Genomic DNA, 922,746 nt, shown 5'->3' with positions numbered 1-922,746 from the left:
GACGACAGAGGTATCGCTCCCAGGCAGATTCGTGGTGCTCATTCCGAACAGCAATGTCACAGGCATCTCCCGCCGTCTGCCGAGCCGCGAGCGACGGAGGCTGCGCAGCTTGTTGGACAAGGAGATTCCCGAGGGCTTCGGCGTGATCCTGCGGACGGCGGCCGAGAGCGTCACACCCGCGGAAATCCGCCGGGACATCGAACGGCTCACCCGTCAATGGACCCAGATCTCCGAGCTTGCCGAGCGTTCTGGTGCCCCGGCGCTGCTGTTCCGCGAACCCGAGCTGGCAGTTCGCATCATCAGAGAGCAGTTCACCGCGGACTTTCGTGAGGTGGTGATCGACGATCCGTCGCTGTTCGAACAGGTCAAGGGATACATGGAGGCGGTTGCCGCACCGCTCGTCGATCGCATCCGCTGCTACGACCCCGTCGCCGAGCGTCTTCCCCTCTTCGAGCGCGTCCACGTTGCCGAACAGGTGCGCAAGGCCACCGACCGCAAGGTCTGGCTTCCCTCGGGCGGCTCGCTCATCATCGAGCACACCGAGGCCCTCACCGTGATCGATGTCAACACCGGGCGCAACGTAGGCAGATCCAGCCTCAACGAGACCCTGTTCCAGAACAACCTCGAGGCAGCGACCGAGATCGCCAAACAGCTCCGTCTGCGCGACATCGGCGGCATCATCGTCGTGGATTTCGTCGACATGGACGACAAGCGACAGCGCGAGAAGCTCATGTCGACGCTGAACGAGGCATTGGCACGCGACAAGACCAGAACTGCGACTGAGCCGATCTCGGACATGGGCATTGTGCAGATGACCCGGATGCGCACCGGAGAGGGACTGCTGGAATCGATGTCCGATCCCTGCGACGTCTGCGAGGGCCGGGGCATCCAGCTCCGCGAGTCGCTTTTTGCTTAGCGGCTGAGTCCTGGACCCGAGCGGCTGATGAGCTCGTCGTGCTCAACGCGCGAACACGAGCGGGAAAACAGAGGCCGCATGCGAAAACGAGCGCGCTGAAGCCGGGTGGTCATCGGTATCCTTCCGGAGTGATGTATGCAGTCATCGCCACCGGCGGCAAGCAGCGCCGCATCGAGGCCGGCCAGCGGCTTGACGTTGAACTGCTTGCAGTGCCGGTCGGCGAGGAGGTCGCCTTCACGCCGGTCCTCGTCGTCGACGACGGGACGGTGCTCGCGACTCCCGACGAGCTCGACGGCGCTCTGGTTCGGGGACGGGTCGTCGGCGAGGCCAAGGGTCCCAAGATCGACGGATTCACGTACAAGAACGCCACCACCAACCGGCGCAGGTGGGGCCACCGGCAGCGCTACAGCACCGTCGAGATCACCCAGATCGCCATCGCCTAGCGGCATTCCCGCAGGCACGCGCGACTGGACACCAAAGGACAGCACGATGTCGAAGACCAAGGGCGGAGGCTCTACCCGCAACGGGCGCGATTCGGTCGCAAAGCGTCTCGGGGTGAAGGTGTACTCGGGCCAGGCGATCGATGCGGGCGGCATCATCGTGCGCCAGCGGGGCACTAAGTTCCATCCGGGCCGCAACGTGGGCCGCGGCAAGGACGACACCCTGTTCGCGACCGCACCGGGGGTTGTGCGTTTCGGCTACCGCCGCGGACGCCGGCTGGTCGACGTCATCACGTCCTAGCTCCGACATCGTGACGTCCGAGCGGGCGTCGAAGGTCACAGCCGAACGCTGATGAGCGAGTTTGTCGACGAATGCCAGCTGCACGCCAAGGGAGGCAACGGCGGTGCCGGCTGCGTGTCGTTCCGCCGTGAGGCGCATGTGCCTCGTGGCGGCCCCGACGGGGGAGACGGCGGGCACGGCGGAGACGTGTGGCTGGTGGCCGACCGCAACGTGGCGTCGCTGCTGGCGTTCCGGGACTTCCCGTTCCGGCGGGCCGCCGACGGAACCCATGGCCAAGGGCGCAAGCGGCACGGCCGCAACGGCGACGACGAGCTCGTCAGGGTGCCCGAGGGCACCACCGTGCGCGATCGGGATGGCGTGGCGATCGCCGACCTGGTGAACGAAGGCGACCGCTGGCAGGCCGCCCGAGGCGGACGAGGCGGGCGTGGCAATGTCCGCTTTGCATCGAATCGGCTGCGGGCTCCTCAGTTCGCGGAGCAGGCAGAACCCGGCGAGGAGCACTGGTTCGGCTTGGAGCTGAAGCTGATGGCCGACGTGGCACTCGTCGGTTTCCCGAATGCCGGCAAGAGCACCTTCATCAGCGCTGTGTCCGCTGCGAGGCCGAAGGTTGCCTCGTACCCATTCACGACGCTCACGCCGAGCCTGGGGGTTGTCCGGCTTGACGATGGCGCCCGTCGTGATCGAGTGAGTCCGCAGGGCAGTTTCGAGATGGTCCTCGCGGACGTGCCGGGACTGATCGAAGGCGCAGCCGAGGGCAAAGGACTCGGGCACCAGTTCCTCCGGCACGTCGAGCGAGCCCGCGTGCTGCTGATCATGGCGGATCTGGCTGAGCTCACCGGTCGTGACCCCCATGAACAGGTCGAGGTGCTGTTGAGTGAGCTCGTGCGCTACAACCCCGAGCTCGCGACCCGACGCAGGCTGGTCGTGGGCGCCAAGTCCGATGTGGCACACCTCGACTGGGATGGGCCTCGCGTCAGCGCGGTGACCGGTGAGGGTGTGAATTCGGTACTCGGAAACCTCCGAAACCTGGTTTCTGAGGCCCGCGAGACCGATGATGCACCCGCTCAGTACGTGGTGCACCGACCGTCGTCGGGCGGCATTGCCGTGCTGCGTCTTGCGGATGGGATCTTCGAGATCGAGGGACGCCAAGCGCGTCGAGCGGTGGCGCTGTCGGACCTGACCGATCCGGCCGCGCTGGCGTGGGCACAGCGGCGGCTGGAGAAGCTCGGCGTGTCGCGTGCGCTGGCCCGCAACGGCGCCCAGTCGGGTGATCTCGTTCGCATCGGCGACTTCGAGTTCACTTACGAAGCTGACGTATGAGACTGGGCACATGACCCCGGTCGCTGTCATCAGAACGGCGAGACGGCAGGATTGATGTCGATGCCTGCCTCACAACGGCTGATCGCCAAGATCGGGACATCGTCCATCACCACATCGGGCGGGCAGGTCGACCTTGACGCCGTCGCGAAGCTGGCATCCGATGTCGCGGACGTGCGCGCTGGTGGCCACGAGGTGATCGTGGTCACCTCCGGTGCGATCACCGCGGGCGTGCAGCGCCTGAACGTCGAGCGTCCCACTGAGCCGGAACGGCTGCAGGCGCTGTCGGCCGTCGGTCAGATCGACCTCATGGCATCCTACCGGGAGCTGTTCGCGGAGCACGGCATGGTCGTGGGCCAAGTCCTGATCGCCCCGCACGACTTCCGTGACCGCGACCAGTATCTCCACGCCCGAGCAACGTTCCACCACCTGCTCGACCTCGGTGTCGTGCCGGTTGTCAACGAGAATGACGCGATCGCGGACGACGCCATCCGCTACGGCGACAACGATCGGATCGCTGCGCTTGTTGCGAACTTGGTGCGCGCCGATGCGCTGATCCTGCTGACCGACATGCCCGGCGTTCTCACAGCGGACCCCAATATCGATCCCGATGCCTCGCTCATCTCGGAGATCCTGGAGGTGAGTCCGTCGCTGCAGGCTGCCGCAGGCGCCGCGAACGCGGTCGGCAGCGGCGGCATGGCCTCGAAGCTCGCAGCGGCGCGGATGGCCTCATGGAGCGGCGTGCGCACGGTGATCGCTGCAGCCCGCCGACCCGATGTGATTGCTGAGGCTGCTGCAGACCTGCCAAGCGTCGGCACCACGGTGCCGGCGCGCGACGCCCGCGTCTCCGCCCGCAAGCTCTGGATCGGGTTCGCGGTGGCTGCCCGAGGATCCGTGACCGTTGACGACGGCGCTCGCCGAGCGGTGACTGAGGGCGGAAAATCGTTGCTCGCGGCCGGCGTCGTCGGCTCTGAGGGGTCTTTCAGTGCGGGCGAGGCCGTCGACATCGTCGATTCGGATGACGCGATCTTCGCCAAGGGACTCGCAGCCATCGATGCGGAGGGACTGCGCGTCACTGCCGGCCTGCGCAGCGATCAACTGCCCGAAGGCATGCATCCCTTGGTGGTGCACCGCGATGACCTCGTCATTCTGGGGTGATTGAGGGCGATGCCACTAGTCTGCTCGGGTGCCTGACGTGGTTTCCGGGACCGCACCGGAGTCGACCGGCAGCGCTGTATCCGCGGAGGTGCTCGCGCTCGGCGAGCGCGCCAAAGCCGCCGCAACAGTCCTGGCGCAAGCTCCGGGCGCTGTGCGGGACGAGGCTCTGCTGTCGGCCGCGGATCTGCTGGAAGAGGCAACCGACAGCGTTCTGGCCGCCAATCGGGACGACGTCGCCAACGCCGAAGCGGCGGGCACATCGGCCACGCTCGTCGACAGGCTGCGGCTCGATCACGGCCGCATCGGCGCCATGGCTGCTGGGATCCGCAACGTGGCGGCCCTCGCCGATCCGGTCGGGCAACGCGTCGACGGCTGGGTGCGGCCCAACGGGCTGGTGGTCGAACGAGTCAGGGTGCCGCTCGGCGTCGTCGCCATCATCTACGAGAGCCGGCCGAACGTCACTTCGGATGCGTTCGGGCTGTGCCTGAAGTCCGCCAACGCGGCATTCCTGCGGGGCTCATCTGCGGCGCTCCAGTCCAACATCGCCATTGCCGAGGCGCTGCGCGAAGGCGTGGTCAAAGCCGGATTGCCGGCAGATGCGCTGCTGCTGGTCACCGACATCCGTCACAGCGCCGCCACGGAGTTCATGCGTCTCCGCTCCTGCATCGACTGCCTGATCCCGCGAGGCGGCCCTGCGCTCATCTCATCGGTGCTGGCCAATGCCACGGTGCCCTACGTCATCGACGGCGACGGCAACTGCCATGTGTATGTCGACGCAGCAGCCGACCTCGACATGGCTGCAGACATCGTCGCCAACGCCAAGCTGAGCCGGCCGTCGGTATGCAACGCCGCGGAATCCCTTCTGGTTCACCGAGCAGTGGCTGAGACCTTCCTGCCGCGCATCGTCGGATGTCTCGGTGATGTGGAACTGGTCGGCGACGCGGCGTCCCGAGCCATCTCACCCCAGATCGGCCCTGCCAGCGATGACGACTTCTCGACGGAGTTCTTGGCGCTGAAGATGAGCGTTGCGGTCGTCGCCGGTCTCGATGAGGCAGTTTCCCACATCAACCGGCACGGAACCGGGCACAGCGAGGCCATCGTGACCGGCAACCTCGCTGCAGCGCAGGAGTTCACTCGTCGGGTCGATGCGGCCGCCGTGTTGGTAAATGCCTCGACCCGCTTTGTCGACGGCGAAGAGTTCGGCTTCGGCGCGGAGATCGGCATCAGCACCCAGAAGCTCCATGCCCGCGGCCCGATGGGCCTCACCCAGCTCACGACGACGAAGTTCGTGGTGACCGGTCAGGGCCACACGCGCGGGTGATCGTGCCGAGGACCTGCCGCGGCTGCCACACTGTCTGACTGCGTCATTTCACCACCTGCCCCGGAGATCCCCATCATGAGCGAGACAATGTTCGGAGACCTCTCGGGTGTCCGCGAAGGCTTGGCGGAGGTCGAGTACCTCGCCGATGACGGCATCGCCAGCGTGGTCTACTTGGCGGAGCGCCTCGGCAAGCCGGTGCTCATCGAAGGACCCGCAGGCACCGGCAAGACCGAGTTGGCCAAGTCGGTGGCGGCGATGAGCGGTGCTCGCCTGATCCGGCTGCAGTGCTACGAGGGACTCGACGAGGCCAAAGCGCTCTACGAGTGGAACTACAAGAAGCAGCTCCTGCGCATCCAGGCCGACCGGGGCGTCGACGCCGAGCACGAGGACTGGGTGGAGCTGCAGGACGACATCTTCCAGGACGAGTTTCTGCTCACCCGACCGTTGCTTGAAGCGATCAGTGCCGAAGACAAGGTAGTGCTGCTGATCGACGAGGTGGACCGGGTCGAGATCGAGACCGAGGCGCTGCTGCTCGAGATCCTGTCCGAGTACCAGGTCTCGATTCCCGAACTCGGGACCATCACGGCCAGCCAGATCCCGCTGGTGTTCCTGACTTCGAACAACACCCGTGAGCTGTCTGAGGCGCTCAAGCGCCGGTGCCTCTTCCTGCACATCGACTATCCCGATCTCGAGCGTGAGAAGCAGATCGTGCTGACCAAGGTGTCCGGCATCGGCGAGAATCTGGCAGAACAGATCGCACGGGTCGTGCGCTCGGTCCGCCAGCTGGAGCTCAAGAAGGCGCCATCGGTCTCCGAGACGCTGGACTGGGCCAGAACGCTGGTGCTGCTCGGCATCGAGAACATTGACGTCGAACAGGCCAAGCAGACGCTTCACATCCTGCTCAAGTACCAGTCCGACATCGAGAAGGCCGCCAAGGAATTGACGGTCGAGGCCTAGGCTGCGCCAAGGCAATTCGGGCCGGGCTGACGCACCGACGGGAGTCGACCATGCTGGACCTGCTCAGCGGCTTCGTGGGCGAGCTGCGCAACGCGGGGCTGCCGGTCTCGTTGACGGAGAACCTCGACGCGATGGAGGCCGTCAAGCACATTCCCATCGAGGACCGCGACGCGTTCAAGTACGCGCTCGCCGCAACGCTCGTGAAGAACGAGCAGCACTGGCGGGCGTTCGAGACAGTCTTCGAGGTGTATTTCTCGCTGCGCGGTCCCGAGTACAACGTCGGCGATGAGGACGGCAACGGCGAATTCGATCCCGACAGCCTCGAAGAGTGGATGTCCCAGCAGATGCAGGGCATGGGAGGCCGCGGGGGAGGGCAGGACATGTCCCCCGAAGAGATCGCCGAGATGCTCTTCCGGGCCCTGCTGAATGCCGACGAGGCGATGATGGCGGCAATGGCCCGGGCCGCCGTCACACAGTTCGCCGGCATGGAGCCTGGCCGGCCGGTCGGCGGCACCTACTACCTGTACCGGACGTTGCGCAATCTCGACCTCGACGGCATGCTCGAACGCCTCGTCGAGGAGTCCGCCCAGCGGTACGAGGGCGAGCTGACCCCGCTGGCCGAGCGGCTCGAGCGAGAGGAATTCGAGAACCGAATCGAGCAGCTCAAGCGGGAGATCGAAGCCGAGATCCGCCGCCGCCTGGTGGCCGACCGCGGCGTCGAGGCGATGGCAAAGACCCTGCGCAAGCCTCTGCCTGAAGATGTCGACTTCATGCATGCCAGCCGTGAGGAGATGGCAAATATCCGCAAGGCCATCCAGCCCCTCACGCGCAAGCTGGCAGCCAGACTGGCCCGCAAACGCAAGCACAAGCGCCGCGGTCCGCTGGATTTCCGGGCCACCGTGCGTCGCTCTCTCTCCTACGGTGGTGTGCCTGCTGAACCCCGGTTCCGCCATCCGCGCCCGAACAAGCCCGAGCTGATCGTGGTGGCGGACATCTCAGGCTCGGTCGCCGCGTTTGCCCGGTTCACCCTGCATCTCGTCTACGCGCTGCAGAACCAGTTCTCCAAGGTGCGCTCGTTCGTCTTCATCGACGGCATCGACGAAGTCACCCACATGTTTCAGAACGAGGAGGACATCACCAACGCGGTCCATCGAGTGAACACCGAGGCTGACGTTGTCTGGGTCGACGGCCATTCCGACTACGGCCATGCCTTCGGCGTCTTTTGGGAGAACTTCGGCAAGGACGTCAACGCCAAATCGACGATGATGTTCCTCGGCGACGCCCGGAACAACTACCACTCGACGAATGCGTGGGTGCTCAAGGAGTGCCAGAAGCGAGCCCGATCAGTGTTCTGGCTGAACCCTGAACCTCGCTCGTACTGGGACACGGGCGACTCGGTGATCACCGAGTATTCGACCTACACCGACGGCGTATTCGAGTGCCGCAACCTGCGCCAGCTCGAAGGCTTCGTGGACAACTTGGCTTAGAGGATGCGCCAATAGGCGTTGACCTGCGGAAACGCTCAGCAAGTCGGATGGCCATGCAAGTCTGTGGTCAGCGCGCATGACGGTCGCTTGGGTGAGCGAGATGAACCCGATCGACGCGGTGCCGATGACCGCGGTGACCACCAGCGCGATCTCATAGTTCGGGGTCCAGGCGAGGGCCATGACCGAGACGCCGAAGGCGAAGCCCAGGCCGGTCATGATCGAGTCGGCGCTCGGCGAGTCGGCACGCGAGGCGAGCACGATGGACGCGACGACGGCGCCGATGGAGGAAGCTCCGGCGATGAAGCCGACCTGCCGGTCGCCGAGGCCGAAGACGCCCTCGACAAGCACAGGCTGAAAGGCGACGTAGCTGAAGCCGAAGCAGCACCATCTGCCCGAACAGCATCAGCCGCCGCTTCGACAGTCGATCAGCCGCCACGCCGCCGAACAGCGTCGAGATGCCCAAGGCCGCGCCGAAGGAGAACATGACGATGCCGAGGGCCCCCTCGCTCTCGGTGAGATCCCAAGCAAGCAGCGAGCGCAGCAGGAACTGCATCTGGATGCTCATGAACGAGAACACGCCGCTGAGCCACAGCAGCCGGAACGCCGGCACCCTAGCGCCCGCCAACTCGCCGACACCGGCGCCCACATCGTCATCGCCGACCTGCTCGAAGAACTCGGCAACGAGACGGCGTCGGCGGTCGGCGGTCTGTTCGTGCGCTGTGACGTCACCGACATCGACGACGCCCGAGATGCGGTGGACGCTGCTTCTGAGATGGGGCCGCTGCGGGCGCTGGTCAACTCCGCCGGACTCGGCCGTGCCGGTCGCACCATCGACCGCAACAACGTTCCGATGGACCTCGAGCAGTTCCGCTTCGTCATCAACGTGAACCTGATCGGCTCGTTCAACATGCTGGCCCAGGCCGCGTCCGCGATGGCCAGGACCGAGCCCGTCGACGCCGACGGCTCCCGCGGGGCGGTGGTCAACATGGCGTCGGTTGCGGCGTTCGACGGCCAGATCGGCCAAGCGGCGTACTCGGCCTCCAAGGGCGGCGTCGTGGGCATGACCCTGCCGATCGCCCGGGACCTGTCCGCCGTCGGCATCCGCGTCAACACGATCGCACCGGGCCTCATCGACACGCCGATCTACGGCGAGGGCGAGCAATCCGATCAGTTCAAGGCGTATCTGGGCCAGAGCGTGCTGTTCCCCAAGCGGCTCGGCTCTGGCGAGGAGCTGGCCTTCATGGTGATGGAATGCATCACCAACCCGTACATGAACGGCGAGGTCATCCGGGTCGACGGCGGCATCCGCATGCCGCCTCGCTGATCCACGCCTGAACGGCCGACGATCAGCGGCTCAACCCGCCAGCGACTCCACGAAATCAGCGACCACGTCGTTGAAGGCCTCGGGCCGCTCTTGGTTGGCCAGGTGGCCGGCGCCGGGAATCTCCGCGTAGCAAGCTCCCGCTATTCCCTCGGCCAAACGCTGCGAGGAGCGAGGCGGGGTGACCTCGTCGTGCTCCCCCACCACGACAAGCGTCGGTGCCGTGATGCGCTCGAGCTTCGGGTAGTGGTTCGACTCGGCCATGGAGTCGCAGGCCCACTGGTAGCAGGGCATGCGAATGGACGGCACCATCATCTCGGCCACCTGGGCACGCATCTCATCGCTGGCCTCTGGGCTGACGAGCCGTTGCGCACGTGCGGCGGCGAAGCCCTCGGGTCCCAGGTCGACGAAGTCGGCAGCCCGGGCTCGCATCGCCGCCGCCTGTTCGGGCTTGGTACCTGCGCCGGCGCTGGAGTCGGCCAGGGTGAGCGCCGACACCAAGTCGGGGCGGCGCAGGACCAGCCGGGTTGCGGTCACCCCTCCCCACGAAACGCCCAGCACCACAGCAGGACCGCCCGAGACTGCCTCGATGAGCGCAGCCGCAGCGTCAGCCCAGCCGTCGATGCCTGGCGCCGTATCGGGATCGGCCGAATATCGGTAGCCGGGAGCATCCCAGGCCACCACCCGCATATCCAGCCGCTCGGCCAGCGGTCGCTGCGGCTCGAACGCGTCGGCGCATGAGCCGATGCCGTGCAGGCACAGCAGCACGGGCGCGTCATGACGGCCATAGGACCAGTGAAAGACGTTGCTCATGCCCGCAGTCTCGCCGCTCGACGCGCTGCCTCGGTGGGCACCAAGGCACGGAGGGCCCGCTCGCTCTCGCAGATCAATCGGTCCAGCGGCAGTTCCAGCGCCGCAGGCACCCTGCGACAATCCGTCACCTGCTCGGGCGCACCCGGGCCAGAGGCGTCGGCACACCGGCGACCGGTGCACGGGTGCGGAAGATGCATCCGCCGTCGGACGTGCCGCCGCCCGTCACGATGTACAGATCGCGCATGTCGGCACCGCCGAAACAGACGCTGGTGACGAAGCGGTCCGGAACCGGCACGGCGAGGTCCGACTCACCGTCGGGTGTGTAGCGCTGCACCCGGCCGCCCTCGGCCAGCGCCACCCAGACGCCGCCCTCGACGTCCACGGCGAGACCGTCGGGCACCTTGCGTTCCCTCACGAACTCACGACGGTTCGACACAACATCGCCGTCCACATCGGACACCCACACCCGCCCCGGAATGCTGTCGGAGTGGTACAGCCGGGTGCCGTCGGGCGAGAATCCGATGCCGTTCGTGAGCTGCACATCGTCGTACACCTCGTCGGTTGAGCCGTCGAGGTTGATGCGGTACAGCTCGCCGGCTTCATCGGGAGACGATTCGTCGAAGGGGTCACGCCGCAGCGAGCCAACGTAGACCCGCCCCAACAAGTCAGTGTGCATGTCGTTGAATCCGGCCACCTCGGGCGCGAACAGCACGGTGGAGCCCTCGGCGGTGACGTGCTGGATGTTGCGCCCGCTCACCACCACGCCGCCATCGGCGTGCAGCACCATCCCGCCCACGCCTCGCCGCTTTGGCACCACGACTTCGATCTCGCCATCGGGCGTCCGCCGGCACACGCCGCCATTCGGCACGTCGGAGAAATAGAAGTTGTCGTGCTCATCGACCCGGGGACCCTCGATGAGGCCCCAGCCCGAACTCAGCAACTCCAGCTCGAAGTCAGCGCTCATCGACATCTCTCCTGTTCCGACCTCGTCTCTGCGCCGAGTCCCGACACTCGGCCATTGGCCACCTACCCCGGCCCGATGGCCCGCAGTGTCAGCCGTTGAGCGTCACGCTGGACCCATTGCCGCGGGCACAACGGCTGCCTGCAGCGCGTCGACCCGAGTCACGATCGCCCGCAGGTCGACACGCAGTTCGTCGATACGACGGTCCACAGCGTCAACGCGCTTGTCTACCGCGTCGATCTTGATGTCAACGGTGTCGAAGCGGGAATCAACGGCATCAAACCGGGAGTTCAGCCCATCGAAGCGTGAGTCGACTGCCTCGAAGCGGGCGTCGATCTGACGGTTCTGGGCCTCGAAGCGGGCGTCGATTGCCTCGAAGCGTGAGTCGATTGCCTCGAAGCGGGCGTCGATCTGACGGTTCTGGGCCTCGAAGCGGGCGTCGATCTGACGGTTCTGATCATCGAAGCGGGCGTTGACAAGAGGAACTATGTCATCGATGCGAGCATTGACGCCTCCGAATCCCCACTTGATCACCGCCCACACGCCGCCAGCGAACGCTATGGCGACCGTGAGGACGACTGTCAGCAGCGGCGGCACACTCGCCCAGTCCATAGATCCATACTATGCAGCGACGCAGTTGGCGCAAGCGATTTTGCCTTGACCAGTTTCGGCCGGTGCTCCCAACCGCCACACTGACCGGCCATCGATCTGATGGAGACCGGCAATGAATGATCCTCGGTACCAATACCGAGTGTCGTGGTCCGACGAGGACGGCGCCTGGATCGGCGTGTGCAACGGATTTCTGCTCGTCAGCCACATTGCACCCACCCAGGCAGAGTGCCTTCGCGGCATCCGCGCCCTGGTGGACGTCATCGCGACCGACCTGCACGCCACTGGCGAACCGCTGCCCCGGCCGGTCCCCTGGGCTGCGTTTGAAGCGATGCGGCTCGACGCTTCTGTCGGGTCGGCTGGCTGACCATCCGGCGCGCCTTCTGGCGCACAGCACCGATTGTCGGCGGCCAGCGCTGCTCAGCTTGATGGGCTGAACTGGATGGGCAGCGGTTGGCCTGCGCGGGCGAACAGGTCCTGCAGCATCCGCAGGGTCATGCCCCAGATGACGCGTCCGTGTCCCAACTCGATGCCTGGGAAGTGCTCGTCCCCGCGGCGCACGCCAAGAAGCTCGCCACCGAGATCGCCGAAGCAGATATCGCCGCGTGCATTCAGGCGATGGGGCAGAGGGCCTGCACAGCGGCCACCCAGGCGGCCACCACCTGGTCGGGACCCGCTCGGCGCTCTCCACCAGCCGTTCGAGCGTGCTCTTCCCGCCAGGCGTGCGGAGGTCCAAGGCGACCGACCGCTTCCCTCGATTGCACGCCTCGTAGTGCGGGGTACGGGCTTCTCAGATCGCCAGGCGAATTGGGGATGACCCGCCCCAAGTCTCCCATGCCCGGCAGCTCGATCTTGATGACCGACGCTCCCATGTCGTGCAGGGTCGCTGCAGCCTGCGGTCCCTGCACCAGGACGGCCAGGTCCAGAACGGTGTAGTTGTCAAGCGCTCCCATCGCCCGATGGTAGCCCCCACCCGGGGGCGGCAGCCCTGCGGTGTGTCAGGATGCAGCCTGTCGAGAACTTCTCGCCGGAAGGTGCAGCCATGAGCGAGCCGATGCCAACCAAGAAGTCCCAGGAGCTGTACGAGCGGTCGAAGGCCGTGGTTCCCAAGGGTGTCTACGGCCACTACGGCCCTGCCGTCATCGAAGACGGTCCGGTCTTCTTCTCATCGGCGGAGGGCGCTCGCTTCACCGATGTGGACGGCAACTCCTACATCGACTGGATCTGTGCCTACGGGCCGAACATCCTGGGTTACAACCACCCGGCGGTGGAGGAGGCGGCCGAAAAGCAGGCCGCCGACGGCAGCACGGTGAGCCTGGCAGCGCCGGTGATGGTGGAACTGGCCGAGGAGCTCGTGGATCTCGTCGAGGGCGCCGACTGGGCGCTGTTCGGCAAGAACGGGGCAGACGCGACCGGGTTGGCGGTGATGGTTGCCCGCGCGGCAACGGGACGCCGCTACATCCTGAAGATCCAGGGCGGGTACCACGGCTCGGCGCCGTGGATGCAGGCCACGGGCAACAAGGGCACGATCGCCGAAGATCAGGCGTTCGTCATCGAAGTGCCGTGGAACGACGTCGAGGCGGTGCAGGCCGCCATCGATGCCCACCCGGGCGACATCGCCTGCTTCATCTCCTCGCCATACCACCACCCGGTGTTCGGCGACAACGAGCTGCCGGCGGAGGGCTACTGGTCTGCGGTCGAAACAGCGTGCCGGGCGGCAGGCATCGTCGTGGTCGTCGACGAAGTGCGCAGCGGGTTCCGGATCGACCTAGCTGGCGCGCATGTCGCGTACGGATTCACCCCCGACCTGATGTGCTTCGGAAAGGCGATCGGCAACGGGCATCCCCTCGCAGCGCTGACCGGCAGTGACGTCCTCAAAGAGGCCGCCGGCGAGACGTTTTTCACCGGAACGCAGTTCTTCAACGCAGTCGCCATGGCGGCTGGACTCGCCACGCTGCGGGAGCTGCGTGCGGTTGATGCCGCCAACGCCGCAACCGAGATCGGCGTTCGCCTGGGAGCGGCGTTGACCGATGTGGCGGCGGCCCATGGGCACGAGCTGCGTGTGAGCGGTGTGCCCGCCATGCCGTACCTGCGGATCGTCGGCTCCGGAGGCTCAAAGTCTCACGCCCGCTGGGTGGCCGAGTGCATCCGCCGGGGTGCCTACCTGCTCAGCTACCACAACAACTTCGTCTGCGCAGCCCACACCGACGACGACATCAAGCGCACCTGCGACATCGCTGACGCCGCCTTCACCGCGCTCGCCTGAGGCTCACGCCCGGCGTCTCCCCCTGCAATGCTTACGCCCCAAGACCCGAGGAGGCTCCGCCCATGAAGTTCGGCTTCACCGTGCCCAACAACTTCGGTGTCGCCGACCCCGCTGACGTCGTCGGCCTGGCGGTCCGGGCCGAGGAGCTCGGTTTCGACTCGGTGTGGGTCAATCATCACGTCCTCAATGTCGGCTACGTGTGGGACCGCCTCGGCGAGCGTCCCTACCACGATGCGCTGGTGACCCTGACTTGGATGGCCGCCCACACCTCCCGGGTGCGGCTGGGCACCAGCGTGCTGGTGATGCCGTACTTGCACCCGATGGTGCTGGCCAAGGAACTGGCGACGCTGGACCGGCTGAGCGGCGGCCGCCTGGTGGTCGGGCTGGGGGTGGGCAGCCTGCCCGAGGAGAACGAGATGCTGGGCGTGGACTACGACAACCGGGGTGCACTCAGCAACGAGTTCATCGAGGTGCTGAACCTGTTGTGGACGCAGCCCAGCGCCGACTTCGCAGGCGAGCACTATTCGTTCGAAGGCGCAGTCAGCTCGCCGAAGCCGATGCAGCAGCCACGTCCGCCCATCCTCATCGGCGGCAACCGGCCGCCTGCGCTGCGCCGGGTGGGCCGGCTGGGCGACGGCTGGCATGCGATGATGCTGACCCCGCAGAGCGTGACGAAGCGCCTGTCGGTCATCCGCGAAGCCGCCGAGGCCGCGGGCCGGCCGGGCATTCCCGCCGAGGTCTCGATTCGACTTGGCGCCGACTCGCTCACGCCGGGGCTGGTCGCCGAGTACGCGGCCGCCGGGGTCGACGAGCTGGTGATCTCGTGGAACACCGGCGACGTCGACGTGATCGGCGACGGACTCGCTGCCTTCGCCGCTGAGCACGGCGTCGGCGGTTGAGCCGCCAGACCGTTCGGTCTGATCAGTCCGACTACTCAGTCCGACTACTTCCTGCGGAACGACGCGCGCATCTGATTCACGTCGTAGCCGCCGTGCGCCACACCGTCGGCGGCGTACTCGTAGAGCGCTGTCTTGAAGTACTGAAGTACTGATCCCAATGCGCCGATCACCACGCTGACGGCGAGCACACCCGCCGCACTCAGCACGATGCCGAGGATGGCGCCCACCCGCCTATGTCACCCTGTCGGGCACCGGCCGCCTTGCCGTCGGCGAGTGGCCCCGCCCCGGCCTGAAGCTCCCCTACTAGGCCAGACAGCGCGGCAACGCGCCGCCGTTGAGCACAACCATGTCCATGATCGCTTGGGGGACGCCCGGGAATTCGTAGCCGTTGGTCGCCGCCCTCGACCGACGCGTGTCCCGCGTGTGCTGCATGTCCCGACATGTGCCCCCCAAACCCGACGAACCCCGCCCTTGCGGCTGGTCCCATTGCGGCCCTGCTGCGGCGCAGCGCAGAACCCGTCGCCTACGCTGGGCACCGCCCCAGACGACGCCCGTGCCGACACAAGGGAGCCGCCATGAGCACGACCGCAGAGCACGACAGCGCATCGGTTGAGCGCGACTTCGACGTCTACGGCGACGAGTACGTCCAAGGCGCCGCGGAGGTGTGGAAGGAGATGCGCGCCAAGTGCCCGGTGGCGCACAGCAGCCGCAACGGCGGGCACTGGCTGCCCACCGCCTGGGACGACATCGCAGCGGTGGCCTACGACCCGGAGAACTTCAGTTCACGCGACATCGGCGTAGCCCCGGTCCCTGAGGGGGTCGGCCTGCTGGTCGCCCCGCCGATCACCTCCGATCCGCCGTTCCACACCGACGCCCGCCGGCTGCTGCTGCCGTTCTTCTCGCCCAAGCCGGTCGAAGAGCTCGTGGAGGTCACCCGCAGCATCGCCCGCGAGCGGCTCGACGTCGTCGCCGCCGAGACCGGCGCCGACGACGGGTGTTCCGGCGTCGCCGATGCGGCCGACATGTACTCCAAGCACATCCCGGTTCGGGTCATCGCCCGGATCCTGGGCCTGCCCGAGTCGGATGAGCCGGACTTCACCCGCTGGGCAGTGGACGTCCTGCAATCCCGCGGCGACGAAGTCGAGCGCCGCACCAACGCGACGCGCGAGGTGCTCCACTACTTCGGCGATCTGACCGATCTGCGGCGTCAGGAGCGGGCCGACGACCTGCCCTCGAAGCTGCTGGACATGACGCTGCCCAACGGCGACCCGCTCGCCAACCATCACATCACCGGCGCCTGCTTCCTGTTGCTGCTTGCGGGCATCGACACCACGTGGAGCTCCATATCGGCCGGCCTGTACCACTTGGCCGCCAACAAGACCGACCGTGAGCGGCTGCTGGCAGAACCCGAACTGCTCCCGACAGCGATCGAGGAGTTCCTGCGAGCGTTCGCCCCGGTCACCATGGCACGTATCGCAGCGACCGACGAAGCGGAGGTCGGCGGCTGCCCTGTCGCCAAAGGCGACAAGGTGCTGCTGCCCTTCGGCGCCGGCAACCGCGACCCGGCCAAGTTCGACCGACCAGACGAGGTCATCATCGACCGGGCAGAGAACCGCCACTTCGCGTTCGGTCTGGGCATCCACCGCTGCCTCGGCTCGAACCTGGCCCGCATGGAACTGAAGGTCGCCATTGAAGAATGGCTCGCCCGCTTCCCCCGCTTCGAACTGGCCACCGAGATCGGCCGCGGCGGCATCGAGTGGGGCGGCGCGCAGGTACGCGGCCCCCGCAGCCTGCACATCCGCGTCGGCCTCTGAGCTCAGGCCGCGACCAGATTTCTGTGGCAAGGAACGGCGCACATGGCAACGGCCGAACCGGCCTGCTGAGCGGTCGAGTTCGAGTGCAGAATCCCAGGATCGGCAAGTGGGTCGGGCGGGATGCCTCCACCGGCCTATCCGTGGCAACCAAGAAGACCAGCGGTTCATTCAAGGGCGTTCGTCGCGAGCGTTGAGCCGGCTGAAGCTGAAGCCTGGACCCGAGCCTGATCCTCACGCAGTAGGCGCAGGTCTCGGTGACGGAAGACGAGACGCGGTCTCAGCTTTCTTCCGCCGCGGCAAGCCGCCGGAGAGGCGGACTTGCGACAAGCCGCGCTGGCGGGACTCGCATTGGTGTTTGACACGCCCCGCGGTCCCCGAAACGATGCGGATCACTGTGTGCCGAGTGTTCAGCGCCTCGCACTGGTGTATGGCACGCCCCGCGGTCCCCGAAACCGCACAGTCGCCTATCTCGCCCCGCATCGTCCTCGTCTGGGTGGTTGTGCTCCGGTACGGTGCACTCTTGGGTGTGACACCGTGGCGCGAGAGTGATGCTCGACTGAGGGCCAGCCGCATTTTCGGGGGGGATGCCATGTCGAGCGATGAGCGTGCCGGGAAGCAGTTGGCGGAGCTGTTGGGTGCCGTAGGCGAGCAGGACATTCGTCGCAGGCTGGCGAATCTGTTGGCCGAGCTCGGTGCTGGCGATTATGCGTTGGAGGCGCGGGCGGGCACTGGTGCGGCGGATCTGGTGTGTCACGAGTATCAAGTAGTCATCGAGACGAAGGCACGTGGCGAGGCAGGCCCGGAGCGGCTCAGGAGCGGAGCGGGCGAGACGCAATTCGGTCAGGTCGCCCGCTATGTCGAGGCGTTCGCGGATCGTCATTTGGATCTCGGCAGCCAGCGGCCTTGGCGGGGATTCTTGACCGACGGCCGTGTGTGGTGGGGCTGGGAGTGGCAAGCGGCGCCTGGCGGGTCGTCTGGTGCGGGCAGCTTGGTGACGTTGCCGCACGTTCAGGGGGTGGTCTTTGCGGACGATGCAGGCGCTTTCGGCCAGTTCGTCGTTGAGCATCTGGCGCCTCCGGAGCGTCGCGGAGCGCCAGCGCCTCCTTCGCCGTTGCGGACGCTGTTCGACCCGTTTCTGGCTGAGCTGCGGGTGCTGTTGCCGACAGTGGAGACCGAGCCGTTCTATGAGACGAAGTTCGGTTTGTGGCGGCGCACGCTTCAGGGGTCTGGCTTGGTCGGGCCGGGCGCGATCGGTCAGGCGCACAACTTCGCTGAGCACACGATGCTCGTCGTCGCGGCCCGGATGATCGTGCTTGCGGCGCAGGACGGGTCGCTCGTCGATGAGCTGCCCGAGGCTGTCGCCGATGGGTTCTGCGCGTGGCTCGGCGATTTCGATGGGGGCGTCGATCTCTTGGAGCGCTTGGCCAGCAGCGTGTCTCAGTATGACTGGCGTGCGGCAGATCGGGATTTGCTGAAGGAGCTGTATCACGATCTGATCGACCGTGACGACCGCAAGGAATTCGGCGAGTACTACACGCCGGACTGGCTGGCGGCTGATGTCGTGGATCAGGTGCTCGTGAGGGACCCCGCCCGCTTGGACGCCGCTATTGAAGCTGCAGCGCGGACGCTAGAAGCCGAGCCGGCTTCCGAAGCAGCAGAACAGGGTGCGTTCTCGGTCTTGGACCCGGCGTGCGGTTCTGGCACGTTTCTGTTCTGGTCGGCCAGAGCAGTTGCCAAGCGCATCCGTTCAGCGCACCCGCTGCTTGCGGGACGGACCAGGGAGATCGTGGCCGCGATGGTGACCGGGCTCGATGTGCATCCCGTCGCCGTCGAGATGGCCACGGCGACGCTGGCCACGGCGTTGCCGCCCGGCGGAATGGTGCCGCTGCGTGTCTATCTCGCCGACGCGCTGCTGCACTCAGAGCAGGCACAGCAGAACATGCAGGGCACGCTCGGGCTGACGTCGGCGCAAGGTCAGCGCATCGACATCCCGGCTGAGGTCATCGAGTCGCCGCGTGCTGAGGTGCTGGTACGCACGCTGGTCGATGTTGCGGTGGGCGAGCGCAGCCTCGATGCGGAAGATGCCGAGACGCAGGCCTTGCTCAGCGAGGCGGTGGCTCAGCTGTCGGATGCTGTGGCCGACGAGGGCGATCATGTCTGGCGCTGGCACATCGGCAACCAGGTCGCGCCGTCCGCGCTGGCGCGCAACAAGGTGATGGCCATCGTCGCCAACCCGCCGTGGCTGGTCGCCAATGACACGCCGGCGGGAACACGCAAGGATCAATTGGCGACGCTCAGCGAACGCTATGGGTTGCGGCCGAAGGCGAGGTGGTCGGCGAAAGGCGACTTGGCGTCGGTGTTCTCGGCGCGCGCGGCCGATCTGTACCTAGGAGACAACGGAGCCTTCGGCCTCGTGCTGCCCGGCAGCGCGCTCATCAACCAAACATGGGAATCGTGGCGCTCGGGAAGCTGGGGCGGCACGAAGGTCGGCTTCGACTACGTCGCGAGTCTCGACGACGTGGAGCCGCCGCCGTTTCGGCATGCACCCAACGGCACCTGCGTCGTCGTCGGCAGACGGCTTGGCGAAGGCGCCCCCGATTGGCACGACGCGATGCTGCTGCAGTACTCAGGCGACCCCGAAGCCCCGACAGTGACCGAGATCGTGCGCCGCGAGAGCAAGCCGTCGCCGTACTCACGCCGATTCCGCCGCGGTGCAGTGGCCTCGCCGCTGGGACTGTGCCTAGCACTCGACCCAATACAGGCCGGCGACAACGACACCGCCACGGTGCAGACGAAAGCGTCCACGAAGCCACCATGGAAAGGCGTGAGCTACGAAGCTGTCGTCGAGACCGCAGCGCTGGTGAGAACGCTGCGCGCGCAGACACTCGAGCCGTTCGTGTGCTCACCCGATGCCTGGCTCATCGCGCCGCTCGCCGAGGGTCGCCGAGCGGTCATGGCACTGAACGACCCCGAGTTCCGGACGTCATTGCCGCGCGCCCACGGTTACTGGACCATTGCCGAAGCCCGCTATGCGCGCGATCGGGCCAAGACAGCCGGCGCGACACTGTCGGACAACGTCGACTTCCAGCGCACACTCACAAACCAGCTTGCAGCGGAATCATCCGAGCACAAGTGCAAGGTGTTCTACAACAAGTCCGGCGACTCGCTGCGGGCCTGCCGAGGACCGGCCGATCTCGTCGCTGACGACAAGTGCTACTGGTACGTCGCCGCCTCGCCCGAAGAAGCGTTGTATCTCACGGGAGTGCTCAACGCCGAGTGCCTGCAAGACGCTTGGCGAGAATCAAAGACCTCGAAACTTCATTTCGACACCAACCCCTTGAAACACGTCCCGGTGCCGGCCTTCGATCCGGACTCCGCGCTCCACGCTCGAATCGTGGTCGCCGCCCGAGAGGCCGAGCAACGGCCGACAGCGCCACGCACAGCATTGACAGACGTTGTGGCAGAGATGCTGCCCGACTACGCAGCCCCCAGCGGGCCAGCGCCAAGCCGCCGCCCGCCGCCCGCCGCCCCGGCCTGAGCCCAACAGCGGAGATCCACGCCAAGTGGGACCCAAGGGGTCCGCCGCGTCTTAAGTCGCGTGATCCGCTCACGCATTTCCGCAGGTCAGAGACCTGCGCATGGGGGAGAATCACGCGACTTGACTGATGGCGGACCCCAAGTCAGGAATCTCTGTGATCAGCTTCAGAGGTGTATGGCTCGGTGCGCACTTTCGCGTGCGGCTTCCTCGATATCGTCGTAACTGCCGCGTGTGGCGGTCAGATGAGCCGTAACGGGGCCTACGAGTGATGGATGTTCGTAAGGCCGTCGGCCCACCAGGACAGTCTCGACGGCAGGGATCCCATCCCGAGTGAGCCATGTGCCGGGCTGAGTGCCGTCGGGTCGCCAATTGAGCGCTGTCGCCATGTCGGGTCTGAAGGCCGGCCATTCTGCGTTGCGCTGGCAGAACGGATGCCTGTGGTTATAGGTGATGAGCGGCTCTCCGGATTCGGGCACTCGAGGTGATGTCATGGTGGACAGGCTCTCAAGCGTTGCCCCGTCGAGCGTCACGAAAGTGGACTCAGGCGTTACGTCGCCGACGAGCGAAGTCAACTCGACACGTTCGTCGTAGCGCCCATGGCTGAGGGCAACTGATTCGCTCTTGGCGCCGATTGGCCGCTGTTGAATCTCCGTGGCACCGCTGACGTGCCGTGCTAGCGATTCCTCCCAGACCGTCGCACCATTCCTCTAGCCCTGATTTTCCTCTAGCCCTGATTTTTTGCGAGTGTGGGACTGGGTTTGTTGGGGTTCGCGGAAAGGCCCCTCTGGCCTGCGACGATGCGTGTAGAGCAATTCTCGCGAAAAATCAGGGCTTGCAGCGTTGCCTCGGGCGGCTTCGCGCGCCGCCACTTCGGCGGCCATGCGCGTGAGCGCACCGTGCGGTGGATCCCGGTCTGCCCTCAACTGCGTCGAGCGGCGGTGGTGACACTCGGATCGGCACCGGTCACCACATCGCCGGAGGCCAAGACCGCTTGTGCTGCCAGCAGGCGGTTCTGGCAGGCGCGCAGGTCTTCGTCGCCAAGGTCCGCGCCTGCTCCCAGCAGGTGCTCCATGGTGATCTCGGCGATTCTCACGGCAGCGCGGGTCAGATGTCGAGCGAGCTGTTCTGTCCGCTCCGGTGACGCTTGAGGCAGGGCCGATGGGGTAGGTCCCGCCGATCCGCCAACTCGTGACATCGTCGTAGTCCTCGCGGCTGGGCCGGAGCGTGTTGGCCCGCAACGGCCTCAGAGCTTCTTCGAGGCCGTCCGGCAACGGCCTCGCCAAGGCGATGCGAATAGAAACTGTGACATTTAGAAAAAATAAATTATGACATTGAACCAGCTAGAAATGTTACGCTGCGGGTCGTGGACGCCACGCTCACGCCGGTCGGCTACGTCGAACGGGTTGTCGACGGCGAGATTTCCGAAGCGCTGGCGAGCACGCCGGTGGTCGTCGTCGAAGGCGCCAAGGCCTGCGGGAAGACCTGGACCGCTCGGCGCCATGCCCGCAGCGAGGCGTCGTTCGAGCAGGACGAGCAGGCGCGCGAGCAGGCCCGGCTGCTGCCACGGCAGTTCTTGGACGGACGCGAGCCGCGGCTGATCGACGAGTGGCAGATCGTCCCTGAGATCTGGAACAGCATCCGTCACCTGTCGGACGAGGAGCGCCGCCACGGACGCTTCATTCTCACCGGCACGGCCCGCTTGGCCGACGACGGCATCCGCCACTCCGGGGCAGGACGGATCATGCGGATTCGCCTGCGCCCGATGTCGCTGTCCGAATCGGGGGCCTCGACTCGGGAGGTCTCGCTCGGCGATCTGGTCAATGGAGCGCCATGCGTTGCGGGTCGCCCGGACCTCGGGGTTCCCGACATTGCCGAAGCACTGTGCCGCGGCGGCTGGCCGGAGCACCTGGGGCTCGCCGTCGTGCCGGCTCAGCGGCGTCTGCGTTCGTATCTGAACGAGATAGCACGTGTTGACGTTTCCCAGTTCGGGAGCGAGGGCGGCAGGCGGCGGGACCCGCAGAAGGTGGGCCGCCTGCTCGCGTCGATTGCTCGGAACACGTCGACGACGGCATCCATCGCCAAGCTGGCATCCGACACCGGGGGAGTCGCTGAGGGAGTCCAGGCCCAGGATCAGCGCACGACTGCCGCCTATCTGGATGCGCTCACAGCGCTGTTCGTGACCGAGGACGTCCCGTCGTGGTCAGCGAGCCTCCGGTCTCGGGCTCGGCTGCAGAAATCGCCCAAGAGACACCTCGTGGATCCGTCGCTTGCCGCCGCTGCCCTGCGCGCCGGTCCGAATCGTCTGCTCTCTGACCTCAAGACGTTCGGTTTCTTGTTCGAGTCGCTGGTTGTCCGCGACCTGCGGGTGTATGCGCAGGCTCATGAAGCCTCGGTCTGGCACTACCGGGATTCCCACGGCGATGAGATCGACGCCATCGTGGACTGGGGAGACGGCCGATGGATGGCCGTCGAGGTCAAGCTCGGCTCGATGAATGCCGTCGACGAAGCCGCTGGGACGCTGAACCGGGTGTGCGGCAAGGTGGACAGCGCGCTCACCGGCCCCCCGGCGCGCAAAGTGGTGATAACTGCCAGCGGCTATGGCTATGGCCGTCCCGACGGTGTCGCCGTCCTGCCCCTGTCGGCCCTGACCGTCTAGTGTCCTGAGTGGGGAATTCGGTGCACATAACGGCTCCAGCGTCTCGCGCTCGCCGTCGCTCAGCACCACCGGCACAGTCGGCCGTTGCCGTCGAACACCCATCACAGCCTCCGGTCATCGGCGAAGGAATCATGATGGCGCAACCGACACCAAAACGCGATCAACTAGCCACTCAGGACACTAGCTGCATAGCCGCGGTGGCGTCCCTGAGGGTCGACGCGGGTGGCTGCAGGGCCTCACGCAGTCGGGTAGCGGATGGTCTCGAAGTGCTCTCGCCCCGTATCGATGAGCGAATGAGGCTTCTCACTGCACACGACATAGAGCGCATCCCGGGCGCGAGTCATCGCTACGAAGAGCTTCGTGGCTGCCAGTGCCTCCGCGTCGGCGCGTTCGTCTCCCCGAAGCGTGCCGGAGGCCGTGAATGGCCACGCACCGTGGGACACACCGAGCAGAAAGACGACCTTGTCAGCCCGGGGTGAGGGCGTCGGTCACGACTGAGGCGGGAATTGCTCCGCCTCCTGATTCCTCAGTGCCATCTGAGCGGATCAGCAACCAGCGGGGCTGGTAGGAGACGCCATACGTCCGCCACAGTTCGCCGTCCTCGTCGGGGAGATGCGGCATGTGGCCGAGTCCATGAGTGCTGACGAATGACCTCATGTCAGAGATGTCGGCGCGTCCGGGTATGCCGATGAGCACCAGGTTGCTCCCGTGCTGTGTCTTCAACGCTGCGACCGCAGGCGCCTCTCGGCGGCAGGTCGGTCACCACGGCGCCCAGAACCACAGCAACACATCGCTGCCGACAAGAGCGGCTGTCTCGAAGGTTGTCCCGTCGAGCTGGGGCACGGCGAGAGGCTGTACGCGTGGCTGGTTCTGCGTGGGTGATGTTGTGGTGTCGGGTGGTGTTGTGGTGTTGGGTGGTGTTGTGGTGTTGGGTGGTGTTGTGGTGTTGGGTGAGCCGATGAACGGCGGGATGTAGCTGTCGGCGCTGGTTGTCTGGCAGTCGCTGGTAGGCCCCCTGATTGCTGTGCGTGCCGCCGCCACCGCGTCGGTCATCCGTGCAGTTGTGTCGCTGTAGGCATCGAACGACTCGAACAGCGTGGCGCTGATGCTGGATGTGGTGCCTACTGCGAGTACCCGATTCGGCTTCAGGTATCGCAAGGCAGCCACTGTCGTGGTGGGCGCGCTGTCGTCGCCGTCGGTGTACAGCACCGCGCTGTTGCCCAACGCCGCAGCCAGTGCCGCAGCCACTCCGACATCGGTGTCGGACCAGCCGTCCGCGATCACAGCGGCTTCCAGACAGCTCCCCGCAGCATCACGCGCCGCGCGTGTCGCGGTGCGGAAGCGATCCGCGCCCGACAGTCGCCGCGAAGCGGTGAGACCCGCCGCCCGCTGGGCTGCTCGCAGGTGCTCCTCCGGCAGGGCCGCAGTGCCGCCGATCCCGACGAGCTCAGCCACCGATGAGGTGCGCAGCACTGCCGCTGTGGCGTTGCTGAGCCCGTCGGCGCCGAAGTACAGCACCGCGTGCCCGCCGCCTGCTGCGACGAAGGAAGCGGCGACTCCCACATCAGCCAGCGACCAGCCGTTCGCCATCACCACCGTTGCGTTCGGGCGCCCCGCCAAGGCGGCAGCCGCAACCACGGCAGCAGTCGCGGAACGATCAGTGCCCCGACGACGCGACACGGTTGCCCTTGGGGCGAGTGCGCGCAGACGGGCCTGCGTCGCATCGGGCACCACTGCGGTGCCGCCCACGATGACCATGCGCTCCGGCGAGACCTCGCGAATCATGCTCTCTGCCGCAGCGCTCAGTGTCCCGTCGGGCTCCGTCAGCACCACTGCGTCCGCACCGCCCGACGCTACGAGGCCCCCAGCCACGCCCACATCAGCCAAGGAACCGGCTGAGGCCAACGCCAGCACCGTTTGCGGCGTGCTCCCGACGAACGGCTGCGCGCTCGAGGGCTGTGCCGCCAGCACCCCGAGCAGCAAGGCCGCAGCGACTGCACGCAGGACGCATGAGAGCGTCCTGGCTGTCGCGCCCTGACGCTGCGTTCGGACCATCGGAAACAGGCTAATTGCTCGGGTCCGTCGGTGCCGACGCTGCCCGGCAAACCACCCCCGCAGAGGCCAGCGACCGACAAACCGAGCCGCCGCCAGACTCAGAGCGTTGCAGTCCGGGTGGCACGGCGGTCTCGGCGCCTGCCTCAGTCCCCGGTGAGGTGCGCCACGCGCGGCATGACGTCGTGGGCGAGCAGCTCCATCGAGCGTCGCCATGCTTCGGCGCTTTCGGGCGTCTCGGAGTAGTCGAAGCAGAACAGCAGCAGGTGACCGAAGCCGCCGATTGACGCCGTGTCGCCCAAGGGGAGGCGGCCGAGGACCGTGTTTGCGACGCCGCCCGAGGGCTTCGCAGCACAGCCAGGACGCGGTGCCCACGAAGCCGGCGACGAACGGGTCAACAGGCCGCCGGTACAGCTCGTATGGATCGAGCACTAGTCCAATGCCGTTCGCGACCATTGCGCAGCCGCGCATTCGACGCAGGCACCGGCGCTCTGGAACAGCTCGTGCTGGCCGAATACTCGGCCGTCCGCTTCGACGACCATGTGAGCCAGCTCCGCGCCAAGCACAGCCTCTCTGCCATAGTGACCAGCTCCGCGTCGGACAGCCTCGGCGCGAACCCCACCCGGGGCCGCTGGGGCGCCCAACCGGGATGCTCTGCCAACAAGTCGTCGATCCTCACATGCAGTGCAGTCGCGAGGATGACCCGAGTCTGGGCCCATGCTGAGAACCTCCAAGATCGAAACGCGAATACACACCCCGAGCTTGGACACCCTCACCCCACCAGCGGTGGACCCCACCCCTGGGAACCGCTCATTTAGCAGGCTGCTGAAAAAGCCGATTTTCGGGCAGTTGCCGAGTGCGAATCCGCAGGTCAGGGCTTGCACCTCTGACCACACTCACATATTTTGGCATTCTGCTGGGAGTGTCAGGTGAAACGACGGAAGCAATGTATTGCCCTTTGGGGGTTGGTGCCCTTGGCCGCAGCGCTGCTGGCGCTGGTGCCGCTGTTGATCGCTGACGACGAGGCCGGCGCGCAGTCGATGTCGGTCGTGTCGGTGCCGGAGTCGTTGTCGGTGTCAGAGAGCGCCGGCACAGTCGACATTGTGGTGACGCTGAGCTCGTCAGTAGAGGGGACGGTGGCTGTGTTCTTCAGCGAGGGGCCAACCGGCGATGCGGACGCCCACGACGCGACGGAGGGACAGGAAGTCGACGAGGACCGCGACTTCACCCAACACGAGGATGGAGATTTAGTCATTCCGGCAGGAAGCACGATGGGAACCATTTCGATAGAGATCGTCGATGATGCGCTCGACGAGCACGACGAGGTGTTCTACGTGGAGTTGGACTCAGTAATAGCGACTGGGGAGGACTCCGTCACGCTGGACACTTCGGCGTCGTCGACGGTGGTGACGATCACCGACGACGATGCGGAGCCGTCGCTGTCGCTGTCGCCTGCTGATGCGGAGGTCTCCGAGGGCGATTCGGCGGCGTTGACGGCGCAGTTGGGCGCTGTGTCGGGCAGGGACGTGACGGTGACGTGGGGCACGGCGCTGGCGACGGACGGCACGGCGCAGACGCGTGCAGCGCAGACGGACTTCACTGCGGTGACGGACGCGACGGCGACGATCCCCGCGGGCATGCTCAGCGCGTCGTTGTCGGTGAGCACCGTGGAGGACAGTGTTGCCGAGAGCGATGAGCGCTTCGCCGTGGTGGTGTCGGAGGCGGACTACGCCACGGGGGAGCCGTTGACGCGTACGGTGACGATCCTCGACGACGAGCCGCGCCTCGCGATCAACCCGGACGCCGCTGCGGCGGACGTCAACGAGGACGTCTCCGGCGGGACGCTGAGCCTGTCGGTGGTGCTGGAGCGTGCCGCGGACGCCGATGTGACCTTCGACTGGACGACTGCGGCATCGACGCAGGGCTCGCCTGCGACGGTGGGCGACGACTACACCACCAGCTCGGGCAATGACGTCACCATCGCCGCCGGGCAGACGCAGGCGACGATCATGGTGCCGATCGTCAATGACAACCTCAAGGAGGCATCGCGCCAGAGTTTCGTGGTGAGGCTGAGCGATCTGTCGTCGAATGCGCTGCTGGCCGACGTGCCCGCTGCTCAGTCGCCCGGACGCTCGTCGATGGGCGAGGTGACGGTGTGGATCGTCGATGACGAGCCGGCTGCGCAGGTCAGCCTGACGGGGAACGTGACCGTCGAAGAGGGCTCTGCTGCTGTGTTCACGGTGTCGGTCGACCGTGCTGCGGACCACGAACGCACGGTGGTCTACGACGCCGCGCTGATCAGTTCGAGCCGGATCGGCGGCAGCGGGATCTATGCGCCCGTGACGGCGGTGGCTTCGAGCGGCGACGTGGCGGTAGTGACCAGCGGCGAGGCGACGCTGGCTGCGGGGCAGACGTCGGTGAATGTGTCGGTCGCGACGACTGATGACGATGTGGGCGAGCCCGACGAGTATTTCGAGTTCAGGGTGGACGACCTGCGGGGGGCGGCCTACGCGGCCGGTGAGACGCCGATGCTGCCCGACCCGGTGCTGGGCCTGATCACCGACAACGAGCCGCGGATAGCGATCGAGGCGTCTTCGTCGGATGGGCTGCGCTCGGTGAGCGAGGACGCCGGCACGGTGACCTTGACTGTGTCGTTGTCGCAGGCGGCGACGTCGCAGGTGTCGGTGGGGTGGACGACGGCTGCTCGTTCCGACGGCGGCAGGCAGGCCTCAGCGGGCACGGACTTCACGTCGGGTTCGGGCACGCTGACGTTCGCTGCGGGCGAGCAGACGAAGTCGTTCACTGTGGCGATCCTCGACGACGACGTGTACGAGCCGTTCGACGAGGGTTTCGTGGTGCGGCTGAGGAACCTGTCGGCGAACGCGTACTTCGGGGGCTCGCCGAGGGACGACCACGACTCGGTGACGGTGGCGATCCAGAGCGACGACGACCCGCCCGATGTGTCGGTGGCCGACAGCGAGGCCGAGGAGGGCGACAGGATGATCTTCGAGGTCACGCTGAGCCGTGAGTCGCAGGTGGCCCTGCTGATTCGGTGGAGCACAGGGCTGGTCAGCGACGGCGACGCGGCCACACGCGCCGCCGCCGCCGACTTCACCGCGGTCAGCCTCGGCACATTGACGATCCAACCAGGCAGCACCGCGGGGTTCGTGACGGTGAACACCACAGAGGACTCCGATGCCGAGTTCCACGAGCGCTTCGCGATGACCCCCACCCAGCTCGCCCGAAGCGACAGCACCACGCTGAGCGTGGGCCTGTCGGGTGCGACGGGCACGATTCTCAACGACGACCGCGTGCAAGTGACGGTCGGCGATGCGACCGTCGACGAGGACGCTCCCGGCGGCGACGCGGTGGTGACGGTGACGCTGGAGCGCACCTGGTATGAGGACGTGTCGGTGCAGTGGAGGACCGACGCGACCGGGCGGGCGGTGTCGGGCACCGACTTCACCGGGGTGTCCGCGGGAACGGTGCAGATCGCCGCGGGCCAGATGTCGAGCACGCTGTCGGTGGCGATCACCGACGACTCGCTCGACGAGCACGACGAGGCGTTCGAGGTGGTGCTGTCGAACCCGACGGGGACCGCGGCGCTGGCCGACGATATGGGCAACGTCAGCACGACGATCAGGGCCGAGGTGACCGTCGTCGACGACGACGACCCGCCGGTGGTGTCGGTCGCGGCGGGCACCGGCACAGAAGGCGGCCCGATCAGCTTCGAGGTGACCCTCAGCGCGGTCTCAGGACGCGACGTGGTGGTGCAGTACCACACCGAGGCCGACACCGCCGCCGGGGCGCGCCAGGCCACTGTGGACGTCGATTACACCCCGGTCGCCGCCGCGGTTCTGCCTGCTGATGCTGCCAGCGTCACCGTGCCGGAAGGATCGACCAGCGTGACGCTGACCGTCGCGTCGCTCCAGGACGCGCTCGACGAGTACGACGAGACCTTCACCGTGGTCCTCGACGGCGCCCACGACACCGCCCACAACGCCGACACCGGCACCGTCAGCCCCACAGCGGGCACAGCGACCGGCGCCATCACCGACGACGACCCCCTGCCGACCGTCAAGTTTAACGCGGGGTCCCTGAGCGCCGCAATTTTTGAGAGTCAGGTCAACCCATTTGAGCGAGCGGCCTTTCGCCTGTCCGCGGTGTCGGGTCGCGATGTGGTCATTCAGTACCGCACCGGCGAGCTGCCAACGGCGGTCGAGCCGACAATCGATTCGACAGTGCCTCCTTTTGCACGCGCTGGCGAGGATTTCGTCGCCGAAGAACGGTCGGTGACAATTCCTGCTGGCGATACGAATGCCAGTGCCGTGTTCAGTATCATCGGTGACAGCCTCGACGAATGGGCCGAGACGTTCGGTCTGTACATCACGAGCGCACTCGACGCCGACGGGGTCGCGGTAGCCCAGATTCCTAGCGAACCTGTGAACGTGATCGTTGTCACCGACGACGACCCTCGGCCGTTGGTCTCGATTGCGGCGGGGTCAGGTGCCGAGGGCGACGCGGTGAACTTCGTGATGACGCTGAGCGAGGCTTCGGGGCGTTGGGTGGCGGTGCAGTGCCGGACGGGTCTGGACGCGACCGGTTCGCATCCGGCGCAGGCGGCCGATTTCGTCTCGTCGTGCCCGGAGACGTTGATCGCTCCGGGCGAGACCGAGGCGACGCTGTCGATCGGGTCGGTCGCGGACCGTATCGACGAGTTCGACCAGACCTTCACGGTGACGCTGACGGGTACCGAAGACAACTACGGAGCCCAGACAGGCGACACAGCCGCGGTGTCGCCGTCGGCGGGTTCTGCGGTGGGCACGATTGTGGATGATGATCCGTTGCTGCGGCTGGGGCTGGTGTCTTCGACGGTGGACGAGAGCGTCGGCACGGTGTCGGTGGAAATCGTGACGCTGGAGGAGGACGCGGAGGACTCGCTGGCGTCGGAGAAGCCGATCACGGTGGGCTATGAGACCGCCGACCCTCGCGGTGCGGTGCTCACGTCGCTGGAGTCGCCGCAGCACGCTGCGACGCAGGTGCACGACTATCAGGCGGCGTCGGGCACATTGACGATTGCGCCGGTCCCAAGCCCGGAGTCGGTGACCGCGGACATGATGCGCCTGGCGGGCTTCGACGTGACCGTGGAACCTGACTCGCTGTACGAATGGGACGAGGTGATCGAGCTGGCGCTGTTGACGGCGACGAACGCGCGCGTGTCGGATGTTCCGGCGACGGTCACGATCACCGACGACGACGACCCGCCCACGGTGGAGGTAAGCGTGCCCGATGTGACCCTGAGCGACGGGGTCACGATGGCCGGCGGGGTCGCTGAGAGCGTGGCGGAGGTCGTGGCGGGGATCGGTCTGTCGGCGCCGTCGGGGCGGCCGGTGACGGTGGGCTGGGAGACCCAGGATCTGGCCGACGACATCTTGGCCGCTCTGGCGGCGGGGCTGACGTGCGCGGATTTCGGGGCGTCGCCGCTGCCGTTGGGCTGCATTCGGATCCGCGAGCACGCCGCGACGCCTGATGCGGACTACACCCCGGGGTCGGGGTCGTTGTCGTTTGCGGCTGTCGATGATCCGGCGTCGGCGGTGGCGGCGCAGTCGGTGACGGTGGCGGTGCTCGCCGACGTGCTTGACGAGTGGGACGAGGCGTTCGGGATCGGTGTCGACCCGACTAATGCGACTGCCCCGGCGGCTGTGCCGGTGGTGCGGATCGTCGACGACGACGACGCGCCGTGGTGGTCGATTCTGCCGAGCGATCGTGGCGACCTTGCTGAGCGGGCGACTGCGTATGAGTTGGGCCAGGCGGGGCTGCAGCTGTCGGGTGTGGGTGTGGAGTCGGAGGGGTCGTTGTTTGTGCGGGGGCAGCTGTCGGAGGTGTCGGGGCGTTCGGCGTCGTTGGGGGTGCGTACTTTGGCGGCGCGCGTGAGGCCCAAGGGGCTGCCTGACGGCACGCTGGGTGTGTTCCGGGCGACGCCCGGCGCCGATTTCGAGGTGGTTCCGGGGGTGGGCAACGATGGGGTGTGGGTGATCGGGCCGGGTCTGACCGATGGCCGGTTCGAGCTGGCGCTGGTCGATGACACGCAGGCGGAGAGCCTGTTCGAGGAGTTGTTCGTGGTGGAGTTGCACGGCGCTGAGCATGCGGTGCTGGCCGGTTATGACGGCGATCCCGCGGGGCCCGGCGCGGACGGCCAGAAGCCGGGCTCGACTGCTGAGGGCACGCTGCAGGTGGTGCTCGAGGTGCGCGACGACGACCGGGACCGGCTCATGGAGGTCGCCGATGTGACGGTGCGCGAGGACGCGGCGAGCGTGACGGTGACGGTGTCGCTGCCGGCGTCGGTGGAGTCGACGCGGCCGGCGTTCACGGCGGAGTGCTCGACCGCTGATCAGACCGCGGTCGCGCCGGGCGATTACACGGCGGTGTCGGCGCAGGCGGTCAGCTTCGATCCTGCTGTGGCGGCGTCGCGCAGCGCGACGGTGACTGTTGCGGTTGCTGATGATGCGGCGTCTGAGGCCGACGAGACGTTCGTGGTGTCGTGCACCACGACTGGTCTCGCCACCGCTCAGTCGGCGTCGGGGATCGTGACGATCACCGACACCAGCGCGCTGCCGGAGGTGTCGCTGTCGCCGGTGTCGCTGACGCGCGGCGAGTCGTCGGGATCGGCGACGCTGACGGTGTCGCTGTCTGTGCCCAGCGGGCGTGACGTGTCGGTGCGGCTGCGGACGGCGGACGGGACTGCTGTGGCGGGCGCCGACTACGAGGCCGTGACAGCCACGGTGAGCATCCCGCCGGGGGTGACCAGCGTTGTGTTCCCGGTGGGCATCATCGACGACGAGACGCTCGAAGCCGACGAGACGTTCACCGTGACACTGGCCGGTCCCCGAAACGCCGACCTCGGCAGCTCGGTGTCGTCGACGGTGACGATCGACGACGACGACGACCTGCCGCTGATCACCATCGCGGATGCCTCCGCGGCAGAGTCCGCCGCCGAGATGGCCTTCACTGTCACCCTCGCTCCCATGTCGGGCTCGCCGGTGACAGTGAGCTGGCAGACCGAGGACCGCACCGCTGTGTCGCCCGGCGACTACGCCGCCGGGTCGGGCACCGTCACGATTCCCGCCGGGCAGACCCGAGCGACCGTCACCGTGGCGCTCGCCGACGACGCCGACCCCGAGAGCGCAGAGACGTTCGCGGTCACCTTGTCGGATCCCGTCGGCGCGCGGGTCAGCCTGTCCGCGGGCACCGCGACCGGCACCATCCGCGACGACGACCAGCCCGCCGCCACGACACCCCCACCCCCACCCGCCACCGGCGGCGGCAGCAGCACCGGCGGCGGCGGCAGCGGCGGCGGCAGCAGCGGCGGCGGCGGCGGCGGGGGCGGCGATGTCGATGTGGGCGTGGCGGTGTTCGTGGTGGCGAACGGCTGGTCGCCGGCTGATGTGGGCGTGGCGTCGGTGCTGGCGGCGCGCACCGACGGCGCTGTGGTGACCTATACCGAAGGGGACGCGCTGTCGGCGGAGACAGCGGTGCTGCTGCGCGATGCGCTGCCTGCTGAGGTGATCATCGTGGGCGGCGCCGCGGCGGTGTCGCGTGACGTGCGCACCGAGATCCGGTCGGCGTCGCCGGGCTCGGGCACCGAGCGCGTGACCGGCGCGGGCCGCGCGGACACCGCGGCGGCCGCGGCGCGGCGCGTGCTGGGGGAGCCTTCCACGGCTGGGCGGGTGACGGTGGTGGTCGCGAACGGCTGGTCGTCGCCTGACATCGGCGCGGCGGCCGCGCTGGCAGCGCGCACCCGCCGCTCCGCGGTGCTGTACGTCCAGCAGGACGCTCTGCCTGAGGCGTCGGCCGCGGTGCTGCGCGACTACGACACAGCACGGGTGGTCCTCATCGGCGGCGCCGCCGCGATCAGCAGCGCCGTCGAAGACCGCATCGCCGCAGCCGCAGCCGACGCCGACATCGACCGGCTCACCGGCGCGGACCGCGTCGGGACCGCCGCAGCCGCGGCGCGTCGAGTGCTCGCAGACCCCGCCGCCGCGTCAGGAGCCGTCACCTTGGTGATCGCCAACGGCTGGTCCCCGCCCGACGTCGGCGTCGCCGCGGCGTACGCAGCAGCCACCGACAACGCCGCTGTCGCGTACACCGCCTCAGGCTCGCTGCCCGAAGCGACCGCCGAGCTCATACGCGACTACCGGCCCGCCCGCGTCGTCATCATCGGCGGCCGAGCAGCCGTCGCCGACACCGTGCGCACCGCCATCGCCGACACCGCACCCGCCGACACCGACATCCGCCGCATCACCGGCACAACCCGCACCCACACCGCCGCCCAAGCCGCCCGCAGCATCCTCCGCCAACAGAACTGACACCACCACCAGCCGACAACAAACACACCCCAGCACACCCACCCACACAGGCCAAAACAACCTCGCGACAAGTTCCCGCGCCGGCTGCAGGGTTGCCAAGGCGGCACTCCGGGCCGGATCGGGGTGGGGCAGACTGCTGCGATGCAGCAAGCGGTGCAGGTGCTGGTCGACGAGCCGGCCATCGACCGTGAATTCACGTACCTGTTGCCGCCCGAACTGGCCGCCGGCCGGGTGCCGGTCACCGTCGGCACAGTTGTAGAGGTCCCTTTGCGCGGCGGTTCGACGTCTCAGCCGCAGCAGCCGACTCTGTTCGATGTCAAGGCGCCGGTTCGGACTCGTCCTGCGGGGCGCCTGATCCGAGGCTGGGTGACCGAGCTCGATCCGGCCCTGCCAGACGGTGTGCACCTGCAGCCCGTGAATCGGGTGCTGAGCATCGGACCGCCACAGCATGTGGTGGAACTGGCGAAGTGGGCTGCGTGGCGCTGGGCAGGTACCCAGGTTCATTTTCTGCGCACGGCCAGCGCTGATCGTGCCGTGGCCGGAGCGCCGAGCGAGCCTGCTCGACGGCCGGGCATCCCGCAGCCGAGACCGTCTCGCAGGCCCGCGGACGTCCGGGAGCCGGCAGCCGCCGGTGCGGCCATGCTGTCAGACTCCTCCGGAAGCGTCGGCATCCCTGGCTGGGTGCGGGCGGCATATTCGGATGATCGGCACGCACCCGCCGTGGTCAGGCTGGGTCCATGCGCCGACGAGTGGCCGCTGATTGCGGAGGCACTGCGGCATGGTCGCTCGCTTGTGCTCGTGCCGAATGTTGCGTGGGCGGCCGGGCTGGCGGGCCGCCTGCGACAGGCGGGCACGTCGAGCGCGTTGGTCCCACGCGATTGGGCAGAGGCAGTCTCCGCGCACGCAGTCGTCGGGACCCGCGCTGGGGCATGGGCCCCATGCGGACGATTGGAAGCAGTCGTAGTGCTCGACGAGCACAACGAGGCCTACCAAGAGAAGGCAACGCCTACTTGGAACGCCCGTGATGTGGCGGTCGAGCGTGCCCGCCGCGACGGAGCCCGCTGTGTGTTGGTCGGTCCAATGCCCTCTCCCGACACCCTTGCGCTGTGCGGACTGGTGCCTGCGGATTCGACCTCAGCGGATCTGCCGGCACTGCTGCCGACGACACAAGCGGAGACGCCGACGACAGCCGGTCCTGCGCCTGCGACGGTCATCGCCCCACCCCGTTCGACTCAGCATGACGCTTGGCCACGGCTGCTGATCGCCGACCGTCGGCAAGATGACCCAGCAACTGGGGAGTGGTGCGGTGAAGCCCTCGCCGGACTGCTGCGAAGCGAGGCCGTCGTGGCCTGCGTGCTCAACCGCACGGGACGTGCGCGCTTGGCCTACTGCAACTCCTGCGGCGAGTTGGCGCGCTCACGCACTACGGGACGTGCGTTGCGGCTGGACAAGCAGCAGTTCACCGATCCCGACACGGGCGAGATCCGACCGGCGGTGTGCGAGTCCTGCGGTGCCACAAGATTCCGGCGCGCCCGTCTCGGCGTCAAGGGCGTGGCCTCCGAGATGGAGCGCCTCACGCAGCGTCCCGTTGTCCAGGTGACCGGCGAGAACGCTCGACGCGAAACGGACACCGATGACGACGGACCCCGAACGGGTCTGCCGGCCGGCGCCGAGCCAGCGTTGTGCATCGGCACCGAAGCAGTGCTGCACCGGGTGCGCTCGGCCGACGCCGTGGCCTTCGTGGACTTCGACCAAGAACTCATGGCGCCCCGCTACCGCGCTGCCGAGGAGGCATTCGCGCTGCTGATCCGCGCAGCGCGGCTGGTGGGGCCGCGCTCAGTCGGCGGACGCATCCTCGTGCAGACCCGTCTGCCCGCCCACCCGGTGCTTGTCGCCGCGTCTGCGGCCGATCCGAGCGGCTGGCTCCGGGACGAGTACGAGCGCAGGACCCAGATGCGCCAGCCCCCGGCCGCAGCGTGGGCGCTCGTGTCCGGTGCAGCAGCGCCTGCATACATCGAACGCCTGTCGGCCGGCTCGCACGCGGGAGCACTCGATATCGCCGGACCGGCCGACGGCACTTGGCGTATTCGCAGCGACGAGCACGCACAGCTGCTGGACGCCTTGGCCGGCACTGAGCGCCCCAGCGGGCGGCTGCGGGTGGCGGTGGATCCGATGCGGGCTTGAGCGGGCGGGTCACGTTCCAGCGATGCTCAGTGCGTTCCGAGCAATGGCCGCAGCGAAGTTGCGGATCTGGGTCTGGGCAAAGCGGATGTCGTCAAGAGTGCCGGAATCGACACCATTGATGATCTCGTCGACTGATGATCTCGTCGGCCTGCTCAGGACTCAGGCGGAACTCCTCGGGAGACCAACCGTCGAATTTCTCCGACATCTCGCGCGCCGCCTGCTCCTGTGCTCGGCTACGGCGTCGATCAGGGCGCTGACGCACTCAGCCAGCACCGGGTCCGTCCAGTGTGCGCCCTTGGATGCTGCCTCTTTCAGGATCTCCGCCACCGGCCCTCCGCGCTGACTCGCACGGACATCACAACAGCGACCAACGGCGACTGAGCCTAGGTCAAGTGCACAAGCGGCGAGTGAGCACAGCAGTAGCCTGCGAAATCCATGGGAGGCGCCTTCGAGATCCGGCTGATGGGCGATCCGGTGCTGCGTCAGCGCGCCGCTGAGATCACCGAGATCGACGGCCGTGTCGCACGCATGGTGGACGACATGCTGCCTGCCATGTACGACGCCGAGGGCATCGGACTTGCCGCCCCGCAGGTGGGCATCCAGCGGCGGCTGTTCGTGTTCGACCTCTATGACGGCGACGGTCCACGGACGCTGATCAATCCCGAGATCGTCGAGACCGACGGCGAGTGGGCCTACACCGAGGGATGCCTGTCGGTGCCTGGGCTGACCTTCGAGATCATCCGCCCCAAAGAGGTGCACATCGTCGGGCGTGACCTCGACGGCAGCGAGGTCAGCATCGAGGCGGACGAGTTACTGGCGCGCCTGTTCCAGCACGAGCTTGATCACCTCGACGGCGTCTTGCTCATCGACCACCTCAAAAAGGCCGAACGCAAATCGGCGCTGCGACAGTGGCGCACCCAGCTCAGCGAATTGCAGCCCGGCGCACCGGCCGCCTCATCCTCCTCCGGCCCTGTTCCGCTGGTGGGCCGCAACAGCGCGGACGCCTGACGTTTCCCGGACTCTGACGGTGCGCCAAGCGGTCGACCGGTCGCTGCTCTGCGCCGTGCTGCCAGGGGCGGCGTTTCTGCGCAGGTTTGCGTTGGGCGGATATTTCTGCGCCGTATTGCTGCCAGGGGCGGTGTTTCTGCGCAGGTTTGCGATGAGCTGGCGTCGCCGCAGCGGCGGGAGTGACCCATGACACATCCGCTGTCGCCGAGCCGGCCGAGTCGAGTGGCGTTCGCGGGCACCCCCGATGACTCCGTGCCCGCATTGCGTGCGCTCGCCGGGGCCGAATTCGAAATCCCGGTCGTGGTGACCGGCACCCCGCGTCGCCGCAGCCGCCGCGGCAGCGAGACGCCCAGCCCGGTGGGCGCCGCCGCCGCCGACTTGGGCTTGAAGGTCAGCCACGACCCGGCCGACCTCGCCGGGTGCGGCGCCGACTGTGCCGTGGTCGTCGCCTTCGGCCAGCTCATCGCCGCCGAGATGCTCGCGGTGACGCCGATGCTCAACCTGCACTTCTCGCTGCTGCCGCGCTGGCGCGGCGCCGCCCCCGTCGAGCGGGCGCTGCTGGCGGGCGACAGCCGTACGGGCGTGTCGCTCATGGCGCTCGAACCCACGCTCGACACGGGACCCGTCTACTGGCAGCACGAGGTGACCATCGGCCCCGCCGACACCGCGGCGGGATTGCGCGAGCGTCTCGCCAGCGAGGGTGCAACCTGTCTGGCGGCGTCGCTGGCAGAGGGGCTGCCCGCACCGCAGCCCCAGGAGGGGACGCCGACCTACGCCCGCAAGCTCACGCCCGAGGACCGGCGGATCGACTGGTCCCAGCCGGCGGCCTTCATCGACCGGCAGATCCGGGTCGGAGGAGCGTGGACCACGCTGAAGGGACAGCGTTTCATCATCCGCGCTGCCAGACCGGCCGACTCGCCGCCAGACGCAGCCCACGACACCCCGCCCGAGAGCGCTGCTGTCCACGATGCCGCGTCCCGCGTCGCCGTAGCGCATGATGCCGCGCTCCAAACATGCAACAACAAGAAGGGCGACGGCCATGCCGCGTCCCGCGTCGCCGTAGCGCATGATGCCGCGCTCCGCTCGGCTGCGGCGCGCGATTTCCCGCCCGGCACGCTCGCCGGTGACGCCGTTGTCGTGACCCCCGATGGGCTCATCCACCTGGAGATCGTGCAGCCGGCCGGCCGAGGCGCAATCGACGCGCAGGCATGGCTGCGCGGTGCCCGCCTGCCGGACGGTGCCCGTTTCGGCTGAGCACAAGGTCCGGTTCGCCGCACGTTTGCTCCGTCGCGTTGCCGGCCGGTCTCCTAGCGTGGCCGGATGCGCATCGGGCTGATCTCAGACACGCACATCCCCGAAGCGGCGCCCGAGCTATGGCCTGAGGCGTACGCAGCGATGGACGGGTGCGACGCCATCCTGCATGCCGGCGACATCTACGACATCGCTGTCATCGATCAGCTCAACGAGCTGGCGCCCACTTGGGCGGCTCGCGGCAACGGCGACGACGGATCCTCGGGCCGGGACGTCCAGCCCGATCATCCATTGCTTGCGACCGCCTGGACCCACACATTCGACGGCGTGCGGGTCGGCCTCACACACCACCTGCCAGTGCCTGAGCTGTCGTTCTACACAGTTGCTGATGCCATCGAGCGGCACTTCGGCACCGATGAGCAGCTCGACGTCTGCGTCTACGGCGACACCCACGTGCACCGCATCGACATGCTCTCGGGCGTGCTGTGCGTGAATCCGGGATCCCCGACGTTCCCCCGCAATCTCAGCGCTCAGCTCGGCACGGTCGGCTATCTCGACATCACCGACGGCGTCGCCACCCCGTCGTTGTGGCAGCTCACCCCCGACGGCCTCCAACCCACCGAGTCCTGGGACTACGTCTAGTCTGCGGCGAGCCCGGGCAAGGGGGAGCGGCTATGGCCGACGGAACAGCGAGCGACAAGGACGCCTGGCTGGCGGCAACGATCGAGCAGCCGATCGATCCAGACGAGGAGATCGTCGATCCGCATCACCACCTGTGGGACTTCCCCGCCGGCACGTACCTCGTGCCGGAGCTTCACGCTGACACCGGTTCAGGCCACAACGTCACCCAGACGGTCTTCGTGGAGTGCGCTGCCGGCTACTACACCAGCGGACCCGAGCATGTGAAACCCGTCGGTGAGACAGCGTTTGTCAGGGAGCAGGCTGCGATCTCTGCCGAGACCGATGGCGCCACCATCGCGGGCATCGTCAGCTTCGCCGACCTGACGCTGGGCCGCGCTGTCGAAGAGGTATTGGCCGCACACGACGAGGCCGGCGAGGGACTGTTCCGCGGGATCCGTCACGCCAGCGCCTGGGACGCCAGCGACCAGATCCGCGAGAGCCACACCAAGCCTCCGCCCGAACTGCTCGCGGACCCGGACTTCCGGGCGGGCTTCGCAACGCTGGGCCGGATGGGCTTCAGCTTCGACGGCTGGATGTTCCACCCGCAGGTCGCTGAGCTTGCTGGGCTGGTTCAAGATGCGCCCGACACGCCCGTCGTGCTCGATCACCTCGGCGGGCCGCTGGGCATCGGCCCCTATGCCGACCGCCGTGATGAGGTGCGCTCTGTTGTGCGACCGGCGCTCGAGGCGCTCGCCCGCCACACGCAGGTCACGATCAAGGTGGGCGGCATCGGCATGAGCATCTACGGCGTCGGCTTCACGCGGCTGCCCCAGGCACCCTCGTCGGAGCACGTGGCGGCAACGTGGAGCGACGACATCCGCCACGCCATCGAGACGTTCGGCCCCGACCGAGCCATGTTCGAGAGCAACTTCCCGGTCGACAAGCAGGGCTGCTCGTACACCGTGCTGTTCAACGCCTTCCAGCGCATCTGTGACCAAGCCGGCTACACGCCCTCCGAGCGCGCCGACCTGTTCGCCGGCACTGCCCGCCGCTTCTACCACATCGACCCGCCGGCGACTGCTGACCGATGAGCCGGGCTCTCAATCACCGTGCCGCTAATCGCCGCTAAGGGTCCGCCGCGTCTTAAGTCGCGTGATCCGCTCACGCATTTCCGCAGGTCAGAGACCTGCGCATGGGGGAAAATCACGCGACTTGACTGATGGCGGACCCTAATCTCGGAACTTGAGGGACTCACGGTAAGGCGCATCCTGATGTCGGAAGTGTCGTCGTGGCAGCTGCGGACCCAGCGGCCTCTGTACACAGTCGCTGAAGCGGCCCAGGTCGTCCATGTCCCCGCCTCCACAATGGGTACTTGGGTGAAGGGCTATCGCCGCCAACCTCGCGACGGTCGTCCGGTCATCGGTGAACCCATCATCACGTCGTTGAAGGCGAGTTCGCGCGGAATGCCCTCGATCCCGTTCATCGGGACCGCGGAGGCCCTCGTCGTTGCCGCTGTTCGCCGCCGTGGAGTGCTACTGCAACGAGTGCGACCGGCATTGGAGATACTCATCCAAGAGTTGGGGGTCGAATACGCCCTGGCGTCGCGGAGGCTGTTCACCGACGGCGCTGAGATTCTCTTCGACTACGGCGATCGATTCTGCGACACCGAGGTGGGTCATGCTGCCATGGAGCTCGTGGTCGTCAGGAATGGCCAAGGCGTCTTTGCGGAGGTCATCTCCGACTATCTCGAGCGCATCGACTACGCGACTGATGGGTTTGCCGAGCGGATCTGCGTTCCGCCGTTCGAAGGCGGCGTGATCGTTGCCGACCCGAAGCGGGCAGCCGGTGCGCCGATCTTCGCCCGTGGCGGCGCTCGCGTCGCAGATGCCAAGAGTCTGCTCGACGCGGGCGAATCGGCGCGAACGGTGAGTGAAGAATACGGGATGCCGGAGGAGCATCTCTGGGACTTCCTGCGTGCCACATCCAGCTGGGCTGCCTGACATCTTCTTGGACCGGAGCCTCGGGCGCAAAGGAGTCCCGGATCGGCTTCGCTCTGCTGGATTGCGCGTGGTCACGCTGTCTGAGCACTACGGCCTGCCCGCCGACGAGGACGTGGCCGACGAGACTTGGCTCGAACTCGTAGCGCAACGCAACTGGATCGCGTTCATGAAGGACAGGCGGGTTCGCACGCGGGAGGGTTGGGCTGTCAAGCTCCACGGCGTTCGGTGCTTCTGCCTGCACCCGTCCGACGGCCTGAACGTTCAAGCGATGGCAGATTGTTGGCTCGCCACCTAGATGCGATCACGGCGGCGTGCCAGTGGCCGGGGCCGTTCTTCTGCCACGTCCGAGACAACGGAATTCGCTTGCAGCGACTCCCCGCCTAGTTCGACCAATCCAGAAGACCCCGACACCACCGCGAATTTCAGTGAGCGCAGAACGCGACTACCGGCGAGCGCTCACACCAAGTCGAAATCCTCGGGCTTGTACACCTCGTGCTCGATCAGCTTGGGGTGATGGCCGGACTCCCACTCGGCCCGCCGGCAGATCAGCCGAGCGTTGGGCAGCAGCTCGGCGGCGCCGCAGTGGTCGAAATGCAGGTGGCTGAAGATGGCAAACGTCAGCTCGGCCGGGTCGACGTCGACGCTGCGCAGCCGTTCCGACACCTCGTCGTCCGGTGAGTAGTCCGCCTCGAAGGACTCTGCGAGCAGCAGGTAGCGGGCGCCCACGCCTTCTTGCACCTAGGGTGCCTGCCGGTGTCGAACACCAGCGTCTGGCCGCTGGGGTGACGCACCAGCCAGCTCGGGATCGGCAGCCGAACATTGCCGGGAGCATCGGCAATCACCGACGAGGTCGCCGTGGACAGCCAGCCGCATTCGAGCGGCACCAATGAGAGTTGCGTCAGGCGCTGTGTTTCCTGCGCGCCCCGTCAGGCGCCGAGCCCGTGGTGCAGGGAGCTGTGGCTGGGATAGTCGGGATCGCGACGGTCCATCTGTGCTCGGAAGGCCTCGCCCATGTCGTCGGTGTCGAACATGGCCGCGTTCCACACTGCGATGTACTCGAGCCCGTCGGCGACCGAGTGATCGCGGCTGTAGTTCATGGTCTGCTTGGTGCCCCAGATCGCCATCGGACTCTTGGATGCGATCTGCGCAGCCACCTCGGCCACGGCCTCCATCATCGAGTCGTGATCGTCGTAGACGGCGTTGACGAAGCCCCGGTCGAGCGCCTCTTCTGCCCCCATGCGACGACCCGTAAAGGCCAGCTCCCGCACGACACCCTCGGGCACCAGCTTGGGCATGCGCTGCAGCGTTCCGACATCCGCGGTCATGCCGATGTTGATCTCTTGGATGCTGAAGAACGCATCGCTGGTGGCGTAGCGCAGGTCGCAGGCCGAGACCATGTCGACGCCGCCGCCGACGCATGCGCCCTGGATGGCGGCGATGACCGGCAGCCGACTGTTCTCCAGCGCGTTCATGGTGGTCTGTGCGCGCAGCACGCCGGTGCGGAACTGGGCCCGTCGCCGGCTGCCGTGTGCCCGGTCCGCGGATCTGTCGGCGCTGGCTGCGCCGCCGGATGCGTCGTAGCTGCCGAACACCGACAAGTCCATGCCTGAGCAGAAGTGGCGACCGACTGCTGACAGCACCACGACACGTGCATCGGTGCCGGCGGAGACGTCGTCGACGATGCTCGGCAGCTCGGTCCAGAACTCGGCGATCATCGAGTTGGCCTTCTCAGGACGCTTCATGACGAGGTGTGCGACCTGGGCAGCCACCTCGACGTCGAAGCAGGTGTAGTCGGATCCGGTCATCGGCTCGGCCCTTCTGTCTCGCTCGTAATGCTCGTTTATACGAGTCAAGCGCGTGAGCGACGAGTCTGCGCGAACTCCACTGGTGGTTGCAAGTGATCGGCCGTGACCCCTTCGGCGTCACACCGCCACTCTGTCTCGGATATCGAGGCCTCGGATATCGAGACGGGCAGAATGCCGATCGTGGATGAGTGCGTGTTCTGCCGGATCGTGGCTGGTGCTGAGCCGTGCCACGTCGTCTACGAGGACGAACGCATGAGAATCGCCCTCATGGCCCGGCTGGGCGATGTCGAACACGTCCGCCGCAGAACTTCTCAGCACAACACCGTCGCACGGCGCTATCGGCGGCAGACCCGGCACGTTCCCGTCGTCGTCGCTGATGGCGGCGGCCGCGGTCGTGCTGCGCGGCGGCGACGCCGACAGGGTGAACACAGCGGCGCCGTCGCCCTCGCGCACCGACGCCGCGGTGACGGTCACGCCGCGCTGCTCTGCGGTTAAAAGCCTCGCCTCAGCTCGGTCATCGGATTCTTCACGAGCGAGACGAGCCGCTGCAGCCACGAATTCAGCGTGGAGTGCGGTGCCATCTCGGGTGCGGGAGCGGACAGGGGCAAGGCTATGGCATATTGCTGCGCTAGCTTCGGGCCGGCCGGGGTGCTGTGCCCGGTCTCGGTGAGCGCCGGCCTTGATGGCCGGCAGGAGGGATTGCTCGTGCGGATCAGCGTTGACGCCGACAAGTGCCAGGGACACAACCGCTGCTACTCGCTGGCGCCGGAGCTCTTCGACGTGGACGACTACGGCTACGCGACCGCGGCCGGCGACGGCGAGGTTCCTGCCGGCTTGGAAGACAAGGCCCGCCTCGCTGCTGCGAACTGTCCCGAGTACGCGGTCATCATCGAGGAATAGCCCCGCGGGCGACCGCTGGGCGTCGGGGTGTCACGCTCGGCGTGGTCGGCTGAGATGTCGGTGCGGGGCAGCGCGCAATGGATTCAGGAGCGTTTTTGCTGCTGCGCTGAGCCGAGTCGTCGGCGCAGGGCGGCGAGGCTGTGGCCGGCGCCCCAGTCGTTGGCCTCGAGTGTCAGCAGCATGTCGGCCAGGTTGCGGTCGCGGGCTGCGCAGAGTTCTGCGGCCGTTTGGCCGGCTGACTGCTGGTCGGACTGGGCGACGAGTGTGGCGATGAACTCTGGTGTCATCTTCGGAACGTCGGTGAGCTTGGTCCACGGCAAGTCCAGTGTTGGGGTGAAGTGCTCGATGAAGTGTCGGAATCCGCCTTCGCCGCCGGCGGTGGCGTAGGTCTGGAACACGCCCATTTGTGCCCAGCGCAGGCCGAAGCCCAGCCGCATCGCGTCGTCGATCTCGGACACCGTGGCCACGCCGTCGTGGACCAGCCACAGCGCCTCACGCCACAGCGCTTCGAGCAGCCGGTCGGCGACGAAGCCGTCGATCTCAGTGCGGATGCGCAGCGGCGACATGCCGGCTGCGGCGAACCATGCCGTCGCTTGGTCGATGGCGTGCTCGGAGGTCTGCGTTCCGCCGACGACCTCTACGAGCGGCAGCAGGTAGACCGGGTTGAAGGGGTGTCCGACGATGAGCCGTCCTGGGTGCTCCATGCCTTCTTGCAGATCGCTGGGGCGGATCCCCGACGTGGACGAGGCGATGACTGCCTCGGCTGAGGCGGCGGCCTCGATCTCTGCGTAGACGGCCTGCTTCGTCGCCAGCCGTTCGGGCACGCACTCGTGGATCAGTTCCGCGCCAACCGCGGCGGCCGAGCATCCCTTGGCGGGGTGTGCCAGCGTCACGGTGCCGAGCGAGCCGCCGGTCTCGCTTTCGGTTCCGTCGGTGCGGGAAGTCGCAGACCGTTCGCCATCGGATGTGCCCGCGTCGCCATCGCTCATGCTGTCGTCGCTGCGCAGCGAGGGTTGCCCCCTGCCGAGCAGTCCCAGCTGTCGCCACGCAACGCTGGCAGCCTCGAGCGTCTGCTCGACGCTGCGAAGAGCGCTGGGAGACGGGTCGGCAACAGTGACATCGGCACCGCACAGTGCCCAGCGCGCCGCCCACGCTGAGCCGATGACTCCGGCTCCGACCACGCACACGCGGGCTGGCAGATTGCGGTCGGCGGGTTCGGTCTCGCTTGCGAGAGGGCGCCCTGTTGGCATCACCGTGACCGGAACCTCACCTCGGGTTGGTCGCTGTCTTTGGGTCCTGCATGTGCTTTGCTCGGCGCCCCGCCGGTCGGCTGGAGGTCAATGCTGCTTCAGTTCGAGCCGGTCGCGGACTTCGTCGGGGCCGATGACTCGGTAGTTCATGGCCTCGAGGATCTGCTTGGCACGTGCCGTCAGGTCGGCATTGGTGGCCAGGCGTCCGCGTTCGAGATAGAGGTTGTCCTCGAGGCCCACCCGTGCGTTGCCGCCGGCCACCGCCGCGAGCGCCACATAGGGCAGTTGGTCGCGTCCCAGGGCGAACGCCGAGAATGTCCAGTCGTCGGGCACGTTGTTGACCATCGCCATGAACGTGTTCAGGTCCGGCGGAGCGCCCCAGCGGATGCCCATGCACAGTTGCACCATGACCGGGGCCTCGATGACGCCGACATCCACCAGCGACTTGGCCTCCCAGAGCTGGCCCGTGTCGAACGCCTCGATCTCGGGCCGCACGCCCAGCGCCTGGATCTGGCGGGCCATCTCCATGAGCGTGTCGTGGGTGTTGGTGGCGACGTAGTTGCCCTCGCCGAAGTTCATCGTGCCGCAGTCCAGCGTGCAGATTTCCGGCCGGAGCTCACGCACGTGAGCGAGCCGCTCGGTGGCGCCTGCCATGTCGGAGCGCATCGGATCGGGCGGCAGCGGTTGCTCCACGGAGCCGATCACGAAGTCGCCGCCCATGCCGGCAGTGAGGTTCAGCACCACGTCGGTGCTTGACGCCCGCACCCGCTCGACCACCTCGCGGTAGCAGTCGACGTCGCGCCCCGCGTCGCCGGTGATCGGGTCGCGCACATGAATGTGGCAGATCGCGGCGCCCGCCTCGGCGGCATCGATGACGTTCTGGGCAATGTCGGCGGGGGTGTAGGGCACCTTGTCGGACTTGTCGACGGTGGCGCCGGCCCCGGTGATCGCACAGGTGATGAAGACGTCAGGCATGAGCAGCTGCCTTTCTCTCGCTGCGGCGCAGCAGCACGCGCAGCCGTGAGTAGAACTCGTCGGCGTCGATGTAGCCGCCGATCAGCCGCCGACGCGTCCCGGCTTGCGGCTCGAAGGCGTCCCGCCCGTGCAGCACGCGACGATTGTCGAACACGACGATGTCGCCGGGCCGGAACGGGTAGCGCATCTGGAACCGGTCCGAGCCGGCCGTCAAGCTGAGCGCGCGCATCGCCGCATAGGCCCGGTCCAGATCCCCCAGCGCCATCGCAGGGAACGCCCTCACCGGGTGGAACGCCCGATACGTGAACGGAATCCGGCCATCGCCGGCGTCGATGATCGGACCCTGCCAGCGATGATCATCGTCGGGCGATCGGTTGAAGAACACCCACTCCAGCGTGGTGAGTGCCTCGAATGCGTCCGGCTCGTGCGCCCGCAGATGGTCGGCAATGGCCAGACCGTCTGCCATGGTCGACCAGCCGCCGTCCACGGAGTTCTCCACGCAGTGCAGCAGCTGCAGTCCGGGCGGCACCTCGCGGGTCGGCAGATCGGTGTGTGGGGCCAGTCGCTGGCCGGTGTTGGCCAGCGAGGTGGGCGTGATGTCGACGTCCACGTGCCAGGTCTGCCCGAAGTTGGAGTCCCGTATGGCGCCGATGCGACCGGCCGCCCGCGCCACCGTGTCGGGATCGGTCCCGCAGCCAGCCAGACGCACGAGGCCATACCGGGCGAGATCGCAGAGTGCGTCCCCCAAGGCACGATCGTCTCCCAGCACAGCGAGGCCGCCATGGGTGACCGGCTCGTCGTACTCAGCGGCCGTCCACGGCACCGGATCGGGAATGACCGCGAACGGCCGATGCAACTCGTCGGCCACGTGGCGCAGCCACCCGGGGTGAATAGCGGCCTCCCGCTGCTCGGGCTCGAAGGTCACCTCGAGCGCACCGCCGACCACCTCCGCCCGGCTGATGAACAGATCCGGACTCAGATGAGCCGGATCCAGCTCGCACTCACGAGTGACCGGATCGATGCCGCCGGGACCCGGCGCGTTCTCACGCAGCCACATCGGGTGACACTCCAGCGTGACCCCGTCAGGCCACACGAGTTCAGCGGTCCCGCGCGCAGTGACACGAACCCTCTCCAGCGCCGCCCACGGATAGGAATAGTAATCCGGGGTGGGCAGATGGGCATGGCCCCGCTCGTTCACTCGTCAAATTGTCTCACAACGCGCGCGAGGAACGGTCCACCGAACGATGAACATGCAGACCTGTATGGAAGCGTCGTGCGTGCGATCAGATCCCTTCGGCCGCAGCGAGACCGTCTACGGGCCGTCACACCGGTCCGGACGGGTGTGGCCGCTGCGCTGCCGCCGTGACCTGCGGCGCTGTGCCGTCCGCTGCCGCCGTGACCGGCGGCGACGTGTACACCCACGGCCATCAGCCCGTTGTGGTGGCCCAGCATGCGAGGCGTACCGCTGAGGACTGCGCAGCGTTCGCGCGTCAGTGATCGAGTCCGACTCCCGGATCCTCGATGTCGGCTGCGGTCCGGCCTCGATCGCCGTCGGCCTGGCCCGATGGGCACACAGCGGCCACGTCACCGGCATCGAAGTGACCGACGAGATCTTGGCGACTGCCGCGGCCACGGTTGCCGAAGCCGGTGCCGCAAATGTGACGCTGGCCAACGAGTCGGTGTACGAGCTGCCCTATGACGACGGCTCGTTCGACGTGGTGTACGCGCACCAGGTCTGCCAGCACCTGTCCGACCCGGTGGCGGCGATCTCGGAGATGGCCCGTGCGGTCCGGCCTGACGGCCGGGTGGCAGTGCGCGATTCGGACTACTCGACGATGATATTTCAAGTCTCAGCGGCTTGCGCTGCTGCCGCTCGTTACGAGATGGCAATTATTCGAGGAACGCTGCCAGCTCGCGGGCGGATGGCGAGTCGGCGCCGACGCGCGTGCAGGTGATCGCTGCGGCAGTTGCCGCGAGTTCGGCGATGGAACGCCACTCGGCGAGACTGATCGAAGCGAGCGCGGCCCGGTCAGCGCCCAGCAGATCCCACACGGACGTCAGTACCGAGCCGACGAAGGCGTCGCCTGCGCCGACCGTGTCGACGACCTCGACGGCTGGCGCTGCCACGTCAATGGTGCCAGCGCCCGTGTACACCGTCGCGCCCTCGGAGCCGCGGGTGACGATCACCGCCGCGGCCCGACCATCGAGCAGTTCTGTCGCGCAGTTGGCGTCGGGGCGTCCGGGCCAGATCCAGTCGAGATCCTCGTCGGAGGCCCGGTACAGATCCGTCACGCTCAGCCACCGCTGATGGAAATGGTCCCAGCGTCGCCGATCCTCTATGACTGCTGGGCGGACGTTCGGATCCAGCGACACGATGCCGTCGTGACGCTCCGTGAGCTGGGCCAGCACGTCGGCGGTGCGTCCCCGGAACATCCCGAGCGTGCCGCCGTGGACGATGTGCGGGCCGGGTCCGAGCGCAGACAGCTCCGCCGACTCGAGTGCGGTGTCGGCAGTGTCATCGCCTTCGAAACGGAACGACGGGCTCGGCGTGAAGCTGACCATGGCTCGCGCCGTGGGTTCGGGACCTCGTTCGCACGCTCGCAGATCGACCCCGTCGCGCTGCAGGTGCCCCCAGATGAGCTCTCCGCCGGCATCGGTCGACACCCGGCCCACGAACGCGCTGGGCGCATCCAACCGAGCGGCCGCGATGGCGGCATTCATCGGTCCGCCGCCGGGCACTGATCGGCGCTCATCGCCGTCGAGCACGTCGACCAGCGCTTCACCGCAGCACACGATCACGGATTTGACCTCCTATGTCAGAGGAGCAACAGCCTTGTCACAGAGGCGCAGATTGCGACAGGCAGCTGACACATATGCACAACAGAGCGCAACCGTTGCGGAGGCGAGCCCAAGCCGTTAGAGCGGCTCCGATCGTGTCGAAGACTGCCGGAGCCGGCCGGAGGCTCAGTGCTGTTTCTCAATCCTGTTTCGTCTTGCCGGCGGCCTTCTGGTTCTTCTTCCAGATGCGGACTTCGGCGAGGGCATCGGGGCCGTCGATGTCGGCCACCGAACGCGGGTGGCGGTCGGCGAACGGTCCCGCAGCCGCCTTCCAGCCCCGCGGCGCGACTCCGAAGCGCTTCGCCAGGATGGCGACGAAGATCATCGCCTTCTCGTCGCCGTAGCCGGGCAGGGCCCGCAGCCGGTCATACAGCGCTTTGCCGCTGCGCACGTCGGCCCAGATGGCGCCGGCGTCGCCGTCGTAGCGCTCGACGATGTAGCGGGCCAGCTCGCCGCAGCGCTTCGCCATCGACCCGGGGAAGCGGTGCAGCGCCGGCTTGGCCTTGAAGGCCGCCTCCAGCTCGTCGGGATCCATCTCGGCGATGGAGGCCGCCGAGTACCGGTCTCCCAGCCGTTCGGCCAGCCTGGCGGGGCCCTTGAACGCCCATTCCATGGGGATCTGCTGGTCGAGCATCATGGCCAGCAGCAGCGAGAACGGGTCGTCGAGCACCAGTTGATCGGCTGCCGGGTCGCCCGTGACCGCCAATGTTCCCCGGTTGTCGCCCAGACTGCTCGCCATGGAGGCGCACGCTACCTTCGAACACGATCAGAGACTGTCGGAGCGGACGCGTCGCTTCCTGATGCCGGGCATCGTCTTGCTTGCAGCGATTGAGGTCACGGTGATTGTCGCTGTGGTGTCGCTCACGGAGTCGGGTTCGATCGAGACGGGGATTGTCGGCATCGTGCCCGCAGCGCTGGCGGTCATGGCTTCGCTGGCGCTGTGGCTCGCGATGCGGGTGCGCATCCGGGTCGATGGCCATCTGTTCAAGCTTCAACTGTGGCCCTTGCCGTTCAAGTCGAAGGTTCCGCGGGAGGCGATCACGCAGGCCTACGTGCGGGAGGTGCGACCGCTGAGGCAGTACGGGGGCTGGGGCGTCAGGACCCGACGGCGAGATGTCCTCTATTCGGTCGGCGGCACCACTGCAGTCACAGTCGAATTCCACCGAAACGGCACACCCCGCAAGCTGTCCGTGACCACTGACCGTTCCGACGAACTCCTCGCAGCCCTGTCCGCATAGCTGCGCAGCGATCGATTCAGCGGCTGAGACGGACGCAATACCCTGCGACAGTGCCCGGTGGCTCGTGCTCCGCAGGGCGCTGTAGGCGAGACGGCAGTTTGGCAACGCGATGAAGATGGAACTCAGTGACTTGAGTGCCGGGATGAGGTTGTCGGGCGTTGTTGCGGGCAGCGACGTCACGGTGGTTGCGGCTGCTCTGCACGGCCAGGCGTCCGCGACGCTGACCTACCGCACTGCGGACGGCGTGCTCGGGGAGCGGCTGATCACCGTGGCCGATCTGGCCGATATCAGCGAAGCTGCCGAGAGCCACTGGTCCTTCGATGCCGATGGGGCCATGTTCAAGCTGGCCTCGGAAGCACGCCGCATGCAGATGGCCCATCTCGCTGACCCGTTTGCAGCGGTGGACACGTCGAACATCGACCCATACCCGCACCAGATCGATGCTGTCTACAACCGCCTGCTCGACCTCAAGCCGCTGCGATTCCTGCTGGCCGATGACCCCGGCGCCGGCAAGACGATCATGTCGGGGCTGCTCATCCGTGAGCTGATGCTGCGGGGCGACGTGACCCGTTGTCTCATCGTGGCGCCGGGCAGCTTGGTAGAGCAGTGGCAGGACGAGTTGTGGGACAAGTTCGGCTTGAGCTTCGACCTGATGTCACGCGAGAGCGTCGAAGCGTCCCGCACCGGCAACCCATTCGTCGAGCGCAATCTGCTCATTGCCCGTGTCGACCAAGTGGCTCGATCCGATGAGCTGAAAGACCGCCTGAAGGCGTCCGAATGGGATCTCGTGATTGTCGATGAGGCCCACAAGATGTCCGCGCACCGCTACGGCGACGAGCTGCGCCGCACCAAACGCTTCGAAGTAGGTGAGGTGCTCCGCGAATGCACACGCCACTTCCTGCTGCTGACAGCCACGCCCCACAACGGCAAGAACGAGGACTTCCTCGCGTTCATGACGCTGATCGATCCCGAGCGGTTCGAGGGTCGCTTGCGGGCAACGAATGGCAGCGAGGGTGCGGACAAAGTACCGGATGTCAGCGACGTGATGCGTCGCTTAGTGAAGGAGAACTTGCGGACCTTCGAGGGCAAACCGCTCTTCCCGAAGCGATATGCGAAGAGCCTGCACTTCGAGCTTTCCGAGCCCGAGGCTGAGCTGTACGAGGCGGTCACGTCCTACGTGCGCGAGGAGATGAACCGTGCCGCTCGCATGGCGGCAGAAGGCGATGCGCAGCGCGGCGTGATCGTCGGGTTCGCACTCGCTGGCTTGCAGCGCCGGCTCGCGTCCTCGCCTGCGGCCATCTACCACTCGTTGCGCCGTCGGCGCGACCGGCTCGCCAACCAGGCGTCCGAACTCCGTCAGCTGGCGGCAACCGGGGCACCAATCCCCGTTCCCGAGCTCCCGAAGGGCGTTCGCATCGCCGATCTGGAGGACTTCGACTTTGATGACTTCGACGAGGCCGAGCTTGCCGAGTTGGAGGACTTGACCGTCGACGCCGCGACAGCAGCAGCTACCGCTGATGAGCTAGAAGCCGAAGTGCGCACTCTGGACCGGCTGGTGAACCTGGCCGACGGTGTTCGCAACAGCGGTGTCGACGCGAAGTGGACCCGCCTGCGGGATCTGCTGCGTGCCGAGCAGTTCGGCGCCGGACCATCCAGCACGTCAGACGACGTCGACGTCGACGCCCGCAAGCTGATCGTCTTCTCCGAACATCGAGACACACTCGACTACGTCTCCGGCCGCATCGCCGCCGAGCTCGGCAGACCTGAGGCCGTGGTCACCATCCACGGCGGCATGAAGCGCCAAGACCGCCGAAACACCCAAGACCGCTTCCGAGCCGACCCGACGGTGTCGGTGCTCGTTGCTACCGATGCCGCCGGCGAGGGCGTCAACTTGCAGGTCGCCAACCTCATGGTCAACTACGACCTGCCGTGGAACCCGAACCGTATCGAGCAGCGATTCGGGCGCATCCACCGGATCGGCCAGCGCAGGCCGTGCCACCTGTGGAACCTGGTGGCGCACGAGACACGTGAGGGGCAGGTCTTCGAGCGGCTCTTCGCCAAGATCGAGCAGCAGCGCGAGGTGTACGGCGACCAGGTGTACGACGTACTGGGCGATGCACAGATCAACGTGTCGCTCCGCGACTTGCTGATGAAGGCCATCCAGGCCGACAGCGATCCAGCCCACGCAGAGTGGATGGACACCATCATTGACGGGGAGATCGGCAAGCAGCTCAGCGAGGTGCTCGAGGAGCGAGCGCTCGTCGCAGGCATAGCCGATGCCGGAGCGAACGACGAGGTGCGCCGGCGCATGGAAGAGGCCCGTGCTCGCAAGCTGCAGCCGTGGTTCGTGCACGACTTCTTCACCCAGGCGCTGCAGCACTACGGCGGGCGAATCTCGGGCCGTGAACGTGGCCGTTACGAGATCACGCGAGTGCCCGCCTCGGTCAGGGCGAATGCCGATCTGGCTCTCGGGCCCGTCCATGACCGCTATGCCCGGGTGACCTTCGACAAGGACTTCATGGCACCCGACGCCGAGTCCGCACGCAAGCCGGGTGGCGCTGGAGACCGCGCCGAGCTGATCTCACCAGGGAGCGCGCTGTTGTCGGCTGTGGCGTCCAAGGTGCTCGATGACCACGGCGACGCATTGCACCCGGCACCGTCCTCGTGGATGCCGGCGACCCTTCGACTGAGCCGCGCCTGCTCGTGTACTTGGACCATGTGGTAACCGACGGCCGGCTGGTGAACGGCGCCCGCCAAGTGGTGTCGCGCAGATTCCAATACGTCGAGGTCGACCGGTGTGGCACGGCCAGTGATCCCGGCGCGGAGCCCTATCTGGGCTACGAGTCGCCAACTGCCGAGCAGGAATCACAGCTTTCCGGTCATTTGGATGCGGCTTGGGCTGGCCAGACGGCTGAATTGGTGGCGCGCGATTGGGCCATCGAGCATTTGGCCGGACCGCATTTCGAGTCGGTAGCGGCTGTGGTTCAGAATCGTGTCGACCGGGTGAGCGAAGCGGTACGGGTCCGGCTGGAGTCCGAGATCCGCTACTGGGATCGACGTACCAACGAGATCAAGGCCCAGGAGATTGCGGGCGGCAAGCCGAGACTGAATTCAGGGCGGGCGCGTGCGCGAGCAGACGAATTGGCCGCGCGGCTGCTGCGCCGACGTGCTGAACTCGAATCAGAAGCCGACCTGCACAGCAGCCCGCCCACAGTCGTCGCTGCCGCGGTGGTTGTGCCGCAGGGTCTGCTGGACCAGTTGGCAGGAGCGCCACCGGATCCGACCGCTGCAGCCGACAAGGCGGAGACCGACCGGCGCGCAGTGGCAGCGGTCATGGCTGCAGAGCGGGCATTGGGCCGTCGTCCGACCGAGCAAGAGCATGCGAACCCGGGCTTCGACATCATGTCGGTCGACCCGGAAACCGGCGACCACTGCTTCATCGAGGTGAAGGGCCACCTGCCCCGAACGGAAGAGATCCATGTCAGCGCTCGGCAGGTACGCCAAGCCCAGAACGACCCTGAGCGGTGGCGCCTCGCAGTGGTCTCAGTGCCCGACGAGCCGAACGCCAAGCCCCAGGTCCGCTACTTGGTCGAACCATTCGTTGGCATGACGATGCACGCAGCCCAGACCAACGTCCCGCTGAACGTCAACAAGCTCCTCGCCGACGCCGGCCCACCCAGCTAGCCCTGATTATTCATGAGAATTGCTCTGATTGCTTTGTGGGTGTGATGGGTGCCGGTTTTGGCGGTGTGCGATGGCGGGCCCGGTGCGGGTGGGGCTGTTGGGGCGTGCTGGGGGCGCCCGGCGGTGGCGGGTGGGGTTGTGGGGGCGTGTTGTGGCTGGCTCGCCGGTGGCGGGTGGGCGCCGGTTCGGGTGGGGGGCGCGGTGTCAGCGGGGGTGGGCGATGGCGAGCAGCGCTTTGGCGCCTGGGTGCTGTTGGGACAGCTCCCGCTGCGCTCGCAGATGCTCGATATCGCTGCAGGGCTAGAGTTTGGGTCCGCCATCAGTCAAGTCGCGTGATTTTCCCCCATGCGCAGGTCTCTGACCTGCGGAAATGCGTGAGCGGATCACGCGACTTAAGACGCGGCGGACCCTTTCTTGAGCATATGCGACTGAAAAAAACTCGGGCAATAGCGCTCTCTCATTCGCCACGGAGGATGGCGAATAATCCCGCTCGAGCTGACGCAGTCTAGCAAGCAGAGTGGGCAGCTTCGGCGCAGCAGACTTTGCGGCACTTAGGCAATAGGCTACCGGATTGATGTCACAAGCGACAGCATCCCTATCCATCAGTAACGCTTGAAATGGTACCGTGCCGCGGCCGCAGAATGGATCAAACACAGTATCGCCAGGATTCATAAGCTTGGCGATCCATTCTTCCGCGAATGTTTCTGGAAACATTGCGAAATACGGACAGAGGGAATGAAATCGATTGCGCACAGTCACCAACGAGATCGCATAAAATGTGCCCTTACCTTCGTCATCCACCTCTTGACACGTGTCGCAACGGCGGAAGGTACACAGGGCGCAAAGTAGGATATACGGCACCTCTCGAACACTATGCCCGCGAAGATCGCTTGTGTTGTCCACTCGCCGCGATTCAGCCTATGTGGCACAAATAGCATTCTCACAGGGTCTTCAGCAGGCGGACTTGTCATCCAAACTTGACACCATTTCCCAGTATCGGGTAGGTCACCGACCTTGGATTTCCAGTCTTTGCCAGCAGCGCATTGGCCAAAGGCAATCATTCGACCCGGTTTGTCATCAGGAAATCCGTGCCACACGACGACGTCCAACCTGCCGTCCTTTTGATCCCTCGCCACGGGTAGCCCGCTGGCGCCGCCTCCCTCGCCGATGGTCCGACATAAGGCATCTACCGCTGCAGTAAAACCTCTGGGCCCTGTTCGCCGCGGGAACGCGAATAGATAGCTGCCATCATGCTGGTTGCATCCAAAGAACTGCTCAGTTGCAGCGATACTAATGTCCTCGAAGTCTCGCTCAGGCCTAGTGCGGCTGGACTTGCCCGCATCGACGCCAAATACGCTTAGTAGCAACAGGAACTCATAAGTCCACACACAGTCTTCTGTTGGCTGTTGGTGTCGAATTGACTGTTCTGTGACAATGAACGGATAACCCGGGCCCGCTGCATTTGCGCGATCTTGAATCTCGTAGAATACGGATTCTGCGATCTGCTCGGTGATTTCACCGTGAGCATCGACGAGAGCCTCTTGGCTCTCAAAGACCGCGTCGGTTGAGCCATCGCGGCGAAGCTGTGAGATCAGATCCTGAAGACTCGCTGTTCCGTCTGGAGCGGAAAGAGCCATCAATTCCAGCCAATCTGCGCTCTCGATTGCGTCACTAGAGGCGACTACGCCGTCAAGGTACAGATTCACGCTGTTGAGTGTTGGCTATGGCGACCTGTGCGCCTCTTTCTGCGTGACGCATCCATATCGTCAACAAGGTGTTCTGAGAGCTCAAGTACTTCTCGCGCGAGGCGGATTGTACTAGCATCTCCCGGATCGCCAGTCAGCTGCTTGCCGCGAGCGTCTTGAAGCCGCTGACGAGCTTCAATGAGATGGCCCTTAAAAAGTTCCTCATCGCCGACGCTAATGTCAACTGCGAGATCTAATGGCAGACCACGCCTCAGCGCGACGAGGCCTGCCTCAGTGCTGATTGCGGAGTCCAGACGACGCAGGTCTGGGTTCTGACTCTGAACCAGCGGTCGAGTATTTGTAGACTTTTGACCATACAGCCAGAGGCACAGATCTGCTAATGCTTCAAGACGATCAGGTGAAATGGGATTTGGTCCGAAACTATCTTCGTTGTCGATACCCAAAAGGTCCTGGATATTCTGATAGTCTAGCCCTGTATAGAGATGAGAGAATGAGAAGTGCCGCTTCCAGCGATCGTCCAAATTGAATCGTCCAGTTTCTTCGGCCTGCTGAAGAACCATTAGGCCTCGATAGAGGCGCCTTACTGTCCAATGGCGGTCGCCGATGCGACGTGCAATTTCATCTAGTGGCTCTCCAAGCTCATTGTGCACCCAAGCAACGTACCTGGCTTTGGCAAACGACTGCCAAGGTTGAGAACCGTTGACATGTTTGAATCCGATGTACTGCCAGATTCGCTCGCGATCAGCGATGACGACTGGGAGAGTCTGTAATTCTGCGCGCCTCTCGTCAGATATCCAGGGTAAGTCAGTCGCGCCTACTTGTCGCCGCAGGCCGTCGTTCAAAAGGAGACGGACGGCCGCAAGCCGTCGATTTCCTTCAACTACGACGTGAGATCCGCCTTCGACCGCGGCAAATAGAGGTTCATGTGAGAAATATCCATTGCTTGCGATCGACAACGCCACTTCGTCTACGGCGAATTCCTTCCAGAGAAGTTCGACGAGATCGACTTCGTCGAGGTTGATCTCCATCGACAACCGCGGATTGCGCCGGTCGAAGTGAAGCTCCAGAGTTGGTATCGGTTCCGCCTGCGGCAGATCGTTGCTGGCCTCCCCGGACTCCATGTGACCACCCTACCGCGCAGGGTCTTGGCCTTGATTGCGGATTTTCGGACCCGGCCGCCCAGGCGGCGAAACGGGCAACGCTGCAGCTTGGGGCGTTCGCCATCGTGGCGAATCGGGGAGCCTAACCCGGACAGCCCACAAGGCGCCCTCCCGCATCCGTTCAACCAACCGCGTGACTCAGCAGCCCAGTACTGACCAGCCCTGATTATTCATGAGAATTGCTCTGATTGCTTTGTGGGTGTGATGGGTGCCGGTTTTGGCGGTGTGCGATGGCGGGCCCGGTGCGGGTGGGGCTGTTGGGGCGTGCTGGGGGCGCCCGGCGGTGGCGGGTGGGGTTGTGGGGGCGTGTTGTGGCTGGCTCGCCGGTGGCGGGTGGGCGCCGGTTCGGGTGGGGGGCGCGGTGTCAGCGGGGGTGGGCGATGGCGAGCAGCGCTTTGGCGCCTGGGTGCTGTTGGGACAGCTCCCGCTGCGCTCGCAGATGCTCGACATCGCTGCACGCCTCACCGCCCCCAGCCGCCGTCAACAACGCACGAACCAGCACCAGGGCGCGCTCACCCGCCGGGGGCACCACAGCCGACAGCTCCGCGGTCAGCCCCACACCGTCCGCGAAACCGCCCAACACGAACAGGCCCGCGCCCCACACCACCCGCTCCCCGCCGCCCGCCACACACGCATTCGCAACACTGCTAAGTTCCACCTCGGAGATGCCCCCCTGAACCCGCCGATACGTTCAACCAAGACACGCATCGTCGCAGGCCAGAGGGGTTCTTCCGCGGACCCGAACAAACCCAGCCCCCACACTCATGAATAATCAGGGCTAGTGCCGTGTCAAGCAACCTTCGCTGTGACGGTGATTGCTGGAAGGCTTGAAATCAAGCGGCTGATCGGCGTCGGTGCCTCGATGCTGGCTTCGCAGCGAACTGCAAGATCGAGCTGCTCCTCCGCTGCTGTGAAGCCATCTCGCACGGGCCATTCGAGATTGTGGATGTGGCCGCAGACCGGATCCCAGTCACCGCTGGCCTTCGCCGCGTCGACCAACTCCGAGAGGGAAGGCTCTCTCGAGCTTCTCTCGGCTGGCGGACGCACCACATCGCCCGAGTCGGATTCGGTGACGGCCGCTCGCAGCTGATGCTCAGGGTGCTCGCAGCCCTCCGCTCCCGCGACGAGACTCACGAATTCGGCGACGACTTCCCATCGCTACTGCCACCCTGCGACGATAATTCTCCGCCAGGCGCTGGGCCCTTGGGAAGCTTCGACACATCGACCGAACCCTTCGGCGCATAACCGCCGCGGCGCTCGACACGAATGCGTCGCTGCATCGTCTGTGCTTGGGTGGCCTGTCTCCTCGTGAGTCGTCGCATCACTCGCACCAGGCAACTGAGGTCATTCGTGCCGATGCGCATTCACAGTCCTCGGTGCCAGGCTTCGGCGTCGCGGTCGTGTACGCCGGCTTCGTGCTCGTAGCTCTGCGCCAAGCTGGTGAAGATTGCGGCGGTGCGAGGCCAGTGTCGGAAGCGTCGGCTGTCTGCTCTGTAGCGTTCAGCGAGTTCGCGCTCTTGCTCGCCCCCGTCAGTCATGCTGCGCGAAGTAACACCGCGCTGGTTGCGAACGGCGACAAGCAGGCCTTGATCGACGTCATCGCTGTCCAGACGATCAAGAAGGTTTCGAACGGCCTCACTGGGCCAATCGCCATCTGCATCCGCCGGGGATGACGCCAGAGCGGTTCCGATCATCTGGTCGCCGATATCGGCCCTGTCGATCGCGGCCAGCTTGTCGCGGGTGAGATCAATCCAAGCGTCCAGCGGGTCTACGCCCAGCTCTCTCACCTCATCGAGGCTTGGCGCGAATCGTGACTTGGGCCAGCCGCTTAAGACTTGGTAGGCGTTGAGCGCCATCTGACGCCGGGACTCGCTTGACGGAGGCTGCTCGTCTCGCGAAACGCTCGCAGGCTTGAAGGCCATTTCGACGAGCTGAACAAAGAGATCGGGATTGCGTTCCATTTCTCGAAACAGATTGGGCGAGTTGAGCCGCGCACCGCGGTGCAAGAACGAGTGATACTGCCACTCCAGCACGGCGACTCGGCCGGCGCCGAGGTGATCACGGTGCTCGTCGAGTGCCTCGAACAGCGTGGTGACCCTGTATTGAATCCTCTGTGTATGCCCGGCATCTCGGCCGATGTGCTCAACCCACTGCTCAAGGTAGGCAGCGGCGGCTTCGGCAAACTCGGGTTGAGACGAGTGAGCGCTAGAGCTGAGGGCAAGAAGTTCAAGGGCGAGTCCAGTACGCCCTGCGTCGTGCAGGTTGCGGCAAACCTCAAGCAACTGGCTTAGCTCATCTGGGAGACCGAGGTCGTAGTACCTCACCCGGCTCCAATACTCGTTGGCCACCTCGTCGCCGAAGGCGTCCGCCTGCGACCACGGCTTCTCGATTGGTGGCGGCGAGCGCAGCACATCGGCCACGACCTGGGCCGATGGACTCTGCGTAGCGAGAAACTCCTTGACGCCATTCCACCCCAATGACGCAAATCGATGATCGAAGTACCCCAGCGCAACTTCTGTGACTGGGTCGGTCGCCGCCTCCATGACGCCGAGCACTATCACGTCGAGAGTTGGGTCACATTTCCCCAGAGCCACTCCAACGCGACGGGGCTGTTCAACCAATGCTGCGAATTCGAGCACCGCGTCCAAGCTGCCATCGGACAGGATCGCCTCGACGGCCTCTGTCTGCTTCGGCCACAGCGCTGCCTGATACTCCTCGTATCCGTCCGCCGCACTCACGCCGTCGATGTACAGCATGCCCGACGAGAACAGATGGCCGAAGACGACGGCCGGTCCAGCCGGCTTCAACCTGTCCCGTACCTGTTCCAGTGCTTCCACGCGCTCCTCGGGAAGCGCCCACTGGGCATCGCGAAACTGGCGGTGGCTCTCGATGAGTTCCTGGAGTGCAGGCCACACTCTGGACTTGAAGCTCTCATCGGGACCGGACGCCGCAAGTTGCTCCAGCGTCGAAATCGCTCTGGAGAACAGATCATGCGGCAGATCAGCCAGGTGCTCAGTGAACTGAACCCAGCGCTCAGGGTTGCTGCCGGCATCTTCGATGAGCATCTTCGCGACGGAGGTGGTCATGTTGGCGAGTTCGGTCCGCATTACGACCGGCTGCGCTGGCCTCCAGTCGCGAAACTGCGGCAGTGCTGCAGGGGTCTGGAGTTCGTGGCCGCTCGGCATCATTGACAGCATCAGCTTCCAAGCAACGCCGCCATGGATGCGTCGAAGCATCTGAACTGTCGCTAAGCGGGCCTCAGCATCGGCGGATGTGTGCGGCATCCACGAGCACATAACTGACGCAAGGCTCTCCAGCGGACGGTTGAGGTCTCGGCCGCCTATCAGCGTCGCGTCTCGCCTGCCGGCGCTGAGCTTGTCAAGCCGGGCGAGTACGTCAGCAACCGCCGAGAGATGCTCAGGCGACCACGCCATGACCTCCAACGCGTTCAGAACTCGGAGATGCGGCGACGTCGGTCCGAAGTCGATCAGGCTTGAGCCGCTGTCGGCGAACATCGACTGGGTGAAGGCATGTTGATCGGCAAGGCAGCTGCGTAGCGCCTGCAGAACGACACCGGGAACTGCCTCACCAAGCAAGGGCAAGATGTCAACGAGTGCCAACCACGTTCGGTGTGTCGGGTCGTCCGTGGCGGCACGGAGCAATTGCGACGTGACCCTGCTGGCTAGTTCCGACGTTTGCAATGCGCCCGCAAGAGAATCGGGAGGCAGGCTGCCCGCGAGGGCGAGCGTGGTTGCCATCCCTCGCTTCAACCGCAGCGAGCATCTGGCCTTCACCCCGTCAATGCGAGCACGGAGAAGTTCCTCGCCGATCAGCTCCCTGAGCGGGTCGGCATCGGTCAGCACTGCGAGCGCCGTCTCAGCGAACTTCTTGATGTCGTCCGGGGTGAGTTGATCGCGCAGCAGCACCCACGTGTCAGCGGGGGAGACGCTGTACCACTGTTCACCAAGAGCGACCAGCGGCGCACCAGCCGTGTCGAGCTTGCGCAGCATCTCAGTGGCCTCGTCGTAGGCGATGCCTGTGAGCTGAGCTACGACATCGCGGTCGCCTTCGCGCGTCTCATCCCAGCCGCCGAGCAGCAAGCACGCTCGCAGCGGCGCGTCGATATGCCCTATCGCCCACTCCGGGGTGTGCAATGCGGGATCTACTGCCAAACGACGTTGAAGTGCGATCAAGCTGGTGCGAGCGACGCTTCCCAGCTCGTGGGCCTGGTGCATCTCGAACTCGGCCGCTTCGAGCCGTTTCGCCACCACCTCCGAGTCGACCGCGTCCAGCGTGATGGCCGTTTGGGTACCGCCGGGCACCGGCACGATCATTCGATGCGGGCTTCCGGCGGGCAGATGCTTCGCAAACTCCGGCGATGGCACCACCATCGTCAGCACGAGACCGACACTGGGCTGACCTGGCGGAATCGACATCGCTTCCTGCGCGAACAGCCGCTCGGCTGTGGAGTGACTGTTGACGTAGAGCACATGTTCGGCGTTGGTCTGTCCGGCATCACTGCCGTTGAGCGCTGCGGCGATGAAGGCGACGATTTCGTCGCGGTGGACTTGGCCACCAACAGTCACGATGCCCCGGCCTCGGCTGCAGTGCTCGCGCAGGTCGGTGGCTGCCTTCTCGCGTCCTGCGAGCACAAGGCCTTCATCCAAGAGCTTGGTCGTCGCCGCCAGCCAGTTCTCCCACCACTTGGCCAGCAGGCTGATGCCCTCGGTCGGCTTGCCAAGCTGATCGCGCATCCAGACGGTCGTGGCGATGGCGCACGAGAGCCAATCTTCCAAGTTGTCGGCATTCAAGGCCACCACTCGGTCGAAGTCATCCTTGCCCGTACGTTCGGACTCGAAAGTCCGTCTCTTGGTCCACGGAGCACACGCCGCTGCCACGTACGCAAACTCGGCACGTTCCTCGGCAGTTGACGTCTCGAGCCGCTTCGCGTAGTCGCAGCCGGCCTTCTTCTTCACGCCGTCCTGCTGTGTCGTGAGTTCCCACGCGGATTTGCCGACGGGCACGAAGCGGTTGCCGCGGGCGCACTGCACAACTCCGTCCCAACTAGGGGAGGCCGTCCCCGTGCCCGCTGGCATATCGATCGGCCCTGCTGTCGGCTCTGTCTCGGCGATCAGGCTGCGCACCAATCTCGGGAACTCTTTGTCGCCGCGGCCAGATTTCGCCCAGCCGATCAGGTCATCCCGGCTCACTTGCAGCGGTTCCGGCACCGTCGGCACCAGATGAACAGGCGCATTCATGGCTCGCGCCAGATCCCGGGCAAGCCCGCAGTCCTCAGCAGGGCAGAGCGCCAGCAGTCCGCTGCAACGGAGCGCTTCTGCGATTCGCCCCAGATCACGTATTCGGTCTGCCGGACGCGGTCGCCGCGCCGCAAACTCGTTGAGGTTCTCGTCCGGTACGACCGATTCCCGTAGCTCGGTCAGGTCGCCAACGATGCGAGCAAAGGCCTCTCGCGCTTCAGTTGCGGCCACCCGCTCCAGATCGCCGCTGATCCAGCCGTCGCCGCGAAGCCTTACCGCCTCGGCTATGTGGCGCAGCCAGCCTCGCCGCGCGACGTCGTCCTGCAGTTCTCCGAGCACACACAGCCGCTCACCGGCAGCCACCAGGACACGGTTGCGAGCATCGTCGCCGTCCGAACCCGAGACCATTCGCAGTCCTGTGATCCAAGCGTTCTCGAAGTCGTAGAAGCCCGTCGTTTGGGCAATGCCCGCGAGCGCAGCCTCAAGCCTTGGGAGTGCCGTCTCACCTGAGGTGTCGACGACGGAATCGATGACGCTCATGATGATCTCCAATCGTAGGAGGTCGTGGCCTCGGGGCGAACGCTGATTCCAGCTGCCTCAAACGCGTCCTGAGCTACTGCGAGGCCGTCCGCTCCTGGCTGGTAGTGGCCGCTCATGTCGTTGAGTGCCGAGACCATGATCTCCGATCCACGAAACTCCACGGTGAACTCGCCAGCGGCAAGCACAGGACCCCCATTGGCGAGCACGGCGTGGGATGTGTGCGCGGCACCCCGTTCTCGGGGAGCCGCGACGAGCTTGCCATTGTTCAAGACGACGAAGATCATGCGGACTCCTGTCGTTGCCAATGCCGTGAAGGCAGAGCTGGGGACCTCGACCGGGACAACGCCGGCCCGGCGCGCCGCTTCGAGCTCTTGCTCCAGCAGCTGCGGGTATCGGTTGCGGTACGGGGGTGACAAGGCGTCGCATCTGCCTTCACGGCTACTCGATTCGACCCCACTCTAGGGATAATGAAATATAATGAAAATATATACTCTGCTATGGATATCAGATTGCGGTTGCTACTGCGACCCGTGGCCCCCCCGCCGACGAACCGGACCCGGCCGCGCCGCAAATGGATGTCAGATCGCGGTTGCTACTGCGACCCGTGGCTGGTCGGCGCTGTTGGCTACCGTGAGGCGTCGTGACGGCGGGGGCGTACAGGCCGAAGCTGATTGAGGTGGCGCTGCCGCTGGCGGCGATCAATGCAGAGGCGGCGCGGGAGAAGTCGATCCGGCACGGGCACCCGTCGACGTTGCACCTGTGGTGGGCGCGACGGCCGTTGGCGGCAGCCCGGGCGGTGATCTGGGCGTCACTGGTGGACGATCCGTCAGCTGAGGGATATCGCGACCCCGACGGCAATCTGCTGCCCGCCGCAGAGGCGCAGGAGACGGAGCGGCAGCGGCTGTTTCGGATCTTGGAGCGGCTGGTCAAGTGGGAGAACTCCAACGACGCTGAGGTGTTGGCGGATGCTCGGGCGGAGATCGATCGGGCTTTCCCGGGAGGACCGCCGCCGATCCTGGATCCGTTCGCTGGCGGTGGGGCGATCCCGCTGGAGGCCCAACGGCTTGGGTTGACGGCACTGGCGGGGGATCTGAACCCTGTTGCGGTGCTGATCAACAAGGCGATGATCGAGATACCGCCTCGGTTTGCCGGCCTGCCGCCGGTGCACCCCGACATCGACAAGACCCTGACCACCTGGGAGCGGGCGCAAGGGCTGGCGGCGGATGTTGAGGCCTACGGCCGGTGGATGCGTGACGAGGCCGAGCGACGCATCGGCCACCTCTATCCAGATGCCACCGGGCCGGACGGCGAGAAACTCACACCCATCGCCTGGATTTGGGCGCGAACGGTGGAGTCACCCGATCCGAGCTGGTCGGGCCACGTGCCGCTGGTGGCGTCATGGACGCTCTCCAACCAGAAGGGCAAGCCGAAAGTCTGGATCGAACCGCAACTAGACCACACGTCCCAGAGCATTAGCTACCAACTACGCGAGGGAGGTGAGCCCACGCACGGCCGCACAGTCAGCCGCGGGAATGGGGTTTGCATCGCTACAGGTGCCGCGATTCCGGCTGGATATGTCAAGTCCGAGGGCACGGACGGCCGGATGGATGCCCAGATGATGGCGGTTGTCGCCGAAGGCGTTGCCGGCCGCATGTTCTGTGATGCGACAGAGGAGGATCGACTGGCAGCGGATTGTCCACCGCCAATGAACGTTCCCCGGGGTTACATCACAGAAAACTCTCGGTACATGCTGCCGCCACCGTACGGAATGGACGAATGGTGGAAGCTCTTTAGGTCTAGGCAGCTGGTGGCGTTGACGACATTCTCGGACCTGCTGAGTGAGGTAGCGGTTGGTGCGCGAGCTGACGCGGAGGCTGTGGGCATCGCAGACGATCGTAGGTCCCTGCGTAGTGGTGGCCGTGGGGCAACCGCATATGCCGAAGCGGTCGTCACATACTTAGCGTTCGTCATAGATAAGTGCGTCGACTATTGGTCGACGATCGCGATATGGGCTCCGCAAGGCTTTGTGGCACACACCTTTGGCCGTCAAGCCATTCCGATGACCTGGGATTATGCGGAGTGTAATCCATTCTCGGGATCTACCGGAAGTTGGAAGTCCATGGTCAATTGGGTCGCGCGTGCGATTGATCGAACCCCGGCAAGTTCACAAGAGGGCCGAGCATCTCAAAGAGATGCTCGTGCTCTACTGCGGCAGAGTTCAGGCGTTGCGATCTCCACTGATCCTCCCTACTACGACAATGTTCCTTATGCAGATATTTCAGACTACTTCTATGTTTGGATGCGAATGAATCTCGCAGGCATTTGGCCGGATGAGACGTCCACCCTGACGACTCCTAAGGCGCAAGAATTGGTCGCCGATAATGTTCGGACGGGATCCAACGAGGAAGCCGAAGAATTCTTCGAAAGCGGGATGGCCGAGTGCATGAGAGATCTCGGCGCTGCTTCGACTTTGGATGTGCCGGCGACGATCTACTATGCTTACAAGGCAACGGAAACCAACGACGGCGAACTTCGGTCTACAGGTTGGGACACGTTTCTCCAGGCCATTCTCGATGCTGGCTTACAGATCAGTTCCACTTGGCCGATACGCACAGAGAAACCAGGCCGACTTCGTGCCAATCGCTCGAACGCCCTTGCCTCTTCTATCGTCCTTGCGTGCAGGCCCCGGACCCCCAAAGCGATCATGGCCACCCGGGGCGAGTTCATCGCTGCGCTTCGCAGCGAACTACCGGAAGCGGTCCGCCTCCTGCAATCAGGCAACATCGCACCGGTTGACATGGCCCAGTCCACGATCGGACCGGGGATCAAGGTGTTCTCGCGCTATGCCAAGGTTGTTGAGGCCGATGGGACAGCGATGCGTGTGTCGGCGGCGTTGTCGATCATCAACGATGTGCTGGGCGAAGTGCTGGATGGTGAAGAAGCCGAACTGGACCGCGACACGCGGTTCGCGTTGACTTGGTTCGCCGAGCACCAGTACGGGTCGGGATCCTCTGGCGATGCGGAGAGCGTGGCCAAGGCCAAGAACACTTCCCTCGAAGGGCTAGACGAGTCGGGCATCGGCGAGGCCCATAGCGGCAAGTTCCGGCTGTACAAGCGCGATGAACTCAAGCAGCCTTGGTCTCCCGCTGAAGACGACCGGTTCACAATCTGGGAGGCGCTGCAGTACCTCGTAGCCGCTCTCGAGCGCTCCGAGAGCGAGGCTGCCGACCTGCTGCACACGCTCGGCGGCAACGGCGACCGGGCCCGTCAGCTTGCCTACCTGCTGTACCAGAAGGCCAACGACAATGGTTGGGCCGCCGAGGCCAACGCCTACAACAGCCTCATCACCGCTTGGCCCAGCCTGCGCGAAGGCGCCCTCGCAGCCGCCGCCCGAGCCGCGGCGCCTGTCGAGGGTCAGATGTTTACGCAATGAGCAAATCGCGTCCTCTTTTCCAGAGCTCGGCCCAGACTCCCGTTGTCACACCTCCTTGGTTGACTGCACTCATGAAAACGTGCTCTGCAGGGTGCGCGTCGTGGCAACGCTGATTGAGGAGGTGTTGGCTGCATGACTCGCGAGATTGTGCTTGCGGACTTCTTCTCGGGCTGCGGCGGGACTGCGCGAGGCTTCGCCGATGCCGGGGTGCGACCAGTCTTTGCCACCGACTGGGATGAGGAAGCCGTCCAGACGTTCAAGCTGAACTTTCCCGACGTGAAGGCTGTCCAGCGTGACATCCGAGAGCTTGCGACCGAAGAGGTCGTGTCCGTCATGCCGCCTGCGGATGAGGCCATCCGCCTGCTGGCTGGGTGCGCGCCGTGCCAGCCCTTCGCTGGCCATCGCAATGCAGCGACTGGGGAGGACGAGCGGTCCGAACTGGTGCTTGAGCTTCTTCACTTTGTCGAGGCGCTGTGTCCGCAGTTGGTCTTTGTGGAGAACGTGCCGGGAATGAGGCGCGCATCCAAGTCGGACGGTCCCTTCATGGAATTCGTCGAAGTGCTGGAGAAGACGCATGACGTCGCATTCGACACGATCTCCTGCGCGGACTACGGCGTGCCGCAGACTCGTCGTCGGCTCGTCCTCATCGCCAGCAGCCTTAGCGAGATCGACCTTCCGACGCCGACCCATGGCCCTCTGACCGATCAGCCGCACGTCACCGTCCGCGATGCCCTACATTCGCTGCCGCACAATGTCGATGGGCCAGAAGCAGCCGCGATCAGCAGCCACAGGGCGATGCACCTCACGCCGCTGAATCGCGAACGCATCAAGGCCACGCCCGAGGGAGGCGACCGGCGGAACTGGCCGAAGCGCCTGTGGCCCGACTGCCACAGCGGAGGCTTTGGCGGCCACACCGACGTCTACGGCCGGCTGAGCTGGGACAAGCCCGCGCCAACGCTCACAACGAAGTGCATCAGCTACAGCAATGGGAGATTCGGCCACCCGACTGAGCAGCGTGCAATCACCGCACGGGAGGCGGCACGCTTGCAGACATTCCCGGATTTCTTCGAGTTCGCCGGAGGCCTGACTTCACAGGCTCGCCAGATTGGAAACGCGGTACCGGTCCTGCTGGCACGGCAGTTCGGACAGCACTTCATAGAGCATGTGGCAAAGGCTCGCGATCGAGGCAGTAGCGCAGAGTCGTGCCAACAGGCGGGTCAGACCGCTGGCGGCACGATCGAGATGAGGAACGCAGCGTGACCGGGTTCCGAGCCAGGGCCCGAGCGGTCGACATGCTTGGGAGACAGCAGATCGCCAACCTGCCGACAGCGCTGAGCGAACTCTTCAAGAACGCTCACGATGCATATGCCACCTATGCCATCGCTGACTACTACCGCAAGCTCAACATGCTCGTCGTGAGGGATGACGGCGTGGGCATGAACCTTGACGCGTTTCAGGGGTCATGGCTCACCATTGCCACGGAGTCCAAGCTGGAACGCTCACCTGTGGAACGCCCGCCCGGCATGCAGCTGAGAGTGCAGCTCGGCGAGAAGGGCATCGGTCGTTTTGCCATCGGAGCGCTCGGCAGTCAGGTCCTGGCGATGTCGAAGCACGCCGGCAGTCCGACGATTGCCGCTCTCGTCAACTGGCAGATGTTTGAGTTGCCGGGCGTCGACCTCGACGAGGTGCCCGTGGGCCTGATCGAGCTGCACGCGGACGAGCTCACCGAGGCTGATGTTCGCCGTCTCAAGACCCCGCTGTGTGAGGCAGTGGAGAGCTTCAGGAGCAAGGACAGTTCGCAGTCGTGGCAAAGGCGGCTCGACGAAATACGAGCAACGATCGACGCGCTGCCTGACGATCCCAGTTGGGACGTGCCCGATTTGGGAGCGCTTGGCTCGAGTGGCACAACCTTCGTCGTCTCGCCGGCATCGGGCGATCTCCCTGCCGACCTCGAGCCCCAAAGCTCTAGCGAGGCGTCTCTGTTCGATCAGACCCTGCACGGGTTCACCGATGTGTGGCTCCGCGAACCGACAACGCCCGAGTTCTCCGTTGACTTCATGGATCACCGAGGCGGGGGCGACAGCGAGAGCCGGCTCGATCCCAACGAGTTTTTCGGTACGGATGATTTCGACAACGCCGATCACCACATTCGGGGCCAGTTCGACGAAAACGGCAACTTTGCGGGAACCATCAGGATCTTTGCCGAAGACGTCTCAGACTTCGAGATCCCTTGCCCAGACTCGTCGCCGCCGCGTTGTGGGCCGTTCACGTTCGAAGTCGGCGTCGTGCAGGGCTTGCCGAGCGAGTCGATGCTCGACCCGGAGGCTTTTCGGGTCATGTTCACCAAGCTGAGAAGGCTAGGCGGTCTTTATGTGTATAAGGACGGCATCCGGGTGCAACCCTACGGCAGGCCGGACGTGGACTACCTCGAGATTGAGGAGCGGCGATCTCTCGGGGCTGCCTACTACTACTTCTCCTATCGACGGATGTTCGGCGCTATCCGGCTCTCCAGCGATCAGAATCCTGGGCTGCAGGAGAAGGCAGGCAGAGAGGGATTCACCCGGGGCCGCGCCTACTCGGACTTTCGCAAGCTGCTCATGAATCTGCTGCTGGAATTGGCTGCTCGCTACTACCGCTCGGACGGGGCCGACGTGCATGCATATGAACAGGGCCGGGCACGCCTCGTCAGGGAGGATGAACTTCGCAAGCAACGCGACAAGCAGGCTGCTGCAGGACGGAGGACGCTCCAAGGCCAGCTCGTTGCGGCCCAGCGGCACCTCGATTCCACAGACATAGGGCAAGAGGCTTCCCGCATCGTGAGCGAACTGCGTGCAGAACTCGCTGAGGCGGATCGCCTGCAACCAGCGACGAGACGAGTAGGCGATGCCAAACGGGCGATCCAGTGGCTCGTCGAACCGCTGGCGTACGACGAACCCGAGGGGTTCGCGCCAACAGCGTCGATGCGTCGCGCCATGGCTCAGGTCGAGCGCATGGCCTCAGATGCTGAGCAGTCGCACATTCGGCCGGCCCTAGAAGCGGTCGACGAACTGGCGGCGGCGATCGAAGAGCGCCTCGTCGCACAGGAGTCGGATGAGCGCGAACGCAAGGAGTTCATCGAACAGCGGGTCGGCTCGGTGCGAGACCGAGTACGTGCCGCCGAGACTCAGGCGTCCCGCGCACTGAGCACCATGAGCGAGAGCGTGAGGTCCATCCTCGACGGGCTGCGAAGCGATTTTGAGCAGCGATTGGGAGCAGTCGTTCAGCCGAGCGCGCCAGGTGGCCGAGGGTGGATCGAAGAGCAGGCCGAGTTCGAGCAGGCGCTCGACTTGCTGACGGCAGATTCGCGCCGGGCGTTCATGCGGGTTGCGAATCTCGTCCGCTCGAGCGCAGCGGTGTTCGATGTGGGCGCGCCAACGCCTACCGAGCTTGCGGCTGCAGCCGACGCGGAGATCGTGGAGCTTCGGGAACAAGCAGATGCTCAGCTCGAATTCGTTCAGTTGGGAATGGCGCTGGCCGTTGTGGATCACGAGTTCAGTCAGACAGTGTCGAGCATCCGCAGCGATGTGCGGAAAGTCCACTCGTGGGCGAAGAAGAACCCGCAACTTGTCCCGGTATACGAGGCTCTTCGGCGAGACTTCGACCACCTTGACAGCTACTTGACGCTGCTGACGCCAATGCAACGGCGAATTCGACGTGCCAAGACCACCATCAAGGGCAGCGACATCTCGCGGTTCCTCGGCGAACTCTTCTACGAGCGAATGCGTACCGTGAACGTCACGCTCGATCCGAGCCCCGAGTTCCAGGCCCTGAAGATCGAAGGGTACGCGTCGACGTATTACCCGGTCTTCGTCAACCTTGTCGACAACAGCCTGTATTGGATCGGCCAAACTGGGACTGGCGAGGCCAGGGCGATCGAGCTCGGTTGCCGAGGTCAAACCATCACCTACCGAGACAGCGGCCCAGGCATTGCTGACGACATAGCGGATCGCGTTTTTGACTTCGGCTTCACCACGCGCCCTGGTGGCAGCGGCCTCGGCCTCGCAATCGCCAGCCAAGTGCTTGAGCGGGCGGGCTGGTCAATCGTGCTCGGCGATAGCCGCGACGGCGCCGAGTTCCTGATTCGGCCGCAGCAAGCTTCGCAATGAGCGCCATCAGTGACTACTTCCGCACGGCGCTGCTGATCGACGATCGCGTAGCTCCAGACTATGGGCCGCTCGAGGTGCTCGACGATGAGTGGGCGGAGGGTGGCGAGCAGGAGCCGACAGAGGGTCTCATCGAACCCCCAGCGCAAGACGAGACCCCAGTGCATCCAGCCGAGCTTGTCCGTGCGTTCCTCGCGGCGGGGGTGGTGTGCAGCGTCCTTGAACCGGCCGAGGGCGCGTCGGACATTGTGCGGCAGGCACTACGGGGGGCCGAGATTGCAGACCTGTTGATACTTGACTGGTTGCTGTGCGGCAGCGACGCCACGACTCTCGAGATGATCAAAGCGATCGCCTCGGAGCGCACCGAACGGCTCAATGTCATCGTGGTATTCACCGGCATGACTGGACTCGGAGATGTTGCACAGCGTCTCGTCGACGGCGCCCAATTCGAGACCGTCGATGAGTACTCACTCCGACGCGGCAACACGGTCGTGCTCGTGTTCGGCAAGCCGGGAGTGCGGCTGACCGATGGCGAGGATCGACGTCAACCGCCTGGTTACGGCGACCTGCCGGGAATGATCTGCGCCGACCTCGAGTTGGTGTTCAAGGGTTTGATGCCCGAGTTCGCCTTCAGTGGCATCAACGCCCTGCGCGAGTCGGCACCGCGGATTCTGGCCACCTTCAACGCAGAACTGGACGCCGGGGCTTTGATTCACCGGGCGCTACTTCCGGAACCATCCGATGCGGCAACTCAGTTCGTGCGCCTCCTTGCGAGCGACTTCGAGCGGGTGCTGCATGACGGGCGCGTTGGCGACCTGTGGCACATCGACTCTTCCTCAAGGGCTTTGGCACAATCGACGGCCACGGGAAACCTGGAGCCATTTGCTCAACGGCTGCGAAGTTCCGGCTCGGTGCAAAACGCGTTGGGGGAACTAGGGCAATTGAGCAACGAGGAACTCGCCCGGGAGGCCGTTTCTCAGGGGCTCTGCAAGCTCGGTATGAACGACCGGGCGATACGGCAGGCAATCCCTGAGTTAACGGGCGCACTTGTCGATGCGGACGACTCGAATCGGAAAATCGCCGCCATGATGGACTCGGTCGGTCTCGGCGACACACCGCCGCAGCTCGAGCTTGGCGTCGTTCTGAGACGGGCGGCCGAGACACAGGAACCGCTCACGTCGGGCGATGACTCACCACACGGACTGTGGTTGTGCGTTCAACCTCCATGCGACAGCGTCCGACTGACGACATCTCGTGACTTCCCCCTCATTCCGGTGCAGTTGGGTCACGAGTCACCTGATGCGATGGTCAGTCCCTCTGATGGCGTGCCCACCGGCCTCTCGTTCGTCACGCAGTTGCATCAGCTGAAGCAAGTCCGATTCTCGCCGAATGACGCTGGCGCGGTTGTAGCTCGAGGTAGTGCGCCTAACTGGTACTTCACAGACGTGGACGACGTTCGCTACGACGTCATGGCGCGCTTGCGTCCGAACTTGGCGGCTCGGGTGGCTCAAACCCTCGGCTCGGCCGCCACGCGCATCGGGACTGACCAGTCAGAGTGGCTCAGGCGAGGCGCTCCGAAATAGATCGGATTCGGTTCGAGCGACTCGCGGCGAGTTGAGAAGAATGCAGCGGCCTTCTGTGAAGCGTCTTCATCGCGGTGACTTGAGGAAGGCGCTGGGCCGGTAGCGGAACGCCAGTCAAATCGCGTCGACGTAGATGTGCTCGTGGTGCCAAGCGAGGTACGTGCGGTCGGGCGCGGCACGGCGAGGCAGTCGCAGTGTTGACCGCAGCGTGCTACCGAAGTTGTGCTTGACGCCAACGTCGGCGGTCAAGCTGTGCTGCAAGGATCCTGCTCGATGCACCCGCAGGCCGCCGTTGACCGTGATTAGTCCGACATCGAACGCAGCGTCGTGCATCGGACAGGAGGCGATTCCGTTCGCTGCGTCCAGCCGTTCAACGTCGTTCGAATCTCTCCACGGCTTGATGTGCGAGGCAATCAGGAGCTTTTGGCGCGGCAACGAGCGTGGAGCAAACTCGCAGAACGCGCACTGATGTCCGTAGTTCTCAAGCACGTTTCTGGCGAACCGATGCTGTCCGAGCCGGATCTTCTGCTCGGCAACACGGAAGGTCTGGGCGTCGTCGGCCGCCAACTGTCTCGCCCTCAGCTGGGCCGCCGCGACTTCCACGGCTTCCGCCAAGGGGCCTTGAGGCAAGCGGTCCTGGCCGAGCATGACGGCATAGCCCGCCGTGTCGCGCTCGACGAAATCAGGCAGGCGACTCGGGCCGATGCCCATCTGCCGGGCTGCACGCACTACGCATTCGTAGAGAGCGGTGAAGTGGCGATGGTCCGCAGCCATCGCGTCATAGAACGGCACGTCGCTCGCGGCGCCATTCGGACGTGACCCGTCGAGATTCAGCATCTTGATGTTGATCGATCGCGTCGATCGCATGAACAGGTCCGCGAGGAGCGCGACTTCCTCTGGAATCAAGTGAATGTTGCGTCCGCCGAAGCGATGGGGATCGACGGCGCGGAAGAGCGCGCAGCACAGGACGACCTCAACTGAGTTGTACGGCTCCTGCCTCGGCCTGTGGACGCGCTGCAAGATGCGCCCCCACTGCCCGCGTGCTTCCTCGTCGGTCAAGTCCAGAAGCGCCGCCAGCGAAGGCACGTGGCGATCCTAGTGCTGCGTCGCGGACTCGATTTGGGCCGTGCTCAGCCCGCTGACCTGCGAAAACATTCGTCTATGAGCTCCCGGCCGGTTGATGGTCTCCTGCGCCACGGTGAGCTTGGACGATGCGTCGCAGCGCCCGCGTGAACCCGCCGGAGTGGGCAGTCGTCACGCCCGACGGCAGCGGTAATGCACATCGTCACCGGACACCGGGCGGGGCACGATCCGGTAGGTGTCACACCCCCCTGCTGGGATCTCATGGGCGGAAGAGCCGCGCATTGGCGAGCAGCGTTTGATGCTTGACATCTGGCGATTCCGCGAGAGGTCGGCAACCGGGAGATATCCCAAGAGAACCAGGAGCAATCATGAGCCAGCAACGGGCACCTCGTAGACACGCCTCCCCGACCTGTTTCAGGGTGGTGCCGTCCATCGTCTCCACCAAGCCCGATGTAGGCGACCGCTCGGATACACGGGGGTGCCTCCGAGCACGTCTCGCCGAGAAGGAGGAGGAGGCCCAGATGAACTGGGCGACCCTCCTCGAGACCCGTGATCTGTTGACTGACTGTCGGGAGCAGCTCGACTCTGCAACGGCGGAGCTTGGCGCGGCACGAGAGCGGGTGGCGCATCTGCAGAACCGCATCCGGCGGCTGCGGGGCGGATGGCGCGAGCAGCACCGGATCATCGGCGCACTGTCCGGCCATGCCGAGCGCATCGCCGACGCTGAGCGCCAGACGGTCGAGGCGCTGTCGCGGGTGCAGGGTGAGCGAGAACCGGGAAGGGTTCGCAGCGTCAAGCAGGCGCTGGAGTTTGCGAAGACACACCTTGTAGCGCTGAGCATCCCCGATTCCGTCGTTGAGGCCGCGGTCGCCAGGCTCGACAAGTCCGGCCGACGTCAAGGGCGGGGACATGCAGTCATGGAGGCGCTGCGGGCTCTGCATGCCTACGCTCTTGACGGCACGCGCGACGGCGACTTCAAGCACTGGTGTGAGCGAGGCGGAAGCGGTGGTGTCTGCTACAGCGCCAACCGCGTCGCCATGAGCGAATCCGTCGGAGTTCAGCGCAGCGAGCGGATGACCCATGCGAGGCGCTTTCAGGTCGACCCAGCGCTCGATGTCTCTGGGCGCCGTGAGATGGCAGCGCACGTCAAGCTCGATCAAGGTGAGACCGCGCCTCGCCTGTACTTTCTCGACGACACTCGGGGCAAGACCGGCAAGATTCACATCGGCTACATCGGCCCCCACCTGCCGACTGTGAGAGACCCGAGATAGGAGGCGGTCTCGGCGCACCGATCGACGGCGTCAGCGTGGTGCAGCGCACCCCGCCAGCGGTACGCCTGCTAGGTGTCCGCGGGCTGCGGAGGTGGCGGGCCTACGCTTCGCCGATGGCCAGACCGAAGTCACGACGTGGCGGCCGTGTGACGCCCAAGGGCACCCGAGGCCGCACGAGCCAACGCGCTGTAACCGGGCGTCATCGACCGGTCCCCGATGACAGAACCACGCGAGAGCTCGCCATGCTGGTCGCCGACATCGAGCACTGCATCGACACGCACGACGACGATGATCTGATCGCAACAGAGACGGCAGTGTCGTGCACCATCGGCATGCATCTCACCTCGGACTGGAACCCCTTCGGTGTTCGAGCCCCGGCGGTGCTGGCGCATGCCGAGACCATCGGATCTGCGGCCGGCGGGGTGATTGCCGCGGGCATGAGCGTCTACGGCCCTTCCGCGAGCCGCCAACGCGCCCAGCAGGTGCTGGACCGCCTCGGGGCAGACGGCGCTTCAGTGCCTCCATGGGCGACATCGCTCGGCGCTGCCGAGGCGGTCGGGGCCGTCAAGCTCTGTGACGAGTGGGACGAGTACGCAGCAGTCGTCGTCGACTTCGCCCGACCGGATGGGTCCGTTCACGAGGTTTGCGCCAGCTTGCATCCGTTCGGCTGGGGCATTGCACACGATCTGGCAGTCACTCCAGCGGGGCAGTCGGCACCGCGACTACAAGAGGCGGGACTCGTAGCCGAAACTATCGCCTTGGACGCGGCCCAAGAACTGCTGGCGAGAGGTCTTGAGCATCTGGATGAGGCAATCGCAGACTGGTGGGACAACGACCTCGATCTGGATGCGGACATCGATCTGCGCATGCTCGTGGGCCAGCGGGTCGAGGCACTGCCGAGCGCCGAACGCACCTGCGAAGGTGATGCCATCGACGACGAGGATGTCGCTGAGCGCCTCGCCGATGTCGTCGGGGGGTTCGTTGACCTGCCTTTCCCGCTCGGCGAGCACAAAGAGGACTTGGCCGGACTGGTTGTGGCGGCAACGATGTTCTCGCAGGCCTGCCGTGACCCTGATGTGCTTCGCTGGACGCCGCCGAGGATCGAGACCTTCATCGAGCGATTTCTGCCGTTGTGGGATGCAGATGACGATCTGAGCGGTTATGACCCGTTCGCCGAGTTCGGCGAGCCCGGGGATGGGTTCGAGTTCAGCGGCGAGCGTCTCGCGACGATCGACTCTGCGTTCCCGCGATGGCTGCGGTACGTCGCCGAACGCCGCGGCGATGGCCCCGAAACGCTCGAACAGAATCTGGCCGCCGCCAAAGCCTCGCTGCGCAGGCTGCGCGTCAAGATCACGGGTTCGCCGATCCCGCTCGCCGCACCGCGGATCCAGTGGGCGTGACGCTGATCCAGCGGGCATGCAGGGCCGAGGTCTTGCATGGGGCAATCGGCCCAGCCTGACTCTCTGCGTCCTCGCTGCGCGACTGCGCCTACCGGAGGCCAGATGTTCTGACCGGCTGGGACGGACATCTCCATCGCCAGCAATTGGCAGCGAAGTCTTGGGGCACAGAAAAAGGACCCCGTGAGGTCCGGGGTCCTGAAGCCTGGGGCACACGATTGCGTTCGGCTGGGCCTACTAATCGCATCGATCTCCCAACTGGCGGGATGGCCACGACTTGGAAAGAGCCGGCCTTTGGCACCCGTTATTCGTCGGCTCAGGACCGGTACGGCGTCGGACGACACCGACAGGCCACCGATGACGACAGCACCAGAGGTGTCATTTGGCGCCGGGTGACCCGAGTCATCCAGAAAGAGCATCCGCGAATTCGATGCCGACGTCACAAGCGGGGCAGACCAATTCGTGCCATCCAGCAACAACTAGCACGGTGCCGTCTGGACTCCACCAAGCTTTTCGTCGGCTGGTGGGCCGCGTTGCCGAAGCACGCGGGATCGCCCGCCGTCCGCCGACGCCAGTTCTCGCCGTCGAGGGCAGTCGAAGAGCCGGCAACTTGTGCCAAAGGGTGCATTGCGTCTCACCCCAGTGGAATGATGTGGCGGCTGCCTGTGCTGCCGGTCTTCGAGAGGTGCTCATTCCATGGTGATGGCGAACGCTGAGCGGGTCTCGAAGGCGCTTGACCTGCTGGCTGACGGGCTGCGGCCCAAGTGCGAGCAGACATGGCAGGGCTTCTACGGTGACAATTGGCTTGACCAGCTGCGCCAGCAGATGCACGGCAGCGCTCGCGACAGCGGCACCACGTCGGACATCGCCTTCGTGCTGAGCGGCATGAAGGCCACATGGAACGGGATCTTCGGGCATGGCTTCTCGCCGTCGATCCGGTCTCTCGTGTTCGAGGTGGCCGACACCCGCAACAACTGGGCGCACAAGCAGCAGTTCTCCACCGACGACACCGCCCGAGCGCTCGATTCGATGGAGCGTCTGCTCGAGGCGTTCGGCGACACCGAGCAGCGCCAGCAGATTCGCAACTCACGCCGTGACCTCATGCGGCAGATGTTCGACGAGGAAGCCCGCTCTGAACGGCGCCGCACTGCCGCCAAGCCCACCGAGGGTCAACCGCAAGCGGGACTGACGCCGTGGCGGGAGGTCATCACCCCTCACAGCGACGTGCAGACAGGGCGGTTCGACCAAGCTGAATTCGCCGCGGACCTGTACGAGGTGTCCCAGGGCACTGCCGATCATGAGTACCAGGACCCTGAGGACTTCTTCGCCCGCACCTACCTGACGGTCGGGTTGCGCGAGTTACTGGTCGGGGCGGCGCAGCGTCTGTCCGGCAACGGCGGCACGCCGGTCATCGAGCTGCAGACCAACTTCGGCGGCGGCAAGACCCACAGCATGATCGCTCTGCACCACCTGGCATCGGGGGTGCCGGCGGCCAGGCTGTCGGGTGTCTCGGAGATGCTCGCCGAAGCCGAGGTCGAGCTGCCGCCGGAGATCAACCGGGCGGTGCTCGTGGGGCAGGTCATGTCGGTCGCCGACCCCAAGCGGGTGAGCGCCGACACGGCACTACACACGATGTGGGGCAATCTCGCCTACCAGCTCGGCGGCCAGGAGGGCTACGAGTTCGTCCGCACCGACGACGAGGCCGGGACCAATCCGGGCGAGAAGCTGCGCGAGCTGTTCCGGCGCTATGGCCCCGCCGTTGTGTTGATCGACGAGTGGGTGGCGTATGCCCGTCAGTTGCCTGACGCGGGTGCCGAGGGGCGGCGCGTAGCCGCGGGCGACTTCGACACCCAGTTCACCTTCGCCCAGGCGCTTACCGAGGCCGCAGCAGCGTCAGACAACGTCGTGGTGCTGGTGACGATCCCTGCATCGGACATCGAGACCGGCGGGCCGCGTGGCCACACAGCAATGGAGCGGCTGAAGAACGTTGTCGACCGCACAGCGACGCCGTGGCAGCCGGCCACGCCGGATGAGTCATTCGAGATCGTGCGACGACGGCTGTTCGACCCCATCTCGCCGACCCACGCGCGGGTGCGAGACGGCGTGATCCGAGCCTTCAGCGAGATGTACCACGATGCCGCCGGCGAATTCCCGCTGGGCAAGGGCGAGGCGGACTACCGGCGGCGCATGGAGCTCTCGTACCCGATCCACCCTGAGCTCTTCGACCGCCTCTTCGAGGACTGGTCGGCACTCGACAAGTTCCAGCGCACCCGCGGGGTGCTGCGGCTGATGGCGATCGCCATCTCGCAGCTGTGGCAGCGGGGCGACCAGTCGTTGCTGATCATGCCGGGCAACCTGCCCATGGATTCTGCCGGGGTTGCGAGCGAACTGAAGAAGTACCTGGAGGAAGGCTGGGACCCGGTCATCAAGTCCGACGTCGATGGGCCCAATGCGCTGCCGCTGCGCATCGACACGGCGTTCTCGCATTTTGGTCGACTGTCGGCAACCAGGCGAGCGGCCCGCACCGTGTACATGGGCTCGGCGCCACGGCCTGACGGCAAGCGCGGTGTCGACGTGAAGTCGGTGGTGCTCGGCTGCGTTCAGCCGGGCGAGCCCACGGGCCAGTTCGCCGACGCACTGCGTCGCCTTTCGGATCAGGCCACGCACCTCTACCTCGACGGATCGCAGTACTGGTACTCGCTGATCCCGAACGTCACCCGGATCGCTGCAGACAGGGCTGCATCCAACTTCGACGATCGACACGCTGATGACGAGGTCCGCGACCGCATCGCCGCCCAACGAGACCGGGGCAACTTCGTAGCGGTGCATCCGTTCGCCGCCGGGCCGGGTGACGTGCCCGACAATGACGACGGCACTCACTTGGTTGTGCTCGAACCCGCCGCCACCCACTCGACCGGGGACCAGAATTCGCCCGCCATCAAGCTGGCCGAGCGCATCGTGACTCAGCGTGATGCAGGCCCCAGGCTGAATCAAAACCTGCTCGTCTTCGTAGCCGCGGCGGCGAACCGACTGGCAGAACTGCGGGGTGCGGCGAGGTCTTTCCTCGCATGGCGTTCGATCGTCGCGGATCACGTGGCGTTGGATCTCACCCACCAGCAGAAGCAGCAGGCTGACAGCAAGCTGGCAGATGCGTCCAAGCAGGTCGACAGCTTGATTGCGGAGACCTTCACCCAGGTGCTCGTGCCATCACGGATCCCCGGTACTGCGGATATCGACTGGCAGTCGACCAGAGCTTCGACGGCCGGCGACATCGGCGAGCGCATCAGCCGCAAGCTGGGCACCGAGGAGAAGCTGATCGGCCGCTACGCCGGTGTGCGGGTCCGCATGGACCTCGACAGACACAACTTGTGGACCGAGCGAGGCGATGTCTCCGTCGGGGACCTGTGGGAGGCGTACGCCCGCTACCCGTACATGCCACGCCTGACGTCCCGTGACGTGCTCGACCATGCCGTCAGCGATGGCGCGTCAAAGCTCAACTGGCAGCAGGAGACCTTCGCCTACGCCGAGGCGCATGACGGTGACAGCTGGGTTGGCGTCCACACCGCGCAGCACGTCACTCCGACGGCGAGCGGTCTACTGCTCCACCCCGACTATGTACCAGCACCGTCAACGTCAGACGGTTCTGGCGCAGACGAGCCGACCGGGCCCGAGGGAGGAGAACCTCCCGGCCGCCGGGCGGAGCCGGGCGGCCAACCGGGTCCGGACCCAGGCGTCGACGATCATCCTGATCCCACCCAGTTCTACGCCCAGTTCCAGCTCGACAGAGTCCGAGGCGCACAGCAGCTCGGTGACATCCTCGAGCACATCACGGCCCACCTCGGACCAGAGGTCCAACTTGAGCTCGAGTTACGCGCCAGCAGCGCCGACGGCTACGACGACGGCACCCGCCGCACCGTCAGCGAGAACGCCCAAAGCCTCAACGCGCGAGCCGCCGAATTCGAATGAGCCCCTCAAACGGCTCGATGGCGCGCATTTGCACGCCACAGTCCTCCCGGAGGCATCCGCGATGGGTTCCAGTGGCGGGCTTACGCTCGCCCGATGACACGACCCAAGTCCCGTCACGGTGGGCGGGTGACACCCAAAGGCACTCGCCCCGACAAGCGCGGCGGCAAGCCCCGACTCAGCCCGGAGGCCCGCTACTGCCTCGAGCTGATGGAGGCGAGCGCCGCCGAGTTCGTCGCCAGCGGTCCCGACGCCGACGAAGCCGACAGGTGGGCTTCGGGCGTGCAGGATTTCGTGGCGTTCCCCAAGACGCCCGTCGGCGCCCAGCCGACGCATGTGCTCGACCACGCACGTGAGCTCGGCGGAGCAGCCGGTGCGGCCATGACGGCTGCGCTCGCCGCCTACGGCCCGAGCCGGCACAGAGCCACCGCTCGCTGGCAGCTTGAGCAGATGGCTGCGGCAGGCGACGCGCCGCCGTGGGCGACAGCCGTGGGCAGCGCAGCCCCGGTTGAGGCGTTCCTGCGGCGGGACGAGTGGGGCGAGGAGTGCGAGGTCACGATCCACTACGAGCGCCCGGACGGCAGCCGCCACGGGCTGGCCGTCGAGATCGGCTGGTTCATGGGCGGCGCCGCACGCGGTCTGCATCTGGTGTCCGAGCGCCACGGCTTGGCCTCGACCGGAACCGGCAGAACCGGAGTCGAACCGGTGAGCTTGGCCGATGCCCGCGCCCTGTGCATGCGCTCGCTCGATGTCCTGACCGTTCTGGCGTCCCGCACGATTGACGACGCCGAGGCTGCCGAACTTCAAGATGTGCTTGGCTTCGAAGGCTTTGAACTGGGTTTCCTGACCGAGCAGCGACTCGGCCTGCTGCCCGAGGGCGGCAGCGACGGTGCGCTGTTTGTCTCGGCGCCGCCCGACCGCAGTGCTTTGCTGGACGAGTTCACCCAAGCTCCCCGCCCGTCGAGCGAAGGCGACGCCGAGTTCTCGAACATGATGGCCGGGTTGAGCTTGTTCGGGCTGCTGTGCCGTGACGGAGACATCTTGCACTGGACGCCATGCCGGGTCGACACGTTCGTGGACGACTTCATCCCCGGTCGCAGCCCCACCGACGGACCCGAGTGCCTCGAGTGCGGTGAAGCGCATCCCGACACATTCGACGCGGACTTCGTGTCGACCGTCGAGTCGGCATTCGGGCGCTGGCTGCGGTTCGCCGCCGAGCATTCCGAGTCGAGCAAGGCACTTCTCGAAGAGAACCTGTATACGGCTGCCGAGTCGTTCGGGTACTGGCGAGCAGCCGCCAGCGAGCACCGAGGGGAACGCGTCGGCGTGCCCGACCTGTGGCTGCCCCGCGCAAGCTGAGCAGAAAGTGGCTTGGCAGCGCGCCCGGCGGGGCGTAGGGTCCGGGCATGGACTGGTCGAGCGTCCTTCCATGGCTTTCGGTGTTCGTCACCATCGCAATCGCTTTCGCAGGCGGTGTGTGGGCGCTCATCAAGTGGGGCTTTGGAGGCGTCACTGAGCGCATCGACGGCGTCGTCGATCTTGTCAACATCCGCTTCGAGGACCAGAACGACCGCATGGATGCCCGCTTCGATGCAGTGGATGTCAGGTTTGTTGCCGTGGGCGCCCGGTTCGACTCAGTGGATGAGCGTTTTGATGCCCGCTTCGATGCAGTGGATGCGCGGTTTGTTGCCGTGGGTGCCCGGTTCGATTCGTTGGGTGAGCGTTTTGGTGCCCGGTTTGATGCAGTGGACGCGCGGTTCGATACCGTCGACACCAAGATTGACGCAGTCGACAAGCGCGTCGACGCTGTGGACCGCCGCATCGACGAACTGCGTGTCGATTTCCGGGCACTCGTGAACCGAGTCGATGCATTGCACATGGCGATCGTGCCACCGGCCATCGGTCCGGCGTGACGCTTGACGGCTGAGAGCGTCCCTGGCATGCAGCCGGGAATCAGAATTCGCCTGTCGTCGCGTCGGCGGGCGCATCGTCACCCAGCGTGACGCCGACCTCGAGCTGAGCCAGAGTCCGCCGGTCTTCGCAGCCGCAGATGCGAATTGACGAGATCGCGGCGGGCAGAATGCCGCTCGTGGACGAGTGCGTGTTCTGCCGGATCGTGGCTGGTGCTGAGCCGTGCCATCTCGTCTACGAGGACGAGTGCCATCTTGGATTCTTGGACATCTTCCCCAACACTGAAGCGTTCAGCGTGGTGATCACCAAGCAGCACCTCGCCAGCGATATTGCAAGCGCCGACAGCCAGGTGGCCGCGGGACTGTTCGAGGCAGCCCGCCATGTCGCCGCCAAGATCGCGGACGCCTACGACGATGTTGACCGCTGCGCGATTGTGTTCGAGGGGATGATGATCGACCACCTGCACGCCAAGGTCATCCCGTTGCACCGCACCGCCGGCGTGCAGCCCAGTCCCCAGCCGGAAACCACGGCCCGCAGCCAGCAGTACTTTGAGGCATACCCCGGCTACGTGACCACCGAGATCGCAGCCAGCCGGGCAGATGACCAACGCTTGGCCGCCGTCGCCGCCAAGATCAATGGTGCTGCGACTGATTGACAGACGAGATCCACGCGCCGAATATTCACTTGGTTCTATATAGACTAAGTTCTATGTTCTCTCCGTGGCTTGGGAGATCAACGGCACCGACGAGTTCGCCGAGTGGTTCGGCCGGCTCGATGAGCCCGAGCAGGACGAGGTGATCGCTGTGGTGGAGCTGCTAGCGCGTGATGGACCCACGCTGGGTCGGCCTCATGCCGATCGCATAGCGAGCTCCAAGTTTCACAACATGAAGGAGCTCAGACCTCGCAGCGAGGCCAAGCACCTCAGGGTTCTCTACATGTTCGATCCGCGGCGTGAGGCGATCCTGCTGCTCGGTGGCGACAAGAGGGGGCAGTGGGATCGCTGGTACACGAGTGCCGTGCCCGAAGCCGAACGGCTCTACGAGCGCTATCTCGCGGAGCTCGACGGCGCTGGTGCTTCGGATATCGGCTGAAGACGAGAATGGGAGGCCACGACATGGGACACAAGAAGTTCAGTCAGATCGTTGGCGAGATCGGCCCGGAGCGACGTGCGCGCATCGACGCGATCAAGCACGTGGCTCAAGCGGAGGCCGTTGCATTCAATCTCGCGCAGCTCCGCAAGCACCGGCAGCTGACCCAGGTCGAACTCGCACAGCGTCTCGAGCGTGCACAGGCGTCGATTTCGGCCATGGAGACTTCGCAGGACAACCTGCTCTCGACATGGCGAGCGGCGGTCGAAGCGATGGGCGGACGACTCGAAATGGTCGCCGTGTTCGACGACGAGCGCATCACGATTCCTGCTGACGCGTCGTCATCGGTGCCTGAGCCGATGCGTCCGAATCCGGGCATCTCCGGGAAGCGCGGGGCGAGATAGCCCGCTTCTAGAGTCGTAGCCAATGGGTGAGGCAGTTCCGTTTCCGCAGAGCCAGCCGCGGGGATATGCATGGCTGGACGGCGAGCCGGCGTTCGATCCCGAGCGGCACCTGCAACTGGAGGAGCCCGTCGAGGTGCTGATGCTGGCCGATCTGGGCTACGACGCTGCCGAGATCGCCACGAAGGCCACGCCGGTGGCGCTGTCGTCGCCGTTCCGGGTGCTCAGCGACGAGGGCGCGGCGGTCATGCTGGAGACGGCACGTCGCCTGCGCTGCTTCACCCGCCCGGCGGGGGAGCGGATCGAGCGAACCGTGCGTGGCGGCTGCTACCGCTCGCGCTGGCTGCGGGACCTGTGCCTGAGTCCCGAGGTCACGGCGCATCTCGAGGCGATCTACGGCATCGAGATCGCCCCGCACCCGATGCCGGTGCATCTCGGCCACCTCAACTACGAGCCGTCCCAGATCGATGTCGGCATCGACAAGTGGCATCACGACACGCTGCCCCTCGACTACGTGCTGGCGGTGACCGATCCGGCCGAGGTTGCCGGCGGACGGTTCGAGTGGTTCGAGGGAACCAAGCACGAAGCCGCCGCGCTGGCCGACGCCGGAGAGCCGGTGCCTGCCGAGCGCACGGTGGCTCCCGAATTCGGTGGACCCGGCTACGCCGTCGCGCTGCACGGCGACATGGTGGTGCACCGTGCCGGCCCGCTCGACGCGATGTGCGAACGCATCTCGATGGTCAACGGCTACGTGTCCATGGACACCGCCGCCGACGAGCAGAGCCGCACCAAGAACCTCGTCGGCGTTGACGACCACGAGACACTGTGGACCGAGTGGGCCAAGTTCGCGGCCTGGCGCAGCAAGGATCGCCTCGCCCATCTCATCGACGAGCTGGAGTTCACCCCGGAGCGCGACACAGTCATCGCCCAGCTCGAAGACGCCATCGGCGACGCTCAGCGTGCCATCGACGAGATGCGTGCTGGCGAGAAGGGCCTGCTGCACTACGGCGACTGACCGAGCGGCTTCAACGCCAGATCGGCCTCGTCACGCCACGCTCTGCGGCGCGCAATGAGCCGCCGATTTGCGATGCTGGCGTGATGCAGACACAGATGCTCATTGGAGGCGATTGGCGGGGCGCCGCTGGCGGCGAGCTGATCGACGTCATCGACCCGGCGACTGGTGACGTCGCGGCTGGTGTCGCCGCGGGCACGCCCGCCGACGCCGTGGCCGCGTGCGACGCGGCTGCCGCAGCACAGCCCGGCTGGGCCGCAACAGCGCCGAGAGTCCGCTCCGAGGTGCTGCGAGATGCCCACCGCATCCTCATCTCCCACACCGACGAGCTGGCCGACCTCATCACGCTGGAGAACGGCAAGCCCCGCGCCGACGCCATCGGCGAGGTCGCCTACGCCGCGGAGTTCTTCCGCTGGAACGCCGAGGAAGCGGTGCGCATTCACGGCTCGATCAGCGTCGCTCCGTCGGGTGCCAACCGCATCATCACCCGCCACCCTCCCGTCGGTGTCGTGGCGATGATCACGCCGTGGAACTTCCCGGCGGCCATGATCACCCGCAAGCTCGCCCCGGCCCTCGCCGCGGGCAACGCGGTGGTCATCAAGCCGCCACGCGAAGCGCCGCTCACCTCCCTGCGGGTGGCAGAGCTGCTGGGCGAAGCGGGTGTTCCGCCCGGCGTCGTCAACCTGGTGCCTACCGCAAGCTCGGGCGCGTGGCTCGACGCCGTCGTCGACCACCCCGCAGTGCGCATGCTGTCGTTCACCGGCTCCACCGAAGTCGGCCGGGTCCTGCTGAAGCGCTGCGCCGACCGGGTGCTCAAGGTGGTGATGGAGCTCGGCGGCAATGCCCCGTTCATCGTGTTCGCCGACGCCGATCTTGAGGCCGCCACCGCCGGCGCCATGGTCGCCAAGATGCGCCACTCGGCCGAGACCTGCACAGCCGCCAACCGCTTCTTCGTGGAGGCACCGGTGCACGACGAGTTCGTCGAACGCCTCGCGGCAGCCATGGGTGCCATGAAGGTCGGCAACGGCAGCGACCCCGCCGTCACCTGCGGCCCGATGATCAATGCCGCCTCGGTGGACAACATCGACCGCCTGGTGCGCTCGGCGGTCGACGGGGGAGCGACGGCGGTCACCGGCGGCAACGCCATCGACGGTCCGGGCTTCTTCTATGAGCCGACCGTTCTCGGCGGCGTCGAGCCAGGCGCGCCCATCACCCGTGAGGAGATCTTCGGTCCCGTCGCGCCCGTCTCCAGCTTCACCGACGCTGACTCGATGGTGGCTGCGGCAAATGACACCGAGATGGGCCTCATCGGCTACGTCTACACCGGCGACCTCGCGAGGGGGCTGGCGGTCAGCGAGCGCATCGAGGCCGGCATGATCGGCCTCAACCGGGGCGCCGTGTCAGACCCCGCAGCGCCGTTCGGCGGCATGAAGCAGTCAGGGCTCGGCCGCGAGGGCGCCAGCGAGGGCATCTACGAGTTCTGCGAGACCCAGTACATCGCGGCAGAGTGGTAGCCGCGAGCGCGCTGTGCGTTCGCCCGTTCACGGACCACGCTCGATGCCACGTTGAGTGTCCGCTCCGCATCGTCGCCGGACGAGCAGGCACGCGACGATCCCGGTCAGAACGATCGCTCCCTCAGTTGCACGCGAGTCGGTCACCGCGAGCCATACGGCCGCAGCGATGCACAAGATGACGATGACGTATGTCGCGACCTGATCCCGGCGTTCATTGTTGATGTCTGCGTGGACCCGAGTTTCGTCAAGTTCGAGGCGATGTCGCTCCATCGTGTGTCGGTGATCCTGTTCTTTCGCCCAGTAGTCCGCGCGGTGCTTTCCCGATGCGGGCTTGACCTGCGAGGAGCTAGCGCCGTGGGCAGTAGCCCCGCACTCTCCAGGCGGTGCCGGCTGCCGTCGCGATGTAGGTGTGGACCTTGGCCGACGAGTTCGCGCATGATCCCTGAGCAACAAATCCATAGCGGTGTCGCCGCAGTGCCGCACTAGCGTGAGACCCATGTTCTGGGAGCCTGGACGAGCGAGACGGCTCAGTGAGTAGCGCGACATCGCTGCAGCTGGCCGACGAGCTGCGCTCGCGCCTGGAAGCGGAGAGCCAACGGATCGATTCCCCCGTCGAGTCGTTGGCTGCGGCGCTATTGGACGAGGGCCTCAGGATGAGGCGCTTCAGTGGCATCGTGTTCCGTGACGGTCCCACTGGTCGCCGAGCCGGTCTTGTGAACGGACCCGATGTTTGGGAGATCATCCGAGACCTGCAGTCGGCGACAGGTGATCACGCTGCCCGTGTGTCTCAAGTTCGAGATGAAGCAGCGCTGGCGGGCAGCGCCATCTCGCTCGCTGAGCAGTACTACGAGAGCTATCCGGCGGAGATCGACGATCGCATCGAACGGCACTACGAATTCGTAGAGCAGCTCCTTGAGGCAAACGAGACGGAGCGGCGGGCCGGAGCAGATGTCGAGTCTCGTGCAGGTGATCGGGGGACATCGCCGCGCAGCGGCATGTCCCTGTGAGATTCATCATCGACGAGATGTTCCCGCCAGCGGCGGCGGGCGAGCTTCGACGGCTGGGTCACGATGCAGTCGCCGTGGCTGGTGCCGAACTGGCTGGCGCAAGTGATGAATTCCTCTACGAGACGGCCGTGGCGCAAGGGCGGATAGTCGTGACCGAGAACGTGCGGGACTTCATTGGCCTTCAGGCCGAGCGCCTGCAGGCCGGGCAGCCAGCGATCGCGGTGGCATGCGTCCTCAAGCGACATCTTCCGCGAGGCTCGGCAGCGCTCGCACCTGCTCTGGCCCTGCGCCTCGATACCTGGGCCAAGGCGAACCCCGACCCCGTTGCCGGTCCGCACTGGCCGAGAGCCACGCGCTTGGCCTGAATCAGGGCGCACTGTCGGACGCTGCAGAACCTCTCGGCCCCAGGGGCTACCAGCGCCCATAGTCTTGGCGGCAAGTGCTGTTAGCTGCGTCGGCACCGCCGCTGTTGAGCGAACTGGCGATCCTGCTGGTTGCGGGGACACTGATCGCCTTTGTGTCGTCGCGTTTCGGGGTGGTGCCGATCGTCGGGTTCCTCCTGGCCGGTGCCGTCATCGGCCCCAGCGGCGTCGGCCTCATCAGCGACATCGACCTGGTCAACCAGTCAGCCGACATCGGCGTGATGCTGCTGCTGTTCACGCTCGGCATCGAGTTCAGCCTCGAGCGGGTGCGCCAGTTGGCGTCGCTGGTGGTGATCGGGGGCGCCAGCCAGGTGGCGCTCACCACGGGCATCGTCACGGCGATCGTCATGGCCTTCGGGGTCGACTGGCAAACGGCGACCTTCACCGGTCTGCTGGTGTCCCTCAGCAGCACCGCCATCGTGCTGAAGGTGCTCGCCGGCCGGCGGGCGACGACATCGCCGATCGGCAACGTCTCGATCGCGCTGCTCATCTTCCAGGACCTGGCGATCGTCGCCATGGTGCTGGCGGTGCCGTTTCTGGGCGGAGAGACGACCGGCGCGGTCGACATCCTGCTCGCACTCGGCAAGGCGGCGGGCATCGTCGTAGCGGTCGTGGTCGTGGCCCGGACGCTGGTGCCCGCGTTCCTGCGGAACCTCTCGCGCTTCCAGTCCGCGGAGGTGTTCCTGCTGGCCATCCTGGCGATCTGTTTCGGCACGGCGTACCTGACGAGCCTGCTCGACGTGTCGATCTCGCTCGGCGCGTTCCTCGCCGGGCTGATGGTGAGCGAGAGCCGCGTCGCCGCACGGGCGCTCGGTGAGGTGATGCCGCTGCAGATCCTGTTCTCGGCCACGTTCTTCGTGTCGATCGGCATGCTGCTCGACGTCGGCTATCTCGGCCGCAACCTGCCGCTGGTGGTCGGTCTCGCCATCAGCGTCGTCATCATCAAGCTGGTCACGACCGCATCGGCCACGCTGTTGCTGCGCCAGCCTCGGGCGGTCGTTGCTTCCAGCGCGATCGTGCTGGCGCAGGTTGGCGAGTTCTCGTTCGTTCTCGAACGAGCCGGCGAGGAAGTCGGGTTGGTTCCGGCAGGCCTCGCCAATGGCACCGATGCGTTCATTGCCGTCACGGTCCTGTTGATGGCGCTCAGCCCGTTCGGTGTGCGCTGGGGCGACGGTCTCGCTGCTCGGCTCGAGGCCGTTGCTGACGACCGGGGAGCTCGGCGCGCGCCGGTCGGCGTCGACGACCTCCCCGATCCCGCCGAGCACGAACCGCTGGTGGACCACGCCGTCGTGAACGGATTCGGCCCCCGGGCGCGCCGCATCGTCAGCGCCCTCGAGCTGGCGCACATTCCGTACACGATCGTGTCGCTCGACCCCGAAGCCCAGCGCTGGGCGGCCTCGACGGGCAGAAGGGTGCTCATCGGCGATGTCTCGCGGCACCTGATCGCGGACCGGGCGGGCCTGCGCGACGCACGCATCGTGCTGTCGGTGGACAGCCCCCCTTCGGCTGTGGAGCAGTTCGCCCGGATTGCCCGCGAACACAACCCCGAGGTGGTCGTGCTGGCCTGGGCGGCAGATCCGGCCGACGCTGCCGATCTCGAGCGCGAGGGTTTGGTCGATCACGTCGTCGCCGAGCGGCAGGCCGCCCACGATGCGCTCATCGCCCATGCGCTCGGTCATTTCGAGCTGGGAGAGCCGGCAACCGAAGCCGTCACCCACGCGGTGCTGCACACTGAGCGACCAGAATCAGACTCCGACGGCGACTAGCTGCTAGGCAAACGGACGTGGCGTGCCTTGACGGGATCCGGGTCGTGGAATTGACGGCCGGCATCGCGGGACCGTACGCAGCGCGCTTTCTGGCAGATCAGGGCGCGGATGTCGTGAAGGCGGAACCTCCCGGGGGAGATCCGTACCGAACCGATCCGGGCTTTCAGGCGGTGAGCCGCAACAAGCGCTCGGTGGTGCTCGACGACGTCTCCTGGGAACGGGCACCGATGCCTGGCGATGCCGCCGGAGCACCGGCGCGGCTGGGGGGCATCCTGCGGCCGACCGCTGAGTCGGTCGCGACGCCGGCGCTCGCCGGTCTGCTGGGCGGCGCAGATCTCGTCTTTGTGCCCGACGGCCCGACTGCGCAGGCTGTGCGGCAGGTTGCACCGGGTGCGGTGATCGTCTCGTGCCCGACGTGGGGCGACCGAGGGCCGTACGCGACGCGCGCCGGCACGCCGTCGCAGATCGCCGCGGTCACCGGCATCGGCTGGAACCAGATCAGCTATTCCGAGGGTCCCGTCGAGCTGGTGGTGCCGCTGGCCTCGTACGGGGCGGGAATGCTCGCCGCGATGGCAGCCGCGGCGGGTCTGTACGCACGGCGAGCCCACGGCGCTGCACCCACCTACACCGTCTCTGAGGTCTCCGGCTCGGGCGCCATGCAGATCGGCGATTTCGAGGTGCCCGAGATGGCCGGCCTCGACCGCGACGGCTCGTGCCCGCTCGGCTCGGCCGGCCGGCTGCCCGTCTACCGGCTGTTCCGGGCCGCCGATGACCGTTGGATGTTCGTGGCCTGCGGCACGCTGCCCTTCTACGTCGCGATGCTGCGAGCCATCGGCCGCGAGGACCTGCTGGGCGACGAGCGCTTCGAAGATCCACCGTGGGGACTGCTGGACCTCGAACCGCTGGCAGAGATCACCCCGATCCTGGAAGAGGCGTTCGCGCAGCGCGCGCTCGACGAGTGGCTGAAGATCTTCGCCGCACACGACGTGCCCTGCCAGCCGACCCAGACCCGTGAGGAGTTCATGGCGTCGCCGCTGGCGGCAGTCAATGGGCTCGACACGACGGTGTCCCATCCCGATCTCGGCACCGTGCGCACCCCTCCCCAGCCCATGTGGATCGACGGATGCCCCGCCGTCGAACTCCAGCCGGCTCCCCGGCTGGGCGAGCACACCGGAGAGGTTCAGGCTGAGCTCGAGGCAGGGGAGTGGCCTGCCCAGCCCGTTCCCGCATCCGCCGACGACACCACGGCGCCGCTGCGTGGTGTGAAGGCGGTCGATCTGAGTTCCTTCATTGCCGGGCCGGTGATCACCCGCCACCTGGCCATGCTCGGTGCGGAGGTCACCAAGATCGAGCAGCCCGGCGGCGACCCGTTCCGCGTGCTCGGGCCGTACTTCAACGGCTGGAACCAGTCCAAGCGCTCGATTTGCCTCAACCTCAAACAAGACGCCGACCACGAGGTCATGGCCAGGCTCGTCGCCGACGCCGACGTGGTCGTGGAGAACTTCCGACCCGGCGTCGCGGCACGCCTCGGCGTCGCCGATGAGGACCTGCGCCGCATCCGGCCCGACGCGGTGCTCGTCAAGAGTCCCGGTTATGGCCGCGACGAATCCATGGCGGACGTGCCGGCCTTCGACCCGCTGCTGCAAGCCCTCGGCGGGATCATGGCTGCGCAGGGCGGCGACAGCGAGCCGGTCTTCCTCACGGTGCCAGTGCACGACGCTGCCACGCCGATGATCGCGGCGTTTGGCGTGCTGTGCTCGCTGTACCGGCGCCTGTCCGATGGGCAAGGCAGAACGGTCCGCACCTCGCTGACCCAGACCGTCACCGCAGCACAGGCCGCCGAGTTCGTGCAGTACCACGGGCGACCCGAACCCGAGCTGGGCGGTCTCGACTACCGCGGCCCCGCAGGGGACCGCTCCTACCTCGAAGTGCCCGATTCCGACGCACCCGACTGGATCTGGCACGAGACCACGCCGGAGGGCGCCAGCGAGCTGCCGGTCGAGCGGCGCGGCTTCGTGGGCGCAGCGGTCGCAATCGAGAACAGCCATGTCGCCGATCTGCCCGAGACCGAATGGGGGCCCATGACCCAGGTGGGCACGCTCGTCGGCGGCATCGACGTGACGATGCGCCGCGCCCCCTTCCTCGACGAGCATCGTGCGGAGATCACCGCAGAGCTCGCTGCGCTCACAGGAGCCGACGCGCGGCCTGCGGCCGCCGACTGAGGTTCGCTGGTCCGGCTAGAAGGTGCGAAACAACGTCACTACGGTGACGCCATGACGACCGCGAGACTTGCCTCTGAGGATCTGCCGATGCTGCGCGGCGAGGCGGCCTTCACCGCCGACCTGCCGCTGCCCGACGGCTGCCTGCACGCCGCATTCGTGCGCTCGACGGTGGCTCACGGCGAGCTGGGCAACGTCGATCTCAGCGAGGCCGAGCGAGCACCCGGAGTAGCTGCGGTGCTCGATGCGGAGCTGGCTGATCTGGCACCGCTGGAGTACTACCGGGCCACCACCCTCGACGGCCAGATGGCCCGACCGCTGCTGGCGAGCGGGCGGGTCCGCTTTGTCGGCGAGCCCATCGCCGTGGTGCTGGCTGATTCACCTGCCGAGGCGCTCGACGCGGCCGAACTCGTGACCGTCGACATCGACGAGCTGCCCGCTGTCATCGACGCCGAGCAGGCCGCCGCTGATGAGATCCTGCTCTACCCCGGCGCGGGCACCAACGTGGTGCGGCCGCTGGAGGGTCCCGACGGCGGCGGCTTCCTGTCGCAGCCCACCACGCCGGCGGACCCCGCCGCACCGCCGGCCCAGCCGGGTGACGATCCCTGTGCCGGCGCCCATTGCGTCGTCGAGCTCACCTGCGAGAACGATCGGATCACCTCGCTGCCGATCGAGCCGTGCGCCATCGTGGCGACACCGTTCGAGCTGATCCGCGGCACGCCGCCGGCGGCCGGCGCATCGCCCGATTGCGAGCTCGACATCTGGAGCACGGGCCAGGGCGTGCACAGCTCTCCCTACCTGTACCGGCGGCTGCTGGGGGTGCCCGTCACCGCGGTGCGGGTCCGCGAGCCCTACGTCGGCGGCGGCTTCGGCGGTCGGGGCGACCCGATGCCTGAGTTCTTCGTGGTCGCACGGGCCGCTCAGATGCTCGGCCTTCCGGTGCGCTGGGTGGAAAGCCGCCAAGAGCAGTTCATCTCGATGCCCTATGGGCGAGGTCAGCGTCACCGTATCCGGATGGGCTTCGATCCCGGCGGCCGAATCACCGGCATCGACGTGGTCATGTGGTGCGACGCCGGGGCCTACCCGCACATGGCGCCGATGCTGACCGCCGCCAGCTACCGCCAGAGCACCGGGCTGTACCGGGTGCCGCGGCTGCGCTACCGCATCGGCTCGGCCGTCACGAACGCGCCCCCGACCGGGGCGTACCGCGGCGCCGGGCAGCCGGAGGTGAACGCGGCCCTGGAGCGCGCCATCGACGCCGGCGCCCGGCAGCTCGGCCTCGACCCCGCCGAGGTGCGCCGCCGCAACCTGCTGCGTGCCGACGAGCTGCCGTTCGACACGGGCACCGGCATCACGCTCGACAGCGGCGACCCGCATCGTGCGTTCGACACTGCCCGAGAGCTCGTCGACGTCGAGCACTGGCAGTCGCTGGCCGCCGAGCGCCGGGCAGCCGGCAACCGCTCAGCCCTGATCGGGGTCGGCTACGGCTGCTACAGCCAGTCCGCCGGCAGCGGCGACGATCCCGACTACGCCTCGCTGGAGCTGGGCGCAGACGGCAGCGTGCTGGTGACCTGCGGCAGCCACGGCCACGGCCAGGGCCACCACAGCCTGTGGACCCAGATCACGAGCGCCCGGGTCGGGATCGCCGAAGGCTCAGTCCGGGTGAATGACGCCGACTCGGTCACTGCCAGTTCCGCCGGGGTCACGGGCGGCTCGCGCACATCGTTCGTGCTGGGCAGCCAGATCGCCGAGGCGGCAACCGAGCTGCGGGCGCGCATCTGCGAGGTGGCGGGCGAGCTGCTCGAAGCCAGCCCCGACGATGTCGAGGTCACGCCGGACGGCGCTCACGTCGCCGGCGTGCCGTCGCGCGTGACGAGCTGGACCGACATCGCCGCAGCCGCACCCGAAGGCATCTCGGCGACGGTCCTCGAACGGCGCAGCGGACCCACCCATCCCTACGGCACCCACGCCGCGGTCGCCGAAGTCGATGCTGACACCGGTCGTGTCGCCCTGCTGGCGTTCGCAGCGGTCGACGACTGCGGACGGATGCTGCACGAGGCATCGGTGGAAGGCCAGCAGCACGGGGGAGCGGTTGCGGGCATCTCCCAGGCGCTGATGGAAGCCGCCCGATGGGACCCCGACGGCACGCCCCGCACCACCACGCTCGTCGACTACCTCATTCCCGCCGCAGCGGACGTGCCCCCGATCCTGACCGCCAGGCTCGGCATCCCCACCGACCGCAACGCCCTGGGCGCCCGCGGCATCGGCGAGAACGGCGCCATTGCCGCCCCTCCCGCCGTGCAGAACGCCGTCATCGATGCGCTCGCCCACCTCGGCGTCGCCCACATCGACATCCCCCTCACGCCCCAGCGGGTGTGGGAGGCCGTCAGCGCCGCCGAGGCCGCCAGCGGCTGAGCCGCGGCGGCCCTGCGGAGCCGACCGGGTGGCATGGGTGCCCGCGTGCTGAATACTTGAGTTCTCTCACACCGCGGCGGAGGAACCCATGGTCGAACCGGACTTCCTGCACTTCGACACGCTGGCACTGCACGCCGGCCAGCAGCCCGATCCCACCACCGGGGCTCGGGCCGTGCCGATCTACCAGACCACCTCGTTCAGCTTCACCGACACCGAACAGGCCGCGAGCCTGTTCAACCTCGAGATCCCCGGCCACATCTACAGCCGCATCTCCAACCCCACCGTGGCAGTGCTGGAAGAACGCATCGCGGCGCTCGAGGGCGGCGTCGGGGCCGTGTGCACGGCCAGCGGCATGGCGGCGTTCCACCTGGCCTGCGCCACCATCGCATCAGCCGGCGACCACATCGTGGCCAGCCGCAACATCTACGGCGGCACCCACAACATCCTGAGCCTCACGCTGCCCCGGTTCGGCATCACCACGACGTTCGTGGATCCCCGTGACCTCGACGCCTGGCGAGCGGCCATCCAGCCCAACACCAAGGTGCTGTTCGCCGAGACGCTCGGCAATCCGAATATCGAGGTGCTCGACGTGTCAGCCGTGGCCGGCGTCGCCCACGAGGCCGGCCTGCCGCTCATGCTGGACGCCACCTTCACCACGCCGCACCTGATGCAGCCCATCTCGATGGGCGCCGACATCGTCATGCACAGCGCCACGAAGTTCCTCGGCGGCCATGGCGTCGCGATCGGGGGAGTGCTGGTGGACGGCGGCCGTTTCGACTGGGCCGCATCGGGCAGGTTCCCGACGCTCACCGAGCCGTATGCGGGTTACCACGGCATCACCTTCAGCGACGAGTACGGCCCCCAGGCGCTCTCGATGCGGGCCCGCGCCGAGGGCCTGCGGGACTTCGGCGCAGCCATGAGCCCGTCGGTGGCGTTCCACCTGCTGCAGGGCGTCGAGACGCTGCCGCTGCGCATGGACCGCCACGTCGCCAACACCGAAGCCGTGATCGAGTTCCTGCTGTCCCACGACGCGGTCAGCTGGGTGAGCCACCCGTCGGTGCCGACGCACCCCGACCACGAACTCGCCAAACGGCTGCTGCCCAAAGGAGCTGGCGCAATCCTGAGTTTCGGCGTCGAGGGTGGGCGCGAGGCCGGACGACGGTTCATCGAGGCCGTCCGGCTGGCGTCGCACCTTGCCAACGTGGGCGACGCGAAGACGCTCGTCATCCATCCGGCGAGCACCACCCACCAGCAGATGAGCGCCGATGACCTTGCCGCCGCAGGCGTGGGCGAGGACTTGGTGCGTCTGTCGGTGGGCCTCGAGCATCCGGGCGACATCATCAGCGATCTCTCCCGCGCCCTGCGCGCCTCGCAGAAGGGCTGAGCCGATGGCAGCTACCGAAGTGTTCTCACTCGACGTTCGCGGCCAAACCGTCGGTGTGGCCACCGGGGGAGTGGTTCCGGATGCCGCAGCGGCGGCCGATCAGCCCGTGGTGCTGCTCGTGCACGGCGCGGGCATGAACCGCACCGTGTGGCAGCTGCAGACACGCTGGCTGGTGCACCACGGCTACACCCCGCTGGCGGTCGACCTGCCTGGTCACGGCAACAGCAAAGGCGAGCCCCTGGGCTCGATCGCCGAGATGGCAGCCTGGCTTGCCGATGCCATCGCGGCCGTGTGTGGGCTGCTTGGCTGCGACGAGGTCTGCCTCGTGGGCCATTCGATGGGATCGCTGGTCTGCATTGAGGCGGCCGCAGCCGACCCTGATCGCATCGCCCGGCTGGTCCTGCTGGGCACTGCCGCCGGGATGCCGGTGCATCCGGCGCTGATGGGTGCCGCCGAGCAGAACGAGTTGCTGGCACCCGAGCTCATGACTGCCTGGGGGCACGGCAGCCGCGCGCATGTCGCCGCCAATCCCACGCCGGGACTCTGGATGCTCGGAGGCAGCGTGGCCTTGCTGGAACGGGCCGATGACGGCGTGATCCACGCTGACCTGTCTGCTTGCGCGGCCTACGAAGCCGGCAGGGCCGCTGTCCGGGTTCGGTGTCCGGTGACCGTCATCGTCGGCAGCGAGGACAAGATGACCCCGCCTCAGGCGGTCGTCTCTTTGATTGCCGACTTCGCCGACTGCGATGTCGTGCACCTCGCCGACACCGGTCACATGATGATGAGCGAGGATCCCGCGGCAGTGCGGGGTGCGTTGGCGAAGGCCCTGGCTCGTGCCCGAAACTGCTGAGTCGATGGTCGAGTCAGTGGTGCGGTTGAGTCGGCGGTTGAGTCAGTGGTGCGGGCCATACTGTGGCGGTGTTCGCCTCTGTCATTTCGCAATGCCGTCGTCTTTCGGTTTCTGCTGTTGCGTTCGTGGTGGGCGCGGGGATGTTGTTGTTGCCGTCGGTGTCGGCTGCGCAATCCGATGGGGGGCACCGCAGCGCTGCTGATGATGGTGGCGCTCTTGCTGCGGTGCGTGTCGAGCGCTTCGGTGGTGCTGACCGCTATGCCACGTCGCTGCTGGTCGCGGAGGCGTTCGCTGCGTTGAGCGGCGGCGCGGTTGAGGAGGTTGTTGTGGTGTCGGGCACGCAGTGGACCGATGCTGTTGTGGCCGCTCCGTTGGCTGGTGTGGTCAGTGCCCCGGTCCTCTTGGTGCCTGCTGGCGGCTTGCGTGATGATCTTGCTGGGTTCATCGCCGGCGCTGGAGTGACCGACGCGATCATCATCAGCGCGGATTCGCCGGGACGCGGTCACGGTGTCGGCCGCGCCGTGGATGAGGCGATTCGTGCTGCTGGTGTGGGGGTGACCCGGGTCGGCGGCGGCGATCAGTATGCGACCAGTGTCGAGGTCGCCCGCCGGCTCGGCGCCCCGGGCGAGTTCGGCGGGTTCGGCGCTACTGCCATCGTCGCGTCGGGCGAGGTGTTTGCCGACGCGCTGGTCGCGGGGCCGCTCGCTGCCCGGCGTGGGCTGCCGATTGTGCTCACCCCGCGTGGCGAGCTTCATGCTGCTGCGGCGAGCTATCTGACAGATGCGGGCATCGATCATGTCATCTTGATGGGCGGTGCAGCGGCGTTGAGCACTGCGGTGCAGGCCGGCATCGAGAGTTTGGGCATCACAGTGGACCGAATGGCCGGGGCTACTCGGTTCGAGACAGCCATCGAGTTGGGCGAGTACGCCGCTGAGCACGTCGGGGGCTGCTTTGACAGCGCAATGATCGGCCTCGCACGCGCTGATGTGCCGTTTGATGCGTTCAGCGCTGCGCCGTTGCTCTCTGAGCGCTGCGCGCCGCTGGTGCTCAGCGGGCGGGACGCCGTCCCCGCGTCCACCGCGGCGTTCCTCGACAGCATCCGCGCTGGCGGCGACAGTGCAACACTCACGGTGTTCGGCGGCAACGCCGCCATCAGCGCCGACGCGATCGGTTCCTATCTGGGACAAACCACCGTCACCGCCAAGATCCAAGGCACATCCGTCGCCGACGGTCGGCCCGACGACCCGCCGTCTCAGGGTGGTTCTGAGGGTTCGGAGGTGGGTGGTTCTGAGGGTTCGGAGGTGGGTGGTTCTGAGGGTTCGGAGGTGGGTGGTTCTGAGGGTTCGGAGGTGGGTGGTTCTGAGGGTTCGGAGGTGGGTGGTTCTGAGGGTTCGGAGGTGGGTGGTTCTGAGGGTTCGGAGGTGGGTGGTTCTGAGGGTTCGGAGGTGGGTGGTTCTGAGGGTTCGGAGGTGGGTGGTTCTGAGGGTTCGGAGGTGGGTGGTTCTGAGGGTTCGGAGGTGGGTGGTTCTGAGGGTTCGGAGGTGGGTGGTTCTGAGGGTTCGGAGGTGGGTGGTTCTGAGGGTTCGGAGGTGGGTGGTTCTGAGGGTTCGGAGGTGGGTGGTTCTGAGGGTTCGGAGGTGGGTGGTTCTGAGGGTTCGGAGGTGGGTGGTTCTGAGGGTTCGGAGGTCAACTCCGTGTCCGACGGTGTTTACACCGCAATCGCAGCCGGCAGGGGGCATTCGTGTGCTGTCTCGACCGATGGCTCTATTGACTGCTGGGGCGACAACGAGTTCGGGCAGGCTGACGCGCCCGACGGTGTTTACACCGCAATCGCAGCCGGTGGGGGGCATTCGTGTGTTGTCTCGACCGATGGCTCCATTGACTGCTGGGGCCGCAACGACTTCGGGCAGGCTGACGCGCCCGACGGTGTTTACACCGCAATCGCAGTCCGCTGGCATTCGTGTGCTGTCTCGACCGATGGCTCCATTGACTGCTGGGGCCGCAACGACTTCGGGCAGGCTGACGCGCCCGACGGTGTTTACACCGCAATCGCAGTCGGCTGGGAGCATTCGTGTGCTGTCTCGACCGATGGCTCCATTGACTGCTGGGGCGACAACGAGTTCGGGCAGGCTGACGCGCCCGACGGTGTTTACACCGCAATCGCAGTCGGCTGGTGGCATTCGTGTGCTGTCTCGACCGATGGCTCCATTGACTGCTGGGGCGACAACGAGTTCGGGCAGGCTGACGCGCCCGACGGTGTTTACACCGCAATCGCAGTCGGCTGGTGGCATTCGTGTGCTGTCTCGACCGATGGCTCCATTGACTGCTGGGGCGACAACGAGTTCGGGCAGGCTGACGCGCCCGACGGTGTTTACACCGCAATCGCAGCCGGCTGGGAGCATTCGTGTGCTGTCTCGACCGATGGCTCCATTGACTGCTGGGGCGACAACCGTTTCGGACAGGCCGACGCGCTGGCGGGCAGCTAAGGACTGAGCTGCGTCTGCATGAGTTGCGTCGTCTCGAGGCATCGCTATGGGTGTCCGACGGCGCCTGAGCCAACCTGCTGGATGACGGTCTTGGCGACCAGCATCATGACGCCCCACAGCATCCCCAAGATCGCCGCCATCGTTGCAGCGATGACTGCGATCACCTGCATCGTGTCGCCGCCCACCGCTATCCCACAAAACGCGAAAAACGCGACGCACGGCTTCGCAGCCGACAGGAAAGCCCTCGCGGCTGCCGTATCCGCAGTGGCGGCAGATACCGGTCTGATGTCCGGGCAGGTCGTGCATGACTACTGGCTGATGCGCGCGCTGCGTGCATTCAGCGAGCACATGCCTGGCGACGGACAGTTCCGCCGGAGCCTGTGGGCGTTCGGCGGCAGCACAGCGCTGCGGGCGGCGTGGGGATGCGCCAGGCGTGAGCGGATGGCATCATGGGCCGACGGCAGCCAGGCCCAGCTTGCCGTGAGAGGAGCCGGACATGGCAGTCGAGCGATTCCCCGTGGAGGCCTCGCACATCTTGATGTTCGCGAGAGCCATCGGTGACACGAACCCGATCTACAGCGATCCCGAGTACGCGGCCGGCACCGAGGTCGGCTCGATCATCGCGCCGCCGACGTTCGCACAATCCAGCGCGCAATTCGATCCCGACTACTTCCTGCGTCCCAAGCCCGACAAGAAGTGGTTCGGCAGCGGTCGCACGGCGTCGGGAACGCTGGTGCGCGACCTCGCTGAGTCTGATGGCGACGACGTCAAAGACGAACGCGAGGGCGACAAGCAGTCCGGCGCCGCCGCTGGAGGCCTGCACGCTGAGCAGCACTTCACCTACCACCGGCATCTGAGGCCCGGCGACGTGCTGCACACGGTCACCTACGACGGCGAGCGGTGGGAGAAGCAGTCCAAGCGGGCGGGCATTCTCAAGTTTTCCGAGTCCGTCACCGAGTATCGCGACGAGGACGACGAGCTGGTCATCACGGCCAAGGGGGTCGGCGTCGTCACCGAGAAGGTCATCGATGGCTAGGCCGGAGATGCCCCATCAAATGCGGATCGAGGGCTAGTGGTTCGCCAGTTCCACGAACGCAGCACCCAGCATTCAGAAAGGCACGCAGACATGGCACTCAGCGCATCGCAGCTCAACGTCGGCGACAGCTACTCCGAGCTGATCGTCGACGACCTCACCCGCACCCAGATCGTCCAGTACGCCGGGGCGTCGGGCGACTACAACCCGGTCCACACCGACGAGAAGTTCGTCACCGAGGTGGCCGGCTACCCGACGGTGTTCGCCCACGGGATGCTCACGATGGGCATGACCGGGCGGATGGTCACCAACTACGTCGGCGACGGCCGGCTCACCTATTACGGCGTGCGGTTCACCAGCCAGGTGTGGCCGGGCGACACGCTCACTGCTGCAGCCGAGGTCACTGCCGTCCGTGACGAGGACGGCCGCAAGCTGGTCGACCTCGACATCGTCACGACCAACCAGGACGACCGCCCGGTCCTCACCGGCAAGGCCACCGCCCGCCTCGACGAATGAGCGCGTACTCTTCATCCCCCCGACGACCGGACCCGTCACGCCGCGCCGGACGGGTGATGAGCGAGCGGAATCGACACCTATGCCAGAGCGCTAGATCAAGTATCTGCAAATCGCGCTCCGAAACCTTTCAGCAGCACCGTTGACACCTTCTTGGCGTGGCACCCCCAGATCCTCGACTGGCACCACACCGGACGGCCCAGCAACGGCCGCATCGAAGACACCAACAACCTGCTCCAAGTCCTGCGACGCCAAGCCCACGGCTCCACCAACCACGCCAACTTCGAAACCCGCGGCATCCTCACCACCTAACCTGACCCCACCGAGCCCAGCAGCCCCAATCCCACAAGAACGCGAAGGCTCAACTACTCTGCCGCTTCGTGGGTTTGCTCAGTGCTTGCGGTTCGTCTTCAGGCACGTTGGCGCGGCGAGCGTTGTGGCCGGCAGTGTCGGCAGCGATACTCGCTGTGGTGCTGCTGCCAACGGCGTCGTCTGCTCAGTCTGAAGAATTGTGTGTCGTCTCAGCGTGACCCTGACGACGAGACGAGCACGTATTTCGCGCGGCGTCACACGTTCACGCTGGCTGAGGAGTCGTCGGTGTCGTGGGGCCGTTCCACGTCGAGCCGGCATGTGGACACTCACGCGCTGTTGATCGAGGGGTCCAGCTCTGATGGGTCCGGGACGGTGGTCGGCCGGTCGGGCGGGTCGCATCTGGTGCTCGCGGCGGGCACGTACACGATCGAGGCCACGACCCGGTACTCGGGGGCGGTGGGCACCTATTCGGTGTGGGCTTCTTGGGCGCCTGCGTATGAGCCGTTGGCGGTGGTGCTGGCGGGTTCGGCGTCGGTGGAGTTGGTGTATGACGTGGTGCTGGATTCGGGGTCGGTGCCTTCGGTGGGCGCTTCTGGCTATGAGCTGCGGTGGCGTCGGGTCGGGGAGCGGGAGTGGTCGTCTGCGGATGCGGGTGCGGGGCTGTCGTTCGCGGTGCGCTCTTTGGTGCGCGGCGCGCTCTATGAGGTGCAGGCCCGTGCGGTGTGGACGGGCGGGGAGACGGCTGTTGTGCTGTATGTGACCGGCTGGTCGGCGCCCGGTTCGGGGATCGCGGGTGCGTGGACGCCGGCGAATGTGAGGGTTGCGTCGGGGGATCGGACGCTGGTGGTGAGCTGGGATGACGTCCCGGTGGCGAGTCGCTATGTGGTGGAGTACTGGCCCGAGGACGAGCCGTCGGTCCGCGCGGTCGTTGTGGCGGTGCGTGACGGGGACCGGTGGCGTGCGGACATCACTGGGCTGGCCGAAAGCACCGCATATGGGGTGGCGGTGCGGTCGGTGCGCACCGCGGGCGGGCAGCAGGCGATGAGCGATCCGGTGACGAGCTTCGCTGTGCCGGGCACCTATGTCGGCGCGAGCATGCGGACGTCGAGTTATCTGGGCGTGTTCTTCAGGCGGCATCGGGTGATCCGTTACAGCGTGTGGTGGCAGGGCGACTGCGACGGCGATTTCGTGCTGTGGGATCGGTACTCGGGCGGCGGCGAGTGGCGGCGGCTGAGCGGTCTGGCCTACACGAGCAGCGGCGACGGCGGGCACACTCTGACCGCGCCCGAGCTGGGGATCGACACGACATCGCTCGGGTCCTATCGGGCTGCTCTGTCGAGCTCGGAGGGCCGCCGTCTGCAGTTGCGGTGCAGCCCGCAGGGCGCCGCGCTGCCGTCTGCTGCGCAGGACCCGCCGGGCCGGCTGGTGGGCGAGGTCGCGTTCCGCCGCAGCGGGGGCAGCTCGCCGCCCGCCCCGGCCGGGGTCAGCGCGACCGTGGACGGCACGCGCCGCCAGCGGCTGGTGTCCTGGCAGCCTTTCACCGCGGAGCAGCTCGCCCGTGTTGGTTCGAGCATCGTCGGCTACGACGGCAGTGGCGCTGGCTCGAGGGCGGCGTCGAGCGGACCGCGTCGCCGCTTGCTGGCGGCTATTCCGTCCAAGGGCTCGCGCCGGGCCGCGCGTATGAGGTGCGGGTGCGCGCCCGCAGTTCCACCCATGACGGTGTGTGGTCGGCGTGGGCGGACCGGCCCGCAGTGGCCGCCCCCGACGGATTGCAGCAGCGCGGCGTGACTGTCACCGCGGCGTCGGTGCGTGAGGGCGGCGGCGCCGCTGTGTTCACTCTGTCGGCGTTGCCGCCGCGCAGCACGACCGCCCCCGCAGCGCCGATCTGGGCGCGGTGGAGCACCGTGGCGGGCAGCGACGCGGCTGGTGCCGACTACACCGCCGCGTCGGGAATCGTGGTGATACCCGCCGACCGCAGCCGGGCCACGATCAGCGTGCCGATCGTCGACGACAGCGCTGTGGAGACGATCGAGTCGTTCACCGTGGAGATCGCGTACCTCACCGGCACCGCCGCAGCGGACACGACCGCGGTCGCCGCCATCAGCGACGACGACGGGAACGTGCCGGGTCTGCCTTCGGTCGCGCCGTGCGACGGGATTGTGCTGAGTGGTCGGGTGGCTGGGGTGTTCGATATCGCCCAGTCGGGCTATGGGGGCGATTCTCATGTGTTCGTCGATGTGGATGTGACCTGCGGCACGCGCAGCGATGCGGTGGGGCTGCCGGTCGGCGTGGGGGTCGTGTCGGGCCCCGTGTCGAGTCTGGGGGCGAGCAGTCATTGCGTCACCCGTGTCGGCACTCAGGCGGTCACCGGCTCGACCGGTGCAGGCCGGGGCTGTGTCACATACGCGGTGACGCGGTCGATCAGCGGGGACACGGCGGGACGTTCGACGCGCATCGTTGCCGTCCCCGACGCCGGCATCGGGCAGATGCATCAGCTGCTGGTATGGATTGACGCGGACCGCGACCGCGTCCACGACCCCGGCGAGCCCTACCAGTACGTGGCGGCTGATTTCGTTGCGCGTTCGGTGGGGGGCGCGACGCTCGCCGACTACGGGCTGCCCGCTGATTTCGCAGTCGAGATCGTCCCGGGCCGCAGCACCCGCATCGGCCGCGGCGGGTTCGACAGCGAGCTGCGGCTGCGGCTCACCTCCCCCAGCGGGGCGCGGGCGCCGATCGTCGGTGCGCTGGTGGGAGTCACGGCCGTGGAGGCGGGCAATGGATGCGGAAACGAGGCTCAGTTCTTGAACGCTCAGTCAAGGCAGCGGTTACCCCCGGCCGACCAGCGGCATCCCGTTCGCCATCACAGTCATCGTGAGCACGTTCGTGTCGGGCGGCAGTTCGGCCATGTACCGAACTGCCTTCGCGACGTTGGCCACATCCATCACGGGTTCGGTTCGCATGGTCCCGTCGGCTTGGGGCACACCCGTTGCCATGGCCGCCGTCAGCGGCGATTCGGCGTTGCCGACATCGATCTGGCCGACGGTGATGCCGTGATCGCGGCCTTCGAGCGAAAGCGCTTTGGTCAGCCCGGTGATGGCGTGCTTGGTGGCGGTGTACGGCGACGAATTCAGCCGTGGCGTCTGTGCCGACACCGAGCCGTTGTTGATGATCCGCCCTCCTGAGGGTTCCTGGCGCTTCATCTGGGCGAAAGCCGCACGGGCGCACAGCCACGATCCGGTGAGGTTCACAGCAACCGTGTTGAGCCAGTCGTCGACTGGCAGATCTTCCACTGGGACCGGCCGGGTGCCTCGGCCTGCGTTGTTGAAGAGCAGGTCGACCCGGCCGAACCGATCGACTGCGGCTGCGAAGAGTGTCTCTACATCGGCCGGCGACGCCACATCGGCCGTGACGGCGAGCGCTTCGGCCTCGCACGCAGCGACTGCTTCGTCCAGCAGGTCACCACGTCGCCCGCACACCACCACCCGCCAGCCGGCCGCAGAGAGCTCCAGCGCGCTCGCCCTGCCGATGCCGCTGCCGCCGCCGGTAATGATTGCCACACCTTGGCTCATTGTCGTGCCTCTTGTTGTTGCTGGCGCTTCTGGATGTTTGCCCATTCATCGCGCAGCCCGACCGTGCGGTGGAACAGCGCTGGCCCCGTGCTGTCAGACACAGAACTGCCAGGAGCAGGGCTGTCGGCACAGAAGTAGCCGATCCGCTCGAACTGCACGACGTCGCCGGGGCCGATGTCAGCGATCGCCGGTTCGGCCACGCCTTCGAGGACCTCACGCGAGTCCGGGTGCAGGTCGTCGAGCGGATCGCCGGTGCGCTCGCCGGGCAGCTCAGCATCGAAGAGCCGCTCATACAGAGCAGCAGTGATCGGCACGGCGTGCTGGTCGCTCACCCATCCGATTGTGGCCTTCACCCTGCGGCCGTCAGGCGCCTGGCCGCCTGAGGTCTGCGGGTCGTAGGTGCAGCGCACCTCGATGACCTTGCCGTCCTCGTCGGTCACGGCATCGGTGCAGCGAACGAAGTAGCCGGCGCGCAGCCTCACTTCCCGTCCTGGTGACAGCCGGAAGAATTTCGGCGGGGCTTCCAGACGGAAGTCGTCCTCGTCGATCCACAGCGTGCCGCTGAACGGCACCTGCCGGGTGCCGGCATCGGGATCCTCAGGATTGTTGATTGCCTCCCGGTGCTCGGTGACGGGGTTGCCCCCGTCGTCGGTGGGCCAGTTGGTGATCACCAGCCTCAGCGGACGCAGCACGGCCATCCGCCGGAGCGCGCTGGCGTTCAGCTCGGTGCGCACGAACGACTCGAGCAGCTCCGGGGCGTGGCGGCTGTTGGTGCGTGCGACTCCGATGAATGCGCAGAACTCGCGGATCGCAGACGGCGGGTAGCCACGTCTGCGCAGCGCTCTGAGCGTGGGCAATCGGGGATCGTCCCAGCCGTCGACGTGGCCGTCCTCGACTAGCCGGCGCAGCACGCGCTTGGAGGTCACCGTATGGGTCAGCTCCAGCCGGGCGAACTCGGTCTGGTAGGGCCGATCGCCGCTGTGGTCCAGCTCGTCGACGGGCAGGTGCTCCAAGTACCAGTCGTAGAGCGCCCGGTTGTCACGGAATTCCAGCGTGCACAGCGAATGTGTCACGCCCTCGACGGCGTCGCCCTGCCCGTGAGCCCAGTCGTAGGTCGGGTAGATGCACCACCGGTCGCCTTGGCGGTAGTGGTGCTGATGGCGGATGCGGTACATCACCGGGTCTCGCATCTGCATGTTCTCGTGCTGCATGTCGATGCGGGCTCGCAGCACCCGGCTGCCTTCCGGATGCTGGCCGGCTGCCATCTCGCGGAACAGGCGAAGATTCTCCGAGGGCGGACGGTCCCGGTGGGGGCTGTCGGTCCCCGGCCGGCCGAAACCGCCTCGCCCAGCAGAGATGGCGTCGGCATCCTGATCGTCGACGTACGCGAGCCCCCGGCTGATCAGCAGCTCCGCCCACTCATAGAACTGGTCGAAGCAGTCGGAGGCGAAGCGGATCTCGTCGGGCTCGAAGCCCAGCCAACGCACATCGTCGATGATGGCGTCGACGTATTCGGGACTCTCGGTGGCGGGATTCGTGTCGTCGAATCGCAGAAAGCACCGGCCCTCGAATTCCGCCGCAACGCTGAAGTCGAGGCAGATCGCCTTCGCATGACCGATGTGGAGGAAACCGTTCGGCTCCGGCGGGAAGCGTGTCTGGACACGGCCCCCGAACCGGTTCGAAGCGTGGTCCGCCGTGACGAGGTCGCGGATGAAGTCACGCCCGCTGCGCTCGTCTGGCTCAGCATCGGAGTTCGCGGAGCGGGCGGGCCCTGTTCGATCAGGCACAGGTGTTCAGGCGGAGACCGTGACGTGCGGAGGCGGCCACGTCCCCGAGACGGCACCGGTCGCGACCAAGTAGTCCATCACCCGCTCCAGCTGTCCCAGCAGCGTCTCCAGGTCGTCGGCGTCGAGTGCCTCGGCCGCTGCCAGCGAGAGACGATCGGTTTCTGCCTCCACCTCGCGCCGCACGGCGTTGCCGTCGGGCGTCTGGGTTCCCTCGTCGGTGATCAGGCCGCGTTCGACGAGCCGGGCACAGGCGGCGTCCCACTCGTCGAGCGTCCAGCCGCGGATCTTCTGGATCGTGGCGCCGTTGCCGTGTCCGCCGCTGGTCATCATGGCGTGACACTCGACAGGGTCCAGGTCTGCGGCGGCCAGCGCGATGTTGTGCGCATCGAAACGGAATTCCCGCAGCAGGGTGCAGCCATGCCAGAGATCCATGGTGGCGTCGCCACCGTCGTCGCTGGGCCACGGCTGCTGCGCCCAGGCGCCGTACAGGGGCCGCGCCCCGGCAGGCAGATCGGCGGTGAAGCTGCGCAGCGCTGCCGCGGCGCCATCGATGTCGGCCGGCTCGGGGTGCTCGGCCAGTGTGCGGCTCATCGACGCAGTGGTGATCTCGCGGTAACGGGCGAGCACCGCATCGGGCGCCATGATGTCCCAGCATCCGGGCACTGCCCGGGAGACCATGCGAGGGGCGAAGTTGTAGAACACAGAGGTCACGGTGGGCGCGCTCACCGCACCCATCGGGGCGGACCGGTAGGCGAAGTACGCGTGCCACCAGCCCTTGAAACCGTCGTCGTTGAAGCCGTAGATCTCGGGTGAGTAGTAGGCGACCGTGTGGATGGGCTCCACGAACCGGCCCAGCCGGCGGATCGGGCTGCGACGGTCCTCGGTGCGGGGGATCTCGCCCATAGGTGCTCCTGGTCGGGGTGGCGTTCGGGTATCGGCACCGGCGGGTGGCATGGCGACCCGCCCGAAGTGGGCGCCATGGTATGGCGCTTGGACCCGGGAGGCGATGCTGATCCCCGGACGGCAGCCCGGACCGCTCCGGCAGGACGGCACTACGGTTCGGCCCATGACCGTTCACGGAATGCAGCACGAGGCAAGCGTGGAAATCGCTGCGAGCCCGCAAGCTGTCTACGACTTGGTATCGGATGTCCCCCGAATGGGGCAGTGGAGTCCCGAGAACATCGGGGCGGACTGGACGAGCGGCGATCCGGGCACGCAGGGCGCAACATTCGAGGGCCATAACCGGATCGGCGACCGGGAATGGAGCGTGCCCTGCACGGTCAGCCAGGCCCGGGTCGGCGAGTGCTTCGAGTGGGAGACGCGGTCCGATGACCCCGAGGGCCCCTATGTGCGCTGGACCTATCGCATGGCCGCAAATGACCAGGGCGGCACCACGCTGACCGAGATTTGGGACGTGCTCGCGCTGCCCCCCACGCTGCAGCCCCTCAGCGCCGAGCAGCTGGCAGCACGTGCTGATGTCGTGCGCGCCGGAATGGCGACAACTCTCGAAGCCATCAAAGCCGCCGCCGAGTCATAGCCCCGCCGGCGGCCGCCCCGCTGCGGGCTAGGACGTGCAGCCGAGGTCGTTCCGATCGCGATCTAGCCGGTAGGGATCCACGCCGATCTCCTTGACACGGACCGGCTTCTGCTCCCTGGTCAGATCGCCGCAGTTGAGCGCGTCTCCCGGCAGGTTCGGCAGGCACGGCTCGTAGGCCGGGTGGCAGTCGTCGGCGGGTTCGTCGGGGGCCTCCTGGGCCGAGTCTGGCTCAGGTGCGGCGGTGGATTCGTTCTGGGGTTCCGTTGAGGTCTCAGCGAGCGTCACGGTCGCCGATGACGGGGCGTTGAAGACAAATTCGGCACCAGAACAGGACTCGAGCTGAGCGTCAAGCGATCGCTGCTCGGCGGCGTCCATCGCCAAGTTCCAGCGCGCCTTGATCGCAACCCAATCGGCTGCGTACTGGCACCGGTAGCCGGCGTGCGGCGGCCACCAGTCCTGCGGATCCTTCGCTCCCTTGCTGCGATTGGTCGACGCACTGACAGCGATGAGCAAGCGCGGATCTTCCAGGTCGTTCCCGAAGCGTGTCCAGGTGCCGGCTGACCATGCGTAGCCGCCCGATTCCCAGGCTTCGGCGAGCGGCACGACGTGGTCGATGTCAAGATCTGATGCCGTCAGCACGACCACCGAGTCGTAGGCAGAGAACCACGTTCCGTCCGGGAGCCGTTCAGCGGCCAGCACTCGATCTCGCGTCGACTGGCCGCCGCTGTAGAGCCAGCCGTCGAAGACCGCCTCCCGGTCGTATCCGGTTCGATGCTCAGTTTCGACGCGCAGCCGTTCGAACAGGCCGATCACGCTCTGGCGCCGTTGCCGGTCGGCTGCCTCTGCCTCGGGGTCGCGAACCGTGGCTTCAGGGAATGTGACTTGGGGAAATGCCTCTGATTCCTCCACGTCGGCGGCGGTTCCATGGGCCTCGTCGGCCTCACCCGACTGGACGTCGTCGATGGCACGCTCTTCACCCGAGGGATCTCCGTCGCGCTCGCGGGAGACGTCGTCGACCGAAGCTGCTGGGGATGTAGTCGCTGCTGGCATCGGGGCCTGAGCCGCCGCGGTTGTCGGAGCCGCCTGCGGAGATGGTTGATCCGCAGAAGTTCCTGCTGTGGAGCGGGCGGCATCTGACTCGGCTGGCTGTGGCCGAGTCTCGGCGGTGTCGGGAAGTGACTCCGTCGAAGCGGGGCGAGAGTCCGAGACTGACGCATCAGGTTGGTTCGCCTCGGTATCCGCCGCGCCGCCGGTTCCGGTGCCGCACGCCGCGAGCACCAGTACGGCGCCCACCAGCAGGCGACCGAGCTTCCGCCTCGCAGCGCTGCGACGTCTCTCGATGGCCCAGCACCAGCTCACGAGCGCGCAACTTAGGTCCCAAGACGGAGGGTTGGCGGGATGGCTCGTTCGACCTGAGTGCAGCCCTACGCTCCGGGCATCAGCTGCAAGGAATCGCTGGGGAGGGCAGTCGCATGGACGCAATGGATCTCGGAAGTCTGAACTGGTGGGCGATCATCGTGGCGATCTTGTTCAACCAGGTGCTCGGGGCGGCGTGGTACAGCACCCTCGCGAAGCCGTGGATGGCCGAAGTCGGGCTGACCGACGAGGACATGGAGGCGATGAAGGGCACCCCGCGCCAGTGGTACCCCTACGTGCTGGCGATCGTGCTCGCATTCGTCTTCACGCTGGCGCTGGCACTGCTGGGCCAAGGCCTCGATGTCGACTCATTCGGCGAAGGTCTCGGGCTCGGCGTGCTGGCCGCAGTGGGCTTCGTCGTCACCTCCAACGGCATCAACTACGCCTTCGAGGGCCGCAGCCTCAAGCTGCTCGCGATCAACGCCGGCTATCCGCTGGTCTCCTACAGCGTCATCGGCGTACTGCTCGCGCTGTGGCAATAGCCACCTGCCGCCGTCGCATGGTCGGCGCCCTCAGTGGCCGGCGATGTGGCGGAAGGCTGAGTACTTAGGCTGATCGATGGCCACTCGGTGTGCGACAGAGGTGCGCAGATAGTCCGCCAGTCCCGGCTCGTCCAGCGGCATCGAGCCGTCCCGCAGGCAACGGACGAGCTCCCAACGTCCTGCGGTGACCTGCTCGGCGACCGCAGCGTCAGAATCAGCATCCGACGCAGCGCCTGAGTTCGCCGGCAACGTCGCGTCGCCGACCAGCGTGGCGAGCCGCTCCAGCTCGTAGCGATGGAGCTGCGGGCCGATCAGGCGTTCCCGCAGCGCGATGTCAATCGAATTGCCCGCCACGAGAGCCAAGAAGTTCGTGCGCCCCTCGGTGGCCTGGCGGACCTCACCATGGAGGAAGTCGCGCACGCTCTCGAGCAGCTCGTCCACTCGGGGCATGTCGCCCGCCGCGGCATGCGCCTCTGCGCTGGTGTGGCTGCCGCCGAGCGCTGACGGGCCGCTCGGGCGACGGCCGAAGTCGGCTTCGAGCAGGCCCAGCTCGGTCACCGCGGGCAGGAACTCCACCGGCCCGGGAATGATGAGGTTCACGCAGTCGAGCTGGCACTCGGAGCTGCGCCGGCCGATGCCGGGCCGTTCCACGGTGGCATCGGAGCCCATCCGGTAGCGATCCGCCATGCCGAGGCAGCCCACCGCCCACCAGAACGAGCCGAACACCTCCCAGTACTGCACCCGGCCCCGGTCCACCGGCGTGCCGGCGACGTCTTCGTAGCCGGCGAACAGATCCTCGTACTCTCCGAAGCCGCCGACGGGCAGATGCCGCTGCCCGAAACGCCACGAATTGGTGCACATCCAGCCCAGGTCGCGCATCGGGTCGCCGATATGCGCGGTCTCCCAGTCGAGCACCGCAACGAGACCCTCGTCAGGATCCACCATGACGTTGCCGTTGCGGAAGTCGTTGTGCACCAGCGTCGCCTGGAACGATCCGCGGCCTTCCAGTTGGGTGGTCAGCCACCGGCCCGCGTAGTCGATCATCGGCTGGGGAGTGGGCATCTCCTTGTAGCGGTCCCACGACTCGGCGAGATACTCGGCCGGATCGACCTGTCGGAGCACGCCTGCCAGGCCCGTTGCGTCCAGATCGATGCTGTGGATGCGCGCCATCTCCTGCCCGCACTGGTACGCCAGCCGCGAGCGCGCACCGGCCAGCTCGGGCGCTCGGGCGATGCGGGCGCCCAACGTCTCGCCGTCCAGCCATTCCATGAGGAATCCGGCACCGATGCCGTCGCCGGACGCCAGCACGTACAGCACCTCGGGCTCAGGTACGCCTGCTGAGCGTGCCGTGCTCATGCACATCGCCTCGGCTTCCACGCCGGTGACGTTGTCGCCCTCTCGATCCTCGCCGTCGGGCCCCCGGCGCAGGCAGATGTCGAAGGTTGCGTCGGCATCCGACTCACGGCGGCCGCGCAGCCGGTAGGTCTCCATGCTGGCGCCGCCGCTCAGCCGTTCAGCGTCCTCCAAGCGGGCGCAATCGGGTATCTCACGGCGCACGACTGCATCGAGCGCATCGAAGAAGTCCGGCAGCCGATGCTGATGCTCGCCCGTCACCGTGCGCTCCCCGGACGGAATTCGAATCCGGTGCGAATCCGCAGATCAGCCGTCGGTGTCGAAGACCTTGCCGGAGGCGGTCTCGGCACGGCTGGCCTCGGCGAACTCGGCGGTCACCGAGCGCAGCTCGCCGAGCCAGTCAGAATCGACGAATCCCGGCAGGCACAGGTAACCGTTCGCCTCGTAGTCGGCACGCCGGCGGTCCGTGATGAGATCGTTGGCAGGCGGGGCAACGTCGGCGAGTGTCATGACCGAAACCGTACCGGGCACTGCTCTGCGATACCTGCGTGCTCAGGCCGACCGTGAAGTCGGCCACCAGCAGTGCCGTGATCTCGGCGATGAGCGCGGCAGCGAAGTAGCGTGAGACGATGACTGCGGAGCTGGTGATCTCCGGGGGTCGATTAGCGGTTCCGACCGAGGCTGTTGACCCGGTTGATGTCGTCATCGACGGGGGGCACATCGCTGCGGTGGTGCCGGCAGGAGAGGCCCCGGCGGCCCGTCGGCGCCTGGACGCATCGGATGCCTGGGTGATGCCCGGTTTCGTCGACATCCAGGTGCACTTCCGGACTCCAGGAGGCACCGAGAGCGAAGACATCGCCTCAGGCGCTGCGGGAGCAGCCATGGGTGGAGTGACGGCCTGCGTGATGATGCCGAACACGATTCCGGCGATTGATTCGCCTGCCATGGTCCGGGAGGTCTTGGGCATGGCCGCTGGCGCGCCGTGCGATGTCCGTACGTCCGCCTGTGTCACTGCGGATCGCGCAGGGGAGCGCCTTGCCGACCTAGGTGCGCTGTATGCCGCAGGAGTGCGGGTCTTCACTGACGATGGCGACTGCGTCGCCGACGATGCGCTCATGGGAGCGGCGCTTGCGGCCACCGTCAAACTGCGCGGCGCAGTCATCAGCCAGCACGCCGAGGATCCCGCAATGGTCTCGGGCGGCGTGATCAACGAGGGGCCGGTCGCGGAGCGACTCGGCGTGCGTGGCAGACCAGCCGAAGCCGAAATCTCGGTAGTGCATCGGGACATCGAGCTTGCACGGCGCACCGGCGGTCGCCACCATGTGCTGCACCTGTCGACTGCGAGCGCGATGGAACTCGTGGCGCAGGCCAGACAGGACGGCGTTCGGGTGACCGCCGAAGTCACCCCCCAGCACCTCGTGCTCACCGAGAACGACGTCGAACAACTCGGCACGACCGGCAAGATGAACCCCCCGCTGCGCTCGGCCAGTGACGTAGCGGCGCTGCGGAGGGGAATCGTCGATGGTGCGCTGGACGCCGTTGCGACCGACCACGCTCCGCACCATCCCTCTCTCAAGGACTGCTCTCTCACGGATGCGGCACCGGGCATGATCGGGGTGGAGACGATGGCGTCGGTGGTGTGGTCTGAGCTCGTTGCCTCCGGCGGGATGTCGCCGGCTCGTTTCGTTGAGGTCGTCTCGACGGCACCCGCTCGTATCGCTGGTATCACTGACCACGGCAAGCCGATCCGTCCCGGCAGCCCTGCCAACGTCACGGTGTTCGACCCGGCCGAGGCGTGGACGGTTCGCGCCGCTGACCTGCAATCGCGCAGCCTCAACTCGCCTTGGGTCGGACGCACGCTGACCGGCCGTGTGCGTCACACAGTGCTGACCGGAAGCCCGGTCGTGGTCAACAGCAACTTGTGCTCATGAGCGAAGAACCCCAGGCGCACCAGCTGCGGGACGCGCCCGGAGGCCTCGGCAGCACAGTTACCAGGCGCCGGCCTCGCGCCAAGCTTCGAGCTCTTCCCATTCGGCGCCGGCTTCCAGCAGCACTTCCTCGGTGTGCTGGCCCAACTCGGCCACCCAGGTTCCCGCCCGGGTCGGCGTGTCCGACATTGTGATCGGGCAGCCCACCCAGGTCTGGGGGCCCCACTCGTCGTGGTCAGCTTTGACGAGATAGTTGTTGGCGTAGGGCTGATCGCTGGCGACGACCTCCGAGTGCGACCGAACGGGACAGAAGCGCTGTTCGGCTGCTTCGAGTCGCTTGGACCATTCCTCGGTGCTGCGGGTCTGGAACACCTCGGTGAAGAATGCCCGCATCTCCAGTGCCACCTCCTTCGGCACGAAGTAGGCGTTCCAGGTCGGATGGTCGACAAGGTCAGTGCGTTCGATTGCTTCGCACATGCTTGGCCACAGGTGCTCGGGGCAGCCGGCCATGGCGAGCGCGCCGTCTGAGGTCGGGAATACGCCGTACAGCGCATGCACCAGCGGATGACCGCCGTTGGAACGGCCGGCCTCCTCCCCGGTCAGCAGCAGGTGCGTGTACTCCGTCGCCTGCAGCCAGATCTGCCCGCCGAGCAGGCTCACGTCGACTCGCTGGCCCCGGCCGGTGCGCTCCCGTGCGTACAGCGCCGCCAGGATGCCGGTTTGGAGGTTCTGCGCCCCGCAGTGGTCGGCGACGAGTGCGCCGTAGGTCGACAGCGGGCCGCCGTCGAAGCCGCTCGAGGCGACGACTCCGCCGGCCGCCTGCCCGGCGATGTCGGCGCCTTCCCGGTCAGCGTCAGGTCCGTAGGGTCCCATAAAGCTGCCAGCGGCCCAGATGATGCGGGGATTCACCGCTGCCAAGTCGTCATAGCCGAGGCCCCACTCATCAAGTGTCCCCGGCTTGAAGTTCGACAGCACCACGTCGGCGGTCTCCACGAGCTTCAAGAACGCCTCGCGCCCTGCATCGGTGCGCAGGTCCAGCGTCACTGAGCGCTTGCCCCGGTTGCATGCGATGAACACCGAGGTGTGCCCGAAGTCCTCGAGCATGTCGACGTGACGCCCGACATCTCCGATCTGCGGCAGCTCGATCTTGGTGACCTCGGCGCCGAGGCCGTGCAACATCGCGCCGGCCTGCGGACCCTGCACCAAGGTCGAAAGGTCGAGGACTCGTACTCCGTCAAGTGCACCGGGCATGGCTGCTCCTTTGTCGCGCCGAAGAACTGCGCTTGGGTCGGCTGTGGTGCGGAAAGATCGTAGTGAGCGGTCGTCGAATCTCTCACCCCTGCGTTTGCATGCCCATAGAGCGAAACTCAGCCGCAGCGCCCGGTGCGGGGTGCCCGATTGGGGGCTGCGGTTGCGCTGTGGGCCAACGTGGCCAGCATCAGGCGGCATTGGCACGCAGGTCACCGGTGGAGGTGGCCGATCAGCCTGCTGAACGCCGGGCGGGAGCGTTCATCGGGATTCCGCCAGAATGCGGCGGGCCGCCTTCGCGGCGGTGTCTGCCCGGGTCTGGCCGGTGATTCGCCGGATGTCGGCACCAGCGGGCGCGGCGTCTGTGAGCGCGTCTCGCACGTCGTCGCCGACTGCTGCGCGGCCGCCGACGATGATGATCTCGGCGGGCCGGTAGTCGGCGACAAGAGCCGATGCGGCCTTTGGCAGCGTGTCACGCTCGGTGTAGGCCACGGCTGCGTTGTCGGTGGCGGCGGCCAGCGATGCGGCAACTCCGACATCGGGAGGGGACCAGCCGTTCGCGATGATCAGGGTGATGTCGCGGGTCGCCGCATCGGGGTCGCCCAGCACGCGCCGTGCTGACTGGGCGGAGGTATCGACGCGGTCGGCGCCCGTCAGCCGCGACACGCTTGTGGCGGCGCCTGCCGTGCCCAGGACGGCGCGCCGCACTTCGTCGCTGACCGCTGCGGCACCGCCGACGATGATCGCACGGGTCACTTGGTAGTCGCGCAGCACCGACGCGGACGGCTCAGGCAGTCGGTCCCGCTGAACGTACAGCACCGCGGACCGGCTGATGCGTGCCGCCAAGGCGGCTGCGGCGCCGATGTCCGGCGGACTCCAGCCATTTGCGATGATCGCCGTGACCCGGCCGGCGTCGGCAGGGCTGCCCAGGATCCTCCTCGCGACACCCGCTGCGGTCTCGGAGCGGTCCGCGCCGCTGACTCGCGTGATGCCGGAATCGGCCGATGCGAGCCGGATCTGCGTGCGTACGTCATGGTTCACAGCGGACAGGCCTCCGACGATGATCACCTCGGCGGGAAGCGCCTCCCGCAACAGGGCCGATGTCTCCGAAGGGAGGCCGTTGTCGGCGGTGTACGTCATGACGGCGCTGCTGGTGCGTGCAGCCATCACCGAGGCGACGCCGACGTCTGCGGGGCTCCAGCCGTTGGCCACGACGAACGTGACGACCCCCACGTCAAAGTCGCCGCTGCCGCCGCTGCCGCCGCCGCTGCTGCCGCCGCTGCTGCCGCCGCTGCTGCCGCCGCTGCTGCTGAGGAGCGTCGGGGCCGGTTCAGCCAGCGCGGCGAGCACAACACCGTTGGCCGAGACGGCCTTCAGCGACTTCGGCGGGTCAAGAGGATCGTCGTGCAGGTCGCGGTAGCTGACCGTTGCCCGCAGCCAGTGCCCCACGTCGTCGCTGCGGGGCCGATAGCTCGCATCGGCAGCGTTCATGATCTCGACCCACGATGCCGGATTGTCGAACGCTGCGGATCGTTCCCATTTCCAAGCCTGGTCTCGTACAGCCCCGTCCGGGTCGGTCAGCCGTGCATGCAGGGTCCGGCCGACTGCCGGGTTCACTGAGGACAGTTCGAGGACTCCGTCTTCGTCGACGTTGATGAGCGTCACTGTCGCTGCAAGCGTTCCGTGGCTGGTGCCGTCGAAGGCTCGCACCGTGACGTCGTATCGGTTGTCACGGTTCGCGTCGGCCCGGCCTTCGAAGTCCGGGAGCGTCGCGAACGACAGGCGGCCTGCCGCGTCGATTCGGAAATGGCGGGCGTCGGGTCCGCCGACGGACCAAGTCGGGGTCACATTGTCTTCGGGGTCGAGCGCCGAGTAGAAGCTCACGGTGCCTAGGCGATTCTCGTTCCAGTCGATGTTCGTCGCGCCGCTCACCACCGGCGCTTCGTTCACGTCAGTGACTCGCACTGTCACTTCGAGCTCTCCGGTGAGGCTGCCGTCAGATGCCTGCACCGTGATCTCATAGTCGTTGCTGCTCGCAGCGTCGTAGTCCGGCTGGCTCGAGAACCGGAGTTCGCCGGTGGTCTCGCCGATCTCGAACCGGCTCGCATCGGGACCGGACACATCCCAGGTCACGCTCTCCCCTTCGGGATCTGCTGCGGTGTAGCGTGCGACACGGTCGGTGCGGCCCTCCGCGTAGCTCGGCGACGTCGGGCCGGATATCTCGGGTGCCTCGTCCACATCGGTGACAGCGACGGCGACTCGCTGCGTGCCGGTTGCGCCCGAGGGATCGCGTGCTGTCACCGTGACGGTGTATGACGGCGAGGTCTCGTGATCCAGCACTGCTGTGGTCGTCAGTTGCCCTGAGGCGTCGATCGCGAACCGTGCAGCGGAGGCCGTGTCCAGCGAGTACGTCAGGATGTCACTGTCGTCGAGATCTGTCGCGGTGACCGTTCCGGTGATCTCGGTCCCTGCCGGGGAGTTCTCCTCGACAGATCGCGGGACGGTTCCCGAGTTCGGGAACTCCGGAGCATGGTTGACTCGGTCGTTCAGCCGCACTGCATTCGCCGAGACCGCCCGGGCTGACCTGCGGGCAACGCCGCTCTCGTTGTCACGGTAGGAGACGGTCGCCCGCAGCCAGTAGCCGATGTCGCCGCCGCTCGGCGTGTACGACGACCCGGTCGCACCGGTGACGGCCGACCAGGCTGACCGGTTCTGTGAGCGTTCCCAGGACCATGCCGTATCCGTCACTCCGCCGTCAGGGTCCGTCAAGGTCGCGGTGAACGGGGTGGCATCCTGCGGCTGCGGCGACGAGAACGACACCGACCCGGTCTCGGCCACGTTGGTCACCATGACCGTCAGCCGTCGGGTCGCGGTGTGGACGCCGTCGCTCGCCCTCACCGTCACGGCGTAGGAGTTGTCGGCGCGTGCGTTCTCCGGCTTCTCGAAATCCGGCGTCCGCGTGAACGCAACTGCGCCGGTGGCCTGCCCGATCGTCATGTCTGCTCGGTCTGCGCCGGCCAGCGTCCAGGTGATGCGGTCCATCTCGGGATCGGCTGCCTCGAACCGGGCGACTTCGCCGGTGTGCCCCTCAGCGACGCTGACAGATCCGCTCGCCGGTGCTCCGGTGATCAGCGGCGCCTCGTTCACGTCGGTGACGTTGACCGTTACCGGGAAGGCATCGTCGATGTCGGGAACGGCGTCATCGACTGCTTCGCCGGCTGTGTCCGTGCGGTCCGACACGTGCAGCGTGACCGAGTACGCGTCTTGTGACTCATGGTCCGGAGGACTCCTGAACCTCAGCACGCCGCCTACGGCGGTCCGGCCGATGGTGAAGGAATCCGCGTCCGGCCCCGACAGCGACCAGGTCATGTCTTCGCTGTCCTCGGGGTCGTTGGCCTCGTATGTGCCGACCGCGTTCGTTGCGTTCTCCGGGTAGTTCACCGACGCGTTGCCGGAGATCTCGGCTCGCTCGTTGACGTCCTGCACCTGCACGCGCAGTGAGACGACATCCCCGAGGCCCTCCGTGTCGCTCGCGAGCACGTCCACCTCGTAGATGTTGTCGCGGTCGTGGTCGGCCGGCATCTCGAAGTCCGTCGGCGCCGCGAAACGCAGGACGCCTCCGGCGATCGTGAAGTCGAGACGGTCGACGCCCGCCAGCGCCCAGGAGACGGCTTGCTGCTCAGGGTCCGCCGCGTTCAGCGCATGCAGGCTCGCAGTGCTGCGGGAGTTCTCGTCGGCTCTCAGAACTCCGGCAGGCGCGTTGGTGATCCGCGGCGCTTCGTTGCGGTCGGTGACGGTCACTTGCACCGGCAGCCGCAGCGTCTCCCCGCCCAAGACCGCGGACAGCTCGACGTCGTAGACGTTGTCACCGTCGGCGTCCCCCGGCGACTCGTGGTCAGGAGCGTCCTCGAACTTCAGCGCGCCGTCCACAAGGCGAAACCGGTGGGCGTCAATTCCGCCCAGCATCAGAGCCGCTGTCTCGCCTTCGGGGTCGTCTACCTCGTACGACGCCACGTCCGCAGCCGAGTTCTCAGGATGCTCGACGGCCTCGGGGCCGAGAATTGCTGCCGGCTCGTCGACGTCGTTGATCTCGACGCTCACGACGACGGTGTCGTCGACGACCGGCGCGGGCGAGTCCGGCTCGTCGTCGTCGTCCCTGCCGTCGCTGACCGACACCGTGACGGCATAGGACTGCATCTGGGCGCCGTCTTCGAAGTCCGGGTCGAACCTGGTCGTGATCTGGCCGTCCGCGTCGATGTCGAAGAGGTCTTCGTGAGACCCTGCGAGGGAGTAGGCGAGCGCATGTCCGAGGACTCGGCTTTCGTAGTCCCTCGCTGCGACCGGCGGCCCGACGGCCGCGCCGACGCCGGCGTTCTCGTCGACCGCGCGGCTCGTCCGCTCGCCGTCGGGGAAGAACGGCTTGCTGTTGCTCGCGCCCGGCGTGCCCCTCGCGGCAGCCGACCAGTTGCCGGGCCGCCCGGCGACTGCCCGCACTTGCACGTCCCGGGCGTGCACGTCGCCGACGCCGAACGCGATGGTCGCGGTGCAGCTGCCGGCAGAGCAGTCGACGTCCTGCGTCGTCCACTGAGCGTCGGCTCTGTCCGCCGCGTCGGCCCGTATGTGGCGGATCTCGTAGCCGGCGACGCTCCCGCTTTCCGAGTCGGCAGGCTCGTCCCAAGCGACGACGAGCGCCTGGGAGGCGGGCTGCACATAGCTCAGCGACACCGCGCCGGGCTTGGAGCGATGCCCGTAGACCTTGAGATCCCATGAGCGGACGACGTTGGGAGGCCCGCCGGACAGTTGATCGGAGACGACCAGAGTCCATGCGCCGCGCGGGTCCTCCCCGAGATGCTTGGCCGACCCGAATCTGAACGCTCCGGTCATCGGGCAAGGGCAGCGGTATTGCACGGGCGTCGACAGCGTCGACTTCGTGCCGGACGGGGACACCAGCTCGATTCTCAGGTCGCGGAAGTCTGGGGCGTCGAAGTCCGCAGTCACTTCGACGAACTCGGCGAAGTCGAGGTCGCCTTCCAGCGTCACCGAGGCGCTCACGTTCCCGCCGGTCCCCGCGACGGCGCGCGGGACGCCGTAGGACCCCGCCGCGGTGCGCAAGCCCGGCAGCTTGGGCCAGCTCCCTGCGAGCTGCACAGCAGCAGCAGCGTCCACGACCCCGAACCCGTACTGGTCGTGGTAGCTGTACCTGTCGGTGTCCGAGCCGTGCTTCACGGCGCCGACGCTCCAGCCCAGGTTCGAGGCATCGTTCTTCCGTGCCGAATTCGCCAGGATCAGCTTGACGTCACGCCACGACAGGGTCGCATCGACGGATCGCACCAGCGCCGCGACCCCGGAGACGATCGCAGCGGCCGCGCTCGTCCCGCCGAAAGTGCTGTAGGCGTCGTAGGAATCAGTCGTCACCAGCCTCTGCGACGTGCTCCCGATGGGCGCGCATACCCACAAGTTCGGGCCCTGCTCCGACAGGCTGAGGGGCCTCCCGTTCGCGCCGACGGCACAGACGGCGGTCACGCCGTAGAAGTTCAGATGCTCGCGCAGCGACGTGAGGCTGGTGGCCCCATCGTTTCCCGACGCGAAGACGTACAGCGTTCCGTTGCCGCCGCTGCCCTCGCGCAGGCCGGACTCGACCGCGAGCACCCACAAGGCAGAGGCCCTGCTGTAACTGCTTTTTCCGCCACTGCGATTGAATCCCCAGCTGTTGTTCGACACGTCGGTCACCGCACGGTTGCGGGCAGCCGCGTCGGCTGTGTTGGCTGTCGTGAATGCCCACAGCAGGTCGTAGCCGTGGAGGCTCGCGTCCGGCGCGACGCCTCGCACTCCTATCGCGTTGTCGTCGGCTGCGATGAGGCCGGCGACCTGGGTGCCGTGGCTGTGGTAGGTGCTCGGCAAGTTGCGGCGGCTCGCCGAGTGAACGTCCCCGCCGCCGCGGTAGCTGTGATTCCGGGCCACGACGACATTCCGGCGCAGGTCTTCGTGACGATGGTCGAGGCCGTCATCCACCACCGCGACGCTGACTCCTGCGCCCATCGTCGTCGTCCATGCCTCTCTGACATTGATGTCCTCGCCGACGGTGCCGCCGTACTGCCCGCTGTTCTCGAGATGCCACTGGCAGCCGTAGTAGCTGTCCTCGATGCCGTCGGGCGGGTCAGCGCAGCCCAGCGAGTCGCGCAAGTCGAACGGGTTGACCCCCGCGAGCAGCACATACCCCCCGTCCCACCTCGTCGGGTCGCCGGCTGTGACCCGGACGTAATACACCCCGGCCTGCAGCTCCGCGGCGATGACGTCGCTGTACTCCCTGTCCTCCGAATCGGTGCTGTCGGCATACGGACGATTCGTGGTGCTCATCGCGACATCGTTCGAGTCCCTCAACTGCAACGACACCGCTGCGCTGGTGCTGCGGGCCTCGATGAGGAGCCGCTGCGTCTCGGGCAGACTGAGCTTGAAATAGTCCGCGTCGTCGGCCGAATTGACGACTCCGCCGGTCACCTCCCCCCCCACTCTCAGCGGAGCGGCCGACGCGGCAGTATCGCTCCCGGCCGCAGGAACAGCCAGATGCAGCAAATAGCCGGCACCGGAGCTCACACGGATGTAGTAGGTGTGGGCTGGGAGAAAAACGTTGATCGCCCCTCCGGGCCCGGGCTGTGCGAAGTCGTAGCGGACCCATGTGAGCTTTTCTCTGTAGTTGACTTCGTGCAGGGAGATCGTCGGGCCCGAGTCTGTTCCCGAGACATGCATGAACACCCAGCTGGCGCGGGTCAGCTCAAGCCTGAAATAGTCATACTTATCGGATGGGACGCTTCCCGGCTGAAGCATGCCCCCGAGAGTGTCGCCGAGAAAAATGCTTCTGGCGTCCGCAAACCCGGTCGAGTCCGGTGACGCGTCGACATGCAGCGTGTAGCTTCCGGTCGCGGCGGCGCCGCCCGACACGCCAAGGTAGTAGGTGCCGGCGGCGAGCACGTCATGGAGCCGAAAGTTGCCGTCTCCCGAGCCCGGGTACGCGTCGTCATTGGAGAGCAGCAGGTCGCCCCGCCAGTTGTACAAGCCGGCGGACGTGTCTGTGTCGCCCGAGCTCCACGCCGCGAACTCGCGCTCGGCACTCAGGCTGAGCCGGTAATAGTCGACGTCGTCGGCGGACTCGATGACACCTTGAACCGGCAGCCCAACGGCAGCCGCCGCCGCACCCGACAGCGTCCCGCCCGGGTCCGCAGGAACGCCCGCCGACGTGGCCGACCAAGCGCCGTCCGACGAAGCCACGGCACGCACCTGGACATCGTAGGAGACGCCGTTCTCCAGCCCCGCGACGATCGCGACGAGACGCCCGCCGGTCCACGCGTCATCGATCGTGGTCCAATTGCCCGGATCGCTCTTCTCCTCGGCAGTCGCGCTGCTCGCAATGCGGCGCAAGTCGTATGCCGTGATGCCGGACACGCCCGACGGCGCGGACCACGCAACAGTCAATGCCTGGTCGCCGGGGGCGATGCGGTCAATCGCCAGAGCTGCGGCGACCTGCGCAGACGAATCCGACGGCACCCCCACCAAGATCGCCACTGTCACTGCCAGCGCCGTCCGAACCGCAACGCGTCCCACGCTCGCCATGCTGCACCCCGACCACGCCCGAGGGCCGGCGGGAACCCGGGCCGGGCGCATGCGCATCCCGGGATCCCGCCGGCCGTCCGACGCTCGGAAAGGCGTCGGCCTCAGCTGCCCCGGCAGGGTCCCTGATAGGGGTACGCGACCGTCGACAGAAGGCCCCGTGTCGGTATCTCTTCGCCTCTATAGCCCGGTATCTCGTAGTTCGTGTAGTTGGGCCGGATCTGATACTCCGAATAGCCGCAGGCCACCGGGGTGATCTGGTGTCTGTAAAGGAGGCTGTCGCCGATGTCCACGGTCTCAAGCTCTTTCCAATCGCTCCACTCCTCGCGCAGGAGGCTGCGGGTCCGTCTCGACACGGTGTACGAGTCGAGAGGCGGCCTGCTGGAACTGCTTGCCTCACGCCAGCCGAGGTCGACGCCGAGCGGCTGGCCATCTGGTCGCGGGTAGCCCCAGTAGTAGATGATTTTTCTCACGCCACAGCGGTACTGCTGGGCCGACTCGGTCTCGCCGCAGCGGGGGTCGAGCTCTCGAACCCATTCCTCGTAGGGATTAGGCAGCGTCGTGAAGTCGACATGATGCCAAGGTCCCTGCACAACAGATCGTGAACTGCGGTCCCGGTAGAGCGCCATGATGCGCAGGTTGTAATCCGTATCGTGATCCAGCCCGGTTATCGCGGCCGACAGCATCGTGGCATCAACGAGCAAGAAGTCTTGAGACCCAGTCAGGTCGAAGTTGTTCGTAATCCATCTCCACAGTCCGTCGCTCCAGACGAAGTTGGTCATCAGCGGCCAATCCGCGGCAGCCTTCTTCCACCTGATGTAGTAGTGCGTCGGCGCATTGGCCGGCGGTCCCCATTCGAGATCGACCGTCCTGAGCTCTTCGACCGACGAGTCGACCCACGCAATGGCGTTGGGGTCGCCGTACAAGCGGATCGGGTGGAACTCCAGCCAGTCGCCGGACAGCCCGTAGACGTCGCCGGCAGGGTGAGCGAAGAGCGCACGAATTCGAATGTTGTACGTCCCGCCCGGTGCGAGCCGGTCCAAGGTGATGGAGGCATCACCTGTCACGACATTGCCCGTGGCCCTGTCCCAATAAGGAAGAGGCTCAGATCCGTCAAGCTCGATGTCGCTCCGGTACTCCTCGCCCTGCCTCTTCCAGTTCACTTGATATGCGCTGGGCCTGCGCCGCGGGGACTTCCAAGAGAGCTGCACTTCGCTGGGACTGGCAGAACCCCATCTCGCTCTTGCTTGCGGGATCTGTGAGTGAGGGATGACCTGTGTGTCAGGAACCCGTTCAGTGCCTTCGGCGCCTTGAGTGGACGTGCTGCCCGGATTGCTGCCGACTTCGACTGCAACCGTCATGGTCCGGCTGCTGCCGTCTTCGCTCTGGCTGGTCGTGACGACCGTCGTGAGCGCTGGCGTCGCATCGCTTCCCGAATCCTCGCCCGACGTGGCGCCGACGGACGGCGCCAGCGTTGCAAGGCCCACGAGAAGCGCTGCGAGCGCCAACGGCACTCGTCCCGCCCCCGACGTTCTGCTGTCCCTAGGGATCATGTGCTGTCTCCTCTCATTGCACTGGCAGTTACTTCGATTGCGCTCGGCGAGAGGCTAGTGGTGTGTCGCGGTTTTCTTGCGGGCAGGTCGCGGCCCGCTGACCTGCGGAAACAGGCTTCGGCAGGCCCTGCGCAAATTGCCGACGCACCACTAGGAGACTGCTGAGCAATTGCCGAAATCGCCGATCCGCGGACACAAAGCCGCAGGTCAGAGCATTCCTCGCAGGCAGACGGCGTTCGGCACCAGGTCAGCGGGCGGCGGGTTCGAGGGCGACGCGGACGTGCTTGTGGTGCGGGGTGAGCGACAGCGGGTCGCGGTCCTCGATGGCGGTGAGCTCGTTGACGGCCACGCCGTGGATCTTGTGCTCGCCGGCCTCGTCGGGATACTCGGTGCCGAAGCCGTGGGGGAGCGTGACATGGCCTGCCATGACCGTGTCGGTGACTTCTGCTGGCGCCTCGGCCTCGCCTCGCTTGGAGGTGATGCGGATGCGATCACCGTCCACCACGCCGAGCGCGGTGGCGTCGTCCGGATTGATCCGCAGCGAGCCGGACTTGTCCTTCTTGCGCCACTCCGGGTCACGGATGACGTCGTTGGCGGTGGATGAACGCCGCTCTCCCGCCGAGAGCACGAACGGGAAGCGGTTGTGACCCACCGCAGGCTCCTCGTCGTGCAGCGACTCGAACTCGTCGACCAGCTCCTCGATGAGCAGGTGAATCTTCCCATCGGGGTGCGCAATGCGGTCCCAAGTCTGTTCGTACTCGCTGACGCTGTAGATCATCCCCGACGGTGAATTCACCAGCCTGTCGAACAGGTTGCTGGCCAGTTCGACGCCGTCGCCCTCGATGCCCGCAGCACGCACCTCGTCGGGGTAGCGTATCGAGGCCTGCATCGCCGAACCGAACATCACCGCAGCCGGGGCCATATCGCCCAGCGTCGGCCCGAGCGTGTCGTAGAGCACCACCGGCAGCTTCGCGCCGACATCGGGATCGGCGGCCGACGCCTCGCCGAGCGCTTCGATGAACGACTGCCGGCTCTGCTGCGCCGCATCAGCCAGCGCCGGGGTGGACGCGGCACTCCCGCCCATGGCTGCCACGAGCCGGCTGTGGATCTCGGCCTCGGGCAGCGAGTCGCCCAGCGGATCCAGAATCGGGTGACGCACTTGGAAGTAGTTGGCCGGCATCTCGCCGGCGAAGAACGTGGCCTCGGGCTTCTCGTACTGCGAGCATGCCGGCAGCACGTAGTCGGCTGCACGAGCGGTCTCGGTCATGGCGACATCGATCACCACCAGGCACTCCAGCTTGGCGAAGGCCTCACGGAAACGCTTCGAGTCCGGCAGGGTGTGCAGCGGGTTGGCCGACTCCACGATCATTGCCCGGAAGCGGTTGGGGTGGTCAGTGTCGATGCAGTCGGGAATCGCGGCACAGGCCACCAGTCCCGACAGCATGGCGTTGCCGGTGACGGGATCGACCTCGCCCTCGCCCGAATGGCCGCACATCGGGGCGAGCCGCAGTGGCAGGTTCATCCCGCCGGCCTTGGCGAAGTTGCCGGTCACCAAGTACAGCAGCCGCTGCAGCCACGAATTCAGCGTGGAGTGCGGCGCCATCTCGACGCCGAGGTCCTCCTCTGTCGACATCGAGCGGGCGTTGCCCATCGTGCGTGCCGCGGCTCGCAGATCGCTCTCTTCGATGCCGCACTTGCGGGCGCAGTCGGCGATGTCGGTACTCGCGAGCAGCTCACGCAGTTCGTCCCAGCCCGTGCAGTGCTCGGCCAGGAACCGCTCGTCGGTGAGCCCTTCGGAGACCATGATCGCCAGCAGCGCCGCCAGTGCCCAGGCGTCGGTGCCCGGCCGCACCCGCAGGTGATGGTCGGCCATGGCGGCGGTCTCGGACACCCGCGGGTCCATCACGACGAGCTTGCGCTCGTCGTCGTTGCGGATCTTGTTCAGCTCGTTGCGAGTCTCGGGAAAGCCGTGGCTCTGCCACGGGTTCTTGCCGATGAACACGGCGCAGTCGGTGTGCTCGAAGTCGCCCACCGCCCCGAGGTTCTGGCGACCGAACATCTTGCCCTGCGCCCAGAACATGCCGGTCTTCTCCTGAGCGAGCGCATTCGAGCGGTACTTCACACCGAGGGTCTGCAACACGCTACGCGCGTAGGCGCCCGGGAAGTGGTTCCCCTGCCCGCCGCCGCCGTAATACAGAATCTTGTCGCCGCCGACCGAGTCACGGATGTCCCCCAGACGCTCGGCGACCTCGGCGATCGCGACCTCCCACGACACTTCTTCGAACGTGCCGTCGTCCCTGCGCCGCAGCGGGGTGGTGAGGCGGTCCCGGCCGTTCTGGTAGTAGTCGATCCGCAGTGCCTTCTCACACGTGTAGCCCTTCGAGGCCGGATGCGCTTTGTCACCGCGCACTCGCGTGATCTTGCGGCCGTCGAGCCTCACCTCGATGCCGCAGTTGTTTGAGCACAGCACGCAGGCGGTCTTGTGCCAGACCTTGGTGGGATCCTCCTCGGGGGCGCCGTTTGACTCGACTGGAGTGGTCTGGACGCCGTCGTGCTTGGCACGCAAGGCGGCGAGGCGGGCACTGGCATCGGACATGAGATCTCCTAGCAGGATGCTGAAAAAGCCGATTTTCGGACGGTCGTCGACTACAAATCCGCAGGTCAGGGGCTTGTACCTCTGGCCACGCCCGCATGTTTCGGCATTCTGCTTGGCGGGTGCGGGAGCGGACAGGGGCAAGGCTATGGCATATTGCTGCGCTAGCTTCGGGCCGGCCGGGGTGCTGTGCCCGGTCTCGGTGAGCGCCGGCCTTGATGGCCGGCAGGAGGGATTGCTCGTGCGGATCAGCGTTGACGCCGACAAGTGCTAGGGACACAACCGCTGCTACTCGCTGGCGCCGGAGCTCTTCGACGTGGACGACTACGGCTACGCGACCGCGGCCGGCGACGGCGAGGTTCCTGCCGGCTTGGAAGACAAGGCCCGCCTCGCTGCTGCGAACTGTCCCGAGTACGCGGTCATCATCGAGGACACGCTGAGCCGATGACTCCGGCTCCGACCACGCACACGCGGGCTGGCAGATTGCGGTCGGCGGGTTCGGTCTCGCTTGCGAGAGGGCGCCCTGTTGGCATCACCGTGACCGGAACCTCACCTCGGGTTGGTCGCTGTCTTTGGGTCCTGCATGTGCTTTGCTCGGCGCCCCGCCGGTCGGCTGGAGGTCAATGCTGCTTCAGTTCGAGCTGGTCGCGGACTTCGTCGGGGCCGATGACTCGGTAGTTCATGGCCTCGAGGATCTGCGCAGCGGCTCGCCGCGCGGTGTCACTACGCTGCCGCCGATGCATCACCCCAGCGAGCCATCGCCAGCATCGACCATCGACGCGACCGGCAGCGGCGCAGCCAGCGGAGGGCAGGCTGATGCCCTCGGTGAACCAGCGGGCGGTGACGTGTCGCCTTCGTCGCCGGTGCGGACTGTGGACGTGTACACGCACGGCCATCAGCCCGCAGCGGTGGCCCAGCACGCCCGCCGGACTGCGGAGGACTGCGCGGCGTTCGCACGCGATGTGATCCGCCCGGAGTCGCAGATCCTCGACGTGGGCTGCGGTCCGGCTTCCATCACGGTGGGTTTGGCCCGCTGGGCCAGTGACGGTCACGTGACGGGCATCGAGCCAGGCGGCGACATCCTCGCCGCAGCCGCTGACACGGTTGCCGGCGCCAGTGTCGCCAATGTCACGATCGCCGAAGCTTCCGTGTACGAGCTGCCGTACGGCGACAACGCCTTCGACGTGGCCTACGCCCACCAGGTCTGCCAGCACCTGTCCGACCCCGTGACGGCGATCCGGGAGATGGCACGAGTGGTGCGCCCCGGGGGCTGGGTGGCGGTGCGCGACTCGGACTACTCCACGATGCAGTCCTACCCCTCCAGCGAGCAGATCACCCGCTGGCGGGAGGTGTACCGCACGGTGTGCCGCCACAACGGCGCTGAACCCGACGCGGGCCGGCACCTGTACGCCTGGTTCCGGGAAGCGGGCTTGCCGCAGGTGCAGATGTCAGGCGTCGTGCAGCAGTTCTGGACGGACGAGACTCGCCAGAATTGGGGCTGCTCATGGGCTGAGCGCTGCCTGCACACGGCGTTCGCCCGCCAAGCGGTCGAGTACGGCTGCGCGACGCGAGACGAGCTGGAGTGGATCGCGGCGGGCTGGCGCGCCTGGGCAGACAACCCCGACGCCTACTTCCACTACGTGCACGGTCAGGCGCTGGCGCAGGTCGTTTGATCTGTTGCCGCCCGGTGGCGCCGCCGATCAGGGAACTCTCTCGCGCCTGCTGCCGACGGTCGTCAGCACCGAGCAGCGAGGGCAGCGCCGTGCTGCGCTCAACGGGCAGAAGCAGTATCGACCTCCTCGGCGAAGGGTGGGTCGGCGCCGGCGCGCATGCAGGTGACCGCGGCAGCGGTGGCGGCACGTTCTGCGATGGAGCGCCACCCCGCTCAGCATGGCCGAGCCCGATTCGAGGTAGACGGCGACGCTGCCGTCCGGTCGCGCAATGCATATTGCTATGCTGACCGCATGGCGCAGTTCGTGACTCGTATCGACGATGCTGTGGCAGGTCAGATCGACGACCTCGTGGCCGCAGGAGCCGTCGAGTCGCGCTCCGACGCGGTAAGGCGCGGCCTCACTGCGCTCATCGATGAGCACCGGCGCAGGCGCATTGGCGATGCCATCGTGAAGGGTTACCGGCGACAGCCTCAGACCGAGCAGGAAGTGGGGTGGGCAGACGCAGCCACAACGGCGATGATCGCTGAAGAGCCGTGGTGAGGCCCGCGCAAGGCGACGTGTGGTGGGCCGAGGCCGACGACAAGCGCCGCCCGGTCTTGGTGGTCACCCGCAGCGATGCCGTGCCGGTGCTGGAGTGGATCGTGGTCGCCCCGGTCACACGCACAGTGCGTTCGATTCCGACTGAGCTGAGGCTCGGGCCTGAGGAGGGGCTGGCTTTCGAATGCGCAGCGTCGTTCGACAATCTCCAGCCGATCCGGCGTTCGTTCCTCACCGAGCGAATCGGCGCCATCGGGTGGCGGCGCATCGAACTCTGCGACGCGCTCGCTGCGCTCGCCGACTGCTGAACTGCGGGCTGCGCGCCCGATTGCACGTTCTGGGTGCCGTAGCGCTCTTGGGCGTCGGGGGCAGAGACTCCGAGCATCTCGCCGATCCGTTCCCGCGAAGTGCCTTCGTCTCGCGCCCAGCAGACGGCCTCAGCGATCTGGTTGCGGCTGATCTCGGTGGGTGCCTTGATGGCGGGCTTTTCGCGTTTGCGCGTGGAGTGGGCAGGTAAGGGTGCCGGTGACATACCGGCGGCCCGAGACCTCCAAGTCCCGGACCCTCTTCACCCGCCGGTCATGAACCCGCCCGCTGGGCGCCGCGCAGCGGCGTCTGACCTGCGGAAACCAAACTGGCCAACATCCCGCCAAGTCACTTGGCCACCCAAACCCGACGCTCAAGATCGCCGTCAGGCAGCAGTGTTCCAGCAGCCTGCTAGAGCGACAGGGCCAACCGTCTAGCGTCGGCGTCGGTGCGGATTGCGGCTGTCCACGGGTTCGAATGGTTCACGAGCAGCGACGTCCGCGGCTGCTGAGACCTTGGCGTGCTCGTGCGATGGCCCCTGCGGCGGTGCTGCTGTTGGCGGGTGCGTGCAGTTCCGTCGCTCTTGAATCGACCGATTCCACGGACGCGCCCCTATTGGCTGGCGATGTCGTCGAAGTGCCGGAGGAACTGCCCGCGGCCGCCGTCCAGCCGCCGCGCGAGGCCATGTCAGGCGATCTGGCTGTCGGCGGCGAGCCGCGCCGGGGCGGCACGCTCCAGGTGCTGCTGGCAGCCGATCCCACACCCATTGCAGGCTGGACTCCGTGGGATCATGTGTGCGCGTGGTCGTGCCGCAGCGTCATGGACCATGTGCTCGAGACGCTCACCGTGGTGCTTCCCGATGGCTCGGTCGCTCCTTGGCTGGCGGAGTCGGTGTCGGCCGACGCCTCGCTCCAGCGCTGGACCGTTCGCCTGCGAGAGGGCATCTTCTTCACCGACGGCGAGCCGCTGGACGCGGCGACCGTCAAGACCGGCATCGATGACTGGCTGCGCTCGGGTCGCGCCAGCGGCGGCCATCTGCGTGACGCCCGGATCACCTCGGTCATCGTGCTGGACAGTCTCACGCTGGTGATCGAGCTCGGCGAGCCCAATGCGGGGCTGCCGGCTGCGTTGGCCGGTCCTGTGGGACGTGTCTTCTCTGTGAAGACGGCAGCGGCAGAACCCGACATCTTCGCGAGGGCGCCGGTGGGCACCGGGCCGTTCGTGTTCCGTCGCTGGTCGCCGGGCGAGCCGGCTGTCCTTGAGGCCAATCGGGGTTACTGGCGAACTGCTGCGGACGGCTCGAAGCTGCCGTGGGCGGACGAGATCAGGTTCACGGTGATCGACGACGAGCGAGATCGCCTCGCAGCGCTTGTCGAAGGCCGGGGGGACATCCTCATGTCACGATCGGCGGAACTCGCCACCGCCGTCGTCGGCACGTCCGATGGAGCGGGTCAACCGCTCAGCGTGATCCGCAGCTTCGACGACAATGCTGGCGTCGTTCTGTTCAACCTGCTTCGTGCCCCGCTCGACGACATCCGGGTGCGGCGGGCGCTCGTCGCATCAGCAGACCAGGACGAGCTCATCCGATCACTCGGGCCCGATGTGGACTGGCTGGCCGCAACGCAGTGGTGGGCGCCTGGCAGCATCTGGCACGCAGCGGACGTGGCGCGGGCTTGGCCGGGACATGACCTCGAACGGGCCCGGTCGCTGCTGCACGAGTACATAGAGGACCCAGAACGCTCTGACGGCCGCGATCCCGGTGATGCGGTGCTGGTCCGGGTGCTGTGCACCGACGATGTTGCGCTGTCGCGGATGACGGCGACGCTCGAGCATCAGTGGGAGCTCACCGGTCTGGTCGCCGTCGAGGTCGAGACTCTCGCCCGCACGGGCCTCATCAGCCGTGTTACGGGTTCGGTGGTCCAGAGTCCCTCGTTCGCCGGCGATTTCGCTGCTGCGTGCTGGCGCGTCGGGGGCGAGTCGGATCCGGCGGTGCTGGCCTCGGCGGCGGTCGGGCCGGTGAGAACCACTCCGCTGAACGCGTCGAACTTCACCGGTGAGCACCTCGCCGCGCTGGCGAGCCTGATCAAGTCCGCGAACGACCCTCCGCAGCGGGGCCAAGCGGTGGCGCAGTTCTCCGCCGAGCTCAACAACGAGGCCCCTTGGGTGTACTTGGGCTACGCCTCGAGCGTCCTCGCAGCCTCCTCGGTTGTGGGAGATCTGGGCCGCACGACGCTGCCCGACGGCGACGTGGTCGAAGGCCACCGGCTCGGCGTAGGCCGCTACGACGAGGCATGGCTGCGGCATGAGTGACGCCACCGAGGCCCCGCTGCCGCCCGCAGCAGATCTCGGCCAACTCGGCTGGCTTCGCCGCTCCGGTCGGGATCCTCGCACTCCGTCTGGTCACGTCATCAGTCGGATCGCGGTCACCCACCGCGGCGCCTATGAACTGGCCGACGAGCGGGGCGGCATGCGCGCTGCGCTGGACGCCGCAGTGCGCGACGCAGCTCGGTCGCCGCTGGACTACCCGACCGTCGGCGACTGGGTCGTTCGCTCCCGTGAGCCCCGCCACAACCAGCGCGTCGTCATCACCGAGGTGCTCGAGCGGACCTCGCTGCTGTGCCGCCGCGCGGTCGGCCCGCGGGTACAGCCGCAGCTCGTAGCCGCCAACGCCGACGTGTTGGCAATCGTCACGACACCCGACGAGCGAGCCAGTATCGGGACGAACGACGCAGCCAGCATCGGCCGCCGCATCGAGTGGTACCTCACGGCCGCGTTCAGCGGCGGTGTCCGACCGGTGATCGTCGTGAACAAGACCGACACCGTGTCGAACGCGAAGCGCGAAGCGATCGTCAGTGCGCTCCGGCGCCGCCTCGGCGCAGCAGCGGCCGATGTGCCGATCCTGGCGACAAGCGCTGTCGACGGCCGCGGCCTTGACGAGCTGGGTGCCTTGACCGCCGACGGCGCGACCGTGGCGCTGAGCGGACCGTCAGGAGTCGGCAAGTCGTCGCTCGCGAACCGCCTCGCCGGTGCCGACATGGTGCCGGTGGCGCCGCTCAGCCCTGACGGCCGCGGCCGGCACACCACTGTGCGGCGTCAGCTCGTCGCGGTCGGAGACGCCGCCGGGGGCACGCTGGTGGACACGCCGGGCCTGCAGGACCTGATTCCCTGGGGAGGCAGTCTGGGGCTTCGGCACTCCGTCGGCACCCACGACGGCGTGGCCCTGACCTTCAGCGACATCGCAGAATTCGCTCGACGCTGCCGCTTCGCCGACTGCGCACACACGATCGAGCCGGACTGCGCCGTGGTCGCCGCCGCTGAGGCCGGCAGACTCCCCGCTGAGCGCCTCAGCACCTACCGCGAACTCGTCGCCGACATGGCGGCAATCGAACTGTACGGCAGCAGCAAGGCGACCGGCCCTCGCTGAGACGCCGTCCTCGAGGCTCGGATTATTGAGGCTCTCGGCATTGCATGGCAACGAGAGACTGAGAACTGGTACCGGATGCACGGGACCGTGCTGAAGAGCGACAAGCTCGGCAAGCTCTATTGGCGGTCGTTTCGGCAGACAACCGGTCGTCATGACCGATCAGTCGCAACTACCAGTGGAGTTCGCCCACACTTGATCTGGGTGCGCAATTCGCTGATCTGTCTGGCAATTGCCTGTGCCTCTCGGGTTGTCGGCGGAACACTGGTCATGAGCATCGGGCCGCTCATCGCGGGCATGGCAGCGGCGTTGTTCGGCCGCGATCAGGCCGGAAAGCCAAGGACTCGGGAGCTTGATGCTTCGCCCGCCCGGCACAACAGTTTCCGTCGTGCTGGCCGTTCCGTGTGCTGTCGAGCGGTTCGGCCCCGTCGCGCCTCACTAGTCTGCGCGCCGTGACCGACAATCGAAATGACTGGCGCTACGGGATCACTGTCCCGTTCGGCGATCCGCTGCATGCCCAAGCCGATCTCTGCCGGGAGTTCGCCGACCTCGGCTACACCGAGTTCTGGAGTTCCGAGGCGGATGGCACCGACGGCTTCACCCCGCTGGTGCTGGCCAGCCAATGGGTGCCCGACGTGCGCCTCGGCATCGCCATCGTCCCGGCATTCACCCGCGGCCCCGCATTGCTGGCCCAGCAGACCGCGGCCATCTGCGAGGCAGCGCCGGGCCGCTTCGCCATGGGCATCGGCGCGTCCTCCAACGTCATCGTCGAACGCTGGAACGGCATTCCGTTCGACGAGCCGTTCAAGCGCACACGCGACACCGTCCGGTTCCTGCGCGAGGCCCTCACCGGCGAGCGGATCAGCGAGACCTACGACACGTTCGATGTGCAGGGCTTCCGCCTCGGCAGGCCTCCGGAGATCCAGCCGCCGATCCTGCTGGCCGCTTTGCGCCCGGGCATGCTGCGGCTGGCGGGCAGCGAGGGCGACGGCGCCGTCATCAACTGGCTCTCGGCTGACGACGTGGCCACGGTCCGGCCCTACGTCGACGAGGGCGGCGAGGGAAAGGAAGTGGTGGCCCGCATCTTCGTGTGCCCCAATCCCGACGCCGACACGGTCCGAGCGGGCTTCAAGCGTGCGATCGCTGCCTATCTCAACGTGCCGGTGTACGCCGAGTTCCATCGGTGGCTCGGACGCGGTGAACTGCTCGCAGCCATGTGGGAGCGCTGGTCCGACGGCGACCGCCGAGGCGCTCTTGAGGTCATTGACGACGATCTGGTCGATGAGCTGTTGGTGCATGGCCCGCCGGATGCCTGCAGGGAGCACATCGACCGCTATCACGCCAACGGCGTCGACGTGTCCGCGATCTCGATCATGCCCTTCGGCGGCATCGACCCCGTCCAGGCGGCCCGCGATCTTTCACCGGCGGCTCGCGACTAGCCGGCTGGAACGACCCGCAGGCGGGGCGCGTAACCTCCCGTGGATCGGCCAGCAGGGGCAGAACTGGAGCAGCCATGGACTTGGAGACGATCATCTACGAAGTGCGCGACGGCGTGGCGCACGTGCGGTTCAACCGCCCCGAGGGCGCCAATGCGGTGAACCCGCTGTTCTCGCGCGAGCTGCGAGCGGTGATGCTGGAGATCGAGTTCGATGATGCGGTCAAGGCTGCGTCGGTCACCGCGGAAGGACGGGTGTTCTGCGGCGGTGGCGATCTGAAGGAATTCCACGCTGCGGGCGACGGGCTGCCGCAGCTCGCCTCGGGCATGGTCATCGACTTGCACGCTGCCGTCAACAAGATGAATCGCACCCCGAAGCCGTTCGTGGCAGGTGTGGGCGGCAGCGCCGGCGGGGCCGGCCTGTCCTTGGCTGCGTCGTTCGACCTGGTGATCGCCGGCGAGTCCGCGAAGTTCACCATGGCCTACACACGGGCTGGCGTGACTCCCGACGGCACGTCGTCGTACTTCTTGGCACGCCACATCGGGCTGCGCCGGATGCTCGATTTGACGCTCACCAACCGCGTGCTGTCAGCGCAGGAGGCAGAGCAGTGGGGCCTGGTCAACCGGGTGGTGCCCGACGACGAGGTCGACTCGGCCACCGCCGAACTGGCCCAGGCGCTGGCCGACGGTCCGGCGTGGGCGCTGGGCCACGCCAAGCGGGTGATCTACGCAGGCATCGACGCACCGCTCGAGCAGGCTGGCGAGTTCGAAGGCAAGACGATCACCGACGCCATGGCTACTCACGACGGCCGCGAAGGCATCGCCGCATTCGTGGAGCGGCGCGCGCCGGACTTCACCGGCAACTGACCGCCGCTCTGCCGCTCGCTGAGCGCCGCGCCGCTTGACGGCGTCGCTCAGAGGTCGGGCTGCAGTCGCCAGATGTCGGGCTGCAGTCGCCAGATGGCGAATGAGGGGCCGCTCGCGCCGAATTCGAGCAGATCGACGCGCCGAGTCGAGGTCGCCGTTTCCCCGCCGAAGAGCAGTTCGGCGTCGTCGCCCATGACCGAGACGGGACATCGCAGCGGCGGGGCGGCGTCGCGGGTGGCGCGCACGAGGAGTCGCTCGGTACGGCTTGCCCGGATGAAAGCGAGTGCGTCAGCGCTTCGTTCCGCCCAGCGAAAGCCGCCCCGGGCGAGCGCGGGCGACGAGCTGCGCAGCCTGATGAGCGCACGACGGCGGGCGAGCAGATCGTGATCCCATCTTGTCCGATCCCAAGGCATCGGCGTGCGGGTCTGCTCGTTGTTCTCGCCCAGCAGGCCGATCTCGTCGCCGTAGAGCAGGCACGGCGAGCCGGGCAGCGACATCAGCAGACCGAAGCCGACATCGGCGAGTTCTCCGGACGCCGCGAGGGTGCGCCAGCGGGGAGTGTCGTGGGAGCCGAGCAGCGCCATCGAGCCCAGCCCGAACGCCCAAGGAATGCTCGCACGCACCTCGTCGATGGCGCGCGCCACCGCTTCGCCGCCTCGCGGATCCTGGCCCGGTCCCGCCGTCAGTGTCTGCAGCAGCGCCGGGTCGCCGAGCCAGCTCGCGATCGGGCGTGAGACTCCGGAGTAGTTCATCCAGCCGTGCCAACCCGGCCCGTCCGCATCGCGGCTGATGTCATGGACGTGTTCGGCGACGAGCCACCGCTCCGGCGAGATCGCGTCGGAGGTCGCGCGTACGGCCCGCCGGACCTCCCGGTTGAGATCGACGGCGCCGTCGCGGCCGGTCATGTTCGCTGCGTCCACGCGCCAGCCGTCGAGCGAGAACGGGGGTGCCAGGAAGCGGCCCGCCACCGACTTCGGCCCGCGGTACAGCCGGTACTGCAGTTCGTTCGAGCGGTGGTCGAGCTTCGGCAGCGAAGCGACGCCGAACCAGCAGGCGTAGCTGTCGGGATGATCGGCGAAGCAGTAGAAGCCGGCCTCGACGGCGTCGGCATCGGCGCGCGCAGCACGGAACCACTCGTGCCCGTCACCGGTGTGGTTCAAGGTGATGTCGGCGATGAGCCGCAGACCCTTGTCGTCGCAGGCACGCCGCAGACCGATGAGCGCCTCGTCGCCGCCCAAGAGCGGATCGACGCGATCGAATGTGGTCGCGTCGTAGCGGTGACTGGACCGCGCCGGGAAGATCGGCGTGAGATAGATGCCGCCCACGCCGAGCTCGACGAGATGGTCGAGCTTTGCGGCGATGCCGACGAGGTCACCGCCGTAGATCTGGGTCATGGCGCGAGGTCCGACGGCGACCGGCGTGTCCCAGTCGCACGACCAAGCCCAACCCGGCAGGTCGCCGGCGGCGCCTGAGGATGCGAAGCGATCCGGGAAGATCTGGTACCACACGGTCTCGGGGACCCACGACGGCGGCCCGCCGGTGGTCATCAGGCGGAAGTCGAACTGGTCCTGGGGGTCGTGGCCGACCATCCCGATGCCGGTCAGCCACTGCGGGCCGCTGTTGCCGACGCAGCGGAAGCGGTACGGCACGATCTCGTTCTCGCACGGCAGTTCGAAGTGCCACCGGCGGCGGGATCCGATCACCTCTGAACGGCCTTCAATGAAAGTGCCCTCGCCGTCGCGCACCGAACGGAGCCCGATCTCGGCGATGCGCGCCCCGGCGGGGAGCTCGACGCTCACCTCGACGGTCTCGCCCGGCGACGGGTGCGGATTGGAGACGTAGCGCTCGGACGGGTCGTGATGCGCCCCAGTGAGCAAATCGGCCATCGGGGTCAGTCTCGACGGAGCCACACGGCAGTGTCGCCCGGCAGGCGTCCGTCGACCGGTCCGGAGGACAGCAGGAGTTCCCCCTCGGGCATCGGCGCGGCGTCGGTGCCCATGTTGACGACACAGGCGAACCCGGTGCCGCGCCCGTAGGCCATCACCTCGGGAGGGGCACTGAGCATCTCGATCTCGTCGCAGCCGGCAAGCAGTTCGCGGCGCACGGCGATCGCGGTGCGGTACAGCTCCAGCATCGAATCGGGATCGCCGGCCTGGCGGTCGGCGGCAAGCTCGGCATAGCTCGCGGGCTGCGGCAGCCACGGCACGGCATCGCCGGGACTGAACCCGAGCGACGGGCCGATCCCGCTCCAGGGCATCGGGATGCGGCACCCGTCCCGACCGCGCTCAGTGTGCCCTGACCGGGTCCAGGTCGGGTCGTCGATGCACTCGGGGGGGAGATCCCAGTACTCGGGGAGCCCGAGCTCGTCGCCTTGATAGATGTACACGCTGCCGGGCAGCGACAGCGTGACCAGCGCGGCGGCACGGGCCCGTCGGGCGCCGAGCGCAGCGTCGAGGAGGTCGTATGGGCCGACCGCCGGCCACGTCCGCCAGTCGGTGCCATAGGGCAGGCTGTAGCGGGTGGCGTGGCGCATGACGTCGTGGTTCGAGAGCACCCAGGTCGGCAGCGCTCCCACCGCAGCGGCGGAGGAGCGGCACGACTGCTCGATGATCTCCGCAAAGCGATGAGCGGACCACGGCGCGTCGAGGAGATCGAAGTTGAACGCCTGGTGGTACTCGTCGGGTCGCAGGTAGAGCGGGAGGCGGTCCGGGGGGACACGCGCCTCCGCGACCATCATCCGGTCGTCGTAGGCGTCGATGACCCTGCGGAACTCGCGGGTGATCTCGTGGACGCCGTCACGATCCCAGAACGGATGCCCCACCCGTGACGCCCCGCTGTCGAACCGCTGCGGGCGGCCGGCGAAGTCCCCGAACGAGAAGTCCTTGACCATGCCGTGGGCGACATCGACGCGCACGCCGTCGGCGCCGAGATCAAGCCAGAAGCGCAGGATGGAATCGAACTCAGCCCGCACTTCGGGGTGCTCCCAGTTGAGATCGGGCTGGCTGGGGTCGAAGAGGTGCAGGTACCACTCGCCGTCGTCGGTGCGCTCCCATGCAGGTCCGCCGAACACCGCCTGCCAGTCCGACGGGGGTTCGGCGCCACCCGGACCGCGGCCCGGCCGGAAGATGTAGCGCTCGCGGGCTGCACTGCCCGGACCGCCGGCTAATGCCTCGCGGAACCAAGGGTGCTCCCACGAAGTGTGGTTCGGCACGATGTCGATCAGCACCCGGATGCCATGGCGATGCGCCTCGGTGAAGAGTTGCACCGCCTCGTCCAGCGTCCCGAAGCGCGGGTCGATGTCCCGGTAGTCCGCCACGTCATAGCCGCCGTCGAGCATCGGCGACCGGTACCACGGCGTGATCCACACGGCGTCCACTCCGAGGTCGGCCAGGTACCCGAGCCTGGAGCGGATGCCCCCGATGTCGCCGATGCCGTCGCCGTCCCCGTCGGCGAACGAGCGGAGGTAGATCTGGTACGTGACGCAGTCACGCCACCACGGGCGCTCGGCGCTGTTCGTGGGCGTGCCGCGCTCCAGGGCAGTGGTCATGGGCGTATCCCGACGGTGGCGGTCGTGGTCGCTGACCGGGGTGCAGTCGGCCCTGTCACGACCGTCGCGGTGAAGGTGACCTCGGTGCTGTCCGCAATCTGGCTGGTGTCCCAGTAGATGCGGTACGGTGCCGTGTCGTCGACGCCCAGCAGGATGGGATCGCTGCTGTCGAGCCGGGCCGAGAACGTGACTTCTGCATAGGTGTCGGTGTCCACGTCGACCTCGATGCGGTAGCGGTACGAGGGAATGGTGCCGCCGTCGTCAGGGCGCAGAAACCGGATCTCAGGCGTCTCGGCGGGGGAGGGCAGTACGTCGTCGGCCCGGTACAGGTACGCCGTCAGCGGCGGCACCTCGACGAAGAACTCGCCGCTGCGGTCGGTCCGCACCGGTGGCCCCTCGTTGATGCCCACCGAGTGGAAGGCCGTGTCGGCGCTCAGCACGCCGAAGCGGGCTGGCACCCCCAGCGACTGATTCGAGTTCGCGACGACCACATACTCGACCCGTTCGTCGCGGTCCAGCCGCGAGAACGCCAGGATCGGACCGCCGACGTCGTGGGTGATCTGTGCGCCGCGCTGCAGGGCGGTGTGGCGGCCGCGCAGGGCGGTGAGCGCCGCGACATGCCGGTACAGCGGGTGATCGGGGTCGAAATTGTCGGCCGCCGGTGTGACGTCGGATCCGATGTTGTCGTCGTCGATGTACTCCGGCGTCACCGAGGGGAACATCGACTGGCGGGCGAGCTTGTCGCCGCCTGTGCCGGTGAAGCCCTGCTCGTCCCCGTAGTAGACGGTCGGGATCCCCCGCATCGCGAACAGCAGGTCGAAGCCGAGCTTCATGCGCGCGAGCAGCACGTCACCGGATGCGGACCGGTTGTCCCGCGAGATGAGATAGCCCATCCGGCCCTCGTCGTGGTTCCCGAAGAACGTCACCAGCATGGAGGCGTTGGTGTCGGCGTCGGTGTACCAGTCGTCTCGGTCGAAGGCCTGCACCACTACCCCGCTGTTGCCGCCGGCGACGTAGTGGGCCAGCGCTGCGTCGACAACGAAGTCGAGCACGCTGGGCACGCCCCGGTTGGTGTAGCTCGACGCCAGGATCGGGTCTGTGCCGCTGACCTCGCCGAAGAAGAAGAAATCCTGTTTCCCGGCGACGGCAGCCCGCTCGAGCACCTCGGACGAGAACGCGTCCCAGAATTCGATGCCGACGTGCTTCATGGTGTCGACGCGCATTCCGTCGATGCCGTAGCGCTCGATGATGCCCGCCCACAGCTCGATCAGTCCCTCGACGACCGCGGGGTGCTCGGTGAACAGGTCGTCGAGTCCGAAAAAATCGCCGTAGAGGTTGCTCTCTCCGTGGAAGGTGGTGTTGCCCCGGTTGTGGTACAGCGTCACATCGTTGAGCCAGTCAGGCGACTTGACCGTGGCGTCGGCCGGGTCGGCGAATGTCGGTGTGTAGGGGAACGATGTGACCGGGTCGAGCGCGGGGAAGTCGGCGGAACCGGCGACCTCGGCAGGATCGAAGGGGTTCCCGTCGGCATCGAGGTAGGGGTAGGCGCTCGTGGAGCGGTAGGCGTTGGAGTCCTCCTCGAAGACGATGACGTCGCCGGTGTGGTTCAGCACCGCATCGAAGAACACAGCCATGCCAAGGCCGTGTGCGGCATCGACGAGCTCGATCATGTCGGCTTCGGTGCCGAGATGTGGGTCGATGGTGTCGAAGTCGATCTGCCAGTAGCCGTGATACGACGATGAGCTGGCCGCGATCGTGCCGCTGCCCTGGACATAGCGGTTGGTGAACGGCGGGGTGATCCACAGCGCATTCAGCCCGAGTCCGGCGATGTACGGCAGACGGTCGATGAGGCCGCGCAGGTCGCCGCCGTGGTGGTAGCCGCGATTGGTCGGCAGGAAGCCGTGGTCGAGCGGGCCGCCGTCAATGCCTGCTGTGTCGTTGCCGGGGTCGCCGTTGGAGAAGCGATCGACCATGACGAAGTAGATCGAGCGGTCCAGGTACGGGTGACGAGCGGGAGCCGCCACCGGCCCGTGCCCCGCAGCCAAGGTCGTGGTGGGAGCGATGGTCGCCTCCGCAGGGTCGGCGGCCGTCGCTTGCGGGGAGGTCGTCGCGGTCTGAGGCGGGGCGCTCACCGCCGGGGACGCCTGGCTGTCCGGATCCGCCGGTGGCATCGAGGAGCATGCTGTCGCGAGCGCCACGAGCACCGCTGCTGCGGCACGGTGCCGCCTCTGCCGGCTGCCCATCAGCCCTTGACGGCACCGCCGGTGAGACCGGCGATGATGTGCTTCTGTGCAGCGAGGAAGACGCCGACGACGGGCGCAGCACCCACCAGCGCCGTGGCCGCCAGGACGCCCCACTTGGCGTTGTAGCCCTCGGCGAGGAACACCTGCAGGCCGACTGGCAGCGTGAGCTGATCCTCGCCCTTGAGCAGGAAGCTGGCGAGAATGAACTCCCCGAAGATCGCCACGAAGCTGATCATGAAGATCACCGCCAGCATCGGCCGGGCGAGGGGCATGATGATGCGGCTGAAGATGATCCACGACGATGCGCCGTCGATTACCGCGGCTTCGTCGAGCGAGGTCGGGATCGAGTCCAAGAAGCCCTTCAGCAGGAACGCGTTGAACCCTGCAGCGCCGCCAAGGTAGACGACGATGAGGAACAGGTGGGTGTTGAGCCCGATCGGCGCCCACACGTCGCCGAATTCCTGAGCGAGCACGAAGAAGGCGACGAAGCCGAGGAACTGTGGGAAGATCTGCATAACCAGCAACGACGTGAGCAGCGTGCGCCTGCCCCGGAACTTGATGCGGCTGAATGCATAGGCCCCCCAGGCGGCGACCAAGACGTTGAACGCTGCCGCTGTCACTGAGATGTAGAAGCTGTTCCACATCCAGCGAGCGACTGGGCTGACGTCGTCGGTGAACGCTTCGACGAAGTTGCCGAACGTGACATCACTGGGGATCAGCTTCGATGCGGCGAGGTTGTCTACGCTGTTGAACGCCGCCGACACGATCCACACGATCGGGAACAGGGCGAAGAAGCATGCCGCCCAGGCGACGGCGTGGCGCCAAGCGCTGCGGCGCAGCCACAGGGCCACGCGCCGGCGTCTCCGAATGCCACGGGCAGCGGGCGCCCTCTCGTTCACGGGCCGGGTCTCGGCTGCGGACGGCGCCTGCGGTGCGGGCGGAAGCTCATCGGTCATAGATCTCCTCGAGCTTCTTCGTGAGCCGGAAGCTCAGCGCCGACGTCGTGGCCAGGACCAGGAAGATGACGACGATGATCGCTGACGCCAAGCCGAACTGCTGCCCGCGGCCCGAGGACTGCGCGAGCCCGAAGGTGAACGAGATCAGCAGATCTGTCGCCCCGACCGGGACGTCGTAGCCGGCCAGCGGCGGCCCGCCCCCGGTCAGCAGGAAGATCAGCAGGAAGTTGTTGAAGTTGAAGGCGAACGCACCGATCAGCAGCGGCGCCGTGGACACCAGCAGGAGCGGCAGCACGACCATCCGGAAGGTCCTGATCGGTCCGGCGCCGTCCACCCGGGCCGCTTCGATCAGCTCCGCGGGGATGGACGTGAGCGCCCCTGAGGAGATCAGGAACATGTACGGGAAGCCCAGCCAAGTGTTGACGAGCAGGACTGCCGCCATCGCTTGGACGTTTCCGCTCAGCCAGGCCACGTCGGGCAGGCCGAAGGTGTTGAGGAGCCCGTTGACCTTGCCGAACTCGGTGCTGAGCAGGCCTCGCCACACGAGAATCGACAAGAAGCCGGGGACGGCGTAGGGGATGATGAAGATCGAGCGGTAGAGGTTGCGAAAGCGCATCTCCTCTCGCTGCATCAGCATCGCGAGCCCGAGGCCCACGGCGAACGTGAGCAGCACCGACCCGAGCGCGAAAACGACGTTCCAGACGAGGACGCGCACGAACGGCGACCGGATCCGCTGCTCTTGCGCGAGGTCGATGTAATTGTCGAAACCGACGAGATCACGCCAGCCGGTCAGGCTCGGGTCCAGCGCGAACAGCGGCACCCCGTCGCATGACCCGCCGCTGCAGCGGATCGCAGAGTCGTCCGCGATGATCGCGATGCGCGCGACTTGGGGCTCCGGCACCCCGTCGCAGTAGAAGGTCCCCGTGCCGGCGACGCAGGTCCGGCCCTCTTGGGCGTCGAAGACGGTGTCGGTCTCGGGGTCGTAGACGAACCGCTTGCCGCCGGTCGTGACCCGGAACGACGTCAGCGTCTCGGTGACGGCTGACCGCCCGTCGGGGAGGTCGAGCTCGAGTTCTTGCAGCCGGCCTGCCACTGCGGTGACGGCCAGCCCGCTGAGCATTTCGTATCCCTCGATCGCCTCGGGGGGCGCCTCGGGGTCGAAATCGGGTGGGATGCCGAACGCTGTGATGGCCACGCCCGGCTCGGCGTCGGCCGGTCGGGGGACACCGGCGAACGCGTCGACGGTCTCGCCGGCGACCAGCAGCGCCAACTCGCCGGCTTGATTCCGGTAGACGAACAGATCGCCCTGCTCGCCGCCGTCCCCCGTGCGCACCCGGCGTTGTTCGAGCTGGGAGATCGCCTGGTCCTTGCTGAGGATGTTGCCGGTTTGCCAGTTGGTGAGCGAGACGTACGACGTGTACAGCACGGGGTAGACGACGAAGAACGCCATCAGGACGAGGCCCGGGGTGAGCCAGCGCGCGCCTTGGGTACGCGGGTTCAGGTACGCCCAGTTCACCAACACAAGGGCGAACGCCATGAGCGCAGCCACTGACCACGTCCCGTTCGCCACGAAACTGACGAGGGCGTAGATGCCCAAGGCGTCGAACAGCGCGACCGCGATCGTGCGCACGACGAAGGCCCGGCCCGTGCCTCGCCGCAATCGCTGACGGAAACGTCGAGCGTTGCGAGCAGAATCCACGAGCCGGGCCCCGGTGAGCGGCTGGACTGAGTCGATGGTGTTAGCCCCCGACGGCAGCTCGCACGGCCTCGGCTGCAGCGGTCATCGCATCTGCAGCGACGATCTCGCCGTTGCGCACGAGCAGCAGGTTGTCACCGAGCGGACCCCAGACGGCGCCCATCTGGGGGATGTTCGGCATCGGGATGCCGTTGGCGGCAGACGCGTCGAACACCTGGACATCAGGATCTGAGCTCAAGGTCGCCTGAACGGCCAGCCATGCGGTGCCGCGCGGGTCCTCGGCGTAGAGCGCCTGCATGGTCTCGTCGGTAGCGATGAAGTCCAGCAGGAACGACTGGGCGATCAGGGAGTTCTCCGAGAACGCGTTCAGGAAGAAGCCCTGCGCACCCACGAACGGCTGCGTCGGAGCGGCACCCATCTGCGGGATGAGCGAGAGTCCCCAGCTGATATCGCTCTGACCGCGCATCGTGCCGAGTTCCCACGGCCCGGTGATGAGGAACGCTGCCTGACCAGTGAGGAAGAGGTTCTTGGCGTTGTCGTAGTTGGTGGAGGCGACGTATCCGTCGGCAACCTGCATCTCGAGGAATTCGATGCCGGCAACGGTCTCGGCACTGTCGAGCACGACCTGGCTGGCGTCGAAGCCGGTGGAGGTGTCGAAGGCGAAGATGCCGCCGCCGTGAGCGGAGACGAACGGGTAGTTGTGATAGGCGTCGGTGGCGTCCTCGCCGCCGGGGACCGCAACGCAGTTGGCGACCGCGGCGGCATCGCAGGCGGCACGAAGATCGTCCCAGGTCGCGGGAGCGTCCGGCACCAGGTCCGTGTTGCGATACATGGCGATGGCCTCGGTGACGTACGGCACGGCGAAGACCTCGCCGGCGAAGTTGAAGCCGTTCAAGGCCACTTGTACGAACTGGCCTTCCTTGTCGCCGAGCGAGACAGGGACGACAACGCCATTGGCGGCGAGCTCGCCGGTCCAGTCGTGGGCGCCGACGAAGATGTCGGGGCCCTCCCCCGCAGGAGCGGCTTGGGAGACCTGATCGCGGATGGCGCCGAACTCGACGAGTTCGACGATCACCTCGACACCGGTGGCTTCGGTGAAGGACGGGGCGATGGCCTCAAGCGGGCTGACCCTGCGGTCGTCGGCCCAGATGGTGATCGTCGCGATTGGTCCTTCGTCGGCTGGGGGTTCCTCTTCGTCGGCTGGAGGCTCCTCTTCCTCCGCCGGCGCATCCTCTTCGTCGGCTGGCGGCTCGTCTTCAGCCAGGGCTTCGTCCTGGGGAGCCGGGGCGTCGTCCTCGCCGGCCGCGGTGTCCGGTGCGGCAGTGGTGGTTGCTTCGGTCGCGCTGCCGGCCGCATCGGTGGTGTCGGCGTCGTCACCGCACGAAGCGGCGAAGAGCGCGAACACGAGCAGCGCTGCAAACCAGATCCCGGAGCGTTTACGCATGGATTTCCTCCTCATTGGGAACCGACTTCGATTCAGCCGGCACTCGCTCGGCGCGAGGTTGCGGGAAGTCTCCGCTATTTTGCAGGAAATGTCAAGTTGCTTGCATGAAAGCATTGCCGCGCGGCCGCTGGAGTGATGTAATGAGGCTGTTATGAACCGCCCCCCCCTCCGTGAGGTTGCACTGCGAGCGCGTGTGAGCGAACCGACCGTCAGTCGTGTGCTCAACGGCCGATTGGGAGTGTCGGACCGAACCCGGGATCAGGTCGTCGCCGCACTCGAGGACTTGGGCTTCACTGATGTGCCCACCCCGGCACGAACTCGCCCGGGCGTGGTCGGGGTGGTCTGCGGCAACTTCGAGAACCCGATTTTTCCCGCGCTGCTGTCGGCGGTGTCGGCAGCCTTCGGACGTCACGGAAAGCTGGTCACGGTGGCTGTCGCCGACGCCGAGCTCAACCCCGAGGAGCGGTGCATCGACGAATTCCGCCGCACCGGCGTCGACGCCGTGGTCTTCGTCGGTGGCCGCCATGCTCAGGTCGACGGCTCCTACGAGCGCTACCACGAGCTGACGGAGGCTGGCGTGCCGATCGTGCTGGTCAACGGTGCGGCCACCGAACTGGCAGTGCCGCATGTGCGCTGCGACGAGGAGGCCGCTGCGCACCGCGCCACCGCCCACCTGCTCGGCCTCGGGCACCATGTCGTCGGCTGCATCGTCGGTTCGAGCGCCTACGTGCCGACCCAGCGCATCATCGCCGGCCACCGCCGTGCGTGCGCCGACGTCGGGGTGCCGGTCGACCCCGACGCCATCGCAGAGACGTCGTTCACCTTCGAGGGCGCACGAGCTGCAGCGCTGCGTCTCATCGAGCGCGACATCACTGCGATCTTCGCCGCGAACGACCTGATGGCACTGGGGGCAATCGAGGCTGGCAGATCGCGAGGCCGGGGCACACCCGACCTGCTCTCGGTCGTGGGTTACGACGGTACCGACTTCTCAGCGTTCACCGACCCGCCGCTGACGACGCTCCGCCAGCCGATTGAAGACATGGCCGATCTCGCCGCCGCCGCCGTGCAAGCCGAGCTAACGGGTTCGACCCTGTACCGCGATCACTACGTGTTCGAGGCCGATCTGCTGTCGCGAGCCTCGACCGCCCCGGCGTCAGGAGCGCTGGCACACGGACCTGATGAGTGAGCAGACGGTCGCCGTCGCGGCGTCGCTCCGCATCGCTTCCTAGCGCGGAACGCCTGCGCTCCCTAGGAGGGTGGTCGGAAAGCCGCTATTTCGGCGTTTGTCAGATGCAAACCCGCAGGTCAGGGACTTGCTGTGTCGGCAAGATCCCCTTTTCCGACCACCCTCCTAGTTCAGTCCGTCGTTCGGGGACTCGATGCCAGTCACGAGAGATGGGTCCGCAGCCACGGCGGCGCGTCGTGCCAGATGGCCTCATGTACGGCCCGCGTCGCCGCCCCACGGCGCCTGGGCCGTATCGAGCGATCCTGGCGCGGCGCTACCGTGCAGCCATGCGCGAGTGGAACACTGACCTGCCGAACTTGATGGAACCGCGGTTCTGGACGCAGCCTGCAGACGAGATCGACACGGTGATCGCCCGCTACCACGCCGAGGCGCCGCTGGACTGGTTCGAGGAGCCGTACTTCTCCGAATGGGTGGCACCGAGTCCCGGCTACTGGTGCGTCACCCGCCACGAGGACATTGCCACCATCTCACGCAACACCGAGGTCTTCAGCTCTGCGAGAGGCATCACGCTGGGCGACAACCCGCCGGAGTTCACCGAATTCTTCAGCTCCATGATCGCCATGGATGACCCTCGCCACGCCCGTCTGCGGCGCATCGTGGCCAAGGGCTTCACGCCCAAGATGCTCGAGCTGCTCGACGGCGGCATCCGCGAAGGTGCACGGGAGATCGTGAACTCAATCTGCGAGCAGGGCACCTGCGAGTTCGTGTGGGACGTAGCCGCTGCACTGCCGCTGCGCATCGTGTGCGACCTCATGGGCATACCCGGTTCTGAGTACAAGTTCGTCTTCGATCGCACCAACATCATCTTGGGAATCTCCGATCCCGACTTCCAGCCGCCCGACGGCGACCTCGCGACCGCACTGCTGCAGGCCGGTGCCGACTTGGCCGAACTTATGAAGGAGGTCGCCGCAGCCAAGCAAGGCGGCGACGGCACCGACCTGACCAGCATGATCGTGAACGCCGAGCTCGAAGACGACCGTCTCAGCGAGTCCGACCTCGCCAGCTTCTTCGTGCTGCTGGTGGTGGCCGGCAACGAGACCACCCGCAATTCGACTGCTTGGGGGCTCAAGTTCCTGACCGACAACCCTGACCAGCGCGCTATCTGGATGGACGACTTCGAGGGCGTTGCGCCGACTGCCGTCGAGGAGATCGTCCGCGTTGCGAGTCCAGTGGGCTACATGCGTCGCTCGGTGATGCGCGACATCGAATGTGGCGGGCGCCAGATGCTCGAAGGCGACAAGGTGGCGATGTTTTACATCGCTGCCAATCGCGATCCCGCCGTGTTCGATGATCCCTTCAAGTTCGACGTGCGGCGCGACCCCAACCCGCAGTACGGATTCGGCGGCCCGGGACCGCACTTCTGCCTCGGCGCGCACCTGGCAAGGCGCCAGATCACCACGATGTACCGGGAGCTGTTCACCCGGCTGCCCGACATCGTCGCTGTGGGCGAACCGGACCTGCTGCAGGCTTCGTTCATTCACGGGGTCAAACGCCTCGACGCAGAGTTCACGCCAACTGCTCCGGTGGCTGCCTGAGCCCGTCCGCTTCGGCTGCCCGTAGCGTTCTTGCCATGAATCAACCGCAGATCGCGCCCGCGACCGGCAAGCTCGGCGTGCTCACGCCCGGCATGGGAGCGGTGGCCACCACGTTCATTGCCGGGGTGCTCGCGGCTCGTGCCGGGCTGGCGGAGCCGATCGGTTCGGTCAGCCAGATGGCTCACATCCGCCTCGGGGGCCGGGCCGAGGGCCGCAACCCGCTCATTCGTGAGTTCGTGCCCCTGGCGTCGCTCGACGACCTGGTGTTCGGCGGCTGGGATCCCATCACCCCGAACGCCCTCGAGGGCGCCCGCACTGCCGGGGTTCTGGAAGACCGCGACCTCGGCGTGATCTCGCGCGAGCTGGAAGGCATCGTGGCGATGGACGCAGTGTTCGACACGCGCTGGGTGAGCCGGCTGGAAGGCACCCGCACCAAGCCCCCGATGGGCAAGCTCGAGGCAGCCCAGGCGCTGATGGAAGACATCGAGCGGTTCCGGGCCGAGAATGACTGCGAGCGGCTCGTGATGGTGTGGTGCGGCTCGACGGAGGCGTACCAGGAGCCGTCCGAGGTGCACGCCAGCGTGGAGGCGTTCGAAGCCGGGTTGGCAGCCGATGACGACAACATCTCGCCCAGCCAGATCTACGCCTACGCAGCGTTGATGAGCGATGTGCCGTTCGCCAACGGCGCGCCGAACCTGACCGTCGACGTCCCGGCCATGACCGAGCTGGCGCAGCGCCGCGGTGTGCCGATCGCCGGCAAGGACTTCAAGACGGGCCAGACGCTGATGAAGACGCTGGTGGCGCCTGGACTGAAGGCCCGGATGCTGGGTCTGCGCGGCTGGTACTCCACCAACATCCTGGGCAACCGTGACGGCGAAGTGCTCGACGATCCTGAGAACTTCAAGACCAAGGAGACGTCGAAGCTCGGCGTGCTCGGCACGATCCTGCAGCCCGAGACCTACCCCGAGCTCTACAGCGAGATCGACCACGTGGTGCGAATCAACTACTACCCGCCCCGCGGCGACAACAAAGAGGGCTGGGACAACATCGATATCTTCGGCTGGCTCGGCTACCCGATGCAGATCAAGATCGACTTCCTGTGCCGCGACTCGATCCTGGCGGCGCCCATCGTGCTGGATCTGGCGCTGTTCTTGGACCTCGCCCAGCGGGCCGGCCAGGGCGGCCCCCAAGAGTGGCTGTCGTTCTACCTGAAGGCGCCCCAGTCGGCCGATCCGGCGGGTCCCGAGCACGACCTGTTCATCCAGCAGACGAAGCTGAAGAACACGCTGCGGGAGTGGATGGGCGAGGAGTCCGTCACCCACTCCGAAGCCGGCTGAATGTCGTGAGCCCTACGATCCCCAGATCGTCTGATCCGGCGCTGTCCTGTTCAACCGCTAGGAAATCAGCGTGCAGTTCGCAGTGGCTGAGGTAGCGTCGGCCACAGGAAGGCGAGCGTCCGGCCATCGCGCGACTAGGAAACTGCTGATTTATTCGGATCCGGGCAAGTCTGCAACGCTCTGACTGCGGCTTTGTGTCCGTGAATCGGCGATTTCGGCAATTGCTCAGCAGTCTCCTAGGCGCCCGTACGCCTGTGATCGTGTACCGGTGCTTGGAGAACACTGATGAACGGCAGCGGCCTGAGCCTCGTAGTGGACCACCTTGGCCAGATCGAACACGCGCACATTGCGCTCAAGCCCCTGACGGTGCTTGTGGGGCGCAACAACACGGGCAAGACATACGCGGCGCTTCGCGTTTGCGCGTGGGATGACTGGTTGAGGGCGCGGGCTGTGTAGGGAGGGATCCCCCAGAGTCGGAGGCGCGTTGTTGCCCCGATTCGGGAGGATCCCTGTGGCTGTTGACCTTACGCGTGCTCTGCTGTTGATCGTTGGTCTGGGGCCGGATGTGGCCGTGACCGGGGTGCGTGGCCGCCGAGGCGGGCCGTTGACGGTGGGGGTCGAGCTGTCGGCTCGTCCGTGCTGTGGGGGCTGCGGCGGGCCGGTGCGTCGTCACGGCGCCGGCAAGGTGGGGCTGGCGGATCTGCCGGCGTTCGGGCGCCCGGTGCGGCTGGTGTGGGCGAAGCGCCGCTGGCTGTGCCCCGGGCGGGTCGTGTGCGGTGCGCGCGTTCACCGACCAGGACCCTGCTGTTGCGCTGCCCAGGGCGCGCATGGCATCCCGTGCGGCGCGGTGGGCGACACGCCGGGCGGGCCTGGGTCGGGCGATCACCGAGATCGCAGCCGAGCTGGGCACGGGCTGGCACACGGCCACCTCAGCAGTGCACCGGTGGGGCCGGGCGCTGCTTGGCGCCGATGCGGGCCGCGCCGACGGCGTGAGAGCGCTGGGCCTCGACGAGATCCTGATGTTCCGCCGCGGCCCGTACCGCCGAAAGCACTGGGGCGCCACCATCGTCGGCGGGCGCAGAGGCGTCCTGCTGGACATCGTCGCCGGTCGCAGCGCCGCCGGCGCCAAGGGCTGGATCGGCGGGCGCACGCCGCTGTGGCGAAAACGCATCCGCTGGGCGGTCACGGGGCCTGTCGGGCCCTTATCGCAAGGCGTTCGGCGACACGGTGCCGCACGCCACCCAGATCGCGGACCCGTTCCACGTCGTCAAGCTCGCCAACTCGGCCGTCGACGACGTGCGACGACGCGTCCACAACCACACCACCGGCGGGCGGGGCACCAAAGGCGACCACCTCTACCGCACAAGACGACTGCTGCTGCGAGCCGCCGAGCGCATCAGCGAGCGAGGCCGCACCAAGCTGCGCGGCCTGCTCGCAGCCGGCGACCCGCGCGGCGAGGTGCGCGATGCCTGGCATGCCAAGGAGACCCTGCGCGGCATCTACCGCATCGGCGACCACGACCTCGCGCTCGAAGCCCTCGACGAGCTCTCACGCGACCTGCGCGACGAGACGTTCAGCGCTGAGCTGAACAAGCTCGGCCGCACCCTGCGCGCCTGGCGCACCCAGATCACGAACTGGCATCTCTGCCAAATCACCAACGGCCCGACCGAGGCAGCCATCAACCTCGCCAAGCTCATCAAACGAGTGTCGCTCGGAACCGCCAACCTCGACCACTACCGCACACGCGTCCTGCTCTACGCCGGCAAACCCGACTGGACCCTGCTCGACAACCTCACCCCACGCCAAAACGCGAAGAGCCGTAATTCCTCGATCTAGCGGTGGCGGCTGCGGATTCTCACATCACCTTCAGCTGGATCTCAGGATCCTCTCAGGTTCGCCTGCCAACCTCGGGGTCGTTGCACAACTCCCTGGCGAAAGGACTTGCGACATGACCGACTTCGGCGAGATCAACGAACCCTCCGAGACATTGAGGCACACGCCCGGGCGCAGTCGACTGCTGGCGCTGCTGGCCGCTGCGCTCCTCATGGCGACTGCGGTAGTGGCGTTCAGTGCAGGCAGCGCGATAGCGCAGACCCAGAACGACAACGGTGATTCCAACCAGCAGCAAGCTGGCGACACCACCCCTGAAGGCAGCGACGACTCGGACGACTCCGACGGCACATGCGATCGTGACGGCAGTCACAGCGGGAGCAGGCTTGAGCGGTTCGCCATGAGCGACACGCTCACCGAGCTGCTCGGCATCGATGCGGAAGCGCTGCGCACCAAGCTGAAGGAAGGTTCAACGCTGGCCGACATCGCCGCCGAGCAAGGCGTCGAGGTTGCCGATGTCGTGGACGCGCTCGTGACAGCGGTCACCGAACGGGCAGCCGAGCACGACCGCGAGATCGATGTCGATGCGGTGACCGAGCGGATCACCGCACGGGTCAACGGCGAGACGCCTGAGCGGCCCGAGAGTCAGTCTCGCGAAGGCCGCCGCCATGGAGGGAAGCGCTTCGGCGGCAAGGGCTTCGGCAGCCACGGCCATGGGAGCGATTCCGACGCGTCGTCAACATCGACCTAGCACCACTCAGTGCTAGGCACCGCGGAATCACGAAGCGGGCCGGATCCCTCCCCACCGGCCCGCTTCGGCGCGCTCAGGCACCGGTACGTTGCAGCCATGGCCGGCGGGTGCAGCGCATCGATCCCGGTGATCAACATCTCCCCGAACGCGCCTCTGGACGACGCAAGCGCGCAGATCGACGCGGCGTGCCGTGACATCGGCTTCTTCGCCATCACCGGCCATGGTGTTCACGGCGAACTGCTCGAGAGCGTGCTTGGGATGGCCAGAGAGTTCTTCGCTCAGCCACTCGCTTACAAGAACTCGCTGGCGATTGAGCTTTCTGACCATCACCGTGGCTATGCGGGCATCGAGGGCGAACTGCTGGAGCCGGGCCTGCGGGCGGACTGCAAGGAGACCATGGACTTCGGCCCTGAGGTGCCGGCCGACGACCTGCTCCGCTCGCCGCTTGAGGTCCCGAATCAATGGCCGGACATCGCAGGTTTTCGTGATGCTGTGGAGGGGTACCAAGCTGCAGTGCTCAAAACGGCGAAGCGGCTGATGTGCCTGATCGCACAGGCGCTCGGTCAGGAGATGTCATTCTTCGACCAGCGCTTCGAACGTCCTCTCGTCGGTACCCGGCTCATCCGCTACCCAGCCGTCGCCGAACCACTGCCAGACCAGCTGGGCTGCGGCGCGCACAGCGACTACGGCTGCGTCACGCTGCTGCACACCGATGGGGCGCAGGGCATGCAGCTGGCCGACGTCGGGGGCAGCTGGCACGACGTCGTTGCGCCGCCGGGCAGTTTCATCGTGAACCTGGGCGACATGCTGGCTCGCTGGTCCAACGACCGGTACCGCGCCACCGTTCACCGGGTGCAGTCGCCACGCACGGCAGATCGGTATTCAGTGCCCACCTTCGTCAACCCGTCCTACGACACGGTGGTGGAGTGCCTGTCGAGCTGTCTGGGTGAAGGCGAGCAGCCGAAGTATCCCGCGACGACCTCGGGCGCCTGCCTGCAGTCTCGATTCGACGAGACGTTCGCCTATCGCCAGTAGCTGCCAGCGGGTCCCGGGCGGCCGGTGTGGGAGGCCCGGCTCAGGCCACGGTGAAGACGGCGATGCGTGTCCAGCGGTCAGGGTCGTCGGGATCGGCGCCGCCGTAGATGGGACGCAATTCGAAGTCCAAGCCGCTGATCTGCCCTTCCGCTTCGCGTTGCGCCAGCCAGTCGCCGAACCCGAACTCGTCGAAGTGCGCCGAGTTGATGCCCAGGCTGCAACGGGCGCCGGGTCGCGCCACCCGCAGCAACTCGGTGATGGACGCGGGGCCAAGATGACCGTGGGTGAATGCGCCAGCGCTCACGACGCCGGCATAGGCATCGTCAGGCAGGTCAATCGGGCCGGTCAAGTCGGCTTCGAAGAGCCGCCGGTACGTCGGCTGGCCCTCGTGGGTCTTGGCGTTGGCCTTCGCCAGCATCTCGGGCGAGATGTCGATGCCGTCGATCACCGGAACGCCCAGCCGTGCCAACTCCTCGCCCACGACCCCCGTGCCACAGCCCACGTCGAGCACGGGTCCGTCGAGCTTCTCGAGTTCACCCGAGCTGTCGCAGAATGCCGCCGCCACGTACAGGTGGTACTCGTAGCCGTGCTCGGCGAGGAAGATCGTCTCGTAAGTGTCGGCCCACGAGGCATAGAGCTCGCGGGTGGCCTCGGGTCCGTCTACCGAATAGGCCTCTTTGAGGCCCAGGCCTGCGGCCGTTGAGTCGTCGGCTGTCGTTTCGGTCATGCCGCCGCGACGCTAGCGCTGCCGTCCGGGCTTGATTTGTCCGGCAGCCTCGATTTGTGGACAACGGGTGCCGTGTTCGGCGGCGATTCTGCGCAGATTTCGCGGCTGTTTGTTTCTGCGCGCAGGCTTGCTGTGTGGGGCGGCGATAGTGCGCAAGTTTCGAGCTTGCATCGAAACTTGCGCAGCAATGCTGCTCGGACGGCACGATTGCACAGAGAAAGTGAGCCGCCTGCTCAGACCAGCAGCGGGTCGGTGAGTACCTCCACGAGCGCAGGACCCGGGTGCGCCAAGGCGTTGCCGAGCGCAGAGTCCAGTTCGCTCGCCACCCTCACCTGGCGACCCATCGCCCCGCAGAGCTCGGCGAACTCGGCGAAGCTCGGATTGTGCAGGGAGGTCTGCCACACGTCGAGTTCGGCCGCCCGCTGTTCCTTGGAGATCTTGCCCAGCTCGCCGTTGTTGAGCAGCACATGGGCGATGTCCATCCGGTACTTGACGGCGGTCGTGAGCTCCATGGCGTACTGGCCGAAGCCGCCGTCGCCGGAGACCGAGACCACCTTGCGGCCCGCCCACCGGCCCCCGTCGGCATCCGGCGCACGCCGGGTCGCGGCCCAGCAGCCCATGGCCGCAGGGAAGGCAAACCCGATCGATCCCAAGTAGCCCGACATCAGCACGGTCTGCCCGCAGGACTCGAAATAGCGACCGAAGGAGTAGGCGTGATTGCCGACGTCCACCGGCATGATGGCGTCCGCAGGCACCAGACGGCTCAACGCCTCGAACACGACTGCCGAGTTGAGGCCGCTGCCCCGATCATCGGCGCGGCGTCGATGCTTCTCGACCCGCCAGATGGCCCAGCGTTCCGCCACCTCCGCAGCAGCTCCTCCCGGCGCCGCCCGGCCTGCCAGCGCATCGGTCAGCGCCCGCGCCCCGGTGCCCACGTCGGCCAGCAGCGGCGCTGTCACGGCGTGGAAGCGTCCCAGGGCCATCGGCTCGAAGTCGACCTGCACGATTGGCTTGTAGGACGCGATGCCGGTGTGGTTGGCGAACGACACCCCGAAGGTCACCAGCGCGTCGGCCTCATTCATGAACCAGCTGGCGATGGGTGTGCCCGAGCGTCCCAGCACTCCGCAGGCCAGCGGGTGCTGGTCGGCGACGAGGCCCTTGCCCTTGAAGGTAGTCGCCACCGGTGCATCCAGCGCCTCCGCCAGCGCCACGATGTCGTCGATGCCGTTGCGGGCACCGTGGCCCACGATGATCATCGGCCGGGACGCTCCGGCCAGCAGCTCGACCGCCCCCTTCAGCACATCCGCGGGGGGAGCGGTCCGTCGAGATCCCGTACGACCCTCCGGCGACCCGGCAGGCGACGCATCGGTCGCAGCAGGCAGCGCCTGCACTTCGTCGGGCAGCACCAGGTGCGCCACGTCCCGTTCGGTGAGGGCGGTCTTGCAGGCGAGATTCATCAGCTCGGCTGCGTTGGAGCCGGCCTGCACCGTGGCCGAGTAACGCGACACATCGGCGAAAGCCGCCGACAGATCGGTGTCCTGGAAGGCACCCCGGCCACGCACAGCCGATGGCACCTGGCCGGACAGTGCCAGCACCGGCGCCCGGTCCATCTTGGCGTCGTACAACCCCGTCAGCAGGTTGGTGCTGCCCGGTCCGGCAATGGCGAAACAGGCTGCCAATCCGCCGGTGAGCTTGCCGTAGGCAGTTGCAGCGAATGCAGCGGCGCCCTCGTGGCGTATCCCGATGAACTGCAGATCGCCGCGAGCCTCGGCTGCGCGCAGTGCGTCGGCAAACCCCAAGTTCGAATGGCCCACCATGCCGAAGACCCACGACACACCCCACGCGCACATGGTCTCGACGAGTTGGTCGGACACCGTGCGGGTGCGGCCTGCTGTCACCGGCAACGCCACGTACACGCCGTCGGGCCGGGTCTCGGTGCGGTACGCGTCCGGCGCGTCATCAAACGGGGGCGGCGGGGTGCCGTCGAGCGGCGAGTAGTCATAGCCGTGCCACGGGCAGCGCAGCCAGCCGCGCTCGATGCTGCCCTCGCCCAGGGGGCCGCCCTGGTGCGGGCATGCGTTCGCCAGGCAGCCGAACCCTGCGTCGGTTCGGGTGACGCACAGGCTCTCGTGTCCGACCGTCACCGTGGTGACGCGCCCCATGTCCAGATCGTCAGTCCCCATGAGCCGGTGCCAGGCGAATTCGCCACTCGGCAAGGCAGGCACTGCAGGGCTGGGCGTTGGCGCATTGGGCGTTGGCGCATTGGACTTTGGCGTATCCGGCGGCGCTGTGTCCGAGACAGCCCCGCCGGCCCCCGGATGCTGTGACGTATCGCTCACCGCTCACCCCTGTTTGCCTCGCGTTCATCGTCGCACACGGGCGCTCGAGGTTTCGTCGTTGCGAACCGGTGCCAGACACTCCCGCGCGGCTCTAGCGTTCTGCGGGTGCTGTATCTCGTGCGACACGCATCCGCCGGCGATCGGCATGCCTGGCGGGCCGACGACGGCGCCCGGCCGCTCGACTCGATGGGTCACGCCCAAGCCGAGGCCATCGCGGCGACGCTCGCCGCCGCACCGGTGCGGCGCATCCTGTCGAGTCCCAGCGTCCGCTGCACCCAGACGGTCGAGCCGCTGGCCGTCAAGCTGAGGCTCGACATCGAGCGGGTCGCCGAGCTCGCCGAGGGCGCCGACGGCTGGCGGGCCGAGGCCTTGGTGGAACGCCTGTGCGGCGAAGCGGGCGACAGTGTGCTGTGCAGCCACGGCGACGTCATTCCCGAAGTGCTCTGGCGACTTGGTCACTGCGGCATCGAAGTCAACCCGGCACGCTGCAAGAAGGCGTCCATCTGGGAACTCCACGTGACGGACGGTGCCGTCAGCCATGGCATCTACCGTGCGCCGCGCACCTTCGGCGCCTCGTTGGAGGAGCTGACGTGAGGACGAGCCGGCACTACTACCTTGAGTCGTACGACTCGGTCTCGGTGGCGCCCTACCGCATCAGCCGGTCGCCCTTCGCCCACCGCTACACCACCGATGAGACCATTCACGCGGTGTACTGCAACCGGCTGTACCCGGTGAAATCGTCACCAGACGAGGACCCCATTCCGCATTACTGGAAGCTGCGCCAGGGCGTCATGCTGTACGACGTACCCGAGAAGCCGCTGGAGATCACCGGCCCCGATGCGGTGCGCCTGCTGGAGCGGGTGCTGGTCTGCCGGGTGGACAATCTCGGCATTGGACGCTGCCGCTATGGCCTGGCGTGCAACGACGACGGCACGATCCTGATGGACGGCGTGGTGATGCGACTCGCCCCGGACCGCTTCTGGTACGTCATTGCGAACGGCGAGTTCCTGAGCTGGCTGCGAGCGCATGCCATCGGGTTCGATGTCGACGTCAACGATCCCCATTCACGGGTGCTGCAGATCCAAGGTCCCAAGTCGCTCGGCGTGCTGGACGCGGCCATCGGCGGAGGCCTGCCGGCCGACTTCAAGTACTTCCGTGCCGGATTCTTCGAGGTCTGCGGTCAGACGCTGTGGGTGTCACGGACCGGATGGACCGGCGAGGTGGGCATCGAGATCTACTGCAACAGCGGACCCGAGCCGACCGACCATGACGCTCTGTGGGATGGCTTGCTCGAGTGCGGTGAGCCGTTCGACATGGAGTTCAGCACTGCGTCGTCCATGGGAATCCGGCGCATCGAGTCGGGAATCCTGGACAACGGCACCGACATCGAACCGGGCCTGACCCCCTACAGCGCCGGTCTCGGCCAATTCGTCCGACACGACAAGGACGACTTCATCGGCAAGGCGGCACTGGAGGCGGTCGGCCGCAGCCAACTGCTGTTCGGTCTGATATGCCCCACGGCCATGCCCGAGCCGCAGATGGGCGTCAGCTACGCCGACCAGCACGTAGGTCATGTGACGATCGGCACATGGTCGCCCACGCTCGATGTCGGCGTCGGCTACGTGCGCTTCGATCGGCCGCTGACCGGCGACGGCTGGGAGGCCAAGACCGTTCACCTGCACGACTACGAGGGCACACGGCACGAAGCCACCGTAGACACCCTGCCGTTCGTGGACAAAGAGAAGCAGCTTCCGCGTGTTGCCTGGAGCGGCTCGGGCGCGGGCACAGGGTGATGCTGGCGGGCGACTTGGCCCCAGTTCGTGCGATCCATCGCTGCATCTCGTGACTGCCCGAAGCGACAGCCGACGCTTCGGCTGGGGCCTAGCGGCGCTGGGCATGCTGCTGGTGTCCACTGACTCGCTGTGGGTTCGCGTCTCGGGCGCCGACGCGCTGGACATCGCCTTCATCGTCGGAGTGCTGTCGATGGTGCTCTACGGCGCCATGGCCTTGCGCCAAGCGTCGGCCTCGTGGATGTCGCTGCGAGCTGACATCTGGCCGCTGCTGGCAATCGGGGTGCTCGGTGCGTTCAGCCAGATCACGTTCATCTCGGCGATCAACCGCACCGAAGTGCCCAACGTGGTGGCAATCGTGGCCTCCGCGCCGGTGCTGGCCGCGGCGTTCGCGTGGGTGGCCTTGCGTGAGCGCACATCGCCACGGGTGGCCGCGGGCATCGCCCTCACGGTGGTGGGCATCGGCATGGTGGTGTCGACATCGATCGGTTCGTCCAATCTCTTCGGCGATTTCTTGGCTCTCATCGCCGTGGTCTGCTTCGCCTTCAGCACCGTCATCTGGCGCCGACATCGGGACATGAGCCGTGTCGTGGGTCTCGCCCTCGCTGCGTTGCTGGTGGTGATTCCCACGGCGTTCGTGGTCGATCTGGGAGCGCCTGACGCCACAGCATGGGCAGCCATCTTGGCCATGGGCCTGGTCTGCAACCCGCTGGGCCGCCTGTCCTACAGCAATGCGCCGAAGTACGCGCCCGCCGGCGAGGTAGCCCTGTTCGCTCCGGTGGAAACTGTGGCCGGCATCGTGTGGGCCGCGCTGTTCTTGGGTGAGTATCCGGCGCTGGTCACCCTCGCAGGTGCCGTGGTGGTGATCTTCGGCATGCTGCATGCCACGGTGCTGGACCGCCGGGGCGCAATGGCGTTCGGCGGCGACTAGGAGGCTGAGCGGACCGAGTTCTTCTTGAGCGTACGAGTCCTCTGCAGCCGGGCCGCTCGGATACTGTCCGGACCCATGGGGTCCAAGGCTGCAGATGGGGTCGCCGCGCCAGCATTCGAGTCGGATGCGGATGTCGCCTCGACGTCCGCATCGAAGCCGGGTGCGAAGCCCGCTGCTGAGCCCTCCGACGAAGCACCTTCCTGGCCCCCGAAACGCAAGAGCCGCGTGCCTCGCCAGAAGTACGAGCGTGAGCTTGAGATGCTGCAACAGGAGTTGGCCAATCTCCAGCGCTGGATCCAGCACCGGGGGCTCAAAGTCGTCGTCATCTTCGAAGGCCGCGACGCCGCCGGCAAGGGCAGCACGATCAAGCGCATCATCCGGCGCCTGAACCCCCGCATAGTGCGTGTCGTGGCACTGGGCACACCCAGCGACCGCGAGAAAACCCAGTGGTGGTTCCAGCGCTACGTCGAAGAGCTGCCGACGGCGGGCGAGATGGTGATCTTCGATCGCAGTTGGTACAACCGCGGCCTCGTCGAGCCGGTGATGGGCTTCTGCACAGACGACGAGTACGAGGAGTTCCTTCGTTCGTGCCCAGAGTTCGAGCGGATGCTGGTGCGCTCAGGCATCATCCTGATCAAGTACTGGTTCTCGATCAGCGACGAGGAACAGGAGCGCCGCTTCCAGCGACGCATCGCCGATCCGGCTCGCCGCTGGAAGCTGTCCCCCATGGATCTGGAAGCACGCACCCGCTGGGTGGACTTCTCGCGCGCCAAGGACACGCTGTTCGCACACACCGACATCAAGCAGGCGCCCTGGTGGGTCGTCGAAGCCGACGACAAGCGCGCCGCGCATCTCAACTGCATCGCCCACCTCTTGTCGCAGATTCCCTATGAGGCGGTGCCTTGGGAGCATGTCGATCTGCCTGAGCGGGGCGCAGCCGGCGGCTACGTGCGCCCGCCGATCACCGACCAGGCCTTCGTGCCCGAGCTGTACTGAGCCGCCGTCGCGACCAATCGGGAGTTGATTGGCTCAGGCCTCGGTCCGGGACGCCTTGCTGATCTCGAGGTTGATCTCGAGCAGCCGGGCGGCAATGCCCCGGGCCTCGTCGAAGCTCCCCACGAAGTGGTCGCCGGGCACCCGGTGCAGCACATCCAGCGACTGCAGGCTGCCACTGGGCAGGCTCTCCAGCCCGATCACGATGCACTCGGTGTCGTGCTCCATCGCAGCATCGATGAGCTGTTCCACCACCAGGGCAGCGCTGTCGTCGACGTAGCTCGTCTCGGTGAAGTCCAAGATCACGACCTCGTGCTCAACGATGTCTTTGCCGATGGCGAAGCGCAGCCGGTTCGACGAGGCAGCGGTGAAGCTGCCGCGCATCTTGACCATGCCGACCCGCGCCGAGAATGCGTCGAACTGGCTGACATCGACCCGATCGCTGTCGGCGAAGAACACCGCGTCGAGCATGGGCACCGACAGCACGCTGTCGAGCTCGAGGCGCTCGAATCGACGGCTTGAAGCGAGCGCCGCGGCAACCACGCCGGCGGCGATGGCCACCAGCAGGTCGACGAACACGGTGAGGCCGAGCGTGAGCAGCATCACCAGCATGTGCTCGCGCTGCACCCGGTACAGGTGCGTGATCAGCCGCCAGTCGATGAGGCCGAGACCTATCCACAGCAGGATCCCTGCAAGCACTGCGTAGGGGACGGTGTCGATGAGACCGCTGACGCTGAGCACGATGATCAGGACCAGTGCCAGCACCGCCGAGACGGCGCCCGCAATCCGGGTCTGAGCCCCCGCTCGGATGTTGGCTTGGGTGGCACTGGGAGATCCGGCGCCGGGCAGGCCGCCGAACATCGCGGCGACGGCATTGCCGAGTCCCACGCCCATCAGCTCTCGATTGGGATCGTGCTGCTGACCCGTCATGGAGTCGGTCTCGGTTGCGTTCGTCAGGCTGCTCAGCGCACCGATGAGGGCGACGGCGAAGGCGGCGCCCACAGCGCCCCAGAAGCCGCCGGCGGGCATTTCCATGGCCCAGAACGAGGGCGCTCCGATGACCTCGGCGATGCGCGGTGCCCCGTCGAAGAAGATCGCGCCCACGATGACGCCGATGACGAGAGCGCCCGGCACACGCGGTACGTATCTCCGCAGCCGCTTGGGCCAGCCGGCGCAGATGATGAATGTCGTGACTGCCAAGCCGAACGCGTGGAAGTCCATGTCGTTGGCGGCGTCGTCCCAGTGGCGGATCGAATCAATGGGATTGCCCCCGATCGGATCGGCGCCGAAGAACGGCAGCACTTGCAGCATCACCACCATGACGCCGATGCCGCTGATGAAGCCCGAGGTGACCGAATGCGGTGTGAACTGCACGAGGTCGCCGAGCCGCAGCAGTCCGATCAGCATCTGGATGACCCCGGCGATGAAGATGACGGCGAGGGCTTCGCCCGGGGTGTCGGCGTATCGCACCAGCACGAACGAAACGGCGATGGCCATCGGCGCCGTTGCCGCAGAGATCTGCACCCGGGTGCCGCCGAGCACCGCAGCGATGAACCCGACGGCGACCGCGCCCCACAGTCCGGCGATGGGACCGAGTCCGGACATCACCCCGAACGCCAGTGCCAGCGGAAGCACGACGATCGCGGAGACGACGCCGGCTCCCAGATCGGCACGAAGTCGCTGGGTGTCGTAGCTCATTTCAGACCTCCGCGGGCTGAGTTCGCCTGCGGATCACAGTAGTTCACGTCTTGGCGGCAACCTGTGAAGTCCGATGGTTCGGTTGAGCAAGCTCAACCCGCTGTGTCCGATGGTTCGGTTGAGCAAGCTCAACCCGCTGTGTCCGATGGTTCGGTTGAGCAAGCTCAACCCGCTGTGTCCGATGGTTCGGTTGAGCAAGCTCAACCGAACATGCCCCCATCAACCGTGAATTCCTGGCCGGTGCAGTAGCTGCTGGCATCGGAGGCCAAGAACAGCACGACCCTGCCGACTTCGGCCGGCTCGGCGATGCGGCGCAGCGGCACCTGTCGCAGGACTCGGCGCGTGCGGTCTTCGTCCTCGTTGAACACGCTGGTCTGCGCCAGCATCTCGGTGTCGATGTAGCCCGGGTGCACCGAATTGACCCGCACGCCACGGCGACCGAGTTCCTTCGCAGCCGACTTGGTCATGCCGCGCACCGCCCACTTGCTGGCGCTGTAGGCGAATGATCCCAAGGCGCCCATGAGTCCCGCCACCGAACTGATGTTGATGATCGAGCCCGTCTCGGTCTCGGCCATCACCGCACCGACCTTCTGCATTCCCAGGAACACGCCGCGGGCGTTGACGGCCAGCATGCGGTCGTAGTCAGCGACCGAGGTGTTCATGAGGCCGGCGCCTTGGAAGATGCCCGCGTTGTTCACGAGGACGTCGATCTGCCCATGGCGACCCATGACATCGGCCACCACCGCATCCCAGCCGTCTTCCTGGGCCACATCGTGGTGCAGGTATTCACAGCCGACCTCGCCGGCGGTTCGCTCGCCCTCTTCGTCGAGCACGTCGGTCAGCACCACGGTCGCACCCTCGTCTGCGAAGAGCCGACCCTCCACGGCGCCTTGGCCCCGTGCACCGCCGGTGATGATGGCAACTCGTCCGTCCAGTACACCCATCGGGTCACCTCCCTGCTGCTGTGCGTCTGGTGCTGTCGCGTCCGCTCTTTGCGGCGGAGCCGACGGCGAGACCCTAGACCACGGACTATTCGTATTCTGAAGTGCTGAAGCTCAGGGCGCTCGGCCTCGCCTATCTCGGAGAGGATCTCCGAGAGATGCTCTCCACCAGTTGCACACTCGGAGACGCAACAGCTGGGCGGCAGTCATAGGGTGCGCTGCGATGCGAACGGTTGGAGTCCCTGGTCCGGGACCTGATGCCGCGGCCAGGAATGCCGCACCCGCGGGCACCGCCGATGGGCTCATGCAGCGCTTGGGCCTCAACTTCGTGCTCGTGTCCACGATGGTGCTCGGCCCGATCCCCATGATGCTGCCGGCTGTGCTCGCAGTGGATCTCATCGCCGACTTGGGCATCACGACAGGGCCGTTCAGCTTGGCCTTGACGGCCAACACAATTGTCGCTGCGCTGTTCGCACCGCTGTCGGGCCGCATCACCGACAGCATCGGCCCGAAGCGTTCGGTGGTGCTGACCATCGGCACCGCTGGTGTGGGCATGTTCGGCATGGCCTTTGCCACCGACGTGTGGGTCCTCATGGCATCGGCAGCGTTTGCTGGACTCGGCCAGGGCTGGTGCAATCCGGCCACCAACAAGCTGATCGCCGAGCGGGTTCCCGATGGGCGTCGCGGCACCATCACGGGACTGAAGCAGTCGGGGGTCATGTTCGGCACGTTCCTGTCGGGCTTCACGCTGCCGACACTGGCCGTCTGGTTCGACTGGCGGACCGCCATCGGCCTGTACGGCGTCGCGGCGCTCGTGGCCGCAGTGGGCATCCAGCTGTGGCTGGAGCCGGATGCCCCTACGGTGGAGGACGGAGAAGCCGGCTATGGCGCATTACCCGGTGCCGTGTTCTCCCGAGCGCCTGCACATCGTCCGGCAACGCAGTTGAAGGAGTCCGCGCGCGTATTCATCGCCAAGATCACTTGGTTCTCGTTGCTGATGGGCAGCGTGGTGGGAGGCGTCGGGCGGTTCCAAGTGCTCTTCGCCGAGGAATCGCTCGGGTGGACCAACTTCTGGGCAGGCATGGCCAGCGCTCTCGCGGGCATCATCGCGGCGGCATCGCGCATCTGGTGGGCACGCCTCACCGAGCGACGGGTCCAGCCGGCGAGCGCACTCGCCGTCCAGTCGGTGTTCACCGTGTTTGCGATGGTGCTCCTGCTTGCTGCAACGACAGTCCATGACTCGCTGATGTGGGTGATGTCGCTGCTGGCCGGCTTCACGATGATGTCGTGGAATGCCGTGGCGATGCTGGCTGTCATTACTGGCGTTCCGGTGGCGCTGGCGGGCCGGGCTTCGGGCATCGTGATGCTCGGCTTCATGTCCGGGCTCAGCATCGGGGGCCTCGTCGCTGGATATGTCTACGAGCAGACAGGCAGCTTCAGCGTGATCTGGGTGAGCTTCGCCGTCTGTGCGGCTGGTGCGACCGTGCTGGCGCTGACCATGCGGCGGCGACCCATCGCTCTGTGACGGCGCCGGCAGCCTCCGCAAGAGCTCGCCCCGCAGACCGGATCTAGGCTGGCACCCATGGGGGATGACTTTGGGGTCGAGCATCAAGAGTGGGTTCGGCAACGAGCACGCCACCGAGGCCGAGACGGGTGCGCTGCCGGCAGGCAAGAACAGCCCGCAGTGGGTCGCGTGCGACCTGTACACCGAGCGGCTGATCGGCAGCGCCTTCACCGTGGCCCGGGCCGACGCGATGCGTACATGGATGTACCGGATCCGCCCGTCAGTGCGCCATGTCAGCGGCTTGACCGACATCGACCCCGGCAATATCCGCACCTCGCCGTGCCGTGAATCGGCGATTTCGGCGATTGCTCAGCAGTCTCCTAGGAGACTGGTCGGAAAGCCGCTATTTCGGCGTTTGTCAGATGCAAACCCGCAGGTCAGGGACTTGCTGTGTCGGCAAGATCCCCTTTTCCGACCAGCCTCCTAGTACTGTTCGAAGCTGACGAGCACTTGGCTGGCCTCGACGGCGTCGCCCGGCGCGCAGCGGACCTCTGCGACGGTGCCCGCTCCATGAGCGGCAAGCGAGTGGAGCATCTTCATGGCTTCCACCACCACGATGACATCGCCGGCGGCTACGACATCGCCGACGGTCACCGGCACCTCGACCACGACGGCGGGGAATGGCGCGGCGACTGCGTCGACGTTGCCGGTGTCGTCGGTTGCTGTGGGTGCCCAAGCGTCCGACCGGTCGGGTACCTCGAAGGCAACCGTGTGGCCGCGGAGATTGACCGCGACCCCCGCCGATTCAACGCTGCTCGCGCTCGCTGCGCCGTCGGAGGCCATCGCCTCGGCGGACACCTCATGGAGCTCGCCGGCCGCATCCCGCAGCACCACAACGGCCTCGGAGGAGTGCGGGGTCAGCCGGAAGTCGCTCAGCACCGCCCATGGCCCGCTGGCCGCAGCGGCACGTTCGCCCAGCAGGTGTTCCAGCCAGGCAGCTGCCGCAGCCGCAGCCGCATCGGTGGCCGGCGGCGGCGCGGGCATCTCGGTGCCGCTGAGCGCATCGATCATGTTCGTTGTCATCTCGCCTTCGCGTAGTCGGGGCGAGTCCGTGAGCCAGCGCAGGAATCCGGCATTGGTGGGCACCGGCCCCACCACGAGCCCGTCGAGCGCGCCACGCAGCGCATCGAGAGCCTCGTCGCGACCTGGGCGGGTGACGATGAGCTTGGCGATGAGCGGGTCGTAGAACGGGGAGACCTCGCTGCCTGCTTCCACCGACGTGTCCCAGCGAACTCCTTCGGGCACGCGTACGTGGCCCACTGGACCCGCACGGGGTGTGAAGCCGTCGGCGGGGTCCTCGGCATTGATGCGGACTTCGACGCTGTGTCCGCTGAACGTGATGTCTGATTGGGCCAAGCCCAACGGGTCGCCGCTGGCGACACGCAGCTGCAATTCCACCAAGTCAAATCCGGTGATTGCCTCGGTGACGGGATGCTCCACTTGCAGCCGGGTGTTCATCTCGAGGAAGAAGAACTCGCCGGTACCGGCGTCGACGATGAATTCCACGGTGCCGGCGTTGTCGTAGCCGATGTGGCGCGCGAGCGCCACTGCCGCGTCCCTCAACCCGTCTCGGGTGGCGGGATCCAGGTTGGGCGCCGGCGCCTCCTCCAGCAGCTTCTGGTAGCGGCGCTGCGAGGAGCAATCGCGGGTGCCCAGATGGATGACCGTGCCGTGCTGGTCTCCGACGACCTGGACTTCGACGTGACGGGGCCGTTCAATGCAGCGCTCCACCAGCACCCGGTCATCACCGAACGAGCGCAGCGCCTCGGTGCGAGCCTCGGCCAACGCTCCCTCGAAATCCTCCGCGGAGCGAACGATGCGGATGCCTTTGCCGCCTCCGCCAGCGGACGCCTTGACCAGCACTGGGAAGCTCATCTGATCGCGGGCGCCATCGAACTCGGTGTCGCTGTACCCGGGGATCGTCGGTACCCCGGCAGCTTCGGCAATGGCCCGCGCTTCGATCTTCGAGCCCATCTGGGCAATGGCCTCGGGATGCGGCCCCACCCAGATCAAGCCGGCATCGATGACTGCGCGGGCAAATGCCGCGTTCTCGGACAGGAAGCCGTACCCAGGGTGAACCGCCTCGGCACCGGTGTCACACCCCGCCTCGACAATCGCGTCGATGTCCAAGTACGAACGATCCAAGGCGGCCGGGCCGATGCACGCCGACTCGTGGGCCGCGCGCACGAACGGGGCATCCCGGTCGGGTGCTGCATACACGGCGACGGTCCGCCAGCCCAGCCGTTGCGCCGTCGCGAACACCCGGCTTGCGATCTCGCCTCGGTTCGCGACCAGCAGTTTCACGACGGCATTACCTCACGAGCCGGTGCCGTGCGGTCGGCGCAGATCGAGGCTGCTGAGGAGTGCCGCTGCGACGGTGCGGCGACAGCGCAGCGCGCAGGGGTGCCCTCTGGGCCATGTACAGCCGCACGTTACATCCGGTACACGATGCCGGGGCCCGCCGCAGGGGCATCCTGGCGGCCTGCCAGCGCCAAGCACAGCCCGAGCGTGTCGCGTGTATCGGCAGGGTCGATGAGTCCGTCATCCCACAGACGAGCGGTGGCGTAGTACGGGTCGCTCTGCTGCTCGTACTGGGCAGCCACCTCGGCTCGCATGGCGGCGATTTCCTCAGCGGTCGTAGTGGTGCCCCGCATGCCGGCGAGCCGGATGTCCACCAGCACGGTCTGCGCCGTCTCGGCCGACATGGTGGCGATGCGGCTGTTGGGCCACGCGAACAGGAAACGGGGGTTGAAGCCCCGCCCGCACATGCCGTAGTTCCCGGCGCCGTAGGAGCCACCGATCAGCACCGTGTAGCGAGGCACTGTGGCATTGGCCACCGCAGACACCATCTTCGCCCCGTGCTTGGCGATGCCTGCGGCCTCCGAATCGCTGCCCACCATGTAGCCGGTGGTGTTCTGCAGGAACAGCAGCGGCACCCGGCGCTGCTCGCACAGCTCGATGAAGTGGGTGGCTTTGAGGGCATCGGCGGAGAAGATGATCCCGTTGTTGGCGATGATGCCGACGAGGTGTCCCCAGATGCGGGCGAACCCGCAAGTGATGTGCTCGCCCCATTCGGGCTTGAACTCCGAGTAGCGGGAGCCGTCAATGAGTCGTGCGATGACCTCGCGAGCATCAAAGCCGATGCGGTCATCCGCGGAGATCACGCCGTAGATCTCGGCTGGGTCGTAGTGAGGCGGCTCGGACTCGGTCCACGACAGCCAGCCCGCCCGGTGATTCACCGGACGCTGGTTCGACGCAGCGCAGAGTTCGCGCAGCTTGCCGTAGGCGGACCGCTCGTCGGGCGTCATGTAATCGGACACACCCGAGATGCGGGTGTGCAGCGCGGCGCCGCCGAGGTCGTCGGGTTCGATGATCTCCCCGAGCGCGGCCTTCACGATGGGCGGGCCGCCGAGGTAGATGCGGCCGATGCCCGACACCATGATCACTTCGTCGCTCAGGGCCGGAACGTACGCGCCGCCCGCAGTGCAGCCGCCCAGCACCACTGAGATCTGCGGAAGGCCCATCGCGGAGAGCCGGGCCTGGCGGTAGAAGCTGCCGCCGAAGTGGTCCTTGTCGGGGAAGATGTCGTCCTGCAGCGGCAGGAACGCGCCACCGGAGTCCACCAAGTAGATCACGCCGAGGCCGTTCTCGGCGGCGATGTCCTGAGCGCGTACGTGCTTCTTGATGCTGACCGGCAGCAGCGAGCCGCCTTTCACGGTGGCGTCGTTGGCGATGAACATCCAAGGCGCGCCGCAGACCACGCCGATGCCGGTGACGATGCCAGCGCCGGGAGCGCTGTTGTCGTGCATCTCCCAGCCGGCGAGCGCGGAGAGCTCCACGAACGGCGTGCCCGTGTCGCACACCAAGTCGATGCGGTCGCGCGGCAGGATCTTGCCCCGGCTGTGGTGCCGCTCGATGGAGCGCTCCCGGCCGTCCCCGCCTGAGATGGCGAACTGCTGCCGCTCACGCAGGGCGACGAGCAGGTCGGTGTAGACATGCGTGTTCTTGGAGAATTCGCTGCTGCCGACGTCGATGCGGCTCTCGAACCGTCTCATCAGCTCGTGCTGCGAGCAAGAGCCTGAACTTCATCGATGGGGCGCCCGAGCAACCGGGCGATGCGCTCCGACGAGGTGCCGGCGCGACGTGCATCCGCCACAAGGTCGCACACATGCTGGCAGTCGTTCGCAATGGGCAGGGCGCAGCGCCAGAGCCTTTGCTTCGCTGCGGTCATCGACGTCGTGTGGTCAGGGTCCAGCGAATGCGTGTGCACTCAGCTCTCGTCGGCGTGCGCTTCGCAGCGGCTGTCGATTTCCTCTTCGGTCATTCCCGTGAAGTCGAGAGTCAGAGGCATGGCTCCACCTTAGCTTGGCTCCACCACAGACACCGTCATCGTGCAGAACAGCCGGTGAGCACGCGTGCCGGCGTCGAATGTGACCCTCTTGTGCCGTCAAGGACGGCTATTGTCGCATCCGACATGACTCGCGCCGCATCGACTGCTTTGCCATGCGCACCGGCATGTGCATGATCTGTGGGGTGGCGCCATGACCTCCGGCTATTCGCTGTGGCTGTCCTCGCTGTCTCCTTGTGCGACATCTCCGCTGCGCGGGCCGCGGGCGCAAGCAGCGAGGACGGCATCGTCTTGGTGGCAGCGAACCGCATGTCGCTGTCCGATGTGGGCACGGCGTCGTCGCTGGTCGCAGGCGGCGTCGGCGACGCGGTCCTGTTCGCTGAGTCCGAGGCCGCTCTGGGAGACAGCGCGGCGGGCATCGTGGCCGATCTGCAGCCCAACCGGATGATCCTCGTGGGCGGCACGGCGGTGCTGGATTCGAAGGTGGAGAGCGAGATCTCCCATCTCTCAGCGGATGCAGATGTCGTTCGGCTCGCCGGGGACGATCGGATGCATACCGCTGCGCTGGCCGCCGAACTGGTGTTGGGGCGAGCCAGCAGTACCCGGTCGGGGGAGGGGTCGGTAGCGATCGCCAACGGCTGGTCGCTGTCCGATGCCGCGGCGGCTGCCGCTGCGGTAGCACAGGGCCAAGCGGACGCGGTCCTGTATGCGGACCGGGACGAGCTCGGGACGGCCGCCGCCCGGGTGCTCGCCGAGTACCGCCCGGGCCGCATTCTGATTCTCGGCGGCACTGCTGCGCTCAGCGACGACATCGCCCGTCAAGCGGCGCTCGCTGCGGGGTCAGAAGCTGTGCCGCTGCGTCACGCGGGTGCGACACGGGTCGAGACAGCGGCCTTGACGGCTGGGCAGGCTTTCCGTGCAGGCGCGTCGGTGGCGGTAGTCGTCGACGGCTGGGCGTACGATCACGTCGGCGTGGCCGCCGCTGTAGCCGCTGCCGAGGGCAATGCCGCAATCCTGTACGCACGGGGCGGACTGCTCGACGATGCCACCACGGCGCTGCTGGCCGAGCACATGCCGGAGCGAACTTGGGTGGTGGGCAGCTCTCAGGCTGCCGCCGAATTGGCCGAGCAGGTGCAGGCTGTGCTGCCCGAGACCGACCTGAGGCGGGCCATGAGCGAGGCAGCGGCGGCCGCGCATCTTCCCGTGTGCCCGTCCGAGTCCGAGTCCGAGTCCGAGTCCGAGTCCGAGTTTGCCGCAAGCGGCGTCGGCGGCGGTGGCGGCGGCGGCGTCGCCCGGCCGGGTCCCACGACGACCGTGTCGAGAACTGATGCGGCGCTGGCGGATCCTCCTGGAGACTTGGAGGCGATTCCGGGAGACTCGAAACTGACGCTGAGTTGGACTGCCCCGGTGGTTCTGGGATTCGAGGCAGTCGCCTACCGCGTCCGGTGGAAGGGACCGCGCCAGCAGTACTCCGACACCGAGCGATGGATCCTGTCCGGACAACTGGGCTACGAGCTCACTGGCCTGGTGAACGGCGATACCTATGGAGTTGAGGTCCAAGCGCTCATCGCAAACTTCGGATTCAGCGCCTGGGCGAAGGTGTCAGGGACGCCGCGTACGGTGCCGGGTGCGCCCGGCGCGGTGCGTATCGGTGAGGCCGACGAGAGTCTCGAGATCTCGTGGCGGACGCCGACCGATACCGGCGGTGCACCCGTGGAGGGTTACTCGGTGGAGCGGTGGTCGGGCGGGTCGCTGCTCGGCACCGACGACGCCACCGGGCTGAGCCATCGGATCGAGGGACTTGTCAACGGAACGACGTACAGGGTGCGCGTCGCTGCGGTCAATGCGGCCGGTGTCGGCGAGTGGGCGCAGTTTTCGGACGGCGTGCCGGTGGGCACAGCGGATGCGCCGCTGCAGGTGAACGCGCAGCGAGGGGACCAGACCGCGACGGTGCGCTGGGCAGCGCCTTCGGACAGCGGCGGCACTGAGATCACCGGTTACAAGGTGCAGTGGCGCACCGGACCCCAGCGGTGGAGCGCCGGCCGTCAGCGCACTGTCGTCGAGCAGGTGCGGCAACAGGAGATCACCGGTCTGACGAACGGTGTGCCGTACTCGGTCCGGGTGATCGCGGTCAACCGTATTGGCGATGGCGAACCGTCTCAGGCAGTGGAGGTGACGCCGGCGGCCGTCCCAGGTCGTCCCCGCCGCCCGACAGTCGAGCGGGGCGACCAGTCGCTCGCGCTGAGTTGGCAGCCGCCTGAAACCGGCGGCTCGCCGATCGAGGGCTTTGTGGTTCAATGGATCGACGGAGAATCCGACGCCGATGCGAGAGAGCGGTTGCTCGCTGCGAGCGACACAGAGCACACCATCGGCTCGCTGGTCAACGGAACCCCGTACTCGGTGAGCATCCGCGCCTACAACTCGGCGGGAAGCGGGCCGTGGTCCCGGCCGGTGACCCGCACACCGGCAACGCTTCCCTCCAGCCCGCCCGATCTGAGCGTGGAGCGCGGCAATCGCTCCATCACCGCGTTCTGGACTGTGCCTGACGACGGCGGGTCGCCGGTGCTGCGATATGAGGTGCAATACCGCGCTGCGGACGACCAGTTCACCAGCGCCGATCCCACGGTCACGGTGAGCGGCGGCACGCTCAGCAGGCAGATCAGCTCTCTGGTCAACGGTACGCCGTACTTCGTGCGGGTGCGTGCGGTCAACGACATCGGCACTGGTCCGTACGCGATGGCGGATTTCGCAGTGCCGCTCACGGTCGCAAGCGCGCCGCAGGCAGCCACTGTGCAGCGCGGCAACGAGCTGATCACCGTCCGCTGGAGCCAGCCCTCCTCGGACGGCGGGAGTCCGATCACCGGCTACAAGGTGCAGTGGCGTGCGGAGACCGAGCCGTACCAGCCCGCAACCCGTCAACTCGTCACCGGTCCCGGCGAGGACTCCGAGGTCGTCAGCGGACTCGACAACGGCAAGCAGTACTACGTCCGCGTCATCGCGGTGAACAGCGTCGGCGACGGCACCGTCTCGCGCGAACTCTCCGCCACTCCCGCGACAGTGCCCGATGCGCCCAGCCGACCCACCGCCGAGGGACGCGACCGGTCAGTGACACTGGCATGGACACCCAACGGCACCGGGGGAACGCCGATCACCAGCTACACCGTGCGGTGGCGGGCAGGCGACGATCAGTTCACCGACTCCGATGCCACGGTGACGGTTGTCGGCACATCGCACACCATCACCAACCTCACGAACGGAACCGAGTACTTCGCTCAAGTGGCATCCGAGAACACCGTAGGCAGCTCGCCATGGTCGGCGCCGGCGTCAGCGATCGCTGCGACAGCCCCGGGTCGGCCACGCCAACTGGTTGCCGAACGCGGGGACGGATCGCTCGAGGTCTCCTGGCAGGCGCCGACTCACGACGGCGGTCTCGCGGTCGTCGAGTATGTGGTTCAGTGGCGAGCCGGCGACGAGGACTTCGACCCAGCGAATCGGCAGGCGACCGTGACCGACCTGACCGATCTGAGCCACGAGATCGGCAACTTGGCCAACGGCACCGAGTACTTCGTCAGAGTGTTCGCCGTCAACGGCGCCGACCGGACTGCGTCCATCACCAGAGGCATCCCAGCCGGCGCGCCTGGGGCGACCGCAAGCCTGTCCTTTGAGGTCAGCGCTCAATCGCTGCGCATCTCGTGGGAAGCACCCGACGACGGCGGCGCGGCAATCAGCTCGTACCAAGTCCAGTGGCGGGCCTCGGGCGACAGCTATGACGCCGTCGACCGACAGGCGACGGTCACCGCAACGTCGCATCTGCTGACCGGCCTCAGCAACGGCACCGAATACTGGGTTCGGGTCAGGGCCCGCAACGCTGTCGGCGACGGACCGTGGAGCGCGGAGGCGCCGGCTGTCCCTGCAGGGTTGCCCAGCGCGCCGCTCGGGCTGACTGTCGATTCCGGCAACCGATCGCTGACGGTCACTTGGCAGCCGCCTGAGTCCAATGGCGGCGTTGCTGTCACCAAGTATCTGCTGCAGTGGCGCAGCGACAACGAGGTGTTCAGCGCCACAGACCGCATCATGGAGGTCCTCGGCACGACCCACACGATCGACGAACTCGTGAACGGCACGAACTACTGGCTGGAGGTGCGCGCCGTCAATCCCGCCGGCACATCGCCGGCTGCCGCCGCCTCCGCTGTGCCTGCAACCGTGCCCACACCTCCGCGCAATGCTGTGCTCACGCCCGGCAACAACTCCCTGCTGGCCGTGTGGGATGCGCCTTCCGATGACGGAGGTGCTGCGGTGACGGGATATCGCGTCCAGTGGAAGGGTCCCGGCGAGAGTTACAGCGCCGCAGACCGCTCCGCCGATGTGACGGACAGGCACCACGAGATCACCGGCCTGAGCGAAGACGTCGCCTACACAGTCGGGATCGCAGCTCTCAACAGCGCAGGTGCGGGACCGGTGGTGGAGGTCTCTGAGACCATCCTTTCGAGACCGGGCATGGTCCAATCCGTGGCCGCGCAGGCCTACAACGGCACACTCGTGGTCACTTGGGAGCCGCCGCTGAATGCCGCAGAGTGGCCAGTCACCGAGTACAGGGTGTTGTGGACCCGCGACGGAACATTCAACGATTCGCCCTGCTCGGATCGCCTCAGAAGAGTGTCACCCGGCGGGGAACTGCGAGCTGCCGTCACCGAGCTCGCCAACGGCACCATGTACACAGTTCGCGTTGTCGCTGTGAACGAAGGCAGGGCGGGTGAGCCGGCGGACGTCACTGGCACGCCGGTGGCGAAACCGGGCCGGGCCACCGCACTGGGCGTCTTCAGCATCGACGGAGGCCTGACGGTCATGTGGCGGTCGGCGTTCGCAGGAGGTTCGCCGGTCACCGAATATCGGGTGCAGTGGAAGGGGCCTGGACAGAGCTGGGATACCGCTGAACGGCAAGCGACGCTGAACGAGGCCGATTCCAACCGGTACACGATCACCGGACTTGACAACGGCGTCGACTACGACGTTCGTGTCGTGGCCGTGAGCGCCTTGGGCCTCGGCCGCTGGAACGAGCGGACAGTGTCACCCAGTGATGCGCCGGGTGCTCCCGCATCGTTCACAGGGACCCCCTCGCGAGATGTCGGCAACAGGTGCCGCGTGACCTTCGCATGGGAACCGCCGAGCGAAACCGGAGATTCTGCCCTCACCGGCTACCTCCTGCGCAGAAGGATCGAACCGCAAGACGAGTTCTCCGAGCATTGGGACGAGGAGTTCGATGCCAACCGAACCAGATGGACATGGCGGAAGATTGCTCATGCAAGAGTCAACAGTCAGGGTGAATGCGTGGATCTGGGCTGGCATGTCCGGCTCATCCCGATCAGCGACAGCGGCTTCGGGCTGCCGGCGGAGCTGAGGCTGTGAGCTACTACTCGGATGACTCTGCGTGGGTCGGCGGGGATGACGCGCCAACGCGCAGCGTTCAGGACAAGGGCAGCCGCCGACGCGTCGCATCGCCAGAGCCGACTGTCGCGGGACTCGAGTTCGGCGTCTTCAGTTCCACGGTCGAGAGCGGACGGGCACGCGTGCGGCTCGACGGCAGCGGCGAAGCAGTGGAGGCCGTGTACTCCGGCTTCCCTGAGGATTTCGTGCCCGAGCCGGGCGATGAGACGGCTGTGGAACACATTGATGGGCAATGGCACACCCTGCCGGCTGTCACCCACCATCAACGGCGCCCGAGCCGACTCGAGTGGTGGACCACGAACAGGCACACAGGCCTGTTCAAGCTGCTGTTGCGCAGGGATCTCGGCTAGATGAGCGCTCGATGTGAGCACGATCCGCCCACCGGCGTGACGCCGTCGGTGTCTGCGGGAGAGCACGCAGCGGGAACCCGGCGCTGGTTCTTGCGCTCGGTCACCGCCGGGTCGCTCTCACTGCTGACCGCCGGCGCGCACCTGCTGCACGGAGCATCACCGGCTGCCGCATCCTCCAGCACTTGCTGCAGCTTGATATACGAGTCGTCGCAGTGGTGCCCCGTGTACTGCGCCGAGGCATCCCTTCACCTGCGGTGCTGGACATGCAGAGGCTACGCGGGCGGCACATCGGGCCTGTGCAAGTGCTGCGAATGCACCGCGGGCGAGACATGCTGGAATGGGCCTTGGATGTGCTCGTATGAGACGGGCTGCTGCAGCCGAAGCCGCTTGTGAACACGACAGCCTGCAACGGAGTTCCTAGGTTCGCTGCGCCGTGCTGACCGACGTGGGGCCGGAACTGGCGGTGGTTGCCGCTTCGTCGGTGCTGTGCGTCGCGGGTGCGGCCAAGATCGTTTCGCCGGTACCGATCGCATCCACCCTGTCGCAGTTGTGGGGAGGCGCCGGGCCGTCGCTGCGCCCGGAATCGCTGCGAGTGCTCGGCCGTCTGGTCGGCGCCGTCGAGATTGGCCTGGCAGCGGCAATCGTGCTCGGGCGCTCCTGGGCAGCGGCTGCGGTACTTGTCTTGGCCGCCTGCCTGATGGCGATGGCTGGCGTTGTGGGCGTGCGGCGCGGCGGCGGCATTCCCTGTGCCTGTTTCGGGCGCTCCGATCGGACGCTCGGATGGCCTCATGTCGCGCAGTGGCCGCTGTGGCTGGGGGCAGCGTGGTGCGTCGCACGCCAGCCGACGCTGGTCGACACCACGCACCGGGCCGGGTACTCGGTGGTGCTGCTGGGAATCAGCGCCGCCGCCGCCGCCGCGGTGCTGGTCGGGCGAGTATGGGTAAAGGCCTACCCGCTGGCAAGGCACCGTCGCCGCAGCGTCATGACGACGGCCCGGCGGGCAGGAGGTACGGAGGTTTCCGCATGGCGCTAGCCGCCCTGATCCTGTCCGCCGTTGCTCTGCTGCTCGTCGTGCTGGTCGCGCTGGCCATCTTGGAGCTTCTTGTCCAGCGGCCCGCCGGGGATCAGGAACCCCCCGATGCCATCGAGGAGTTCGACTTGGCCTCGGGTGCTGAGGGGGCTCTCGCGAGCAGTCTTGGTCTTCCCCGAGCGCTCGACGACCTGCCGTCGCGCTTGGTGCTGGTGGTCTCACCCATGTGTGCCGCCTGTCACCGGCTCGTCGCTTCCTTCGAGGGTGTCGTTCCCGAACATGTGCTGGTGCTGGTGTCTGCGGCGAATCCTGCACGGCTGCGCCAGTGGTCGGCTGCGGCGGGCCTGCCGCATGATGAGATCGTCTTTGACGACGACATGGCTGTGGTGAACAGCTTGGGCGTCACTTCGAGTCCCGCAGCGGTTGGGTTCGTGCGGGGCCGCGCAGCCTTTGGGGTCAATGTGTCTGGTCGTGGCGCACTCGATGCGCTGGTGAGCCAGCGGCTCGACATCGACGTCGCACCGCCGAGCGGCGAGGAGTGATCGGTGCTCGCGGAGGCGGTCACGGCCGGTGCATTGCTTGCGGGCGGGATGCTGCAGCGCTACAGCCCTTGAGGGCTTGCCTTCGTGGGCCAGTTCGGCCCGAGCGTCGCCGCAGGTCGCGGTCTGCGGCGATTCGCCGACAGCGGTACGTACTTTGCTGGAGTGTTGGCGTCTTCGTCTGTGTTCATGCTCGTCGCCGACGCCGTCGGCGGCCGCATGCGGGAACACGCCGGCGACCGCGGCGCGTTGACGGCTGCGCTGATCGGGGCGAGTGGACTGGCGGCGGCCGACGGCATGCGTGTGTGGAGCGGTCGCACGTCATCGTTCGGCTTGAGTCGTCAGACCCCGTACCGCTGGCGTGCCCGCGGCCGGCAGGGAGTGTTCGCATGGGGACTCGACACCGGCACACCTGTCTTGACGGTCCGCGCGACGCCGCTTCCGATGCTCGGCGTCATCTTGGCGCTGACGGGACATGGCGGTCCGCTGCACGGGCTGTTCTACGGCGTCGGCATCGTTGCGGGCGTCGCGTTCGGGCTGAGATCTGCGCGTACCGAGCCTCGCACCGATCGGCTGCTGGACTCGCTGATGCGTCAGCACGCACGACTGCGCCCGCAGGCACTCCTACTGGTGCTGAACGCGGTCGGAGTCGCCGCGCTGGCGCTGTTCGTCGCCGCGCTGCCCCGCTGAGCAGCCGAGAAGCGTCGCTGTCCAGCGGGTTCTCGTCAAGTTCACGCCTTGTCGATTCTCGTTTGTGATCGTCGTGCTGGCACGGCAGGAGCTGCAGCGCAGGACTCTCGCCCGGCAGATGGTGCGGCGCCAGAAATGCAAGCGAACTTCACCGTCAGAACCCCATCCAAGGAGTCAGGACCCTATCCACGGAGTGCTGCCGCCAAGGTGGGCGTCACCGTGCCAGGCGATGCAGACGATCCTCTCGGGCCATCGGATACTATTCGGACCATGCGAAATCTCCGTATGGCATCCGTCCGCAGTCCATTCGACAAGCTGGGCTTGGCATCTCCTGCGGTCGCGGCGTTGAGCCGTGCTGAGTCAATGGGGCTGCTTCGCGGACAGGTGACCTGCCTTGACTATTCCGCGCTGGAGCAACTGAGGTCGGGTCTGGCCGAGGCCGGCATCGGTCAAGGCTTTCTTGCGGAGTTGGCGCAGCCGCATGCGTGCGAGCCAGACCGTCTGTCGACGCTGATGGCCCGCATCGCGGAGGCTTTGGAGCAGTCGCCCGCACCGGGCCATGAGTGGCCGGCCGTGGTTCGGGTGCTCGGAATCGACCTGCTGGTGCGATTGTTGGGGATCTCCCCGTCGAGCGCACGTCGGTATCTCTGTGGCGACCGAACAACGCCTGACGAGGTGGCAGTCCGGTTGCATTTCCTGGCGCTCGTTGTGGGCGACTTGGCCGGCGCATACAACGACATCGGAATTCGGCGCTGGTTCGACCGACCGCGGGCACGGCTGGGCGGCGCCACTCCAGCGGAGGCGCTTGGCGAGGAGTGGTTTCCGGAAGATCCTGCCGCGCGCAGCGTTCGCGATCTGGCCAGTTCGATCATGTCGTCGCCGGCAACATGATCGCCTTCCGTCATGCCGATCCACGCTTTCCGTTCCTGTGGGAGGGTGCGTCGCAGCCTGCAGGCCGCTGGAATGACGAAGGCGACCTGACGCACTATTTCTGCGACACACCGGATGGAGCGTGGGCAGAGTTCCTGCGACACGAAGAGATCACCGACCCTGTCGATGTCGCCACGATTCGACGTGCGCTCTGGGCCGTCGAGATCGGCGAGCCGCCCCGGCTTCAGCCCGACCTGCTGTTGGAGACGATCACCGGCGGCCCCGTGACATGGCAGGAGTGCAGGCAATTCGCTCGGACGCATCGGCAGGATGCTGATGGCCTCATCGCTCCCTCGGCGGCATTGCGGCCCGGCCAAGCCAACGGCTGGCGAACCGAAGAAGGCATGAGGCCCGGTCCCGAGCAGGACGGACAGGTAATAGCTCTGTTCGGAGCTCGCCCCGATCTCGTCGGCTGGGCCGCAACCGCCGAAGGCCAACCCGACGAGGCATTGCTGATCAAAGTGTCCCACTTCTGAGCAGACCCACCGCTTGGCATCGGTGCGCCTTGCTCAGGGTCAGGTCGGCGGGACCCAAGGCACCGCCGCACCGATGCCGTCATGTGTGGCGAGCCTGGTGAGCGCAGGACTCGACCTCGATGCGCTGGTGAACTTAGCGAGCGGGCTGTACTCGGCTGGCTCGTTCCCGATCTTGGGGACACGCGGACTCCTCGGTGCCCTACAGCCCCATCGAACTCTGCTTGGCCGGTCTGCTGGACGCCTCAGCGCAGAGTGACTCGCCCGTTGGGTGTGTCGAGTTCTGCTTCGAGGCTGACCGTGCTGCCGGCTTCGACCGACACGTCGATGCCGATCGCGCTGTAGAGGACCCGGAGGTGGTCGGGGTCGGGGTGGGTGCCTGAGACCGATACCAGTGTGCAGCCGGTGGGCGTGACCTCGGCGGGATGGGTGGTCTCGCCCCATTCGATGACGAACGGGACCGCGCTGGCGCCGTCGGGGAGCCCTCCGGGCGAGTAGGTGAGCGACCAGTGGATCTCCTCGCCGTCGGGCTTGACGCGACTCATGGACATGATCTCGCCCGGGTCCTCGCCGCTCGCACGCATCGATGCGACGACGTCTTCGATGGTCTCGCCTTCCGACACGTGAACGGCGAAGGTCACGAACCGCGGCCCGTCGAGGCCGTCGACGCCGAACGGCCGCGGATTCTCCGGCTCTGGCTGCTCGGTGTCGGGGGCGATGACCTCGAGGTACACCTCGTCGCCCAGCGACAGGAGCGTGTTGCGGGTGCCGAGGCCCGGATGAGGGCCTCCGGGCGCTGGTTGCACCCCGACGAGTTCTGCGACGGCGGCTGTGGCGGCGTCGAGGTCGGGTGCGGCTACGACGAGGTGATCTATTGCTGCCATGCGGGTACGTTAGATGCCTGAGACACCCGCCCAACCAGAGGGCCTGTTCCGGTTGCTGACGCCGGCTGATGTCAGTCGAGACCGTCCGCTGCCGGCCCGCCAACCGAGTGGTGCTGTGCCACCAGGCCGGCAAGTTCAGCTTCTATGCCCGCATCGTGCGTCCCACAGCGTTGTCGAAGCACCGGGCACGACCCAGCCGGCACCCGAGCCGACTTCTGCGGCCAGACCAAGCACGCCGCTACCGAACGCTTCGGCTGGGACCCGCACCGACTGGAGCTGCGAGAGGCCGTCTGCATCTTCCGCATCTGCACCAACACCGTCCGACGCATCAATCCCGACTGGCAACAACGAACCCGTGACGGACTCGCGCTCGCACTCGAACCGCTCAGCTGACCACTGAGTCTGCATGTGGTCGTAGATTTTGTGGCGGGATATTGAACGCGGGGTGTCGCCGATGCGGGTAGCCGTCGTCCATAACCGGGATCCGAGCGGCGTCATCAACGTGTTCGGGCCGCAGAACCGCGAGCGCTACAACCCCCGCACGGTCGAGCGGGTCGCACGGGCGCTGGAAGCGGGCGGCCACACGGTCCGCGTCATCGACGGGGACATGCATGTCGTCGAGCGCTTGGGTGACTTCATGCCGCGTGTCATCGCCGGTGAGCGTCCCGGGATGGTGTTCAACATGGCCTACGGCATCCAGGGCGTGTCCCGCTACACGCACCTGCCTGCGCTCCTGGAGATGCTCGGCGTGCCCTATGTGGGCTCGGGGCCGCAAGCGCACGGGATGGCGCTCGACAAGGTGATCGCAAAGATCATGTTCCAGTCCGCCGGGCTGCCGACCGCCAAGTTCTGGAATTTTGCCTCGTCCGATGACAGCTTCGACGACCTGAAGTGCTCGCCGGGACATCGCCTGATCGTCAAGCCGAAGATGGAAGCGGTCTCCTATGGCATTCGCATCGTCGACAACGAGGGGGACCTGCGTGAGGCGGTGTCGATGATCATCGAGGAGTTCGGCCAGCACGTGCTGGTGGAGGAGTTCATCGCCGGCCGTGAACTGGCCATTGGATTGCTGGGCAACGGCGATCCCGAAGTGCTGCCGATCGTCGAGATCGACCTCGAAGGCGACCCCAATGCGATCCAGACCGACTCGGACAAGCTGCGCCAGCCCCGCGAGAAGCTGTGCCCCGCGCCGCTCAGCGCCGACGAGACGTCCGAGCTGCAGCAGCTGGCGCGGCGGGCGTTCCGCAGCCTCGACCTGTTCGACTTCGCCCGTGTCGATCTGAGGCTCGATGCTGAAGGCAACCCGTACATCCTCGAGATCAACTCGATGGCGTCGCTGGGACTGACCGGCACGTACGTACATGCGGCGCAAGCGGCGGGGTACACCTACGAGTCGATGGTGAACCGGATGCTGGACGTGGCAGCGGTCCGCTACTTCGGCGCCGAACGGCTCGTATCCCAGGTCGAGTCCGTCCCGGCTGCTCCACGGCGGGACGATGTCGAGCGGCCCCGTGCCCGGCTGCGCACCTATATCCGCAGCAGCGCCGCCACGATCGAGGACAACGTGCGGCGCATGGTCGAGGCGCGCACTCCGACGGAAGCGCCCGAGCGCGTCAACCAGCTCGGCGACTGGGTCGAGCGGCAACTCGAGACGCTGGGGTTCCGGGTGGAACGCCGCCCCCAGGTGGCTCTGGGCGACATCCTGCTGGCTCGCAACCACATCCACGACGTCGACGACGTGCTGCTGCTGGGCCATCTCGACACCGGCGCACCGCTTCAGGAGTGGACGCCGTTCCGCGCCGACGAGCGACGCATCTACGGCACGGGCGCAGCCGAGTCCAAGGGCGGCATCGCGGTCGCTCTGGCTGCGCTGCGAGGGCTGCGCTACATCCGCCGGCTGGGCCAAGTACGTGCAGCGGTACTGCTGACCTCCGATGGCGCGCAGAGCGGCGCAGGCGGGCGGCAGATCATCGCGGAGGCCGGCGCCAGGGCCCGCAACGTCATCGGCCTCAAGCCCGGCGAACCGGATGGCAGCGTGATCACCGCACGCGCAGGCGAGCACCGCTACCTGTTGGAGTCCGCCTACCGGCGCAGCCGCCGCGCGGTGTCCGCCGATCAGGTCGTGCGGCACTTCGCGAATCGGGTGATCGCGCTGCAGGACATCGGGCGCGAGGCCTCAGAGAACGCCGGATCCGAAGAAGACGCTGAAAACGGCGAGTCAGTACGCGGGGTGCGAGCGCACATCACGAACCTGCATCTCGAAGCCGGCGGGGGCCGGCTGCCGTCTCGTGCCGAGCTGATGCTCACGCTGCGCTACAGCGACCCAGAAATCGGGCCGGAACTCGACGAACGCGTGCAGCGCATCGCGGACGCACGAACGGTGCCGGGCGTGCGCATGACCGTGTCCGCCCGTCCGGGACGGCCTGCGCTGCGTCCGACTGATCTGGATCGCTCGCTGCTCGAGACCGTCCAGCAGGCGGCACAAGACCTCAGCAGACCGATTGAGGGCGGCGAGCGATGGGCGGCCGCGGACCTGAGCTTCGTAGGAGAGAACACGGCGCGGATCGACGGCATGGGCCCGATCGGCGGCGCAGCACGTACCGATGACGAGTACATCCTGCGCCACTCGCTGGTGGAGCGCGCGATGCTGCTCGCGGTGACGATGCTCCAGCTGCGCACCCAGCCGAAGCGCCGGAGGGCCGCCAGTGCGACTGCGGCGGGTTGAGGGCGGGTTCGTGCCGAGCCCCCCCTCAGCACCCCTCAAGCGCAGCAGCATCAGCATGGGCGGCATGGTCGCGAGCGCGTTCGGCGGCGCCACCGATGCCGGGGTGCGGATGCTGGCCGAAGGCGGCAACGCCGCAGATGCGGCAGTGGCTGTCGGCTTCGCGCTCGGCGTGTGCGAACCGCAGGCCAGCGGCCTCGGAGGCCAGACGGTCGTTCTCGCACACATTGACGGCCAGACGTTTGCGCTTGACGGTTCGAGCCGCGTGCCCTCGCTGGCGCACATCGAGCGGCTGGAGCGCCGCCGGGAATTGCGCTTGGGCCACCGGGCCACGACAGTGCCCTCGACGCCCGCGACGCTCGGGTGGCTGCATCGCCGCTACGGCCGGCTGCCCTGGGCCGAGGTGCTGGCGCCATCGATCGAGATCGCCCGCTGCGGTTACGCCATCACGCCGCTGCAGCATCGTCTGCAGGTGCGCGAGCTGCCGCGTTTCGCCAAGGTGGACGGTCAGACAGGTGCTCGCTACTTCCTCAAGGACGGCGCTGAGCCCTTTGAGCCGGGCGACCTGTTCCGCCAGCCCGAGCTGGCCGATCTGTTCGAGCATCTGGCGCGCAACGAGATCGAAGCCTTCTACCAGGGCGAAGTCGCCGACCAGATCGACGCCGACATGCGTGTGCATGACGGATTCCTGCGAGCCGACGATCTGGCACTGATCCCGTGGCCGGTCGTGCGGCAGGCACTGCGCCGGCGGTACCGATCGGTCACGCTGGCCACCATGCCGCCGCCGGGCGCCGGCCGGGTGCTGCTGCTCGTGATGATGATGCTCAACCGGCTGCACTCGTCGGCCCTGCGCCAGATCAGCACGGCGAACGTCCACTTCTTCACCGAGTCGCTGCGCAAGGCCTTCTTGCGGCGCATCGACCGGCCGTTCGACGCCAACACCTACGCCCAGATTCGCAACAAGACGATGCTCAGCCGCCGCTACGCCCACGCGCTGGCGGACACGATCGTCGACACGGTCGATCCGGACTTGCCGACCGTCGATCCCGTCACCGACGAGATCGGCGAGACCACCCACTTCTCGGTCATGGACGCCGAAGGGAACGCCTTGGCGGTGACCCAGTCGATCGAGCTCGTGTTCGGCTCCAAGGCGGCTGCGGACGGGCTCGGATTCCTCTACAACAACTACCTGTCCGCGCTCGAGACCGAGGAGCCGTCACACCCGTACTACCTGCGGCCAGGCGCAGCTCCGTGGTCGACTGCGGCGCCGACCATCGTGTTCCGGGAGGGCCAGCCGTGGCTTGCGCTCGGCAGTCCCGGCAGCGAGCGGATCTTCTCGTCGCTCGCGCAGGTGCTCTGCCGGATCGTGGACGGCTCCGCGAGCCTGGACCGGGCGATCGACGCGCCCCGGCTGCACTGTACGGTCGGCGGGCGGGTCAGCATCGAGGCAGCGCGATTCGACCGCGAGATCGTCGACCATCTCGCCTCGTCGGGCTACCAGGTCGACGAGCTCGATCCCTACGCGTTCTACTTGGGCTGCGTGCAGGCGGTGCTGCGACGCCAGTCAGGCCCGGGCTTTCAGGGCGCTGCCGATCCCAGGCGTGACGGCACCGCTGGCGGGCCGGACATTGCTGCGACGGCGCTGTGACGCTTCCGGTGCTGCTGTCGATCCCGCACGGGGGAGACCGGATCCCGCCTGAAGCCGCGGAGGAATGTGCTCTCAGCCCGGCAGACATCTGGAGCGACGGCGATGCGTGCACACGCGAGATCTACGACCTCGGCGATGCGGTGGCAGCGGTGCGCACCACCGATGTTGCCCGAGCGATCGTGGACCTGAATCGGGCACCCGACGATCTGCCGCCGTCCAATCCCGACGGCGTCGTGAAGTCGATGACGGCCGACTGCGTGAGCGTGTGGCGGGGCGGGGGAGCGCCGGATGACGGCCTCTCCCGCCTGCTCATCGAGCGCTGCTGGCAGCCGTACCACGACGATCTGGCGGCGCTGTGCGAGCGAACCGACGTGCTGGTGGCGTTCGACTGTCACTCGATGGCGCAGTTCGCACCAGCCATCTCGCCGAGGGCGGGGGAGGCCCGCCCGCTGTTCTGCCTCTCGAACGGCCACGGCGCCACGGCGCCGACTGAACTGCTGGAGGAGTTCGCGGGGGCGCTGGCAGAGGCGTTCGAATGCGACCGCGCCGGCATCGGGGTCAACGAACCGTTCTCCGGCGGCCACATCACGCGATGGCACGGGCGCAGCGGCAAGCCAGGGCGCTCGGTGCCCTGGGTGCAGATCGAGATGAACCGCTCGTGGTACCTGGCACTGCCGTGGTACGACGCGGCTGCCCGAACGGTGGACCCTGCTCGCCTCATAGACCTCAGAGTCCGCTTTGGCACGGCTCTGGAAGCGCTGAGCATCCTGCGGCGCCGACCGTCGAGCTGACGCGGCCTTCCTGGGCGAGATCACCGCTCATGGATGTCGCGTCATCGGGCCAGCCGGTTCGCGGCGGTCAGGCAGGTGCGAACTCGAAGTCCTCGTTGACGACCACCTCAGTGCCGATGTGCTCGGTCTCGTTGACGACCACCTCAGTGCCGATGTGCTCGGTCTCGTTGACGACCACCTCAGTGCCGATGTGCTCGGTCTCGGCCATCGCCTCCATGAGCATGGGCTCGGCGCCGGCGCCAGATGCCCTCTGCGCCGGCGATCAGCACCACGTCGGCCTCGCCCGCTGCGATGCGCTTGCAGGCATCGTTCACCATCGACTGCGGCGTGTTCCCGCCGTCGGCGGACAGTCCGGTCTTGGCGTTCGCGCTTCAGGATGCTGGGTGGTGGCTGCGCTCTGAAGTCATCTGGCACAAACCCAACGCCCACCCAGAATCTGTCCGAGACCGTCCGACCAAGGCTCATGAGACGGTGTTCCTGCTGCCCAAGAACAAAGACTACGCCTACGACGTCGATGCCGTCCGTGGCGGGTGGGCGGCAGCAGACTTGCCGTCGTCCGGGGCCGTGCTTACCACGACAGTGCGCCGGAATCGGCCCGCGCCCGAGCGCGGGTGGCGCCGTCGACGGTCATCGGCATGCCGCGGGCAAGGTCGTCGGCCTCCATCATCGCGGCGGCGAGGCGCTCGTACATCTCCGCGCGGCGGGCCGGGTCGCTGCCGCCGAGCGGCGACGTTTCGTGGGGGTCGGCGTCGGTGTCGAAGATCTGCTCCTCGCCAGTGCTGTGACGCGTGAGGCGCATTCCGGCGGTGACGAGCGTGCGCGTCCTGGCGGGCAGCCGAACCCGGCTCACCAGTGCTCCCGGAAAGTCGTCCTCGATGAGCACGTCGTCGCGGACCGATGCTGAGGGGTCGTCGAGGACGGGTGCGAGGCTGCGGCCGGTCATGCCTTCGAACGGCTTCACGCCGGCCAGGTCGAGCAGCGTGGGACCCAAGTCGATGCTGCCCGCCAGCGAATCGGTGCGACCCGGCTCGCGCCGCGGGTCAGCGATCACCATCGGCACCGCGAGCGTGCCGCGGTAGTGCATGTAGCCCTTCAGCATCAGACCGTGGTCGCCCATCATGTCGCCGTGGTCGCTCGTGAACACGATGATCGTGTTGCCGGTCTGGTCCAGCCGGTCGAGCGCAGCGAAGATCCGGCCGATCCGGTCGTCGATCAGCTCGATCATGCCGTAGGTGGCGGCGATCGCCTCTCGTACTAGGTCGTGGTCGCCTGCGACGCCGCATGGAGTCACCCAGTGACGCTGATCGCGGGGATGGATGCGGCTGATGGCCTGCAGGTACTCAGGGGCGCCCTCGAGCGGATCGTCGACTGACATCGGCAGCAACATGTCGCTGGGTCGGTGACGCTCGAACCACTCGCCCGGCGGGGTCATGGGGTGATGCGGATCGGGGAACGATGCCCATGCCAGCCACGGGTCACCGGCGCCGACGGCAGCCTCGATGAACGCAATCGTGCGATCTGCCACGAACGAGCTGGAGTGCAGCTCGGGATCGTACGGCGGCTCGTAGACCTGCCACCAGATGTCGGACCGGCGCCGTGCCGGGGACTCGGCGGTGAGCGGGACGTAGAGGTCCTCCATGCGGCCCCCGCGGTCGAGTGCCCACAGCAGGTGATGGCCGCTGGCCCGCGCTCCGTGGTCGATCGCCAGTTCGACATGGCCGAAGCCGTAGAAGCTGTCGGGAAACTCCGGCGCGCCGTCGAGATAGCGCTCGGCATCTTCGTGCGAGTCCCAGCCCTTGGGCCAATACTCGTCCACAGGGCCCCCGGCGAGATCGGACGGGTTCACGGCGTTGCGAGACATGCCGTGCTGCAGGTGCGACTTGCCGATCAGCGCGGTGCGGTAGCCCGCCGCCCGGAACTGGCGCACATGGGTGTTGGCGCCGGGTTCCAGCGACCGGTCGTTGAACACCACGCCATGCGAACTGGGCATGCGTCCGGTCATGATCGTGGAGCGGTTCGGCATGCACACCGGATTCGCCACCCAAGCATTGTCGAACACCGTGCCGCGTGCAGCCAGCGCATCGAGGTGCGGCGTCCGGATCACGCCGTTCCCGGAGAAACCGTTGTGATCGGCGCGCTGCTGGTCGGTGATGATGAACAGCACGTTGGGCGGTGGCGCCCCGCGCGCTTCGGCCCAACTGCTGGGGGCGGGCGATCCGTTGGCCGGCGAGTTCATGGCAGACTCCTCGATGTTCTCTTGATGGACTCAGCCGAATGGGGCGGATTCTGGTTGACGAAGCTGGTCTTGGTTCGCGAAACTGTCACAGGGCTTGAATCTAGGATACTGTTGAGCAATTGCAGGAACCACGGATTCACGGGCACAAAGCCGCAGGTCAGAGCGTTGCAGGCCTGCCCGGATCCGAGTAAAGGCAGTCTCTTATAAATCAGCATTCTGCTGGGAGTGTCAGGTGAAACGACGGAAGCAATGTATTGCCCTTTGGGGGTTGGTGCCCTTGGCCGCAGCGCTGCTGGCGCTGGTGCCCCTGTTGATCGCTGACGACGAAGCCGGCGCGCAATCGATGTCGGTCGTGTCGGTGCCGGAGACCCTGACGGTGTCAGAGTCGGCCATTTCGGCCCGCATTCCGATATTGGTCACCCCGGCGTCGTCATCGCCGGTGACTGTCACTTGGGCCACGAGGTCGGACAGTGATGCAGACACCCACGACGCGACAGGCGGCAACTCAAGTGACGCGGGCCGCGACTACGTCTCCAATGCCGGCAGCACGATAACCATAGAAGCATCAGCAACAGAAGCCTTTGTTGAAGTATCTCTCAACAATGATGCGCTCGACGAGCACGATGAGGTGTTCGTGGTGGAGATCTCGAACGTCACCGGCGGCGCCACGCTGGATACCTCGGCGTCGTCGACGCTGGTGACGATCACCGATAACGATGCGGAGCCGACGCTGTCGCTGTCGCCTGCTGATGCGGAGGTCTCTGAGGGCGATTCGGCGGAGTTGACGGCGCAGTTGGGCGCTGTGTCGGGCAGGGATGTGACGGTGACGTGGGGTACGGCGCTGGCGACGGACGGCACGGCGCAGACGCGTGCGGCGCAGACGGACTTCACTGCGGTGACGGACGCGACGGCGACGATTCCCGCGGGCATGCTCAGCGCGTCGTTGTCGGTGGCCACGGTGGAGGACAGTGTTGCGGAGAGCGACGAGCGCTTCAACGTGGTGGTGTCGGAGGCGGACTACGCCACGGGGGAGCCGTTGACGCGTGCGGTGACGATCCTCGACGACGACGAGCGGCGCATTTCGATCAGCCCGACCAGTGCTTCGGTGGACGTCGACGAGGACGTCTCGGGCGGCACGGTGAGCCTGTCGGTGGTGCTGGACGGTGCTGCGGGCGCCGATGTGACCTTCGACTGGACGACTGCGGCATCGACGCAGGGCTCGCCTGCGACCTCAGGCGACGATTTCGTTGCCGGCTCGGGCGATGACGTGACCATCGCTGCGGGCAGTACGGAGGCGACGATCACGGTGACGATCACCGATGACGTCCTCAAGGAGGCATTGCGGCAGGGTTTCGTGGTGAGGCTGAGCGATCTGTCGTCGAATGCGCTGCTGGCCGACGTGCCCGCTGCTCAGTCGCCGGGACGCTCGTCGATGGGCGAGGTGACGGTGTGGATCGTGGATGACGAGCCGGCTGCGCAGGTCAGCCTGGCGGGGGACGTGACCGTTGATGAGGGCTCTGATGCTGTGTTCACGGTGTCGGTCGACCGTGCTGCGGACCACGAACGCACGGTGGTCTACGACGCCGCGCTGATCAGTGCGAGCCGGATCGGCGGCAGCGGGATCTATGCGCCCGTGACGGCGGTGGCTTCGAGCGGCGACGTGGCGGTGGTGACCAGCGGCGAGGCGACGCTGGCTGCGGGGCAGACGTCGGTGAATGTGTCGGTCGCGACGACTGATGACAACGTGGGCGAGCCCGACGAGTATTTCGAGTTCAGGGTGGACGACCTGCGGGGGGCGGCCTACGCGGCCGGTGAGACGCCGATGCTGCCCGACCCGGTGCTGGGCCTGATCACCGACAACGAGCCGCGGATAGCGATCGAGGCGTCTTCGTCGGATGGGCTGCGCTCGGTGAGCGAGGACGCCGGCACGGTGACCTTGACTGTGTCGTTGTCGCAGGCGGCGACGTCGCAGGTGTCGGTGGGGTGGACGACCGCTGCTCGTTCCGACGGCGGCAGGCAGGCCTCAGCGGGCACGGACTTCACGTCGGATTCGGGCACGCTGACGTTCGCTGCGGGCGAGCAGACGAAATCGTTCACTGTGGCGATCCTCGACGACGACGTGTACGAGCCGTTCGACGAGGGTTTCGTGGTGCGGCTGAGGAACCTGTCGGCGAATGCGCTGTTCGGGGGCTCGCCGAGGGACGATCACGACTCGGTGACGGTGACGATCCAGAGCGACGACGACCCGCCCGACGTGTCGGTGGCCGACAGCGAGGCCGAGGAGGGCGACGCGGTGAGCTTCGAGATCACGCTGAGCCGCGAGTCGCAGGTGGCCCTGCTGATTCGGTGGAGCACAGGGCTGGTCAGCGACGGCGACGCGGCCACACGCGCCGCCGCCGACGACTTCACCGCGGTCAGCGACGGCATATTGACGATCCAACCAGGCAGCACCGCGGGGTTCGTGACGGTGAACACCACAGAGGACTCCGATGCCGAGTTCCACGAGCGCTTCGCGCTGACCCCCACCCAGCTCGCCCGAAGCGACAGCACCACGCTGAGCGTGGGCCTGTCGGGTGCGACGGGCACGATTCTCAACGACGACCGCGTGCAGGTGACGGTCGGCGATGCGACCGTCGACGAGGACGCTCCCGGCGGCGACGCGGTGGTGACGGTGACGCTGGAGCGCACCTGGTATGAGGACGTGTCGGTGCAGTGGAGGACCGACGCGACCGGGCGGGCGGTGTCGGGCACCGACTTCACCGGGGTGTCCGCGGGAACGGTGCAGATCGCCGCGGGCCAGATGTCGAACACGCTGTCGGTGGCGATCACCGACGACTCGCTCGACGAGCACGACGAGGCGTTCGAGGTGGTGCTGTCGAACCCGACGGGGACCGCGGCGCTGGCCGACGATATGGGCAACGTCAGCACGACGATCAGGGCCGAGGTGACCGTCGTCGACGACGACGACCCGCCGGTGGTGTCGGTCGCGGCGGGCACCGGCACAGAAGGCGGCCCGATCAGCTTCGAGGTGACCCTCAGCGCGGTCTCAGGACGCGACGTGGTGGTGCAGTACCACACCGAGGCCGACACCGCCGCCGGGGCGCGCCAGGCCACTGTGGACGTCGATTACACCCCGGTCGCCGCCGCGGTTCTGCCTGCTGATGCTGCCAGCGTCACCGTGCCGGAAGGATCGACCAGCGTGACGCTGACGGTCTCGTCGCTCCAGGACGCGCTCGACGAGTACGACGAGACCTTCGCCGTGGTCCTCGACGGCGCCCGCGACACCGCCCACAACGCCGACACCGGCACCGTCAGCCCCACAGCGGGCACAGCGACCGGCGCCATCGCAGACGACGACCCCCTGCCGGCGGTCTCTTTCTCCGCGGGCATCGTCTTCATTGACGAAGAGGGCGGCCCTCAGAGCCATGGCATCAGCCTGTCCAGGCGTTCGGGCCGTGATGTGGTGGTGCAGTACCGAATCGGGCAGAGCCCGGGATTCGTCGAGCCGGCGCTCGACGCGGATCCGTATGCGAGCGCCGGCGAGGACTTCACCGAGGTGAGCGACGGCGAGGTGACGATCCTTGCGGGCCAGCTCTCGGTGTCTGTCGAAGTCAGCCCGATCGATGACGCGCTCGACGAGTGGAATGAGGAGTTCGCCGTGTCGCTGACGGGCGCGGTCGACGCCGACGGGATCGAGGTGGCCCGGCTTGGCGCGACCCCTGCGCAGACTGTTCGCATCGCCGATGACGACCCCACTCCGGGGGTCTCGATCGCGGCGGGGTCGGGCGCTGAGGGCGAGGCGGTGGAGTTCGTGATGACGCTGAGCGCGGTCTCGGGGCGTTGGGTGGCGGTGCAGTGCCGGACCGGTCTGGACGCTTCTGGTTCGCATCCGGCGCAGGCGGACGATTTCGTGGCGTCGTGCCCGGAGACGTTGATCGCTCCGGGCGAGACCGAGGCGACGCTGTCGATCGCGTCGGTCGAGGACCGCGTCGACGAGTTCGACCAGACCTTCACGGTGACGATGACCGGCGGGTTTGACAATGTCGCTCCTTCGCAGGGTCAAGTGGCGACGCAGTCGTCGGCGAGCACGGCGGTGGGCACGATTGTGGATGATGATCCGTTGCTGCGGTTGGGGCTGGTGTCTTCGACGGTGGACGAGAGCGTCGGGACGGTGTCGGTGGGAATCGTGACGCTGGAGGAGGATCCGGCGGATTCGTTGGCGTCGGAGAAGCCGATCACGGTGGGGTATGCGGCCGCTGATCCCACGGGTGCGGTGCTTGCGGGGCTGGAGTCGCCTTTGCATGCGGCGTCGCTGGGGCATGACTATCAGGGGTCGGGCATGTTGACGATTGCGCCGGTCCCGAATCCGGGGTCGGTGGCCGCGGGCATGGTGCGTTTGGCGGAGTTCGATGTGACGGTGGCGCCCGATGAGATGTTCGAGTGGGATGAGGTGTTCGAGGTGTCGCTGACGGCGCCGGCGAACGCGAATGCGCGCGTGTCGGATGTTCCGGCGACGGTCACGATTGCTGATGACGATGATCCGCCTGTTGTGGTGGTGGGCGTGCCGGAGGCGGCCTTGAGCGATGGGGTCACGATGGCCGGCGGGGTCGCTGAGAGCGTGGCGGAGGTCGTGGCGGGGATCGGTCTGTCGGCGCCGTCGGGGCGGCCGGTGACGGTGGGCTGGGAGACCCAGGATCTGGCCGACGACATCTTGGCCGCTCTGGCGGCGGGGCTGACGTGCGCGGATTTCGGGGCGTCGCCGCTGCCGTTGGGCTGCATTCGGATCCGCGAGCACGCCGCGACGCCTGATGCGGACTACACCCCGGGGTCGGGGTCGTTGTCGTTTGCGGCTGTCGATGATCCGGCGTCGGTGGTGGCGGCGCAGTCGGTGACGGTGGCGGTGCTCGCCGACGTGCTTGACGAGTGGGACGAGGCGTTCGGGATCGGTGTCGACCCGACTAATGCGACTGCCCCGGCGGCTGTGCCGGTGGTGCGGATCGTCGACGACGACGACGCGCCGTGGTGGTCGATTCTGCCGAGCGATCGTGGCGACCTTGCTGAGCGGGCGACTGCGTATGAGTTGGGCCAGGCGGGGCTGCAGCTGTCGGGTGTGGGTGTGGAGTCGGAGGGGTCGTTGTTTGTGCGGGGGCAGCTGTCGGAGGTGTCGGGGCGTTCGGCGTCGTTGGGGGTGCGTACTTTGGCGGCGCGCGTGAGGCCCAAGGGGCTGCCTGACGGCACGCTGGGTGTGTTCCGGGCGACGCCCGGCGCCGATTTCGAGGTGGTTCCGGGGGTGGGCAACGATGGGGTGTGGGTGATCGGGCCGGGTCTGACCGATGGCCGGTTCGAGCTGGCGCTGGTCGATGACACGCAGGCGGAGAGCCTGTTCGAGGAGTTGTTCGTGGTGGAGTTGCACGGCGCTGAGCATGCGGTGCTGGCCGGTTATGACGGCGATCCCGCGGGGCCCGGCGCGGACGGCCAGAAGCCGGGCTCGACTGCTGAGGGCACGCTGCAGGTGGTGCTCGAGGTGCGCGACGACGACCGGGACCGGCTCATGGAGGTCGCCGATGTGACGGTGCGCGAGGACGCGGCGAGCGTGACGGTGACGGTGTCGCTGCCGGCGTCGGTGGAGTCGACGCGGCCGGCGTTCACGGCGGAGTGCTCGACCGCTGATCAGACCGCGGTCGCGCCGGGCGATTACACGGCGGTGTCGGCGCAGGCGGTCAGCTTCGATCCTGCTGTGGCGGCGTCGCGCAGCGCGACGGTGACTGTTGCGGTTGCTGATGATGCGGCGTCTGAGGCCGACGAGACGTTCGTGGTGTCGTGCACCACGACTGGTCTCGCCACCGCTCAGTCGGCGTCGGGGATCGTGACGATCACCGACACCAGCGCGCTGCCGGAGGTGTCGCTGTCGCCGGTGTCGCTGACGCGCGGCGAGTCGTCGGGATCGGCGACGCTGACGGTGTCGCTGTCTGTGCCCAGCGGGCGTGACGTGTCGGTGCGGCTGCGGACGGCGGACGGGACTGCTGTGGCGGGCGCCGACTACGAGGCCGTGACAGCCACGGTGAGCATCCCGCCGGGGGTGACCAGCGTTGTGTTCCCGGTGGGCATCATCGACGACGAGACGCTCGAAGCCGACGAGACGTTCACCGTGACACTGGCCGGTCCCCGAAACGCCGACCTCGGCAGCTCGGTGTCGTCGACGGTGACGATCGACGACGACGACGACCTGCCGCTGATCACCATCGCGGATGCCTCCGCGGCAGAGTCCGCCGCCGAGATGGCCTTCACTGTCACCCTCGCTCCCATGTCGGGCTCGCCGGTGACAGTGAGCTGGCAGACCGAGGACCGCACCGCTGTGTCGCCCGGCGACTACGCCGCCGGGTCGGGCACCGTCACGATTCCCGCCGGGCAGACCCGAGCGACCGTCACCGTGGCGCTCGCCGACGACGCCGACCCCGAGAGCGCAGAGACGTTCGCGGTCACCTTGTCGGATCCCGTCGGCGCGCGGGTCAGCCTGTCCGCGGGCACCGCGACCGGCACCATCCGCGACGACGACCAGCCCGCCGCCACGACACCCCCACCCCCACCCGCCACCGGCGGCGGCAGCAGCACCGGCGGCGGCGGCAGCAGCGGCGGCGGCAGCAGCGGCGGCGGCGGCGGGGGCGGCGATGTCGATGTGGGCGTGGCGGTGTTCGTGGTGGCGAACGGCTGGTCGCCGGCTGATGTGGGCGTGGCGTCGGTGCTGGCGGCGCGCACCGACGGCGCTGTGGTGACCTATACCGAAGGGGACGCGCTGTCGGCGGAGACAGCGGTGCTGCTGCGCGATGCGCTGCCTGCTGAGGTGATCATCGTGGGCGGCGCCGCGGCGGTGTCGCGTGACGTGCGCACCGAGATCCGGTCGGCGTCGCCGGGCTCGGGCACCGAGCGCGTGACCGGCGCGGGCCGCGCGGACACCGCGGCGGCCGCGGCGCGGCGCGTGCTGGGGGAGCCTTCCACGGCTGGGCGGGTGACGGTGGTGGTCGCGAACGGCTGGTCGTCGCCTGACATCGGCGCGGCGGCCGCGCTGGCAGCGCGCACCCGCCGCTCCGCGGTGCTGTACGTCCAGCAGGACGCTCTGCCTGAGGCGTCGGCCGCGGTGCTGCGCGACTACGACACAGCACGGGTGGTCCTCATCGGCGGCGCCGCCGCGATCAGCAGCGCCGTCGAAGACCGCATCGCCGCAGCCGCAGCCGACGCCGACATCGACCGGCTCACCGGCGCGGACCGCGTCGGGACCGCCGCAGCCGCGGCGCGTCGAGTGCTCGCAGACCCCGCCGCCGCGTCAGGAGCCGTCACCTTGGTGATCGCCAACGGCTGGTCCCCGCCCGACGTCGGCGTCGCCGCGGCGTACGCAGCAGCCACCGACAACGCCGCTGTCGCGTACACCGCCTCAGGCTCGCTGCCCGAAGCGACCGCCGAGCTCATACGCGACTACCGGCCCGCCCGCGTCGTCATCATCGGCGGCCGAGCAGCCGTCGCCGACACCGTGCGCACCGCCATCGCCGACACCGCACCCGCCGACACCGACATCCGCCGCATCACCGGCACAACCCGCACCCACACCGCCGCCCAAGCCGCCCGCAGCATCCTCCGCCAACAGAACTGACACCACCACCAGCCGACAACAAACACACCCCAGCACACCCACCCACACAGGCCAAAACAACCTCGCGACAACTCCACCACGCCAACACACCACTCGAAACCGGCGAGGGGCTGTTCCGCGGGATCTGTCACGCCAGCGCTTGGGACGTCAGCGACCAGATCCGCGAGAGCCGCACCAAGCCTTCGCCCGAACTGCTCGCGGACCCGAGTTTCCGGGCGGGCTTCGCAACGCTGGGCCGGACAGGCTTCAGCTTCGACGGCTGGATGTTCCACCCGCAGGTCGCTGAGCTTGTTGGACTCGTGCACGCTGTGCCCGACACACCCGTCGTGCTCGATCACCTCGGCGGGTGGCTGGGCATCGGCCCCTACGCCGACCGCCGCGACGAGGTGCGCGCCCTGGCTGATTCGAGCAGGTTCAGCATTTCGGCTGCGGCTTCGGCGATGACGGTGCCGGGCGGGTAGATGGCGGCGGCGCCTGCTGAGCGCAGCACGTCGAAGTCCTGCGGCGGGATGACGCCCCCGACGACGATCAGGATGTCAGGCCGCCCGAGTTCGGCCAAGGCGTCTCGCAGTTCCGGCACCAGCGTGAGATGTCCTGCGGCCAGCGACGACGCTCCGACGATGTGGACGTCGTTCTCGACGGCTTGGCGCGCTGTCTCGGCCGGAGTGCTGAACAGCGGACCGATGTCGACGTCGAAGCCTAGGTCCGCGTACGCAGTGGCGACGACCTTCTGGCCCCGGTCGTGGCCGTCCTGGCCCATCTTCGCGATGAGAATGCGCGGCCTGCGCCCGGTCTGGTCCCCGAAGGCCGAAATCCGGGCACGGACAGCGTCGACGGCGGCAGCAGCGGGGTTGAGACTGCCGTCGGCGTCGGCGTCGCTGCTTGCCATCTCGCCCCCGTACACGCCGCTGATCGTGCGGATCTGAGCAGTGTGCCGCCCGAACACGTCCTCCATCGCGGAGCTGATCTCTCCCACGGTGGCATGGCAGCGTGCTGCAGCGATGGATGCGGCCAGCAGGTTGCCCTCCCCTGTGCGTGCCACCTCACGCAACGCGTCCAGCGAGCGGCGCACTGCGTCGGCATCGCGGTCGCCCCGCAGGCGTTGGAGCTTCGCGAGCTGTGCGGCGCGCACTTCGGCGTTGTCGACCCGCAGGATGTCGACCTCCGCGTCGAGGTCTGACGGGAATCGGTTCACCCCGACGACCGTGCGATGGCCGGCCTCGATACGAGCCTGCGTGCGAGCGGCGGCCTCCTCGATGCGCATCTTGGGAATGCCGGCCTCGATCGCCCGGGCCATGCCGCCGAGCTGCTCGATCTCGGTGATGTGGGCAGCGGCGCGCCTGGCCAGTTCGGCGGTGAGGCGCTCGACGTAGTAGCTCCCGCCCCACGGATCGATCACCCGGGTCGCACCGGCTTCGTGCTGCAGGAATAGCTGCGTGTTGCGCGCAATGCGGGCGCTGAAGTCGCTCGGCAGGGCCAGCGCTTCGTCGAACGCATTCGTGTGGAGGCTCTGGGTGTGGCCGTCGACGGCGGCCATCGCCTCGATGCACGTGCGCACGACGTTGTTGTACGGGTCTTGGGCGGTCAGCGACCAGCCGGAGGTCTGGCAGTGCGTCCGCAGCGACAGCGAGCGCGGGTTCTGCGGCTCGAAGCCCGCGACGAGCTTGGCCCACAGCAGCCGGGCGGCCCGCAGCTTGGCCACCTCCATGAAGAAGTCCATCCCGATGCCCCAGAAGAAGCTCAGGCGAGGGGCGAAATCGTCGATGCCCATCCCGGCGCCGATGCCGCAGCGCAGGTACTCGAGTCCGTCCGCAAGCGTGTAGCCGAGTTCGAGATCGGCGGTCGCTCCGGCTTCCTGCATGTGATAGCCCGAGATCGAGATCGAGTTGAAGCGAGGCATCTCGGCGGAGGTGAACTCGAAGATGTCGCTGATGATCCGCATGGAGGGCTGGGGCGGGTAGATGTAGGTGTTGCGGACCATGAACTCCTTGAGGATGTCGTTCTGGATGGTCCCGGTCAGCTGGGCCGCGGTGACGCCTTGCTCCTCTGCGGCCACCACATAGAGCGCCAGCACCGGCAGCACAGCACCGTTCATGGTCATCGACACGCTCATGGCATCGAGCGGGATGCCGTCGAACAGCGTACGCATGTCGAGGATCGAGTCGATGGCCACGCCCGCCATGCCCACATCGGAGCCGACTCTGGAGTGGTCGGAGTCGTAGCCGCGATGGGTAGCGAGGTCGAATGCCACTGACAGGCCGCGCTGGCCGGCGGCCAGATTGCGCCGGTAGAAGGCGTTGGAGTCCTCAGCGGTGGAGAATCCGGCGTACTGGCGGATCGTCCACGGCTGGTTGGTGTACATGGTCGGGTACGGACCCCGCAGGTACGGGACGAAGCCCGGGTAGCCGTCGAGGTACGTGCGCACTCGGTTGCCGTCCCCGCTGGAGTCGGGTCCGCTGCGGTACAGATCGGCGACGTCATCAGCGACATACAGCGGCGCGATGTCGATGCCTTCGGGCGTGGTGCTGGGAGTGGGGGCGCGACCGGTTTCGGAAGCGAACCGCTGCGCCCACTCTGCTCTTGCCGACGACTCCGGCAGCGTCGATGGTGCCGGGCCGTTCGCGCCGTTCCGGCCCCCGTGGGCCGGCCCACCGTCATCAAGCTCGACGTTGGAGAAGTCCCCGATGACGCTCATGACCCTGCCGCTCCAGCCACGGCTTCGCCAGCCGCCTCAGCCTCGAAGGGCGCCGCCCAGCGGTGCGTGCCCAGACCGCCGTGCGCCTCGCCGCGGTGAGCGGACGCAGCGTCGGGGTCGTCTGGCAGTGCAGGGGCGCCTCGGGGGTCCGGCGAATCCGCGAACTGCGTCACCCCAACGATCACCCGGTCGCCCGCAGCAATCTGTTCTTGCCGCTGTGTCCGCTCTTGGGAGATCCGAGCCTCGAGCTGTCCGTTTGCGAGAACCGAGCAGATGCCCCCGGCGGCTTCGATCCGGCGAAAGCGGTCCCACGCCTCTTGTGCCATCGACCGGGTCAGGTTCTCGAGATACCAGCTTCCGCCGACGGGGTCGATGACTGACCCGATGCGGCTCTCGTGGCGCAGGATCAACTGGGTGTTGGCGGCCACACGCCATCCGAGCGCACTGGACGCCGGGCCGGCGCTGACCGTGTCGTAGGGGCGGACGGTGATCGCGTCGACGCCTCCGTTCGCAGCGCCGAAGCATGCCGTGGTGGCGCGCAGCATGTTCACCCACGGGTCGGGGCCGGCAAGCATCGCCGTCGAGGTGACCGCGTGCATCGGCAGGCCTTCCATGTCGGTTCCGCATGCGCCCAGCACACGAGTCCAGCAGGTGCGCATCGCCCGGCACTTGGCGGTGACCACAAAGGGATCGGGTCCTGCCGAGAGCGTGAATCCCAACAGCCGTGCGGCGGTCGCGACCGGCAGCCGGGGGCCGCTGTCCGAATCACAGAGCGTGCGCAGCCAGGCCACCCCCGACGCCAGCATCCCTGCCAGCTCGGTCGTGTCGGTCGAGCCTGCGTCCGCGAACGCCGAGCCGTCGACCTCGAGCGGCAATGCATGGGGCCACCTCGCAGCGATCTCGACGGCGCTGCGCGCCGCCCGCTCAAGCGCGCCCGTGAGGTCGCTGGACTCGGTGAACTGATCCCCGGCGGCGGTCGCCGTGACCGGATCGATGCCCAGCCACGATCGAACGCGCCCGTGCTCGACGCCACGACGGCCGAAGACCTCCAGCAGGGCCTCGGTGTGCGCCGGCGAGGTGCCGGCTTGGAGGTGGATCGTCACTCCTGCCGCGGCGGCATCGCCGACGGCGGCGTTGAGCAGCGCTGCGTCGCCGTCAGCGCTCCAGCCTCGGGCGACGGTGACGGCATCCACGCCCGATGTCGTGTCCACGGCGACGGCGTCCGGCGTGCCTGCCAAGCGAACGTCGTGGATCTGGCGCACTTCCCAGCCCTGTGCGCCGCTCGCGGCGGTGGCGCCGCGGGTGAACGGCGCATCGCCGGGCAACTCGGCAGGGTCGGCCTCGGTGCCGTGTCGCTGCGCGGTGTACAGCGGGGAGGTCTCGATACCATCGAGCAGCGTCGTGACCAGCGACGACAGCGGCTGTCCGCGCAGCGCTCCCTCGGCGGCAGCCTCCCAGTCGCTCTCCGTGACGTCGGCGAAGCCGGGATCACGGAGTGCAGAGCTGGGCTGCGGTAGAGGGGTCTCTGCCACGTCCCGCAGGGTAGTGGTCGCCTTCTGGACGGGAATGTGGCTGGACCGAAGTGATTTCGGGGCGTCCGTGGCATCCTTTCCCCCATGTCTGCCCCCGCATCGGCCGATGGCGCTGACGCGCAGTCAGATGCGGCGAGCGAGCTGCCGCCGTACCGCTACAACGCCGAGATGGCGAACGAGATCGAGCTGCGCTGGCAGGAGCGCTGGCGAGCGGACGGGACGTATCGCACACCCAATCCGAGTGGATCGCCGGCGGATTCCCCCGCTGGTCAGTACCTGAGTCCGATGGCTTCGACCCCACGAGGGCCGAAGCTCTTCATCATGGACATGTTCCCGTACCCGTCGGGTACGGGGCTGCATGTCGGGCACCCGCTGGGCTACATCGGCACCGATGTATACGCACGGTTCAAGCGCATGTGCGGCTGGGCGGTGCTGCATCCCATGGGCTACGACGCGTTCGGCCTGCCTGCCGAGGAGCATGCTCGCCAGACCGGTGAGCATCCCCGTGTCAACACCGAGCAGAACATCGCCAACATGTCGCGCCAGCTGGCTCGGCTGGGACTCGGGCATGACGACCAGCGGTCGTTGGCCACGACCGACGTCGAGTACTACCGCTGGACACAGTGGATCTTCCTGCAGATCTTCAACTCCTGGTACGACACTGAATCCGACCGGGCGCGGCCCATCAGCGAGCTGATCGAGCAGTTCGAGACTGGGCGCAAGGCCACCGCCAGCGGTGCCGTGTGGGCCGAGATGAGCGACGTCGAACGACGCTTGGAATTGGACAGGCATCGCCTCGCCTACTTGGGAGAAGCACCGGTCAACTGGTGCCCCGCCTTGGGCACGGTGCTGGCCAACGAAGAAGTCACCAACGAGGGCAGGTCCGACCGCGGCAATCATCCCGTCTTCCGCCGCCCGATGAAGCAGTGGATGATGCGCATCACGGCGTACGCCGACCGGCTGCTCGCCGACCTCGACCGGGTGAACTGGCCCGAGAGCGTCAAGATCATGCAGCGCAACTGGATCGGCCGCAGCGAGGGAGCATTCATCAGCTTTGCGGTCGACGTCGGCAACGCAGGCCCGAGCAGACCGGATCCGGCGGAATCAGACCCAGTTGAATCAGACCCAGTCATCGAGGTCTTCACCACCCGCCCCGACACGATCTGCGGCACCACGGCCATGCTGCTGGCGCCTGAGCATCCCCTCGTGGACAGCCTCGTCGCCGATGAGTGGCCACCGGGGACCGATCCACGCTGGACCGGCGGTGCGGCCACGCCTCGCGAGGCCCTCGACGCCTACCGGGCCCAGGCGGCCTCGATGACCGACTTGCAGCGCCAGACAGAGCGCGACAAGACGGGCGTGTGGCTGGGCGTGAACTGCATGGTGCCTACCACCGGTGACGCAGTGCCGGTGTTCGTCGCCGACTACGTGCTGATCGACTACGGAACCGGTGCGGTCATGTCGGTGCCGGGCGAGGACCAGCGCGACTGGGACTTCTCGGTGAAGTTCGGGCTGCCGATCATGCGTACTGTCCAGCCGCCGCCGGATTTCGACGGTGAGGCGTACGACGGCGAGGGTCTGGCCGTCAACAGCGGCTTTCTCAACGGCTTGGGGATGGCCGAAGCCAAGGAGACGATCTGCGACTGGCTGGAATCCCATGGCTGCGGCCGCCGCACGGTCACCTACAAGCTGCGGGATTGGCTGTTCAGCCGGCAGCGCTACTGGGGCGAGCCGTTCCCGATCGTGTTCGACGAGACCGGCTTGGCGTTGGCGGTGCCCGAGAGCGATCTGCCGGTGGAGCTCCCCGAGCTCATCGACTGGGCGCCCCGGGCGCTCGACGAGTCGTCCGAACCCGAGCCGCCGCTTGGGCGTGCCACCGAGTGGGTCACCGCCGCCTACGACTTGGGCGACGGCGAGCGCACCTACCGCCGCGAGCTGAGCACGATGCCGCAGTGGGCCGGTTCGTGCTGGTACTACCTGCGCTACCTCGATCCGACCAACGACGAGGTCTTGGTGGACCCCGAGGTGGAGCGGTACTGGATGGCGGACCCCGACGGCGGGGTCGGGGGCGTCGACCTGTATGTGGGCGGCGTCGAGCACGCCGTGCTGCACCTGCTGTACTCCCGTTTCTGGCACAAGGTGCTCTTCGACTTGGGCCATGTGTCGGGTCCCGAGCCGTTCGGCCGGCTGTACAACCAGGGCTATATCCAGGCGGCTGCGTACCAGGACAGCCGTGGCGTCTACGTCGAGGCGTCCGAGGTCGCCGAGCGGGACGGGGAGTTCTTCTGGGGTGATGTCGAGGTCACCCGGCACTTCGGCAAGATGGGCAAGTCGCTGCGCAACGCGGTGACGCCAGACGACATCTACAGCGCGTATGGGGCTGACACGCTGCGGACCTACGAGATGTTCATGGGCCCGCTGGACCAGGGTCGGCCCTGGGAGACCCATTCGGTGATCGGCTCGCACCGGCTGCTGCAGCGCGTGTGGCGAAACCTGGTCGACGAGCAGACCGGCGAGCTGACAGTCGCCGATGCGGAGCCCGACATCGATCTGCAGCGATGGGTGCACCGGACCATCGCGTCGGTCACCGACGCCATGTCGGACCTGCGATTCAACTCGGCGATCGCACGCATCACCGAACTGAACAACGAGCTGACCCGCCGGGGCGATCTGACTCCCCGTTGGGTGGCTGATGTGCTGGTCCGCCTGCTGTCGCCGCTGGTGCCGCATGTGGCCGAGGAGCTGTGGTCCAAGCTCGGCAATGACACCACCGTTGTCTATGCGCCGTTCCCGCAGGCGGATCCCGCCATGCTGGTCGCCGAGGTCATTGAAGTGCCCGTGCAGGTGAACGGCAAGGTCCGCAGCCGGATCACGGTGGACGCCGGCATCTCGCCGGACGATCTCGAGGCCGCTGCGAAGGCCGATGACCGCATCGCCCAGCTCACCGCCGGTTCCGACATCCGGCGCGTCGTGACCGTACCGGGCAAGCTGGTGAACATCGTGCTCGCATGAGGGGAAGAATGGCATGAGCGACAAGGAACGGCGCTCGCTGGGCGTGACGGCCACCGAGACCCACGGCGGCAAGCTGGCCGCGAAGGCACTCAAGGCGGCCGGGGTGGAGTGCGTGTTCACGCTGTCGGGCGGGCACGTCATGGGCATCTATGACGGTTGTCTTGACGAGGGCATCGAGGTTGTCGATGTCCGCCATGAGCAGGCGGCCACCCATGCCGCCGATGCGTGGGCCCGGCTGCATCCGGGCAAGGTGGGCGTGGCCATCCTCACCGCGGGTCCGGGAGTGACTGACGGCGTAACCGGAGTCGCGAATGCCTGGCGGGCCAACTCGCCGATCTTGGTGTTCGGCGGTCAGGGCCCCTTCAAGCACGCCGGTCGTGGCTCGCTGCAGGAGATGGATCATGTGTCGCTCATGCGGCCGGTGACGAAGTGGTCGGGCGCGTGCGGGGAAACCCGTCGTATTGCCGAGTACATCGAGCTGGCCGTGCGCACGGCACTCAGCGGTGTGCCCGGACCGTCCTTCCTGGAGATTCCGATGGACGTGCTGCACGGCAAGGTGGACCTCGACGCCACCCAGATGCCTCAGTTCCGCGACTACCGGGTCGCCTCAGCTGCATCTCCCGATGCGCTCGCCCAGGCGGCAGAGATCATTGCCGGTGCGCGCACACCTGTGGTGATGGCCGGCACGTCGCTGAAATGGAGCGAGGGCGGCGGCGCACTGGCGGCATTCCTGGATGCCACGGCCATCCCGTGTTACGTGAACGGCATGGCGCGTGGGGAGATCAACTGGGACCACCCCTCGTTCCTGTCGTTGACACGGGCTGAGGCGCTCGCTGCCGCTGACGTGGTCATCCTGGCCGGCACGCCCCTCGACTTTCGCATGAAGTTCGGCCGTGCCATCCCAGCCGGCGCCTGCATCGTGCAGCTCGACTTGGACGAGACGCTCATCGGCCAGAACCGCGCCGCCGAGGTGGGACTGGTCGGCAATCTGGGCGCCAACTTCGAAGCGCTGCTGGAGATGTTCAAGTCGACCGGTATCACGGTGGACGCATCGGCGCATCTCGCCGCGCTCGCGGCGCATGAGGCCGAGCTGGATGAGGCACGCGGTGCCGAGCTCAACAGCGACGAGGTGCCGATCGATCCACTGCGGCTGTGCCGCGAGATCGCCGATGTCGTCACCGACGACATGATCGTGATCGGCGACGGCGGCGACATCGTGGCGCAGGCGTCCAAGGTGATCCGGGTGCCCAGGCGCGGCACCTGGATGGATCCGGGACCGCTCGGAACCCTCGGCGTGGGAATGCCGTTCGCCCTCGCGGCGCAGAAGGCGCACCCGTCGAAGCGGGTGCTGATTGTCTACGGCGACGGCTCGTTCGGGCTGAACGGCTTCGAATACGACACCGCGGTGCGCTTCGGGCTGCCCATCGTGGGAGTCGTGGGCAACGACGCAGCGTGGGGTCAGATGCTGCGTCCCCAGGCAAGCCTCTACGGCCAAGAGAGGGTGGTGGCCACCGAGCTCAACTACACCCGCTACGACAAGGTGGTCGAGGCCATGGGCGGCCACGGCGAGCATGTGACCGAGCCCGACCAGATTGCACCTGCGCTTCAGCGAGCCTTCGATTCGGGCCTGCCTGCATTGGTGAACGTCGAGATCCGCCAGGATCGTGGCGCCATGAAGGGCTCCACCTACGTCTGAGTCCCGCACGCGGACCGCTGTTGCAACCTGTCGGAACAGCGGGTACGTCAGCAATCGAAATTCGTCGCCGCCGATGGTTGCTTGCGGACGTATTCTGTGCAGAAGCTCGGCGCCGACGGATCAGTGACGGTCCCCGTGCCGATGCACAAGGAGTTGCGCACCGGGACGCTGCTGTCGATAATCCGTCAGTCAGGTGTGCCCCGGTCGGAATTCGAAGACGACGGCTGATCTGGCGGCTCGCTGTCGGTGATTCCCTCCTGAGCGTTCGCGCCTTCGTGCGGCGGGGATGCTGATCTCGGCGGAAGCGGTCACGGCAGGATGTCGTGGGTGCCGCAGCGGTGCCAGTGAATGTGCACGAGGCCGGGTTGCTGTGCGCTCCCGAAGGAGAAGATGGCTCGGCCGTTCTCAGCCCACCGCATCTCGTAGCGCCCTCGAACGCCCCTCAGCTTGTGTACGAGGCCATCGCGAAACCAGGTAATGGTGCCAGCCTCCATCTTCCGAAGATCTGAGCCTTCGCGAAAACGTGGGATGGGGCTGCTGGGATCGGCGGGTTCAGGCTATGAGTATGCCGCGGGCTTCGAAGTTGGCGTGGTTGGTGAAGCCGTGGGCTTGGCGTCGTAGGACTTGGAGCAGGTTGTTGGTGCCTTCGATGCGTCCGTTGCTGGGCTGGCCGGCTTGGTGCCAGTCGAGGATTTGCTCATGCCATGCGAGGAAGGTGTCAACGACACTGCTGAACTCGGGGATCTGGCCGGTGTCGTAGATGTCGGCGGACCGGTCGAGGGCTTCGAGGGCGCCTTTGCGGTCCTTGGCGAGATAGAGGCCGTGCAGCTCGCCGAGCGCGTCCCAGGCTGCCTTGAGCCTCGGGTGGGTCTCGAACAGACCCTCGAGGCGTGCCCGCTCGGCGTTGTCGAGGGTGTCGGGCCGTTTCATGAGCAGGAACCTGGCTCGGAACACTGCGGGGTCGAACGCGGGCTTTGAGCCCTCCGGGCGGCGCTGGACGTCGCGCCGCACCGCTGTCAGCCCTGCCGCGAACCATCGGATCACGTGGAACCGGTCCAGCACGTGGCGGGCGTGGCCGAGCCGCTTGGCGATCGCTGCGGCATAGGCCGCCGAGCCGTCCGAGACGACGACCTTGACGCCCTTTTGCCATCGATGCCCCTGAGCAGCCAGAAAGCCCGACAGGGCTGCTTCGCTGCGGTGAGGCACCATCGCGAGGGTCTCGCCGGTGTCGCCGTTGACCAGCACCGTCACATAGCGATGCCGTTCGCGGATCGAGGTCTCGTCCACCAACAGCACCCGGCACCGCCGACGGCGGCGATGCTCGCCGACCAGGCCCGCATAGGCGATCACCAGCGCCATCACCGCGGTCAGCCCACACCATGACGGCGCGCCACAGCGTTGACGGTCATCTCGCGGGCATCGGCCACCAGCCGACGCGCCAGACGCGCCGCGACGCGGCCCTCGAACGCCCGACGGTCCTCCAAGAACCGCCGCCCGCACCCATCACAAGCCAGCCTGCGCCGATCCCACACCAGCGTCACCGGCCGGCCCGACACCTCCAAGTCCCGAACCCGCTTGGCCCGCCGGTCATGGACCCGCCCGCACCGCGCCCCGCAACCCGGACAACGCGGACGCGACACCGACGACGCCACGCCCACCACCAGCCGCTCAGGCGCGTCAGCGACGACCCCCAGCACCACAATCTGCGGCAGCCACAGCCGCACCGACATAACATCACGATTCATCGAGGCCCTCCAGGGATCGGCGTCTCCAAACACCGATCCCAGCAAGGCCTCGACCCCTACCCAAGGACCCTCAACCCACCCTCAACCCACAAAAACGCGAAGGGCCAGATGAGATGGGCGTTGACGGCCATGATCTCGTACGGTCCTTGGGCCATCTCGGTGTGGATGCGGAACGCGACCGCGTGGGGCTGGCGGGCGAACGTCACGAAGAACGGCGGATGGAACTCGCCCGCGTCGCCGCCGGCGTCTCTGAGGGCCTCGATCATGTCGTCGCTGTTGTCGACCAAGGTCGCGATGGTCTTGGACCTGTCGTAGGTGAGGTCGCTGGCGATCTCCATGCGCTCCACAGCGGGCCAGCGGTAAATGAACCCGAGACGCTCCCGCAGTCCGCGCTCGCCCGCGAATGCTCCGGTCTCGTCGGACACGACCGCGGCGAAGCCCTCGCTGCTGCTGTCGACGCATGCGGCGATGCCCTCACGCAGCCGCCGCAGCCCGCCGAGGTCCGACATGACCTCCTGGATGGCAAGCAGATCGAACTGCGCGCACACCCGAGCCAAGAACTCCCAGTCGCCGTCAGTGCGGTTCTCAGGATCGCCGAGCTTGCGGATGTTGAACGAGCCGACCAGCACCGAACCGTCAGTCCGCTGCGGGAAGCCGTAACGCGCCGGATCGCCGCTCAGCGTCTCGTTGATCTGCCGCCACTCGTCGGGCTCAAAGCGGTTCGCCATGCCGTTCCTCCACGTCACACAACACCAGCCGACTGCAAGCAGCCACCCTACGGCTGACGCTCATACACATACCCGCCGTATTGCGCCGATGGTGTCGGCAATCATCCACCGCTGGATGGCCGGCGTGATGTTGTGTGGTGCGGCAGACCACCGTGCGGCTTGCTGAGCGGAACTTGTTCTCTCTCATCTTGCACGCGCGACGCATGTGCTGCGCTATGAAGTGCCACGCACAACAAGACCGGAGGTGACCAATGCGGGTCGGCGCCTACATCGATGGACTGAACTTGTTCTATGGCGGCGGGTCCATCTGCGGACCTAGCCAGCCCGGTTGGCGATGGCTAGATGTGCGCAAGCTCTGTGAGGACATGATCTCCGGTCAACCGTCATGGACCGCACTTGGCGCAGTCCTGGACCGAGTCGTCTACTGCACAGCTTTCATCGCTCGGCGCCCCAATTCCAATGGGAGACAACACCAAGTTCGCTATGTCGCAGCGTTGCGAAGCCACCAGTCATTGGATCAGATCATGAAGGGCAGGTTCGTGACGCGAGTCGTGCGTTCGCCGCTTGCGCTTGAGCATCCGAAGTCCAAGAAGCCGACGCTCGTGACATCTCAGTGGCCGGTCAAGGTGAAGGACGCCGCCGATGACTACGTGCCCGATGCGGTCTTCATGGTGTCGCATTTGCGCAGCGAGGAGAAGAGGTCCGATGTCAACCTTGCCTCTCAGCTGCTGCTTGATGTTCTGAGCCAACGTGTCGATGCAGCGATAGTGATCTCGAACGACAGCGACCTGCGGTTCCCGATTCGGGAGTGCCGACAGCGTGTTCCTGTGGGAACCGTCAACCCGAGCAGCCGTGCGCTCGCTGGTGATCTCAGGGGTAGTCCCACCGACGGAGTCGGAAACCACTGGTGGACCCAGCTGCAGGCCACAGACTTCACGAACTGCCAGCTGCCTGATCCCGTCGGCCGATACGCGAAGCCGCCTAGCTGGTAGACAAAGAAAACCCGGCCCTTATAGGGCCGGGTGGTTTGTGACTCGCAGTATAGCGCTCACCTGAAGCAACGCAGGGCCATACTGGGCGCCTTTGGAGTAGCACGAGAGTCGTTCGCCGCTTGACCGCGAGCCAGCCCGCTGGCTGATGCACCCGCTGCGACACACATCCTCGCTGAAGCCGCACGGCTTGGGCTCGCAGACAAAGAAAACCCGGCCCTTATAGGGCCGGGTGGTTTATGGCTTCCAGTATAGCGCGTACTCGCCAGAAGGCAAGGTCATGCCTAGCATGGCCGGAGTCGCGCGCGATTCGTACGGCCCTCGACCGCGGGTCGCCCCGCTGGCTGGTGTACCCGCAGCGGCGATTCTGCGGTACACGCTGCTTGATCAGCCGCTCAGTCGAGCCAGCGTCGCAGTCGGGTTCGCAGGCTCGGGAGCGTCAGGGGTGCGTCGTATCGGACGTCGACGACGGTGACGCCATTTTGTTCGCACAGGGCGCGTTTTCGTTCGTCGCGTTCTTGGGTGCTGGCGAACGCTTCGGTTCCGCCGAATGCTTCGACGGGCCGGTAGTGCTGTTCGCCTTGGTGCTCGATGGCCAAGTTGAGTTCGGGCAGGTAGATGTCGAGGCGCTGTCGGCCGAGCCATGGTGGTGAGGCTTCTCGGCGGATCGTGCGCGCAGGGAAGAGCCGCTGGACGAGTCGGTACAGCTCGTCCTCGCGGGTCCATCGGCTGATCGACAGCCGGCGTTTCGCCTCGGCTCTGGCGGTTCGCGCATCCATGCCGTCTCTTCGCACGAGCAGGTCGACGTAGGGGCCGTAGTGCTGTGTGATCTGCGGCCCGTACCAGTCCCCGATCGCGTCCTCGCCGTGCTGCTCGCCGACGCAGAAGTGGCAAAGGCCGCTGGCATAGTCGGCGTTCCTGAGCAGCGTGAGCACTCGATGAGGCCAGGAGTCCGCAACGAAGGAAGGCGCCTCGGCTGTGACCGCCGCGAGCATCGCTTCGTGTGCTTCGCGATGGCAGGCGCAGAACATCCTGTCACCGCTGATGACATGATCGAACGACACTGCTCGGAAGCCCGCGATGCGGTCGTCGACGAAGTTGAGGAAGCCGACCGCCAAGTTCGCGACGCGCGGCTGCTCGATCTCGCCGTGACACAACAACCCGAGTCTCTACAAAACACGGGGTGATTGAAGTCCACGAGCTCGACGGGCGTGTAGACGATCCCCAAGCGGGTGATCTCCGCGGGCATGGCCTCCTTGAAGAACGACTCGTACACCTCCAGCATGATCTTCAGCCGGGCATCCGAGTCGGCTGCGCCGGAGAGACGGTTGCGGACGCTGTCGTAGAAGCGATCCAAGTCCGCGGTTTCGTCGCGCAGCCGGACATCGGCGGCCTTGAATTCGTCGAGCAGCTCATTGAGCGCTTTCGAGACGGGGTTGCGGTCGGCGAAGCCGCTGCCGGCGAACAGCGCCTCGAACACTGGCATCGTCACCACATGCTGGGCGACCAGGGCGGCGAGGTCGCCGGCTGCCACGGAGCCGCCCACCGTGGCCTGCATCTGTTCGGCGAACCGATCGAAGGTGGCGGCCAGATCGGCGTCGGCGCCGACCGCCGTCCGGATGTGGCTGGTGATGGTGCCGGTGATGCGCGCCACCTCGCGGCCCCAGCGATCCCAGTACTGCCGGTCGCCGCAGGCTTTCACCAGTTGCGAGGCGATGGCGTGCTCGAACGGCAGTCGCTGCTGGCCCGCGCGCACACTCGCAGCGTCGTCGAGCCGGGTCTGGTCGCACTCGCAGTCGCTGTCCGCTTTGCCGCAGGTGCCGCAGAGCCCGCTTGGCAGCACTGTGATGGGCGGCTTGCCGGTCAGATCGGCGGTGTTGATGAGCACGTCGAGCCGCTCATCGTGAGAGCGCAACGCCTTGAGCACCTTCCACACGGCCTTGAAGTCGGAGCCGTTCAGCACCGCGTCGTCCAGCAGGCTGGTGCCCGACGGCACCACCACCGGGAGGATCACGTAGCCGACGTCCTTGTGAGGGGCACGGCGCATCACCCGCCCGACGGCTTGGATCACGTCCACTTGCGATTGCTTCGGCTCGAGGAAGATCACAGCGTCCAGCGCGGGGACGTCGATGCCCTCGCTCAGGCAGCGGGCATTGGTCACGATCCGGCAGGCGCCTTCAGGGTCGCCGGCTCGCAGCCATGCGATGGTGTCGGCGCGTTCGAGCGCGTTCTTGTTGCCGTCGACATGGCGGATGTCGCAGGCCAGCAACTCGGCTGCGGCACCGTTGCCTTCACTTGAGGGACGACCGTGGACGGCGCCAGCAACCGCTTCGATGACCGGGTTCCAATAGCGCTCGACGAGTTGGGAATTGCGGATGCGGTTGGTGAAAGCGATCACCCGCTGGGCCGCGTAGTCATGGTTGACGGCACCGGTGACACGGTCCTCGGGTGTTGTGGTGGTCGGATCGGCCAAGCCGTCCCAGCATCCGGCGAAACGCACAGCGTCGTGAATCTTGAACTGGTGCTCTTCGTCAATGGCGATGTTGTCGTAGGCGTCGAGCACTGGGTTTTCGGCCACGGCGATGACCAGCACCTTGTAATCGGTGAGATGCCCGCCCTCCACTGCGTCGCCGAACGACATGCGGTACATCTCCGGGCCGTACACCGCCGGGTCGTCCATCGAGTACACGTCGAAGCTGCCCGCGGCCTTCTGCACCCGGCTGCGAGCCGATTCGGTATACACCCGAGGGGTCGCAGTCATGTAGAGCCGCTTGGCGACGCGGACCCGGCTGGGATCGTGAATCAGCGAGTACGGCGTGACGGTGCGCTGGGAGCCCGAGGCCGGTTTGCGGGCGGCGGTTTCCTCGATGCCCGTGGTGCGATGCGCTTCATCGCAGATCGCCAAGTCGAATGCCGGCGCGGGGCCGAGCAGGCTCGCACTTGACTGGGCATCGGCAATGAGGCTCAGCGACTGGTAGGTGCAGAACACCACGGTCATCGCGCTGGTGTCTGTCGCCGTCAGTTGCGCTGTGATGCGGTCGGGATCTGTCGTGACCGGCATCGCCAACTCCACCAGCGGCGCGTCCTCTGACGTGTGGCCGGCGCGGGTGTCCGAGCAGACGCCGATGTAACGATGCGGGACACTGGGGTCACGCTGGCTTGCCCATTCGCGCATGGTCTGGTTCATCAAGGCGATCGACGGCACCAGATACAGCACACGGCCGCCGATACCGGCCATTTGCTCGGCAACCCACAGCGACACCACCGACTTTCCCGTTCCGCAGGGCAGCACGAGCCGGCCCCGGTCGTTCTCCGCGAATCCTGCGACCACCCTCGCCACAGCGTCAGCTTGGAACGGCTTGGGCGTATGGCGATCTTCTGCGGCGAAGCGCAGGCGTAACGGATCGTCGAGACACTCGGCCCAATTGACCGGCCATGACTCCAAGTCGCTGCGGTGCAGCACCTCACAGCGTGGCGACGCCTTCTCGATCATCAAGCGGGCCTGCGCCGTCGGAGGAGCGGTCAGTACCAGCAGCCGCGCCGTGAAGTCGTCTGTGGCCGAAGCCGAGATGAACGAATCCACCGCGCCCTTGTCGACACGGCCGGTGGCGTATGCCTTGGTCTGGATCGCGCACAAGCCTCCGCCGGCGTCGTCTGCCTGCTCGGCGACGAGATCGATGCCGATATCAGCGCCGTATCCAAGGGCTTCGCGTTCGGGCCACTCAGCCCACCGCCACACCCGCGCGAAACGCTGCGGCCCGTACACATCGGGGTGGCACTGCAACGCTCGCTGCATCAGCCGTTCGAACGCAGCACCGCGGGCCTGCGGTGACTCGTACCGCTCCGCCAGCATCGCGACAAGATCGACCCCGCCGTCCTCTGCGGATTCCGATGCGCTCATCGATAATTCACGGACGGCTGGGGTATGGCGCGCATTCACAGAACAGTACCGATGCTGCGCCTTGCCGGACCAACGTCGCCGGACGACCCCGGGATGCCGCGGCCGGTTCGGTGAGCCATCGGCCGCCACTGCGTCGCGGGGCGGTTCACTCAGCATCGGCGTCCATAGTCGTTTCCGGCTCGTTGTTCAAGCACTGCTGGCTCAGTCCGAGTTCGGCTGCGGCAATCCCCGAAGCGACCTCGTCGGTGGCGAGACAGTCGAGCGCTTCGGCAAGTTCGGTGTGCTCGTCGGAGAGCATCGCTGTCCAAAGATCCTCCATGAAACCCACACTGCAGGATTATCTTGAGTAGTCACATGTAATTCAAATTATTTTCACTCTGCTGCGTGGTCCAGGCTCTGGTGCGTTGTTGGATCGCGTCTGAGGCAGGTCGTTGAGCGGTTCTACGCTCGACCCATGTGCGGGAGGTTTGTCTCTGCAGCCAGTCTCGAGCAGATTGCGGCGCACTTCGACGCCCCGCTGCCGGGTTTCGATGCACCTCGCAGCTACAACGTGGCACCCACGACCGACATCGTGGCTGTTGTGGGAAACGACGATGCCCGTCGGATCGAGACGTTTCGGTGGGGCCTGGTACCGGCCTGGTCAGCCGATCCCACGAAGGGTCCGCCGCTGTTCAATGCGCGGTCCGAGACGGCGGCAACGAAGAACTCGTTCCGTGGCGCGTTCAAGCGGCGCCGCTGCATCGTTCCTGCCGACGGGTTCTACGAGTGGCCCAAGGCCCCGAAGGGCACACCCCGCGGCGAGCGCCCGCTCCCGCACTGCATCACCCGAGCCGACGGTGGCATGCTCGCTTTGGCGGGCCTGTGGGAGCGCTGGTCGCCGCCGCCTGACGGCGCGGCCGATGACGCGGCTGGGGGCACTCAGAAGAATGTGCTGCACTCGGCCACGGTGCTGACCACCTCGGCCAACGAGTTCATGGCGCCGATTCACAACCGCATGCCGGTGCTGCTGGAGCGCTCGGCGTGGGATGCCTGGCTCGATCCGTCCAATGGGGACATCGAGGAGCTCGCCGCCATGTGCCTGCCCGCTGCGGACGGGATCCTGCGCTCGCACCGAGTGGGCCGTGCCGTCGGCAATGCCCGCAACCGCGACGCCAGCCTCATCGAACCAGCCCCCGCAGAGCAGCTCTTCTAGCCCGGATTCGTCGGCTCAGCCGAGCGCGGCCCACTCAGCTCGGTTCTGCTGAGCGCAGTCAGCGCACTCCAACCGAACGTGTCGAGCGCGGCTCGGCTCAGCCCAGAGCGGCCGACTCAGCACCTGCGGTGTGCGTGAGCTGCCGCACCGCCGTCAAGCGCTGCGCCACTTCTGACTCGGTGAGCGGGGTGAACATGATGAATTAGCAATAATGCACACCGCAGTTAGCACTGGTGTGCATTGTATTCACTGCACACATCTCTGTCTGAGGTTGTGCATCAGATCGAATGCAGTCCGACGGCCGGATCGGTGTGCTCGGACTGGCGCGCCCCAGCGGCTAATCGCCGAGCTGTGCGCGGATGGCTTCGGCGGGCCCGGCGAGTTCCTCGGTGGAGGCCATCGGGAGGGGTCGAGCGAAGTTCATGTCGGCCATGGAGTTCACTGGGCACACGTGAATGTGGCAGTGGGGGACTTCGAAGCCGGCGACCACCAAGCCGATGCGCTCGGGTCGCAGGGCCCGCATCTGTGCCTCGCCGATGCGGCGGGCGACATCGAACAGGTGCGCCTGAAGGTCAGCGGGCACGTCCAGCCAGTGGTCGATCTCTGTGATCGGGACGACGAGCGTGTGACCCGGTGCAAGCGGGTTGATGGACAGGAACGCCACGCACTCCTCGTCCTGCCACAAGAATGTGCCTCCCAGCTCGCCCTCGATGATCCTGGTGAACACTGTGCTCATCACGCGCAGCCTATGAGGCTGAGCCGGCAGGCGAAGCCGTGGCCCGAGCGGCCGTGAACCCAATCGCATGAGAATCGGGAACTAGAGCGGAGAGCAACAGGCGCGGCAACGAAATGGCTTGCCTATTGCTGCATGCCTTGAGGAGCTGCGCGATGAGCACGGGCGAATCCCAAGAGCCTGAGCTTGCGTCGGTACTGTGAGCCGGATGAACGGCGGTCCCGATGCGGCATCGACGCCCGATCCGGGGTGGCGGCCGTTCACCGTGCCGAATCTGATCAGCTTCGGGCGGCTGTGCTGCCTGCCGTGGTTCGTCTGGTTGGTGTTCGGCGCCGAGGACCGCTGGGCAGCGGCGTTGCTGCTCGGTGCTCTCGGCGCCACCGACTGGGTCGACGGCTGGGTGGCGCGTCGATTCAACCAAGTCTCCGAACTCGGCAAGATCCTGGACCCCACTGCCGATCGACTGCTGCTGCTGGTAGCGCTCGTGGTGATGATCGTCGACGGATCGCTGCCGCTTTGGATTGCCGTGCTGGCCCTGGTACGAGAAGGCGGCGTGGCGGTCGCTGCACTGGTGCTGGCAGCGGCGGGGGCCCGCAAGATCGACGTGACGTGGTGGGGCAAGACTGGGACGTTCCTGATGATGTTTGCCGTGCCCAGCTTTCTCGCGGGCGCCAGCGATATCGCCGCTGCCGACGTGTTCGGGGTGCTCGCGTGGGTATTCGTGGCCGCGGGATTGCCGATCCATTACTGGTCAGCGTGCGGCTACGTGCCGCAGGCGTTGCTAGCGGTTCGCGAGGGACGCGCCGCCCGGGCTGTGTGACACCTATCCGCTAGCTTCGCGGGAATGGAGATTCCTGCTGAGCTGCGCTATTCGAGCGATCACGAATGGGTGCGCCTTGGCGACGGCGGGGTGCAGGTGGGCATCACGGATTTTGCGCAGGATGCGCTGGGCGATGTCGTGTACGTAGACCTGCCGGAGATCGGCGCCCAGTTGACCGCAACGGATCCGATGGGCGAGATTGAGTCCACCAAGACCGTCCAAGATCTCTACGCGCCGATTTCTGGTGAGGTCATCGAGGCAAACGTCGCGCTGGAGGACGAACCGCAACTCGTCAATGAGTCGCCCTATGGCGACGGGTGGATGTGCGTCATCGCGCCGACTGACGACGCCGCGCGGGCCGACGCTGAGATGGCTGCGCTTCTCGATGCCGACGGTTATGCGGCGCTGACCACCGAGGACGTCTGATCGCCGTGGCCATCGCCTGCGGAAGGTGCGGGTATTCGAACGCCGACGATGCGCGCTTCTGTTCTGGCTGCGGGACGCGCTTGGACCCGTCTGCCGACACGCCGACGGAGGTGCTCTCGCCGGTCGGCGCGACCGAAGCTCCGCTCTACAGCGGGGTTGCCGAACTGGTGGTGACGTCTGGGCACCGATCCGGGACACGCTTCGAGCTGGGCGGCGATCGAGTCACGGTCGGTCGCCACCCCGACAGCGATGTGTTCCTCGACGACATCACCGTCTCGCGCCGCCATGTGGTGCTCGAGTTCGGCCCAGCTGGGCACACCCTGCGCGATGTCGGCTCGCTGAACGGCACCTATGTCAACGGGATTCGCACCGACGGCGAGATCTCGCTCCGGGGCGGCGACGAACTGCAGGTCGGCAAGTTCAAGCTGCTGTACCTGGTGTCCTCGGTCGGGCTGTGAGTGCGGATGACGAGGCTGGGCCGACCCTGCCGTCACCTTCGCGTGTCGGCACCGGACGGCTGTCGATCGGGGAGGTCGTGATCCTGCTGCGACCGGAATTCAGCGACCTGACCGATTCCAAGATTCGCTTTCTCGAGGATCGAAAGCTCATCTCGCCGGCTCGCACGCCCGGGGGATACCGCAGCTTCGGGCCGCACGACATCGAGGTGCTGCGCTGGATTCTCACCCGCCAGCGCGATCAGTACCTGCCGCTCAGCATCATCGGCGAGCGCATCGACCGTGGCGAGCACCTGGCTGACCTCTGGGGCATCGGTGTGACCGGCAGCGAGGCTGAGTCAGCAGGCGAAGACGTGGCCCGTGCGGCCCGTGAGCCCGTATCGAATCGAAACCGGGAACAAGAGCAGGAAACAACAGGCACGGCCACGGGAGGGCCTGCTCGTCGGCGCGGCGCCTCAGGCGCATCAGCAGACGGCACGGAAATCGCCGTGCCGGCAGGCGCCGCGAGCCGCCCCGAGGATCCGGCGGCTGCCGACGATGGACCCGTCGCTGATGCGGTGATCGGACCCCCAGCCGCGTTTGCGGCGGAGGCTGCCCTGAGAGAGCAGCTTCGATGGGGCACGCCGGGTGACGCTCGGACCTACAGCGCAGCCGAGCTGAGCGCGGAGAGTGGGCTGAGCCTTGCCGAGGTGGCCGAGCTGACTGATTTCGGGTTGCTGGCGCTACTCGTCCGCGAGGAGGACGAGATGTCTCCGCCCGGCATCACCGGCCAGGCCTCGCTCGCTCCCGAGTCACCTGAACCCCGCTATGGCAGCGATACGTTGCTCATCGCACGCATAGCGCGCGAGTTCTCGACGTATGGCTTGGAGGCACGCCACTTGCGCGTCATCCGCAATGCTGCGGCGCGCGATGCCGCCATGTTCGAGCAGGGCATTCAGCCGGTCCTCCACGCCGGCGGAGCGACGGCCAGCGACGACGCTCGGCGCTCCTTGGGCCGATTGGTGGCGTTGTGCGAGCGCTTGCGTGCCCAAGTGATGGGCGAGACGCTGCGTCGCTACTGGGCCTGAGGGCATCACTGCGGTCGGCTCACGGCTCGCGAGGGCCGAAGTAGTGTGCATTCCATGGTCGAGATGGAACTTCTTGGCGTGCAGGTGGAGATGCCTTCGCAGAGTCCGCTGCTGCTGTTGCGGGAGACCAGCGGTTCTGGGAGGGTGCTGCCGGTCGTGATCGACACGCCTGAGGCGCAGGCCATCTACCGCGGCATCGAGCAGATCCGGGTGCCGAGACCGCTGACGCACGATCTCATGACTGCCATTCTGGACGTCCTCGGTGCCACGCTCGTCAAGGTCACGGTCACCGACCTGCGTGACCGGACGTTTTTTGCAGAAATGGAAGTGTCCATCGGCACGACCACGCACACCATCTCCGCCCGCCCGAGCGATGCCGTTGCACTGGCCGTGCGAACTGACACCCCGATCTTCGCCAGCGAGACCGTGCTCGACGAGGCGGGGCAGATCATCGAGCTGCCGCCGGAGGCGCCCGCCGAGGTCGATCCGGACGAGCTCCTCGACGAGTTCAAGCAATTCCTCGACGACGTGCGACCCGATGACTTTGGGCCGGCGACGGAGGCCAGCGATCCGGAGTGAAACCCGACGACCGGCCCGCCGGGGCAGACCGGTTGCGGCACGTACGCCCCGGTCGTCGGCGTGGCCTGATCTCGGTGCCTTTCTCCTGGCTGCGGGGGCGAGCCTCGTCGGCGGCCTGGACCCGAACCGGCGCGGCGCACTGGAGCGATCATGGCACCGTACTGTCGGCGTGCTCCGTGCCGACGTTGTCGATCTGCTGATCAAGGGTGACCCAGCTCACGCCGACGCCTCTTCCGATGCGCCCGACACACCCTTGATGTGGCCCCTTGCGCTTCGGTGACGCCGACCCGTACGCTCTTGTGAACGACAGATCACAAGCCGGTAGTCCACCGTGTGAGATTCGCGGCCACAAGGAGCACCCGATGGCGAACGAACAGCCTGTCTTCTCATCTCCAGCCCAAGTTCTCGAGACCCGCGAGCGCGAATCGGCAGCGGAGTCGGCGCCTGCTCGCACTCCGCCCGCCCCGATCGGCTCCAGCACGCCGACCTCTGGCGGCAACAGCTCGCCCACTGACGGTTTCTCCGGGCCTCACACGGCAAAGCTTGTCGGCATCTCGTACCGCCAGCTCGACCACTGGACGACCAAGGGCCTGATCCGGTCGTCGCTGGCCGACGCGGCGGGCAGCGGATCGCGGCGACGCTACTCCTACAGCGATCTCGTCGAGCTGAAGATAGCGAAGAAGATGCGCGACCAAGGCATCGACCTGAAGTCCATCGCCAAGGCTTTCGACTACCTGCGCGACCAACTCGGCGGAGACGTCTCCTCGGCCAACATCGTCATCAGCGGCGACGATGTGCTGCTGGTGGACGAAGACCAAGTGCTGAGCCTGCTGCGCCAAGGTCAGGCGGCCATGCTCACCGTGCTGCCCGTTGCAGGCGTGCGCCGCGAACTCTACGCGGACGTGGTGAGGCTGTTCCCCGACGAGCCCATCTCCACCCAGCTCAGCCTCGATCTCGTCAGCCTCGATCTCGAATAAGGCGTCGAAGAACCGGGCCTCGACAAGGTCGCCTCGCGCGTCGACGCCGCTGTGTCCTCAGCTCGGCTCGTCGTCAGTCGGCACGAACTGCAGCGATGCGGAGTTCATGCAGAAGCGATCGCCGGTGGGCCGGGGGCCGTCGGGAAACACGTGTCCTAGGTGGGCACCGCAGGCCATGCACATCACCTCGGTGCGGACCATGCCGTAGGTGCGGTCGACCTCAGTGTCCACCGCATCGTCAGAGACCGGCTTCCAGAAGCTCGGCCAGCCCGAGCCGCTCTCGAACTTCGTCTCTGAGCTGAACAGCGCGACGTCGCATACGACGCAGTGGTACGCACCGTCGTCGTGGTTGTCCCATGTATCGCCCGAGAAGGGGCGCTCGGTGCCCGCTTCCTGGGTGACGTGGAATTGCATCGGCGTGAGCCGCTCGCGCAGCTCGGATTCGGTGAACGTGACAGCGCGTCCAGTCGCAGATTGCCCAGTCATAGGCATCACGGTAGTGACAAGGCTGACCTCACGCTGGTCGCAAGGTGACGAGGCCGCCGAGCTGGGCGAGATCCTGCAGCGCCTGGTCGCAGGAGAACCGTGCCGAGCATGCATCGCGGGCCCATGCCTGCTCCGCTGGAGTGGGCAGGTCGCCGATGGCGCCGACCCGCAGTGCCCCCGTTGCGGTCGAGCTGATCGCTGTGCGGTTGCCGACGAGCATTTCCTCCAGAGCGTCGCTGCGGTCGCCCGGTTCGTCGAAAACGAAGAGCCGCCTGCCGTCGGTCACGAACGGTGTCACGTAGCAGGTCTGCTCACCCACCGGCGTCTCGGTATCGAGCCGCAGCATCAGCACGCCGTCGAACGGAGCGAACGGCGTGCCGCCGGGGCGATCTGTCACAGCGAGCAGCGTACTGAACTGCCGGGATTCCACATGTCACGGGGCAGGACTCGGCCAACGATGCCATACTTCTGCTGTGGAGCACGCTGAACAGGTCAGCCACATCAAGACGCTGCTGGCGCGGCTCGACTCAGGTGTCAATGTGGATGCCGGCGGCGTGCGGTACAACGCCACGTCCGCCTACACCGATCGCGAACTCGCAGTCGTCGAGCGGCGGGAGTTCTTCGACACCCACCCCCAGATGGTCGGGCTGTCAGGCGACCTGCCCGATACAGGCTCGTTCATGACCCAGGACGATCTGGGCACGCCGCTGCTGCTGGTGCGCTCGCCCAGCGGCCGGTTTCGGGCGTTCGTGAATGCCTGCCGTCACCGCGGCGTCGTCATCGAGACCGAGCCGCGGGGACGCAAGCGCCGATTCGCCTGCCCGTTTCACAACTGGACCTACGACGCCGACGGCGCGCTGGTCGGCCTGCCGAAGTCGGATCACTTCGGCGAGCTCGACCGGGATGATCTGGGGCTGGTGGAGTTGCCGGCTGTCGAGCGCTACGGCTTGTTGTGGGTGCATCCGCAGCCCGACGGCGCGCTGGATCCCGATGCGCTGCTCGGCGACGAGCTCGCAGCCGATTTCGCCGGGTGGGATTTCGGCGAACTGCAATGGCTGGGCTGTGATGCCTATGAGGTGGATTGCAACTGGAAGCTCGCCATGGACACGTTCGGAGAGACGTACCACTTCCCGGTGCTGCACTCGGACACGCTGTCGAACGACTTCTACGGCAACGTGCAGTGCTACGACGAATTCGGGCGCCATCATCGGCTGATCCTGTGCCGCCGTGCCATCGAGGACGCACGTGAGCGGCCGCCGTCGGAGTGGGATATCACCCGGTACGGACTGCCGGTGTACTGGCTGTTCCCGAACGTGCAGCTGATCCCGTCCCGTGAGGTGCTGTTCTTGGTGCGGGCATATCCCCATCCGACTGAGCCAGGCCGTCACACCAGCCAGATCTCCTTCTACCTGCGGCCAGGCATTGCTCGCGATGACGCCGAGTTCGATTTCCTGGCTGAAGCGTCGCGGGCTTTCGGCAATGTCATCCGTGACGAGGATTACGTGATGAGCGCCAGCCAGCAGCGTTCAGCCAGCAGCGGGGCGCTCAGCTATGTGGTGTTCGGGCGCAACGAGCCGGCGCTGCACCACTTCCACAACACCTACCGGGCAGCGTTGGGTCACGATCTGCTGCCGCTGTGCCCGGCCCCGTAGCCAGCCTCGAACTCATCGGCGGGCAGTCCTGCTGAGCAGATACGCAGATACGCAGATACTGGCGTTGGCTGGAATCGGGACTCAGTCACGGGGCAGGATGCTGCGAGCAACGCTGACAGAGATGCGGATTCGGTCCGCTCCGCCGCTCCGCCGTACTGTGGTGCCCGCGGGCAAGAGGGCAGCGATCTCGCTCACTACCGCATCGGGGACTGCGTGGGTCCCGCCGATGACCCGGACCAGCCCAGGTTCCATCGCTTCGATCAGATCGGCAGTCTCGGGCGGCAGGCTGTCCGGTGCCGTGTACATGACCACTGAGCCCGGTGTGTGTGCTGAGAGCACTGCGGCGATGCCGATGTCGTGGGGATTCCAGCCATTCGCCACGATGACGACGCGTTCACTCGAGGGCATCGGTGCGGAGTGCTGCTCCGGATGCTGAGCGGCCAGCAGTGCAGTGTGAACTCGTGTGGCACCGCTGACGCGCTCGATGGCAGCGTCAGGCGCGGCTGCGCTCAACTGGCCCTCGACGGTTTCGCCGATTGCCGCCGTGCCTCCGATGACGAAGATGCGGCCAGGCGACGCTTGGGCGATGAGCCTGCGCATGCCCGCAGAGAGTTCGTCGGTCGACGTGAAGACGACAGCCGAACGGGGCATTCGGGCCGCGAGCGTCGCAGCGACACCGATGTCGGGAAGGCTCCAGCCGTTCGCCACGATGAGCACGGGGCTGCCAGGGCGCACGCCGTCGAGGGACAATCGCGCAGCGTGGATCGAAGTCTCGATGCGCGTCGCGCCGCCGAATCGCTTGATGTCTGCAAACGGCTCGGACGCGGCGAGCGAGTCGCGCACGGCATCTGAAACCGCGGCCTCACCCCCGACGATCCCGATGAGATGGACGGTGCGAATGTCCAACAGTCCCTGCACTGCTGGCGGGAGGTTGTCCCCCTCGGTGTACGCCACAGCGGCGCCCGCAGTGCGGGCCGCGAGCGTCGCAGCGACTCCGATGTCAGGCGGGTTCCATCCGTTCGCGATGAAGAGCGTGGTTCCGCCCACGCCGTCGATGCCGTTCCCGTTGCCGCCGCCCACGCCGTCGATGCCGTTCCCGTTGCCGCCGCCCACGCCGTCGATGCCGTTCCCGTTGCCGCCGCCCACGCCGCTCCCGCCGTCGCCGGTGTCCGTGACGCCGGTCGGGTCGAGCGCAGCGCTTTGCTGGGGCGTGATCACCGTCCTGCGTTGGATCGGCGGCGCGGCCGCACCAGCGTCGCTGGCCGCTGACTTGACCGGGCCTTGGGCATCGTCGTACACGACTTCGGCTCGCAGCGCGTAGCCCGAATCGGCACGGCTGACGGTATAGAAATGAGATGACGTGTCGGCAATCGGGGTCCATGCGTCACCGGATCTCCTCCGCTGCCATTCCCAGCGCAGGTTCGAGACGCTGCCGTCGGGATCGCTGAGAGTCGCCCGGAGCACCGTGCCGGGCTGCGGCTGGGTCTGCGACAGCGTTACGATGCCGGCTTCGTCCAAGTCGGCGACGATGATCCGGACCCCTCGAGTGACGGTGAAGGTGCCGTCGGACACCTCGACATCGACTTGGTAGATGTTGTCGAGATTCGCATCCGCCGGTGAGTTGGCGTTCGGCCATGCCCGGAAGAGAAGCCGGCCGTGAGCGGAGATCCGGAAGTCGTCAGCGTCCGTTCCGCTGACGTCCCAGCTGTGCTGGCTGCCGAGATCCGGGTCGCTGGCCCGGTAGTACGCAGTGTGACTGCTGCCCTCGTCGACGTGCACCACACGGGGACCGACGATGGCGGGCGCATCGGCTTCGTTGCTGACCGAGACCGTCACCGGCCGCTGGACCCGCTGTCCAGAAGGGTCAGTCGCCGAGACAGTCAGGCGGAACCTGTAGCTGGTTGTGTGGTCCAGCGGGCCGCTGGTGCGGATCTGGCCGCTTGCGGCATCGATTCTGAAGGTGTCGTGAGATATGCCACTCAGTGAGTAGGTGAGCGGATCGCCGTCATCGTCTTCGGCGGTGATCGGGAACCCGACTGCCGTCCCGGCTGTTGCGTTTGCCGGCACCGAACGCTGTGCCTCGGCGACATCTGCGAAGTAGGGGGCAACGTTGCCGGACGGCTGCGCCCGTGCTGGACTGCTCCAAGTGTACTGCGCGGACTTGCTGTCTCCTTCGGGGTCGGTGTAGCTCACCGATGCACGCAGGTATCGGCCTGTGTCGACCGTCGTGGGGGAGTATGAGCCTGACGTCGCGGAACTGATCGGCGACCATGTGCTGCGATTCGGGGACCGCTCCCAAGTCCACACGGCATCGGTCAACCGACCGTCGGGGTCGGCAACTTTGATGTACAGCGACGTGCCGACCTGCGGATACAGGCCCGAGGGCCGCAGCTCTGGCTGCTCATCGACATTGGTGATCCTGACGGAGACGTCGAGTGATGCCTTGTTGTCGCCGTCGAAGGCCTGTACCGACAGCATGTAGGTGTTGTCGCGATTCGAGTCCTGTGCATACTCGAAGTCGGGTGTCTCGGCGAACCGCAGGTAACCGGCGCCGTCGATGGTGAAGCAGCGGCTGTCGGTGCCGGCGACCGACCACTCGACATCGGACGACTCGGGGTCGTCGGCGCGGTAGTAGCCGATGACCGAGTACGTGTCGGTATGCGTCTCCTCTCGTTCGATTTCAGTGGCGCCGGTGACGATCAGTGCTTCGTTCACATCGCGCACGGCGATGCGCACCTGCCGCGACTTCCGCAGCGTGCCGTCGGAGGCATCGACGGTGACTTCGTACACGCCGTCCTGGTTGGCATCGTCGTGCTGCTCGTAGTCGGGTGCTGTGTCCAGGCTCAGGACGCCCTCGTCGCTCAGCGTCAGCGAATCGGAGTCGGGACCCCCGAGCGTCAGGCTCACCTCGAGGCCCTCGGGATCCGTCGCCCGGTATCGACCGATCTCTCCTGAACGGTTCTCGTCCAGGCTGGCGGCACGGGGTCCCAGCAGCACCGGAGCTTCCTCTACCGCTGTCACCGTCACCGTGACCGGCAGCGAGACCGTGTTGGCGTCGTCCGATGCCTGCACGGTGAGGTCATAGGTGTTGTCCCTGCCGCTGTCGGACGGCGACTCGTAGTCGGGCGGGATCACGAACCGGAGCGCACCTTGGCGGTCGATGCGGAAGGCCTGCCTGTCCGTGCCGCCGACGGCCCAGGCGATCTGGGCGTCTTCAGGATCCGCGGCAGAATAGTGCCCCAAGACGATGTCGGCAGTCTCCGGGGAGAATGCGGATTCCGGGCCGCTGACGGTGGGCGCCTCGTCGGCGTCGGTGATCGTCACCGTCACCTCGATCGTCGTGTCGATGGAGGTGTCGGCGTTCTCGTCGCGGTCGGTGCCGTCGTGCACTGACACTGTGACGGAATGGGATTCCTGTGATTCGTGGTCCAGTGTCGTCGCGGTTCGCAGCTGGCCCGTCGATGCGTCAAGCAAGAAATTGGCTGCGTCGGCGCCCCCGAGTGAGTACGTAAGCCGGTCGCCGTCGCGATCGACAGCGACGAACGGTGCGCCCACAGCGGTGCTCACCGCAGAGTTCTCTCGCACGCTGCGCTCGCCGGACTCGGTGGTGCGGAAGATCGGAATGGCGCGGCAGTACGGCAGGTTGAGCCTGTCGAGGTCGTGGCGTCTGACGTACGACAGCGAGCCCGGCACGCAGCCGGTCAATCCGTCGTTGTCGGCGAGCTTGAGTTCTTCCAGATCTCTCAGTTCTTCGAGCCCGATGGGGACATCGCCGCTCAAGCGGTTGTTGCTGAGCCCCAGCCCGGTGAGCTTGGGCAGGTTTCCGAGTGCTGAAGGGATGGCGCCATACAGGTTGTTGCTGCTGAGGTACAGCACCCTGAGATGGGAGAGGCTGCCGAGCTGAGACGGGATGAAGCCGAAGTGCCTGTTCCCGGTGAGGCGAAGTTCTTCGAGATGGGAGAGGTTGCCGAGCTGGGAGGGGATGTGGCCGAGCAGCCCGGTGCCGGACATGCCGAGCTTGCGCAAGCTCGTGAGGTTCCCGATCCAAGAGGGGAGGGCTTGCAGGAAGAAATTGTTGGCGAGATCGAGGGTCTCGAGATTGGAGAGATTGCGCATCCGGGACGGCAGGGGCCGACGCAGTTCGTTGAGACTGAGATCCAGGTGCCGGAGACGGGAGAGGTTGCCGATGGACGACGGGATGGAACCGCGGAGCTCGTTCGCTGCCATGTAGACCGCCACCAGACCGCTCAAGTCGCCGATCCCGGCGGGAATGCTGCCCGTGAGTCCCCTGCCGCTGAGCTGGATCTCGGTGACGCGTCCGCCGGAGATCGTGATCCCGTCCCACTCGGTCATTGCCCGTGACGCTGACCAGTTGAGTCGCCCACTGCCGGCCAGCGTGGACTTGAGGCCGAGCAGTGTCTCGCAATCGGCGACGAGGCTGGTGCTGTCGGACGGGTTGCCCACGGCGGCGCCGCTGCTGCACGTCACTGACTGCGCGGGCGCCGGGGCATGCTGAATCGGCGCTGTCACCCCTGTGAGAGCCAGCATGACCACGGCGACGATGAGTCCCGAGCGCGGTCGGCAGGGCGCGGGCGCGTCACGCTGCACCGAAGTGTTCATGGCAGCTCCCACCAGTCGCGTGGCCGAGATCCCGACCACGCCATCGCCAGCCGAGAACAATCAGAGTACGGGAACAATCAGAGCAAGAGAAGCTATTCGACGTCTCAGCGGCAATCCGAGGAGACTGCGATGAAGCTCACCTGCTCAGATGGTGCGCATCGTGAGCGGATCCGGCGTGTCTGGCTGGGGCGGACCGGTGAGAGCTGATCAGGCTCGACGTTGGGGCGGACGCAGCAGCGTGATCAGGCTCGAGGTGTCCCAGCGGCCGCCGCCGAGCTCTTGGATACGCTTGTAGAACTGGTCGACGAGGGCAGTGACCGGCAACCGAGCGCCGTTGCGCTCGGCCTCGGTCAGCACGATGCCGAGATCCTTGCGCATCCAGTCGACAGCGAAGCCGAAGTCGAACTCGCCGGCGGTCATGGTCGTGCCGCGGTTGGACATCTGCCACGAACCGGCGGCACCCTGGGAGATAGTGGCGAGCACAGCGTCGAGGTCGAGATCGGCGCGGCGGCCGAATTCGAGGCCTTCCGAAAGCGCCTGCACCAGCCCGGCGATGCAGATCTGGTTCACCATCTTGGTGAGCTGTCCCGCTCCCGCTCCGCCGATGAGCGTGGCGGCCCGTGCGTAGGCATCCATGACCGGCCGGGCTCGCTCGAAGTGCTCGTCGGCGCCGCCGCACATGACGGTCAGCACCCCGCCCTGCGCGCCGGCCTCGCCGCCGGACACCGGTGCATCCACGAAGCCCACGCCGCGCTCGCCGCACGCCGCGGACAGCTCCCGCGCGAGGTCAGCCGAAGCGGTGGTGTGATCTACCAGCACAGTGCCGTCGTTCATGGCGCCAAGTGCTCCGTCATCGCCGTAGACGACTGCTCGCACATCGTCGTCGGCGCCGACGCACATCAACACGAACTCGGCGGCCCGAGCCGCATCCGCAGGCGTCGCGGCGATGCGACCCGGATACTCGGCAGACCACCGCTGCGCGACGCTCGCGGTTCGGTTGAAGACAGTGACCCGATGATCGGCCGCGGCGAGGTGACCGGCCATCGGGTAGCCCATCACGCCGAGCCCGATGAAAGCGACATCGGCCGGTTCCGGTCTCGGCTCCGCGCGGCTGCCGCCGGATTGATGGCTGATCGGGTCATCGCTCATGGGAAGCTCTCCCGTCGTCGTGTGTCGAGCGGCGTGCCGCGAGCAGCGCCTTCACCTCGTGCTTGCGCACTTTCCCCAAGGCGGTGCGCGGCAGTTCGTCCAGCCAGATGACGGCCGTGGGGTGCTTGAAGCGTGCGAGCCGTCCGTCGAACAGGCGGAGCAGTTCGGCAGCGGTCTCGTCGTCGGCTTCAGGATCGGGTTCACCTGCGCCAGAGGGCGCACGCACTGCCACGATCACGGGTACTGCCCCCCAACGCTCGTGGGGCACGCCCACAACGGTCGATTCTGCGATGAGATCGGTACCGGAGAGCACTTCCTCGAGTTCGGCGGGATAGATGTTCTCGCCCCCGGAGATGATCAAGTCCGTGCGCCGGTCGTCGATGAAGATCCAGCCGTCGGCATCGGCGTGCCCGATGTCTCCCGTGTGGAACCAGCCGTCGGTGATGGCCTCGGCGGTGGCCTGCTGGTCGTTCCAGTACTCCCGCAGCACGCTCGGCCCGCGTACCCACAGTTCGCCATGCTCGCCTGCAGCGGCATCTCTCCCAGCGTCGCCGACAATCCGCACCTCGCACATGGTCGATGGCTTGCCGCACGAACCCTGATGGTCGGCCGCCTCGTCGCAGCGCAGATGCACCGCAATCGGAGCGGTCTCGGTGGAGCCGTAGATCTGCCCGACCGGCAGCCCGCGATCGAAGTACGGCCGGGTGACTGCTGCGGGCACCGGCGACGAGCCCGTCATGATCCCGCGCAGCGAGCTGAGATCTGCCGTGGGGAATCGCGGATGGCCCGACACGGCGGCGAGCGCGGCCGGGACCAGCACGGTCCACGTGGGCTGCCATTCCTCGACATCGTCCAAGAACAGCCCCGCATCGAAGGCGCGCTGCAGCCGCACCGCCGCACCGCCCAGCAGAGCAGGGAGGGTCTGGATGTTGAGCCCGCCCACATGGAACAGCGGGATGGTCGTGAGCACTCGATCCTGGCTGGTGAGGCTGTGGGCGTGGGTCGAGTTGACGGCGTTGGCCGACATTGCCGCCTGATCCAGCAGCGCGCCCTTGGGATGACCGGTGGTGCCCGACGTGTAGGCGAGCAGCACGGGGTGAGCCGGCGTGCCCCGGCGCGGCGGGGCTGCACCCGGTGCACTGAAGCAATCGGGCTCGTCGGGCACGACGTGAAGATCGCAGTGCGTGCCGACCGAGGCGGCGTGCTCGGCAAAGGCCGAATCCACTGCCAACAGGGCAGGCCCGGCGTGGTCGAGGATCCAGCGGTGCTCGGGCGGGGCGAGGCGCGAGTTCAGCGGCAGGTATATGGCGCCCAGCCACGAGCATCCGAGCATCAGCCGCAGCGCGGCAGGCCGGTTCGGGCCGAGCCACGCCACCCGGTCGCCTTCGCCGATGCCGGCGTGTGCCAGCCAGCCTGCAGTCGCAGCGATCTGGTCGGCGAAGGCGCGGTAGCTGTGCTCGGCCCCCTCGAACGACACGGCAACAGCGTCCGGGCGATGGTCGGCCCATCGCTCGATGCGCGCCGCGAGGGCGCCGCTGTCCGACAGCGGTGCCGTGTCGCTCACGATGCGTGTCGGCATCCCACAGAATGACGATCTGCGGTCAGGCAGCCGTCGGCCCAGCCTCTCAGGCCAGCTCGCCTTGCAGCCGGCCGTCGGTCACGACCGCCTCGCCGTCGAGGAACACGCTGTGATTGCGCATCGGCAGGTCGAAATGGCCCAGCGTGTGGCGGCCGGCGTGCTCATTCGCCCCGGTGGAGTACAGGAAGTTCCCTGCGAAGGCCCGCTGCTCGGTGCCGTTGGTCTGGCTGCGGTCGTACATCGACAGGGTGTCCCAGCGAGCGCCGGGGTTCATGCCCCATCCCACGTGGCTGGTGGCGTACGCCTCGCGGTCGCCCCAGGCATCGGTGTAGCTGCGAAACAGTGCGGCGTCGGTGCCGGCACCCTCGACGTCGACGACGTAGTCGTCGTCGATGTGCAGCGTGACCGGCGACTCGATGTAACGCTTGAAGGTGAGGTTCATGTCGCCGCGGTCCATCACGATGGTGCCGTTGACCGTCCCGGCCTTCGGGAAGGCGAGGCACAGCCCGCCGGGCCAGTGGCTGATGGTTCCCGGTCGTGACGTGTAGCCCCAGCCGCCACCGCACGGCGCCCCGCTGACGTCGACGGTGAGATCGGTGCCGGCCGCCGAGGTGACCTTCATCTCCGATGCCCCGATCAGCTTGCGGATGCCGATCTTGACCTTCGGCTCGAGGTCGGGCTGGGGAAGCAGCCGCTCCAGCGCCTCAGGGTGCTCGTTGGAGACCATGAGGATCCGCGTGCCCTCGCCCAGGATCGAACCGAGCTCGGGCGCGTGCAGCAGCCCCTCCACGGTGCAGTCGACGACGAAGTCCACCGCGCCCAGGGCTGCCATCACCGCCGTCGAGCCGGCGATCGCATCGGATGCGCCGGTGGAGCGCACCGGCACGGGTGCGGACTGGCGCGGCGTGGGCACAATGACATGGATCGGCGGTGTGCCCAGGCGATCCAGTGCCAGCTCCGCCAGGTTCACGTTGACGGCCCGGCTCTGGCTCTCCGAGAGGATGGCGGCGGTCTGGGATCCCTCGACGTCGCACATCTCGAAGACCGACGCGAATGCGTCGATCCACTTCGCCTCGATTCGCTCAACCAGCATCTGGTCCTCCTGGCGCGCACACGGGTCCGGTGTCCGACAACACCGTCGCGGCAAAGCTAGATGGTCATCACCGCTGTGGATGCTGCCTGCCCGCCAGAAGCAGTCGACGCAAGGCCCCGAGTGAGACGTCGGCGGTCCGACCGGGTCGGCTGTCGTGGGCTTGTCGACTGGTTGAGCTTTCGCGTCTTGGTGGGATTTGGGCTGTTGGGCCCGGTGGCATCAGCCTCTGATGCGAGCGATCACATGCCCATGGGTGCGGGCCGCTCGGTCGCCGACGCATTGGCGGCCGGACGGGACGAGTCCGAAGTGCAGCGAAGCTTGTCGTCGATCTCGGTGGAGGCGCTGCGATCCTCGAGGCTGTTCAGGCTGAGATGCAGCGCATCCTGCGCGACATCTGCACTGTTCAGGCGCATTTGATGGTGTCTGCGGTCGTCTATGGGCAGTACGGTCAGATACTGCTCGGCATGACCGAAGGCGGAGCGCTCCTTTGAGGCCCAGAGCCTGATCTTTCGTGGTGCAAACGTGATCATCCTCGCCAACGATCAGACGACGACCGTCGCGCAGCGCACTGACGGGCCGAGCGGGCTGTGGGTGCGGCTTGACGAGTTGCAGAGGGCCACGGGCTGGCAGCTGAAGCCCGAAGGGGCGTGCCTCGGCGAGCTCTGCGTGCCGCTGCCCGAAACGAAGCGGGAGGCGTGGATCGCAGACGCCGACGACTGGGTGTGGCTTCACTACTCGGCCTTCGCCGACATGATCGGCCAGCGGTACGTGCGCGACGGCGACGTGTGGAGTGTGGGATCTGTGCCCGAGGTGCGGCGCGTCGGGCTGGAGTCCGGGATCGCCCCCGATTTCGAGATGGTCGAGCGCAACGGCAACACCCTGCGGCTGTCCGACCTGCGCGGCCGCAAGGTGGTGCTGTTCACCTGGTCGTCCTGGTGAGGCTGCCGCGTCAGCCTGCCCGTGTGGCAGGAACTGTACGAATCGATCGGCGCGGACAAGTTTGAGCTGATCAGCGTGGCGCAGGACTCGGGTGGCGAGGAGGCCGTGGCAAAGTGGTTCGACCGGGCTTCGCCCACATATCGCTGTGTCGTCGATCCGACGCACCGGATCAGCTCACTGTTCGGCTGGGTGAATGTGCCCTCGGCGGCCTGGATCGACGAGGAGGGCCACATCGTTCGCAGCAACGAGGGCGTCTACCCCGCCGAGACGACCATCAAGTTCGGCCTCGGCAAGGTTCGGCTGGGCGACAATGCATTCGCTCAGGCCACCCGCGACTGGATCGAGCGGGGAGCTGACAGCGAGCATGTCTGGTCGAGCGTGGACCTCGCTTCCCGGCTCAAGCCCATCGATGATGACTCGTTGCTGGCCGAAGCCACGTTCAAGCTGGCGCTCTACTTCGAGGCGGTCGGCGACAGCGAGCGGGCGCTGAAGCACTTCGCTGATGCACAGGAGCTGGCCCCCGACAACTGGAACTACCACCGGCAGGGATGGACCCACAAGGGGACCGTCTACGCCTACCTGCAAGTGCTGAAGAAGTCGAACAACCTCCGCAAGCACACCGACAAGAGCTACTACGACCCGATGGAGCTGCCTGGCGAGGACTACCGCCGCTTCACCGAGCCCGAGTGGTTCTGGACGCCAGCCGTCCGCCGGGTCAAGAGCCTGCTCAGCCGCTAATCGCCACCGCCGGCGCCCGCGACCTCGGGATTTCGTCGCTGGCTGTGGTTCTCTGCGGCGCTATCGCAATACGATAAAGGTATGACGAAGCGTCGGATTACCTTGACGATCGATGCAGATCTCCTTGAAGAAGCCCGTTCTGCGGTGAGCGACGGTGACGCTTCGTCGGTGAGTGCCTGGGTGAATCAGGCGATGGCAGACAAGAGCGAGCACCGGCAACGCCTCAAGGCGCTCGGCGAGGCAATCGCCGACTACGAGGCCGAATTCGGCAAGATCACCCCCGAAGAGCGCGAAGAACAGCGCCGCCTCGATCGCGAAGAGGCAGAGCGGTTTCGTATCGAGTGGCAACAGCGGAGAGCCGAGCGTGAGCTTGGTGCTTGACGCGGGCGCGTTCATCGCCCTGGAGCGCAATGATCGGGCGCTGTGGCGAAGGGTTGACGATGCACACCTCGACGGCAGCCCGCCCCTGACCCATGGCGGCATTGTGGCGCAGGTGTGGCGGGGAGGCTCAGGACGCCAATCCCGATTGGCAAAGGCCCTGCTCGGCACCATTGTCGTACCGCTCGACAACGGCCTCGGCCGCCGAGCCGGCGTCTTGCTGGCACGGGCCGGACTGGGCGACGCCATCGACGCTGCGCTGGTCGCCTTGTGCCGACCCGGCGACCAGATCGTGACTTCTGATCGTCACGACCTCGCGGCGCTCGCAGATGCGGCCCGACTTCGCGTGGATTTCATATCCGCCTGACGTCCCTGGGTGACAGTTGTGGACGCGGTCGATCCCCGGGTGCTGTCAGCTCGACTGCTCGGCTGACGCCTCTGCTGGACGATTGGAGATCGTCGGCTCGCGGGCGAGCCGGCGGCGCCAGTCGGCGATCGTGCTCTCCGGCACACCGAGGACATGCGCCGCTGCACGGTCAATGATGCGCCTGCCCTCGCATTTCTCTCCATCTCTCAGCGGTAGCAGCTCGATATCGCAGGCCTGTTCGTATGCCGCCAGCAAGCCCTCCCATCCGGGATTCGCAGGCGACGGCACAGGGATGCTCCGCAGTTGGTCGAGCGACCATGACGGATAGGTGAGCTTCTTGCTTCGGCGATTCAGGAGCATCAGGCGAACGGGTGTGCTGTTCCACCAGGCACAGAGCGACTTCGCCTCGATATCTTCTTCGACGCCGACAGGGACCCATCCCGAGCCGACAGAAGGCGTGTCGCTGTACACCGCCACGAGCCTTCCTGAGACTGTGTCGTGCTTGTTGGCGACCAGCAGTCTGCTCCGCTGCGCCCAATAGCGCTCGGCCAGATGTTCCTTGCCGGGGCGCGGTTCTATGACCTGCTCCGGTGCGCCGCGCATCGTCGTGCGTACCCTTGACGAGATCGACCAGAAGGCTTCGTAGCTCACAGCTGATCCGTCGGCCTGAAGGCATCCTGAATGCGTCGGCCATCCGGGCCGACGTAGCGTTTCTGATGGACGCACTCAAGCCGATGTTGATTCAAGCGCAGACGCTCACTCATGGTCGATCTCGCTTCCGGAAGGCATCTTGAATCCGCTGTCCTCCGGGACCGACATCGTGGCGCGTGATGGCGGGTTCGAGTTCATTGTTCGAAACGCTCCGCGGATTGCCCGACCATCGGGCCCGAGCCTGTGTCCGGGTTTGAGGGGTAGAAGGCGCCTCTGATCGCCTGGCCTGAGGGGCCGTACCCCCCCCCCCCCCCCCTTAGGAGCATCGGCCAAGCCGGACATGTTGAATGCCCCGGTCTCCAGCGACAGAGCAATGTCGGCGAGGCTTCCGTCGTACCACTGCACGGGCGACCAATCGCCAGCGCGGACGCGCTCGGATGGCCACAGTGTGAGGTTGCCCCACTCACCGGGATTGCCGCCTGCGATTGCATCGGCCGCAGCGAGGGCCTCGGCGGGCGTCGACGGCATCTTGCGAAGTGATACGAACCGGGTCGGCGGATCGCTTGCGGGCGAATTCGACTGCTCATCTCGACGCCGGGCGACGAGCAAGCACTCGTGAATGCCGGTGTTCTCGGAGAAGTTGATGTTCTTCGGATCGTGCGAGGTGATGACTGTCTCGATGCGCAGCCGGTCTGCGAGGAAGCGGCGTTCGTTCTGCCCTGACGAGGCGGTGCATGCAGTCGTGGGCACCACTGATGCAACGGTTGCATTGCGAGATGCCGACATTCGCTCCACGATCGGCGTGAAATAGGTGCGGATGCTGTTGGCATCGATGGTCGCGCCGGCTTCCGGGTCGAACTGCAGCAGCACATCGCGCAGCCCGAGTTCGTGCCGCTGCATGGCTTGCTTCTGAGCCGGCGAGAACTGCGAGTTCTTCTTCACGTTGTTGGTGAACGGCGGATTCATGATCACCAAGTCGATGTCCCGGATGGGGAATTCGGCCCCGGAGTCAGTGAGCTGTGCGCCCACGCTTCGGGCGTCGCCGTGTTGCACGAGGTTTCGCAGCGACGCCTGGGAATCGGCGAAGCCGAGCACCTCCAGTGTTCCCGCCATCATCGACCCATCGGATTGCGGGCCGTGCCTGAGCGTGAACAAGTTCATCTTGCGGTAGTCGACTGTTGGAGCACCCAAGGTGAAGTTCGATGCAGCGAACTGGATTGCCGGCAAGTTGATGTCGAGCCCGTGGAGCACGTTCTCGACGACCGCTTTGTGCAGTTCGGTTTCGCTGGAGTCAGTCTCGTCGCCGCTGGGGTGTTGGTCAGACTCCCGGACCCGCTGTTTGAGCACCCGCAGCGCCGCCATGAGGAGCGTGCCGGTGCCGCAGGCAGGGTCCATGATCCGCAGCCGGGCGATCTGTTCGGAATCGGACCAGTCGACGAATTCCTCGTCGATAGCCAGACGCGCCAGCATGAGAGCTGACAAGTTCTTGGTGTAGAAGGCGCCGTACGCCGCTGCGTTGGGCAGGATGCGGTGGTACAGCGGGCCAGCGTGGTCATAGCCCATCTCGCTGAGAGAGTCGGCAGTGCGGTTCGCGCACTCGGCCAATCCTCGCAACGCCTCGACTGCGAACGGCCGCGGCGGCAGTTGCTTGAGCACAGCAAGCGCTGATCCGAACACCGGCTCGTAATCGTGTTCGAGAATCCGCTCCCACCCGTCTGCCAGTATCGCCGCCGGGTCCGACGCCCCAGTCACGCGGGCCAAGTCGGCGATATCGCTAAACCGGGGCACCTCGCGCAAACGACGGTGCAGCAGGCAGGCATTGACCAGCACGAGCGCAGCGACTTTGCAGATGTCGGTCTTGTTGGCGTCGTCAACAGTGAGACTGCCGAGTGCACCCGCCAGAGGCCCCGCGAGGTCGCCTTCACTGAAGCGAGCACCAGCGAACGTCACGGCAAGCCCCAGATCGTCCGCCACGAGTTTGCCTGCCGACCCCAGGCCCGACGCGGCAACGACATGCGCGTAGATGGCAGCACCCGCCTTGTGCAGGTCGAACTTGAGCTGTCGGGGCTCTTCGGCGCTCTCAGCGCCATCGTTCGAATCGCCTGCGACTCCCTCCGGCGGCGGGCGAGTGATCTCACCTACCTTGACGAAGCGGGCTGGAGTTTCGGCGAGGCGAGTGTCGTGGGCCTGCAGCGCCCTCAAGACCTGGCCGACTGATTCGTAGCCGCGGCCCCCCGCTTCAAGTGCTGTGGCCAGGTCTTCACCCGGTGGCACCGGGACCGGAATCACGATGTAGCCGAGTTTCTTGCCTTCGGCGCGACGCATGACTCGGCCGACAGCTTGCACGATGTCAACTTGGCTGTCGCGAGGCTCCATGAACACCACGGCATCCAGCGAGGGCACGTCCACGCCTTCGGTCAGCAGCTTCGCATTGCAGATCACGCGAGCGCACTGGTCGGTACGAGTTCGTTCGAGCTTGCGCAGTTCCTCACTGCGCTCGAAGGCCGGCGCAGTTCCGTCAAGGTGAGTCGCTTCGACCTTGGTGGCCCCTTCCGCTTCCCCGCCAGCGCGCCGGCGCCGGGTGATGAGGGCTCGTAGCTGCGAGTCAGCAAGGCCCATCGCATAGAACTTTGATCTGGCGATGGAATTCGCGAAGGCGATAGTGCGATCAAGCCGTTCGGGCACCTCCAGGTCGCTTCCCTCGGCCATGCCGTTGATGGCGAGCGACGTCCCGAGCAGCCGCTGCAGGTCTTCGATGCTGACCACCAGCGGCTTTTGGGCACCGTTCTGTGTCTGCGACTCGGCTGACGCGTCGCCCAGATCGATGAGCCGCTGCCGCATGCCTGCCGGAACAGCGCTGTCGTGAACGCCCAAGACGATCACCCGGTAGTCGGCCAGCATGTTGGTTTCGACTGCCTCTTTGAACGACAGGCGCTCCAGCTCGGGGCCATAGACGTGCAGGTCGTTCATGTCGACGGTCTCGATTCCACGTCCAGCAAGCGATGCCTTGGACGTGGCTGTGTAGATCCGCGGAGTAGCCGTCATGTAGAGCCGCTTGCGGGCTCGCAGGCGGCCATCGTCGTGGACCGACTGGAAGCCGCTGTCCCGCAGGCTTCCTGCTCCGTCGGAAATGGCCCCGGTTGTGCGGTGCGCCTCGTCGCAGAGAACGAGATCGAATGCGCCGGCTGCGTGCTGTTCTTGGGCATCGCAGAGGCGGTGCAGTGACTGGTACGTGCAGAACACGACACGAGTCACATCGGTGTCGCGGGCAGGATCCAGCAACTCCCCGAGCTGCTGCGGCGACGTCGTCACCGGGCATTCCAGCTCAGAAACCCGCATCTCGGTTGCGCTCTCCGAGCGACCACCGGCGGATTCGTCGGAGCAGACGACGACGCACTCAAGGGGTCGCGTGGTGTGCAGCAGCCATTCTCGGCGCGCCTGTGCCACCAGTGCGATGCTCGGTGCCACGAATGCGATGCGCCCGCCGTCAGGGACCACGCTCTCCGCGATGCGCAGCGATGTGAATGTCTTGCCGGTACCGCAGGCCATGATCATGCGGCCACGGTCGTGGTGCGACAAGCCTTCGACGACCTTGTCGATTGCCTCGCGTTGGCGTGGCCAAGGCGCACGTACTGGCCGTTCCTGCAGCTTTTCGCTGATCTTCTCGAACTCGTGCTGCAGGAAGTCGATCCTGCGGACCGACGATCCCAGGCTGTCGACCTGTGCAATCGCGTTGTCAGTCCAAGGCGATGTCGTGACGATCCAACGCATCGCGAATACGGGCAGATCGGCGGCGTCGATCGCCTGCGACTGGCTCAGGAACGAGTCGATGTCAGCCTTGGCGACCCGTCGCTTGGGTGCGTAGCACTTGCATTGGATGGCGATGTGGCTGCCGTCGCGGTGACGGGCGACAAGATCGATGCCCGTGTCTTTGCCGCTGAGGCCAGTCAGCCGTTGGCGTTCGCGCCACCGTCCCCAGTGCTCAATCTCATCGATCTCGTATTCAGGGCTCTCGAGGAAAACGATCTTGACGAGTTCTTCAAACCAGCGCCCCTTCTCGGACTCGTCACGGCTGGTGGTGCGAATGCGATCGATGACCTCGCCGACCGTGACAAGCGCCTCGACCGGCGGCTCGGATTCAGTATCCGAAGGGGGGGGGGGGGGGGGGTACCTACGAAGGGGAGGCTCAACGAGGCAAGGTCGATGTCCTCACGACGCATTCCGCGGGTCGCGGACGGCGTGAGCGTGATCTCGTCGGCGTCTGCGGTGACCTGAGGTGGGGATGTCTCGCTCATCGATGCCTCCTGTTGACCCGGCAATTGTGGTCGAGAGGAACCCTGCGATGCACGCTCATCTGTTGCAGCGGGCTAGGACTTGTCGGCGGTGGGCTTGTTGACGATCATGGCGACCAGCAGGCAGATGCCAGCGGCGCCGAGTATGAGCGCCGAGTAGGCGGTGTCGTCGTGGATGCCTTGGTCGAACCAGTCGTTGAAGTAGGTGGTGGCGAGCGCGTCCAGGCACATCGCCGGCGCGAGCAGGGCGATCGCGGCTGAGCTGCGCCATTGCCGAGGTGTCTGCAGCACCCGGAAGCACACGAACATCGTGATCAACGTGATGATCGTGCCGACGATCAGCCAGGCCCACCACACCGTGCGGGACACCGACGGCTCGTAGCTGTCGGTGAAGATCAGCAGGAACAGCCCTAGGAACACGGCCCAGCCGACGACGGCGATCACCATCATCAGGACCATGTGCTGGATGTAGGTGAGTCGGCTCTGTACGGGCATCGATGCTCCCGTGGCGAATTGGGTCAGGAGGCAGGAACGGTGACGGTGACAGTGTTGTCGATCGGCGCTCCGTTGTGGGTCAGTGTGGCGTGATCGTTGGCTGACAGTTCGACGCGGACTTCGCGTTCACCCGGTTCGAGACCGGACAGGTGGTACCAGAGCCCGTACAGACGGTTGATCTTCACCCCGTCGACATAGAGGTGCAGGTGGCCTTCGCCCTCGATGTGCTCAGTGGAGGCCCGCTCGGGGGCGAGTCGGAAATTCTCCAGGCTGATCTGTACGTTCCATCCGCTGCTGGGATCTGCCGTGACCTCCAGGGCCACCATCGGCGCCGGGCCGTCGGCGGCGACCTCTCGGGTCGTGCTGTGGTCGTGGCCGGCGTCGGGATCGTCGAGCGATCCTCCGCTCGATTCCTCGTCGTGAATGTGGATCTCACCGTCGTCGTGAATGTGGACCGACGTAGCAGGCGCGTCGGTGGGGATCGTCGCCGCCGTCAAGTCGGGCTCGCTGCCACCGCAGGCGGATACGAGAGCCGCCGTTGCCATGGCCGGAACAAGGAGTCTTCGCCAGCGCATCGCCAAGATGCCTCCACAGCCGTCAGGAAGCAGGCTCGGCCGAATGTCTATCTGGCGTCTCGGTCAGTTCGTGGGCAGTGCGGTGCAGACCGACACCAGCAGGTCGAGCGCTTTGCGGTAGGCGGTCACGTCCACGCCGAGCGCTCCGAAGATGCGCAGTTCCTTGTAGACGATGTGGTCGGGGTCGAAACCTGGCGTCTCGGGTGAGCCGCGTGTGCCGGCCAGCACGATCGTGCCGCCCGGGCGGGCGAGCTGGACCGCCTGTGCCAACGCCGCCGGTGCCTTCGCGGTGACGTCCACGACCACGGCGGCCTTGGCCCCGGCGGCGTCACGCAGCGCCCGGTTGGGATCGTCAACCGCCACATCCACCGCCAGATCGGCGCCGAAGGCCGAGGCAAGAGCCAAGCGCTCGGCATCTCGCTCGCCGAGGCCGGTGACCATCACAAAGCCGGCACCGGCCTCCTTCACCGCGGCCGCAGCGCAGAGCCCGCGCACACCCGGACCCAGAATCACCACGACATCGCCGGGCTGGGTATCGGGGATCTCGACCGCCCAGCGGATTCCCGCCCCGAGCGGGTTGAACAGTGTCGCTGTGACCGGGTCGAGCTCGTCGGGCACCGCCATCAGCATCGAGTCGGGCCGCAGGTACAGGTGCGAGGCGTAGCCACCGCCCAATCCCGGAGGCGAGTCGGCGTCGGTGAAGCCGACCATGGTCGCCAGGCCGTTCCGCTCGCATCGCCGGTAGAGCCCGGCTCGGCACTGGTCGCAGTTGCGGCACGACAGGAACACCTCGACGGCCACCCGCTGCCCGGCGCTCACACCCCATCGCTCAGCGGCGGCATCGCCCAACTCCTCGACAACGCCGATCACCTCGTGCCCGGGAATGAATGCGTGCCGATTGGTGATGTGGCCCGTGTATTGCTCGTGGTCGGTGCCGCACAGGCCGCAGGCTTCAACTTGCAGCAGTCCGTCGTCAGCGCCGACATCGGGCAGCTCGAAGCTGTGCTGTTCAAACGATCGCGGCTCGGTGAGCACCAGCCCGGTTGCAGAGGTCATGCATGCGCCACCATGAGTCGGCTGCGCTGCCGAACGCGAAGCCGTCATCACGCTATTGCTTCACCGGTCCAGTGGTCAGCCGTACGCTGCGGCAATGACGCCGACCATCACCGAGGTGACTGCTGCTCGGCTGCGGCGGCCGGAGGTGCTCGGGCGCACTGCTCCCGCCACCGTGTCGTGGGACTTGACCGGGATGATGCACCCGCTGTCCTCTGACAGCGCGTTCGCCGGTCAGGCCAGCCGGTTTGAACCATCGTGGGACGAGGTGCTGTGCGTTGTGGCTGCTTCCGACGGCAGCTTCGGTGTGGGCATGACGTGTCACGCCGGGCCTGTGGTCCCGATCGTCAACGACTTCTTCGGGCCGATGATCGTGGGCGAGAGCACACTGGCCACCGAACGGCTGTGGAACATGATGAGCCGCAGCGCCAACAGCGCATTCGGAGCAGCGGGGCTCGCGGCCTACGCGCTCAGCGCTGTCGACCTGGCACTGTGGGATCTCAAGGGCAAGATCCTCGACCGACCCGTGTACGAGCTCGTGGGCGGGCCTGCCCGCGAACGCACCCGCTGCTACGCCACCGGCAACGACCTCGACGATGCGCGCCGTCGGGGTTTCGACGCGTTCAAGCTGGCCGGCTCGGTCGGGCCTGGCTCAACCACGGCGGGTATCACCGAGACCGAGCGCCTCGTGGCGAACGCACGCGCAGAGCTCGGCGCCGATGCAGATCTCATGCTCGACTGCTGGTCAACGCTGGACGCGTCGTACACGGTGCGACTCGGCGAGGCACTGGCGTCGTACCGGCTGACGTGGATCGAGGATTACGCCCCACCCGATGACTGGCCGGGGTTCGCCGACGTGCGCCGCAGGTTGCCGACGCAGATGCTGGCAGCGGGTGAGCGCTGGCTCTCAGACCGGGCGTTCGCCTACGCAGCACAGCATCGCTTGGTCGATGTGCTGCAGCCCGATATCCAATGGGTGGGCGGCGCCACCGCTGCGCTGCGGATCGCAGCGATCGCAGCGGCGTCAGGAATCGAGCTGGCCCTGCACGCAGGGTGCAATGACAGCTACGGCCAGCACCTCAGCCACGCGCTGCCGCAGAACCGCTGGGCGGAGATGTATGTGGGCTGCCCGCCCGGCGAATCGCTGATGAACGCGTGGCGGTCTACTCCCGGCATGTCCTTGCCTGACGACGGTTGGCTGGTGCCCAGCGGCGCGCCTGGCTTCGGCATCGAGTTGACGCGGGACCAGATCGGTGAAGCGACGTCCTAGCCCAACAGCGGCAACCCTCCGGGCGATGGCTTGAAGACCGCGGTTCAGCTGCGGCGCGAGCGTGATGCGGGCGAGTCCTTGGGATTGGCCCAGCCGACTGTCATGCCGGCAGACAGGCCGTTGTCCACCGGCAGATCGATGCCGTTCACCCAACCGCTCTCGCCGGCGAGCAGCCAGGCGACCACCTGTGCCTGATCGTCTGGCGTGGCGACCCTGCCGACCTGTTCGTTCAGCCACGCCATCTGCTCGGCGCCGGTGTCCTGCTCGAAGAAAGGAAACAGAGGGGTATCAACCGGTCCCGGACTGACTGAGTTCACGCGGATGCCTCGACCCACTAGGCGTCCGGCGAGGTGCTTGGTGTACGACACCACCCACTCCTTCGACAGGGTGTATGCAGCCGGGCCGCTTCGCTCGTAGGACTGGGCGACCTCGATGCCCGCAGCGAAGTCCTCTGCGGCGTCGAGCTCGGCGATACGGTCGAGGTGGCGGTTCCACACCATCCCCGCCAGCGACGCGATGTTCACAATGGAGGCCCCGTCGTTGAGCATGCCGGCCGCCAGCAGCGTCTCAGTGATGTGGCGCAGCCCGTACACGTTGACCCGCAGCACCAGCTCGGCACCCATGCTGCCGGCCACACCGGCGATGTTGCCGAGCCCGTCGAACGAGCCGTCAAGTCCGGCAGCGACCTTGTCGATGGAGGCGGGATCGGACAGGTCGCAGTGATGGTGCTCGGCGGCACCCTCAGGAGCGTCCTTGACGTCGAGGTTCACGACCTCGTGCCCATCAGCGACGAGTCGCTGCAAGGTTGCATTCCCGATTCCCGTCGACGCTCCAGTGAGCAGAATTCGCTTGGTCACGATGATCCCTCCTGCGATCGATGCGAACAGTAAGCACTCCTAGCTCGCTCAGCGGAGGGAGATTAGATCGTCGGGTTCGCCTCAGCACATGTGACGGCGGTTCATCGCTCGAAGCCGAGGCGCTGCTGCTCAGCCCTGATGAAGCTGATCACCTTCTCGATCTCGAGATCGGTGATGCCTTCGACCGGCGGCATGTCGCCGAACCACCAGTGGTGCTCTCGAGTGCCTTCCCGTATCGCCACTCGGTATGCGTAGTCGCCGTGGTGGTTGGGCTCGTAGATGATGGAAAGCTGCGACGGACCCTTGTCGGTGCCGCGCAGGTCGACTCCGTGGCACTCGGCGCAGTACTGCTGGTACACCGCCGCGCCGTCGGCAACTGCCGGCGCAGCGGCTGTGCCCGTCGGAGGCAGTGCAGCAGTGCTGGTCACAGGCGCGAGCACTGGCGCCGAGGTCGGCGAATCGATTGCGTCACTGGAGTCGGCACCGCAGGACACGGCGAGCAAGGAGGCTGCCAGCGTGCAAACCGCAGCTAACAGCCGGCCCGTCATCACTCGGTGCCGAGGATGTTCCGGTACGCGTCGAGAGCTTCCTGGTTGAAGCAGACGAAGCGGACCAATGTGACTTGCGTAGGCGCGGCGCGGACTGCGTCGACGGCTATCTGTGTGGCCGATGCCATCGGGTAGCCGTAGACGCCAGTGGAGATCGCCGGGAAAACGACCGAGCGGGCACCGACCTCGTCGGCCCGGGCCAGGGATTCGCGGTAGCACGAAGCCAGTAGCTCGGCTTCACCGTGCTCGCCGCCGTGCCAGATCGGCCCGACCGTGTGGATGACCCAGCGAGCCGTCAACCGGAATGCAGGTGTGATCTTGGCCTGGCCGGTCGGGCATCCGCCGAGGGTGCGGCAGTGCTCCAGCAATTCGGGGCCTGCTGCCCGGTGGATGGCCCCGTCCACACCGCCTCCTCCCAGCAGCGTCTCGTTGGCGGCGTTCACGATCGCATCGACCGCTTCGGCGGTGATGTCGCCGACTGCCAGCTCCAGCCGAGGTTCGGAACGCCCGCCGCTCACTCGAGCGCCTCGGTGATGGCCAACTCGGCGATGCGATCGGCGTCGTAGCCCAGAACGTCGCTCAGGATCTCCATCGCATGCTCGCCGTAGGTCGGGCCGGCCCAGCTGAATCCGTTGTGGGCGCCCGACAGCGTGTACGGGATCCCGTCGACCACGGTCTGACGTGCGTAGGAATGAGGCGCCCATTGGAAGTGGCCGCGATGCGCGAGCTGCGGATCGTTGAGGCAAGCGCCGGAGTTCTGCACATGGTGGGCGGAGATGCCGTGAGCTTGCAGACGATGCATGAGCCCGGGGCCGTTCTGGCGCGAGGTGAATTGGGTGACGATCTCATCCAGTTCGGCGTGTCGCTCCCTGCGGCCGACCGTGTCGAGATCGGCAAGATCCTCCCGTCGCATCTCGATCGCGAGCGAATGCCACTGGTCGTCATCCTCCACCGAGATGGCGATCCACTCGTCCTGTCCTGCCGCGGGGTACACACCGTGGGGGATCATGACGTCGTCCTCGTTGCCCCGGCGAGTTCGCATGGTGCCGGTTTCTTGGAGTTCGGCGATCGCCGGCGCCAGCAGGTGCACCGCGGCCTCCATCTGCGAGAAGTCCAGATGCTGGCCCTCGCCGGTGCGCCGTCGGTGGTCGAGCGCGGCGAGCAGCGCGCATACGGTGAATCTCGGCGAGCAGTAGTCGGTGTAGGCGAGATACGGGCCGGCAGGGCCCCGGTCGGCCCACCCGGTGATGTCGAAGAAGCCGGCGACCGATGCAGCCATGTTGCCGAAGCCGGCAAAGTCCCGGAACGGTCCGGTCTGACCCATCACGCAGCTTGACACCATCACCAGATCAGGATTGATTTCCTGGAGATCGTCGTAGCCCAGGCCCCACCCGGCCATGGTGCCCGGCGTAAACGACTCGACCATGACGTCCGCCCAAGCGGTCAGATCGCGCACGACGTCGCGAGCTTCGGGCTTGGAGAGGTCGAGGCAGATCGTCTTCTTGTTCGCATTCGTGGAATGCCATGCGATGGCGTTCTCCTGATCAGCAACGTCATCGCGATGTCCCAACGCGCCCCTCAGCAGGCACGGCCGGTTCTGCGTCTCGACGCGCACGACCGTGGCCCCCCAGTGCGCCAAGATTTTCGTTGCCAGCGGAGCGGCCGCGACCCACGCCAGGTCCGCGACTTTCAACCCTGCCAGCGGTCGGTCGGCTGGGGCGCCCTCGGGCAGCGGTTCGGAGGGCGGCAGCGCAGGGGGCCTCGCTGACAGCGCGCTCGTCACTTCGGAGGTGTGTTCGCCAATTTCCGGCGCCGAGCCCAAGGGCGCGAGCGGACTTCCCTGTGCCAGCACGAAGCGCCCCGGCATCTGGGTGCCATCGACATCGTCCCAGAAGCTGCGCGCGGCGAGCTGGGGGCTGTCGAGCACGTCCTGCAAGGTGTTGACGGGGCAGATGAGCAGCGAGTCACGCAGTCCTCGCTCGATCATCTCGGCCTTGGTCTTGGTCCCGCAGAAGCGGGCGATGTCGTCCATCACCCCTTCGATGACGTCGATGCTCTCCTCGCCGGATTGAAGCTGCAACGCGAAGTTGACCCAGTCCTTGTTCAAGGTCTCGTCGTCGCAGAAACCCTCCTCATGCATCCACGACAGGAAGCGCCGCACCATCGGGCCGATCATCGGGCCGAATGCGATGGTGACGATGACGAAGCCGTCCTTGCAGCGATAGATCGTGCGCAGCATCAACGCGCCGAAGCGCACTCCGCCCGCTTCGCGTTGCACCTCTTCCAGCCCGGCGGGCGCGTAGAGGATTGCCGACAGGGCCGTTTCGCAGACGGCCTGCTGCGTGGACAAGTCGACGTGCTGGCCGCGGCCGGTGCGGGCTCGATGCTCCAGGGCGACCGTCGCGGCTACAGCCGCCTGCGCGCTGCCGTGCAGCCATGCCTGCGGAATGCTGATGCGCACCGGAGGGCGGTCACTGTCCCCGGTGACCGCAAGCTGACCGCTTGAAGCAAACAGTGTCAGATCGGTCGCGCGCCAGCCCGCCTTCGGCCCGCTCTCGCCCCACGGGGTGATGTGCACGGTGATGAGCCGGTCGTTCGCTTCCCGCAGCGCTCTGAGATCGACGTCGAAGGGCGTGCCGTCGTTGTGCAGCACGATGTCGGCGGCGGCCGCCAGGTCCGCCACGTCGTCCAAGCCGGTCGCGACCACCGAGCGCTTGCCACGGTTGTACGCGGTATGTGCGTAGCCCCGCGGCCAGCCGTCTGGGGGCTCCACCAGCACCACATCGGCGCCGAGCTGAGCGAGCAGATTGCCGGCGAACCAGCACCGCTCATCGGTCAGATCCAGCACCCGATACGGACCCAGCATCCCGCCCCCAGACATCGATGCGGCGGCAGCGCGCTGCCGCCGCTCCTGCGCCGGACACTAGTTCTGCTTGTTGGGCGCTCAGATGGCGGCGCTCGCCGTCGCTCGGCTGGTCGCGCGGCCTGACTGCGCGGGCATGTGTGGCTGCGTGCAGTTTCGCTGCGTACTGTTCTGGGACTGTCAGTTGGGGGAGCGTGCCAGTGGTTGTGCGTGGGCGACGATGGTTGGCGGTGCTGTTGGCCGCGGCGCTGGTGGGCCCGTTGGTGCTGCCCGCTGCGGCGGGTGCGCAGAGCGGGGGTGCGTATCTCGACGGTGCAGCCGTGGACTGAGTCGGACTGTTCTGGCGATGTGCCCGTCGTGGTCGGTTCTGATGCGGCGGCGCAGTCGGACATCTACAGCGCGGTCACGCTCGCCGGGGTGCTCGGAACGGACTGTGTGGTCCTCGCCGGGCCGCGTGATGGCGCAATGCCTGCCAGTCAGAAAGCTCGACTCGACAATGCCGCGGCAGGAGAGTTCGTTCTCGGCGGTATCGCCGCGGTGCCCACAGTAAAGATCGCCGGCCGTGACATGACCCGCTTAGCCCAGATCCACCGGTGGGGTGTGCGGTGTCGGGTTGGGCGGGATGTCGGTGGCGCGGTTTGTCGTGGGGGCGGGGTGAGGGCTGGGCGGACGCGTGGTTGGTCGGCGTCGGCTCGGGGGTTGGTTTGTGTGCTGCGCCTGGGGTGTGCTGCGCGGCGCTGCGTGGCGCTGGGGTTTGCTCAGCAGCGCTGGGGCAGGTTGCGGATGTGTCGCAGCGCGGCGGTGAACTGGGCTGCCCAGGGCCATTTGGCGGGCAGCCGCAGGGTGGGTCGGCCGCTGCGGTTGACGAGCCGGGCGGGGATGTTGAGCAGGCGTCGGGCGATGGTGGCTGCGACGGTGAGCTTGCGGGGTTCGTGGACCCGGCCGATGCGCGCGGTCCAGCGTGCGATGTTGTGGGCGAGGACGGCGAAGGCGAGCCAGGCGGCGTTGGCCGCGAACCGTCCTGAGGGGCTGTGGGCGAGGCCGCCGGCTTTGAGGTCCTTGATTGCTTGTTCGACGCGGGCGTGGGCGCGGTAGGCGGTGTCGGCTGCTTTGGTGTCGAGCTCGTCGTCGTCGATGTCGGTGACGAACGCGTGGTGGCGCCAGTTCGGCCACAGCTCGGCTTGGTCGCCGACGAGGCGGGTGCGGCGCACCACGAGGCGGACCGTGCGCTTGGGCTTGCCCGCAGCGCGTCGGCCGCTGGTCAGCGTGGCCTGGGCGACCTGGGCTTCGCCGTCGTCGGTGTAGCCGATCGGTGTCCAGTCGTCGTCGCCGATGGCGGCGATCGCCTTGTCGACAGCAGGGTTGCGGGCGATCGCGATCAGGAACCTCGTGCCGTGCGCGTCGAGCTTGTCGATCAGGTCCCACGAGAAGAACCCCGCGTCAGCTCGAAGCGTGAGCGCCGCGCCCGGCGCCAGGCGGCGCACCCGCGCCAAGGTCTCCGCGGCGAAATCGACGTGTCCCCGCTGCGAGGAGCCCTTGCGCATCCGGGAGTGCACGATCTCACCGGTGTCGTCGCGGGCCGCCACCAGCGGGTGATAGCCGAGCCGCCCGCCGTGGCCGTACGCGGCGCCGTGCTTCGCGTCGCTGTGCACCTCGCACAGCGTGGAGTCGATGTCGACCGTGATCGCTTCCGCGGCCGGGGCGGCCCCAGCAGCCCACGCACGGCCCAACGCGAGCTCCTGGGCGCGGTCGAGCTGGCGCACATGACCCCACGAGAACGACCTCGCGAACGTCCCCAGCGTGGACGGCGCCACCGGCGCGAACCCCAGCACCGACCCAGCCGAGCCGGCCCGCAGCCGATCCGCGTCAGAGAAGAACGACCCGCCCACCAGCATCGAGCACACCGCCGTGAGCACCTTCGCTCCCGACCCGCGGCCCGCCGCCGGCGGACGCACAGTCTCGTCGATCAAGCCCTCCAAGCCCAGCCGGCCCGCCAAGGTGCCCACCGCCAGCAGACCCGCGTCCCCCACCAAAGAGCCCTCGTCGAACACTGCCTCGACCCGGTCCAACAACCGCGTATCATCGCTCACAGAAAGTGCCTCCCGTCATGGCATCACGCCGCGTTCTCACAACCGGCAAAATGCCACGTCAGGAGGCCTTTCTGGTGGACGCAAACCCCCACCAGCCCAACCGAACCGGTGGATCGGGGCTTAGAGCGTCAGCGGATAGGTGGTTCGGTGGGCTGCCAGCGGTTGCGGTGGTCGATGAGTTTGATGACGATGATGAGCGTTATGGCGAGGGCGAGTTGGGCGAGGCGGTGCTGGGGTTTGCGGTCGGTGTTGCGTCGTAGCTGCCCGTAGTTGGACAGCCAGGAGTTGGTGCGCTCCACTGTCCAGCGCAGCCCCATGGGGGCGGCGGCCGGTTTGGGGTCTGTGGTTGTGGGGGGCCGCTTGGCGGGCCGCTCGATGTCGGCGATGCCTGCTTTGTGGACGGCCCGGTCGACGCGGGCGCCGATGTAGCCGCGGTCGAGATGGACGGTTTCGATGTCGTGGTGCAGGCCTCGGCGTTCGATCTCGGCGAGGGTGGGCTCGAACAGCATGATGTCGTTGCGGTTCGCGCCGTCGGCGGCCCACGCGACCGGGGTGCCCGCCGCGTCGGTCGCCAGCGACCACTTCCAGCCCAGTTTCCGCCTGTCAACAGGGCTTTTGCCAGTCCCCGCCCCGCCGCAAGGGGCCTTGTGGACCGAGCCGTCGACGCACAGATCGGCGAGCCGCAGGCCCATGATGCGGTCCCACGCGGCGATCGCCTCGGCCGCGATGTGATCGAACACCCCGGCGGCGACCCATTCGTCGCGGCGCGACCGCAGCGTCGTGTCAGACACCTCGCCGTCCAACAGGTGCTCAACGGACTCCCACGAGCAGCCCGTCACCAGCCTGATGATGATCCCCCGCAGGCACAGCCGATCCGATATCCGAGGCCGGTGACAGCCCAGCGGATGCGACCGGGGACGAGCCAACCGCGGCTCGACCGCAGCCCAGATGACATCCACCACCACCTTGCTCAAAGCGCGCATGATGAAACCGGCCTCCACGGTCGTCAAGTTCAGGACAACCCGACCAATACACCGGCGAACCAGACGACCCGTGGACGGCCGCCTATCCGCGCGGCCTCTTAGGCGGCGCGACCCGGTGGGAGACAGCGCAACTAGTCGGCCGACGCGCCAGCGGCGACACCACCGCCGGCACCAGCACAACGACTGAACCATCCGGCAAGGCTTCCGAACCCGAGGAAACCGATCCCGAAGAGGAGACCGTGACCGAAAGCGAGGAGGACTCAACCGAATGGGTGTTGGAAATCAACGTCAACCCGGATTGGGCGGCTGAATTAGCTGAAGTGCAAAGGTTCGCCGTAGACTGCGGATACTACACCGGATACGCAGAGTGCGATGATCCCGAGGATACGCAAACTCTGGAGCAGATGTACAGTGACTTCGTAGGTGGTGGGTGCGATGCTTATCTGGGCGGCGGCTGGGACTGCAGAGGGATGACGCGATCCGAAGTAAATGCCCTAGTAGTTTCTAGAGCCTGCCCCAAGGGGTGGTCTATCGACAGCGATGAGTTGTGTTTTCACCCCACTCACCTCAACTATAGCAGGGATTACGCCTATCACGATCCCAGCGAAGCCGATCCGCGCGGAGTACGCAGCAATCACTGGGAGCAGATGTCCCACTGAGCGAATCTGGATGCCCTGTCGAGCCTCGCGTTGCCAGCGAAGACCCCAAGCTAACTCGGATGTAGGTGTCGCTGTATTTCCTCTTGAGGTGGCGTCGCTCACGTTCCTGTCGTTCCTTTGTTCGGTTACGGTTGGGTTCCATCACTGACTTTGTCGCGCTCAGACCTTTCGCGCTCTCCGCTGAAACTTGAGGAAGAGCGGGATGGCACCCCCTTTTTGTCTTGAGACCTGAAGAATGCTTCGCGGCATTCTCGGTGTTGCTCGCAGCGAGTGTGAGGCGTACGACAGGTCGGCAGACGCTCCTGTTCTTTGATACATGCCGGATCGCTCCATGGTTGTGCTGGAATTGCTGCGCCGGCGAGTGCTGGCATAACGCTCGGGGTCGTTCGAGAGCAGAGTTCAAAGGCAGAGCTTGGAGGGCGGTTCTTCCCGGACGGTGGCCGTGCCCGCTGGGTGGGGTTGTTCCGGGTGCTGGCGGCTGGTGTTATCACAGGAGCCGTGCCAGCGCGTGGTGTGCAGCAGAGCGCCGGTTGGGCGACGACGTGTTCTTTGATTTCCGTAATGCGATGCGAAGGCGCGAGGATACGGATGGCTTAACCGCCTAGGTGTGATTCTCGGTTTTGCCGTTCGAAAACACTTCGATCATGCATATCGACGGCACTGGAATAGTCCGAAATTGGTGCAGACAGGTAGTTGTATTTGTGAGCATACGTGTGTATGCTTCTGTTGTGTTCAACGAACAGGGCATCGAACATACCTCCGGCGATGACGCCTCGTTTATTGATACGAACACGGCTTGCGATTCTGCGTGTCTGTCAGTCTCTCAGACGGGTTCGATCAACGATTGCGAGCATGCTGAGCCGTCCCGAGACGAGGCGGAGCACTGGAGAGAGCTCAACCGTGAAGCAGCCAGGGCTCGGGGTGCGCAGCGGGGCCCGTTCGTCGATGCACGTTGTGTGGCTGAGATGGGGCTGGAGTCGCTGACCGACGGCGATCTGGTGGATCGTGTCGTCGAGTTGGCGGCCGAGCGTTCTTGTGCGGAGGCTCGGTTTCTGGCGGCGGTGGGCGAGCTGGTGTCCCGCGATGGTGCGCAGTCGGCTGCGTGGCAGCTGCGCGAGTACACGCGTATGAACTCTGCGCAGGCTCGCAGCGAGGCCCGTCTCGCTGAGGCGCTCGGCGAGCATTCCCTTGGCGGCACGCTCGACGCGCTGGCCGAGGGGCAGATCCAGCTTTCTCATGCGAGGGTGATTGCTCGTGAGGCGCCCAAGGTTCATCGTCGCAGCGAGGAGAGTTTCTTGGGGCTGTGCGGGGCGTATCCCTCCGATGTGGTCGCCCGTCACACTCTCGCGTATGAGAGCCAGCAGGTGTATGCCGATCTCGCTGCGGAGGCCGCCTCTGCGGCACCGGGGGGTGCGGTAGAGCCTGCTGACGCGGAGCTGGCGTTGCAGCGGCACAAGCGGCGCTGCTCGATGCGGCTCGGCGACGACGGCATGTGGCACCTGGCCGCCGATCTGGACTTCATTGCGGGCCGCCAGATCAACACGCTGCTCGCCGCAGCCGAGCGCGCCGTGCGCCGACGCGACGCATCCGCTGAGGACAGCTTCCCCCAGCGCAACGCGGATGCGCTGTGCGACCTGATGCTGGGACGTCAGCGGCCCCAAGCCAACCTGGTCATCGCGGCCGACTACGACATCGCCTCCGGACGGCTCGCCAACCCCCGTCTCGACGACGGCACCCCCATCTCCGCGGCTCAGCTCGCCGAACTGGCAGCCGATGCCAAGATCCTGCCCGCCATCTTCAACGGCGACTGGAGCCAGCTCGCCCTGGGGCGGGTGCGCAGCGCTTCGGAAGCCCAGCGCATCATCTTGGCCATCCGCGACGGCGGCTGCATCGCATGTGCCACCCACAGCGAGCACTGTCACGCCCACCACATCGACTACTACGAAGACGGCGGCCTCAGCGACATCGTGAACCTCGCCAGCCTGTGCGAGCCCTGCCACATCGACCACCACCAACGCCACTGGTCCATCGAGACCCCACCCGACGGCCGACCCCGCCGAGCACCCCCCGACGACCGGACCCGGCTGGCACCGCCCGCCGAACCCAGCCCTCAACGGCCTGGCCGAGATCCAACCCGATCACCCGGACCGGTCAGCACCCCGCAAGACAAACCAGCAACCGCAGCCTGACCGATCAGCTGCAAGGCCAAGCACAGATGCTGCAGGACGCTGATTGGCGATGCACTCCGCATGCAGTGTGGCCGGCCAACCTCGAAGCGAAACTCAATTGCCGCAGGGTTGCAGCTGGCGACTCTGCCGACCGAACGGGGCGCTCGGGTTCCATCGCGGAAATGCCGGCCGCAGGCCTCGATGATTGGCCTCTATGACGAAGTTGACTTCTTACGGCGCCAGAAGGCCAACACGTCGGGAATGCCGAGCAGCCCGCGATTCACGATGACGCTCGGAAATTCTGGCGGCTGAGGCACGTCCGAGTTCTCACTGTCGGTATGCGAGTCGCCAGTCTTGGTCATGGGCGAATCTCATTTGAGCAGTTGGGCCAATCGAGTCGCACTGCCGTGGATGCCTCGCGAGGCCGGTTGATCAGCGCCTTGATGTCTGGGTCCTCCTTCCAGCCAGTGGCTGAGAATTCGACGAGAATTGCGACGATGACAAGCGGGGACGCGGTGTTGATGACTGCGAAGCTGAAACCACGGCTGATCTCGGCGTCGGGAGGCCGAAATGCGAACGCAATGAGTCCCGCCGAGAGGAAACCGGCGAGCATGCTTCGCGACAACGCCTGCAATCCTCGAAGCCGTGCATCTTGCTCTCGACGCAGTTCGCAGGCCTCTTCGGGGATCAAGCCCGCAGCTGACGGAATGTCCCCGACGGGTTCAGTCATGGTCGTTCTGCGACGAGTGACCGCATCGGTGATTCTCTGACGGACGGAGTCCCGGCGCAGCAAGTCGACTTCCGCAGACTGGAGCTCCGAACCAAACCGGGCCGGACCCTTGTGGACCCGACAAGCGAGGCGCTACTCGGGCGTCACGTAGGCGGCGGTGAGGCCGCCGTCGACCTGCAGATTCGCGCCCGTCATGTAGGACGAGTCGTCTGATGCCAGGAACAGTGCTGTGGAGGCCATCTCGTCGGCTTCGCCGAACCTGCCCATCGGCACATGCACCAGCCGTCGCTGCTTCTTCTCGGGGGTATCGAGGAAAGACATCAGCATCTCGGTGCGCAGCGGCCCCGGTGAGAGTGCATTGACGCGGATGTTCTCCCGGGCGTGCACCACCGCCAACTCCCGGGTCAGCGACAGCACAGCGCCCTTGGAGGCCGTGTACGCGATCTGGGGCGTGGCGGCCCCGACAGAGGCCACGAAAGACGCTGTGTTGATGATCGAACCGCCGCCGCGCCGGCGCATCGCTTCCACGGCGTGCTTGCAGCCGTACAGCACACCCTTGATGTTGACGCCGAAGGTGCGGTCGATCGTCTCCTCGCCGGTCTTGACGGCGTCGGTGTCGTCGTCGAGCATGATCCCGGCGTTGTTGAAGGCGATGTCGAGTCCGCCGAATTCCTCTTCGGCTTGACGGAACGCGGCGGCCACTTCGGATTCGACCGTGACATCGGCCCGAACGGCAATAGCCTCGCCGCCCGCAGCCCGCACATCGGCCACGGTGCCGTCGTTGGAAGGGGCAACGTCGACAGCGACGATGCGGGCGCCCTCGGCTGCGAAACGCAGCGCCGTGGCCCGGCCGATGCCCCCGCCGGCTCCGGTGATCAGCGCCACCTTGCCCTGCAGTCTCATGTCTGCTCTCCCGATCCGGCGCTCCTGGTGTCATCTGACATTGCCACATTGTCCGCAAAGGCTCATTCTGATGGCTCTCTCAGGTGACTTTCCTTGGCGACAGTCTCTGGCGGCTGCCTGCGTGACGGTCTCCCACGACAAGCCGTGATGACCTCGACACACCCCAATACACTGGACGTGAGGGCGGTGCGAGACTGAGGCGGCAACGACGCCGTGGTGACGGCGGCGGTCGGGGCTGCCAACATCTTGGGCGTGAGACGGCGCCTACCAGCGACAGGATGCGCCGGCCAGGGTTGCAGTCAGAGAGACGGTCTGTGCGAGACACGTACGACGTTGTGATTGTGGGCGGCGCGGTCATCGGCTCGTCCATTGCCTGGGCGCTGTCGGCGAACGACGGCTTCGACGGCAGCGTCCTGGTAGTCGAACGAGACCCGAGCTACTCCCAGGCGTCGACGTCGCTCACCAACAGCTGCATGCGCCAGCAGTTCTCCAACCCGCTCAACGTCGAGATTTCCCGGTTCGGCGCCGATTTCGTGCGCAATTTCCGTGAGTATCTCGGCGGCGACCCCGAAGTGCCGGATCTGTTCGTCCACCACTTCGGCTACATGTACCTCGCCGGCGACGACGACTTCGCTGCCACATTGCGGCGCAACCAGGCCATCCAAGCCGAACTCGGGGCCGGCACCCGCATCATGAGCCCGGCCGAGATCAAGGCCGCGTACCCCTTCTACAACGTCGACGACATCGTGTGCGGCAGCCACAACCTCGTCGACGAGGGCTACTTCGACTCGGGCACGATGTTCGACTGGTGGCGGCGCAAAGCCCGCCGCAACGGCGTCGAGTACCTGACCTCCGAGGCCATCGACTTGGTCGTCGGGTCGGGTCGGGTCGAAGCCGTCGTGCTGAGCTCCGGCGAGACCGTCCGGTGCGGAACGCTGGTGAATGCCGCAGGGCCCCGTGCGGTCGAAGTGGCCCGCATGGTCGGCGCAGACCTGCCGGTCGAACCACGCAAGCGGTACACGTTCGTCTTCGAAGCGGCAAACCCGCTTGATCGAGCCCTGCCGCTCACCATCGATCCCACCGGCGTCCACATGCGCAGCGACGGCGACGCCTACATGTGCGGCTGCACTCCCGACATCGATCCCACTGTCGACTACGACGACTTCGCGATGGACCACGACATCTTCGAGAACAAGGTGTGGCCGGTGCTGGTGCACCGTGTCCCGGCCTTCGAACGCCTCAAGGTCACGAGCCAGTGGGCCGGCCATTACGCCTACAACACGCTCGATCACAACGTGGTCGTGGGACCGCACCACGAAGTCGTCAACTTCATCTTTGCCAACGGCTTCTCGGGGCACGGCATGCAGCAGTCACCGGCCATCGGCCGGGGTGTGTCGGAATGGATCGCCTACGGCGAGTACCGCACGCTGGATCTCACGCCGCTGGGATACCAGCGCGTAGTGGAGAATCGGCCCTTCCCCGAGAGCGCCATCATCTGAGCCGGGCGTCGAGCGTTCTCCGGCGTCCACATCCTGACGGAGTCGCCTCCTGCATTTCAGAGCGTGTTGACCAGCAGCGTCAGTGCATCGATCTGTGGTTACCTTCCGGATGCGCGGCGAAGATGGTCAGCATCAGTTCGGCATCATCGATTTCGCGGTACTCAGGTTCGCGCCCTGACAGTGCCGTGCTGTTGTCGAGGATGATGGGCACGCCTTCGCCGCGTTTTTCCATGAAGTGCGCACGGCCCTCGGTGAGCCACGGTTCGTCGGGTGCGGGGCACCTGGTGAGCAGGCTGCAGATCGTTTCATTGCGTGCTGTTTGGCGGTACCGAAGCGAGTCCACCGTCAACGAGTTGACGAGTGCGCCCGGCGAGAGCAGATCCAGCCGATCCTCGAAGAGACGCAGCCGGATCTTGGCACCATAAATCGCGTAGTCCCGGTGAGCGACAGCGTTGACCAACGCTTCGAAGACGGCTGCTATGTCGAATTGCGGACGGTCGACGCGGCCGACGGACTTGAACGCCGGGTGCCGCATGTTTCTGAGCACGAAGCGGGTGGCTTCGATGATCTGCCGATCCAAGGGTCCGGTGATGTCGGCTGCGTCCTGCTGGTACGTCGTTGTCGCATCCGAAGTGACGATGTTGCCGCGGTACGCAACTGCCTGCACGAACGCATTCGGGAGCCACTGCTCTGGTGCCTCACTACCCAGCAGCACGCCGGCAACCGTCGGCACAACTGAGCCGTCCGCACTCACTGCGGCCATGCCGAGCTTGGTCAGGAATGTTCCGTCTTGGGGGTCCGAGCGCGTGGTGCGGAACCTCGCGCAGAGACTCTCAGAGAGATCGGCGAGGCGCGCGTTGGCCACGATCTGTTCGTCAAATCGAATCAGGCGAGTCTGGCTGCGTTGTTGAAAGAGGCGCGCGAGGAACTCAGGCGACATGACCCGCTTCGAGTCACCGGCCCGGTGCCAATAGCCCCCTGGGCCTCGGTGCACAAAGAGGCTCGGCGGCACCTCCAGCTTCACGATGTCAGCCATGTGTCCGCTGCTCGACGGCAGCGAGAGTCGGTCCAGCACGAATTGCTCGACGGGAGGGGAGATCGAGTCGTGGCAGATCTCCTTCACGAAGTTGACGACGGCATCGAGACGGTCTGCAGGAATGCCGACGATGTCTCGCGACTTGTCCTCGACACCGAGCACCACCACGCCGCCGCGGCTGTTCGCGAATGCCGTGATCTCATCTGCAAGATCATCGCGAGACGGTCCAGCGATCCGGTCACCAGTGAAGCGCACCTCCTTGAGTTCGAGAAGGCTCGTCTCTCCGAGTCGGATGGCCTCGCTCAGCTCATGCCTGCTGTCAAACATTCGACGGCCTGATCTCGAGTCGGCGGTAACGACGCTCGAGCGCCTCCCGACCGCCTTCCATGACCTTGCACACCTCATCTCGAACCTCGGTGCGTTGCAGCGAGCCGGCCTGAACGACGCGGCACTGGCCGTCGACGAAGTCGAGCACGTGGACCATCTCGGCATCGCCGTTGACCACGATGTTGGGATTGTGCGTGACGGCGATGATCTGTCGCCGCATCTTGTTGTCACGGATCTGCTGCACGACGAGGCCGTAGATGAGCTGGTTGTCCAAGTCGTCTTCGGGCTGATCGAGCACTAGCGGCTCATCGCCGTACGCAAGCAGGAAGGCCAGCATCGCAGCAGCGCGTTGGCCTGCTGAACCGTGCTTGATGGGCACGAAATCGTCGCCGTCGCTGCTGCGGCTGTATTCGACGTGGAGACTGTCGGGCGGGAACCAGGTGAGTATCCGGTCCAGGAATCCAGGCTCTTGGCTGAACCTGGCGCTGAAGTAGTTGTTGAAGTGGCCGTGAAATGATCCGCTGCCCGTGCATGCATCCCGTATCCGGCGGCGCAGCGCTTCGAGGCGTCCCTCCACCGCGTCACGACGCACTTCGACATCGTCTGGCAGCTCGCTCAGCAGTCCGTTGATGATCGCGTCGGGGGAGTCCGCATCGCCGCCGATGTCCTGGGCGAATCTCTGGTCCGGGACGTCGATGATCTCTCGAAACGAGCGCTCTGCATTTGCCAGGGCGTCGCCGTAGGGGACAAGCCGAATCCGGACGAACTTGTTCTCGGCGAGCGTGTGCTCGAGGAATGCCGAACGGGCAGCGCTCAGCTCGCGCCGTGCGATCGTGACCTCGCCGAGCTGCTGTTCGGCCTGGGCAGCGAGTTCGTCGCGCTCGGCTCGCTCGGCGACAAGGCGCTCGCGCTCGGCCAGAAGTCCTTGGCGTTCTTGCAACCACCGAGCATGCTGGCCCGGGTCGCCCGCCTCCGAGGCGCCGAGCGCGTCTACCGCAGCGGCGTAATCGCTGCGGATCTGCTCAGCTTGGCGCTGCCATGCACCCTCACGAAGGGTCGCTCGCTGCTGCTCGATGGCTTGGCGCAGGTCGTTCGCTGCTTGCTTGAGACGGTCTGCGGCGCCGCGTTCTGCGTCGTGCAGTCTGTCAATGACCGCCAGGGCTTCTTGGCCTTCGACGGTCGTGCTGTCGAGTGCTCCCTCAGGGACATCCTCGGGCGCGAACTGCTCAGCGGCTGCCAGGAGTCGTTTGTGGAACTCGTCAGCGAGCGAGAATTGGCGATCTAGCTCACGCTGCGCTCGCTCTTGATGCCGCAGTGCCTGTACAGCTTCGGCATGACCGGACTGCGCAAGCGTCTGGACCTTCCTCTCGATGTCCTCGATACGGACCTCGACGTCATCGCTGCGCACGAGCCGCTGATCGAGTTCCCTCACGCGCTCGCAGGTTCGCCAGTAGCGCCTGCAGGCTTCCTCGAAACTCTGCTGCACGGCCGCTGCCTGGGCGCCTTCATCGATCAGGTCGAACAACGAGTTCTGGTTCTCGCCGGCGAGTTCAGAGATCTGTCCTTGGCTGAACAACCGCAGCGGAAACCGCTCGCTGGTGACATGCTGCGCCACGGACCGAGTCCAAGCTCCGCCAACGCGCTGTTCGACCACCGGTTCATCGTCGCCTGAATTCAGGCGCCGGTGGACGCGATGGGGTGTTGCCTCACGCAGTACCTCCCACTCGATGCGAGCGTCGGCGGTGAGGCCGCCTTCGCCCGACCGCGCATCTGGGATGCGATTGAAATGCTCGAACGTCAGGCGGGTGCTGCTGTGCTCGCTCAAGCGCTTCAGTTCGGCCTCGCGCTGGGCTGCGAGGCGCATGCAGTGCAGCACCGTCGACTTGCCCGATCCGCGCCCGCCGATGATGACGTTGAACCACGGGCTGAAGCGCAGATCGGCGCTACTGCCGCGTCCCATGAACTTGGCCTCTGATATGCGGATGCCCAGGATGCGCTCGCGTGGCAAGGCAGGGGGCTTCGGCGATGCGGTGACATCGCTGCGCTGGATCGAGTAGTAGTCGCCGTCGAGCAGGGCCAAACGCAGCCCGTCAATTGAAGGCTGTTCCATCTTCACCCATGTGAAGTGGCGGCCGAGCGGGTCGGGTGCATGAGTCCGAGTGAGACGGCTGGTCTCCGAGCCGAGGACGCTCGGCCAAGCCAGGTGACGCTGCTCGTAGCTGTGCCGGCGTGGCGCTTCGGTGCCCACGGTCTCGATGGCAAACACGTGGCCACAGTCCAGCAGCGGCTCGAGGGTGTTTCCCGGCTGCTCCCACACTCCGCGATTCGAGTCCACGCGCGCTGGAATCGCGATGCCGTCAAGCTCGGCGATGGAAGCCGCGACATCCATCACGGAGGCCTGGGCCGCCTCGCTGACTTCCCCGGGGAGGCCCCGATACCGGACGGCCGCGAGAACGCCGTCGATAGTGCCCTTGCCGGTGCCAGGATCAAAGATGGCGAGAATGTGCGTTCCCCCGCTGGCGACGATCTCCACGCCCGGAAAGAGGCACAGAGGCCGCATTCCGGCGGGCTCCCGACACTCCATCTCGGCGAGCGTGGACTGCAACTCGTCAATCCAGTCACCCGAGTGCAGGTCGGTGACCGCTACGCAGTCGATCTCGGCCTTCATGTGAGCGAGCAGCCACGCCTCAGCGGACATCGACGGCCGACGAGCCATCGACTCGGGGGTGCGGTAGTCCGACGACGCAGGTGTGTGGGCGTGAAAGTCGAACTTCCACCAGCGCGCACCGGGATACTTCCCGGAGTCGGCGTCGTCGGCAGCCATCGTCCTACGGTACCCAGTGGGTTTAGCGTGGTCGCTCCACTGGCAGGGCAAAGTGGGCCAATTCGGGTTCGACGCAGCCGCCGGCGAGCCATATCTGGCGATAATTGCTATCTCAATAGCGCTACAATTGGACCATGGAAGCGGGAATACGCGAACTGCGCAACCATCTCAGCAAGTACTTGGTTGCGGCGCGGGCAGGCCAGGAGATCGTGGTCACCGACCACGGCAAGGTGAGCGGCGATCGGCAGCTCACCGACGCCGCGGCCCGCGAGGGACTGATGACTGCGCGAACCCGGTGAAAGCCTCAGCATTCGGTCGCCGTGCCGCACGCTGGATCTGACGCCGCTGGGCTACCGCCGCATCGTCGAGGGCGAGCCGTTCGTCGAGAGCGCCATCATCTGAGGCACCGACCGAGCCGGCGCGCCCGGTGCCCCGGTGGCGCGCCCCAGCCCACCACTACGCTCGCCGCTCATGCGTTTCGGCATCTTCGACCAGCTCGAACAGCCGGGAGATGTGCCGTGGCATGAGCTCTACCGCCACCGTCTGGACCTGCTGGAACGGGCCGAGCAGGCCGGCGTGTGGGGCTGGCACAAGTCCGAGCACCACCTGATCCCGCTCGATGCTGCGCCCAGCATCAACGTCTTCTTGGCGGCGGCCGTCGAGCGCACCAGCCGCATCCGCATCTGCTCGCTCGTGCACTTGCTGCCCTTTTACCATCCGATCCGGCTGGCCGAAGAGCTGTGCATGCTGGATCAGCTGTCCGAGGGCCGCTTGGAATTCGGGTTCGGCAAGGGCATCAGCGTGCCCGAGCACCTGCTCTGGGGCCTCGACCCCGACGACGCCATCGCGAAGACCGAAGAGTCACTCGAGTTGATCCTGGCCGCCATGCAGACCAGCGGAAATTTCAGCTTTGACGGGCAGTTCTTCAGCTTCACCGACGTGCCGATCGAATTCGAGCCTTACCAGAAGCCCTACCCGCCGCTGTGGCGTCCTGGCCAGCTGGACACTGCCGCCGGGATGGGCGTGCGCACGATGGCAGCGGGACCGCTTGCCGCCGTGGCTGCGAGCACCGCTCGCTACAGCGAACTCCTCGGCGCGGACGGTATCGGCCGCCATCACGAGCCGATGATCGGCGGGCTGCGACGACTGGTCGTGGCACCCACCGACAGTGAGGCCGACGAGATCGGGCGTCGCACCTGGGCCGCATTCACCGAGCACCTGACACGGCTGTTCCGCCGTTATGAGATGACGCCGCCCAACGACCCGACGCTCGGCGGCGACTACGACAAGGCCAAGCACTTCCAAGCAGTGGTCGTCGGTTCGCCGCAAACAGTTCGTGAACACTGCCAACAGTTCGCCGAAGAGGCCGGAACCGATTATTTCGTGGGGGTCTTCGCTTGGGGTGACCTGTCCACCTATGAAGTGGACCGGTCATTTGACCTCTTCGCCGAACACGTGATGGCCCCGTTGGCCTCATCCTGAGCATCGCTGCGCCTACTCTGCGGCCTCAGTACCCCCACAGCTGAGGATGTCGGACCATGGGCCAGTGGAGCCGTGACGAGATCGAAGAGGCGCTTGCCACCTATCAGGCGGCGAGCCGCAAGGCGGGGGAGACAGGTGATTGGCGTGACTGGGCCGACCGCTTCACTCCCGACGCCACCTACGTCGAGCACTTCTTCGGCACGATGGTCGGACGCGAGGCCATCTACGAGTGGATCCAGTCCCAGATGAGCGAGTGGCCGGGATCCGAGATGATCGAGTTCCCGATCGAGTGGTACATCATCGACGAAGAACGCGGCTGGGTCGTGTGCCAGATCTGGAATCGCATGGCCGATCTCGGCGACGGCTCGACGAATCGGGAGTACAACTTCTCGCTCCTCAAGTACGCGGGCGATGGCCTGTGGAGCTACGAGGAAGACATCTACAACCCGAACCGTTTCATCGAGATGGTGGAGGCATACGAGGAACGCAAGGCGGCGCTCGCAGCCGAAACTTCCTGAGCGCACTCGGGTCAGCTGCCCAGAATCTCCGAGGCATATAGTCACAACAGAACTGCAGCAGGGGGGCGGCTCGAATGACTGCTTTGCATCCCAACGGCGTGAATCACCTCGCTCTTTCCACCCGGGACATGAAGGGCCAATTGGAGTTCTGGTGCGATGTGCTGGGGCTGCCGCTGAAGGCCCTGTATTGGATGCACGGCGTGGACGGCACCTACCACGGCTTCGTGGAGCTGGCGCCCGACAGCTACGTGGCGTTCGTGCAGCATCCCGACAACGCCAAGGACATTGAGCTCGGCGTCACCCACGCAGGCGGCCCGGGGGAGCCGGTGACCGCGGGCACGATGCAGCATGTCGCCTTCAATGTGGACACCTTCGAGGACCTGATGGCGCTGCGGGATCGCATCCGTGACCGCGGTGTGCAGGTGTTCGGCCCGATCGATCACGGCTTCATCCAGTCGATCTACTTCGCAGGACCCGAGGGTCTGGCGCTCGAGGTGGCGTGCGGCTCGGCCATTCCCGTGGAGCAGTGGGTTGATCCTGAAGTTCAAGAACTGTGCGGGATCTCTGAGGCCGACCTGGAGCGGCTGAAGTACCCGGCGACGTACGACCGTCCAGCCGAGCCGGTAGCGCAGCCGTCGGGGGACACCGGCATGCCGCGGCTGATGCCCGAAGACCACTACGACATGGTCATGAGCCTTCCCGACCAGGTCGTGTGGGATCGCATGAGCGAGACCACGCCCCCAGTGGCGGCCGACTGAGGGGCTGTGCCGAACGTTGAACGGCAGCCTCAGAGCGCATTCGCTGTCGGCCTCGCATCGGCCTGACGAGAGAGCCGGCGATTCAGATGCGACTGTTCTCGCACCGCAATCGACCGGCCGCTGCTGGACCGCTGCCAACCGAACTGCTGCCGCGGCGTGTGCCCGGGAGCGTCGACAGAGCAGCGGCGCTGCCGCAGCGGCCAGAGCCGCGCCCGGCACCGGGGGCGTGGAGCGTCTCGCACACCTTCGGCGACATCGTCGACGTCTTTTCGGCCTGCCGGACGGGTGCATGAAGACGTGTCCCTACAACATCCCGCGAGCGCATCGGACAATAGGGAGGCCGGCAATGGATCGCGAACCGTGAGCGACGCCAGCATGATGGAGAGCGTCGATTGCTGCATGATGGTGCTAGCAAATAGTGATAGAACAGAGTGATGGCAACGACGAGGACGACGTTCACGCTGGACAGAGAACTGGCGGCGCAGGCGCACCGGTTGAGCGTGAACATCTCCGCTGCGGCGCGAGAAGGCGTGGCCGAGGCTGTGCGGCGCGCGATGGGCGAAGCTGACCGGGCTGCGTACTTGCGAGTCCCTGAGACACCCGACGACTTCTGGGACGATGCGGAAGCCTGGGGTAACGAGTGAATCGCGGCGAGATTTGGTGGGCTCAGGCGGGCGGCAAGCGACGTCCAGTGCTGGTCCTGACTCGACCCGAAGTCATTGATGTCCGCGAACTGGTGACGGTTGCTGAGGTCACTACCGCGTTTCGCGGGTTGCACTCTGAGGTTCTGATCGACAATTCCGAAGTCGGTTTGCCGCGCGAGTCGGCGGTCAATTGCGACGGCCTCCACACCCTGCGACGCTCGACGCTCGATGGATGCGTCGGCGAGTTGGACCCAGGGACGATGAACGCTGTCTGTCGAACCGTTTCCTACGCGCTGAGCTGCTAGCAGGCAGGCGGCGGTGCAGTGCGGAGATCTCCGGGGCGGACACCTGATGCCTGCACCATCTCCAGAGCAGAAGCTATCGATCCGGCTTGTCGCGAATGATCGAGCACGCCAGATCGACGTGCATGCCGCTGAGACGCTGCTGGGAGCGCTGCGGGACCGGTTGGGACTCACGGGCACCAAGGAGGCATGCGGCGAAGGCGAGTGCGGCGCCTGCACCGTGCTGGTGGACGGAGGGCCGATCTGTCCCGGACCGGAATGCTGTGGGCGGCGCTTGCCCGCTCGCCGGAAGCCGCAGGCCAGATCCGAGCGATCGACCCGGTTCCCGCTCTCAGAATCGACGGGGTGCTGGAGGTGGTGACTGCTGCTGACGTGCCGGACTTGTCGAGGCCCTCGTGCAACTGGGCTTGGACTGCCCGCTGCACGTCAGCCAGAACGACGGCACGCTCATGAGCGCCGACTTCGCCCGCCGCTACCCGGTGGCCACATTCGCCTCGGGGCCCGCCAACTCGATGCGCGGCGCAGCCTTCAGCCACCAGCAGGTCGTCGTCGGCGATCTCATCGGGTTCGATCACCTGCTCCCGGCCGCCAGACCGCATCACCTGCAACATCCGCAGCCGACCGAGGTAGGGATTGCCGCCGCCGCCCGTTCCCAGCACTGCCGCTCCCAGAGCGATCGGCGCCAGATCAGGCTCAGTGATCTCCCACACGGCACCCCTCCAGCAGCCACAGCACGGCAACCGCCGACGCTACCCCGGCCACCCGGCTCGGAGTGCGGTTGACGGAGCTGCCCGACGGGTTGTCTGGTCAGATGTCGAGCGCGCCCTCAAGGAAGCGTCGGCAGCCACCGAGCACACCGCTCAGCAACAGCTCGAACTGGCCGTCAGGCCATTCCACTTCGGGCCGCTGTGCCTTCCAGCCGATGAGCGCCATGCCGCGGATCAGCTCGAACATCGGTACCAAGCCGAGGTCGTCATCGCTGATGGGGCACACGGATCGATAGCCGCGCAGGAAAGCGGTTGCGGCCTCGTCGAAGTCAGGCGCCGCTCGTGAGTGGTACATGGCCACCGCGATGTCGTACTGGTGCCAGCCGAACCCGGCGTCGTCGAAATCGATGACGGCGAGCTGCCCGTCCGAAACCAGAAGATTCGCCAGGTGCAGGTCGGCATGGATCATGCTGAACGTGCGCTCCGGCTCGCCGTATTGGGCCAGCTTCGCCCGGCAGGCGTCTCGGGTTTGCAGCAGCAGGCTGCGCTCGTTGGCAGTCAGCTTGGGATGTTCCCAGAAGCGACCCCAGAACGGCGTCTCTCCGAGCAAGCCCTCCAGATCGAAGCGGTGCCGACAGAACGACTGCGGTGGAGTCCATGACGTTGCCTGATTGTGCATTGCTGCCATCAGCGCACCGAACGCCCCGAACTGATCGGCGACGTGTGGAAACGGGTTCTGAGTGCCGCCGGGCTGTGTCAGCAGTTCGCCCACAATCTCGCCTTCAGCCCACAGGTTGAGGCCGGCCTGGCGGATCTCGCTGAAGCCGATCTCCACGGGCACAAAGTGGCGGCCGTCTGGGGTACTGACCGGCGTCGGCACAGCGATTCCGTAATCGCGTAGCGCTGCCAGCCAGACGCGTTCGGAGTCGAGCTCCTCCGCGGTGTGATAGCCGGGCCGATGCAGCCGTAGCACGTAGGCCTGCCGGGAACCGGATTCGACAGCTCGGAATGTGATGTTCTCGCTCACCCCGACCAGTTCAAGGTGTGACGTTTCCACGCCGAAGGCATCGAGTGCTTGGTGCGCCGCGCTCAGCCAACGCTTATCCATCGATGTCGGCGAGCACCGCGTCGAATGCGGAGAGGAATTCCTCGGCGTGGGACTGCTGCAGCACCAGCGGGGGCCGAACCTTCAGCACGTTGGCGTACGCCCCGGCGTTCGCAGCCAGAATGCCCCGGCCCTTCAACCGTTCGGTGAACTCGGCAGCTCTTGGCTGATCGGGGGCCATCTCGCTGCCGGGGTCCACCATCTCGATGCCGAGAAAGAGACCGTGGCCCCGCACATCGGCCATCCACGGGCAGTGCTCGGCCCGCTCGACCAGCGCCGCCTTCAAGCCGTGCCCGAGCTCAGAGACGCTGGCGGCCAGCCCTCGCCCTTCGATCTCGTCGATGACAGCGTGACCCACGGCAGCCTGCAGCGGGCTCGCCGCGTAGGTATTGAAGTACCGGGTTGCGCCACGGAAGCGTCCCACCAGGTCCCGGCTGGCGACCGTGGCCGCCAACGGCAGACCGTTGCCCATCGGCTTGCCCATCACGGCGATGTCGGGCTCGAAGCCGGTGACCTCGTAGCCCCACCAGCGACCGGTCCGGCAATAGCCGGCCTGCACCTCGTCGGCGATCACCAGACCTCCGGCATTGCGCACGAATTCTGCTGCCTGCGCCATGAAACTGCCGGGAATGTCCGGCAGCCCCTCGTTGGCTTGGATCGAGCAGACGATGAGCGCAGCCACACCAGCACCCGACGACTCCAAGCGCTGGACCGCTGCCGCAAGCTCGTCCAGATAGGCGTCCGCCAGCGCTTGATCATCCAGCCCTGCCCGGATCGGACGGAACCGTTGCGGAAACGGGAACGTGGCCACATCGGGGTAGTCGTCGGGTCGGGTCGCGGCATGGCGCAGCGCGATCACCGCCTGGCTGTTGCCGTGGTAGGTGGCGTTCGTGGCGATGACGCCGCGGCGGCCTGTCGCAATGCGAGCCATGTTCATCGCGACTTCTACGGCTTCGGTGCCGGTGCAGCTGATGACGGCGCTCTCGATGCCGTCATGGTGCAAGGCCACGAGGCGCTCGGCGAAGCTGACGATGCCTTCGTCGAGGTAGCGGCTGTGCACGTTCAGAGTGGCCTGCTGGGCGGCCATGGCCTCGGCCACGCGGGCGTTGCCATGACCCACGCAGGGCACGTTGTTGTACATGTCGAGGTAGCGGCGGCCGTCCGCGTCGAACAGCTCCACGCCATCGCCCCGCACGAGGTGCAGCGGCTCGGCGTAGAAGAGCTGCGCGCCGGCGCCCAGCGCCTGATCGCGCCGTTGCTGAAGCGTCTGGTTCACTCGGCTGGGAGCAGGAGCCCCGAGTTGGAGTGCTTCGAACTGGGCTTGCGTCCGAGCACCATCTCAGGCGTGAGCAGGTCCACCGGACCCGGCATGTCGTGGGGGTCCGAGTAGTAGCCCAAGGCGTAGTTGCCCATCGAGTACCCCATGAGGTTCGCCAGCTCGGGATCGAGGTCCTTGGCGACCTCGGGCGGGCACGACAGGAACTGGTTCTCCTCGGTGCGCAGCCAGCCCAGCGTGTAGGTGATGTTGATGCCGGTGCGGTCGGCGTCGGTGCAGTTCTCGCCGCCTCCGTGGATCACCGACCCCGAGTACAGCAGCACCGAGCCGGCGCCCATGGCGGCTTGGGTCTTCTCATCGTCAGTGGCCCGGCGGTCTTCGTCCCAGGTGGGGCTGCCCGGAACGATCCGCGTTCCGCCGTTCTCGGGCGTGAAGTCGGTCATGGCCCACATCGTGTTGAACTGCGGATCGATCTCGTCGGGGATGTAGCCGCCCCATGCCAAGCGGTCGCGGTGCAGCGGTTGGGTTCCCTGGCCCGGCTTGATGTTGATGACCTGCGTCAGGTGCAACTGGATCTTGTTGGTGTAGGGACTGAGAAACCGGTTGGCCATGTCGATGACCTTGGGGTGCATCACCAGCTCCCGGCATGCCGCCGAACGCGCCACGAGCGCTCCGGTGCGTGTCGTGTTCTGACCGCTGAAGTTGTCGAGGCCGCCCGGCGTGCGGTCGATCCAGGGTCGCAGCTCGTCCTCGAGCCGTGTCAGCAGGTCCACATCGATGGCGTCATCGATGATGGCGCCGCCGTCGATCCGCACGACCTCGACGATCTCTTCATCCGGGGTGTCCAAGGTGAAACGCGCGAGTTCAGCCATGCCCCCAACAGTATGCGTCGCCGGGAGTTCCTGCCGTTTCCGAGAGCGCTGGGCAGACAACAGTCTCATGTACCGCTGCGGCGGTGAATCCGCACAGCCGAACCAGTACTCGAAGCGGGGTTCGCAGGGCGGGTCGGTTTGGGCCGCCACGCCCTTGGGGCTGCGCGCCGCCCGTGCGTGCTGCGCCGTTCGCCGATGCAGGCACGGCGGGCGGGCAATGCCCTCGCCCCGAGCAGGTGGGAGACAGCCACCAGACCGTGGTGGAAAAAGCGGTCGTTCGCCTCGCTCCACACACCGTAGGCATCGAGTTCGGCGCGCATCTGGGCCACCTCGGCTTCGACTCTCTTCTCATATTCGTCAGCGCGCTGTTCGAGGCGCCGGAGCTCGGCCTTGGTCTTCCTCACAAACCGGCGGTAGCGCCGTTGGATTCGGAGATGGCCCACGACGCTGATCGCTATGGCCAATGCCGACCACGCGTAGAACAGCGGCCTTGGAATGCCTGCTGCCAGCAGGGACGCCAGGTCCGCGGTCATCCCGCAGCTCCGGCCGTGTGCCCGACGAGAGGTTTGTGTCTGCTTGATCTCATGCCACCACATCAACAGATTGTTTCGATGAGATCAACTGAATTTACTGAAATATATGTTTAGTCACCATTAAGGGTCAGGCGGAACCATACGAACGCAGCTCGACCTCGTTGCCGTCCGGGTCGCGGACGTAGACAGCCGAACCCCAGCCTCGTGCGCCGTGCACCCGTGGCGAGCGCCGGACGACCGGAACGTCGGGATGCGAGGCGATCTGTTCGACGTCTCCGGTGACCCACAGGGCGAAGTGCCCGAGATTTTCGCCGCTACGTTCTGTTTCCACCAAGTCGATGATCGTGCCGTCATCGATGCGCGCCGAGACGAACGGTGCCTCGCCCGACTTCCACTCGGTGTAGCGGACCGGCGTCAGGCCCAGCCGGTCCCGGTACCACGCCAGCGACCGTTCGGCGTCGGCCACGTTGAGCACGATGTGGTCGAGTCCCTGTACAGCGGGCACAGCATCAGTATCGGCGATACCCACGGGCCTACGCTGCGCGTACTACCAGCTGCTCTATGCCATGCGCTCGGCGGCGTTCTGGATGAGTGCCGCGGGGCTGTACGCCGACGGTTCGAACAGCGACCTGCGACTGGCTCGCACGCACTGGTCGGTCACGGTGGCACTCGAACGCGCCGCCACCGAATTGGGCTACTAGGCCCTCAGCCGTCGCGGGTTCAGACGGCGAAGGCGTCGATCATGGCGTGCACATCGCCCAGCGGGTACAGGATCGGGCAGGTGGCGCCGTTGGCCAGATAGCCGTCGACCGCCTCGCGGGCCTCCGCGGGCGTGCCCGATGCGGTGAGCATCTGCACGATGTCGTCGGGCACCAGCCGTGACGCGGCCTCGACCTGCTCAGCCGTCGCCGGCCACGTCAGAACATTGCCCACGTCTTCGAGCAGCGAGTCAGGCACGCCGGAGGCCTTCATGATGTGCGGCTGCTGGCCCAAGTACTGGGTGACCATGTTGCGGGCCATGTCCAGCGCCGTCGCACGGTCCTCGTGCACCGAGCACACCACGAGCTGGGGCCGGTCCAGGTCGTCCACGCTGCGTCCTGCCTTCGCAGCCCCCCGCTCCAGCGCCTCCATGGCACGGCTGTTGTAGTCGGGCGACACGAGGTAGTTCAGCACGACGCCGTCGGCGATCTCGCCGGTCAGCTCCATCATCTTCATGCCGGTGGCGCCGATGTAGATCGGCACGTCCTTCGGCCGTCGCTCCTGGTACACGTAGTCCAGCTCGACATCGTCGAGGTGCACATGCTCACCGTGGAACGTGACGTTCTCGTTGGCGAGCAACGCCCGCACGACGGCGGTGACCTCGCGCATCGCTCCGAGCGGCCGGGCGCGGCTGATGCCGACCTTCGCCGCCAGCGGATCCCACCACGCCCCCAGGCCGCAGATGATGCGGCCCGGAGCGAGATCGTCAAGCGTCGAGAACATCGACGCCAAACGGGCCGCGTTGCGCGACCAGATGTCGATGACGCCGGCACCCACCTTGATGCGAGACGTCGTGGCCGCGAAGGCGGCCATGGGCACGCTGGCCTCGCGCACCAGCCGTGAATCGGCTTGCCAGACGGCCTCGAAACCGTGTTCCTCGGCGTACTGCGTGAAGCCCACCGCCTCGGTGATGGTGTGGGCATCCTGCAGGTAGAGCGCATTCCGTGTCGATGTCATCGATCTGCCGCCATGGATTGCAGGCCTCCCATCTGTCCCGGATACCCGTGCCGCGGGCATCCGGAGCCCTTCGCGGAACATAGCCTCGGCTGGGTATGGCCGACCACACTGTGTCACCTGAGTCAACTGGGTCGAATGGGGCCGCAGTTGCGTTTCCCGCCAGCTACGCGGCCCAGCTCGCCACCGACGTCACCGACTCTGATGGGCGCGCTCACGTTGTCGAGCGGTTCCGGGAGCAGGGCATCCGGCTGCCGACCTTCGCCGAGCTGGCCGACCCCTCGCTGATCGATCCCGACATCGACAGCGCCCTCGCCGACGTCGACCCTGACTTCGCCGATCCCCTGAACCTGTTCCGGGTGCATTGGTTCAACGACCGCGCCGGAGGTCGGACCGAGGTTCCCGAGCATGTCGTGCTGCCGAGCGAGCTGACCGGCACCGACGCACAGGTGGTGGTGCTGTTCGGCAACCGCTTCCCGATGATCGGCGCGCACAAGGTGCTCGCCGCGTACTCCTGCCTCGCGCCCCGGGTGGTCTCCGGGCAATTCGACCCGACCCGGCACCGGGCCGTGTGGCCGTCCACCGGCAACTACGCCCGCGGCGGCGTGGCCATCAGCCGCATCATGGCGTGCCGCGGCGTGGCCGTGCTGCCCGAGAACATGAGCCGCGAGCGATTCGAATGGCTGGCCCGCTGGGTGGCCGACCCCGCCGACGTCATCCGCACTCCCGGCTCGGAGAGCAATGTCAAGGAGATCTACGACGCCTGCGCCGAGCTGTCCCAGGATCCGGAGAACTTCATCCTGAACCAGTTCAGCGAGCTCTCGAACCACGTCGGGCACTACGAGGTCACCGGCGCGGCGCTCCTGGAGGTATTCGAGCACTTGTGCCGAGGCGCGCCCTCAGGTTCCGAGCTGAACTTGGCCGCGTTTGTGGCCGCCAGCGGCTCCGCGGGCACGCTCGGTGCCGGCGACCGGCTCAAGGACGTCCATGGCTCCCAGATCGTGGCGGTTGAGGCGCTCGAGTGCCCGACCATGCTCTACAACGGCTACGGCGAGCACAACATTCAGGGCATCGGCGACAAGCACATCCCGCTCATCCACAACGTCATGAATACCGATGTGATCGTCGGCGTCAGCGACCGGGCAACCGACGGACTCGGGCTGGTGTTCAACACCGAAGCGGGACGGGATGCCTTGCGCGAGCACTTGGGCGCGGCATCGTGGGTGCTCGACGAACTCGGGCATTTCGGCTACTCGTCGATCTGCAACACGTTGGCGGCCGCCCGGGCCGCCAACGAACTGGGCCTCGGCGCTGACGACGTGGTGATGACCGTCGCCACCGACGGGTTCGAGATGTACTACTCGGAGCGGGAGCGGCACCTTGCGGAGCGCTATTCGGACAGCTTCGATGCCGGCACCGCCAGGGGCATCATCGAAGCCCATCTCGCTCCCGATGGCCGCAGTGCCGATGCGCCTCATACTGAGGTGCTGTCGGATCGGGGCCGGGACCGGATCTTCAACCTCGGCTACTACACCTGGGTCGAGCAGCAGGGGGTCCCGCTGGATGACTTCGAGGCGCGCCGCGACCAGGCCTTCTGGGACTCGCTCAGAGGCCTGCCCCGGTTGTGGGACGAGATGATCAACGAGCTCAACGACGAGGTGGCCGCCACCTTCGTGTAGGCAGGAGCGAATTGCGGGCTCGCGTGCTCGCCTGAGGTCCGTCGATTGCAGCGTTCTAGATCTCGGCCCAGCGCTGTGCCTCAACGAAACGTTCAAGGTGGGCGACGTTGGTGGTGGCGACGATGACCGACTCGGCAGGAGCAGCCGCCGCGAGACGGCGTGCCTGAGCCGCGAGCAGGACATCGCCGTCGAGTGCTGCATCGTGCGCAGTGGGGAACCCCCGGTTGCGCGCTTCGGCCCAGAGTGAGGCGGCGTCGTGCATGATCGCGGTGGACAATCGCGCATAGCTCAGTCCGGCACAGAGTTCGTCGAGACGCTCGATGGCCGTCGTTCGACCAGAGCGGATCAGTTCGCGCCGTACCTCATAGTCCGCAATCTCGGGAACGACGAGCTGATTGCCCCGCGCTGCGTGTGAGCGCGCCCATTCCCATGCCTCTTTGCTGGGGCCTCGCCTGCCCGGATTGCTGAGCTGCCCCAACGGACCGCTGTCGAGCACGATGATCATCTCAGAAAGGCCGCCCCTCGACCTGCCGGCTGGCCGCGAGCGCTTCCATCAGTTGTCGAGATGTCTCTTCGCGCTCCTCGCCGCTGCCGATGGCACCGACGGCGTCGAGTGCTGCGAGCGCGCGAGACGATGGGTCGACTCGCGTGGCGTTGTCAACGGCGTAGTGCTCTGCCCTCGTGAAGTGCCGTGAGCCCTTGACGGCGCCCTTCTTGCCGGCGGGGTGCCATCCGAGCTTGGCCATCTTGAGCTTGACAGCCACGCCGATGGTCTGGCGCAGTCGCAAGGAGGCTTCGTTGTCGGCGAGCACGCGCTCGATGACCGGGTCCGCTTCGATGAAGCGCGTCACCCCGCACAGCGCAGGCAGCCCGTGCATTTCGGCGTCGGCGAGCCGACGTTCATTCTCGGGGTCGTTGAGTATCGACAGCAGCCTCAACAAAGCCTCCGGGTGTCGGGCGAACTCGTCCCGATACTTGGACGCATGGGAGTCCTGGGCGAAGTCGGCAGCACTGAGTTCCCGGCTTGCAGCAGCGAGAGGCGCAACGTCGACCGCCATGCAGACATCCTAGACATCCTCGGACTAGACCTGAGGAAACTGGATGTCTGCAATGCGACTGTCATCAGTCTCGAAGTGCAGCTCGACGACGGCATGGCGGCCGACCATGCCGGGTGGTCGACACCGCTCGGCAATTCGGCCGCAGTGGTTGAAGAAGCCATGATTACAGTTGCCCATTCACTGGCCCGAGTGCCCGGAGCACTTACAGGCACCCGCCCTCTACCCACGGCTGTTGCGCTCCCTGCGGCAAGTCGGCGCTGCCATTGGCCGCCGCGTAAACGGCCGTCTTACCGAAGCAGTAACCGCCAAATACGTGCTCCAGGTCGCGTAGCAAACGTGAGAATATCGGAGTGTCGCTTACATCGATCACTGATTGCCAGAGCCGGGCGTAATCGACGTAGCCGTCGGCTGTTTCGTAGTGTTGAACGAACCACTGTGGCATGTCTCCGTTCAAAGCGGCTGCCTTAGGGTCCGCCATCAGTCAAGTCGCGTGATTTTCCCCCATGCGCAGGTCTCTGACCTGCGGAAATGCGTGAGCGGATCACGCGACTTAAGACGCGGCGGACCCTTACCTCGACCGTCTGCCTGTACCTCGAGTTCAGTTGGGATATGGAGCAGCCCCAGAAGAGCGTCAGCTTGTCGAATACTGTACCTTCGGCTGCTTGAGCATAGAACTCCGTAGGTGTGCAATGACTATGTGCAGGGAGTTCCAATGTTGCATACAACAACGAGAAATAGAGCCCACCGATCGTAATCGTGCGGCGCTGCGGCAAGCCATGATGGTTAAGAGTGATTTCATGGGCGAGTTCATGAACGTGAGTCCGCGCGCGCGGAATGTCGATTCGGCAAAGTGTACGGGCTGAATCGTTGGTGGATTCTGGAAGTCCCGCACGCCAGGATAGCTAGCAACCGAGGAAGCGATGTACGACCCAGGAAAGATGCACTCAACAAAAGATCCGCAATGGATTGTTTGGTAGGGAACGGCAACGGGAACGTACCTAAAGTCACGTTGATTTGTCAGCCGCCAAGCGGTCGTTAGCTGTAATGTCCACGGACCTTGTTGACAGTTCGGTTCCCGTGATGGGTTGAGCCTCCGTGGCAGTGTGGGGTCTGTTGTGATCCCGGACTGCGAACGGAGGCACACCGCTCGACCTGAACCCACTGCGGCTGGCGCTCATCGAGGACAACCTCAACACGATGCCCCGCCGACTCCACAACTGGACATCAGCCGCCGACATCTACACTCAACTCACTCGCAACCACCGATAGAGCTTGCCATCTGTTGGCGGCGAACCCTGGGTGGGCGCCGCGGCGGCCGGCGGTGGGCATCGCCCCGAAGCTGTCAGACGCGGAGTTGGTGACCCTGGCGGTGATCTCGGCGCTGTTGGGGTTCGACAACGAGTCGCAGTTCGTTCGTTACGCGAAAGCGCATCTGGGACCGTGGTTCCCGTATCTGCCGAACCGCGACGGCTTCAACAAGCGGCTGCGGCGCAGCGGCGACATGATCGCCCGCGTGATCGAGTGCTTGGCCCGCGAGTGCCCCGACTGGCACGACGACGTCTGGCTGGCCGACTCCACGCCGGTGGAGTGCGGCCGCTCCCGGGACACCCAGCGGCGCTCGGACCTCGCAGGATGGGCCCAATACGGCTGGTGCGCGTCGCATTCGCGGTTCTTTTGGGGACTGCGTCTGCACCTGGTCGCCACGCCCTCAGGGCTGCCCGTAGCGTTCGCGCTCACCGACGCCAAAGCCGACGAACGCGAAGTCTGCGCCGAGATGATCGACCGAGCCGGGATCGCCCGCCCGGGCCAGACCCTCATCGCCGACAAGGGCTACCGCTCCGCAGCGTTCGAGCAGCGCCTCAACACCGCCGGGATCACGCTGCTGCGGCCCGCCACCCGATCCGAACCCCGACGCCCCGGCGCTTCTCCCCGCCGGCAAATGCCGCTCACTGCGACTGGCGATGAGAGAATGGGGCGATGAGCGGATCTGCAGGGGAGGCGCCGCGCATCGACGGTGAGCGCTTGATGGGGCGCCTCGACGAGCTGGCGCAGATCGGTGCCATCGAGGGAACCCACGGCAACTGCCGCCTCGCGCTCACCGACGAGGACCGCGCCGGCCGTGACTTGGTCGGCACGTGGATGGCCGATCTCGGGCTGGAGATCACCGTCGACGGGCTCGGGAACGTGGTGGCCTGCACAGAGCCCGGACGGGTCGCCGACTCGGTGATGATGGGCAGCCACATCGACACGGTCGCCACGGGAGGTCGCTACGACGGCAACCTCGGCGTGCTCGCCGGCTTGGAGGTCATCGAGTCGGTGCTGGCGAGCGGCCAGACACCCGCTCGGCCCCTGTCGGTGGCCTACTTCACCGACGAGGAAGGCAGCCGGTTCGCTCCCGACATGCTGGGCAGCTTGGCCTACGTGGGCGGCATGGCGCTTGAGGAAGCGTTGGAGATCACCGACCGCGACGGCATCGCCGTGGGCGACGAGCTGGACCGCATCGGCTATCGCGGCCCCGCTCCGGTGCCCGGAACCGTGCCCTACGCCTACATGGAGCTGCACATCGAGCAGGGACCGGTGCTGGAGTTCCACGAGACGCAGATCGGCGTGGTGGAAGGCGTCCAGGGCATCTCGTGGACCGAGGTCACGCTGAGCGGCCAGTCCAACCATGCCGGCACGACGCCGATGCCGCTGCGCCGCGACGCGGGGCTCGCCGCCTGCCGCATCGCCGGCGAGGTGCGGGAGCTGGCGCACAACATCGGCGATTCGCAGGTCGGCACGGTCGGCTCCATCTCGCTGGTGCCCAATCTGGTCAATGTCATTGCCGGCTCGGCGGTGATGACGGTGGACCTTCGCAACACCTCCGAACCGATGCTGCAGCACGCCGAGGCTCGCCTCGACGAGATCGTCAGCCGCATCGCCGGGGGCGAGCACCTCGACGCCGCCATGCGGCGCACCGCCCGCTTCGAGCCGGTCGAGTTCCATCCAGCAGTCATCGATCTGGTCGAGCGCTGCGCCGCGGAAGCGGGCCTGACCCATCGCCGGATGCCGTCAGGCGCGGGCCACGACGCGCAGATGCTGGCCAGGGTCTGCCCGACGGCGATGATCTTCGTACCCAGCTTCGACGGCGTCAGCCACAACCCGGCCGAGTACACGTCGCCCGAAGACATCGAGGCGGGGGCGAACCTGCTCGCCGACGTCGTCTGGCGTCTCGCCAACGGTGAGATCGACGGCGAGCTCGCCTCCAACGGGGCGACACCGTGAGACTGATCACGGTGGGGGCCGCGCAGCTCGGGCCCATCGCCCGCTACGAGACCCGCGACAAAGTCGTCGAGCGGCTGATCTCTCTGCTCCACCAGGCATCGGATCGGGGCTGCGATCTCGTGGTGTTTCCCGAGCTCGCACTGACCACGTTCTTCCCTCGCTGGTACTTCCCCGACGACTCGCCCGAGCTGCTCGCGTACTTCGAGACCGAGATGCCCTCGGCGGAGACCCAGCCCCTGTTCGACGAGGCCAAGCGGCTCGGCATCGGCTTCCACCTGGGATATGCCGAGCTCACGCCGGACGGTCATCGTTTCAACACAGCGATCCTCGTTGAGCGCGACGGCACTCTCGTTGCCAAGTACCGCAAGGTGCACATCCCCGGGCACGAAGAGCACGAACCCCAGCGTCCCTTCCAGCACCTCGAGCGCCGCTACTTCGAGGAGTCCTCCGAAGGCTTCAGCGTGTGGCGGGCATTCGGCGGCGTCATGGGCATCGCGCTCTGCAACGACCGTCGCTGGCCCGAGACCTACCGGGTGATGGGCCTCCAAGGCGTCGAGATGATCTTCATCGGCTACAACACGCCGCTGTTCTATGCGCCCGACCCGACCCAGGATCCGCTGCAGGCGTTTCACAATCACCTCGTGATGCAGGCAGGTGCCTACCAGAACGGCACCTGGGTGGTCGGTGTCGCGAAGGGCGGCACCGAAGAGGGCGTGGAGTCGCTCGCTCACTCGGCGGTGATAGCCCCGTCCGGCCAAATTGTGGCCCAAGCAGTCACCGACGGAGACGAGCTCATCACGGCCCAATGCGACCTCGACTGGTGCTCGCACTACAAGAACACCCTGTTCAACTTCGACCGCTATCGCCGGCCTGAGACCTACCAGTTGATCGGCCAGCAGAAGGGCGTCATCCCACCGCTGTAGCCCCGGTCGGCATATACGACACTTGCCAGATGATCGCAATCGGCGCGGCGTGCGGTTCAGGCGGTCGGGACCGAAGAAGAACGCATTCATCGCCGTGCTGATGGGCTGCGCACTGCTGGGCGCATGCAGTCCCGCCGGTGACGAACAGTTGCGTGATGGTTCTGCGCCTGACTCGAACGATGATCACGTCGCAGGTACCGACAGCGGCGCCGGCGAAGAGAGGGACGAGAACAGCACGCCAGTCGTCCAGACGACAGTCGAGCTCGGGCCCGAAAGGGTGTCCTTGGGCCGCGAGGGCGGGTGCTGGATCAACAGCGAGGGAGACGCCGAATGCTGGGATGCAGATGACGAGTGGTCCCAGCAGGGCGATTTCGTTCAGACTTCCAGCGGCACGACGAGGTGGGGGCTCGAGCTGCGCCGCGAAGCAATGCCGGGATGGGGCACCAACGGAGCTGCCGTGCTGAACAGGGAGGATGCTGAGTTCGTCCAGATAGACGTTGCACGGGTGAACGACAGCCGGTGCCGGGCGGACTTGCCGTACGTGTGCGGGATCAGGCTCGACGGAATCGCCGAGTGCTGGGGGCCCTGGTTACGAAGCTGGGGTCGGGCCTGAAGACATCAAGTTGGCCGCCATCGCGGCAAAGAGCCACCAGATCTGCGGATTGGAGGCCGACCACTCGGTCCGTTGCTGGGAATGGCCGACGATGCGCGACTTCGGCACCGCGCAGAGCTTCTCGATGGCCGGCGCCACTCTGTGCGGCCTCAACCCCGACCAGTCGATTGCGTGCCGAAACACAGCATCGTCTTCTGTGGAGTTTCCCGACGGCCGCTATCTCGGCGTTATGGTCAGTTCCACGGCCAACGCGTGCGCATTCACCGAAGACAGCACCTTGCTGTGCGTGGGCGAGCAGGTTCCGACACCGCCGGCAGAGCGGTTCAATCAGGTTTCGTTGAGTGGGAACTACGCCTGTGGCGTCCTGGCAACGGGGGAGATTCGTTGTAGGGGAGACGCGCGGGATCCAGCGGCTGCGAATGTCCCTTCCGGCAAGTTTGCCGAGGTCTCAGTGGGGCTGTTCCACACCTGCGCTCTGTGCGATGACGGTGAAGTGGAGTGCTGGGGGTGGAACCGCTTCGGCCAGAGCGACCCTCCGAATTCTGGCGCTCGATCCCAGATGCGCCGGCCTGCCGCTCCGGGCCGCAGCGCGCGTCAGCCGTCTGCGCGGTCCCGTCGCTCTACATGACATCGAGATCGCGGAGGAGCGAGGCGAACTCGGCGAGGGGTGTTGCCGTGGCGTCGCTGCGCTCTTGGGACTGGTCGCCGCCGTAGACGATGGCTGCCGAGGAGACGCCGGGGATGCTGCGCTGGATGCGGCGCAGTCCCGCGAACCAAGCCCCCGCGAGCGTGGCGCCCGACTTGACTTCGACAGCGACGAGACCAGCGGGCGTCGGATAGAGCAGGTCGCACTCGAGACCGTCAGCGGTGCGGAAGAACGACAGCTCGGCGTAGCGGGTGTGGTTGTGCGAGTGCTTGAGCGCCTCGGCAATCGCGGCGTTCTCGAACAGCGGGCCGCGCAGCGGATGGGCAGCAAGCTGCTCGCTGTCGCGGATGCCGACCAGGTAGCTGGCCAGGCCGACGTCCACGAAGTAGAGCTTCGGCGCCTTCACCAGCCGTTTGCGAATGTTGGCGTGGTACGGCGGCAGGCGGAACACGATGTCGCTCGCCTCGAGAACCCCTAGCCACTGGCGTGCTGTGGGCTGCGACACTCCGGCATCGGCACCGAGGTTGGACAAGTTCAGCTGCTGGCCGACACGGCCCGCGCACAACCGCACGAACCGGCGAAAGGCGGCGAGGTCGCGAATCCCGCCGATCCGCTGAGCGTCGCGTTCGACATAGGTCACCAGATAGTCGGCAAGCGCTTGAGTGGGGTCGAGTCCTTGGTCATGAATCCGGGGATAGCCCCCCGAGTACAAGATGTCGTCGACTGACCCAGAGGCCCCGGCGAGACGGCGCTCGGCGAGCGTGAACGGCAGCAGACGCAGCAGCGCCGTGCGTCCGGCCAGTGATTGGCTGATCGTCGATGTCAGGCCGAACTGCTCGCTGCCGGTGAGCACGAACAACCCGTTGCGGCGGTCGTCGTCGACGATGACTTGGAGATAGGACAGCAGCTTCGGCACGCGCTGAATCTCATCGAGCACAGCGCCGTTGGGGAACTGTGCCAAGAATCGCCGTGGGTCGGTCTCGGCGAACTCACGGGCATCGGGGTCCTCAAGATTCGCGTAGGCCAAGTCTGCGAAGACGCCGCGGCACAGCGTCGTCTTGCCGGATTGGCGTGGGCCGGTGACGGTGACAACCGGATACTGCTTGAACAGTCGCAGCAGGAGTGGCGTTACCTCACGCTCGATCACGGCCTCAGCGTAGCGTTGCCCCGTTATCTCAAAGTACTATTTTCAAAATACAGGCTAGATGACGTTCAGCTCGAGCCAGCCGCATCTCAGTGGCGTCGACAACTCGCAGTGGTGTGAATGGCCTCGCGGTGGTGCGACAATGGCCTGCGGGGAGGGGACCACGAGAATGCTCGGGTCCCGGAGACGAGGTATCCAATGACTGCTTCGAATTCGGTGACCGAGTTCGTGCTGAACGGCTCGCCGGTCACCGTCGCCAGCGACCACGAGCACCTGCTGGCGGCGCTGCGAGACGAGCTGGGGATCATCTCGCCCAAGGACGGGTGCGCCCCGTCGGGCCAATGCGGCTGCTGCACGGTGCTCGTAGACGGCAAGGCCCGGGTGGCCTGCCAGACCAGCCTGGAGCGCTCGGCGGGTACCGAGATCACCACCGTCGAGGGCTTCGACGAGGCCGAGGTCGACGCCATGGCGAACACGTTCGCGGCGTTCGGCGCCTTGCAGTGCGGGTTCTGCACTCCGGGCATCGTGGTACGCCTGAAAGCACTGCTTGACCGCAAGGGTTCGGCGCTCACCCGGGAGGAAGCCAGCCGGCATCTGGGCGGTCACCTGTGTCGCTGCACCGGCTACACCAAGATCCTCGATGCGGTCGAATCGCTGGCGGCGGGCGAGGTGCCCGTGGCGCTCCCCCCGAAGGGCGTGGGCAGTTCGGGTGTGCGCTACGAGGCCCGCGAGCTCACGCTGGGCAGCCGCCCTTACATCGACGACATCGTGATCGACTCGTCGATCAGCGGTGTGACAGCCCCGTACGGCATGCTGCACGGCGCCCTGCGCTTCGCCGATCACGCCCGTGCCGACGTGCTGGCAATCGAAGTGAGCGCAGCCGAGGCAGTGCCCGGCGTGCAGGCGGTGTTCACTGCCGCCGACATCCCCGGCGTCCTGCGAGTGGGGCTCATTCACAAGGATTGGCCGGTCATGATCCCGGTCGGCGGGCGCACGTCGTACCTCGGCGACGTGCTGGCGATCGTCGTGGCCGACAACCGGCCCGCTGCGAGGCGGGCCGCCGAGCTGATCGAGGTGTCCTACGACGTCCTTGCGCCCATGACCGACCCGGTGCGGGTGAAGGACAGCGACATCGACGCTGTGTGGGAGCTCGACGGCAACATCCTGTCCCGCTCCACTTACTCCCGCGGCGATGTGGACGCTGCGCTGGCCGGCTCTGCACATGTGGTCACCGAGACCTTCCAGACGCAGCGCATCGAGCACGCCTACCTCGAACCCGAGTCGACCCTGGCCGTGCCCCGTATTGCCGGAGAATTGGCTGCCAACGGGCTTCCGGCCGGGCTGCACGTCTACACCGGCGGGCAGGGCATCTGGGACGACCGCAACGACATTGCAGCGGTGCTGGCACTGGACCCGTCGGTGATCACCACCGAGCTGGTGTCCAACGGCGGTGCATTCGGCGGCAAGGAGGACATGTCCAACCAGGCCCACGCGGCGCTTGCGGCATGGCTGACCGGTCGCCCGGTGCGGATCACGCTGTCGCGTGAGGAATCGCTGCTCATGCACCCGAAGCGGCACCCGATCCGCATGACCTACGAGGTCGGCTGTGACGCCGACGGCAAGCTCACCGCCGTGCGGGCGAGCATGTTCGGCGACTCGGGTCCGTACGCCTCGGTGGGCATGAAAGTGCTGGAACGGTCCGCAGGTCACGCCACCGGCCCGTACTTGGTGCCGGCGGTAGATGTCGAGTCGGTGGCGGTGCGCACCAACAACCCGGTCTGCGGCGCATTCCGAGGCTTCGGCGCCAATCAGGCCCAGTTCGCCATGGAAGGCGTGATGGACCGGCTGGCCGAAGCGGTGGGCATCAGCGGCTTCGAGATGCGCCGGCGCAACGTGGTGGTGCCCGGGGGAGTGTGGGGACCGGGCCAGATCATGGATGACGGCTGCCTCGGCGCCCAGGCCTGCCTCGATGCTGTGCGCGAGCCCTACGAGGCTGCCCGCGCTGCCGGCAAGCCCGTCGGCATCGGGCTCGGGCTGAAGAACTCGGGCCTCGGCAACGGCTTCAAGGAGATCGCCAAGGCGATCGTGCGCTTCTGCTCTGACGGCACGGTGGAGGTCCGCCACTGCTGGACCGAGATGGGCCAGGGGGTGCACACGGTGGCGCTGCAAGTGGCCGTGGAGGAACTGGGCGTGGATCCCGAGGCCGTGCGGGTGGTCGTGGACTCCACCCGCGAACTCGGTGCCGGCCAGACCACCGGCAGCCGGGGCACGCTCATGGGCGCAGGCGCGGTGGCAGACGCCTGCCGCGCCGCGCTCGCCGACGGCTGCCAGCCGGAGGTGGACTACGAGGGCGAGTACCGGGTGGACTGGACGAACTCGCTCTCAGAAGGCCTCGAGCACCCGGTCATCCACTCCACGTTCGGCTACGCCGCCCAAGTGGTGATCCTCGACTCCGACACTGGCGATGTGGAGCGGGTCATCGCCGCTCACGATGTGGGCCGGGCCGTGAATCCGATCTTGTGTGAAGGCCAGATCGAGGGCAGCGTGCACATGGGTCTGGGCTACGCGCTCAGCGAGGGCTTCCCCGCCGACGCCGACGGGCGCCCGCTCAACTCCACGCTGCGCAGCCTCGCAATCATCCGGCCCAAGGACATGCCCGACGTCGACGTGATCCTGGTGGAGTCGCCGCAGCCGGGCGCCCCTTACGGCATCAAGGGCGTCGGCGAGATCGGGCTGGTGCCCACCGCCGGTGCGGTGGCGGCTGCGCTGCGCGAGCACGAGGGCGTCTGGCACAACGAGCTGCCGATGCGCAATCCCTCCAACCGCGAGCGAGCCGACGCCTGGGTCTAGGCACAGTCTCGCTCGGGTTACTGCGCACCTCTCCAGCGGGTGATCACGTCGGTGAGTTCTTCGACGAGCGGTCGAATCGGCGAGGACGGCTCCGGTGCCTGCTGGCGGGCAATGATCCTGCCAACCTCCGCTGCACTGCGTTGCAGCGACTCTGCGAGGCCGCTCAGTTTTGACTTCGCGATGTTGGACTCGCTGTCGGAGGCGTTGTCGTACAGCGAGTCGAACTGCGCCATCAGTGCCTGCAAGCTGTCCATGCTGATGCCGAGTTCACCCTCGTCGAGTGGTCCGTGCCGAAGCTGCTGCCAGATCCACGCTTCGGGGGCGCCGTCGCTTGGCAGAAAGCAGATGCCCGCAGCCCCGACTGCCGCATCGCGGAGCTTGCGTTCTTCGTCAGTGTCTCGCACGTCCCCGTCGAGAACAAACATCAGATTTGCCAACTGGCCGAACTTCCGGAGGGCTCGTGCGTGTTCGGGAAACTGGGATGCGCCGGTGTCGCGTCCGATGCGAATCGCCTGATGGCTCAGCCCAAGCTCCGGGACGAGGTAGTCGATGACACCGAGCAGGATTCCTTCGGCCACATCGTCCTCGCAGAGCACATTGAGCGAGTCCTGCGATCTCCCGTAGAGCGAGTCCTGGATGATGTCCCGGTACGCGGGCAGTACCTCGACGCGACCGTCGTCACGCCGCTGCAAGAAGATCCTGCCGTTGTCGGGGACCGATTCCAGCACCACGGGGCTGTGCGACGTCACGATGACCTGAAGGTTGTTGCGTAGCGCGAGCTGCTGCAGCTCCAGCATCAACACTTGCTGCACCCAAGGGTGCATGCCAGCCTCCACTTCGTCGATCAGCACCAAGGCATCGTCGAGCGTCGCTATCTGCTGGGCCAGCCGTACGACGGCGCGCTCTCCTGAGGCCATCTGCAGCTCGGAATAGCTCGGTCCGCCTCGTTGTGATGCGAACAGCAGGTGCTTCTTGCCGCTCGACAAGTCGACGACCTCGTCGTACCTGAATGGCAGAACCTGATGGGAAAAACGTATCGCTGAGGCCGTGAGCGGGGCCTCCTCGGGTACGGACGCGGCACGCGACATGCTCAGCACGCCGCGCACCTCTGATGGGTTGCTCAGGTTGCTCAGCGTTCGCAGATAGACACGCCTGCTCGGCTGCGACGCTGCCTTTCTGCCGAAGTAGCTGCGGCTCCAGCTCTTGAGCTTTCGCCACTGCATCCGGTAGTCGCCGTCAGACGTGACGTAACTGAATGCGAGAGAGATGTTGCCGAGGTCGTCCGATCTGTCGCCGACCTGAGGGCTGTAGCTGGGAAACAGCGCCGACGGCACGAAGTACCGGCTCGGCGCGCCAGGAACGTCATATGCGCACGCCGCAGCAAACAAGACGGTGGTCTTGCCGGTTGCATTGCCGCCGGCGACGACGCTGACTGGGTAGTCGAACGTTACTCGCAGGTCGTCAAGCCCCCGCAGTCCGTCGAGTTCGATGGCCGTCAGGAAGTTCGGCATCTGGCGCTTCTTGCCCTGCAGTTGGCGCCAGAGATCCTCCCGTCGTCGTTCCAGCACGCGACCAGTCCTTCGCTCAGCCCACTGCAATCTGGCAGTTCCCGCCTGTGCGTCGATGTTACTGCCGGCCTGTCGGCAACATCAGCCCCAAAGGATCCGCGGCGCCGGGTCGCAAACTGGCACAGTTCACGCTATGACCTCACCCGGAACCGTCACCTTCGGCCTGCTGCTGCCCTCGCGTGAGATGGCGATGTACCCGCCCCATGACGGCGACCCCCGGCGGCTTGTCGCCTGGGCGGTGCGAGCCGAAGACCTCGGCTTCGACGCCGCGTGGATCGGCGACTCGCTGCTGGCCAAGCCGAGGGCCGAGCCGCTGTCGGTTCTGGCGGCCATTGCGGCTGCCACCGAACGCATCGATCTCGGCACGGCGGTGCTGCTGGCCTCGATGCGCAGTGCCGAGCAGCTTGCGCAGCAGGCCGCCACGGTGGACGCGCTGTCCGGCGGCCGTCTCATCCTGGGCGTGGGGGCAGGACCGCCCGGAGCAGAGGTCAACGCCGACTTCGATCTTGTCGGGGCCGATTACGGCCGTCGGGGTGCCCGGATGATGGAGATCGTCCACCGAGCCCGCGAGCTCTGGCGAGCCGAAGGCACACTTGCCCAGCAGCGGCTGCAGCCGGTGTGCGTCAGCGAGGGCGGGCCGCGCCTGTGGCTGGGCGGCTCGGGGCCACGCGGGCTCGAACGTGCCGGTCAGCACTTCGACGGCTGGTTCCCCACCGCCCCGGCAGTGGACGCGTTCGCCGACCAGCTTGCGACCGTGCGCAGCCATGCGACCGAGGCAGGCCGCGATCCGGCGTCAATCACGGCTGCGGCCTACCTGACCGTCAACATCGACGAACCCGAGACCGCGGCAGCCGAAGTGGCCGAGCACGCCATGCTGTACTACGGCGTCGAGATCGAAGTGCTGCGCCGCATCATGGGAACCAAGTCCGGCACAGCCGACGACATCGCGGCCTGGCTGCAGAGCTACATCGACGCAGGCTGCGAGCACATCTGCATCCGGCTCGCATCCCCGGACGTCGACGCCCAGCTCGACCGCGTCACCGAACTGCTGGCTGACCTGCGACCCAGCGCCCAGACGACCCCGGATTGACATGCCGTCACGTCATCCGCCAGCAACTGGAACGGACGCTGTATCGGTACCGACGGTGCCGCCTGAGGCTGGGGCCGAAGTCGACACAACCATCTGATGCGGGCCACGAAGTGGATGCCGGCAGCGCAGCCGACGCACGACGGAACGCCACGAGACGTACCTGTGGCAATGTGGATTCGCAGGTGCGCGGACACTCGGGGTCTGCCATCGGGGTCCCCGCAGGCCCGTGAAGTCTGGAGCGACTGGCGCAATGAGCTGGATTCGCAGAAAGTGCAGTGATACTGCTCGCCCAGTGTCCGGTGCCGTAGGACTGCTCCGGGAGCGTGTCAGCATTCAGGCCCACTTGGCCCATTACGAGTTCCGCCTGAGGCTCGCGACGCGGCCGGACCAGTCGGCCCGCTTGGCATTGCTCGACCATCTGCACGAGTACTGGCAGGCTGGGGAGTTCCCGCGAAACTGCGCGACTCGCGGCCGGCGTCCGGTGTTCATTGACGATTCGGGTGTTCATTGCGCTGTCGGGCACCTGATGTCGCGCACCGGTGCAGGACACTTGGCAAGCGAGTTCGACCGCCATGACCGGTTTGCGCGGATCGAGGAGTTGCCTTCCCCGATGGACCCCCAGTTCCGCCGCTGGCTTGACAAGCATGAATTGAGCCGTGAGGAAGCTGCGCTGATACAGCCCGGGTACGGCCCGTGCGGTATGTCCGGATGGGGTTGCGAGGGGTATGTGCATACGGGAATGACCACGGGGGGCACGTTGATCGCATCAGCGTCGCTCGTGGTGAGCCTGGGATTGTTTGTCCCGATGGTGCTGCTGGCATGGATGGCCCGGCGGCACTGTGTCGTCAAGATGCGGCGGCTCTCCCAGCACTTGGGGGCATTGCTGCTGGCGGGCGCGGCGGCATTTCCGCTCGCGGCGGGAGCGCTGCTTGCGGAGTCCAAAGCCATGTTCTTCCTGTGGGAAGCAGTGATGTGGGCAATGTCGGCTCTCGTCGCGGTGCTGGTGGTACTGAGGCTGTGGCGTTTGCGCCGGCAGCGCCCGATGATCGGCTTCGACGAAACGGCCGTCTTTCGCGACCTGCCCAAGGAAGATGCCGACGAGCCGAAACGTTCAGCTACCCGATTTCTTGAGGTCGTCGGCGAGTACCAGCGCCCGGCGCGCATCACGTTCATGGTCATCTTCGCACTGCTGTTCTGGGACTTGGCTCTATCCCACGGCATCACCCAGCCGTACATTGCCGCTCCCAGCGGCTCGACGGCCGTGCCGACGGTACGCCGATGGCACGTCAACATCATGGTGCTGTCGGCGTTGCCCATTCTGTGGGCGCATGAGTCGCTGCAACGATGCACTCGACGGGTCGTGCGAACGGCCGCGGGGATCTTCGCCGCGTCTATCGCCGCACTGACGCTCGTGCTGCCTTCGCCAGCACATGCGGCCTATACGTTGGTTCCCATTGACAGCCTTGTCGTCTGCTGGAACACAACGGGTCCTGTGTGCGTGGAGAATGGCGATGCAGGTTCTCCACCGCGCTTGCTCAAGTTCTCCGCATGGGTCCCGTTCGAGGAGATCGAGACGTCGGATCGGAATGGCGCGCCGTAGCAGCGGATCGCGAACGCTGATGGGAACGCGTGCTCCGAGCCTCGGCGCGCAGTTCCGGCAGGGCTGCCGGGTCGTAGTTTGGTTCTGCTCGGTCTGCACTGAACTTCCGACCGTGGGCGTCCCTGAATCGGGCCCGCGCTGCACGCTGTCAGAGCTAGCGGACGGCTGCTACCTCGAGGTGGATTCCTTCGTGCCGCCGGATATTCAGGAATTTCGACAGACCCCGTGCCGGTCGGCGCTGCCGACGAGCGCGGCTCAGCAGGTTGCAGTACGAGGGTTACGCTCGCAGCCGTGAGCGAGGGGGGTGCGGTGACGCCGGGACTGGTGTGCTCGCATCACCACCTCTATTCGGCGCTGGCGAGGGGCATGCCGGCCCCGCCGCGCACGCCTGGCGGCTTCGCTGAGATTCTCGAGTTGGTGTGGTGGCGGCTCGACCGGGCGCTTGACCTCGAGATGCTGGAGTGGTCGGCGAAGCTGGGTGCACTCGAAGCGCTGGAGGCGGGCTGCACTGCCATTGTGGATCATCACGAGTCGCCGAACGCCATCGAGGGCTCGCTGGATGTGATCGCCGGGGCCTGCGCCGAGGTCGGCGTGCGGATCAGCTGCTGTTACGGCGTCACCGACCGTCACGGCGCCGATGGGGCCAGGCGGGGACTGGCGGAGAACGACCGCTATCTCGCTGCGGGCGGCCGCGGGTACATCGGGGTTCATGCGGCCTTCACCTGCTCTGACGACACGTTGGCTGAGGCCGCCGATCTCGCCTGCCGCCACGACGTGGGCGTACACATTCACGTGGCCGAAGGCCCGCCTGACGCCGGCGCCGCCGATCGGCTGGCCGGCCTGACCGACGAGCGTTGGCTGCTCATCCACGCCGTGCACTTGCAGGACGACCACGGGCTCGAAGGCACGATCGTGCACAACCCGCGGTCCAACATGAACAACGCGGTCGGCTATGCCGACCCGAACCGCTTGGCCGGCGCGAATCCGATCGCGCTCGGCACCGACGGCATCGGCGCCGACATGCTCGACGAGTTCCGGGTGGCCTATGCCCGGCTGCGCGAGCACGACGTGACTGCCACGCCTGAGGGGCCGTGGGCATGGCTCGCGACCGGGTTGGAGCTGATGCCCGAAGCCCGCGACGACGCGGTGCGCTGGTCGTATCCCCGCGCCGACCCGTGGCATCTCGCCTACACGCCCGGCGTGCACCCGCTCGACATCACGATCGACGGTGAGGTGGTGCTGTCGAACGGCATCGCCACCCGCGTCGACCCCGACGAAGTGCGTGCCAAGGCGGCCGAACAGGCCCAGCGGCTCTTCGCAGCCTTGGAGACGCTCGATTGAGCCGTTCGAACGTGACGGCGTCGACGCAGGAGCCGGGATGGCGGGGCTGCCACAGCGATCCCCGCCGAGAACGCGAGAGGAGCAGGCGGTCATGACGGCACTGGTGACTCGCAATCCGCTGTTCGACGGGCGTGACTGGCCTGCTGCACCGCCCGAGGTGCTCGCATTTCACCGGCGTCTGCCGGCGTATGCGCCGACCCTGGTCATCGACGCGCCGCAATTGGCAGACAGTCTGGGCGTGGGTCGAGTGCTGGTGAAGGCCGAGACCCAGCGCATGGGGCTGCCGTCGTTCAAGATCCTCGGCGCCTCCTGGGCGTCCTACCGGGCAGTCTGCGAGCACATCGGCGGTGAGCCGGCACCGTGGGCGAACATCAACGAGTTGGCTGCCAGCCTGGCCCGTCTGCGGCCCATGACCTTGGCCGCCGCTACCGACGGCAATCACGGCCGGGCTGTTGCCTTCATGGCACGCCTGCTGGGATTCGACGCGCACATCCTCGTGCCCGACGGCACGTCGGAGTCCCGTATCTCAGCCATCGAAGGCGAGAGTGCAACGGTGACGGTGGTGGACGGCACCTATGACGATGCGATCGAACAGAGCGCCGAGATGGCAAGCGATCGTTGCCTGGTGGTGTCGGACACCTCGTGGCCCGGTTACGAGACCATCCCCGCCAATGTCGCCGAGGGCTACACGACCATCTTCGCCGAGGTTGACGATGCGCTGGCGGCCAACGGCATCGCCCCGCCCGATCTCGTGGCGGCGCCCGTCGGCGTCGGGGCGTTCATGGCCGCGGCGGTCACACATTTCCGCAGCGGCAATCACCGCCCGGTGCTGGTATCGGTAGAGCCCGACGACGCCAACTGCGTGCAGCTCTCCACCCTGAACGGGGAGATCACCGAGACGCCGGGACCGCATCGCTCGATCATGGTGGGGCTCAACTGCGGCGTGCCCTCGCCGCTGGCGTGGCCGATGATGGCCAGCGGCGTGGAGTGGTGCGTGTCGGTGGACAGCGACGCGGCAGGCCGGGCGATGGCCGACCTGGCCGATGCTCAGGTTGTCGCGGGCGAGACCGGCAGCGCTTCGCTGGCCGGGGTGCGAGCGCTGCTCGCCGATGAGCACGGCCGCGGAGCGCTGGCGGACCCCGCGAGCGCGACCGTGCTCATCATGGTCACCGAGGGAGCGACCGACCCGCCCAACTACGAGCGCATCGTCGGCCGGCCCCATACCGAAGTGGGCCGAGTCCTCACCGCTGCCTGATGAGGCCTGCAAGGCTCAGCGAGGACCATCGGGCACAGCCTGACCGCAGTATTTTGAACGCTCACGTGCAGTCGGACACGGGGGAGGGGGCATGGCACTCGGACAGCTGTCGGCGGACCCCGACGATGCCGCGCCGGATCTGACGGCCAGCAGGCTCGCGCGGCTGCTGCGCCCGTTCGTCGGCATTGCCGTGCCGGCGACGGCCGCCCTTGCGGCGCTCCTCGTCGGCGCGGCCATGCTTCTCGCCTTCGGTGCCAACCCGCTCGTGGCGTACCGGGAGCTCCTTACCGGTGCCTTCGGCAGTGCGGACAATCTCGCTGACACCGCTGTGCGGGCCATGCCGCTCGCCCTCGTCGGTGTGGGCATCTGCATCGCCTTCCGCACTGACGTGATCAACATCGGCGGTGAGGGTCAGATCATTCTGGGCGCCATCGCGGCGACGGTCACCTCGATGGCATTCGACGACATGCCCCGGGTCCTGCTGGTGCCCATGGTCGTCATCGCAGGGGCGATCGGCGGCGGCTTCTGGGGTGCGATTCCCGGAGCGCTCAAGGCCTACGCGGGCGTCAACGAGATCCTGTCCACCATCATGATGAACCTCGTTGCGTTTCACTTTCTCAGCTTCCTGCTGCAGGATCTGCTGATCGAGCCGGGCGACATCAAGATCCAGCAGACACGTCGCCTCAGCGAGAACGCCGACTTGCCGCTGCTGCCTGGCGGGACCCGGCTGCACATCGGCGTGCTCATCGCAATTCTGGTGGCGGTGCTGGGCTACCTGCTGCTGTTCCGCAGCGCACTCGGCATGCGGCTGCGATCGGTGGGGCACAACCCTGACGCGTCCCAGTACGCCGGCATGGCCGTGCGCAAGAGCATCACCCAGGCACTCGCATTCAGCGGCGCCTGTTGCGGCATCGCCGGGGCGGTCCTGGTGTTCGGCAGCGAGTCGCACCGTCTCATCGGCGAGGGCGGTGCCGCGGCGTTCACCCAGAACGCCGGCTTCAACGGCATCGTGGCAGCGCTGTTCGGCGCACTGCACCCGATCTTCACGGTGCCGGCGTCGTTCCTGTTCGGCGGCATGCTCACCGGCGGCAGCGACATGCAGCGAGCTACACAGGTGCCTGCGGCACTGGTGGTGGCGCTGAACGGCGTCGTCGTGGTGTTCGTGGTTGGGAGCCTGCGCTTGCGAGACCGGCTCAGAACCTGGGCAGGCGGCATCTCGAGCTACGGGGGCCGGGCGTGAGCGATTTCTTCACCGTGAGCGTGCTGGTTGCCACACTGGCGTCCGGCATCCGGCTGGCCACACCGTTCCTGCTGTCTGCCTTGGGCGAGACGATCGGTCAGCGAGCCGGCGTGCTGAACCTAGGCGTCGAGGGCGTCATGCTGATCGGTGCGTACGCGGCGTACATCACGGCACTGCGGACGGGCAGCGTCTTCGCCGGTGTGTTGGCAGCCATCGGCGCAGGTGCGCTCATGGGCGTCGTGTACGCCTTCATCACCGTCGTGATGCATGCCACCCAAGGCATCAGCGGCATCGGGATCTTCCTGTTCGGCCTGGGCTTCACCGACCTGCTTTTCCGTCACCAGGTCGGCACGCCGGTGCCGATCGACGGCCTTCGCGGTCTCGACCTGGGCGGCCTCTCGGATCTGCCCGTGGTGGGAGAACTGTTCTTCCAGCACAGCGTGCTCACCTACGTCGCATTCGCATTGGTGCCGGTGGTGTGGTTCGCCATGAACCGCACCACCTTCGGTCTCAACGTGCGAGCCGTGGGCGAGACGCCCGAAGCAGCTGACACACTCGGTGTGAGAGTCAACGTGGTGCGGACGCAGGCGATCATCATCGGCAACATGATGGCTGGCCTTGCGGGCGGCACGCTGGCCCTCGATGTCGGCATCTTCCAGCAGAACCTCACCTCAGGGCAAGGCTTCATCGCCGTTGCGCTCGTGTACTTCGGCGCGTGGCGCTCGAGCGGGGTAATGGCGGGCGCGTTGCTGTTCGGCGTCGTGTCATCCACCGTGCTGCAGCTCAAGACCCTCGGCATCATCGTCGGCGCCAACTCGACCATTGCTGCAATGGCGCCGGCGATCCTGACCATCGTGGTGCTCGTGCTCGTCAGCCGCCGTATCGGGGCTCCGTCTGCGCTGACGGTGCCCTTCGACCGGGACAACTGACGCAGCAGGGCACACCGAGCCGTGGGCGTGACCTAGCATCGCCTGCAGGCCCGTGGCTCCGATCTGCCGCGCCGCTTCTCAGTGCGCACCTGCAGCGAGAACCCATGGCTGGGCCGATCCGGGAGGGTCACATGTTCAGAGACAGCACACGGAGATCGCTTGCGACGAGATTCGTAGCAGTGGCGGCAGTTGTACTACTGCTCGCCGCTGGCTGCACCGGTGACGATGAGGAAGAGGCAGGTCCGCTCAGGATCGCCATCGTCGCGCCGAGTGCCAGCAACGACTTGGCCTTCACGCAGAGCATGGACGACGCGGTGAATGTGGTCGGCGCGACGCGCGAGATCGAAGTCGCGGTGACCGACGGCACGTTCATCGTCGAGGAAGCCGCTGCCGCGATCCGCGGATATGCAGAGGACGGCTTCGACTTGGTCATCGCCCACGGCAGCCAGTACGGCGGCCCGCTCGAGGAGATCGCACCGGACTTCCCGGACACGTCATTCGCCTGGGGCACCGCTGCGGACTACAAGGGCTTGGACAACGTGTTCGCCTACACGGTGCGCTCCGACGAGGGCGGGTACGTGTCAGGCACCGTGGCAGCGCAGATCAGCCAGACCGGTGTGGTCGGCGTTATCGGCCCGGTCGAGGTCGGCGACGCGAAGCTCTACGTCGACGGATTCGCAGCCGGGGTGGCGGCGACTGATTCCTCGGTAACGACCAACATCGTGTACACGGATTCGTTCAGCGACGTGGCGCTGGCGGCTGAAGCTGCTGAGGCTCACATTTCCAACGACGCCGACGTGCTGACCGGCTCGGCGCAGATGGTCGTCGGTGCCACCGGAGTCGCCAACGAGCACGGCGTGGCGTGGTTCGGCACCCAGGCCAATCAGACCGCCCTCGGCGAGAGCATCGTGGTGGCTTCGCAGGTGTACCACTGGGAAGTGCTGCTCAACGAGATGATCGACAAGATCGAAGCAGGCACGCTCGGCGGCGAGGTGATGACTGCCACACTTGCCAATGGCGGCATCGTGATCGAGTTCAACGACGGCTACGGCCTTGATCCAGCGATCCAAGAGGCTGCGGAGGCAACCATCGCGGGCATCGCGGACGGCTCGATCTCGACCGGCCAGTAGGCAAGATCACGTTGAACGGCCAGCACGGACAAGCCGCACCAGCCGAGCGGACCCCGCCGGCCTGATCGGCTGCACTCCGCGTATGGCCGAACCAACAGACATCACGGCAGCCGGAGCCGCGGCGCTGGGTGCATCTGCGGATGCGCTGCAGGGCCGCGCCCCGGCGTCGCCGATGCTGGAGATGACCGGCATCACCAAGCGCTTCCCCGGTGTGATCGCCAATGAGGACGTCGACCTCACCGTGCTGGGGGGACAGGTCCATACGCTGCTGGGCGAGAACGGCGCCGGCAAGAGCACGCTGGTGAAGATCCTCTACGGCCTCTACCGGCCGGACGAGGGCGAGGTCAAGATCAACGGCTCCCAGGTGGAGATCGGCTCGCCGGCCGAGGCGATCAGCCATGGGATCGGCATGATCCACCAGCATTTCATGCTGGTCCCGACGCTGACCGTGGCCGAGAACGTCGCGTTGGGCCTGCACGGCAGGCGTGGGCTGGCCGACATGGCACCGGTACGCGAACGGCTCATGGAGGTCTCCGAGCGCCATGGCCTCGTCATCGATCCCGACGCCTATATCTGGCAGCTGGCTGTGGGGGAGCGTCAACGGGCGGAGATCCTCAAGGCGCTCTACCGAGAGGCACTGCTGCTGGTGCTGGACGAGCCGACCGCGGTGCTCACGCCGCCCGAGGTCGAGGATCTGTTCGCGACCCTGCGCTCGTTGACCGACGAGGGACGCGGACTCATCTTCATCTCGCACAAGCTGGCCGAGGTCATGGACATCTCGGACCAGATCACGGTGCTGCGCGACGGTCGAGTCGTCGGTCGAACAACGCCGGCAGAGACCTCACGGGAAGGCTTGGCGTCGATGATGGTGGGACGCGAGGTGCGACTGGTGCGTGACGTGCCCGACCAGGACACCGGCGAGGATCGCTTGGTCGTCGACGGGCTGAGCGTGCGCGGCGATCGGGGCAACATCGCCCTCGACGACTTCTCGGTGCGGGTCACCGGCGGCGAGATCGTCGGCATCGCCGGCGTGTCGGGCAACGGGCAGCGGGAATTGGCCGAGGCGATCTTTGGACTGCGGCCCATAGAAGCCGGCAGGGTGGAGGTCGCCGGTCAGCCCATCGCGACGCCGACGCCAAAGTCGGTGCGTCGGCGCGGCGTGGCCTTCGTGCCCGAAGAGCGCATGCGCCACGGCGCGGTGGGCGAGCTGAATGTCTCAGAAAACCTCATGCTCGTCGAGTACGAGCACCGTCCCTATGTGCGGGCGGGACTCCTGCAATTCGGTGTCATCGCCGAGCGCTGCCAGGAGCTCGTACGGCGCTTCACCGTGAAGACGCCCTCGATCACCACGCAGACTTCGCACCTCTCGGGCGGCAACATCCAGAAGGTGGTGATCGCGCGGGAATTCTCGGCCGCTGCCGAGGTGCTGATCGTGGCACAGCCCACGCGCGGCATCGACATCGGGGCGGCCGAGTATGTGCATGAGCGGCTGCTTTCCAAGCGTGCAGCGGGAGCGGCAATCCTGCTCATCACCGAGGATCTCGACGAAGCACTGCAGATGTCGGATCGGGTCGTGGTGCTGTTCGAAGGGCGTGCCATGTGCAATCTGCCCCGATCTGAGGCCACCACGGACCGCGTCGGCTTGTTGATGACCGGTGTCCGCGAGGAGAGCCCCGCACCAGCGCTTGGCTGAGACGCATCGCTGAGCAGGAAATGGGTGCCGGCCTCGGGTGGCTGCTAGATGCCGGGTGTGCGGTAGCCGTCGTTCGGCAGCCCCCCAGTGGCCATGTCGGGGAGCCTGCGAGGCAACTCCACGCAATGACCGGTGACAACACTCCCTGCTGCTCGTCAACGCTGCTTCCCGGCCCAACTCCAATCCGCTGCGGGGTTGGGATAACGAGCGGCGAGCATCTAGGCCACAGGCTGCCGATGAGCGCCGCCCACAGGCGGTCCGCGAGCGACACGATGCCCGTGCCGGAGTGCAGCACGACGCCTGCGAGGAACCGATCGCCTTCCTCGTCTCGCAGCCACGCGAGGTGCCGGGCGTCATCGCGGGAAACCGCCGCCGCAGCCTTGACTTCGATGCCGATGATGTGCCCGGAGTCGAGTTCGATGACGACATCGACTTCGTGCCGACCGTTGTGCTGACGCAAGTGATGCAGCGCGTAGCGGCGCTCGCTGACGGTGGCCTGTGCTCAAAGCTGCGCCACGACGAGCGTCTCGACGAGACGGCCCAACAGGTCGGCATCGCGCATCACCTCCGCTTCGGTGATACCGGTAGCCGTGGCAAACAGCGAGGAATCCACGAGGAATCGCTTCGGTCGCTTGACGAGCCGCTTCGTGCGGTTCGACGACCACGCGGGCAGTTCGCTGACCACGTAGATGCGTTTGAGCAGATCCAGATATGCATGTGCGCTGCGGCGGTCGACGCCCGCAGCGGTGTAGAGAAGGGTGTCATCGGTGATTCGAGCGCACTGATGGGCGTAGGCAGCGAAGTAGCGCCTCAGCCGGCTCCGGTCGACAGCGTTGCCCGCGAGAACTGCGTCGCGGCCGACGACTTCCGCGGCGTAGGTGTCGAGCCACCGTCGCCGAGCGCGCTTGGGCATGCCGAGCGCCGCTTGCGGGAACCCTCCCTGCAGAGCCAGTCGCACATAGTCCCGGAGATTCTCGGCGGCGCCCGCACCCGCGGGGCCGCTGGCATCGTCGCCAGCCCAGCGGGTCCCCCCTGTCAGGGCGGGATCGCCCTCGGCGATGCGGTCCACCAGCGTCGGGGCTGTCGAACCCGACAGTTCGCCGACGGTCAAGGGGAACATCTCCACGCGGGTGACTCTGCCGGTGCCCGGCCATGTCCGGTGCTCGGTCTCAGCTCGCACCGATCCGGTCAGGATGAAGCGTCCCGGCCGGCGATCACGGTCGCATGCGCGCTTTACGGCGCCGAGCCCTCGGGCACCTTCTGCCATTCGTCCAGCAGGATCGGCTCTGCGAGCCCGTCGAGCGATGCATCGGGATCGGCAGCAACCACGTCAGCCTCGGCGGGACGGTCCAAGTGAATGATGCTGCTGGCGTGCCGGGCGGCGGTGGTTGTCTTGCCGGCTGCTCGCGGGCCGACCAGCGAGACCGCCGGCAACGCAGCGAGCAGTTCCGCTATCAGCGGGTCAGCGAGGCGTTCCAAGTAGCCGTCCCCATTTTCAAGCGTAGTTGCCAAGGTCTAGCAGGATGCTGAAAAAATCGATTCTCAGGCGGTGTCCAGTTGCAAACCCGCAGGTCAGGGGCTTGCGCTTCCAGCCAGACCTGCATATTTCAAGCAGCCTGCTAGATGTCGGTTTGCAACATGTTGCGATGTCGATTGACAACACTTCGCAATGTCGGTTTGCAACGAGAACTGCGACATCGCCTTCAGGGCCAGAGAGCCGCGCGGTTACCCTCGCTGCTGATGGCTGAGTCGGCGTTCGCACCGGGCACGCCCGACTATCAGGCGGTCGTCGATCACGCGCTGATGACGACCCGCGGCGTGCGCCAGCGCCTCGACTTCGACCGGGAGGTCGATGACCAAATCATTCTCGACTGCATCGATGTGGCCGAGCAGGCGCCCACCGGAGGCAACAACGGCAGCCGTCGCTGGATGATCATCAGGGATCAGCAGACCAAGGACCGGATGGCCGAGCTGTACCTGTCGGCCGGAGTCGACTGGGTCATCGAGACGGCGAAGCGGCTGGAGGGCAGCGGCCACCAGAACGAACGGTTGATGGCAGGCGCCCGCCATCTCGGCGAGAACATCGCGAGGACTCCGGCGCTGGTTATTCCCACGATTCTCGGGCGCCACGACGGCAGCGGACGGCCGGGTCTGTTCGATTCGGTGATCCAATCGGCGTGGAGCTTCATGGTCGCGCTCCGAAGCCGAGGCCTGGGAACCGTCTGGACCACGATGTTTCTGAACGAGGCGCCGGCCGTCGCCGAACTGCTGGAACTGCCGGGCCATGTGACCCAGGTCTGCCTCTTCCCGGTGGCCTACACGATCGGCACCGACTTCACGCCGACGTCACGGCGCTACCCGGCCGCCGATATCGCCTACTTCGATCGCTACGGCCGCACCAAGACGCGCGGCGGGCCGGGCGTCGTCGATGAGATCGATCTGAAGGCCAGGCCCGACGCGGTCGGGCCCGTCATCGAATCGCTCGACGTGCCCTCCGACCGCTGGCGATTCGACCTCGAGCAGGTCCCCGGGGGCAGCCGGCTGCGTCTCCACGCCCCGGTCGATCCCGGCGACGATCCATCGACGGCGCTAGCCGAAGTGCGGCGCACGCTGGACACGCTGGCACGGCGGCTCAAGAGCTAGCCCATACGGCTGTGTCTGATGTTCCGGATGGCTTACGCCATCCGCAGTGTCTGATGTTTCGGATGAGCTAGCTCATCCGAAAGTCGGGGTCGTGGCGGCGGAGTTCGCGGCGGGCGATGGTCATCTTGTGGACCTCGTCGGGGCCGTCCGCGATGCGCAGCGTCCGCATGTGGGCGTAGATCATTCGCTTTGGTCTATGCGCAGGCTCAGCCGTCGTCGAGGTCAATTGCTGGGGCGTCTGTCACAGCGGAACGGCGAACACAACCCGTGGAGAATCGCCGAGTGGCCTGCGGTTGTGGGGACGGCGCGGCGTGCGCCACTTGGGCTTTGCTGGCTCGTGCTGCTGCTGGCACGAGTGGACGCGGGAACCGGCTGGTACGGCGGGCACCGATGCCCGAGTGGACTCCTTGAAGCGAGCGGTGCAGCGTGATGCTCAGCTCACTCGAGCGTCAGTATGGGCGAGGTGCCAGTCGACGGTGTTGGCCTGTCGGCGGCCCCTTGGCTCACGGGTCACAAGCCTGTAGTTTGAATGCACGGAGATGACGATGGACGGCACGGAGACGAGCGCCCGGGAAGGGCTCACACCCGATGTGCTTGAGCGCGCTGTCCGTGCGGTCGTTCGATCAGCGGCCGCGTGCGCCTCATATTGCGAGCACGTTGAGCACAACGAGCCGGCGACAACTCAGCAGGTTGTCCATGCCGCGGAGCAGCTCCGAGAAACGGCGGCGCAGCTCGCTGCCGCCGCAGGCGTCTCGCTCAGCGATGCATATGCAACACGGATTCGAGACGTGGAGTCGGCCAGCCTGCTTCAGCACGGCTCGGCGTCCGGCACTTCCGAGCTTGCGGGGGCAGACGCCCTCGATGCCGCGTGCACTTGGGCCGATTTCCAAGTCGGGCAGCTCGCACATGACCGACAGTTTCATCCAGACGTCTTCGGGCTCCCCAAAGTTGAGCAACTGCGCCACTACACCTTCCATGTCACGAAGTTGGCGGGCCTGCTAGTCGATGCGATCGATGCGGGTACGTGGGAAGACTTCTGTCCCGAGCGATTGGCGGACGTTGCGGTGTTCGGCGTGAAGCTCGCGACGGTCTGCAACGAGAGGCTCCCGCCGACCGCACTCGAGGCCAGTGCCCAATCGGAGGGCGCGAGTGCCTCGGGGAGCCCCGAGGCAAGAGCTTGAGCGGCTTCTGGAGGACCGAAACGCTGCGCGCCCGGCTCCCTGACGAGCAGATCGTCGAGCCCTATAAGCCAGAGCTAGTCGTCAACTGTGCATACGAACTCCGCTTGGGTCACGAGGTGTACGTGACCGACAGCGAGTCGAAGACGAAACGGACGCTGGCTGAAGGCGAACAGGTGCGGATCCCGCCGGGCCATTTCGCGAACCTGCTGACCGAGGAAACGGTACGGATCCCGGCCGATGCGCTTGGTCTCATCTCGGCCAGGTTCAAGTGGAAGCAGCGAGGGCTGGTGAACGTCTCGGGCTTCCATGTGGACCCGGGGTACCACGGCCGGATTCTGTTCTCCGTCTTCAATGCGGGGCCGACGCCAGTGGTCGTGGCACGGGGCGATCGCTTGTTCCTGCTTTGGCTGAGCTCCTTGGACGCCGCGACTGGGGACGTCTACGACAAGCCGGGCCGAACCTCGATCACGAGCGCGGACGTCGAGAATCTTCAGGGCGATGTTGCGTCGCCGCAAGCGCTGGCAACCCGGGTCGAGAGCCTCGAACGCATTGCTCGAACCTCGGCTTGGGTCGTAGGCACGATCGCGGCCGCCGTCATCGCAGCTCTGATTGGTTTCGCTGTGAACTCCGCCCTTTCGAATGGTGGTGACAGCGATGGCGATGTGCCGGCTCCCACCGAGCAGTCGGGTTCGATAGCGCCAGACTCGGTGACGCCGGTCGCGCAGGAACTCGCAGCTCCGACGGATTAGGTCGGCCTAGGGGTTTGTTGACGCGGCCGAGCTAGGCCCAGCTGAATGGCCGCCCGCAGAAGCCTTGTCCGAGGAGCGGCTCCGCCCAGCTGACGAACGCCGCGACTTGGTCGTCCGTGAACTTTGAGCGGTGTCCGCGTCTGGCGAGGGTGTAGTGGAGTTCTGCGGGCAAGTCGGGTCCTGAGCCACCCCAGTACGTATAGCGGTCAGAGACGAGCACTCGGTCGACGCCGGTGTCTTTGTTGAGATTGAAGGTGTTGGTTGCACCACCGGCAAGGCTGTGGTGAGAGTCCATCTGGACAAACTCCCCTTGCGAGTTGGTGCAGTAGATGTTGTCGCCGTACTGGCGCTTCCTTGTTGCGTTCAGGATCGGGCGCTTCGGCTCGAAGCGAGGATCGTTCCAGAACTGGTCGAAGCTGAGTACCTCGCTGACCCTCATCACATAGACGACCTGGCCAGGTGGGAACTTGGCGGTTGTTGCCGTGCCGACGATGTAGTCGCCGACCTGCGCGACGCTTCTCACGATTGGTTTGCAGCAGGCAACGGTGCAGAAACCACCGAAGGGGTTCGGCGCAAAGCCGTAGTCCCTAGTGACGACGTACGAGAACAGCCGAGTCAAGAATCAGCACTTCGGGATTCGCTTGAGAGGCTGCTGGGGCCTTGGCTGGCCACCGGGCTCCTGCCAGCAGTCCTCGCCGTTGATCGCATCGACGATCCGGTCTCCTGTCCACCCGACCACTGCGTCGGCGTAGTCCTTTGCTGCCTCGGGCAGTTCGGCTCCGGCCTCACTGTGTTCGTAGACAGCGACGATCCGTGTGTCTGTTTCTTGGGCGTACTCGATCTCCCAGTTGACCCAGTCGCTGTCCTTGGTGTCTTCTGAGACAAGGACCACCAGACAACTCGCCCAGTCGATGCGGGGCTTGAGGATCTCGTTCTTGATGTACTGCTCGTTCTGAGCGTCGTTGAATTTGTCCTCCGTGATGGATCCGTTCTTGACGTCCATGCCCTTCGTGGCGAGCAGGTTTTTGAGCTTTTGGACGTGCTCGTCGTCTTCGTGGATGTGGCTGATGAAGATATGGCGTTCGTCAGACACGGCCCGCCTCCTGGAGCTAGATCGGATGGTTCCGACGCTAGCGAGGGGGTGTGACAGGTCTGTGTTCGCTGGTCGTTCGGTATGGTCCGACGGGGTGCGTTGCGGCTAGGGCCGCCACTGGGCCGTCGATCCGAGTCGAGTTAGGAAAGTGCTGAGACGTCGGGCTCGGAGCAGAACAGCTCCGCTTGCCCGCATGATGCGTGGGCAATGCTGGGGCCGTCATGATCGGATCGGCCTGACGCTGCCGTCGCGGGGCTGCAGGGCGCGTCCGGTAGATGCTCATTGAGCCCCCACTTCGGCGGGAACCACACCTCGAGAGGCGAAGGGTCGGCCTGAAACCGCTGTTTGATTCTTGTGCGACCGGCCCGGCTCGCAACCTCGGGGTGCATGACCCTTGCGTACTTGTCCACCTCGCAGAACAGGTTCTGACAGTCGATGAGTTGGAGCGGCCGACCCCAGAGGTCTATGAAATCCAACTCGCGCTCTCGCATCTCGTCTAGCTGGCGGTCGGCCGTCCAACGAATGACGTCCTCGACGGAATAGTCACCGAGGTCCGAGAAGCATTTCTCGATCCCGCTCCGCGCCCCTGGGCCTGCCATCACGAACTCCATCTCTGAGTAGTCCAGCGCAGAGGTGTAGTTGAGGTCGGTGACGAGCTGGTACGCCAGGAATGTGCCAACCCCCCGAAGCCCGCGGAGCAGCCCGAAGGCCTCGGCCATCGAGCCGGAACCGACGAGTTGATCGGGCAGCTTGGCGTCAAGCATGCCCTTGATCAGCTGTAGGTGGCTCGAGTGTTTCCGGCCGCCACCTCGGGAGGCGGGCGGCATGATGTACGCCGCGGAGTAGAGGCGCTGTCCTGTCCCGATGGCTCTCGTCATGACCGAGTCGTATCGTTCGACGTCGAACTCGGCAGCGGTGATCTCCCCGATCTCGGACTCGAGAAGTTCCCAGGTCGAGATTCGGTTGAACAGCTTGAACAGCAGCACCCGGAACACGACCTCCTCGGCCGATTGATCTCCTTGGTACGCCACGTGTCGGATCAGGTACTGGCTCACCCGGTCGGCTGCACGGTACGCATTGGTGAACCGAAACTCCGACAGAACAGGGTCGTCTGTCCACGGAGGCGGAGCACCCTCCACTCTCTGGTGGAAGATCTCCTGTCTGCGCGTCGCGAACGTCCAATAGCTGTCGAAGACGACCGTCGGCGCGGGCGGCTTCATCGCGGCCCGCAACGGTCTGCTCACTGCCGGCCGAGAATAATCGCCATGACCAGAGCGACAGCGCCTATCAGCGTCAGGTGAAAGGCGATGATCGTCGGTGAGACTGCAACCCTGTACCAGGGCGCAACCTTGTCTGCAACGGATCGCGTGTCCATCGAGAAATCAACGTCGGCTTCATCGACTTCGCGCATCTCGTCGTACAGCGCGCGATACAGACGTTCTTGCCGGAGGAAGTAGGCATCGAGACACCAGAAGGCGATCGCAGGAAGGTAGGCCAGATAGACGAACAGGATCTCGGAATTGCCCGCCGCCAAGGCGAACAGACCTGACACCAAGACGACGGCCCAGCCTTTGAGCAGGAATGAGTTCTGGCTCAGACGATTGATGACGCCCTGGATGATCTGTAGGTGGGCAACTCTGTCGCTCATGATGGCCTTGGACGGCAAGAAGTGGCTTGACCCGGGCCACCGGGTCGAGCCCTCTTCGCCAGATCGTATTGGGGACGCGTATCCGATGCGGTCTCATCCCGGGGTCGGAGTTCGCCCGGCTACGTGAGGTGCCGATGTTGATCTGGCTTAGTTCCCGCAGCGACCAATCCGCGTGGCCTATAGGTGTCAGAGCAGAGGAGTCCGTCGTTGATCTTGCACTACGGACACTTCGAGGCGGCCATCTACTCCGCGGGCGTAGCGCTGGAGGACGCTGATCGTGACGTTGTCCGAGCACTCGATGGCGGCGATGCGGGGTTGCGATACGCCGATCCGCTCAGCGAGGTCGCGCTGGGACAAGCCGGCGCTCTCACGCAGAGCGGTCAACCCAGCAGCCAATCGCAGTTCGTCCTCGATCTCGCTGACGCGCTGGTCGGCGCCTGGCGCTTGAAGGACCTTCTGCTCCCATTGTTCAAGACTCATCGTCGCTTCCTCCTGCCGGTCTGCTTTCTCGGTGCCGTCCTGCGTGGTGTCGTCTGCCGCCTCTCGGCGAGCTTGGCTTGATGTTCGTCGAATCGATCATCGGCGATCGGGATGTTCGATTCATACCAACGGTCCCAATCGTCGCCCTTGTCGCCGCCGACCAGCAGGATGGCCCTGCGTTCGAGGTCGAAGGCGAACAAGACTCGGATTTCAGTTCGTCCGGTTGAGCCTGGGCGGAGTTCCTTCATGTTGTTGTGTCGGCTGCTCTTGAGCGTGTCGACCAGCGGACGGCCCAGCGTCGGTCCCTGGTCTCGCAGCACGCGGATGGCAGCGAGCAAGGCCTCAGCGTCGGCCTGTTCGAGTCCCTCCGCCCACTGCCGGCAGGCAGGATGAAACTCGACCGACCACTGTGACACGTTTGATAATACTATTATTATCAAACGCCAACAACCACAGACGGATCGGGGTGACCTGAGCGCAAGCGACGTTCAGTTGGACGGGGCAGGCGAGACATTCTGTTTCGTGCTGGTGACTGCGGGGGCCGATCTCCTTGACTGGTCCATCCTTGACGCCCTCTCCGAGGCCGGTCGCGGCGACGCGACCATCGGGCACGACACGCTGGAGTTCACGCGGTCGGCGGCTTCACGAGACCAAGCCCTGTGCTCAGCCCTGCGAGACGTCGAATCGGTGGCAGGCGTGCCCGTAGTGCGAATCGAGTTGGGCGAAGGCTGGGCAGAGCGAGCCTGGCGCGCGCACAGTTCCAATCCCGCCTGAGGTGGCCGGAGGCCATTCCGGCTCATCGGCCCAGATACTGCCTCCAGTGACTCGCGATGTCGGTTCTGGCATGTGCGGCAGGGAACACTGCGCGTTTCACCGAATCCATCGTTTCTTCCAAATGCAAACCCAAATCGAGACCGCCGGTGGCTGCCATTCAGCCCGTCACCCACGCCGTCTCCCAAACCGGGAATGAATCACCTCAGCCTTGAACACCACCGCGGCCGAACCCAACCCGGCGTCGCCGCACGCATGCTGTCCAGAATCCTCGCCTTCACCACCGCCATCTGGCACAACCAGACCACCCACCGACCCGGCCCCGCACGCTCACTCATCGCCCACGACCACTAACCCCTTGGAACCAATCATCCGGTAGAACGTCCGGTGTTGTCGGCTGCCTCAAAGGCGCGCTCGACGCGGCGTGTCGTCCACACTGATGCTGTGCGGCTGCATCTGCAGCCTGCGACCTCGCGAGAGTCGGAAGGGACCAACAGTGTTCGGGAGAAAACCGGTGGACTCTCAACGGCAATCGCTCCTACGCTGGATGGTGTGAGCGAGATTGCTGAGGCTCGAGTGCCCCAGGCTGCGCTTGACGCGCTCGGAGACGTCGGACCGTGCGACGCAACTCTGCCGGCTTCGTGCCGGGAACTGATTCGATCCGCTCGCATGGCAGGCGCGTCCTGGGATCAGATTGGCGCCGCTCTTGACGTCCCGGCCACACAGGCTCGTAGCCTCTTCGTGCAGTCCGTTCCCTCGCTCCCAGATTCGTCGCCCCGGTCGTCAGCTGAGCCCGAAGGCGACGATCTGATGGACCTCGCAGTCGCCGAGGCCAAAGCCGTTCGGCGCCTGCACTCAGCACGCTGAGCCGACCCCTTCGACATGAGGGCGGTGGTTGATGCGAACGTGCTCATATCGGCAGCCATTGGCAAGGGACCGCCACGGCGAGTGCTCGAATTGTGGCGTTCGACTCGGGGCGTACGCCAACGCCTCGACTTCGATCGGGAGGTCGATGACCGGATCATCCTCGACTGCATCGAGGTGGCCGAGCAGGCACCCACCGGAGGCAACAACGGCAGCCGCCGGTGGATGATCATCAGGGATCAGCAGACCAAGGACCGGATGGCCGAGCTCTACCTGTCGGCGGGAGTCGATTGGGTGATCGAGACGGCCAAACGGCTGGAAGGCAGCGGCCACCAGAACGAACGGCTGATGGCTGGCGCCCGCCATCTGGGCGAGAACATCGCCAGGACGCCGGCGCTCGTCATCCCCACGATTCTCGGACGCCACGACGGCAGCGGCCGGCCGGGACTGTTCGATTCGGTGATCCAGTCGGCTTGGAGCTTCATGGTCGCCCTGCGGAGTCGAGGCCTGGGAACGGTGTGGACCACGATGTACCTCAACGAGGCACCGGCGGTCGCCGAGCTGCTGGAGCTGCCGGATCACGTGACCCAGATCTGCCTCTTCCCGGTGGCCTACACGATCGGCACCGACTTCACGCCGACGTCACGGCGCTACGCGGCTCCCGACATCGCCTACTTCGATCGCTACGGTCGCACCAAGACGCAGAACGGGCCGGGTGTCGTCGACGAGATCGATCTCAAGGCCAAGCCCGATGCGGTTCGGGCCGCCATCGAATCGCTCGACATGCCTGCGGACACCTGGCGCTTCGACCTCGAGCAGGTACCCGGGGGAAGCCGACTGCGTCTTCACGCCCCGGTTGATATTGACAGCGACCCATCGAAGGTGCTGGCCGAAGTGCGACGAACGCTCGACGCCGTTGCTGTCAAACTCAATGAAAAATACTGAAAAATAATTACGGGGCACAGATAAGGTGCCTCGGGTGGCATCAGGCGTTCATCCCAAGAAGGAGATTCGTCAAGCGATCAAGCTGCTCGAGGCGGCCGGATGGACCGTGGTGCTGTCGAGAGGGCGCAGCAGCCACGCATGGGGTCGGGCGCACTGTCCGTTCGGTCACCGGGAGTGTTCGGTTTCTATCTGGGGCACGCCGGCTGTCCCCGCAAACCATGCGGCTACCCTCGCGGCCAGGGTCGTCAAGTGCAATCAGCGCACCGCAAACGGATCGGGGGTGACATGAGCGCGAGCGACGTTCAGATGGACGAGCCGGGCGAGACGTTCCGCTTCGTGCTGGTGACTGCCGGTGCCGACCTCCTCAACTGGTCCACGCTTGACGCCCTGTACGAGGCTGGTTGCGGCGACGCGACCATCGGGCACGACACGCTGGAGTTCACACGGTCGGCAGTGTCACGGGATCAAGCGCTGTGCTCAGCCTTGCGAGATGTCGAATCGGTAGCAGGCGTGTCCGTTGTCCGAATCGAGTTCGGAGAAGGCTTGACGGAGCGCGCCTGACGCACGCGGAGCTTTAACCCCGCTTGGGGTAACCGCAGTTCAATCCGGCCATCGGCCAAGAAACCGACCCCGGCGCATGCCTACAGCGGACCCTCCGTCTGCCGCAGGAAATTGTGCAGGTTTCGTCAACTCCATCGTTTCTTCCGAATGCAAGCCAAATCGAGACAGTCGGTGGCTACCATTCAGCCTGTCACCAACGCCGTCTCCCAAACCGGGAATGGCATAGCCGAGAAGCAGTGGGTCCCTCAGAGGTCCCTTCGGATCGGCTGTGTCGGCGTTGGTGACAGACATCGACCCACTACCGGAGGGACCCACCTATGGGCGGCACGCCTTGCGCCGAAAGGCGGCCGCTGGTGGGCGGGACCCAGGCGAGCACCCCTAAGCCCGGATCCACCGGTGGGGTGTGCGGTGTGGGGTTGGGTGGGATGTCGGTGGTGCGGTTTGGGGTCGGGGCGGGGTGAGGGCTGGGCGGACGCGTGGGTGGTCGGCGGCGGCTTGGGGGGTGGTTTGTGTGCTGCGCCCGGGGGGTGTGCTGCGCGGCGTGGCGTGGCGCTGGGGTTTGTTCAGCAGCGCTGGGGCAGGTTGCGGATGTGTCGCAGTGCTGTGGTGAACGTGTCGGCCCAGGGCCGTCGGGCCGGGAGCCGCAGGGTGGGTCGGCCGCTGCGGTTGACGAGCCGGCCGGGCATGGTGAGCAAGCGGCGTGCGATGGTGGCCCCAACGGTGAGCTTTCGGGGGTCGTGGACTTGGCCGATGCGTGCTGTCCAGCGTGCGATGTTGTGGGCCAAGGCGGCGCAGGCGAGCCAGGCGGCGTTGGCGGTGAAGCTGGCTGAGGGGCTGTGGGCGAGGCCGCCGGCTTTGAGGTCGGCGGTGGCGAGCTCGACGCGTGCGTGGGATCGGCAGGCGGCGTCGGCTGCTTTGGTGTCGAGTTCGGCTTCGCTGATGTCGGTGACGAATGTGTGGTGGCGCCAGTTGGGGAACAGGTCGGCCTGGTCGCCGACCAGGCGGGTGCGGCGCACCACCAGCCGCACCGTGCGCTCGGGCTTGCGGTTGGGCCGCCGTGCGCTGGTGAGCGTCGTTTCGGCGACTTGGGCCTCGCCGTCGTCGGTGTAGCCGATCGGGGTCCAGTCCGCATCGTCGACGGCCGCGACGGCCCTGCCGACGGCGGGGTTCGAGGCGACAGCGATCACGAACCTGGCGTCGAGCGCGTCGAGCTTGTCGACCAGGCCCCACGACAAGAACCCCGCGTCCGCGCGCACCGTCAGCTCCGCGTCCGGGGCGAGACGGCGCACCCGGTTGACGGTCTCGGCGAAGAAGCGGACATGGCCCCGCTGGGAGGAGCCCTTGCGCATCCGGGAGTGCACGATCTCGCCGGTGTCGTCGCGTGAAGCCACCAGCGGGTGATATCCCAGCCGCCCACCGTGCCCGTATGCAGCGCCGCCCTTCGCGTCGCTGTGCACCACCGCGACCGTGGAATCGACATCGACCGTGACCCGTTCCGCCGCCGGGGCGGCGCCTGCGTCCCACGCGCGGCCCAAAGCCAGCTCCTGGACGCGGTCCAGCTGACGCACATGACCCCACGTGAAGGACCGCAAGAACGTCCCCAACGTGGACGGCGCCACCGGCGCGAACCCAACCACCGACCCCGCCGAGCCGGCCCGCAGCCTGTCCGCGTCCGAAAAGAAAGAGCCCCCCACCAGCATCGAGCACACCGCCGTGAGCACCTTCGCTCCCGACCCGCGGCCCGCCGCAGGCGGGCGCACAGTCTCGTCGATCAAGCCCTCCAAGCCCAACCGGCCCGCCAGCGTGCCCACCGCCAGCAGACCCGCGTCCCCCACCAAAGAGCCCACGTCGAACACTGCCACGACCCGGTCCAACAACCGCGTATCATCGCTCACAGAAAGCGCCTCCCGTCATGGCATCACGCCGCGATCTCACAACCGGCAAAATGCCACCCCAGCAGGCCTTTCTGGTGGACGCAAACCCCACCAGCCCAACCAAACCGATGGATCTGGGCTAAGCGATTCCGTCTGCGACCCGACTCCGCGGTCCTTTCGTGCCTGCCGAGCGTGCTGGTGGTGCTGCCGTTGGCGGGGCTCGCCCTGTATTGGGATGAACGGCGCATGGTGTTCACGCGTCCGCTGCACGGCGGGGCGAACCCGGTGGCAGCAGCGCGTCAGGTCATCCGAGGAATCGAGCCGTATCTCTTCGACCACGGCAATTTCCGCCCGATCGGACGCTTGTGGGAGTGGCTGGTCATCGCATTCGCCTATGACGCGAGCGAAGCGACTGCGTTGCCTCCACACGTGGTCTTGGGCGGGATCCGGCTGCTCATGGCTGCGTGTGTGGCGCTATCGGCTGCTGCGATCGTCAGGGCATTGATGCGATCCGCTGACGTGCAGGCAGGGTCGCTTGTGTCGTTGTACCCGCTGGCCCTGGCTGCGGTCCTGATCACGAACCGTGGCGGTGGCGCCTTGGGGGCGTTCCCGCATATGTTCGCAGGCTCGGTAGCGCTCATGCTTGTCATAGCGCTGATGATCTGCCGCGACCGCGACCTTGAACGACGGGCGCTACGGGGTCACGAGCGCTTCTTGATGGCTCTAGGCGGCGTAGTAGCGGCGGCGTTCTATGACCTGATGTATCTCACCCCGGTGCTCGCCGCGGTGTTCGTAGTGAGTCGAGCTGTTGCCGCGGCCATGCCGTTTCGCGCCCTGCTGGGGACCGCAGCAGCCCGTCGATGGCTTATTCACACCGTGGCGTTCGCTGTCGTGTTCGTACCAACGCGAGCGGTGATCGCCGTCATCTGTGCTTCCGGCGGCTGCTATGACGGCTCGGCACTCAGCCTGTCGTCCACCGCGGCAGGCGCGACGCTGGGACGGTTGTGGAGCGGGTTCCCCCTATTTGGCTGGGCAGAGGCGTCGGAGCGTTCGCAGCGTGCTGGTGTCGATCTCGGATTCGTCGATCTGTGCGACAACTCATACATCGTGATCGTCGTATTCGCGGTCGCCCTCGTGACTGCTGCTCTCGCGCGAACTGCGAAAGCGCCGTTTGATGCACGGCGGGCGAATCAGAGACAGGGCAGGCTCGCAGCGGCGCTGGTGCTGCTCGGCACCTCGACAGCGGTGGGTTCGGCGCTTGTCGCCGGTCTCTCGGAATGGACGCAGAATCGCCAGCCCGCCATCGGTGTCTCTTGGCGCGAGACGCTGCTCACGCAGGTCGGGTGGTCGTTCGTGGCCGCGTCGTGCTTGGTCGTGCTGCACAGGGCCGCATTCAATTGGACGGCCCAACGCGTGCTGAGGAGCACAGTCGCTATCGCACTCGCACTCGCGATGGCAGCGACGCTGCTTGCGAACTGGCAGCAAGCCGAGATTCGGCGCCGCAACGACGCCGACGCACTGACGAGCATGGTCGCCGCGAGCGCCGTGCTGCCAGCGGACGGTCGGGGCGCGAACGATGTCCGCTGCCGACTCATCGCAGCACTCACCGAGGAGGCCCCTGACGGGTGGGCAGGCGGCGAGATGGTCAGAGCAGATCTTGAGCAACTGTGGCTGACCCGCTACGGATTGCCGTACTGCGAAACGCCAGCCGAGTGATGATCGCCGTGTGCCCGGCGATCGTCAGTTGTCGCCGCGGCAGTACCTAGCCCATACGGAAGTCGGGGTCGTGGCGGCGGAGCTCGCGGCGGGCGATGGTCATCTTGTGAACCTCGTCGGGGCCGTCAGCGATCCGCAGCGTCCGCATCTGGGCGTACATCTCGGCCAGCGGGAAGAACTGGGTGACACCGCTGGCGCCGTGCACCTGGATGGCCCGATCGATGATCTTCAGCGCCATGTTGGGCACCACCACCTTGATGCCGGAGATCTCCTGCGCGGCGGCCTTGTTGCCGATGGTGTCCATCAGATGTGCGACATGCAGCACGTACTCACGGGCCTGGTCGATCTCGATACGTGCTTCGGCGATCCAGTCCTGGATGAGGCCTTGCTGGGCAACCGACTTGCCGAAGGTGTGGCGTTCGAGCGCCCGCTTGCACATGTACTCCAGCGCCCGTTCGGCCACGCCGATCGAACGCATGCAGTGGTGGATGCGTCCGGGGCCCAGCCGGGCCTGGCTGATGGCGAAGCCCTCGCCCTCGCCTCCCAGGATGTGGTCCTCGGGCACCCTCACGTTCTCGTACACCAACTCGGGGTGACCGCCCCGGTGGTGGTAGCCGAACACCAGCGGGTCGCGTTCCACCGTGATGCCCTCGGCGTCGCGAGGCACCACGATCATCGACTGCTGGCGATGGCGCGGCCCGTCCGGGTCGTTCTTGCCCATCACAATGAGCACCTTGCACTCGGGCCGCAGCGCGTTCGAGGAGAACCACTTGCGACCGTTCAGCACGTACTCATCGCCGTCCTTGTCGATCCGCAGGCGGATGTTGGAGGCATCAGAGCTGGCCACCTCAGGCTCGGTCATCGAGAAGGTCGAGCGGAACTCCCCCTCCAGCAGCGGTGCCAGGTACTGCTGCTTGACCCGCTCGGAGCCGTACAGGTTCAGAATCTCCATGTTGCCGGTGTCAGGCGCCGCGCAGTTCAGCGCCTCGGAGCTGAACGACACCTTGCCGAGCTCTTCGGAGATCGGCGAGTAGTCCAGGTTGGACAGCTTCGTGCCCGGCGCCTGCGGGTCGAGGTGGGGGATGAACAGGTTCCACAAGCCGCGTTCGCGCGCCGCCGCCTTGAGCTTCTCCATGATTGTCGGGGTGGCGTGCACTTGCCCGGCGGCTACGAGCTCTTCGTACTGCTCGTTGTACTCCTCCTCGTTGGGGTAGATGTGGTCGTCCATGAACGACTTCACGGCCTCCTGCATCTCGAGGCCCTTGTCGGTGTATGCGTGCGCCATGTCGGTGCTCCTGTTTGGTCTGTGAGGTAGGCAAGGTCGGCGCCGATCCGTACAGCGCCTGTGCGCCCCGAAAGCTAGCCCGCGGCTCAGATCAGTTTCAGAGCAACGCAGACAGGTGTTCAGGTCAGACGTGGGTGCCGACGCCGCCGTCGATGGTGAGGCAGGTGCCGTTGACGTAGTTCGCTGCGTTGCTTGCCAGGAAAACCACGCCGGAGGCGACCTCGTCGGCAGTGCCATAACGGCCCTGGGGGACTCCGGTGGAATTGCGGGCGAAGATCGCCTCGGCGTCGGTGTTGTTGGCCTCAGCGATCTCGGCTGCCGCTCGTTCCCACATGTCGGTGCGGATGAGCCCGGGGATGACGGTGTTGGTGAGCACGTTGTCGGCGCCGTACTTGCCCGCCAGCGCCTTGGCGGTGGCCACCATGGCCGCCTTGGTCGCGGCGTAGTCGATGAGCGCGGCGTTAGGGGAGAAGGCAGCGCCGGTGGCGATCATGATCACCCGGCCCCACTTCTGCTTGCGCATGTGCGGCAGGCAGAACCGGGTGCAGCGCACCGCCGACATCAAGTTGAGCTGGTGCAGATCGGTCCAGTCGTCGTCGGACATGTACAGGAAGTTCCGCGACGGGGAGGCGCCCACGTTGTTGACCAAGATGTCGGCGGGCCCGACATCGGCCGTGGCTGTCTCGAGGAATGCCTGTGTGGCGTCGGCATCGGACATGTCCGCCGTGTAGCCGCGGACCGAGCCCGATCCCGACGGCGGCACGTACGCAGCCAGCGCGTTCACCGCTTCGGCGCCGCGGGCGCAGAACGCCACGGCGGCACCATGATCAGCGAACAGCCGCACCGAGGCCTCGCCGATGCCCTTGGAAGCGCCGGTCACCAGCGCCGTCCGTCCGGTCAGGTCCAAATCGAGCATGGTCCTTGCCTTCTGCAGTCAACGTTCGGAATTGCTGCGCCGACGTGACCGATCCGGTGTCCATCGCATCTGCGAGGCGGGAACCCGGCCGCGCTGTACACAGCTGCCTCATCCAGTCTTGCCGACGAGGCGGCCGCTCGCGTATTGGCCCAACCCAATGCCGCCGACCCCGGGGCGAAGACTTACTCCAACAATCCGGCCGTTGGACAGGTATGAGTACTGCCAGAATCGAGCAGCAGTGGATTGACGACCCAATGGCCTTCACGGATGGTCCCGATGGCCCGCATGATGGTGCGGTCACTCTTGCGGCGTCTCTTGACTACGAAGACGACCTCGGCTGAGTCAAGTTGGGCGGCATAGAGCGGATGGTTGCCGAGTTTGGCCAAGCCTGCGGCGGCTTGCCGACCGGCACGTTCGCGCATTGTGAGCTTCATTTCGGAGACGATCCACTGATTGCTGCCGTCGCATTCCCGAAGTGCGATCGCGTCAGGGCGGAGTTCGTCGGGCTCGAATGCGGCGCACTCGTCGCAATCAAACGCAGCAATCAACCCCTCGATCGTGAGGGTGCAGTTGTCCTTACTGATGTGGTTCGGGATTGCCTCGTCAGGGCTGGTTTCCTCTGGACCAATGCGATTCGAATGCGGCGATCGGTCCAGCCTGCACTCGCAGGCCGAGTGTTGAGAAAGCAGTTGGTCGGCGTCGAAGCTCACCGCGCTTCGCCGAGAAGCCGTGCGGTCTCGTCGGCCAAGCGTTCTGCCACGGCTACGTACTCGTCTTCGGGAATGCCCCAGGCCGGATCGACCTCGACAGGTGTAACAGTCGAACCTTGCTCGGGGTCTCCGCGCTCGAATCGGTAGACAGCAAGGTCGTCGACGCTGATCGATGGAGCGTCCGCGGAATCCGGCGACGGTGTCTGAGCCGCCCGAAGCATGCAGTTCGAGACTTGGTGGAGGAAATCGGTGCTGTGGGTTGTGCACAGCACTCGTACACCCGCTTGCGAGAGCGCCACGAGTGTCTGCGCGACTGCGAGCACCGCCTCGGGATGCATGTGTGCTTCCGGCTCGTCGATCAGCAAGAGGTCTCTGGGGCCGAGCACGTCGCTGATCCATCTGATGAGCGGCGCGAGCTCGGCGACCATGGAGGAGGCACGCTGAACCGGAATGACCTCTTTGCCATGCTGATAGCTCAACGACGGCACCTGCTCGCGGCCTCTGGCAACCACGACGCTCCCACCGATGAGGCGCTCAAGATGCGACGCTGCCGTGGGGATATCAGGAGCGACTCGTACTGAGCGTCTCAAAGGCTTCTGCCACGCCCGTCGCTGAGGGCGAGGACTCGTCAACTGCTGGAGCTCGATGAGGAAATCGAGCGCGATGCCCCCAAGAGCGGCGGGTTCCCGACCCGTGAGCGCAAGACCCTCGCGGTCCTGTTCCAACCGAATCCGCACGACATCGGTCCAGGCCTCCAGCAAACCCGATCGTCCTGCGGGCAGATAGTGCGCCTGGCCTCCGAGGCCGGATGTGGGGACAAGGTGGCGGTACCACAGGTAGTCGGCGAGCATTGACGCCGTCCTGCGCTGTAGCAGCTCGCTGCGAGACGCAGCCCCTGCGCCCGATGAACCGGCGAGGAAGTCGTCAAGCAGTTCTACGACAGGCGTCTCGCGCAGGCCGCTGAGGTCGATGGAGTCCAGCGGAGAACCTTCGTGTTCGCCGGAGAGCGAGAAGAGAACGGTCGAGTCAGTCTCGGTGCGTCGACGATGCACGGCGATATCAAGTTCGCCGCCAGTCCTCCACCGCTTCAGTTCGCTGAGTTTCTCGACGTCGAAATAGACGGCGAGGCGGTCTGCGAGGTTGTGGCCCGCACGTTCGAGCCTTGAGCTGATCCATGTTTGGAACTTGCCGACAAACGACGATGCCGGCTCGGCGCCAGCCGTAGCCGCGTGGTTGATCAGGCTGATGACGTCGAACGACTCGTCGCGTGTGAGCGGTGGCGTTGCAGGTCCGTTCGCGCGTTCGAGCGCCTTGTGAGCGGCGTAGATCGCCTGAGCCGTGTACGTCTTGCCGGTGTTGTTCTTGCCGATCAGGATCGTCAGCGGGCGCAACTGAATGGTGCCTTCGGCAATCGGCCCGAGATTACGGAAACGGAACTCTGGGGTTACCGCAGCCTGGGAGTTCACTGGGCTGCTCCGCGACTCGAGCGAGCTACTCGACTCATGTCACGGGAGGCTAGCCGTGGCTCTGCGGAGGCTCAGTCGGCGGCAGCGGTAACTTTGCTGGCCATTGCCGAGTCGGAGTTGGTCGGAGCATTGTGCGCATCGAGCTCGGCAGCGCCTGCCTTGATGCGGGGGATCAGCTCGCGGCCGAAGTCCACGGCGTCGTTGAACGGGTCGAATCCCCGGATCAGCACGTAGCCGATGTCGGAAGGGCCACCGCCGGGGGGCAGGCCCAGTTCGTAATAGCGCAGGATGGAGTCGGCCACCTGCTCGGCGGTGCCCACCAAACAAGACGTATTGCCGGGAGCACCGGTGGCCTCGGCGATCTTGAGCCACAGCCGCTCATCGTGGACATCGCTCGCGGCGGCATAGGACAGCATCCGGTCGCCGCCATGGTCGTACGGCTTGCCCCGGTGACTGCCCGCCACCGTCAGCTTGTCGGTTCCCGCAGCCTCGATGCCGCCCAGAATGCGTTCAGCTCGATCCCACGCCTCGCCCTCGGTGTCGCCCAGGATCGGGCGCACGCTGATCGAGAACCGAGGCGTGCGTCCGTATGCGGCGGCCCGGTGGCGGAAGTCAGCGAAGCGCTCGGCAACGGCCGCCCGGGGCTCTGCGTAAATGGCATACACGTCGCACCGTTGAGCGCCCATCTCCAATGCCTCTTCGCTGGAGCCTCCGAAGAAGATCGGGGGCGACGGCTGTTGAAGCGGTTGCACGTCGGCGCGTACGTTGCTGAATCGGTAGTACGGCCCTTCGTGGTCGAACGGCTCCGGTGACGTCCACGTCCGGCGCATCACGTCGATGTACTCGCCCGCACGGGCATAGCGGTCGACCTTCGGCAGGTAGTCGCCGTCGCGCTGATTGTCCTTGTCGCTGGCCCCGGCGATGATGTGCAGCGCGAAGCGGCCGCCGCTGAGCTGATCGAAGGTGGCTGCCTTGCGGGCGGCCAGCGTGGGCGCCACGAAGCCGGGCCGGTGCGCGACGAGGTAGCCGAGCCGCTTGGTGACCGAAGCGGCGTGGGTCGCCACCGCCCAGCCGTCGGCCGAGGTCGACGTGTAGCCCACCAGCACCAGGTCGAAGCCGGCCTCGTCGTGAGCACGGCTGAAGTCCTCGAGGAACTGGCGGGACAGCCCGCCCTCGATGACGTGCACGGTCGAGTCGTCCTTGGGCGGCGACACGCCGATCATCCCGATGACGTCGAGCGGCACGCCACCACGGTACGCGCAGTGCCGGGCCGACGCAGCGGCCGCGCATCCTGGCGACCGGCGCCGCGGTCGCGCGGTGCCGTACCGACGCAGTGGCTGTGCGACGCGCCGAACGCACGCCGGCACTGCCCGCCGGGCCGGTCGCCCAGGAACTCCGGCGGAGCAAACCACCGGCGCAATACCATCGGTGTCCGTGCGGATCGCTGGCAGCGTCTGTGCCTGCCGCCACGATGCCGCGGCGATTGCCAAGAGTGGAGCGTTTACCGACATGCCAGAACGACCGCCGGTCACCGACTGGGCAACCGACTTCGACCATCTCAGCGAGGAGTGGGCCGCCGACGGGCCCGAGATCATGGCCGACCTGCGCGAGCGCTGCCCGGTCGCCTCCACCGAGCGGTTCTACGGCGCGTACTTGGTCACCCGGCACGACGACATCGTCACCACCGCCCGGAACACCGAGACCTTCTCGAATCGCGTCACTGCGGTCAACACGAACCATCCCGACAAGATCAAGCTCGACCTGTCGCCGATCACGCTCGATCCTCCCGAGCACGGCCCGGTCCGCCGACCGTTGCTGCCGTCGTTCAGCCCGAAGGCCACCGATGAGCTGGAGCCGGCCGTCGTCGCCATGGCCGAACGGCTGCTCGACGACATCGGCGACGCCGAGCTCGCCGACGGCGCCCTCGACTACGCGCAGCTGTTGCCGGTGGAGGTCATGGGTCATCTGTTCGGCGTCTCTGCCGGGATGGGCCCGACATTCCGGCGCTGGGTGGACGGGATGCTCAAGGAAGGGCAGATTGACCTGGCCATCGCACGGCGGGCAGCCCGCGAGGTCCAAGAGTTCTTCGCCAACCAACTCGACGAGCGCGAGGATCTGGGTGACGACGCACCCGACGATCTGGTGAGCACGGTGCTGCGGGCCGAGGCCGAGTTGCCCGACGGCGGCACACGGCCGTTCACCCGCAAGGAACGCATCGGTGCGTTGTTCGTGCTGATGCTGGGCGGCATCGACACGACCTGGTCGACGCTGGGCTCGATGCTGTTCCACCTCGGCTCGCACCCTGACGACCTCAAGCGACTGGTCGCCGAGCCCGAGCTGATGCCCACCGCCATCGAGGAGTTCCTGCGCTACTACAGCCCGGTCACCATCGCCCGCTACATCACCGACGATGCCGAGATCGCCGGCTGCCCCGTCTCGAAGGGCGAGCGGGTGCTGCTGGCGTACCCGTCGGCGAATCGCGACCCCGACTACTTCGAGAACCCCGACGAGCTGATCTTGGATCGCGAGAACAACCGCCACATGGCATTCGGGGTGGGCGTGCATCGCTGCTTGGGCTCGAACTTGGCGCGCATGGAGCTGCGGGTAGGCCTGACCGCCTGGCTGGAGCGCTACCCGCGTTTCGAGCTGGCCGTAGACCCCTCCGAGGTCCAGTGGTCGGTGGGCCCGATCCGGGGACCGCGCAGCGTGCCGCTGCGCATCCTGAGCTGAGCCGGCGGCGACGGGCTCATGAAGTTCGGCGCGGTCCTGCCGACGTGCGAGACCGGCACCGACCCGATCGCGCTGCGCGATTGGGCCCAAGCGGCTGAGTCGCTCGGTTATGCCCACATCGTCACGTACGACCATGTCCTCGGCGCCCGGGACGCGGGCTTCAGCCATTTCTCGATCAACTGCCAGAGCACGACCTGCGAGTGGGGCGGCAACCCCGCTGCCAACCTGGGCAACACCGCCGAGCACATCGCCGCGCTGGAGAGCTTCATCACCTCGGTGCGCTGAGCTAGAACCGTGCGGGAAGCCCACGGCACCAGCGGGGGTGGCGCATGGAACAGATCACGGTGTACCCGGTGGCCCGGATCCACACCATGGACCCAGGCAGGCCGCACGCCGAGGCCGTGGCGGTGGCCGACGGCCGCATCGTGTCGGTGGGATCAATCCAGTCGATGCAGCCATGGCTGCGACGCAACCCCTACGAGATCGACGACCGCTACGCCGCCAAGGTGATCATGCCCGGGTTCATCGACCCGCATACCCACCTGCGGCTCAGCGGCACCTACATGGGGCTGCACTACGTCGGCCCGATCGACTCGGCGTCGCCTACCGGGCTGCGCAAGGGCCTGCCCAGCCGTGACGCCGTGGTGCACCAGTTGCGCGCCCTGGTTGCCGAGCACGGCGACCCGCGCGAGCCGCTGACAGCGTGGGGCTACGACCCGGCCAGCCAAGCCGGGCACCTCGACCGGGACATGCTCGACGCCATCAGCGACACCGTGCCGCTGTGGGTGTGCGCCTACGCACCGCACATCGTGTACGCCAACACGCCGATGCTCGGCCTGATCGGCGTCGACAACGACTCGGTCGGGCACGGCTTGGGCCGCTACCCCGACGGTCGGCTGAACGGCTGGTTCGTGGAGACCGAGGCGACGGCGCGGGCCAACCGGCCCGTCGCGGCCTCGATCTTCGGGCCGGGCACCGGCCGGGCCGCTATTGACCGCATGGGAGCGGTCGCCCGCGCCGCCGGCGTGACCACCACCGCCGACTTGGTATGGGGCATGGCCGACGGCTTCGAGCCCGAATGGACCGACCACGCGGCCGCGATCGCCGAGGGCACCTTCCCGCTGCGCATCTTCATGATCCCCTTCGAGCCGAAGCTGCGCCGCAGCTACGGCGACGACATGCTCGACTTCCTGGCGTCGAAACGGGCCGAGGGCGACGACCGGCTCAACACCCACGGCGTGAAGTACGTGAACGACGGCTCGTACCCGTCAATGACGCTGGTGATGAACTCGCCCGGCTATCTCGACGAGGACACTGCCCACACCGGCGAGGTGCCCTGGGACGACATGGTGGAGCGGATGCGGCCCTTCTGGCAGTCGGGTGTGCAGATCCACTCCCACGCGAACGGCGACCGCACGGTGGACATGACGCTGGACACGCTGGCCGCCCTGCAGGCTGAGCACCCGCGCTTCGACCACCGCTTCACCATCGAGCACTACTGCATCTCGACGCCCGCTCAGGCCAAGCGCCTCGCCGCGCTGGGCGGGCTGGCCAGCGTCAACTGCTACTTCGTGCACTTCCGGGCGCAGCTGCATGCCGATCACGGCTTCGGGCCCGACCGCAGCGAGGCCACCGCCCGTCTGGGCTCGCTGGAGCGGGCTGGGGTCACGTTCGCCCTGCACAGCGATTTCAACCTGGTGGTCACGCCGCTGCAGCCGCTGCTGGCGGTGTGGTGTGCCGTCAACCGGGTGGGTGCCGACGGCGAGACGGTGATGGCGCCGGGGGAGCGCATCTCGGTGGACCGGGCACTGCGTGCTATCACCATCGACGCAGCGCACGTGCTGGCCCGCGACGACCGGCTGGGCTCGATCGAGGCCGGCAAGCTGGCCGACTTCACCGTGCTGGACGACGACCCCTACGAGGTCGATCCGATGGCGTTGCGCGATATCGGCATCGCCGGCACGGTGCTGGGCGGCGAACCCACCTCGTGAGACGCCGGCGCCGCTCGTTCCCCGACAGCTACGGGGAGTGGGCCGTCGTGGCCGGCGCCTCAGAGGGGTTCGGTGCTGCGTTCGCCGCCGAACTCGCGGCTCGCGGCATGAACTCGGTGCTGCTGGCCCGCCGGGGGGACGTGCTGGCCGAAGTACGCGCCCGGCTGCAGAGCACACACCCGGTCGAGGTGCGCTGCGTCGAGCTGGACCTGGCCGACGACGCGATCGCGACCGCTCTCGCCGATGCGGCTGCCGGCCTGGACATCGGCATCGTGGTGTACAACGCCGCATCTGTGCCGATCGGCCCGTTTCTCAGCAACACCGACGAGGCAGTCCAGCATGCGGTGGACGTGAACGTGCGCGGCCCGCTGCGCGCCGTGCAGACGCTGGCGCCGGCCATGTGCGAACGGGGCCGCGGCGCCGTGGTGCTGGTGTCGTCGCTTTCCGGCTTGCAGGGAACCCCGCACGTCGCCGTGTACGCAGCAACCAAGGCGTTCAACACCCATCTCGCCGAGAGCCTCTGGTACGAGCTCCGGCCGTTCGGCATCGACGTGGTGGCGTGCTGTGCCGGGGCCATGCCCACGCCGGGGTATGCCAGGACGTTCGGCCGTGACGTGCCCGGCATGCTGGCCCCCGAAGAAGCGGCACGCCAGACGCTGGACCGCTTGGACCGCGGCCCGCGGGTGGTGCCCGGACGGGTGAACCGCTTGGCTGCCCAGCTCATGGGACGGGCGGTGCCGCGCAAGGCGGCCATCCGCTTCATCGCCCGCGATACGAAGCACCTGACATGAGCGACGCGGTGGCCGGGTTCTTCGCACCCTGGGCGGTGTTCGCCGCGGTCGGCGTGCTGCACCTGGTGCTGCCGGCGCGGCGCATGGCGGGCTATGCGCGCCACGAGCGCACCGGCGAGGTGCTCCAGTACCGGGTCAACGGGCTGCTGGTGTTCGTGATCACGCTGGCGGTGTGGTGCGCGCTGTGCATGACGGGCCTGATGCCCTGGGACTGGCTGTGGCAGCAGCGCTGGCCGAGCGCGCTCGGCGCGCTGGTGCTGGGCCTCGGGGCGAGTGCCGCCACGGTGCTGGGCGCGCCGACGAGCGGGCGGGGCTTGCTCGCCGAGCTGTACCTGGGGCGTCGCGAAAACCCGCAGCCGTTCGGCGGCCGGGCCGACGCCAAGATGTACCTCTACCTGGCTGGCGCCGTGCTGCTCGAGCTGAACGTGCTCTCATTCGCAGCGCACCACTGGGACGTCTTCGGCGGCGATGCCTCTCCTGGCGTCGCCCTGTATGTCGTGCTGATGAGCTGGTTCGTCGTCGACTATCTCGTCTTCGAGCGAGTCCACCTCTACACCTACGACCTGTTCGCCGAGCGGGTGGGGTTCAAGCTCATCTGGGGGTGCCTGTTCTGGTACCCGTACTTCTACGCGGTCGGCCTGTGGGCCGTCGCCGATCTCGCCAATCCCGATGCGCCGGCGTGGCTGCTGGTCATTGCGGCGGCGGTGTTCCTCGGGGGCTGGGTGCTGGCGCGGGGTGCGAACCTGCAGAAACACCGCTTCAAGCGCGAGCCCGATCGGGCGTTCTTGGGCATCGCCCCCAAAGCGCTGTCCGACGGCGAGCGCCACATGCTGGTCAGCGGCTTCTGGGGCGTGTCACGCCACGTCAACTACCTGGGCGAGATCGCCATGGGCGTGGGCTTGGCCCTCGCGCTGGGCCGGCCGTCCATGCTGGCCCCGTGGCTGTATCCGCTGTACTACGTGGCGCTGCTGGTGCCGCGTGAACGCGCCGACGACCGCCGCTGTGCCGCCAAGTACGGCCCGCTGTGGGACCAGTACCGGGCCGAAGTGCGCTGGCGGATCGTGCCGCGCATCTACTGAGCGGGGCTACAGGAACCTCCATGGACACCCCGGGCGCACCTGGATCGGGACCAGTGTCGCAGACTCATCCAGAACAGATCGACGCCGAATGGCAGGCCGTGTTGGGCTCGATCGCAGCTGCCCGGCGCGACGCAGGAGAGCCCCAAGCGGGGGGCGTTGGGGTCACGGTGCTCACTGGCTTCCTGGGCAGCGGCAAGACGACGGTGCTGCGACGGTTGCTGTCCGATCCTGCCGGTCTGCGCATAGCTGCCGTGGTGAACGACATCGGTGCGATCAACATCGACGCCGTCTCGCTGAAGGCCGACGCAGTGGATGATCAGGGTGCGGCAGCGCCGGCACTGGCATCGAGGTCCGGCGAGCGGATCGAGCTCACCAACGGCTGTGCCTGCTGCGCACTGGTGGACGATCTGGCCGAATCGCTCGAAGCCCTTGCCTCCACGGGCGTCTTCGACGCGATCGTGGTCGAGGCCAGCGGCGTGTCCGATCCGGCAACGATGGCGGCGGCCGTCGAGGCTGCATCTGGTTGCCGGCTCGACGGCGTGGTTGCCGTGGCGGATGCGCAGCTGCTGGCCGCCCAGCTCGAAGATGCCCAGATTGGGGTCGCGGTGCGTCGCCAGATCGACGTGGCGCACCTGGTGCTGCTGTCGAAGGTCGACCTCGTCGCTGACACCCATACGGAAGCGCTGACGGCTCGGATCGGCGAGATCGCGCCCGGCCGCATGGTCGTGCCGTCGGTTCATGGGCGCATCGATCCGAGAGTGCTGGTGAGCGCAGCGATCCGGGGTGCGGCATTCGACCCCGCTTCCCCCGGCCACCCGATCGAGACAGCGACGGCCACGGTGCGGGGAGTCGGGCCATGGGAACCCGCCGCGGTCGGACGTCGGTTCGAACATCAGCCCGAGCCCTTGCTGAGGGCCAAGGGCTGGTTCGCCAGTCCCGACGGCTGCTGGCACGAGCTGCAGGTCGTCGGCCGGCGCTGGAGCATCGAACCGGTGAGTCCGCCCGATGACGCCAGCGTTCAGGCCGCTGTGGTGCTGATCGGCCGCGATCAGTCGGCCGTGGATCGGGCAGCGGCCTCGCTCCGCGAGCTCGACTGACCCGGGCGCGTCTCACCAGCGAGTCGAACGTGAGCCGGCGCTGCATTCACGCTGAGACAGTCAGGCGTCAGGGGTCCCCGCCATGAACTGCCGCATCTCTGCGGACGGGGGTCCGGCGGTGCCCCAGCGGTCTGACAGCTCGGGCGTACGCGGCCAGGTGCGCGGCACCCAGGTGGCCTCGTCGATCTGTTGCACCTCGGCGGTGACCTCGGGCACGGTGCCTGCGGGGTCCATGAAGTAGCCGAACGCGTTGTTGCCCGGCCCGTGCCGGCCGGGGCCCCAGCCGACATCGTGACCCGCACGCTTCAGGCGGCCGATCGACGACATGAACGCATCCAGCGAGGGAACCTCGTAGGCGACATGGTTCAGCGATGCCCACTCAGCCCGGTTGAACGCAATCGAATGGTGATCGCTGTTGCAGCGCAGGAACACCATCTGCCGTTCGCTCCAGTCGCTCACCCGGAAGCCCAGCACGTTGCACCACCACGCACACAGCGACTCGATGTCGGCAGTGTTCAGTACCACATGGGCGATCTTGACGGGCGTGAGCTCGGCGGGGCCCGCTGGCACGGCTTCGGTGCACGCCGACAGCTCCACGATGCGCCCCTCTGGGTCGGCAATGCGGAAGCCGTAGCCGCTGCCGGGCCTGTCCACCTCGGCCGGCTCGCTCAGCAGCGTGACACCGGCGCTTCCGAGTTCGGCAGCGGCAGCGTCGACGGCTCGGTCATCGGCGAGTCCGAGGCTCAGGTGGTCGATGCTGTTGCGATCCGAACGATGCAGCTCCAGCACATGGTGTTCCGGACCGGTGGCTCGCAACACCGCCTGTTGTTCATCCGAGTCGCCGAGCCGCTCCAGCCCCCACGGCCCGGCGTAGTAGTCGAGGCACTCATCGAATGCGCTGCAGCTGAGCGCGAGATGGCGCACATGGGTGATGGTCCAACGATCGCCGGAGGCCGCACTCATGCTTGCTCCCGGGCAGCGTCGAGCGCAGTCAGCACGGTCTCGCCGGTCAACGGCATCGAGGTAACCCTCACCCCGGTGGCATCGGCGATGGCGTTCGCAATGGCCGAAGCGACGGGCAGCATCGCCCCCTCGCCGAGGCCCTTGGAGCCGAACGGACCCGGTCCGTGCCCCTGCTGTTGGGTGATCGACACGAACTCTGCCGGCAGGTCGCTGGCCCGCGGCACCCGGTAGTCCACCAGGCTGCCATTGGCGAGCACAGCGCCGTCGAAGCGCATGGTCTCGAACAGCGCGCCGCCGAGGCCCATGATCGCGGCACCCTCGTCCTGGCCACGGCAGGCACCGGGGTGCAGCACCGTGCCCGCATCGCCCGACACCACCAACCGGTGAACGGTCACCACGCCGGTCTCGGCGTCCACCGACACCTCCGCAGCTCCCCAGCCGTACTCCCATGACACACACGGGGATTCCAGCGGCGCACGGCTCTCGCCGGGTGCCTTGAAGAACCCCTCGCCGGTGAACTCGTAGCCGGTGCCGCCGTAGAAGCCCATCACCAGCGGTGCCAGCGGGACGCGTTCGGGCTCGCCCGAGCCGTCCGGGGAAGCCGCGATGACGAGTCCGTCCTGGAACTCGACGCGCTCGAGCGGAATGCCCAGTGCCGTTGCGGCGAACAGCAGGACGCGCAGCCGGGCCGCTTCGGCGGCCTTCTGCACTGCCTGGCCCATGACCGAAATGGCTGACGATGCGTTCGTGCCCTGGTCGAAGGGCGTGTGGTCGGTGTCGATGTCAGACCAGTGGACTCGCTCGCGGCTCACGCCGAGCACCCGCGCTGCAACCTCTCGCAGGGCGGTCTGGGCGCCCTGGCCCATCTCGACAGTGCCGCACTGCACCCAGGCATCGCCCGAGGTGGCCACCTTCACGCGGGCCTGCGCAGGCTTGTTCACGCCTCCGGAGTCCTTGAATCCCACTGCCACGCCACGCCCCCTCCCCGGTGGGCGCTGTTCGTTCATGCCGATGCGGTCGGCCACCAGGTCCAGACCCTCGACCAGGTCCGAGTCCATGGCCGACTCGCCCGGCACGTAGGGCTCGCCCAGCCCGATCAGGTTGCGGCGCCGCAGCTCGACGGGGTCGAGGCCGAGCCGGTCAGCGATCATGTCGATCTGGCTCTCGCACGCGAAGTTGGCCTGCGTGCCGCCGAAGCCCCGGAACGGACCGGCCGGCGTGGTGTTGGTGAGCACGGCGTCGGTGACCGACCGGATGTGCCGCCAGCGGTACGGGCCTGCCACCCGGTAGCCGGCCTTCTCCGCCACGAGCGGGCTGGCGTCCGCGTAGGCGCCCCCGTCGAGCAGCACTTCAGCGTCGCGGGCCACGAGCGTGCCGTCGGCCATGACGCCGGTGCGCAGCGTGAGCCGGGCGTTGTGCTGACGCATCGTCCAGAAGCCCTCATCCATGGTGAGGCAGTAACGCACCGGTGCCCCGGCCTTCAGCGCCAGCAGCGCGGCTATGGGCTCGGTCTTGCAGCCGTTCTTGGCGCCGAAGCCGCCGCCGAGGTAGCCGACGTGCATGCGCACCCGCTGCTCGCCGATGCCCAGCAGGCGGGCCATCTCCTTGCGCACGGGGAACGGGTTTTGGCAGCTCGACCAGAGCTCCAGCCGGCCGCTGCTGTCGAGGTGCTGCGGTGCTGCGCCACCCGACCATGGAGCGCTGGTCCAGCGGGCTACCGCCACGAACGGCTCCAAGTGCAGGTGCTGCTGGCGGCCGTCGAAATTGAACACATCGGTGAAGACGTGATCGCAGCGGTCGAACTCGGCAGGGTCGCCGGTCTCGTAGCCGAAGCGGTAGCAGACGTTCGGCCGCGGCCGGGCGCCGCCGCTCGCGCCCTGGCCGTACTTCGGCGTCATGGCGAGCGGTGCGTCACCGAAGAGCTCGGGTGCGCCGGGGGCCAATGCTTCGTCGAAGTCGGTCACGGCGGGCAGCTGCTCGTAGTCGACTTTCACCAGCGACAGCGCCCGGGCCGCATCCAGCTCGGTGACAGCCGCGATGGCCGCCACCGGATCGCCGATGCAGCGCACCCGGTCCAGGGCCAAAATCGGCTGATCCTTGATGAAGTAGCCGTAGCTGTGCGAGGCCACCAGGGGCCGCTGGGGCATGTGCAAGCGGGTGTCCTGGCTGGCCCAGCGCTCGCACGCATCTGCGTCCAGCAGGTCGCGACGGGTGAGCACGGCTCGCACGCCGGGGGCTGCTTCTGCGTCGGTGGTGTCGATCCTCGTGACCAGTGCATGGGCATGCGGCGAGTGCAGCACCTTGGCGTGCAGCATCCCGCCGAGCGAGACATCGACCGCATAGGGCGCTGTACCGGAGACCTTCAGGGCAGCATCAGAGCGGGTCATGCCGCGCTTCCTGAGGAGCTGTCCGCAGAAGCGTGCCCTGCCAGTGCCGCCGCGGCGGCCTCGACCGCTTCGATCACCATCAGGTAGCCGGTGCAGCGGCAGACGTTCGAGTCCAGCCAATCGCAGATGGTGGCCCGGTCGGGATCGCGATGACGGGCGAGCAGGGCAGCGGCCACCAAGATCAGCCCGGGTGTGCAGTAGCCGCACTGGAATGCGCTGCTCTTGGCGAAGGCGCCCTGCACCGCGGGCAGGATCGATGCCACGTCGCCCCGCGCGTTGGCGCTGTCGGGGTCGCTGGCGGATTCGATCGTGAGCACCTCGGTGTCGTCGGCTTGCCAAGTGAATGTGGAGCACGATGCGGCCGGCATGTCGTCGACCAGCACCGTGCAGGTGCCGCAGACGGCTTGGTCACAGCCAACACGGGTGCCGTCGAGTCCGGCCCGAGTGCGGATGGTGTCCACCAGCATCTCCGAGGGCGGCGCCGCGACGGCAAATGGCTCGCCGTTCAGGTGCATCTCGACATGGGTCGTGCTTCCGGCGCCGTCTCGCGAGACGTCATCCGGCGACTGGACGTCTTGCGAGCGTGCGGGCGGTGCTGCCTCCAGTGAGCGGGCGTCTGGCGGCGCGACTTCTTGCGTCGACGCAGGCCGGGTCGCAGGCACGCCCATGCGGTCATCTCGTGCAAGCACAGGTGGCTCAGCGTGTGCTCGCAGGCACCGATCCACGAGCACGCCGATCATCCGGCGCCGGTAAGCCGCAGTGGCGAATGCGTCGTTGATAGGGTCGGCCAGCGCGGCGAGCGCGGCGGCGACGTCTTCAGTCCTGGTAGCGCCGTGCGGAATCACCACGGTGTACGCGTAGGCGCAGCCGATGGCGACAGCCTGATCCCCGACGGCCACCGAGACGACGGGCTTCAGCGAACGGTCAAAGACGACCTGTCCCGACAGCGGCACCTCGCAGCCGACGATCAGCCGGTGCTGCGGCAGGTCGGCAACGCTGCAGCGATCCAGCGTGCCGTCGGGTTCGGCGACGACGACTGTCGCCTCGGCAGCCGCCAGGATCGGTGCGGCGTCGTAGCCGGGATGGAACGCCGCCAGGTTGCCGCCGAGCGTGCCGGCAGCTCGGATCCTGACGTTGCCGATCGTCCGCCACGTGGCTGCCACGTCGGGTCGATGCGCCTGCACCAGCGGGTCCGACTCGATGCGGGCATGGGTGACGGCTGCGCCGATGAACAAGCACCCGTCGCCGAGCGAGATCTCTCCCAGCATCTCAAGCCCGGTCCCGGCGGATGTCGGTGGGCGGCACAGCGGCACGAGTTCGTCGGCGGCTTGCCCGGCCCGCAGGCGCTGGGCGACGTCGATACCGCCGGCGTGCGCCCACGAGCCGTCCGCAACCGCGGCGGCGGCATCTGCCAGCGAGTCCGGCCGGCGCATCTCGAACGGCTCGATGCCGAGGTGGCTGCGCGAAATCAGCCCGCTCGCCAGTCGAGCCGGTGCGGGTTCTGGCCCAGCGCTCATCGCAGCGGTCTCGAAGCTGAGGCCGTCCGCGGTGCCGTGGGCGTGCGGTTCGGGCGCCTCGCGGTCGGCTGGACGTGGGAGCTGGCTGGGGGAGTCGTCATCGGTCCGCCTGGGGCACTTCGACGGGCGGGATGAACGGCACCGGCATGGGGCCGAGTTTGTCGCAGTCCACCCGGATCATCTGTGGGTTCCCGCTGGCCGTCGCAGCCTCGAACGCTGCGGCGAATTCGTCAGTTGTCGACACATCGCGGTAGCCGATGTCGAACGCCGCCGCCGTCGCAGCGAAGTCCGGCGTGTACAGGTTGACACCTGAGCGGCGGCCCACATGGCGATCCTGCGTGTTGCGAAGCACCCCGTAGCCGCCGTCGTCGAAGACAACCAGTGTGACCGGCAGCTCTTCCTGTGCCAGCGTGGCCAGTTCGCCGAGCTGGGGAGCGATGCCGCCGTCGCCGACCATCACCATCGTGGGCTCGACCGGTCTGGCCACGGCAGCCCCAATTGCCATGCCGACAGCCTGTCCGATGCCGCCGCCTCGGGGGACAACGTTGGTGGTCGGGTCCGTCACAGGCAGCAGCCGGTTACCCCAAGAGCTGTTCGGAATGGTGATGTCGCGCACACGGGGCGCATGTGGACCGAGCACGTTCGCCATGATGTCGCAGATGGACGCATAAGGACCGATGTCGCGGCGCGACTGAGCACGACATTGCTCGCGTGCAGCGGCGACGGCTTCGCTCCAATCGGGATCGCCGCCTGATGCACTGTCTCCGTGTCGCGTGCGGTGTCGTTCGCCGTCTCTTCCGCTGAGCTGATCGACCAGGGCGTCCAAGACGGCCGCGGCATCGCCCACGATCCCGATCTCGGCCGGATAGACCCGGCCGATGGCTGCCGGGTCCACGTCGATCTGGATGTGTCTTTGCGGCATCGCCAGCCGGTAGCTGTGGGTCTCGTTGGATCGGAAGTGCGTGCCGATCGAAATCAGCAGATCGGCCTGCGACAGCAGCTCGGCGCCGGCAGGCGAAGCGGCGAAGTTGCCGATGACCCGGTCGTCGGATTCAGGCACTACGCCACGCCCGGCGTTGGAGGTGAACATGCCCGCACCCGTTGAGCGCAAGAGATCATCGATCTGCCTGCCAGCGCCGACGGCCCCGCCGCCTGCCCACACCAGCGGCCGCTGCGCAGATGCGATGAGCATGGCAGCCCGGTCCAATACGTCATCGTCGGGTTCGGGCACACCATCGGCGGTGTCACCCAAGCTGCCGGCGGCAGCCGGCTCAGGCGCTGTGACCTTGGGTTCGTCCACTCTGAGTGAACCAGTGGCGCGTGGCGCAGCGCCGCCATCGCCGGACGCGAACGGGGCCGGCTCTTGGTACTGCAGGTCGATGGGCCATTCGAGGCTGACCGGGCCGCGCGGGTGCTGGCCAAGACGCCACTTGGCATCGGCAAAATCGGCGGCCGGGTCAGCACCCACTGTTGTTGCCCAGACCGAACACGAGGTGAGCAGCGCAAGCTGGTCGCGGGTTTCGTGGATGACTCCCCGACCCTTGCCGAGGTACTCGCTGGGGATCTGGCTGGTCACATGCAGCACCGGCGAACCGGCGGTCAGAGCTTCCACCAGCGCGCCGGCCGCGTTGGCGGCGCCAGTGCCTGTGGAGGTCACTGCACAGCCGGGGGTGCGGCGAACCCGCGCATAGCCGTCGGCGGCGTTGACCGCCGCGGCCTCGCTGCGGGTCGGCACCCAGCGCAGCCGGTGCGCGAGGGCATCGACCAGCGGCAGATTGTGAACGCTGACGACGCCGAAGGCAGCGTCTGTCCCCAAGTCCGACAGCACCTCCACCAGCAGGTCGCCGCCGTTTCGGCCCTGACTGGAAGGGCCGTTCGCCGTCATGGCAGCCCGATCATGGCAGCACGGTCATGGCAAGGTCGTCATTTCAGAACCGTCATGGCATCACGAAGCCGCCGTCCACCACGATGGTCTGCCCGGTGATGTAGCCAGCCTCGTCCGACAGCAGGAACGTGACGGCACCCGTGATGTCGGCTGGCTGCTGCGGTCGGCTGATGGCCCGATTGGCGGCATAGAGCTCATGGCGCTCCGAAGGGATCTGTTCCGCAGAGGGTCCCTCGGTGAGCCCGGGCGCCACTGCGTTGACGGTGATGCCGTGATCACCCAGTTCGCGCGCCATCGCCCGGGTCAGGGCAATCAATGCACCCTTCGAGGCGATGTAGTGAGCGAGCCGGGGGGAGCCATACAGCGCCGCATCCGAGGCGATATTGACGATCCGGCCTTCGCCGACGGCCATCATTTGCGCGACGAGCTCCCGGCTCACCAGCCACGGACCGCGGGCGTTGGTGGCCTGGACGCGGTCCCACTCGTCGGGCGTGATCTCCCAGAACGCCTTGCCGCCCACGGCGTCGGCGAGGCCGGCGTTGTTGACGAGACCCCAGATGGGTCCGCCGCCGTCGAGACGATCGGCGAACTCGTTCACCGAGGCGTGGTCGCTCACGTCGACCGTGTGCGACTCCGCCGAACCGCCTGCCGCACGAATCTCATTGACGACGCGATCGGCCCGCTCGGGCCGGAGCTCGGCGATCACGACGTGGCCCCCGCCCGCGGCGATCGCATGCGCCATGGCCTCTCCGAGCCCGCGCCCGGCGCCGGTGACCACGACGCGGCGATCGTGCAGGCTCATGTCTGTGCCGTTTGACTTCGGGCCGGTCGTGCGGCCGGCTCAGTCCCGCGTGATCCTCGCCATGGGGGAGTGTGGGGGATAGGTGGGGAGCTGGGGCTTCGATGCGCCCAGCATCACCACGAACAGGGCGTCAGTGTCGCCGACATTTCGGATCGAGCGGGCGGTGCCGGCGGGCACCTTGATGAGGTCGCGGTAGCCGAGCAGCCGGCTGGCCGCTTCGTCGCCGTCGTGGATGGTGACCTCGAGTTCGCCCTCGAGCACGAAGAACGCCTCCTCGACGTCGTGGTGGGTGTGCTCGGGGCCCTCGGCACCGGGCGGCAGCAGCATGTTCGAGAACGTGAAGTGCTCGGCGGCCAGCGCCCGCTCGTCACCCTCGTGATTGCCGGTGCCGCCCGAGCCGATGTAGCGGATCTGGGCGCGGCGATACTGCGGACCGGCCTTGGTCTGGAACGCCAGCGTGTCCCAATCCTCACGCCGGCTGTCTGCTGTGGCGCACATCGAGTCGATGCGTTCCTCGAGGTCGGCTGCTGGTGCTGCGCTGGGTGTCTCGGATGGGGCGGCGGTCTGGCTCATCGGTGTCGTCCTGTGGTCGAGTACGGCGGAGAGTGAAGAGGCGGAGCGGCGGTTGGGCTGTTCGACGGGTCGCAGGGCAATCAGTCAGCGGCGAGCAGCTGCACCGGCTCGGGCTGGGCTGCCAGTCCGAAACGCTGCCGCTGCGCCTCGAAGTCGCCTTCGAGCGCGCGACGCAAGTGCACCACAGGGCGATCGGCCTGCGCCAGATGCTCGTCGCGGCGGGCTTCCTCGACGGTGCGCAGGCCTTCGAGCATCTCCTTGTCTTGATTCAGGACGTGCAGGTGCGTGCCGCGCAGGCGCAGCCGGTAGAGCGTCCGCCAGATTCGGCGCTCGCGGCCGGACACCGCACGGAAACGGGGGAAGTGCACCAGCGTGGCGGCATTGTCACGCGGTGTCAGGAATCCCAGGATCCGCAGCGGCGGACCCGGCCCGGCACTGGGCGGCAGCGGGATGTCCAAACGCACGTAGCTCAGCGCCCCGGTGTGGACGTCGATCCAGTCGAAGTTGGTGCCGGCTTGGTCGCGGCGGCGTACCTCGAACCCGTCGTCGTGATCGTCGACGACGACCCGGTCGTGCGTGACGCCCTCGTTCAGCGTGATCGAGCGCGCGTGCAGAAACGGCGCATGCATCAGGTCCACGAGGTTTTCCAGCCCGAGCATCCAGTTGGCGCCCCATTCCACGGTCTCGGGGAAGGTCGAGTACTGCTCGCCAGTGAACTCAGCCGGAAGCTTGAGCGGCTCAGGCAGGCTCTCGCCGATCCACGCCCAGAGATAGCCGGCTTGCTCGCTGACGGGATAGCTCACGCTGATGCGGGTGCGCTCGGCCAGCGAGCAGGCGCCGCCTTGGGACGGCACCGATGTGCACTGGCCCTCGCCGTCGAATCGCCAGTGGTGGTACGCGCACTGCAACTGTCCGCCCACGACATCGCCGACTGACAGCCTTGCGCCCCGGTGCGGACACAGATCTGCCATCAATCGCACTGCGCCGTCGCCATCGCGCCACGCCACCAAGTCCTCGCCGAGGAGGCGTGTGGGCACTGGCTGGGCGCCCACGAGGTCGGCCACGCCCAGCAGGTACCAGCGGTCCCGCAGTCCGAGACGGGGGTCGCCCTTGGGAAGTTCGGGGGCCGGAGGCCAGATCGGCGGCCGTCGCGCTGCGCGTCGCGCGCCGATACCGGAGTACTGGGAGATGCGGTGTCGGGCGAGTTCGACCAGCACTTCGGCCTGAGCTCGCACGGTCCGAAGTGCCGGTGAGGTTGCTGCTCGCGGTGCCGACACCATGGCGCGCAACTGTATTCGCCCCAGTCGCCGGACTCGGCGGGCCGAGGCTGGACTCAGGGTTCGCGCGGGTTCAGTCCCCGGTGAGGTGCGCCACGCGCGGCATGACGTCGTGGGCGAGCAGCTCCATCGAGCGTCGCCATGATTCGGCGCTTTCGGGCGTCTCGGAGTAGTCGAAGCAGAACAGCAGCAGGTGACCGAAGCCGCCGACATCCGCGTGGATCTTCTCGATTGACGCTGCCACGGTCTCGGGTGAGCCCACGAGCCAGTTGTTGCGGGCGCAGTAGTCGACGGTGACTACGCCGTCGGCGGGCGGGTTGCGCTCGTCGATGAGGAACTGGTGGAAATCGAACGCGCCGAGCAGCGGAATGAAGTACTCGGTCATCATCCGGCCCATCATCCCGCCGTAGGAGTGCTCCCAAGCCTCCTCGTCGGTGGGCGCCACGAAGACTTCGCGCACCATGCGCCAGTCGCTGCGGCTGATCTCCCGCCCGGCGCGCCGTGCGCCGGCTTCGTAGGAATCCCAGTGTCCGCTCACATATTGCGGGTTGAGGTTCAGGCTGAGCGGGATCCAGCCCTTCTCGCCCGCCATCTCCAGCGTCGGGGACGGCGAGTTCAGCCCGGCCACGGCAATCGGCGGGTGCGGCTGCTGCAACGGCTTGAGATGCTGCACGAGGTCCAGATCGGGCATGCCGTGGGGCACCGAGCCCTTCCAGTGCTTGCCCTCGTGGGTCCAGCCGGGCTCTTGGGTCCAGAGGTTCAGGATGAACTCGACCGACTCCTGGGTCATCTCTCGGTTCTCGCCGGCCATGCCGTCCACGCCGAACATCTCCCAGTCGCTGGGCAGACCGCTGGCAGCAACCCCGAAGTTCAGCCGGCCCTCTGAGATGTGGTCCAGAAGCGAGATGCGGTTGGCCAGCTCAGCAGGATGGTAGTAAGGCATCAGGAAACCGCCGGGGCCGATGCGGATGTTCTCCGTGCGCCGCAGCGCCTCCAGCGTCAGCAGGTCAGGCGCAGGATGAGGCTCCCACTTAGCGGCATGGTGCTCACCGATCCACGCCTCGGCGAATCCGTACTCATCAGCCCATTCGATGACCTGCAGGTCCCACTCCCAGCCTTCGCGCAGGTCGCGCTCGGGCGGGTGGCTCGGCATGGTGAACAGTCCCAATTCCATCGTGATCCCCTGTCAGGCTCAGCGGCGCTGCGAAGTCATGCGCCTCGCCGCCGAAACCTACTGCGAACGCCGATGCGCGTCTGCAGCCCGCAGTTAGGGTCTCGTCGATGGCTGGTGAACTGGTGCCGGTCCGACGCCTGTTGCTCGCAGCGATTGGTGCCGTTGTGGCGATGGCGGTCATCGGGTCGTGTGCCACCGACGCCGGCCACCACGTCGATGCGGAACCCGGCTGCAGGGCGCATGCGGGGCCGGAACCGGCGGATCTCCTGGATTGGCAAACCGATTATGACCAGCCACATCCCGCGGTGTCGTGTGTGGTGGGCGACGGGATTCTGGCGGGATGGTGGCAATGGCACGAGTTCTCGGCACCCGACTGCACCTACGTTGCGGTGCTGCCCGTCGAAGGCCCCGATGAAGACGGCGACCTGTTCTGGTCGCGCCGGAATGCGATCGAGCCAGTTCAGCTCCGCGCAGGCGACGTCGTGGTCGGCTACGCCACGGTCGGTGTCGGCAACTCGGGCCCCATCTCATCGACTGCCAGGGCCGAGTGCTTCCTTGAGCACATCGGTCCCGAAGACGGTCCGGAGGAGTAGGCGGTCACCGAGATCGTCGACCTCACGGAGCCGTCCGCTGGGAATCCAAGCATCAGCTCACGCGGCTCTTGGGCACCATGGTCACGCTCACAGGCATCATCGTGGCTTCGCTCCGCGCCTCGGTTTGACAGACCATTCATTTGACAGACCATTCAGTCGTCGGGTCGGGTCTGTTGAAGCGCGCGTTGCTCCGCTCAGGATGACCGCCGCCGACTGGCCGGCCGGTCCGAGTCGTCGGATCGGATCCGTTGTGGTGGGGGTTGTGCTCCTCGCCGGTGCTACAGCCGACAACGCGGCGAAGACGCGCATTCATCGGGCGCATTCAGGATGCGGGGTCGTCCCATAGCGGTGTGACGCCGGCTGTGGGTGGCGGAGGTCTCGTTGTGGTCGGTGCCTGCTTCGGTGAACTGCGCTTGGCCGCGGGCTGTGTCGAACGGTGTTCGGCATTGGGTTGCGCTGAAGGGCGCTCGGCTTTGGATTGCGGCGAGCCGCGTTTGGCTGTGAGTTGCGGCGCACCGTGTTCGGCCGCGGGCTGGGGTGCTCGGCGGTTGGGTTTGCGTTGGGGGGCCGGTTCGGCGGGTTTGGCTGGGTCGGGGGGTGCCAGCCGGCAGCGGCCGTCTCGGATGGTCACTTGCCAGTTGTGGTCGTGGATGAGGTCGTGGCAGTGCCAGCACACCAGCACGAGGTTGTCGAGGCGGGTCTTGCCGCCGCGTTGGCAGGGGACGATGTGGTGGGCTTCGCATTCGCCCGGCGGTTCACCGCAGCCGATGCACGCCCCGTCGCGGGCGATCAGCGCGCGACGTTGTGCTGCGGTGGGTGCTCGGCTGGCGACAGTTTCATAGAGCGGTGTGAGGTTGTCGCCGAAGATCTCGACCGAGACATCGGAGTTGCAGGCCAGCCGCCCCAAGGTGCTGGGCGGGATCGGGCCGACACCGCAGATCTCGGCGATGCCGACGGGCGTGCCGACGAATGCGGCAAAGTCGGATCGCACGATGATCTCTGCTGGTTTGGTGCTAGCCGGAGGAATCGACCTGGCTCGTGATGCAGGCTCGGCATCGCCATCTGACTCAGCGCTGGTGACGAGGAGTGTGTCGAGGGCGTCGGCCATGCGCTGGTCGCGGGTGCGCACGGCCGCTTCAGGCACGGAGCCAGCGTCGCTGTCGCCACCGTCACAGGCTTGTCCCCGGGGGCTGCGAGTGGGTCTGGCGGCGGCGGTCTGCTTGGCGAAGCAATTCAGCCTGACGGCGAAGGCGCTCCTGGATGCGGGCGCCCATCTCGGCATCGAACGAACCGCGCATCTGCACTGAGCCGTCTTCGCCGTTCCAGAACCGCAGGTGGCGATTGCGCCGGTTGCGGCGGTGCTGCGCGGCGAGATCCTCGGCGCTTTGGTGCTGGATGGCCCAGCGCTGCGCGGCCTGGGCGAACTCGTCTGGGGGGAGTGTCTTGGCCATCTGCACAAGATCGGCATCTGCCTGCACGGCGTCGGGGCTGGTCTTGCGCACCGTCTGAGCGAGCTTGGCGGCGTTCGCGAAGCTGATCTCTCCTTCAGCGAGGCCTGAACGGGCCACCGGCAGCTCAGCCAGCTCGGCCTCGGTGCGCGCGTTGCGGGCAGCATCGGCGCGAGACCGCCCGCCGACCTGATTCAGCAACCCTGCGCCGCCGTCGCCGTGGCACTCCCGCCGTGCGACGGCCGAAGCAGCCCTGGTCTCGAGCAGCTCGACACGTGAGCGCAGCGACTTCGCCAGCCCAAGCGTGCGGCGAAGCTCGCCGGTCGGTGCCGCTTCAACGCCGTCGAGCGCTGCGGTGAGGCAATCGAGCGCCTGCTGCACGTGTGAGAACATGCGTTCAACCTAGATGGGGGGTGTGACATCGAAGGGTCCATTTGGGTCGGCAGTTCGGGCTTGGGTCTGACTCGGGGTGTGACGGGCCGTTGTGCCTTGATCGTGATCTGTCGGTCTGGTGCTCGGGCCGCTTTGGGCCCCGAGGCAGTGGCTGCGCCCAAGGGCGGCGACGGGATCGTGGAGTCGATCCGCCAGATCCGGGTCGCGTCGCGTTCGACGCGTGCTCATCTCACCCGGGTCTCGAACCAGATCCGGGACCTCATCGTGACTGCTGCTGATCCGCTGCGCTGCGAGCTCGAGCCGCTCACCACAACCCAGCGGGTAGCGCGCTGCGCCCGGTTCCGGCCCGGCGACACGGCCGATCCCGCCCAGGCCGCCAAGCTGGCATTGCGCGCCCTGGCCCGTCAGCACCAGGCCCTCGACGGCGATCTCGCCGAGATGCGAGAACACCTCGACAAGCTCACCGCCGCCGCGGCCCCCCAGCTGCGAGCCGCCAAGGGCATCGGACCCGACGTCGCGTCGATCCTGCTCATCGCAGCCGGCGACAACCCCGACCGTCTCCGCAGCGAAGCCTCCTTCGCGGCGCTATGCGGCGCCAGCCCCGTCGAAGCCTCATCAGGCAAGACAGCACGGCACCGCCTCAACCAAGGCGGGGACCGCCAAGCCAACCACGCCCTGTGGCGCATCGCCATGGTCCGCCTCGCCACCCGCGAACGCACCCGCGCATACGCCGCCCGCCGCCAAGCACACGGCAAGACCCGCCGCGAGACCATCCGCTGCCTCAAGCGCTACATCGCCCGCGAAGTCTTCAACCTGCTCACCAAACCCCAACCCGCCCCCAACACCGAGGACCTCCGAGCCCAACGACACACCACCGGACACAGCCTCGCCACCGCCGCCGCCCAGCTCAACACCTGACCAGCCACCATCAGCGCCATCGAACGCGGACACGCACCCCACCACCACCTCATCAACGCCTACCGCAACCGGCTCAACAACCAACAAACCGCCGCTTGACGAACCATAGGAGCATCACGAATACGCCCACACAGCCATCGGCTCATCGGCCTGCTGCTGCGGGCGGTAGTGCCATCGGGAAATGAACCGGGTGATGTGACACCCAGCGGTCAGGATCGTGGGATGGAATTCACCGAACATGACTGGATTCGATTCGGCGATGCCGTGATCGACTACGAGATCAAGCGCAGCACGCGGCGGCACAAGACGATGGAGATCTCTGCTGGACCCAGCGGCGTCCGCGTCGCGGTGCCTGCAATCACGCCTTCTGAGGAGGTGGCGGCCTTCGTCCGCAACAAGGCGCATTGGATACTCGCGCACACTGCGGCACCGCGCGCATCACCGGCGCCGTGTGAGATTCCGAGCTCGGTTCCCTATCTCGGCCGGCAAGTGAACGTGGTCGTCAACAACGGGTGCCTCGCCGAGGTCGACGTTCGCTTTCGGCCCTGGGAACTGCAGGTGTTCCTTCCCCTGGAAACCGATGAAGCGAATGCCGCCGGGCGGGCTCGCAGTGCGCTCGCCGAGTGGTACTGGCTGCGTGCCTGCGAGCATGTCACGACGAGCGTCGACCGCTGGTGGCCCGATCTCGGACGTGACTGCATGCCGGAGATCCACATCGGGGACCAGCGCAAGCGATGGGGGAGCTGCGCTGCGGATGGCCGGCTCAGGTTCAACTGGCGGCTCGTGATGCTTGCCCCACGACTGTTGGACTACGTAGTGGTCCACGAGCTGGCGCACCTCACCGAACGCAACCATGGACCGGCGTTCTGGGCACTCGTCGAGGCGATCCTCCCCGATGTTGCCGAGCGAAAGAGGGCGTTGCGGTCGGCCGAGGGCACCCTTCCGATGTGACGGCAGGCTGTACCGGCTGGCTGGTACACGATTGATCCCGACGCATGGGCAGTCGGTGCCTCATACATTCGTAGGGGCACCTGATAGCGCACGCACTGCGGTTGCCGCAGCCGCGTGCACAGCCCTAGGAGGCTGGTCGGAAAGCCGCTATTTCGGCGTTTGTCAGATGCAAACCCGCAGGTCAGGGACTTGCTGTGTCGGCAAGATCCCCTTTTCCGACCAGCCTCCTAGGAGACTGCTGATTTATTCGGATCCGGGCAAGTCTGCAACGCTCTGACCTGCGGCTTTGTGTCCGTGAATCGGCGATTTCGGCAATTGCTCAGCAGTCTCCTAGCGGTGTGATCGGAGCGAACGGATGCCTGTTGACCCGGATCGGGAGACGTGGAAGCCGGGAATGTCCTGGGAGAACGCGGTCGCAGAGATCGCGTATCTCAAGGAGCTGGCCGCCGAGATGGGCGGGCCCGAGCGCATCGACCGCCAGCACCAGGGCGGGCGCTACACGGTGCGCGAGCGCATCGCCAAGATGGCCGATCCTGGCTCGTTCGTCAAGATGGGCGGTCTCATGGGCGGTCCGGAATACGACGACGATGGCAACATCATCTCGTACCTGCCCAACACCACGGCGCAGGTGGCACCCCGGGTCGACACCGGCGACCCGCTCGACCGGCGTCCCGATGAGCTGCTCAACATCATTCCCACGAACCGGCGAGCCGGCTACGACGCACGGGCGCTCATCCGCCACGTCGTCGACAACGGAGAGTTCTTCGAGATGCGCCAGCACTACGCCGGGGCGATCATCACCGGTTTCGCCCGGCTCGACGGCTACAGCGTGGGCGTGGTCGGCAGCGACCCGATGCGGCTGGCGGGCGCCATGGACGGCGACGGCGCCGACAAGTACACCCACTTCGTCGACCTGTGTGATGCGTTCAACCTGCCCATGGCGATCTTCCTGGACATGCCCGGGTTCATGCTGGGCTCAGCCGCCGGGCGCAAGGCCACCATGCGCCGCGGCGTGCGAGCGCTGATCGCATCGGCCGAGGCCAGCGTTCCGAAGGTGGAGTTCAACGTGCGCAAGTCCTACGGCGTAGCGGCCGACGCACCCAAAAGCATCGGCCTGCCGCACAATCTCAACCTGCGGTTCGGCTGGCCCGCGGGGGAGTGGGGCGGCATTCCCATCGAGGGCGGGGTGGCCGCGGCGTACCGGCGCGAAATCGACGCAGCGCCCGATCCCGAAGCGCACCGAGAGATGATCGAGGAGCGGCTGCTGCGCCTGTGCTCGCCGTTCAAGGCAGCCATGCATGGCGACGTCGTCGACCTCATCGATCCCCGCGAGACCCGCAGGCTGGCGTGCACGTTCGTGGAGCTGGCCCAGCCGGTGCTCGAAGAGCTGCCCGGCGACCCAACAAGCACGCCGTGCGCTCCTGAACGCCGCACGTCCCTGAGCGCCCGGCACGCGCCCGATTAGCGTGACGCCGTGACTCAGAGGCTGAGCCGGTAGGCGCAGCCGTGGCCCGAGCGGCCCGTGAGCGGAGCGAACAAGAGCGGGAGACAATCGGTGCCACAACGAGAAGGCTCTTCTGCCCACGCGATCTCTACTGAGAACGCGCTCAGGTTCGGGTGGCTGTCGCCGTGCATCGGCAACCGATGGAGCGACCACCGCCCGATCGTGGCCGACCAGGTGGAATGGCTGCTGCCCGAGGTGATCGGGCACTTCGACTCACTGTGGATCGCCGATCACTTCTACGGGTTCGACGCCAAGACAGATCCGTTCCTCGAAGCCTGGACCGCCATCACCTGGTGCGCGGCCCGCCTGCCCGGCGTGCAGCTGTGCCACCACGTGCTCGGACACGGCTACCGGCCGCCGGCACTCACCGCGAAGATGGCGGCCACGCTGCAGTACCTGTCGGGCAACCGGTTCATCCTCGGCATCGGGGCCGGTTGGCGGGGCGACGAATACGAGGCATACGGCTACGAGTTCCCGCCGCCCAAGGTGCGATTCGCCCAACTCGAAGAGGTGGTCACGATCTGCCGCCTGATGTGGACGCAGGACGACCCCAGCTTCGAGGGCGAGCACTTCCGCATCGAGGGCGCAGCAGCGCCGCCCCTGCCCGAGGTGCCTCCGCCCATCTGCATCGGGGCCTCAGGCGAGCAGATCGGCCTGAAGGTCGCTGCCCGTCATGCCGACATCTGGAACACGCCGTGGCGGCGCGATCTCGAATCGCTGAAGCGCAAGTGCGGCATCGTGGCGGACGAGCTCGACCGGCTGGGCCGTGACCCCGCACACGTCGAGATGTCGACCACCGTCGAGCGGGCGCTGCCGACGACCGACAGCGAATCAGCGGAGTACGTCGAGTTCCTGGCCTCGCTGGCCGAAGTGGGCATCCGCCACTTCGTGCTGGACTTCGGCAACCCCGACAGCGCCGAGCCGGCCCACCGGTTCGCCGAACAGGTCATCGCGCCCCTGCGGGTCCAAGCGGCCTGACTCGGTTCATTCGCCTATTGCCCTGCGCGCCCGAGAGCGTAGCGATCAGTCAGCGAACAGCTCCAGCTCGGCAGGTGTCGCCGACCCTTCGCTGGCTCTGGGCGAGCGCATTTCTGCCCGTTCCAGGGTCTCGGTGTAGACGCTGTGGGCAGATCGACCGGCTGATTCGAATGCCATGACTTCGGTGCCGATGAACTCGACGGCGACCGGGTCGCCGCGGCGTACGGCGGGATCGGGACCGCAGCGCACGCGCAGTCGCGTGCCGTCAAGGTTTGCCACCACCATCGAGTCGTGGCCGTAGAACTCCACCAGCTCGACCTCTGCGCCGGTTCCCGCACCCAGCCGAAGCTGCTCGGGGCGGAGCATCACATCCACGATGCCGGACGGGGCAGTTGCTTCCCACGCACCGTTGTCACTGTTTGATGCCGTGCCGCCCACGGGGAGGCGGCCGAGCGCTGTGTGCGCGACGCCGCCGGCGGCCTCGCAGCGGAGCCACGATGCGGTGCCCACGAAGTCGGCTACGAACGGGTCAACCGGCTGGCGATACATCTCGTCAGGCGTGTCGACTTGCATGAGGCGGCCGTCGCGCAGCACGCCGACTCTGTCGCCCACCACGAAGGCCTCGTCTTGGTCGTGGGTGACGAACACTGCCGTGATGCCCAGCTCGATCAGCAATCGCCGGACCTCGCTGCGGACCTCTTCCCGCAATGAGGCGTCGAGATTTGAGAACGGTTCGTCGAGCAGCAACACCCCTGGGTGCGGGGCCAATGCCCGAGCCAGGGCCACTCGCTGCTGCTGCCCTCCTGACAGGGTCGACGGCAGGCGGTCCTCGAACCCGGCCAAGCCCACGAGATCAAGTGCTTCGCCGATACGGCGGGGTGTTCGCTTGGCGCGTTCGAGCCCATAGCCGACGTTGCGGCCAACGGTGAGGTGCCCGAAGAGTGCCCAGTCCTGGAACACCATCCCCACCCGGCGCGACTCCGGCGCCACCCAAGTGCCACCGCGGCCTGGCGGGCCTGCCACGAACCGGTCGCCGAGCTGAATAGTGCCTGCGAGGGGGCGTTCCAGCCCCGCAATCAGGCGAAGCAGCGTTGTCTTGCCGCACCCGCTCGGGCCGAGCAGGGCAACTGACTCGCCGGGCTCGACCCGCAGCGACAGTTCGCGCACCGAGTACTCGCTCGCCGCTGGCCCGGCCGGGGCGTCGACGTCGGCAGATGTCTGAACGGCTTGCAGGGGTCCGTAGGAGTGCGTGACGTTGTCGAGGACAATGGATCGAGCCCCGGGCCAGTGGCGATCATGGCTGTTGCCGAGCCGTGCGTCCGACTCAGCGGGAGCCGTACCTCGCCTGCGTCGCTGTGACCGAAATGCCCGGACCATGCGCACCGACAGAAGTATATGCAACCGCGTTCGAAGATATCCAGAAGGGTGAATGCCAGGTGATGACGATGCCTGCTACCAGTTGGTAGGCATAGCTAATGACACTGAGCTCCGCTGCCGGCTGTTCGACGCCGAAGTAGGTTCACATCGAAATACAGCGTGAACCTTGGGGAATGCCGTGACCGTGACGAACGATGACCGGGTGGAGATCAGGGATCTGATCTCTCGCTGCAACAAGGCGATCGACACCGGCGACGCCGACGGCTACGCCAACACCTTCACGCTGGATGGGCGGTTCATCGGGATCGTCGGCACCTTCACCGGCCGCGACGAGCTGTGTGCGTTCGCCGCCGCCTCTGCCACCGAGGAGCAGTACGCCGAGTTCGTTTCCGCACAGCACTGGGTGACCAACGTCGTCGTCGATCCGGTGAAGGGCGACAACGAACGGGCCACCGTGCTCAGTCACCTGCAGATGGTGAAGCCCCTGGCTGACGGCGGACGGATCCTGCTGGTCGGCCACTACGACGACATCGTCCGCAGGGCCGATGGCGGCTGGCTGTTCGAGCAGCGGATCGTGGTCTCGGACGCTTGAGACCCATGCCGGCGTTCGACATGGCCCCCAAGATGGCCGAGGGGCTGCCCGCACCCGCGGGTGTGTGGTCACCGATCCCGAAGTACAGCTTCGTGGGCGGCAACAACGATTCGCCCAGTGTGCCGGTCGGCGGACTGACCGAAGCCGCTATGGCGGTGCTGGCCAAGCACGGATCGAACCTGGCCACCTACAACCTCGGCGGCAACCCGCAAGGGTTCGAGGGATTGCGGAGCTTCGTCGCCGAATCGCTCGCTGCGAACGCCCACATGACCACCGATCCCGATCAGGTGCTGGTGGTGTCCGGCTCACTGCAGGCCCTCGACCTGGTCAATGCAGCGTTCCTGCGTCCAGGCGACGTCGTGGTTGCCGAAGAGGCGACATACGGGGGGATGATCTCGAAGGTGAAGCGCCGCGGCGCGAGCTGCGTCGGAGCCGAGCTCGACGACGACGGGATCATCCCCGAGCGCCTCGAATCGCTGCTCGACGAGCTGGCTGCAGCCGGCACGCCGCCGCGGTTCGTCTACACCATCCCGACCGTGCAGAACCCCACCGGTTCGGTCATGCCCGTCGAGCGCCGGCGGCAGATCCTGGCAATCGCCCACCGGTTCGGGGTGCCGATCTTCGAGGACGAGTGTTACACCGACCTGCAGTGGACCGGCGAGCGTCCGCCAACACTGCGGGCGCTGGACTGCGCCGAGTCGGAGGGGCAGAGCGCCGTCGTCTACTGCGGCTCGTTCTCGAAGTCGATTGCCCCTGCGCTTCGGGTCGGCTACTTGGTGGCCGACGTGCCGATCATCCGGCAGTTCGCTGCCCTGAAGGACGATGCCGGTACCGGCGCACTGGAGCAGCTCGTGCTGGCCGAATATGCGAGCGCCCACTTCGACGACCATGTGAGCCAGCTGCGGGACACCTTGCAGGCGAAGTGCCGAGTGATCCGTCGCGCAGTGAACACGCACCTCGGTGCCTTGTCGCGTGTGGCGATCAAGCTCGGCGGGCCGGTGCAGGTGACCGACCCCAAGGGCGGCATCTTCGTGTGGCTGACGTTCCCGCCCGGCACCGACACGGCGCGCTACTTGGCGCCCGCGGCGGAGCGGGGCATCCAGTTCAACGAGGGAGCGGCGTGGTCGGTCGACCCGGCGTGGGGTGCGTGCCGGATGCGGCTGTGCTTCGGCAGCCTGTCCGATGACGACATCCGCGACGGCGTCGCCGCCCTCGCCGAGGTGATCGCTGCGAACTAGCAGCCGCGTCAGCAAACGTTTGCGCGGTGGCCGACGCCGCCCATCCGCTTGATTTCAAGCCTTCCAGCAATCACCGTCACGGCGAAGGTTGCCTGATGCGGCACTAGCAGCCGCTAGCCGCGACGTGCCTGACCGGCCGCTAACCGCGGCCGTGACGCAGGAGCTTGCCGGGGGTTGCACCCGCGCGCTCGCCGTCACGGAACGTCTCGACGCCGTTCACCAGGATGTGCCGGTACCTGTGCGCACGCTGCACCCGGCGCCATTCGCCGCCTGGCAGGTCGTAGACCGCCTCGCCGATCCACTCGGGATCGATGGCCAGTTCGTCCATGTCATAGACGAGCACATCGGCCGGTGCGCCTTCTTTCAGCATACCGCGATCCTTGAATCCGGCTGCGTGCGCTGCGAGCGATGCAGCCGCCCGCATCGATGACTTCTTTGGACGGCTTGTCGGGTCGTCCGCCGATCTGGGCTATCCGTCCGTCGGAGATCCACAGGTCTCCCCGGAAGCTCGGCACGCGTGTCCCGTCCACGATCGTGCCGTTCTTGATGTGGATGTCGTATTCCTCCACGATGTTCCCCCTTGGCTCAGCGTGCAGCACAAAAACCTAACGCAGCTTCGTAAATCGGCAGCTCTGCCGGGAGGCTGAGGGTGTCAGAAAATGCTGAAACCGCCGTCGATCTTGATGACGTCGCCGGTGTGCCAGCGAGAGGCGTCGCTCATCAGATACACCGCGATCGGGCCGAAGTCGTCAGGCACGCCCCAGCGGCGCATCGGGATGCGCGGCATCACGTTGGCGACGAACTTGTCCCAGTTGAAGAGGCGCTCGGTCATCGCCGTATCGATCCAGCCGGGGATGATGGCGTTCGCAGTGATCTTGTAGCGGGCCATCTCGACCGACAGGCCCATCATCATCGCCAGCATGGCTCCTTTGGTAGCTGCATACGCCTGCCCGCGGGCAGCGCCCTGGATTGCTGTGCCACTCGAGGTGAGCACCAAGGCGCCGCCCTCGCCTTGGGCAATCATCTGCCGGGTGGCGGCGCGCAGCGTAAAGAACACGCCGTGCAGGTTCACGTCGATGACGCTGAACCAGTCCTCATCGGAGTGCTCGTGGAAACCCTGCTGGTTCTGGGTGCCGATGCCGGCATTGGGAAAGCAGGCGTCGATGCGCCCGTAGCGCTCCACGACCGCTGCCATGGACTCCTCGACCTGTTCCTGGTCGGAGACGTCGCAGCGCAGCGCGCTCGCGGACGGGTTGATCTCTTGCAGCTCGGCCTCGGCCGCAGCGTTCTTTTCCGGACTGGTGCCCCAGATGCTGACGTCGGCGCCGGCAGCGGCGACGCCGCGGGCATAGCCAAGCCCGATGCCGCCGTTGCCCCCGGTGATGACTGCGACTTTGCCAGTGAGGTCGAAGCCTTCGTACTGGTACGCCACAGCGGGTTCAGCCCTTGATCTGGCGCATGAACATGCCGTTGTCGAAGTAGTCCCGCCAGAAGGTGATCAGCCCGTCGTTGACCTCGAAGATGCCCATTACCGGCAGCTCGATGAGGCGGCCTGAGCCGGTGTGGAAACGGTCGACGCGCTCGTTCATGACCGTGTTGCCGGTGGCCGTCTGTCGCAGGACCTCGAACTCCACGGGTCCGTCGCCCTTTGTCAGGCCGCTGAGGAACTCCTTCATGGCATCCGGGCCAGTCATGTCGCCGACCGGCACATTGTCGTAATAGACATCGGCGGACACATGGGCAGCAGCGCCGTCGAGGTCCTTCGCCTCGATGCAGGCGATGAACTTGCCGACGACCTCGGTGGGGGTGTCAGCGGAAGCAGTCGAATCAGTCATGTCGGGGCAACCTTCCGGTTTGGCCTGGCGGCAGGCGGATCCCGCCGCCGGGATCTTGTCCTAGCACGCGCCGTCGGCCAGTGCCGCGGCATCCTCACCACCTAACCTGACACCACCGAGTCCAGCAGCCCCATCCCGCAAAAACGCGAAGGCTCCCCGAGATAGCCGATCTGGCCGAGCGAGGCGTGCTCCGCTCCAGCGACTGACCCCGAGCGAGGCTCCGGCGAACTCGTCCCGGAATTCCCATCCCATATCCGCACCGCCTGTGTCACCGCGGGGTGAAACTGGCACATGAGCCGTTCACCTAGGACGAGTGGTGAGATGACCAACGGTTGGCCGGACGAGAGCAGCGCTCGGCAAGCAGCGTGCATCCGCTGGCCACGAATGAACGCAGCCCCAAGATCGCCCACATCAAAGCCCGCACCGCCAAACTGCCCTGGCGCGGCCTCGACAAAACCAACGCCTGGCTCGACCTGCGCGTCGCAGCGCTCAACCTGGACCTCGCCGGCCGCCTCGGCATCATCGCCTGACACACACCCCCGACCCCGTCACACCACCAGCCACACACCCGCACCCGCCAGCCCACAACACCAACCACAAACCCCAATAACCGACCACCCTCCTAGTGGTGTGTCGCAGTTTTCCTCCGGGCATCATGCAGCTCGCTGACCTGCAAGAATGGGCTTGCTTCAGCCCCAGCCATTTCAGCGACACACCACTAGGTCGTATCGCCGGCGAAGAGCAAGGCGACATCGCTGCCCCACTCAAGCCCTGCTAACTCCGTCATTTCGCGCATGAGCCTTTGATGGTTTCTCGCTGATCGCGAGACGTACAGGAACCACTCGGGGTGTCCCGGAACTTGCCGGTAGTACTGGGCGCGCTTGCTTCGCAAGATAGGAGCAGACTCCCTGACCGCTCGCGGACTCTTCATTCCCGGCTTGACCAACGCAGCCAGCTCACCGAGCAAGCCGCCATTCCCGTTCTGCAGTTCTGAAGCAAGCAGCAGATATATACGTTTGTACACGGTCGCTTCGTGCTCCTTGCCCTGAATCCGAATGCCGCGCAGGGCGCCTGACCCAGTTGCCGGCTTGGGAGTCGGTCCCTCTGAAGATGGCTTGTTGGTTACAGGGTCGCCGAGCTGCTTGAGCCATCTCGTCACCGCGGCCTTCATTCCCGAGGTCAGATCTGCCGGTGCGGCACGCAGCCAAGCAAAAACATCACCGTGCTCGTTTGATGCGCCGGGTACCGCAGAAGACTGCCGCAGGAACGTCTCGGCATCTTCGCGCCAAGGCCTTGACCCGGTCGCCTGTTCAGCGCTCTCAATGAGCAGGTCCCGCAGCAGTTCATCCGGTTCGGACAGCAACGCATTCCAAGCCGCTGGGAGCGCCTTTCGGCCTTGTTCACGATTGAGGATGTCTGCAAGGCGCTTCTCGGCATTGGACTTCGCTTTGCCTCTGACAACTTCCTCGCGAGACAGGTAACGCTCCATGTCGGCCGCCATCGCTGCGAGATCACGGCTCTCCTTGATCTCGTGGTGACAGAAACGACGCTCGGTCGGTTCACCTGCTGCCATGCTCAGGTACAGGTCCCATACGTTGCCGTCGGTCAACACCAGCAGGGGAACTCCTTTGTTGTTCGCGTAGCCGAAGAGCTGGTCTTCAGCCTTGACGCTGAGATTGCCTTGTCTCTTGGCCTCGACGAATACGAGAGCGGAGCCATTCGGTCCAAAAAGCGCATCATCGACACTTCCCGTCCCCACTGCGTGTTCGGCCAGCCACTGGCTTGGATCCGCGGGGTCCCAATCCAGAGCGTTCAGCAGCGGAGCGATTACAGCCGAGCGCACTTGCGCCTCGTTGGTGAGCGCACCGGAGGCAAGCGTTTCTCGCGCTCTACGGAGTGCGTCTTCAAGCCCCACTTGAATCTCCCGGCTTCGGCAGGCATCATAGATCACAGGCCGACATAGATGTGAGTCGTGCTCCGTGGGCCCGTCCACCCCCCAACTCCTCGGTCCACCATTCGATGACATCGGACATCTCGTCCAGTAGTAGGTGCTCGAGTTCATCCCGGGCGTAGTCGGTCCTGAGTGGGTCATCGGGGAAGAGTCCGTCGTAGGTATATGGCCACGGCGGTGCTGGCGTTGGGTGAGGAGGCGTTCCATCCCGCGGTGCTGACGCTGTGGCGCGACAAGCTGCGTGCGAGCGGCCGGGAGCCTCGAACTGGACGACGCTCAGGCGGACGCTGTGGGGCTGTTGGGGCTGGTCGCGGGCCAGGACACCGAGCCCGTCGGGGACGAGCCGGGCCGGTGGCGGATCAGGCGGGGCACCGCGAAGCACCGGGTGCTCAGCGTGTTCGATCCCGAGTCTCGGCATGCCCACAAGACCGCTCACAGCTGCCGCGACGGCTGCAAAGCGCACATCGCGACTGCGCCGCACACGGGTGTGATCACCGCCGCGAACCTCACCCCAGGCGACACGGGCGACGCTGATGGGGCGATGGGCCTGCTCGCCTCCGCCCGGGCACAAGCCCGCACCACCGAATTCGCCCACGACTATTCCCAGCATCGGCCCCTCGCTGAGCGCAGCATCGCCTGGCTCGTCCGCCGAGTCCGAAGACGCCCCTGCATCGGGGATGCTCGCAAGGTTTTGGCAGTGATACTGGCATAAGAATGCTAGGGTGCCTGTCGGGTTCGTCGAGGCTCGGCCGAGATTGCTTGGCAGCCGGGGGGACGTCATGGACATCGTGCTGATCGGGACGGGATCGCCGTTGCCTGATGCGAACCGTGCGGGGCCTTCCACGCTGGTCAAGGCGGGCGACGCCCACATCCTCGTCGACGCCGGCCGCGGCACTGTGATGCGTATGGCCGGCGGCGGTTCGCTGCCGGTTTTCTTGAGCGCTGTGCTGATCACGCACCTGCACAGCGATCACGTGTGTGCGCTCAATGATGTGATCACGACGCATTGGGTGATGTGCCAGGGCAATGCGACGCTGCAGGTCTACGGCCCGCCGGGCACGGCGCGGTTCGTCGAGCGGCAGCTCGGTGCGCTGGAGGCGGACATCGGCTACCGGATCTCGCACCACGACGTGCTGGTCAACGAGCCGCAGGTCGCGGTGGCCGAGCTGGAAGCGGGCGATGCGTTCGACATCAATGACGTTCACGTCAGCACGGCGGCGACCGATCACGCGCCGGTGCGACCGACGCTGGGGTACCGCCTCGAGCACGACGGTGCGGTGGCCGCCATTGTGGGGGACACGGTCCCGTGCGTCGGCGTGGACCGGTTGGCCGCAGGCGCCGATGCCTACGTCCAGACGGTCATCCGGAGCGATCTCGTCAAGCTGACCCCCAACGAGATGTTCCAGGACATCCTCGACTACCACTCCGACGTTGAGCAGGCAGCCCAGACGGCGGCTCGTGCCGGCGCCAAACGGCTCGTGCTGACCCACATGGTGCCGGCGCCCACGCCCGAGCAGTATCCGGAGTGGATTGAGCTGGCCGCAGCCCACTTCAACGGCGAAGTGATCATCGGCGACGACCTCACGACGGTCACGCTGCAAGAGGCTGAGCCGCCAGGCGAAGCCGTGGCCTGAGCGGCCCGTGAGCCCGTATTGAATCGAAACTGGGAACAAGAGCGGGAAACAAATGGGCGGCACGACGAATACCGGAGCCTTGATGACACATCCGGTCCAGCCCGCCCCGTTCGAAGGCCGCATCGGCCGCACGCTGGCCGAGTCCGAGCCGCACTTCGCCTCGTCGCCGCACCCGGGCCCCGATGCGCCGAATGTCGTGATCGTGTTGCTCGACGACACCGGTTTTGCCCAGTTCGGCTGCTTCGGCTCTGACATCGACACGCCCCACGTCGACGCGCTGGCCGCAGGCGGTCTGCAGTTCACGAACTTTCATGTCACCCCGCTGTGCTCGCCGACCCGGGCGTCGCTGCTGACGGGACGGTCCCAGCACGCGGTCGGCATGCGCTCGGTGTCGAATCACCGGACCGGCTTCCCGCATCAGCTCGGCCACATCACCAATCACGCGGCGACCGTGGCCGAGGTGCTCGGCTCGCAGGGTTACGCCACGTTCTGCTGCGGGAAGTGGCATCTGGCGCCGACCGAGGACATCTCCGCCGCCGGGCCGTTCGATCAGTGGCCGCTGGGCCGCGGCTTCGACCGCTTCTACGGCTTCCTCGAAGGTGAGACCGACCAGTTCCACCCCGAGCTGGTTGTCGACAACCACCACGTCGACCCGCCCGGCGGGCCCGATGGCGGCTACCACCTGAGCGAAGACTTGGTGGATCAGCTGTTGCGCATGATCAACGACAGCAAGGGCGTGCGCCCCGACCGGCCGTTTTTCGCCTACCTGCCCTTCGGCGCGACCCACGCACCGCATCAGGCTCCGCAGGCGTACCTCGACAAGTACCGGGGACGTTTCGACGAGGGCTGGGACGTGATGCGCCAGCGTTGGTACGAGCGTCAGCTCGCGCAGGGCGTCATACCGGAAGGCACCCTGCTCGCGCCCCGCAACCCGGGCGTGGAGCCGTGGGCGGAGCTGCCCGACAGTCATCGCCGCTTCGCCTGCCGCCTGCAGGAGGCTTTCGCTGCCTTCTTGGACCACACCGACGACCAGATCGGCCGTCTCGTCGACGGGCTGCGCCGGATGGGCCAGCTCGACAACACGGTCCTGATCGTGCTGGCCGACAACGGCGCCTCCCAGGAGGGCGGACCGTTCGGGGTCATGCACGAGATGAAGTACTTCAACGGCATCGTCGACGACCCCGACGACGTGATGGACCGTCTCGACGACATCGGCGGACCCAACTCGCATACCAACTACCCGTGGGGATGGGCCCAGTGCGGCAACAGCCCCTTCAAGTGGTACAAGCAGAACACCCACGAGGGCGGGGTGCACGTGCCACTGGTGATGCACTGGCCAGACGGCATCGCCGCCGACCAGCAGGGCACCCGCCGCGACCAGTTCGTGAACGTGTCCGACGTGGCGCCGACGGTGTACGAACTCCTGGGCATCACGCCGCCCGACGTCTTCCGTGGCTGCGCGCAGCTGCCGGTCACCGGGAGCTCGTTCGCCCCTGTGCTCGCCGACGCAGCGGCCCCGGCCGCGAACACGCTTCAGTACTTCGAGCAGTCCGGCTCGCGCGCTCTCGTGGTCGAGCGGGACGGCGTTACCTGGAAGGCGGTGACTCGGCATATCAAGGGGGAGTCCTTCGACGACGACCGCTGGGAGCTGTACGAATTGTCAGCGGACCGGTCCGAGTGCAACGACCTCGCCGAAACCCAGCCCGGCAAGCTGGACGAGCTGATCGGCCTGTGGTGGGCCGAAGCCGAGCGCCACGGCGTGCTGCCGCTGGACGACCGCATGATCGAGCTGTTCGTCGCCCGGCGCGACGATCACTCGCCCCATCCGACGAGCAGGCGCTACCGCTACCGCCCGCCGATGTCGCCGATTCCCTCGGCAGCCTCGGCGTCGCCGTCGGGCCGGTCGTGGGAGCTCACCGCGCAGGTGAGCCGCGGCGCCGACGACGCCGGCGTGCTGTGGGCCACGGGCAATGCCAACTCGGGCATGTCGGTGTTCGTGCAGAACGGCCGCCTGGTGGTGGACTACAACTCGTTCGGCGAGCACACGGTCGTCGAGTCCGAGTTGGAGGTGCCCGCAGGCGACTGCGCCCTGACGGCGCGGCTGCAGCGCACGAGCCGCACCGAGGGCGTCATCGAGCTGGCGATCGACGGCGAGCCCTGCGGGAGCGCGGAGCTGCCCTGCATGATGCGCATGATCTCCTCGATCGGCTCCAGCGTCGGCCTCGACCACGGGCAGGCAGTGTCGCCGCGCTACGTGGCGCCCTTCGCGTTCAGCGGCGCCCTGCATGCCGTCGACATCGACCGCAGCGGCGCGTCGCGGGCCGAAGCCGACACCGCGGCCCGCGCCGAGATGGCCCGCCAGTAGGAGACACGGCGATGACGTCGACTGCCGACTCGATTCCCGTCGCGTACACCCCGGCGGGGGGCTGGACGCAGTGGCCGCCGCCGATCCTGGCGGGCTGCACCCAGCCCCTGTGTGACGGGGCGCCCGACATGCGGGGCTTCTGGCAGACCGTCGAGGTGTACGTGGACGGCGCTGCGCAGCCCGGCCATCCCGCCATCGGGCATGTGCAGCGCATCGAGCAGGCCGCCGACCGGGTGGTGGTGACCGGCGCCGGCATCATCCACGACATGCGCTGCGACGGCACGCTGCGCAACGGCGTTCACGACGTGGCGGAGTTCGACAAGTCGACCGGGATCCACGTTGTCGCTGCCTACGAGAGCGGCGTGCACGTGCTGCGCCCTCACGGTCTGGAGGGACCCTCGGGGCCGATCGAGGTACGCCGCTGGCGCGACGGCGTGCACCTCATGTGGGACTACCTGGGATTCACCGCGCGACTGCGCCGGCTTGCGCCAGCCGATGCCGACCCGGCCGCCGTTCTCACTGAACTCGACCAGTCTCGACTCGACCAAGAGGAGCAACCGCCATGAAGACCCTTCGAACGCCCGACGAGCGCTTCGCCGATCTTCCGGGGTACGACTTCGAGCCCCACTACACCGACATTCCCGACGGCGAGGGCGGTTCGCTGCGCGTCCACTACATCGACGAAGGACCGCCCGATGCCGGTCCGGTGCTGCTGCTGCACGGCGAGCCGTCATGGGCCTACCTGTACCGGCACATGATCCGACCGCTGGCCGACGCCGGGCACCGGGTGGTCGTGCCGGACCAGGTCGGCTTCGGGCGCAGCGACAAGCCCGCAGAGCAGACCGACTACAGCTACGCCCGCCACGTGACGTGGATGTCCAGCCTGGTCTTCGACGCGCTCGACCTGCGCAACATCACCTTCTTCGGCCAGGACTGGGGCGGGCTGATCGGCTTGAGGCTCGTCACGGCGCAACCCGACCGGTTCGCCCGGGCAGCGGTCGCCAATACGGGCCTGCCCACCGGGGATCGCCGACCCAGCGAGGCCTTCATGAACTGGCAGACGTTTGCTCGGGAATCGCCGGTGTTCCCGATCGGCGACATCGTGAACGGCGGCTGCCTCACCGATCTCGACCCTGAGGTGGCGGCCGCGTATGACGCGCCGTTCCCGGACGATTCCTACAAGGCAGGCGCACGCGCCTGGCCGTCACATGTCTGCACCTCACCGGACGATCCCGAGGCCCAGCCGAACAGGGAGGCATGGGGAGTGCTGCAGCAGTTCGACAAGCCCTTCCTGTGCTGTTTCAGCGACCAGGATCCGGTGACTGCCGGCGCCGACAAGCCGTTCCGGAACCTGGTGCCCGGTGCACAGGGCCAGGCGCATGTCACCATCGAGGGCGCAGCTCACTTCCTGCAGGAAGACAAGGGCCCCGAATTGGCCCAAGTGCTGATCGACTTCATGAACGAGAGCTGACGGCAGAGCGGTCCAGCAACCAACGAATCGAGGGAGTCCCACATGGAAGTCACGAACGAAGTCATGCCGACCAGCGCCGAGCGCATCAACGAGATGCTCGAGCCCGGTCCCGACGGGCCGATCTTCATGGTCAACCTGCTCAAGTTCACAGAGCGCGCCGCCCACGAGGACGGGCGCGAAACCGATCTCACCGGCAGGCAGGCGTACGAGATCTACGGGCGCGGCGTGAGCCAGCTTCTGCCGACCTATAGCGGCAAGCTCGTGTTCGCCGGCGACGTGACGTTCCTGATGCTCGGGCAGGTGGAAGAACTCTGGGACGAGATCGCCATAGCGCAGTACCCGAACCGCGGTGCCCTTGTGGCTATGTCGTCGTCGGAAGAGTGGCAGGCGCTCGCAGTTCACCGCAGCGCAGGCCTCGCAGGTCAGCTCAACATCGAGACCGTCGCCCTCGGCCGCTAGTCCGACGCCCCTATTGCAGTATCGGCCATGACGAGTCCTGGTCAGAGACCATGCTCGAGCACGACGATGCTGCAGACCGAGCTCGACTACGAGTTCGCGACCGTGTGCCGCAACGACTTCTCCGGGACGCTGTCGAACGGCTTCACCGCGCATCCCAAGTTCGACCCGGCAGACGGTCAGATGCACGCAATCTGTTACGCGTGGCAGGACCTGTTCGACCACGTCGAGTACGTCGTGGTGGATACCGATCGACTATCGCTCTGGGGGGATCTCCTATCACGACCTTGCGGCGCTGGCAGACGCGGCCCGACTTCGCGTCGACTTCATTCCCGCCTGACCCGCGCGGACACGGCAAGCCGGCTGGCGCCGTCAACCCAGCCGATCGGTGTGCTGAGCAGTCGCGCTCCCGCGCAGCGAGCTACGTCTTGTCGGCGGTGGGCTTGTTGACGACCATGGCGACCAGCAGGCAGATGCCAGCGGCGCCGAGTATGAGCGCGCCGTAGGCGGCATCGTGGTCGGACCCTTGATCGAACCAGTCGTTGAAGTAGGTGGTGGCGAGCGCGTCCAAGCACATCGCCGGTGCGAACAGGGCGATAGCGGCTGAGCTTCGCCATTGCCGTGGCGTCTGCAGCACCCGGAAGCACACGAACATCGTGATCAACGTGATGATCGTGCCGACGATCAGCCAGGCCCACCACACCGTGCGGGACACCGACGGCTCGTAGCTGTCGGTGAAGATCAGCAGGAACAGCCCCAGGAACACGGCCCAGCCGACGACGGCGATCACCATCATCAAAACCATGTGCTGGATGTACGTGAGTCGGCTCTGTACGGGCATCGATGCTCCAGTGGTGTGTCGGATCAGGAGGCGGGCACAGTGACGGTGACAGTGTCGTCGATGATGTCGCCCTCGTGGGTCATGGCCGAGTGGTCGTTCGCCGAGAGCTCCACGCGGATCTCGCGCGCTCCGGGTTCGAGCTGACCCAAGTGATACCACGGTCCGAAGAGCCTGGTGATCTTCACGCCGTCGATGTATCTGATGGTTCGTCTCGCACGACGGATGACATGAACGCGAGCCCGCCGACGATGACCAATGTCGCCAGCAGACCCAGGATTCGAGCAGCCTCGGCGAGCAGCTCGGCACCTGTGCCTCCTGAGATGCGTTGCAGCGGTCTGCTGTCAGAAGCAGTGGCGGATGCCGTGGACGTTGTGGCGTCCGAGGTCTCCGATCCCGAGGGCGCCATCATGCTCATGGCGCCATCATGCTCATGTGTGATGCCTCGCGGTCGGCGTGCAGCGCGGTCGTAGGCGCCATCGGTCCCGTCGGGGCGGTGTCCGTCGTACTTCTCGCGTCCGGCGGTTCCCGATCGACGTCGGCCGATGCGGCAGTCTGATCAGTGGATTCCGCTGTTGGCGTTGTGGCCGAATCGGAGGACGGCTCCTCCGATGATCTGGCATGCGGAGCATCGACGGTGAATCTGAATGCGCCTTCGACGATGTGTCCATCCTCGGCTGCGACTCGCCAGCGGACTTCGTGCTCCCCGCCGGCCAGCGGTGTCCGCCGGCGGATTGATCGGGATCATCCAGACCGACCGTGCGTTGGACCATCTCTCTCTTCGAGGACTACGAGTCGTTCCTCGAAGAGCACAGCCCGGGCTGCGCCCGCGACTACCGCAGCTTCGACCTCGTCAGCGAGATGTCCGAGACCGGCTTCAAGGATGTGTCGAGAAGCACTACGAACTGGACCCGGCCGCTGACCCATGAGCAGTTCATCGAACCGGCCCGTTCCTCGTCCAAGATGCACGCCGCCATGCATCAGCTCGGCGAGGCGGAGACGACGCGCCGCCGGCGCCGTTGGGTGGCCGGCTGCATCGTGGCAGTGACTTGTCCGGCCGCTTACGGTGAGCCAACCGGCGGAGGTCCGGCGGAGGGGGCGCCTGGAGTGGGGGTGTCGACCGTCTCGAATCGGCCGGTGACATCGGGCACCCGTGCGTAGCTCTGGTCCGCACCGGACTGGCCCTCGTTCCAGTCGACGCTGGCGACCAGCGTGCCGTCCAGCAGCCAGACGCCCAGTTCCTCGTCGCTCCCGAGCGCGAAGCCGGGCCAGCCTTCTTTGTCCAAACTGATTTGCAGGTACTCGCCCGGCCCGATGACCGTGCCCGCCGGGAAAGGCACTCGCTTTCCGATATCCATGAGATCGTCGGCCATCTCGAAGCCGTCGAGTGCTATGGGGACGCGCGATGCGTTGTACAGCTCGAACCAGTCGAGCGGATCGCCCTTGGCAGCCACCTCATTGATGATCAAACCGACATCGAGCGGCTCATCCGAGGGGTCGCCGCCCTGAACATCCCCGCCGTCGACCTCTGACGGTGAAAGGGCCCACCCGAACGTGCCGGCAAAGGCGCCTGCGATGGCTGCGCCGGGCGCTGTGTCGCCGCTCGACAGTTCGAGCACTCCTTCGGTGAAGGGCGAGAAGCTGTCGGGCGTCGACGCTCCCGGCGGGATCGACCAGACGCCCCCTGCCAGGGAACTTTCGCCGATGACCAATGTGGCGCCTGCTACCAACTGCTCGGGATCCACCACCAAGGACACACCGGCAACGGAGTCGTCGCCTTCGAGCTTCACGATCACGATTGACGCTGGGTTGTCGACGCCCGGAAGCAGGATTCTCTCTTCCGGGCTCGCTTTGCCTGCAAACACGCCAGTGCCTCCGACTGGTTCAGGGGCACCGTTCAGTAGCAGGCTGTGGACCGTTCCCTGCGCGAGCGGGTTGGGACTCAGGTTGCTTCCCCAGGTTGTTTCGAAGGCGACCTCGAGAGTCCCCGACCCGGCAGTGGGTGGCGCGGTTGCTTCGGGCTCGGGCCACTCCGGTGGCGTAGGGGTCAGGGCCGCGAGGATCTCGGCCTTGCGTTTCGCGATGAAGGTCCGCAATCGCTCGGTGTCGCGCTCGGCTGCCCTGGCTGCTTCCGGAAGGGCGTGCTGCTGCACGATGGCAGCCATCTTGTCCACCGCGGCGAGCAGCTCGGTCTCGTGCCAGACGTCGTCCAGGATCTGCTTCAGCCGTGAGACGTACTTGGCCCGCCAGTCGGGGTGGTTGTACAGGCGGTTGGGAATGGCGGTGAGCGCCAGCACCGACGGCGACGGGTCGGAGATGTTGTCGAAAGGATTGGGGTCGTCGGAGAGGTGGAACGTGCCGTCGGTGCCCCACGGCAGGAACACGAATCGACCGTCGGGCACCCGGTAGAACCAGTAGTTGTTCCGGTCGCCGGCGTAGCCGTCCCAATGACCGACGAGCACTTCTGTCGCCCAGAACGACAGGAACCGGTCGAGGTCCACGATCTCGGCCAGTGCCTTCAAACCGGCGTCGGAAGAATCGTCCAAGGCAGCGACGACAGCGTCGATGTCGGACCAGTCGTCGGTGTCCTCGTTGGTCTTCTTCTCGAACGTGCCTCGGAAGTCCGGCGTGAAGTCGCTGACCGTGCCTTCGTACAGGTTGCCCTCGGCGCTGCCGAAGTGGTGTGACAGGAACGGCGCCTTGAACTCCTCTACGTGCACGTACAGCCCGAGGTCGGTGCCGTTCAGCGACACGGCGGCGAAATTGCAGTGCGGCGCGGGATTGCCGGCCGCTGCGAACACCCGGTACGACAGGCAGGTGTTGAGCATCGACGGGTCCTGGACGCTGTTGTTCAGCGTCATCCGGTTCATGCCACCGGCAAGCGCTTGGCCGTCGATGTACTTGTCGAAGCGCAGCTTGAGCGACGGCTTGGTGGAACTCTGGGAACCGACGAAGCCCTTCTTGCGCACGCCCACCTCGGCGTGCGTCTCGCCGTCGACGGTCACTGTGGCACTGAACCAAGTGTAGATGCTGGCGAACGGCCGAGAGAGGCCGTACTCCTCGATCTCCGCGAACACGTCAGCGAGCGTGCGGGTCTGGTGGCGCAGGACGTCCCAGTCCTCAACGTCGATCTCGATGCTGATGTCAAGCACGCGGTCGAGGGCGAAGTAGGCGCTGCGGGGATCGGTCTCGGAGCCGTCATCGGGTGCTGCGGGGGGAGCGGTGGTGGCGAGGGCGAGCGTCGTGGCCGGGGGTGCGCCGTCGTCGGCCACGCCAGTGCAACCGGTCGCGATCAGCGACGCTGCCACGAGCGCAGCGGCCAAGAGGCGGAGTCGAGGCTGTGCTCGCATTGACTCAGCCTCCCAGAACGCGCGCGAGGACTATATTGCTGAGCGGCTGGCGATCAGGGCTGGGGTCGTAGCCATGCGCGAACGTCTCGTCACCGTCGCCAGCTGGATCGTGTCGATCGGTTTGGCCGTGGCCGTCTGGCAGCTCCTCACCCGGTGGCGTGGGTCAAGGGTTGCAGTCCCCCGCCGACACCCATCATCAACGCTCGGCTACAGCGTCGGGGCTCGTTCGGCCGGAGGCTCGGGCCCTGGCAGAGGAGTTCGCGGAGTGCCACGGCGGCTCGCTGGTGGAACTCGACGGCGACCGGATCGAAGTCTGTTCGTGGTCGCGGGGTCAGCTCGAAGTTCCCGTAGTCGTCAGTCCCACGGACGAGGGTGGCAAAGTCACAGTCGACGAGGAGCTGCTTGGTCCGCGTCGGCATGTACTGCAGCGAGATGCCGATGCGACGGTCGTCGGTCGTGTTCGGCCCCGATCCGTGCGCGAGCCGCACGTTGTGCATGGACATCTGGCCGGGCTCGAGTGCCATCGACGCGACCTCTCGCTCGGAGACGTCGATCTTGAGCTCCTGGCCCCGCGTCAGCATGTTGTCCGCGTGGTAAGTCTCGTCGTGGGCGAGGAGTTCTCGGTGGCTTCCGGGGAGCACCGACATCGCACCGGCTGCCTCGGAAGCGGGTGAGAGTGCGATCCACAGGCCTCGTAGGCCTCGAGCTTCGCCCGCGCCTCAGCCGCCTCGCCCGCGGTCAGAAGATCGAGCGGCGAGATGGCGAGATATAGCCCCGGTCGCGGTAGTGGTCGATCTGGGCGTCGGTCAGGTGCCTCGGCATCGCGTCCCCATGTTTGCCTGCCGTGACTGGTCGGCCTAGTTCGTTGCCGACGTTACTGGGCGTCTGGACGCATACGAGGGCCGCAGGCGGTTGGCCTGGGCATCCCAACCAAGTCAGCCGATCACGGAGCGACAAACTCGACACGGGACATCTTTAGGACACGGCGCAGCCGCCCTCTCTGCTGGAAGTGCTGGCTACCGAGCACGCAGCGGTTGTCGGCGGCGATAGGTGGCGCAGCGCCACAGCCACTCGACCGGGCCGAAGCCGAAACGTTCCAGCCAGGCCTTCGACCACCACAACTGCACCGTCCACACGGCCACCACGAACACAGCGATCCGAGTGCGACTCAACTCGACGTCGTCCAGCAGTGCGCTGAGCACGATCAGGCCCAGGGCTGTCTGGCTGAGGTAGTTGGTAAGCGCCATCCGGCCGAGCGCACGGACTCTGCGCCGCAAGGGCGAGTCTCCTGCTGAGTTCCACAGGATGATCAGACTCAGGTAGCCCAAGCAGATCGGCATGGTGGCGATGGTGTTGGGAATGGTGCCTGAGACGGCCCAGTCGATGTCGAAGTCGGTTGCCGCCATGAGGGCCAATCCGGCACTCGACAGCGGCAGCCCGATGCCGAGGCCCCACACCGCGAGGCGGCGGTAGAAGGCAGCCGGCCGGTGGCCGGCGATGATGCCGGTCCGGTAGAGCGCCGCGCCGATGACCATGGCGCCCACTGCCCGTCCGAAGTAGTCGGCCAGGAACCAAGTCTCGATGATGTCGTAGTACTCGCCGTAGTGCCAGAAGTCGATGAGCACGCTGGAGAAGCTGCGCAGCGATGACTGCACTCCCCAGGAGATGACGGCGACAGCGGCGTAGCATGTGCCGCCCAGCCACAAGAGCACCTTGGTCGGCAGGTGTCGCAGTGCCAGCACGACCGGCGCGCACAGGGCATAGACGAACAGCACGTCGCCATCCCAGAACGACAGGTGCACGAGGCCGATGACCAGCAACAACCCGTTGCGCCACAGGCTCAGCAGCACGCTGCGCCGGCCCTTGGCTGCGGCCCGCTCGGCGAACAGCACGATGCCCGCGCCGAACAGCATCGAGAACAGGCCCATGAACTTCTGGTCGGCGAAGATCTCGCCCGCTCCGCCGATGATCCAGTCGGCGAGCGTGCTTGATCCGCCGGCGTCGAGGTTGGTGTACGCCGCTGCGGGCAGGCCGAACGCCACGGCGTTCATGATCAGGATGCCGAGCACGGCCACGCCGCGCACTGCGTCCAAGGCGGAGTTGCGCTCGCCCCTCGGCGTTGCCGAACTGCCTGACCGCATCTCGGCCCCGGGACCGTGGACCCTGCGGGCTTCGCAGGACTGTCGTTAGCTCAGTCGAACGTGATGACGGTTCGGGTGGCCTCGCCGGCTTTCATCCAGCCGTAGCCCTCGTTGATCCGGTCGAGGTCGATGCGTGCCGAGATCATCTCGTCGAGCATCAAGCGCCCGTCGAGATACAGGTCGATCATCATCGGGATGTCGCTGCGGAACTGGTTGGAGCCCATCATCGAGCCCTGCAGTTTCTTCTCCGACAGGAAGTCGATGCCCCGCAGCTCCACCTTGGTCTTGGACGGCACCATGCCGATCACGGTGGCGGTGCCGCCGATGTCGAGCATGTTGAACGCCTGCTGCACCGTGGTGGCCAAGCCGATGGCCTCGAAGCTGTACTCCACGCCGCCGCCGGTCATGTCTTTCACTGCGGCAACCACGTCTTCCGCCTCCGCGGCGTTGACGGTGTCGGTGGCACCCATCTGACGAGCGGTCTCGAGCTTCGCCTCGGTCATGTCCACGGCGATGATGCGCCCGGCGCCGGCAACCCGGGCGCCCTGCACGGCGGACAGCCCGATGCCGCCGCAGCCGATGACGCAGACCACGCTGCCCACGCCGACACCGGCGGTGTTCACTGCTGCACCGAAGCCCGTGGTGACGCCGCAGCCGATCAGGCAGGCCCGGTCGAGCGGCATGTCGGGGCGCACCTTCACCACGGCGTTCTGATGCACCAGCATCTGCTCGGCGAAGCCGCCGAGCCGCGCCATCTGGTCGACCGACGTGCTGTCGCCACGGGTCAGACGGGCCGCGGCATCTCTCGCCCGAGACGTGGCGCGGATGTTCGTGCAGCGGTGCGGGTTGCCCGACAGGCAGCGATGGCATTGGCCGCAGAAGATCGACAGGCACGCCACGACGTGGTCGCCGGGCGCCACGTAGCTGACGTCGGATCCGACCGCTTCGACCACTCCGGCTGACTCGTGGCCCATCACCATGGGAAGCGGCGTCCGGAACAGCCCCTCCATGAAATGAAGATCGCTGTGGCACAGGCCTGCGCCCTTCGTCTGGATGAGCACCTCGTTGGGTCCGGGCGCATCGATGCGCAGATCCTCGATCTCCAAGTCCCCCGGCTGTTCGCAGAGCACTGCTGCCTTCATAGCGGTCCCCTTCTCCTCTTGGCGGGCGAGCCAAGGCGCCCGTGGGCGCCAGTTCGATCTGAGACTACGCGAGCCGGCGTCGCGTGAACAGAAAACGATGGTGCTTTGCGCGGTGCAATGTGGTCGAATGGCTGGTGCATGCTGCTCTCGCTCACCTCGACGACGCCAGACGCCACTGACTTGGGCTACCTGTTGCACAAGCATCCGGATCGTGTCCGCACCGTGGACGTCGGATTCGGCAGCGCGCATGTCTTCTATCCTGAAGCCAGCCAGGAGCGATGCACGGCGACACTGTTCGTCGAGGTAGACCCGATTGCCCTCGCCCGGGGTGCCAAGGGACGCCCGGCGGTCAACCTGGAGCACTACGTGAACGACCGGCCGTACGTAGCCTCGTCCATGCTCTCGGTGGCCCTCGGACGACTATTCGGGACAGCGCTGAGCGGGACGTGCGATGCGCGCCCGCACCTCGTCACCCAGCCGCTGGACATGGAAGTCGGCTTGCCGGTACTGCCTGTGCGGGGCGGCGAGCAGATCGTACGCAGACTCTTCGAGCCATTGGGGTACCAGGTGGAATCCGCGGCCATCCCGCTGGACTCCCGGTTTCCGTCATGGGGCGACAGCCGCTGCTACTCAGTTCGCCTGAGTGGGCAGCACACGGTGCGAGCCGTGCTGGAGCACCTGTTTGTGATGCTGCCGGTGCTTGACGACCGCAAGCACTACTGGATCGGGGACGACGAGGTCGACAAGCTGCTGCGGCGAGGCGGGGACTGGCTCGGTTCGCACCCCGAGACGGCGATGATCTCAAGGCGCTACCTGCGCTTCGGCAGCTTCGCGGACGAAGCGCTGGAGCGGCTCGCCGACGACGCTCCGGACGACGCCGATCTCGTCGGGGACATCGATTCTGCCGGGCAGACCGATGCTTTCGAGCGAGACGCCGCTCGCCCGCTCGGGTTGAGCGAACAGCGCCAGCAGGCAGTCCTCGAGACCGTTCGCGGCCTCGGCGGTGGGCGTGTGGCAGACCTCGGCTGCGGTGAGGGGCGACTGCTGGCGCGATTGATCGATGAGCCGACCGTCAACGCGGTACTCGGCATCGATGCGTCGGTCGCTGCGCTGGAGCGCGCTGAGCGGCGGTTGCGGCTCGATGAGCTGTCCGAGCGACGCCGCGAGCAGATCTCGCTGCGACAAGGAGCGCTCACCTACGCCGACGACCGCTTGCGAGGGTTTGACATTGCCCTGCTGGTCGAAGTGGTCGAGCACATCGACCCCGACCGGCTCGACGCGCTCGCTGCAGCTGTGTTCGGCCACGCTGCCCCCGCTGCGGTGGTGTTGACCACACCGAACCGTGAGCACAACGTGAACTACGAGCATGTGCATGTCGGAGGCATGCGTCACCGCGACCACCGTTTCGAGTGGACCCGCACGGAGTTCGCTGCGTGGGTCGGCGCCATTTCGGATCAGTTCGGCTACAGCAGCGAGATCAGTGCCATCGGCCCGCACGACCCTGACCACGGCCCGCCTACGCAGATGGCCGTGTTCCGGCAATGAGCGGATTCGAATGAGACAGCAGCTCACCACGATCGACCTTCCCGAACTCGGCCTCGTCGTGCTCTGCGGAGCGTCGGGTTCAGGCAAGTCCGCTTTCGCCGCGCGGCACTTCGCAGACACCGAGATCGTGTCCAGCGACCGATGCCGTGCGCTTGTCGGCGACGACGAGTCAGACCAGTCGGTCACCGTGGCGGCCTTCGATCTGGTGCACACCATCGTCGACCGGCGGCTGGAGATCGGCCGCCTCACCGTGGTCGACGCCACCAACACCAAGCCTGCCGACCGTGCGCCGCTGATCGAGCTCGCCCGCAAGTGGGACGTTCTGGCCACAGCAGTCGTGTTCGATCTGCCGCTGAATCTGTGCGTCGAGCGCAGTCGTCAGCGTGAGGGCCGCATTCCGCCCGAGCACGCCGTCAAGCGTCAGCATCAGACACTGCGCCGCACGGCCAAGCGGCTGCGCAAGGAGCGCTTCGGCAAGGTATACACGCTCGGCACTGCGGCCGAACTCGATGCGGTGGGGGTCACTCGCAGCAGGCTGTGGTGCGATCGTCGCCACGACTGCGGCCCATTCGACATCATCGGCGATGTCCACGGCTGCCACGCCGAGCTGCTGGCGCTGCTCGACCGGCTCGGTTACGACACCGGCGTGTCGCCCGTCGTGCATCCCGATGGGCGGCGAGCAGTCTTTGTGGGTGACCTGGTCGACCGCGGACCTGGCGTGGCTGATGTTCTTGACATCGTGATGCCGATGGTGGAGGCGGGCAACGCGCTGTGCGTTCAGGGCAATCACGAGAACAAGCTGCGCCGGGCCTTGGCAGGGCGCAATGTGCAGGTAACGCACGGACTCGCCGAGTCGCTGTCCCAGCTTGAAGCTCGCGGGTCTTCTTTCAGCGCTCGGGTGGCTGACTTCCTCGATGGTCTCATCAGCCACTACGTGCTCGACGGCGGCGCCTTGGTCGTCGCGCACGCCGGCCTGCCCGAGCGCTATCACGGGCGAACATCGGGCCGAGTTCGCTCGCTTGCGCTCTACGGAGACACCGACGGCGAGTCCGACGCGTACGGCCTGCCGGTGCGCTATCCGTGGGCAGAGGACTACCGCGGCGACGCTGCAGTCGTGTACGGCCACACCCCGGTGGTGACGCCCCGATGGGTGAACAACACCATGTGTGTGGACACCGGTGCGGTCTTCGGCGGCGAACTCACCGCGCTGCGCTGGCCCGAGAAGGACGTGGTCTCGGTTCCGGCCGTGCACGAGCACTACGAGCCGGAGAGACCGCCCGATTCGACCGGCGGCCGGCTCGACGCACAGCACCGTTCAGGAACACCGCTCGTCGACATCGGCGACGTCGCAGGCAAGCGTTCGGTGGAGACCGAGTTGGAAGGACGCATCACCGTCGAGGCTGACCGCTCGAGCGCCGCGCTCGAAGTGATGAGCCGCTTCGCCGTCGATCCGCGCTGGCTGGTGTACCTGCCGCCGACGATGGCGCCCGTCGCCACCAGTCAGCGCCCCGACTGCCTCGAGCACCCCGATGAGGCCTTCACGTACTTTCGCAAGGCCGGCGTAGGCGAGGTGGTGTGCCAAGAGAAGCACATGGGATCGCGAGCGGTGCTCGTGATGGCCCGTGACGCCGAGACGGCGGCCGAACGCTTCGGCATCTCCAACGACGACGCAGGCGTGATCGTGACCCGCACAGGTCGCCCGTTCTTCTCGACGCCCGGCGTAGCCGGCACATTGCTCGGCAGGCTGCGAACAGCCGCTGATGCTGCTGGCCTGTGGGACCAACTTGGCACCGACTGGCTCGTCGTGGACACGGAGATGCTGCCGTGGACGGCCAAGTCGGCCGAGTTGCTGAGGCGCCAATATGCAGCGACGGGAGCGGCTGGCACCGTCGTGTTCGATGCCGCCCAGCGTCTGCTGGCGGAGGCGACGGGTCGCGGTGTGGACGTAGAGGCGCTCGCATCCCGGACTGCCGGCCGTGCCGGCCATCTGGCGTCGTTCGTCCGCGCTTACCGGCAGTACTGCTGGGACACCGACGGCGCCGACGGCATCGAGATCGCTCCGTTCCAGATTCTCGCTGCGCAGGGCGAAGTGCTGGCGCGCCGACCGCACCGCTGGCATCTCGAACAGATCGACGCGCTGGTGACAGCGGGCGGCGGCGTGCTGCGTCGCACCGACCGACGATTCGTGCAGTTGGACGACGCCGAGTCGGTGGCTGAGGCAACCGGCTGGTGGCGGACGATGACCGATCGGGACGGCGAAGGCATGGTGGTGAAGCCAGCGCAGACCATCTCCCGTTCTGGCAGGGGCCTGGTTCTGCCGGGAGTGAAGTGCCGCGGCCGCGAGTACCTGCGGATCATCTACGGACCGGAGTATCTCGAACCTGCCCATCTGGAGCGACTTCGCAAGCGCTCGCTGAGCCGCAAGTCCTCGCTCGCCCGGCGGGAGTTCGCGCTCGGCATCGAGGCGCTCGAACGTTTCGTCGCCAATGAGCACATCTCGCGCATTCATGAGTGCGTGTTCGGTGTGCTCGCGCTCGAGAGCGAACCGGTCGACCCTCGCCTGTGAACTGTCCGAGCCGGCGACGCGAACTTCGTGGCGAACGTCCGGCAGATGACCCTGCGCACTCGCAGCCGGAAAGGGCGAAGCGGTAGCGTCGCTGGGTGTGAGCCCGGCCGCCGAGGGGGAGTCATGGCGAACGAGCACGGCTACTTGCCGAAGGTGACCGAACTGAACGACAAGCAGCAGCGCCGGCTGGACACCTGGTACGCGAAGGCTTACACCGACGACAACCTGTTCCGGACGCTGGCGGCGGACGAGACCACGATCGACCTGTTCCTCGACTGGGTCGGCGCCACCTACGGCGGCCATCCTTCCGAGGATGCCGGTGCGCTCGACCGGCACATGATCGAGCTGTGCCGCATCCGGATGGCCAACCGCAACGAGTGCTTCCACTGAAGCCTTGTGAAGAGCGCATCGTTGGTGCGCACCGGACTGACCGATGAGGTCATCGCCCAGCTCAGCGACTACGAGGCATCGGACTTGCCCGAGTCGTGGAAGGCCGCGCTCGCGCTGTGTGACCGGTTCTCGGGGTTCGAGCACCGTGGGATGATCCCGCCTGAGCTGTACGAGCGGCTGAGTGATCACTTCAACCCCCAGCAGATCCTGCGGCTCGGCGCGCTCCTTGCTTCCGCCAGCGGGTGGCACCGGATGATCGAGGCGTTCGGCATCCGGCCCGATCACTACCGGCCCGATCAGGACGCTCCTTGGGCTGCCGCGGCAGGTTGAGCACGCGCGCTGTGGGAATGAGCGCGCTGCCGCGCGCTGTGGGAATGAGCGCGCTGCCGCGCGCCTAGCTTCGATCCGATGAGCGAGCAGCCGTCGGACACGGGGTCCCTGTCGCCGGGCAGCCGGCTCGCGGATGTCGTCGAGTTCTTCGGAGTGCAGGCCACCGACGACGATCTGCGCTGGCTTCTACCCATCACATCAAACGTTCCATCACATCAAACGTTTCCAGCTATCTCGGATTCATGCACGGCGGCTGCGCGCTTGCGTCGGTCGTTGCGGCAGCGGAGTCTTGGAGCGGGCGACCGCTGGTGTCGGCATCAGCGCAATGCATCGCATGTGTCCCGTGTCCCGCTGGGCGGCCAGGCAGAGATCACCTTCGACGTCGGCTCAGCAGGCAAGCGGATGACCCAGGCACACGCCCGGATCACCGACGCGGCGGATGGCCGCCTGCTGATGCGAGTGCTGTTGGCATCAGGCGGTCGCCAGATCGGCATCGATCAGGACTGGGGCCAACCGCCAGATGTTCCCGAACCCGACGAGTGGCAGCGACGTTCGGTGCCCGCCGACGCCGTCACGTCATTCAGCACAGATGCCGACATTCGATTCGGGCCGTACCGCGCGGGTGATCGACGGATTCTCTGCTGGGCACGGCTCGCAGGCACACTGGCATCCACTCGCCAGGGTCTGATAGCGCTGGCCGACACGCTCGCCACAGGGATGCACTTGAGCCTCGGTCTGCGGTGGCGCGGCGCCAGCCTCGACAACAACGTGCGTATTGCAGGCGATGCCGAGAGCGAATGGGTGCTGCTCGAAATGGAAACGGGCGGCTTCCACAACGCCGTCGGCCAGGGGTCCGTGCGGATCTTCTCGCCCGACGGCGTGCTGCTGGCCACCGGCAGCCAGTCCTTTGCCGTAGCTCGGGTGGCGGCCCTCAAGAGGCCTTCCGGCTGTAGAGCCGGTTAGCTTTCGGCTTCGTGGCCGCCGACGAGACCGTCATGGAATTCCCGATGGCCGCCACCCGATGACCAACACTCGCGAATGGCTGGCAGGGGCCCGGCCCCCTACTTGGCCGGCATCGCTGGTGCCGCCCTTCGTCGGCACAGCGGCCTCAGACGCTGCGGCGGACGGTGCGGTCGTGTGGTGGCGGGCCGCGTGCGCCCTCGTCGTGTCGCTGTGCATCCAGATTGCGGTCAACTACGCCAACGACTACAGCGACGGGGTGCGCGGTGCCGATGTCGCTCGCGTCGGGCCGCAGCGCCTGGTGGCCTCGGGTGCAGCCTCGCCCGCCACGGTGCGCAATGCGGCATTCGCGGCGTTCGGCGTGGCCGTCATTGTCGGCGTCATCGTGGCAGCCGCAGTGTCGTGGTGGCTCGTCGTTGCGGGAGCGGCATCGATCCTGGCCGCCTGGTACTACACCGGCGGGCGGCGTCCCTACGGCTACCGGGGACTCGGCGAACTGTTCGTGTTCGTCTTCTTCGGGCTCGTGGCGACGGCTGGGTCGGCGTTCGTGCAGGACGCCCGGCTGACCCTGCTGGGCATCGCAGCGTCAGTGCCGGTGGGGCTGGGTTCGGTGGCGCTGCTCATCTCGAACAACCTGCGTGACCTGCCCACCGACTCTCAAGTCGGCAAGCGGACGCTGGCAGTGCGCATGGGGGACCCGCCGACCCGGGTGATGTACGTCGTGATCGTGATCGGGATGGTGTTCTCGCCGATGTACCTGTCGCTGCTGCGGCCTTGGACGATGCTGGGTCTGGCCGCGTTCGCGTTTGCTGTCGCGCCCATGCGGACGGTGCTCAAGGGCGCCACCGGTCCAGCGCTGGTCACGGTGCTGGCGGCCACTGGACGCTTGCAGATCGTTGTGGGTGCTCTGCTGACCATCGGCTTGGCACTGGGGCCATGAGACGAACGTCGGCGGCGGACCGACGTGGCGTTCGGGCTGCGATCAGCCATGATGTCGCGATGGCCACGCCCTCGGGTTCTGCTGCGGTCCTGGATCATCTCGCTGCGCTTGGCGTGGCCTACGAGCTCGTCGAGTGCGATCCCGACTTTGCGGACACTGCTCAGTTCTGCGAGCGGTACGGCTACTCGATGGATGCGTCAGCCAATGCCATCTGCGTGGTGGGCAAGTCGGCCGAGCGGCCGATCGCCTGCTGCGTGGTGCTGGCATCGACGCGGCTGGACGTGAACGGAGTTGTGCGGCGCCGGCTGGGGACGCGCAAGGCGTCGTTCGCGGGCGCCGAAGAGACCGTGGCGCGCACCGGCATGATGATCGGCGGCGTGACGCCGTTCGGGCTGCCCGACGACATCGAGGTCTGGATCGACAGCCGGGTGATGGACTGCGACGCGGTCATCCTGGGCGGAGGCTCACGGGACTGCAAGATCCTCTGCCCGCCTGAGGGGCTCACTCAGATCGCCTCTGCAGAGGTTGTCGCCGATCTGGCCAAGACGTTGTCCTAGAGGCTGAGCCGGTAGGAGAAGCCGTGGCCCGAGCGGCCCGTCGGTCCATGCCCAATCGAGATTGGGAACAAGAGCGGGAAACAGCAGGTGCGACAACGGGAAGGTTCGGCTACCCGAGCGGCTCGTCAGGAAACGCGCGTTGCAGTAATGAGCTGGGCGATGCCGCCGCTCAGAGTTTCGTGCTTGATGTCCCCGAAACCGGCGTCGGCGATCTGGCGTGCCAGTTCCGGCGTCGGCGGCAGGTACGCCACTGACTCAGGCAGGTAGCGGTACGCCGACCGGCTCGAGAGCAGGCTCCCCACGGTCGGCACCACCTTGCCGAAGTAGAGCCGGTGACCCACCCGCAGGAGCGGGTTCGGGGGCTCGGCGACCTCCAGCATCGCGACACGGGCGCCTGGTCGCAGTACCCGCGCCAGCTCAGCGAAGAAGGACCACAACTCGGCGAAGTTCCTCAGCGCAAAGCCACAGGTGGCGCCGTCGAGCGAGTCGCCACGAATGCCGAGGTCCAGTGCATCGGAGCGCAGGAGCGGGGCGTGAGTAGTTGCCTCGGCGAGCATGCCGGCGGAGAAATCGACGCCGATGGCCCGCAGGCCAGCCGCTTCGAGCTCGTTGCACAGGTCACCAGTGCCGCAAGCCACGTCGATCACGGTCTCACCCGGCGCCAATCCCAGCGCAGCCACGGCACGTCGCCGCCAGCGGGTGTCAAAGCGGAATGTCAGCAACCGGTTCAGCAGGTCATAGCGCGGCGCGATCTCGTCGAACATCTGCTCGACGGCAGCGGCTTTGTCCTGCGGCTGCGGCAGTTCGGAGGAGGGTCGTCGGCGAGATCTCATGTGAACCAGACGCGTCGATAGCCGCGACTGATCGGGTGAAACAGCAGCACCAGCAGCAACGCATCGAACATCATCCGCATGAACACACCCAGTGCGAAGTTGGTGCGCATGCCCCACCACAGCGTTGCGATCGTCGAGTACACCGCCGCCGACGAGCACAGCCAGTGGCCCCACCGGCGCTCGCTGGCGGTGCCGAGGCCACCCGCCACGAATGCGCCGCCTAGCAGCAGCGTCACGACAGCCGGCACGATCGCATCTGTCAGGTTCTGGGTGGTGCGCTCGCTTACGACCAGAGACACGATTGCCTTGAAGACGTCCAGCACTATCTGCCGCTCGACGCGCGATTCGAACAGCAGGAATGCCGCAGAGAAGTAGCTCAGCAGCACAGCGCTGTAGAGCGGCTGCGGCTGGCTGCGATTGAGCCACTTGATCTGGTTCACCGCGCAAGTGTGGCACCCGCCGCCGGTCGTCGGCTGCCAGTCGTGCTGTTGCGCTGCGGCTCGTGCTGGCAGCCCCGTACGTCACCCTGTCAGCACGCCTGCTCAGCGTTAGCCTCGCCCCAGTGAGTGCGGCAGCGGGTGTTCCAGCGAGTGCCGATCCCGTCATCTTGATCGGCGCCGATCAGCATGGCGCCGTCGTGGGGACCGATGCCTCACAGTGGCCGCTAGGGGCGCTGGCTGCTGCACTGCGACACCAGCTCGACGACATTGCCGGTCCGGTGTCGGTCTGGATCGACCATCCCGACCATGGGAACGCACCCGAGAGTGACGCGGCACCCGCCGAGACTGCGCTGGGGCACGAGATGACACGCCTCGGGCTGACGTTCGAACGCGACCTCTACCGCATGGAGCGTTCGCTGCCGATGGATCAACTCAGCGGCATCGAGACGCGGTCGTTCGTGGTGGGCCAGGACGAGGCCGCCTGGGTGGAGGTCAACAACCGGGCGTTCTCGTGGCACCGCGAGCAGGGGGGATGGACGTTGGAACAGGTGGCCGAGCGTCAGGCCGAGCCGTGGTTCGACCCCGACGGCTTCCGGGTGTACGACATTGACGGCGACATCGCCGCGTACTGCTGGACCAAGATTCACGACGACGAGAACCCGCCGGTCGGCGAGGTCTACGTCATCGCGGTCGATCCCCAGTACCACGGCCGGGGATTGGGGCGCGCGCTTACGCTGGCCGGCTACGAGCATCTCGCTGCTGCCGGCCTGAAGCGGGCCACGTTGTATGTCGACGCCGACAACACCCCGGCGGTCACGCTGTATCTCGGCCTTGGCCTCGAGGTCGCCTTGGTGCGGCGGCTGTTCACCGGCGTCGGCAATGCGCGGACATGACGGCAGCAGACCCATCCTTGGAAGATCTCAGCCGGACTGAGTTCGCAGAGCTGCTCGACGGCGAGCCCGCTTACCGGCTGGGTCAGGTGTGGGACGGCTTGTATCGACAGCGTCGCCCGCTGGCTGAGCTCAGCAATGTTCCCAAGGCGCTGCGTCACGCCATCGGCGATCTGCTGCCCGACGCGCTCACCTTGGTGCGCTCCCAGTCGGCCGACCGCGGGTCCACCACCAAGCATCTCTGGTCGCTGCGCGATGGGCACCTAGTCGAGTCGGTGCTGATGCGCTATCGCAACCGGACCACGCTGTGCATCAGCAGCCAAGCCGGCTGCGCCATGGCATGCAGCTTCTGCGCGACCGGCCAAGTGGGCTTCGATCGCAACTTGACCGTTGGCGAGATGGTCTCCCAAGTGCTGGGAACACTGCAGCACTCAGACTCAGCGGACCAGGCCATCAACAGCGGGGCCGCCTCCGGCCGAGCCATCAACATCGTGTTCATGGGCATGGGCGAGCCGCTCGCCAACTACGACGCCGTGTGGGCCGCTGTCGAACGCTTCCACGGCGACATGGGCGTCGGTGCGCGGCACATCACCATCTCGACGGTCGGCGTGATCCCCGGCATCGTGCGGCTCGCCGCAGCCCCCCTGCCGGTCAACCTGGCAGTCTCGCTGCACGCTGCGAACGATCGGCTGCGCAATCGCATCGCCCCGATCAATCGCACCTACCCGCTGCGTGACCTCGCCCGCGTGCTGGCCGACTACCGGCGTGCGAAACGGAGGCGCATCAGCTTCGAATGGGCCATGATCTCCGGTGTCAATGACCGCGACAGCGACGCTGCGGAGCTGGCCGCGTACGCACGACCGCTGGCGGCCCATGTGAATCTCATCCCTTTGAACCCGACTCCCGGCTACGGCCACACGCCGTCGACCGCCGAGCGCATCGAGCACTTCGCGGACCGGTTGGCCTCGCACGGCGTCAATGCCACCGTGCGTGCCAATCGGGGCACGTCGATCGACGCAGCCTGCGGGCAGCTGCGTGCGGACAAGCAGGTCTCGATCCAGCGCCGCAGTCGACCCGCCCGGCGCGACGAACGCACCCGGATCGAGCGATAGGGGAGGACCATGGCGAAGCCACGATCGCCCAAGGGCCGGGCGCAGCGGACTCACGAACGCCTCAAGGGCGAGTACGAAGCCGTCTGCGAGCTCGAGCATCGCAACCCGTTCGAGCTGTTGGTGGCCACCATCCTGTCGGCGCAATGCACCGATGCGCGGGTCAACGCGACCGTACCGGCCCTGTTCGCGCGCTGTCCCGACGCCGAGGCGATGGCTTCGGCGGATCTGGCCGAGCTGGAAGAGCTGGTGCATCCGACCGGTTTCTTCCGCAGCAAGGCCCGCAACCTGCAGGGCATGGCTCGCTTGCTGCTGTCCGATTTCGGGGGTGAGGTGCCGACTCGCTTGAAGGACTTGGTCAAGCTGCCAGGCGTTGGCCGCAAGACAGCGAATGTGATCCGTTCGGTGGCGTTCGACCTGCCCGGTCTGCCGGTCGACACCCATGTCGGTCGCTTGGTGCGGCGTCTCGGCATCACCGACGAGGAAGATCCTGTCAAGGTGGAGTTGGCGCTCAATCCGATGATCCCGCAGTACGAACGGGGCGATTTCAGCCTGCGATTGATCCTGCACGGCCGGAGGGTGTGCTCGTCTCGCAAGCCGGCCTGCGACGACTGTGTCCTCAACGATTTCTGCCCGAGCGCGTTTGCTGGCTGACGCCGCCCGACGCCTGCTTGTCGCCGAAGGTGAACAGCGCAGCAGGGGTGGCCCAACTGATGAGAGATGGCCCAACTGATGAGTGCCCGCACCGGGGCAACGTGCCCGCCAGCGAGGATTGCTGTCCGCGTCGTCAGCGCAGCGTGTCGGTGGCTTGGGCGAGGCGGCGGCGGGCCATGCGCAGCGAGCGCTCCACCTCGTACAGCTCGACGCCGACATCCTCGTGCGGTGTGCCGATCAGCTCATCGGCAGCCTGTGCGACGCGGTTGCCCAGTTCGCCGACAGCGGTCTCGATCGACGACAGTTCCGCAGCACTGATCACACGCGGCACGCTAGCCACGCTGCCCTCAGTCGGAATTCACAGCAGTGGCCCCCAGGGTCGCAGGTACCCTCGGCGCGATGCTCAAACGGCTGGACCTGAGGGGTCACGGCAACGATCCGGGTGACGAACTGGCCGACCTGCTGCCGCGCCCGCAGGCGGGCGACTCGGTGCCGGCTGAGGCGGTTCGCGAGCTGATCGCCCAGGTTCGCGACGGCGGCGACGCTGCTGTCCGGGAGCTCACGGCTCGCTTCGACGGCGTCGAGTTGGCCTCGTCCTTGGTCCCGCCGGAAGAACTCGCTGCAGCATGGGAGGGCCTGCCGACCGGCTTGCGCTCTGCAATGGAGACCGCCCACCGACGGGTCTTGGACTTCCACCGAGCCGAGGCCGCCGTTGGGCATACCTATGAGAGCGACGGGGTGACGGTTCGTTCGCTCAACCAGCCAGTTGACCGGGCAGGCGTCTATGTGCCCGGCGGCTTGGCCGCATATCCCTCCACGGTGCTCATGACGGCGCTGGTGGCCCGTGCTGCGGGCGTGGACGACATCGTGCTGTGCTCGCCGCCCGGACCCGACGGCAGCCTGCCTGTGACCGTGCTCGCAGCGGCGTGCCTGTGCGATGTCGCCGAGGTACACCGGATCGGCGGCGTGCAAGCCGTTGCGGCGCTCGCCTACGGGACCGAGACGATCCGGCCTGCCGACGTGGTGGCTGGGCCAGGCAATGCCTGGGTCGCCACCGCCAAGCAGCTTGTCGCCGGTGACGTGGGCATCGCTGCTGCGTTCGCCGGGCCGTCGGAGATCGTGGTGATCGCTGACGAGAGTTGCCCGCCGGCAGCGGCCGCCACTGACGTGGTGCTGCAAGCCGAGCACGGCCCCGGCGGGCGCGCCTGGCTGGTCACTTGGGATCCCGGCTGCGCCGATGCCGTCTGCGACGCAATCAGCAAGATCGTCGAGCTCTCGCCCCGCCGCGAAGAGACGCTGGCCACGCTGGATGCCGACGGGTTCGCCTGTCTCGTGGACGGACCTGCGCAGGCTGCCGCGGTCGCCAACTTCGTCGCGCCCGAGCATCTCCAGCTGATGTGCAAGGACGCCGACGAGCTCGTGGGCAGCATCCGCCACGCCGGCGCCGTCTTTGTCGGTCGGTGGACACCGGCGTCACTCGGCGACTACGTGGCCGGCCCGTCGCATGTGCTGCCCACTGCCGGCACCGCCCGCTTCGCAGGGGCACTGACCACTGACGACTTCACCAAGCGGATGCATGTCGTCGACGTCACCGAGGCCGGCTTCGATCGACTGGCGCCCGCAGTCGCCGAACTGGCCGAGGCCGAAGGACTCTGGGCGCACGCTGCCTCGGTGTCGCGCCGCAAGGAATGGGTCGCCTCGGGGGTGCAGCCATGAAGCCCCCGGAGGCTGAGCCACGGACCCGAGCGGCTCGTGAGCGAAGCGATCAAGAGCGGGAAACAACGGGTACCGCAGCGAGAGGGTTGAGCAACCGGCGCACTCCAGCGGCGCGGGAGGACCTGCGCTTGCTCGACGGCTACCACTCGCCTCAGATCGAGGTGGACGTGCGGCTCAACACCAATGAGGCGCCGGTGGGGCCTCCGCCGGAGTTTGCCGAAGCGCTCGCCGCCGAACTGAGCATCGTCGAATGGCACCGTTACCCCGACCGCACGGCCGCCAAGCTGCGGGCCGACTTGGCAGAGCTGCACGGCACCGATCCTGAGCGGATCTTCGTGGCCAACGGCTCCAACGAGGTGCTGCAGACGCTCTGTCTGACCTACGGGGGAGCAGGCCGCAGCGTCGCCACCTTCGAGTCCACCTATGCGATGTACGGCCAGATTGCACGCGGCACCCAATGCGCCGTCGTCGAGGGCGAGCGCCATGCCGACGGCAGCGTCAGCGTGTACGAGCTGGAGCGAGTCGTCGAGCGGCACCAGCCGTCGATCGTGTTCCTGTGCTCGCCCAACAACCCCACCGGAACGCCCGAGCGCATCGAGGTGCTCCAACGGGCGCTCGAGATTGCACCTGGTCTGGTGGTGGTCGACGAGGCCTACGGGCAGTTTGCCGACTGGAGCGCGATCGACCTGTGCGACAACGCGGGCGGACCCGACAACCTCGTCGTTACGCGCACGTACTCGAAGACGTGGGCGATGGCGGGGGCGCGTCTGGGCTATGCGGTCGTTCCCGCCGGCATGGCCGCAGAGTTCGAGAAGGTGGTGCTGCCGTACCACGTCGACACGTTCAAGCAGATCGCCGGACGGGTGGCGCTGCGGTTCACCGACGACATGGAACAGCGGGTTGCAGCGATCGTCACCGGGCGGGAGCGAATTGAAGCCGCGCTGACCGAAATGGGCCTCGAAGTCTGGCCGTCGCAGTCCAACTTCATCCTGTTCCGCACGACGGCCAGTGGGCACGGCGGCAACGAAGTCTGGCAGGCACTCGTGGACCGATCGGTGCTGGTACGGAACTGCTCGAGCTGGCCACGGCTGGCCGACTGCCTCCGTGTGACGGTGGGAACTCCGGCCGAGAATGATCGCTTTCTCGAAGCCCTGTCTGCGATCATCTCGTGAATTGGCGACGGCGAGGGTGCGAAATCGCCGCCGGGGCCGCAGGCTGATGCGAACGGATCTGCATCACCCGAGTCTGAACTACTCGAATCTGAATGACACAGGGAGTTCGCCATGACTGCTCGGCCAGCACTCCAACGCGTCAGCACTGTGCAGCGCAACACCAAAGAGACCCAGATCGACCTGACGCTGAACCTCGACGGCAGCGGGCAGAACGATGTCTCCACCGGGCTGCCGTTCTTCGATCACATGCTCGCCCAGCTGGCCAAGCACGCGCGCTTCGATCTGCTGCTGCGCACGGTCGGCGATCTCGAGATCGACGCTCATCACACCGTGGAGGACACCGGCATCGCGCTCGGCGAAGCCCTCAAGCAGGCCTGGGGCGACAAGGCCGGTGTGCGCCGCTTTGCCTCCTATGTCGTGCCGCTCGACGAGGCGGCGGTGGAGGTTGTGCTGGACCTGTCGGGCCGACCGTACCTGCACTACGACATCGAGCCGCCTGGCGAGAAGATCCTGGGCGACCCGCCCTTCGACCCCCAGCTCTGCGAGGAGTTCTGGCGAGGTCTGGTGATGTCGGCAGGCATCACGCTGCACTTGGTGATGCTGCGAGGCCGCAACACGCACCACATCATCGAGGCCAGCTTCAAGGGGGCTGCACGGTCGTTCTACGACGCCATCCGGGTCGCCGACGATGTGCTCCCGTCCACCAAGGGCGTCCTGTGAAGGACATCAGATGAACGGCGACCGTCCTCTCGTCGCCGTGCTCGACTGCGGTGCAGCGCGAGCATGGCCTGAAGTCGGTTGCACGAATGACTGAGCGTCCGCTGGTGGCCGTGCTCGACTATGGCATCGGCAACTTGCGCTCGGCCCAGAAGGCGCTCGAACGGGTAGGCGCCGACGCCCGACTGACCGCGGATGCCGGGCTCATCGGCGACGCTGAAGGCGTGGTGCTGCCCGGCGTCGGCCACTTCGGTACGTGCATGCGGCAGATGCGCGCGACAGGTCTCGAACAGCCTGCGCTGGAAGCCGTCGAGAGCGGCCGCCCGTTCTTGGGCATCTGCGTCGGCATGCAGATGCTGTTCGAGGCATCCGAGGAAGCTCCCGGCGTCGCAGGCATGGGTGTCATGCCGGGCACGGTGAGACTGCTGCCCGACGGCATCGTGCGGCCCCAGATGCAGTGGAACCGCCTCGATGTGCGGCGCCCGGACTGCCCGCTGCTGGCGGGCCTCACCGAAGGAGCGTGGATGTACTTCGTCCACAGCTATGCACCCGAGACTGACCCCGACTTCGTAGTCGCGACCTGCGACTACCCGACCCCGCTCACCGCAGTCACCGAACGAGGCCGATTGTGGGCTACGCAGTTCCACCCTGAGAAATCCGGCGATGCCGGCAAGCGACTGGCGCAGAACTTCCTGGCCGTCGTGACCGCAGACCGGTGCGACCGATGAGTTTCGACCTGTATCCGGCCATCGACCTCCTAGGTGGCCGCTGCGTACGGCTGGTACAGGGCGACTACGACCGCGAGGTGCGCTATGACGCCAGCCCCGTCGACGCGGCATACGCCTTCGCTGAGGCGGGGACCCGGTGGATTCACATGGTCGACTTGGATGCCGCCCGCTCGGGCGAAGCGCAACCGCAGAACCAAGCCGTGATCCGGTCGGTCGTAACCGCCGTAGGAGAAGCCGGCGTCGCCGTCCAGGTCGGCGGCGGCGTCCGCAGCCGTGACAGCGCCAAAGCGCTGTATGACGCAGGCGTCACTCGCTGTGTCGTGGGCACTGCTGCGATCGAGAATCCGGACTTCGTGGCCGAGTTGGTCGCTGCGGACCATCGCGTTGCCGTCGGCCTGGACGTGCGCGGTATCGAAGTGGCTACACGCGGCTGGAAGCACCGCAGCGGTGTGAGCCTGTCCAAGGCCCTCACCCGGCTGGCCGGCAGCGGAGCGGAAGCCGTCGTCGTGACCCAGATCGCGCATGACGGCATGGGGGGCGGGAGCGACTTGGCGGGCCTGCGGGAAGTGCTGGACGCACCGCAGCGGCCGCCGGCCATGTCGGTCATCGCCAGCGGCGGCGTCGGCTGCCTCGCCGATATCGCGGACCTGCGCGACCTGCGTTCGGCGCACGGTCACACGCTGGTCGGCGCGATCGTCGGCAAAGCGCTCCACGACGGCGCCATCTCGCCGGTAGCTGCCGTGGTCGTTGCACGCGGCAGCGCAATTCATGACGAGCCGGACAGCGGAGCGCAGCCGTGACCGGGGCCATCGAATGGCAGCCTGCTCCATGAATGCCGCATCATGAAGACGGTGCGTGTGATCCCCTGTCTGGACGTCGATGACGGCCGAGTCGTCAAGGGGGTCAACTTCGTCGGGCTGCGCGACGCGGGCGACCCCGTGGAGCTGGCGGCTGCCTATGACCGTCAAGGCGCCGACGAGGTGGTGTTCTTGGACATCACCGCATCTGCGCACGGCCGCGACACGATCATCGAGCTGGCCCGCCACACCGCCGAAGAGGTCTTCATCCCCTTCACGATCGGCGGTGGCATCCGCACGGTCGACGACGCCCGCGCCCTGCTGCGCGCCGGGGCCGACAAGGTCTCGGTGGGTTCCGCCGCAGTGGCACGCCCCGAGCTGGTGCGCGAGATCGCTGACGAGTTCGGCAGCCAGTGCGTCGTGGTCTCGGTCGACGTGAAATCGAACGACGCCGGTGCCGACGGGAACACCATGTGGAACGTCTATGTCAGGGGCGGGCGTGAGGACACCGGGCTCGATGCGCTGGCGTGGGTGCGGTGGGCGGCCGACCTCGGCGCCGGCGAGATCCTGCTGAACTCGATGGATGCTGACGGCACGAAGGCCGGCTTCGATCTCGAGCTCACCAAGGCGGTCGTCGACGCGGTGTCCATTCCGGTCGTCGCCAGCGGGGGAGCGGGCACGCTGCAGCACTTGGTGGACGGCGCGGTCATTGCCGGCGCCGATGCGGTGCTGGCGGCATCGATCTTCCACTTCGGCGAGCACACCATCGCTGATGCCAAGCGGGCGCTGGCAGATGCGGGCGTCGCGGTTCGCCCGCCAGGCCACTAACCGGCTGCTGAAACATGCAGGTCTGGCCGGAAGCGCAAGCCCCTGATCTGCGGGTTTGCAACTGGACACCGCCCGAAAATCGACTCTTTCAGCATCCTGCTCAGCCGGATTAGGCCTGCAGCGCTGCCGACAGGCGGCGTTCCGTGAGCGCGACTGCCCATTTTCTGGCGGCATCCTTGCGCAGATTTGAGAAGGGATTCGTTCTGTGCGCAGAAATGCTGACCTCAACGGCTATTTTGCACAGATTTCGTGCAGCATTTTGTTCTGTGCGCGAAGAAGCGCCCGCTAGCTTCTGCGGCCATGAGTTATCCGGGTACGCACGCTGCCACCGACCCCGACCGTCCAGCAGTGATCATGGCCCGCGACGGCCAGACCCGGACCTTCGGCGAGCTCGAAGCGCGCAGCTGCCAGTTCGCCCAGCTCATGTGGGCCGCCGGCTTGCGCCGCGGTGACCACGTGGCGATCTTCGCCGACAACAACATCGGCTACTTCGATGCGTACTGGGCGGCGATGCGCAGCGGCATGTACTTCACGACGGTCAACCGGTACCTGACCGCAGAGGAAGCCGCCTACATCGTCGACGACTGCGGCGCACGGGTGCTGGTTGCCTCGCCGGCTGTCGTCGAAGCGGCGACGGAGATGCTGCCGCTCATCGACGACTGCGATGTGCGGCTCATGCTGGGCGAGGCCACCGCCCGGCATGATGTTGTCGGGTTCGACTCCTTCGACGATGCGATAGCGGCCTATCCCGCAGAACCGCTCGACGAACAGCCCAAGGGAGCGCCCATGCTCTACAGTTCGGGCACGACCGGACGCCCGAAGGGCATCATGCGGCCGCTCGACGGCACATCGATCACTGATCCCGACCTCGCCGGCGTCGGGATGATCGCGGGAATCTTCGGCATCGGCGAGGGCAGCATGTACCTGTCGCCCGCGCCGCTGTACCACTCGGCGCCGCTGGCGTTCAACACCGGCACCCAGTCGATGGGCGGCACTGCGGTGGTGATGGACCGGTTCGATGCGGCGGAGTCTTTGGGGTACATCGAGCAGTACGGCATCACTCACAGCCAGTGGGTGCCCACCATGTTCAGCCGCATGCTGAAGCTGCCCGACGAGGTCCGGGCGGCGCACGACCTGTCCACCCACCAGGTCGCCGTGCACGCAGCGGCACCTTGCCCGGTCGAGGTGAAGCAGCAGATGATCGACTGGTGGGGGCCGATCCTGCACGAGTACTACGCGGGCACGGAGCTGAACGGCTTCTGCTACGTGAGCTCAGATGAATGGCTCGAGCGCCCGGGCACCGTCGGCAAGCCGCTCATCGGGATCATCCACATCTGCGACGACGAGGGCAACGAGCTGCCGACCGGCGAGTCGGGCACCATCTACTTCGAGCGTGATGTCCCGGCATTCGAGTACCACAACGACCCGGCCAAGACTGCCGAGTCTCGCCACGACCGGCACGAGCTGTGGTCGACGCTGGGCGATGTGGGCCGTGTCGACGAAGACGGTTACCTGTTCCTGACCGACCGCAAGGCGTTCATGATCATCTCGGGCGGCGTCAACATCTACCCCCAGGAGATCGAAGACCGTCTCGTGATGCATCCCAAGGTGGGCGATGTCGCCGTGTTCGGCGTGCCCAACGAAGACTTCGGCGAGGAAGTGAAGGCGGTGGTCGAGACGGTGGCCGGCATCGAGGCAGACGACGCCTTGGCGACCGAGTTGCTGGCGTACGCCCGGGAGCATCTGGCCAACTACAAGATGCCCCGTTCCATCGACTTCCGGGACGAGTTGCCCCGCCTTCCCACCGGCAAGCTCTACAAGCGCGTCCTGCGAGACGAGTACTGGAGCGAACGCAGCTCAAGCATCGTGTAGGCCCGTCGCTGTGCTCAGGCAGGCTTCCAAGCGTCGTCCTGTCAGACGCTCGCGTCAGCGGGCCTGACTGCCCCAGCATTGGGCTTGGCCGTCGGTGTTCGTCGGTGTTCAGTGTGCAGGTGTGGCTGTGGCCTGCGGTGATGGCGGTGTAGCCGGTGGTGGTCGCGGCGGGTTTCGCGTCGTCGCTGTCGTCTTTGGCGATGTCGAGGACTCGTTGGCCGACATGATGGGCGGTCTGCCAAGGGTTGGCGCCGCCGATGCGTTCCATGGTGCGCCCGGCGAGTTTGCTTTGGGGCACGGCGGTGGTGCCGCCGATGATGTATCCGCCGTCTTCGGCGTCGCCGAGCCGTTCGGCCTGGGCTGGGTCGATGGGTTCGTTGCGGGCGCCTGCGAGGACGATGCAGTCGCTGCCGATGACGCCGGGTGGCGGCGCTGTAGAGGTCGACTGTGCAGGTGCGTCGGAGGCGACCAGGATCGGCTCGTCGCCGGTGCAGTCGGCAGTGGCCTGCGGCGGAAGCACAGCGCCTGATTGCTGCGCACCCGCAGCACCAGGGGTGACGGCCAGCAGCGACGCGGCCAGCACCAGCGCTGGCACAGTCCGCACCCGACGCGCACCCGGCCCGCCGGGGACCGCTCAGAAGCCGCCCCGACCGCGAATCGGCAGCCGGGCGGGCATCGCCGAAATCTTGGGCAGCGGACCCATCTCGCCGAGCGCCTTGCAGCGTCTGTGCTGCAACGCCGACCTCTCTGTGGTGCTGTTCGCCGACAAGCTCACACCCCTCTACGAGACAACCCCGAGCCGAACACTCACTGCCGCGCAGCGACATGCGCTCATCGCTCGCGACGGGGCATGCATCGGCTGCGGCGCTGCGCCCCACCAATGCGAAGCGCATCACATCATCCCTTGGGCCTGCCGGGGCAAGACCCGTCTCGACAACCTCGTGCTGGTGTGCTGGCACTGCCATGACCTCATCCACGACCACGACTGGAAGGTCATCCGCCGCGGAGACCGCTACCGGCTGCGCCCGCCCAACTTCGGCTGCTCCGACGAGCCAGCGGCCTCGAGCACATTCGCGAGGCGGCCTGCCGGGCCGGACTCTGCCGCCGACCCACAGGTGGCGCAGGCCGCAATGCTGACCGGCGTCGCTCACCACCAGCCGATGCTGTGCTGAGCGACGAACAGCGGCGCGCAGCAGCGTGCAGCGGCAGCCGGTGAGACGTGAAGCTGACCACACCTTGCTGAGCGCGAAAGCGCGGGGTGCGCCGGCAGGCGTCTTCGGTACAAGCTGTCACCGCACAGCCGGGGCTCGACTCCGGCGAGGCACCACGGGCAGGGACAGCAGCAAGGAAGCCGAGGAATCTCCGCACCCGTGCTGGCGAAGCAACCTGTCCTGCTGCTGCAGCCGATGATTTGGCGCACTTGAGTGAGGTGCCCGCAGGCCGTTCGGGTCGGTGATCTGGCTGGCTTGTGCAGCTTCTACAGTCCGTGCGCGAAGGCCAGTATGTGTTCGGCGACGGCGCGAGCGTGGCCCATCAGAAAGTGATCCCCGCCGGCGATCACCTCGAGTCGGGTGTGCGTCCAGCCCGAAGCGATCGCCGAGGCTTCGGTGGGGGAGCGGAACTGGTCGTGCTGGGGAACCAGCAGCAGCTTGGGCCGTGGGTCGGCAGGCGCTGCCATGTCAGCGGGATCCACGATCCGCAACGGCGCTGCGATGCCGATCCACGCAGACATGCCGTCGTGATCCGCCGCGAGCGACACGTCCCCGCCGAACGACCAGCCTGCCGAGACCACTGCCGGCGACCCGACGTCGCCGGACTGTCCAGCAGCGAGCCGTACTGCCGCATCGAAGGCCGCAGCGGCATCGAGCTGTTCCGCCTTGCCGTGGTCGTGACTGCCCCCGGAGCTGCCGGTGCCCCGGAAGTTGTATCGCAGCGCTGCGATGCCCGCCGCAGGCAGCGTCCGGAAGAGGTGATCGATGAGCGGGTTCCACATGTCGCCGCCGTACAGCGGGTGCGGATGGGACAGCACCGCGACAGCGGCGGCTTCAGCGGGCCAGCTCACCTCAGCCTCGAGCTGGACGCCGTCGGAGGCCACCACTGCTGCCGGCTGGGGCGCAGCGGCCATATTCGGGGTCGGATTCATCGTGGCGAACGGTACCGTGCAGGCAGTGAGCGCTCCTGAGTCAGACAACGAGCAGGGGACCGGTTCGGCCACGAAGCCGACTCGTTCGGCGAAAGACGCCAGGAAGGGCGTGCGCAAGGCTCCAGCATCCGCGGGGGCCAACCACGGCGACGATGAGCGCCGGCCGATCAAGATGCTGCATGACCGCCTGCTCGTGCGACTTCCCAACGACGGATCCGAACGGCGCACCAGCGGTGGCATCCTCATCCCCGCGACGGCCCAGCAGAACAAGCGCCTCGTGTGGGGCGAGGTCGTCGGCGCCGGACCGAACGTCCGCACCGCCCAAGAGGGCGATCGTGTGCTGTTCAGCCCCGAGGATCGCCACGAGGTGGAGGTGCACGGCGACGACTTCCTGATCCTGCGCGAGCGGGACGTTCACGCCATCGCTGCGCCCCGAATCGAGCCGGGCAGCACCGGGCTGTACCTGTGATCGTGCGGCTCTGAGCCTGAGCCGTGACTCTGTACTCATGAGCCACCCCATGAGCCCTGAATCGACGACCACAGCCGGGACGCAGTTCCGCACCGGCGGTGGGATCACCGTCTCGCCGGCAGCGTCCATGGTGGATGGCAACGCTGAGATCGAAGAGCTCGTCGACCGGTTGGACGAGGCCCGCGGCGTGCTGCTGTCGTCGAGCTACGAGTATCCCGGCCGCTACACCCGCTGGGACATGGGGTTCGCCGACCCGCCACTGGCCATCACCAGCCGGGCGCAGGACATCTGGGTGGACGCCCTGAACGAGCGGGGCACGGTGCTGCTTGAGCCGGTGCGCGAGGCGCTGGCGGCGCTCGGCACCGCTGCCGGCATTGCGGACCTGCGCCATGAGTCCGGTGACGGATTCGGCACGGTGGCCTGCCGCGTGGAACGGGCCGAGCGGCGTTTCCCCGAGGAGGAGCGCAGCCGCCAGCCCTCCACGTTCACGGTGGTGCGTGCCTTGGTGAACCTGTTCTCGTGTGACGATCCGCACTTGGGCTTGTACGGGGCGTTCGGTTACGACCTCGCGTTCCAGTTCGAACCCATCACCCTGACGCTGCCGCGCCCGCCACACCAGCGGGATCTGGTGCTCTACCTGCCTGACGACCTGCTGATCGTGGACCACGAGGGCGGCATCGCGCAGCGCTTCCGGTACGACTTCGCCGTCGACGGCCGCAGCACTGCTGGGCTGACGGGCGGCGGCCAGCGTGTCCCGTACGAGCCGAACTTCGATCTCGAAGCGTGCTGCGATCACGAGTCCGGCGGGTATGCGGCCGGTGTGCGAGCCGCTCGCGAGTACTTCGCCCGGGGCGACCTCTTCGAGGTAGTCACCAGCCAGATGTTCTCCGAGCCCTGCATTGAGCCTCCTGCAGAGCTGTTCCGCCGGCTCAAGGAACAGAACCCGGCGCCGTACGGGTTCTTGATCAACCTCGGCCCGGCGTCAGTCGGGCGCGGCGGGCACAGTTCGGCGTCAGTCGGGCGCGGCGGGCACAGTTCGGCGTCAGTCGGGCGCGGCAGGCACAGCAGTGTCGGGCAGGACGCCAGCGGGGAGTGGCTGATCGGCGCCTCGCCCGAGATGTACGTGCGAGTCGAGGGCGATCGGGTCGAGACCTGCCCGATCTCAGGGACCATCGCACGCGGCCAGGACCCCATCGACGATGCCTCGCAGATCCTGGCGCTGCTCAACTCGGCCAAGGACGAGTCCGAGTTGACGATGTGCACTGACGTCGACCGCAATGACAAGAGCCGCATCTGCGTTCCCGGGTCCGTCAAGGTGATCGGGCGCCGCCAGATCGAGATGTACTCGCGGCTCATCCACACCGTCGACCACGTCGAAGGACGCCTTCGGGATGGGTTCGATGCGTTGGATGCATTCCTGTCGCACACCTGGGCGGTGACCGTGACCGGTGCGCCCAAGACGGCGGCGATGATGTTCCTCGAGCAGCACGAGCGGACCGCCCGGGCGTGGTACGGGGGCGCTGTCGGCAAGGTGGGCTTCGACGGCAGCCTGAACACGGGGCTCACGCTGCGCACGATCCGCGTCGCCGACGGGCATGCAGAGGTGCGAGTCGGCGCAACCCTGCTGTGGGACTCCAAGCCGGAAGAAGAGGAATCCGAGACCGAGCTCAAAGCGTCGGCATTTCTCGATGCGATCCGCCGGCCGCGCTCGGCGCCATCGACGAGGGCCATGGCAGCGTTGCCCAGCGAGCGGCGAGTGCTGCTCGTTGATCACTTGGACTCGTTTGTGCACACGCTGGCGAACTACTTGCGCCAGACCGGTGCCACCGTGGTGACCCGTCGGGCCGGGTTCCCCGCCGACGAGGTCAATGCGGACGACTTCGATCTCGTAGTGCTGTCGCCGGGTCCGGGACGGCCTGACGACTTCGGCATCGGCCCGGTGGTGCGCGCCACGCTCGATGCCGGGCTGCCGCTCTTCGGGGTGTGCCTGGGGCTGCAGGGCATCGTGGAGTATTTCGGCGGCGAACTGGACCAGCTTGCCACGCCGATGCACGGCAAGCCGTCGGCTATCCGCATCGTCGGCGGGCAGCTGCTCGACGGGCTGTCGAAGGAGTTTCGCGCTGGTCGCTACCACTCGCTGTTCGCCCGCCGCTCCGAGGTGCCCGACGAGTTGGAGGTCACCGCCGTCAGTCTCGATGACGACATCGTGATGGCCGTCGAGCACCGCGAACTGCCCGTCGCGGCAGTTCAGTTCCATCCCGAGTCGATCATGTCGCTCGACGACGGCGTCGGGCTGGCGCTCATTCGCAACGTGGTGGATCGGCTGGTGCCGGGTTGGAGGGGTGGATGAACGTTCAGCCCTCGCTCGATCGGTTAGTTGTTGCAGCAGTTCCGCGCGATGTGCTCGTCGTATGCGGACCTGAAGCCGCCACCTATCTCCACGGCCAGATCTCCGCCGACGTCATGTCGATGGAGATCGGCGACAGCACGCTGTCGTTCCTGCTGGAGCCGCGGGGGCGCGTCGAGGCGTTCTTCGTGATCAGCCGTGTCGGCTCCGACACGTTCGTGGCCGATACGGATGCGGGGTTCGGTGCCGCCATGACCGCTGCGTTGGAGCGATTCAAGCTGCGAACCAAGGCAGAGTTCTCGCTGCAGCAGTGGACGATGCACGCTGTGCGAGGCCCGACATCGGATCCAGAGCCGACTGTCTCTGCGGTAGCGACCGGCCCTGCCGATGCGCCCGAACACGTGGGTCGCCCCACGCACTGGCCCCTCGCTGGCGGTCACGACCTGTTGGCGTGCTCTGCCAGCACTGTCAGCAGCTTTGGCCAAGGTGCCGAGCATGTCTCTGCCTGCGAGTTTGAGGCGCTGCGCATGGCCTATGGCCTGCCGGCCATGGGTACGGAAATCCAGCCCGGCGACATTCCGAACGAGACTGGTCTCGTCGAGCAGGCCGCGTCGTTCACCAAGGGCTGCTACCGCGGTCAAGAGCTAGTTGAGCGGATCGATTCGCGCGCAGGGGGGCGCCGCGGTATTCGCCGCTTCCGGGCCGCAGGCGACATCGCGGCCGGCGAGGAGTTGCGGGGTGCCGATGGCGCCGGCATCGGCACCGTGCTGAGCGCCGCGTCGCTGGCCGGTGCTGTCGTCGGATTCGCGTCGGTGCGACGCGACGCCGCGGGCGAGGTGAGCCTTGACGGCGGCCAGTCAGTCGTTCTTGCCGATCTGTTCTGAGAGAATGCGCGGATTGAAGACAGCGTCATTGCATCACCTTCTGTTTCCCGCCCTAGGAAACTGCTGATTTATTCGGATCCGGGCAAGTCTGCAACGCTCTGACCTGCGGCTTTGTGTCCGTGAATCGGCGATTTCGGCAATTGCTCAGCAGTCTCCTAGTTCCCGGTTCGAATCGAGTTTCGAGTTGAATGCGGACTCACGGGCTGCTCGGGCCACGGCTTCTCCTGTGTTTTTGCTTCAGCTCGCTTCGCTCGCGGGCCGCTCAGGCCCGGTGCTCAGCCTCTGAGTCGTCGCAGGGTTTGCTACAGGTACGCTCGCAAGCCGTTTCCGAGTCGAACGGATCGCAGGGAGCAGGGACATGGCAAAGACGGCACTCTTGGCCAAGCTGACCGCTAAAGAAGGCATGCGCGATGAGCTGCTCGCGGTGATCGCCGACATCGGCATGAGCAATGTCGCCGGCGAGCCGGGCACCGAGGTGTACGCCGCCCACAAGGACCAGAACGACCCCGACGCAGTGTGGTTCTACGAGCTGTACAGCGACCAGGCCGCGCTCGAGGCCCATGGCGGCTCCGAGCAGATGAAGGTTTTCGGAAGGGCAACGCGTGAATTCATGGAGGCCCGCCCCGAGCTCATTTTCTTGGACCCAGCCGTGGCCAAGGGCCTCGATTTCTGACTCCGGCGCAGCGACCTCGTGCTCGATGACCGAGAGCCCGTCACGGCGAGGGGTCGGCTGACATGCCGACAGTGACATGCTCGTAAAGAAGTGACATGTTCATAAAGATCTGTGGCGTCACCAACGAGGAAGACGCGCTCGTCGCCGTGGGGATGGGCGCTGACGCCGTGGGCTTCAACTTCGTGCCGGGTTCGCCACGGCAGATCCCGCCACGGCTGGCACGCGACATCGTCCGCCGGTTGCCGGGGGGAATCACCACCGTCGGCGTGTTTCGCAACGAGCTGCCTGAGCGGGTCGTCCAGGTGATGGATGGTGCCGGGTTGCGACTGGCCCAGCTGCATGGCAACGAGACTGCGGCCGACAGTCGCTGGGTTGCCGAGCGAGTGCCGGGACTCATCAAGGCGTTCGTGGCGGGCGATCCCAATGTGGAGCGGGTGCGCGACTATGGCGCCTCGGTGCTCATGCTCGACGGTCCCGAGCCTGGCAGCGGCAGCGTTTTCGACTGGCGGCAGCTCGAAGGCGGCCATCGTGGCATCAGGCTGCTGCTCGCCGGGGGCTTGCGCCCGTCAAACGTCAAGCAGGCCATCGAGATCGTGCGCCCGTGGGGGGTCGACGTGGCCTCAGGCGTCGAGTCCGAGCCGGGTCGCAAAGACGTGCTCGCGATCCGCGAGTTCGTCACGGTGGCCAAGGAGGCAGGTGCGCTGATCGCCGCGACCGATGAGACCGAGCTGCCTGATGCGGATGCACCGTACGACTGGCGCGACGACTGAGCGAGAGATCACATGGGCATAGATCACATGGGAACAGCACGAGGCGATTCCACGACGCGTATGAGGTCAGTCATGGGCGAGCCTACGACTGATGGCCGTTTCGGCGACTTCGGCGGCCAATTTGTTCCCGAGACGCTGGTCGCGGCTTGCGAAGAGCTCGAAGCAGCCTTCCGCGACGCATGGGCCGACCCTGACTTCGTCGCCGAGTTCGAGACCACGCTGCGCGACTACGGGGGACGCCCGTCGCCGCTGACCGAGTGCCGCAACCTGTCCAGCCGACTCGGCGTTCGCCTGCTGGTCAAGCGCGAGGACCTCAATCACACCGGGTCGCACAAGATCAACAACGTGATCGGTCAAGCCTTGCTCGCCCAGCGAATGGGCAAGACGCGGCTTGTCGCCGAGACGGGCGCCGGTCAGCACGGCGTCGCGACTGCGACGGCGGCGGCCCTGCTGGGGATGGAGTGCAAAGTCTACATGGGCGCCGTCGATGTGGATCGTCAGGCCCTCAACGTGTTCCGCATGAGGCTGCTGGGGTCCGAGGTGGAGTCGGTGCAGTCCGGCAGTCGCACGCTCAAGGACGCGGTCAATGAGGCGTTGCGCGACTGGGTGGCCACCGTCGAGCACACGCACTACTGCCTCGGCTCGGTGATGGGTCCCCATCCGTATCCGTGGATGGTTCGTACGTTCCATCACATTCTCGGCGACGAGGCAGCGGCGCAGTGCAAGGACCTGATCGGCGGCGACCCCGACGTCGTGGTCGCCTGCGTCGGCGGGGGGAGCAACGCCGCAGGGATCTTCTCGGGCTTCGCCGACGGCGACGCCCGGCTCGTGGGCGTCGAGCCCGCCGGCGGTGCCGCGGTGGGTCGCGGTGTGCCCGGCGTGGTGCATGGCATGACGAGCTATCTCATGCAGGATGAAGTGGGCCAAGTGCTCGAAGCCGAGTCGATCTCGGCGGGGCTGGACTACCCAGGTGTCGGACCCGAGCACGCTTACTTGGCGGCGATCGGCCGTGCCGAGTACCCGAGCGTGACCGATGACGAGGTGGTCGAGGCGTTCACGCTCATGAGCCGCGCCGAGGGCATCATCCCGGCGCTGGAATGCGCGCACGCTTTGGCGTGGATCGTGCGGGAATCGCCCAGCATCGCAGGCCAGACCGTGCTGATGAACCTCTCGGGGCGAGGTGACAAGGACGTCGACCAGATGATGGATGTGCTCGGCATGGGCGGTTTGAGCGAGTGAGGTCAGACTCGTGACCGATGTATCCGGGTCTGTGCAGGCTGAACGGTTCGGTGCGCTCGAAACGCGCTTGCGAGATCGGCGTCAGGCTGGCGCCAAGCTGCTCATCCCCTATGTCACGGGCGGCTACGAGGGTTGGCAACGCGCCGTGGAGGCAGCCGCTGCGGCTGGCGCCGATGCCATCGAGATCGGCATCCCGTTCTCGGACCCGGTGATCGACGGGCCGGTCATCCAGCAGGCGTCGACCGCTGCACTGGCCCAGGGCGCGACTCCGGCTTCGGTGCTGGAAGAGGTGCGTGCGCTCGACACCGGCATTCCCCACGCAGTGATGACCTATTACAACCTCTGTCACCACCAGGGCCACGAGCGATTCGCTTCTGCGCTCGTCGAAGCGGGGGTGTCGGGGGCGATTCTTCCTGACCTTCCCTATGTCGAGGCAGGACCGTGGCTCACTGATTCCGCTGAGATCGGCATCGAGGCGGTCCTGCTGGCGGCGCCCACGACGCCCGATCACCGGCTTGCAGCGCTGTGCGAGGCGTCGCGTGGATTTGTGTACGCGGTCGGCTTGCTCGGCGTCACCGGCGAGCGGGCAGCACTCGCCAGCACGGCGACCGAGATCGCTTCGCGGTGCCAGGCCGTCACTGATCGGCCGGTTCTCACCGGCGTCGGCATCGGCTCGCCGGCTCAGGCCGTGGAGGCCTGCCAGGTGTCCGACGGGGCGGTCATCGGCTCCGCCGTCGTTCGCACGTTGATGTCCGACGGGCCCGCAGCCGTCGGCGAACTGGTGGCGACCTACCGGGCAGCACTCGATCGCGGGTAGCGATCGCGGTGAGACGGTGAGTCGTGCCAATCCGGAACCTGCCATGCCGACAGCAACGGATCCCCCGGCGATCGACGAGAACTGCGAGCTGTGCGAGGCCGCCCGTTTCACGCACTGGTACTTCGAGGACGAACTGTGCTGGGTGGCCGACTGCGAGGTGTGCGCAACCCCGATGGTGGTCTGGAAGCAGCACCGAACCGAGCCGCCCGCTGCCGAGCTGGAGGCCATGCTGGCGCGCCTGACGGAGGCCGGCGAGGAACGCTTCGGACCCGGTGGTGGAATCGTGGACCAAGCAATGCGCCAGATCCCCGACCACTTCCACGCCCACTACCGCGATGCGGACTGGATGTCCCGCCGCTGGAACGAGCCGCCGAGCCTTTACACGGGCGTCGGCACGCCCCGGGAGACCCGATGATCTGTCGTAGCGGGCTTGTCCGAGGCGGCATGAGGCTCGGCTGGTCTGCGGTGTCGGCATCCGCGAGCGGCCATGCTGCATCCGGCGGTGCTCGGGCTCGGCCGCTCGTCCTGATGTGGGCGCTGGCTCTCGCGGTGATCGCGGGTCTTGCGGCTTGCGGCACGAGCGATGCGACAGAGGCCGATTTGGAGCGCCTCGAGCTGGCGTTCGAGCGTGCCGATGTGGCGCTCGGAAGCGAAGTCTTCGACGACAGCTGCTCGGTATGCCACGGCAGCGATGGCAGCGGCGGTGTCGGCGCAGCACTCGGCGGTGTCGACGAACGCCTGAGCGTCCGCAACCACCTGTCGGTGGTGTGGGCCGGTCGAGGCTCGATGCCCCCGTTCGGCGGGATCCTCGCTGACGCCGAGATCGCGGCCGTGGTGGCCTACCAGCGCAGCACTTTCGGCACCGAGTAGGCGTGGCGCTGGCCGTCATCCGCCACCGCACAGTTCGTTCATGGCGGGCGCAGCCCTCCAAGCGCGGGAGCGGTAGCTTCGTCCCGGTGAGTGACCCAGCGAGTGAGCCAGGCTTCCCGCGACCCGATGAGCTGCTGCCGCACCGGGCGCCGTTCCTGCTGGTCGACGAGATTGTCGAGCTTCAGCCCGGCGAGCGCTGCGTCGCGCTGTGGTACTTGGCTGGCGATGAAGAGTTCTTCGTGGGTCACTTCCCGGGCCTGCCGACACTGCCGGGTGTTCTCATGGTTGAGTCACTCGCACAGACGGCGGGGCTTGCCGCGGCGGCGGCGTCATCGCTGGACGGCAAGCTGGCGCTGTTCGGCGGCATCGACAAAGCCCGCTTCCGTCGCCAAGTCGCCCCGGGCGACACGCTGCGCTTGGATGCCACGATAGATCGCCTGTCGGACCGAGCCGGCCGCGCATCAGGAACAGCCAGCGTGGACGGTCAGGTGGCCTGCGAAGCCTCGATGATGTTCCTCATCGCCGACGCCACCGCCGCCGACTGAGCTGTCGGCACCGTCGTCGCCAGGCGGCCTGCGTCGGAACACGCATGTCCGTTGACGCCGAATCCAGCAGCCCCATCCCACAAAACCCGAAGGCTCAACCGAAGGCTCAAGATGTCAGTGGGACAGCGAGCGTGGGACGGGCGCATGCCGACGCGGCGGGCAATCTCGGCTGCAGTCTCTTGCGGCACGGCTCGCATGAGGTCAGCTGCCGCCAGTACCTCGAGACCGAGATTCTCACAGCGCTGGTGACGGTTCACGGCTCTCGCCGCCAGGCGCGTGGCCTGCGAGGTCAGGGACGGACTTCGTAGTAGAGGTTCGCGGCGTCGGCGAAGTCGTGCTGCGTGAATCGGGTGAATCCTGCGGCGGCGGTCATCTCCCGGACTTTGTCCGGATAGAGGCCGAGGGTGCCGAGTCCCATGCCGCCGGGTTCGCTGAGCGCCGACTGCAGGCAGCTCGTGATCGAGAACCCGTAGAACATGGCCAGCATCGGGTTGCGCTGGTCCTGGTCGAAGTCGCCCTTCGAGCGGATGTCCTTGATGAGCAGCGTGCCGTCGGGATCCAGCGATGCCCGGATGGCCTCCAGCGCGGTGTCCGGCCGTGGCATGTCGTGGAGGCAGTCGAAGGTGAGCGCCAAGTCGAAGTCGCCCGTGGCGGGCACATCGGCGGCGCCGGCTTCGATGAAGGCTGCGTTCTCCAGCCCCGCATCTTTGGCGCGCTCTTCGGCTTGTGCGATGGCGATCCCAGAGGGATCGAAGCCCACCACCTCCGAGCGAGGCCACTTCTCGGCGATCAGGCATGCCGAGACTCCCGCGCCACAGCCCACATCGAGCACCTTGGCGCCGCGTTCGAGCTTGGCCGCGACGCCGTCGAGGCCCCCCAGGATCACCGAGGTGAGGTTCTGCCGGCTGAAGGGCCCGGTGGTGCGGGCCAACCCGGCAGCCGCCCGTTGACCTTGCTGCTCGTAGGTCATGCCGATGCCCGTGCGGAACGATTCGAGGATCAGATCCAGGACGTCGTCGCCGAGACCGCCGCGGAATGCGCCCATGGCGAAATGGAGGGAACCCTCCTCATCGACGAGGAGCGCCTCGGCCTCAGGCGACATCGAGAACGCACCGTCGTCGTGATCGACGAGCCGGGCCGCCGCCACGCCGTACAGCCACTCCCGCACCAGCCGCTCATCGAGACCAGTTGCCAGCGCGACATCGTGGCTCGTGGCGGGCTGCGTCTCCGACAGTGCTGCGAACAGGCCGAGCTGGTCGCCGATGTGCAGCATCGCGGACACCATCTCGCCCTTCTTGTACGTCCAGACGCTGAAGGCGAATTTCTTCAGAAGATCCGGATCGATCTCGCGCCGCCCGGTCGCTGTGGAAGCCATCCGCAAGACGCTACCCGCGCATCGAATCCAGTTCTGTCTGTGGTGCTCGGCGCAGTTCTCGGTGGGCGGTCGTGCCGCCCTCAGGTGCCGCAGAGGTGGTCGTCGACGGCGGGGCTGCTGGAAGCACGGGATCGCTTCCAGCCCGACATAGGTGAACTCCCAGGGTTCAGGCACGGGACCTTGGAGGCCGCCGTCGGGCGGGCAGTTCGGGATCCACCCGCGCCGCTTGGCGTTCGCGAAGACGTCCGCAGCCAGCCACTCATAAGCTGGCGATTCGCCGAAGTCGCAGAGGCCTACCTGGCCGATGTCGATGGCGTACCCCGCGATGATCTGCGGGCAGTCGTTCGGCGGCTCGTCGTTCCTGTCGGCTCTCAGCGACTACGTGATGACGGTGCGCGGCTCGTGTCTCGCGGTGACCTCATCGAAGGTGTTCGGGATCGCCACCGGCGAGGTCATCTCGTTCGAGGACGTGGGCGGCGTGGACGTGCGCTCGCGCAGGACGGGCCAGATCCGACGTGGGCGTCGACACCGACGAGGAGAGCTATGCAGCCATTCAGATGCTGGCCGAGATGCTGACGGCGGCGAATGCGCGTAGGAAGCCTAGAGTTGCGCGTAAGGTCAGCGCAGTCGGTCTTCCTGAGTGCATGAGGGGTTCTGAGCCGTGATCGATCTCGAAGGCGTCACCAAGCACTATGAAGTCGGTCCTGTGCTGGTGACGGCGCTGGCCGGCATCGACCTGCACGTCGATACCGGCGAGTTCGTGGTCGTCCTCGGTGCATCTGGCAGCGGCAAGACCACGACGCTCAACATCATCGGTGCCCTCGACGTGCCGTCATCCGGCAAGGTGGTCGTCGGGGGACGCGACCTCACCACAGCTAGCCGCAGCGAGCTCTTTGCGCTGCGGCGCGAGACGGTCAGCTTCATCTTTCAGAGCTTCAACCTCTTCCCCGGCCTGACCGCAACCGAGAACGTCGAGTTCGGCATGGATGTCTCCGGCAAGAGCGGATCGGCCGACCCCGCCGACATCCTTGCGTCGGTCGGTCTCGGCCACCGCCTCGGGCACTTCCCCCACGAGCTCTCGGGCGGCGAGCAGCAGCGGGTGGCGATCGCTCGAGCACTGGCCACCGGCAACCCGGTGCTGCTCGCGGACGAGCCCACGGGCGAGCTGGACTTCAAGACCGGCGCCCAGATTCTCGAATTGCTCGCCGAGCAGGCGAACCAGGACCGGGCAGTGCTGGTGGTGACGCACAACCGCGAGATCTCCCGGATGGCTGACCGTGTCGTCGAGATGAGCAGCGGGGAGATCATCAGTGATGGACCGCCAGAGGGCGGCAAGACCCCGCTGTCCGAGCTGCGCTGGTAGGCCCTGCCATGAAGCTCCTCCGGCTGCGGTGGTCGCTGCGAGACGCGCGTCGACGCTGGATCCAGATCGTCGCTATCGGCTTCACGCTCGCGATCGGCATCGGGCTATTCGCAGGACTCTCAAGCGTGACGCAATGGCGGCTCATTTCCATTGACAAGAGCCTTGAGGCCACTGCCATGTACGACCTGCGGGCCACGGTCAGCGAGAGCGACCCGGTACCGGAGGGCACGCTCGCCCGCATCGCCAGCCAGATCGACGGCATCGACCGCTACAGCGAACGACTTCTGTTCGACACCCAGGTCGAGACCGTCGTCGATGGCGACGAACTGCTGGTGCACGGACGCATCGTGGGCATGGAGCTATCCGGCAGTGGGTCGGTCGTCAACGACGTGTACCTGATTGATGGCAGTCAACTACCGGGTTCGGGGATGTCGAAACCGCAGGTATTGATCGAAGGAAACTTCGCCCGCTTTTGGGATCTGCCGACGAGCGGCACGTTGACCGTCGGTGGAGATGCCCACGTCGACTACATCGGTTCTGCCGTGTCGCCTGAGTACTTCCTCATCGTCGAGGGGAACGGATCGCTCGGCAAGTCCAACCTTGCCGTGCTCTTTGCCCCACTGGCTGCCGCGCAGGACATCTCTGGCCGCTCCGGCGCTGTCAACGACCTCGTCATGACGCTGGCGCCCGGTGCTGACGCTGGGGCAGTGACCGCACAGCTCATCGAAGCCGCAGCGACGCAGGACGGCGTGCTGCTCGATGTCCTCACTCGCGACGAGACGCCGTCCTATATCGGCTTGACTGGCATGCCGGAAATCGACGACGGCATCTACAACGCCTTCTCACTCTTGTTGTTTGCGGGAGCTGCGTTCGCAGCGCTGAACTTCTCCGCGCGTATGGTCCAAGCGCAACGGCGCGAGATCGGCAATGCCATGGCGATCGGGGAGCGTCCTTGGTCGATCGTCATCCGGCCGCTGCTGATCGGCCTGCAGATCGGGTTCATCGGCATGATCCTGGGCGTCGTGGTCGGCTACGCGATTTCGATTCAAACGGTAGGTGTCGTGCAGGGGATCGTACGGCTGCCGATCTTCGAGCAGCCGTTCCAGGGCGCGATCTACGCGCGGGCCATGGCGATCGGTTTCGCAGTACCGATGCTTGCCGTACTCTGGCCTGTCCTGCGCGCCGTGCGGGTGAAGCCGGTCGACGCGATCCGCTCGAGTCATCTGGCATCCCGGGGCGGGAGCCTGGGACCCATCATCAGCCGTATTCCCTTGCCCGGCCGCAGCCTTGAGCGGATGCCGTTCCGGAACCTGATGAGGGCGCCCCGCCGGACGTTCCTGACGCTGCTGACCTTCACCATGAGCTTGGCGATTATGTTCAGCATGTTGGGGCTGGGCAGCACGTTCACGACCACTCTCGACGACGGCAACGAAGAACTGCTCGGCGGCGAGCCCGACCGCTTCACCGTACAGTTGGACTCCCTCTACCCGGTGAACTCACCGCAGGTCCAAGATGTGCTCGCCAATCCGACGGTGCAATCGGGCGAGGCGGCCATGGTGCTGGGGGCCAATGTCATCTCTGCCGAGCCGGATGGAAGCGTCGACGAGGCTGTCCAGCTCGATCTCGCAGTCCGCTTTGTCGACTTTGGCAGCGCCGTGTGGACGCCGACCGCGACGCAGGGCTCGCTGTCTCGGGGGGCGCCTGGCATCGTGCTCGCCGACAAGGCCGCCCGCGACCTCGGCGTGGGAATCGGCGACGACGTCGTCGTGACGCATCCAGCGGTCGTCGACGGAGCGTTCACCCACAGCACTCGCATACTGCCGGTCGATGCAATCCATCCGCATCCGCTGCGGCTCAACGCCTACATGGATCTCTCGCAGACCTCGACGTGGGGCTTCGGCGGTCTCGCCAACATTGTGACCGGTGTGCCGGCTGACGGCAGCAGCCTCAACGACGTGAAGCGGTCGCTGTTCGGCAGCGGCAGCGGCGTGTCCTTGGTACAGGGCTTGGGTGAGACCTTCCAGTCCTTGGAGGATTCGCTGAAGCAGTCCGAGGGCGTGTTCTTCATCACGCGGATATTCGTCATCTTGTTGGTCATGCTGATTGCGTTCAACACTGCCAACATCAACGTGGACGAACGGTCCCGGGACCACGCCACGATGTTCGCTTACGGCATCCCCGTGCAGCGGGTGATCGCGAATCTCTCGGTGGAGGGTTTGCTGCTGGGCGTGATTGCAGTCGTGCTCGGTGGTCTGTTCGGTTACGCCCTATTGCTGTGGATGGCGCTGTTCCTGATGCCGACGGCCATCCCCGATGTGGGCATGATCGTGTCCGTGCGCTGGTGGGAGATGGCGGTGTCGTTCGTCCTGGCATTGGCCGCGATCGCGTTGGCGCCGGTGTTCCCCGGGCGCAAGCTGAAGAAGATGTTCATTCCGGGACAGCTGCGCGTGATGGAGTAGAGCTTCCGAAGTCCTGCTCGACTCCCGGACGGCTGCGTCACCTGCAGGGATTCATGGCTTGTGCACCCATGGCTGTCGGGGCAGGGATGCCGGGTCGAACTGCTGCGCGATGTGGCGCAGATCGCCGGCGTCCGCCACGAGCGCTAGTCCCAGGCTCGACAGCAGCAGGTTGAGCACGTCAACGGACGTCTCGCCGAGTGCCAGACGGTCCGGCAATGTCACGGCGCCATCCCGTTTGGCGAGCCGCTGCCGTCCGGGGCCCAGCACTAGCGGCACGTGGGCATATGCGGGCGGTTCGAGGCCCAGCAGGTGTGCGAGGTGGACCTGGCGTGGCGTGGACGGCAGCAAGTCGTCGCCCCGGACGACTTCGGTGACACCCTGGGAAGCGTCATCCACGACGACCGCGAGGTTGTAGGCCGGCGTGCCGTCGCCGCGCTGGATCACGAAGTCGTCGACGATGCCGGCAAACGGACCGAGCTGGCGGTCGACAACCGTCAGCTCGAGGTGCTGCGTGTCCGGCATCTCGACTCGAAGCCGCAGCGCCGGGGGCCGTCCCTGGGACCTGCGCTGTTCCAACTCGGCGCGCCCCAATCGCCGGCACGTGCCCGGGTAGGCACCCTCGGGCGAGGGCCCGTGCGGCGCCGCGGCCGCCTCCGCGATCTCGCGCCGGGTGCAGAAGCACTCGTAGGTGAGCCCTCTTCGGCGCAGGTCTGCGATGGCGTCGCGGTACAGGTCCAGCCGATCGCTCTGGCGCACCGGCTCGCCGTCCCAGTCGATCCCCAGCGCCGCCACGTCGCGCAGCTGCGAGTCGTAGAACTGCGGGCGCACGGCGCCGTCGAGGTCCTCGAACCGCCACAGGAAGCGCCCGCCAGCCGAGCGGGCGAACAGCCACGCCAGCAGCGCCGTACGGAGGTTTCCCAGGTGCAGATAGCCGGTCGGGCTCGGCGCCCATCGACCGACCGTTGAGGCTGGGCTCAAGCGCTGCCCTCGGCGAGCGCCTTGATGCCCTCGATGCAGCGCGTCATGTTGGCGAGGTGCTCGTCTTGACGGCGGGAAAGGATGCGAGGCTCCTTGTCAGGCATCGCCTCGATGGCCATGGTGAGTCCGGAAGGTCCCGGACCGATGCGCACGGTGTGGCGCAGGCGGCAGCGCTGGCCGTGGAGAACGTCGATCTCGTAACGCCAGCGGGCGCCGGCAACCTCCTCGGTCTCGCCGGTCGCCCAGCCGAAGAGCACGTTCGACTCGTACTCGGTGACGGTCAGATCGATGTTCCACTCGCCGATGGCGGGGTGCTGGTTGTGACCGATGAACTTGGCGCCGAGGGCCGGACCGTCGTAGCCGGGCGCCCACTCGGCCCGCACGAACTCCTCGGAGAAGTCGGCACCGGCGTTGATGTCGCTGACGACCTCCCAAACCCGTGCTGCGGGGCTGTCGATGTCGATCTCCACCGTGGCGCCGGCGCCCTCGCCCAGAGTGCGGGCGGCCGATTCTTCGCCACGCGCCTCCCAAGTGCGACCCCAGCTGTCGACATACGCAATCTCGTTGGCGCGCCGGCGCGGAACGGAACCGAACTCGGTGCCCTTCGACCACGCGAGCGGCAGCAGCGCAACCGGCGTTACTCCTTCAGGTATGCCGAGCACCTCGCGCAGCTCGTCTTCCTTGCTGAGAATCGCCGTAGTCCACGCCGTGGCGAGGCCCCGGGCACGCGCCGCGAGGCAGAAGCTCCACGACGATTGCAGCACCGAGTCGAACAGGCCCGGTTTGCCGCTGTTGTCGTGGACGCCCCACACGCAGGGAATGACGATCACGGGCACCTCGCCGAGATGTTCGGCGAGGTGGTGCGCCGACTTCATCACCTGCTCCATCGGGTGCCCGGTGCCCGCAGTGGCATCACGTCCCTGCTGCATGAAGCTGCCCACGATGGAGTGGTACATCTCTCCGAGAGCCTGGCGTTGCGCTGGGTCTCGTATCACGAGCCAGCGCCGGCTGGCCTGGTTGCCGCCGCCAGGCGCCTGCTCGGCCACGTCGATGCAGTCGAGCACCAGGTCGTGGGGCACCTCTCGCTCGAGGTCCAGCCGCAGCCGCACCGAGCGGGTGGTGGACAGCACGCCGTCCACCGACGCCAGGTCCAACCCGGCAGTGTCATAGCGGGCAGGGACGTGGGGGTTCAGTTCCGGTGTCGGCATGCCGCCAGTATTGCCGTCCCGCTCAATAGTTTCTTCGGACGTGGCGACTCCCTCACCGGTCCGGCGGCGCGTCGCTCAGCCATTCGGGGCCGGTGTGCTGGCGGCGGCTGCCAGCGTGATGCTCCTCGCGGTCGCGTGCTCTCCGAACGGCTTCCCGACACGAGAGACGCAAGAGCCGGCCACCCCGGTCGCGACGGTCCCCAGCGCCGCCGACACGGTTGCAGCCGTTGCGACAGCTTCCGCACCGGCGCCTCATGCGACCAGTCCGCCCGAGACCTCCGCGGCCCCGCGGGACTGCTCGCCCCGTGCCGCGCCGGCCGAGCTCGACTTCGACACCGCCGCTGTGCCCCTCAGCATCGAGATCTCGCGTGCCCTGTACGAATGTGCCGACGAGGTCGGCCTGGGGTTCGCTAGGGATCCAGCGACGGCGCTCACGCTCACTGCGCACGGGATCCGCGGACCGATGCTGCTCATCGAGTCGTGGTCTGCGGCTGATGCGATGGACGAGATACGGCGTCTCGCTCCTGAGCGGATCATCGCGGCGGGCTTCAGCGAGCAGATCCTCGAGCTCCGGCTCGCCGGCTATGCCGTCGAGCAGGTGCCCGTCGATCCTGAGGCGGCGCTGCCGGTCGCCGATGTGCCGCACGAGCGCGTGCTGGTCGTGGGCGACGCCTCGCAGGCCGCTGTGATCGGGGCCGTCGGCAGCCAGATCGGCGCAACGGCGGTCGCGGTGACCGGCGACCTGCGAGCCTTGGCCGCCCCAGAGCGCCAGGTGCTCCGCGACGCGGTGCACGTGGAGATTCACACAGACCTCGGGCCTGATGCTGAGTGGCAACTCGAGGTCATCCGCCGGGGCGATGAGTTGCCCGGCGGCGGCCTGCTCGTCTTCGGACCTGACGGCTCGCGCCGGATAGTGGCCCTCTACGGCCATCCGACGACATCGCAGCTCGGCGTGCTCGGCGAGCAGAACCCAGACGACGGCGTGGAGCGCCTGCGGACCATCGCCGAGGGCTACGACGCTGACGGGCGGGAGGTGGTGCTTGCCTTCGAGATCATCGCCACCGTGGCGTCAGCTCAAGCTGGTCGCGACGGCGACTATTCCAATGAGACTGCGCACGATGTGATCAGGCCGTGGATCGAAACCGCCGCTGCCAACGACATGTACGTCGTGCTCGACCTGCAATCGGGCCGGACGGATTTCCTCACCCAGGCCAAGCAGTACGAGGAGTTCCTGCGACTGCCCCATGTCGGGCTGGCTCTCGATCCCGAATGGCGATTGAAGCCCGGCCAAGTGCACCTGAGGCAGATCGGAACGGTGGATGCTGCCGAGATCAACCAGGTCTCGGCGTGGCTGGCCGATCTCGTCCGTAGTGAGGCCTTGCCGCAGAAGCTGTTGCTGCTGCACCAATTCCGCTTTTCGATGATCACCAACCGGGAGCTGATCGAGACGCCCCCCGAGCTGGCGGTGATGATCCACATGGACGGGCAGGGTCCGCTCAACACGAAGTACACCACCTGGGATGCGCTGCTGGGGCTGCCCGACGCCGATCGCTACTACTGGGGCTGGAAGAACTTCTATGACGAGGACAGTCCCACCGCCACCGCCCCCCAGGTGCTGGCTCTCACGCCGTCACCGCTGTTCGTCTCGTATCAGTAACCGCGGCAGCCGCCTAGCCTCCGCAGCGTGGCACGGCTGCCGTTCTTGAACTCTCGCCTGCAGGGCTACCAGTCGACGATCTTTGCGGAGATGTCGGCATTGGCGGTTCGTACCGGTGCCATCAATCTGGGCCAGGGCTTTCCCGACACGGACGGTCCGACTGAGGTGCTCGAGGCGGCGGTGGCGGCGATCCGCAGCGGCACGGCAAACCAGTACCCGCCGGGCATCGGCATTCCGGGACTGCGTCACGCCGTCGCTCGGCACCAGTCGCGTTTCTGGGGCTTGGAGTTCGACCCCGACAGCGAGGTGCTGATCACGGCCGGCGCCAGCGAGGCACTCGCCGCCAGCTTCCTGGCGCTCTGCGAGGTGGGCGACGAGGTCGTGACGTTCGAGCCCTGGTACGACCTGTACGGCGCCGTCATCTCGATGGCGGGTGCGGTGCGCAAGGTGGTCACGCTGCGACCGCCCGACTATGGCTTCGATCCCGACGAGCTGGCGGCCGCGGTGACGCCCCGCACGCGGCTGCTGGTGCTCAACAGCCCGCACAATCCGACCGGCAAGGTGTTCAGCCGGGCCGAGCTCGAGGCCATCGCTGCGGTGGCGATCGAGCGGGATCTCATCGTGGTCACCGACGAGGTGTACGAGCATCTGACCTTCGACGGCGAGCACATCCCGATCGCGTCCCTGGGGGGCATGGCCGACCGCACGGTCACGATCTCGAGCGGCGGCAAGACGTTCGCGGTCACCGGCTGGAAGATCGGCTGGGTGTGCGCACGCCCCGAGTTGGTGACCGCCGTGCGGACAGCCAAGCAGTGGCTGACCTACGTCAGCGGCGGGCCGTTTCAACATGGGATTGCTGCGGGGCTGGACCTCGGCGACGATTACTTCAAGGGCCAGGCCGACGACTTGCGGGCCAAGCGCGACCGGCTGAGCGCGGGGCTGCGCTCGGGTGGGCTGGAGGTCTTCGAGCCTGCTGGGACGTACTTCATCACGACCGACATCCGCTCGATCGGCCACGACGACGGCATCGAATTCTGCTGGAACCTGCCCGAGCGAATCGGCGTGGCCGCCGTACCGAGCGTGGTCATGTACGACAACGTCGACGAGGGCCGCCACCTGGTGCGGTTCGCCTTCTGCAAGCAGGATGCCGTCCTCGACGAGGCAATCGAACGCCTCCGCTCGCTCTAGCAGGATGCTGAAATATGCAGGTTCGGCCGGGAGCGCAAGTCCTTGACCTGCTGGTTTGCAACTGGACGCTGCCCGAAAATCGACTTTTTCAGCAGCCTGCTAGCGCTGCCGAGTTGGCGCGGCGGGCCGATCCGTCCGACTAGCGGGGGCGGTGGGGGAAGAGGGTGACGGCGAGAGCGGAGCCGATCATGCCGCCGCCGGTGGACAGCACGAGGTCGGCGACCGTGTCGTCGTAGGTGAGGTCGAGGCCGCCGCCCGCGCCGGTCTCGGCCACGATCCACTCGGCCGCCTCCCAGCCGACGATGGCGAGAGCGCCGAGTCCGGCGCCGAGCAACCACGCATCGCCGCGGGACAGGCGGTTGGCAGCGCCGCCGCGCCGGTAGCGCCAGGCATGGAACGCCCCGACGAGCAGGATCCAGTTGAGCGTGTGCAGCACATCGTCGGTGGCATCGAAGGTGTCGTAGACGTACGCCAAGTTGCCGAGCGTGTCGATGAGGAACGGGGCGACGATGAGCACGTCGGCAATGGCCGGGTACGGCCGGATCCGTCCACGCCAGAACCACGCCAGCGGCACCACCACCGCCGACAGCATGAACAGCGGGAACCGGAACGCCATGCCTTTGCCTTCGAGGTGGTCGAGGGGCACGGCGATCGCCACCACGAAGCACAGCGCCAGCGCCGCCTTGAACGCCATCGCCACGGCGACGGCTCGGGGGCGGGCATCCAGCGCGGCGACGCCGGTCGGCCGGTCGCTGCTGGTTGCGTTCGTCACTGCTTGCACGACGTTCTCAGGCGCCGGCGCGCAGGGGGGCGATCACGCCTTCGGCGAACTCGTTGAGCATTGCCAGCTCTTGGTCTTGCTCGAAGTAGCCGACGTGATGCCACAAGAAGAACTCGGTGACGCCGAGTTCTTCGTGCAAGGAGGCGACGTGGTCGAGCTCTTCCTCCCGGCTGCCTCGCCACACGCGCCCCATCGGCACCACATAGGGCGGCGCGTTGTACGCCCAGTTGAACAGCTCCTCGAACCCGGCGTAGAGGTCCGCGGCTTCGGCCGGCGTGCGGCCCATCGTGAGGTGGCCGCCGATCGCCAGCGCATCGGCCGCTGTGGTGTCACGCCCCGAATTGTGGGCTTCTTCGAGGTAGATGCCCAGCGCCGTACCGATGAAGCTCTGCCGGTCGGGGGCCACAAAGCTGACCATCTTGCCGCCCTCGCGTGCCCAGAACTTCGAGGTCTCCATGCTGTAGCTGAACGGCGCGTAGACCGGCGGGTGAGGCTGTTGGAGCGGCCGGGGCACGATGCCGATTTCCCGCAGCGTCTTGTCCCCGTCGACGGCGTTCGGGTCGAAATCATCGGTGGGCGGGAAGTGCCACTCCATCTCGGGCGGGGCCTGCCAGAACTCGCCCTGGATCGACACCTTGTCCTGGGTCCACAGCGACTTCACCAGGTGCCAGTTCTCATACAGGGCCCGGCGGCTTCGCTGGTCGGCCTCCGACTTGTCGGACTCGGTGGAGGTGATGCCGAGGTGCTGGCCGAACGTGCCGGTCCAGCGGGGCGTGTTGCCGCGAGTGAAGCCCACGAAGGTGCGCCCGCCGGTGAAGTGGTCGAGCATGGCGATGTTCTCGGCGAGCTGGATCGGGTTCACCGCGGTGAGGTTCATGCCGAGCTGGCCCACCCGCATCCGCTCGGTGTGCTGGGCCACGAAGTAGTCCCAGAACAGCGGGTTGGTGGTGGTCTCGATGCCCTCCACCTGCATGTGCTGCTCGGTCATGGCGAAGCCGTCGTAGCCGACCGACTCGGCGAACTGCATCTGGGTTCGGATCTGATCCATGAGGATCTGCCACCGTTCAGGCATCGACCCGGCGAGGCCGATCTGCTCACCGCGGCGGCGCATGTAGGGCACCACCAGGATCGTGAAGCGGAAATCGGTCATCAGGCCTCGGGCTCTCTGGGGCGGCCGGCGTCTCGGAAAGGGGGGCGCATCGACTGCAACACTAGAAAGCCGACTGCCCTTGCATCATCTGAGCGCGGAAGGAACCTTCACATGGTCGAGTCACACGCCGGTGCGAGGCGGGGCCTGCATCCGATCGAGAACGCGCCCATCTCGGAGATACGAGCGCTCCAGCTCGAGCGCTTGAAGTGGAGCTTGGCCCATGCGTACGCGCATGTGCCTGCCTACCGGCAACTGTTCGACGGCGCGGGCGTGCACCCGTCGGACTTGCAGCGTCTGGAGGACTTGGCGCGCTTCCCGTTCACCTCCAAGACCGAGCTGCGCGAGAACTACCCGTTCGGCATGTTCGCCGTGCCGCGAGAGCAGGTGCTGCGGGTGCATGCGTCCTCGGGCACCACGGGAAAGCCGACGGTGGTCGGCTACACACAGTTCGACCTGGACATGTGGGCGCACGTGTTCGGGCGCTCGCTGATGGCAGCGGGTGTGCGACCGGGCGATGTGGTCCACGTCTCCTACGGCTACGGGCTGTTCACCGGCGGGCTGGGGGCGCATTACGGGGCCGAGCAGTACGGCTGCACCGTGGTGCCGGCTTCGGTCGGCCAGACGGCCCGGCAGGTGCAGCTGCTGGTGGACTTCGACGCCGACGTGCTGTGCGCCACGCCGTCGTACGCGCTGGTCGTGGCCGACGAGTTCCGCAACCAGGGCATCGACCCGGCGTCGACGTCGCTGCGGGTAGGGATATTCGGCGCGGAACCGTGGTCGGAGGCGATGCGGGCCGAGCTCGAGGACGCCTTCGGCATCGACGCCGTCGACATCTACGGCCTCTCGGAGGTGATCGGTGGGGGTGTCGCCAACGAGTGCGTGGAGACCAAGGACGGGCCGACCATCTGGGAGGACCACTTCTATCCCGAGATCATCGACCCTGACTCGGGCGAGGTGCTGCCCGAAGGCGAGACGGGCGAGCTGGTGTTCACCTCGCTGACCAAGGTGGCCATGCCGGTGATCCGGTACCGCACCCGCGACATCTGCTCGCTGCAGCCCGGCACGGCTCGTTCGATGCGTCGCATGGGACGGGTCGCGGCACGCAGCGACGACATGCTCATCATCCGTGGCGTCAACGTGTTCCCGAGCCAGTTCGAGGAACTGGTGTCAGCGGAGCCGCGGCTGACCGGGCATTTCTTGCTCGAAGTGCATTCTCAAGGCCGGATGGAGGGCATCACTGCGGTGCTCGAGCCCAAGCCCGATGCCGGCGAACACGAGGCGATCGCCGCGGACTTCGCCGGCACGGTGCGCCAGCGCATCGGCATCGCGGTCGACGTCCGCACCGTCGAGCCCGAAGGAATCCCGCGCTCGGAAGGCAAGGCGCAGCGAGTCCGCGACCTCCGGGGCTGAGCCCGGCAACACCAAGCGTGGCTAGCGCAGTCGTTCAACGGCACTAGAGAGGTTCGGTTCCCTCTTCCAGCACGTGCAAGTACCCCGTGTATGCAAACACGCGATTGCGACGCTGACCCGTGGCTTCGGAGGCGATACCTAGTTCGCAGAGACGCGTCAACGCATTATTGACAGCAGGCCAGGAGAGGCCGCTGAACTTGGCGCTCGTTTCAACGTTGAGAACTGGCCGTTGCATGAGCGATTCGTGTACCCGCAGCGCCGAGCCTGCCGCTCGGCCAGTGCGGTCACTGATCACCTTCCGGTCGTGGGCCGCCATCTCTTCGAGACGTTGCGTCGTGCTGAGCGCGGCGTCAGCAGTTGACCGGATGCCTTCGAGGAAGAACAACAGCCACTCGTTCCAGTCTCCGTACAGCCGCACACGGTTCAGTAAGTCGTAGTAGTCCGATCGGTTCTGCTTGAGGTACAAGCTCGGATAGAAGGCTTGCGTCGACAACACATCACGATCCAGCAACAAGAGCATGATGAGCATGCGGCCGATTCGGCCGTTGCCGTCGAGGAAGGGGTGGATGGTCTCGAACTGCACGTGTGCGAGCCCTGCATGCATCAGCGGAGGAAACCTGTCATCGGCATGCAGGAACTTCTCCAAGTCAGAGATCGCCTGATGAGCCTCTTGCGCAGGAGGCGGCACAAACGCCGCATTTCCTGGGCGGGAACCGCCAATCCAGTTCTGCGTCGATCGGAATTCTCCGGGATGCTTGTCCGCACCGCGTCCAGAAGACAGCAGAATCCCGTGAGCCCGCCGCAACAGGCGATTGCAGAGCGGCAACCCCGATGGGTTCGTCATTTCTGCGACGGCGTGCTCGAGCGCAGCGACGTAGGTTGAGACTTCCGTCACATCGTCGAGCGGCACACCCGGTGACGCATCGAGTTCGTGACGCATGAGATCGGACAGCGATGACTGTGTCCCTTCGATCTGAGATGACAGCACAGCCTCCTTGCGCACGTACGAGTAGATGAGCAGACCCTTGTTGGGGAGATAGCGAACTGCGCCATCGAATCGGCCGAGGGCTCGGCTTGCCTCGTCAAGTGCGGTGACCAGCGGCCCATCCATGCTGAGCGGTGGATCCGGCGGCAGTGGTGCGGGTACAAATGCGCGCACTTCTTCACCCGCAACCGTGGTGATGACGTACTCACCAGTCGGGGTGCGGAGTCGTGTTGCAGCCATGCGTCGTTGCTCCTGCCTGTCTCGGCTGTGATCCGTGCAGCGTGCTTCTGCACTGGCACTATGCGGGTTGTCGCAACCCGCTCTACGATAGCTGCTATTAAACGTTGTGGCTCAATGTTTGTTTGTGTGCGTGTTTTTGTCGTGTTGTCAAACTGCGCGAGATAACGCAGTTGGCTATACAGCTTGAGGCCGCAACGTTGAATAGAACATCGGAAGCAGTCTCGGACGAGAGATGCGAGGACACGGCGCGCTACGGTGCGGCTGCGCGATCTGGTCGAGCGAGATCGCGGCTCGGCTCGACACGTCGAAGGAGACAGCCATGAGCTTTGTGGAGATGCGGCGCTACCGCCTGAAGGTGGGTGCACCCGAGCACTGGGTCAAGGTGTACTTCGAGAAGGGCTACGAGGCGCAGCGCAAGTACCTCGGCGAGCCCGTGGGTTACTACACCACCGAGTTCGGCGGCATCAACGAGATCATCCACATGTGGCGCTACGACACGCTCGAGGAGCGGGCCGCCAAGCGCAAGGCGCTCTTCGAGGATCCCGAGTGGCTGGAGTTCGTGAGGGAGATCGCGCCGCTGGTCGAGACGCAGGAGAATGCGCTCCTGCGCGACATCTTCGAGACCTGAGCCGAGAGCGGGTGACCGATTTCGAGGCTCAGGCCTCGCGCCCGGCAGCTGAGTCTGTGCTGGTGCACTGACACGAGACTGGAGAGCACACCGATGCCGAACACGATGATGGACACCTGGTCCGCCGGGGGAGAGACGCTGGGCACGTGGCTGTCGATGGCTTCGAGCCACTCGGCCGAGATCGGCGGGAGAGCCGGCTTCGACTACGTCTGCGTGGACATGCAGCACGGCGTGGCCGACTACCAGGTTGCCGTGACGATGATCCAGGCGATCGAGATGGGCGGCGGCACGCCCATCGTGCGGGTGCCGTGGAACGAGCCGGGCATCATCGGCCGGGTGCTGGACGCCGGGGCGCGAGGCGTCATCATCCCGATGGTGAACTCTGTCGCTGAGGCGCAGGCCGCGGTGGCCGCGTGCAAGTACCCGCCGCTGGGCGCTCGCAGCTTCGGGCCGATCATGGTGGCGCCACGCGCTGCGGCGGGGGAGGACTACTTCGGAGTGGCGAACGACGCCACCGCTTGCATTCCGATGATCGAGACACGCCAGGCAGTGGAGGCGCTCGACGACATCTTGGCGATCGAGGGCGTTGACGCGATCTACGTCGGGCCTGCCGATCTGTCCATCAGCTACGGCTACGGACCGGCCTACACCGACGACAATGCCGACTACAAGGCGGCGCTGTGCCACATCGCCGAGCGCTGCGCTGCCCACGGCGTGGTGGCCGGCATCCACTCGACGGCGGCGCTGTCGGCCGACCGCCGCGGCAAGGGCTACCGCATGCAGACCGTCGCCGGCGACGCCATGGCGCTCGGCCGCGGCATGGCCCGCGACCTGCGCACCGCGCGTGAGTCCGGTGTCGCCGATGCGGCCAGCGGCGCCGACTCCAAGATCTACTGATCGACCTCAGCGCCGGCGCTGCCCACACAGCCCCGTTGGGAGCCTGACGTGCTGCCTTCTTTGTAGCTGCCGTACGCTACAGACATGGCGCTAACCCAGACGACCACGCTGCGTGTACCCACTGAGTTGCGGGACGAGATCGCGCGCCTCGCGGAGCAGCGCAGCACATCGATGCTGCAGGTCGTGACAGAAGCCGTGCATCGGCTCAGCCGCGACGAGTGGTGGGCATCGGTGCGACACGCGCTCGACGATCTCACGTCCGAACAGGCGGCTTCCTATCAGTCCGAGAGCTGCTCTCTCGACGCCGCAGTTGCGGACGGCCTTGATGGCGGTTGAGCAACGGCTGAATCGGGGCGACATCTGGCACGTCGATTTCGGTGCCGAGCCGCGTGATCCCGAACAGGCGCTCGTGCGCCCGGCTGTGGTCGTGTCCGAAGACCGGCTGCATCATCCGAATCTGAGGATGGTCATTGTCGTCCCGGGAACCTCCACCATTCGGGGGATCCCCCTGCATGTGGTCTGCCTGCCTGACAGAACCAACGGGTTGTCGGCCGAAACGGCGTTTCAGATTGAGCAGGTGCGAGCGGTCTCGACTGAGCGTCTCATCCGTCGGATTGGTCGTTTTGATGTGCTGGCGCTCGCGACAGTCGACGAGACGCTGCGCAGCGCTCTGGACCTGTGACCGGATGCGGCGCGGGACTGAGCCCGGATTCACCGGTGTGATGTGGGTGGGTGGTGCGGCGCGTCCACCAGAAAGGCCTCCTGAGGTGGCGTTTTGCCGTTTGTGGATGTTCGGCGTGATGTCATGACGGGAGGCGCTTTCTGTGAGCACTGTAGTTGGGGGTTTGGACCGGATCGAGGCAGTGTTCGACGACGGGTCTGTGGTCGGCGACGCGGGGCTGGTGCTGGCGGGCACGCTGGTGGGCCGGCTGGGCTTGGAGGGTCTGGTCGGCGAGGCGGTGCGCCCGCCGGGGGCTGGGCGCGGGTCGGGCGCGAAGGTGCTCACGGCGGTGTGCTCGATGCTGGTGGGCGGGTCGTTCTTTTCTGACGCGGACAGGCTGCGGGCGGACTCGGCTGGGGCGGTGGTGGGGTTCGCGCCGGTGGCGCCGTCCACGCTGGGGACCTTCGCCCGGTCGTTCGCGTGGGGTCGTGCGCGCCGGCTGGACCGCGTCGGGGAGCTGGTGTTGGGCCGTGCGTGGGCGGCGGGCGCGGCCCCGGCGGCGAAGGCGGTCACGGTCGATGTCGACTCCACGCTCGCGGTGGTGCACAGCGACGCGAAGCACGGCGCCGCGTACGGCCACGGCGAGCGGCTGGGCTACCACCCGCTGATCGCGGTCCGCGACGACACCGGCGAGATCGTGCACTCCCCGATGCGCAAGGGCTCCTCGCAGCGCGGAAACGTCGGCTTCGCCGCGGGGACCCTGTGCCGGGTGCGCCGCCTGGCGCCCGACGCGGCGCTGATGCTGCGCGCCGACGCGGGGTTCTTGTCGTGGGACCTGATCGACAAGCTCGAAGCGCACGACACCAGGTTCGTGGTCGCTGTCGCCCCCAACCCCAGCGTCACAGCGGCTGTCGCCGCCATCGGCGCCCACGACTGGGACACCGATCGGCTGCACAGACGACGGCGAAGCCCAGGTCGCCGAGGCCACTCTCACCAGCGGCCGACGCGCCGCGGGCAAGCCCAAGCCACGGTGCGCCTCGTGATGCGCCGCACCCGCCTCGCAGGCGGCCAAGCCGAGCTGTGGCCGAACTGGCGCCACCACGCCGTGGCCACCGACATCGACGCCGACGGGCTCGACACCAAAGCAGCCGACACCGCCTGCCGCGCTCACGCCCGCGTCGAGCAAGCCATCCGCGACATCAAAGCCGGCGGCCTCGCCCACAGCCCCTCAGGACGGTTCGCGGCCAACGCCGCCCGGCTCGCCTTCGCCGCCCTGGCGCACAACATCGCACGCTGGGCAGCGCGCATCGGAAGGCTCCACGAACCCCACAAGCCCACCGTTGGGGCCACCCTCGCCCGGCGCCTGCCCAGCATCGCGGGCAGGCTCGACCGCCGCAGCGGACGGCCCACCCTGCAACTCCCGGGCCGACACATTCACCACCGCACTGCGACACATCCGCAGCATGCCCCAGTGTGTTGCGTCTGATTTCGCGCGACAGATTTTGAGTTTTTTCAAGCAGTATCGGTCAGGGTTGGCGGTCTGGGCGCAGGGGGCTGTCGATGACCGCCCTGCCGGGCCGGAGACTGAAGAAGGTGCTCACAGCAGAGCAGAAGTACGACTTGTGGGTGAGGATGCTCGCCGGGCAGATCACCCAGGCGGAGGCAGTCGCGGAGGCGGGCGTGGACCGGTCGGTTGTCGCTCGTTTGCGTGCGGTGGCACGCGACGGCGCGATCGCCGCGTTGGGGGCGTCGAGGCTTGGGCGTCCTCGTCAGACCCGAGCTGAGGCGTCGGAGGCGGCAGCTCTTCGCGTCGAGGCGGAGCGGCTGGGCCGCACCGTGGTCGAGCAGGCTGTGGAGCTGGCGGTGCTGCGGGGAGAAACGGGCTGGGGATGAGCGGCCCTGTCCCCGCCCGCGTCGATGGGGCCGCCAAGGAGTGCTTGCTGGGGCTGATCGACGACGCCACCGCAGCGGGATGGACCCACGGCCGCGTGTGCGCGGTGCTCGGTTTGGAGCGGCGCCGGGCGTGGCGCTGGCATCGGCGTCGAGCCGCGGGAACGCTCGACGACGCCCGCCCCGGAGGGCGGCCGATCCATGGGCTGCTGGGGTGGGAACGCGACGAGACCGTGAACCTGTTCGACGAATGGGGCGACATCGACCGGTCCCATCGCAAGCTCGCCCACCGGGGCTCCTATCTGGGCCGCGTGTGGGTGTCGCCGTCCAGCGCGGACCGCGTTCTCGCAGGCCACGGCCTCGCCCTGGCCGGCGTGCCGCGCGCCAAGCGTGCCCCGAAGACGCCGTGGCCCGACTGGTGCGAGTGGCGCCCCAACCAGCTGTGGTGCTGGGACGGCACCCAGTTCCCCCGATGCCAGGCAGCGAAACACGCGTACGCCGTCGTCGGCGTCGTGTCCCGCAAATGGATCGCAACCCGCCTCACCTCGACCCCGGACTCGGTCGCCGCCCGGGTGCTGTTCGCTCGGGCGCTCGACGGCGAAGGGCTGCTCAGCGGCGAGACCGCCGCCCGCCTCGCCGATCCCGACGCCGAGCCGCCCCACCAAGACGACATCCCGCTGCTGCTGGCACTGTCGGACAACGGCCCCGAGATGCGCGCCGGCGACACAGCCCGCTTCGTGGCCGCCTGCTCGACCGCCCAGCACTTCGGGAGGCCCTCCACGCCCACCGGCCAAGCCTGGATCGAGTCCCTGTTCGCACACGTCAAAGACGAGCACCCCACCTGGACACCATCGCCGACCCCGCCGGCCTCGCCCGAGAGCTCGAACGAATCCGGTGTGTTGCGTCTGATTTCGCGCGACAGGTTCTGAGTTTTTTCGAGCAGCATCGGTCAGGGTTGGCGGTCTCAGCGCAGGAGGCTGCCGATGACCGCTCCGCCGGGCCGGAGACCGAGGAAGATGCTCACAGCAGAGCAGAAGTACGACTTGTGGGTGCGGATGCTGACTGGGCAGATCACCCAGGCCGAGGCGGCGGCGGAGGCCGGCGTGGATCGGTCGGTGGCGCGGTTTGTCGTGGGGGCGGGGTGAGGGCTGGGCGGACGCGTGGGTGGTCGGCGGCGGCTTGGGGGGTGGTTTGTGTGCTGCGCCCGGGGGGGTGTGCTGCGCGGCGCGGCGTGGCGCTGGGGTTTGTTCAGCAGCGCTGGGGCAGGTTGCGGATGTGTCGCAGTGCTGTGGTGAACGTGTCGGCCCAGGGCCATCGGGCCGGGAGCCGCAGGGTGGGTCGGCCGCTGCGGTTGACGAGCCGGCCGGGCATGGTGAGCAAGCGGCGTGCGATGGTGGCCCCAACGGTGAGCTTTCGGGGGTCGTGGACTTGGCCGATGCGTGCTGTCCAGCGTGCGATGTTGTAGGCCAAGGCGGCGCAGGCGAGCCAGGCGGCGTTGGCGGTGAAGCTGGCTGAGGGGCTGTGGGCGAGGCCGCCGGCTTTGAGGTCGGCGGTGGCGAGCTCGACGCGTGCGTGGGATCGGCAGGCGGCGTCGGCTGCTTTGGTGTCGAGTTCGGCTTCGCTGATGTCGGTGACGAATGTGTGGTGGCGCCAGTTGGGGAACAGGTCGGCCTGGTCGCCGACCAGGCGGGTGCGGCGCACCACCAGCCGCACCGTGCGCTCGGGCTTGCGGTTGGGCCGCCGTGCGCTGGTGAGCGTCGTTTCGGCGACTTGGGCCTCGCCGTCGTCGGTGTAGCCGATCGGGGTCCAGTCCGCATCGTCGACGGCCGCGACGGCCCTGCCGACGGCGGGGTTGGAGGCGACAGCGATCACGAACCTGGCGTCGAGCGCGTCGAGCTTGTCGACCAGGCCCCACGACAAGAACCCCGCGTCCGCGCGAACCGTCAGCTCCGCGTCCGGGGCGAGACGGCGCACCCGGTTGACGGTCTCGGCGAAGAAGCGGACATGGCCCCGCTGGGAGGAGCCCTTGCGCATCCGGGAGTGCACGATCTCGCCGGTGTCGTCGCGTGAAGCCACCAGCGGGTGATATCCCAGCCGCCCACCGTGCCCGTACGCGGCGCCGCCCTTCGCGTCGCTGTGCACCACCGCGACCGTGGAATCGACATCGACCGTGACCCGTTCCGCCGCCGGGGCGGCCCCAGCAGCCCACGCGCGGCCCAAAGCCAGCTCCTGGACGCGGTCCAGCTGACGCACATGACCCCACGTGAAGGACCGCAAGAACGTCCCCAACGTGGACGGCGCCACCGGCGCGAACCCAACCACCGACCCCGCCGAGCCGGCCCGCAGCCTGTCCGCGTCCGAGAAGAACGAGCCCCCCACCAGCATCGAGCACACCGCCGTGAGCACCTTCGCTCCCGACCCGCGGCCCGCCGCAGGCGGGCGCACAGTCTCGTCGATCAAGCCCTCCAAGCCCAACCGGCCCGCCAGCGTGCCCACCGCCAGCAGACCCGCGTCCCCCACCAAAGAGCCCACGTCGAACACTGCCACGACCCGGTCCAACAACCGCGTATCATCGCTCACAGAAAGCGCCTCCCGTCATGGCATCACGCCGCGATCTCACAACCGGCAAAATGCCACCCCAGCAGGCCTTTCTGGTGGACGCAAACCCCACCAGCCCAACCAAACCGATGGATCTGGGCTAAGTACCTTGCGGCCATCTCGCCCGCTCAAGGCCAATGGCGGATGTCTCGACCGATCTTCGCGCCCAAGGCTGATGTTGCAGCGCCGGTCTCGGCTCGGCAGTGCTTCGGGTCGGGACAGTACGCTCGCCTGTGGGGATCGACTTGGAGGGAAACGTGGACGTCGACTATCCGATCATCTCGGCCGACTCGCATATCGCAGAGGCACGCAACACCTACGTCGACTACATCGACCCGAAGTGGCGCGATGTCGCACCGCGGGTGGAGTGGACCGAAGAGCGCGGCGACGTCTATGTGATCGACGGCATGAAGCGCACCATCGACATGGGGCTCATCGCCGCCGCCGGCCAGAAGCCCGAAGAGTTGAAGCGCAGCGCGGCATACGAGGATCTGCCGCGCAGCAGCTACGACTCGACGACTCGCACCGCTGACCAGGACCGTGACGGTGTGTCCGCAGAGGTGATCTACCCGTCGGTGGGGATGGTGCTGTGCAATCACCCCGACGCCGATTACCAGAAAGCGGCGATGGACGCCTACAACCGGTGGATCACCGAGTACTGCTCGGTGGACACCGACCGGCTCTTGGCCGTGGGCCAGACGGCGCTGCGCTCCGTGGAAGAGGCCATCGACGACATCGAGGCCATGGCCGAGGCGGGCATGCGGGGCGTGATGATGTCGGGCAACCCGCACACCGAGTTCGACTTCGACGATCCCCGCTGGGATCCCTTCTGGCAAGCAGCGGTCGGCTTGAAGCTGCCGCTGTCATGGCACATCCTCACCAGCCGAGGTCAGGGCAGGTCGCGCGGACCCAAGGCCAATGCCTTCATGACCATCATCCGGGCCAACCAGGACATCATGGGCACGCTCGTGTTCGGCGGTGTCTTCGAGCGCAACCCGGATCTGAAGGTTGTGTGCGTGGAGGCCGATGCGGGCTGGGTGCCGCACTACATGTACCGGATGGATCACGCCTACAAGCGCCACCGGTACTGGCTGCCGCCGAGCCAGGAATTGTCCAAGCTGCCGAGCGAGTACTTCCGCGAGCACATCTACACCACGTTCCAGGACGACTGGGTGGCGTTCAAGATGGTCAACGACGTCAACCACCGGCGACTGCTGTGGGCGAACGACTTCCCGCATTCGGACAGCACGTGGCCGTGGAGCCAGGAGCTGCTCGACGAGCACTCGGCACATCTCACGCCGCAGCAGCAACGCGACATTCTCTGCAACAACTCCGCCGAGCTGTACGACATCGACCTGACGACGCTGCCCGTCGGCGGCGACCGCTTGGCGACTGCTGCTGCCTGAGACGGGCGTCCGGTCTCCTCGGCACAGCAGAAGAGCGAATAGCCCGAACGGAGTCGTCCGGCGTGTCCCGAACTGCATCAAACCGACGGGTACGGTGGGCCGCAGGTGCCGCGCGCGCTCGGCCGCGGCTCATATCTGGGAGTCCCCTCCATGCAAAGCCACGAAGTCGACTACGAGGTCTTCGGTGACGATCTGCAATTCGTTGAGGTCGAGCTCGACCCCGGTGAGACTGTCATCGGCGAGGCCGGCACGATGATGTACCTCGAGGACGGCGTCACGTTCGAATCCAAGATGGGAGACGGCTCCGATCCCGATGCGGGCCTGTGGGGCAAGCTGAAGTCGGCCGGCAAGCGTGCGATCACCGGTGAAGGCCTGTTCATCACCCACTTCACCAATACCGGCGCGCATGGCAAGGTCAAGGCGGCGTTCGCGGCGGCCTACCCCGGCAAGATCATCCCGGTGGACTTGGCCAAGATGGGCGGCGAGATCATCGCCCAGCGCGACGCTTTCCTGTGCGCCGCCCTGGGGACCAAGATCGACATCGCCTTCCAGCGGGGCATCGGCACCGGACTCTTCGGCGGGGAGGGTTTCGTGCTCCAGCGCCTGTCGGGCGACGGCATGGCCTTCCTCCATGCGGGAGGATCGATCAGGGCCATTCAGCTCAACAACCAGACGGTGCGGCTCGACACTGGCTGCCTGGTCGCGATGCAGCCGTCGCTGCAGTACTCGATCGAGCGTGCGGGAAACCTCAAGTCGATGTTCTTCGGCGGTGAAGGCCTGTTCTTGGCCACGGTGTCGGGCAGCGGCTGGGTGTGGCTGCAGTCGCTGCCGTTCGAGCGGCTGTCGTCGAGGGTGCTGGCCAATGCTGTGGGTCCGGCGTCCGATGACTCGCGTGGCGTCCTGTCGGGCTGGTTGGAGCGCAGCTAGGCGTTTCGCTCTTCGGCAAAGCCGTACCTGACCCGCCGTAGGGTCTTGCCCATGAAGCTTGCATCGGGCCGTGTTGCTGTCGAGGACCTCTTCGAAGCGCAGGAAGCGTTTCACTCACGCGGCTGGACCGACGGGCTGCCGGTGGTGCCGCCGACCGACGACGCCGTGGCCGCCTGCTTGGACTGGGCGATGCTGGCGCCCGATCATCTCATCGGCATCGAGCCGGTGCGGGCCCGTGCCATCACCGCCGAGAAGGCAGCCGTCAACGCTGTGATGGCGGGCTGCCTGCCGCCCCATTTCCCGGTCGTGGTGACTGCGCTCACGGCCTTGCTGCAGCCCGAGTTCGGCCTGCACGGGCCGACGGCCTCCACGGGCGGCTGCGCGGTGCTGCTCATCGTGAACGGACCCATCCGGCGCGAGCTGGCAATGGATGCCACCTTCAGCGCACTCGGCGGCGCCGACCGCTCACGGGCAGTGATCAGCCGGGCGGTGCGACTGGTGCTCGCCAACGTGCTCGACATCAAGCCCGGGGGCATCGATCGCTCGACGCTGGGACATCCCGGCAAGCTCGGCTACTGCATCGCCGAGGACGAGGAGGCCACCGGGTGGCTCTCGCTCGGCGACCAACGGCTCGGCACAGCACCCGCCGAGCGGGGCCATGTGTCGTCGGTGACAGCGGTGGCCTCGATGGCGCCCCGGCAGGTCATGAACGAGTGGACCACCGACCCCGCCGAACTGTGCGAGACCCTCGCCGCGGAGATACGCGCCAACCAGCTCAACTATTCCATCTGGCCGGGCAACTACGCGGTGGTGCTCCCGCCTCAACTGAGGAACCACTTCGATGCCGCTGGCTGGTCAAAAGACGACATCTCCGCGCGCGTGTATGAGCGGGCCACGGTGCGCCGGGGAGATTGGGACGCCGTTGGCAAGGGAGCGGTCGTGAAGAACCGGGCCGAGCGCACCTATCCAGCGCTCGAATCGCCGGAGGATCTTCTGATCGTCGCCGCGGGCGGTCCAGCAGGCGGATTCGCAGCGGTCATCCCGCCCTGGCTCGGCACCCGCAGCCGCGCCGCCACCGTGGCCGTCGGAGCCTGCGTGGATTGCGAGATCAAGTAGAAGAACATCGCTTCTGAGGGTGAGACGCCCGGTGCCGCGTCGCCCTCCTGCAGCTTCCCTGAGCGAGTCGGTGGCCATTGCTGCGATACGGGCTCACTATTGGCCATGACAGAATCTGGCCATGACAGAATCGCCAGATGCCGGGAGACGACGCCACGCCGGGTTCAAAGTAACGAGGAGCGCCGCCAATGCGCGGCCCGAATGCTCATCGCGCAAGCGTGCTTGTCGTCGTCAGTCGGTCCGCCGAGTGGCCGCGGCGTGGGTGTTCGCAGTCGGCGTCGTGATCTCAGGAGCGCTGCCAGCAGCAGCATCAACAGGAGACCTGAGCCGACATGGCGGCATCGACCGATACGAGACCTCGCTGATCGTCGCACAGCAATTCATCGCTGAACGCAGCGGTCAGATCGGTGCGGTCGTTCTTGCTGCAGGCACGTCATGGCACGACGCTGTCGTAGCTGCACCGTTGGCAGCGTCCTTGGATGCTCCTGTGCTGCTTGTGCATCCGGAGGGATTCAGCGAATCGGCGCTGACGTGGCTGAGCAGCGTGGACATCCCCAAGGCGGTGGCCGTAGGGGATGCGAACTCGGTGCCAGATGCGGTGCTGAAGTCACTGAGCGATACGGGCATTCCCGCCGAACGGCTCGGCGGAGACGATCAGTACTCAACAGCCGCCGTTGTGGCAGCCGAACTCGGCAGGCCGGGGCGCCTGCCGGGCCTTGGTCGGACAGCGATCGTGGCGAGCGGGGAGGCATTTGCCGACGGCCTCGCGGCCGGGCCGCTTGCGGCGATTGGCCGTCATCCGATTCTGCTGACATCGCAGGAAGAACTGGCGGCGCCGACCCGTGTCTTTCTCGCGGACGCCGCTCGATCGGTGGACCATGTCGTGCTCATGGGCGGTGCAGTTGCTATCGGCAAAGAGGCCGAGCGCGACATCGAATCGTTGGGTGTCGAAGTCACGAGGCTCGCAGGCGCTACGCGCTACGAGACTGCACAGATCGCGGCGAGGCTGCTGGACCGCACTCACGGACACCGCAACCGGGGCACCTGCACGCCACGCGGCGCCGTGGGGCTGGCGACGGGACATGTCCCGTTCGATTCGCTCAGCGCGGCACCTTTTTTGGCGGAGTTGTGCGCACCGCTGCTGCTGACTCAGTCAGACAGCCTGGTCGACGCTGCTGTGCAGCGGTTGCAGTGCTATCCCGCTGCGAGTATTCACGTGTTCGGCGGCACCGCAGCGGTGACTGCCTCGGTCGCCGAATCAGCCCTGTCATCTGTGCCCGACGGAAGGCCTGGATCTGTAGTCGCTCGTTGCGGTGGCGGTCTCGGTGGCGGGAACGGCACCGGGGGCGGTGACGGGGGCGCAGGTTCCAGCGGCGGAGGATCTGGTGCCGACGGCGGTGCCGGTCCTATTGCGAGCAGCGGTGGCGGTGGTGGTGGCGGTGCCGACGACAGCGGCGGTGAACGACCCGACAGCCGGGGAAGCGGCGGCATTGGCGGTGATGATGACAGCGGCGCGGGGAACGGCATCGACGGCGATGGACGCATTGCGTTTGTCGTGCACGGCGGTCCGGCCAACATCTTCTTGATCGACGCTGACGGCGGCAATCCGCGGCAGCTCACCGCTCACGACAATGACACGGGAGCACCAAACTGGTCGCCAGACGGCGCGGAAATCGCCTATTCGGTGGCCGTCGACGGCGGCGTTGCCATCTTGGCAGCCGCCGCGGACGGCACCGGTGCCCGCAACCTCACCGACGGCAGCCGCACCGACCGCAATCCGGCGTGGTCGCCCGACGGCACGAAGCTGCTGTACGACAGCGCCGACGGCTGGGATCCGTATCTCTACTCAGTTCGGTCCGACGGAACAGACGCTGCGGCGCTCACCAGCTTCCACGCACGAGAGCCGCAGTGGTCGCCCGATGGCAGCAAGATCATGTACGTGGCGAGCAACGGGACTGACTCGGATGTGTTCGTGATGAACGCAGACGGCACCAACCATGTAGAGCTCTCCAGGAACGCCACCAACGACAGCGACGCCGTGTGGTCGCCGGACAGCACCAAGGCGGCGTTCGTCAACAGATTCCAGATCTACGTGGCACCGGTCGACGGCGGTGCCGCGACGAATCTCGGCAGCGGCAAGGAGCCTGCCTGGTCACCCGACGGCGCCAAGATCGCCTTCCTGCGGGCTGTGGGAACTCAGTACGAGGTGTATGTGATGAATGCCGACGGTTCGGATCCGACACGGCTCACCACAAACCAGCGACCAGACTCGCGCCCGACCTGGTCGCCTGACGGCAGCAAGATCGCCTATTTGACCTCAACCGAGGATGGCAGCTACGAGATCGTTGTCATGAACGCCGACGGCACAGACTCCCGCCAGCTCACCGACAATGAGCACGACGACGGCGACGACGGCTCGGTGCTTCTGCGCAGCAGAGACCGGGTCGGCGATTTCGCTTGGTCGCCCGACAGCACCACGATTGCTTTCAACAGCAAGCCGATTGACGCTGAGATCGGGGTTATGAGTGCTGATGGGTCTGGTGTGGTTCAGCTTACTGATAATGGCCGTGATGACGAGAGTCCGGTGTGGTCGCCGGACGGTGAGCGCATTGCGTTCGTGTTCGATGACGGTGACGCTGAGATCGGGGTTATGAGTGCTGATGGGTCTGGTGTGGTTCAGCTTACTGATAATGGCCGTGATGACGAGAGTCCGGTGTGGTCGCCGGACGGTGAGCGCATTGCGTTCGTGTTCGATGACGGTGACGCTGAGATCGGGGTTATGAGTGCTGATGGGTCTGGTGTGGTTCAGCTTACTGATAATGGCCGTGATGACGAGAGTCCGGTGTGGTCGCCGGACGGCACCCGTATCTACTATGTCACCGATGACGGGGACAGCGAGATCGCCGTCATCAACGCCGACGGAACCGAGTACGAGCAGCTCACCGACAACGACTGGCCTGATCAACAACCCGCGGTGTCCCCGGACGGCACCCAGATTGCCTATACCGCAATCGCAACCGTCGGTGACGTCGAGATCTACCGGATGAGCGCTGACGGCACCGGCATCACCGCGTTGACCTCCGGCGGTGCGCACAGCCTCGAGCCGGTGTGGTCTCCGGACGGCTCGCACATCGCCTACATCGAACGGCTCCTGTGGTTCAGGACGGTGGAGGTCATGGCCGCAGACGGCAGCAATCAAACGTCTCTCACTTTCGGCGCCGACCCTGCCTGGTCACCCGATGGCGAGTGGATCGCCTTTGCCAGCGGCGGCATCCTGATCGCCGCTCGTCCCGACGGCAGCGGCAAGCGGCGTCTCATCGGCTCGAGCGGCACGATGTATTCGGCACCGGCTTGGCAGCCGTAGCCGCGCCGCTGCCGCGGCAATCGTGGATTGCGAGATCAGTCAGTCCGCGCGACCGCTCGGGTCGCCGGTCGCGCCAGACTCCGAGCATGGACGAAATCCGCAGTCGGCACCGGTCGGCGACTACGCACTCAGGCTTGCTGCCAGATCTGCCAGACGACTACCTCGCATCGGTCGAGGACTACCACCGACTCGCCTACGCAGTAGTGGGTGAGGCGCGGCGGGTGGCGACGGGCCGCTTCGGCTTGCGGAGCCTGCCGCAGGGATTCGGCACGCCGCTGTTCGATGTCTCGATGGGCCGTGCCGGTGAGATGGAATGCCGCGTATGGATCGGAGGTGACGAGATGTTCGCCGACGAGGGCGGCGTGGTGCGTGCCATGCCCATCACGACGCTGAATGCAGCCGCGAGATTCGTGGGTGTCTCACTGGGTACGGAGGCGCGTGAGCACGACAGTCCCGAATTGGGCGATCCCGACCGTTGGCTGCGCGTCAGTCCCGAGATGGGCGCCCACCTCTCGGCGTGGTACCGGTTGGGATCCGACGTCTTGGCGCAATTGTGTGTTGTGTCCGGTGCCGACGACGCGGACGAGATCCAGCTGTGGCCCGGCCACTTCGACATAGCGACAGCGATCGGCGACGCCGACGTCGGCACTCGAGCCACCTACGGCCTGTCGCCCGGCGATGCCGCCCATCCCCACCCCTACGTCTACGTGGGACCGTGGGGTGACGTGGATCGCAGTGATCCCTACTGGAACGATGCGGCATTCGGCGGTGCGTCGCTGCCCTACAGCAGAATCGTGGAATCTGCCGATCCCGCCGTTGATGTCCTCGAGTTCCTGGCGGCGGGATTCGGACGCGTCGACGCCAGCAGCCCGAACTCAGAGCGCCGTTGAGTGCGTTGCACGTCGGCTCGTGGCAGCATGCAGCCATGCAGCATGCAGCCACGCAGCCATGCAGCTCATCCGGGCGTTGGCTGGGGCGAGACGGCGCACGGAAGACCACGAGGAGGACCGCGTGGAACTGCTGAACCCCACCCACGAACAGGAGCCGGAAGGGTTCGCAGCACCGGCCCGGCTCTCGACGCTGGAAGGCGCCACCATCGGGATCATCTCGAACGGCAAGGAGAACACCCGGCCGTTCTTCGACCATATGGAACGGCTCCTGCGCGACCGTCACGGTGTGGCCAAGGTGATCCGCCGGACCAAGCCCAACTACAGCGCGCCCGCGCAGCACGAGCTGCTGGCCGAGGCGATGGGCTGGGACGCGGTGCTGGCCGGTGTGGGCGACTGAGGCAGCTGCTCGTCGTGCAGTCTGCACGACGCTGTCGCCGCCGAACGGGTCGGCGTGCCCGCGGTCAGCGTGATGACCAGTGCGTTTGTGAGCGCTGCCGAGCTGATGGCCCGCGTGCAGGGCGTGCCGGACCACCCGTTCACCGTTATCGAGCACCCCATCGCCAGCGCCGACGAAGCGGGACTTGTGGCTCGTGCCGAATCGGCCACCTCGGCAGCCGTCGCAGTGCTCACGGCTCAGTAGCATTCGCACGAACTACCCACCCTTGATCTACTGGAGCAGCAGAACATGGTGAAGCCCATTCCCGACGACTACCCGCGCATCTCGGTGGCGATGAGCATCGACGGCGCCGCAGACGCCATCGCGTTCTACACGGAGATTCTCGGGTTCACCGAGCGAATGCGCATCGACATGGGCGGCAAGATCGGCCACTCCGAGCTGGCATTGGGCGGTTCGCTCATCATGGTTGCCGACGAATTCCCCGAGATGGAGTTCCACTCGCCCAAGCACTACGGCGGCTCGCCCATGCAGCTGAACCTGTACATGGAGGACGTCGACGCCACATTTGCTGCTGCGCTCGCGGCGGGCGCCACTGAGGTGCGGCCGATTGTGGACCAGTTCTACGGCGACCGCTCAGGCATGATCGAGGATCCGTGGGGTCATCGCTGGAACCTAGCGACCCACATCGAAGACGTTGATGCCGAAGAGATGGCACGCCGCTCGGAGGCTGCCATGGCCGAGATGGCGGACGGCTGAGCGAGCCGGCCTGAGGAGCCACGCAGTCGGCTTGGCGTTTCCGTGGTCGCATCTGTTGTTGACCGGTCTTGTTCGCTGCGCTCACGGGCCGCTCGGGCCACGGCTTCGCCTGCCGGCTCAGCCTCTGAGTCCGACGCCAGCGGCATTCGCCGGCACCCGAGGGCGGTTCGCTCAGCCACTCCGGCGGGCTACGAGCACGACGGGCGCCGCTGAGACAGCAAAAAACACGCCCGCTGCGGCCAGCGCGACCGGCAGCGACACGAGCTGCGCCACAACGCCCAGACCGAGGCCGATCGCCACCTCCCCGACGGCTTGGGACTGGCCGACGAACGAGACCACGGTGGCTCTCACGGCAGGCTCCGCATGCCGGTTTGCCATCGCCTCGGTCAAGGAATAGGCAGTCTCCCCGGCGACATCGAGGACCGCCCAGCCGGCGAGAGCGATCGCGAACCACGGGCTGAGCGCAAGTGCCAGTGCGCCCACAGCGGCGATCGTCAGGAATCGCGCCAGCAGGCACGCATCCCGTTGACCGCTTTGCTCGTCTGCGTCTGATCGTTCGAGGCGCCGGCGAAGCCACGTCATCATCGGGATCGCCAGCGCCGACATCACGAACCAGGCTGCGCCGAAGAACAGGACTGCCTCCCGGCTGCTGAGATCGATGAGACCGAGATCGAACAGACGCAGGGCAGAGAGTCGGTCGTTCGCTTCCCAAGCACCCGCAGCGATGGCAGCCGACAGGGTCACCGCAAGCAGTGACGGGTCCCGGCGCACCAGCCACGCGCCGCGCTTCCAGAGTGTGATCGCGTCGTTCCAGGCACCGGTGCGCGCCGGCCTGGGTGCGCCGCCGGCCCGCCGTCGGGGCGACTCGAACCCGGCTTCGGGCATCGTGACGGCCAAGTAACCGGCTGCGGCGATCGCAAGCATCCCCATCGCGGCCATCGATCCCCGCACCGACCAAGCGCCCGTTACGGTCGCGGCCACAAGACCGACCATGACACCCACGGACCGGAAGATGGCATGGCGCACGATGAGCCCGTCCACTTGGCGGTTGTGATCGGTGCGGGCGATGTCGCTGTCTTCATCTTCGGTGTCTTCGCCTGAAGTCGGGGATTCGACGAGCATCAGCGCTGCACTGCGATGTGAATGCGACGCGTGGTGGGCGAGCTCGTCGGTCATCCACGCCGTGGCAGCGCCGCTCTGCAGCGTCCAGCCGATACCCCACAGCACTTGCCAGATGACGAGAGCTCCGAACATCTCTGTGACCGGGCCCAACGCCATCGCTGTGCCCATGACGGCGTAGGCCGCGACCACGGAGTACTTGCGGCTGTAGAGGTCGGCGACCACGCCGGTCGGCGTCTCGGTCACGAGAATCGTCAGCACCAGGGCGGTGCCCAGTGCGGCGAGCCGGAACGGTGACAGCCGCAGATCGACCACCCACCAGACCATGGCCGGCAGGCCCCATGCGAATGCCAGTCCCTGCACGCCTCCCATCAGCAGGAACAGCCGATCGGGACGGTGCCGCACGACGTCGAAGCCTAGAAACGACTTCCGGCGCAATCTTGCCGAGTGCGATGGTGCGGCGTCCGTGCCCAAAGTTCCGACGAGAAGTGCGGACTCGTGACTTTGGGGTGTTCGTGGGCGCTCTCTACAGGCCGCCGGCGGGCAGCTCTCTGGCGTAGATCTTGAATCGGGGCACAGCCGAGCCGCTGACGTCACTCCAGATTCGGCTTGTTTGGACGCGTGCTGCGTTGCCGATGGACCAGCCCGAGTCGTAGTCGTACTCGCTGTCGCCGTCGGTCAGTGAGAGAAAATGAAAAGGGTCCTCAAAACTTGTGTGGAATATCAGCGTGTAGGCGGAGGAGGCGTCGAGGGCGACATCGGCACAGTCGGTGGCCAGCATCGTGACCCCGTAGACCTTGTTTGGTGTGAACCACCCCCCCGTGCCCCCGAAGCTGTCCAGGAGGTCCGTGGTGCACAGCGGCGTGTCGTCGGCGGATCTGAAGTCCGGGTCGACCGTGCCTTCGTACAGCGCGGCGAAAGGCCCACCACCAAGAGGTTTGCCGTTCCCCAGCGCGAGGACGCGGAAGCGGTCGATGACGTACCCATGCGTGTGAGAGCCGGTCTGGATCGTCGTCGAGAACCGACGACCGACAACCGTTGAGCCGCTCCGCCGTTTGAGACGCTCGCTCTTGGTGATGGTCTCGGAGGTGTCGGTGTCGTTGTCGTCGTCGGTGTAGGTGTTCTCGACCATCAGCTCGGTACCGGTGATGTCGGTCAGGTCCAGCTCGTAGGGGCCGTTGTAGACCCGCGACTCGTCGCCGTTGCGCAGGTCGCTGGCGGACACCTTCGCGAAATAGCGCCGCGAGCCTCCGCTGACGTGGATGTACGCCAGACCGTCGTCTCTGAAGTCGTCGCCGTCGCCGTAATGGGAGATCGTGCCGTCGGTGTGCTCGAACCCGTACCCCAGCCGCCCGCCACGGCCCGCAGACAGAGAACCGCCGGGGATGGTGAGCTGCAGCCGGTAGCTGCGCCCTCCGGGCAGCTCCAGTCGCCAGTAGTCGCCGGTGGTGCCGTGGCCGGTGTCGAGATCCTCGGTGAGATGGCCGCTGCTGGTGGTGCCCGGCCGCACCACCCCCGCGGTGGACGCGCCGTTCAGATACGACCCGGGAAAATCGCCCGCAGCATCCGACGGCTCAGTCGTGACCGCCGTGGACCCCTGAGCATGCGACGGCCCCGCGAACAACCCCGACGCCCCCAAGACCACCACGACCGCCGCCGCTAACAGAGCAACCCCTCGCCGGCGGGGCCTCACGGGGGCTACCCCCCCCCCCCCCCCCGAACCGGACGACCGCGTCGCGGCCCCGAGCCCGACGAGACGCTCAGCGGGGAACCAGCAACGCTCATCTGATGCCAGCCTCCTGGTTGCGCAGCACGCAGCGGGATCACGCCCGCACTCGATCCGGCACCACACTACTGCGCGTGCTGACCTGCACAAGCCCGCACATCACTGTGTGGGCTGGCCCGCCCAGGCCAACACACTTGGCCAACCCCGCTTGTGCCGGGGCAGCGGACGCTGTCATGGGTTCGGTTCGCGCGTTCAGGCGGTGTCAAGCAGATTGCCGCCGAGGCGCTCTGCCGGCCAGCGCAGGTGCCGGACGTCGTCGTCGGTGACGATGGCGGTGAGCTTCGACTCCGGCGCGACGACTCGGCTGTCGCGGTGTTCCATGATTCGGACCTCAGAGAGTGCGCCAAGATGGGATTGGCGGGTGCGCTACCAGGTGTCGACCATGGGGCGCTTCTTGCCGGTGCGTGGGGGCGGCTTGGGTGCTGCGAGCAGCGCCATGCGGACCCAATCGCGGCTCTCTGCGGGGTCGATCACGTCGTCGATCTCGAAGAACGTCGCCGTGTTCACAGCCTTGCCCTGCTCGTACAGGCGGGCCACCCGCTTCTCGTATTCCGCTATGCGCTCTTCGGGATCTTCGATGGCCTCGAGCTCGCGCCGGTAGCCCAGCTTGACGAAGCCTTCGAGGCCCATGCCGCCGAACTCGCCGGTGGGCCAGGACACGGTGAAGGTCGGCGCTTTGAAGCTGCCGCCGGCCATGGCCTGCGCGCCCAGCCCGTAGCCCTTGCGCAGCACGATGGTCATGAACGGCACCGTCACGTTGGCCGCCGTCACGAACATGCGAGCGGCATGACGAACCGTGGCCTCGTACTCGGCCTGGGGGCCCACCATGATCCCGGGCGTATCACACAGGAACAGCAGCGGGATGTCATGCGCATCGCAGAGTTGGATGAAACGGGCGGCTTTGTCGCCGGCGTCGGCGTCGACGGCGCCGCCGAGGTGGTGGTTGTTGTTGGCCACCACGCCGATCGGGCTGCCCTCGATGCGTGCCAGCGCCGTCACGCAGCCCGGTCCCCAGCCCCGGCGAAGCTCCATCACCGAGCCGACGTCGCAGAGCTTGTCGATGATCTCGCGCACGTCGTAGGCCCGCAGGCGGTTCTCGGGTATCAGGTGGCGCAGTTCCCGCTGGTCGTGGCATTCCCACTCGTCGACGTCGCCCTGGAAGTACGACAGGTACTGCTTGGCAGCCACGATCGCCTCAGCCTCATCGGCCACGAGGACGTCGATGACGCCATTGGGCCACTGCACATCCACCGGGCCGACTTCCTCGGGGCGGAACACGCCCAGACCGCCGCCTTCGATCATGGCCGGGCCGCCGACACCGATGTTCGAGCCTTCGGTCGCGATGATCACGTCGCAGCAGCCCAGCAGCACGGCGTTGCCCGCGAAGCAGCGCCCATTGGTGACACCCACCAGCGGCACCAGGCCGCTGAGCTGCGCGAAGAAGGTGAACGCCCAGCAGTCCAGGCCCGAGCCGCCGATGCCGTCGGTATCGCCGGGCCGTCCGCCGCCGCCCTCGGCCAGCAGCACCACCGGCAGGCGGTTGTGCTCGGCGATCTCGAACATGCGGTCCTTCTTGCGGTGGTTGTTCCCGCCCTGAGTGCCCGCAAGCACCATGTAGTCGTAGGACATCACCATGGCCATGGAGCGCTCGGGGCCGAAGAGTTCACCGTTGACGCTGGCCACGCCTGCCACCATGCCGTCGCCCTGGGTGTTGGCGATCAGGTCATCCATCGAGCGCCGGCGCCGCTGTGCGGCCACCATCAGCGGGCTGTACTCCACGAACGTGCCCGCATCGACCAAGTCGGTCAGGTTCTCCCGTGCGGTGCGATGCCCGCGACCGTGACGCTTGGCCACTGCCTCGGGCCTGTTCTCGTCGAGGCCGAAGCCGCGGCGCTCGAACACTTCGGCCAGATCGGGCCGGATGCAGTCGAGATCGACGGCTGCCGTTGCTTCGACAAGCTCGACGTCCACCTCTGCTTCCTCGACGAACAGCAGCGAATGCCCCTCGTACACCGTGTCGCCGGGTGACACGCCGAGCATGCGCACGATGCCGGTGACCGTCGAGGTCACCACGTGCTCCATCTTCATGGCCTCCATCACGGCGACCTGTTGGCCCTCGGCGACGGGATCGCCGTCGGACACGGCGAGCGAGACGATGGTTCCCTGCAGCGGTGCTGCCACGGCAATGCTGCCGTCAGGACCGGCCACGGTCGCCACGGGCACACTGCGCTGCCACGCGCCTGCCGGCGCGCTGTGCAACGAAGCCGTGCCGGCAGACATGGCCTGTGCCCGCACGGCGTCGGAGGCGGCCCGGTCAGCCGGAGCATCGTCGATGTCGCCGTGTCGAAGCACCGCCAGCGGATCGCCGCCGACGACGGCACCGGCTCTTCCCGCTGCGCCGGTTTGCGTCGGCGGCTGCGTCGGCGCCCACAGCGTCGCGGCAGAGGTAGCGGCTGTGCACAGCTCATCTGCGTGCTCGGTCAGGAAGCTGGTGGTGAGGTCGTTGGCGATCACCTCGGGCCGGTCGAGCAGCGCCGCTTGGAACTCCAGGTTGGTGGCGACGCCGTCGATGCGGAATTCGCCCAATGCCCGGCGTGCCCGGCGCACCGCGTCGGCGTAGTCGGGGCTGAGGCTGCAGGCGATCACCTTGGCGAGCAGCGAATCGAAGCTGGGATTGGTGCCGTAGCCCACGTACCCGTAGGTGTCGGTGCGGATGCCCGGACCGGTGGGCGGCTCGAAGGCGCTGAGCACGCCTCCACTGGGACGGGCGGTGCCGTCGGGCTGCATGGACTCGGTGTTGATCCGGCACTGGATGGCATAGCCGCGCGGCGCCGGCACATCCCGTTGCGCCAATCCCACGTCGGCGAGACGGGCGTCGCCGGCGATCCGCAGCTGCGCGGCAACGAGATCGACACCGGTGACTTCTTCAGTGACCGTGTGCTCGACTTGGATGCGAGCGTTCACCTCGCAGAACGCAATGGCGTCGGGGTCGTCGGCGTCGATGAGGAACTCCCATGTGCCCAAGCTGCGGTATCTCACTGCCCTCGCCATCTCCACCGCTGCGCCGCACACGGCTTCGCGGGCCTCGGGCCGCAGTGTGGGCGACGGCGCGATCTCGACGATCTTCTGGTTCTGGCGCTGCAGCGTGCATTCCCGTTCGCCGAGGTGGGCGACTGCCTCGCCGTCACCGATGATCTGCACCTCGATGTGGCGGGCACGCTCGATGAGCTGCTCGACGTAGAGATCCCCGTTCCCGAAGGCCGCCGCGGCCTCGCTGGCACAGCGCTCGTAGGCAGCCTCGAGCTCGCCGGCTGAGCGGACGGCACGCATGCCGCGCCCGCCGCCGCCGGCGAGCGCCTTGATCATGATCGGCCCGTGCTCGGCGAAGAAGGCCTGCGCTGCCTCAGCCGAGGTTGGCTCGGAGGTGGCAGGAAGCAGCGGAACGTCGTGCTGCTGGGCGAGCGCCCGCGCAGCCAGCTTGTCGCCGAAGAGCTCGAGCTGCAGCGCAGTCGGTCCGACGAAAACGATGCCGACGGCCTTGCAGGCAAGCGCCAAGGCGGGGTTCTCCGCGAGGAACCCGTAGCCAGGATGGATCGCATCGCAACCGGCCGACACGGCCGCGTCGACCACACCGTCGACATCGAGGTAGGCGGCCACGCCGCGCCCCTCCAGCGTGACCGATTCGTCGGCGACGCGAGTGTGCAGCGAGGCGGTGTCATCGTCACCTGCGATCGCGACGGTGCCGATGCCGAGCTCGCTCGCTGCCCGCGCCACCCGCACGGCAATCTCGCCACGGTTGGCAATCAGCAGCTTCTTCAGGCCCATCGATGCAGTCTCCCTGTTCGCACCCCTGCTGTGTGCAGGCGCACACGACCGCGAGCGGATCGCGGCAGCCATGGCACGCATATTCCGCTCCGCGTGTTTACCGCAGAGCACCCGGTTCGCGTCGATTGAGCGCGCAAGCAGCCTCGAGTCCATGCGAATTCCGGCCCGCGATCGCCAAAAGCATGAGCGCTCGTCCATGTTCAGCTTGCACTGGATTCATAAAGTCGGATTACCCTGCCGCAGGCCCTATGGCCACTTGTATGACCAGCAACACCTCGCCAGGCTTGCTCGGGAGCTACCGCTCGGTCCGGGCGCACACTGATGCGCTTACCGCACCGCTCAGCGATGAAGACCAGTGCATCCAGACGATGCCCGATGTCAGCCCCACCAAATGGCACCGCGCTCACGTCACCTGGTTCTTCGAGACGTTCTTGTGCAAGCCGCATCTCGCCGGCTACATCGAGCACGATCCTGCCTTCGGATTCCTGTTCAACTCGTACTACGAGACCATCGGGAAGCGACACCCGCGGCCAGAGCGTGGATACCTGTCGCGTCCGTCGTGTGCCGAGGTCACGGCGTACCGCCGTCACGTCGACGCAGCGATGGAGCGACTGATGTGCGGAGCCGTCGCCCCCGAGGTCGCAGACCTGGTGTCGCTGGGCCTGCACCACGAGCAGCAGCATCAAGAGCTGATCCTCATGGACATCAAGCACGTGCTGTCGTGCAACCCGGCGCTGTGGCCGGCGTACCGGTCGCCATGCAGCGCGCCGACGGCCGGCACCGGGTCGAGCTGCGCGAGTGACGTTCGCTGGGTCGGCTTCGACGGCGGCGAGATCACCGTCGGCCATGACGGCCGCAGCTTCGCCTTCGACAACGAGGGGCCTCGCCATCAGATGCTGACGGCTCCGTTCCGTCTCGCCGACCGCCCGGTGACCTGCGCCCAGTGGTTGGAGTTCATGGCCGATGGCGGCTACGACACCCCGACGCTGTGGTTGTCCGATGGCTGGGGCCAGCGCATGGCCCACGGTTGGGATGCGCCCGCGTACTGGCACCTCGCCGCGCACGGCTGGCAGGTGTTCACCCTGGAAGGCCTCAAGGACGTGGCGCCGGGCGATCCCGTGTGCCACCTGTCCTACTACGAGGCCGAGGCGTTTGCTCGCTGGGCGGGCGCTCGGCTCCCGACGGAATTCGAGTGGGAGCACGCCGCGGCTGGCCTGCCCATGGTTGGCAACATCGGTCGCGGTGCCGGCCTGCACCCCGCCCCGGCTCCGACTGCGCCCGATGCAGGCGTTGGAGCCTCTGTGCCGCTGCAGCAGATGTACGGCGACGTGTGGGAATGGACGTCCAGCCCCTACAGCCCGTACCCGGGCTTTCGCGTGGCGCCCGGTGCGGTGGGCGAGTACAACGGCAAGTTCATGGTCAACCAGATGGTGCTGCGGGGCGGCTGCTGTGCCACGCCTGAGGGCCACATCCGGTCCACGTATCGCAATTTCTTTCACCCCCACACGCGCTGGCATTTCTCCGGCCTGCGCTTGGCCGCGGACGCGCGATGACGCTCTCCGACGAGGCGGTTCAGGTCGCTGTCGATCCCGCGGTCGACAACTGGCTCGACGCCGGCTGGTCAGATCGGGAACTGCGCGCCGACGTCTCCGTGGGCCTCTCGTCGACGCCCAAAGAGCTGCCGCCGAAGTGGTTCTACGACGACCTCGGCAGCGAGCTGTTCGATCAGATCACCCATCTCGACGAGTACTACCCGACTCGACGTGAGCGGGAGATACTCGAACGGGAAGCGGATGCCATCGCAGCCGCCTCGGAAGCTGACTGCATCGCCGAGCTGGGATCGGGAACCTCGACCAAAACCCGCATCCTGCTCGATGCATTCGCGGCCGCCGGTCAGCTGCGCCGGTACGTGCCGTTCGACAACAGCGCGGCCACGCTGCGCGCGGCTGCGAGGGAGGTGGCCGCGGCATACCCCGGTCTGGCAGTGCATGGTGTCGTCGGCGATTTCGAGCACCACCTCGGGCATCTGCCGCTCGACGACGCCGACGCCCCGCCCGGCGCGCTGCCCCGTGCGCCTGCGATGGTGATGCTGCTTGGCGGCACCGTCGGCAACTTCTCACCGGCGCGTCGGCCGGCGTTCCTCGATGCCGTCGCCGGTGCGATGCAAACGGGTGACACGTTCTTGCTGGGCACCGATCTCGTCAAAGATGCCGGCCGCCTGGTGGCCGCCTATGACGACGCCGCCGGCGTCACGGCCCGGTTCAACCTCAACGTGCTGTCGGTGCTCAACCGCAAGCTCGGCGCGGACTTCGACCTCGACGCCTTCGCCCATGAGGCGGTATTCGACGCTGGCAACGATTGGATCGAGATGCGCCTGCGCTCTCTGCGGACCCAGACCGTGCACATCCCAGCCTTGGAGATGACTGTCGATTTCGCGGCTGGCGAACGGATGCGCACCGAGATCAGCGCCAAGTTCCGTCCCGAGCGCGTGCGTGCAGAACTCGGCGCCGCGGGGCTTGTGGTGCAGCGGATGTGGACCGACGCCGAGGGCGACTATGCCCTGACCCTGGCCCGGCGGGTCCGCCAGTCCTGAAGACGGCCTCCGGGCCAAGACGCCCGCCGGTGTCCGCTAGACAGCGGGGCAGCGCAAGGAAGGGGACTGCGATGCCCGTTGACGCCAGAGTTGTTGTCATCCCGCAGGAGGCCGGTGCCGGGCCCGAAGTGCTGGATGTGGCGCTGCCCGAACCGAGCGGGCACGAGGTGGTGGTGAAGCAGTACGCGTCGGGCATCTGTCACAGCCAGCTCCACGCCATCCACAATCCGCGGGCGGCGCCGCAGGTGTTGGGCCACGAGTCCACCGGCGAGGTTGTCGCGGTAGGTCCCGATGTGACCGGTCTGGCACCGGGCGACACCGTGATGGTCACGTGGGTGCCCAAGGACCAGGCCAGCGCACGCCGCCGGGGCGGGCCGCTGCGGCTCGAATTGGGCGACGGCCGCACAGCGACCTCCATCAACGTGTTCACCTGGGCCACTCACACCATCGCGGATGAGATGTTCGTGGTGAAGGTGCCCGAAGGCATCGACGTGGAGGCCACCTGCATCATCGGCTGTGCGGTCATCACCGGCGCCGGCGCTGTGCTCCACACCGCAGGTGTGAAGGCCGCGGACAGCGTGGCCGTCTTCGGCGTGGGAGGCGTCGGACTGGCCGCGGTGGCGGCGGCGAGGTTGGTCGGCGCCGATCCGATCATCGCCGTGGACCTCGCTGAGGAGAAGCTGGCGTTCGCGAAGCGCTTCGGGGCCACCCATGGCGTCAACGCCTCCGATTGCGATCCCGTCGAAGCGATCCGGGCGCTCACCACCGACGAGCAGCGCTTCGACATCCTGCGTCAGCCGCTGCGCGGCGTGGACTTCGCCTTCGACTGCATCGGGCACCAGAGCACGATGGAGCAGATCCACCAGGCCACGCGCTCAGGCGAGTTCGGCCAGAGCCGCGGCGGAACAGCGGTACTCGTCGGCGTACCCCAGCGCAGCCTCGAACTCGACACACTGCACCTGTTCATCGGCGAGCGGGCGTTCATCTCCAGCCTGGGCGGCAGCTGTGAACCGGCGGTCGATTTCCCCCGCTTCCTGCAGTGGCATGCCGACGGCGACCTTGACCTCGACGCGCTGGTGACGCAGCAGTACGCGATCGACGACATCGGCCAAGCGGTCGACGACCTCGAGAACGGACGGATCGCCGGCCGATCGATCCTCGTCTTCGACTGACCGGCAGCTACCAGCCGTTCATGTGGACGAAGTCGTCGAAGGGCTTGCGGCGGCCGGGTTTGAAATCGGTGCCGATGGTGTGCGCGACGGGCAGCAGCGCCACCTGTTGCACCTCGTCGGAGGGGATGCCCAGAATCTCGGCGACTTCCTGCTCACGGGCTAGGTGCACGGTGGTCCAGCAGGTGCCGAGGCCCCGGTTGCGAGCGGCGAGGCAGAAACTCCATGCCGCCTGGATGACCGAGCCCCAGCGCAGCGCCTGCAGGCCCGCGGGCGCGCCGTCGAGCCGGCCTTCGATGCATGGCACGAAGATCGCCGGAGTGCGGGGGAAGTTCTCGGCCAGGTAGCGGGCCGAGTCCATCATCCGCAGCCAGTCGGCTCGGGCCGTCGGGTCGGTCTCGGCTGCTGCGGCCTTGGCCAGGCAGTTGTCGTCGATGCGGCCCAGCCAGATCTCCTGGTAGATCCTCCCGACGGCCTGGCACTGCTCTCGGTCCGTCGACACCACGAAATGCCAGTCCTGGCGCAGTGATCCGGTGGGCGCTTGCAGCGCAAGCTCCAGGCATTCCTGCAGCAGCACCGCGTCTACCGGCCGGTCGAAGTCGAGCCGGCGCCTGACAGCCCGCGTGGTGGCGAGCGCCTCGTCGACGCTCAGCGACAGCGTCACCCCGCAGCCCTAGCCGCTGAGGGCGGCTTCGATGGCCGCGACGCCGTCGGCCAGCGCTTGCGCCTCAGCGTCATCAAGCACGCCGTAGATCGGCGTGACGAGATCGTCGGTGAGGGCCTCGGCGGCTTCCCACTTCGCCCGATGCTCGTCGGTGACTTCGGCGTCGTTGGTCCAGCCGAACATCTCGACGTCGTCGGGGCGGCGCACACGGTGAGCCATCTCGGTGCTCAGACCCGAGGCCACGATGGCCACGAGGTGCAGGCTCCCGCGCAGCTCCCGCAGCACGGCCACGTTCTGGTATGCCCGCGCAGCGGCTTCGTCACTGCGAGGCTCGGACGCGATCGCCGCGAACAGTGCTTGGGCGGACGGATCGACCATCCCAGCGTCGATCACCTTGTCCGCTGCGGCGTTGAACGCTTCCAGCCCTTCGATGCCGGCCAATTTGGCGGAGCCATAGGCCCCCGCGCATTCCATGTAGAGCCGGCCCCCGTCGCGTGGCGCCATGGTCTCCTTGGCCGAATTCCAGATCTTGGTGACAAGATCGGGGTTGAAGTAGCCGAACGCGCTGTGCACCACTGCTGCCTCGACATCGCCGAGCACGCCGCCGCGGCCCAGCATGTAGAGGCGGAAGCCGTCGAGGCCTGCCTCCTTGCCGCGGGCCAGCGTTGCGGGGTCGAAGTAGAACATCGAGCCCACCGTCGCGATGGGCGGGCACACTTTCTGAACAAGTTCACATGTTTCCATGGGGCGACAGTGTGGCACCGTGCCACGGCGCCTGCCCGCTCAATGCTTCCCGCTCTAGCTCCCTGTTTCGATTCGATACGGGCTCGCGGGCCGCCCGGGCCACGGCTTCACCTGTCGGCTCAGGCTCAGTGCAGCTGGCGCGCAAACATGTCCAGCAGCAGCTCCCAGTGGCGCTCAGCGGCGGGCTTGTCGTACACCTCCCGCTGGGGGAACACGAAGCCGTGATGAGTGCCGTCCACCCAGTAGGTCTGCGCATCGGTGCCGGCGTCGACGAACGTCTTGCACAGGCGGTCGTAGTGCGTCCGGTCGACGTAGTCGTCGTGCTCGGCGGACATCACCAGTACTTCGCCGCGGATGTCGGGTGCCCGCAGGTGCGGTGAATCGGCGGCGTCGACCGCCAGTCGCACACCGTGGATCGACGCAGCGGCCGTGATCTGGTCGGGATAGTCGGCGGCCAGCCAGATCGCCATCGGGCCGGTCATGCAGTAGCCGGTGGTGCCGACCCGCTCGGTGCTGGCAGCCGGGTCGGCGTCGGCGTAGCGCAGCAGCGCAGCGGCATCCCGGGACACCATTGCGTTGGACAGGTTGGTCATCAGCTCGAACATGAACTTGCGGCTAGCTGGGTCGTCACGCTGCACGATGAAGCCCGGAATGTCCCGGTAGTACAGGTTCGGCAGCAGCACGTAGTAGCCGACAGTGGCGATGCGCCGGGCCATGTCGTGCAACTCTTCGCGCTTGCCGGGTGCATCCATCAGGAACAGCACCGTCGGGAACGGCCCCGGTCGCCGCTCGCTGGGCTCGGGGTGCACCACGAAGGTGCTCATCTCGCCCTCACCGGTGTCGATCGAGACGTGGTCTTCGAACATCGCTGCCTCCTCGCTGCTGACGCTGCCCCTACCCGCAGAGCCGCGGCAGCACACGTGCGCCCCTTGTGTAGTGCGTCCAGAGCCGCAGCGCTGGCAGACACGCGTTCGCCGCTGGGCGAGGCCTTCGATCACCCCTGCCCGGCCATGGCTCGCCTGATGGCCAGCGAGGATGTCAAAGAAGGCCCCCGAGCCTTCGCCGAGAAGCGCCAGCCCAACTGGCAGGGCCGCTGAGCATCGCCCGAACGGGCTGTGATCACACGGGCTGATTGCTGATCTGCGCAAGTTTGCACAGGTGCACAACTTGGTTGCAGCGCCAAGACAGCGCTGCTAGCGCTAGTTCAGCGCTAGGGTGGCCTCATGGCGACAATTCAAGTCCGAAATGTGCCCGACGAGGTTCATGAGAAGCTTCAGCGTCGCGCGGCTGATTCGGGCCAGTCGTTGCAGCAGTACATGCTTGAAGCCGTCTGCCGAGAGGCTGAATTGACGAGCATGGAGGAATTGCTTGCACGCAAGCGCGCCGAGGCGTTGATGTATGGCGATACGGGACTGGGCATCGACACCATCGTCGAGGTCATCCGTGCCCACCGCGACGCAGAGTGATCGTTGTCGATGCCAGTGTTGTCGTCTCGGCGCTGGCCGGCGCCGACGACGAGGGTCCCGTCGCGGTCCGTCGAATCATGAACGAGCAGGCGCTCGCCCCCCATCTCATCGACATCGAGGTTGCTCACGCATTGCGGTCCATGAACCGGCGGGGAGACATCTCCGTTGCGGAGGCACAGCGCGGCCTTCGCAACCTCGCTGACCTGAGGATCATGCGCATCGACCACAAGGTCCTGCTCGAGCGATGCTGGGAACTCCGCCACAATCTCACCGCCTACGACGCTTCCTATGTGGCGCTGGCGGAGTACACCGGCGCGACGCTGCTGACTGGCGATGGACGCCTTGCCCGCGCGTCAGGCATCGACTGCGAGGTGGAGATCTTCGACCCGGCTGGCTAGACACTCCGTGCGCGAGACTTCGCCGTTGACGGCGGGGCTGCGGGCTGGCGCAGCAAGCAGTGATCCCACGGCGACAGGAGCGAAGATGAACGATGCAACGGCGCTGGCAGCACGTGTGCAGGCTGGGGAGACCGACGCCGCTACGGCAGTCGAGGAGGCCATCGCCCGCTGCGAGCAGGTGAATCTGACGATCAACGCCATCGTCGTCGACACGTTCGGCTCCGCCCGGAGGCAGGCCGCCGAACAGGTCGGCAGCGGCTATCGGGACGGGCTGCTGGCCGGGGTGCCGATCGCGCTGAAGGATCTGTTCTGCCCAGTGGAGGGCGAGCCCGCCTACCAGGGCAATCGCCGATTGGCCGAGCTTGACCACCGATGCACCGAGACCGGGGCGGTGGCCCGCCGGTGGGCTCAGGCCGGTGCGATCAGCATCGGCCATTCGCACAGCCCCGAGCTCGGCGGCGGGCAGTGCCCTGCCGCAGCCGAGACGATGCTGTATGGCCCTACCCGTAATCCTTGGCACACCGACCACACGGTGCTTGGCTCCAGCGGCGGCGCAGCGGCCGCGGTGGCTGCGGGCATCGTGCCGATCGCGCACGCCAGCGATGGCGGCGGCTCCATCCGCATACCCGCCAGCGCCAACGGGCTCGTGGGGCTCAAGCCGTCGCGCGGCCGGATCTCGAGCGCCCCGGCCGGCGAGGGCTGGGGTGGCGGCACTACCGATGGCGCCGTTGCCTTGACCGTGCGCGACGCCGCGCTGGCGCTCGACGTGCTGGCCGGTCCCGAGCCGGGCGATCCCTACGTGCCCGCACACCCGGCGCCGGCCGATGGCTACGTCGCCGAGGTCGGCCAGGATCCCGGGCAACTGCGCATCGGCGTCAGCTCCACGATCCCGTTCGAGGACACCGATCCGTTCTGCACCCAAGCCGCCGAAGCCGCTGCCGGCGTGCTCGACGGCCTCGGCCACCGGGTCGAGCCGGCATTGCCCGAAGCCATGGCGACCAACGACTACATGTACGACTACGTCCGCATCATGCGCGCCAGCGCCACGGCGACGATGCGCTCCTACGAGAGCGTGCTGGGACGCCCGTGGGGCGAAGACGACATGGAGCCGGTCGCGTGGATCAACTACCAGCGCGGCACGAAGATCAGCGGGGCTGACATCCTGGCGAGCCGGGAGCGCTTGCATCTCTTCACCCGCCGCCTCGTGCAGTGGTGGAACCCCCAGCCCGGCACCGGCGACGGCTTCGACCTGCTGCTGACCCCCACACTGGGCGTGGTGCCGCCGCCGGTCGGCTACTTGGTCGAGGGCGACGAGCGCACGCTGGTGCGACGCTTGGCCAAGGTGACCCCCTACCTGCCGCAGTTCAACGTCAGCGGCCAGCCTGCCATCTCGGTGCCGCTCGGCACGCCCGAGGGGATGTCGCCCGAGGGACTGCCCATCGGCGTCCAGCTCGTGGCGGCGTCAGGCCGCGAGGACGTGCTGCTGCGTGTCGCCGCTCAGATGGAACAGGCGGCACCCTGGTCCCAGCGCCGTCCGCCGGTCCACGCCGCGAACTGAACGAGTTCGCGGACGTGACTGTCCAAGGAGCCGGGCGGGTAGGCGAACCCCTTCGTTGCCGCACCAGTTGTTTCCCGCTCTTGTTCCCAATTCCCATCGGATTCGGGCTCACGAGCCGCTCGGGCCTCGGCTTCGCCTACTGGCCCAGCCTCTAGGAGGGTGGTCGGAAAAGGGGATCTTGCCGACACAGCAAGTCCCTGACCTGCGGGTTTGCATCTGACAAACGCCGAAATAGCGGCTTTCCGACCAGCCTCTAGCAGGATGCTGAAAAAGTCGATTTTCGGGCGGTGTCCAGTTGCAAACCCGCAGGTCAGGGGCTTGTGCTCCGGCCAGACCTGCATATTTCAGCATCCTGCTAGGTCAGCTTGGTGCGGGATTGTTCGAACACGACTGCAGCCAGGGCGAACATCACCACCGTCATCCCGACGAATTGCCATAGCGACACCTGATCGCCCAGGAAGGCCCAGGCCATCAGCGTGCTGGTGACGGGAATCGCCAGCGTCATCACCGAGCCCAGCCACGAGGGAATTCGCATCAGCGACCAGTTCATCAGCATGTGACTCGCGACCCCAGGCCCGACGGCCATGATGCCCAGCCACAGCCACGCGCCAGCTGACGGCCAATCGAACACCTGCCCCGACGCGAGAGCGAACGGTGTCGCCACCAGAGAGCACACCAGCGCACTGCCGGCCGTGTACTGGGCTGCGGCGATCTTCTGGGTGCTGAGCTTCGAGAATACGAAGTAGCCGGTCCAGGCGAACAGCGCGCCGAACGCCAGCAGGTCGCCGAGCATGCTCCACTCGGGGATGCCTGTGGAACCGAGCACGACGATGGCGATGCCGCCGATGGCAACCAGAGCCAGACCCCAGTGGCGCCGACCCGGCTGCTCACCGAAGATGCGCGGCGCCAGGAAGAGCATCAGCAGCGGCTGCAGGGACGCCACCACCGTGGCGTTGGCGACCGTGGTCATCCGCAGTGCGACGAAGAACAGCATGATGTCGAACGCCAGCGAGAACCCGCCCCAGAACGAGACCTTGATCGACGACAGCCGCAGCGGGGTGCGGTTGGCCCACAGGAACAGCGCGACGAGCCCGGTGTAGAGCCACATCCGCCAGAACACAACGGCCAGCGGCCCGAGTTCGGAGATGCCCTTGGCGATCACGCCCGAGGCAGCCCAGCCCACCATCGCCACGGCTGCGGCGGGTACACCGAGTGCGCGCTCGGACGCCGCGGGTGCGCCGCGCCCCCCGTACGGCGCTCCCGGCGCCGTGCTCGGTCCGCTATCGGCCATGTGCGTGCTCCAGCCCCGCCGTTCCAGCCTGCAAATCGCGGCCGCGGGCAAGCCGAGCCGATACCCGGAGACTATGCCTCAGCGCCGCCGCGAACCTGTTGTGCGCCCGTCGCTCCGGCGCCCGTCGCTCAAGGACGGTCGGCGATCTCTCGGAAGTTGATGTTTGACACTGTCCTTCTTGGCCTTCGAATTTCCATCGAAGACCCTGGAACCGTCACTGCTTCGGCAAACGGCCGGGGTTACGCCTTTCCATGGCGCAAGTGCGCTCAATCCGACGAGAGCGCTGGCGGAAACGGGTCACGCGCCGCGAACCGTAGGCAGTCGTCCGGAAGTCTTGAAACTGTTTTCGGTGGATCTTGACAAACCCCGTACAAATGGGGATCAGCAGGGCTCGGAAATGCCACGCGTCGGAATCTCGCCGTCATCGCTCTCGGAGGCGATGTCGCGCGACTCGGCGGCTGCGGCGCTGAAGATGCCGATCGACATCAGCGACTGCTCGGCCGCCCGCCGGGCTTCGTAGATCTCGGCGCGCACGCCGTGCAAGCTTGCTGATGTCGGATCGGCAGCCACAGCGAGCTCGATCAGGTGACACGCCAACTGGAGGTCGCCGGCCTCCGCCAGTCCCTGCGCCCGCTGCGCAAACTCCTCAGCGCCACCGCCCATCCGCACGAGTTCGCTGGCCAACTCAGCCTTGGGAGAGGGCTTGAGGTATGCCGGGTCGAGATCCCACCATCCCCCGTACAGCCGCCAGATGTTGCGAATCACGAACTCCGGCTCGTCGTACACGGGCCGCATCCACGGGCGCTCCAGCCACTCGGCCGGCAGCGACACGCTCTGGAGGATCTCGTCGAGCGACGCGCCCTCGTTCATCAGGTCGAGCGTCTGGCTGACGAGGGTCTCCAGTGATTCGGCCAGTGTCAGCAGCACCGTGGCGATCCGCTCACGGCCCCGCACCGGCGGGCCGTGCGCCGGAACGAGCAGCTCGGGCTCCAACGCATCCATGCGGCGCAGCGCCCGCGCCCATTCGAGCGGATAGCGCTGCACCTTCTGGGGGTTCCCGGCGTTGGGGAACACCCACACGACCAGGTCGCCGGGGCAGATCGCCCGGTGCGAGGGCACCCACGCCCACGTGTGATCGTCGGTCTCGCCCTTGTCGTGATGCAGCTCGAAATCGAGTCCGCCCACCGACAGCGAATCGTTCGAGCTGTAGGTGCGCGTCGGCCAGAGCGCGTCCGTCGGCAGGAAGTTGGGCCGGGGACCGGTGATGCCGACGCCACGATGGCGCAGTGAAGCCCTCCGTGCTGAATGGTTCGGCGGCAAGCCGCCGAACTGCCGACGGTTGATGATGAGGTTGTAGCCGTTGGTGGCGTTGTAGCGCTCGAAGCGCGGGATCACGTTGTCGTGGCTCACCACCAGCGGCGCCGGCTGGCTGCGTTCAGCCGCATCTGCAGCCAGTGCCCCGCTGCCGCCCACATGGTCGATGTGACCGTGGGTGTACAGCAGCGTGTTGATGCGATCGCTGGACCAGCGCCGCAGCGATTCCACCACCGCCGTGCCGTTGAGCGGTCCGCTGGCGTCGAAGCACACCAGGCCGTCGTCGGTGCCGAACGCGACCATGTTGCTGAACGCCTCGATCACCGCCACGTTGTCGTCGATCTCGCTCAGTGCGTTGTCGACCCGCACGATGCGCTCGTCGGCCACGCCCGTGTCGATCAGCCGGCTGGACAGCTCGATGGGGTCGTCGGTCTTTGTCGGTGCCGCAAAGCTTCCTTCCGGCTCCACGGACAGCCGACGCTGCGGCCTTGTCGCCTTGATTCCGTCTTGCCGGATTCCTCGGCAGCCATCGGCTCAGTCTTGCAGCAAGCGAGCCGAAGGCAGTGATTCGGTCGATGGGGAGCGTCCATCGGGCTGAACTCAGCGCTGGCAGGTGCCTTGCCGTCTCAGACGGTGCCTGAGCCGAGTGCTGATTACATTGCGGCAGGCACAGCATGTGCTCGCGTCAATCAGAATCAGCCGGACCGTGCAGAACGACCGTGCAGAACAGGGGGATCCCATGGCCGACGCCGAACACCGCCCGACCGAGTTTACCGACGACATGCGAATGAAGTTCAACGCGGTGTCCACCGCCACGCTGGCCGGTCAGATGCAGCGTCGAGGCATGCAGAACAGCTTCCTCAACGGCTTGCGGCCACTGAACGAGGGACAGCGGATGCTCGGCTACGCGCACACGCTGCGGTTCGTGCCCAAGCGGGAGGACTTCGAGCGCCGCTTGGAAGGCCAGAACGCGCAGCGCCGCGCTGTCGAGTCGATCGAACCCGAAGAGGTGCTGATCGTGGAAGCCCGCGGTGAACCGCATGCCGGCACGATCGGCGACATCTTCACGATGCGCATCAAGCACCTCGGCGCGTCAGGCTTCGTCACCGACGGCGCTTTGCGCGACACGCCCGCGGTGGCCGATGTCGGACTGCCTGTGTACCACCAGTCATCGCATGCCGCGACCCTCGGACGGCTGCACACGCCGCTCGACCACCAAGTGCCGATTGCGTGTGCAGGTGTGACGGTCTTTCCGGGGGACATCATCGTGGGCGACGGCGAGGGCGCGGTCGTGGTCCCGGCGCTTCTGGCCGAGGAAGTGGCCAACGACTCCTACGCCCAAGAAATCGAAGAGGAATGGGCGATCGAGCGGGTCGCCGCGGGGGAGAGCACGATCGGCGCGTTCCCGATCGCCAAGAACCGTCGCCCCGAGTTCGAGGAGTGGCTGGTGAACCGCCAGAGCTGACCCGACGACGCAACTCTGGGAGTCCCGGGACGACCGGGCAGATTCAGGGACTCCAGCTAACCGGTGACGGCATCCGCGCCGGCTTGGGCCACTTCGGTGTCCTCCTGCGCAGAACCGCCCGACACGCCGATAGCGCCCACCAGTTCACCGCCGACGACGATCGGTACACCACCGCCGAACACGATCAGCCGTGGCGTATGGGTGATGCCATGCACCAGCGACGGATCGTCCTTGATGAGGTCCCACCAGTTGCCGCTGGGCATGCCGCCGAAGCCAGCCACCGTGAAGGCTTTGTTGAGCGCTATGCCTGCCGACAGCCGCGGCGCGCCGTCCATGCGAGCGGTGGCGACCGGCTCGCCAGAGGTGTCGGTCACGGCGATGCAGAAGCGCAAGCCCATGTCTTCGGCTTTTGCCAGCGCGGTGTCGAGTGCCTTGCGGGCTCCGCTCAGCGTGAGCGAGCGTCCCGCAGCGGTATCGGTGTCGTCAGCCATGGCGATCTCCGGCTTCGAATCGGCAATGGCGCCGAGGCTACGCTCCGGCTCGCGGGGCACCGCCGGTTCCACCTGCGACTGCACCGTCCACACCCAGATGGCCGCCGATGTCAAGCTCCTGATCGAAGCACTCTGAGCGGACCGACGCTGTTCTCTGAGCACAGTCAGAATTTTCGCGGCATCGGGAATCGTGGCTATGCTTCGCATCAGGTCGGGCAATCGTGGCCAAGCGCTGGTTGTCACGCTCTTCAACGGAATTCACGGGGTAGCTCATGGCCGACACCATTGCGAAGCGCACGACTCCGGTGGTGCCGAGGGGCGTCAACCACCTCGTGCTCAACGTCCGCAACATGGAAGAATCGCATCACTTCTGGAGTGACCTGCTGGGCTTCAAGCAGGTCGGCGCTCTGGATTCGGAGCGGTACGACGTTCCCCCCTACAAGATGCAGTTCTACAGCGGCATCATTGACGACGTGAACCACCACGACGTCGCCTTGGTGGAGATGCCCCAACTGCCCGAACCGCCAGAGCAGTGGGACATGTTCTCAGGCGCCTGTGCGGTGAACCACATAGCCATCACCTACCCCGACCGCGAGTCCTGGCTGGAGCAGGTGCAGTTCCTCAAGGACAACGGCGTCAAGATGAACCTGCGGGTCGACCACGGCATGACCCACAGCGTGTACATCAACGACCCCAACGGTTACGGCGTAGAAGTGCTCTACGAGCTGCCGGCCGAGGTGTGGGATCACGACATCAACGGCGCGCTCAACTACGCCAACGTCCTGCCCGAAGAGGATCTGCTGGTCGACACCACCGATTACGAGACCAACTTCGACAGGAATTGAGTTCGACTGGTGTCGTCAGCCTGACCTGCATCAACCAGACTGCCTTGTCTTTCTTGTCTTTGGCCGGGCTGCCGTGATCGTCTCTTCGCGGCGCGCCCAGAGGGGAATGCCATGCACGCCATCCAAGTGACCGAACCGGGCGGCCCCGAGGCGCTCGTGTGGACCGAAGTTGATGACCCGGTCGCCGAGGCCGGCTCGCTTGTGGTCAGCATCGAGGCCGTGGGCGTCAACTACATCGACACCTACCACCGCAGCGGCTTGTACCCGATGCCGCTGCCGTTCATCTCGGGGGTGGAAGGTGCTGGCACTGTCGCCGAGGTCGGTGATGGCGTCGGGGGGTTCGCCGTCGGCGACAAGGTGGCGTGGACCGGGCACCCCGGCACGTACGCGGAGAAGGCCCAGGTCCCCGCCCGCGTAGCGATTGTGCTGCCCGAAGGGGCCAGCACCGAGTTGGGTGCCGCCACGATGCTCCAAGGCATGACCGCCCACTTCCTGGCCTGCTCGACGTTCCCGCTCGAGCCGGGCCATCGCTGCCTCATCCACGCAGGCGCCGGCGGCGTGGGTTTGCTGCTCATCCAGATGGCCAAGATGCGCGGCGCGGAGGTGTTCACGACGGTCGGCACCGCCGACAAGGCCGAGTTGGCAGCCAGGGCTGGCGCTGACCACGTCATCAACTACCGGGAAGAGGACTTCGGCGACGCCGCCGAGCGGATTGCCGGCGCCCGACCGCTGGACGTGATCTACGACGGCGTAGGCGCCGACACCTTCGAGCGGGGCCTCGAGGTGCTGCGGCCGCGGGGGATGATGGTCACGTTCGGCAACGCCTCAGGGCCGGTGCCGCCGATGCCACCCCTGCGGCTGTCCACTGGCGGGTCGCTGTTTCTCACCCGGCCGACGCTCGGTGACCACACCGCAACCCGCGCTGAGCTCGAAGGTCGGGCCGACGACTTGTTCGGCTGGATCGCTGACGGCCGCCTCGATGTGCGCATCGGCGACCGCTTCCCGTTGGCCGACGCACGCTCCGCCCATGAGGCCCTGCAGGGTCGCGCGACGACCGGCAAGGTCCTGCTCATTCCCTGAGTTCGCGTCGCCGGAGCGAAACTCTGAGCGTGCTCATTCCGTTTCTGCCTGCGTTAGTGTCGGGGCCGCATTGCGGGCACACCACAGACGGGCACACCACAGAGAGGAGTCGAAATGAGCGAGTCCGCTGAGACTTGGTCGCCGATGACCGGCGACGAGTACGTCGAGAGCCTGCGAGACGGGCGCACGGTGTACTTCCAGGGGGAGAAGGTGCGTGATGTCACCACGCATCCCGCGTTCCGCAACAGCGTGCGATCCATCGCTCGGCTGTACGACGCCCTGCACGATCCCGCCCAGCAGGACGTGCTGATGTGCGACACCGATACCGGCTCGGGCGGCAAGACCCACAAGTTCTTCCGCGTGCCTCACAGTGCCGACGATCTCGTCGGCGCCCGTGACGCCATTGCCGGCTGGCAGCGCCTGACTTACGGGTGGATGGGCCGCAGCCCCGACTACAAGGCCTCGTTCCTGGGCACGCTGGGCGCCTTCCCTGAGTTCTACGGCGACTATCACGACAACGCCGTGTACTGGTATCGCCGCAGCCAGGAAGAGGTGTCGTACTGGAACCACGCCATCGTGCACCCACCGGTCGACCGTCATCTGGGGGCTGACCAGATCTCCGACGTGTGCATGCACGTGGAGCGCGAGACCGACAACGGCTTGATCCTGTCGGGTGCGAAGGTCGTGGCAACCGGCTCGGCGCTGACCCACTACAACTTCATCGCTCACTTCGGCCCGGTGCCGCTGCAGGATCCGGCCTACGCCATCGTGTGCACGACGCCGATGGACTCGCCGGGAGTCAAGCTCATCTGCCGCAACTCCTACGAACTGCAGGCCGCAGCCACCGGCAGCGTCTTCGACTACCCGCTGTCGAGCCGGCTGGACGAGAACGACTCGATCCTGGTGTTCGACGAGGTGCTGATCCCGTGGGAGAACGTGTTCCTCTATGGCGATGTCGAGAACGCCAACAACTTCTTCCCCGCATCCGGATTCATCCCTCGCTTCACCTTCCACGGGCTCGCCCGCCTGTGCGTGAAGCTGGACTTCATCGCCGGTTTGCTGTCAAAGGCGCTGCGGGCTACCGGCACCCGTCAATTCCGGGGCGTGCAGGCCAAGCTCGGTGAGGTGATCGCCATCCGCAACCTGATGTGGGGCCTGAGCGACGCCATGGCCAAGAGCCCCGACCCGTGGGAGAACGGAGCTGTGCAGCCGTCGCTGCTGTACGGCATGGCCTACCGCACCTTCACGCCGGTCCTCTATCCCCGCATCAAGGACATCGTGGAATCGGTGGTCGGCTCCGGGCTGATCTACGTCAACTCGAATGCCAAGGACTTCAAGTCTGACGAGATCCGGCCCTACCTCGAGCGGTACGTGCGGGGATCGAACGGCATCCCCGCATTGGAACGCATGAAGATCATGAAGCTGCTGTGGGATGCCATGGGCAGCGAGTTCGGCGGCCGTCACGAGCTGTATGAGCGCAACTACGCCGGCAACGACGAGCAGATCCGCTACGAGAACTTGGACGTCGCCGACTTCGAGGTCCCCGGCATGGGCTCGATGACCCAGATGCTCGAAGGCTTTGCCGAGCAGTGCATGGCCGAGTACGACCTCGACGGCTGGACGATCCCGGGCTTCTTCAACCCCGACGACGTCTCGATCGTGGGCCGCGACTTGGGCTGAGCGCCGCCGGAGCCGTCACGCGACCGGTCGGCGGCCTACTCTCATCGGCCGTGGCCAGACTTGAAGACCGGCGAACTCCACCGGTGGTTGCGACGGTCCGGTCATGATGACCGGGTTGTCGAAGCCACAACCATCAGTGGAGGTGTCCATTGTGGCAGGGAGGTTGCCGTTGGCTGAGCGTGCTCGTATTGAGGCGCTCACCGATGCGGGGGCGAAGCCCGAAGAGATAGCGGAGATGATCGGCCGCCAGGTGGTCACCGTGATTCATGGTGGTCTGAGCCGTCGCGAACGGCAGCGGGTTCAGGAGCGATTCTTGTGGCATCCCAAGGTCCAAGTGCTGCTGGCCTCTGACGCCGCGAGTGAAGGCATCAATCTGCAGCGGGCACACCTGATGGTGAACTACGACCTGCCGTGGAATCCAAATCGGCTGGAGCAGCGCTTCGGCCGCATCCATCGCATCGGGCAGTCTGAGGTCTGCCATCTGTGGAATCTCGTGGCCGACGGCACCCGCGAAGGCGACGTGTACCGCACACTGCTCGACAAGCTGGAGAGCGCACGCAAGGCGCTCGGCGGCCAAGTATTCGACGTACTGGGAAGGCTTGAATTCGACGGCCGTGCGCTGCGCGAACTGCTGATTGAGGCTGTGCGCTACGGCGACGAATCCGAGGTACGGGCCAGTTTGGATCGCGTCATCAGTGACGCGGTTGATCAGCCGAAGCTGACGGCGCTGATGGAAGGCAGCGCACTCGTCACCGAGGTGATGGACACCAGTCGTGTTGCTGCAGTACGCGAGGACATGGAACGCGCCCAGGCCCGCCGGCTACAGCCTCACTACATCGAGTCATGTTTCGCCGAAGCATTCACCAAGCTCGGTGGGCGATCGCGGGAGCACGAATCGCGCCGCATCGAGATCACTCATGTTCCAGTGGCCGTGAGAGACCATGCTCGAACGATGCGCTCTGGAGACGGTCGGCCTGTGGTGAGCCGATACGAGCGAGCCACGTTCGAGAAGGAATTCGTGACGCTGCGTGATGAGCCACTCGCCGATTTTCTGTGCCCTGGGCACTCTCTGGTAAACGCCGTGCTCGATCTCACCGTGGAGCGGGATCGCGACCTGCTCCGTAGAGGCACGGTGCTGGTTGACGACAGTGATGCGGGCACGCAACCGCGGGTGCTCTTCTACGCCGAACATGAGATCGGCGACGCCACGTCGGCACCGTCCGGGGGGCGCCGAACAATCTCCAAGCGAATGCTGTACGTCGAGATGAACGCTGCCGGGCAGTTGCGGTTGGCCCAACACGCCCCGTACCTCGACTACCGGCCGCTGCGCGAAGGTGAGCCCACGCCAGTCGTGCTACTGGAGCGATCTGAATGCGCTTGGATCTCGGGCGAGTTGGAAGACCAAGTGAGCGACTATGTGGTCGCAGAGGCAGTTCCTGCCCATCTCGACGACGTGCGCGCTCGGCGTACTGAGCTGATTGAGAAGACCAGAGCGGCTGTGAAGGATCGGTTGACCAAGGAAATCAACCATCAGGATCACCGAGCGGAGCGCTTCGCTGAGCAGGCACGAGCTGGCAAGCAGAACGCCCGCTTGAACGAGCAGGAGGCACGGCGGCAAGCCGATGACCTGCATGGGCGTCTGCGCGGTCGGCTGTCCGAACTCGACCAGCAGTTGCAGATTCGGCCGCGTCCGCCGGTTGTGCTTGGCGGATTGCTCGTGGCTCCCGCAGGACTACTCGCGGCGGCGACGGGCTCGGCGTCTAACGGGGAGGCTCCGACACCTGAGGACCATACGGCGGTTCTTGCCGATCGCCAGGCCGCAGCCGCACGAGCACGAGAAGCGGTCATGGCTGCCGAGCGCCAGTTGGGGTTCGAGCCAACCGACCGCGAGTTTGAGCGGCTGGGCTACGACATTGAGAGCCGCGACCCCGCCACGGGCAAGCTGCGATTCATCGAAGTGAAGGGACGAGTCTCTGGCGCAGCGACGATCACGGTTACCAAGAACGAGATTCTGCATTCGTTGAACCAGCCCGAGAGCTACATCTTGGCGATGGTTGAGTTCATGCCCGATGACAACGAACGGATCCACTATCTGCGTCGGCCCTTCAACCGCGAACCCGACTTTGGGGTAACCAGTGTGAACTACCACTTCGACCGGCTCCTGGCTCGTGCCGGGCCTCCTTCATGATGGCCGAGCCTGACTCCAGCGCCTCAGACGCCGCAGTGGTGGCACCGAAGAAGCTGATCGAAGTAGCGCTGCCACTTGACGCCATCAACGAGGCGTCGGCGAAGGAGAAATCGATCCGTCACGGGCACCCCAGCACACTGCACCTATGGTGGGCGCGGCGGCCGCTGGCCGCGGCCAGAGCAGTGATCTTCGCTCAGATGGTGGACGATCCCTCGGCACACCCGGATTTGTTCCCGACGCCGGCCGCCGTCGAGCGGGAGCGCAAGCGCCTGTTCGGGATCATCAAAGACCTCGTCCAGTGGAAGAACACCACCAATGCCGACGTGCTCGAACGCGCCCGGGCGGAGATGTGGGCATCGTGGCGACGAACCTGTGCAGCCAATGCTGGTCATCCACAAGCCGACGAACTGTTCGATCGCCATCGGCTGCCCCCGTTCTGTGATCCATTCGCTGGGGGCGGTTCGCTGCCGCTCGAAGCGCAGCGCCTAGTGGTGTGTCGCAGTTTTCCTCAGGGCATCATGCAGCTTGCTGACCTGCAAGAATGGGCTTGCTTCAGCCCCAGCCATTTCAGCGACGCACCACTAGGACTGGAGGCGCATGCGTCCGATTTGAACCCTGTGGCGGTGCTGATCAACAAGGCGATGATCGAGATTCCGGCGAAGTTCGCAGGCTTGCCGCCGGTGAATCCCGTGTCTCGCGGAGATATTCGGCTCACGGATGAGACATGGATCGGCGCACAGGGTCTTGCTGACGACATCCGCTACTACGGCGAGCGGATGCGCGAGGAGGTCGAAGGGCGCATTGGGCACCTGTATCCCAAGGTGGCCGTGACGGCCGAGATGGCCGCCGAGCGCCCTGACCTGGAGTCCTATGTGGGGCGCGAACTCACCATCATTGCCTGGCTGTGGGCGCGAACGGTGCCAAGCCCTAACCTCGCCTTCACCAATGTCGAGGTACCGCTCGCGTCAACTTTCGTGCTGTCGAAGAAGAAAGGCAAGAGGCCTACATCGAACCCATCATCGAGAACGGCGATTACCGCTTCGAGGTCAAGGTGGGCGTACCTCCAAAGTCGGCGAAGAATGGCACTAAGACCGGGGGGAGCCGTAGCAGTTTCGACTGCCTCGTATCGGGTACGCCGATGAGCTTCGAATACCTGCGAAGCGAAGCTCGAGCGGCCCGTATGGGGGCGCGACTCATGGCAATCGTTGCCGAGGGAGATCGAAGCCGGGTGTATCTCTCACCGACTGCGGCACAGCAGACGATCAGCGAGTCCGCCGTACCTGCTGATCCGCCATCCACCCGGCTTCCCGAGAAGGCACTCGGTTTTCGCGTCCAGCAATATGGTATGGGTCCTGGAGCGATTTGTTCACGGACAGACAACTGGTGGCATTGACGACATTCTCCGACCTGATAGACGAGGCCCGTGAAGAAGTGCGGAAGGATGCCGTCACCGCTGACTTGACCGATAATGGCGTATCGTTGCAAGTAGGTGGCTCTGGCGCGGTCGCTTATGCTGACGCCATCAGTATCTATCTCTCATGCGCGCTGAGTCGCTTGGCGGATCGCGGATCAGCGATTTGTTCTTGGGACCACAGTGTCAAGATGGAGGGCCTGCGCAATACATTCAGTCGCCAAGCTATACCGATGGTTTGGGACTACGCAGAAGGCAACCCGCTCTCCTATTCGAGCGGCAACATCAGCAATAACGTGAGTTGGATCGCCAAGGCAGTCGAAATGGCCCCTGTTGGCGCCAAGGGAACTGCACAACTACATAGTGCATTCGAGAGATGCATTGACGACACACCTGTTTTGTCCACGGATCCACCCTACTACGACAATATAGGTTACGCGGACCTGTCAGACTACTTTTATGTGTGGCTGCGTCGTGCGCTGCGTTCGGTGCTGCCCGAGTTGTTCGCAACCCTGACCGTTCCTAAGTCAGAAGAACTTGTGGCGACCCCGCACCGCCACGAGAGCAGCGCAATGGCAGAGGCGTTTTTCCTAACTGGTATGACCCAAGTAATGAACCGCTTATGTAATGAGACACACCCCGCGTTTCCCGTCACCATCTACTACGCCTTCAAACAATCCGAAGCCAAAGAAGGCGGAGCTACTGCGAGCACGGGCTGGGAAACTTTTTTGGACGCGGTCATGCGCGCTGGCTTCTGTGTCACTGGTACATGGCCAATCAGAACCGAACTCGGCAATCGCATGGTTGGTAGGGGCACCAATGCGCTCGCAACCTCGATCGTGCTCGTGTGTAGGCCGTGGCCCGCCGATGCCTCGACGGCGACGCGGCGGGAGCTCCAAACAGCGCTGCGAACGGAGTTCCCAGCTGCAGTAGCTGAGCTGCAGCAGGCGAACATCGCGCCCGTCGATTTGGCACAGGCTTCAATCGGCCCGGCGATGGCAGTTTTCTCGCGCTACCGGGAGGTGCTGAATGCCGACGGCTCGACAATGACCATGCTCGAGGCATTGGCGCTCATCAACGCAACGCTCGACGAGGTGCTTGCGGAGCAGGAGGGTGACTTCGATGCTGACACTCGCTGGGCGGTCACCTGGTTCGAGCAGTACGGCTACGACGAAGCCGACTTTGGCTTGGCCGAGCAGCTTTCCAAGGCCAAGAACACGAGTGTCGACGGCTTGGTGGCATCCGGCGCGGTGATTTCGAGCCGCGGCCGGGCCCGTCTGCTGCGACCAACCGAGTTGCCTAGAGAGTGGGATCCCGCAACCGATCCACGCCGCATTGTCTGGGAGACTGCGCAGCATCTCATACGGGCGCTTGAGACTGGCGGTGAGCCAGCGGCGGCTGCATTGGCCTCTCGGCTCGGCGCGGAAGCCGAAACTGCCCGAGACGTTGCGTATCGGCTCTACCTCGTAAGCGAACGCCACGGACGTGCAGCCGATGCCCGTATGTACAACGGTCTCGTTCAGTCATGGCCAGAGATCACTCGCCTCGCCCAGCAGACCCAGCGGTCGCAACGGCGCAGAGCGAGATGTTCGAGATTGCTGAGGCCGATGACTCCGCCTGACCAGCATGTAGAACGTCCTCTCCCTGCTGAGGACGCGAGCTTGGAACGGCAGCCAACTCGCATGGCGGGCAAGCAGGTGCCTAATCGCCTGCCTGACCCGCCACTCGGATTGCAGCGGTACCGACGAGGCAGGACCCCTCTGGTCATCAGGGTTGAAGCGCTGCCTGTCCTATCCTTTGAACCAGGTGCATGAGTCATGAGCGCAGTGCAATACGACCCAGACGGGTCTGGAGTCGATCCAAGCAGTACGGACGCGCCTACTGGTGACGTCAACTCCGGCCAAGATCACCTTCTCGTGCCCAGTCTGCGCATTCGTGGATTCTTCGGTATCAACGAACTCGACATCCCTCGCCTTGGCAGGGTGACGCTGCTTGTTGGCAAGAACAGCACAGGCAAATCAACGGTGCTTGACGCGGTTGAAGTGCTTGCTTCACGAGGCCGGCAGCAGATTCTCGAGGAGATCCTCTACCGCCGCAGCGAGTTATACGGCGTGCCGGACGATCGGCAAGGACGGGGTGTGCGTGGTGGTGAAAATGAGATGCGTCCCGCCTGGCGGTCGATATTCTACGGCAGGCAGCCTGACTTTGGCTCGCAGATCGACATTGGACCCGACAACGCCACGAAGGATCTACGGCTTGAGCTGATCGCGAATATGCCCGGATTCCTGCCCTCCGCGAGCAAGATCGATGTACCCGAAGACTTCCAGCATATCCCGTATATGGGTGTTAAGTTCGGGACCTTCGCTGAGATTTGGCCCGTCGATCCAGCATCAATATGGATCGATGAAGAGCATGTGCCGAATGTTGGACTCCCATATCGAATGAGGCATCGGTCAGCAAATGGTGGCCGTAGTGAGGCGGAGCCGCTACGGAGTGTGCGCGTAGGCCCTGATGTTGTAGAAGACGATCAATCCACAGCGATGTGGGACGCAATTGCACTTGAACCTGCCGCGGATCTCGTCGTGAGGGTCCTCGGTATTCCATTCGGTGCTGCGATTGACGGTATCGCTGCGATCGAGGGTTTCGCGTACTCGCCACATCAATCAACGCGCTCGCGCCGACGCTTGTTTGCATCGCACCGCGGCGCAAACGGCCGCGTCCCGTTGCGAAGCCTCGGCGATGGTGTTCTGCGATTCTTCCAAGCAGCGGCGGGTATGTGTGTGAGTCGTGGCGGCATTCTGTTGGTTGACGAGGTCGAGAACGGCATTCACCATGGAGTTCTGCAAGACTACTGGAGGATGGTTTTCGGGTTGGCGCGTGACTATGGCGTGCAGGTGTTTGCGACGACGCACAGTTGGGACTGCGTACGCTACTTCGCTACGGCTGCGATCGAAGATAACGATTCTGAAGGCATATTGCACCGGATGGAGCAACACGACGATCGACATCGAGTAGTCGAATACACTGAGGAAGATCTAGAGGTCGTAGCCCGCCATCGGATCGAAGTGCGTTGAGTAGATGGCTGACGAGTTTGACTTGTATGCCACGCGCGTTAACGCACTTGAACATCCTCGGCTTCTTGTTGTCGAAGGTCTCGACGATCTGCAGGTGGTCCACGGCATCCGTCGAGTGGCTTCGGATGTACCGGAGTTTGCCATCTATGACGCAGGCGGCATCGATGAACTTCTGAAGATGATTCGCCAGCTACTCAGTTCTTCAGGCAGGGAGACGCTCGGACTGGTTGCGGATGGGAATAGCAATCTCAAGGCGCGTTGGCAGCAGTTAATGACTGAACTACAACGGTCGGGTGTCGTAGCTCCTGGAGTCCCGGACTCAATGGGAACGATTATTGACCGGACGAGCTTTCTCCCGAGAGTCGGAGTTTGGCTGATGCCCGACAATCATGCCAACGGTGAGCTTGAGGACTTTATTGCGCGATTGGTTCCTCAGAGTGATCCTCTTTGGCCTCGTGCGAAAGATTACATCCGGGGAATCCCTTCGGGAGAACGAAAGTTCAAAAGGAGCAAGGCTCTTCGGGCTCACGTGCACGCCTGGCTTGCTGTGCGGCAACGTCCGCGGCCGTTAGACCGAGCTATTGAGGCAGGTGATCTCGATATAGACGCACCGCTTTGCCAGGCGTTCGTCGAATGGCTTCAGCGACTGTTTGGCGACGACGAAGCGAAGGCGTCGTGAGTGGCGGTAAGCGATGGCGGTGACGAATCACGACCGGGTTGACCTGGCTCTGAAGGCACTGCATCGAGGGCTGTTGCCTTTCGTTGCGCGGGAGTACATCAATCACCATCGCAGCCGCACCCCGCTCATGCTTGAGCAGGCACTGAACCGGCGCATCACCGATCCCAAGCGGCCGCTCGACGACGTCGACATCGCCAGCCTCTTGCGGATCATGTGGGACTCTTGGCATGACATCTTCCGCAAGACGCTGGGCCAATCTGAGCGGACGCTGGTCAGCGAACTGCGGGACGTCCGCAATCGCTGGGCGCATGAGACAAAGCAGAACCGCTTCTCTGGCGACGACACGTATCGGGCGCTCGACTCGGCACAGCGACTGCTCACAGCGGTAGGCAGTGCTGATGAGGCAGAGGCGCTGGAGAAGCTGAAGAACGACCTGTTGCGACTCCGTTTTGACGAGCAGCGCCGAAGCTCCCAGCGTCGGGCTGCTGCATCGATCGTCTTCTCGGTCGCTGCCGAAGCGATCCGGCCATGGCGCGAGGTCGTCACACCGCATCCGGATGTGAGCACGGGCCGGTTTCAGCAAGCCGAATTTGCGGCGACCTGTGGCAGGTGCACCAAGGCAAAGGCAGCGACGAGTACCGCGATCCGGTGGAGTTCTTCCGGCGTACTTACCTGACCGCGAGCCTGAAACAGCTGCTCAGTGGGGCGATCAGCCGCCTCAGCGGCAGTGCTGGGGACCCTGTCGTGCAGTTGCAGACCAACTTCGGCGGTGGCAAGACGCACTCGATGCTGGCCATGTATCACTTGTTCGGGGGGTCGCCGGCGCCTGCGTTGGCCGGCATCGGTGAGTTGCTCAACGATGCAGAGGTGGACGTTCTCCCCGACGCAAAGCGGGTTGTGCTCGTCGGCCACAAGCTCTCACCCGGAAATCCGCAGACCAAGCCCGACGGCACTGTCGTACGCACACTGTGGGGCGAGCTTGCATACCAACTCGGAGGCGCTGAGGCCTTCGCTCGCATCGCCGCGGACGACGAGCGGGCAACGAGCCCCGGCGGCCGGCTGCTGGGATTGCTCGACGACTACGGCCCCTGCCTAGGAGGCTGGTCGGAAAAGGGGATCTTGCCGACACAGCAAGTCCCTGACCTGCGGGTTTGCATCTGACAAACGCCGAAACAGCGGCTTTCCGACCAGCCTCCTAGGAGACTGCTGATTTGTTGGCGGTGATTTCCGCGTGGGGGGTGGGTGGCGCGTGGGACACTGGTGGGGTGCAGGGGTCAGCGGGTCGGGATCGGGTGTTGTTGGACGCGGCGGTGGTGTGCGGGCATCTGTTGGCGCGGGGGTCGGTGTGTGCGTTGTTGGCGGAGCATCGTTGTCGGTTGTTTGCTGACGGGTTGTTCGAGGATCTGTTCGCGAGTGGGCGTGGTCGCCCGTCGGCGCCCGGGGGAGGTGGTGGCCGCGGTGATGGTGCTGCAGGCGTTGGAGGGCCTGTCGGATCGGGCGGCGTGCGCGCGGTTGCAGACTGATGTGGGGTGGAAGGCTGCGGCGGGGCTGGCGCTCACTGATGAGGCGTTCCATCACACGGTGCTGACGTTGTGGCGGAACAGGCTGCGGGCCGGCGGGCGTCCGGATCGGATCTTCGAGGCGGTGCGGGGGCTGATCGCAGCGTCGGGCGCGGTCGCGGGGCGTGAGCGGCGTGTGCTGGATTCCACGGTGCTCGACGACGCGGTCGCCCGTCAGGGCACCGTCACGATGCTGGCGGTCCAGATTCGGCGGGTGCGGCGGCTGGTGGGCGAGTTGGGCGAGGTTCCGGTGCGCGAACGCAATCTGGACCCGGCGGGGCCGGTGGTGGACTGGGCGGACCCTGCGGACATCGAGCGGCTGGTCAGCGAGCTGACAGATGACGCGTTGGATCTGATCGGCGCAGCGGGGGGCCTCGAATTGGACGATGCCCAGGCGGACGCGGTGGGGCTGTTGGGGCTGGTCGCGGGCCAGGACACCGAGCCCGTCGACGGGGAGCCGGGGCGGTGGCGGATCGCCCGGCGGACCGCGAAGGGGCGGGTGATCAGCGTGGTCGATCCCGAGTCGCGGCACACCCACAAGACCGCTCACAGCTACCGGGACGGCTTCAAGGCCCACATCGCAGCCGAGCCCGACACGGGCCTGATCACCGCCGCCGATCTGTCCCCCGGCGACACGGGCGACGCCGACGCAGCGATGGGACTGCTCGACGGCGAGCCGGCGGGCACCGTGGTGCTCGCCGACAGCGCCTATGGCACCGGGGCTCTGCGAGCCGACCTCGCCGGACGCCAGATGGAAGCGGTGATCAAGCCCCCGCCGCTGCGGGTCGCCGTCGAAGGCGGCTACGGCATCGACGACTTCGACATCGACTACGACTGCGACCCCGACAGCGGGCAGTTCTCCGGCACCGTCACCTGCCCCGAGGGCATCACCGTCACGATCAGCGCCGCCGGCACAGCAACCTTCGGGCGGCACTGCCGCCGATGCCCGCAGCGGACGCGCTGCACCACCGCCAACAGCGGACGCCGCGTCAGCATCAACCCCCACCACGGGCTGCTCGCCGCCGCACGGGCACAAGCCCGCACCCCCCAGTTCGAACGCGACTACCGCACCCACCGTCCCATGGCCGAGCGCAGCATCGCCTGGCTCACCCGCCGAGCCCGAAGATGCCCCTACATCGGCGCCGCCAAGAACCGGCACTGGCTGCGGCTGCGCGCAGCAGCAGTGAACCTCCAACGCCTCGCCAGCCTCGGACTCCACCACAACAGCACCCACTGGGCCACCACCAGACCCGCCACCAGACCCGAACCCCGCCCACCACACCACCGAACCCGCCCGGGATCACTCCTCCGACAACTCAGCCGCCCCGACAAGCCGATTGCTCAGCGGACTCCTAGCAGGGCATGGTGGACTCGATGGGGATTCTGCGTCGATCCGCGACGGAGCGGTCGATCCTAGGTCGGCAACGAGTCGTCGTTACCACGGCACGGTGCAACTCGACCCCGAGCGGGTTGGTCTCACAGCGGGCCAAGTCGCCGAAGAGATCGTCGCCCACTTGGTCGCCCTTGAGGGTGCCGAAGTTCGGGTGACATTGGACATCGACGCTCGGATCCCTGAGGGCACACCAAGCCATGTGGTGCGCATCGTCACCGAGAACTCCAACACGCTCGGCTTCGAGACCGGCAGCGGCTTCGAACGCGAGTAATCAACGGCAGTATCCGACGCTGTGTCGGCAACGACCTGGCCCGGCGCAGTGCGGTTGCATGCAGGCTCATCGGTTGCGGAGTCGAACGCAGAGTAGATTTTTTCTGCCCGCCGCGTTCGCGCACGAACGCTGGGCGAGCGCATGACCGCTCAGCCTGCCGAGGAGCACATCGTGAAGTCGATCTTCTTCCATTTGATGCCGTACCCGGAGCTCCCGCCGGATTTTCCCGAGCAGCACCGCTCGGTCTGGGTGGACATCGACCCCAAGCTGTACGACCCCACGGTCGGCCACCAGACCTACAACACGTACCTCGACCAGCTCGAGTTCGCGGCCACATGCGGGTTCGACGCAGTGGGCATCAACGAGCATCACTCCAACGGCTACGGGCTGATGCCCAGCCCCAACATCATCGCGGCCGCCCTGTCGCGCAACTGCCCCGACACCAACATCGTGGTACTGGGCGACTCGGTGGCGCTGTACAACCCGCCGCTGCGGGTGGCTGAGGAGATCGCGATGCTGGACGGCATCACCGGCGGGCGGATGATCGCCGGCTTCCCGGTGGGCTCGCCGATGGACACCATCTACGCGTACGGCCAGAACCCGGCCACGCTGCGCGAGCGTTACCACGAGGGCGTGGATCTCATCCGGCAGGCATGGACCACCGACGAGGTCTTCAGCTTCAACGGCAACTACAGCAAGCTGCGCTACGTCAACGTGTGGCCCCGGCCGGTGCAGCAGCCCCACCCGCCGATCTGGATTCCCGGCGGCGGCTCGGTGGACACCTGGGACTGGTGTGCCGCCGAAGACCTCGTGTACTGCTACCTGAGCTACTTCGGCTACAAGGCGGGGCTGCGGACCATGCAGGGCTTCTGGAAGAAGGTCCAGGAGCTCGGCAAGCAGACCAACCCGTTCCAGGGCGGCTTCGCCCAGTTCATTGCGGTGGCCGACACCGAGGCCGAGGCCTGGGACCTGTACCGCGAGCCGGCCGAGTACTTCTTCAACACCTGCCTGCACGTGTACGCCGGCTACGCCGATCCGCCCGGCTACAAGACGCCCAACACGGTGCGAGCCGGGGTGGAGGGCATGGTGGAGCGAGTCGCCCGCGAGGCCACCGCCAGACGTGAGGCCAGCGCAGCCGACGCCGCCAAGGCCGGGTCTGCGAAGCCCTCCTATGGCTCCAAGAAGCTGACATTCGAGGCGATGGTCGAGAAGGGCTACATCATCCTGGGCAATCCCACCCAGGTCACCGAGCAAGTGCACGAGCTGGCCACCACCATGAACGTCGGGCACCTGATGGTCTTCAGCCACTTCGGCAACATGGACCCCGAGCTGGTGAAGATGAACACCGAGATGTACGCCACCCAAGTGATGCCCGAGGTTGCCGGTCTCTTCGAGGACGAGTACGAGGACCGCTGGTGGCCCAAGGGCGACCAGCAGCTGGCGCCGGTGGGGAGCAGGGTCCAGTGAGTGCTGGCTCAGCCGCCGCCGGCGCGCCGCTGGCCGGTCGCTTCGCCCCGGACACGCTGCCGTACCGGGCCGGCCACATCGGCCTCGTCGAGCTGGGCGACGGCCCCACAGTGGGGTACTTGCACGGCATGCTCGGCAACCCGGGTGCGCACGCTGTGCTGGAGAGCTTGGCGGTCGCCGGCTACCGGGTCGTCGCGCCGAGCCTTCCTGGTTTCACCGGTTCGAGCGAGCCTGAGGGGCTGCGCAATCTGCATGATTGGGTGGTGGCCGCGAGCGAGATCGTCGATCTGGCTGGGTTGGTGGGTGCCCCTCTGGTGGCATCCAGCGTGGGGGCGATGCTGGCGCTGGAACTGGCGGCGGTACGACCCGAGGCATTCGGTTCGATGATGCTCATCTCGCCGTTCGGCCTGTGGGACGACGACGATCCTGTGGCGGACCCGTTCGGCACGACGTTGAGCGTGCAGCGAGCCATGCTGACCGAGGACACTGCGGCGTCGACGGCGTTCTTCGACGACCCGGCCGATCTGCCTGCCGACATGGTGGTAGAGCACGGCGTGCACCGGTACCTCACCCGCACCGCTGCGGCACAGTTGATCTGGCCGCTGCCCGAATGGGGACTGGCGGACCGGCTGCACCGGGTGACCAATCCGGTGACGCTGGTGCACGGCGCCAAGGACCGGATCATCCCGGCGTCGTACTTGGGCCGCTGGGCCGATGCACTGCCGAATGTGGTCGGAACGCACCTGCTGGACGACGCAGGCCACCAAGCCGACTTCGATCAGCCAGGCCAAGTCGCCGAGATCGCCGCAGCCGCCTTCGCCTGAGCGGTCTCGCCGCCTCTAGCAGGATGCTGAAATATGCAGGTCTGGCTGGAAGCACAAGCCCCTGACCTGCGGGTTTGCATCTGACAAACGCCGAAATAGCGGCTTTCCGGCCAGCCTCCTAGGAGGGTGGTCGGAAAGTCGGTGGGTTTCCGCGTGTGGGGGGTGGGCGCGCGGGACAATGCGGGGGTGCGCGGTTCGGTTGACGGTCAGGGTTCGTTTTTCGGTGTCGGGGTGATGGTCGGGGATCTGCTGGATTCGGAGGGGTTTTTGGCGGCGTTGGGGCAGGCTCGTGGCGAGTTGTTCCGTGACGCCGATTTTGGTGCTTTGTATGTGTCGGGGCGCGGACGGCCGTCGCATCCGCCGTCGGTGGTGGCGTCGTTGCTGTTGTGTCAGTTGTTCTATGGGGTGTGGGACCGCGAGGCTGAGCGGCGTTCGCGGTTCGACATGTCGTAGAAGGCGGCGTTGGGGCTGTCTTTGGAGCATCCGGGGGATCCCCCATGCGGTGCTGGCGGAGTTCCGGGCGCGGCTGGTGCGCGCGGGGATGGAGAGCTTTTGGGGGGGACCGGGTCAAGATCGCGGCGAAGCGTGCGGGGGTGATCGGGCATCGCCGCACGGTGGACTCCACGGGCATCGAGGATTGCGTGCTGACCCAGGACACCGTGACTTTGATCCGTTCCCAGGTCCGCCGCTGCGTCGGGGTGCTGGGGGCGCTCGACGCCGCCGCGGCGGGCGAGGCGGCGGGTTCGCTGTCGCGCGGCGATTACGACAGGGCGGCCAAGCCGCAGATCAACTGGTCTGATCCGGGGGCGCGGGCCGCTTTGGCGGCGGAGCTGTTCGGTGACGCTTCTCGTTCGTTGGGCCTTTCCGATGACGACATCGCGTTGATCGCACAGCTAGCCGACCCTGAGTTCGAGCCGGCAGTCATGATCCTGCTGCACTTCATGCTGACGGTTTGCGAGTTCTACGACCATCCGCTGTCGGCCATGTACGAATTCAGCTCGCGCGGTGTGGCGTTCGCGTCACTTCAAGAGGCGAACCCTCTCTACGGGGTGGAAGGCAACGCAGCCCTAAACATCGCGAAGGGCGCGGTGGCACTCCGATGCTGCTTGAAAAAACTCAGAACCTGTCGCGCGAAACCAGACACAACACACGTGTTGTCTTCTCGGGTTTGTTGGCGTTGCGGCGGTTGTGTTCGAGCCGTCGTGTTCGGGCTTGTTGGAGGCCTTGCCGGCGAGCCTCGCGGATCGTTTCTCCTCGGTGGTGGTGTTCGTCGTCGGGGGTGACGTAGCCGATCCCTTGGTGCTGTCTGATTGTGTGATTGCGTTGTAGTCGGTGCCGACGCGGGCCGGCTCGGTTTCGGGCAGGTCGGGGTCGGCGATGTCGAGCAGGTGGGGCCGTTCGTGGTTGATGTGGCCGAAGAAGCTCTCTGTCCAGGCTTGGTCGGTGGGGGTGGATGGGCGGCCGCAGTGCTGAGCGATGGCCGCCATCGCCATCCGGACGCGTGTGTCGCGGCTGGTCATTGCGGGGCCGTTGTCGGACACGGCGAGCAGGATCGGCCGGTCGGCCCACACTCCCCGGCGACCGCCCACTCTGGGCTTAGAGCGTCAGCGGATAGGTGGTTCGGTGGGCTGCCAGCGGTTGCGGTGGTCGATGAGTTTGATGACGATGATGAGCGTTATGGCGAGGGCGAGTTGGGCGAGGCGGTGCTGGGGTTTGCGGTCGGTGTTGCGTCGTAGCTGCCCGTAGTTGGACAGCCAGGAGTTGGTGCGCTCCACTGTCCAGCGCAGCCCCATGGGGGCGGCGGCCGGTTTGGGGTCTGTGGTTGTGGGGGGCCGCTTGGCGGGCCGCTCGATGTCGGCGATGCCTGCTTTGTGGACGGCCCGGTCGACGCGGGCGCCGATGTAGCCGCGGTCGAGATGGACGGTTTCGATGTCGTGGTGCAGGCCTCGGCGTTCGATCTCGGCGAGGGTGGGCTCGAACAGCATGATGTCGTTGCGGTTCGCGCCGTCGGCGGCCCACGCGACCGGGGTGCCCGCCGCGTCGGTCGCCAGCGACCACTTCCAGCCCAGTTTCCGCCTGTCAACAGGGCTTTTGCCAGTCCCCGCCCCGCCGCAAGGGGCCTTGTGGACCGAGCCGTCGACGCACAGATCGGCGAGCCGCAGGCCCATGATGCGGTCCCACGCGGCGATCGCCTCGGCCGCGATGTGATCGAACACCCCGGCGGCGACCCATTCGTCGCGGCGCGACCGCAGCGTCGTGTCAGACACCTCGCCGTCCAACAGGTGCTCAACGGACTCCCACGAGCAGCCCGTCACCAGCCTGATGATGATCCCCCGCAGGCACAGCCGATCCGATATCCGAGGCCGGTGACAGCCCAGCGGATGCGACCGGGGACGAGCCAACCGCGGCTCGACCGCAGCCCAGATGACATCCACCACCACCTTGCTCAAAGCGCGCATGATGAAACCGGCCTCCACGGTCGTCAAGTTCAGGACAACCCGACCAATACACCGGCGAACCAGACGACCCGTGGACGGCCGCCTATCCGCGCGGCCTCTTAGAGTGGCTCGATGCGCCGTGCTCGCCGACGCCCTGCATTGCGGATCACCGCTTTGGGCCGTTCGCTGTGCGCCGTTGCGGCGCAACCTTGCTTGTGGCCAGCGGCAATAGGGGCCGCGAGGCGCCTGGTGCCGAGACGATGGTGGCTGAGGTCGCCGTTCCTTCCGGTGCCCCCCCGTGACTATCTGCGATTCCGGCAGGTGACCGCTGTGGGTGACGACGGCAGCTCGCCAACGGAGTCCGACGATCTGATCCAATGGCTGGAGTGGTGTCGACGCTGGCCGGGCATGGCCCTGACGTGAGGGCGGAATGACTGCCCGTGGCGCGATCGCCTACGCGCCTCGCCCGGACGTCGAACCGGTCAATGGGTGCCTGACGCCCAACGGGCACCGTGGGAACGACGACGGCACGGCGACTCGCGCGCATTCGGTGCTGTCCGAGCGGACCTTGGTGCTCAACGTCACCTGCCAACCGCTGTCGATCACCACGGTTCGGCGTGCGCTGCTGCTGGTGCTGGCCGGCAAGGCCGATGTCGTGCACACCCGCCTTGGCGCCATCCGCTCGTCCAGAATGTCGATGTCAGCCCCCTCAGTGGTCCGACTGACCTATCACGCCCGGGCGCCGTACAGGCGGCGGGCGCCGCTGCACCGGCGAGCTGTCTTCGTGCGCGATGCCCATCGTTGCCAGTACTGCGGGAACCAAGCGGAATGCATCGACCACGTACACCCCCGCAGCCGCGGCGGCGAGCACACTTGGGAGAACGTGGTCGCCTGTTGCCAGACCTGCAACGTCGGCAAGGGCGACTCGCTGCTGTCGGAAGGCCGCTACCGGCTGCGGCGCACGCCGTACGCCCCCGAGCCGTTGGCGATTGTCGCCGCCATGCGCCCCGACTCGCCCATGGAGTGGACGGACTACTTGCCTCGGCTGCGTCCCCAGCTCGTCTGAGCACAGCGCCGATCTGACGCCGCTGTTGACCACGAACAGGTCCGGTCTGCCATCGTGGACGGGTGGCGCTGTGGGTGCGCGAGCAATGGCGGGGCACGGCAGGGCTGCTGCATGGCCGCCTGATGCCGCATGACGGCCGTCGGCGGATCTCGTGGCTTCGGCCGACAGCATCCGCTGTGATCCTCGGTTCCACCAGCCCCGACCCCTTCGGAGGTGAGCGCCCAGAGGCTGAGTCCCGGGTCCGAGCGGCCCGTGAGCGAAGCGGACAAGAGCGGGGAACAACGCGTTTGGCAACGGGGAGTCTCAGCTACCCGCGCGGTTCCTTCGACGTGGTGCGGCGGCGCAGCGGCGGGGGAGCGGTGTGGCTGGATCCTCAGGCGTGCACTTGGATCGACGTCTTCGTCCCGGCCGGCGATCCGCTGTGGCGCACAGATATCAGTGAGGCTTTCGGTTGGCTCGGCCGACGACTGGCTGCCGCGTTTGCATCCCTCGGGGTGGCGGCGAGCATCTTCGACGGTCCTTACGACACAGGTCCCAGTGATGGCATGGTGTGCTTCGCGTCACGCGGCCCGGGCGAAGTCTTCGTCGGAAGCCGCAAGCTCGTCGGGATCTCTCAGCGCCGCACGCGCGAAGGCAGTCGGTTCCAGTGCCTGTGGTACGAGCGGTTTACCTTGGGACCGCTGTTGTCACTGCTGGACGATCAGACCGCGAGGCAGGTCTGGGACAGCGCTGTCGGCTGGGGCGAGATGTGCACCGGACTGAGATCGTCTGATCTCGTCGAGCTGGCCGCGGAGTTCATCACCGCTCCTGACAGCTGACGGGTCCAGCTGGCGCAGCGCTCCAGAGCAAGGGTGCCGACATCCCCCAGCGACTGTCCCTAGGAGACTGCTGAGCAATCGCCGAAATCGCCGATTCACGGACACAAAGCCGCAGGTCAGAGCATTGCAGACTTGCCCGGATCCGAATAAATCAGCAGTCTCCTAGGAGGGTGGTCGGAAAAGGGGATCTTGCCGACACAGCAAGTCCCTGACCTGCGGGTTTGCATCTGACAAACGCCGAAACAGCGGCTTTCCGACCAGCCTCCTAGGGCGCGCCAGGCACATCGGGGTGGACATGGTGGGTGATTAGCCCATAAAGTGGTGTGAAGTGGTTCGGAAAGGGGCAGTTGCCCACGAGCCATTCGATTGTTCCAACTGTCAACGCTGCGGAGGCAACTGCGGTGGAGAGTCTGTTCGTCGGCCAGCATGAGCATGCGCTCGATGCCAAGGGCCGCATCGTGCTCCCTGCCGGGTTCCGGAGTGCCTTCGAGCCATCCGGCTACCTCATCAAGCAGAGCGAGGGCTGCCTGGCGCTCATGACGCCAGATCGATTCGACGAGATCGCGACGCAGATGTCCGAGCGTTCGGCATCCGGCGGGCCGCCGGGGCGTGCCGCCAAGCGCTCGTTCGGTGCGGGAGCGGCGCGGGTCCTGCCGGACAAGCAGGGGCGCATCGCGATCCCCGAGGAACTGCGCCGCTTTGCAGGGCTTCAGCGGGACTGTGTGGTGATCGGAGCGATCGACGAAGTCGAGATCTGGGATTCCGGGCGCTGGCAGGACATGAATGCGCAGGGCGAATCCCTCCTTGCTGCGCCCGAGAGCGGCAGCACCGTCAGCTCGCAAGCCGACCACGCTGCAGCGTCGGAGATCTCGTGAGCGCCGCAGCGGCCACCAGGTCGTTTCACGCCCCCGTCATGGTGTCCGAGATCGCCGAAGTGTTCGCTCCCGTCGGCAGCGGACTGGTGGTGGACGCGACGCTGGGAGGAGGCGGTCACGCCGAAGCACTTCTGGACCAGCATCCGGGCCGGACACTGCTCGGCATCGATCGTGACCCCGACGCCATCGCCGCCGCCCGGGAGCGTCTTGCACCTTTCGGCAACCGTGTTGTCTACTGCTGCGGGCGCTTCGACCGCCTCGGCGAGCTGGTGGCTGCGTGCGATGCTGGCCCGCCCGTCGGCGTGTTGTTCGACTTCGGCGTCAGCAGCCATCAACTGGACTCGGCCGAACGAGGATTTTCCCACCGCCATGACGGGCCGCTCGACATGCGCATGGACCAGCGCGCGCCGCTCGACGCCGCCACGGTCGTGAACACCTACGAGCCGGAACGGCTGGGCGAGCTCCTGAGACGGAACGCCCAAGAGCGCTTCGCCGACCGGATCGCCTCGGCAATCGCAGAAGCACGCCCGCTGCGCACAACGCACCAGCTGGCCGACACCGTCCGAGCGGCGGTGCCGGCAGCAGCCCGGCGCGGCCGACGCCATCCCGCAATGCGCACGTTCGCAGCGATCCGCATCGAAGTCAACGACGAACTCAACCTCATCGAACCCGCCATACGAGCTGCGCTCGGGTGCCTCCTTCCAGGCGGCCGCATAGCAACGCTCACCTATCACTCAGGAGAAGACAGCATCGTGAAAGTCATCATGCACCAATCAGCCGACGGCGTGTGCGAGTGCCCGTCGACGTTGCCGTGCATCTGCGGAGCCGCTCCGGCGGTCCGGTTGCTGCGTCGCAAGGTCACCCGCCCCAGCGCTGCGGAAGTCGAACGGAATCCGCGATCCGCCAGTGCCTTGATGCGTGCTGCCGAGCGGCTCACGCGAGCCGGTCGCTGATCCCGCGCCCCATCCGGAAGACCGCAGCATCCGATGGTCGCCGTCACTGCTCACCTCGGCGCCGCACACGCGTCGGCAGCGCTGGTGCGGGTTCCGGCGCGCCGCGCCGTGGGGTTGCGACTGGTGGGCATCACGACTCTCGGGGTGGCCGCCGTCATTGCAGTGCTCGCCGGCCTCGCGCTGTTTCACTCGTGGCTGGCTGCTGGCCAGTACAGGCTGTCCGAACTGGAGTCGGAGATCGCAGTCGAGCGAGAGCGCTTGCTGGATCTGCGCTACGAGATGCAAACGCTCCACGGCCCGGCCAAGATCGAGCTGATGGGCGTCGGAGCGCTCGGGCTGGTCAACGCGTCGGATCCCATCGATGTGCGCATCGAGCCTCGCCATATTGCCGCGGTCGATATATCGGAGGAGATCGCGCACGACGGGGGGAACTGGCTCTCGATCAAGACGCTACTGACCGATGCGTCCACAGCGCATGACCGACGTTCTTGATCGGACCGATTCCCGTCCCGAGCCGGGTTCATGGCACCCATCGATGGGCGCCCCGCCCGGGCTGGGTACTCGAGAGGCGCGTGCACGAGTCTGGACGCACGCGCTCTCCGATGCACCCGACGCCCCTCGCTGGCACCCGTCGATCGCCCCATCTGCCGACCCCGACGGCCCGCATCGAGCACCGTCGCATGAGCGAGTGCCGCAGCGAACGCCGCCCGAGCCTCGGCGCCGCAATGTCCGCCCGGGTCGACCGCAGCGCCGGGCGCTGCTGCTGATTGTCGCGACTGTCGTCGCCCTCGCTGTGCTGGCGGGGCGGCTGGCCCAGGTGCAATGGCTGGATCGTGACACCTATGCCGATCTCGGCGCGCGCCAAGGCACGGCACAATGGCAGATCCCCTCGGTACGAGGCGCGATCCTCGACCGCAATCTCAACCTGCTCGCGGTCTCGGACAGCCTGCCCACGATCTGGGCCGATCCCCGGTCAGTCCGCCGGCCGCACGAGACGGCGAGCGTCTTGGCAACGGTGCTGGACATTGATGTGGACACGATTGCCGAGCGCTTGGGGAGCGATCGGCACTTCGTCTATGTGGCGCGCCAAGTGAGTCCCGCCGAAGGCGCGGCCGTGCAGGAACTGCAGCTCCCGGGGATCAACGTGCGCGGCGAGTTCTCACGGCTGCGACCGAACGGCGACGACTTCGCCCGAGGCCTGCTGGGCGCCGTCGACATCGATCAGAACCCCCTTGGCGGCGCAGAGAAGCAATTCGCCGACATGCTGGACGGAACTGACGGCCGCGAGGTCGCACGCATCGCGCAGAGCGGGATGCCGTTGCCGAACGGTGTCGAGTTCTTCGAGCCGGTCTACCACGGCGCAGACGTCGTGCTGACTCTGCACACCCAGGTGCAATGGGTCGCCGAGCGCTCGCTCACTGATGCGGTTGCGTCGACGGGCGCCCGCAGCGGCATGGCGGTCGTCCTGGCAGTGGAAACCGGCGACGTGCTGGCCCTTGCGGCGGTCCGCCGGGACGCCGACAGCGGTGAGATCCGGCCGGTGGCCTACAATCCTGCCTACACCGATGCCTTCGAGCCCGGCTCCGTGGCCAAGAGCTTCACGATCGCCACGGCGCTCGAAGCGGGCTTGACATCTCCCGACGACAGGTACTCCACGCCGACCGAGTACGCATTTGCGGACAAGAGATTCATTGAGCCCTACTCGCAAGTCGACCGCGAGATGACGACGACAGAGATACTCGTCCATTCTTCGAACATCGGGACGATCCAGATCGCTGAACGAATCGGCGAGACAGCCTTGCAGCAGTCGCTGCGCTCATTCGGCTTCGGCTCGCTCACCGGCGATGAGGACTCGCCGGCGCTGCCAGGCGAGAGCCGCGGGATCCTGCGGCCGGCAAACGTCTGGCAGGGCACCGACTTGGCCACGATTGCCTTCGGTCAAGGCATGGCAGTGACGGCGATTCAGCTCGCCGCTGCCTACAACACGATCGCCAACGACGGGATCTACGTGACGCCGCGGCTGGTGCTGGGCAGCGTCGGCAGCCGCGGTGCGCTGCGACCTGTCGAACCCGCTCCTGCTCGCAGGGTGCTGTCGCCGCAGACAGCCGCACACATGGCTGAGATGTTGGCTGCCGTCGTCCGCGACGGAACGGGCAAGCGGGCAGCAATCCGGGGCTATCACGTTGCCGGCAAGACAGGCACCGCCCAGAAACCCAGTCCGGACGGGGGATACAGCGAGGGGGACTATGTGAGCTCGTTCGCCGGTTTCCTGCCGGTCGGCCGACCCGAGCTCACGGTCGTGGTCGTCCTCGACGAGCCAGACGAGTACCGGGCCGGCATCGTGGCGGCGCCGGTGTTCGCCGAGATCGCCGAGTACGCCTTGCGAATGCTGCAGGTCGCGCCCGATGCCTGAGGACGAGGCATGAGTCCGCCGTCGTCCCCGACGCCGATGACCGTCAGGCGCCTGGCAGCGGAGATCGGCGGTCGTGTCCTGGCCGCTTCCGGCGATGCCGCGGTCGTGCGCGGGATCAGTCACGACAGCAGGCTCGTCGAAACCGGAGCGCTGTTCTGCTGCGTGGTCGGTCAGCACGACGACGGCCATCACTATGCGGATGAGGCGGTCGCCGCTGGTGCGACTGCTGTGCTGGTCGAACGCGACCTTGAACTCGAAGTGCCCCAGATCGTGGTGCCCTGCGTGCGCGAGGCCATGGGCCCAGCCTCAGCCGCGGTCTGGAACTATCCGTGGCGTCGCTGCACTCTGGTCGGCGTGACCGGAACCGCCGGAAAAACCACCGTGTCCCATGCCATCGGGGCAATTGCATCGTCATGCGGCGTGACCTGCGAGGTGGTCGGCACGCTGGACGGCTCGCACACGACACCTGAAGCGCCGGTGCTGTACCGGCGCATCCACGGCGCTGCGAACGACGGCGCCGACATGGTGATCGTGGAGGTCTCATCCCACGCACTGGAACTCGGGCGGGTCGATGGCGCCCGGTTCAGCGCAAGCGTTTTCACCAACCTCTCGCATGAGCATCTCGATTATCACGGCTCGATGGAGGACTACTTCGCTGCCAAGGCGCGGCTTTTTGACGGGCGGACGGACACAGCAGTGATCAACGTGGCCGATCCGTGGGGTCGCACACTGGCCGGACTTGCCACCGGCACAACCGGCTCAGTGGCCGAATGGCAGCCTTCCGACATAACGGATGTCGCTGTGAGCGAGCGCGGCCTCCGCGGCGTGTGGCGCGGAAGGCCGGTTCACTGCGGGCTGTTGGGCCGCTTCAACGTGGCAAACGTCGCGGCTGCGGCTGCGGCGGCAAGCGCTGTCGGTCTGGACGACGATGCGGTGGCGCCAGCGATCTCGGCGATAGTCCCGATCCCCGGTCGGTTGTGGCCGGTCAGCGGGCCGGATGACGATATCTGCGTGCTGATCGACTTTGCCCACAAGCCTGACGCCCTCGGCGCAGCGCTCGGCAGTGCCCGGGAACTCGGAGAGTCCAACGGTCGGCTCTGGACAGTCTTCGGGGCAGGCGGGGATCGCGACGCGTCGAAACGCGCTCCGATGGGTGCGTCCGCTGATCTCCACGCAGATGTGATGGTGCTGACCTCGGACAATCCGCGAAGCGAAGAGCCCTCCCAGATCGCCGAGGCGATCGCCGCGGGCGCCGAGAGCCGTCGGCCGGGTGACGGCCGACTGCATATCGAACTCGATCGAGCCAGTGCCATCTCGGTCGCGATACAGAACGCCGATGCAGGTGATGTGGTGGTGATCGCCGGCAAGGGCCATGAGAAGGCTCAGCTGATCGGCGATCGATCACTCCCTTTCGACGATGCTGAAGTGGCCGCAGAACACCTGCGGCGGCGCAGGAGTTCGCAGCGATGATCGCTCTGCTGATCGCGGCGAGCTCGGCGATGCTCGTTTCGCTCGTCGGCACGCGCTATCTCGTGCCTTGGCTGCAGGCTCGCGGCGTCGGTCAGCCGATCCGCGTGGACGGGCCCCGTGGGCACATCACCAAAGCTGGCACGCCGACCATGGGCGGAGTCGCCGTCGTCGCGGCGGCGGTCGTGGGCTATGTGGTGAGTCATCTGCGCGCCGAGACCGTGATCACCCGATCGGGCATCGTGCTGCTCGCAGCGGTGTGCGCCGCCGGACTCGTCGGTCTGACCGATGACTGGATCAAGGTCAGCCGGGAGCGCAATCTGGGCCTCAACAAGCGGGCCAAGCTGATCGGGCTGATCGGTGTCGGCAGCGGGTTCGCGATCGCCTCGGTGTGGTGGGTCGGCCTGGACACGGCCGTGGGGTTCACTCGATTGGACGGCAATGCGCTGCGCCTGCCGACCGGCGTCTGGATCCTCTGGGCGGCAGTGATCGTGCTGGGCGCCTCCAACGCCGTCAACCTCACCGACGGCCTCGACGGATTGGCCGCCGGCGCCGCTGCCGTTGCGTTCGCGGCATTCGTGGTCATCGGCTACTGGGCCTTCAGGCATCCGGTCTCCTACGGCGTCAAGCACCCGCTCGACCTCGCCATCGTGGCGGCTGCCATGGCGGGTGCCTGCGCGGGCTTCCTGTGGTGGAACGCTCCCCCGGCTCGGATCTTCATGGGCGACACAGGTTCGCTGGCGATCGGCACTGCTATGGCGGGTCTCGCGATGCTGTTGCATGTCGACTTGCTGCTGCCGATCATCGGCGGTCTCTACGTCATCGAGACGGCCTCGGTCATCATCCAGGTCGGCTCGTTTCGGTTCTTCGGCCATCGCCTGTTCCGGATGGCTCCCATGCACCATCATCTCGAGCTCGGAGGCTGGCCGGAGACCACCGTGCTCATCCGGCTCTGGGTGGTGAACAGCTTGCTTGTCGCGTTCGCTCTCGGCTTGTACTACGCCGATTTTCTGAGCCTCAACCTGGTCGAACTCCCGGCGGACTCGCTGTGACTTCGACGACCGGCGCGCGCTCGCGGTTTTCGGCGCTGCACCGCCGTTTCCGGCTGCCAGAGGACTCGCCATGAGCGTCAGTGCTCTGCGCTTCGCGGATCGTCCGCTGCGGAGCGTCGTCGGTCCCGAGGACGGACCGGTGCTGGTAGTCGGCATGGGCGTCACCGGCTGCGCTGTCGCAAGAGCGCTCGCTGCTCATGGCCACGAGGTCATCGTCGCCGACGACCGCCCGGACCGGGCGACCCGCGCGGCGGAGATGGCTGGCTTGACTCTGACCGAGGTGCACGACTCCACCGAGGTCGGGTTGCTCAGCTCGCTGGTGATTCGGGCTGCTGCCGTGGCCCCAGCGCCTGGGGTGCCGCCCCGCCACCCGTGCTACCGGCTCGCTGACGCAAGCAGCACGCCTGTGGTCAGCGAACTCGACCTTGCGGCCCAATGGGATGGTCGCCCGGTTGCAGCAGTCACCGGCACGAACGGCAAGACCACGGTCACCACGCTGATCGAACGCATGCTGAACCGCAGCGGCATCAGCGCCGCTGCTGCCGGCAATACCGATGTCGCGCTGGTAGACGCCATATCGGAGGACGTAGACACGTTCGTCGTCGAAGCATCATCGTTCCGGCTCTGCCGAACTCGACTGTTTGCTCCCGCGGTGGCGGTGTGGCTCAATCTGGCGCCCGACCATTTGGACTGGCATCCGGATTTCGGCGACTACGCAGCCTGCAAAGCGCGTATCTGGGCGCATCAGGGTCCCGGTGACGTCGCAGTGGCGCCCTACGGCGATCCGGGCATCGGACCGCGGACCGCAGGCATCGAAGCGCGCAACGTGACCTTTGCCGCCGCCGACGCGCTCGGCGCACCCGCCGATGTCCGCTTCGAGGCCGGCATGCTGATGGCGTTCGGCAGTCCGCTGGTGGATGTGGCCGCGTTGCCGCGCAAGCGCCCTCATGACCTGTCCAATGCCGCAGCGGCGACGGCAGCCGCTCTCGAGATGGGAGCGTCCGCTGACGCCGTGGTGGCCGGGCTGAGGTCCTTCGCCGGGCTGGCCCACCGGTTGGCTTTCGCCGGCCGGGTGGGCGGCGTGAGCTTCTATGACGACAGCAAGGCCACGGCGCCACATGCGACGGTTGCCGCGCTCACCGGGTTCTCCGATGCGATCCTCATTGCAGGCGGGCGCAACAAGGGACTTGACTTGAGCGATCTTGCAGAGGCAGCGGCGCATGTGCGGGGGGTCGTCGCGATCGGGGAGTCCGCCGACGCCGTCATCGGGAGCTTCGGCCGGCTGCGCCCGCACCATCCGGAGATGCGACGGGCAGACTCGATGCCCGAGGCCGTCGAGCTCGCCTACCGCATGGCGCTGCCCGCCGGCGACGTGGTGCTGTCGCCAGGTTGCGCCTCGTTCGACTGGTACTCGAGCTATCGCGACCGGGGACAGCATTTCATCGCGTCCGTGACCGAACTGCGGGTTCGTCACGACGAACTGGCTCAGCGGGAGGGACAGCAGTGAGCCCGCGGAGTCTTCAGCGCCCCCCGACGGGGCCTTCTGTCCGCTACGCGGCGCTGATGTCAGCGGTCGTGCTGCTGCTGATCCTCGGCGTCGTGCTGGTTCTGTCTGCCACGTCGGCGGTGGGGGTGGAATCGCCGGATCGACCCTCGCAATACTTCAGGCGTCACTTGTTGTCAGCCTCGGTCGCAGGCGCAGCGTTCCTGGTCGCCGTGGGCATTGATTACCGCCATTGGCGGCGCTTCGCACTGCCGTTGGCTGCAGCCAGCGTCTTGCTGCTGGTGGTCGTGCTGGCCATCGGCACTCGTTCCGGCGGGGCACGCCGCTGGCTCGAACTCGGGCAGTTCAGCGTGCAGCCCTCAGAGATCGCCAAGCTCGCCCTGATCGTGGCGCTGGCCGCTTTCCTGGACTCTCGCAAAGAGCAGATCCATCGGTCGGACCGCATTCTGCGTCCCACGATGCTGATGCTGACCGTCATCAGCTCGCTCGTGCTGTTGCAGCCCGACCTCGGAACCACGCTGCTCCTCGTCGGCATCGGGGCGGGGATGCTCTTCGCCGCTGGCTTGCCGGGACGCGATCTCGTCAAGATCGTGCTGATGGTGGGCGTTGCCGCTCCGTTGCTGGCGTTCGCCGCTCCCTACCGGCGTGAACGCTTGATCGGATTCCTGGATCCGATCGCGGAGCGTGCGGACAGCGGCTACCAGACATTCCAGAGCTTGGTCGGCTTGGCACAAGGCGGGGTGCGCGGTACCGGACTGGGCGCCGGTCAGGCCAAGTGGGGATGGGTGCCGAATGCCGAAACCGACTTCATCTTCGTGATCGTCGGGGAGGAGATGGGCCTCTTCGGAGCGCTGGGACTCCTGGCACTGCTCGGCGTCGTGGGCATCGGTGGCTTCCGGACCTCTCAGAAGGCGCCGGATTTGTTCGGCTCGTTGCTCGCAGCAGGAATTGCCATCTGGTTTGTGCTGCAGACGCTGATCAACGTCGGCGGTGTGGTTGGATTGCTGCCGGTGACCGGTGTGCCCCTGCCGTTCCTGTCCTTCGGCGGATCGTCGCTCGTGGTGACGTCCGCTGCTGCTGGGCTGCTCCTGAACGTGACACGGCAGTCCGGCTGAGTCGTGGCAGTACGTGCCAGAGCCTCCCGAGCCCCGAGCGTTCTCATTGCCGGCGGGGGAACTGCTGGACATCTCATTCCGGGCTTGGCTGTGGCAGATGCGCTCACCGACGGCGGCTGGCCGGCTGAGGAAATCCACTTCGTCGGCAGCAAGCGGGGCATGGACGCCCAGCTCGTGCCTGCGGCGGGATTCGGTCTGACCGTGCTGGGCGGACGCGGCCTCACGGCGAGACGGGTCAATCTGACCAATGCAGTGGCGGCCGTGGGCCTGGCATGGGCGACGCTGCGAGGAATCGCGCTCGTGCGCAAGCGACGTCCCGCCGCGGTGCTGTCGCTCGGCGGCTACGCCGCATTTCCCGCCACGCTCGGAGCGGTGATCTGGCGAGTGCCGCTGGTCATCGCCGAGCAGAACGCCGTTGCCTCGGCCGCCAACCGTCTGCTTGGGCGCTTTGCGCGAGCCGCTGCGGTGCCCGTGGGAGGCACCGGCTTGCACCGCGAGGTGGTGACCGGCAATCCCGTTCGGTCAGAGGTCGCCCAAGCAGCGCACGATGCCGGCGACGCCCGCGAACGTCTCGGCTGGCCGACTGATGCAACGTGCATAGCTGTCTTCGGAGGTTCGCTGGGCTCGCGGCGCATCAATACCGCCGTGTGGTCGGCACTGCCATCACTGCGGGACCGAGATGGCGTATTCGTCTACCACGTAGTCGGCCGCCGGGATTGGGAGGACCGCCCGCCAGAACCTGCTCCCCGGGATGACGGTGCAGCCGTGCGCGACTGGTACCGCGCAGTCCCGTTCGACGAGCACCTGCCAATGGCCTTGGCAGCGGCCGACCTGGTGGTCTGCCGCGCAGGCGCCTCCACTGTGGCGGAGCTGTCGGTGTTGGGAACCTCGGCGGTGCTGGTGCCATTGCCGATCGCCACTCATGATCACCAGCGGCGCAATGCCGAGGTGCTGGTCTCCACAGGCCAGGCACGCATGGTGTCCGATGCCGATTTTGACGCAGCCAGGCTGCTCTACGAGATCAAAGCGATGTCCGGACCGGTGGACCGAATCGGAGGACCTGTCCCCGAGGGCTTGACCTTCGGCCGCGCTGACGCCGCCCAGCGGGTTGCGCGTCTTGTCATCCAGCACAGCACCGCCGTCCCCGACACGGTCTCGCTGTCCATCGAGGGCGCCTCATGACTGGCTCGGCGATCAACCTGAGCGAGCCCCGCCGGATTCACCTCGTCGGCGCCGGCGGATCGGGCATGAATGCCATCGGCTTGGTGCTGGCAGAGATGGGTCACGCGCTGAGCGGCAGCGACCTGAGACCGGGGCCGGGAATGACCCGGCTTGCGGCTCAAGGAGCGCGTGTGGCGATCGGCCACGATCCTGCCAACTTGGGCGACGTTGACCTCGTGGCGCATTCCAGTGCGGTGCCTGTGGGCAACGCCGAACTGGTCGCCGCGCGCAGCCGCGGGATCCCGGTGCTGAGCCGCGCCGAACTGCTCAGCCGGATCTGTCAGCGCAAGCGGACGCTGGCAGTCGGCGGCACCCACGGCAAGACGACGACCTCGTCCATGCTGTCCCTGTGCTTGGTCGCTGCCGGAGGGCATCCCTCATTCTTGGTCGGCGGCGAGCTGAACGAGATCGGGTCGGGAGCCGTCTGGGACACAGCGGGGGAGTGGTTCGTCGTCGAAGCCGACGAGTCCGACGGGACCTTTCTCGAGCTCGGGGCCGACGCAGTGCTCGTCACCAACGTGGAGCCCGACCATCTCGGGCACTACGGCAGCTTCAATGCCCTCGTCGACGCGTTCGTCCGGTTCTGTGCAGGTGCAGACGGGTTCCGCATGCTGTGTGCCGATGATCACGAGGCGGCAGCTCTGGCCTCACGCGTCGGCGACTGCATCACCTATGGCATCTCGCCGCAGGCCGACTACCGCATCGTGCAACCGCGCACGGGACGCTCTGGCGCAGGATTCGATCTGATCCACCGCGGCACCTTGATCGGCAGGTGCGAGATGCCGCTGCCGGGCATGCACAACGTGACGAACGCCGCAGGTGCGCTGGCGGCAGCACTGGAGCTGGGCGCCGCGGCCTCTCCGATGATCGAGGCGCTGGGACGCTTCGCTGGTGTTGCCCGCAGATTCGAGCGTCGCGGCGAGCGTGACGGCATCTCGTTCGTCGACGACTATGCCCACTTGCCGACCGAGGTAGAGGCCGCGATCTCCGCAGCCCGAAGCGGGGGATGGCGTCGCATTGTGGTGGTCTTCCAGCCTCATCGCTACTCGCGCGTCGCATCGCTGTGGCAGGACTTCGAGGACGCATTTGCCGGCGCCGATCAGCTCGTTCTGACCGACATTTACCCGGCCGACGAGATGCCATGCCCGGGTGTGTCCACGGAACTCGTGCTCGGGGCTGTGCTCGATGCGCATCCCTATGCCCCGGTGGCCTACCTGCCGGGACGGGCCGAACTGCGGTCGTACTTGCGCTGCAACTTGCGACCAGGCGATGTCTGCCTGACGCTGGGAGCGGGCGACCTCACGACGCTGGCGGACGAACTCCTGCATGTGTCCTGATCGGTGGTCGGATCCTGATGCCGTCTCGACGGCAGCCGCCGTGCTGGGACCTCGAGCACGGAGCGATGCGCCGCTCGGTGCCCTGACGACGTCCCGAGTGGGCGGTCCTGCTGCGGTGGCATTCGAGATCAGCAGCGCTGCCGACCTGCAGTGCGCGCGTGAGGCGAGCGAAGCCTCTGGGCTGGAGATCATCGTGTTCGGACGCGGGTCGAACGTGCTCGTTGCGGACCGCGGATTCGAAGGCATCGCGCTGTTCTTGGGGGAGGCGTACAGCGGGATAGAGATTGACCACGCCGAGACGACTGTCACAGCTGGTGCTGCCGTAGTGCTGCCAGTGCTGGCACGCCGGTGTGCGAGTGTCGGCATCGGCGGGCTGGAATGGGCTGTCGGCGTGCCGGGTTCGGTGGGCGGGGCAGTACGCATGAATGCGGGGGGACACGGCAGCGATCTCGCGTCGTGCCTGATCGACGCTGACATTGCCGACCTTGACAGTCAGGACACGCCGCCACTGGTCGTCTGCTGTCAGGCTGAAGACTTGGCGCTGGGCTACCGCCGCAGCGGCTTGGGCGACAGCGATGTCGTGCTGCGCGCCCGGCTGCAGGGGCATCGCACGCCGCCCGACGCCGCAATGGGCCGGATAGCCGACATCGTCCGCTGGCGCCGCGAGCACCAGCCGGGAGGGCAGAACTCCGGCTCTGTGTTCATGAACCCGCCCTCGGACTCCGCGGGCGCACGAATCGATCAAGCAGGACTCCGGGGCTTGCGCATCGGTACCGCCGAGATCTCTCGGGTGCATGCCAACTTTATCGTGTCCGATCCGGGCGGCACTGCGGCCGATGTCGTCGCGTTGATGGTCGAGATCCGTCGTCGCGTTGCCGAGAAGCACGGCGTCACGCTGCAACCCGAAGTTCGCATGGTGGGCTTCGGGGACTCGCCCAGCCTCGCTTGAGTCGTGTCGCCAAAGCCAGTCGACACGCCGACGCAGCCAAAGAACCGTGCCAACCGGTGGGCGATCTTGACTGTCGCTGCGGCGGTCCTGCTGCTGAGCAGCGTGATCTCTGTCTCAGCCGGGGCGTTCGACGTGGATCGCATCGACTTCCGCGGCCTGCATCGCGTGAGTTACGACGAAGCCATCCAGGCCGCGGGCATCAAACTCGGCGATTTCATGGGGACGCTGGATGTCGGCGGCGCTCGGGATGCCCTCGGCGAACTGCCGTGGGTCCACAGCGCCCAGGTCCGCCGCCTCTGGGGCGGAGCCGTGGAAGTCGACATCGTCGAGCGCGCCCCCGTCGCGCTAGCGCTCACTGCGCCTGAGAGCTGGGTGCTAGTAGACCGCGAGGGACGCGTGCTCACCACCGTGCTGGCAACGCCGCCGGCACTGCCGCGCCTGTCCGGAATAGCCGCGGCGCCTGCCGTTGGCGACTATCTGGCCCCAGACGCCGACGCGCTGTTGGAAGTGCTCGACACTGCGGACGGACAGCTCGGCTTTGTGGTTGCCGCCTTGTGGCGCGACGGGCGAGGTGATGTGGGTGCACGCGTGCGACGGCAGTCGGATGGTGCCGTGTTCGAAGCGACTCTCGGTGATGACTCGGCGATCGGAGCAAAGACGGCGGCGATTGCGGCGGTGATCCCCGGCTTGACGCCCCCCGGGGCATTTCTCGATGTGTCCGTTGCGCATCTCCCCGTCGTTCGCGCGCCGACTCGATGATCCTCATCAATTCGTGAATTCGTGGGTCTGGGCTTGCTCACTCGAAGAGGCATCGGTACTGTCGTGCAATGCGCTATTTTCCCTAGGAGGCGCTGGCCGTGGCGCCGCTGACGGACGCGGCCAGCCGAAGAACGCGAGGAGCCCCGTGGCCTCACCACAGAACTACGTGGCAATCATCAAGGTGGTAGGCGTCGGGGGCGGCGGCTCCAACGCCGTCAACCGCATGATCGATGTCGGACTCGGCGGCGTCGAGTTCATCGCCGTCAACACCGACGCACAGGCACTGCTGCTGAGCGACGCCGACGTCAAGCTGGACATCGGTCGCCAACTGACCCGCGGACTCGGCGCCGGAAGCGACCCCGAGGTCGGCACCAGGGCGGCCGAGGAACACCGCGACGAGATCGCTGAGTCTTTGCAGGGCGCCGACATGGTGTTCATCACCGCCGGTGAGGGCGGCGGCACGGGAACCGGCGGTGCGCCCGTCGTCGCCGAGATCTCCAAGGAAGTCGGTGCGCTCACCATCGGCGTGGTCACTCGCCCGTTCGCCTTCGAGGGCAAGCGGCGCCAAATCCAGGCCGAGCAGGGAATCGAGCGGCTGAAGGAGCGAGTCGACACGCTCATTGTCATCCCCAACGATCGGCTGCTGACGGTGGCGAGCGAGCACACGTCGATCATCGACGCGTTCCGGATGGCCGACGACGTGCTGCGCGAGGGCGTCTCGGGCATCTCAGGACTCATCACGACTCCGGGGCTCATCAACACCGACTTCGCCGACGTGAAGGCGATCATGTCCAACGCAGGCACCGCGCTGATGGGCATCGGGCGCGCACACGGCGAGAACCGCTCGAAGAACGCGGCCCGGCAGGCCGTGTCTTCCTCCCTGCTCGAAGAGTCCATCGACGGTGCGCGCGGCATTCTGCTGAACATCGCGGCCGGCCCGGAACTGGGACTTTTCGAAGTCAATGAAGCAGCCGAGGTGATCCGAGAAGTCGCGCATGCCGAGGCCAACATCATCTTCGGCACGGTGATCGACGACTCACAGGGCGAGGAGATCCGTGTCACGGTCATCGCCGCCGGGTTCGATCGGTACACGGCACCGCGGTCATCGGGCGGCGCAGCGCTCGGCGATTTTGCCGGTTCGGACGACGGTGACGATCTTGCCGACCCGTTCGGCGATCTTGACGGCGACGACGAATCGTTCGACGTTCCCAGCTTCCTGCGGTGACGCCGCGGCCGGCACGGCCCTCATGTTGACGCTGCATCGCCGTGCCGGGAGCCACATGGTGCGAATCAGCATCTCCGAGCGCACCGACGGCGACTGCGCGCCCACTGACGGGTCCTCAGGCGCCATGACGACCGTGCTGAGGCAAGTGCACGGCTGTCATGTGCTGAGGGTCGATCAGCCTGGAGATCATCTGGGTGCTTGCGCTGATGCTGCGTGGACGACGACCCCAGGGGCCATGCTGGCTGTCCGCACCGCCGATTGCGTGCCGGTGGCGCTGTACGGGCACGACGCAAGCGGGCGCGGTGCCGTGGCAGCAGCTCACGCGGGATGGCGAGGCCTGCTCGCCGGTGTCGTCGAAGCTGTTCTGACGGAGCTGGCGGGCCACGGATTCGGCCATATCCGGGCCGTCGTCGGTCCCCACATCTGTTCGGCGCACTATGAGTTCGAAGCAGCAGACCTGGCCCAAGCGGTGACCACTCTGGGTTCGAGTGTCGCCGGCGCAACGGCATGGGACACGCCCTCGCTCGACCTTGCTGAGGGAGTGCGGCTGGCCCTCCGCCGCGGCAATGCCGTGGTCGACACCGAATTGGGACGATGCACAGCTTCGGACACTCGCTACTTCTCGCACCGCACCAGGGCAGAGCGGGGTCGCACCGCACTGCTTGTCTGCCTCGACGGTGACGCAGCCCCAGGCGAGACCGGTGATTGATCCGGATGATGTCGCTCGGAGGGCGGAACGGGTTCGTCAGCGGATCGCCGACGCCGGCGGCGACCCGTCGCGCATCGGCATCGTGGCCGTGACCAAGGGCTTCGACGCATCCGCGCTGGAAGCTGCCGCGTCGGCGGGCATGATGATGATCGGGGAGAGCTACGCCCAAGAACTGCGCGCCAAGTGGGACCAGCTGAATCCAGAAGTGCAGGACCGGCTCGAAGTCCATTTCATCGGTCGCCTGCAATCGAACAAGGTCCGGCAGCTTGCGGGCCTCGTCGACCTCTGGCAGAGCGTGGACCGTGCACGACTCGTGAACGAGATCTCAAGGCATCGCCCGGGCGCGGAGGTCTTCGTGCAGCTCGATCTGAGCGGGGCATCGACCCAAGGCGGCTGCGGCCTGGACAACGCTCCGTCCTTGGTCACCCAAGCGAGGGACGCGGGACTCGATGTGCGGGGCTGCATGGCGATCGGCCCGCAGGGCTCGCCGGCGGACATCGAGGCAGCCTTCACCGAAGTGAGCCGCTTCGCCGACCGCCACGATCTCGAGCATCGCTGCATCGGGATGAGCGCGGATCTCGAGCAAGCCGTACGCGCCGGATCGACGGTGGTGCGCATCGGAGCTGCCCTGTTCGGCGAGCGCCCGGCCCGGATCACCGCATCGGGGGGTGACTGAACGTATCTTTGCGTGTCGGTACTCTTGGCAATCGAGAGTTTCCCCCCAGAGGACTCCTATGGCGTCGTTCATGAAACAAGCGATGAGTTATCTGGGCCTCGGCCCCGATGACAGCTACGCCCCGGCAACTGAGCGCGCCATGCCAGGCGAGCTCCCGGTGACCGATTCCCATAGTGACCCGGCTGGACAGAGCGGTGTCACGGTGGTCGAGCGCCCGGCCACGGTGGCGACGCAGCCCGCGACAGCTCAAGCGTCTTCGGCGGCGGTCCGTAGTGTCGCGACGGCGCAGCCATTCGTGCTTATGCCCCGGATGTTCGACGACGCACAGCAGATCGGGGATCGCTTCAAGCGCGACCAGCCGATCATCCTGAACCTGCAGGGCCTCGACCGGGACACAGCCCGACGGCTGCTGGATTTCGCCAGCGGGCTGTGTTACGCCCGTGACGGCGAGATGCGCAAGGTCGCCAATGCCGTGTACATGCTGGTGCCTGCCAACGTCGTCGTCAGCGGCAGCGGGCATGAGGCGATGCCTTCCCAAGGTGCCGGGTACTGAAGGTGCCAAGTACAGAGGCGCTTGTCTCCCGAGCGCCGCGGTGCCTGCTGTTGAGGTGAGGAATGAGAAGCCTGTTGTGCATGCTCACGTCGATCTACACCTTCGCGATTTTCGCTCGCGTGCTGTTCAGCTGGATCCCGCTGGCGCCCGACAGCCCGGTGACGGTCGTGAGGACATGGCTGGTGCGAATCACCGAGCCGGTGATGGGGCCGCTGCGGCGGGCCCTGCCTGCAGTACAGATGGGCCGGGTCGCGCTGGACCTCTCACCGATCGTGCTGATCATCGCACTGCAAGTGCTGGTCGCGGGTTTCCTGCTGGGCTGCGGACGGTAGGACGCTTTCCGGCCGATCAACGTTTGGGCTGGTACACTTTGCGGTGTGGCGAGTCCGGCTGATGATGGAACCGCTCCGGAGGGCGTTGGGCTGCTCGAGCGCCTCGGAGATCAGATCGCAGCTCTCGCAGCACGCGTCGCGGAGATCGACTCCCGGATGACCAGCGTGGAGGCAGGCGCTCCCGGCCCCGGCCAGCCTGTCGAAGTCCAGCTCTCGCCTGAGACCATTGCGCAGGTCGTCGAGGCGATAGCGGCGTTGCAGGCGACCGGCAGCCAAGCTCTCGATGAAGCGTTCAAGCTGGCAACTGACGATCTCACCGAAGCGCTCTCGCATCTCGTCACCGCCGAGATCTCCCGGACACTGGCCGATGCAGGCTATGACGTAGCTGTCATCGAGGTGCCCGAACCGATGGACGCCGCGGAGACCGACGAGGACGAATTGCCCGAAGCGTTGCCTGAAACCGAGTCTGCCACCGAGTCGGTGCGTTCGGCTCCAGAGCCTGCGACCATGCCCGCCATCGTTGCGCCCTTGACTGCAAGCTCGGAGGGTCGCAGCAACGTCGCCTACGACTCCATTCGCGAAGCCAGCGGTGAGCACGACAGCAGCATCGACGCCGACAAGTCTTCTGCCGACAAGTCTGATGACGAAGCCGATCAGACCGTTCCCGACGGACCTCCGCTCACGCAGGAGGAGCTGGACGATCCCTTCTTGGACGCGCTGATCCGCAAGGCGCCCTTGACTACAAGGAGTCCTTGACTGCTGAGAGGGTCACGGCCGAGGAATCGGTATCCTCGTCGGCATCCTCGACAGTGCGGCCAAGCTCAATCTCAGGTTCTTCGGAGCCAGGCAGCCACTTGATCCGCCGGGCTAGCACGGCAGCCTCCATCAGTACCTCATGTCGGCGGATCGCGTCCAGATTCGGTGGACTCCAGCGGATCGCCAGACTGATGCGATCGGAGACTTGGAGACCGTGCTCTTTGCGGGTCTGCTGGATGCGGCGGATCAGATCCCGCGCTGCGCCTTCAGCCTCCAACTCCGGCGTGACCGTGGTGTCGAGCACCACCACGAGCTGTTGAGCGTCGAGCACCGAGGTGGTAGCGGGATCTGCAGGTTGGAGGGTCAAGTGATACTCGTCGTCGCGTAGTTGGTGGCCGACCACGCTGACGCTGCCATCCGGGGCGATGTGCCAGTCATCCTTTCGGGCGGCGGCGAACACTTCTTGGGCCGCCGAACCCAGTCGAGGACCCAATACCGAGCCGTCCAGTCGCAGCACATGGGTTGCGAGGTTGTCAAGCTCATCGCGGAGGACTACCTCGCGAACGTTGATCTCATCAGCCAGAATCAACGCGAAGGGCTCGAGCAGCTCGGCGCCTGCACCGGCCACGGTCGCGCTGCGCAACGGCAGCCGCACGCGCAGCCCGGCGTCCTCACGCATGCGCAGCGCCGCGGAGGCTGCCGCGCGAATCGCATCCATCCGTTCAACAAGCTCAGGGTCAGACGGAAGCAGCTCGGGGTCAGGCCAGTCACTCAAGTGCACACTGTCGCCGCCGGTGAGTCCTCCGTAGATCTCCTCGGTGATCATCGGCAGCAGCGGGGCTGACATGGCCGCGAAGATCCTCAGCACCGTGTACAGCGTGTCGAAGGCGTCAGGATCGCCCGTGGTCTGGCCTGCTGCGGACAGCATGCGGGTGAACTCGCCCCAAAAACGAGTCCGGCTGCGGCGGATGTACCAGTTGTTGAGCGCATCGATGAACGTGTGGAGTTCAGCGGCTGCACCGGGGAGGTCGTACTCGTCGAAGCTCGTAGTGACCGACTCCAGCGTCGCCCGTGTCTTGGCCAGCAGGTAGCGATCGAGCACATCGCCCGAATCCGTGCGGAACCGAGCCCGGTAGCCGTCCACGTTGGCGTACAGCGTGAAGAACGAATAGGCGTTCCAGATGGGGATCAGGATCTGCCTGGCTACTTCGTCGATCCCGGCATCGGAGATGCGCAAGTTTCTGCCGCGCACGATGTTGTTCGCCATCATGTACCAACGCAGGGCATCGGACCCTTGATGGGCGAAGATGTCGGTCGGCTCGGTGTAGTTGCGCAATCGCTTGGAGAGCTTGCTGCCGTCCGCGGCCAGCAGGACGCCGTGGCAGATCACGTTCTCGAAAGCCGGCTGAGAGAACAGCGCTCCTGCCAGGACATGCAACGTATAGAACCAGCCTCGGGTCTGATTGATGTACTCGACGATGAAGTCGGCCGGGAAGTTCTTGTCGAACCAGTCCTTGTTCTCGAAGGGGTAATGCACCTGCGCAAACGGCATGGAACCCGACTCGAACCAGCAGTCGAGCACCTCAGGAACCCGTCGCATCGTCGAGCAGCCAGTCGGGTCGTCGGGGTTGGGGCGCGTCAGCTCGTCGATGAACGGCCGATGCAGATCGTCCGGCCGTACGCCGAAATCGGCTTCGAGCTCGTCGAGGCTCCCATAGACGTCGACGCGCGGGTGCGCCGGATCATCGCTCATCCAGATCGGGATGGGGGAGCCCCAGAACCGGTTGCGGCTGATGGACCAGTCCCGGGCACCTGCGAGCCACTGACCGAAGCGGCCCTCTCGCACATGGCTGGGCACCCAGTTGATCTGCCGGTTCGTCTCCAGCAGACGATCGGTGATGGCGGTGACCTTGACGTACCACGAGCTGATGGCCTTGTAGATGATCGGCGTGTCCGTCCGCCAGCAGTGCGGGTAGTTGTGCTCGTAGCTGTCGTGGCGCAGAACTCGATCGCGGCCCTTCAGGTCAGCGATGATCTGCTGGTTTGCGTCGAACACGTTCAGCCCCGCCCACGGCGTCACCGGCTCGGTGAAGCAGCCACGGTCGTCGACCGGGACGGCGTCGCCGATCTCGATGCCGTTGGCTTCGCAGATGATCTGGTCGTCCTCGCCGAAGCCGGGTGCCAGGTGCACGATGCCGGTGCCTTCGGAGGTGCCCACGAAGTCGCCCGAGAGAACCTTGAATGCCTCAGTGCGGTGGCCGAAGAAGTCGAACATCGGCGAGTAATGACGGCCGGCGAGTTCACCTCCGCTGATGGATCCCACAACGGTGAACGGCTCGAGATCGGACGCATACTGATCGAGGCAGTCGGCTGCGAGGACGAAGCGTGTGCCTTCATGGGCTGCTGACGCGACGATTGCATAAGTGATGTCGTCTCCGACGGCAACCGCCAGGTTGGAGGGCAGTGTCCACGGCGTCGTCGTCCAGGCCAGCAGCCGCAATGGCCCAAGCCCGTCATCGGCGTCGTCCAGCTCGAACCAGACCGTGATGGCCGGGTCTTGGCGGGGTCTCGTCGCGTCGTCGAGCCGGATCTCGAAGTTCGACAGGGGAGTCTCGGCACCCCAAGAGTACGGCATGACCCTGAACGCCTGATAGACGAGACCTTGGTCCCAGAGCTGCTTGAACGCCCACATGACCGATTCCATGTAGGGCAAGTCCATCGTCTTGTAGTCGTTGTCGAAGTCCACCCAACGGGCCTGGCGGGTCACCGTCTCGCGCCATTCGGCGGTGTATCGCATCACTGCGTCGCGGCACGCAGTGTTGAAGTGCTCGATGCCGTACTCGGTAATCGCCGCCCGCCCGCTGACGCCGAGCTCTCGCTCTGTCTCCATCTCGGCAGGCAGTCCGTGACAATCCCAGCCGAAGCGCCGGTTGACCCGGTGGCCTCGCATCGTCTGGTACCGGGGGACGACATCCTTCACATACCCGGTCAGCAGATGGCCGTGGTGCGGCAGGCCATTGGCGAACGGCGGACCGTCGTAGAAGACGAACTCGTCATCAGCAGATCTGCCTGCGACTGAAGCCTCGAAGGTGTTTTCGTCGTGCCAGCGCGCCAGGACCTGCTCCTCGATCCGGGGGAAGTCCGCCTGTGCCTGGACGCGCGGGTAGACGCTGTTGCTCGCCTCTCCCATCACCCGCTCCTCCTGCAGGCTCCGCTCATGTCACCCCGGCGGTCGGGGTCGGCCTGCGAACCGGTGAGGGTACCCCTCGACACAGGCTTCTTTGCTGCATCAGGCATCGACGGGCAGCTACTCTGCCGACCGGTCATCCCCGCATCATCAGAAAGCGGAGACGTAAAATACAGCTTCGCTGAACCGGGGGCTGAGTCGGGAGAGGTGCGATGGCAACAGCAAAGAAGGCTTCCGCACCCAAAGCGGCTGCGAAGAAGGCCACATCGCGCAAAACCGGCGCAAAGAAGTCCGGCGCTAGCGCCAAGAAATCGGGCACAGCCCGCAAGGCCCCGGCGAAGAAGGCCGCACCTCGCAAGCGAGCCGCCAAATCGCGCTTCGGCGAGGCATTTCTCGAGAAGCAGCGACAGGCACTGCTCGCCGAGCGTCGGCGCTACACCGAGCATGCTGAGCGTTATGAGGCCGAGGCCGAGCAACTCGTCAGCGAGCGTGAAACAGGCGATGTGCAGTTCGACGAGGAATCCGGAGAGGGAGACTCCATCGCCGTCGAACGGGATCGGGCATTGCAGATCTCAGCGCGGGAGCGTGAGGAGATCGCCGAGATCGATGCTGCGCTCGCCAGAATCGACAATGGCACGTACGGAGTCTGCGTCGTCTCGGGCAAGCCCATCCCGAAGGAACGCCTTGAAGCCATCCCGCATGCGTCCATGCGAGTGGAGGTGAAGAGCAGCGGACCGGTATGGCGCCGCCCCTAGCTTGTTCATGGTTGAGTGCTGAGCAGTCTGCTGGAGCACGGGAGCGCTTGACGCGCGACCGCTGGATCGCCGCTGTCTGCGTGACGGTTCTTGCAGCAGATCAAGCCACGAAAGCTTGGGCTGTCGCAGCCCTCGATGATCGGGTCATCGAATTGGTGTGGACGCTGAGACTGCGGCTCGTGCACAACACGGGGATCGCGTTCTCGGCGGGCCGAGGCTTGGGTCCTGTGCTGGCGCTGGCAGTCATCGTGATCGTGGGCGTCCTGTGGTCGTGGCGGCGGCGGCTCGGGGGCACATGGGGTGCGTTCGGTCTCGGGGGAATCATCGGCGGCGCGCTCGGCAACCTCGCGGACCGGATCTTTCGCGGCGCAGGCTGGGGACGGGGTGCCGTCGTGGACTTCATCGACCTGCAGTGGTGGCCGATATTCAATGTCGCCGATGCTTCCATCACGGTCGGGCTCATCATCGTGCTTGTGCACCTGTTCCTGAGCGAGCGGCGAGGGGATTCCATCGCGCGGGGGACGTCTGAGTGATCGAGCCGCCCTGTCCTTTCAAGAACTCGCGCTTCGATATCCCGGAGTCTCTCGGCGGTGAACGGCTCGACCGGGCGCTGTCGCTGTTGACGGGGAAGCCCCGGTCCGCAACTGCCCGCATGGTGTCACACGGGAGTGTGATGGTCGACGGCGAACCGGTTCGCAACGGCTCACAGCGTCTGCATCCGGGCGCCTTGATCGAGCTCGTCGGAATCCATAGGGTCGAAGGGCCAGTGCGTCTGACGCCTGAGGAGGTCTCGTTCGACGTCCTGCACGCCGATCGCGACGTCGTGGTGGTGAACAAGCCGTCTGGTGTCGTGACCCATCGAGGGTCGGGTCATCGGCAGGGCACGCTGGCGGATGCACTCGGGGCGCAGTATCCCGAGATGGCTCATGTCGGTGAACCCGACAGGCCCGGCATCGTGCACCGGCTCGACCGAGGAACGAGCGGCGTCCTCGTATGCGCCCGCAGCACCTTGGCTTACGAAAGTCTCGTGAGCCAGCTCTCGGAGCGTCTTGTTCGCCGGGTCTATGCGGCCCTCACCCGTGGCGTTGCACCGTCACCGACCGGCACGGTCGATGCGCCGATCGGACGCGACCCAGGCAACCGAACGATGATGGCCATCCGCGCCGACGGCCGGCCAGCGCGGACCCACTATCGCGTCATCGAGACGTTTGCCCATCCCATCGACGCGTCGCTGCTGCGCTGCTGGCTGGAGACCGGACGGACCCACCAGATCCGGGTACACCTCGCCAGCATCAGCCTGCCGTTGCTCGGGGACCTCACCTACGGCGTCGCGGACCCGTTCAGCATCGGACGACCGCTCCTGCACGCGTACGAACTGAGGTTCCGACATCCATCGGACGGCAGCGAGATGATCTTCGAAGCACCGATCCCGAGCGATTTCGCCGAGGCCCTGCGCGGATTCGGTTCCGACCAGCAGGCGATTCGCGCCCTCTTCTGAGTCCTGAGCTCGCCGTTCTTGTTCGCTTCGCGCACGGGTCGGCTCGGCCATGGCCTCGCCCTGCGCTTCCCGCGCCAGCCCGCTCCGTTAGCGGACCTCTCGGGTCCGGGGGCTGACTCTGGCTCACTCTGCAGAGGGCGGTTCGGTTGGCATCCCGGGCCAAGGCGCTCGTCCGCGAGCCACTTCGGCAACAGCCGCAAGGCTGTAGGAGTCGAGTTCGGTGCGCATCCGGCGACCTACCGAGTCCCAAATCGCCAGCAGGACGCATTGTCCCTCGTGGTCGCAGGCCCCGTCCTGGTGCGGCTGGCCGAAATCGCCGAGCGCGATGGGCCCGTCCACCGCCCGGACGATCATCCCGATGGTGATCTCAGCGGGATCTCGTGCCATGACGTAGCCGCCTCCGACGCCCCGCTTGGACCGCACTAGTCCCGCGCCCTTGAGTGCCAGCAGGATCTGCTCCAAGTACGGCTGAGGCAGGCCCGTGCGCTCCGCTATGTCGCGTACTGATGTCGGCCTGCCGTTGTCGTTGAGCACCAAGGACAGCAGCGCACGGCTTGCATAGTCTCCCCGCGTCGAGACTGCCACGCTGGCAGCGTAGCCCCGCCCCGCTCATTGCCCGTAGGGTCCGCCCCATGAAGGGCGAACCGCTCGCGTTGGAGCACACGCTGCCCAGCTACGGCGGACGATGTCTTACTGAAGTGATGCCAGGAATCCTCGTCGGCGTACCCTCAGAACTGATCGATGATGCCGTAGCGAATGCACCGACAGTGGTCCTGTTCGTCGTCGACGGGCTCGGCTGGCATCAGCTGCGGCGCCATCGCACGCTTGCTCCGACGCTGGCTGCGGCCAGCGATGCCAGCGCACCGGTTACCACGGTCGCGCCAAGCACGACCGCGACTGCGCTGACATCGCTCACGACCGGGGCGACGCCCGGAGAACACGGATTGGTTGGCTACCGCGTGCCGACCGAGATGGGACTGCTGAACACGTTGCGCTGGCGAGCGGGTGGCCAGGACGCACGGGTCGCGGTGCCCGCAGCCGAGATGCAGCCCGTCATGCCCTTCTGCGGCCGACCGGCTGCGGTGGTGACGCGTGCGGAGTTCCGCCACAGCGGCTTCACCGCTGCGCACCTGCGAGGCGGAGCGATCTGGGGGTGGAGCGATGCCAACGGTCTCGTCGAATCGGTGCGTGACGCCGTTGGGAAGCGCTATCCGCTTGTCCTCGCCTACTACGACAACCTCGACAAGATCGCCCACGCATTCGGCATCGGCGCCGAGTATCGATCTGTGCTGGCCGAGGTGGAGCAGCTCTCGTGTGCCCTGCGTGACGTGCTGCCCCGCGGCGTGCCGCTTGTCGTGACTGCCGACCACGGTGTCGTAGAAGTGCTCGATCCGCCGATCATCGTTGATCCCGACATCGTGGCGCTCACCAGCGGCTGGTCGGGCGAGGCCCGGATGCTGTGGCTGCATGCACGTCTTGGCGCCGCCGCTGACCTGCTGGATGCCTGCGAGCGCTACCAATCGGCTGCAGAGATCGCTCCGCTCTCTCGAGTGCTGGAGGAGCGATGGCTGGGTCGCCACGTCACTGAGCCTGCTCGGGGCCGCCTGGGCGATGTGGTGTTGGTGCCTCGGGCGTTGCAGGCGTTCACGATGCCTGACGAGGATGTGCCGCGCCACCCGCTGATCGGTCGGCATGGGGGACTCACAGCAGAGGAGATGCTGGTGCCTTTCCTTGTGCTGTAGCCCGCTGTGCGTCCCGAGTTCGGGGGCTTCAGGGTCCTCGCCGAACGGGACGGTGCTTCTGCCGGATAGCCTTGAGATGATGGTCAGCGATCCAACCCAACAGCCAGAACAGGGTGAGTTGCTGGATGGCGGACCTCACGCGGAAGACGGCATCGACGGCGAGCCGTTCGTGCCGGAACCGGCGAAGCTGATGCGCATCGGCGGGATGGTCCGCAAGCTGCTCGAAGAAGTTCGCCATGCCGAGCTCGACGAGGCAGGACGTGACCGGATGCGTGACGTGTACCACCAGTCGGTCGAGGAGCTGGCGACGGCAGTGTCCGAGCCGCTTGCGGAGGAGCTGAACCGGCTGGCGTTCTCCTTCGACGAGGACATCCCCTCGGGTCCCGAGCTGCGGATAGCTCAGGCCCAGCTCGTGGGATGGCTCGAAGGGCTGTTCCACGGCATCCAGGCGGCTGTGTCGGCGCAACAGATGATGGCAGAGCGGCAGCTGCGCAGCATGCGGGGCAATGTCCTCGAAGCTGGTGTGCAGCCAACTCCGTCGCGGGCGCAGGATCGAAGCGGGGTCTATCTGTGAGCAGAGCACGACCCGACCGATGGCGGGACGCCGCATGTCGGATGTTGTCGTTACCCCGGGCGTGAGAGCGCATCGAAGGAGCACTGACCGAACTGCTTGGCCGAGCCGTCGGGGGATCGGCCAGCTAGCACTGCAGAAAGCGAAGATCACATGGCCCTCGAGGTTGAAACCAAGGACTGCACGACACTGAGCGACGCCGAGATCTCCGAGATGGCCGAGTTGGTCACCGGCGAGAAGGTGCACTTCGATGTCGGGCATCTCTCGAAGCAACGTGACGCCTGGGTGCTGATCACACACGTACGCGATGGGGCCAAGCTGGCCGCATACGGGTTCTGCACACTTGAGCGCGTCGGCGGCGACCCGACCGTGCTGATGGGTGCAGGTGCGACACGCCGGTCGGCGCGTCGTGACAGCGCTTTGCGGGCCATGGTGAACGATCAGCTCCGCCGAGCGGTGCTGGCGTTCCCGGATGAGGATGTGCTGGTGGCCTGCCAGATGGCTGACGCTGCTGCGTTCGTGGCGTTCAAGCCGCTGGACCGCGTGGTGCCGCGGCCTGGGTATGAGCCCAACGGGGAGGATCGTGCTTGGGGCCGTCGGCTAGCGAAGCGATTCGACGTGCAGGGCGAGTACAAGGCGCGGGAGTTCAAGGTGTACGGCGACGGGGGACCCTCGTTCGTGCTGAATCACACCGCTGCACGGCCCGAGAAGACCTCCTCGGAGCTCAGCGCCCTGTTTGCCGGGTACGAAGTGGACAACGGCGATGCGATGATTGCGTTCGGCTGGGCCAGTCGGGAAGACCTCGCCAAGCTGCTGTAGGTCCCGCAGCACGTTGAGGCTCGCACCGGGCCTGCGTCCCAATCGGTGGATGCATCTCTGTGACAGGGGCTTTCGGCAATCTCGCCCGCCAGAGACGGATGACCCGGCATTTCTTGGGCGATCCTGTCGATGACGCGGTGCTGGAGCGCATTCTCGGCACGGCCCGCCGAGTTCCGTCCGCTGGCAACTCGCAGGGTTTCGACTTCGTGGTGCTGTGTGGGTCCGATGACACGGATCGCTACTGGGACATCGCATTGCCCGCTGACCGCCGGACCAGCTTTCGCTGGACTTCGCTGCTGGCCTGTCCGGTCCTCGTCACCATCTGGGCGGATCCTCAGGCATATGTCGAGCGCTACGCGGAACCGGACAAGGAAGGCTCCGGACTGGGTTCCGGCACAGATGCCTGGTCCACGCCGTACTGGACCGTGGATGCGTCCTTCGCGGCGCTGGCGCTGCAGTACGCCGCCATCGACGAGGGCCTCGGCGTCCTGTTCTTCGGCATGTTCGCCCACGCTCCCGCTGTGGCCGCAACGCTCGGAGTCCCGCCGTCTCACGAACCCATCGGGGTCGTCGCTGTGGGCTGGCCCGATCACGACGCTGAGGCAGCCGACAAGCCCGCCGCGAGCCGTGACCGTCCCCGCCGCCCGCTGCTTCGCGACATGGCCGTCGGCGATGGGCTGGAGACTTCGGCGGCGTCAAACCGACCGTTGGTGCACTGGGGGCGATGGCTAGGCCGCTGAGCGCAGGCCGTCCCAAGCGGCGGTTCCCGCTGAGCCACTGGTAAGTTGCTGCTGGGCGATCGCCTCCTCCGGAGTGCCCCGTACCGAACCTGACCCGGGAGGATGTCCGCCGTGGGGGAGCAGGCTGTGCCAGAAGAGAACGGGCCAGATCAGGTGGGACCGAAGCAGATTTCCATGGTTGAGTACCTGAAGCTTGGGGACGATCCCCACTTGGTTGCCAACGTCTGCGATGCCTGCGGTGCCAGCTACTTCGACCGGCGCAATGCCTGCGCTGCATGCGGGGCGCGGGAGTTCACGGTGTCACGGCTGTCCAACACAGGCGCAGTGCGGTCATTCACCATCGTGCACCGTGCAGCCAAGGGAGTGCCGGCACCGTATGCATCTGCTGTTGTCGACCTCGACGGCGGCGGGCGTGTCAAGAGCAACATCATCAATGTCGAGCCCAATCCTGACAACGTGACCTTGGGGATGCGTGTCCGCCTCGCCACCTATGTGACAGCGACAGACGACGATGGGGTCGAGGCTGTCGCTTTCGGCTACAAGCCCGCCGCAGCGTGAGTGGGCATCATTCGCATCCTTCACAGCACCTGACCTGACCGTCGACCGTCATCAAGAACCCAGCAGCACCGAAAGAGAGCACCCATGAGCAACGAAGATCCCGTTTGGATTCTCGGCACATCAATGACCCCCTTCGGTCGCTACGCCGACAAGGACCTCATCGATCTGGCCGCAGAAGCGTCGCTGGGCGCACTCGATGACGGCGGCGTGACGATGGCCGAGATGGACATCCTGGCGGCAGGGTGCCTGTACGAAGCCAATGGCGGTGTCGGCCAGCGCCTGCAGAAGCAGCTCGGCCAGACTGGCATTCCCGTCTACAACGTTGCCAACGCGTGCGCCACCGGTGCCACCGCAGTCCGCACGGTGATGATGTCGATCAAGGCCGGCGAGTCACAGATGGGGCTCGCTGTGGGAGTCGAGCAGATGGGCAAGATGGGCATGCTCGGTGCCGACCGGGCAGCCCGCTCCGATAAGAACGTGTTCGAACGCAAGGGTCGCTTCGGCTCGGTGGTGAGCGTCGAAGGGCGCTTGGGCACCAACATGATGCCGGGTGTGTTTGCACAGGCAGGCATGGAATATGCCTACGAGAACGACAGCGTCGGCTTCGAGCAGTTCGCCAAGGTTGCGCAGAAGAACCACGAGCACTCCACGCTGAATCCGCTGGCGCAGTACCGCAAGGCATTCACCCTCGACGAGGTCATGAATTCCGAGGTGATTGCGTACCCGAACACGCTGCTGATGTGCTGCCCCACTGGCGACGGTTCGGCGGCAGTGGTGCTGGTCTCGGACGAGAAGCTGAAGACCCTGCCGCGCGAGCAGCAGCGGCGGGCCGTGAAGGTCTCGGCCTCGGTGCTGACGTCAGATCCTTGGACTGAGGGCTGCCAGGTGCAGCCTGATGTCAACACGCTCACCCGCAACGCCGCCGATGCGGCCTACGAGGCGTCTGGCGTCGATCCGGCCGACCTCGATCTCGTAGAGCTGCACGACTGTTTCGCCACCGCTGAGCTGCGGCACTACGACAACCTGCGGCTGTGCGAGCCCGGCGGCGCCGGCGAATGGATCGACCGAGGCGGACCGTGGCGCGACGGCGAGATCCCCGTCAACGTCTCCGGAGGTCTGCTGTCGAAAGGGCACCCGATCGGCGCGACCGGCGTCGCGAACCTTTTTGAAGTAGCGACTCACGTCCGCAGTGAGGCCGGCGATCGCCAAGTCCCCGACGCCAAAGTCGGGCTGGCGCATGTCATCGGCCTCGGCTCGAGCTGCGGCGTGCACATCCTTGAGCGCTCGGGCCTCTAGCTGAGTCATCCCCGCCGGCGCTGCCACACCCCGAACCATGACACGCATGTAATGCCCACAGAGGTTGTCGACGCGACTGGCGGGTGTGCCTGCGATGGCGGTGTGGTGCCGGTGGAGATTGCAGGCGTGCACCCAGGCTTGGAGGCGTCGGCGGTCGGGTTCTGAGCGGGACTTGTAGCTGTAGAGGAACTCCTCGGCGAGGGTGCGGTTGAACCGCTCGACCTTGCCGTTGGTCTGTGGCCGGTAGGGGCGAGTGAGCCGATGCTTGGCGCGGTTCTCGGCGAGCGCCTCGGCGAGCTTCGCCGACGTGAAGTTCTTGCCGTTGTCGGTCATGACGGCGTCGATGCCGACGTTCAACTTCTTGAACCAGTCCCGCGCGTTGGGCCAGAACGCAGCCGCGGTGACAGCGCGTTCGTTGTCGTGGGCCTCCACACAGGCGACCCGGCTGTGGTCGTCCGCCGCGACATGCAGATAGGTGCAACCGCGTCGGCGGCGCTTTGAGCGCTTGGCCTTGGGCGACCCGCGGCCGTGGACGCGCCGGCCGGCGTCGGTTGCTGATGGCGGTGTCGCCCTGTCCCGGCGACCGTTAGTCGGTGCGGGGCTGCAGGAGTGGATCGGCGAAGGTGATGACTTGGTCCAGGAGGTCAGCGAATTGCTCTGGGGTGGTGTGGAGGGCTTGGCGATTGCGCCAGGCCGACCATCTGCTTTGTGCGAGGTCGGCGTAGCCGTCGAGGACGTTGGACAGCGGGCGGATGCTCACTTGTCGATGGTCTGCGACCATCCGTAGGGCTGCGCTGAGGTGGGTCATGTCGAGCTGGGTCTTGGCGAGTGCGGCGATGTCGACGAAGTCACGCCAGCGCGTTGATGCTGTCCCGCGTTGGATCGCGGTGACGATCTTCTCAGCCAGGATCAGCTCGGCGGAGTAGGCGCGGACAGGGATTGGCTCGGCGTGGAGGAGTTGAGGTAGCTCGACGAGGTCTGGTTCGGGCCAGAGCGGGTCACCGATGTTGATGTCGACGTGGAAGCGGAGCTTCGCCCGGGCGAGCTGTCCGGTGACTGTTGCGCGGATTCCTGGATAGGACGCGTCGTCGCGGATCTCCTCCACCTTGGCGATGGCCAGCTGGTCGAGGCCGTCATCGAGATTCGCGGTCACGATGTCCGCGACGATGCTTGCGATGGCGGTGAGGTCGCCGTCGACGTCGGTTCCGGCTAGGTCGATGTCGCGGGTTGGTCGTCTGTCGGTGTAGGCGGCGAGCAGGACACCTCCTTTGAGGACGAACGTTGCGGCGTGGTCGGTTTCGACGAGGCGGCGCAGGAAGCCTTCGAGCGCGTAGAGCTGGAAGAGTTCGTCGACTGGTCGGCCTGTGGCGCTGGCGGCGGCTTGGAGGTCGAGATAGGCGGCGCCGCGGTTGTGTCCCGGCTCGGTCGGGGGCTCATTGAAGGGTTTCGATTGCGGCGCGAAGTGCTGGCATGGCGTGCGGGAACGGTCTGGCTAGTTCCAGGAGCTCGGAGGGATGGTTGCCGCGTTGGTTGAGCCAGCGGCGTAGGGCTGTGTGTGCGAGGTCGATGCCGAGTCGATGACGGAGGCGGTAGGTGTCGATGACCGAGCGCGCCGGGCTGTAGATGGCAATGGTGATCGCGTCGGCAATGTGAAGATCGTCGCGTCCGATGTCGAAGGTGTCGCGGTCGAACCGATGCCAGGTCACGGGAGCCCGTGTCTTCGGCTGCCAGTGGTGACGCGGCAAGGCGGCGTCGATTGTCTGGGGGATCTCGTCGGTGAGGTCGTGGTGAGCGAGGGCGGTTGTGAGGCAGAGGGTGGTGTGAGGGCTGCGCAGAGCCAGCTCGAGAAGATCTGGGTCGGCACCGTGTCCGGCGCGGGCGTAGATGCCCCGTGCAATTCGTTCCAAGTCGCCTTGGGCGGTCAGCCTTGCGAGGTCGCGGTTCGAGACCCCGAGGTCACGGGCCTGGGCGTGTGTAAACGCGATCGGAATCGTTGCGGGGGATATGTATGAAATCATAGCCAGAAGATAGCTATGTGGCTATGAATTGATTCATGATGCAGACTTCGGCCGATCGGGGCTGTTCTGGCTATCGCGGCCGAGCTTTCGCCCGATCGGACGCGTCCGACGAGACGGCTTCTTCTCCCTTGTTCGGTTGATGGTCGTACTCCGAGCCTTCGCGTTTTTGTGGGATGGGGCTGCTGGGCCTGGTGGGGTCAGGTTAGGTGACGAGGATGCCGCGGGCTTCGAAGTTGGCGTGGTTGGTGAAGCCGTGGGCTTTGCGTCGCAGGACTCGGGTGGAGGTTGTTGGTGCCTTCGGTGCGGCCGTTGCTGGGCCGCCTGGTGTGGTGCCAGTCGAGGATCTGGTGGTGCCATGCGAGGAAGGTGTCAACGGTGCTGCTGAGCTCGGGTGTCTGGCCGGTGCTGTGGATGTCGGCGAACCGGTCGAGGGCTTCGAGGGCGCCTTTGGGGTCCCGCGCGAGATAGAGCTGGTGCAGCTCGCCGAGCGCGTCCCAGGCTGCTTTGAGCCGGGGGTGGGTCTCGAAGAGGGCGTCGAGGCGTTCGCGTTCTGTGCGGTCGAGGGTGTCGGGTCTGCGCATGAGCAGGAATCTGGCCCGGAACACTGCGGGGTCGAACGCGGGCTTTGAGTCCTGCGGGCGGCGCTGCGCGTCGCGGCGCACCGCGGTGAGGCCGGCCGCGAACCATCTGATCACATGGAAGCGGCCCCGGCACGCGGCGGGCGTGGCCGAGCCGCTTGGCGACCGCCGCTGCGCAGGACTTGGAGCCCTCGGAGACGACGACCTTGACGCCTTTGCGCCACTTGTGGCCCTGAGCAGCCAGAAAGCCGCTGAGGGCCGCCGCCTGCACCCGTCGCACACCATCCGCCGCCGATCCCACACCATCACCGTCAGCCGGCCCGAGACCTCCAAGTCACGGACCCTCGGAATCTCGATCTTGTGGAGCTAAGGGGAATTGAACCCCTGACCTCTTCCATGCCATGGAAGCGCTCTACCAACTGAGCTATAGCCCCGAAGCCTCACGATGATACCAGCGCGCACCCTCGATTCGAGAGGTGACCGGGCGCGCATCGGCGCCATTGCGGGCGTAACGTCGGGTCCATGAGCATCGGGGTGGAGCCGGCCGATATCGGCAAGCAGATGGAGCAATTCGGCACTGCGGCGTACGTGCTGACGGTGCGCGACGACGCCACGCCACACATCGCCCACTTGGACATACGGCTCGACGGGGACATGCTGCGGTGCGGTGCCAGCCGTTCGGCGGCGGCGAATGTGGCGCAGCGGCCGACGATCTCGCTGCTGTGGCCTCCATTCGAGCCGGGTGGCTACTCGATGATCGTGGACGCTGAGGCCCGCACCGTCGACGGCGCCGACGGTCTCGAGCTGGAGCTGCGGCCGACGTCGGGCGTCCTGCACCGGCCCGCAACACCGGCCACCCCGGCCGCCAACCCCAACTGCAGCTCGGACTGCGCCCCGCTCGGCTCGCCGGACGCCTGATCGACGCTTGCTTCGTCGGATGGCGCCGGCGTTCGGCGGCCGCCGAAAACAGCTTGACTCGCCAGCCCCATATCTCCCATATTCATGGGTATGGGTACTCTGGGTGAGGTGAAGACCACGGTTGACGTGCACGACGAGCTGCTGAAACGCGCCAAGCGACACGCCAAGGAAACCGGCCAGACGCTGCGAGCTGTCATCGAGGAAGGCCTGCGTCTGGTGTTGGAGAAACCCCCGCCGGCCGGCTACAAGCTTCCGGACCTGCGAGTGGGCGACCCGGACGGCCCCAATCCCTTCGAGAAGTACACGTTCGCCGAGATGCTCGAGATGAGCCAGCGTGAATGGCCCGGTTCGTAATGATCGCCCTCGACACGAACATCCTTGTGTATGCCCAGCGTTACGAGATGCCGCAGAATCAAGTCGCGTTCGACCTCATGAACGAGCTCTCGGAGGGTTCCGAGCCATGGGCCATCCCATGGCCCTGCTGCTACGAATTCCTCGGAGTGGCGACGAATCGACGCGCCTGGGGCGACACTGCGAGCACGATGCAGCAGGCGTGGCGGCAGCTCGAAGCGTGGGTGGCGTCGCCGTCATGCAGGCAGATCGGCGAGTCGGCCGGCTTCATGGACACGCTGTCGCAGGTCGTCAACCGTCCGGGCCTTCTCGGCTCCAAGGTCCACGACGCCAGGATCGCTGCGATCTGCCTCGCCAACGGAGTCGACGTATTGCTCACCAGCGATCGTGACTTCGCGATGTTTCCCCAGCTCGTGACGAGAAACCCGTTCGTTCGCTGAGCTGGTTCGAGCCGGCTGGCGCTAGCTTTTCAGGTCGTCGCTGTGCCTGATGCTTCGACGACGCGTTGAGCTAGCTGGCGCTAGCTTTTCAGGTCGTTGAAGATCGTCTGCCAGCGCTGGCGGTCGCCCTTGTAGGGAACGTAGAAGCTGATGCGGTCCACGACATCGTCGAAGCGGCGCTTCAACTCAGCGGCTACGCCCTCGGGCTCGGCGACGACGGCGAACGCATCGAGGATGTCATCGTCGACCAAGCGGGCCATCTCCACCCAGCGGCCTTCCTTGGACATGGCGTTCAGCTCGGTCTGCATTTCGCCCCAGCCATGGCAGTCCAGCACGGGCCGGTACGCCGGCGTGGAGCCGTAGAACGCCACCTGCTGCTTGGTGGCCTGGCGGGCCTTTTCCATGTCCTCTTCGGTGTTGCCGGTGACGATGAACGATGGCCCAGAGATGGTGATCTCATCCATCGAGCGGCCGGCCCGGGCAGCACCTCGCTCGAGCGCAGGAATCGTCTCCTCGCGCAGGTACTTCTCGGTCGTGAAGCCGTGGCACAGGAACACATCGCAGGTCTCGCCCGCCACCTCGGTCATCAGCGGCCCCACACCGGCCAGCGCCAAGCGCGGCGGCCCGTAGGGGTTCGGCCCAGGGTCGAAGAACGGCGTCATCAGCGTGTGCTGGTAGAAGTCGCCGCGGAAGTTCAGCTTCTCGCCGTTGTTCCAGCAGTCCCAGATGGCCTTGATCGCCATGATCATCTCACGCATGCGCGCGGCCGGCTTCGACCACTCCATCGAGAACCGCCGGGTGATGTGCGGACGGATCTGGCTGCCGAGGCCCAAGACGAACCGCCCCTCCGACAGCGTCTGGATGTCGTTGGAGCTGTACGCCAGCGACATCGGATTGCGGGCAAAGCCCACGACGATATTCGTGCCCAGATCCACCGACTCGGTCGCGTGCGCGACCAGCGGGAGCATGGTGAACGGGTCGTGGCTCGTCTCCGGCACCCACAGGCCGTCGTAGCCCAACTCTTCCTGTTCTCGACTCGACTCCATGAGGTTGTCGAATCCGCTGCTGACTCCGAGACCGCCGTCTACTTTCATGGCGGGCACGATAGTGGTCAGCGGCTGCGGTGTTCGGGGAACGCTGCGGCGGCAGCGCTCTGTCGCATCATCGTCACGTCATAGGTCGGTCAGCGTCGCCTCGGCCCGTGCCGCAAGCGCCACGACGCCGGCAGGGAACTCGTGCACCTCCGGGGGGATCTCGGGAATGGCACCGCCCACGTAGCGGGCATGTACCCCTTCGAGAATGCACGCCAAGCGCCAGTCCGCGAATGCGAAGAACCAACCCATCGCGCTGACATCGCGGCCGGTCAGCTCCCCGTAGGCGTTCACGAGTTCCTCCCGGGTCCAGAAGCCCTCGGCCAAGGTGGCGTCGTGGCCGAGAGGGCTGAAGCCGTCGCCAGGCTCCACCCAGTAGCCCAGCGAGAACCCGAAGTCGGCCAGCGGGTCGCCGAGCGTGGAGATCTCCCAGTCCAGCACCGCAGCCAGTTCGCCATTGGTCCCCGACAGGCAGTTGTCCAAGCGGTAATCGCCGTGCACCAGCGTGGCTTCGGTCTGAGGCGGGATGGATGCCACGAGCTCGTCGTGGACCCGCTCGATGATCGGCAGGTCCCGCGAGGTCATCGCGTTGAATTGGCGGCGCCACACATGTATCTGTCGGGCGGCGTAGTCGTTCGGGCGGCCGAGGGTGTCGAGGCCAGCGGCCTCGAGGTCGGTGCTGTGGATGGCGGCCTGCACTTCGACCAGTTGGCGGCTCAGCACACCGCGGGCCTCGGGCGTCAGCAGCTCGGCATCGGCCACCGACCGCAGCACCGTGCCGTCCACGAACTCGGTGACATAGAAATCGGCGCCGTTGACGTCTGCATCCGTGCAGAGGCCCACCACCGGCGGGGTCGGGACCGGCGTGGGCTCCAGTGCCGCCAGAATGCGGTGCTCGCGGACCATGTCGTGCGCGCTGGCCAGCAGGTGGGCAAGCGGCGGACGGCGCAGCACCCACCGACGTCCTTCAGCATCGATGACCCGGTACGTCAAGTTCGAGTGGCCGCCGGTGATCAGCTCGAACGACAACGGCGAGCTGAGCTCGACACGCTCGGCCAGCCACGCGGTGACCGGCGCGGCATCAATGCCGGCAACCGGACCGCCGGCATCGGACACAGCAGCACCCACAGTCGTTCCCTCTCTTCTGAAACACCCGCCGCGCTCCATCATGGCCGCGGCAGCGCCGTGACGCTCCTACGCTTCGCCGGTGCTGTACGTGGCGATCTACACGACACAGTTCCTCGTCACGGCATCGATGGGCGTCATCTTCGCCTACCTAGCGGACCTGCAAGATCGTTACGGCCTCGGGTTCTGGGAGCTGGGGCTTGTCGCATCTGCCGGTTTCGTCGCCGGCCTTGCGGCCCAACTGCTGCTCTCGCCGCTGGTCGACCGCGGCCGTCACCGCCTCGTGGCGTGGGTCTCGGTCACCGCAGCAGTGCTGGGGGCTTACGGCTTTGTGTTCGCGGAGGCGACTTGGTCGCTGGTGTTGAGTCGGGCTTTGGCAGGCCTCGCCTTCGGACTGTTCGGTCTGGTGGCTCGCAAAGCGCTGATCGGCCGCGACATCAGCGGCAGCGGTGCCAAGGTGGGCGGCCTGCTGTCGTGCGCGGTCGCAGGATTCATCAGCGGTCCTGCCATCGGGGCGGCGCTCAGCGGCGTCTCGTTCGAAGCCCCGTTCCTGTTCACCGGCACCCTGATGGCACTGCTCGGACCGATCGCAGCAGTGCTGATCTCGAAGTCGCCGATTGCCGTAGCAGCGGTGGACTACTCGCACCTGGCGAGCCTGCTCCGCCGCCCCCGGGTGCAGGCGGCCATTTGCGTGCACGTTGGGGTGTTCGGCCTGATCGGCATCTTCGACGCGACCGTCGACCGCTACCTCACCGACATCGGGCTGTCCTCGAACGAGCTGGCCGTCGGGCTGCTCATCATCGGGATCCCGCTCATGGCGCTGCCGCCGTACACCGGTGCTCTGGCTGAGCGGCTCGGCGGGGGTCGCGTCGCCGTGCCCGCGCTGGCACTGTTCGTGCCTGCGGTGCTGTTCTACGGCTGGATCGGCGGGCTGTGGACCTTCATCTTGGTCGGTTTGGCCGAGGCGGTCACGGAGTCATACGGCGAGATGGGCGCCCAGGTGCTCGTGCTCGAGGCCACCGGTGCCGAGCAGGCGGCGATGGGGACCGGCGTGCTGGAAGCCGTCGGCCTGACGGTGGCCGCCGGCGCTGCATTCGGCGGGCCGCCGTTGTATGGCTACCTCGGGCCCCGCTGGCTCTTCGGCGGTTGGGCGGCAGTCTGCCTAGTGCTCTGCATCACAGCGATGTTCAGATTGAAAACGGTGAAAATTACATCAAAGATTGCCAAAGTCAGTCACTAAGTTCGCTTGAATGCGGGCACCGGGTCCAAGACCCTCAGATGACGGCTTCTCAACAGACGGGCGCTCCACTGACTGGCGTGCCGTCTTGGCAGAGTTGGCGGGATTTGCCCGTCGGGTCGGCGCGGTGCCATTGCTGGTGGGGGCCGGCACCCTCGTCGCCGTCGTGGGCGTGGGGTTTCTGGCGGGTGTCCGGCACGGCGCGCCCGAGCCGATCGACCTGCCGGCGGCAGCAGACGGTGCGCCGCTTGGGGTGGCGACGACTCAGCCCGCGATGCTGCGAGTGCATCTTGCCGGCGCTGTCGTGCGACCCGGCCTGTATGAGGTTCCGGCCGGCTTCCGGGTCGGCGATCTCGTCGACGCGGCAGGAGGTCCCGCCCTCGATGCCGACACCGCTGCGGTCAATCTGGCCGAGCGGCTGCGTGACGGTCAGCAGATCTACGTGCCGCTCGTAGGCGAGCAGCCGGCGATTGGCAGCGAGTCGCCCGGCGCGGCTGTCGCGGGGCCTCTCGACGTGAACGCAGCCACAGCAGCACAGATGCAGACGCTGCCGGGCATCGGCCCGTCTCTGGCGGCAGCGATCATTGCCCACCGGACAGAGCACGGGCCGTTCGGGTCGTTGGACGAGCTTGAAGAGGTACCCGGGATCGGGCCGGCCAAGCTCTCGCAGCTCAGACCGCATGCGAAGGTCTGAACCCGTCAAGGCGGCGCTGGCGGCACCTAGGCCGTTCAGGTGGCTGAGCGCAGTATCGGATCGTTGGATCGTCGCAGCGGCCATCAGCACGGCGATCGGCGCGCTCTGGGCGCCGCAAGTGTCGTGGCGGTGGGGCGCCGCAGCCGCGGCGGTCGGCATCTCCACCAGAGCACGGGTGCTCATTCCTGCTGGCCTGCTGATATTGGGCGCAGCATCGATGGGTGTGCAGATCGCGGCGCTGGAGGCTGCCAGCGGCGGGACTCTCGACGGTGAGGCCATCCTCACTGCAGACCCGGAGTGGCGGGCCGGCGCGCTGGTGGTGCCGTTCAGCGCAGAGATCAACGGGGAGCGGTTCCGGTGGGAGGGCAGGACCCGAGGTCCGCCGGCCTGGGCAGCCGAAGACGCCGCCATGGGGGAGCGTTGGCACCTCAGCGCGAGCACAGAACCAGCGGAAGACCGCGACCGTGACTTCATGTGGTCGCGCCATGTCGCAGGAAGCGCGCAGATCACCGCAGCGCACCGCATCGACGGCGGCGCTGTGCCGTTCCGGTTCGCCAATCGAGTTCGAGGCCTTGTCTCCGAATCGGGTGCTTCGCTCTCGCAGCGGGACGCTGCGCTTCTCGCAGGATTCGTCTATGGCGACGACCGCGGGCAGCTGCCCGAGGTGGTGCACGACTTCCGGGCCACCTCGCTGACCCACCTGCTCGCGGTGTCGGGTTCGAACGTGGCGTTCGTGCTGCTGCTGTTCGCGCCGCTGCTGGTCCGGCTTCGACCGCTGCTGCGGCTCGGCGCAGTCGGGCTGCTGCTCGCGCAATTCGCGGTGCTGACTCGCGGCGAGCCATCGGTGCTGCGGGCCTGCGTGCTGGCGACCTTGGCGGTCGGCGCGCACGCGATCGGCAGAAGGGCCTCGGCTCCTCGCCTGCTGGCGACTGCCGTCATCGTGCTGCTGCTGATCGATCCGTTGCTCGTGCGCTCGGTGGGATTCCAGCTCTCGGTTGCCGCCACGGCCGCCATCGTGTTCTGGGCCGGCCGCGTCGCCGGGCTGCTGTGGGGTCCGCCATGGCTCCGTCTGGCCCTCGCAGCGACGCTCGTCGCCCAAGCCGGTGTCCTGCCAGTCCAGCTAGCGGTCTTCGGATCACTGCCGCTGGCCAGCATTCCTGCCAACGTCGGGGCCGGCCCGATAGCGGGGCCGGCCATGGTCTGGGGCCTTGTCGCGGGCTTGGCCGGCGGACTCGCGGGCGATGCCGTAGCAGCGGTCTTGCACTTGCCGACGCGGTTGCTATTGGGCTGGGTCGCTTCGGTGGCCCGCTGGGGAGCAGATCTTGGCTGGCCCAACATCGAACTGGCCGAAATCGGCGGCATCGGGCTGGTGGCCGGTGCATGCATCGCCGCGGGACTGTCGGCGCGCCGCCACGGGACAGCCGTGAGAGGCTTGGTGATCGCAGCGTTCGCCGTCGGGGTATGGGTCGTGGCGGACTCGCATCGAACGCCGCCGCCGTCGGGCGCGCACCTGACCGTGCACCGCATTCACCCCACCGTCGTCGTCGTGGATCGGCCCGATGCCTCACGAGCGCTCGACCGACTCGCTACGGCCGGCATCGACGGCATCGACGTGCTGGTGGCCCGCTCGGCCAGCCGGGCCGGCCGCGAGGCGGTGCGGGCCTTGGCGGCGCGGCACGAGATCGGCCGCGTGCTCGCTCCGGAAGGTCTCGGCGGGTCGGTGCCGTACACCCCGGTGCGCAGCACTGTCACCGTCGGCGGACTGCGGGTCGCCGCCTCTGCAGAACGCCTTGAGGCAACACCCGCAACACCCGCAGTAGCGTCCGAGGAGTGGCAGGCGGAACCGTGAGACTCGTCAGCGGAACCGACGAGATCCTCACCGCCGAAGCCGTGCGAGCCGCAGTCGACGAAGGGGTGGGAGACGCCGACCGGGCCGAAGTGCTCCACGAATTCTCTGGCGACGAGTACACGATCGAAGACCTCGTCATCGCCGCATCCACTCCGCCCATGCTGGCCACGCATCGAGTGGTCGTCGCCCGGGGGTTGAGCCGCTTCGGAGCGTCCGAACTGGCCCACCTCATCGCGTGGCTCGACGATCCGTGCCCGACAACGGACCTCGTCTTGGAATGGGATGCCGGTCGCCTGCCGCGCCAGCTGTCGACTGCAGCCGAGGCCGCCGGAGGCCAGCGGGTCTCGAGTGACGTGCCCGGGGGGGCACGTCACCGCAGGACGTGGATCGAAGAACGGATCGCCGAATCGTCGGTCTCCCTGGACGCCCGCGCCAGCGCGGCAATCGCAGAACACCTCGGCTCTGATCTCAGCCGCTTGGGCTCGATCCTCGAGACGCTCGGGGCGGTTTATGGGGCCGGCATGCGCCTCGGACCCGGCGACGTGCTGCCCTACTTGGGCGCTGAGGGCGATGTGCCGCCCTGGGAGCTGACCGACGCCATTGACCGGGGCGACGTCACAGCAGCGCTTGCCGCTTTGCAGCGCATGTGGGGCGCCGGCCGGCACCCGCTGGCGGTCACCGCGTCGGTGACCAACCACATCACCCGCATGGCTCGTCTTGACGGCGCCGTCGCTGCGAGCGCGAAAGAAGCGGCGGAGGTCCTCGGACTGCGCGGTTCCACCTTCCCTGCCAGCAAAGCACTCAATGCCTGCCGTCGGCGGGGGAGCGATGGCATTGCGCGTGCCGTCGAGCTGACGGCAGCGGCCGATGTGGATCTTCGCGGACGGTCAGGACTCGACCCCCGCTGCATCACCGAGATTCTCTGCGCCCGACTTGCCGCCAGTGCCCGCTAAGACGAGCTTGAGCTTCGGCGCTCGGGCCGGCTAGGACGAGTTGCCACGGGCAGCGCGGGTGGCCAGCCGGGACTTGCGTCGCCCTGCCTCGTTGCGGTGGATGACGCCCTTGGCGGCCGCCTTGTCGAGACGCTTCTGAGCCAGACGCAGCATCTCGTCGGTGGACTCGCCGGCGGCGGCCGCACTGACCACCGCCTTCTCGCGGGTCCGCAGCTCAGAGCGCACAGCGCGATTGCGCATGCGGCGTGCCTCGTTCTGGCGATTGCGCTTGATCTGGCTCTTGATGTTGGCCACGAAGGCGATTCCTTCTGCGAGTGGATCTGGCTGGGTGATGCCCGCTGCGGGGCGGCGGACTGCCGCTGAACCGGCCCCGCAGGGTACCGTGCGGTCTGCGATGACGGACAGCACCGCTTCTATCCGGAATTTTTCGATCATCGCTCACATCGATCACGGGAAATCCACGCTGTCGGATCGGATCCTGGAGCTGACCGGCGCGGTGGAGGAGCGCTCGATGCGCGCCCAGTACCTCGACTCGATGGACCTCGAACGCGAACGCGGCATCACCATCAAGGCGCAGAACGTGCGGGTTGAGTGGCGAGGCCACACGCTGCATCTCATCGACACCCCCGGCCACGTCGACTTCGGGTACGAGGTGAGCCGTTCGCTGGCCGCGTGCGAGGGCGTGGTGCTGCTCGTCGACGCCGCGCAGGGCATCGAGGCACAGACGCTGGCCAACTGCTACCTCGCCCTCGAGGCTGACCTCGCCATCGTGCCGGTGCTCAACAAGATCGACCTGCCCGCCGCCGACCCCGATCTGTATGCGTCGGAGATCGAGCGCGTGCTCGGCATCGACGCCGGCGAAGTGCTGGCGATCTCGGCCAAGACCGGCGAGGGCGTCCCGTCGCTGCTTGACGCCATCGTCGAACGCGTCCCCCCGCCGAGCGGCGACCCCGACAGCCCGCTGCAGGCGCTGATCTTCGATTCCCACTTCGACCAGTACCGGGGTGTGATCTCCTCGGTACGGGTGGTGAACGGCCGGCTGCGCACCGGCGATCGACTGCGCTTCATGCACGCCGGCGGGGTGCACCTCGCCGAGGAGGTGGGGGTGCGAGTCCCTGCGGTGACGCCGACCGACGAGCTGGGTCCCGGCGAGGTCGGCTATCTCATTGCCGGTATCAAGGACGTGGCCGAGGCTCGGTCCGGCGAGACCGTGACCTCCGCCGCGGCCCCGGCGGAGGTGCCGCTCGAGGGCTACGACGACCCGAAGCCGATGGTCTTCTGCGGTCTGTATCCCGTCGAGGGCGACGAGTACCCCGAACTGAGAGATGCCTTGGCAAAACTCCGGCTCAACGACGCGTCGGTCACCTTCGAACCCGAGACTTCCAGCGCGCTGGGGTTCGGGTTCCGCTGCGGCTTCTTGGGCTTGCTGCACATGGAGATCGTCCGGGAACGGCTCGAACGCGAGTTCGACCTGTCGCTCATTGCCACTGCGCCCTCGGTGGCGTACCGGGTGCGGACCAGAGAAGGCGAAGACCTCGAAGTCGACAATCCCTCGGACCTGCCGCCGGCAGGCCAGGTCGACGAGATCGCCGAACCCATGCTGAACGTGTCGATCCTGACGCCGAGCGCGTACACCGGAGCAGTCATGGATCTGTGCCAGTCGCGGCGGGGGTCGATGTCGCAGATGGACTATCTCTCGCCCGAACGCATCGAGCTGCGTTACGAGCTGCCGCTGGCTGAGGTCGTGACCGACTTCTTCGACCACCTCAAGAGCCGTACCCAAGGATACGCCAGCTTGGACTACGACCACGCGGGCTACAGGGCGGAGCGCCTGGTCCGGGTCGACATCCTGCTCAACGGCGAACCGGTGGATGCCTTCTCGGCCATCTGCCACCGTGACGGGGCGTACCCCTACGGCAAGGCCATCACCGCGAAGCTGGCCGAACTCATCCCGCGCCAGCTCTTCGACGTGCCGATCCAGGCAGCCATCGGGGGCAGGATCATCGCCCGCGAGACCGTCAAGGCAAAGCGCAAGGATGTGCTCTCGAAGTGCTACGGCGGCGACATCACTCGCAAGCGGAAGCTGCTTGAGCGACAGAAAGAGGGCAAGAAGCGCATGAAGGCCATCGGGCGCGTCGAAGTCCCCAACGAAGCCTTCGTGTCAGCGCTTCGTCTCGACAATTGAGCTGCGGAGCTGCAGGCCCCAGCGGTCCGTGAGCCCGTATCGAATCGGGACTGGGAACCAGAGCGGGAAGCACAGCGCGAATACGCGGCTCGAAGCTGGCCCGAAAGGGTGTCGGTAGCATCGCCGTATCGCCATGCTGGCGTGTCGCCGTCACCCGCACGGTGACAGGCATGCGGCCCCGCTGCGGAGGAGTGATGGACGAGCGCAGAGCCACGGTGCTGCGAGCGGTCGTGGAGAGCTTCATCGAGAGCGCACAGCCGGTCGGCTCGGCCGCCGTGCTCGAGATGACCCGTCTCGACGTGTCGCCCGCAACGGTGCGCAACGATCTTGCCGCGCTCGAAGCCGACGGCTACTTGGCGCAGCCGCACACCAGTGCCGGGCGCGTTCCCACCGAAGCGGGCTACCGCTGCTTCGTGGATGGCCTCGGTCCGGGTTCGCTGGACAGCGCCGAGGTCCAGCAGGTGCGTGCGTTCTTCGCGCATGCGCAGGGGCAGATCTCCGAATTGCTGTCCGACACCAGCCGGCTGCTGTCAGACTTGACCGAGTATGCGGCGATGGTCGTGGCCCACAGCCACGACCGGGACACGATCCGCTCCGCGCAACTCGTCGACCTCGGCGGCGGGCGCCTGCTGGTCGTGTTGGTGATGTCGTCGGGTGCTGTCGAGCGCACCTATGTAGACGTGTACAGCAGCCCCGAGATGGTGGCGGCAGCCCAAGGACCAGCGACTGGAGCAGCTTCTGCGGTCCTCCATGAGGCGCTCACCGGTCGGGCAAGGTCTCGACGGCTGGACGTCCGCGCTACCGGTGACGCGGCAACCGATGCCTTGGTGGATGCTGCGCTGTCGGCGCTCGCTGCCGACGAACCCGCGACCGGTGATCTGTACGTGGGAGGCACCGCAAAGATCACTGGGCAATTCGAGGCCGTGTCGTCGCTGCGATCGGTGCTGTCAGTGCTGGAGGAGCAGCTCATGGTGGTGACACTGCTGCGCAGCTTGGTAGATCGGGGACTCAGCGTGGCGATCGGGTCGGAGACCGGCATGCAACCCCTCGCGGAGTGCTCGGTGGTGGTCGCACCCTACGAGGTCGACGGCGAGACCGTCGGCAGTGTGAGCCTGCTGGGTCCGACTCGCATGGACTATCCGAAGGCGCTCGCCGCAGTGCACACGGTGAGCCGGAGGCTGTCGGCATCGCTCGGTGACGGCGACGGAGCCCCTGCGGCGGCGAGCGCGGCGCGTTCCGCCGAGGACTGAGTTCACGCCGGATGCCTGCCGACTACTACGAACTGCTCGGTGTCAGCCGCGATGCCAGCGAGGACGAGCTCAAGCGTGCGTACCGTCGCAAGGCGCGCGCGAGCCATCCCGATGCGAATCCGGGTGACGATGGGGCCGAGGCTCGCTTCAAGGAGATCAGCAAGGCATACGCCGTGCTCTCTGATCCTGAAGCACGCGCTCGCTATGACCGCTTCGGCCATGAGGGTCTGCGCGGCGGCATGGGCGGACCCGCCTTCGACTTCGACCTGAGCGACATCTTCGAGTCGTTCTTCGGCGGCAATCCGTTCCGCAGTTCCCGTACCCGCCGACCGGCCGGTCCGCCTCGCGGCGACGACCATGAGACGGTCGTCGGCTTGGACTTCGCCGAAGCCGTCTTCGGGACAGATCGCTCCATCGACGTGCGGGCCATGGTGAGATGCGACGACTGCGACGGCTCGGGTGCCGCGCCGGGCACTGAGCCGACCGTCTGCAGGGCATGCGAGGGCGTGGGGCAGGTGCGTCAGGTGCGCCAGAGCTTCCTCGGACAGATGGTGACCACGGCGCCCTGCCTGCGATGCCGTGGGATCGGAGAGGAGGTCGCCGATCCGTGCAGATCATGCAGCGGCGAAGGACGCCGGGTTGAGCAGGTCTCGCTGGTTGTTCGGGTGCCGCCTGGAGTCGAGGGGGGGGCCACGCTTCGACTGAGCGGCCGCGGCTCGGTGGGACCCCGAGGCGGGTCTCCGGGCGATCTTTATGTGCACCTGCGCGTGGAGGAATCCGAGATGTTCGTGCGCCAGGGCGACAGCCTGGTGGCGGAACTGCCGGTCACGATGCTGCAGGCGGCGCTCGGCACGACCGTGACCTTCGAGACGCTGGATGGACCCACCGAGCTCCGCGTGGCGGCCGGCACGCAGCCCAGCGACACGATCCGTCTGGGTGGGCTGGGGGTGCCGCGCTCGAATGGCCGAGGCCGGGGCGACCTGCATGTCGTCGTGCGGGTGGACATCCCCAAGAAGCTCTCGAGAGCCGAGGCGGCGAAGTTGCGAGAAGTGGCGGCCGAGCGCGGCGAGCCTGTGGAGGGCGGGCCAGACCCTGGCCGTGACTCTGACGAGTCTTCGGCCAACGTGCATCAAGGCGACGGTGAGCTACGCGCTCCCAAGCGTCGCAAGCGCCGCAGCGCAAGGGGACGCTCGTAGGTGCACTTTCTCCGTGCTGCGCCCGTTGCTTCCTGCTCTTGTTCCCGATCTCCCATGGGTGCTGGCTCATGGGCCGCTTGGACCCGGGGCTGAGATGATCCACGACCGTCGGCGCGTCGATGCGCTGGTGGGGGCGCGCCTGCGAACGGTGCGCAAGCGCCGTCGAATGACGCTGGGCGATGTGGAGGCAGTCTCGGGCGGCGAGTTTCGCATTTCAGTGCTCGGGGCATACGAGCGAGGCGCGCGTGGGGTCGGGGTGCACCGCCTGCTGCGGCTGGCCGAGATCTACGGCGTCCCACCTGCAGAGCTCCTTCCTCCCGAACGCTCGGAGTCGGCCCTCGACGGATCGCACGCATGCAACGAGGCGGCAGCAACAGAACCGCCGGGGCATTTTCCGCCTGATGCGGTGCTCTGATGGCGAAACCGGCGATGCGCGCTGGCCCCGCACCCCGAGCGGCTGATCAGACGGCCGACGAGGGCTTCGGCGTCTACGTCCACGTTCCGTTCTGCACCCATCGCTGCGACTACTGCGCGTTTGCGACCTGGACTGACCGCAGCCATCTGATGGCCGACTACATGGCGTGCTGCAGGGACCAGGCACGAGCATTGGCCGCCGGCATGCCGCCGGTGACGTCGGTGTTCTTCGGCGGTGGCACGCCCAATCTGGTTGCGCCTTCGATGGTCGCCGCCGTGGCCGCTGAGCTGCCGCTGGCCTCGGGTGCCGAGATGACAGTTGAGTGCAATCCGGATCTGGTCACCTCTGCGGGGATGCGGGCCTACCGCGACATGGGCGTGAACCGCATCAGCCTCGGGGTGCAGTCGATGGCGCCTCATGTGCTGGCTGCGCTGGGTCGCCAGCACGATCCATCCATGGTCACTGCGTCGGTCGATGCAGTCCGCAGTGCGGGCATCGGCCTGCTCAGCCTCGATCTCATCTTCGGCTCGCCTGCCGAGTCGGCAGCCGACTGCGAGCGCACGCTGGCTGCTGCCATTGCGCTCGAACCGGATCACCTGAGCGTGTACGGGCTGACGCCTGAGCCGGGCACGCCATTGGGGGACAACCCGTCCCGCCATCCCGACGATGACGACATGGCCGACAAGTACATGATCATCGACAGGACGCTGGAGCGGGCCGGATTCGAGATGTACGAGATCTCCAACTGGGCTCGGCCCGGCGCGCGATGCCGTCACAACTTGCTGTATTGGCATCAGGGTGCCTACGCAGGCATCGGCTGTGCTGCGCACAGCCATCGCGACGGCCGCCGGTTCTGGAGCGTGCGCACTCCGGAGCGCTTCATCGCGGCAATCAGGTCGGGAGCGTCGGTCGAGGCGGGAAGCGAATCGCTTGGCCCCGACGAACGTCGGCTGGAGGCACTGCAGCTTGCGCTGCGCACCTCGACAGGCGTTCCCGCCGGAGCGGTGCCTGACGAAGTGGCAGATCTGGTGATGCCCGCCGGTGACGGCCGTCTCCGGTTGAACACGCGAGGTCGGCTTCTGGCCAATGAGGTCGCCATTCGACTGCATCTCTGACCGCAAAGTCACTCTGAGGCATCGCCTTGCGGCGCCGCAGCTGCGGGCTGGCCGGACTCGATGCTCAAGTCGCCATAGTGCAGCACCACGACATCGCAGCTCAGGCGCGGCAGGTCATCCCCGTCCATGAGCGCCCATTGTCCGCTTGGCAGTGTCAACAGGTCCGCGTCGGGTCCGTGATCGGGAACTGCGGCTGACGACGGCTCTGCGCAGTCGATGTCGGCGGCCTCGCCGTCAGCGCTCTGGGGCGTGCCCGCTTCGGAGCACTCGGGTCGGGCAGTGCCATAGAGCAGTGTCACACGGCTGCCGGTGGAGTCGTCGGTGCTCAGTGTGGTCGGCGGTGACGCTCGCGAGGTGCTGTCGGCGTCGGGTTCGATCAGCCCTGTGCCGTCCGGGTCCAGCGTGCCGAACTCGGCTGCAACGGTCGAGGTGCTGGACCCGATCGGCACATTCGCCGGACGGAGAGAGCTCGCCGTCTGGGTGGCTGGTTCGCCGCCGGAGAGCACTCGCCAACTGGCGATGACGACGATGACGAGCGCGATCGCCGCAGCCGGGGTGGCCATCCGACGAAGATCCCGCCTCGACGGTTCCCGCTCGGGTGTCAGATGATGACCGCGGACCCCGACGTCGAATGGGGCCGGGTTCGCTGGGTGACGGATCGCTCCCAAGCGGGAGATCCAGGTCTGCAACGCGGCACTGTCATGCGGTGCCTCGGCTGCAGCAGCAGCCAGATCTCGGGTCGCGCTCAGAGCGTCGCCGCAGCCTCGGCGCTCCGCGGCGCTTGCGACGGCGCGATCCGTGCGCGTGAGCTCGGCCTCGGCGATTGCGGCGATACCGCCAAGATCGGCTTCCGGAGGATGCTTCTGTGGGTCTGCCGGCCCCGTGGCGTCGCCGAAGCCGCAGAGCACGGGGCGCAGGGGCCGTGCGAGCAGGACATGATCGCGGCTGAGCGCGCCGTGACGGATGCCTCGCTGGTGGAGATCGGCGACAGTGTTCCCCAAGGCAATGAGGACATCGAGCACATCGGTGAATCCGAGCGGCGGGTGCTCGATGAGCGTCGCTGCTTCAAGATATTGCAGCCGGAGTTCGCAGCGGTCAGCGGACTCGTCGAACCCGACCGGGGTGACCACACCTTCGTCGCGAATGGTGTTGAGCAGATCAGCCTCGTGGCGCAATCGGGAACACTCGGCACCCGTCGCATGCTTGACCAAGACAGCGCTGCCGGTTCCGTCGTCGCGGACTGTCGGACTTCTGAGCATATTGAAAAACTATAAAAAATCATAGAAACTATTCAAACGAATTCTTTGATGGCTGCACGGTCGGCTCGTGAGATCAGCCGGAGAGGCGTACATGTCCGGCCGCTTGAGCCTCGATGCGTCTAGTCCTCGCACCGCTGACATCTCCGATCAGGCCGATGATCCGTCGTGCCGAGCCAGACACCGAGACACGCACAGCCGCAGGACCTGACGCCGAGACGGCCACCGAGATCGAACCTGGCTCGAATACGGACGACAGGCGGTCGGATGCGGTGCGCTGGGCCCAACCGAGCAGGTGCCGCAGGCGGGAAGGATCCAAGCGATAGACGCCGTGGCGGCGCAGGGCAGCCTCGTCTATGGCGAGAGTGAGCAGATCGTTCGCAAGCGACGAAGCCGCGGAGGCGGCCTCGCGCTGCGCAACGAAGACAGCAGCGCTGTCGACGGTGATGCTTGCCAGCAACGCCACGATCAGCACGCCGACCGGCACCAGCAGCAGGGCCGTGCCCCGTTCGCACTCGCGTCCCCGTGATGTTGAGCTCTCGTACTGTCCCATGACAGGGCGCTGTTCAGGACGGCATCTGGCAGGGCGCCCGCCCACCGAGCCCATGCCGGAACGGGTCGACGATCTCGCTGGCGCGGGCACGGATGATCATCGAGGACCGGCGTGATCGCGCCAGCGCCAGCTGGGGGACTTCCTGGCTCGCCTCAAATGTCACCCGCTCGCAACGAGCCAGCCGGGGCATGCCGACCGGAGCGATGGCTCCAGTGCCGTCGATGCGGTAGCCGGAGATCGCCGCGGTGCCCGCCGTGACAGCAGAACCGGTGGCATCCGAAGCTCTCCCGCCAGGATGCTCGACGAATGCTCTGGCGGCCTCGCCGGCACCGGCGATGACGGCCAGCTTGGCGTCGAGTGCCGTCCAGGCTTGAGCGAACATCAGCGTCCCGACGACGAATACGAGCACCACGAACGGCAACACTTCAGCGCCTACCAGGCCGGCTTCGTCCCGTTGGTCGAACACCGTGCGTGCCTCGGCCCGTTATCCGCCCGCATCGAAGCGGGCAAGCTCGCGCCGCATCTCGAATCTGCGCTCGATGCTTCCCAGCCCCGAGAGTGCCGCTGCGCCGGGGAGCAGGTTCGGGGGCCTTGCTGTGATCTCCAACGCGACGACGTCCGCGGTCGTGATCCACCGGACCGACTCGACTTCCATCGACGACCCGAACCGCGACCGGAGCCACTGCTCTGCCTCTGCGATGGCTTCGGGACTGCCGCCGCCGAGCGCAGCCCGCCGCGTCGCTTCGTGGCCCGTCGCTGTGACGATCGAGGTGCTGAACAGGTGCACAGCGACTTGGACGGAGAGCATCAGGAACGCCCCGAACGCCAGCACGCCCCACGGCAACGCAACGAGTCCGACACCGTCCTCATCGCGGTGTCGCGCTGCCCGGCGAGTGGTCACTTGCCGATCTTGGAGATCTCGGAATTGGTCGTTTCTTCCGCGTTCTCCCACAGCGCCTTGAAGCCGACCCACATGAGGGCGCCCAGCGAGGCGATGATCAGCACGGCGATGGCGGCCGAGATCACCCCTTCGCCGCGTTGATCGCGTCTGGGCTGATCGCGTCTGGGCTGATCGCGTTCAAGCAGACAGCGTCGGGGTTGACGGCGTCTGAGCCAAGGACGGCTGCACCTCAGCAAGGCCAGCGTGCTGCGGCCCTCCGGGGTCCAGAGGCCGCTGCCTGCGAATGCTGCGCTGAGCGCGGCGAATCCAGAGGCATCTGCCATCGCAAGCGCCGATTCGCCGAGATCTGCCAACGTCGCCAGTGCCGTCAGTGTCGTCATGTCCATGATGTGTCCTTTCGGTGAAAGTCAGTGATGTGCTTGGTCGGGTTGCGCATGGCGCGGCAACTGTCACAGTGCCGCATAGCCGCGCAGTGCGTCGCTGAACGGGATCGCCAGCAGGACGGCACCCGGGACCAGTGCTGCGACCGTGACAGGAATCCACACCTGCTCGTTGCGGCGCTCGATGCGCTCGATGAGGCGACGGTGAGCCTCCATGCGGGCGGAGCGGGCTTCGTCAGACACCAGCGTGGCGATGTCCGTTGCGTCAGAGTGCAAGGTGAGCACGCCGACGAATCTGCGGACCTCTGCCGAGCCGGCGGCATCGGCCCATTCGGCCAGCGCCACCTCGACCGAGATGCCTCCCGACACCCGGGAAGTGACCCGCTCGAGTCCCGCAGTGCAGATTCCCTCGCCACGTTGCGCTGCCGCTCGCAGCGCCCCGGTCAGCGACATGCCGCTCGCAAGCAGCATGCCGATGTGCTCGGCGACGATCGGCAGTTCCTCGGTGAGGTGTGCTCGCCGCAAGGTCACCTGAGCGCTCAAACGGTGTTCGAATATGGCGAACGATGCGCTGGCCGTCGCCAGCGCCCCGCCCAGAGCGAGCATCGGACGTGCCCCTGCGAGGCTGAGCAACGTCGCGCAGGCTGCGAGCGCGCCGACGGCGCAGATGAACTGCCGGGAGCGAAAGCTCGACGGCGACTGCGCTCGACCGGCACCCGACAGCCGGGCGGCGAGTTCGGCGTCGGCGTCGAACTGGGCGGCGACTCGCCCGGCGACCACCCTCAGTCGAGTCACAGCAGGAATACTCGCTTGCGTTGCGGGATTGCCATGATCCGCCCTGCCCACAACCAGCAGCCGATCACGGCCAGCACGCTGAACGCCACGAGCCACTGGCCGTCGGGTGCCTGGTAGGCCTCTCGGCCGCGCCCGATGCTCAGGCCGATCATCGCCATGAACCCCGGCACCAGCGCGACGAAGCCGCGTGCAAAGCGGGCGCCGGCCTGCTTCGCGCGGGCATCAGAGCGGGCTGCGGCTTCAGCGTGTGCAGCCTCGGCCAGCCCGCGCAGGCGAGTCTCGAGTCGTACGCCGCCGATCTGGTGAGCAGCCAGCAGCGTCTCGCAGATCGCATCGGTGGTCGGGTCGGCCAATGATGTCTTCAATAGACGCAGCGATGACTCGAAGTCGGTGCTCAGGACCCACGCCCGTGCGGCTTCCTCGAATGCGTGGCGCATGTCCGCCGGTGCCCCGGTGCCCGCAGCGAACAGCGCAGCCGGAATGGACTGATTCCGATGTGCCACACCGATACGGATTTCTGCGAGCAGTCCCGGCCATGCTTGCCGGGATTGCGCGGTGCGCCACCGGCGGCGAGCCGCTGTCGAGCGCCCCGGCATGACAGCGCTGCAGGCGGCGATCAGCGCCGGCGCGATGAATCCCCCGAACAGCATCCAAGCTGCTGTCCACCCAGCCAGCGCTGCGGCGACGGCGCTGAGAGTTCCCAGCAGCAATCGCCGCGGCGACGCAGTGGGCGATGCGCCCAGAGCGCTCGACCATCGACGCGGCACCAGTGACATATCGGCATGGGCTGTCACGAGCAGCCACACGCCCAACGCGCCACAGACCGCAAGGGCACCCCCGATCACGGCACATTCCCTGCTGTGGCAAGGCTCTCCTGCGCGGCGCCTGTCCATGCGAAGCCGGCGGTCTCGAGCTGTGCTGCACGACGCCGTGGCATGCCCCCGGTGCGAGTGGCCATGTCGTTAGGCCGTCGGCTGGCGTACAGCAGCGTCGTCTCGAACGTGGCTGCCCCGTCGCCGCCTGCGGGATCCTCTACTGCCGCGATCTCGGTGACGTGCACGCCTTCGGGGCCTCGCTGCAAGTGCACCACCACGTCGATCGATTCGGCAACGAGCTGGGTGATCGCTGCCACCGGCATCTCTCGTACTTCTGGAGCGAGCTGGCACATGAGCCTGAGCCTGCCGAGTGCTTGACGCGCCGATCCCGCGTGGATGGTGGCGTATCCCGTCACGCCGCTGGAGAGTGTCAGCAGCAGCGGCACTGCCTCGCGGTCGCGGACCTCGCCCACGATGGCCACATCGGGCGCCATGCGGAGGAAGCCGGTGACGAGACGCCTCAGGTCGACCGGTGAGCGCTCGGCTTGGGCCGGCCGGGTTTGCATAGCAGCGACATTCGGCAGCGGTATGTCGAGTTCGAACACCTCCTCGGCGGTGACGACGCGGAGATGCGGATCGAGCTCAGCAGCGCAGCATCCCAGCAGCGTGGTCTTGCCGCTGCCGGGCGCCCCCGCGATCAGGATCGAGAGCCGGGCGCGCACCGCAGCACGCAGGAACTCAGCAATCTCGCCGGTCACCGTGCCGTTGGCCGCCAAGTCGCTCAGGCTCGAGAACGGGATCCCGGTGAACTTGCGGATATTGAAGATCAGGTTGCCGCCGCGGCCGATGTCGGGATGAACGATATGGAGCCTGGCCCCGTCGTCGAGCTGCGCGTCCTGCAGTCCCTCGGTGGGATCCAGCTTGCGGTGCGATGTGGTTGCGTCGTCGATGATCCTCGTCAGCGTGCGCCGGACATGCTCGCCGTCGTGGAAGACCTCGTGGTGACGTCCGGAGGGGCCGCGGTGGCGCTTGACGAAGATCTCCTGTGGAGTATTGACCATTATTTCCCACACGTCTGTGTCGGCGAGCAGCGCTTCAAGCGGCCCGTACCCCAGCAGGTCGCGCCGCACCCGGTCAGCGATGCTCTCGACGTCGGTCACGGCTCGGCTGCGTACCCCGCGCTTGAAGTCGAGATTCCACCTCCGGGCCTCGTCATGGGCGAGAGCAGTGATGGCCGCGTCCGCGCCCGGTGCACGGGGGTCCACTCCGGCGTCGTGAGCCCGTTCCATCACCGAGCGCTCGATTGCGGCAAGCGCGTCAAGGTCCGTCATGTCACGATCTTTCATGTCACGATCACCGTCCCGATCACGGGAGGCCCCAAGTCCGGATCAGCGTGATGGCATCCGCATCCGCTGCTGCCGCCAACGCCGTCGCCACGGCAAGATCGGGCACCTGCAGCGTCACGGTGACAGTGGCCGCCGGATGCCGTTCCTCTGAACGATCGTCGACGTCAAGCACGCCGGCATCGCGGGCGACGACCGTTGCGCCCGATGCCTCGGTGTGCCCGGTGGCCACCACATCCACTCGATCGCCCGGTCCGACCAAGCCGTTGAGCGCTCGCGGACGGTCCAGTTCAACGGCGACGGCGTAGCCCGCTTGGATGCCTTGGGCATCGCCGGGCGAGGTGACATCGCTGTGTGCCAGCAACTCACCAGGGTGCACGTGGCTCGCGACGAGAGTGCCGACGACCGCGTCATGGCGATCGAAAACCGTGGCGGCGACTTCGGCCGGCAGCCGGATCGGCACGAGAGCGATGTCGGCAGCTTCGACGATCACGCCGGGCACAAGCAGCGTCCGCGCTATCGCGTAGTGCGTCTCCGGCTCGGCCGCTGACTGCTCGAACGCCCACCACAAGCCGAGCGCTGCGACGCCGCACAGAGCGCCTCCGACGACAACTCGCGTCTGGACAGTTTTTTGCGTCGCGCCGACGCTGCAGCGCAGTTCGGTCGCAGGCATCCCGGCCCGGTGACCGGGGGGTGGCATCGATTCGCGAGACACATCGCGAACATAGCCACTTCGGCTTGGAAAGACAAGAAATTAAATGAAAATGGCTAAAATTCCACCAATATGTCGTATAGATATGGCGATATAGCGCGCAGTAGCAATGATCCATGTCGAAATGCGCTCTACCGCGATGCGCGCCCACTAGCGTTTGGACCAAGAGGTCGGCAGATTTTCTGCCATGTTGATGGCCGAGGGACCGCGAGGAGCGATCATGCCCGACGAGCCGAAAGATCCCGACGACAGCGGCGGAACGAGCCAGGTCGCCTATGGCGAGATCGTTTGGCTGTCGACGCGGAAGGCGGCGGATCGCATGGGCATCACCACGCGGACGCTGTACCGCTTCATCGACCACGGCGATGTGCCCGCCTACCGGTTCGGGCGCGTGATCCGGCTGCGGCTGTCCGATGTCGACGACTTCATCGAGCAGTGCAGGGTTGAACCGGGAAGCCTTGAGCACCTCTATCCCGAGGCGCGGCTGTCCGACCTCGACGAAGGTGACGAGGATCCCGAAGCGAACGACGACGATTGAACGCCCCCGAAATTCCGCCCGCTGGCGCCGATGCGCCGGCGGGCGTGTGGAGCACGATAAATCCGCGCTTCGGATTGCGACCCGACTGGTGCCGTTCGGGCGCTCGGGGACTCTGGCCAGCCGGGTTCGCGGCGCTCTTCGCCATCGGCCTCGGGGGTTCGATCGCCCTGTTGGCGGTCTCGCTCGCGGCAGGACGCGTGGGATTCGAGAACACGCTGGCGGACGATCTGCTCGAATTGCCCGTGATCGAGCAGTTCATCCTGGTGGCGCTGCTCGCGCCGCTGCTCGAGGAGTTCCTGTTCCGACTCCCGCTTGCTGGGAAGTTGCGCATCGGAATGCTCGCAGCGGTCGGCGCGGTCGGGCTGTTCAGCTTCTTGGTAGGTCCCTATCTCGGCTCACTCCCGGAAGCTGACGAGGCAGTTAGCACAGTCGGCTTTCTCGACTTCGCGCTCGGCCTCGAAGCGGTGCTGTTCGTCGCTGTCCTGTTCGGCGCCGTGCTCGTTGTGCCCGGAGTTCTGTGGATTCAGTCGCTGATCGTCAGTGTGGGAGGCGGAGGCCGTGAGGACGACGCAGCGCCGGCGAGGCGCCAGTGGCGTGATGTCGCCGCAGGCTGGTGGGAGACGCACCCGCGCTGGCCGATCTGGAGCGCGATCGCCGCCTTCGGCTTGGTGCACCTGAGCAATTACGACGTGAACTGGTCGGTTGCGGCGGTGGCCGTGGTGCCGCTCGTCGTCAGCCCGCAGCTGTGGCTGGGCCTCATGTTCACGATCGCCCGTGTGCGATACGGATGGTGGGCTGGCCTCGTCCTGCATGCGGTTCACAACCTGTCGGTCTGGGGCGTCTCGAGCTTGCTGAGCGAACTCGAGGCGACGTAGCCGTTCCGGGGAGATCCCAGAAAAACCTGCGGCACCGTCGCGTGGGCCATCGGTACCCTTGCGCGCGATCGGGACATTCGGCACGGTGCAGATCTTCGACACGATGACGCGGCGCAAGACCGCATTCGTCCCGCGGACGCCGGGCGAAGTCTCGGTGTACGTGTGCGGTCCGACGGTGTACGACGTGCCGCACCTGGGTCATGGCCGCACTGCGCTGACCTACGACGTCATCCGGCGGTACCTCGAGTGGGACGGATTCGAGGTGACGGTGGCGTCCAACGTCACCGACATCGACGACAGGATCGTGGAGCGCGCCCTGCGTGAGGGCCGCACCGAGGCCGAGGTAGCAGCCGAGTTCACGGCTGCCTACGACGCCCAGATGGATCGGCTCGGCGTGCTGCGGCCACATTCGCGTCCCCATGCCACGCATTTCATCTCCCAGATGATCGACGTGATCTCCGAACTGCTGTCGATGGGATCTGCCTACGAAGTGGCAGGCAAGGGCGTGTACTTCGCGGTCGACTCGGCCCCTGGATATGGGCAGCTCGCCGGCCGCACGCTCGATCAGCTCAATGCCGATGCTGGCGCGCGCATCGATGTCGACCCCGACAAGCGCTCGCCGCTCGACTTCGCACTGTGGAAGGCAGCGCAGCCGGGCGAGCCCCGCTGGGATACCCCTTGGGTGCAGGGACGGCCCGGCTGGCACACCGAGTGCGTCGCTATGTCGCTCAGCGCGCTCGGCCCCGGCTTTGACATCCACGGCGGGGGAGACGACCTGGTCTTCCCGCATCACCAGAACGAATGGGCGCAAGTGACAGCTGCAGGCGAATCGTTCGCCCGCTACTGGGTGCACAGTGCCATGGTGAACGTCGGCAGCGAGAAGATGGCCAAGTCGCTGGGCAACTACACGCAGCTCGCCGATGCGATCGACGCGGCCGGCGCCCGCGCTGTGCGCTTGCTGGTGCTGCAGACCCACTACCGCAGGGCAATGGAGATGGGTCCTGAGGCGCTCGAAGCAGCCCGCAGTGCTGTCGGACGGCTCGATGCCTTCGCTCGCCGCGCCGTCGCATCGGGTATTTCACCCGACGCGCAGGCGTCGGTACGGCGGCCTGACATCGAAGCTCGGACTGGCGCTGGTCTGGATGTCGAGGCCGTCAGCGCATTCGCCGCTGCGATGGATGACGACTTCTCCACACCGACCGCGCTCGACGTGATCTTCCGCTTGGTGCGTCGTGCGAACGCCGCGCTTGACGCCGGTGGGGGGGGAGCAGCGCGTGACGCGAGCACGGCGCTGCACCTGCTCGCAGTCCTCGGTGTCACGGTGGGCCACGAGGCCGACGGCGCCGTGCCGGCCGACGGGATGACAGACGACGAAGTGGAAGCGCTCCTCGAGGAACGGGCAGCGGCACGCGCCGCCCGGGACTTCGCAACCTCTGATCGCATCCGCGACGAGCTTGCCTCCGCCGGCATCGTCGTGTCCGACAGTCCGGACGGCACCGCTTGGCACCGCCGCTAGCAGGATGCTGAAATATGCGGGCGTGGCCAAGGGTGCAAATCCCTGACCTGCGGATTTGCACTCGGCAACTGCCCGAAAACCGACTTTTTCAGCCCTCTGCTAGATGCGGCGGATCACTGTCACGACCTTGCCGTAGATGGTGACCTCGTCGGAAGAGCAGACGATCGGGCGATGGTCGGGATTGGCCGGCTCGAGTACCACGTCGTCGCCGGAGAGCTGATACCGCTTGACCGTGCCTTCCTCGCCGTAGATCCCCGCAACGACAATGTCACCGTCCTCAGCGTGCGACTGGTGCCGCGCGACGACGTAGTCACGGTCCCAGATGCCTGCATCGATCATCGAATCGCCCCGGACTCGCAACATGAACAGCTCGCCGCTGCCGGTGAAATCCGCGGGCAGAGGAAGGAGTTCTTCCACGTTTTGCTGGGCCAACACGTCGGTTCCCGCAGCAACATCGCCGATGAGGGGCACATGCCGAGCGGGCCGCCGTTCTCCTTTCACACCTGTCTGCCAGTCGAAGTTCACGATGAGGGCTCTCGGACGGGACGGATCGCGCCTGACCCAGCCTTCGGCTTCCAGCGTGCGCAGGTGCCGGTGCACGGTCGCAGGCGACTTGAGGTCGAGCTCCTCGCCGATTTCTCGCACTGACGGGGGATAGCCGCGTTCGCGCTGCGTCTCGTCGATGAACGCGAGCATTCTGCGCTGGCGTTCGCTCAGATGCGCGACTCGCTCGTCGGCAGGACTGGCATCTCTCATCGTGATTCTCCTGAGACTCCGCAGGCTAGAGCGGCATAGTGTTTGGAGCTGTTGTTCCGAGCACGATCATAACAACAATCGTTCCGAATTGCGAGCATATGTTCGAGATCTCAACGATGGTCTCGAAGCAATCTCGACGGCAGCCTCGACGATGGTCTCAACGCGAATCTCGACGACAGTCTCCACAACGTCTGCGGAGCCATCGCACGAACAGCACGTTGTCGTGCGTGATGACGTGCTCCAGCTCGAACTCGAGCGGAGATGTCGGCACCGCTCCGGCCAGCGGACTCGCGGCAATGCGCGACGCTGCGGTGCCAACGGCCAGCGGAGCGTGTGTGAGGTTGATCTCATCGATCAGGTCGGCAGCCAGCAAACCGGCGTTCAGCGTGGGGCCGCCCTCGCACAGCACGACGCGGGCGCCGCATGCGCTCAGCTCTTCCAGCGCTGCCGCGAGGTCCACGCGTACTTCGCCGGAGCGCAGCAATTCGGCGCGGCCGTCGAATCGCGCCGCGTTCGCGGCGTCGGCGCCGCTGGTGGTCACGATCACCGGCAGCGGCGCCGCGGGAGTCGCGAACAGTGGCAGATCCGGATCGACGCTCAGCGACCCGCTCACCACGGCGATGCGGGCACCCGGCTGCCGCGCTCGTCCGTATCGCTCGGCATTCGCTGTGCCGGCCCCGACGAGGATGACGTCGGCTTGGGCGCGCAGAGCTGCGAACATGGCTCTGTCGGCGTTGCCTGAGAGATCTGCGGACACTCCCTCGACAGTCGCGGCCCCGTCGATGCTCGCCACCATGTTGAGCAGCACCCAAGGCCTGCCGGGCTGTGGCGACCGTGACCCGCTGGCGGCCTGTCGGGGGTCCACTGGCCTCGTCGGCGAGGGGAACAGCCGGCGCATGCGAAGAGTCTGCCACCGTACTCCTCACGACAAACTCAGGAAGAAACCCTGCTTGTCCACAGCGATGGGATTTGTCCACAGCAATGGGCAGTTGTGCACAGGATTATCCCCATGAAAGACTTGCCGCTGCTTGCTTCTGTTTCACAGGGCTGAAGCAATAGGATCGCGGGTTCATGGCGATGACCGAGGCACTGCGGGCGGCGGGATCAGAGTCCGGTCGCCGACCCTCGGGCGCGCCGCTGCGGCTGCGTCGGCACTTCACCACTGCCGGGGTCCATCCCTACGAAACCGTGCAGTGGGAGCGTCACAACGCATCGATCACCAGGGCATCCGACGGCACGGTGGCGTTCTCCCAGCTCGACGTCGAGTTCCCGGCCGACTGGAGTCCCACTGCGGTCAACATCGTGGCGCAGAAGTACTTTCGCGGCACCCTCGGCACACCCGAACGCGAGCAGTCGCTGCGCCAGGTCATCGACCGCGTCGCTGGCACGATCACCCGCTGGGCAACTGACGACGGCTATTTCTCCTCATCTGAGGAAGCGACGGTCTTCGAGGCCGAACTGTCATGGCTGCTGCTGCATCAGCGGGTCGCCTTCAACAGCCCGGTCTGGTTCAACATCGGCGTGAAAGGCGTGCCGCAACAGGCCTCGGCGTGCTTCATCCTGGCAGTCGACGACGAGATGGAATCCATCTTGGAGTGGTATGTCACCGAGGGGCGCATCTTCAAAGGTGGCTCTGGCGCTGGTGTCAACCTCTCGACGCTGCGGGCGTCGTCCGAGCCGCTGTCGGGCGGCGGCACAGCGAGCGGACCGGTCAGCTTCATGCGAGGCGCCGACGCATCGGCCGGCACGATTCGCAGCGGCGGCAAGACCCGGCGCGCCGCAAAGATGGTGCTGCTCGACGCTGACCACCCAGACATCGAGGCGTTCGTGTGGTGCAAGGCGCGCGAAGAGCGCAAGGCACGCGCACTGGCGGCAGCGGGCTTCGATATGGAACTCGACGGCGCCGATTCGTTCTCGCTCCAATACCAGAACGCCAACAATTCCGTGCGCCTGCCCGATGAGTTCATGGCAGCAGTGGAAGCCGACGCGGTGTGGGAGCTGCGAGCGCGGACCAGCGGCGAGGCGATCTCGACCGTCGGGGCGAGGGATCTGCTGCACCAAGTTGCCCAGGCGGCGTGGGAGTGCGCCGATCCCGGCGTGCAGTACTCGACGACGATCAACAACTGGCACACCTCTCCGGCTCACGGTCCGATCAGCGCCAGCAATCCCTGCAGCGAGTACGTCCATCTCGACAATTCGGCGTGCAACCTCGCCAGCGTCAACCTGCTGCCGTTCCTAGAGGCCGAGTCCCGGGTCCGAGCGGCTTGCGTGCCCGTATCCAATGGGAATGGGGAGCAAGAGCGGGAAGCAGCAGACGACGTCGCTCTTCGCGACTTCGACGTCGACGGCTTGCGTCAAGCGGCTCGCATCACGTTCATCGCCCAAGACGTGTTGGTGAGCCATGCGGATTACCCGACCGAGCTCATCGGCGAGACTTCTCGTCGCTTCCGCCAGATCGGCTTGGGTTTCACGAACTTGGGCGCACTGCTGATGGCAGTCGGCGTACCCTACGACTCTCCGTCGGCGAGGGCACTCGCTGCATCTCTCACTGCGCTCATCTGCGGCGAGGCGTACGCCACCTCCGCCGATCTGGCCGAGCGGCTCGGTCCGTTCGACGGTTTCGCACCCAACGCCGATGCGATGACTGGTGTTCTCGTTCGGCATCGCAACGCGCTCGACGACATCGAGAGCGGTGCAAGCGAACCGGGTGAACTCGGAGACGTCTCGGCGGCGGAAGGCTGTGCAGTCCTGACAGACGAATTGCGATCAGCGGCGGCCGGGCGCTGGGATCACGCTGTCGCTGGTTGCCAGGCACACGGCGTCCGCAACTCTCAGGCCACCGTCATCGCACCTACCGGAACGATCTCATTCATGATGGACTGCGACACCACGGGGATCGAGCCCGACCTAGGCCTGGTGAAGCACAAGAAGCTCGTCGGCGGCGGCGATCTGCATATTGTCAACTCGACGGTGCCGGTCGCGCTCGGGAGGCTGGGCTATTCCTTGGGAGAAATCGCCGACATCGAAGCGCACATCCTCGAGACCGGCCGCATTTTGGAGGCACCGCATTTGGCCGAGCTTCACCGCGCCGTCTTTGCCTGCTCTATCGGTGACGACGCGATCTCCCCGCAGGGCCACGTCTCGATGATGGCGGCGTGCCAGCCCTTCGTGTCGGGTGCGATCTCGAAGACCGTGAATCTCCCGGAATCCGCAACAGTCGCCGACATCGAAGCGCTGTTCATGCAGTCCTGGAGGCTCGGCCTCAAGGCCGTGGCGATCTACCGTGACAACTGCAAGGTGTCCCAACCGCTGTCGGTCGGCCCGGCATCGTCAGCCGCCGACGCTGCCGCGTCCGCCACTGCTGCGCTGCTGGGCAAGCCGCCTCCTCAGCGCAACCGCTTGCCGCGCAGTCGACGATCGCGGACGTTCTCGTTCCGGGTGACCGATTGCCATGGCTTCATGACGGTCGGCGAGTACGACAACGGCCGACCAGGCGAAATTTTCTTAGTCGTAGCGAAGCAGGGTTCGACGCTGGCGGGGATCATGGATGCCTTCGCCATCTCGGTGAGCCATGGCCTGCAGTACGGGGTGCCGCTGCGCTCCTATGTCGAAGCGTTCACCAACATGCGGTTCGAGCCGGCGGGACTCACTGACGATCCAGAGCTGCGGATCGCCACCAGCATTGTCGACTACATCTTTCGCCGGCTCGCGCTCGAGTACCTGTCACTCGACGAGCGCAGCGAGTTGGGTGTGCTCAGCGTGGACGAACGGATCGACCCGCCCCTGCCGGGCCTCGAGAGCGCTTCGGTCGAGACCGCCATCGGCGCCGAGCCGACGCCCGACCCGCCGTCGGCACCGGTTGAGCCCGCCGGGTACCGCGATGCGCCGCTGTGCATGACGTGCGGCGACAAGATGGTGCGCGCCGGCTCTTGTTTCGCTTGCCGTTTCTGCGGTGCGACGAGCGGCTGCGGCTAGGAGACTGCTGAGCAATTGCCGAGATCGCTGATTCTCGGATACAAAGCCGCAGGTCAGAGCGCTGCGGGCTTGCCCGGATCCGAACAAATCGGCAGTCTCCTACATCAACCGGAAGCTGTTGGCACCTGACTAGCGCGGGACTAGCGCGCAGGGCAGCAGTCGTTCGCACAATCGTCGGGATGCGGTCCGAGGCGACCGACAACCGGCCGATCGTTGCACAGCCCCGCAGTTTCCTCGACGAGGTCGACGAGTGCCTCGACGAACAGCGGATGCGTACCGACCGTGCGAGCTCGCACCATCGTGATGCCCGCCCGTGCAGCGGTCGCACGTGCGCGGGTATCGAGGTCTACCAGCACCTCCATGTGATCAGACACGAATCCGAGCGGTACGACAAGGACGGTCCGGCACCTTTGGCCGGCGAGCTGGACAAGACGGTCGTTGACGTCCGGCTCCAGCCAGGGCACATGGGGGGGACCGCTGCGGGACTGGTACACCACTTCGATGCCGCCCGACAGACCGGCGTCGGAAGCGACCATCTCGGCGGCGTCGTTCAATTGGGCCTCGTAGTCGCAGGCTGCCGCCATTGCGCGCGGCAGGCTGTGCGCGGTGAACAGGGTGTGCACATCGCCCCGAAGGCGGGCGCCGTCGAGGGCCTCACGGACACGCTCGGCCGCGGCCCCCACGAATCCTGGGTGGTTGCCGTACACCCGCACACGGGTGAACTGCGGCGCTCCGCTCACACTGGCGGCAGCCTTGGCGAGGTCCTCGTGGTACTGGCGGCATCCCGAGTACGAGCTGAATGCTGAGGTCACGACCACAGCGGCATTCCGCATGCCTTCGGCGACCATCTGGCGGACCGTGTCGGCCAGGTAGGGGCGCCAGTTGCGGTTCCCCCAGTAGCAGGCAAGCCCGTTGCCCCGGTTGGTGAGCTCGGCCGACAAGGCTGAGAGGAGCTGGCGGTTCTGCTCGTTGATGGGACTCACGCCGCCGTGCCGCAGGTACTGCTGGGAGACCTGGGCAAGCCGCTCGGCTGGCACCTTGCGTCCTCGAGTGACGTTCTGCAGGAACGGCATGACATCGTCAGGCCCCTCGGGTCCGCCGAACGACAGCAGCAGCACGGAGTCGATTGCAGCGGGTCCGAGCGTCGCCTGGGTCCCCGCGGTCCGGAAGGACTGCATCGTTACAGGCTTGCTGGGTCCTACGCCAGCGGTGGTTGCCTCGCTGCTGTGAGATGCGGGCACGGGCGGTTCCGACGGTGCTTCTGGGCGCGTCTGCGAGCTGTCCCTCGCTTGGCCCCGCGGGTCGCCGGCTCGAACGGGACTGGGCGGGGCCTCGAGTGACGTAGCGGGCATCGTTCGTGCGGACGCCGTTCGTTCAGCAACGACGAGCAGAGGGACCGCGCCGATGCCGATGAGCATTGCGACGATGAGGGTGATGTTGTACCCGCCGGTGTCGACCAGAACGCCCAGAATCGGCGGTCCGATCATCGCTCCGAAACCCGCAGCGGTGTAGAGGGCGCCGAGCACCCCACCGAGACCGAGTGGCCCGAACAGGGTTGCCGCCACTGCAGGCGACAAGGCAATGAAGCCCCCGTAGCTGAATCCCATGACGATGGCGAATGCCAGCAGCAGCCACGGGCTCAACTCGGCGCCGAGCCAGAGGAGGTAGCTCAGCGCCATGGTGAGGAACGACAGCTGGTACAGGCGCATGAGCGGCACGAACGTCCCGAGGGCACCCAAGCCGAGCCGGCCCACGATCGAGGCGCCGCCGATGATTCCGACCAGCAGTGCACCCCCGGTCCTGCCGATGCCGCTCACGTAGTCAGGCAGGTAGACGAACGGGATGAACAGGCTCGCGCTGAGCAGCAGCATTGACAAGTAGATGAACACGAAAACGGCCAGTCGGCCGTGCAGCAAGCTCTGCAGCGAGGGCAGTTCGCCGGCATCGACGTGTCCCGGCGGGCGGCGTGCCCCGACCGCAGCGAGCAGCATGATCGCTACCGAGACAATCGCGAGTATCCGGTAGCTCGACCGCCATCCATACGCGCTGATCAACGCTTCTGCTGCGGGAGAACCAACGAGCGTGCCGACACCGATGCCCGCGACAGCGACGCCCATCGCAGCGACTCGTCGCCGCTCGAACCAGCCCCCGACGACAGCAACCATTGGCACGTATGAACAGGCGACACCGATTCCCACGCCCATGCCATAGGTCGCGTAGGCAAGCCAGATGTTGTCGACCAGCGATGTCAGCCATAAGCCGACGAACATGGCCGCGGCGCCAGCAAGGAGCACAGGTCGGGGTCCGAGACGGTCGGCGATTCGACCGGTGACGATGCCCAGCGTGAAATAGGCGAATGTGGTCAACGAGAAGAACAGCGAGGTCTGGCTCGCGCCGATTCCGAACTCGGAGCTGATCGCAGAGAAGAAGGCGCCGAAGCTGTAGGCGACGCCGAAGGATGCGAGGGTCGCGAGCGCTGCCGAGAGCGCGACGACCCATCCGGCAGCCGAGTCCAGCCGAGCGGTCGGTGTCTGCGTGGTCATGGATTTACGTACGGTTTGCAGGCACCCGCGCAGTCCGATGCGGTACTGCTGCCAATGCCGTTGTCGGCGGCTGAAAGGTCGTGATTGCCATGCTGGTAGTCGGCTGCCCTTCGATGCACGCATGCGCTGCCGACGCGGCTGCGGTGTGCGGTGCGATCGGGCACGCTACTGCCCTACCGTTGCTGCCGTCCCCTCGATGCCGGCCTGAGCCGATCATCGCCGTCACAGTCGGCAAGCCCAGCCAGGAAGCAGCGAAATGGCCTCATTGACTGTCGTCAGCAACGCACCGAGCGCTCCCGATGTCATCGAGCGGCCCGACATCCGCCAGACCGACGGCGATCACGACCGGTTCTCCCACTATGTCGACAAGACGGCGCTGACCCGCTCGGCCGTCAGCGGCGAAGCGGTGGTGGCGCTGTGCGGCAAGAAATGGGTGCCCATCCGGGACGGCGAGCGCTTCCCGGTGTGCCCCGCCTGCAAGGAGATCTACGCCGGCCTCAGAGGCTGAGGCCCAGGCCCGAGCGGTCCGTGAGTCCATGCTGAACCGGGATTGGGACTGGAGCGGGAAACAGAGGGCGCGGACAGCAGAGGGACTCGCTGCCCACGCGGCTCCTCAGTGCATGAAGCGAAAATATGGGCAGTGGCCGATCGCAGGACGCGACTAGCCTTGAGTTCATCGTGACCGCACCAGCCGTCGGCAGACCCGATTGCCGTCTGAGCGCCATTGAATTCATGGGCGCTGTTCCGCCCGTCTACTGCGCCGGAGTCCCGTGACCGACACACAGGTTCGGATAAACGTTCCGGGCAACCACCTCATGGTCGGGGTGCTGGGCCAGCGCGACGAGCACCTGCGGCTTGTGGCGGGTCACTTCGCAGATGCCGACATCCATGTGCGCGGCAATGAGATCACCGTCGCGGGTCCCAGCGCAGCAATGGTCGGGCAGGTCTTCGAGGAGATTGTCCACGTTCTGGAGGCCGGCCAGCGCATCGAGCCCGAGGTGCTGGACCGTGTCATCGACATGGTCGAGGCGGACGAGAGCCCGAGCGATGTGCTCTCCGCGCCGATCGTGCGCGCTCCCAACGGCAGGGTCGTGCGTGCCAAGAGCGCCGGGCAGAAGCGCTACGTCGAGATGATCAGGTCGAGCATCGTGACCTTTGCCGTGGGACCCGCCGGGACTGGCAAGACCTGGCTGGCCGTGGCACTGGCCGTCGATGCCCTGATGTCCAAGGCGGTGCGGCGGATCGTGCTGACACGGCCCGCGGTGGAGGCGGGCGAGCGGCTCGGCTTCCTGCCGGGCGACTTGATGGCGAAGATCGACCCGTACTTGGCGCCGCTGTACGACTCCCTCTACGACATGCTGGATGTGGAGACCGCGGCGAAGCTGCTCGAGCGCAAGACGATCGACGTGGCGCCGCTGGCGTTCATGCGGGGCCGCACGCTGAATGACAGCTTCATCATCCTGGACGAGGCCCAGAACACCACGCCGGAGCAGATGAAGATGTTCCTGACGCGCATCGGCTTCGGCTCCAAGGTGGTGGTGACGGGGGACCGCACGCAGATCGACGTTCCCGGCGGCAAGAGCGGCCTGCTCGATGTCGAGCAGGCGTTGGACGGCATACCCGGACTCGCTTTTGCGCGCCTCGGCCGGCGAGACATCACGCGGCATCGCATTGTCGGCGACATCGTGGCGGCCTATGACCGACGTGACGCGAAACGCAGCGGCAGCGACTGAGCGAACTGGGCTGCGCCGCACCGATGTCGGCCGGCAGTTGTCGGCCGGTGCCTGCGGGGGCACTCACGGCGGCAGCGTCGTGCTGATCGCCGATCGCCAGGACGATGTGCGGCTCGACGCTCAGCGCTACCGCGCCTTGGTGCAGCGGGTGCTCGAAGCCGAGGGAGTGCCGCATCCTTCGGAGACTGCTGTCACCTTCGTCGATCCCGACGAGATGGCGCGCCTGCACCAGATCCACATGGGTCGACCTGGGTCTACCGATGTGCTCGCGTTCCCGATCGACTTGGCGGATGGCACGTCGGCGACGAGGGCTCCGACAGATGACGTCCTGGTCGGCGACGTGGTCGTGTGCCCGGCGGTCGCCGCTTCCAACGCTGCAGCGGGCAAGGGTTCACGGGAGGGTCACGACGGCAGCGTTGCCGCGGAAATCGATCTGCTCGTCGTGCACGGCGTGCTGCATCTGCTCGGCATGGACCACGCGGACCCGACCGATGCAGCGGTAATGCACGCCCGCGAGACCGAGCACTTGCGGACTCTGTGGGGGAGTTCGTGAACTGGGTGCTCGGCGCCGTGGGGGCCGCCGTCCTGCTGGCAGCCGCCATGTTCCTGCGTTTGGTCGAAGCCACGTTCGTGCGTTTGGGACGGGCACGCGCTTCGGGCTTGGACGAGGCGAACGGGACCGGTGAGCGCCACAACGGCGAACGCGACAACGGGCATGCGAACACGCAGGAGCGAACGTCGCTCGAAGAGCTGGTCGAGGACCGCGAAGTCGTTCTGGGTCCGGTGTCGCTGTTGCGCGTGGTGGCCCAAGCCACGCTGGTGGGCGGGATCACGTGGATCGCCGCGAGTCGTACCGGTGCGGCAGGAATCATCGCCGCTATGGCTGTCACCACAGTGGCACTCGTCGTGGTGACAGAAGCGCTGCCTCGCCGCTGGGGAGTCGAGGCGAACGATCGGATGGCGCGGGTGCTTGCGCCCGTGGCACGGGTGTTGAGCCGCGCTGCGCCGCTTGTGTGGCTGGCTCGCCTGTTGACCGCACCCGCGCGGGCGTTCGGTCCTGCAGCGACTGAGAGCGACAGCGGTGAGATCACTGAGGACGAGCTAGTCGCGCTGGCGTCGGCCGCAGCTCAGGCCGACCTGATACGTGACGACGAGGCCGTGCTGATCGGCCAGATCATGGAGTTGGGCGACACCATCGTGCGTGCGGTGATGGTGCCGAGACCGGACATGGTCACTGCGAGCTTGAACGACAGCGTTGCCGACGCTCTCGAGACGATCATCGACTCCGGCTTCACGAGGCTGCCTGTGATCGGCGACAGCGTGGACGACCTGCGAGGCATCGTGCTCGCGAAGGACTTGATCGCAGCTCATCTGCACGGTGCCGACGCTGTCGGCTCAGCGCAGCCCGGGTTCGCGCAGCCCGACGACATAGCCCAGCCCCAAGACGGCGCAGCGACCTGCGCGTACGTGCTGCGCCCTGCCAACTTCGTCCCGGAGACCAAGCGGGTCGGCGATCTGATGCGCGAGATGCAGGAGTCCAAGTCCCACCTGGCGATCGCCGTCGACGAGTACGGCGGCGTGGCAGGGCTCGTCACGCTGGAGGACATCATCGAGGAACTGGTGGGCGAGATCGCCGACGAGTACGACGTCGACGAGGCCCTTGTCCAGGAGGTCGGCGACGGAGCGTTCAGGTTCTCAGGTCGGCTGCCCGCGTCCCGGCTCGCCGAGGTGCTGGAGTTGCGCCTGCCCGAGGGCGACTGGGACACGGTCGGCGGCCTGGTGCTGGACCGCGCCGGACATGTGCCCGAGCCTGGCGAGACCGTTGAGCTCGACGGCTGGTGCTTGTCCGCTCTTGAGGTCGAGGGCAGGCGCATCAATCTGGTCGGGGCCCGGCGGGGCGCCGGCTAGCCAGCGGTTCGCGATGCGCTCTGGCTTCGTGACCTTGGTCGGCCGACCGAATGCAGGCAAGTCCACGCTGCTGAACTGCCTCGTGGGCACCAAGGTCAGCATCACGTCAGACAAGCCCCAGACCACGCGCCTGCGGGTCATGGGCGTGCGGCACATGGCTGACGCCCAGATCGTGTTTGTGGACACTCCCGGCATCGGCAAGCCGGTCACGCCATTGGGCGAGCAATTGAACGAGACAGCCCGCACGGCTGTCGCCGATCTGGAACCGCCCGACGTGATCTGCATGGTCCTCGACGCGACGGCACCGCTGGGCCGCGGCGATCGGCTGATCTGGAAGTCATTGCCGCCCGCCGCCGACACCGTCGTCGCCGTCACCAAGTGCGACTGCGCATCAAGAGCCCAGATCGCTGCGCAGCTGGCAGCCGCAGCGGAGTTCGACGCCGGGGCGTACTTCCCGGTGTCGGGACGGACGGGCGAAGGCACCGATGTGCTGCTGGCGCACTTCGTGGAGGGTTTGGAGGAGGGACCGGCCTACTTCGGACCGAAGAGAGTCACCGACCTTCCTGACGCGTGGCGCATTTCCGAGGCCGTGCGCGAGCAGTTGCTGGCGCGATTGGGCGACGAGCTTCCCTACAGCATCGCCGTGCGGGTCACGGAGTGGGAACCTCGCCGCATCAGGTGCGATATCGCCGTGGAGCGTGATTCCCAGAAGGGCATCGTGATCGGGCGGGGAGGCGTCATGCTGCGCGAAATCGGCACGGCGGCGCGGCGCGAACTCGGCCTCGACGGCGTGTACCTCGAGCTGCGTGTGCGTGTCGAGCCCGACTGGCAGCGCACACCCGATGCAGTGGCGCGCATGCTCGCTCCGGACGCTCCCGTCAACCCGGAGGGGTGACGGCGCTGTCCGAGCGGGTTCAGCCTCTTGCTGATTCAGGCGGTGTGGCGGTCGCGGATGGCGTTCAGAAACGAGGTCGCCTCGGCCCGCGAGACCGTGCGGCGCATGGGGGGCAGGCTCTCGAGCAGCCGTGCGCGGTAGCCGGCGGTTGCGAGACGGGAGTCCAGCACCGCCACGACGCCCCGGTCGGTGGTTGTGCGGATGAGCCGGCCGACGCCTTGGGCCAGCAGGTCGGCGGCGTTGGGAACGTCCACCGTCCTGAACGCGTCGTCGCCGGCCAGCTCCCGCCGGGCCGCTGCCAGCGGCTCGTTGGGGCGGGCGAAGGGGAGACGATCGATGGCCAGCAGCGACAGGGCCGGCCCGGCAATGTCCACTCCCTGCCAGAAGCTCATCGTGGCGCACACGACGGTCGCAGCCTCGGTGCCCAGTGCTTCCAGCAGGGCAGTGCTGGATCGGTCGCCGCCCTGGCGCAGCACCCCGATGCCGTCGAGCGTTTCCTCCAAGGCATCGGCTGTCTCGTTCAGGGCCCGCCAGCTCGTGAACAGCGCCAGCGTGCGCCCGCCCACAGCCTCGATGAGTCCTGCCAGTTCCGCGACGGCCTCGGCGCGGTGTTCCTGCCGGTTGGGCGCAGGCAGGTGACGAGCGCAGTACAGCAGCGCGTTCGACTGGTAGTCGAAGGGGCTCTCCACTGACAGATAGGCGTGATCGGCGCTGGGCACGCCGAGCCGGCTGACGAAGTGCGGTCCGAGCGTCGCGCTGGTGAGGATCGACGCCTGACGTCCCCAGAGCCGGCTCGCCAGCAGATCGCCGACACCGAGCGGCGCGAGGCGCAGCCTTCCGCTGGCTTCGACCAGGATGGCGGTGTCTGCCGGCGGAGATGCCGCCATGCGCAGCGCAGTCAGCGATTCGGCGGCCAGCCGTCCGACCCGAAGGCGCTCTAGGTCGGCGTCCCCGCCGCTGTCCGGCTGCTCAGATCGCAGCTCTGCAGCCAACTGCTCAACCCTGCTGTCCGCCGCCTCGAGCAGGCTGGCCAGATCGCCGGTGATCGCTCCCAGGCGGGTGTCGCGCAACGGATCGAGCTCGGCTGACAGTCGTGTCGCCACATCAGCGACAGCATCTGCGGCTGCCCCGCCCGCACCGGCGTTGCGTGCTTCGGCAGCGAGCCGCACGAAGCCCGCCGGGGCGATCTCCAGGCCGGCCACCTGGGTGACCACGGCCTCGATCTGGTGCGCTTCGTCGAACACGACCGCGTCGTGCGGGCCGAACAGGAACCCGTCGCCGAAGAGGTCGATGAAGTACAGGTGCTGGTTGGTCACCACGATGCCGGCTCGTGACGCCCGCGCCCGGGCGTCCTCGGCGAAGCAGCGATGACCCTGCGGGCAGCGTTCGGCGCCGACGCACTCGGTGCTGGTCACCGACACTGAGGACCACACGCGACCCTCGGGTGCGACTGCCAGCTCGGCCCGGTCTCCGGTGCGGGTCGTGCGGACCCAGCGGTCGATCTCGGCGAACTGCCGCTGCTGGTCCAGGTCCGCGGCAGACAGCCTGGCCCCGCCGAAGTCCATCTGCTGCTGGGAATGGGCCTCCCAACGGTGGCGGCAGAGGTAATTGTTGCGTCCTTTGAGCAGTTCCCACCGAATCGGGCGACCCAGCCGCTGCGCCAGGCCCGTCGCGACCAGCGGCAGGTCCTTGGTGACCAGTTGGTCCTGCAGCGCCAGCGTGGCGGTGGCGATGACCACTCGTTGGCCGCCGGCGGCGGCGAGCGCCGCTGGAACCAGGTACCCCAGCGACTTGCCCACGCCGGTTCCCGCCTGGCACAGCAAGGTGGTGCCACCGCTGATCGCCTCAGCGACGGCAGCGGCCATCTCGGTCTGTCCCGGCCGGTGCTCGCCGTCGTGGCCGAGCGCTGCGATTGACTCGTCGAGTGCAGCGGCGACATCGTGCTCCGCAGTCCTCGATGCACTAGGCGCCGGGGCAATGTCCCAAGGCTCGTCGGTCATCGACCCTCACGTCGGTTTGCTGCAGGCTTGGCTCGCTGCGGCCCGTAACGGTACGTGTACGGCACGGCTGTCATGCAGGGCGTATCGGTACTCGGCGACGAGGGTTCTACCCTGCGCAGTGTGAAGCAAGGTGCGGGCATCGATCCGACGTGTCTGCCGACTCACGTGGCCTGTGTGATGGACGGCAACGGACGCTGGGCGCAGGCGCGCGGCCTGCCGCGGACCGAGGGCCACACTGCCGGCGAGGAGGCCTTGATCGACACCGTGGAAGGAGCGGCGGACATCGGCCTGCAGTGGCTCACGGTCTATGCCTTCAGCACCGAGAATTGGCGGCGTCCGCCGGCCGAGGTGCGTTTTCTCATGGGCTTCAATGAGTCGCTGCTCGTGCGGCGCAGCCATGAGTTGCACGAGCGCAACGTGCGGATCCGATTTGCCGGGCGTCCCGACGCGCGCATCCCCAGACGCGTGCGGACACGGATCGACGAAGCTGTCGAACTCACCGCTGCAAACACCGGACTGACCTTCACGGTGGCGTTCAACTACGGCGGGCGCGCCGAGATCGCCGACGCCGCGGCCGCTCTGATGCGTTCAGGCGTGGCTGCAGAAGAGGTGGACGAAGCGGCCCTGGCGAAGCACCTCTACGACGCCGAGATGCCCGATGTGGACCTCTTGATCCGCACCTCGGGCGAGTTCCGCGTGTCGAACTTCCTGCTGTGGCAGATGGCCTACAGCGAACTGGTCTTCACCGACACACTCTGGCCGGATTTCCGGCGGGACGACCTGTTCGACGCCATCTGCGAGTTCCAAGCTCGCGATCGCCGATTCGGAGGTCTGAACGGCTGACGCCGGGTAGCCATGACGTCGGGGCTGTCTCGGGGCGGCACCGGATGCGCAACGACGAGGGGTGTGCCCCCAGATGCAATACCGGGACCGAGGAGTCGTGCTCCGCACCATCAAGCTCGGCGAGGCTGACCGGATTGTCACGATCATCACGTCGGGGCACGGCAAGGTTCGGGCCGTAGCGAAGGGCGCTCGGCGAACCCGCAGCCGGCTGGCGGGCCACGTCGAGCTGCTCCGCCACGTCGACCTGCAGATGTACCGGGGACGCGGAGAACTCGACATCGTCACCGGCGCGGTGACGCTGGACCGTTGGGGGAGCCTCCGCGAAGATCTCGACCGCGTGGGCACCGCCATGTCGCTGGCCGAGGCAGTCGATCAGATAGTTCACGATCGTGGTGAAGATCCGATGCCATACCAGATGCTGGTGGGTGCACTGGGCCGCCTGGATCGTGGCAGCGCCGAGATGCTGCTGCCGGCGTTCCTGCTGCGCCTGCTGGCCCACGAGGGAACTGCTCCGATGCTCGATGAGTGCGTTGTGGGCGCCGGCTGCGATGACGGCGGCGCCGCCGCGTTCGACCCGGCTCAGGGAGGCGTCACCTGCGAGACCCACCGGCGAGGCCGCCCGCTGTCGCCCGGCGCGCTCGAGCTGTTGCGCTCGATCATGGCGGGGCAGGTGAATGCCGTCCTCGAAGCGCCTCTGTCAGCAGACACGCATGAGGCCGCAGCGGTCGTCACGCGCATGTGGGAGTACCACATCGACAGGCGGCTCCGAAGCGCTGACCTGCTGGGCTAAGGACTCGGGCCAGCAGGCACTAATGCGACAGCTACTCGCTTCGAACTCTGCTCTGATTACCGACCGGCTCTCGCCTGCCCGCGCGGGTCCTAAGCCGCAGGCCAGCGCCGCGAAGTGCTGGCCTGCCGGGCTGAATCCGCCCGCTGTCAGGGAGTCCTCTCCAGCCTGTCCACCTGCCGGTATGACCCGTCCTCACCGATCACGGTCAGGAACACATTGTCGGAGCCCTGATTGTCGCCCGGTGCGAATGTCAACTCGAGACCGTCGATATCGATGGTCCCAGAGCCGTACACGGCATCGAGGAAGCACTCCCTGCTGAGGTCAGGCCCGCAAGCTTTCAGGCCCTCGATGGCCAAGCGGCCCGCAAGGTAGCCCTCCAGCGACACGAAGCCGGGCTCCGCATTCGGGTCGAAGTCTCGGAGTGCAGCCGCGTAGCTTGCCACGACCGGAACCGTCGTGTCGTCTGGCAGATTCACCACTTGAGTCACATAGAATCCGGTACCGGCATCGCCGAGCTCAGCAGCCAAGGCGTTGCTGCCCACGAACGACACGGCCATGAAGATCGGGTCGATCTGGTTGCGCAGCAGCCGGACGGCCTCTGCTGCGGGCGCGTAGGCGCCGATGATGATGACCGCTTCAGGATCTGCGGCGGCGATGCTGATCACCGCGGACTTCACCGCGGTGGTGTTTCTCCGGTAGTACCACGAAGCGACTGGTGCCAAGCCCCGGCGTTCAAGCGCCTGTCGCACGCCTTCCAGTCCGTTGACGCCGTAGGAGTCGTTCTGGTACAGCACTGCGACTCGGGTGGCATCCAAGTCCTCGGTGAGACGCTTCACCATCTCTTCGGTCTCCTGAAGGTACGACGAACGCAAGTTGAGCACGTTGGTCAACTCGGGGTCGCGCAGCAGTTCGGCACCGGTGAACGGGGCGATGAACGGCACTCCCGCAGCGTGGGCGATCGGCGACGCTGCCCGAGAGGTCGGTGTGCCGACAGCGCCGATCAAGGCGAAGACCTGTTCGTCTTCGATCAGCCGCAGCGTATTGGCGAACGCGAAATCGGCTTCGTAGGCGTCGTTGAGCGTCATCAGTTCGAGTCGGCGACCGTGGACCCCTCCGTCTTGGTTGGCCTCATGGAACGCAGCCTCGATTCCCAAGCGCATGCCGTCGCCCAACGCTTGAGACGGGCCGCTGAACGCGGCTGACTGCCCGAAGAGGATCGCATCGTCAGTGATGCCGGGTTCTGCCGGACTCGAAGCCTCTGCCATCGGCGGGGCAGGCGCCGGCATGCCTTGAATGTCCGCCGTCAAGGCCTCGACCTCGAACAGCAGCTGGTCAAGAAGCACTGCGTTTTCCTCGATCAAATCGCTTTCAGCGACGACGAGTTCCAGTCGAAGCCTCAAGAGGTCGAAGAGGTTGTTCTGCCCGGTCCCCGCGGCGAGCTGCTGCCTCGCGAGCGGAATGAGCTCGGGTGCCAGATCGGCGCTCCCGTGTGCGGCGAGATAGTCGACGCTCCTTCTGATGCGCTCTGCAGCTGAGTCAAAGGCTTCCTGGCTGCGCGCGACATAGACCGGGTTGGTCAGCTGGCTGACGACTGTCAGCAGTGTGTGGCCGAACCCGAGGTCGGCCGCTAGATCTGCCGTGAGCCGGTATCGGAGAAGATCCTCGTCGCTGGGCGGGGCATTGCTGCCGAGCGCCGTTGCCAAGTCGAAGAACTGGTCGTCCACGGCGCTGATGGCAGCGGGGAACAATCTGGCCGTGCTTGCGACGCCGAGCCGTCGGATATTGGTGGCCGATTCGGTGATCGCGTTCAGCAGCTCTGGCCGTCCCTGCCCTATTCGCTTGGCGTTGCCGACCATCCGGTCGACGAGCGTCGTGATGCGGCCGGCCCGGTCGCCGACCGCCGCGGTGAGCGCAGCTTGTGCTCCGCTGAGGGTCTCGTCGAGACTGGCCGAAGCGGCCTCTTCAGCAGCGAGGTCCTCCGAGGTCATGTCTCTGTGGGTCGCAGTCGGCACCAAGGCGTTGGCATGGCGGGCGATGGTCACCGCAGCAGCCAAGGCCTCGGCATTGCCCGCAGTGGCTTCTGACGGTTCGGTCGGCGTCTCGGCTGAATCGTCGGGTTTTGTCTCGACGTCGGTCTCACCGGCGGCATCGCTGTCGGTTTCGACCTCGCTCTCGTCGCTGGCCTCGATGGTGCTCTCCGTGGCGCTGCGGGCATCGTCGTCGCCTGTATCGCCGGCCTCGTCAGTCGGCGAGCAGGCGGTGAGCGCCGTTCCGGCCACCAGCACACATGCGGCGATGGCACCCATGAGTCCGATCCAGCTAAGGCGTCGGTGAGTGGATCCGGTTCTCATCATGACCTCGCTTGTTGGCAGCAGTTGGCATCAGTTGGCATCAGTGGCACTAGCCGAGGATACGGCTGCGGCCTTGGGGATTCTCGACGCTCTCGTGCAGCCGCTTGAAGCGCTTCTCTGCCCGTACATCTGACGTGGAGCGCCACCACCGCCGACCCCGCCAGAAGGCGCCGGCGAACGCCAGCAGCGCCAGCGTCACCTGCGTGCGAGCCAAGCCGCCGCACAGCGGATGCGGGCTGGGGGGCGGGACGTAGCGCTGCCCGGTGTTGCGGGCCGTCGTGTAGGCATCGGCTACTGCCTCTCGCACCTCTGCGAGCTCTACGACAGGCGGTGCGAGGCTCAGGAGCGGCATCGAACAGGTCCAGTCGACCTCGCCCTCACGAAGATCCTCATAGGGTCCGTCGAAGACCGGCAACGGCATGAGCAGCACTATCAAGCCGAGGAATGCGCACAGGAAGACCACTGTCGTGTCGCGCAGCCTCACGGCAGTGAGCCTAATGAGCGGTGCGCACCGGGTGAGGCTCCCATTCGGCGAAATTCGCTCCGGTGCTCTAGGAGGCTGGTCGGAAAGCCGCTATTTCGGCGTTTGTCAGATGCAAACCCGCAGGTCAGGAACTTGCTGTGTCGGCAAGATCCCCATTTCCGACCACCCTCCTAGGCGACCGTCAGTACCCTTGCCTCCCGTGACCACGACCGCTGGCGCCGACTTGCACGAGCCGGCCGCTGATCCCGCGCTGTTCGACAAGATCGTCAATCTCTGCAAGCGCCGCGGCATCGTGTTCGGCTCCGCCGAGATCTACGGAGGGTTCCGCAGTGCCTATGACTACGGCCCGATCGGTGTCCAGCTCCTGCGCAACGTGAAGGACGCGTGGTGGCGTTCCGTGGTCCAGTTGCGCAGCGACGTGGTGGGTCTCGACGCTTCCATCTTGGGGCCGCCCCAGATTTGGGAGGCTTCTGGCCACCTCAAGAACTTCACTGATCCGCTGGTGGACTGCACCGAGTGCAAGACCCGCCACCGCGAAGACCAGCTCGACGATCCCGACGTGTGCCCCGACTGCGGCCGGCGCGGCACCTTCACCGAGGCCCGCGCCTTCAACCTCATGTTCCGTACTCACGCAGGTCCTGTGGAGGGTGCAGGCACCGAGGTGTACCTGCGGCCCGAGACGGCTCAGGGCATGTTCCTCAACTTCAAGAACATCCTCGAGACCAGCCGCAAGCGGCCGCCGTTCGGCATTGCCCAGGTCGGCAAGTCATTCCGCAACGAGATCACGCCCGGCAACTTCGTGTTCCGCACGCGCGAGTTCGAGCAGATGGAGCTGGAGTTCTTCGTGCCGCCCCAAGAGGCCCAGCAGTGGTACGAGTACTGGCTGGCCGAGCGGCTCGAGTGGTACTCGTACTTGGGTATACCCCCAGAGCAGTTGCGCCTGCGGGCCCATGACGCCGACGAGCTCAGCCACTACTCCAGCGGCACCAGCGATGTCGAGTTCCTGTTCCCTTGGGGCTGGGGCGAACTCGAGGGCATCGCCAACCGCGGCGATTACGACCTGCGTCAGCACGCCGCCCATTCCGGCCAGAAGCTGGAGTGCTTCGACCAGGCCAGCGGCGAGCGCTACGTCCCGCATGTCATCGAGCCGGCGGCCGGCGCGACACGCGCGCTCATGGCATTCCTGCTCGCTGCGTACCGCACCGAGACCGTCAACGACGAAGCCCGGACGGTGCTGGGCCTGCACCCGCGGCTGGCGCCGTACAAGGTGGCGGTGCTGCCGCTCTCACGCAAGGCGCCGCTCACCTCGCTGGCAGCCGAGGTGCTGGCGCTGTGCCAGCCGCACTGGATGTGCGAGTACGACGAGACTCAGGCCATCGGCCGGCGCTACCGCCGCCAGGACGAGATCGGGACGCCGTTATGTGTGACGGTCGACTTCGAGTCCATCGATGACCGGTGTGTCACCGTGCGCGACCGCGACACGATGGCCCAGGACCGGGTGCCGATCGCCTCGTTGGTGGAGCATCTGCGCAGCCGTCTGGATCTCTAGCGGCGAGGGGCCGGAAGAGCGCGAGCTTGCGGGGGATGGCGATGGCGAACTCTGGGCACAGACTGAGCGTTCGCCAGCAGCGGGTCGTGGCTGAACTCAGCTTCGACGAACTGACAGCGGCTTTGCATCCGACATTCGCCGGCGATGCGGGGGTGGTGCTGACCACCGGATTGGCGGCCTCGCCGGGCGCAGCCTCCGGGGTGGTTGCGGTCGGCTCGCAAGCTGCGCTGGATCTCGCATCGGCGGGCAACACGGTGATCCTCGTCGCCACAGAGACAACCCCCGCCGACGTGGCGGCGATGGGTCTGTCGGCGGGAATCCTGACGGCTCGGGGCGGGATGGCGAGCCATGCCGCGGTGGTGGCCCGTGGCTGGGGGATCCCTGCGGTGTGCGACGCCCGGGAGATCAAGGTGGGCGCTGAGAGTTTCGCCGTCGGTGAGCACCGCATAGCAAACGGCACTCCGATCTCGATCGACGGTTCGACCGGCGAGGTGACGCTGGGAAGCCGGGAGGTCTCGGCCGCCGGGCCAGATGCAGCGCCGGGAGGAGCAGCAGCGCCGGGTGCGGGTGCGGGGCCGACGCTGCCGGTGCTGCCGGCGGAGATCGCCGAGGTGCTGGGCTGGGCAGATCTCGTTGTGGGGGACCGGTTCGCCGTGCTGGCCAACGCCGACTCTGCCGCCGATGCCGCAACGGCCCGTTCGTTGGGGGCGCGAGGCATCGGACTGTGCCGCACCGAGCACATGTTCCTCGATCCCGACCGGCTCGGGATCGTCCAGCACGTCATCTTGAAAGGGCACGACGAGCATCTTGACGACTTGGAATCAGCGCAGCGGAACGACTTCAGCGAGATGCTCGAAGCCATGGACGGTCTGGGGGTGACGATCCGGCTGCTCGACGCGCCGATGCACGAATTCTTGGCGGGAGCTGATCCCGGCGAAGCCGCCGAATGGCACGAGCACAACCCGATGCTCGGGGTGCGCGGCGTGCGATTGGGTCTGCTGCGGCCTGAGCTCTATGCAGCGCAGGTACGAGCGATAGCCGGAGCTGTCCGCGACCGCCGGTCTGCTGGAGGCGATCCCGATGTCGAGATCATGGTGCCGCTCGTGTCGACTGCCCGTGAGCTCACGGCGTCAGTGAGCGCCATTCGTTCAGCTTGGGCAGGCACTCAATCTGGTTCTGCGCCTCCGATCGGGACCATGATCGAGACGCCGCGAGCCTGCATGATTGCGGGCCAGTTCGCTCCCGACGTGGAGTTCATCAGCTTCGGCACCAACGATCTCACCCAGATGGTCTTCGGATTCAGCCGGGACGACACAGCGACACGCGTCATCGTCCCCTACGTCTCCGACGGCCTGCTGGAGGCCGACCCGTTCGCCTCGCTCGACCCCGACGGGGTCGGCGAGATGATGAGCGGGGCCTTGGGGCGCGGCCGTGCCGCCAACCCGAACTTGCGCGCCGGCATGTGCGGCGAGCACGGCGGCGACCCCGCCAGCATCGCCTTCGCCGTGCACACAGGATTGCACTACGTGTCGTGCTCGCCCTACCGGGTGCCCGTCGCCCGCCTCGCCGCAGCCCAGGCCCTGCTCGCGGCGTCCGGCTAGACAGCCAGCCCGGTCGAGGCGCCGTGTGCGCCCGATGCAACACGAGCGCTGTCGGAAAATTGTCGTGCTCGAGACCGATGGTTGTGCCAAGGTGAGCATGTCGGCAGGTGCCTGCGCTGGAGTTGCCCGTGCCTCCTCAAGCTTTGTCAAACCACCGTGCCTGTCGACGCATTCACCGCGAGCGGATGGAGGCCGAACATCCCGGCAAGATCGCACTCTTGCACGACGGCGACGTGGTGGGCGTTTACGAAGACCGAGAATCCGCGTACTCCGTCGGCGTGACCAAGTAAGGCCCCGGCGAGTTCTCCTTCGAAGAGATCGGCGCCCAGCTGATCCGTGCAACGGGCGGTGTCGCAGTCAGTTACTAGCGTCTTCGGCAGATGAGCATCCGAGATTCTGATGTACAGCGCGTCCGCGAGGCCACCGATCTCGTCGCGCTCATCGGCCGCAGGGTGAGCCTCAAGCGAGTCGGCAGCCGCCACGTCGGGCTGTGCCCGTTCCACACCGAGAAGACGCCATCGTTCAGCGTCGATCCGGCGAAGGGCTTCTACCACTGCTTCGGCTGCGAGGCATCCGGCGACGCGTTTACGTTCCTTCGAGAAACCGAGCACCTGGGCTTCAATGAAGCTGTCGAGCAGCTAGCCGCTGCGGCAAACATCACGCTGACCTACGACGACCCCGGCGCGCAACGCGCGAATCAACGACGCAAGGAGCTGATCGACCTGCTCGAGAAGGCCGCTCGCTTCTACCACGAGCGCCTGATGAACGGCTCCGATGCGGGTCCGGCACGCGCCTACCTGCGTCGGCGTGGCTACGACCGTGACACCGTCGTGAAGTGGCGGTTGGGGTACGCGCCGCCACGGTGGGATGAGCTGTGTCGACATCTCGGCGTGCCGCCCGAACAAGTGGCCGCGGCGGGACTGGCCTACGCCGAAGCGGGCCGGGCACGAGCGGGACCGCGGCGGGGAACGGGACGCCCCGGCTCAGAAGCTGGCGCGATCGGTGGCACCGCCGTCAGCGATGAACTTGGCAATACATCAGGTGACGAGCCCGAAGGCGGGTCCGATGACGAGTCCGCAGGCGACGACGCCACCGATCGCGATGTTTCCAGCGCATCGGACTTTTTCCGCGATCGGATCATGTTTCCGATCTGCGATGCGAGTGGGCGAGTTGTGAGCTTTGCCGGCCGCCTGCTGCCCCGGCCCGACGAGTCGACCCCGACCGGCCCGAAGTACAAGAACACTGCGGGCACTGTTGTATACGACAAGAGCAAGGTGCTGTATGGCTTGCACCTCGCGAAGCAGCCTGCGCGCAAAGCGGACCGGGTTGTGGTGTGCGAGGGATATACCGACGTCATTGGCTGTGACCTAGCCGGGATCGCCGAAGCAGTTGCTACCTGCGGCACGGCGCTGACCCAGCAGCACGCTGAGCTGCTGTCGAGATCGGCGAAGCGCATCGTGCTGGCCTTCGATGCCGATGCAGCGGGACAGACCGCCACCGAACGGGTGCATCAATGGGAACGCGAATACGGACTCGACGTCTTTGTGGCCGCATTTCCTGCGGGTTCCGACCCGGGTGACCTCGCCGAATCGAACCCGCCTGCGCTGCGCCGAGCGCTCGAAGAAGCCCAACCACTGCACGCGTTTCGCGCCGAGCGAATCCTGCAGCGGGCCGAACTCGACAGCCCCGGCGGGCGCGACCGGGCAGCAGATGAGGCGGCTGAAGTGCTGGCCGTCTATCCGGACGATGTACTTGGTGAGACTGATCTCGAGCCCATCGCGCGCCGCATACCAATGGCCGTCGAGGATCTGCGTCGACGTGTCGCGGAGGCCCGGGTGCGATTGGCCGACCGTCCAGCATCCGAGCGGCCCAGGCATGTCGAGCCTCCGCCGCCACCCGATCCCGGTGATGACTACTTCGAGGCGGACTACAACACGGAATGGGAACCTGCGCATCAACCCAGCGCCGAAGTAGAGGCACCATCGCTCGCGCGTCGTGTGCAAGTGCAAATCGATCAGTCGAACCGGCACAGGGCAATGCGTGAGCGGCTACTGCTGGAAGCCGCAATGGCACCTGAAGGCGATGCAGTGTCCCTGATTAGCCCAGAGTTGTTCTTCAGCGACATCGCGAGAGAGGCGTTCTCGCGCATCGTCGCCCAACAGGTTCACGACGAGGGTGGTGTGATGTCCAATGCTCCGGTGGCTGCCGACAGTGCACTCCCATTGCCTGATGAATCGGATGACAGCGTGCGGGCTCTGATTGAGGCAGCAGCAGCAGGTGGGAAGAAGTTGTCATCGTCCGACGCACTGAGACGGGTGGCGGACGAACTGCGACACTACGTTGCTGACACGATCCGCCGGATCGGCGACGGCACCGATGTTCCCTTTGCAGTCCTCGCATCTGCGGCCTCCGATGCTGAGCGGTACCACCACCGCCGCGGATGGCTTCGCTGGCTCCGCGAGCGAGATATCGAATTGCGCGACCCCCGGCAGCAAGCTGGTGCAGCGCCGGTCGTCGCAAAGTGGATTCAAGGGGAGTTTGCGACGGCGACAACTGGCCCTAGCGAGGAGTTGCCGGCCTCGTGAGCTCCGTGCCGACTTGGAAGTCCGCGGATGTCGGAGTTGGCCACAGGACTCGGTTCCGTCTGGACTTGCACCCGCAATGGTTCCGGCCGCTGCACCTGCCGATTGACTCGACTGATCCAGAATCTTGCGCTCGTTGCAGCCGCGTGCCTGTGCCATCGGGAATGATGTTCGGGCTGTGACCACTGCCTGTGAAGAACTGTCGCGCTGTTTGGCGTTGGATCTTGAGGTCTCTCGCAGGGACAATCGCATCTACGCCATTGCAGGGGTTGCGGCAGACACGGACCGCAGCGTTGTGTGGGCCAAGAGGCGCCGATCCGCCGATCAGCCCAGCGAGTGCGTCATCGGCTATGAAGGCGACAGAGCAGTCTGGACCAGATCGGCGAAGTCAGCAAGCGAAGCGCTCGTCATGCTGGACAAGTTGGCTGAAGGCGCAGAGTTTGTTCTCGGCCATAACCTGATCAAGTTCGATCTGCCGATCCTGCAATCCGTGAACGCCGAACTGCGGCTGCTGCGGCTGCCGGTCGTGGACACGCTGTGGCTCAATCCGCTGGCATTCCCGCGTCATCCGTATCACCGCCTCGTCAAGCACTACAAGGACGCCCCGTTGACGCGCAGCGAGCGCAACGATCCGTACCTCGACGCTCGGTTGGCGATGCAGTTGTTCACCGACCAGCGCGAGGTGTTGCGCGAGGCACCACCGGAATGGCTTACGGCCTGGCACTGGCTGACCACCAGAAACCTCCCATCAGCGGGTTTCGATCTGTGCTTCGAGGCATTGAGGGGCGCTCCAAAGCCCGACGCCAGCCGAGCGCGCGAGGCAATCGGCAGATGTCTTGGCGATCACGCCTGCGAATCGCAGCTTCGACGGGCGATCGCGGATGCTTCAGAGCACGGCTGGGCGCTGGCATTCGCAATGGCGTGGATCTCGGTGTCGGGAGGGAAGTCGGTGATGCCGCCTTGGGTGCGCCACCAGTTCCCGGGCGCTGCCCATCTGGTGAGGAGTCTGCGAGATGACGCCTGCCGCGATAAGCGCTGCGCCTGGTGTCGCGTTCGCCATGACTCCGAGCGAGAACTCAAGCGGTGGTTCGGCTTCGATTCGTTCCGATCCGAGCCGGCCGACCCCGAGTCCGACGAGCCGCTGCAGCAGGTGATCGTCGAGGCGGCAATGGCGGGACACGATGCGCTGGCAATCTTGCCGACGGGTACCGGCAAGTCGCTGTGCTACCAGCTGCCTGCGCTGTCCCGCTATGACAAGACGGGTTCTGTGACGGTGGTGATTTCGCCGCTTGTAGCGCTCATGGCCGATCAAGTGGCCGGTCTTGAACGCCAGGGCGTTACCTCGTGTGTCACCGTCAACGGTTTGTTGTCGCTGCCCGAGCGCGCCGAAGCCCTCGACAAGGTACGACTGGGGGACGCGGCGATCGTGCTGATCTCCCCCGAGCAGCTGCGTAACCCATCGGTGCGCAGCGCCTTGGCGCAACGCGAGATCGGCGCTTGGGTGCTCGATGAAGCTCATTGCCTGTCGAAGTGGGGGCACGACTTTCGTCCCGACTACCGGTATGTAGGTCGTTTCATCCGCGAGAGGTCCGAAGGTGAGCGAGTGCCGCCGGTGCTGTGCCTCACCGCTACGGCCAAGCCGGAGGTAAAGGCGGAGATCTGCGAGTACTTCCGGGAGCAATTGGGCGTCGACATGCGAACCTTCGACGGTGGCAGCCGCAGGACGAACTTGAAGTTCGAGGTGTTGCCGACGACTGCTGCGATGAAGCTCCACGACGTCAAGACGGCGTTGGAGCACAATCTCCCGGACCAAGCATCCGGCGGAGCGATCGTGTACTGCGCGACCCGCAGGCGCACCGGCGATATCGCCGAATTCCTTCAGGCGCAAGGTATCGATGCTGATCGCTTTCACGCAGGTTTGCAGCCTGAAGAAAAGAAGGCCATCCAGCAGCGGTTCATCGACGGCGAGCTTCGAGTCATCGCTGCGACCAATGCGTTCGGGATGGGTATCGACAAGCCTGACGTGCGACTGGTCATCCACGCCGATATCCCTTCATCGCTGGAGAACTACCTGCAGGAAGCCGGCCGAGCCGGCCGCGACCAGCAGCAAGCGCACTGCGTGCTGCTCTACACCGAAGATGACGTAGAGCGCCAGTTCGGGCTATCGGCCAGGTCGCGGCTCACGCGGCGCGAGATTCACGGAGTGCTGCGCTCGCTGCGCGCCCTTGACCGCCGAAGCGGGCGTACCGGCGAGGTGGTGGCCACGTCGGGCGAGATTCTCAGTGAAGATGAGGCGGACGATTTCGCCCGTGATTCGGCCACAGACGACACGCGGGTCCGCACAGCCGTGGCGTGGCTTGAAGAAGCGGAGTTGCTGACCCGCGAAGAGAACCGGGTGAGCGTGTTTCCATCGTCGTTGCGAATCGGCACAGTTGAAGAGGCTCGAACACGGCTCGAAAGCGCTGACGACCTCCACGAGGGTCAACGGCTAGCGCTGCTGGCAATCGTGAAGGCATTGATCGATGCGGACCCTGACGACGGAATATCGACAGACCAATTGATGGGAGTCGCCGGACTTAGTTCGGACAAGCTGCGGGCTGCCTTGGGAGACCTCGAACGCTGTGGTCTCGCTACTAACGACACCGTCGTGACGGCGTTCGTGCATTTCGGGGTGCGCCGTCCGTCCCGTAACCGCCTCATTGATGCCGCAGGTATGGAGGAGACCCTGATCGGCCTCATGCAGGTGTCGGCTCCCGACCTGACGGCTGGTGAATCGGCGCCGTTGAATTTGCGCGTGACAGCTCAACAGCTTCACGATGAGGGATTCGCCGATACGCGACCGGAGCACATCGCTCGCGCGCTGGAAGGCATGGCTCAGGACGGGCGCGGCGACAGTGGAGGCCGAGGCAGCGTTTCTGTGCGCAAGCATGCGGCCGAGGGCGTGCTGGTGACGCTGAGGCGCGAGTGGTCGTCCCTTGCCGGCATCGCCGAACGCCGCCGCAGAGCGGCAGATGTCCTGCTGGAGCATCTGCTGACGAAGCTGAAGTCGGGCAGCCGCGGCAATGATCTGCTGGTCTCGACGACGCTCGGCGAGTTGCAGAAGGCGGTAGACGACGCAATCGAGGCCGATCCGGCGCTGCGGGCTGACACCAAGGATGCCGCCCGCAGGCTCATGGAGCGTGCGCTGATGTGGCTCCACGAGCAGGAGGTCGTCCGGCTGAATCGAGGCCTCACGGTGTTTCGGCCCGCGATGACCATTTCGCTCGAACGAGAATCACGAGGATTCAGGCAAACCGATTTCCAGGAACTCGGTGAGCACTATGGCCGAACGGTGCGGCAGATCCATGTGATGGCCGAATTCGCTGAGCAAGGCCTCACCAAGGTCGCCGACGCGCTGCGCTTGGCACTCGACTATTTCGAACTCGGCGAGGACGAATTCGTGCGCCGCTGGCTGCCTCAGCGTCGCGGTGAGATCGATCGCCCGACCACCGCGCAGTCGTGGAAGGCGATCGTCGGGGACCTGTCGAGCGCACAGCGAGCGATCGTGGCGGACAATCGCGAGACGACGAATGTGCTTGTCCTCGCGGGACCGGGTTCAGGTAAGACGCGAGTGCTCGTTCATCGCATCGCGTATCTCATTCGAGCGCGTCGGCAGAACCCACGAGGAATTCTGGCCCTTGCGTACAACCGGCACGCCGCTGCGGACATCCGCCGTCGCCTGAACGAGTTGATCGGCGACGACGCAAATGGCGTGACGGTGCTTACATGCCATGCACTCGCCATGCGGCTGGTCGGTGCCAGCTTCTCCGGTACCGCGACCCGGGCCAGCGACAGCAAGTTCTCCGAGAAGCTCGACGAAATCATGGCGAAGGCCATTGCGTTGCTGGAAGGAGGCGAAATCACACCCGGAGAAGCTGAGGAGGCCGAGGAATCTAGGACGCGCCTGCTGGCTGGTTTCCGATGGATACTCGTTGACGAATACCAGGACATCGGCAACCACGCGTACAGGCTGATCTCCGCGCTCGCAGGGCGAACCGCGACTGACGAGGACAGTCGGCTGACGCTGTTCGCGGTGGGCGACGATGACCAGAACATCTACTCGTTCAATGGAACTTCGCCGGAGTTCATTCGGCGATTCCAGCAGGACTATGACACCAGGCCGGAGTACTTGATCGAGAACTACCGCTCGAGCGGCCACGTCATTGGTGCCGCCAACGCAGTCATCGCGTCGGCGAAGTCGCGGATGAAGACTGGCCGCGCGATCCGCGTCAACCGGGCACGCCGCGGTGAGCCAGCCGGCGGAGAGTGGCAATCGCTCGACCCAGTGGCGAACGGCAGGGTCCAGGTACTGCACCCGAGCGGGGATTCGGTCGCTCAGGCACAGGCTGCGATGGTTGAGTTGAGACGCCTCGCAGGCCTAGCACCGAATTGGGACTGGGCACGCTGCGCTGTGATCGCCCGCGAGTGGAGTCACCTCCAACCTGTCCGGAGCATCTGCGAGCAGGTCGGCATCCCGGTGCAGCTTGCCAACGAAGGCGATCTGAGCTTGTGGCATCTACGCGAGACCCAAGCTCTGGTCCGCGATGCTCGGCTGCACCGAGGCCTGTTGGGAACCGACGACCTTCGCAAGTGGATCACCGACCAACGACGCGGCCCGTGGGTCGACCTATTGACAGAGGCAATCATCGAGCACGAGATCGAGACTGGCGGTGGCGAGGTGCTGGCGGTCTCGTTCATCGAGTGGCTGGCAGAGTGGTGCCGGGACACTCGGCGCCGTCAGCGAGGGGTGCTACTGCTGACGGCGCACCGCGCGAAAGGGCTGGAGTTCGACCATGTGGTCGTGCTCGACGGGGGATGGAGTCGACGCAATCCCGATGAAGATGTCGACGCGTCGCGACGCTTGTACTACGTGGCCATGACGCGCGCCAAGCAAACGCTGACGCTATGCCGCATGCACGACGAGCGTGGGTTTCACGACGAACTTGACGGCAAGCCTTCGGTGCTCTGGCGCTCTCCGGTCGCACTGCCGCCGCCAACTTCCGAACTTGCTCGCCGATACCGGAGCCTGACGCTGAAGGACGTCTATCTCAGCTTCGCTGGTCGGATGCCTCCCGACGATGGAGTGCATCACAGCATCGGTGCGCTGTCCCCAGGCGATCCTCTGCAGGCCCGGGAACATCAAGGCAAGTGGGAGCTGCGCGACGGCAACGGCGTGCAAGTGGGGATGCTGTCGCGTTGGTTCGAAGCGCCGAGCGACATGCGTTGCGTCGAGGCCAAGGTCTCGGCGATCGCAACATGGAGCAGTGAGCACTCCGACGCCCAGTACAAGCAGGAAATGAAGTGCGACCAATGGGAGGTCGTGGTACCTGAACTCGTCTTCGAGCCAGACGGCGAAACGACCCACCGTTAGGTCGCCAATGGACGCGCCCCGGTTTGGCCGGCTGGTCAGGCGGGCTCCGGGGGTGGGGCTCGAACCCACGACAAACGGATTAACAGTCCGCTGCTCTGCCAACTGAGCTACCCCGGACCGATCGGGCAGCGATGTGCCCGAACGTGCGGGGCAACCATACCGGCCCATCAAGAGCCGGCCGAGCCGAAAAGCCGGAAATCAACCGCCGCGTCTCTTGCCCTCGTGGCAGTGTGAATCCAAGAGGCGGACATGCCGATCTCCGCCGGCATCGCCTCCGACCAACATCTCCGGCGTCGATATTGAGGCTGCGGGTCGGTATGGGATTGCGACCGACGGCACGTGGGCCGGGTGGGGATCGAACCCACGACCCAGCGATTATGAGTCGCCTGCTCTGACCACTGAGCTACCGGCCCGGCTGCACGGTATCGGCCCAGAGCAGCCAAGTGAGGTGCAGGTCAACGACCCGCTCACGGCCTAGTAGTTTGCGCGTACGGCGCCGCGACGGCGCTGTGCAGGAGGAGTACCCACGATGCGCATCGGACTAACGCGGCGTCATGCCGACCAACTCACCAGCGGGTGCCGCCGACACAGGTCGCGGCGTTTGCTCGGCATCAGGCTCGGCGTGGTCATCGCCGCTTTCGCCTTGGTAGCGGTCGCGTGCGGCGGCGGAGGTGACGGTGGCGATACCGGCGACGACGCCGCGCAGGAGCCGGACACCACGCAGGAAACGACCGAAGATGCGCCCACGACCACACTGACCGGAGAGGAAGACGAGGTCGTCGAAGCCCGAGATGCGGGCGAGGCCACCGGCGAGGACGTCCGCGAGACCGAGACCGGCCCGGTCCATGGCGGCAGGCTCGTGTACGGCATCGAGGCCGACTCTGCCAATCCCTTCGTGCACTACGCGACATCGTGCGCGATCAGCTGCAGGATGATCTTCCGGGCCATCACCGACTCGCTGTACATCACTGACAGCCACGGCGAGATCGTGCCCTACTTGGTGGAGTCGGAGGAGCACAGCGACGACTACATGGAGTGGACGCTCACGATCCGCGACGGCATCGCCTTCCACGACGGCACGCCGCTCAACGGCGAAGCCGTGGCTTACAACCTCAACCTGTGCCGCTTGAGCCCGTTGACGGGTCCGGCGTTCTTGGGCGTCGACAGCGTCGTCGGCGAGGGCCAGACCGTCACGATCACGGCCAGCCCCGGTCAGCCGCTGGCTGCGGGCATCGGCCCGGCAGGCCGTGCCGAGGTGTGCGGGCAGATGTTCAGCCAAGCATGGATGGCGACGCTGCCGAACAACCCGCTGTACACGTCGCCGGCGTCGCCGCTCACGCAGGAGCAGCGCGAGGCGGCGCTTGCGAACGCCACCGGAGATCCCTCGGAACCGGTTGGGCTTGGTGCGTTCAAGTTCGTGAGCTACACGCCGGGCAACGGCAACAGCTTTGTCGCCGAGCGCAACCCGGATTACTGGCGTGGCCCCAACGGCATCACGGGCGAGAATCTGCCGTACTTGGACGAGATCGAATTCGTGGTAGCCGTGGACATCCAGGGCCGCTCGAATGGCCTGAAGGGCGGCCAGTTCGACATCATCCACACGGCCAACGCCGACGAGATCTCCAAGTATGAAGGCGACAGCGACTTCGTGCTGCTGCAGGCCAACGACTTCGGCGAGACCAGCTACAACCTCATCAATGTCGCTGCCGGCGTGAACCCGTGGCTCCAAGCAGTGCTCGGTGCCGAAGAGCCGATCCCGATGGATCCGACAGGGATCAACGGCGGCAACCCACTGTTGCATCTGAGCTGCCGCAAGGCGCTGGCTCATGCGTTCGACGGCGAGCGTTTCGCCACAGAGCGCCATAAGGGCTTGGTGCAGGTCGCCAACGGTCCGTTCCCGCCCGGCAGCATCGGCTACCTCGAGGACACGGGCTACCCGACCTACGACGTCGATGCCGCGCGGGCAGAGTTCGAGCAGTGCAAGGCTGACCACGGCCAAGTCCCGGTCGCGTTCTCGTTCAACACCACCAACGACGTGTTCAACGTGGAGTCCAACGAACTCATCGCGTCCATGTGGGCTGATGCGTTCGGCAGCGAGCTGGATGTGTCGATCCAGCCGATCGAGCAGGGCCAGTACATCAACCTGGCACTGGTCGGCGTGTTCCAGATGCAGGGCTGGCGCAATCACGGCGGCGTGGACCCGTCCGAGCAGTGGTACTGGTGGAGCCCGTTCACCGCGAATCCGGTCGATCCGTCCGTGCCCGAGTTGGCCCTGAATTTCGGGCGTTTCCTGGACCCTGCGATCTCCGATGCACTGAACGACATCCGGCACAATCCCGACCCTGAGGCACGGCGGAAGGCGGCCGAAGCCATCAACCGGGCATTCGCTGAGAACGTCTGGAACCTGTGGACGTACTGGACCCTGTGGGGCATCATCGCACAGCCACGGGTGCAGAACCTCACCGACCTGCCCATCCCCGGCAACGACGAGGGCACCTTCCCGGTGATCTCGGGCAAGCACCACCTCGCACAGATCTGGTGCACCGACGGGAACTGCCAAGGCTGAGCGTCCGGCAGCACGAAGCGGGAGACGGCAATTGGCGCGAGCGTGTTCGCTTGCAGCAGCGACAGCCTTCGCGCTGACAGCCGTCGCCTGCGCGGGCTGTGACAGCGACCGCTCGGACACCCAGTCTGACGCCGCCGATGACGCTGCGACCGCACTGGAGGGGAACCGGGCAGAAGCCGTCGAAGCTCGCGAGGCCGGCCAGGCCACGGGCGACGACATCCGCGAAGTCGTCAGCGGCCCCGTTCACGGCGGCCGATTGGTGTACGGCATCGAAGCGGACACCGCCAACCCGTTCGCGCCCCACGCGGCACTGTGCGCGATCAGCTGCCGCATGATCATGCGTGCGGTCACTGAGTCGCTGTACGTCACCGACGCGAACGGCGACATCGTGCCGTACCTCGTGGAGTCGGAAACCCCCAACGACGACTTCTCGCGGTGGACGTTGCGGATCCGCGACGGCATCCGGTTCCATGACGGAACACCGCTGACGGGCGAGGCCGTCGCTTACAACATCAACCTGTGCCGCTACAGCCAGCAGACCGGGCCGGGCTATGTCGGCATCGACGATGTCTGGGGCGAGGGCCAGTACGTCCACTACGAGACGTCCGTCCCGTTCGCGACGGGACCGGGTCCTGCGTCGCGTGAGGCAGGCTGCGGCTTCATGTTCTCTCCGGCGTGGCTCGAGACGCTGCCGAACAACCCGCTGTACGCCTCTCCGTTCTCGCCCCTGTCGGCTGAGGAACGGTCCGCAGGCTTGGCCAGCGCCACCGGTGATCCGGCTGCGCCGGTTGGATTGGGCGCATTCAGGTTTGTGGAGTACACACCGGGCAATGGCAACAGCTTCATCGCCGAGCGCAACCCGGACTACTGGCGAGGATCCAATGGCATCACCGGCGAAAACTTGCCCTATCTCGACGAGATCGAGTTCGTGGTATCCCAAGACATTCAAGGCCGATCAAGCGGGCTGAAGGCAGGCGATTTCCACATCATCCACACATCCAATGCCGACGAGATCTTCAAGTACGAAAGCGACGACGACTACGTCACGTTGCAGGCCAACAGTTTTGGCGAGACCAATTTCGCGATCATGAACGTGGCCGCGGGGACGAACCCGGTGCTCGCAGCGCAGCGCGGACTCGACGAGCCGGTTGCCATGGATCCGCTGGGGTTCAACGCGGCCAACCCTCTGGTGCACCTGAGCTGTCGCAGGGCCTTGGCACAAGCGTTCGACGGCGAGCGCTTCGTCAGGGAACGGCATAAGGGGCTTGTCCGGGCGGCGAATGGACCGTTCCCGCCGGGCAGCATGGGTTACTTGGAGGATTCGGGCTATCCGGAGTTTGATCTTGACGCGGCCCTTGTCTCCTTCGCCGAATGCAAGGCCGAGAGCGGTCAGAATCCGGTGACGTTCGGCTTCAACTCCACCGGCGATCCGTTCAACGTGGAGTCGAACGAACTGATCGTGTCGATGTGGCAGCACGCCTTCGGCGACGAGATTTCGGTGACGATCCAGCCGATCGAGCAGGGCCAGTACTTCGGACTCGCTCTCGCCGGGCTCTACGAGATGATGGCCTTGCGTGCCCACGGCGGCGTCGACCCGATCGAGCAGTGGCTGTGGTGGAACTCGTCGACAGCGCAGCCAATCAATCCCGCTGTGCCCGAGTTGGCCGCCAACATCGGGCGATTCCAGGATCCCGCGATAGACGCGGCATACGACGTCATCCGTCACAATCCGGATCCGGTTGCGCGTCAGAAGGCGGCTGAGGACGTCAACCGAGCGTTCGGCCGCAATGTCTGGAACCTGTGGACGTATTGGACCCTGTGGGGCATCGTCGCCAACCAGCGGGTGCAGAACATCACCGACCTGTCCATTCCGGGCAATGATGCGGGTTCGTTCGGGGTGAATGCGGGCGCACACCATGTCGCTCAGATCTGGTGCACTGATGGGGATTGCCATGGCTGAGCCAGGCTTGGCAGGGCAATGAGCAGCGTCCGGTGAAGCAGTACCTCCGTGACCAACTCGGGCGGATCATTGCGGTTGCCCTGCTGGCAACGATCGTGTGGGCATGGGTCTGGCGGCCGCCGTTCAGCTGGACGTTCGCGGTGATGATCGCCATCGGCGCCATCGGGGCCGGTATCGCTGACGGCCGCTACGCGTTGCGGCGTATCGTCAGCGTGGTCCCCGTGCTGGTCGGGGTGTCGTTCGTGGTGTTCGCGCTGATGGCCAGCCTGCCCGGCGATCCAGCCATCAACATCCTGGGTCCTGCGGCGACGGCTGACCAGATCGCGATCGTGCGCACCGAGCTCGGCCTCGACGAGCCGTTCTTCAACCGTTACGGCAATTGGCTGGGCGGCGTCGTGCAGGGGGATCTGGGCAATTCGGTGCAGCGCCGCGAGTTGGTAGCGGACGGCATTTCCAACGCCATCACGCCGACATTGCAGCTCATGGGGTACTCGGTGGTCATCTCGCTGGCCGTAGCGCTGCCCCTAGGCGTTTGGGCCGGTTACCGGCAGGGGACCAAGACCGACCGATCCATCAACAACGTGATGCTGGGATTCCTCGCCACGCCGAGCTACGTACTCGCCGTGCTGCTCGTGCTGTTCCTCGCGATCGGGGGACTCAGCGTGGCGGGCAACGAGGTCGGCTTCCGCGCACTGCCTGCTGCGCGCTACGTCCCGCTGGGCGCGGACGTGTGGCTGCACTTCAAGCACATGCTGCTGCCATCGCTGGCATTGGCCATGGGCCAGGCCGCAGTGTTCATGCGCCTGTTGCGCGCCGACATGATCGCGACGCTGCGGCTGCCGTTCATCGACTTGGCTCGCAGCAAAGGGCTGCCGACGAGGCGCATCTTGTGGCGGCACGCGCTGCGGCCGTCGAGTTTCACCTTGCTGACCGTCGTGGGTCTCACGATCGGCCTGCTGGTCGGCGGCGCACTCATCATCGAAGTGATCTTCACGCTGCCCGGGCTCGGCTCGTACATCTTCCAAGGAGTCAGCCAACGTGATTTCATTGCCGTGCAAGGGGGAGTGCTGGTGATCTCGACGCTGTACATCATCGTCCTCACGATGTCCGACTTCCTGTACTTGGCACTGGACCCGAGATTGCGCGGCCGGGAGGTCGGTACTGGTGCGTAGGCGTTTGGGCTTCTTCTTCTGGCTGGCGGTGGTGTACCTCGCCGTGCTCGCCCTGGCTGCGGTGTTCGCCGACATCCTGCCGATCAAGGACCCCACGGAGACGTTCGCAGGCACTTCGAAGCAGGGGCCGAGCGTGACGCACTGGTTCGGCAACGACGGTGTGGGCCGCGACGTCTTCAGCCGCGTGATCTACGGCGCCCAGGTCAGCTTGGTGATCTCGACCGTCGGCACTGCGCTCGCGTTGGTGATCGGCGGGCTCATCGGCATGGTGTCGGGCTACTACGGCGGGCGAGCGGACCGCTGGCTGACTTCCTCGCTGAATGCAACCTTGGTGATCCCGCCGCTGATTCTGTTCTTGGCGTTGGTGCTGTTCCTGGACTCCGAGGCGCGACGGCGCATTTTCATTCTTGTGTTCACGTTCGTGCTGCTGTCGATCGCGCCCATCGCTCGGGTGGTGCGCGCCGCGACCTTGACGTGGGCCGGGCAGGACTTCGTGCTGGCGGCCAAGACGTTGGGAGCCCGCGACGGCCGAATCCTGTTCCGTGAAGTTCTGCCGAACGTGGCCCCCGCTCTGGTCAGCTACTCGCTGATCATCATGGCCGGGCTGATCGTCGTGGAGGGCTCGGTGGCGTTTCTGGGCCTCAGCGTGCCACCGCCCACGCCGACATGGGGCGACATGATCAGCAAGGGCCGCACGAACCTCGATGTCGCGGCGCACATCAGCCTCATGCCGGCGCTGACGATGCTGGTCACCGTGCTGGCGCTCAACTTCGTGGGCGACAAGCTGCAGCAGTATTTCGAACCGCGGGAGTCGGTCCTGTGATGACGGTGCTATGCGGGCAGGGTTGTGATGACCCCACTGTGAGGACATTTTTCTGATGGCGGGAAGCGGCGACGCCCACCTTCGCCCCGAAGCGCTGCTGAGCGCGCGCGACTTGGTGGTTGAGTTCCCCGCTGCCGGCGGGCGCACGGTGTACGCGGTATCGGGCGTGTCCCTCGACTTGATCGAGGGCGAGACGCTCGGGCTGGTCGGCGAATCGGGCTGCGGCAAGAGCACCACGGGGCGGGCGATCCTGCAGTTGCCAAAGCCGACATCGGGCACGGTGCAGCTCGGCGGCAGGGAGCTCACCGAACTCGACGATGACACCATGCGCGAGGTGCGTCCGCGGCTGCAGATGATCTATCAGGATCCGATCTCGTCGCTGAATCCTCGCCGACGGGTACGAGACATCATCGCCGAGCCGCTCTTCATCGAACTCGAGAACCTGTCGCGGCGGACGGCCATGGCGGTGTGGCAGGAACGCATCGGCATGCTGCTGCAAGGTCTCTTGCAGCGTGCAGCGGCACCGTTGCGCATCGTAGGCCTGTTGGCCTCAGTCGCATTCGTGCTGTGGATCGTCTCCGAGGCCGTCGAGCGGCGCGCGCTCGAATCGTGGCTGGAGTGGACGCAAGTGCCTGCCGCGGTCATCGGCTTCCCGACGCTTGCACTGCTGGTGCTGGTCGGCGCCGTTGCTCTGTTGCTGGGCCTGATCTGGGTGCTGCTCGCAGTCATGCTGCCCTTCGGCTTGATGTCACGCCAGTTCGGCGAGGTCTCCAGCGCGGTCGGGCTCGCGGGCGCGGTCGTCACCACCGGCGCCAGCGCGTTCCTGACGAGGCGCACATGGTCGAGTTTCGGGGGATGGGCGCAATGGCTCAACTCGGGCGGACTCAGCCTGCTCACCGCCGTGCTTGCCGTGTGGCTGATCGCATCGATGCTGAAGCCCGAACGGGCCGGTGCCAGCGGCGTCGCGACGACGCTCAGCGCCATGCTGGTGCTGCAGGTGTTCTACGTCGCAGGACTCGACGACGGCGCGAAGCTCATCGTGCTGGTCGCCTCGGTCGTGGTAGATGCCTTGCTCTTGCGCTGGGTGCTGCGGCGCTACCGGGCGAATCGGGAAGCCGAGCGCAGACGGGCCGAGCCGCGTGTGCGGGAGGTGCTCGGCTACGTCGGCATCAATCCCGACGATGCCTTGGACCGACGCCCGTGGGAGTTCTCGGGCGGCCAGGCACAGCGACTCTCGATCGCGCGGGCACTTGTCAGCGTGCCCCAGGTGATCATCTGCGATGAGCCGGTGTCTTCGCTGGATGTCTCGGTGCAGGCGCAGATCCTCAACCTGCTCGAAGACCTCAAGAACCTGATGGGTCTGACGTTGGTGTTCATCGCTCATGACCTTGCCGTGGTCAAGAACGTGAGCGACCGGGTAGCAGTGATGTATCTGGGGAAGCTGTGCGAGGTCAGCGAACCCGATGCCATGTTTGCCCAGCCGGCGCACCCGTACACCGATCTGCTGCTGGCAGCGATCCCGCACCCTGACCCGGACGCAGAACTGAGCGCAGAGCGCATCGGCGGTGAGCTGCCGTCGCCGATGGACCCACCGTCGGGCTGTCGCTTCCGCACGCGCTGTCCGCACGCAGCGGAGCGCTGCGCCGCCGAAGAGCCAGAAATGCGAGAGATCGTTTCAGGCCGATTCGTTGCGTGCCACTTCCCGCTTGTGGGCGAATCAGCGTCCGAGCGCGATGGGGTTGGAGCAGCGGTGGCCGCCGCAGGGCAGAGGCAGCCGTGACGGAGGCGCCGACACCGCTCTCGGCCAAAGCGGATGCCGAAGGGCTGCCGCTGCTCGAAGTCGGCGACCTGCGGACCACATTTCACACACCGGCGGGTCCGCTGGCTGCAGTGGACGGGGTCGATTGGTCCCTGCGAAGGGGTACCCGGCTGGGCGTGGTGGGAGAGTCCGGTTCGGGCAAGTCGGTGATGTCCCGTTCGATCATGCGGCTGCTGCCCAAATCTCGGGTGACCTCGACGGGAACTGTCCTCTTCGACGGGATCGACATGATGTCGCTGAGTCGCCGGGAGCTGCTCGAGATGTGGGGGCCGCAGCTCTCGATGGTCTTCCAGGACCCGCTCGGTTCGCTGAACCCGGTCATGAAGATCGGCAAGCAGGTGGGGGAGGGCCTGCGTGTGCATCGGGATCTCTCGGCGCGAGCCGCACGCAGCGCAACGCTGGACTTGCTCGAAGAGGTGGGCATATCCGAGCCGCACCGGCGCATCGACGAGTACCCCCACCAGCTGTCGGGCGGGATGCGCCAGCGCATCGTGATCGCCATCGCGCTTGCGTGCAGCCCCCGCTTGCTGATCGCCGACGAACCCACGACTGCGTTGGACGTCACGGTCCAGGCCCAGATCCTTGACCTGCTCGAGACCCAGCGGGCTGAGCGGGGCATGTCGCTTGTGCTCATCACCCACGACTTGGGGATCGTGGCAGGCCGTACCGACGAGATCATCGTGATGTACGCAGGCCGCATCGTGGAGCACGCTGCCACCAAGACGCTCTTTCGGGACATGAAGATGCCCTACACCGAGGCGCTGTTCCGATCGATCCCCAAAGTCACCGACGACAGCCATGCCCGCCTCGAGATCATCGGCGGCCAGCCGCCGACCATGACCAGCCTCGATCCGGGCTGCAAGTTCGCCGCCCGCTGCAAGTACGCGCAAGACCTGTGCTTCGCAGAAGAGCCGGCGCTCATCGAGGTGCCGAGGCCGTCGAGACCTCGAACAAGTCGGGACGGCGAGGGCAACGACGCCGAGCCTGACGGCGACGAGCGCGCCCACACCTATCGCTGCTTCTACCCGGTGGGCACCGCCGAGGCCGCCGAGGCGCTCGAGCGCAACATCGCATCGGGTCGCGTGAGCGAGGCCGGCGTCGTCATCCGCGTCGACTGAGGGCCAGAAGCGCTCAGGACGGCGCCTCCTCGTACCAGTCTTGGGCGTGGTGCAGCAGGTAGTCGCAGATCTTGGTGCACAGGTCGAAGGACTCGCACATGTTGTCCTCGCCGCGCAACAGCGCTTGGAGCGACATCTCCCTGCGGGCCACGATCATCAGCGTCCGCTTGGCCGGATCGGTCACCGAGGTCAGCGAGTCGATGGCGGATACCTCGACCGGCAGGGCCGTGCCGCCCAGCCCTGCGAGGTCGGTTGCCAAGACCAGCATGTCGGGACCGTGGTCGAGCGGCGGCAGAGCCCAAGTGAAGTGCAGCGGCAGCCAGAACTCGTCGGGGGGGAGATCGTCCTCCGGTGTCGCCCACAGCACATCCTCGAAGGACAGCATCGTTCGCGGGTCGACCTCGAGCGTGAGATGCAGGTCGAGCGGCCCCCCGCAGGCCTCTGCCGGGTGCAGGTCGACTTCCCAAGTCTGGCGCAGACTGTAGGTCTCGATGAACTGCCGCTCGTCGTGAATGTGAAACCCATGCGCATGCGCATGGTCCTTCAGGCTTGTCACGTAGCCGGCGATGTCGATCGCTGCCATCAGGACGCTCCCTGCGCAGGGACGAAACGATGCGCTGAGGCTATAGCCCGGCGGGTCGCAGTCACCGTGAATTATGGAATCATGCGCGCCGATCTGGGTGCTGCGGCCAGATCGCTACCCTGCGCGCGATGTCGCCCCGTGCTGCGGTTGCCCGGACTTGGTCTCGCGAGGTCACGACGGATGCCGGCTCGCGTGCGGGCGAGCCATGACCGGTGCAGGCGACAGCTGGCTGGACCTGCTGCGATGCGCGGCCGACGCGGTGCAGACAGCACTTGCAGGGTTCGATCGCTGGCACGTCGGCGGTGACCGTCCAGATCAATACGCGCTCGATCAGGTGGCCGACGCTGCGGCGCTCGAGGTGCTCGACGCGGCAGGCGTCGGCGTGCTGAGCGAGGAATCCGGCTTGCGGAATGGCACTGGCAGCGAGGTCGTCATCGTGGACCCCGTCGACGGTTCCACTAACGCTTCCCGGCGCATTCCGCACTACAGCATCAGCCTGTGCCTCGTGGACAGCAGCGAAGCGCGTGGCAATGCCCTCAACGTGGGAGCTGAGGCCGGTGGTGTGACACCACGGGCTGGACTCGTGCGCCACTTGGTGTCGGGGGAGGAGTTCACGGCGACCGTCGGCGATGGCGCGCACTGCAACGGCCAGCCGATCAGTCCCAGTGGACGCACGAGCGGCGAGCGGGCGGTCATCGGCGTCTCGGGTCGCTCCGGCGCTGATCTCCCGGTGTGGCAGGTGCGGGTGCTGGGTTCCGCCGCACTTGATCTGTGTGCTGTCGCTTGCGGAAGGCTCGATGCGTACCTCGATCTCAACTCCAATCACGGCGTCTGGGACTACGCCGCGGGCATCCTGATCTGCGCCGAAGCAGGCGCATGGACCGGCGAAGCAGACGGCAGAGAGCTCTTCCATCTTGAGCACAGCGGGCGTCGTGGCCCCATGGCTGCCGGCACCGCTCAGCTTGCGGGCCTGCTCGACGGCTTCGGACGTCGGGGTCGCCGGTAGCCTGCGGAACCCGCCGACACGGTGCGGCGCGCGGGGCGCTTAGCTCAGCTGGCGAGAGCACCTCCCTTACAAGGAGGGGGTCGCAGGTTCGAGTCCTGCAGCGCCCACCGATGGTGGTTGATGGAGTCAGCAGCGCTGTGGTCGCCGTTGGATGCGGGGCTGTCGACGGCGGGCATGGTGCAATAAAGTGAATACAGTGATGGCTCGGCTTCGGGGACATGGTCGATGGGAGATTCTGGGAGGGGATCTTCGCCTGCGCACTCTGCACAGGTGACGACTGCGAGGCAGAGCGCGACCGTACTGGAGACGCTGATGCGCCGAGCTCAGCAGGGTGACAGGAGTGCCGGGGGGTGACGGGAGTGACGGTTCCGCGTACGAAGACACTCCTGACGCTGCTGGTGCTGCTGATGGCGGTGCTGGCGGCACCCGTCAGCGCCGACCCCCCCCCCCCCCCCCAACGGTTTCGGCCACGGCGGTCACGTCTGACCCGGGGATAGACGACTCGTACGCGACGACGGAGGTGATCACGGTGGGGGTCACCTTCAGCGAGGCGGTGGTTGTCACCGGCACGCCGCAGGTCACGCTGGACATCGGGGGCACCGAGCGCGCCGCGGACTATATCGAGGGGTCTGGGACTGTTCGGCTGCTGTTCGGCTACACGGTGGTGGCGGAGGACCGCGACGGCGACGGCATCGCGCTGGTAGCCGACAGCCTCACCCTCAACGGCGGGACCATCAAGGCGGCGGACGATTCGGCTGACGCGGACCTGGCCCACGCGGCGGTGGACTTCCCCGGCCACAAGGTGAACCCGATCGTCGCGGCGAACGTCGAGGACTCGCTGCACAACATCGACGAGGCCGTCAGCGAGTACACCACCGGCTACGTGGCCCAGCAGTTCACGACCAGCATCAACCCCGGGGGCTTCAGCCTCGCCGGGGTGCGGCTGCGGCTGGGCGACTTCACCGACGGCGAGATCTCGGTCACGGTCCGCGCCGACGACGACGGCGCCCCCGGCGACGTGCTGGTCGTGTTGACCAACCCCGACCCGCTGGCGCCCAACAGCATCAACGTCTTCACCGACCCGGACCAGGCGCAGCTCGCACAGCAGACCCGCTACTGGATCGTGGTCAACGAGGGCATCGCCGCCGACAGCCTGATCCCGGTCGCCGGCACGACCAGCAGCAGCTTCTTTAGCAGAGCGGCTGGCGCGATTGAGGGATTGCCGGCGGAGGAACAGGCTGGTGCTCTGGTCTGGGGTATCACCGCGCACAGCAGCCGGCGCGCGTCGGAGAGCGACGACTATGAGCAGAGCGCGACGCTGCTCATGTTCGGCCTGCGCACCAGAGTCAACGCCAACGAGACCGGCTTCACCTGCCATATAGGGAGTTCGCACGTAAATACCACTAATGCTGTGTTTCTGTCGATCGTTGGGCACGACAGCCAGCCGAGGGTGGAGGAGGGCGACGACATCACGGTATCGGTACGGTCGGACCACCATGGCGTCGACTCTTGCCAGGGCGAGCCGGAGGCGCCCTGGCGCTTCCGGCTGACGGTCACCCACACGGTCTCCAACTACACAGCGGACCGGGTGGCCGAGGAGCACGTCACCACCCACGAGGGGTTCATCCACCGAGACGCCCGCACCTTCACCCTGACCATCCCCACGATCAACAACGCGACCGCGGAGCGCGACAGCTACGTCGACGTCGAGCTGTCGGTGCCCGCCGAGCACAACTTTGCCCTCCCCGGCCAGCCGGGTCGCTTGCTTGCTATAGGGAACTCGAAGCGCTTCGTGCTCTTCGACGACGACCAGTACAGTTACAGTTTCACGCAGCCCTGCGATCAGGATTTCATTGACGTCGACGAAGGCGACACGGTCGATCTGCAGATCAGGCGCACTCCTCCGCCTGCATACCCGGAGTCGATACTGCTCCTGACCGTCACCGGAACCGCGAGCCGTCGCGATTTCACGGTGACGGACGGAACTGTGGCTGTGTCGTTCGCGGCCGGAGGGGAGTTTGGGACCGTCTCAGTCGACACGACACAGGACGGCACCTTGGAGAATCCGGAGTTGTTCCAGGCGCAGCTCTTTATCAATGGACTGGATGATCGGGCCACGCTTCCTTCATGTCCCGCGGGACGCTTCGTAGTGCAGGTCCGGATTCTGGACGACGACGACATGACGATCAACATGGGCCCGCAGACGCGCACCGTGGCCGCCGGGCAGACAATCCGGTTCGCGCCCGAGTTCGCCCGCACCGCCTATGTCGCACGTCCTTTCACGTGCGACGTCCCGTTTCCGTTCTTCTTGGATTTCGAGGTGAGCGACGAGGACGGTGTGGTTGTGGACCACTCCGCCGCCACCACGGGACGGACCACGTTCTGCACCAACGACATCCGCAGCTTCACGCTGCAAACGGTTCGTCCGCCCTGTTCGAGCCCGGGCACGCGACAGGTCAGGCTCACGCCAAGACTCCGGACTACCTCGTCTGAATTCGCTGAGGTCTTTCAGAACTCTATGTTCATGGAACACGATGAGTATGTGGTCGTCGTTGAGGACGACGTGGCGCGGTCGGCTTGGGCCGAGGGTTTCCGTACTGGTTCGCATGCGCAGGGCTACCGGATCGTGGGTGTGGAGGTGGAGACGCTCGCTGGGGGTCTGCCGGGCTCGATGCGCAGGGTCGACGTCTATCCGGCCAACGACGCCGGTGAGCCCGAGTTGTGGCGGCAGTGGCCGCTGCGCGCTGCGGGCGGCAACCGCTTTGTGGCTGATGAGCCGATGCGGCTCGAGCCCGACACCGGCTACCTGCTGGTCGTGCACGCCCACGACGCGCTCGGCATGCGCTCCGCGGCCAACGACCGCGCCGACGTCGCCAGCGTCGCTGACCAGTCGGGCTTCAGTTTCAGCCGGCAGTACACGCAGCTTCGCCGCTGCTCGCCCACGCACCGCAGCTTCGGCGAGTGGACACCCGACGACGGCGACCTGATCTGGATGAGCCTGGAACTGACCGAACTGGATGCTCCGGCCGCGACCGCGGCGGAGCCCGCCGACGCCGAAGTCGACTGGAAGACCAGCTTGAGCGTCGGCCAGTGGGTCGTCCGCCACCGCGAGCGCGAGCGCGGCTGGCGCGTCGACTGGTGCTGGCAGACGCGCGCCGACACCGCAGACATCGAGGACCACTACGACGGCGACCTCTGCTACGGCTCGATCGCCGACAAGGACTTCGAGGCGGGCGGCGCGACCTTCGAGCTCGAGGGTGTCTGGCACATGGTCTCCTACGGATCCCATGACGTGGTGATCGAGTTCAACCAGCAACAAGACATCACGCCGCTGCTTGACCGCACGTTCGTCCTCAACGGCCGCGAGTTCGCGGTCGCTGACCGCATCGCGCCCCGCGGATCTGACACGACCAGCGACCGCATCGTGTGGCAGGCAGAGGACTGGAACTCGATCACGGGCTGGCCAGTCGATGCGACTGTGTGGGTCGCGCTCCAGGCCCAGAACACCGCCCCCCAGACCGCCGCCGAGCCCAACAGCGCAGCCACGGGCGCCCCCGCCATCACCGGCACGGCGCTGCCCGGCGAGACGCTCACCGCCACCACCACCGGCATCTCCGACGAAAACGGCCTTCAGAACGCCGCGTTCGCCTACCAGTGGATCCGCCACGACCTGGCGACGCAGGCCGACGACGACATCGACGGCGCCACAGGCCCCACCTACCTCGTGACCGCCGCCGACGAGGGCAAGGCCCTCAAGGTCACGGTCTCCTTCACCGACGACGCCGGCAACGACGAGTCGCTCACCAGCCACGCAGTGATCGCCGCTGCGCCCGTCGCGCCCCGCGGCGGTCCCGGCGCCAACCACAAGCAGACGGTCGACCGGCCGCCGCTGACCGCCACAGCCGGCGACGTCCCGGAGTCCCACGACGGCCGAAGCGTCCTCACCTTCTCACTGACCTTCAGCGACGCCCCCCACGACGGCTTCAGCTACAAGACCCTGCGCGACCACGCCCTCACCGTGACAGGCGGCGAGGTCACCAGAGCCAAACGCGACAACGCGCCCAACAACACCCACTGGAGAATAAGCGTCCGCCCCCACAGCGACGCGACGGTCACCATCATCCTGCCGGCCACCACCGACTGCAACGCACAAGACGCCATCTGCACAGACGACGGCAGCAACCTCTCCACCCGGCTGGAGATCACCGTGCAAGGACCGCACCAATAGGGGCACCGCCAAGCCGCCCACTGACTTGCTGTCGCGAGGACCCGAAGCACCAGTCTGACCTCTCTGGACAGCAACTCCTTCACCCCCCGACCCAGCGGGTTCGCTCAGTAGATGCCGGGAATGATCCGGCAGGGGACGCGCTCCCGGTACTCGGCCCACTTGGCAGGGCCGTACTTCTGCGCGCAGTGCCGGTCATCGTCCATCTGGCGGTAGAGAAACAGCGAGATGACGTAGACGAAGTAGATCCAAGCCCACAGGTTGCCGAAATGGCCCCAGACCAGCGCGATGGCAAGGCCGAAGCACCATTCGCCCATGTAGTTGAAGTGTCGGGCGACGCCCCAGAAGCCGCTGCAGAGGATCTTTCGCTCGCCGGCTTCGATGACCTGCGGAGTGAACATCCCGAGGAACCTGCGCTCGGGCCAACGTTTGAACATGTATTTCTGCAGGCTGGCACCACGGGTGATGGCCCATCCGGCGGCGTACAGCGCAGGTGCCCCTACCAGCCAGAGATAGCGCCAGGCTCCCGCGTGCCCCGGATCAGGATGAGCCGCCAAGCCCCACATCGGGATGATGAACACCCAGCCGAAGACGATCATCCCGCCCCAGAACATCTTGAAGCCGAGGCGCTCGTGGATGATGTCGTAGGTGTAGAGCTGCGTTCGCTCGAACACGTAGTAGTCAAAGACGTAGAACGTGACGAACGCGGCGAACGCAAAGACGCCCGGGTTGAGGTCGTTGATGTCGGGGTTCTCGTAGTGCCAGACCGCGCCGGACCACGCGTTCAGCGACAGCATGGTCCCGCCGACCACGTAGAAGTACATCTTGAGGTCGAGGCGGCCGCCGAAGAACTGCATCTCGGGAGAGCGGCCGAACCACCACGCCAAAAAGCGGCTCTTGACCTCGCCGGGGGGCTGACTGAACACCGCGACGGCGGTCATGATGACGGCCAGCACCGTTCCGCCGGCCACTGCGTACAGCGAGGAGCGGTAGAACCAGTCCCGCGGCATGCCGGTGAGCTCGAACCACCACAGCACCTGGGCCACCCCGAATACCAGCAGACCGTTGAGGCGGTAGCTGCGGGGCTCGCCAGTCGTTGCGTCGATGACGTAGCCGGGCACGCGCCGGCCGGGCAGGATCAACTGCAGTACAGCGAAGGCAGCCATCACGAACAGCGGCGTGAGGAATCCCAGCACTGCCTCGCCTGCTGTCAGCTCGACCAAGTGCCCGATGTCGAGCCGTTCGAACATCGGTGGCCTCCTTTCCGGTACCGGCGCAGCCGGCGGCCGCTAGAAGATGCCGGGAACGATCCGGTACGGAACCCGGGCCTGGTACTCGGCCCATTTCTCTGCGCCGTACTTGCGGGCGCAGGCTCTGTCGTCCTCGAACTGGCGGGGAACGAAGAAGGTCACAATGAGGATGAGGTAGCTCCAAGCCCACAGGTTGGTGAAGTGCCCGAACGCCAACGCGTTGGACAGCCCGTACAGGGCTTCGCCGAAGTAGCCGAAGTGCCTCGCCTTCCCCCAGAAGCCGCTGCATAGGATCTTGCGGTCGCCTGCCACGATGATCTCCGGCTTGATACCGAGGAAGGGGCGATCGGGCCAGCGCTTGAACGTGTACTTCTGCAGGTTGGAGCCACGTGAGATCACCCAGCCCGCCACGAACAGCGCTGCGCTGCCGATCAGCCAGAAGTACATCGGTCCGCCTTCCCAGCCTGGATCGGGATGCTTCGCCAAGCCCCACAGCGGCAGCACGAACATCCAGCCCCACACGAACGGCCCGCCCCAGACGAGCTTGAACCCGACGTTCTCGTGGATGAGGTCGTAGGTGTAGAGCTGCACCCGTTCCCACACGAAATAGTCGAAGACGTAGAAGGAGTTGATGGCGACGTAGAGGATCAGGCCGGGATTGACGTCGTCGACGAAGTCGACGTGCCACGCAAGGCCCGACCACGCGTTGAGCGACAGCATCGTGCCGCCGACGATGTAGAAGTACATCTTGAGGTCGAAGCGGTTGTTGAAGAACTGCAGCTCCTGCGCACGGCCGAGATAGAACGCCTTGAGCGGGTTCTTGTGCTCGCCGGGGGGCTGGGTGAACACCACGAAGGCCGTCGCGATGGCGGCGATGATCACGCCGCCGGCGATTGCGTACATGGTCGACTCGTAGAACCACTCCCGCGGCAGCCCGAAAAGCTCGAACGCCCAGATGATGTGCGCCAGCACGAACACAGCGATGCCGTTGAGCCGGTAGCTCCGGGGCTCGCCGGTCTCGCGGTTGGTGGCGTAGCCCGTCACGCGCCGGGCAGGCAGGATCATGTGTGCCACGAAGACAAAGGCGCAGACGAACAGCGGCGTCGCGAACCCCAGCACCGCCTCGCCGGCAGTCAGCTTGAACAGATGGTCGATGCCGAGCCAGTCGATCATGATCTGCGCCCCTTCTCACTCATGCATGCGCCGACTGCCAGTATTGCCTTCAGCGGTGTGCAGCGGAGGGACTCGGCGGGGCATTCGGCGGTAGTGTCCGGCGGCAGCGGCAGAAAGGCGTGGCAACCGATGAAGCTCGACAGCGGAGGCCTGTTCCCCGAGCTCACCCTGAGCGATCTCGACGATGAGCAGGTCACGATCCCCGATGTCTTCGGCGCCGGCTGGGGCGTGGTGCTGGTGTATCGGGGCCACTGGTGACCGTACTGCCGTCAACAGTTGGTTGACTTCGACGGCGCCGGCTCGCTGCTCAAGACGCTCGGCGCCGGCGTGGTGGCGCTCTCGGTGGACGACAAGGAGACCACGCAGCGCCTGTCAGACGGTTTGCAGCTGCGCACGGTGAAGATGCTGCACAGCGCCGACATGGCAGAGGTGTCGTCGCTCACCGGGGCATTCACGGAGGAGGCGCGCGGCATCCTGCATGCCACTGGGTTCATCCTGTCCCCGGGCGGCAAGGTCGCCCAAGCGTGCTACTCGACAGGACCCATCGGGCGCTTCACCGCGCTCGACACTATGCGCATCATCCGATTCGTCCAGCAGATGCGGGAGCGGCAGGGCTAATCACCCCAGCTCTTACCCGCCGACGAGTCTGATGCTCGGCGGCTAGCCGCCGACGATGAACCGCTGGTGGGTGCCTTGGGAGATCAGGGTGTCGCCGTGGGTGACCTTGATGTCGAAGACCAGGCGACGGCGGTCGATCTCGCTGATCTCGCCCGCCACCACCACATCCTCGCCTGAAGCAACAGCGGCCTCGTGGCTGACGCAGATGTGGATGCCCACGGTCGTCTGGTTCTCTTCGAGGTGCGGTTGGACGCTGAACAGGCAGGTGCCCTCGATGAGTCTGACCATGTCGGGGGTCGACAGCACCTTGTTCGGCAGGTGCGGCGGGGACATCTCGTCGGTGACCTGGTGCGTTTCGTTGACACCGAATCCGACCTCTAGGGCTGTGCTCATGGCAGCAGACCCTAGAGGCTGCGCTCAGGCTTGGTCGCTGAGCTCGCCCTACTAGCTTGCGGGAATGGCTGAGCTGCACCCGCACTGTGTGCCCCTCGCCCCGCTGCTGGGAACCTGGCAGGGCGGGGGCACGGGCCAGTACCCGACCATCGACGACTTCTCCTACACCGAGGAGCTGACGTTCGGCCACGTGGGCAAGCCGTTCGTGTCGATGATCCAGCGCACGCGCAATGCCGTCACCGGCGAGCCGCTGCACTCGGAGGCCGGCTACCTGCGGGCGGTGGGAGACGGCCAGATCGAGCTCTCGCTGGCGCAGCCGTCAGGAGTCACTGAGATCTGCCTCGGGACGGTGCGCACTACCGCTGACGGCTTGGCGATCGAGTTGGCGAGCGAACATGTGGCCCTGACTCCCACCGCCAAGGAAGTCACCTCGGTGCGGCGGGAGCTGAGCATCGTGGGAATCGGCTCGAGCAAGGGACCCCGGCTCGTTTCGGAGCTGTGGATGGCCGCCGTGGGGCACGGTGAGCTGCTGCATCATCTGCGCGGCGAACTGACTCTGCAGGCCTGACGCCGCCAGATCAGCTCACGGCGGGCATCGACCGGCGCAGGTGCGTCTGAGTACGGTGTGCAGACGGCCACCGGCCGGCCCGACGTGGATGATGGACAAAGGCTGGTACCGGATGCAGCGCAACCCCGAAGTGGAGCTGGTCGACAACCCGATCGCTGAAATCTCCGGCCAGACGGTTCGCACTGCGAGCGGCACCGAGCGGGAGGCCGACGTGCTGGTGCTGGCCACCGGCTTCGACATGCTGCGATTCATCACCACCTATGAGGCGACTGGTCGCTCGGGCCGCAGCTTGCGCGAGTCATGGGGCGATGACGACGCCAGCGCCTACTTGGGCACGGTCACCCCGGACTTCCCCAACTTCTTCACGCTGTACGGGCCCAACCTGCAGCCCGGCCACGGCGGCAGCCTGATCTTCGTGGTGGAGATGCAGGTGCGCTACGTGATGGACATGATCGCCAAGATGTGCGCCGAAGGCCTCGGCTCGGTCGAGGTGCGCCGGGATGTGCACGGCGCCTACCGGGGCCGGGTGGACGAGGCGCACGAGCACATGGTGTGGACCCACCCCGGCATGACCAGCTACTACCGCAATGAGGCGGGCCGCATCGTCGTCAACTCGCCGTGGCGCAACGCCGACTACTTCGACATGACCAAAGAAGCCGACCTCGACGACTACGTCTGCGAACCCCGAATTGCCGACCGGGAGCTCATCGCCGACTGACATTGCGAGCCGAGTGATGCCCGACCGGTGCATACACTCGGCAATGAGGCCAGCCTCAACCGAGTGGGGTCAGAGCAGGCTTGTTGTAGCTCGCACTCGGAGAGGCTCGCCCAATGCGTGACAGTAACGACGGCCCCAACAACGGCCCCAATAACGGCCCCAGCTCGTTGCGAGGCCTTTTTGGTTTACGTCGACAGACACCGAAATTTAATGGCGTCGCACCCGAGTGCATGGCTACGTTCAGCACAGGGGCGGGGCCGTCGAAATGCCAAAATCGTCCGCTCTGGCGACGGTCCCCGCCCTCTGACAGTGCATCGTAGCAATCGTCCACGCCATGAGGACCGGAGTTAGGCCGCCAGTTCGGCGGCGATGGCTTCGATGGCCGTGTCGACATCGGCTTCGGTGACATCGAGATGCAGCACCATGCGGGAGCGTCCGAAGCGGCCATGACCCGGCCCACCGTGACCAGAGGCGGACTCACGATCGGATCTTTCTTGGTAGGAGCGGGCGAAGCGCCAGTCAGCCCGTACCCCTCGTGCCTCGACGCGCTTGCTGAGTGTCGGGTCGTCCCGGTCGAGCCGCGAGAACACCATGTTCGTGTTGCATTCCGTGACGGTGACGCCCTCGATGGCATCGAGGCCCGCTGCGAGCCGCTGCGCGTTGGCATGATCGTCGGCGAGCCGGTCGATGTGGTGCTGCAGGGCATACAGACCGCCGGCGGCGATGATGCCTGCCTGTCGCATGCCGCCGCCCAGCACCTTGCGCCAGCGCCGAGCCGCCGAGACCAGCTCAGCGGAACCGCACAGCACCGAGCCCACCGGGGCGCCGAGGCCCTTGGACAGGCACACCGAAACGGTGTCGAACGGCGCGGCGACCTCGGCGGGGGACAGGCCCAGCGATACCGCAGCGTTCCACAGCCGGGCGCCGTCGAGGTGCAGTCCGAGACCGTGACGATCGGCGAAGTCGCGCGCGGCCTGATGTTGGTCGGTCGTCAGCACCTTGCCGTCGATGGTGTTCTCGAGGCACAGCAGCTTGGTGCGGGCGAAGTGGCTGTTGTCGGGCTTTATTGCCTCCTCAGCGGCCTCGAGATTCAGCATTCCCGTCTCATCGGTGGGCACCGGCTGGGGCTGGATGCTGCCCAGTACTGCCGCGCCGCCGCCTTCGTACATGTAGGTGTGGGCGTGGTGGCCCACGATGTACTCGTCGCCCCGTTCGCAGTGCGCCAGCAGCCCGCACAGATTCGACTGGGTGCCGCTGGGCACATACAGCGCCGCGGCCTTGCCGAGCAGTTCGGCGGTGTAGCGCTCCAGCTCGTTGACCGTGGGATCGTCGCCCCAGACGTCATCGCCGACTTCGGCTGCAGCCATGGCCGATCGCATGCCGGGCGTCGGGCGGGAAACGGTGTCGGAGCGCAGGTCGATCACGGGTGCAAGCCTGCCATGGGTATCGGCGCGTCCGACGCTTGCCGGTGAGTCGGGTTCGGGACGCGCGGCCGCGCTCGCCCCACCGTGTCGTGCGAGCCGTGGTGTTGCGCTTGGCCGGTGTGCCGTGATCAGCCCTTGCCGTTGCGCAGCAGCTTGCCGGGCAGCGGGCCGTGCGGATCGACCGCATCGGCGCCGTCGCGGCGGATGACCGTGCCGTTCACGACGACCGCATCGATGCCCTTCGCATCGGAGATCAGCCGGTCGGCCCCGGCGGGAAGGTCGTACACCCGGCGCTTGCCGAGATGGCCGATCTCGTCGGCGTCGAACACCAAGACGTCGGCCGGCTTGCCTTCGGCCAGCGTTCCCCGATCGGCGATGCCGAACACTTCGGCGGGCCGCTGGGTGAGCATGTGGATGGCCGTCTCGAGATCGAAGCTCTGCCGACTGCGCACGAAGGTCTGCAGGAACTCCGTCGAGTACTTGGCGTCGCAGAGCTGGCTGGCGTGCGCTCCCGCATCGGACAGCCCGATCACCGTCGTCGGGTCGTGCAGCAGCTCGTCGATGTCGTCGGGGTCGTGGTTGACCACGTCCTGGACGATGCGCATGTCGAGATCGGCCTCGAGCGCCACGTCGAGCACCCAGTCCACCGGGTCCTGGCCGGCCGCGTCGGCCAGTTCCTGGACGTTGCGGCCTTCGAGTTCTGGCCGGATGGGCAGCCAGCTGACTTCGGTGCGTGCCCAGCGGTCGCCGATCTTGCCGCCAGTGCCAGCCTTCTCCTTGAACTCAGCACGCCAGTCCGGGTCGGCGTAGTACCGCTTGCGGCCTTCGAGGTCGCTCTGGGACACCGGTGTGAAGCAGCGCAGTGCCTCGTAGATGAACGGCGCCTTCCAGCTCATCTCGAACTGGATGGGCTGCACCGCTACTTGGGGGAACACCGGCAGGCCCCGGTCGGCGATCTCCCGGGCCCGCTCCAGCTCGGCGCGGTGGCTGCCCGGGCCGCGGGCCGAACCCAGCAACGCGGTCCAGCTCACGTGCGCACCGGTGGTCTCGGCGATGCGTGCGAACTCGTCGTGGCTGAGGCCCCGCCCGACGGTGGCCTGCATCACGCCGCCGGCATCGCCCAGCGCCTGGGCGATCTCGATGATCTCGTCGGTGGTCGCTGCACGGCTCGGCACCGGTCGCCCCTCGTAGCCCACATGGGTTGCCGCCTTGGAGGTGGCGAACCCGAGCGCGCCGGCTCGCAGCGCCTCTGCCACCAGGGCGCGCTGAGCGGCGATCTCATCGGGGGTTCCTTCCCGCTCGGTGGCCTCTTCGCCCATGACGTACATGCGCGCTGCGGTATGGCCGATGAGCGCCGCCATGTTGACCGCAGCGCCGTTCGATTCGAGCGCATCGAGGTACTGCGGGAACGTCTCGAACCCCCAGTCGCCGAGGCCGGCCCGCAGCGCGTCGACGCTCATGCCCTCGACGTTCTCGAGCGTGCGCATGATCAGGTCACGATGCTCGGGCCGGGTGGGTGCTACCGAGAAGCCGCAGTTGCCCATCACGATGGTGGTGACACCGTGCCAGGGCGAGCAGCTCACCAGCCGGTCCCACATGATCTGGGCGTCGTAGTGGGTGTGGATGTCCACGAAGCCGGGGCACACGATGCGGCCGGTGGCGTCGATGGTCTGGTCGGCATCGGCCGGCGCATTGCCGAGCGCCACTACCTCGCCGTCGGAGATGCCCACATCGCCGACGTAGCGGGGCGTTACCGTGCCGTCGATGATCGTCCCGCCCGTGATCTTCAGGTCATATGCCATGCCGCTCACCCCATGCCTGCTGCGTGGTGCGCAAACTACTCCAATGCGCGACCGAAAATGCAGTGCGATGGAGCGCCGCGTGCGTTCTAGAGTGAGTTCATGGTCGGTGGCGACGCGGCAGGGACACAGATTGTCGTTGAGGCATGGACAGTGCTCGTTGCGGCGGCGACCCTCCTCGCGGGCATGATCGGTGGCGCCTTTGGCATCGTTTTTCACCTCGGCGGGCGTATCGATCACCAGTCGGATCGCATAGACCACCAGTCGGATCGCATAGACCACCAGTCGGACCGCATCGACCGGGTGGCCGAGGAAGTCGCTTTGGTTCGCGAGCGGGTGGCTCGCTTGGAGGGCAGTTCCGGCACGAACGACCCGGGTCCACTGCAACTCGCCTGAGCATCAGCGGTCCTCGCAGCGACCGCGTCGTGATCCCGGAGAACACGGCTGCCGCCGTGCGCCGGTGCGTAGGGTGCAGCCATGAGCGAGACGACCCTGTCTGACGAGTTGGTGAACCGGGTGACGTGGAAGATCCCCAATGCGCTTGCGCTGGTGGGGTCGAGAGCGGGCGACGAGCGCAACGCCATGACGACCAGCTGGATCACGCAGCTCTCGATGGAGCCGGTCATCATCGGCATCGGTGTCGAGAACACCGCCGTCACCCACCGACTCATCACCGACGGGGGCTCGTTCACCGTGAACCTGTGGGATGCCGAGAACACCCGGCCGTTCGTGAAGTTCTCCAAGCCAGCGGCCTACGAAGCCGCTGCCGGCGGCGAGGGCGCTGGAACCCTCAACGGCTGGTCGGTGTACGAGGCAGCCACCGGAGCGCCGGTATTTGTCTACTCGGCTGCTTGGATGGACTGCGAGGTTCGTCACAGCGTGAACCTCGGCACTCACACGCTGTTCATGGGCGAACTCGTGGCAGCGGGCATCAACAACGACGAGGTGCGGCTCGCCTCCATGTCCGACACCCGCATGAAGTACGGCGGCGTGAAGCGCCACTGAACCCGCTTGAACCACCCACCGACAGCCGCGGACGAGTGTCCCGCTGACGGTTCGATGGCAATTCGGCTACTATTGACTGCCTTGTGGACTCCACTGAGGTGGACTCCCATCCTTGCCCGCCGACCGGGGAATCCACGTGCCGAAAGTCAAAGACGACGCCATCTTGCTCGAAGGAAAGACCGTCGAAGCGCTCAAGGGCGGACACTTCCGCATCGAGCTCGACAACGGTCACGAGGTGCTCGGGCACCTGAGCGGCAAGATGCGCAAGCACCACATCCGGATCCTTCCTGGCGACCGGGTGCAGGTGGAAGTCTCGGCCTACGACCTCAGCCGCGGGCGCATCACCTACCGCTACAAGTAGCCCGTCGCTCTCCGGCGACACGAATCGCAGCTCTGCACCCGCATAGCGGGGCGTTCTACGCTCCGCATGCACCCGTCGTCACTGTGGTGCGAATCCGCGAGGGGAATCGACATGGGCACGATTGCGCAGCCATCCAACGGCACGGTCAGCTACAGCGTGGAGCGGGATGCTGCGGGCGACGTGGCAACCGTCACGCTGAATCGTCCAGAAACGCTCAACTCGATGAACGACGAGTTCATGAATGACATCACCGAGGCCTTCGGCATGGTGGCGGCCGACGACGGCGTGCGTGCAGTCATCCTGACCGGCGCAGGCCGCGGCTTCTGCTCGGGGGCTGACCTACGGAATGCGGCCGCCGGCGACGCCGAGGCTTTCGATGCTGACGCAGCCGGGGAAGCCACAACCGACTCGATGGACAACGCGTTCCATCCGGCGATCCGCGCTGTTGCCGAGTGCCCGGTGCCGACCGTTGCGCGCATCAACGGCGTCGCCGCTGGCGGCGGCATCGGCTTGGCACTGTCCTGCGATGTCGCAATCGCCGCCCGTTCGGCCTTCTTCGTGGCAACGTTCGGTCCGCGGCTTGGCATCGTGCCCGACCTGGGCACCACGTGGCAGCTGCCGATGCGCGTCGGTCGCGCCCGGGCGCTGGGCATGTCGCTGCTCGGCGAGCGAGTGAACGCCGATCAGGCCGCCGACTGGGGCCTCGTGTGGAAAACCGTCGACGATGATGAGCTGGACTCGGCTGTTGCGCAGGTGGTCGATGTGCTGCGGCGCAGCTCGCCGGCGGCCATGAACCGCATCCGAGCCTCCATAGACGGGGCGATGCAGCGTGACCTGTCAGATCAGCTCGATGTCGAAATGGGCCACCAGGCCGTGTTGATTCCGCGCAACATGGCTGACGGGGCAGCAGCGTTTCTCGCGAAGACCGACCCGTCATTCTCCGCAGACCGGTACTGACCCAACGCCGCGCCGGCACCGGTGCACTGCTGGCAGACTGGCGCTATGACCGACACGCTTGAAGCTCCTGCCGCAGTCGAACCCGGTGCGGCGCACGTCGATGCGGCCATTGACGGGTTACTGGCCGCACACGACCCCAAGCAGCTGAGCTACGCGGAGTTTCGTGGCGCCCAGTTCGACGCCGGCTTGGCGTGGGTGCACTTCGACGAGGGTCATGGCGGTCTGGGAGTGAGCCCCAAGCTGCAGCGCCGGGTCGAAGAGCGGCTGCGGGCGGCAGGCGCCCGGCCCATCAAGCCGGTGACGTTCTTCATGCACCTGGCCGGGCCGACCATCCACACACACGGCAGCGAAGAGGTCAAGCAGCGGTTCCTGCGTCCGATGTTCACCGGCGAGGAGCTCTGGTGTCAGCTCTTCAGCGAACCGGGAGCCGGCAGCGATTTCGCCGGACTCGCGACTCGGGCAGTGGCCGACGGCGACGAGTGGATCGTGAACGGTCAGAAGGTATGGAACACGCTGGCTCACCTCGGCGATTACGGGATGCTGGTGACTCGCACGAATCCCGAGGTGCCCAAGCACCGGGGGCTCACCTATTTCGCACTCGACATGAAGGCGCCGGGCGTGGAGGTGCGCCCGCTGCGCCAGATCACCGGCGAAGCCGAGTTCAACGAGGTCTACATGACCGATGCGCGCGTTCCCGACGCGCACCGCATCGGCGACGTCGGTGACGGTTGGCGGGTGTCGCTCACCACGCTGATGAACGAGCGCAATGCCATCGGCGCCGGCGGCGCCGGTCCGCCCAAGCGTGGCTCTGGGCCGATCTCGGTGCTGGTGAAGCTCTGGGAACAACGCGCCGAGGCCGACCGCGACGACGTCACTCGAGATCGCCTGACTCACCTGTGGACACGCGCCGAGGTGCTGCGGTTGACGAATATGCGCGCCGGCGCAAACCGGCGCATGGGCAACCCCGGGCCCGAAATGTCCATCGCCAAGCTGGCATTCGCCGAGCTGAACCAGGCGATGATGACCTGCGCGGTCGACATGATGGGCGCCGACGGGCTCGTCGGCTACGACTACACGTTCCGCCGTCCCGGCGACCTGTCGGTGGACGGCTCCGACGGCGCTGTCCAGCACGGGTTCCTGCGTGTGCGCGCCAACTCCATCGAAGGCGGCACGTCGGAGATCATGCGCAACATCCTCGGCGAGCAAGTCTTGGGTCTCCCAGGCGAGCCCCGGATCGACAAGGACATGCCCTGGATCGAGGTGCCCCGCAACTAAGGCTGCGCGCGACAGGGCCGGGCCGGGCCGAAGCCCAGCCCGGCACACTGCCGGCTCACTCTTGCGCTGCCCCGAGCTCAGCCAGCGTGGCGCTGATCGGTCAGCTCTTGGCCTCGGTCAGCATGTCCTGCACGATCAGGCCCAGGTCGCCCATCTGGGGGATCAGCTCCAGCCGCGCGTACACGTCCGGCGGCGGGTAGATGCCCGGGTCCTCCAGGATCTCGTCGAGGATGTACGGCGTCGCGGCCTCATTCGGGCTGCCGTAGTACGTGTAGTTGGTGAGCGCCGCGCCATTCTCGGCGTCGAGCAGGAAGTTGATCATGGCGTGGGCCGAGCACACGTTGTCGGCGTTGTGCGGGATGGCCATGGTGTCCACCCAGCGGACGCCGCCCTCGACGGGGATCGTGTACACGTGCGTCTCATACGCGTCGGTCTCGAAGAACGCCTGCGCGAAGCCGCCGCTCCAGCCGTGGGCCACGTCCACCTCGCCGTTGACGAGGTCGTCGCCGTAGGTCACCGAGTCGTACTTCAGCAACCGGTCATTCGTGGCCTTGAGCAGGGCACCGGCTTCGCGGATGGCTTCCTCGTTGCCCGACTCGATGGTCTCGGTGATGCTGTAGCCGAGGTACTTGAGCGCCGCTGACACCGCCTCGGGGGCGTCGTCCAGCATCGAGATGCCGCCGGGCACCTGCGCTGCTGTGTCGGCATCGAAGATGACCGCCCAAGAGGACTCGCCGCCGATCGCGTCGAGCGCGTCGTAGGTCATGCCGATGCCGGTGGTGCCCCACTGGTATGCAACATGGAAGCGGTGCTCAGGATCGAACGGCGGGTTGTCCCACGCGTCGTCGATGTTGGCGAAGTTGGGCAGTGCGTCGTAGTCGAGCGGACGCAGGAGATCCTCGGAGATCATCAGCGCCACCATGTAGTCCGACGGCACCACCAGGTCGTAGATGGCTGCGCCTGATTCCACTTGGGTGAGCATCTGCTCGTTGGACTCATACACCGAGTAGTCGACGCTGATGCCGGTCTCTTCTTCGAAGGCCGCCAACAGTTCTTCATCCATGTAGTCGGCCCAGTTGTAGAACGCCAGGTCGCCGTCGGTCTCGCCCGGCCCGCATCCCTCGTCTTCGGCTGCCGCCGAGGCATCAGCAGTCGCGTCATCGGCTGCCGTGGTCGCGGCGGCGGTCGCAGCATCATCGGCATCTGCGTCGTCGTCCCCGCCGCCGCAGGCAGCTGCGAAGAGTGCCGTGGCGACGAGCAGCGCCAGCCAACGACTTCGTCGCAGCCGCCGCCTCGTATTCGATGTGCCGGTCATGTTTCCTCCCTTGTGGACGCTCCGGTGGAACGCCCCTGTGTCATTAGCGGTGAGCGAGTGCTGTTGCTGTCGATGGGCTTCCTCATGGCGCGCTGGTCCGGGGACGTTGCAGGGCCAGCGAGGCCACGACCAGCGTGATCGATGCGGCCAGCATCAGCGTGGAGATGGCGTTCAGCTCTGGGGTCACCCCTTGGCGAATGGAGCTGAACACGTACACCGGCAGGGTCGTGGCCCCAGGTCCCGCCGTGAAGGCCGAGATCACGACGTCGTCCAGCGACAGCGTCAGCGCCAGCAGGGCGCCCGCGGCGATCCCCGGCGCGATCAGCGGCAGCGTCACCCTCCTGAACGTACGCCATGGCGTGGCGTACAGATCACGCGCCGCTTCTTCGAGGGTGCGGTCGAATTGATCGAGCCGGGCGCGTACCACCACGGCGACGAACGAGATGTTGAACGCGATGTGGCTGAGGGCGACCGTCGTGACACCCAGTGTGAACCGCGGCCCGAACGTGTCGATCAGCTTGAAGGCCTCGGCGAAGAACACCAGCAGCATCACTGCCATCGTTATGTCGGGAATCACGATGGGCAGGTACACCGTGCCGTCCAGCGCCCGCCGACCCTTGAAGCGATAGCGGTCGAGCGCGAGCGCCACCGCGGTGCCGAGCACGGTCGAGACGATCGTCGAGCTGATCGCGACGATGAGCGAGACGCGCAGCGCGCTGACGATCTGCGTGTTGCCGAGTGCTTCGGCATACCAGCGTGGCGACAGGCCTTGCCAGACGTTGACCCGCTCGGAGTCGTTGAACGAGAAGATCACCAGGACGATGATCGGCACGTACAGGAACGCGAACACGAACCAGGCGTTCGCCTTCAGCAGGCGCCGGGCCGAGCGCTTGGTGCCAGCTGTGCCGAGATCGCTCATGGCGCCCTGCCGTTCATGGCACGTTGGCCCGGTTGCGCTCAGCATTCACCGAGTTGCGCTGGTTGATGGCCACTGCGACGAGCATTGCCACGATCACCAGCACGCTGAGTGCGGCACCCAGCGGCCAGTTGCGCGCCGCCTGGAATTGGCGCGCCACGTACGAGCCGATCAGCAGCGTCTTGGCCCCGCCCAGGATCTCCGGCACCACGTAGGAGCCGAAGCTGGGCACGAACACCAGCACGCAGCCCGCCACGATTCCCGAGCGGGTGAGCGGCACCGTGACCTTCCAGAACGCCTTCGCCCCGCTGGCGTACAGGTCACGGGCGGCCTCCACCAGGCGCCAGTCCATGCGCTCGAGCGCGACGTACAACGGCAGCACCATGAAGGTCAGAAAGCCGTACACCATGCCCAGCACCACAGCGGTGGGGGTGAACAGGATGCGGAAGGTGCCGAAGCCCATGGCCTCGCTGAGCGCGGACGCCGGACCGCCCGAGCCGAGCAGGAAGCGGATGGCGAAGATCCGCACGAGCCCGTTGGTCCAGAACGGGATCATCACGAGCACGAGCAGCCGGGCTCGCAAGCGGGGCGGACGTGTGGCCAAGTAGTAGGCGAACGGATACGCCACGACGAGGCACAGCACCATGGTGAGGAACGCCAGCCAGGCCGAGCGGGCGATGATGCCCAGGATGACGTCGTCGGCGATGCGCTCATAGGAGTCGAGGTTCCACCCGCTGAGGGAGGTGCGGCCCGTGGACGTGCGGGTCGCGAACGAGTACACGGTGATGAGGCCGAGGGGGACCATGAAGAAGATGAGCAGGTACAGCGCACCGGGCGTGGCGATGAGCGTGCCGGTGCGTCGGGCCTTGCGCTGTGCGCTCACTTCTGCAGGGGTCAACAACGCTGGCGCATCGGGCGCGGCATCCGTCGACTGCGCCGCTGCAGGCTTGGCGCGACGCAGCGATGGCATCAGTCCGCGACCACCGACGTCGCCTCAGGCGACCAGATGACCGAGACAGGTTCACCGGCGGCGAGCGCTGCTGAGCCAGTTTCGGAACGTGCCGTAATGGTGGCCGCTCGTTCGCCGGCGCCCGTCTCGCTGGCACCAGCGGCGGGGCCGATCGCGACCGTGTACACGAAGGCGTGCCCCAGATACGTGGCGTCAGTGATGACGCCGTCGAGACAGGGCGCACCCCCAGGCGCCTCGCCGCGGCGAAACAGCCGCACCTGTTCGGGTCGCACGCTGAGAGCTGCCGGGGTCCCCGCGGCCAGATCGGTTGCGGCCCCGACGACCGCACCGGTATGCAGGCGCAGCGCCGTGCTGCTCTCCACGACGCCTTCGAGCAGGTTCGTCCGCCCGATGAAGTCGGCCACGAAACGATTGGCAGGATGCTCGTACACCTGCGTCGGTGTCCCGACCTGCAGGAGGCGTCCTTCGGACATGACGCCCACCCGGTCGCTCATCGCCAGGGCTTCCTCCTGGTCGTGGGTCACGAAGATGAACGTGATGCCGACCTCACGCTGGAGCACCTTGAGCTCGGTCTGCATCTCCTGGCGCAGCTTCAGGTCGAGCGCACCCAGCGGCTCATCCAGCAGCAGCACCTTGGGGTGGTTCACGAGAGCACGGGCCAGAGCGACACGCTGCTGCTGACCGCCCGAGAGCTGCGAGGGCCTGCGCTGCTCCATGCCTCCCAGGCGCACCAGCGCTGTCGCCTCGGCAACCTGCCGGTCGGCCTCAGCGCCCCGGATGCCGCGCATCTGCAGGCCGAAGGCGATGTTCTGGGCGACCGTCATGTGGGGGAACAGCGCATAGGCCTGGAAGACGGTGTTGACCGGTCGGCGGTCAGGCGGCCACGAGGCGACTTCCTCGCCGAAGATCGCCAGCCGTCCCTCGCTCGGGATGTCCAGGCCCGCGATCATGCGCAGCGTCGTGGTCTTGCCGCAGCCTGATGGCCCCAGCAGGGCGAAGAACTCGCCGTCGCCGATCTCCAAGTCGATCTCGTCGACGGCGACCACATCGCCGAAGCGTTTGGAGATGCCGTGCATCTCAACTGCGGGCACGCCGGAGCGACCCTCAGCGGCCGGCCCGTGCGCCTCGTCGTCTTCACGTTCGGCTGCCGGTCCGGTCACTGTGCCGTCGCCGTTCATGTGAGCCCGAGCGGGCTGGCCGGCGCGCCAGCGCGCACCGCCTGCGTGCAGATGAAGTCGTGGGCGAGGGTGGCGGCCGCCAACGCCGTGATCTCCGAGACGTCGTACGCCGGGGCGACCTCCACCACGTCCATGCCGACGATGTCGAAGGGCGCAAGGCCGCGCACGATCTCCAGCGCTTGTGCCGTGGTCAGCCCGCCTGCCACCGGGGTGCCCGTGCCGGGTGCGAAGGCAGGGTCGAGGCAGTCGATGTCGAAGGTCACGTACGCCCGCCGGTCCGCGACCTGTTCGCGCACGACCTCGAGCACTGCCGCGGGCCCGTTGCGGTGCACCCATGGCGCGCCCAGCACCGTGAATCCGTAGTCGTCGTCGTTGTGGGTGCGGATGCCGATCTGGACCGACGCTGACGGGTCGATAATCCCCTCCTGCAGCGCTCGCAGGAACATCGAGCCGTGGTCCAGGCGACCCTCGTCGTCGGGCCAGGTGTCGGGGTGTGCGTCGAAGTGGATGAGCGCCAGCGGGCCGTGCTTGGCCGCGTGAGCACGCAGGATCGGGTAGGTGACGAAGTGGTCGCCGCCGAAGGTCACCATCTGGGCATCGTGGGCGAGGATCTCGGCGCAGTGGGCTTCGATTCGCTCGACAGCCTCGGTGGGATGGCCGTAGTCGATGAAGCAGTCGCCGTAGTCGACCACGGCGAGGTAGGCGAACGGGTCGAAGCCGAAGGGGTAGGCGTCGAGCTCGGCGAGGCCTGTCGACGCCGCCCGGATGGCGCGGGGACCGAGGCGTGCGCCGGGCCGGTTCGACGTCGCCATGTCGAACGGGATGCCCGACACGACGATGTCGGCATCGGCGATGTAGCGGGCGTAGCGGCGCCGCAGGAACGACAGCGCACCGCCGTAGGTCATCTCGGGCTTGCGGCCGTGCAGGTCGTCTGAGCGGAATGCCTGATCGCCGAGCATCTCAGCGTCAGAGCCGGCGATCAAGCCGCCTCCGCTCGCCGCGGGTTCGGCGCTGTCGCTCACATGCCATCCTCAGCAGGGCCGCGCAGCTTGGGGTTGCGCCACACGATCAGGGCCGCCCAGCTGTCGGTCGCCGGATCGGCGATGTAGTTCGGCAGTCCGCACACTGCCTCGAAGCCGTTCTCGATCTGGAAGCTCAGCGTCCGGTCGTACAACCGGCCTTCTCGCACCTCGGCGATGTACTCATCCGCGGTCATGTCGGCCTTGTGATCGGCGTAGCCCGGAATGACACCGCCCGCCACGATCCCGTCCAGCCCGAGGTCGAGACACACCTGCTTGCGCAGCACGTAGAGCTCAGCGCCGATGCCCCGGCGACGGTGGGAGAGCCGGGTGGCAATGCTGGTGCCGTAATACCAGCGGCCGTCCGGTACGTGCCCGCTGCCGCTGTGGTCTTCAGGGACGAGGTCGGCGATCGTGTGAATCGGGTTCGCCATGTCGAAATCGCAGCGGATGCCGACCCCCATCGCTACCAGATCGTCGCCGTCGAATCCGGCGAAACAGCCTTCAGAGAAGTCGTGCGCCAGCTGGGTGAAGCCTTGGGCGTCATAGAGATCGGCGCGGTCGGCAGTGGGGTGGGATGCCAGTTCGAGGGCTTCGAGCTCGGAGGCCCACTCGGGGAGGATCTTGGCGTAGCGAAGTCCCGAACGCTCGCCGACCGAGATGGCTTCGATCTCACGCATCGCAGCACCCCCGCGGCGTCTGCTGCACTCAGCCGCCGGCTGAGACCTTACTTCCGCACCGGGGCGACTGATCGCAGCGATAGTTTCCGTGATATGGCTGGCGCACTCGAGGGGGATCCCTGGTCGCTGGAGACGGCATCGACGGTGCCGCTGTGGATCGACCGCCTGGAGCCGCCCGTTGCTCCGCGGCCCGCTGTCGAGGGTGATCTCGACGTCGACGTCGCCATCGTGGGTGGCGGCTTCAGCGGCCTGTGGACTGCGTACTACCTGCGCCAGCTCGAGCCGTCGCTGCGGGTCGCCGTGCTGGAGCGCCACTACTGCGGCTTCGGAGCGTCTGGGCGCAACGGGGGCTGGGCAGTGGGGGAGCTGGCGGGTTCGTTCGAGGACTATGCGCGGCGCGCCAGTCCGACGGAATCGCTTCGCTTGGTGCGCGCCGTCTTCGACGCAGTGGATGAGATCGGGCGCGTCACCCACGCCGAGGGGATCGACTGCGACTATGCCAAGGGCGGCACGATCCGGGTGGCGCGCACCGCGCCCCAGGCCGAACGGCAGGCTGCCGAGATTGCCGAAGCCCGCCAGATCGGGCTGACCGAAGACGAGCTGCGCATGCTCGACGCGGACGAGGCCAAGAAGCAGCTCAACGCCACCGAGGTACGCAGCGGGCTGCTGCTCGGACCGTCCGCCGTGGTGGATCCAGCCAAGCTTGTGACCGGGCTGGCCTGCGCTGTGGAGGCGGCGGGGGCGGAGATCTACGAGCAGACGAGGGCCGTCGCCATCGAGGGCGGGGCAGTGCAGGTGACCGGCGCAGCCGGCGCTGAGGTGCGGGCCCCCGTCATCGTGCGGGCCACCGAGGCCTACACCAGGGATCTGCGCGGGTTGCGGCGAGACATCCTGCCGGTCTACTCGCGCATGATCGCCACCGAGCCGCTGGCTCCCGAGATGTTCGACGACATCGGTTTGGTCAACCGGCCGAGCTTTGCCGACGACCGGCGGATGGTCACCTACGGGCAGCGCACTGTCGACAACAGGATCGCGTTCGGTGCAACCGGCGTGCCGTACAGCTTCGGATCGCGCATCGCCCCGTCCGCCGAGGTGCACTTGGGGATGCATCGACGGATCTGGCGGGTGCTCGCCGACATGCTCCCTCAAGTCGCCGACGCCCGCATCACGCACCGCTGGGGAGGGGTGCTCGGCATCCCGCGCAACTGGTTGCCCGGCGTCCGCTTCGACCCACGGACAGGCGAGGGCGTGCTGGGCGGCTACGTGGGGGAGGGGGTCGCAGCGTCTAACCTGGCGGGCCGGACGATGGCCGATCTGGTCTGCGAGCGCGCAACCGAGCGCACGAGCCTGCCGTGGGCGGGCGTCAGAGCTCGACGTTGGGAACCCGAGCCGCTGCGCTGGCTGGGTGTGCGCGCCGGCCGCGCCCTGCTCGGCATGGCCGACCATCGGGAGATGCGAACAGGGCGTCGGGAGCGGATGGCGTCAGGGGTCGCGAAGCTGCTGCGCGGCGGCCATTAGCGCTGCTCTGGAGCGGTCTGGCGCAGCGGCCATGAGTGCTGCTCTGGCGAGGCTGCTAGCGAAGCGGCCTTCGCGGCCTCTGCGTTCGCCCCGGCTCCTGGATCTGCTGTCGCGGCAGCCGGGATCGGCCGGAAAGTCAGTCGCAGTCGAGGCGGTAGGCGCCTTGGTGGGGCACCATGATGCCCGCGGTGGGCCCTCCGAAGTGGGTGCCGATCACGAGGGTCTCGCCGTCGGCCCAGTCGCCGAAGGCCTCGTGACGGGTGGCGCGGGCCTTGTCGGGGTCGGTGTCGAACATCGAGCTGAGATCGGGGTCGGCGAGCTGCATCGGGGTGTGCGCCATGTCGCCGGTGATGATGGCCCGCTTGCCGCCGTCCTGGATCACGACGGACAGATGGCCCGGCGTGTGGCCCGGCGTCGACTGGAAGGAGACTTCCGAGCTGATGCTGTCGACTGCCTCGACCATGTTGGCGCGGTCCGCGGCGGCGATGGGCGCAACGGAGTCTTCGAACACCGCATCGCCGAAAAGGTCCTCATGGTTGGCCCAGTAGTCGTATTCGGGAGCGCAGAACAGGTACTCCGCGTTGGGGAATGTGGGCACCCATTCGCCGTCGGCGCTCAGGCAGGTGTTCCAGCCCACATGGTCCACGTGCAGGTGGGTGCACACTACATGGGTAATGGCCTCGGGCGGGAAGCCTGCCGCGGTCATGTCGTCAAGGAATGGTCCCTGCTGGCGATGCCAGAGCGGATTGGTGCGTTCCTTGTCGTTGCCGACGCAGGTGTCCACCGCGATGCGGTGCTCTCCGGCGGAGATCACGCAGGTGTGGATGCGCTGCAGCAGGTAGCCGTCATCACTGACGAAATGCGGGCGCAGCCAAGGCGCGGCCTCTGCGCGGGCCAGCACCCCGCCCTTGCTGAGGGCGTCGTAGAGGAACCGTGGCGATGTGGGCGTAGCGGTTTCCGAGACAGACGTGATGGTGACGTCGCCGATCTGCCAGCGCTGCGGTTCGGGGCGCTCGCTGCCGGAGTCCGCCTGGCCGGTCTCGCTCTCAGCGGCGGCGTTCACGGCTGGCGCCCGACGTAGCCGAGGTAGCGGTGCGACATCGGGGCATCGTCGGGCACATCGACCGCGTCGGTGATCAATCGCCACTTCCGGGGAATGTCGCCCAGTGCTTGCACCCGTGCGAGAGTGGCCTCGCACAGGTCGTCAGGCAGGTCGATGGGGTTGCCGGTGGACTGGGCCAGGTCCCATGCATGGGTCAGCGGATCCCACTGCACCATGCCAACGAAGTTCTCGAAGCTCATCGGCCCGAACCAGTACTTGTCTTCGGCGGACAGGTCGGCCCCGTCTATTGCGTCGAGCACGCCGTCGCGGGTGGCTTGCCACTGGGCCGCCGGATCGCCGGCGTCGTCGGCCATTTGGGGCATGCTCACCTCGCCGGTGCGGGCGATGCCGGCGAGCGCATCGAGTACGCCGCACTGGTGGCGCAGCAGTTCGGTTGCGTTCCAGTCGGCGCACGGGGTGTCGTTGCCCCAGGCGTCGTGGGGCACGCTGGCCACCACCGAATCGAAGAGCGCGACGGAGCGCTTGAATTGGTCAACGATCTCGCTCATCGGCAAGAACCTCCCTGTGTGGTCGCGCCCTCCCGCTTGAGGCAGAGCGGCGACCTGCGGCGGATGTCGATGGTAGGCCGACTGGTGCCGGCGAGGCGGGGTCAGCCGGCGTCGACGAGATTGACGCGTAGCCCAGCGTCGGCGGGCTTGGCTCAGCTGGAGTTGGCGAGGTCGGCTCAGCTGGCGTCGACGAGGTTGACCCGCAGGCCGGCCAGCGCCACCTGGCTGTCGTTCACGTAGCAGTCCCGTGTGCGAGCCGCTGCCAGCACCCCGTCACGATCCACGGTCGTGACGTCGATGCCGCCTAGGCCCTCGCCGCGCCCGTCGGCCTCAGGCACGAAGCGCAGCATGGCGTTGTCGATCTGGATCGTGGGGTGGCCGTCGCTGTCGGTGCCCAGGTCGATCTGCGCGATCTGGCTCCAGCGCTCGGCCAGCCGCTGGGGATCGGGGCTCTGCAACTCGGCCGCGGCGATGCTGCTCACCCTGTCGGTGCAGACGTACGGCTCCCAGTTGGAGCCTGCTGGCGTCCACGAGCCCCCGACCTCGTCGCCGGTTGGTCCGGTCATCTGGTCCATCTCGAAGAATGCGCCGCCGGTGTCGGCCGGGTGCAACTGCATGCCGACGTGGCCCTCTTCGGGGAAGTTCATCTCGAATGCGATCCGGATGCCCAGCTCGTCGACATGGGCGCGGCGTGCAGCAACGTCGCTGACCTGGGTGATGACCATGTAGCCGGTGTCACCGCCGCGCCGATGCTGATACCGGCCTGCGGCAGTGTCGTCTTGAATCGGCGTGACGCACTCGAGGAATTGGGTACCAATCGGCCAGAGCACGTTCTTGAGGCCGAAGATGCCGACACCTGGATCGGTGAAGCACGGCTCGACGCCGAGGACGCTCTGGATGTCCGCCGAGGTCTGGGCCAGGTCGGCGGTGGTAACAGCAATCTGACGAAGGCGAATCCACATGCGCGTCACCCTACGACGCCGCCTTGCACCCCTGCAGCGCGTCCGCCGCTCCCAACGACAAGCAGATGCCAGCGCAGTGGTCTTCACAGGTCTTCGAGTTCGCCGGTCACGGCCGACAACGAGCTAGGACCGCGCTGAATGGCAGCGTTCCTAGGGAGAAATGCACCTACACAAACAGGGACTAATACCCCTATAAACTTAGGGATAAATAAGCTACGATCTGCAGTATGAACGAGGCGGCAGGCATCGTTTCGGCCCGAGATGGCTATATCGCACGCATGGCGGATCGGACGCTTGCGGCCGATCTCGTGTCATGGCCGGCGGTGATGATCACCGGGCCGAGAGCGGTGGGCAAGACAACCACCGCAGCCAAGCACGCCGAAGCCGCGCTGCGTCTGGATCGGCCCGAAGATGCGAGCATCGTCCGTGACGACCCTGACGCAGCGATCACGGTAGGCCCGTTCCCGCTCTTGCTCGACGAATGGCAGCACACACCCGAAGTTCTCGGCGCGGTCAAGCGTGCCGTCGACGCGGACCAGCGCCCCGGCCGCTATATCGTCACCGGCTCGGCGCGCAACGATCTCATCGCCGGCGCATGGCCTGGCACGGGCCGCTTCCTGGATATTCGGATGTGGCCGCTCACCGGCCGCGAACTGTTCGGTGACGCGAGCCAGCCGTCGCTGTTCGACCGCTGGGACTCACCCGACCGGTTCGAGGTGCCGGCCGATCCGCCGGATGTGCTGGGCTATCTGAGGCTTGCGCTGTCGGGCGGATTTCCGGGTGCGCTGAGAGCGGCCGACGACCAGCAGCGCGAACGCTGGATGCGCAGCTTCGTCGACGTCACCACGACACATGATCTTGAGGAGTTCTCCGCAGGACGGGGACGGCCACGCAGCCCAATCCGCTTTCGCCGCTACCTGCAGTCGTACGCACTGCATACTGCCGGGGTTGTCCCTGACAGCGCCCTCATCGAGGCTGCCGACCTCGACCGCAAGACAGCGTTGGGGTATCACGACATTCTCGACGCCCAGCGGTTGGTCGTGGATGTGCCTGCGTGGCGGTCCAATCGTCTGCGGAGGCTGACGTCGACGCCCAAGCGGTATGTCTGCGATTCCGGCGTGGGTGCATGGCTCGCGCAGATCGATTTCGATGCTGCGCGCCGAGACCCCGATGCACGAGGCCGCCTGTTCGACACCTACGTGGCCGCTCAATTGCGCGCCGAGGCAGAGTCGGCGAAGGTGCCGGTACACCTGCACCACCTTCGCAGCCAGCGAGGAGAGCACGAGATCGATGTCATCGCCGAGTTCGGGTTCCGTGTGGCCGCATTCGAGATCAAATCCGCCAGCGCGCCGTCGGCCAAGGACGCCCGGCATCTCATCTGGCTGCGAGACAGCCTGCCACCCGACCAGTTCGCCGGCGGCGTGATCTTGCACACGGGCCGCCACCGTCGCTGGATCGATCGTGACATCGAAGCCGTCCCCATCGCCGCCCTCTGGGGTCAACGCCGAGCATCAGCGAGCGCCTGAGCAAGACAACCTCGGCGAGCCGGGCCAGACCGATTCCACAGACTGCGCGGGCCGGCTGCCGTGTCGCTCCCCCGCAGTAGTCTCGCCCCCATGGACGAACAGCAGTATTGGGCAGAGCGCCGTGTCGCACCTCCGTAGCAGCTTCGCCGCCATGGACGACCATCGGTACTGGGCGCAGCGTCTCGACGAGTATGTGAGCTACCTGCGGGACGAGCGGGGCGTTGGGGAGTCGACGTACGGCCAGCGCAGCAGCATCGCGCGCCGCTGGATCGAGTTCGCACTGCAACGGGGGCACAGTCCTGCGGAGCTAGATGACGACCTCGTCGGCGAGTTGCTCGACCGGCAGCGAGACTTGGCGGATTCCTCGCGCTACGCCTATACGAAGGACCTCGAAAATTGGTGTCGCTGGCTGTCGGGCGATCAGGTCGTTCACCGCCGAGCTTCTGCCGCTGAGTCCGCAGGACGCGACGAAACCGCCATGTGGATGGCGCGGCTTGAGGAGTACCTGAGCTATCTGCAGGATCAGGGGCGGAAACCCCGCACCATCAAGAATCGACACGGGAAGGTGTCGAAGTGGATCCGGTATGCGTGTTCCACTGGGCGCAGTCCGGCGTCGTGGGATTCCGGAGCGATTGCCGAGGCGTTCGACGTCTGGGGCACGAAAGAATCTCAGCCGCAACGAGATAATATACGCAGGCAGGTTCAAGCTTGGTGCACATGGTGTCGCGAGAGCGGTCTGGATTCGCCAACCCTTGAGGAACTGGTTCAGCAGTTCCACGACAACGGCTACCCCACGGACGATGATCTTGAACACAAGGCGGCGCGCATCGGTTTCGCAAACATCCTGTCAACTCTGAATCTGCTGCCTTATGCGGACCGCGAGCAGGTCAAGCGTGTGTGGAACAGAACGCGCTATGACTACGGCGGTTCTGGACAGGTGCCGGGATTGCATCGGGCGGTCAACGACTGCTCACCCACTGAGTGGGAATCGATCCGCTCGCTGATCCACGACCTCGGTTACGGCGACGGCGACTTGGCATCGCGGTTCGATGCTTGCGTTACTGGCATCTCAGGACTCGGCGAACTCGTCGCGACGCGGCTGTTGGCTTTGTCGCAGCCGCAGCGATTCATTCCCAACTTCATTCTGCGACAGAGTCCGGCGGCAGCGAAGTCATCGTGGCCCGGAAAGCTTGAGATGATCGAGTTGCTGGTACGTCTTGGCCTTCTCGACGAGGAGCAGGCCATCACCGCGACCACGCTCCTCGACGAGCCCGAGTCGTACCCGCAGAGCGGAGCTTTGGTCGTCACGGCCAACGATTTCCTGGTCGACGTTCTCGGGCCGTACTTCCCAGACAGTGCGCACTCTATCGACGCGTGGGGGATTGCCCGGTTCTTGTATTGGTTGGCGGAGCGACACGACGACGACCCCGAACGTCTCGCGGCTGCCTTGGCGGCCGCCGCGGAGGATCTGCTGTGCGGGGTGGGATTCGTCAACGACGTAGTGCAGCTGTTGAAGGACAAAAGGCAGGTGGTCCTGTATGGGCCACCGGGGACCGGCAAGACATACTTCGCCCGTCGCTTGGCGTGGGCGCTGACAGGCATCCAAAACGACGAGGAACACGCGGACGACGGGCCCTATTCGCTGGTGCAATTCCATCCGGCATACTCGTATGAGGACTTCTTCGAGGGATTTCGGCCGTCTGTCGACGATGACGAGAACATGACGTATCGGCTGACGCCGGGACCATTGGTGAAGCTGGCAGAACTCGCCGAAGCCAATCCGGATCAGCGGCATGTCATGGTGATCGACGAGATCAACCGGGCGAACTTGCCTCGCGTATTGGGCGAATTGCTCTACTTGCTGGAGTATCGCGACGAGTGGATTCAGACGCAGTATCGACCAGTCGAAGGCTTCACGCTGCCCTCCAACCTGTGGTTCATCGGCACGATGAACACGGCTGACCGATCGATTGCGCTGATCGACGCGGCGATGCGGCGGCGGTTTCACTTCGTGCCGTTCTTCCCCGATCGTGAGCCGACGGCGGGATTGCTGCGGCGCTGGTGCGAACAGAACGAGCAGGGGCAGACGTGGATCGCTGACTTGCTCGATGGCGTCAACGCGCGACTCCGCGGCGATCTCGGGGGTGACCACATGCTCATCGGGCCGAGCCACTTCATGAAGAGCGACCTGAACAAGGACGGCCTGCGGCGCATCTGGGAATACAACATCGAGCCGCTGATCGAGGACCAGTTCTTCGGTCGCCAGGAGGTCATCGAGAGTTACCGGTTCCGCGAGGTTTGGAAGCGTCACGGGCCCGGAGCGACTGCGTCGGGTCCGGAGACGCGAACGCCGGACGAGCCCGTCGATGACGATGAACCCGAGACTGCCGGTGATGAAGGCGCCGAGAGCTACGGCGACGACTAGATGACATTCGTCGATGCTGCGGTGAGGCCGGACGCCCCCAAGATGGGTCGTGACGCGGGCCAGGGCAGACGAATTGTGCTTCAGGAGTGGAGCACCGAGCGCATACAACTCGACGACGACACGGCTCGCCGTCTTGGGGAGACGTCGTGGGTGTCGGTGGCAACGGATCGAGAGAGCGGCTGGTGGAAGGTGTCGACTCGGCAGTGGGTCGGAGGGTTCACGCTGGACGACCTGCGCATCATCGTGCGGCCGAAGATCAAGCCCGAGAACCTGTTCTTCCTGCTGGAAGTGGGGCTGCCGTCGGAGGCGTGGCGGGCCGAGGCCATCGACTACGCAACCAACGACGAGCTGTTGCCGGCGCTGGTGTCATTCTTCGCACGCACGGCGGAAACCACACTCGCGCGGGGGCTCTTCCATCACTACCGGCACGAAGGGGACGACCTGCTCGCATTGCGAGGTCGTATCGACTTCGCGCGGCAGTTCCGTCGGGGCGGGGTGCTGGTGCCGATGGCGTGCTCGTGGGACGACTTCACCGCAGATGTCGACGAGAACCGCTGCCTGACTGCCGCAGTTCGACTGGCGCTGCGTGTGCCCGACGTGCCTCACGACGACCGACGGCGGCTTCGGCGGCTGCTCGGCGCGCTCGATGGTGTGGCCGAACCCACCGTGACGATGGCGCTGGACAGTCTTGATCGCATCCAGTACAGCCGGCTGAACGAGCACTACCGGCCGGCACTCCGTCTTGCCCGGCTGATACTGGCCAACTGCACCCTGCAGGACCAGCACGGCGACACCGCTGCGTCGGCGTTCATGCTGGACATGAACCAGCTCTTCGAGGACTTCGTGACGGCCCGGCTCCAGCGAGCGCTGCGCGGGCGGTTGGATGTGCGACCTCAGACACGGCTCTATCTCGACGACGAGCGCCAAGTCCAGATCAAGCCGGACCTCACGTTCGGTCACCGCGGCGAAACCGTCGGTGTCGCCGACCTCAAGTACAAGCTCGCAGAAGCCGATACGAGCATGACGGGCGCTGGACCTCTCGCACGACACGGCGACTACTACCAATTGCTGGCCTACACCACAGCGCTCAAGCTGAGCGAAGGCACCCTCATCTACTGCGCCGATGTCGATCGCGATGAGACCGGTGAGTCCGGCGACGTTGCTGGCCTAGCGCGAATCGGCAGCGCGGCAGACGAAGCCCCTAACCATGATGGTTCAGGCGCGATTCTTGCCAAGTCGACGGTCACGGTTCGGCACGCGGGAACGAAACTCCACGCTGTCGCCATCGATCTGTCCGGCAGCCCTAGCGATATCGACGCTCAGATCAGCGCTCTCGCCGGCCATGTTGAGGCGACGACGAGAGTGTCAGCTGGTTGATGACACTCCGGGGGAGGCAGTGGCGATGCCGAGGTCCACGGCTGCGGCGAGCTGGCGGACGTCGTAGCTGACGAGCCCAGCCAAGTCGTCACCTAGTGGTGCGTCGCTGAAATGGCTGGGGCTGAAGCAAGCCCATTCTTACAGGTCAGCGAGTTGCATGATGCCCGGAAGAAAACTGCGACACACCACTAGGAGACTGCTGATTTATTCGGATCCGGGCAAGTCTGCAATGCTCTGACCTGCGGCTTTGTGTCCGTGAATCAGCGATTTCGGCAATTGCTCAGCAGTCTCCTAACCCAGATTCACCGGTGGGGTTGGTGTGAGGGTGGGTGTGCGTCCGCTGGAAGGGTCTCTTGAGGTGGCGTTTTGTCTTTGACGGTTGTTCGGCGTGATGTCGTGTCGGGAGGCGCTTTCTGTGAGCAGCGTATCTGGGGGTCTGGACCGGATCGAGGCGGTGTTCGACGAGGGCATTTTGGTGGCTGACGCGGGCCTGCTGCTGGTGGGCTCTTTGGTGGGTCGGCTGGGTCTGGGGGGCTTGATCGATGACACGGTGGTCCCGCCGCAGGCGGGCCGCGGGTCGGGCGCGAAGGTGCTCACGGCGGTGTTCTCGATGCTGGTTGGCGGGTCGTTCATCTCGGACGCGGACCGGCTGCGGACCGCTTCGACGGGTTCGGTGCTTGGGTTCGCGGTGGCGGCGCCGTCCGCTTTGGGGACGTTCTTGCGGTCCTTCGCATGGGGTCATGTTCGCCGGTTGGGCCGCGCCCGGGAACCGGCGCTGGGCCGAGCGCGGGAAGCTGGGGCTGCGCCTGGGGCGGATCGGATCACGGTCGGCGTCGGCTCCACGATGGCTGAGGTTCACAGCGGCGCCAAGGGCGGCGCTGCGTATGGGCACAGCGGGCGGCTGGGCTGTCACCCTTTGGTCGCGTCCCGTGACGACACCGGCGAGATCGTGCATGCCCGGATGCGCAGGGGCTCCTCCCAGCGGGGCCACGTCCGCTTTGTCGCCGAGACCGTGAACCGGGCGCGCCGCCTCGCTCCCGGCGCCGGTCTCGCGCTGCGCGCGGATGCGGGTTTCTTCAGCTGGGACCTGATCGACAAGCTCAAAGCACACGACACCAGGTTCCTGATCGCTGTCGCCTCCAACCCCAAGATCGACCGGGTCATCGCCGCAATCGACGACCGGGACTGGACCCCGACCGGCTACACCGACGACGGCGAGGCCCAAGTCGCAGAGACCGAGCTGACCAGCGCGCGCCGCCCCAAAGACAAGCCGGCCCACACGGCGCGGCTCGTGGTGCGCCGCACCCGCCTGGTCGGCCCCCAAGCCGACCTGTTCCCCCACTGGCGCCACCACACGTCCGACACCGACGCCGAGACGCTCGACACCAAAGCCGCCGACGCCGCCTACCGATCCCACGCACGCGTCGAGCTCGCCGCCGGGGACCTCAAAGCCGGCGGCCTCGCCCACAGCCCCTCAGCCAGCTTCACCGCCAACGCCGCCTGGCTCGCCTGCGCCGCTCTGGCCCACAACATCGCACGCTGGACAGCACGCATCGGCCAAGTTCACGACCCCCGAAAGCTCACCGTCGCAGCCACCACCGCACGCCGCCTGCTCACCGTGCCCGGCCGGCTCGTCAACCGCAGCAGCCGACCCACCCTGCGGCTCCCCGCACAATGGCCCCGGGCCGACACGTTCACCACAGCACTGCAACACACCCGCAACCTGCCCCAGCGCTGCTGAGCAAACCCCAGCATCACGCAGCGCCGCGCACCACCCCACCAAGACGCCGCACACAACACCCCCCCCCAGCCGCCGCCGACCACCCACGCATCCGATCCCACGAACCCGCCACACCAACAGACCGCCCCACCGACAACCCGCCCAACCCGACATCACCCAACCCCACCGGTGAATGTGTGTTGCGTCTGACTTTTCGCGACAGATTGCCGGGTTTTTCAAGCAGCGTCGGCGTGCTGGCGGTGGTGTTGGGTTGGTCATGGCAGTGGGCGGTTTCGGCGGGCGTGGCGGCGTTGGGCGTCGGCTTGTCGGAGGCCGTCTCGGCGGGCTCGGCGGATCTGTTCTCCTCGGCCTTGGTGCTCGTCTTGGGGGGTGACGTGTCCGATGCCTTCGTGCAGCCGGTTCTCGTTGTAGTGGGTCCGGACGCGTTCGGGCTCCCGGGCGAGATCGGCGGGACGGTCCAGCGTGTCGAGGTGGGGGTGCTCGTCTTTGAGGTGCCCGAAGAGTGACTCGATCCAGGCTTGGTCGGTGGGCGTGGATGGGCGGCCGAAGTGCTGGGCGATCGAGCAGGCGGCCATGAAGCGGGCGGTGTCGCCGGCGCGCATCTCGGGGCCGTTGTCCGACAGCGCCAGCAGCAGCGGGATGTCGTCGTGCTGAGGCGGCTCGGCGTCGGGATCGGCCAAGCGGGCCGCGATCTCGTCGGTGAGCAGCCCCTCGGCTTGGAGCGCTTCGGCGGACAGCACTCGAGCGGCGACCGAGTCCGGGGTGCCGGTGAGGTGGGCGGCGATCCACTTGCGGGACACGACATCAACGATCGCGTAGGCGTGCTTGGCGGGCCGGCATCGGGGGAACTGGGTGCCGTCCCAGCACCACAGCTGGTTGGGGCGCCACTCGCACCAGCCGGGCCACGGCGAGCGAGCCGTCCGCTTGGGGCGCGGCACGCCTGCCAGGGCGAGGCCGTGACCTGCGAGAACGCGGTCCACGCTGGACGGCGACACCCACACCCGGCCCAGACAGGAGCCCCGGTGGGCGAGCTTGCGATGGGACCGGTCGACGTCGCCCCATTCGTCGAACAGCTTCACGATCTCGTCGCGTTCCCACCCCAGCAGCCCATGGACCGCACGGCCCCCGGGGCGGGCGTCATCGAGCCGCCCCGCGTCGCGGCGCCGGGACCAGCGCCACGCCCGGCGCCGATCGATGCCCAGCACCGCGCACACCCGGCCGTGGGTCCATCCCGCTGCGGTGGCGTCGTCGATCAGCCCCAGCAAGCACTCCTTGGCGGCCCCATCGACGCGGGCGGGAACAGGGCCGCTCATCCCCAGCCCGTTTTTCCCCGCAGCACCGCCAGCTCCACGGCCTGCTCCACAACAGTGCGGCCCAGCCGCTCCACCTCCGCCCGCAACGCCGCCGCCTCGGACGCCTCGGCCCGCGTCCGGCGTGGCCGCCCAGGCTTCGACGCCCCCAACGCAGCGATCGCCCCGTCGCGTGCCACCGCACGCAAACGAGACACCACCGACCGATCCACGCCGGCCTCCGCCGCCGCCTCGGCCTGGGTGATCTGCCCAGTCAGCATCCGCACCCACAAGTCGTACTTCTGCTCCGCTGTGAGCATCTTCCTCGGTCTCCGGCCCGGCGGAGCGGTCATCGGCAGCCTCCTGCGCTGAGACCGCCAACCCTGACCGACGCTGCTCGAAAAAACTCAGAACCCGTCGCGCAAAATCAGACGCAACACAGTCGGAAAGCCGCTATTTCGGCGTTTGTCAGATGCAAACCCGCAGGTCAGGGACTTGCTGTGTCGGCAAGATCCCCTTTTCCGACCACCCTCCTAGCTCGAGGGCGCAGGCGACGTAGATCGCGTCCAGGGAACGCAGATGGCGGCCGGGCATTCGACCCGCAGCATCCAGCACCGCTGCAGTCAAGTGGACGAAGTGCGTTTCAGTGAGGAATCATTCGCAACGGCGTCGCGTTGCTTCGTCATCGTGGGCAAACGCCCGTCGTGCCTCGGTGCGCAGCAGGGCGCTTGACGCCAAGGGACGATGCGTGAGCCACTGGCGCAGTGCCACGGACTCAGTTTCTGGCCTGACGAGCTTGACGAAAGCAGATGCGTCAAGAATCCAGATTTCACCGCTCATCTCGACGTAGCTCCGCGAGCCGTTCGCTCCCAGTCTGTGTTCCCGGGGGAGCAGGGGGCAATGGCGCCTCTTCCTCTAGTGCTGCGGCCAAGCCCCGCCCTCCGCCGGTGACGACTCCACGCGCAATGAGACGCTCCAACGGGTCGTCTTCCTTGGGCAACGGTCCGAGCAACGCGAGAGGCTCGCCATGCCGAGTGACCTCGAACGACTCACCGGCGTTGGCCCGCTGGAGCAGCTCTTTGCAGTTGTGCTGCAACTGTGAAACGTTGATCTGCTCCATGAAGGACACAGTAGCTACCGCAGTGCACGCTGCCCCTGCGATTTTTCCCACAGCGCGATGCGCCTGTGCATCCTGAATGGTTCACGAGGGCTGCTCGCCTGACGTGGGTGGGCGGTGGCGGTCGAGGAGGCTGTTCAGCTCGGGGTGTCCCCGTCCGTGTCCCGGGGATCGCGCACGTCCACGGTGAACGACTTCGAGGCGACCGTGCGGCCCAGCACGGAAGCGGCGTAGTCGGCGGAGGTCTCATAGAAGGTGACGGTCACGGACTCGTCGTCGAAGTCATCGTCGGCGAGGGCCTCGATGCCGATCGACCCGATGGTGATGTGGGTGCCACCCTTGGTGTCGCCCTCTTTGACGGCGATCGTGACGGCCGTGGTGTCCGAGATGTCCATGACCCAATCGGTAAACGCCGGGTCGCCGCTGCACCAGTTGTGGGTGTACCTGATGCTGTCGGTCGATCCTTCGGACAGGCCCACCGCAGTGTGGCTGAAGCTGAGGCTGCGGTGACAGGAGGATGCGGCCAAGGCCATCGGCGAGGCGACCACAGCAGCTCCAGCAGCGATGACGGCAGCGATGATCAGCAACGGCTTGCGTCTGCTCTTTCGAGTGCCGTGCCGGGAGGAATGCAATTGTGACTTCATGTCTGGCTAAACCTTTCTACTATAGAGTCTAAAGTACCACTATTGTCGCTCTGTGTGTTGTCGCTCTGTGAGTTCAGATCTGCCAATGCCATCTCGGGGCTGACAGTGCTGGCCGTCGGCCATGCCGAACGAGCCTTCCAAGGCGATCATGTGCTCAACGGGTGCGGCGACAACCGACAGCGTTGGTTCTTCGGGCACGGCAGCACCATGTCGATCATGCTCTGGCGGCATGTGCATCGTGGCCTGTTCGTTTCAGACGATCTGAGTCCCGGCTTCGCATTGCCGCCGGAGCGGGGAGTGCCGCTGGGACGGCTGTCGCCAAGCTGATGGGCACCGTCCAGTTCGCCGGCTTGATTGACAACACCATCATCGCGGTCACCCGCATCACGCCTGAACTCGGCCCATGTACTGGCAGTGCCGCGGGTTTCGTTGCTCTGTGCGCTGGTCCTCTGACCCGCGCGAACAGCGGAGGCGCCCCGCGAGCAAATCTCAGGCATACAGCTGGCAGTGTCGCGGCGGGTCTGTGGCCGGTGGCGATCGTGCGGAACCCAGGCGTCTGCTTCGACAGCCAGCTGAATGAACGATCGACTTAGCCTGCTGACGCCCGAAGGAGGAACCGCATGACGTCATCCCTGCACGATCCTGTGCTTGAGGAATTGCTAGATCGGCTGCACGCCGAGAGCGACGCGCAAGCCACCGAGACCTCGGCATTCTTCGCCGAGATGCGGCGAAAGAGCGGTAGGGACCGAACCCAGCGCGGCTTCGACGACGACATGCGCCGGTACCTCGCCGACAAGCTTGTTGCGCTCGACCGCGACAAGGCCACGTTCTGCTACCAGATCTGCTGTGCTCTGGGTGCTCGCCGTGTCGTCGAGGCCGGGACGTCCCACGGGGTGTCCACGCTGTACTTGGCTGCTGCGGTGCGGGACAACGGTCATGACGACGGCGTGGTCATCGCAACCGAATACGAGCCTGACAAAGCCGCCGTCGCACGGGCCAACTTCGAAGAAGCAGATCTGGCGAGCTGGATCGAGCTGCGGGAAGGCGATCTGCGCGAGACGCTGGTCGACTGCGGGGGACCGGTCGATTTCCTCCTCGTCGACATCTGGCATGTCGCTCTCGACGCGCTCGAACTGGTCGCGCCGGCGCTGCGCCCCGGCGCGGTCGTCGTCACCGACAACACCATCTCGTCCGCCGAGGGCTACCAGCCCTACTTCGAGTTCCTCAACGACCCCGCCAACAAGCTCCGCACGATGACCCTGCCCTTCGCCGGAGGGCTCGAGTTCACCGTCCGCGTCCACTAGCCACGGGCCGTGAGGCCGGCCTCGGTCAGGGCCGAGTCCGGAACTGATTGACCAGATCCATAGTCGGAGATGGCTGTGGCGTAGCTATGGGGCATGAGCAGGGCCTCGGCGAGTTCGCACATCTCCGAGATGCGGACGATCTCGGTGAAACCGCCGGCCCGGCTGATGCCGCAGTGCAGCAACGGCACCTTGGCATGGTCGAGCCATTCCTTGGCCTCCCAGCGGCCGGTCGAGAACTCGCCCGCGCCGATGAGCAGCGGGCCGCGGGCCGCGAGCTGGCGGTACCCCTCCATGTCGTCGTGGTGCAGCGGCACCTCGGCGAAGTACACCCGGTGATCATCGAGCCGGTTCAGCACCCACAGTGCTTCCTGCCAGTGGGTCCAGCGATACCCGGGATCGGCGCCCAGCACGACGTCGTCGCCGATCATCGCCCGGAGCTGGCCCACCAGATCGACCACCTGGTGGTCGGGCAGTTCGGTGAGCCCGACGAAGGGCAGCTTCATGGCGGTGAAGCCCGACTGCCGGGCGAGGTCGACGATCCCCTCCATCTTGTCGAGGATCACCCCGGTCGGCTCGCCCTTGGTGTCGCCCGGGTACAGGGTCACGTACGGGCGCGCACCCTGCTGGCGGGCACCTCCCAGCAGTTGCCAGACCGGCTTGCCGAGCTGCTTGCCGGCGAGGTCCCGGCGAGGTCATAGAGGGCGATGTCGACAGCCGACAGGGCATTGATGAGCAGCCCTCTGCGGCCGTGGTAGAAGCTCGAGCGGTAGATGGCGTCGTAGATGCGAGCTGGCTCGCGGCCTCGCTCCCGACGTTCGGGTCAACGCGATCTCGCCGAGCTACGTCCATCCCGATTCCACGAACTTCCCGCTCACGTGGCCGTCGGTCCTCTCGAAGTCGTCGAGGCTCCTGCCGCGGGCCGCTAAAGCGGGCTGGATGCGGGGAACGATGACGTCCTTGAGGTACTGCTCGGTGCAGAACGGATGGGCGATGCGGCCGTCGGGGGAAGAAGGGATCGCGGCTTGTCTCGGCGGTGAAGGCGCGGTCGAAGCCGAGCGCCTCGAGCTTGGTGGCCTGCTGCGCGATGAAGTCGGTGCCGGCACTGTTGCCGGGGTAGAGCGATGCTTCGATTCTGAGGGAAGTGGGCATAGTGGCAGGTCCTGATTGATTCGAATGGGCTCAGCCCGGCTGGGGCCAGTACTCGTCGTGCCTGCGGAGCACAGCATCTCCGCCGCCTCACGCCTGCTGATGGGCGTGTAGCAGAGCCCGGCGTAGTGGCAGCCCCAGATGATCGGCAGGAACTCGAGACGATTCTCGACGCAGAGCGCGATGTGGTCGCCGCGCTCGAGCCCGATCGCGCGCAACAGCCGGGACAGCCGACTGGCGAAGGCGTCGAGGTCGGCGAAGGTGATGCTCTCGCCGCTAGCGCCCATGGCCACTGCGACACGGTCGGGGTGATCCGCGGCTACCTGACCCGGGTACAGCAGTGGGGTCGTCATCGGTGCTTCATTCCTGATTGACGGCCCGTACTAGGTCCATCAGTCGTGCGAGCGAGTCCAGCCGGGCGGTCGGGTCGTCGGTGTCGACCCGCACCCGAAGGGTCCGTATCCCTGTGGCGCGGTAGGCACGGAGCCGCTCGCTGATCTCGGCATCGCCGCCCAGCAGGTTCGTGCGGAGCCCGATCTCGATGGGCACTGCGGCGGCCGCCGCTTCCCGCTCACCTGACTGCCAGAGCCGTTGCACCTCCTCGACCGCGTCGCCGAAGCCTTGGCGGATGAACGCCTGGTTGTAGAAGTTCGTTGATGACGACCCCATGGCGCCGATGGTGAATGCGTAGCCGTCGGCATGGCGCCGGCCCGCCGCCTCGGGGTCGTCGGAGAAGTCGAGGGTCACCGCAACCGTCAGCTCGATGTCGTCGAGGGACCGCCCCGTCGACTCGGCGCCTTCACGAATGTGGTCAGTGAACACGCTGGCCGACTCGGGCAGGAACGCGGTGCCGATCCAGCCGTCGGACTTGGCGCCCGTGAGCCGCAGGTTGGCCGGCCCCATAGACGCGATGTAGATCGGGATGGATGAGCCGGCCACCGGCGAGCGGAGGGACCGGCCCTGACTGTCAGGCAGCGGAAGCTCGTACACCTTGCCCTCATAGGTGAGCCGGTCGCCCGAGCAGACCTTGTGGATGATGTCGATGGTCTCGCTGGTGCGGATAACGGGCCGGTCGAAGCGAACACCGTGCCAGCCCTCCATGACCTGAGGTCCGCTGGTGCCCAGTCCGAGCACGAAGCGACCTTCTGACATCTTCGCCAGCGCGAGGGCGGACATCGCCAGCATTGCCGGGGAGCGGGCGCCGAGCTGGACGACCCCGGTGACGAGCCGGACTCGGCTCGTGATCGCGGCGAGATAGCCGAGCGGGGTCAGCGCGTCGTACATCCACGCCTCGGGCATCCACACTGAGTCGACGCCGAGCTGCTCAGCGCGGCGGATGTAGTCGAAGCCCGGGGCATCCAGGCCGGCCGGGAGGACACCGACGTGGAGATCGGTCACGAGGTGCGCGCCTGGCGGGCTTCGGCGAGCTGCTTGCAGCCCTCGACGGTGCGACGCATGTTGGCGTTGTGCTCGCCCATGCGCTTGGCGACGATGTCCTCCTCGCGGTCGGGCATGCGCTCGATGGCCGGGCTGAGTCCTGACGGCGCCGGCCCGATCTCGGCGGTGAACCTCAGCATGCTTCCCTCGCCGTCGGGCTCGAGGTCGAAGCGCCAGCGAGCGGCCCGGTAGTCGACATCACCGACCGTCCACTCGAACGAGCGCTCGTGGTCCATCGCCGTGACGGTGCAGGTCGATCGCCACTCGCCGACAGCCTTGTGCTCGTTCCGGCCCCGGAACCTCGCCCCGAGGGCCGGGCCGTCGTCGAGCCAGTCGGCGCCCTGGAACTCCCCGGAGAACTCAGCGGGCGCGTTGATATCGCACAACAGGGGCCACACCACCGACGGCGGGGCATTGATGTGGGCCTCCACACTGGTCGTCGGCCCGTCCGCGTACGTCACCATTCCCAACACCCTTCTCTCGCCTGTCACATGACAAGCTACGCAACGTGATGGTCCCCTGATCGGGCATCGGGACGCACGGCGGTGGACCGGAGGAGCGATTGGTGAAGAAGAGAGCCGGCCCCCCGGCACCGAACGACATTTTCAGCGACAACCACCGCTGGGGTGATCTCGACGATTGGAACCGGACGGCCCTTGCGCTTCATGCCGAAGGCGGGATTCATCGCATCGAGCGCGAGGGGTTCCGACCGTTCTGGGCGGTGATCGATCACGCTGCAGTCCTGGAGGTGGAGCGCGATCCCGGCCTGTTCACGAATGGCCCTGAGCCTGTGCTGGCGACGAACGCGCAGATCGAGGGCCGGCAGGCGGTGATCAAGTCGCTGATCCACATGGATGCGCCCGACCACGGCAAGTACCGCACGGTGATCGCCGACTGGTTCAAGCCCCGGACGGTGGGCCGGCTCGAGACGCGTCTCGATGAGCTCAGCGCGAAGGCCATCGCCAAGCTCGAGTCCGCAGGAGGGGAGATTGACTTCGCGGTGGAGGTCGCGCTGCCGTACCCGCTCGAGGTCATCCTCGCGATCCTGGGACTGCCCGAATCGGATTACCCGAGGATGCTGATGCTGACGCAACAGCTCTTCGGTCAGGAGGATCCCGACCTCCAGCGCGGCGAGGTCAGTCCCGAGGTGCAGGCACAGGTCATCGGCGACTTCAACGCGTATTTCTCGCAGCTCACTGCGTCCCGGCGGGCTGAGAGCACCGACGATCTGGCAAGCGCCATCGCCAACGGCGAGATCGACGGCCAAACACTTCCCGAACTCGAGACGAACGGCCTGTACATCATTGCAGCGACCGCCGGACACGACACCACCTCCAGCGCCATGGCCGGCGGCATGCAGGCACTGATCGAGCACCCAGACCAACTCGCAAAGCTGCAGTCGGCTCCTGATGAACTGATGGTCAACGCAGTCGAGGAGATGCTCCGCTGGACCGCACCGGTGCGTCACTTCATGCGCACCGCGCAGGCCGACACGGAGATCCTCGGGCAGGAGATCGCCGAGGGGGAGTGGGTGTATCTGTCGTACAAAGCGGCGAACCTCGACCCGAAGGTCTTCGACGATCCTTTGCGCTTCGACATCGAGCGCGACAATGCCGCTCGCCAGATCTCATTCGGTTACGGCGTCCATTTCTGCCTGGGCGCGCAGCTCGCTCGGCTTGAGCTGCGCAACCTGTTCGCCCACGTGATTCCTCGACTCGCCACGGTCGAGCTGGCCGGAGACCCTGCGACGATGAAGACCACCTTCGTCGGCGGTCACAAGAGCCTGCCGATCCGCTACTCGCTGACCTGATCGCCTCTATTGGCCGACGAGGGATTGTCCAGCCCGACGAGGTCGTAACTCAACGCGACGAGCTGCCTCGCCGTGTCCATGTTCTTGGCGTTCGGGTTCGGCGTCTCCATGGGCCAGCCGCCGGCCCGGCACTCCTTGTCGCGGTAGAGAACACTGCTCTGGCTGAAGTAGGCGCCGGAATGCCGGGGCGCATCGTCGGACAACAGACAGTGGAGCGTCGTCTGGGCCGACTCGGTATTGCTGTCGGACACAAGCCGGCTGAGCGGTCGCATGATCGCCATTGCGATACGCATCGGCAGGGGACCGCCCGATCCGAAGTTCGATCGGGCCCATCCGGGGTGGACAGAGAAGGTCGAGACGTCCGTGCTCTCCAGCCGCTGGGCGAGCTCCGCGGCGTAGAGCACCGTCGCCACTTTTGCCTCGCAGTACGCGCGCATGCCGCTGAAGTCGCGCCGCTCGTAGTTGAGGTCGTCGAGTACCAGTTGCGGCCGGTTCTTGGGGCTTCCCGCGTGCACTACCGATGACAGGATCGCCATGCGTGAGGGGGCGGTCGCCTTGAGTGTGTCGAGGAGGAGTTCGGTCAGCAGGAAGTGACCGAAATAGCTCACTGCGATGGTCGACTCGAATCCGTCCGTCGTTCGTTCCAGGTCACGGCGCATGTTCACCATGCCGGCATTGCACACGAACCCGTCAAGTCGATCGTGCTCGGCGGTGAATGCAGCCTCAAACTCGCGAACCGAATGGAGGTCGGCGAGGTCGAGCCGCATGACCTCATGCGTTCCGGCGAGGCCGCTGAAGCTCCGAGACGCCTCCGCGCCGGCCTCGACCCGCCGGCAGGCCATGACCACATGAGCACCCTGGGTCACCAGCTGGCGGGTGGTCTCGAGGCCCACTCCGGAGTTGGCACCGGTGACGATGTACGTCGTGCCGGCGAGGTCCTTCGAGCGGGTCGCTTCGTCGATTGCGAGTCGCTTCCGGGGCATGGCAACCTCCCTGTGGTTGATTGTCCGGTTCCGAACCCGTGAATCATGCGCTCACCTCGGCGGGGCGGGGCGCGAGGACGGAACGGTCGTAGAAGCCGAGGGAGTTCTCGTAGTCCATGTCGAAGCCGAGGCGGCTGCGCATGGCGTCCGGCAGTGCGAGCACGTCGGCGAGGGGGATCGACACGTGCTGGTTCTCTTCCTGGCGAAGCCAGCCGAGGTTGTAGGTGAGGATGATCCCGTAGCGCCAGTCCTCAGGCGTGGCGTTGGCGCCGGCGCCGTGAAGGGTGCCGCCGAGCGGTATATGAGCGCCACCACCCGGCGGGTGAGGCCGGGGTAGAACGAGGTCGGCTTGTCGTCGGCCACCCTGGCGCTGGCCATGTGGTCGACCAGCTCAGCCCGGACGGCGGCTACCTGCTCAGAGCTCGCAACGTCATGGACGACCAGGCAGCCGGCGGCGTCGAGCTTGGCGTACATGGCGTCGGGGTCGTCGTCGGCCGAACACGTCGGGATGCCGAGTGACATGGAGCTGCTCCTTGGGCCTCTAGCTCACCGGAGCTTCGCACACCCGGTCGATGCCGGCCCGAAGCGACCTGGGTTTCCATCGCTTGACGAACCTAAACTCTTGCACTTTAGATTTAGATAATTGGTGTTAACCTCACGTTAACAGCATCGGTCTTGAGGTAAGGAGGCAGCCAGTGTCCCGATGGCCCGCTGCCCAGTTGCACAGCGCAACGGTGGAGAACGAATTGTGGCGGTCGTGGGATGACGAGAGCCCGCGCACCATCACGGTCGCACAGACGGTGCCTCCGCAGATCGTGACGCTCGCGATTCCCGCTCTTCAGCCGGCCACAGGCGAGGCCCTGGCTGAAGCGGCGCGTTCGATCAGCGATCTGCGCGAACGCGCCGCCGAGACAACCGGTGTGCTCGGCCACCTCAGTGCTGTGCTCATCCGGGCCGACGCGGTCGCTTCCTCGCAGATCGAGCACATCACGACCTCCAGCGAAGCGCTGGCGGTCGCGCTCGCCGATCTCGGCGACAACGATCCCGATCGGCGCCGCTACCCGATCGCAACCGAGCTGGTCGCGGCAAACGTCGCCGTTGCGCTGAACACTCAGCGTGGCAGCGAGGATCTGACTGAGGACTGGTTCCACCGTCGCCATCGCAGCTTGCTCGCAGCGGATCCCGAGATGGAACGGCGCCACCTCGGTGCATGGCGGGACTGTGCGGTGTGGATCGGCCAGAACCGCCGGAGCGCCGACTTCGAAGGCCCGCCGTGGGACCAGGTTCCCGAGCTGATGGACGACTTGGTGCGCTTCGCCGCCCGACGCGATGTGCACCCGATCGTGCACGCCGCGATCGCGCACGCACAGTTCGAGACGATCCATCCCTACGTCGATGGCAACGGCCGCATCGGACGGCTGCTGATCCACCGACTGCTCGACTCCGGATCTGCGACGGCGACAACGCCGGTGCCCGTCGCGCACGGACTTCTGCATAACCCGAACGGCTACGTCGGCGGCCTCACCGCATACCGCCGGGGTGACCTCGACGACTGGATCACCGTGTTTGCCTCCGCGGTCAATGACGGTGCACACGCTGCCATCCGCCTCGTAGACCGCATCGCCGGAATCGCCTTTGAGCATCGCCAGCGCGTCCGCACCCGTCAGGGATCCGCTGTCTCGCAGATTCTCGACGGTCTGCTCGGAACGCCTGCCATCACCGCTGGCGAAGTCCAAACTGCCTACAAGCTGACACCGGGCCGCGCCTCACAGATCCTGCACCAGCTCGCGGACGCTGGCATCCTGCGGCTGAGCGAACACCGTGCCGGCCGATCTCGCGTCTGGGTGGCCCACGAGGTCATCGATGCCGTCGACACCATCAACGCCACCATCCCCCGACGCCACATCGAGGGCTACTGAGACGTGAGAAGTTCGTTGAATCTCTCGACTGCGGCGTCGAACTTGTCGCGGCAGCCCGGGTTGCAGAACCCGACAACATGGCCGTTGTAGGTGGTCAGCGAGTCGGCAGCAACCGGATCACCCGGCCAGGGGCACAGCTCGTTGATGCAGTCAGCAATGTCCAATTCCGCCATCAGAACTCCCGTCGTCCGGCCTCGTCGTCGCGGGTCAGTCGAAAGTGTGGCAGCTCCGGCAGCCTGGTACTCGGCAGCCAGCTCGAGTGCGACCAAGGCGACGATGCGGCGCCAGCCGGCGCAACGGTGCACATGGGAATGGGACTCATTACTATTTCCGGCATGGTTGATGAGCGAGTTCCTGTGACGGTGCTGACGGGCTTTCTCGGTGCGGGCAAGACAACGTTGTTGAACCACATCCTCACCGAGCAGCACGGCAAGCGAATTGCGGTGATCGAGAACGAGTTCGGCGAGGTCGGCATCGACGACGCCATCGTCCTCGATGCCGAAGAAGAGATTTTCGAGATGAACAACGGCTGCATCTGCTGCACCGTTCGAGGCGATCTGATCCGCATTCTCGGCAATCTGATGCGGCGCAAGGACCGGTTCGACCAGATCCTCATCGAGACGACAGGGCTGGCTGACCCTGCACCAGTGGCCCAGACGTTCTTCGTCGACGATGAGATGTCAGCTCAGTTGCGGCTCGATGCCATCGTCACGGTGGTCGACGCGAAGCATCTGGTTCCGCATCTGGACGAAGAGAAGCCCGAAGGGGTCGAGAACGAGGCTGTCGAGCAGCTGGCATTCGCCGATCGGGTCGTGCTCAACAAAATCGATCTCGCCGACAACAACGAGTTGGACGATGTGGAAACCCGGATCCGGCAGATCAACCCACTGCCGCCGATTATCCGGACCCAGTACGGAAAGGTCGACCTTGATGCCATCCTCGAGGTCGGCGCGTTCTCGCTTGAGCGCGTGCTGGCCGATGACCCCGAGTTCCTTGACCCTGAAGCCGAGCATCAGCACGACCTCAGCGTGACATCGGTGGGGATCGAAGCCGAAGGCGACCTCGATATCGATCGGCTGAATGAGTGGCTGGGCGAGCTCTTGCGCACCAAGGGCACTGACATCTTCCGCTCGAAGGGGATCCTGTCGATCGCCGGCTGGGATGAGCGGTATGTGTTCCAGGGCGTCCACATGCTGCTCGACGGTCGGGCCCAAGGCACGTGGAGCGACGGCGAGCAACGACGCAACCGTCTCGTGTTCATCGGGCGCAACCTCGACCGGGCGTCACTGGAGGCCAGCTTCAGGTCTTGCCTGGTATGACCGACACGGGCACAACACCCATCGCACAGTGGCGGGTGGATGTCGACGACTACGTGGCGGTGCTCGAGGTCTCGCGGGATTGTGGCCTCGCGGTGGTCGGATCGCTGGGTGGAGAGGCTGCCCTGATCGACACTGACGACGGTTCGGCCACAGCGCTCTGCCGGCATGAGATGGGAGTGCTGAGCGCCGCCTGGTCGGCCGACAGCAGCCGTGTCGCGGTCGGGGGACAAGACGGATGTGTGCGGATCTACGACGCCGCGGGAGCTGCTCAGGGCGTGGTTGCCGCGTCAGCCTGGGTGACAGCACTGGCATGGTCGCCGACCGCACCCGTGTTTGCGATCGGCGCCGGACGGCACCTTGTGATCACCGACCAAGACGGCACGATTCTCCACGACTTCGACGATCAACCCTCGACGGTGACGGCAGTGGCCTGGTCAGCCGACGGCACCCGCGTCGGTGCAACCGCATACGGCGGCATTGGCTGGCACGACGTCATCGGAAAACGGGCGGGCCGCCGACGTCGTTTCGACTGGAAAGGGTCGCTGCTGTCGCTGGCAATGTCTCCCGACGGAGCGTGGGCCTGCGCCGGCGCGCAAGACGCGACCGTGCATCTGTGGAAGCTCTGGAGCGGCAACGACCTCGCGATGTCTGGCTATCCGTCCAAGATCGAGCGACTCGGGTTCCGTCACGACAGCCGGTGGCTCGCGGTCGCGTGCCTCGGCGAGATCACCGTCTGGGACTTCGGCGGAAAAGGACCCGCCGGCACGGTGCCGGCATCTGCTTCCGGTCACGAGAACCACATTGAGGATCTTGCTTGGGATCCATCGGGCAAGTCCGTCGCCACCGGCGGAGGAGAGGGCCGCACCATCGTGTGGGCTGCCCCGACTCGTGCCGGCGAGGACCTGTCGCCGGTGACTGCACTCGAGTCCGGCGCAGCCACCAGCCGACTCCGCTGGGTCAGCGAGGACAGCCTCCTGGTCGGACGGGCCGACGGCGGCCTCGTCAAGCTCGCAGTCTGAACAACGGGTCAGAGGACGCCGGCGAGCCACTCGCGGGCGTCGATCATCATTTCGATGGTCTGGCTGTGGGCCATGTCGTAGGCGTGGTGGCGCAGATTCCACCCGCCGTCGCCAAGGGCCGCGATCACCTCTTTGGGCTGCTCCTGGCCGATGAAGATGTCGCGGGTGCCCCACTGGAACAGTGCAGGCCGGCCGTCACCGCCCGACAAGTCGAGGTCGAGTCCTGGTGCGCTCGGAAGCCCGCAGCAAATGGCCCACACGCCGGCGTAGCGGGGCGCACCAGGCCTCCCAACGAGCGCCAGCGACAGGTAGCCGCCTTGGCTGAATCCGCCCACGATGCACCGCTCGAGTGGAACGCCTGCCTTGTCGGCCTCCTCGGCGATCAATGACTCGATCATCTCCAATGACGGCATGAACTGTGAGAGATCCATTTCGAAGGTCTCAAGGTCGATGGACCACCAGCCCGCGCCGTCGCCGTCGGGCATGTCGATCGGGCCGCGCGGTGCGATCGCTGTGAAGCGCTCGTCTGGGTCCACCAACGGCACATACGACGCGAGGTGGTGCTGCTCGGCGGTATAGCCGTGCATGAGGAAGAGGAGACGGTCGGCGCCTTCGCGATCAATCCGGTACTGGGTCAGTGGCATGGCGCAGCGTGCTCCTGTGGTGCTCGTTCGATGAACCTATGCGGCGAGGTTATCTATGCCCCCAGATTCGGAAGAGCGGTGCCGACTCATCTACAGCGCCAGTTCGTACAGCGCATGGACTTCTTCCCGGCTCGGGTAACGCGGTGTGTTCAAGATGATGAGATCGCGCAACGCATCGGTGGTGAGTGCGTCGATGTCGTTGGATGTGGCGCCGAGGTCGCTCAGGCGACGATCGGTTCCGACGGTTGCCGACAGCGTTTTGACCGCTTCGATGGCGGCCAGCGGGTCGCGAACTGCACCAAGCGCTGCGCCGACCTCGGCGTATCGGTCAGCCACGGCCTCAATGTTGAACTGCATGACGTGCGGGAGCATGGTGGCGAGCGTCTGTCCGTGCGCCGCTCCGAACGTGCCCGAGACGGGGTGACCGGTTGCGTGGACGAGTCCCAGCAGCGGGCCGGACGAGAAAGCACGGCCCGCAAGATGCGAAGCGATCTGCATCGACGCCCGGGCCTCGATGTCGCTGCCGTCGGCGACAGCTTGGGGGAGCCACCTCCCGGTGAGCCGGATGGCGTGCAGCGCGAGACCATCGGCGTACGGGTTTGCGGCGGTAGAGGTGTACGCCTCGATGGCGTGGGTCAGAACATCCATGCCGCACACCGCAGTGGCAGCCGGCGGGAGCCCGACGGTCAGGATCGGATCGAGCACGACAGCGCGTGGTCGAACGTCCGGGTGGCTGAACGTCAGCTTGCGATGGTCCTCGTTTCGGGTGATCAAGCCGCCGCCATTGGTTTCAGATGCCGTGCCAGAGGTGGTGGGCACGGCGATGGTGGGAACGCAGGGTGCGCTGGCCCGCGCCGGGGGCGCCAAGGTGGCGAAGTCGATCCGGTCGGCGTCGTCGAGTTCGGGTGAGAAGGCAAGCGACGAGTCATCGATGCCTGACGGCGCAGCCATGGCGATGTACTTGCCGCAATCCATCACGGACCCACCGCCGACGAGCACCATCACCGTGCCCTCGGCGCCGAACCCTCGCAGTGATTCCACCCCTGCGGCGACATTGATGTCTGTCGGATTCGGGTCGACGTCGTCGAAGGCCGTCCACTCGAGCCCGTCTTTCGTGAGCGCGTCGATGACGGAGTTGAGGACACCTGCGGCGCGAACGCCCGGGTCGCTCACGACGAAAGCACGGCTGCCGTGGGCCCGCACGTGCTGGGCGATCTCGGCGACGCTGCCCTCGCCGACGGTAGTTGTCGGCATCGGTTCAAGCGTGAAGGCGTTCATCTCTTCGGGTTCTCCTCTGTTGCTAGGTCCACGCCGGCTGGTGCCCGTTCGTGGCGGGAGATTCGGCCTCACTTACGCTGACCAGCTCGTGCCGTGCTACGGAGGCCGGTAGGGGACATTAGCCGAAATGAGAACTGTTCCTACGTGACTGACCAAGAGTGGCGCCGCTGCCCGGGAGTGCTAGAACCGCACCCGTGCCGATGTTCGCTGGGTCAGAGGGGTCGATTCATTACGAGCGATGGGCTCCCGACGGCCCGCCTCGCTGTGTCGTGGTCGTCGTGCACGGATACGCCGAGTACGCGGCTCGGTACGGCCACCTCGCCGAGCGGCTGATGGCCGACGGCGCGGTGATCTACGGCCCCGATCACATGGGGCACGGTCACAGCGACGGCGAGCGGGCGCTCATCACCGACTTCGAGCACGTGGTCGACGACCTGCGGACGCTCGTCGACATCGCCCTGGCCGAGCACCCGGGGCTGCCGGTCGTCATGATCGGACACTCGATGGGCGGACTGCTCACGTCACGGTTCGCCCAGGAGAATCCCGGCGACGTGGCTGGCATCGTCCTGCTCGGCGCGGTCATCGGCGACTGGAACTGGGCCCGGGAGGCCTTGGCGCAGCCGGAACTGCCGCCGGCCACGACCGATTTCTCGGGAATGTCCCGCGACGAAGCGACGGTCGAGGCCTATTCCACCGATCCGTTGATTTATCGGGGGCGCTACAAGCGGCCCCTGCTCGAAGCTGAGATGGTGGCGTTGGACCTCTTCAGCGCCAACGTCGATCTGCTCACGATGCCAGTGCTGTTCTGCCACGGCACCGATGATCCCTTCGTCGACTACCGCACATCGCTTGAGGCAGTGCAGTCAATGCCCAGCGACGACAAGACCATCCGCCTCTACGAAGGCGCCCGCCACGAACTGGTGAACGAGACCAATCGAGACGAGATAATCGACGAGATCACGGGATTCGTTACTCGAGTGGCTGCCTAGAGGCGGCTTCGCGCCTTCCATTTTGGGTGCAGGCGTCCTCTGTAGGATGCGCTGATGGGCGAGCGACTCGCCGAGACCCACGAATTGGTGTCGGCCCGCCTGAACGAAGCGGGACAGCTCTACACCAAGGGCCGGCGAGAGCTGGTGGAACTCCTTGTTCGTGCCGCTCGACCAGCGACCATCCCCGAGATGCTCGAGCTCCGACCTCGTCTCACCCAGAGCTCGCTCTACCGCAATATGGCCGACCTCGAGAGCGTGGGCGTCGTTCGGCGGGTTGTCGGCATCGACGACCCAACCCGCTACGAGTTCTCCGAGGACATCATCGGCCATCATCACCACACGATCTGCACCGTGTGCGGCATGGTTGACGACTTCTTCATGCCTGCCGCCGACGAACGCAGCCTCGAGACCTCACTCGACGAGGCGTTGGGCACCAGCGGGTTCCAACCGAGCACCCACCGACTCGACGTGTTCGGCACCTGCCCCAAGTGCCTCTGATCGGCGACTGAAGATCTTCGACTGAAGAACCGGAGGCGCCGGCTGTGGGGCGCCGGCGGCGAGCCACTCGCACAGGACAGTGGTGATCGCAGGGCTGTTGATGCCACCGAGCCACACCGATGTTCCGTGGCCCGAGCGGACGATGACGACGTTGGAGTGAGCGCACTCGTCGACGCAGTCCACGACACGAGTGCGCGCCACAGCCGCAAACTCGACGATCTGCTCGTCGTGGTCGATAGCGGGGTGCTTCCGCTCGGAACCACAGCAGCAGCCGCGACAGACGAGCACCCGCGCGCTGAAGTCCGACGCGAGAGTGCATGACGCCTGGTTCATCGCTTGCTGCCGATCACAGCATGCGGGCCGAACGCGAGGTAGGGGTGCTGTCCGTCGGCAAGTTGTCGCACCTCGATGCCGTAGACGGGTTCGAGCACCTCGCTTCGCAGGACATCCTCGGGACGGCCCTGATGCACGACCCTGCCGTGATCGAGGAGGGCGAGGTGATCGCAGTAGCGGCTGGCGAGGTTGAGGTCGTGGAGCACCACGATGGTGTCGTTCTGGAGCTGCCGTACCAGCGTGAGCACCTCGTGCTGGTAGCGGACATCGAGATGGTTGGTGGGTTCGTCGAGCAGGATCACCGGGCTCTGCTGCGCGATGCACCGGGCGATCATCACCCGCTGGCGCTCCCCGCCGGACAGCTCGTGGAGCTTTCGCTCGGCGAAGCCCGACATGTCCACCAGCTCCAGTCCTTCGAGAGCGATTTTGCGATCGTCGTCGGTGAAGCCCTGATGGTCGCCGCGATGAACGTGGCGGCCGAGCAGCACGAATTCGCCGACCGTGATGTCGACGCCGTCGGCAGCGGCGTCTTGGGTCACCACTGCGATGGCGCGTGCGACTGCGCGTTGCGGCAGCGACTCGATCGCCTTGTCGTCGATGAGAATGGCGCCTCGGTGTGGGCGGAGCATCCCGTACAGGCACCGCAGCAACGATGACTTGCCGCTGCCGTTGGGCCCGATGAGGCCGACCACCTGTCCGGGACGCGTACTGAGCTGCGCCCCGGACAGGACATCGTTCGCGCCGAGACGCAGGTCGATGCCGGTGGCCGCAATCATGGAGTCGTCACTCGGTGATCTGGTCGCTGAGCACTGACAGGCCCTCGACCACGAGCGGCGTCGGGGGTTCGGCCCAGTTGAACAGCAGCGGGTAGACCGCACCGTCCGCCACAGCGGTGATGCTGCTGGCGCCCCGCAGCTCGGTGACGAGCTCGCTGATCTCGTCGGGAGTGAGCCCGAAGTCGTCATAGAGCAGGATCAAGATCTCCGGGTCGCGACCGATGACCTCTTCGATCGAGACCTCGGGCACTCGCTCGCTCAGCTCGGCGAAGACATTGGTCATTCCCAGGGCCTCCATCAGCGGGTGGACCATGCCGAGCGAGGAGTAGGCGTAGATGGCGCTGCCGTCGGAAGTGACATAGAGCGCGGCAGCGGTCTTCCCTTCGGCGACCGGCGCATCTGCCGCCGCGGCCACCGCAGCCTCCAACGCGGCGGCGTTCGCGTCGGCCACCTCGGTCGTGCCGAAGAGCTGCCCGTACAGGCGGACCTCGTCCAGGATGCTTTCGAACGATGGAAGCGGCGGATTGTCACAGAACGGAGGCATCACATAGAGCTGGATGCCGACATCGCCCAGCGTGTCGTGGGTGAGCGTGGCGGTGTCGTAACCGATGACGATGTCGGGGTCGTGAGCAATGATCTCCTCGACCGAAATCTCGACCCCGCCGGTCGAAGTGGCCTCGGCCACCAAGGCTGGGATGGCTTCGAGGATGTTCAGCTCCTCGGCGGTGTAGTACTCCTCGGGGAAGTCCTCGATGCGGGCGATCACTCGGTCCATGGCACCTGCGGCGAACAGCAGCGACGGCGCGGCGGCCTCCATCAACATCACCCGCTCGGGCGCGGCGTCGAGGGTGAACTCCCTGTCGCAGTTGGTGAACGTCAGCGGGAAGCTGTCGCCTTGGGCGGCTGCGGTGGGGGAGTCATCGCCTCCTCCACACGCTGAGGCCACAAGGGCAACGACGAGCACCAATGCGACCGTTCGAAGCCTGAATGCCGACAGGTTCGTGTTCATGAAATTCCCTTTCTGGCGGGCACGGTTGCGCTCAGTTGTTGTGATTGAGCTTGCGGACGAGCGCGACGAGCACCGGCGCGCCGAGCACGCCGGTGACCACGCCGATGGGCAGCTCGCGGGGCTGCAACGCCAGGCGAGCAACAACGTCGGCCCAGACGAGCATGAGGGCACCGAGCGCCGCGGATGCGGGGATCAGGTGGCGGTGGATCGGGCCGATGATCCGCCGCGCGATATGCGGTGCTGCGAGGCCGACGAAGCCGATGCCGCCCGACAGCGACACGGCGAAACCGACGCACAGCGCGACCACGACCACAAGCAGCAGCCGAGTGCGCCCAGGGTCGACCCCGCTCGCCATCGCCGTCTCGTCACCGAGTGCCAGCAGATCGAGTCGCCGGCGCCACCAGAACACCAGGACCGTGCCGGTGCCCATGCCGAGGTAGCCGATGGGCAGCGTCGACCAGTCGGCATTCGCCAGCGACCCGAGCAGCCAGAACATCACTGCCCGAGCACCTTCGGCACTCTCGGCGAAGAGGATCATCAGGCTGGTCATGGCGCTCAGCAGGTAGCTGACGGCGACTCCGGCCACGAGCATCCGTGACGGGGTGATTTGCCCTCTGGAGCGGGCGAGCGCCAAAACGAGCGCAAGTGCGCCGAGAGCGCCGAAGAAAGCCATCAGCGACACCGATTGAGTGCCCAGCCAGGCGCCGACACCGAACAGGATCGCCGCGGCGGCACCAGTGGATGCCCCCGAGCTCACGCCGAGGATGTACGGCTCTGCGAGCGGATTGCGGACCAGGGCCTGGAGCGCCACGCCCACGACCCCGAGCGTCGAACCCACGATCGCGCCGAGCAGCACTCGGGGCAGGCGCACTTCCCAGATGATCGCGTCGTCAGTTCTCGCCCAGCTCTCTGCATCGAGCAGGCCGAGCGTGTGGTGGGCGATGATCCGCAGGACGGTCGTGGGTGCCACACCGACCGGACCGAGCCCGATGGCGATGACCACCGAGACGACCGTTATCAGCGCGAGGCCGATCAGGGTGTGGCGGCGACTCGGGTCCCATGCGGCGCGGGACGGCGCCTGGGTACGTTCGCCGGCTTCCACAAGCAGCACGGCGGCAATATAACAGGAATGAGTCTCATTCCTATCTCATTCTGAAACGGTCTCGCCCTTTGTTCGGCCGACTATTGGGAATAGCACTCATTCCCAATCGAGCGGTACCGTTTCGGCGTGACCAGCACCTCCGATGGAACGCAGAACCTCTCGACGCACGCGCTGATCGGCATCGTGACGGTTTCGGACAGGGCCAGTCGCGGCGACTACGAAGACCGGGGAGGACCGGCGATTCGTGCCTATCTCGAGCGGGTGCTGGCCTCGGAATGGTCTGCGCAGGCTGCGCTCGTTCCCGACGAGCAGGACCAGGTGGCCCAGGCGATCCAGGAGATGGCCGCAGCAGGGTGCTGTCTCATCCTCACCACTGGCGGCACGGGCCCGGCACTACGCGACGTCACCCCCGAGGCCACCGAGGCAGCCTGCTCCAAGATGTTGCACGGCTTCGGGGAAGCGATGCGCACCGCATCGCTGAAGGCAGTGCCGACTGCGATCCTGTCGCGTCAGACTGCCGGCATCTGCGACGGCGCCCTGGTGATCAACCTGCCAGGTCAGTCCAAGGCAATCGCAGAGTGCCTCGACGCGGTGTTCGCCGCAGTCCCGTACTGCATCGACCTCATCGGCGGACCCTACATCTCGACCAATACCGAACATATCGAAGCGTTCCGGCCGGCATCAGCCGTCCGCCCAGTCGCAGTCGACTAACTGCAGAGATCGCCAGCAGCGAGTCGTGTCGGCGTGGATCGGTTGCCGGCACGGCGACGGCGGTGTCGCGTGCGGCCGAGAAATAGGGTCGGGTGATGAGCGATGGGAGCGTGATGCATCTCGGCGTGAGTGCCGCCGATCTGGGCGGGGCCACGCTGGCGATCGTGCCGGGGGATCCGGCCCGGGTGGCGCGGATCGCCGAGACGATGGCCGAGCCGGCCCATCTGGCCTCGAATCGGGAGTTCACGACCTATCGGGCGTCAATCGACGGCACGCCGGTGGTGGTGTGCTCGACCGGCGTCGGGGGGCCGTCGACGTCGGTTGCTGTGGAGGAACTGGCCCAGCTCGGCGTGCGGACGTTCCTGCGGGTTGGCACCACCGGGTCGATCCAGCCGGGTCTGCTGATCGGTCACCTGGTCATCACCCAGGCGGCGGTGCGCCTCGACGGTGCGAGCCGGCATTTCGCCCCGCTGGAATACCCGGCCGCCTCCTCGTTCGACTGCACCCGGGCGCTGGTGGACGCTGCGGTCGCCCTCGCCGCCCCCCATCAAGTCGGCATCACGGCGTCGTGCGACACCTTCTATCCCGGCCAGGAGCGCTACGACACGGTGGCCGGCGACGTCGTGCCGTGGCTGCGGGGCAGCCTGGCCGAGTGGCGCCGCATCGGGGTGCTCAACTACGAAATGGAGTCGGCCACCCTGTTCACCATGTGCGCGGCCAACGGCTGGCGGGCCGGCTGTGTCGCCGGGGTGATCGCTCAGCGCACTGAATCTGAGGCCGTCGTCGACGAGGCCCGCATCGCCGCCACCGAAGAACAGGCGGTCGCCGTGGTCGTTGAAGCCGCCCGTCGACTTCTGCGCTCCTGAAGCGAGCCTCGGCGCTCCGGGTCAGAAGCCGAGGATCTTGTCGGCGACGACGTACTGGAGTGGTTCGCCGGCGAGCAGGCGACGGCAGTTGCCGGCGATGAGTTCGAAGCGTCGCTGGTCGATGTCGGGACCGACCATCGCCACGTGCGGCGTGATGAGCACGTTGGGCAGCGTCCAGACCCGGTGGTCAGGCGGCAGCGGCTCCCGGTCGAAGACGTCGAGACCGGCGCCCGCCAGCTCGCCGGCTTCGAGCGCGTCGACGAGGTCGTTCAGCACGACGGTCATGCCGCGCCCGATGTTGATGAACACTGCCGTGGGCTTCATCAGCGCGAACTGCGCCCGGCCCAGCATTCCCTCGGACTCGGCAGTGTGGGGAACGGTCATCACGACCACGTCGGCCAGCGGCAGCTGAGCCTCGAGCTCGTCCGCACCGAACACGGCATCGATGGCGCCGCCGGCGGTGGTCTCAGGGCGGGCGTCGACGGCCACGACTCTCGGCCCCCACGGCTGCAGGTAGCGAGCGGCCTGGTGGGCGACACCACCGGCGCCGATGAACAGCACGGTCGAATCTGCGAGGTGCAGGACCCGGGCAAGCCCGCCCCGGTACTCCCGGTTGCGCTGGTCGTGTGCGTAGTGCGGCAACCCACGTGTGAAGGCGAGCAGGAACGCCATCACGTGGGTGGCGATGTGGTCGTTGTAGACGCCGCGCATGTTGGTGACGACAACCGCGTGAGCGGCCAGATCGGGCGTGAAGTAGCCGAGCGGGGGATTGGCCATCGGGGCCTGCAGCCAGCGCAGCCTCGGTGCGTGCCAACCCGCCGGCAGCACGCCATACGCCGCGTCGGCGTCACTGAGCTGTTCGAGAATCTCCTCATCGGTCGCGGCGATGACGACCTCGAGTCCCTCGAACTCGGCCCGGAGTTCGGCCGCCCACCGCTCCAGCACCTCGCGGGGCGGGATCGCCGGCGCCCCAGGCTGCGCCATCAACACAAACTTGGCCATCGCACCCATGTCAGGCCGGGTCTATCAGCCTCTGACGGGAATGGATTGATCTCAGTTGGCCAGCGCGGGCCACGGCTTTGGGTGCAGATCTTCGAAGCTCTTGCCCGTGAGGTCCAAGTACATGGCCGTGGAGTCCAGTTCGAGCGCATCGTCCTTGCCCCAGGCAATCGCGCCGTACGGCCGCACATGGGCAGTCTTGAAGAAGGCCAGGTCCGACCAAGCCGTGAAGACCTCTCGGGTTGACCACTGGGCGAGGTCCACGATGCCGCTGACGCCATCATCAAATCTGATCCACAGCTTGAACGGCTGCTGCACTTCAACCTCGACAGCCTGAGGCGGGCGCAACACGTCCATGTCGAGAACTCTAGGTGCGTTCGAGGCCGACATTGAAGGCCAATCTCCCGGTGGCCGTAGGTCGGCTACGTTCCCGACCCGGGAGTAGACGGGGCGGGGCGCACCACGGTGACCCTGGCAGTGGATTCGAGTTCGGCGATGGCGGACAGCGTGGCGTCGTGAAGGGCGTGGGCCTCGCGATCGAAATCAGCGAACTGGATGCCGCTCGCCCGGCCGATCAGGGCATCGTCGCAGCCAGCCTCGACTACCCCCTCCGAGTTGTCACACCGCCCGAGTAGGTTCGGAACCTGTACTGCTTAGGGAGTTACGGGAAGATGCGGGAAGATGCGGAAGTACTGACGGCCGACGAGGCGGCACGCCTGCTTCGCGTCAGCACGAAGACCGTCCTCTCCCTCGCCCGAGAAGGGACCCTCCCTGGTGAAAAGGTGAGCCTTCGTCTTTTGTTGGGATGGGGGCTGCTGGGTTCGGCGGGTTCGGGCTATGAGTGTTCCGCGGGCTTCGAGGTTCGTGTGGTTGGTGAAGCCGTGGGCTTTGCGGCGTAGGACTCGGGTGGGGGTTGTTGGTGCCTTCGATGCGGCTGTTGCTGGGCTGGCCGGTTTGGTGCCAGTCGAGGATCTGGGGATGCCAGGCGAGGAAGGTGTCGACGACGTCGCTGAACTCGGGTATGTCGCCGGTGCGGTAGATGTCGGCGAGCCGGTCGAGCGCTTCGAGGGCGCCTTTGCGGTCCTTGGCGAGATAGAGGCCGTGCAGCTCGCCGAGCGCGTCTCAGGCTGCTTTGAGCCTCGGGTGGGTCTCGAAGAGCGCGTCGAGCCGGGAGCGTTCGTCTGCGCCGAGGGTGTCGGGGCGTTTCATGAGCACGAACCGTGCCCGGAACACCTCGGGGTCGAACGCTGGCTTGGCCCCTTCGGGGCGGCGCTGCGCGTCGCGTGGCACCGCGGTCAGCCCGGCTGCGAACCAGCCGATCACGTGGAACCGGTCCAGCACATGGCGGGCGTGGCCGAGCCGCTTGGCGATCGCCGCCGCATAGGACTTGGACCCGTCCGAGACGACGACCTTGACGCCGCGGCGCCAGCGGTGCCCCTGAGCAGCCAGGAAGCCGCTGAGGGCCGCCTCGCTGCGGTGGGGCACCATCGCGGGCACCTCCCCGGTGTCGCCGTTCACCAGCACCGTCACATACCGGTGCCGCTTGCGGATCGAGGTCCCCTCCACCAGCAGCACCCCCGCAGCGCCGGCGGCGGCGACGCGAGCCGACCAGGCCCGCATAGGCGACCACCAGCGCGTTGACCAGCTCCCAGCTCAGCCCATGACGCTTCGCAGCAGTGTTCACCGTCATCTGGCGGGCGTCTTGGACCAGACGCCGCGCCAGACGAGCCGTGACGCGGCCCTCGAACGCCGGACGGGTCTCAGCAAAGCGCCGCCCGCACGGCCCGCACACCATGCGCCGCCGCTCCCACACCAGCGTCACCGGCCGGCCCGACACCTCCAAGTCCCGCACCTCGTCGCCGCGGCGGTCGTGCACCCGCCCGGAGGTGACGACGCAGCAGACCGGTTTGTCGATGAGCAGATGGGGATCTACGGGCTTCAGAAGACGGGAAAGACCGCGGTGTCGACTGAGCGTTCTGCCCGGGTCAGGGCGTAGAGGACGCCCCAGTCGCCTTTGCGGTCGCGGGCGATGTCGATGCAGATGTCGATGATGATGGCGGCGCCCTCTGGGTCGGTGGCCGGGCGGGCCTGGCCGGTGCTGACGGCGAGGTCGTCGAGATGCAGGAGCACCTCGATCAGCCGGGTGCGGCAGAAGTCGTCGAGGGTGAGGAGGCGGCCCCCCAGCGCGGCGACGAGGCGGTCGGCGGGTTCATCGGCCAGGCGTGTTTCGAGGTCGGCAGCCAGTTGGCGGCATTTGTGCACGGTGGCTTCGTGGCCGATGGCTGATTCGGTGGCGGAAACGTCCTTGATCTGTTCGTGGACAGGGGAGTCGACAGCGGCGTGAAAGTAGGTGACCGCGGTGAGCAGATCGCCGTCGGGGCGCCGGTCGGGCGGCGTGCGGTCGAGGTAGGCGATGGTCGCCCCGGCGGCGCGTACGAGGTGGGCGGAGAGGGCTCCGACCGTCATGCCCTCGAGGGCCGAGGGCCGGTCCCATTGCTCGGCTACCGATGGGGCGGCCATCAGTTCGGCCGATTGGGTGACGGCTTCGACAACGAGAGCCCGGACCCGGGCTGAGTCGGCCGGCAGGTCGGCGGCAGGCGTCATGGGCTGACCTCGAGTCGTTTCATGGATGGCTGGTCGGCTTTGGTGTCGCCCCAGGTCAGCGGGGGCGGGGGTAGGTGGGGTGCAGGTGGCGCTGGCCGGTGCCGAAGAAATTCTCCCGGAACGTCGTGCCTTCATAGCTGGTGCGGAACCGGCCGCGCCGTTGGAGCTCGGGCACCAGCCAGTCGACCACTTGGGCGAATCCCCACGGCACGGGAGCCGTCGTCACGTTGAACCCGTCGACACCGGTGGTCTCCATGAAGGCATCCAACTGATCAGCGACCGTGGTCGGCGAACCCACGAAGCCCAGCCCTCCGGCGGTATCGGACAGCCGCCGGGCGACATCGCCGACGGTCCAAGTCCTCTCGGGATCTTCCAGCTTCCAGCGCTCCACCTGGGTCCGGATCGCATTCGCCTCGATGTCGTCGATCGGCGTGTCTGGCGGGTGGCCGCCCACGTCGATGCCCGTCCAGCCGCCGTAGAGCGCGAGGTAGCCGTCGACGGAGAACAGCCGTGACCACTCGTCGCGTATTGCCCGGGCTTCGGCATCGGTCTCGGCCACCACCACCCGTGCCACTTGCAGGGCCTTGATCTGGGAGGGATCGCGCCCGGCCGCTGCGGCGCGCTCACGCAGCGATGCCACCACGGCGGCACCCCGCTCGTTGCCGGGCACCGACATGAAGACGACCTCGCCGGTGTTGGCGGCGAACTCGACGCCGCGGGCCGAGTTTCCCGCCTGGTACAGCACCGGCGTGCGCTGCGGTGAAGGCTCGACCATGTGGGGGCCTTCGACCGTGAACCAGTCGCCGGAGTGGTTGATCTCGTGCACCTTGGCCGGATCGGTGAACGTGTCGGCTTCGGCATCGAGCACGATGGCGCCCTCGTCCCAGCTCTGCTCCCACAGCTTCACGCAGACATCGACGTACTCGTCGGCCCGGTCGTAGCGGGCGTCGTGAGCCAGGATCTTGCCGAGGCCTTGACGTTCGGCATCGGACAGGTACGAGGTCACGATGTTCCAGCCGACTCGGCCTGCGGTGAGGTGGTCGAGGGTCGAGAACAGCCGGGCCGTGTGGTAGGGGGCGTGGTGGCTGGTCGAGAAGGTCACCGCGAAGCCGAGGTGCTCGGTGCACGCCGCCAGTGCCGGGATCAGCAGGGTGGGGTCGATGCCGGGAATCTGGACCGCGCCACGCAGCGCAGCCTCGCGGCTCGCCCCGTACACGTCGTAGGTGCCCAGTACGTCGGCGAAGAAGATCCCGTCGAAGCAGCCCCGCTCGAGGGTGCGCACGAGGTCCTGCCACCAGCTCAGGGTCCGGTATCCCCACGACGTCTCGTCGACGGGGTGCTTCCACATCCCCTTGATCTGATGATTCGGGGACGCCTGGATGAAGGCGCTCAGGTGCATCTCGCCCCGGTTCATCAGCCTGTCAGATCGAACAGAGGAATCTCCATCGCCTCAGCCACGCCAGCGAGCCGCCTGTCGTAGCTGGCGAGCGTCACCGGCTGTCCCAGACCGACCAGGTAGGCACACGATGCAAGGTGCAGGGCGTCGGGTGTGCGCACATGGTTCGGACCGGGGAAGGGTTCTAACGCGCGCCCGAGAACTGCGGGGGCCAGTTCGAGCATGGCGATCCTGCCGATGACAGAACGGGTCGCATCGCCATGGGATGCAGCCAGACCACGCCGGTGCAGGGGCGTCCAGAGTTCGTACTCCAGCAACCTGCTGGAGACGAGGGTTTCCTGCCAGATCTCCTCTGGCGGCTGACGGTCTTCGGCGAGGAGATGTGCGAGCGCCACCGAGGTGTGGACGTAGATCACCGGTCGCGTCGGTCCTCGTCGAGTTCGGAAAGAAGCTGTTCCAGGGGCGCAACCGGCTTCGGGATCGGCGGCGGTTCGGAGCCGCTGAGCACCGGCAGAGTCAGCACGCCGTTTCTCACGGCATCCGCGAGGTACGCATCGGCGAGAATCGGGCTGCGAGATTCCCTGATCGGGCCTAGCTCAGCCACTACCCGGTCCCGGTCTGTCACCAGGATCGTCTCGCCCGACGCCGCGAGCCGGACGTACTCGCTCAGCCGGCTGTTCAGCACTTTGATTCCTACCGACTTCATGTCCACAAGGTAGCTACTAGTAGCTACCTTGCCAATGGAAACTTCTGCGGCCCGCCAAGACGTCTATGAGCTGCCGCGAGTTCGCCGTCAGAGAACGAGCCGTGCTCGGCCTCCCATGCGGACACTACGTCGCAGAGCCCCCGACTCGCGAGTCGGCGACGTACGGCGTCGGCAAGTCACGCAGACACGCTTTGGGCGTCAGCCTGTGCCGCGGCGCGTACGGCCTCAGCCAGCCCAGCTCCAAGAGAGACGGTGACTCGTTCGGTTGCCACAGTCAGATTATGCAGTTTCATTCATTGTCCCAGCTCAATGGCCGGCGGGGACTGCGCAGATCGAACGGTGGAAGGATGAGGCCCATGAGTCACTGGACCGAGTTCGGGGTTCGTCACATGCCCCCGATGAGCGCACGCACACGCGTGGTCGACATCGCCACTGAGCCCGATACCTGGTGAGCTATTCGGTATACTTCTAGGTATGCCTGAGACGACTACCATCAAAGTCTCGATCCGGACTCGGGATGCTCTGCGGCAGCTCGCTGACCGTGACGGGCACACGCTCGACGCGCAGATCGAGAAGCTGATCCGGCGGGAGCGGCGACGCATCTTGGGGGCACAGCTCGCCAGCGTCGCGCCAGATGCCGCCGATACGGCGGTGATCAATGCGTCGGCAAGCGACGTCGCTGATGCGAGCGGGTGATGTCCTCCGATTCGACTTCGGGACCCCGGCACGGGGAGAGCCCGGATTCGTTCGTCCCGCGATTGTCATCACCTCCGATGACGTGCTCGAGTTCCGGCAGCACGCCATCGTGGTCGTGCCGTGCACGACGGCGCAGCGCGGCTGGCTGAGCGAGGTCGAGGTGAACGGCTTCGGCGTCGCTCAAGCGCATCTGCCGACCACCATCAGCGTCGACCGCATCGTCGAGCCGACTGGCACGAACGTCGGACCCGTCGCTCTTCAGCAGATTCGAGAACTCATCGCCGACCTGCTCGGCCTCTAGCAGGACGCTGAAAAAGTCGATTTTCGGGCGGTGTCCAGTTGAAAACCCGCAGGTCAGGGGCTTGTGCTTCCGGCCAGACCTGCATATTTCAGCATCCTGCTAGTCGGTCGTAATGGCTCGCCTGCGGGTAAGCCAGGCGATCGCCTCAGAGATTGGCTACGGCGGGACGCGCGGTCAGCAGGTCCTGGCAGAGCAGGCCGGCGTCGCGGTGGCGGTGCATCTCGGCGTAGTCGGCGTGGTTGAGGGTCGCGATGGACGCGGCCCGGTTGGGGAAGTGCATGATCAGCACTGCGTCCCAGTCACCCTGCCCGATGAAGCAGCGCGCGCGGTGTCCGTAGAGCAGGCAGGTTCCGCCGACTTCGGCCGCTGCGACCCGGAAGGCACCGACGCGGCGCTGGTAGGCGGCGCCGCCGCCGGGCTCGTCATTGGTGTGTTCGGACTCATCGGGACCGTAGGCGACCCTAACCCGGAACTTCAGCAGGTTGACCTGCGCGATAGGACCGTCGTAGGGGTCATCGCGGAAGGCACGGAACTGATCGGCAGTTGGCTGGATGGCAGGCATGACACCTCACTTGCGGGTTCGATTCTCGGATGGACTGCGATAGCGAAGGCGGATCAGTCGAATCAGAAGTCGCGGAGCAGGCTGTGCAGGATCGACAGGCGGGAGTCGCTCTGTCATCGTCACCTCGCTCTCGCTCAGACAACGCCGATGCTTGAGTGTCTCACCGCCGCACCCCCCAAGTGTCCACCGTGGCCCGAGCCGCACGGGTCATTCCGCGCGGAGGCCGTACCTCTAGGCCACCGGCTTCGGGTGACACGTTTGCTCTGGCCTGATTGTTCTCGATATTCAGAAATAATTGGAAAGTGCTGAAACTGATCAGATAAACCTCACGCTGCTATGGCGAAGAGGCTCAGGCAAATCCCTGGACACCTCCGACCGGCGCTCAGGGCGTGTATCTATCTAGTCAGCAGACTAGTCTGATACTCAACAGACTAGTCTGATACTCAACAATGCGGGCGGAGAGGACGTCATGACGGGTACTTGGCAGGTGCAGGAGGCGAAGTCTCGTTTCAGCGAGTTTCTCCAGCGCAGCCTGAGCGACGGACCCCAGACGGTGACGCTGCGCGGCGTGCCGACAGCTGTGCTGGTGCCGATCGAGGAATGGGAACGACTGCAGCGCAGCGCTCGCCCGGACCTCAAGGACTGGCTGCTGGCACCCCATGCCCGCACCGACAATCTGACGCCGCCTCGGCGCGACTACCAACGCCGACACCCACCGGACCTCGGCTGACACCCGTGTACCTGCTGGACACCAACATCGTTTCCGAGCTGCGCCGGACGCGTCCGCATCCATCGGTCGTCGAATGGGTCCAAGGGATTCGCTCTGCAGACATGATCTTGTCAGCGGTGACCATCGGCGAGATCCAACCCCGCGGGCAGCGCGCTTCCGTCGTCAGCCTCAGCCGCCTCAGACTGCCCCACCGGATCTTCGTGCCCCGCCGGGTCGGTCTGGTCGACCTTGGGTCGGCGCCCGCGGCGTGATCGGCTGCTCTGACTCTCCTCGGCGGGGTCGATTCCGAGCGCAGCGGCCACCTCAGGCAGGCGAGTGGCGACTTTTCGAGCCACTTCGAGCAGCTCGGAAACCGGCTCGGCCGGGATAGCCGGCAACACGACGTAGGGACGGACCGGTGAGAAGGCCACCGCCTCGAGCACCACCGCGATCCGGTGCTGCGAGGCGCCGGTGCCGAGCGCTGCACTGGCCTGCGACGTGAGCTCCTGGGCGATCTCGGGAGGCAACGGCGCCCCGGCCTTGGGCGGACGCGAGCTGAGGCGCAGTGCACGCACGACACGCCCCTCGGCCAGCGTGACGCGCAGCTCGTCGTGCCATTCCTGCTGGCTTCGCTCGACGCGTTCGTTCAGCCTCTCCCGGATCCGGGACGCCAGCTCCCGGGCCTCGGAATCACGGGCGAAGTCCTCGGCGGCCACCAGCACCGAGCGCAGGTCGCGCAAGTCGACTCGCTCGATTCCCGCAATTGCGGCATCGGCACGGTCCCGCCATTCCGCGATCTGCATCGGTCTCACCAGCGATTCGGCGAGGGCAAGCAAGCCCTCTGCGGGGACTTCGGGGGCGCCCTCCTCGGATGCCTTGCGATTCTGGGCCTCGATCTCGGCTCTCACGGCCGCAAGTCCCCCGCGGGCGACCTGCTCAGCTACCACCTGCTGCTCGGCGGGCAGCGAGGCGATCAGCGCGTCGCGGTGCGTGCGACCCGGCCGGAGCTTGCGGGCCTTGGGACGCGAAGGCTGCTCGGGCGCGGGAGCCTTCTGCCTCGTTGCGCGGTCTGATTTGGGCTGCCCGGCACCGCCGTCGGGGCGCTGGACGCTGCCTCGACCGCGCTCTCGGGCTCGCGCCTGACGCTGCTTCGAGCCTTCACGACCCGGCTCAGGCCCCGCATCGTTGTTGTGGGTTTCATCGTCGCGCTTGCGGCGACGGACACGCTCGCCTCGTTCGTTCGGCCGTCGCTTGGCTAGGTCACCGCCGCGTTTGCGTCCGCCGCGACCTGCAACGCGGGTCGTGATCGGGTTCGCGGCCCGGTCCAGCGGGCCGATCATCTCGATGCGCTCGGCGGGAGGCTTGCCGCTGCGAGCCTTCGGAGGCAGTACTTGGGTGACGAAGATGCCGTCGACCTCGAAGTCCGCGTCGACTCGCAGAACATCGCCTTCGCCCGCATCAGGCGGAAGCAGGTCACCGTCGAGCACACCCTTCGGCTGCTTTGCTCCCGCCGCGCGCCATGTCCACGAGCCGTCGTCACGCCGGCTGGTCAACTCGACTTCGAGGCGACGGCTCACAGGGCCTTCACCAACACTCGCGGCAGGCTAGTGGGGTGCTCTGGCTTTGACCGCACCGTGGAGATGTGCGCCGAAGCACCCGTGAGCACTCGGTCCATCGGTCAGCCAAGAATTCCCTTGAGCGAGATGGCCGGCGTCGTACCCTCGAGAGAAGCCGCCGGGATGCCTTGTGACAAGACGGGCAGCTCAGCGCCGCTGGAGCGCGCACACCCGTTCCTGCTCTGCAATACCCCCAGTCCTTGAAAGGGTCCTCGACGATGGCCGGACCGACCGCACCGACGACGATCGCACGCGAGATCCACGAGATCGACGTCGCCGACGAGATGCGAGATTCCTTCATGCCGTACGCGCTGTCGGTGACGACGGCACGGGCGATCCCCGACGTCCGCGACGGTCTCAAGCCGGTGCAGCGGCGGATTCTCTACGTGATGGACGACTTGGGCTTGCGGCCGGGCACGCCGTTTCGCAAGTCCGCCGGCGTGGTGGGGGAGGTGATGGGCAAGTACCACCCCCACGGCGATGGAGCAATCTACGAGGCGATGGTCCGCATGGGGCAGGACTTCGCCATGTCGGTGCCGCTGGTCGAGCCCAAGGGCAACTTCGGCAGCCTTGACGATCCGCCGGCGGCGTACCGCTACACCGAGGCGCGGCTGAGCCCTGCCGCGATGACGATGGTGACCGGCATCGACGAGAGCACTGTCGACTTGGTGCCCAACTTCGACGGCGAGCGCTTTGAGCCCGAATGCCTGCCGGCCCTGCTGCCGAACCTGCTGATCAATGGCGCCAGCGGCATTGCGGTGGGGATGGCCACCAACATGGCCCCGCACAATCTGGCCGAGATCTGTGCTGCGCTGAAGCTGGTATTGCGCCAGCGGCGTCCCAAGCCCACGACGGCCGAACTGATGAGCCTGGTGAGGGGGCCGGACTTCCCGGGCGGCGGGATCGTGGTCGTCGACGACTCCTTGGCAGAGGCGTACGAGACAGGCCGCGGAACGATTCGCGTCAGGGCGAAAGCCCACATCGAGCCGCTGACCGCCCGTCGTGACGGGATCGTCGTGACCGAGTTGCCCTACATGGTGGGGCCCGAGCGGGTGCAGGCCAAGGTCCGCGAGTTGGCGTCGAATGGACGCCTCGAGGGCGTGGCGGCGGTGAACGACCTGTCGGACCGGACGCACGGCCTGCGGCTGGTGATCGAAGGCAAGCCGGGCGTCAATGCGCACGCGGTGCTCTCGGAGCTGTGGAGCCTGACCCCGCTGGAGGACACCTTCGGCATCAACAACGTCGCACTGGTGGACGGGGTGCCTCGCCAGCTCGGCCTGCTGGAGATGTGCGAGCACTACATCGCGCACCGCCTCGAGGTCATCACTCGGCGGACGCAGTACCGGCTGGACCGCGCTGCCGAGCGGGAGCACATCTTGGCGGGCCTGCTGATCGCGCTCGACAACATCGACCTGGTCATTGCGATCATCCGGGGCGCGGTCGACGTCGCGGCCGCACGAGCCGAGCTGATGGAGCGGCTGGATCTCAGCGAGATCCAAGCCAATCACATCCTGGACATGCAGCTGCGGCGGCTCACGGCGCTCGAGACGCAGCGCCTGCGCGACGAGCTGGGCGAAGTGCGGGCGGCCATCGAGGGCTACCGCAAGATCCTGGCGTCCGACGCACGGCGGCGGACAATCGTCGAGCGCGAACTGGACGAGATGGTTGAGCAGTTCGCAGTGCCGCGCCGCACCGAGATCAGCCACCGCGACGACATCGTGACCCCCGCGGCTGCGATGGGGGAGGGGGGAGCAGACGGGACCCTCGGCCTCGAGCGTGATATCTCCGGGGACGAGCGCACCAGCCTCGTGACGCTGTCCACGTCGGGCTTGCTGGGCCGTCGCCATGCCGAGGATCCGCTGAGTGCCAAGCCGGGCCGCCACGACGTGCTGGTGGCCACCGCGACGGCCTCGGACTTCGACGTGGTGCACTTGGTGACCGATCGGGGCAGGGTTCTGCGCACAGAGGTGCGCTCGATTCCCGAGATGCTGCGGGGAAGCCGGGGTGCACCGGTGCGGGAGATGTTCTCGCTGGCGCGCGGCGAGCAGCCGGTTGCACTGTTCGGCCACGCCGGCGCTCCGATCGCGCTGGTGACGCGCTCCGGCGTCGCGAAGCGCCTCGATGCCGGGTCGCTGGCCTCGGTGCGCAGCGGCAACACCGTGATCTCGCTGGGCGACGGCGACCGGGTCGTCGCCGCTTTCGATGCTCCCGACGGCTCGGAGATCGCGCTCGTCTCGACGACAGGGCATGCGCTGCGATTCGGGGCGGATGCGCTCACCGTGCGGGGTCCCGGCGCAGCCGGTGTCACCGGCATCAAGCTGCGGCCCGGTGCGGCGGTGCTGGCGGCCGCGGCAGTGTCGTACGGGGCTCTGGTGGTGCTGGTCACCGACGAGGGCGCCACGAAGGCCACCGAGATCTCGGACGTGCCATCACGGGGACGGGGAACCGCAGGCTCGCCGACGGTGAAGCTGGCCGGCTTCGAGACGCAGATCGTCTACGGGTGGGTGGGCCTCAACCGCCAGCTTGCGGCGGTCGTGGCCCCGCACGACGACGCCGGCTCTCCCGATCCGGTGCCGCAACGACCCGACATCTCGCCGACCCGGCGCAATGGGCCAGCCAAGCGGACGGCCCAGCGCATCCTCGCGCTGGGGGAGTACCGGTTCTGATGGCACCATCGACATCATCGACCACCCGCAGGGCCCCGAGGGGACGGACGCTCAAGATGGCAGACGGCGCCGATCCTGAACAGAGCGCGGCCGACCCGCCGCCCGTTGGAGCACCCGGCACAGGCGCCTACGACGCGAGCTCCATCGAGGTGCTCGAAGGCCTCGAAGCGGTGCGCAAGCGGCCCGGCATGTACATCGGGGGCACCGGCTCGGGCGGCTTGACGCATCTGCTGTGGGAGATCATCGACAACGCAGTCGACGAGGCCGCAGCCGGGCACGGCAAGCTGATCGAGATCACGCTGCATGGCGACGGCTCCTACGAGGTGGCCGACCGGGGCCGCGGCATCCCGATCGACATCAAGCACGACGACATCACCGCCGTCGAAGTGGTGTTCACCGAGCTGCACGCCGGCGGCAAGTTCGGCAACGGGGCGTACGGTGCCTCGGGGGGACTGCACGGCGTGGGCGCCTCGGTGGTGAACGCGCTCTCGGGCCGGATGGAAGTCGACGTGCATCGCAAGGGTGCCACGCACCGCCTCGAATTCAAGCATCAGAAAGCCGGCCACACCGACAGCGCCGGCCGCTTCCGTGAGAGCCACAAGCTCAAGCTGGTCGGGCGGGTGTCGTCGGGCCGCACCGGGACACGTGTGCGGTTCTGGCCGGACACTGGCATTTTCGACCCCGCTGCCACTGTCGACTTCGAGGAGGTGCGCGAGCGCATCACCCAGGTCTGCTTCCTGGTTCCCAAGGTCAAGATCAGCATCGCCGACCGCCGCCGGGAACCTGCGGTGGTCGAGGAGATCGTCTCCAGCGGCGGTTTGGGCGACTACGTCGAGGTGCTGTCGGGCAACGACGAGGCGGTGACCGGGCTGATCCGGCTGACCGGCTCTGAGTCGTTCACCGAACGAGTGCCGGTGGACGGCAAGCTCACCGACGTCGAGCGCCAGTGCGACGTGGAGGTCGCGCTGCGCTGGACCCGTGCCTACGACGCCCGCATCGTCGGGTTCGTGAACACCATTCCGACCCCCGAAGGCGGCACGCACATCGCCGGATTCGAGCGAGCGCTCACCACGGCGGTGAACACAGCGCTCACTGAGGCCGATCCTCGCAAGCTGCGACGGCTCAAGGACGACGCCCGGGCGCAGCGGGAGGATGCCCAGGAGGGTCTCGTGGCGGTGGTGCGGGCAACGTTCGCCGAGCCGCAGTTCCGGGGCCAGACCAAGCGGGAGCTGGGCACCCCACAGGTGCAGCGGATCGTGGCCAACGTCGTGCGCGAGGGCCTGCGAGCGTGGTTCGACGGCAGCGCTGCGAATTCACGCAAGGTCCACGTGCGGGCGCTGATCGACAAGTTTGCCGACGCCGTGGTGAACCGGGTGGAGTCGCGGCGGGCACTCGACCAGCGGCGCAAGGCCGCAGCGCTCGGCTCGAGCGGCATGCCGGCGAAGCTCGCCGACTGCAGGCTGCATCCCGAGGGCGAGCTGCTGATCGTGGAGGGCGACTCCGCAGCCGGTCCCGCCAAGCGGGCACGCGACAGCGCTTGGCAGGCGGTGCTGCCGCTGCGAGGCAAGGTGGTGAACGCCGGCAAGGGGACGCTGCGCGCCGTGCTCGACAATGCCGAGGCAACCGCCCTGTTCACGGCATTGGGAGCGGGCTCGGGCACCGATTTCGACGCGGATTCGTGCCGCTACGAGCGCGTGGTGCTGCTGGCCGACGCCGACGTGGACGGCAGCCACATTCGCTGCTTGGTGCTGACACTCATGTATCACTACATGCGACCCTTGCTGGAGGCCGGTCGGGTGTATGCAGCCCAGCCGCCGACGCACGCGTTCACCATCGGTGCCGACAAACGATTCGTCTATTCAGATGCCGAGCGCGAGGCACTCGTGGCCGAGCTCGACGCAGCCGGACGCCGCTACCGGCTCACCAGGTTCAAGGGTCTCGGTGAGATGGACGACGACGAGCTCTTCGAGACCACCCTCAGCCCGGACACCCGTGTGCTGCGCAGGATCGGCTTGGGCGAGGCACGAGCTGAGCAGTCCCGTGCGGCAGAGGCTTTCAAGGTGATGATGGGCTCAGAGGTGGAGCCTCGCCGCAGGTTCATCGTCAAGCACAGCCAGTCCTACGGCCAAGCCCTCGACATCTGAGGCGCCCGTGGTGAGCGGTTCTGCGTCTGAGATCGCCGAACTGGATCAAAACGCCGATAATAGACATTATGTCAAGTTGAAGCATCTTGGCCGGCAGGCTCAGGGCGCGGGACATTCCGGCAGCCCGCTGTGTTCGAGGCGGCAGCCTCTCGGCAGCCCGCTGTGTTCGAGGCGGCAGCCTCCCGGCAGCCCGCGGAGCGGTTGGGTAGCGTGAAGGTTCGATGCCGGAGCGCCGCGAGGCGGCGATCTGCGGGCTCAATCCGATCGAAGCGAGCACACTGGGGGCATGCGATGAGCGCTGAGTTCGACATTCACATCAAGGGCGGGACGATCGTCGACGGGACACGAGTGCCCCGATACAACGGCGACGTCTGGATCCGTGACGGCAAGGTCGCGCAGCTCGGCGGCCGTCCGCAGGGCACGGCCAAACGGGAGATCGACGCCACTGGCAAGATCGTGGCGCCCGGCTTCGTCGACCTGCACACCCACTACGACGCCCAGATCCGCTGGGATCCGTGGTGCACCATCTCGGGCTACCACGGTGTGACCTCGGTAGTCCTCGGAAATTGCGGCTTCGGCTTCGCCCCGGTCAAGCCCGAATTCCGCGACCGCTCCATGCTCACGATGACCCGCACAGAGGCCATCCCCTATGAGTCGATGCGGCTGGGCATGGACTGGGACTGGGAGACCATCCCGGAGTATCTTGACTCGCTGGACCGTGCTCCCAAGGGGGTCAACGTCATCCAGTACATGCCGACGGCGTCGCTGATGACCTACGTCATGGGTCTGGAGAAGGCCAAAGCCGGCGAGCCGGCCAGCGAGAACGAGCGCAAAGAGATGGCTCGCCTGCTGGGTGAGGGCATGGATGCGGGGCTGTGCGGCTTCTCGATCCAGCGTCTGGGGCCCGACAGCGTGCAAGCCGACTACGACGGCTCCCCCATGGTCACCGACATCATGAGCGATGAGGACATCCTCAACTTGGCGCGCGTGCTGGCCGAGCGGGACGAGGGCTTCATCCAGATCACCCAGGGCACCGGCGACATCCGCGCCGACATCAAGTTCCTCGAAGTGCTCGCCGCCACGGCTCGGCGGCCGGTGCTGCACAACGTGGTGGCGCCGGCCCGCAAGGACCCTGAGGTGCACCGCCGGCCGCTGCGCTGGATCGATAAGTGCTGGGGTCAGGACCTGCCGATCTACGCGCAGTGCGGCACCGGCCGCGCCGGCTTCGCCTTCACGCTCGAGCACTGGAACCTCTACGACGCCTCCCCCGCCTGGCGTGCGGTCACCACGGGCACCAAGGAGGAGAAGATCACCAAGATGTCCGATCCGGAGCTGCGCAAGGCGCTCGTGGATGAGGCCTCCGAGGCCGACCGCCGGCTGCAGGTGATCCAGGCAGGTGTGGGCGGCAACCCCAAGGGCCTGATCATCCAGGGTGTCAACCGTCAGGCTGACATGCAGGAATTCGTCGGCCGCTCGGTGGGAGACCTGGCCGAGGAGCAGGACAAGCACCCGATCGAGGTGATGCTGGACCTGTCCCTGCAAGGCGACCTGAACGTCGAGTTCCTGGGTCCCGACAAGGGCTCCAACGCCGAGTTCATGGGCGAGATGATGCAGTCGCCATATGCGATCCCCGGCGTGTCCGACGGCGGCGCCCACACGAAGTTCTTCAGCGGCGGCTCCTACACCACCGATTTCCTGACGTGGCTGGTGCGCGACGAGGGCGTGGTGACGCTGGAGGAAGCGCACTACCGGCTCTCGGCGCTGGCGGCGCATGCGGCAGGCTTCAAGGACCGCGGCACCTTGCGAGAGGGTGCAGCTGCCGACGTTGTCGTGTACGACATGGAGGAGCTCGAGATCGATCCGCCTTGGATCGGCAACGTCGAGTTCGACCTGCCCGGCGGCGAGTGGCGCCGTGTCCAGCGGGCCAAGGGCTACGACCAGATCATCGTCAACGGCGAGGTCACGTTCACCTCCGGCGAGTGCACCGGCACCACCCCCGGTCGCCTGCTGCGCCATGGCCGCGGCTGAGCGGCCCATCGGACACGGCACGGCTGAGCGGCCCATCGGACACGGCACGGCTGAGCGGCCCATCGGACACGGCACGGCTGAGCGGCCCATCGGACACGGCACGGCTGAGCGGCCCATCGGACACGGCACGGCTGAGCGGCCCATCGGACACGGCACGGCTGAGCGGCCCATCGGACACGGCACGGCTGAGCGGCCCATCGGACACGGCACGGCTGAGCGGCCCATCGGACACGGCACGGCTGAGCGGCCCATCGGACACGGCACGGCTGAACGGAGCACTCATGACCATCACCCCTGACACCTACGACGGCCCCACCGAAGTCGACTTCCACTTCGACGTGATGTGCCCGTGGGCCTATCAGACCTCCATCTGGATGCGGGACGTGCGAGACCAACTCGGGCTGACCGTGAACTGGAAGTTCTTCAGCCTCGAAGAGGTGAACCTGCGTGAGGGCCGCAAGCATCCCTGGGAGCGCGACTGGAGCTACGGCTGGTCGATGATGCGCATCGGGGCGGTCCTGCGGCGCGAGTCGATGGACCTGCTCGATCAGTGGTACGCCGCCTCGGGCAAAGCCCTGCACGTGGACGGAAACCGGCCTCACACCCCCGACGTAGCCCGGCACCTGCTGGAAGAGATCGGTGCCGATCCTGCGATCGTCGATCTCTCCATCGAAGACCAGAGCACGCACGACGAGATCAAGGCCGAGCATCAGCGGGTGATCGACTCGGGCGGCTTCGGAGTGCCCACGCTGTACTTCGGCGACACCGCCATCTTCGGACCGGTGCTGCTCGATCCCCCCGCTGGCGACGCAGCGCTGCGCATGTGGGACCTGGTGCTGGGCTGGCTGGAGTTCCCACACTTGTACGAGATCCAGCACATGCCGCGGGACGAGAAGAAGATCTTCGAGACGTTCCGCCCTTACCTCGAGGCACGCGACTGGGTGAGCATCAACCGCGGCAAGGAAGTCGGCTTCGAGGCCCAGGCGGCGGGCTGAACTCGGCTGGCTTCCGAGCGGGCACATGACTGCCCGACGCAGCTCAGGACGAGGTGAGCGTCCCGTCGGAGTCGTCGAGCAGGTCACCGGCGGCGGCCAGCGCGGCGGCCAGCGCTACGGCCCGTTGGTACACGGCTTCGAAGTAGCGCTCTGCGGCCATCTCACGCCCGACGAGGGGCGGCTTGCCAAGCGAGCGCACGGTCGAGGTCGGGTCGGGCGTCACCGAGATGCGTGAGATCTCACCAAGCTGCTCGGTGCCTTCTGATGTCATGACGGCACCGGCTGATGGCCTGTCCACATCGGCATCTGCTGGGCGCACTGCGTTCTCGCCCGCGACGGGAGCGGAGGTGCTGCCATGCCAGAACTTGGCGCTGGCCTCAGCGGCCTGTCGTTGCTGTGCTGCGGCACCGCCCAGACGGCGAGTGCGGGATGCCTTGCGGTGCCTGCGGGAGCTCATGACCCACCTGCGGGAGCGACGCCGACAGCCATTAGTTCGCCAGCTTCGATGCTGTCGGCGTCCGGCCCGTCGAAGTCGTCGGCCAGCAGCGCATCGGGAGTGATACCCAGCGCATGGCGCAGTTGCTCGGCGTCGAGATCGCCGATGGAACTCGACTTGGGCAACACCATGTCGGCGATCTGACGCTTGCCGGCGACCACCTCCTCCACGCGCTCGTCGACGGTGCCCGGGCACACCAGACGGTGGCAGATGACGGTGCGAGTCTGGCCGATGCGCCACGCCCGGTCGCGGGCCTGATCCTCGACGGCGGGGTTCCACCAGCGGTCGTACAGCACGACATGGCTGGCAGCGGTCAGGTTCAAGCCGGTGCCGCCTGCCTTGAGTGACAGCACCATGGCTCCAGGACCCTCCTCAGTCTGGAAGCGCTGCACCATGCGGTCGCGGGCAGAGCGCCCCAGCCCGCCGTGGTAGCAGTCGATCTGCTTGCCGGTCTGCTCTGAGAGGTACCCGGCCAGTCGCTCGCCCCAGGTGGCGAAGTGGGTGAAGATCAATGCCCGCTCCCCCGCTGCGAACACCGCCTCGAGGATTTGGTTGAGGCGGTCCAGCTTGCCGCTGCGCCCCTCGATGCGGACATCGGGGTCGTCGGGCCGGTAGTTGAGCGGATGGTTGCAGATCTGCTTGAGCGCGGTGATCGCGGCCAGCACTGCGCCCTTGCGTCGCTCCCTCGTCTGCTCGCTCTCGGCCGTATCGGCGACCAACTGGTCCAGTACTGCCTGGTACAGGCCGATCTGCTCGGATGTCATGACACAGTGCGCCATCTCGTCGATGCGATCAGGCAGCTCGGCAGCGATCAGGGGCTCGGCTTTGGTGCGCCGGAACACGAGTACCCCATTGAGTGCGTGCAGGGCCGATTCGGCTGCGCCGCGCGCATCGCCGGGCCGCTGGAGCTGGGCAATGAACGGTGATCGCGCGCCGACCAGCTCCGGGTTGCAGAAATCCATGATCGCCCAGAGGTCGCCCAAGCCGTTCTCGATCGGTGTGCCTGTGAGCGCCAGCCGGCTGCGGGCGGTCAGGCGCCTGAGCTGCTTCGCCGTCTCGCTCGTGTGGTTCTTGATGACCTGGGCCTCGTCGGTGACGATGCGGTCCCAAGTGATCTCTTCCAGCGCGTCGATGTCGCGCACGGCTGTGCCGTAGGTGGTGATCACCATGTCGATTAGCTGGGTTGTGTCGCGCAGTGCGCTCATCAACTCGTCGGGATCACGCCGGGACGGGCCGTGATGGACGATGGCTCGCACGCCGGGTGTGAAGCGAGCCGACTCGGCTGCCCAGTTCCCGACGACGGCAGGCGGCGCGATGATCAGCGCCGGGTTGTCGCGCCGGTCGGCTGCGACGCGAGCCAAGACCGTGGGCGTCTTGCCGAGGCCCATGTCCAGTGCCAGGCATCCGCCCAGCCCGGCCCCGTCCAGGAACTCCAGCCACGCCACTGCCTCGGCCTGGTAGGTGCGCAGCTCGCCGACGAAGCCGTCGGGCTGGCGCGGCGGCGCAGAGGGAATCTCGCCTGCAGCTCGCAGCAGGTCCGCCGCCCAGCCGCTGCCCGAGATCGTGACGCCGCCGCGGACTGTCGGACCCTCGAGCCCCAGCACCTGGCGCAGCATCTGCGAGCCCGTGAGCGCGGTGACATCGGCGCGGTCGGCGAGGGCTGCTGCTGCCTCGGCAAGATCGGCGTGGTCCAGCGCGATCCATTTGCCGCGGTCGCGCACCAGCGGGCGGGCCTGGGAGGCCAGGTCGTGAATCTCGTCGGCCGTGAGCTCGACGTCGCCGAAGACAGCGGTCCAGCTCACGGCAGTGAGCTGCTGGGCGCCCAGCGCGCTGTCGCCCTCCTCGGTGGCGGTCAGCCGCAGCGACGGCGCTGGACGGTCACGTGAGAGCTGCGGCACTTCCACCCCGAAGCCTGCCGACGCCAAGGCGGGGCCGGTGACCGACATCAGCTCCCACGCCTCGTCCTGGCTGAGGATGACCTCGCCGCGCCGCTTGCCGCCCGGGCGCATCAGCACCGGCAGCAGCCGCTCCAAGCGGGTGAGCTGATCGCGCACTTCGGTGCGATGCGAGCTGACCCCGCTCACCATCGCCACCTCGACCGGCTCGGTCACGCCCTCGGGGCTCAGCGCCAGCACTTCGAGATGCCACGCTCCCGCGTCGTCGGGCTCGTCGAGCCGCACCACCAGCGACTGGTTGGCAGCGGTGGTGACAGGACGCGACCACAGATCGACGCGCCGGGCGAGATCCGATCCGTGCGTGGCGGATCCGGTGAAGCGGGTGCCGTCCAAGTAGGCCAAGAACGCTTCTGCCATCTCCGCTCTGCTGCGCGGCTCGGGCGACGCAGCCGGCACGTCGAGGCGCTTCGCAGCGCTGGTCATGATCGCGTCGACCATCCCGACCAGCGCCGACTGGGTCACCGTGCGGGGTTCGGCCTTCGGCTCTGGGGCGGTGACCGCGCCGGGCAGGCTCTCGATCAGCGAGGCCAGCCGCTCTGCGGGCATCGACGCCGGCTGCCACTGGACCGAGAATTCGGCGGTGTCGGGACGCTTGCGGTTGCGGCGCTTGCGGGCCCGGTGCAGGCGCGGCACCGCGCGCCCGTCGGCCACCATCTCGACAGCGGTGCGAGCCGCGGTTCTCAGCCACAGCGCGCTGGCGCCGACCAGCCGGTCGTCCGACCCGCCCGAAGCCAAGTCGAACTGCTCGTTGCCGTGGAGCGATTCGTCGAGTCCGTTGCCAAGAGCATTGGCGGGAGCTGCGGTGCTGGGCGGGTCGGTGTCAGCAGCAACGGCCGAGTTGGGGGTGGCGAGGGTCCCATCGAGACCGACCAGCCAGCCCAGCACATCGTCGATGTCGGCCACGAGGGCTTCGGCAGTGCCGCCGACGGGCAGCTTGACGTTCGGGTTCGGTCGCCACACGCTGTCGGGCGCACCGGTCGCGACGAGGCGGTCCATGACCCGCTCGGTGGGTTCGGGCTCGGTGCCCGCTCCTGCTGCCCACGCCACAATGCGGCCCGGCTGCCACGAAAGCTGCAACGCCGACGGCTCGGGCGGCGGACCTTCAGCGGCATCCTCGCCGTCGACGCCGGCGCCAGGGGCATCGGTGTCGTCGGGCGACAAGCTGGCGTCGAGTCCGGTCAGGCGCTCGTAGGCAGCGGCCAGATCCTTGAAGTCGGCTTCGAAATCGCGCACCACTTGGCGGCGGATCGGCCGGGGCAGCCGACGCACCGACGACAGCGAGGTCTCGGTCTCCTCCAGCAGGTCCAGCAGCACCCGTTCCCAGCGCTGCGGGTCGGTCTCGAGCGTCGCGACGTCCATGAGGCCCGCGGTGCCATGGGCTTCGACCCACACGAGGCGAGCGATCTGGTCCCAGTTCTTGGTGGCGAGGGCCGAGACGGCCGCCCCATTGCCGGGCTGTGCACGCTCTGCCACGGCCAGATCGCCGTTCGAGGCGCGGCTGTGCCGGGGCGCGGCCACAGAAGGCGCTGGTGCGCCATTGGGGGGAACCCGTGTCCGTGAGTCTTCGTCGCTCATTGGGTCATTGGCAGGCACCAGCAGGTGTACTGCATCGCCCGTCCGGACTGCACAATGCGCTCAATCCGAATCTGAGACACAGGACCCGCTGCGGGCAGAATTGCCGCTGCCGGTTCGAGGCCCGCTTCGTAGGGCTTCGGGGCGAGCCGGGACTGCACGACCGATGTGCGGCCTCCGGCTACGGACGTTGAGGGTACCGCAACCGCCCCGATTCGCAACGTCTGCGGGGCTGAGTGCAGATTGCGGCGAAGCCGGCAGCCCGTTCTCGTAGCCTCTGTCGGGTGCGATGGTCCGATTCGTTCATCCCGACGCTGCGCGAGGCGCCCGCTGAGGCGGAGGCCGCCAGCCATCGGCTGCTGGTGCGGGCCGGGTTCATCCGGCAGCTGCACTCGGGCCACTACAGCCTGCTGCCGCTGGGTCTGCGGGTGCACAGAAAAGTGGCCGACATCGTGCGTGCCGAGATGAACGCCATCGGCTCCCAGGAGTTCCTGCTGCCCGCGATGCATCCGGCTGATCTGTGGCGCCGCAGCGGCCGCTACGACCTTGTGGGCGCCGAGATGTTCCGCCTGCGGGACCGCAACGACGCCGACGTCGTGCTGGGCATGACCCATGAGGAGGTGTTCGCAGCGCTGGCTGCGGAGATGAACTCGTACCGGGATCTGCCGCAGATCTGGTACCAGATCCAGACCAAGTTCCGCGACGAACCGCGCCCGCGCAGCGGTCTGCTGCGCGTGCGCGAGTTCATGATGAAGGACTCCTACAGCTTCGACATCGACGAGACCGGTCTGGATGCGGCGTTCGACGCCCACCACGAGGCGTACCTGCGGATCTTCGAGCGCCTGGATCTCGACGTGATAGCAGTGCAGGCCTCGTCGGGGGCAATGGGCGGCGATGCCAGCGTCGAGTTCATGGTGACCTCGCCGGTCGGCGAGGACGAGGTGGCCCGCTGCAACGCCTGCGGGTACCGGGCGAACGTGGAGCGTGCCCGAGCGTCGGTGCCCCCGGTGGACGATCCCCCGTCGCTGGAGGAGCCCGAGAGATTCCCGACGCCGGGAGTGCGAACGATCGACGGGCTGGCCGACTTCGACGACGGGGCGCCTGCGGACCGCCAGATCAAGACGATGGTGATGGTGCTCGACGGGCAGCTCTCGCTGGCGATCCTGCGGGGCGACCACCAACTCAACCTCCAGAAGCTGGCCGACGGCAGCGGCGCTGCCGAGATCCGGCCGGCGACCGCCACCGAGACCATGGCGCATCTCGGCGCCAACCCCGGCAGTCTCGGCGCCGTCGGCGTGAGCGACCTGCCGATCTTCGCCGACGAGGCGCTGCGCGGGCGGCGCGCCATGACAACGGGTGCCAACGAGGACGACTGGCACTTGCGCGGCGTGGATGTCGAGCGTGACATCGGTGATCCGCAGTGGATGGACCTGCGTGAGGTGGCTGCCGGCGAGTCCTGCATCGAGTGCGGCGTGCCGCTCGAGATCGTGAGCTGCATCGAGGCGGGCCACATCTTCAAGCTCGGCCGCAGGTACTCCGAGGCGATGGGCGTGTCGGTGCTGGACGCCGGCGGCAAGGCCCGCACCCCGATCATGGGCAGCTACGGCATCGGCATCGGCCGTGCGATGGCGGCAGTGGCCGAGACCCACCACGACGACAAGGGACTCTGCTGGCCCGTCGGGGTGGCGCCGTTCGACGTCGTGGTGGCCGTTCTGGACCCTGGCGACGAGACACAGTCCAGCGCCGGTGAGACGCTGTATCGGGTGCTGTCCGAGCGAGGTGTCGAGTGCATCCTCGATGACCGCGCACTGCGGCCCGGGGTTAAACTGGCAGACACCGAGCTGGTGGGCATCCCGTTCCGGGTCACGGTCGGGGCTCGCAGCCTGGCGGAGGGCAACGTGGAGCTGACCGAGCGTGCCACCGGCGAGACCGCCCTGCTGGCCCTCGACGCAGCCGCCGCCGAGGTCGCCGCTCAGATAGCAGCACAACGCCGCTGAGCCGACTCGACGGACTCGTCTGGTGCTGTCTTTCTGGGTCCAAGAAGCGAAGCCGTGGCCCGAGCGGCCCGTGAGTCCGAATTGAATCGAGACTGGGCACAAAAGAAGGAAGCAAGTGAAGCGGCAGCGAGAAGGTTGGGCATTCCACGCAGCCATCAAGTCGCTGACCCCTTGCGGCGGGTTGCATGTCGTCTTGTGACCGACCTTCGTGATACCCTGCTGCTGTACCGTTCTGCGGCACAGTTCCACCATGCGGAACAGCATGATAGAACAGCGGTAGGTGGGGCCTCGGTGCTGCAGGACTCCGAGGGCGGGACTGCGACAAACGCCGGGACGGAGTGCCCGGCACACGTCATGACAATGACGAGGGGGGCAGAGCATGGCCGACGCAGCAGCCGTCGATACCGACGATGTCGATGAAGAAATCGACCTCTCTGCGCTCGACGACAACGATCTGGTCGCCCAGATGCATGACGACCTCTATGACGGGCTGGGTCCCGAGATCGTGGAAGGCACCGAGCTGCTGCTGGGGCGCGGCTGGGGGGCTGACAAAGTCCTCAACGAGGCGCTGGTGGAGGCGATGCGCATCGTCGGCATCGACTTCCGCGACGGGATCCTGTTCGTGCCCGAGGTGCTGCTTGCCGCCAATGCGATGAAGGCCGGCATGGAGGTGCTGCGGCCGCTGCTGGCCGAGACCGGCGTCGAGTCCATCGGCAAGATCGTCATCGGCACCGTCAAAGGCGACATCCACGACATCGGCAAGAACTTGGTCGGGATGATGCTGGAAGGCGCCGGCTTCGAAGTCGTGGACCTGGGCATCAACACCGACGTGGACGAGTTCCTCGAAGCGCTCGACGCGCACCGGCCCGACATCTTGGGCATGTCGGCGCTGCTGACCACCACCATGCCGTACATGAAGGTCGTCATCGACACGCTCATCGAGCAGGGCCTGCGCGACGACTACCTCGTGATCGTGGGCGGCGCCCCGCTGAACCAGGAGTTCGGCGAGGCCGTCGGCGCCGACGCCTACTGCCGCGACGCCGCGGTGGCCGCCGAGACCGCTACCGATCTCATCCGGGCACGGCGCGCGGCAGCATGAGCACGACCGCCTCGCCGACCGCGCCCGAGCGGATGCTGGTGCTGGCCTGCGGCGCGCTCATCAACGAGCTGCAGGCCGTCGTGGGCACCCACGAGCTCGACCATGTCGATGTCGAATGCCTGCCCGCCAAGCTGCACAACCGGCCGTCGCTCATCGCCGGAGCGGTGCGCGAGCGGATCGGGCGCAAGCAGGCCGAGGGGCGCAGCTACCGGCGCATCCTGCTCGGCTACGCCGACTGCGGCAGCGCCGGGGCGCTCGACGATCTCTGCACCGAGTTCAATGCGCGGGCCGCCGAGGGCGACGGCCCCGAGATCACCCGCGTGCCCGGTGCCCACTGCTACGAGTTCTTCGCCACGGCGTCCCGCTTCGCGGAGATGTCCGAGGCCGAGCCGGCGACGTTCTACCTCACCGACTATCTCGCCCGGCATTTCGAGCTGCTGGTGTGGAAGGGTCTCGGCATCGCGGACCATCCCGAGCTGGCCGAGATGTACTTCGGCAACTACGAGCGGGTGGTGCTGTTGACCCAGACCCCCGACGGCGACGAGAGGGCCCGCGTCGAGGCGTGCGCGCGTGCCGGCGCCGAACGGCTCGGGCTGCCATTGGAGATCGTCGAGACCGGCTACGGCGAACTCGAGACGGCGCTCACCGAGATTGCGGCGCCCCGGCGCCTGAGGCAAGACCAGGTGCCCGCGTGACCGACACCGTCATCAGCTCAGCCACACGCGAGGTGGTGATCGGCTTCGACCGCCCCTTCGTGATGATCGGCGAACGCATCAACCCCACCGGACGCAAGATGCTCGCCGAGGAAATGCGTTCGGGCGACTTCAGCCGTGTCGAGGCCGACGCCCTCGCCCAAGTCGCCGCCGGCGCCCACATGCTCGACGTGAACGCCGGAGTGCCGCTGGCTGACGAACCGGCGCTGCTGGCTGCAGCCGTCAAGCTGGTCCAGTCGGTCACCGATGTGCCGCTCAGCATCGATTCCTCGGTGATCGAGGCGCTCGAAGCCGGCGTGGACGCCTATGTCGGCAAGCCGCTCATCAACTCGGTCACCGGCGAGCCCGAGGTGATGGAGCGCATCCTGCCGCTGGTGGCGCGCGCCGGGGCGGCCGTGGTGGCGATCTCCAACGACGAGACCGGCATCAGCGAAGACCCCGATGTGCGCTTCGACGTGGCCCGCCGCATCGTGAGCGCTGCAGCCGACTACGGCATACCCCCCCACGACGTCGTGGTGGACCCGCTGGTGATGCCGATCGGGGCCATGTCGACCGCGGGTCGACAGGTGTTCCAGCTCGTGCGGCGCCTGAGAGACGAACTGGGTGTGAACACCACCTGCGGCGCCTCCAACGTCAGCTTCGGATTGCCGAATCGCAACGCGATCACCGGCACGTTCCTCTCGATGGCGATCGGGTCCGGGCTGACCTCGGCCATCATGAATCCCCTCCACGCCGAGGTGAAGACCGCTGTCATGGCCGGCGACGTGCTGGCAGGCAACGACGAGAACTGCGCAGCGTGGATCTCCGAGCATCGCAACCGTGGCGCCCCGGCGGGTGTGGCGGCGGCAGGCGTCACAGCCGGCGCCGGATCGGGCGAGCGACCGCGCCGGCGGGGCGGCCGTCGCGCTCGCGTCGGCTAGGCGGTCTCGCCATGCCGCCAGGCACGCTGCCGCCCGTCGAGGCGCCTGAGCTGCGCGTCGTCTTCACGCCGTCGGGCCGCACCGGCACGATGAGCGAGGGCACCACAGCGCTTGACGCGGCCCGCCAGCTCGGCGTGGACCTCGACAGCGTGTGCGGCGGGCGCGGCATCTGCGGCCGCTGCCAGGTGGTTCCCTCGGTGGGCTCGTTCCCGAAATGGGCGATCACGGTCGGCGCTGATGCGTTGAGCGGGGTGGGAGCGACCGAGGCCGCCTACCGGGGCCGGCGCCCGCTGGATGCGGGATCGCGGCTGGGCTGCCAGGCCCGCATCTGCGCCGATGTCGTGGTGGACGTGCCTCCCGGCAGCCAGCTGCACAGCCCGGTGGTGCGCAAGGCGGTGGACGTGGGCGAGCTGGCGCTGGACCCGCTGTCCACGCTGCACGCCGTCAGCGTGCCGCCGGCGACGCTCGACGAGCGGCGCGGACTGGCCCAGGTGATCATCGACTGCGTCGCCGACGAATGGGATCTGCGTGCCGACGGCGTGCTGCCCCAAGCGCTGGCAGGGCTGCATCGGGCGGTCGACGCCGCTGCGGCCGACGACGACGGCAACCGGCTGGTCACGATCGCCGTCCGCTGGAGCGGTGAGGATCGGTCAGATCGCAGCGGCATGGTGGCTGCAGTGTGGCCTGGCGTGGTCACCGTCGGCCTGGGCGTCGCAATCGACATCGGCTCCACCACCATCGCCGGGCACCTGCTGGACCTGCACAGCGGCGACGTGCTGGCCTCGGCGGGCCGGATGAACCCCCAGATCCGCCTCGGCGAGGACCTGATGAGCCGGGTCTCCTACGTGATGATGAACCCCGGCGGGGCGGCCGAGCTGACGGCGTTGGTGCGTGAAGCGCTGGCGGCGCTGGTCACCGAACTGTGCGCCGATGCGGGCGAGAACCCCTCGACCGTGCTCGAGGTCGTCCTGGTCGGCAACCCGATCATGATGCACATCGCCCTGGGGATCGACCCGACTCCCCTCGGTCAGGCGCCGTTCACGCTGGCCACTGACGCTGCAGTCGAACTGGCCGGCAACGATCTGGACCTGCCATGCCCGGCTGGGAGGGTCTACGTCGCACCGGCCATCGCCGGTCATGTCGGGGCCGACACTGCAGCAGCGGTGCTGGCGGGCGGGCTGTCTCGGGCTGACGCGATCACACTGCTCGTCGATGTCGGCACCAACGCGGAAATCGTCTTGGGCAACAGCGAAGGGTTGTGGGCAGCGTCCAGCCCGACCGGACCCGCCTTCGAAGGAGCGCAGATCAGCTGCGGCCAGCGGGCGACGCCCGGCGCGATCGAGCGGGTCCGCATCGATCCGCTGACGTGGACGCCGCGCGTGCAGGTCATCGGCTGCGAGATGTGGTCAGACGAGCCCGGCTTTGCCGAAGCAGTCGAGCAGGGTGTAGCAGCAGGCGCCCGCAGTGCCGCAGCCGGGGTCACCGGCATCTGCGGCTCGGGCATCATCGAGGCCGTCGCCGAGATGTACCTCGCAGGAGTGCTGTCGGCCGATGGGGTCATCGCCGGGCCGCCCCCCGCAGAGGCTGAGCCGCCAAGCGAAGCCGTGGCCCGAGCGGCCCGTGAGCGCAGCGAACAAGAGCGGGAAGCAATGGATGCGACAACGGGAGCGGGCATCCGCCCGCGCGGTTCCGCGGATGAGCAGGCCTCCCGCATCGTGGAGGACGGCCGCACCTCGTCCTACGTGCTCTACCAGCCTCCGCCCGGCAGCGAGGGTCCGACGATCACGGTCACGCAGAACGACGTCCGGGCGATCCAGCTCGCCAAGGCGGCGCTGCGCGCCGGCATCGACCTGCTGTGCGAGCACGCCGGCGTCGACGCCGTCTCGCAGGTGCAGCTCGCCGGCGCGTTCGGAGCGCACATCGACCCGGTGCGAGCCATAGTGCTCGGACTCATCGGCGACTGCGATCCCGACCGGGTGCGCTCGATCGGCAACGCAGCCGGCACCGGCGCGGTGCAGGCGCTGCTCTCAGGCACCCAGCGGGCCGAGATGGAACGGGTCGTGCGCGGCATCGAAAAGATCGAGACCGCCACCGAGCCCCGATTCCAGGAGTTCTTCGTGGCCGCCATGGCACTCCCCCACGCCACCGCGCCCAGCCCGCAGCTCGAGACCGTGGTGAGTCTCCCCGCACCCACAGCCGATACAACTGCACGCCGAGATCAACGCAGCAGGCGGCGGCGATCCCCCAGATGAGCGAGGAACCATGAGCGAGCGACGACGGCGAGGCGGTGGCCGGGCGGCCCGCCAGGCCCAGCGAGCGACGGCCGATGTGGCGTTCAGCACCCATGTGCAACGGACGCTGCCCCCCGTGAACGTGCTCGACGAAGAGGGCCTCGCCCAGATCGAGTCCAACGCCGAGACGATCCTGTCCGAGGTGGGTGTCGCCTTCCAGGACTTCCCCCGCGCCCTCGAGCTGTGGCGCGACGCCGGCGCCGACGTGGACGGCGAGAAGGTGCGATTCCCTCGCGGCATGTGCCGCGAAATCGTCCAGGCCAATGCCCCGGCGATCTACACCCAGCACGCCCGCAACCCGGCACGCTCGGTGCCGATCGGCGGCGACTCCACGGTGTTCGCTCCCAACTACGGCTCGCCCTTCGTCACTGATCTCGACGAGGGGCGCCGGTATGCCACCCTCGAGGACTTCGAGCGGGTCGTCAAGCTGACCTGGATGCTCCCCCACCTGCATCACAGCGGCGGCACCGTGTGCGAGCCGACCGATGTGCCGGTCAACAAGCGGCACCTCGACATGGTGTACGCACACCTGCGCTACAGCGACAAGCCGCTGATGGGCTCGGTGACCGCCGCCAAGCGGGCCGCCGACTCGGTGGAGCTGTGCCGGATCGCCTTCGGCGGCGACCTCGGCGACCGCACGGTGCTGACCAGTCTCATCAACGCATCGTCCCCGTTGCGCTGGGACGCCACCATGCTGGGCGCCGCTGACGTGTACGCGCAGCACAACCAGGCGTGCGTGATCTCGCCGTTCATCCTGGCCGGGGCGATGTCGCCGGTCACCGTGGCGGCGCTGGCGGCCCAAGCGCTGGCCGAGGCGCTGTCGGGCATGGCGTTCTGCCAGCTCGTGCGGCCCGGTGCGCCGGTGATCTTCGGCACGTTCGCGTCGTCGATGTCGATGGCCACCGGCGCGCCTACCTTCGGCACACCCGAGGCAGGCTTGGCGATCTACGTGATGTCCGAGCTGGCTCGGCGGGTCGGCGTGCCGTTCCGCTCAGGCGGCCAGTTCACGTCGTCCAAAACACCCGATGCGCAGGCGGCCTACGAGTCGGCCTCGACGCTGCTGCCCACCATGGCCGCGGGCGTCAACTTCGTGCTGCACGCCGCCGGCTGGCTCGAAGGCGGGCTGACGCTGAGCTACGAGAAGCTGCTGATGGACGCTGACCAGCTCGGCATGATGGGGGTGTACGCCCGGGGCGTCGACCTGTCCGACAACGGCCAAGCGGTGGAGGCGTTCACGACGAACCCCCACGGCGACCACTTCTTGGGCCACCCGCACACCTTGGCGAACTTCGAGACGGCCTTCTACCAGTCCTCGATCGCGGACAACAACAGCTTCGAGCAATGGGCCGACGAGGGATCGCTGGACGCCGCGCAGCGGGCCAACCGGCTGATGAAGCAGATGCTGGCCGACTACGAGCCGCCGCCGATCGACGACGCCGTCGATGCCGAGCTGCGCGACTGCATCGCCCGCCGCAAGGCCGAAGAACCCGACGCCATCGTCTGACGAGTTCGCCAGAACGGTCGACTCGATGTGACGTCGGTGCTCGGCCCACCAGTTCCGGCAGCCCCCATCCCACGTTTTCGCGAAGGCTCTTCTTGTTCTGCGTCTGCGGTGTCGGGGACGCAGTTCGGCACCGGCGTGGTGCCATCAGCAGCAGGGCACGATCGCGGCGCCGTCGCAGGCCGCCACGACCGGCATCGCCTACTTCCTGGATGCCGCTTCGCGGGCCGCATGCAGCCACTCATCGACGAGAACCCGATTGGCAGCGATCCACTCGGCTGCGAGATCAGCTGGATCGCTGCCGTCGGCCTGTCGTGCGAGCACTGTTGAGGCCTCTGCCTGGGGAAGCGTGACATTTTCGAGCAGTGCGGCAGCTGCGGGATTTGCAGTCAGGAAGTCGTTACGGACCGCGACTGCTATGTCATTGGCGACCCAACCGAGTGGGCACAGCCCGTCGGGACTGGACGCCGCCGCGGGGCACTCCTTGGCGCTGATCGGCGCGTAGCCGCCGGTGCCGTCGCGTCCGCGGGTCAGCTCGGAGAACAGATCTCCTTCGGGATACCCCAGCGGGTTCGAGTCATCCAGAAACTCTTCGACGCCCAGCCAGTACACGTTGACTCCCGGCTCCAGGGTCGCGCCCACGGCCGCGGGGGTTCCCACACGACTACCCGTGTCGAAGTCGACAGGGTGCGGGTCTCGCCCACGGCCGCGGGGGTTCCCACGAACATGACAAAGGGTGCGCCTGCGTTCACCGCGCTCGCGGCGCGTTCGATCATTTCCTCCTCACCGATCTTGACAAACGTGATGTTGTCCCAGCCCGAGAAGGCTGCCTGCGACTCGGAGATGTCGCTGATGCCTCCCAGCGAGAACACGTCGGCTCTGCCGTTGCCGGGCACGGCATCGGCAGCGTCGAACGCGGCCAGCGCTGCGGGATCGCGATTCAGCTCGTCCATAGTGAACACGCCGTGCTCGTCGGCGAAGGTCTTGGAGATCAGCCAACCCAGCACATTCCCCAGTGACATCTGCTGGCCCACCACCGATACATGGTCTCCTACCCGCGATCCGTCGAAACTGTCGCCGTCGAGCCACGCCTCATGGGACGGGAGCAGCCCGTCTGTCCAGTAGTCCAGATCGCCAGCGGCCATCCACAAGTAGGCCACGTTCGGGCCCGCCTCCCACGGGACCGAGACCTCATAGCCCAGCTCGCTCAGAAGCTGCCTGTACACCTCGGCGCGAAAGCGCGACCAGCCTTCGGACTGCATGCCGGCGGTGACCTCGACTCCCTTCCCGGGCCGCAGCGGCACGGACGCAGGCGCTTGGCCGCCCCCAGTCACCGCATCGCCTACGCCGTCGACGCTCACAGCGGCGGTCGGCTCGGTCACCGCGGTCTCGGTCGTCGCTGCCGGGTGCCCGACAGCAGGGACCTCGCTGCGGGAGCATCCTGTTGCGGCCAACCCGAGTGCGAATGCCGCCACCACCAGCACCGGGCGCACCGTTGCACGCCGCGTCTGACAGTTCGACGTCACGGCGACTGCTCTCTCGACGCAGATGTGCTGTGGTTCGCGCCGATCCACATCACCCATCGCGCGCCCGAAGTGCCGTCGAACAGCACGCTTACCTCCCGCACACCCAATTCTGGGACCGGGAACCGCCGCACCACGAACGGCGGGTAGTGGACTCGGCCGTCGCGCTCGCCGTAGGAATCGACCGAGTACTCCGCCCCGGGGGGCAGCACCCCGTCCGGGGGAGGCAGCAGCCAGTCCCCTCTGTCATATGCAGTGGGCGCGATCAGGTCGGTCACGGAGCCGTCGTCGCCGAGGTACGCCACATACACGGCCAGATCGAACTCGATGCTCTCGTCGAGCTCGCCGTGCAGGCTCGGATGCGAATCGGGAAGATCGGAGGAGAGGCTGTAGTGGGCTCCAGCGGACACCAGCCGCTCGGCACTCGCCAGCAGCTCGTCGAGTACCTCCTGAGGCGGCGTAGGGAGCCGGCCGGGCGAATGGCGCCAGACGCCGGGCTCTATGACTTGGGGGTACGGCAGCATCCACCACGCGCGGGAGAGGTCGGCGTCGTTGGACATCTCTGCTGTTACGGAGATGTCGGCCAGCAACGAATCGGCGGTGCCTTCCCAACCGTAGATCTCGAACGGGGCGGCCTCGCCGGGCTGGATCGACAGCGGCCACCGGAACTCCCGGCCGTCCGCCTCGACGCTCACGCCGTAGGCCCACAGGGTTCTGGACCAGTTTCGCACCAGGGCCCCCGCAGCACGCCGCCGGAGGCGCTGACGGTGCCGTCGAGCACGCTCACCTCATCGAGGGGGCTGTCGCGGTCCGGGTACTCGACGGTCTGAGCAGCAGCGTGCCGCTGGTGCCCGAGCTTTCGGCGCTGACTTCGAGGTCGCTGTGCGATGCGGTGGCGGCGGCATGGAACTCGCCGAGGTTGAACTCGATTCGCAGTTCGCGGCCCACGGTTGCGTCATATGAGGCGGCCAACCCGGTCGGGCGGCGTCGACGGTGAGGGTGTAGTCGCCGGTGCGGCGCTGGCCGTACGTGGTGGCCTCGATGGTGTAGCTGCCTCGCTGGAGGAACACCTCCACCAGGCGGCTGTTCCAACGGTGGGTGTCATAACCCGAGCGGTGGTCGTCGTTGTGGTCGATGTGGGTGCCGGTGCCGTCACCGGCGCCGCCGCTGAGCAGGATCACGAACGGGTCCAGGTGGCGGCTGTTGGTGGCGGCCGATTCCAGCGTGATCGTCACCCATCCCGGCGAGTCGAGCGCGAAGGTGTGCCAGCGCGCACAATAGGTGCGGTTGCCGATGCTGTGGGGGTGACGGCGCCGCGTCGAAACGCAGTCTGCGTCGGCGCTGATGGTGCCCGCCACCGGCTGCGCCTGCTCCCCACCCAGCACCCCCAAAGCGCTGCTGCAGCCCTCACCCGCAGCGAACGTCGCCGCCGCCGCATCGGACTCGACGCCGTTGGCGCACCTGACCGTGACCGTCACCGACGCGTCGGCGTCCACCTCCACACCCACCGTGCGCGTAGCGCCGGTCGCCGGGGTGACCGTGGCGTCCGCGGGCACTGCGGTGCACACAGCACCCGCGGGAATCACGGTGAACTCGTCGGACACTGCGGCAGTGGTGTCGCCGCCGATTCCGGAAGCTGGATCAACTTCCTCCGTCGACCGCATGGTGAGCGCCGCCGATCCAGATCACCAAGTCGTCTGGAGATGGATCCTCAAAGAGCAGTCTGATGCTGCCGGCTCCGCCGTTGAGGGGCGGATATTCGCGTGTGACCGACTCTGAGACCCATAGCTCCGCGCCGTCTTCGCCACGAACCACGTTGTCGTTGAGGTCCACTACATAGCCTTCGGAGTTGAACGGTGTCAATCGGAGCAACTCTGTGACGCGCCCCGAGTCGTCGAGACGAGCGAGATACGCGCGCAGGTCCGTGATGAGCCCGGGTGCGAGGCGGCCATGCATACTGGGATGTGACGGCACGGGACCGAGATCGGCGCTGCTGGATAACGACCGATGGCGTATCGCGCCTTTCGAGTCCAAGACTCGCAGGCACTTCTCATTGAGGACCTCGGGCGGGAAATCGTCGAGCACCTGGGGGAGCAACTCCACGCCGACACTGGGGTGGGCAAGTCCCCCTTGGTCAATCACACGATCCCCGGGGCACAGGTATGGCGACACCCCGGAGTAGAATTCGAAGCCCCGCGATAGGTCGGCGTCGTCGGACAAGACAGCTGTGACGGCAAACGCTATGTGGGCAGGGTCGGCGGGCCCGTGCCAGTCGGGCATCTCGAAGGGAGCGGTCTCACCGGGCTGGATGGTCAACGGCCACCAGGCAGTCCGCCCGTCGGCGTGCACCTGGACCTCCCATGCCCATAGCGTTCGAGACCAGTTGCGAACCAAGCCCCGCAAAGTTCCGTCGGTGACGGCGACCGTCTCGGGCAGTATCCGCACTTCGTCGATAGGCGACGAAGGGTCCGCGTACTTGATGCCCCCACAGCCCAGCGGCCCACCCGCCTCGGGCCACAATCCCAGCGGCCGCGCCCCGTATGGCAGGGTTCGCAGGGCACGGTCGCGCGCCGCGGCCTGCCACGCCTGCTGACGTGTGCTGTGCGTGGTGCCGTGCACGCCTGCTGCGCACTCGTCGTCGACCATCCACCGCCCCTCACCCTCCAAGACCGGCTGGTCGGGCTCCGGGCATGGCTCGCGGGTACCGTCGGATCTGATCAGCACGCAGCTCACGGGCTCGGCCACGCTGGCTCGATCGGGGCATTCGGCCACGTCGATGAGAGCTGACAGCCGCCCGTCCACGGGATCGGCATCGTCGGCGAACGTGTCCTCCTGCTCGAAACCGGCCTCGCACAAGTCGGTGACGTAATCGGTGACGTAATGGTGCGCGAACCAATCGTCAATCGTGATCCCCTCTGCTTCAAGCCTCGCGCTCGACGGTGGATCGAACCAGAACCCTGCGCCTTTGGTGTCGGTATCGGATTGCGGGACCCGCACCCGGTCCAGGATCGGCCAGCGCGGCGGCTCGGGTTCCGTCTCCTCGAAGACCACCCACGTGCTCGTGGACACAGCCGACCGAGGACTCTCCTCCGCGCCCTCAGAAACACTCGTCTCGGGCATGGCCCGAGCGTCATCGGGCACCTGGGCCGACGTCGGCATATCGATGCTCCCGGGTATCGTCGGCGCAACGGGCCGCGCGGGGACCGGCACCGCCCCAGAGCTATGGCCCGGGACGCTGGCCTGTCCCGAACATGCCGCAGCCAGCACCACCGCCGCCGCAGCGCATCGGCGCGCCCTCGCGCTCACGGGTACCTCGCACGCATCGCTGTACGGAACGCGCTGTGATTCGAGGCCGCCCACGAGCAGTCCTGATGCTCATTGGTTGCATCCTCAGAGCAGATCAGCACCTGCAGCACACTGTCGTCCGCAGCGCCATCTGTGGGGTCCCGAAGCCACGACTCTGCATAGGGCGCTGTCCGAACTCGCTTCGTCGTCTTGACTACGGCGCTGTCCGTCTCGTCGTTCCCGACCGGCAGCTTCCTGACCCGCGTGATGTCCCCGCCCGTGAACGATTCCGGGAACACCGCGTACCGGTACCCGCCCTCTGCAAAGGACATGAACGGAGCGGCCAACGGGCTCCGCGCAGCCGTGCCCGTGATATCGACTGCGGCGGGGTCGCTGCCGGTGAAGCCCTCAGAGTTGTCGGTGTCGAAGAACCAGCAGTCAAAGCGGGCGCCCGCCGCTCCCCACCGGCAACCGCGGCCGCCCATGCCCATCGGTTGCACCCCACCATCGGTGTCGACATGTGCCGCATTGTGCGCGGTGGTGACGTACAAACCATCAAACCATCGTTGCCTGTGAACGACTCCACCTCCATATACACACCGCGGTAGGTCCTGTGGCAATTCTTCTTTTCGGCCAGCTGGCCTTTGGGCAGATTGCACGCATGCCAATTGCCCAGGACGGACTCGTCGAACGCTGTAGTGCTGTCGCTCACCGACGAGTAGCGGTGTCCTCCAAAACCAGTTCGATCGCCGGCTGTGTCGCGAATCACCGTGATGGAGGTCCTTCGCTGTTCTCGACCACTGTTGAATGGCGGATCGATGTATATGAGCGGGAAGGAGGCATCGGGCAGCTTCGGCAAGACATCTGCGTTGTCCCCGTACACGACCCAGTCGAGATGCTGACCGAACTCAATCACGGGATTCCTTCCCAACGCAGGATCGGTACTGCGGTGGTCGTCCGCACCGGGCGTCGGCCTGCTCGACCGACCGCACTTGCAACGTAATCCTTCGTGCAAGAGGACAGCGGGATACATCCGAGGTCGCGTCGTACGTTGATCTGAGCGCGTCTGCGATTTCATCTCGCGCTTTCTCGTTCGTATCGTCACAGCCTGCGGGTCAGGTGGAGACGACGGCAGTGACGCCGGCCACGGCAGCGACAATTCCTGCTCCTTGGCGTGCGTTGAGCGAGTCCTGGTAGGCAAGCCTGCCGACGATGACGCTCATCACCGGGAACATCGACGCGCCCACCACGGTGGCGGGCGGGTCGAACCAGATGCCGATGATGTAGAAGATAGTGGCTCCGGCACTGGCGACACCGGTCAGCAGCGCGAAACCCATCACCTCGGGTGGGGGCAGCGCAGGGAGACCCCGGATCGCGACCACGACGGCCATGAGCGCCACCGACGTCAGCCGCTGGCCGAATCCCGGCCAGGCGCCCGAGCTCTCGGACAGGTCCACCAGGACGCTGAGACCTACGCCGTAGCCCAGGCCCGACAACGTTGCCCAGACGGTCCCCGCTGCGATGTGGGCGCCGCGGGTTCCGCCAGCCGTCACCAAGCCCAGCCCGCCGAAGGCCACGGCGGCCCCGATGATGCCGATGAGCGGCGGTTCATGACCCCGCAGGGCGGTGTACGCGAACGGGATGACCGCTGACAGCGTCGCCACGATCGGTGCGGCGATGGCCGAACCGGCCCGGTCGAGCGACGTGTAGTAGAGCGCCAAGCCTGCTCCGAGCCCCAGCCCCGACGCCAGGCCTCGCCCGAAGTCGTCGCCGGCGAACGAGCCCGGAATGAACAGCAGGACTGCAAGTGAGACGAGAGCCGCTGCACCCTGGAACACGATCATCGCGGACAGCACATGGCAGCGAGTCACTACCCGGCGACCGAACAGGTCGCTGGTGCCGATGCTCACCGAGGTGAGCAGGCCGAACAGCGCTCCCATGCTCCGCTCGCCGCCGTCCTATCGGCGCCGTCGCAGCAATGTCGCCACTGCTGCTGAGGCTCGGGCGGGAATCGGCAGGAACGTCCCCTGCTGCTCCACGGTCGGACCGGCGACCAGCAGCATGCGGCCGGCAACGAACACCGCTATGGACACATGCGCTGTTGCCATGACGACGTAGAACGCATTGAGGGTCACCGACATGCCGATCGCCGCGCAGATCGGACCCACGGTGGCACCGACGCCGTTCATGCGCACCATCACCGCACTGGCCCCGGCTCGCTGGGAGTCCCGCAGCCAGTCGTTCGCCTGTGCCACCGCCATGGAGTAGATCGGGTAGGCGAATGCCCCCATGATGGCCATCACAGCGACGCCGACCAGCGTCGCCTCGTCGAGCAGCATCATGACGACGCAGGCACTGCCGGCGATCAATGCCGCTGCCACGATGACGATGCGTCGCGGCACACGATCAGACAGGCGCCCCAGCGGGATCTGACCGAAGAGGCTGCCGACCATGGGCGCTGCCACAAAGAGCGCCACCTGGATCGGGGCCAGCCCTCGCGATGCCGCGTAGACCGGGCCGATCGCCGAGATGGATCCCAGCGCAGCCCCGACCAGGAATGCCACGACCACACCGGTCGGCGCCGTCTGCATCAGCGTTCGCAGCCCGACGCGCTCGGGAGCCACCACCGGAGGGCTGGCGGATGCCGACAGCGACATGGGCACCAGTGCCAAGGAGACCATCACCGACACTACGGCGAACAGGGCGAAGCCGTCAGTGTCGGCGGTGGCCACCAGCAGCTGGCCGGTTGCGATGGCCCCCATGGTGATGACCATGTAGCGGGCCAGCATCCGACCCCGGTTCTCGTTGGTCGCCAACTCGTTCAGCCAGGTCTCTGCAACCACGATCAAGGCGGCGAAGCAGATCCCCCACGCGAAGCGTCCGACACCCCAGACCACCGGACTGACGAACACCGCCTGCACCAGCACGACACTGCTGCCCGCTGATGCCAAGGCGGCGAAGACCCGAACATGGCCGACTTGGCGCAGAAAGTGCGGCGCGACGGCAGCGCCCACGAGGAATCCCACGAAGTTCATCGCCATCACGAGACCCGCGACAGTGGATCCGAAACCCTCTGATTCAGCCCGGACGCCGAGCAGCGTGTTCTGCAGGCCATTGCCGGCCATCAGCAGCGCGATGCCGACAAACAGCGCCGTGCTGCGGGCTGCCGTCGAGGCGAGCGCCGGTCCGCCGACCACCGGTTCGGGAGCCTTGGCTCGCGAGGTGCGCGGCATACGTTCGGCAGCCATCTCTCGGGCGCGCCTGAGCGCGCGGTTGCGACGAGATATGCGCGCTGTGCCTGATGCGCCGCCTCCGGCGGCCGTGCCTGATGCGCCGCCTCCGGCGGCCGTGCCTGATGCGCCGCCTCCGGCGGCTGTGCCCGATGCGCCGCCTCCGGCGGCCGGGGCCGGCTCGTCCGCCGACACCGGCGTCTAGGACCCTGTGCTGTCAGGAGCAGGGCCTTCTGGGGTGGACGTGTCAGCAACCACAGGCTCGTAGGCCGGTGCGTGCACGTACTGCCAGCCGAACCGGCCCTTGATGCACAGGTGACCGCTGGTCACCGAGTGATCCGCCGGCGAAGTGACCTTCACGATCTGATCGTCCTGGGTATGGAGTTCGAGGTTGCAGCCGACGCCGCAGTACGAGCACACGGTGCGGGTGACAGTCTGGTCATCTGGTCGCCACTCGCCCACTGCCCGCAGATCGAACTCGGTGCGGAACTGCAAGGCACCAGTCGGACACACGGCGACGCAATTGCCGCAATAGACACAGGCACTCTCCGGGAGCTCGACGTCGTACTCAGTGCGGATACGCGCATCGAAGCCCCGCCCTGCCACCGCAATGGCAAAAGTGTGCTGGGCGTCGTCGCCGCACGCTTCGACGCACTTGTAGCACAGTACGCAGCGATCGTACGCGCGGATATAGAGGTCGTCCTGGATCCGCACAGGATCGTCTACCCGGGAGAGTTCGACCGCGGCCCCAGTATCGAACTCAGCATCGATCTCCGTGCCGGTCCCAGCTTCTCCAGCTTCGTTCAAAGCCGAGACATAGCGCCCAGCGTCGGCGCCGTAGTGCTCGGACCACTCTGCGATCTCGGTGGCTTGAGACAGGTCGTTGGCCGATCCCAAGAACTCCAGCACCATGCGCCGGCTGTGGCGTACCCGCTCGGAGTCCGTGCTGATCTGCATGCCGTCCTCCGCGGGCCGTGAGCAAGCGGGCACGAGCGTGCGAGAACCCTCCATCTCCACCACGCAGACGCGGCACACGTTCACCGGTGTCAGGTTGGGCGCCCAGCAGATGGTCGGAGTGTCGACACCGGCGGCGGTGCAGGCAGCCAGGATCGTCTGGCCATGTGCCACAGTCACCTCGCGCCCGTCGATGCTCAGGGTGACCTGCGTCGTCGTCTCTGGGGGGACACTGCCATTGCCGGAAGTCATGACTCTCCAGCCTCTGCAGGAGCACTCGACGCATTCTCGTCCTTGTGTGCCGAAGGCATTGCTTCCCGCTCTTGTTCCCTGTTTCGAATCAATACGGGCTCATGGGCCGCTCGGGCCACGGCTTCGCCTTGCGGCTCAGCCTCCAGCAAGCCCAACCGCATTCCCGACAGCACTGCCGATGCCGCAGTATGTCCGAGTCCGCAGATGGACGCGTCGCCCATGGCGATGGCGATGTCGTCGAGCAGGTGCCGCTGGACGTCGGCCGGCGCGCCCACTCGGCGGATCTGCGTGACGATCTCATGCTGGCGGACAGTGCCGACCCGGCACGGCACGCATTGGCCGCAGGACTCGTCGCGGAAGAACTTGGCCAGGCGTTCGATCACCAAGGCCATGTCGGCCGAGTCGTTGAAGACCATCACCGGACCCGAGCCGAGCGTGGTGCCCGCGTTGCGCGTGTCCTCCAGCGACAGCGGCAGGTTAAGCGAGTCGGGCCCGACGAAACTGCCCGCCGCCCCGCCCAGCAGCACCGCCTGCAATTCGCCCTGGACGCCACCTGCCATCGACAGCAGTTCCCCCAGCGGGATACCGAACGGTGCCTCGTACAGCCCTGGCCGCCCCACATGGCCCGACAGGCAGAAGAGCTTGGTGCCCGGCGAGGCCTCGGTGCCGACGCTGCGGTACGCGTCGGGACCGATCCGCAGGATCTCGTTCACATTGAGCAGGGTCTCGGGGTTGTTGACCACCGTGGGACGGCCGAAGAGCCCGTGCGTCGTGGGGAACGGCGGCTTGTTGCGCGGCTCCCCTCGGAAACCCTCGAGGGAGTTGAACAGAGCGGTCTCCTCGCCGCAGATATAGGCACCTGCGCCCCGGCGCAGCTCGATGTCGAACGGCTGACCCGAACCCGCCGCGTCGCCGCCCAGCCAGTCCTCGGCGCGGGCGAGCGCGATGGCGTGGCGCAGCCGCTGGGTGGCCAGCGGGTACTCGCCACGGATGTAGATCCAGCCCTTGGACGCGCCCACCACGAGGCCGGCCACCGTGATCGACTCGATGATCGCGAGCGGGTCCCGCTCGCACAGCAACCGGTCCTTGAAGGTGCCCGGCTCGGACTCGTCGATGTTGGCGACGACGTGCTTGGGTCCGTCACCATCGGCGACCGCCCGCCACTTGATCCCCGTGGGGAATGCCGCGCCGCCCCGGCCTGACAGCCCCGAGCTGCTGATCTGCGAGATGACCTCGTCGCTTCCGAGCGCCAGTACGGCCGCCAGCGCCGATCCACCGCCCCGGGCACGGTATGCCTCCATCGAGACAGCCTCGGCCGCTCCGGCTGTGGTTTCGATCATGTGGCGCAGCAGGCTGGGCGCCTCGGGCACGTCAGCGGTGACGCTCATCAGCAGCGAATCGGGTCCGCCCTCGTCATCGGGGACCCGGTCGGGTTCTCGCCGACCCTGGATGAACACTGCCGGGGCCCGCTCGCATTGGCCCAGGCATGGCCCCTCATGCACCGCATGGCCTTGGGAGCGGAGATTGGACGCGAGGCGAGACGCGCCGGCGAGGGCGCAGATCGGGTCGATGCACACATGGCGCACGCTGAGCTTGTGCGCCGGCGCCTCGGTGCTGAACATCTCGTAGAACGTGGCCACGCCGTAGGCCTCGGCGGGCGGCACACCCAAGGTTCGCCCGATGAAGTTCAGACCGCCTGGGGAGATCCAGCCCGCCTCCCGCTGGAGGGCGTGCAGGGCCGGCAGCAACAGGTGCCGCATCTGCTTGCGGCGACGTGTCCCGCCCCGCACGACGCGGGGGTGGTCGACGACGACAGCACCGGGGCCGGCGTCGTTGACGCTGAGCGCTGCCATCACCGCCCGTCGCTCCGATGCGGTCGCAGCGGCATCGGAGAAGTGAAGGTCAGCCACCAGCCCCACCGGCCGCGATCGTCGAGTCCGACCTTGCTGGGCCTGATCGCGTTGGACTCGATCTCAGGGGGTCGATGCGCACTGCCGCAGCTTTGAATTCGGCCGTTCCGCTGCGTTTGTCCCAGACGTCGTTGGTGAGCAGGTTGACGTCGACCAAGTCCGGAAAGTGGAAGGTGGCGAACACCAAGCCCGCCGGCAGACGGTCGGTGACGCTTGCCTCCATGTTCACCGAGCCGCGGGGCGAGCTCACCCGCACAGCGTCGCCGTCGGCAATGCCGAGGTCCGCAGCGTCGGCAGGGCTCACCTCGATCGCGTCACCGCTGCGGATGGGCGAGGAATAGCCGGCCGACTGCGCCCCGGTGTTGTACGAGTCGAGGACCCTTCCCGTGGTGAGACGCAGGGGGAACTGCTCGCTCAGCGCCTCCGCCGGCGGGCGGTGGACGTTCACCGAGAACGGCGCAGGCGCGTGACCGTCGAGGTCGTCCGCCCACAGCCACGAGTGCAGGAACTCAGTGCCCGGATGGTCGTCGTGGGGGCAGGGCCACTGCAGACCACCGCTCGCCTCGAGTCGATCCCAGCTCATGCCTCCGTGCAGGGGCGACAGCGTCCGCAGCTCGTCCCACAGCTCGTGCGCCGTCACCGTGGACCACGGCGCACCCATGTGCCGAGCCAGGTCGCCGATGATGCGGACGTCGTCGCGCGCGTCGCCCTGCGGCGGCACCGCAGCCCGCACGCGCTGGACGCGCCGCTCCGACGATGTCACCGTTCCCTCGCTGGACGACCAGCCTGCGGCTGCGGGCAGCACCACGTCGGCCATGCGGGCCGTATGGGTCAGCGAGATGTCCTGCACGACGAGCAGGTCCAGCCCTTCGAGCAGCTTGCGGGCATGGGCCACATTCGCCTCGGAGTCGGCTGGATTCTCGCCGATGACGTACAGCGCACGCAGCTCGCCCTCCTCCATGGCCTCGAACATTGCGGTGAGGTGCTTGCCGGGCACCGGGTTCAGCTCGCAGTCCCAGACCCGCTCGAACCTGGTCCGCGCCTCGGGATCAGCCAGCGACTGAAATCCCGGCAGGCGATCGGGCAGCGCGCCCATGTCGCCGCCGCCTTGCACGTTGTTCTGGCCTCGCAGGGGCACCAAGCCCGAGCCTCGGCGCCCGACATGGCCGGTAAGCAGCGCCAGGTTGCACAGCGACAGCACGTTCTCGACGGCGGTGTGGTGCTCGGTGATGCCCAGCGTCCACAGGATCTGCGCCGTGGGAGCGGTGGCGTAGGCGTGGGCCATCTCTGCGATCGCCTCGGCGGGCACGCCCGTCAGCCGGGCGCCCTCATCCAGCGTGAACGGCTCGACCGAGGCCGCGTAGTCGTCGAAACCGGTGGTGGCTCGCTCGATGAAGGACTGGTCGTGGAGGCCTTGCGCGATGATCTCGCGTCCCACCGTGTTCGCCAGAGCGATGTCGGTGCCGACATCAAGCCCCAGCCAGACGTCGGCGAACTCGGCTGATGAGGTTCTCCGCGGATCCACGGCGTACATCACGGCCCCGCGGTTCAGACCGCGCAGCACATGATGGAAGAAGATGGGATGCGCCTCGCGTGCGTTCGACCCCCACAGCAGGATCACGTCGGTCTCGGTGATCTCCTGGTAGGAGCACGTTCCGCCTCCGAGACCGAACACTGTCGCCAGACCGACGACCGACGGAGCGTGTCAGGTGCGGTTGCAGGAGTCGATGTTGTTGGACTTCAGCACCGTCCGCATGAACTTCTGGGCTGCGTAGTTCATCTCGTTCGTGCTCTTCGAGCACGAGAACATGCCGACGCCGCCGGCGCCGTGCTGCTGGGTCGCCGCTCGCAGCCCCGACGCGGCAACTTCCAGCGCATCATCCCAGCTCGCCGGGCGCAGGACACCGCCGTCTCGCACGAGAGGTGTGTCGAGTCGCGCGAGCGGTGCGTGGCGCTCCCCCGGTCGTGCACTGTTTCGTCGGGCTGTGCCTCTTTGAGCACTGGTTCCCCGCGGCATCGCCCCTCCCGGTTACGTGAGTCCTGTGACTTCGAATTCCATGTGCCACAGGTCCTTTTAATGTCTTTTAATGTGATAAGAGCTGTTTCACCTTGACTGCATCGACTGCACTTCGCGTGCACCGTATGAGCATGGCAGCGTTCCGTACAGCAGAACAGTTCCACAATACGGCACAAGACTGAGGGCAGCTGACAGGTCTGCACCGCTTGGGAGCTACCGTAGAGTTGGTGCAGTCGATCTCGCGCGCGTTCGCCGTTCTGCGTGCTCTCGCCGTGGGTCCGCAAGGTGTCACTGATGTCGCGGACCACGTCGGGCTGCCGAAGAGCACGGTGGCCCGCCTGTTGACTTCGCTCGAAGCCGTCGGGGCTGTCGCTCAAGATGACGCCGGCGGCGAGTATCGCATCGGGCAAGGGCTCATCGACATCATCGGAGCTGCCGGCGACGATCGCAGCCTGCTGGCCGCTGCCCGCCCCCACCTGCACAGCCTGGTCAGCCATGTCGGCGAGACCGCCGGTGTCAGCGTGCGCGCCGACCGCACCGTCTACTACCTCGACCAGGTCGAGCCGGAGTCCGAAGTGCAGGTGCGCTCGTGGATCGGCGAGTACTGCCCGATGCACTTGGTGCCGTCAGGACTGGTGTATCTGGCAAGCCTCAGCCCCGATGACCTCGAGGACTACCTGGCCGCAGGACTTGAAGCCACCACCGCGAGCAGCATGATCGACCCTGAGGCGCTGCGGACCCGGCTGGCCCAGGTGCACAGCGCCGGCTACGTCTGGGTGTACGAGGAGTTCGCCATCGGCATCAACTCAGTGGCCGCCCCGGTGCTGAACCCCGAGGGCGCGGTGGTTGCGGCACTGCATGTGCACGGTCCGGCGTACAGGTTCCCCGACCCCAATCGCACCCATGACATCGGCCTGCTGCTGATCGACGCAGCGTCGAATCTCACGGACCACCTAGCCGGCCGCGCCCCGCTGCCGATCGCACAGAAATCTGACGGCCTCTGCTGACGAGCAAGTGCGCGGCTGCATCAGCACGGTCCTTGCGGAACCTCCGAACGGGACTGAGGCAAACCCGTGAGGCCGTGCCCCGCCACCGACGAGGCGCCGCGATAGCGGGAAGGCCCCGGCACTCATTCCCCGACAGCGGCTCGCAACGCGCAGGCAGCTAGCGCGATGTCCACAAACGTTCGCGCGCTTGCGAACCTAAGATTTGCCCGCAGTTCCAGTGTTTTGCTTCGGTGTCACCATGCACAGGCATGTGGACACCGCACTAGCGTTTCCAATGTTCTTTGGGAGGCGCGTGCGATGCCGAGACGGCGAGTTCTGCTGGCCGCTGTGATGTCCGCTGCTGTGGTGGCGGGTTCGACATTGTTACCGCCGGCTGCGGCGGCGCAACCGACGAGTGTGTATCTCGTCGGCGCGGAGCCGTGGATTGCGTCAAGCTGCGCCGGGGAGATCCCCATCGTGGTCGGCTCCGATGCCACCGCTCAGTCGGACATCTACAGCGCTGTCACCCTTGCCGGAGTCCTCGGCACCGACTGCGTCGTGCTCGCCGGCCCCCGCAGCAGCCGCATGCCGCCCAGCCAGCGGGTCCGGCTCGCCGCCGCCACAGCCGGCGGATACGTGGTCGGCGGACCCGCTGCGGTGCCCGCGGCCAAGCTCGCCGGCCGCGACATGACCCGTCTCGGCGGTGCCTCCCGCTGGCACACCGCCCAGCTCGTCGGCAGCCAGGCCCGTGCGCTCGCCGAAAGGCGCCCCCCGGCTGCTCCGAGCGTGCCCGACACGACGCTCTCAGCACCGTCCGACGTGCATCAGCCCGGCGTGTATCTCGTCGGCGCGGAGCCGTGGATTGCGTCAAGCTGCGCCGGGGAGATCCCCATCGTGGTCGGCTCCGATGCCACCGCTCAGTCGGACATCTACAGCGCTGTCACCCTTGCCGGAGTCCTCGGCACCGACTGCGTCGTGCTCGCCGGCCCCCGCAGCAGCCGCATGCCGCCCAGCCAGCGGGTCCGGCTCGCCGCCGCCACAGCCGGCGGATACGTGGTCGGCGGACCCGCTGCGGTGCCCGCGGCCAAGCTCGCCGGCCGCGACATGACCCGTCTCGGCGGTGCCTCCCGCTGGCACACCGCCCAGCTCGTCGGCCGACGCGCCGCCGACAACACCACAGCAGGCATCAGCACCGCCGCCGAGCAGACCGACGACGCCGACACGGCCGCTCCAGCCTCCGCATCGTTCACGTCCTTGTCAGCCGGCAACTTCTTCTCGTGCGGGCTGCGCACCGACAGCACCATCGCATGCTGGGGACACGACGAAAACGGACAAGCGTCACCGCCGGGAGGCCGCTTCACGTCCCTGTCAGCCGGCTACCTCCATTCGTGCGGGCTGCGCACCGACAGCACCGCCGAATGCTGGGGACTCGACGGCTTCGGGGCAGCGTCGCCGCCGGAGGGCCGCTTCACGTCCGTCACCGCCGGCTACCTCCATTCGTGCGGGCTGCGCACCGACGGCACCATCGCATGCTGGGGACACGACGAAAACGGACAAGCGTCACCGCCGGGAGGCCGCTTCACGTCCCTGTCAGCCGGCAACTTCCACTCGTGCGGGCTGCGCACCGACGGCACCATCGCATGCTGGGGACACGACGAAAACGGACAAGCGTCACCGCCGGGAGGCCGCTTCACGTCCCTGTCAGCTGGCAACTTCCACTCGTGCGGGCTGCGCACCGACGGCACCATCGCATGCTGGGGACACGACGAAAACGGACAAGCGTCACCGCCGGGAGGCCGCTTCACGTCCCTGTCAACTGGCAACTTCCACTCGTGCGGGCTGCGCACCGACGGCACCGCCGAATGCTGGGGACTCGACAACTTCGGGCAGTCGTGGCCGCCGGAGGGCCGCTTCACGTCCCTGTCAACTGGCTATGTCCACTCGTGCGGGCTGCGCACCGACGGCACCGCCGAATGCTGGGGATGGGATGAATACGGGCAGTCGTCGCCGCCGGGAGGCCGGTTCACGAGGGGTCCCACCTTAAAGCTCACGTTGCTGTCAGCCGGCCGCGAGCATTCGTGCGGGCTGCGCACCGACGGCACCATCGCATGCTGGGGAAACGACGACCGCGGGCAGTCGTCGCCGCCGGGAGGCCGCTTCACGTCCGTCACCGCCGGCGGCGAGCATTCGTGCGGGCTGCGCACCGACGGCACCATCGCATGCTGGGGAAACGACGACCGCGGGCAGTCGTCGCCGCCGGGAGGCCGCTTCACGTCCGTCACCGCCGGCGGCAAGCATTCGTGCGGACTGCGCACCGACGGCACCGCCGAATGCTGGGGAAACGACATCTTCGGGCAGTCGTCGCCGCCGGGGGGCCGGTTCACGTCCGTCACCGCCGGCCGCGTGCATTCGTGCGGGCTGCGCACCGACGGCACTGCCGAATGCTGGGGATGGGACGACCGCGGGCAGTCGTCGCCGCCGGGGGGCCGGTTCACGTCCGTCACCGCCGGCGGCAAGCATTCGTGCGGACTGCGCACCGACGGCACCGTCGAATGCTGGGGAGACGACGCCGCCGGGAAGGCGTCGCCGCCGGGGGGCCGGTTCACGTCCGTCACCGCCGGCGACGTGCATTCGTGCGGGCTGCGCACCGACGGCACCATCGCATGCTGGGGAGACGACGGCGACGACGGCGCCGAACTGACCGTCGAGGCCGTGCTGATATCGCGGCCGACGGGCCGGTTCACGTCCGTGACCGCCGGCAGCTTGCATTCGTGCGGGCTGCGCACCGACGGCACCGTCGATTGCTGGGGAAACAACGGCGACGAGCGGACGTCGCCGCCGCGGTCATAGTGATGAGCGGCAGTCTGGCTTGGGGCGTCGGCGGGTCGGGTGCTGTGTTTGGGGTTTTGCGGACGTGTGGGGCCCCGGGGCGAGGCTCGCTGTAGGCGGCGGCGCCTTCGCACACGAGGTCGCGGGGCGCTTGGTGGGCGTCGCGGCGCTGGGCGGTGAGGTTGACACGTTCGGCTGGGACTTCGCGGGCCAAGGTGGCGGTACGGAAGGATGCGCTGCCGGGGCTAGGAGGCTGGTCGGAAGGCCGCTGTCTCGGCGTTTGTCAGATGCAAACCCGCAGGTCAGGGACTTGCTGTGTGGCAAGATCCCCATTTCCGACCAGCCTCCTAGGCGGGCTGGCGATCCCGGCGGCGACGGATCTCGTCGGAGATGGCGGGCACCACCTTGTGCAGGTCGGCGATGACGGCGTATCCGGCCTTGGTGACCATGTTCGCCTCGGGGTCGATGTTGATCGCCAAGATGTTCTTCGAGCCCATGGCGCCCACCCAGTGCTGGATGGCGCCGGAGATGCCGCATGCGATGTAGATCTCCGGTGCGATGCGGGTGCCGGTCTGGCCGACCTGGTCGGCGTGGCTGCGCCAGCCGTTGTTGGTGACTGCCCGGGAGCAGCCGACCCGGCCGCCGAGCAGTTCTGCCAGCTCTTCGAGCGGTGCGAAGCCCTCGGCGGAGCCCACGCCCCGGCCGCCCGACACCACCACCGGCGAGGTGGACAGCGTGATGCCCTCGGTGAGGGTGACCCGGTCGCGCACCAGAGTGCGCTGGGCCTCCGCTCCTAGGTCGGGCTCGAAAACGGCGACCTGGATGTCTGCTGCGCCGCCGTCGACCGGCTCGGCTTCGACGGAGTGCTGGGCGATGGTCAGCAGCGGCAAGGCCGAGGTGAGGGTCACGTCTTCGAGCAGTGAGCCGCCCCACTGGATGCGGGTGATCTCCCATGGCACCGTCGCCACAGACACGCTTACGCAATTCGCCACGAGCGGCAGGTCGGTGCGGGCGGCGAGCTGAGCCATCGCCTCGGCACCCCGGTCGGTGCCGGCCGCCACCACGGCAGCGGGTGCCGCAGCTCCGACGAAGTGAGCGAGCGCTGCGCCCCACGCGTCCGGCCCGTAGTCGGCCAGAAGCGGGTGGCGCCCGCAGTGCACAGCAGCGGCGCCGTGGGCGGCGCACGCGGCCCGCAGATCGTCGCCGTGGGTTTCGAACAGGCGGCCGTCACCGAGCACTACGGCCTCGAGGCTGGCGCCCAGGTCGGCGGCCAGCGCCCGGGCGGCGGTGAGCGCCTCGAGCGCGCCGCCCGACGGCAGGCCCCGGTCGTGGTCGATGAGGACGGCGACGGCGCTCACAGCACCCCCAGCTCATCGAGCAGATCCACCACGGCCGGTGCCGCAGCGGCGCTGTCGCCGAGCATGACCGTGGTGCTCGCACGCTCGGGGGGCCGGTGCAGCCTCACCCTGGCCTGACCGCCGGCCGCAGCACCTTCGGCACAGTCCAGCTCGGCGATCTGGGCTTTGCGTGAGGCCAGCCGTCCCTTCATCGTCGGGTAGCGGGGCAGGTTGATGCCCTCCTTGACGCCGAGGGCGCAGGGTGTCTCCAGCTCGTACACCTCGTAGCCGGCGTCGGTCTCGCGGCGGGCCACGATGCCGGAGGTGGTGACGTCGATGCCCTTGATGCCGTTCACGATCGGGCGGCCGAGCGCGTACGCCACCCGGATGCCGACTTGGAAGTTCCCGCCGTCGGCGGACTCGTTGCCGAACAGGATCAGGTCGAACTCCCCGCCGGCTGCTTCGAGCTCGCGCACGGCGTCAGTGATCGCCACCGCGGTGCGCTGAGGGTCCCAGTCCAGGCTGCCGGGCGCGACCACCAGCGCCAGCTCCGTGCCGCCCACGCTGGCTGCGTAGCGCAGCTGCTCGGTGGATTCCTCGGGGCCGAGCGTGAGCACCACCACGGCGTGGTCGTCGCCGTCGAGCCGTTCGACGATCTGAGCGGCTTCCTCGACCGCGCATTCTTCATGCGGGCTGGTGGTGAAGCCCAGGTGCGCAGTGTCGACCTGCTGCTCGTCGGCGGTCACGTTGATGCGCGACCCCACCGCGGGGACCCGCTTCACGCAGATCAGGATGCGCATCCTGCGTCTCCCCGCCGCTCAGGCCTTCATGCGGCTGTCGTCGGGATCGAACAGCGCCAAGTTCGCTCCCGTCGCCGCCACGGTGACTGGGTACAGCTCGTTCTGGTACATCACGGCCAGCTCGGTGCCGGCGGCGGCCAGCTCGGGCGGCAGGTAGGCCATCGCCAGGTAGGCGTCGAGCGACGGGGCGTTGCCCGCCGTCGTGACACGGCTCACGCGGCCATGTGAATCGGTGATCCGCTCCCCCGCTGTGGTCAGCACCGGTTCGTTGCCGGCCCCCATCGGGAAGCGGTCGTAGCCCTCGGCGCAGCGCAGGCTGTCGAAGCGCAGCATCGAGAGCTGGGCGGCCGGCGGCGCCTCGCGGGCAGCTAGGTAGGCCTCCTTGCCGATGAAGTCGGCGGCCTTGACGCGCGGCCGGGCCAGGCCCGCCTCGACCGGGTTGTAGTCGCTCTCGAGCTCGGCGCCCATGAGCCGGTAGCCCTTCTCCAGCCGCCCGGTGGTGCCGTACACCCCCGCCCCGACGGGGCGCAGGCTGAAGTCGCGTCCGGCCTTCGTGATGGCGTCCCACAAGGCCAGCCCCGCGCTGGTCGGGCAGTAGATCTCGAAGCCGGCATCGCCCACATAGGAGATGCGGAACATCTGCGTCGGGATCCCCGACAGCAGCACGTTGCGTGCCTGGCCGTAACTGAAGGCCTCTTGGGACAGGTCGGTCTCGGTCAGGGTCTGCAGCGGCTCGATCGAGTCGGGGCCCCACACGCCGTAGGTGGCCAGGGCCTCGGTGCGGTTCTCGAAATGCACGCCCTCGGGCGGCAGGTTGTGACGGAACCAGTACTCGTCGCGGCCGCCGTCGAATGCGCCGGTGGCGATGCGGAACCGGTCCTCGGCCAGCCGCACGATCGTGAGATCCGAGCGGAAGCCGCCGTCCGCCGTCAGCACCGGGGTGTAGATCGAGCGCCCGACCGGCAGATCGCACTTGTTGACCACCATCCTCTCGATGTAGGGCACCACGCCGGGACCCGACACCTCGAACACCTGGAAGGGCGAGATGTCGACCAGCCCGCAGTGCTCCCGCAGGTGCAGGTGCTCGGCGTCGGTGATCGGGCTCCACCAGCGAGCATCCCACTCATGTGTGCGGTCGGCGATGCCGTAGTGCTCGACGAGGTCGGCATTCGACTCGTACCAGTGCGGCCGCTCCCAGCCGCCGGCCTCGAAGTAGAAGGCGCCGAGATCATCGGTGCGGGCCTTGGCGGGCCCGCAGGTGAGGTTGCGGCGTGTGGCCCACTGCTCGCGGGGATGCACGATGCCGTACGTCTTGTTGAAGTGCTCGTCGGCCCGTGTCTCGATGTGGATGACGTTGCGGTCCTGGGGGTAGAAGCGGGTGACATCCGAGCCGTGCGGGTCGGTCATGCGGGGGTAGCCGTAGGTCATCCATTCGGCCAGCAGCCGCCCGACGCCGGGGCCTTCCTTCACCCACACCGCAGCGACCGACCACAGGTTCTCGACCTCGGGAGTGGGGCCGAGCACCGGCGAGGCGTCGGGGGTCAGCGACAGCAGGCCGTTGATGGCGTACTTGATCTCACCGTCGCCCAGAAACTCCATCAGCTCGATGGCTTGCTCGAGCTGTTCATCGAAGTCGTCGGGCGTGAAGGGCATCTCGGTGGGGCTGAGCGCCGCTGCCTCGTTGGAGGGGATGTCCTCGACACGGTGCAGGATCGGCCGGTGTGCGTAGCTGCCCACCTCCATCGAGCCCGCCGACTGGCGCTCGTAGCAGAACGTGTCCATGTCCCGCACGATCGGGTAGGCCAGCTCCTGGTTGGTCTCGACGAGCACGTCGAACGGCCCCACGTCGACCATCTGGTGCACGGCGGGGGTCAGCGGGATCGTTGCACCGGCCATCTGGGCCAGCTTCGGACTCCACACCCCGCAGGCGATGGCCACCGTGTCGCACTCGATGCGGCCCCGGTCGGTCACCACCGCGCTGATGCGGGGACGGTTGGGTCCCGGAACGGTCTCGATGTCGAGGACCTCGGTTTTGGCGAACGTCTGCAGGTGACCGGCCTCGGTTGCCCGCCGGCGCATCTGCGTGCCGGTCTCGAGCGAGTCCACCGCCGACACGCTCGGCGTGTAGAAGCCGCCCAGGATGACATCGGGGTCGATGAAGGGGACCATCTCGATGACCTCGTCGACGCTGAGCAGCCGGGACTCGATGCCCCAGCAGGTCGCCGAGGTCATGCGGCGGCGGAACTCCTCGAGGCGCTCGGCCGAGCGGGCGACCTCGATGCCGCCGCAGGTGTTCTGCAGGCCCAGTTCGGAGTACTGGCGTTGGCTGTCGACGGTCAGGTCGACGATTTCCTTCGAGTGATCGACCGGGAAGATGAAGTTGGAAGCATGACCGGTGGAGCCGCCGGGGTTCGGCAGCGGCCCTTTGTCCAGCAGGACGATGTCGGTCCATCCCAAATCGCTGAGATGACCGACCAGGCAGTTGCCCACGATCCCAGCACCGATGACGACACAGCCTGCCCGCGCCGGAAAGTCGCTCATACCTCTCATCCCCCGCTGTTGCCGGTTCGCAGCTGTGCTGAACTGCTTCGCTGCTGTTCTGTATGATGGAACAGTTCCACTCTGTGGAACAGCATCTAGGGGAACAGTAGCCGAACAGCCCGCCAATCGGCTACCAACATGTGGGACTCTCACCGGGGAGGGTGAACGACATGACGACGACAGGAGCGATACCGAGCGATCTGGAGATTGCTTCGGCCGCACAGATCCGGCTGCTGACCGAGATCGCAGACGAAGCGGGCATCCCGCGGGAATACCTGGAGATGTACGGCGTCGGCGTAGCGAAGGTGCAGCTCGAGGCAGCCGAGGCCATGGCGGACCGGCCGCGCGGGCGCTATGTCGTGGTGACTGCCATCACCCCGACCCCGCTGGGCGAGGGAAAGACCACCACGACGGTCGGGCTGGGCCAGGCATTTGCGCACATCGGCCGCACCGCCACGATCGCCATCCGGCAGCCGTCGATGGGTCCCACGTTCGGCATCAAGGGCGGCGCCGCCGGCGGCGGCTACAGCCAAGTCGTACCGATGGATCTGTTCAACCTGCATCTCACCGGCGACATGCATGCGGTGACCGCCGCCCACAACCTGTGTGCCGCGATGCTGGACGCGCACCTGTACCACGGCAACGAGGCCGGCCTCGACATCCACAACATCACCTGGAGGCGAGTGCTGGACGTCAATGACCGGGCACTGCGAAACATCACCATCGGCCTCGGCGGGCGCCTCGACGGCATCCCCCGCGAGTCCGGCTTCGACATCACTGCGGCGTCGGAGGTCATGGCGACGCTGGCGCTGTGCACCTCGATGTCGGATCTGCGGACCCGGCTGGGGCGCATCGTGCTCGGCTACACGCGCTCGGGCGACCCGGTGACCGCAGAGGACATCGGCGCTGCCGGCTCGATGGCCGTGCTGCTGCGCGAAGCCATCAAGCCCAACCTGATGCAGACGCTGGAAGGCTCGCCGGCGCTGGTGCACACGGGTCCTTTCGGCAACATCGCCACCGGGAACTCCTCGATCGTGGCGGACCGCATCGGCATCGGGACGTCTGATTTCCTGCTGACCGAAGCCGGGTTCGGCGCCGACATGGGTGCTGAGCGCTTCTTCAACATCAAGTGCCGGTATTCGGGGGTGTCACCTGATGCCGCGGTGATCGTGGCGACGGTGCGGGGTCTGAAGGCGCATTCGGGCAAGCACCGGATCGTGGCCGGGCGGCCGCTGCCCCCGGCGCTGCTCGAGGCCAATCCCGACGAGGTGCATGCCGGCGGCGACAACCTGCGCAAGCAGCTCTCCAACGTCCGCATGCACGGTGTGTCGCCGGTGGTGGCCATCAACACCTTCCCGGGCGACAACGAGGAGGACCTGGCGGCGATCGCCGAGATCGCGTCGGAGTACGGCGCGCTGTCGGCCCGCTGCACGCACTTCGCCGACGGCGGTGCCGGAGCGGCCGAACTGGCCGAGGCGGTGGCCGAAGCCGCCGAAGAGCCGACCGACTTCGCCGTCCTGTATCCCGACGACGTCCCGCTGCGCGACAAGATCCATGCGGTCGCCACCAAGGTGTACGGCGCGGAGGACGTGAGCTACACCGCCCGTGCCAACCGCGAGATCGACGGCTACGAGCGCAACGGGTTCGGCAACCTGCCGGTGTGCATCGCCAAGACGCACTTGTCCATCTCGTCTGATGCGTCGCTCAAGGGTGCTCCGACCGGCTGGACGCTGCCAGTGCGTGAAGTGCGCGCGTCGGTGGGCGCCGGGTTCGTGTACCCGATCTGCGGCGACATGCGAACCATGCCGGGGCTGGGCCGCGACCCTGCCGCGCGCCATATCGACCTCGATGCCGACGGCGAGATCGTCGGCCTGAGCTGAACGGAGCTGTTGTTGTTCGCATTCTTCACCTCAGATCGCTCGCCGAGCTTCTTGAGCACATGGCGAGCGTGCAGCCCCCGGCTGTCGCCGCGGCGTGCCCGACCGCTCTCGCAGAGCGACGCTGACGCACGTCGCCGCCTGCTGACCAACGCCCAGTGGGAGCTGATCCCGCTGCGCAATCTTGCCGACCAGCTCCCGCGCCTGCCCCCCGACTCACCGGTGTCGGTGACGGCGTCGGCCTCCAAGACGCTGGAGGACACGCTGGACCTGACGGCCGAGCTGCGCGCGCTCGGGCACCGGCCGGTCCCCCATGTCGCGGCACGCATGGTTCGCAGCCGCGACCACCTTTCCGAGCTGCTGGGCCGGATCGCCGCGCTCGACCTCAATGAGATCTTCCTGGTGGGCGGCGATGTCACCAGTCCCTTGGGTCCCTTTGACAGCGCCGTGCAGTTGCTGGAGGCGCTGGCCGGCATCGAGCACTCGCTCACCCACATCGGCGTCACCTCCTATCCCGAGGGCCACGCGCTCATCAGCGACGCCGTCCTGCACGACGCGCTGCATGCCAAGCAGGCCCTTCTGGCCGAAGCCGGCATCGCAGGTCACGCTGCGACGCAGATGTGCTTCCACCCCCGCTCGATCACCGAGTGGCTCTCGGCCGAGCGCGACAGCGGGTTCACCTTGCCCGTGCACCTGGGCATTCCAGGTGCGGTCGATCCGGCACGGCTGCTGCGCATCGGCACCCGCTTGGGCATCGGCGCCTCGCTGCGGTACCTGCGCAAGAACACCGGAGCTGTGGCTCGCATGCTTCGACCCGGCGGGTACGACCCGAGCACTTTGGTGGACCGGCTGGCGCCGCACGCCGACCGGCTCGACATCGCCGGTCTGCATGTGTTCACCTTCAACTCCATTGCCGACACGGTCGCTTGGCGCGACGCTGCCTTGGGTAAACGCCGCTAGCGCACCTCCACCGCTCGGCCGTCGACGGCAGTTACGGCGTCCTCGGCGCCTGACCGCTGACAGTTGGCGAGGCCGGCCTGGCGGGCGCAGGCCTATCGGAGATGCTGAAGTGAATCGCGGCCGCCATGACGCCCAGTGCGGCCGCCAGCCACCACCAGAGGTCGTAGGCGCCGGTCAGTTCCCGGACCGCGCCAGCGCCCCAGGAGCCCAGGAACGCCCCGACTTGGTGGGACATGAACACGAAGCCGAACAGCGTCCCGGCATTTCGCACCCCGAATTGGCCCAGCACGATGCCCGAGGTGAGCAGCAATCGCCGGGTTCCCTGCTCCAGTCATTTCTGACTGGCCATACCGGATTCTCGATCGAGTTGACGGTAGACGGCGAGGGCTCGCAGGCGAGCGACTCGATGGTCGTCGACGTCGAGCCGCTCAGCAGGGGTTGATCAGGCGGAGGCCGTGAACTGCTTCCATGTTGTTGAGCTCGTCGAGCACCTTGCGCGACGGTCGGCGTGACACCCCGATGGTGGCGACTGCCGCGTGGTGCTTGGGTCCGGCCAGGATCTCGTTGCGCATCTGCAGCACGTTGATGCCGCTGGCCCGCAGCGCCATCAGGATGCCCGCCAGCACGCCCACCTGATCCCGATGCCGCACGACGATGGTGCTGCGTCCCAACGGCCGCTCAGCCCTGTTCACGCAGTTGAGCACCTCGCCGGCGGCGAACGCTTCGAGCACTTCGGTGACCCCGTCGGCGATGGCCTCAGACGCCTGGAGCGTGGAGGCGCCGATGTGATGGGTGCCGGTCACACTGGGGTGAGAAGCCAGCGGCGAGCTCCAGTCTGCGTCCGCGCCGGACGGCTCCTGGCAGAAGACGTCCAGCCCGGCGCGCATGCCCCGCTCGTCAAGTGCCCGCAGCAGCGCTTCCTCGTCCACGATCTCGCCACGTGAGGTGTTGAGCAGGATCGCTCTGTCGGGCATTTTCGCCAAGAACTCGGCGTCGACGAACCCGCAGGTCTCGGGCGTGGCCGGCAGGTGCAGCGACACGATGTCGGTGTCGGCCAGCAGGGCGTCCCAGTCGGGCGCGATCTCGATGTCGAGCCGCTTCATGTCGGCCAGCAGGCCCGCTGATCGGTCGTCCCGGTACAGCGCCGCCACCTCGATGCCGAACGCCGCTGCTCGTTCGGCCACCTCGATGCCGATCGCGCCCATGCCCACGATGGCCATGCGGCAGCCCTTGAGGCCCGAGGCGCCCATGTAGCGGGACTTGTCCCACCGGCCCGAGCGAAGGTCAGCGGACGCATCCACGATCTGGCGGTCGATCGCCAGCAGCAGCCCCATCGTCAGTTCGGCCACCGCCACAGCATTGCGCCCCGGCACGTTGCACACGTAGATGCCGAACTTGGCGGCGCCGTCGCAATCGATCGTGTCGGTGCCGGCCCCGGCGCGCAGCACCATGGCGAGCTCGTCGGCGGCCTTGAAGACCCCGCGCTTCACCTCGGTGCTGCGCACCACCAGCACCTCGATGCCCGCGATGTGATCAGCCAGATCGTCAGCGTGCAGTTCGGGCTTGACGATGCACTCGTGACCTGCGGCCTCGAGCCAGCCCAGACGGCCGGCATCGATCTTGTCGGCGAAGAGGATGCGCATCGTGTTCAGCGACATGACCCGGTCCGCCGCAGCACTGTTGCGGGGCGGGCGGCCGGATGAAGTATCCGCATGTCCAGCCAGTGTGCCAAACACGCGACCCCGCGCGGTGACACTGCTCTGCCCGCTCTTGTTCCCGATTCTGAAGCGATCCGCTCACGGACCGCTCAGGGCCTGTGTTCCTGCCTTCGTTCGCCGGGATTCAGCCGGTGGCGAAGTCGTCTTCGAGGTAGGCGCGGATGATGTCGTCGTAGCTCTCGTCAGGAACGAAACCCAACTCCAGGGCCCGCTGGGTGTCGAACCGCTCGGGCCAACCCGCGACGATCTGCGCGATCGCAGGATCCGGGGACTCGACGATCAACGCAGCCGTTGCGGGACCGGCGACACGAACGAGCGCCTCGATCTGCTCGCCGACCGTCACCGACGCCCCGGGCATGGTGATGTTCCGACGAGGTCCCACAGCGGCACTGTCCAGCTCGGACGCATGGATCATGTACTCGATTGCCGTCCGCGGGCTGGCGTGGCTGTGGCGCACCTCCCTCGAAACGGGGAGCTCGGCGGGCAGCCCTGCCAGCGGTTCGCGGATGATGCCGCTGAAGAATCCTGAAGCAGCGGCATTCGGCGAACCGGGCCGAACGCTGATCGTGGGAAGCCGTATGCCGATGCCGTCGAGGAATCCGCGGCGGCTGTAGTCGGCGAGCAGCGCTTCGGCGACCAGCTTCTGTGTCCCGTAGGACGTGAGGGGCGTCAGGTGGAAGTCGTCGGGAATCGGATCACCGAACGGGGCACCGAAGACCGCAATCGACGAGGTGAAGACGACACGCGGAACACCCTCGACGCAACGAATTGCATCGAAGAGCGCCCGGGTGCCGTCGACGTTGACGGCCATTCCCTTGTCGAAGTCGGTCTCTGCCTCGCCGGACACCACGCCTGCCAGGTGGAAGATCACCTCTGGCATCGGCTGCAGCAGATCTGCGGCGACGCCGGGCTGGCAGATGTCCGCGATGCGTGCGGTGCAGAGGGCCGAGCCGGTCGGCGCCTCGACGATGTCGACCAGATCGATCCGCTCGATGGGGCGTGCTCGCAAAGACCCCGACCCGACCAGGCGCTGCGTCAGCTTCCTGCCGAGCATCCCCGCAGCCCCGGTGATGAGGATGCGCATCGACGACCCTGAGCCCCAGATCAGCGGCCGGTCAGAGCAGCTGGTTCACGTCGAGAACAAGGAGTATGACCAGCAGGACGATGATCCCGGCGTTCAGCAGGCTGATCGGCCACCTCCACCGGTGACCTGCGTGCCAATGCCGCCTGATGCTGGCCACGTTGGCCCACAGCGCAACCACGGCGATCGGGATGCCCACCGCAGGTCCGACCCCCGCCGCCAACCCGACGAGAGGTGCCACGAAAGGCAGGATCACATAGGTCAGCGTGCAGCGCACCGCCGAGATCAGAATCGCAAACCGAAAGGTCCGAGCGGGCGCCTCCTCGAACTCGGCAGCAGTGCTGGCAGCGGTCCCGCTCACGGCGCCCATTCTCGCAGCCGCAGCCCCCAATCGGGCACCCCGCACCGGGCGCTGCGGCTGAGTTTCGCTCTCAGCCCGGATTCACTGGTGTGATGTGGGTGGGTGGTGCGGCGTGTCCACCGGAAAGGCTTCCTGAGTTGGCGTTTTGCCGTTGAGGATTATCGGGCGTGATGCCATGACGGGAGGCATTTTGTGTGAGCAGCGTAGTTAGGGGTCTGGACCGGATCGAGGCAGTGTTCGACGAGGGCACTGTGGTGGGCGACACGGGTCTGCTGTTGGCGGGCACTCTGGCGGGCCGGCTGGGCGGGGGCGGTGGTTGGGTTCGCGCCGGCGGCGCCGCCGACTTTGGGGACGTTCTTGCGGTCCTTCACGTGGGGCCATGTGCGCCAGCTGGACCGCGTCGGGGAACTGGCGTTGGGCCGCGCGTGGGATGCTGGCGCCGCGCCTGTGGCGGACCGGATCGCCATTGACGTCGATTCCACGGTCGCGCGGGTGCACAGCGATGCCGAGGGCGGCGCGGTACGCGCTCAACACGATCGGCAGAACCACTCAGATCGACTCGACACCAACTCGTCACGGTCGGCGACCGACGGACTCGACCATCACCGCTGTGGGCGGTCGAGTCCTTTACGCGAAGAAAGCCGAAGCCCTCTTGAGGATCGCGTTCGCGCACCGCAGCTGCGGATGGCTTGCCAGACGGGGCGCTGCTGAAGCTGCGAGCAGCGCCGCTCGCCGGCTTGGCTCAGTCCGCTCAGTCCAAGTGCTGTTCCGGATTCACCGGGACGAGACGCGGCCTAGTGGTGTGTCGCAGTTGTCTTCCGGGCATCATGCATCTCGCTGACCTGCAAGAATGGGCTTGCTTCAGCCCCAGCCATTTCAGCGACGAACCGCTAGGAGGCTGCGGTGAGGGCGGCGTAGTGGTCGCGGACTTGGGCGGGGCGGTGGGCTCGGACGTAGTCGGGCTTCTGCGAGAGGGCCAAGTCGAGCATCTCGAGGCGGTCGTGCGTCTGCAGCCATGGCACCGGCACATAGAGCGGGAGGTCGAAGCGGCGCAGCTCGCCGAGGCCGCTGTAGATGGCCCGCTGGTAGGCCGCCCGCTGCGGCCACTCCATGTCGTGGGGGCTGAAGCCGACGCCGCAGTCGAGGAGCAGTCGCTGGGTGACACCTGCTTGGCGCAGCCGCTCGATGCGCGAAGCGAACCACTCGATCATCACCATGACGGGATCGCCTCTCACATCGCAGACGCTGCGGAAATCCAGTCCCAGCATGAACGGCAGCACCACCGGCACACCGCTGCGGGCCGCAAGCTCCACCATTTCCGGCGACTGGAGGGCATCCCCGGCATTGAGCATTGTGGCACCGGCGGCGAGGGCTCGGTGGGCTACGTCGGGCTTGCGGGTGTCAATCGCTACGTCAGCGCCCAGCGACAGGAGTCCGCGCAGCGGTCCTTCGACACGCTGCCACTCGTCGTCTGCGCTCACCTCGTCGCTGCCCGGCGTGGATCCTTCGCCGCCGAGGTCGAAATGATCGGCACCCTCCGCCAGCAGTTCGGTTCCTCGCGCGACAGCCTCGGCGTAGCTCTCGACGACAGAGAAATCAGCCTTCGAGTCCGGAGATGCATTGACCACGCCGAAGATCTTCATGGCTGCAACCTAGTCACGGCACCGCGACCCTGACCGGGGCGACCGCAGCACGGGACGAGCACGCGAAGCCCGTGAACCCTCGCTCAGGGGAACCAGTGACGAGAGCGACCGCGCCCGAGTCTCAGCGGAGATCTGGGTGCAGCCGGGCCTCCACGGATGGCCGGATGTTGATCACATGGCCGACTTGGGGCGGCAAAGCAAGATGCTGATGCGCTTCCCAGACCTCTCCCAGCCGCCGGTAGGGCTCGTCGTCCATCGTCCTTACGCGCCTGGCCGGCCCGTCGATGTGCAGCGACATGACTTCGCAGGTGGCGACGAGGTAATCGTCGTCGGTCTGGGTCATCACCTGGAATGCATGCACTCGTTTGCGGTCGAAGCCCAGCAGCTGAACCGAGATCACATAGGGCTCCTCCGGCCCGATCTCCCGCAGGTAGGTGATGTGGTTCTCCGCAGAGAACGTGGTGATGTCGTGAACCTCCCGGTGCGCGGTGCCCAGACCGATGAAGTCCATCCACGGCGAGATGGCATCGTCGAATGCGACGAGGTAGTAGCCGGCGTTGAGGTGGCCGTTGTAGTCGATCCACCCCTCCTGCACGGTTCCGCCAAGCACCTCCACCGGTGCCCGAAGCATCTCGTCGGTGGGTTGCGGATTCAGCGGTTGGTCACCCACGCTTGATCTCTCCCCGGTGGTTGAGCTGCCGGCCTCGCACCCTGCAAGTGAACCAGCGATCCTGCTCAGTTGCTGCGAGCCACGTCCGAGACAGTGACCGGTGCTGCCGCGCCGTTCCGGTCCGGCACGCCGTCGCTGGGGATCGGCCAGAACACATCGGGAGGAGCGCTCCGCAGGGCAGCCGTGAGAGGCCGTGCCATGGCGGCCGCGAGACCGTCTGTCGGCGACCCCGCTGTGGGGATCGCAGCCGGCTGCGGCGACGGCACCATCGCTCTCGGTGGCGGGGCTGATGCAGCCGACGGCTGCCCGCCGGGCCCGATGTAGGTCGCCAGTGCAAGTGGATGCCGGGTCATCGGCAAGAGCACCAGGACGCCAGCGAGGGAGATCACCCCCACCATCAATATGGGCACGCCGGCGCCGCCGGCCGCGTCGTGAGTGAAGCCCAGCAATGGCGGGCCGATCAATGCGCCCGTACCGGAAAAGAAGAAGAAGATGCCGACGACCGCACCGATGTTCGCCAAACCGAACAGGTAGGCGGTGACGTCGCCCAGCAGTGCCACGAATCCGCCGTAGGAGACGCCGAGCACGGCGGCGAACACCACCAGCAGCCCGTACTTGGTGCCGAGCGCGTCGACCCGCGTGGTGATGAACCAGATGGTGTAAGCCACCGGCAGTCCGCCGAAGGCGATCTTCAGCAAGCGGATCGACCCCAGCGGCCGCGCCAGGCTCGTCAGCGCAAGCCGGCCCACGATGCTCGACAGGCCGACGACGAACACCAGCCATCCCGCCGCCAGCTCTGCCACCCCGTCGTCGATGGAGAACGGGATGATGAGCCCGATGGTGCCGATCACGGCGATCGTGAACAAGACGCCGGAGGTTCCCATCTGCCAGAACGTTGCGGTCCTCACCACCAGCGACAGGTGACGGCGGGGGCTGCCGACATGGGTCCGCGGCGGCTGGCGAATGACCAGCAGCCCGAAGACGAGAATCGCTGTGGCAATCACGGCCAGCCAGCGCATGCCGACACGCCAGCCGTATTCGGCGAGGAGCCGCTGGGCGAACGGGACATAGATCATCGTCCCGAGGCCCGAACCGGTCGCCACCAGGCCTTGGGCCATGGCCCGATGCTTGTCGAACCATGTGGCCGTCAAGGCGAACAACGGTGCATTGAACAGCCCGCCGCCGAATCCGAGCCCGACGCCGTACAGGACGTACCCGTGCCACAGCACCGTCACCTGCGAGGTCGCCACCAGCCCGCCGACGAACAGCGCGCCCCCGACGATCAGCAACGGCACGATGCCGAAACGGTCATAGAGCCGGCCCGACAGCAGGGCGCTGCCGAAGTACAGGAACACCGTGATGCCGAACACGATCGAGATCGGCCCGAGTCCGGTGTCGAACTCCTCCGCCATGTCGTTGGCGAAGGCCGTGAAGCTGTAAATGCTGCCGAAGCCGGCCATCACGACGATCGCGGCGCCGCAGGCCGTCACCCAGCCGCGCGCTGAGTCCAAGTGGACTGCAGAATGCTCGGCTGTCTCGACGGCGATCACCGGCGCGAGATTACGGCGCTGCGCCGATTCGAGTCAGGGGTGCGCCGCCAAGCGCGCTCAGCCAAGCAGCGAGAGATCGCGGACCGCGCCCCGGTCGGCGCTGGTCGCCATGGCGGCATAGGCGCGCAGCGCTGTGCTGACCTGGCGTGGCCGGGGCTCGACCGGCTGCCAGCCCGCGGCGTCCTGAGCGGCACGGCGCCTTTCCAGCTCGGCATCGTCGACGGCCAGGTTGATCGTGCGGTTCGGGATGTCGATCTCGATGATGTCCCCATTGCGGACCAGTCCGATGAGTCCGCCCGACGCAGCTTCCGGCGAGACGTGGCCGATCGACAGTCCCGAGGTGCCGCCCGAGAAGCGGCCGTCGGTGACCAGCGCACACGCTTTGCCGAGACCCTTCGACTTCAGGTACGAGGTGGGGTACAGCATCTCCTGCATGCCCGGGCCGCCCTTGGGACCCTCATAGCGCACCACCACGACATCGCCGGCAACCACCTGATCGCCGAGAATGTGCTCGACCGCTTCGTCCTGGCTCTCGACCACGTGCGCCGGGCCGGAGAACACCCAGATGGATTCATCCACCCCGGCAGTCTTCACCACACAGCCGTCGGGCGCGAGGTTGCCGTACAGGATGGCCAGCCCGCCGTCGGCGGAGTACGCGCAATCGACCGATCGGATACAGCCGCGCTCGCGGTCGATATCCAGCGTGCGGTAGCGCTCGGACTGGCTGAACGCCACCTGCGTCGGTATGCCCGCCGGACCCGCCTGGAAGAACTCGGCCAGCGACGCGTCGTCGTTCGTCGCCACATCCCATCGGGAAATGGCCTCGAACATGGTCGGCGAGTGCACCGTCGGCACCTGGTTGGCGATGAGCCCAGCCCGGTTCAGCTCGGCCATGATCCCCATAACGCCGCCGGCGCGGTGCACGTCCTCGACATGGAAGAACTCTGATGCCGGCGCCACCTTGCAGATGTTGGGCACCTTGCGAGACAGCCGGTCGATGTCGGCCATCGTGAAGTCGAGCTCCGCTTCCTGGGCAGCGGCCAGCAGGTGCAGGATCGTGTTGGTGGACCCGCCCATCGCGATGTCGAGCGTCATCGCGTTCTCGAACGCCTCGAAGCTGCCGATCGACCGGGGCAGCACCGATTCGTCGTCCTCCTGGTAGTAGCGGCGGCACAGGTCCACCACGAGGCGCCCTGCCTCGAGGAACAGCTCACGACGGTCTGAGTGGGTCGCCACCACGGTCCCGTTGCCGGGCAGCGACAAGCCGAGCGCCTCGGTGAGGCAGTTCATGGAGTTGGCAGTGAACATGCCCGAGCACGAGCCGCATGTCGGGCAGCCCGATCGCTCCATCTCGGCCACGTCCTCGTCGCTGACCGAGTCGTCGGCGGCCACCACCATCACGTTGATGAGGTCCACCTTCTGCGTCGCCAGCTTGGTCTTGCCGGCCTCCATCGGGCCGCCCGAGACGAACACCGTGGGGACGTTCAGCCGCATGGCGGCGTTGAGCATCCCCGGAGTGATCTTGTCGCAGTTCGAGATGCACACCAACGCGTCGGCGCAGTGCGCATTCACCATGTACTCGACGGCGTCAGCGATGAGATCTCGCGACGGCAGGCTGTAGAGCATCCCGTCGTGGCCCATGGCAATGCCGTCGTCGACGGCGATGGTGTTGAACTCCTTCGCCACGCCCCCGGCAGCCTCGATCTCGCGGGCGACCAGTTGGCCGAGATCCTTCAAGTGGACGTGACCGGGCACGAACTGCGTGAACGAGTTGGAGATGGCGATGATCGGCTTGCCGAAGTCCTCGTCGGTCATGCCGGTGGCTCGCCACAATGCTCGAGCCCCGGCCTGATTTCGGCCCGCTGTGGAGGTGACAGATCGGTAGCTCGGCATGTGTTCAGCCTACGCCCCGGCCGCCTGTTCGCTTCACCTGAACGCCCGTACCTGAGTTTCCGCCCGCACCACCGCAATAGTCCATGTTCTGCGCTCATGACGGGCATTCACGGCACGATCTTGGCCCGATTCGAGGGCGAAGTAGCCTGCTCAAACCAATGAACCCGGACGACCAGGCAGCGCCGAGGGACACGATTCTCATCCGGGTGACCGGTCCCGACGGCCCGGGCATCACCACGAATCTGCTCAGCCTGCTCTCGGGTGCTGGCGCCGAGGTTCAGGACATGGAGCAGGTCGTGGTGCGTCAGCAGCTCACCCTCGGCCTCGCCATCACGGTTCCCGCAGGCCGAGACCTCGTCAAGGAGGTACTGCTGTTCGGCTACGAGCGAGGTTTGGAAATGAACTTCGAGGTCGTCGACGCCACGCCGACCCGCCATGCGGAACGCCTCGTGGTCACTGCCCTCGCTCCCGAGCTCAGCCCTGCGGACCTGTCGGTCGTGACCGGTGCCATCGCCACCAGCGGCGGGAACATCGATCGCATCCACCGGCTCTCCCGCTTCCCGGTGTGGAGCTACGAGTTCCTGGTCGAGGGTGCGCGGAGCGACAATCTCCGCACCGACCTGATCCAAGTCGCTGCGGATCGGCGCATCGACATCGCCGTTCAGCCGCACGGCCTGTCGCGGCGCTCGACGCGCATGATCGTGATGGATGTCGATTCGACGCTCATTCGCAACGAGGTGATCGACCTGCTGGCCGCGGAAGCAGGGCACGAGGCGCGCTCAGCCGAGCTCACCGCGGCCGCGATGGCCGGCGAGATCGACTTCGAGACGGCCCTGCGCAAGCGGGTGCGGCTGCTGGCCGGCCAGCCGACCGAGATCATCGACTCTGCGATCGTCCATATGAATCTGACCCGCGGCGCCCGCACGTTCGCCCGCACGTTGAAACGACTGGGCTACAAGGTCGCCATCATCTCCGGCGGCTTCACGCACTTCACCGATCACCTGGCGAAGCGGTTCAAGTTCGACCACGCATACGCCAACGAGCTCGAGATCCGCGACGGCAGGCTGACCGGCGAAGTGGTCGGTGACGTGATCGACGCCGAAGCCAAGGCCCGGCTGCTGCGGCAGCTCGCCTACATCGAAGGCGTGCCGCTGGAGCAGATCGTGGCAGTGGGCGACGGCGCCAACGACCTCCCCATGCTGACGGCGGCCGGGCTCGGCATCGCCTTCAACGCCAAGCCGATCGTGGCCGAGTCGGCAGACGCCACCGTGAACGTCCCGTATCTGGACGCGATCCTGTTCATGCTGGGCGTCACACGCGAAGAAGTCGAAGCCGCCGACGCCTCGACCACCCCGCTGAGCACGGAGAGGCCGCTCTCGGCCCTATTGCCGTGACGATTGCTGCCACGACGATTGCTGCCGTGACGTTCATGCCCACATGTCCATTATTGGTCCGCTTGCGCAGGTAGCTTCGGCCTCATGGCAGAAGTGACGATCTATCACAACCCCCACTGAAACTCCTCCCGGAATGCCTTGGCGGTCGCCGAGGAAGCTGGAGTGGAGGCCGATGTCGTCCTGTACATGAAGACACCGCCCGACCGCGAGACGCTCGAGCACTTGGTGTCGATACTCGAGGACCCCGTCGAAGACCTCGTGCGCAAGGACTCGCAGTTCAAGAAGCTGAACCTGAACCCTGACGACTATGTCGGCAATGCCGGAGCCGTGGTGGACCTGCTGAGCCAGCGCAAGGCGCTCATGCAGCGCCCTGTCGTCGTACGCGGCAATCGAGCCATCGTCGGACGTCCGAAGGATCGCATCGCCGCACTGCTGGCCGACTGAGACGCACCGGCAGAAATCCCTGAGTCGATGATTGACCCAGACACCGGCGGTCTTCGCACCCCGCTGTTCGATCTGCACACTGAACTCGGCGGCCGGATGGTCAACTTCGGCGGTCACGCACTGCCGATGCGCTACGGCGACGGCACCGTGGCAGAGCACCGCTCGACGAGGACTGCCGCCGGCCTGTTCGACGTGAGCCACATGGGCATCGTCGAACTGCACCCCGCCGGCACCGGCGAGCTTGGCGATGTCGCGACCTGGCTGGAACAGTGCGCACCAGGCTCGATCGTCAGCCTGGCACCTGGGCGAATGCGCTACACGCTGTTCACGACAGCCGCGGGTGGAGTGCTCGACGATCTCATCGTGTCCAATCTCGGAAGCCACCTGCGCATCGTGATCAACGCCGTGCGCACCGGCGCCGATCTGGACATGCTGCGTGGCGTCAACGGAGGCAGCGACGACGGGAGCGTGCGCATCAGGGTGCGGACGGACGTGGCGCTGCTGGCCCTGCAAGGCCCCGCGGCCGCGCCGGTTCTCGCCCGTTGGGTGCCTGCAGCCGCGGACTTGGCGTTCATGTCGACGGCGACGCTGTCCATCGACGGCGTCGACTGCGAAGTCTCACGCTGCGGCTACACGGGCGAGGATGGATTCGAAATCGCCATGCCTTCGAGCGAGGCGTCACACGTCGCGCAGTTGCTGCTGGGCTCCGCCGAAGTCGCTCCTGCGGGGCTCGGTGCTCGCGACACTCTGCGTCTCGAAGCAGGCCTTCCCCTGGTCGGCCACGAACTCACCGAGACGACCACACCTGCCGAGGCGGGTCTCGGCTGGTCGATACCCAAACGCCGGCGCGCCGAGGGCGGCTTCCCCGGTGCAGACGTCATCACGGCGCAGCTGACCAGGAGCGCACCGCGACAGCGAGTGGGCGTCTCCGCCGAAGGACGCCGACCCATACGCGACGGCGCAGTGCTGGCAGATGCCAGCGGCAACCAGATCGGCATGGTGACGAGCGGCGGCTTCGGGCCGACTGTCGATGCGCCCGTCGCCATGGCCTATGTGGCAACAGAGCACTCGGCCGACGGCACCGAGATGTTCGCCGAAGGCCGCAAGGGGCCCGAGCCGTGCCGGATCGCCCCGCTGCCATTCACCGAGCACCGCTACTGGCGGCCGACGTGATGGACAGCTGTGATCGAGGCGAGTGATCAGAAGTCGTGATTCAGAAGAGGCGTTACCCATGAGCGAGCCCCATGTAGGCACGAACGCAGGCGGCGAATTCGCGTCGCGTCACATCGGCCTGCGGCCCGACGATGTCACTGCCATGCTCAAGCGACTCGGGTTCAGCTCGCTCGCCGATCTCGTCGACACAGCGGTTCCTGCCGAGATCCGCATCGACGAGCCGATCGTGCTCGACGGCATCGACCGTCCCTTGACCGAGACGGAAGCCACCGCTGCGATGCGCTGGCTGGCGAACGCCAACACACCGGTGCATTCGCTGATCGGGCTCGGCTACTACGGCACGCTCACCCCGGCAGTCATCCGTCGCAGCGTCCTCGAGAACCCGTCGTGGTACACCGCGTACACCCCCTACCAACCGGAGATCTCCCAAGGTCGCCTGGAGGCATTGCTCAACTACCAGACAATGGTGTGCGACCTCGTAGGCATGGAGATCGCTAACTCGTCGCTGCTGTGCGAGGGCACGGCAGCAGCCGAGGCGATGGCCATGGCCCGCCGCATCACACGCAGCGGCCCCGACCGCTTCTTCGTCGATGCCGACTGCCACCCCCAGGTCATCGACGTGGTCGTCACACGCGCCAGACCGCTCGGCATTGACATCGTCGTCGGCGATCCCGGCACCGAACTGCAGCCGACGGAGGTGTATGGGGCGCTGCTGGCGTATCCCGGCAGCAGTGGCGCCGTCCGCGACCTTCAGCCGGTGATCGAAGCTCTGCACAGCACCGGCGCGATCGCAGCCGTCACTGCCGACCTCCTGGCCTGCTGTGTCCTGCGGCCGCCCGGTGAGCAGGGCGCCGACATCGTGGTCGGCAGCTCGCAGCGGTTCGGCGTGCCGCTGGGCTTCGGCGGCCCGCATGCGGCGTTTCTGGCCACCAGCGAGAAGCACCGGCGCTCGATGCCCGGCCGGCTCGTGGGCGTCTCGGTCGACGCGGCCGGCAGACCCGCGTACCGGCTGGCGCTGCAGACCCGCGAGCAGCACATACGGCGGGAGAAGGCCACCAGCAACATCTGCACCGCGCAGGTGCTGCTCGCGGTCATGGCCTCGATGTACGCGGTCTGGCACGGCCCCGAAGGCTTGGCCGAGATTGCCGGACGGGTGCAGCGCCTGACCGCAGCGCTCGCTGCCGGCCTGCAGTCCATCGGATCGGGCGGTACGCCGCGCAGCGCCCTGGGCGGCGCGTCAGGCCGGTTGTCGGTGCGCAACGACACCTTCTTCGACACGTTGACGGTGGAGGTCCCCGGCGCCGCCGACCTCGTGCTGGACGCTGCGCTCGCAGCGGGATTCAGCCTGCGCCGCGTCGATGCCGACACGGTGAGCGTCTCGCTGGACGAGACCTGCGACGAAGCAACCGTGGCTCACATCCTGGATGCGTTCGGCGCGTTGGGTGAGGGCAGCGGTACCGATGTCGGCACCGTGGCGGAGCTGGCCGACTCGGCACCGTCGGGAATCGCCGAGGAGCTGCGGCGCACCAGCGAGTACCTGACGCATCCCACCTTCGGTGCGTACCGCACGGAGACCGAGATGATGCGCTACCTGCGCCGCCTCGCCTCGTTCGACGTTGCCTTGGACCGGTCGATGATCCCGCTCGGCAGCTGCACCATGAAGCTCAACGCCGCCGCAGAGATGACGCCGGTCACGTGGCCGCAGTTCGCCGACATCCACCCCTTCGCGCCGCCCGACCAGTGGGAGGGTTACCGCCAGATCATCGCCGACCTCGAGCGATGGCTGGCAGCGGTCACCGGCTACGACGCCGTGTCGCTGCAGCCCAACGCCGGCTCCCAGGGCGAGCTGGCCGGGCTGCTCGCCATCCGCGGCTACCACGACGAACGCGGCGACACCCACCGCACGGTGTGCCTCATCCCCTCGTCTGCGCACGGCACGAATGCGGCGTCCGCCGTGATGGCCGGCATGTCGGTGGTGGTGGTGGGCTGCACCGACGACGGCGATGTGGACCTCGACGATCTCGACGCCAAGATCGCCACCCACGGCGACCGGTTGGCCGCGTTCATGGCCACCTATCCCTCCACGCACGGTGTGTATGAAGACGGCATCCGGCAGGTCTGCCTGAAGGTGCACGAGGCGGGCGGGCAGGTGTACGTAGACGGCGCCAACCTCAACGCCCTCGTGGGCCTGGCCGCACCGGGCACCTTCGGCGCCGACGTCAGCCACCTCAACCTGCACAAGACGTTCTGCATCCCCCATGGCGGGGGCGGGCCGGGCATCGGGCCGGTGGCGTGCCGGCTGCACCTCGCCAAGTACCTGCCCAACCACCCGCTGGCGCCGACCGCCGGCCCCGACACCGGCCCGGGCGCCATCTCGTCGGCACCCTGGGGCTCTGCGGGCATCCTGCCGATCCCGTGGATGTACATCGCGATGATGGGTGTCGAGGGGCTCACCCAGGCCACCCAGACGGCGATCCTGTCGGCCAACTACCTGGCCTCCCGGCTCGGCGAGCACTTCGAAATCCTGTACCAGGGCCGCTACGGCCTCGTCGCGCACGAGTGCATCGTGGACCTGCGACCGTTCTCGGAGTGGGCCAGCGTGGACGACGTGGCCAAGCGGCTCATCGACTTCGGGTTCCACGCACCGACCATGTCGTTCCCGGTCGCCGGGACCCTGATGATCGAGCCGACCGAGAGCGAGTCGCTTGTGGAGATCGACCGGTTCTGCGACGCGATGGCGACCATCAGAGCCGAGATCGACAAGGTCGCCTCGGGCGAGTGGCCAGCCGACGACAACCCGCTCGCGAACGCACCGCACACGGCGGTCGATGTGCTCACCGGCGAATGGAATCACCCCTACTCGCGCGCCGAGGCGGTCTACCCGGCCGGCACCGACGCGGCGACGCTGGTCGCGGACAAGTACTGGCCGCCGGTCAGCCGCATCGACGGTGCTTACGGCGACCGCAACCTCATGTGCGCCTGTCCCGATCCCCGCGCCTTCGAAACCCCCGATCCCCAAAGCGGCTAGACCCGGTTTCACAGAATTCGTCTGCTCAAGAAGCTCGGACCGAGAGCGGACAGATCGCTAGCTTTCACACATGGCGCGAGTCGACCCCTCAGTGCTGGAGATGCCAGACGGTGCTGCGGCCGGCACGATGCCGTACTTCTCCCATATCGACACGTGGCTGCGCGCCGAGATCGAGGGTCTCACCGATTCCCAGCTCGACCTCGACGACCAATCTCCCGACCGGGAGCTGATGTGGTGGTCGACACGCCGGCAGATCAGCCACATCGCCTGGGTGTCGCTGATCTTCTCGAAGCGTCGCTGCGGGACCCTGCTGTGGCCCGACGGCAGCATCCCCGAGCCCATCGTGTGGTCCGAGCATCACCAGGGGCGCAACAACAAGCACGGGCTGCGCCTCGATCCCGAGCTGTTCTGGGAGGTGCCGGATCTGCTCGACAAGCTCGATCTCGGCCTGAGCTGGATGCGATACGTGGTGGCGTCTCACCCGGTCGAGACGTGCCGCGAGATGGTCGAGTCACGCCACAGCACGCACTTCTGGGACGACGCCATCACTGTGCTGCCCCGCGGAGCCTGGCACGACCCCGATGACGAGCGCATGATCGTCAACACGCTCGAGTGCGCTGTCTGGATGCTGTTCTACGAGATGGCTTCGCACATCCGCTCCATCCAGCGGATCAAGGAGATCCAGGGGCTGCCGCCGGCCGTCGGGCTGCAGCGCTTCGGCTACCTGCGCCTGCCCCACTACTGGGGCGAAACCGACGCGCCGGCGCCCAGCATCACCAAGCTGTGAACACCAAGATCATCCTCGACTGCGATCCGGGTCATGACGATGCGATGGCGATCCTGCTGGCGGCTCGCGAGTGCGACGTGCTGGCCATCACCACCGTGTCGGGGAACGCGCCGCTGCATCTGACCACGGCGAACGCCCTGCTCATGTGCGAACTCGCCGGGCTCGACATTCCGGTGCATTCGGGCGCCGACCGCCCGTTGCTGGTGCCTGCGGCGCATGCTCCGCGTGCCCACGGGGCGACCGGGTTGGATGGGCCGCCGCGACCGCAGGTGTATCTGGAGGCCACAAGCGCCGACGCAGTGGGCTGCATCATCTCCACGGTCAGGACGCACGACGACGTGTGGCTCGTGCCGGTCGGACCGCTCACGAATATCGCGCTCGCCATCCGCCAGGCACCCGACATCGTCGGGCGGATTGCGGGCATCTCGCTCATGGGCGGTGCGGTGGGGCCCGGCAACGTCACGCCCACGGCCGAATTCAACATCTGGGCCGACCCGCATGCCGCGCTGATCGTGTTCCGCAGCGGTACGCGGGTGCTGCGCATGGCCGGCCTCAACCTGACCCACCAGCTCTGCGTCGGTCCCGAGGTCATCGCCGCGTTGCGCGCAGACGGCGGCACGGTGCCGACCTTCATGGCAGGCCTGTTCGATTTCTACTTGGCCAGCTACCAGGAGCGAGCAGGGCTGGAGGCTGCGCCGATGCACGATCCCTGCGCCGTGCTGGCGGTCAGCCGGCCCGAACTGTTCTCCTTCGGCGCACGGCATGTCGACGTGGAGGCCGATGGCGATCTGACACGCGGCATGACGGTGGTGGACGAGCGACCGGGCACTGAGGCCGTGCGCAACTGCGACGTCGCCTACAGCATCGATGCCGCCGCCGCGCTCGATCTCATCGTCGACGCCGTGCGCAACTACGGCTAGTGCCGCGTCAGCAAACGTTTGCGCGGTTGCTGGCGCCGTCGCTTCGCCTGCGAGCAGGCCCTCCAGCGATCCCCGCCACAGCGAAGGTTGCTTGACACGGCACTAGACCCCGGCGCTCAGGGCAGCAGCAACACCCGCCATCGCGGACGATCTCGGTACCGTTGCCGCTGTGCCGTCCGACAGCACAGCAAACAGCCCGGCGTTCCGGCTGAGTCAGTACAGCCACGGTGCGGGCTGAGCGTGCAAGCTCGGGCCATCCGAGCTGGCGCAGGTCTTGCGCCATCTGACCCCGCCGTCGCATCCCGATCTGCTGGTCGGCACTGACACCAGCGACGACGCCGCTGTGTGGCGGCTCGACGACGGCGCTCTGCTCGTGTCGTCGGCTGACTTCTTCGCGCCGATCGTGGACGATGCCCGCACGTGGGGGCGCATCGCGGCGGCCAACGCGGCCAGCGACATCTACGCGATGGGTGCCAGCCCGCTGTTCGCCCTCAACCTGGCAGCGTGGCCCCGCGACGTGCTGCCGCTCGACCTGCTGGGCGAGGTGCTCGCCGGCGGTGCCGATGCTGCCGCCGATGGCGGTTGGGTGGTGGCCGGCGGCCACACGATCGACGGGCCCGAGCCCCTCTACGGGATGTCGGTGACCGGCACCAGCAGGCCGGCCGCCGACGGCACAGGCCTGCTCACCAACGCGGGCGGTCAGACAGGACAGGCACTGGTGCTCACCAAGCCGCTGGGCACCGGACTGCTGGCGACTGCGCTGAAGCACTCCGATCCCGAAGCGGTCGCCTGGAGCGGCACGCTGTGGGGCACCTACGAGGCCGCCGTGGCCGAGATGTGCAGGCTCAACAACACCGCCGCCGCTGTGGCCATCAAGGCAGCAGCGACGGCGGCCACCGACGTCACCGGCTTCGGGCTGCTGGGTCACCTCGCAGAACTCGCTGCGGCCAGCGACGTGAGCGCCGTGGTGGACGCCGGCGCCGTGCCGACGCTGCCTGACGTCGTCCGTCTCGCGACCGGCGGCTATGTGCCCGGCGGCACCAGGCGCAACCTCGACCACCTGGCCGAGCGCCTCGACGGCGGCGGCGATCTGACACGCACCGTGCTCGCAGATCCGCAGACCTCGGGAGGCCTGCTGTTCAGCTGCGATCCCGGTCGTGCCAACGGCGCTGTGCGAGAGCTGCGTGACAGCGGCCATGACGCTGCAGTGATCGGCGAACTGGTCGTCGGCAGCAGCGGCACCATCGCGATGACCGGTGCCGTGGCCGCAGACACCGGCTCTGGCACCGGCGGCGGCACCGCCTGAGATTCGCCGTGGTCGCTTCAGGGGGGACGACCGGCGGTTCCGCAGAGACACCGACCGCTGCCGCAGCACCGTCGCCTTCGACCGACGGCACAGCGCGCCGGGGCGTGTTTCCCGGCTCGTTCAACCCGCCCACTGTTGCCCATCTTGCCATCAGCGAAGCCGTGGTGGTTCAGCATCACCTCGATGTGCTCGTGTGGTCGGTGAGCCGGGTGGCGCTCGCCAAGGAAGACGTGCAGCTGCCACGCCTTGCGGACCGGATCACTGTCCTCGAAAGCGTCGCTGCACGCCTCGACTGGCTCGAGATCAGCGTCACCGACGCGCAGCTGCTGTCGGAGATCGCTGCCGGCTTCGACGTCATCGTCATGGGTGCCGACAAGTGGCAGCAGATCCACGACCCTGTCTTCTACGGCAACGATCCGGCACGCCGGGACGCATCCGTCGCAGCACTGCCGACCGTGGCCATCGCGGCCCGCCCGCCGCACGACTGCCCCGCCGATCTAGTGCTCGACCTGCCGGATTGGGTCGGCACTGTGTCGAGCACCCAGGCGCGCACCACCGATCCCGCACTGATGGCGCCAGAGGCGGCTCGCTTCGACGCAGAGACCGGCGCCTGGACCGACCCGGCCCGCTGCGAAGCCTGGATGTCCCAACACGACACGCCGAGCAGCGGGCGCACTTGAAGCCACGTCTGGGCCGCGCAGCACTCAGCCGCGTCGGGCTGCTATGACCCACTTTCCCCGGGACCGGATGGCGGCCCCGTGGCAGAAAGGGAGCCTCGTGCAACCGGGACAAGCAATAGGTGACTGCCTCGGTTGGCTCGGAGTCGCTCGGGCCATGTCGGAGCACACGCTTCGGGCCCACTGCGGTGATCTCGCGGCGCTGAAAAGGCACCTCGGCTCTGAAGTCGTCGCCGGCGCCAAGCTCGTCGGCCTCCGCCTCGTCGAGCCAACCGAGCACCTCGCCGATATTGGTGACGTCGGCCTTGAGACCCATGGCGTAACTCTGGTGCACATAGGGCTTCGGCGGTGCCGGCCGGACGAGACCGTTGCGCACGAGCCGGTTGACAGCAGCGCTGACGCCGATGACAGCAGCGCTGCACAGGCCTTCGACTGCGGCGGCCACATCGTCTTCCAATGTCACCGTCGTACGTATGCAATCAACATAGCATCATGGTGCACACCTGTGAGCATTAATTCGCCAATCCCGACGCCGGGAGTCTCCGCGGCAGGGCTCAGCCGGCGGTGCCAGAGGCGGCGGCGTGGGTGCGAGCGCCGGCGGCGGCAGCAGCGGCTTCTGGGGACATGCCGATGCCGAAATAGCCCTCGATGCGGGCGAGCCGCTGCCCGTTGGCCGCGACCTCGGTGCGCAACTCTGCGATCTCAGTGCGCAACTCTGCGATCTCGGTGCGGAATTCACTGCGCACTTGGGCGATCTCGCCGCGCACTTGGGCGATCTCGCCGCGCAATTCGACGCGGAGCCGCTCGACGATGCGCTGCTGGTGCCAGACCAGCCCCAAAATGCCGACTGCCAGTGCGACGAGCTGCACGATGTCCATAGCGCTTACGCTCCCCACGTCTTCGAAGCTAGCAGGTCACCGTAACCCGCAGAGCGTCACTAACAAAGTGATTTATTGAAAATTATCGAAACATACTGTACTGTTGCAGAAGCCTGCGGTTCGCGGCGGCCGCGTGCCGGACCGGCTCGCGGCGAGCGACCAGGGCACCGCGCCGCTGGCTGGCGCAGTACACGACGCGCAGGGCTAGTGCGGTGTCCACATACCTGCACATAGTGACACCGAAGCAAAACACTGGAACTGCGGGCAAGTCTTAGGCGCGCTCACCTATCCTCAGCGCTTGCCACATGACGCGTGAGACGGCTGAACTGACGGCGTGCCAGGAAGGGCAATGGACGAGATCGACGAGATCCTCGATGTGGACCTGCTGGCCTTCGAGCAGGGTTCGGCGGCACAGCGCAGGGCCGTCACCGACGGAGTCATGGCCAGCCTGCGGACCGGCTTCGTGTACACCGCGCATGATCTCTCGGGCGGACTGCTTGACGACGCCTACGAGGTGCTGGGCAGTTTTTTTTCGCTCGAGCCCGACGCCAAGATGCGCTACGTCGATGCGGAGTCGTTCGGCGCGCGTGGCTACACCGGCCCGCTCACCGAAACCGCCGCCATCTCCGACCTGCCTGACTGGAAAGAGATGTTCAACTGGAGCGATCAGCCTCCTGCCGGTCACCCGCTCACGACCAAGTACGGCCGGTGGTACCGGCCGTCGATCTTCCCCGACGCCGACATCGACGACGCCGGCGACATCCTCACCGAGTTCCACCGGCGGCTCGTCGAGCTGCAACGGCGCTTCCTGCGAGTGATCGCCGAGGGCATCGGCGCCCACGAGACCTACTTCGACAGGATGACTACCTATGGCACGCACCTGTCCCGAGCTATTCACTACCCGCCGATGTCACGCGCCCCCGGCGGTGGCAGCGAGGGCCACGTCTGGGCAGACGAGCACGCCGACATCAACCTCATCACGGCCCTGCCCCGAGCCACCGACCGCGGCCTGCAAGTCCGTATTGACGGCGAATGGACAGATGCTGCGCCGCCCGACGACCACGTCATCGTCAACTCGGGGATCATGCTGGAGCACGTCACCAATGGCCTGATCGGTGCCGGCTGGCATCGCGTCAAGGCCGACCCCGACCAACACGACAGCCGTCTCAGCGTGGTGCAGTTCTGCCACCCCCGGCCGTCGACGATCCTCACGTCGGCGCCGCCGACGGTCACGCATGAGCGGCCGTGCCGCTACGAGGCAGTCTCGGCCGAGGATCGACTCGAAGAGGTGATCTGGGAGATCAACTTGATCCCGCACGCCCGCCGCATCGACTGATTGCGGCAAGCTGAGCGCGCCAGGCCGAACGCGGCCGAACTGGCTGAGCTACAGCTCCAGCAGGGCGTTCTCAACTACTTCAGTCAGCGCCGGGTGGATATAGAACTGCTCGTGGGCCATCTGGTCGACGGTCTGGCCGAACGACATGCCTTGGATCAGCTGCTGGATCAGAGTGGAGGCCTGCGGGCCGATGATGTGGGCGCCGAGCAGCTCGCGGGTCTCTGCGTGCGCTATCAGCTTGGCGAAGCTGGTGCTGTCCTCCATCGCCCAGCCGTAGGCGGTATGTCCGAACGGCTTGTTCGCCACTGAGATGGGCAGACCAGCTGCGCGGGCATCCCGCTCGGTGAGGCCCACTGACGCGACTTGCGGGTGCGAGAACACCGCATGAGGCACCAGCCGTTCGTCCACGCTGCGCATCGGCCCAGCCGCCTGATCCTCGGCCACCAGCAAGTTGTGCCTCAGTGCTCGCACCTGAGCGTTCGCGAGGTGCTTGAGCTGGATCTCGCTGGACAGGTCGCCGAAGGCCCACACGCCCGGTGCGGAGGTGCGAAAGAACTCGTCGGTCAGCACGCGGCCGTCCCGGTCCTCCACCCCCCCTAGATCGAGCGCAAGCTGGTCGCCATTGGGCACTCGTCCGGTGGCTACCAGCAGCACATCAGCCCGAGCCGACTCGGCGCGGCCGTCGCGGCTGAATTCGACGGTGTAGGTGTTGCCGCGGGCACTCGGCGAGCCGTCGGCGGCATATGCGAAATCGCCACACGTCCCCGCAGCGGTCGCGGCACCGCCGCGCACGCTGGTCACCGTCGCGCCCAGTCGCAAGTCGAAGTGACGCTGCGCCGCGGCAGTGAATGCCGCCGAGACATCGACGTCCTCGGCACGCAGCAGGCGCTCGCCGCGGTTGACGACGGTGACCTCGGTGCCGAGAGCCGAGAACACGTATCCCAGTTCGCACGCGATGTAGCCTCCGCCGAGCACGATCATCGACGCCGGCAGGGCATCGAGCCGCATCACGGTGTCGGACGTGTGGAATGGCACGGTTCCGAGGCCCCGATAGGGCGGGATGTAGGGCCGGGCACCGGTGCCGAGCACGATGTGACGGCCCGACACCGACTCGGTGGACCCGTCATGCATGCGCACGGCCAGACGCCGGTCGCTCACAAAGCGCGCGTCGCCTTCGAACACGGCGATGTTGGGACACTCGGTGCCAATCCGATAGCCACGACCGCCGTCGGCAATCGGATCGATCCGCCCGAACACGCGGTCCCGAATGGCGGGCCAGTCGGCATCCTCGAAGCTCGCCGAGATGCCGTAGCCGGCTGCCGTTGCGATGGTGTCAGCCACATCGGCCGCGTACACGAACATCTTGGAGGGGATGCACCCCACGTTCAGGCAGGTGCCGCCGAAGACGCCCCGTTCGACGATCGCGATCGACCAGTCGTCGAATTCGGCGCCAGGGATGGAATTGGCCGAGCCGGTACCGACGATGACCAAGTCGAAGTCTGACATGGGCGCAGTCAATCAGCGCCGGCGACACCGGGCGCACGGCTGACCGCGAGACGCCACGCTCACGAGGAGCTGCGCGGGCGGGTGAGCCTTCCCGCTGTCGCACATGTTGCTTCCCGCTCTTGTGCCCAATTTCGATTCAATACGGACTCACGGGCCGCTCGGACCACGGCTTCGCCTACCGGCTCAGCCTTCTACACGAGTGCCTGGTACACGAGCGCCTTCAGCTCCGGGCGGATGGGATGTGTGCTCGAAGGGAGCAACTGGGTGAGGAACACCACCGTGATGTCCTCGACCGGATCCACCCAGAACGCCGTCGACGCAGCGCCGCCCCACGCGAACTCGCCCTTGCTGGAGACGACCTTCGTCGTCGCGGGATCGAGCACGACCGAGAAGCCGAGGCCGAAGCCCACGCCGTCGAAGGCCGCTTCTGAGAACAGGGCCCGGCCACACTCAGTCAGATCGCACCCGCCCGGCAGGTGATTGCTGACCATGAACTCCAGAGTGCGTCGGCCAATGACGCGAGCGCCGTCCAGTTCGCCGCCGTTGCGCAGCATCTGGGTGAATCGGTGGTAGTCCCCCATCGTCGACACCAGCCCGCCGCCACCGGAAAGGATCCTGGGCGGACTCAGGTACGCGGACAAGCGCGGGTCGTCCATCAGCGTCCGTTGCAAGGCCGGATCGTCGGGTCGGTACGGGGGCGGTACTGCACCGGTGCTGCCGACAAAGCTGCGCGCCGCGGCTGCTGCCGTCGTGTAGTTGGCCGCGAAGCGCTCGACATCGGCTTCGGGGACTTCAAAGCCAGTGTCGACCATGCCCAGCGGCCCAGTCACATGCTCGGCGAGGTAGTCGTCGAGCGGCTGGCCCGAGACGAGTTCGACGACCCGGCCCAGCATGTCGGTGGAGTAGCTGTAGTTCCATTCGGTGCCCGGATCAAACAGCAGCGGCAGCGACGCCAGCGCCTCGCAGGTCTCTTCGAGGTTGCCGGGTGCACCCCAGTTGAAGCCGTTGGCTCGGTACAGCGCGTCGACCTCATTGGCGAAGTGAAAGTCGTACGTCAGGCCCGACATGTGCGTCAGCAGGCTGTGGACGGTGACTTCGCTGGCCGGCTCTCGGGTCTGATACTGCATCACGTTGCCGCCGGCGAAGACGCGTGCATTCGCGAATTCCGGAATCCAACGCGAGACGGGGTCCTTCAACTGGAAACAGCCCTGCTCGTACAGCTGCATCGCAGCGATCGACACGATGGGCTTGGTCATCGAGTAAATGCGGTAGATCGTGTCGGAGGTGACTGGCAGCGATCGCTCGCAATCCCGCTCGCCGTAGCGGTGCGTGTAGGCGACCCGGCCGTCCCTGCTCACCAGAACCGACATACCCGGCAGGCGCCCGTCGTCGACATAACAATCCAGATGGGCGGCGATGCGTCCGAGCCGGTCGGCATCGAAGCCCACCTCCGTTGGATCGACGGTTGGCTCGATGTCTGAGGTGATCGATCCCATCGCTTGCCCCTGTCTTGCTTGCTGTCGGCGCTCACATGCCCCTGTCGCATGTCATCGGGCCGCAGGTTACGGCGCAGGCTCCGGCCGGATGCGTCGGCTCGGCACGCCGGGTCATTCCGCAGACGACGGTATGCCGGCTGGGGCATTCTCAGGCTTGCAGCGGCACTGGGCCTGATCGCTAGGCATGACCCTAAATTACATAGGAACTATGAAAATAGATTGAGAATAAAGCTCTTGACAGCAAGCGAGCAACCACTACTAGAGTGCCGCAGACCCGTCGGAGGCTTGGGCATGCGACCAAGGCCTCCGGCATCCAGCGATGCAGTAAGAGGTGAAGCGCCTGTGATGACCACGCATGAATTCTGTTTGTTTGCCGACGGCGCCGACTTGACCGTGGCGACGACGGTCGAGCGGCTCGAATGCGCCGGCTACTCCCATCCGGCCGCCGCGGCTCACGACGGCGTCCAAGCACTCGTGTTCTCGCGCGGAGCGGAGCGTCTCGTTGATGCGGTGGCCGCTGCCGTCGCAGCGGCCGAAGAGATTCCCGGGCTCTGCGTTGCCAGGGAGGCACGAAGCGGTGCAGTGCCAGTGTTCGACCCGACGTCGCTGAAGCTCGCGGCGGTCTGCGCGGTCGCTGACCGGCCGATCCCGCCGGCACCGCTCCGACCGGCGCCGCCAGCGCTGCACCGACCGGCAGGCGCCACGCGTTCGTAGAGTCTTGCGGTGTGGATGTCGGCAGCAGGCGATGCAGGCGATATGGCTGACGGGCAACTCCTCTCGCGCCTGCTGATCATCCGGCATGGCGAATCCGTTGCGATGGCCGAGGGAATCGTCGGCGGACCCCAGGGATGCCGGGGCCTCACCGACCGGGGTCGTGCTCAGGCCGCAGCACTGCGCGACAGATTCGCTTCGGGCTGTGAACCCGAGGTGCATGTCGTCTGCTCGTCGCCGCTGCCCCGCGCCCGCGAGACCACCGACATCGTCCTGTCGGCACTGGGGAGCGGCCCCGAGCAGGGGAACCTTGACGTTCATCTCCACGACGACCTCGAGGAGATGCGCCTCGGACCCGCCGATGGCATGACGTGGGAGACAGCGCGCGAGCGCTTCGGATTCGTCCAGCCGATGGACCAGCCGTACACGCCTGTGGTGGAGGGCGGCGAGAGCCGCGCCGGTTTCCGCCATCGAGTTGCACAGGCACTCAACGACATCGCTGCCAGCCACACGGGCAAGACCGTCTTCGTGGGATGCCACGGCGGCACGGTCTCTGCCGCGATGGCCATGGCGTTCGGCATCCCGCCCAGCCATCGCGGTGTTGGCGTCGTCACGACAGTGACGTCCATCACAGAATTGGAGCTGCTTGCTGTTGAGGGCAGGCGCCTGTGGCAGGTCCGGCGATTCAACGACTCCGCGCATCTCGCTGCCATCGAGGCAGCCTGAGGCTGAACCCACGGTCCACAGCAGCACACCGCGGGTCCTCGGGCTGTCAGCTTGGCTTGCTCGGGGTTTGTGAGGGGTTCGGCGAACGGCGCATGAGGCAGCGGCTGTGGGCGGCTCAGATGAAGCCTTCGATGACGATCTGATCTCGCAGGTCAGCGATCAACACCCATTCCTCATCGGGCATGTCTCCGTCCGCCATCCGCCTGTCCAGGTCGGGCTGGACCTCGCAGACGCCTCGGAGCTGAGCTTCCTCGTACGGATTGTCCATATCCACGATCGAGATGGCGACTCGAGGGCCGCGCAGGATGTTCTGGGTCTTCAACGACGTGCGGCCGGTGGCCATGATCACGGTCGATGCGTCGACGAGGTCGATCCAGATCGGATCAAGCCTTGGCGATCCGTACTCCACGGCGCCGACGACGCTACTCGACGACGACCGCCGACTCGATGCGTGCGTCGCCAAGCTGACCGCGTCCGTCGAGGAACGCAAGCTCGCCAATGAACGAGAAGCCGACGAGCTCAGCGTTGACCGGTGAACAGTTCGGAGGTGCAGGGGATTTCCAGCCGGCCGGAGGGGTGCTGACGCTCAAGCAGTGCGCGCAGGCGTCGCGTCGCTTCCTCCCCGCCCAGATGCTTCGCGGCGGCGTGCATCTTGGACGAGGAGCGGGCCATCTCGATGTGACGCCAGTTGGGGAACAGGTCGGCTTGGGGGCCGACCAGGCGTGCGCGGCGCACCACCAGCCGCACCGTGCGCGCCGGTTTGCGGTTGGGCCGCCGTGCGCTGGTGAGCGTCGTTTCGGCGACTTGGGCCTCGCCGTCGTCGGTGCAGCCGATCGGGCCCACTCCGCATCTTTGATACGGGCTCACGGGCCGCTCGGACCCGAGGCTCAGCCTCTGGAGCCCGCCGTCTGCGGCGGCGACTCTCGCGAGACCTATGAGTAGCCTCAGATCCGCCGGAACCACGAGAGTTGAATGCAATGCGCAACCACACGCCGCAACAAGTGCAGGCCGCCGCCGAGACTTTCCGGCAGATGTTCGAGCAAATCACGGACAACGTGGAACGCGTCATCCGGGGCAAGCCCGACGCGATCGGGCTGGCGCTGCTGTGCCTGCTCTGCGACGGGCACCTGCTGATCGAAGACGTTCCCGGAGTCGGCAAGACGAGCCTCGCGAAGTCGCTGGCGGCTTCGGTTGACGTGCCTTTCGGCCGCATCCAGTTCACGCCGGATGTGCTGCCTTCTGACGTGATTGGCGTGAACGTCTGGGACGAGCGTGAGCGCGTCTTCGAGTTCCGGCCCGGCGCCCTGTTCTCGAACATCGTGCTCGTCGACGAGATCAACAGAGCGTCGCCCAAGACACAAGCAGCCCTGCTGGAGGCAATGCAAGAACGGCAGGTCACCACCGACCGCACCACCCGCCCCCTCAGCCAGCCGTTCATGGTGATCGCCACCCAGAATCCGATCGAGCACGAGGGCACCTACCCGCTGCCCGAATCGCAGCTCGATCGCTTCCTGATGCGCATCGGCATCGGTTACCCGAACGCCGATTCCGCTGTCGAGGTCCTCGACCTGCATGACGGCACCACCGAGATCAACGTCGGACCCGTCGCGACTGCCGACGAAGTCAAGGCCATGACCCGCACCGTCACCGAGGTTCACGTCGCCCCGGTCCTGCGTCGGTACATCGTGGCGGTGGCCGAAGCATCCAGGCGGCGTGGCACCATCACCCTCGGCATCAGCCCGCGCGCCACCTTGGATCTTCAGCGGGTGGCACAAGCCCGCGCGCTCGCCGCCGGCAGGAACTACGTCGTGCCTGATGACGTGAAGGCTGTGGCTGAACCGGTGCTCGGTCACCGCATCCGGTTGAGTCCCGACGCGCAGCTCCGAGGCCTGACACCTCAATCTGCACTGCGTGAAGTGTTCGAGGCTGTCACCGTTCCGACCAGCGCCGGCTGAGCCCGCTGCCATGAACGCTCGGCTCGCATGCTGACGAGGCAGGGCTGGATCGTCGGCATTGGCTCGGCCATCGCTGCCGGCGCCGGACGCTTCTTCGGCATCAGCGAGTTCATCGTGCTGGCGGTTGCCGGGCTGGTGCTGATCGGCACCGCCGTCGTCTGGACCCGGACCCGCCGGGTCCGTCTGCGAATCCAGCGGTCCACCCAGCCCGCGCGCGTTCATGCGGGCGGAGCCGCCCGGGTCGCACTGACCGTCACCAATCTCGGAGGCCCAGCGCCAGTGCTGCTGTTGAGCGACCCGGTGACAGGAACACTCGGCGCCCGCTTGCGCGTCGGGCCGCTGCTGGCGGCCGAGCGAGTCCAGGCGACGTACCTGCTGCCGACCGAACGCCGCGGGCGCCTCGAGATCGGGCCGGCTGACATCGCCGTCGTAGACCCGCTGGGGCTGGCCCAGCTGTCGATCGGCACAGGACCCCAGACAACACTGGTGGTGTACCCGGCCACGCAGACGTTGGTGCCGCCGCGTCTGGCTCGAGGACCCGAGCCCCTCGGCGTGGCCGCCGATGTGCACACCCTTCAACGCATCGGCGAGGATTTCTACGCACTGCGCGACTACACAGCCGGCGATGACGTCCGCCGGGTTCATTGGCCGTCCACAGCGCGGCTGGGACGGCCAATGGTGCGTGAGGACGAGGTTCCCCGGCGCAGCCGGGTCACGGTGCTGCTCGACACGCGCAGCGCAACCCTGGACCCCGAGCGATTCGAACTCGCAGTGTCCGCTGCTGCCAGCGTGGTGCTGGCCTGTGCATCACGCCACGATCCCCTGCGGCTGCTCACCGTGGCCGGGGCCGACACCGGGTTTGTGACCTCGGGTGAAGGCTTGGCGCAGATGTTCGACCACTTGGCGGAGGTCTCCACTTCAGGAACGGGCACGCTGCGAGGGACGCTGGCCGCGGCCACTTCTGCGTCCACCGGGGCCCTCGTCGTGGTGCTCGGCGGCGCCTCCCTCGAAGCGACACGGGACGCCGAGTCGATCGCTGCGGCCACCTCCCGCAGTTCCGCCCTGACCGTCATCCGCGTCCGTGCGCCCGACGCCAGGCTCCCAACAGGCGGAAGGCGCTGGGTCGATATCACGAGCTCGGCCGATCTCGAGGCATGCTGGGCCGCCGCGCAGGCAGAGACGATGCCGACATGACACGACGAACCCTGTGGCAGGTGGAGATCTCGCTGTGGGCGCTGACGCTGGTGTCGGTGCTGGCGGCGCGTCGGCTGTTCGACTCCTGGGACTACGCGCCGCTGTGGCTCATCGCGGCCGTCGGCGGCCACGCCACTGCTGCGATGACCAGGCGGCAGCGCTGGCCGTTCGCGCTGGCAATGACAGTGTCGACGGTGGTGCTTGTCATCGTCCAAGGCTTGGCGCTGTACTCCGACACGCTGTGGCTGCGACTGCTTCCGAGTGCGGAGACCCTGCGGCAGGCGGCAGCCGACATCGAAGCGGCATGGAGCGCATTCGGCATCGTGGAGGCGCCGACACCGGCCGCCGCAGGGTTCCTGCTGGTCGGTGGCGCCGTCGTCTGGCTGGCGGCGTTCTGTGCGGATGCTGTCGCGCTGCGGGCGCGGCTCACCTCCGAAGCGCTGGTTCCCAGTTTCGGCATGCTCGCCTTCGTCGGCGCCCTCGGCACAGACGACTGGCGCATCCGCAGCGCCGCCGCCATGGTGCTGTGCGCCGTCGTCTTCGTTGCAGCGCATGGCATCCACCACACGACGGACCGCGTGCCGCTCGGGGCATCGGAACGCCGACGCTCGACCGTGCCCATGCGCACCGCCCTCAGATTCGGTGCCGTTGCAGCCGTCGTCGCAGCGTTGCTCGTCCCGCTGCTGCCCGGCAGCGACGCCCCGGCGATCGTGTCGTGGAAAGACCTCGACGGCACAGCTCCGGCGTCGCGCGTGACAATCAGCCCGCTCGTCAATGCGCATGGCCGCTTGGTGAGCACCTCAGGCGCCGAATTGTTCCGAGTGGAAGCTGATGTGCCCGCGTACTGGCGGGTGTCCGGGCTGAGCCGGTTCGACGGCGAGTTCTGGGGTTCTGAGCAGCTCTATTCCAACACGGCTCAGGTGCTCGACGGGCCGGTCAGCGGGGACATGTTCACCCAGGAATTCACCATCGGCGCGCTCGACAGCATCTGGCTGCCCGCCGCATTCGAACCCGTTGCCTACGACGGCCCCGATGCGCTCTATGACGCAGAGACCGGCACGCTCGTCACGACCCACACCACCGAGCTCGAACCCGGATTCGCCTACACCGTGCGCTCGGCAACCGACATTCCCTCGCTCGCTGGCCTAGTGGCCGCCGACGGCGACGTGCCGCCCGAAGTCGCAGCAAAGTACCTGCCTTTGCCCGACGGATTCAACCCTCGAGTTGCCGACCTCGCCGCCGACATCACTGCCGACGCGTCCGGCCCCTACGCCAAAGCGCTGGTGCTGCAGAACTTCTTTCTCGAGAACTTCGCCTACTCGCTGCGAGTTCCGAGCGGTCACGACACCGACCGCATGGAACAATTCCTCTTCGAAGACCGTCGTGGCTATTGCGAGCAGTTCGCCGGGACCTACGCCACGATGGCCCGCGCCATCGGATTGCCCTCCCGGGTGGCCGTCGGTTTCACGCCCGGCGAACTGGTCGATGGTGCCTATGTCGTCACGGGTTCCCACTACCACGCATGGCCGGAGGTGTGGATCGGCGGTCGCTGGGTGTATTTCGAGCCGACGCCGGGGCGCGGCGCCCCCGGTGCTGCCATCTACACGGGGGTGCCGCCGCAGCAAGTCGTGCCAGGCGACCCGGATGCAACGGACGAGGCCGGTTCCGGATTCATCGGTCAACTGGGGATCGAAGATCTGGAAGGGATCTCGGACGATCTCGAAGGCTTCGTGGACATCCTCGGCGTCGAAGGAGCCAGTCAGGACACGGGGGGCTGGTCGGAGTGGCTCGTCGTGCCCTTCTACGCGGTCCTCGCAGTTGGTGTGCTGTGGCTCATCGCGATTCCGTCAGCAGTGCGGATCCGGCGGGCGCTGCATCATCGCCGCGCACATCGCGATGCGCGTGCCGCGGTCACCGCAGCTTGGGACGATGTGGCTGAGACACTGTTCGACCTCGGCATCGACCGTCGTCCCACCGAGACGCACGTCGAGTTCGCCGACCGAGTTCGCCGCCGGCTGCGTATCGAAACAGGCGAGATGCAGACGCTTGCCGTTGCTGCCCAAGAGGCCAGCTACGGCGCAGATCCGCCCTCGCCCCAGACGGTGGTGGGGGCGCGCTTGAACGCTCAGCATCTGGAGACCCGCATTCGGGCAGCACGCAGCCGGTGGGACCGGATCAGCACCGCTTGCCGACCGACGGCGCTCGTCGCCGGACCTCGGTCGCGGCGCAGGGATCGCGAGAATCGCAACGGCTTGCTGGTACGGCACCAGTGATCGCCCGCTCTGTCAGCTCCGCTCAGAACTGCTCGCGAGAGTGCTAGCTCGGGTCGTTGCGAAAGCGGCGTCGCATACGATCACCGAACGTGTCCGCGTTGCGCGGCCGGGTGCGCTTCGCGATCGAATCCGAGACCTTTTCGAGACCCAGCCTGCCCATCTTGCGGACGTTCCGCTCGATTACGACAGCGCTTGCAAAGACGATCAGGAAAGCGGCAAACGACAACGCAAAGTGCACCTGCAGACCGAGGCCGATGCCGATCAAGCCCAGCACGCCGCCCAGCACCGCCCACCGGATATTGCGCAGAGCGTGTCGAGTCAGGGTGGTCTCCGACACCTCCCGCGCGAATTCGGGATCGTTGTCGTAGAAGTCCTTCTCGATCTCGAGCAGGATGCGTTGTTCGTCTTCCGAGAGCGGCACGCAGGGACTCCACATGCTGGATTGCTGATGTTGCTGCCAGTGTAGGACTGCGCCCGGCACCACTTCCACGCACCCTTGCGTGCAAATTGCGGCCCAGCCTTACCAGAACTGTTCAGGTTGGTCTCTCAACGTCCCCAGCGACGCTCGCCCGGCGCCCCGTCACGCAGTCCTGCTGCGCCATGACTGATGATTGCACGACCGAAACGGCCGCGTATGACGTCGAGTGCATCGGCCAGCCTGCGATCCAACTCGGCATCGCCGGTCGGCCCGGGCCCGGCATCTGCGGCAGCACCGGACTCTGGGACGGGCGGCATCCCGATCTCCAAAGCAAGCTGGATCTGGCCCTCCGGCTCTGTCGCCGCAGTTCCGGCAACTCCCGCCCCGCCCCCTGCCTCCGATGCCGATGTCTCGCATATGTTCGACACGGCGACGCCCAGCAGCCGAACTCCGAGGCTGAGGTCGAGTTTGGCGACCAGCGCATGCGCCGCCTGGACCAGCATCCGGGGTGTCTGAACCGGTTCGGCGAGTGTGCGCGCTCGCGTCCGCAGTGAGAAGTCCGGATACTTGACCTTGACCGTGACGGTCCGTCCCGCCAGACCGTTCGCCCGCAGACGCGAGGCGACTGCATCGGCGAGGCGCACGGTCTCTCCCCGTATGCGATCGGGATCCCGAAGATCGGTTTCGAAGGTCTCCTCATGACTGACCGAACGGGGGATGCCGCCGGGGCGCACCGGACGATCGTCAATGCCTTGGGCCAGCAAGGCGAGATGGGAGCCATGCGCAGTGCCCACGGCAGCGACGAGTCGCTCGAGAGGCACCGCAGCCAAGTCTCCGACGGTGAGGACACCGATGCCGTTGAGCCGCTCGAGCGTGACCGGACCCACGCCCCACAGGGCCTCCACGCGGTGAGCCCAGAGGAAGTCGAGTTGCTCCGCGAGCTCCACCACCCGAACGCCCAGTCCCGGTTGAGGTCCCGAGGACCCCACGATCGGCTTCGCGGCGACCGACGCGAGCTTGGCCAGGGTCTTGTTCGACGCGGCGCCGACGGAGCAGTCCAGACCGGTGGCCTGGCGCACGGCGCCGCGCAGGCGCCACGCGATCTGCGGTGACGTGCCGAACAGGCGGTGAGCGCCCGAGACATCCAAGAAAGCCTCGTCGAGCGCGATCGGCTCGACGAGCGGCGTGACCGACTCGAACACCTCGGCGATGGCCCCAGAGGCTTCTGCGTAACCGGAGAAGTCCGAGGTGACCACGACTGCCGATGGGCACAGCCGGCGAGCCCGGGCGGTCGGCATTGCAGCATGCACACCCGCCGCTCGTGCCTCATAGCTGGCAGACGCCACGACGCCGCGACGCCCTGACCCGCCCACGATCACCGGCCGACCGACCAGGGAAGGGTCCCGTTTGCGCTCGACTTCGACATAGAAGGCATCCATGTCGACGTGCAGAATCGGCAGCTCGTCGGCGTCCGCACCGGCGAATTGGGCGCGCTGATCGCCGGCCACAGGTCTTCAGGGCACCGCGGGCGTCACCACCAGGCCGGTGCGATGGTCGCCCGTCACCGTGTAGCGGAACACATGGCCACGACCGGCATCGCCCCGCAGGTAGGTCAGCAGAGGCTCGGCCATCCAAGCGTACTGGCCGTCGAGCAGGTCCTTCAGCTCGCCATTGGGAACCCATCGGGCGTCGAACACGATGCCGTCCGGATCGTCGACATCCAGTTCGCCTGTCCACGCCTCAGCCTCGTGAACTTCGACCCGCAGGAACCAGCCCGGTCCGTCACTGCCGTCGGCTTCGACGGTGTAGAGCGGACCGGTCCATGACGAGACGTGCAGACCGGTCTCTTCGGCGACTTCACGCGTGAGCGCCCCCAGGACGGTCTCGCCCGGATCCACGACTCCCCCGGGTGTGCTCCAATCCGTGGTGCCGTTGCGGCGCAGATTGTTGACCATGAGCACTGCGCTCTCACGCCGCAGAATGCCGCCCGCGACTGCCCATCGGTGCAACTGTTGGGACACCTTGGCAGTCTGCCATGGAGATCTCGACGGCCCCCTGCGAGCTGGGTATGACGGGCGGCAGGCCGGCTGGTCCTACCATGGCGCACGTGAGCGGACGAGGTGATGGCAAGCGGCGTGATCGATTCGGCACGTCGAGCACGCCGACGGGGGTATATGACGCAGTGCTCACTGCGGCGCCGACGGCGCTGCCCTCGGTGTTTGCACGGATCGTCGCGTTCGCCGCAATTGTGGTCTCCGCAGTGTGCGGCGGCTTGGTGGGTTATGCAATCAGCGCCTTCGAGTGCAGCAGGGGCTGTGTCGGACCGTCGCTTGCGGGTGCAGCAATCGGTGCGCTGGCCGCTGCCGTCGGCGTGGCCGCCGTCGCTGCGCTCGTTCTGCGTTCGATGAGCGAGTGGGCAGACCAGGCTTCGGTGACACACCGCCGACGTCGCTGGCCTCTCCGGCGCCCCCCGGCGAACCCGCCGATTGACGACAAGGCAGCGCAGCAGTGACCACCAACGTTCTCGCAGTCGAAGACGACGAGCGGATTCGCACAGCGCTGCGACTGGCACTCGAAGACGAAGGGTGGAGAGTCAGCGAGGCCGAGTCCTGCGAGGAAGCACTGGAGCGCTTCACCCCCGACAGCACCGATGTGGTGCTGGTGGACATCATGCTGCCTGGGCTCGACGGCTTCGAGCTGTGCCGGGAGATCCGACGGATCAGCCATGTGCCGATCATCATGATCACTGCCCGGGACGACACGCACGACGTGGTCGCAGGACTCGAAGCAGGTGCGGATGACTATCTGACCAAGCCCTTTGCTCCCAAGGAGCTCTCGGCGCGGATCAGGGCACTGCTGCGGCGGAGCCGGGCCGTGGACGACAGCGAGCTGCCACGCTCTGTCGGCGACCTCGAGATCTATCCCGACGAAGGCGTCGTCCGCAAGAACGGCGGCGAGCTGCACCTCACCAAGACCGAGTTCCGCCTGCTGTGCGAACTGTCCGACAATCCCGGCAAGGTGATGAGCCGCGAGCAATTGCTCGAACGGGTCTGGGGCTACGACTATTTCGGCGATGGCCGTCTCGTCGACGTGCACGTGCGCCGGCTGCGTCTCAAGATCGAAGACGATCCTGCCAACCCGCGCTACGTGGCGACGGCACGCGGCATGGGCTACAAACTGCGAGCCTGAAGTGACGCTGCGGCGGCCGCGGCAGCAGCCATGAGGTTTCGCTGGCCCCGGCCCCTGCGACGGCTGCCGAGTCCAATGGCGGCAGCCGCGCGCAGGGTGGAATCATGAGGTTTCGCTGGCCCCGGCCCCTGCGACGGCTGCCGAGTCCAATGGCGGCAGCCGCGCGCAGGGTGGAATCATGAGGTTTCGCTGGCCCCGGCCCCTGCGACGGCTGCCGAGTCCAATGGCGGCAGCCGCGCGCAGGGTGGAATCATGAGGTTTCGCTGGCCCCGGCCCCTGCGACGGCTGCCGCTACGCGCCCGAGTCGTGGGTGCCTTCACGCTCGGGGCGTGCTTGGCGGCATTCCTGCTCGTCGTGCTGACGTACAGCCTCTCCCGTGGCTCGATGCTGGGCTCGAGGCAGGATTCCTCGGAAGCCCAGTTCTTCGCCAACGCAACACAGGTGCAGGGCTCACTGCGCGCCGAGAGCCCCGACTTCGCGGTGCTGCTCGAGTCGCTGCCGAGTCTCAGCGGCAGCCGCTCCATCGTGCGAACCGGACCGGATGTCTGGAGGTCTCCGTCGCTCGTGCCCAGCGACCTGCCCGACGAGCTGGTGGCTGCTGTCGAGCGATCCGACCAAGCACACGCAATGCGCTACCGGCTGGACGGCGTCCCCCAGCTCGCTCTCGGCCTGCGGCTGCGCCCCGCAGCAGTGTCCCAGCTCAGCGAGACCTTGTACTTCGAAGTCGTCCCCCTCTCTGAGATCGAGGCAACGCTGGCGAACCTGCGCCTGATCCTGGGTGTCGGCGCAGCACTGGTCGTCCTGATCGGCGTTGCTATCGGCGCCTGGGCCGGCGGGCGACTGCTGCGCCCGCTGGCAACGGTCTCCGATGCCGCCAATTCGATCGCCCACGGCCGGTTCGACACTCGTGTCGAGCGCAGCGACGACCCCGATCTCGCCGTCATCGTGGAATCGTTCAACGACATGGCTGACGCCATGGAGCGCCGGATTGCCCGCGACGCCCGTTTCGCGTCCGATGTCAGCCACGAGTTGCGCTCCCCGCTGCAGACCCTGCGGAGCTCGATCGACTACCTGAACAGCCACCGAGACGAGCTGTCCGCTCAGGGCGCCACCGCGCTGGACCTGCTGGCCTCAGAAGTCGGCAGGTTCCAGCAGCTTGTGCAGGATCTGCTCGAGATCTCGCGACCCGACGCAGACGGATCGGTCTTCGAACGAGGACTCGTCAACGTCACCGAGTTGGTGCAGTTCCGGGTGCGAGCGCTCGGCGAGGAGGTGGATCTCGAGATCAGTCCCGCAGCCACCGATGCGGTGGTCATCGGCGACAAGCGGGGCCTTGCGCAGGTGTTCGACAACCTGTTGCGCAATGCCGACAAGCACGGCGGCGGCGCCACCCGAGTGGAGATCTCCCGTCCCGGCTACTTCGTGCAGGTCGCCGTGGAGGACAACGGTCCGGGCGTCGCCCCCTCCGAGCGGGACTTGGTGTTCGAGCGCTTCACCCGTGGGGCTGCGGCACGCAAGCGAGGGGCGGGAACCGGCGCCGGCCTGGGCCTCGCGCTCGTGTACGAGCACACTCGGCGCCACGGCGGCACCGTGCACGTGGAGTCGCGCGGCGACGGTCAGCGCGGAGCGCGCTTTGTGGTGGAACTGCCGATTGCGGGGCACCGGTGATCCGCCACCGGTGGTTGCGGTGTCTGGGCGGACTCGTGGCGGGCACCATGGCCTTGGCGAGCTGCGGGTTGCCCGCCGACGATGCTCCCAGGGAGGTCGAGGTACCGTCCGGGGTGTTCCCTGAACCCGAGGTCCCCCCGGCGGCGGGCACGGAGGTCCCCAGCCCCGGCACCTCCCTGCATGCCGTGTACTTCCTGCGAGACGGCCTGCTCGTGGAGCTGCAGCGGCGGCTGGCTGCCCCGGTGTTCCTGGATGCACCGCTCAACGAGCTGCTCGCCGGACCCACGCCTACGGAGGCGGAGAACGGCCTCGAGTCCGCCATTCCTGCGGGTACTGAAGTCGTGGACGTCCAGCTGTCGCGCAACAACGTGGTGTCGGTCCACCTCAACGAGGTCTTCTTCGAGGTGGAGGGCGCCCAGCGCGTCCGGGCGGTGGCACAACTGGTGCTGACCGCATCGGCGTTGGCAAGGGACACACAGGGCGTGCTGTTCTTCCTTGACGGCGCCGCGCAGTCACTGCCCGACGGCGCGGGAACGATCGCGCAGGTCCAGCCGGGTCAGTTGCCGCGAGCGCTGCGCGTCGAGGACTTCAGCGAGCTGATGCCGCTCACCCCGCTGCGCTCGATCAGCTCAACCTGACGAGCGCGTCGCACCCATCGGCAGGCGTGTCAGCCGGCGCGGTCCGCGCTGGGCCGAGGTCCGGGCGAAGCGCGAACGGGTGCCCGCGCGCAGTGCCGCCATGAACATCAGCATCGTGGGAAACACCTCGAGGCGGCCGAACAGCATGAGCACCATCATCACCGGCCGCGACCCGCGCTCGAACGCCAGCGCCGATGAGGTCGGCCCGGCCTCGCCCAGCGCCGGACCGATGGTGCCGATGGCCGAGACTGCGCCGGAGAAGCCCGTCTCGAGATCGTTGCCCAAGGCGGTCATCAGCACGCCGCCCGCCAGGGCAAGGCCCAAGTACAGCAGCACAAAGCCCAGCGCCCGTGCCGCAATGTCCTCCGGCACTGTGGTGTCCCCGAGGCGCATCGGCAGCACCGCCCTGCGGTGGCGGGCGCGGATCACTTCGCGGAACGCATATCGGGCCACGATCTGCAAACGCAGCACCTTGATACCGCCGGCGGTCGAGCCGGTCATGCCGCCGACTACGAACAGCCCCAGCAGCACCAGCTGCGCGGAAGGGGTCCAGAACTGCGAGTGGGTGTAGTCGGTAAGTCCGTAGCCGGTACTGGACCCCAGCGACGCTGCGTAGAACGCCGCCTCTCGCACGTTGGCGCCGAAGCTGAGCCTTCCCGAGTTGAGCATCAGCAAGGCAATTGCGGCACCGATGATGAGGCCCAGGTACCAGCGCAACTCCGAGTAGCTCCGCCGCTGCGACCTGGTGCGCGTGATCACATGCCAGTGGATGGAGAAACTTGCGCCGCACGTGATCATGCCGACGATCACCACGATCTCGACCGCTGTCGAGTCGAATGCGGCGATCGATGCCGAGTACGTCGAGAAGCCGCCGGTGGCCACCGTGGTGAAGGCATGCGCTACCGCGTCGAAGAGGCTCATCCCTGCAATCATCAGCGCCAGGGAGACTGCGACGGTCAGGCCGCCATAGAGCATCCACAGACGCCGAGCAGTGGCGGCGATGCGAGGCGTGAAGCGGTCGGCCGTGGGACCCGGCGCCTCATTGGCAATGAGTTCCAAGCCGCCGATCTTCAGCGCGGGAAGCACCCCCACAGCCAGCACGATCAGACCCATGCCGCCGAACCACTGGGTCATGCTGCGGAAGAAGAGGATTCCGTGGGCAACACCGTCGATGTCGATCAGGATCGTCGCACCTGTGCAGGTGAATCCGGAGATCGACTCGAAGAGCGCGTTGTCGGCCTCATGCCACGGGATCACGCCGCTGAACAAGAACGGCAGAGCGCCTGCCGCTGAGACCGCCAGCCATGTCCACGCCACCGAAGCGAACGCCGCCGAGGGATCAGCCCGGTCGGTTGCCGATGCGCTGCCCGTCATGGCCCCGCCGACGCTGGCGGTGATTGCTGCGGAGATCACCAGTGCCATCGCCCCGCCGCCCCCGTCGACAAGTGCGACGCCCGCCGAAATCACCATGCCGATGGCGACGAACACCAACGCGGCCCCGCTGATGTGCACCGAAGTGGATTCGATGCGGCGTCCGAGCAGCCAGAGTGGCCCACTCATCGCACGGCTGCTCCCGGGTGTCGGCGCCGTCGCCAATGTCCATGTCGCACAGCGCTCGTGATGGGATAGACGACGACGCTCAGTGCCACCGCCGCCGCAGTGACGGACATGCGGCCCACCAGCATGAGCAACCCTGCCGTCACGCGCCCCAGTGCATCGACGGCAGCCAAGTGACCGATCGAACCGACGGCGTCCATCGCGAATTCGGCATGCGACATCGCCGGCCCGACGTTCGACAGTGCCGACACGACATACGTCAGTGCTTCGACGACGCCGAGCCCGCTGGCACCCAGCACAATGGCAGCCGGAATCACCAGCAGCGCAGCCAGCAGCAGTTCTCCCACGATGCGGCTCATTGTCGTCTCAGTGATCGTGGAGCGTCCGATGTGCAGGCGCTCAGCCAGCGTGGGATGGACAGCACGGCGAAGCTCGCGCCCGATGTAGGAAACCAGCGTCAGCAGGCGTACCACCTTGAAACCGCCGGCCACCGACGCGCTCATGCCGCCCACCAGCATGAGCACCATCAGCAACGCCTGACTGCCAGTCGAGAATGCGACGAACGGTGTCGCTTCGAAGCCTGTCGTCGAGATCACCGAGACCACGGCGAAGAGCGACTTTCGGACATGCTCGGAGCCGAAGTCTCCGCTCGTCCACAGCGCCACTGCCACAGTGGAGAGCACGATCAGCGTGACGTACAGCCGGAACTCGTAGCTCCGGATGAAACGGGCCGGGTCGCGGCGCCGGATCGCCAGGAACATGAGCGGCAGGCTCACGCCGCCGGCCGCCATGCCGAAGATCGCCACCCATTCGACGGCAGCCGAGTCGAAATGGCGCAGCGAGTCTGCGTAACTGGAGAACCCTCCGGTCGAGGCCGTGGTGAGCGCATGCAGCCCGCTCTGCAGCACCGGCATGCCTGCCAGCGCGTAGCCGACCGCCACCAGCACGGTGAGCGCCCCATAGAGCAGCAGCAGCCGACCCATCGTGCCGGCGCTGCGCGCTGCCAGCCTGCGAGCCGAGCGGGTCGCCACTCCCCCGTCAGCATCCAGCCCGCCGACACCGAGATGCGGCAGCACTCGCACGAGGACGACGATGAACGCGGCGCCGCCCAGCCATTGCCCGACGGCCCTCAGGGCCAGCATCCCTCCGCCGAGGTCCAGCTTCCCGTCTCCGGCAATGGCTTCCGGGATTGCCGTGCTGTTGGTACCGGTTATCGTCGCCGCAGCTTCGGCGAACGCCGTCGCCAGCGCTGCCGGTTCCACCGTGCCGGTCGCGAGGTGGGCGATCGCTACGGCAGCTACCGCCGCAAGCGCTCCCAGCACGAGCGCCGTCAGCGTCTGACGCTCAGTGATGCGTCGTTCACACCGGCAAAATCGCAGCAACCCCAAGGCGAGCAGCGCGATGGCGGTACCTGCGACCAGCAGCGGGACGGCGTCAGCACCGGACTCACCGCTCGCCGCGACACGCCCCCCTGCCAGCCAGTCGAAGAGTGCGCACGCCGCAAACACTGGTGAGGCAGCAGCCAGCACCACCAGCGCGGTCACCGCCAAGGTGGATTCGTACGGCCCGCATGCCCACGCATGCAGCGCACCGTCGACGGCTCGCACCACCCGCACAACCAGTCGGCGAAGCCGTTTGCGCCCGGAAGCCCGGCGAGCCGGACGGGGTGTCACCGAAAAGCCTGCTTGACCTCGTCCACGCAGTCAGGCGTCACAAAGGCGACCACATGGTCCCGCGCCCTCAGCTCGCTCCGGCCCCGGGCTATACGGGCCTTGCCGTCCCGCACGATCGCGGCGAGCAGCATCTGACCGGGCAGGTGGAGATCCCGCACCAGCGAGCCGTCGGCGCGAGAACCCGAACCCACTTCAATTTCCTGTACCTCGACATCGCCTTCGAGGAAGGTCGCGACGGCCGTGACATCGCCCCGAACCATTCGCAGGACCATATTGGCGCTGGCGGTACGGGGCGACAGGGCTGCGTCAATGCCAACCTGCTCCAGCAACGGAAGCAATGACAGGCGGTGCACGACAGCGATGGCCTCAGTGGCGCCTGCGGATTTGGCGTACAGGCAGGCCAAGACGTTGGCGTCGTCCTCGCCCGTGACAGCGACGACGGCATCGAAGCTGCCGATGTCCTCACGGGCCAGGATGTCGATGTCGGTGATGTCACCGTGCAGCACCAGTGCGCCAGCGTGGAGATCGCTCAGCTCGAGGCAGCGTTCGTGGGCCAGTTCGATGATGACGACCTCGATGTGACGCTCCAGCAGGCGACCGGCCAGCAAGTCGGCAGTTCGGCCCCCGCCCAGGATCATCACACGGCGCAAGTCCGATCGGTGAAGGCCCATGATCTCCATGAGTTCGCGCCGCCCCTGTCGTCGGCAGACCACTCGCAGCAGATCGTTCGGCAGCAGCGTTGTCTCGCGCCGCATCACGGTAGTCTCCCCGTCACGCGACAACGCGCCGAAGATGAAGTCCCACTCGGGCTCGTAGTAGGCGCCGACCTCAGCCATGGTCATGCCGACCAGCGGCGCGTCATGGGCGAGGCGGGCACCGACCACAAGCACCTCGCCATTGGCGAGTTCGTTGATGTCCGACGCGCCGTGATATACGAGCAGATCCATGATGGAGTCAGCGGTCTGCTCGTCGGGATCGAGCACCAGATCGACGCCGATCGCGTTGCGCAGGTTGCGACCCGGCGCACCTCGCAGATCGCTGTCCTGCAGGCGGGCCACCGTGGCGGGTACACCGCTCTGGCGGGCCTGCATGCACGCCAACAGGTTCACCTCGTCGGAGTCGGTGACCGCTACCACCACTTCCGCCCGGCCGAGTCCGGCCTCATCGAGCACGCGAGGGTTGGTGCCGCTGCCATGCACCGTCAGCAAGTCGACTTCGGAGGCAAGAGCAGCGAGCCTGCCAGAGTGCTGATCGACGACGATGACGTCGTTTCCCTCACGGCTGAGGCGTTCGGCGATATAGCTCCCGACCTCGCCAGCCCCCACCACGAGAATCCTCACATTCGGTGACCCTACTTCGATGCGTCCTGGGATGATGTCATCATGAGCGGAATCCATGGAGGAGGGAGCACAGTGGCACTTGTCGTGGCAATCGACGCCGGAACAACCGGTGTGCGCTCGATGGCAGTGAATGAAGCCGGTGCCGAGGTGGCCTACGCCTACCGATCGCTCCCGCAGTACTACCCGGGACCGGGCTTGGTCGAGCACGATCCGCACGAGATCTGGGAGGTCACGGTCGCCACGCTGAACGAGCTCTGTGCCAGTCTGCGGGCGCTCGGCGACGGCCGGATGCCGACGGTGGCGGCCATCGGCATCACCAACCAGCGCGAGACCATCGTGGCTTGGGATCGCCGAACCTCTGAGCCGCTCGCGCGGGCCTTGGTCTGGCAGGACGTCCGCACGGCATCCCGCTGCGCCGATCTGGAGTCCGCGGGGTGCCTCGCCGAAGTGCGCCACCTGACGGGACTGGTGCTCAGCCCCTACTTCAGCGGCACCAAGGCCGAGTGGCTGCTGCGAGACGGAGGGGTGTCCGCGAACGCTGACCTGGCCTTGGGCACCGTCGACAGCTGGCTGATGTGGAAGCTGAGCGGCGGCGCCGCATTCACCACAGACGCCACGAATGCCTCGCGCACGCTGCTGTATGACCTCAACACAGGCGAATGGTCTGCGCCGATGTGCGATCTGCTGTCGGTGCCGGTCTCGGCCCTGGCCGAGGTGCGCCCCTCTGCCGGGCGTTTCTGCCTCACTGCGGATACGACTGCACTAGGGCCGGGCGTCGCAGTGAGCGGTGTCGCCGGCGACCAGCAGGCGGCGCTGTTCGGCCAGGGCTGCCACGAGGTCGGGATGGCAAAGAACACCTACGGAACCGGCTCGTTCGTGCTGATGAACGTCGGCGACACTTGTCCCTCCCCGATCGAGGGACTGCTCACGACAGTGGCCTGGGATCTCGGCGACGGCCCGGTCTATGCGCTCGAAGGCTCGATTTTCGCCACGGGTGCGGCCGTGGGGTGGTTGACCGGCATTCTGGATGGCGCCGCTGATCCCATGGCAGTCGAGGCGCTCGCTCGCAGCGCAGCGGACAGCGGCGGGGTGATCGTGGTGCCGGGGTTCGCAGGACTGGGCAGCCCCTGGTGGGATCCCGACGCACGGGGGGCGATCATGGGCCTGACCTTTGCGACGCAACCGGCGCACATTGCGCGTGCGACGATCGAGTCGATGGCGTTGCAGACCCGTGACGTCATCGAGGCAATGACCGCCGGTGCCGGCCGCGACATCGCCGAGCTGCGCATCGACGGCGGCGCAGCCACGAACGACCTGCTGTGCGCCATCGTGGCCGACCAGCTCGGCACCGCCGTGAGCCGACCAGTGGTGACCGAGACCACCGCCCTGGGCGCGGCGATGCTGGCGGGACTGGCGGAGGGGGTCTGGTCCTCCCCCGCCGAGGCAGCATCGCTGTGGCGGCTGGACCGGCGCTTCGAACCCGGCCCGGGGCGCGCCGACGCCGACGGGCTTCACGGGAGATGGCGTGCAGCGCTCGAACGGATCCTGCATCGGCCCGTGGCCTGATGCGCCCGAGGCGGGAAGGATCCCACCCAAGCCGGTGTCAGCCCGGCGGCGCCAGCGCGTCGAGCACAGTGCGCATCTGCGTGACTGCCTGGCGGATGCGGTGCTCGTTCTCGACCAGCGCGAACCGCACGTGGCCCTCTCCCCCCGGTCCGAAGCCGACACCAGGCGACAGGGCCACGTTTGCCTCGTTCACCAGCAACTTGCAGAACTCGACCGAACCCAAGTGCCGGTACGGTTCGGGGATCCTCGCCCAAGCGAACATCGTCCCCTTCGGCGGTGCGAGGTCCCAGCCGATGCGCCCGAGTCCGCGCACCAGCGCATCCCTGCGGTTGCGATAGGTCTCGCGAACCTCGGAGGGGAAGTCGCGGTTTTCGTTCATGACCACCGTGGCTGCGATCTGGATCGGCTGGAACGTGCCGTAGTCGAGATAGCTCTTGAGCTTGGCGAGCGCTGCGATCACCTCGGCGTTGCCCATGCAGAAGGCCACCCGCCACCCCGCCATCGAGTACGACTTGGTGAGGCTGTAGAACTCGACCGCGACTTCCTTGGCACCGTCGGCCTGCAGAATCGAGGGCGGCTCGTAACCGTCGAATCCCAGATCGGCGTATGCAAAGTCGTGAACGAGCAGCACCTCCCGCTCGCGGGCGAAGTCCACGATCCGTTGCATGAACTCCCCGTCGACGCATGCCGTGGTGGGATTGTGCGGGAACGACAGCACGATCACCCGCGGCCGGGGCCACGAGTACTCGAATCTCTCCACCAGCCGCTCGAAGAACGTCTCGCCGACATCGAGCGGCACCTCCCGCACGCTGGCCCCCGTAAACAGCGGCCCGAAGAGGTGAATCGGGTACGAGGGCGCCGGCACGAGGCAGGCGTCGCCCGGACCCAGCAGCGTCCACATGAGATGCGAGAAGCCCTCCTTCGCACCGATCGTGTTGATGACCTCGGTATCGGGGTCGAGCTCGACCCCCCACTGGCGCCGATACAGGTCAGCGGCCGATTCACGCAGCTTGGGAATGCCGCGGCTGGCCGAGTAGCGATGGTTTCGTACGTTGAGCGCCGCTTCTGCCAGCTTCTTGACAGCGCGCTCGGGCGAAGGCAGATCAGGATTGCCGAAGCCCAAGTCGATCACGTCGGCACCAGCTCGCCGACGCTCGATCTTGAGCGTGTCGATGATCGTGAAGACGTAGGGCGGCAAGCCCTCGATGCGGCGGAACTCCATGGCCGAGGGGAACTCCGAGGTCGCCCTAGCCCAAGGGGCCGGTCTCGAGCCGAGCCGCGAAGTCAGCGAGCGCGGTGTGGGCGATCCGCCGCTCCGCCCGGCGCTTGACGAATCCCGGCAGCGGAACGGCGAGTTCCAAGGCGAGCTGGTACAGCACTTCCGTGCGTCCGGGCTCGGCCGTCAGGTTGAACTCGTAGCGACCGTCGAGCTGTTTGACGACATCGCCGTCGACGAGCTTCCACCTCAGTCGGTGAGGTGCTCCGCCGTGGTCGTACGCAAGCGTGTAGCTGGCAGTGCGCCCGAGTGCTTCGACGCGGAACGCGGCTTGCTCGACACGACCGTCGAGATCGCGCTCGACGACCGAGACGGACGAGATGTCGGTGGCCCATTCGGGGTAGCGCTCGATGTCTGCGATCAGCGCGTAACAGTCATCAGGCGACGCCGTCACGACTGTAGTCATTGTCATCTCGTCGATCATGGCGACGTTCCCGGTTCGCTGTCGTGGTCACACCATTGTCTCAGGACACGGCCCTCGAACGGCTGCAATTTGTGCATCGATTCGTCGACAGTCGTCCAACGCATTGCAAACAGCGCAGCAAAAGGCTGGAGAGCCGCGCAGGCTGGCAACCTTTCTGTTGTCGCACCTGCTGTGTCCCGCTCTTGTTCTCAATCTCGAATCGATATGCGCTCACGGCCGCCCGGGCCACGGCTTCGCCTGCCGGCTCAGCCTCTTGGCAGCGGGAGCGGTCAGGACAGGGCTGCGACAAGGCGCCGCGCCCCGATGTCGTAAGCAAAGTGCTCGGTTGCTGCGGCACGCGCGGCACTGCCCATCTCTGCTCGTCGAGCTGGATCTGACAGCAATTGCGATATCGCATCGGCGACCTCGACCGTCTCGTCCGGCCGGTCGACGACAAGGCCCGTGTGGCCATGCCAGACGGCCTCGTGACTCCCGCCCGAACGTCCTGCGACGGCTGCGATGCCGCACGCCGCCGCTTCGGCGAACACGATGCCGAAGCCCTCTTGCTCGAGTCCGGTCCAGCGGCTGCGGCAGGGTGCAGCGAAGACGTCGCCCATGGCCATGACCTCGGGCAGCTCGGACGCGCTCACGCGGCCTAGGAAGCGAATCGTCGCCGCGTTGTCCCGTGCTAGGCGCTCAAGTCGCGCCCGATCCCGACCTGCGCCTGCGACGGCGAGCGCAAGCCCCCGATGGCCGGCGGCCAGTGTCGAGACGGCGCTGATGACCGTATCGACACCCTTGCGCGGCACCAGCCTGCTCAGGCTCACCACAAGCGGTCCGTCATCTAATCCGTAGCGGGCTCGAATCGAGCGTCGCTCGTCGGAGTCTCGCGGGACAAACCGCTCTGTGTCGACACCGGGCGGCACCTCGACGATCGGCAGCGCTGCGCCCGCACAGCGCCGGGCTTCTGCTGCGGCGTATCCGCCGGCAGAGATGATCAGCGAAGCGGACCGCAGGACGCGGGCCATCAGTGCAGTGAACCCGGGCAGACGCGCGGGGATCGCGACCTCGGCGCCGTGCAGCACGACGCCATAGCTCAGACCCAATCGAGGGCCGAGGACCCCGAGCGGCAGCGCAGGGTCGAGCAGGACCAATTCAGCGCCCATCTCGTTTGCCAGCGACCGGATCTGCCGTGCGAGGCCACGATGGGGCAACAGGACAGGGTCGCGGGTTCGCACGATGCGCATCGGCGCGGCAGCATCGAACGTCGCCGCGCCCCGGTAGGGCGTGGTCAGCACCGTGACGCCTTCGGTGGGCAGCCGCCGCCACAGGTCCCACAGGTAGTTCTGGATCCCGCCGATCTTGGGCGGGAAGTCATTTGTGACCAGCAGATGCGGTCGCATCAGCCGCTGCTGATCCTGGGTCCGGTCGAACGGGCAAGCTCGGCGGCGACCATGCCGTCCGAGTCGTGCGTCAAGAAGCCAACTGCCTTTGCGCCTTCGACCAGATCGTCCCGGCCGAGACGGCGGGCCGCCCACACTGCGTGGCTGGCAACCACGGCCGAGGGCGAGGCGAGCGCCTCGCGAACGACCTCCTCGACATCCGGATCGGTGGGGTCGCCGACATTGCCGAGAACGATCAGCGCGTTGCGACGCAGGTACTCAGGCCTGCGTCGGGGGATGTACCAGTGCCCGAACGTTCCCATGAGGTCGTCGTCGGTCATTCCCAGCAAAGCGACGACGTCGATCGAGCCGCGGCGCGCATCGCGGCCCGCTCCGACTTGGACTGGTTGACGCTGCGAACGAGTCCGTCGGTCGTGGGACAGTCCGCTGATCGGGTCGTTGTAGGGGCAGACAACCTGGCAGTCATCACAGCCGTAGATCCGATGGCCCAACGCGTCTCGGTGTTCGGGCGGAAATGCGCCGGGCGCCTGGACGAGCCACGCCAGGCACCGGCGTGCATCGAGCACTCCCGCCTCGTCCAAGGCGCCGGTGGGACAGGCTGTCTGGCAGCGACGGCACGGGCCGCAACCGTCGGGTTGGGCTTCTGCTGCGACGGGGAGCCCCGCTGTCGTCACCACCGAGCCCAGAACGGTCCACGAGCCCAGCTCGCGCGACAGCAGCATCGTGTTGCGGCCCAGCCAGCCGAGTCCGGCACGGGCCGCCGCCGCCCGATCGGTGAGGCGGTTGTCGTCGCAGACGATCTGAGCATCGTGGCCGTCGTGGCGCAGGATCTCGCTGATCCTCTCGAGCCCGTCGCGCAGCTCCCCGTAGGCATCGGTCGCGACGTAGGCCGCAACAGCAGCGCTGTTGGCCCGGCGGATCCCACTGACGTCGGGGGCGTCCTCCTCGGGCGGACGGTAGACGCGTGCGCACACCACGATGCTGCGCGCCCCAGCCAAGATCGATGCCGGTGTGGTCGAGCGCTCGGGTCGCCCGTAGGTGAACCACATCCCGGCGTGCAGCCCGGCGGTTTTGCGCTCGATGATGGCGCGCCGCTCAGCGAGAAATGGCGCCACATCGGTCACGCCCACTGCATCGAGACCGGCATCTGCGGCAGCCTGCCGGATCTTGCCCAGCAGCGTCGATTCAGCCCGCTCAGTCACGGGATCAGTGTGCCGCGGCCGCCCCAGAGACACTGAGGACGGGACGCGGCCCCGTTCGGGCGGGTCGTCTTATGCTGGAATTGGCGACAAGCCGCGGCCGGTGCGATGTACGAAGACCAAACTGACGTCTGGGTTGGCCGTCAATACGGCCCGTACAAAATCACCGGGGTGCTGGGTCGTGGCACGGTGGCGCACTGCTACCGGGCGACGACGCTGAGAGGCGACGAGGTCGGCCTCAAGGTGCTGACACCCTTCGCCGAGGCTCGCGCGGAGGTCCGGTCGCTCTTCGAGCAGGAATACGAACTCATGGCCCGCCTGGATCATCCCAATGTTCTCGCAGTGCACGGTGCTGGGGTGATCGGCGGAGCGCACTACATCGAGATGGAGATTGTCGAGGGCGAGACTTTGGCGGACAGATGCGCCAGCCGCCACCCGCCGTCGCTGGCAGAAGGCATCGCCGCGATCCAGCAGATCTGCGCTGCGCTCGACCATGTCCACGAACGCCGGATCGTCCATCGCGATGTCAAGCCGTCGAACATCATGCTCGACCCCCAACCCGAAGGCGGCGATCGGGCAGTGCTGTTCGACTTCGGCCTCGCACATGACCTTGACGGCCCGCCCTCGCCGCCGGGTCGGGTGTACGGCTCGCCGATGTACCTCTCTCCCGAGCAGGCCTTGGCGAATCCTGTCGACGCCCGCACCGACATCTACGGCCTCGGTTCGACGCTGTATGTCCTGACGGTTGGCTCGGCCCCGTTCTATGGCGAGCGGAACGATCTCCTGCATGCTCATGTCCGCTTTCCGCCGCCGGATCCGGCTGAGCGGGGGGTGTCGCCCGAGCTGTCGGAGATCATCCTGACGGCGATGGCAAAAGCACCCGACGACCGCTTCGCCGGCGGTGCCGACCTCGCCGCAGCCTTGGCTGCCCTCGAGATTCCCGCCCACGAGAGCGAACGCCGTCGAGGGTTCTTGCGCCGGCTGAGAGACCGGGCACAAAGCACAGCGCCGGCTGAGAGACCGGGCACAAAGCACAGCGCCGGCTGAGAGACCGGATTCAGCTCACGCCGTGCCGGTAACGCTCGACGACCTCGGCTTCGTCGACGCCGTAGACCAAGACTGTGGAGACCGGTGCCTGGTCGAAGGAGACGATCGCCATGACGCGGCGATCCCCCGGCCGCACCCCGACGACGGTGCCCGTCATGCCCACCAGCGAGTCTCGACGTTCGTCGTTGGTGCCTGTCAGCCGGATGATGTCCCCGACGCCGAACGGCAGGGACAGGCCGACGACCATGTCAGCCGACGCCTGCGGCCAGATCGTTCGTGAGGGCGATTGCCGCCTTGAGCTTGGCGGCGGCGCGCCCGTCGGCCACCGCCTCTCGGGCCATCTCGAACCCCTCGGCGAAGTCCGCTGCGAGGCCCGCCACGACCAGCCCGGCGCCGGCGTTCAGACACACGATGTCCGCTCGAGGGCCGATCTCGGACCCTGACAGGATCGCCCGGAGAATGTCGGCATTCTGCTGTGGGGTGCCGCCGAACAGAGCCGCACGGTTGACTCGCTCCAAGCCGATCGACGCGGGATCGAATTGGTACTCGTCGACGATCTCGCTGTCACGGACGTCGTAGATGCGGGTGAGATCGGTCAAGGTGATCTCATCCAGCCGGTCTGCACCGTGGACGACCAAGGAACGTTCAGATCCACGCGCGGCCAGCACGCCTGCTACCCGCGGCGCCATCACCGGATCGCTCACGCCGAGCAATTGGCGCTTCACGCGACCGGGATTCGAGAGCGGACCCAAGAAGTTGAACGTAGTAGGAACGCCCAATTCGCTGCGCACCGGTGCGGCGAAGCGCATAGCCGGATGGAACAGCTTGGCGAACGCGAAGCCAAGCCCGATCTCGGCGATGCAGCGCTCAACTTCAGGCCCACCCAGCTCGGTCGCGAGGCCGAGCGCAGTGAGCGTGTCGAATGAACCGGACGACGACGTGGCCGCCACGGAGCCGTGCTTGCAGATCACCGCGCCTGCGCCAGCAGCTACGAACGAGGCCATGGTCGACACGCTGAGCGCATGCTGTTGGCGTACGGGAGCACCACCGCTGCCCACGATGTCAATGGCCCCGGGGGGCGCCGCGAGCGGTACAGCGTTGTCGAGCATCGCGTCGACGAGGCCGGTGAGCTCGAGAACCGACCCCCCCTTCATGCCGAGAGCAATGATGAAGCCGGCGAGTTGGGCGTCGGTCGCGCCGGAGCTCAGGACGCTCCTCAATGCCGCCCGGGCAACCTCAGGACTCAGGTCGATCCCGTTGATCAAGTCGGTCAGCACGGCCTTCCAGCCTCCGTAGTGCGTCAGAGAAGGCGCGTCGGCGTCACTGTTGGCAGCGGCTGTATTCACGCACCGGAGGCTAGCTAGGCACCTCGGGCGGTCTTGTCGGCTCTGCAGTCAACTGGATGCGGCTGCGGCCTGGGCGTTGCGGGCGCGCGCTGCGGCGCGGCGGCGGCGGCGAACGATGCGTACACGCTCGACGGCCGTCTGCCCGCCCCAGACGCCATCCTTCTCCCGAACAGCGATCGCGTACTCCAAGCATTCGCCTGAGACCGCACACGCCGCACAGACCGCCTTCGCCTCAAACGCCGTCTCGTCATCCTCGGAGGGATAGAAGATCTCCGCTTCGAGGCCTCGACAGGCAGCGTGGCGCTGCCATTCGAGCATGTCGACGACGAGGCTGTCCTGGTCGGAGGCCACGACTCGAACTGGTACCGAGGGCGCAGACCGCCGGCCCTCGGTCGCCGGACTGACGCGTGCCGTTGCTGTGACAGTGCTCATCCCACGCGCAATCTTGCCGATCGGATGCCGCTTGTCAAGGCCTTATTGAGCGTTCAGTAGCCACCGATTGTTCCATGTAGTGACCGATGTCCCGCCGGCGCAGACTGTTTGCGCACACGCAGGCACCTCTGGGTCCCTGCATTGCCGATCCTTCGCCGCCGGGCAGTGAGGACATCGATGCGCAGTCTGTTGGGAGTCTTCGGCCGAACCGCGGAGCGACGGGCCGTCGTGCCCGGAGCGATCATGTCCACCGGCACCGCGCTGGTCGTGGGTGTCGGGGGAGGCAGCCTGGTTGCTGAGCAGACCCCGGCTGCCTATGCCGTGAACGGATTGCTGTTCGGCGGCTTGATCGCCGGGGGCGCGGTCGCCGCCTTCCGAGCGAGCGAGAACCATCTCCTCACGGCGATCCTGACCTCCGGCCCAGTGATAATCCTTGCCGTGGTGGTGCAGACAATCCGCCGCTTCGGCCCCGGCGAGGCTGTCGGGGCGCTCGGGATTCCCCTTGTGATGCTGCTGTCTGCCTCGCTGGCATCGTTGGGGGGTGTGCTCGGGACCATGGCGCGCCATCGTCGGCGGTCGCTCCTCGATCCGGAGCGACCGCGACACCGAGGAAATCGCTGACTTGAGTGGCGAGCCACCGAAGTAGCCTTCAGGATTGCGGTGAGTCGGCCGGGTGGCCGCGGACTGAGCTGCTTCGTCGGACCGCAGCGTGCGAGCCGGCGGTCAATGCGCAGTCCGAGGAAGGTCGGGACTCCACAGGGCAGGGAGCTGGCTTGCAACCAGGCGCCGCGAGGCGACGGAAAGTGCAACAGAGAACAGACCGCCGATGGACCGGGCACCACCCGGTCACAGGCAAGGGTGAAACGGTGCGGTAAGAGCGCACCATCGCCGGGGGCGACTCCGGCGGATCGGCAAACCCCTCCCGGAGCAAGGCCAAGCAGGGGTCGGGCGGCCCGTCTGATGATCCCGGGTAGGCCGCTCAGATGGATGGCCACCCCGACGGCACCAGCCGACGGACAGAATCCCGCCTACAGGCCGACTCACCGCACCATCGGCCGTCTCGCTGGGCGACCGGCCAGCGCACATGACGAATCGCGGTCAGCCTCTGTCGCTCAAGTGCGCTGTGTCGTTGTAGGACACCAGTCGCTGCTGGTGTCCCCTGAATCCGATCCTGGTGATCTGGGCCTGCGACACATGCAGATGCCACGAAATCTCATTGGGAGTGCCCAGCGTCCATTTCACCGCCGACTTGATCGGGGAGACATGCGTGAAGACGGCGACCCTCCCCTCAGCAGCCTCCGCAGCCAGCTCGTCGCATGCCGCTGCGACCCGCTCATTGAGCTCGGCGAGCGATTCGCCTCCCGGCGGGGCGAACCCAGGGTCGGCCCGCCAGCGCTGCCACCGCTCGGTGCGAATCTCTGAGACCGGTATGCCGTCCCACTCGCCGTAGTCCAGCTCCGACCAGCGTGCATCGACGGAGATCTCCAAGCCGAGCAGCTTCGCAGTGGCCTCGGCCGTCTGGCGCGCTCGCAGCAGCGGCGAGCAGAGGATGCGATCCGGCCGGTCATCAGGCAAGCTCAGCGCGGCAGCGATCTGCTCCGCCTGCTCCATGCCGACCGCATCCAGCTCATTGTCGGCGCGGCCCTGCAGCAACCCGGCCGCGTTGGCACTCGTGCGCCCGTGGCGCACGAGCATCAGCATGGGCGCCCGTGGCGCACGAGCATCAGCATGGGCGCCCGTGGCGCACGAGCATCATGGTCAGGTTCCCCCGTCTCGGCGCTGCTGAGATCCGGCCGGGTAGCGCAAGCGCCCGGCACGCCAGAAGTCTGCCCTGCGCGCAGGGTCCTGTGCGAATCCGGCGGAACGCCACACCCACCAGCAGCCGGCAATGCCTGCCGACTCCATCGCGACATTCAGCCATACCGGTCGAGACGCGAGCGGCAGCGTCGTGGCGATGCTCACACCGCCCACGGGCCACCAGAACAGGTCGGACTGCAGCCACGCACCGTCGAAGAGCTGATGCCAGAACACCCCGATCGGCAGTGCCAGCCAGCGGCGTCGTGCCCGCCTGCGTCCCATGGTGACCAGCATCACCGCGACGAGGCCGGCTGCCGGCAGCATCAACGAGTGCGTGACAGGCGCCCCACCGCTTGCCGTGTACAGCACATCGGGCAGCAAAGCGCCGGCGACGATGATGCGATGATCGATGGCGGGGTCGCCGAACGACCACCGCATCGCCAGCAGCGACGTCGCCACGAACCACAACAGCATCAGATGACTCGCCCGCAGCGCTGAACCGGAGGACTCAGCGAACCAGCAAAGCGCCGCAGTGAGGACACTCGGCCAACTTGTCCGGTTCGAGATGAGCGATGCGCTCGTGATCCACCGAGGGGACCTCAAGGTGGCATGCACTGCAGGTGGTCCCGATCAGCCGTCCCACAACCGGCTCGCCACGCGCAACGGCTCGCCGCTGCTCGTACACCGAGATCAGCTCCGGGTCTGCCGATGCAACCAGAGCTTCTCGTTCGACGAGCACTCCATTGCGCTCGGTCTCGGCTTCGCGCTCTGCAATGGCAATTGCAGCGTCGAGATCCTGCCTGCGTGAGGTGGCCTCCGACTGTCGAGCAGCCAAGGCATCACGCTCGCTGTTGAGAGGCTCGAGCTGTTCCATCAGATCGAGGATCCGATCCTCGATCTCTATCTGACGCCGCCCGAGCGCATCAGCTTCGGCGGTGAGCGCTTCGGCTTCTCTCGGCGAGGTGAGGTGGCTCTCGTACAGGCGCTCGGTGTTCTGCGCTCGCTTGGACTCAATGCGAGCGACCTCGTCCTCGTGCCTGCGCTGCTGTCGCTCGAGATCGGCGATGCGACCCTCGAGTGCTCGCATCGCCGATCCCCATGCAGTCAGCTGGGTGTCGATGCCAGCGCGGGCCTCGCGGTCTCCCAAGTGGGCAACTCGATGATCGATCTGCTGGAGCCGCACGTCGAGATCTTGCAGCAGCGCAAGCGTCCCTAGGCGGCTTGTTGGATGTGCTGGCTCGAAAGCGTCTGATGTCATCGCTTTGTGGTGATGGAGGCAACAAGCTTGGGTTCAGGCTTGGTCGTCTTCGGTCGCGTCCACGCTAGAGGCCCCCTCCCCCTGTTCGGACTGTTCGGAGCTGCCCGATGTGAGGCTCTCAGGAGCGGGGGCGCCATGCGTATCACCGAGCGACTCCGCCGCGCTCGCTGCGAGCTCGGCGGCGATCTGGGTGCAGCGAATCCACTCGAATCGCGTCTCGCCATCCGCAGCGGGAACCGCAACCCTGCACAACGCATCGGGCAACGGTTCGAATTCGTTGCCGGCCGTCGGGCGGACCATGCTGCAGGGCAGGTCGAATTCGAGCGGAGGCTCCGACGGCAACACCGAGACGGCGACGGTGCAGGTGTCGCCGGCGACGAACAGGTACTGGCTGGCCCGGGGCGGGGGCGGTGCCGGATCGAATTCCAGCAGTGGCGTGGCATCCAGCGCCTCGCCCATGTAGGCAGACCAGACACGAGCCGGGATCCAGCCCCCCGTCGCCCGCCGTCCCTGGATCTCTCCCATCGGAACCTGCTCGTCGGGATGGCCCATCCATACGGCTGTCGACATATGAGGCGTGAATCCCACGAACCACGCGTCATGGAACGCCTGCGTGGTGCCGGTCTTGCCAGCCGAGACCTGGCCGCTTGTGAGCTGTGAGCGCGTTCCCGTCCCTGATTCCACATTTGCTTCGAGCACTGCGGTCACCCAGTCCGCCGTCGAATCCGACACCACCCTGCGGCCATGCGGCACGTGCTCATAGATCACTTCCCCGAAGTTGTTCTCGATTCGGGTGACGTAGAACGGCTCCATCCGGATGCCGCCGTTGGCGAACGTGCCGTATCCCACCGCTTGCTCGAGCGGCGTGACCTCTTGGGCGCCCAACGAGATGGATGGATAGGGCAGGAAGCCGTCGTCGCCTGATCGGCCGATGAGACGGTTCGCCATCTCGACGACCTCATCGAGTCCGATGGCCAAGCCCAGCCGGACGAATGCGCAGTTGGAACTGGCGGTTGCCTGATCCTCCAAGGTGGCCAGGCGCCCGGGGCTGTTCGCGAAATTCGAGACCTCGTAGTCCGCGAGTGGGGGGTTGGGGAAGACGCAGGGTCCCTGCCCGCTGATCGTGTCGAACGGGTAGAAGTCGGCCTGTTCGATCGCGGCAGCCAAGACATAGGTCTTGTACGAGGAACCCGGCTGGCGGAGGCCTTGGGTGGCCAGATTGAACTCGGAGTCGCTGAACGCCGGACCGCCGATGAAGGCAAGCACAGCTCCTGTGGTGGGGTCGACGCTGGCGATGGACACCTCGAACTCGCCGGTGCCCTCAGGCAGAACCTCGGAGACCGCGGCACGCATGGCCGACTGCAGGTCGGGACGCAGCGTTGTCCACACGCGCAGTCCCCCACCGAAGACTTGGCTGAAGCGGGCCTGATAGGTGTCACCCAAGGCGGGGTTTGCCAGCAGCGCCTTGCGCACCTCGACCAAGAAGTAGTCGCGGCGCAGCGTCATGTCGGTGCGCCGCGGTGACAGGTTGCGGGCCGGCAACGACCGGCGCTCGAAGGCAGCCTGCTGTGTCGCGGTGATGATCCCGGCATCGACTGCCTGCTGGAGCGATTGGCTGCGACGCCGCGTCATCGTCGCGATGTTCTGGTCGAAGCCGTCGAAGAGCCCTGGACTGCGGATGAGGCTGGCCAGGAATGCCGCATCGCCGACATCGAGCGCGGAGACGTCCTTGCCGAAGTAGGTCTCCGCCCCAGCCTGCAGGCCGTAGGCCCCGTTGCCGAGATACATCTCGTTGACATAGAATTCCAAGATCTCCTCCTTGGAGAATTCCTCCTCCAGTCGCGCAGCGATGACCGCTTCGCGGATCTTGCGGTTGAAGCTCCGTTCGTCGCCCACCACACGCAGCTTTACGATCTGCTGGGTGATCGTCGAGCCGCCGGACGTGATGCCGCCGGCGGACACGCCTGAGACCAGGGCCCGGGCGGTTGCTCGCAAGTCGACGCCGTTGTGCAGCCAGAACTTGGCGTCCTCGACAGCCACGATCGTGGCGAGCACGTCAGCAGGCACCTGGTCGAGGGTGATGATCTCTCGATCAACGTCGTTGACCAGAATGCCGATCGGATTGCCTGCCGAGTCGAATACCTGCGTGCGCTGCGCCCCGGGACGCAGATCGATCGTGATGCGATCACGGTCGCGTTCGACGGCGTCGAGCGTGCGGGCGACATGGGGTGCCGAGGCGCGGGCGCCGAGCGTCACGAGTGCTGCACAGACCGCGATCATCACGGCGAGCAGAGGCAGCCGAGCGAAACGACGGATGGCATCCACGTTGAACTGCAAGGTACCGGGCTGAAGCTGCCCCAGCAGCGGCGTCGCAAGCCCATCGCGCCACAACTGCGTCTCGGCGCATCACACTGGTGGCATGGCGGGCGCTGTATCAGCCGAGTGGCTGCGGGAGGTGGCGCACCTCGATGCTCGCTGTGTCTGGATCATCGACGGAGGACCACATGTCCCTCGTCGGCTCCCGCCGGGCGAGCCGTCGTGTGTGATCGCTGTCGACCGGGGTCTGGCTCACACATTGCGATTGGGCCTGCGGCCGCATGTGGTCGTGGGAGATTTCGACTCGGTCGACGCCGGGATGCTGGCCCGGACCCGCGGCGAATGGCCCGACCTAGTGGTCCGGCGCCACCCTCCGAACAAGGCGCACAGCGATCTGGATCTCGCGTTGGGCTTCGCTTGGGGCCTCGATCCTGATCAGATCGCCCTCGCGAGCGGTGGTGGAGGGCGCCTCGACCATCTGCTGACGTCGGTGACCTTGCTGGCGCGTCCGTGCTATGCAGCGCTGCCGCTGGTTGCCCACCTCGGCCAGAGCGTGGTGCGCTCGGCCACCGCCGCCATGTCCATGGAACTGACCGCCGATGACGGCAACCTGCTGACGCTGCTCGCCGTGGGCGGCACGGCCCGCCTGCACACCACTGGATTGCGATGGGACCTGACGGGGGCAATGCCGCTGCAAAGTACAGCGACCCTCGGACTGAGCAACGAGTTCATCGGGCGCCTGGCACTGGTGCACGTTGCATCAGGCACTGTGCTGGCACTGCAGGCACATGGCAAGCCGATTCCGTAGAAGCCGGACCACAGGCTCACACGCTGGACGGGTCGCACTCTGTCTCGCAGTGCTGGCGTGCGCAGGCGCGATGTTCACTGCTGCATGTGCCGACACGGGTCAGGGCTCTGCCGCCGTGCGCGTGATCACCCATCGCGACTTTCACCTGCCCGCCGACGCGCTCGAGTCCTTCACCGAATCCACCGGCATCGAAGTCGTGATCTTCCGTGAGGACACCCCCTCCGATGTGATCGAGTTGCTGGAGCGCAGCCGCGTCCATCCGGTGGCCGATGTCGTGGTGGGCATCGACACGCTGGATCTGCAGTTCGTCGTCGACAGCGGGCTGACACAGCCGTACGTCCCTTTGTCGCCTGGACCGCTGATCGAAGGCCTCACGGCCGAAGGCCACGAGCTGACACCAGTCAGCTACATCGACGCTTGCCTGAACTACCTGCCGTCGTTCTATGTCGTTCCCGATCGCCCCATCGATGAGCTGCCTGATGTCGATGTGCTGCCACCGCCTGTGCCGCGAGGCCTCGATGCTCTCTACGACCCGGCACACGCCGGCACTGCGGTGATTCCAGATGCGGCGACGAGCCGCATGGGCGTGTACCTGATGGTGGCACTGGAGCGTCTGCATCCCGAGCGCGACAGCGACGAGGTGACGCCGTGGCCTCAGGTCTTGGACCAGATGCTGCGGTGGGGCATCGAGCTGGCACCGAGCTGGGAGATTTCGACCTTCGAACGCTTCGCCGGCGGCGAGCCCCCGCCGGAGCGGCCCATCAGCCAGGATGACCCTGATCCTGTCACCCTGCCGGATCTCCGCGGCCGCCTGCCGATGACGTGGGGTACCACCGGATTGCCGTCGGTGTATGCCACCTACCAGCCGGGCCTGCCCGAGGTGCTGGACATTGCCGTCGTGACCGACGATTGCGTGCGCATCGGGTTCTATGCAGGTGTCGTGGCCGGCGCCCCGAACGAGTCGCTTGGCGGGCGCTTGATCGACTTCATGGGCGAGCCGCTCTTCCAGTTCGGCATAGGTGATCGCTTCGGGTCGAGGCCGGCGCGCAGCGACATCTTGAGCACGCCCGAGTGGCGTGAATTCGGTGTGACGGTGATCCCCTACCGGCCCGATCCGGCGTATGTCGGCGCCAACTGGAAGGAATGGCAGCTCACGTGGAGCCAAGTGGTCCGGAACTTCGAGACCGGTCCCCCGCCACCTGAGCCTGAGGTGACGGTGACGCTGCCCTAGCGCCCCCGTGCTCATTGCTCGGCCTAACGGCCGACGAGCGTCGGGTCGTACAGCACTGTGCGACCGAGGCCGTCCCGGCCTACCAGGGTGCACGCGTAGACGTCTTTGGCGCGGAACACGTTGGTTGCCGCGTCGTCGAGGCGTTCGAGGCTGAGACGGTTCTCGGAGACCGCGGCCTCGATCTCGGCGAAGGCAGCAGCAGCGCTGGCGAGATCGCCGACAAGCGCCAGATCGGCGCCGGCGGCGACGGCCAAGAGCGTTGCCTCCCTCACCGACCAGCGGCTCCGTATAGCACCCATCACCAGCGAGTCGGTCACCACCAGACCGCTGTGACCCAACTCGTCTCGCAGCAGGCCGCCGATGGCCGCAGGCGAGAGCGAAGCCGGCAAGCCGCCGGTCAATCCGGGAACATTGAGATGCCCGACCATCACTGCTGCATCGGTGCTCCCCACGACCGCCGCGAACGGGATCAGGTCCCGTGTGCGCATCTGCGCCAAGGGCGCGGTAGAAGCGAGTTCTTCGTGGGTGTCGGCGCTGGCCCCGCCGTGCCCAGGGAAGTGCTTCACCACCGGCATCACCCCCCCGGCGCTGAGGCCCTCCACCGTCGCGATGCCGTAGTCGGTCACGACGTCGGGATCATCGCCGAACGCGCGGTCGCCGATTCCCTCTCCGGCCCCGACGTCGACCACCGGGGCGAAGTTCATCGTAAAGCCGAGCTCGACCATCTTGCGGGCATGGTCGGCTGCCTGCTCGACGATCTCAGCCGGTGATCTCTGTGTCTGGGAGGCCGCCGTCGGCAGCCGTCCGATGAGCCCAGCGAGCCGCTGCACGCGCCCGCCCTCCTCGTCCACGGCGAAGATCAGCGGGATACGACCGGCGAAGTCCTGCAGCTCAGCGATACGGCGCCACACATGCTCGGTTACCGGACCCACAAGCAGGATCCCGCCGATGCGGCGGTCGCGCGCTTCCTCCACCGCAAATCCCAGCGAGCGCTCGCCCAGCGCCGTCATGATCGTCTGCCCGATCCGCACCTCCAGCGACAGTTCAGAGGTGCACCAGCGGTCCACATCAGTCCGCCAAGCGCCCGAGAGCAATTGCCGGACGGCGACACCCGACAGCCAGCCGACCGGACGCTCTTCGCCGGTCAGCACCGTCGGGCCCGGATCGCCCACCGGCACCTCCGAGCCGTCGGCCAGCAGCAGCCACACACCGAGAGCCCCCGGTGCGCCCAGCCGTGCTCCGGTGACGTCGGAGTGGATTTCAGGAGGCTCGCCGATGATCGGCAGGATGGTGGTGCCGATCGGTTCGATTGAGCCATCGACGCCGATCGCCCAGTAGCCCACGCCCCCCGGGCCGCTGAGCACTACCGCTATCCGGGGTGGGGCAGGCGCCCCGTCGGAACCGGTGTTCGTCGGCTCGGGGGCTACTGTGACCAGTGGCGGGGCATCGCCCTCGCCAGTGGACTGCGCTGCCGCAGGCGGCAGCAGCACCAGAGGACCGGCAGCCACCAGTACAAGCGCACCGATCAGCAGCCGTGCTGCGCTCTTCTGCTCAAGCCGCCATCGGGGAGCGGGCGACCGACGCTGCGCATCGGCGCAGATCGTCCTCACCCTGGTGCCAGGCGTCTGTCCAGTTCCTCAGCAGACAGCAGTTGGTGGTGCAGATAGATGCTCCTTCCACCGGCGGAGTCCACCTCGATCGGCGCGGTGAAGTTCACGTCCCGGATCAGGCAGAACGTCTCGTCCACGGCCGGGCAGTAGAACACCACCGCTGTCGCGGTCAGCACTGCCGTGCCACCGCCTGCGCTGTCTGCACTGACGGTTCCGGCCAGCAGGTACGGCAACTCGGGACCACGGGCCTCGTAGCGGGCCGATCCCTCCGGGCGCAGCACGTCACCCTCAGCAGACCATTCAAACTCGAACAGGCCATCGGAGTTGAACTTGTAGCCCTCGGGCACCCGCAGATCGAGCACGATCGCGACCGGTCCGGGAGCAACTCGCTGGGGCAGGAGCACGACGTCGTCTTCGATCACCCCGGCCATCGTCACCGTGGCGATCTCCAGATTCGACAGCACCAGCGTGGACAGTTCGCCCGTCGCCAAGTCGAGCATCCGGATGCGGTGGTTGTTCGTGTCAGCCACGTACAGGGTGTCGGATGTGGCGCTCAGCCCGCTGGGCTCAGCCAGTCGCGCATCGGCACCAGAGCCGTTGCGAAGCCCGGCGATGCCGTCGCCGGCCACGAGCGACGAGGTCATCGTGTCAAGGTCGAGCACCTTGATCTTGTGGTTATAGGTGTCTGCGATGTACAGCACGCCGCGGCCGTCTCCCCTGCCGACATGTTCGATGCCGATGGCGTGCTGCAGCAGCGTGTCGTCGAAGCTCCCCAGCTCGTCGCCCCAGACAAACAGGTGCAGCCCGACGAGTGTGGACAGCTGGCCGTCGGGGCCGAGCGAGACCTGCCGCACGGCACTTGCCTCGGGGTCGGTGAAGTAGAGCACGCCATCGGCGGCGGCGAAGCCTGACGGCTGCGACAGCGTGGCTTCGAGGCGGTTGCCGTCGTCGAGCCCTTCGGCGCCGGTGCCGGCGAAGTAGTCGATGGCGCCGCTGGTCAGGTTCATCAGCCAGATCTGGTGCCGTCCCGCGCCGGCGATGTACAGCACATCACCCTCGAGGTGCAGATCCCACGGCGATGCGATAGGTGTCTGCGCAGCGGGGCCGGGACGGAACACCGTGACAGGCTCTCCGGTGCCCGCGACAGTGGTGACTGCACGGGAGTCGAGGCTGGCTGCGCGGATCAAGTGGTTCTCGCGGTCGGCGATGTAGAGCGTGGTGCCGTCCGGCGACAAGGCCATGCCCTGGGGGCGCCGGAATGTGGCTTCGCCGAAATCGCCGTCGGCGCGCCCCTCACTGCCTGCGCCGATCACATCGATGAGCTCACCCGCGAGCGTCGCGACAAGCACGCGATGGCGACCGGTGTCCGCGATGAACAGCCGCCCGCCCGCCTCGTCGGCGAGCACCTTTCCCGGGAAGCTGAGCACGGTGGGCAGCGCCGGCGCGATCTCGAGCAACTCGCCGAGCGGCGTGGGGTCGATGAGCCCGTTCTGTCCATACTCGGCGGCCATGAGCTCGATGACCGGCTCCAGGCGCTCGTACACGCCCTCGCCGGCAATCGTGCCCACCACCTTGCCGGTCGGATCCACCACGGCCACGGTCGGCCACGCGTTCACGCCGTACTCGGCGCGCAGCAACTCCTGATCATCGTTGACGATGGGATGCTGCCGCCCGTACCGGATGGAGGCCTCCCTCACTGCTTCGGACTCGCGCTCGCTGGGGAACTTCGCCCAGTGCACCGCGATCACGACGACCTCGTCGGGATACTCGGCTTCCAGCCGGTGGAGGTCGGGAATGATGTGGATGCAGTTGATGCAGCCTTGGGTCCAGAAGTCGAGGAGGACGATCTTGCCGCGCAGGTCTCCGCTCATCGACAGCGGCCGGCTGACGTTGAACCAGTCGTATCCGGCGGGGAATTCCGGCGCCGCAACGTTCCCCTCGTACGTCAGCTCGGCCGGCTCGGCGTCCGTCATGGCGGCAACGCTGGCGGCGTCAGCCGATTCGTCATCGGCGGGACCTGTGGCATCCGTCGGTGGGACCGGCAGCGATTCGTCCGTCTCGGTCCCCGCAGCATCGCTCGGGGCCGTTGCCGGTTCGCCAGTCCCGTCCGGTTCGCCAGTGCCGCCGGGAGCACAGCCAGCCAGCAGCAGCGAGGCTGCCAAAACGCCGGCAGCGAGCCGGACGAGGCCGCTTCGCCACCGCCGCCGGACGGTCCTCCGCTCGAAAGCTCGCATCAGCACCGGAATGCAATCCTCCTTGCGGCTAGTGACCGCGCGGCGCGCGGCGCGAGTCCACGACGCCGGTATCGAAGCCGGCGAGATGCAAGCCGCCATGAAAGCGTGCGTGCTCGATCTTGAGGCACCGATCCATCACCACGTCGAGGCCGGCATCGTCGGCGAGCTTGGCTGCCTCAGAACTCCACAGGCCGAGCTGCACCCAGAACGCCTTGGCGCCAATGGACACAGCCTCTTCGGCGACACAGGGCAGGTCTGCTGGCCGGCGGAACACATCGACGAGGTCGGGCACGATCGGCAGATCCGTCAAACTGGCGTAACACGGCTTGCCCAAGATCTCGTCTGCAGCCGGGTTGACGAAGTACACGTCGAAGTCAGTGCTGGAGCTGAGGAGGTAAGTCGCTACGAAGTTCGACGGGCGAGCCGGGCTGGCCGAGACCCCCACCATCGCCACCGTGTTGGTGCGCTGGATGAGCGCCAGCCGATCGGCCGCGCTCGGCTCGGTCCAGCCGTCGACCGGCTCGTGGACGACGGTCATGCTGGCACCGCCTTCGCGAGGGCTTGGTCCAGGTCCCAGACGATGTCGCCGAGGTCTTCGAGGCCGACCGACAGCCGGATCATGTCGGCGCTCACCCCGCCGGCAGCCAGTGCCTCATCTGAGAGCTGCTGGTGTGTGGTGGAGGCCGGATGGATGATCAGCGTGCGTGCGTCGCCCACGTTCGCCAAGTGGCTGATCATCTGCAGGGCCTCGATGAAGTCTGCACCGGCTTGGCGGCCGCCTTTCACGCCGAACGTGAAGATCGCGCCGGGTCCCTGGGGCATGTAGGTGCGTGCAAGATCCCGGTAGGGCGAGGATTCCAAGCCCGCGTAGCTGATCCAGCTCACCGCCGGATGGGTCTCGAGGTGCTCGGCGACGGCCTGGGCGTTGGCGACGTGCTCGTCCATGCGCTGGGGCAGCGTCTCGAGGCCCTGCAGCAGCAGGAAGGCGTTCAGCGGCGACATGGCAGCGCCGATGTCTCGCAGCTGCTCGACGCGCAGCTTGGTGCAGAAGGCGTACTCGCCGAAGTTCTCCCAGAACCGCAGGTCGTTGTAGCTGGCTACCGGTTCGGTCATGCTCGGGAAGCGTCCGCTGCCCCAGTCGAAGCGGCCGGACTCGCTCACGATCCCGCCGATCGAATTGCCGTGACCCCCGATGAACTTCGTCGCCGAGTGAATCACGATGTCGGCGCCGTGCTCAATGGGCCGGCACAGGTACGGCGTCGCGAACGTCGAATCGACGACCAGCGGGAGGCCGTGAGCGTGTGCCACCTCGGCAATCCCGGCCAAGTCAGGAATGGCGCCTGACGGATTGCCGACGATCTCGGTGTAGCAGAACTTGGTGCGGTCATCGATGGCGGCGGCGTAGGCATCGACGCTGTCGCCGTCGACGAAGCGGGCTTCGATGCCGAACCGGCCGAGGGTCACGTCGAACATGGTGTGGGTGCCGCCGTACAGCGCAGACGAGGTGACCAGGTTGTCGCCGGCCTCGCACAGCGCTGCTGCGGTGAGGAATTCCGCTGCCATGCCCGAAGCCGCTGCTACTGCCCCGATGGCGCCTTCCAGGCTCGCCGCCCGTTCCTCGAAGGCATTGACGGTGGGATTGGAAATGCGGGTGTAGATGGTTCCGTACTTCTGCAGAGCGAAGAGGTCGGCAGCGTCCCCTGCGTCCTCGAAAACGAAGCTCGTGGACTGGTAGACGGGAACAGCACGAGCCCCCGTCGTGGGGTCGGGCCGGCCGCCCGCGTGAAGGGCGCGCGTCCGGAACCCGAACTGGTGATCGCTCATCGCCCGCAGCCTACGCCGGGCATCGAACACAACGAGAGCGGCCTGCCCTCAACGCAGTTCAGCCCGCTCGGTCCTGGACGTATTGCCGTGCGCGCTCCAAGGCCTCAGCAGGGTCCACCCCGGCGACGCCGGCCATCCAGCAGGCAATCGGCGCAGCAATTCGCTCGGAGTCGTGCGCTGCCACGCCGGCGAGGTTGAGCAGCGCCTCAGTCACTTTCGGTCCCGGAGCCGCTGCACCGATGACAGCCTCGAATCCCGCCAGCCACTCGGCTGCCGTCGCTGATGTGCCGACGGACAGGTCATCGCTCATGATTTCAGCGTACGTCGCCTCCCGCGACCCGATGATGTGCCGAGCCCAGCAGAAAATGCCTTCGTGGACCGAGACCCGATCCATTACGCTGCGATCATGACGGCAGCTCGAGTGCGCTCTCCTCTGGAGCAGCCGTGAGCGTCGCCGAGCTGGGCGTCCTGGCTGCGTTGGCCACGGCCATCTCAGGCCCAATGGTGACGGTCTTCATCTGGTGGGCCAGCCGCATCGACAGCAAACTCGACACCTTGAGCCACGATGTGTCCGACCTCAAGTCCGACTCCGCCGCAATGCGCACTGACATCGACTGGCTGAAGTCGCATATCGCTGACTGACGCAAAGATCACGAGGCAGCGATGAGTGACGACGGGGGGATCTTCGGGCCGGAGCTGTACGAGTTTCTCGAAGGACTTGAAGCCAATAACAACAAGGAGTGGTTCAACGAGAACCGCGAGCGCTACGAGGAGGAGGTGCGCGAGCCGGCTTTCGACCTCATCCGGGCGGTGCGGCCGCTGCTTGAGGAGATTTCCCCTCACATGACTGCCCGTGATTCCAAAGTGGGCGGTTCGCTGATGCGCGTCTTTCGCGACACGCGATTCTCGTCCGACAAGACCCCGTACAAGACGAACGTGGGCATTCAATTCCGGCATGTGCGGGGCAGCGATGTCCACGCCCCTGGCTACTACGTGCACTTGGACACCGAGAGATGCTTCTTCGGCGCCGGCAGCTGGATGCCTGATCGGGATGCGCTGGCGGCGTACCGCGTCGCCATCGACGAGAACCCCGACGTCTGGATCGCGGCTCGGGATACCTGTCAATCCGGTGGCTGGCGGATGGAAGGCGAGCGGCTGAAGCGTGCCCCACGAGACTGGTCCATCGACCATCCGATGATCGAGGACCTCAAGCGCAAGAGCTTCATCGCCGTACACGACTTCGACCACGACATCGCGCTCAAGCCGGAGTTCCCTTCGGTGATCGCCGCCTGGTGCACCGAATCCTGCCCGCTCATGAAGTTCCTGTGTGCGGCTGTCGGCCTCAAGTTCTGAACGGGATGATCTCCGGCGGGCGATAGGACTCGACCGACGGCGGTTCTCCCTCGAAGCGTTCGACTTCGACCGCACAGGTGTACGCCGAGGGTCCCGGGGCCAGCCGGGAAGTGCCGATATCTGCAGTCAGCGTGTTCAGGTTGCCGCCTCGGCAGGTGCCGTCGGGCGCGGGGTCGTACCAGGCACCCGTGGAGATCTGCACCGCCGCTGACATCACGGCATCGTCCAGCACTGCGCCGGCCAAGCAGGCGCCCCGGTCGTTGGACAGCCGCACCACATCGCCGTCGGAGATGCCCCGTGCGGCCGCAGTGTCGGGATGCATGCGGACCGGCTCGCGGCCCGCCACCTTGGTGGCCTGGCTGGGCGCTGCGTGGTCATACTGGCTGTGCAGCCGCACCGCTGGACGCATGACCCGGTTCTCGGCGAAGTGGCGCAGCGATTCTCCGAGATGCGACTGCTCGGGGTCAGCGGGGTGTCGGCGGACGTCCAGCACCTCGCCTTCGGCAGAGTCCAAGAGGAACGACCCGAAGTGTGTCCCCATCGCCGTGGTGCGCGCTGCGGCCGCCGCGGCATTGCTTGAAGCCGTCATGGGGCGCATACCGGGGCGGCTGCCGCGTCAGTCTCCGCGCTGGGAGAGGGCCGGCGACTCCAGGCATCCGCGAGCAGTTCGAGGCTCTCGATGCGTTCTGGCAGGCCGAAGGTGGAGGTGTGCACCATCAGCTCGTCGGCACCCGTGGCGGCAGCCAGCGCCTCGAGACCTGCAACTGCCTCGTCGGAATCGCCCACGATGGCGTTGGTCGGCATCGTCGCCGCGCGCTGCCACTCGGGATGGACCATTGCCTCATCGGGGTGCAGCAGCGGCCAGAAACGGCCCGTTCGGATACCCCAGCGTCGCAGCAGCGACGGCGCAGCGTGATACTCGGCCGTCTCACCGTCAGCGGCAGTGACCAGACCCGCGCTCACCATCACGTAGGACTCGTCAAGCACCGCCGACGGCTGGAACCTCTCGCGGTAGAGATCCAGGGCCCCCAGCACTCCGGGGCCATCGAAATGGTGAGCGAAGGCGAACGGCAGGCCGAGATAGCCAGCGAGCTGGGCCGAGTAGCCGCTGGATCCCAGCAGCAGCACGGGCGGCATCGAGGTGGCCTGCGGCGTCGCCCGGAAGTCCATCAGCGGCCTGTCGGTCATGCGCACATCGCCGAGGTAGGCCATGAGATCCAGCAGGTGGCTCGGGAAGTCGTCGACCTGCCAAGGGTCTGGCACTGAGCCGTCTTCAGCAGGACCGCGGACAGCCGCAGCACTACTGAGCTTGCTGCGCACCGCTGCAGCGGTACCGGGGTCACTGCCCGGCGCTCGTCCCACGCCGAGGTCGATGCGTCCCGGGTGCAGCGCTTCGAGCATCGCGAACTGTTCGGCGATCACGGCCGGGCTGTGATTGGGCAGCATCACCCCGCCCGAACCCAGCTTGATCCGTTCGGTGTGGGCGGCGAGGTGGGCGATCAGCACTGCCGGCGACGTACTCGCCACGGTGTCGATGTTGTGATGCTCGGCCACCCAGAAGCGCTCGTACCCTAGGCGGTCCGCAGCCTGAGCCAACGCGGTGGTCTCTGCCAGCGCTTGCGCGCTGGTGCCCCCCTCAGAAACGGTTGCCAGATCCAGCACCGACAGCGGCACTGGTTGCGCAGTACTCACGGCGTCAGACTAAGGACCCGCGCGGATAGGCGAGAGCCGGTCGGTAACCGGAGCAGAGTTCGAGGCGAACAGCTGTCGTGTTAGTGCCTGCTGGCTCGAGTCCTAAGCCCGGATTCACCCGTGGGGCGGGGTGTTGGCGGGTTGGATGGGTTCTTGGTGTTGTGATCGTTGGCTGGGCGGCTTTGTTCGGGCTGGGGGGGGTGGCGGCGTAGGAAGTCGGCGTCGGTGCGGGGTTTGGTTTGTGTGCTGCGCCTAGGAGACTGCTTGATTTATTCGGATCCGGGCAAGTCTGCAACGCTCTGACCTGCGGCTTTGTGTCCGTGAATCGGCGATTTCGGCAATTGCTCAGCAGTTTCCTAGTGGTGCCGCGCGGCACGGCGTGACGCTGGGGACGGTCTCAGCAGCGCTGAGGCAGGTTGCGGATGCGTCGCAGTGCTGTGGTGAATGTGTCGGCCCAGGGCCATGTGGCAGGGAGCCGCAGGGCGGGCCGCCCGCTGCGGCAGTCGAGCCGGCCGGGAATGTTGAGCAGACGTCGGGCGAGGGTGGCTGCGACGGTGAGCTTGTCGATCGGGTCCCAGGACAAGAACCCCGCATCCGCGCGCAGTGCGAGCGCCGCGTCGGGCGCCAGGCAACGCGCCCGGCACAGGGTCTCAACAGCGAAGCCGGCGTTCCCCCGCTGCGACCTGATGCTCCGCCGGAGCCGCTACCGCGAACAGCACTGGGGCGCCGCCCTGATGGACGCCCGGCGGGGCAGGCTGGCAGACATGGTCCCAGGCCGCAGCGCCTGCGGCGCCGGACGCTGGCTGGGCGCACGCCCTGCAAGGCGGCAAAAACGCATCCGCTGGGCGGTCACGGGGCCTGTCGGGGCCGTATCGCAAGATCGCCGGCGAAGCGCTCCCCCAAGCGACCAGGTCGCCGACTCGTTCCACGCCGTCAAGCTCGCCAACTCGGCCATCGACGGCGTGCGCCGCCGCGCCCAGCAGCCCCACCCCACGAAAACGCGAAGGCTCAGAAGCCTTTCCGGTGGACACACCGCACCACCCACGTGCATCACACCGGTGAATCTGGGCTCAGAAGAAGCAGGCGGAGGCTGAGCGGCGAGCCTTCAGCCCAATGCGCCCGCGGCAGCGGCGTCAGCAATCTGCTCGTCGGTGAATCCGAGCTCGGAGCGCAGAACGTCGTACGTGTGCTGTCCGAGCATCGGCGCTGCAAACCTCGGTCCATGGTCGTAACCGGCGATCTGGTATTGGTGGCCCGAATAGGGCACGGTGCCCATGCGGGGGTGCTCCAGCCAACGGTGGAAGCCGCGGCGCGCGTACTGCGGATCTGCCAGCAGGTCGCTGCTGCGCTGCACCATGCCTGCGGCGATCCCGGCATCGAGCAGTTGCCGCTCCAGCGTCGCAGCGTCCTGATCTGCCGTCCATTCGGCGATTTGCTCGTCGAGGGCATCGTGTGCTGCGAGGCGCCCATGTGACGTCGACAGCTCAGGTGCTTGGGACCACGACGGGGTGCCCATGAATTCCACGAACGTCTTCCACTGCGTGTCGTCAGCGACGGTGATCGCACACCATCGGTCCTCTCCCGCGCAGGGGTAGACACCCTGCGGGGCCATCTCGACGTCACGGTTGCCCATACGGGTGGCGACGGCGCCGCTCTCGCCGTAGTCGGCCAATTCGGGAGCGAGAAACTGCAAACCGCACTCGAGCTGCGCGGCTTCGATGACACAGCCCTCGCCGGTCCGGCGCCGACGGTCCAGCGCCGCGAGCAACGTGGCGGTGATGATGCGCGGCGAGATGGTGTCTGTATAGGCCAGGTAGGGGCCATCGGGCGGCAGGTCGGGCCAGCCCACGATCGGGTAGAAGCCGGCGATGGCTGCCGCGTGGTAACCGAACCCGCCCAATGCCGACAGCGGGCCGCCGCTGGCCAACAGCGACGTGTGCACCACGATCGCCTGCGGGTTCAGCTCGGCGATCAGTTCGTCGTCGGCGATGTTGCGGGCGAACGTTCCCGGCGTCCACGACTCCACCACCACGTCGGCCCAGGCGATCATCCGGCGGGCGATCTCGGCACCGGCAGGGTTCTTGAGGTCGATGTCCATGCTGAGCTTGGACGTGTTGAAGGCGCCGAAGAAGTGGGCCATGTCCACATCGGTGACATCGTCCTTGAACGGCGGGTTCGCACGCAGCCCGTCAAGGCGCGAACTCGACTCGATCCGCACCACCGTCGCGCCGTGATCGGCGAGAGCCTTTGCGGTGATGGGTCCCACGCCGATCCAGCTGAAGTCCGCTACCCGCAGCCCGGCGAAGGGCAGATCGGCGGTGCCCACGCTCCACGCCAATGGCTGGATTGGGGGCTCGGGGTCGGCGGTGACCTTCCCGAGTTGCGCCGTGATCTCAGCAGCGTGCTCATTGAGGCGAGGCGGCTGCCGTTGCGCGCCGATGCGCACGCCGTCGATGGTCGCGGGGCCGCCGGGAAGCTCGACGACCGCGTCGTTTCCGGCATTCGCCGTTAGCCAGAAATCGCGCACCTGCAAGTGCTCGAGATCCGCCAGATCGGCCACCGTGTGGACTGGCGCAATCGTCTCCTTCAGCACCATCGAGCGCTGCAAGAGCTCGGCGTTCGTGTTCCGCGCGCATAGCCCGAGCATCGCCTGGTAGAGCTCGTCGAAGGTACGGCTGACCGGTTCGCCGGCCGCGGCTCGCAGGTCGTAGGTGTCCCACTCCTCGGCACGCCAGCTCTCGTCGGCCAGACCTTCCTCGATGTACCACTCGAGCAGCCGACCGGTTGCCACGCCGCGAGCTGCGGCGATTGCCCACCCGTCCCGAGTGCGATAACGCATCTGGAGAGGTACGGCGAGCTGAGCAACCGTCCCCGAGCGCTTGAAGTCCCTCCCGCAGATCGCGTGGGTCTCCATCGCATTGAGCAGCGTCCACGTCATCGCCGCTTGAGCCGACACGCCGACATGCTGTGCCGACCCGCTGGCGCGCATGCGGGCGTGGGCCATCAGACCCGCAGCAGCGGCCTCGGCGCCCGCGTGGCGCCATGCCTGCGCGACCGAGACCTTCACCGGCGCGCGCTCGTAGATGCCCTGCATGTTCGCGGACCCGCCCAATGCCGCCAGCGAAAGCTCCGATGCCGGATCAGCGCTTCGGGGACCGTCGAGGCCGAACGGCGTGACCTGCACATGAATGATCCGCTCGTTCAGCCCTGCCAGATCATCGTGGGAGAACCCGGCTGAGGCCAGGGATCCCGGCACGCCGGATTCGTAGATGAAGTCGGCCAGCCTGGCCAGCCGCTCGAACACCCCCCGGTCGTCCGGGTCGTCCAGATCCAAGACGACAGAGCGCTTGTTGGAGTTGTAGGCGCAGAACTGCCAGCTGCGCAGGTCGCCTGCGGGACCCTGCCGCGAGCGCAGTGGCAGCGCCGAACGGGCTGCAGTGCCGCCGGGCGGCTCGATCTTGATCACGTCGGCGCCCAGCTCGGCCAGCATCCAGGGACCGAACTCGCCCCGGTGATCAGTCAGATCGAGCACAGTCATGCCCGCAAGCGGAGTTGCCGCCGAGGGGTGCGTGGTGTGGGGTGACTTCATGGGGCGTCCGTGAACTCAGGCCGGGGTGCTGTGTCGAGCCGGTATGACGATACGCAGGCGACCATGGTGGAAGGGCAGTTAGCTTGCCCAGATGGCCCGCAGCCACGCATCGCCGCGGTCTCGCCCGCCAAGCGAGCTGAGCGACGAGATGCTGGCGCGGGTGCGCGTCTGCGGGGAGCGCTGCGACGCCGAACGCAATCCCGATCGGGAGATCTTCTCCGACCTCGGACGCCACGGCCTCATGAAGCTGATCGTTCCGGCGGAGCTGGGCGGGCTCGGCCGTCACCCCGCCGAGTTCATCGAGTTCTCTCGCAAGATCACCTACGAGCACCCCTCGACCGGGTGGGTTGCCATGACCTGCAACGAGGAAGCCGAGATCTTCGCGGCTCATCTTGAACCGGCGACGGTCGCTGCGTTCTATGCCTCCCATCCGCAGGCCGTCATCGCCGGTTCAGGCGTGCCTCGCGGTATCGCACGCGCGACAGACGGCGGCTGGATCGTCAACGGTCGCTGGACCTTCGTGAGCGGGTGCTCCGTGGCCGACTGGTGGGTCGTGGCAAACGTCGTCGACGGCAGCCAACCCAAAGACGTCTGCCATGTGCTGGTGCCCGCCGATCCTTCGCTCATCGAAGACACCTGGCACACGCTGGGGCTGCGCGGCACCGGCAGCCACGACGTGGTGCTGACCGACTGCTTCGTCCCCAGCGGGCGGGCCGGCGTGGCAGAGAGCTACTCGCTGCCCAGACCCAACGAGCACCCCTTCTACCGCTTGCCCTCGACGCTGCGGTTCCCGTTCCCCAAGACCGGGGTGGCCTCGGGCATCGCCGACCGGGCCATCGACGAGTTCACGGCCCTCGCCAACGCCAAGACCCCGCTGTTCGCTCGCGCTGAACTGGCTGGTCGGCCCGATGCTCACGCAGCAATTGCCCGTGCCACTGCGCTCGCCGGCGCAGGCCGCTCCTACGTTGCCGACCAGCTCGACGAGATCTGGCACGCCGCAGCAACGCACGGCGAGATCACCCCCGCCCAGCACGCCCGCGCCCGCTTGGCCTGTTCGTGGAGTGTCCAGAACTGCATTGCCGCGGTCGAGACGCTGGCTGATGCGGCCGGCAGCACCGCCAACTTCACGTCATCGCCGCTCGGTGCGCTGCTGAACGACGTGCGTGCCGTCGCGGGCCATTTCATGGTGGGGGGTTACCAGATGGACACTGCCGGCAGGGTGCTGCTGGGCCAGGACTCCGGCGACCGGAGTTTCTGACCGCCCCAAAGCGAATCATGTCAAGTGTGGCAGAGAATGCCCCTGGCAGCCATCTCGGCGCGCACGCGGTCCTGCCGGTAACGGCGCACCGCAGCGAGGTCGATGCCGGCGCTCTCGTGTGTCGCATCCAGCAGCACTGGCCACAATCGTTCGCCTCGACGTTCGATAGCGGGTGCGCTGTTCACGTGCCGGGGCCTCGGGCTCAGTCGATGGATCCTCTTGGAACGACCCATTCGCATCGCTGGCCGGTCACCGTGGCAATGAGTTCGAAGTCGCTGTCATAGTGCAGCACAGTGAGCTGGGAGACTTCGGCGGCTGCCGCGATCAGCAAATCAGGGATCGGTCGTCCCCGTAGCCCGCGCTCTGCAAGGAGTCGCTGCGTCTGACGTGCACGACGCACATGTTCGGCCGATGTCTCGATCAGCTGCAATTCGCCGACACCGCTCGCCAAGTCGTCCCATTCGTCGACATTACGGGCCGAAAAGCCGATCTCGAGGTCGCTGATGCCGATGCGTGCTGCCCGCCCCGCCGCGACGAGATGCTCGGCCGCGACGCGAACAGCACCGTGGGACAGCCTCGTGAGCACACTGGTGTCGAAGAGGTGCGTCAGCGCCACGCGCGCCCGCGGTCCTCGAACTCGAAGTCCGCCAGAGCGTCGAGTGCAGCGGCGACCCGCTCGCGCCGAGCGGAGCATGCGACCTGCAGTGCCGAATTCACCGTGGCCTTGATGGTGTCCGTGCCGAGCTCGGCCCGGGCTGCCGACAGGGCATCCTCGTCAAGATCAATCAGATGCTTTCCCACGCTCGGCAGGATATACGCTGCCAAGCAGATATATACGCGACCTTATGTCCTCGTTGAGCGCCTGTCGGAGTACCTGACGACCTGAGACAGAGGGTACCGACGACGGCGACTGGGCGGAATGCTCCCGGGGCAGGTCCCTAGGCTGCGGGCATGACCGAGCCAGCCATTTCGACCTTCCCTGTGCCCGACATCGCGGACATGCCCGAGGACCTGCGCGAGCGGATCGAGCTCATCCAGTCCAAGACCGGCTTCGTGCCCAACGTGTTCCTCGCACTGGCGCACCGGCCCGACGAGATGAGAGCGTTCATGGCGTACCACGACGCGCTGATGGAGGGCGAGAGCGGACTGACGAAGGCCGAGCGGGAGATGGTCGTGGTGGCCACCAGCGGGGCCAACAACTGCCTCTACTGCGTGGTGGCGCACGGGGCGATCCTGCGCATCCGGGCCAAGGATCCGCTGCTGGCAGACCAACTGGCCGTGGACCCGACGAAGGCCGATCTCACCGACCGGCAACGTGCCATGATCGATTTCGCCCTGAAGATGTGCCGCGAGCCCTGGTCGGCCTCAGCCTGCGACCACGACGAGCTGCGGGCTCATGGGTTCAGCGACGACGACATCTGGGACATCGGCGCCATCACCGGCCTGTTCGCCCTGTCGAACCGGATGGCCCACCTGACGTCGATGCGGCCCAACGACGAGTTCTTCACGATGGGCCGCTAGCGCGCCGGGTACACAAGCGCTCGCTCGGCGGCAGCCGCGGGTGCAACTACCACGATGCGGCCGTCTTGCACTTGGACGGTGCCCATCGGCTTGGCCACGTTGACGCCGCGCTCGTCGAAACGGATCGGGCCGTAGAACGTGTCGATGTCCAGATTGCGCAGTGCATCACCCACAGCATCGGCGTCGAGGCTGGCGGCGGCCTCGATGGCGAGGTGCAGGGCGAGCGCAGCGGCGGTTGACCCGGCTGCTTGGTAGATGGGCGACTCACCCCACAGGCTCTCGTAGGTGTCGGCGTACGCACTCGCCGTGCCGAGACTTGGGCCTTCGTAGGCCATCACGGACTCCCACGCGGTGGGTCCGAGCGCGCCGTCGGCGCCACTGCCGAGGTCGGAAATCAGCTGCGGGTTGGCCGGGCCGACCGTGATGAGCATGGCGTCGGGACCGAAGTCCTGCTCTTGTGCAGACCGCAGGAACAGCACGGCGTCGTCGTAGTGGCCGCCACCCACGAAGATGTCCGGCTCGAGTGCCGCGAACTCGGTCATGAGGTCGTCGACGTTGTCGACGCCGACCGGGTAGCGCTCCATCGCCAGCACCTCGACGCTGTTGGCCTCAAGGTGGCGTTGCGCCCCCTGCGCGACCGAGGTGGCGAACGGCGTGTCCTCGTGGGCCACGACTGCGGTGCGCGCACCGCGCTCGGCGAGCAGCTCGATGCTCGATCGTGTGTAGTCCGAGGCGACCACGCCGACGTAGAAGAGATTGCGATAGCCGCGCTCAAAGAGGCTGTCAGATGCGCCATTGCCTTCGACCATGATCACGCCGCGGGCCTCAGCGGCAACGCTGGCCGGGCCGGTCAGCGTGCTGGAATACGGGCCGAGAAGGAAGTCGACCTCGTCCTCGTCGATGAGCAGCTCGATGAGGGCGCCGATCCGGTCGGGATCGGACTCGTCGTCGCGATAGATGATCTCAGCCCGATATAGGTCGTCGCCGACGCGGATCCCGCCCTGCTCCTCGTTCACCCAGCGAAGCCAAGTGTCGTAGCCCTGACGCACAGCCTTGCCTTCGGCGGCGAACCGGCCGGTCTCGCTCACGGCCACGCCGATGCGGACGGTGCCGTCGAAACCGTCATCAGTGCCGTCGTCCGCGTCGCCCCCGGTGCATGCCGCCGCTACAAAGACGGCCGCTGCCAACGCTGCTGCCGTCGGCACCCAGCGGCGCCATGACCTGCGGAGTCGAGATCGAGTCATGTCCAAGTTTCCGGTCTATTCCAGGACTCCTGCGCTGTAGTCGCTCGGCAGCGTATGAGCAGGACTGCAACACAGCACGCTCGGCCCGCCCTGTTGGTCTTGCTGTCATTTCGGCCCGCGCACTTCCAGCGTCCCGCCTCCGGCTGGTAGAACCGACCAGGTGGAGCCGAAAGCGCTGCCCGGACCAGCGTCGGAACGCATGTCCAAGCAGCGGTCCCGCGACACGGGACCGGAAAGGCTCATCCGCTCAGCGCTGCACCGGCGCGGTCTGCGCTACTTCGTGCACCGACGTCCGCTGCCTGAGGTGCGCCGCGAAGCCGACTTGGTGTTCCCCCGCCTGCGGGTAGCAATCTTCGTGGACGGCTGCTTCTGGCACGGCTGCCCCGAACACGGAACGAAGCCCCGCCGCAACGCCGAGTACTGGGAGACCAAGATCGCCCGCAACCGCGCCCGCGACGCAGACACCGACGCCCGCCTCGAGACCGCCGGCTGGACCCCTGTACGCATCTGGGAACACGAACCACCCGACGAAGCCGCCACTTCACATCGCCAAAACCAGCACCCAGCACACAGAAAAAGCGATCACCTCAATTCCCGTGAACAATCAGGGCTAGTGGTGCGTCGGCAATTTGCGCAGGGCCTGCCGAAGCCTGTTTCCGCAGGTCAGCGGGCCGCGACCTGCCCGCAAGAAAACCGCGACACACCACTAGTCAGTCGAGCGCAGCGTGCGGCCGGCGAGCGCTCCGGTGTGCTCGCCGTCGCGCATGAAGACCTGCCCGTTCACGAGCGTGGCGTCGTAGCCGGCACCCCGCTGGATGTAGCGGCCGGCGCCAGCCGGGAAGTCGTAGACGTACTCGGGTCCCGACAGCGACAAGCGCTCGAGATCGATGATGTTGATGTCCGCGTAGCGACCCGATTCGAGCCGCCCGCGGTCGGTCAGGCCGAACAGGTCTGCCGTGTCCGACGTGATCCGGCGGATGCCTTCGGGCAATGAAAAGAACCCGTTGTCGCGCACCCAGTGGGACAGGAAGAACGTGGGCTGGCTGGAGTCCATGATCTGCCCGACGTGGGCGCCGGCGTCGGCGAGGCCCATCACGATCGAGTCGTGGCTGAGCAGCCGCTCGATCGCGTCGAAATCCTGGTTCAGCACGGGCAGGCTCAGCATCACGGTGCCGTCCGAGCGATCGGTGGCATCCAGGAACAGCTCCACCGGGGTCACTCCCGCAGCCGCAGCCTGCGCCTCGAGCGTGTCGTCGGGCCCGATCCGGTAGTTCGGGTTGACGGCGTCGAGCAGGTACAGCCGGCTCAGGTCGACGAGGGAGTTCGCCATGCCGGTCGAGTTCCTGTCCGACGAGTTGGCCTCGGCCACCATCTGAGCCCGAGTCGCGGGGTCACGAATGGCATCGAGACGCTCGGCCACGCTCATGGCACGCAGCGACCGCCAGGTCTCCCCGGCGCGGTCCCACGGCGTGCGGTGCTGGATGCCCAGGACGACGCCGATCGCACGGCAGGTGGTCTGGGGCCGCAGGTTGGCTCCCGCAGCGTTCTGCTCGCTGACATAGCCGAGCACCAGGTCGCTCATCTCGGGCTTGCGGGCGGAGTACACGAGGCCGAACGTGCACGGTTGTCCGCTGCGCCGGGTGATCTCGCCCAGCACTTCGATCTCGTGGCGTCCGCCGGCGAAGTCAGGGCCGGCAGCCTCGAAACGAGGTGCCGACTCGAACACGCCCCTGCCATGGCGGCCCAGGACGTCGCCGAAGGCGTACAGCTCGTCGTCGTCGGCAAACGTGCCGGGGATGGGGCGGCCGTCGGGTGTGCGGTGCAGCAGCGTGCGAGATGTGGAGAACCCCAGCGCGCCTGAGGACATGGCTTCGTCCACCAGCTCGCACATCGCGGCGACCTGCGACGCGGACGCGGGCCGCTCTTCGAGGCTGTCGGGACCCATCGTGTGCCAGCGCACCGCGACATGGCCGACCATGCCTCCGACGTTGATGCCCTTGGGCATGCCGTCGAGGAAGTCCAAGTACCCGCCGTAGGTGCGCCAGTCCCACGGCAGCCCGGCCATGATCGACTGCTTCGGAATGTCCTCCACCGACTCCATGACCTCGGCGATGTACTCAATGTCGTCGGTCTTCACCGGGGCGAACGTGACACCGCAGTTGCCCATCACCACCGAGGTGATGCCGTGCCAGCACGAACTCGAACCGATGGGGTCCCAGGCGAGCTGGGCGTCGAGATGGGTGTGAATGTCCACGAAGCCGGGCGTGACGATCTTGCCGGCGGCATCGATCTCTGAGCGTCCTGGCGCGTCGACCTCGCCGACCGCCGTGATCCGCTCGCCGTCGATGGCGACGTCGGCAACCCGGGCGTTCCCGCCGGTGCCGTCGACCACCAGACCTCCTCGGATGACCGTGTCGTGCGACATCGCGCGCTCCCCTGCTCGTCCACTCTCGCGGTCGCCGAGCTTACGCCTGCAGCGAGGCAGCCCGCAGTTGTCTCCTCGACCCTGCACCAGCTTCAGTACTCTCAGGTGGATGCCACTCTCGAGTGGATGCCGACTCCAGCGGACTGTGACAGGAAGGGCGATTGTGGTGCACCAACTGGACTCCCGTATCGGAGGCACCGCCGCACCTTGGCGTGTCATTGCGGCGGCGACCGCCACGGCACTGCTGGTCAGCGCTTGCGGTCTGCTCAGCAACGATGACACGGATGCAACGACAGTCACCGTCGCAGCAGACGGGGCCATGACCGACGCGGAGGCCGATGTGCCCGCCGTAGCCACCACCCCGCCCACAACGGCAGCCGCCGATGACGAAGCGGCATCGGACGAGGCCGCAGTTCCCGACGTGACGGTCGAGTCGAAGCTCTCGACAGCCGGCTTGGGACCGGTGCAGATCGGCCACTCGCTCGACGACGCCCGAACTGCTGTCGGCGCACTGCTGATCGCCGTGCCGGGGGGCAGCGATGCGTGCCGCTACTACACGGTCCAGAACGGCCCCGAAGGCGTCCGATTCTTAGCCGTCGATGCCGAAATCGTCAGGGTCGACATCGAAGCCGGGCCGATCACCACCGTTTCGGGCTACGGCATCGGCTCCACCCGCAGCGAGATCGTCGAAGCCTTCGGCGACCGCATCGAAGACGGCCCCGGGCTCTCGGCGATCCAGTACGTGCCGGTGGACGCCCCCGACATCGACAAGCGCGTCGTGTGGGAAGTCGATGAGGACGGCTCGGTGATCTCGCTGCGAGCCGGACGCGTTCCGCACATCGAGCCACGGATGGCATGCACAGGCTGAAGCATCGCATTCGCAAGCGCGATCCCCGACAAGCGGGCACTCGCCGGAGCCGCGTCTCGTGCGCTAGCTGTTCACAGCGTCGCCGAGACTGCGGATCACGTCGACCCACAGCTGCGTCGTGAGCGCGAGCGAGTCGGTGTCGACGCGCTCGTCGTTGCCGTGAAAGCGCAGCATGAAGTCGTTGGAGTCGATCCGATTGCTGAACAGGCCCGCGCCGTAGGCCACTGCCCCCTTGAGGCGGAAGAACCGGGCGTCGGTCGCGCCCACGATCAGCTGCGGGATCACCGGTGCGCCCGGATGCGCCTTGGCGACGAGTTCGCTGAGCAGCTGCCACATCGGCGTGTTGGTCGGCGAGAAGCTGGCTGGATCGTCGTGGAGGTGCTCGATCTCCACCTCGTCGAACAGTTCGCCGAGCGCTGCCCGCAGGTGCTCGTCGACCTCGACGGGGTCGCCGGGTGCGGTGCGGATGTCGATCTCGATCTCGACTTTGTCGGGGATGATGTTGGTCTTGTTGCCGCCGCCCACGACGTTGGGGCTGAAGGTGGTGTGGCTGCATGCGTGCAGGTGTCGTGCGAGGCCCGGCGACTCGATGCCGGCAACAGCGTCCCAGACGCGGGCCGGGTCGAGCAGTGCTTCGCGGGTCTCGTCGTTGACCCGCAGCGTCGAGACGTGGTGCTGCCACAGCTCGGTGAGCTGCGGTGCGGGGCGGTAGTCGGCAATGCGCCGCACGATTTCTGCCGCCTTGATGAGCGCGTTGTCGGTGCCGAACGGCATCGAGCCATGACCGGGCGTGCCTCGCACGACCAGACGCCGCCAGCCGATGCCCTTCTCCCCCGCCGCCAGCGTGATCTTGGTGCCCTGGGGCGTGTGATTGGGCATTCCGCCGAATTCGGTCAGCACGTAGTCGCACTCGATGGCGTCCCAATGGTGCTCCGCCATCCACTTCGCGCCGTAGGCACCGCCGGCCTCCTCGTCGGCGACGCCGAAATAGATGACGTCGCCTTTGGGCCGGTAGCCGCTGCGGGCGACGTGGCGGAATGCCACGGCCATGGACGACGTGAGGTTGAGCATGTCGACCGCACCGCGTCCCCACACTTCGCCGTCCACCAACTCGCCGCCGAAGGGGTCCCGGCTCCAACCGTCTGGGTTGACCGGCACCACGTCGGTGTGGCCCATCAGGCACAGCTTCGGCGCTGACGGATCGGTGCCGGATATACGCGCCACGAGCGAACGGCGACCCGGCTCAGACTCGAAGCTCTCGACATCGACGCCGGCGCCTTCCAGGAATGTCTCCAGCAGGTCGCTGTTGCGGACCTCCTCGCCCGATTCGACGGTGCCGTCGTTGACGCAGGCGTTGCGGATCAACTGCTGGAGCAGATCGATGGTCTCGCTGGTCAGCGCCGGGTCAGTGTGGTCAAGATCACCCATGAAGGCGATGTTACGGCTGCGCCCAGTTGCAGCGCGGTGGGCGCGGCAGCCGGACTCAGCGTGCACGGCCACGGCTACCGTGACGGTGATGGACGCCGCGACAGTTCCAGCAGCCGCCATACCCGGACTCGATGCCTCGGGCTTGGCAGCGTTCAGGTGCCGCACCGCAGAATTCCTAGCGGACGCGGTCGCAGACGGCGTAGCCTGCCCCGCGTACGGTGCGATCCTGGCCCCGGACCTGCACGATCAGGCCCGGGTCTGGCAGCGCTACTGCTACGACGAGGGATGGGCCGGACTGCACTGGCCGATCGCCCACGGCGGTCAGGGCTTGAGCCGGGACCACACCGTGGTCTGGATGGAGGAATGCGAGCGCGCCAGCGTGGCGCCGTACTTGAACATGCAGGGCGTGATCCTCGCCGGCGAGGCGATCATGCGCTCGGGTACCGATGCTCAGCGGGAACAGTTCCTGCGTCCCACCCTCACCGGCGAGATGCTCTGGTGCCAGCTCTTCAGCGAACCCGGGAACGGCTCGGATCTCGGCGGGCTCACCTCTGCAGCAGTGCCCGACGGCGGCGGGTTCGTGCTGAACGGTCAGAAGGTCTGGTCCTCCAACGCGCAGTTCGCGGAATACGGCATCTTGATGGCCCGCACCGAGCCCGACGCGCCGAAGCACCGCGGCATCAGCTTCTTCCTGCTCGACATGAAGCTGCCCGGCGTCGAGGTCCGTCCCATCCGCCAGATGACCGGCGCCAGCGAATTCTGCGAGGTGTTCTTCGACGATGTCGCCATGGGGGGCGATGCGCTGCTGGGCGAGCGAGGCGGGGGCTGGGGCGTGGCGATGGCGGTGCTGGAGGACGAGCGCGGCGGCTCGGGTGCGGCCGGGGTGATCAGCCTGAGAAGGCGGCTCGCGCAGATGATCGACGTGGCGGGAGATGCAGGACCGCTGGGTCGGCAGTCGCTCGCCGACCTGCTCGCCCGGGGCAGCGCCTTGGCGGCGCTCATGGAGCTGCACGGGGCCGATCCGCGCATGGCGCCCGTGTCCAAGCTTGCAGGCAGCGAGCTGCGCTACGACGAGGCTGGCGTGTCTGCAGGCCTGCGTGGCGCCGAGGCCATGCTCGACTCGGGCGCGACGGAGAGGTTTCTGTACGCGCCGGGATCGCGCATCGCCGGAGGCACCAGCGAGATCCAGCGCAACATCATCGGCGAGCGAGTGCTCGGCCTGCCCCGCGAGTCTTCGCCCTGAGAGGCTGAGCCGGCAGGCGAAGCCGCGGCCCGAGCGGCCCGAGAAGCCCGTACCAAATCGAGTTTGGGAACTAGAGCGGGAGGCAACGGGTGCGGCAACGGAAGGCTCACCTACCCGCGCTGCCCCTAGAGTTGGCAAGCTAGGCGTCGATGCCCCGCGGCTCGACACAGCCGAGTCCTCGTTTGGCGGGTGACCTACATGGCAATCGCAACTGAGGCCGAACGGGAGGAATGGCGGGCCGGCACCGTGGTGAGTCCCGATCGGGAGCAAGCGCACTTCGGCGCAGGCTTCCCGCCAGCCGCCGATCTGTCCATCGATGAGATCAACCCGTTGAACCCTCACCTGTTCCGGGAGGACCGCTGGCACGACTACTTCGCACGCCTGCGACGGGAAGATCCGGTCCACCTCAACGAGTTGGGATCGGCGGGGCGCTACTGGTCGGTGACGAAGTGGGCCGATGTCCGAGGGGTGGAGAGCGACGACAAGACGTTCTGCTCAGCGCACGGCATCACCATCGGGCCGCCCGCAGACACCGACATGCCTCCCACGACGCCGCTGGATTCGTTCATCACCATGGACGCGCCCGAGCACCGGCGCCAGCGCCGCACCGTCCAGCCGATGATGGCCCCGACCAACCTGCGCAACCTCGAGTCGCTCATCCGCGAACGCGCGACGAGGGTGCTCGACTCCCTGCCAGAGGGCGAGACGTTCGACTGGGTCGACACGGTGTCGGTCGAGCTGACCACGCTGATGCTGGCAACCCTGTTCGACTTCCCGCTGGAAGACCGCAGCAAGCTCACCCGCTGGTCCGACCTGGTCACCACCATCCCCAGTCCCGACGGCATCGTCGAGACCAGCGCCCAGCGGCGCGAGGAGTTCTCCGACTGCCTGCCGTACTTCGAGCGGCTGTGGGAAGAGCGGCGGGCGAATCCCGGCAACGACATGATCTCGATGCTGGTCCACGGCGAGGCCACCAGCCACATGGGGGCCGCGGCCCACCTCGGCAACCTGATCCTGCTGATCGTGGGCGGCAACGACACGACACGCAACACGATGTCGGGCAGCGTGTACGCGCTCAACAAGTACCCCGATCAGTACGACAAGCTCAACGCGAATCCCGAGCTCATCGCCACCTTCGTGCCGGAGATCATCCGCTGGCAGACGCCGCTGGCCTACATGCGGCGCACCGCCACCGCCGACTGCGAGATCGGCGGTCGCCAGATCCGCAAGGACGAGCAAGTGCTGATGTGGTACATATCGGCCAACCGCGACGAGGAGATCTTCGGCGAGGACGCCGACGATCTCGACATCGAGCGTCACAACGCCGACCGTCACCTCTCGTTCGGCTACGGCTTTCACTACTGCTTGGGCAGCCGGCTGGCCGAGCTGCAATTGCGGGTCCTGTGGGAGGAGATCCTGCCGCGCTTCGAGCGCATCGAAATCCAAGCCGAGCCCCAGCGCTCGCTCTCATCGTTCATCCACGGCTACACCCACCTGCCGGTCCGCGTCACCCGCAAGCAGCCGAGACGATTGCTCGACTGAAACTGCCCTGCCTGAAACTGCCCCGCCTGAAACTGCCCCGCCTGAATTCGACCCCCGAAGGAGCCCCGCATGACCGTCAAGTTCTGCTGGTTCAACCTGATGCCTTGGCCGGACCTGCCCGACGACTTCAAGACCGAGCACCGGTCGGTCTGGGTGGACATCGACGGCTCGCTGTTCGATCCCGAACGCGCCAACGGCGTGTACCACGAGTACATGGACCAGCTCGAGTTCGCCGACGAACTGGGGTTCGACGGCATCGGCGTCAACGAGCATCACCAGAACGCCTACGGCATCATGCCGAGCCCCAACATCATCGCGGCAGGCCTGGCCCGGCGGACCTCACAGGCGGCGATCTGCGTGATCGGCAACTCGATCGCGCTGTACAACCCGCCGCACCGGGTGGCTGAGGAGTTCGCCATGCTCGACTGCCTCAGCGGCGGCCGGCTGGTTGCGGGGTTCCCGGTGGGCACCCCGATGGACACCAACTTCACCTACGGCCAGATCCCCGCGCTGACCCGCGAGAAGTACTACGAGGCCCACGACCTGATCATGGAGGCGTGGACCAATCCCGACGTGTTCGCCTTCGACGGCAAGTACACCCAGCTGCGCTACGTCAACTGCTGGCCCAAGCCGATCCAGCAGCCGCACCCGCCGGTCTACATCCCTGGCGGCGGCTCGATCGAGACTTGGGACTTCTGCCTCGAGAACGACTACAACTACTCGTACCTGAGCTTCAACGGCTATCTGGCCGGCCAGACGCTGATGGACGGGTACTGGAGCCGGGTGAGCGAACTGGACAAGAGCCTCTCGCCGGGCCGCGCCGGGTTCGCGCAGATCATCTGCACGGCGGCCACCGATGCCGAGGCGGAGGAGCTGTACAGCGAGCACATGCTGTACTTCTTCAACCGCTGCCTGCACGTCTTCCCGGGCTTCGCGGATCCGCCCGGCTACCGGACGGTCAAGACCATCCAGGCGGGCAAGCTGGACCAGTTCCGCAAGGAGAATCAGGCGCTGTTCAAGCGATTGACCTGGAAGGACCTGGTCGAGGGGGGCTACGTGATCGCGGGTTCACCGGACACGGTGCGCGAGCGCATGGAGGACATGATCAAGCGGCTGCGCGTCGGCACGGTGTTCTGCCTGCTGCACATGGGCAACATGCCCGACTGGAAGACCCGCTACTCCAGCCAGCTCTTCGCAGAGAAGGTGATGCCTGGGCTGCGCGGCATCTGGGGCGACGAGTTCGCCGACGCCCCCGACTGGTGGTGCAAGCCCATGGACGAGCGCGTGCGCCCGGAGGACACGATGGCCGACGCCCGCCGCTACCCCGAGGCGCCCTGAGGCCCGGGCCCCCGGCATGAATCCGCCTGAATCAACAGCCGCCGCAGCCCCGGTGCAGGTCATGGTCAGCACAGCCCACGCACCCCAGCGCACCAACACGCACACAGGACCCACGGCATGAGCCCCACAAGCACGACAGGCGCCGCGGCCCCGGCGCACATCACGTCCACCACAGCCAACGCACCCGACAGCCCCACGACACACACAGGACTCACGGCATGAGTGCTACCGACACTGCCCCCGCGACGGCTTTCGAAGAGGTCATCATCACGACCCGGCGTGGCGTCACGGCGCCGGTGCGCGTCTACGAACCTGCGGGCGCCGCTGGCTCGGGCGGCACAGCGACCGTGCTGGCACTGCACGGTGCCGGCGGCTGGCTGCCGGGCGAGCCGGTGCTCGACGGCTTGGCCGCGGCCGGACTGCGAGCGGTGGCGCCGGTGTGGCCCGCTTGGAGCGAGCACGGCGACGAGGACCGCCTCTCAGATATGCAGGACTTCGCATTGCACGGCTGGGACGTGGCCACCGAGATGGACCTGCTCTCTGGTTCAGGCACAGGCCCAACGGCCGGCGGACTGCACCTGATGGGCCACTCGATGGGCGGCATGATCGCGGCGGAGATGGCGGCGCTGGGGCCCCAGTCGGTCGGGCGGATGGCCCTGCTGTGCCCCGCGGGGATGTGGCTGGGCGATCATCCGATTTCCGACATCTTCGCGATGCTGCCCTACGAGCTCGCCGAAGTCCTCTTCGCCGATCCGAACGTCGGCGAGGAAGTGCTGACCGGCGGCGCGGACTTCTCCGACAACGCCACGCTGACCCAGTTCATGGTGGCCCGTGCCCGCCAGCAGGGCATGGCCGGCAAGATCCTGTTCCCGATCCCCAACCGGCGCTTCTCCGAGCGGGCCTACCGGGTAACGGTACCGACGCTGCTGGTGTGGGGCCGCCAGGACCGCCTGATCCCGCCCGTCTACGCCGACGCGTGGCAGGCGGCGCTGCCCGACGCCTCTGTCGAACTCGTCGAGGGCGCCGGCCACATGCTCCCCTACGAGCAGCCCGCGGCAGTCGTGGCGGCAGTCACAACCCACCTACTTGGCTGAAACACCCGCAATAGCCACTCACTCTCCCGGGACAAGCGGTCAGCCGATCTTCTAGTTCTCGAGGCGTTCTTTGCCCCGTCACGGACTGCCCCCTCACCAGCTCAAGCGACCTGTCACTAGCCGCGGAGCTCAGGTGGCAGGCTGCCGTTGGTTAGGCGGCGGGCTGCGTCTGATTCGGCCCCGTCGCGGGCAGCGGCTCTCTCAAGGATTCCGACAGCAGTGGCCGCTGAGTCATCGTGGGCGGCGGTTCTCAAGAGGCCTCCCCAAACAGCATCTCCATTGGCGCAGCGAGCTGTGATTGTTGAGGCGCACGGCACTTGGGCTTGCGTGACGGTGCCGGATTCGGACGACGTGCCGGATCAGGGGGGATGAGCCGGTAGCGGCCCTCACGAATGACCACCTGCCAGTTGTGGTCGTGGATGCGGTCGTGACACAGCCAACACACCAGTACAAGGTTGTCGAGACGTGTCTTGCCGCGACATGCCACCGGGATTGATGTGATGCGCCTCGCAGTTACCCGGAGGTGCCCCACAGCCAATGCATGCGCCATCACGCGCAATGAGGGCGCGTCGCTGCGCTGTGGTGGGCGCCCGGCTGACGACGGTCTCATACAAAGGGGTGAGCTGGTCGCCGAAGATCTCCAGCCACACGTCGGAGTTGCAGGCGAGCCGCTCAACGGTGCTGGGCGGAATCGGCCCGACGCCGCAGATCTCGGCAAGCCCGCCGAGCGCTGCCGAGTCGCTCATCAGCACTGGCAAGTCGGCGCGCACGATGATCTCCGCCGCTGACTTCTGACCGCTTGGCGCCAGCGGCACCGCTCCCGCTGACGGGTGACATCGGCGATATGGGCGCTGCTTCGCAGTCACTGAACCAAGTCTCCGCGGGCCTCTGGCACTCGTGCTGGATTCGCAGCAACGTCGGCGTGGTCTGCTGGGGCCGCAGCAATCGCGGACAGGCTGACGCTCCCTCCGGCAGCTTCAGAGCAGTGTCAGCAGGAGCGACGCACACATGCGCAATTCGCAGCGGTGGCACCGTCACCTGCTGGGGCAACAACCAGCACGGACAGACGGAAGCGCCGCCCGGTCGCTTCGTCGCCGTCGCTGCCGGCGGAATATCGATTTCTGGCGGGCATTCGTGCGGCGTGCACGATGACGACACTGCAACCATGTGGTCGGGTTCGCGTCGGACAAGGTCGATGCGTTCCGCGGCCGGCGTCTCTTCCCACACCAGGCCGAAGTCGTGCAGCACAAGTCTCAGACACCACCTGAGACGCGAGCGGCTCATCGGCCCTGCTTGCACGAGCACCGCAGGCAGCCCGCCGAGGTCGGCGCAGCAGCGACAGGCGAGGGTCGGCAGGATCGGGCATCGTGATCGGCACTGATGGCTCGCGCCGGACCCGATAGGCAGCCGTCTCGGGCGACAGCTCGTGCCGCTGGACAAACGGTATGGCGGATGCGGCTGCGGTCACGCTGACCTGCCGATAGTGCGGATCAGAGGTCGTGCTGCGTCGCCGGATCAGATCTCGTGCACATGTGTCGTGACCGAGGCCACGGCGTCAGTGCTGTAGGCCATCGGGACCAGCTCGCAGTCCAGCCAGGCTTGCCGCTGGTCGAGATCGTGGCCGCTGCCGCGCACCCCCGAAACGCCGTGCGGCACAACCCAGCCAGAACGATCCCAGTCACCGAGATCGAAGGCGTACCGGGCAACCGAGCCGTGAATGGCCCGCTCGCCGGTCTCGGGCGCAGTCCCCCCTTGGCGCACCGTGTCACCGTCGCCCGCGCAGCCGTCGGCCGGCGGATGCAGATCCCGCGCCGCGGAAAGCGCCGAGGCCAGCGGGTGAGGTGACGCCATGCGATGCACCCGGCCCCAAGTCCATTTGGCCGGGTCATCGCCGAGCCGCTGCGACAGCTCGGCCGCGGTCTCGTCCACGCACGCGCTGATCGCCATGCGCAAGCCGATCCGGTTGTCCAGCCCGGGCACCACGTCGAGATTCCGCTCGCACAGCATGCGTGTCGCCGCACCCGCCGCCATGCGGCTCGCCTCAGCAGCGGGCGGCCATCCCGCAGCACCCAGCTCGGCGCCGGCAATGCCGAGCCGCTCTGCAATTGCCTCGATGAGCCGGCGCTTGATGACGGCATAGATCGCCGCCGCCGGCGAATCAGCTGCCATGCGCTGATCCCACTCGGCCAGCAGGTCGAGCAGCCCATGCGACATCTCGTGCCCGCACTCCACCGCGTGCTCGATGATCAGGCCGAGCACCTTGGGGGCCACCAGCGAGGTCACATCGGCATGGACCCGTGCCATCTCGTCCACCGTCGCTCCCGACATCGGCGCCAGCAGCTCGCAGATGCGGTCGTGACGGCTCGGGCCGGCAAAGTCCAGCGAGATGAAAGGGCCGCCGTCAGCCGTGCGGTTGTTGGCCGTCACCAGAAAGCCACGCTCGGGATCGGTCCACTCCGGCAGGTCCTCGAAAGGCACCGGCTCGAGGCCGTCCCAAGCGAACTCCCCCGTTCCTGGCACCGGGGTCCAGCGGCTGGCCGTCGAGCGCTCGACGACGCGCCCCCGGATCTTGAACGTGATCGCCCCCGTCCGGTCAGCCGCCAGCAGGTTGTTGACCGGCAGCACCCACGGCCGCACGGCCTCGACCAGATCGGCAGCCGAAGCAGCCACCAGCATCGGCCACAGGGCATCCAGTGTCGTGTCCGCGCCGAACATGGCGGTCCACTGCATCGAGAGCGCGACGCCGTCGGCAGGGTCGCCGAGCACCACCGGGCCCCTGGGCGTCGAGCCGCAGAGCACCTCGACCGTGCCCTCGCCACGGATCTCCAGCGTCTCGGCGCGCCAGTCAACAGCCGTGCCGTCAGCCAAACGCCACGAGCCATCGCTCCCGTCGAAGCGCTCGACGAACACATCGGTGTCGTCGCACATGCCATGGGTGATGCCCCAGGCCACCTCGGCGTTGTGGCCGAAGTGCGGGAAGCCGGGCACGCCCGGGAAGCCCATGCCGATCGCATCGAACTCGTCGCAGATCAGGTGGCACTGGTGGTACACGTTCGGGAACTCGATGCCCCGGTGCGGGTCGCCGGCCAGCAGGGGCTTGCCGCTGGCAGTGCGGTCACCGCTGAGCGCCCACGAGTTAGACGCGCCGTCGGAGTCCATCGCCGCCGCCAATGCCGCCATGTCGGCCGCTCTGGCGTCGAGCACACTCGCCGCATCCGCCAAGAGATCGGGCCGCGACCCCACCCCGGGCACGTCTCGATGCTGCCCGTCGCCGGGCACGATCGCCGCATCAGCCTCGACATCGCCCACCGTGGCCCTGACCGCCTCGGCCCCCGCCTGGGCCATGATGCGACCGCGCCACAGCTTGCGGGTGAGCGTGCCCATGAAGATGTGCCGCAGCTTGTACACCGCGACGCAGTGCCACGGCTCCCACGGCTCGGGCGGCGCCGGGTGATGGTCGAACTCGGCGGGCAGCGCGCCCCCGAAGTCGGCGAGCCAGCGGTTCACGCCCTGCGTGTAGGCCTCGCACATCGCCTGCGTACCGGGCTGCAACGCGGCGTAGTCAGCCTGCGCGATGCCGACAAGCCCCAGCCGGCGGAGGAAGGCGTCCTCACGCGCCCCGGCCATGCCGACAATTTCTGCCCAGCGCCCCAGCGCCCGCCGACGATCCCACTCCATCTGCCAGATCCGGTCGTCGGCCGCCACCCAGCCCTGGGCCGCGAACGCCGCCGCTGCCGAGGGCGCCTCGGCATGGGCGATGCCCCACCGATCCCGTCGGACGGTCGCCCCCAGCGCGTCGACGGCCTCGCCGCCCCGATCACTGCTGTGACTCATGGCGGCAACGCTAGGACGCAGCGTGCCGAACGTCGCAGCTAGACAGAGCTAGACAGCGTCAGCCAGAGCGTCAGCGAGCTGCGGATGGGAGAACTCGAACCCGTCCTCGCTGAGCGCATCGGGCAGCACCCGGGTCGAGTCCAGCAGCAGCCCCTGACCCATCTCGCCCAGCGCAGCCCGCAGAGCGAGCTTCGGCGCCGGCATGAACGACGGGCGTCTCAATGCTGCGCTCAGCGCCTGCTGGAAGTCGCGCTGGCGGACGGGGTTGGGGGACGTCAGGTTGAACGCCCCGTTCGCATCGCTGTCGATGAGATGGCGGATGGCCCGCACCTCGTCGTCCAGGCTGATCCAACTCCACCACTGCCGGCCACCCCCCAGCGGGCCGCCGGCGCCGAGTCGTGTGATCTTCGCCATCCGGCTGATGGCCTCGGCTCCCGGACCCACGACGAGACCGGTGCGAATGCGCACAAGCCTCACCCCGGCATCGGGGATCGGCACCGCGGCGCGCTCCCACCGCATGCACACATCGGCCAAGAAGCCGTCGCCAGGCAGCGACCGCTCGGTCAGCTCATCCTCGCCGCGGTTGCCGTAGAAGCCGACCGCCGAGCCGCAGACGAACACTGAAGGCTTTGCATCGAGCTCGCGAATCGCCCCCGCGAGCAGCCGGGTGGAATCGACGCGGCTCGACATGATCGCAGCCTTGCGAGTGGCAGTCCACCGTCCCCCGATGCTCTCGCCCGCCAGATGGACGATGGCATCGAGTCCTTCGAGCGCGGAAGCGTCAATCTTGCCGGCGGCCACGTCCCAAGCGACCGCCCGCTCGGCCGTCTCGTCGTCCGCGCCTAGCGCACCAACGGGTTCGCGACGACGGGAGATGCCGACGACCTCGTGGCCATCGGCACGCAAGCTGGTGGCGAGCGCTCCGCCGATCAGCCCCCGGACGCCCGTGATCGCGACTCGCATGCGAATCATGACCCCTGTACTAGCGCACCGACTCCCAGGCGGACGGCATGCCCTACATTCAGCTCATCAGGCGGCAACCGGCGTCAACAAAGAGGCTCTTCATCACCTGTCACCGAATTGCAAGGAACCACGCGGCATCGTCGTCCGTCTCATCACTCAAACGGGTCTGCGGTTCGCTCCAGCGACACAGGCCGGCTCACGAGGGGACAGCACACATGAGACATCTGCGAAGGGGACTGATGACGACCGTGTGCTCAGCACTCGTCGCCGCTGCATGCACCGGCAGCGGCGATCAGCCGCACCTCGAACTGGACAGGGACGATGTCACGCTTACGGCGAACCTTGTCCGCTTCGACGACTGCGACGCACTGCTCGACCACCTGCGCCAGGAGCACGCGGTCCGTGTCGGACCGTGGGGATTCGGAGGCGACGGGTGGATTGGCCTCGAAGCGGCGACCGACGACATGGCCGACGAGGAGATGGCGGCAGTCGAGAGCACTGCTGCCTCCGAGGGCGTCGTCCAGCCTGCGCCCGTCGAGGGCGTCGACTTCTCCGGCACCAATGTGCAGGAGCAAGGCGTCGACGAGGCAGACATCGTCAAGACCGACGGACGCCGGGTCATCACGCTGTCATCGGGCCGGCTCGTAGTGGCCGACGTGGCGACGCGCCAAGTCCTCGGTACGGCGGACATCGCCGCCGGATGGTCGCCCGAGCTGTTCCTGCACGGCGACAGCCTGCTCGTCGTCGTGCAGACGCACAGCGAACACAGCGGCGGCGCCGAGTCGATCCTTCAGCGCGTCGACCTGAGCGGCGGACAGCCCGAGATCATTGACACGCTGCGCGTCCAAGGCAGCTACCTCAGCGCCCGCAGTGTCGACGGCGTGGCCCGCGTCATCATGCGCCATGATCCCCACAACAACTTTCCGTTCGTGTACCCGCAGAGCGAAGCCGGCGAGCAGACCGCCGAGAACGCGAACCGCACAGCGATCCTGAACTCCACGCTCGACGACTGGCTCCCGCACTTCGCAGCGGGCAACCGCGACGCCGCGGACGGGCTGCTGCTGACGGAGTGCGCCAAGGTGCATGCGCCGTCGGTCTTCTCAGGCTTCGGTGTCACCACGGTGATGAGCGTGCCCATCGACGGCGCGTTCGATCCCTCGGCCTCGACGGCGGTGGTAGCTCCCGGCGACACGGTGTACGCATCGGTGGAGTCGCTGTATGTGTCCACCACGCGCTGGCTGGACTCCTCCGAGTTCGACGACGAGCAGGCCTGGGAGCGGGCTTGGCAGGAGCGGAGCACCAGCATCCACCGCTTCGATATCGCTTCGGGGCCGAACGCGGTCTACGAGGCGTCCGGCGAGTTGCCGGGGGTGATCCACAACCAGTTCTCGCTGTCTGAGCACGACGGTCACCTGCGGGTCGTGACCACTGAGGGCGATCGTTGGAGCACCGACTCGGAGTCATTCGTGCGGGTGCTGCGACAGGACGGCGACCGACTCGTCGAGGTCGGCAGCGTCGGCGACATCGGACGGGGCGAGCAGGTGCAGTCGGTGCGCTTCGTCGGCGACATCGGCTACGTGGTGACGTTCCGCCAGATCGATCCCTTCTACACCGTAGACCTGTCCGATCCGGCCGATCCCGAGGTGATCGGCGAGCTGAAGATCCCGGGATTCTCCAGCTACCTCCACCCCATCGGGGACGGCCTAGTGCTCGGCGTCGGCGCCGACGCAGACCTCGACGGCCGGATCACCGGTTCCAAGGTGTCGCTGTTCGACGTCAGCGACCTTGCCGCGCCGCTCGAGATCGCGGTGTGGTCCGCGCCCGACGGCTGGAACGACGTGGGCTGGGACCATCGGGCGTTCCTGTGGTGGGCGCCCGAGCGTCTCGCGGTGGTGCCCGTGACGGTCTGGCCGGACTGGTCCGGCGCGGTCGTGTTGCAGGTGAGCGGCGGGTCCATCCTTGAGGCGGGACGCATCACCCATGCGGACGAAGACGCCGAACCCGGCACGACCGATTGCCGCATTATCACGCCCGAAGACCTGCCGACAGCCGACCGCGACGAGTTCTCAACCGAGACGGAGCACATCGTCACCGAGGGCGACGGCCGGGCAATCGCCTGCGAACAGGGCGAGTCAGGCATGACCGGTTTCTCCTGCTGGGACGACTCCTACTTGGCGTCTGAGGTCGAGCATCTCGGCCTGCTGCGAGCCGGCGAATCCGCGTACGTCTGCTGGCCCGACTACGAGCAGAACACCATCGTGCGCAGCATCGTCATCGGCGACGATCTGTGGACCCTCGGCACGAAGGGTTGGGGATTCGACGGGTCACGCGAATCCCGCCTCGAAGTCCACGACCTGCGCACGCTCGAACGCCTCGCGACGCTTCCGCTCTAGCCGTCGCGATGCCCGAGGGGCTTCAAGCTCTGCCTACCGGCCGACGAAGTTGCCCGGGCGACGCTCCGACACGGCCTTCATCCCCTCGCGGGCGTCCTCGGTGCCTGACAGCCGCAGTTGCTCAGCCGCCTCGCGCTGGGTGATGTCGCGCACCTTGTCGCCGAGACCCAGCCGCAGCGTGGCCTTGATGGCACGCACCGCCAGCGGGGCGTTCGCCGCGATCTCGCGGGCGACCTCCAGTGCACAGTCGCGCACCTGATTCACGGGCACGCACTCGTCCGCGAGGCCTAGCTCGACGGCCTCGTCGCCCTTGTAGCGCTTAGCGCCCAGCAGCACCTTCGCGGCACGCTCGGGTCCCAACAACGCCGGCATGGTCACGCTCATGCCGAAGCCTTGGTGAATGCCCAACGACGCAAAGTTGGCGCAGAAGCGGGCCTCGGGACAGGTGATGCGGATGTCAGGCACCATCGCCAGACCCAAGCCGCCGCCGATGGCCGGTCCGTGGATCGCGCCGACGATCGGCAGGGTGACATCGAACAGCCGCCCCGAGCCCTGGTAGAGCTGCAGCGTGGCGCCGCCGCCGACCTTCTCGTCGGCCCCGCCGCCGACGCCCTCGCCGCCCAAGTCGGCCCCGGCGCAGAACGAGCGGCCTTCGGCAGCCAGGACAGCGCAGCCGATGCTCATGTCATCCTCCAGCTCCACCAGCGCATCGGCGATGTCATGCACCTGGCGGAAGCTCAGGAAGTTGTGCGGAGGTCGGTCCATGATCACCAGCCCGACCCGTCCGTCCCGCTCCACTCTCAGACCTTCAGCCATTGCCCGTCTCCCATCGCACGATCTGCGCTTGCTCGGCGGCTCACGCTAGCGGTCGCCGAACTAACGTGACCGTTCGAAGACGACCGCTGCCCAGTCGACTGCTCGCAGACGCACGGCGGCCGCGGACGAGGGGACAGCCGTGACGCAGACCGACACCGCCGACGCAGCCACCGAGACCGCAGCGCATGTGCGCACGGCATCGATCGACTGGGACGAGTTGCTGGGCCGCCTGCAGGCCGTGCTGCGGATCCGGACGACACCGATCGGCATGAAGCTCTTCGAGACCAGAGAGGACATGGAGGCCGTCCCGCGCGTGCGGCGCCCGAAGGACATCCACACCACCGATCAGATCGTGGGAATGGCGTGCCGGCTGAACTGGACGGTCGGCGTCACGATGGACGACCTCGTCGGCGCCCAGTGCGGTGCCGTGATCGGATTGCATCCCCAGGACGACAAGTGGCTCTCGGGCGACCGCATGGCCGGGGTGTGGTTCGAGACTCTGGAAGACGCTTCGGCGCATCAGCACGCCATGGAATTCGTGGACTACGGCACCTACGAGGCCATGGTCGTCTCGCCGCTCGGGGCCAAGCGCCTCAACCCGCCCGACGTGTGCCTGATCTATGCGACGCCCGCGCAGATGATCATCCTGATCAACGGCCTGCAGTGGCGCGGCTACAAGAAGATGGAATGGGGCTGCGTGGGCGAATCTGCGTGCGCGGACTCATGGGGCCGGGCGCTGCGCACCGGCGAGCCGAGCGTGTCGATCCCCTGCTTCGCCGAGCGGCGCTACGGCGGCGTGATGGAAGACGAGCTGCTGATCGCCCTCACGCCCGAGGATCTGGTAGTAGCAGTCGAAGGCATGGAAGCGCTGTCACGCAACGGTCTGCGCTACCCCATCCCGCCCTATGGCATCCAGACCGACGCCCGGGCCGGCCTCGGCGCCAGCTACGACTGATCGCCTACGGCTGAGGTCGCCTTGGGTCGTCGATGCCCGAGCGCTTCAGGACGATGAGCGGACGACGAGATGAACTTCGGCGTCGAGGGCGTCGGCGATTCGCTGCAGGGTGCGCGTCGTCGGGCTGGTCGAGCCACGCTCGATCCGGCTGATGTCTGCTTGGCTCATGCCACAGCGCTGAGCGAGCTGAGCTTGGGTGAGGCCATGCTTCCCGCGCAAGTCCATGACCTGAACCGCGATCTTGTATGCCTCAGCGAGGACTTCGCCTTGCTCGACAGCCTCCGAACCGAGTTGTGCTCGGCGAGGTGCGACTGCATGGTCGTATGCACGAGACATCGAGGAACTCCTCTTCACCGAGAATATAGGAAATTAACCATATCCTGTCAACGACGACGCTTGGTACGAAGTCTCTGCTGCTTGAACTGCAGCAGCAGAGACTTCGCCGCGTCGATTTCGCGTCGCTGGCGCTTTGCGTCCCTGCTTTTGTCGAAGCCACCCAGTAACAGGATGATCTTCTCGCCGTAGAAATGCACGAACACGCGCAGGAGCACCTCTTCCCCCTTGGTGCCCGCAAGACCGGGCGCGAGGTCGAACATCCGGGCGATATCACCCGCATCGTGTCGGACACGGAACTCGTGAAGTCCCGTGCCGGCGGGCCTGGGCCAATGCGTGCCGGCGAGGTCAAGACCACGGTCCGCGAGAACATGCTTGATCGCCATGTCGAGTGCTGCGAACTTGAAATCGGACAAGGATCTGGCGAACCGCTCGAACGGGATCGAGCCGTCTTCTGCCTCGAACACTTCCACGGTCCACATGTTGTCCACGGCAGCCACGCTACCGACAACATAATCTATCCTAAGTTATGTGAAAACTATGTAACCATATGAGATATATGGAAACATAGCTTCAGATGCATCCTGCCGACGCACTCCTAACCTGTTCCGCGCGCGCCCATGTGGCCAGCCTGCTCAACGGCTTGCGCTACCCCATCCCGCCTTAGGGCATCCAGACGGACGCCCGGGCTGGCCTCGGCGCCAGCAACGACTAGCGGTATCGCCATTCATCGGACCAAATTAGGAATCGTTCCTAATCCTGATGGCGTCCGGCGAATGCAACACATTTCAAGGAAATCGCTGGGGCGCTCCGTCTTCGTTGCGCTCTCGTCATTGACGCTCTTCGCGCTGGTGGGCTGCACAGGCAGTTCCTCCGAAGCGGAGTCGAGCGAGCAGACCCCGGCAACCGTTGCCGAGACGACCTCCACCGCCGCTGCCGCCGACGACCACGACCACGACGAGGCGGATGCGGACGTCGTCAGGCTGGACCAGGCACGGCAGTTGCTGGTGGTGGCCGCACACGATCAGCCAGTGCTCGACCTGATCGACCTCACCGATGGTTCAACGGTCTCCATTGAACTCGACGCCCCGGCAGCACTGTCCTCAGCGATGACCGAGTCGGGACGCTTCGTGCTGGTGGGTCACGACGACGGGGTGGCCGTCGTCGACACCGGCGTCTGGTCCGTGCTCCACGGTGATCACTTCGACCACTACATGTCGACCCCGAAGATGCTGGGCCGAGTCGACGGCCCGATGCCCACGCACCTCATGAGCCACGACGGCCTCAACGCCTTCCACTTCGACGGCACCGGCAACGCACTGGTGGTCACTGAGGAGATGCTCGTCGACGGGCAGGTGTCGGTGACCGCTGAGGTGCCGACCAGCGCGCCCCACCACGGCTTCGCAGTACCCACGCACGGCGCATATTTCGTCACCGTGCCCACCGAGGACATGGAGATCCTTCTCAACGTCGTCGGCATCAGCGACGCCGACGGCGTGGTCCAAGCGCAGTTCGACTGCCCGCTCGCTCACGGTGAGGCCTCCGTCGCCCACAGCGTCGCTGCAGCCTGCATCGACGGCATCGCTGTCGTCACCCATGACGACGGGAGCTGGTCCGGCACGTATCTCAGCTACCCGCAGATCGACGACGAGGACCCCTACGGGTTCGGCCCGGCGCGGGCCTGGATCCTGGCAGCCTCCGAGCAAGGCCTGCTTGCAGCGCCGCACGGTGCCCGGCACCTCGTGGTCGCCGATCCGGGCAACGATTCGATCCGGTCATTCGACCTCGAACGGAGCATTGCCACGCTGGGGGTGACGTTCAGCGACGACGGCGATGTGCTCGTGCTGACGCAGGACGGATTCCTCCACCTTGTCGATCCCGAGGACGGCTTGGTTGCAGCCTCCCTCCAGGTCATCTCTCCCTTCGCCGAGGGCGACCCCGACGAGCCGTTCCGGCAGCTCGCAGTGACCGGCGGACGCGTCTTTGTCACCGAACCGGCCAGCAACCAGGTGATCGAGGTTGCGGTCGGCGACACGCTGGTGGTGGAGCGGACCATCGACATCGGCTTCGCGCCAGGGTTCCTCGCCGTCGCCAACGGCTGACCCGACAGGACCTGCCCTACGCTCACCGTTGAACTGCTTGACATCGAAAGCGAGACAGCGTGGCACTGCAACCCACCAAGGAAGGCTTCGACCTGGGCATCGTCACCACCAACGGCGACGAGATGCTCGCGTTCTACCGGGACGTGCTCGGGCTGGAGTTCGAGCAAACGCTGAACATGGAGCAAGTCGGCATTGCTCAGATGCACCGGCTGTGGGCTGACAAGAGCCTGCTGAAGCTGGTGGTGCCCGTCACTGACGTGCCTGCCGGGGCGGGGGGCGGCATTACCGGTGCCACCGGACTGCGCTACTTCACGTTCAACGTCGGCAACTTCGAAGAGGTCATGACCGCCTGCGAGGACGCCGGGGCCAAGATCATCTGGCGGCGGCTCGAAGCACGGCCCGGAGTGGTGGTCGGCATGGTCGAGGATCCCGACGGAAACTGGGTTGAGTTCATCGACAATCCAGCCTGACCGCCGGCGGCAGGACATCGGCTGCAGACCGGCGCTCCAGAGGCACGGCCGAGTCCCGGCTTCGCCTACCGGCTCAGCCTCTCTTAGGATCGCGCGCATCGCGGCTTGGGGAGCATGGAGCAGTGTCTGAATCTCGGCGCACGACGGTGCACCAGCTGCTGGAAGAGGCGCGCGCGGGACTGGAGCGGGTCGGCCCCGCCGAGCTGGCAGAGCTGATGAGCGCTGAGGTATTGGATGAAGCTCCGCGGCTGCGGGTCATCGACATCCGGCCGCGAGATGACCGAGAGCGAACCGGCGTCATCGAGGGCTCCGAGCACATCGGGCAGCTGGTGCTCGAATGGCGCCTCGACCCCGACTCGGGCGCCTCGGAGGGAACTGCTGCAGATCTCGATGACCATCTCGTCGTCCTCTGCAACCAGGGTTACAGCTCCAGCTTCGCCGCAGCCCAGCTGCAGCGGCTGGGATTCGCACGGGCGACCGATCTGAACGGGGGCATCGAAGGCTGGATCGAGCACGGACTGCCCGTCGTGCCGCACGAGGCCGGCGGCTGATCGGCTGCCGCCCCGGCTACAGCCTCGCTGGGCACCAAGAGCCTTGAGTCGTCCCTAGCTCGGCGGCGGTGTGGGGCGCTCGCGCAGCCGGGTGATGACGTCTGCCATGAAGTCGTCGTCCTGCGCTCCCGGGATGACGAGCCGGCCGTCGAACAGCCAGCTCGGCGTTGCGCTGATCCCCCACTCGTTCGCCCGTGCCATCGACGCCCGCAATGCCGGCATCAGCTCGTCCTTGGCGACCACCCGCCGCAGAACATCGGGGTCGATGGCCACATCCGACGCCAAGCCGACGAGCACATCGGGATCGCTGACGTCGAACTCGGATTCCCAGTAGGCCCCATAGAGCCGGTCGTGGTAGCGCTCAGCGGCATCGGGGTCCGCGTGCTCGACCGCCAGCGCAGCCTGATGCGCCTTGGCGCTGTTGCGCAGCCGTTTCGGCACCACGAACGTGATTCCTTCAGCTTCAGCCAACGCGGCGATCCGCTCGAAGCTCATGCGCACCTCGATGCCATCGAGCGGCACCTCGGGATGGATCTCGTACGCCAGCCAGGTGATGTCCAAGTCGTGACGCTCAGCCAGGCGAACTGCCCGGGCTCGGGCCAAGTGGCACCACGGTCACAGATAGTCAGACCACACCAGCACCGACATCGTCTCGACCGTCGTCATCGCCTCGACTCCGCATCTTCGTCGCCATGCTCATCCGGCTCGGCGACTGCCACTTCATGCGCGACAAATCCCTCGCGCTCACCGTCGATGAAGCGCCGTGCATCGTCAAGACCCTGCATGATCATGTCGAACGCCTTGCTCATCTGGACCTCCTCCGCCTCATCCTCGCACAGCGATCCTCGCGGCCCGGCGGGGTCACAGGCGGCCCGGTAGCTTGCCGCGCATGGACTTCACCATTCCCGCCGACATCGCGCAGTTGCTCGACGACTTGGACACGTTCATCGACGACGTCATCAAGCCGATCGAGAACGAGGACGACAACATCCGCTTCTTCGACCACCGCCGGGAGGACTCGCGCACCGACTGGGAGCGCGACGGCCTGCCCAACGCGGAGTGGGAAGCGCTGCTGGTGCGGATGCGCAAAGAGGCCGACAAGGCGGGGTTCCTGCGCTGGCACCTGCCGGAGCGCTTCGGCGGCAGCGACGGCACGAACTTGGGAATGGCGATCATCCGGGAGCACCTCGCTCGCCGGGGCCTCGGTCTGCACAACGACCTGCAGAACGAGAACTCGATCATCGGCAACTTCCCGACCGTGCTGATGATGGAGCGCTACGGCTCAGACGCCCAGCAGGAGTACTGGATCCCCAGGATGCTGGAAGGCCAGGCCCGCATCGGGTTCGGCCTGACCGAGCCATTGCACGGCTCGGACGCCACCTGGATGGAGACCACGGCGGTGCGCGACGGCGACGAGTGGGTCATCAACGGCGAGAAGTACTGGAACACCGGCCTCCACCACGCCACCCACGACTACATCTTCGCCCGCACCTCAGGGAACCCCGGCGAGGGCCACGGCATCACCTGCTTCATCGTCCCGGTGGACACACCCGGCTTTGCAGTCGAGAAGTTCATGTGGACCTTCAACATGCCCACCGACCACGCCCATGTCCGGCTGACCGACGTGCGGGTGAGCAACGACGACATCTTGGGCACCGAGGGCCGCGGCCTGCAGACAGCGCAGCTCTTCGTGCACGAGAACCGGATCCGCCAGGCGGCGTCGTCGGTGGGCGCGGGCCTGCATTGCATCGACGTGGCTGTGAACTATGTGAGCAACCGCACCACGTTCGGCAAGCCGCTGGCGCAGAACCAGGCCATCCAGTTCCCGCTGGCCGAGCTCTACACCGAGGCCGAGATGATCCGGGCGCTCATCTGGAAGACCGCCTGGGAAATGGACGAGGGCGTCGACCACATGGAGATCACCGACAAGGTGGCGATGTGCAACTACCGCGGCAACCGGTTCTGCTGCGATGCCGCGGATCGGGCCATGCAGAGCTGCGGCGGCAACGGCTACGGCCGTCACATGCCCTTCGAGCACATCTACCGGCACCACCGCCGCTACCGGATCACCGAAGGCTCAGAGGAAATCCAGATCCGCAAGGTCGCCGGCAAGCTGTTCGGTTTTGCGGGTCGGGCGAAGGGCTGACGCAGCCCGGACGCGCCAAGGACGAGCACAGCGCTCGCCGCGCCAAGGGCTGCCCAGCACCGGCAGGGCGAAGGGCGAGCACAGCTTTCGCGAGACAGGTTCTGAGTTTTTTTGAGCAGCATCGGTCAGGGTTGGCGGTCTGGGTGCAGGAGGCTGCCGATGACCGCTCCGCCGGGCCGGAGACCGAGGAAGGCGAAGGCTCCCCGTTCAATCTCTTCCCTCAATCGTCGCGATCGAATCAGGAATTCAATGGCTTCATCATCAGGTGGGTAGATCCTGCTTGGGCCAACAAGAAGGACGTCTTCCTCGACGTTCAGCCGAGATTCAACCCGGGCAACCACACGATGCGACCCGACAGGATCGAGGTCAAGCTCTGGATCGAAGGGCGAGTGAAGCCGATTCGCGAGACGATCCTCAACAACTGACTCAGGCGCTCGACGGGTGCAACGGCGCTCGGCGGGGCACAGCGCCAAGATGCACGGCGGTTCGGCGTCGCCGGCGCAGCCACTTCGCTCTCGACTTCCTGCCGCCGCGCACGGACGGTTCGCCATGCGATCGCAGCCGACTGGCGATGAGCGGCTCGCCGACGGAGTCGGTGTTACGGGCGCCTCTGCAGAGTCCCGGATCGCTCCCCAAGAGGGGGCAGCCCCAGCAATCGGACTGGCAAAGCCTGAGGTCCCCGGATTCCTCCGGGGGCCTCAATGGCGTTCTTGATCAGCTTGTTGGTTGCCATCGCCAGTTACGGGCGACGCCGTGTCGATTCACGCAAGCTGCGCAACTGAGAGCCACGGTAGCCGAGTCCGGGATGCCTCAGCGCACGAGATGCCCGGCAGGGCATCTCCCTCCAGGGCGCGGGCGTGGATGACGGCACTTGTTGCCTCGGCGGGTGATTGCGCCGCAAGTGACTGCGCCTGAGCGATCTGCGGAGGCTGCTCCCGCCGGTAGCGACGGTCCCGGGGCGTCGGACGACGTGAACAGTGAGAGGTTGGCGGCGGGCTGCTCACGCGCTGATTCCGTGAACGCATCCATCATGTCGCTGCACTCGAAGACTCGGTTGCGCTTACCAGCGCTGCGCTGTACGAGTATCCCGGCCTCCGCGAGCCGAGCGACGGCGTGACGCGCGGTTCGTTCGTTCGTGCTGAGCAGTTCCTTGGCGCTGCCGGCGGTGACGATTGGATGAGCAGGCAAGAGAGCGAGAAGCTTGAAAGCCGAACTAGACGGGCGAATCCGATTGTCCGCAGCACGCGCTGCCCATCGCTGTCGCAGCGCTTCGACGTGTGCATTCAATCGTCTGTGCAGCACACAGGCATGAGATGTCGCCTCAGCGAGCATCTCGATCCATGGCTGGGTGGAGCGGGATCGGGCATCGTCATGGGCCGGGCCGATCACACGGAACTCGTCCAGCGCGTCGAAGTAGCGGGGCTTCTCGAGCATCAATGCCGAACTCACCGGCAGTGTTCCTCGCCGGATCAGGCATTCACGCATGAGCATGAACTGCATGAGGGCTCGGCCAGTGCGGCCGTTTCCGTCCGGGAACGGATGGATCGTCTCGAACTGGACATGGGCGACGGCCGCTCGCACCAGCGGGGGTCCGTCGACGGCGTTGACATACGCGACGAGATCGTCGAGCAGCCCCGGAACGAGCTGCGCTGGAGGTCCGACATGGCGCGCTGTGAGCGGACTCCCGAGAGCGCCCCCTCCGACCCAGTTCTGCCGGTCCCGCAGTTGACCGGCGATGGGGTCGTCTCCCATGAGGGTTGCGTGCATCGCGCACAGCGACTCGACGGTCAGCTCGGCACCTGACCGCGCGAGCCCGGATGCGTGCTGAGTGACTCCGATATTGCGCAGCGCCTGCATCTCAGTGTCGGGCGGCCTCTCGCCGAAGAGCTTCAATTGGGCCTCGGCTCGAGCCACTCGACGAGCCGAGGGCCGGATTTCCTCAATGGTGCTCGAAGCGATGCTCTCGGCGCGTTCGAGCAGCCATTCCGCAGGCAATTCACCAGAGCCGCGTTCCTCGTTGAGGTCGCGGCAGCTATCGGAGGCGTTCGACACGCGTTCCCAGGCGCGAGCGTCAAGTGTCGGTTCCCAGCCGAGAATCGGATGCGGCACGAATGCGTCGAACTGCGAACCCTCGGGATCGCCGGTGCGCGCTGCTCGTGACGTGTTGGTCCGGCTGTCCCAATAGCGCCGCTCAGCTCTGCCCATGACTCGTGTCCCTGCTCGTTTGGATAATGAGATTGCCGCAATAGAGGAGATACGGCAATCTCAGGTGATATTCACTCCTGAGTTTGCCGTATGGAATGCCATGCGGCAAAGAAACGACTCGGACGAAGCGGACTCACCCCCACGTAGGTGGGGCATACCCCTTATGATCAGGGCGAACTAGGCATGGATTCGATTGTCAAGGAGCATGCCGGCTCGACCCACTCACGGGCTATGTCCTGCGGAGTGGTGGGTTTTGGGGTTGTGCCTCGGTGTTGGCTGCCGGTTCGATTTCGGCTGGTGTGGCGGTAGCGGGTTGGCGGTGGAGTTGGCTCATGGAGTCTTCTGAGAGGTAGCGCCGGTCGGTGGCCTGCCGTTCGTCGTGGAGGTCGGCGAGGATGGCGCCGACGACCGTCGCCGTCGAGGTCGGCTGGCCGACGCTGTTGCGCACTTTGAGATACGCGGCGTCGAGACAGACGAAGGGGAACTCGATGTGATCGAGGCGGCGGCCCCTGAAGGCCTCCACGGTCTCGTCGGCAACGCCTGCTGGGCATCAGACGCGGGGCGACTCACCACATGAAGCGGCAGCGTCCGTCGTCACGGGATTGCAGGATGCATCCGGACTGCACTTCAGGCTTCGATGCTGAGTCCTAGTACCGTGTCAGCAAACGTTTGCGCGGTTGCTGGCCCCGTCGCTTCGCCTGCGAGCAGGCCCTCCAGCGATCCCCGCCACAGCGAAGGTTGCTTGACACGGCACTAGGTCGGAGCTCATGTCTGTGATCAGGTCGAGCCCGTCGCCGCGTCCGAGGTCGTTGTGCATGACTTCGACCTCGAAGCAGCGACTGAGCGATCCGTCGCGGTCGTAGACCACGGCGACGCGAGCGATCTCGTCACTGGCCGTCAACAGGACCCGCACCCAAGGCTTCGATGCCTGCTGGGCCCGGTCCCGTCAGATTCCTGCGGCCTCGTTCATGGAAGATGGCGGGCCTCGGAGGTCAGGCAGCGTTCGAGTCGGGTGGCTGAGCGGCGACAGGTTGCGGCTTGCTGGTTCGTTGGGACTCGGTCGGGTCCTTGGGATTCATCCCTGAGCGCTGCGTCTTGGCACGGTTCAGACGTGTTCAGTCCCGCCGACCGCAGCTCTCGCATGCCATGCGCCGCCGGTTCCACACCGACGCGACCGGCCGCCCCGGGACCCCCAGGTCCCGAGTTCTGCGCTCACGACGGTCATGCACCCATCGGTTCTCCACTGCTTGAGTGCCTTCCAGAACTCAGCTCCCGCTTCGGCTGTGGCAGTCTGAGCCTCGATTCCGTTCAGTTCTCGTTGATCCTTCGCCGCGGCTCGTTTGCTCGACGCGACCTCTTCGCCAGTCAGCAGATCCGGTTCGAGACTCCGGGGCCAGTCCACTCGCAACCTCTCAACGCGATTCCAGCACGCCTGCTGCTTTGCCCACTCGGTGAAGTTTCTGTGTCACGGTCCGAGGAGCGTGAGGGGCGTGACGGCCACGCCGGCGCGGCCCGCTAGCGCCAAGGCAGGAATGATGTTCACAGCAGAGCGACGCACCAGCGCGATTCGTCGCTGGAGTGAGCCTGAGACGCTGAGGTGCTCTGGCCTCACATTCACCGAGGAACGGACTCGACCGACTATCGGGTCGCCGCCCAAGCATCAGCTATCGCGGCGCAAGCGTGGGGATTCCGTACTCGCTCGCAGCGCTGGCCAGCCGCTCGTCGTAGGTGGCGAGCCCGTCGAGGTCACCGGCAAGGTCGAGCGCAGTGGCGAGGTGGATCGCGTCCAGGCTGCGGAGTTCGGGAGGATCGAGCAAGGCCGCCCGCTCGGCGATGTCCTTGGTGATGCGGAACCAAGCAACCGAGCTGAGCCGTGATCGAGCCTCCACCATCAATGCCGGCCGACGGCGGCGGACAGCCCGAATGGTCTCCGTCCTCGCCAAATCCGACGAGACGGCCCGCACGTGCTCCAGCTTGAGCCAAGCGTCTAGCGCAGACGACTCCGGCTCTTCCACGATCAGCTTGACCAGCGCTGAGCTGTCGAGATAGTGCATGACTGACCTGCGGAACTCTCAGTACCGCTCCTCTTCGCGCATCTCCAGCAGCACTTCGGACAGGCTGCGCCCCGGCAGTGCTGGAAGCGGAGGGGGAAGATCGGTGATGTCTCGCGTTGCGGGAGTCGCATCCCCTCGGGCGATCAATTCTTCAAGACGAGACCGGCGCGGTTGATGAATGTGCGGCACCAGCTTCGCCACGGGCCGGCCACGGTTCGTGACGGTGATCTCCTCGCCGGCTTCGGCCCGCGCCACGACCGCCGACGCGTTCTGCTTCAGCTCGCGGATGCCGACCTCAGCCATGTTCTACAATGTAGCACATCCAGCCCGTGGCACCGCGGGGCACCGCCCTGCACACGGTCTCCCGCATGCGCATCAGACGCCGTCCCGGCGGGATCAGTGCCGTCAGTCGTCGAGGCGGGCGGCGGCCTTGCCGGTGAGGACCGGGCGGTCGTCCTGGTTGGCCGTGACGATGTCGAGGACGACCAGCTTGCGGCCGTCCTCGTCACGGATGGCATTGACCTCGGCTGTGGCTGCGCGGTCTGGCGCTGGGCGCTGTTTCAGGCAGCGTCCGCGTCGAGGCGAGCCATGCGCACGAGGTTGTAGGCGGCGCCGCCGATGAGGAACCAGGCCCGGTTGCGCTGGCGTCCTTTGTGTCTGAGCTTGTGTCCTCCGGCGATGGTCTTGAATCCACCCGAAGGGTTGGCGAACTCCACTGGTGGTTGCATTACTCCAAGACCGGCCATCATGACCGATCACTCGCAACCACCAGTGGAGTTCGCCGTCGTAGTTCAAACGCTCGCAGAACGCCCGCGCAGAACGCCCGCGCAGAGCGCACCGAGCACAACGCCATCAACACCGACGCCTTCAACAACACCTCAGACGGCACGCTCGGGCGGCCACGATCCGAATACCCCCCAGCTCCGCATCGAGCTCTTCGAGCACCCCGATATCGTGCTGGCAGGACTCCAACGGATAGGCGTGGACGCAGACCCAGTCTCGGTGGTGGACGGCGATGCCGGTTGCGTACGCTCACGGAGGCAGGGCGTGTCGCCCCCGCTGCGCCCTGTACGGAACGCACGGGGGCTTGGAATCGTCATGTCCACCGACAACGGCGCCCGATCTTCTCACCGCTACCTCAATCGAGAGCTGTCCTGGCTGGACTTCAATCACCGGGTTCTGGCACTGACGCGCGACGAAGATCTCCCGCTGCTCGAGCGCATCAAGTTCGTGGCAATCCACGCATCGAACCTCGACGAGTTCTTCCAGGTCCGAGTTCCCACGGTGCTCGATTCCATCGACGCCGGCGTGCGGCGGGCCGGTTCCGACGGCCTGACGCCCCGAGCGCAGCTGAAGGGCATCCGCGCAGCCGCGGCGGAGCAGTTGCTGGACGCGTCGTCGCTGTTCGAGGAGGAGCTGCGACCGGCGCTCGCCGCCGAGGGCATCGGGTTCGTCGAACCCGACGAGCTCGACGCCGCCAGCCGTGCATGGGTCGCCCAGCTGTTCAGCGAACAGGTCTTCCCGGTGCTGACGCCGCTCGCCGTCGACCCAGCCCACCCCTTCCCCTACATCTCGGACCTGTCGCTGAATCTCGCCGTCTTCGTCGAGCACTCCCGAACCGGTCCGTCGTTCGCCCGGGTGAAGGTGCCTCCGATCCTGCCCCGCTTTCTGGCCTTGCCCGACGGGCATCGCTTCATCACGCTCGAATCGGTCATCGCCGGGCATCTCGACGACCTCTTTCCCGGTGTGAAGCTGCTCAGCCACAGCACGTTCCGGGTCACCCGCGACGCAGACCTCGACATCGACGACACCGAGACCGACGACCTGCTGAAGCATCTCGAACTCGAGCTGCGCCAGCGCCGCTTCGGCGGCGCCGTGCGCCTCGAGGCGGCGCCGGATCTGGACGGCGATGCCCTGGACATGCTCGCCCGTGAGCTGAAGCTGACCCACGACGACGTCTACACCTCGAAAGGCCTGCTGGGACTTGCCGACCTGTTCGAGCTCTACGACATCGACCGGGACGATCTCAAGACGCCGCCCCACAACCCGCGGACGCCGCTGCCGCTCCGGGCGGCGCCCGACAGCGCCACGCTGATGGTCTCCGCAAGCGCAAGCCGCCGCGGCACTCCGGAGGAGCCGGAGACCGGCGTCAGCTTCTTCGACGTGCTCAAGCGGCAGGACGTCCTCGTTCACCTGCCGTATGAGTCGTTCACCACGAGCCTCGACGCATTCATCCGCCAGGCAGCCGACGACCCCGACGTGCTCGCCATCAAGCTGACCATCTACCGGACGTCGGAGCGGACCCGCCTGGTGGACTCGCTGATCCGGGCTGCCGAGCGCGGCAAGCAGGTGGTGGTGGTGGTCGAGCTCAAGGCGCGCTTCGACGAGAGCGCCAACGTCGAGTGGGCACGAATTTTGGAACGAGCCGGCGTGCACGTCGCCTACGGCGTGGTGGGCCTCAAGACCCATTGCAAGCTGGCGATGGTGGTGCGGCGCGAAGGCCGAGGCATGGCCCGCTACTGCTTCATCGGCACCGGCAACTTCAACGCCGATACCGCCCGCATCTACGAGGACTTCGGGCTACTGACCTGCGATGACGACTTCGCTGTCGACATCGCCGGGCTTTTCAACTCGCTGACCGGCTACAGCCGCAAGACCGACTACCGCAAGCTGGCCGTGGCACCGCACAGCCTAGGCCAATCCCTCACGAAGCACATTGCCGCCGAAGCTGCCGAAGAAGACGGCCACATCTTCATGAAGATGAACGCCATCGTCGACAACGAGGTGATCGACGCGCTGTATGAGGCATCACAGGCAGGCTGCCGCATCGACCTCGTCGTGCGCGGCATCTGCTGCCTGATTCCCGGTATCGACGGCGTCAGCGAGAACATCTCCGTGCGCAGCATCGTGGGCCGCTTCCTCGAGCACAGCCGGGTGTACCGCTTCGGCAATTCCGAACGGGGCTACACGATCCTGCTGGGCTCAGCCGACGCCATGCCACGCAATCTGCGATACCGCGTCGAGGCGCTGGCGCCGGTGGAGTCGCCATCCATCGCCGCCGAGCTCGCCGAGGTCACCGACATGTACCTCGAAGACGGCATCCGCCGCTGGGAACTCGGCAGCGACGGCGAATGGACCCAGCACGGCGGCACCGACCTGCACGAAGTCCTGCTGGCCCGCCACGCCCAGCGTCGCGGTTAGCAACTGATAACCTGTTCTGCGTGATTCGCCACTTGATTCACACCGAACCGCATTCCGCAACCGGGCTGCTCCTTCTCAGCTAGGCGGGGACCGCACAGGTCCTCGCCCAACCTCCTGCGCCTTCGGGCCAGGGGGTTTTTTCGTGGCCCGAATCCGACCCGACTGACCAGAACCGCAATCAGCACACACTCCCACCGCCCGCAGCTCAGGAGATACCCATGGCAGACCACAAGCGCATCAGTGCTCAACAGCCGAGCCCGATGCCGTACCGCCTCTACGACACCTACGCGTTCCCGGCGCACCTTCCGGACCGCACCTGGCCGGACAAGATCATCGGCGAGGCGCCGCTGTGGTGCTCGGTGGACCTGCGCGACGGCAACCAGGCGCTCATCGATCCGATGGATGTGCCGCGCAAGCGCCAGATGTTCGAGCTGCTCGTCGAGATGGGCTTCAAGGAGATCGAGGTCGGCTTCCCCTCCGCTTCGGCTCCGGACTTCGATTTCTGCCGCATGCTGGTGGAAGAGGATCTGGTGCCGGACGATGTGTGGATCCAGGTGCTCACCCAGAGCCGTCCCGAGCTGATCGAGCGGACCTACGAGGCCATCGCGGGGGCGAACAAGGCAATCGTCCACCTGTACAACCCGACGTCTGAGCTGCAGCGCCGGGTGGTGTACCGCCTCGACCCCGACGGCATCAAAGACATTGCGACGACCGGCACCCGATTGTGCAAAGATCTGGCACAGAGGCACGAGGGCGGGGAAATCCGCTTCGAGTACTCGCCGGAGTCGTTCACCGGCACCGAGGTCGACTTTGCGCTCGAGGTGTGCAATGCGGTCAGCGCCGAGTGGGGCGCCACCGCTGCGGACCCGATCATCCTGAACCTGCCCGCCACCGTGGAAATGGCGACCCCGAACACCTACGGCGACCTCATCGAGTACTTCGGGCGCAACGTCGACAATCGAGAGGCGGTAGTGCTGTCGTTGCATCCCCACAACGACCGGGGCTGCGGCGTGGCCGCCGCCGAGTTCGGCGTGATGGCGGGTGCCGACCGGGTCGAGGGCACGCTGTTCGGCAACGGCGAGCGGACCGGCAACGTCGACATCATCACGCTGGCCATGAACCTGTTCAGCCAGGGTGTCGATCCCGAACTGGACATCAGCCACATCGATCACCTGCGCCGGATCACGGAGTACTGCAACCAGCTCCCGGTGCATCCCCGCCACCCCTACGGCGGCGACCTCGTGTACACCGCGTTCAGCGGCAGCCACCAGGACGCCATCAAGAAGGGCTTCGAGGCACTGCGGGACGACTACGACTTCTGGGAGGTGCCGTACCTGCCGATCGACCCGGCTCACGTGGGGCGCACCTACCAGGACGTCATCCGCGTGAACAGCCAGTCCGGCAAGGGCGGCGTGGCCTACGTCATGAAGAACAGCTTCGGCCTCGATCTGCCGCGCCGGCTGCAGATCGAGTTCAGCGGCGTGATCCAGGCGATCACCGACGAGGGCGGCGAGATCCTGCCCGAAGCCATCAAGAAGACCTTCGATGAGACCTACCTGCATGCCGAGTCGCCCTACACCTACGTCGGGCACCGCAGCTACTTCGATTCGGAATCCTCCGACGAGTCCGAAGTCGAGGCGACGATCAAGGGTCCCGACGGCGAGGTGCGCGCGAAGGGCAGAGGCAACGGGCCGCTGTCGGCTTTCAAGACCGCCCTGTCCGACGCGCTGGGCGTCGACGTCAGCCTCGTCGACTATCACGAGCATGCGGTCGGTGCGGGTGCAGACGCCACCGCGGCCGCCTACGTGGAGATCGAGACGCCGTCGCGTGACGTGTTCTGGGGCGTGGGCATGCACCCGAACATCGTCACGGCCAGTTTCCGGGCCCTGCTGTCGGCGATCAACCGGTCACACGGTGGGCCCGATTCCGGGGCTCTCGTCCGCTGAGCGCTCTCCCGCTCAGCAGCTTCGCCGGCGGCGCGCTGTTCGGCAGCCGCGTCGGTGAGGGACCTGCGGTCGTGCTCGGGCTGCACGGCTGGGGACGCACGCATCGAGACCTAGTCGGCTGCCTCGAGGGCACCGACGCGATCACGCTCGATCTGCCCGGATTCGGCGCCAGCCCCGCACCGCCGGCAGCAGGCGGCGCTGCCGCCTACGCCGATCTGCTGGCACCGGCGCTCGACGAGTGCGCGGCTCGGATCGTGGTCGTCGGACACAGCTTCGGAGGACGGGTCGCCGTCGAGCTAGCGGTTCGCTGGCCCGACCGTGTCGCTTCGCTGGCGCTGTGCGGCGTACCGCTGCTGCACCGGACGGACCGCCCCGCAGCGAAGCCGGCGCTCCGGTTCCGCCTTGCTCGCGGATTGCATCGCCGCGGCCTGCTCGGCGAGGCCACGATGGAGCGCATGCGGCAGCGATTCGGCAGTGCCGACTACCGCAACGCCACCGGCGTCATGCGCGAGGTGCTTGTCGCCGTCGTCAACGAGACCTACGGCGAGCAGCTCAGCCGCATCACCCAGCCGGTCGAACTCGTGTGGGGACGGCACGACGACGCAGCCCCGGTCGAGATCGCGCTCAAAGCAGAACAGCTGCTTGCAGACGCACGGCTGACGGTCATAGACGGAGTGGCGCATGATGTGCCTGCCGAGGCGCCGGACGCGCTCGCCGTCGCTGTGCGCCGGCTCGTCGGACAGCTCTCATGAACCAGATCGTGCTGTGGACGTCGGTCGCCGCCGGTGCGATCAGTGCCGGCCGCTGGCTCCGTGTCGCCCAGCGCGAGCACTACGGCATCGGGCGCACCTCGCGCTTTGCCAGGCGCTGGTGGCTTCTCGACTGGGCCAACCGTGCGTGCCTGATCGGAGCTGCGGCCGGCGTAGTGCTCAGTGGCACCTACTGGTGGGCGCCGTCGATCACGGCCGCAGCGGTGGTGATCGGCCCGCAGGGCCTCGACCTACGGGGGCGCACCAGCCCGTTGGCATGGACTCGCCGCCTCGCAACGTTGGCGGCGACGCTGGCGCTGCTGTGGTTCGTGCTGGTGGGCGCGGGACTGCTCGCGGGGCTGGCTGGGCCGGTGCTGGCAGTGCTGCTGTTCGGCATGCCGCTGTGGGTGGACGTCTCGCTGGCTCTCCTGGCACCGTTCGAGGCGGTGCTGTCTCGGCGCTGGGTCCACCGCGCTCAGCAGCGGCTGGAGCGGATCGACCCCGTGCGCGTGGCGATCACCGGGTCCTATGGCAAGACCACCATCAAGGGCTACCTGCGCCAACTGGTGGAGGGAACGCGATCAGTGGTCGCGACGCCGGCGAGCTTCAACAACACCGCAGGCGTGTGCCGCAGCGTCAACGAGCACCTGGCGTTGAGCACTGAAGTGTTCATTGCCGAAATGGGCACGTTCTCGCCAGGAGAGATTGCCGCCATGACCCGATGGGTACGACCATCGGTGTCGATCCTGGCGTCAATCGGGCCAGTGCACCTCGAGCGCTTCGGCAGCCTCGACCGCATCGTGGCCGCCAAGGCCGAGATATTCGCGACAAGCCGCACCGCGATTCTCAACATCGACGCCTACGGCCTGCGAGCAGAGGCCGATCGGCTGACCGCCTCCGGGTTGCGGGTCATACGGTGCTCGACGCAGGACTCCAGCGCCGATGTGACCGTGCTGCGGGCCGATGAAACACCCGATGCCAAGGGCATCGGACCGGGCACCGACCACGGCGCCGAGGCCTCTTTCGAGGGGATCGTCGATGAGGCCACCGCGCCGCGTCGCATCACGGTGTTCGGGCGGGAAGTCGACACCAGGCCGCTCGGCCACGCTGCGCCAGGAAACGTGGCGTGCGCGGTCGCCGCGGCCTCGGTTCTCGGCGTGTCCGATGACGACATCGCCCGCCGGCTCGCGGACCTGCCGACGCCCGAGCACCGCCGTACGGCTGCGCACAGCGAGGGCGGGGTGATGGTGATCGACGACACCTACAACTCCAATCCCGCCGGTGCGCGCGCCGCACTCGGGATGCTGGCCAACACCGAAGCCGGGCGCCGAGTCGTGGTCACTCCCGGCATGGTCGAACTCGGACGCAGCCAAGCGCACGAGAATCGTCTGCTGGGTGAGCACGCCGCCCGCATAGCCGACGATGTCCTCATCGTGGGCCGCACCAACCGGACGGCGTTGCTGGCCGGCGCGACCGGCTGGGACGATGCCGCCGCGCGGCGGGCCACACGGGGCCGCGGGGCGCGCAGCCTGGTGCACGACCGCAGCGACGCTCGTGCCACCGTCCGCTGCGTGGCGGATCGCGAAGAGGCCGTCCGCTGGGTACGCGCGCACCTGCAGTCAGGGGATGCAGTTCTGTACGAGAACGATCTCCCCGACCACTACCCCTGAGCGCCCCGCCGGGAGCGCCCCGAGACACAAACTCACGTTTCACGGTGCCTTCGGTTGACAGTCTGGATGCCGAGGTTGCACGCGTTGCGGCATTGCTGCTAGTGGTGTGTCGCGGTTTTCTTGCGGGCAGGTCGCGGCCCGCTGACCTGCGGAAACAGGCTTCGGCAGGCCCTGTGCAAATTGCCGACACACCACTAGGAAACTGCTGATTTATTCGGATCCGGGCAAGTCTGCAACGCTCTGACCTGCGGCTTTGTGTCCGTGAATCGGCGATTTCGGCAATTGCTCAGCAGTCTCCTAGGAGGGTGGTCGGAAAAGGGGATCTTGCCGACACAGCAAGTCCCTGACCTGCGGGTTTGCATCTGACAAACGCCGAAATAGCGGCTTTCCGACCAGCCTCCTAGAAACGGCGTGTCCCTTACAGGAGAGGAACTATTCATGAAACTCAACTCACTTGGCCCGAGGCTGAGTGTGATTGCTCTCGCACTCGCCCTCGCCGCGTCGGCCGTGGGGGGCGTGCTCGCCTTCACTGCCAGCCCTGCAGCCGCCCACGACCGAGAGTGGGGTGTTACGGGGTGCACACCGCAACTGCAGCCTGTGAGCATTCCTACGCACGGCTGGTTGAACTCCAACACCGGTGCCTTCACCACGAGCCAGTCGACCGCTGACCACTGGCAGATCAACCTTGGGCACGTAGTGTCAACCTTGGGCACGTAGTGGTTCCACACACCCAGTGGCACGACGAGGTTAGGCCGGTCTGTGTCGACGAATATGGCTGGATAACCTTGGGCAGCCATCGGCATATCTATCAACGACTCGCGCGAGCCGTGCAGTCTGCGGCGTTCTGCGCAAGTTGGGCTGCGAGAACGGCCGCTGTGTACCACGCGTACGTGTTCACGGCAGGTGTAGGGACCTGTACGATCACGCTCGTCGTCATCAACTGGGACTAGTCATGGCATCAAGTCGACAGCGCGGTTGTGCCAAGTCGTTAAGCCAACTCGGGTACACGTTCCTCATGGGAACGAGGCAAAGGCCCACTATCGCCGGGCGTGCCTTGGCGTGGCGAATCGGAATCGCATTTGCCGTCGTCATTCCTGTCGCCGTGGTGATCGACTACTGGCTCGATGCCCGCGGCATCGGCCGCCTGAATGTCTCGGCCCCGACGTGGCTAAAGGTGACGCTGGCGGTCGCGTTCTTCGGTGGTCCTGCACTCTTGTGGATCGAAGGCTTGACGCGTCAGCGAATCTGGCCGCGCCCGCGTCAGGAGACCAGCGAGCACAGCCACTGAGTGCGGCGTCAGCGACGGCGTTAGGCGTGGCGGGCCCAGCAGAAACGAAGCGTACGACTCACGCCTCGTGCATCATGACCAAAGAACTCGTCTCGGTGAGTATCGAGGTTACTGTCGCAACAATGGAAACGCGGCGGAGCTGCACCCGAGCGGCTAGCTGCTGCGCCCACATTCGACGCATTTGAAGCCCGACTTCATGCCTAAGCGCTTCATTTCGGCTCTTCGCGATTTTGTGGGATGAGGTGGCGCTGATTTGTGGGATGAGGTGGTGCTGAGGGTTCGTTGAGGTGGGTCGAGGCCCTGCTGGGATCGGTGTTTGTGACAACGCCGAACCCCAGGGGACCTCGATGGCGAGTGATGTTGTGTCGGTCCGGCTGTGGCTGCGGCAGATCAAGGTGACCGGGGTGCTGGTCGATGTGCCCGGGGAGCTGGTGGTGGGGGTGCGCTCGACGGTGACGCGTCCGGTGTGCCCGCATTGGGGCTCCAAGAGGGGGCGCATCCATGACCGGCGCGGCAAGAGGGTCCGTGACCTGGAGGTCTCGGGCCGGCCGACGGTGATGGTGTGGGATCGGCGACCGATGGTGTGCGACGGGTGCGGGCGGCGGTTCTTGGAGGATCACCCGGCGTTCGAGGGCCGCCTCACGGCCCGTGTGGCCCGGCGGGTAGTCGCCGATGCCCGTGATATGTCGGTGTCGGCTGTGGCGCGTCGGCATCGGGTGGGCTGGCATGTCGTGATGGCGCTGGTGATCGCCTATACGGGCCTCGTGGGAGATCATCGCCGCCGCCGGCGGTGCCGGGTGCTGCTGGTCGACGAGACCTCGATCCGCAAACGGCACCGCTACGTGACGGTGCTCGTCAACGGCGGCACCGGCGGAGGTGCTCGCCATGGTTCCCCACCGCAGCGAGGCGGCCCTCAGCGGCTTTCTGGCTGCTCAGGGCCACAAGTGGTGCAAAGGCGTCAAGGTCGTCGTCTCCGACGGCTCCAAGTCGTACGCAGCGGCGATCGCCAAGCGGCTCGGCCACGCCCGCCATGTGCTGGACCGCTTCCACGTCATCAGATGGTTCGAGATGGTTCGCGGCCGGCCTCACCGCGGTGCGCCGCGAGGTCCAGCGCCGCCCGGAGGTCTCAAAGCCCGCGTTCGACCCCGCAGTGTTCCGGGCCAGATTCCTGCTCATGCGCAGACCCGACACCCTCGACCACACAGAGCGCGAACGCCTCGACTCCCTCTTCGAGACCCACCCTCGGCTCAAAGCAGCCTGGGACGCGCTCGGCGAGCTGCACCAGCTCTATCTCGCGAAGGACCCCAAAGGCGCCCCAGCAACGGCCGCATCGAAGGCACCAACAACCACCTCCAAGTCCAGCGACGCCGAGCCCGCGGCTTCACCAACTACGCCAACTTCGAAGCCCGCGGCATCCTCGTCACCTAACCTGATGCCACCGAGCCCAGCAGCCCCATCCCACAAAACCGCGAAGGCTCTTCATTTCAGGGCGATACACGCCGCCGGGCGCCATCAATGCACCAAGGAAAGACGCCACCTTTCCCGGCTTGCCTGAAGGCTCGGGGGCACCGTATCCGCAGACCCGACATGGACGCGGATCACGGCTGGATTCGACTCGTCGGGCACTGCGCCAACGTACCCGCGCGGTAGGGCTCTGCCGTCGACTGACCGCCTCGACGAGGGACGCTGTGGCCAAACGCCATCTTCGCTGAACCCGTGTGGAGCTGTTTCTCGTGGAAACATGACGCACATGGATGCACTGCTCCGACCACCAACACCATTGCGGCAGCAACCATGACCCGTCCCGGCATCTGCTTCGGCGGGCCGTCGCCCGAGCACGACATCTCGATCCTCACGGGGCTGCAGGCGGTCCGTGCGTTCGCCGGTGCGGGGCGCGAACCGGTGGCGCTGTACTGGTCACCGACGGGCTCTTGGCACGAGGTGGATCCAGCTCTCGAGGCGTCGGCATTCGCCGATGGCGTGCCTCGCGGCGCCAGCGAGGTGGAGCTGGTGGGACGGCCCGGAGTCGGGTTTGTACGGGCCGAACGGCGGCGCCGCGCAGTGCCAGTCGACGTGGTCGTCAACTGCTGTCACGGGGGACCCGGCGAGGACGGCGGCCTGTCAGCCGTGCTCGATCTCGCGGGAGTTCCCTACACCGGCCCGGGCCAGGCGAGCGCGGCGATCTGCATGGACAAGCTGGCGTTCAGCGGCGCGGTCGCCGCTGCGGGATTGCCCGCGTTGCCGCTGTGGCTGCTCACGTCCGACGGTCCGGGCGAGGGTGACGTGGCGGACCTGGCACAGGGTCCCCTCATCGTGAAACCGCGCTTCGGCGGATCGTCGATCGGCATCGAGATCGTCGAGGACCTCGCGACAGCGCGGGCCCTGGCTGGGACATCACCGCTGCTGCGCGATGGCGCGGTGGTGCAGCGCTACCTGACCGACATCATCGACCTGAACATCTCCGTGCGAACTTGGCCGGAACTGCGGCTGAGTGCCGTCGAGCGTCCGGTGCGCGGCGACAGCACCATCTACACCTACGCACAGAAGTACCTGACGGGCGGTGGAGGCATGGCCACCGCGCCGCGCGAGCTGCCCGCCGTGCTTGCGGACCCCATTGAGACGGCATTGAAGGCTGCGGCCGCCGAGGTCGCCAGGCTCGTCATGGCCCGATCGGTGATGCGCATCGACTTCCTCTGGGACGGCGGCGACAACCCCGCCGGACTCTGGGTGAACGAGATCAACCCGATTCCGGGCTCACTGAGCTGGTACTTCTGGGCGCACGAAGGGGACAACCTGATCGAACTGCTCGATGACCTGATCGCCGAGGCGCTGGACGGGCCGACACGCCGCTTCGTCACCCAGGGGGCCGACGGCACCGCCTTGCGCTCCGTGGGGACCATCGCCGCGAAGCTGGCGTAGCGGCGATGCATCGCCGTGTCGCCAGCGCAGCGGCCCTCAGGCACAGCGTCGAAGCTGGCGTAGCGGCCGTGTCTCGCCGGGTATTCCTCGCGTGTGCTGCGGCAGTGCTGCTGCTGGCCGCTTGCAACTCGGCCGAACCCGCCGCTGATGCCGGCGGCGGCCGTGATGCCGATCTGAGCGACTGTGAACGCGCTCGCCTGGCTGCCGCGCTCGGCCTGGCTGCCGCGGCCGAGGTGTCGCTGCCGCTGGATCCCGCAGACGAGCCCCTAGCCGACATCGCCCGCGACATCTGCGCCCTCGCCAGCGAAACTCCCGGCGACACCGTGCCCGGCGACACGAGCGTCCGCTCGCCGACGGAGGAACGCGACGCTGCGCTGCCGGCGGCGCTGGTGCGCGCCCCGGCACTCTTTGACCCGACCGACGCGCCGCCAGGGGACGACCCATATCTGGACGGGCTGTGGATCGCGTGCGGGCAGGGCTCCGCGAGCGCATGCAACGCGCTGCTCTTCGAGTCATCCGCAGGCAGCGAGTACGAGGCGTTCGCGTTCAGCTGCGGCGGCCGCGAGAACCTGCACTGCAGCGTGCTGCTCGGAGAACCCGGTGCCGATACCGGCTTGTTGGGCATCGAATTCGGGCCGGAGTCACCCGCGCCGGGCAACATCGCCGAACTGGACGGCTGGTGGGAGGCGTGCGGGCAGGGAAGCGCTCGTGCCTGCGCGCAGCTGGTGCTGTCCGCACCGGGGGGTTCGGCATACGCCAGCTTCGGCTGGACCTGCGGGGGCCGCACCACCAGGGACTGCACGCTGCTGGTCGGTGATGACGGAGCACCTCCTGCGCTCGCCGGTCGTTCGCCGCAGGACCCTCCCCCCGGCGACGACGAGTACTTGGACCTGCTCTGGCGGCTGTGCGGGGCCGCAGACGCGCCCGCGTGCCGGGATCTCGCTACCTTCGGCACACCCGGAAGCGACTACGAGCGGTACGCGCTGTCGTGCGGCTGGCGGGCCGTGCGAGCCTGCGCCCGGCTCTTCGCTGAACTCGCCACTGAGCCTTCCTCATAAGCGTTGCTAGAGGCTGAGCCGGCAGGCGAAGCCGCGGCCCGAGCGGCTCGTAAGCGAAACGAGCAAGAGCGGGAAACAACAGCTGTGACAGCGAGAATTCTCATCGACCGGCGCTGCTCTCTAGTGGCTGTGCGCGTATTCGGCGCCTGATGGGGCTAAACAACACGTCGTGATCGCCGACGCCTTGACCGGCAAGCGCATCGCCATCACGGGCGCCACCGGGTTCTTGGGCACGGCGCTCGTCGAGCGGCTGCTCCGATCGGTTCCCGATTGCGAGCTGGTGCTGTTGGTACGGCCCGGCCGCCGTACCGATGTGAACCGCAGAGTCTCCCGAGAAATCCTGCGCAACGACGCATTCGATCGCCTGCGCGCAGCGTGGGCCGACGATTTCGACGACATCTGCGCACGCCGCATCACGGTCACCTCGGGCGACGTCAGCACCGACGGGCTGGGTCTGTCCGACGACGACCGCGAGCTGCTGTGCTCCTGCGACATCATCATTCACGCCGCTGCGACGGTCAGCTTCGACAGCCCGCTGGACGCCTCCATCGAGACCAACCTGCTCGGCCCCAACCGGTTGCTCGAGGCCTGCGGGGCCGAAGGCGCCACGCCGCACTTCATTGCCGTGTCGACGTGCTACGTCGCCGGCAACCGGCGAGGCTCAGCGGCCGAGGTGTTCCTCGCCGACACGCCGTTCTCTCTGGACATCGACTGGCGGGAGGAGGTGTCTGCAGCGCGCCGGACCCGCGCCGATCTCGACGCCGCCAGCCGCTCCCCCGAGCGTCTGCGCCGCTTCCATCGCGACGCACGCGAAGAACTCGGCCCCGCCGGGCTGCCGATGCTCGCCGCCAAGACCGAGCAATTGCGCCGTGAGTGGGTGGACGCCGAGATGGTGACTGCCGGCCGCAGCCGTGCCGCCTCGCTCGGCTGGCCCGACGTCTACACGTACTCCAAGGCGCTCGGCGAGCAAGCCCTGGTGGAACTGCGAGGCGACGTGCCCATCACGATCGTCCGCCCCTCCATCATCGAATCGGCATTCACCGAGCCGTCACCGGGCTGGATACGCGGCTTCCGCATGGCCGAGCCCCTGTTCGTGTCATTTGCGAAGGGCGAGCTGGACACCTTTCCCGGCTACCCCGAGGGCGTCATCGACGTCATCCCCGTCGACATGGTGGCCGCAGCCATCATCGCCGTGGCCGCCCAGGGGTCCACGCCCGAACCGGAGATCTTCCAAGTGGCCTCGGGGGCGGTGAACCCATTGCGGTTCAAGGTGCTGACCGAGACGACGATGCAGTGGTTCCAGGACCACCCCGTGTACGACGCCAAGGGCCATCCCACGGCCAGCACGCAGTGGCGCTTTGCCGGTGCGAGCGGGCTGGAGGAGCAGCTCGACCGCGCCATGGCGGTCTTCAACACTGCGGAGAAGATCGTCAACCACCTCCCGATGCGAGGCCGCAACGACTTCACCGTCCGCCTCACGCAGCGCCGTACCGGACTCGAGCAGATCCGCGACTACGTGCAGCTCTACGGCGCCTACGGCAGGTGCGAAGCGCTGTACAGCATCGACCGCACCTTGAACCTGTGGGACGCCCTGCCCGCCGCCGACCAAGAGCGGTTCGGCTTCGATCCCCGGGTCATCGACTGGCCCGGCTACATCGCCGACGTCCATCTTCCGACGGTCATCACCCAGGCTCGTGTGAAGACCACGCCCCAGCCCCGTACCGGTCCCAACCGCAACCAACGGCTGCGCAACGCAGTGCTGGACCCGGCCCGGCACTTCGCCGCGTTCGATCTCGAGAACACCCTGATCGCCAGCAACGTCGTGGAGACCTACGCCTGGCTCGCCACCCGCCGGCTGGACACCTCCCAACGGGTGCGATTCGCGCTGCGCACGCTGGCTGAGACACCCGGACTGTGGCGACGCGACCGCCGAGACCGCACCGACTTCCTGCGCCACTTCTACCGTCGCTACCGCGGCGCGCCGGTGGGCCAGCTCGACGCCGACGCCGCGGAGATGCTCAGCCACCTCTTCATGACCAAGGCCTTCCCGGCAGGACTGCGGCGGGTGCGCGAGCACCGCGCCGCCGGTCATCGGACAGTGCTCATCACGGGCGCACTCGAGTTGGCGGTCAACCCGTTGGCGCCGCTGTTCGATCACATCATCGCCGCGCGCATCGACAGTCGCGACGGGCGCTATACCGGCGAGATGATCGATGTCCCGCCGACCGGGGAGGTGCGCGCCCAGATGATGGTGGACTGGGCGGAAGCCGAGGGCTTCGAGCTGTCCCAGGGCGTTGCCTACGCAGACGCCGCCTCGGACATGCCGATGCTGGAGGCCGTGGGCTATCCCGTTGCGGTGAATCCCGAGACCCGGCTGGTAACGATCGCCGACAAGCGGGGCTGGCTGTGCGAGAACTGGGAGCGTGCGCCAGGCGGGCCCCGGCCGCTGCTGCCCATCGCGCCGCGCTTCGGTGTCCGCGCCAACACCGAGCGCCTCGACCGGTCGCACCGCTCCCGCCGGGCCGCAGCAACGGCAGGAGACCGCAGATGACCGCCCGCAAGGGACTCGTCCTCGAGGTGGACCGGACGACCCCGCCGATCCTGTTCCACCACGGCGAGGGCTTCCGGCTCCACAAGCTACCGGTGGGCAGCCGGGTCGTGTACCCCAACGAGCCGCTCGATCCGGTGCGCGACCCCGAGCGCGCCATTGCCGAAGCGCTGGCGAACCCGCTCGGCGACCGCGATCCGCTGGCGTCGTACATGCAGCCGGGCATGAAGCTGACCATCGCCTTCGACGACCTGTCACTGCCGCTGCCGCCGATGGCTGCACCCGACGTCCGCGGCCGGATCATCGAGCAGGTCCTGGACATGGCTGCAGCGGCAGGGGTCGACGACGTGCATCTCATCGCCGCCCTCGCATTGCACCGGCGCATGACCGAGGCCGAGCTGCGCCACGCAGTGGGCGACCGGGTGTACGACGCGTTCGCCCCGCACGGTCAGCTGTACAACTTCGACGCCGAGGATCCCGACGAGCTCACGCACTTGGGCACCACCGATGCGGGCGAGGAGGTGGTGATCTCCAAGCGCGCCGCCGAATCGGACCTGCTGGTGTACGTCAACATCAACCTCGTGTCGATGGACGGCGGCCACAAGAGCGTGGCCACGGGGCTGTCGCCGTACACCGCGCTGCGGCACCACCACAACGTGGACACCATGCTGGCATCCACGTCGTTCATGGACCCCGAGAACTCCGAGCTGCACACCCGCAACTGGCGTCAGGGCCGGATGCTGGCCGACGCCGGCGTGAAGGTCTTCCAGATCGAGACGACGCTCAACAACAACGAGTTCCCCTCGCCGTACGACTTCCTGAAGCGGCGCGAGTGGGAGATGAGCCCGCGGGACCGGATGATGCTGATGGGCACCAAGACCGCGCTCGACTTGATGTCGCGCCGCCAGGCCCGTCGCATCTTCCAGAACATCCGGGCGCCGTACGGGCTGACGTCGGTGCAGGCCGGCGAGGTCGAGGCAGTCCACGGGCGGACGCTGGAGAACGTCTACCGCCAGCATCTTGTCCGGGTCGAAGGCCAGACCGATGTGCTGACGATGGGGCTGCCCTACATCTGCCCCTACAACGTCAATTCGATCATGAACCCCATCTTGGTGGCGTGCTTGGGACTCGGCTACTTCTTCAACCTGTACCGGGGCCGCCCGCTCGTCCGCCACGGCGGCGTGGTGATCATGTCGCACCCCACGCCGTGGGAATTCCACCCGGTCCACCACCCCAGCTACATCGACTTCTTCGAGGAGGTGCTGGCCGATTCGACCGATCCGGCGGTCATCGAGCACCGTTACGAGAAGCGATACGCAGAGGACGAGTGGTACCGGCACCTGTACCGGACGTCGTACGCCTACCACGGCGTCCACCCGTTCTACATGTGGTACTGGTGCGCGCATGCGCTCGAGCATCTGGGCGGGGTGATCGTCGTCGGGGGCGATCAGGCTGCTGTTCGGCGCATGGGCTTCCGTTCAGCTACCACGTTGAATGATGCGCTCGAGATGGCGACTGATGTCGTCGGGCGCGACCCGACCATCACGCACTTCCACAATCCGCCGATGCTGATGGCGGACGTAGTCTGAGCCGATGGCCACGTCACACCTGGGAGCCAAGCGCGCGCAGCGCCGCAAGGCTTCCGTGACGCGGATCGTGCGCAACACCGAGTTTCCGCTGAGGGCTGCCGCGACCCCCAAGGGCGAGACGCCGCTGCCGGCAAGTGTGGGCGCCAACTACGACACGGATTGGGCCCGGCGGTTTCCTGCCCGGGTGGCGCGCCGCGTCTGGGTGGACACCATTGCCCGGGGGCTGGTGCACTACTACGCCCAGCCGACCGTCAAAGGCGTCGACCGGCTCAGCGAGCTGGACGGGCCGGCGGTGTTCGCCGCCAATCACCAGAGCCATGCCGACACTGCGGTCATCGTCACGTCGATGCCCGAACCGTGGCGCAACCGGCTGGTGGTGGGTGCCGCCGCGGACTACTTCTTCGGCAATCGCGTCACGTCGGCGATCTCTGCGCTGTTCGTGGGTGCCATACCGATCGAGCGAACAGCGCTGAACCGCCGCACGATCGACAAGGCAGTCGGGTTGCTGTGCAACGGCTGGAGCTTGGTCATCTACCCCGAGGGCGGCAGGTCCCGCGACGGCTGGGGTCAGCAGTTCCAGCCCGGCGCGGCGTTCTTGGCCAAGCAGGCTGGAGTGCCGGTCGTGCCGGTGCACATCCGGGGAACGTTCGACATCCTGCGAAAGGGCCGGGCGTGGCCGAGGCGGTCCCGGTCGGTGATCAACTTCGGTCGCCCGCTCGACTTCGACGAGGGCGAGAACAATCGCCGGTTCACGCGGCGCCTGCAGGCAGCGGTCGAAGGCTTGGCTGACGAGACCGCCACCGGCAACTGGTTTGCCGCCCGGCGGCGGCTGCACAGCGCTGACAACCCCACACTGGAAGGACCCGCCGGTTCGGCTTGGCGTCGCCGCTGGGCGCTGACCGAAGCTCCGCCGCAGGCAGGCCCGCTGGCAAGCTCGACCATCTCCAAGCGTCGCTGGCCCTACGTCTAGCAGGATGCTGAAATCGGGCCGCGCGGACAGGCGACCTCCCGCTGCATCTCGCCTGAGCCGGGATCCATGAGCCGCTGCGCGCCGCTTGTGGACGCCGAGAAGCATGGCGCGCAGAGGGGTGACGCGCAGAGGGGTGCCATCTCACACGACCATGGCTCAGCGGCTAGTCTCCTTCCGTACAAGACTCTTCAGAACAAGACTCTTCCGTACAAGACTCTTCCGTACAAGACTCTTCAGAAACAGGAGATGATGATGACGAAAGCTGAATCATCCGAGACCGTCCCCGGACTTGCCGGTGTATTGGTGCGCATTCACGACAAGGCTTCGATCGGGGCAGTGCTCAGCCTGTACTGGTGCTTGTTCTGGATCCTGAACGGATTCGACAAGTTCTTCAACGCCGATTCGTTCTTTGGCGTGAACTTCAAGATGGCGCTCGAGGGCGCTCTGCTCCCGTCACTGAATCTGAGCACATCGCTGGCACAGCCGATCGCGATCATCGTCGGCGTCATCGAACTCGTGCTCGGGTTACTGTTCCTTGTGTCGCTCGCTGCGTTCCTCCGCAACATGCCACATCGTTATGAGGTCGGCAGCGCTTGCATCGGTCTGAGCGTGCTGTTCTTCGCATTGCTCTCGGCCGGAGCGATCCTGTTCGGCGCACGCGACCCGATGATCCAGCACGGAGTGTTCATCGGCACGCTGCTGGTGAGCGGGCTCACACTGCACGTCTCGAAGAAGGCCACTAGCTGAGAGCGCGCCGACGCTCCCAAGCCACTCGCTTGGCACGAGACACCCGACGAGATCTCCTGCACCACGGTCGCTTATACCCAACGAATTCCGTCGGGTTGCCTGCCAACCCGTTTGCGAGTTGCGCCTGCAGCGGTCTTGGTCTCGCGGGCGCTGCCGGATCATCTTCGGCAGTTGGCTCGAGCAATTCGAAGAAGCCGCTATTGATCCTGAACCGATCCTGGACCCGAACAAGCGTTCTTTGTGAATCCAGACGCAGCCCGCGCACATTTGGTTCCCTGCCGGTCTGTTCCGGCCACCGACGCAGCGACAGAATGAGGAACGGGTCGGGTCCGGTCCTCAGTTGCGGGCGGTGACGATCCACGCGGCCGCAGGGAACACAATGCCGGCGGAAGTCTCGAACGGAGCGAGCGCTGAGATCACCGCTTGCTTCGCCTGAGCATGCACCTCGGGCGGGTGCCCTTCGAGCGCCCGCTGGGCGATGCCGAGATCCATGGCGAACTGCGCAGTCTCGGCAAGCGTGTTGCCGGCGCCGTAGAGCATCTCGGTCTCGAATGACTCGAATTCAATCTCCGACCAGCCGGCGTCGCTGAGAATGCCGCTGACAAAGTCGGTGTCGGCAAACGCAAACGGATCCACCGCCGGACCGTCGCCTTCGGGCATCTCCACGATCTGAAGCACCGCCTTGTTGACCGTGATCAGCCACGGGTTCTGACGTGGCGTCTGCCAGCAGGCAAATGCAAGCTGCCCGCCGACACGAGTCGCCGCCCGCAAGTTCGCAAACGCGGCAGTGGGGTCGGCGAAGAACATCACGCCGAACCGGGAGAACACCACATCGAATCCGGCGAACACTCCATTGCGTCCCACCGCCTTGGCACCGAGTGCCGCTATGTCGGCGATCTGCGCATCGGCCACGGCAAAGCTGATGGGTGCCGCCGCAGGATGCTGGACAACGTGAGCGGCAACCCGCTGCCGGGCTACCTCGATGAGCAAGTCGCTGATGTCGACCCCTAGGACGGATCCGCTCACCCGCTCGCTCCACTGCAGTGACGTCTGACCACAGCCGCAGCCCACGTCGAGCACATGTGCTCCGGAAGGAGGCTCCGCAGCGATGTCCATCGCCGCCACGCCGATGTGAGCGAGCTGGGCGTCGAGTCGCTCCTGTTGCTGCACCCAGATGTCCGCGTTGCGCCAGAACTCACGCTGGTCCGCGTTGGGATCGTCACTTGCGCCCATCGGTCGCCCCTCTCCGAAGCTGTCTTCTTTTAGCAGCCCACACTGGCGGCGCCTCACTGCTCCAGCGGTCCCGGCGTCTGCTCAGAACAGGGTCACCTCGAACCCCGGCTGCAACCGGGCGTAGGTTGCCAGCGCTGTGACGGTGTCTGCGTGCGCGGTGCTGGGCACGGGCTCGGCATCAGGCAGAGCGTCGGCGAATGACCAGCTCAGACGGTGGATGGCGCACGGGCCGTGCGTCGCCAACGCTGCCCGGTGGACCGGCGCGGGATAGCCCTTGTTCGAATCGAAGCCGTATGGCGGGAAGTCGCTCGCCAGCTTTGACATGATCCGGTCTCGCACCACTTTGGCCATGATCGACGCCGCTGCGATGGACAGGCAGCGGCGATCGCCGGCGGTGAGTGCGGTGCTCGCACGCCAGTCCACGAAGTTGTGGCTGCCGTCGACGAGGACCCGGTCCGGCTGTATCGCGAGCACGCTCAACGCACGCCGGGTTGCCAGCCGCAGCGCCTCGGTCATGCCCAGCTCGTCGCACTCGGAGGCGGTCGCGTGACCGACGGACCACGCCCGAGCCCAGCCGGCGATCCGATCGAAGAGCTCCTCGCGCACAGTGGGACGGAGTTGCTTGGAGTCGCGAATGCCGTTGACGCGCCCCTCCGCCGACACCACCACCGCGCCCACCGTCAACGGGCCAGCCCATGCCCCGCGGCCGACCTCGTCCACGCCCACGACGGTGGCCTCGCCAGACTCCCAGCATTCCCGCTCCGCAGCGAGGCTCGGCCGGGCCGTCATGGCTGCGAACCTAGCTGGCGACCCTGCTCGGCTCGGAGCTGCGCGGTGCGAGCTGGGACCTAGCCCGTCGGCGGTGCTGGCGGCTCCAGGAGTGTCTCCCCCTGCCAGCCAGTCGTGGCGAACGACGGGTCCAAACCGGGCGCCGTGACTGTCGGCACTGAACTGCCGGGACGGTGCGGTGTGACCTCCCACAGCAGCGCTGGCCGCTCGCCGTGCCAGCGCACCGCCCAAGAGACCCTGCCGATGCGCGTCGGTACGTCGTGAACCTCCACCGGCTGACCGAGCCAAGCCGACGGCCAGTGCGCAGCGAGCCGCAGCGTTGGCGCCTGTGTTTCATACGGCGTGCCGTCGTCAGGCACGTCGACCAGCAGGCACAGCAGCGCCCGCACGAACAGCCCGCCCACCATGAGGTCGTGCCCCGTGCCGTTCGTGCCAGTGCGCAGCGTGGGATCCATGAAGGTCGGCCAGTTGAGCGTCGACGACGCCACCGACAGCAGCGCCTCAAGCCGGTCGAAGGAGCGCTCCGGTGCCGGTCGAGCCTCAGCGAAGGCCAGCAACGCCGTGGCAACCAAGTCATGACCGCACGACGCGGCGGTGTCTGCGACAAAGTCGATCGGGGTGCCTTCGGCCGGCTCGGGCGTCACGAACGGCAACGGCGGTGCCCACGGCACGGCTGCATGGACCCACAGACCGGTGTCGTGCGACAGCCATTCCCAGCGTTGGCTGGGCGGTGCCGGTGAGTCGTCCCACGACGCCTCCCACGGCACGCGTCCCAAGGCGTCTCTATAGAACGAAGAGGGTCCACTGATGCCAGGCCTGCGGCCGGAGGCGCGCCGACCGGCGCGACGGCGGTCCCGGGAGACGGCTGGAAGAGACGCCGCGCCACGCACGTCGGTGTGCAGTGGGTCCGACAACGACATCGCCTCATGCCGCAACGCATTCGCCGCGCGCTCCGCCCCGTTCCGCAGCAGCAGCCGGTAGCCGGCCCGCAGGCCCTCGCGGATGGTCCATGACTCCTCTCGCTTCGCCGCATCGCGCGTCAGCAGCCATCGTGCTGCTGATGCCGCGAACTCTCCGATGGTCTCGGCGAATGCCGGATTGGGGTGAAGCGACAGCAGATGATCCGCAAGCACGAGCGATGTGCCGGTGACCGAGACGCCCATGCTGGAGGTTTCGCCGGAAGGAAACTGCGCCTGGGCTTGTCGCAGCAGGAGATCTCGAACCTGCTCAGGCGCTCCCGACTCGATCAACGCCAGCAACTGCACCAGGTCATCGCCGGCGAACTGAAAGTCGGTGGCCAGAGCCGAGGCGAGCATGGGACCGACGACACCTGGTCCGTCATCGAACGGCGCCGTGGCCAGCAGTTGCGAGGCACGTGCCGACAGCGCGGCATCGGCCAGACGGCCACTGGGCAACTCGATCCTGCAGCCTGCGTCGACGCGCTGCCGCCAACCGTTTGCCACCCGTTCCAGGCCAGGCACCGCTTCAAGCACAGCAGCACCGAGTGCGGGGCTGCCGTCATCGTCCCATTCGAATGGCGAGCCTCGCCCGACAACCGCAGCACGCAGCGTCGCGCCGGCGACCAGCGGGAAGACCGCTGCCGCGTTTGCCAGACGCTGGGGGCACGTCGCCGAGATCGGCCCGCGCTCCGGCTCCGGTGTCGATGCCGGATCGCCGGAAGACGGACTGCTGCCGATGCTGACGGGCACCGCACTGGCCTGGCCTGTGGCGGCAAGACCGTCTGAGGACTCGAGCCCTGCGGCGCAGTCGATCCCGTGACTGCCGACGACCACGTCACCCGGGACGCGATCAAAGACCACCACCGCTCGGTTCGCCGCAGGGCGATATCCATCGCCGAGCGTCATCACGCGGCCGTCGATGAGGATCTCATCGATTCCCCATGCGTTCGACCATTGCCAGATTTCGTTCTCTTCGTGCTCGAAGGCACCCAGGTGGCATGGCCGCGCGGCGAGCGCCACTGCCGCGGGCGCAGGCGTGCGATTGGCGATCTCGATCACCAATACCTCAGGAACGGCGCTCGCGCCGTCGCCCAGCGCCCGCTCGTCCTGCGCGGTGACATGCCGCTCGGCATCGCCGAGCTGAACCGCGGCGCCCCGGGCTGCCGCGACGCGGTGCGAGACATCGCCACCACCGATCCGCAAGATCGTCTCGACCACCGGCATTCCATCCACCAAGCGCTGCCGAACGGAGGACGCTCGCGATGGGAAGGCCCATTCCTCGCCCGAGCGCACCCACCAATCCAGCGACCAGCCCCCGCATACCACCAGCCCCCGCGGGTCCACCTCGGCCCGCTCCAGCGTCTCAGGCAGCCCGACGGTCGTCCATGAACGGCCGAGCGTGTTCGCGAGCACGCTCGCCTCGGCATGGTCGTCGCTGTTCCAGTAGCGGACCTGGCTCGGCGCCGGGGCGTACGCAGCAGAATTGGGGTCGAGCTGGCGCTCCGCCCACCACGGTCGGATCCAGCCGGACGGCGGCTCAGCGGGACGCGGAGGGCGGGGGCGGTCAGCCCGTTTGCCGATTCGCACCGTCCTGTCCTAGCAAACCGCCGACTGTCAGCCTCGGCAGATGCGGCCGAGAGGCTGGGCCATACACTCGCCGCGGGTGACTGCAACCGGCGTCACGCCGACCGTGCTCATCCCAGTCAAGGGCTTCCGGCTCGCCAAGGGCCGCCTCGCGGATCGCTTGAGCGAGTTTGAGCGGCATGAACTGGCCCGCAACATGGCAAGCCAGGTCGTGAAGGCCGCCGGCTCGTTGCCGACCAAGATCGTGTGCGACAACGACGAGGTGGCCGATTGGGCGCACGCGGCGGGCGCTGGGGTGCTGTGGATCGACGCCGACGGTCTGAACCCGGCGATCACCGCTGCCGTGGCCGCACTCGAGACTGTCAGCACCAGCGGCGAAGATTTTGGCCATGTCGTGATCGCACACGCCGACTTGCCGTATGCTGAGACGCTGGACGGGCTGGCCGAGGCAGGCACCGTCACGATCGTCCCCGACCGACACCTCGACGGCACCAATGTCATGGCGCTGCCGCTGGGCACCGGATTCGAGTTCCACTATGGGCCCGGCTCATTCGGGGCCCACTGCGCCGAGGCACTGCGGAGCGGACTCGACCTGCGCGTGCGGCGGGTCGCCGCGCTCGAATTCGACATCGACACGCCCGATGACCTCGACGCCGCCGAGCTTGGCGCGCGTGCCCCCGACGATGCCCGCTGACGCCCCGCACCCGGGTGCCGGCTTCTCGACGGACCTGCCGGTGCCGGCATCGGCGCTGGTCGTCGCCGCACACCCCGACGATGCCGAGTTCGACTGCGGCGCCACGCTGGCCAAGTGGGCGGCCGCCGGCACGGTCGTGCACCACTTCATCTGCACCGACGGTTCGAAGGGCACCTGGGACCCCGATTGCGACCAGGCAGCACTGGTGCGAACTCGCCAGGACGAGCAACGAGTCGCTGCCGCGGCGCTCGGCGCCACTGGCGAGGTGCGATTCGGCGGCCACGTCGACGGCGAGCTGGACAGCGAGCTGGCCACCAGAGCCCAAGTTGCTCGGGTCATCCGCGAACTCCGGCCGGCGGTCGTGCTCGGTCACGACCCGTGGAAGCGCTACCGGCTGCATCCCGACCACCGCCATGCCGGGCTGCTCACGGTCGAGGGAGTGGTAGCGGCCCGGGATCCGTTCTTCTTCCCCGAGCGGGGTCTTGCGCCGCATCGGCCCGACGAACTGCTGCTGTTCGAAGCAGACGAGCCCGACCACGCCGAGAACGTCGAGGGCTGGACCGCCACGAAGACCGCTGCCCTGCTGTGCCATCGCACCCAATTCGTGACCACCCACGACATCGCCGATCCCGACGACCCCGCCCAAGTACAGCGCTTCGCCGACTGGGTGGATGCTGTCGCCGCGGCCAGCGGTCAGCAGGCGGGGTTCGCGTACGCCGAGCTCTTCAAGCGCATCGACAGCGTTTGAGCGCCTAGCCGACTTCGCTGTCGTTCCAGAAGCCGGTCAGCGGCGCCTCGGCGCCTGCGGCGTAGCTCGCCAGCCTGACGGCTGCCGCCTCGTCAAAGAGCTCGATCACGTCGAAGACCACTTTCGGTCCCAGCGTGCGGAGCGCACGGTCGCCTTCGGCGCCGTGACGGGGCAGATTGGGTGTCAGCAGCAGCAGGCGCGCTTCGGGCTCCGCGGCGGCGAGGACGGATGCCCGACCCAGCGTCTTCCACAGCGTCTCGGCGCGCAGCAGGCCAGGACGCACGGTCGTGAACGCACCCGCCACATCAATCCACCATTCTCGACTCGCCGGATCGGCCACCAGGAAGCTGAACTTCACTCCCGAACCGCGCACCGACGCTGGGCTTCGCACTATCTCGAAACCGCAGCGCTCCAGCAGATCGCCGGCGATGTCGTGAGCCTTGCGGCCGGCTTCGGCGGCCTGGCGGCCGAACGCATCAGCAGTCATCGCATCTGCAATCGCAGCCGGCTCGGCTGTACCGAGCCCAACCTCGTCTTGGGCCTGGCGCGTCTGCGCGCCTGTCCCACGCAGCGCACTCGGTTCGAACAGCGGCGGTTGGGAAGTGCGGCGTGGCTCGGGAGGCGGTGCTGAGGCGGCGGTGGCAACACGCGAGCGGGCCAGATCGACGTAGTCGGGATTCAGGTCGTAGCCCACCGGCCAGCGGCCGCACAGCACGCTTGCGACCAGCGTCGTGCCCGAGCCCATGAACGGGTCGAGCACCACATCGCCTTCGTAGGTGTACAGATCGATCAGCCGGCGGGGCAGTTCCAGCGGGAAGGGTGCGGGATGCCGCACCCGTTGCGCGCTCTCGGGACCCATGTCCCACACATCGAGCGTGGCTTCCATGAACTCGTCAGTGGACAGGCTGCTGCGATGCGGCAGGCCCTCGTCCTGGCGCTGCGATGCCGAACGAGCCCGGTCGAATCGGCCCTTGCTGACGATCACGATGCGCTCGGTGGTGTCGCGCAGCGTCGGGTTGGACGGGCTGCGGAACGAACCCCACGCGCACGATCCGCTCGAGCCTTTGCTCTTCTGCCAGACGATCTCGCCCCGCAGCAGCAGACCGAGTTCTTCGAAGATCTTGGCGACATCGCCCGACAGACTGCGGTAGGGCTTGCGGCCCAGGTTGGCCACGTTGACCGCGATGCGGCCACCGGGTTCCAGCACCCGCACGCACTCCGCAAAGACGTCCTTCAGCATCGCGAGATAGTCGAAGTAGCTGGTCGGGATACGGCGGTCGGCACCGGCTGCGACGGCGTCTTCGTAGGACTTGCCGACGAAGTAGGGCGGTGAGGTGACCACGAGCGCCACGCTCGCGTCCGGCAGCGCGGTCATGTGGCGGGCATCGCCGCAGAAGCAGCCGTCGCCGAGGCGCTCCCTCAAGTCCAGATCGAGACCCGGGCCGCGGGCGATCTCATCGTCATCAGAGAGGACCGGCGGCGTGAAGCGGGCGTAGAACGCCGATGCATCGTGGCCCTCGCGCCGGGAGGCGCCGAATCGCGATGTCGCCGTGCGGCGAGCGGACGGCGTGACGGTGCGCGTTCCGCCCAATGTCTCCCGCGGAGTCATTTTCCACAAGGTACCGAACATACGCGCGCCCGCCAAGAGCGTTCACCGGATCAACGCGCTCTCGCCAACGGCGAGCGCTCATCAGGCGTCGTGCAGCACCATGCGGACGCGCTTGTTGCCCTTGCCCTTCGATTCGGTCTTGGTGATCTCGAAACGGCCTACGGCGCCGGTGGACGCCACATGCGTGCCGCCGTCGGCCTGGCGGTCGAGTCCCACGATGTCCACCACCCGGATGTCGGTCACCCACTCGGGGATCAGGTTCACCTTGGTGCGGATGAGCTCGGGATCGGCAAGCGCCACCGAGCGGTCCAGAAAGCTCACCTCGATCGGCCGATCCGCGGCGATCTCGGCGTTGACCAGCTCGGTGACCCGGGCCGCGAATCCCTCCGGCAGCGGGCTGAACTCGAAGTCCATGCGGGCTGCCAACGGCTCCATGTTCCCCCCGGTGACCAGCACGCCCCACTCGTTCCAGATGACGCCGCACAGGATGTGCAGCGCCGTGTGGGTGCGCATGAGCTGCATCCGCCGCTCCCAGTCGATGGCGCCAGTGACCGCTGTCCCTGCCGGCGGCGGCTCGCCATCCACCCAATGCCAGACGAGATCGCCCTCCTTGCGCACGTTGCTCACCTGCCAGGAGTTGCCCTGGGCGTCTGCCAGCGTGCCGGTGTCGTGCGGCTGGCCCCCGCCGGTGGCATAGAAGACCGTCCGGTCGAGCGCAACGGCGTCGTCGCGCACGTCGATCACGGACGCTTCGACAGTCTGGCAGAAGGCGTCTCGCAGGTAGATCTGGTCGGTGTGCTGATCGGAGTTCTGTTCAGCGCTCATCGCCGCAGACGATACGTCGCCCGGGCCCGACAGCGGTCAGTCAGTTCGCCGGCGACAGGGGCCGTTACGGTGACGCCGTGCGCATCGTGACCTGGAACCTGTGGTGGCGCTTCGGCGACAACCCCGAGGCCCGCCATGAGGCCATCGCCGCCACGCTCGCAGAGCTCGAAGCCGACGTCGTGTGCTGCCAGGAGATCTGGGCCGAGCGCGACGGCCCCAACCAAGCCGATCTGCTCGGCGAGGCGCTGGGCATGAACGTCGCTCACCACCCGCGCTTCGGCCGGCGGGGATTGTCGTTCAGCAACGCGATTCTGAGCCGGGAGCCGATCATCGAGACCAGCTCGCACTCGCTGGCTGTCGGTGACCCCTCGTCGCCCGAGGGCCAGCAGTCCGGGCACCGGACGGCCGTCGTGGCGCAAATCGCCCGCGGCGACGATGAAGTGACCGTCATCTGCACCCATCTCGAGCACCGCTTCCATCTCAGCGAAGTCCGCCAAGCACAGGTGGCCACACTGTGCGAGCTGGCAGCACCTCATCACGATCCGGAGGGTTTCCCGATCGTCATGGCTGGCGACTTCAACGCCGTCCCCGGCTCTGAGGAGATCCGGCTGCTGACCGGTGAACGCCCACCGCCGGTGCCCGAACTGGTCTGGAGCGACGCGTGGGCCCAGGCCGGCGACGGCCCCGGCTTTACCTGGAGCGGCCAGAACCCCTACCTGTCACAGGCCATGTGGCCGAACCGGCGCATCGACTACGTGTTCGTCTCTACGCCGCGGCCGGTCCCGACAGGCAACATCGAGAACATCCGGCTGATCGGCACTGAGTCAGTCGACGGCGTAGTGGGATCGGATCACTACGGCTTGGTGGTGGACCTGGTCGATTGAGCCTGAGGCGTCAGGTCGCGTAGAGCTCCAGGATCGACGCAGCGGCGACACTGCCCGCCTCGGCCATATCGGGCGGCAGCTCCGCAGCATTCACGACGTGGGTATCGGCACCGAGACGCAGCAGCATCTGGCTGAGCACGAACGGGCTGCGGATCGCGTACGTCACGGTGCACCGGTCACCGTCGTCGCGCACTTCCCGCGAGGGGTACGCCTCCACCTGCCATAAGTCGTTGCGGGGAATCGACAGCACCACATCGGTCGCCTCGTCAGCTTCCGCAGGCGCAACGACGCCGAGCTCGGCCGAGCTGCTTGACGCCTCGCGGGGCTCGGCCGAACGACCGTGCAGATCGCCGGTGTCGCTGCACTCCTCGATGCGATCCACACGGAACGAGCGCAGGTCCTGCCGCAGGTGGCACCAGCCCCGCAGGTACCAGTGGCCATCGGCCAGCGAGACATCCAGCGGATCCACTCGACGCTCGCTGACGGCGTCGGTGTTGGGGGTGTAGTAGTGGATGCTGACGGTGGTGCCGGCGCGCACCGCTTCCCGCAGCGTCGGCAGGCTGCGCGGCAGCGGCAGCTCCACCGACACCCGTACTCGCTCGCCGTAGGCCGCACGCAGCTTGTCCAGCGCGGTCGCCAGCGCACCTGAACGGTCAGCGCCGCGCAGCGCCAGCGCAGACTGGCCGGCCACGAGGATCCCGAACGCCTGCGGCACCGACAGGTTGAGCGGCCGATCCAGCATCGCGCCGGGTTCGGCGTGCACCCACGCCTCACTGGCGCCTTTATCGTCGCCATCGTCGCCGAACACGACAATGCCGAGATTCTCATAGGCGCTCGCCCCGACCACCTCGTAACACATGGCCGCGAGCAGGAGGTCGTACACGGCAGCCGGCCGCATCCCGAATCGCTCAGCGATGTCGCCCACGGTGGCGCCGCCGCGCTCGACCACCCACGGGATGATGGCGAGCAGACGCTCGATCTTCACCGATGTGCTGGGCCCCCTCACCGGTCGCTGTCCCCTGCCTCGCCGGCCAGCCCTCGCAGCCACGAGGTGATCTCGCCCACCAGCTCCGGCGGCGATTCCACGACTGCGTGGCGACCCATGTCCAGCAACCAGACACGAAATGCAGCCCGGTTGCGCACCCGCACCGTCACCGTCACGGCACCGTCCTCGTGCCGCTCGACGACGCGGCCTCGTTCGGCCGTGGGCTGCTGCGCCATGGTGGCGTCGATCCGCACGCGGGCCTCGAAGTCATCGCCGAAGTCGATCTCCATCGGCTCGCTCGGCAGCAGCGCTGCGACGTCGACATCCGCGCGGGCGAATGCCCCCCGCTCCCCCACCTCCGCGCCGCTCTCCATGCGATCCACCCGGAACGTCTTCACCACATCGTCTTCGCGTGCGGCCAGGTACCAGTAGCCCGCCCGGCACAACAGGCCGAGAGGCTGAGCGTCGCGCCACCGCCCGCCGTATGCGAAACGGACCTGCGCTCGCTCAGCAGACGCAGCGGCCAGCTTCGGCAGCAGCGACCCGGCGGTCTGCTGTGCGGCTGCGGTCTCCAGCGCCACATCTGCTGACAGCGGCTCAGCATCGTGGCCGGCCGCAGCGGCTTCCGCAGCGCCACCGGTGGCCGCCGTACCGTCCTCGCCGGCCTCAGTGCTCGTGAGCTTGGCGACAGCTTCGAGATCCCACGTCTCGCCGATGTCCACCCGGGCCGCTGCGAATCGCAGCGCGAGCTGCTCGTCGGAGGTGAGCCGCAGATCGGGCAGGAAGTAGTCCTGGGACCGGATCGTGTACGACGTGGCGCCGTCGTGCTCCATCGTCTCGGTGATGCGCACGCCGAGATTGCGGATCAGCGCCTTGTCACGCTCGAACGATGTCCTCGCGCTGTCCAGCGTGCGCCGATCCGTGGTGCCTTCGGGGGCGTACAGTCCGGTGTCACGCCAGATCTCCTCGCGGGTCTTGGGCACCTCGCGGGCGAGCAGGTACATCATCAGTTCCATCACGCGCTCGGTGGCGTCCGGGCGAGACCTTGCTGCCACGCTCGGGAGTGTAGGACTGCGGAATCGGCCGGTCGGCTGAGTTGCGTGCCCGATCGGCGGGTGGGACCTTGCCGCCTCTCAGGCGGTGATGCCGGCGGAGCGGAGCGCCGCCCAGACCCGCTCAGGAGTCAGCGGGAAGTCGTCCATCCAGACGCCCGTGGCGTCGGCCAGCGCCGCGGCCACTGCCGGCGCGTACGGGATGACACCCATCTCAGCCATGCCACGGGCCCCGAACGGCCCCAGCGGATCGGCCAGCTCCAGCACCACGCTCTCGGTGGTCACGGGGATGTCGCCGATGCCGGGAATCAGGTAGGTGCTGAACCTGGGATTCAGCAGCCGACCGTCCCGGCTGCGCAAGTGCTCGCTGAGCACATGGCCGTGGGCTTGAGCCACCGCGCCCTCGATCTGGCCGACGACGAAGCGCGGGTTGATGGCCCGGCCCACATCGTTGGCGCTGATCACCCGGTCGATGCGGATGTGCCCCGTGTCGATGTCGACGGTCAGCTCGACGTGCTGGGCGACGTACCCGTAGGAGAAGTTCGGCGTGCCCTCGCCGGTCTCGGGATCCAGCTCGGTGGTCGGCGGCGGTGTGAAGCGGAAGTGCCCGATGGCCGGCCGGTCGCCGTCGCGCCATGCCTTCTCTGCTTCCTCGGCGGCACCCAGGATCGAGTTGCCGGCCATCCACGTCAGGCGCGACGCCGATGCCGATCCCGAGTCGCCCGACGTGCCGGTGTCGCTGAAGCGGCCCACGATCCTGGACGGGTCGACGCCGGTCGCCTCGGCGGCCATCTGCAGGAATGCCGTGTGGGCGCCTTGCCCGACGTCGGCGCCGGCGTGCGACAGCTCGACCGATGCCGGCAGGTCGTCGCCGGGTTCACCGTGCAGGACGATCGTGGCTTCGCAGCGCTCGGGGAAGCCGAAAGAGAACCCGACGTTCTTGAACGCGCAGGCGAACCCACGTCCCCGGCGCAGCGACGACGGCATGCCGGGCAACGACACGAACGGGCTGAAGGGGTCCGCATCGGCAGTGACGGCATCATCGTCAACAGGGCGGGGCAGCAGCGCTGCGGCGTGAGCGCAGGCCTCGATCACTTCGGGCATGGTCACGCCCGCGGGCATCGGTGTGTGGGCGATGCTCGGCGATCCTTCGCGCAGGGTGTTGACGCGACGGATGTCGATGGGGTCCATACCCAGCGTTTCGGCCAGCTTGTTCACTTGGCACTCCACGGCGAACGCTGCCTGCGGCGCGCCGAATCCCCGGAACGCTCCCCCCGGTGTGGCATTGGTGTACACGACATGGGTGTCGATGGCGGCGTTCGGCAGCTCGTAGGGCCCACCGAGGCCGAGGTGCAGGTTCCCCATCACCTTGTTGGAGGTGTAGTTGTAGGCGCCCGCATCCAGCCAGGCTTCGGCCTGCGCCGCGGTGATCCTGCCGTCGTGATCGGCGCCCCAACGAGCCCAGATGCGGCCCCGGTGGCGCTTGTGATGGCCGACGATGGACTCCTCACGCGACCACTGCATGGCCACCGGACGGTCGATGCCGCGCTCGGACAGCCGGTGGGCCGCCAGCGCCAGGATGATCTGCATCGAGGTGTCCTCGCGTCCGCCGAATGCCCCGCCGATCGCGGGATAACGCACCCGGATCCGGTCCTCGGGCAGGTCGAGGGCGTGGGCGATCTGCTCGCGATCCTCGTGCACCCACTGGCCCGCAATCTCGACGTTCACGATGCCCTCGGCATCCACCCACGAGGTGCCCGCTTCGGGCTGCAGGTATGCGTGCTCCTGGTACGGCACTTCGTAGGTGGTCTCCACGACCGCTGCGGCAGCGGCGAATCCGGCGTCGAGGTCGCCCTTGCGGGTGCGCATGGACTCGTACAGGTTCGACCCGACGCCGTCGTAGGGGTGGACGAGCGGAGCGTCTGGCGCAAGCGCCATGTCCAGATCAGCCACGACCGGCAGCGGCTCCCACTCGACGTCGATGGCCGCGGCAGCAGCACGCGCCTCGTCGAGGCTCTCGGCGATGATGAGCGCCAGGTGATCGGCTTCCCAGCGGGAGACGTCACACGGCACCGGGCTGCAGCCAGTGTGGTCGAGTCCGATGAAGACCGGCTGGTCGAACTTGGTCAGCCCGTATTCGTTGCGGGGAACGTCAGCCGAACCGAGCACCGCGACGACGCCCGGAGCGCGTTCGGCTGCACTCACGTCGAGCCGGCGCAGGCGGGCGTGCGGCTGGTCGGTGAAGACGGCGAAGGCCCACAGCGCGTCTGTGGGGATACGGTCGGCGGGATACCCGGCCAGCCCCGAGACCTTGGCCGGCCCGTCGGCCCGGGGCGGCGACTGGCCCAAGCCGCCCGCTCGCGGCGCTGGCATCTCCAGCTCAATGGCGGCGCCGGGCGCGGCACCCTCCCTCACGACGAGTCCCCCGCTGCATCCGAGGCGGCTCGCACCGCCCCCGCATCAACCGAGGCGGCTCGCACCGCCCCCGCATCAACCGAGGCGGCTCGCACCGCCCCCGCATCAACCGAGGCGGCTCGCACCGCCCCCGCATCAACCGAGGCGGCTCGCACCGCCCCCGCATCAACCGAGGCGGCTCGCACCGCCTCGATGATCGAGCAGTAGCCAGTGCAGCGGCAGAGATTGCCCGACAGTCCGATGGTGATCTGCTCCGCAGTGGGCTCTGCGACCTCATCAAGCAGTGCGGCGGCGCTCATGACGAAGCCCGGGGTGCAGAACCCGCATTGTGCTCCGCCGGTGTCCACCATGGCCCGCTGGAACGGATGCAGTTCACCGCCGGACGAGGCCACGCCTTCCACCGTGGTGATGACGGCGCCATCTGCACGGCCTGCGGGCACCAGACACGAGAACACGGCAGCACCGTCGAGGTGCACAGTGCAGGCGCCGCACTCCCCCTCGGCGCAGCCCTCCTTGGTACCGGTGAGCCCGATGTCGTCGCGCAGCCAGTCCATCAGCGTCTTGCCCGCAGCTCCGGAGGCGGTCCGCTGCTCCCCGTTCACCGTCGCCGTGACGAGGTCCCCGGGTCCGTCCAGCGCGCTCGACGCCCGCTCAAGCACGTCGACGCCGACGCCCGGCCTGCCGCTGCTGTTGTCACCCTCGTCCGGTGCAACCGACACCCGTGGCACGCGATCCCGGCTCGCCGCCGCCAAGCGCGGCGGTTCGGCCGGCCACCGGTCGGCCTCCGTCCCGCTGGCCAGCGCCGCAACGGCACGGTCCACCACGACTCCCACTGTGTGCATGCGGTATTCAGCGCTGCCGCGGATGTCGTCGATGGGAGTCGCAGCGCGGCACGCTGCAGCGACGATGTCGGCGCTCGTCTCCGCCAGCTCACGACCCATCGCCAGCTCCGCCGCTGCGGGCACGGTGATGATCGTGGGTGCGACGCTGCCGAGCGCGACCACGAGGTCGGTCACCCGACCGCCATCGAGCTCCACCACCACCGCGGCATGCACCACTGAAATGGCCTGCGCCCTCCGCAAGCCGAGCTTCACGAATACGCCGCGGCGATCAGTGGGCAGATCGTCGGCGTCGAGTGCGTCGAAGGCCACCGACGTGACGATCTCGTCGGGTTCGAGCACGGTCTGGCGAAAGCCGGAGAAGAACTCGTTGATCGAGACCGTGCGCTCTCCCCGAACCGATGCCATCGTCACGTCGGCCCCCAATGCCACGAGCGCCGAGATGGTGTCGTTGGCGGGGCTGGCAGTGACGATGTTGCCGACCACCGTGGCCCGGTTGCGCAGCGGCGGCGAACCCACCTCGAGGCAGGCTTGGGCCAGCGGCAGCCCAGCCGCGAGCATCGGCACCGAAGCAACGACATCGGCATGGGTCACGAGCGACCCGAGCGTGACGCGCCCACCTTCGTATGAGATCCGGTCGAGACCGCCGAGCGCCGAGATGTCGACGAGCAGCTCCACACCCGAGCGCGCTCCCCTGGCGAGCTCGAGCATCAGATCGGTGCCGCCCGCGATCAGCCGCGCCGCAGCGCCGTGCGACGACAGCAGCTCTGCCGCCTCATCGAGCGAGGCGGGGGCCGCATAGCGGCTCGGCAGCGGGGCCGCCCGCTGCACTTCATGAAGCTCGAACATCCCGTATACAAGGGTGTCAGATGCGCAGCCCGCAGACGACCCCGAGGTTCGAGAACGGCACCCGCGGGCGGCGTTGCCGGAATGGCCTCCTCAGCGGCGGCCGTGTGCAGTGAGGTGATGCCGCTGCACCTTGCCGAGCGCATTGCGGGGCAAGGCTGCGATGCGGTAGGTGCGGCGGGGACGCTTGTAGTACGCGAGGCGCTCGCCGACGAAGTCCTTCAGCTCATCGTCGTCGAAATCCCGGTCGGCGACCACATAGGCGACCACCACCTCGCCCCACTCGGGGTCGGGTTCGCCCGCGACGGCGCACTCGCGCACATCGGGATGCGAGGCGATGACTTCCTCGACCTCGCGGGGGTACACGTTGAAGCCGCCGCAGATGATGAGCTCCTTGGCCCGTCCGACGATGCGCAGGTAGCCGTCGTCCCATTCACCGAGATCGCCGGTGCGGAACCAGCCGTCGTCGAACGACGCTGCATTGGCGTCAGGCCGCTCCCAGTAGCCAGCGAACACGTTGGGACCCCGCACCAGGATCTCCGCAGCGCCATCGGAGACTGCTGGGCCGCGCTCGTCATCGTCGGCATCGACAGCGTCGAGCGCATCGAGGCGGATTTCCACGCCTGGCAGCGGGAATCCCACCGTGCCGGCTCGCCTCGGCTCGTCATGGGGGTTCGACACCAGCATCACGGTTTCGGTCATGCCATAGCGCTCGATGACGTGCTGGCCGCTGGCCTCCCGCACCGCATCGTGCAGCTCGGCAGGCATGGGTGCCGAACCCGATACGCACAACCGCAGCGCCGACAGCTCTGCGGCACGCGGCGAGGCCACCAGCCGTGAGTACATGGTCGGCACGCCGAAGAACATCGTGGCCTGGTGCCCAAAAGACCCATCGAAGCCAGCAATCGCGTCGAAGACGGCGTCGGGATGGAATGCCGGCAGCAGCACGGCCCGCGCGCCCACGGTGAGCGTGCCGTGCAGACCGACTCCGAGACCATGCATGTGGAACAGCGGCAGCGCCAGCACCAGCACGTCGTCGTCTGTCCATCGCCACGCCAGCTCCAACGCCCGCACTGCCGCCAGCAGGTTGGCGTGGGACAGCACCGCTCCCTTCGGGCGTCCGGTCGTACCAGACGTGTAGCCGATGAGCGCGGGGTCATCGCCCCGGCGCAAGCGAACCTGCTCCGCGAAGTCGAGAGTGCCAGCAGCACTGCTGCCACCACCGCCGACATCGCCCAATTCGGCAGCATCGAAGTCGTCAGTCAGCACCGCTGAGTCCGCTGACGTGATCCACCGCTTCCACTCGCCAAGGCTGCCGACGTCTTCGATCAGAGCCGCCGAAGGACGGCAGTCCGCCACGACATTGCGAACCTCGTCGGCGCGGTATGCGCCGTTCAGCGGGACCACCACCGCTCCGATCCCCAGCAGCGCCGTGTGCACAGCAACGAGTCGGGCCGACGACGGACCGCTCATCAGCACGCGATCACCGGCTTGCACCCCGGCTGCGGCAAGCCGCCACGCCACTTGCTGTGCAAGCTCGAGCAGCTTGGCGCCGGTCACCCAACCCGCCTCTGCATCCCACACCACCGTGCGCCCGGGGTCAGCGCGCCAGCGCCTCGACCACACCGCGGGCAGTGTGCCGCCAGCCGACAAGTCGACATCGCCAGCGCCCCAGCCGGTCAGCAGGTGTCGGCGCCAGTCCGACGCTTGGCTCGAAGTAAGCTCAGGACTCATCGGGAGCGGTCAGCATCCTCCGGTCAGCATCCTCTCGGCGGGCAGCCTGTAGAGCACATGCGCACAGATCGAGACGCCGGGCTGATCGCTGCAGCGAAGCGGTCGGGTATCACCGTGATTGCGGTCCGATGCGCCGAGCGGCCACGAGCACCCCCAACGGGATTCGAACCCGTGCCGCCACCTTGAGAGGGTGGTGTCCTTGGCCGCTAGACGATGGGGGCCGGTCAAGATGCGAGGAGTCAGCATAGCCACGGCCCCCAAGCTCACACCTGGTGAACCAGCGCCTGCGAGTTGTCAAGAACTCGAGCGGGGCCCGTCGTCATCCACCTGCCGGATGTTCACCAAGCGCAGGCCGTACTCCTCGATGGGGTGTATCACCACGTACGCGATCTCCAAGCCGTAGCCGGTACTGGTGCGAACTATCGATTCGGCCGGCCCCATCGGCGCGCCGGGCATTTCTTCGAGCGGCAAATCGGATACCTCCAACAACAGCCGAAACAAGTCGGTCGTTTCGATGTCAGGGAGCAGCGGTTCCCATGCGTCGAGCACTTCTCTCAGAGACAGCCAGCGCCATTGCTCACCGGCTATTGACAGCCCAGCCACGTTCCTCAAAAACCGCTCGTAGCTCTTCTTCCGTCCCGACGCCCACATCGCCGGCGGCCCTGCTGCGATCAGCACAGCGCTGCGCCTGCCGGGCGACGAATTGCAGCGCCTCGGGGTCGTCAGCATCGATAGGCAGGAGCATGTGAACCATTTCGGCCATAAGGGTTCCTCTGACTGCGGGGCACGGCCGGATCACAGCCGTGCCGGAGTTCACCACTACAGTAAACCGGTGTAGGCGTGTCCGGCGGCGATGGTCAGCGGATTCCGGTTGGCTTCACAGCGACATAGTTGACCAAACCGCTCGCACACAGCTTCAGGGTCGGTGCCGACGTGCTAGCCCCTGTCGACCGGCGGCCAGATCTCGGTGTCGGGATGCAGGCCGTACCAGGCGAACCAGAACGACTGCGAAGACACGATGCGCGGCAGCCTGACATCGATCCGGTTGCGCCCGTCGACACCGTTGACGCGCAGTTCATCGTGTCCGACACCGCCAAGGGCCACCTCGACGGCCGCACCGTGACGCCATGGGACGGCCGGGATGCCATCGACGTCTGCAGCGCTGTAGACGCGGGCGCCGCCCGGGTTGGGCACGATCACGAGCGGCTCGGCGCCGAGGACGTACACGAACGGGTCCTCCCCCGACAGCGCAGCAAGTCCCAGCGCCAGGGCATGCTCGCCGCGATCGACCGTCACCACCTCCTCCTTGAGCGCGAACACCTCGGGCGTCTCGAAAGTCGGGAACCACAGATCCTCGCTGGAGTAGTACGAGCGGTACGCAGCGCCGGGCGTGTAGTCGTACGCGATCGACTGACGCTCGGGCGTCTCCGGGAAGTATGTCGGCAACGGCGTAGCCAACGTGAACGTGCCGGGGTGATCGGCCAGCCAGTCCGACCAGCGCGCCGTAGCAATCGGGTACTGCTCGAGCCTGGTGCCCGCCAGCGGCCCCGCGAAGGCCGTGCCCGAGAGATGATTCCAGAGGCTCTCGGTCTCGTTGTCGATCATGATCTTGTTCGAGTCCATGAGCAAGCCCGATGTCTGGAACGTGAGCACGTCCCCGTTCGGCAGCCGCCGGTCGAACATCAGCGCTGTCAGACACAGCGTGCAGTAGCCGAGCACCACCGGCACGCCGCCGACGACATCGTTGGCAAGCTCGTGACGCGCTAGGAATCTGACGGGGTAGACACCGGCTTCGCCGCCGATGACGAAGCCCAGCACCAGTTCTTCAGGCGTCATGAAGTCGGCCTGAGCGGGGGTCAGGCGCTCAGGGTTGTTCAGCTCGGGGATGCCGCCCCGGCGCACCCCGCCCCACTGGATGGCTGCCAGCGTTACAGGATCGCTGACTTGGCCCAGCAGCCTGTCGTACTGGCCGTCGACGATCTTCCCATACAAGGTCCGCTTCCAGGTCTCGTAGCCCGCTCCTGGATGGATGTCGTTGGATCGGGACCACGAGCCGTAGATCACGTAGTCGGTGCTGGGGTCTTGAGAGCTCTCGACTCCCGTCAGTGTCTGCAGCGCCCGCATCGATGCCCGCGCGACGTAGTTCGCACCGCCGATCCGCAGGATGTCGAGAAGCCAGGGAACCCAGTGCCGCTGACCTGTCTGACCCATCTCAGCTGCGACGTTGGCGGCAAACGTCGTGTTCGAGTTCACGAGAAACTCGTCGATCTTCTCCTCAAGGTTGAGTTCCAGGAACGGACGACCGTCCGAGGTATCCGGAATGAACGGCTGGGTCGTGGGCGTCGGCTGAGCTGTCGGGGACGCCGTAGCCGATGACCTGTCTGGCTGAGCAGCCGACTCGTCCGCGGGACCGTCGGCCGGCACGCGCGTCGTCGGTTCCGGGGCCGGTGCGAGAGCCACTTGCGACGCAGTCGACGAGCACGCAGCCAAGAGCACAGTCGCTGCCAACAGCACGCAGATCAGCTTCCTCATACCGCGGCCGAGCCTATGGCCCGCCTGCGCTGCGACGAGATCGGAGCAGTTGGGCTAGAACGGCACGCGGGCGCCGCACCGGGGCGACCCAGCACAGGGGGATGCACGATGGCCAACGGGCAGAGCGAGAACGGACGGAGCGCCGCGGCGATCCCGGACAACTCGACGGGCTACGTCTGCCTCACCTTCGACTTCGACGGACCGTCATTGTGGATCGCCCGCCGCCAGACCACCCCGACCCCCATCTCGCGTGGCGAGTTCGGCTCAGTTGCGGTGCCGCGGATCCTCAAGCTGCTGGCTCGTCACGACATCGGGTGCACCTTCTTCATTCCGGGTCACTCGATCGACACCTATCCCGACGCCGCCAAGATGATCGTCGACGCCGGCTGCGAAGTCGGGCTGCACGGCTACGCCCACGAGCACAATTCCCGGCTCAGCGAGGACGACGAGCGCGCCATCCTCGAGCGGACGTACGCGCAGGTCGAGTCGCTGACGGGGGTTCCGCCGAGGGGCTACCGGGCCCCGTCGGGCGACATCAATCCGTGGACCATCGACCTGCTCCTCGAATACGGCCTCAGCTACGACTCGTCGCTGATGGGTCATGATTACGCGCCGTACTGGCTGCGGACCGGCGACCAGTTCCCCCCGGACGGCCCGATGGAGTTCGGTCCCCAAGTCGATCTGGTCGAGCTGCCGTTCAGCTGGCACCTCGACGACTACGTGCACCTCGAGTTCGTGACGTTCAAGAACACAATCCTGCCCGGACTCGAGAACCCCGGCGCCATGTTTGACGGGTTTCTCTCGGATGTGAAGTGGATGACCAGCGAGGTACAGCACGGCGTGTGCACCGTCACCTTCCATCCCCAGGCAATCGGGCGCGGCGGACGCCTGTACGAGATGGAACGCTGGATCTCCCAGATGACCGATCTCGGCGTGAGCTACACCCGCATGTGCGACGTGGCCGAGGCCTGGCGGGCCGGCCGCCAACTTGGCATCGAGTAGCAGGCGGGCAGCCTCAGCTCTGGCGGACGCGAAGGGGGCCGGCGGGTGGTTGCCCGCCGGCCCCTCTTCTCGCTGACCCGCAGGTCAGCCCTGTTAGCTAAAGGCGAGACCTGCCTAGCCGCAGGCGTTCGCGTCCCTGTCGAAGGCGCACAGCGGCGACTCGCCGTTGAAGTCGATGGTGTCACCGACGACGACCCACGACTGGTTGTCGTAGTCGAACCGGCTGTAGTCGGTTCCTTCGACGAAGTACGCATCCTCAGCGCCGTTGAACTCGGCTTCAATGCCATCGAACAGCAGCGGGTGGTAGATGCTGAGCGACCGCACGGCAAGGATGAAGTTGGTCCTTGTCAGGCCATCTGGCAGTTCAGCGGCAATGCGCAGCGCTTCGACATACGGGTAGCCGTAGAAGTAGCCCACGCCGTTGAGGGAGTTCAGCGGATCCAGTCCGCCAGCCTCAAGGTTCCCGTTCAGCCAAGTGATGAACGGCTCGCCGGTGTAGGTCGGGTCGGTGGTGTCCTTGGCACCGCCGCCGACGATCCACCAGCCGTCAGAAGCCTCGCCCGGGGGCGCCATGTAGTTCGCCACCGCCTTGCACACTGACGGCGTGAACAGCGCGCCGTTGCGACCCAAGATTTCCTCGGTCATGCCGTTTGCGGCAGCTTCCTGAATCACCGACACACAGGGCGCGCCAGCGGTCATGGAGATCAGAACGTGCGGATCGGCAGCCTTCAGGGTTGTCATCTGGTTCGTGAACGTCGGAGACGCAGGGTCAACGCGCTGGGGCACGAATTCACTCACGACATCGGGGTTGTGTTCGACCCAGTGTTCGAAGCCCAGCTCGTAGGCCAGACCGAAGTCGTTGTCCATGACCAAAGCCGCAACAGTGACGGGGAGCTGATCCGCAAGATTGGTCTCGATCCAAGCGCCCCAAAGGTCCGCTTCAAGCGCGTAGGAGAGCTGCAGACCGGTGGTCCACGGGTGGTTCATGGGATCGCCCCAAGCCGGGTGACCGGTCATCACAAATGGCTGCGGAATGCACTCTTGGTTGAGCTGGTCATAGGTAGCAAGCGTGTTCGGCGACCCCAGCGTGAGGATCGAGAACACGTTCTCCGACTCGATCAGTTCGTTGATGAAGTCGATCGTGAGATTGGCTTGGTAGCCGTCATCCTTGACGAGCAGCTCGATTTCGCGCGGAGTTCCGTTGACCATGATCGGGTCGTTCTCATTGACCCATTCAAGGTAGTTGTCCCAGCCGTTGGCGATCGCGCCGTAGGCGGCCAGCGTGCCGGACTGAGCCGTGGTGTGGCCGATCCGGATCTGATCGCCCGTGATGCCGTGGGTATCGGACCAGTCGTCGGGGCACTCGTTCATGTCGATCTCGAAGCCGCCTGGACCACGCAGGATGCCATCGCTGCCGACCCCGAACTCGCCGGACTCGATTCCCTCAGTCAGCATGGCAACCGTCTGAGCACGACGGTGGGCGTTCTCTTCGAAGATCCCCTCACGAGTAGAGCGGTCGAACTCCATGTCGTCCATGTCGTCCATGTCGTCCATGTCGTCCATGTCGTCCATGTCGTCCATGTCGTCCATGTCGTCCATGTCGTCCATGTCGTCCATGTCGTCCCCGCCGCTTGGTGCGGCCGTGGTACCGGTCTCGTCCCTACTCGCCCCGTCTCCGTCGTCATCTCCGCCGCATGCGGCAGCGATGAGTGAGAATGCGAACAGCAGCGCTAGCAAGCGCCAAATCCGGCTTTTTGCCATGTCAATCCTCCTTGGAAGGTGTTTGCACGAATGCAGCGGCCCGCCGAGGGCCACCCCATTCGTCGCGAAGCTAGTTCGCGTTGACTCAGCTGCGCGATGCCGCGGTGTGTCAATCGCGCAACAATCTGCTTCCTCGATGGCGACCGCCACTCCGGCGCGCTCCCTGAGACCCGGAGCCTGTGAGTCCGTGGGGGAACAGAAGCGTCAGCGCAACAAGCGCCAGTGCGAACAGGAAACGCTCATCTGCGAGGAGATCAAAGAACTCGCTCAGCGGCCCCAAGCCATCTACGCGGGCAAGCTGAGCACCGAGCACCTCGGCGACCTCGCGGATCGCCACGGCTGCTACGGCACCCCACACAGAATGCAGCCCGCCCAGCACTGCCAGCGCGTAGAGAAGCAGCGATTCTTGCGGCGGATACGACTCTTGCGAGACATACGGCACCAGCACGACGCCAAGCGCGCCTGCGAACCCGCTCACCGCAGCGCTGACAGCGAACGTCGCCACCCTCGTCGAAACGATGTTGACCCCGTATACCGCCGCAGCCGTCTCGTTGTCGCGCACTGCTCGCATGGCACGTCCGGCACGGCTGTTGACGAGGTTGTGCGTCAGCCAGAGCACCACGGCTACGGCCGCGATACAGATCAGATAGCGGTAGCAGACCACCGCCCATCGGCTCGTTCCAAGCCAAGAGGCCGGCAGGACCTCCAAGTCCACACCGCGGCCGCCCACGCCGCCTGTCAAGGCCGGAAATCGCTTCACCACCGGCTGAAACGACATGGCGAGACCCAGCGTTACCAAGGCAAGATAGATGCCTCGGATTCGCAGCATCGGCAACGCCACCAACGCGCCAAGCACGCCTGCAATCGCCGCGCCCAGCACGACCGCCCCTATCCACGAGAGCTTCAGGTCGTTGACGGCGATCGCAGTGCCGAATGCCCCTGTCGCAACGAATACTCCGTGGCCGAGGCTGATCACGCCTCCGAAGCCAGTCGCGATGGTCACGCCAAGCACTGCCACCACAGTGACCACCAAGCCAGCGCCGTCACGGAACTCAGTAACGGAACTCGTCAACGGCATTGCGACGAGCCACACACCCACAATCGCACCGCCAATCCAGCCCAACAGCTTGCTGCGTCGCCGCCGACTGCGGTGTTCCGGCTGCGATGAGACAGCAGCGAGTCTCTCTGGCGGGCTTTCAGCGTCCGGCAGTGGATCGGCACGATCGCTGAACGTCGCCCCAGCAGGCTCAGCACCGGGCGCACCGGGCCGAGGACCGTATGCAGGTGCACCTGCCGTCGCCTCCTCAGCGGACGCAAACATGTCGAAGACATTTGTTCCAGTATTCGGAGCCTCGTCATCCTCGCCACGCGGTGGCAGCGGCGGCGGCCAATCGTCGCCGCTCACGCGCGTTCGACTCGTTCAGTGCCGAATAGCCCAGTCGGGCGCACCATCAGCACGGCGACCATCGCAAGCAGCGCTGGCACCACGCTGAGCTCGAATCCGATGAACGGGACGTATGCAGGAATCAGCGTCTCCGCCAATGCAACCAGAACTCCGCCGATAAGTGCCCCCTTGGGCGAGTCGAGGCCGCCAAGCGTTGTCGCAGCGAAGGCATACACGAGCACTCGCTGCATCATCTGAGGCTCAAGTACGACAACATTCGCACTCAGCGCAGCAGCTGTAGCCCCTAGGCCTGCTGCCAACACCCAGCCGTACATCAGCACGCTTCCAGATCGGATTCCGTTGAGATCGGCTGACACTCGGTCTGACGACACCGCACGGAATGCCAGGCCAATTCGCGTCCACTTCAGCACAGCTACCAAGAGCGCCAACAACGCGAGCAACGTGATCCAAGTACCGACGACCGAGATCCGCAGCCGCGCACCGGCGATCGCGAGGAAGTCGTCCAGTTCGCTAGGAAACACTGGCGGAAATGGCCGGGGGGCTGTGCCCCACCATTGCTCCACTAGCGAATTCAGGCCCAAGAACAGCCCAACAGTCATGCTCACTACCGCCAACTCAGGAGCGTGTCTCAGCGGGCGAATGAGAACTCGCTCAGTCACCCCGCCGGCAACAGCCCCAAGAACCACGGCTATGGAAATCGCCACTGGAACAGTCAGAGGGGCGCCAACCCAAGCCACCAAGCTGCCCCCCGATAGTCCTGGTGTCGGGCCACTCAACAGAACAAAGGCAACGTACGCCGAGAACGTCGCCATCTCTCCCTGAGCGAAATTCAGCAGGCCCGTAGACCGGACGACGATCGCTAGCGCAATTGCCAATGAGGAGTAGATCGCACCATTCAGCAACGTGTCAAAAACTCGCTGCAACAGCAGAACAGCATCCACGTCAGCGATTCAGCCTTCTCGACAGCCCTACGAGTCCGAGATGCACTCACTCATACTGGCAGCTGTGCTCAAGAGACCATACCGATATCAAGCGGATGCGTTGGCATCCTCAGAACGTGGCTCGGAGGGTGCCTCAGGCTTCTCAGCGGAGAAAGCGGAGAAAACGAAGTACCGCAACCCGACAAAGATGGTACCCACGAAGGCAATGATGCTCAAGACCATTGCCAAGGTGCTCTGAGTCGACCAGCCAACCAGCCAGAAACCCACCGGGGTGTCTGCCGCCTCAGCCGCCTCACCCGCGATTTCGCACAGATCACTGATTTGGTTGCCATTGAAATCGCCCGAAGGATTCGTGGCGCAGAACTCAACCGCAGCGCCTTCGAACCCCTCGGACTTCGCTGCCTCATTGAGGACTGGAATCGCCGGTCGTGCTCGACCGTCCACTTCCAGCGAGGCTTTTCGCGCAAGGTGGCCGACATGGTGAGCCCGCAACGCAACATTGAGGGCGAACGTCTTGATGTAGGCAAAACTGAGAACGCCCAGCACGCCCGCCATCTTGGCTTGAGCGCTGACTTGTGCTGCGTTATCCCCACGTAAACCGGCCTTAGCCGCTCGCAACTCGTTCATGGCGACGAAAACGACGATGGGAGCGAGCAGCACTATTGCAAACCGTGCCATGAAGGCAAACGTGCCGACGATGAGATTGTCGACGTTCATCAAGATCCAGCCGACGACCAGCAACACTGGGCCGATGACTGCGAGCCTGAGCGCCCATGCCGACCGGACTGAAGACGGACCCGGGTCGAGGCGTTCAAGCGGCGTGACGGGATTGCCCGCCGGAGTCAGTGGTACAACCTGAATGATCCTCTTCTGCACTGCCGTAATCATGGAGGCTATGCCTCCGGGCGCGAAGAACGTGAACAGAATGAGAATGATGCCGAAAATCGCTGCTGAGAGTGGTCCATCACCGCTGAGTTCATAGAAACCCAGCGGTATCACCGGCAGACGCTTGGTGAAGTCTCGCACCCAAACGACAAAGAGCCCACCAAGCACTGAACCCTGAAGAGTGCCGACACCACCAATCACCAGACCAATGATCAAGTCGATGGCGAGAATGAACGTAAAGTCCTGCTCTCCGACAAAACCCTTGTCCAAGCACCACATCAGGCCAGCAAGCGATCCCAATGAGGCACTCAAGGCGAAGTTGACCGTCTTATACAACGGAAGATTGACGCCGTACACAGCAGCACCCGCCTCGTTGTCGCGAATCGCGAGTACGGCTCGACCGGGCCTGCTGCGTATGATGTTCCGAACCAGCGCGATGGCAAGAACAGTAATGAGGAGCAGGATCCAATAGCGGTAAGCGGCTGAACCGCGGGTGCCGTCCACACCGGGCAGCCATTCGAACCAGCTGGAGAAGCCTTCCGCTTGACGGTCGACCTCTTCTTCAACTCTGCGACCGTTCGGGCCACCAGTACGCTCCGCGATACCGAGTTCGTCAATCTTGAGCACTGACGGGAATACCGCAGCTTGGGCAATGGTGATAAGCGCTAGGTACAGTCCCTTGACGCGCAACGCGGGTAAGCCAATGATCAGCCCAACTGCAAAGCCAACGACCAATACGAGCGGTATGACCATCCAGTAGTCCCACAGCTCATCTTGCACCATGGACGCGGCGACAAAGGCCCCAATGCCCATGAATGCCGAATGACCCAGCGCGAGAATGCCATTGAAGCCCACGACCAAATTGACCGCGAGAACCGCAACCACGAACACCAGCGATTGGTTCATACGGCCTATCTGAAATGGCTGTAGTACCAATGGCACCAAGACGGCAAGCGCAACGGCGTAGCCCCAGCTCAGAATGCGCCACTGGCGATACTGGGTGCTCCCCTTGGAAACGATGAGCAGTGGAGAACTCATTCTTCAGCAACTCCCCTTGATTCGTTGAGCTAGACGCGCTCGATGCGGCGGGTTCCGAAGAGACCCGTGGGACGGAACAAGAGCACAAACAGGATCACAAGGAATGCGAGCGCTAGCTCCAAAATTGAGAAATAGTCCTGGCCCAGCACGATGACGCCAAACCACGAAGCCAGAACGGACTTGATGAGCCCGACCAGCAAGCCGCCGACGACGGCGCCTCCGAGGCTGTCGAGGCCGCCCAACGCTGCCGCGGCCAAGGCATAGATAAGTACCGTCGCCATCAGTGTGGGACTGATGCCACCCAACACCGGAGCCGCCAACACAGCGCCCAAGGTGCCAAACACCGATGCCAGAGCCCAGCCGAATCCAAGCGTGCGGCCCGTGTTCACGCCGACAAGCCGGGCAGATTCGACATTCGACGAGACTGCCCGGAAACTTAGCCCTGCCTTGGTCTTGCCCAAAATGATCGCCAGCAGGACCAGCGTCAGCCCGAGCGTGACCAGCGTACCGAGAGTTCGGTAATGGAGGCGAGTGCCAAACAGCTCCCAGAACGTTCGACCGACCAGCGCGCAGGGTTCGGCGTCAACCGTGCCAGCAGCAACCTCAACCAATTCGCCCAAGGAGTCCTCGGCACATGCGAGAGTTCCATCACGAGTCTTCTTCAGCTCGCTTCCGTTGGGCACCCAAGTCGGAAACGCTCCGAATGGATCATTCACTGCACGGAGTTGGAATTCCCAGATGTCGCCGGCAATCGCGTTGAGTATCAAAAACAGACCCAAAGTAATCAGCACTACAGGTAGATGGTCATCTGGGTCGAATGGTCTGACGAGTGCCCTTTCAACGGCTGCGCCGATCACAGCACTGATCCCCATGGCGATGAGGATCGAAAGCCACAGCCAGAGGCCCTGCTCGATATTCAGCACGTAGACGAAGAAAGCACCAATCATTGCCAACTCGCCGGTGGCAAAGTTGATCAAGGTCGTGGCCTTGAATATCAGCACCAGTGCGAGAGCGACAGCGGCATACAGGGCACCGTCGCGCAACCCGTTCATGATGTAGTCCGGGAGAATCCCCCAGTTCCAGTTCATGGTGTGCCCCCGTACCTACGGATCAAGCGCCCAAGTACGCTTCCTGCACAGCAGGATCGTTCTTGAGCTGGTCGGCTGGTCCTTGCAGAGCGATCTCGCCGCTCTCGATCACATAGCCGTAGTCGGCCATATCCAGTGCCAGGTTGGCGTTCTGCTCTACGAGGAGCATCGTCAGCCCGGTTTCCTTATTGAGCTGGGTGAAGCGTTCGAACAGGTCTTCGATGATGAGCGGCGCCAGACCCAGCGACGGCTCGTCAAGCAGCAGCAGCCTCGGCCGGCACATCAACGCGCGGGCAACGGCCAGCATCTGCTGCTCGCCGCCTGAGAGTGAGCCTGCGAGCTGATCGCGGCGCTCTTCGAGCCGGGGAAAAATCTCGAACCAGCGGTCGATGTCGGCGGTGACCTCTTTGTCCCGCCGGATGTAGGCACCGATCTTGAGGTTGTCCATCACCGAGAGCTCAGGGAAGGTGCCTCGGCCTTGCGGTACGTGGGCGACGCCGCGCCGCACGATGTCGGCGGTCTTTGAGCGGGAAATGTCCTCGCCTTCGAACAGGATCGTTCCGGTGGTCGTGCACATATTGCACAGCGCACGCAGCGTGGTGGTCTTGCCGGCGCCGTTGGCGCCGAGCACCACGACGACGTTGCCCTCAGGTACTTCGAAGTCGAGGCCACGCAATACCTCGACCGCGCCATACCGAGCATGCAGGTCCTCGACCTTCAGCATCAGACTTGTCATGACGAACTCCCCAGGTACGCCTCGATGACCTCCGGATCGTTCCGCACAACGTCGGGATGGCCGTCGGCGATCTTGCGGCCGAAGTTGAGCACCACGAGGTGCTCGCTGATGTTCAGCACCATGCGCATGTGATGCTCCACCAAGAGAATCGAAAGGCTGTGTCGATCGCGCAGGTCTTTGATGTCCTGGGCGAGCGAGTCGACTTCGGCATGAGTGAGGCCCGAGGCGGGCTCGTCGAGCATGATCAGGCGCGGGCTGGAGATCAGCGCCCGAGCCAGCTCGATGCGCTTGAGCGTGCCGAACGGCAGACCGGCCGCCGGGTGGTAGGCGAATTCCTCGAGATCCAGCTCTTCGAGTGCCTCCCAGGCTCGGCGTCGAAGATCCTTTTCTTCGCTGCGGGTTCCCAGCCGGAACGCTGCAGTGAAAAAGTTGGCCTTGGTGTTGGTGTGGTCGCCGACCATCACGTTCTCGATCACGGTCATGCCTCGCCACAAGGCAAGGTTCTGGAACGTGCGGTACACACCGAGCCGACTGATCTGGTGGGCCGGCATCGAGAGCAGGTCGTGCCCGTCGAAGCTCACCGATCCCGTTGTCGGGTCGTAGATCCGGCTGACCACGTTGAACAGGGTGGTCTTGCCCGCGCCGTTCGGTCCGATGAGTCCGAGTATCTGACCTTCGTCCAAGGAGAACGACAGATCGTCGAGCGCACGGATGCCGCCGAATTGCACGGAGATGTCCTGGACTTCCAGCAACGCCACGCGCTCTACCCCCTCCGGTCTGCGCCGACCATGTGGCCGACGCAGGCAAGTTATCAGGTCGGCCCAACTCCGTGGCTTTCTCGATGGAACCCCACGCTGGCCGGGACAGCGGGTGATGCTAGTGGTGTGTCGCGGTTTTCTTGCGGGCAGGTCACGGCCCGCTGACCTGCGGAAACAGGCTTCGGCAGGCCCTGCGCAAATTGCCGACGCACCATTAGGTCGCGACAGAGCGGCAAGTGCAGATTCTCTCGGCGGCGAACCCGCCTGTGCACCGGGCCGGCCGGATCGGGCGCGTGCTCGCCGGTCGCCGCTCTCAAGACTGGTTCGGGGAGGAGGACTCGAACCCCCAATGACTGGACCAGAACCAGTTGTGTTGCCAATTACACCATCCCCGAGAACCCGATCAGGCTAGTGGCGCAGCATCGCGATGACCCGCCGGCAGTGGCGCGTCAGCCCGCCGGCAAACCGGTGCGGCCGAGTCGCCGACGCGCCTCGTCGAGGCGTCGCAGGGCGGTGTCGCGACCCAGCAGCTCAAGCGACTCGAACAGCGGCGGGCCGACCGAGCGCCCGGTGATCGCGATCCGCACGGGCGCCTGCGCCTTCCCGAGCTTGAGGCCGAATTCCTCGCCAATCGCCCGCAGGCAGGCATGCAGAGAGTCGGCGGTCCACTCGGTATCGGTGAAGGCGGCGAAGGCCGCACGCGCGCGATCAAGGATGTCGCCAGCCGGCGCAGCCAGCGCGGCATCCCAGTCGTCGGCGTCCGTTTCGGGCTCGGCAAAGAGAAAGGCGATGCGGTCGGGAGCATCAGACAGCAGTCGCGTGCGCTCACGAATCAGCGGGGCGACATCGCTCAGTGCCGCCAGATCAAGGGCCTCACCCCAGGGCTTGGCGCGTACCCATGGTTCGATTGCAGCAGCGAAGCCGGCGTCGTCGAGCGACCGCAGGTACTCGCCATTGATCGCAGTGAGCTTGCCCATGTCGAACATGGCGGGCGCCGCATTCACGTCTGCGAGGTCGAACAGCTCGACGATCTCCGCGAGCGGCCGCACCTCGATGCCATCTGGCGGTCCCCAGCCCAGCAGTGCCAAGTAATTGACCATTGCCTGCGGCAGCACGCCTTGGTCGCGATAGCTCGTGAGCGACACGTCGTCTCGCCGCTTGGAGAGCTTCTTTCGCTGCTTGTCGACAATGAGCGGCAGGTGGGCGAACATCGGCACGTCGGCTGCCCCTAGTGCGGCGCGCAACAGGACCACCCTGGGCGTCGTGTTCAGCAGATCCTCGCCCCTGACGACATGGGTGATGCCCCCGTCGAGGTCATCGACGGCGTTGGCGACGAAGAACGTTGCGCTGCCATCGCTGCGCCTCACCACAAAGTCCTCGATGGACGCATTCGGGAACTCGACGCGGCCTCGTACGGTGTCGTCGAAAGCCGTCACGCCCTCGGAGGGAACGGCGAACCGCACGGCACCGTCGTCGAGATAGGCCTGCCCGCTGTCGAGCCAGCGTTCGACAGCGGCGTCGTAGAGACCGCCTCGCTCGCTCTGGAAGACTGGATCGCCATCGAAGTCCAGTCCCAGCCAGTCGAGCATCTCGAGGACCTGGTCGATGTGCGCCTTCGTCGCCAGCTCGGCGTTCGTGTCCTCGATGCGCAGCACCATCTCGCCGCCGCAGTGGCGGGCGTACAGCCAGTTGAACAGCGCCGTCCTGGCCGTGCCCAAGTGCGGCAGTCCCGTGGGGGCCGGTGCGAAACGCAGCCGGGGGCGGGGAGTCACCGGCGTGGCGCCGCTTCCCTCGCCGACCACCGACACCTGGCTGACGCCGCTCGCGGTGCCGCTCAGCACTGGCCGGTACTGCGATTGGGATCGGCGCTCATTGGGTCAGATCTCGCGTCAGGCTCAGGGGATCGGTCTCGTAGCGACGCCTGATTTCACGCGGCGTCAGCACCAGCACCTCTGTGGGGACGCAGGCAACCAGCTTCCTGAGCTGCTTGTAGTGATGGGCCTCCGCAACCCCCTCGAAGAGCGGCGCCCGCCGCGCTGCCAACGCTGCGGGAGGCTGCTGATCGAGGAAGCCGAACGCGAGATATCCGGCTTCGAGATCCCACACCACCGGCGCTCGCCCGAAGATCGAGGCACGCTTGAGGGCTATGGCCACGCAGCCGGCGTCGACATCGTCGCGATGCTGACCCTCAGTGAGATACACCCGGTCATCGAAGAGGCGCACCAGCCCATACGCGTAGCCTTGGTCGGGTCCCTGATGTCCCCGAAACGCTCCCGTGGGCTGGCCACCGGCCAATTCGCCCCGACGGGCGGCCTCCCAGCGACGAGGCGTGACGTCCGGTGAGGAGTACGAACGGACGACCGCGAGCGGTTCGGCCCTGACGTGACGTGGCGCAGCCATGGCCGCGCAGTCTAGGAAGCGGCGGCAACGCAGGCCGCATCTGGCAGTGTGCTCGAGCTTGTGCTTGAACTATGCGCTGCAACCGGCGTCGAGACGATGCCGCATGAGCGCGTAGATGACCGAATCGCGCAGAGCCAGCCACGAGGCCTCGATGATGTTCTCCGAGACGCCGATCGTCGTCCAGGTCATTTCGCCGTCAGTGGAATCGATGAGCACACGCGTGACCGCTTCGGTGCCCCGGTCGGCATCGAGCACGCGGACCTTGTAGTCCGTCAAGCGAACAGCGTCGAGTTCGGGGTAGTCGTCTCGCACAGCCTGGCGGAAGGCGTTGTCGAGGGCGTTCACCGGGCCGTCACCCTCGCCGACCGTCACCCGCCGCTCGTCGCCCACAACGATGCGCAGCGTCGCCTCGGTGTCGAACTCGGCTTGGCGGCCGCGCTCGACGAGCACTTTGAACGACTCGACCTTGAAGAATTCGAATGTCTGCCCGGCGGCGCGGCGCAGCAGCATTTCGAGTGAGGCGTCGGCGACTTCGAAGTGATAGCCGGCATGCTCAAGCCGCTTCAGCTCGTCCACGACGTCAGCCATCGCGGCCTTGTCGATCTCGATGCCGAGCTCGGCGGCCTTCAACTCCACCGACGCCCGTCCCGAGAGATCACCCAGCAGGAACCGCGTGCTGTTGCCGACGGCCGCGGGATCGACATGCTCGTAGCTGTCAGGCCGGCGCGCAATGGCACTGGTGTGCAACCCGGCTTTGTGGGCGAACGCGGAAGTGCCGACATACGGCTGCTGGTTCTGCGGCGGCATGTTCATGAGCTCGGCAACGTGATGCGCCACCGAGGTGAAGCGCGTCAGGCATTCCCTCGGCACGGTCTCGATCCCCATCTTGAGCGTCAGGTTCGGCACCAGCACCGTGTTGTCGCAATTGCCGGTTCGCTCGCCGTACCCGTTGACAGTGCCCTGCACATGTGTGGCGCCGGCAATCACACCGGCCACGGCGTTGGCCACCGCACAGCCGGTGTCGTTCTGTGTGTGCATGCCGATCTGGACGCCGTCGAAGTGACCGACGACGTCGCGCACAATGTTCTCCACTTCGTGGGGCAGCGAACCGCCATTGGTGTCGCACAGCACCAGGCAGTCGGCTCCGTTGACCGCTGCGGCCTCGAGCACCGACAGCGCGAACTCCGGGTTTCTCTTGTATCCGTCGAAGAAGTGCTCCGCGTCGAAGAAGACACGCAGGCCCTCTCCCTTGAGAAACTCGATCGAGTCGCCGACCATGGCGACGCCCTCGCTGAGCGGTTGCCGGAGAGCTTCGGTGACGTGGTAGTCCCATGACTTGCCGACGATGCACACCGTCGAAGTGCCGGCAGCTACCAGGGCAGCCAACGTCTGATCGTCGTCCACACGGCCCCGCGGTCGCCGGGTCGAACCGAACGCCACCAACGTGGCGTGCTCAAGCTCGAGCTCGGTGCTGGCGCGGGCAAAGAACTCCTCGTCCTTGGGGTTCGAGCCCGGCCAACCGCCCTCGATCCACTGGATGCCCAGGGCATCGAGCTGGTGGGCCACCTTCAGCTTGTCGTCCGAAGACACCGAGATGCCTTCGAATTGGACGCCGTCCCGAAGTGTCGTGTCAAAGATCTCGACGCGCTCCGGCCACGACTGGTCCCGCACACCCTCGCGGATGAGCGGTGCCGACGCGCCTGGTTCGGGCGTCGTGCCGGGGGTGTCAGATGTGCTCATGCTGGCTTCATTCATTCGGGCTCATCCCTCTGAGACGCCGGCCAGGATCGCCTTGGCAATCTCGTCGGTGCCCGTCTCAGGCACCGAGTCGTCGGCAATGACGGTTTCGCATGCCGAACGAACGCGATCCGCGCAGTCCGTCTCGCCGAGGAACTCGAGCATCAGCACAGCGGAGAGGACCGCAGCGGTGGGATTGGCGAGTCCCTTGCCGGCGATATCGGGCGCCGAACCATGCACCGGCTCGAACAGCGAGGGACCCGTGCGGTCCGGGTTCAGGTTGGCCGAAGCGGCGAGCCCGATGCCGCCCGCCACGGCACCGCCGAGATCGGTCAAGATGTCGCCGAACAGATTGTCCGTCACAATCACCTCGTAACGGTGCGGATCTTCCACGAAGTGGATGCAGGCCGCGTCGACATGGTTGTAGGCGACGTCCACGTCGGGGTACTCCGCCGCCACCTCATTGAAGGTGCGCTCCCACAGGTCGCCGGAGAACGTCAGGACGTTGGTCTTGTGCACGAGCGTCAGGTGACGGCGTTGGTGGGTGCGAGCCAGTTCGAAGCCAAAGCGGATGGCGCGCTCGGCTCCCATGCGAGTGTTGACCGACCCCTGCGTGGCGATCTCATGCGGTGTTCCCTTGCGAAGAAACCCGCCTTCGCCGGCATAGGCGCCTTCGGTGTTCTCGCGGATCACGGTGAAGCTGTGACCGTCGGGAAGCGTGAACGGGCGCAAATTCACGTAGAGGTCGAGCTCGAAGCGGGCCTTCAGCAGCAGGCCGCGCTCGATGACGCCCGGCGGCACATCGGGAGTGCCGACTGCTCCGAGCAGGATGGCGTCGTAGGTACGCAGCTCGGCGAGGGTCTCATCGTCGAGCACCGTGCCATCGCGCAGGTAGCGGTGGCCGCCCAGCTCAAAGGGCGTCGTGGAGATGCCGGCGCCGGCGGCAGCAATCACGTCGAGCGCAACCGAGATGACCTCGGGTCCGATGCCGTCTCCTCCGATGACTGCGATGCGATGAGTCACTGTGGTGCCCTTTGCCGGTTCGTCCTGGGAACGTGCCGCTCCCGCTTCAGGGAGTCCGTCCAGGACGTCCCGAAGCACGATTGCGCCCCGGTCACCGCGGTGGCCGGACAATCGCGCCAGAGAGTGTGCCCGAAGCAGCCCTCGGTAACCTCACGTGGGTGCCCGAGATCCATCACATCTCCGCTGAGACCCATGATCGGCTGCAGGCGGAGCTCACCGATCTGACTGGTCGTGGGCGCATTGACATAGCGGCGCAGATCGAGACGGCGCGCCTGCTGGGCGATCTGTCCGAGAACGGCGACTACCACGCTGCCAAGGAGGAACAGGGGAAGATGGAAGGCCGCATCATGCGGCTGAAGTCGATCCTGGAAAACTGCGAGATCGTCGCCGATGTCGGCGACAGTTTTGACGACAGCGTGGTGGCGCCAGGCTTGGTCGTGTCGATCCGCTTCGAAGGCGACGACGAAGTCGAGCAGTTCCTCTTCGGTTCGATCGAGGAGCGTCGAACGGACATCGAGGTGGTCTCGCCAGGCTCTCCAATGGGCCGAGCGCTCGAGGGCGCTCGGGCCGGCCAGACGGTCACCTACGAAGCAAACGGCAACCAGCTGAGCATCGAGATCATCGCAATCGAGGCCTGAATGACACGACCGCGCACACTCAGCGAGAAGATCTGGGACCGCCACGTCGTACGGACCGGCGGCGGCCAGCCCGACCTTCTCTACATCGATCTGCACCTCATCCATGAGGTCACGTCGCCGCAAGCCTTCGACGGCTTGCGCATGTCCGGGCGAACGGTGCGTCGTCCCGATCTCACGGTCGCCACCGAGGATCACAACGTTCCGACCGCCGATCTGCACCTGCCGATCGCCGACCCGATCTCAGCCAAGCAAGTGCAGGTGCTGCGCTCGAACTGCGCCGAATTCGGGATCACGCTGTACCCGATGGGCGATCCGGGTCAAGGCATCGTGCATGTCATCGGACCGGAGCAGGGGCTCACCTTGCCCGGCATGACTGTGGTGTGCGGCGACAGCCACACCTCGACTCATGGGGCCTTCGGCACATTGGCCTTCGGCATCGGCACCTCCGAAGTGGAGCACGTGCTGGCGAGCCAGACGCTGCCGCAGGCCCGACCGTCCACGATGGAAGTACGGGTGGACGGTACCGCTGCGGCGGGTGTGACCGCCAAGGACATCGTGCTCGCCATCATCGGCCGGATCGGCACCGGCGGCGGCATCGGTCACATCATCGAATACCGCGGTGCAGCAATCGAGGCGCTGTCGATGGAAGGGCGGATGACCGTCTGCAACATGTCCATCGAGGCGGGCGCGAAGGCCGGCATGATCGCGCCCGACGACACCACGTTCGAGTACCTGGCCGGCCGCCGGCACGTCCCAGGCGGTGCTGACTGGGACGCTGCAGTGGCCGACTGGCGCTCGCTCGTCACCGACGACGGCGCTACTTTCGATCGCTCGGTGACCATCGACGCTGCGTCGCTGCGACCGCACGTCACGTGGGGCACCAATCCTGCGCACGTCATCCCGATCGACGGCGCAGTGCCCGCGCCGAGCGACTTCGACGACCCTGTCGAGGCGACCACGGCCCAACGTGCGCTGGACTACATGGGGCTGACGGCGGGCACCCGGCTGTCGGACGTGAAGGTCGACACGGTCTTCATCGGGAGCTGCACGAACTCGCGCATCGAAGACCTCCGCGCGGCCGCGGCCGTGGCACGAGGGCGCACAGTGGCCGACGGCGTCAGAACCCTGGTGGTGCCAGGCTCGTTCTCCGTCAAGATGCAGGCCGAGGCTGAGGGCCTCGATGCGGTCTTCACCGAGGCGGGTTTCGACTGGCGAGAGCCGGGATGCTCCATGTGCCTGGCCATGAATCCCGACAAGCTGGCGCCGGGCGAACGATCGGCGTCAACCTCGAACCGCAACTTCGAAGGTCGGCAGGGCCGTGGCGGTCGCACGCACTTGTGCTCGCCGGAAGTGGCTGCCGCGACGGCGATCGCCGGTCGCTTCGTCACCCCCGACGACCTCGGCTGAGCGAGCGAAAGGACAGCACAGATGGAGCCAGTACGCGTGCATGAAGGCCGTGCGGTGCCGCTCGACCGCTCGGACGTGGACACCGACCAGATCATTCCCAGCGACTGGCTGAAGCGCGTCGAGCGCACCGGATTCGGGAAGGGACTCTTCAGCGAATGGCGCGACGAGCGTGACTTCGTGCTGAACGACGAGCGCTACGCCGGCGCCACGGTCTTGGTGGCCGGTGCCAACTTCGGCACAGGCTCGTCCCGTGAGCACGCCGTGTGGGCGCTGATGGACTACGGCTTCGCGGCGGTGGTCTCACCCCGGTTCGGCGACATCTTCCGCAACAACTCCACCAAGAATGGGCTTGTTCCGGTGCAGGTGTCCGAGCAGACCGCTGCCGATTTGCGCGCAGCCATCGCCGAAGATCCCGATCTCGTCGTGACCGTGGACGTCGAGCGGCGAATGCTCAGTGCGCCCGCCGCAGGCATCGAGGAGTCGTTCCCGATGGACGACGCCACCCGGGAGCGCTTTCTCGAGGGTCTCGACGACATCGGCATCACGCTTCGCAGCGCTGAAGCCATCGATCGCTACGAGGGCACCCGCCCCGCCTGGATGCCGACGACCTAGCGACGATTTGGAGACTATTCGCTCCAGATCCGATACAGCAGCACCGTGTCATATTGGTGCGCGCACGATTGGCTTCAAATGACGGCCTCGGCGAGGAAACTACATTCCACGATGTAACGAGTCCGTTACTCGCTGAACTCCATGACACACGACTATTCCCTAACCGGCGATATCTGGTTCCCACCGGAATCTTTACGCTATTGCATCACCGGGACGAATGGACCTACCGCTTTGAACAAGCACTGCTCAACGAAGGTTTACTGACACCGGAGGAAATCCAAGAGGTGCCTAACCTGCTGGAGGCCTTGGACGAAAAGAATAGTGACTCCACGGCACCTGCCATGAGATATCGTGCGAAACTCATCGACTCGTTTGCTGCGTCTGAAGTCAAGCGGTTATGGGGCAACATCGCTACCCACTATCAACTAAGAATGGTTTACATTGAACCGACACCCTATTCGCAAAGAGGAATGGCGCCGCTAAGCCAAACTACCAACATTATAGACTCTCCTTGGATCATGGTAGAGTCGCATCGCCGAGATCAAGAGTAACGAGCCATTGTTCCGTAGTGTTCCTCTAGGAGTGCCGCGTATGTCTATGAAATGATTCCGTGCGTCGAAGTGATTCCGTATAGCCAAATTTGAGATTCTCGGTGATCGACAAACATAGATTCACTATTACTGCTAAACTCGGGGCCTGCCTTGAGCTTGTATGGCGTCGGCGATACGGACTGTACGGCACATCTCTACTGCGCATCGGATATGGCACGGCAGCGATGGGTCACTACCTTTCTAACTACCTAGACCGCCATTATTTGTGGGGGCCTAGAGGCATCTATGACTACGCCGTGTTTCGCGTGACCATTCAAAGACCAACGTTTAGTCTTTACGAACTGAGCGCTAGCCGCATATGGTTCGAGATAGTCTATCACCTAGGCATAGTCATAGCTGTTCTATTTCTGCTAGGCAGCCTAGGCCGCGTCGGGACGCTCTTGCACTACATCTTCTTGAGTTCGTTGTTCCTTCGTAATCCCCTCATACTGGACGGGGGTGACAATATCGCTAGCCTAGTTCTTCTTTGGCTGATCCTCACTCGGTCAACGGATGTATTCTCGCTAAAGCTATTCTCGTCGAGGCGGTACCGATCGGCCCATACAGTAGAAGGTCCCGCGAGCATTGGCAACTTTTTTCACAATGTCGCCGTTGTCTCAATCATTCTGCAAGTGGCGCTTCTGTACATGACTTCCGGCTTGTACAAGGCACAGGGAGCTACTTGGCGAGATGGAACCGCGCTTTACTACATATTCCAAGTACCAGAGTTCTCCTGGCCTCCAGTCACGGACTTCTTGGCTGATCTGCCTTTGCTTATGGTAGCCGCGACATATATCACGGTGGTGCTTCAGGTAGCCGTTCCGGCGTTGCTGCTCAGCCGTACGGGCCGTCTCATTGTGGTAGTCTTTGGAGTCCTGTTCCACTCGTCGATTGGCTTGCTAATGGGTCTGACGTCATTTGCCATATATATGATCGCGAGCGAGTGCGTATTCTTGACAGATCAAGAATACGCACGAACAGTTCGAGCGCTCTCAAACCGCCGTAGTCTGCTGTTGAGGAGACGGGCTACACATGTCCAATGAATTGACATCATTAAGTCGTGTCTTGGATTCCTTGCGGGACGATCATAGAGTCCCGGGTGTTGTCGGCAGTCTACTACTGCCCGATACGTCTTTGTGTTGCGCATCTAAGGGTGTTCGAATGCGGGGTTCAATTGAAGGACTAAACCCTTCGGATCAATGGCACATCGGATCGTGCGGTAAGCTGTTGACGTCATGGCTTTGCACACAAGCTGTAGGCGGAGAGACGCCCTGCTGGAGTCGCCCGGTAGGGGAAATCTTTGCCGACATAGCGACGATGGATCCTACTTGGATGCATATCACAGTACAGGATCTGTTGACACATCATGTGAACGTCAGACGAGACTTGAGCATCAGACAGATGTTCAAACACTGGAACGACGGCAATGAGCCGCAAATCCAACGCTCAGAGATTGCAACGATTGCCCTATCCGGCAAGACCGACAGGCTGACCGCGCCGCGTTACTCAAACCTGGGCTATATTCTCGTCGGCGCCGCCATTGATCGGTTGTTCGGATCAGATTTCGAATCACTGCTACTTTCGCATCTGCACCGTAGTTTTGGGGTCGAGTCTCTCGGATTCGGTCCACCACCGAGAGTGCGAGGCCATGGGGCACGAGTGCGGCTCGGGCCAATAGCAGTGGGCCTGAGTAGTGGCCGTCTCCCTAGCGACAGATATAGTGATAATCCGTTGGTTTATGCGTCAGCTGGAGGCATGCACATCGCACTAGGCGACCTGACAACAATCCTGGCCGAAGTATTTCTCGCTGGCGATGGCTCGCCGAATGCGGCTCTTGCTGACGCGATCCTGAAGTCGGTGTTCACACAAGTGACGTCGCGAGTAGCTCATCATAAGACCGACTTGGATTTGTACACCCTGGTTGGATCAAACACGCTGTGGTCATCCGCAATTGTCATCGATAAGGTGAGACGATCATGTGCAGTCGTTATTGCTAATGACGGTCGCAGGCGAGTGGTCTCTGCCACAGCACTCGCTGCTCAACGATTGCTTTTGTCGAGATGATACGCAGAGGTCTGTGTGCAACGGCGAACTCTATTGGTGGTTGCGACTGATCGGTCATGATGACCGGTTGTCAACCGAAGCAACCACCAATGGAGGTGTCCAGTATGGCAGGGAGGCTGTCGTTGTCTGAGCGCGCTCGGATCGAGGCGCTCACGAGGACGGGAACGAAGCCCGATGAGATCGCGAGGCTGATCGGCCGGAACCGGTCGACGGTGTACCGCGATCTGGGGCGGGGCCGCCAAGGCGGCGTGTACTGCGCTGAGGCCGCTCAGCAGCTCGCCGGGGGGCGTGCGCGGCGGCCGCGCGGCGGCCTCGCAGCGGCAAGCTCGAAGCGGACCCGGCGCTGGCCGGGCTGGTGGCCGCCAAGCTGAAGCTGTGCTGGTCGCCGCATGCGATCAGCGCCGATCTGGCCGCCGAGGGCGTGTCGGTGTGCGCGGAGACGATCTATCGGTGCGTGTACAGCGGCTGCTGCTTGGGCGCCGACGCGTGGAAGCACCTGCCGCGTCAGCAGCGCTGCCGCCGCAGCGAAAAGGCCAGCCCGCTGGGCCGATACCGGCCGCTGTGCGAGCGGCCCGCCGCAGCAGCGGACCGATCCGAGCCGGGCCGCTGGGAAGGCGACCTGATCGTCGGCGCGGCGAACAAGAGCGCCGCGGCGACACTGGTCGAGCGCACCAGCCGCCACACCTTGGTCGTCGCGTTGCCCGACGGCTACCGGGCGCCCCAAGTCGCCAAGGCAGTCACCGCGGCTTTGGCCCGCCAGCCCGAGCACCTCGTGCGCACTCTCACCTGGGACCAAGGCCGCGAAATGGCCCGCTGGGCAGACATCGAAGACGCGCTCGGCATCAAGGTCTACTTCTGCGAGCCTCACAGCCCCTGGCAGCGCGGAACCAACGAGCACACCAACGGGCTGCTGCGACGCTGGCTGCCCAAAGCCACACCCTTGGACCTCAACCCCCTGCGACTGTCGATCATCGAGGACAGCCTCAACTGGATGCCCCGCCGACTCCACAACTGGCAATCAGCCGCCGACATCTACACTCAACTCAGTCGCAACCACCGATAGAGCTTGCCGACTGTCCGACGCTCCCTTGTCAAGTGTTGTTGTCAGGCGGCGAGCGGGGGGTGTTGTTGGCGGTGTTTTTCGTCGCGCCACATGCGGCGGATGACTCGGTTGGCGAGTTGTCGTTTGTGGGCTCGGCGGGCTTCGCGTCGGGTCTTGCCCTCGGCGGTCTTGCGGGCGAGGTAGGCGGCGGCGTCGGGCTGGGTGCGCTGTTGGGTGACTGACGCGATGTGGAGCACTGAGTTGATGCGCCGGTTGCCTCTGAAGTCGAGCCGGTGCTTGACGGGGTCTTTGTTGCCTTCGCCTGATGAGAGGGCGACGGCGCCGGTGCCGCACCAGCGGGCGAACTTCGATTCGCGGTCGAACCGGGCCGGGTCGCCGACCTCGCACACCAGGGTGGCTGCGGCGATCGGGCCGACGCCCGGTTCGTCTCGCAGGGTGGTGCCGTGCTGGTCGAGCAGCTCGTCGATGAGGCGTTCGAGGCGTCGGACTTCGCGCCGCGCGGCGCGGTCGTGGTCGATGAATGCTTGGAGCCAGCCGAGCCGGTACGCGCCGGCGGGGGTGGTGTCGATGTCGGGGTCGATGTGCTCGAGGCGGCGCAGCCGGCCCTCGATCTTGCCGTCGGCGGTGAGCTGGTCACGGATCTCTGCGGGGAGCTTGGCGATCTGGTCCGCGACGTGGTGCAGCATCAAAGTGCGAGCAGCCACAAGGGTTCTGCGATGCTCGAGCACTGCCTCGATCTTCGCGACGAGCGGGTCGTAGGCCTCCAGGGCCTGAACGGGGCCCAGCGTCGGCTCGGCCAACAGCGCCCGAGCGGACGAGACCGCGTCGACGGCGTCGGTCTTGTCCAGCCGCCGCGAACGGCGCTGCGCCGCCGACCGCGAAGCGGGCACCTCTCGGGCGTCGAACCCGGCTGCTGCGAGCGCGATCGCGACATGCGCGCCCCACTTCGCCGAGCCCTCCACGCCGACGCGTTCGACGCCGTGCGCGTCGAGCAGGTCGATCGCTTCGCCGTAGCCGGCGGCGGTGTTCGCGAACGCCTCGTGGGTGATCTCCACGCCGTGGCGGTCGACGACCCCCACGGTGAAGGTGTCCTGGTGGGGGTCGATTCCCCCGACTGGCGATGTCATGCTGTGCTCCTGCTGGAAGTAATGCTCCGGTGGGTCCGGGAACGGCAGGGGCGCTTCGTCACATCCGAGTCGAGACGATCAGGCTCCCTTCAAGACAGGAGCGCTCCTGCCGGCCCCACACTCGACGCGACACGTCGGACAACAGGCACGAAGCCAAAATTTTGTGGAGTCATCGCCGAGCGCAGGACCGGACCGTAACCCCCTGGCAGAGAGCCCCGGCAAACCCAACAGTGACACTCGGATTTTTGTGTAACCGGCCGTGATGGTGTTCATCGGATGTGGTCGGCGATGCGGTCGCCGTAGTGGACGGTCAGTGTGTTCAGGATGGCTTTCCAGCCGTTGGTGCGGCCGATCAGGTCGGTGCGGTTCTTGCGCCGGGTCGTGGCGACAAGGTAGAGGACTCTCATGGCGGCTTGTTCGTTGGGGAAGTGCCCTCGATGGCGCACGGCTCGGCGGAATCGGGCGTTGAGGCTCTCGATGGCGTTGGTGGTGTAGACGACCTTGCGCAGCTCGGCGGGGAACTCCCCGAACGGGGTGAACTCGTCCCAGGCCTGCCGCCAGGAGCGGATCATGGCGGGGTAGGTGCCTTCCCAGTCCTCGGCGAAGGCCTCGAACCGCGTCTGGGCGGCCTCGACGGTCGCTGAGGTGCAGAGGTCTCCCGCATGGCCTTGGTGATGGGTCCCCAGTGCTTGTTGGATGCGTAGCGGAGGCTGTTCTCCGTTAACCGGCCTTGGGGCTCGGGGCTTCGGTTGGTGGCGTGTGGGTCCGCGCGTGGTGCTGGTCGGGGGTGGAGACTTCGGTCGAGGAGGCTGTGGTGGGGTTGCGAGTAGCGGTCATCGATGGCGGTCACCGTCTGGTCGGTGATGGGGATGTGGTCGGTCTGGCGAACAGGTGGTTGGCGCATCTGGAGGTTCGTGAGTTCTCACTGCGAACGGTGCGTGAGGTGTTTCTGACTCTTCGCGACAGATTGCCGGGTTTTTCAAGCAGCGTCGGCGGGCTGGCGGTGGTGGTTGGTTGGTCATGGTAGTGGTGGGTTTCGGTGGGCGTGGCGGCGTTGGGCGTCGGCTTGTCGGAGGCCGTCGCGTCGGGCTTGGCGGATGTCGTCGCCTCGGCCTTGGTGCTCGTCTTGGGGGGTGACGTGTCCGATGCCTTCGTGCAGCCGGTTCTCGTTGTAGTGGGTCCGGACGCGTTCGGGCTCCCGGGCGAGATCGGCGGGACGGTCCAGCGTGTCGAGGTGGGGGTGCTCGTCTTTGAGGTGCCCGAAGAGTGACTCGATCCAGGCTTGGTCGGTGGGCGTGGATGGGCGGCCGAAGTGCTGGGCGATCGAGCAGGCGGCCATGAAGCGGGCGGTGTCGCCGGCGCGCATCTCGGGGCCGTTGTCCGACAGCGCCAGCAGCAGCGGGATGTCGTCGTGCTGAGGCGGCTCGGCGTCGGGATCGGCCAAGCGGGCCGCGATCTCGTCGGTGAGCAGCCCCTCGGCTTGGAGCGCTTCGGCGGACAGCACTCGAGCGGCGACCGAGTCCGGGGTGCCGGTGAGGTGGGCGGCGATCCACTTGCGGGACACGACATCAACGATCGCGTAGGCGTGCTTGGCGGGCCGGCATCGGGGGAACTGGGTGCCGTCCCAGCACCACAGCTGGTTGGGGCGCCACTCGCACCAGCCGGGCCACGGCGAGCGAGCCGTCCGCTTGGGGCGCGGCACGCCTGCCAGGGCGAGGCCGTGGCCTGCGAGAACGCGGTCCACGCTGGACGGCGACACCCACACCCGGCCCAGACAGGAGCCCCGGTGGGCGAGCTTGCGATGGGACCGGTCGACGTCGCCCCATTCGTCGAACAGCTTCACGATCTCGTCGCGTTCCCACCCCAGCAGCCCATGGACCGCACGGCCCCCGGGGCGGGCGTCATCGAGCTGCCCCGCGTCGCGGCGCCGGGACCAGCGCCACGCCCGGCGCCGATCGATGCCCAGCACCGCGCACACCCGGCCGTGGGTCCATCCCGCTGCGGTGGCGTCGTCGATCAGCCCCAGCAAGCACTCCTTGGCGGCCCCATCGACGCGGGCGGGAACAGGGCCGCTCATCCCCAGCCCGTTTTTCCCCGCAGCACCGCCAGCTCCACGGCCTGCTCCACAACAGTGCGGCCCAGCCGCTCCACCTCCGCCCGCAACGCCGCCGCCTCGGACGCCTCGGCCCGCGTCCGGCGTGGCCGCCCAGGCTTCGACGCCCCCAACGCAGCGATCGCCCCGTCGCGTGCCACCGCACGCAAACGAGACACCACCGACCGATCCACGCCGGCCTCCGCCGCCGCCTCGGCCTGGGTGATCTGCCCAGTCAGCATCCGCACCCACAAGTCGTACTTCTGCTCCGCTGTGAGCATCTTCCTCGGTCTCCGGCCCGGCGGAGCGGTCATCGGCAGCCTCCTGCGCTGAGACCGCCAACCCTGACCGACGCTGCTCGAAAAAACTCAGAACCCGTCGCGCGAAATCAGACGCAACACAGTCGGGTGGTCCGGTTGCAGGAGCGTCGTGGCGCGGCGGCGGCGACGATGAACCGTCGCGTGGCGGCGGTGCGTGGCTTGTTCGACTACTTGGTGATGAGCGGCGAGATCGAGGTGAATCCGGTGCCGTCGCCTCGACGCTCGGGCGGGCTGCGCCAGGTTCGCCGCGGGGTGCTGGGTCATGTTGGTGGCCGTCACCGCGGTTCGGATGGTCGGCTGGTGCGTCAGAGCCGTCCGTTGCCTGAGAGCTTGCCGGCGGAGGAGGTTTCGGTGTTCTTGGCCGATCTGGACCGTCATCGTGACCGGGCGGTGGTGTTGTTGATGTTGCTCGGCGGCCTGCGCGCGTCGGAGGTGCGGTCGCTGCGCCTGGCCGACATCGATGTCGGGATGGGACAGGTGATGGTCACCGGCAAGGGCGGCAAGCAGCGAACGGTGCCTGTTGATCGAGCGTTCTTCACCGCGTTGGGTTCGTATCTGCGTCTGGAGCGACCGGCCGGGTTGACGACACCGGAGTGTTTCGTGGTGTTGCGCGGTCCGACGGCGGGCCAGGCGATGAGCGAGGCCGGGTTGCGGCGGGTGTTCCGGACGCATCGGGCTCGTTCGGGCGCCCAGCGGGTGCGGCCGCATCGGCTGCGGCACACGTTCGGGACTGAGCTGGCCGCGGCGGGGATGGATCTGTTGGTGCTGCGCGACCTGATGGGGCACGCGCACGCCGAAACGACCGCCGCGTATGTGCACCCGAACGCGGAGACGATCGCTGCGGAGTGGTCGCGGGTTCGGGCGGTTCAGCGATGATCGCTGCGGCCGCCGGCGGGGAAACGGCTGTCGATGTGTTGGCCGACTACGAAGACCGCGTCGCGGCGTTGCCGGTCACGCTTGGCGCTCGGCGGGATCGTGTGTGTCGGGCTCGCCGGTTCATGAGCGTCCATCGGGATCTGGATGTGTGGATGCAACGCCCGACGGTTGCCCGGTTGGCGGATCTGCGCCGGGCGAAGGCATGGCCGTTCGTGACGTGGCTGTTCGTGTCGGGCCGACGGCGACCCGATCTCGAGCTGCTGCTCGCCAAACCGGCCGGCTGTGATCTGCCGTCGGTGTGGGCCGCCGCTCACCCCGACGGCATCGCCCGGGTCGAACAGATGGCGTTGGGGCTCGGATGGAGCAAGAACTGGACCCGCCAGGTTGTGGTCCTGGCAGCGTCGATGATCTGTGTGTGGGCCGACAAGGCCATCGACGGTCTCCACGACGCCGACTTCGACGCGATCGTTGCGGAGCTTGATCGCAGTCCCGCGGTGACGGCATCTGCGCGGACCCGGCTGAAGACGCGCCTGTTCTCGCTGCGTCACATCTGCTTTCAGCTTGGCATCTGCGATGTCGCACCCCGATTGGGCCAACCACCGGCACGGAGCGCTGCGCAGCACGCAGCCACGATCCCGCAACCCGCGATCGCCCGCGAGGCTGTCCGCTATGCCGAGACGATCTCCACGGTGCTGCGACCGTCAACGGTGCAGATGCGGATCAAGTCGGTCCGGGTCCTGTGTGACTGGCTCGCGGACCACCATCCCGACATCGAACGGCTCGATCAACTCGACCGCACCGTCCACATCGAACCGTTCATCGCCTGGGCCAGAACCCGGCCGTGCCGCGGCAACAACGGTCGCGGGCGGACCGTGTCGCCAACCCAGTTCCACCACGATCTGGTCGATTTGCGCGTCTTCTTCGAAGACATCACCGAATGGGGATGGGCCAGCCAACCCAACCGCCGGCTGTTCTTCCTCGCCGACCTGCCCCGCCTGCCCGCACCCCTCCCACGCGCGCTCCCGCCCAGCGTCGACCGAGATCTGATGGCCGCCGTGGAACACCTCGATGACGACTTCGCCCGAACCGGGATCATCTTGCTGCGAGCCACTGGGATGCGCATCAGCGAGCTGTTGGACCTCGAACTCGACTGCCTCGTCACCTTCGGCACCCACGGCACCTGGCTGAAGGTCCCCATCGGCAAGCTCGGCACCGAACGAATGGTGCCGCTGGACCCAGCACCACTCGCCGCGCTCGACGCCTGGATCACCAACCGCGACCGGCAACGACCCCTTCCGCATCCACGCGACGGACGCCTCTGCGACTTCGTGTTCACCGAACGCGGGCGACGCCCCGGAGCACATCGGATCAGACGCGCACTCCAACACGCCGCCGACACCGCCGGGCTCACCGGCCCCGACAGGCAACCACTGCGAGTCGTGCCCCACCAGCTCCGCCACACCTTCGGCACCGAACTCGTCAACGCCGGCATGTCACTGCCCGCGCTGATGGCGTTGCTCGGCCACGTCACCCCCGAGATGACGCTGCGCTACGCGCAGCTCGCCTCGCCCACCGTGCGAGCCGCCTATGACACCGCGATGAACAAGGTCCGCGCCCGGCGCCCCATCCACATCGTCCCAGCCGGCCGAACCACCGCGATCCCCGCCAAAGTCGACTGGCTCCACACCGAAATGATCAAGACCCGCGTCGCGCACGGCTTCTGTTCACGCCACCCGATCGCGGGCGCCTGCACCTACTCGAACATCTGCGAGCAATGCGACAACTTCGTCCCCGACCCCGCCCGAGAACCCGTCATCGCCGAGCAACTCGACGACATCCGCACCCTTCGCGACGACGCCCACCAACGCGGCTGGACCGACGAGGCCGCCCGCCACGACCGAGTCATCCAACACCTCGAACAACACCTCACAACCACCCGCCACCGAAACCACCAGTTGACCGCGACCCCCAAGGCCGGTTAATGCGCACCATGTGCACCACGCAGGTCTGCACCGTGGCGTCGGGCCACGTCGCCCGGATCGACCCCCGCAGGCCCCGAAGCCCGTCGCAGCACACGATCAACGCATCGGCCAGACCTCGGTTGCGCAGCTCGGTGAGCATCGCCGCCCACTGGGTGGCGCCCTCCCCGCCTGATGGGCCCAGCCACATGCCCCCCACGTCGCGCTCGCCGGCGAGATCCACGCCGATCGCCACGTACACGGGCCGGTTGGCGACCTGGGAATCGCGGACCTTGACGACGATCGCGTCGATCAGCAGCACCGCATAGACCGCGTCGAGGGGCCGGTTCTGCCACACGGCCATGTCGGCCACGATCCCCTCGGTGATCTACCGAGATCGTCTCCCGGCTCACCGAGACGTCGTAGATCTCGGCCAGATGGTCCTGGATCTCCCCGGTGGTGAGCCCCTACCCATACAGGCTGATCACATTCCCCGACAAGCCGTCCAGACGACGCCGGTGCTTGGGCACCGTGGCCGGCTCGAACGTCCCCGCCCGATCACGGGGCACCGCCAGGTCAACCTCGCCGATCTCAGTGGTGACCCGCTTGGGCGTCGACCCGTTGCGGGAGTTCGGTGACCCGCGACCCTCCGGAGCGTGCCGCTCATAGCCCAGATGCTCGGTCATCTCGACCTCGAGACCGGTCTGGAGCACCTGGCGCACCAGCCCGGTCAACAAGCCGCCCTCGCCGGTCAGCACCCGCGCCCTCAGCGCGAGCCTGAGCAACCAGATGCTCAGCCCAGTCCTTCATCGCCGCCTCATCAGCAGCGTCGCTCGCCGGCACAGCCGGCATGTCAAGATCAGTCACAGACATGATCCTCCCCGGCCCACAGCACCCAGCTGCGGACCCTCAGACCACGCCGCTTACACAATATTCCCGAGTGTCACTGTTGGGTCTGCCTGGTGCGACACGGTTTGGCGTGATCCGTGCCGCAGGTCGCGATACGGTACCGCCACGCTTCGGGCGGATTGCTCGACCTGATCGCAATATCTCGCGGGCAGGCATGCGTGGGCGAGGGAGAGCGATCCATGAAGAAATGGCGACTGCTCGTTGCCGTACTGGCTGTTGTTGCGCTTGTCGCTGCGGCCTGTGCGAGCGACGACGACGATGAAGGTGCGGCACCCGCGGCCGACGACAACATGGCCGACGACAACATGGCCGACGACGACATGGCCGACGACATGGCCGACGACGACATGGCCGACGACGACATGGCCGACGACGACATGGCCGACGACGACATGGCCGACGACATGGCCGACGACGACATGACGGATGACGACATGGCCGACGACATGGCCATGGACACGTGCAACGGCGGGGCCAGTGTCGGCGGAACACTCATCATCGGCAGCACGCAGGTGCCACGGCACCTGAACGGCACGGTGCAGTCGGGCTACGCGACGGCGGTGCCCGGCACGCAGCTCAATGCCAGCCCGCTGCGGTACGACGCCGAGTACAATCCGATGCCGTACTTGGCGCATGACTGGGAGATTGCCGATGACGGCCTCTCGGTGACGCTGCACCTCGTGGACGACGCCGTGTTCCACGACGGGATGCCCATCACCTCTGCTGACGTGGCGTTCTCCATCCAGACGGTGCAGGCGCATCACCCGTTCAAGACGATGTACGCACCGGTGACGAGCGTAGACACGCCTGACGAGCACACCGCGGTCATCAACCTGAGTCAGCCGCACCCGGCGATCCTGCTGGCGATGTCGCCAGCGCTGCTACCCGTCATCCCGAAGCACATCTTCGACGACGGCCACGAGATGCCGACTCACCCGCGCAACACCGAGGATTTCGTCGGCTCCGGTCCGTTCCGGCTGGCCGAGTACGAGGCCGGCACCATCATCCGGATGGAACGCTTCGATGACTTCTTCATTGAGGGAGCACCGTGCCTTGACGAGATCGTCGTGCAGATCATCCCCGATGCCACCAACATCGTGCTGGGCCTCGAGAACGGCGAGATCGACCTCTCGGTCACGCTCGGGCCGGCGGCGAACATCCTGCGCCTGATGGACGATGAGCGCGTGACGGTGACTTCTAGGGGCCACGAGGCAATCGGGCAGATCCAGTGGCTGGAGATGAACGTGGACGATCCGGCGCTGTCGGACAAGCGGGTTCGCCAGGCCATCGCCTACGCCATTGACCGTGACTTCATGATCGACGCGCTCGACCAAGGTCTGACTATCCCGGCCACATCGGGCATCGTGACGGCAAGCCCGTTCCACGACTCCACGGTCAACGCCTACGACCATGACGTCGACCGCGCGAAGGCGCTGCTGGCCGAGGCCGGCTACGGCGAGGGCGAGCTCAGCCTCACCATCGACTACATCCCGCCGACGCAGGTGATCTACGCCGAGTACGTGGTGCAGGCGCTCGAGGACGCCGGCATCAACGTGGAGCTGAGCGTCTCGCCCGACTTCCCGACATGGGCCGGTCGCATCGCGGGCCGCGAATATCAGATGACGATCAACAATGTCTGGAACTGGGGTGATCCGGTCATCGGCGTCCACCGCTCGTATCTCAGCGACAACATCGATAAGGGAATCTGGACGAACAACACCGGTTACTCAAACTCCAGGGTCGACCGGATCCTGGCGCAGGCCGGCCAAGAACTCGACGCCGACCGCCGCGCTGCGCTGTACGCCCAGTTCCAGCAGATCGTCGCCGAGGATGTGCCGATTTACTATCTGGCGACACCTCAGTATTGGCAGGCCTACAACCCGCGTGTCCAGAACCCACCGACCAGCACCATCTGGGGCATGATGTCGCCGATGCACGAGGTCTGGCTGGACCAGTAGCGACGACACGGCCCACGTCGCTTGACGTCGCCGGTCACTGATCCAGAGGTCAATTCATGCTGAGGTCCATCGCTGCCAGGATCGCCCAAGCACTGGGGCTGATCCTGGCAGTGATGTGCCTCAATTTCCTGCTGATACACCTGACGCCCGGCGATCCCGCCACGGTGATCGTGGGCGAGAGCGGTGCCGGCGACCCTGAGTTGCTCGCAGAGATCCGAGAGCAGTACGGCCTGGATCGTCCATTCGTGGTGCAGCTCGGGTCCTACATCGGCCGTGTCGCCACCGGCGATCTCGGCGATTCGTATTTCTTCAACCAGTCAGTCACTTCCCTCATTGGGGCACGGCTGTGGCCGACAGTGCTGCTGGTAGGCACCGCGCTGGCGTTTGCCGTTGCGGCAGGAACCATGGTCGGCGTGGCGACCGCTCGCCGCCCCGAGAGCCCATGGAGCCACGGCGCAACGGTGCTGGCCCTCGTGGGGTTCTCGATGCCGGTGTTCTGGACCGGCATCATGCTGGTGATTCTGTTCGCGTCAACCTGGAAGCTGCTGCCGGTGCAGGGCTGGCACGACGTGAGCTACGGCGAAGGCATGCTCGCGAACATCCTCGACGTCGGCGAGCATCTGATACTGCCGGCCCTGACGCTGGGCCTCATCTACTTGGCGCAGTACAGCCGCTTGTCGCGGGCCTCCATGCTGGAAGTGCTCGAATCGGACTACGTGCGCACCGCCCGGGCGAAGGGGCTGGGCGAACGCCGCGTGGTGTACAAGCACGCGTTGCGCAACGCGATCATTCCCGTGGTGACGGTGATCGGTCTGCAGTTCGGGGCGCTGCTGTCGGGCGCGTTGCTCGTCGAAACTGTCTTCAACTGGCCCGGCCTCGGAAGGCTCGCGTTCGACTCCATCCTTCGGCGGGACACCTCAGTGCTGCTTGGCGTGCTGATGGTGTCATCGGTCATGGTGATCGTGGCGAACCTGCTGACCGATCTGCTGTACACGATCATCGACCCGCGCATCAGGTTGCGGGAGCGCACCAATGTCTGACGCAATGGGACGCAGCGAAATGGCGGCCGCCGATCTGCCGGTCACACCTGGACTCGGCGCTGGCGGCGAAGGCGGATCGGGACGCCCAGGTCGCGAGAACGCCGGGTCGGTCAGACCCGGGCGAGAAACACTGCGGCTGTTCGTGCGCAACAAGGCGGCCGTTGTCGGAGTACTGATGCTGGCAGGCGTCATCTTCATGACAGTCGCCGGGCCGCGGTTGTACGGCCAAGACCCGAAGGACATCGTGGCCCGACCGTTGATCGGTCCCGGCGAGCTCGCCGAAGCCCGGCTGGGCACTGACTACCTCGGGCGAGATGTGCTGGCCGGGGTCATCAGCGGCGGCACCACCAGCCTGACGGTGGCAGCGATCGCCGCCGCGACGGTGCTCGTGATCGGCATCAGCATCGGTGCGGTGGCCGGCTACTACGGCGGCTGGGCGGACGGTGCGCTCATGCGCTTCACCGAGTTCTTCCAGGTGCTGCCCGCGCTGCTGTTCGCGATGGTGGTGGTGGCGCTGTTCGAGCCATCGATGTGGACGATCTCGTTCGCCATCGGCGTCGTCGCTTGGCCGGGCATCGCCCGCATCACCCGCGCGGAGTTCCTGAGACTGAAGAATCTCGAGTTCGTGCGGGCCGCCAGAGCGCTCGGCGCAACGGATTGGCGCATCATCCGCAGGGTGGTGTTCCCCAACGCACTTCCTCCGCTGATCGTGTCGGCCACGCTGATCATGGGCACCGCCATCCTGTTCGAGGCGGGACTGGCATTCTTGGGACTCGGCGATCCCAACAGCACCAGTTGGGGATTGATGATTGGCCTGAACCGCGGCAACTTCCTGACGGCGTGGTGGTCGGTCACGTTCCCGGGACTGGCCATCTTCTTCACCGTGCTGAGCTTCAGCCTGATCGGCGACGGCTTGCAAGATGCCTACAACCCGAAGCTGCGGGGGCGCTGATCGATGAGCACGACCGACGCAGGAGGCGAGAACGGCACGGCCGACGCAGGAGGCGAAACCAGCACGGCCGACGCAGGAGGCGAGAACGGCACCACTCCGAGGCTGCGCCTTCGCGGGTTGACCGTGGCATTCGACGACTTCGTGGCCGTGAACGACGTGTCGTTCGACTTGCACGACGGCGCAACCCTGGCGGTGGTCGGCGAATCGGGTTCAGGCAAGTCGGTCACTGCGTTGTCGATTATGCGACTCATCGAGATCGGCACCCGTGCGCAGATCCGCACCGGCGAAGCGCTGCTCCGTCACGACGACGGGAAGGTGGACGACCTTCTGCAGCTGCCTGAACCGCAGATGCGAGAGATCCGCGGTGACCGCATCTCGATGATCTTCCAAGAGCCGTTGACCAGCCTCAATCCGGTGTACACCGTCGGCAGCCAGATCGGCGAGGCGCTCCGGCTGCACCTGGGCATGAACCGGCGCGAGGCTCGCGAGCGCACACTGGAGATGCTGAACCGGGTGCGGATACCGGACGCCTCTCGCCGCATCGACCAGTACCCGCACGAGATGTCGGGCGGCATGCGCCAGCGGGTGATGATCGCGATGGCGCTGGCGTGCGACCCTGCGATCCTGATTGCCGACGAGCCCACCACGGCACTGGATGTCACGATCCAAGCCCAGATCCTTGCCCTGATCGCCGAGATGCAACGCGAGACCGGTGCGGCAGTGCTGATCATCACCCACGACATGGGCGTCGTGGCAGAGGTTGCGGACGAGGTGGTGGTGATGCAACGGTCACGGGTCGTCGAACGCGGCGATGTCGGCGACATCTTCGACCGGCCCACCGAGCCGTACACGCGCTCGCTGCTCGCTGCGGTGCCGCGTCTCGGCTCGATGACGGGTCTGGACGATCCGCAGCGCTTTAACCTCATCGATCCCGATGCCCTCGAATCCGCCGGCGTGTCCCAGCTCGGGGGCTCGGATTCATGAACACGAACGGGGCCGCTGCGCCGAGGGCCGCTGGGCCGATCGTCGAGGTCGAGTCACTTACCAAGCACTTTCCTGCCAGCCACGGGGCGCGGGTGCACGCCGTGGAGCAGGTCAGCCTCGAGATCGGTCGGGGCGAAACGCTCGCCGTCGTCGGCGAGAGCGGCTGCGGGAAGTCGACGCTGGCCTACCTCATCATCCGCCTGCTGAATCCCACCAGCGGCACGATCCGCCTCGACGGCACCGACATCACCAATCTCGGGCCTCGCGATCTGCGACCGCACCGGCGCAAGGTACAGATCGTCTTCCAAGACCCGTTTGCCAGCCTCGATCCCCGCCGGACGGTGGGCAAGGCCATCGCGGAGCCGCTCGAGATTCACCGTGCCGCGCCTCGCGGCGAGATCAACGACATCGTGGCCGACCTGCTGCGGCGGGTGGGCATGTCGCCGGACGACATGCGGCAGTACCCGCACCAGTTCTCGGGCGGTCAACGCCAGCGGATCTGCATCGCCCGGGCACTGGCGCTGCGGCCCGAGCTGGTCATCGCGGACGAAGCGGTCTCGGCGCTCGATGTGTCGATCCAGGCACAGGTGATCAACCTGATGATGGATCTGCAGTCCGAACTGGGCCTGTCGTACCTGTTCATCAGCCACGATCTCGCCGTCGTGGAGCGGATCGCGCACCGCGTCGGCGTGATGTACTTGGGCCAGATCGTCGAACTGGGACCTCGCCGGGCCATTTTCGAGAACCCGACGCACGCCTACACCCAGCGGCTGCTGGATGCCGTGCCGATTGCCGACCCAGGCCGCCGCCGGACCGATCGATCGGTGCAGACCGACGAGGTGCCGAGCCCAGTCTTTGAGGCCGGCACCGCCCCCGATCCCGTGACGCTCGTCGAGATCGAACCTGGGCACCTCGTGGCGCAAGCCACGAGCGACCAGCCCAGCGTGGCGCAAGCCCCATAAAACCAACCCAGCGTGGCAGAGGAGGTCCGCGACTCATGACGACAGCCCACGCCAGCGGCAGCGAGAAGAACGAGCCGTTCGTCATCTACCCGGCGCGCCGGGTCATCACCATCAACCCCGCGTTTGCGTTCGGCGAAGCCGTCGCAGTGGCGGGCGACCGCATTCTGGGTGTCGGCAGCCTCGACGAGCTCGCCTCGTGGGGCGAGCATCGCGTCGACCCGTGCTTCTCCGACCACGTGATCATGCCCGGATTCATCGAAGCGCATTGCCATGTGATGTCCGGCGGCCTGTGGAACTCCACCTACGTGGGCTATTTCGACCGGCGCGACCCGCAGGGGCAATTGTGGCCGGGCTGCAAGTCGATCACCGACGTGCTCGAACGGCTGGGCAAGGCGGCCGCGGATCTTCCCGATGACTCGCAGACGCTGCACGCGTGGGGGCTCGACCCGATCTACTTTCCCGGCGAGCGGCTCGTGGCCAGCCACCTCGACACCGTGACGGGCGATCGGCCGACGCTGGTGATGCACGCCAGCGGGCATCTGGCGACCATCAACTCGGCGCTCATGGAGCGCTGCGGCATCGACGAGACGGCCACCAGTCCGGGCGTTGCGCGCGGCGGCGACGGCCTGCCCAACGGCGAACTGCACGAGCCAGCAGGCATGATGCTCGCCGGCGACGCCTTCACCGACATGATGAAGGCCAACCGCACCGAACAGGCCCGCTGGCGCTACGCGAACGAGGCCCGCAATGCTGGGCACACCCTGCTGACCGACTTGGGCACAACGCAGCTGTGGGACGCGGAGCAGCTCAACAATTGGAAGACGGTGACCAGCGATCCCGCCTATCCGGCGCGGGTGATGGTGGCGATGTCGAATCTGTTCGGGGCTGTGGCCGATCCGGCCGAGCTTGCCGAACTGTGTGTGCAGCTGATGGACGAGCAGACCTCGAAGCTGCGTTTCGGCATCGTGAAGGTGATCCTGGACGGTTCGATCCAGGGCTTCACCGCCCGGATCAGCTGGCCGCATTACTACAAGCCGCCGCCCGGACACATCGGCAACGGCCTGTGGCTGACTGCACCCGACCAGATGGCCGACTTGATCGAGCCGTATCACCGGGCCGGCTTGACGGTGCATTGCCACTGCAACGGCGACGAAGCGTCAGAAGCGTTCATCGACGCCGTCGAGGAAGTCCTGCGGCGGTATCCGCGCTGGGACCACCGCCACACCGTTCAGCACTGCCAGCTCACCACGCCCGCCCAGTACCGGCGCATGGCAGCGCTCGGCATGCACGCCAACATCTTCTCGAACCACATCTACTACTGGGGCGATCAGCACCGCGACGCGACCGTTGGCCCCGAGCGTGCTGCGCGGATGGATGCCTGCGGGACAGCTTTGGCGAACGGTGTCAGCTTCTCGATCCACTCCGATTCGCCCATCACGCCGCTGGGCCACCTGCAGACGGCCTGGTGCGCGGTGAACCGGGTGACGGCGTCGGGCCAGGTGCTGGGGCTCGATGAGCGAATCGACGTCCCGGACGCGTTGCGAGCCATAACGATCGACGCGGCGCGGCAGCTCAAGCTGGACGGAGAGATCGGCAGCATCGAGGCAGGCAAGCTGGCCGATTTCGCGGTCCTGGAAGACGATCCGCTCTCGGTCGATCCGATGGCGCTGCGCGACATCGGCGTGTGGGGCACCGTGCTCGGCGGCGTGCTGCAGCCCGCGCAGATCGGCGAGACCTGAGCCCCGAGCGCGGGCAGCTTCTTGCGTCCGCCACCCTCGGACCCGCGGCGCATCGAGTATCACCGAATCCGAGCGTCGAATGCAGCCGCAAGACTGAGACTCGCCGAGCGACCCAGTGAGCGAGCAACGGGAATGACGAGCGACCAGCGCATACCCATCACAGTCATCGGCGGCTACCTCGGCGCGGGCAAGACGACACTGGTCAACCACATCCTGCGTTCCACCGACGAGCGGATCGCCGTCATCGTGAACGACTTCGGCGAGATCTCCATCGACGAGGACCTCATCATCGCGGCCGACAGCGACAAGCTGACCTTGGCCAACGGATGCATCTGCTGCAGCCTGGCGGAGGGGTTCGCTGCGGCGCTCGACACGGTTCGCTCGGCCGGCGTTCCGCCGGCACGACTGCTCATCGAAGCAAGCGGCGTGGCCGACCCGAACCAGATTGCCGCCTATGGCCACACGCCGGGCCTGGCCCTGGATGCGGTGGTGGTGCTGGCCGACGCCGAGCAGGTGCGGCGCCAAGCCAACCACCGCTGGGTGGCCGACACCGTGCGGATACAGCTCGCGGCGGCCGATCTGGTGGTGATCAACAAGATCGACCTGCTGGCCGCTCCCGAAGACGCCGACGCCCTGTGCGACTGGCTGGCCGGCATCGCCAGCGGTGCCACGCTGGTGCGCGCGAGCCGCGCAGCCGTGCCGATGGAGGTGATCTTCGGGCCGGAACACCGTGCGCATGCAGCCGGACGGTCTCCAGGCACGATCGCTTCAAGCGCCCCCACCGCTCACGACACCGCCGAAGACGTGTTCGAGTCACAGACCGTCGAACTCGATGCCCCCGTGCCGATGCCCGTCGTCGAATCACTCCTCGCCGACCTGCCCAACGGCGTCGCCCGCCTCAAGGGACTGGTACCCGTCGCAGCGTCGAGCGGCGACGTCGCGATCTATGTGGTGCAAGCCGTCGGCGCTCGCACTTCAGTCACTGCACACCCTGCGGAATCAAGTGTGTCGATCGGCCGCGGGTCCATCAGCGTCATCGCCCACAAGGGCACACTGCCCCCCGACTGGCTCCGGTCACGACTGCAACCAGATTGCTGAACGACCCCGCTCGCAAGCGGCTCGCGATGGCGCCACGAGCCTTCCTAGTGGTGTGTCGCAGTTTTCCTCCGGGCATCATGCAGCTCGCTGACCTGCAAGAATGGGCTTGCTTCAGCCCCAGCCATTTCAACGACGCACCACTAGCAAGCGTGAAGTGCTCTCATAGAGTGAGGCGGTGCGATTCACGGGCATTCGCGGGAGCCTCGGCGTCGCACTCTGCTGTGCAGGGATATTCGCATCGGCCTGCTCGCCGGTTTCGCCCACGGGAGGAACTGCGTCGGAACCCGCCTCCCTCACGCCAGATGCCGTCGCGGACGCGAGCACCGAGGCGGCACCGGCGGGCACACCGCAACTCGTCTTGCCAACGAATCCGAGTGTCTCAGCGGCTGAACGGTGGAATGCCGCTTTCGAGCGGTTGTGGCCGCGAGAGCCGCAGCAGCCAGTCGACGAATCGGTCATCCGCGAGCTGGCTGCAGCGGCGTCCCGCGCTGAAGCCGCACTCGCCGACTCGGCGCCGTCGTCGGTCGTGGAATCGCCATGCACCATGGACGAGTACTGCGAACGGGATCGTCCGCCGCCAGCACGCTTTGTCGACATCGCCGCTGGGAGGACGCACACCTGCGGGCTGTTGGCCGATGGTCGTGTCCAGTGCTGGGGCAATCTGCCGAGCGAGTACGGCTACACGGGCACTGCTTCGAGTCGCGCTTGGAGCAGCTTCGTTGCAATCGACGCTCACGACTACACGTGTGGCCTGCGCGTCGACCGCAGCATCTTCTGCTGGGACGAAGAGCGGCACTATCCGCGGAGTCCTGGCCGATTGGGCGCAACCTTGTCCCTACGAGAACGGCAACTACACAGAGCTTGCGGTCACTGCCTCACAGGTATGCGCGCTAGATGTCGACGGCCGCGCTGAGTGCTGGCCGATCTACCACTGGGGTGAGCCGTTGATGGCCGCACCGCCGCCTCGACTCGGCAATCTCGCGTTTGCGAGCATCGATGCCGGTGCTGTTCATGTTTGCGGACTGCACCATGACGGAGCGATCTACTGCTGGGGCAGCAATGCCGCCGATCAGTTGAATGCCCCTGTCGGTACATCGTGGACGCAGATAGCCGCTGGTGCCGGACACACTTGTGCACTCGACGTCAGCGGCAGGGCTGCGTGCTGGGGGGACAACTCCTTCGGACAGAGCGCTCCGCCTCAACTCAGCAGGTTCAGCACGCTCTCGGCCGGGGAGCTGCACACGTGCGGTTTGGGTCCGCCATCAGTCAAGTCGCGTGATTTTCCCCCATGCGCAGGTCTCTGACCTGCGGAAAGGGGACATCCGCTGTTGGGGTGCCAACGACGCCGGACAGTCAAGAGCGCCGCTAGGCGAGGTGTTCTCGGACCTGTACGCCGAGGGTGACAGCACCTGTGGGCTGCGTAAGACTGGCGAGGTGATCTGCTGGGGCGACGCCCAATTCTCCGCTCCAGCACACCTAGAACCGTTCATCGTCAATCTGCCCGAGCAGCACTTCACCGACATCACGGCGCTCGACCGTCTCGGTGTCTTCGACGGAACCGAATGCTCGACGCAGCAACTCTGTACCGATGCTCCGCTGACTCGGGCGACGATGGCAGTCTGGCTGGACCGGCTGCTTGCGTACGAGGCACCCAACACCGCGGCGGAGACCGGACCAGCGGCTGGCATGCTCGGAAGCGTCCGAGCAGTTCCGTTTCGCCTGACCACGATCGCAGCCTCGGACGCCTCGACCTGTGGGATCACGCTCGACGGTCTCGTCTCATGCTGGGGGACGTCCCGCTCGCAGCGTCCAACACTCGAAGCGGACGAGTGGTGGAACGCTGCTGAACCTGTTGTGGCGCCGCCGACCGACATCGAGGGTCGAGTGTTCACGTCGATCAGCGCAACGGACGGGTACTTCTGCGCGGCAAGTGCCGATGGGTACCACCGTTGCTGGGAAACGCATCGTTTTCGACGATCGCCCGATGCCGATGCCAGCTTCATCGACGTCAGCGTCAACACCACAGCGTCGAGTGCTGGGGAGACGATGGATTCGGCCAGTCGACTCCGCCTACGGGCAAGGACTTCGTCAAGGTTGCAGCGAGCGGAGTCCACGCGTGCGGACTCCGGCGCAGCGGGAATATCGAGTGCTGGGGACAGCCAGCATTCATCGCGTACTAGCACCGGTGCCTCCACATGCGGCCAATTTCGCGATCTGCTGCGGTGGCCTGATCGGATCCCGGGGCAGGAATCACGCGATCTCATTGCCCCAAGGCAGCGGGGTCAGGTCTCCCAGAGGTATGACAGGGGAAGCGCCACGACGCGATCCGCGACGGGCAGTGGTGCTGAGCCGGTGTAGAGAACGAGGCCAGCTTCGAACCTGTCCCCGATGAGGTCCCTGAGCCATGCCAGCCACTTGGCATCGGTGGGCCGCACCGTCGCTCCGGCCTTGATCTCCACGGCGATTATCCGGCCGTCCGGACGTTCGATGAGCAGATCCACTTCGCGGCCGCGGGAGTCGCGATAGTGGCTGAAGTTGAGCGCCTGGCCCATTGCCGAGGCTTGACGGCGCAGTTCGTTGACTGCGAACGTCTCGTGCAGGGGTCCGCGCTGTTCGCTTGCCGGATCATTCAGTGACTCGGCGGTGAGTCCCAGCAGCGCCGTCGCGAGTCCGGTGTCGTTGACATGGATCTTTGGGCGGCGCTTGGCGCGCGTGGCCGCGCCAGTCGCCCAGCCGCCGAGCCGCGTGACTAGGTGGGTCATCTCCAGATACGACAGGTAGTCGGCGGTGGTGTCGATGCTGCCCAACTCCAGGTCGCGGTGGACGTCGCGCATCACGAGCTCTGAGGCCGTCCTGGCTGCAGCCGCTCGGAGCAGGCGCGCCAACTCGGTGGAGCGGCGAGCCCCAGTGACCTCGACGATGTCGCGCGTCACGGCGGTATGCACGTATGCGTCGAACCACAGCCGGCGGTCTGACTCCCCCAAGCTGATTGCTTCGGGGTAGCCGCCGCGGCAGATGCGCTCGGCGTAGTCGGCCCGGGACGCTGTGGACGGTGCGGCATGCAATAACTCTTGGATTGCCCCCGTCCGGTCGGGAGTGCCGTCGAGCAATCGCGGCAGCAAGCCGTCGCCACTGCCTTCCATCTCGATTTGTGAGAACGGCGCCAAATCGAAGAAAACAGCTCGACCTGCCAGAGACTCGGAGAACACCGGAACTGTCAGGAAGCTCGTCGATCCGGTCAGCAGGAAGCCCCCAGGAGTCGGATCGGCATCGACCGCCAGCTTGACAGCACGCACGAGGTCATCACCTCCTCGCTGCACCTCGTCGATCACGATCGGCCGGGGGCGGTCGGCTATGAAGCCTGTCGGATCGTCGAGCGCGAACGAGCGAACGGTCGGATCATCGAGGTTGAGGTAGGTGCCACTGCCCACGATCCGATGCGCCAAGGTCGTCTTGCCCGACTGCCGTGGCCCCCCGAGCACGACGACTCGAAAGGTGTCCAGCGCATGTCGCAGCCTGGGCTCAATGTGTCGATGGACTTCTGCGTGCCGTGTCACCACCGAATTGCCTCCCTGCTCGCGGCTATATGTCGATCCGACAGAGGCAGTGCAGCTTCCGCCGTCGTGTTCTCTGCTCAGACAAGACTATTAGGTGTTTTACCTCATTGCTAGTAGTTGTTTTACCGCCTGATAGAACTTGCTGAATGGCGACCCGAGCACACCGTCGGCCAACTCGAGCCGCCGCAGACTCAGGGAGATCCTTCGGTCCCGCTGCCGAACCGCCCAACCCGCCCGGGACCACTCCACCGACAATTCAACCGCCCCGACAAGCCAATTGCTCAGCGGACTCCTAGGAACACGTCTGCTCGGGCTGCCGGGTTGCTGCGAACGGATGCGTGCCAGACTCATGGAACACACGCGTCATGGTCCTGGCTGCGCGGCCGCGCCCTTGGCGATTTCTCCCGCATGCCCCTGACTTGGAGTCACTGACATGGCAATCACCATTCCTGAACCTGATGTCAACAATGTGTGGCGACTGGAGACGCCGGGCAATGAGGGCTGGGTGCGCTCGGCGCGGCCGGACGCCGACGACAAGTTCTTCATGTGCTCCGCCGACGGGCATGTGCAGGAGCCGAACACGTTCCTGTACGACCGCATCGATCCCAGGTTCCACCACCGGCTGCCGACGATCGCTGTCACCAAGGCCATGGACGTTCATGGCAAGGGCTCGAAGGGCGACGGCGCCAAGGGTGAAGGCGCCAAGAGTGAAGGCGGCAGCGCGACCGAGGAGCAGTTCTTCCAGAAGGCGGAGGGCTTCCGGCCGGCCAAGCTCAACTGGACCAAGCCGTTCGAGGGCCACGAGAAGCTGCGCAACCAGTCGGGGCGCGATCCTGAGGCTCGGCTGCGCGATCTGGCTCTCGACGGCTGCGACGCTGAGGTTCTGTTCCCGAACAAGGGGCTGTCCATCTGGGCCACGCCCGATGCCGAGTTCAGCCACGCCATGTGCCGCGCCTACAACGAGTGGGCGTGGGAGGAATTCGCCGACCACAACGACCGTCTGGCGCCGATGGCGTGCATCGCACCGGCCGCGCTGGACCTCGCGATCGCCGAGATTCAGCGATGCGCTGCGCTCGGCTTCAAGGGATTGAGCCTGCCGGCCAAGCCAGTGTTCGGACCGCCCGACGTGGATGACCTCAACTACAACCTGCGCGAGATGGAACCCCTGTGGGACTGCATCGACGAGGTCGGTCTGCCGGTCACGTTCCACGTCTCGACCGGGCGCGATCCGCGCACTTCCCGCAGCCAGGGCGGTGCTGTCATCAACTACGCGGTGCACTCGCTGGCGCCCACCATGGAGCCGCTGGTCAATATCTGCGCCTCGGGCGTCGCCGAGCGGCATCCCAAGCTGCAGTTCGGATCGATCGAGGCAGGCATCGGCTGGGTGCCCTGGATGCTGGGCGCCATGGACGAGGCCTACCTCAAGCACCACATGTGGGTGCGGCCCAAGCTGGAGATGCTGCCCAGCGAGTACTTCAAGCGGCAGGGCTTCGCCAGCTTCCAGGAAGATCTTGCGGGCCTGGATCTGGCCCGCGAGCACGGCCTCGTCGACAACTTCCTGTGGGCGAACGACTTCCCGCACCATGAAGGCTCGTGGCCGTACTCGGCGCAGGCCATCGAGCGAACGATGAGCCACCTCACCGACGGCGAGCGGGCAAGGATTCTGGGCCTCAATGCCGCCCGCATCTTCGGCTTCGAGATTCCCGACCGCTACCTGAGGCACCCCGACGCCGCCGCAGTCGCTGCCCAGCACTGACGCTAGGCATTGACGGCGTAGGGGACGGGATCGCCGGCCAGGGCCAGATTGACCTGCTCGGCGATCTGGGTGCCGGCGCGGTCTTGTGCCTCAGTGGTGCTGGCGCCGAGATGCGGGGTGGCCACGACATCGGGGCGGCCGAACAACGGGGAGTCAGTGGCGGGCTCGCTCGCGTAGACATCCACCGCGACACCGCCCAGCCGGCATTCCTCGAGAGCAACCGCGGCGGCCGCCTCGTCGAGAATGCCGCCCCGCGCCGTGTTCACAATGAGGGCATGCGGGCGGCATTTGGCGAGATTCTCCGCGCCGAGCAGGTCGGCCGTCTCGGCTGTCCGTGGCATGTGCAGCGTGATGATGTCTGACATCTCGAGCAGCTCTTCGAACGAGACCATGTCGACCCCAGCCGCGCGGGCCGACTCGGCGCTCACGTAGGGGTCGTAGGCAATGAGCGCCACATCGAACGGCGCAATCCGCTGCGCCACCAGCCGCCCGACACGGCCCAAGCCCAGGATTCCCACCGTCTTACGGCAGATCTCCATGCCGCCCCAGTTGCCGCGCTCCCAGCGCCCCTCCGCCAGCGCCTGATGCGCTTGGGGCACATGGCGGGCGAGCGCCAGCATCAAGGCGACGGTCATTTCCGCGGCCGACACGACGTTGCTGTAGGGCGCATTGCAGACAATCACACCCCGCTCGGAGGCCGCAGCCACATCGACGTTGTCGAGCCCGACGCCGGCTCGCCCGACGACCACCAGCGATTCACCTGCCGCCAGCAGCTCAGCATCGACCTGTGTCGCGGAGCGGACGATCAGCCCATGCGCGCCGACGATGGTTCGACGCAAGTCATCTGCGCTGAGCCTGTTGCGAATGTCGATGTCGTGACCCGCAGCGCGCAGCAAGTCCAAGCCGGCATCCGCAAGCGGCTCGGCGACCACGACTCGAGCCATGTCACGCCACCAAGTCAGCTACGCGGCTGATGCCTTCGGAGAGATCGTCGAGACCCATGGCGAACGAGAACCGGGCATAGCCAGGGGCGCCGAACGCCTCGCCGGGCACGAATGCCACCTTGGCCTGCTCGAGCACGGCTGCTGCCAGCTCCAGCGTCGTGTTCGCCTCGGCATCGCCGTAGCGGCGTCCCAGCAGCCCTTCCATATTGGGGAACGCGTAGAACGCACCCTCAGGTTCCGGGCACTCGACGCCGTCGATCGAGTTGAGCATCTCGCTGATGCGCCGACGGCGAACGTCGAACGCCGCCCGCATCATGGCCACTGCGTCGAGATCGCCTGAGACCGCTGCAAGAGCCGCCGCTTGGGCAACGTTGCAGACGTTGGAGGTGGCGTGGCTCTGCAGGTTCGTCGCCGCGGCGATGACATCGGGCGGTCCGGCCATCCACCCGACCCGCCAGCCGGTCATGGCGTAGGTCTTGGCGACGCCATTGAGCACGACACAGCGATCAGCGATCTCTGGCACGAGCACCGGCAGCGAGTGATGCTCGGCGTCGCCGTAGGTGAGGTGCTCGTAGATCTCGTCGGTGATCACCCACAGGCCGTGCTCGAATGCCCACTGGCCGATGGCCACGATCTCGTCGCGCGGGTACACGGCACCGGTCGGGTTGGACGGCGACACGAACAGCAGTGCTTTCGTCCGGTCGGTGCGTGCCGCCTCGAGCTGGTCCAGGCTCACCCGGAACCCGCTCTCGATGCCGGCGAACACCTCGACCGGCACGCCGCCGAACACCCGGATCGCCTCGGGATAGGTCGTCCAGTAGGGCGCGGGCAGCAGCACCTCGTCACCGGGATCGATGAGCGCGGCCATGGTGTTGTAGACAGCCTGCTTGCCGCCGTTCGTGACCAGGAATTGGCCGGCATCCCAGTCGAGGCCGCTGTCTCGCTTGGTCTTGGCGGCCAGCGCGGTCTTCAGCGCAGGCAGACCGCCGGCGGGCGAATAACGGTGGTTCGCCGCGTCTCGGCAAGCGGCCGCTGCGGCGTCCACGATGTGCTCGGGTGTCGGGAAATCGGGTTCGCCGGCGCCGAAGCCGATCACGTTCTCGCCCGCCGCCCGCAGCGCCTTGGCCTTGGCGTCCACCGCGAGGGTGGCCGACGGGGCGATGCCCGCCAGTGCCGCCGATACTCGATTGCTCATTGAGCGTCTCCCGTCTGCTCGACCTGCTGCTGCGAGCGCCCGACAGTCTCGCCGCCAAGTCGTGTTGCGCCACCCCGCACGACGAGTCGGACCCGGCTTGAGGACTCGCGTGGGTAGCGGAACCTGCTTCTGTTCGCACCAGATACTTCCCGCTCTTGTTCCCGATTCTCATTGGAGACGGACTCACGGGCCGCTCGGGTCACGGCTTCGCCTGCCGGCTCAGCCTCTTGGCGAATTGTCAGCGAAATGTGGTTGTCCGCGACCGGCCCGGGCGCAATAGTGGCAGCCGATGTCTGCGTCTCCCTCATCGATTTCCATACCCGCCGAGCTGCGACCCGCCGATGGGCGGTTCGGCTCGGGTCCGTCCAAGGTCCGCCCCGAGGCCGTGAAGGCGCTCGCGGCTCGGGCACACGACTACATGGGCACTTCGCATCGCCGCACCGGAGTCCGCTCGGTCGTGGGCCGTTTGCGAGCGGCAATGGCAGAGCTCTTCGGCCTGGACGAGGGCTGGGAGGTGGTGCTGGGCAACGGCGGCAGCACGGGCTTCTGGGACGCTGCCGCCTTCTCGATGATCGAACGCCGAGCACAGCACCTGGCCTTCGGCGAGTTCTCCGAGAAATTCTCAGCCGTCACCGCTGCCGCGCCCCATCTGGAAGATCCGGCGGTTATCGCGTCGCCCTATGGCAGCCATCCGGTGCCCGAGTCCGCAGATCCCGCTGAGATCGACGTGTACGCGCTGACCCACAACGAGACGTCCACTGGGGTAGCCATGCATCTGAACCAACCCCAGCTCGATGGAGCACGAAGCGGCACGACGCCGGCGCTCGTCATGGTTGACGCAACGTCGGCCGCGGGCGCCATGACATGGGATCCGGCTGACGTCGACTGCTACTACTTCGCTCCGCAGAAGGCCTTCGCCGCCGACGGCGGGCTTTTCATCGCACTGTGCTCACCGACAGCAGCCGACCGCATCGAGCGGATCGACAGCGAGGGCCGCTACAAGCCCGCCACGCTGGATCTGGCGATCGCGGTGCGCAACTCCCGCCAGGACCAGACCTACAACACGCCCGCCTTGGCGACGATCCTGCTGACGCTGGAGACCGCCGAGTGGATGCTCGACGGCGGCGGCCTCGCTTGGGCCGCATCGCGTTCGGCGGCCTCCAGCGGCGCCGTCTATGGCTGGGCGGCAGCCCGCGACTTCGCCTCGCCATTCGTCACAGTCAGCGCGATGCGCTCCCCCGTGGTGTGCACGATCGACTTCGAAGGCGTGAGCGCCGATGACATCGCCGCGGCGCTCCGGGCCAACGACATCGTCGACACCGAGGGCTACCGCAGGCTGGGCCGCAACCAGCTGCGCATAGCGGCATTCCCCGCCATAGAACCCTCAGACGCCGAAGCCCTCACCGCCTGCATCGACTACATCGTCGAGCGGCTCTAACAGGCTGCTGAAATATGCAGGTCTGGCCGGAAGCGCAAGCCCCTGACCTGCGGGTTTGCAACTGGGCACCGCCCGAAAACCGACTTTTTCGGCATCCTGCTAAAGCCGCTGCGAGTTCGGCCCAACCAGTACGGCGCCCATCGCCGTGTGACAACGGATCGCGGTACTCGCTCAACAAACAGCGTCCCTGCTCCCTCAGGTCGTCAGTGGGCTCGCCTCAGGTTCTGATGACGAGGGTGCCGGCGGCCTTGTCGTGCCAGCCTTGACGCACTCGGTCCCACAAGAGGCTGAGGTAGCAGATCAGCGACAACAGCCAGCCGATGAACGGAATCAACGCCAACAGACCAGGTATCACCCAACGGCCGATCGACTTGCCCCAACCCGGCTCGCCACCGTGTACCGCGTTGACCACCTTGACACTGGTAGCGCGCTTGCCGAGAGTCTGACCCCACAACGCAATTTGCACGACTTCATACAGCAAACCGACCGCGGCGGCAGCAAGTGCTGATGCGAAGAACCCAGCGAAGAACCCAGCGACTGCTGTCCCATCACTGTCGCCAGAGGTTCCACTGGTGCCTACAAGATCGCCACTGGTGCCTACAAGACCGAGAGTGCCTACAAGACCGAGAGCAAACACGGCGAACATAACGACGATGATCGCGATGGCATCGAGGATGCGAGCGCCGAAGCGTGCACCGGGTGAAGCCAGCTCGACGACATCGCCGTTGCCCAGTTCGGCCCAGCCGGTGACCGCCGAGGATGCCCCGTGACCCTCGCCGTCAGACGCCGCTGACTCCTCTGAGTCGCTCATGAGGGTGCTCCATTCGTGAGTGCTGTGAGACTGCTTAGCAGCGCAAATGCCAAACGTAGCAGTGACCTTCCTGCCAGTTCGTCGGCGACGCCGCGACGCCGCGCGCTGGCAGTCAACGCCAGAAGCGATGTATCAGGCACATGGTCCGAGTTTGGCCATTCAGTTGTGTGACGGATCGTCGGGATAGTTCGCGAGCAGGCAGGCTGGAGCGGGCTGGCGCGCCAGCACGTCGTACCAAAGCGTGGTCGCGTCAGCGGTCAGGTCACCTGCCGAAGCGTCGAACACCCACCAGCACCCAGCCTCCAGCTCGCCCCGCAGTTGGCCGGGACCCCATCCCGCGTGGCCGCCGTAGATGCGCACGGCGACCACCTCAGCGTCGAGCTCTGACGGATCCGCCGTGAGGTTCACGAGACCCACTCCCCTGCTGACCGATCGCCACACGCCCTCAGTCTCTGACGACTCGCCTCCAGCGCTGGAAGCCGAGTGTTCTTGCGCAGATGGCGCGGCGAGGGTCGTTCCCAAGGCCAGCAGCCCCTGCGGCTCGACCGGTCCACCCAACCCGACCGCCGCCCCCTCAGAGAATCGAGGCGCCCAACGCGGGACCGCTGCAGCGCACGAGATCCCCGAGTCGCGATTGATGACGACGCCGAGCGTGCCCGCCTCCTGATGCTCGATCACGAACACCACGGTGCGGTCGAAGTTCGGGTCCACCAAGCGCGGCGTCGCCACTAGCAGGTCGCCCGCTCGGGGCACCCGCACCGGCGTTACGACGACTTCGACCACGCCTCGATTCTGCCACCGCCTCGCGGCGGGTCAGAGACTGTGCCGCTAGGCACAGTCGTGGCCCGAGCGGCCCGTGAGCCCGTATTGAATCGAAACTGGGAACAAGAGCGGGAAACAGCAACTGCGACTACGAGAAGGCGCACGTGTCCGCGTTTCGGGTCAGGAAACGGCGCCGCCTGAGGCTGCGGTCACGTCCTGGCGGCCTGCGGTGATCCACGGCATCATCGCCCGCAGCTGCGCGCCGACCTGCTCGATCGGGTGCTGGCGGCCTTCTTCGGCCATGCGGCGATAGTTCGGCAGACCGTTGCGGTTCTCGTCGATCCACTCGCGGGCGAAGCTGCCGTCCTGGATCTCGGCCAGGATGCGCCTCATCTCCGCACGGGTCTCGTCGGTGATGATGCGCGATCCCCGGGTCATGTCGCCGTACTCGGCGGTCGTCGAGATCGAGTAGCGCATGCCCGAGATGCCCGCCTCGTAGATGAAGTCGACGATCAGCTTCACCTCGTGCAGCGTCTCGAAATAGGCGGACTCGGGCTGGTAGCCGGCCTCGACCAACGTCTCGTACCCGGCGCGGATGAGCTCGGTCAGCCCCCCGCAGAGCACCACTTGCTCGCCGAACAGGTCGGTCTCGGTTTCCTCTGCGAACGTCGTGGTGAGCACACCCCCGCGGGTGCCGCCAATGCCCTTCGCATAGGCGAGCGCGTCTGTCAGCGCGTGCCCGGTGGCATCGTGGTGAATAGCCACGAGCGCAGGGACCCCACCGCCCTCCACATAGGTGCGTCGCACGTTGTGCCCGGGGCCCTTCGGAGCGATCATCCATACATCGACCTCATCGGGCGGGCTGATCTGTCCGAAATGGATGTTGAAGCCGTGCGAGAAGGCGATGGCGTTGCCCGGCTGCAGGTTCGGCGCAATCGAGGAGTCGTAGATGGCTGCCTGGTCGGTGTCGGGCAATGCCATCATGATGATGTCGGCGTCGGCAGCCGCCGTTGCCATGCCGGCGACGCGCAGGCCTTCGGCCTCCGCCTTCGGGCGCGACGACGAGCTTTCGCGCAGCCCCACCACGACATCCACGCCGCTGTCCCGCAGGTTCAGGGCATGAGCGTGGCCTTGGGACCCGTAGCCCATGACGGCCACGGTGCGGCCTGCGAACTGGCCGAGATCCGCGTCTTCTTCGTAGTAGATGGTGGCGGGCATGGTTGTCGCTCCTTGAGGATTCTGAGTTGGCGGGACGGGAGTCTGCCAGTCTCAGGTGGTCATGCCGACGGCGGGCTCATCGGCATCGAGCGCCCGCAATGCGATGCGGCCGGTGCGCTGCAGCACATGCAGGCCGAACGGGCGCAGCTGGCGTTCGCACCGGTCCAGCCGGTCCGGATGCGCGCTCACGCTCACAATGGCTTCGCCGTCGGCGTGATCGAGCACTTCCCCGCCGTACTCGGAGATCACCTCGATGACGGCTTCGAGGTCGACGGCGCCGACGCGGGCCAGCATCAGCTCCCGCTCGAGCGAATCGGACGGGTGCAGCTCGCTGATGTTGATGACGTTGACGAGCTTGTCGAGCTGCTTCGCGATCTGGTTGACGTCGGTGTTGTGGACGTCCACCACGATGGTGATGCGGCTGTAGTCGGGATCGGCGGTCGGGGCCACCGCCAGCGAGAAGATGTTGAAGCCGCGCCGGCTGAACAGCCCGGCGATCCGTGCCAGCACGCCGAACTTGTTCTCCACGATGGCAGCGAAGATGTGCAGGTCGGGTTCCTGCGGCAGGCTGACCACCGCGGTTTCCTCAGGGGACAGGTTTGGGCCCTGCGCGCCGCTCACGACGGCGCCGAACCCTTCAAAGCCGCATCAGCGTCGCCCTCAGGACCGAGAATGATGTCGTCGTTGGATCCGCCCGCCGGCACCATCGGGTACACCTTTTCCTCGGTGTCGACACGGAAGTCGACCACCACCGGGCGGTCATTGACGGCGTTCGCCTTGGTGATGGCAGGAACCACTTCTTCCGCTGACTCCACCCGGATGCCGACGCATCCCATAGCCTCGGCCCAGCCCACGTAGTCGGGATGGTCGGCGCTGAGGTATACCTCGCTGTAGCGCTCCGCGTAGAAGAGCTCCTGCCACTGGCGCACCATGCCCAAGTAGGCGTTGTTGAGGATGCCGACCTTCACCGGGATGTTCTCGGCGCTGGCAGAGATCAGCTCCTGTGCGGTCATCTGGAAACAGCCGTCCCCGTCGATCGCCCACACGGTTCGATCCGGACGGCCAACCTTGGCCCCGATGGCCGCAGGTACCGCGAATCCCATCGTGCCCAGACCGCCCGAGTTAACCCAGGTGTAGGGGTGATCGAACTGCCAGAACTGGCTCGCCCACATCTGGTGCTGTCCCACGCCCGCCACGACGATCGTGTCGTCGGGAGTGTGATCACGCAGCTGCTCCACCACGTACTGCGGCTTGAGCGGGTAGCCGCCTGACGGCTGGTCGTAGCTCAGGGGGTATTGCTCCTGCCAGCCCGAGACTGTCGACTTCCACGCGGATCGATCCGCCATCGCATCGGTGGCGGCGCTGCCGTCAGTGGGGCGCAGCGCTTCGATCAGTGCCTCGGTCGCCACCTTGGCGTCGCCGGCGATGGCCACGTCGGGCACCCGCACCTTGCCGTGCTCGGCGGGGTCGATGTCGACGTGAATGACCTTGGCGCCCGGGGCGAAGTGCGCGGGGTTGCCCGTGACCCGATCATCGAAGCGGGCACCGAGGTTGACGAGCAGGTCGGCTTGCTGCATCGCGGTCACCGCGGTGTAGTTGCCGTGCATGCCGGGCATGCCGAGGCACAGCCGGTGACGGTCCGGGAACACGCCACGCGCCATCAGGGTCGTCGCCACGTGGATCTCGCACATTTCGGCGAACTCCAGCAGCGCTTCGGCCGCTCGGGCCTTCAGCAGTCCCCCGCCGGCGTAGATGACGGGACGCTCCGCCGTGCGGACGAGCTGGGCAGCTTCGGCGATTGCGGCCGGATCGACCTCACGGCGTGGCTGGTAGCCCGGCAGATCGACGGCATCGGGCCAGTACCAGTCCATCGTCGCGTTGCTGACGTCCTTGGGCAGGTCGATCAGCACCGGCCCCGGTCGCCCCGTCGTGGCGATGTGGAAGGCCTCGGCCACGATGCGCGGGATGTCGGCCGGGTCGGTCACGAGGTAGTTGTGCTTGGTGACCGCCATGGTGATGCCCGTGGTGTCGCACTCCTGGAAGGCATCAGAACCGATGGCCGACATGGCCACCTGACCGGTCACGACCACCATGGGGATCGAGTCCATGAAGGCATCGCACAGCGGCGTCACGATGTTGGTCGCGGCCGGGCCGCTGGTGACCATCGCCACACCGGGCTTGCCGGTGACATGGGCGTAGCCCTGAGCCATGTGGCCCGCGCCCTGCTCGTGGCGCACCAGGACATGACGGATCGGCGAGTCCAGGACAGGGTCGTACACCGGGAGGATCGCTCCGCCGGGCAGGCCGAACATCACCTCGACCCCGCTCATCTCGAGACTTCGCATCAACGCCTGAGCGCCGGTGAGCTCCATCGGTTCTCTCCCGAAAAGACTGTTTCCCTAAAACAAAAGAGCCTCCCGAGCGGGAGGCAGGGCGAGCGCGTCGAGACGGACTCGCCTAGGCGAGTACCTCCACAGCCGCGAGGCGCCTCGCAGGCTCGGCCGCGAACGCAGTGCGCACCGACTCATTCTGTCGTGCCTGGCAGGCAGCCACAACCTCGTTCGACGGCCGCCGTATCAGGTCGTGGCACCGCTGCGCATGCGTACATTGACCGGGTGCCCCGCAGACCGCTGTTCAGCATCGTGGTTTGCGCAGTAGCGCTCGGCGTCGGGGCGACGGCGGCTGGATGCTCCGGCACCGGCATCGACGACAGCACTAGCCCGGCGATCGGCAACCCCTCGAGCAGCACCGTGATCGCGGTGACCGCACCCTCAACGACGCTGCCGCTCACGCAGACCCCCGAATATGTGGCATCCAACACGCCGTGCCCGGCAGGCCTGCGCGAGCTCGGCGCCGTCGAGCTGCGAGCCGCTGCACCCGGGCACAGCGTGGGCCTCTCACCTTTCTTGCAGCTTCCCGATGCCACCGTGATGGTGTTCGACCCCGTCGGGTCAGGCCCCCGGAGGGACGGCGGCTTCGTGGGCGACCGTCGAGGCCGCATCTGGCGATTCGAGGTCAACGGCACTGGAGCCGCCGAACTGGGCGCTGAGCCGGTCGCGGACTTCTCGTCGAACACCGCCGCCGAGCACGACCAGGGTCTCGTAGGCATGACGTTCGGGCCGAACGGAAGGCTGTGGATCAATCGCACCGATCGGCACGGGGACAGCGTGCTGACGGTGCTGACGCCCACCGCTGACGGATCTGCGTTGCTCGGCGGGTTCACCGACGTGCTGGCGGTGTCCCAGACCAACGCGCAGCACAACGGCGGCGCCCTGCTGTTCGGACCCGATGGGCTGCTGTATGTGTCCTTTGGAGACGGCGGTGGCCTCGGCGACCCGCATCACCACGGCCAGAACCTCGCCACGCCGCTCGGTGCGATCCTGCGATTCGCCGTAGTCGACGGCGGCAGTTCCGACACCGGCGACTGGCGGCTCGTGCCCGCCCTGGGCAATCCCGACCTCGACGCCGGCAGCGACCCCCGCATCTGGGCATACGGCGCTCGCAACCCGTTCCAGATGACCCTCGACGACGAGACCGCCACGCTGTGGGTCGCCGACGTCGGTCAGCAGTGCATGGAAGAGGTCACCGTGCTCGGTCTCGACGAGGGCGGGGCCAATCTCGGCTGGAACTCCTACGAGGGCAGCCGCCGCTTCGTGGGAGACGAACTGGACGACCACCGGGTGCCGGACTTCGAGTACCGGCACGGGCGAGGCCTCTGCGCGGTCATCGGCGGGCACGTCTACCGCGGCAGCGAGCTGTCCTGGCTGGCGGGACGTTACGTCTTCGCTGATCTCTGCGGCGGTGACGTCTATGCGGTCTCGGTGCAGCCCGGCACACAGCCGGACGAGGTGTGGAGCCTCGGCATCAGCACGCAGCGGCCCGTCGGATTCGCCGAGGACCACCAGGGCGAGCTGTACGTGATCGACATCGAAACCGGCGTGCGGCGCCTCACCGGATGATGCGGGGTCTCTCTTGATCGCGACCGTGGCGTAGCCGTGTTCCGACGCACGATCTACGACCGGGAGATCCTGCTGCTGGCTGTGCCCGCGTTCGGGGCGCTGATCGCCGAGCCTCTCTACGTCTTGACCGACCGAGCGATTGTCGGAAGGCTCGGCACACCCGAGCTCGCCGGCCTCGCCATCGCCTCGGCCATCTTGCTGAGCGCGCATGCGATACTGATCTTCCTGGCCTACGGCACGACTGGGCTCGTGGGCCGTCTGGTGGGGGCCGGCTCGACGAGGCGAGCAGCCGAGCAGGGCATTGCGGGCGTGTGGCTGTCCGTCGGGTTGGGCATCGTGGTCAGCCTGGCCATGTGGGTCGGGTCGGACTGGCTCGTGAGCCTGTTCGATCCCGAGCCCGAGGTGGCCGAGCTGGCGCTCACGTACCTGCGGATCAGCCTCGGGGGCTTCACCGCGCTGCTCATGGGGATGGCAGCCACCGGCTATCTGCGGGGGGCGCAGGACACGGTCACTCCGCTGGTCATCGTGGTGGTCTCCGCGGCGGCGAACGTGGGAATCGAACTGCTGCTGGTGTTCGAGCTCGACATGGGCATCGCCGGCGCGGCGTGGTCGACCGTCATCGCGCAATGGGGAGCGGCAATCGCCTTTGCCGTCGCCGTCGCTCGTCGGGCTCGGGCGGCAGGAGCGACGCTGCGACTCGTCACAGCTGCTGCGCGCCGCTACGCGCGTGTCGGCGCCCAGATGTTCGTGCGCACGGCGTCGCTGCGGGTCTCGTTCGTGCTCACCACAGTCTTCGCCTCGCACATCGGCACCACCGAGGTGGCGTCCCACGAGATCGGCCTGCAGGTCTGGTCATTCTTCTCGCTCGCCCTCGATGCGGTGGCGATCGCCGGTCAGGCCATGGTGGCCAAGGAACTCGGCGCCAGCAGGCCTGAGGTGGCACGTGCCGCCAGCGTCAGGATGATCGGCATGAGCATCCAGCTCAGCGTCGTATTCGGCGCAGCAGTGGTGGTGCTGCGAGCACCGATCGCCGCAATCTTCAGCGCTGATCCTGACGTGGTGTCCCTCGCCGGGTTCTTGCTGCTGTTCGTGGCTTTCTCACAGCCGGTCAATGCCGCAGCGTTCGCCTTCGACGGCATCTTCATCGGTGCCGGCGACCTGGGCTTTCTGGCATGGGCGATGGCCGGTGCCGCTGTGGGCTTCTCCGTAGTCGGGGGCGCCGTGCGCTTGGCGGATCTGGGCATCGGCTGGGTATGGTCTGCGCTCGTGCTGTTCATGTGCTTTCGCGTAGCACCGCAGTGGGTGCGATTCCGCGGCGACGCCTGGCTGCGCACCGGCGAGAACTGATCTGCCCGGCTACTTCCAGAGACGCACCGTGAATCTGTGCTCTTCTTCGATCAGATCCGGCTCGGAGCCGTTGTGCGATGCCATAACTGGCACGACCTTGTTGCGTATCCCCATACCGCGGGCATCGACGTAGCGGTAGTCGCGCATGAAGTTCACAAGAACTTGATTGCGTGCGTAGCGCGCTCCCGCTCGCATACCACCGACGGTCACCGTATTCGGTAACCGGCCAGGGCTTTGGACTTCGAGGCGATCGGAGAAGATGCTCAACATGATGTCGGTGCCCAAGATGCTGTAGTCGCGGTGAACCACGGCATTGACGAGAACCTCACGAAGCGCCGGCTCCGGGTAGTCCCATCGTTGCACGCTTCGAGCGTCTTGCAGTGCAGCCGAGACCCCGATATTCCGGCGCACAAAATCCCAGGCACGATCGACAACGCCCGTCTCTAGAAGCGCTCCGTCGTCACTCTGCAGGGGGACCAGCGGACCCGTGATCTTCTCGTCTGCCCGCACTGCATAGTCCGGCACCGATCCGTCGTAGCAAACAGCTCGAATTCCGGATTGAGGAAGGAAGCGGCCGACCCGGCGTCCAAAGAGCAGCATGCCGTCCACCGTCGCGAGAGTTTGCCCATGTGATCTGGTGGCCAACTCAAGGTTGCAAAGCAATTGGGTCCACGATTCTGAGCCGGGCAACGGATAGTTGCCATCAGACAGGACACGGTTGAAGTAGTCCAGCAGTCGCCGTGTGTCGAGATCGTCTAGCAAGGTCCCCGGCACCGGCTTCAGGCCGTACCGCAGGCCGCCGGACTGCTGGTACAACCGCTGTTCTTCCTCCCGCGTCGCGTCGCGCGTCGTCGTGCCGACACGAACCTTGGTAACCCAGTGCGAGCCTTGTTTGGCCTTGTACGGCTTATCGGGCGCGTTGGCTGGCACCGTCACAATGCCCACCGCGACGCCATCATCGGACTCAACCATCTCCCAGGTTGGAATGATCGAGGGCTGGAGGTGATCACTGGCGACTTGCATCACCCACTCTTCTGCCTTGGCGGTCGCCCTAGTCAGTCCTGAGATCGATCTGTCATCCTCTATCCCAAGTAGCACATGTCCACCGTCGAGATTCAGGAGTCCCGCAAGTCTCGAAGCCAAACGCCCCGGCGGGATGTCATCCCGCTTGAATTCGACACGCGAGTTCTCGCCGCCGGCAATCAGCTGCAGCAAGTCGGTCCGATTCATAAATCACATTCAGAATCCGTACTTGCGGCGACGCCGCTCGAAGGCGTCCTTGCCTCCCTCAAGGACCTCCTCAACCAGCGTTCGAACCGGTGACGAGTCAATGGATCCCATATGACCAGGGTCGATAAACGCGTGACCGACGTCCTCCACCTCATCGGCCTCGCCGGTCGCATCGAGGCCCAGAATGAGCTCTGCGTCGCCGAGTACCGGGATGTTCGCATTGTGAGTGGAGAAGACGAATTGGCGACGTCTCTTGCTCTCGCGCATTTTCTCGACGATCACCTCGCTGATGAAGCGGTTGTCGAGGTCATCCTCGGGCTGGTCGATGATCAGCGGAGCATCCGAATCCAGCAGTAGCAACAACAGAACTGCGGTTGCCTTTTGTCCCTTTGACAGTTGGTCTAGTGATTGCCAGACCTCGTCGCGCTGGTCGCCGGACGTGTTCAGAAACAGATCGGTCGTCGGAGGCAGCTGGAGTTCCTCAATCTTCATGAAGGTGCTCTCACCGGCGCCGGCCAAGTTCTCGGCTTGTGTCCTCGTGAGGCCATAGTGTTTGACTAACTCGACGGCGCCGCTTCGGCAGCGTGAAACGAAGTCAGGCAATGACAACTGGTCCATCGACTCAAGTTGCCTGATCGCCTCCGTCAGTCGACCACCGACCTCATCGCGGAGCAAGTCCGCCAGAGGATCTCGATCGCCCGCAGCCGTGACCTCCACCTTGACGTAGCCGCGCAGCCATTTGTTGACCCTCTTCGCAGCACGAGTCAGATCGCGGAACTGGCTGGCCTTCACGCCTTCCCACTCGTCAAGCAGGTTGCGCCGACGCTGACGCGCTTCAGCGTGCAGTTTCGATAGCACCGCCTGACGATCCTCGAGCGGCTGCAGGCTTTCGATGCTGGACCGCAAGCGAATGAACTCTTCGCCGTCAATCGCCGACTTCTGCAGATCACGCAAAATCGTCTGATACTCCGCATCGATCACGGACTTGTGATCCATCCAACTTGACGAGATCGCTGCGATGCGCTCATCTGCTGTCGCAAGCGCTCTCTCGATTCGGCGGGTCGCACCCTCCAGAGCGGTGCTCAGTTCTTGCAACACCTCGTTGGCCCTGTCGAGAATCGATCCCCCGGGCAGATCAGTCAACGCTCGCTCTGAGAGGAAGGCGCGGTCCAACGGAAGCTCCTGACGCAGTGTCTCCGCTGAATCGCGCAGCGGCTGCAGACGCTCTGGTATCGACTCAACTATCTGTGACTCTCGAACCAGCAGGCTCTGGTCGCGGAGGCGCTCTTCGAGACCGGCCTCTTGAAAGCGCTCCAGCGTTTCTTGGAGCTGAGGGAGCGCCGAGAGGCGTTCCTCGATTTCTTCGATCTCAGCTTGCGTGTCCAGCAGGGACTTCCGAGAGGATTGAAGCTCGCGCAGAATGCCCGTCTTGCGTGCGTCAGTGTCGAGATCGCCGCGTACGAAGCGGTGAAGAAGACGCGTCAACTTGGGACGGCTCCGGGTGAGCTCGGAAATCTCGTGCTGTCCATAGACCTCGGCACGGGGCAAGACGTCCGCGGGAAGCAGATTCGATACCTCCCCGAACTCATTCCGCACGATGGCGGGATTAGGCACTGTGCGCTCGATGCGGTAGCTGCGCTCGGCAGGGTGTAGCGAGCGCACCACGAGCGTCACCTTGGTACCGCTCCGGAGCACGTGGCGCACAATGTCTCGATGCGCATGGCGCGCCTCGTCGCCCACCGGCTCCAGATCCAACACGTAGCGGATGCTCTCGATCACGGTGGACTTACCGGTGCCTCGTCCTCCGATGAGGACGTTGAGATTCGGGTTGAAATGGATGGCGCCTCCATCTAGAAACCCGCCTCCCTCCCAGGTGATGGCCACTAGCTCCGAATGCTCATCTGGCTGCTCATCCGTGTTGAGACGAATCCGCGAGTCCGGGTCAAGAAAAGCCTGACGCAGACCCTCGACTCCTGGCTGGCCAGAAAACTTGATCAGAGTCGTAGCGCCAGGGTCGTCCAGATCCTCGATCCGAGCGACATCCTTAGCGTTGACCACGGCGATCACTTGTTGTTTGCCTGCCAGGTAGGAGCGCTGGTACTCCGCCACTTGGTTACGAACGATCGCGCGTGGCCCTTCTTGGAGCTCGTCGATAGAAGATGGAATCTGAATTGCGAGCAGATGTTCGTTTCTCCACGCCAATGCTCGGGCGTTCTTTTGGAGCGCCTGGAATAGTCCCTTAGAACCGATGGCATGCGCCGCGACTGCGACGCCACCCTGACTAGGCACCGTGGCGAGGATCGCTGCAAAGTCCTTGCTGCAAGGTTGACTCGACGGTTCCGTTTCGCGTATGCCGAACTCGCCCAGGAAGCGCTCAAGTTGGGCGGCGTCCGTGTCAGCGCCATAGATGCACAGGACGTGGATGCCGTCTGTCGACTCGATCTCGAATCCTGGGAGCACCGTCAGATCGGATCCGATGGCAGCTGCTTGAAATGCTTCGACATCCCGAACACTGTTGTGATCCGTGATTGCAAGTGCGCCGATCTCTAGCTCGAGGGCTCTCGCGATCAGCTTCGACGCGTAGCTCGCAGAGTCCCCATCGCTAGGAGCGCTGCGGTAGCTCGCTCCATAGTGGTGCGGGTTCACCTGAAGGGCACAGCGAATGAACTCCGCACCGCTCGGCAGTTGGCCGGCGACCGCAATCACGTCGGTAGCGATATCGGTCATTTGTGTCCTCAAGGTCACCGAGACTCCGCTGACGAAGGCTGGCGCGAGGATACGACCGCCGTGGGCAACCCGACGGATCACTACTCGCGAGCTGCGTGAACTCCTGCGGTCAAGGCTCGCACATGCGCCGTCAACCAGCTCAAGGGACTGCTGGTGAGTGCCCCTGAGCAGATCGCGGCCCCGCTGCGGGGTCTTCGCGCGGGCCTCCTTGGTCGCCGCATGCGCGCTGCTGAGGCCTGATGGGAGCCACGGCGAGGCGCTCGCAGCGACGCCACACCTCGCTTGGCATGCTGACACCCGTCGAGTTCGAGACCCGGCACCGACACAAACCGGCAGCATGAACCCAGTAATACGCCTACGCGAAACTCAAGGACCCCCACAGGCCTGCGCAAAACCCAGGGCGAATCACTGCTAGAAGCCGAGGGCGGTGAGGGGGTCGGTGTAGGGGAGGTCGAGGGCGGCGGCGACGTGGGACTCGGTGACGCGGCCCTTGTAGACGTTGAGGCCAGCCCGCAAGTGGGGGTCAGTGCGCAGGGCGTCGAGGCCGTTCTCGGCGATCGCCAGCACTCGGGGCAGGGTGGCGTCGCTGAGGGCTCGGGTTGAGGTCAACGGCACGGCGCCTGGCATGTTCGCCACGCAGTAGTGGACAACATCGTCGGCCACGAAGGTCGGCTCGGCGTGCGTGGTCGGCCTGGATGTCTCGAAGCACCCGCCTTGGTCGATGGCGACATCGACGACGACAGAGCCGGGGCGCATCTGGGCGATCAGCTCGGCGGTCACCATCTTCGGCGCCCTCGCACCGGTCACCAGCACGGCGCCGATCACCAGGTCGGCACCCACCACTTCGGTCTCGACAGAGGCGCGTGTCGAGGTGACCGTCACCACCGAGGCGCCGAAGCGCTGCTCTAGATGGTCCAGCACCGTCGGATCGATGTCCAGCACTCGTACATCGGCGCCCATGCCGATCGCTATCTCGGCAGCGTTCTCGCCGACGACTCCCCCGCCGATGATCACCACGCGAGCCGGCGGCACCCCGGGCACCCCGCCGATCAGCAAGCCGATGCCACCGTGCGCCGTCTCCAGCGCCCAGGCGCCGGCCTGCACGGCGAGGCGGCCCGCAACCCGCGACATCGGTGCCAGCAGCGGCAAACCGCCACGCGAGTCGGTGACGGTCTCGTAGGCGACGCATGCCGCTCCCGATTCCACGAGATCGGTCGTCTGGTCGGGGTCGGGGGCGAGGTGCAGGTAGGCGAAGAGGATCTGGCCCTCGCTGAGCATCTTGCGTTCGGGTGACTGCGGCTCCTTCACCTTGACGATCAGCTCAGACTTCTCCCACACCTCGTCGCAGGTGCCGATGCGAGCGCCGGCCATCTCGAAGGTGGCATCGGGTACTCGAATGCCAGCACCCGCTCCTGTCTCGACGACGACATCGTGCTCGTGCAGCACCAATTCACGAACAGCGTGGGGCGTCAGCCCGACACGCTGCTCGCCCGCCTTGGTTTCGCGCGGCAAGCCGATCAGCATACGGCCACCTCCTACCCAGGTGCCCAACTACCCAATGTGCCCCAGAAATCGGTGCCCCAGCCGGGGCCTGGATGCACCGGCAAAGTCTACGATCCTCCCGATGAGCCCCGGTGACACGCCGAGCGGGATCGGTGGCGGTCAGTTGTACACCGTGAATGCCTGACGCCTGTCGCGTCCGAATCGATAGATCCAGAAGCCGGTGTCCAAAGCGATGGCCTCGTGCACGCCGACGCGCAGCATGATCGCCCAGCTCGTCCGGTCGACGATGGAGAAGCCTTGGTCGGCAAACTCCTCGCCGATCCGTGCGGCGCTCTCGAGATCGGCGACGATGATGGGTTCGATGCGCGCGAACCCCATGCGAATGTTGTCAATCAAACGATCTGCGACTGCGATGCCGAGGCGTCGAGCGGCCAGAAACCGTCAATGCTGCGGCAATCGGCCGGGGTCACCACGCAGACGCGGGACCGCGAATCGGTCGGCTGCACCGTGGCCCGCGGCTGAGCGGACACCATCAAGCACAGCTGCCCGCGGCTGAGCGCCTACAGATCGGGGCGGAGCAGGACGCGGCCGGTGGTACGACGCTCGTGCAGGTCACGCAGCCCGTCGATCAGACCTTCGAGCGGCAGCTCCTGGCTGACGAGCGGGTCGAGCGTGCCGTCGGCCACTCGCGGCCAGATCTCGGCGTAGCACTCAGCGAGCACCTCGTCCTTGCGCCCGCGGTAGCCGCCCATGTGCACGCCGACCACTGAATAGTTCTTGACCAGCACGTGGTTGGCCGGTGCCTGCGGGATCGTGCCGCTGGCAAATCCGACCACCAGCAGCCGGCCTTCCCACGCCACCAGTCGCCGGGCCACATCGAAGTACTTGCCGCCGACCGGGTCGTAGATGATGTCGCAGCCCCGGCCCCCGGTGGCGTCCATCACTGACTGGTAGAGGTCGTCGTTGTCGTAGTCGATGACGATGTCGGCGCCGAGCTGGCGGCAGGTCTCCACCTTGGCGGGCCCGCCAGCCGCGGCCAGCACCGTGCATCCCGCTGCCTTGGCCATCTGCACGGCGGCAGAACCGACGCCGCCGGCGGCGGCGAGCACCAGCACCGTCTCTCCGGCCTGCATCTGCCCGCGCCGGTACAGCGAGAACCATGCCGTGCTGTAGATCACATTCGCCGCGCAGGCAGCCGGGAGCGACACATCGTCGGGCACATGGCGTGCCGTGCGGCTCCGGATGAGCGCTTCGCTGGCGTAGCCGCCCCAGCCACCCGCGCCTGAGCCGATCACGCGGTCGCCGATTTTCAGGTCGCAATCGGGACCCACGGCAACCACCGTGCCCGACGCACCCATGCCGGGCGTGAAGGGAGGATCCCACCGCTCCTGGTAGGTGCCCTGGCAGTGCAGGATGTCCGCGAAGTTGAGGTCGGTGGCCTCCACCGTGATCCGTGCCTGGCCCGGACCTGGCTCGGGAGAGTCGTACTCGCCCAGCTCCAGCACGTCCCACGGGTAGCCCAACTCGTTCAATCGCCACGCTCTCATAGGTGCTCCCTGACTCGATCGCCTGCGCACTCGGTCCGGCTCACTGAACCCCGCCGAGACGGCAGCACCGTAGCAACGACCGGTCACCGCATTCCGGGACGCCGTCACGGCCCGGTGCGTACGCTCATGCGGAGGCTGAGCCGGCAGGCGAAGCCGTGGCCCGAGCGGCCCGTGAGCCCGTTTCCGATTGAGGTTGGGTACAAGAGCGGGGAGCGACAGGCGACGCGACGAGGACGCATCCAGCAAGTCACAATGCTAGAACACGCAGACTACGAGAAAGTCACCGGCACCAAGGTCGGCAAGTTCGAGAGCTGAGCACCCTGCCGACCCGGCGGGCGGCTATTCCAGCACTCCTGCCACGGCCAGCTCAGCGATCTGATCCGCGTCGTAGCCGAGCAGCCGTTCCAGCACCTCGAAGGTGTGCTCGCCGTAGGTCGGCCCGCCGTGGTGAATACCATCGGAGCTGCGTGACATGGCGAATCGAGCGCCTTCCACCCACATGGTGCCGTTCGTGGCGTGGGTGACATTGCGGAAATGGTTGCGATGCACGAGCTGACCGTCGGTCGGCATGGTCACCGAGGTCGGGATCGCGTGAGCGGGTATGCCCCCGCGCTGCAAGAGGGCGTCGGCTTCGCTGCCCTCCCGGCTCGAAGTCCACGCCGAGATCGCTTCGTCGATCTCGCCGGCTCGTTCGCGCCGCTCATCGGGCCCCAGCTCGCCGAATCCACCCAACGACTCCCCGACAATCCAGCACAGCGCTTTCCACTGGTCGTCGTTCTCGCAGGCGATGGCGATCCAGCGGTTCTCGCCCGCACTCGGGTACACGCCGTGGGGAGACATCTGCGGGTGCGCGTTGCCCAGCTTGGGGGGCATCTGACCGTTGACCGTGTAGTCGAGCACCGCTGGCGCCAGGAACGACATGGACGCCTCGGCTTGGGAGAGGTCGATGTACTGACCCTCGCCGGTGCGGTCGCGATGGTCCAGCGCGGCCAGAATCGCCGTGCTCAAGAACCGCGGCGACACGTAGTCGGTGTACGCGCCGAAGACGCCTGCGGGATCACGATCAGGCCAGCCGGTCATCTCATAGAAGCCCGACATGGACGCGCCCATCGTGCCGAAGCCGGCGAGCGACGACAGCGGCCCGGACTGCCCGAAGAGGCAGCTCGACGCCATGATGATGTCGGGATTGACCTCGCACAGGTCCTCATAGGACAGGCCCCAGTCGCGCATCGCCCTCGGCGAGAATGACTCGCAGACCACATCTGCCCAGCGCACCAGGTCGAGCACCAGGTCCCGGCACGCCGGCTGGTCCATCTTCGCCATGTCGATGGTGATGCCGAGCTTTCCTGCATTCATGTTCTGGTAGAGGCCGCCATTGTCGGCGCCGCCCTCGTCATTGAGGAAGGGCTGGATAGTGCGAGCCGCCTCGACCTTGTGCGACGACTCGACCCGCACGACGGTGGCGCCCCAGTCGGCCAGCACTCTGGTGGCCGCCGGCCCGGCCATCACCCACATGAAGTCGAGGATCTTGACGTCGGCAAGCGGCTGGGTGGGGTCGCGATGGCCGGCGGGCACCGCTGCGTTCAGGCGTGCCGACACGTCATCGGAAGCCACCGCCGGCGTACGCGGCGTCCCGGCTGCGTCGGCCAGCACCGCATCGGTGTGCTCGCCCAACGTCGGCGGCGGCCCTGCCACTTCGACCGGTGTGCGGCTCATGTTCGCGAACGGCCCGGGGAACCGCACCGCCTGCTGGTCGCCGACGTCAATGTCGCGCCAGAAGCCGCGCTCTGTGTAGTGCGGCGCCTCCACTACGTCCTGCACCGTCGTGATGGGCACCATCAGCAGCCGGTGCTCGAGTGCTGCGGTCAGCAGCTCGGCCTTGGTGCGGGTGGCCGTGAAGTCGGCGGCGACCTGCTGGATGCGGTCGTACTCGCCGAATCCGATGCGGCCCGTCATCACGCCTTCGACGAAGTTGATCCAGTCGATTTCGAGGTCGGCGTCGGAGCAGCCGCCTTGGGCGTGCATCCATTCGAACAGCCGCTGGCCGAATGGGCCGATGGACTCGCCGAACAGGATCGTGGCGGACACATACCCGTCTGCCGCCGGGGAGCGCAGACGCACCGTGAACGGGCCCAGCTTGGCGCCGCCGCTGAATCGTCCGGCCTCGGGCGAGTTGTACAGGTGGCACAGCGACATCGACTGCAGGGCTTGGCCGGCCGCCTGCTGGGCGCTCACGTCCACGTGCTGGCCCCGACCAGAGCGGCTGCGCTCGCGCAAGGCGATCATGGTGGCGGCAGCCGCTTCGGCGGAAGCGTGCAGGTAGCACTGGTCGAGCGGGATGCGCAACGGCGGCCGGTCGTCGTCGCCGATGATGTTGGACAGCATCGAAGCCGCCGACACCACGATGTCCGTCGCGGCCCACTGCGCTTTGGGGCCGCTCTGGCCGAACGGCGTGATCGACGTGTAGACGAGCGCCGGGTTGACGGCGGCCAGATCGTCGGCGCCCAGACCCTTGGCGGCCATGACGCCGGGCTTGTCGGACTCGATGACCACGTCGGCGCCTGCTGCAAGCTCTGCCAGCCGGTCACGGCCCTCATCGGTGTCGAGGTCCAGCACGATGCTGCGCTTGCCCCGGTTGTACGACCAGAACCACAGCGACGCCTCGGGGTCGCCGTCGCGGCCGGCCACGAAGGGTCCCACGGCGCGCGCCGCCGACCCGCCCGGCGGTTCCACCAAGACCACGTCGGCACCCAAGTCAGCCAGCATCGCCCCGGCCAATTGGCCCCGATGATCCGACAGGTCCAAGACACGAAGGTTGAGCACGGCAGTCTCCTTTGGTCAGCGTCCCTTGCGGGAACGCTACGGCATCGATGTTGCGCGCCGAAACTACTGCGCCGCCGCGGACCCCTTGATCAACGACCCAGCACGGCTTGGGCCTCGGCAACACGCAGCGAGACCGGCGCGGGAATTGGCGTCACACATGAGGCACCCGCCTGCGCGGCCATCCGCCCCACGACGCGAGCAAACACGCCAGAGCCGCAGCAAGGACGAATAGTCCAAGTGATGGAAGGCTGAGGATACCGACGAGTGACAGTGGAATGACGGCCGCCCGGAGATAATGCCGTCGTCGCTGGGTACGAATCATTGCAGCCACGAGCAGCAATAGCACGGTCAAGGCGGCAGTAGTCAGCAATGCCGTTAGTGTATTCATGTGATGATTCCGACGATCATAAGAACCGATGCCTCGATTTCCGTTAGTCCGTTGCGACTATCGACGCAGTCGAATGCGCTGGTTCGTGTCAGCGCCCCAGTAGCCGGTAACTCGGTGGAAGCTGAGGAGTATCGTGCAGCCACCCCACTTCTGATGGTCCCACTCGTAACGTATGCTTCCGTTTGATAAACCCTGCACGTAGTTGACGTTGTAGCGATTCCAAGTGTCCACAGACGCGCAGAACGTTCCGTTACCATCACCTGCCGACAATGATTTCGTTTGCGTCTTGGTTGGTTCTGATACTATGTTTCGAGCGCGCGCTTGGTCTAGGGTCAATATCGCGTTTTCGAGTTCCATCTGGCAGCTTTGGGAGTTGTGTGCAACTTCGCGGCTGATCTTGACTTCCATGGGTCCTATCTCACCGGGCGATTGCGTCTCCACTCCGCGATATGTACAACCAGATGTTCCGTCACGGCTGACAATGTGCTCACCTTGGATGATGACGTTAGGGTCCGCCATCAGTCAAGTCGCGTGATTCTCCCCCATGCGCAGGTCTCTGACCTGCGGAAATGCGTGAGCGGATCACGTGACTTAAGACGCGGCGGACCCTTAGATGAGTCAGGCAGTGATTGGGCGAAACGATGCCTGACCCAATTGCCGTCGCGCACAACCAACACACGCTCATTGTTCGCGAGCACCTCGGACCCACTCGATGCAGAAGCGGGCGCGCTCCCAGACCAACTGTGTTGATGCTAGAAGGATGCTGACTGTCAGCACATTTCTTCTGTAACTCATAGCGTTGATTCTCTTGTGCACTCCGTTCGCACCTCGCGCAGAATACAGGCAGTAGCGGTTCCTCATGCCGTGCGGCGCATCTGGCGGTGATCGCACAAGTGGACAAATCGGCAGTAGTGCGGTTCATCCCAAACGTCTGATGAAGAATGCCCAACGAGGCGCAGCGAGAAGCGGCCAGGTTGCCTCGTACCTGATCAACGCCCGAGCACGGCCTGTGCCTCGGCGACGCGCAGCGAGACCGGCGTGGGGACGACCACCGGGCCGGCAACGCCCGATGCGCCCGTGTTCGATGTCCACCGGATCGTCCAGACCGTCTGCACGGTGGCACTGAAGCGTCCGAACGGTCGCGACATCGACGTTCGCTGGAACGTGTGACTGCACAGCGAGCGGGTCCCCGGCCACAGCCAGGGCACGCCCGGGCCGGGGCAGGACACCAAGGGCGTCCCGTCACCCGGCACCAGTTGCAGCGTCACCGGCGTCGCCACGAGCATCACTACCACCTTGCCGACAGGAATGATGCGCACGATGGGCCGCCAGCTCGCGGCCGTGACCCAGAACCAAGTGTCGACCCCTACCAGGGTGCGGACCCGGCGGGCAGGAGGCGCAAAGAACGGTACGGGCGGCGGAAGCGACAGCACCGACAGCATTCCGTTGGCCGCAGTACCCACGCTGCCCGTCTGGAAGGCGATACTCGGGCTGGTCGCCCCGAGCCGGGCGCCCGCAGCGACGAGATCGGTGAGCTGCCGCTGTGCGGGCCGGCTGGTGCTCAATCCGCCTGCCGCGATGGGGGATGCAGCAGCTGCCGGCAGCGATGCCGTGCCGATAGTCGCGACAATCAGTGCAGTGACGATCAATTTCATGATATTTCGCATCGCGGGACCGTTGTGCACGGGCGCACACGGCGCAAGCGGTTTTCTTGCGGCAGCTCAACCGGGCGGCGGGCGAGGGCGGCGAACTAGGTTGCCTGCCGAGCACGGCACCCTTGCACCAGGAGGACGGGCCGATGGCCGCAGATGACTTCGCTTACGCCACGACCATCAAAACCGCTGCTGCGGTAGCCGCGGGAGACGTTTCTTCGCGCGAACTGCTGGACGCAGCACTCGCACGGGTAGATCGACTCGACGGTCCCGTCAACTCGGTGGTCGCTCTCGACGCCGAGCGGGCCTGCGCTGCCGCGGACGCCGCCGATGCGGCCGTGGCGCGCGGAGACGAGCTCGGTCCATTGCATGGGGTGCCGGTCACCATCAAGGACTCCTTCCAGACAGAAGGTCTTGTGACCACCTCTGGAACCCCGGCACTGGCCGACTTCGTGCCCGAACGCGACGCCGATCCCGTGGCCCGCTACAAGGCCGCCGGCGCGATCGTGTTCGCCAAGACGAACCTGCCGCTCTTCGCGGGCGACGCGCAGTCCTACAACGAGGTGTACGGCACGACCGGCAACCCCTACAACATCGAGCACACTCCCGGCGGATCCTCGGGCGGGTCCGGCGCAGCGCTGGCTGCGGGCTACACCCCGCTCGAACTCGGCTCCGACATCGGTGGCTCGATTCGCATCCCGTCGCACTGGTCGGGGGTCAGCGGGCACAAGCCCAGCTACGGCATCGTCTCGGCCCTCGGCCAGATTCCCGGCATGCCGGGGACGCTGAGCCAGGCCGACATCGCCGTCGCCGGCCCGATGGCCCGCGATGTCGACGATCTGGAGATGGCGCTCGATGTGCTCGCCGGTCCCGATGCCTGGAACTCGAAGGCCTACTCCATCGACCTGCCGCCAGCCCGTCATACCGACATCTCCGACTTCCGGGTGGCCGTGTGGCTGGACGAGGAACTCTGCCCGATCGACAGCGAGTACCGGGAGCTGCTCTTGGGCGCCGCGAGCGCGCTGGAGGCAGCGGGCGCCCGCGTCGACACCGAGGCCCGACCGGCATTCACCTTCGAGAAGGCGGTCGACACCTTCCTGCATCTGCTCTCGGCTGCCGAAGCCGCGACATGGACGCTCGCCCAGCTGGAGGAGATCGCTGCGTCGAAGGGCGAACCGCAGGGCGACCTGGGCATCTGGTATGCCGCGATGCGCCACCGCGAGTGGCTGAGCTGGCACGAGCGCCGGCTGCAGCAGCGCAAGCGCTGGGAGGAGTTTTTTACGAACTGGGACGTGGTGCTGCTGCCAGTAACGCCGACTGCGGCCATCCGCCACGACCACAGCAAGCCCGCCACCAATCGCAGGATCACCGTCAACGGCCAGAGCCGTCCGTACTTCGACATCATCAAGTGGATGGGGCTGACCGGTGTGTCCTGGCTGCCCGCGACGGTGGTGCCCGTGGGCATGGTGGGCGACCTGCCGGTCGGGGTGCAGATCGCGGGTCCGTTCCTGGAGGATCGCACCACCTTGGCCGTCGGGCGGTTCCTCGAAAATGCACTCGGCGGGTTCCAGCGCCCCAGCGGCTTCTGACGGCCGCTCCCACCAGAGGGAACCGGCACCGCGCCGAGACAACGCTCGCTCGCTAAGGAGGCGTCGATGGGGGCAGGACCGCTCGAAGGCATCACCGTCGTGGACGTCTCCAGCGCGGTCGCCGGCGCATGGGTGTCGACCCAGCTCGCCGAGATGGGCGCCGATGTCGTGCTGATCGAGAAGGTGGGCGCTGCAGATGTCATGCGCCTCACCGGTGCGATCGTCGGCGACCAGTCGGGCTGCTGGGTCCAGATGCACCGCAACAAGCGCGGCATGGATCTCAACATCCGCGAACCGGCCGGCCGCGAGATCCTGCTGCAGCTCGTCAAGGGCGCCGACGTCTTCATCCAGAACTTCCGACCCGGAGTCGCCGAGCGGCTGCGCATCGGATACGAGGACCTCAGCGCGATCAACCCCGATCTCGTGTACCTGTCGGTGTCAGGTTTCGGCCCCGACGGGCCGTATGCGCACCAGCCGGTGTACGACCCGATCATCCAATCGCTGTCAGGCATGACCGAGGCGCAGGGCGGCGATTTCGTCAAGTCCGCCACTGCCGACAAGACCACGGCGATGACCGGCGCTCAAGCGGTCCTCGGGGCGCTGCTCGCACGGGCGAACGGCGCCGGCGGCCAGCACGTCGAGGTCAACCTGCTCGATTCGACCCTGTCGTGGATGTGGCTCGACTACTTCTGGAACGAATCAGTGCCCGACGCCCCACCGACGCCGTCCTACAGCGAGTGGTACAGCCCCTGGAAGACGACCGACGGCTGGGTCGGCGCCATCTGGCCGGCCGACGACCAGTACGCCCGCGTGTGCGAGAAGCTGGAAGTCCCGCATCTGATCGACGATCCTCGCTTTGCCACTCGCGAGGCCCGGATACGAAACTCGAATGAGCACCAAGAAGTGTTCGCCAAGCTGCTCGGCGAATTCACCACGGCCAAAGCGCTCAAGGCCCTGGAGGACGCTGACGTTCCCTGCGCACCGGTGCTCGACATCACCGAGGTGTTCGACGACCCCCAGGTGAAGCACAACGGAACGGTGCTGACCCATGAGCACCCCGTCGCCGGTACGGTCCGCACCGCTCGCTTCCCAGCCCGGTTCAGCAAGACGCCGACACAACTTGAGCGCTTGGCGCCGGCCAAGGGCGAGCACACCGATGAGGTACTCGCCGAACTGGGCCGCTCCCCCGCCGAGATCGCCGAACTCCGCAACGACGGCATCGTCGCCTGAGCGGTCCCCGCTGCCAGCTGCACATGCGTGCCAGGCCGGGCAGCTGGGCTCAGAGGCGGGCGAGGGCTTCTTGTACTGCGGTGGCCACGAGGCGACCGTTCTGCCAGAAGCGCGCTTCGGCGGTGCCCCGATTGCCGCCCGCCATCAGCGGCCTCTGCTCGCAGTAGATCCACTCGTCGGCGCGGGCGGGCTCGTGAAACCACATGGCGTGGTCGAGGCTGACGACCTGCGCGCTGGGGTCGAGCCAGGTGACCCCGTAGGGCACGATCACGTTGTCGGCGAGGCAGTCGTCGCTCATGTAGGCGATGATCGCTTCGTGAATCGCCGGATCGTCCGGCAGCCGACGCGGCGCGCGGAACCAGTAGTCGATGCCGCCGCGTGGTGAGGGCCCCGTCGGTGCCCACGGCGCGTACGCGAGCCGGTACTCCACCGGTCGAATCATGTACGACCACTGCTCGCCGAAGATCGGCCCCACCTCGGCGATGCACTCCTGGTAGGTCGGCAGTGACTCCGGCGGCGCCACGCCGTCAGGCAGCGGGCCCTGGATGTCGACTTTGCCCGTCTCGGGGACATGGAACGTCGCCGTGAGTTCGAAGATCAAGCGGTCGGATTGGAACGCCTGCGATCGGCGGGTGCAGAACGCTCGCCCGTCGCGCACTCGTTGCACCTTGTAGTCGACGTCGGCCATGCCGTCGCCTCCGCGCAGGAAGACGGCGTGCACCGAGTTCATCGGCCGGTCGTCGTCAACGGTCCGCTGCGCCGCTACGACAGCTTGGGCCAGTACATGCCCGCCGTACAGGCCGAACTCGTCGAAGCCGGAGCCCTTGCCCCGGAACGTGTCCGGGTCGTTGTCGTTCGGCTGCAGGTCAAGCAGATCCAGCAGCTCGTCCAAGGCCGCTTCGGTATCACTCACGGCCTAGTTCTCTAGCAGACAGCGCACAGCGCAAGCTTGGCGGCCTCCATCCCGAATCCGCATACAGACAGTTACTTGTTGATTCGTCATCGCCATCAGGAAGGCCAGCCACCACATGCCGAAGTTCGCGACCCGGCTCCGCATCGCGACTTATGCAGCTGCGATTGTGACCGTGACGGTCGCTGGCATCGGTCTTGTTGCACGGACCGCTTCGAGTGGGCAGTCTTCAGTCGTCGCGCCGGACAAGCTTCGAGCACAGACGTGGGCACTGACGATGCGGAAGCAGCACGCCGCGCCAGCACGATTGCGAATGATCGAAGCGATCCGTGGCAAGGCGAACTGCCAATGAACCCGGATGCGCAGACTCGGGCGTGGCTTGCAGGCGACGGAGCGCCAGTCGTCGAGTTCGTGACCGAATCGGCCTCATTGGCCTCATGCGGAGCGGCGAGGAACCCGACTGCGGCGGTGTCGGTGCCCGGCTCAACCGAGTTGGCACACCCATTGACGTGTTGTCCGCTGCCGAAGGCACACCGGACGAAGCGACCGCCGTCATACTGGCTGAAGAAATGAATCACTCCGCCCGTCGCTCAAGCTCCGCAGCGGTGGTTCAGGAATTTCGCATGGGGTCGATGCTGGATTCGGCTGCCATGAGCTGTGAGGTGGCGACGCAGCACCGATGGGGTATCGGGTGCGGCACGTGCGGACTCGGTCTACGGGCCGAGGGCGGTGACAGGTGCGACCCGGACGCCGTCTGGACGTGTGTAGCCGTATCCGGTGGCCGTGACTACCACGAGGCCGGCGATCTGATCGACGCGCCGGGCGTCGACCTTGTCACGGAGGCGCAGCAGCGAGTTCGCGGCTGCGTCGACGGCCTCGCCGCCGCCGAGTTTGACCTCGATGCCAAGCCATGTTCCGTCGGGCATCTCGACGATGGCGTCGGCCTCGAGACCGGTGGCGTCGCGCAGGTGGAACACGCTTCCTCCCAACGGTTGAGCCAAGATGCGCAGATCCCGCACGACCAGCGACTCGAACAGCAGTCCCAGCGTCGAGGTGTCTGCGATGAGCCGCGCCGGGTCGGCGCCAAGCGCTGCGGCGGCCAGCGACGGGTCGGTCAGATGCCATTTGGGCGAGGTGCGAAGCGGCGCCTTGGACCGCAGGCGCACCGACCACGCCGGTTGTTCCTCCGCAACGAACAGTCGACGCAGAGCACCCAGGTACGCGCGGACGGTATGTCGGTGCAATGGCTCGGGTTCGACATCGGCGGCCAGTGTCGAATTGCGTGCTTCGGTGGCGGTGTTGCGGGCCAGTGAGCGCAGCAGCCGATCGACGCCAATCGGATTGTGCACAGCTCCGCCATCGAGCTGCGCAATGTCGGTCCGGGCCACCTCGGAGAGGTAGTTGCGAAGGTTCTGCTGAATCTCCGCCAACGGCAGATCGAGCTGTCCGGGCCATCCTCCTCGGCACATCACGTCGACGACATCGCTCAGTCCAAGCGACGATGGGGCGGCGCTGCACGTCTTTCCGTCGAGGAGGCTGCTCAGCGACACTTCGCCGGAAGAGTCCGAAGACTCAAACAGCGACATCGGCCGCATCCGGACTCTGCGAACGCGGCCCGCACCGGTATGGCGGGTGATGTCGTCCGCGGGTTGGGCCGATCCGGCGAGGATGAACAACCCTCGCTCTGGCGCAGCGTCGCAGGCATGCCGGACGTGATTCCACAACGACGGCATCACCTGCCATTCGTCGAGCAGCCTGGGCGTTGGGCCGCGCAGCAGGATTGCCGGCTCGACAGCGGCGATCGTCCGTGCGTCCAAGTCGGTATCGAGCCTCACCGCACTGCGTGCAAAACGCAGACCAGTCCATGTCTTGCCGCATGCACGCGGACCTTCGAGCACCACGAAGCCGGCGGCAAGCAGCCCCCGTTCGACCACGGCGTCCACCACGCGCTGGCGATAGCCGTCAGGGATCATCGTCGTCTCGGATTCTTGGCTCACACAGCGACTCCGTTCAGATATCCACTATGAGAGAGTTGGATTATACGTTTCGCGCGAATTTGAATATACGTTCCGAGATCACGTCGAGACGTCGCCAGCCGTGTTCAGCGTGGCGACTCTGCTGCTACTCGTATCCGGGCGGGGAGACGAACCCACCGAGGGTGCGCTCGATGAGGGCGGCGTAGCGGATGCCGCGCCGGTCCCCCAGGTGCGGCGCCACGATCTGGATGCCGACCGGCAGGTTCAGCCCGTCCGCGGTCAGCCCGACCGGTGCGACTGTGCCGGGCAGGTACACGCTGCAGCTCCAGCCCGCCCAGAAGAGCTGGTCCACGCCGAGCTCTTGGCGGCCGTCGATGTCGATGGTGCGAGTGGGCCGGGTGCCGGTGTGGTCGTGAACGAAAGCGGCTGACGCAGCGATCGGGCACAGCAGCAGGTCGTAGTCGTCGAAGAACCGCGCCCACGCCTGCCGGTGACCCTCGCGCTTGTTGTGGTGGGAATACCACTCGCGGTGACTCATCGTCATCGCGTAGTCGACCAGCGACTGGTAGTCGCCCTCGCCGTCTTTGTACCGGTGTGCCCGGGACTGCGCCTCGTTCCACATCGCGTCGTCAGCCAAGGCGCCGGTGGCGGCTCGCAGCAGCATCAGGTAGTTCTCGTGGAACTCGTGCTGGTCGATGTCCGGCGTGGCCTCGCTGACGTCAGCCCCGGCGGCCGCCAGCGCGTCCACTGCTCGCTGCAGCGTGTCGATCATGGCCGTCGAGTTGCGAATGACAGGCGTGTCGAGCATCACGCCCACCCGGAACGCCGCCAGCGTGTCGCGATGCTCGGGCTGCAGCGCCACGCTGTAGCCGGCCGCGTCGGCGCCGGAGGGTCCGGCGAGCACGTCCAGCGCGACATCGAGGTCGGCAGCGCTGCGCGCCAGCGGGCCGCACACCGCAATGTCGCTGCCGACCAATGCTCCGGGCACGGCGTGGCCTCCGTCGGGCACCAGCCCGTAGGTCGGCTTGTGGCCGAACACGCCGCAGTAGTGCGCGGGATTGCGGATGGACGCACCGATGTCGGAGCCCAGCTCCAGCGACGCCATGCCGGTCGCCAGCGAGACGGCCGAGCCACCGGAGGACCCGCCGGGCACTCGCGTCAGATCCCATGGGTTGTTGGTGCACCCGTAGATGTCGTTGAAGCTCTGCCAGTCGCCCAGCATGAGCGGCACGTTGGTCTTGCCCCAGATGACCGCCCCTGCGTCGGTGTACCGGGTGACCGTGACGGCATCGCTGTCGGCCACGTTGTCGGCCCATGCGGGGTTGCCCCACGTCGAGGGCGTGCCAGCCCAGTCGAAGGCCTCCTTGATGGTCATCGGCACGCCGTGCAGCGGCCCCCAGCACTCCCCGGCCGCCAGCGCTGTATCAGCGGCAGCGGCCCGCTCACGCGCCTCGTCGATCCGGGTGAGAATCACCGCGTTCACCGCAGGGTTGAAGCGCTCGTAGCGGCTGATCGCACCCTCCAGTGCTTCAGCAGCCGACTCGCGTCCCTGCCGGATCAGCGAGGCCAGCTCGACTGCCGGCAAGAGGTTCGCATCTGTCTTCGTTTCGCCTGTCATCGCGCTGAGACTAGGAGGCTGAGCCAGCGGCCCGATGAGTTGCCGCGCTGCGGGATTCAGGCCGACAGCGTCCCGAGCGGGACTCGAACCCCCGTCCTTGCCGTTCGACTGGCCTGCTCATCCACCTGAGCTATCGATCGGGGTTCGGGTAGGACTCGGCTCCGGGAGCGAACGCCCTTCGCGCCAGCTCCCGCGGCACGATGGCACTCACGCAACGCACGAAGATGTCGCATGCCGCAGCTGTACGCGCGGATGCTCGGTCTCGTGGGTTGGCGCCGATCAGTTGTCGAATACACAGTCTGTTGACAACACGGATCGCTCATGCACGCAATGCACGTCACAAATGATGTCGTGCTGTCACCTTCGCTTCGATGGCAGCTACGTTGCCAGCTTCTGTGTCCGATCAGCGGACGCCGAGCAACGAGACGAGACACTGCCGAGACACTGCCGAGACACTGCCGAGACACTGCAATGAGGAGAATCCTGACAACGCTTGTCGCTGTGCTCAGCGCGGCAGCGATGACGCTGACCATGGCAGCACCGGCACAGGCAACGGGCGACAAGGTGCTCGATGACGGCACCATCGAGCAAACAAAGCCGGACAGCAACGACCCGGCACCGGTCGGCGATGCAGACACGACCATCGAACTGCCCGACGACCTTGAGCGCACAGTCGAGAAAGCGCTACGTCACGCCAATTACAACGGCAGCGCTGCGCGTTGGCCGTGCTTCCTAGGCATCGGCGATTGTTCCCGCCCATCCCCTGACACTGGCTGGCTTGATTGCGCTGACATCACCGTAGACGAGATCGGCGTGTCATGGGCAGCGAACGACGGCTACGACACCATCCACATCGTCCCGACCGATGCCGGACGAGGCGGCTCGCTGATCGGCCCGGCAGCGACGATCAACGGCGCGAACCTGATCTTCGCCGAAGCGCTGCTCTGCCTTAACAGCCACAACCTGTCGGTAACCGTCAATAGCTGGACAGCGATCTGGCAGCAGCTTCACTGCCACATCGTGTACCAGCTGTTGGGCGGCGGCGGCTCATGGGACCTCGAGGGTCACCGCGACACCAACTGGGGCGGCTACCTGCTCCCGTGGAACAGGTGCGGCTGGTAACGATGTCGCCAAGTCCAGCCTCAGCGCTTGACGGTGCCGACCGCTTCCGTTCGGCATGGTGGGCGCTGGGGCTATGGGCAACTGCGACGGCCGTGTTGACGTTCACGGTTGGCGGCGCGATTTTCGTATGGTTGTTCTGCGGCTCTGATTGGGACGCTCCCTGTCAGCAGAACAACACCGCGGGGTGGGTCGTCATCACGGTCACGATCACCCTGACGGTCGCTGTCGCTGCATTCACGCTGCGACGATCTGTTGTCCTCGCAGCGTTGGCGTCCGTGCCGCTCCAACTGTGGTTCTACATCGCCTATGCGATACCGACAGCTGCATCGGTGCCGAACTAGCGGTTGGCGTCACAGGAAACACGCAGCTTGTGTCTCTTCCTCGAACGTCCCGCCCACGAAGAGCCATTCGCGGACGGAGCTTTGCGGGTCAGCCGAACAGCGGTTCCCGTCCACATCGGTGACCCACGCACCCTTGCCGTGATCCACGTAGACCGGAATCGGCCTCAGCAGCGTGGCCCGCGAGACGCCGTCGGGGATCCACTGCTGCGCCCGCGCGTACAGCGCAGCCGACTGTGCCTATGAGCGGCGTTCGCCAGCCGGGACTCCATTGGGTGCTGTCATCGGCTCAGTGTCGCAGAGCCGCCGTTCCGGCTGACGGAATGCGCTCTGCTTGATTGCCAGCTGCAAGGACTAGGCGGCGCCAGCCCGGCGGTACGCGTCGAGCACGAGCCCATGGAAGTGGTGAACGCCGTGCTCAGACAGACCCGAGCCATCCGGATCGCACACGATGCGGCCTTGGGTGAATGCCGGGGTGCGCATGCCTCGCTGCACGCTCTCCACGATGCCGATGTCCTCGGGCTGCAGGATCTCGTCGATGTAGCGCATCGACTCGATGTCCGCCGGGCTCAGCTCCGGGGATTCGAAGTAGTAGTCGATGGTCTCATGGGTGGTTTCAGGCCCCGTGGGCACCATTTGCATGATACTGAAGTTGCCGCGACCGGGGTAGCGCATCAGGCAGGTGTTGGGCCACAGCCACCACACGGCGAGATCCTTCACGCTGGAGCCTTCGACGTCGTAGGCGGAGTTGTCCGAGTGGCCCGCACGGGCCATGTGGCTGGAGTAGATGCCGTGGGTGGTGACGCGGTAGGTGTCCATCTCCACCAGCGTCACAAAGTCGGGATGCGCGATGTGGCAGTGGTAGCACTCGAGGAAGTTGTCGACGACGTTCTTCCAGTTCGAGGCGATCTCATAGCTGAAGCGCCGCACGTGCGTGAGGTCGTTCACATCCGGCGCCCAGTGCGCAATCTCGCTGCCGAGTTCGCCGGCTTGGGTGGCCAGTGAGGCAGCCGACGGATCCAGATTGACGTAGACGAACCCGCCGAATACCTCTGCTTGAACCGGCTGCAGACAGATCTGTGAGGGATCGAATCCCGCCACGTGGTCGGTCTCGCGGGCCCGATGGAGCTGTCCGGACAGGTCGTAGGTCCAGCCGTGGTACGGGCACACGATGCTGCCGGTGTTGCCGGCGCCGGCGAGCAGGTGGTGGGCCCGATGCCGGCAGACGTTGTAGAAGGCCCTCAGTGCGCCGTCATTGTCCCGCACCAGCGCGATGGGCATGCCGGCGACCGGCAGCGCCACGTAGTCGCCCGGGTTGCGCAGCGACTCGACATGGCACACCCACTGCCAGCTGCGGGCGAACACCTCACGCTGCTCGATGTCGTGCCATCGAGTATCGATATAGGCGTCGGCACGCAACGACAGCGAATTGGCAGGATCGGGGTCGAAGCCCGCAGCGATGCTGACAGGTGCCTCGTGTTCCGGCGGCGTGTCGGGTTGCGTCTTGAGCATCACCCCGCATTATCGCCCGGCACTGACGCCGCTGCGGCCATCAGGAAGTGCTCGATGTCGTCGTCGCTGGTCGCCAAGTTCAGCGATCCGAGGCTGTCGCCGATGAAGTACACGCCGTTGGCCTGCATGCGCAGCCCGAATTGTTCGATAACCGCCTTCTCGTCGCTGGACTGATAGGAGTCGCGGTAGTTGCGGATGCGGCGCTGGTGAGGGTGCACTCGGAACAGGCTGCCCCGACCGGTCACCTGCCAGCCCAGCCCCTCCCGGTCGAAGAGCTCCCGCAGACCCGTGCGCACCGCTTCGCCCGCATCGCGCAGCCGGGCAAAGGCCGCATGGTCGAGGCGATTCATGGTCTCGAGGCCTGCCGCCATCGTGATCGGGTTTGCGGAGAACGTGCCTCCCGAGGGCACCTTGGCCCGGTCGCCGTCGATCCGCACGAACGTCCCCATCGGACCGGGGCGCCCGGCAATCGCCCCCACCGGGAATCCCCCGCCGATGATCTTGCCGAGCGTGGTGAGGTCGGGGTCAATGCCAGCCAGCGTCTGCATGCCCCCGTGGCCCAGCCGGAACGTGATCACCTCGTCGAGCACCACCAGTGCGCCGACCTTGCGGGTGGTCTCCCGGACTGCGGCGATGAATTCGGACTCGAGGTCGGGCATCCCGACCCGGTTCGGCATCGGGTCGACCAGCACGGCGGCGAGCTGATCCCCGGCGCGCTCAATGGCGGCGCGGGCACCTTCAGCGTCGTTGTAGGCGATGATGCCGACCTCTTCGGCGACCGATGTCGGCGCGCCGAAAGCGTAGGGCACCGTCTGGGGCGCCCCAGCGTCTCCCCAATTGGTGGGATCGGCGCCGAGGCTGGCCTCGGCGTGGTCGTAGGTGCCGTGATATGAGCCTTCCACCTTGATCACGTTGGGGCGTCCCGTGTACGCCCGAGCGGCCTTCAGCGCGGCCATCACCGCCTCGGTGCCGGAGTTGCAGAAGCGGATCAGGTCGAAGCTCTCGACACGCCCGCAGAGCAGCTCGGCCAGCTCGATCTCGACGTCGTTGGCAAAGGAGAAGGCCGAGCCGCGTGCCATCCGCTCCGCCACAGCAGCGGAGATCCCCGGGTCGGCATGGCCGATGACGATCGAGGCGAAGTTGTTGTTGCAGTCGAGGTAGCGGTTGCCGTCCACGTCGGTGACCCACGCACCGCTGGCATGGTCGACATAGATGGGGTGCGGGCGCCGCAGCAGCATCGACCTCGACGAGCCGTCGGGAATCGACCGCTGTGCTCGCTCGTACAGCGCCGCCGACTGCGGTGCGCTCCAGTCCTTCTCCCGCATCTCTGCCCCCTCGTGCGACCAAGGTCGTCGTGGCGTCGGCTCAGTCTCGCAAGCTGCGCGCCGGGCGATGCTGCGAGACTGGGGCCATGAGCGAGTCCACGACGACGCCCGCGCCCAACGGCACTGACGGCGGGGCCGACCGCTCGCAGCGACGGCCGTCCGCCCCGTGGCGCATCGGCGTGGATGTGGGGGGGACCTTCACCGATCTGGTGCTGGCTGACGACCTCGGCGACACCTGGGTGGCGAAAGTGCCCTCAGTCCCGGCCGATCCGAGCCGTGGCGTGCATGCCGCGCTGGCCCGCGTTGCGGTCGAGGCGGGACTGCCGCTCGACGCGGTGCTGGCCGACTGCTCGCTGTTCGTGCACGGCTCCACCGTGGCCACCAACACGATGCTGGAGGGCACCGGCGCCACCGTCGGGCTGATCGGCACCGACGGTTTCCGGGACGCGCTCGAAATCCGCCGCGGGCTGCGCGAAGACCAATGGAATCACCGCGCTCCCTACGCCCCCGTGCTGGTGCCTCGCTACCTGCGGGCCACCGTGGGCGGGCGCATCGACGCCGACGGCTCCGAGCATGCGCCGCTCGACCTCAGCGACCTCGGCGAGATCCTCGATCGCTTCGACAGCCACAACGTGGAGGCAGTGGCGGTCGCCTTCATGAATTCGTTCGTCAACGACCAGCACGAGCAGGCAGCAGCAGCGGCAGTGCGCGAACAGTGGGACGGCGAGTGGGTGACAGCATCGGCGGCCGTCTCGCCGCTGATGGGCGAGTACGAGCGGACGTCCACGGCGGTGGTCAACGCTGCGCTCTCGCCGAAGATCGTGTCCTGCCTGCAGTCGCTGAACGACGACCTCGCCGCTGCCGGGCTGTGTCATTCGATCCTGCTGGTGCAGTCCAATGGCGGCGCTGCGTCGGTTGACCAGCTGTCCGAGCGGCCGGTGAACCTGCTGCTGAGCGGTCCTGCCGCGGTGGTGGGTGCCCTGAACCTGTACCGAGAAGCGGTGGACGCTGCGCTTGCAGGCAGCTCGGCCTCCACCGCGGCGCAGCCCGGCAATCTCATCTCGATGGAGATCGGCGGCACGTCCTGCGATGTGCTGCTGATGTCGGGCGGCGAGGTCGACACCCGCGACGAGATCATGATCGCCGGCTACCACGTCTCCACCCCGGCCATCGACATCCACACGATCGGCGCCGGCGGCGGCACCATCGCCGGCGTCGACGAGGCAGGGTTGCTGTACGTGGGGCCCCAAGGCGCCGGTGCCGATCCCGGACCTGCGTGTTATGGCAACGGCGGCGAGCTGCCCACCGTCACCGATGCGCAGCTCGTGCTCGGCCGGCTGCGTGCGGGCAAGTCAGCAGGCGGCACGCTGGACCTCGACATCGACGCTGCCCGCGAGGCGATCCGCGTCCACGTGGCCGAGCCGCTCGGCATGACCATCGAAGAAGCTGCCGCAGGGATCGTGGAGGTCGTCGAGCAGCACCTGCTCAGCGCCACCGAGCACATCTCGATCGAGCGCGGCCACGCGCCCCGCCGGTTCACGATGGTCGCTGCGGGAGGCGCCGGCCCGATGCACGGCGCCTCGGTCGCCGCAGGTCTCGGCTGCGAACGGGTTTATGTGCCCCGGGATGCCGGTGCACTGTGCGCGATCGGGATGCTGCACGCTGATGTGCGCCAGGATTTCACGCGCTTCCTGATGGGTTCGCTCGACGAGCTTCCCACAGCCGAGATGGACGCAGGGTTCGCAGACTTGCGAGCGCATGCGCTCGACGTCATGAGCGCGGAGGGCTTCGACGCTGCCGATGTCGTCCTGGATTGCGAGCTGGAGCTGCACCACCCCGGCCAGCTGTGGTCGATCCGTGTGTCGGCATACGCCCCTGAGGCTGAGCCGGCAGGCGAAGCCATGGCCCGAGCGGCCCGTGAACCCGTATTCGAACAAGACTGGGAAGAGCGGGAAACAGCAGAGGCGGCCACGGTCGACGTCACGGCCGTGCGGGCCGCATTCGAAGCCGAATACCAGCGGCTGTACGGGCACGTGCAGTCCGACGGCACGATCATGATCGCCTCGCTGCGCTTGATCGCCCGCGCGTCGACGGGCGACGTCGTGCCCACCGCCGCACCGCTCGCTGACACTCCCCCTGAGCCGTTCGAGACGAGGTCGGTGTGGCACGGCCCGTTCGGCTGGCGCCCCACTCCCGTGTACGACGGCGAGACGCTGTGCTCGGGCCACCAGATCGTCGGGCCGGCGCTCGTCGAAGAATTGACCACCACGATCGTCGCACGCCCCGGTGATCGCCTGTGGGTAGACGCCAGCGGAGACCTGTTCATCGATCTCGCCGCTGAGCCGGTAGGCGAAGCCGTGGCCCGAGCGGCCCGTGAACCCGTATTCGAACAAGACTGGGAAGCACAGGGCGAGGCCGCGGCGGACGAAACCGGGGCAACCGGTCGAGTTCCGGCCACTCGTGCGGACGGCGAGCTCGACCCGGTCGTGCTGGCCGTCATGCAGAACCGGCTGGACCAGATCAGCCGGCACATGGGCTGGGTGATGACCCGCACCGCCCGCAGCACCATCTTCAGCCAGAGCCACGACTTCTCGTGCTTTGTGACGACGCCCGACGGGACGCTGGTGGCCAACGCCGACGGCATCCCCATTCACACGGGCGGCGGCGGCTTCGCGGTGCGGGCACTGCTGGCCAAGTACGGCGGCCGCATCAATCCCGAGGACGTATTCCTGCTGTCGGACCCGTATGTGGCCGGCGGCAACCACCTGCCCGACTGGGTCATCGCCCGGCCGATCTTCGCCGCCCGTGAGGGCGGGCAAGAGCACAGCGCCGACGAGGAAGGCGTCGAAGCGCCGCCGCTCATCGGCTTCTGCTGCAACCGGGCACACCAGTCCGACATCGGCGGCGGCCTCGCCGGCACCTACAACCCCGAGGCCACCGAGATCTGGCAGGAGGGAATCCGCCTGCCCGTGCTCAAGCTGGTCGAAGCCGGCACCGTTCGGGAAGACCTCTGGGAGCTGCTGCTCATCAACTGCCGCACTCCCGAGCTGCTCGACGGCGACCTGCTGGCCATGATCGGCTCTACCCGCATCGGCGCCGAACGGGTCATCGGACTCGCCACCGAGCTGGGCATCGACGACTACCAAGCCTATCTCAACGGCGTGCTGGACCACGGCGAGCGCCGCATGCGCGCCGCCATCGCTGCGCTGGGTGACGGCGTCTGCTTCGGCGAGGACCGCACCGACAACGACTGCTTCGGCCCCGCCGACATCGCCGTGCGGGTCCGCATGACCATCACCGGCGACGAGATGGAGCTGGACTTCACCGGCACCGATCCGCAGATCGAGGGCTTCAAGAACAGCTCCGTCGCCAACACGTACTCCTCGGTGTTCTTGGCGCTGTCGTCGTTCTTCGACACCTCCATCCCCCGCAACGAGGGCACCTACCGGCCGGTCACCATCGTCGCCCCCGAGGGCAGCATCGTGAATGCCCGGCCGCCGGCGCCCATGACCATGAACACGGTGTACGTGGCGCACGAGATCGTGATCGCCACTTGGCAGGCGCTCGCCCAAGCCGACCCCGACCGGGCGTGCGCGGCTTGGTCGAAGACGATGCACGGCCACGTGGCGGGCCGCCGCGACGACGGCACTACTTGGGTGATGTACCAGTGGCACGCCATGGGCACTCCAGGGGCCACCGCGGAGCGGGACGGCTTCGCGCAGATGGGCCACCTGATCAGCCTCGGCGGCCTCGACATGCCCAACCTGGAGTTCCACGAGCAGATGTACCCGGTGCGCTACATCCGCCACGAGCAGCGCTGCGACAACGCCGGGCCTGGCCGCCGCCGTGGCGGCACGGGCATCCGCTACGAAGCCGACATCCTGGAGCCGGCGATCTGGTCGTTCCGGGCCGAGGGCCTCGACACGCCCTCGGGCCACGGCGTGCGCGGCGGCGGGACCGGCGGCGTGGGTCTCGAGTGGATCGCGCCCGTCGACACCGAGGCGGATGGTCCCACGTTTGTGCCGCCCAAGTACGGCGTTCGCCGGCTGGGTCCCGCCCGGATGATCGCCGACACGCCCGGGGGAGGCGGCTGGGGCGATCCCTTCGAGCGCGAACCCGCCTGGGTGCTGCGCGATGTCATGGACAGCGTGGTCAGCGTCGAAGGCGCCGAGCGCGACTACGGCGTGGTTATCGCTCCTGATGGTCTGAGCGTGGACACCGAGACCACCGCTCGTCTCCGCATCTCCAGCCGCGTTGAGGTGCCAGCCGACGCCTGATTGGGGCGCCCCTGCGGGAGTGCACCAACGCCCAGCACCCGCCAAGCGTTGGGCTACTGTCGCGGCTGGTGCCGGACCGAGATGGGCCGGCATATCGTTCTGCACATACTCCGGCACTGCGAGGCGGTGCCAGCCACAAGGGGGCAACAGATGGCCACAGCGGGTTCGATTCTGGGCAATCCCGTACAGCGACGGGAAGATCCCGGGCTGCTGACCGGGGCGAATCACTACGTCGACGACCTCGATATCGACGCCGCTCGCGTGGCGTTCGTGCGCTCGCCGGAGGCACACGCGGATGTCACCTCGATCGACACGTCAGCGGCCGAGTCGATGCCCGGCGTGCTGGCGGTGTACACCGCGGACAACCTGTCGGCAGACGCCTTCCAGGGCTTCCCGATGATCGACCCGGCGTACAACCGGCCGCCGCTGGCAACCGGCCGGGTGCGCTACGTCGGCGACCTCGTGGCGGCAGTCGTCGCCGAGACCCAGAATCAGGCCAACGACGCCGCCGAGGCTGTCGCCGTCGACTACAGCCCGCGGCCGGTGGTGTCCGACTTCGAGCGGGCTGCCGATCCCGACGCACCGGTCATCTGGGACGGCCAGGCATCCAATGTCTGCTTCCCGTTCGCCATCCCAGCGCCCGACGAGGAGACCGGCGTGCGCCCGAGCGTCGACGCGTTGACCGGGGCCGACCATGTCGTCTCCGAACGCATCGTGACCCAGCGGCTCGCGGGCGTGCCCATGGAACCCAACGGCTGCGTCGCCGTGCCGGGCGATGGAGGCGCAATGACGATGTACCTCTCGACCCAGGCTGCCCATTCGATGAAGGAGGCGCTTGCGCCAGCTCTCGGCCTCGAAGCCGAGCAGTTGCGCGTGATCGCGCCGTGGGTCGGCGGCGGCTTCGGCCCGAAGGCGGCCTGCTACGTCGAGTACATCGTGGCCGGCAAGGCAGCCCAGGCGCTCGGCCGGTCGGTCCGCTGGACCGAGACCCGCACCGAGAACATGCTCAACATGGTGCACGGTCGTGCCATGGTGATGAACGTCGACTTGGGCGTGCGCAACGACGGCAGCATCGTGGGTCTCAAGGCGCATGTGATCGCCGACGCCGGGGCCTACCCGGTGATCGGGGCGATCCTGCCGCTGCTCACCGGCATGCTGTCCCAAGCCGTCTACGACATCCCGGTGATCGACTTCGTCTCCCAGACCGTTGTCACCAACACCACGCCGATCGGTGCGTATCGCGGGGCAGGACGGCCCGAGGCCACCCAGATGGTGGAGCGAATCCTGGACAAGGCCGCCGCAGCCATCGGCATGGATCCTGCCGAGATCCGTCGCAAGAACTACCTCCAGCCCGACGCCTTCCCTGCGGCGCTGCAGACCGGTGTCGTCTACGACTCAGGCGAGTACGAGCGGGCGCTCGACGCGGTGCTCGACGCCTCGGGCTATGCGGACTTGCGTGCCACCCAGCAGGCCCGGCGAGATGCCGGCGACTCGAAGCTCATGGGCATCGGCGTGTCGTCGTACGTGGAGATCACCGCCCCGGTCGGCTTGCACGTCGAGTACGGCAGTACTGAGGTACACGAAGACGGAACGGCGACGATCCGGGTCGGCACCTCCAGCCACGGACAGGGTCACGCCACCGCGTTCGCCCAGATCGTGGAGGGCGTGCTGGGCATCTCGATGGACGACGTGACCCACATCGACGCCGATACCGACGAAGTGCCCTCGGGCGCAGGCACGCTCGGCTCCCGGTCGCTGCAGACCGCCGGCTCCGCGGTGTACCTGTCCAGCCAGGCAGTGCTCGAGAAGGGCAAGCAGCTCGCGGCTCACCTGCTCGAGGCCTCAGCCGACGACATCGAAGTGGCCGCAGGAGGACTCGCAGTCGCAGGCGTGCCGACCAGCGCGGTGAGCTGGGCCGACATTGCCAAGCTGGCCAACGACGACAGCGCCCGCCCGTCGGGCATCACTGCGGGCCTCATGGCCGAGGAGAACTTCGACGGATCCGATGCGACGTTCCCGTTCGGCTCGCATGTGGCGGTGGTCGAGATCGACCGCGACACCGGCGAGGTCGAGCTGGTGCGCCACGTGGCGGTCGACGACTGCGGGACGATCATGAACCCGCTGATCGTCAACGGCCAGCAGCACGGCGGCATCGCCCAGGGCATCGCGCAAGCGCTGTACGAGCACGTCGAGTACGACGAGAACGGCCAGCCTCGCACGCCGACTCTGGGCGAGTACTTGATTCCCTCGGCGGCAGAGCTGCCCAGCTTTGAGGTGTCCAACACTGAGACGGCCAGCCCACGTAACCCGCTGGGCGCCAAGGGCATCGGCGAGTCGGGCACGATCGGCTCGACGCCCGCAGTGCACAACGCCGTGTGCGATGCGGTTGCCCACCTGGGCATCGAGCACATCGACATGCCCTGCAGCCCGCAGAACGTCTGGCGAGCCCTGCAGAACGCCTGAGCTAGCGCCTCAGATCGGGGCGACAACAGGACCCACGAGTGAATTCCGCTCACGCGGGGCCAATCTGAACCGGTCGGTTAGGTTGCCGTGATGCTTTCGTGGAACGAGATCAGAGTGCGCGCCGCCCAGTTCGCTGCTGAGTGGGCGGACGCTTCCTATGAGAAGGGCGAGACGCAGACCTTCTACAACGAGTTCTTTGAAGTGTTCGGCAAGCGACGGCGCGATGTGGCGCGCTACGAAGAGCACATCAAGAAGCTCGACAACACGCATGGCTTCATCGATCTGTTCTGGCCCAGCGTGCTGGTTGTTGAACAGAAGAGCGCCGGACGCAGCCTCTTGGCGGCCGCTCAGCAGGCGGGCGCCTACTTCGATGCGATCTCGGAGCGGGAACGGCCGCGCCATCAGCTCTTGTGCGATTTCAAGACGTTCGAGCTCCTCGACCGCGACACACGCGAGGAAGTCCGCTTCCCGCTCTTCGAACTGCCGGACCACGTCGAAGACTTCGCGTTCATCGTCGGGCAACGGCGGCGGGCGCTGCGCGAGGAGGATCCGGTCAACATCGAGGCGTCAGAGCTGATGGGCCGGCTGCACGACGCGCTCGACGAGTCGGGCTACCAAGGTGAGGACCTCGAGCGCTTCTTGGTGCGGATGGTGTTCTGCATGTTCGCCGACGACTCGGGCATCTTCCCCCGCCAGGACATGTTTCTGCATCTCGTGGAGGAACGCACCTCAGTCGACGGCGCCGATCTGGGCCCGTGGCTCACACAGCTGTTCGAGGTACTGAACACCCCGGTAGAGCAGAGACAGCGCAAGCTGGACGAGGACCTGGCCAAGTTCCCCTATGTGAACGGCGACCTGTTCGCCGAGCGCTTATCGATCCCTGGCTTCGACAGCGAGATGCGCGCTGCACTGCTGGATGCGTGCCGGTTCAACTGGTCGAAGACCTCGCCGGCGATTTTCGGCGCACTGTTCCAGTCGGTGATGGAGCCGATCGAGCGCCGCTCCCAAGGAGCGCACTACACCACTGAGCAGAACATTTTGCGGGTGATCGAACCGCTGTTCCTCGACGACCTACGAGCAGAGTTCGACGCTCTCGTATCTACGCACACCGGCGATGTAGTGACCGAGCTCTGAAGAACCGCCCAAGTGCAACCCTGGCAGCGGATCCCACGACTGTGAGAGTGGGGCGCTCTAGCCGCTGCCATCGTGGCACCTAGCGTGGGCTTATGGGTTCGCGCCGATGCGCTCTGCTGACGGGCTTCACGCTGCTTGCCGCGGCGTGCTCAGGCGGCACCACAGACGCGACCACCGCCGGTGTGCCATCCACTGAGGCTGGCGCACCGGTTAGCGAGGACCCGAGCAGCGACACGTCCGGAGCGGCGACCGGTTCGACGGCGACCGAGGACTCGGCTGCGAGCGAGGACTCGGCTGCGAGCGACATCCCGGCTCCCCCGACGACGGCGCCGACCGGAGGCGCGGTGCAGCTCGATCCGAGAGAGACCGGGGCACTGCGCAACTTCCGCGGCTTCGAGTTCCCTCCTGCGCCTGCGGTACCCAGCGGACCGCTCAAGACCGCCGCTGCGAGCGATCTCGAAGCCGTGTGGAGCAATCTGTCACCCGATCTCACCGGGGCGATGGTGGCCCAGATCGGACTCCACGAAGACCCACGGCTGGGCTGGATCATCTCGGATTTGCTGCGATTCCTTCCCCCTGGCAGCGACCTCGCATTCGGAGCCGTCTCCGCGTTTGAACGGCTGACCGGGGTGCGACTGGCTGACGACCCCGTCGGCCAGCGCAGCCCCTGGCAGTCGATGACCGATCATCTGATCGCCTGGGATCTTCCCGCATTCGACGGCTACGCGGACTACAAGGCGCGGCTGTTCACGCAGATCGACGACCGTTGGCAGCCCTTCTTCGACGACAGCGAAGCCGACATCGACTGGCGCTGGGTGAGCTGGGGCGGTGTGCTCATCGACGACCGGCCGCTCGGCGACCCCAACCCCTGCCTACGCGGCTGCATCCCTGCGCTCGACGATCCCGCCGTCACCGACGCCGAGGGCGGCTCGTGGTATTCCGACGACGGCATCGTGTTTGCTGTTCTCGTCAACGGCGAGGCGCGGGCCTACCCACGCCACATCATGGAGATCCACGAGATGGTCAACGACACGCTCGGGGGACGCCGCATCGGCATGCCGTACTGCACGCTGTGCGGCTCAGCGCAGGCCTTTTTCACCGACGACGTTCCCGACGGCGTGTCGGTGCCGATCCTGCGCACCTCGGGGCTGCTGTCACGCTCCAACAAGGTCATGTACGACCGGCGGACCGCGTCGGTCTTCAACACGTTCACCGGCGAGGCGGTCTCGGGCCCGCTCCGGCGCCAAGGCGTCGTGCTCAACCAGGCAACGGTGGTCACCACCACCTGGGGCGAGTGGAAGGCCGCGCATCCAGAGACGACGATCGTGGCCGAAGACGGCGGCATCGATCGCAGCTACCCTCTCGACCCCCTGCGCGGGCGCGATGACCAGGGACCGATCTTCCCGGTTGGCGATGTCGACGATCGCCTCGGGGTGCACGATCAGGTCTTCGGTGTGGTCACTGATGACGGAGTCCCTATCGCATTCGCCGTCGACGCTGCGATTGCGACCTTGGAAGACGGCGGTGAAGTGGAATTCAGCGGGGTGACGCTGCAGCTCGACGGGGGCGGTCTGCGTGCCGCCGATGCCGTCGGCAACGAGATCGAGGGACACCAGTCGTTCTGGTTCGCCTGGAGCCAGTTCATGGACGGCACGCTCCTGTGGACAAACGTGCAATGACGTAGCCTCTGGGTTCGCACGCTGCGCGACCGTCTCGGAACCTGGGATCGGCGCGCCACGAGAAGGGGAGCCCCATGAGCCCAGTCACAGCAAGCAGGGACGCAGCGACCGATCCGGTCATCGTCGCAACCGCCCGCAGCCCGATCGGCCGCGCCTTCAAAGGCTCGCTGACCGAGATGCGTCCCGACGACATGACAGCGCAGATCGTCACCAAGCTGCTCGACAAGGTGCCCGATCTGCCGCACGGCGACATCGAGGATCTCATGCTGGGCTGCGGGCAGCCCGGCGGCGAAGCCGGCTTCAACATCGCCCGGGCCTCGGCCATCCTGGCCGGCCTCGACGAGGTTCCCGGCACCACGGTCAACCGCTACTGCTCCTCGTCGCTGCAGACCATCCGCATGGCCGCGCACGCCATCCGAGCCGGCGAGGGCGATGCCTTCATCGCCGCCGGGGTCGAATGTGTCAGCCGCTACGACAAGGGCAACTCCGACAGCCTGCCCGGCACCACCAACCCGCAGTTCCGGGCCCCCGGCGAGCGCACCAAGGTGCGGTCCGAAGGCGGCCACGGCGACTGGACTCCTGCTCCGGGTCTGCCCGACCTGTACATCGCGATGGGCCAGACGGCTGAGAACGTCGCCGAGCACAAGGGCGTCAGCCGCCAGGCGATGGACGAGTACGGCGTGATGAGCCAGAACAAGGCCGAGGATGCGATCGGCCGCGGCTTCTTCGAGATGGACATCACGCCGCTGGAACTGCCCGACGGCAGCGTGGTCACCACCGACGACGGCCCCCGCGCCGGGGTCACTTACGAGGCGGTCAGCCAGCTCAAGCCCGTGTTCCGGCCCGACGGCAGGGTGACTGCCGGCAATGCGTGCCCGCTCAACGACGGGGCCGCTGCGGTCATGGTGATGAGCCGCCAGCGTGCCGAAGAGCTCGGCATCACCCCGCTGGCACGCATCATCTCCTCTGGCGTGTCGGCGCTGAACCCCGAGATCATGGGTCTCGGACCGATCGAGGCCTGCAAGGCGGCATTGGCCCGTGCTGGCATGACGATCGACGACATCGACATGGTCGAGATCAACGAGGCGTTCGCCGCCCAGGTGATCCCCTCAGCCGATGATCTGGGCATCGACTTGGTCGATCAGCTCAACCTCAACGGCGGCGCCATTGCCTTGGGCCACCCATTCGGCATGACCGGCGCCCGCATCATGACCACGCTGCTGAACGGCCTCGCCGACCGTGACAAGAGCATCGGGCTCGAGTCGATGTGCGTCGGCGGGGGTCAGGGCATGGCCATGATCGTGGAGCGGCTGAACTAGCCGCCTCCCGCGGCTCGACCCATAACTGCCGCGCCTTTCTGCGGCGCGTCGGCAACACTGGCAAGGTGAGCACGACTCCTGCTGCGCGACCCCGGCCAATCGAAATCGTCCCCTCGGTTCTGCCTGCGGACTTCGCGCGCCTCGGCGATGAGTGCGCCGCCTTGGAGACGGCAGGGGTGGACCGCATCCAGTGGGACGTCATGGACGGCGTGTTCGTGCCGAATCTCACCTTCGGCCCCGACGTCATCGCTGCTTGCCGGCCGCACGCCAAGGTGATGTTCGAAGCGCACCTGATGGTCGTCGACCCCGATCCGATGCTCGGCGCCTACGTCGACGCCGGATGCGAGATGCTGATCGTCCACGCCGAGTCGGTGACGCACCTGCACCGGTCGCTCAACCGCGTGGCTGAGCTGGGCGCCAAGCCGGCGGTGGCCATCAATCCGTCGACACCGATAGATGCCGTGTCGCATGTCCTCGACCTTGTCGACATGGTGCTCGTGATGACCGTCAATCCCGGATTCGGCGGGCAGGCGTACATCGCCACGATGGAGCCCAAGATCGCCGCGCTGCGACAGCTCATCGACCAGAGCGGGTCGGCGGGGGCATCGGGTTCAGGCATCGACATCGAGGTAGACGGCGGCATCTCGGCTGACACCATCGGCGGTGCCGCCGCGGCGGGTGCGAACGTGCTGGTCTCAGGCAGTGCGCTGTACCGCTACGCCGACGGCCTCGCTCACGGCGTTGCCGACCTGAGATGCCGGGCGGAGGCTGCGAGCCGCGCATGACGGCGCGCCGGCGCTGGATCCTCGTCACTGTTGCCGCCGTCGCCGTCGCCGGGGTGCTGCGAGTCACGGTGTTCGCCAGCGATCGCGAGCCCTCAGTCGAGGAGTTCTGCGACGAGTTCGCCCACTTGCTGCTCATCGACGAGCTCAGCTTGGCGGTCAACCCGAACGACGACACTGCCACCCGGGAGGCCATGGAGCGCACCGCCCGCCAGTTCGCCGACGCGGCGGCTGCGGCACCAGCCGAGATTCAGCCCGACATGGGAGTGCTGGCCGATCTGACCGCCGCACTGAGCGATGCCGTCGCCGATACCAACGCCCGCGAAACGTTCGACCGGGCTGCGGCACTGATTGCGGCACAGGATCCTTACCTGGAAACGCAGGACGCCGCGGCACAGCGAGTCGTCGATTACGTCACCCGCAATTGCATTGCTGCGCCTGGCTAAACCAGCCGCACGAGCATTGCTGCACCTGAATAGGCCAGCCGCACGAGCATTGCTGCACCTGGCTAAACCGCTAGATCATCTCGCCGCGCTTGACGATCACGTGGTCGCACAAGCCGTATGCCTTGGCCTCCTCGGCGGTGAACCAGCGATCTCGCTCGGAGTCCAGCAGGATCTGCTCGACGGCCTGGCCGCTGTGCATCGCAGTGCGCTCAGCCATCAACCGCTTGACGTAGGCCATCTGCTCGGCCTGGATGGCGATGTCCGATGCCTGGCCGCGCACGCCGCCTGAGGGCTGATGCATCATCACCCGAGCATGGGGCAAGCAGTAGCGCTTGCCGGGCGCTCCGGCGGTCAGCAGGAACTGGCCCATCGAGGCACCCAGGCCCAAGCACACCGTTGCCACATCGCACGCAGTGAACTGCATCGTGTCGTAGATGGCCATACCCGCCGTGACCGAGCCGCCGGGGCTGTTGATGTAGAGCGAGATGTCCCGGCCGCGGTCCTGACCCTCCAAGTACAGCATCTGTGCGCACACGACGTTGGCGATCTGATCGTCCACTTCGTCGCCCAAGAACACGATGCGGTCGTCCAGCAGCCGGTTGGAGATCTGCGTCCAGCCGCTGACGCCGCTGGCGTCGAACGCCCGCTGTGCATCAGGCGCCGACGCGGAGATCGAGGAAAGATCGGTCATGCGGCGCAGGCTACCGACGAGTCCACCACCGCCTACCGGTGGGCCGAAGTCGGCGGCGGATCGATGGCAGCATTCAGCTGAGCGCGTCGGGAGTCTCGACCGAGACCAATCCGATCAGCCCCGGTTTGCTGCGGGATTGAGCTGCTGCAGCTTCGCTGCGAGCGCCCGCAGGGCACGACCGCGGTGGCTGATGCTGTTCTTCTCGTCAGAAGTCAGCTCGGCAAACGTCCGCAGCGGCGCCTCGTCAGCCACGAACACCGGGTCATAGCCGAAGCCGCCGTCGCCGCGGGGTGCTGCTGCGATGCATCCCTCCACGGCACCGTCGGCGAGCACATCTCGGCCGTCGGGAAACACCACCGTCACCACCGTGCGGAACCGGGCGCGTCGCTGTGGCGGCAGCATGTCCTGCAGCGCCGTCAAGAGCTTGGCCAGGTTCGCAGCGGCATCCTGCTCAGGCCCTGCGTAGCGGGCGCTGTGCACGCCAGGGACTCCCCCCAGCGCATCGACTTCCAGCCCTGTGTCATCCGCGATCGCCGGTTCGCCGGCCGCTGCGCACACGAACCGTGCCTTGATGAGCGCGTTGGCTTCGAGCGTCTCTCCGTCCTCGGCCACATCGCCCAGTCCCGGCGGACGCGGCACGATCTCGACGTCCGCCATGGCCTCCCGCAGCACCGCGGCAATCTCGACCGCCTTGTGCGGATTCGCAGAGGCCATCACCAGTCGCATGTGCTCGACCTTCCGCCGACGCCCCACGGTTGGCTCGCCGGTCCGCTGGCGGGAGCAGCACCAGCATCACGCCGGCGGCGTGACAAGCACCGCCCGCTGCAGCTCGATGATCTCCGCGATGCCCGAACGGGCCAATGCCAGCATCGCGTCGAGCTGGGCGTCGTCGAACGGATCGCCCTCAGCAGTGCCCTGCACCTCGACGAAACGCCCGCTGCCCGTCATGACGACGTTCATGTCCACCTCGGCGCCGGCATCCTCGGCATAGGGCAGATCCAGGCAGGGCACATCGTCGACGATGCCGACGGAAATGGCTGCGCACTCGTCCGTCAGCGGGTGCTGGCTGATCAGCCCGTCCCGTACCAGCCGGGAGCACGCATCGTGAAGGGCCACGTACCCGCCACAGATCGAGGCCGTACGCGTCCCCCCGTCGGCCTGCAGCACGTCGCAGTCCACGGTGACCTCGCGCTCCCCCAGCGCCGCCATATCGCACACCGCCCGCAGTGCCCGCCCGATGAGCCGCTCGATTTCGAGCGTGCGGCCCTTCTGCTGGTTGCGCTTGGCCTCCCGACCCACCCGTTCGGGACTCGAACCCGGCAGCATCGAGTATTCAGCAGTGACCCAGCCGGTCCTCCGGCCCCGCATCCAGCGGGGCACATCGTCGTCGATCGACACGGTGCACAGCACCTTGGTACGGCCGAAGGACACCAGCACCGAACCCGGCGTCTGATCGGTGAAGTCGCGTTCGAAGGAGACCGGGCGCAGCTCGCCGGTTGCCCGGCCGTCGGGGCGCGTCACAGCCGCGACTCAGCTTCGGACCCTGTCTCAGCGTCGGGCACAGTCCCAGCGCTCACGCGAAATAGCTCGCGCCGGTACGAGCCACGGCCACATCGCCGCTGAACACTTCGCCTGCCTCGGCCAGATGATCCTCGGGATCCGAACCCGGTGGCACATGGGTCACCACGAGCTGGCGCGCTCCCACGTCGTTGGCATCGGCAGCCAGCCAAGCGGCGCTGACGTGGGGGATGCTGGGATCGTCGGTAGCCGCAAGCAGCGTGCCCTCCCCCACGACCAGATCGGGCGGAGGCCTGTTGACGTCTCGGCTGAGCGCAGCGAGCGCCCAGCCCCGGCCGGTGTCGGACGTGTAGACGATCGACTTGCCGTCGTTCTCAAAGCGCATGGCCAGCGTCTCGACGGGATGATCTGTGCGCGAGAACAGCACGTCGATGTCACCCACACGCGCCTGGGAGGAATCCTTCACCATCTCCCAGCCGAAGAGATCAGAGCTGTCGCCGTACGCCTCGGTGACCTCGCGCACGCCCTCGGTCGCCAGGACGCGAATGTGCTCCATGCCCATGTAGTACTTCGCTGCGTTGTAGACGACTGGCAGCTCGGCGCAGTGATCGGGATGGTGGTGGCTCACCAGCAGCGCATCGACTGTCTGCAGCCGCATATGGCACTGCAGGTTGGCGAACGTGCCGGGTCCGCAATCCACCCACAGCGCTGTTGTGTCGCTTCGCACGAGGTAGCCGCTGCAGGACTCGCCAACGGCGGCATAGCTGCCCGAACAACCCAACACCGTCACCGAGAGCCCGCTCACGGGGGCCGATACTACGCACGCAGCCGACACGACTCACATCGGGCCCGGATCGCCCGGTAGCTGCTGGCCACGGGAGTCGCGCGGCCATGCGACCATTCCCGTGGCTGACCTGCTGTTTCCCGCTCTTGTTCGCTGCGCTCACGGGCCGCGCTCGGGCCACGGCTTCGCCTTGCGGCTCAGCCTCCTAACGAGTCACGCAACGCGTTCCGGCTGCCAGCGTCCGGATGCGGCCTCCCGAGTCGAAGACGCCCGCCAGTTCGCCGTCGGTGGCGTCGAGGATGACTGACGGGGGTGCGTCGGCGGTGCCCGGAATGAAGGTGGCTGCCGGATAGGCCGCAGCGACGTGATCGCGCATGCTGCCAACGCCGATCCCGGCCGCAGTTCGCAGCATGTACGGATCGGGACCGAACGTGCCCAAGTGCCAGGACATGAAGTGCTCACCGGCAGGGTCCCGATAGTGGTAGCCGTCCTCGGGATCGCCGAAGAAGGCCAGCACGCCGGGCCACTCCACCACTCGCAGCCGACTGCCTGGACAGTCGCCGTAGATCGAGAACGGATCGATCCAGCCGGTATCGGTGACCGGTTGGCCGAGCGCATCGATGAGCACGCCCAATGCCGGTTCGACGGATGCGCCGAAGCTGACGATGCCTAACCCGTCGCCGTCGAGCACGACGCCGGCCGGGTTCGGAACCGCCGCAGCACCCAGCCGTCCGGCCTCGGTGGTCGCCGTGCTGTCGCCCGCGCCGGTCGTGGCGCCCTGCGGCGCAGTCACGAGCGATGCCGGCGGGCGGTCGCTTCGGGGCATCTCTCCCGGGAGCGTGGTCTGTGTGACCTCCAGCGACAAGGCCGTCGTCGGTGCCGAGGTGGCAGCGACCCGGATCGGCGGGCTGGTGCACGCGACCGCGGGCAGAACCGACGAGACGGCGAGACCTGCGAGGGTCCTCAGCAGGCGGTTCGGCACCGACGGTCGCATTGCGTCAACGGTACGACCGTGGTTCTCGCTTTCGGCCAGAGAAGCCGGAGTCTTGATTCAGGGCCGGATGTCAGAAATAGATGACGTCTCCGACGTTGGCGGCAGCGATCTCGAGATCGTCGGTCCATGCGCCTACTGAGAGGTACTTCCAGCCGTGGTCGCTCACCACGAACACGATCACGCCGCTGCCGATGCCGACGGCGGCTTTGCGTGCGCCGGCCAAGGCCGCCCCGCCCGAGATGCCTGAGAATACGCCTTCGGCTGCCAGCATCCGTGTCGCGTCGATCGACTCGCGTGGGCGGACGATCATCTTGCGGTCTAGCAGGTCGGCACCGCCCCAGCTCTCGAAGATCGGCGGCACGTAGCCCTCGTCGAGGCTGCGCAGCCCTTCGACCTGTTCGCCTGCGGGCGGCTCGACCGCCCAGACCTGCACGCCGGGGACCTGCTCTTTGAGGTAGCGGCCAGCGCCGAGCAGGGTCCCGCTGGTGCCCAGACCGGCGACGAAGTGGGTGACGTCGGGAACATCGGCCACGATCTCGGGGCCGGTGGTGCGGTAGTGCACCTCCGGGTTGGCTTCGTTGCCGTACTGGTAGAGCATCGTCCAATCGGGATTGGTGTCAGCCAACTCGAGGGCCATCCGCACGGCCCCGTTGGATCCTTGCTCGGCCGGGCTGGAGATGATCTCGGCACCGTAGATCTCGAGCATCTTCCGCCGCTCAGCAGTCACATTGCCGGGCAGCACGATCTTTACCCGGTAGCCGCGGCGCTGGCCCAGCATGGCCAAGGCAATCCCGGTGTTGCCCGAGGAGGGCTCGATGATCACCGAACCCGGCGCAAGGGCACCGTCGGCTTCGGCCCGGTCCAGCATCGCCAGCGCCACGCGATCCTTCACCGAACCCGTCGGGTTGTGCCCTTCCAGCTTGGCGTACAGCGCGACCGATGGGTTGGGGCTGAGGCGGCTGACGTCCAGCGTGGGGGTGCCGCCGATCAACTCATCAACGGAGCGATAGACGGCCACGGCGCGGACTCGACCGTGGGGTTGGGAGCGAGGCCGTACCGGCTCAGCCGCCGGCGACGGCAGGCAAGATCGACAGCTCGTCGCCGTCAGCCAGCGCGGTGTCCATCTGGGAGAGGTAACGCACGTCCTCGTCGTTGACGTAGACGTTCACGAAGCGGTGCAGGCTGCCGTCTTCCGCGAGCAGATTGGGCGCGATCGCTGGGAATTGGCCGACCAGCCACGAGACTGCCTCGGCCACCGTGGTGCCCTCTGCATCGACCTTCGACTGCCCGTTGGCGTGCGGTCGAAGGACGGTGGGCAAGCGGACGGTGACAGCCATCGGAGCTCCCGGTTCAGCGGTACGGGTGGTGGAAGGGATCCGGTGCCAAGAACCAGCCTGATTCGGGCAATTCCTGACCTGATAGCTCAGGATTCTACGGGCCGCGGTCGCCGCCAGCTACGTCGGTCCTGGATCGGTGCAGGCGCCGAGACTGTCAGCCGTACCCTGCACGCTGTGGCAGACGACCGGATTGTCGTGGCGTCGAACCGGCGTGCGCGGCGCAACTACGAAGTGCTCGACACCTTCGAGTGCGGCATGGTGCTGCGCGGCACCGAGGTGAAGTCGCTGCGCGCCGGCGGCGCCCAGATGGGCGACGCCTATGCCCGTGTCCGCAACGACGAGATGTGGCTGATGGGCCTGCACATCGCCCCATGGACCCACGCATCGCCGGCCTTGGGCCACGAGGTCGAGCAACCTCGCAAGCTGCTCATGCACCGCGCCGAGATCAACCGGCTGCGTGCCCGCACCGAACAGGACCGCCTGCAGCTCATCCCGCTGGAGATCTACTTCCGCGACGGGCGCGCCAAGATCGAACTCGGCCTCGCCCGGGGCCGCCGCCTGTACGACAAGCGGCAGGCGATCCGCAAGCGCGAGACCGATCGCGAGGCACAGCGGGCATTGCGCCATAGGTCCGCCTAGGAGACCGCTGATTTATTCGGATTCGGGCAAGTCTGCAACGCTCTGACCTGCGGCTTTGTGCCCATGAATCGGCGATTTCGGCAATTGCTCAGCAGTCTCCTAGCGCGGTGTCCGCATACCTACGCTGCCAACCACCGAACCCGACAACCACAAAACTGGGCTTCCCCCGGAATCTAGGAGGCATGCTCTAAGCCCAGATCCACCGGTGGGGTGGGTGGTGTGGTGTTGGGCGGGTTGTGGGTGGGTTGGTTTGTGGCTGGGGCGGGTTTGGTGGGTTCGGACGCGTGCGGGGTCGGCGGCGGCTTGGGGGGTGGTTTGTGTGCTGCGCCTCGGGGGTGTGCTGCGCGGCGCTGCGTGGCGCTGGGGTTTGCTCAGCAGCGCTGGGGCAGGTTGCGGATGTGTCGCAGCGCGGCGGTGAACTGGGCTGCCCAGGGCCATCGGGCCGGGAGCCGCAGTGAGGTGTTTCTGACTCTTCGCGACAGATTGCCGGGTTTTTCAAGCAGCGTCGGCGTGCTGGCGGTGGTGTTGGGTTGGTCATGGCAGTGGGCGGTTTCGGCGGGCGTGGCGGCGTTGGGCGTCGGCTTGTCGGAGGCCGTCTCGGCGGGCTCGGCGGATCTGTTCTCCTCGGCCTTGGTGCTCGTCTTGGGGGGTGACGTATCCGATGCCTTCGTGCAGCCGGTTCTCGTTGTAGTGGGTCCGGACGCGTTCGGGCTCCCGGGCGAGATCGGCGGGACGGTCCAGCGTGTCGAGGTAGGGGTGCTCGTCTTTGAGGTGCCCGAAGAGTGACTCGATCCAGGCTTGGTCGGTGGGCGTGGATGGGCGGCCGAAGTGCTGGACGATCGAGCAGGCGGCCATGAAGCGGGCGGTGTCGCCGGCGCGCATCTCGGGGCCGTTGTCCGACAGCGCCAGCAGCAGCGGGATGTCGTCGTGCTGAGGCGGCTCGGCGTCGGGATCGGCCAAGCGGGCCGCGATCTCGTCGGTGAGCAGCCCCTCGGCTTGGAGCGCTTCGGCGGACAGCACTCGAGCGGCGACCGAGTCCGGGGTGCCGGTGAGGTGGGCGGCGATCCACTTGCGGGACACGACATCAACGATCGCGTAGGCGTGCTTGGCGGGCCGGCATCGGGGGAACTGGGTGCCGTCCCAGCACCACAGCTGGTTGGGGCGCCACTCGCACCAGCCGGGCCACGGCGAGCGAGCCGTCCGCTTGGGGCGCGGCACGCCTGCCAGGGCGAGGCCGTGACCTGCGAGAACGCGGTCCACGCTGGACGGCGACACCCACACCCGGCCCAGACAGGAGCCCCGGTGGGCGAGCTTGCGATGGGACCGGTCGACGTCGCCCCATTCGTCGAACAGCTTCACGATCTCGTCGCGTTCCCACCCCAGCAGCCCATGGACCGCACGGCCCCCGGGGCGGGCGTCATCGAGCCGCCCCGCGTCGCGGCGCCGGGACCAGCGCCACGCCCGGCGCCGATCGATGCCCAGCACCGCGCACACCCGGCCGTGGGTCCATCCCGCTGCGGTGGCGTCGTCGATCAGCCCCAGCAAGCACTCCTTGGCGGCCCCATCGACGCGGGCGGGAACAGGGCCGCTCATCCCCAGCCCGTTTTTCCCCGCAGCACCGCCAGCTCCACGGCCTGCTCCACAACAGTGCGGCCCAGCCGCTCCACCTCCGCCCGCAACGCCGCCGCCTCGGACGCCTCGGCCCGCGTCCGGCGTGGCCGCCCAGGCTTCGACGCCCCCAACGCAGCGATCGCCCCGTCGCGTGCCACCGCACGCAAACGAGACACCACCGACCGATCCACGCCGGCCTCCGCCGCCGCCTCGGCCTGGGTGATCTGCCCAGTCAGCATCCGCACCCACAAGTCGTACTTCTGCTCCGCTGTGAGCATCTTCCTCGGTCTCCGGCCCGGCGGAGCGGTCATCGGCAGCCTCCTGCGCTGAGACCGCCAACCCTGACCGACGCTGCTCGAAAAAACTCAGAACCCGTCGCGCAAAATCAGACGCAACACAGAGGGTGGGTCGGCCGCTGCGGTTGACGAGCCGTCCGGGGATGTTGAGCAGGCGTCGGGCGATGGTGGCCCCAACGGTGAGCTTGCGGGGTTCGTGGACCCGGCCGATGCGCGCGGTCCAGCGTGCGATGTTGTGGGCGAGGACGGCGAAGGCGAGCCAGGCGGCGTTCGCCGCGAACCGTCCTGAGGGGCAGTGGGCGAGGCCGCCGGCTTTGATGTCGCGGATGGCTTGCTCGACGCGGGCGTGAGCGCGGTACGCGGTGTCGGCTGCTTTGGTGTCGAGCCCCTCAGCGGGTATGTCGGTGACCACGGCGTGGTGGCGCCAGTTCGGCCACAGCTCGGCTTGGCCGCCGGCGAGGCGGGTGCGGCGCACCACGAGGCGCACCGTGCGCTTGGGCTTGCCCGCGGCGCGTCGGCCGCTGGTCAGCGTGGCCTGGGCGACCTGGGCTTCGCCGTCGTCGGTGTAGCCGATCGGTGTCCAGTCGTCGTCGCCGATGGCGGCGATCGCCTTGTCGACAGCAGGGTTGCGGGCGATCGCGATCAGGAACCTCGTGCCGTGCGCGTCGAGCTTGTCGATCAGGTCCCACGAGAAGAACCCCGCGTCAGCTCGAAGCGTGAGCGCCGCGCCCGGCGCCAGGCGGCGCACCCGCGCCAAGGTCTCCGCGGCGAAATCGACGTGTCCCCGCTGCGAGGAGCCCTTGCGCATCCGGGAGTGCACGATCTCACCGGTGTCGTCGCGGGCCGCCACCAGCGGGTGATAGCCGAGCCGCCCGCCGTGGCCGTACGCGGCGCCGTGCTTCGCGTCGCTGTGCACCCCCCACAGCGTGGAGTCGATGTCGACCGTGATCGCTTCCGCGGCCGGGGCGGCCCCAGCAGCCCACGCACGGCCCAACGCGAGCTCCTGGGCGCGGTCGAGCTGGCGCACATGACCCCACGAGAACGACCTCGCGAACGTCCCCAGCGTGGACGGCGCCACCGGCGCGAACCCAACCACCGCCCCAGCCGAGCCGGCCCGCAGCCGATCCGCGTCAGAGAAGAACGACCCGCCCACCAGCATCGAGCACACCGCCGTGAGCACCTTCGCTCCCGACCCGCGGCCCGCCGCCGGCGGACGCACAGTCTCGTCGATCAAGCCCTCCAAGCCCAGCCGGCCCGCCAAGGTGCCCACCGCCAGCAGACCCGCGTCCCCCACCAAAGAGCCCTCGTCGAACACTGCCTCGACCCGGTCCAACAACCGCGTATCATCGCTCACAGAAAGTGCCTCCCGTCATGGCATCACGCGGTGTGTTGCGTCTGACTTCGCCGCGGAGTGTGGGGCGGGAAATGGTCCAAGTCTGGTTGTGTTCTCGCTGAGGAGCGAAGGAGCATCAGATGACGATCAGCGAGGGTCGGCGACGGCCCAAGAAGCTGTCCGCGGAGACGAAGTGGGAGATTTATCTGCAGGTCACGAGCGGGGCGATCACTCAGGCCGATGCCGCCCGCAAGTGGGGGGTGGACGTGTCGACGGTGATCACGATCCGGCGCACGGTCAAAGACGCTGCTTTGGCTGCGTTGTCCCGCAAGCCGGGGCGGCCTGGGGGGAGCGGAACTGGGAGCTCGAAGAGGCCCAGGCGGAGATCGGCCGGCTCACCGAGGCGGTCAAGGCCCAAGCGATCGAGTTGGCGATCGTGCGGGGAAAATCCGGCTGGGACTGAGCGGGCCGGTCCCGGCGAGAGTCCCCGCCGAGGTGAAAGAACTGGTCCTCAAGACTGTCGACGACGCTGTCGCCGCCGGTTTGTCGCACAGGTGGGCTGCTGGGGTGTGGCAGGTCTCCGACGACCGGGTGCATCGCTGGCGGGCCCGCCGCCGCGAGCTGGGCACTCTCAGCGACCTTGCCCCGGGCGGCGCTGCGGTCCATGGGCTGCTGGGGTGGGAGATCGAGGAGATCCTCGCGGTCGCCGAGGAATGGGGGCCGACCGACCGGTCCCACCGCAAGCTCGCCCACCGAGGCTCCTACGAGGGCCGGGTATGGGTGGCGCCCTCGACGTTCCGGCGCGTTCTGGCTGCTCACGGCCTTGTGCCGGCTCAGCGGCCCCCGGTACCGAAACAGCCAAAGACGCCGTGGCCGCACTGGCTGGTCTGGGCGCCGAACCGGGTCTGGATCTGGGACGTCACCCACTTCGGGCGCGCCCGGCGCTGCGTGTTCGCCATCGTCGACATGGTCTCCCGCTACTGGGTCGCCACCCTGGTCTCGACTGAGGAGACCTCCACCCAGGTGCGAGTCGTCTTCGACCAAGCACTCGCCGCCCAAGGCCTCGACGAGCTGCTCACCGACGAACGCCTCGATCTCGACCCCGACGACCCCGACCGGCCGATCCTGCTCGCCGTGTCCGACAACGGCCCCGCAATGACCAGCCGCGACACACGCGTCTGGATGGCGATGATGGCCATCGCTCAGCACCACGGCCGCCCCCGCACCCCCACCGACCAAGCCTGGATCGAGAGCTTCTTCGGCCGCATCAAGCACGAATGGCCCCACCTGCTCGACATCGCCGACCCCGACCTGCTCGAAACCGAGCTGGCCCGCGTCCGGACCGACTACAACACCGTCAGACTGCACCAAGCGATCGGCTACGTCACCCCCGACGACGAACACCACCACCGAGGAGAAACGATCCGCGAGGCACGCCGGCAAGGCCTCCAACAAGCCCGAACACGACGGCTCGAACACAACCGCCGCAACACCAACAAACCCGAGGAGACAACATGACTTGGTTCATTACCGAGCCGAACTCCGCGGAAGACTCAGACACACCTCAACCTCAAGAGGCCCTTCCAGCGGACGCACACCCACCCTCACACCAACCCCACCGGTGAATCTGGGCTCAGCACTCACGCGCTGCTCATGTTCCGCAGGCCAGGAATCAGCCGCTCTGCTGTCGATCAGGCAATTCGGACCCGACAGCCAAGAGCCCGCGACGCCGCAGCCAACAGCACTCAATGTCGCGGACACCGCCCAGCTAAGCCTCGGTACCCTGAGAGCGTGCCTGCTCTCGACCCGCGATCGCCGACCACCGGTCCCGAGTGCAACGTGCGAGCCCGTGACTTGCCCGCACTCATCGCTGATTATGACGGCCGCGCTCGCCTCGTCGGCATAAGGCAGTTCTGCAAGGACTGGGCGGCATCTGACCATCCCATGCGCCTCGAGATGATCGCCGCTGCCCCCCGCCGGGTTCATTGGTGGCACCGATTCGGTGCCCGCCGCTTCGACATGCGCAGGATCGCCGCTGTAGTCGACGCGTTGTGCGATCGGGATGGCGTACCGGCTCCGACGTGGGCTCAGCCAGCGCGCCGGCGCCGCGCTATCAGCCTCACCGAACCTCAGTTTCCCTCCACCCCATGGAATGACTACGAGAGATCGGAAGCGCCACCAGCGTGCGCACGCCACGACGTTTGGTTCCGACCGGTCGACATCGAAGACCATCGGGTACATGGGTTCAGCTGATCCCACCCCCCATGTCGGCGACACGCCGTTCAATGCCGCTGACATGCAGCGCTACTTCGCTGAACTCGACGACACCCTGGCCCAGGAAGGCGTGGACGAACAGCTGCATCTGTTCGTCGCAGGGGGAGCGGTAATCGCCACGAGGACCGACGCACGCCTCACGACCGATGTCGACGTTGTCTCCGACGGCATGACCGATCAGCTGCGCCGCTGCGTAGCCGATGTGGCCCAACGCCACCCCGGGCTGCGCACGAAGTGGCTCAACGACGACGCCATCGTCAAGCGCGTGAACCTCCCCATGGAGCCCGATCGCCTCTACGAGGGACGCACCCTCGTGATCGACTCCGCCGGTGACCGTTACGTGTTGGCCATGAAGCTCGCGAGCGGACGGCACATCGACCGGCCTGATTGCGAGCTCCTCATCCGTTCACTCGGCATCACCGACCTCGGCGAACTGATTTACCTCATCCAACAAGGCGTCCCCGAGTCCAGACAGCATCCGGCGATGGCCCTTTTCGCCGCCGAACGCCTGCGCGATGCATACCCGAGCCAAAGTCGATCCCCGAGGTCCGGCGAGGGCCTGCCCCTCTAGTCGACGAACACCGCGACTCTGCTGCTGCGGGTCCTCGACGCCGACGCTTCCAGCGATGCCAGCGCTGCGGTCTGGGCGATGCGGATGTCGAGCTAGGAGACTGCTGATTTATTGGCCGCGATTTCCGCGTGGGTGGTGGGTGCGCGCGGGACACTGGTCGGATGCAGGGGACGGCTGGGTCGGATCGGGTGTTGTTGGACGCGGATGCGTTGGTGGGGGGGTGGGCTTCCCCCGGAATCTAGGAGGCATGCTCTCAGAGGAATAGGGGAGCGATGCCTGAGACAAGAAGAAGGTTCGATCCGGAGTTCCGCGCTGGCGCGGTGAGGATCGTGATCGAGACCGGCAAGCCGATCGCTGTGGTCGCCCGGGATCTGGGGATTCATGCGGGGACTTTGGGCAACTGGGTCAAAGCGGAGCGCCGAGCGGCCGGCGAGGGGGCGCTCGACGCTGACGAGCGTGCCGAGCTGGTGCGGCTGCGGCGCCGCTGCGCTGAGCTGGAGATGGAGCGCGATGTGCTCAAACGATCCGTGGTCCTGTGGGTGAACGAGGCGACAAAGTGAGCGCGGCGCGTTTTGTGGTCTCCCAGAGGACCGAGCACCGGATCCCCCACGCGGTTGCTTGCCGGGCGCTGGGGCTGTCCGAGTCGTGGTTCTACCGGTGGCGGGGCGGCCCGCCGTCGGGCATCGAGGCCCGCCGCGCCGAGCTCGGCGCCGCGGTCAAGGACTGCTTCGACGGCTCGGAGGGGACCTATGGGTCGCCTCGGATCCGGGTGCAGCTGCGCCGGGCGGGCCGGGCGGTGTCGCGCAGGTCTGTGGAGGCCTCCATGGCCCGCCAGGGCCTGGCTGCGCGCCCCAAGAAGCGCCGGCGGAGCCGAGCGGGCAACGGCGAGGCTGCAGCGGAGGACCTGATCGGGCGCGACTTCACCGCAGCGGCGCCCGACCAGCGCTGGGTCGGGGACTTCAAGGAGATCCCCACCGGCGAAGGCAAGGTCCACCTCGCGACGGTGATGGACCTGTACAGCCGGCGCATCGTGGGGTTCGCCACATCTGACCGGCACCCCACCGCGAAGCTCGCTCAGGCCGCCATCGAGGTGGCCGTCGCCACCAGAGGCGGCGACGTGGCCGGAGTCATCTTCCACACCGACAAGGGCTCCCAGTACACCGCCGGGGACTTCGCCAAAGCGTGCGACAAGCTCGACATCACCCGCTCGACAGGGCGGGTCGGCTGTGCGTTGGACAACGCCGCCGCCGAGTCGCTCTTCTCCACCCTCACCCACGAACTGCTGTACCAGCGAGACTGGGCCACACGCCGCCAAGCCCGCCGGGACATCGCCCGATGGATCACCGACTGGTACAACACCCGACGGCTCCACAGCACACTCGACATGACCAGCCCGACCGACTACGAAAACACCAACACCGACTAACCAACCCTCCACAATTGGGGGGAAGCCCATACCGTCTCCATCACCTAGATGATTAGTTCCAAGGTTGGCGCTGGAAACCTGAGTGTGCAATAGACCAAGAAGAATCGAGAGACATCGATGACTTCCGTATCGCGGGTTGCTCGGCTCCTGAGTCCGTTGCCGACCTTGCGCTCCGGCTCAGCTCCGGCTCGGACATCCGCTGCTCGCGCCCGTGTTCCTGAGCGCTCAATATCCTTTGCGTATATTTCAGTATCTTTCACTATAGATGTTTGCACTGACCCCTTGGAACTAACCATCTAGTTCGCCATGCGAAACCATGTTTCTAGGGTCGCCTCGGCCAGACTCAGGGCAGTGACGAGGTGGCGAAGTTGGCCCAGTCGGACATGACCTGGCGACGTTGGTCGAACAGGTCCGCCTGCCGGACGTAGGCGCGTTCGACGCTGTTGCCGAGTGTGTGGGCGAGGCACGCTTCCGCCACTGCCCACGATGCACCTGAGCACTCCAGGAGCCACTGCCGCAGCGACGTCCGGAACCCGTGCGCAGTTGAGTCGACGCCATTCGTGCGAAGCACCTTCAGAAGCGCTTGCCAGCTCAACTCGCGGCCGTGCCGAAGCGGGCTAGGGAAGATCAGGCCGGAACCGTCGTCGAGCTCACGCGCCTCAGTCAGCACGTCGAGAGCCTGCTTGGACAGCGGGACCCGGTGCTCAGCGTTGCCGCCTTTCATGCGGTCGGCGGGGATCGTCCAGGTGGCATCGGGGTCAATCTCGGACCACCGTGCGCCACGAGCTTCCCCGCTGCGCACGCCTGTGAGAATCAGGAACTGGAGGCACAGTCTCGACGCGGGCGACGCTTCAGAGTGCTCGATACGACACATGGCCTCGGGCACGTCGTCGTAGTGGATCGCCCGCTGGTGATTCGCGACCTTTGGGGTGCGCGGGAGCGCCGCGTCGATTCCCTCCCCCGCTGCGTTGGCGAGCATGTGCTCGTGATGAGCCATGACCCAACCGAGCACTTTGCGGATGCCTTGACGGATCCGTCGTGCGATCTCGGGCTTGGAGTGCCAGATGGGATGCAGCACGGCCAGCACGTCGGACCGGGTGATCCGATCGGCGCGCATGTGCCAGAGCGGGGCAGCGTGCTTGCGGAGCCTTCCGAGCCAGATGTCGCCGTGGCGAGGGTCCCGCCAAGTCGGCCTCATCATGTCGCAGACTCGCTCGGCAGCCTGCCCGAAGGTCGGGACATCGGAGCGCTGAGTGGTCGGGTCCCGGCCCGCCTTCGCGTCAGTTTTGATCTCGTCGCGTCGCTGTCTTGCGACCGCGAGCCCGACCGCCGGCCACGGCCCGATCCCGATGTCGCGCTTGCGGCCATTCACGCTCACGCGCACGACCCAGCTCCGCGCTCCGCTCGGTTTGACCACCAAGCTCAGCCCATCGCCGTCCGAGTGCTTGCCGCGCGGTGCGTGCTCAACGGTCTCGGCCGACAGATTCCCCATGGCCTCCACCTCGGCGCCTGCTGAGGGGGGAACCGTTCCCCCTTCAGGTGGGAACTGACTGTAACAGGGGGGAACTGCCGAGAGGCCGCAATCTCAAAACTGCCTCTGACCAGTGTCTTTGGGAACTTCTGGGAATCCCTGACATGGTTTCCGGGTGTCGGAGGGGGGACTTGAACCCCCACACCCTTTCGGGCACTAGATCCTTAATCTAGCGCGTCTGCCAATTCCGCCACTCCGACTGAAGCCCCCGAAACAATCGTCTACCCAGCCATTTCGGGGCGCATCAGCATAGCGCTGCCGTCCCGAACGTCCGGTGGGATTCAAACCTCGTCGATGGCAGTCGCGAGCGCGTCCAGGCGGCCCGGATCGAGCTCGCCCCGCCACGACCACACGACGATGTCGACGCCGGCGTCGAAGAACTCCTGCGCCGTGGCCGCCGCCTTGCCCGCATCCCCTGCTTCGAGGCTCAGGTGGATGGACCGGTCGATCTCGGCCTCGTCACGGCCGACACGCTCGCAGAGCGCCCGCAGCACCCCGTCCAGCTCTTGCCAATCGGCCACATCGTCCGGGAAGAGCATGTCCCACTGGTCGGCGTACTTCGCAACGGTGCGCAGCGTCCGCACCCGGCCGGACCCGCCGATGACGATCGGGATGCGGTCCTGGACCGGCTTGGGCTCGCACCACGCGTCGGTCAGATCGTAGAAGCGGCCCTTGTGCGTCGTCGTCTTGTTGGTCAGCAGGCTGACGATCACCTCCATGCCCTCCTCGAGGCGGTCCGAGCGGTCCCGCAACGGGCCGAGATCGATGCCGTAAGCATCGCTCTCCATGAAGTTCCAGCCCGCGCCCATCCCCAGCTCGAAGCGGCCATTGGAGATGTGATCCAGTGTGGCTGCCATGTTGGCGGTCACTGCCGGGTGACGGTGGTGCATGCCGTTGACCATGGCGCCAATGCGGACACGCTCGGTCGCCTGGGCCAGCGCCGCCAGCATCGTCCAGCCCTCGAGGTCGGGACCGTCATACGGCGGTGCCAACGGGTAGAAGTGGTCCCAGTTCCACACCGACTCGATGACCTCCATCTCGTCGGCAAGCTGCCACAGGGTGAGGAACTCCGGCCAGGTGGCGTGGTGCGGCGGGGTCTTGATCGCGTGACGTACCATCGGGGCTCCTTCGTCGCAGGTGCCTCGAACGCTACGCGCCGTGTCTCGCCGAAACGACGACAGTTCAGGCGAGCAGCAAGCCGAGTATCAGCGTGGTGAAGCCGAACGAGACTGCCACCACCACCGTGATGCGGCTCAGGTTCTTCTCGGCGACGGTCGAACCCGCGGCGGTGGATCCCACCGTGCCGCCGAACATGTCGGACACCCCGCCGCCACGGCCGCTGTGCAGCAGCACGAGACCGATCAGCCCGAATGCCGACAACAAGTGTATCGCGCCGATGATCCACACCATCACGAGACTTGAGGCTACCGGCGCCTCGTGCAGACTCCCTGTGCGCTGCTGAAGCGGGCGAGCCGCTAGAGCGGTGTCCTCAAACGTTCGCGCGCTTGCGAACTTCAGATTTGCCCGCAGTTCCAGTGTCTTGATTCGGTATCACCATGCGTAGGCATGTGGACACCGCACTAGGGGGTGATCGGATGGGTGATCGGGGTGCTGCCCTTGGCCCCGGGCACCCAGCCTTCGATGATGGCGCTGAAGCCGCCCGCTCCCCCGCCGGCGCGCACCACCATGGGCGACCACGGCGGCAGCTTGCGCAGGCTCCCGCCGGCGGCGCCTCCAGCCGAGCCGAACACGAGGCCGCCGTCGACCGAGCCGCTCTGGTTGCCGGCGACCTCGGTGCCCCGGAGCTGCTGCACGAAGCCCTCGGGCAGCCCCTCGGCGATGCCGCCGGCCCCGCTCACCGCGAAGTCCAGGTCCATCTGCAACAGCGGCTCGAGCTCTTCGTGAAAGCGCTCTTTGGTCCATCCCGAATCAGCGAACGTCGACATGTGCTCGGGCGTCATCACCAGCATCGCCTCGGTTGGCAGCTTGCGATTGCCCACGCACATCAACTGCTGGGCAATCGTGCGGATCAGCGAGTCGGGCGTCCGTGACACCTGATCGATGCAGCCGATCGGGCCGTGGCCGGCGAACAGCGTCACCGTGTCCTGGCCGGGGCCGAAGCCCCGGCTGATCGACAGAGAGGGCCAACCGTCGGGCAGGCCTTCCTCGTCCTCGGCGAAGCACCAGCCCACCTTCGAAGGCGATCCGAGCGCTGAGCGGTCGATGCCGCCGATGCCCGGCTTGCCCCCGCCCACGTTGCGGATCACGAGTTGCAGCGCCCGGCCGATGGTGGAATTGGCCCGGTTGCCTTGACCCAGCGCGTTCTTGTCGGTGTTCATGCCGATGCGACGGCGAATCGGGCCGTTCACGATCACGATCGGCCCGGAGAACCACAGCGTGCACAGCAGTCCGTGCATGTTGAACGTGTCAGTGCACGCAGCCTCCACGGCGGCCAGCACCACTGGCAGATACTCAGGCTTGCATCCGGCCATCACTGCGTTGACTGCCACCTTCTCGACCGTGCAGGGGGCCAGCGCAGGCGGCACCACGGCCACGATCTCGTCCGGCGCCCGCGACGTTCCCGCCAGCATCGCCGCGACACGTGCCTCGGTGGGCGGCACCACCGGCAGCCCGTCCGACCAGCCGCGGTCGTAGGCCGCCTCGACGGGATCCTCTGCGGTCGCCAGTTCGACCCGGCAGCTCGCGAACGTCGTGGCGCCGAATCGCAGCGCCAGCTCGTCGGCCAGCAGCGGATCGACCGATATCGAGCCGCAGCCTGGCCGCATCTCGGCCAGATGAAGGCCCAAGCCGTCGGTGCCGCTCAGGGCTTCCCAGCTGCGCCGGTCCCAGCCGACCGTGCGAGCCATCTCCCGACCTTCCATCACTGCCATCAGTGTCGGCACGGTCTCGATCTCGTGATGCCACGACGCTGCGAGATCTTCGTCGTGGACGACATTCGCGTGTGGTCCATTGAGCACAGCCATGAACTCGGGGTCGTCTTGGGTGAAGACCGTCAGGCGCGTGCCGCTGCGCATGGCGTGATCGACGAGTTCCGCCAGCACCGGTTCGACATCGCGGCAGGTGGGGCAGTCACGCTTGACGAAGGCCACCAGGCCGTCGGCCAAGCTCGGCCGGCCGGTGCCAGTCAATCCGGTGGGCGGTTCGTTGCCTGCAGGCACGCCGCGACTCTAGGCCCGGGCGGCGGCAGGGTTCTCAGGCGCGGCCGCCAAGTCGCCTCGGGCGGCGCACGCGCCGGAGACTCTGGCTACAGGGGATGCGCCGCGAATTGCTCGGAGGCGGTGGCATACGCCTGCAGAGCCACGGCGGGTCGGCGCCGCGGGTCCAGCAGGTTGTTGCCCATGGCATCGAGATCCGCCGATTCCGGCATGACGATTTCCACACGCTTGCACCCCGTCAATCGCTGTCGCTCGCACTCGGTCGCCATCCGGCTGGCCACACGCAGGGCGTTCCAAGCCTGTGTTGTCCCGCCGAACTCCATGGCTGCGGCAATCGGCATCGTCGGGGGCCGCGCCGCAAACGGCCATCTCGCGAGCGGCGGTCCGGCGATGCCCATCGGGGAGCTCACCACGACGAGGTCGTAGTGCTCGCCGCCCAGCACATCGAGGTTGTCCGACGAGTGGACGCCGGCATCGATGTACGACGTTCCGTCGATCTCGACGGGCTCGAACACCGCCGGCACTGCGCACGACGCCGCGACCGCCTCGCTCGGAGACGCGGGCCCGGTGGCATCGAACACCACCCGCTGACCCGTGTCGAGCTCGACCACCGGCACCAGCAGATCCAACCGGGTCGGCCATACGTCTTCGAACAGGCCGTGCACCATGTCGGCCACGTGCGATGTCGGGATCTTGCCACAGGGCAGCATCGACGCCAGGGCAGTGCCGGGCGACACCCTGCCTGGCATCGCGAGAGCCAGCATCATCACGTGCGGGGCCATGGGCGCTCCGAACGCTGCCATCGGATCGCGCTTGGGGCCTCGCCGCGCACGCGCTGCTCCCAGCAGGCGAGCACCCTCTGGACTGAGCGGCTGGCGGGTCTCGCGCCGGAACAGATCGCTGGGGCTGAGACCCGCTGCCACCAGCGCGCCGGAGATGGAGCCCGCGGAGGTGCCGACGATCAGGCCGACCTCGCGGGCATCAATCTCCCAGGCGTCCTCGAGCGCCTTGAGCACGCCGGCATGGAATGCCCCGCCGACGATGCCGCCGGAACCCATGACCAGCGCAACACTTCGCCTGGTCCGGCTGCGTGCGCCGACAGCGCTCTCGCCCATGAGCGTCACTTCGCCCTGAGGGGCCCGGAGAACCGTGGCTAGGCCTTGACGTCGCTGTGCTCGAGCATCCAGCCGATCATCGACGGGATGGAGCGCTTGCGAGCGCCGTTGCCCACAATCAGCCCGACGTGCCCGGCGGGCAAGCGCATCTCGGTCGCGTCCTTCGAGCCGACCATCTTCTCAAGTCCATAGGTCGATTCGGGGGGCACGATGTGGTCGCGCTCGGCGATCACGTTCAAGAACGGCGCTTTGATGTCGGCGAGGTCCAGTTTGCGACCGCCCAGCATCAGGTCGCCATTCATGAATCCGTTGCCCTCGATGAACATCTCGACGGTCTGGATCATCGTGGCACCCGGGAACGGGATGTGATTGCGGGTCCATGACGTCATCGCTTGGTACGAGCTCAGGAACTTGTCGTCGTCGAGGTGCTCCCAGAAGTCCATCACCGTGCTGAGATCCGAGGTGGGCGTCAGCAGGGTGAACGATGCCCGCACAGCCTCGGCGGGCACGTTGCCGGTGTAGTCCATCAGGTGCGACGGATCGATGCCGCCCTTGCCGACGCCGGTCATCACCGTCGGCATCTTGGTGAAGTCCACCGGGGTGGCCATCACGACCACGTTGCGGATCGGATCGTCGGGGTGGCCGGCCGCATACAGCAGCGTCAGCAGGCCGCCGTAGCAGTAGCCGAACACGGTGACGCCGACCTCGCCGCCCATCTGGTTGACCTTCGCGACAGCCTGCGGCAGCAGGTCGTCACAGTAGGTCTCGAGGGTGTTGTTGGCCTCTTCGGTGTCGGGCACGCCCCAGTCGAGCAGGAAGACGTCGAATCCCTCGGCCACGAGCCGTTCGATGAAGCTGTTGCCCGGCTGCAGGTCCAGAATGAACGACCGGCTCACCAAGCTCATCACCAGCAGGATCGGCGGGCGCACGGTGGGGTTCTCGCTGCGGTAGCGGTAGAGCACGGCCTTGCCGTTGCTCCATACCGCGTCGCGCGGTGTCTGGCCGACGGGGGCACGGTCAAAGCCCATGACATGGCGGGTGAGGTTCCACCAGCGTCGCATGCCGGTCTCCCACATTTCAGCGACGGGGCCGAACGGAGCGAACAGGTTGGGCACCTCCGCGTCGTGGGAGGGCGATCGGCCCTTGGCGTCAGCGCCGTTCTTGGGCTTGATCAGCGTGCTTGCAGACATGGCTCTTCCTTCGGTTCAATCGGGTCGGTCAGGACGCTTCGGCAGCAGCGGCGGGCTTGCGCGCAGCCGGCTTCTTCGCGACGGTCTTGCGGGCTGTCGACTTGGCGGCAGTCTGGGACTGGCCGTTCGTGGCCTGTCCGGTGTCAGCGGCGACCACGTCGAACACGAGGTTCTTGAGACTCTTCAGCTCACGGTCCACCGCGGCGACCTGCTGGCGCAGCTTGCGCACGTCAGTGGCAGCAGGCAGGTTCCAGAAGTGCAGCCACCGCCGGCTGGCACGCTCGAATTCAGCAGTCAGCGCGTTGGTGACCTTGGCGCTCGCTGCCATGAAGTCGCGGAAGCCGTCTGATGCCGCGAACTGCTGGAGACCCGGCGCTACGGCCTTCTCCCACTCGTTGTAGATCTCACGCCACTGCTTGGCCATATCTGTTTCCTCCGGAGTAAGAGGGTGTCCGGTGTGATGTCACGAGGTCCAGCAGCGTGCGAGACGCTTGCCGGTGCGAATCGATGAGCTGATGGGACGGTTTCCGTCGCTCTTCAATTGCATGACGCCATGCAACTATATAGGTGCCACGTCTTTAATGCAAAGAGCACTTCACCTAGAAGACTGTGTGACATGCTGCAATGATTCGCTGGCGGCAAGACGACGGATCGGCTAAGAGGCCGCGCGGATAGGCGGCCGTCCACGGGTCGTCTGGTTCGCCGGTGTATTGGTCGGGTTGTCCTGAACTTGACGACCGTGGAGGCCGGTTTCATCATGCGCGCTTTGAGCAAGGTGGTGGTGGATGTCATCTGGGCTGCGGTCGAGCCGCGGTTGGCTCGTCCCCGGTCGCATCCGCTGGGCTGTCACCGGCCTCGGATATCGGATCGGCTGTGCCTGCGGGGGATCATCATCAGGCTGGTGACGGGCTGCTCGTGGGAGTCCGTTGAGCACCTGTTGGACGGCGAGGTGTCTGACACGACGCTGCGGTCGCGCCGCGACGAATGGGTCGCCGCCGGGGTGTTCGATCACATCGCGGCCGAGGCGATCGCCGCGTGGGACCGCATCATGGGCCTGCGGCTCGCCGATCTGTGCGTCGACGGCTCGGTCCACAAGGCCCCTTGCGGCGGGGCGGGGACTGGCAAAAGCCCTGTTGACAGGCGGAAACTGGGCTGGAAGTGGTCGCTGGCGACCGACGCGGCGGGCACCCCGGTCGCGTGGGCCGCCGACGGCGCGAACCGCAACGACATCATGCTGTTCGAGCCCACCCTCGCCGAGATCGAACGCCGAGGCCTGCACCACGACATCGAAACCGTCCATCTCGACCGCGGCTACATCGGCGCCCGCGTCGACCGGGCCGTCCACAAAGCAGGCATCGCCGACATCGAGCGGCCCGCCAAGCGGCCCCCCACAACCACAGACCCCAAACCGGCCGCCGCCCCCATGGGGCTGCGCTGGACAGTGGAGCGCACCAACTCCTGGCTGTCCAACTACGGGCAGCTACGACGCAACACCGACCGCAAACCCCAGCACCGCCTCGCCCAACTCGCCCTCGCCATAACGCTCATCATCGTCATCAAACTCATCGACCACCGCAACCGCTGGCAGCCCACCGAACCACCTATCCGCTGACGCTCTAAGCTATGAAGGCAGCCGATGTACATGATCGATATGGACCAGCAGGGCGCGGGAGGCCCAGCGCAGTCCGGGGGCAGCGGCCTTCGCCGCACGCTCGGACTGCCCCGCCTCCGTGACGCGCGGCAGCCGAGTGCTCCCCCATCCGCCGACTGGGGTGACGACTGGGATCTCGACCACAAAGTCGCGGCATTGTGGCGCGCCGCCCGGCTCGGACCGACAGTCGAACGCCTACGTCGGCATGTTCTCGGCGGCGGATCGCAGTCCATCGAGCCGGGTCAGTTCCGTGCGCTGGACGCTGTGGCCGGCAACGGGCCGGCGACCATCCGGACGCTCGCCGACATCATGGACGTGGAACCCAGCACCGTCACCCGTGCGGTCACCAGGCTCGAGACCGACGGACTCGTCTACAAGCAGCGCGCCGAGCGCGACCACCGGGAAGTGCTGGTCGAGCTGACCGATCTCGGAGCGGCCCGCCACCAGTACTTCGTGGCCCGCGCCTATCGCATCTACGAAGAGATCTTCGCCGTGTTCGACACCAGCGAACGAGAAGCTCTTGCAGACTTGCTGCAACGCATGCTCGTGTCGACCGACGCGGCGCTCGCACGGCTTGACGCCCAAGCTCTGTAGAACCGGATCACCAAGAGAGACTTGACACCGAATGGCACCCGCCCACACTGATGCTCGCTCTCCCGGCGGGAGGCCGGCCTCCCGCCGGGTCCCCTCGCCGCTGCGCCCCGGATGCCGCGTGGCCGGGTCGGTGACAGAGTGGATCCGGGGCCACAACGAGGATGACTTGCCTGCGGTGCGCCAGTCGCCCGCCGCCGCTTGGAAATGGCTGATCGACGAGTGGGCGCTGCAAGTCGAATTGGCGACGGCCCGCATGCGGATTCCCGACGGACCGTTCCGCCAGCGCCTTCGCTCCGAGCTGTCCGAGGCCCACCGGCTCTACGCTGAGCGCGGCTGGCTGGACGACCCCGCCGCCTACCACCGCACTCCCCCGCCCCTCGACACCGGTGTGGACATACGCGCCATCTCGGCGGGCGATGCCGACTTCTGGCACGTCCGGTTCAGCAGCGAGTTCGAACCGTGGCCCGGCGAGCCCGGACGGGAGCGCTGGATGAGCTACCGGCCGGTGCGCACCACCCACGCATGGATGCTGCAGCACGCCGATCAGCCTCGTCCGTGGGTTGTGGCCGTCAACGGCTACCGCACCGGCGAACCCGAGTTGGACATGTGGATGCTGTACGCGCACCGGCTCCACCGGCGCTGGGGCCTCAACGTGATCGCCGTCGTTCTGCCGCTCCACGGTCCGCGAGCGATCGGCGTGAGCGGCTCACGAGTCATCCACGCAGGCGCCATGAACACCGTGTTCACCGTGGCGCAGGGCGCGTGGGACATCCGCCGGATCATCGGCTGGGTACACGACCAGCATGAGGCAACCGCCGTCGCGGTGTCCGGGATCTCGCTGGGCGGCTACATGGCTGCCATGACCGCTGCACTCGAGGACGACTTGGCGGCAGTGATCGCCGGGGCTCCCGAGAGCGACCTGGCGCGCGGCACGCGCCGGCAGGTCGAGCCGCTGCTGCCGCCGTTCTACGAGCAGTGGGGACTGTCGTGGGAGTCCTACGAGCAGATCCTCTCGGTGGTGTCACCGCTGTCGCTGCCCTGCAAGGTGCCCCGCGAGCGCCGCTACATCTACGCCGGCCTGCTCGACCGCTGGGTGCGCCCCGGCAACATCAAGACACTGTGGGAGCACTGGGAGCGCCCTGACATGCTGTGGTACCAAGGTTCGCACCTCTCCTACCCGTTCGAGCGCGAGGTCACCCGCTATGTCGACCGGGCAGCGCTCGAGACGTTCGGCCGCTTGGCGTCGTCACCACCTCGTTGAACGGCGCTACGCGCTGCTGAACGGCGCAACACACGGCTGAGGGTGCACTACACGCGATCGGGATTTCCCAGCACAGCCAGCCGGTGCCGCACGACCTTTCCCGTCGTCGTCATGGGCAGAGCATCCACGAAGTGGATGTCGCGGGGAACCATGAAACTCGGCAAGCGCTTGGCAACCCATGATCGCAGCTCGTCCAAGTCGACTCGACGACGCGGGTGCTGAACGACGAATGCCGCCACGCGCTGACCGAATTCGGGATCGGAGACGCCGACCACCGCTGCCACCTCGACGCCGGGATGGCGACCCAGCACTTCTTCGACGCTGGAAGGGAAGACGTTCTCGCCGCCGGTCACGATCATGTCGTTGGCGCGACCTGAGATGTGCAGCCGACCTTCGGCATCGAGACGTCCGATGTCACCGGTCGCCATGAGCGTGCCGGCGCGGTCGCCGTCGCTGCCGTCCGTATAACCGAGGAATTGTGCCGTGCTAGCGAGATGCACCCAGCCACGGGTGCCCTTCGGCGCGGGCATCCCGTCGTCATCGAGGATGGTGAGCGTGACGCCGTCCGGCGGGCGACCCACGGTGCCGGGAGCGGCCCGCAGATCGACAGGGTCGGCGATAGTCCCGATGGCGGTCTCCGTCGAGCCATAGACGTTGTAGAGACAGTCGCCGTAGCGATCCATCCACTCCCGGGCCAAGTCTCCCGACAGCACGTTGCCGCTGCTGAGCACCATGCGTGGTCGCCGAGTCGGTGGAGGCTCAATCGGCAGATCGAGCATGCGGCGCAGCATCAAGGGCACCACAACCAGCGCGTCGAACCGCCGTTCGCACATCAAGCCGGCAACCTCGGTCGCTTCGAAACGCCGCCGCATCTCGATCGTGCTGGCGGTGGCCAAGCCGACGAAGTGCTGGCTCAGACCCCACGCGTGAAACAGCGGCGCGGCGATGAAGTACCGATCGCCGATGCGATAGGGCACCCGCCGCAGCATGCCCGTCCCGCCGGAACGAGTGGTCCTCAGCGGCCGGACCGCACTCTTGGGAGCGCCCGTAGTGCCGGAAGTGAGCAGCACGAGCTTCGGACGCCGCGTCGGCGGCGAGCACGGCAGGCCTTCGGCTGCGATGCGGGCCATGGAGTTCGTGCCGTCGCCGTCCGCTTCGATGACGGTCGCGGCCGTGCCCGACTGGGAGATGACGTCAGCAAACTCGTCGTCGGCCACAATGACCGCAACGCCGTCCCTCGCACAGACTTCGGCGAGGTTCGAGGCAGGCAACGCAGTCGAGAGCAGAACGGTGTCGCAGCCCGCGCGTTCTGCGGCGACGAGCGTCGCGACAAACCAGCGGTGATTGCGGCACAGGATGCCGACCGCGCCGAGGCTGCCGTCGGGCTGCGCGGCCGCAGCCCGCAGCCGTGCAGCCACGCTGCTCGCAGCTCTGTCGAGGTCGCGGTAGTCGATCGATCCGGCATCGTCGACGATGGCCGTGCGGCCGCCGAACCGCAGCGCAGCAGCGGCGACTGCCGAGGCACTTCCCATGCCCCATCGGATTGACGCCCACCACCGCGCTGCGGTCAGCGCGGCGTCGGTGGCTCCCATGCGCAACGCGACACTCCACAGACTGTTGCCCGCGACATCGACGACACCCGACGAGGTCATGCCGGTTCAGGCCTCGCCGGCACCGAAACTGCGGTAGACGCCCAACAGTGCAGTCTTCTGCTCATCAGTGAGATTCGGGTCGGCCTGGATCGCCTCGACGACGGTGGGAACGTCGTCGCGGTCCATCAGGCCTGCATACGACAGCAGGGTGGCCGCCCGCACATTCAGCGCCTCGGCAAGTGCCTTGAGCACTCGAACGGACGGCTCGTGCAGCCCCCGCTCGATCTGGCTGAGATAGGGATTGGACAGTCGTGCCATCTTGGCGAGCTGACGCTGGCTCAGCTCCATCAGTTCGCGCTGAGCCCGGATGAAGTCGCCGAGCTGGTCAAAGCCCGGGAACGGGCTTGCCGACCGCCGATCGTCCGCGTCAGCGGCGTCAGGGTCGGAGGGGGCCATGAGGCCTAGGCGTCCTCGCTGGCACGCTGCCACGCAGCAGCGATGCGGGAGGCGCAGTCCTTGTTGGCCTCGTGAACCCGGCCCAAAAAGCCGAAGTAGGTGTCAATCACCTCAGTGGGCTTGGGCAGGTACTCCGCGAACGGACCCGACATTGCGGGCACAGCAGACAGCCATGCCTCGGCAACACGCTCGTTCATCGAGACGAACTGCTCCTGGGCAGTCTTCATCTGCTCGAGGGTGCGGTCCTGCATTTCGCGGACGGAATCAAGCACGGCCATGGGGGTTGCTCCGGTGTGAGAGGGAAGCGCCGGAGGGTGGTCACCGACGCTGTTAGAAATAGTACCCACTTCGGGAACAACTTGCAACCTGCAACTCGGGTCTCGCGACCGGGATGAGGGCGGGACACGGCACCCGTGCTTCAAACAGATGAGGCGCCATTGCTGAGCTGTGGATGGGCTTTGGCGCCTCATAACTGCGCGCGGGTACCGCGTCCCGCCCCCTTCCCTATCGATCTTGGTTCTTTCGATCTTGGTTCTTCGCCTGTCGCGCTGCCTTGATGCTGATGCACGCCTGCAAAGCAGCTTGGACGATGCGGGCGAACTGGACTGGGTCGAGGGAGGCGCCGCCTACTAGGGCACCGTCGATGTCCGGCTGTGCGAGCAGCTCTTGGGCGTTGACTGGTTTGACGCTTCCCCCGTACTGGATGCGGACCCCGCTGCCGACGCCTCGGCGAATGTCATCGATCACCTGGCGAGCCGTGGCGCACATCTCTTGGGCGTCCCGCGGCTCGGCGTTGCGGCCGGTGCCGATTGCCCACACGGGTTCGTAGGCCACCACCAGCGTCTCGAACTGCGCGCGGCTGAGCTTGGCGAGGCTGCCCCGCAGCTGCGTGCTGACAACCTCAGCGGCTCGGCCCGCTTCACGCTCTTCGAGTGTTTCTCCCACACAGACAATCGGTGTCATGTCCGCTTCGGCGACGGCGGCAGCCTTTGCTGCGACGATCTCGTCGGTCTCGCCGAAGAGCGCCCGCCGCTCGCTGTGGCCGACGATGACGTAGCTCACGTCCAGCTTGGCCAGCATCGCCGCCGAGACCTCGCCGGTGAAGGCGCCCTGGTTCTGGTCGTGGCAGTTCTGCGCCCCGAGCTTGAACTCGAGCCGGTCGGCGTCGATGACGGTCTGGCACGAGCGCAGGTCGACGAACGGCGGGTGCAGGCTGACCTCGACCTGTTCGTAGCGGTGACGTGCCAGCTCGTAGCTCAGCTTCTGGCATAGCTGGATCGCCTCGAGATGGTTGAGGTGCATTTTCCAGTTGCCCGAGATGAGCGGCGTTCGGCTCATCGTCTGCCCCCTCATCGCAATGGCCCGCCCCCATGGCGGGTCGTGCCCGAAATGAGCGGCGTTCGGCTCATCGTCTGCCCCCTCACCTAGGGCGAGTCTCGCAGCGCAGCGAGCCCCGGCAGGTCGCCGCGCTCGATCAGTTCAAGTCCCGCTCCTCCGCCGGTCGAGATGTGGTCCATGTAGGGCGCCAAGCCGAATTGGGCCACCGCCGCTGCACTGTCGCCCCCGCCGACCACGGCGAACGCCCGGGAGTCAGCCATCGACTGCGCGACTGCGCGAGTCCCGGCGACGAACCGCTCATCCTCGAACAGCCCCATCGGGCCGTTCCAGAACACGGTTCTGGCAGGGGCGATGACGTCGTCGAACTCCGCAGCCGAGCCGGGACCGATGTCGAGGCCGCGGCACCCCTCAGGAAGGCTGCGGCCCATCTGGCGCACTGTGCCGCCCGCATCCAGCGCCGTGATATCGCTCGGGAGCACGATGTTGGCGCCGCCGGACAGCAACCGCTCGCAAGTCTCGATGAAGTCGGGTTCGCAGAGCGAGTCCCCGACCCCATGACCTAGGGCCGACAGGAAGGTGAAGCACATCCCGCCCCCGATCACCAGCGTGTCGACTGTCCCCGAGAGTGCCTCGACGACGCCGAGCTTGTCGCTGATCTTGGCCCCGCCGAGCACTGCCACGAACGGCCGCCGAGCATCGGCGCGCAGGCCGCCGAGCACGTCGACCTCGCGGGCAAGCAGCCGACCGGCTGCGCTCGGCAGATAACGGGGGGGACCCACGATCGACGCGTGGACCCGGTGGCTGACGCCGAAGGCGTCATTCACATAGCCATCAAAGGGAGCAGATCTCGTCCCATTGCCGAAGCGGACCGCAATCTCGCCTGCAACCAGGGAGTCGACGAATGCAGGGTCGTTCGCCGCCTCCCCCGAATGGAAGCGGAGGTTCTCCACCAAGGCCACGCCCGAAGCGGATACGGCGAGACGTTCGGCAACCGGAGCGAGCGAGAAGCGCTCGTCTGGGGCACCCGCAGGTCGACCGAGGTGAGAACAGGCGGTGACGTCCGCACCCCGCTCAGTCAGCCACGACAGCGTCGGCAGCGCCTCACGAATGCGCAAGTCGTCGCTGATCTCGATCCGGCCATCAGGTGTGCTTCGCAGCGGGACGTTGAAGTCGCAGCGCACGAGGATGCGCCGACCGTCGAGACCCCCGAGCTGCCGTTCGAGATCTTCGAGCGTCGGCAGGAAGGCCTTCTTCTGCGTCACCTGTTGTTTCCCGCTCATGTTCCCGAAATCGATTCAGTACGGACTCACGGGCCGCTCGGGCCACGGCTTCGCCCTGTGCTTTCCGCTCTGGCTCGCTTCGCTCGCGGGCCGCTCGAACCCGGTGCTCGGCCTCATCGATTGCAGGTGATGTCCACCAGGTCGACGAGCCGGTTCGAGTACCCCCACTCGTTGTCGTACCAGCCGAGGACCTTGACCATGTTGCCCATCACCATCGTCAGCCCGGCGTCGAACACGCAGCTGGCCGGGTTGCCGACGATGTCTGCACTGACCAGCGGATCGGTGGAGTAGTCGAGCACGCCCGCCAGCGGCCCGTCTGCGGCCGCCTTGGCGAAGGCAGCGTTGACCTCGTCACTGCTGGGGCTTGCGTCCAGCACCGCGGTGAAGTCGGTGATCGACCCATCCGGAATGGGCACTCTCAGCGACGTGCCGTCGAGCTTGCCGGCCATGGCCTGCAGCACCAGGCCGGTGGCTCGGGCTGCTCCGGTGGAGGTCGGGATGATGTTCACGGCCGCGGCGCGGGCGCGGCGCAGATCCCCATGCGGTCCGTCCACCAGCGACTGGTCGCCGGTGTAGGCGTGGATGGTGGTCATCAGCCCCTGCTGCACGCCGAACGCCTGATCCAGTACTTGCACCATCGGAACGAAGCAGTTGGTCGTACAGCTCGCATTCGAGATGACCCGGTGGTTGTCAGGGTCGAAGTCGGCGTCGTTCACGCCGACCACGAACGTGGCGTCGGCCCCGGACGCCGGAGCGGAAACGATCACGAAGGGGGCGCCGGCGTCGAGGTGCATCGCCGCCTTGTCGCGGGACGCGAAGATGCCGGTGGACTCCACCACGACGTCGACGCCGTAGTCGGCCCAAGGCAAGTCGGCGGGGCTGCGCTCGGACAGCACGGGCAGCACGGTGCCGTCGATCGAGATGCCGCCGGGAGTGGCTTCGATCTCGTGCGGCAGGTTTCCGAGCACCGAGTCGTACTTCAGCAGGTGGGCCATGGTGGCGGTGTCGCCTAGGTCGTTCACCGCCACGATCTCGATGTCGCTGCCGGAGCGGTCTGCCGCCCGATAGAAGTTGCGCCCGATCCGACCGAAGCCGTTGACGCCCACGCGCACGCTCATCTGCTGCCGTCCTCTTCATCCCGCGAGCCCGTCAGGCTGGTGCCGCCCCGACTCGATCTGTCGCTAGCTGTCTAGCGGGCGAATGGCGGTCAGCGGGCGATGTCGCGGTGTCGGCAGTGAAGGTCGTGGCCCTGCCCCATGAGCAGGCGGGCCACCTCCTCGGCGATCGCCACGCTGCGGTGCCGCCCACCGGTGCAACCCAGCGCGATCGTGAGGTACGACTTGCCCTCGGCGTGATAGGAGGGCAGCAGCGATTCGAGCAACGGCATGAGGTGCTCGAGAAAGGTCACGGTCGCTCCTTGGGAGAGCACCCAGTCGCGGACGCCCGGGTGCAGCCCGGTGTCCGGGCGCAATTCAGGCACCCAGTACGGATTGGGCAGGAACCGGCAGTCGAACACCAGGTCGGCCTCCCGCGGCACGCCGTGCTTGTATCCGAACGACATGACCGCGGTGCGCATCTGGAGTTCGTCGCCGCTCGAGCCGAACTCATCGTGCACCCGCTCCCGCAGATCGTGAACGTTCAGGTCGCCCGTGTCGATGGCAACATCGGCCGTCTCGCGTACATCGGCGAGCAGCTCTCGCTCGAGTTCGATGGCATCGACGACCGAATCCGCCACGGGCTCAGCACTCGGGGCAGCTGCAGCATCAGCTGCGGGATCGACAGGGGGATCGTGCGGGGCATCGGCAACCGTCGGCAGAGTGCCAGTGTGCAGCGGATGCCGACGGCGGGTGTCGTCGTAGCGTCTCACGAGCACCTCAGTGGGGGCATCCAAGTACACGACACGCACCGCCGCGTTGCGCTCGCGCAGCTGAGCGATCGCGGTCACCAGATCCTCCCGGTACTCCCGGGTGCCGGCCACCAGCGCGACGCGGCGCAGCCGCGCACCTGGCCGAGCGACCATGTCAGCCACGTCGCCGATCAGATGCGGCGGCAAGTTGTCGATGACGAACCAGCCCACATCTTCGAGCGCGTTCGCGGCGGTCGAGCGGCCGGCGCCAGACAGGCCCGCCACGATCACGAATTCCGGCCCCCCAGCCACGCGACCGAGGGTACGGGCGCTCCGAGTCGCTCAGGGGCGGCTCAGCATCCTGCTAGGAGGCTGGTCGGAAAGCCGCTGTTTCGGCGTTTGTCAGATGCAAACCCACAGGTCAGGGACTTGCCGTGTCGGCAAGATCCCCATTTCCGACCACCCTCCTAGGAGCCGCGCGGCTGGCTGAGCCTTGCCGTTGTCGCACCTGTTGCTTCCCGCTCTTGTTCCCCATCTTGATTCGAAACGGGCTCACGGGCCGCTCGGGCCACGGCTTCGCCTGCCGGCTCAGCCTCTTGGCTCGGATGGGTGGCAGAGAACACTGCCTCAGCCACGGCATCGGGCAGCCATCTCAACGCCCGCAACTCGTCGAGCGTCGCCGACTTGACGGCGTTGACACCGCCGAACTCCCGCACCAGACGGACCCGCCGCTTGTCCCCCAAGCCCGCTATCCCGTCGAGCACACCTCGCTTGAGGACTCTGCTGCGCAGCTTGCGGTGATACGACAGCGCGAAACGGTGACTCTCATCGCGCACTCGCTGCAGCAGGTACAGCGCCTCAGACTGCCGGGGAATCCGCACCGAGTCCGGACGCCCGGGCACGAACACCTCCTCGAACTGTTTCGCCAGCGCGCACACCGGTATCTGGGACGCCAGCCCTAGTTCGTCCAGCACCCCCGCCGCAACGCTGAGCTGCCCCTTTCCGCCGTCCACCACCAGCAGCTGGGGCGGGTAGGCGAAACGGCCCTGCTCCGACGCCGACAGGTCGCGCTCGGCCAAGTAGTTCCGCAGCCGCCGGCGGAGCACCTCGTCCATTGCCGCGTAGTCGTCATTGCCATCGACGTTGCGGACCCGGAAGTGTCGGTACTCGCTGCGACGCGGCAGACCGTCCTCCAGCACCACCATCGAGCCCACGTAGTTGGTGCCCTGGAGGTGGCTCATGTCGTAGCACTCGATCCGCAGCGGCGGTTTCGGCAGCTCCAAGTGTTCTGCCAGTTCGTTCAGAGCTCGGGCCCGACTGTTGTGATCTTGGCCCCGTCGCAGCCGATGCCGTGCCAGCGACTCGCGTGCGTTGCGGCCCGCCGTCTCCATCAATGCCCGCTTGTCGCCACGTTGCGGGACTCGCAGCGTCACCCGCGAGCTTCGCTGCGAGCTCAGCCATTCCTCGTGCAACCCCACCTCAGGCGGAAGCGTCGGCACGAGCACGACTTTGGGCCAGCCCAGCGGATTGGAGTCGTGGTACAGCCCCGACAGCACACGAGCGACAAGCTGCGGCCCGTCCAGTTCCTCGACTTTGTCCACAATGAAGCCACGCTGGCCCATCACGCGCCCCTTGCGCACGAAGAACAACTGCACGGCCGCCTCCAGCTCATCGTCGCCGATGCCGATGACGTCGAAATCCTCGTTGCGCGTCCCAGCGATCTGCTGCTTTTCGATCGCTCGCCTGACACTGGCGAGCCGATCCCGCAGCCGGGCCGCCAGCTCGAACTCGAGTTCTTCTGACGCGTCTGCCATGCGCTGAGTGAGATCGTTCACTACGTCGTCGGTATGGCCTTCGAGGAATCGCACCAGCTCCCGCACCAAGCGGTCGTAGTCGTCCCGAGTGATCTCCCCCACGCACGGACCCGCGCATTGCTCGATGTGGTACAGCAGGCATGGCCGGCCGAGCCGCTCATGCGTCGCGAGCTTGCTGTCGCTGCAGGTGCGGATCGGAAAGGTGCGCAGCAGCAGGTCGAGCGTCTCACGGATCGCGTAGGCGTGCCCGTAGGGCCCGAAGTACCGGTTGCCGCGCTTGCGTCGCCCGCGTATCACCATCGCCCGAGGCCATTCGTCCGCCAGCGTCACGGCCAGGAACGGGTACGACTTGTCGTCACGCAGCCGGACGTTGAACCGGGGCTGATGCCGCTGTATGAGGCTGTACTCGAGCATGAGTGCCTCGACCTCGGTGGACACCTCGATCCACTCGACTGACGCAGCCGTGGCCAACATCTGCGCGGTGCGATGGTGCAGTCCTGCGGGATCGCCGAAGTAGCTGTTCAAGCGCGAGCGTAGGCTCTTGGCCTTGCCGACGTAGATGACCCGACCTTCCGAATCCAGGAACTGGTAGCTCCCCGGCACGTCGGGCACCGATCCCGCCTCAGGACGCAGGCCCACACCGGCAGGCTAGACGGCCGGGCTGGTGCAAGGTCGCGTCACCCGTCCGAATCACATCCAACGGTGGATACTGCGGAGACGTGTAGTAGGTTGCGCCGACGAAAGGTTCGATCTGGGGCTGCCTGCTCTGGCATGCCTCAGGATTGGCATGATGTGGTCATTCCGCATCTCGTAGCTGCGCAGGAGGCTGCACAATATGGAACTCGCACAGGAGCGGGACTCAGACACCAACGTCATCAGTCCCGCGGGCCGGGTTGATGGATCGAATTCCGCCGACTTCCACGAAGCGCTCGGCGCAGCAATCTCTGATGATGACAGCCGTGTCATTCTCGACATGGGCGGAATCGACTACATCAGCAGTGCTGGCCTGCGCGTCTTGCTGCTGGTCGCCCAACGTCTCGGCGGCAACTCGACACCATTCGCCGTCTGCTCCCTCGCTGCCTCGGTCGACGAAGTGTTCCGCATCAGCGGCTTCAACCAGATCATCACGGTGTACGGGACGCTCGACGAGGCAAAGGCACAACTGGCCTAGCCACGCCGATGTCCCAACCTTGGCGCATACTCGTCGTCGACGACGAGCCCGACCTCGAGCCGCTCGTCCTGCAGCGGATGAGACGCCAGATCCGCGGCGGCAAGTACCAGTTCGAATTCGCCGGCAACGGCTTGGAGGCACTCGAAAAGCTCCGAGCCGATGATTCGATCGACTTGGTCCTGTCGGACATCAACATGCCCCAGATGGACGGACTCACGCTGCTGTCGCAGCTCAGCTCGCTCGACTCTGACCTGCGGGCGGTGATCATCTCCGCGTACGGCGACATGGGCAACATCCGAACGGCGATGAACCGAGGCGCGTTCGACTTCGTAACGAAGCCGGTCGACTTCGACGATCTGCAGATCACCATCGAGCGCACCGTCGAGCATCTGCGGCAATGGCGGGAGGCGACAGCCTCGCGGGACAAACTCGTCACGCTTCAGAACGAGCTCGACATCGCATCGAACGTCCAGCAGTCAATCCTGCCCGATGATTTCCCGGCGACGGCGAAGTACGAGATCAACGCGCACATGGTGCCGGCACGCAATGTCGGAGGCGACTTCTACGACTTCGTCTCGGTACCCGATGACCGGATGTTCGCGACAGTGGCGGACGTCTCCGACAAGGGCATCCCGGCGGCGCTGTTCATGATGTCGAGCCGGACGGCGCTGAAGGGCGCGGCGATCGGCACCGGTTCTCCCCGTGAAGCTCTCATCGAGGCGAACCGAGTTCTGCAAGCCGACAACCCGACCCTCATGTTCGTGACCGTCATCATGGCGGTCTACGACCCCCACAGCGGCGAGGTGACCTACTCCGGTGCGGGTCATGACCCGCCGGTCGTCATCCACACCGACGGCACTGCTGCCCAGATGCCGACGACCGGCGGCATCGCCCTCGGGATCGCCCCTGAGCAGATCTTCTCGGCAGCCCTGAAGGAGAACACGGTGTCGCTCTCTCCCGGCGAGACGCTCATCATGTACACCGACGGCGTCAGCGAGGCAATGAACGTCGATAAAGAGGAATTCGGCACTCAGCGGCTTCTCGAGCTCTTCAGGGGCAAGCCGCCTCAGAACGCCGAGGATGCGATGACTGCGATCTTCGACGCCGTCGCGGAGTTCGCCGGCGAAGCACCGGCCTCCGATGACATCACCTGCCTGGCCCTGCACCGGAGCGCTGCGCCATGAGGCAGGAGTTCCGTCTCGCCGAGGTTCCGACTGACCAGCTCCCCGACGCCGCGCGGTGTCGTCGAGCCCGTACCACGGAGCGCCGTACATGCGACGTTCGTTGAACATCACTCCTGTGCCGGGCGCGGCGGCCGCCGAGGCACTGCCGCGCATAGTCGCGTTCGTCGAGGAGATGGCAGAGCTCGACGACTGGGCACCCGATCTTGTGCTGCGGTCGAACCTCATCCTGGAGGAGCTGATTCTCAACACGCTCACGCATGGACGCACGAGCGGTCTCAGCGACATCGAAGTCACCTTGGACAGCGGCGTCGACTCGGTCACGATCACCGTGGTGGACGACGGTGCTGCCTT

807 protein-coding genes, 7 tRNA genes, 1 other RNA gene and 23 pseudogenes (2 of these 838 running past the window's edge) are annotated in these 922,746 nt (G+C 66.6%); 465 read left to right on the top strand and 373 right to left on the bottom strand.

Features of this window, described 5'->3' with window-relative positions; all coding sequences use genetic code 11:
* The 8 genes from ACOGXQ_RS04490 to ACOGXQ_RS04455 all read left to right on the top strand — a co-directional run.
* Positions 1 to 916 carry the 3' portion of an Rne/Rng family ribonuclease gene (locus ACOGXQ_RS04490; RefSeq protein WP_419946251.1) on the top strand. 1,007 nt of this gene lie to the left of the window's left edge, so only the last 916 of its 1,923 coding nucleotides appear in the window; its start codon lies beyond the left edge, outside the window; the stop codon is at positions 914 to 916.
* A 131-nt stretch (positions 917 to 1,047) separates the two neighbouring features.
* Complete coding sequence (gene rplU / locus ACOGXQ_RS04485) at positions 1,048 to 1,359, top strand: 50S ribosomal protein L21 (protein WP_419947335.1); 312 nt, start codon at positions 1,048 to 1,050, stop codon at positions 1,357 to 1,359.
* Positions 1,360 to 1,405: 46 nt separating this feature from the next.
* Positions 1,406 to 1,657, top strand: coding sequence for a 50S ribosomal protein L27 (gene rpmA, locus ACOGXQ_RS04480; RefSeq protein WP_419946250.1), 252 nt, complete (start codon positions 1,406 to 1,408; stop codon positions 1,655 to 1,657).
* A 51-nt stretch (positions 1,658 to 1,708) separates the two neighbouring features.
* Positions 1,709 to 2,977, top strand: coding sequence for a GTPase ObgE (gene obgE / locus ACOGXQ_RS04475; RefSeq protein WP_419946249.1), 1,269 nt, complete (start codon positions 1,709 to 1,711; stop codon positions 2,975 to 2,977).
* A 60-nt stretch (positions 2,978 to 3,037) separates the two neighbouring features.
* Entirely contained in the window at positions 3,038 to 4,132 is a 1,095-nt protein-coding gene (proB, locus tag ACOGXQ_RS04470; RefSeq protein WP_419946248.1) for a glutamate 5-kinase, read from the top strand.
* A 28-nt stretch (positions 4,133 to 4,160) separates the two neighbouring features.
* On the top strand, positions 4,161 to 5,453 hold the full coding sequence (locus ACOGXQ_RS04465) for a glutamate-5-semialdehyde dehydrogenase (RefSeq protein WP_419946247.1): 1,293 nt from the start codon (positions 4,161 to 4,163) through the stop codon (positions 5,451 to 5,453).
* Positions 5,454 to 5,528: 75 nt separating this feature from the next.
* Positions 5,529 to 6,410: an AAA family ATPase gene (locus ACOGXQ_RS04460; protein WP_419946246.1), complete on the top strand. Its 882-nt coding sequence runs from the start codon at positions 5,529 to 5,531 to the stop codon at positions 6,408 to 6,410.
* Between the two features lie 50 nt (positions 6,411 to 6,460).
* Positions 6,461 to 7,897, top strand: a complete 1,437-nt coding sequence (locus ACOGXQ_RS04455) for a vWA domain-containing protein (RefSeq protein WP_419946245.1) — start codon at positions 6,461 to 6,463, stop codon at positions 7,895 to 7,897.
* Positions 7,898 to 8,048: 151 nt separating this feature from the next.
* Here the strand turns inward: ACOGXQ_RS04455 and ACOGXQ_RS04450 are convergent, their stop codons facing one another.
* The gene (locus ACOGXQ_RS04450; protein WP_419946244.1) at positions 8,049 to 8,543 is read right to left on the bottom strand and encodes a hypothetical protein; all 495 of its coding nucleotides are present in this window, start codon (positions 8,541 to 8,543) and stop codon (positions 8,049 to 8,051) included.
* Here ACOGXQ_RS04450 and ACOGXQ_RS04445 point away from each other — a divergent pair.
* A complete protein-coding gene (locus tag ACOGXQ_RS04445; protein ID WP_419947334.1) occupies positions 8,451 to 9,221 on the top strand; it encodes an SDR family oxidoreductase in 771 nt (256 codons plus the stop codon). The genes ACOGXQ_RS04450 and ACOGXQ_RS04445 overlap by 93 nt on opposite strands.
* Before the next feature lie 30 nt (positions 9,222 to 9,251).
* Here ACOGXQ_RS04445 and ACOGXQ_RS04440 read toward each other — a convergent pair whose 3' ends face one another.
* The 3 genes from ACOGXQ_RS04440 to ACOGXQ_RS04430 form a co-directional block, all read right to left on the bottom strand.
* Complete coding sequence (locus ACOGXQ_RS04440) at positions 9,252 to 10,031, bottom strand: alpha/beta fold hydrolase (protein ID WP_419946243.1); 780 nt, start codon at positions 10,029 to 10,031, stop codon at positions 9,252 to 9,254.
* Between the two features lie 124 nt (positions 10,032 to 10,155).
* The gene (locus ACOGXQ_RS04435) at positions 10,156 to 10,995 is read right to left on the bottom strand and encodes an SMP-30/gluconolactonase/LRE family protein (RefSeq protein ID WP_419946242.1); all 840 of its coding nucleotides are present in this window, start codon (positions 10,993 to 10,995) and stop codon (positions 10,156 to 10,158) included.
* Positions 10,996 to 11,097: 102 nt separating this feature from the next.
* A complete protein-coding gene (locus ACOGXQ_RS04430; protein WP_419946241.1) occupies positions 11,098 to 11,604 on the bottom strand; it encodes a hypothetical protein in 507 nt (168 codons plus the stop codon).
* Positions 11,605 to 11,716: 112 nt separating this feature from the next.
* Here ACOGXQ_RS04430 and ACOGXQ_RS04425 point away from each other — a divergent pair, with 112 nt between their 5' ends.
* Entirely contained in the window at positions 11,717 to 11,968 is a 252-nt protein-coding gene (locus ACOGXQ_RS04425; RefSeq protein WP_419946240.1) for a hypothetical protein, read from the top strand.
* Between the two features lie 53 nt (positions 11,969 to 12,021).
* On the opposite strand, the gene ACOGXQ_RS04420 is transcribed toward ACOGXQ_RS04425, so the two are convergent.
* Positions 12,022 to 12,162: a hypothetical protein gene (locus tag ACOGXQ_RS04420; protein WP_419946239.1), complete on the bottom strand. Its 141-nt coding sequence runs from the start codon at positions 12,160 to 12,162 to the stop codon at positions 12,022 to 12,024.
* Positions 12,163 to 12,413: 251 nt separating this feature from the next.
* Positions 12,414 to 12,554, bottom strand: a pseudogene (locus tag ACOGXQ_RS04415) (CoA transferase); the annotation flags it as partial.
* Between the two features lie 89 nt (positions 12,555 to 12,643).
* On the opposite strand from ACOGXQ_RS04415, the gene ACOGXQ_RS04410 reads away from it, so the two are divergent.
* Positions 12,644 to 13,867 (top strand): aminotransferase class III-fold pyridoxal phosphate-dependent enzyme, encoded by a 1,224-nt coding sequence (locus ACOGXQ_RS04410; RefSeq protein WP_419946238.1) that lies wholly within the window; start codon positions 12,644 to 12,646, stop codon positions 13,865 to 13,867.
* A gap of 62 nt (positions 13,868 to 13,929) precedes the next feature.
* Complete coding sequence (locus ACOGXQ_RS04405) at positions 13,930 to 14,766, top strand: LLM class F420-dependent oxidoreductase (RefSeq protein WP_419946237.1); 837 nt, start codon at positions 13,930 to 13,932, stop codon at positions 14,764 to 14,766.
* Positions 14,767 to 14,810: 44 nt separating this feature from the next.
* Here the strand turns inward: ACOGXQ_RS04405 and ACOGXQ_RS04400 are convergent, their stop codons facing one another.
* Together ACOGXQ_RS04400 and ACOGXQ_RS04395 are read right to left on the bottom strand one after the other, a co-directional pair.
* Positions 14,811 to 14,993 (bottom strand): hypothetical protein, encoded by a 183-nt coding sequence (locus ACOGXQ_RS04400; protein ID WP_419946236.1) that lies wholly within the window; start codon positions 14,991 to 14,993, stop codon positions 14,811 to 14,813.
* 76 nt (positions 14,994 to 15,069) lie between these two features.
* Positions 15,070 to 15,198 (bottom strand): hypothetical protein, encoded by a 129-nt coding sequence (locus ACOGXQ_RS04395; RefSeq protein ID WP_419946235.1) that lies wholly within the window; start codon positions 15,196 to 15,198, stop codon positions 15,070 to 15,072.
* Positions 15,199 to 15,341: 143 nt separating this feature from the next.
* Here ACOGXQ_RS04395 and ACOGXQ_RS04390 point away from each other — a divergent pair, with 143 nt between their 5' ends.
* Together ACOGXQ_RS04390 and ACOGXQ_RS04385 are read left to right on the top strand one after the other, a co-directional pair.
* Complete coding sequence (locus ACOGXQ_RS04390; protein ID WP_419946234.1) at positions 15,342 to 16,580, top strand: cytochrome P450; 1,239 nt, start codon at positions 15,342 to 15,344, stop codon at positions 16,578 to 16,580.
* A 589-nt stretch (positions 16,581 to 17,169) separates the two neighbouring features.
* Positions 17,170 to 20,118 carry a hypothetical protein gene (locus tag ACOGXQ_RS04385; RefSeq protein WP_419946233.1) on the top strand — a complete coding sequence of 983 codons (2,949 nt, stop codon included), beginning with the start codon at positions 17,170 to 17,172 and terminating at the stop codon, positions 20,116 to 20,118.
* A 164-nt stretch (positions 20,119 to 20,282) separates the two neighbouring features.
* Here ACOGXQ_RS04385 and ACOGXQ_RS04380 read toward each other — a convergent pair whose 3' ends face one another.
* Both ACOGXQ_RS04380 and ACOGXQ_RS04375 read right to left on the bottom strand, forming a co-directional pair.
* Positions 20,283 to 20,690: a hypothetical protein gene (locus ACOGXQ_RS04380; protein ID WP_419946232.1), complete on the bottom strand. Its 408-nt coding sequence runs from the start codon at positions 20,688 to 20,690 to the stop codon at positions 20,283 to 20,285.
* Positions 20,691 to 21,037: 347 nt separating this feature from the next.
* Positions 21,038 to 21,211 (bottom strand): hypothetical protein, encoded by a 174-nt coding sequence (locus tag ACOGXQ_RS04375; protein ID WP_419946231.1) that lies wholly within the window; start codon positions 21,209 to 21,211, stop codon positions 21,038 to 21,040.
* 270 nt (positions 21,212 to 21,481) lie between these two features.
* On the opposite strand from ACOGXQ_RS04375, the gene ACOGXQ_RS04370 reads away from it, so the two are divergent.
* A complete protein-coding gene (locus ACOGXQ_RS04370) occupies positions 21,482 to 22,774 on the top strand; it encodes an ATP-binding protein (RefSeq protein ID WP_419946230.1) in 1,293 nt (430 codons plus the stop codon).
* 236 nt (positions 22,775 to 23,010) lie between these two features.
* Here ACOGXQ_RS04370 and ACOGXQ_RS04365 read toward each other — a convergent pair whose 3' ends face one another.
* The 5 genes and pseudogenes from ACOGXQ_RS04365 to ACOGXQ_RS04345 all read right to left on the bottom strand — a co-directional run.
* A complete protein-coding gene (locus ACOGXQ_RS04365; RefSeq protein ID WP_419946229.1) occupies positions 23,011 to 23,217 on the bottom strand; it encodes a hypothetical protein in 207 nt (68 codons plus the stop codon).
* Positions 23,218 to 23,239: 22 nt separating this feature from the next.
* Positions 23,240 to 23,497, bottom strand: coding sequence for a TlpA family protein disulfide reductase (locus ACOGXQ_RS04360; protein WP_419946228.1), 258 nt, complete (start codon positions 23,495 to 23,497; stop codon positions 23,240 to 23,242).
* A gap of 36 nt (positions 23,498 to 23,533) precedes the next feature.
* On the bottom strand, positions 23,534 to 24,829 hold the full coding sequence (locus ACOGXQ_RS04355; RefSeq protein ID WP_419946227.1) for a cell wall-binding repeat-containing protein: 1,296 nt from the start codon (positions 24,827 to 24,829) through the stop codon (positions 23,534 to 23,536).
* 143 nt (positions 24,830 to 24,972) lie between these two features.
* Positions 24,973 to 25,224 carry a hypothetical protein gene (locus ACOGXQ_RS04350; protein ID WP_419946226.1) on the bottom strand — a complete coding sequence of 84 codons (252 nt, stop codon included), beginning with the start codon at positions 25,222 to 25,224 and terminating at the stop codon, positions 24,973 to 24,975.
* A gap of 176 nt (positions 25,225 to 25,400) precedes the next feature.
* Positions 25,401 to 25,526 (bottom strand): annotated as a pseudogene (locus ACOGXQ_RS04345) (IS982 family transposase); the annotation flags it as partial.
* Positions 25,527 to 25,800: 274 nt separating this feature from the next.
* Here ACOGXQ_RS04345 and ACOGXQ_RS04340 point away from each other — a divergent pair.
* From ACOGXQ_RS04340 to ACOGXQ_RS04305, 8 genes are all read left to right on the top strand, one after another.
* Positions 25,801 to 33,192, top strand: coding sequence for a Calx-beta domain-containing protein (locus ACOGXQ_RS04340; protein ID WP_419946225.1), 7,392 nt, complete (start codon positions 25,801 to 25,803; stop codon positions 33,190 to 33,192).
* 141 nt (positions 33,193 to 33,333) lie between these two features.
* Positions 33,334 to 35,376 carry a hypothetical protein gene (locus tag ACOGXQ_RS04335; protein ID WP_419946224.1) on the top strand — a complete coding sequence of 681 codons (2,043 nt, stop codon included), beginning with the start codon at positions 33,334 to 33,336 and terminating at the stop codon, positions 35,374 to 35,376.
* Between the two features lie 435 nt (positions 35,377 to 35,811).
* On the top strand, positions 35,812 to 36,384 hold the full coding sequence (gene def / locus ACOGXQ_RS04330) for a peptide deformylase (protein ID WP_419946223.1): 573 nt from the start codon (positions 35,812 to 35,814) through the stop codon (positions 36,382 to 36,384).
* A 186-nt stretch (positions 36,385 to 36,570) separates the two neighbouring features.
* Positions 36,571 to 37,638, top strand: coding sequence for a methionyl-tRNA formyltransferase (locus tag ACOGXQ_RS04325; RefSeq protein WP_419946222.1), 1,068 nt, complete (start codon positions 36,571 to 36,573; stop codon positions 37,636 to 37,638).
* 66 nt (positions 37,639 to 37,704) lie between these two features.
* Positions 37,705 to 38,277, top strand: a complete 573-nt coding sequence (locus ACOGXQ_RS04320) for a YfcE family phosphodiesterase (protein ID WP_419946221.1) — start codon at positions 37,705 to 37,707, stop codon at positions 38,275 to 38,277.
* A 32-nt stretch (positions 38,278 to 38,309) separates the two neighbouring features.
* A complete protein-coding gene (locus ACOGXQ_RS04315; protein ID WP_419946220.1) occupies positions 38,310 to 39,347 on the top strand; it encodes an amidohydrolase family protein in 1,038 nt (345 codons plus the stop codon).
* Positions 39,348 to 39,527: 180 nt separating this feature from the next.
* Positions 39,528 to 40,256 carry a DUF433 domain-containing protein gene (locus ACOGXQ_RS04310; RefSeq protein ID WP_419946219.1) on the top strand — a complete coding sequence of 243 codons (729 nt, stop codon included), beginning with the start codon at positions 39,528 to 39,530 and terminating at the stop codon, positions 40,254 to 40,256.
* Entirely contained in the window at positions 40,231 to 40,551 is a 321-nt protein-coding gene (locus tag ACOGXQ_RS04305) for a hypothetical protein (RefSeq protein ID WP_419946218.1), read from the top strand. Before ACOGXQ_RS04310 ends, ACOGXQ_RS04305 begins: the two co-directional genes overlap by 26 nt.
* Positions 40,552 to 40,712: 161 nt before the next feature.
* Here the strand turns inward: ACOGXQ_RS04305 and ACOGXQ_RS04300 are convergent, their stop codons facing one another.
* The 3 genes from ACOGXQ_RS04300 to ACOGXQ_RS04290 all read right to left on the bottom strand — a co-directional run bounded on the left by ACOGXQ_RS04300 (position 40,713) and on the right by ACOGXQ_RS04290 (position 42,535).
* Positions 40,713 to 40,994 carry an MBL fold metallo-hydrolase gene (locus ACOGXQ_RS04300; protein ID WP_419946217.1) on the bottom strand — a complete coding sequence of 94 codons (282 nt, stop codon included), beginning with the start codon at positions 40,992 to 40,994 and terminating at the stop codon, positions 40,713 to 40,715.
* A 188-nt stretch (positions 40,995 to 41,182) separates the two neighbouring features.
* The gene (locus ACOGXQ_RS04295; protein WP_419946216.1) at positions 41,183 to 42,061 is read right to left on the bottom strand and encodes a crotonase/enoyl-CoA hydratase family protein; all 879 of its coding nucleotides are present in this window, start codon (positions 42,059 to 42,061) and stop codon (positions 41,183 to 41,185) included.
* Between the two features lie 117 nt (positions 42,062 to 42,178).
* Positions 42,179 to 42,535 carry a hypothetical protein gene (locus tag ACOGXQ_RS04290; RefSeq protein WP_419946215.1) on the bottom strand — a complete coding sequence of 119 codons (357 nt, stop codon included), beginning with the start codon at positions 42,533 to 42,535 and terminating at the stop codon, positions 42,179 to 42,181.
* 231 nt (positions 42,536 to 42,766) lie between these two features.
* On the opposite strand from ACOGXQ_RS04290, the gene ACOGXQ_RS04285 reads away from it, so the two are divergent.
* Complete coding sequence (locus ACOGXQ_RS04285; protein ID WP_419553603.1) at positions 42,767 to 42,961, top strand: ferredoxin; 195 nt, start codon at positions 42,767 to 42,769, stop codon at positions 42,959 to 42,961.
* Between the two features lie 83 nt (positions 42,962 to 43,044).
* On the opposite strand, the gene ACOGXQ_RS04280 is transcribed toward ACOGXQ_RS04285, so the two are convergent.
* The 3 genes from ACOGXQ_RS04280 to ACOGXQ_RS04270 all read right to left on the bottom strand — a co-directional run bounded on the left by ACOGXQ_RS04280 (position 43,045) and on the right by ACOGXQ_RS04270 (position 46,384).
* Complete coding sequence (locus ACOGXQ_RS04280) at positions 43,045 to 44,211, bottom strand: 3-hydroxyacyl-CoA dehydrogenase NAD-binding domain-containing protein (protein ID WP_419946214.1); 1,167 nt, start codon at positions 44,209 to 44,211, stop codon at positions 43,045 to 43,047.
* An 87-nt stretch (positions 44,212 to 44,298) separates the two neighbouring features.
* Positions 44,299 to 45,186 (bottom strand): 3-keto-5-aminohexanoate cleavage protein, encoded by an 888-nt coding sequence (locus ACOGXQ_RS04275; protein ID WP_419946213.1) that lies wholly within the window; start codon positions 45,184 to 45,186, stop codon positions 44,299 to 44,301.
* Positions 45,179 to 46,384: a TauD/TfdA family dioxygenase gene (locus tag ACOGXQ_RS04270; protein ID WP_419946212.1), complete on the bottom strand. Its 1,206-nt coding sequence runs from the start codon at positions 46,382 to 46,384 to the stop codon at positions 45,179 to 45,181. The genes ACOGXQ_RS04275 and ACOGXQ_RS04270 overlap by 8 nt, the downstream gene beginning before the upstream one ends.
* 164 nt (positions 46,385 to 46,548) lie before the next feature.
* Here ACOGXQ_RS04270 and ACOGXQ_RS04265 point away from each other — a divergent pair, with 164 nt between their 5' ends.
* Both ACOGXQ_RS04265 and ACOGXQ_RS04260 read left to right on the top strand, forming a co-directional pair.
* Positions 46,549 to 46,683: a hypothetical protein gene (locus ACOGXQ_RS04265; RefSeq protein WP_419946211.1), complete on the top strand. Its 135-nt coding sequence runs from the start codon at positions 46,549 to 46,551 to the stop codon at positions 46,681 to 46,683.
* Positions 46,680 to 47,141: a class I SAM-dependent methyltransferase gene (locus ACOGXQ_RS04260; RefSeq protein WP_419946210.1), complete on the top strand. Its 462-nt coding sequence runs from the start codon at positions 46,680 to 46,682 to the stop codon at positions 47,139 to 47,141. The genes ACOGXQ_RS04265 and ACOGXQ_RS04260 overlap by 4 nt, the downstream gene beginning before the upstream one ends.
* Here the strand turns inward: ACOGXQ_RS04260 and ACOGXQ_RS04255 are convergent.
* Together ACOGXQ_RS04255 and ACOGXQ_RS04250 are read right to left on the bottom strand one after the other, a co-directional pair.
* The gene (locus tag ACOGXQ_RS04255) at positions 47,077 to 47,985 is read right to left on the bottom strand and encodes a PfkB family carbohydrate kinase (protein ID WP_419946209.1); all 909 of its coding nucleotides are present in this window, start codon (positions 47,983 to 47,985) and stop codon (positions 47,077 to 47,079) included. The two genes, ACOGXQ_RS04260 and ACOGXQ_RS04255, sit on opposite strands and share 65 nt — an antisense overlap.
* A 178-nt stretch (positions 47,986 to 48,163) precedes the next feature.
* Positions 48,164 to 48,763 (bottom strand): HhH-GPD-type base excision DNA repair protein, encoded by a 600-nt coding sequence (locus ACOGXQ_RS04250; RefSeq protein ID WP_419946208.1) that lies wholly within the window; start codon positions 48,761 to 48,763, stop codon positions 48,164 to 48,166.
* Between ACOGXQ_RS04250 and ACOGXQ_RS04245 the strand changes: the two genes are divergently transcribed.
* The 3 genes from ACOGXQ_RS04245 (at position 48,762) to ACOGXQ_RS04235 (ending at position 52,946) form a co-directional block, all read left to right on the top strand.
* On the top strand, positions 48,762 to 49,262 hold the full coding sequence (locus tag ACOGXQ_RS04245; RefSeq protein WP_419946207.1) for a hypothetical protein: 501 nt from the start codon (positions 48,762 to 48,764) through the stop codon (positions 49,260 to 49,262). The two genes, ACOGXQ_RS04250 and ACOGXQ_RS04245, sit on opposite strands and share 2 nt — an antisense overlap.
* Positions 49,263 to 49,404: 142 nt before the next feature.
* On the top strand, positions 49,405 to 51,987 hold the full coding sequence (locus tag ACOGXQ_RS04240; protein ID WP_419946206.1) for a DEAD/DEAH box helicase: 2,583 nt from the start codon (positions 49,405 to 49,407) through the stop codon (positions 51,985 to 51,987).
* Positions 51,966 to 52,946: a DUF3883 domain-containing protein gene (locus ACOGXQ_RS04235; protein WP_419946205.1), complete on the top strand. Its 981-nt coding sequence runs from the start codon at positions 51,966 to 51,968 to the stop codon at positions 52,944 to 52,946. The genes ACOGXQ_RS04240 and ACOGXQ_RS04235 overlap by 22 nt, the downstream gene beginning before the upstream one ends.
* 300 nt (positions 52,947 to 53,246) lie before the next feature.
* Here ACOGXQ_RS04235 and ACOGXQ_RS04230 read toward each other — a convergent pair whose 3' ends face one another.
* The 6 genes from ACOGXQ_RS04230 to ACOGXQ_RS04205 form a co-directional block, all read right to left on the bottom strand.
* Positions 53,247 to 53,747, bottom strand: coding sequence for a DNA methyltransferase (locus tag ACOGXQ_RS04230; protein ID WP_419946204.1), 501 nt, complete (start codon positions 53,745 to 53,747; stop codon positions 53,247 to 53,249).
* 901 nt (positions 53,748 to 54,648) lie between these two features.
* Positions 54,649 to 55,773, bottom strand: a complete 1,125-nt coding sequence (locus tag ACOGXQ_RS04225) for a hypothetical protein (RefSeq protein WP_419946203.1) — start codon at positions 55,771 to 55,773, stop codon at positions 54,649 to 54,651.
* Between the two features lie 403 nt (positions 55,774 to 56,176).
* Positions 56,177 to 56,470 carry a hypothetical protein gene (locus ACOGXQ_RS04220; RefSeq protein ID WP_419946202.1) on the bottom strand — a complete coding sequence of 98 codons (294 nt, stop codon included), beginning with the start codon at positions 56,468 to 56,470 and terminating at the stop codon, positions 56,177 to 56,179.
* A 131-nt stretch (positions 56,471 to 56,601) separates the two neighbouring features.
* Positions 56,602 to 56,946, bottom strand: a complete 345-nt coding sequence (locus ACOGXQ_RS04215; protein WP_419946201.1) for a hypothetical protein — start codon at positions 56,944 to 56,946, stop codon at positions 56,602 to 56,604.
* A 230-nt stretch (positions 56,947 to 57,176) separates the two neighbouring features.
* Entirely contained in the window at positions 57,177 to 61,610 is a 4,434-nt protein-coding gene (locus tag ACOGXQ_RS04210) for a hypothetical protein (RefSeq protein ID WP_419946200.1), read from the bottom strand.
* Positions 61,607 to 62,026, bottom strand: a complete 420-nt coding sequence (locus ACOGXQ_RS04205; protein WP_419946199.1) for a hypothetical protein — start codon at positions 62,024 to 62,026, stop codon at positions 61,607 to 61,609. The genes ACOGXQ_RS04210 and ACOGXQ_RS04205 overlap by 4 nt, the downstream gene beginning before the upstream one ends.
* Positions 62,027 to 62,250: 224 nt before the next feature.
* Between ACOGXQ_RS04205 and ACOGXQ_RS04200 the strand changes: the two genes are divergently transcribed.
* From ACOGXQ_RS04200 to ACOGXQ_RS04185, 4 genes are all read left to right on the top strand, one after another.
* A complete protein-coding gene (locus tag ACOGXQ_RS04200) occupies positions 62,251 to 65,043 on the top strand; it encodes a DUF1156 domain-containing protein (RefSeq protein ID WP_419946198.1) in 2,793 nt (930 codons plus the stop codon).
* Between the two features lie 132 nt (positions 65,044 to 65,175).
* The gene (locus tag ACOGXQ_RS04195; protein ID WP_419946197.1) at positions 65,176 to 66,303 is read left to right on the top strand and encodes a DNA cytosine methyltransferase; all 1,128 of its coding nucleotides are present in this window, start codon (positions 65,176 to 65,178) and stop codon (positions 66,301 to 66,303) included.
* Positions 66,300 to 69,188 carry an ATP-binding protein gene (locus ACOGXQ_RS04190; RefSeq protein ID WP_419946196.1) on the top strand — a complete coding sequence of 963 codons (2,889 nt, stop codon included), beginning with the start codon at positions 66,300 to 66,302 and terminating at the stop codon, positions 69,186 to 69,188. Before ACOGXQ_RS04195 ends, ACOGXQ_RS04190 begins: the two co-directional genes overlap by 4 nt.
* The gene (locus ACOGXQ_RS04185; protein WP_419946195.1) at positions 69,185 to 70,768 is read left to right on the top strand and encodes a response regulator receiver domain; all 1,584 of its coding nucleotides are present in this window, start codon (positions 69,185 to 69,187) and stop codon (positions 70,766 to 70,768) included. The genes ACOGXQ_RS04190 and ACOGXQ_RS04185 overlap by 4 nt, the downstream gene beginning before the upstream one ends.
* 114 nt (positions 70,769 to 70,882) lie before the next feature.
* On the opposite strand, the gene ACOGXQ_RS04180 is transcribed toward ACOGXQ_RS04185, so the two are convergent.
* Positions 70,883 to 71,854 (bottom strand): HNH endonuclease, encoded by a 972-nt coding sequence (locus tag ACOGXQ_RS04180; protein WP_419946194.1) that lies wholly within the window; start codon positions 71,852 to 71,854, stop codon positions 70,883 to 70,885.
* Between the two features lie 518 nt (positions 71,855 to 72,372).
* On the opposite strand from ACOGXQ_RS04180, the gene ACOGXQ_RS04175 reads away from it, so the two are divergent.
* The 18 genes from ACOGXQ_RS04175 (at position 72,373) to ACOGXQ_RS04090 (ending at position 96,957) form a co-directional block, all read left to right on the top strand.
* A complete protein-coding gene (locus tag ACOGXQ_RS04175) occupies positions 72,373 to 73,122 on the top strand; it encodes a hypothetical protein (protein ID WP_419946193.1) in 750 nt (249 codons plus the stop codon).
* Positions 73,123 to 73,235: 113 nt separating this feature from the next.
* The gene (locus tag ACOGXQ_RS04170) at positions 73,236 to 74,522 is read left to right on the top strand and encodes a hypothetical protein (RefSeq protein ID WP_419946192.1); all 1,287 of its coding nucleotides are present in this window, start codon (positions 73,236 to 73,238) and stop codon (positions 74,520 to 74,522) included.
* A 693-nt stretch (positions 74,523 to 75,215) separates the two neighbouring features.
* A complete protein-coding gene (locus tag ACOGXQ_RS04165; RefSeq protein ID WP_419946191.1) occupies positions 75,216 to 78,485 on the top strand; it encodes a DUF499 domain-containing protein in 3,270 nt (1,089 codons plus the stop codon).
* Between the two features lie 93 nt (positions 78,486 to 78,578).
* Positions 78,579 to 79,841, top strand: a complete 1,263-nt coding sequence (locus ACOGXQ_RS04160; protein WP_419946190.1) for a hypothetical protein — start codon at positions 78,579 to 78,581, stop codon at positions 79,839 to 79,841.
* 47 nt (positions 79,842 to 79,888) lie between these two features.
* Positions 79,889 to 80,395, top strand: a complete 507-nt coding sequence (locus ACOGXQ_RS04155) for a hypothetical protein (RefSeq protein WP_419946189.1) — start codon at positions 79,889 to 79,891, stop codon at positions 80,393 to 80,395.
* A gap of 137 nt (positions 80,396 to 80,532) precedes the next feature.
* Positions 80,533 to 81,048: an HIT family protein gene (locus ACOGXQ_RS04150; protein WP_419946188.1), complete on the top strand. Its 516-nt coding sequence runs from the start codon at positions 80,533 to 80,535 to the stop codon at positions 81,046 to 81,048.
* A 64-nt stretch (positions 81,049 to 81,112) separates the two neighbouring features.
* Entirely contained in the window at positions 81,113 to 81,484 is a 372-nt protein-coding gene (locus ACOGXQ_RS04145; RefSeq protein WP_419946187.1) for a type II toxin-antitoxin system RelE/ParE family toxin, read from the top strand.
* Between the two features lie 23 nt (positions 81,485 to 81,507).
* Positions 81,508 to 81,885 (top strand): helix-turn-helix domain-containing protein, encoded by a 378-nt coding sequence (locus tag ACOGXQ_RS04140; RefSeq protein WP_419946186.1) that lies wholly within the window; start codon positions 81,508 to 81,510, stop codon positions 81,883 to 81,885.
* Positions 81,886 to 81,907: 22 nt separating this feature from the next.
* Positions 81,908 to 82,897, top strand: coding sequence for a hypothetical protein (locus ACOGXQ_RS04135; RefSeq protein WP_419946185.1), 990 nt, complete (start codon positions 81,908 to 81,910; stop codon positions 82,895 to 82,897).
* Positions 82,898 to 82,980: 83 nt separating this feature from the next.
* Positions 82,981 to 84,408, top strand: a complete 1,428-nt coding sequence (locus ACOGXQ_RS04130; RefSeq protein ID WP_419946184.1) for an NAD-dependent succinate-semialdehyde dehydrogenase — start codon at positions 82,981 to 82,983, stop codon at positions 84,406 to 84,408.
* 530 nt (positions 84,409 to 84,938) lie between these two features.
* Entirely contained in the window at positions 84,939 to 85,415 is a 477-nt protein-coding gene (locus tag ACOGXQ_RS04125; RefSeq protein WP_419946183.1) for a CopG family transcriptional regulator, read from the top strand.
* Positions 85,412 to 85,780 carry a DUF5615 family PIN-like protein gene (locus ACOGXQ_RS04120; RefSeq protein ID WP_419946182.1) on the top strand — a complete coding sequence of 123 codons (369 nt, stop codon included), beginning with the start codon at positions 85,412 to 85,414 and terminating at the stop codon, positions 85,778 to 85,780. The genes ACOGXQ_RS04125 and ACOGXQ_RS04120 overlap by 4 nt, the downstream gene beginning before the upstream one ends.
* Positions 85,781 to 85,854: 74 nt before the next feature.
* Positions 85,855 to 87,603: a cation:proton antiporter gene (locus tag ACOGXQ_RS04115; RefSeq protein ID WP_419946181.1), complete on the top strand. Its 1,749-nt coding sequence runs from the start codon at positions 85,855 to 85,857 to the stop codon at positions 87,601 to 87,603.
* A 44-nt stretch (positions 87,604 to 87,647) separates the two neighbouring features.
* Positions 87,648 to 89,825: a CoA transferase gene (locus ACOGXQ_RS04110; protein ID WP_419946180.1), complete on the top strand. Its 2,178-nt coding sequence runs from the start codon at positions 87,648 to 87,650 to the stop codon at positions 89,823 to 89,825.
* Positions 89,826 to 89,876: 51 nt separating this feature from the next.
* Positions 89,877 to 92,237, top strand: coding sequence for a xanthine dehydrogenase family protein molybdopterin-binding subunit (locus ACOGXQ_RS04105; protein WP_419946179.1), 2,361 nt, complete (start codon positions 89,877 to 89,879; stop codon positions 92,235 to 92,237).
* An 88-nt stretch (positions 92,238 to 92,325) separates the two neighbouring features.
* Positions 92,326 to 93,621, top strand: a complete 1,296-nt coding sequence (locus ACOGXQ_RS04100; protein WP_419946178.1) for an O-acetylhomoserine aminocarboxypropyltransferase — start codon at positions 92,326 to 92,328, stop codon at positions 93,619 to 93,621.
* 4 nt (positions 93,622 to 93,625) lie between these two features.
* Positions 93,626 to 94,471: an alpha/beta fold hydrolase gene (locus tag ACOGXQ_RS04095; RefSeq protein ID WP_419946177.1), complete on the top strand. Its 846-nt coding sequence runs from the start codon at positions 93,626 to 93,628 to the stop codon at positions 94,469 to 94,471.
* Positions 94,472 to 94,611: 140 nt separating this feature from the next.
* Positions 94,612 to 96,957, top strand: coding sequence for a cell wall-binding repeat-containing protein (locus tag ACOGXQ_RS04090; RefSeq protein WP_419946176.1), 2,346 nt, complete (start codon positions 94,612 to 94,614; stop codon positions 96,955 to 96,957).
* 44 nt (positions 96,958 to 97,001) lie between these two features.
* Here the strand turns inward: ACOGXQ_RS04090 and ACOGXQ_RS04085 are convergent, their stop codons facing one another.
* A complete protein-coding gene (locus ACOGXQ_RS04085) occupies positions 97,002 to 97,142 on the bottom strand; it encodes a hypothetical protein (RefSeq protein ID WP_419946175.1) in 141 nt (46 codons plus the stop codon).
* 311 nt (positions 97,143 to 97,453) lie between these two features.
* On the opposite strand from ACOGXQ_RS04085, the gene ACOGXQ_RS04080 reads away from it, so the two are divergent.
* The 5 genes and pseudogenes from ACOGXQ_RS04080 to ACOGXQ_RS04060 form a co-directional block, all read left to right on the top strand.
* Complete coding sequence (locus tag ACOGXQ_RS04080) at positions 97,454 to 97,993, top strand: FAS1-like dehydratase domain-containing protein (RefSeq protein WP_419946174.1); 540 nt, start codon at positions 97,454 to 97,456, stop codon at positions 97,991 to 97,993.
* Positions 97,994 to 98,083: 90 nt separating this feature from the next.
* Positions 98,084 to 98,506 carry a MaoC/PaaZ C-terminal domain-containing protein gene (locus ACOGXQ_RS04075; protein WP_419946173.1) on the top strand — a complete coding sequence of 141 codons (423 nt, stop codon included), beginning with the start codon at positions 98,084 to 98,086 and terminating at the stop codon, positions 98,504 to 98,506.
* A 150-nt stretch (positions 98,507 to 98,656) separates the two neighbouring features.
* A complete protein-coding gene (locus tag ACOGXQ_RS04070; protein ID WP_419946172.1) occupies positions 98,657 to 98,815 on the top strand; it encodes a transposase in 159 nt (52 codons plus the stop codon).
* A gap of 201 nt (positions 98,816 to 99,016) precedes the next feature.
* Entirely contained in the window at positions 99,017 to 100,603 is a 1,587-nt protein-coding gene (locus ACOGXQ_RS04065) for a fibronectin type III domain-containing protein (RefSeq protein ID WP_419946171.1), read from the top strand.
* Positions 100,501 to 100,866: pseudogene (locus ACOGXQ_RS04060) on the top strand (Calx-beta domain-containing protein); the annotation flags it as partial. The gene ACOGXQ_RS04065 and the pseudogene ACOGXQ_RS04060, both read left to right, overlap by 103 nt.
* A gap of 774 nt (positions 100,867 to 101,640) precedes the next feature.
* On the opposite strand, the gene ACOGXQ_RS04055 reads toward ACOGXQ_RS04060, so the two are convergent.
* From ACOGXQ_RS04055 to ACOGXQ_RS04045, 3 genes are read right to left on the bottom strand one after another with little or no spacing between them, the layout of a single operon-like run.
* Entirely contained in the window at positions 101,641 to 102,384 is a 744-nt protein-coding gene (locus tag ACOGXQ_RS04055; protein ID WP_419946170.1) for an SDR family oxidoreductase, read from the bottom strand.
* The gene (locus tag ACOGXQ_RS04050; protein ID WP_419946169.1) at positions 102,381 to 104,171 is read right to left on the bottom strand and encodes a glutamine--tRNA ligase/YqeY domain fusion protein; all 1,791 of its coding nucleotides are present in this window, start codon (positions 104,169 to 104,171) and stop codon (positions 102,381 to 102,383) included. Before ACOGXQ_RS04050 ends, ACOGXQ_RS04055 begins: the two co-directional genes overlap by 4 nt.
* Before the next feature lie 6 nt (positions 104,172 to 104,177).
* Positions 104,178 to 105,074, bottom strand: coding sequence for an SCO6745 family protein (locus ACOGXQ_RS04045; protein WP_419946168.1), 897 nt, complete (start codon positions 105,072 to 105,074; stop codon positions 104,178 to 104,180).
* 163 nt (positions 105,075 to 105,237) lie between these two features.
* Here ACOGXQ_RS04045 and ACOGXQ_RS04040 point away from each other — a divergent pair, with 163 nt between their 5' ends.
* A complete protein-coding gene (locus ACOGXQ_RS04040; protein ID WP_419946167.1) occupies positions 105,238 to 105,708 on the top strand; it encodes an SRPBCC family protein in 471 nt (156 codons plus the stop codon).
* A gap of 27 nt (positions 105,709 to 105,735) precedes the next feature.
* Here ACOGXQ_RS04040 and ACOGXQ_RS04035 read toward each other — a convergent pair whose 3' ends face one another.
* Entirely contained in the window at positions 105,736 to 106,758 is a 1,023-nt protein-coding gene (locus tag ACOGXQ_RS04035; RefSeq protein WP_419946166.1) for an HNH endonuclease family protein, read from the bottom strand.
* A gap of 422 nt (positions 106,759 to 107,180) precedes the next feature.
* Between ACOGXQ_RS04035 and ACOGXQ_RS04030 the strand changes: the two genes are divergently transcribed.
* Entirely contained in the window at positions 107,181 to 107,606 is a 426-nt protein-coding gene (locus tag ACOGXQ_RS04030; protein WP_419946165.1) for a DUF1761 domain-containing protein, read from the top strand.
* A gap of 30 nt (positions 107,607 to 107,636) precedes the next feature.
* On the opposite strand, the gene ACOGXQ_RS04025 is transcribed toward ACOGXQ_RS04030, so the two are convergent.
* Together ACOGXQ_RS04025 and ACOGXQ_RS04020 are read right to left on the bottom strand one after the other, a co-directional pair.
* A complete protein-coding gene (locus ACOGXQ_RS04025) occupies positions 107,637 to 109,220 on the bottom strand; it encodes a phosphotransferase family protein (protein ID WP_419946164.1) in 1,584 nt (527 codons plus the stop codon).
* A 45-nt stretch (positions 109,221 to 109,265) separates the two neighbouring features.
* Positions 109,266 to 109,469 (bottom strand): hypothetical protein, encoded by a 204-nt coding sequence (locus tag ACOGXQ_RS04020; RefSeq protein WP_419946163.1) that lies wholly within the window; start codon positions 109,467 to 109,469, stop codon positions 109,266 to 109,268.
* A 119-nt stretch (positions 109,470 to 109,588) separates the two neighbouring features.
* On the opposite strand from ACOGXQ_RS04020, the gene ACOGXQ_RS04015 reads away from it, so the two are divergent.
* A complete protein-coding gene (locus tag ACOGXQ_RS04015) occupies positions 109,589 to 110,890 on the top strand; it encodes a dihydroorotase (RefSeq protein WP_419946162.1) in 1,302 nt (433 codons plus the stop codon).
* Between the two features lie 57 nt (positions 110,891 to 110,947).
* On the opposite strand, the gene ACOGXQ_RS04010 is transcribed toward ACOGXQ_RS04015, so the two are convergent.
* The 4 genes from ACOGXQ_RS04010 to ACOGXQ_RS03995 form a co-directional block, all read right to left on the bottom strand.
* The gene (locus ACOGXQ_RS04010) at positions 110,948 to 112,138 is read right to left on the bottom strand and encodes a CaiB/BaiF CoA transferase family protein (RefSeq protein WP_419946161.1); all 1,191 of its coding nucleotides are present in this window, start codon (positions 112,136 to 112,138) and stop codon (positions 110,948 to 110,950) included.
* Between the two features lie 258 nt (positions 112,139 to 112,396).
* Positions 112,397 to 119,743, bottom strand: coding sequence for a S8 family serine peptidase (locus tag ACOGXQ_RS04005; RefSeq protein WP_419946160.1), 7,347 nt, complete (start codon positions 119,741 to 119,743; stop codon positions 112,397 to 112,399).
* Between the two features lie 101 nt (positions 119,744 to 119,844).
* Positions 119,845 to 121,293, bottom strand: a complete 1,449-nt coding sequence (locus tag ACOGXQ_RS04000; RefSeq protein WP_419946159.1) for a fibronectin type III domain-containing protein — start codon at positions 121,291 to 121,293, stop codon at positions 119,845 to 119,847.
* Positions 121,294 to 121,540: 247 nt separating this feature from the next.
* Positions 121,541 to 123,889, bottom strand: a complete 2,349-nt coding sequence (locus ACOGXQ_RS03995) for a molybdopterin-dependent oxidoreductase (RefSeq protein WP_419946158.1) — start codon at positions 123,887 to 123,889, stop codon at positions 121,541 to 121,543.
* A 313-nt stretch (positions 123,890 to 124,202) separates the two neighbouring features.
* Here ACOGXQ_RS03995 and ACOGXQ_RS03990 point away from each other — a divergent pair, with 313 nt between their 5' ends.
* From ACOGXQ_RS03990 to ACOGXQ_RS03955, 8 genes are all read left to right on the top strand, one after another.
* The gene (locus ACOGXQ_RS03990; RefSeq protein WP_419946157.1) at positions 124,203 to 124,334 is read left to right on the top strand and encodes a ferredoxin; all 132 of its coding nucleotides are present in this window, start codon (positions 124,203 to 124,205) and stop codon (positions 124,332 to 124,334) included.
* 175 nt (positions 124,335 to 124,509) lie between these two features.
* Positions 124,510 to 125,559, top strand: coding sequence for a methyltransferase domain-containing protein (locus tag ACOGXQ_RS03985; RefSeq protein WP_419946156.1), 1,050 nt, complete (start codon positions 124,510 to 124,512; stop codon positions 125,557 to 125,559).
* A gap of 291 nt (positions 125,560 to 125,850) precedes the next feature.
* Positions 125,851 to 126,099 (top strand): ribbon-helix-helix domain-containing protein, encoded by a 249-nt coding sequence (locus tag ACOGXQ_RS03980; protein ID WP_419946155.1) that lies wholly within the window; start codon positions 125,851 to 125,853, stop codon positions 126,097 to 126,099.
* Positions 126,096 to 126,404: a type II toxin-antitoxin system PemK/MazF family toxin gene (locus ACOGXQ_RS03975; protein ID WP_419946154.1), complete on the top strand. Its 309-nt coding sequence runs from the start codon at positions 126,096 to 126,098 to the stop codon at positions 126,402 to 126,404. The genes ACOGXQ_RS03980 and ACOGXQ_RS03975 overlap by 4 nt, the downstream gene beginning before the upstream one ends.
* Positions 126,405 to 126,933: 529 nt before the next feature.
* On the top strand, positions 126,934 to 128,712 hold the full coding sequence (locus ACOGXQ_RS03970) for an ABC transporter substrate-binding protein (protein WP_419946153.1): 1,779 nt from the start codon (positions 126,934 to 126,936) through the stop codon (positions 128,710 to 128,712).
* Positions 128,705 to 129,826: a ribosome small subunit-dependent GTPase A gene (rsgA, locus tag ACOGXQ_RS03965; protein WP_419946152.1), complete on the top strand. Its 1,122-nt coding sequence runs from the start codon at positions 128,705 to 128,707 to the stop codon at positions 129,824 to 129,826. The genes ACOGXQ_RS03970 and rsgA overlap by 8 nt, the downstream gene beginning before the upstream one ends.
* 449 nt (positions 129,827 to 130,275) lie before the next feature.
* A complete protein-coding gene (locus ACOGXQ_RS03960; RefSeq protein ID WP_419946151.1) occupies positions 130,276 to 131,262 on the top strand; it encodes an LLM class F420-dependent oxidoreductase in 987 nt (328 codons plus the stop codon).
* Between the two features lie 74 nt (positions 131,263 to 131,336).
* A complete protein-coding gene (locus ACOGXQ_RS03955) occupies positions 131,337 to 132,125 on the top strand; it encodes an enoyl-CoA hydratase/isomerase family protein (RefSeq protein ID WP_419946150.1) in 789 nt (262 codons plus the stop codon).
* A 47-nt stretch (positions 132,126 to 132,172) separates the two neighbouring features.
* Here the strand turns inward: ACOGXQ_RS03955 and ACOGXQ_RS03950 are convergent, their stop codons facing one another.
* From ACOGXQ_RS03950 to ACOGXQ_RS03925, 6 genes are all read right to left on the bottom strand, one after another.
* Positions 132,173 to 134,011 (bottom strand): alpha-amylase family glycosyl hydrolase, encoded by a 1,839-nt coding sequence (locus ACOGXQ_RS03950; RefSeq protein ID WP_419946149.1) that lies wholly within the window; start codon positions 134,009 to 134,011, stop codon positions 132,173 to 132,175.
* A 5-nt stretch (positions 134,012 to 134,016) separates the two neighbouring features.
* Entirely contained in the window at positions 134,017 to 135,672 is a 1,656-nt protein-coding gene (locus tag ACOGXQ_RS03945; protein WP_419946148.1) for an alpha-amylase family glycosyl hydrolase, read from the bottom strand.
* A complete protein-coding gene (locus ACOGXQ_RS03940) occupies positions 135,669 to 137,843 on the bottom strand; it encodes an alpha-amylase family glycosyl hydrolase (RefSeq protein WP_419946147.1) in 2,175 nt (724 codons plus the stop codon). Before ACOGXQ_RS03940 ends, ACOGXQ_RS03945 begins: the two co-directional genes overlap by 4 nt.
* Before the next feature lie 71 nt (positions 137,844 to 137,914).
* Positions 137,915 to 138,871 (bottom strand): sugar ABC transporter permease, encoded by a 957-nt coding sequence (locus ACOGXQ_RS03935; protein WP_419946146.1) that lies wholly within the window; start codon positions 138,869 to 138,871, stop codon positions 137,915 to 137,917.
* Positions 138,861 to 140,570 carry an ABC transporter permease subunit gene (locus tag ACOGXQ_RS03930; RefSeq protein WP_419946145.1) on the bottom strand — a complete coding sequence of 570 codons (1,710 nt, stop codon included), beginning with the start codon at positions 140,568 to 140,570 and terminating at the stop codon, positions 138,861 to 138,863. The genes ACOGXQ_RS03935 and ACOGXQ_RS03930 overlap by 11 nt, the downstream gene beginning before the upstream one ends.
* A 40-nt stretch (positions 140,571 to 140,610) precedes the next feature.
* Positions 140,611 to 142,011, bottom strand: a complete 1,401-nt coding sequence (locus tag ACOGXQ_RS03925) for a sugar ABC transporter substrate-binding protein (RefSeq protein WP_419946144.1) — start codon at positions 142,009 to 142,011, stop codon at positions 140,611 to 140,613.
* Positions 142,012 to 142,204: 193 nt separating this feature from the next.
* On the opposite strand from ACOGXQ_RS03925, the gene ACOGXQ_RS03920 reads away from it, so the two are divergent.
* From ACOGXQ_RS03920 to ACOGXQ_RS03885, 8 genes and pseudogenes are all read left to right on the top strand, one after another.
* Positions 142,205 to 143,197: a LacI family DNA-binding transcriptional regulator gene (locus tag ACOGXQ_RS03920; protein ID WP_419946143.1), complete on the top strand. Its 993-nt coding sequence runs from the start codon at positions 142,205 to 142,207 to the stop codon at positions 143,195 to 143,197.
* Between the two features lie 326 nt (positions 143,198 to 143,523).
* Positions 143,524 to 144,792, top strand: coding sequence for a cytochrome P450 (locus tag ACOGXQ_RS03915; protein ID WP_419946142.1), 1,269 nt, complete (start codon positions 143,524 to 143,526; stop codon positions 144,790 to 144,792).
* Between the two features lie 35 nt (positions 144,793 to 144,827).
* On the top strand, positions 144,828 to 146,129 hold the full coding sequence (locus ACOGXQ_RS03910) for an inositol-3-phosphate synthase (protein WP_419946141.1): 1,302 nt from the start codon (positions 144,828 to 144,830) through the stop codon (positions 146,127 to 146,129).
* 285 nt (positions 146,130 to 146,414) lie between these two features.
* Positions 146,415 to 146,585, top strand: coding sequence for a hypothetical protein (locus ACOGXQ_RS03905; RefSeq protein ID WP_419946140.1), 171 nt, complete (start codon positions 146,415 to 146,417; stop codon positions 146,583 to 146,585).
* Between the two features lie 55 nt (positions 146,586 to 146,640).
* A pseudogene (locus tag ACOGXQ_RS03900) lies at positions 146,641 to 146,829 on the top strand (hypothetical protein); the annotation flags it as partial.
* Between the two features lie 527 nt (positions 146,830 to 147,356).
* Positions 147,357 to 147,965 carry an ISL3 family transposase gene (locus tag ACOGXQ_RS03895; protein ID WP_419946139.1) on the top strand — a complete coding sequence of 203 codons (609 nt, stop codon included), beginning with the start codon at positions 147,357 to 147,359 and terminating at the stop codon, positions 147,963 to 147,965.
* Between the two features lie 112 nt (positions 147,966 to 148,077).
* Complete coding sequence (locus ACOGXQ_RS03890; RefSeq protein ID WP_419946138.1) at positions 148,078 to 148,710, top strand: hypothetical protein; 633 nt, start codon at positions 148,078 to 148,080, stop codon at positions 148,708 to 148,710.
* Between the two features lie 96 nt (positions 148,711 to 148,806).
* Positions 148,807 to 149,745, top strand: a complete 939-nt coding sequence (locus tag ACOGXQ_RS03885; RefSeq protein WP_419946137.1) for an isopenicillin N synthase family dioxygenase — start codon at positions 148,807 to 148,809, stop codon at positions 149,743 to 149,745.
* Between the two features lie 40 nt (positions 149,746 to 149,785).
* On the opposite strand, the gene ACOGXQ_RS03880 is transcribed toward ACOGXQ_RS03885, so the two are convergent.
* Both ACOGXQ_RS03880 and ACOGXQ_RS03875 read right to left on the bottom strand, forming a co-directional pair.
* Entirely contained in the window at positions 149,786 to 150,472 is a 687-nt protein-coding gene (locus ACOGXQ_RS03880) for a class I SAM-dependent DNA methyltransferase (protein ID WP_419946136.1), read from the bottom strand.
* Positions 150,473 to 150,705: 233 nt separating this feature from the next.
* A complete protein-coding gene (locus ACOGXQ_RS03875; RefSeq protein ID WP_419946135.1) occupies positions 150,706 to 152,655 on the bottom strand; it encodes a thiamine pyrophosphate-binding protein in 1,950 nt (649 codons plus the stop codon).
* A gap of 261 nt (positions 152,656 to 152,916) precedes the next feature.
* Here ACOGXQ_RS03875 and ACOGXQ_RS03870 point away from each other — a divergent pair, with 261 nt between their 5' ends.
* The 4 genes from ACOGXQ_RS03870 (at position 152,917) to ppk2 (ending at position 156,528) form a co-directional block, all read left to right on the top strand.
* Positions 152,917 to 153,405, top strand: coding sequence for a SixA phosphatase family protein (locus ACOGXQ_RS03870; RefSeq protein WP_419946134.1), 489 nt, complete (start codon positions 152,917 to 152,919; stop codon positions 153,403 to 153,405).
* Complete coding sequence (locus ACOGXQ_RS03865; protein WP_419946133.1) at positions 153,402 to 154,604, top strand: aminomethyltransferase family protein; 1,203 nt, start codon at positions 153,402 to 153,404, stop codon at positions 154,602 to 154,604. The genes ACOGXQ_RS03870 and ACOGXQ_RS03865 overlap by 4 nt, the downstream gene beginning before the upstream one ends.
* A 49-nt stretch (positions 154,605 to 154,653) precedes the next feature.
* Complete coding sequence (locus ACOGXQ_RS03860; protein ID WP_419946132.1) at positions 154,654 to 155,532, top strand: DMT family transporter; 879 nt, start codon at positions 154,654 to 154,656, stop codon at positions 155,530 to 155,532.
* A 75-nt stretch (positions 155,533 to 155,607) separates the two neighbouring features.
* Positions 155,608 to 156,528, top strand: a complete 921-nt coding sequence (ppk2, locus tag ACOGXQ_RS03855; RefSeq protein ID WP_419946131.1) for a polyphosphate kinase 2 — start codon at positions 155,608 to 155,610, stop codon at positions 156,526 to 156,528.
* A gap of 33 nt (positions 156,529 to 156,561) precedes the next feature.
* Here ppk2 and ACOGXQ_RS03850 read toward each other — a convergent pair whose 3' ends face one another.
* Both ACOGXQ_RS03850 and ACOGXQ_RS03845 read right to left on the bottom strand, forming a co-directional pair.
* Positions 156,562 to 158,223, bottom strand: coding sequence for a SulP family inorganic anion transporter (locus ACOGXQ_RS03850; protein ID WP_419946130.1), 1,662 nt, complete (start codon positions 158,221 to 158,223; stop codon positions 156,562 to 156,564).
* Between the two features lie 200 nt (positions 158,224 to 158,423).
* Complete coding sequence (locus ACOGXQ_RS03845; protein WP_419946129.1) at positions 158,424 to 159,167, bottom strand: SDR family NAD(P)-dependent oxidoreductase; 744 nt, start codon at positions 159,165 to 159,167, stop codon at positions 158,424 to 158,426.
* A 220-nt stretch (positions 159,168 to 159,387) separates the two neighbouring features.
* Between ACOGXQ_RS03845 and ACOGXQ_RS03840 the strand changes: the two genes are divergently transcribed.
* Positions 159,388 to 160,689, top strand: a complete 1,302-nt coding sequence (locus ACOGXQ_RS03840; RefSeq protein WP_419946128.1) for an MFS transporter — start codon at positions 159,388 to 159,390, stop codon at positions 160,687 to 160,689.
* Positions 160,690 to 160,759: 70 nt separating this feature from the next.
* Positions 160,760 to 161,155, top strand: a complete 396-nt coding sequence (locus ACOGXQ_RS03835; RefSeq protein WP_419946127.1) for a homogentisate 1,2-dioxygenase — start codon at positions 160,760 to 160,762, stop codon at positions 161,153 to 161,155.
* On the opposite strand, the gene ACOGXQ_RS03830 is transcribed toward ACOGXQ_RS03835, so the two are convergent.
* Both ACOGXQ_RS03830 and ACOGXQ_RS03825 read right to left on the bottom strand, forming a co-directional pair.
* On the bottom strand, positions 161,152 to 163,032 hold the full coding sequence (locus ACOGXQ_RS03830) for an acetyl/propionyl/methylcrotonyl-CoA carboxylase subunit alpha (RefSeq protein ID WP_419946126.1): 1,881 nt from the start codon (positions 163,030 to 163,032) through the stop codon (positions 161,152 to 161,154). The two genes, ACOGXQ_RS03835 and ACOGXQ_RS03830, sit on opposite strands and share 4 nt — an antisense overlap.
* 128 nt (positions 163,033 to 163,160) lie before the next feature.
* Complete coding sequence (locus ACOGXQ_RS03825) at positions 163,161 to 164,783, bottom strand: acyl-CoA carboxylase subunit beta (RefSeq protein WP_419946125.1); 1,623 nt, start codon at positions 164,781 to 164,783, stop codon at positions 163,161 to 163,163.
* 506 nt (positions 164,784 to 165,289) lie between these two features.
* Here ACOGXQ_RS03825 and ACOGXQ_RS03820 point away from each other — a divergent pair.
* From ACOGXQ_RS03820 to ACOGXQ_RS03790, 7 genes are all read left to right on the top strand, one after another.
* Entirely contained in the window at positions 165,290 to 170,482 is a 5,193-nt protein-coding gene (locus ACOGXQ_RS03820) for a fibronectin type III domain-containing protein (RefSeq protein WP_419946124.1), read from the top strand.
* A complete protein-coding gene (locus ACOGXQ_RS03815) occupies positions 170,479 to 170,871 on the top strand; it encodes a hypothetical protein (RefSeq protein ID WP_419946123.1) in 393 nt (130 codons plus the stop codon). The genes ACOGXQ_RS03820 and ACOGXQ_RS03815 overlap by 4 nt, the downstream gene beginning before the upstream one ends.
* A gap of 433 nt (positions 170,872 to 171,304) precedes the next feature.
* Positions 171,305 to 171,904: a MauE/DoxX family redox-associated membrane protein gene (locus ACOGXQ_RS03810; protein ID WP_419946122.1), complete on the top strand. Its 600-nt coding sequence runs from the start codon at positions 171,305 to 171,307 to the stop codon at positions 171,902 to 171,904.
* Positions 171,895 to 172,443, top strand: coding sequence for a hypothetical protein (locus tag ACOGXQ_RS03805; RefSeq protein WP_419946121.1), 549 nt, complete (start codon positions 171,895 to 171,897; stop codon positions 172,441 to 172,443). Before ACOGXQ_RS03810 ends, ACOGXQ_RS03805 begins: the two co-directional genes overlap by 10 nt.
* An 84-nt stretch (positions 172,444 to 172,527) precedes the next feature.
* Complete coding sequence (locus ACOGXQ_RS03800) at positions 172,528 to 173,130, top strand: hypothetical protein (RefSeq protein ID WP_419946120.1); 603 nt, start codon at positions 172,528 to 172,530, stop codon at positions 173,128 to 173,130.
* Positions 173,131 to 173,400: 270 nt separating this feature from the next.
* A complete protein-coding gene (locus ACOGXQ_RS03795; RefSeq protein WP_419946119.1) occupies positions 173,401 to 174,021 on the top strand; it encodes a hypothetical protein in 621 nt (206 codons plus the stop codon).
* On the top strand, positions 174,018 to 174,536 hold the full coding sequence (locus ACOGXQ_RS03790; protein WP_419946118.1) for an RES domain-containing protein: 519 nt from the start codon (positions 174,018 to 174,020) through the stop codon (positions 174,534 to 174,536). The genes ACOGXQ_RS03795 and ACOGXQ_RS03790 overlap by 4 nt, the downstream gene beginning before the upstream one ends.
* Before the next feature lie 242 nt (positions 174,537 to 174,778).
* On the opposite strand, the gene ACOGXQ_RS03785 is transcribed toward ACOGXQ_RS03790, so the two are convergent.
* Positions 174,779 to 175,417 carry a VOC family protein gene (locus ACOGXQ_RS03785; protein ID WP_419946117.1) on the bottom strand — a complete coding sequence of 213 codons (639 nt, stop codon included), beginning with the start codon at positions 175,415 to 175,417 and terminating at the stop codon, positions 174,779 to 174,781.
* A gap of 144 nt (positions 175,418 to 175,561) precedes the next feature.
* On the opposite strand from ACOGXQ_RS03785, the gene ACOGXQ_RS03780 reads away from it, so the two are divergent.
* From ACOGXQ_RS03780 to ACOGXQ_RS03765, 4 genes are all read left to right on the top strand, one after another.
* Positions 175,562 to 175,810 (top strand): hypothetical protein, encoded by a 249-nt coding sequence (locus ACOGXQ_RS03780; RefSeq protein WP_419946116.1) that lies wholly within the window; start codon positions 175,562 to 175,564, stop codon positions 175,808 to 175,810.
* A gap of 61 nt (positions 175,811 to 175,871) precedes the next feature.
* A complete protein-coding gene (locus tag ACOGXQ_RS03775; RefSeq protein WP_419946115.1) occupies positions 175,872 to 178,142 on the top strand; it encodes a M20/M25/M40 family metallo-hydrolase in 2,271 nt (756 codons plus the stop codon).
* Positions 178,143 to 178,152: 10 nt separating this feature from the next.
* Positions 178,153 to 179,787 carry a gamma-glutamyltransferase family protein gene (locus ACOGXQ_RS03770; RefSeq protein ID WP_419946114.1) on the top strand — a complete coding sequence of 545 codons (1,635 nt, stop codon included), beginning with the start codon at positions 178,153 to 178,155 and terminating at the stop codon, positions 179,785 to 179,787.
* On the top strand, positions 179,784 to 180,578 hold the full coding sequence (locus tag ACOGXQ_RS03765) for an N-formylglutamate amidohydrolase (RefSeq protein WP_419946113.1): 795 nt from the start codon (positions 179,784 to 179,786) through the stop codon (positions 180,576 to 180,578). Before ACOGXQ_RS03770 ends, ACOGXQ_RS03765 begins: the two co-directional genes overlap by 4 nt.
* 67 nt (positions 180,579 to 180,645) lie before the next feature.
* Here the strand turns inward: ACOGXQ_RS03765 and ACOGXQ_RS03760 are convergent, their stop codons facing one another.
* Entirely contained in the window at positions 180,646 to 180,801 is a 156-nt protein-coding gene (locus tag ACOGXQ_RS03760) for a hypothetical protein (RefSeq protein ID WP_419946112.1), read from the bottom strand.
* On the opposite strand from ACOGXQ_RS03760, the gene ACOGXQ_RS03755 reads away from it, so the two are divergent.
* Together ACOGXQ_RS03755 and ACOGXQ_RS03750 are read left to right on the top strand one after the other, a co-directional pair.
* Positions 180,794 to 180,979: a hypothetical protein gene (locus ACOGXQ_RS03755; RefSeq protein ID WP_419947455.1), complete on the top strand. Its 186-nt coding sequence runs from the start codon at positions 180,794 to 180,796 to the stop codon at positions 180,977 to 180,979. The genes ACOGXQ_RS03760 and ACOGXQ_RS03755 overlap by 8 nt on opposite strands.
* Positions 180,936 to 181,043, top strand: a pseudogene (locus ACOGXQ_RS03750) (site-specific DNA-methyltransferase); the annotation flags it as partial. The gene ACOGXQ_RS03755 and the pseudogene ACOGXQ_RS03750, both read left to right, overlap by 44 nt.
* Positions 181,044 to 181,146: 103 nt before the next feature.
* Here the strand turns inward: ACOGXQ_RS03750 and ACOGXQ_RS03745 are convergent.
* Positions 181,147 to 182,814 (bottom strand): sulfatase, encoded by a 1,668-nt coding sequence (locus tag ACOGXQ_RS03745; RefSeq protein ID WP_419946111.1) that lies wholly within the window; start codon positions 182,812 to 182,814, stop codon positions 181,147 to 181,149.
* Positions 182,815 to 183,091: 277 nt separating this feature from the next.
* Between ACOGXQ_RS03745 and ACOGXQ_RS03740 the strand changes: the two genes are divergently transcribed.
* Positions 183,092 to 190,459 carry a Calx-beta domain-containing protein gene (locus ACOGXQ_RS03740; RefSeq protein WP_419946110.1) on the top strand — a complete coding sequence of 2,456 codons (7,368 nt, stop codon included), beginning with the start codon at positions 183,092 to 183,094 and terminating at the stop codon, positions 190,457 to 190,459.
* A 364-nt stretch (positions 190,460 to 190,823) separates the two neighbouring features.
* Here ACOGXQ_RS03740 and scpA read toward each other — a convergent pair whose 3' ends face one another.
* Positions 190,824 to 193,154, bottom strand: a complete 2,331-nt coding sequence (gene scpA, locus ACOGXQ_RS03735) for a methylmalonyl-CoA mutase (RefSeq protein ID WP_419946109.1) — start codon at positions 193,152 to 193,154, stop codon at positions 190,824 to 190,826.
* The gene (locus tag ACOGXQ_RS03730) at positions 193,151 to 194,686 is read right to left on the bottom strand and encodes a methylmalonyl-CoA mutase family protein (RefSeq protein ID WP_419946108.1); all 1,536 of its coding nucleotides are present in this window, start codon (positions 194,684 to 194,686) and stop codon (positions 193,151 to 193,153) included. Before ACOGXQ_RS03730 ends, scpA begins: the two co-directional genes overlap by 4 nt.
* Before the next feature lie 84 nt (positions 194,687 to 194,770).
* Here ACOGXQ_RS03730 and leuS point away from each other — a divergent pair, with 84 nt between their 5' ends.
* The 3 genes from leuS to ACOGXQ_RS03715 all read left to right on the top strand — a co-directional run bounded on the left by leuS (position 194,771) and on the right by ACOGXQ_RS03715 (position 199,622).
* Positions 194,771 to 197,698 (top strand): leucine--tRNA ligase, encoded by a 2,928-nt coding sequence (gene leuS, locus ACOGXQ_RS03725; protein WP_419946107.1) that lies wholly within the window; start codon positions 194,771 to 194,773, stop codon positions 197,696 to 197,698.
* Between the two features lie 13 nt (positions 197,699 to 197,711).
* Complete coding sequence (locus ACOGXQ_RS03720) at positions 197,712 to 199,394, top strand: thiamine pyrophosphate-binding protein (protein WP_419946106.1); 1,683 nt, start codon at positions 197,712 to 197,714, stop codon at positions 199,392 to 199,394.
* A 141-nt stretch (positions 199,395 to 199,535) separates the two neighbouring features.
* On the top strand, positions 199,536 to 199,622 hold the full coding sequence (locus ACOGXQ_RS03715) for a hypothetical protein (protein ID WP_419947333.1): 87 nt from the start codon (positions 199,536 to 199,538) through the stop codon (positions 199,620 to 199,622).
* A gap of 324 nt (positions 199,623 to 199,946) precedes the next feature.
* Here the strand turns inward: ACOGXQ_RS03715 and ACOGXQ_RS03710 are convergent, their stop codons facing one another.
* From ACOGXQ_RS03710 to ACOGXQ_RS03700, 3 genes are read right to left on the bottom strand one after another with little or no spacing between them, the layout of a single operon-like run.
* On the bottom strand, positions 199,947 to 200,753 hold the full coding sequence (locus tag ACOGXQ_RS03710) for an ISL3 family transposase (RefSeq protein WP_419946105.1): 807 nt from the start codon (positions 200,751 to 200,753) through the stop codon (positions 199,947 to 199,949).
* An 8-nt stretch (positions 200,754 to 200,761) separates the two neighbouring features.
* Positions 200,762 to 201,139 carry a transposase family protein gene (locus ACOGXQ_RS03705; protein WP_419946104.1) on the bottom strand — a complete coding sequence of 126 codons (378 nt, stop codon included), beginning with the start codon at positions 201,137 to 201,139 and terminating at the stop codon, positions 200,762 to 200,764.
* 56 nt (positions 201,140 to 201,195) lie between these two features.
* On the bottom strand, positions 201,196 to 201,867 hold the full coding sequence (locus tag ACOGXQ_RS03700; RefSeq protein ID WP_419946103.1) for a hypothetical protein: 672 nt from the start codon (positions 201,865 to 201,867) through the stop codon (positions 201,196 to 201,198).
* A gap of 524 nt (positions 201,868 to 202,391) precedes the next feature.
* Here ACOGXQ_RS03700 and ACOGXQ_RS03695 point away from each other — a divergent pair.
* On the top strand, positions 202,392 to 202,859 hold the full coding sequence (locus ACOGXQ_RS03695) for a hypothetical protein (protein WP_419946102.1): 468 nt from the start codon (positions 202,392 to 202,394) through the stop codon (positions 202,857 to 202,859).
* Positions 202,860 to 203,295: 436 nt separating this feature from the next.
* Here the strand turns inward: ACOGXQ_RS03695 and ACOGXQ_RS03690 are convergent, their stop codons facing one another.
* Both ACOGXQ_RS03690 and ACOGXQ_RS03685 read right to left on the bottom strand, forming a co-directional pair.
* Positions 203,296 to 206,913 carry a DEAD/DEAH box helicase family protein gene (locus tag ACOGXQ_RS03690; RefSeq protein ID WP_419946101.1) on the bottom strand — a complete coding sequence of 1,206 codons (3,618 nt, stop codon included), beginning with the start codon at positions 206,911 to 206,913 and terminating at the stop codon, positions 203,296 to 203,298.
* Positions 206,903 to 207,076 carry a hypothetical protein gene (locus ACOGXQ_RS03685; RefSeq protein ID WP_419946100.1) on the bottom strand — a complete coding sequence of 58 codons (174 nt, stop codon included), beginning with the start codon at positions 207,074 to 207,076 and terminating at the stop codon, positions 206,903 to 206,905. The genes ACOGXQ_RS03690 and ACOGXQ_RS03685 overlap by 11 nt, the downstream gene beginning before the upstream one ends.
* Before the next feature lie 135 nt (positions 207,077 to 207,211).
* Here ACOGXQ_RS03685 and ACOGXQ_RS03680 point away from each other — a divergent pair, with 135 nt between their 5' ends.
* Complete coding sequence (locus ACOGXQ_RS03680) at positions 207,212 to 207,949, top strand: SOS response-associated peptidase (RefSeq protein WP_419946099.1); 738 nt, start codon at positions 207,212 to 207,214, stop codon at positions 207,947 to 207,949.
* Positions 207,950 to 208,286: 337 nt separating this feature from the next.
* Here the strand turns inward: ACOGXQ_RS03680 and ACOGXQ_RS03675 are convergent, their stop codons facing one another.
* Positions 208,287 to 208,685 carry an HIT family protein gene (locus ACOGXQ_RS03675; protein ID WP_419946098.1) on the bottom strand — a complete coding sequence of 133 codons (399 nt, stop codon included), beginning with the start codon at positions 208,683 to 208,685 and terminating at the stop codon, positions 208,287 to 208,289.
* Positions 208,686 to 208,890: 205 nt separating this feature from the next.
* Here ACOGXQ_RS03675 and ACOGXQ_RS03670 point away from each other — a divergent pair, with 205 nt between their 5' ends.
* The 6 genes from ACOGXQ_RS03670 to ACOGXQ_RS03645 all read left to right on the top strand — a co-directional run bounded on the left by ACOGXQ_RS03670 (position 208,891) and on the right by ACOGXQ_RS03645 (position 213,006).
* Positions 208,891 to 209,502, top strand: a complete 612-nt coding sequence (locus ACOGXQ_RS03670; protein ID WP_419946097.1) for a CDP-alcohol phosphatidyltransferase family protein — start codon at positions 208,891 to 208,893, stop codon at positions 209,500 to 209,502.
* A 24-nt stretch (positions 209,503 to 209,526) separates the two neighbouring features.
* On the top strand, positions 209,527 to 209,928 hold the full coding sequence (gcvH, locus tag ACOGXQ_RS03665) for a glycine cleavage system protein GcvH (protein WP_419946096.1): 402 nt from the start codon (positions 209,527 to 209,529) through the stop codon (positions 209,926 to 209,928).
* 5 nt (positions 209,929 to 209,933) lie between these two features.
* Complete coding sequence (locus tag ACOGXQ_RS03660; protein WP_419946095.1) at positions 209,934 to 210,386, top strand: FHA domain-containing protein; 453 nt, start codon at positions 209,934 to 209,936, stop codon at positions 210,384 to 210,386.
* Entirely contained in the window at positions 210,383 to 211,450 is a 1,068-nt protein-coding gene (locus ACOGXQ_RS03655; protein ID WP_419946094.1) for a MerR family transcriptional regulator, read from the top strand. The genes ACOGXQ_RS03660 and ACOGXQ_RS03655 overlap by 4 nt, the downstream gene beginning before the upstream one ends.
* A 54-nt stretch (positions 211,451 to 211,504) precedes the next feature.
* On the top strand, positions 211,505 to 212,029 hold the full coding sequence (locus ACOGXQ_RS03650) for a bifunctional nuclease family protein (RefSeq protein ID WP_419946093.1): 525 nt from the start codon (positions 211,505 to 211,507) through the stop codon (positions 212,027 to 212,029).
* A 362-nt stretch (positions 212,030 to 212,391) separates the two neighbouring features.
* Positions 212,392 to 213,006 carry a MerR family transcriptional regulator gene (locus tag ACOGXQ_RS03645; protein WP_419946092.1) on the top strand — a complete coding sequence of 205 codons (615 nt, stop codon included), beginning with the start codon at positions 212,392 to 212,394 and terminating at the stop codon, positions 213,004 to 213,006.
* 57 nt (positions 213,007 to 213,063) lie between these two features.
* Here the strand turns inward: ACOGXQ_RS03645 and msrB are convergent, their stop codons facing one another.
* Positions 213,064 to 213,492 (bottom strand): peptide-methionine (R)-S-oxide reductase MsrB, encoded by a 429-nt coding sequence (msrB, locus tag ACOGXQ_RS03640; RefSeq protein WP_419946091.1) that lies wholly within the window; start codon positions 213,490 to 213,492, stop codon positions 213,064 to 213,066.
* Between the two features lie 28 nt (positions 213,493 to 213,520).
* The gene (locus ACOGXQ_RS03635; protein WP_419946090.1) at positions 213,521 to 213,889 is read right to left on the bottom strand and encodes a hypothetical protein; all 369 of its coding nucleotides are present in this window, start codon (positions 213,887 to 213,889) and stop codon (positions 213,521 to 213,523) included.
* Positions 213,890 to 213,965: 76 nt separating this feature from the next.
* Here ACOGXQ_RS03635 and ACOGXQ_RS03630 point away from each other — a divergent pair, with 76 nt between their 5' ends.
* Positions 213,966 to 215,144, top strand: a complete 1,179-nt coding sequence (locus tag ACOGXQ_RS03630) for an aromatic ring-hydroxylating oxygenase subunit alpha (protein WP_419946089.1) — start codon at positions 213,966 to 213,968, stop codon at positions 215,142 to 215,144.
* An 81-nt stretch (positions 215,145 to 215,225) separates the two neighbouring features.
* Here ACOGXQ_RS03630 and ACOGXQ_RS03625 read toward each other — a convergent pair whose 3' ends face one another.
* The 4 genes from ACOGXQ_RS03625 to ACOGXQ_RS03610 form a co-directional block, all read right to left on the bottom strand.
* Positions 215,226 to 219,764 carry a cadherin domain-containing protein gene (locus ACOGXQ_RS03625; protein WP_419946088.1) on the bottom strand — a complete coding sequence of 1,513 codons (4,539 nt, stop codon included), beginning with the start codon at positions 219,762 to 219,764 and terminating at the stop codon, positions 215,226 to 215,228.
* A 207-nt stretch (positions 219,765 to 219,971) separates the two neighbouring features.
* Positions 219,972 to 220,913, bottom strand: coding sequence for an NAD(P)-dependent oxidoreductase (locus tag ACOGXQ_RS03620; protein ID WP_419946087.1), 942 nt, complete (start codon positions 220,911 to 220,913; stop codon positions 219,972 to 219,974).
* Positions 220,903 to 222,477, bottom strand: a complete 1,575-nt coding sequence (locus ACOGXQ_RS03615) for a class I adenylate-forming enzyme family protein (protein ID WP_419946086.1) — start codon at positions 222,475 to 222,477, stop codon at positions 220,903 to 220,905. The genes ACOGXQ_RS03620 and ACOGXQ_RS03615 overlap by 11 nt, the downstream gene beginning before the upstream one ends.
* A gap of 61 nt (positions 222,478 to 222,538) precedes the next feature.
* The gene (locus ACOGXQ_RS03610) at positions 222,539 to 223,585 is read right to left on the bottom strand and encodes a peptidase M29 (RefSeq protein ID WP_419946085.1); all 1,047 of its coding nucleotides are present in this window, start codon (positions 223,583 to 223,585) and stop codon (positions 222,539 to 222,541) included.
* Between the two features lie 278 nt (positions 223,586 to 223,863).
* Between ACOGXQ_RS03610 and ACOGXQ_RS03605 the strand changes: the two genes are divergently transcribed.
* The 4 genes from ACOGXQ_RS03605 to ACOGXQ_RS03590 all read left to right on the top strand — a co-directional run bounded on the left by ACOGXQ_RS03605 (position 223,864) and on the right by ACOGXQ_RS03590 (position 226,007).
* A complete protein-coding gene (locus ACOGXQ_RS03605) occupies positions 223,864 to 224,076 on the top strand; it encodes a hypothetical protein (RefSeq protein ID WP_419947332.1) in 213 nt (70 codons plus the stop codon).
* Between the two features lie 31 nt (positions 224,077 to 224,107).
* Entirely contained in the window at positions 224,108 to 225,262 is a 1,155-nt protein-coding gene (locus tag ACOGXQ_RS03600) for a redoxin domain-containing protein (protein ID WP_419946084.1), read from the top strand.
* Between the two features lie 81 nt (positions 225,263 to 225,343).
* Entirely contained in the window at positions 225,344 to 225,643 is a 300-nt protein-coding gene (locus ACOGXQ_RS03595) for a hypothetical protein (protein ID WP_419946083.1), read from the top strand.
* Positions 225,627 to 226,007: a twitching motility protein PilT gene (locus ACOGXQ_RS03590; protein ID WP_419946082.1), complete on the top strand. Its 381-nt coding sequence runs from the start codon at positions 225,627 to 225,629 to the stop codon at positions 226,005 to 226,007. Before ACOGXQ_RS03595 ends, ACOGXQ_RS03590 begins: the two co-directional genes overlap by 17 nt.
* A gap of 45 nt (positions 226,008 to 226,052) precedes the next feature.
* On the opposite strand, the gene ACOGXQ_RS03585 is transcribed toward ACOGXQ_RS03590, so the two are convergent.
* Together ACOGXQ_RS03585 and ACOGXQ_RS03580 are read right to left on the bottom strand one after the other, a co-directional pair.
* Positions 226,053 to 226,658, bottom strand: coding sequence for a hypothetical protein (locus ACOGXQ_RS03585; RefSeq protein ID WP_419946081.1), 606 nt, complete (start codon positions 226,656 to 226,658; stop codon positions 226,053 to 226,055).
* Positions 226,659 to 226,763: 105 nt separating this feature from the next.
* Positions 226,764 to 230,609: a DEAD/DEAH box helicase family protein gene (locus tag ACOGXQ_RS03580; protein ID WP_419947331.1), complete on the bottom strand. Its 3,846-nt coding sequence runs from the start codon at positions 230,607 to 230,609 to the stop codon at positions 226,764 to 226,766.
* On the opposite strand from ACOGXQ_RS03580, the gene ACOGXQ_RS03575 reads away from it, so the two are divergent.
* Positions 230,544 to 230,933 carry a hypothetical protein gene (locus ACOGXQ_RS03575; protein WP_419946080.1) on the top strand — a complete coding sequence of 130 codons (390 nt, stop codon included), beginning with the start codon at positions 230,544 to 230,546 and terminating at the stop codon, positions 230,931 to 230,933. The two genes, ACOGXQ_RS03580 and ACOGXQ_RS03575, sit on opposite strands and share 66 nt — an antisense overlap.
* A gap of 92 nt (positions 230,934 to 231,025) precedes the next feature.
* Here the strand turns inward: ACOGXQ_RS03575 and ACOGXQ_RS03570 are convergent, their stop codons facing one another.
* The 3 genes and pseudogenes from ACOGXQ_RS03570 to ACOGXQ_RS03560 all read right to left on the bottom strand — a co-directional run.
* Positions 231,026 to 231,445, bottom strand: a complete 420-nt coding sequence (locus ACOGXQ_RS03570) for a DUF5367 family protein (RefSeq protein WP_419946079.1) — start codon at positions 231,443 to 231,445, stop codon at positions 231,026 to 231,028.
* 23 nt (positions 231,446 to 231,468) lie between these two features.
* Complete coding sequence (locus tag ACOGXQ_RS03565) at positions 231,469 to 231,990, bottom strand: hypothetical protein (protein WP_419946078.1); 522 nt, start codon at positions 231,988 to 231,990, stop codon at positions 231,469 to 231,471.
* A 120-nt stretch (positions 231,991 to 232,110) separates the two neighbouring features.
* A pseudogene (locus tag ACOGXQ_RS03560) lies at positions 232,111 to 233,076 on the bottom strand (zinc-dependent alcohol dehydrogenase); the annotation flags it as partial.
* Between the two features lie 94 nt (positions 233,077 to 233,170).
* Here ACOGXQ_RS03560 and ACOGXQ_RS03555 point away from each other — a divergent pair.
* Positions 233,171 to 234,343, top strand: a complete 1,173-nt coding sequence (locus ACOGXQ_RS03555; protein ID WP_419946077.1) for an enolase C-terminal domain-like protein — start codon at positions 233,171 to 233,173, stop codon at positions 234,341 to 234,343.
* A 44-nt stretch (positions 234,344 to 234,387) separates the two neighbouring features.
* On the opposite strand, the gene ACOGXQ_RS03550 is transcribed toward ACOGXQ_RS03555, so the two are convergent.
* From ACOGXQ_RS03550 to ACOGXQ_RS03525, 6 genes are all read right to left on the bottom strand, one after another.
* Complete coding sequence (locus ACOGXQ_RS03550) at positions 234,388 to 235,200, bottom strand: SDR family oxidoreductase (protein ID WP_419946076.1); 813 nt, start codon at positions 235,198 to 235,200, stop codon at positions 234,388 to 234,390.
* A 101-nt stretch (positions 235,201 to 235,301) separates the two neighbouring features.
* A complete protein-coding gene (locus ACOGXQ_RS03545; protein ID WP_419946075.1) occupies positions 235,302 to 235,628 on the bottom strand; it encodes a c-type cytochrome in 327 nt (108 codons plus the stop codon).
* A 119-nt stretch (positions 235,629 to 235,747) separates the two neighbouring features.
* A complete protein-coding gene (locus ACOGXQ_RS03540; RefSeq protein ID WP_419946074.1) occupies positions 235,748 to 236,266 on the bottom strand; it encodes an O-acetyl-ADP-ribose deacetylase in 519 nt (172 codons plus the stop codon).
* Positions 236,263 to 238,614, bottom strand: coding sequence for a CoA transferase (locus ACOGXQ_RS03535; RefSeq protein WP_419946073.1), 2,352 nt, complete (start codon positions 238,612 to 238,614; stop codon positions 236,263 to 236,265). The genes ACOGXQ_RS03540 and ACOGXQ_RS03535 overlap by 4 nt, the downstream gene beginning before the upstream one ends.
* Positions 238,615 to 239,369: 755 nt before the next feature.
* Positions 239,370 to 240,701 carry an IS1380 family transposase gene (locus ACOGXQ_RS03530; protein WP_419943892.1) on the bottom strand — a complete coding sequence of 444 codons (1,332 nt, stop codon included), beginning with the start codon at positions 240,699 to 240,701 and terminating at the stop codon, positions 239,370 to 239,372.
* Positions 240,702 to 240,829: 128 nt separating this feature from the next.
* Positions 240,830 to 241,702, bottom strand: coding sequence for an IS5 family transposase (locus ACOGXQ_RS03525; protein WP_419947325.1), 873 nt, complete (start codon positions 241,700 to 241,702; stop codon positions 240,830 to 240,832).
* 221 nt (positions 241,703 to 241,923) lie between these two features.
* Between ACOGXQ_RS03525 and ACOGXQ_RS03520 the strand changes: the two genes are divergently transcribed.
* Together ACOGXQ_RS03520 and ACOGXQ_RS03515 are read left to right on the top strand one after the other, a co-directional pair.
* Positions 241,924 to 242,343, top strand: coding sequence for a hypothetical protein (locus tag ACOGXQ_RS03520; protein ID WP_419946072.1), 420 nt, complete (start codon positions 241,924 to 241,926; stop codon positions 242,341 to 242,343).
* A gap of 965 nt (positions 242,344 to 243,308) precedes the next feature.
* Complete coding sequence (locus tag ACOGXQ_RS03515; RefSeq protein WP_419947330.1) at positions 243,309 to 244,532, top strand: HNH endonuclease; 1,224 nt, start codon at positions 243,309 to 243,311, stop codon at positions 244,530 to 244,532.
* 337 nt (positions 244,533 to 244,869) lie between these two features.
* On the opposite strand, the gene ACOGXQ_RS03510 is transcribed toward ACOGXQ_RS03515, so the two are convergent.
* Together ACOGXQ_RS03510 and ACOGXQ_RS03505 are read right to left on the bottom strand one after the other, a co-directional pair.
* On the bottom strand, positions 244,870 to 245,241 hold the full coding sequence (locus ACOGXQ_RS03510; RefSeq protein WP_419946071.1) for a hypothetical protein: 372 nt from the start codon (positions 245,239 to 245,241) through the stop codon (positions 244,870 to 244,872).
* Between the two features lie 132 nt (positions 245,242 to 245,373).
* On the bottom strand, positions 245,374 to 246,144 hold the full coding sequence (locus ACOGXQ_RS03505; RefSeq protein WP_419946070.1) for a glucose 1-dehydrogenase: 771 nt from the start codon (positions 246,142 to 246,144) through the stop codon (positions 245,374 to 245,376).
* Positions 246,145 to 246,458: 314 nt separating this feature from the next.
* Here ACOGXQ_RS03505 and ACOGXQ_RS03500 point away from each other — a divergent pair, with 314 nt between their 5' ends.
* Positions 246,459 to 247,643 carry an NAD(P)/FAD-dependent oxidoreductase gene (locus tag ACOGXQ_RS03500; RefSeq protein WP_419946069.1) on the top strand — a complete coding sequence of 395 codons (1,185 nt, stop codon included), beginning with the start codon at positions 246,459 to 246,461 and terminating at the stop codon, positions 247,641 to 247,643.
* Positions 247,644 to 247,722: 79 nt separating this feature from the next.
* Here ACOGXQ_RS03500 and ACOGXQ_RS03495 read toward each other — a convergent pair whose 3' ends face one another.
* Together ACOGXQ_RS03495 and ACOGXQ_RS03490 are read right to left on the bottom strand one after the other, a co-directional pair.
* Positions 247,723 to 249,006 (bottom strand): ATP-binding protein, encoded by a 1,284-nt coding sequence (locus tag ACOGXQ_RS03495; RefSeq protein ID WP_419946068.1) that lies wholly within the window; start codon positions 249,004 to 249,006, stop codon positions 247,723 to 247,725.
* Positions 248,999 to 251,830, bottom strand: coding sequence for a TrlF family AAA-like ATPase (locus tag ACOGXQ_RS03490; RefSeq protein ID WP_419946067.1), 2,832 nt, complete (start codon positions 251,828 to 251,830; stop codon positions 248,999 to 249,001). Before ACOGXQ_RS03490 ends, ACOGXQ_RS03495 begins: the two co-directional genes overlap by 8 nt.
* Before the next feature lie 134 nt (positions 251,831 to 251,964).
* Here ACOGXQ_RS03490 and ACOGXQ_RS03485 point away from each other — a divergent pair, with 134 nt between their 5' ends.
* The 9 genes and pseudogenes from ACOGXQ_RS03485 to ACOGXQ_RS03445 form a co-directional block, all read left to right on the top strand.
* Positions 251,965 to 252,129 carry a type II toxin-antitoxin system Phd/YefM family antitoxin gene (locus ACOGXQ_RS03485; RefSeq protein WP_419946066.1) on the top strand — a complete coding sequence of 55 codons (165 nt, stop codon included), beginning with the start codon at positions 251,965 to 251,967 and terminating at the stop codon, positions 252,127 to 252,129.
* 172 nt (positions 252,130 to 252,301) lie between these two features.
* The gene (locus ACOGXQ_RS03480) at positions 252,302 to 253,312 is read left to right on the top strand and encodes an LLM class flavin-dependent oxidoreductase (protein WP_419946065.1); all 1,011 of its coding nucleotides are present in this window, start codon (positions 252,302 to 252,304) and stop codon (positions 253,310 to 253,312) included.
* Positions 253,313 to 253,368: 56 nt separating this feature from the next.
* On the top strand, positions 253,369 to 253,830 hold the full coding sequence (locus ACOGXQ_RS03475; protein WP_419946064.1) for a nuclear transport factor 2 family protein: 462 nt from the start codon (positions 253,369 to 253,371) through the stop codon (positions 253,828 to 253,830).
* Between the two features lie 74 nt (positions 253,831 to 253,904).
* Positions 253,905 to 254,588 carry a VOC family protein gene (locus ACOGXQ_RS03470; RefSeq protein ID WP_419946063.1) on the top strand — a complete coding sequence of 228 codons (684 nt, stop codon included), beginning with the start codon at positions 253,905 to 253,907 and terminating at the stop codon, positions 254,586 to 254,588.
* Between the two features lie 434 nt (positions 254,589 to 255,022).
* Positions 255,023 to 255,232 (top strand): type II toxin-antitoxin system CcdA family antitoxin, encoded by a 210-nt coding sequence (locus ACOGXQ_RS03465; RefSeq protein ID WP_419946062.1) that lies wholly within the window; start codon positions 255,023 to 255,025, stop codon positions 255,230 to 255,232.
* On the top strand, positions 255,229 to 255,537 hold the full coding sequence (locus ACOGXQ_RS03460; protein ID WP_419946061.1) for a type II toxin-antitoxin system PemK/MazF family toxin: 309 nt from the start codon (positions 255,229 to 255,231) through the stop codon (positions 255,535 to 255,537). The genes ACOGXQ_RS03465 and ACOGXQ_RS03460 overlap by 4 nt, the downstream gene beginning before the upstream one ends.
* Positions 255,538 to 255,583: 46 nt before the next feature.
* Positions 255,584 to 255,718: pseudogene (locus ACOGXQ_RS03455) on the top strand ((2Fe-2S)-binding protein); the annotation flags it as partial.
* A gap of 5 nt (positions 255,719 to 255,723) precedes the next feature.
* Positions 255,724 to 255,987: a hypothetical protein gene (locus ACOGXQ_RS03450; RefSeq protein ID WP_419946060.1), complete on the top strand. Its 264-nt coding sequence runs from the start codon at positions 255,724 to 255,726 to the stop codon at positions 255,985 to 255,987.
* Positions 255,951 to 256,061, top strand: a pseudogene (locus tag ACOGXQ_RS03445) (hypothetical protein); the annotation flags it as partial. The gene ACOGXQ_RS03450 and the pseudogene ACOGXQ_RS03445, both read left to right, overlap by 37 nt.
* 54 nt (positions 256,062 to 256,115) lie before the next feature.
* On the opposite strand, the pseudogene ACOGXQ_RS03440 reads toward ACOGXQ_RS03445, so the two are convergent.
* The 6 genes and pseudogenes from ACOGXQ_RS03440 to ACOGXQ_RS03415 all read right to left on the bottom strand — a co-directional run.
* A pseudogene (locus ACOGXQ_RS03440) lies at positions 256,116 to 256,193 on the bottom strand (hypothetical protein); the annotation flags it as partial.
* Positions 256,194 to 256,341: 148 nt separating this feature from the next.
* Complete coding sequence (locus ACOGXQ_RS03435; protein WP_419946059.1) at positions 256,342 to 257,349, bottom strand: phosphotransferase enzyme family protein; 1,008 nt, start codon at positions 257,347 to 257,349, stop codon at positions 256,342 to 256,344.
* Positions 257,342 to 258,622 carry an aspartate aminotransferase family protein gene (locus tag ACOGXQ_RS03430; RefSeq protein WP_419946058.1) on the bottom strand — a complete coding sequence of 427 codons (1,281 nt, stop codon included), beginning with the start codon at positions 258,620 to 258,622 and terminating at the stop codon, positions 257,342 to 257,344. Before ACOGXQ_RS03430 ends, ACOGXQ_RS03435 begins: the two co-directional genes overlap by 8 nt.
* Complete coding sequence (locus tag ACOGXQ_RS03425) at positions 258,619 to 259,494, bottom strand: phytanoyl-CoA dioxygenase family protein (protein ID WP_419946057.1); 876 nt, start codon at positions 259,492 to 259,494, stop codon at positions 258,619 to 258,621. The genes ACOGXQ_RS03430 and ACOGXQ_RS03425 overlap by 4 nt, the downstream gene beginning before the upstream one ends.
* A gap of 65 nt (positions 259,495 to 259,559) precedes the next feature.
* Positions 259,560 to 260,027, bottom strand: a complete 468-nt coding sequence (locus ACOGXQ_RS03420; protein WP_419946056.1) for a hypothetical protein — start codon at positions 260,025 to 260,027, stop codon at positions 259,560 to 259,562.
* A gap of 127 nt (positions 260,028 to 260,154) precedes the next feature.
* Positions 260,155 to 260,532, bottom strand: coding sequence for a VOC family protein (locus ACOGXQ_RS03415; protein WP_419946055.1), 378 nt, complete (start codon positions 260,530 to 260,532; stop codon positions 260,155 to 260,157).
* A gap of 61 nt (positions 260,533 to 260,593) precedes the next feature.
* Here ACOGXQ_RS03415 and ACOGXQ_RS03410 point away from each other — a divergent pair, with 61 nt between their 5' ends.
* Entirely contained in the window at positions 260,594 to 260,728 is a 135-nt protein-coding gene (locus ACOGXQ_RS03410; RefSeq protein ID WP_419946054.1) for a hypothetical protein, read from the top strand.
* A 19-nt stretch (positions 260,729 to 260,747) separates the two neighbouring features.
* On the opposite strand, the gene ACOGXQ_RS03405 is transcribed toward ACOGXQ_RS03410, so the two are convergent.
* Positions 260,748 to 261,743 carry an LLM class flavin-dependent oxidoreductase gene (locus ACOGXQ_RS03405; protein ID WP_419946053.1) on the bottom strand — a complete coding sequence of 332 codons (996 nt, stop codon included), beginning with the start codon at positions 261,741 to 261,743 and terminating at the stop codon, positions 260,748 to 260,750.
* Between the two features lie 95 nt (positions 261,744 to 261,838).
* Between ACOGXQ_RS03405 and ACOGXQ_RS03400 the strand changes: the two genes are divergently transcribed.
* A complete protein-coding gene (locus ACOGXQ_RS03400; RefSeq protein ID WP_419946052.1) occupies positions 261,839 to 263,419 on the top strand; it encodes a pyridoxal-phosphate dependent enzyme in 1,581 nt (526 codons plus the stop codon).
* A gap of 55 nt (positions 263,420 to 263,474) precedes the next feature.
* Here ACOGXQ_RS03400 and ACOGXQ_RS03395 read toward each other — a convergent pair whose 3' ends face one another.
* Together ACOGXQ_RS03395 and ACOGXQ_RS03390 are read right to left on the bottom strand one after the other, a co-directional pair.
* Positions 263,475 to 263,924: a nucleic acid-binding protein gene (locus ACOGXQ_RS03395; RefSeq protein WP_419946051.1), complete on the bottom strand. Its 450-nt coding sequence runs from the start codon at positions 263,922 to 263,924 to the stop codon at positions 263,475 to 263,477.
* Position 263,925: 1 nt separating this feature from the next.
* The gene (locus ACOGXQ_RS03390) at positions 263,926 to 264,477 is read right to left on the bottom strand and encodes a hypothetical protein (protein ID WP_419946050.1); all 552 of its coding nucleotides are present in this window, start codon (positions 264,475 to 264,477) and stop codon (positions 263,926 to 263,928) included.
* Between the two features lie 1,279 nt (positions 264,478 to 265,756).
* Between ACOGXQ_RS03390 and ACOGXQ_RS03385 the strand changes: the two are divergent.
* The 5 genes and pseudogenes from ACOGXQ_RS03385 to ACOGXQ_RS03365 all read left to right on the top strand — a co-directional run.
* Positions 265,757 to 266,419 (top strand): annotated as a pseudogene (locus tag ACOGXQ_RS03385) (IS982 family transposase); the annotation flags it as partial.
* A 35-nt stretch (positions 266,420 to 266,454) separates the two neighbouring features.
* Positions 266,455 to 267,741, top strand: a complete 1,287-nt coding sequence (locus ACOGXQ_RS03380) for a Zn-dependent hydrolase (RefSeq protein ID WP_419946049.1) — start codon at positions 266,455 to 266,457, stop codon at positions 267,739 to 267,741.
* Positions 267,738 to 268,664, top strand: a complete 927-nt coding sequence (locus ACOGXQ_RS03375; RefSeq protein ID WP_419946048.1) for an N-carbamoyl-D-amino-acid hydrolase — start codon at positions 267,738 to 267,740, stop codon at positions 268,662 to 268,664. The genes ACOGXQ_RS03380 and ACOGXQ_RS03375 overlap by 4 nt, the downstream gene beginning before the upstream one ends.
* A 49-nt stretch (positions 268,665 to 268,713) precedes the next feature.
* Positions 268,714 to 269,277 carry a hypothetical protein gene (locus ACOGXQ_RS03370; protein WP_419946047.1) on the top strand — a complete coding sequence of 188 codons (564 nt, stop codon included), beginning with the start codon at positions 268,714 to 268,716 and terminating at the stop codon, positions 269,275 to 269,277.
* Between the two features lie 10 nt (positions 269,278 to 269,287).
* Entirely contained in the window at positions 269,288 to 269,905 is a 618-nt protein-coding gene (locus tag ACOGXQ_RS03365; protein WP_419946046.1) for a hypothetical protein, read from the top strand.
* Here the strand turns inward: ACOGXQ_RS03365 and ACOGXQ_RS03360 are convergent.
* Positions 269,898 to 271,070, bottom strand: coding sequence for an ATP-binding protein (locus tag ACOGXQ_RS03360; protein WP_419946045.1), 1,173 nt, complete (start codon positions 271,068 to 271,070; stop codon positions 269,898 to 269,900). The two genes, ACOGXQ_RS03365 and ACOGXQ_RS03360, sit on opposite strands and share 8 nt — an antisense overlap.
* 195 nt (positions 271,071 to 271,265) lie before the next feature.
* On the opposite strand from ACOGXQ_RS03360, the gene ACOGXQ_RS03355 reads away from it, so the two are divergent.
* A complete protein-coding gene (locus tag ACOGXQ_RS03355; protein ID WP_419946044.1) occupies positions 271,266 to 273,917 on the top strand; it encodes a molybdopterin cofactor-binding domain-containing protein in 2,652 nt (883 codons plus the stop codon).
* Between the two features lie 17 nt (positions 273,918 to 273,934).
* On the opposite strand, the gene ACOGXQ_RS03350 is transcribed toward ACOGXQ_RS03355, so the two are convergent.
* On the bottom strand, positions 273,935 to 275,485 hold the full coding sequence (locus ACOGXQ_RS03350; RefSeq protein WP_419946043.1) for an AAA family ATPase: 1,551 nt from the start codon (positions 275,483 to 275,485) through the stop codon (positions 273,935 to 273,937).
* Positions 275,486 to 275,618: 133 nt separating this feature from the next.
* On the opposite strand from ACOGXQ_RS03350, the gene ACOGXQ_RS03345 reads away from it, so the two are divergent.
* The 8 genes from ACOGXQ_RS03345 to ACOGXQ_RS03310 all read left to right on the top strand — a co-directional run bounded on the left by ACOGXQ_RS03345 (position 275,619) and on the right by ACOGXQ_RS03310 (position 285,763).
* Entirely contained in the window at positions 275,619 to 276,575 is a 957-nt protein-coding gene (locus ACOGXQ_RS03345) for an LLM class flavin-dependent oxidoreductase (RefSeq protein ID WP_419946042.1), read from the top strand.
* A 292-nt stretch (positions 276,576 to 276,867) separates the two neighbouring features.
* Positions 276,868 to 278,175, top strand: a complete 1,308-nt coding sequence (locus ACOGXQ_RS03340) for a hypothetical protein (RefSeq protein WP_419946041.1) — start codon at positions 276,868 to 276,870, stop codon at positions 278,173 to 278,175.
* Positions 278,176 to 278,466: 291 nt separating this feature from the next.
* Complete coding sequence (locus tag ACOGXQ_RS03335; protein ID WP_419946040.1) at positions 278,467 to 279,516, top strand: amidohydrolase family protein; 1,050 nt, start codon at positions 278,467 to 278,469, stop codon at positions 279,514 to 279,516.
* Between the two features lie 91 nt (positions 279,517 to 279,607).
* Positions 279,608 to 280,771 carry a diaminopropionate ammonia-lyase gene (locus ACOGXQ_RS03330; RefSeq protein WP_419946039.1) on the top strand — a complete coding sequence of 388 codons (1,164 nt, stop codon included), beginning with the start codon at positions 279,608 to 279,610 and terminating at the stop codon, positions 280,769 to 280,771.
* A 91-nt stretch (positions 280,772 to 280,862) separates the two neighbouring features.
* On the top strand, positions 280,863 to 282,011 hold the full coding sequence (locus ACOGXQ_RS03325; protein WP_419946038.1) for an ABC transporter permease: 1,149 nt from the start codon (positions 280,863 to 280,865) through the stop codon (positions 282,009 to 282,011).
* Entirely contained in the window at positions 282,008 to 282,940 is a 933-nt protein-coding gene (locus tag ACOGXQ_RS03320) for an ABC transporter permease (protein ID WP_419946037.1), read from the top strand. Before ACOGXQ_RS03325 ends, ACOGXQ_RS03320 begins: the two co-directional genes overlap by 4 nt.
* A 179-nt stretch (positions 282,941 to 283,119) precedes the next feature.
* Positions 283,120 to 284,070 (top strand): BMP family protein, encoded by a 951-nt coding sequence (locus ACOGXQ_RS03315; protein WP_419946036.1) that lies wholly within the window; start codon positions 283,120 to 283,122, stop codon positions 284,068 to 284,070.
* An 82-nt stretch (positions 284,071 to 284,152) separates the two neighbouring features.
* On the top strand, positions 284,153 to 285,763 hold the full coding sequence (locus tag ACOGXQ_RS03310) for an ABC transporter ATP-binding protein (protein WP_419946035.1): 1,611 nt from the start codon (positions 284,153 to 284,155) through the stop codon (positions 285,761 to 285,763).
* A 436-nt stretch (positions 285,764 to 286,199) separates the two neighbouring features.
* Here ACOGXQ_RS03310 and ACOGXQ_RS03305 read toward each other — a convergent pair.
* Both ACOGXQ_RS03305 and ACOGXQ_RS03300 read right to left on the bottom strand, forming a co-directional pair.
* Positions 286,200 to 286,883 (bottom strand): annotated as a pseudogene (locus ACOGXQ_RS03305) (ATP-binding protein); the annotation flags it as partial.
* A gap of 113 nt (positions 286,884 to 286,996) precedes the next feature.
* On the bottom strand, positions 286,997 to 287,242 hold the full coding sequence (locus ACOGXQ_RS03300; RefSeq protein WP_419946034.1) for a hypothetical protein: 246 nt from the start codon (positions 287,240 to 287,242) through the stop codon (positions 286,997 to 286,999).
* A gap of 261 nt (positions 287,243 to 287,503) precedes the next feature.
* Between ACOGXQ_RS03300 and ACOGXQ_RS03295 the strand changes: the two genes are divergently transcribed.
* The 3 genes from ACOGXQ_RS03295 (at position 287,504) to ACOGXQ_RS03285 (ending at position 290,336) form a co-directional block, all read left to right on the top strand.
* The gene (locus ACOGXQ_RS03295) at positions 287,504 to 288,406 is read left to right on the top strand and encodes a nitroreductase family protein (RefSeq protein ID WP_419946033.1); all 903 of its coding nucleotides are present in this window, start codon (positions 287,504 to 287,506) and stop codon (positions 288,404 to 288,406) included.
* A 545-nt stretch (positions 288,407 to 288,951) separates the two neighbouring features.
* Complete coding sequence (locus ACOGXQ_RS03290; RefSeq protein ID WP_419946032.1) at positions 288,952 to 289,587, top strand: hypothetical protein; 636 nt, start codon at positions 288,952 to 288,954, stop codon at positions 289,585 to 289,587.
* The gene (locus ACOGXQ_RS03285) at positions 289,584 to 290,336 is read left to right on the top strand and encodes a dCTP deaminase domain-containing protein (RefSeq protein ID WP_419946031.1); all 753 of its coding nucleotides are present in this window, start codon (positions 289,584 to 289,586) and stop codon (positions 290,334 to 290,336) included. The genes ACOGXQ_RS03290 and ACOGXQ_RS03285 overlap by 4 nt, the downstream gene beginning before the upstream one ends.
* A gap of 31 nt (positions 290,337 to 290,367) precedes the next feature.
* On the opposite strand, the gene ACOGXQ_RS03280 is transcribed toward ACOGXQ_RS03285, so the two are convergent.
* The 6 genes from ACOGXQ_RS03280 to ACOGXQ_RS03255 all read right to left on the bottom strand — a co-directional run bounded on the left by ACOGXQ_RS03280 (position 290,368) and on the right by ACOGXQ_RS03255 (position 293,973).
* A complete protein-coding gene (locus tag ACOGXQ_RS03280) occupies positions 290,368 to 290,955 on the bottom strand; it encodes a hypothetical protein (protein ID WP_419946030.1) in 588 nt (195 codons plus the stop codon).
* Positions 290,956 to 290,958: 3 nt separating this feature from the next.
* The gene (locus ACOGXQ_RS03275; protein ID WP_419946029.1) at positions 290,959 to 291,429 is read right to left on the bottom strand and encodes a TIR domain-containing protein; all 471 of its coding nucleotides are present in this window, start codon (positions 291,427 to 291,429) and stop codon (positions 290,959 to 290,961) included.
* A 140-nt stretch (positions 291,430 to 291,569) separates the two neighbouring features.
* Positions 291,570 to 292,649: a nucleotide kinase domain-containing protein gene (locus tag ACOGXQ_RS03270; protein WP_419946028.1), complete on the bottom strand. Its 1,080-nt coding sequence runs from the start codon at positions 292,647 to 292,649 to the stop codon at positions 291,570 to 291,572.
* Positions 292,650 to 292,669: 20 nt separating this feature from the next.
* On the bottom strand, positions 292,670 to 293,077 hold the full coding sequence (locus ACOGXQ_RS03265; RefSeq protein WP_419946027.1) for a hypothetical protein: 408 nt from the start codon (positions 293,075 to 293,077) through the stop codon (positions 292,670 to 292,672).
* A gap of 186 nt (positions 293,078 to 293,263) precedes the next feature.
* On the bottom strand, positions 293,264 to 293,557 hold the full coding sequence (locus ACOGXQ_RS03260) for a helix-turn-helix domain-containing protein (protein WP_419946026.1): 294 nt from the start codon (positions 293,555 to 293,557) through the stop codon (positions 293,264 to 293,266).
* Positions 293,554 to 293,973 carry a type II toxin-antitoxin system RelE/ParE family toxin gene (locus ACOGXQ_RS03255; protein WP_419946025.1) on the bottom strand — a complete coding sequence of 140 codons (420 nt, stop codon included), beginning with the start codon at positions 293,971 to 293,973 and terminating at the stop codon, positions 293,554 to 293,556. The genes ACOGXQ_RS03260 and ACOGXQ_RS03255 overlap by 4 nt, the downstream gene beginning before the upstream one ends.
* Before the next feature lie 76 nt (positions 293,974 to 294,049).
* Between ACOGXQ_RS03255 and ACOGXQ_RS03250 the strand changes: the two genes are divergently transcribed.
* The 3 genes from ACOGXQ_RS03250 to ACOGXQ_RS03240 all read left to right on the top strand — a co-directional run bounded on the left by ACOGXQ_RS03250 (position 294,050) and on the right by ACOGXQ_RS03240 (position 296,698).
* Positions 294,050 to 294,331: a hypothetical protein gene (locus ACOGXQ_RS03250; RefSeq protein WP_419946024.1), complete on the top strand. Its 282-nt coding sequence runs from the start codon at positions 294,050 to 294,052 to the stop codon at positions 294,329 to 294,331.
* 879 nt (positions 294,332 to 295,210) lie between these two features.
* Positions 295,211 to 296,137, top strand: coding sequence for a nitroreductase family protein (locus ACOGXQ_RS03245; protein ID WP_419946023.1), 927 nt, complete (start codon positions 295,211 to 295,213; stop codon positions 296,135 to 296,137).
* Between the two features lie 285 nt (positions 296,138 to 296,422).
* Complete coding sequence (locus tag ACOGXQ_RS03240) at positions 296,423 to 296,698, top strand: hypothetical protein (protein WP_419946022.1); 276 nt, start codon at positions 296,423 to 296,425, stop codon at positions 296,696 to 296,698.
* A gap of 563 nt (positions 296,699 to 297,261) precedes the next feature.
* On the opposite strand, the gene ACOGXQ_RS03235 is transcribed toward ACOGXQ_RS03240, so the two are convergent.
* Positions 297,262 to 298,593 (bottom strand): IS1380 family transposase, encoded by a 1,332-nt coding sequence (locus tag ACOGXQ_RS03235; RefSeq protein ID WP_419946021.1) that lies wholly within the window; start codon positions 298,591 to 298,593, stop codon positions 297,262 to 297,264.
* Positions 298,594 to 298,764: 171 nt separating this feature from the next.
* Here ACOGXQ_RS03235 and ACOGXQ_RS03230 point away from each other — a divergent pair, with 171 nt between their 5' ends.
* On the top strand, positions 298,765 to 300,288 hold the full coding sequence (locus ACOGXQ_RS03230) for a hypothetical protein (RefSeq protein WP_419946020.1): 1,524 nt from the start codon (positions 298,765 to 298,767) through the stop codon (positions 300,286 to 300,288).
* 46 nt (positions 300,289 to 300,334) lie between these two features.
* Here ACOGXQ_RS03230 and ACOGXQ_RS03225 read toward each other — a convergent pair whose 3' ends face one another.
* From ACOGXQ_RS03225 to ACOGXQ_RS03205, 5 genes are all read right to left on the bottom strand, one after another.
* Positions 300,335 to 301,573, bottom strand: a complete 1,239-nt coding sequence (locus tag ACOGXQ_RS03225; RefSeq protein ID WP_419946019.1) for an acyl-CoA dehydrogenase family protein — start codon at positions 301,571 to 301,573, stop codon at positions 300,335 to 300,337.
* 124 nt (positions 301,574 to 301,697) lie between these two features.
* Positions 301,698 to 302,489 (bottom strand): SDR family NAD(P)-dependent oxidoreductase, encoded by a 792-nt coding sequence (locus ACOGXQ_RS03220; RefSeq protein ID WP_419946018.1) that lies wholly within the window; start codon positions 302,487 to 302,489, stop codon positions 301,698 to 301,700.
* 182 nt (positions 302,490 to 302,671) lie between these two features.
* Positions 302,672 to 303,199: a hypothetical protein gene (locus ACOGXQ_RS03215; RefSeq protein WP_419946017.1), complete on the bottom strand. Its 528-nt coding sequence runs from the start codon at positions 303,197 to 303,199 to the stop codon at positions 302,672 to 302,674.
* Positions 303,196 to 304,665: an AAA family ATPase gene (locus ACOGXQ_RS03210; RefSeq protein WP_419946016.1), complete on the bottom strand. Its 1,470-nt coding sequence runs from the start codon at positions 304,663 to 304,665 to the stop codon at positions 303,196 to 303,198. The genes ACOGXQ_RS03215 and ACOGXQ_RS03210 overlap by 4 nt, the downstream gene beginning before the upstream one ends.
* A 71-nt stretch (positions 304,666 to 304,736) precedes the next feature.
* Positions 304,737 to 305,909 carry an LLM class flavin-dependent oxidoreductase gene (locus tag ACOGXQ_RS03205; RefSeq protein WP_419946015.1) on the bottom strand — a complete coding sequence of 391 codons (1,173 nt, stop codon included), beginning with the start codon at positions 305,907 to 305,909 and terminating at the stop codon, positions 304,737 to 304,739.
* Positions 305,910 to 306,174: 265 nt separating this feature from the next.
* Between ACOGXQ_RS03205 and ACOGXQ_RS03200 the strand changes: the two genes are divergently transcribed.
* Genes ACOGXQ_RS03200 through ACOGXQ_RS03175 form a run of 6 tightly spaced genes read left to right on the top strand, consistent with a single transcriptional unit; the run spans position 306,175 to position 312,353 of the window.
* Positions 306,175 to 307,395, top strand: a complete 1,221-nt coding sequence (locus tag ACOGXQ_RS03200) for a cytochrome P450 (RefSeq protein WP_419946014.1) — start codon at positions 306,175 to 306,177, stop codon at positions 307,393 to 307,395.
* Positions 307,396 to 307,413: 18 nt separating this feature from the next.
* Positions 307,414 to 307,680, top strand: a complete 267-nt coding sequence (locus ACOGXQ_RS03195) for a hypothetical protein (protein WP_419946013.1) — start codon at positions 307,414 to 307,416, stop codon at positions 307,678 to 307,680.
* A gap of 44 nt (positions 307,681 to 307,724) precedes the next feature.
* Positions 307,725 to 309,386, top strand: coding sequence for an amidohydrolase (locus ACOGXQ_RS03190; protein ID WP_419946012.1), 1,662 nt, complete (start codon positions 307,725 to 307,727; stop codon positions 309,384 to 309,386).
* A complete protein-coding gene (locus ACOGXQ_RS03185; RefSeq protein ID WP_419946011.1) occupies positions 309,383 to 310,177 on the top strand; it encodes an SDR family NAD(P)-dependent oxidoreductase in 795 nt (264 codons plus the stop codon). The genes ACOGXQ_RS03190 and ACOGXQ_RS03185 overlap by 4 nt, the downstream gene beginning before the upstream one ends.
* Positions 310,174 to 311,256, top strand: coding sequence for a DUF1295 domain-containing protein (locus ACOGXQ_RS03180; RefSeq protein WP_419946010.1), 1,083 nt, complete (start codon positions 310,174 to 310,176; stop codon positions 311,254 to 311,256). The genes ACOGXQ_RS03185 and ACOGXQ_RS03180 overlap by 4 nt, the downstream gene beginning before the upstream one ends.
* Before the next feature lie 20 nt (positions 311,257 to 311,276).
* On the top strand, positions 311,277 to 312,353 hold the full coding sequence (locus ACOGXQ_RS03175; protein WP_419946009.1) for a CobW family GTP-binding protein: 1,077 nt from the start codon (positions 311,277 to 311,279) through the stop codon (positions 312,351 to 312,353).
* Positions 312,354 to 312,413: 60 nt separating this feature from the next.
* Here the strand turns inward: ACOGXQ_RS03175 and ACOGXQ_RS03170 are convergent, their stop codons facing one another.
* The 8 genes from ACOGXQ_RS03170 to ACOGXQ_RS03135 all read right to left on the bottom strand — a co-directional run bounded on the left by ACOGXQ_RS03170 (position 312,414) and on the right by ACOGXQ_RS03135 (position 322,931).
* On the bottom strand, positions 312,414 to 313,316 hold the full coding sequence (locus tag ACOGXQ_RS03170; RefSeq protein WP_419946008.1) for a VOC family protein: 903 nt from the start codon (positions 313,314 to 313,316) through the stop codon (positions 312,414 to 312,416).
* The gene (locus ACOGXQ_RS03165; RefSeq protein WP_419946007.1) at positions 313,313 to 315,703 is read right to left on the bottom strand and encodes a xanthine dehydrogenase family protein molybdopterin-binding subunit; all 2,391 of its coding nucleotides are present in this window, start codon (positions 315,701 to 315,703) and stop codon (positions 313,313 to 313,315) included. The genes ACOGXQ_RS03170 and ACOGXQ_RS03165 overlap by 4 nt, the downstream gene beginning before the upstream one ends.
* Complete coding sequence (locus ACOGXQ_RS03160; RefSeq protein ID WP_419946006.1) at positions 315,700 to 317,220, bottom strand: 2Fe-2S iron-sulfur cluster-binding protein; 1,521 nt, start codon at positions 317,218 to 317,220, stop codon at positions 315,700 to 315,702. Before ACOGXQ_RS03160 ends, ACOGXQ_RS03165 begins: the two co-directional genes overlap by 4 nt.
* Before the next feature lie 97 nt (positions 317,221 to 317,317).
* Positions 317,318 to 319,105, bottom strand: coding sequence for a thiamine pyrophosphate-binding protein (locus ACOGXQ_RS03155; RefSeq protein WP_419946005.1), 1,788 nt, complete (start codon positions 319,103 to 319,105; stop codon positions 317,318 to 317,320).
* A gap of 52 nt (positions 319,106 to 319,157) precedes the next feature.
* Positions 319,158 to 319,907: a 3-oxoacyl-ACP reductase family protein gene (locus ACOGXQ_RS03150; protein ID WP_419946004.1), complete on the bottom strand. Its 750-nt coding sequence runs from the start codon at positions 319,905 to 319,907 to the stop codon at positions 319,158 to 319,160.
* 39 nt (positions 319,908 to 319,946) lie between these two features.
* Positions 319,947 to 320,405, bottom strand: coding sequence for a cupin domain-containing protein (locus ACOGXQ_RS03145; protein ID WP_419947329.1), 459 nt, complete (start codon positions 320,403 to 320,405; stop codon positions 319,947 to 319,949).
* Positions 320,406 to 320,560: 155 nt separating this feature from the next.
* Entirely contained in the window at positions 320,561 to 321,715 is a 1,155-nt protein-coding gene (locus tag ACOGXQ_RS03140) for a Rieske 2Fe-2S domain-containing protein (RefSeq protein ID WP_419946003.1), read from the bottom strand.
* Positions 321,716 to 321,830: 115 nt separating this feature from the next.
* Positions 321,831 to 322,931, bottom strand: a complete 1,101-nt coding sequence (locus tag ACOGXQ_RS03135; RefSeq protein WP_419946002.1) for an LLM class flavin-dependent oxidoreductase — start codon at positions 322,929 to 322,931, stop codon at positions 321,831 to 321,833.
* Between the two features lie 107 nt (positions 322,932 to 323,038).
* Here ACOGXQ_RS03135 and ACOGXQ_RS03130 point away from each other — a divergent pair, with 107 nt between their 5' ends.
* A complete protein-coding gene (locus ACOGXQ_RS03130; RefSeq protein ID WP_419946001.1) occupies positions 323,039 to 323,524 on the top strand; it encodes a hypothetical protein in 486 nt (161 codons plus the stop codon).
* A 322-nt stretch (positions 323,525 to 323,846) separates the two neighbouring features.
* On the opposite strand, the gene ACOGXQ_RS03125 is transcribed toward ACOGXQ_RS03130, so the two are convergent.
* Together ACOGXQ_RS03125 and ACOGXQ_RS03120 are read right to left on the bottom strand one after the other, a co-directional pair.
* Positions 323,847 to 324,806, bottom strand: a complete 960-nt coding sequence (locus ACOGXQ_RS03125; RefSeq protein WP_419946000.1) for an HNH endonuclease — start codon at positions 324,804 to 324,806, stop codon at positions 323,847 to 323,849.
* A complete protein-coding gene (locus ACOGXQ_RS03120) occupies positions 324,694 to 325,365 on the bottom strand; it encodes a hypothetical protein (RefSeq protein WP_419945999.1) in 672 nt (223 codons plus the stop codon). Before ACOGXQ_RS03120 ends, ACOGXQ_RS03125 begins: the two co-directional genes overlap by 113 nt.
* 78 nt (positions 325,366 to 325,443) lie before the next feature.
* Here ACOGXQ_RS03120 and ACOGXQ_RS03115 point away from each other — a divergent pair, with 78 nt between their 5' ends.
* From ACOGXQ_RS03115 to ACOGXQ_RS03100, 4 genes are all read left to right on the top strand, one after another.
* On the top strand, positions 325,444 to 326,283 hold the full coding sequence (locus tag ACOGXQ_RS03115) for a transposase (RefSeq protein ID WP_419945998.1): 840 nt from the start codon (positions 325,444 to 325,446) through the stop codon (positions 326,281 to 326,283).
* Between the two features lie 222 nt (positions 326,284 to 326,505).
* Positions 326,506 to 327,234, top strand: coding sequence for a M48 family metallopeptidase (locus ACOGXQ_RS03110; RefSeq protein ID WP_419945997.1), 729 nt, complete (start codon positions 326,506 to 326,508; stop codon positions 327,232 to 327,234).
* A 355-nt stretch (positions 327,235 to 327,589) separates the two neighbouring features.
* Positions 327,590 to 328,699 (top strand): carboxyl transferase domain-containing protein, encoded by a 1,110-nt coding sequence (locus ACOGXQ_RS03105; protein WP_419945996.1) that lies wholly within the window; start codon positions 327,590 to 327,592, stop codon positions 328,697 to 328,699.
* A 90-nt stretch (positions 328,700 to 328,789) separates the two neighbouring features.
* Positions 328,790 to 329,716 (top strand): LLM class flavin-dependent oxidoreductase, encoded by a 927-nt coding sequence (locus ACOGXQ_RS03100; protein ID WP_419945995.1) that lies wholly within the window; start codon positions 328,790 to 328,792, stop codon positions 329,714 to 329,716.
* 45 nt (positions 329,717 to 329,761) lie between these two features.
* Here ACOGXQ_RS03100 and ACOGXQ_RS03095 read toward each other — a convergent pair whose 3' ends face one another.
* Positions 329,762 to 331,093, bottom strand: a complete 1,332-nt coding sequence (locus ACOGXQ_RS03095; protein ID WP_419947328.1) for an ABC transporter ATP-binding protein — start codon at positions 331,091 to 331,093, stop codon at positions 329,762 to 329,764.
* A 178-nt stretch (positions 331,094 to 331,271) separates the two neighbouring features.
* On the opposite strand from ACOGXQ_RS03095, the gene ACOGXQ_RS03090 reads away from it, so the two are divergent.
* Positions 331,272 to 331,685 (top strand): nuclear transport factor 2 family protein, encoded by a 414-nt coding sequence (locus ACOGXQ_RS03090; protein ID WP_419945994.1) that lies wholly within the window; start codon positions 331,272 to 331,274, stop codon positions 331,683 to 331,685.
* 5 nt (positions 331,686 to 331,690) lie between these two features.
* On the top strand, positions 331,691 to 332,923 hold the full coding sequence (locus ACOGXQ_RS03085; RefSeq protein WP_419945993.1) for a PLP-dependent aminotransferase family protein: 1,233 nt from the start codon (positions 331,691 to 331,693) through the stop codon (positions 332,921 to 332,923).
* A gap of 139 nt (positions 332,924 to 333,062) precedes the next feature.
* On the opposite strand, the gene ACOGXQ_RS03080 is transcribed toward ACOGXQ_RS03085, so the two are convergent.
* From ACOGXQ_RS03080 to ACOGXQ_RS03070, 3 genes are all read right to left on the bottom strand, one after another.
* Positions 333,063 to 333,293 (bottom strand): hypothetical protein, encoded by a 231-nt coding sequence (locus tag ACOGXQ_RS03080; RefSeq protein ID WP_419945992.1) that lies wholly within the window; start codon positions 333,291 to 333,293, stop codon positions 333,063 to 333,065.
* Positions 333,294 to 333,575: 282 nt separating this feature from the next.
* Entirely contained in the window at positions 333,576 to 334,355 is a 780-nt protein-coding gene (locus tag ACOGXQ_RS03075) for an SDR family NAD(P)-dependent oxidoreductase (RefSeq protein ID WP_419945991.1), read from the bottom strand.
* 7 nt (positions 334,356 to 334,362) lie between these two features.
* A complete protein-coding gene (locus ACOGXQ_RS03070; RefSeq protein WP_419945990.1) occupies positions 334,363 to 334,758 on the bottom strand; it encodes a limonene-1,2-epoxide hydrolase family protein in 396 nt (131 codons plus the stop codon).
* 332 nt (positions 334,759 to 335,090) lie between these two features.
* Between ACOGXQ_RS03070 and ACOGXQ_RS03065 the strand changes: the two genes are divergently transcribed.
* On the top strand, positions 335,091 to 335,288 hold the full coding sequence (locus ACOGXQ_RS03065; protein ID WP_419945989.1) for a hypothetical protein: 198 nt from the start codon (positions 335,091 to 335,093) through the stop codon (positions 335,286 to 335,288).
* 188 nt (positions 335,289 to 335,476) lie between these two features.
* Here ACOGXQ_RS03065 and ACOGXQ_RS03060 read toward each other — a convergent pair whose 3' ends face one another.
* On the bottom strand, positions 335,477 to 336,709 hold the full coding sequence (locus tag ACOGXQ_RS03060) for a hypothetical protein (protein WP_419945988.1): 1,233 nt from the start codon (positions 336,707 to 336,709) through the stop codon (positions 335,477 to 335,479).
* A 241-nt stretch (positions 336,710 to 336,950) separates the two neighbouring features.
* On the opposite strand from ACOGXQ_RS03060, the gene ACOGXQ_RS03055 reads away from it, so the two are divergent.
* The 6 genes from ACOGXQ_RS03055 (at position 336,951) to ACOGXQ_RS03030 (ending at position 342,638) form a co-directional block, all read left to right on the top strand.
* Positions 336,951 to 337,421 carry a transposase gene (locus tag ACOGXQ_RS03055; RefSeq protein WP_419945987.1) on the top strand — a complete coding sequence of 157 codons (471 nt, stop codon included), beginning with the start codon at positions 336,951 to 336,953 and terminating at the stop codon, positions 337,419 to 337,421.
* A gap of 67 nt (positions 337,422 to 337,488) precedes the next feature.
* Positions 337,489 to 338,343 (top strand): MBL fold metallo-hydrolase, encoded by an 855-nt coding sequence (locus ACOGXQ_RS03050; protein WP_419945295.1) that lies wholly within the window; start codon positions 337,489 to 337,491, stop codon positions 338,341 to 338,343.
* A gap of 82 nt (positions 338,344 to 338,425) precedes the next feature.
* Positions 338,426 to 340,708: an arylsulfatase gene (locus ACOGXQ_RS03045; protein WP_419945296.1), complete on the top strand. Its 2,283-nt coding sequence runs from the start codon at positions 338,426 to 338,428 to the stop codon at positions 340,706 to 340,708.
* Between the two features lie 11 nt (positions 340,709 to 340,719).
* Entirely contained in the window at positions 340,720 to 341,274 is a 555-nt protein-coding gene (locus ACOGXQ_RS03040; protein WP_419945297.1) for a hypothetical protein, read from the top strand.
* A complete protein-coding gene (locus ACOGXQ_RS03035) occupies positions 341,271 to 342,179 on the top strand; it encodes a haloalkane dehalogenase (protein WP_419945298.1) in 909 nt (302 codons plus the stop codon). Before ACOGXQ_RS03040 ends, ACOGXQ_RS03035 begins: the two co-directional genes overlap by 4 nt.
* Before the next feature lie 42 nt (positions 342,180 to 342,221).
* Positions 342,222 to 342,638, top strand: coding sequence for a DUF1330 domain-containing protein (locus ACOGXQ_RS03030; protein WP_419945986.1), 417 nt, complete (start codon positions 342,222 to 342,224; stop codon positions 342,636 to 342,638).
* Positions 342,639 to 343,056: 418 nt separating this feature from the next.
* Here ACOGXQ_RS03030 and ACOGXQ_RS03025 read toward each other — a convergent pair whose 3' ends face one another.
* From ACOGXQ_RS03025 to ACOGXQ_RS02990, 8 genes are all read right to left on the bottom strand, one after another.
* Positions 343,057 to 343,440 carry a DUF5367 family protein gene (locus ACOGXQ_RS03025; RefSeq protein WP_419945985.1) on the bottom strand — a complete coding sequence of 128 codons (384 nt, stop codon included), beginning with the start codon at positions 343,438 to 343,440 and terminating at the stop codon, positions 343,057 to 343,059.
* Positions 343,441 to 343,499: 59 nt separating this feature from the next.
* Positions 343,500 to 343,661 (bottom strand): hypothetical protein, encoded by a 162-nt coding sequence (locus ACOGXQ_RS03020; RefSeq protein WP_419945984.1) that lies wholly within the window; start codon positions 343,659 to 343,661, stop codon positions 343,500 to 343,502.
* Entirely contained in the window at positions 343,658 to 343,891 is a 234-nt protein-coding gene (locus ACOGXQ_RS03015) for a hypothetical protein (RefSeq protein ID WP_419945983.1), read from the bottom strand. The genes ACOGXQ_RS03020 and ACOGXQ_RS03015 overlap by 4 nt, the downstream gene beginning before the upstream one ends.
* Positions 343,888 to 344,190, bottom strand: coding sequence for a copper resistance protein CopC (locus tag ACOGXQ_RS03010; protein ID WP_419947327.1), 303 nt, complete (start codon positions 344,188 to 344,190; stop codon positions 343,888 to 343,890). The genes ACOGXQ_RS03015 and ACOGXQ_RS03010 overlap by 4 nt, the downstream gene beginning before the upstream one ends.
* Before the next feature lie 344 nt (positions 344,191 to 344,534).
* Entirely contained in the window at positions 344,535 to 346,823 is a 2,289-nt protein-coding gene (locus ACOGXQ_RS03005; RefSeq protein WP_419945982.1) for a CotH kinase family protein, read from the bottom strand.
* Between the two features lie 146 nt (positions 346,824 to 346,969).
* Positions 346,970 to 347,470: a phytanoyl-CoA dioxygenase family protein gene (locus ACOGXQ_RS03000; RefSeq protein ID WP_419945981.1), complete on the bottom strand. Its 501-nt coding sequence runs from the start codon at positions 347,468 to 347,470 to the stop codon at positions 346,970 to 346,972.
* A 369-nt stretch (positions 347,471 to 347,839) separates the two neighbouring features.
* Positions 347,840 to 348,964, bottom strand: coding sequence for a DUF418 domain-containing protein (locus ACOGXQ_RS02995; RefSeq protein WP_419945980.1), 1,125 nt, complete (start codon positions 348,962 to 348,964; stop codon positions 347,840 to 347,842).
* A gap of 50 nt (positions 348,965 to 349,014) precedes the next feature.
* Positions 349,015 to 350,106: a Zn-dependent alcohol dehydrogenase gene (locus ACOGXQ_RS02990; RefSeq protein ID WP_419945979.1), complete on the bottom strand. Its 1,092-nt coding sequence runs from the start codon at positions 350,104 to 350,106 to the stop codon at positions 349,015 to 349,017.
* A gap of 138 nt (positions 350,107 to 350,244) precedes the next feature.
* Here ACOGXQ_RS02990 and ACOGXQ_RS02985 point away from each other — a divergent pair, with 138 nt between their 5' ends.
* From ACOGXQ_RS02985 to ACOGXQ_RS02955, 7 genes are all read left to right on the top strand, one after another.
* Positions 350,245 to 351,651, top strand: coding sequence for a 3' terminal RNA ribose 2'-O-methyltransferase Hen1 (locus tag ACOGXQ_RS02985; RefSeq protein WP_419945978.1), 1,407 nt, complete (start codon positions 350,245 to 350,247; stop codon positions 351,649 to 351,651).
* Positions 351,652 to 351,661: 10 nt separating this feature from the next.
* Positions 351,662 to 354,217 (top strand): polynucleotide kinase-phosphatase, encoded by a 2,556-nt coding sequence (locus tag ACOGXQ_RS02980; protein ID WP_419945977.1) that lies wholly within the window; start codon positions 351,662 to 351,664, stop codon positions 354,215 to 354,217.
* 123 nt (positions 354,218 to 354,340) lie between these two features.
* On the top strand, positions 354,341 to 354,607 hold the full coding sequence (locus ACOGXQ_RS02975; RefSeq protein WP_419945976.1) for a hypothetical protein: 267 nt from the start codon (positions 354,341 to 354,343) through the stop codon (positions 354,605 to 354,607).
* Positions 354,608 to 354,613: 6 nt separating this feature from the next.
* Positions 354,614 to 354,937, top strand: a complete 324-nt coding sequence (locus tag ACOGXQ_RS02970; protein WP_419945975.1) for a carboxymuconolactone decarboxylase family protein — start codon at positions 354,614 to 354,616, stop codon at positions 354,935 to 354,937.
* Positions 354,938 to 355,015: 78 nt separating this feature from the next.
* A complete protein-coding gene (locus ACOGXQ_RS02965) occupies positions 355,016 to 355,900 on the top strand; it encodes a hypothetical protein (protein WP_419945974.1) in 885 nt (294 codons plus the stop codon).
* A 58-nt stretch (positions 355,901 to 355,958) separates the two neighbouring features.
* On the top strand, positions 355,959 to 356,837 hold the full coding sequence (locus tag ACOGXQ_RS02960; RefSeq protein ID WP_419945973.1) for a 1,4-dihydroxy-2-naphthoate polyprenyltransferase: 879 nt from the start codon (positions 355,959 to 355,961) through the stop codon (positions 356,835 to 356,837).
* Positions 356,834 to 357,394, top strand: coding sequence for a YbaK/EbsC family protein (locus ACOGXQ_RS02955; RefSeq protein ID WP_419945972.1), 561 nt, complete (start codon positions 356,834 to 356,836; stop codon positions 357,392 to 357,394). Before ACOGXQ_RS02960 ends, ACOGXQ_RS02955 begins: the two co-directional genes overlap by 4 nt.
* Positions 357,395 to 357,519: 125 nt before the next feature.
* Here ACOGXQ_RS02955 and ACOGXQ_RS02950 read toward each other — a convergent pair whose 3' ends face one another.
* Positions 357,520 to 358,227 (bottom strand): ubiquinone/menaquinone biosynthesis methyltransferase, encoded by a 708-nt coding sequence (locus tag ACOGXQ_RS02950; RefSeq protein WP_419945971.1) that lies wholly within the window; start codon positions 358,225 to 358,227, stop codon positions 357,520 to 357,522.
* Positions 358,224 to 358,667: a hypothetical protein gene (locus ACOGXQ_RS02945; RefSeq protein WP_419945970.1), complete on the bottom strand. Its 444-nt coding sequence runs from the start codon at positions 358,665 to 358,667 to the stop codon at positions 358,224 to 358,226. Before ACOGXQ_RS02945 ends, ACOGXQ_RS02950 begins: the two co-directional genes overlap by 4 nt.
* Positions 358,668 to 358,789: 122 nt before the next feature.
* Here ACOGXQ_RS02945 and mshD point away from each other — a divergent pair, with 122 nt between their 5' ends.
* Genes mshD through nth form a run of 3 tightly spaced genes read left to right on the top strand, consistent with a single transcriptional unit; the run spans position 358,790 to position 361,320 of the window.
* Positions 358,790 to 359,560 (top strand): mycothiol synthase, encoded by a 771-nt coding sequence (gene mshD, locus ACOGXQ_RS02940; protein ID WP_419945969.1) that lies wholly within the window; start codon positions 358,790 to 358,792, stop codon positions 359,558 to 359,560.
* On the top strand, positions 359,557 to 360,669 hold the full coding sequence (gene rlmN / locus ACOGXQ_RS02935; RefSeq protein WP_419945968.1) for a 23S rRNA (adenine(2503)-C(2))-methyltransferase RlmN: 1,113 nt from the start codon (positions 359,557 to 359,559) through the stop codon (positions 360,667 to 360,669). The genes mshD and rlmN overlap by 4 nt, the downstream gene beginning before the upstream one ends.
* 9 nt (positions 360,670 to 360,678) lie before the next feature.
* On the top strand, positions 360,679 to 361,320 hold the full coding sequence (gene nth / locus ACOGXQ_RS02930) for an endonuclease III (RefSeq protein WP_419945967.1): 642 nt from the start codon (positions 360,679 to 360,681) through the stop codon (positions 361,318 to 361,320).
* 133 nt (positions 361,321 to 361,453) lie between these two features.
* Here the strand turns inward: nth and ACOGXQ_RS02925 are convergent, their stop codons facing one another.
* Positions 361,454 to 361,642, bottom strand: a complete 189-nt coding sequence (locus tag ACOGXQ_RS02925; protein ID WP_419945966.1) for a hypothetical protein — start codon at positions 361,640 to 361,642, stop codon at positions 361,454 to 361,456.
* A gap of 77 nt (positions 361,643 to 361,719) precedes the next feature.
* On the opposite strand from ACOGXQ_RS02925, the gene hisD reads away from it, so the two are divergent.
* The 9 genes from hisD (at position 361,720) to ACOGXQ_RS02880 (ending at position 370,322) form a co-directional block, all read left to right on the top strand.
* The gene (hisD, locus tag ACOGXQ_RS02920) at positions 361,720 to 363,036 is read left to right on the top strand and encodes a histidinol dehydrogenase (protein ID WP_419945965.1); all 1,317 of its coding nucleotides are present in this window, start codon (positions 361,720 to 361,722) and stop codon (positions 363,034 to 363,036) included.
* Positions 363,033 to 364,208 (top strand): histidinol-phosphate transaminase, encoded by a 1,176-nt coding sequence (gene hisC / locus ACOGXQ_RS02915; protein WP_419945964.1) that lies wholly within the window; start codon positions 363,033 to 363,035, stop codon positions 364,206 to 364,208. Before hisD ends, hisC begins: the two co-directional genes overlap by 4 nt.
* A 111-nt stretch (positions 364,209 to 364,319) precedes the next feature.
* Positions 364,320 to 364,928, top strand: a complete 609-nt coding sequence (hisB, locus tag ACOGXQ_RS02910) for an imidazoleglycerol-phosphate dehydratase HisB (RefSeq protein WP_419945963.1) — start codon at positions 364,320 to 364,322, stop codon at positions 364,926 to 364,928.
* A gap of 86 nt (positions 364,929 to 365,014) precedes the next feature.
* Complete coding sequence (gene hisH / locus ACOGXQ_RS02905) at positions 365,015 to 365,653, top strand: imidazole glycerol phosphate synthase subunit HisH (RefSeq protein WP_419945962.1); 639 nt, start codon at positions 365,015 to 365,017, stop codon at positions 365,651 to 365,653.
* Positions 365,650 to 366,453, top strand: coding sequence for a HisA/HisF-related TIM barrel protein (locus ACOGXQ_RS02900; RefSeq protein ID WP_419945961.1), 804 nt, complete (start codon positions 365,650 to 365,652; stop codon positions 366,451 to 366,453). Before hisH ends, ACOGXQ_RS02900 begins: the two co-directional genes overlap by 4 nt.
* A gap of 42 nt (positions 366,454 to 366,495) precedes the next feature.
* On the top strand, positions 366,496 to 367,278 hold the full coding sequence (gene hisF / locus ACOGXQ_RS02895) for an imidazole glycerol phosphate synthase subunit HisF (protein WP_419945960.1): 783 nt from the start codon (positions 366,496 to 366,498) through the stop codon (positions 367,276 to 367,278).
* 300 nt (positions 367,279 to 367,578) lie between these two features.
* The gene (locus tag ACOGXQ_RS02890; protein WP_419945959.1) at positions 367,579 to 369,150 is read left to right on the top strand and encodes an acyl-CoA synthetase; all 1,572 of its coding nucleotides are present in this window, start codon (positions 367,579 to 367,581) and stop codon (positions 369,148 to 369,150) included.
* Positions 369,151 to 369,271: 121 nt separating this feature from the next.
* The gene (locus ACOGXQ_RS02885) at positions 369,272 to 369,679 is read left to right on the top strand and encodes a hypothetical protein (RefSeq protein WP_419945958.1); all 408 of its coding nucleotides are present in this window, start codon (positions 369,272 to 369,274) and stop codon (positions 369,677 to 369,679) included.
* A gap of 25 nt (positions 369,680 to 369,704) precedes the next feature.
* Positions 369,705 to 370,322, top strand: coding sequence for an HNH endonuclease signature motif containing protein (locus tag ACOGXQ_RS02880; RefSeq protein WP_419945957.1), 618 nt, complete (start codon positions 369,705 to 369,707; stop codon positions 370,320 to 370,322).
* 305 nt (positions 370,323 to 370,627) lie between these two features.
* On the opposite strand, the gene ACOGXQ_RS02875 is transcribed toward ACOGXQ_RS02880, so the two are convergent.
* Entirely contained in the window at positions 370,628 to 371,293 is a 666-nt protein-coding gene (locus ACOGXQ_RS02875; protein WP_419945956.1) for an alpha/beta hydrolase, read from the bottom strand.
* A 172-nt stretch (positions 371,294 to 371,465) separates the two neighbouring features.
* Here ACOGXQ_RS02875 and ACOGXQ_RS02870 point away from each other — a divergent pair, with 172 nt between their 5' ends.
* The 10 genes from ACOGXQ_RS02870 (at position 371,466) to fabZ (ending at position 379,907) form a co-directional block, all read left to right on the top strand.
* Positions 371,466 to 371,762 carry a GroES family chaperonin gene (locus tag ACOGXQ_RS02870; protein WP_419932373.1) on the top strand — a complete coding sequence of 99 codons (297 nt, stop codon included), beginning with the start codon at positions 371,466 to 371,468 and terminating at the stop codon, positions 371,760 to 371,762.
* Positions 371,763 to 371,811: 49 nt separating this feature from the next.
* Positions 371,812 to 374,112 carry an anthranilate synthase component I gene (locus ACOGXQ_RS02865; RefSeq protein ID WP_419945955.1) on the top strand — a complete coding sequence of 767 codons (2,301 nt, stop codon included), beginning with the start codon at positions 371,812 to 371,814 and terminating at the stop codon, positions 374,110 to 374,112.
* Complete coding sequence (locus tag ACOGXQ_RS02860) at positions 374,109 to 374,993, top strand: YgfZ/GcvT domain-containing protein (RefSeq protein WP_419945954.1); 885 nt, start codon at positions 374,109 to 374,111, stop codon at positions 374,991 to 374,993. The genes ACOGXQ_RS02865 and ACOGXQ_RS02860 overlap by 4 nt, the downstream gene beginning before the upstream one ends.
* A 358-nt stretch (positions 374,994 to 375,351) precedes the next feature.
* Entirely contained in the window at positions 375,352 to 375,666 is a 315-nt protein-coding gene (locus ACOGXQ_RS02855) for a putative quinol monooxygenase (RefSeq protein ID WP_419945953.1), read from the top strand.
* 95 nt (positions 375,667 to 375,761) lie between these two features.
* A complete protein-coding gene (locus ACOGXQ_RS02850) occupies positions 375,762 to 376,436 on the top strand; it encodes a phosphoribosylanthranilate isomerase (RefSeq protein ID WP_419945952.1) in 675 nt (224 codons plus the stop codon).
* A 72-nt stretch (positions 376,437 to 376,508) separates the two neighbouring features.
* Positions 376,509 to 377,675, top strand: coding sequence for a tryptophan synthase subunit beta (gene trpB / locus ACOGXQ_RS02845; RefSeq protein ID WP_419945951.1), 1,167 nt, complete (start codon positions 376,509 to 376,511; stop codon positions 377,673 to 377,675).
* Positions 377,676 to 377,685: 10 nt separating this feature from the next.
* The gene (trpA, locus tag ACOGXQ_RS02840) at positions 377,686 to 378,492 is read left to right on the top strand and encodes a tryptophan synthase subunit alpha (RefSeq protein WP_419945950.1); all 807 of its coding nucleotides are present in this window, start codon (positions 377,686 to 377,688) and stop codon (positions 378,490 to 378,492) included.
* A 43-nt stretch (positions 378,493 to 378,535) separates the two neighbouring features.
* Positions 378,536 to 378,907, top strand: coding sequence for a hypothetical protein (locus ACOGXQ_RS02835; protein ID WP_419945949.1), 372 nt, complete (start codon positions 378,536 to 378,538; stop codon positions 378,905 to 378,907).
* Positions 378,908 to 378,936: 29 nt separating this feature from the next.
* Positions 378,937 to 379,362, top strand: a complete 426-nt coding sequence (locus tag ACOGXQ_RS02830) for a c-type cytochrome (RefSeq protein ID WP_419945948.1) — start codon at positions 378,937 to 378,939, stop codon at positions 379,360 to 379,362.
* Between the two features lie 86 nt (positions 379,363 to 379,448).
* The gene (gene fabZ / locus ACOGXQ_RS02825; protein WP_419945947.1) at positions 379,449 to 379,907 is read left to right on the top strand and encodes a 3-hydroxyacyl-ACP dehydratase FabZ; all 459 of its coding nucleotides are present in this window, start codon (positions 379,449 to 379,451) and stop codon (positions 379,905 to 379,907) included.
* Positions 379,908 to 380,196: 289 nt separating this feature from the next.
* On the opposite strand, the gene ACOGXQ_RS02820 is transcribed toward fabZ, so the two are convergent.
* On the bottom strand, positions 380,197 to 381,282 hold the full coding sequence (locus ACOGXQ_RS02820) for a class I SAM-dependent methyltransferase (RefSeq protein WP_419945946.1): 1,086 nt from the start codon (positions 381,280 to 381,282) through the stop codon (positions 380,197 to 380,199).
* A 310-nt stretch (positions 381,283 to 381,592) separates the two neighbouring features.
* Between ACOGXQ_RS02820 and ACOGXQ_RS02815 the strand changes: the two genes are divergently transcribed.
* From ACOGXQ_RS02815 to ACOGXQ_RS02805, 3 genes are all read left to right on the top strand, one after another.
* Positions 381,593 to 381,877 carry a carboxyl transferase domain-containing protein gene (locus ACOGXQ_RS02815; RefSeq protein ID WP_419945945.1) on the top strand — a complete coding sequence of 95 codons (285 nt, stop codon included), beginning with the start codon at positions 381,593 to 381,595 and terminating at the stop codon, positions 381,875 to 381,877.
* A gap of 66 nt (positions 381,878 to 381,943) precedes the next feature.
* Positions 381,944 to 382,645 carry an ABC transporter ATP-binding protein gene (locus ACOGXQ_RS02810; RefSeq protein ID WP_419945944.1) on the top strand — a complete coding sequence of 234 codons (702 nt, stop codon included), beginning with the start codon at positions 381,944 to 381,946 and terminating at the stop codon, positions 382,643 to 382,645.
* 8 nt (positions 382,646 to 382,653) lie between these two features.
* Complete coding sequence (locus ACOGXQ_RS02805) at positions 382,654 to 385,104, top strand: ABC transporter permease (protein WP_419945943.1); 2,451 nt, start codon at positions 382,654 to 382,656, stop codon at positions 385,102 to 385,104.
* Between the two features lie 51 nt (positions 385,105 to 385,155).
* Here ACOGXQ_RS02805 and gluQRS read toward each other — a convergent pair whose 3' ends face one another.
* Together gluQRS and ACOGXQ_RS02795 are read right to left on the bottom strand one after the other, a co-directional pair.
* A complete protein-coding gene (gluQRS, locus tag ACOGXQ_RS02800) occupies positions 385,156 to 386,082 on the bottom strand; it encodes a tRNA glutamyl-Q(34) synthetase GluQRS (RefSeq protein WP_419945942.1) in 927 nt (308 codons plus the stop codon).
* Positions 386,079 to 387,290, bottom strand: a complete 1,212-nt coding sequence (locus ACOGXQ_RS02795) for a nitroreductase family protein (RefSeq protein ID WP_419945941.1) — start codon at positions 387,288 to 387,290, stop codon at positions 386,079 to 386,081. Before ACOGXQ_RS02795 ends, gluQRS begins: the two co-directional genes overlap by 4 nt.
* A 40-nt stretch (positions 387,291 to 387,330) precedes the next feature.
* Here ACOGXQ_RS02795 and ACOGXQ_RS02790 point away from each other — a divergent pair, with 40 nt between their 5' ends.
* Positions 387,331 to 388,947, top strand: a complete 1,617-nt coding sequence (locus ACOGXQ_RS02790; RefSeq protein ID WP_419945940.1) for a hypothetical protein — start codon at positions 387,331 to 387,333, stop codon at positions 388,945 to 388,947.
* Positions 388,948 to 389,037: 90 nt separating this feature from the next.
* Positions 389,038 to 390,135, top strand: a complete 1,098-nt coding sequence (locus tag ACOGXQ_RS02785; RefSeq protein ID WP_419947326.1) for a pyridoxal phosphate-dependent aminotransferase — start codon at positions 389,038 to 389,040, stop codon at positions 390,133 to 390,135.
* Positions 390,136 to 390,274: 139 nt separating this feature from the next.
* Here the strand turns inward: ACOGXQ_RS02785 and ACOGXQ_RS02780 are convergent, their stop codons facing one another.
* Both ACOGXQ_RS02780 and ACOGXQ_RS02775 read right to left on the bottom strand, forming a co-directional pair.
* Positions 390,275 to 390,907 carry a hypothetical protein gene (locus ACOGXQ_RS02780; protein WP_419945939.1) on the bottom strand — a complete coding sequence of 211 codons (633 nt, stop codon included), beginning with the start codon at positions 390,905 to 390,907 and terminating at the stop codon, positions 390,275 to 390,277.
* A 16-nt stretch (positions 390,908 to 390,923) separates the two neighbouring features.
* A complete protein-coding gene (locus ACOGXQ_RS02775; protein ID WP_419945938.1) occupies positions 390,924 to 392,066 on the bottom strand; it encodes an LLM class flavin-dependent oxidoreductase in 1,143 nt (380 codons plus the stop codon).
* Positions 392,067 to 392,177: 111 nt separating this feature from the next.
* Here ACOGXQ_RS02775 and ACOGXQ_RS02770 point away from each other — a divergent pair, with 111 nt between their 5' ends.
* Positions 392,178 to 393,476, top strand: coding sequence for an AMP-binding protein (locus tag ACOGXQ_RS02770; RefSeq protein ID WP_419945937.1), 1,299 nt, complete (start codon positions 392,178 to 392,180; stop codon positions 393,474 to 393,476).
* A gap of 43 nt (positions 393,477 to 393,519) precedes the next feature.
* On the opposite strand, the gene ACOGXQ_RS02765 is transcribed toward ACOGXQ_RS02770, so the two are convergent.
* Positions 393,520 to 394,701, bottom strand: coding sequence for a Fic family protein (locus tag ACOGXQ_RS02765; RefSeq protein WP_419945936.1), 1,182 nt, complete (start codon positions 394,699 to 394,701; stop codon positions 393,520 to 393,522).
* 319 nt (positions 394,702 to 395,020) lie between these two features.
* On the opposite strand from ACOGXQ_RS02765, the gene ACOGXQ_RS02760 reads away from it, so the two are divergent.
* The 8 genes from ACOGXQ_RS02760 to ACOGXQ_RS02725 all read left to right on the top strand — a co-directional run bounded on the left by ACOGXQ_RS02760 (position 395,021) and on the right by ACOGXQ_RS02725 (position 399,922).
* Complete coding sequence (locus ACOGXQ_RS02760; RefSeq protein WP_419945935.1) at positions 395,021 to 395,329, top strand: NIPSNAP family protein; 309 nt, start codon at positions 395,021 to 395,023, stop codon at positions 395,327 to 395,329.
* A gap of 93 nt (positions 395,330 to 395,422) precedes the next feature.
* The gene (locus ACOGXQ_RS02755; protein WP_419945934.1) at positions 395,423 to 396,226 is read left to right on the top strand and encodes an HpcH/HpaI aldolase family protein; all 804 of its coding nucleotides are present in this window, start codon (positions 395,423 to 395,425) and stop codon (positions 396,224 to 396,226) included.
* A gap of 84 nt (positions 396,227 to 396,310) precedes the next feature.
* Positions 396,311 to 396,562 carry a hypothetical protein gene (locus ACOGXQ_RS02750; protein ID WP_419945933.1) on the top strand — a complete coding sequence of 84 codons (252 nt, stop codon included), beginning with the start codon at positions 396,311 to 396,313 and terminating at the stop codon, positions 396,560 to 396,562.
* Positions 396,552 to 396,908 carry a type II toxin-antitoxin system PemK/MazF family toxin gene (locus ACOGXQ_RS02745; RefSeq protein WP_419945932.1) on the top strand — a complete coding sequence of 119 codons (357 nt, stop codon included), beginning with the start codon at positions 396,552 to 396,554 and terminating at the stop codon, positions 396,906 to 396,908. The genes ACOGXQ_RS02750 and ACOGXQ_RS02745 overlap by 11 nt, the downstream gene beginning before the upstream one ends.
* 142 nt (positions 396,909 to 397,050) lie before the next feature.
* The gene (locus ACOGXQ_RS02740) at positions 397,051 to 398,373 is read left to right on the top strand and encodes an IS1380 family transposase (protein WP_419945931.1); all 1,323 of its coding nucleotides are present in this window, start codon (positions 397,051 to 397,053) and stop codon (positions 398,371 to 398,373) included.
* 74 nt (positions 398,374 to 398,447) lie between these two features.
* Positions 398,448 to 398,780 carry a helix-turn-helix domain-containing protein gene (locus ACOGXQ_RS02735; protein ID WP_419945930.1) on the top strand — a complete coding sequence of 111 codons (333 nt, stop codon included), beginning with the start codon at positions 398,448 to 398,450 and terminating at the stop codon, positions 398,778 to 398,780.
* Complete coding sequence (locus ACOGXQ_RS02730; protein WP_419945929.1) at positions 398,777 to 399,706, top strand: integrase; 930 nt, start codon at positions 398,777 to 398,779, stop codon at positions 399,704 to 399,706. The genes ACOGXQ_RS02735 and ACOGXQ_RS02730 overlap by 4 nt, the downstream gene beginning before the upstream one ends.
* A gap of 54 nt (positions 399,707 to 399,760) precedes the next feature.
* Positions 399,761 to 399,922: a hypothetical protein gene (locus tag ACOGXQ_RS02725; RefSeq protein ID WP_419945928.1), complete on the top strand. Its 162-nt coding sequence runs from the start codon at positions 399,761 to 399,763 to the stop codon at positions 399,920 to 399,922.
* 103 nt (positions 399,923 to 400,025) lie between these two features.
* Here the strand turns inward: ACOGXQ_RS02725 and ACOGXQ_RS02720 are convergent, their stop codons facing one another.
* On the bottom strand, positions 400,026 to 401,357 hold the full coding sequence (locus tag ACOGXQ_RS02720; protein ID WP_419945927.1) for an IS1380 family transposase: 1,332 nt from the start codon (positions 401,355 to 401,357) through the stop codon (positions 400,026 to 400,028).
* Positions 401,358 to 401,608: 251 nt separating this feature from the next.
* Between ACOGXQ_RS02720 and ACOGXQ_RS02715 the strand changes: the two genes are divergently transcribed.
* From ACOGXQ_RS02715 to ACOGXQ_RS02685, 7 genes are all read left to right on the top strand, one after another.
* A complete protein-coding gene (locus ACOGXQ_RS02715) occupies positions 401,609 to 402,781 on the top strand; it encodes an amidohydrolase family protein (protein WP_419945926.1) in 1,173 nt (390 codons plus the stop codon).
* Between the two features lie 150 nt (positions 402,782 to 402,931).
* A complete protein-coding gene (locus ACOGXQ_RS02710; protein WP_419945925.1) occupies positions 402,932 to 403,708 on the top strand; it encodes a TIGR00266 family protein in 777 nt (258 codons plus the stop codon).
* Between the two features lie 51 nt (positions 403,709 to 403,759).
* Complete coding sequence (locus tag ACOGXQ_RS02705) at positions 403,760 to 404,824, top strand: hypothetical protein (RefSeq protein WP_419945924.1); 1,065 nt, start codon at positions 403,760 to 403,762, stop codon at positions 404,822 to 404,824.
* 247 nt (positions 404,825 to 405,071) lie between these two features.
* Complete coding sequence (locus tag ACOGXQ_RS02700) at positions 405,072 to 408,188, top strand: cell wall-binding repeat-containing protein (RefSeq protein WP_419945923.1); 3,117 nt, start codon at positions 405,072 to 405,074, stop codon at positions 408,186 to 408,188.
* Between the two features lie 86 nt (positions 408,189 to 408,274).
* The gene (locus ACOGXQ_RS02695; RefSeq protein ID WP_419945922.1) at positions 408,275 to 409,078 is read left to right on the top strand and encodes a hypothetical protein; all 804 of its coding nucleotides are present in this window, start codon (positions 408,275 to 408,277) and stop codon (positions 409,076 to 409,078) included.
* 121 nt (positions 409,079 to 409,199) lie between these two features.
* Positions 409,200 to 409,718, top strand: coding sequence for a UGSC family (seleno)protein (locus tag ACOGXQ_RS02690; protein WP_419945921.1), 519 nt, complete (start codon positions 409,200 to 409,202; stop codon positions 409,716 to 409,718).
* Positions 409,719 to 409,763: 45 nt separating this feature from the next.
* Positions 409,764 to 410,231, top strand: coding sequence for a VOC family protein (locus ACOGXQ_RS02685; protein ID WP_419945920.1), 468 nt, complete (start codon positions 409,764 to 409,766; stop codon positions 410,229 to 410,231).
* Between the two features lie 171 nt (positions 410,232 to 410,402).
* On the opposite strand, the gene ACOGXQ_RS02680 is transcribed toward ACOGXQ_RS02685, so the two are convergent.
* The 4 genes from ACOGXQ_RS02680 to ACOGXQ_RS02665 form a co-directional block, all read right to left on the bottom strand.
* Entirely contained in the window at positions 410,403 to 411,755 is a 1,353-nt protein-coding gene (locus ACOGXQ_RS02680; RefSeq protein WP_419945919.1) for a hypothetical protein, read from the bottom strand.
* Positions 411,756 to 411,876: 121 nt separating this feature from the next.
* Complete coding sequence (locus tag ACOGXQ_RS02675; protein ID WP_419945918.1) at positions 411,877 to 412,998, bottom strand: hypothetical protein; 1,122 nt, start codon at positions 412,996 to 412,998, stop codon at positions 411,877 to 411,879.
* Between the two features lie 330 nt (positions 412,999 to 413,328).
* Positions 413,329 to 413,457 (bottom strand): hypothetical protein, encoded by a 129-nt coding sequence (locus ACOGXQ_RS02670; protein WP_419945917.1) that lies wholly within the window; start codon positions 413,455 to 413,457, stop codon positions 413,329 to 413,331.
* Positions 413,458 to 413,502: 45 nt separating this feature from the next.
* The gene (locus ACOGXQ_RS02665) at positions 413,503 to 416,961 is read right to left on the bottom strand and encodes a carboxyl transferase domain-containing protein (RefSeq protein ID WP_419945916.1); all 3,459 of its coding nucleotides are present in this window, start codon (positions 416,959 to 416,961) and stop codon (positions 413,503 to 413,505) included.
* 260 nt (positions 416,962 to 417,221) lie between these two features.
* Here ACOGXQ_RS02665 and egtB point away from each other — a divergent pair, with 260 nt between their 5' ends.
* From egtB to ACOGXQ_RS02650, 3 genes are all read left to right on the top strand, one after another.
* Entirely contained in the window at positions 417,222 to 418,514 is a 1,293-nt protein-coding gene (gene egtB, locus ACOGXQ_RS02660; protein ID WP_419945915.1) for an ergothioneine biosynthesis protein EgtB, read from the top strand.
* Positions 418,511 to 419,554 carry an L-histidine N(alpha)-methyltransferase gene (egtD, locus tag ACOGXQ_RS02655; RefSeq protein WP_419945914.1) on the top strand — a complete coding sequence of 348 codons (1,044 nt, stop codon included), beginning with the start codon at positions 418,511 to 418,513 and terminating at the stop codon, positions 419,552 to 419,554. Before egtB ends, egtD begins: the two co-directional genes overlap by 4 nt.
* A gap of 71 nt (positions 419,555 to 419,625) precedes the next feature.
* Positions 419,626 to 420,726 (top strand): zinc-binding dehydrogenase, encoded by a 1,101-nt coding sequence (locus ACOGXQ_RS02650; protein ID WP_419945913.1) that lies wholly within the window; start codon positions 419,626 to 419,628, stop codon positions 420,724 to 420,726.
* A 7-nt stretch (positions 420,727 to 420,733) separates the two neighbouring features.
* Here ACOGXQ_RS02650 and ACOGXQ_RS02645 read toward each other — a convergent pair whose 3' ends face one another.
* The 3 genes from ACOGXQ_RS02645 to ACOGXQ_RS02635 all read right to left on the bottom strand — a co-directional run bounded on the left by ACOGXQ_RS02645 (position 420,734) and on the right by ACOGXQ_RS02635 (position 422,997).
* Complete coding sequence (locus ACOGXQ_RS02645) at positions 420,734 to 421,387, bottom strand: nitroreductase family protein (RefSeq protein WP_419945912.1); 654 nt, start codon at positions 421,385 to 421,387, stop codon at positions 420,734 to 420,736.
* 9 nt (positions 421,388 to 421,396) lie between these two features.
* Positions 421,397 to 422,104, bottom strand: a complete 708-nt coding sequence (locus tag ACOGXQ_RS02640; protein WP_419945911.1) for an SCO6745 family protein — start codon at positions 422,102 to 422,104, stop codon at positions 421,397 to 421,399.
* 152 nt (positions 422,105 to 422,256) lie between these two features.
* A complete protein-coding gene (locus ACOGXQ_RS02635) occupies positions 422,257 to 422,997 on the bottom strand; it encodes a dienelactone hydrolase family protein (RefSeq protein ID WP_419945910.1) in 741 nt (246 codons plus the stop codon).
* A gap of 357 nt (positions 422,998 to 423,354) precedes the next feature.
* Between ACOGXQ_RS02635 and ACOGXQ_RS02630 the strand changes: the two genes are divergently transcribed.
* From ACOGXQ_RS02630 to ACOGXQ_RS02620, 3 genes are all read left to right on the top strand, one after another.
* The gene (locus ACOGXQ_RS02630) at positions 423,355 to 423,597 is read left to right on the top strand and encodes a FitA-like ribbon-helix-helix domain-containing protein (protein WP_419945909.1); all 243 of its coding nucleotides are present in this window, start codon (positions 423,355 to 423,357) and stop codon (positions 423,595 to 423,597) included.
* Positions 423,594 to 423,995, top strand: coding sequence for a type II toxin-antitoxin system VapC family toxin (locus ACOGXQ_RS02625; RefSeq protein ID WP_419945908.1), 402 nt, complete (start codon positions 423,594 to 423,596; stop codon positions 423,993 to 423,995). Before ACOGXQ_RS02630 ends, ACOGXQ_RS02625 begins: the two co-directional genes overlap by 4 nt.
* Positions 423,996 to 424,080: 85 nt before the next feature.
* Positions 424,081 to 425,553, top strand: coding sequence for an amidase (locus ACOGXQ_RS02620; RefSeq protein ID WP_419945907.1), 1,473 nt, complete (start codon positions 424,081 to 424,083; stop codon positions 425,551 to 425,553).
* Positions 425,554 to 425,908: 355 nt separating this feature from the next.
* Here the strand turns inward: ACOGXQ_RS02620 and ACOGXQ_RS02615 are convergent, their stop codons facing one another.
* Both ACOGXQ_RS02615 and ACOGXQ_RS02610 read right to left on the bottom strand, forming a co-directional pair.
* Positions 425,909 to 426,844 (bottom strand): DMT family transporter, encoded by a 936-nt coding sequence (locus ACOGXQ_RS02615; protein ID WP_419945906.1) that lies wholly within the window; start codon positions 426,842 to 426,844, stop codon positions 425,909 to 425,911.
* A 381-nt stretch (positions 426,845 to 427,225) separates the two neighbouring features.
* Positions 427,226 to 428,626, bottom strand: a complete 1,401-nt coding sequence (locus ACOGXQ_RS02610) for an alkyl sulfatase dimerization domain-containing protein (protein ID WP_419945905.1) — start codon at positions 428,624 to 428,626, stop codon at positions 427,226 to 427,228.
* Positions 428,627 to 428,897: 271 nt separating this feature from the next.
* Between ACOGXQ_RS02610 and ACOGXQ_RS02605 the strand changes: the two genes are divergently transcribed.
* Positions 428,898 to 429,623: a hypothetical protein gene (locus tag ACOGXQ_RS02605; protein WP_419945904.1), complete on the top strand. Its 726-nt coding sequence runs from the start codon at positions 428,898 to 428,900 to the stop codon at positions 429,621 to 429,623.
* Positions 429,624 to 429,679: 56 nt separating this feature from the next.
* Here the strand turns inward: ACOGXQ_RS02605 and ACOGXQ_RS02600 are convergent, their stop codons facing one another.
* Positions 429,680 to 430,114, bottom strand: a complete 435-nt coding sequence (locus ACOGXQ_RS02600; protein ID WP_419945903.1) for a GlcG/HbpS family heme-binding protein — start codon at positions 430,112 to 430,114, stop codon at positions 429,680 to 429,682.
* A 272-nt stretch (positions 430,115 to 430,386) separates the two neighbouring features.
* Between ACOGXQ_RS02600 and ACOGXQ_RS02595 the strand changes: the two genes are divergently transcribed.
* The 16 genes and pseudogenes from ACOGXQ_RS02595 to ACOGXQ_RS02520 all read left to right on the top strand — a co-directional run bounded on the left by ACOGXQ_RS02595 (position 430,387) and on the right by ACOGXQ_RS02520 (position 447,868).
* On the top strand, positions 430,387 to 430,959 hold the full coding sequence (locus ACOGXQ_RS02595) for a VOC family protein (RefSeq protein WP_419945902.1): 573 nt from the start codon (positions 430,387 to 430,389) through the stop codon (positions 430,957 to 430,959).
* Positions 430,960 to 431,070: 111 nt separating this feature from the next.
* Positions 431,071 to 432,039 (top strand): quinone oxidoreductase family protein, encoded by a 969-nt coding sequence (locus ACOGXQ_RS02590; protein WP_419945901.1) that lies wholly within the window; start codon positions 431,071 to 431,073, stop codon positions 432,037 to 432,039.
* A 114-nt stretch (positions 432,040 to 432,153) separates the two neighbouring features.
* The gene (locus ACOGXQ_RS02585; protein WP_419945900.1) at positions 432,154 to 433,719 is read left to right on the top strand and encodes a 4-hydroxyphenylacetate 3-hydroxylase N-terminal domain-containing protein; all 1,566 of its coding nucleotides are present in this window, start codon (positions 432,154 to 432,156) and stop codon (positions 433,717 to 433,719) included.
* Positions 433,720 to 433,939: 220 nt separating this feature from the next.
* Positions 433,940 to 435,907, top strand: a pseudogene (locus ACOGXQ_RS02580) (helicase-related protein); the annotation flags it as partial.
* Positions 435,907 to 437,049, top strand: a complete 1,143-nt coding sequence (locus ACOGXQ_RS02575; RefSeq protein ID WP_419945899.1) for a DUF1156 domain-containing protein — start codon at positions 435,907 to 435,909, stop codon at positions 437,047 to 437,049. The pseudogene ACOGXQ_RS02580 and the gene ACOGXQ_RS02575, both read left to right, overlap by 1 nt.
* A gap of 241 nt (positions 437,050 to 437,290) precedes the next feature.
* On the top strand, positions 437,291 to 439,132 hold the full coding sequence (locus ACOGXQ_RS02570; RefSeq protein ID WP_419945898.1) for a DUF1156 domain-containing protein: 1,842 nt from the start codon (positions 437,291 to 437,293) through the stop codon (positions 439,130 to 439,132).
* A 3-nt stretch (positions 439,133 to 439,135) separates the two neighbouring features.
* A complete protein-coding gene (locus ACOGXQ_RS02565) occupies positions 439,136 to 440,392 on the top strand; it encodes an AAA family ATPase (RefSeq protein WP_419945897.1) in 1,257 nt (418 codons plus the stop codon).
* Positions 440,393 to 440,396: 4 nt separating this feature from the next.
* Entirely contained in the window at positions 440,397 to 441,071 is a 675-nt protein-coding gene (locus tag ACOGXQ_RS02560) for a DUF3226 domain-containing protein (RefSeq protein ID WP_419945896.1), read from the top strand.
* Positions 441,072 to 441,084: 13 nt separating this feature from the next.
* Entirely contained in the window at positions 441,085 to 441,747 is a 663-nt protein-coding gene (locus ACOGXQ_RS02555) for a Swt1 family HEPN domain-containing protein (protein WP_419945895.1), read from the top strand.
* On the top strand, positions 441,720 to 442,232 hold the full coding sequence (locus ACOGXQ_RS02550) for a hypothetical protein (protein WP_419945894.1): 513 nt from the start codon (positions 441,720 to 441,722) through the stop codon (positions 442,230 to 442,232). The genes ACOGXQ_RS02555 and ACOGXQ_RS02550 overlap by 28 nt, the downstream gene beginning before the upstream one ends.
* A gap of 104 nt (positions 442,233 to 442,336) precedes the next feature.
* Positions 442,337 to 443,876: pseudogene (locus ACOGXQ_RS02545) on the top strand (IS1182 family transposase); the annotation flags it as partial.
* A 202-nt stretch (positions 443,877 to 444,078) separates the two neighbouring features.
* Positions 444,079 to 444,294, top strand: a complete 216-nt coding sequence (locus tag ACOGXQ_RS02540) for a hypothetical protein (RefSeq protein WP_419945893.1) — start codon at positions 444,079 to 444,081, stop codon at positions 444,292 to 444,294.
* 141 nt (positions 444,295 to 444,435) lie between these two features.
* Complete coding sequence (locus ACOGXQ_RS02535) at positions 444,436 to 445,761, top strand: LLM class flavin-dependent oxidoreductase (protein WP_419945892.1); 1,326 nt, start codon at positions 444,436 to 444,438, stop codon at positions 445,759 to 445,761.
* The gene (locus ACOGXQ_RS02530) at positions 445,758 to 446,585 is read left to right on the top strand and encodes an alpha/beta fold hydrolase (protein ID WP_419945891.1); all 828 of its coding nucleotides are present in this window, start codon (positions 445,758 to 445,760) and stop codon (positions 446,583 to 446,585) included. The genes ACOGXQ_RS02535 and ACOGXQ_RS02530 overlap by 4 nt, the downstream gene beginning before the upstream one ends.
* Positions 446,586 to 446,771: 186 nt before the next feature.
* Positions 446,772 to 447,038, top strand: a complete 267-nt coding sequence (locus ACOGXQ_RS02525; protein ID WP_419945890.1) for a hypothetical protein — start codon at positions 446,772 to 446,774, stop codon at positions 447,036 to 447,038.
* A gap of 140 nt (positions 447,039 to 447,178) precedes the next feature.
* The gene (locus ACOGXQ_RS02520) at positions 447,179 to 447,868 is read left to right on the top strand and encodes a hypothetical protein (protein WP_419945889.1); all 690 of its coding nucleotides are present in this window, start codon (positions 447,179 to 447,181) and stop codon (positions 447,866 to 447,868) included.
* A 321-nt stretch (positions 447,869 to 448,189) separates the two neighbouring features.
* On the opposite strand, the gene ACOGXQ_RS02515 is transcribed toward ACOGXQ_RS02520, so the two are convergent.
* Entirely contained in the window at positions 448,190 to 449,062 is an 873-nt protein-coding gene (locus ACOGXQ_RS02515; protein ID WP_419947325.1) for an IS5 family transposase, read from the bottom strand.
* 249 nt (positions 449,063 to 449,311) lie between these two features.
* On the opposite strand from ACOGXQ_RS02515, the gene ACOGXQ_RS02510 reads away from it, so the two are divergent.
* From ACOGXQ_RS02510 to ACOGXQ_RS02410, 21 genes are all read left to right on the top strand, one after another.
* The gene (locus ACOGXQ_RS02510) at positions 449,312 to 449,446 is read left to right on the top strand and encodes a hypothetical protein (RefSeq protein ID WP_419945888.1); all 135 of its coding nucleotides are present in this window, start codon (positions 449,312 to 449,314) and stop codon (positions 449,444 to 449,446) included.
* A 7-nt stretch (positions 449,447 to 449,453) separates the two neighbouring features.
* Positions 449,454 to 450,089: an HNH endonuclease gene (locus ACOGXQ_RS02505; protein WP_419945887.1), complete on the top strand. Its 636-nt coding sequence runs from the start codon at positions 449,454 to 449,456 to the stop codon at positions 450,087 to 450,089.
* 62 nt (positions 450,090 to 450,151) lie between these two features.
* Positions 450,152 to 450,907, top strand: a complete 756-nt coding sequence (locus ACOGXQ_RS02500) for a lipoyl protein ligase domain-containing protein (RefSeq protein WP_419945886.1) — start codon at positions 450,152 to 450,154, stop codon at positions 450,905 to 450,907.
* Positions 450,908 to 451,308: 401 nt separating this feature from the next.
* Positions 451,309 to 451,782: a division/cell wall cluster transcriptional repressor MraZ gene (locus ACOGXQ_RS02495; RefSeq protein WP_419945885.1), complete on the top strand. Its 474-nt coding sequence runs from the start codon at positions 451,309 to 451,311 to the stop codon at positions 451,780 to 451,782.
* Positions 451,779 to 452,735 carry a 16S rRNA (cytosine(1402)-N(4))-methyltransferase RsmH gene (gene rsmH / locus ACOGXQ_RS02490; RefSeq protein ID WP_419945884.1) on the top strand — a complete coding sequence of 319 codons (957 nt, stop codon included), beginning with the start codon at positions 451,779 to 451,781 and terminating at the stop codon, positions 452,733 to 452,735. The genes ACOGXQ_RS02495 and rsmH overlap by 4 nt, the downstream gene beginning before the upstream one ends.
* Positions 452,736 to 452,768: 33 nt before the next feature.
* Positions 452,769 to 453,227, top strand: a complete 459-nt coding sequence (locus ACOGXQ_RS02485) for a hypothetical protein (RefSeq protein WP_419945883.1) — start codon at positions 452,769 to 452,771, stop codon at positions 453,225 to 453,227.
* A complete protein-coding gene (locus ACOGXQ_RS02480) occupies positions 453,196 to 455,148 on the top strand; it encodes a peptidoglycan D,D-transpeptidase FtsI family protein (protein WP_419945882.1) in 1,953 nt (650 codons plus the stop codon). Before ACOGXQ_RS02485 ends, ACOGXQ_RS02480 begins: the two co-directional genes overlap by 32 nt.
* Before the next feature lie 9 nt (positions 455,149 to 455,157).
* Positions 455,158 to 456,618 carry a UDP-N-acetylmuramoyl-L-alanyl-D-glutamate--2,6-diaminopimelate ligase gene (locus ACOGXQ_RS02475; protein WP_419945881.1) on the top strand — a complete coding sequence of 487 codons (1,461 nt, stop codon included), beginning with the start codon at positions 455,158 to 455,160 and terminating at the stop codon, positions 456,616 to 456,618.
* Positions 456,615 to 457,667, top strand: coding sequence for a phospho-N-acetylmuramoyl-pentapeptide-transferase (gene mraY / locus ACOGXQ_RS02470; RefSeq protein ID WP_419945880.1), 1,053 nt, complete (start codon positions 456,615 to 456,617; stop codon positions 457,665 to 457,667). The genes ACOGXQ_RS02475 and mraY overlap by 4 nt, the downstream gene beginning before the upstream one ends.
* Positions 457,668 to 457,737: 70 nt before the next feature.
* Positions 457,738 to 459,174 (top strand): UDP-N-acetylmuramoyl-L-alanine--D-glutamate ligase, encoded by a 1,437-nt coding sequence (murD, locus tag ACOGXQ_RS02465; protein WP_419945879.1) that lies wholly within the window; start codon positions 457,738 to 457,740, stop codon positions 459,172 to 459,174.
* Between the two features lie 56 nt (positions 459,175 to 459,230).
* The gene (gene ftsW, locus ACOGXQ_RS02460) at positions 459,231 to 460,286 is read left to right on the top strand and encodes a putative lipid II flippase FtsW (protein WP_419945878.1); all 1,056 of its coding nucleotides are present in this window, start codon (positions 459,231 to 459,233) and stop codon (positions 460,284 to 460,286) included.
* A 3-nt stretch (positions 460,287 to 460,289) separates the two neighbouring features.
* Positions 460,290 to 461,468, top strand: coding sequence for a UDP-N-acetylglucosamine--N-acetylmuramyl-(pentapeptide) pyrophosphoryl-undecaprenol N-acetylglucosamine transferase (locus tag ACOGXQ_RS02455; protein WP_419945877.1), 1,179 nt, complete (start codon positions 460,290 to 460,292; stop codon positions 461,466 to 461,468).
* The gene (gene murC, locus ACOGXQ_RS02450) at positions 461,465 to 462,844 is read left to right on the top strand and encodes a UDP-N-acetylmuramate--L-alanine ligase (RefSeq protein ID WP_419945876.1); all 1,380 of its coding nucleotides are present in this window, start codon (positions 461,465 to 461,467) and stop codon (positions 462,842 to 462,844) included. The genes ACOGXQ_RS02455 and murC overlap by 4 nt, the downstream gene beginning before the upstream one ends.
* Complete coding sequence (gene murB, locus ACOGXQ_RS02445; protein WP_419945875.1) at positions 462,834 to 463,793, top strand: UDP-N-acetylmuramate dehydrogenase; 960 nt, start codon at positions 462,834 to 462,836, stop codon at positions 463,791 to 463,793. Before murC ends, murB begins: the two co-directional genes overlap by 11 nt.
* 3 nt (positions 463,794 to 463,796) lie before the next feature.
* Entirely contained in the window at positions 463,797 to 464,552 is a 756-nt protein-coding gene (locus ACOGXQ_RS02440) for a cell division protein FtsQ/DivIB (protein WP_419945874.1), read from the top strand.
* A gap of 145 nt (positions 464,553 to 464,697) precedes the next feature.
* On the top strand, positions 464,698 to 465,777 hold the full coding sequence (gene ftsZ / locus ACOGXQ_RS02435; protein WP_419945873.1) for a cell division protein FtsZ: 1,080 nt from the start codon (positions 464,698 to 464,700) through the stop codon (positions 465,775 to 465,777).
* A gap of 58 nt (positions 465,778 to 465,835) precedes the next feature.
* On the top strand, positions 465,836 to 466,486 hold the full coding sequence (locus tag ACOGXQ_RS02430; RefSeq protein WP_419945872.1) for a polyphenol oxidase family protein: 651 nt from the start codon (positions 465,836 to 465,838) through the stop codon (positions 466,484 to 466,486).
* Positions 466,479 to 467,162, top strand: coding sequence for a YggS family pyridoxal phosphate-dependent enzyme (locus tag ACOGXQ_RS02425; RefSeq protein WP_419945871.1), 684 nt, complete (start codon positions 466,479 to 466,481; stop codon positions 467,160 to 467,162). The genes ACOGXQ_RS02430 and ACOGXQ_RS02425 overlap by 8 nt, the downstream gene beginning before the upstream one ends.
* A gap of 82 nt (positions 467,163 to 467,244) precedes the next feature.
* Entirely contained in the window at positions 467,245 to 467,715 is a 471-nt protein-coding gene (locus tag ACOGXQ_RS02420) for a cell division protein SepF (protein ID WP_419945870.1), read from the top strand.
* An 80-nt stretch (positions 467,716 to 467,795) separates the two neighbouring features.
* Positions 467,796 to 468,047: a YggT family protein gene (locus ACOGXQ_RS02415; protein ID WP_419945869.1), complete on the top strand. Its 252-nt coding sequence runs from the start codon at positions 467,796 to 467,798 to the stop codon at positions 468,045 to 468,047.
* Between the two features lie 45 nt (positions 468,048 to 468,092).
* Complete coding sequence (locus tag ACOGXQ_RS02410; protein WP_419945868.1) at positions 468,093 to 468,803, top strand: hypothetical protein; 711 nt, start codon at positions 468,093 to 468,095, stop codon at positions 468,801 to 468,803.
* Here ACOGXQ_RS02410 and ileS read toward each other — a convergent pair.
* Positions 468,787 to 471,993 (bottom strand): isoleucine--tRNA ligase, encoded by a 3,207-nt coding sequence (gene ileS, locus ACOGXQ_RS02405; RefSeq protein ID WP_419945867.1) that lies wholly within the window; start codon positions 471,991 to 471,993, stop codon positions 468,787 to 468,789. The two genes, ACOGXQ_RS02410 and ileS, sit on opposite strands and share 17 nt — an antisense overlap.
* 209 nt (positions 471,994 to 472,202) lie before the next feature.
* On the opposite strand from ileS, the gene ACOGXQ_RS02400 reads away from it, so the two are divergent.
* From ACOGXQ_RS02400 to ACOGXQ_RS02390, 3 genes are read left to right on the top strand one after another with little or no spacing between them, the layout of a single operon-like run.
* Positions 472,203 to 472,745, top strand: coding sequence for a TraR/DksA family transcriptional regulator (locus ACOGXQ_RS02400; protein ID WP_419945866.1), 543 nt, complete (start codon positions 472,203 to 472,205; stop codon positions 472,743 to 472,745).
* A gap of 11 nt (positions 472,746 to 472,756) precedes the next feature.
* Positions 472,757 to 473,278: a signal peptidase II gene (lspA, locus tag ACOGXQ_RS02395; RefSeq protein ID WP_419945865.1), complete on the top strand. Its 522-nt coding sequence runs from the start codon at positions 472,757 to 472,759 to the stop codon at positions 473,276 to 473,278.
* Positions 473,275 to 474,243, top strand: a complete 969-nt coding sequence (locus ACOGXQ_RS02390) for an RluA family pseudouridine synthase (protein ID WP_419945864.1) — start codon at positions 473,275 to 473,277, stop codon at positions 474,241 to 474,243. Before lspA ends, ACOGXQ_RS02390 begins: the two co-directional genes overlap by 4 nt.
* A 123-nt stretch (positions 474,244 to 474,366) precedes the next feature.
* Here the strand turns inward: ACOGXQ_RS02390 and ACOGXQ_RS02385 are convergent, their stop codons facing one another.
* On the bottom strand, positions 474,367 to 474,828 hold the full coding sequence (locus tag ACOGXQ_RS02385; RefSeq protein WP_419945863.1) for an RrF2 family transcriptional regulator: 462 nt from the start codon (positions 474,826 to 474,828) through the stop codon (positions 474,367 to 474,369).
* A gap of 47 nt (positions 474,829 to 474,875) precedes the next feature.
* Here ACOGXQ_RS02385 and ACOGXQ_RS02380 point away from each other — a divergent pair, with 47 nt between their 5' ends.
* The 6 genes from ACOGXQ_RS02380 (at position 474,876) to ACOGXQ_RS02355 (ending at position 479,969) form a co-directional block, all read left to right on the top strand.
* Entirely contained in the window at positions 474,876 to 475,985 is a 1,110-nt protein-coding gene (locus ACOGXQ_RS02380) for an alkaline phosphatase family protein (protein ID WP_419945862.1), read from the top strand.
* Between the two features lie 79 nt (positions 475,986 to 476,064).
* Positions 476,065 to 476,559: a proteasome activator gene (locus ACOGXQ_RS02375; RefSeq protein WP_419945861.1), complete on the top strand. Its 495-nt coding sequence runs from the start codon at positions 476,065 to 476,067 to the stop codon at positions 476,557 to 476,559.
* Positions 476,560 to 476,709: 150 nt separating this feature from the next.
* Entirely contained in the window at positions 476,710 to 477,375 is a 666-nt protein-coding gene (locus ACOGXQ_RS02370; protein WP_419945860.1) for a hypothetical protein, read from the top strand.
* A 59-nt stretch (positions 477,376 to 477,434) separates the two neighbouring features.
* Positions 477,435 to 478,115, top strand: a complete 681-nt coding sequence (locus tag ACOGXQ_RS02365; RefSeq protein WP_419945859.1) for a nitroreductase family protein — start codon at positions 477,435 to 477,437, stop codon at positions 478,113 to 478,115.
* Positions 478,116 to 478,289: 174 nt separating this feature from the next.
* A complete protein-coding gene (locus tag ACOGXQ_RS02360; protein ID WP_419945858.1) occupies positions 478,290 to 478,673 on the top strand; it encodes a Zn-ribbon domain-containing OB-fold protein in 384 nt (127 codons plus the stop codon).
* Positions 478,674 to 478,757: 84 nt separating this feature from the next.
* Complete coding sequence (locus ACOGXQ_RS02355) at positions 478,758 to 479,969, top strand: thiolase family protein (RefSeq protein ID WP_419945857.1); 1,212 nt, start codon at positions 478,758 to 478,760, stop codon at positions 479,967 to 479,969.
* Between the two features lie 99 nt (positions 479,970 to 480,068).
* On the opposite strand, the pseudogene ACOGXQ_RS02350 reads toward ACOGXQ_RS02355, so the two are convergent.
* The 4 genes and pseudogenes from ACOGXQ_RS02350 to ACOGXQ_RS02335 form a co-directional block, all read right to left on the bottom strand.
* A pseudogene (locus tag ACOGXQ_RS02350) lies at positions 480,069 to 480,401 on the bottom strand (integrase core domain-containing protein); the annotation flags it as partial.
* Positions 480,402 to 480,555: 154 nt separating this feature from the next.
* Positions 480,556 to 481,227, bottom strand: coding sequence for a nucleotidyl transferase AbiEii/AbiGii toxin family protein (locus ACOGXQ_RS02345; protein WP_419947324.1), 672 nt, complete (start codon positions 481,225 to 481,227; stop codon positions 480,556 to 480,558).
* Positions 481,228 to 481,402: 175 nt separating this feature from the next.
* Positions 481,403 to 481,987, bottom strand: a complete 585-nt coding sequence (locus ACOGXQ_RS02340) for a type IV toxin-antitoxin system AbiEi family antitoxin domain-containing protein (RefSeq protein WP_419945856.1) — start codon at positions 481,985 to 481,987, stop codon at positions 481,403 to 481,405.
* A 197-nt stretch (positions 481,988 to 482,184) separates the two neighbouring features.
* A complete protein-coding gene (locus ACOGXQ_RS02335; protein WP_419945855.1) occupies positions 482,185 to 482,682 on the bottom strand; it encodes a transposase in 498 nt (165 codons plus the stop codon).
* Between the two features lie 28 nt (positions 482,683 to 482,710).
* On the opposite strand from ACOGXQ_RS02335, the gene ACOGXQ_RS02330 reads away from it, so the two are divergent.
* Positions 482,711 to 482,935 carry a hypothetical protein gene (locus ACOGXQ_RS02330; protein ID WP_419945854.1) on the top strand — a complete coding sequence of 75 codons (225 nt, stop codon included), beginning with the start codon at positions 482,711 to 482,713 and terminating at the stop codon, positions 482,933 to 482,935.
* Here ACOGXQ_RS02330 and ACOGXQ_RS02325 read toward each other — a convergent pair.
* Positions 482,927 to 482,999, bottom strand: a tRNA-Ala gene (locus ACOGXQ_RS02325). The genes ACOGXQ_RS02330 and ACOGXQ_RS02325 overlap by 9 nt on opposite strands.
* 88 nt (positions 483,000 to 483,087) lie before the next feature.
* Here ACOGXQ_RS02325 and ACOGXQ_RS02320 point away from each other — a divergent pair.
* The 3 genes from ACOGXQ_RS02320 to ACOGXQ_RS02310 all read left to right on the top strand — a co-directional run bounded on the left by ACOGXQ_RS02320 (position 483,088) and on the right by ACOGXQ_RS02310 (position 484,274).
* A complete protein-coding gene (locus tag ACOGXQ_RS02320; RefSeq protein ID WP_419945853.1) occupies positions 483,088 to 483,483 on the top strand; it encodes a hypothetical protein in 396 nt (131 codons plus the stop codon).
* A gap of 108 nt (positions 483,484 to 483,591) precedes the next feature.
* Entirely contained in the window at positions 483,592 to 483,837 is a 246-nt protein-coding gene (locus ACOGXQ_RS02315) for a hypothetical protein (protein ID WP_419945852.1), read from the top strand.
* Positions 483,822 to 484,274, top strand: a complete 453-nt coding sequence (locus ACOGXQ_RS02310; protein WP_419945851.1) for a type II toxin-antitoxin system VapC family toxin — start codon at positions 483,822 to 483,824, stop codon at positions 484,272 to 484,274. Before ACOGXQ_RS02315 ends, ACOGXQ_RS02310 begins: the two co-directional genes overlap by 16 nt.
* Positions 484,275 to 484,354: 80 nt before the next feature.
* Here ACOGXQ_RS02310 and ACOGXQ_RS02305 read toward each other — a convergent pair whose 3' ends face one another.
* Together ACOGXQ_RS02305 and ACOGXQ_RS02300 are read right to left on the bottom strand one after the other, a co-directional pair.
* On the bottom strand, positions 484,355 to 485,368 hold the full coding sequence (locus ACOGXQ_RS02305; RefSeq protein ID WP_419945850.1) for an LLM class F420-dependent oxidoreductase: 1,014 nt from the start codon (positions 485,366 to 485,368) through the stop codon (positions 484,355 to 484,357).
* A gap of 78 nt (positions 485,369 to 485,446) precedes the next feature.
* Positions 485,447 to 486,493 (bottom strand): phosphotransferase family protein, encoded by a 1,047-nt coding sequence (locus ACOGXQ_RS02300; RefSeq protein WP_419945849.1) that lies wholly within the window; start codon positions 486,491 to 486,493, stop codon positions 485,447 to 485,449.
* A gap of 79 nt (positions 486,494 to 486,572) precedes the next feature.
* Between ACOGXQ_RS02300 and ACOGXQ_RS02295 the strand changes: the two genes are divergently transcribed.
* The 4 genes from ACOGXQ_RS02295 (at position 486,573) to holA (ending at position 491,223) form a co-directional block, all read left to right on the top strand.
* Positions 486,573 to 487,730: an MFS transporter gene (locus tag ACOGXQ_RS02295; protein ID WP_419945848.1), complete on the top strand. Its 1,158-nt coding sequence runs from the start codon at positions 486,573 to 486,575 to the stop codon at positions 487,728 to 487,730.
* Between the two features lie 85 nt (positions 487,731 to 487,815).
* Positions 487,816 to 488,421: a helix-hairpin-helix domain-containing protein gene (locus tag ACOGXQ_RS02290; protein ID WP_419945847.1), complete on the top strand. Its 606-nt coding sequence runs from the start codon at positions 487,816 to 487,818 to the stop codon at positions 488,419 to 488,421.
* Entirely contained in the window at positions 488,408 to 490,270 is a 1,863-nt protein-coding gene (locus ACOGXQ_RS02285; protein ID WP_419945846.1) for a ComEC/Rec2 family competence protein, read from the top strand. Before ACOGXQ_RS02290 ends, ACOGXQ_RS02285 begins: the two co-directional genes overlap by 14 nt.
* On the top strand, positions 490,252 to 491,223 hold the full coding sequence (holA, locus tag ACOGXQ_RS02280; RefSeq protein WP_419945845.1) for a DNA polymerase III subunit delta: 972 nt from the start codon (positions 490,252 to 490,254) through the stop codon (positions 491,221 to 491,223). Before ACOGXQ_RS02285 ends, holA begins: the two co-directional genes overlap by 19 nt.
* A gap of 30 nt (positions 491,224 to 491,253) precedes the next feature.
* Here holA and rpsT read toward each other — a convergent pair whose 3' ends face one another.
* Positions 491,254 to 491,517, bottom strand: a complete 264-nt coding sequence (gene rpsT / locus ACOGXQ_RS02275) for a 30S ribosomal protein S20 (RefSeq protein ID WP_419945844.1) — start codon at positions 491,515 to 491,517, stop codon at positions 491,254 to 491,256.
* A gap of 37 nt (positions 491,518 to 491,554) precedes the next feature.
* Between rpsT and lepA the strand changes: the two genes are divergently transcribed.
* The 5 genes from lepA to hemW all read left to right on the top strand — a co-directional run bounded on the left by lepA (position 491,555) and on the right by hemW (position 497,384).
* A complete protein-coding gene (gene lepA, locus ACOGXQ_RS02270; protein WP_419945843.1) occupies positions 491,555 to 493,408 on the top strand; it encodes a translation elongation factor 4 in 1,854 nt (617 codons plus the stop codon).
* Between the two features lie 194 nt (positions 493,409 to 493,602).
* Positions 493,603 to 494,658 carry a heat-inducible transcriptional repressor HrcA gene (hrcA, locus tag ACOGXQ_RS02265; protein ID WP_419945842.1) on the top strand — a complete coding sequence of 352 codons (1,056 nt, stop codon included), beginning with the start codon at positions 493,603 to 493,605 and terminating at the stop codon, positions 494,656 to 494,658.
* Positions 494,659 to 494,669: 11 nt separating this feature from the next.
* Positions 494,670 to 495,854 (top strand): molecular chaperone DnaJ, encoded by a 1,185-nt coding sequence (dnaJ, locus tag ACOGXQ_RS02260; RefSeq protein ID WP_419945841.1) that lies wholly within the window; start codon positions 494,670 to 494,672, stop codon positions 495,852 to 495,854.
* A gap of 94 nt (positions 495,855 to 495,948) precedes the next feature.
* The gene (locus ACOGXQ_RS02255) at positions 495,949 to 496,269 is read left to right on the top strand and encodes a helix-turn-helix domain-containing protein (RefSeq protein ID WP_419945840.1); all 321 of its coding nucleotides are present in this window, start codon (positions 495,949 to 495,951) and stop codon (positions 496,267 to 496,269) included.
* Entirely contained in the window at positions 496,269 to 497,384 is a 1,116-nt protein-coding gene (hemW, locus tag ACOGXQ_RS02250; protein WP_419945839.1) for a radical SAM family heme chaperone HemW, read from the top strand. Before ACOGXQ_RS02255 ends, hemW begins: the two co-directional genes overlap by 1 nt.
* 8 nt (positions 497,385 to 497,392) lie before the next feature.
* On the opposite strand, the gene ACOGXQ_RS02245 is transcribed toward hemW, so the two are convergent.
* Positions 497,393 to 497,947 (bottom strand): hypothetical protein, encoded by a 555-nt coding sequence (locus ACOGXQ_RS02245; protein WP_419945838.1) that lies wholly within the window; start codon positions 497,945 to 497,947, stop codon positions 497,393 to 497,395.
* A 45-nt stretch (positions 497,948 to 497,992) separates the two neighbouring features.
* Between ACOGXQ_RS02245 and ACOGXQ_RS02240 the strand changes: the two genes are divergently transcribed.
* Positions 497,993 to 498,658: a hypothetical protein gene (locus tag ACOGXQ_RS02240; RefSeq protein WP_419945837.1), complete on the top strand. Its 666-nt coding sequence runs from the start codon at positions 497,993 to 497,995 to the stop codon at positions 498,656 to 498,658.
* A gap of 58 nt (positions 498,659 to 498,716) precedes the next feature.
* Here ACOGXQ_RS02240 and ACOGXQ_RS02235 read toward each other — a convergent pair whose 3' ends face one another.
* The 8 genes from ACOGXQ_RS02235 to ACOGXQ_RS02200 all read right to left on the bottom strand — a co-directional run bounded on the left by ACOGXQ_RS02235 (position 498,717) and on the right by ACOGXQ_RS02200 (position 504,100).
* A complete protein-coding gene (locus tag ACOGXQ_RS02235) occupies positions 498,717 to 499,193 on the bottom strand; it encodes a hypothetical protein (protein WP_419945836.1) in 477 nt (158 codons plus the stop codon).
* A 13-nt stretch (positions 499,194 to 499,206) separates the two neighbouring features.
* Positions 499,207 to 499,659 (bottom strand): hypothetical protein, encoded by a 453-nt coding sequence (locus tag ACOGXQ_RS02230; RefSeq protein ID WP_419945835.1) that lies wholly within the window; start codon positions 499,657 to 499,659, stop codon positions 499,207 to 499,209.
* Positions 499,660 to 499,677: 18 nt separating this feature from the next.
* Positions 499,678 to 500,094 (bottom strand): hypothetical protein, encoded by a 417-nt coding sequence (locus tag ACOGXQ_RS02225; RefSeq protein WP_419945834.1) that lies wholly within the window; start codon positions 500,092 to 500,094, stop codon positions 499,678 to 499,680.
* Positions 500,091 to 500,480: a hypothetical protein gene (locus tag ACOGXQ_RS02220; protein WP_419945833.1), complete on the bottom strand. Its 390-nt coding sequence runs from the start codon at positions 500,478 to 500,480 to the stop codon at positions 500,091 to 500,093. The genes ACOGXQ_RS02225 and ACOGXQ_RS02220 overlap by 4 nt, the downstream gene beginning before the upstream one ends.
* A 63-nt stretch (positions 500,481 to 500,543) precedes the next feature.
* Entirely contained in the window at positions 500,544 to 501,269 is a 726-nt protein-coding gene (locus tag ACOGXQ_RS02215; RefSeq protein ID WP_419945832.1) for a type II secretion system F family protein, read from the bottom strand.
* Positions 501,266 to 502,114, bottom strand: coding sequence for a type II secretion system F family protein (locus ACOGXQ_RS02210; protein ID WP_419945831.1), 849 nt, complete (start codon positions 502,112 to 502,114; stop codon positions 501,266 to 501,268). The genes ACOGXQ_RS02215 and ACOGXQ_RS02210 overlap by 4 nt, the downstream gene beginning before the upstream one ends.
* Positions 502,111 to 503,430, bottom strand: coding sequence for a CpaF family protein (locus ACOGXQ_RS02205; RefSeq protein WP_419945830.1), 1,320 nt, complete (start codon positions 503,428 to 503,430; stop codon positions 502,111 to 502,113). The genes ACOGXQ_RS02210 and ACOGXQ_RS02205 overlap by 4 nt, the downstream gene beginning before the upstream one ends.
* 19 nt (positions 503,431 to 503,449) lie before the next feature.
* Complete coding sequence (locus ACOGXQ_RS02200) at positions 503,450 to 504,100, bottom strand: RcpC/CpaB family pilus assembly protein (protein WP_419945829.1); 651 nt, start codon at positions 504,098 to 504,100, stop codon at positions 503,450 to 503,452.
* A 226-nt stretch (positions 504,101 to 504,326) separates the two neighbouring features.
* Between ACOGXQ_RS02200 and ACOGXQ_RS02195 the strand changes: the two genes are divergently transcribed.
* The 3 genes from ACOGXQ_RS02195 to cysS all read left to right on the top strand — a co-directional run bounded on the left by ACOGXQ_RS02195 (position 504,327) and on the right by cysS (position 507,068).
* Complete coding sequence (locus tag ACOGXQ_RS02195; protein WP_419945828.1) at positions 504,327 to 504,677, top strand: helix-turn-helix domain-containing protein; 351 nt, start codon at positions 504,327 to 504,329, stop codon at positions 504,675 to 504,677.
* Between the two features lie 44 nt (positions 504,678 to 504,721).
* On the top strand, positions 504,722 to 505,552 hold the full coding sequence (locus ACOGXQ_RS02190) for a hypothetical protein (protein ID WP_419945827.1): 831 nt from the start codon (positions 504,722 to 504,724) through the stop codon (positions 505,550 to 505,552).
* A gap of 85 nt (positions 505,553 to 505,637) precedes the next feature.
* Positions 505,638 to 507,068 carry a cysteine--tRNA ligase gene (cysS, locus tag ACOGXQ_RS02185; RefSeq protein WP_419945826.1) on the top strand — a complete coding sequence of 477 codons (1,431 nt, stop codon included), beginning with the start codon at positions 505,638 to 505,640 and terminating at the stop codon, positions 507,066 to 507,068.
* Positions 507,069 to 507,167: 99 nt separating this feature from the next.
* Here cysS and lexA read toward each other — a convergent pair whose 3' ends face one another.
* Together lexA and ACOGXQ_RS02175 are read right to left on the bottom strand one after the other, a co-directional pair.
* Positions 507,168 to 507,824: a transcriptional repressor LexA gene (gene lexA / locus ACOGXQ_RS02180; protein WP_419945825.1), complete on the bottom strand. Its 657-nt coding sequence runs from the start codon at positions 507,822 to 507,824 to the stop codon at positions 507,168 to 507,170.
* A gap of 157 nt (positions 507,825 to 507,981) precedes the next feature.
* Positions 507,982 to 508,620, bottom strand: coding sequence for a dihydrofolate reductase family protein (locus tag ACOGXQ_RS02175; protein ID WP_419945824.1), 639 nt, complete (start codon positions 508,618 to 508,620; stop codon positions 507,982 to 507,984).
* A gap of 281 nt (positions 508,621 to 508,901) precedes the next feature.
* Here ACOGXQ_RS02175 and ACOGXQ_RS02170 point away from each other — a divergent pair, with 281 nt between their 5' ends.
* Positions 508,902 to 511,799, top strand: coding sequence for an adenosylcobalamin-dependent ribonucleoside-diphosphate reductase (locus ACOGXQ_RS02170; protein WP_419947323.1), 2,898 nt, complete (start codon positions 508,902 to 508,904; stop codon positions 511,797 to 511,799).
* Between the two features lie 140 nt (positions 511,800 to 511,939).
* Here ACOGXQ_RS02170 and ACOGXQ_RS02165 read toward each other — a convergent pair whose 3' ends face one another.
* A complete protein-coding gene (locus tag ACOGXQ_RS02165; protein ID WP_419945823.1) occupies positions 511,940 to 514,342 on the bottom strand; it encodes a ferrochelatase in 2,403 nt (800 codons plus the stop codon).
* 256 nt (positions 514,343 to 514,598) lie between these two features.
* On the opposite strand from ACOGXQ_RS02165, the gene ACOGXQ_RS02160 reads away from it, so the two are divergent.
* From ACOGXQ_RS02160 to era, 5 genes are all read left to right on the top strand, one after another.
* On the top strand, positions 514,599 to 514,850 hold the full coding sequence (locus ACOGXQ_RS02160) for a DUF3039 domain-containing protein (protein ID WP_419945822.1): 252 nt from the start codon (positions 514,599 to 514,601) through the stop codon (positions 514,848 to 514,850).
* Positions 514,851 to 515,112: 262 nt separating this feature from the next.
* Positions 515,113 to 516,075 (top strand): PhoH family protein, encoded by a 963-nt coding sequence (locus tag ACOGXQ_RS02155; RefSeq protein WP_419945821.1) that lies wholly within the window; start codon positions 515,113 to 515,115, stop codon positions 516,073 to 516,075.
* Positions 516,038 to 516,628, top strand: coding sequence for an rRNA maturation RNase YbeY (ybeY, locus tag ACOGXQ_RS02150; protein WP_419945820.1), 591 nt, complete (start codon positions 516,038 to 516,040; stop codon positions 516,626 to 516,628). Before ACOGXQ_RS02155 ends, ybeY begins: the two co-directional genes overlap by 38 nt.
* Positions 516,613 to 517,983, top strand: coding sequence for a hemolysin family protein (locus ACOGXQ_RS02145; RefSeq protein ID WP_419945819.1), 1,371 nt, complete (start codon positions 516,613 to 516,615; stop codon positions 517,981 to 517,983). Before ybeY ends, ACOGXQ_RS02145 begins: the two co-directional genes overlap by 16 nt.
* Positions 517,984 to 517,996: 13 nt before the next feature.
* Complete coding sequence (era, locus tag ACOGXQ_RS02140) at positions 517,997 to 518,878, top strand: GTPase Era (RefSeq protein ID WP_419945818.1); 882 nt, start codon at positions 517,997 to 517,999, stop codon at positions 518,876 to 518,878.
* Positions 518,879 to 518,913: 35 nt separating this feature from the next.
* Here the strand turns inward: era and ACOGXQ_RS02135 are convergent, their stop codons facing one another.
* On the bottom strand, positions 518,914 to 520,878 hold the full coding sequence (locus ACOGXQ_RS02135; protein ID WP_419945817.1) for an ATP-dependent DNA helicase: 1,965 nt from the start codon (positions 520,876 to 520,878) through the stop codon (positions 518,914 to 518,916).
* Between the two features lie 120 nt (positions 520,879 to 520,998).
* On the opposite strand from ACOGXQ_RS02135, the gene uppS reads away from it, so the two are divergent.
* Both uppS and recO read left to right on the top strand, forming a co-directional pair.
* The gene (gene uppS, locus ACOGXQ_RS02130; RefSeq protein ID WP_419945816.1) at positions 520,999 to 521,721 is read left to right on the top strand and encodes a polyprenyl diphosphate synthase; all 723 of its coding nucleotides are present in this window, start codon (positions 520,999 to 521,001) and stop codon (positions 521,719 to 521,721) included.
* Positions 521,722 to 521,818: 97 nt separating this feature from the next.
* On the top strand, positions 521,819 to 522,511 hold the full coding sequence (gene recO / locus ACOGXQ_RS02125; protein WP_419945815.1) for a DNA repair protein RecO: 693 nt from the start codon (positions 521,819 to 521,821) through the stop codon (positions 522,509 to 522,511).
* 146 nt (positions 522,512 to 522,657) lie between these two features.
* On the opposite strand, the gene ACOGXQ_RS02120 is transcribed toward recO, so the two are convergent.
* Together ACOGXQ_RS02120 and ACOGXQ_RS02115 are read right to left on the bottom strand one after the other, a co-directional pair.
* Positions 522,658 to 524,817, bottom strand: coding sequence for an ABC transporter substrate-binding protein (locus ACOGXQ_RS02120; RefSeq protein ID WP_419945814.1), 2,160 nt, complete (start codon positions 524,815 to 524,817; stop codon positions 522,658 to 522,660).
* Between the two features lie 94 nt (positions 524,818 to 524,911).
* Positions 524,912 to 525,346: a hypothetical protein gene (locus tag ACOGXQ_RS02115; protein ID WP_419945813.1), complete on the bottom strand. Its 435-nt coding sequence runs from the start codon at positions 525,344 to 525,346 to the stop codon at positions 524,912 to 524,914.
* Positions 525,347 to 525,545: 199 nt separating this feature from the next.
* On the opposite strand from ACOGXQ_RS02115, the gene ACOGXQ_RS02110 reads away from it, so the two are divergent.
* The 4 genes from ACOGXQ_RS02110 (at position 525,546) to ACOGXQ_RS02095 (ending at position 536,488) form a co-directional block, all read left to right on the top strand.
* Positions 525,546 to 526,895 (top strand): glycine--tRNA ligase, encoded by a 1,350-nt coding sequence (locus tag ACOGXQ_RS02110; protein ID WP_419945812.1) that lies wholly within the window; start codon positions 525,546 to 525,548, stop codon positions 526,893 to 526,895.
* Positions 526,896 to 526,930: 35 nt separating this feature from the next.
* Positions 526,931 to 528,496, top strand: coding sequence for a putative PEP-binding protein (locus ACOGXQ_RS02105; protein WP_419945811.1), 1,566 nt, complete (start codon positions 526,931 to 526,933; stop codon positions 528,494 to 528,496).
* Positions 528,497 to 528,876: 380 nt separating this feature from the next.
* A complete protein-coding gene (locus tag ACOGXQ_RS02100) occupies positions 528,877 to 531,081 on the top strand; it encodes a DNA primase (RefSeq protein WP_419945810.1) in 2,205 nt (734 codons plus the stop codon).
* Between the two features lie 175 nt (positions 531,082 to 531,256).
* Positions 531,257 to 536,488 carry a RecQ family ATP-dependent DNA helicase gene (locus ACOGXQ_RS02095; RefSeq protein ID WP_419945809.1) on the top strand — a complete coding sequence of 1,744 codons (5,232 nt, stop codon included), beginning with the start codon at positions 531,257 to 531,259 and terminating at the stop codon, positions 536,486 to 536,488.
* 44 nt (positions 536,489 to 536,532) lie between these two features.
* Here the strand turns inward: ACOGXQ_RS02095 and ACOGXQ_RS02090 are convergent.
* Positions 536,533 to 536,605 (bottom strand) — tRNA-Asn (locus ACOGXQ_RS02090).
* A gap of 223 nt (positions 536,606 to 536,828) precedes the next feature.
* A tRNA-Ile gene (locus ACOGXQ_RS02085) sits at positions 536,829 to 536,901 on the bottom strand.
* Between the two features lie 188 nt (positions 536,902 to 537,089).
* Between ACOGXQ_RS02085 and ACOGXQ_RS02080 the strand changes: the two genes are divergently transcribed.
* Genes ACOGXQ_RS02080 through ACOGXQ_RS02055 form a run of 6 tightly spaced genes read left to right on the top strand, consistent with a single transcriptional unit; the run spans position 537,090 to position 545,946 of the window.
* Positions 537,090 to 539,054, top strand: a complete 1,965-nt coding sequence (locus ACOGXQ_RS02080; protein ID WP_419945808.1) for an ABC transporter substrate-binding protein — start codon at positions 537,090 to 537,092, stop codon at positions 539,052 to 539,054.
* 31 nt (positions 539,055 to 539,085) lie between these two features.
* Entirely contained in the window at positions 539,086 to 541,014 is a 1,929-nt protein-coding gene (locus tag ACOGXQ_RS02075) for an ABC transporter substrate-binding protein (RefSeq protein WP_419945807.1), read from the top strand.
* A gap of 32 nt (positions 541,015 to 541,046) precedes the next feature.
* Positions 541,047 to 542,186, top strand: coding sequence for an ABC transporter permease (locus ACOGXQ_RS02070; RefSeq protein WP_419945806.1), 1,140 nt, complete (start codon positions 541,047 to 541,049; stop codon positions 542,184 to 542,186).
* Positions 542,179 to 543,009: an ABC transporter permease gene (locus tag ACOGXQ_RS02065; RefSeq protein WP_419945805.1), complete on the top strand. Its 831-nt coding sequence runs from the start codon at positions 542,179 to 542,181 to the stop codon at positions 543,007 to 543,009. Before ACOGXQ_RS02070 ends, ACOGXQ_RS02065 begins: the two co-directional genes overlap by 8 nt.
* 55 nt (positions 543,010 to 543,064) lie before the next feature.
* A complete protein-coding gene (locus ACOGXQ_RS02060; protein WP_419945804.1) occupies positions 543,065 to 544,789 on the top strand; it encodes an oligopeptide/dipeptide ABC transporter ATP-binding protein in 1,725 nt (574 codons plus the stop codon).
* Entirely contained in the window at positions 544,786 to 545,946 is a 1,161-nt protein-coding gene (locus tag ACOGXQ_RS02055) for an ABC transporter ATP-binding protein (RefSeq protein ID WP_419945803.1), read from the top strand. Before ACOGXQ_RS02060 ends, ACOGXQ_RS02055 begins: the two co-directional genes overlap by 4 nt.
* A gap of 13 nt (positions 545,947 to 545,959) precedes the next feature.
* Here the strand turns inward: ACOGXQ_RS02055 and ACOGXQ_RS02050 are convergent, their stop codons facing one another.
* Positions 545,960 to 546,529, bottom strand: coding sequence for a hypothetical protein (locus ACOGXQ_RS02050; protein ID WP_419945802.1), 570 nt, complete (start codon positions 546,527 to 546,529; stop codon positions 545,960 to 545,962).
* A 205-nt stretch (positions 546,530 to 546,734) separates the two neighbouring features.
* Here ACOGXQ_RS02050 and ACOGXQ_RS02045 point away from each other — a divergent pair, with 205 nt between their 5' ends.
* The 3 genes from ACOGXQ_RS02045 (at position 546,735) to ACOGXQ_RS02035 (ending at position 551,763) form a co-directional block, all read left to right on the top strand.
* Positions 546,735 to 547,535, top strand: coding sequence for an inositol monophosphatase family protein (locus ACOGXQ_RS02045; protein ID WP_419945801.1), 801 nt, complete (start codon positions 546,735 to 546,737; stop codon positions 547,533 to 547,535).
* A gap of 33 nt (positions 547,536 to 547,568) precedes the next feature.
* Positions 547,569 to 547,642, top strand: a tRNA-Val gene (locus ACOGXQ_RS02040).
* A 422-nt stretch (positions 547,643 to 548,064) separates the two neighbouring features.
* A complete protein-coding gene (locus tag ACOGXQ_RS02035) occupies positions 548,065 to 551,763 on the top strand; it encodes a choice-of-anchor R domain-containing protein (RefSeq protein WP_419945800.1) in 3,699 nt (1,232 codons plus the stop codon).
* Between the two features lie 104 nt (positions 551,764 to 551,867).
* On the opposite strand, the gene ACOGXQ_RS02030 is transcribed toward ACOGXQ_RS02035, so the two are convergent.
* Both ACOGXQ_RS02030 and ACOGXQ_RS02025 read right to left on the bottom strand, forming a co-directional pair.
* Positions 551,868 to 553,010: an ergosterol biosynthesis protein gene (locus tag ACOGXQ_RS02030; protein WP_419945799.1), complete on the bottom strand. Its 1,143-nt coding sequence runs from the start codon at positions 553,008 to 553,010 to the stop codon at positions 551,868 to 551,870.
* A 39-nt stretch (positions 553,011 to 553,049) separates the two neighbouring features.
* A complete protein-coding gene (locus tag ACOGXQ_RS02025; RefSeq protein WP_419945798.1) occupies positions 553,050 to 554,183 on the bottom strand; it encodes a DUF1295 domain-containing protein in 1,134 nt (377 codons plus the stop codon).
* Positions 554,184 to 554,312: 129 nt separating this feature from the next.
* Here ACOGXQ_RS02025 and ACOGXQ_RS02020 point away from each other — a divergent pair, with 129 nt between their 5' ends.
* Both ACOGXQ_RS02020 and ACOGXQ_RS02015 read left to right on the top strand, forming a co-directional pair.
* Positions 554,313 to 554,441 (top strand): hypothetical protein, encoded by a 129-nt coding sequence (locus ACOGXQ_RS02020; protein WP_419945797.1) that lies wholly within the window; start codon positions 554,313 to 554,315, stop codon positions 554,439 to 554,441.
* 18 nt (positions 554,442 to 554,459) lie between these two features.
* Positions 554,460 to 554,801 (top strand): hypothetical protein, encoded by a 342-nt coding sequence (locus ACOGXQ_RS02015; RefSeq protein ID WP_419945796.1) that lies wholly within the window; start codon positions 554,460 to 554,462, stop codon positions 554,799 to 554,801.
* Between the two features lie 42 nt (positions 554,802 to 554,843).
* Here ACOGXQ_RS02015 and ACOGXQ_RS02010 read toward each other — a convergent pair whose 3' ends face one another.
* Positions 554,844 to 555,194, bottom strand: coding sequence for a thioesterase family protein (locus ACOGXQ_RS02010; protein WP_419945795.1), 351 nt, complete (start codon positions 555,192 to 555,194; stop codon positions 554,844 to 554,846).
* 64 nt (positions 555,195 to 555,258) lie between these two features.
* On the opposite strand from ACOGXQ_RS02010, the gene ACOGXQ_RS02005 reads away from it, so the two are divergent.
* Together ACOGXQ_RS02005 and ACOGXQ_RS02000 are read left to right on the top strand one after the other, a co-directional pair.
* The gene (locus tag ACOGXQ_RS02005; RefSeq protein ID WP_419945794.1) at positions 555,259 to 555,762 is read left to right on the top strand and encodes an FABP family protein; all 504 of its coding nucleotides are present in this window, start codon (positions 555,259 to 555,261) and stop codon (positions 555,760 to 555,762) included.
* 55 nt (positions 555,763 to 555,817) lie between these two features.
* The gene (locus ACOGXQ_RS02000) at positions 555,818 to 556,480 is read left to right on the top strand and encodes a hypothetical protein (protein WP_419945793.1); all 663 of its coding nucleotides are present in this window, start codon (positions 555,818 to 555,820) and stop codon (positions 556,478 to 556,480) included.
* Positions 556,481 to 556,827: 347 nt separating this feature from the next.
* On the opposite strand, the gene ltaE is transcribed toward ACOGXQ_RS02000, so the two are convergent.
* Both ltaE and ACOGXQ_RS01990 read right to left on the bottom strand, forming a co-directional pair.
* Positions 556,828 to 557,859, bottom strand: a complete 1,032-nt coding sequence (ltaE, locus tag ACOGXQ_RS01995) for a low-specificity L-threonine aldolase (protein WP_419947322.1) — start codon at positions 557,857 to 557,859, stop codon at positions 556,828 to 556,830.
* A gap of 173 nt (positions 557,860 to 558,032) precedes the next feature.
* Complete coding sequence (locus ACOGXQ_RS01990) at positions 558,033 to 559,706, bottom strand: N-acyl-D-amino-acid deacylase family protein (RefSeq protein WP_419945792.1); 1,674 nt, start codon at positions 559,704 to 559,706, stop codon at positions 558,033 to 558,035.
* 99 nt (positions 559,707 to 559,805) lie between these two features.
* Between ACOGXQ_RS01990 and ACOGXQ_RS01985 the strand changes: the two genes are divergently transcribed.
* The 5 genes from ACOGXQ_RS01985 to ACOGXQ_RS01965 all read left to right on the top strand — a co-directional run bounded on the left by ACOGXQ_RS01985 (position 559,806) and on the right by ACOGXQ_RS01965 (position 563,301).
* The gene (locus tag ACOGXQ_RS01985) at positions 559,806 to 560,099 is read left to right on the top strand and encodes a hypothetical protein (protein ID WP_419945791.1); all 294 of its coding nucleotides are present in this window, start codon (positions 559,806 to 559,808) and stop codon (positions 560,097 to 560,099) included.
* Positions 560,100 to 560,180: 81 nt separating this feature from the next.
* A complete protein-coding gene (locus tag ACOGXQ_RS01980; protein ID WP_419945790.1) occupies positions 560,181 to 560,708 on the top strand; it encodes a flavin reductase family protein in 528 nt (175 codons plus the stop codon).
* Between the two features lie 136 nt (positions 560,709 to 560,844).
* On the top strand, positions 560,845 to 561,069 hold the full coding sequence (infA, locus tag ACOGXQ_RS01975; RefSeq protein WP_323672860.1) for a translation initiation factor IF-1: 225 nt from the start codon (positions 560,845 to 560,847) through the stop codon (positions 561,067 to 561,069).
* Positions 561,070 to 561,180: 111 nt separating this feature from the next.
* Positions 561,181 to 562,026, top strand: coding sequence for an enoyl-CoA hydratase/isomerase family protein (locus tag ACOGXQ_RS01970; RefSeq protein WP_419945789.1), 846 nt, complete (start codon positions 561,181 to 561,183; stop codon positions 562,024 to 562,026).
* 45 nt (positions 562,027 to 562,071) lie between these two features.
* A complete protein-coding gene (locus tag ACOGXQ_RS01965; RefSeq protein ID WP_419945788.1) occupies positions 562,072 to 563,301 on the top strand; it encodes an acyl-CoA dehydrogenase family protein in 1,230 nt (409 codons plus the stop codon).
* Between the two features lie 100 nt (positions 563,302 to 563,401).
* Here the strand turns inward: ACOGXQ_RS01965 and ACOGXQ_RS01960 are convergent, their stop codons facing one another.
* The 6 genes from ACOGXQ_RS01960 to ACOGXQ_RS01935 form a co-directional block, all read right to left on the bottom strand.
* On the bottom strand, positions 563,402 to 564,616 hold the full coding sequence (locus tag ACOGXQ_RS01960) for a polyamine ABC transporter substrate-binding protein (RefSeq protein ID WP_419945787.1): 1,215 nt from the start codon (positions 564,614 to 564,616) through the stop codon (positions 563,402 to 563,404).
* A gap of 82 nt (positions 564,617 to 564,698) precedes the next feature.
* On the bottom strand, positions 564,699 to 565,535 hold the full coding sequence (locus tag ACOGXQ_RS01955; protein WP_419945786.1) for an ABC transporter permease: 837 nt from the start codon (positions 565,533 to 565,535) through the stop codon (positions 564,699 to 564,701).
* 13 nt (positions 565,536 to 565,548) lie between these two features.
* A complete protein-coding gene (locus ACOGXQ_RS01950; RefSeq protein WP_419945785.1) occupies positions 565,549 to 566,502 on the bottom strand; it encodes an ABC transporter permease in 954 nt (317 codons plus the stop codon).
* The gene (locus ACOGXQ_RS01945) at positions 566,502 to 567,680 is read right to left on the bottom strand and encodes an ABC transporter ATP-binding protein (protein WP_419945784.1); all 1,179 of its coding nucleotides are present in this window, start codon (positions 567,678 to 567,680) and stop codon (positions 566,502 to 566,504) included. Before ACOGXQ_RS01945 ends, ACOGXQ_RS01950 begins: the two co-directional genes overlap by 1 nt.
* Complete coding sequence (gene speB / locus ACOGXQ_RS01940; RefSeq protein ID WP_419947321.1) at positions 567,677 to 568,639, bottom strand: agmatinase; 963 nt, start codon at positions 568,637 to 568,639, stop codon at positions 567,677 to 567,679. Before speB ends, ACOGXQ_RS01945 begins: the two co-directional genes overlap by 4 nt.
* Positions 568,640 to 568,698: 59 nt before the next feature.
* Positions 568,699 to 569,379, bottom strand: coding sequence for a GNAT family N-acetyltransferase (locus ACOGXQ_RS01935; protein WP_419945783.1), 681 nt, complete (start codon positions 569,377 to 569,379; stop codon positions 568,699 to 568,701).
* 93 nt (positions 569,380 to 569,472) lie between these two features.
* On the opposite strand from ACOGXQ_RS01935, the gene ACOGXQ_RS01930 reads away from it, so the two are divergent.
* The gene (locus ACOGXQ_RS01930; protein WP_419945782.1) at positions 569,473 to 570,897 is read left to right on the top strand and encodes an NAD(P)/FAD-dependent oxidoreductase; all 1,425 of its coding nucleotides are present in this window, start codon (positions 569,473 to 569,475) and stop codon (positions 570,895 to 570,897) included.
* 136 nt (positions 570,898 to 571,033) lie between these two features.
* Here ACOGXQ_RS01930 and ACOGXQ_RS01925 read toward each other — a convergent pair whose 3' ends face one another.
* The 3 genes from ACOGXQ_RS01925 to ACOGXQ_RS01915 all read right to left on the bottom strand — a co-directional run bounded on the left by ACOGXQ_RS01925 (position 571,034) and on the right by ACOGXQ_RS01915 (position 573,470).
* Positions 571,034 to 571,960: an MBL fold metallo-hydrolase gene (locus ACOGXQ_RS01925; protein WP_419945781.1), complete on the bottom strand. Its 927-nt coding sequence runs from the start codon at positions 571,958 to 571,960 to the stop codon at positions 571,034 to 571,036.
* Positions 571,957 to 572,508 (bottom strand): TIGR03086 family metal-binding protein, encoded by a 552-nt coding sequence (locus tag ACOGXQ_RS01920; RefSeq protein WP_419945780.1) that lies wholly within the window; start codon positions 572,506 to 572,508, stop codon positions 571,957 to 571,959. The genes ACOGXQ_RS01925 and ACOGXQ_RS01920 overlap by 4 nt, the downstream gene beginning before the upstream one ends.
* A 176-nt stretch (positions 572,509 to 572,684) precedes the next feature.
* On the bottom strand, positions 572,685 to 573,470 hold the full coding sequence (locus ACOGXQ_RS01915; RefSeq protein WP_419945779.1) for a hypothetical protein: 786 nt from the start codon (positions 573,468 to 573,470) through the stop codon (positions 572,685 to 572,687).
* Positions 573,471 to 573,697: 227 nt separating this feature from the next.
* On the opposite strand from ACOGXQ_RS01915, the gene ACOGXQ_RS01910 reads away from it, so the two are divergent.
* The 4 genes from ACOGXQ_RS01910 (at position 573,698) to ACOGXQ_RS01895 (ending at position 580,539) form a co-directional block, all read left to right on the top strand.
* On the top strand, positions 573,698 to 574,996 hold the full coding sequence (locus tag ACOGXQ_RS01910; RefSeq protein WP_419945778.1) for an ATP-binding protein: 1,299 nt from the start codon (positions 573,698 to 573,700) through the stop codon (positions 574,994 to 574,996).
* A 151-nt stretch (positions 574,997 to 575,147) separates the two neighbouring features.
* Positions 575,148 to 577,421, top strand: a complete 2,274-nt coding sequence (locus ACOGXQ_RS01905) for an AAA family ATPase (RefSeq protein ID WP_419945777.1) — start codon at positions 575,148 to 575,150, stop codon at positions 577,419 to 577,421.
* Positions 577,422 to 578,798, top strand: coding sequence for an McrC family protein (locus ACOGXQ_RS01900; protein ID WP_419945776.1), 1,377 nt, complete (start codon positions 577,422 to 577,424; stop codon positions 578,796 to 578,798).
* Positions 578,799 to 579,213: 415 nt separating this feature from the next.
* The gene (locus ACOGXQ_RS01895) at positions 579,214 to 580,539 is read left to right on the top strand and encodes an IS1380 family transposase (RefSeq protein ID WP_419945775.1); all 1,326 of its coding nucleotides are present in this window, start codon (positions 579,214 to 579,216) and stop codon (positions 580,537 to 580,539) included.
* Between the two features lie 254 nt (positions 580,540 to 580,793).
* On the opposite strand, the gene ACOGXQ_RS01890 is transcribed toward ACOGXQ_RS01895, so the two are convergent.
* The 4 genes from ACOGXQ_RS01890 to ACOGXQ_RS01875 all read right to left on the bottom strand — a co-directional run bounded on the left by ACOGXQ_RS01890 (position 580,794) and on the right by ACOGXQ_RS01875 (position 583,589).
* Entirely contained in the window at positions 580,794 to 581,852 is a 1,059-nt protein-coding gene (locus tag ACOGXQ_RS01890; RefSeq protein ID WP_419945774.1) for a transposase, read from the bottom strand.
* Positions 581,849 to 582,181 (bottom strand): helix-turn-helix domain-containing protein, encoded by a 333-nt coding sequence (locus ACOGXQ_RS01885; RefSeq protein ID WP_419943765.1) that lies wholly within the window; start codon positions 582,179 to 582,181, stop codon positions 581,849 to 581,851. The genes ACOGXQ_RS01890 and ACOGXQ_RS01885 overlap by 4 nt, the downstream gene beginning before the upstream one ends.
* A gap of 476 nt (positions 582,182 to 582,657) precedes the next feature.
* Complete coding sequence (locus ACOGXQ_RS01880; RefSeq protein ID WP_419945773.1) at positions 582,658 to 582,948, bottom strand: type II toxin-antitoxin system Phd/YefM family antitoxin; 291 nt, start codon at positions 582,946 to 582,948, stop codon at positions 582,658 to 582,660.
* 134 nt (positions 582,949 to 583,082) lie between these two features.
* Positions 583,083 to 583,589 carry a hypothetical protein gene (locus ACOGXQ_RS01875; protein WP_419945772.1) on the bottom strand — a complete coding sequence of 169 codons (507 nt, stop codon included), beginning with the start codon at positions 583,587 to 583,589 and terminating at the stop codon, positions 583,083 to 583,085.
* Positions 583,590 to 583,643: 54 nt separating this feature from the next.
* Between ACOGXQ_RS01875 and ACOGXQ_RS01870 the strand changes: the two genes are divergently transcribed.
* Both ACOGXQ_RS01870 and ACOGXQ_RS01865 read left to right on the top strand, forming a co-directional pair.
* Positions 583,644 to 583,916 (top strand): hypothetical protein, encoded by a 273-nt coding sequence (locus ACOGXQ_RS01870; RefSeq protein WP_419945771.1) that lies wholly within the window; start codon positions 583,644 to 583,646, stop codon positions 583,914 to 583,916.
* A gap of 293 nt (positions 583,917 to 584,209) precedes the next feature.
* Positions 584,210 to 584,893, top strand: coding sequence for an O-methyltransferase (locus ACOGXQ_RS01865; protein WP_419945770.1), 684 nt, complete (start codon positions 584,210 to 584,212; stop codon positions 584,891 to 584,893).
* Here ACOGXQ_RS01865 and ACOGXQ_RS01860 read toward each other — a convergent pair.
* The 4 genes from ACOGXQ_RS01860 to ACOGXQ_RS01845 all read right to left on the bottom strand — a co-directional run bounded on the left by ACOGXQ_RS01860 (position 584,890) and on the right by ACOGXQ_RS01845 (position 587,940).
* Positions 584,890 to 585,498 (bottom strand): enolase C-terminal domain-like protein, encoded by a 609-nt coding sequence (locus ACOGXQ_RS01860; RefSeq protein ID WP_419945769.1) that lies wholly within the window; start codon positions 585,496 to 585,498, stop codon positions 584,890 to 584,892. The genes ACOGXQ_RS01865 and ACOGXQ_RS01860 overlap by 4 nt on opposite strands.
* A gap of 234 nt (positions 585,499 to 585,732) precedes the next feature.
* Positions 585,733 to 586,392, bottom strand: a complete 660-nt coding sequence (locus ACOGXQ_RS01855; RefSeq protein WP_419945768.1) for an AMP-binding protein — start codon at positions 586,390 to 586,392, stop codon at positions 585,733 to 585,735.
* Between the two features lie 7 nt (positions 586,393 to 586,399).
* Positions 586,400 to 587,437, bottom strand: a complete 1,038-nt coding sequence (locus ACOGXQ_RS01850) for an LLM class flavin-dependent oxidoreductase (RefSeq protein ID WP_419945767.1) — start codon at positions 587,435 to 587,437, stop codon at positions 586,400 to 586,402.
* Complete coding sequence (locus ACOGXQ_RS01845; RefSeq protein ID WP_419945766.1) at positions 587,434 to 587,940, bottom strand: SRPBCC family protein; 507 nt, start codon at positions 587,938 to 587,940, stop codon at positions 587,434 to 587,436. Before ACOGXQ_RS01845 ends, ACOGXQ_RS01850 begins: the two co-directional genes overlap by 4 nt.
* Before the next feature lie 101 nt (positions 587,941 to 588,041).
* On the opposite strand from ACOGXQ_RS01845, the gene ACOGXQ_RS01840 reads away from it, so the two are divergent.
* Positions 588,042 to 589,286 carry a cytochrome P450 gene (locus ACOGXQ_RS01840; protein ID WP_419945765.1) on the top strand — a complete coding sequence of 415 codons (1,245 nt, stop codon included), beginning with the start codon at positions 588,042 to 588,044 and terminating at the stop codon, positions 589,284 to 589,286.
* On the opposite strand, the gene ACOGXQ_RS01835 is transcribed toward ACOGXQ_RS01840, so the two are convergent.
* Together ACOGXQ_RS01835 and ACOGXQ_RS01830 are read right to left on the bottom strand one after the other, a co-directional pair.
* On the bottom strand, positions 589,271 to 590,269 hold the full coding sequence (locus ACOGXQ_RS01835) for an SDR family NAD(P)-dependent oxidoreductase (RefSeq protein WP_419945764.1): 999 nt from the start codon (positions 590,267 to 590,269) through the stop codon (positions 589,271 to 589,273). The two genes, ACOGXQ_RS01840 and ACOGXQ_RS01835, sit on opposite strands and share 16 nt — an antisense overlap.
* Before the next feature lie 43 nt (positions 590,270 to 590,312).
* Positions 590,313 to 590,453: a hypothetical protein gene (locus ACOGXQ_RS01830; protein ID WP_419945763.1), complete on the bottom strand. Its 141-nt coding sequence runs from the start codon at positions 590,451 to 590,453 to the stop codon at positions 590,313 to 590,315.
* Between the two features lie 194 nt (positions 590,454 to 590,647).
* Here ACOGXQ_RS01830 and ACOGXQ_RS01825 point away from each other — a divergent pair, with 194 nt between their 5' ends.
* Positions 590,648 to 590,788 carry a hypothetical protein gene (locus ACOGXQ_RS01825; protein ID WP_419945762.1) on the top strand — a complete coding sequence of 47 codons (141 nt, stop codon included), beginning with the start codon at positions 590,648 to 590,650 and terminating at the stop codon, positions 590,786 to 590,788.
* Positions 590,789 to 590,964: 176 nt separating this feature from the next.
* Positions 590,965 to 592,188, top strand: a complete 1,224-nt coding sequence (locus ACOGXQ_RS01820) for a Fic family protein (RefSeq protein WP_419945761.1) — start codon at positions 590,965 to 590,967, stop codon at positions 592,186 to 592,188.
* Here ACOGXQ_RS01820 and ACOGXQ_RS01815 read toward each other — a convergent pair.
* Positions 592,182 to 592,361: a glutathione S-transferase gene (locus ACOGXQ_RS01815; RefSeq protein ID WP_419945760.1), complete on the bottom strand. Its 180-nt coding sequence runs from the start codon at positions 592,359 to 592,361 to the stop codon at positions 592,182 to 592,184. The two genes, ACOGXQ_RS01820 and ACOGXQ_RS01815, sit on opposite strands and share 7 nt — an antisense overlap.
* Positions 592,362 to 592,523: 162 nt before the next feature.
* On the opposite strand from ACOGXQ_RS01815, the gene ACOGXQ_RS01810 reads away from it, so the two are divergent.
* Together ACOGXQ_RS01810 and ACOGXQ_RS01805 are read left to right on the top strand one after the other, a co-directional pair.
* Positions 592,524 to 593,507, top strand: coding sequence for a CobW family GTP-binding protein (locus tag ACOGXQ_RS01810; RefSeq protein WP_419945759.1), 984 nt, complete (start codon positions 592,524 to 592,526; stop codon positions 593,505 to 593,507).
* Positions 593,504 to 594,526, top strand: a complete 1,023-nt coding sequence (locus ACOGXQ_RS01805; RefSeq protein WP_419945758.1) for a WD40 repeat domain-containing protein — start codon at positions 593,504 to 593,506, stop codon at positions 594,524 to 594,526. Before ACOGXQ_RS01810 ends, ACOGXQ_RS01805 begins: the two co-directional genes overlap by 4 nt.
* Before the next feature lie 8 nt (positions 594,527 to 594,534).
* Here ACOGXQ_RS01805 and ACOGXQ_RS01800 read toward each other — a convergent pair whose 3' ends face one another.
* Both ACOGXQ_RS01800 and ACOGXQ_RS01795 read right to left on the bottom strand, forming a co-directional pair.
* On the bottom strand, positions 594,535 to 595,170 hold the full coding sequence (locus ACOGXQ_RS01800) for an alpha/beta hydrolase (RefSeq protein WP_419945757.1): 636 nt from the start codon (positions 595,168 to 595,170) through the stop codon (positions 594,535 to 594,537).
* Positions 595,171 to 595,260: 90 nt separating this feature from the next.
* Positions 595,261 to 596,424 carry an iron-containing alcohol dehydrogenase family protein gene (locus ACOGXQ_RS01795; RefSeq protein WP_419945756.1) on the bottom strand — a complete coding sequence of 388 codons (1,164 nt, stop codon included), beginning with the start codon at positions 596,422 to 596,424 and terminating at the stop codon, positions 595,261 to 595,263.
* A gap of 224 nt (positions 596,425 to 596,648) precedes the next feature.
* On the opposite strand from ACOGXQ_RS01795, the gene ACOGXQ_RS01790 reads away from it, so the two are divergent.
* Positions 596,649 to 597,437, top strand: a complete 789-nt coding sequence (locus tag ACOGXQ_RS01790) for an alpha/beta hydrolase (protein WP_419947320.1) — start codon at positions 596,649 to 596,651, stop codon at positions 597,435 to 597,437.
* A gap of 54 nt (positions 597,438 to 597,491) precedes the next feature.
* Positions 597,492 to 597,935: a Fur family transcriptional regulator gene (locus ACOGXQ_RS01785; RefSeq protein WP_419945755.1), complete on the top strand. Its 444-nt coding sequence runs from the start codon at positions 597,492 to 597,494 to the stop codon at positions 597,933 to 597,935.
* 329 nt (positions 597,936 to 598,264) lie between these two features.
* Here ACOGXQ_RS01785 and ACOGXQ_RS01780 read toward each other — a convergent pair whose 3' ends face one another.
* The 3 genes from ACOGXQ_RS01780 to ACOGXQ_RS01770 are packed head-to-tail and all read right to left on the bottom strand — an operon-like array spanning position 598,265 to position 601,164.
* Entirely contained in the window at positions 598,265 to 599,044 is a 780-nt protein-coding gene (locus tag ACOGXQ_RS01780) for an ABC transporter ATP-binding protein (protein ID WP_419945754.1), read from the bottom strand.
* A 7-nt stretch (positions 599,045 to 599,051) separates the two neighbouring features.
* The gene (locus ACOGXQ_RS01775; RefSeq protein WP_419945753.1) at positions 599,052 to 600,053 is read right to left on the bottom strand and encodes an ABC transporter substrate-binding protein; all 1,002 of its coding nucleotides are present in this window, start codon (positions 600,051 to 600,053) and stop codon (positions 599,052 to 599,054) included.
* A gap of 31 nt (positions 600,054 to 600,084) precedes the next feature.
* Positions 600,085 to 601,164, bottom strand: a complete 1,080-nt coding sequence (locus ACOGXQ_RS01770) for a FecCD family ABC transporter permease (protein WP_419945752.1) — start codon at positions 601,162 to 601,164, stop codon at positions 600,085 to 600,087.
* A 117-nt stretch (positions 601,165 to 601,281) separates the two neighbouring features.
* Between ACOGXQ_RS01770 and mog the strand changes: the two genes are divergently transcribed.
* The gene (gene mog / locus ACOGXQ_RS01765; protein ID WP_419945751.1) at positions 601,282 to 601,866 is read left to right on the top strand and encodes a molybdopterin adenylyltransferase; all 585 of its coding nucleotides are present in this window, start codon (positions 601,282 to 601,284) and stop codon (positions 601,864 to 601,866) included.
* A gap of 95 nt (positions 601,867 to 601,961) precedes the next feature.
* Entirely contained in the window at positions 601,962 to 602,732 is a 771-nt protein-coding gene (gene udp, locus ACOGXQ_RS01760) for a uridine phosphorylase (RefSeq protein WP_419945750.1), read from the top strand.
* A gap of 21 nt (positions 602,733 to 602,753) precedes the next feature.
* Here udp and ACOGXQ_RS01755 read toward each other — a convergent pair whose 3' ends face one another.
* Together ACOGXQ_RS01755 and ACOGXQ_RS01750 are read right to left on the bottom strand one after the other, a co-directional pair.
* Entirely contained in the window at positions 602,754 to 603,734 is a 981-nt protein-coding gene (locus ACOGXQ_RS01755; RefSeq protein ID WP_419945749.1) for a D-2-hydroxyacid dehydrogenase, read from the bottom strand.
* A 51-nt stretch (positions 603,735 to 603,785) separates the two neighbouring features.
* A complete protein-coding gene (locus ACOGXQ_RS01750; protein ID WP_419945748.1) occupies positions 603,786 to 604,088 on the bottom strand; it encodes a DUF2442 domain-containing protein in 303 nt (100 codons plus the stop codon).
* Positions 604,089 to 604,402: 314 nt separating this feature from the next.
* Here ACOGXQ_RS01750 and ACOGXQ_RS01745 point away from each other — a divergent pair, with 314 nt between their 5' ends.
* Entirely contained in the window at positions 604,403 to 604,630 is a 228-nt protein-coding gene (locus tag ACOGXQ_RS01745; RefSeq protein WP_419945747.1) for a helix-turn-helix domain-containing protein, read from the top strand.
* A 25-nt stretch (positions 604,631 to 604,655) separates the two neighbouring features.
* On the opposite strand, the pseudogene ACOGXQ_RS01740 reads toward ACOGXQ_RS01745, so the two are convergent.
* The 5 genes and pseudogenes from ACOGXQ_RS01740 to ACOGXQ_RS01720 form a co-directional block, all read right to left on the bottom strand.
* Positions 604,656 to 605,351 (bottom strand): annotated as a pseudogene (locus ACOGXQ_RS01740) (ISL3 family transposase); the annotation flags it as partial.
* Positions 605,352 to 605,669: 318 nt separating this feature from the next.
* A complete protein-coding gene (locus ACOGXQ_RS01735) occupies positions 605,670 to 606,335 on the bottom strand; it encodes a maleylpyruvate isomerase N-terminal domain-containing protein (protein WP_419945746.1) in 666 nt (221 codons plus the stop codon).
* A 55-nt stretch (positions 606,336 to 606,390) separates the two neighbouring features.
* Complete coding sequence (locus ACOGXQ_RS01730) at positions 606,391 to 607,749, bottom strand: LLM class flavin-dependent oxidoreductase (protein ID WP_419945745.1); 1,359 nt, start codon at positions 607,747 to 607,749, stop codon at positions 606,391 to 606,393.
* Positions 607,749 to 608,147, bottom strand: a complete 399-nt coding sequence (locus tag ACOGXQ_RS01725; protein ID WP_419945744.1) for a PIN domain-containing protein — start codon at positions 608,145 to 608,147, stop codon at positions 607,749 to 607,751. The genes ACOGXQ_RS01730 and ACOGXQ_RS01725 overlap by 1 nt, the downstream gene beginning before the upstream one ends.
* On the bottom strand, positions 608,144 to 608,437 hold the full coding sequence (locus ACOGXQ_RS01720) for a type II toxin-antitoxin system Phd/YefM family antitoxin (RefSeq protein ID WP_419945743.1): 294 nt from the start codon (positions 608,435 to 608,437) through the stop codon (positions 608,144 to 608,146). The genes ACOGXQ_RS01725 and ACOGXQ_RS01720 overlap by 4 nt, the downstream gene beginning before the upstream one ends.
* A gap of 474 nt (positions 608,438 to 608,911) precedes the next feature.
* Here ACOGXQ_RS01720 and ACOGXQ_RS01715 point away from each other — a divergent pair, with 474 nt between their 5' ends.
* Together ACOGXQ_RS01715 and ACOGXQ_RS01710 are read left to right on the top strand one after the other, a co-directional pair.
* Positions 608,912 to 609,133, top strand: a complete 222-nt coding sequence (locus ACOGXQ_RS01715; RefSeq protein ID WP_419945742.1) for a hypothetical protein — start codon at positions 608,912 to 608,914, stop codon at positions 609,131 to 609,133.
* Positions 609,120 to 609,434, top strand: coding sequence for a type II toxin-antitoxin system PemK/MazF family toxin (locus ACOGXQ_RS01710; RefSeq protein ID WP_419945741.1), 315 nt, complete (start codon positions 609,120 to 609,122; stop codon positions 609,432 to 609,434). Before ACOGXQ_RS01715 ends, ACOGXQ_RS01710 begins: the two co-directional genes overlap by 14 nt.
* Positions 609,435 to 609,579: 145 nt before the next feature.
* Here ACOGXQ_RS01710 and ACOGXQ_RS01705 read toward each other — a convergent pair whose 3' ends face one another.
* A complete protein-coding gene (locus tag ACOGXQ_RS01705) occupies positions 609,580 to 609,996 on the bottom strand; it encodes a DUF1330 domain-containing protein (protein ID WP_419945740.1) in 417 nt (138 codons plus the stop codon).
* Between the two features lie 469 nt (positions 609,997 to 610,465).
* On the opposite strand from ACOGXQ_RS01705, the gene ACOGXQ_RS01700 reads away from it, so the two are divergent.
* Together ACOGXQ_RS01700 and ACOGXQ_RS01695 are read left to right on the top strand one after the other, a co-directional pair.
* A complete protein-coding gene (locus tag ACOGXQ_RS01700; protein WP_419945739.1) occupies positions 610,466 to 610,726 on the top strand; it encodes a type II toxin-antitoxin system Phd/YefM family antitoxin in 261 nt (86 codons plus the stop codon).
* Between the two features lie 5 nt (positions 610,727 to 610,731).
* Positions 610,732 to 610,863: pseudogene (locus ACOGXQ_RS01695) on the top strand (VapC toxin family PIN domain ribonuclease); the annotation flags it as partial.
* Here ACOGXQ_RS01695 and ACOGXQ_RS01690 read toward each other — a convergent pair.
* Positions 610,837 to 612,282 carry a hypothetical protein gene (locus ACOGXQ_RS01690; RefSeq protein ID WP_419945738.1) on the bottom strand — a complete coding sequence of 482 codons (1,446 nt, stop codon included), beginning with the start codon at positions 612,280 to 612,282 and terminating at the stop codon, positions 610,837 to 610,839. The pseudogene ACOGXQ_RS01695 and the gene ACOGXQ_RS01690 overlap by 27 nt on opposite strands.
* Positions 612,283 to 612,539: 257 nt before the next feature.
* Between ACOGXQ_RS01690 and ACOGXQ_RS01685 the strand changes: the two genes are divergently transcribed.
* The 5 genes from ACOGXQ_RS01685 (at position 612,540) to ACOGXQ_RS01665 (ending at position 620,154) form a co-directional block, all read left to right on the top strand.
* Complete coding sequence (locus tag ACOGXQ_RS01685; RefSeq protein WP_419945737.1) at positions 612,540 to 614,987, top strand: DNA gyrase/topoisomerase IV subunit A; 2,448 nt, start codon at positions 612,540 to 612,542, stop codon at positions 614,985 to 614,987.
* Positions 614,988 to 615,043: 56 nt separating this feature from the next.
* On the top strand, positions 615,044 to 617,131 hold the full coding sequence (locus ACOGXQ_RS01680; RefSeq protein ID WP_419945736.1) for a DNA gyrase/topoisomerase IV subunit B: 2,088 nt from the start codon (positions 615,044 to 615,046) through the stop codon (positions 617,129 to 617,131).
* 291 nt (positions 617,132 to 617,422) lie between these two features.
* A complete protein-coding gene (locus ACOGXQ_RS01675) occupies positions 617,423 to 619,159 on the top strand; it encodes an N-acyl-D-amino-acid deacylase family protein (protein ID WP_419945735.1) in 1,737 nt (578 codons plus the stop codon).
* A complete protein-coding gene (locus ACOGXQ_RS01670) occupies positions 619,146 to 619,457 on the top strand; it encodes a hypothetical protein (RefSeq protein ID WP_419945734.1) in 312 nt (103 codons plus the stop codon). The genes ACOGXQ_RS01675 and ACOGXQ_RS01670 overlap by 14 nt, the downstream gene beginning before the upstream one ends.
* Positions 619,441 to 620,154 (top strand): DsbA family protein, encoded by a 714-nt coding sequence (locus ACOGXQ_RS01665; protein ID WP_419945733.1) that lies wholly within the window; start codon positions 619,441 to 619,443, stop codon positions 620,152 to 620,154. The genes ACOGXQ_RS01670 and ACOGXQ_RS01665 overlap by 17 nt, the downstream gene beginning before the upstream one ends.
* 43 nt (positions 620,155 to 620,197) lie before the next feature.
* Here ACOGXQ_RS01665 and ACOGXQ_RS01660 read toward each other — a convergent pair whose 3' ends face one another.
* Together ACOGXQ_RS01660 and ACOGXQ_RS01655 are read right to left on the bottom strand one after the other, a co-directional pair.
* Positions 620,198 to 620,611, bottom strand: a complete 414-nt coding sequence (locus ACOGXQ_RS01660) for a hypothetical protein (RefSeq protein WP_419945732.1) — start codon at positions 620,609 to 620,611, stop codon at positions 620,198 to 620,200.
* Positions 620,608 to 624,078 (bottom strand): SNF2-related protein, encoded by a 3,471-nt coding sequence (locus ACOGXQ_RS01655; RefSeq protein WP_419945731.1) that lies wholly within the window; start codon positions 624,076 to 624,078, stop codon positions 620,608 to 620,610. The genes ACOGXQ_RS01660 and ACOGXQ_RS01655 overlap by 4 nt, the downstream gene beginning before the upstream one ends.
* Before the next feature lie 383 nt (positions 624,079 to 624,461).
* Between ACOGXQ_RS01655 and ACOGXQ_RS01650 the strand changes: the two genes are divergently transcribed.
* The 6 genes from ACOGXQ_RS01650 to ACOGXQ_RS01625 all read left to right on the top strand — a co-directional run bounded on the left by ACOGXQ_RS01650 (position 624,462) and on the right by ACOGXQ_RS01625 (position 632,701).
* On the top strand, positions 624,462 to 626,174 hold the full coding sequence (locus ACOGXQ_RS01650) for a proline--tRNA ligase (RefSeq protein WP_419945730.1): 1,713 nt from the start codon (positions 624,462 to 624,464) through the stop codon (positions 626,172 to 626,174).
* Positions 626,175 to 626,553: 379 nt separating this feature from the next.
* A complete protein-coding gene (locus ACOGXQ_RS01645) occupies positions 626,554 to 627,273 on the top strand; it encodes a corrinoid protein (protein ID WP_419945729.1) in 720 nt (239 codons plus the stop codon).
* Positions 627,270 to 627,968, top strand: coding sequence for a DUF1638 domain-containing protein (locus tag ACOGXQ_RS01640; protein ID WP_419945728.1), 699 nt, complete (start codon positions 627,270 to 627,272; stop codon positions 627,966 to 627,968). The genes ACOGXQ_RS01645 and ACOGXQ_RS01640 overlap by 4 nt, the downstream gene beginning before the upstream one ends.
* Positions 627,965 to 628,906 carry a dihydropteroate synthase gene (locus ACOGXQ_RS01635; RefSeq protein WP_419945727.1) on the top strand — a complete coding sequence of 314 codons (942 nt, stop codon included), beginning with the start codon at positions 627,965 to 627,967 and terminating at the stop codon, positions 628,904 to 628,906. The genes ACOGXQ_RS01640 and ACOGXQ_RS01635 overlap by 4 nt, the downstream gene beginning before the upstream one ends.
* Positions 628,907 to 628,917: 11 nt before the next feature.
* A complete protein-coding gene (locus tag ACOGXQ_RS01630; RefSeq protein WP_419945726.1) occupies positions 628,918 to 631,158 on the top strand; it encodes an ASKHA domain-containing protein in 2,241 nt (746 codons plus the stop codon).
* 10 nt (positions 631,159 to 631,168) lie between these two features.
* Positions 631,169 to 632,701, top strand: a complete 1,533-nt coding sequence (locus ACOGXQ_RS01625) for a trimethylamine methyltransferase family protein (RefSeq protein WP_419945725.1) — start codon at positions 631,169 to 631,171, stop codon at positions 632,699 to 632,701.
* Between the two features lie 198 nt (positions 632,702 to 632,899).
* Here the strand turns inward: ACOGXQ_RS01625 and ACOGXQ_RS01620 are convergent, their stop codons facing one another.
* From ACOGXQ_RS01620 to ACOGXQ_RS01585, 8 genes are all read right to left on the bottom strand, one after another.
* Positions 632,900 to 633,310 carry a glycine betaine ABC transporter substrate-binding protein gene (locus ACOGXQ_RS01620; RefSeq protein WP_419945724.1) on the bottom strand — a complete coding sequence of 137 codons (411 nt, stop codon included), beginning with the start codon at positions 633,308 to 633,310 and terminating at the stop codon, positions 632,900 to 632,902.
* Complete coding sequence (locus tag ACOGXQ_RS01615) at positions 633,229 to 634,224, bottom strand: glycine betaine ABC transporter substrate-binding protein (protein ID WP_419945723.1); 996 nt, start codon at positions 634,222 to 634,224, stop codon at positions 633,229 to 633,231. Before ACOGXQ_RS01615 ends, ACOGXQ_RS01620 begins: the two co-directional genes overlap by 82 nt.
* Positions 634,221 to 634,952: a hypothetical protein gene (locus ACOGXQ_RS01610; protein ID WP_419945722.1), complete on the bottom strand. Its 732-nt coding sequence runs from the start codon at positions 634,950 to 634,952 to the stop codon at positions 634,221 to 634,223. Before ACOGXQ_RS01610 ends, ACOGXQ_RS01615 begins: the two co-directional genes overlap by 4 nt.
* Before the next feature lie 57 nt (positions 634,953 to 635,009).
* On the bottom strand, positions 635,010 to 635,885 hold the full coding sequence (locus tag ACOGXQ_RS01605) for a hypothetical protein (RefSeq protein WP_419945721.1): 876 nt from the start codon (positions 635,883 to 635,885) through the stop codon (positions 635,010 to 635,012).
* On the bottom strand, positions 635,863 to 637,341 hold the full coding sequence (locus ACOGXQ_RS01600; RefSeq protein ID WP_419945720.1) for a hypothetical protein: 1,479 nt from the start codon (positions 637,339 to 637,341) through the stop codon (positions 635,863 to 635,865). Before ACOGXQ_RS01600 ends, ACOGXQ_RS01605 begins: the two co-directional genes overlap by 23 nt.
* A 182-nt stretch (positions 637,342 to 637,523) precedes the next feature.
* Entirely contained in the window at positions 637,524 to 637,997 is a 474-nt protein-coding gene (locus ACOGXQ_RS01595) for a hypothetical protein (protein WP_419945719.1), read from the bottom strand.
* 624 nt (positions 637,998 to 638,621) lie between these two features.
* Positions 638,622 to 639,446, bottom strand: a complete 825-nt coding sequence (locus ACOGXQ_RS01590) for an EamA family transporter (RefSeq protein WP_419945718.1) — start codon at positions 639,444 to 639,446, stop codon at positions 638,622 to 638,624.
* Between the two features lie 18 nt (positions 639,447 to 639,464).
* Positions 639,465 to 640,754: an MFS transporter gene (locus ACOGXQ_RS01585; RefSeq protein ID WP_419945717.1), complete on the bottom strand. Its 1,290-nt coding sequence runs from the start codon at positions 640,752 to 640,754 to the stop codon at positions 639,465 to 639,467.
* A gap of 46 nt (positions 640,755 to 640,800) precedes the next feature.
* Here ACOGXQ_RS01585 and ACOGXQ_RS01580 point away from each other — a divergent pair, with 46 nt between their 5' ends.
* Positions 640,801 to 640,941 carry a hypothetical protein gene (locus ACOGXQ_RS01580; RefSeq protein ID WP_419945716.1) on the top strand — a complete coding sequence of 47 codons (141 nt, stop codon included), beginning with the start codon at positions 640,801 to 640,803 and terminating at the stop codon, positions 640,939 to 640,941.
* Here the strand turns inward: ACOGXQ_RS01580 and ACOGXQ_RS01575 are convergent.
* Genes ACOGXQ_RS01575 through ACOGXQ_RS01565 form a run of 3 tightly spaced genes read right to left on the bottom strand, consistent with a single transcriptional unit; the run spans position 640,938 to position 645,869 of the window.
* Positions 640,938 to 641,942, bottom strand: coding sequence for a 2Fe-2S iron-sulfur cluster-binding protein (locus tag ACOGXQ_RS01575; RefSeq protein ID WP_419945715.1), 1,005 nt, complete (start codon positions 641,940 to 641,942; stop codon positions 640,938 to 640,940). The genes ACOGXQ_RS01580 and ACOGXQ_RS01575 overlap by 4 nt on opposite strands.
* On the bottom strand, positions 641,939 to 643,795 hold the full coding sequence (locus ACOGXQ_RS01570) for an NAD(P)H-dependent oxidoreductase subunit E (RefSeq protein WP_419947319.1): 1,857 nt from the start codon (positions 643,793 to 643,795) through the stop codon (positions 641,939 to 641,941). The genes ACOGXQ_RS01575 and ACOGXQ_RS01570 overlap by 4 nt, the downstream gene beginning before the upstream one ends.
* A 49-nt stretch (positions 643,796 to 643,844) precedes the next feature.
* Positions 643,845 to 645,869, bottom strand: a complete 2,025-nt coding sequence (locus ACOGXQ_RS01565; RefSeq protein ID WP_419945714.1) for a molybdopterin oxidoreductase family protein — start codon at positions 645,867 to 645,869, stop codon at positions 643,845 to 643,847.
* A gap of 227 nt (positions 645,870 to 646,096) precedes the next feature.
* On the opposite strand from ACOGXQ_RS01565, the gene ACOGXQ_RS01560 reads away from it, so the two are divergent.
* Complete coding sequence (locus ACOGXQ_RS01560) at positions 646,097 to 646,876, top strand: IclR family transcriptional regulator (protein WP_419945713.1); 780 nt, start codon at positions 646,097 to 646,099, stop codon at positions 646,874 to 646,876.
* A gap of 297 nt (positions 646,877 to 647,173) precedes the next feature.
* A complete protein-coding gene (locus tag ACOGXQ_RS01555) occupies positions 647,174 to 649,705 on the top strand; it encodes a hypothetical protein (RefSeq protein ID WP_419945712.1) in 2,532 nt (843 codons plus the stop codon).
* A gap of 326 nt (positions 649,706 to 650,031) precedes the next feature.
* Here the strand turns inward: ACOGXQ_RS01555 and ACOGXQ_RS01550 are convergent, their stop codons facing one another.
* From ACOGXQ_RS01550 to ACOGXQ_RS01540, 3 genes are read right to left on the bottom strand one after another with little or no spacing between them, the layout of a single operon-like run.
* Complete coding sequence (locus ACOGXQ_RS01550) at positions 650,032 to 651,042, bottom strand: electron transfer flavoprotein subunit alpha/FixB family protein (protein ID WP_419945711.1); 1,011 nt, start codon at positions 651,040 to 651,042, stop codon at positions 650,032 to 650,034.
* The gene (locus ACOGXQ_RS01545) at positions 651,039 to 651,821 is read right to left on the bottom strand and encodes an electron transfer flavoprotein subunit beta/FixA family protein (protein ID WP_419945710.1); all 783 of its coding nucleotides are present in this window, start codon (positions 651,819 to 651,821) and stop codon (positions 651,039 to 651,041) included. Before ACOGXQ_RS01545 ends, ACOGXQ_RS01550 begins: the two co-directional genes overlap by 4 nt.
* Positions 651,822 to 651,839: 18 nt before the next feature.
* Positions 651,840 to 654,362: an FAD-dependent oxidoreductase gene (locus ACOGXQ_RS01540; RefSeq protein WP_419945709.1), complete on the bottom strand. Its 2,523-nt coding sequence runs from the start codon at positions 654,360 to 654,362 to the stop codon at positions 651,840 to 651,842.
* 170 nt (positions 654,363 to 654,532) lie between these two features.
* Between ACOGXQ_RS01540 and ACOGXQ_RS01535 the strand changes: the two genes are divergently transcribed.
* Both ACOGXQ_RS01535 and ACOGXQ_RS01530 read left to right on the top strand, forming a co-directional pair.
* Positions 654,533 to 656,242 (top strand): formate--tetrahydrofolate ligase, encoded by a 1,710-nt coding sequence (locus ACOGXQ_RS01535; RefSeq protein ID WP_419945708.1) that lies wholly within the window; start codon positions 654,533 to 654,535, stop codon positions 656,240 to 656,242.
* 12 nt (positions 656,243 to 656,254) lie between these two features.
* Positions 656,255 to 657,199, top strand: a complete 945-nt coding sequence (locus ACOGXQ_RS01530) for a methylenetetrahydrofolate reductase (RefSeq protein WP_419945707.1) — start codon at positions 656,255 to 656,257, stop codon at positions 657,197 to 657,199.
* A gap of 31 nt (positions 657,200 to 657,230) precedes the next feature.
* Here the strand turns inward: ACOGXQ_RS01530 and ACOGXQ_RS01525 are convergent, their stop codons facing one another.
* The 4 genes from ACOGXQ_RS01525 to ACOGXQ_RS01510 form a co-directional block, all read right to left on the bottom strand.
* A complete protein-coding gene (locus ACOGXQ_RS01525) occupies positions 657,231 to 657,509 on the bottom strand; it encodes a hypothetical protein (protein ID WP_419945706.1) in 279 nt (92 codons plus the stop codon).
* 118 nt (positions 657,510 to 657,627) lie between these two features.
* Positions 657,628 to 658,857, bottom strand: coding sequence for an NAD(P)-dependent oxidoreductase (locus ACOGXQ_RS01520; protein ID WP_419945705.1), 1,230 nt, complete (start codon positions 658,855 to 658,857; stop codon positions 657,628 to 657,630).
* Positions 658,858 to 659,041: 184 nt separating this feature from the next.
* A complete protein-coding gene (gene denD / locus ACOGXQ_RS01515; RefSeq protein ID WP_419945704.1) occupies positions 659,042 to 660,001 on the bottom strand; it encodes a D-erythronate dehydrogenase in 960 nt (319 codons plus the stop codon).
* 31 nt (positions 660,002 to 660,032) lie between these two features.
* The gene (locus ACOGXQ_RS01510) at positions 660,033 to 660,359 is read right to left on the bottom strand and encodes a hypothetical protein (protein WP_419945703.1); all 327 of its coding nucleotides are present in this window, start codon (positions 660,357 to 660,359) and stop codon (positions 660,033 to 660,035) included.
* 194 nt (positions 660,360 to 660,553) lie between these two features.
* Between ACOGXQ_RS01510 and ACOGXQ_RS01505 the strand changes: the two genes are divergently transcribed.
* On the top strand, positions 660,554 to 660,829 hold the full coding sequence (locus ACOGXQ_RS01505) for a hypothetical protein (protein WP_419945702.1): 276 nt from the start codon (positions 660,554 to 660,556) through the stop codon (positions 660,827 to 660,829).
* Positions 660,830 to 661,249: 420 nt separating this feature from the next.
* Here ACOGXQ_RS01505 and ACOGXQ_RS01500 read toward each other — a convergent pair whose 3' ends face one another.
* From ACOGXQ_RS01500 to ilvD, 4 genes are all read right to left on the bottom strand, one after another.
* On the bottom strand, positions 661,250 to 662,002 hold the full coding sequence (locus tag ACOGXQ_RS01500; protein ID WP_419945701.1) for a dihydropteroate synthase: 753 nt from the start codon (positions 662,000 to 662,002) through the stop codon (positions 661,250 to 661,252).
* Positions 662,003 to 662,123: 121 nt separating this feature from the next.
* Positions 662,124 to 662,672, bottom strand: coding sequence for a thioesterase family protein (locus tag ACOGXQ_RS01495; protein WP_419945700.1), 549 nt, complete (start codon positions 662,670 to 662,672; stop codon positions 662,124 to 662,126).
* Between the two features lie 65 nt (positions 662,673 to 662,737).
* Positions 662,738 to 664,222 (bottom strand): MFS transporter, encoded by a 1,485-nt coding sequence (locus ACOGXQ_RS01490; RefSeq protein ID WP_419945699.1) that lies wholly within the window; start codon positions 664,220 to 664,222, stop codon positions 662,738 to 662,740.
* Between the two features lie 57 nt (positions 664,223 to 664,279).
* Entirely contained in the window at positions 664,280 to 666,115 is a 1,836-nt protein-coding gene (gene ilvD, locus ACOGXQ_RS01485) for a dihydroxy-acid dehydratase (RefSeq protein ID WP_419945698.1), read from the bottom strand.
* 83 nt (positions 666,116 to 666,198) lie between these two features.
* Between ilvD and serB the strand changes: the two genes are divergently transcribed.
* The 8 genes from serB (at position 666,199) to ACOGXQ_RS01445 (ending at position 675,847) form a co-directional block, all read left to right on the top strand.
* The gene (gene serB, locus ACOGXQ_RS01480; RefSeq protein WP_419945697.1) at positions 666,199 to 667,509 is read left to right on the top strand and encodes a phosphoserine phosphatase SerB; all 1,311 of its coding nucleotides are present in this window, start codon (positions 666,199 to 666,201) and stop codon (positions 667,507 to 667,509) included.
* Positions 667,510 to 667,671: 162 nt separating this feature from the next.
* Positions 667,672 to 667,953: an arsenate reductase family protein gene (locus ACOGXQ_RS01475; protein WP_419945696.1), complete on the top strand. Its 282-nt coding sequence runs from the start codon at positions 667,672 to 667,674 to the stop codon at positions 667,951 to 667,953.
* 27 nt (positions 667,954 to 667,980) lie between these two features.
* Positions 667,981 to 669,126 (top strand): glycine cleavage system aminomethyltransferase GcvT, encoded by a 1,146-nt coding sequence (gene gcvT, locus ACOGXQ_RS01470; RefSeq protein WP_419945695.1) that lies wholly within the window; start codon positions 667,981 to 667,983, stop codon positions 669,124 to 669,126.
* A 58-nt stretch (positions 669,127 to 669,184) separates the two neighbouring features.
* Positions 669,185 to 672,154 (top strand): aminomethyl-transferring glycine dehydrogenase, encoded by a 2,970-nt coding sequence (gene gcvP / locus ACOGXQ_RS01465; RefSeq protein ID WP_419945694.1) that lies wholly within the window; start codon positions 669,185 to 669,187, stop codon positions 672,152 to 672,154.
* A 70-nt stretch (positions 672,155 to 672,224) separates the two neighbouring features.
* Complete coding sequence (locus ACOGXQ_RS01460; RefSeq protein WP_419945693.1) at positions 672,225 to 672,941, top strand: hypothetical protein; 717 nt, start codon at positions 672,225 to 672,227, stop codon at positions 672,939 to 672,941.
* Positions 672,938 to 673,861, top strand: coding sequence for a nucleoside hydrolase (locus ACOGXQ_RS01455; RefSeq protein WP_419945692.1), 924 nt, complete (start codon positions 672,938 to 672,940; stop codon positions 673,859 to 673,861). Before ACOGXQ_RS01460 ends, ACOGXQ_RS01455 begins: the two co-directional genes overlap by 4 nt.
* A gap of 208 nt (positions 673,862 to 674,069) precedes the next feature.
* On the top strand, positions 674,070 to 675,167 hold the full coding sequence (gene selD / locus ACOGXQ_RS01450) for a selenide, water dikinase SelD (protein ID WP_419947318.1): 1,098 nt from the start codon (positions 674,070 to 674,072) through the stop codon (positions 675,165 to 675,167).
* A gap of 8 nt (positions 675,168 to 675,175) precedes the next feature.
* Complete coding sequence (locus ACOGXQ_RS01445) at positions 675,176 to 675,847, top strand: hypothetical protein (RefSeq protein WP_419945691.1); 672 nt, start codon at positions 675,176 to 675,178, stop codon at positions 675,845 to 675,847.
* A gap of 551 nt (positions 675,848 to 676,398) precedes the next feature.
* On the opposite strand, the gene ACOGXQ_RS01440 is transcribed toward ACOGXQ_RS01445, so the two are convergent.
* On the bottom strand, positions 676,399 to 676,740 hold the full coding sequence (locus ACOGXQ_RS01440; protein ID WP_419945690.1) for a hypothetical protein: 342 nt from the start codon (positions 676,738 to 676,740) through the stop codon (positions 676,399 to 676,401).
* Between the two features lie 331 nt (positions 676,741 to 677,071).
* On the opposite strand from ACOGXQ_RS01440, the gene ACOGXQ_RS01435 reads away from it, so the two are divergent.
* The gene (locus tag ACOGXQ_RS01435) at positions 677,072 to 678,058 is read left to right on the top strand and encodes an isopenicillin N synthase family dioxygenase (protein WP_419945689.1); all 987 of its coding nucleotides are present in this window, start codon (positions 677,072 to 677,074) and stop codon (positions 678,056 to 678,058) included.
* Between the two features lie 48 nt (positions 678,059 to 678,106).
* Here the strand turns inward: ACOGXQ_RS01435 and ACOGXQ_RS01430 are convergent, their stop codons facing one another.
* Together ACOGXQ_RS01430 and ACOGXQ_RS01425 are read right to left on the bottom strand one after the other, a co-directional pair.
* The gene (locus tag ACOGXQ_RS01430; protein ID WP_419945688.1) at positions 678,107 to 679,564 is read right to left on the bottom strand and encodes a mycothione reductase; all 1,458 of its coding nucleotides are present in this window, start codon (positions 679,562 to 679,564) and stop codon (positions 678,107 to 678,109) included.
* Positions 679,565 to 679,755: 191 nt separating this feature from the next.
* The gene (locus ACOGXQ_RS01425) at positions 679,756 to 681,060 is read right to left on the bottom strand and encodes a serine hydrolase domain-containing protein (protein ID WP_419945687.1); all 1,305 of its coding nucleotides are present in this window, start codon (positions 681,058 to 681,060) and stop codon (positions 679,756 to 679,758) included.
* 345 nt (positions 681,061 to 681,405) lie between these two features.
* Here ACOGXQ_RS01425 and ACOGXQ_RS01420 point away from each other — a divergent pair, with 345 nt between their 5' ends.
* Together ACOGXQ_RS01420 and ACOGXQ_RS01415 are read left to right on the top strand one after the other, a co-directional pair.
* Entirely contained in the window at positions 681,406 to 681,774 is a 369-nt protein-coding gene (locus ACOGXQ_RS01420) for a hypothetical protein (protein ID WP_419945686.1), read from the top strand.
* Positions 681,775 to 681,789: 15 nt separating this feature from the next.
* On the top strand, positions 681,790 to 682,497 hold the full coding sequence (locus ACOGXQ_RS01415; RefSeq protein WP_419947317.1) for a histidine phosphatase family protein: 708 nt from the start codon (positions 681,790 to 681,792) through the stop codon (positions 682,495 to 682,497).
* A gap of 115 nt (positions 682,498 to 682,612) precedes the next feature.
* On the opposite strand, the gene ACOGXQ_RS01410 is transcribed toward ACOGXQ_RS01415, so the two are convergent.
* Positions 682,613 to 682,906 (bottom strand): pyridoxamine 5'-phosphate oxidase family protein, encoded by a 294-nt coding sequence (locus ACOGXQ_RS01410; protein WP_419945685.1) that lies wholly within the window; start codon positions 682,904 to 682,906, stop codon positions 682,613 to 682,615.
* Between ACOGXQ_RS01410 and ACOGXQ_RS01405 the strand changes: the two genes are divergently transcribed.
* A complete protein-coding gene (locus tag ACOGXQ_RS01405) occupies positions 682,833 to 683,033 on the top strand; it encodes a hypothetical protein (RefSeq protein ID WP_419947454.1) in 201 nt (66 codons plus the stop codon). The two genes, ACOGXQ_RS01410 and ACOGXQ_RS01405, sit on opposite strands and share 74 nt — an antisense overlap.
* Here ACOGXQ_RS01405 and ACOGXQ_RS01400 read toward each other — a convergent pair.
* Complete coding sequence (locus ACOGXQ_RS01400; RefSeq protein ID WP_419945684.1) at positions 683,017 to 683,340, bottom strand: hypothetical protein; 324 nt, start codon at positions 683,338 to 683,340, stop codon at positions 683,017 to 683,019. The two genes, ACOGXQ_RS01405 and ACOGXQ_RS01400, sit on opposite strands and share 17 nt — an antisense overlap.
* Positions 683,341 to 683,474: 134 nt before the next feature.
* On the opposite strand from ACOGXQ_RS01400, the gene ACOGXQ_RS01395 reads away from it, so the two are divergent.
* Genes ACOGXQ_RS01395 through ACOGXQ_RS01385 form a run of 3 tightly spaced genes read left to right on the top strand, consistent with a single transcriptional unit; the run spans position 683,475 to position 687,919 of the window.
* Positions 683,475 to 684,452, top strand: a complete 978-nt coding sequence (locus ACOGXQ_RS01395) for an AAA family ATPase (RefSeq protein WP_419945683.1) — start codon at positions 683,475 to 683,477, stop codon at positions 684,450 to 684,452.
* A gap of 27 nt (positions 684,453 to 684,479) precedes the next feature.
* Positions 684,480 to 685,646 carry a DUF58 domain-containing protein gene (locus ACOGXQ_RS01390; protein WP_419945682.1) on the top strand — a complete coding sequence of 389 codons (1,167 nt, stop codon included), beginning with the start codon at positions 684,480 to 684,482 and terminating at the stop codon, positions 685,644 to 685,646.
* Positions 685,643 to 687,919, top strand: coding sequence for a transglutaminase TgpA family protein (locus ACOGXQ_RS01385; protein WP_419945681.1), 2,277 nt, complete (start codon positions 685,643 to 685,645; stop codon positions 687,917 to 687,919). Before ACOGXQ_RS01390 ends, ACOGXQ_RS01385 begins: the two co-directional genes overlap by 4 nt.
* A 43-nt stretch (positions 687,920 to 687,962) precedes the next feature.
* Here the strand turns inward: ACOGXQ_RS01385 and ACOGXQ_RS01380 are convergent, their stop codons facing one another.
* The 3 genes from ACOGXQ_RS01380 to ACOGXQ_RS01370 are packed head-to-tail and all read right to left on the bottom strand — an operon-like array spanning position 687,963 to position 690,358.
* Complete coding sequence (locus tag ACOGXQ_RS01380) at positions 687,963 to 688,409, bottom strand: DUF3040 domain-containing protein (RefSeq protein ID WP_419945680.1); 447 nt, start codon at positions 688,407 to 688,409, stop codon at positions 687,963 to 687,965.
* A gap of 56 nt (positions 688,410 to 688,465) precedes the next feature.
* Positions 688,466 to 689,845: a DNA polymerase IV gene (gene dinB / locus ACOGXQ_RS01375; protein WP_419945679.1), complete on the bottom strand. Its 1,380-nt coding sequence runs from the start codon at positions 689,843 to 689,845 to the stop codon at positions 688,466 to 688,468.
* A 6-nt stretch (positions 689,846 to 689,851) separates the two neighbouring features.
* Positions 689,852 to 690,358: an NUDIX hydrolase gene (locus ACOGXQ_RS01370; protein WP_419945678.1), complete on the bottom strand. Its 507-nt coding sequence runs from the start codon at positions 690,356 to 690,358 to the stop codon at positions 689,852 to 689,854.
* Between the two features lie 86 nt (positions 690,359 to 690,444).
* Here ACOGXQ_RS01370 and ACOGXQ_RS01365 point away from each other — a divergent pair, with 86 nt between their 5' ends.
* The 4 genes from ACOGXQ_RS01365 to ACOGXQ_RS01350 all read left to right on the top strand — a co-directional run bounded on the left by ACOGXQ_RS01365 (position 690,445) and on the right by ACOGXQ_RS01350 (position 693,832).
* On the top strand, positions 690,445 to 690,849 hold the full coding sequence (locus ACOGXQ_RS01365; RefSeq protein WP_419945677.1) for a hypothetical protein: 405 nt from the start codon (positions 690,445 to 690,447) through the stop codon (positions 690,847 to 690,849).
* Positions 690,846 to 691,526 (top strand): response regulator, encoded by a 681-nt coding sequence (locus ACOGXQ_RS01360; protein WP_419945676.1) that lies wholly within the window; start codon positions 690,846 to 690,848, stop codon positions 691,524 to 691,526. The genes ACOGXQ_RS01365 and ACOGXQ_RS01360 overlap by 4 nt, the downstream gene beginning before the upstream one ends.
* A gap of 252 nt (positions 691,527 to 691,778) precedes the next feature.
* Positions 691,779 to 693,194 (top strand): sensor histidine kinase, encoded by a 1,416-nt coding sequence (locus ACOGXQ_RS01355; protein ID WP_419945675.1) that lies wholly within the window; start codon positions 691,779 to 691,781, stop codon positions 693,192 to 693,194.
* Positions 693,191 to 693,832 carry a GerMN domain-containing protein gene (locus ACOGXQ_RS01350; RefSeq protein ID WP_419945674.1) on the top strand — a complete coding sequence of 214 codons (642 nt, stop codon included), beginning with the start codon at positions 693,191 to 693,193 and terminating at the stop codon, positions 693,830 to 693,832. Before ACOGXQ_RS01355 ends, ACOGXQ_RS01350 begins: the two co-directional genes overlap by 4 nt.
* Here ACOGXQ_RS01350 and ACOGXQ_RS01345 read toward each other — a convergent pair.
* Genes ACOGXQ_RS01345 through trkA form a run of 3 tightly spaced genes read right to left on the bottom strand, consistent with a single transcriptional unit; the run spans position 693,824 to position 698,402 of the window.
* Positions 693,824 to 695,392, bottom strand: coding sequence for a TrkH family potassium uptake protein (locus ACOGXQ_RS01345; protein ID WP_419945673.1), 1,569 nt, complete (start codon positions 695,390 to 695,392; stop codon positions 693,824 to 693,826). The genes ACOGXQ_RS01350 and ACOGXQ_RS01345 overlap by 9 nt on opposite strands.
* Positions 695,389 to 697,062 (bottom strand): TrkH family potassium uptake protein, encoded by a 1,674-nt coding sequence (locus ACOGXQ_RS01340; RefSeq protein ID WP_419945672.1) that lies wholly within the window; start codon positions 697,060 to 697,062, stop codon positions 695,389 to 695,391. The genes ACOGXQ_RS01345 and ACOGXQ_RS01340 overlap by 4 nt, the downstream gene beginning before the upstream one ends.
* Positions 697,059 to 698,402, bottom strand: a complete 1,344-nt coding sequence (gene trkA, locus ACOGXQ_RS01335) for a Trk system potassium transporter TrkA (protein WP_419945671.1) — start codon at positions 698,400 to 698,402, stop codon at positions 697,059 to 697,061. Before trkA ends, ACOGXQ_RS01340 begins: the two co-directional genes overlap by 4 nt.
* 72 nt (positions 698,403 to 698,474) lie before the next feature.
* Here trkA and ACOGXQ_RS01330 point away from each other — a divergent pair, with 72 nt between their 5' ends.
* A complete protein-coding gene (locus ACOGXQ_RS01330) occupies positions 698,475 to 699,968 on the top strand; it encodes an FGGY family carbohydrate kinase (RefSeq protein WP_419945670.1) in 1,494 nt (497 codons plus the stop codon).
* 37 nt (positions 699,969 to 700,005) lie between these two features.
* On the opposite strand, the gene ACOGXQ_RS01325 is transcribed toward ACOGXQ_RS01330, so the two are convergent.
* The 4 genes from ACOGXQ_RS01325 to queG all read right to left on the bottom strand — a co-directional run bounded on the left by ACOGXQ_RS01325 (position 700,006) and on the right by queG (position 704,252).
* Positions 700,006 to 701,190: an aminotransferase class I/II-fold pyridoxal phosphate-dependent enzyme gene (locus tag ACOGXQ_RS01325; RefSeq protein ID WP_419945669.1), complete on the bottom strand. Its 1,185-nt coding sequence runs from the start codon at positions 701,188 to 701,190 to the stop codon at positions 700,006 to 700,008.
* Positions 701,191 to 701,215: 25 nt separating this feature from the next.
* On the bottom strand, positions 701,216 to 701,656 hold the full coding sequence (locus ACOGXQ_RS01320; protein ID WP_419945668.1) for an SRPBCC family protein: 441 nt from the start codon (positions 701,654 to 701,656) through the stop codon (positions 701,216 to 701,218).
* 281 nt (positions 701,657 to 701,937) lie between these two features.
* Positions 701,938 to 703,050, bottom strand: coding sequence for a glycosyltransferase family 4 protein (locus tag ACOGXQ_RS01315; RefSeq protein WP_419945667.1), 1,113 nt, complete (start codon positions 703,048 to 703,050; stop codon positions 701,938 to 701,940).
* The gene (gene queG / locus ACOGXQ_RS01310) at positions 703,050 to 704,252 is read right to left on the bottom strand and encodes a tRNA epoxyqueuosine(34) reductase QueG (RefSeq protein ID WP_419945666.1); all 1,203 of its coding nucleotides are present in this window, start codon (positions 704,250 to 704,252) and stop codon (positions 703,050 to 703,052) included. Before queG ends, ACOGXQ_RS01315 begins: the two co-directional genes overlap by 1 nt.
* A gap of 105 nt (positions 704,253 to 704,357) precedes the next feature.
* Here queG and ACOGXQ_RS01305 point away from each other — a divergent pair, with 105 nt between their 5' ends.
* A complete protein-coding gene (locus tag ACOGXQ_RS01305) occupies positions 704,358 to 705,296 on the top strand; it encodes a serine/threonine-protein kinase (protein WP_419945665.1) in 939 nt (312 codons plus the stop codon).
* A gap of 10 nt (positions 705,297 to 705,306) precedes the next feature.
* Here the strand turns inward: ACOGXQ_RS01305 and ACOGXQ_RS01300 are convergent, their stop codons facing one another.
* From ACOGXQ_RS01300 to ACOGXQ_RS01290, 3 genes are read right to left on the bottom strand one after another with little or no spacing between them, the layout of a single operon-like run.
* On the bottom strand, positions 705,307 to 705,543 hold the full coding sequence (locus ACOGXQ_RS01300) for a hypothetical protein (RefSeq protein WP_419945664.1): 237 nt from the start codon (positions 705,541 to 705,543) through the stop codon (positions 705,307 to 705,309).
* A gap of 1 nt (position 705,544) precedes the next feature.
* The gene (gene trpD / locus ACOGXQ_RS01295) at positions 705,545 to 706,642 is read right to left on the bottom strand and encodes an anthranilate phosphoribosyltransferase (RefSeq protein WP_419945663.1); all 1,098 of its coding nucleotides are present in this window, start codon (positions 706,640 to 706,642) and stop codon (positions 705,545 to 705,547) included.
* 48 nt (positions 706,643 to 706,690) lie between these two features.
* Positions 706,691 to 706,993: a WhiB family transcriptional regulator gene (locus ACOGXQ_RS01290; RefSeq protein WP_419945662.1), complete on the bottom strand. Its 303-nt coding sequence runs from the start codon at positions 706,991 to 706,993 to the stop codon at positions 706,691 to 706,693.
* A gap of 258 nt (positions 706,994 to 707,251) precedes the next feature.
* On the opposite strand from ACOGXQ_RS01290, the gene ACOGXQ_RS01285 reads away from it, so the two are divergent.
* Together ACOGXQ_RS01285 and rnpB are read left to right on the top strand one after the other, a co-directional pair.
* Entirely contained in the window at positions 707,252 to 707,695 is a 444-nt protein-coding gene (locus ACOGXQ_RS01285; RefSeq protein WP_419945661.1) for a hypothetical protein, read from the top strand.
* A 40-nt stretch (positions 707,696 to 707,735) separates the two neighbouring features.
* Positions 707,736 to 708,121: RNase P RNA component class A (gene rnpB, locus ACOGXQ_RS01280), an RNA gene on the top strand.
* A gap of 51 nt (positions 708,122 to 708,172) precedes the next feature.
* Here rnpB and ACOGXQ_RS01275 read toward each other — a convergent pair.
* The 4 genes from ACOGXQ_RS01275 to ACOGXQ_RS01260 are packed head-to-tail and all read right to left on the bottom strand — an operon-like array spanning position 708,173 to position 712,454.
* Entirely contained in the window at positions 708,173 to 708,775 is a 603-nt protein-coding gene (locus tag ACOGXQ_RS01275) for a histidine phosphatase family protein (RefSeq protein WP_419945660.1), read from the bottom strand.
* 57 nt (positions 708,776 to 708,832) lie between these two features.
* A complete protein-coding gene (locus tag ACOGXQ_RS01270; RefSeq protein ID WP_419945659.1) occupies positions 708,833 to 709,345 on the bottom strand; it encodes a hypothetical protein in 513 nt (170 codons plus the stop codon).
* Positions 709,346 to 709,379: 34 nt separating this feature from the next.
* Positions 709,380 to 710,129 carry a zinc ribbon domain-containing protein gene (locus tag ACOGXQ_RS01265; RefSeq protein WP_419945658.1) on the bottom strand — a complete coding sequence of 250 codons (750 nt, stop codon included), beginning with the start codon at positions 710,127 to 710,129 and terminating at the stop codon, positions 709,380 to 709,382.
* A 33-nt stretch (positions 710,130 to 710,162) separates the two neighbouring features.
* Positions 710,163 to 712,454, bottom strand: coding sequence for a transglycosylase domain-containing protein (locus ACOGXQ_RS01260; RefSeq protein ID WP_419945657.1), 2,292 nt, complete (start codon positions 712,452 to 712,454; stop codon positions 710,163 to 710,165).
* A 94-nt stretch (positions 712,455 to 712,548) separates the two neighbouring features.
* Between ACOGXQ_RS01260 and ACOGXQ_RS01255 the strand changes: the two genes are divergently transcribed.
* Both ACOGXQ_RS01255 and ACOGXQ_RS01250 read left to right on the top strand, forming a co-directional pair.
* The gene (locus ACOGXQ_RS01255) at positions 712,549 to 713,253 is read left to right on the top strand and encodes a thiamine diphosphokinase (protein ID WP_419945656.1); all 705 of its coding nucleotides are present in this window, start codon (positions 712,549 to 712,551) and stop codon (positions 713,251 to 713,253) included.
* A gap of 115 nt (positions 713,254 to 713,368) precedes the next feature.
* Entirely contained in the window at positions 713,369 to 714,484 is a 1,116-nt protein-coding gene (locus tag ACOGXQ_RS01250; protein WP_419945655.1) for a hypothetical protein, read from the top strand.
* Between the two features lie 23 nt (positions 714,485 to 714,507).
* Here the strand turns inward: ACOGXQ_RS01250 and ACOGXQ_RS01245 are convergent, their stop codons facing one another.
* The 5 genes from ACOGXQ_RS01245 to ACOGXQ_RS01225 all read right to left on the bottom strand — a co-directional run bounded on the left by ACOGXQ_RS01245 (position 714,508) and on the right by ACOGXQ_RS01225 (position 720,462).
* Positions 714,508 to 715,992: a glycoside hydrolase family 3 N-terminal domain-containing protein gene (locus ACOGXQ_RS01245; RefSeq protein ID WP_419945654.1), complete on the bottom strand. Its 1,485-nt coding sequence runs from the start codon at positions 715,990 to 715,992 to the stop codon at positions 714,508 to 714,510.
* A gap of 98 nt (positions 715,993 to 716,090) precedes the next feature.
* Positions 716,091 to 718,328: a thioredoxin-like domain-containing protein gene (locus ACOGXQ_RS01240; RefSeq protein WP_419947448.1), complete on the bottom strand. Its 2,238-nt coding sequence runs from the start codon at positions 718,326 to 718,328 to the stop codon at positions 716,091 to 716,093.
* Between the two features lie 28 nt (positions 718,329 to 718,356).
* The gene (locus ACOGXQ_RS01235; protein WP_419945653.1) at positions 718,357 to 718,866 is read right to left on the bottom strand and encodes a CoA-binding protein; all 510 of its coding nucleotides are present in this window, start codon (positions 718,864 to 718,866) and stop codon (positions 718,357 to 718,359) included.
* Entirely contained in the window at positions 718,863 to 720,152 is a 1,290-nt protein-coding gene (locus ACOGXQ_RS01230) for an O-acetylhomoserine aminocarboxypropyltransferase/cysteine synthase family protein (protein ID WP_419945652.1), read from the bottom strand. Before ACOGXQ_RS01230 ends, ACOGXQ_RS01235 begins: the two co-directional genes overlap by 4 nt.
* A gap of 58 nt (positions 720,153 to 720,210) precedes the next feature.
* A complete protein-coding gene (locus ACOGXQ_RS01225) occupies positions 720,211 to 720,462 on the bottom strand; it encodes a DUF6457 domain-containing protein (protein WP_419945651.1) in 252 nt (83 codons plus the stop codon).
* A 134-nt stretch (positions 720,463 to 720,596) separates the two neighbouring features.
* On the opposite strand from ACOGXQ_RS01225, the gene ACOGXQ_RS01220 reads away from it, so the two are divergent.
* Positions 720,597 to 720,794 (top strand): hypothetical protein, encoded by a 198-nt coding sequence (locus ACOGXQ_RS01220; RefSeq protein WP_419945650.1) that lies wholly within the window; start codon positions 720,597 to 720,599, stop codon positions 720,792 to 720,794.
* A 21-nt stretch (positions 720,795 to 720,815) separates the two neighbouring features.
* Positions 720,816 to 721,505 carry a TIGR02453 family protein gene (locus ACOGXQ_RS01215; protein ID WP_419945649.1) on the top strand — a complete coding sequence of 230 codons (690 nt, stop codon included), beginning with the start codon at positions 720,816 to 720,818 and terminating at the stop codon, positions 721,503 to 721,505.
* On the opposite strand, the gene ACOGXQ_RS01210 is transcribed toward ACOGXQ_RS01215, so the two are convergent.
* From ACOGXQ_RS01210 to ACOGXQ_RS01200, 3 genes are all read right to left on the bottom strand, one after another.
* A complete protein-coding gene (locus ACOGXQ_RS01210; RefSeq protein WP_419945648.1) occupies positions 721,495 to 722,094 on the bottom strand; it encodes a molybdopterin dinucleotide binding domain-containing protein in 600 nt (199 codons plus the stop codon). The two genes, ACOGXQ_RS01215 and ACOGXQ_RS01210, sit on opposite strands and share 11 nt — an antisense overlap.
* Entirely contained in the window at positions 722,091 to 723,197 is a 1,107-nt protein-coding gene (locus ACOGXQ_RS01205; RefSeq protein ID WP_419945647.1) for an LLM class flavin-dependent oxidoreductase, read from the bottom strand. Before ACOGXQ_RS01205 ends, ACOGXQ_RS01210 begins: the two co-directional genes overlap by 4 nt.
* Before the next feature lie 397 nt (positions 723,198 to 723,594).
* A complete protein-coding gene (locus ACOGXQ_RS01200) occupies positions 723,595 to 723,780 on the bottom strand; it encodes a hypothetical protein (protein ID WP_419947453.1) in 186 nt (61 codons plus the stop codon).
* On the opposite strand from ACOGXQ_RS01200, the gene ACOGXQ_RS01195 reads away from it, so the two are divergent.
* Positions 723,716 to 724,291 (top strand): transposase, encoded by a 576-nt coding sequence (locus ACOGXQ_RS01195; RefSeq protein WP_419945646.1) that lies wholly within the window; start codon positions 723,716 to 723,718, stop codon positions 724,289 to 724,291. The two genes, ACOGXQ_RS01200 and ACOGXQ_RS01195, sit on opposite strands and share 65 nt — an antisense overlap.
* A gap of 11 nt (positions 724,292 to 724,302) precedes the next feature.
* Here the strand turns inward: ACOGXQ_RS01195 and ACOGXQ_RS01190 are convergent, their stop codons facing one another.
* Entirely contained in the window at positions 724,303 to 726,786 is a 2,484-nt protein-coding gene (locus ACOGXQ_RS01190) for a CoA transferase (RefSeq protein ID WP_419945645.1), read from the bottom strand.
* A gap of 91 nt (positions 726,787 to 726,877) precedes the next feature.
* Here ACOGXQ_RS01190 and ACOGXQ_RS01185 point away from each other — a divergent pair, with 91 nt between their 5' ends.
* Positions 726,878 to 728,044 carry a hypothetical protein gene (locus ACOGXQ_RS01185; RefSeq protein ID WP_419945644.1) on the top strand — a complete coding sequence of 389 codons (1,167 nt, stop codon included), beginning with the start codon at positions 726,878 to 726,880 and terminating at the stop codon, positions 728,042 to 728,044.
* A gap of 20 nt (positions 728,045 to 728,064) precedes the next feature.
* On the opposite strand, the gene ACOGXQ_RS01180 is transcribed toward ACOGXQ_RS01185, so the two are convergent.
* From ACOGXQ_RS01180 to ACOGXQ_RS01170, 3 genes are read right to left on the bottom strand one after another with little or no spacing between them, the layout of a single operon-like run.
* Positions 728,065 to 728,229 (bottom strand): hypothetical protein, encoded by a 165-nt coding sequence (locus tag ACOGXQ_RS01180; protein ID WP_419945643.1) that lies wholly within the window; start codon positions 728,227 to 728,229, stop codon positions 728,065 to 728,067.
* 17 nt (positions 728,230 to 728,246) lie between these two features.
* Positions 728,247 to 728,660 carry a PIN domain-containing protein gene (locus ACOGXQ_RS01175; protein WP_419945642.1) on the bottom strand — a complete coding sequence of 138 codons (414 nt, stop codon included), beginning with the start codon at positions 728,658 to 728,660 and terminating at the stop codon, positions 728,247 to 728,249.
* The gene (locus tag ACOGXQ_RS01170) at positions 728,651 to 728,845 is read right to left on the bottom strand and encodes a hypothetical protein (protein ID WP_419945641.1); all 195 of its coding nucleotides are present in this window, start codon (positions 728,843 to 728,845) and stop codon (positions 728,651 to 728,653) included. The genes ACOGXQ_RS01175 and ACOGXQ_RS01170 overlap by 10 nt, the downstream gene beginning before the upstream one ends.
* Positions 728,846 to 728,995: 150 nt before the next feature.
* Between ACOGXQ_RS01170 and ACOGXQ_RS01165 the strand changes: the two genes are divergently transcribed.
* Entirely contained in the window at positions 728,996 to 729,565 is a 570-nt protein-coding gene (locus ACOGXQ_RS01165) for a peroxidase-related enzyme (RefSeq protein WP_419945640.1), read from the top strand.
* Here ACOGXQ_RS01165 and ACOGXQ_RS01160 read toward each other — a convergent pair.
* Positions 729,562 to 730,809: an amino acid ABC transporter substrate-binding protein gene (locus tag ACOGXQ_RS01160; protein ID WP_419945639.1), complete on the bottom strand. Its 1,248-nt coding sequence runs from the start codon at positions 730,807 to 730,809 to the stop codon at positions 729,562 to 729,564. The two genes, ACOGXQ_RS01165 and ACOGXQ_RS01160, sit on opposite strands and share 4 nt — an antisense overlap.
* Positions 730,810 to 731,008: 199 nt before the next feature.
* On the opposite strand from ACOGXQ_RS01160, the pseudogene ACOGXQ_RS01155 reads away from it, so the two are divergent.
* Positions 731,009 to 731,347: pseudogene (locus ACOGXQ_RS01155) on the top strand (very short patch repair endonuclease); the annotation flags it as partial.
* 168 nt (positions 731,348 to 731,515) lie between these two features.
* On the opposite strand, the gene ACOGXQ_RS01150 reads toward ACOGXQ_RS01155, so the two are convergent.
* Positions 731,516 to 733,234 carry an N-acyl-D-amino-acid deacylase family protein gene (locus ACOGXQ_RS01150; protein ID WP_419945638.1) on the bottom strand — a complete coding sequence of 573 codons (1,719 nt, stop codon included), beginning with the start codon at positions 733,232 to 733,234 and terminating at the stop codon, positions 731,516 to 731,518.
* Positions 733,235 to 733,400: 166 nt separating this feature from the next.
* Here ACOGXQ_RS01150 and ACOGXQ_RS01145 point away from each other — a divergent pair, with 166 nt between their 5' ends.
* Positions 733,401 to 734,102 carry a hypothetical protein gene (locus ACOGXQ_RS01145; RefSeq protein WP_419945637.1) on the top strand — a complete coding sequence of 234 codons (702 nt, stop codon included), beginning with the start codon at positions 733,401 to 733,403 and terminating at the stop codon, positions 734,100 to 734,102.
* Between the two features lie 63 nt (positions 734,103 to 734,165).
* Here the strand turns inward: ACOGXQ_RS01145 and ACOGXQ_RS01140 are convergent, their stop codons facing one another.
* The gene (locus ACOGXQ_RS01140; protein WP_419945636.1) at positions 734,166 to 735,530 is read right to left on the bottom strand and encodes a M20/M25/M40 family metallo-hydrolase; all 1,365 of its coding nucleotides are present in this window, start codon (positions 735,528 to 735,530) and stop codon (positions 734,166 to 734,168) included.
* Between the two features lie 88 nt (positions 735,531 to 735,618).
* On the opposite strand from ACOGXQ_RS01140, the gene ACOGXQ_RS01135 reads away from it, so the two are divergent.
* From ACOGXQ_RS01135 to ACOGXQ_RS01125, 3 genes are all read left to right on the top strand, one after another.
* A complete protein-coding gene (locus tag ACOGXQ_RS01135) occupies positions 735,619 to 736,773 on the top strand; it encodes an acyl-CoA dehydrogenase family protein (protein WP_419945635.1) in 1,155 nt (384 codons plus the stop codon).
* A 198-nt stretch (positions 736,774 to 736,971) separates the two neighbouring features.
* Positions 736,972 to 738,315 carry a cytochrome P450 gene (locus ACOGXQ_RS01130; protein WP_419945634.1) on the top strand — a complete coding sequence of 448 codons (1,344 nt, stop codon included), beginning with the start codon at positions 736,972 to 736,974 and terminating at the stop codon, positions 738,313 to 738,315.
* 69 nt (positions 738,316 to 738,384) lie between these two features.
* Positions 738,385 to 739,653 carry an LLM class flavin-dependent oxidoreductase gene (locus ACOGXQ_RS01125; protein WP_419945633.1) on the top strand — a complete coding sequence of 423 codons (1,269 nt, stop codon included), beginning with the start codon at positions 738,385 to 738,387 and terminating at the stop codon, positions 739,651 to 739,653.
* A gap of 65 nt (positions 739,654 to 739,718) precedes the next feature.
* Here the strand turns inward: ACOGXQ_RS01125 and ACOGXQ_RS01120 are convergent, their stop codons facing one another.
* Entirely contained in the window at positions 739,719 to 739,868 is a 150-nt protein-coding gene (locus ACOGXQ_RS01120; protein WP_419945632.1) for a hypothetical protein, read from the bottom strand.
* A 3-nt stretch (positions 739,869 to 739,871) separates the two neighbouring features.
* Between ACOGXQ_RS01120 and ACOGXQ_RS01115 the strand changes: the two genes are divergently transcribed.
* Positions 739,872 to 740,747 (top strand): alpha/beta fold hydrolase, encoded by an 876-nt coding sequence (locus ACOGXQ_RS01115; protein ID WP_419945631.1) that lies wholly within the window; start codon positions 739,872 to 739,874, stop codon positions 740,745 to 740,747.
* 250 nt (positions 740,748 to 740,997) lie between these two features.
* Here the strand turns inward: ACOGXQ_RS01115 and ACOGXQ_RS01110 are convergent, their stop codons facing one another.
* Together ACOGXQ_RS01110 and ACOGXQ_RS01105 are read right to left on the bottom strand one after the other, a co-directional pair.
* Positions 740,998 to 741,234 (bottom strand): hypothetical protein, encoded by a 237-nt coding sequence (locus tag ACOGXQ_RS01110; RefSeq protein ID WP_419945630.1) that lies wholly within the window; start codon positions 741,232 to 741,234, stop codon positions 740,998 to 741,000.
* Complete coding sequence (locus ACOGXQ_RS01105; RefSeq protein ID WP_419947447.1) at positions 741,134 to 741,493, bottom strand: hypothetical protein; 360 nt, start codon at positions 741,491 to 741,493, stop codon at positions 741,134 to 741,136. The genes ACOGXQ_RS01110 and ACOGXQ_RS01105 overlap by 101 nt, the downstream gene beginning before the upstream one ends.
* 98 nt (positions 741,494 to 741,591) lie before the next feature.
* Here ACOGXQ_RS01105 and ACOGXQ_RS01100 point away from each other — a divergent pair, with 98 nt between their 5' ends.
* A complete protein-coding gene (locus tag ACOGXQ_RS01100) occupies positions 741,592 to 742,128 on the top strand; it encodes a hypothetical protein (RefSeq protein ID WP_419947446.1) in 537 nt (178 codons plus the stop codon).
* A gap of 134 nt (positions 742,129 to 742,262) precedes the next feature.
* Here the strand turns inward: ACOGXQ_RS01100 and ACOGXQ_RS01095 are convergent, their stop codons facing one another.
* Together ACOGXQ_RS01095 and ACOGXQ_RS01090 are read right to left on the bottom strand one after the other, a co-directional pair.
* Positions 742,263 to 744,581: a penicillin acylase family protein gene (locus tag ACOGXQ_RS01095; RefSeq protein ID WP_419945629.1), complete on the bottom strand. Its 2,319-nt coding sequence runs from the start codon at positions 744,579 to 744,581 to the stop codon at positions 742,263 to 742,265.
* A 48-nt stretch (positions 744,582 to 744,629) separates the two neighbouring features.
* On the bottom strand, positions 744,630 to 745,553 hold the full coding sequence (locus ACOGXQ_RS01090) for a TIGR01777 family oxidoreductase (RefSeq protein WP_419945628.1): 924 nt from the start codon (positions 745,551 to 745,553) through the stop codon (positions 744,630 to 744,632).
* Between the two features lie 206 nt (positions 745,554 to 745,759).
* Between ACOGXQ_RS01090 and ACOGXQ_RS01085 the strand changes: the two genes are divergently transcribed.
* The gene (locus tag ACOGXQ_RS01085) at positions 745,760 to 747,937 is read left to right on the top strand and encodes a beta-propeller domain-containing protein (RefSeq protein ID WP_419945627.1); all 2,178 of its coding nucleotides are present in this window, start codon (positions 745,760 to 745,762) and stop codon (positions 747,935 to 747,937) included.
* A gap of 33 nt (positions 747,938 to 747,970) precedes the next feature.
* Here ACOGXQ_RS01085 and ACOGXQ_RS01080 read toward each other — a convergent pair whose 3' ends face one another.
* On the bottom strand, positions 747,971 to 748,753 hold the full coding sequence (locus ACOGXQ_RS01080) for an enoyl-CoA hydratase/isomerase family protein (RefSeq protein WP_419945626.1): 783 nt from the start codon (positions 748,751 to 748,753) through the stop codon (positions 747,971 to 747,973).
* Positions 748,754 to 748,940: 187 nt separating this feature from the next.
* Between ACOGXQ_RS01080 and ACOGXQ_RS01075 the strand changes: the two genes are divergently transcribed.
* Positions 748,941 to 749,708, top strand: a complete 768-nt coding sequence (locus ACOGXQ_RS01075; protein ID WP_419947445.1) for a DUF169 domain-containing protein — start codon at positions 748,941 to 748,943, stop codon at positions 749,706 to 749,708.
* A gap of 45 nt (positions 749,709 to 749,753) precedes the next feature.
* Here the strand turns inward: ACOGXQ_RS01075 and ACOGXQ_RS01070 are convergent, their stop codons facing one another.
* Positions 749,754 to 750,044, bottom strand: a complete 291-nt coding sequence (locus ACOGXQ_RS01070; protein WP_419945625.1) for a helix-turn-helix domain-containing protein — start codon at positions 750,042 to 750,044, stop codon at positions 749,754 to 749,756.
* A 47-nt stretch (positions 750,045 to 750,091) separates the two neighbouring features.
* Positions 750,092 to 750,532: a hypothetical protein gene (locus ACOGXQ_RS01065; RefSeq protein WP_419945624.1), complete on the bottom strand. Its 441-nt coding sequence runs from the start codon at positions 750,530 to 750,532 to the stop codon at positions 750,092 to 750,094.
* A gap of 285 nt (positions 750,533 to 750,817) precedes the next feature.
* Between ACOGXQ_RS01065 and ACOGXQ_RS01060 the strand changes: the two genes are divergently transcribed.
* The 3 genes from ACOGXQ_RS01060 to ACOGXQ_RS01050 all read left to right on the top strand — a co-directional run bounded on the left by ACOGXQ_RS01060 (position 750,818) and on the right by ACOGXQ_RS01050 (position 753,164).
* Positions 750,818 to 752,143, top strand: a complete 1,326-nt coding sequence (locus ACOGXQ_RS01060) for a hypothetical protein (protein WP_419945623.1) — start codon at positions 750,818 to 750,820, stop codon at positions 752,141 to 752,143.
* A 59-nt stretch (positions 752,144 to 752,202) separates the two neighbouring features.
* Positions 752,203 to 752,613 (top strand): VOC family protein, encoded by a 411-nt coding sequence (locus ACOGXQ_RS01055; protein ID WP_419945622.1) that lies wholly within the window; start codon positions 752,203 to 752,205, stop codon positions 752,611 to 752,613.
* Positions 752,614 to 752,735: 122 nt separating this feature from the next.
* On the top strand, positions 752,736 to 753,164 hold the full coding sequence (locus ACOGXQ_RS01050; protein ID WP_419945621.1) for a rhodanese-like domain-containing protein: 429 nt from the start codon (positions 752,736 to 752,738) through the stop codon (positions 753,162 to 753,164).
* Positions 753,165 to 753,218: 54 nt separating this feature from the next.
* On the opposite strand, the gene ACOGXQ_RS01045 is transcribed toward ACOGXQ_RS01050, so the two are convergent.
* Complete coding sequence (locus ACOGXQ_RS01045; RefSeq protein WP_419945620.1) at positions 753,219 to 753,767, bottom strand: DsbA family oxidoreductase; 549 nt, start codon at positions 753,765 to 753,767, stop codon at positions 753,219 to 753,221.
* A 59-nt stretch (positions 753,768 to 753,826) separates the two neighbouring features.
* Positions 753,827 to 753,973, bottom strand: a complete 147-nt coding sequence (locus ACOGXQ_RS01040; protein ID WP_419945619.1) for a hypothetical protein — start codon at positions 753,971 to 753,973, stop codon at positions 753,827 to 753,829.
* An 80-nt stretch (positions 753,974 to 754,053) separates the two neighbouring features.
* On the opposite strand from ACOGXQ_RS01040, the gene ACOGXQ_RS01035 reads away from it, so the two are divergent.
* Positions 754,054 to 755,310: an acyl-CoA dehydrogenase family protein gene (locus ACOGXQ_RS01035; protein WP_419945618.1), complete on the top strand. Its 1,257-nt coding sequence runs from the start codon at positions 754,054 to 754,056 to the stop codon at positions 755,308 to 755,310.
* Between the two features lie 131 nt (positions 755,311 to 755,441).
* Entirely contained in the window at positions 755,442 to 755,735 is a 294-nt protein-coding gene (locus ACOGXQ_RS01030) for a hypothetical protein (RefSeq protein WP_419945617.1), read from the top strand.
* Between the two features lie 385 nt (positions 755,736 to 756,120).
* Here the strand turns inward: ACOGXQ_RS01030 and ACOGXQ_RS01025 are convergent, their stop codons facing one another.
* The 6 genes from ACOGXQ_RS01025 to ACOGXQ_RS01000 all read right to left on the bottom strand — a co-directional run bounded on the left by ACOGXQ_RS01025 (position 756,121) and on the right by ACOGXQ_RS01000 (position 760,297).
* Positions 756,121 to 757,515, bottom strand: coding sequence for a Fic family protein (locus ACOGXQ_RS01025; protein ID WP_419945616.1), 1,395 nt, complete (start codon positions 757,513 to 757,515; stop codon positions 756,121 to 756,123).
* A 229-nt stretch (positions 757,516 to 757,744) separates the two neighbouring features.
* On the bottom strand, positions 757,745 to 758,038 hold the full coding sequence (locus ACOGXQ_RS01020) for a transposase (protein WP_419945615.1): 294 nt from the start codon (positions 758,036 to 758,038) through the stop codon (positions 757,745 to 757,747).
* Between the two features lie 592 nt (positions 758,039 to 758,630).
* On the bottom strand, positions 758,631 to 758,744 hold the full coding sequence (locus tag ACOGXQ_RS01015; protein WP_419947444.1) for a transposase family protein: 114 nt from the start codon (positions 758,742 to 758,744) through the stop codon (positions 758,631 to 758,633).
* 435 nt (positions 758,745 to 759,179) lie between these two features.
* Complete coding sequence (locus ACOGXQ_RS01010; RefSeq protein ID WP_419945614.1) at positions 759,180 to 759,569, bottom strand: type II toxin-antitoxin system VapC family toxin; 390 nt, start codon at positions 759,567 to 759,569, stop codon at positions 759,180 to 759,182.
* 18 nt (positions 759,570 to 759,587) lie between these two features.
* Positions 759,588 to 759,872 (bottom strand): type II toxin-antitoxin system Phd/YefM family antitoxin, encoded by a 285-nt coding sequence (locus ACOGXQ_RS01005; protein WP_419945613.1) that lies wholly within the window; start codon positions 759,870 to 759,872, stop codon positions 759,588 to 759,590.
* 257 nt (positions 759,873 to 760,129) lie between these two features.
* The gene (locus tag ACOGXQ_RS01000) at positions 760,130 to 760,297 is read right to left on the bottom strand and encodes a hypothetical protein (protein ID WP_419945612.1); all 168 of its coding nucleotides are present in this window, start codon (positions 760,295 to 760,297) and stop codon (positions 760,130 to 760,132) included.
* Between the two features lie 370 nt (positions 760,298 to 760,667).
* On the opposite strand from ACOGXQ_RS01000, the gene ppk1 reads away from it, so the two are divergent.
* The 14 genes and pseudogenes from ppk1 to ACOGXQ_RS00930 all read left to right on the top strand — a co-directional run bounded on the left by ppk1 (position 760,668) and on the right by ACOGXQ_RS00930 (position 778,254).
* Positions 760,668 to 762,770, top strand: a complete 2,103-nt coding sequence (ppk1, locus tag ACOGXQ_RS00995; protein WP_419945611.1) for a polyphosphate kinase 1 — start codon at positions 760,668 to 760,670, stop codon at positions 762,768 to 762,770.
* Between the two features lie 218 nt (positions 762,771 to 762,988).
* Entirely contained in the window at positions 762,989 to 764,716 is a 1,728-nt protein-coding gene (gene leuA, locus ACOGXQ_RS00990) for a 2-isopropylmalate synthase (RefSeq protein ID WP_419945610.1), read from the top strand.
* Between the two features lie 71 nt (positions 764,717 to 764,787).
* Positions 764,788 to 765,468 carry an alpha/beta fold hydrolase gene (locus ACOGXQ_RS00985; RefSeq protein WP_419945609.1) on the top strand — a complete coding sequence of 227 codons (681 nt, stop codon included), beginning with the start codon at positions 764,788 to 764,790 and terminating at the stop codon, positions 765,466 to 765,468.
* Positions 765,465 to 767,135 (top strand): Mur ligase family protein, encoded by a 1,671-nt coding sequence (locus ACOGXQ_RS00980; RefSeq protein WP_419945608.1) that lies wholly within the window; start codon positions 765,465 to 765,467, stop codon positions 767,133 to 767,135. The genes ACOGXQ_RS00985 and ACOGXQ_RS00980 overlap by 4 nt, the downstream gene beginning before the upstream one ends.
* 1,015 nt (positions 767,136 to 768,150) lie before the next feature.
* Positions 768,151 to 768,423, top strand: coding sequence for a hypothetical protein (locus ACOGXQ_RS00975; RefSeq protein ID WP_419945607.1), 273 nt, complete (start codon positions 768,151 to 768,153; stop codon positions 768,421 to 768,423).
* 347 nt (positions 768,424 to 768,770) lie between these two features.
* Positions 768,771 to 768,959 (top strand): annotated as a pseudogene (locus ACOGXQ_RS00970) (hypothetical protein); the annotation flags it as partial.
* A 349-nt stretch (positions 768,960 to 769,308) separates the two neighbouring features.
* A pseudogene (locus ACOGXQ_RS00965) lies at positions 769,309 to 769,431 on the top strand (transposase); the annotation flags it as partial.
* A gap of 22 nt (positions 769,432 to 769,453) precedes the next feature.
* A pseudogene (locus ACOGXQ_RS00960) lies at positions 769,454 to 769,851 on the top strand (transposase).
* A gap of 366 nt (positions 769,852 to 770,217) precedes the next feature.
* Positions 770,218 to 771,342 (top strand): D-alanine--D-alanine ligase family protein, encoded by a 1,125-nt coding sequence (locus tag ACOGXQ_RS00955; protein WP_419945606.1) that lies wholly within the window; start codon positions 770,218 to 770,220, stop codon positions 771,340 to 771,342.
* Positions 771,343 to 771,347: 5 nt separating this feature from the next.
* Entirely contained in the window at positions 771,348 to 772,400 is a 1,053-nt protein-coding gene (locus ACOGXQ_RS00950) for a hypothetical protein (RefSeq protein ID WP_419945605.1), read from the top strand.
* 169 nt (positions 772,401 to 772,569) lie between these two features.
* Positions 772,570 to 774,951, top strand: coding sequence for an HAD-IB family hydrolase (locus tag ACOGXQ_RS00945; RefSeq protein ID WP_419945604.1), 2,382 nt, complete (start codon positions 772,570 to 772,572; stop codon positions 774,949 to 774,951).
* Positions 774,948 to 776,537, top strand: coding sequence for a lactate racemase domain-containing protein (locus tag ACOGXQ_RS00940; RefSeq protein WP_419945603.1), 1,590 nt, complete (start codon positions 774,948 to 774,950; stop codon positions 776,535 to 776,537). The genes ACOGXQ_RS00945 and ACOGXQ_RS00940 overlap by 4 nt, the downstream gene beginning before the upstream one ends.
* A gap of 4 nt (positions 776,538 to 776,541) precedes the next feature.
* Entirely contained in the window at positions 776,542 to 777,507 is a 966-nt protein-coding gene (locus tag ACOGXQ_RS00935) for a lysophospholipid acyltransferase family protein (protein WP_419945602.1), read from the top strand.
* A gap of 66 nt (positions 777,508 to 777,573) precedes the next feature.
* Entirely contained in the window at positions 777,574 to 778,254 is a 681-nt protein-coding gene (locus tag ACOGXQ_RS00930; protein WP_419945601.1) for a hypothetical protein, read from the top strand.
* Between the two features lie 336 nt (positions 778,255 to 778,590).
* Here ACOGXQ_RS00930 and ACOGXQ_RS00925 read toward each other — a convergent pair whose 3' ends face one another.
* The 3 genes from ACOGXQ_RS00925 to ACOGXQ_RS00915 form a co-directional block, all read right to left on the bottom strand.
* The gene (locus ACOGXQ_RS00925) at positions 778,591 to 779,487 is read right to left on the bottom strand and encodes a class I SAM-dependent methyltransferase (protein WP_419945600.1); all 897 of its coding nucleotides are present in this window, start codon (positions 779,485 to 779,487) and stop codon (positions 778,591 to 778,593) included.
* Positions 779,488 to 779,568: 81 nt separating this feature from the next.
* Positions 779,569 to 780,276, bottom strand: coding sequence for a ribonuclease HII (locus ACOGXQ_RS00920; protein WP_419945599.1), 708 nt, complete (start codon positions 780,274 to 780,276; stop codon positions 779,569 to 779,571).
* Positions 780,277 to 780,335: 59 nt separating this feature from the next.
* Positions 780,336 to 782,822 carry a hypothetical protein gene (locus tag ACOGXQ_RS00915; RefSeq protein WP_419945598.1) on the bottom strand — a complete coding sequence of 829 codons (2,487 nt, stop codon included), beginning with the start codon at positions 782,820 to 782,822 and terminating at the stop codon, positions 780,336 to 780,338.
* A gap of 76 nt (positions 782,823 to 782,898) precedes the next feature.
* On the opposite strand from ACOGXQ_RS00915, the gene cofC reads away from it, so the two are divergent.
* The gene (gene cofC / locus ACOGXQ_RS00910) at positions 782,899 to 783,513 is read left to right on the top strand and encodes a 2-phospho-L-lactate guanylyltransferase (RefSeq protein ID WP_419945597.1); all 615 of its coding nucleotides are present in this window, start codon (positions 782,899 to 782,901) and stop codon (positions 783,511 to 783,513) included.
* Positions 783,503 to 784,261: a PIG-L deacetylase family protein gene (locus ACOGXQ_RS00905; protein WP_419945596.1), complete on the top strand. Its 759-nt coding sequence runs from the start codon at positions 783,503 to 783,505 to the stop codon at positions 784,259 to 784,261. Before cofC ends, ACOGXQ_RS00905 begins: the two co-directional genes overlap by 11 nt.
* 4 nt (positions 784,262 to 784,265) lie before the next feature.
* On the opposite strand, the gene ACOGXQ_RS00900 is transcribed toward ACOGXQ_RS00905, so the two are convergent.
* Both ACOGXQ_RS00900 and ACOGXQ_RS00895 read right to left on the bottom strand, forming a co-directional pair.
* Entirely contained in the window at positions 784,266 to 785,870 is a 1,605-nt protein-coding gene (locus ACOGXQ_RS00900) for a DNA-methyltransferase (protein WP_419945595.1), read from the bottom strand.
* Positions 785,871 to 785,951: 81 nt separating this feature from the next.
* Positions 785,952 to 786,695 carry an alanyl-tRNA editing protein gene (locus tag ACOGXQ_RS00895; protein ID WP_419945594.1) on the bottom strand — a complete coding sequence of 248 codons (744 nt, stop codon included), beginning with the start codon at positions 786,693 to 786,695 and terminating at the stop codon, positions 785,952 to 785,954.
* A 77-nt stretch (positions 786,696 to 786,772) separates the two neighbouring features.
* On the opposite strand from ACOGXQ_RS00895, the gene ACOGXQ_RS00890 reads away from it, so the two are divergent.
* Positions 786,773 to 787,579 (top strand): endonuclease/exonuclease/phosphatase family protein, encoded by an 807-nt coding sequence (locus tag ACOGXQ_RS00890; RefSeq protein ID WP_419945593.1) that lies wholly within the window; start codon positions 786,773 to 786,775, stop codon positions 787,577 to 787,579.
* Between the two features lie 10 nt (positions 787,580 to 787,589).
* Here ACOGXQ_RS00890 and ACOGXQ_RS00885 read toward each other — a convergent pair whose 3' ends face one another.
* From ACOGXQ_RS00885 to ACOGXQ_RS00850, 8 genes are all read right to left on the bottom strand, one after another.
* Positions 787,590 to 788,585, bottom strand: a complete 996-nt coding sequence (locus ACOGXQ_RS00885) for a helix-turn-helix transcriptional regulator (RefSeq protein WP_419945592.1) — start codon at positions 788,583 to 788,585, stop codon at positions 787,590 to 787,592.
* Complete coding sequence (locus tag ACOGXQ_RS00880; RefSeq protein ID WP_419945591.1) at positions 788,582 to 789,619, bottom strand: helix-turn-helix transcriptional regulator; 1,038 nt, start codon at positions 789,617 to 789,619, stop codon at positions 788,582 to 788,584. The genes ACOGXQ_RS00885 and ACOGXQ_RS00880 overlap by 4 nt, the downstream gene beginning before the upstream one ends.
* A 78-nt stretch (positions 789,620 to 789,697) precedes the next feature.
* Positions 789,698 to 792,031: a xanthine dehydrogenase family protein molybdopterin-binding subunit gene (locus tag ACOGXQ_RS00875; protein WP_419945590.1), complete on the bottom strand. Its 2,334-nt coding sequence runs from the start codon at positions 792,029 to 792,031 to the stop codon at positions 789,698 to 789,700.
* A complete protein-coding gene (locus ACOGXQ_RS00870) occupies positions 792,028 to 793,719 on the bottom strand; it encodes an FAD binding domain-containing protein (RefSeq protein ID WP_419945589.1) in 1,692 nt (563 codons plus the stop codon). Before ACOGXQ_RS00870 ends, ACOGXQ_RS00875 begins: the two co-directional genes overlap by 4 nt.
* A gap of 90 nt (positions 793,720 to 793,809) precedes the next feature.
* On the bottom strand, positions 793,810 to 795,450 hold the full coding sequence (locus tag ACOGXQ_RS00865; RefSeq protein ID WP_419945588.1) for a class I adenylate-forming enzyme family protein: 1,641 nt from the start codon (positions 795,448 to 795,450) through the stop codon (positions 793,810 to 793,812).
* Positions 795,451 to 795,598: 148 nt separating this feature from the next.
* Positions 795,599 to 795,671 (bottom strand) — tRNA-Glu (locus tag ACOGXQ_RS00860).
* Positions 795,672 to 795,744: 73 nt separating this feature from the next.
* Positions 795,745 to 796,128 (bottom strand): hypothetical protein, encoded by a 384-nt coding sequence (locus ACOGXQ_RS00855; RefSeq protein ID WP_419945587.1) that lies wholly within the window; start codon positions 796,126 to 796,128, stop codon positions 795,745 to 795,747.
* Between the two features lie 258 nt (positions 796,129 to 796,386).
* Positions 796,387 to 797,982 (bottom strand): DUF3179 domain-containing (seleno)protein, encoded by a 1,596-nt coding sequence (locus ACOGXQ_RS00850; protein ID WP_419945586.1) that lies wholly within the window; start codon positions 797,980 to 797,982, stop codon positions 796,387 to 796,389.
* Positions 797,983 to 798,090: 108 nt separating this feature from the next.
* On the opposite strand from ACOGXQ_RS00850, the gene ACOGXQ_RS00845 reads away from it, so the two are divergent.
* Positions 798,091 to 798,984, top strand: a complete 894-nt coding sequence (locus ACOGXQ_RS00845) for a polysaccharide deacetylase family protein (protein WP_419945585.1) — start codon at positions 798,091 to 798,093, stop codon at positions 798,982 to 798,984.
* A gap of 114 nt (positions 798,985 to 799,098) precedes the next feature.
* Here ACOGXQ_RS00845 and ACOGXQ_RS00840 read toward each other — a convergent pair whose 3' ends face one another.
* From ACOGXQ_RS00840 to ACOGXQ_RS00785, 12 genes are all read right to left on the bottom strand, one after another.
* Positions 799,099 to 800,745, bottom strand: coding sequence for an ABC transporter substrate-binding protein (locus ACOGXQ_RS00840; RefSeq protein WP_419945584.1), 1,647 nt, complete (start codon positions 800,743 to 800,745; stop codon positions 799,099 to 799,101).
* 109 nt (positions 800,746 to 800,854) lie between these two features.
* Positions 800,855 to 801,823, bottom strand: a complete 969-nt coding sequence (locus tag ACOGXQ_RS00835; RefSeq protein ID WP_419945583.1) for a branched-chain amino acid ABC transporter permease — start codon at positions 801,821 to 801,823, stop codon at positions 800,855 to 800,857.
* Between the two features lie 323 nt (positions 801,824 to 802,146).
* Positions 802,147 to 803,091 carry a branched-chain amino acid ABC transporter permease gene (locus tag ACOGXQ_RS00830; RefSeq protein ID WP_419945582.1) on the bottom strand — a complete coding sequence of 315 codons (945 nt, stop codon included), beginning with the start codon at positions 803,089 to 803,091 and terminating at the stop codon, positions 802,147 to 802,149.
* An 87-nt stretch (positions 803,092 to 803,178) separates the two neighbouring features.
* Positions 803,179 to 805,014 (bottom strand): branched-chain amino acid ABC transporter permease, encoded by a 1,836-nt coding sequence (locus ACOGXQ_RS00825; protein WP_419945581.1) that lies wholly within the window; start codon positions 805,012 to 805,014, stop codon positions 803,179 to 803,181.
* Between the two features lie 29 nt (positions 805,015 to 805,043).
* On the bottom strand, positions 805,044 to 806,102 hold the full coding sequence (locus ACOGXQ_RS00820; RefSeq protein ID WP_419945580.1) for a branched-chain amino acid ABC transporter permease: 1,059 nt from the start codon (positions 806,100 to 806,102) through the stop codon (positions 805,044 to 805,046).
* A 22-nt stretch (positions 806,103 to 806,124) separates the two neighbouring features.
* Positions 806,125 to 806,838 carry an ABC transporter ATP-binding protein gene (locus ACOGXQ_RS00815; RefSeq protein ID WP_419945579.1) on the bottom strand — a complete coding sequence of 238 codons (714 nt, stop codon included), beginning with the start codon at positions 806,836 to 806,838 and terminating at the stop codon, positions 806,125 to 806,127.
* Positions 806,835 to 807,596, bottom strand: a complete 762-nt coding sequence (locus ACOGXQ_RS00810; RefSeq protein WP_419945578.1) for an ABC transporter ATP-binding protein — start codon at positions 807,594 to 807,596, stop codon at positions 806,835 to 806,837. The genes ACOGXQ_RS00815 and ACOGXQ_RS00810 overlap by 4 nt, the downstream gene beginning before the upstream one ends.
* 320 nt (positions 807,597 to 807,916) lie before the next feature.
* Positions 807,917 to 807,991 (bottom strand) — tRNA-Gln (locus ACOGXQ_RS00805).
* A 54-nt stretch (positions 807,992 to 808,045) separates the two neighbouring features.
* Positions 808,046 to 809,437 carry a glutamate--tRNA ligase gene (locus ACOGXQ_RS00800; protein ID WP_419945577.1) on the bottom strand — a complete coding sequence of 464 codons (1,392 nt, stop codon included), beginning with the start codon at positions 809,435 to 809,437 and terminating at the stop codon, positions 808,046 to 808,048.
* A 28-nt stretch (positions 809,438 to 809,465) separates the two neighbouring features.
* Positions 809,466 to 809,996, bottom strand: a complete 531-nt coding sequence (locus ACOGXQ_RS00795) for a hypothetical protein (protein WP_419945576.1) — start codon at positions 809,994 to 809,996, stop codon at positions 809,466 to 809,468.
* Positions 809,997 to 810,065: 69 nt separating this feature from the next.
* Positions 810,066 to 811,736, bottom strand: a complete 1,671-nt coding sequence (gene cimA, locus ACOGXQ_RS00790) for a citramalate synthase (RefSeq protein ID WP_419945575.1) — start codon at positions 811,734 to 811,736, stop codon at positions 810,066 to 810,068.
* A 21-nt stretch (positions 811,737 to 811,757) separates the two neighbouring features.
* A complete protein-coding gene (locus ACOGXQ_RS00785; RefSeq protein WP_419945574.1) occupies positions 811,758 to 812,756 on the bottom strand; it encodes a 3-isopropylmalate dehydrogenase in 999 nt (332 codons plus the stop codon).
* A 158-nt stretch (positions 812,757 to 812,914) separates the two neighbouring features.
* Between ACOGXQ_RS00785 and ACOGXQ_RS00780 the strand changes: the two genes are divergently transcribed.
* From ACOGXQ_RS00780 to ACOGXQ_RS00745, 8 genes are all read left to right on the top strand, one after another.
* On the top strand, positions 812,915 to 813,394 hold the full coding sequence (locus ACOGXQ_RS00780) for a GreA/GreB family elongation factor (protein WP_419945573.1): 480 nt from the start codon (positions 812,915 to 812,917) through the stop codon (positions 813,392 to 813,394).
* Entirely contained in the window at positions 813,395 to 814,801 is a 1,407-nt protein-coding gene (gene leuC / locus ACOGXQ_RS00775; RefSeq protein ID WP_419945572.1) for a 3-isopropylmalate dehydratase large subunit, read from the top strand.
* Between the two features lie 21 nt (positions 814,802 to 814,822).
* A complete protein-coding gene (leuD, locus tag ACOGXQ_RS00770) occupies positions 814,823 to 815,413 on the top strand; it encodes a 3-isopropylmalate dehydratase small subunit (RefSeq protein ID WP_419945571.1) in 591 nt (196 codons plus the stop codon).
* A 56-nt stretch (positions 815,414 to 815,469) separates the two neighbouring features.
* Positions 815,470 to 815,964 (top strand): hypothetical protein, encoded by a 495-nt coding sequence (locus ACOGXQ_RS00765; protein WP_419947443.1) that lies wholly within the window; start codon positions 815,470 to 815,472, stop codon positions 815,962 to 815,964.
* Positions 815,965 to 816,188: 224 nt separating this feature from the next.
* Positions 816,189 to 817,046 carry an HTTM domain-containing protein gene (locus ACOGXQ_RS00760; RefSeq protein WP_419947442.1) on the top strand — a complete coding sequence of 286 codons (858 nt, stop codon included), beginning with the start codon at positions 816,189 to 816,191 and terminating at the stop codon, positions 817,044 to 817,046.
* Complete coding sequence (locus tag ACOGXQ_RS00755) at positions 817,036 to 818,067, top strand: serine hydrolase (RefSeq protein WP_419945570.1); 1,032 nt, start codon at positions 817,036 to 817,038, stop codon at positions 818,065 to 818,067. The genes ACOGXQ_RS00760 and ACOGXQ_RS00755 overlap by 11 nt, the downstream gene beginning before the upstream one ends.
* A 122-nt stretch (positions 818,068 to 818,189) precedes the next feature.
* Positions 818,190 to 818,438, top strand: a complete 249-nt coding sequence (locus ACOGXQ_RS00750; protein ID WP_419945569.1) for a hypothetical protein — start codon at positions 818,190 to 818,192, stop codon at positions 818,436 to 818,438.
* Positions 818,411 to 819,130 carry an IS30 family transposase gene (locus ACOGXQ_RS00745; RefSeq protein WP_419947441.1) on the top strand — a complete coding sequence of 240 codons (720 nt, stop codon included), beginning with the start codon at positions 818,411 to 818,413 and terminating at the stop codon, positions 819,128 to 819,130. The genes ACOGXQ_RS00750 and ACOGXQ_RS00745 overlap by 28 nt, the downstream gene beginning before the upstream one ends.
* 41 nt (positions 819,131 to 819,171) lie before the next feature.
* Here ACOGXQ_RS00745 and ACOGXQ_RS00740 read toward each other — a convergent pair whose 3' ends face one another.
* The 4 genes and pseudogenes from ACOGXQ_RS00740 to ACOGXQ_RS00725 form a co-directional block, all read right to left on the bottom strand.
* A complete protein-coding gene (locus ACOGXQ_RS00740; protein ID WP_419943808.1) occupies positions 819,172 to 820,257 on the bottom strand; it encodes a transposase in 1,086 nt (361 codons plus the stop codon).
* A 269-nt stretch (positions 820,258 to 820,526) separates the two neighbouring features.
* Positions 820,527 to 820,981, bottom strand: a pseudogene (locus tag ACOGXQ_RS00735) (transposase); the annotation flags it as partial.
* A 294-nt stretch (positions 820,982 to 821,275) separates the two neighbouring features.
* Entirely contained in the window at positions 821,276 to 822,334 is a 1,059-nt protein-coding gene (locus tag ACOGXQ_RS00730) for a transposase (RefSeq protein ID WP_419945568.1), read from the bottom strand.
* Complete coding sequence (locus ACOGXQ_RS00725; RefSeq protein ID WP_419943765.1) at positions 822,331 to 822,663, bottom strand: helix-turn-helix domain-containing protein; 333 nt, start codon at positions 822,661 to 822,663, stop codon at positions 822,331 to 822,333. Before ACOGXQ_RS00725 ends, ACOGXQ_RS00730 begins: the two co-directional genes overlap by 4 nt.
* 135 nt (positions 822,664 to 822,798) lie before the next feature.
* Here ACOGXQ_RS00725 and ACOGXQ_RS00720 point away from each other — a divergent pair, with 135 nt between their 5' ends.
* The gene (locus ACOGXQ_RS00720; protein ID WP_419945567.1) at positions 822,799 to 823,545 is read left to right on the top strand and encodes a tyrosine-type recombinase/integrase; all 747 of its coding nucleotides are present in this window, start codon (positions 822,799 to 822,801) and stop codon (positions 823,543 to 823,545) included.
* Complete coding sequence (locus ACOGXQ_RS00715) at positions 823,542 to 825,527, top strand: tyrosine-type recombinase/integrase (protein ID WP_419945566.1); 1,986 nt, start codon at positions 823,542 to 823,544, stop codon at positions 825,525 to 825,527. The genes ACOGXQ_RS00720 and ACOGXQ_RS00715 overlap by 4 nt, the downstream gene beginning before the upstream one ends.
* On the opposite strand, the pseudogene ACOGXQ_RS00710 reads toward ACOGXQ_RS00715, so the two are convergent.
* Positions 825,505 to 826,355: pseudogene (locus ACOGXQ_RS00710) on the bottom strand (IS256 family transposase); the annotation flags it as partial. The gene ACOGXQ_RS00715 and the pseudogene ACOGXQ_RS00710 sit on opposite strands and share 23 nt — an antisense overlap.
* Positions 826,356 to 826,591: 236 nt before the next feature.
* Here ACOGXQ_RS00710 and ACOGXQ_RS00705 point away from each other — a divergent pair.
* The 9 genes and pseudogenes from ACOGXQ_RS00705 (at position 826,592) to ACOGXQ_RS00665 (ending at position 837,503) form a co-directional block, all read left to right on the top strand.
* A complete protein-coding gene (locus tag ACOGXQ_RS00705) occupies positions 826,592 to 828,370 on the top strand; it encodes an ABC transporter substrate-binding protein (RefSeq protein ID WP_419945565.1) in 1,779 nt (592 codons plus the stop codon).
* A gap of 56 nt (positions 828,371 to 828,426) precedes the next feature.
* Positions 828,427 to 829,410 (top strand): ABC transporter permease, encoded by a 984-nt coding sequence (locus ACOGXQ_RS00700; RefSeq protein ID WP_419945564.1) that lies wholly within the window; start codon positions 828,427 to 828,429, stop codon positions 829,408 to 829,410.
* Positions 829,403 to 830,362 carry an ABC transporter permease gene (locus tag ACOGXQ_RS00695; RefSeq protein ID WP_419945563.1) on the top strand — a complete coding sequence of 320 codons (960 nt, stop codon included), beginning with the start codon at positions 829,403 to 829,405 and terminating at the stop codon, positions 830,360 to 830,362. Before ACOGXQ_RS00700 ends, ACOGXQ_RS00695 begins: the two co-directional genes overlap by 8 nt.
* 3 nt (positions 830,363 to 830,365) lie before the next feature.
* Positions 830,366 to 832,308 (top strand): annotated as a pseudogene (locus ACOGXQ_RS00690) (dipeptide ABC transporter ATP-binding protein).
* Positions 832,309 to 832,343: 35 nt separating this feature from the next.
* The gene (locus tag ACOGXQ_RS00685) at positions 832,344 to 834,047 is read left to right on the top strand and encodes an amidohydrolase (protein WP_419945562.1); all 1,704 of its coding nucleotides are present in this window, start codon (positions 832,344 to 832,346) and stop codon (positions 834,045 to 834,047) included.
* 132 nt (positions 834,048 to 834,179) lie between these two features.
* Complete coding sequence (locus ACOGXQ_RS00680; RefSeq protein WP_419945561.1) at positions 834,180 to 835,145, top strand: CobW family GTP-binding protein; 966 nt, start codon at positions 834,180 to 834,182, stop codon at positions 835,143 to 835,145.
* A 544-nt stretch (positions 835,146 to 835,689) separates the two neighbouring features.
* On the top strand, positions 835,690 to 836,058 hold the full coding sequence (locus ACOGXQ_RS00675; protein WP_419947440.1) for a hypothetical protein: 369 nt from the start codon (positions 835,690 to 835,692) through the stop codon (positions 836,056 to 836,058).
* A gap of 34 nt (positions 836,059 to 836,092) precedes the next feature.
* Complete coding sequence (locus ACOGXQ_RS00670; RefSeq protein ID WP_419945560.1) at positions 836,093 to 836,449, top strand: hypothetical protein; 357 nt, start codon at positions 836,093 to 836,095, stop codon at positions 836,447 to 836,449.
* Positions 836,421 to 837,503, top strand: coding sequence for a hypothetical protein (locus ACOGXQ_RS00665; protein WP_419945559.1), 1,083 nt, complete (start codon positions 836,421 to 836,423; stop codon positions 837,501 to 837,503). Before ACOGXQ_RS00670 ends, ACOGXQ_RS00665 begins: the two co-directional genes overlap by 29 nt.
* Here the strand turns inward: ACOGXQ_RS00665 and ACOGXQ_RS00660 are convergent.
* Positions 837,428 to 838,705 (bottom strand): ATP-binding protein, encoded by a 1,278-nt coding sequence (locus ACOGXQ_RS00660; RefSeq protein ID WP_419945558.1) that lies wholly within the window; start codon positions 838,703 to 838,705, stop codon positions 837,428 to 837,430. The genes ACOGXQ_RS00665 and ACOGXQ_RS00660 overlap by 76 nt on opposite strands.
* A 430-nt stretch (positions 838,706 to 839,135) precedes the next feature.
* Here ACOGXQ_RS00660 and ACOGXQ_RS00655 point away from each other — a divergent pair, with 430 nt between their 5' ends.
* Positions 839,136 to 840,458, top strand: coding sequence for an amidohydrolase family protein (locus ACOGXQ_RS00655; RefSeq protein WP_419945557.1), 1,323 nt, complete (start codon positions 839,136 to 839,138; stop codon positions 840,456 to 840,458).
* Positions 840,459 to 840,460: 2 nt separating this feature from the next.
* Here the strand turns inward: ACOGXQ_RS00655 and ACOGXQ_RS00650 are convergent, their stop codons facing one another.
* Positions 840,461 to 841,402: a hydroxyacid dehydrogenase gene (locus tag ACOGXQ_RS00650; protein ID WP_419945556.1), complete on the bottom strand. Its 942-nt coding sequence runs from the start codon at positions 841,400 to 841,402 to the stop codon at positions 840,461 to 840,463.
* A 1-nt stretch (position 841,403) separates the two neighbouring features.
* The gene (locus ACOGXQ_RS00645) at positions 841,404 to 842,597 is read right to left on the bottom strand and encodes a pyridoxal phosphate-dependent aminotransferase (protein ID WP_419945555.1); all 1,194 of its coding nucleotides are present in this window, start codon (positions 842,595 to 842,597) and stop codon (positions 841,404 to 841,406) included.
* 289 nt (positions 842,598 to 842,886) lie between these two features.
* Between ACOGXQ_RS00645 and serC the strand changes: the two genes are divergently transcribed.
* Complete coding sequence (gene serC, locus ACOGXQ_RS00640; protein WP_419945554.1) at positions 842,887 to 844,035, top strand: phosphoserine transaminase; 1,149 nt, start codon at positions 842,887 to 842,889, stop codon at positions 844,033 to 844,035.
* 217 nt (positions 844,036 to 844,252) lie between these two features.
* Here the strand turns inward: serC and ACOGXQ_RS00635 are convergent, their stop codons facing one another.
* From ACOGXQ_RS00635 to ilvB, 5 genes are all read right to left on the bottom strand, one after another.
* The gene (locus ACOGXQ_RS00635; protein ID WP_419945553.1) at positions 844,253 to 844,846 is read right to left on the bottom strand and encodes an RDD family protein; all 594 of its coding nucleotides are present in this window, start codon (positions 844,844 to 844,846) and stop codon (positions 844,253 to 844,255) included.
* Positions 844,847 to 845,005: 159 nt separating this feature from the next.
* Positions 845,006 to 845,629: a YqgE/AlgH family protein gene (locus tag ACOGXQ_RS00630; protein WP_419945552.1), complete on the bottom strand. Its 624-nt coding sequence runs from the start codon at positions 845,627 to 845,629 to the stop codon at positions 845,006 to 845,008.
* Between the two features lie 159 nt (positions 845,630 to 845,788).
* Entirely contained in the window at positions 845,789 to 846,826 is a 1,038-nt protein-coding gene (gene ilvC, locus ACOGXQ_RS00625) for a ketol-acid reductoisomerase (RefSeq protein WP_419945551.1), read from the bottom strand.
* Between the two features lie 51 nt (positions 846,827 to 846,877).
* Positions 846,878 to 847,447: an acetolactate synthase small subunit gene (gene ilvN, locus ACOGXQ_RS00620; protein ID WP_419945550.1), complete on the bottom strand. Its 570-nt coding sequence runs from the start codon at positions 847,445 to 847,447 to the stop codon at positions 846,878 to 846,880.
* Complete coding sequence (gene ilvB / locus ACOGXQ_RS00615) at positions 847,444 to 849,198, bottom strand: biosynthetic-type acetolactate synthase large subunit (RefSeq protein ID WP_419945549.1); 1,755 nt, start codon at positions 849,196 to 849,198, stop codon at positions 847,444 to 847,446. Before ilvB ends, ilvN begins: the two co-directional genes overlap by 4 nt.
* Before the next feature lie 243 nt (positions 849,199 to 849,441).
* On the opposite strand from ilvB, the gene ACOGXQ_RS00610 reads away from it, so the two are divergent.
* Both ACOGXQ_RS00610 and ACOGXQ_RS00605 read left to right on the top strand, forming a co-directional pair.
* Positions 849,442 to 850,785: a PQQ-dependent sugar dehydrogenase gene (locus ACOGXQ_RS00610; RefSeq protein WP_419945548.1), complete on the top strand. Its 1,344-nt coding sequence runs from the start codon at positions 849,442 to 849,444 to the stop codon at positions 850,783 to 850,785.
* Between the two features lie 36 nt (positions 850,786 to 850,821).
* Complete coding sequence (locus ACOGXQ_RS00605) at positions 850,822 to 852,132, top strand: MATE family efflux transporter (protein WP_419945547.1); 1,311 nt, start codon at positions 850,822 to 850,824, stop codon at positions 852,130 to 852,132.
* A 9-nt stretch (positions 852,133 to 852,141) separates the two neighbouring features.
* Here ACOGXQ_RS00605 and ACOGXQ_RS00600 read toward each other — a convergent pair whose 3' ends face one another.
* From ACOGXQ_RS00600 to ACOGXQ_RS00570, 7 genes are all read right to left on the bottom strand, one after another.
* Entirely contained in the window at positions 852,142 to 853,362 is a 1,221-nt protein-coding gene (locus ACOGXQ_RS00600) for an ATP-binding protein (protein WP_419945546.1), read from the bottom strand.
* Between the two features lie 9 nt (positions 853,363 to 853,371).
* Positions 853,372 to 856,089: a TrlF family AAA-like ATPase gene (locus ACOGXQ_RS00595; RefSeq protein WP_419945545.1), complete on the bottom strand. Its 2,718-nt coding sequence runs from the start codon at positions 856,087 to 856,089 to the stop codon at positions 853,372 to 853,374.
* A gap of 411 nt (positions 856,090 to 856,500) precedes the next feature.
* Positions 856,501 to 857,613 (bottom strand): alanine dehydrogenase, encoded by a 1,113-nt coding sequence (gene ald / locus ACOGXQ_RS00590; RefSeq protein ID WP_419945544.1) that lies wholly within the window; start codon positions 857,611 to 857,613, stop codon positions 856,501 to 856,503.
* Positions 857,614 to 857,751: 138 nt separating this feature from the next.
* Entirely contained in the window at positions 857,752 to 857,970 is a 219-nt protein-coding gene (locus ACOGXQ_RS00585) for a hypothetical protein (RefSeq protein WP_419945543.1), read from the bottom strand.
* A 182-nt stretch (positions 857,971 to 858,152) separates the two neighbouring features.
* On the bottom strand, positions 858,153 to 859,139 hold the full coding sequence (locus tag ACOGXQ_RS00580) for an NADPH:quinone oxidoreductase family protein (protein WP_419945542.1): 987 nt from the start codon (positions 859,137 to 859,139) through the stop codon (positions 858,153 to 858,155).
* Positions 859,140 to 859,478: 339 nt separating this feature from the next.
* Complete coding sequence (locus tag ACOGXQ_RS00575; protein ID WP_419945541.1) at positions 859,479 to 861,962, bottom strand: CaiB/BaiF CoA transferase family protein; 2,484 nt, start codon at positions 861,960 to 861,962, stop codon at positions 859,479 to 859,481.
* Between the two features lie 1,377 nt (positions 861,963 to 863,339).
* On the bottom strand, positions 863,340 to 864,005 hold the full coding sequence (locus ACOGXQ_RS00570) for a hypothetical protein (RefSeq protein ID WP_419945540.1): 666 nt from the start codon (positions 864,003 to 864,005) through the stop codon (positions 863,340 to 863,342).
* 143 nt (positions 864,006 to 864,148) lie between these two features.
* Between ACOGXQ_RS00570 and ACOGXQ_RS00565 the strand changes: the two genes are divergently transcribed.
* Together ACOGXQ_RS00565 and ACOGXQ_RS00560 are read left to right on the top strand one after the other, a co-directional pair.
* A complete protein-coding gene (locus ACOGXQ_RS00565) occupies positions 864,149 to 865,591 on the top strand; it encodes an amidase (RefSeq protein WP_419945539.1) in 1,443 nt (480 codons plus the stop codon).
* A 66-nt stretch (positions 865,592 to 865,657) separates the two neighbouring features.
* Entirely contained in the window at positions 865,658 to 866,821 is a 1,164-nt protein-coding gene (locus ACOGXQ_RS00560) for a CaiB/BaiF CoA transferase family protein (protein ID WP_419945538.1), read from the top strand.
* Positions 866,822 to 866,870: 49 nt separating this feature from the next.
* On the opposite strand, the gene ACOGXQ_RS00555 is transcribed toward ACOGXQ_RS00560, so the two are convergent.
* The 3 genes from ACOGXQ_RS00555 to ACOGXQ_RS00545 all read right to left on the bottom strand — a co-directional run bounded on the left by ACOGXQ_RS00555 (position 866,871) and on the right by ACOGXQ_RS00545 (position 871,325).
* Positions 866,871 to 867,734: an acyl-CoA thioesterase gene (locus ACOGXQ_RS00555; RefSeq protein WP_419945537.1), complete on the bottom strand. Its 864-nt coding sequence runs from the start codon at positions 867,732 to 867,734 to the stop codon at positions 866,871 to 866,873.
* A 710-nt stretch (positions 867,735 to 868,444) separates the two neighbouring features.
* Positions 868,445 to 869,728, bottom strand: a complete 1,284-nt coding sequence (locus tag ACOGXQ_RS00550) for an ATP-binding protein (protein WP_419945536.1) — start codon at positions 869,726 to 869,728, stop codon at positions 868,445 to 868,447.
* Positions 869,729 to 869,852: 124 nt separating this feature from the next.
* Positions 869,853 to 871,325, bottom strand: coding sequence for an amidase (locus ACOGXQ_RS00545; protein WP_419945535.1), 1,473 nt, complete (start codon positions 871,323 to 871,325; stop codon positions 869,853 to 869,855).
* Positions 871,326 to 871,796: 471 nt separating this feature from the next.
* Between ACOGXQ_RS00545 and ACOGXQ_RS00540 the strand changes: the two genes are divergently transcribed.
* Together ACOGXQ_RS00540 and ACOGXQ_RS00535 are read left to right on the top strand one after the other, a co-directional pair.
* Positions 871,797 to 872,447 carry a hypothetical protein gene (locus ACOGXQ_RS00540; RefSeq protein ID WP_419945534.1) on the top strand — a complete coding sequence of 217 codons (651 nt, stop codon included), beginning with the start codon at positions 871,797 to 871,799 and terminating at the stop codon, positions 872,445 to 872,447.
* Positions 872,448 to 872,449: 2 nt separating this feature from the next.
* Positions 872,450 to 872,788, top strand: coding sequence for a hypothetical protein (locus ACOGXQ_RS00535; RefSeq protein ID WP_419945533.1), 339 nt, complete (start codon positions 872,450 to 872,452; stop codon positions 872,786 to 872,788).
* Between the two features lie 351 nt (positions 872,789 to 873,139).
* Here the strand turns inward: ACOGXQ_RS00535 and ACOGXQ_RS00530 are convergent, their stop codons facing one another.
* Together ACOGXQ_RS00530 and ACOGXQ_RS00525 are read right to left on the bottom strand one after the other, a co-directional pair.
* Positions 873,140 to 874,297, bottom strand: coding sequence for an aromatic ring-hydroxylating oxygenase subunit alpha (locus tag ACOGXQ_RS00530; RefSeq protein ID WP_419945532.1), 1,158 nt, complete (start codon positions 874,295 to 874,297; stop codon positions 873,140 to 873,142).
* A complete protein-coding gene (locus ACOGXQ_RS00525) occupies positions 874,297 to 875,622 on the bottom strand; it encodes an aspartate aminotransferase family protein (protein WP_419945531.1) in 1,326 nt (441 codons plus the stop codon). Before ACOGXQ_RS00525 ends, ACOGXQ_RS00530 begins: the two co-directional genes overlap by 1 nt.
* Positions 875,623 to 875,708: 86 nt before the next feature.
* Between ACOGXQ_RS00525 and ACOGXQ_RS00520 the strand changes: the two genes are divergently transcribed.
* The 7 genes from ACOGXQ_RS00520 to ACOGXQ_RS00490 all read left to right on the top strand — a co-directional run bounded on the left by ACOGXQ_RS00520 (position 875,709) and on the right by ACOGXQ_RS00490 (position 887,722).
* Positions 875,709 to 879,899, top strand: coding sequence for a hydantoinase B/oxoprolinase family protein (locus tag ACOGXQ_RS00520; RefSeq protein WP_419945530.1), 4,191 nt, complete (start codon positions 875,709 to 875,711; stop codon positions 879,897 to 879,899).
* A gap of 150 nt (positions 879,900 to 880,049) precedes the next feature.
* A complete protein-coding gene (locus ACOGXQ_RS00515) occupies positions 880,050 to 882,362 on the top strand; it encodes a xanthine dehydrogenase family protein molybdopterin-binding subunit (RefSeq protein ID WP_419945529.1) in 2,313 nt (770 codons plus the stop codon).
* Between the two features lie 90 nt (positions 882,363 to 882,452).
* Positions 882,453 to 883,496, top strand: a complete 1,044-nt coding sequence (locus ACOGXQ_RS00510; protein WP_419945528.1) for a type IIL restriction-modification enzyme MmeI — start codon at positions 882,453 to 882,455, stop codon at positions 883,494 to 883,496.
* A gap of 92 nt (positions 883,497 to 883,588) precedes the next feature.
* Positions 883,589 to 885,175, top strand: a complete 1,587-nt coding sequence (locus tag ACOGXQ_RS00505) for a DUF3179 domain-containing (seleno)protein (protein WP_419945527.1) — start codon at positions 883,589 to 883,591, stop codon at positions 885,173 to 885,175.
* 74 nt (positions 885,176 to 885,249) lie between these two features.
* Complete coding sequence (locus ACOGXQ_RS00500) at positions 885,250 to 886,494, top strand: acetyl-CoA C-acetyltransferase (RefSeq protein ID WP_419945526.1); 1,245 nt, start codon at positions 885,250 to 885,252, stop codon at positions 886,492 to 886,494.
* 65 nt (positions 886,495 to 886,559) lie between these two features.
* Entirely contained in the window at positions 886,560 to 887,279 is a 720-nt protein-coding gene (gene rpe, locus ACOGXQ_RS00495; RefSeq protein ID WP_419945525.1) for a ribulose-phosphate 3-epimerase, read from the top strand.
* Positions 887,276 to 887,722, top strand: a complete 447-nt coding sequence (locus ACOGXQ_RS00490) for a hypothetical protein (RefSeq protein WP_419945524.1) — start codon at positions 887,276 to 887,278, stop codon at positions 887,720 to 887,722. The genes rpe and ACOGXQ_RS00490 overlap by 4 nt, the downstream gene beginning before the upstream one ends.
* Positions 887,723 to 887,792: 70 nt before the next feature.
* On the opposite strand, the gene ACOGXQ_RS00485 is transcribed toward ACOGXQ_RS00490, so the two are convergent.
* The 7 genes from ACOGXQ_RS00485 to ACOGXQ_RS00455 form a co-directional block, all read right to left on the bottom strand.
* Positions 887,793 to 888,413 (bottom strand): ATP-dependent Clp protease proteolytic subunit, encoded by a 621-nt coding sequence (locus ACOGXQ_RS00485; RefSeq protein WP_419945523.1) that lies wholly within the window; start codon positions 888,411 to 888,413, stop codon positions 887,793 to 887,795.
* Between the two features lie 114 nt (positions 888,414 to 888,527).
* Positions 888,528 to 889,139 (bottom strand): RdgB/HAM1 family non-canonical purine NTP pyrophosphatase, encoded by a 612-nt coding sequence (gene rdgB, locus ACOGXQ_RS00480; RefSeq protein ID WP_419945522.1) that lies wholly within the window; start codon positions 889,137 to 889,139, stop codon positions 888,528 to 888,530.
* A gap of 66 nt (positions 889,140 to 889,205) precedes the next feature.
* The gene (gene rph, locus ACOGXQ_RS00475; RefSeq protein ID WP_419945521.1) at positions 889,206 to 889,934 is read right to left on the bottom strand and encodes a ribonuclease PH; all 729 of its coding nucleotides are present in this window, start codon (positions 889,932 to 889,934) and stop codon (positions 889,206 to 889,208) included.
* A gap of 52 nt (positions 889,935 to 889,986) precedes the next feature.
* The gene (locus tag ACOGXQ_RS00470; protein ID WP_419945520.1) at positions 889,987 to 890,736 is read right to left on the bottom strand and encodes an MBL fold metallo-hydrolase; all 750 of its coding nucleotides are present in this window, start codon (positions 890,734 to 890,736) and stop codon (positions 889,987 to 889,989) included.
* Between the two features lie 184 nt (positions 890,737 to 890,920).
* Positions 890,921 to 891,709 carry a hypothetical protein gene (locus tag ACOGXQ_RS00465; RefSeq protein ID WP_419945519.1) on the bottom strand — a complete coding sequence of 263 codons (789 nt, stop codon included), beginning with the start codon at positions 891,707 to 891,709 and terminating at the stop codon, positions 890,921 to 890,923.
* 70 nt (positions 891,710 to 891,779) lie between these two features.
* Positions 891,780 to 892,727 (bottom strand): PLP-dependent cysteine synthase family protein, encoded by a 948-nt coding sequence (locus tag ACOGXQ_RS00460; protein WP_419945518.1) that lies wholly within the window; start codon positions 892,725 to 892,727, stop codon positions 891,780 to 891,782.
* Between the two features lie 43 nt (positions 892,728 to 892,770).
* Entirely contained in the window at positions 892,771 to 893,046 is a 276-nt protein-coding gene (locus ACOGXQ_RS00455; protein WP_419945517.1) for a ubiquitin-like small modifier protein 1, read from the bottom strand.
* Between the two features lie 174 nt (positions 893,047 to 893,220).
* On the opposite strand from ACOGXQ_RS00455, the gene smpB reads away from it, so the two are divergent.
* Positions 893,221 to 893,685 carry an SsrA-binding protein SmpB gene (smpB, locus tag ACOGXQ_RS00450; RefSeq protein WP_419945516.1) on the top strand — a complete coding sequence of 155 codons (465 nt, stop codon included), beginning with the start codon at positions 893,221 to 893,223 and terminating at the stop codon, positions 893,683 to 893,685.
* Between the two features lie 534 nt (positions 893,686 to 894,219).
* On the opposite strand, the gene ACOGXQ_RS00445 is transcribed toward smpB, so the two are convergent.
* Positions 894,220 to 896,946 carry an IS1380 family transposase gene (locus tag ACOGXQ_RS00445; RefSeq protein WP_419945515.1) on the bottom strand — a complete coding sequence of 909 codons (2,727 nt, stop codon included), beginning with the start codon at positions 896,944 to 896,946 and terminating at the stop codon, positions 894,220 to 894,222.
* Between the two features lie 232 nt (positions 896,947 to 897,178).
* On the opposite strand from ACOGXQ_RS00445, the gene ACOGXQ_RS00440 reads away from it, so the two are divergent.
* The 6 genes from ACOGXQ_RS00440 to ACOGXQ_RS00415 all read left to right on the top strand — a co-directional run bounded on the left by ACOGXQ_RS00440 (position 897,179) and on the right by ACOGXQ_RS00415 (position 901,196).
* Positions 897,179 to 897,388, top strand: a complete 210-nt coding sequence (locus tag ACOGXQ_RS00440) for a hypothetical protein (RefSeq protein ID WP_419945514.1) — start codon at positions 897,179 to 897,181, stop codon at positions 897,386 to 897,388.
* A gap of 32 nt (positions 897,389 to 897,420) precedes the next feature.
* Complete coding sequence (locus ACOGXQ_RS00435; RefSeq protein WP_419945513.1) at positions 897,421 to 898,443, top strand: transposase; 1,023 nt, start codon at positions 897,421 to 897,423, stop codon at positions 898,441 to 898,443.
* Between the two features lie 273 nt (positions 898,444 to 898,716).
* Positions 898,717 to 899,178 carry a hypothetical protein gene (locus ACOGXQ_RS00430; protein ID WP_419945512.1) on the top strand — a complete coding sequence of 154 codons (462 nt, stop codon included), beginning with the start codon at positions 898,717 to 898,719 and terminating at the stop codon, positions 899,176 to 899,178.
* Entirely contained in the window at positions 899,165 to 899,770 is a 606-nt protein-coding gene (locus ACOGXQ_RS00425; RefSeq protein ID WP_419945511.1) for a hypothetical protein, read from the top strand. Before ACOGXQ_RS00430 ends, ACOGXQ_RS00425 begins: the two co-directional genes overlap by 14 nt.
* 272 nt (positions 899,771 to 900,042) lie before the next feature.
* Positions 900,043 to 900,330, top strand: a complete 288-nt coding sequence (locus tag ACOGXQ_RS00420) for a transposase (RefSeq protein WP_419945510.1) — start codon at positions 900,043 to 900,045, stop codon at positions 900,328 to 900,330.
* Positions 900,327 to 901,196, top strand: coding sequence for an IS3 family transposase (locus ACOGXQ_RS00415; protein WP_419945509.1), 870 nt, complete (start codon positions 900,327 to 900,329; stop codon positions 901,194 to 901,196). Before ACOGXQ_RS00420 ends, ACOGXQ_RS00415 begins: the two co-directional genes overlap by 4 nt.
* Positions 901,197 to 901,539: 343 nt before the next feature.
* On the opposite strand, the gene ACOGXQ_RS00410 is transcribed toward ACOGXQ_RS00415, so the two are convergent.
* From ACOGXQ_RS00410 to ACOGXQ_RS00375, 8 genes are all read right to left on the bottom strand, one after another.
* Complete coding sequence (locus tag ACOGXQ_RS00410; protein WP_419945508.1) at positions 901,540 to 902,688, bottom strand: tyrosine-type recombinase/integrase; 1,149 nt, start codon at positions 902,686 to 902,688, stop codon at positions 901,540 to 901,542.
* A gap of 155 nt (positions 902,689 to 902,843) precedes the next feature.
* A tRNA-Leu gene (locus ACOGXQ_RS00405) sits at positions 902,844 to 902,927 on the bottom strand.
* A gap of 81 nt (positions 902,928 to 903,008) precedes the next feature.
* Positions 903,009 to 903,845, bottom strand: a complete 837-nt coding sequence (locus tag ACOGXQ_RS00400; protein ID WP_419945507.1) for a TIGR03560 family F420-dependent LLM class oxidoreductase — start codon at positions 903,843 to 903,845, stop codon at positions 903,009 to 903,011.
* Between the two features lie 64 nt (positions 903,846 to 903,909).
* The gene (gene secG / locus ACOGXQ_RS00395; protein WP_419947439.1) at positions 903,910 to 904,137 is read right to left on the bottom strand and encodes a preprotein translocase subunit SecG; all 228 of its coding nucleotides are present in this window, start codon (positions 904,135 to 904,137) and stop codon (positions 903,910 to 903,912) included.
* A 170-nt stretch (positions 904,138 to 904,307) separates the two neighbouring features.
* A complete protein-coding gene (locus ACOGXQ_RS00390) occupies positions 904,308 to 905,906 on the bottom strand; it encodes a thioredoxin family protein (protein ID WP_419945506.1) in 1,599 nt (532 codons plus the stop codon).
* Between the two features lie 86 nt (positions 905,907 to 905,992).
* Positions 905,993 to 907,018: a patatin-like phospholipase family protein gene (locus tag ACOGXQ_RS00385; RefSeq protein WP_419945505.1), complete on the bottom strand. Its 1,026-nt coding sequence runs from the start codon at positions 907,016 to 907,018 to the stop codon at positions 905,993 to 905,995.
* A 38-nt stretch (positions 907,019 to 907,056) separates the two neighbouring features.
* The gene (locus ACOGXQ_RS00380) at positions 907,057 to 908,208 is read right to left on the bottom strand and encodes an alpha/beta fold hydrolase (protein WP_419945504.1); all 1,152 of its coding nucleotides are present in this window, start codon (positions 908,206 to 908,208) and stop codon (positions 907,057 to 907,059) included.
* A gap of 28 nt (positions 908,209 to 908,236) precedes the next feature.
* Entirely contained in the window at positions 908,237 to 908,632 is a 396-nt protein-coding gene (locus ACOGXQ_RS00375) for a poly(R)-hydroxyalkanoic acid synthase subunit PhaE (protein ID WP_419945503.1), read from the bottom strand.
* 315 nt (positions 908,633 to 908,947) lie between these two features.
* Between ACOGXQ_RS00375 and ACOGXQ_RS00370 the strand changes: the two genes are divergently transcribed.
* From ACOGXQ_RS00370 to ACOGXQ_RS00360, 3 genes are all read left to right on the top strand, one after another.
* On the top strand, positions 908,948 to 909,820 hold the full coding sequence (locus ACOGXQ_RS00370; protein ID WP_419947325.1) for an IS5 family transposase: 873 nt from the start codon (positions 908,948 to 908,950) through the stop codon (positions 909,818 to 909,820).
* 24 nt (positions 909,821 to 909,844) lie between these two features.
* Positions 909,845 to 910,453, top strand: a complete 609-nt coding sequence (locus ACOGXQ_RS00365) for a MarR family winged helix-turn-helix transcriptional regulator (protein WP_419945502.1) — start codon at positions 909,845 to 909,847, stop codon at positions 910,451 to 910,453.
* Between the two features lie 130 nt (positions 910,454 to 910,583).
* Complete coding sequence (locus ACOGXQ_RS00360) at positions 910,584 to 911,714, top strand: alpha/beta hydrolase family protein (protein WP_419945501.1); 1,131 nt, start codon at positions 910,584 to 910,586, stop codon at positions 911,712 to 911,714.
* Between the two features lie 47 nt (positions 911,715 to 911,761).
* Here the strand turns inward: ACOGXQ_RS00360 and ACOGXQ_RS00355 are convergent, their stop codons facing one another.
* From ACOGXQ_RS00355 to uvrC, 8 genes are all read right to left on the bottom strand, one after another.
* Positions 911,762 to 913,366 carry an AMP-binding protein gene (locus ACOGXQ_RS00355; RefSeq protein WP_419945500.1) on the bottom strand — a complete coding sequence of 535 codons (1,605 nt, stop codon included), beginning with the start codon at positions 913,364 to 913,366 and terminating at the stop codon, positions 911,762 to 911,764.
* A gap of 6 nt (positions 913,367 to 913,372) precedes the next feature.
* A complete protein-coding gene (locus ACOGXQ_RS00350) occupies positions 913,373 to 913,762 on the bottom strand; it encodes a helix-turn-helix domain-containing protein (protein ID WP_419945499.1) in 390 nt (129 codons plus the stop codon).
* 5 nt (positions 913,763 to 913,767) lie between these two features.
* Positions 913,768 to 914,040 (bottom strand): hypothetical protein, encoded by a 273-nt coding sequence (locus tag ACOGXQ_RS00345; protein ID WP_419945498.1) that lies wholly within the window; start codon positions 914,038 to 914,040, stop codon positions 913,768 to 913,770.
* A 226-nt stretch (positions 914,041 to 914,266) separates the two neighbouring features.
* Positions 914,267 to 915,100 (bottom strand): triose-phosphate isomerase, encoded by an 834-nt coding sequence (tpiA, locus tag ACOGXQ_RS00340; protein WP_419945497.1) that lies wholly within the window; start codon positions 915,098 to 915,100, stop codon positions 914,267 to 914,269.
* A gap of 86 nt (positions 915,101 to 915,186) precedes the next feature.
* Entirely contained in the window at positions 915,187 to 916,341 is a 1,155-nt protein-coding gene (locus ACOGXQ_RS00335; protein WP_419947438.1) for a phosphoglycerate kinase, read from the bottom strand.
* 152 nt (positions 916,342 to 916,493) lie between these two features.
* On the bottom strand, positions 916,494 to 917,498 hold the full coding sequence (gene gap, locus ACOGXQ_RS00330) for a type I glyceraldehyde-3-phosphate dehydrogenase (RefSeq protein WP_419945496.1): 1,005 nt from the start codon (positions 917,496 to 917,498) through the stop codon (positions 916,494 to 916,496).
* Between the two features lie 89 nt (positions 917,499 to 917,587).
* Entirely contained in the window at positions 917,588 to 918,538 is a 951-nt protein-coding gene (rapZ, locus tag ACOGXQ_RS00325) for an RNase adapter RapZ (RefSeq protein WP_419945495.1), read from the bottom strand.
* A gap of 155 nt (positions 918,539 to 918,693) precedes the next feature.
* On the bottom strand, positions 918,694 to 920,679 hold the full coding sequence (gene uvrC, locus ACOGXQ_RS00320) for an excinuclease ABC subunit UvrC (RefSeq protein ID WP_419945494.1): 1,986 nt from the start codon (positions 920,677 to 920,679) through the stop codon (positions 918,694 to 918,696).
* Positions 920,680 to 920,875: 196 nt separating this feature from the next.
* Between uvrC and ACOGXQ_RS00315 the strand changes: the two genes are divergently transcribed.
* The 3 genes from ACOGXQ_RS00315 to ACOGXQ_RS00305 form a co-directional block, all read left to right on the top strand.
* Entirely contained in the window at positions 920,876 to 921,211 is a 336-nt protein-coding gene (locus ACOGXQ_RS00315; protein WP_419945493.1) for an STAS domain-containing protein, read from the top strand.
* A gap of 8 nt (positions 921,212 to 921,219) precedes the next feature.
* The gene (locus ACOGXQ_RS00310) at positions 921,220 to 922,395 is read left to right on the top strand and encodes a PP2C family protein-serine/threonine phosphatase (protein ID WP_419945492.1); all 1,176 of its coding nucleotides are present in this window, start codon (positions 921,220 to 921,222) and stop codon (positions 922,393 to 922,395) included.
* A 100-nt stretch (positions 922,396 to 922,495) separates the two neighbouring features.
* Positions 922,496 to 922,746 carry the 5' portion of an ATP-binding protein gene (locus tag ACOGXQ_RS00305; RefSeq protein WP_419945491.1) on the top strand. It continues 166 nt past the right edge of the window, so 251 of the gene's 417 nt are visible here — the first part of the coding sequence; it begins with the start codon at positions 922,496 to 922,498; its stop codon lies off the right edge, out of view.

It is taken from the genome of Candidatus Poriferisodalis sp. (genome assembly GCF_965208485.1).
In the GTDB taxonomy this organism is placed as follows: domain Bacteria; phylum Actinomycetota; class Acidimicrobiia; order Acidimicrobiales; family Poriferisodalaceae; genus Poriferisodalis.
Note: the sequence above shows the minus strand (reverse complement) of the source record. Positions and strands in the feature narration are given on the sequence as shown.

Bases quoted from the DNA above. Each gene is read 5' to 3' on its own strand.
- hisC (WP_419945964.1), top strand. From the start codon at position 363,033: ATGAAGCCCCCGGAGGCTGAGCCACGGACCCGAGCGGCTCGTGAGCGA.
- hisF (WP_419945960.1), top strand. From the start codon at position 366,496: ATGAAGACGGTGCGTGTGATCCCCTGTCTGGACGTCGATGACGGCCGA.
- ACOGXQ_RS01160 (WP_419945639.1), bottom strand. From the start codon at position 730,809: ATGACTCGATCTCGACTCCGCAGGTCATGGCGCCGCTGGGTGCCGACG.
- ACOGXQ_RS03480 (WP_419946065.1), top strand. From the start codon at position 252,302: ATGCGTTTCGGCATCTTCGACCAGCTCGAACAGCCGGGAGATGTGCCG.
- ACOGXQ_RS02590 (WP_419945901.1), top strand. From the start codon at position 431,071: ATGCACGCCATCCAAGTGACCGAACCGGGCGGCCCCGAGGCGCTCGTG.
- serC (WP_419945554.1), top strand. From the start codon at position 842,887: ATGTCTGCGTCTCCCTCATCGATTTCCATACCCGCCGAGCTGCGACCC.
- rplU (WP_419947335.1), top strand. From the start codon at position 1,048: ATGTATGCAGTCATCGCCACCGGCGGCAAGCAGCGCCGCATCGAGGCC.
- ACOGXQ_RS00740 (WP_419943808.1), bottom strand. From the start codon at position 820,257: ATGACATCGCCAGTCGGGGGAATCGACCCCCACCAGGACACCTTCACC.
- ACOGXQ_RS02175 (WP_419945824.1), bottom strand. From the start codon at position 508,620: ATGGTGGCGAGCATCGACGGGGCCGCGACTGTCGAGGGAGTGTCCGCA.
- ACOGXQ_RS02355 (WP_419945857.1), top strand. From the start codon at position 478,758: ATGAGCAACGAAGATCCCGTTTGGATTCTCGGCACATCAATGACCCCC.
- ACOGXQ_RS02475 (WP_419945881.1), top strand. From the start codon at position 455,158: ATGAGTCCGCCGTCGTCCCCGACGCCGATGACCGTCAGGCGCCTGGCA.
- ACOGXQ_RS03085 (WP_419945993.1), top strand. From the start codon at position 331,691: ATGCCGGCGTTCGACATGGCCCCCAAGATGGCCGAGGGGCTGCCCGCA.
- ACOGXQ_RS00705 (WP_419945565.1), top strand. From the start codon at position 826,592: ATGAAGAAATGGCGACTGCTCGTTGCCGTACTGGCTGTTGTTGCGCTT.
- ACOGXQ_RS02170 (WP_419947323.1), top strand. From the start codon at position 508,902: ATGACCGAGGCACTGCGGGCGGCGGGATCAGAGTCCGGTCGCCGACCC.
- ACOGXQ_RS01150 (WP_419945638.1), bottom strand. From the start codon at position 733,234: ATGTCGCACGACACGGTCATCCGAGGAGGTCTGGTGGTCGACGGCACC.
- ACOGXQ_RS03995 (WP_419946158.1), bottom strand. From the start codon at position 123,889: ATGTCCGATGCCAGTGCCCGCCTCGCCGCCTTGCGTGCCAAGCACGAC.
- ACOGXQ_RS02990 (WP_419945979.1), bottom strand. From the start codon at position 350,106: ATGAAGGCAGCAGTGCTCTGCGAACAGCCGGGGGACTTGGAGATCGAG.
- ACOGXQ_RS01890 (WP_419945774.1), bottom strand. From the start codon at position 581,852: ATGAGCGGCCCTGTTCCCGCCCGCGTCGATGGGGCCGCCAAGGAGTGC.
- ACOGXQ_RS03105 (WP_419945996.1), top strand. From the start codon at position 327,590: ATGCCTGTTGACCCGGATCGGGAGACGTGGAAGCCGGGAATGTCCTGG.
- ACOGXQ_RS02860 (WP_419945954.1), top strand. From the start codon at position 374,109: ATGAACGTTCAGCCCTCGCTCGATCGGTTAGTTGTTGCAGCAGTTCCG.
- ACOGXQ_RS00420 (WP_419945510.1), top strand. From the start codon at position 900,043: ATGCCTGAGACAAGAAGAAGGTTCGATCCGGAGTTCCGCGCTGGCGCG.
- ACOGXQ_RS01710 (WP_419945741.1), top strand. From the start codon at position 609,120: ATGCGAGCGGGTGATGTCCTCCGATTCGACTTCGGGACCCCGGCACGG.
- ACOGXQ_RS01945 (WP_419945784.1), bottom strand. From the start codon at position 567,680: ATGAACGGCGACGGCACAGTGACCGGACCGGCAGCCGAACGTGAAGAC.
- ACOGXQ_RS02900 (WP_419945961.1), top strand. From the start codon at position 365,650: ATGAGTTTCGACCTGTATCCGGCCATCGACCTCCTAGGTGGCCGCTGC.
- ACOGXQ_RS01435 (WP_419945689.1), top strand. From the start codon at position 677,072: ATGGACGAGATCGACGAGATCCTCGATGTGGACCTGCTGGCCTTCGAG.
- ACOGXQ_RS01920 (WP_419945780.1), bottom strand. From the start codon at position 572,508: ATGAGCGAGATCGTTGACCAATTCAAGCGCTCCGTCGCGCTCTTCGAT.
- ACOGXQ_RS00720 (WP_419945567.1), top strand. From the start codon at position 822,799: ATGAACCGTCGCGTGGCGGCGGTGCGTGGCTTGTTCGACTACTTGGTG.
- ACOGXQ_RS01355 (WP_419945675.1), top strand. From the start codon at position 691,779: ATGAGGTTTCGCTGGCCCCGGCCCCTGCGACGGCTGCCGCTACGCGCC.
- ACOGXQ_RS00580 (WP_419945542.1), bottom strand. From the start codon at position 859,139: ATGAGAGCGTGGCGATTGAACGAGTTGGGCTACCCGTGGGACGTGCTG.
- ACOGXQ_RS00950 (WP_419945605.1), top strand. From the start codon at position 771,348: ATGCATCGCCGTGTCGCCAGCGCAGCGGCCCTCAGGCACAGCGTCGAA.
- ACOGXQ_RS03465 (WP_419946062.1), top strand. From the start codon at position 255,023: ATGGCAACGACGAGGACGACGTTCACGCTGGACAGAGAACTGGCGGCG.
- ACOGXQ_RS02595 (WP_419945902.1), top strand. From the start codon at position 430,387: ATGGCCGACACCATTGCGAAGCGCACGACTCCGGTGGTGCCGAGGGGC.
- murC (WP_419945876.1), top strand. From the start codon at position 461,465: ATGACTGGCTCGGCGATCAACCTGAGCGAGCCCCGCCGGATTCACCTC.
- ACOGXQ_RS01535 (WP_419945708.1), top strand. From the start codon at position 654,533: ATGACGACGACAGGAGCGATACCGAGCGATCTGGAGATTGCTTCGGCC.
- ACOGXQ_RS04315 (WP_419946220.1), top strand. From the start codon at position 38,310: ATGGCCGACGGAACAGCGAGCGACAAGGACGCCTGGCTGGCGGCAACG.
- ACOGXQ_RS01000 (WP_419945612.1), bottom strand. From the start codon at position 760,297: ATGCAACCACCAGTGGAGTTCGCCAACCCTTCGGGTGGATTCAAGACC.
- rlmN (WP_419945968.1), top strand. From the start codon at position 359,557: ATGACGGCAGCAGACCCATCCTTGGAAGATCTCAGCCGGACTGAGTTC.
- ACOGXQ_RS03850 (WP_419946130.1), bottom strand. From the start codon at position 158,223: ATGAGCTACGACACCCAGCGACTTCGTGCCGATCTGGGAGCCGGCGTC.
- ACOGXQ_RS04295 (WP_419946216.1), bottom strand. From the start codon at position 42,061: ATGACCGGATCCGACTACACCTGCTTCGACGTCGAGGTGGCTGCCCAG.
- ACOGXQ_RS01970 (WP_419945789.1), top strand. From the start codon at position 561,181: ATGGGCACGATTGCGCAGCCATCCAACGGCACGGTCAGCTACAGCGTG.
- ACOGXQ_RS03495 (WP_419946068.1), bottom strand. From the start codon at position 249,006: ATGTTTGACAGCAGGCATGAGCTGAGCGAGGCCATCCGACTCGGAGAG.
- ACOGXQ_RS03705 (WP_419946104.1), bottom strand. From the start codon at position 201,139: ATGAATCGTGATGTTATGTCGGTGCGGCTGTGGCTGCCGCAGATTGTG.
- ACOGXQ_RS03840 (WP_419946128.1), top strand. From the start codon at position 159,388: ATGCGAACGGTTGGAGTCCCTGGTCCGGGACCTGATGCCGCGGCCAGG.
- ACOGXQ_RS02775 (WP_419945938.1), bottom strand. From the start codon at position 392,066: ATGACCGATTTCCGCTTCACGATCCTGGTGGTGCCCTACATGCGCCGC.
- ACOGXQ_RS03565 (WP_419946078.1), bottom strand. From the start codon at position 231,990: ATGGCAACGGCGGCTCTCGTATCCGCCTGCGGTGGCAGCGAGCCCGAC.
- secG (WP_419947439.1), bottom strand. From the start codon at position 904,137: ATGGTGTGGATCATCGGCGCGATACACTTGTTGTCGGCATTCGGGCTG.
- ACOGXQ_RS00865 (WP_419945588.1), bottom strand. From the start codon at position 795,450: ATGAGTCCTGAGCTTACTTCGAGCCAAGCGTCGGACTGGCGCCGACAC.
- hisB (WP_419945963.1), top strand. From the start codon at position 364,320: ATGACTGCTCGGCCAGCACTCCAACGCGTCAGCACTGTGCAGCGCAAC.
- hisH (WP_419945962.1), top strand. From the start codon at position 365,015: ATGACTGAGCGTCCGCTGGTGGCCGTGCTCGACTATGGCATCGGCAAC.
- ACOGXQ_RS03245 (WP_419946023.1), top strand. From the start codon at position 295,211: ATGAGGGCGGTGGTTGATGCGAACGTGCTCATATCGGCAGCCATTGGC.
- ACOGXQ_RS01645 (WP_419945729.1), top strand. From the start codon at position 626,554: ATGGCCGACGCAGCAGCCGTCGATACCGACGATGTCGATGAAGAAATC.
- ACOGXQ_RS01625 (WP_419945725.1), top strand. From the start codon at position 631,169: ATGAGCGAGCGACGACGGCGAGGCGGTGGCCGGGCGGCCCGCCAGGCC.
- ACOGXQ_RS00365 (WP_419945502.1), top strand. From the start codon at position 909,845: ATGTACATGATCGATATGGACCAGCAGGGCGCGGGAGGCCCAGCGCAG.
- ACOGXQ_RS00645 (WP_419945555.1), bottom strand. From the start codon at position 842,597: ATGAGCAATCGAGTATCGGCGGCACTGGCGGGCATCGCCCCGTCGGCC.
- ACOGXQ_RS02820 (WP_419945946.1), bottom strand. From the start codon at position 381,282: ATGGCTTCCACAGCGACCGGGCGGCGCGAGATCGATCCGGATCTTCTG.
- ACOGXQ_RS01720 (WP_419945743.1), bottom strand. From the start codon at position 608,437: ATGAAGTCGGTAGGAATCAAAGTGCTGAACAGCCGGCTGAGCGAGTAC.
- ACOGXQ_RS03875 (WP_419946135.1), bottom strand. From the start codon at position 152,655: ATGGGGACTGACGATCTGGACATGGGGCGCGTCACCACGGTGACGGTC.
- ACOGXQ_RS03670 (WP_419946097.1), top strand. From the start codon at position 208,891: ATGAACGGCGGTCCCGATGCGGCATCGACGCCCGATCCGGGGTGGCGG.
- ACOGXQ_RS03505 (WP_419946070.1), bottom strand. From the start codon at position 246,144: ATGAGACTGCAGGGCAAGGTGGCGCTGATCACCGGAGCCGGCGGGGGC.
- ACOGXQ_RS02815 (WP_419945945.1), top strand. From the start codon at position 381,593: ATGGCGTACCCCGCGATGATCTGCGGGCAGTCGTTCGGCGGCTCGTCG.
- murD (WP_419945879.1), top strand. From the start codon at position 457,738: ATGAGCGTCAGTGCTCTGCGCTTCGCGGATCGTCCGCTGCGGAGCGTC.
- gap (WP_419945496.1), bottom strand. From the start codon at position 917,498: ATGAGCGTGCGCGTGGGCGTCAACGGCTTCGGTCGGATCGGGCGCAAC.
- ACOGXQ_RS03570 (WP_419946079.1), bottom strand. From the start codon at position 231,445: ATGCCCGTACAGAGCCGACTCACCTACATCCAGCACATGGTCCTGATG.
- ACOGXQ_RS01235 (WP_419945653.1), bottom strand. From the start codon at position 718,866: ATGACCGTCGTCCACGAGCCGGTCGACGGCTGGACCGAGCCGAGCGCG.
- ACOGXQ_RS03490 (WP_419946067.1), bottom strand. From the start codon at position 251,830: ATGGCTGCCGACGACGCCGACTCCGGGAAGTATCCCGGTGCGCGCTGG.
- ACOGXQ_RS00935 (WP_419945602.1), top strand. From the start codon at position 776,542: ATGGCCACGTCACACCTGGGAGCCAAGCGCGCGCAGCGCCGCAAGGCT.
- ACOGXQ_RS03950 (WP_419946149.1), bottom strand. From the start codon at position 134,011: ATGGCCGATTTGCTCACTGGGGCGCATCACGACCCGTCCGAGCGCTAC.
- ACOGXQ_RS00870 (WP_419945589.1), bottom strand. From the start codon at position 793,719: ATGTTCGAGCTTCATGAAGTGCAGCGGGCGGCCCCGCTGCCGAGCCGC.
- ACOGXQ_RS01575 (WP_419945715.1), bottom strand. From the start codon at position 641,942: ATGACTTCCGGCAATGGCAGTGTCCCCCCAGAGACGACGACGCAGGTC.
- ACOGXQ_RS03880 (WP_419946136.1), bottom strand. From the start codon at position 150,472: ATGACCGAAACGACAGCCGACGACTCAACGGCCGCAGGCCTGGGCCTC.
- ACOGXQ_RS03110 (WP_419945997.1), top strand. From the start codon at position 326,506: ATGGAATTCACCGAACATGACTGGATTCGATTCGGCGATGCCGTGATC.
- udp (WP_419945750.1), top strand. From the start codon at position 601,962: ATGAGCGATGGGAGCGTGATGCATCTCGGCGTGAGTGCCGCCGATCTG.
- ACOGXQ_RS02235 (WP_419945836.1), bottom strand. From the start codon at position 499,193: ATGGGACAGTACGAGAGCTCAACATCACGGGGACGCGAGTGCGAACGG.
- ACOGXQ_RS01420 (WP_419945686.1), top strand. From the start codon at position 681,406: ATGACCACGCATGAATTCTGTTTGTTTGCCGACGGCGCCGACTTGACC.
- ACOGXQ_RS02310 (WP_419945851.1), top strand. From the start codon at position 483,822: ATGGCCCGGTTCGTAATGATCGCCCTCGACACGAACATCCTTGTGTAT.
- ACOGXQ_RS00535 (WP_419945533.1), top strand. From the start codon at position 872,450: ATGTCGCCAAGTCCAGCCTCAGCGCTTGACGGTGCCGACCGCTTCCGT.
- ACOGXQ_RS01955 (WP_419945786.1), bottom strand. From the start codon at position 565,535: ATGAGCGATCTCGGCACAGCTGGCACCAAGCGCTCGGCCCGGCGCCTG.
- ACOGXQ_RS01805 (WP_419945758.1), top strand. From the start codon at position 593,504: ATGACCGACACGGGCACAACACCCATCGCACAGTGGCGGGTGGATGTC.
- ACOGXQ_RS03175 (WP_419946009.1), top strand. From the start codon at position 311,277: ATGGACACCCCGGGCGCACCTGGATCGGGACCAGTGTCGCAGACTCAT.
- ACOGXQ_RS02605 (WP_419945904.1), top strand. From the start codon at position 428,898: ATGGCCGACGCCGAACACCGCCCGACCGAGTTTACCGACGACATGCGA.
- ACOGXQ_RS02875 (WP_419945956.1), bottom strand. From the start codon at position 371,293: ATGAATCCGACCCCGAATATGGCCGCTGCGCCCCAGCCGGCAGCAGTG.
- ACOGXQ_RS00635 (WP_419945553.1), bottom strand. From the start codon at position 844,846: ATGAGCGACTCAGAGGAGTCAGCGGCGTCTGACGGCGAGGGTCACGGG.
- ACOGXQ_RS03795 (WP_419946119.1), top strand. From the start codon at position 173,401: ATGCGAAATCTCCGTATGGCATCCGTCCGCAGTCCATTCGACAAGCTG.
- ACOGXQ_RS03170 (WP_419946008.1), bottom strand. From the start codon at position 313,316: ATGAGTGCGGCCTCCGGCGATCGTTGGACCATCACCCATGTGCGCCAT.
- ACOGXQ_RS02360 (WP_419945858.1), top strand. From the start codon at position 478,290: ATGGTTGAGTACCTGAAGCTTGGGGACGATCCCCACTTGGTTGCCAAC.
- ACOGXQ_RS04390 (WP_419946234.1), top strand. From the start codon at position 15,342: ATGAGCACGACCGCAGAGCACGACAGCGCATCGGTTGAGCGCGACTTC.
- ACOGXQ_RS03120 (WP_419945999.1), bottom strand. From the start codon at position 325,365: ATGTTCTCACACGTGCAGCAGGCGCTCGATTGCCTCACCGCAGCGCTC.
- ACOGXQ_RS04440 (WP_419946243.1), bottom strand. From the start codon at position 10,031: ATGAGCAACGTCTTTCACTGGTCCTATGGCCGTCATGACGCGCCCGTG.
- speB (WP_419947321.1), bottom strand. From the start codon at position 568,639: ATGCTCGGCGATCAGGCATTCCGCTCAGACGACCTGCACGGCCGCAAG.
- gcvH (WP_419946096.1), top strand. From the start codon at position 209,527: ATGGAGATTCCTGCTGAGCTGCGCTATTCGAGCGATCACGAATGGGTG.
- ACOGXQ_RS03155 (WP_419946005.1), bottom strand. From the start codon at position 319,105: ATGACGGCGAACGGCCCTTCCAGTCAGGGCCGAAACGGCGGCGACCTG.
- ACOGXQ_RS02060 (WP_419945804.1), top strand. From the start codon at position 543,065: ATGGCGGGAAGCGGCGACGCCCACCTTCGCCCCGAAGCGCTGCTGAGC.
- scpA (WP_419946109.1), bottom strand. From the start codon at position 193,154: ATGAGCGTCATCGGGGACTTCTCCAACGTCGAGCTTGATGACGGTGGG.
- ACOGXQ_RS03780 (WP_419946116.1), top strand. From the start codon at position 175,562: ATGCCCGCATCGTGCGTCCCACAGCGTTGTCGAAGCACCGGGCACGAC.
- ACOGXQ_RS01935 (WP_419945783.1), bottom strand. From the start codon at position 569,379: ATGCGTGAGATCGAAGCCATCTCGGTCGGCGAGCGTTCGGGACTTCGC.
- ACOGXQ_RS00380 (WP_419945504.1), bottom strand. From the start codon at position 908,208: ATGTCTGCAAGCACGCTGATCAAGCCCAAGAACGGCGCTGACGCCAAG.
- ileS (WP_419945867.1), bottom strand. From the start codon at position 471,993: ATGGGAGAGGCGAGCAACAGCGTCTACCCGCGCGTCCAGGCACAGGCG.
- ACOGXQ_RS04325 (WP_419946222.1), top strand. From the start codon at position 36,571: ATGACACATCCGCTGTCGCCGAGCCGGCCGAGTCGAGTGGCGTTCGCG.
- ACOGXQ_RS02030 (WP_419945799.1), bottom strand. From the start codon at position 553,010: ATGTTCGAACGGCTCGACATCGGGCACTTGGTCGAGCTGACAGCAGGC.
- ACOGXQ_RS02255 (WP_419945840.1), top strand. From the start codon at position 495,949: ATGATCCACGACCGTCGGCGCGTCGATGCGCTGGTGGGGGCGCGCCTG.
- ACOGXQ_RS03675 (WP_419946098.1), bottom strand. From the start codon at position 208,685: ATGAGCACAGTGTTCACCAGGATCATCGAGGGCGAGCTGGGAGGCACA.
- ACOGXQ_RS01130 (WP_419945634.1), top strand. From the start codon at position 736,972: ATGGCAATCGCAACTGAGGCCGAACGGGAGGAATGGCGGGCCGGCACC.
- ACOGXQ_RS03240 (WP_419946022.1), top strand. From the start codon at position 296,423: ATGAGCGCGAGCGACGTTCAGATGGACGAGCCGGGCGAGACGTTCCGC.
- ACOGXQ_RS03195 (WP_419946013.1), top strand. From the start codon at position 307,414: ATGAAGTTCGGCGCGGTCCTGCCGACGTGCGAGACCGGCACCGACCCG.
- ACOGXQ_RS04030 (WP_419946165.1), top strand. From the start codon at position 107,181: ATGGACGCAATGGATCTCGGAAGTCTGAACTGGTGGGCGATCATCGTG.
- ACOGXQ_RS02855 (WP_419945953.1), top strand. From the start codon at position 375,352: ATGGCAAAGACGGCACTCTTGGCCAAGCTGACCGCTAAAGAAGGCATG.
- ACOGXQ_RS03935 (WP_419946146.1), bottom strand. From the start codon at position 138,871: ATGACCGATGAGCTTCCGCCCGCACCGCAGGCGCCGTCCGCAGCCGAG.
- ACOGXQ_RS01745 (WP_419945747.1), top strand. From the start codon at position 604,403: ATGCGGGAAGATGCGGAAGTACTGACGGCCGACGAGGCGGCACGCCTG.
- ACOGXQ_RS03980 (WP_419946155.1), top strand. From the start codon at position 125,851: ATGGCGCAGTTCGTGACTCGTATCGACGATGCTGTGGCAGGTCAGATC.
- ACOGXQ_RS01070 (WP_419945625.1), bottom strand. From the start codon at position 750,044: ATGTCTCGTGCATACGACCATGCAGTCGCACCTCGCCGAGCACAACTC.
- ACOGXQ_RS03000 (WP_419945981.1), bottom strand. From the start codon at position 347,470: ATGTCGGTGCTCCCCGGAAGCCACCGAGAACTCCTCGCCCACGACGAG.
- ACOGXQ_RS02955 (WP_419945972.1), top strand. From the start codon at position 356,834: ATGAGACGAACGTCGGCGGCGGACCGACGTGGCGTTCGGGCTGCGATC.
- ACOGXQ_RS00795 (WP_419945576.1), bottom strand. From the start codon at position 809,996: ATGGCTGCGCCACGTCACGTCAGGGCCGAACCGCTCGCGGTCGTCCGT.
- ACOGXQ_RS03510 (WP_419946071.1), bottom strand. From the start codon at position 245,241: ATGACTGAACCCGTCGGGGACATTCCGTCAGCTGCGGGCTTGATCCCC.
- ACOGXQ_RS04155 (WP_419946189.1), top strand. From the start codon at position 79,889: ATGGACTGGTCGAGCGTCCTTCCATGGCTTTCGGTGTTCGTCACCATC.
- ACOGXQ_RS01785 (WP_419945755.1), top strand. From the start codon at position 597,492: ATGGGCGAGCGACTCGCCGAGACCCACGAATTGGTGTCGGCCCGCCTG.
- ACOGXQ_RS01835 (WP_419945764.1), bottom strand. From the start codon at position 590,269: ATGCCCCGGAAGCGACTCGCAATCGACGAAGCGACCCGCTCGAAGGAC.
- ACOGXQ_RS03785 (WP_419946117.1), bottom strand. From the start codon at position 175,417: ATGGCAGCAATAGATCACCTCGTCGTAGCCGCACCCGACCTCGACGCC.
- ACOGXQ_RS04175 (WP_419946193.1), top strand. From the start codon at position 72,373: ATGAACTGGGCGACCCTCCTCGAGACCCGTGATCTGTTGACTGACTGT.
- lexA (WP_419945825.1), bottom strand. From the start codon at position 507,824: ATGAGAGATGCCAGTCCTGCCGACGAGCGAGTCGCGCATCTGAGCGAA.
- ACOGXQ_RS02795 (WP_419945941.1), bottom strand. From the start codon at position 387,290: ATGCCGACACCGGAACTGAACCCCCACGTCCCTGCCCGCTATGACACT.
- ACOGXQ_RS04135 (WP_419946185.1), top strand. From the start codon at position 81,908: ATGGGTGAGGCAGTTCCGTTTCCGCAGAGCCAGCCGCGGGGATATGCA.
- ACOGXQ_RS03610 (WP_419946085.1), bottom strand. From the start codon at position 223,585: ATGCTGGTTGAGCGAATCGAGGCGAAGTGGATCGACGCATTCGCGTCG.
- lepA (WP_419945843.1), top strand. From the start codon at position 491,555: ATGCCCGCTGCGGGGCGGCGGACTGCCGCTGAACCGGCCCCGCAGGGT.
- ACOGXQ_RS01270 (WP_419945659.1), bottom strand. From the start codon at position 709,345: ATGCTGTTGTGGTTCGTGGCGACGTCGCTGCTGGCGATGCGGTGGTCG.
- ACOGXQ_RS03025 (WP_419945985.1), bottom strand. From the start codon at position 343,440: ATGGTTTTGATGATGGTGATCGCCGTCGTCGGCTGGGCCGTGTTCCTG.
- ACOGXQ_RS03425 (WP_419946057.1), bottom strand. From the start codon at position 259,494: ATGGCTGAACTCGCGCGTTTCACCTTGGACACCCCGGATGAAGAGATC.
- ACOGXQ_RS00755 (WP_419945570.1), top strand. From the start codon at position 817,036: ATGTCCAATGAATTGACATCATTAAGTCGTGTCTTGGATTCCTTGCGG.
- ACOGXQ_RS00560 (WP_419945538.1), top strand. From the start codon at position 865,658: ATGGGGGCAGGACCGCTCGAAGGCATCACCGTCGTGGACGTCTCCAGC.
- ACOGXQ_RS03310 (WP_419946035.1), top strand. From the start codon at position 284,153: ATGGCCGAACCAACAGACATCACGGCAGCCGGAGCCGCGGCGCTGGGT.
- ACOGXQ_RS01930 (WP_419945782.1), top strand. From the start codon at position 569,473: ATGGCTGGCGCACTCGAGGGGGATCCCTGGTCGCTGGAGACGGCATCG.
- ACOGXQ_RS00655 (WP_419945557.1), top strand. From the start codon at position 839,136: ATGGCAATCACCATTCCTGAACCTGATGTCAACAATGTGTGGCGACTG.
- ACOGXQ_RS04425 (WP_419946240.1), top strand. From the start codon at position 11,717: ATGAATGATCCTCGGTACCAATACCGAGTGTCGTGGTCCGACGAGGAC.
- ACOGXQ_RS01240 (WP_419947448.1), bottom strand. From the start codon at position 718,328: ATGCGAGCTTTCGAGCGGAGGACCGTCCGGCGGCGGTGGCGAAGCGGC.
- ACOGXQ_RS04160 (WP_419946190.1), top strand. From the start codon at position 78,579: ATGACACGACCCAAGTCCCGTCACGGTGGGCGGGTGACACCCAAAGGC.
- ACOGXQ_RS03695 (WP_419946102.1), top strand. From the start codon at position 202,392: ATGAAGGGCAGGTTCGTGACGCGAGTCGTGCGTTCGCCGCTTGCGCTT.
- ACOGXQ_RS04075 (WP_419946173.1), top strand. From the start codon at position 98,084: ATGGCACTCAGCGCATCGCAGCTCAACGTCGGCGACAGCTACTCCGAG.
- ACOGXQ_RS01685 (WP_419945737.1), top strand. From the start codon at position 612,540: ATGGCCGGACCGACCGCACCGACGACGATCGCACGCGAGATCCACGAG.
- ACOGXQ_RS03775 (WP_419946115.1), top strand. From the start codon at position 175,872: ATGCGGGTAGCCGTCGTCCATAACCGGGATCCGAGCGGCGTCATCAAC.
- ACOGXQ_RS02725 (WP_419945928.1), top strand. From the start codon at position 399,761: ATGACCGCTCCGCCGGGCCGGAGACCGAGGAAGATGCTCACAGCAGAG.
- ACOGXQ_RS03165 (WP_419946007.1), bottom strand. From the start codon at position 315,703: ATGACCCGCTCTGATGCTGCCCTGAAGGTCTCCGGTACAGCGCCCTAT.
- rdgB (WP_419945522.1), bottom strand. From the start codon at position 889,139: ATGCGACTGGTGATGGCCTCTGCGAATCCGCACAAGGCGGTCGAGATT.
- ACOGXQ_RS01060 (WP_419945623.1), top strand. From the start codon at position 750,818: ATGCAACACATTTCAAGGAAATCGCTGGGGCGCTCCGTCTTCGTTGCG.
- ACOGXQ_RS01950 (WP_419945785.1), bottom strand. From the start codon at position 566,502: ATGCCATCGCTGCGTCGCGCCAAGCCTGCAGCGGCGCAGTCGACGGAT.
- ACOGXQ_RS01255 (WP_419945656.1), top strand. From the start codon at position 712,549: ATGGCGGGCGCTGTATCAGCCGAGTGGCTGCGGGAGGTGGCGCACCTC.
- hrcA (WP_419945842.1), top strand. From the start codon at position 493,603: ATGGACGAGCGCAGAGCCACGGTGCTGCGAGCGGTCGTGGAGAGCTTC.
- ACOGXQ_RS01700 (WP_419945739.1), top strand. From the start codon at position 610,466: ATGACGGGTACTTGGCAGGTGCAGGAGGCGAAGTCTCGTTTCAGCGAG.
- gcvP (WP_419945694.1), top strand. From the start codon at position 669,185: ATGAGCGAGCCCCATGTAGGCACGAACGCAGGCGGCGAATTCGCGTCG.
- ACOGXQ_RS01640 (WP_419945728.1), top strand. From the start codon at position 627,270: ATGAGCACGACCGCCTCGCCGACCGCGCCCGAGCGGATGCTGGTGCTG.
- ACOGXQ_RS02240 (WP_419945837.1), top strand. From the start codon at position 497,993: ATGACCGCGGACCCCGACGTCGAATGGGGCCGGGTTCGCTGGGTGACG.
- ACOGXQ_RS01790 (WP_419947320.1), top strand. From the start codon at position 596,649: ATGTTCGCTGGGTCAGAGGGGTCGATTCATTACGAGCGATGGGCTCCC.
- ACOGXQ_RS02735 (WP_419945930.1), top strand. From the start codon at position 398,448: ATGACCGCCCTGCCGGGCCGGAGACTGAAGAAGGTGCTCACAGCAGAG.
- ACOGXQ_RS02560 (WP_419945896.1), top strand. From the start codon at position 440,397: ATGGCTGACGAGTTTGACTTGTATGCCACGCGCGTTAACGCACTTGAA.
- ACOGXQ_RS03940 (WP_419946147.1), bottom strand. From the start codon at position 137,843: ATGCCACCGGCGGATCCGGACAGCCAGGCGTCCCCGGCGGTGAGCGCC.
- ACOGXQ_RS02980 (WP_419945977.1), top strand. From the start codon at position 351,662: ATGAGACAGCAGCTCACCACGATCGACCTTCCCGAACTCGGCCTCGTC.
- leuA (WP_419945610.1), top strand. From the start codon at position 762,989: ATGGCAGACCACAAGCGCATCAGTGCTCAACAGCCGAGCCCGATGCCG.
- ACOGXQ_RS02600 (WP_419945903.1), bottom strand. From the start codon at position 430,114: ATGGCTGACGACACCGATACCGCTGCGGGACGCTCGCTCACGCTGAGC.
- ACOGXQ_RS01865 (WP_419945770.1), top strand. From the start codon at position 584,210: ATGACGTCATCCCTGCACGATCCTGTGCTTGAGGAATTGCTAGATCGG.
- hisD (WP_419945965.1), top strand. From the start codon at position 361,720: ATGCTCAAACGGCTGGACCTGAGGGGTCACGGCAACGATCCGGGTGAC.
- ACOGXQ_RS03130 (WP_419946001.1), top strand. From the start codon at position 323,039: ATGGCTGGTGAACTGGTGCCGGTCCGACGCCTGTTGCTCGCAGCGATT.
- ACOGXQ_RS02025 (WP_419945798.1), bottom strand. From the start codon at position 554,183: ATGATCGACTGGCTCGGCATCGACCATCTGTTCAAGCTGACTGCCGGC.
- ACOGXQ_RS01665 (WP_419945733.1), top strand. From the start codon at position 619,441: ATGACCATCACCCCTGACACCTACGACGGCCCCACCGAAGTCGACTTC.
- ACOGXQ_RS01990 (WP_419945792.1), bottom strand. From the start codon at position 559,706: ATGGCATATGACCTGAAGATCACGGGCGGGACGATCATCGACGGCACG.
- ACOGXQ_RS00940 (WP_419945603.1), top strand. From the start codon at position 774,948: ATGACCGCCCGCAAGGGACTCGTCCTCGAGGTGGACCGGACGACCCCG.
- ACOGXQ_RS02340 (WP_419945856.1), bottom strand. From the start codon at position 481,987: ATGATTTCATACATATCCCCCGCAACGATTCCGATCGCGTTTACACAC.
- ACOGXQ_RS03080 (WP_419945992.1), bottom strand. From the start codon at position 333,293: ATGCTGAAAGAAGGCGCACCGGCCGATGTGCTCGTCTATGACATGGAC.
- ilvB (WP_419945549.1), bottom strand. From the start codon at position 849,198: ATGGAGCTCACCGGCGCTCAGGCGTTGATGCGAAGTCTCGAGATGAGC.
- ACOGXQ_RS01780 (WP_419945754.1), bottom strand. From the start codon at position 599,044: ATGATTGCGGCCACCGGCATCGACCTGCGTCTCGGCGCGAACGATGTC.
- ACOGXQ_RS03290 (WP_419946032.1), top strand. From the start codon at position 288,952: ATGGACGGCACGGAGACGAGCGCCCGGGAAGGGCTCACACCCGATGTG.
- ACOGXQ_RS02710 (WP_419945925.1), top strand. From the start codon at position 402,932: ATGCAAAGCCACGAAGTCGACTACGAGGTCTTCGGTGACGATCTGCAA.
- ACOGXQ_RS02985 (WP_419945978.1), top strand. From the start codon at position 350,245: ATGCTGCTCTCGCTCACCTCGACGACGCCAGACGCCACTGACTTGGGC.
- ald (WP_419945544.1), bottom strand. From the start codon at position 857,613: ATGCTGATCGGCTTGCCGCGCGAAACCAAGGCGGGCGAGCAGCGTGTC.
- ACOGXQ_RS03690 (WP_419946101.1), bottom strand. From the start codon at position 206,913: ATGCTGAGTGAACCGCCCCGCGACGCAGTGGCGGCCGATGGCTCACCG.
- ACOGXQ_RS03955 (WP_419946150.1), top strand. From the start codon at position 131,337: ATGGACTTGGAGACGATCATCTACGAAGTGCGCGACGGCGTGGCGCAC.
- ACOGXQ_RS02695 (WP_419945922.1), top strand. From the start codon at position 408,275: ATGGACGAAATCCGCAGTCGGCACCGGTCGGCGACTACGCACTCAGGC.
- ACOGXQ_RS03915 (WP_419946142.1), top strand. From the start codon at position 143,524: ATGCGCGAGTGGAACACTGACCTGCCGAACTTGATGGAACCGCGGTTC.
- ACOGXQ_RS04080 (WP_419946174.1), top strand. From the start codon at position 97,454: ATGGCAGTCGAGCGATTCCCCGTGGAGGCCTCGCACATCTTGATGTTC.
- ACOGXQ_RS03985 (WP_419946156.1), top strand. From the start codon at position 124,510: ATGCTGCTTCAGTTCGAGCTGGTCGCGGACTTCGTCGGGGCCGATGAC.
- ACOGXQ_RS02835 (WP_419945949.1), top strand. From the start codon at position 378,536: ATGCCGACAGCAACGGATCCCCCGGCGATCGACGAGAACTGCGAGCTG.
- ACOGXQ_RS03715 (WP_419947333.1), top strand. From the start codon at position 199,536: ATGCACAAGGAGTTGCGCACCGGGACGCTGCTGTCGATAATCCGTCAG.
- ACOGXQ_RS01140 (WP_419945636.1), bottom strand. From the start codon at position 735,530: ATGGGTGATCTTGACCACACTGACCCGGCGCTGACCAGCGAGACCATC.
- ACOGXQ_RS04405 (WP_419946237.1), top strand. From the start codon at position 13,930: ATGAAGTTCGGCTTCACCGTGCCCAACAACTTCGGTGTCGCCGACCCC.
- ACOGXQ_RS02105 (WP_419945811.1), top strand. From the start codon at position 526,931: ATGGCGATGGCGAACTCTGGGCACAGACTGAGCGTTCGCCAGCAGCGG.
- ACOGXQ_RS03805 (WP_419946121.1), top strand. From the start codon at position 171,895: ATGGCGCTAGCCGCCCTGATCCTGTCCGCCGTTGCTCTGCTGCTCGTC.
- ACOGXQ_RS01880 (WP_419945773.1), bottom strand. From the start codon at position 582,948: ATGGAGCAGATCAACGTTTCACAGTTGCAGCACAACTGCAAAGAGCTG.
- ACOGXQ_RS00410 (WP_419945508.1), bottom strand. From the start codon at position 902,688: ATGGGGAATCTGTCGGCCGAGACCGTTGAGCACGCACCGCGCGGCAAG.
- ACOGXQ_RS00515 (WP_419945529.1), top strand. From the start codon at position 880,050: ATGGCCACAGCGGGTTCGATTCTGGGCAATCCCGTACAGCGACGGGAA.
- ACOGXQ_RS04140 (WP_419946186.1), top strand. From the start codon at position 81,508: ATGGGACACAAGAAGTTCAGTCAGATCGTTGGCGAGATCGGCCCGGAG.
- ACOGXQ_RS04410 (WP_419946238.1), top strand. From the start codon at position 12,644: ATGAGCGAGCCGATGCCAACCAAGAAGTCCCAGGAGCTGTACGAGCGG.
- rsgA (WP_419946152.1), top strand. From the start codon at position 128,705: ATGAGTGACGCCACCGAGGCCCCGCTGCCGCCCGCAGCAGATCTCGGC.
- ACOGXQ_RS02480 (WP_419945882.1), top strand. From the start codon at position 453,196: ATGCGTCCACAGCGCATGACCGACGTTCTTGATCGGACCGATTCCCGT.
- ACOGXQ_RS04150 (WP_419946188.1), top strand. From the start codon at position 80,533: ATGCGAATTGACGAGATCGCGGCGGGCAGAATGCCGCTCGTGGACGAG.
- ACOGXQ_RS00725 (WP_419943765.1), bottom strand. From the start codon at position 822,663: ATGACCGCTCCGCCGGGCCGGAGACCGAGGAAGATGCTCACAGCGGAG.
- ACOGXQ_RS01285 (WP_419945661.1), top strand. From the start codon at position 707,252: ATGCGCAGTCTGTTGGGAGTCTTCGGCCGAACCGCGGAGCGACGGGCC.
- ACOGXQ_RS03040 (WP_419945297.1), top strand. From the start codon at position 340,720: ATGACGTCGACTGCCGACTCGATTCCCGTCGCGTACACCCCGGCGGGG.
- ACOGXQ_RS03400 (WP_419946052.1), top strand. From the start codon at position 261,839: ATGGCCGACCACACTGTGTCACCTGAGTCAACTGGGTCGAATGGGGCC.
- ACOGXQ_RS01430 (WP_419945688.1), bottom strand. From the start codon at position 679,564: ATGTCAGACTTCGACTTGGTCATCGTCGGTACCGGCTCGGCCAATTCC.
- ACOGXQ_RS01215 (WP_419945649.1), top strand. From the start codon at position 720,816: ATGAGTGACGACGGGGGGATCTTCGGGCCGGAGCTGTACGAGTTTCTC.
- leuS (WP_419946107.1), top strand. From the start codon at position 194,771: ATGTCTGCCCCCGCATCGGCCGATGGCGCTGACGCGCAGTCAGATGCG.
- ACOGXQ_RS00955 (WP_419945606.1), top strand. From the start codon at position 770,218: ATGACCCGTCCCGGCATCTGCTTCGGCGGGCCGTCGCCCGAGCACGAC.
- ACOGXQ_RS02670 (WP_419945917.1), bottom strand. From the start codon at position 413,457: ATGGAACACCGCGACAGCCGAGTCGTCGCGCCGGAGTCGAAGCTCACC.
- ACOGXQ_RS00760 (WP_419947442.1), top strand. From the start codon at position 816,189: ATGGGTCACTACCTTTCTAACTACCTAGACCGCCATTATTTGTGGGGG.
- ACOGXQ_RS01105 (WP_419947447.1), bottom strand. From the start codon at position 741,493: ATGAGCGACTCGGCAGCGCTCGGCGGGCTTGCCGAGATCTGCGGCGTC.
- ACOGXQ_RS01115 (WP_419945631.1), top strand. From the start codon at position 739,872: ATGAGTGCTACCGACACTGCCCCCGCGACGGCTTTCGAAGAGGTCATC.
- ACOGXQ_RS01195 (WP_419945646.1), top strand. From the start codon at position 723,716: ATGTTGAGCAGACGTCGGGCGAGGGTGGCTGCGACGGTGAGCTTGTCG.
- ACOGXQ_RS03050 (WP_419945295.1), top strand. From the start codon at position 337,489: ATGGACATCGTGCTGATCGGGACGGGATCGCCGTTGCCTGATGCGAAC.
- ACOGXQ_RS04045 (WP_419946168.1), bottom strand. From the start codon at position 105,074: ATGGGCGAGATCCCCCGCACCGAGGACCGTCGCAGCCCGATCCGCCGG.
- ACOGXQ_RS01680 (WP_419945736.1), top strand. From the start codon at position 615,044: ATGGCAGACGGCGCCGATCCTGAACAGAGCGCGGCCGACCCGCCGCCC.
- ACOGXQ_RS00310 (WP_419945492.1), top strand. From the start codon at position 921,220: ATGTCCCAACCTTGGCGCATACTCGTCGTCGACGACGAGCCCGACCTC.
- ACOGXQ_RS03535 (WP_419946073.1), bottom strand. From the start codon at position 238,614: ATGCTGGGTCCGTATCGGGTGCTGGATCTGACCGATGAGCGGTGCTGG.
- ACOGXQ_RS02950 (WP_419945971.1), bottom strand. From the start codon at position 358,227: ATGAGATCTCGCCGACGACCCTCCTCCGAACTGCCGCAGCCGCAGGAC.
- rpmA (WP_419946250.1), top strand. From the start codon at position 1,406: ATGTCGAAGACCAAGGGCGGAGGCTCTACCCGCAACGGGCGCGATTCG.
- ACOGXQ_RS02245 (WP_419945838.1), bottom strand. From the start codon at position 497,947: ATGGCCACCCCGGCTGCGGCGATCGCGCTCGTCATCGTCGTCATCGCC.
- ACOGXQ_RS01670 (WP_419945734.1), top strand. From the start codon at position 619,146: ATGGCCGCGGCTGAGCGGCCCATCGGACACGGCACGGCTGAGCGGCCC.
- ACOGXQ_RS01210 (WP_419945648.1), bottom strand. From the start codon at position 722,094: ATGACGGCTTCAAGCAATGCCGCGGCGGCCGCAGCGCGCACCACGGCG.
- ACOGXQ_RS00895 (WP_419945594.1), bottom strand. From the start codon at position 786,695: ATGAGCGCTGAACAGAACTCCGATCAGCACACCGACCAGATCTACCTG.
- ACOGXQ_RS01135 (WP_419945635.1), top strand. From the start codon at position 735,619: ATGGACGCCGCGACAGTTCCAGCAGCCGCCATACCCGGACTCGATGCC.
- ACOGXQ_RS01815 (WP_419945760.1), bottom strand. From the start codon at position 592,361: ATGGCGGAATTGGACATTGCTGACTGCATCAACGAGCTGTGCCCCTGG.
- ACOGXQ_RS03150 (WP_419946004.1), bottom strand. From the start codon at position 319,907: ATGAGCCTGCACGATCGCCGCGTCGTGGTCACCGGCGCCGGGCGCGGG.
- ACOGXQ_RS02585 (WP_419945900.1), top strand. From the start codon at position 432,154: ATGAGCGAGTCCGCTGAGACTTGGTCGCCGATGACCGGCGACGAGTAC.
- ACOGXQ_RS02755 (WP_419945934.1), top strand. From the start codon at position 395,423: ATGCCGAACACGATGATGGACACCTGGTCCGCCGGGGGAGAGACGCTG.
- ACOGXQ_RS04245 (WP_419946207.1), top strand. From the start codon at position 48,762: ATGGAGGCGCACGCTACCTTCGAACACGATCAGAGACTGTCGGAGCGG.
- ACOGXQ_RS03355 (WP_419946044.1), top strand. From the start codon at position 271,266: ATGACTGCTTCGAATTCGGTGACCGAGTTCGTGCTGAACGGCTCGCCG.
- ACOGXQ_RS03435 (WP_419946059.1), bottom strand. From the start codon at position 257,349: ATGGATAAGCGTTGGCTGAGCGCGGCGCACCAAGCACTCGATGCCTTC.
- ACOGXQ_RS02165 (WP_419945823.1), bottom strand. From the start codon at position 514,342: ATGACCACGCAGACACCGACCGCTCGGCTGGACTCGGCTGCCGGATGG.
- ACOGXQ_RS04055 (WP_419946170.1), bottom strand. From the start codon at position 102,384: ATGAGCCAAGGTGTGGCAATCATTACCGGCGGCGGCAGCGGCATCGGC.
- ACOGXQ_RS03680 (WP_419946099.1), top strand. From the start codon at position 207,212: ATGTGCGGGAGGTTTGTCTCTGCAGCCAGTCTCGAGCAGATTGCGGCG.
- ACOGXQ_RS01025 (WP_419945616.1), bottom strand. From the start codon at position 757,515: ATGGGCAGAGCTGAGCGGCGCTATTGGGACAGCCGGACCAACACGTCA.
- ACOGXQ_RS01590 (WP_419945718.1), bottom strand. From the start codon at position 639,446: ATGGGAGCGCTGTTCGGCCTGCTCACCTCGGTGAGCATCGGCACCAGC.
- ACOGXQ_RS01305 (WP_419945665.1), top strand. From the start codon at position 704,358: ATGTACGAAGACCAAACTGACGTCTGGGTTGGCCGTCAATACGGCCCG.
- ACOGXQ_RS00355 (WP_419945500.1), bottom strand. From the start codon at position 913,366: ATGACCTCGTCGGGTGTCGTCGATGTCGCGGGCAACAGTCTGTGGAGT.
- ACOGXQ_RS01905 (WP_419945777.1), top strand. From the start codon at position 575,148: ATGGACGACCATCGGTACTGGGCGCAGCGTCTCGACGAGTATGTGAGC.
- ACOGXQ_RS01165 (WP_419945640.1), top strand. From the start codon at position 728,996: ATGACCGAGCCAGCCATTTCGACCTTCCCTGTGCCCGACATCGCGGAC.
- ACOGXQ_RS02485 (WP_419945883.1), top strand. From the start codon at position 452,769: ATGGTCGCCGTCACTGCTCACCTCGGCGCCGCACACGCGTCGGCAGCG.
- ACOGXQ_RS04435 (WP_419946242.1), bottom strand. From the start codon at position 10,995: ATGAGCGCTGACTTCGAGCTGGAGTTGCTGAGTTCGGGCTGGGGCCTC.
- ACOGXQ_RS02995 (WP_419945980.1), bottom strand. From the start codon at position 348,964: ATGCGGTCAGGCAGTTCGGCAACGCCGAGGGGCGAGCGCAACTCCGCC.
- serB (WP_419945697.1), top strand. From the start codon at position 666,199: ATGTTCTGCGCTCATGACGGGCATTCACGGCACGATCTTGGCCCGATT.
- ACOGXQ_RS00400 (WP_419945507.1), bottom strand. From the start codon at position 903,845: ATGGTACGTCACGCGATCAAGACCCCGCCGCACCACGCCACCTGGCCG.
- ACOGXQ_RS02020 (WP_419945797.1), top strand. From the start codon at position 554,313: ATGAAGCTCGACAGCGGAGGCCTGTTCCCCGAGCTCACCCTGAGCGAT.
- ACOGXQ_RS00375 (WP_419945503.1), bottom strand. From the start codon at position 908,632: ATGGCCAAGCAGTGGCGTGAGATCTACAACGAGTGGGAGAAGGCCGTA.
- ACOGXQ_RS02575 (WP_419945899.1), top strand. From the start codon at position 435,907: ATGGCCGAGCCTGACTCCAGCGCCTCAGACGCCGCAGTGGTGGCACCG.
- obgE (WP_419946249.1), top strand. From the start codon at position 1,709: ATGAGCGAGTTTGTCGACGAATGCCAGCTGCACGCCAAGGGAGGCAAC.
- ACOGXQ_RS04195 (WP_419946197.1), top strand. From the start codon at position 65,176: ATGACTCGCGAGATTGTGCTTGCGGACTTCTTCTCGGGCTGCGGCGGG.
- ACOGXQ_RS01035 (WP_419945618.1), top strand. From the start codon at position 754,054: ATGGACTTCACCATTCCCGCCGACATCGCGCAGTTGCTCGACGACTTG.
- ACOGXQ_RS02045 (WP_419945801.1), top strand. From the start codon at position 546,735: ATGACCGGTGCAGGCGACAGCTGGCTGGACCTGCTGCGATGCGCGGCC.
- ACOGXQ_RS04165 (WP_419946191.1), top strand. From the start codon at position 75,216: ATGGTGATGGCGAACGCTGAGCGGGTCTCGAAGGCGCTTGACCTGCTG.
- ACOGXQ_RS02200 (WP_419945829.1), bottom strand. From the start codon at position 504,100: ATGCCTGCGACCGAACTGCGCTGCAGCGTCGGCGCGACGCAAAAAACT.
- ACOGXQ_RS03420 (WP_419946056.1), bottom strand. From the start codon at position 260,027: ATGACCGCGGACCTGGCGTCCCTGCTGGCAGCAGGCATTCCAAGGCCG.
- ACOGXQ_RS04395 (WP_419946235.1), bottom strand. From the start codon at position 15,198: ATGCAGCACACGCGGGACACGCGTCGGTCGAGGGCGGCGACCAACGGC.
- ACOGXQ_RS02305 (WP_419945850.1), bottom strand. From the start codon at position 485,368: ATGAAAGTAGACGGCGGTCTCGGAGTCAGCAGCGGATTCGACAACCTC.
- ACOGXQ_RS02195 (WP_419945828.1), top strand. From the start codon at position 504,327: ATGTTGATGGCCGAGGGACCGCGAGGAGCGATCATGCCCGACGAGCCG.
- ACOGXQ_RS02010 (WP_419945795.1), bottom strand. From the start codon at position 555,194: ATGAGCACAGCCCTAGAGGTCGGATTCGGTGTCAACGAAACGCACCAG.
- ACOGXQ_RS04320 (WP_419946221.1), top strand. From the start codon at position 37,705: ATGCGCATCGGGCTGATCTCAGACACGCACATCCCCGAAGCGGCGCCC.
- ACOGXQ_RS01545 (WP_419945710.1), bottom strand. From the start codon at position 651,821: ATGCGCATCCTGATCTGCGTGAAGCGGGTCCCCGCGGTGGGGTCGCGC.
- ACOGXQ_RS03790 (WP_419946118.1), top strand. From the start codon at position 174,018: ATGATCGCCTTCCGTCATGCCGATCCACGCTTTCCGTTCCTGTGGGAG.
- ACOGXQ_RS01875 (WP_419945772.1), bottom strand. From the start codon at position 583,589: ATGAAGTCACAATTGCATTCCTCCCGGCACGGCACTCGAAAGAGCAGA.
- ACOGXQ_RS01005 (WP_419945613.1), bottom strand. From the start codon at position 759,872: ATGGCTGAGGTCGGCATCCGCGAGCTGAAGCAGAACGCGTCGGCGGTC.
- ACOGXQ_RS00715 (WP_419945566.1), top strand. From the start codon at position 823,542: ATGATCGCTGCGGCCGCCGGCGGGGAAACGGCTGTCGATGTGTTGGCC.
- ACOGXQ_RS02830 (WP_419945948.1), top strand. From the start codon at position 378,937: ATGAGGCTCGGCTGGTCTGCGGTGTCGGCATCCGCGAGCGGCCATGCT.
- ACOGXQ_RS03270 (WP_419946028.1), bottom strand. From the start codon at position 292,649: ATGAAGCCGCCCGCGCCGACGGTCGTCTTCGACAGCTATTGGACGTTC.
- ACOGXQ_RS01630 (WP_419945726.1), top strand. From the start codon at position 628,918: ATGCCGCCAGGCACGCTGCCGCCCGTCGAGGCGCCTGAGCTGCGCGTC.
- ACOGXQ_RS00845 (WP_419945585.1), top strand. From the start codon at position 798,091: ATGGCCAACGGGCAGAGCGAGAACGGACGGAGCGCCGCGGCGATCCCG.
- ACOGXQ_RS01325 (WP_419945669.1), bottom strand. From the start codon at position 701,190: ATGGAGTTCCGCCGCATCGAGGGCTTGCCGCCCTACGTCTTCACGATC.
- ACOGXQ_RS03650 (WP_419946093.1), top strand. From the start codon at position 211,505: ATGGTCGAGATGGAACTTCTTGGCGTGCAGGTGGAGATGCCTTCGCAG.
- ACOGXQ_RS02370 (WP_419945860.1), top strand. From the start codon at position 476,710: ATGGCCCTCGAGGTTGAAACCAAGGACTGCACGACACTGAGCGACGCC.
- ACOGXQ_RS00520 (WP_419945530.1), top strand. From the start codon at position 875,709: ATGAGCGAGTCCACGACGACGCCCGCGCCCAACGGCACTGACGGCGGG.
- ACOGXQ_RS00920 (WP_419945599.1), bottom strand. From the start codon at position 780,276: ATGACGGCCCGGCCGAGCCTCGCTGCGGAGCGGGAATGCTGGGAGTCT.
- ACOGXQ_RS01570 (WP_419947319.1), bottom strand. From the start codon at position 643,795: ATGGCAGCGCTCAGCGTCAACGACGCCGGCCCCGGTGCTGTCGTCGTC.
- ACOGXQ_RS04015 (WP_419946162.1), top strand. From the start codon at position 109,589: ATGACTGCGGAGCTGGTGATCTCCGGGGGTCGATTAGCGGTTCCGACC.
- ACOGXQ_RS01320 (WP_419945668.1), bottom strand. From the start codon at position 701,656: ATGACAATGACTACAGTCGTGACGGCGTCGCCTGATGACTGTTACGCG.
- ACOGXQ_RS01600 (WP_419945720.1), bottom strand. From the start codon at position 637,341: ATGCCCGAGACGAGTGTTTCTGAGGGCGCGGAGGAGAGTCCTCGGTCG.
- ACOGXQ_RS03555 (WP_419946077.1), top strand. From the start codon at position 233,171: ATGACGCCGACCATCACCGAGGTGACTGCTGCTCGGCTGCGGCGGCCG.
- ACOGXQ_RS03755 (WP_419947455.1), top strand. From the start codon at position 180,794: ATGAGCATGGGCTCGGCGCCGGCGCCAGATGCCCTCTGCGCCGGCGAT.
- ACOGXQ_RS01300 (WP_419945664.1), bottom strand. From the start codon at position 705,543: ATGGTCGTCGGCCTGTCCCTGCCGTTCGGCGTCGGGGACATCATCCGG.
- ACOGXQ_RS03485 (WP_419946066.1), top strand. From the start codon at position 251,965: ATGGAAGCGGGAATACGCGAACTGCGCAACCATCTCAGCAAGTACTTG.
- ACOGXQ_RS04130 (WP_419946184.1), top strand. From the start codon at position 82,981: ATGCAGACACAGATGCTCATTGGAGGCGATTGGCGGGGCGCCGCTGGC.
- proB (WP_419946248.1), top strand. From the start codon at position 3,038: ATGCCTGCCTCACAACGGCTGATCGCCAAGATCGGGACATCGTCCATC.
- ACOGXQ_RS01855 (WP_419945768.1), bottom strand. From the start codon at position 586,392: ATGACGACCCCACTGCTGTACCCGGGTCAGGTAGCCGCGGATCACCCC.
- hemW (WP_419945839.1), top strand. From the start codon at position 496,269: ATGGCGAAACCGGCGATGCGCGCTGGCCCCGCACCCCGAGCGGCTGAT.
- ACOGXQ_RS03135 (WP_419946002.1), bottom strand. From the start codon at position 322,931: ATGGAATTGGGACTGTTCACCATGCCGAGCCACCCGCCCGAGCGCGAC.
- ACOGXQ_RS02760 (WP_419945935.1), top strand. From the start codon at position 395,021: ATGAGCTTTGTGGAGATGCGGCGCTACCGCCTGAAGGTGGGTGCACCC.
- ACOGXQ_RS00485 (WP_419945523.1), bottom strand. From the start codon at position 888,413: ATGACCGATCTTTCCTCGATCTCCGCGTCGGCGCCTGATGCACAGCGG.
- ACOGXQ_RS02870 (WP_419932373.1), top strand. From the start codon at position 371,466: ATGCTGCATGACCGCCTGCTCGTGCGACTTCCCAACGACGGATCCGAA.
- ACOGXQ_RS03970 (WP_419946153.1), top strand. From the start codon at position 126,934: ATGGCCCCTGCGGCGGTGCTGCTGTTGGCGGGTGCGTGCAGTTCCGTC.
- ACOGXQ_RS00510 (WP_419945528.1), top strand. From the start codon at position 882,453: ATGCTTTCGTGGAACGAGATCAGAGTGCGCGCCGCCCAGTTCGCTGCT.
- ACOGXQ_RS02975 (WP_419945976.1), top strand. From the start codon at position 354,341: ATGGCGAACGAGCACGGCTACTTGCCGAAGGTGACCGAACTGAACGAC.
- ACOGXQ_RS01395 (WP_419945683.1), top strand. From the start codon at position 683,475: ATGCGCAACCACACGCCGCAACAAGTGCAGGCCGCCGCCGAGACTTTC.
- ACOGXQ_RS01275 (WP_419945660.1), bottom strand. From the start codon at position 708,775: ATGCTGATGCTCGTGCGCCACGGGCGCACGAGTGCCAACGCGGCCGGG.
- ACOGXQ_RS04250 (WP_419946208.1), bottom strand. From the start codon at position 48,763: ATGGCGAGCAGTCTGGGCGACAACCGGGGAACATTGGCGGTCACGGGC.
- ACOGXQ_RS01910 (WP_419945778.1), top strand. From the start codon at position 573,698: ATGAACGAGGCGGCAGGCATCGTTTCGGCCCGAGATGGCTATATCGCA.
- ACOGXQ_RS02665 (WP_419945916.1), bottom strand. From the start codon at position 416,961: ATGGGCCTGAAGAAGCTGCTGATTGCCAACCGTGGCGAGATTGCCGTG.
- ACOGXQ_RS04040 (WP_419946167.1), top strand. From the start codon at position 105,238: ATGACCGTTCACGGAATGCAGCACGAGGCAAGCGTGGAAATCGCTGCG.
- ACOGXQ_RS01080 (WP_419945626.1), bottom strand. From the start codon at position 748,753: ATGGCTGAAGGTCTGAGAGTGGAGCGGGACGGACGGGTCGGGCTGGTG.
- ACOGXQ_RS03045 (WP_419945296.1), top strand. From the start codon at position 338,426: ATGACACATCCGGTCCAGCCCGCCCCGTTCGAAGGCCGCATCGGCCGC.
- ACOGXQ_RS00820 (WP_419945580.1), bottom strand. From the start codon at position 806,102: ATGAACTGGAACTGGGGGATTCTCCCGGACTACATCATGAACGGGTTG.
- ACOGXQ_RS00905 (WP_419945596.1), top strand. From the start codon at position 783,503: ATGCCCGCTGACGCCCCGCACCCGGGTGCCGGCTTCTCGACGGACCTG.
- ACOGXQ_RS00685 (WP_419945562.1), top strand. From the start codon at position 832,344: ATGACGACAGCCCACGCCAGCGGCAGCGAGAAGAACGAGCCGTTCGTC.
- ACOGXQ_RS04005 (WP_419946160.1), bottom strand. From the start codon at position 119,743: ATGGCGAGCGTGGGACGCGTTGCGGTTCGGACGGCGCTGGCAGTGACA.
- ACOGXQ_RS02785 (WP_419947326.1), top strand. From the start codon at position 389,038: ATGTCGGCATTGGCGGTTCGTACCGGTGCCATCAATCTGGGCCAGGGC.
- ACOGXQ_RS01775 (WP_419945753.1), bottom strand. From the start codon at position 600,053: ATGAACACGAACCTGTCGGCATTCAGGCTTCGAACGGTCGCATTGGTG.
- ACOGXQ_RS02745 (WP_419945932.1), top strand. From the start codon at position 396,552: ATGGCGGTTGAGCAACGGCTGAATCGGGGCGACATCTGGCACGTCGAT.
- ACOGXQ_RS02650 (WP_419945913.1), top strand. From the start codon at position 419,626: ATGCCCGTTGACGCCAGAGTTGTTGTCATCCCGCAGGAGGCCGGTGCC.
- ACOGXQ_RS04090 (WP_419946176.1), top strand. From the start codon at position 94,612: ATGTTGTTGTTGCCGTCGGTGTCGGCTGCGCAATCCGATGGGGGGCAC.
- ACOGXQ_RS03160 (WP_419946006.1), bottom strand. From the start codon at position 317,220: ATGAGCGCTGGGCCAGAACCCGCACCGGCTCGACTGGCGAGCGGGCTG.
- ACOGXQ_RS03005 (WP_419945982.1), bottom strand. From the start codon at position 346,823: ATGCGAGCACAGCCTCGACTCCGCCTCTTGGCCGCTGCGCTCGTGGCA.
- ACOGXQ_RS00345 (WP_419945498.1), bottom strand. From the start codon at position 914,040: ATGGCCGTGCTTGATTCCGTCCGCGAAATGCAGGACCGCACCCTCGAG.
- ppk2 (WP_419946131.1), top strand. From the start codon at position 155,608: ATGGGGTCCAAGGCTGCAGATGGGGTCGCCGCGCCAGCATTCGAGTCG.
- ACOGXQ_RS03890 (WP_419946138.1), top strand. From the start codon at position 148,078: ATGACCGACTTCGGCGAGATCAACGAACCCTCCGAGACATTGAGGCAC.
- ACOGXQ_RS01425 (WP_419945687.1), bottom strand. From the start codon at position 681,060: ATGGGATCGATCACCTCAGACATCGAGCCAACCGTCGATCCAACGGAG.
- ilvD (WP_419945698.1), bottom strand. From the start codon at position 666,115: ATGCCGAGCTACCGATCTGTCACCTCCACAGCGGGCCGAAATCAGGCC.
- ACOGXQ_RS04105 (WP_419946179.1), top strand. From the start codon at position 89,877: ATGACGACCGCGAGACTTGCCTCTGAGGATCTGCCGATGCTGCGCGGC.
- ACOGXQ_RS02685 (WP_419945920.1), top strand. From the start codon at position 409,764: ATGGTGAAGCCCATTCCCGACGACTACCCGCGCATCTCGGTGGCGATG.
- ACOGXQ_RS01125 (WP_419945633.1), top strand. From the start codon at position 738,385: ATGACCGTCAAGTTCTGCTGGTTCAACCTGATGCCTTGGCCGGACCTG.
- ACOGXQ_RS03925 (WP_419946144.1), bottom strand. From the start codon at position 142,011: ATGCGTAAACGCTCCGGGATCTGGTTTGCAGCGCTGCTCGTGTTCGCG.
- ACOGXQ_RS00835 (WP_419945583.1), bottom strand. From the start codon at position 801,823: ATGCCGTTGACGAGTTCCGTTACTGAGTTCCGTGACGGCGCTGGCTTG.
- ACOGXQ_RS02850 (WP_419945952.1), top strand. From the start codon at position 375,762: ATGTTCATAAAGATCTGTGGCGTCACCAACGAGGAAGACGCGCTCGTC.
- ACOGXQ_RS02400 (WP_419945866.1), top strand. From the start codon at position 472,203: ATGGCAACAGCAAAGAAGGCTTCCGCACCCAAAGCGGCTGCGAAGAAG.
- ACOGXQ_RS01735 (WP_419945746.1), bottom strand. From the start codon at position 606,335: ATGACGCCTGCCGCCGACCTGCCGGCCGACTCAGCCCGGGTCCGGGCT.
- ACOGXQ_RS02135 (WP_419945817.1), bottom strand. From the start codon at position 520,878: ATGACCGACGAGCCTTGGGACATTGCCCCGGCGCCTAGTGCATCGAGG.
- ACOGXQ_RS03345 (WP_419946042.1), top strand. From the start codon at position 275,619: ATGACCTCACCCGGAACCGTCACCTTCGGCCTGCTGCTGCCCTCGCGT.
- ACOGXQ_RS04210 (WP_419946200.1), bottom strand. From the start codon at position 61,610: ATGAGCGTCATCGATTCCGTCGTCGACACCTCAGGTGAGACGGCACTC.
- ACOGXQ_RS01225 (WP_419945651.1), bottom strand. From the start codon at position 720,462: ATGAGCGATGACCTGTCCGTCGGCACATCAGCGACGGCAGCCGAGTGG.
- ACOGXQ_RS00585 (WP_419945543.1), bottom strand. From the start codon at position 857,970: ATGGGGTTCGCGCGCATCGAACCCATCATCGTCGCCGATCTCGAGAGC.
- ACOGXQ_RS00700 (WP_419945564.1), top strand. From the start codon at position 828,427: ATGCTGAGGTCCATCGCTGCCAGGATCGCCCAAGCACTGGGGCTGATC.
- ACOGXQ_RS02960 (WP_419945973.1), top strand. From the start codon at position 355,959: ATGACCAACACTCGCGAATGGCTGGCAGGGGCCCGGCCCCCTACTTGG.
- ACOGXQ_RS01190 (WP_419945645.1), bottom strand. From the start codon at position 726,786: ATGAAGTCACCCCACACCACGCACCCCTCGGCGGCAACTCCGCTTGCG.
- ACOGXQ_RS02730 (WP_419945929.1), top strand. From the start codon at position 398,777: ATGAGCGGCCCTGTCCCCGCCCGCGTCGATGGGGCCGCCAAGGAGTGC.
- ACOGXQ_RS02050 (WP_419945802.1), bottom strand. From the start codon at position 546,529: ATGGCAGCGATCGACATCGCCGGCTACGTGACAAGCCTGAAGGACCAT.
- ACOGXQ_RS00315 (WP_419945493.1), top strand. From the start codon at position 920,876: ATGGAACTCGCACAGGAGCGGGACTCAGACACCAACGTCATCAGTCCC.
- ybeY (WP_419945820.1), top strand. From the start codon at position 516,038: ATGACCGACGTGACGCGAAACGCAGCGGCAGCGACTGAGCGAACTGGG.
- ACOGXQ_RS01715 (WP_419945742.1), top strand. From the start codon at position 608,912: ATGCCTGAGACGACTACCATCAAAGTCTCGATCCGGACTCGGGATGCT.
- ACOGXQ_RS02965 (WP_419945974.1), top strand. From the start codon at position 355,016: ATGAGCGAGCAGCCGTCGGACACGGGGTCCCTGTCGCCGGGCAGCCGG.
- ACOGXQ_RS02765 (WP_419945936.1), bottom strand. From the start codon at position 394,701: ATGGCTGCAACACGACTCCGCACCCCGACTGGTGAGTACGTCATCACC.
- ACOGXQ_RS02705 (WP_419945924.1), top strand. From the start codon at position 403,760: ATGAAGCTTGCATCGGGCCGTGTTGCTGTCGAGGACCTCTTCGAAGCG.
- ACOGXQ_RS02375 (WP_419945861.1), top strand. From the start codon at position 476,065: ATGGTCAGCGATCCAACCCAACAGCCAGAACAGGGTGAGTTGCTGGAT.
- ACOGXQ_RS02615 (WP_419945906.1), bottom strand. From the start codon at position 426,844: ATGGCCGATAGCGGACCGAGCACGGCGCCGGGAGCGCCGTACGGGGGG.
- ACOGXQ_RS04355 (WP_419946227.1), bottom strand. From the start codon at position 24,829: ATGGTCCGAACGCAGCGTCAGGGCGCGACAGCCAGGACGCTCTCATGC.
- ACOGXQ_RS03710 (WP_419946105.1), bottom strand. From the start codon at position 200,753: ATGGCGCTGGTGATCGCCTATGCGGGCCTGGTCGGCGAGCATCGCCGC.
- ACOGXQ_RS00840 (WP_419945584.1), bottom strand. From the start codon at position 800,745: ATGGCAAAAAGCCGGATTTGGCGCTTGCTAGCGCTGCTGTTCGCATTC.
- denD (WP_419945704.1), bottom strand. From the start codon at position 660,001: ATGCGCATCCTCATCACCGGGGCTGCGGGGATGCTCGGCAGGAAGCTG.
- ACOGXQ_RS00695 (WP_419945563.1), top strand. From the start codon at position 829,403: ATGTCTGACGCAATGGGACGCAGCGAAATGGCGGCCGCCGATCTGCCG.
- ACOGXQ_RS01900 (WP_419945776.1), top strand. From the start codon at position 577,422: ATGACATTCGTCGATGCTGCGGTGAGGCCGGACGCCCCCAAGATGGGT.
- ACOGXQ_RS03720 (WP_419946106.1), top strand. From the start codon at position 197,712: ATGAGCGACAAGGAACGGCGCTCGCTGGGCGTGACGGCCACCGAGACC.
- ACOGXQ_RS01915 (WP_419945779.1), bottom strand. From the start codon at position 573,470: ATGTGGATTCGCCTTCGTCAGATTGCTGTTACCACCGCCGACCTGGCC.
- ACOGXQ_RS01385 (WP_419945681.1), top strand. From the start codon at position 685,643: ATGACACGACGAACCCTGTGGCAGGTGGAGATCTCGCTGTGGGCGCTG.
- ACOGXQ_RS00825 (WP_419945581.1), bottom strand. From the start codon at position 805,014: ATGAGTTCTCCACTGCTCATCGTTTCCAAGGGGAGCACCCAGTATCGC.
- ACOGXQ_RS03645 (WP_419946092.1), top strand. From the start codon at position 212,392: ATGGCGAACGAACAGCCTGTCTTCTCATCTCCAGCCCAAGTTCTCGAG.
- ACOGXQ_RS01460 (WP_419945693.1), top strand. From the start codon at position 672,225: ATGGCGCGAGTCGACCCCTCAGTGCTGGAGATGCCAGACGGTGCTGCG.
- ACOGXQ_RS01885 (WP_419943765.1), bottom strand. From the start codon at position 582,181: ATGACCGCTCCGCCGGGCCGGAGACCGAGGAAGATGCTCACAGCGGAG.
- ilvC (WP_419945551.1), bottom strand. From the start codon at position 846,826: ATGCCCGCCACCATCTACTACGAAGAAGACGCGGATCTCGGCCAGTTC.
- ACOGXQ_RS03035 (WP_419945298.1), top strand. From the start codon at position 341,271: ATGAAGACCCTTCGAACGCCCGACGAGCGCTTCGCCGATCTTCCGGGG.
- ACOGXQ_RS00815 (WP_419945579.1), bottom strand. From the start codon at position 806,838: ATGACAAGTCTGATGCTGAAGGTCGAGGACCTGCATGCTCGGTATGGC.
- ACOGXQ_RS02630 (WP_419945909.1), top strand. From the start codon at position 423,355: ATGGCGACAATTCAAGTCCGAAATGTGCCCGACGAGGTTCATGAGAAG.
- ACOGXQ_RS04335 (WP_419946224.1), top strand. From the start codon at position 33,334: ATGCAGCAAGCGGTGCAGGTGCTGGTCGACGAGCCGGCCATCGACCGT.
- ACOGXQ_RS04455 (WP_419946245.1), top strand. From the start codon at position 6,461: ATGCTGGACCTGCTCAGCGGCTTCGTGGGCGAGCTGCGCAACGCGGGG.
- ACOGXQ_RS03220 (WP_419946018.1), bottom strand. From the start codon at position 302,489: ATGCTCGATTTGGACCTGACCGGACGGACGGCGCTGGTGACCGGCGCT.
- ACOGXQ_RS04035 (WP_419946166.1), bottom strand. From the start codon at position 106,758: ATGCCAGCAGCGACTACATCCCCAGCAGCTTCGGTCGACGACGTCTCC.
- ACOGXQ_RS03625 (WP_419946088.1), bottom strand. From the start codon at position 219,764: ATGAACACTTCGGTGCAGCGTGACGCGCCCGCGCCCTGCCGACCGCGC.
- msrB (WP_419946091.1), bottom strand. From the start codon at position 213,492: ATGACTGGGCAATCTGCGACTGGACGCGCTGTCACGTTCACCGAATCC.
- ACOGXQ_RS02420 (WP_419945870.1), top strand. From the start codon at position 467,245: ATGAGTTATCTGGGCCTCGGCCCCGATGACAGCTACGCCCCGGCAACT.
- ACOGXQ_RS03760 (WP_419946112.1), bottom strand. From the start codon at position 180,801: ATGCTCATGGAGGCGATGGCCGAGACCGAGCACATCGGCACTGAGGTG.
- ACOGXQ_RS00650 (WP_419945556.1), bottom strand. From the start codon at position 841,402: ATGGCTCGAGTCGTGGTCGCCGAGCCGCTTGCGGATGCCGGCTTGGAC.
- ACOGXQ_RS04310 (WP_419946219.1), top strand. From the start codon at position 39,528: ATGTCGGAAGTGTCGTCGTGGCAGCTGCGGACCCAGCGGCCTCTGTAC.
- ACOGXQ_RS01985 (WP_419945791.1), top strand. From the start codon at position 559,806: ATGGTCGGTGGCGACGCGGCAGGGACACAGATTGTCGTTGAGGCATGG.
- ACOGXQ_RS03145 (WP_419947329.1), bottom strand. From the start codon at position 320,405: ATGTGCGCCACAGCAGACAGCCGGCGTGAGGATTGGGACACGCTGGCG.
- ACOGXQ_RS03395 (WP_419946051.1), bottom strand. From the start codon at position 263,924: ATGATCATCGTGCTCGACAGCGGTCCGTTGGGGCAGCTCAGCAATCCG.
- ACOGXQ_RS01555 (WP_419945712.1), top strand. From the start codon at position 647,174: ATGCCGAGACGGCGAGTTCTGCTGGCCGCTGTGATGTCCGCTGCTGTG.
- ACOGXQ_RS03015 (WP_419945983.1), bottom strand. From the start codon at position 343,891: ATGAGCATGATGGCGCCCTCGGGATCGGAGACCTCGGACGCCACAACG.
- ACOGXQ_RS01965 (WP_419945788.1), top strand. From the start codon at position 562,072: ATGACCGACACGCTTGAAGCTCCTGCCGCAGTCGAACCCGGTGCGGCG.
- ACOGXQ_RS01085 (WP_419945627.1), top strand. From the start codon at position 745,760: ATGAGACATCTGCGAAGGGGACTGATGACGACCGTGTGCTCAGCACTC.
- ACOGXQ_RS01265 (WP_419945658.1), bottom strand. From the start codon at position 710,129: ATGACATCAGACGCTTTCGAGCCAGCACATCCAACAAGCCGCCTAGGG.
- ACOGXQ_RS02805 (WP_419945943.1), top strand. From the start codon at position 382,654: ATGAAGCTCCTCCGGCTGCGGTGGTCGCTGCGAGACGCGCGTCGACGC.
- ACOGXQ_RS03390 (WP_419946050.1), bottom strand. From the start codon at position 264,477: ATGGCGGTCGACGTTGCGCCTCTCGCTGCTGCAAGCCGGGAACTCAGT.
- ACOGXQ_RS00670 (WP_419945560.1), top strand. From the start codon at position 836,093: ATGGCCGCACCGCCGCCTCGACTCGGCAATCTCGCGTTTGCGAGCATC.
- ACOGXQ_RS01500 (WP_419945701.1), bottom strand. From the start codon at position 662,002: ATGAAGATCTTCGGCGTGGTCAATGCATCTCCGGACTCGAAGGCTGAT.
- ACOGXQ_RS03450 (WP_419946060.1), top strand. From the start codon at position 255,724: ATGCGGCGAAGGCGAGTGCGGCGCCTGCACCGTGCTGGTGGACGGAGG.
- ACOGXQ_RS00530 (WP_419945532.1), bottom strand. From the start codon at position 874,297: ATGCTCAAGACGCAACCCGACACGCCGCCGGAACACGAGGCACCTGTC.
- ACOGXQ_RS03825 (WP_419946125.1), bottom strand. From the start codon at position 164,783: ATGAGACGGTTCGAGAGCCGCATCGACGTCGGCAGCAGCGAATTCTCC.
- ACOGXQ_RS03405 (WP_419946053.1), bottom strand. From the start codon at position 261,743: ATGACATCGACACGGAATGCGCTCTACCTGCAGGATGCCCACACCATC.
- ACOGXQ_RS00570 (WP_419945540.1), bottom strand. From the start codon at position 864,005: ATGAAATTGATCGTCACTGCACTGATTGTCGCGACTATCGGCACGGCA.
- ACOGXQ_RS03030 (WP_419945986.1), top strand. From the start codon at position 342,222: ATGGAAGTCACGAACGAAGTCATGCCGACCAGCGCCGAGCGCATCAAC.
- ACOGXQ_RS00540 (WP_419945534.1), top strand. From the start codon at position 871,797: ATGAGGAGAATCCTGACAACGCTTGTCGCTGTGCTCAGCGCGGCAGCG.
- ACOGXQ_RS03265 (WP_419946027.1), bottom strand. From the start codon at position 293,077: ATGAGCGACAGAGTTGCCCACCTACAGATCATCCAGGGCGTCATCAAT.
- ACOGXQ_RS01810 (WP_419945759.1), top strand. From the start codon at position 592,524: ATGGTTGATGAGCGAGTTCCTGTGACGGTGCTGACGGGCTTTCTCGGT.
- egtD (WP_419945914.1), top strand. From the start codon at position 418,511: ATGACGCTCTCCGACGAGGCGGTTCAGGTCGCTGTCGATCCCGCGGTC.
- ACOGXQ_RS04225 (WP_419946203.1), bottom strand. From the start codon at position 55,773: ATGGAGTCCGGGGAGGCCAGCAACGATCTGCCGCAGGCGGAACCGATA.
- ACOGXQ_RS04000 (WP_419946159.1), bottom strand. From the start codon at position 121,293: ATGATCCCTAGGGACAGCAGAACGTCGGGGGCGGGACGAGTGCCGTTG.
- ACOGXQ_RS01230 (WP_419945652.1), bottom strand. From the start codon at position 720,152: ATGAGCGATCACCAGTTCGGGTTCCGGACGCGCGCCCTTCACGCGGGC.
- ACOGXQ_RS00675 (WP_419947440.1), top strand. From the start codon at position 835,690: ATGGACGAGTACTGCGAACGGGATCGTCCGCCGCCAGCACGCTTTGTC.
- gcvT (WP_419945695.1), top strand. From the start codon at position 667,981: ATGATTGACCCAGACACCGGCGGTCTTCGCACCCCGCTGTTCGATCTG.
- ACOGXQ_RS01800 (WP_419945757.1), bottom strand. From the start codon at position 595,170: ATGCCACTGACCCAGTACCGGATTGATCGCGAAGGCGCCGACCGTCTC.
- ACOGXQ_RS02380 (WP_419945862.1), top strand. From the start codon at position 474,876: ATGAAGGGCGAACCGCTCGCGTTGGAGCACACGCTGCCCAGCTACGGC.
- ACOGXQ_RS01730 (WP_419945745.1), bottom strand. From the start codon at position 607,749: ATGAACCGGGGCGAGATGCACCTGAGCGCCTTCATCCAGGCGTCCCCG.
- cimA (WP_419945575.1), bottom strand. From the start codon at position 811,736: ATGAGCACATCTGACACCCCCGGCACGACGCCCGAACCAGGCGCGTCG.
- ACOGXQ_RS01100 (WP_419947446.1), top strand. From the start codon at position 741,592: ATGGGCGCTGCTTCGCAGTCACTGAACCAAGTCTCCGCGGGCCTCTGG.
- leuD (WP_419945571.1), top strand. From the start codon at position 814,823: ATGGAGCCAGTACGCGTGCATGAAGGCCGTGCGGTGCCGCTCGACCGC.
- ACOGXQ_RS03295 (WP_419946033.1), top strand. From the start codon at position 287,504: ATGGCTGAGTCGGCGTTCGCACCGGGCACGCCCGACTATCAGGCGGTC.
- ACOGXQ_RS03070 (WP_419945990.1), bottom strand. From the start codon at position 334,758: ATGACTGATTCGACTGCTTCCGCTGACACCCCCACCGAGGTCGTCGGC.
- ACOGXQ_RS03470 (WP_419946063.1), top strand. From the start codon at position 253,905: ATGACTGCTTTGCATCCCAACGGCGTGAATCACCTCGCTCTTTCCACC.
- trpB (WP_419945951.1), top strand. From the start codon at position 376,509: ATGGGCGAGCCTACGACTGATGGCCGTTTCGGCGACTTCGGCGGCCAA.
- ACOGXQ_RS02635 (WP_419945910.1), bottom strand. From the start codon at position 422,997: ATGTTCGAAGACCACGTCTCGATCGACACCGGTGAGGGCGAGATGAGC.
- ACOGXQ_RS02005 (WP_419945794.1), top strand. From the start codon at position 555,259: ATGGCTGAGCTGCACCCGCACTGTGTGCCCCTCGCCCCGCTGCTGGGA.
- ACOGXQ_RS04280 (WP_419946214.1), bottom strand. From the start codon at position 44,211: ATGCCAACAGGGCGCCCTCTCGCAAGCGAGACCGAACCCGCCGACCGC.
- ACOGXQ_RS03380 (WP_419946049.1), top strand. From the start codon at position 266,455: ATGAGCGGATCTGCAGGGGAGGCGCCGCGCATCGACGGTGAGCGCTTG.
- ACOGXQ_RS01540 (WP_419945709.1), bottom strand. From the start codon at position 654,362: ATGAGCGACTTTCCGGCGCGGGCAGGCTGTGTCGTCATCGGTGCTGGG.
- ACOGXQ_RS00385 (WP_419945505.1), bottom strand. From the start codon at position 907,018: ATGGGCGAGAGCGCTGTCGGCGCACGCAGCCGGACCAGGCGAAGTGTT.
- ACOGXQ_RS01185 (WP_419945644.1), top strand. From the start codon at position 726,878: ATGGCCCGCAGCCACGCATCGCCGCGGTCTCGCCCGCCAAGCGAGCTG.
- ACOGXQ_RS03700 (WP_419946103.1), bottom strand. From the start codon at position 201,867: ATGGCGAACCGCTTTGAGCCCGACGAGTGGCGGCAGATCAACGAGACG.
- ACOGXQ_RS03945 (WP_419946148.1), bottom strand. From the start codon at position 135,672: ATGACCACTGCCCTGGAGCGCGGCACGCCCACGAACAGCGCCGAGCGC.
- ACOGXQ_RS00350 (WP_419945499.1), bottom strand. From the start codon at position 913,762: ATGGCCCCCTCCGACCCTGACGCCGCTGACGCGGACGATCGGCGGTCG.
- ACOGXQ_RS03595 (WP_419946083.1), top strand. From the start codon at position 225,344: ATGACGAAGCGTCGGATTACCTTGACGATCGATGCAGATCTCCTTGAA.
- era (WP_419945818.1), top strand. From the start codon at position 517,997: ATGCGCTCTGGCTTCGTGACCTTGGTCGGCCGACCGAATGCAGGCAAG.
- ACOGXQ_RS04185 (WP_419946195.1), top strand. From the start codon at position 69,185: ATGAGCGCCATCAGTGACTACTTCCGCACGGCGCTGCTGATCGACGAT.
- ACOGXQ_RS00680 (WP_419945561.1), top strand. From the start codon at position 834,180: ATGACGAGCGACCAGCGCATACCCATCACAGTCATCGGCGGCTACCTC.
- ACOGXQ_RS01750 (WP_419945748.1), bottom strand. From the start codon at position 604,088: ATGGACGTGTTGCGCCCGCCTCAGGCTGTCGAGGTTGAAGTGCAGCAG.
- murB (WP_419945875.1), top strand. From the start codon at position 462,834: ATGTGTCCTGATCGGTGGTCGGATCCTGATGCCGTCTCGACGGCAGCC.
- ACOGXQ_RS00975 (WP_419945607.1), top strand. From the start codon at position 768,151: ATGGGAACGAGGCAAAGGCCCACTATCGCCGGGCGTGCCTTGGCGTGG.
- ACOGXQ_RS01980 (WP_419945790.1), top strand. From the start codon at position 560,181: ATGAGCGAGACGACCCTGTCTGACGAGTTGGTGAACCGGGTGACGTGG.
- ACOGXQ_RS01595 (WP_419945719.1), bottom strand. From the start codon at position 637,997: ATGGGCATGGGCGGCCGCGGTTGCCGGTGGGGAGCGGCGGGCGCCCGC.
- ACOGXQ_RS00925 (WP_419945600.1), bottom strand. From the start codon at position 779,487: ATGGGCGCAAGTGACGATCCCAACGCGGACCAGCGTGAGTTCTGGCGC.
- ACOGXQ_RS03515 (WP_419947330.1), top strand. From the start codon at position 243,309: ATGGGGCTGGAGTCGCTGACCGACGGCGATCTGGTGGATCGTGTCGTC.
- ACOGXQ_RS03330 (WP_419946039.1), top strand. From the start codon at position 279,608: ATGACGGCACTGGTGACTCGCAATCCGCTGTTCGACGGGCGTGACTGG.
- ACOGXQ_RS02565 (WP_419945897.1), top strand. From the start codon at position 439,136: ATGAGCGCAGTGCAATACGACCCAGACGGGTCTGGAGTCGATCCAAGC.
- ACOGXQ_RS02220 (WP_419945833.1), bottom strand. From the start codon at position 500,480: ATGGACATGACGACACTGACGGCACTGGCGACGTTGGCAGATCTCGGC.
- ACOGXQ_RS00730 (WP_419945568.1), bottom strand. From the start codon at position 822,334: ATGAGCGGCCCTGTTCCCGCCCGCGTCGATGGGGCCGCCAAGGAGTGC.
- ACOGXQ_RS04430 (WP_419946241.1), bottom strand. From the start codon at position 11,604: ATGGACTGGGCGAGTGTGCCGCCGCTGCTGACAGTCGTCCTCACGGTC.
- mraY (WP_419945880.1), top strand. From the start codon at position 456,615: ATGATCGCTCTGCTGATCGCGGCGAGCTCGGCGATGCTCGTTTCGCTC.
- ACOGXQ_RS04460 (WP_419946246.1), top strand. From the start codon at position 5,529: ATGAGCGAGACAATGTTCGGAGACCTCTCGGGTGTCCGCGAAGGCTTG.
- ACOGXQ_RS01675 (WP_419945735.1), top strand. From the start codon at position 617,423: ATGAGCGCTGAGTTCGACATTCACATCAAGGGCGGGACGATCGTCGAC.
- ACOGXQ_RS02160 (WP_419945822.1), top strand. From the start codon at position 514,599: ATGGCCTCATTGACTGTCGTCAGCAACGCACCGAGCGCTCCCGATGTC.
- ACOGXQ_RS01705 (WP_419945740.1), bottom strand. From the start codon at position 609,996: ATGCCTGCCATCCAGCCAACTGCCGATCAGTTCCGTGCCTTCCGCGAT.
- ACOGXQ_RS00425 (WP_419945511.1), top strand. From the start codon at position 899,165: ATGGGTTCAGCTGATCCCACCCCCCATGTCGGCGACACGCCGTTCAAT.
- ACOGXQ_RS03095 (WP_419947328.1), bottom strand. From the start codon at position 331,093: ATGGTCCGGGCATTTCGGTCACAGCGACGCAGGCGAGGTACGGCTCCC.
- ACOGXQ_RS00545 (WP_419945535.1), bottom strand. From the start codon at position 871,325: ATGACAGGCGAAACGAAGACAGATGCGAACCTCTTGCCGGCAGTCGAG.
- ACOGXQ_RS00850 (WP_419945586.1), bottom strand. From the start codon at position 797,982: ATGAGGAAGCTGATCTGCGTGCTGTTGGCAGCGACTGTGCTCTTGGCT.
- ACOGXQ_RS03910 (WP_419946141.1), top strand. From the start codon at position 144,828: ATGAATCAACCGCAGATCGCGCCCGCGACCGGCAAGCTCGGCGTGCTC.
- ACOGXQ_RS02505 (WP_419945887.1), top strand. From the start codon at position 449,454: ATGACTGCCCGTGGCGCGATCGCCTACGCGCCTCGCCCGGACGTCGAA.
- ftsW (WP_419945878.1), top strand. From the start codon at position 459,231: ATGTCAGCGGTCGTGCTGCTGCTGATCCTCGGCGTCGTGCTGGTTCTG.
- nth (WP_419945967.1), top strand. From the start codon at position 360,679: ATGGCGAAGCCACGATCGCCCAAGGGCCGGGCGCAGCGGACTCACGAA.
- ACOGXQ_RS03410 (WP_419946054.1), top strand. From the start codon at position 260,594: ATGCGCTCGGCGGCGTTCTGGATGAGTGCCGCGGGGCTGTACGCCGAC.
- ACOGXQ_RS01795 (WP_419945756.1), bottom strand. From the start codon at position 596,424: ATGCCGACAACTACCGTCGGCGAGGGCAGCGTCGCCGAGATCGCCCAG.
- def (WP_419946223.1), top strand. From the start codon at position 35,812: ATGGGAGGCGCCTTCGAGATCCGGCTGATGGGCGATCCGGTGCTGCGT.
- ACOGXQ_RS01605 (WP_419945721.1), bottom strand. From the start codon at position 635,885: ATGCGGTCGACGGAGGAAGTTGATCCAGCTTCCGGAATCGGCGGCGAC.
- ACOGXQ_RS03475 (WP_419946064.1), top strand. From the start codon at position 253,369: ATGGGCCAGTGGAGCCGTGACGAGATCGAAGAGGCGCTTGCCACCTAT.
- ACOGXQ_RS01960 (WP_419945787.1), bottom strand. From the start codon at position 564,616: ATGACCGGCACATCGAATACGAGGCGGCGGCTGCGACGAAGTCGTTGG.
- ACOGXQ_RS03325 (WP_419946038.1), top strand. From the start codon at position 280,863: ATGGCACTCGGACAGCTGTCGGCGGACCCCGACGATGCCGCGCCGGAT.
- ACOGXQ_RS03905 (WP_419946140.1), top strand. From the start codon at position 146,415: ATGAACGGCAGCGGCCTGAGCCTCGTAGTGGACCACCTTGGCCAGATC.
- ACOGXQ_RS03260 (WP_419946026.1), bottom strand. From the start codon at position 293,557: ATGAGTCTTGAACAATGGGAGCAGAAGGTCCTTCAAGCGCCAGGCGCC.
- ACOGXQ_RS00500 (WP_419945526.1), top strand. From the start codon at position 885,250: ATGAGCCCAGTCACAGCAAGCAGGGACGCAGCGACCGATCCGGTCATC.
- ACOGXQ_RS01845 (WP_419945766.1), bottom strand. From the start codon at position 587,940: ATGGTGACGTACGCGGACGGGCCGACGACCAGTGTGGAGGCCCACATC.
- ACOGXQ_RS04385 (WP_419946233.1), top strand. From the start codon at position 17,170: ATGTCGAGCGATGAGCGTGCCGGGAAGCAGTTGGCGGAGCTGTTGGGT.
- ACOGXQ_RS03190 (WP_419946012.1), top strand. From the start codon at position 307,725: ATGGAACAGATCACGGTGTACCCGGTGGCCCGGATCCACACCATGGAC.
- ACOGXQ_RS02285 (WP_419945846.1), top strand. From the start codon at position 488,408: ATGCGAAGGTCTGAACCCGTCAAGGCGGCGCTGGCGGCACCTAGGCCG.
- ACOGXQ_RS01040 (WP_419945619.1), bottom strand. From the start codon at position 753,973: ATGAGCAAGGCGTTCGACATGATCATGCAGGGTCTTGACGATGCACGG.
- ACOGXQ_RS01345 (WP_419945673.1), bottom strand. From the start codon at position 695,392: ATGAGTGGGCCACTCTGGCTGCTCGGACGCCGCATCGAATCCACTTCG.
- ACOGXQ_RS00465 (WP_419945519.1), bottom strand. From the start codon at position 891,709: ATGCGACCGTCGGTGCCGAACCGCCTGCTGAGGACCCTCGCAGGTCTC.
- ACOGXQ_RS02535 (WP_419945892.1), top strand. From the start codon at position 444,436: ATGACCGCTCAGCCTGCCGAGGAGCACATCGTGAAGTCGATCTTCTTC.
- ACOGXQ_RS04100 (WP_419946178.1), top strand. From the start codon at position 92,326: ATGGTCGAACCGGACTTCCTGCACTTCGACACGCTGGCACTGCACGCC.
- ACOGXQ_RS00490 (WP_419945524.1), top strand. From the start codon at position 887,276: ATGACGGCGCGCCGGCGCTGGATCCTCGTCACTGTTGCCGCCGTCGCC.
- ACOGXQ_RS01390 (WP_419945682.1), top strand. From the start codon at position 684,480: ATGCTGACGAGGCAGGGCTGGATCGTCGGCATTGGCTCGGCCATCGCT.
- ACOGXQ_RS00565 (WP_419945539.1), top strand. From the start codon at position 864,149: ATGGCCGCAGATGACTTCGCTTACGCCACGACCATCAAAACCGCTGCT.
- egtB (WP_419945915.1), top strand. From the start codon at position 417,222: ATGACCAGCAACACCTCGCCAGGCTTGCTCGGGAGCTACCGCTCGGTC.
- ACOGXQ_RS01095 (WP_419945629.1), bottom strand. From the start codon at position 744,581: ATGAGTCACAGCAGTGATCGGGGCGGCGAGGCCGTCGACGCGCTGGGG.
- ACOGXQ_RS02620 (WP_419945907.1), top strand. From the start codon at position 424,081: ATGAACGATGCAACGGCGCTGGCAGCACGTGTGCAGGCTGGGGAGACC.
- ACOGXQ_RS03180 (WP_419946010.1), top strand. From the start codon at position 310,174: ATGAGCGACGCGGTGGCCGGGTTCTTCGCACCCTGGGCGGTGTTCGCC.
- dnaJ (WP_419945841.1), top strand. From the start codon at position 494,670: ATGCCTGCCGACTACTACGAACTGCTCGGTGTCAGCCGCGATGCCAGC.
- ACOGXQ_RS00455 (WP_419945517.1), bottom strand. From the start codon at position 893,046: ATGGCTGTCACCGTCCGCTTGCCCACCGTCCTTCGACCGCACGCCAAC.
- ACOGXQ_RS04275 (WP_419946213.1), bottom strand. From the start codon at position 45,186: ATGCCTGACGTCTTCATCACCTGTGCGATCACCGGGGCCGGCGCCACC.
- ACOGXQ_RS02890 (WP_419945959.1), top strand. From the start codon at position 367,579: ATGAGTTATCCGGGTACGCACGCTGCCACCGACCCCGACCGTCCAGCA.
- ACOGXQ_RS00980 (WP_419945608.1), top strand. From the start codon at position 765,465: ATGAACCAGATCGTGCTGTGGACGTCGGTCGCCGCCGGTGCGATCAGT.
- ACOGXQ_RS01315 (WP_419945667.1), bottom strand. From the start codon at position 703,050: ATGCGACCGCATCTGCTGGTCACAAATGACTTCCCGCCCAAGATCGGC.
- ACOGXQ_RS02100 (WP_419945810.1), top strand. From the start codon at position 528,877: ATGAGCATCCGAGATTCTGATGTACAGCGCGTCCGCGAGGCCACCGAT.
- ACOGXQ_RS03200 (WP_419946014.1), top strand. From the start codon at position 306,175: ATGCCAGAACGACCGCCGGTCACCGACTGGGCAACCGACTTCGACCAT.
- ACOGXQ_RS02415 (WP_419945869.1), top strand. From the start codon at position 467,796: ATGCTCACGTCGATCTACACCTTCGCGATTTTCGCTCGCGTGCTGTTC.
- ACOGXQ_RS04095 (WP_419946177.1), top strand. From the start codon at position 93,626: ATGGCAGCTACCGAAGTGTTCTCACTCGACGTTCGCGGCCAAACCGTC.
- ACOGXQ_RS03620 (WP_419946087.1), bottom strand. From the start codon at position 220,913: ATGAGCGATGACCCGATCAGCCATCAATCCGGCGGCAGCCGCGCGGAG.
- ACOGXQ_RS04020 (WP_419946163.1), bottom strand. From the start codon at position 109,469: ATGACACTCGCCGACGTTGCCCCGCCTGCCAACGATCTCATCACGGAC.
- ACOGXQ_RS03845 (WP_419946129.1), bottom strand. From the start codon at position 159,167: ATGGGTGTACTGGACGGACGAGTTGCCATCATCACCGGCGGTGCACGG.
- ACOGXQ_RS00595 (WP_419945545.1), bottom strand. From the start codon at position 856,089: ATGACCGATATCGCTACCGACGTGATTGCGGTCGCCGGCCAACTGCCG.
- ACOGXQ_RS03225 (WP_419946019.1), bottom strand. From the start codon at position 301,573: ATGGCGCACGCATACACCGACAAGGGCCTCGAGATGCAGGAGGCCGTG.
- ACOGXQ_RS02770 (WP_419945937.1), top strand. From the start codon at position 392,178: ATGGTCGAGTCACACGCCGGTGCGAGGCGGGGCCTGCATCCGATCGAG.
- ACOGXQ_RS03885 (WP_419946137.1), top strand. From the start codon at position 148,807: ATGGCCGGCGGGTGCAGCGCATCGATCCCGGTGATCAACATCTCCCCG.
- ACOGXQ_RS00525 (WP_419945531.1), bottom strand. From the start codon at position 875,622: ATGCGGGAGAAGGACTGGAGCGCACCGCAGTCGGCGGCGCTGTACGAG.
- ACOGXQ_RS00930 (WP_419945601.1), top strand. From the start codon at position 777,574: ATGAGCCGCTGCGCGCCGCTTGTGGACGCCGAGAAGCATGGCGCGCAG.
- ACOGXQ_RS04170 (WP_419946192.1), top strand. From the start codon at position 73,236: ATGGCCAGACCGAAGTCACGACGTGGCGGCCGTGTGACGCCCAAGGGC.
- ACOGXQ_RS03685 (WP_419946100.1), bottom strand. From the start codon at position 207,076: ATGGAGGATCTTTGGACAGCGATGCTCTCCGACGAGCACACCGAACTT.
- ACOGXQ_RS01010 (WP_419945614.1), bottom strand. From the start codon at position 759,569: ATGCACTATCTCGACAGCTCAGCGCTGGTCAAGCTGATCGTGGAAGAG.
- leuC (WP_419945572.1), top strand. From the start codon at position 813,395: ATGACACGACCGCGCACACTCAGCGAGAAGATCTGGGACCGCCACGTC.
- ACOGXQ_RS04010 (WP_419946161.1), bottom strand. From the start codon at position 112,138: ATGCCCGGTGCACTTGACGGAGTACGAGTCCTCGACCTTTCGACCTTG.
- ACOGXQ_RS01090 (WP_419945628.1), bottom strand. From the start codon at position 745,553: ATGATTCGCATGCGAGTCGCGATCACGGGCGTCCGGGGGCTGATCGGC.
- ACOGXQ_RS00900 (WP_419945595.1), bottom strand. From the start codon at position 785,870: ATGACTCCGCGGGAGACATTGGGCGGAACGCGCACCGTCACGCCGTCC.
- ACOGXQ_RS02320 (WP_419945853.1), top strand. From the start codon at position 483,088: ATGAGCATCGGGGTGGAGCCGGCCGATATCGGCAAGCAGATGGAGCAA.
- ACOGXQ_RS02750 (WP_419945933.1), top strand. From the start codon at position 396,311: ATGGCGCTAACCCAGACGACCACGCTGCGTGTACCCACTGAGTTGCGG.
- ACOGXQ_RS03125 (WP_419946000.1), bottom strand. From the start codon at position 324,806: ATGCCGAGATGGGCGCCCGCATCCAGGAGCGCCTTCGCCGTCAGGCTG.
- ACOGXQ_RS04240 (WP_419946206.1), top strand. From the start codon at position 49,405: ATGAGGTTGTCGGGCGTTGTTGCGGGCAGCGACGTCACGGTGGTTGCG.
- ACOGXQ_RS01520 (WP_419945705.1), bottom strand. From the start codon at position 658,857: ATGTCGCTGAACACGATGCGCATCCTCTTCGCCGACAAGATCGATGCC.
- tpiA (WP_419945497.1), bottom strand. From the start codon at position 915,100: ATGAGCCGAACGCCGCTCATCTCGGGCAACTGGAAAATGCACCTCAAC.
- ACOGXQ_RS01415 (WP_419947317.1), top strand. From the start codon at position 681,790: ATGTCGGCAGCAGGCGATGCAGGCGATATGGCTGACGGGCAACTCCTC.
- ACOGXQ_RS00600 (WP_419945546.1), bottom strand. From the start codon at position 853,362: ATGAATCGGACCGACTTGCTGCAGCTGATTGCCGGCGGCGAGAACTCG.
- ACOGXQ_RS02555 (WP_419945895.1), top strand. From the start codon at position 441,085: ATGGCGGTGACGAATCACGACCGGGTTGACCTGGCTCTGAAGGCACTG.
- ppk1 (WP_419945611.1), top strand. From the start codon at position 760,668: ATGTCCACCGACAACGGCGCCCGATCTTCTCACCGCTACCTCAATCGA.
- ACOGXQ_RS01585 (WP_419945717.1), bottom strand. From the start codon at position 640,754: ATGGCTGCCGAACGTATGCCGCGCACCTCGCGAGCCAAGGCTCCCGAA.
- ACOGXQ_RS02205 (WP_419945830.1), bottom strand. From the start codon at position 503,430: ATGAAAGATCGTGACATGACGGACCTTGACGCGCTTGCCGCAATCGAG.
- ACOGXQ_RS00505 (WP_419945527.1), top strand. From the start codon at position 883,589: ATGGGTTCGCGCCGATGCGCTCTGCTGACGGGCTTCACGCTGCTTGCC.
- ltaE (WP_419947322.1), bottom strand. From the start codon at position 557,859: ATGCGATCGGCCATGGCTGCAGCCGAAGTCGGCGATGACGTCTGGGGC.
- ACOGXQ_RS03745 (WP_419946111.1), bottom strand. From the start codon at position 182,814: ATGAACTCGCCGGCCAACGGATCGCCCGCCCCCAGCAGTTGGGCCGAA.
- ACOGXQ_RS01755 (WP_419945749.1), bottom strand. From the start codon at position 603,734: ATGGCCAAGTTTGTGTTGATGGCGCAGCCTGGGGCGCCGGCGATCCCG.
- ACOGXQ_RS02865 (WP_419945955.1), top strand. From the start codon at position 371,812: ATGAGCCCTGAATCGACGACCACAGCCGGGACGCAGTTCCGCACCGGC.
- ACOGXQ_RS02120 (WP_419945814.1), bottom strand. From the start codon at position 524,817: ATGGGTGCCATCGCCGCATGTGTGCTGGTGGCCGGAACGGCGCTCACC.
- ACOGXQ_RS01660 (WP_419945732.1), bottom strand. From the start codon at position 620,611: ATGAGCTCCCGCAGGCACCGCAAGGCATCCCGCACTCGCCGTCTGGGC.